751 protein-coding genes, 14 tRNA genes, 1 other RNA gene, 2 pseudogenes and 3 riboswitches (2 of these 771 cut by a window edge) are annotated in these 922,746 nt (G+C 44.9%); of the genes and pseudogenes, 344 read left to right on the forward strand and 424 right to left on the reverse strand.

Features of this window, described 5'->3' with window-relative positions; genetic code table 11:
• The 5 genes from ABZR88_RS08350 to ABZR88_RS08370 all read right to left on the reverse strand — a co-directional run.
• On the reverse strand, positions 1 to 1,108 hold the 5' portion of the coding sequence (locus tag ABZR88_RS08350) for a DUF4957 domain-containing protein (protein WP_107828532.1). Its footprint begins 572 nt before the window's first position; 1,108 of the gene's 1,680 nt are visible here — the first part of the coding sequence; its start codon is at positions 1,106 to 1,108; its stop codon lies off the left edge, out of view.
• A gap of 23 nt (positions 1,109 to 1,131) precedes the next feature.
• Positions 1,132 to 2,997 (reverse strand): RagB/SusD family nutrient uptake outer membrane protein, encoded by a 1,866-nt coding sequence (locus ABZR88_RS08355; RefSeq protein ID WP_107828533.1) that lies wholly within the window; start codon positions 2,995 to 2,997, stop codon positions 1,132 to 1,134.
• 11 nt (positions 2,998 to 3,008) lie between these two features.
• The gene (locus tag ABZR88_RS08360) at positions 3,009 to 6,389 is read right to left on the reverse strand and encodes a TonB-dependent receptor (RefSeq protein WP_107828534.1); all 3,381 of its coding nucleotides are present in this window, start codon (positions 6,387 to 6,389) and stop codon (positions 3,009 to 3,011) included.
• A 369-nt stretch (positions 6,390 to 6,758) separates the two neighbouring features.
• The gene (locus tag ABZR88_RS08365; protein ID WP_107828535.1) at positions 6,759 to 11,141 is read right to left on the reverse strand and encodes a hybrid sensor histidine kinase/response regulator transcription factor; all 4,383 of its coding nucleotides are present in this window, start codon (positions 11,139 to 11,141) and stop codon (positions 6,759 to 6,761) included.
• Between the two features lie 197 nt (positions 11,142 to 11,338).
• Positions 11,339 to 15,100, reverse strand: coding sequence for a LamG-like jellyroll fold domain-containing protein (locus ABZR88_RS08370; RefSeq protein WP_211309805.1), 3,762 nt, complete (start codon positions 15,098 to 15,100; stop codon positions 11,339 to 11,341).
• 763 nt (positions 15,101 to 15,863) lie between these two features.
• Between ABZR88_RS08370 and ABZR88_RS08375 the strand changes: the two genes are divergently transcribed.
• The 12 genes from ABZR88_RS08375 to ABZR88_RS08430 all read left to right on the forward strand — a co-directional run bounded on the left by ABZR88_RS08375 (position 15,864) and on the right by ABZR88_RS08430 (position 30,854).
• Positions 15,864 to 18,962 carry a TonB-dependent receptor gene (locus ABZR88_RS08375; protein ID WP_107828536.1) on the forward strand — a complete coding sequence of 1,033 codons (3,099 nt, stop codon included), beginning with the start codon at positions 15,864 to 15,866 and terminating at the stop codon, positions 18,960 to 18,962.
• A gap of 18 nt (positions 18,963 to 18,980) precedes the next feature.
• Positions 18,981 to 20,339 (forward strand): RagB/SusD family nutrient uptake outer membrane protein, encoded by a 1,359-nt coding sequence (locus ABZR88_RS08380; protein WP_107828537.1) that lies wholly within the window; start codon positions 18,981 to 18,983, stop codon positions 20,337 to 20,339.
• Positions 20,340 to 20,357: 18 nt separating this feature from the next.
• Positions 20,358 to 21,299: a cyanophycinase gene (locus ABZR88_RS08385; RefSeq protein ID WP_107828538.1), complete on the forward strand. Its 942-nt coding sequence runs from the start codon at positions 20,358 to 20,360 to the stop codon at positions 21,297 to 21,299.
• 7 nt (positions 21,300 to 21,306) lie between these two features.
• Positions 21,307 to 21,378 (forward strand) — tRNA-Cys (locus ABZR88_RS08390).
• A gap of 26 nt (positions 21,379 to 21,404) precedes the next feature.
• A complete protein-coding gene (locus ABZR88_RS08395; RefSeq protein ID WP_107828539.1) occupies positions 21,405 to 22,757 on the forward strand; it encodes a hypothetical protein in 1,353 nt (450 codons plus the stop codon).
• 13 nt (positions 22,758 to 22,770) lie between these two features.
• A complete protein-coding gene (locus ABZR88_RS08400; RefSeq protein WP_107828540.1) occupies positions 22,771 to 24,369 on the forward strand; it encodes a hypothetical protein in 1,599 nt (532 codons plus the stop codon).
• Positions 24,359 to 25,798, forward strand: coding sequence for an NAD(P)/FAD-dependent oxidoreductase (locus tag ABZR88_RS08405; protein ID WP_245917037.1), 1,440 nt, complete (start codon positions 24,359 to 24,361; stop codon positions 25,796 to 25,798). The genes ABZR88_RS08400 and ABZR88_RS08405 overlap by 11 nt, the downstream gene beginning before the upstream one ends.
• A 28-nt stretch (positions 25,799 to 25,826) precedes the next feature.
• Positions 25,827 to 27,242 (forward strand): YeiH family protein, encoded by a 1,416-nt coding sequence (locus tag ABZR88_RS08410; RefSeq protein WP_107828541.1) that lies wholly within the window; start codon positions 25,827 to 25,829, stop codon positions 27,240 to 27,242.
• 301 nt (positions 27,243 to 27,543) lie between these two features.
• Positions 27,544 to 28,059, forward strand: coding sequence for a c-type cytochrome (locus ABZR88_RS08415; protein ID WP_245917038.1), 516 nt, complete (start codon positions 27,544 to 27,546; stop codon positions 28,057 to 28,059).
• A gap of 1 nt (position 28,060) precedes the next feature.
• Positions 28,061 to 29,284: a sulfite dehydrogenase gene (gene soxC / locus ABZR88_RS08420; protein WP_107828543.1), complete on the forward strand. Its 1,224-nt coding sequence runs from the start codon at positions 28,061 to 28,063 to the stop codon at positions 29,282 to 29,284.
• 235 nt (positions 29,285 to 29,519) lie between these two features.
• Positions 29,520 to 30,479 (forward strand): 23S rRNA (adenine(1618)-N(6))-methyltransferase RlmF, encoded by a 960-nt coding sequence (rlmF, locus tag ABZR88_RS08425; RefSeq protein WP_107828544.1) that lies wholly within the window; start codon positions 29,520 to 29,522, stop codon positions 30,477 to 30,479.
• Between the two features lie 135 nt (positions 30,480 to 30,614).
• Entirely contained in the window at positions 30,615 to 30,854 is a 240-nt protein-coding gene (locus tag ABZR88_RS08430; protein ID WP_107828545.1) for a helix-turn-helix transcriptional regulator, read from the forward strand.
• 149 nt (positions 30,855 to 31,003) lie between these two features.
• On the opposite strand, the gene ABZR88_RS08435 is transcribed toward ABZR88_RS08430, so the two are convergent.
• A complete protein-coding gene (locus ABZR88_RS08435) occupies positions 31,004 to 31,552 on the reverse strand; it encodes a fasciclin domain-containing protein (protein ID WP_107828546.1) in 549 nt (182 codons plus the stop codon).
• A gap of 432 nt (positions 31,553 to 31,984) precedes the next feature.
• Here ABZR88_RS08435 and ABZR88_RS08440 point away from each other — a divergent pair, with 432 nt between their 5' ends.
• Complete coding sequence (locus ABZR88_RS08440) at positions 31,985 to 32,386, forward strand: DUF5655 domain-containing protein (protein ID WP_146166529.1); 402 nt, start codon at positions 31,985 to 31,987, stop codon at positions 32,384 to 32,386.
• A 61-nt stretch (positions 32,387 to 32,447) separates the two neighbouring features.
• Here the strand turns inward: ABZR88_RS08440 and ABZR88_RS08445 are convergent, their stop codons facing one another.
• The 3 genes from ABZR88_RS08445 to ABZR88_RS08455 are packed head-to-tail and all read right to left on the reverse strand — an operon-like array spanning position 32,448 to position 35,883.
• On the reverse strand, positions 32,448 to 33,317 hold the full coding sequence (locus ABZR88_RS08445) for a sialate O-acetylesterase (protein WP_107828548.1): 870 nt from the start codon (positions 33,315 to 33,317) through the stop codon (positions 32,448 to 32,450).
• Positions 33,318 to 33,327: 10 nt separating this feature from the next.
• Positions 33,328 to 34,962 (reverse strand): alpha-L-fucosidase, encoded by a 1,635-nt coding sequence (locus tag ABZR88_RS08450; RefSeq protein WP_107828549.1) that lies wholly within the window; start codon positions 34,960 to 34,962, stop codon positions 33,328 to 33,330.
• 27 nt (positions 34,963 to 34,989) lie between these two features.
• Positions 34,990 to 35,883, reverse strand: coding sequence for an AraC family transcriptional regulator (locus ABZR88_RS08455; protein WP_107828550.1), 894 nt, complete (start codon positions 35,881 to 35,883; stop codon positions 34,990 to 34,992).
• A gap of 270 nt (positions 35,884 to 36,153) precedes the next feature.
• Here ABZR88_RS08455 and ABZR88_RS08460 point away from each other — a divergent pair, with 270 nt between their 5' ends.
• Positions 36,154 to 37,797 carry an alpha-L-fucosidase gene (locus ABZR88_RS08460; protein WP_107828984.1) on the forward strand — a complete coding sequence of 548 codons (1,644 nt, stop codon included), beginning with the start codon at positions 36,154 to 36,156 and terminating at the stop codon, positions 37,795 to 37,797.
• A 99-nt stretch (positions 37,798 to 37,896) separates the two neighbouring features.
• Positions 37,897 to 38,232: an L-rhamnose mutarotase gene (locus ABZR88_RS08465; RefSeq protein ID WP_107828551.1), complete on the forward strand. Its 336-nt coding sequence runs from the start codon at positions 37,897 to 37,899 to the stop codon at positions 38,230 to 38,232.
• A gap of 65 nt (positions 38,233 to 38,297) precedes the next feature.
• Here ABZR88_RS08465 and ABZR88_RS08470 read toward each other — a convergent pair whose 3' ends face one another.
• Positions 38,298 to 39,188, reverse strand: a complete 891-nt coding sequence (locus ABZR88_RS08470) for an AraC family transcriptional regulator (RefSeq protein ID WP_107828552.1) — start codon at positions 39,186 to 39,188, stop codon at positions 38,298 to 38,300.
• A 111-nt stretch (positions 39,189 to 39,299) separates the two neighbouring features.
• Between ABZR88_RS08470 and ABZR88_RS08475 the strand changes: the two genes are divergently transcribed.
• Positions 39,300 to 40,775: an arabinose isomerase gene (locus tag ABZR88_RS08475; RefSeq protein WP_107828553.1), complete on the forward strand. Its 1,476-nt coding sequence runs from the start codon at positions 39,300 to 39,302 to the stop codon at positions 40,773 to 40,775.
• A gap of 224 nt (positions 40,776 to 40,999) precedes the next feature.
• Here ABZR88_RS08475 and pelA read toward each other — a convergent pair whose 3' ends face one another.
• From pelA to ABZR88_RS08505, 6 genes are all read right to left on the reverse strand, one after another.
• On the reverse strand, positions 41,000 to 42,022 hold the full coding sequence (pelA, locus tag ABZR88_RS08480; RefSeq protein ID WP_107828554.1) for a pectate lyase: 1,023 nt from the start codon (positions 42,020 to 42,022) through the stop codon (positions 41,000 to 41,002).
• 74 nt (positions 42,023 to 42,096) lie between these two features.
• Positions 42,097 to 43,728, reverse strand: coding sequence for a DUF4957 domain-containing protein (locus tag ABZR88_RS08485; protein WP_170113600.1), 1,632 nt, complete (start codon positions 43,726 to 43,728; stop codon positions 42,097 to 42,099).
• Between the two features lie 16 nt (positions 43,729 to 43,744).
• Entirely contained in the window at positions 43,745 to 45,556 is a 1,812-nt protein-coding gene (locus tag ABZR88_RS08490) for a RagB/SusD family nutrient uptake outer membrane protein (protein WP_107828985.1), read from the reverse strand.
• A 19-nt stretch (positions 45,557 to 45,575) separates the two neighbouring features.
• The gene (locus ABZR88_RS08495) at positions 45,576 to 48,827 is read right to left on the reverse strand and encodes a TonB-dependent receptor (RefSeq protein ID WP_211309806.1); all 3,252 of its coding nucleotides are present in this window, start codon (positions 48,825 to 48,827) and stop codon (positions 45,576 to 45,578) included.
• Between the two features lie 500 nt (positions 48,828 to 49,327).
• Positions 49,328 to 53,740 carry a hybrid sensor histidine kinase/response regulator transcription factor gene (locus ABZR88_RS08500; protein ID WP_107828557.1) on the reverse strand — a complete coding sequence of 1,471 codons (4,413 nt, stop codon included), beginning with the start codon at positions 53,738 to 53,740 and terminating at the stop codon, positions 49,328 to 49,330.
• Positions 53,741 to 54,120: 380 nt separating this feature from the next.
• Positions 54,121 to 55,014, reverse strand: coding sequence for an AraC family transcriptional regulator (locus tag ABZR88_RS08505; protein ID WP_107828558.1), 894 nt, complete (start codon positions 55,012 to 55,014; stop codon positions 54,121 to 54,123).
• A 153-nt stretch (positions 55,015 to 55,167) separates the two neighbouring features.
• Between ABZR88_RS08505 and ABZR88_RS08510 the strand changes: the two genes are divergently transcribed.
• The 3 genes from ABZR88_RS08510 to ABZR88_RS08520 are packed head-to-tail and all read left to right on the forward strand — an operon-like array spanning position 55,168 to position 57,305.
• On the forward strand, positions 55,168 to 56,148 hold the full coding sequence (locus tag ABZR88_RS08510) for an aldo/keto reductase (RefSeq protein ID WP_107828559.1): 981 nt from the start codon (positions 55,168 to 55,170) through the stop codon (positions 56,146 to 56,148).
• A 16-nt stretch (positions 56,149 to 56,164) separates the two neighbouring features.
• A complete protein-coding gene (locus ABZR88_RS08515) occupies positions 56,165 to 56,908 on the forward strand; it encodes an SDR family oxidoreductase (RefSeq protein WP_107828560.1) in 744 nt (247 codons plus the stop codon).
• Position 56,909: 1 nt separating this feature from the next.
• Positions 56,910 to 57,305, forward strand: coding sequence for a cupin domain-containing protein (locus ABZR88_RS08520; RefSeq protein ID WP_107828561.1), 396 nt, complete (start codon positions 56,910 to 56,912; stop codon positions 57,303 to 57,305).
• 316 nt (positions 57,306 to 57,621) lie between these two features.
• Here ABZR88_RS08520 and ABZR88_RS08525 read toward each other — a convergent pair whose 3' ends face one another.
• Together ABZR88_RS08525 and ABZR88_RS08530 are read right to left on the reverse strand one after the other, a co-directional pair.
• A complete protein-coding gene (locus ABZR88_RS08525; protein ID WP_107828562.1) occupies positions 57,622 to 58,740 on the reverse strand; it encodes a hypothetical protein in 1,119 nt (372 codons plus the stop codon).
• An 88-nt stretch (positions 58,741 to 58,828) separates the two neighbouring features.
• Entirely contained in the window at positions 58,829 to 58,963 is a 135-nt protein-coding gene (locus ABZR88_RS08530) for a hypothetical protein (protein ID WP_281260192.1), read from the reverse strand.
• Positions 58,964 to 59,208: 245 nt separating this feature from the next.
• Between ABZR88_RS08530 and ABZR88_RS08535 the strand changes: the two genes are divergently transcribed.
• Both ABZR88_RS08535 and ABZR88_RS08540 read left to right on the forward strand, forming a co-directional pair.
• Positions 59,209 to 60,021 (forward strand): SDR family oxidoreductase, encoded by an 813-nt coding sequence (locus ABZR88_RS08535; protein WP_107828563.1) that lies wholly within the window; start codon positions 59,209 to 59,211, stop codon positions 60,019 to 60,021.
• A gap of 14 nt (positions 60,022 to 60,035) precedes the next feature.
• On the forward strand, positions 60,036 to 60,947 hold the full coding sequence (locus ABZR88_RS08540; protein ID WP_107828564.1) for an AraC family transcriptional regulator: 912 nt from the start codon (positions 60,036 to 60,038) through the stop codon (positions 60,945 to 60,947).
• A 66-nt stretch (positions 60,948 to 61,013) separates the two neighbouring features.
• Here the strand turns inward: ABZR88_RS08540 and ABZR88_RS08545 are convergent, their stop codons facing one another.
• From ABZR88_RS08545 to ABZR88_RS08560, 4 genes are all read right to left on the reverse strand, one after another.
• The gene (locus ABZR88_RS08545; RefSeq protein WP_107828565.1) at positions 61,014 to 61,925 is read right to left on the reverse strand and encodes a hypothetical protein; all 912 of its coding nucleotides are present in this window, start codon (positions 61,923 to 61,925) and stop codon (positions 61,014 to 61,016) included.
• A gap of 6 nt (positions 61,926 to 61,931) precedes the next feature.
• A complete protein-coding gene (locus ABZR88_RS08550) occupies positions 61,932 to 63,386 on the reverse strand; it encodes an MBOAT family protein (protein WP_107828566.1) in 1,455 nt (484 codons plus the stop codon).
• A gap of 227 nt (positions 63,387 to 63,613) precedes the next feature.
• Positions 63,614 to 64,417, reverse strand: a complete 804-nt coding sequence (locus ABZR88_RS08555; protein WP_107828567.1) for an AraC family transcriptional regulator — start codon at positions 64,415 to 64,417, stop codon at positions 63,614 to 63,616.
• Positions 64,417 to 65,388 carry an aldo/keto reductase gene (locus tag ABZR88_RS08560; RefSeq protein WP_107828568.1) on the reverse strand — a complete coding sequence of 324 codons (972 nt, stop codon included), beginning with the start codon at positions 65,386 to 65,388 and terminating at the stop codon, positions 64,417 to 64,419. Before ABZR88_RS08560 ends, ABZR88_RS08555 begins: the two co-directional genes overlap by 1 nt.
• A 267-nt stretch (positions 65,389 to 65,655) precedes the next feature.
• On the opposite strand from ABZR88_RS08560, the gene ABZR88_RS08565 reads away from it, so the two are divergent.
• Together ABZR88_RS08565 and ABZR88_RS08570 are read left to right on the forward strand one after the other, a co-directional pair.
• Positions 65,656 to 65,865 carry a hypothetical protein gene (locus ABZR88_RS08565; protein WP_107828569.1) on the forward strand — a complete coding sequence of 70 codons (210 nt, stop codon included), beginning with the start codon at positions 65,656 to 65,658 and terminating at the stop codon, positions 65,863 to 65,865.
• A 117-nt stretch (positions 65,866 to 65,982) separates the two neighbouring features.
• A complete protein-coding gene (locus ABZR88_RS08570; protein ID WP_107828570.1) occupies positions 65,983 to 66,291 on the forward strand; it encodes a hypothetical protein in 309 nt (102 codons plus the stop codon).
• Between the two features lie 13 nt (positions 66,292 to 66,304).
• On the opposite strand, the gene ABZR88_RS08575 is transcribed toward ABZR88_RS08570, so the two are convergent.
• Both ABZR88_RS08575 and ABZR88_RS08580 read right to left on the reverse strand, forming a co-directional pair.
• Entirely contained in the window at positions 66,305 to 67,024 is a 720-nt protein-coding gene (locus ABZR88_RS08575) for a LytTR family DNA-binding domain-containing protein (protein ID WP_107828571.1), read from the reverse strand.
• Positions 67,021 to 68,076, reverse strand: a complete 1,056-nt coding sequence (locus ABZR88_RS08580; RefSeq protein ID WP_107828572.1) for a sensor histidine kinase — start codon at positions 68,074 to 68,076, stop codon at positions 67,021 to 67,023. Before ABZR88_RS08580 ends, ABZR88_RS08575 begins: the two co-directional genes overlap by 4 nt.
• A 194-nt stretch (positions 68,077 to 68,270) precedes the next feature.
• Here ABZR88_RS08580 and ABZR88_RS08585 point away from each other — a divergent pair, with 194 nt between their 5' ends.
• The 8 genes from ABZR88_RS08585 (at position 68,271) to ABZR88_RS08620 (ending at position 79,757) form a co-directional block, all read left to right on the forward strand.
• Positions 68,271 to 70,595 carry a TonB-dependent receptor gene (locus ABZR88_RS08585; protein ID WP_107828573.1) on the forward strand — a complete coding sequence of 775 codons (2,325 nt, stop codon included), beginning with the start codon at positions 68,271 to 68,273 and terminating at the stop codon, positions 70,593 to 70,595.
• Positions 70,596 to 70,598: 3 nt separating this feature from the next.
• Entirely contained in the window at positions 70,599 to 71,405 is an 807-nt protein-coding gene (locus tag ABZR88_RS08590; RefSeq protein WP_107828574.1) for a DUF4249 domain-containing protein, read from the forward strand.
• A gap of 1,081 nt (positions 71,406 to 72,486) precedes the next feature.
• Positions 72,487 to 74,067 carry a hypothetical protein gene (locus ABZR88_RS08595; protein WP_107828575.1) on the forward strand — a complete coding sequence of 527 codons (1,581 nt, stop codon included), beginning with the start codon at positions 72,487 to 72,489 and terminating at the stop codon, positions 74,065 to 74,067.
• Between the two features lie 169 nt (positions 74,068 to 74,236).
• Entirely contained in the window at positions 74,237 to 74,728 is a 492-nt protein-coding gene (locus ABZR88_RS08600; RefSeq protein WP_107828576.1) for a hypothetical protein, read from the forward strand.
• A gap of 140 nt (positions 74,729 to 74,868) precedes the next feature.
• Positions 74,869 to 76,326: a hypothetical protein gene (locus ABZR88_RS08605; RefSeq protein ID WP_146166530.1), complete on the forward strand. Its 1,458-nt coding sequence runs from the start codon at positions 74,869 to 74,871 to the stop codon at positions 76,324 to 76,326.
• Positions 76,317 to 77,441 (forward strand): hypothetical protein, encoded by a 1,125-nt coding sequence (locus tag ABZR88_RS08610; protein ID WP_107828578.1) that lies wholly within the window; start codon positions 76,317 to 76,319, stop codon positions 77,439 to 77,441. Before ABZR88_RS08605 ends, ABZR88_RS08610 begins: the two co-directional genes overlap by 10 nt.
• The gene (locus ABZR88_RS08615; protein WP_107828579.1) at positions 77,431 to 78,669 is read left to right on the forward strand and encodes an O-antigen ligase family protein; all 1,239 of its coding nucleotides are present in this window, start codon (positions 77,431 to 77,433) and stop codon (positions 78,667 to 78,669) included. Before ABZR88_RS08610 ends, ABZR88_RS08615 begins: the two co-directional genes overlap by 11 nt.
• A gap of 125 nt (positions 78,670 to 78,794) precedes the next feature.
• On the forward strand, positions 78,795 to 79,757 hold the full coding sequence (locus ABZR88_RS08620; RefSeq protein WP_107828580.1) for a Smr/MutS family protein: 963 nt from the start codon (positions 78,795 to 78,797) through the stop codon (positions 79,755 to 79,757).
• Between the two features lie 11 nt (positions 79,758 to 79,768).
• Here the strand turns inward: ABZR88_RS08620 and ABZR88_RS08625 are convergent, their stop codons facing one another.
• Entirely contained in the window at positions 79,769 to 80,491 is a 723-nt protein-coding gene (locus ABZR88_RS08625; protein WP_107828581.1) for a class I SAM-dependent methyltransferase, read from the reverse strand.
• A 96-nt stretch (positions 80,492 to 80,587) separates the two neighbouring features.
• Between ABZR88_RS08625 and ABZR88_RS08630 the strand changes: the two genes are divergently transcribed.
• The 4 genes from ABZR88_RS08630 (at position 80,588) to ABZR88_RS08645 (ending at position 85,114) form a co-directional block, all read left to right on the forward strand.
• Entirely contained in the window at positions 80,588 to 81,454 is an 867-nt protein-coding gene (locus ABZR88_RS08630) for a LysR family transcriptional regulator (RefSeq protein ID WP_107828582.1), read from the forward strand.
• Positions 81,455 to 81,541: 87 nt separating this feature from the next.
• On the forward strand, positions 81,542 to 82,471 hold the full coding sequence (locus ABZR88_RS08635; RefSeq protein WP_107828583.1) for a heme-binding domain-containing protein: 930 nt from the start codon (positions 81,542 to 81,544) through the stop codon (positions 82,469 to 82,471).
• Position 82,472: 1 nt separating this feature from the next.
• Positions 82,473 to 82,946: a hypothetical protein gene (locus tag ABZR88_RS08640; RefSeq protein WP_107828584.1), complete on the forward strand. Its 474-nt coding sequence runs from the start codon at positions 82,473 to 82,475 to the stop codon at positions 82,944 to 82,946.
• A 107-nt stretch (positions 82,947 to 83,053) separates the two neighbouring features.
• Complete coding sequence (locus tag ABZR88_RS08645) at positions 83,054 to 85,114, forward strand: ATP-binding protein (protein WP_107828585.1); 2,061 nt, start codon at positions 83,054 to 83,056, stop codon at positions 85,112 to 85,114.
• On the opposite strand, the gene ABZR88_RS08650 is transcribed toward ABZR88_RS08645, so the two are convergent.
• A complete protein-coding gene (locus ABZR88_RS08650; RefSeq protein WP_107828586.1) occupies positions 85,102 to 85,716 on the reverse strand; it encodes a response regulator transcription factor in 615 nt (204 codons plus the stop codon). The genes ABZR88_RS08645 and ABZR88_RS08650 overlap by 13 nt on opposite strands.
• Positions 85,717 to 86,282: 566 nt before the next feature.
• Between ABZR88_RS08650 and ABZR88_RS08655 the strand changes: the two genes are divergently transcribed.
• The 18 genes from ABZR88_RS08655 (at position 86,283) to ABZR88_RS08740 (ending at position 114,586) form a co-directional block, all read left to right on the forward strand.
• Complete coding sequence (locus ABZR88_RS08655) at positions 86,283 to 89,480, forward strand: TonB-dependent receptor (protein WP_245917039.1); 3,198 nt, start codon at positions 86,283 to 86,285, stop codon at positions 89,478 to 89,480.
• A gap of 18 nt (positions 89,481 to 89,498) precedes the next feature.
• The gene (locus ABZR88_RS08660) at positions 89,499 to 91,493 is read left to right on the forward strand and encodes a RagB/SusD family nutrient uptake outer membrane protein (RefSeq protein ID WP_107828588.1); all 1,995 of its coding nucleotides are present in this window, start codon (positions 89,499 to 89,501) and stop codon (positions 91,491 to 91,493) included.
• A 30-nt stretch (positions 91,494 to 91,523) separates the two neighbouring features.
• Positions 91,524 to 92,516: a DUF5017 domain-containing protein gene (locus ABZR88_RS08665; RefSeq protein WP_170113601.1), complete on the forward strand. Its 993-nt coding sequence runs from the start codon at positions 91,524 to 91,526 to the stop codon at positions 92,514 to 92,516.
• A gap of 354 nt (positions 92,517 to 92,870) precedes the next feature.
• Entirely contained in the window at positions 92,871 to 93,749 is an 879-nt protein-coding gene (locus tag ABZR88_RS08670; protein WP_146166531.1) for a hypothetical protein, read from the forward strand.
• A gap of 118 nt (positions 93,750 to 93,867) precedes the next feature.
• On the forward strand, positions 93,868 to 94,968 hold the full coding sequence (locus tag ABZR88_RS08675) for a glycoside hydrolase family 105 protein (protein ID WP_245917054.1): 1,101 nt from the start codon (positions 93,868 to 93,870) through the stop codon (positions 94,966 to 94,968).
• Positions 94,969 to 95,002: 34 nt separating this feature from the next.
• Positions 95,003 to 96,085, forward strand: coding sequence for a substrate-binding domain-containing protein (locus ABZR88_RS08680; protein WP_107828592.1), 1,083 nt, complete (start codon positions 95,003 to 95,005; stop codon positions 96,083 to 96,085).
• A gap of 84 nt (positions 96,086 to 96,169) precedes the next feature.
• Entirely contained in the window at positions 96,170 to 98,575 is a 2,406-nt protein-coding gene (locus ABZR88_RS08685; RefSeq protein WP_107828593.1) for a glycoside hydrolase family 3 N-terminal domain-containing protein, read from the forward strand.
• Between the two features lie 79 nt (positions 98,576 to 98,654).
• Positions 98,655 to 100,574 carry a glucosamine-6-phosphate deaminase gene (gene nagB, locus ABZR88_RS08690; protein WP_107828594.1) on the forward strand — a complete coding sequence of 640 codons (1,920 nt, stop codon included), beginning with the start codon at positions 98,655 to 98,657 and terminating at the stop codon, positions 100,572 to 100,574.
• Positions 100,575 to 100,591: 17 nt separating this feature from the next.
• Entirely contained in the window at positions 100,592 to 101,890 is a 1,299-nt protein-coding gene (locus ABZR88_RS08695) for a sugar MFS transporter (protein WP_107828595.1), read from the forward strand.
• Positions 101,891 to 101,919: 29 nt separating this feature from the next.
• The gene (gene glmM, locus ABZR88_RS08700) at positions 101,920 to 103,311 is read left to right on the forward strand and encodes a phosphoglucosamine mutase (protein WP_107828596.1); all 1,392 of its coding nucleotides are present in this window, start codon (positions 101,920 to 101,922) and stop codon (positions 103,309 to 103,311) included.
• A 12-nt stretch (positions 103,312 to 103,323) separates the two neighbouring features.
• Positions 103,324 to 104,346: a UDP-glucose 4-epimerase GalE gene (gene galE, locus ABZR88_RS08705; RefSeq protein WP_107828986.1), complete on the forward strand. Its 1,023-nt coding sequence runs from the start codon at positions 103,324 to 103,326 to the stop codon at positions 104,344 to 104,346.
• A 37-nt stretch (positions 104,347 to 104,383) separates the two neighbouring features.
• Entirely contained in the window at positions 104,384 to 105,541 is a 1,158-nt protein-coding gene (locus ABZR88_RS08710; protein ID WP_107828597.1) for a phosphotransferase enzyme family protein, read from the forward strand.
• Between the two features lie 22 nt (positions 105,542 to 105,563).
• Positions 105,564 to 107,024, forward strand: coding sequence for a sulfatase (locus tag ABZR88_RS08715; protein WP_107828598.1), 1,461 nt, complete (start codon positions 105,564 to 105,566; stop codon positions 107,022 to 107,024).
• A 35-nt stretch (positions 107,025 to 107,059) separates the two neighbouring features.
• The gene (locus ABZR88_RS08720; RefSeq protein WP_107828599.1) at positions 107,060 to 107,734 is read left to right on the forward strand and encodes a carbohydrate-binding family 9-like protein; all 675 of its coding nucleotides are present in this window, start codon (positions 107,060 to 107,062) and stop codon (positions 107,732 to 107,734) included.
• A gap of 21 nt (positions 107,735 to 107,755) precedes the next feature.
• Positions 107,756 to 109,972 carry a polysaccharide lyase family 8 super-sandwich domain-containing protein gene (locus ABZR88_RS08725; protein WP_107828600.1) on the forward strand — a complete coding sequence of 739 codons (2,217 nt, stop codon included), beginning with the start codon at positions 107,756 to 107,758 and terminating at the stop codon, positions 109,970 to 109,972.
• Between the two features lie 41 nt (positions 109,973 to 110,013).
• Entirely contained in the window at positions 110,014 to 111,567 is a 1,554-nt protein-coding gene (locus ABZR88_RS08730) for an alpha-L-fucosidase (protein WP_107828601.1), read from the forward strand.
• Between the two features lie 159 nt (positions 111,568 to 111,726).
• Positions 111,727 to 114,099, forward strand: coding sequence for a glycoside hydrolase family 3 N-terminal domain-containing protein (locus tag ABZR88_RS08735; protein WP_107828602.1), 2,373 nt, complete (start codon positions 111,727 to 111,729; stop codon positions 114,097 to 114,099).
• 250 nt (positions 114,100 to 114,349) lie between these two features.
• Positions 114,350 to 114,586: a helix-turn-helix domain-containing protein gene (locus ABZR88_RS08740; protein WP_107828603.1), complete on the forward strand. Its 237-nt coding sequence runs from the start codon at positions 114,350 to 114,352 to the stop codon at positions 114,584 to 114,586.
• A gap of 31 nt (positions 114,587 to 114,617) precedes the next feature.
• Here the strand turns inward: ABZR88_RS08740 and ABZR88_RS08745 are convergent, their stop codons facing one another.
• Positions 114,618 to 117,926 carry a DUF5107 domain-containing protein gene (locus ABZR88_RS08745; RefSeq protein WP_107828604.1) on the reverse strand — a complete coding sequence of 1,103 codons (3,309 nt, stop codon included), beginning with the start codon at positions 117,924 to 117,926 and terminating at the stop codon, positions 114,618 to 114,620.
• 10 nt (positions 117,927 to 117,936) lie between these two features.
• Positions 117,937 to 119,277, reverse strand: a complete 1,341-nt coding sequence (locus ABZR88_RS08750) for a sugar porter family MFS transporter (RefSeq protein ID WP_107828605.1) — start codon at positions 119,275 to 119,277, stop codon at positions 117,937 to 117,939.
• Positions 119,278 to 119,406: 129 nt separating this feature from the next.
• Between ABZR88_RS08750 and ABZR88_RS08755 the strand changes: the two genes are divergently transcribed.
• The 8 genes from ABZR88_RS08755 (at position 119,407) to ABZR88_RS08790 (ending at position 139,042) form a co-directional block, all read left to right on the forward strand.
• Positions 119,407 to 120,297, forward strand: coding sequence for an AraC family transcriptional regulator (locus ABZR88_RS08755; RefSeq protein WP_107828606.1), 891 nt, complete (start codon positions 119,407 to 119,409; stop codon positions 120,295 to 120,297).
• A gap of 397 nt (positions 120,298 to 120,694) precedes the next feature.
• Positions 120,695 to 122,632, forward strand: a complete 1,938-nt coding sequence (locus tag ABZR88_RS08760) for an alpha-glucuronidase (RefSeq protein WP_369434718.1) — start codon at positions 120,695 to 120,697, stop codon at positions 122,630 to 122,632.
• A gap of 58 nt (positions 122,633 to 122,690) precedes the next feature.
• On the forward strand, positions 122,691 to 123,755 hold the full coding sequence (locus ABZR88_RS08765; protein ID WP_107828608.1) for a glycoside hydrolase family 43 protein: 1,065 nt from the start codon (positions 122,691 to 122,693) through the stop codon (positions 123,753 to 123,755).
• A gap of 68 nt (positions 123,756 to 123,823) precedes the next feature.
• Positions 123,824 to 125,788: a sialate O-acetylesterase gene (locus tag ABZR88_RS08770; RefSeq protein WP_107828609.1), complete on the forward strand. Its 1,965-nt coding sequence runs from the start codon at positions 123,824 to 123,826 to the stop codon at positions 125,786 to 125,788.
• A 502-nt stretch (positions 125,789 to 126,290) separates the two neighbouring features.
• Complete coding sequence (locus ABZR88_RS08775) at positions 126,291 to 128,855, forward strand: glycosyl hydrolase 115 family protein (RefSeq protein WP_107828610.1); 2,565 nt, start codon at positions 126,291 to 126,293, stop codon at positions 128,853 to 128,855.
• Between the two features lie 250 nt (positions 128,856 to 129,105).
• Complete coding sequence (locus tag ABZR88_RS08780; RefSeq protein ID WP_170113602.1) at positions 129,106 to 133,251, forward strand: hybrid sensor histidine kinase/response regulator transcription factor; 4,146 nt, start codon at positions 129,106 to 129,108, stop codon at positions 133,249 to 133,251.
• 737 nt (positions 133,252 to 133,988) lie between these two features.
• A complete protein-coding gene (locus tag ABZR88_RS08785; RefSeq protein ID WP_245917040.1) occupies positions 133,989 to 137,051 on the forward strand; it encodes a TonB-dependent receptor in 3,063 nt (1,020 codons plus the stop codon).
• 11 nt (positions 137,052 to 137,062) lie between these two features.
• The gene (locus tag ABZR88_RS08790; protein ID WP_107828613.1) at positions 137,063 to 139,042 is read left to right on the forward strand and encodes a RagB/SusD family nutrient uptake outer membrane protein; all 1,980 of its coding nucleotides are present in this window, start codon (positions 137,063 to 137,065) and stop codon (positions 139,040 to 139,042) included.
• A gap of 329 nt (positions 139,043 to 139,371) precedes the next feature.
• Here ABZR88_RS08790 and galB read toward each other — a convergent pair whose 3' ends face one another.
• Positions 139,372 to 142,155, reverse strand: coding sequence for a beta-galactosidase GalB (gene galB, locus ABZR88_RS08795; protein ID WP_211309807.1), 2,784 nt, complete (start codon positions 142,153 to 142,155; stop codon positions 139,372 to 139,374).
• A gap of 233 nt (positions 142,156 to 142,388) precedes the next feature.
• On the opposite strand from galB, the gene ABZR88_RS08800 reads away from it, so the two are divergent.
• Both ABZR88_RS08800 and ABZR88_RS08805 read left to right on the forward strand, forming a co-directional pair.
• Positions 142,389 to 143,939: a glycoside hydrolase 43 family protein gene (locus tag ABZR88_RS08800; protein WP_170113603.1), complete on the forward strand. Its 1,551-nt coding sequence runs from the start codon at positions 142,389 to 142,391 to the stop codon at positions 143,937 to 143,939.
• Positions 143,936 to 145,150 (forward strand): endo-1,4-beta-xylanase, encoded by a 1,215-nt coding sequence (locus ABZR88_RS08805; RefSeq protein WP_369434719.1) that lies wholly within the window; start codon positions 143,936 to 143,938, stop codon positions 145,148 to 145,150. The genes ABZR88_RS08800 and ABZR88_RS08805 overlap by 4 nt, the downstream gene beginning before the upstream one ends.
• 12 nt (positions 145,151 to 145,162) lie before the next feature.
• Here the strand turns inward: ABZR88_RS08805 and thiD are convergent, their stop codons facing one another.
• The 41 genes from thiD to topB all read right to left on the reverse strand — a co-directional run bounded on the left by thiD (position 145,163) and on the right by topB (position 192,862).
• Positions 145,163 to 146,002: a bifunctional hydroxymethylpyrimidine kinase/phosphomethylpyrimidine kinase gene (thiD, locus tag ABZR88_RS08810; protein WP_107828615.1), complete on the reverse strand. Its 840-nt coding sequence runs from the start codon at positions 146,000 to 146,002 to the stop codon at positions 145,163 to 145,165.
• A gap of 10 nt (positions 146,003 to 146,012) precedes the next feature.
• Positions 146,013 to 147,089: a HesA/MoeB/ThiF family protein gene (gene moeB, locus ABZR88_RS08815; protein WP_107828616.1), complete on the reverse strand. Its 1,077-nt coding sequence runs from the start codon at positions 147,087 to 147,089 to the stop codon at positions 146,013 to 146,015.
• 10 nt (positions 147,090 to 147,099) lie between these two features.
• Positions 147,100 to 148,215, reverse strand: a complete 1,116-nt coding sequence (thiH, locus tag ABZR88_RS08820; protein WP_107828617.1) for a 2-iminoacetate synthase ThiH — start codon at positions 148,213 to 148,215, stop codon at positions 147,100 to 147,102.
• Entirely contained in the window at positions 148,208 to 148,975 is a 768-nt protein-coding gene (locus tag ABZR88_RS08825) for a thiazole synthase (RefSeq protein ID WP_107828618.1), read from the reverse strand. Before ABZR88_RS08825 ends, thiH begins: the two co-directional genes overlap by 8 nt.
• A 24-nt stretch (positions 148,976 to 148,999) precedes the next feature.
• Positions 149,000 to 149,641 carry a thiamine phosphate synthase gene (locus tag ABZR88_RS08830; RefSeq protein ID WP_107828619.1) on the reverse strand — a complete coding sequence of 214 codons (642 nt, stop codon included), beginning with the start codon at positions 149,639 to 149,641 and terminating at the stop codon, positions 149,000 to 149,002.
• A gap of 6 nt (positions 149,642 to 149,647) precedes the next feature.
• The gene (locus ABZR88_RS08835; RefSeq protein ID WP_107828620.1) at positions 149,648 to 150,250 is read right to left on the reverse strand and encodes a thiamine phosphate synthase; all 603 of its coding nucleotides are present in this window, start codon (positions 150,248 to 150,250) and stop codon (positions 149,648 to 149,650) included.
• A 3-nt stretch (positions 150,251 to 150,253) separates the two neighbouring features.
• Positions 150,254 to 152,137, reverse strand: coding sequence for a phosphomethylpyrimidine synthase ThiC (gene thiC, locus ABZR88_RS08840; protein ID WP_107828621.1), 1,884 nt, complete (start codon positions 152,135 to 152,137; stop codon positions 150,254 to 150,256).
• Between the two features lie 18 nt (positions 152,138 to 152,155).
• Complete coding sequence (gene thiS / locus ABZR88_RS08845) at positions 152,156 to 152,359, reverse strand: sulfur carrier protein ThiS (RefSeq protein ID WP_107828622.1); 204 nt, start codon at positions 152,357 to 152,359, stop codon at positions 152,156 to 152,158.
• Between the two features lie 66 nt (positions 152,360 to 152,425).
• Positions 152,426 to 152,517: riboswitch (TPP riboswitch) on the reverse strand.
• Positions 152,518 to 152,710: 193 nt separating this feature from the next.
• Complete coding sequence (locus tag ABZR88_RS08850; RefSeq protein ID WP_107828623.1) at positions 152,711 to 153,139, reverse strand: helix-turn-helix transcriptional regulator; 429 nt, start codon at positions 153,137 to 153,139, stop codon at positions 152,711 to 152,713.
• A 117-nt stretch (positions 153,140 to 153,256) separates the two neighbouring features.
• On the reverse strand, positions 153,257 to 154,768 hold the full coding sequence (locus tag ABZR88_RS08855) for a PAS domain-containing protein (protein ID WP_107828624.1): 1,512 nt from the start codon (positions 154,766 to 154,768) through the stop codon (positions 153,257 to 153,259).
• Positions 154,769 to 154,894: 126 nt separating this feature from the next.
• Positions 154,895 to 156,853: a polysaccharide biosynthesis protein gene (locus ABZR88_RS08860; protein WP_369434720.1), complete on the reverse strand. Its 1,959-nt coding sequence runs from the start codon at positions 156,851 to 156,853 to the stop codon at positions 154,895 to 154,897.
• 127 nt (positions 156,854 to 156,980) lie between these two features.
• A complete protein-coding gene (locus tag ABZR88_RS08865) occupies positions 156,981 to 158,033 on the reverse strand; it encodes a GNAT family N-acetyltransferase (RefSeq protein WP_107828625.1) in 1,053 nt (350 codons plus the stop codon).
• 133 nt (positions 158,034 to 158,166) lie between these two features.
• Entirely contained in the window at positions 158,167 to 159,219 is a 1,053-nt protein-coding gene (locus ABZR88_RS08870) for a GNAT family N-acetyltransferase (protein WP_107828626.1), read from the reverse strand.
• Between the two features lie 83 nt (positions 159,220 to 159,302).
• Complete coding sequence (locus ABZR88_RS08875) at positions 159,303 to 159,809, reverse strand: GNAT family N-acetyltransferase (protein WP_107828627.1); 507 nt, start codon at positions 159,807 to 159,809, stop codon at positions 159,303 to 159,305.
• Complete coding sequence (locus ABZR88_RS08880) at positions 159,806 to 160,777, reverse strand: hypothetical protein (protein WP_107828628.1); 972 nt, start codon at positions 160,775 to 160,777, stop codon at positions 159,806 to 159,808. Before ABZR88_RS08880 ends, ABZR88_RS08875 begins: the two co-directional genes overlap by 4 nt.
• A 33-nt stretch (positions 160,778 to 160,810) precedes the next feature.
• Positions 160,811 to 161,614, reverse strand: coding sequence for a phytanoyl-CoA dioxygenase family protein (locus ABZR88_RS08885; protein WP_107828629.1), 804 nt, complete (start codon positions 161,612 to 161,614; stop codon positions 160,811 to 160,813).
• Positions 161,615 to 161,640: 26 nt separating this feature from the next.
• The gene (locus ABZR88_RS08890) at positions 161,641 to 162,783 is read right to left on the reverse strand and encodes a glycosyltransferase family 4 protein (protein ID WP_107828630.1); all 1,143 of its coding nucleotides are present in this window, start codon (positions 162,781 to 162,783) and stop codon (positions 161,641 to 161,643) included.
• 180 nt (positions 162,784 to 162,963) lie between these two features.
• On the reverse strand, positions 162,964 to 164,397 hold the full coding sequence (locus ABZR88_RS08895) for a polysaccharide lyase family 1 protein (protein WP_107828631.1): 1,434 nt from the start codon (positions 164,395 to 164,397) through the stop codon (positions 162,964 to 162,966).
• 188 nt (positions 164,398 to 164,585) lie between these two features.
• A complete protein-coding gene (locus tag ABZR88_RS08900; RefSeq protein WP_107828632.1) occupies positions 164,586 to 165,674 on the reverse strand; it encodes an NAD-dependent epimerase in 1,089 nt (362 codons plus the stop codon).
• Between the two features lie 121 nt (positions 165,675 to 165,795).
• Positions 165,796 to 166,218, reverse strand: coding sequence for a hypothetical protein (locus ABZR88_RS08905; protein ID WP_107828633.1), 423 nt, complete (start codon positions 166,216 to 166,218; stop codon positions 165,796 to 165,798).
• A 26-nt stretch (positions 166,219 to 166,244) separates the two neighbouring features.
• Positions 166,245 to 167,306 (reverse strand): glycosyltransferase, encoded by a 1,062-nt coding sequence (locus ABZR88_RS08910; protein WP_170113604.1) that lies wholly within the window; start codon positions 167,304 to 167,306, stop codon positions 166,245 to 166,247.
• Between the two features lie 29 nt (positions 167,307 to 167,335).
• Positions 167,336 to 168,244, reverse strand: coding sequence for a hypothetical protein (locus ABZR88_RS08915; protein ID WP_107828635.1), 909 nt, complete (start codon positions 168,242 to 168,244; stop codon positions 167,336 to 167,338).
• Complete coding sequence (locus ABZR88_RS08920; RefSeq protein WP_107828636.1) at positions 168,241 to 168,975, reverse strand: hypothetical protein; 735 nt, start codon at positions 168,973 to 168,975, stop codon at positions 168,241 to 168,243. The genes ABZR88_RS08915 and ABZR88_RS08920 overlap by 4 nt, the downstream gene beginning before the upstream one ends.
• Positions 168,972 to 170,837, reverse strand: coding sequence for an asparagine synthase (glutamine-hydrolyzing) (gene asnB / locus ABZR88_RS08925; RefSeq protein ID WP_107828637.1), 1,866 nt, complete (start codon positions 170,835 to 170,837; stop codon positions 168,972 to 168,974). The genes ABZR88_RS08920 and asnB overlap by 4 nt, the downstream gene beginning before the upstream one ends.
• Positions 170,838 to 170,850: 13 nt before the next feature.
• On the reverse strand, positions 170,851 to 171,909 hold the full coding sequence (locus ABZR88_RS08930; RefSeq protein ID WP_107828638.1) for a glycosyltransferase: 1,059 nt from the start codon (positions 171,907 to 171,909) through the stop codon (positions 170,851 to 170,853).
• A gap of 2 nt (positions 171,910 to 171,911) precedes the next feature.
• Positions 171,912 to 173,156: an O-antigen ligase gene (locus tag ABZR88_RS08935; RefSeq protein ID WP_107828639.1), complete on the reverse strand. Its 1,245-nt coding sequence runs from the start codon at positions 173,154 to 173,156 to the stop codon at positions 171,912 to 171,914.
• A 17-nt stretch (positions 173,157 to 173,173) separates the two neighbouring features.
• Entirely contained in the window at positions 173,174 to 173,770 is a 597-nt protein-coding gene (locus tag ABZR88_RS08940) for a sugar transferase (RefSeq protein WP_107828640.1), read from the reverse strand.
• A gap of 1 nt (position 173,771) precedes the next feature.
• Positions 173,772 to 175,043, reverse strand: a complete 1,272-nt coding sequence (locus ABZR88_RS08945) for a DegT/DnrJ/EryC1/StrS aminotransferase family protein (RefSeq protein WP_107828990.1) — start codon at positions 175,041 to 175,043, stop codon at positions 173,772 to 173,774.
• 12 nt (positions 175,044 to 175,055) lie between these two features.
• Positions 175,056 to 175,832 (reverse strand): DUF2334 domain-containing protein, encoded by a 777-nt coding sequence (locus tag ABZR88_RS08950; protein WP_107828641.1) that lies wholly within the window; start codon positions 175,830 to 175,832, stop codon positions 175,056 to 175,058.
• Between the two features lie 47 nt (positions 175,833 to 175,879).
• Positions 175,880 to 176,950, reverse strand: a complete 1,071-nt coding sequence (locus ABZR88_RS08955) for a glycosyltransferase family 4 protein (RefSeq protein ID WP_170113605.1) — start codon at positions 176,948 to 176,950, stop codon at positions 175,880 to 175,882.
• A 59-nt stretch (positions 176,951 to 177,009) separates the two neighbouring features.
• Positions 177,010 to 177,867, reverse strand: a complete 858-nt coding sequence (locus ABZR88_RS08960) for a glycosyltransferase (RefSeq protein WP_107828643.1) — start codon at positions 177,865 to 177,867, stop codon at positions 177,010 to 177,012.
• 6 nt (positions 177,868 to 177,873) lie between these two features.
• Entirely contained in the window at positions 177,874 to 179,043 is a 1,170-nt protein-coding gene (locus tag ABZR88_RS08965) for a DegT/DnrJ/EryC1/StrS aminotransferase family protein (protein ID WP_107828644.1), read from the reverse strand.
• The gene (locus ABZR88_RS08970) at positions 179,040 to 180,479 is read right to left on the reverse strand and encodes a lipopolysaccharide biosynthesis protein (RefSeq protein WP_107828645.1); all 1,440 of its coding nucleotides are present in this window, start codon (positions 180,477 to 180,479) and stop codon (positions 179,040 to 179,042) included. Before ABZR88_RS08970 ends, ABZR88_RS08965 begins: the two co-directional genes overlap by 4 nt.
• 6 nt (positions 180,480 to 180,485) lie before the next feature.
• A complete protein-coding gene (locus ABZR88_RS08975) occupies positions 180,486 to 181,778 on the reverse strand; it encodes a nucleotide sugar dehydrogenase (RefSeq protein ID WP_107828646.1) in 1,293 nt (430 codons plus the stop codon).
• Positions 181,775 to 182,329, reverse strand: coding sequence for a UpxY family transcription antiterminator (locus tag ABZR88_RS08980; protein WP_107828647.1), 555 nt, complete (start codon positions 182,327 to 182,329; stop codon positions 181,775 to 181,777). The genes ABZR88_RS08975 and ABZR88_RS08980 overlap by 4 nt, the downstream gene beginning before the upstream one ends.
• A gap of 373 nt (positions 182,330 to 182,702) precedes the next feature.
• On the reverse strand, positions 182,703 to 185,000 hold the full coding sequence (locus ABZR88_RS08985; protein WP_107828648.1) for a polysaccharide biosynthesis tyrosine autokinase: 2,298 nt from the start codon (positions 184,998 to 185,000) through the stop codon (positions 182,703 to 182,705).
• A gap of 31 nt (positions 185,001 to 185,031) precedes the next feature.
• Positions 185,032 to 185,796, reverse strand: coding sequence for a polysaccharide biosynthesis/export family protein (locus ABZR88_RS08990; RefSeq protein ID WP_107828649.1), 765 nt, complete (start codon positions 185,794 to 185,796; stop codon positions 185,032 to 185,034).
• A 503-nt stretch (positions 185,797 to 186,299) separates the two neighbouring features.
• Positions 186,300 to 188,138, reverse strand: coding sequence for a glutamine--fructose-6-phosphate transaminase (isomerizing) (glmS, locus tag ABZR88_RS08995; protein ID WP_107828651.1), 1,839 nt, complete (start codon positions 188,136 to 188,138; stop codon positions 186,300 to 186,302).
• Positions 188,139 to 188,479: 341 nt separating this feature from the next.
• The gene (locus tag ABZR88_RS09000; RefSeq protein ID WP_107828652.1) at positions 188,480 to 189,529 is read right to left on the reverse strand and encodes a response regulator; all 1,050 of its coding nucleotides are present in this window, start codon (positions 189,527 to 189,529) and stop codon (positions 188,480 to 188,482) included.
• 441 nt (positions 189,530 to 189,970) lie between these two features.
• Positions 189,971 to 190,939 carry a methylenetetrahydrofolate reductase gene (locus ABZR88_RS09005; protein ID WP_107828654.1) on the reverse strand — a complete coding sequence of 323 codons (969 nt, stop codon included), beginning with the start codon at positions 190,937 to 190,939 and terminating at the stop codon, positions 189,971 to 189,973.
• A gap of 114 nt (positions 190,940 to 191,053) precedes the next feature.
• A complete protein-coding gene (gene topB / locus ABZR88_RS09010; protein ID WP_107828655.1) occupies positions 191,054 to 192,862 on the reverse strand; it encodes a DNA topoisomerase III in 1,809 nt (602 codons plus the stop codon).
• 119 nt (positions 192,863 to 192,981) lie between these two features.
• Between topB and ABZR88_RS09015 the strand changes: the two genes are divergently transcribed.
• From ABZR88_RS09015 to ABZR88_RS09025, 3 genes are read left to right on the forward strand one after another with little or no spacing between them, the layout of a single operon-like run.
• Positions 192,982 to 193,473: a hypothetical protein gene (locus ABZR88_RS09015; RefSeq protein ID WP_107828656.1), complete on the forward strand. Its 492-nt coding sequence runs from the start codon at positions 192,982 to 192,984 to the stop codon at positions 193,471 to 193,473.
• A 15-nt stretch (positions 193,474 to 193,488) separates the two neighbouring features.
• Positions 193,489 to 195,162, forward strand: a complete 1,674-nt coding sequence (locus ABZR88_RS09020; protein ID WP_211309808.1) for a family 43 glycosylhydrolase — start codon at positions 193,489 to 193,491, stop codon at positions 195,160 to 195,162.
• 12 nt (positions 195,163 to 195,174) lie between these two features.
• Positions 195,175 to 195,672, forward strand: a complete 498-nt coding sequence (locus tag ABZR88_RS09025; protein ID WP_107828657.1) for a GNAT family N-acetyltransferase — start codon at positions 195,175 to 195,177, stop codon at positions 195,670 to 195,672.
• Between the two features lie 4 nt (positions 195,673 to 195,676).
• On the opposite strand, the gene ABZR88_RS09030 is transcribed toward ABZR88_RS09025, so the two are convergent.
• Entirely contained in the window at positions 195,677 to 196,951 is a 1,275-nt protein-coding gene (locus ABZR88_RS09030; protein WP_211309809.1) for a PQQ-dependent sugar dehydrogenase, read from the reverse strand.
• 259 nt (positions 196,952 to 197,210) lie between these two features.
• Here ABZR88_RS09030 and ABZR88_RS09035 point away from each other — a divergent pair.
• Together ABZR88_RS09035 and ABZR88_RS09040 are read left to right on the forward strand one after the other, a co-directional pair.
• Positions 197,211 to 197,284, forward strand: a tRNA-Pro gene (locus ABZR88_RS09035).
• A 439-nt stretch (positions 197,285 to 197,723) separates the two neighbouring features.
• A tRNA-Pro gene (locus ABZR88_RS09040) sits at positions 197,724 to 197,797 on the forward strand.
• Between the two features lie 140 nt (positions 197,798 to 197,937).
• On the opposite strand, the gene ABZR88_RS09045 is transcribed toward ABZR88_RS09040, so the two are convergent.
• Together ABZR88_RS09045 and ABZR88_RS09050 are read right to left on the reverse strand one after the other, a co-directional pair.
• On the reverse strand, positions 197,938 to 199,545 hold the full coding sequence (locus tag ABZR88_RS09045; RefSeq protein ID WP_107828659.1) for a Na+/H+ antiporter: 1,608 nt from the start codon (positions 199,543 to 199,545) through the stop codon (positions 197,938 to 197,940).
• Positions 199,546 to 199,676: 131 nt separating this feature from the next.
• Positions 199,677 to 200,543 carry a flagellar motor protein MotB gene (locus tag ABZR88_RS09050; RefSeq protein ID WP_245917041.1) on the reverse strand — a complete coding sequence of 289 codons (867 nt, stop codon included), beginning with the start codon at positions 200,541 to 200,543 and terminating at the stop codon, positions 199,677 to 199,679.
• A gap of 321 nt (positions 200,544 to 200,864) precedes the next feature.
• On the opposite strand from ABZR88_RS09050, the gene ABZR88_RS09055 reads away from it, so the two are divergent.
• From ABZR88_RS09055 to ABZR88_RS09080, 6 genes are all read left to right on the forward strand, one after another.
• Positions 200,865 to 201,428, forward strand: coding sequence for a hypothetical protein (locus tag ABZR88_RS09055; protein WP_107828661.1), 564 nt, complete (start codon positions 200,865 to 200,867; stop codon positions 201,426 to 201,428).
• Positions 201,429 to 201,434: 6 nt separating this feature from the next.
• A complete protein-coding gene (locus ABZR88_RS09060) occupies positions 201,435 to 202,985 on the forward strand; it encodes an alpha/beta hydrolase domain-containing protein (protein ID WP_146166532.1) in 1,551 nt (516 codons plus the stop codon).
• Positions 202,986 to 203,074: 89 nt separating this feature from the next.
• Positions 203,075 to 203,449: an alpha/beta hydrolase domain-containing protein gene (locus ABZR88_RS09065; RefSeq protein ID WP_107828663.1), complete on the forward strand. Its 375-nt coding sequence runs from the start codon at positions 203,075 to 203,077 to the stop codon at positions 203,447 to 203,449.
• Between the two features lie 118 nt (positions 203,450 to 203,567).
• On the forward strand, positions 203,568 to 210,149 hold the full coding sequence (locus ABZR88_RS09070; RefSeq protein WP_107828664.1) for a type I polyketide synthase: 6,582 nt from the start codon (positions 203,568 to 203,570) through the stop codon (positions 210,147 to 210,149).
• 5 nt (positions 210,150 to 210,154) lie between these two features.
• Positions 210,155 to 214,192, forward strand: coding sequence for a non-ribosomal peptide synthetase (locus ABZR88_RS09075; protein WP_211309810.1), 4,038 nt, complete (start codon positions 210,155 to 210,157; stop codon positions 214,190 to 214,192).
• A gap of 21 nt (positions 214,193 to 214,213) precedes the next feature.
• Entirely contained in the window at positions 214,214 to 215,347 is a 1,134-nt protein-coding gene (locus ABZR88_RS09080) for a bile acid:sodium symporter family protein (protein WP_107828665.1), read from the forward strand.
• Here ABZR88_RS09080 and ABZR88_RS09085 read toward each other — a convergent pair whose 3' ends face one another.
• Genes ABZR88_RS09085 through ABZR88_RS09100 form a run of 4 tightly spaced genes read right to left on the reverse strand, consistent with a single transcriptional unit; the run spans position 215,348 to position 219,876 of the window.
• Entirely contained in the window at positions 215,348 to 216,349 is a 1,002-nt protein-coding gene (locus tag ABZR88_RS09085; RefSeq protein ID WP_107828666.1) for a type IX secretion system membrane protein PorP/SprF, read from the reverse strand.
• Between the two features lie 14 nt (positions 216,350 to 216,363).
• Positions 216,364 to 217,335 (reverse strand): gliding motility-associated C-terminal domain-containing protein, encoded by a 972-nt coding sequence (locus ABZR88_RS09090; RefSeq protein WP_107828667.1) that lies wholly within the window; start codon positions 217,333 to 217,335, stop codon positions 216,364 to 216,366.
• Positions 217,336 to 217,382: 47 nt separating this feature from the next.
• The gene (locus ABZR88_RS09095) at positions 217,383 to 218,087 is read right to left on the reverse strand and encodes a hypothetical protein (protein WP_107828668.1); all 705 of its coding nucleotides are present in this window, start codon (positions 218,085 to 218,087) and stop codon (positions 217,383 to 217,385) included.
• Positions 218,088 to 218,133: 46 nt separating this feature from the next.
• Complete coding sequence (locus ABZR88_RS09100; RefSeq protein WP_146166533.1) at positions 218,134 to 219,876, reverse strand: hypothetical protein; 1,743 nt, start codon at positions 219,874 to 219,876, stop codon at positions 218,134 to 218,136.
• Positions 219,877 to 220,299: 423 nt separating this feature from the next.
• Between ABZR88_RS09100 and ABZR88_RS09105 the strand changes: the two genes are divergently transcribed.
• The 3 genes from ABZR88_RS09105 (at position 220,300) to ABZR88_RS09115 (ending at position 221,878) form a co-directional block, all read left to right on the forward strand.
• Positions 220,300 to 220,422 carry a 30S ribosomal protein THX gene (locus ABZR88_RS09105; protein ID WP_107828670.1) on the forward strand — a complete coding sequence of 41 codons (123 nt, stop codon included), beginning with the start codon at positions 220,300 to 220,302 and terminating at the stop codon, positions 220,420 to 220,422.
• A gap of 226 nt (positions 220,423 to 220,648) precedes the next feature.
• Positions 220,649 to 221,137 (forward strand): DUF4126 family protein, encoded by a 489-nt coding sequence (locus tag ABZR88_RS09110; protein WP_107828671.1) that lies wholly within the window; start codon positions 220,649 to 220,651, stop codon positions 221,135 to 221,137.
• A 117-nt stretch (positions 221,138 to 221,254) separates the two neighbouring features.
• Complete coding sequence (locus ABZR88_RS09115) at positions 221,255 to 221,878, forward strand: TetR/AcrR family transcriptional regulator (protein WP_107828672.1); 624 nt, start codon at positions 221,255 to 221,257, stop codon at positions 221,876 to 221,878.
• 219 nt (positions 221,879 to 222,097) lie between these two features.
• On the opposite strand, the gene ABZR88_RS09120 is transcribed toward ABZR88_RS09115, so the two are convergent.
• The 3 genes from ABZR88_RS09120 to ABZR88_RS09130 all read right to left on the reverse strand — a co-directional run bounded on the left by ABZR88_RS09120 (position 222,098) and on the right by ABZR88_RS09130 (position 224,389).
• Complete coding sequence (locus tag ABZR88_RS09120) at positions 222,098 to 222,514, reverse strand: OsmC family protein (protein WP_211309811.1); 417 nt, start codon at positions 222,512 to 222,514, stop codon at positions 222,098 to 222,100.
• 8 nt (positions 222,515 to 222,522) lie between these two features.
• On the reverse strand, positions 222,523 to 222,930 hold the full coding sequence (locus ABZR88_RS09125) for a hypothetical protein (RefSeq protein ID WP_107828673.1): 408 nt from the start codon (positions 222,928 to 222,930) through the stop codon (positions 222,523 to 222,525).
• A gap of 214 nt (positions 222,931 to 223,144) precedes the next feature.
• Positions 223,145 to 224,389 (reverse strand): nucleoside recognition domain-containing protein, encoded by a 1,245-nt coding sequence (locus ABZR88_RS09130; protein ID WP_107828674.1) that lies wholly within the window; start codon positions 224,387 to 224,389, stop codon positions 223,145 to 223,147.
• Between the two features lie 113 nt (positions 224,390 to 224,502).
• On the opposite strand from ABZR88_RS09130, the gene ABZR88_RS09135 reads away from it, so the two are divergent.
• Together ABZR88_RS09135 and ABZR88_RS09140 are read left to right on the forward strand one after the other, a co-directional pair.
• Entirely contained in the window at positions 224,503 to 224,910 is a 408-nt protein-coding gene (locus tag ABZR88_RS09135; protein WP_170113606.1) for a DinB family protein, read from the forward strand.
• Between the two features lie 2 nt (positions 224,911 to 224,912).
• Positions 224,913 to 225,362: a DinB family protein gene (locus tag ABZR88_RS09140; RefSeq protein ID WP_107828676.1), complete on the forward strand. Its 450-nt coding sequence runs from the start codon at positions 224,913 to 224,915 to the stop codon at positions 225,360 to 225,362.
• A gap of 4 nt (positions 225,363 to 225,366) precedes the next feature.
• Here ABZR88_RS09140 and ABZR88_RS09145 read toward each other — a convergent pair whose 3' ends face one another.
• Positions 225,367 to 225,843, reverse strand: a complete 477-nt coding sequence (locus ABZR88_RS09145; RefSeq protein WP_146166534.1) for a hypothetical protein — start codon at positions 225,841 to 225,843, stop codon at positions 225,367 to 225,369.
• Positions 225,844 to 225,902: 59 nt separating this feature from the next.
• Between ABZR88_RS09145 and ABZR88_RS09150 the strand changes: the two genes are divergently transcribed.
• Both ABZR88_RS09150 and ABZR88_RS09155 read left to right on the forward strand, forming a co-directional pair.
• The gene (locus tag ABZR88_RS09150) at positions 225,903 to 226,373 is read left to right on the forward strand and encodes an OsmC family protein (protein WP_245917042.1); all 471 of its coding nucleotides are present in this window, start codon (positions 225,903 to 225,905) and stop codon (positions 226,371 to 226,373) included.
• 311 nt (positions 226,374 to 226,684) lie between these two features.
• Positions 226,685 to 228,070 (forward strand): OmpA family protein, encoded by a 1,386-nt coding sequence (locus ABZR88_RS09155; protein WP_107828995.1) that lies wholly within the window; start codon positions 226,685 to 226,687, stop codon positions 228,068 to 228,070.
• An 81-nt stretch (positions 228,071 to 228,151) separates the two neighbouring features.
• Here the strand turns inward: ABZR88_RS09155 and ABZR88_RS09160 are convergent, their stop codons facing one another.
• The 4 genes from ABZR88_RS09160 to ABZR88_RS09175 are packed head-to-tail and all read right to left on the reverse strand — an operon-like array spanning position 228,152 to position 230,995.
• Positions 228,152 to 228,532, reverse strand: a complete 381-nt coding sequence (locus ABZR88_RS09160; protein ID WP_107828678.1) for an SRPBCC domain-containing protein — start codon at positions 228,530 to 228,532, stop codon at positions 228,152 to 228,154.
• Positions 228,533 to 228,590: 58 nt separating this feature from the next.
• Positions 228,591 to 229,190, reverse strand: coding sequence for a bifunctional nuclease family protein (locus tag ABZR88_RS09165; protein ID WP_107828996.1), 600 nt, complete (start codon positions 229,188 to 229,190; stop codon positions 228,591 to 228,593).
• A 32-nt stretch (positions 229,191 to 229,222) separates the two neighbouring features.
• Positions 229,223 to 230,200, reverse strand: coding sequence for an electron transfer flavoprotein subunit alpha/FixB family protein (locus ABZR88_RS09170; protein ID WP_107828679.1), 978 nt, complete (start codon positions 230,198 to 230,200; stop codon positions 229,223 to 229,225).
• Between the two features lie 57 nt (positions 230,201 to 230,257).
• Entirely contained in the window at positions 230,258 to 230,995 is a 738-nt protein-coding gene (locus ABZR88_RS09175; RefSeq protein WP_107828997.1) for an electron transfer flavoprotein subunit beta/FixA family protein, read from the reverse strand.
• A 45-nt stretch (positions 230,996 to 231,040) separates the two neighbouring features.
• Between ABZR88_RS09175 and ABZR88_RS09180 the strand changes: the two genes are divergently transcribed.
• Both ABZR88_RS09180 and chrA read left to right on the forward strand, forming a co-directional pair.
• Complete coding sequence (locus tag ABZR88_RS09180; RefSeq protein WP_107828680.1) at positions 231,041 to 231,385, forward strand: tetratricopeptide repeat protein; 345 nt, start codon at positions 231,041 to 231,043, stop codon at positions 231,383 to 231,385.
• A 94-nt stretch (positions 231,386 to 231,479) separates the two neighbouring features.
• Entirely contained in the window at positions 231,480 to 232,691 is a 1,212-nt protein-coding gene (gene chrA / locus ABZR88_RS09185) for a chromate efflux transporter (protein ID WP_107828681.1), read from the forward strand.
• A 4-nt stretch (positions 232,692 to 232,695) separates the two neighbouring features.
• Here the strand turns inward: chrA and ABZR88_RS09190 are convergent, their stop codons facing one another.
• Positions 232,696 to 233,445 carry a copper homeostasis protein CutC gene (locus ABZR88_RS09190; protein WP_107828682.1) on the reverse strand — a complete coding sequence of 250 codons (750 nt, stop codon included), beginning with the start codon at positions 233,443 to 233,445 and terminating at the stop codon, positions 232,696 to 232,698.
• A 175-nt stretch (positions 233,446 to 233,620) separates the two neighbouring features.
• Between ABZR88_RS09190 and ABZR88_RS09195 the strand changes: the two genes are divergently transcribed.
• Positions 233,621 to 234,592, forward strand: coding sequence for a YafY family protein (locus ABZR88_RS09195; protein WP_107828683.1), 972 nt, complete (start codon positions 233,621 to 233,623; stop codon positions 234,590 to 234,592).
• A gap of 18 nt (positions 234,593 to 234,610) precedes the next feature.
• On the opposite strand, the gene ABZR88_RS09200 is transcribed toward ABZR88_RS09195, so the two are convergent.
• Together ABZR88_RS09200 and ABZR88_RS09205 are read right to left on the reverse strand one after the other, a co-directional pair.
• A complete protein-coding gene (locus ABZR88_RS09200; protein ID WP_107828684.1) occupies positions 234,611 to 235,300 on the reverse strand; it encodes an aspartate/glutamate racemase family protein in 690 nt (229 codons plus the stop codon).
• 21 nt (positions 235,301 to 235,321) lie between these two features.
• The gene (locus ABZR88_RS09205; RefSeq protein WP_107828685.1) at positions 235,322 to 236,656 is read right to left on the reverse strand and encodes a dihydroorotase; all 1,335 of its coding nucleotides are present in this window, start codon (positions 236,654 to 236,656) and stop codon (positions 235,322 to 235,324) included.
• A 155-nt stretch (positions 236,657 to 236,811) separates the two neighbouring features.
• Between ABZR88_RS09205 and ABZR88_RS09210 the strand changes: the two genes are divergently transcribed.
• The 3 genes from ABZR88_RS09210 to gldC are packed head-to-tail and all read left to right on the forward strand — an operon-like array spanning position 236,812 to position 238,778.
• On the forward strand, positions 236,812 to 238,158 hold the full coding sequence (locus ABZR88_RS09210) for a DEAD/DEAH box helicase (protein WP_107828686.1): 1,347 nt from the start codon (positions 236,812 to 236,814) through the stop codon (positions 238,156 to 238,158).
• Between the two features lie 12 nt (positions 238,159 to 238,170).
• Entirely contained in the window at positions 238,171 to 238,446 is a 276-nt protein-coding gene (locus ABZR88_RS09215; RefSeq protein WP_107828687.1) for a hypothetical protein, read from the forward strand.
• Between the two features lie 2 nt (positions 238,447 to 238,448).
• Positions 238,449 to 238,778, forward strand: coding sequence for a gliding motility protein GldC (gene gldC, locus ABZR88_RS09220; RefSeq protein ID WP_107828688.1), 330 nt, complete (start codon positions 238,449 to 238,451; stop codon positions 238,776 to 238,778).
• A 150-nt stretch (positions 238,779 to 238,928) separates the two neighbouring features.
• Here the strand turns inward: gldC and ABZR88_RS09225 are convergent, their stop codons facing one another.
• Positions 238,929 to 240,134, reverse strand: coding sequence for an MFS transporter (locus ABZR88_RS09225; protein ID WP_107828689.1), 1,206 nt, complete (start codon positions 240,132 to 240,134; stop codon positions 238,929 to 238,931).
• Positions 240,135 to 240,468: 334 nt separating this feature from the next.
• Here ABZR88_RS09225 and serC point away from each other — a divergent pair, with 334 nt between their 5' ends.
• Entirely contained in the window at positions 240,469 to 241,536 is a 1,068-nt protein-coding gene (gene serC / locus ABZR88_RS09230) for a 3-phosphoserine/phosphohydroxythreonine transaminase (protein WP_107828690.1), read from the forward strand.
• A gap of 100 nt (positions 241,537 to 241,636) precedes the next feature.
• Positions 241,637 to 242,587 carry a D-2-hydroxyacid dehydrogenase gene (locus tag ABZR88_RS09235; RefSeq protein WP_107828998.1) on the forward strand — a complete coding sequence of 317 codons (951 nt, stop codon included), beginning with the start codon at positions 241,637 to 241,639 and terminating at the stop codon, positions 242,585 to 242,587.
• Between the two features lie 239 nt (positions 242,588 to 242,826).
• Here ABZR88_RS09235 and ABZR88_RS09240 read toward each other — a convergent pair whose 3' ends face one another.
• The 3 genes from ABZR88_RS09240 to ABZR88_RS09250 all read right to left on the reverse strand — a co-directional run bounded on the left by ABZR88_RS09240 (position 242,827) and on the right by ABZR88_RS09250 (position 245,758).
• Positions 242,827 to 244,221, reverse strand: a complete 1,395-nt coding sequence (locus tag ABZR88_RS09240; RefSeq protein ID WP_107828691.1) for an MBL fold metallo-hydrolase — start codon at positions 244,219 to 244,221, stop codon at positions 242,827 to 242,829.
• A gap of 134 nt (positions 244,222 to 244,355) precedes the next feature.
• Entirely contained in the window at positions 244,356 to 244,877 is a 522-nt protein-coding gene (locus ABZR88_RS09245; RefSeq protein WP_245917043.1) for a hypothetical protein, read from the reverse strand.
• A gap of 104 nt (positions 244,878 to 244,981) precedes the next feature.
• The gene (locus ABZR88_RS09250) at positions 244,982 to 245,758 is read right to left on the reverse strand and encodes an S-adenosyl-l-methionine hydroxide adenosyltransferase family protein (RefSeq protein WP_107828693.1); all 777 of its coding nucleotides are present in this window, start codon (positions 245,756 to 245,758) and stop codon (positions 244,982 to 244,984) included.
• Positions 245,759 to 245,860: 102 nt separating this feature from the next.
• Between ABZR88_RS09250 and ABZR88_RS09255 the strand changes: the two genes are divergently transcribed.
• From ABZR88_RS09255 to ABZR88_RS09280, 6 genes are all read left to right on the forward strand, one after another.
• The gene (locus ABZR88_RS09255; protein WP_107828694.1) at positions 245,861 to 246,826 is read left to right on the forward strand and encodes a PhoH family protein; all 966 of its coding nucleotides are present in this window, start codon (positions 245,861 to 245,863) and stop codon (positions 246,824 to 246,826) included.
• 38 nt (positions 246,827 to 246,864) lie between these two features.
• Entirely contained in the window at positions 246,865 to 247,215 is a 351-nt protein-coding gene (locus ABZR88_RS09260) for a four helix bundle protein (protein WP_107828695.1), read from the forward strand.
• Positions 247,216 to 247,259: 44 nt separating this feature from the next.
• Complete coding sequence (locus ABZR88_RS09265; RefSeq protein WP_107828696.1) at positions 247,260 to 248,210, forward strand: phosphoribosylaminoimidazolesuccinocarboxamide synthase; 951 nt, start codon at positions 247,260 to 247,262, stop codon at positions 248,208 to 248,210.
• A 76-nt stretch (positions 248,211 to 248,286) separates the two neighbouring features.
• The gene (locus tag ABZR88_RS09270; protein ID WP_107828697.1) at positions 248,287 to 248,664 is read left to right on the forward strand and encodes an STAS domain-containing protein; all 378 of its coding nucleotides are present in this window, start codon (positions 248,287 to 248,289) and stop codon (positions 248,662 to 248,664) included.
• 23 nt (positions 248,665 to 248,687) lie between these two features.
• The gene (locus ABZR88_RS09275; protein ID WP_107828698.1) at positions 248,688 to 249,602 is read left to right on the forward strand and encodes a ribonuclease Z; all 915 of its coding nucleotides are present in this window, start codon (positions 248,688 to 248,690) and stop codon (positions 249,600 to 249,602) included.
• 401 nt (positions 249,603 to 250,003) lie between these two features.
• Positions 250,004 to 251,395 carry a glycoside hydrolase family 105 protein gene (locus ABZR88_RS09280; RefSeq protein WP_107828699.1) on the forward strand — a complete coding sequence of 464 codons (1,392 nt, stop codon included), beginning with the start codon at positions 250,004 to 250,006 and terminating at the stop codon, positions 251,393 to 251,395.
• Positions 251,396 to 251,604: 209 nt separating this feature from the next.
• Here ABZR88_RS09280 and purE read toward each other — a convergent pair whose 3' ends face one another.
• The 3 genes from purE to ABZR88_RS09295 all read right to left on the reverse strand — a co-directional run bounded on the left by purE (position 251,605) and on the right by ABZR88_RS09295 (position 253,724).
• Positions 251,605 to 252,102 carry a 5-(carboxyamino)imidazole ribonucleotide mutase gene (purE, locus tag ABZR88_RS09285; RefSeq protein WP_107828700.1) on the reverse strand — a complete coding sequence of 166 codons (498 nt, stop codon included), beginning with the start codon at positions 252,100 to 252,102 and terminating at the stop codon, positions 251,605 to 251,607.
• A 75-nt stretch (positions 252,103 to 252,177) separates the two neighbouring features.
• Positions 252,178 to 253,317 carry a 5-(carboxyamino)imidazole ribonucleotide synthase gene (locus tag ABZR88_RS09290; protein ID WP_107828701.1) on the reverse strand — a complete coding sequence of 380 codons (1,140 nt, stop codon included), beginning with the start codon at positions 253,315 to 253,317 and terminating at the stop codon, positions 252,178 to 252,180.
• 38 nt (positions 253,318 to 253,355) lie between these two features.
• The gene (locus ABZR88_RS09295; RefSeq protein WP_107828702.1) at positions 253,356 to 253,724 is read right to left on the reverse strand and encodes a hypothetical protein; all 369 of its coding nucleotides are present in this window, start codon (positions 253,722 to 253,724) and stop codon (positions 253,356 to 253,358) included.
• A gap of 197 nt (positions 253,725 to 253,921) precedes the next feature.
• Between ABZR88_RS09295 and ABZR88_RS09300 the strand changes: the two genes are divergently transcribed.
• Positions 253,922 to 255,406, forward strand: coding sequence for a nicotinate-nucleotide adenylyltransferase (locus ABZR88_RS09300; RefSeq protein ID WP_107828703.1), 1,485 nt, complete (start codon positions 253,922 to 253,924; stop codon positions 255,404 to 255,406).
• Here the strand turns inward: ABZR88_RS09300 and ABZR88_RS09305 are convergent.
• Both ABZR88_RS09305 and ABZR88_RS09310 read right to left on the reverse strand, forming a co-directional pair.
• Positions 255,403 to 255,888, reverse strand: coding sequence for an NADH-quinone oxidoreductase subunit B (locus ABZR88_RS09305; RefSeq protein ID WP_107828704.1), 486 nt, complete (start codon positions 255,886 to 255,888; stop codon positions 255,403 to 255,405). The genes ABZR88_RS09300 and ABZR88_RS09305 overlap by 4 nt on opposite strands.
• Positions 255,878 to 256,519 carry an NADH-quinone oxidoreductase subunit A gene (locus ABZR88_RS09310; RefSeq protein WP_107828705.1) on the reverse strand — a complete coding sequence of 214 codons (642 nt, stop codon included), beginning with the start codon at positions 256,517 to 256,519 and terminating at the stop codon, positions 255,878 to 255,880. Before ABZR88_RS09310 ends, ABZR88_RS09305 begins: the two co-directional genes overlap by 11 nt.
• On the opposite strand from ABZR88_RS09310, the gene ABZR88_RS09315 reads away from it, so the two are divergent.
• The 3 genes from ABZR88_RS09315 (at position 256,518) to ABZR88_RS09325 (ending at position 260,303) form a co-directional block, all read left to right on the forward strand.
• Positions 256,518 to 257,729: an NAD(P)/FAD-dependent oxidoreductase gene (locus ABZR88_RS09315; RefSeq protein ID WP_107828706.1), complete on the forward strand. Its 1,212-nt coding sequence runs from the start codon at positions 256,518 to 256,520 to the stop codon at positions 257,727 to 257,729. The genes ABZR88_RS09310 and ABZR88_RS09315 overlap by 2 nt on opposite strands.
• A gap of 40 nt (positions 257,730 to 257,769) precedes the next feature.
• Entirely contained in the window at positions 257,770 to 258,963 is a 1,194-nt protein-coding gene (locus ABZR88_RS09320; protein ID WP_107828707.1) for a glycosyltransferase family 87 protein, read from the forward strand.
• Positions 258,964 to 259,079: 116 nt separating this feature from the next.
• Positions 259,080 to 260,303 carry a glycosyltransferase family 87 protein gene (locus ABZR88_RS09325; protein WP_107828708.1) on the forward strand — a complete coding sequence of 408 codons (1,224 nt, stop codon included), beginning with the start codon at positions 259,080 to 259,082 and terminating at the stop codon, positions 260,301 to 260,303.
• Here ABZR88_RS09325 and ABZR88_RS09330 read toward each other — a convergent pair.
• Positions 260,281 to 260,964: a hypothetical protein gene (locus ABZR88_RS09330; RefSeq protein WP_107828709.1), complete on the reverse strand. Its 684-nt coding sequence runs from the start codon at positions 260,962 to 260,964 to the stop codon at positions 260,281 to 260,283. The two genes, ABZR88_RS09325 and ABZR88_RS09330, sit on opposite strands and share 23 nt — an antisense overlap.
• Positions 260,965 to 261,095: 131 nt before the next feature.
• Here ABZR88_RS09330 and ABZR88_RS09335 point away from each other — a divergent pair, with 131 nt between their 5' ends.
• Complete coding sequence (locus ABZR88_RS09335) at positions 261,096 to 262,118, forward strand: low specificity L-threonine aldolase (RefSeq protein ID WP_107828710.1); 1,023 nt, start codon at positions 261,096 to 261,098, stop codon at positions 262,116 to 262,118.
• A gap of 64 nt (positions 262,119 to 262,182) precedes the next feature.
• Here the strand turns inward: ABZR88_RS09335 and hscA are convergent, their stop codons facing one another.
• The gene (gene hscA, locus ABZR88_RS09340; protein ID WP_107828711.1) at positions 262,183 to 264,033 is read right to left on the reverse strand and encodes a Fe-S protein assembly chaperone HscA; all 1,851 of its coding nucleotides are present in this window, start codon (positions 264,031 to 264,033) and stop codon (positions 262,183 to 262,185) included.
• Between the two features lie 114 nt (positions 264,034 to 264,147).
• On the opposite strand from hscA, the gene ABZR88_RS09345 reads away from it, so the two are divergent.
• Positions 264,148 to 266,976: a hypothetical protein gene (locus tag ABZR88_RS09345; protein WP_146166535.1), complete on the forward strand. Its 2,829-nt coding sequence runs from the start codon at positions 264,148 to 264,150 to the stop codon at positions 266,974 to 266,976.
• A gap of 155 nt (positions 266,977 to 267,131) precedes the next feature.
• On the opposite strand, the gene dnaB is transcribed toward ABZR88_RS09345, so the two are convergent.
• The gene (dnaB, locus tag ABZR88_RS09350; RefSeq protein WP_107828713.1) at positions 267,132 to 268,706 is read right to left on the reverse strand and encodes a replicative DNA helicase; all 1,575 of its coding nucleotides are present in this window, start codon (positions 268,704 to 268,706) and stop codon (positions 267,132 to 267,134) included.
• A 294-nt stretch (positions 268,707 to 269,000) separates the two neighbouring features.
• Here dnaB and rlmB point away from each other — a divergent pair, with 294 nt between their 5' ends.
• Positions 269,001 to 269,762, forward strand: coding sequence for a 23S rRNA (guanosine(2251)-2'-O)-methyltransferase RlmB (rlmB, locus tag ABZR88_RS09355; protein WP_107828714.1), 762 nt, complete (start codon positions 269,001 to 269,003; stop codon positions 269,760 to 269,762).
• A 192-nt stretch (positions 269,763 to 269,954) separates the two neighbouring features.
• On the opposite strand, the gene ABZR88_RS09360 is transcribed toward rlmB, so the two are convergent.
• The gene (locus ABZR88_RS09360; protein ID WP_107828715.1) at positions 269,955 to 271,040 is read right to left on the reverse strand and encodes a mannose-1-phosphate guanylyltransferase; all 1,086 of its coding nucleotides are present in this window, start codon (positions 271,038 to 271,040) and stop codon (positions 269,955 to 269,957) included.
• Positions 271,041 to 271,280: 240 nt separating this feature from the next.
• On the opposite strand from ABZR88_RS09360, the gene recQ reads away from it, so the two are divergent.
• Positions 271,281 to 273,473 carry a DNA helicase RecQ gene (gene recQ / locus ABZR88_RS09365; RefSeq protein WP_107828999.1) on the forward strand — a complete coding sequence of 731 codons (2,193 nt, stop codon included), beginning with the start codon at positions 271,281 to 271,283 and terminating at the stop codon, positions 273,471 to 273,473.
• A gap of 78 nt (positions 273,474 to 273,551) precedes the next feature.
• On the opposite strand, the gene ABZR88_RS09370 is transcribed toward recQ, so the two are convergent.
• The 3 genes from ABZR88_RS09370 to ABZR88_RS09380 all read right to left on the reverse strand — a co-directional run bounded on the left by ABZR88_RS09370 (position 273,552) and on the right by ABZR88_RS09380 (position 276,651).
• Positions 273,552 to 274,016: a hypothetical protein gene (locus tag ABZR88_RS09370; protein ID WP_146166536.1), complete on the reverse strand. Its 465-nt coding sequence runs from the start codon at positions 274,014 to 274,016 to the stop codon at positions 273,552 to 273,554.
• Positions 273,964 to 275,862: an OmpA family protein gene (locus ABZR88_RS09375; protein ID WP_107828717.1), complete on the reverse strand. Its 1,899-nt coding sequence runs from the start codon at positions 275,860 to 275,862 to the stop codon at positions 273,964 to 273,966. The genes ABZR88_RS09370 and ABZR88_RS09375 overlap by 53 nt, the downstream gene beginning before the upstream one ends.
• Before the next feature lie 165 nt (positions 275,863 to 276,027).
• The gene (locus ABZR88_RS09380) at positions 276,028 to 276,651 is read right to left on the reverse strand and encodes a 7-carboxy-7-deazaguanine synthase QueE (RefSeq protein ID WP_107828718.1); all 624 of its coding nucleotides are present in this window, start codon (positions 276,649 to 276,651) and stop codon (positions 276,028 to 276,030) included.
• A 169-nt stretch (positions 276,652 to 276,820) separates the two neighbouring features.
• On the opposite strand from ABZR88_RS09380, the gene ABZR88_RS09385 reads away from it, so the two are divergent.
• From ABZR88_RS09385 to ABZR88_RS09395, 3 genes are read left to right on the forward strand one after another with little or no spacing between them, the layout of a single operon-like run.
• Positions 276,821 to 277,585, forward strand: a complete 765-nt coding sequence (locus ABZR88_RS09385; RefSeq protein WP_146166537.1) for a hypothetical protein — start codon at positions 276,821 to 276,823, stop codon at positions 277,583 to 277,585.
• A 9-nt stretch (positions 277,586 to 277,594) separates the two neighbouring features.
• A complete protein-coding gene (locus ABZR88_RS09390) occupies positions 277,595 to 277,933 on the forward strand; it encodes a Rieske 2Fe-2S domain-containing protein (protein WP_107828720.1) in 339 nt (112 codons plus the stop codon).
• Positions 277,933 to 278,361: a hypothetical protein gene (locus ABZR88_RS09395; RefSeq protein ID WP_107828721.1), complete on the forward strand. Its 429-nt coding sequence runs from the start codon at positions 277,933 to 277,935 to the stop codon at positions 278,359 to 278,361. Before ABZR88_RS09390 ends, ABZR88_RS09395 begins: the two co-directional genes overlap by 1 nt.
• A gap of 169 nt (positions 278,362 to 278,530) precedes the next feature.
• On the opposite strand, the gene ABZR88_RS09400 is transcribed toward ABZR88_RS09395, so the two are convergent.
• Entirely contained in the window at positions 278,531 to 279,409 is an 879-nt protein-coding gene (locus ABZR88_RS09400; RefSeq protein ID WP_107828722.1) for a bifunctional 5,10-methylenetetrahydrofolate dehydrogenase/5,10-methenyltetrahydrofolate cyclohydrolase, read from the reverse strand.
• Between the two features lie 371 nt (positions 279,410 to 279,780).
• Entirely contained in the window at positions 279,781 to 281,568 is a 1,788-nt protein-coding gene (lepA, locus tag ABZR88_RS09405; protein WP_107828724.1) for a translation elongation factor 4, read from the reverse strand.
• Positions 281,569 to 281,650: 82 nt separating this feature from the next.
• Between lepA and ABZR88_RS09410 the strand changes: the two genes are divergently transcribed.
• Both ABZR88_RS09410 and ABZR88_RS09415 read left to right on the forward strand, forming a co-directional pair.
• The gene (locus ABZR88_RS09410; protein WP_211309812.1) at positions 281,651 to 282,172 is read left to right on the forward strand and encodes an SHOCT domain-containing protein; all 522 of its coding nucleotides are present in this window, start codon (positions 281,651 to 281,653) and stop codon (positions 282,170 to 282,172) included.
• An 85-nt stretch (positions 282,173 to 282,257) separates the two neighbouring features.
• The gene (locus tag ABZR88_RS09415) at positions 282,258 to 283,073 is read left to right on the forward strand and encodes a fructosamine kinase family protein (RefSeq protein WP_170113607.1); all 816 of its coding nucleotides are present in this window, start codon (positions 282,258 to 282,260) and stop codon (positions 283,071 to 283,073) included.
• Between the two features lie 61 nt (positions 283,074 to 283,134).
• Here ABZR88_RS09415 and ABZR88_RS09420 read toward each other — a convergent pair whose 3' ends face one another.
• From ABZR88_RS09420 to ABZR88_RS09450, 7 genes are all read right to left on the reverse strand, one after another.
• The gene (locus ABZR88_RS09420; RefSeq protein ID WP_146166538.1) at positions 283,135 to 284,685 is read right to left on the reverse strand and encodes a hypothetical protein; all 1,551 of its coding nucleotides are present in this window, start codon (positions 284,683 to 284,685) and stop codon (positions 283,135 to 283,137) included.
• Between the two features lie 273 nt (positions 284,686 to 284,958).
• Positions 284,959 to 285,714 (reverse strand): CPBP family intramembrane glutamic endopeptidase, encoded by a 756-nt coding sequence (locus tag ABZR88_RS09425; protein WP_170113608.1) that lies wholly within the window; start codon positions 285,712 to 285,714, stop codon positions 284,959 to 284,961.
• A gap of 1 nt (position 285,715) precedes the next feature.
• Positions 285,716 to 286,264, reverse strand: a complete 549-nt coding sequence (locus ABZR88_RS09430; RefSeq protein WP_107828728.1) for a hypothetical protein — start codon at positions 286,262 to 286,264, stop codon at positions 285,716 to 285,718.
• A 763-nt stretch (positions 286,265 to 287,027) separates the two neighbouring features.
• Entirely contained in the window at positions 287,028 to 287,957 is a 930-nt protein-coding gene (locus ABZR88_RS09435; RefSeq protein WP_107828730.1) for a bestrophin family protein, read from the reverse strand.
• 12 nt (positions 287,958 to 287,969) lie between these two features.
• Positions 287,970 to 288,458, reverse strand: coding sequence for a hypothetical protein (locus tag ABZR88_RS09440; RefSeq protein ID WP_107828731.1), 489 nt, complete (start codon positions 288,456 to 288,458; stop codon positions 287,970 to 287,972).
• 102 nt (positions 288,459 to 288,560) lie between these two features.
• Positions 288,561 to 289,913 carry a cell wall metabolism sensor histidine kinase WalK gene (locus ABZR88_RS09445; RefSeq protein WP_107828732.1) on the reverse strand — a complete coding sequence of 451 codons (1,353 nt, stop codon included), beginning with the start codon at positions 289,911 to 289,913 and terminating at the stop codon, positions 288,561 to 288,563.
• Positions 289,913 to 290,596, reverse strand: a complete 684-nt coding sequence (locus tag ABZR88_RS09450; RefSeq protein WP_107828733.1) for a response regulator transcription factor — start codon at positions 290,594 to 290,596, stop codon at positions 289,913 to 289,915. Before ABZR88_RS09450 ends, ABZR88_RS09445 begins: the two co-directional genes overlap by 1 nt.
• Positions 290,597 to 290,793: 197 nt before the next feature.
• Between ABZR88_RS09450 and ABZR88_RS09455 the strand changes: the two genes are divergently transcribed.
• Complete coding sequence (locus ABZR88_RS09455) at positions 290,794 to 292,143, forward strand: PhoH family protein (RefSeq protein WP_107828734.1); 1,350 nt, start codon at positions 290,794 to 290,796, stop codon at positions 292,141 to 292,143.
• A 120-nt stretch (positions 292,144 to 292,263) separates the two neighbouring features.
• On the opposite strand, the gene ABZR88_RS09460 is transcribed toward ABZR88_RS09455, so the two are convergent.
• Positions 292,264 to 294,435 (reverse strand): FUSC family membrane protein, encoded by a 2,172-nt coding sequence (locus ABZR88_RS09460; protein ID WP_107828735.1) that lies wholly within the window; start codon positions 294,433 to 294,435, stop codon positions 292,264 to 292,266.
• A 177-nt stretch (positions 294,436 to 294,612) separates the two neighbouring features.
• On the opposite strand from ABZR88_RS09460, the gene ABZR88_RS09465 reads away from it, so the two are divergent.
• From ABZR88_RS09465 to ABZR88_RS09475, 3 genes are all read left to right on the forward strand, one after another.
• On the forward strand, positions 294,613 to 297,195 hold the full coding sequence (locus tag ABZR88_RS09465) for a phosphoenolpyruvate carboxylase (RefSeq protein ID WP_107828736.1): 2,583 nt from the start codon (positions 294,613 to 294,615) through the stop codon (positions 297,193 to 297,195).
• Positions 297,196 to 297,202: 7 nt separating this feature from the next.
• Positions 297,203 to 297,931: a ThuA domain-containing protein gene (locus tag ABZR88_RS09470; protein ID WP_107828737.1), complete on the forward strand. Its 729-nt coding sequence runs from the start codon at positions 297,203 to 297,205 to the stop codon at positions 297,929 to 297,931.
• Between the two features lie 76 nt (positions 297,932 to 298,007).
• The gene (locus tag ABZR88_RS09475; protein WP_107828738.1) at positions 298,008 to 298,964 is read left to right on the forward strand and encodes a phytanoyl-CoA dioxygenase family protein; all 957 of its coding nucleotides are present in this window, start codon (positions 298,008 to 298,010) and stop codon (positions 298,962 to 298,964) included.
• Between the two features lie 157 nt (positions 298,965 to 299,121).
• Here ABZR88_RS09475 and ABZR88_RS09480 read toward each other — a convergent pair whose 3' ends face one another.
• The 13 genes from ABZR88_RS09480 to ABZR88_RS09540 form a co-directional block, all read right to left on the reverse strand.
• Positions 299,122 to 300,381 carry a lipopolysaccharide assembly protein LapB gene (locus ABZR88_RS09480; protein WP_107828739.1) on the reverse strand — a complete coding sequence of 420 codons (1,260 nt, stop codon included), beginning with the start codon at positions 300,379 to 300,381 and terminating at the stop codon, positions 299,122 to 299,124.
• A gap of 7 nt (positions 300,382 to 300,388) precedes the next feature.
• The gene (locus ABZR88_RS09485) at positions 300,389 to 301,501 is read right to left on the reverse strand and encodes a lipopolysaccharide assembly protein LapB (protein WP_107828740.1); all 1,113 of its coding nucleotides are present in this window, start codon (positions 301,499 to 301,501) and stop codon (positions 300,389 to 300,391) included.
• A gap of 9 nt (positions 301,502 to 301,510) precedes the next feature.
• A complete protein-coding gene (gyrA, locus tag ABZR88_RS09490; RefSeq protein WP_107828741.1) occupies positions 301,511 to 304,081 on the reverse strand; it encodes a DNA gyrase subunit A in 2,571 nt (856 codons plus the stop codon).
• 330 nt (positions 304,082 to 304,411) lie between these two features.
• Positions 304,412 to 304,921 (reverse strand): hypothetical protein, encoded by a 510-nt coding sequence (locus tag ABZR88_RS09495; protein ID WP_146166539.1) that lies wholly within the window; start codon positions 304,919 to 304,921, stop codon positions 304,412 to 304,414.
• Between the two features lie 88 nt (positions 304,922 to 305,009).
• Complete coding sequence (locus ABZR88_RS09500; RefSeq protein WP_107828743.1) at positions 305,010 to 305,429, reverse strand: hypothetical protein; 420 nt, start codon at positions 305,427 to 305,429, stop codon at positions 305,010 to 305,012.
• Between the two features lie 40 nt (positions 305,430 to 305,469).
• Positions 305,470 to 306,387 carry an oxygen-dependent coproporphyrinogen oxidase gene (gene hemF, locus ABZR88_RS09505; RefSeq protein ID WP_107828744.1) on the reverse strand — a complete coding sequence of 306 codons (918 nt, stop codon included), beginning with the start codon at positions 306,385 to 306,387 and terminating at the stop codon, positions 305,470 to 305,472.
• Between the two features lie 123 nt (positions 306,388 to 306,510).
• Entirely contained in the window at positions 306,511 to 307,749 is a 1,239-nt protein-coding gene (locus ABZR88_RS09510; protein WP_107828745.1) for an MFS transporter, read from the reverse strand.
• A gap of 135 nt (positions 307,750 to 307,884) precedes the next feature.
• The gene (locus tag ABZR88_RS09515) at positions 307,885 to 308,082 is read right to left on the reverse strand and encodes a cold-shock protein (RefSeq protein WP_107828746.1); all 198 of its coding nucleotides are present in this window, start codon (positions 308,080 to 308,082) and stop codon (positions 307,885 to 307,887) included.
• Between the two features lie 235 nt (positions 308,083 to 308,317).
• Positions 308,318 to 308,827, reverse strand: coding sequence for a hypothetical protein (locus tag ABZR88_RS09520; RefSeq protein WP_107828747.1), 510 nt, complete (start codon positions 308,825 to 308,827; stop codon positions 308,318 to 308,320).
• 233 nt (positions 308,828 to 309,060) lie between these two features.
• The gene (locus tag ABZR88_RS09525) at positions 309,061 to 309,807 is read right to left on the reverse strand and encodes a menaquinone biosynthetic enzyme MqnA/MqnD family protein (protein ID WP_107828748.1); all 747 of its coding nucleotides are present in this window, start codon (positions 309,805 to 309,807) and stop codon (positions 309,061 to 309,063) included.
• A 14-nt stretch (positions 309,808 to 309,821) separates the two neighbouring features.
• Positions 309,822 to 310,442, reverse strand: a complete 621-nt coding sequence (locus ABZR88_RS09530) for a histidine phosphatase family protein (protein ID WP_211309813.1) — start codon at positions 310,440 to 310,442, stop codon at positions 309,822 to 309,824.
• 123 nt (positions 310,443 to 310,565) lie between these two features.
• On the reverse strand, positions 310,566 to 311,759 hold the full coding sequence (gene mqnE, locus ABZR88_RS09535) for an aminofutalosine synthase MqnE (protein ID WP_107828749.1): 1,194 nt from the start codon (positions 311,757 to 311,759) through the stop codon (positions 310,566 to 310,568).
• 84 nt (positions 311,760 to 311,843) lie between these two features.
• Positions 311,844 to 312,365: a hypothetical protein gene (locus ABZR88_RS09540; RefSeq protein ID WP_107828750.1), complete on the reverse strand. Its 522-nt coding sequence runs from the start codon at positions 312,363 to 312,365 to the stop codon at positions 311,844 to 311,846.
• Between the two features lie 85 nt (positions 312,366 to 312,450).
• Between ABZR88_RS09540 and ABZR88_RS09545 the strand changes: the two genes are divergently transcribed.
• The 8 genes from ABZR88_RS09545 to ABZR88_RS09580 all read left to right on the forward strand — a co-directional run bounded on the left by ABZR88_RS09545 (position 312,451) and on the right by ABZR88_RS09580 (position 321,027).
• Positions 312,451 to 313,575 (forward strand): PLP-dependent aspartate aminotransferase family protein, encoded by a 1,125-nt coding sequence (locus ABZR88_RS09545; protein ID WP_107828751.1) that lies wholly within the window; start codon positions 312,451 to 312,453, stop codon positions 313,573 to 313,575.
• Positions 313,576 to 313,906: 331 nt separating this feature from the next.
• Positions 313,907 to 314,019: riboswitch (SAM riboswitch) on the forward strand.
• Between the two features lie 229 nt (positions 314,020 to 314,248).
• Positions 314,249 to 314,431, forward strand: a complete 183-nt coding sequence (locus tag ABZR88_RS09550) for a hypothetical protein (RefSeq protein ID WP_107828752.1) — start codon at positions 314,249 to 314,251, stop codon at positions 314,429 to 314,431.
• Positions 314,432 to 314,503: 72 nt separating this feature from the next.
• Positions 314,504 to 315,556, forward strand: a complete 1,053-nt coding sequence (gene metX / locus ABZR88_RS09555; RefSeq protein ID WP_107828753.1) for a homoserine O-acetyltransferase — start codon at positions 314,504 to 314,506, stop codon at positions 315,554 to 315,556.
• Positions 315,556 to 316,788: a homoserine dehydrogenase gene (locus ABZR88_RS09560; protein ID WP_107828754.1), complete on the forward strand. Its 1,233-nt coding sequence runs from the start codon at positions 315,556 to 315,558 to the stop codon at positions 316,786 to 316,788. The genes metX and ABZR88_RS09560 overlap by 1 nt, the downstream gene beginning before the upstream one ends.
• A gap of 243 nt (positions 316,789 to 317,031) precedes the next feature.
• The gene (locus ABZR88_RS09565) at positions 317,032 to 318,039 is read left to right on the forward strand and encodes a fatty acid desaturase (RefSeq protein WP_107828755.1); all 1,008 of its coding nucleotides are present in this window, start codon (positions 317,032 to 317,034) and stop codon (positions 318,037 to 318,039) included.
• Between the two features lie 96 nt (positions 318,040 to 318,135).
• The gene (locus tag ABZR88_RS09570) at positions 318,136 to 319,299 is read left to right on the forward strand and encodes a glycosyltransferase family 87 protein (RefSeq protein ID WP_107828756.1); all 1,164 of its coding nucleotides are present in this window, start codon (positions 318,136 to 318,138) and stop codon (positions 319,297 to 319,299) included.
• Positions 319,300 to 319,303: 4 nt separating this feature from the next.
• Positions 319,304 to 320,242 carry a glycosyltransferase family 2 protein gene (locus ABZR88_RS09575; protein ID WP_107828757.1) on the forward strand — a complete coding sequence of 313 codons (939 nt, stop codon included), beginning with the start codon at positions 319,304 to 319,306 and terminating at the stop codon, positions 320,240 to 320,242.
• On the forward strand, positions 320,239 to 321,027 hold the full coding sequence (locus ABZR88_RS09580; protein ID WP_107828758.1) for a polysaccharide deacetylase family protein: 789 nt from the start codon (positions 320,239 to 320,241) through the stop codon (positions 321,025 to 321,027). Before ABZR88_RS09575 ends, ABZR88_RS09580 begins: the two co-directional genes overlap by 4 nt.
• Before the next feature lie 147 nt (positions 321,028 to 321,174).
• Here the strand turns inward: ABZR88_RS09580 and ABZR88_RS09585 are convergent, their stop codons facing one another.
• Genes ABZR88_RS09585 through ABZR88_RS09595 form a run of 3 tightly spaced genes read right to left on the reverse strand, consistent with a single transcriptional unit; the run spans position 321,175 to position 326,634 of the window.
• Positions 321,175 to 322,608: a dihydrolipoamide acetyltransferase family protein gene (locus tag ABZR88_RS09585; RefSeq protein WP_107828759.1), complete on the reverse strand. Its 1,434-nt coding sequence runs from the start codon at positions 322,606 to 322,608 to the stop codon at positions 321,175 to 321,177.
• Between the two features lie 43 nt (positions 322,609 to 322,651).
• The gene (locus ABZR88_RS09590; protein WP_107828760.1) at positions 322,652 to 323,899 is read right to left on the reverse strand and encodes a competence/damage-inducible protein A; all 1,248 of its coding nucleotides are present in this window, start codon (positions 323,897 to 323,899) and stop codon (positions 322,652 to 322,654) included.
• Positions 323,899 to 326,634 (reverse strand): putative LPS assembly protein LptD, encoded by a 2,736-nt coding sequence (locus ABZR88_RS09595; RefSeq protein WP_107828761.1) that lies wholly within the window; start codon positions 326,632 to 326,634, stop codon positions 323,899 to 323,901. Before ABZR88_RS09595 ends, ABZR88_RS09590 begins: the two co-directional genes overlap by 1 nt.
• 57 nt (positions 326,635 to 326,691) lie before the next feature.
• Between ABZR88_RS09595 and ABZR88_RS09600 the strand changes: the two genes are divergently transcribed.
• The 7 genes from ABZR88_RS09600 to ABZR88_RS09630 all read left to right on the forward strand — a co-directional run bounded on the left by ABZR88_RS09600 (position 326,692) and on the right by ABZR88_RS09630 (position 334,321).
• Entirely contained in the window at positions 326,692 to 327,567 is an 876-nt protein-coding gene (locus tag ABZR88_RS09600; protein WP_107828762.1) for an N-acetylmuramoyl-L-alanine amidase, read from the forward strand.
• A 20-nt stretch (positions 327,568 to 327,587) separates the two neighbouring features.
• The gene (locus ABZR88_RS09605; RefSeq protein WP_107828763.1) at positions 327,588 to 328,532 is read left to right on the forward strand and encodes an MlaD family protein; all 945 of its coding nucleotides are present in this window, start codon (positions 327,588 to 327,590) and stop codon (positions 328,530 to 328,532) included.
• 302 nt (positions 328,533 to 328,834) lie between these two features.
• Positions 328,835 to 330,079, forward strand: coding sequence for a ribulose-bisphosphate carboxylase large subunit family protein (locus tag ABZR88_RS09610; protein WP_107828764.1), 1,245 nt, complete (start codon positions 328,835 to 328,837; stop codon positions 330,077 to 330,079).
• A 4-nt stretch (positions 330,080 to 330,083) separates the two neighbouring features.
• Positions 330,084 to 331,535 carry a four-carbon acid sugar kinase family protein gene (locus ABZR88_RS09615; RefSeq protein WP_107829002.1) on the forward strand — a complete coding sequence of 484 codons (1,452 nt, stop codon included), beginning with the start codon at positions 330,084 to 330,086 and terminating at the stop codon, positions 331,533 to 331,535.
• Between the two features lie 2 nt (positions 331,536 to 331,537).
• Positions 331,538 to 332,191, forward strand: a complete 654-nt coding sequence (locus ABZR88_RS09620) for an aspartate/glutamate racemase family protein (protein ID WP_245917044.1) — start codon at positions 331,538 to 331,540, stop codon at positions 332,189 to 332,191.
• Positions 332,192 to 332,196: 5 nt separating this feature from the next.
• The gene (locus ABZR88_RS09625; protein WP_107828766.1) at positions 332,197 to 333,522 is read left to right on the forward strand and encodes a bile acid:sodium symporter family protein; all 1,326 of its coding nucleotides are present in this window, start codon (positions 332,197 to 332,199) and stop codon (positions 333,520 to 333,522) included.
• A gap of 103 nt (positions 333,523 to 333,625) precedes the next feature.
• Positions 333,626 to 334,321 carry a hypothetical protein gene (locus ABZR88_RS09630; RefSeq protein ID WP_107828767.1) on the forward strand — a complete coding sequence of 232 codons (696 nt, stop codon included), beginning with the start codon at positions 333,626 to 333,628 and terminating at the stop codon, positions 334,319 to 334,321.
• Here ABZR88_RS09630 and ABZR88_RS09635 read toward each other — a convergent pair whose 3' ends face one another.
• The 4 genes from ABZR88_RS09635 to ABZR88_RS09650 all read right to left on the reverse strand — a co-directional run bounded on the left by ABZR88_RS09635 (position 334,322) and on the right by ABZR88_RS09650 (position 338,173).
• Positions 334,322 to 334,918, reverse strand: coding sequence for a hypothetical protein (locus tag ABZR88_RS09635; protein ID WP_107828768.1), 597 nt, complete (start codon positions 334,916 to 334,918; stop codon positions 334,322 to 334,324).
• Positions 334,919 to 335,077: 159 nt separating this feature from the next.
• Positions 335,078 to 335,419 (reverse strand): DUF488 domain-containing protein, encoded by a 342-nt coding sequence (locus tag ABZR88_RS09640; protein WP_107828769.1) that lies wholly within the window; start codon positions 335,417 to 335,419, stop codon positions 335,078 to 335,080.
• A 64-nt stretch (positions 335,420 to 335,483) separates the two neighbouring features.
• The gene (rnhA, locus tag ABZR88_RS09645) at positions 335,484 to 335,957 is read right to left on the reverse strand and encodes a ribonuclease HI (protein ID WP_107828770.1); all 474 of its coding nucleotides are present in this window, start codon (positions 335,955 to 335,957) and stop codon (positions 335,484 to 335,486) included.
• A gap of 125 nt (positions 335,958 to 336,082) precedes the next feature.
• Complete coding sequence (locus ABZR88_RS09650; protein WP_107828771.1) at positions 336,083 to 338,173, reverse strand: cation-translocating P-type ATPase; 2,091 nt, start codon at positions 338,171 to 338,173, stop codon at positions 336,083 to 336,085.
• Positions 338,174 to 338,289: 116 nt separating this feature from the next.
• Here ABZR88_RS09650 and ABZR88_RS09655 point away from each other — a divergent pair, with 116 nt between their 5' ends.
• Together ABZR88_RS09655 and ABZR88_RS09660 are read left to right on the forward strand one after the other, a co-directional pair.
• On the forward strand, positions 338,290 to 339,150 hold the full coding sequence (locus tag ABZR88_RS09655) for an alpha/beta hydrolase (RefSeq protein ID WP_107828772.1): 861 nt from the start codon (positions 338,290 to 338,292) through the stop codon (positions 339,148 to 339,150).
• Positions 339,151 to 339,275: 125 nt separating this feature from the next.
• Positions 339,276 to 339,349, forward strand: a tRNA-His gene (locus tag ABZR88_RS09660).
• A 392-nt stretch (positions 339,350 to 339,741) separates the two neighbouring features.
• On the opposite strand, the gene ABZR88_RS09665 is transcribed toward ABZR88_RS09660, so the two are convergent.
• From ABZR88_RS09665 to ABZR88_RS09700, 8 genes are all read right to left on the reverse strand, one after another.
• A complete protein-coding gene (locus tag ABZR88_RS09665; RefSeq protein ID WP_107828773.1) occupies positions 339,742 to 340,761 on the reverse strand; it encodes a helix-turn-helix domain-containing protein in 1,020 nt (339 codons plus the stop codon).
• A gap of 48 nt (positions 340,762 to 340,809) precedes the next feature.
• Entirely contained in the window at positions 340,810 to 341,424 is a 615-nt protein-coding gene (locus ABZR88_RS09670) for a DUF4145 domain-containing protein (RefSeq protein ID WP_211309814.1), read from the reverse strand.
• A gap of 208 nt (positions 341,425 to 341,632) precedes the next feature.
• A complete protein-coding gene (locus ABZR88_RS09675; protein WP_211309815.1) occupies positions 341,633 to 342,415 on the reverse strand; it encodes a hypothetical protein in 783 nt (260 codons plus the stop codon).
• 1,155 nt (positions 342,416 to 343,570) lie between these two features.
• Positions 343,571 to 344,029 carry a hypothetical protein gene (locus tag ABZR88_RS09680; protein ID WP_146166540.1) on the reverse strand — a complete coding sequence of 153 codons (459 nt, stop codon included), beginning with the start codon at positions 344,027 to 344,029 and terminating at the stop codon, positions 343,571 to 343,573.
• A 165-nt stretch (positions 344,030 to 344,194) separates the two neighbouring features.
• Complete coding sequence (locus ABZR88_RS09685; RefSeq protein WP_107828777.1) at positions 344,195 to 344,740, reverse strand: hypothetical protein; 546 nt, start codon at positions 344,738 to 344,740, stop codon at positions 344,195 to 344,197.
• Between the two features lie 302 nt (positions 344,741 to 345,042).
• Positions 345,043 to 345,531 (reverse strand): hypothetical protein, encoded by a 489-nt coding sequence (locus ABZR88_RS09690; protein ID WP_107828778.1) that lies wholly within the window; start codon positions 345,529 to 345,531, stop codon positions 345,043 to 345,045.
• A gap of 83 nt (positions 345,532 to 345,614) precedes the next feature.
• Positions 345,615 to 345,938 carry a hypothetical protein gene (locus ABZR88_RS09695; RefSeq protein WP_146166541.1) on the reverse strand — a complete coding sequence of 108 codons (324 nt, stop codon included), beginning with the start codon at positions 345,936 to 345,938 and terminating at the stop codon, positions 345,615 to 345,617.
• 449 nt (positions 345,939 to 346,387) lie between these two features.
• Positions 346,388 to 346,618, reverse strand: a complete 231-nt coding sequence (locus ABZR88_RS09700; protein WP_107828780.1) for a hypothetical protein — start codon at positions 346,616 to 346,618, stop codon at positions 346,388 to 346,390.
• A 281-nt stretch (positions 346,619 to 346,899) separates the two neighbouring features.
• Between ABZR88_RS09700 and ABZR88_RS09705 the strand changes: the two genes are divergently transcribed.
• Positions 346,900 to 347,535, forward strand: coding sequence for a helix-turn-helix domain-containing protein (locus tag ABZR88_RS09705; RefSeq protein ID WP_107828781.1), 636 nt, complete (start codon positions 346,900 to 346,902; stop codon positions 347,533 to 347,535).
• 330 nt (positions 347,536 to 347,865) lie between these two features.
• Entirely contained in the window at positions 347,866 to 348,396 is a 531-nt protein-coding gene (locus tag ABZR88_RS09710) for a hypothetical protein (RefSeq protein ID WP_107828782.1), read from the forward strand.
• 38 nt (positions 348,397 to 348,434) lie between these two features.
• On the opposite strand, the gene ABZR88_RS09715 is transcribed toward ABZR88_RS09710, so the two are convergent.
• Positions 348,435 to 349,604, reverse strand: a complete 1,170-nt coding sequence (locus ABZR88_RS09715) for a site-specific integrase (protein ID WP_170113609.1) — start codon at positions 349,602 to 349,604, stop codon at positions 348,435 to 348,437.
• Positions 349,605 to 349,655: 51 nt separating this feature from the next.
• Here ABZR88_RS09715 and ABZR88_RS09720 point away from each other — a divergent pair.
• Positions 349,656 to 349,729: transfer RNA gene (locus ABZR88_RS09720), tRNA-His, on the forward strand.
• Between the two features lie 243 nt (positions 349,730 to 349,972).
• On the opposite strand, the gene ABZR88_RS09725 is transcribed toward ABZR88_RS09720, so the two are convergent.
• The 11 genes from ABZR88_RS09725 to purL all read right to left on the reverse strand — a co-directional run bounded on the left by ABZR88_RS09725 (position 349,973) and on the right by purL (position 358,604).
• Positions 349,973 to 350,434, reverse strand: a complete 462-nt coding sequence (locus ABZR88_RS09725) for a DUF6252 family protein (protein ID WP_107828784.1) — start codon at positions 350,432 to 350,434, stop codon at positions 349,973 to 349,975.
• Between the two features lie 193 nt (positions 350,435 to 350,627).
• Positions 350,628 to 350,975 carry a hypothetical protein gene (locus ABZR88_RS09730; protein WP_107828785.1) on the reverse strand — a complete coding sequence of 116 codons (348 nt, stop codon included), beginning with the start codon at positions 350,973 to 350,975 and terminating at the stop codon, positions 350,628 to 350,630.
• Between the two features lie 24 nt (positions 350,976 to 350,999).
• Entirely contained in the window at positions 351,000 to 352,034 is a 1,035-nt protein-coding gene (locus ABZR88_RS09735) for a pectinesterase family protein (RefSeq protein WP_107828786.1), read from the reverse strand.
• 37 nt (positions 352,035 to 352,071) lie between these two features.
• A complete protein-coding gene (locus tag ABZR88_RS09740) occupies positions 352,072 to 352,449 on the reverse strand; it encodes a hypothetical protein (RefSeq protein ID WP_245917045.1) in 378 nt (125 codons plus the stop codon).
• 16 nt (positions 352,450 to 352,465) lie between these two features.
• Positions 352,466 to 352,831, reverse strand: a complete 366-nt coding sequence (locus ABZR88_RS09745; RefSeq protein ID WP_245917046.1) for a DUF5655 domain-containing protein — start codon at positions 352,829 to 352,831, stop codon at positions 352,466 to 352,468.
• Between the two features lie 64 nt (positions 352,832 to 352,895).
• Positions 352,896 to 353,945, reverse strand: coding sequence for a class 1 fructose-bisphosphatase (gene fbp, locus ABZR88_RS09750; protein WP_107828788.1), 1,050 nt, complete (start codon positions 353,943 to 353,945; stop codon positions 352,896 to 352,898).
• 22 nt (positions 353,946 to 353,967) lie between these two features.
• Positions 353,968 to 354,459 (reverse strand): metallophosphoesterase, encoded by a 492-nt coding sequence (locus ABZR88_RS09755; protein ID WP_107828789.1) that lies wholly within the window; start codon positions 354,457 to 354,459, stop codon positions 353,968 to 353,970.
• Positions 354,460 to 354,627: 168 nt separating this feature from the next.
• Positions 354,628 to 354,900 carry a hypothetical protein gene (locus ABZR88_RS09760; RefSeq protein WP_107828790.1) on the reverse strand — a complete coding sequence of 91 codons (273 nt, stop codon included), beginning with the start codon at positions 354,898 to 354,900 and terminating at the stop codon, positions 354,628 to 354,630.
• A gap of 2 nt (positions 354,901 to 354,902) precedes the next feature.
• Complete coding sequence (locus tag ABZR88_RS09765; protein WP_107828791.1) at positions 354,903 to 355,616, reverse strand: tRNA1(Val) (adenine(37)-N6)-methyltransferase; 714 nt, start codon at positions 355,614 to 355,616, stop codon at positions 354,903 to 354,905.
• Positions 355,617 to 355,733: 117 nt separating this feature from the next.
• Positions 355,734 to 356,120: a VOC family protein gene (locus ABZR88_RS09770; RefSeq protein ID WP_107828792.1), complete on the reverse strand. Its 387-nt coding sequence runs from the start codon at positions 356,118 to 356,120 to the stop codon at positions 355,734 to 355,736.
• Between the two features lie 258 nt (positions 356,121 to 356,378).
• On the reverse strand, positions 356,379 to 358,604 hold the full coding sequence (gene purL, locus ABZR88_RS09775; protein ID WP_107828793.1) for a phosphoribosylformylglycinamidine synthase subunit PurL: 2,226 nt from the start codon (positions 358,602 to 358,604) through the stop codon (positions 356,379 to 356,381).
• A gap of 163 nt (positions 358,605 to 358,767) precedes the next feature.
• On the opposite strand from purL, the gene ABZR88_RS09780 reads away from it, so the two are divergent.
• Both ABZR88_RS09780 and ABZR88_RS09785 read left to right on the forward strand, forming a co-directional pair.
• Positions 358,768 to 359,169: a DUF4279 domain-containing protein gene (locus ABZR88_RS09780; protein WP_170113610.1), complete on the forward strand. Its 402-nt coding sequence runs from the start codon at positions 358,768 to 358,770 to the stop codon at positions 359,167 to 359,169.
• A gap of 575 nt (positions 359,170 to 359,744) precedes the next feature.
• Positions 359,745 to 361,094 (forward strand): MATE family efflux transporter, encoded by a 1,350-nt coding sequence (locus ABZR88_RS09785; RefSeq protein ID WP_107828795.1) that lies wholly within the window; start codon positions 359,745 to 359,747, stop codon positions 361,092 to 361,094.
• Between the two features lie 124 nt (positions 361,095 to 361,218).
• Here the strand turns inward: ABZR88_RS09785 and ABZR88_RS09790 are convergent, their stop codons facing one another.
• From ABZR88_RS09790 to ABZR88_RS09800, 3 genes are read right to left on the reverse strand one after another with little or no spacing between them, the layout of a single operon-like run.
• Complete coding sequence (locus ABZR88_RS09790; RefSeq protein ID WP_107828796.1) at positions 361,219 to 362,127, reverse strand: histone deacetylase; 909 nt, start codon at positions 362,125 to 362,127, stop codon at positions 361,219 to 361,221.
• Between the two features lie 3 nt (positions 362,128 to 362,130).
• On the reverse strand, positions 362,131 to 363,426 hold the full coding sequence (gene kynU, locus ABZR88_RS09795; protein WP_107828797.1) for a kynureninase: 1,296 nt from the start codon (positions 363,424 to 363,426) through the stop codon (positions 362,131 to 362,133).
• Positions 363,427 to 363,472: 46 nt separating this feature from the next.
• A complete protein-coding gene (locus ABZR88_RS09800) occupies positions 363,473 to 364,096 on the reverse strand; it encodes a DNA-3-methyladenine glycosylase (RefSeq protein ID WP_107828798.1) in 624 nt (207 codons plus the stop codon).
• Positions 364,097 to 364,167: 71 nt separating this feature from the next.
• Here ABZR88_RS09800 and ABZR88_RS09805 point away from each other — a divergent pair, with 71 nt between their 5' ends.
• Complete coding sequence (locus tag ABZR88_RS09805; protein ID WP_107828799.1) at positions 364,168 to 365,364, forward strand: aspartyl protease family protein; 1,197 nt, start codon at positions 364,168 to 364,170, stop codon at positions 365,362 to 365,364.
• A gap of 76 nt (positions 365,365 to 365,440) precedes the next feature.
• Here ABZR88_RS09805 and ABZR88_RS09810 read toward each other — a convergent pair whose 3' ends face one another.
• Complete coding sequence (locus ABZR88_RS09810) at positions 365,441 to 366,091, reverse strand: alpha/beta hydrolase (RefSeq protein WP_107828800.1); 651 nt, start codon at positions 366,089 to 366,091, stop codon at positions 365,441 to 365,443.
• Positions 366,088 to 366,567: a GAF domain-containing protein gene (locus tag ABZR88_RS09815; RefSeq protein ID WP_107828801.1), complete on the reverse strand. Its 480-nt coding sequence runs from the start codon at positions 366,565 to 366,567 to the stop codon at positions 366,088 to 366,090. The genes ABZR88_RS09810 and ABZR88_RS09815 overlap by 4 nt, the downstream gene beginning before the upstream one ends.
• Before the next feature lie 81 nt (positions 366,568 to 366,648).
• Here ABZR88_RS09815 and ABZR88_RS09820 point away from each other — a divergent pair, with 81 nt between their 5' ends.
• Both ABZR88_RS09820 and ABZR88_RS09825 read left to right on the forward strand, forming a co-directional pair.
• Positions 366,649 to 367,359: a DUF3291 domain-containing protein gene (locus ABZR88_RS09820; RefSeq protein WP_245917047.1), complete on the forward strand. Its 711-nt coding sequence runs from the start codon at positions 366,649 to 366,651 to the stop codon at positions 367,357 to 367,359.
• The gene (locus ABZR88_RS09825) at positions 367,356 to 367,604 is read left to right on the forward strand and encodes a hypothetical protein (RefSeq protein ID WP_107828802.1); all 249 of its coding nucleotides are present in this window, start codon (positions 367,356 to 367,358) and stop codon (positions 367,602 to 367,604) included. The genes ABZR88_RS09820 and ABZR88_RS09825 overlap by 4 nt, the downstream gene beginning before the upstream one ends.
• Before the next feature lie 357 nt (positions 367,605 to 367,961).
• Here the strand turns inward: ABZR88_RS09825 and ABZR88_RS09830 are convergent, their stop codons facing one another.
• The 4 genes from ABZR88_RS09830 to ABZR88_RS09845 all read right to left on the reverse strand — a co-directional run bounded on the left by ABZR88_RS09830 (position 367,962) and on the right by ABZR88_RS09845 (position 372,120).
• A complete protein-coding gene (locus tag ABZR88_RS09830; RefSeq protein WP_107828803.1) occupies positions 367,962 to 368,687 on the reverse strand; it encodes a diphthine--ammonia ligase in 726 nt (241 codons plus the stop codon).
• Between the two features lie 56 nt (positions 368,688 to 368,743).
• Positions 368,744 to 369,427, reverse strand: coding sequence for a Sir2 family NAD-dependent protein deacetylase (locus ABZR88_RS09835; RefSeq protein WP_107828804.1), 684 nt, complete (start codon positions 369,425 to 369,427; stop codon positions 368,744 to 368,746).
• 116 nt (positions 369,428 to 369,543) lie between these two features.
• Positions 369,544 to 370,110 carry a DUF6580 family putative transport protein gene (locus tag ABZR88_RS09840; protein ID WP_107828805.1) on the reverse strand — a complete coding sequence of 189 codons (567 nt, stop codon included), beginning with the start codon at positions 370,108 to 370,110 and terminating at the stop codon, positions 369,544 to 369,546.
• 63 nt (positions 370,111 to 370,173) lie between these two features.
• Positions 370,174 to 372,120 (reverse strand): TonB-dependent siderophore receptor, encoded by a 1,947-nt coding sequence (locus ABZR88_RS09845; RefSeq protein WP_107828806.1) that lies wholly within the window; start codon positions 372,118 to 372,120, stop codon positions 370,174 to 370,176.
• Between the two features lie 99 nt (positions 372,121 to 372,219).
• A riboswitch (cobalamin riboswitch) is annotated at positions 372,220 to 372,413 on the reverse strand.
• 81 nt (positions 372,414 to 372,494) lie between these two features.
• Between ABZR88_RS09845 and ABZR88_RS09850 the strand changes: the two genes are divergently transcribed.
• Complete coding sequence (locus ABZR88_RS09850) at positions 372,495 to 373,226, forward strand: SRPBCC family protein (protein ID WP_107828807.1); 732 nt, start codon at positions 372,495 to 372,497, stop codon at positions 373,224 to 373,226.
• 116 nt (positions 373,227 to 373,342) lie between these two features.
• Here the strand turns inward: ABZR88_RS09850 and ABZR88_RS09855 are convergent, their stop codons facing one another.
• Positions 373,343 to 374,647, reverse strand: coding sequence for an NAD(P)/FAD-dependent oxidoreductase (locus ABZR88_RS09855; protein ID WP_107828808.1), 1,305 nt, complete (start codon positions 374,645 to 374,647; stop codon positions 373,343 to 373,345).
• Between the two features lie 479 nt (positions 374,648 to 375,126).
• On the opposite strand from ABZR88_RS09855, the gene argB reads away from it, so the two are divergent.
• From argB to ABZR88_RS09870, 3 genes are all read left to right on the forward strand, one after another.
• Complete coding sequence (gene argB / locus ABZR88_RS09860; RefSeq protein ID WP_107828809.1) at positions 375,127 to 375,921, forward strand: acetylglutamate kinase; 795 nt, start codon at positions 375,127 to 375,129, stop codon at positions 375,919 to 375,921.
• Positions 375,922 to 375,923: 2 nt separating this feature from the next.
• Positions 375,924 to 376,733 (forward strand): pyrroline-5-carboxylate reductase, encoded by an 810-nt coding sequence (gene proC / locus ABZR88_RS09865; RefSeq protein WP_107828810.1) that lies wholly within the window; start codon positions 375,924 to 375,926, stop codon positions 376,731 to 376,733.
• A 116-nt stretch (positions 376,734 to 376,849) separates the two neighbouring features.
• Complete coding sequence (locus tag ABZR88_RS09870; RefSeq protein ID WP_107828811.1) at positions 376,850 to 378,226, forward strand: aspartate kinase; 1,377 nt, start codon at positions 376,850 to 376,852, stop codon at positions 378,224 to 378,226.
• A 128-nt stretch (positions 378,227 to 378,354) separates the two neighbouring features.
• On the opposite strand, the gene ABZR88_RS09875 is transcribed toward ABZR88_RS09870, so the two are convergent.
• Positions 378,355 to 379,455, reverse strand: coding sequence for a DNA topoisomerase IB (locus ABZR88_RS09875; RefSeq protein WP_245917048.1), 1,101 nt, complete (start codon positions 379,453 to 379,455; stop codon positions 378,355 to 378,357).
• A gap of 84 nt (positions 379,456 to 379,539) precedes the next feature.
• Here ABZR88_RS09875 and ABZR88_RS09880 point away from each other — a divergent pair, with 84 nt between their 5' ends.
• Positions 379,540 to 380,568 (forward strand): aldo/keto reductase, encoded by a 1,029-nt coding sequence (locus tag ABZR88_RS09880; RefSeq protein WP_107829006.1) that lies wholly within the window; start codon positions 379,540 to 379,542, stop codon positions 380,566 to 380,568.
• A 154-nt stretch (positions 380,569 to 380,722) separates the two neighbouring features.
• Here the strand turns inward: ABZR88_RS09880 and ABZR88_RS09885 are convergent, their stop codons facing one another.
• The 4 genes from ABZR88_RS09885 to ABZR88_RS09900 form a co-directional block, all read right to left on the reverse strand.
• Positions 380,723 to 381,010: a hypothetical protein gene (locus tag ABZR88_RS09885; protein WP_107828813.1), complete on the reverse strand. Its 288-nt coding sequence runs from the start codon at positions 381,008 to 381,010 to the stop codon at positions 380,723 to 380,725.
• Between the two features lie 96 nt (positions 381,011 to 381,106).
• Positions 381,107 to 381,754, reverse strand: a complete 648-nt coding sequence (locus ABZR88_RS09890) for an HAD family hydrolase (protein ID WP_107828814.1) — start codon at positions 381,752 to 381,754, stop codon at positions 381,107 to 381,109.
• A 19-nt stretch (positions 381,755 to 381,773) separates the two neighbouring features.
• Positions 381,774 to 382,358 carry a riboflavin synthase gene (locus ABZR88_RS09895; RefSeq protein WP_107828815.1) on the reverse strand — a complete coding sequence of 195 codons (585 nt, stop codon included), beginning with the start codon at positions 382,356 to 382,358 and terminating at the stop codon, positions 381,774 to 381,776.
• Positions 382,359 to 382,479: 121 nt separating this feature from the next.
• Positions 382,480 to 382,980 (reverse strand): SRPBCC domain-containing protein, encoded by a 501-nt coding sequence (locus tag ABZR88_RS09900; RefSeq protein ID WP_107828816.1) that lies wholly within the window; start codon positions 382,978 to 382,980, stop codon positions 382,480 to 382,482.
• An 89-nt stretch (positions 382,981 to 383,069) separates the two neighbouring features.
• Here ABZR88_RS09900 and ABZR88_RS09905 point away from each other — a divergent pair, with 89 nt between their 5' ends.
• Positions 383,070 to 383,531 (forward strand): NUDIX domain-containing protein, encoded by a 462-nt coding sequence (locus ABZR88_RS09905; protein ID WP_107828817.1) that lies wholly within the window; start codon positions 383,070 to 383,072, stop codon positions 383,529 to 383,531.
• 132 nt (positions 383,532 to 383,663) lie between these two features.
• Here the strand turns inward: ABZR88_RS09905 and accC are convergent, their stop codons facing one another.
• Positions 383,664 to 385,151: an acetyl-CoA carboxylase biotin carboxylase subunit gene (gene accC / locus ABZR88_RS09910; protein ID WP_107828818.1), complete on the reverse strand. Its 1,488-nt coding sequence runs from the start codon at positions 385,149 to 385,151 to the stop codon at positions 383,664 to 383,666.
• 100 nt (positions 385,152 to 385,251) lie between these two features.
• Between accC and ABZR88_RS09915 the strand changes: the two genes are divergently transcribed.
• On the forward strand, positions 385,252 to 385,959 hold the full coding sequence (locus tag ABZR88_RS09915; RefSeq protein WP_146166542.1) for a hypothetical protein: 708 nt from the start codon (positions 385,252 to 385,254) through the stop codon (positions 385,957 to 385,959).
• A gap of 1 nt (position 385,960) precedes the next feature.
• Here ABZR88_RS09915 and ABZR88_RS09920 read toward each other — a convergent pair whose 3' ends face one another.
• Positions 385,961 to 386,326, reverse strand: coding sequence for a VOC family protein (locus ABZR88_RS09920; RefSeq protein WP_107828820.1), 366 nt, complete (start codon positions 386,324 to 386,326; stop codon positions 385,961 to 385,963).
• Between the two features lie 94 nt (positions 386,327 to 386,420).
• Between ABZR88_RS09920 and ABZR88_RS09925 the strand changes: the two genes are divergently transcribed.
• The 3 genes from ABZR88_RS09925 to ABZR88_RS09935 all read left to right on the forward strand — a co-directional run bounded on the left by ABZR88_RS09925 (position 386,421) and on the right by ABZR88_RS09935 (position 389,705).
• Positions 386,421 to 387,326, forward strand: coding sequence for an ABC transporter ATP-binding protein (locus ABZR88_RS09925; protein ID WP_107828821.1), 906 nt, complete (start codon positions 386,421 to 386,423; stop codon positions 387,324 to 387,326).
• A 3-nt stretch (positions 387,327 to 387,329) separates the two neighbouring features.
• Positions 387,330 to 388,643: an ABC transporter permease gene (locus ABZR88_RS09930; RefSeq protein WP_107828822.1), complete on the forward strand. Its 1,314-nt coding sequence runs from the start codon at positions 387,330 to 387,332 to the stop codon at positions 388,641 to 388,643.
• Between the two features lie 108 nt (positions 388,644 to 388,751).
• A complete protein-coding gene (locus ABZR88_RS09935) occupies positions 388,752 to 389,705 on the forward strand; it encodes an exopolyphosphatase (protein ID WP_107828823.1) in 954 nt (317 codons plus the stop codon).
• Position 389,706: 1 nt separating this feature from the next.
• Here the strand turns inward: ABZR88_RS09935 and ABZR88_RS09940 are convergent, their stop codons facing one another.
• The 12 genes from ABZR88_RS09940 to ABZR88_RS09995 all read right to left on the reverse strand — a co-directional run bounded on the left by ABZR88_RS09940 (position 389,707) and on the right by ABZR88_RS09995 (position 399,597).
• The gene (locus ABZR88_RS09940) at positions 389,707 to 390,012 is read right to left on the reverse strand and encodes a hypothetical protein (RefSeq protein ID WP_107828824.1); all 306 of its coding nucleotides are present in this window, start codon (positions 390,010 to 390,012) and stop codon (positions 389,707 to 389,709) included.
• Positions 390,013 to 390,014: 2 nt separating this feature from the next.
• Positions 390,015 to 391,412: a radical SAM protein gene (locus ABZR88_RS09945; RefSeq protein WP_107828825.1), complete on the reverse strand. Its 1,398-nt coding sequence runs from the start codon at positions 391,410 to 391,412 to the stop codon at positions 390,015 to 390,017.
• Positions 391,384 to 392,151 (reverse strand): prolipoprotein diacylglyceryl transferase, encoded by a 768-nt coding sequence (locus tag ABZR88_RS09950; protein WP_107829007.1) that lies wholly within the window; start codon positions 392,149 to 392,151, stop codon positions 391,384 to 391,386. The genes ABZR88_RS09945 and ABZR88_RS09950 overlap by 29 nt, the downstream gene beginning before the upstream one ends.
• A 54-nt stretch (positions 392,152 to 392,205) precedes the next feature.
• Positions 392,206 to 392,934, reverse strand: coding sequence for a carboxypeptidase-like regulatory domain-containing protein (locus tag ABZR88_RS09955; protein WP_107828826.1), 729 nt, complete (start codon positions 392,932 to 392,934; stop codon positions 392,206 to 392,208).
• A 129-nt stretch (positions 392,935 to 393,063) separates the two neighbouring features.
• Entirely contained in the window at positions 393,064 to 393,483 is a 420-nt protein-coding gene (locus tag ABZR88_RS09960; RefSeq protein WP_107828827.1) for a cytochrome c, read from the reverse strand.
• Positions 393,480 to 394,133, reverse strand: coding sequence for an SCO family protein (locus ABZR88_RS09965; protein ID WP_107828828.1), 654 nt, complete (start codon positions 394,131 to 394,133; stop codon positions 393,480 to 393,482). The genes ABZR88_RS09960 and ABZR88_RS09965 overlap by 4 nt, the downstream gene beginning before the upstream one ends.
• Entirely contained in the window at positions 394,130 to 394,555 is a 426-nt protein-coding gene (locus tag ABZR88_RS09970) for a hypothetical protein (RefSeq protein WP_146166543.1), read from the reverse strand. The genes ABZR88_RS09965 and ABZR88_RS09970 overlap by 4 nt, the downstream gene beginning before the upstream one ends.
• Positions 394,556 to 394,559: 4 nt before the next feature.
• The gene (locus ABZR88_RS09975) at positions 394,560 to 394,769 is read right to left on the reverse strand and encodes a heavy metal-binding domain-containing protein (protein ID WP_107828830.1); all 210 of its coding nucleotides are present in this window, start codon (positions 394,767 to 394,769) and stop codon (positions 394,560 to 394,562) included.
• A gap of 2 nt (positions 394,770 to 394,771) precedes the next feature.
• Positions 394,772 to 396,202: a PepSY-associated TM helix domain-containing protein gene (locus tag ABZR88_RS09980; RefSeq protein ID WP_107828831.1), complete on the reverse strand. Its 1,431-nt coding sequence runs from the start codon at positions 396,200 to 396,202 to the stop codon at positions 394,772 to 394,774.
• Between the two features lie 3 nt (positions 396,203 to 396,205).
• A complete protein-coding gene (locus ABZR88_RS09985) occupies positions 396,206 to 398,557 on the reverse strand; it encodes a TonB-dependent receptor (protein WP_107828832.1) in 2,352 nt (783 codons plus the stop codon).
• A gap of 123 nt (positions 398,558 to 398,680) precedes the next feature.
• A complete protein-coding gene (locus tag ABZR88_RS09990) occupies positions 398,681 to 399,052 on the reverse strand; it encodes a hypothetical protein (RefSeq protein WP_107828833.1) in 372 nt (123 codons plus the stop codon).
• A gap of 86 nt (positions 399,053 to 399,138) precedes the next feature.
• Positions 399,139 to 399,597 (reverse strand): DinB family protein, encoded by a 459-nt coding sequence (locus ABZR88_RS09995; protein WP_170113611.1) that lies wholly within the window; start codon positions 399,595 to 399,597, stop codon positions 399,139 to 399,141.
• A gap of 203 nt (positions 399,598 to 399,800) precedes the next feature.
• On the opposite strand from ABZR88_RS09995, the gene ABZR88_RS10000 reads away from it, so the two are divergent.
• The 7 genes from ABZR88_RS10000 (at position 399,801) to ABZR88_RS10030 (ending at position 406,666) form a co-directional block, all read left to right on the forward strand.
• Complete coding sequence (locus ABZR88_RS10000; RefSeq protein WP_107828835.1) at positions 399,801 to 400,850, forward strand: type III polyketide synthase; 1,050 nt, start codon at positions 399,801 to 399,803, stop codon at positions 400,848 to 400,850.
• 3 nt (positions 400,851 to 400,853) lie between these two features.
• Positions 400,854 to 401,375: an isoprenylcysteine carboxyl methyltransferase family protein gene (locus tag ABZR88_RS10005; RefSeq protein WP_107828836.1), complete on the forward strand. Its 522-nt coding sequence runs from the start codon at positions 400,854 to 400,856 to the stop codon at positions 401,373 to 401,375.
• A gap of 190 nt (positions 401,376 to 401,565) precedes the next feature.
• Positions 401,566 to 401,950: RNase P RNA component class A (gene rnpB / locus ABZR88_RS10010), an RNA gene on the forward strand.
• 117 nt (positions 401,951 to 402,067) lie between these two features.
• Entirely contained in the window at positions 402,068 to 403,456 is a 1,389-nt protein-coding gene (locus ABZR88_RS10015) for a sigma-54 dependent transcriptional regulator (RefSeq protein ID WP_107828837.1), read from the forward strand.
• Positions 403,457 to 403,533: 77 nt separating this feature from the next.
• Positions 403,534 to 404,358: a hypothetical protein gene (locus ABZR88_RS10020; protein ID WP_107828838.1), complete on the forward strand. Its 825-nt coding sequence runs from the start codon at positions 403,534 to 403,536 to the stop codon at positions 404,356 to 404,358.
• A 740-nt stretch (positions 404,359 to 405,098) separates the two neighbouring features.
• A complete protein-coding gene (locus ABZR88_RS10025) occupies positions 405,099 to 405,701 on the forward strand; it encodes a hypothetical protein (RefSeq protein ID WP_107828839.1) in 603 nt (200 codons plus the stop codon).
• Positions 405,702 to 405,787: 86 nt separating this feature from the next.
• Positions 405,788 to 406,666 (forward strand): diiron oxygenase, encoded by an 879-nt coding sequence (locus ABZR88_RS10030; protein WP_107828840.1) that lies wholly within the window; start codon positions 405,788 to 405,790, stop codon positions 406,664 to 406,666.
• A gap of 181 nt (positions 406,667 to 406,847) precedes the next feature.
• Here ABZR88_RS10030 and ABZR88_RS10035 read toward each other — a convergent pair whose 3' ends face one another.
• The 3 genes from ABZR88_RS10035 to ABZR88_RS10045 all read right to left on the reverse strand — a co-directional run bounded on the left by ABZR88_RS10035 (position 406,848) and on the right by ABZR88_RS10045 (position 411,238).
• Positions 406,848 to 407,651: a hypothetical protein gene (locus tag ABZR88_RS10035; RefSeq protein ID WP_107828841.1), complete on the reverse strand. Its 804-nt coding sequence runs from the start codon at positions 407,649 to 407,651 to the stop codon at positions 406,848 to 406,850.
• Between the two features lie 18 nt (positions 407,652 to 407,669).
• Positions 407,670 to 409,985: a family 20 glycosylhydrolase gene (locus tag ABZR88_RS10040; RefSeq protein WP_107828842.1), complete on the reverse strand. Its 2,316-nt coding sequence runs from the start codon at positions 409,983 to 409,985 to the stop codon at positions 407,670 to 407,672.
• A 365-nt stretch (positions 409,986 to 410,350) separates the two neighbouring features.
• A complete protein-coding gene (locus ABZR88_RS10045; RefSeq protein WP_107828843.1) occupies positions 410,351 to 411,238 on the reverse strand; it encodes a hypothetical protein in 888 nt (295 codons plus the stop codon).
• 321 nt (positions 411,239 to 411,559) lie between these two features.
• Between ABZR88_RS10045 and ABZR88_RS10050 the strand changes: the two genes are divergently transcribed.
• The 5 genes from ABZR88_RS10050 to bla all read left to right on the forward strand — a co-directional run bounded on the left by ABZR88_RS10050 (position 411,560) and on the right by bla (position 416,006).
• Positions 411,560 to 412,840, forward strand: coding sequence for a sorbosone dehydrogenase family protein (locus ABZR88_RS10050; RefSeq protein ID WP_107828844.1), 1,281 nt, complete (start codon positions 411,560 to 411,562; stop codon positions 412,838 to 412,840).
• Positions 412,841 to 412,925: 85 nt separating this feature from the next.
• A complete protein-coding gene (locus tag ABZR88_RS10055; protein ID WP_107828845.1) occupies positions 412,926 to 413,366 on the forward strand; it encodes a cytochrome c in 441 nt (146 codons plus the stop codon).
• An 80-nt stretch (positions 413,367 to 413,446) separates the two neighbouring features.
• Positions 413,447 to 414,613, forward strand: a complete 1,167-nt coding sequence (locus ABZR88_RS10060; RefSeq protein WP_107828846.1) for a cytochrome-c peroxidase — start codon at positions 413,447 to 413,449, stop codon at positions 414,611 to 414,613.
• On the forward strand, positions 414,610 to 415,101 hold the full coding sequence (locus tag ABZR88_RS10065; protein WP_107828847.1) for a molybdopterin-dependent oxidoreductase: 492 nt from the start codon (positions 414,610 to 414,612) through the stop codon (positions 415,099 to 415,101). Before ABZR88_RS10060 ends, ABZR88_RS10065 begins: the two co-directional genes overlap by 4 nt.
• A 92-nt stretch (positions 415,102 to 415,193) precedes the next feature.
• On the forward strand, positions 415,194 to 416,006 hold the full coding sequence (gene bla / locus ABZR88_RS10070; RefSeq protein ID WP_245917050.1) for a subclass B3 metallo-beta-lactamase: 813 nt from the start codon (positions 415,194 to 415,196) through the stop codon (positions 416,004 to 416,006).
• Between the two features lie 9 nt (positions 416,007 to 416,015).
• On the opposite strand, the gene msrB is transcribed toward bla, so the two are convergent.
• Entirely contained in the window at positions 416,016 to 416,528 is a 513-nt protein-coding gene (gene msrB, locus ABZR88_RS10075; RefSeq protein ID WP_107828849.1) for a peptide-methionine (R)-S-oxide reductase MsrB, read from the reverse strand.
• A 321-nt stretch (positions 416,529 to 416,849) separates the two neighbouring features.
• Here msrB and ABZR88_RS10080 point away from each other — a divergent pair, with 321 nt between their 5' ends.
• Together ABZR88_RS10080 and ABZR88_RS10085 are read left to right on the forward strand one after the other, a co-directional pair.
• Positions 416,850 to 417,212, forward strand: a complete 363-nt coding sequence (locus tag ABZR88_RS10080) for a BlaI/MecI/CopY family transcriptional regulator (protein ID WP_107828850.1) — start codon at positions 416,850 to 416,852, stop codon at positions 417,210 to 417,212.
• A 5-nt stretch (positions 417,213 to 417,217) separates the two neighbouring features.
• Complete coding sequence (locus tag ABZR88_RS10085; protein ID WP_107828851.1) at positions 417,218 to 418,963, forward strand: M56 family metallopeptidase; 1,746 nt, start codon at positions 417,218 to 417,220, stop codon at positions 418,961 to 418,963.
• Between the two features lie 113 nt (positions 418,964 to 419,076).
• On the opposite strand, the gene ABZR88_RS10090 is transcribed toward ABZR88_RS10085, so the two are convergent.
• Complete coding sequence (locus ABZR88_RS10090; RefSeq protein WP_107828852.1) at positions 419,077 to 419,514, reverse strand: nuclear transport factor 2 family protein; 438 nt, start codon at positions 419,512 to 419,514, stop codon at positions 419,077 to 419,079.
• Between the two features lie 113 nt (positions 419,515 to 419,627).
• Between ABZR88_RS10090 and ABZR88_RS10095 the strand changes: the two genes are divergently transcribed.
• The gene (locus ABZR88_RS10095; protein ID WP_107828853.1) at positions 419,628 to 420,212 is read left to right on the forward strand and encodes a hypothetical protein; all 585 of its coding nucleotides are present in this window, start codon (positions 419,628 to 419,630) and stop codon (positions 420,210 to 420,212) included.
• Here the strand turns inward: ABZR88_RS10095 and gpmA are convergent.
• Positions 420,190 to 420,879 (reverse strand): 2,3-diphosphoglycerate-dependent phosphoglycerate mutase, encoded by a 690-nt coding sequence (gpmA, locus tag ABZR88_RS10100; RefSeq protein ID WP_107828854.1) that lies wholly within the window; start codon positions 420,877 to 420,879, stop codon positions 420,190 to 420,192. The genes ABZR88_RS10095 and gpmA overlap by 23 nt on opposite strands.
• 102 nt (positions 420,880 to 420,981) lie before the next feature.
• Between gpmA and ABZR88_RS10105 the strand changes: the two genes are divergently transcribed.
• Positions 420,982 to 421,569 carry a GPR1/FUN34/YaaH family transporter gene (locus ABZR88_RS10105; RefSeq protein WP_107828855.1) on the forward strand — a complete coding sequence of 196 codons (588 nt, stop codon included), beginning with the start codon at positions 420,982 to 420,984 and terminating at the stop codon, positions 421,567 to 421,569.
• A 272-nt stretch (positions 421,570 to 421,841) separates the two neighbouring features.
• On the forward strand, positions 421,842 to 423,101 hold the full coding sequence (locus ABZR88_RS10110) for a nucleoside permease (protein ID WP_107828856.1): 1,260 nt from the start codon (positions 421,842 to 421,844) through the stop codon (positions 423,099 to 423,101).
• A gap of 75 nt (positions 423,102 to 423,176) precedes the next feature.
• Here ABZR88_RS10110 and ABZR88_RS10115 read toward each other — a convergent pair whose 3' ends face one another.
• Positions 423,177 to 423,776 (reverse strand): porin family protein, encoded by a 600-nt coding sequence (locus ABZR88_RS10115; RefSeq protein WP_107828857.1) that lies wholly within the window; start codon positions 423,774 to 423,776, stop codon positions 423,177 to 423,179.
• A gap of 153 nt (positions 423,777 to 423,929) precedes the next feature.
• Here ABZR88_RS10115 and ABZR88_RS10120 point away from each other — a divergent pair, with 153 nt between their 5' ends.
• Positions 423,930 to 424,334, forward strand: coding sequence for a DUF1761 domain-containing protein (locus ABZR88_RS10120; protein WP_107828858.1), 405 nt, complete (start codon positions 423,930 to 423,932; stop codon positions 424,332 to 424,334).
• Positions 424,335 to 424,400: 66 nt separating this feature from the next.
• Here ABZR88_RS10120 and ABZR88_RS10125 read toward each other — a convergent pair whose 3' ends face one another.
• Together ABZR88_RS10125 and ABZR88_RS10130 are read right to left on the reverse strand one after the other, a co-directional pair.
• Positions 424,401 to 425,126: a head GIN domain-containing protein gene (locus tag ABZR88_RS10125; RefSeq protein ID WP_170113612.1), complete on the reverse strand. Its 726-nt coding sequence runs from the start codon at positions 425,124 to 425,126 to the stop codon at positions 424,401 to 424,403.
• Between the two features lie 119 nt (positions 425,127 to 425,245).
• Positions 425,246 to 425,809 carry a YqgE/AlgH family protein gene (locus ABZR88_RS10130; RefSeq protein WP_107828860.1) on the reverse strand — a complete coding sequence of 188 codons (564 nt, stop codon included), beginning with the start codon at positions 425,807 to 425,809 and terminating at the stop codon, positions 425,246 to 425,248.
• A gap of 99 nt (positions 425,810 to 425,908) precedes the next feature.
• Here ABZR88_RS10130 and pdxH point away from each other — a divergent pair, with 99 nt between their 5' ends.
• The 4 genes from pdxH (at position 425,909) to ABZR88_RS10150 (ending at position 429,410) form a co-directional block, all read left to right on the forward strand.
• Complete coding sequence (pdxH, locus tag ABZR88_RS10135) at positions 425,909 to 426,556, forward strand: pyridoxamine 5'-phosphate oxidase (protein WP_107829008.1); 648 nt, start codon at positions 425,909 to 425,911, stop codon at positions 426,554 to 426,556.
• Positions 426,553 to 427,050 carry an NADH-quinone oxidoreductase subunit C gene (locus tag ABZR88_RS10140; RefSeq protein WP_107828861.1) on the forward strand — a complete coding sequence of 166 codons (498 nt, stop codon included), beginning with the start codon at positions 426,553 to 426,555 and terminating at the stop codon, positions 427,048 to 427,050. The genes pdxH and ABZR88_RS10140 overlap by 4 nt, the downstream gene beginning before the upstream one ends.
• 223 nt (positions 427,051 to 427,273) lie before the next feature.
• Positions 427,274 to 428,110, forward strand: coding sequence for a cupin-like domain-containing protein (locus tag ABZR88_RS10145; protein WP_107828862.1), 837 nt, complete (start codon positions 427,274 to 427,276; stop codon positions 428,108 to 428,110).
• Positions 428,111 to 428,270: 160 nt separating this feature from the next.
• Positions 428,271 to 429,410 (forward strand): NADH-quinone oxidoreductase subunit D, encoded by a 1,140-nt coding sequence (locus tag ABZR88_RS10150; RefSeq protein ID WP_245917057.1) that lies wholly within the window; start codon positions 428,271 to 428,273, stop codon positions 429,408 to 429,410.
• Between the two features lie 205 nt (positions 429,411 to 429,615).
• Here the strand turns inward: ABZR88_RS10150 and ABZR88_RS10155 are convergent, their stop codons facing one another.
• Positions 429,616 to 430,725 (reverse strand): S1C family serine protease, encoded by a 1,110-nt coding sequence (locus tag ABZR88_RS10155; protein WP_245917051.1) that lies wholly within the window; start codon positions 430,723 to 430,725, stop codon positions 429,616 to 429,618.
• Between the two features lie 10 nt (positions 430,726 to 430,735).
• A complete protein-coding gene (locus ABZR88_RS10160; RefSeq protein ID WP_107828864.1) occupies positions 430,736 to 431,308 on the reverse strand; it encodes an RNA polymerase sigma factor in 573 nt (190 codons plus the stop codon).
• Positions 431,309 to 431,530: 222 nt separating this feature from the next.
• Here ABZR88_RS10160 and ABZR88_RS10165 point away from each other — a divergent pair, with 222 nt between their 5' ends.
• The 3 genes from ABZR88_RS10165 (at position 431,531) to ABZR88_RS10175 (ending at position 432,569) form a co-directional block, all read left to right on the forward strand.
• The gene (locus tag ABZR88_RS10165; protein WP_107828865.1) at positions 431,531 to 431,815 is read left to right on the forward strand and encodes a hypothetical protein; all 285 of its coding nucleotides are present in this window, start codon (positions 431,531 to 431,533) and stop codon (positions 431,813 to 431,815) included.
• A 119-nt stretch (positions 431,816 to 431,934) separates the two neighbouring features.
• The gene (locus ABZR88_RS10170) at positions 431,935 to 432,153 is read left to right on the forward strand and encodes a hypothetical protein (RefSeq protein ID WP_107828866.1); all 219 of its coding nucleotides are present in this window, start codon (positions 431,935 to 431,937) and stop codon (positions 432,151 to 432,153) included.
• A gap of 191 nt (positions 432,154 to 432,344) precedes the next feature.
• The gene (locus ABZR88_RS10175; RefSeq protein WP_107828867.1) at positions 432,345 to 432,569 is read left to right on the forward strand and encodes a hypothetical protein; all 225 of its coding nucleotides are present in this window, start codon (positions 432,345 to 432,347) and stop codon (positions 432,567 to 432,569) included.
• A 79-nt stretch (positions 432,570 to 432,648) separates the two neighbouring features.
• Here ABZR88_RS10175 and lysA read toward each other — a convergent pair whose 3' ends face one another.
• The gene (gene lysA, locus ABZR88_RS10180; protein WP_107828868.1) at positions 432,649 to 433,803 is read right to left on the reverse strand and encodes a diaminopimelate decarboxylase; all 1,155 of its coding nucleotides are present in this window, start codon (positions 433,801 to 433,803) and stop codon (positions 432,649 to 432,651) included.
• 168 nt (positions 433,804 to 433,971) lie between these two features.
• Here lysA and ABZR88_RS10185 point away from each other — a divergent pair, with 168 nt between their 5' ends.
• On the forward strand, positions 433,972 to 435,384 hold the full coding sequence (locus ABZR88_RS10185; RefSeq protein ID WP_107828869.1) for a phosphoglucosamine mutase: 1,413 nt from the start codon (positions 433,972 to 433,974) through the stop codon (positions 435,382 to 435,384).
• Between the two features lie 93 nt (positions 435,385 to 435,477).
• On the opposite strand, the gene bioB is transcribed toward ABZR88_RS10185, so the two are convergent.
• The 5 genes from bioB to ribD form a co-directional block, all read right to left on the reverse strand.
• Complete coding sequence (bioB, locus tag ABZR88_RS10190; RefSeq protein ID WP_107828870.1) at positions 435,478 to 436,482, reverse strand: biotin synthase BioB; 1,005 nt, start codon at positions 436,480 to 436,482, stop codon at positions 435,478 to 435,480.
• 26 nt (positions 436,483 to 436,508) lie between these two features.
• The gene (gene mgtE / locus ABZR88_RS10195) at positions 436,509 to 437,858 is read right to left on the reverse strand and encodes a magnesium transporter (protein ID WP_107828871.1); all 1,350 of its coding nucleotides are present in this window, start codon (positions 437,856 to 437,858) and stop codon (positions 436,509 to 436,511) included.
• 151 nt (positions 437,859 to 438,009) lie between these two features.
• Positions 438,010 to 438,624 (reverse strand): YigZ family protein, encoded by a 615-nt coding sequence (locus ABZR88_RS10200; protein WP_211309816.1) that lies wholly within the window; start codon positions 438,622 to 438,624, stop codon positions 438,010 to 438,012.
• A complete protein-coding gene (locus tag ABZR88_RS10205) occupies positions 438,624 to 439,490 on the reverse strand; it encodes a DMT family transporter (RefSeq protein WP_107828873.1) in 867 nt (288 codons plus the stop codon). The genes ABZR88_RS10200 and ABZR88_RS10205 overlap by 1 nt, the downstream gene beginning before the upstream one ends.
• The gene (ribD, locus tag ABZR88_RS10210) at positions 439,490 to 440,539 is read right to left on the reverse strand and encodes a bifunctional diaminohydroxyphosphoribosylaminopyrimidine deaminase/5-amino-6-(5-phosphoribosylamino)uracil reductase RibD (RefSeq protein ID WP_107828874.1); all 1,050 of its coding nucleotides are present in this window, start codon (positions 440,537 to 440,539) and stop codon (positions 439,490 to 439,492) included. The genes ABZR88_RS10205 and ribD overlap by 1 nt, the downstream gene beginning before the upstream one ends.
• Before the next feature lie 33 nt (positions 440,540 to 440,572).
• On the opposite strand from ribD, the gene prmC reads away from it, so the two are divergent.
• The gene (prmC, locus tag ABZR88_RS10215) at positions 440,573 to 441,427 is read left to right on the forward strand and encodes a peptide chain release factor N(5)-glutamine methyltransferase (RefSeq protein WP_170113613.1); all 855 of its coding nucleotides are present in this window, start codon (positions 440,573 to 440,575) and stop codon (positions 441,425 to 441,427) included.
• Here the strand turns inward: prmC and xerD are convergent.
• On the reverse strand, positions 441,412 to 442,305 hold the full coding sequence (gene xerD, locus ABZR88_RS10220) for a site-specific tyrosine recombinase XerD (protein ID WP_107828876.1): 894 nt from the start codon (positions 442,303 to 442,305) through the stop codon (positions 441,412 to 441,414). The two genes, prmC and xerD, sit on opposite strands and share 16 nt — an antisense overlap.
• A 26-nt stretch (positions 442,306 to 442,331) precedes the next feature.
• On the opposite strand from xerD, the gene aroQ reads away from it, so the two are divergent.
• Both aroQ and ABZR88_RS10230 read left to right on the forward strand, forming a co-directional pair.
• A complete protein-coding gene (gene aroQ / locus ABZR88_RS10225; protein ID WP_211309817.1) occupies positions 442,332 to 442,760 on the forward strand; it encodes a type II 3-dehydroquinate dehydratase in 429 nt (142 codons plus the stop codon).
• A 15-nt stretch (positions 442,761 to 442,775) separates the two neighbouring features.
• The gene (locus tag ABZR88_RS10230; protein ID WP_107828878.1) at positions 442,776 to 445,253 is read left to right on the forward strand and encodes a mechanosensitive ion channel family protein; all 2,478 of its coding nucleotides are present in this window, start codon (positions 442,776 to 442,778) and stop codon (positions 445,251 to 445,253) included.
• On the opposite strand, the gene ABZR88_RS10235 is transcribed toward ABZR88_RS10230, so the two are convergent.
• Both ABZR88_RS10235 and ABZR88_RS10240 read right to left on the reverse strand, forming a co-directional pair.
• On the reverse strand, positions 445,254 to 446,300 hold the full coding sequence (locus ABZR88_RS10235) for a glycosyltransferase family 2 protein (RefSeq protein WP_107828879.1): 1,047 nt from the start codon (positions 446,298 to 446,300) through the stop codon (positions 445,254 to 445,256). It abuts the gene before it with no gap.
• Position 446,301: 1 nt separating this feature from the next.
• A complete protein-coding gene (locus ABZR88_RS10240; RefSeq protein ID WP_107828880.1) occupies positions 446,302 to 447,189 on the reverse strand; it encodes a lysophospholipid acyltransferase family protein in 888 nt (295 codons plus the stop codon).
• Positions 447,190 to 447,228: 39 nt separating this feature from the next.
• On the opposite strand from ABZR88_RS10240, the gene ABZR88_RS10245 reads away from it, so the two are divergent.
• Both ABZR88_RS10245 and corA read left to right on the forward strand, forming a co-directional pair.
• Positions 447,229 to 447,840, forward strand: a complete 612-nt coding sequence (locus tag ABZR88_RS10245) for a WbqC family protein (protein WP_107828881.1) — start codon at positions 447,229 to 447,231, stop codon at positions 447,838 to 447,840.
• Positions 447,840 to 448,967, forward strand: a complete 1,128-nt coding sequence (gene corA, locus ABZR88_RS10250) for a magnesium/cobalt transporter CorA (protein WP_107828882.1) — start codon at positions 447,840 to 447,842, stop codon at positions 448,965 to 448,967. Before ABZR88_RS10245 ends, corA begins: the two co-directional genes overlap by 1 nt.
• Positions 448,968 to 448,970: 3 nt before the next feature.
• Here corA and ABZR88_RS10255 read toward each other — a convergent pair whose 3' ends face one another.
• The 4 genes from ABZR88_RS10255 to ABZR88_RS10270 form a co-directional block, all read right to left on the reverse strand.
• Positions 448,971 to 450,206: an ectonucleotide pyrophosphatase/phosphodiesterase gene (locus ABZR88_RS10255; RefSeq protein WP_211309818.1), complete on the reverse strand. Its 1,236-nt coding sequence runs from the start codon at positions 450,204 to 450,206 to the stop codon at positions 448,971 to 448,973.
• 112 nt (positions 450,207 to 450,318) lie between these two features.
• Positions 450,319 to 450,738, reverse strand: coding sequence for a BLUF domain-containing protein (locus tag ABZR88_RS10260; RefSeq protein WP_107828884.1), 420 nt, complete (start codon positions 450,736 to 450,738; stop codon positions 450,319 to 450,321).
• 85 nt (positions 450,739 to 450,823) lie between these two features.
• A complete protein-coding gene (locus ABZR88_RS10265; protein ID WP_107828885.1) occupies positions 450,824 to 451,243 on the reverse strand; it encodes a BLUF domain-containing protein in 420 nt (139 codons plus the stop codon).
• Positions 451,244 to 451,309: 66 nt separating this feature from the next.
• The gene (locus tag ABZR88_RS10270) at positions 451,310 to 451,822 is read right to left on the reverse strand and encodes a GNAT family N-acetyltransferase (protein WP_107828886.1); all 513 of its coding nucleotides are present in this window, start codon (positions 451,820 to 451,822) and stop codon (positions 451,310 to 451,312) included.
• Between the two features lie 136 nt (positions 451,823 to 451,958).
• On the opposite strand from ABZR88_RS10270, the gene ABZR88_RS10275 reads away from it, so the two are divergent.
• Together ABZR88_RS10275 and ABZR88_RS10280 are read left to right on the forward strand one after the other, a co-directional pair.
• Positions 451,959 to 453,614 carry a glycosyltransferase family 39 protein gene (locus ABZR88_RS10275; protein WP_170113614.1) on the forward strand — a complete coding sequence of 552 codons (1,656 nt, stop codon included), beginning with the start codon at positions 451,959 to 451,961 and terminating at the stop codon, positions 453,612 to 453,614.
• An 8-nt stretch (positions 453,615 to 453,622) separates the two neighbouring features.
• Positions 453,623 to 454,231, forward strand: coding sequence for an FMN-binding negative transcriptional regulator (locus tag ABZR88_RS10280; RefSeq protein ID WP_107828888.1), 609 nt, complete (start codon positions 453,623 to 453,625; stop codon positions 454,229 to 454,231).
• A gap of 3 nt (positions 454,232 to 454,234) precedes the next feature.
• Here the strand turns inward: ABZR88_RS10280 and ABZR88_RS10285 are convergent, their stop codons facing one another.
• Positions 454,235 to 455,500: a sodium:proton antiporter gene (locus ABZR88_RS10285; RefSeq protein ID WP_107828889.1), complete on the reverse strand. Its 1,266-nt coding sequence runs from the start codon at positions 455,498 to 455,500 to the stop codon at positions 454,235 to 454,237.
• Between the two features lie 209 nt (positions 455,501 to 455,709).
• Here ABZR88_RS10285 and ABZR88_RS10290 point away from each other — a divergent pair, with 209 nt between their 5' ends.
• The 3 genes from ABZR88_RS10290 to ABZR88_RS10300 all read left to right on the forward strand — a co-directional run bounded on the left by ABZR88_RS10290 (position 455,710) and on the right by ABZR88_RS10300 (position 457,607).
• Positions 455,710 to 455,946: a hypothetical protein gene (locus ABZR88_RS10290; protein ID WP_107828890.1), complete on the forward strand. Its 237-nt coding sequence runs from the start codon at positions 455,710 to 455,712 to the stop codon at positions 455,944 to 455,946.
• A 159-nt stretch (positions 455,947 to 456,105) separates the two neighbouring features.
• The gene (locus ABZR88_RS10295; protein WP_107828891.1) at positions 456,106 to 457,056 is read left to right on the forward strand and encodes an aldo/keto reductase; all 951 of its coding nucleotides are present in this window, start codon (positions 456,106 to 456,108) and stop codon (positions 457,054 to 457,056) included.
• A 125-nt stretch (positions 457,057 to 457,181) separates the two neighbouring features.
• Positions 457,182 to 457,607, forward strand: a complete 426-nt coding sequence (locus ABZR88_RS10300) for a DUF1801 domain-containing protein (RefSeq protein ID WP_107828892.1) — start codon at positions 457,182 to 457,184, stop codon at positions 457,605 to 457,607.
• Between the two features lie 177 nt (positions 457,608 to 457,784).
• Here ABZR88_RS10300 and trxB read toward each other — a convergent pair whose 3' ends face one another.
• The 4 genes from trxB to ABZR88_RS10320 all read right to left on the reverse strand — a co-directional run bounded on the left by trxB (position 457,785) and on the right by ABZR88_RS10320 (position 462,215).
• Positions 457,785 to 458,741 carry a thioredoxin-disulfide reductase gene (gene trxB, locus ABZR88_RS10305; RefSeq protein WP_107828893.1) on the reverse strand — a complete coding sequence of 319 codons (957 nt, stop codon included), beginning with the start codon at positions 458,739 to 458,741 and terminating at the stop codon, positions 457,785 to 457,787.
• Between the two features lie 251 nt (positions 458,742 to 458,992).
• Complete coding sequence (locus tag ABZR88_RS10310) at positions 458,993 to 459,415, reverse strand: DUF3592 domain-containing protein (protein WP_107828894.1); 423 nt, start codon at positions 459,413 to 459,415, stop codon at positions 458,993 to 458,995.
• 83 nt (positions 459,416 to 459,498) lie between these two features.
• Entirely contained in the window at positions 459,499 to 461,127 is a 1,629-nt protein-coding gene (locus ABZR88_RS10315; protein ID WP_107828895.1) for an acyl-CoA carboxylase subunit beta, read from the reverse strand.
• A 503-nt stretch (positions 461,128 to 461,630) separates the two neighbouring features.
• Entirely contained in the window at positions 461,631 to 462,215 is a 585-nt protein-coding gene (locus ABZR88_RS10320) for a TIGR00730 family Rossman fold protein (protein ID WP_107828896.1), read from the reverse strand.
• Between the two features lie 159 nt (positions 462,216 to 462,374).
• Here ABZR88_RS10320 and ABZR88_RS10325 point away from each other — a divergent pair, with 159 nt between their 5' ends.
• On the forward strand, positions 462,375 to 463,115 hold the full coding sequence (locus tag ABZR88_RS10325) for a hypothetical protein (protein WP_107828897.1): 741 nt from the start codon (positions 462,375 to 462,377) through the stop codon (positions 463,113 to 463,115).
• 103 nt (positions 463,116 to 463,218) lie between these two features.
• On the opposite strand, the gene guaB is transcribed toward ABZR88_RS10325, so the two are convergent.
• From guaB to ABZR88_RS10340, 3 genes are all read right to left on the reverse strand, one after another.
• Positions 463,219 to 464,691, reverse strand: coding sequence for an IMP dehydrogenase (guaB, locus tag ABZR88_RS10330; protein ID WP_107828898.1), 1,473 nt, complete (start codon positions 464,689 to 464,691; stop codon positions 463,219 to 463,221).
• A gap of 220 nt (positions 464,692 to 464,911) precedes the next feature.
• Positions 464,912 to 466,189, reverse strand: coding sequence for a pitrilysin family protein (locus ABZR88_RS10335; protein ID WP_107828899.1), 1,278 nt, complete (start codon positions 466,187 to 466,189; stop codon positions 464,912 to 464,914).
• Positions 466,190 to 466,258: 69 nt separating this feature from the next.
• Positions 466,259 to 467,539, reverse strand: a complete 1,281-nt coding sequence (locus ABZR88_RS10340; protein ID WP_107828900.1) for a pitrilysin family protein — start codon at positions 467,537 to 467,539, stop codon at positions 466,259 to 466,261.
• Positions 467,540 to 467,704: 165 nt separating this feature from the next.
• Here ABZR88_RS10340 and ABZR88_RS10345 point away from each other — a divergent pair, with 165 nt between their 5' ends.
• On the forward strand, positions 467,705 to 468,259 hold the full coding sequence (locus tag ABZR88_RS10345) for a hypothetical protein (RefSeq protein ID WP_146166545.1): 555 nt from the start codon (positions 467,705 to 467,707) through the stop codon (positions 468,257 to 468,259).
• Positions 468,260 to 468,357: 98 nt separating this feature from the next.
• Here ABZR88_RS10345 and ABZR88_RS10350 read toward each other — a convergent pair whose 3' ends face one another.
• Positions 468,358 to 468,702, reverse strand: coding sequence for a phosphoribosylpyrophosphate synthetase (locus tag ABZR88_RS10350; protein WP_107828902.1), 345 nt, complete (start codon positions 468,700 to 468,702; stop codon positions 468,358 to 468,360).
• A gap of 137 nt (positions 468,703 to 468,839) precedes the next feature.
• Here ABZR88_RS10350 and ABZR88_RS10355 point away from each other — a divergent pair, with 137 nt between their 5' ends.
• Both ABZR88_RS10355 and ABZR88_RS10360 read left to right on the forward strand, forming a co-directional pair.
• Complete coding sequence (locus tag ABZR88_RS10355) at positions 468,840 to 469,370, forward strand: NADPH-dependent FMN reductase (protein WP_107828903.1); 531 nt, start codon at positions 468,840 to 468,842, stop codon at positions 469,368 to 469,370.
• Entirely contained in the window at positions 469,363 to 469,581 is a 219-nt protein-coding gene (locus ABZR88_RS10360) for a VF530 family DNA-binding protein (protein ID WP_107828904.1), read from the forward strand. Before ABZR88_RS10355 ends, ABZR88_RS10360 begins: the two co-directional genes overlap by 8 nt.
• A gap of 1 nt (position 469,582) precedes the next feature.
• Here ABZR88_RS10360 and ABZR88_RS10365 read toward each other — a convergent pair whose 3' ends face one another.
• Both ABZR88_RS10365 and ABZR88_RS10370 read right to left on the reverse strand, forming a co-directional pair.
• A complete protein-coding gene (locus ABZR88_RS10365) occupies positions 469,583 to 470,269 on the reverse strand; it encodes a hypothetical protein (RefSeq protein WP_107828905.1) in 687 nt (228 codons plus the stop codon).
• 83 nt (positions 470,270 to 470,352) lie between these two features.
• A complete protein-coding gene (locus ABZR88_RS10370) occupies positions 470,353 to 471,078 on the reverse strand; it encodes a hypothetical protein (protein ID WP_107828906.1) in 726 nt (241 codons plus the stop codon).
• A 235-nt stretch (positions 471,079 to 471,313) separates the two neighbouring features.
• On the opposite strand from ABZR88_RS10370, the gene htpG reads away from it, so the two are divergent.
• Positions 471,314 to 473,197: a molecular chaperone HtpG gene (gene htpG / locus ABZR88_RS10375; protein ID WP_107829010.1), complete on the forward strand. Its 1,884-nt coding sequence runs from the start codon at positions 471,314 to 471,316 to the stop codon at positions 473,195 to 473,197.
• 198 nt (positions 473,198 to 473,395) lie between these two features.
• Positions 473,396 to 473,902: a DUF4251 domain-containing protein gene (locus ABZR88_RS10380; protein ID WP_146166546.1), complete on the forward strand. Its 507-nt coding sequence runs from the start codon at positions 473,396 to 473,398 to the stop codon at positions 473,900 to 473,902.
• Positions 473,903 to 474,063: 161 nt separating this feature from the next.
• Here the strand turns inward: ABZR88_RS10380 and ABZR88_RS10385 are convergent, their stop codons facing one another.
• From ABZR88_RS10385 to ABZR88_RS10420, 8 genes are all read right to left on the reverse strand, one after another.
• A complete protein-coding gene (locus ABZR88_RS10385) occupies positions 474,064 to 474,684 on the reverse strand; it encodes an ATP-binding cassette domain-containing protein (protein WP_107828908.1) in 621 nt (206 codons plus the stop codon).
• Positions 474,681 to 475,352: a molybdate ABC transporter permease subunit gene (modB, locus tag ABZR88_RS10390; RefSeq protein WP_107828909.1), complete on the reverse strand. Its 672-nt coding sequence runs from the start codon at positions 475,350 to 475,352 to the stop codon at positions 474,681 to 474,683. The genes ABZR88_RS10385 and modB overlap by 4 nt, the downstream gene beginning before the upstream one ends.
• A 275-nt stretch (positions 475,353 to 475,627) precedes the next feature.
• Positions 475,628 to 476,392 (reverse strand): molybdate ABC transporter substrate-binding protein, encoded by a 765-nt coding sequence (modA, locus tag ABZR88_RS10395; protein ID WP_107828911.1) that lies wholly within the window; start codon positions 476,390 to 476,392, stop codon positions 475,628 to 475,630.
• 167 nt (positions 476,393 to 476,559) lie between these two features.
• Entirely contained in the window at positions 476,560 to 477,993 is a 1,434-nt protein-coding gene (locus tag ABZR88_RS10400; RefSeq protein WP_107828912.1) for a Glu/Leu/Phe/Val dehydrogenase, read from the reverse strand.
• Between the two features lie 149 nt (positions 477,994 to 478,142).
• Positions 478,143 to 478,352 carry a CcmD family protein gene (locus tag ABZR88_RS10405; RefSeq protein WP_107828913.1) on the reverse strand — a complete coding sequence of 70 codons (210 nt, stop codon included), beginning with the start codon at positions 478,350 to 478,352 and terminating at the stop codon, positions 478,143 to 478,145.
• Positions 478,353 to 479,015 carry a cytochrome c biogenesis protein gene (locus tag ABZR88_RS10410; protein ID WP_107829011.1) on the reverse strand — a complete coding sequence of 221 codons (663 nt, stop codon included), beginning with the start codon at positions 479,013 to 479,015 and terminating at the stop codon, positions 478,353 to 478,355.
• Between the two features lie 91 nt (positions 479,016 to 479,106).
• Positions 479,107 to 480,330 carry a carboxypeptidase-like regulatory domain-containing protein gene (locus ABZR88_RS10415; protein WP_107828914.1) on the reverse strand — a complete coding sequence of 408 codons (1,224 nt, stop codon included), beginning with the start codon at positions 480,328 to 480,330 and terminating at the stop codon, positions 479,107 to 479,109.
• Positions 480,331 to 480,363: 33 nt separating this feature from the next.
• A complete protein-coding gene (locus tag ABZR88_RS10420; protein WP_107828915.1) occupies positions 480,364 to 481,047 on the reverse strand; it encodes a heme exporter protein CcmB in 684 nt (227 codons plus the stop codon).
• 99 nt (positions 481,048 to 481,146) lie between these two features.
• Here ABZR88_RS10420 and ABZR88_RS10425 point away from each other — a divergent pair, with 99 nt between their 5' ends.
• Complete coding sequence (locus ABZR88_RS10425; RefSeq protein ID WP_107828916.1) at positions 481,147 to 481,629, forward strand: methylated-DNA--[protein]-cysteine S-methyltransferase; 483 nt, start codon at positions 481,147 to 481,149, stop codon at positions 481,627 to 481,629.
• A gap of 75 nt (positions 481,630 to 481,704) precedes the next feature.
• Here the strand turns inward: ABZR88_RS10425 and ABZR88_RS10430 are convergent, their stop codons facing one another.
• From ABZR88_RS10430 to ABZR88_RS10470, 9 genes are all read right to left on the reverse strand, one after another.
• The gene (locus ABZR88_RS10430) at positions 481,705 to 483,648 is read right to left on the reverse strand and encodes a response regulator (RefSeq protein ID WP_107828917.1); all 1,944 of its coding nucleotides are present in this window, start codon (positions 483,646 to 483,648) and stop codon (positions 481,705 to 481,707) included.
• A gap of 28 nt (positions 483,649 to 483,676) precedes the next feature.
• Complete coding sequence (locus ABZR88_RS10435; RefSeq protein WP_170113615.1) at positions 483,677 to 484,264, reverse strand: chemotaxis protein CheB; 588 nt, start codon at positions 484,262 to 484,264, stop codon at positions 483,677 to 483,679.
• Positions 484,254 to 485,090 (reverse strand): protein-glutamate O-methyltransferase CheR, encoded by an 837-nt coding sequence (locus ABZR88_RS10440; protein ID WP_107828919.1) that lies wholly within the window; start codon positions 485,088 to 485,090, stop codon positions 484,254 to 484,256. The genes ABZR88_RS10435 and ABZR88_RS10440 overlap by 11 nt, the downstream gene beginning before the upstream one ends.
• A 1-nt stretch (position 485,091) precedes the next feature.
• Positions 485,092 to 488,538: a response regulator gene (locus ABZR88_RS10445; protein WP_107828920.1), complete on the reverse strand. Its 3,447-nt coding sequence runs from the start codon at positions 488,536 to 488,538 to the stop codon at positions 485,092 to 485,094.
• Positions 488,539 to 488,633: 95 nt separating this feature from the next.
• Positions 488,634 to 489,053 carry a hypothetical protein gene (locus ABZR88_RS10450; RefSeq protein WP_107828921.1) on the reverse strand — a complete coding sequence of 140 codons (420 nt, stop codon included), beginning with the start codon at positions 489,051 to 489,053 and terminating at the stop codon, positions 488,634 to 488,636.
• A gap of 370 nt (positions 489,054 to 489,423) precedes the next feature.
• Positions 489,424 to 490,278: an HAD-IIA family hydrolase gene (locus ABZR88_RS10455; RefSeq protein ID WP_107828922.1), complete on the reverse strand. Its 855-nt coding sequence runs from the start codon at positions 490,276 to 490,278 to the stop codon at positions 489,424 to 489,426.
• Positions 490,279 to 490,284: 6 nt separating this feature from the next.
• Positions 490,285 to 491,322, reverse strand: a complete 1,038-nt coding sequence (locus ABZR88_RS10460) for a hypothetical protein (RefSeq protein WP_107828923.1) — start codon at positions 491,320 to 491,322, stop codon at positions 490,285 to 490,287.
• 67 nt (positions 491,323 to 491,389) lie between these two features.
• Entirely contained in the window at positions 491,390 to 491,794 is a 405-nt protein-coding gene (locus ABZR88_RS10465) for a GxxExxY protein (protein ID WP_107828924.1), read from the reverse strand.
• 48 nt (positions 491,795 to 491,842) lie between these two features.
• Positions 491,843 to 493,201, reverse strand: coding sequence for a glutamine synthetase family protein (locus tag ABZR88_RS10470; protein WP_107828925.1), 1,359 nt, complete (start codon positions 493,199 to 493,201; stop codon positions 491,843 to 491,845).
• 86 nt (positions 493,202 to 493,287) lie between these two features.
• On the opposite strand from ABZR88_RS10470, the gene ABZR88_RS10475 reads away from it, so the two are divergent.
• Entirely contained in the window at positions 493,288 to 493,680 is a 393-nt protein-coding gene (locus tag ABZR88_RS10475; RefSeq protein WP_107828926.1) for a gamma-glutamylcyclotransferase, read from the forward strand.
• 218 nt (positions 493,681 to 493,898) lie between these two features.
• Here the strand turns inward: ABZR88_RS10475 and ABZR88_RS10480 are convergent, their stop codons facing one another.
• On the reverse strand, positions 493,899 to 494,906 hold the full coding sequence (locus ABZR88_RS10480; protein WP_107828927.1) for a glutamine synthetase beta-grasp domain-containing protein: 1,008 nt from the start codon (positions 494,904 to 494,906) through the stop codon (positions 493,899 to 493,901).
• A 448-nt stretch (positions 494,907 to 495,354) separates the two neighbouring features.
• On the opposite strand from ABZR88_RS10480, the gene ABZR88_RS10485 reads away from it, so the two are divergent.
• On the forward strand, positions 495,355 to 495,900 hold the full coding sequence (locus ABZR88_RS10485; protein WP_107828928.1) for a DUF4251 domain-containing protein: 546 nt from the start codon (positions 495,355 to 495,357) through the stop codon (positions 495,898 to 495,900).
• A gap of 101 nt (positions 495,901 to 496,001) precedes the next feature.
• Here the strand turns inward: ABZR88_RS10485 and ABZR88_RS10490 are convergent, their stop codons facing one another.
• From ABZR88_RS10490 to ABZR88_RS10525, 8 genes are all read right to left on the reverse strand, one after another.
• Positions 496,002 to 497,654 (reverse strand): UxaA family hydrolase, encoded by a 1,653-nt coding sequence (locus ABZR88_RS10490; RefSeq protein ID WP_107828929.1) that lies wholly within the window; start codon positions 497,652 to 497,654, stop codon positions 496,002 to 496,004.
• Positions 497,655 to 497,657: 3 nt separating this feature from the next.
• Positions 497,658 to 499,175 carry a tagaturonate reductase gene (locus ABZR88_RS10495; RefSeq protein WP_107828930.1) on the reverse strand — a complete coding sequence of 506 codons (1,518 nt, stop codon included), beginning with the start codon at positions 499,173 to 499,175 and terminating at the stop codon, positions 497,658 to 497,660.
• Positions 499,176 to 499,196: 21 nt separating this feature from the next.
• Complete coding sequence (locus ABZR88_RS10500) at positions 499,197 to 500,222, reverse strand: pectinesterase family protein (RefSeq protein WP_107828931.1); 1,026 nt, start codon at positions 500,220 to 500,222, stop codon at positions 499,197 to 499,199.
• Between the two features lies 1 nt (position 500,223).
• Positions 500,224 to 502,131 (reverse strand): glycoside hydrolase family 105 protein, encoded by a 1,908-nt coding sequence (locus ABZR88_RS10505; RefSeq protein ID WP_107828932.1) that lies wholly within the window; start codon positions 502,129 to 502,131, stop codon positions 500,224 to 500,226.
• A 237-nt stretch (positions 502,132 to 502,368) separates the two neighbouring features.
• Complete coding sequence (locus ABZR88_RS10510) at positions 502,369 to 503,961, reverse strand: glycoside hydrolase 43 family protein (RefSeq protein ID WP_245917058.1); 1,593 nt, start codon at positions 503,959 to 503,961, stop codon at positions 502,369 to 502,371.
• 248 nt (positions 503,962 to 504,209) lie between these two features.
• A complete protein-coding gene (locus ABZR88_RS10515; protein ID WP_107828933.1) occupies positions 504,210 to 505,226 on the reverse strand; it encodes a pectinesterase family protein in 1,017 nt (338 codons plus the stop codon).
• 139 nt (positions 505,227 to 505,365) lie between these two features.
• The gene (locus tag ABZR88_RS10520) at positions 505,366 to 507,024 is read right to left on the reverse strand and encodes a glycoside hydrolase family 28 protein (protein ID WP_107828934.1); all 1,659 of its coding nucleotides are present in this window, start codon (positions 507,022 to 507,024) and stop codon (positions 505,366 to 505,368) included.
• Positions 507,025 to 507,072: 48 nt separating this feature from the next.
• Positions 507,073 to 507,867, reverse strand: coding sequence for a rhamnogalacturonan acetylesterase (locus tag ABZR88_RS10525; RefSeq protein WP_107828935.1), 795 nt, complete (start codon positions 507,865 to 507,867; stop codon positions 507,073 to 507,075).
• 430 nt (positions 507,868 to 508,297) lie between these two features.
• Between ABZR88_RS10525 and ABZR88_RS10530 the strand changes: the two genes are divergently transcribed.
• From ABZR88_RS10530 to ABZR88_RS10550, 5 genes are all read left to right on the forward strand, one after another.
• Positions 508,298 to 509,335: a LacI family DNA-binding transcriptional regulator gene (locus tag ABZR88_RS10530; RefSeq protein WP_107828936.1), complete on the forward strand. Its 1,038-nt coding sequence runs from the start codon at positions 508,298 to 508,300 to the stop codon at positions 509,333 to 509,335.
• A gap of 238 nt (positions 509,336 to 509,573) precedes the next feature.
• Positions 509,574 to 511,064 carry a malate:quinone oxidoreductase gene (locus ABZR88_RS10535; protein WP_107828937.1) on the forward strand — a complete coding sequence of 497 codons (1,491 nt, stop codon included), beginning with the start codon at positions 509,574 to 509,576 and terminating at the stop codon, positions 511,062 to 511,064.
• A gap of 307 nt (positions 511,065 to 511,371) precedes the next feature.
• A complete protein-coding gene (locus ABZR88_RS10540; protein ID WP_107828938.1) occupies positions 511,372 to 511,638 on the forward strand; it encodes a hypothetical protein in 267 nt (88 codons plus the stop codon).
• A 24-nt stretch (positions 511,639 to 511,662) separates the two neighbouring features.
• Positions 511,663 to 512,412, forward strand: a complete 750-nt coding sequence (locus ABZR88_RS10545) for an ABC transporter ATP-binding protein (protein WP_107828939.1) — start codon at positions 511,663 to 511,665, stop codon at positions 512,410 to 512,412.
• A 52-nt stretch (positions 512,413 to 512,464) separates the two neighbouring features.
• Positions 512,465 to 513,685: an ABC transporter permease gene (locus ABZR88_RS10550; protein WP_107828940.1), complete on the forward strand. Its 1,221-nt coding sequence runs from the start codon at positions 512,465 to 512,467 to the stop codon at positions 513,683 to 513,685.
• A gap of 228 nt (positions 513,686 to 513,913) precedes the next feature.
• On the opposite strand, the gene ABZR88_RS10555 is transcribed toward ABZR88_RS10550, so the two are convergent.
• Entirely contained in the window at positions 513,914 to 514,129 is a 216-nt protein-coding gene (locus ABZR88_RS10555; RefSeq protein WP_107828941.1) for a hypothetical protein, read from the reverse strand.
• Positions 514,130 to 514,746: 617 nt separating this feature from the next.
• Between ABZR88_RS10555 and ABZR88_RS10560 the strand changes: the two genes are divergently transcribed.
• Complete coding sequence (locus ABZR88_RS10560) at positions 514,747 to 515,970, forward strand: multidrug effflux MFS transporter (RefSeq protein ID WP_107828942.1); 1,224 nt, start codon at positions 514,747 to 514,749, stop codon at positions 515,968 to 515,970.
• Between the two features lie 129 nt (positions 515,971 to 516,099).
• Here the strand turns inward: ABZR88_RS10560 and ABZR88_RS10565 are convergent, their stop codons facing one another.
• From ABZR88_RS10565 to ABZR88_RS10610, 10 genes are all read right to left on the reverse strand, one after another.
• Complete coding sequence (locus ABZR88_RS10565; protein WP_107828943.1) at positions 516,100 to 516,714, reverse strand: thioredoxin family protein; 615 nt, start codon at positions 516,712 to 516,714, stop codon at positions 516,100 to 516,102.
• A gap of 15 nt (positions 516,715 to 516,729) precedes the next feature.
• Positions 516,730 to 517,200 carry a TlpA disulfide reductase family protein gene (locus ABZR88_RS10570; protein WP_107828944.1) on the reverse strand — a complete coding sequence of 157 codons (471 nt, stop codon included), beginning with the start codon at positions 517,198 to 517,200 and terminating at the stop codon, positions 516,730 to 516,732.
• 43 nt (positions 517,201 to 517,243) lie between these two features.
• A complete protein-coding gene (locus ABZR88_RS10575) occupies positions 517,244 to 517,810 on the reverse strand; it encodes a C40 family peptidase (protein ID WP_107828945.1) in 567 nt (188 codons plus the stop codon).
• A 126-nt stretch (positions 517,811 to 517,936) separates the two neighbouring features.
• Positions 517,937 to 520,546: a DNA mismatch repair protein MutS gene (gene mutS / locus ABZR88_RS10580; RefSeq protein ID WP_107828946.1), complete on the reverse strand. Its 2,610-nt coding sequence runs from the start codon at positions 520,544 to 520,546 to the stop codon at positions 517,937 to 517,939.
• 150 nt (positions 520,547 to 520,696) lie between these two features.
• On the reverse strand, positions 520,697 to 522,040 hold the full coding sequence (gene rseP / locus ABZR88_RS10585; RefSeq protein WP_107828947.1) for an RIP metalloprotease RseP: 1,344 nt from the start codon (positions 522,038 to 522,040) through the stop codon (positions 520,697 to 520,699).
• A gap of 13 nt (positions 522,041 to 522,053) precedes the next feature.
• Complete coding sequence (locus ABZR88_RS10590; RefSeq protein WP_107829013.1) at positions 522,054 to 523,229, reverse strand: 1-deoxy-D-xylulose-5-phosphate reductoisomerase; 1,176 nt, start codon at positions 523,227 to 523,229, stop codon at positions 522,054 to 522,056.
• A gap of 16 nt (positions 523,230 to 523,245) precedes the next feature.
• On the reverse strand, positions 523,246 to 524,754 hold the full coding sequence (locus ABZR88_RS10595; protein WP_107828948.1) for a GH3 auxin-responsive promoter family protein: 1,509 nt from the start codon (positions 524,752 to 524,754) through the stop codon (positions 523,246 to 523,248).
• 6 nt (positions 524,755 to 524,760) lie between these two features.
• Positions 524,761 to 525,477 carry a glycerophosphoryl diester phosphodiesterase membrane domain-containing protein gene (locus tag ABZR88_RS10600; RefSeq protein ID WP_107828949.1) on the reverse strand — a complete coding sequence of 239 codons (717 nt, stop codon included), beginning with the start codon at positions 525,475 to 525,477 and terminating at the stop codon, positions 524,761 to 524,763.
• Positions 525,478 to 525,486: 9 nt separating this feature from the next.
• Positions 525,487 to 526,455: a glycosyltransferase family 2 protein gene (locus ABZR88_RS10605; protein ID WP_107828950.1), complete on the reverse strand. Its 969-nt coding sequence runs from the start codon at positions 526,453 to 526,455 to the stop codon at positions 525,487 to 525,489.
• A 147-nt stretch (positions 526,456 to 526,602) separates the two neighbouring features.
• Positions 526,603 to 527,553: a glycosyltransferase family 2 protein gene (locus tag ABZR88_RS10610; RefSeq protein WP_107828951.1), complete on the reverse strand. Its 951-nt coding sequence runs from the start codon at positions 527,551 to 527,553 to the stop codon at positions 526,603 to 526,605.
• Positions 527,554 to 527,668: 115 nt separating this feature from the next.
• Between ABZR88_RS10610 and ABZR88_RS10615 the strand changes: the two genes are divergently transcribed.
• Both ABZR88_RS10615 and ABZR88_RS10620 read left to right on the forward strand, forming a co-directional pair.
• A complete protein-coding gene (locus ABZR88_RS10615; RefSeq protein ID WP_369434721.1) occupies positions 527,669 to 528,091 on the forward strand; it encodes a DUF5990 family protein in 423 nt (140 codons plus the stop codon).
• A gap of 7 nt (positions 528,092 to 528,098) precedes the next feature.
• A complete protein-coding gene (locus ABZR88_RS10620; protein ID WP_107828953.1) occupies positions 528,099 to 528,428 on the forward strand; it encodes a YnfA family protein in 330 nt (109 codons plus the stop codon).
• Between the two features lie 111 nt (positions 528,429 to 528,539).
• Here ABZR88_RS10620 and ABZR88_RS10625 read toward each other — a convergent pair whose 3' ends face one another.
• Positions 528,540 to 528,869: an Ig-like domain-containing protein gene (locus ABZR88_RS10625; protein WP_170113616.1), complete on the reverse strand. Its 330-nt coding sequence runs from the start codon at positions 528,867 to 528,869 to the stop codon at positions 528,540 to 528,542.
• A 222-nt stretch (positions 528,870 to 529,091) separates the two neighbouring features.
• Positions 529,092 to 531,698 carry an ATP-dependent chaperone ClpB gene (gene clpB, locus ABZR88_RS10630; protein ID WP_107828955.1) on the reverse strand — a complete coding sequence of 869 codons (2,607 nt, stop codon included), beginning with the start codon at positions 531,696 to 531,698 and terminating at the stop codon, positions 529,092 to 529,094.
• 363 nt (positions 531,699 to 532,061) lie between these two features.
• Here clpB and ABZR88_RS10635 point away from each other — a divergent pair, with 363 nt between their 5' ends.
• The gene (locus ABZR88_RS10635) at positions 532,062 to 533,393 is read left to right on the forward strand and encodes a sensor histidine kinase KdpD (RefSeq protein WP_107828956.1); all 1,332 of its coding nucleotides are present in this window, start codon (positions 532,062 to 532,064) and stop codon (positions 533,391 to 533,393) included.
• Between the two features lie 2 nt (positions 533,394 to 533,395).
• On the opposite strand, the gene ABZR88_RS10640 is transcribed toward ABZR88_RS10635, so the two are convergent.
• Together ABZR88_RS10640 and ABZR88_RS10645 are read right to left on the reverse strand one after the other, a co-directional pair.
• Positions 533,396 to 534,142 (reverse strand): YdcF family protein, encoded by a 747-nt coding sequence (locus ABZR88_RS10640; protein ID WP_107828957.1) that lies wholly within the window; start codon positions 534,140 to 534,142, stop codon positions 533,396 to 533,398.
• Between the two features lie 26 nt (positions 534,143 to 534,168).
• Positions 534,169 to 534,369: a YqaE/Pmp3 family membrane protein gene (locus ABZR88_RS10645; protein ID WP_107828958.1), complete on the reverse strand. Its 201-nt coding sequence runs from the start codon at positions 534,367 to 534,369 to the stop codon at positions 534,169 to 534,171.
• Between the two features lie 118 nt (positions 534,370 to 534,487).
• On the opposite strand from ABZR88_RS10645, the gene ABZR88_RS10650 reads away from it, so the two are divergent.
• Positions 534,488 to 535,384: a pirin family protein gene (locus tag ABZR88_RS10650; RefSeq protein ID WP_107828959.1), complete on the forward strand. Its 897-nt coding sequence runs from the start codon at positions 534,488 to 534,490 to the stop codon at positions 535,382 to 535,384.
• Positions 535,385 to 535,557: 173 nt separating this feature from the next.
• Here the strand turns inward: ABZR88_RS10650 and ABZR88_RS10655 are convergent, their stop codons facing one another.
• The 5 genes from ABZR88_RS10655 to trpD form a co-directional block, all read right to left on the reverse strand.
• Positions 535,558 to 535,992: a carboxymuconolactone decarboxylase family protein gene (locus ABZR88_RS10655; protein WP_107828960.1), complete on the reverse strand. Its 435-nt coding sequence runs from the start codon at positions 535,990 to 535,992 to the stop codon at positions 535,558 to 535,560.
• Positions 535,993 to 536,102: 110 nt separating this feature from the next.
• Positions 536,103 to 536,876, reverse strand: a complete 774-nt coding sequence (gene trpA / locus ABZR88_RS10660) for a tryptophan synthase subunit alpha (protein ID WP_107828961.1) — start codon at positions 536,874 to 536,876, stop codon at positions 536,103 to 536,105.
• 90 nt (positions 536,877 to 536,966) lie between these two features.
• Positions 536,967 to 538,148, reverse strand: coding sequence for a tryptophan synthase subunit beta (gene trpB, locus ABZR88_RS10665; protein ID WP_107828962.1), 1,182 nt, complete (start codon positions 538,146 to 538,148; stop codon positions 536,967 to 536,969).
• A gap of 2 nt (positions 538,149 to 538,150) precedes the next feature.
• Positions 538,151 to 538,771, reverse strand: coding sequence for a phosphoribosylanthranilate isomerase (locus ABZR88_RS10670; protein ID WP_107828963.1), 621 nt, complete (start codon positions 538,769 to 538,771; stop codon positions 538,151 to 538,153).
• Positions 538,771 to 539,760: an anthranilate phosphoribosyltransferase gene (gene trpD, locus ABZR88_RS10675; protein ID WP_107828964.1), complete on the reverse strand. Its 990-nt coding sequence runs from the start codon at positions 539,758 to 539,760 to the stop codon at positions 538,771 to 538,773. Before trpD ends, ABZR88_RS10670 begins: the two co-directional genes overlap by 1 nt.
• Before the next feature lie 316 nt (positions 539,761 to 540,076).
• Between trpD and ABZR88_RS10680 the strand changes: the two genes are divergently transcribed.
• The gene (locus tag ABZR88_RS10680) at positions 540,077 to 541,036 is read left to right on the forward strand and encodes an ion channel (RefSeq protein ID WP_107828965.1); all 960 of its coding nucleotides are present in this window, start codon (positions 540,077 to 540,079) and stop codon (positions 541,034 to 541,036) included.
• Positions 541,037 to 541,145: 109 nt separating this feature from the next.
• Here the strand turns inward: ABZR88_RS10680 and ABZR88_RS10685 are convergent, their stop codons facing one another.
• The 3 genes from ABZR88_RS10685 to recR form a co-directional block, all read right to left on the reverse strand.
• Positions 541,146 to 541,964: an SDR family oxidoreductase gene (locus tag ABZR88_RS10685; protein ID WP_107828966.1), complete on the reverse strand. Its 819-nt coding sequence runs from the start codon at positions 541,962 to 541,964 to the stop codon at positions 541,146 to 541,148.
• A complete protein-coding gene (locus ABZR88_RS10690; RefSeq protein WP_107828967.1) occupies positions 541,951 to 542,790 on the reverse strand; it encodes a glycosyltransferase family 2 protein in 840 nt (279 codons plus the stop codon). Before ABZR88_RS10690 ends, ABZR88_RS10685 begins: the two co-directional genes overlap by 14 nt.
• 142 nt (positions 542,791 to 542,932) lie before the next feature.
• Entirely contained in the window at positions 542,933 to 543,550 is a 618-nt protein-coding gene (gene recR, locus ABZR88_RS10695) for a recombination mediator RecR (RefSeq protein WP_107828968.1), read from the reverse strand.
• Positions 543,551 to 543,712: 162 nt separating this feature from the next.
• Between recR and ABZR88_RS10700 the strand changes: the two genes are divergently transcribed.
• Positions 543,713 to 545,194 (forward strand): sodium:solute symporter, encoded by a 1,482-nt coding sequence (locus tag ABZR88_RS10700; RefSeq protein WP_107828969.1) that lies wholly within the window; start codon positions 543,713 to 543,715, stop codon positions 545,192 to 545,194.
• Between the two features lie 156 nt (positions 545,195 to 545,350).
• Positions 545,351 to 546,058 (forward strand): TIGR00730 family Rossman fold protein, encoded by a 708-nt coding sequence (locus tag ABZR88_RS10705; RefSeq protein WP_107828970.1) that lies wholly within the window; start codon positions 545,351 to 545,353, stop codon positions 546,056 to 546,058.
• A gap of 72 nt (positions 546,059 to 546,130) precedes the next feature.
• On the opposite strand, the gene ABZR88_RS10710 is transcribed toward ABZR88_RS10705, so the two are convergent.
• Positions 546,131 to 548,068 carry a TlpA disulfide reductase family protein gene (locus ABZR88_RS10710; protein WP_107828971.1) on the reverse strand — a complete coding sequence of 646 codons (1,938 nt, stop codon included), beginning with the start codon at positions 548,066 to 548,068 and terminating at the stop codon, positions 546,131 to 546,133.
• Positions 548,069 to 548,243: 175 nt separating this feature from the next.
• Here ABZR88_RS10710 and ABZR88_RS10715 point away from each other — a divergent pair, with 175 nt between their 5' ends.
• Together ABZR88_RS10715 and ABZR88_RS10720 are read left to right on the forward strand one after the other, a co-directional pair.
• Positions 548,244 to 549,521, forward strand: a complete 1,278-nt coding sequence (locus ABZR88_RS10715) for a TCR/Tet family MFS transporter (protein ID WP_107828972.1) — start codon at positions 548,244 to 548,246, stop codon at positions 549,519 to 549,521.
• Positions 549,522 to 549,528: 7 nt separating this feature from the next.
• Complete coding sequence (locus ABZR88_RS10720) at positions 549,529 to 550,773, forward strand: TCR/Tet family MFS transporter (RefSeq protein WP_107828973.1); 1,245 nt, start codon at positions 549,529 to 549,531, stop codon at positions 550,771 to 550,773.
• 13 nt (positions 550,774 to 550,786) lie between these two features.
• On the opposite strand, the gene ABZR88_RS10725 is transcribed toward ABZR88_RS10720, so the two are convergent.
• Positions 550,787 to 551,383, reverse strand: coding sequence for a DUF502 domain-containing protein (locus tag ABZR88_RS10725; RefSeq protein WP_107828974.1), 597 nt, complete (start codon positions 551,381 to 551,383; stop codon positions 550,787 to 550,789).
• A 110-nt stretch (positions 551,384 to 551,493) separates the two neighbouring features.
• The gene (locus ABZR88_RS10730) at positions 551,494 to 553,950 is read right to left on the reverse strand and encodes a bifunctional UDP-N-acetylmuramoyl-tripeptide:D-alanyl-D-alanine ligase/alanine racemase (protein WP_107828975.1); all 2,457 of its coding nucleotides are present in this window, start codon (positions 553,948 to 553,950) and stop codon (positions 551,494 to 551,496) included.
• Positions 553,951 to 554,007: 57 nt separating this feature from the next.
• Here ABZR88_RS10730 and ABZR88_RS10735 point away from each other — a divergent pair, with 57 nt between their 5' ends.
• From ABZR88_RS10735 to ABZR88_RS10745, 3 genes are all read left to right on the forward strand, one after another.
• The gene (locus ABZR88_RS10735) at positions 554,008 to 554,490 is read left to right on the forward strand and encodes a regulatory protein RecX (RefSeq protein ID WP_107828976.1); all 483 of its coding nucleotides are present in this window, start codon (positions 554,008 to 554,010) and stop codon (positions 554,488 to 554,490) included.
• 69 nt (positions 554,491 to 554,559) lie between these two features.
• A tRNA-Gly gene (locus tag ABZR88_RS10740) sits at positions 554,560 to 554,632 on the forward strand.
• A 49-nt stretch (positions 554,633 to 554,681) separates the two neighbouring features.
• Positions 554,682 to 554,767: transfer RNA gene (locus tag ABZR88_RS10745), tRNA-Leu, on the forward strand.
• On the opposite strand, the gene ABZR88_RS10750 is transcribed toward ABZR88_RS10745, so the two are convergent.
• Positions 554,761 to 555,621 carry a hypothetical protein gene (locus ABZR88_RS10750; protein WP_369434722.1) on the reverse strand — a complete coding sequence of 287 codons (861 nt, stop codon included), beginning with the start codon at positions 555,619 to 555,621 and terminating at the stop codon, positions 554,761 to 554,763. The genes ABZR88_RS10745 and ABZR88_RS10750 overlap by 7 nt on opposite strands.
• 29 nt (positions 555,622 to 555,650) lie before the next feature.
• Here ABZR88_RS10750 and istA (ABZR88_RS10755) point away from each other — a divergent pair, with 29 nt between their 5' ends.
• Both istA (ABZR88_RS10755) and istB (ABZR88_RS10760) read left to right on the forward strand, forming a co-directional pair.
• Positions 555,651 to 557,180 carry an IS21 family transposase gene (gene istA, locus ABZR88_RS10755; protein WP_369434689.1) on the forward strand — a complete coding sequence of 510 codons (1,530 nt, stop codon included), beginning with the start codon at positions 555,651 to 555,653 and terminating at the stop codon, positions 557,178 to 557,180.
• 20 nt (positions 557,181 to 557,200) lie between these two features.
• On the forward strand, positions 557,201 to 557,962 hold the full coding sequence (gene istB / locus ABZR88_RS10760) for an IS21-like element helper ATPase IstB (RefSeq protein WP_107831783.1): 762 nt from the start codon (positions 557,201 to 557,203) through the stop codon (positions 557,960 to 557,962).
• A 139-nt stretch (positions 557,963 to 558,101) separates the two neighbouring features.
• Here istB (ABZR88_RS10760) and ABZR88_RS10765 read toward each other — a convergent pair whose 3' ends face one another.
• The 8 genes from ABZR88_RS10765 to ABZR88_RS10800 all read right to left on the reverse strand — a co-directional run bounded on the left by ABZR88_RS10765 (position 558,102) and on the right by ABZR88_RS10800 (position 565,489).
• A complete protein-coding gene (locus tag ABZR88_RS10765) occupies positions 558,102 to 558,440 on the reverse strand; it encodes a hypothetical protein (RefSeq protein ID WP_107831745.1) in 339 nt (112 codons plus the stop codon).
• The gene (locus ABZR88_RS10770; RefSeq protein WP_107831743.1) at positions 558,427 to 559,056 is read right to left on the reverse strand and encodes a ParA family protein; all 630 of its coding nucleotides are present in this window, start codon (positions 559,054 to 559,056) and stop codon (positions 558,427 to 558,429) included. The genes ABZR88_RS10765 and ABZR88_RS10770 overlap by 14 nt, the downstream gene beginning before the upstream one ends.
• Positions 559,057 to 559,080: 24 nt before the next feature.
• A complete protein-coding gene (locus tag ABZR88_RS10775) occupies positions 559,081 to 560,058 on the reverse strand; it encodes a relaxase/mobilization nuclease domain-containing protein (RefSeq protein WP_107831741.1) in 978 nt (325 codons plus the stop codon).
• 424 nt (positions 560,059 to 560,482) lie between these two features.
• Positions 560,483 to 560,896 (reverse strand): plasmid mobilization relaxosome protein MobC, encoded by a 414-nt coding sequence (gene mobC, locus ABZR88_RS10780; protein WP_107831747.1) that lies wholly within the window; start codon positions 560,894 to 560,896, stop codon positions 560,483 to 560,485.
• 188 nt (positions 560,897 to 561,084) lie between these two features.
• Positions 561,085 to 562,029 (reverse strand): toprim domain-containing protein, encoded by a 945-nt coding sequence (locus ABZR88_RS10785; RefSeq protein ID WP_107831739.1) that lies wholly within the window; start codon positions 562,027 to 562,029, stop codon positions 561,085 to 561,087.
• Positions 562,030 to 562,563: 534 nt separating this feature from the next.
• Positions 562,564 to 563,400 carry an RteC domain-containing protein gene (locus ABZR88_RS10790; RefSeq protein ID WP_107831737.1) on the reverse strand — a complete coding sequence of 279 codons (837 nt, stop codon included), beginning with the start codon at positions 563,398 to 563,400 and terminating at the stop codon, positions 562,564 to 562,566.
• Between the two features lie 72 nt (positions 563,401 to 563,472).
• Complete coding sequence (locus ABZR88_RS10795; RefSeq protein WP_170113697.1) at positions 563,473 to 564,846, reverse strand: cysteine peptidase family C39 domain-containing protein; 1,374 nt, start codon at positions 564,844 to 564,846, stop codon at positions 563,473 to 563,475.
• A 1-nt stretch (position 564,847) separates the two neighbouring features.
• Positions 564,848 to 565,489, reverse strand: a complete 642-nt coding sequence (locus tag ABZR88_RS10800; RefSeq protein ID WP_146166622.1) for a hypothetical protein — start codon at positions 565,487 to 565,489, stop codon at positions 564,848 to 564,850.
• 145 nt (positions 565,490 to 565,634) lie between these two features.
• Between ABZR88_RS10800 and ABZR88_RS10805 the strand changes: the two genes are divergently transcribed.
• On the forward strand, positions 565,635 to 566,213 hold the full coding sequence (locus tag ABZR88_RS10805) for a rhomboid family intramembrane serine protease (protein WP_170113696.1): 579 nt from the start codon (positions 565,635 to 565,637) through the stop codon (positions 566,211 to 566,213).
• A gap of 32 nt (positions 566,214 to 566,245) precedes the next feature.
• Here ABZR88_RS10805 and ABZR88_RS10810 read toward each other — a convergent pair whose 3' ends face one another.
• Positions 566,246 to 566,425, reverse strand: coding sequence for a hypothetical protein (locus ABZR88_RS10810; RefSeq protein WP_107831729.1), 180 nt, complete (start codon positions 566,423 to 566,425; stop codon positions 566,246 to 566,248).
• Positions 566,426 to 566,546: 121 nt separating this feature from the next.
• Here ABZR88_RS10810 and ABZR88_RS10815 point away from each other — a divergent pair, with 121 nt between their 5' ends.
• The 12 genes from ABZR88_RS10815 (at position 566,547) to ABZR88_RS10870 (ending at position 574,990) form a co-directional block, all read left to right on the forward strand.
• Positions 566,547 to 566,900 carry a helix-turn-helix domain-containing protein gene (locus ABZR88_RS10815; protein ID WP_107831727.1) on the forward strand — a complete coding sequence of 118 codons (354 nt, stop codon included), beginning with the start codon at positions 566,547 to 566,549 and terminating at the stop codon, positions 566,898 to 566,900.
• A 70-nt stretch (positions 566,901 to 566,970) separates the two neighbouring features.
• Positions 566,971 to 567,177, forward strand: a complete 207-nt coding sequence (locus ABZR88_RS10820; protein WP_170113695.1) for a DeoR family transcriptional regulator — start codon at positions 566,971 to 566,973, stop codon at positions 567,175 to 567,177.
• 53 nt (positions 567,178 to 567,230) lie between these two features.
• Positions 567,231 to 568,622, forward strand: coding sequence for a protein kinase (locus tag ABZR88_RS10825; protein WP_107831723.1), 1,392 nt, complete (start codon positions 567,231 to 567,233; stop codon positions 568,620 to 568,622).
• Positions 568,576 to 569,022, forward strand: a complete 447-nt coding sequence (locus ABZR88_RS10830) for a MauE/DoxX family redox-associated membrane protein (RefSeq protein WP_107831721.1) — start codon at positions 568,576 to 568,578, stop codon at positions 569,020 to 569,022. Before ABZR88_RS10825 ends, ABZR88_RS10830 begins: the two co-directional genes overlap by 47 nt.
• Before the next feature lie 77 nt (positions 569,023 to 569,099).
• The gene (locus ABZR88_RS10835; RefSeq protein WP_107831719.1) at positions 569,100 to 569,408 is read left to right on the forward strand and encodes a hypothetical protein; all 309 of its coding nucleotides are present in this window, start codon (positions 569,100 to 569,102) and stop codon (positions 569,406 to 569,408) included.
• A gap of 287 nt (positions 569,409 to 569,695) precedes the next feature.
• On the forward strand, positions 569,696 to 570,673 hold the full coding sequence (locus ABZR88_RS10840; RefSeq protein ID WP_107831717.1) for an NAD-dependent epimerase/dehydratase family protein: 978 nt from the start codon (positions 569,696 to 569,698) through the stop codon (positions 570,671 to 570,673).
• 37 nt (positions 570,674 to 570,710) lie between these two features.
• Complete coding sequence (locus tag ABZR88_RS10845; RefSeq protein ID WP_146166621.1) at positions 570,711 to 571,460, forward strand: hypothetical protein; 750 nt, start codon at positions 570,711 to 570,713, stop codon at positions 571,458 to 571,460.
• Positions 571,461 to 571,994 (forward strand): hypothetical protein, encoded by a 534-nt coding sequence (locus tag ABZR88_RS10850; RefSeq protein WP_107831713.1) that lies wholly within the window; start codon positions 571,461 to 571,463, stop codon positions 571,992 to 571,994.
• Positions 571,995 to 572,237: 243 nt separating this feature from the next.
• A complete protein-coding gene (locus tag ABZR88_RS10855) occupies positions 572,238 to 572,462 on the forward strand; it encodes a helix-turn-helix domain-containing protein (protein WP_107831711.1) in 225 nt (74 codons plus the stop codon).
• Positions 572,463 to 573,040: 578 nt separating this feature from the next.
• Positions 573,041 to 573,343 (forward strand): hypothetical protein, encoded by a 303-nt coding sequence (locus tag ABZR88_RS10860; RefSeq protein ID WP_107831709.1) that lies wholly within the window; start codon positions 573,041 to 573,043, stop codon positions 573,341 to 573,343.
• Positions 573,344 to 573,472: 129 nt separating this feature from the next.
• Positions 573,473 to 574,120: an SOS response-associated peptidase family protein gene (locus ABZR88_RS10865; RefSeq protein WP_107831707.1), complete on the forward strand. Its 648-nt coding sequence runs from the start codon at positions 573,473 to 573,475 to the stop codon at positions 574,118 to 574,120.
• Between the two features lie 33 nt (positions 574,121 to 574,153).
• Positions 574,154 to 574,990 (forward strand): hypothetical protein, encoded by an 837-nt coding sequence (locus ABZR88_RS10870; protein ID WP_107831705.1) that lies wholly within the window; start codon positions 574,154 to 574,156, stop codon positions 574,988 to 574,990.
• 29 nt (positions 574,991 to 575,019) lie between these two features.
• Here the strand turns inward: ABZR88_RS10870 and ABZR88_RS10875 are convergent, their stop codons facing one another.
• The 5 genes from ABZR88_RS10875 to ABZR88_RS10895 form a co-directional block, all read right to left on the reverse strand.
• Positions 575,020 to 575,967, reverse strand: a complete 948-nt coding sequence (locus tag ABZR88_RS10875) for a hypothetical protein (protein ID WP_107831703.1) — start codon at positions 575,965 to 575,967, stop codon at positions 575,020 to 575,022.
• Positions 575,968 to 576,247: 280 nt separating this feature from the next.
• Positions 576,248 to 577,009 carry an IS21-like element helper ATPase IstB gene (gene istB / locus ABZR88_RS10880; protein ID WP_107831783.1) on the reverse strand — a complete coding sequence of 254 codons (762 nt, stop codon included), beginning with the start codon at positions 577,007 to 577,009 and terminating at the stop codon, positions 576,248 to 576,250.
• A gap of 20 nt (positions 577,010 to 577,029) precedes the next feature.
• Positions 577,030 to 578,559 carry an IS21 family transposase gene (gene istA, locus ABZR88_RS10885; RefSeq protein WP_369434689.1) on the reverse strand — a complete coding sequence of 510 codons (1,530 nt, stop codon included), beginning with the start codon at positions 578,557 to 578,559 and terminating at the stop codon, positions 577,030 to 577,032.
• A 149-nt stretch (positions 578,560 to 578,708) separates the two neighbouring features.
• On the reverse strand, positions 578,709 to 579,023 hold the full coding sequence (locus ABZR88_RS10890; protein ID WP_369434724.1) for an OB-fold nucleic acid binding domain-containing protein: 315 nt from the start codon (positions 579,021 to 579,023) through the stop codon (positions 578,709 to 578,711).
• A complete protein-coding gene (locus tag ABZR88_RS10895) occupies positions 578,921 to 579,895 on the reverse strand; it encodes a hypothetical protein (protein ID WP_245917127.1) in 975 nt (324 codons plus the stop codon). Before ABZR88_RS10895 ends, ABZR88_RS10890 begins: the two co-directional genes overlap by 103 nt.
• A 151-nt stretch (positions 579,896 to 580,046) precedes the next feature.
• Between ABZR88_RS10895 and ABZR88_RS10900 the strand changes: the two genes are divergently transcribed.
• Positions 580,047 to 580,319, forward strand: a complete 273-nt coding sequence (locus ABZR88_RS10900) for a hypothetical protein (protein WP_107831767.1) — start codon at positions 580,047 to 580,049, stop codon at positions 580,317 to 580,319.
• A 201-nt stretch (positions 580,320 to 580,520) separates the two neighbouring features.
• Here ABZR88_RS10900 and ABZR88_RS10905 read toward each other — a convergent pair whose 3' ends face one another.
• Positions 580,521 to 580,748, reverse strand: a complete 228-nt coding sequence (locus ABZR88_RS10905; protein WP_107831765.1) for a hypothetical protein — start codon at positions 580,746 to 580,748, stop codon at positions 580,521 to 580,523.
• A gap of 381 nt (positions 580,749 to 581,129) precedes the next feature.
• Between ABZR88_RS10905 and ABZR88_RS10910 the strand changes: the two genes are divergently transcribed.
• Positions 581,130 to 581,270 (forward strand): hypothetical protein, encoded by a 141-nt coding sequence (locus ABZR88_RS10910; protein ID WP_211309881.1) that lies wholly within the window; start codon positions 581,130 to 581,132, stop codon positions 581,268 to 581,270.
• A 164-nt stretch (positions 581,271 to 581,434) separates the two neighbouring features.
• On the opposite strand, the gene ABZR88_RS10915 is transcribed toward ABZR88_RS10910, so the two are convergent.
• From ABZR88_RS10915 to ABZR88_RS10930, 4 genes are read right to left on the reverse strand one after another with little or no spacing between them, the layout of a single operon-like run.
• The gene (locus tag ABZR88_RS10915) at positions 581,435 to 581,644 is read right to left on the reverse strand and encodes a hypothetical protein (protein WP_107831763.1); all 210 of its coding nucleotides are present in this window, start codon (positions 581,642 to 581,644) and stop codon (positions 581,435 to 581,437) included.
• A gap of 5 nt (positions 581,645 to 581,649) precedes the next feature.
• Positions 581,650 to 583,458 (reverse strand): metallophosphoesterase, encoded by a 1,809-nt coding sequence (locus ABZR88_RS10920; RefSeq protein WP_107831761.1) that lies wholly within the window; start codon positions 583,456 to 583,458, stop codon positions 581,650 to 581,652.
• A complete protein-coding gene (locus ABZR88_RS10925; protein ID WP_107831759.1) occupies positions 583,455 to 584,474 on the reverse strand; it encodes a hypothetical protein in 1,020 nt (339 codons plus the stop codon). Before ABZR88_RS10925 ends, ABZR88_RS10920 begins: the two co-directional genes overlap by 4 nt.
• A 1-nt stretch (position 584,475) precedes the next feature.
• Positions 584,476 to 585,708 carry a hypothetical protein gene (locus ABZR88_RS10930; protein ID WP_107831757.1) on the reverse strand — a complete coding sequence of 411 codons (1,233 nt, stop codon included), beginning with the start codon at positions 585,706 to 585,708 and terminating at the stop codon, positions 584,476 to 584,478.
• A gap of 123 nt (positions 585,709 to 585,831) precedes the next feature.
• On the opposite strand from ABZR88_RS10930, the gene ABZR88_RS10935 reads away from it, so the two are divergent.
• Together ABZR88_RS10935 and ABZR88_RS10940 are read left to right on the forward strand one after the other, a co-directional pair.
• Positions 585,832 to 587,187: a hypothetical protein gene (locus ABZR88_RS10935; protein WP_146166623.1), complete on the forward strand. Its 1,356-nt coding sequence runs from the start codon at positions 585,832 to 585,834 to the stop codon at positions 587,185 to 587,187.
• A gap of 246 nt (positions 587,188 to 587,433) precedes the next feature.
• Positions 587,434 to 591,450, forward strand: coding sequence for a hypothetical protein (locus tag ABZR88_RS10940; RefSeq protein WP_107831751.1), 4,017 nt, complete (start codon positions 587,434 to 587,436; stop codon positions 591,448 to 591,450).
• 456 nt (positions 591,451 to 591,906) lie between these two features.
• Here the strand turns inward: ABZR88_RS10940 and ABZR88_RS10945 are convergent, their stop codons facing one another.
• The 15 genes and pseudogenes from ABZR88_RS10945 to ABZR88_RS11015 all read right to left on the reverse strand — a co-directional run bounded on the left by ABZR88_RS10945 (position 591,907) and on the right by ABZR88_RS11015 (position 606,372).
• Entirely contained in the window at positions 591,907 to 594,486 is a 2,580-nt protein-coding gene (locus ABZR88_RS10945) for a P-loop NTPase fold protein (protein WP_107831749.1), read from the reverse strand.
• Positions 594,487 to 595,097: 611 nt separating this feature from the next.
• Positions 595,098 to 595,859: an IS21-like element helper ATPase IstB gene (gene istB / locus ABZR88_RS10950; RefSeq protein ID WP_107831783.1), complete on the reverse strand. Its 762-nt coding sequence runs from the start codon at positions 595,857 to 595,859 to the stop codon at positions 595,098 to 595,100.
• Between the two features lie 20 nt (positions 595,860 to 595,879).
• On the reverse strand, positions 595,880 to 597,409 hold the full coding sequence (istA, locus tag ABZR88_RS10955; protein ID WP_369434689.1) for an IS21 family transposase: 1,530 nt from the start codon (positions 597,407 to 597,409) through the stop codon (positions 595,880 to 595,882).
• Positions 597,410 to 597,755: 346 nt separating this feature from the next.
• Positions 597,756 to 597,932 (reverse strand): hypothetical protein, encoded by a 177-nt coding sequence (locus tag ABZR88_RS10960; RefSeq protein WP_170113698.1) that lies wholly within the window; start codon positions 597,930 to 597,932, stop codon positions 597,756 to 597,758.
• Between the two features lie 10 nt (positions 597,933 to 597,942).
• Positions 597,943 to 598,746, reverse strand: coding sequence for a PRTRC system ThiF family protein (locus tag ABZR88_RS10965; RefSeq protein WP_107831771.1), 804 nt, complete (start codon positions 598,744 to 598,746; stop codon positions 597,943 to 597,945).
• Positions 598,743 to 599,456 carry a PRTRC system protein B gene (locus tag ABZR88_RS10970; protein ID WP_107831773.1) on the reverse strand — a complete coding sequence of 238 codons (714 nt, stop codon included), beginning with the start codon at positions 599,454 to 599,456 and terminating at the stop codon, positions 598,743 to 598,745. Before ABZR88_RS10970 ends, ABZR88_RS10965 begins: the two co-directional genes overlap by 4 nt.
• Positions 599,453 to 600,532, reverse strand: coding sequence for a hypothetical protein (locus ABZR88_RS10975; RefSeq protein WP_146166624.1), 1,080 nt, complete (start codon positions 600,530 to 600,532; stop codon positions 599,453 to 599,455). The genes ABZR88_RS10970 and ABZR88_RS10975 overlap by 4 nt, the downstream gene beginning before the upstream one ends.
• 55 nt (positions 600,533 to 600,587) lie before the next feature.
• Positions 600,588 to 600,803 (reverse strand): PRTRC system protein C, encoded by a 216-nt coding sequence (locus tag ABZR88_RS10980; protein ID WP_107831777.1) that lies wholly within the window; start codon positions 600,801 to 600,803, stop codon positions 600,588 to 600,590.
• Between the two features lie 18 nt (positions 600,804 to 600,821).
• Positions 600,822 to 601,373: a hypothetical protein gene (locus ABZR88_RS10985; protein ID WP_107831780.1), complete on the reverse strand. Its 552-nt coding sequence runs from the start codon at positions 601,371 to 601,373 to the stop codon at positions 600,822 to 600,824.
• Between the two features lie 25 nt (positions 601,374 to 601,398).
• Positions 601,399 to 601,653 carry a hypothetical protein gene (locus ABZR88_RS10990; protein WP_107831781.1) on the reverse strand — a complete coding sequence of 85 codons (255 nt, stop codon included), beginning with the start codon at positions 601,651 to 601,653 and terminating at the stop codon, positions 601,399 to 601,401.
• 48 nt (positions 601,654 to 601,701) lie between these two features.
• On the reverse strand, positions 601,702 to 602,445 hold the full coding sequence (locus tag ABZR88_RS10995) for a DUF932 domain-containing protein (RefSeq protein WP_369434723.1): 744 nt from the start codon (positions 602,443 to 602,445) through the stop codon (positions 601,702 to 601,704).
• Positions 602,409 to 604,223 (reverse strand): reverse transcriptase/maturase family protein, encoded by a 1,815-nt coding sequence (locus ABZR88_RS11000; protein WP_107831787.1) that lies wholly within the window; start codon positions 604,221 to 604,223, stop codon positions 602,409 to 602,411. Before ABZR88_RS11000 ends, ABZR88_RS10995 begins: the two co-directional genes overlap by 37 nt.
• Positions 604,224 to 604,783: 560 nt before the next feature.
• Positions 604,784 to 605,230 (reverse strand): annotated as a pseudogene (locus ABZR88_RS11005) (DUF932 domain-containing protein); the annotation flags it as partial.
• 35 nt (positions 605,231 to 605,265) lie between these two features.
• Positions 605,266 to 605,694: a single-stranded DNA-binding protein gene (locus ABZR88_RS11010; RefSeq protein ID WP_107830218.1), complete on the reverse strand. Its 429-nt coding sequence runs from the start codon at positions 605,692 to 605,694 to the stop codon at positions 605,266 to 605,268.
• A 435-nt stretch (positions 605,695 to 606,129) separates the two neighbouring features.
• Complete coding sequence (locus ABZR88_RS11015; RefSeq protein ID WP_107830222.1) at positions 606,130 to 606,372, reverse strand: hypothetical protein; 243 nt, start codon at positions 606,370 to 606,372, stop codon at positions 606,130 to 606,132.
• Positions 606,373 to 606,807: 435 nt separating this feature from the next.
• Here ABZR88_RS11015 and ABZR88_RS11020 point away from each other — a divergent pair, with 435 nt between their 5' ends.
• From ABZR88_RS11020 to ABZR88_RS11035, 4 genes are read left to right on the forward strand one after another with little or no spacing between them, the layout of a single operon-like run.
• Positions 606,808 to 608,751 (forward strand): hypothetical protein, encoded by a 1,944-nt coding sequence (locus ABZR88_RS11020; RefSeq protein WP_107830224.1) that lies wholly within the window; start codon positions 606,808 to 606,810, stop codon positions 608,749 to 608,751.
• On the forward strand, positions 608,732 to 610,453 hold the full coding sequence (locus ABZR88_RS11025; protein ID WP_107830226.1) for a hypothetical protein: 1,722 nt from the start codon (positions 608,732 to 608,734) through the stop codon (positions 610,451 to 610,453). Before ABZR88_RS11020 ends, ABZR88_RS11025 begins: the two co-directional genes overlap by 20 nt.
• A complete protein-coding gene (locus tag ABZR88_RS11030; protein WP_107830228.1) occupies positions 610,446 to 612,818 on the forward strand; it encodes a hypothetical protein in 2,373 nt (790 codons plus the stop codon). The genes ABZR88_RS11025 and ABZR88_RS11030 overlap by 8 nt, the downstream gene beginning before the upstream one ends.
• A 5-nt stretch (positions 612,819 to 612,823) precedes the next feature.
• Positions 612,824 to 613,144, forward strand: a complete 321-nt coding sequence (locus ABZR88_RS11035) for a hypothetical protein (RefSeq protein WP_107830230.1) — start codon at positions 612,824 to 612,826, stop codon at positions 613,142 to 613,144.
• A 553-nt stretch (positions 613,145 to 613,697) separates the two neighbouring features.
• On the opposite strand, the gene ABZR88_RS11040 is transcribed toward ABZR88_RS11035, so the two are convergent.
• The 6 genes from ABZR88_RS11040 to ABZR88_RS11065 all read right to left on the reverse strand — a co-directional run bounded on the left by ABZR88_RS11040 (position 613,698) and on the right by ABZR88_RS11065 (position 619,948).
• Positions 613,698 to 614,666 (reverse strand): hypothetical protein, encoded by a 969-nt coding sequence (locus tag ABZR88_RS11040; RefSeq protein ID WP_146166584.1) that lies wholly within the window; start codon positions 614,664 to 614,666, stop codon positions 613,698 to 613,700.
• Between the two features lies 1 nt (position 614,667).
• Positions 614,668 to 615,789, reverse strand: a complete 1,122-nt coding sequence (locus ABZR88_RS11045; protein WP_107830234.1) for a DUF3696 domain-containing protein — start codon at positions 615,787 to 615,789, stop codon at positions 614,668 to 614,670.
• Positions 615,786 to 616,940, reverse strand: coding sequence for a DUF262 domain-containing protein (locus tag ABZR88_RS11050; protein WP_170113656.1), 1,155 nt, complete (start codon positions 616,938 to 616,940; stop codon positions 615,786 to 615,788). The genes ABZR88_RS11045 and ABZR88_RS11050 overlap by 4 nt, the downstream gene beginning before the upstream one ends.
• 1,513 nt (positions 616,941 to 618,453) lie before the next feature.
• On the reverse strand, positions 618,454 to 618,840 hold the full coding sequence (locus ABZR88_RS11055) for a hypothetical protein (RefSeq protein WP_107830238.1): 387 nt from the start codon (positions 618,838 to 618,840) through the stop codon (positions 618,454 to 618,456).
• Positions 618,841 to 618,858: 18 nt separating this feature from the next.
• On the reverse strand, positions 618,859 to 619,404 hold the full coding sequence (locus ABZR88_RS11060) for a hypothetical protein (RefSeq protein ID WP_146166585.1): 546 nt from the start codon (positions 619,402 to 619,404) through the stop codon (positions 618,859 to 618,861).
• 283 nt (positions 619,405 to 619,687) lie between these two features.
• Entirely contained in the window at positions 619,688 to 619,948 is a 261-nt protein-coding gene (locus ABZR88_RS11065) for a hypothetical protein (protein ID WP_146166586.1), read from the reverse strand.
• Between the two features lie 171 nt (positions 619,949 to 620,119).
• On the opposite strand from ABZR88_RS11065, the gene ABZR88_RS11070 reads away from it, so the two are divergent.
• From ABZR88_RS11070 to ABZR88_RS11100, 7 genes are all read left to right on the forward strand, one after another.
• On the forward strand, positions 620,120 to 620,314 hold the full coding sequence (locus ABZR88_RS11070; protein WP_107830243.1) for a cold-shock protein: 195 nt from the start codon (positions 620,120 to 620,122) through the stop codon (positions 620,312 to 620,314).
• A 696-nt stretch (positions 620,315 to 621,010) separates the two neighbouring features.
• Positions 621,011 to 627,412: an Ig-like domain-containing protein gene (locus tag ABZR88_RS11075; protein ID WP_107830245.1), complete on the forward strand. Its 6,402-nt coding sequence runs from the start codon at positions 621,011 to 621,013 to the stop codon at positions 627,410 to 627,412.
• A 57-nt stretch (positions 627,413 to 627,469) separates the two neighbouring features.
• Positions 627,470 to 629,977 (forward strand): beta-galactosidase, encoded by a 2,508-nt coding sequence (locus tag ABZR88_RS11080; protein WP_107830247.1) that lies wholly within the window; start codon positions 627,470 to 627,472, stop codon positions 629,975 to 629,977.
• 188 nt (positions 629,978 to 630,165) lie between these two features.
• Positions 630,166 to 631,722 (forward strand): DUF4955 domain-containing protein, encoded by a 1,557-nt coding sequence (locus tag ABZR88_RS11085; RefSeq protein WP_107830249.1) that lies wholly within the window; start codon positions 630,166 to 630,168, stop codon positions 631,720 to 631,722.
• A gap of 63 nt (positions 631,723 to 631,785) precedes the next feature.
• Positions 631,786 to 633,153: an alpha-L-fucosidase gene (locus ABZR88_RS11090; protein WP_107830251.1), complete on the forward strand. Its 1,368-nt coding sequence runs from the start codon at positions 631,786 to 631,788 to the stop codon at positions 633,151 to 633,153.
• A gap of 239 nt (positions 633,154 to 633,392) precedes the next feature.
• Complete coding sequence (locus ABZR88_RS11095) at positions 633,393 to 635,714, forward strand: glycoside hydrolase family 3 N-terminal domain-containing protein (protein WP_170113658.1); 2,322 nt, start codon at positions 633,393 to 633,395, stop codon at positions 635,712 to 635,714.
• 198 nt (positions 635,715 to 635,912) lie between these two features.
• Positions 635,913 to 636,833: an alpha/beta hydrolase gene (locus tag ABZR88_RS11100; RefSeq protein WP_107830255.1), complete on the forward strand. Its 921-nt coding sequence runs from the start codon at positions 635,913 to 635,915 to the stop codon at positions 636,831 to 636,833.
• 47 nt (positions 636,834 to 636,880) lie between these two features.
• Here ABZR88_RS11100 and ABZR88_RS11105 read toward each other — a convergent pair whose 3' ends face one another.
• The 5 genes from ABZR88_RS11105 to ABZR88_RS11125 all read right to left on the reverse strand — a co-directional run bounded on the left by ABZR88_RS11105 (position 636,881) and on the right by ABZR88_RS11125 (position 645,375).
• Positions 636,881 to 637,555 carry a carbohydrate-binding family 9-like protein gene (locus ABZR88_RS11105; RefSeq protein ID WP_146166587.1) on the reverse strand — a complete coding sequence of 225 codons (675 nt, stop codon included), beginning with the start codon at positions 637,553 to 637,555 and terminating at the stop codon, positions 636,881 to 636,883.
• Between the two features lie 250 nt (positions 637,556 to 637,805).
• Positions 637,806 to 638,801: a DUF5017 domain-containing protein gene (locus ABZR88_RS11110; RefSeq protein ID WP_170113659.1), complete on the reverse strand. Its 996-nt coding sequence runs from the start codon at positions 638,799 to 638,801 to the stop codon at positions 637,806 to 637,808.
• A 32-nt stretch (positions 638,802 to 638,833) separates the two neighbouring features.
• Positions 638,834 to 640,831 (reverse strand): RagB/SusD family nutrient uptake outer membrane protein, encoded by a 1,998-nt coding sequence (locus tag ABZR88_RS11115; protein WP_107830261.1) that lies wholly within the window; start codon positions 640,829 to 640,831, stop codon positions 638,834 to 638,836.
• A gap of 18 nt (positions 640,832 to 640,849) precedes the next feature.
• Entirely contained in the window at positions 640,850 to 644,044 is a 3,195-nt protein-coding gene (locus ABZR88_RS11120; protein WP_107830263.1) for a TonB-dependent receptor, read from the reverse strand.
• Between the two features lie 212 nt (positions 644,045 to 644,256).
• Positions 644,257 to 645,375, reverse strand: coding sequence for a glycoside hydrolase family 88 protein (locus tag ABZR88_RS11125; protein WP_211309851.1), 1,119 nt, complete (start codon positions 645,373 to 645,375; stop codon positions 644,257 to 644,259).
• A gap of 416 nt (positions 645,376 to 645,791) precedes the next feature.
• Here ABZR88_RS11125 and ABZR88_RS11130 point away from each other — a divergent pair, with 416 nt between their 5' ends.
• Complete coding sequence (locus ABZR88_RS11130) at positions 645,792 to 649,838, forward strand: two-component regulator propeller domain-containing protein (RefSeq protein ID WP_170113660.1); 4,047 nt, start codon at positions 645,792 to 645,794, stop codon at positions 649,836 to 649,838.
• A gap of 697 nt (positions 649,839 to 650,535) precedes the next feature.
• Positions 650,536 to 652,284 (forward strand): chloride channel protein, encoded by a 1,749-nt coding sequence (locus ABZR88_RS11135; protein ID WP_369434686.1) that lies wholly within the window; start codon positions 650,536 to 650,538, stop codon positions 652,282 to 652,284.
• 34 nt (positions 652,285 to 652,318) lie between these two features.
• Here ABZR88_RS11135 and ABZR88_RS11140 read toward each other — a convergent pair whose 3' ends face one another.
• Both ABZR88_RS11140 and ABZR88_RS11145 read right to left on the reverse strand, forming a co-directional pair.
• Entirely contained in the window at positions 652,319 to 653,476 is a 1,158-nt protein-coding gene (locus ABZR88_RS11140; RefSeq protein WP_107830269.1) for an acyltransferase family protein, read from the reverse strand.
• 8 nt (positions 653,477 to 653,484) lie between these two features.
• Positions 653,485 to 654,648 (reverse strand): glycoside hydrolase family 105 protein, encoded by a 1,164-nt coding sequence (locus ABZR88_RS11145; protein ID WP_245917090.1) that lies wholly within the window; start codon positions 654,646 to 654,648, stop codon positions 653,485 to 653,487.
• A 276-nt stretch (positions 654,649 to 654,924) separates the two neighbouring features.
• Here ABZR88_RS11145 and hepC (ABZR88_RS11150) point away from each other — a divergent pair, with 276 nt between their 5' ends.
• A complete protein-coding gene (gene hepC, locus ABZR88_RS11150; RefSeq protein WP_245917091.1) occupies positions 654,925 to 656,916 on the forward strand; it encodes a heparin-sulfate lyase HepC in 1,992 nt (663 codons plus the stop codon).
• A 9-nt stretch (positions 656,917 to 656,925) separates the two neighbouring features.
• Here hepC (ABZR88_RS11150) and ABZR88_RS11155 read toward each other — a convergent pair whose 3' ends face one another.
• Together ABZR88_RS11155 and ABZR88_RS11160 are read right to left on the reverse strand one after the other, a co-directional pair.
• A complete protein-coding gene (locus tag ABZR88_RS11155) occupies positions 656,926 to 657,810 on the reverse strand; it encodes an ROK family protein (RefSeq protein WP_146166588.1) in 885 nt (294 codons plus the stop codon).
• A 46-nt stretch (positions 657,811 to 657,856) separates the two neighbouring features.
• Positions 657,857 to 659,482 (reverse strand): sulfatase, encoded by a 1,626-nt coding sequence (locus tag ABZR88_RS11160; protein WP_107830273.1) that lies wholly within the window; start codon positions 659,480 to 659,482, stop codon positions 657,857 to 657,859.
• Between the two features lie 290 nt (positions 659,483 to 659,772).
• Between ABZR88_RS11160 and ABZR88_RS11165 the strand changes: the two genes are divergently transcribed.
• The 3 genes from ABZR88_RS11165 (at position 659,773) to ABZR88_RS11175 (ending at position 664,324) form a co-directional block, all read left to right on the forward strand.
• On the forward strand, positions 659,773 to 660,975 hold the full coding sequence (locus tag ABZR88_RS11165) for a glycoside hydrolase family 88 protein (RefSeq protein ID WP_107830275.1): 1,203 nt from the start codon (positions 659,773 to 659,775) through the stop codon (positions 660,973 to 660,975).
• 14 nt (positions 660,976 to 660,989) lie between these two features.
• Positions 660,990 to 662,975, forward strand: coding sequence for a heparin-sulfate lyase HepC (gene hepC, locus ABZR88_RS11170; RefSeq protein WP_107830277.1), 1,986 nt, complete (start codon positions 660,990 to 660,992; stop codon positions 662,973 to 662,975).
• Between the two features lie 194 nt (positions 662,976 to 663,169).
• A complete protein-coding gene (locus ABZR88_RS11175) occupies positions 663,170 to 664,324 on the forward strand; it encodes a heparin lyase I family protein (protein WP_107830279.1) in 1,155 nt (384 codons plus the stop codon).
• Between the two features lie 75 nt (positions 664,325 to 664,399).
• Here ABZR88_RS11175 and ABZR88_RS11180 read toward each other — a convergent pair whose 3' ends face one another.
• The 8 genes from ABZR88_RS11180 to ABZR88_RS11215 form a co-directional block, all read right to left on the reverse strand.
• On the reverse strand, positions 664,400 to 667,609 hold the full coding sequence (locus ABZR88_RS11180; RefSeq protein WP_107830281.1) for a chondroitinase family polysaccharide lyase: 3,210 nt from the start codon (positions 667,607 to 667,609) through the stop codon (positions 664,400 to 664,402).
• A gap of 12 nt (positions 667,610 to 667,621) precedes the next feature.
• Positions 667,622 to 669,139 carry a sulfatase gene (locus tag ABZR88_RS11185; RefSeq protein ID WP_107830283.1) on the reverse strand — a complete coding sequence of 506 codons (1,518 nt, stop codon included), beginning with the start codon at positions 669,137 to 669,139 and terminating at the stop codon, positions 667,622 to 667,624.
• A 25-nt stretch (positions 669,140 to 669,164) separates the two neighbouring features.
• A complete protein-coding gene (locus ABZR88_RS11190) occupies positions 669,165 to 670,421 on the reverse strand; it encodes an MFS transporter (protein ID WP_107830285.1) in 1,257 nt (418 codons plus the stop codon).
• On the reverse strand, positions 670,411 to 671,349 hold the full coding sequence (locus tag ABZR88_RS11195; protein ID WP_107830287.1) for an ROK family protein: 939 nt from the start codon (positions 671,347 to 671,349) through the stop codon (positions 670,411 to 670,413). The genes ABZR88_RS11190 and ABZR88_RS11195 overlap by 11 nt, the downstream gene beginning before the upstream one ends.
• Before the next feature lie 82 nt (positions 671,350 to 671,431).
• Entirely contained in the window at positions 671,432 to 675,529 is a 4,098-nt protein-coding gene (locus ABZR88_RS11200; RefSeq protein WP_107830289.1) for a hybrid sensor histidine kinase/response regulator transcription factor, read from the reverse strand.
• Positions 675,530 to 675,761: 232 nt separating this feature from the next.
• A complete protein-coding gene (locus tag ABZR88_RS11205) occupies positions 675,762 to 677,141 on the reverse strand; it encodes a sulfatase (RefSeq protein ID WP_107830291.1) in 1,380 nt (459 codons plus the stop codon).
• A 32-nt stretch (positions 677,142 to 677,173) separates the two neighbouring features.
• Complete coding sequence (locus tag ABZR88_RS11210) at positions 677,174 to 678,826, reverse strand: RagB/SusD family nutrient uptake outer membrane protein (protein WP_107830293.1); 1,653 nt, start codon at positions 678,824 to 678,826, stop codon at positions 677,174 to 677,176.
• Positions 678,827 to 678,845: 19 nt separating this feature from the next.
• Positions 678,846 to 682,013 carry a TonB-dependent receptor gene (locus ABZR88_RS11215; RefSeq protein ID WP_107830295.1) on the reverse strand — a complete coding sequence of 1,056 codons (3,168 nt, stop codon included), beginning with the start codon at positions 682,011 to 682,013 and terminating at the stop codon, positions 678,846 to 678,848.
• 508 nt (positions 682,014 to 682,521) lie between these two features.
• On the opposite strand from ABZR88_RS11215, the gene ABZR88_RS11220 reads away from it, so the two are divergent.
• Positions 682,522 to 683,370: a heparin lyase I family protein gene (locus tag ABZR88_RS11220; protein ID WP_107830297.1), complete on the forward strand. Its 849-nt coding sequence runs from the start codon at positions 682,522 to 682,524 to the stop codon at positions 683,368 to 683,370.
• 86 nt (positions 683,371 to 683,456) lie between these two features.
• Here the strand turns inward: ABZR88_RS11220 and ABZR88_RS11225 are convergent, their stop codons facing one another.
• Positions 683,457 to 684,743 (reverse strand): sugar MFS transporter, encoded by a 1,287-nt coding sequence (locus tag ABZR88_RS11225; RefSeq protein WP_107830299.1) that lies wholly within the window; start codon positions 684,741 to 684,743, stop codon positions 683,457 to 683,459.
• 221 nt (positions 684,744 to 684,964) lie between these two features.
• Between ABZR88_RS11225 and nagB (ABZR88_RS11230) the strand changes: the two genes are divergently transcribed.
• Entirely contained in the window at positions 684,965 to 686,884 is a 1,920-nt protein-coding gene (gene nagB / locus ABZR88_RS11230; protein ID WP_107830301.1) for a glucosamine-6-phosphate deaminase, read from the forward strand.
• Between the two features lie 414 nt (positions 686,885 to 687,298).
• Here the strand turns inward: nagB (ABZR88_RS11230) and ABZR88_RS11235 are convergent.
• From ABZR88_RS11235 to ABZR88_RS11250, 4 genes are all read right to left on the reverse strand, one after another.
• Positions 687,299 to 687,374: transfer RNA gene (locus ABZR88_RS11235), tRNA-OTHER, on the reverse strand.
• A gap of 2 nt (positions 687,375 to 687,376) precedes the next feature.
• Positions 687,377 to 687,452, reverse strand: a tRNA-Ile gene (locus ABZR88_RS11240).
• A gap of 11 nt (positions 687,453 to 687,463) precedes the next feature.
• Positions 687,464 to 687,538 (reverse strand) — tRNA-Pro (locus ABZR88_RS11245).
• Positions 687,539 to 687,768: 230 nt separating this feature from the next.
• Positions 687,769 to 689,403 (reverse strand): ABC-F family ATP-binding cassette domain-containing protein, encoded by a 1,635-nt coding sequence (locus ABZR88_RS11250; RefSeq protein WP_107830303.1) that lies wholly within the window; start codon positions 689,401 to 689,403, stop codon positions 687,769 to 687,771.
• Positions 689,404 to 689,620: 217 nt separating this feature from the next.
• Between ABZR88_RS11250 and ABZR88_RS11255 the strand changes: the two genes are divergently transcribed.
• Positions 689,621 to 690,031, forward strand: coding sequence for a thioesterase family protein (locus ABZR88_RS11255; RefSeq protein WP_107830305.1), 411 nt, complete (start codon positions 689,621 to 689,623; stop codon positions 690,029 to 690,031).
• Between the two features lie 66 nt (positions 690,032 to 690,097).
• The gene (locus ABZR88_RS11260) at positions 690,098 to 690,742 is read left to right on the forward strand and encodes a DUF1080 domain-containing protein (RefSeq protein WP_107830307.1); all 645 of its coding nucleotides are present in this window, start codon (positions 690,098 to 690,100) and stop codon (positions 690,740 to 690,742) included.
• A 116-nt stretch (positions 690,743 to 690,858) separates the two neighbouring features.
• On the opposite strand, the gene prfH is transcribed toward ABZR88_RS11260, so the two are convergent.
• The 3 genes from prfH to ABZR88_RS11275 form a co-directional block, all read right to left on the reverse strand.
• Positions 690,859 to 691,476, reverse strand: a complete 618-nt coding sequence (gene prfH, locus ABZR88_RS11265) for a peptide chain release factor H (protein WP_107830310.1) — start codon at positions 691,474 to 691,476, stop codon at positions 690,859 to 690,861.
• A 7-nt stretch (positions 691,477 to 691,483) separates the two neighbouring features.
• Positions 691,484 to 692,884, reverse strand: a complete 1,401-nt coding sequence (locus ABZR88_RS11270) for an RtcB family protein (RefSeq protein WP_107830312.1) — start codon at positions 692,882 to 692,884, stop codon at positions 691,484 to 691,486.
• Between the two features lie 457 nt (positions 692,885 to 693,341).
• Complete coding sequence (locus tag ABZR88_RS11275) at positions 693,342 to 695,801, reverse strand: TonB-dependent receptor (RefSeq protein ID WP_107830314.1); 2,460 nt, start codon at positions 695,799 to 695,801, stop codon at positions 693,342 to 693,344.
• Positions 695,802 to 696,058: 257 nt separating this feature from the next.
• Between ABZR88_RS11275 and ABZR88_RS11280 the strand changes: the two genes are divergently transcribed.
• The gene (locus ABZR88_RS11280) at positions 696,059 to 698,461 is read left to right on the forward strand and encodes a TonB-dependent receptor (RefSeq protein WP_107830315.1); all 2,403 of its coding nucleotides are present in this window, start codon (positions 696,059 to 696,061) and stop codon (positions 698,459 to 698,461) included.
• A gap of 66 nt (positions 698,462 to 698,527) precedes the next feature.
• The gene (locus ABZR88_RS11285; RefSeq protein WP_211309852.1) at positions 698,528 to 699,517 is read left to right on the forward strand and encodes an FAD:protein FMN transferase; all 990 of its coding nucleotides are present in this window, start codon (positions 698,528 to 698,530) and stop codon (positions 699,515 to 699,517) included.
• On the opposite strand, the gene ABZR88_RS11290 is transcribed toward ABZR88_RS11285, so the two are convergent.
• The 4 genes from ABZR88_RS11290 to ABZR88_RS11305 all read right to left on the reverse strand — a co-directional run bounded on the left by ABZR88_RS11290 (position 699,511) and on the right by ABZR88_RS11305 (position 706,830).
• A complete protein-coding gene (locus ABZR88_RS11290; protein ID WP_107830316.1) occupies positions 699,511 to 701,703 on the reverse strand; it encodes a PepSY domain-containing protein in 2,193 nt (730 codons plus the stop codon). The two genes, ABZR88_RS11285 and ABZR88_RS11290, sit on opposite strands and share 7 nt — an antisense overlap.
• A 19-nt stretch (positions 701,704 to 701,722) precedes the next feature.
• A complete protein-coding gene (locus tag ABZR88_RS11295; RefSeq protein WP_107830317.1) occupies positions 701,723 to 702,208 on the reverse strand; it encodes a DUF2271 domain-containing protein in 486 nt (161 codons plus the stop codon).
• A 5-nt stretch (positions 702,209 to 702,213) separates the two neighbouring features.
• Positions 702,214 to 703,869 carry an ankyrin repeat domain-containing protein gene (locus ABZR88_RS11300; protein WP_107830318.1) on the reverse strand — a complete coding sequence of 552 codons (1,656 nt, stop codon included), beginning with the start codon at positions 703,867 to 703,869 and terminating at the stop codon, positions 702,214 to 702,216.
• Between the two features lie 87 nt (positions 703,870 to 703,956).
• On the reverse strand, positions 703,957 to 706,830 hold the full coding sequence (locus tag ABZR88_RS11305; RefSeq protein ID WP_107830320.1) for a TonB-dependent receptor: 2,874 nt from the start codon (positions 706,828 to 706,830) through the stop codon (positions 703,957 to 703,959).
• Between the two features lie 248 nt (positions 706,831 to 707,078).
• On the opposite strand from ABZR88_RS11305, the gene ABZR88_RS11310 reads away from it, so the two are divergent.
• On the forward strand, positions 707,079 to 708,389 hold the full coding sequence (locus ABZR88_RS11310) for a PAS domain S-box protein (protein ID WP_107830322.1): 1,311 nt from the start codon (positions 707,079 to 707,081) through the stop codon (positions 708,387 to 708,389).
• A gap of 56 nt (positions 708,390 to 708,445) precedes the next feature.
• Here the strand turns inward: ABZR88_RS11310 and ABZR88_RS11315 are convergent, their stop codons facing one another.
• Entirely contained in the window at positions 708,446 to 709,201 is a 756-nt protein-coding gene (locus ABZR88_RS11315; RefSeq protein ID WP_107830324.1) for an SDR family oxidoreductase, read from the reverse strand.
• A gap of 131 nt (positions 709,202 to 709,332) precedes the next feature.
• Between ABZR88_RS11315 and ABZR88_RS11320 the strand changes: the two genes are divergently transcribed.
• A complete protein-coding gene (locus ABZR88_RS11320; protein ID WP_107830326.1) occupies positions 709,333 to 709,728 on the forward strand; it encodes a helix-turn-helix domain-containing protein in 396 nt (131 codons plus the stop codon).
• A 14-nt stretch (positions 709,729 to 709,742) separates the two neighbouring features.
• On the opposite strand, the gene ABZR88_RS11325 is transcribed toward ABZR88_RS11320, so the two are convergent.
• The 8 genes from ABZR88_RS11325 to ABZR88_RS11360 all read right to left on the reverse strand — a co-directional run bounded on the left by ABZR88_RS11325 (position 709,743) and on the right by ABZR88_RS11360 (position 719,937).
• A complete protein-coding gene (locus tag ABZR88_RS11325) occupies positions 709,743 to 710,225 on the reverse strand; it encodes a VOC family protein (RefSeq protein ID WP_211309853.1) in 483 nt (160 codons plus the stop codon).
• Between the two features lie 169 nt (positions 710,226 to 710,394).
• Positions 710,395 to 712,563, reverse strand: coding sequence for a TonB-dependent receptor (locus tag ABZR88_RS11330; protein ID WP_107830328.1), 2,169 nt, complete (start codon positions 712,561 to 712,563; stop codon positions 710,395 to 710,397).
• A gap of 54 nt (positions 712,564 to 712,617) precedes the next feature.
• Positions 712,618 to 713,013, reverse strand: coding sequence for a hypothetical protein (locus ABZR88_RS11335; protein WP_107830330.1), 396 nt, complete (start codon positions 713,011 to 713,013; stop codon positions 712,618 to 712,620).
• A gap of 101 nt (positions 713,014 to 713,114) precedes the next feature.
• Positions 713,115 to 714,329 (reverse strand): MFS transporter, encoded by a 1,215-nt coding sequence (locus tag ABZR88_RS11340; RefSeq protein ID WP_107830332.1) that lies wholly within the window; start codon positions 714,327 to 714,329, stop codon positions 713,115 to 713,117.
• Between the two features lie 50 nt (positions 714,330 to 714,379).
• Complete coding sequence (locus ABZR88_RS11345; RefSeq protein ID WP_107830334.1) at positions 714,380 to 715,033, reverse strand: FadR/GntR family transcriptional regulator; 654 nt, start codon at positions 715,031 to 715,033, stop codon at positions 714,380 to 714,382.
• A gap of 78 nt (positions 715,034 to 715,111) precedes the next feature.
• The gene (locus ABZR88_RS11350) at positions 715,112 to 715,543 is read right to left on the reverse strand and encodes a DUF1801 domain-containing protein (protein ID WP_107830336.1); all 432 of its coding nucleotides are present in this window, start codon (positions 715,541 to 715,543) and stop codon (positions 715,112 to 715,114) included.
• Between the two features lie 115 nt (positions 715,544 to 715,658).
• Entirely contained in the window at positions 715,659 to 716,687 is a 1,029-nt protein-coding gene (locus ABZR88_RS11355; protein WP_107830338.1) for a hypothetical protein, read from the reverse strand.
• Positions 716,688 to 716,814: 127 nt separating this feature from the next.
• Positions 716,815 to 719,937: an AsmA family protein gene (locus ABZR88_RS11360; RefSeq protein WP_369434687.1), complete on the reverse strand. Its 3,123-nt coding sequence runs from the start codon at positions 719,935 to 719,937 to the stop codon at positions 716,815 to 716,817.
• Positions 719,938 to 720,206: 269 nt separating this feature from the next.
• On the opposite strand from ABZR88_RS11360, the gene ABZR88_RS11365 reads away from it, so the two are divergent.
• The 6 genes from ABZR88_RS11365 (at position 720,207) to ABZR88_RS11390 (ending at position 732,535) form a co-directional block, all read left to right on the forward strand.
• On the forward strand, positions 720,207 to 721,391 hold the full coding sequence (locus ABZR88_RS11365; RefSeq protein ID WP_107830342.1) for a metallophosphoesterase: 1,185 nt from the start codon (positions 720,207 to 720,209) through the stop codon (positions 721,389 to 721,391).
• A 191-nt stretch (positions 721,392 to 721,582) separates the two neighbouring features.
• The gene (locus ABZR88_RS11370) at positions 721,583 to 725,950 is read left to right on the forward strand and encodes a two-component regulator propeller domain-containing protein (RefSeq protein ID WP_107830344.1); all 4,368 of its coding nucleotides are present in this window, start codon (positions 721,583 to 721,585) and stop codon (positions 725,948 to 725,950) included.
• A gap of 662 nt (positions 725,951 to 726,612) precedes the next feature.
• Positions 726,613 to 729,624: a TonB-dependent receptor gene (locus ABZR88_RS11375; RefSeq protein WP_107830636.1), complete on the forward strand. Its 3,012-nt coding sequence runs from the start codon at positions 726,613 to 726,615 to the stop codon at positions 729,622 to 729,624.
• A gap of 12 nt (positions 729,625 to 729,636) precedes the next feature.
• The gene (locus ABZR88_RS11380; RefSeq protein WP_107830346.1) at positions 729,637 to 731,451 is read left to right on the forward strand and encodes a RagB/SusD family nutrient uptake outer membrane protein; all 1,815 of its coding nucleotides are present in this window, start codon (positions 729,637 to 729,639) and stop codon (positions 731,449 to 731,451) included.
• A gap of 126 nt (positions 731,452 to 731,577) precedes the next feature.
• Positions 731,578 to 731,934, forward strand: a complete 357-nt coding sequence (locus ABZR88_RS11385) for a nuclear transport factor 2 family protein (RefSeq protein WP_107830348.1) — start codon at positions 731,578 to 731,580, stop codon at positions 731,932 to 731,934.
• Complete coding sequence (locus ABZR88_RS11390) at positions 731,927 to 732,535, forward strand: GNAT family N-acetyltransferase (RefSeq protein WP_107830350.1); 609 nt, start codon at positions 731,927 to 731,929, stop codon at positions 732,533 to 732,535. Before ABZR88_RS11385 ends, ABZR88_RS11390 begins: the two co-directional genes overlap by 8 nt.
• Before the next feature lie 47 nt (positions 732,536 to 732,582).
• Here ABZR88_RS11390 and ABZR88_RS11395 read toward each other — a convergent pair whose 3' ends face one another.
• Positions 732,583 to 733,176 (reverse strand): lipocalin family protein, encoded by a 594-nt coding sequence (locus ABZR88_RS11395; RefSeq protein WP_211309854.1) that lies wholly within the window; start codon positions 733,174 to 733,176, stop codon positions 732,583 to 732,585.
• A 231-nt stretch (positions 733,177 to 733,407) separates the two neighbouring features.
• Here ABZR88_RS11395 and ABZR88_RS11400 point away from each other — a divergent pair, with 231 nt between their 5' ends.
• Positions 733,408 to 734,850: a glycoside hydrolase family 28 protein gene (locus tag ABZR88_RS11400; RefSeq protein ID WP_107830352.1), complete on the forward strand. Its 1,443-nt coding sequence runs from the start codon at positions 733,408 to 733,410 to the stop codon at positions 734,848 to 734,850.
• Between the two features lie 152 nt (positions 734,851 to 735,002).
• Here ABZR88_RS11400 and ABZR88_RS11405 read toward each other — a convergent pair whose 3' ends face one another.
• On the reverse strand, positions 735,003 to 735,701 hold the full coding sequence (locus ABZR88_RS11405) for a zinc metallopeptidase (protein ID WP_107830354.1): 699 nt from the start codon (positions 735,699 to 735,701) through the stop codon (positions 735,003 to 735,005).
• An 11-nt stretch (positions 735,702 to 735,712) separates the two neighbouring features.
• The gene (locus ABZR88_RS11410) at positions 735,713 to 736,003 is read right to left on the reverse strand and encodes a hypothetical protein (protein ID WP_107830356.1); all 291 of its coding nucleotides are present in this window, start codon (positions 736,001 to 736,003) and stop codon (positions 735,713 to 735,715) included.
• 243 nt (positions 736,004 to 736,246) lie between these two features.
• Here ABZR88_RS11410 and ABZR88_RS11415 point away from each other — a divergent pair, with 243 nt between their 5' ends.
• The 7 genes from ABZR88_RS11415 (at position 736,247) to ABZR88_RS11445 (ending at position 740,428) form a co-directional block, all read left to right on the forward strand.
• Positions 736,247 to 737,131, forward strand: coding sequence for an AraC family transcriptional regulator (locus ABZR88_RS11415; RefSeq protein WP_107830358.1), 885 nt, complete (start codon positions 736,247 to 736,249; stop codon positions 737,129 to 737,131).
• A 92-nt stretch (positions 737,132 to 737,223) separates the two neighbouring features.
• Positions 737,224 to 738,264: an NAD(P)-dependent alcohol dehydrogenase gene (locus ABZR88_RS11420; RefSeq protein WP_107830360.1), complete on the forward strand. Its 1,041-nt coding sequence runs from the start codon at positions 737,224 to 737,226 to the stop codon at positions 738,262 to 738,264.
• Between the two features lie 178 nt (positions 738,265 to 738,442).
• Positions 738,443 to 738,518: transfer RNA gene (locus ABZR88_RS11425), tRNA-Gly, on the forward strand.
• Positions 738,519 to 738,682: 164 nt separating this feature from the next.
• A tRNA-Gly gene (locus ABZR88_RS11430) sits at positions 738,683 to 738,758 on the forward strand.
• Positions 738,759 to 738,852: 94 nt separating this feature from the next.
• Positions 738,853 to 739,320: a DUF4442 domain-containing protein gene (locus ABZR88_RS11435; RefSeq protein ID WP_107830361.1), complete on the forward strand. Its 468-nt coding sequence runs from the start codon at positions 738,853 to 738,855 to the stop codon at positions 739,318 to 739,320.
• 5 nt (positions 739,321 to 739,325) lie between these two features.
• A complete protein-coding gene (locus ABZR88_RS11440; RefSeq protein WP_107830363.1) occupies positions 739,326 to 739,787 on the forward strand; it encodes a GNAT family N-acetyltransferase in 462 nt (153 codons plus the stop codon).
• Positions 739,788 to 739,798: 11 nt separating this feature from the next.
• Entirely contained in the window at positions 739,799 to 740,428 is a 630-nt protein-coding gene (locus ABZR88_RS11445) for a helix-turn-helix domain-containing protein (RefSeq protein ID WP_107830365.1), read from the forward strand.
• Between the two features lie 232 nt (positions 740,429 to 740,660).
• Here ABZR88_RS11445 and ABZR88_RS11450 read toward each other — a convergent pair whose 3' ends face one another.
• The 4 genes from ABZR88_RS11450 to ABZR88_RS11465 form a co-directional block, all read right to left on the reverse strand.
• Positions 740,661 to 741,503 (reverse strand): energy transducer TonB, encoded by an 843-nt coding sequence (locus tag ABZR88_RS11450; protein WP_107830367.1) that lies wholly within the window; start codon positions 741,501 to 741,503, stop codon positions 740,661 to 740,663.
• Positions 741,504 to 741,672: 169 nt separating this feature from the next.
• Positions 741,673 to 742,239 (reverse strand): DUF4468 domain-containing protein, encoded by a 567-nt coding sequence (locus tag ABZR88_RS11455; RefSeq protein ID WP_107830369.1) that lies wholly within the window; start codon positions 742,237 to 742,239, stop codon positions 741,673 to 741,675.
• Between the two features lie 66 nt (positions 742,240 to 742,305).
• Positions 742,306 to 743,346, reverse strand: coding sequence for a porin (locus ABZR88_RS11460; RefSeq protein WP_107830371.1), 1,041 nt, complete (start codon positions 743,344 to 743,346; stop codon positions 742,306 to 742,308).
• 265 nt (positions 743,347 to 743,611) lie between these two features.
• Positions 743,612 to 745,186, reverse strand: a complete 1,575-nt coding sequence (locus tag ABZR88_RS11465) for an ammonium transporter (protein ID WP_107830373.1) — start codon at positions 745,184 to 745,186, stop codon at positions 743,612 to 743,614.
• Between the two features lie 557 nt (positions 745,187 to 745,743).
• Here ABZR88_RS11465 and ABZR88_RS11470 point away from each other — a divergent pair.
• Positions 745,744 to 747,915, forward strand: a complete 2,172-nt coding sequence (locus ABZR88_RS11470; protein WP_107830375.1) for a glutamine synthetase III — start codon at positions 745,744 to 745,746, stop codon at positions 747,913 to 747,915.
• Positions 747,916 to 748,024: 109 nt separating this feature from the next.
• On the opposite strand, the gene ABZR88_RS11475 is transcribed toward ABZR88_RS11470, so the two are convergent.
• The gene (locus ABZR88_RS11475) at positions 748,025 to 748,531 is read right to left on the reverse strand and encodes a DinB family protein (protein WP_107830377.1); all 507 of its coding nucleotides are present in this window, start codon (positions 748,529 to 748,531) and stop codon (positions 748,025 to 748,027) included.
• Positions 748,532 to 748,642: 111 nt separating this feature from the next.
• Between ABZR88_RS11475 and ABZR88_RS11480 the strand changes: the two genes are divergently transcribed.
• Complete coding sequence (locus tag ABZR88_RS11480) at positions 748,643 to 750,238, forward strand: L,D-transpeptidase family protein (RefSeq protein ID WP_245917092.1); 1,596 nt, start codon at positions 748,643 to 748,645, stop codon at positions 750,236 to 750,238.
• A gap of 155 nt (positions 750,239 to 750,393) precedes the next feature.
• On the opposite strand, the gene ABZR88_RS11485 is transcribed toward ABZR88_RS11480, so the two are convergent.
• From ABZR88_RS11485 to ABZR88_RS11515, 7 genes are all read right to left on the reverse strand, one after another.
• Entirely contained in the window at positions 750,394 to 751,245 is an 852-nt protein-coding gene (locus ABZR88_RS11485; RefSeq protein WP_107830378.1) for a metallophosphoesterase, read from the reverse strand.
• A 78-nt stretch (positions 751,246 to 751,323) separates the two neighbouring features.
• The gene (locus ABZR88_RS11490) at positions 751,324 to 751,935 is read right to left on the reverse strand and encodes a TetR/AcrR family transcriptional regulator (RefSeq protein WP_107830380.1); all 612 of its coding nucleotides are present in this window, start codon (positions 751,933 to 751,935) and stop codon (positions 751,324 to 751,326) included.
• A gap of 155 nt (positions 751,936 to 752,090) precedes the next feature.
• On the reverse strand, positions 752,091 to 752,831 hold the full coding sequence (locus ABZR88_RS11495) for an SDR family oxidoreductase (RefSeq protein ID WP_107830382.1): 741 nt from the start codon (positions 752,829 to 752,831) through the stop codon (positions 752,091 to 752,093).
• Positions 752,832 to 752,874: 43 nt separating this feature from the next.
• A complete protein-coding gene (locus tag ABZR88_RS11500; protein ID WP_107830384.1) occupies positions 752,875 to 754,422 on the reverse strand; it encodes a DHA2 family efflux MFS transporter permease subunit in 1,548 nt (515 codons plus the stop codon).
• A gap of 216 nt (positions 754,423 to 754,638) precedes the next feature.
• Positions 754,639 to 757,377: a hypothetical protein gene (locus tag ABZR88_RS11505; protein WP_107830386.1), complete on the reverse strand. Its 2,739-nt coding sequence runs from the start codon at positions 757,375 to 757,377 to the stop codon at positions 754,639 to 754,641.
• A gap of 116 nt (positions 757,378 to 757,493) precedes the next feature.
• On the reverse strand, positions 757,494 to 758,123 hold the full coding sequence (locus ABZR88_RS11510; protein ID WP_107830388.1) for a hypothetical protein: 630 nt from the start codon (positions 758,121 to 758,123) through the stop codon (positions 757,494 to 757,496).
• Between the two features lie 736 nt (positions 758,124 to 758,859).
• Complete coding sequence (locus tag ABZR88_RS11515) at positions 758,860 to 762,012, reverse strand: PAS domain S-box protein (RefSeq protein WP_107830390.1); 3,153 nt, start codon at positions 762,010 to 762,012, stop codon at positions 758,860 to 758,862.
• Positions 762,013 to 762,188: 176 nt separating this feature from the next.
• Between ABZR88_RS11515 and ABZR88_RS11520 the strand changes: the two genes are divergently transcribed.
• The 4 genes from ABZR88_RS11520 to ABZR88_RS11535 all read left to right on the forward strand — a co-directional run bounded on the left by ABZR88_RS11520 (position 762,189) and on the right by ABZR88_RS11535 (position 763,905).
• Complete coding sequence (locus ABZR88_RS11520; protein WP_107830392.1) at positions 762,189 to 762,797, forward strand: START domain-containing protein; 609 nt, start codon at positions 762,189 to 762,191, stop codon at positions 762,795 to 762,797.
• A gap of 140 nt (positions 762,798 to 762,937) precedes the next feature.
• Entirely contained in the window at positions 762,938 to 763,459 is a 522-nt protein-coding gene (locus tag ABZR88_RS11525) for a hypothetical protein (protein ID WP_107830394.1), read from the forward strand.
• Between the two features lie 38 nt (positions 763,460 to 763,497).
• Positions 763,498 to 763,674, forward strand: a complete 177-nt coding sequence (locus ABZR88_RS11530) for a DUF6496 domain-containing protein (protein ID WP_170113662.1) — start codon at positions 763,498 to 763,500, stop codon at positions 763,672 to 763,674.
• A gap of 24 nt (positions 763,675 to 763,698) precedes the next feature.
• Positions 763,699 to 763,905, forward strand: coding sequence for a hypothetical protein (locus ABZR88_RS11535; RefSeq protein ID WP_107830396.1), 207 nt, complete (start codon positions 763,699 to 763,701; stop codon positions 763,903 to 763,905).
• 217 nt (positions 763,906 to 764,122) lie between these two features.
• Here the strand turns inward: ABZR88_RS11535 and ABZR88_RS11540 are convergent, their stop codons facing one another.
• Positions 764,123 to 764,509: a VOC family protein gene (locus ABZR88_RS11540; RefSeq protein ID WP_107830398.1), complete on the reverse strand. Its 387-nt coding sequence runs from the start codon at positions 764,507 to 764,509 to the stop codon at positions 764,123 to 764,125.
• 230 nt (positions 764,510 to 764,739) lie between these two features.
• Between ABZR88_RS11540 and ABZR88_RS11545 the strand changes: the two genes are divergently transcribed.
• Complete coding sequence (locus ABZR88_RS11545) at positions 764,740 to 764,901, forward strand: hypothetical protein (protein WP_170113663.1); 162 nt, start codon at positions 764,740 to 764,742, stop codon at positions 764,899 to 764,901.
• A gap of 70 nt (positions 764,902 to 764,971) precedes the next feature.
• Here ABZR88_RS11545 and ABZR88_RS11550 read toward each other — a convergent pair whose 3' ends face one another.
• Entirely contained in the window at positions 764,972 to 766,030 is a 1,059-nt protein-coding gene (locus ABZR88_RS11550) for a glycoside hydrolase family 130 protein (protein ID WP_107830400.1), read from the reverse strand.
• Positions 766,031 to 766,231: 201 nt separating this feature from the next.
• On the opposite strand from ABZR88_RS11550, the gene ABZR88_RS11555 reads away from it, so the two are divergent.
• The 14 genes from ABZR88_RS11555 (at position 766,232) to ABZR88_RS11620 (ending at position 784,729) form a co-directional block, all read left to right on the forward strand.
• Complete coding sequence (locus ABZR88_RS11555; protein WP_211309855.1) at positions 766,232 to 768,418, forward strand: polysaccharide lyase family protein; 2,187 nt, start codon at positions 766,232 to 766,234, stop codon at positions 768,416 to 768,418.
• A gap of 130 nt (positions 768,419 to 768,548) precedes the next feature.
• Positions 768,549 to 769,235 (forward strand): NUDIX domain-containing protein, encoded by a 687-nt coding sequence (locus tag ABZR88_RS11560; RefSeq protein ID WP_107830402.1) that lies wholly within the window; start codon positions 768,549 to 768,551, stop codon positions 769,233 to 769,235.
• A 107-nt stretch (positions 769,236 to 769,342) separates the two neighbouring features.
• Positions 769,343 to 770,242: an NUDIX domain-containing protein gene (locus ABZR88_RS11565; protein ID WP_107830404.1), complete on the forward strand. Its 900-nt coding sequence runs from the start codon at positions 769,343 to 769,345 to the stop codon at positions 770,240 to 770,242.
• A 2-nt stretch (positions 770,243 to 770,244) separates the two neighbouring features.
• Positions 770,245 to 771,666, forward strand: coding sequence for a nicotinate phosphoribosyltransferase (locus tag ABZR88_RS11570; RefSeq protein WP_107830406.1), 1,422 nt, complete (start codon positions 770,245 to 770,247; stop codon positions 771,664 to 771,666).
• A 524-nt stretch (positions 771,667 to 772,190) separates the two neighbouring features.
• Positions 772,191 to 773,897, forward strand: a complete 1,707-nt coding sequence (gene ilvD, locus ABZR88_RS11575; RefSeq protein WP_107830408.1) for a dihydroxy-acid dehydratase — start codon at positions 772,191 to 772,193, stop codon at positions 773,895 to 773,897.
• Positions 773,898 to 773,961: 64 nt separating this feature from the next.
• The gene (gene ilvB / locus ABZR88_RS11580) at positions 773,962 to 775,704 is read left to right on the forward strand and encodes a biosynthetic-type acetolactate synthase large subunit (protein WP_107830410.1); all 1,743 of its coding nucleotides are present in this window, start codon (positions 773,962 to 773,964) and stop codon (positions 775,702 to 775,704) included.
• A 50-nt stretch (positions 775,705 to 775,754) separates the two neighbouring features.
• Positions 775,755 to 776,357, forward strand: coding sequence for an acetolactate synthase small subunit (ilvN, locus tag ABZR88_RS11585; RefSeq protein ID WP_107830412.1), 603 nt, complete (start codon positions 775,755 to 775,757; stop codon positions 776,355 to 776,357).
• A 103-nt stretch (positions 776,358 to 776,460) separates the two neighbouring features.
• Positions 776,461 to 777,519 (forward strand): ketol-acid reductoisomerase, encoded by a 1,059-nt coding sequence (ilvC, locus tag ABZR88_RS11590; protein WP_107830414.1) that lies wholly within the window; start codon positions 776,461 to 776,463, stop codon positions 777,517 to 777,519.
• A 132-nt stretch (positions 777,520 to 777,651) separates the two neighbouring features.
• Positions 777,652 to 779,067 (forward strand): 3-isopropylmalate dehydratase large subunit, encoded by a 1,416-nt coding sequence (gene leuC, locus ABZR88_RS11595; RefSeq protein ID WP_107830417.1) that lies wholly within the window; start codon positions 777,652 to 777,654, stop codon positions 779,065 to 779,067.
• 126 nt (positions 779,068 to 779,193) lie between these two features.
• Positions 779,194 to 779,784 (forward strand): 3-isopropylmalate dehydratase small subunit, encoded by a 591-nt coding sequence (leuD, locus tag ABZR88_RS11600; RefSeq protein ID WP_107830419.1) that lies wholly within the window; start codon positions 779,194 to 779,196, stop codon positions 779,782 to 779,784.
• A gap of 134 nt (positions 779,785 to 779,918) precedes the next feature.
• On the forward strand, positions 779,919 to 780,992 hold the full coding sequence (gene leuB, locus ABZR88_RS11605; protein WP_107830644.1) for a 3-isopropylmalate dehydrogenase: 1,074 nt from the start codon (positions 779,919 to 779,921) through the stop codon (positions 780,990 to 780,992).
• Between the two features lie 174 nt (positions 780,993 to 781,166).
• Positions 781,167 to 782,327 (forward strand): 2-isopropylmalate synthase, encoded by a 1,161-nt coding sequence (locus tag ABZR88_RS11610; RefSeq protein WP_107830421.1) that lies wholly within the window; start codon positions 781,167 to 781,169, stop codon positions 782,325 to 782,327.
• 2 nt (positions 782,328 to 782,329) lie between these two features.
• On the forward strand, positions 782,330 to 783,583 hold the full coding sequence (gene ilvA, locus ABZR88_RS11615) for a threonine ammonia-lyase IlvA (RefSeq protein ID WP_107830423.1): 1,254 nt from the start codon (positions 782,330 to 782,332) through the stop codon (positions 783,581 to 783,583).
• Between the two features lie 3 nt (positions 783,584 to 783,586).
• Positions 783,587 to 784,729, forward strand: coding sequence for an acyltransferase (locus ABZR88_RS11620; RefSeq protein WP_107830425.1), 1,143 nt, complete (start codon positions 783,587 to 783,589; stop codon positions 784,727 to 784,729).
• 14 nt (positions 784,730 to 784,743) lie between these two features.
• Here ABZR88_RS11620 and ABZR88_RS11625 read toward each other — a convergent pair whose 3' ends face one another.
• Both ABZR88_RS11625 and ABZR88_RS11630 read right to left on the reverse strand, forming a co-directional pair.
• Entirely contained in the window at positions 784,744 to 785,313 is a 570-nt protein-coding gene (locus ABZR88_RS11625; protein WP_107830427.1) for a MarC family protein, read from the reverse strand.
• Between the two features lie 139 nt (positions 785,314 to 785,452).
• A complete protein-coding gene (locus tag ABZR88_RS11630; RefSeq protein ID WP_107830429.1) occupies positions 785,453 to 787,012 on the reverse strand; it encodes an amino acid permease in 1,560 nt (519 codons plus the stop codon).
• 217 nt (positions 787,013 to 787,229) lie between these two features.
• Here ABZR88_RS11630 and ABZR88_RS11635 point away from each other — a divergent pair, with 217 nt between their 5' ends.
• Positions 787,230 to 787,487, forward strand: a complete 258-nt coding sequence (locus tag ABZR88_RS11635) for a hypothetical protein (RefSeq protein ID WP_107830431.1) — start codon at positions 787,230 to 787,232, stop codon at positions 787,485 to 787,487.
• Positions 787,488 to 787,554: 67 nt separating this feature from the next.
• Here ABZR88_RS11635 and ABZR88_RS11640 read toward each other — a convergent pair whose 3' ends face one another.
• The gene (locus ABZR88_RS11640; RefSeq protein ID WP_107830433.1) at positions 787,555 to 789,813 is read right to left on the reverse strand and encodes a sodium-translocating pyrophosphatase; all 2,259 of its coding nucleotides are present in this window, start codon (positions 789,811 to 789,813) and stop codon (positions 787,555 to 787,557) included.
• Between the two features lie 148 nt (positions 789,814 to 789,961).
• On the opposite strand from ABZR88_RS11640, the gene ABZR88_RS11645 reads away from it, so the two are divergent.
• Entirely contained in the window at positions 789,962 to 791,428 is a 1,467-nt protein-coding gene (locus tag ABZR88_RS11645; RefSeq protein WP_107830435.1) for an APC family permease, read from the forward strand.
• Complete coding sequence (dacB, locus tag ABZR88_RS11650; RefSeq protein ID WP_107830437.1) at positions 791,391 to 792,812, forward strand: D-alanyl-D-alanine carboxypeptidase/D-alanyl-D-alanine-endopeptidase; 1,422 nt, start codon at positions 791,391 to 791,393, stop codon at positions 792,810 to 792,812. Before ABZR88_RS11645 ends, dacB begins: the two co-directional genes overlap by 38 nt.
• A 111-nt stretch (positions 792,813 to 792,923) precedes the next feature.
• On the opposite strand, the gene ABZR88_RS11655 is transcribed toward dacB, so the two are convergent.
• Positions 792,924 to 793,319, reverse strand: coding sequence for a VOC family protein (locus ABZR88_RS11655; protein WP_107830439.1), 396 nt, complete (start codon positions 793,317 to 793,319; stop codon positions 792,924 to 792,926).
• Between the two features lie 185 nt (positions 793,320 to 793,504).
• Between ABZR88_RS11655 and ABZR88_RS11660 the strand changes: the two genes are divergently transcribed.
• Positions 793,505 to 794,341, forward strand: a complete 837-nt coding sequence (locus ABZR88_RS11660) for a sulfite exporter TauE/SafE family protein (protein WP_107830441.1) — start codon at positions 793,505 to 793,507, stop codon at positions 794,339 to 794,341.
• Between the two features lie 6 nt (positions 794,342 to 794,347).
• Positions 794,348 to 794,734: a DUF1634 domain-containing protein gene (locus ABZR88_RS11665; RefSeq protein ID WP_107830443.1), complete on the forward strand. Its 387-nt coding sequence runs from the start codon at positions 794,348 to 794,350 to the stop codon at positions 794,732 to 794,734.
• On the opposite strand, the gene ABZR88_RS11670 is transcribed toward ABZR88_RS11665, so the two are convergent.
• Positions 794,731 to 797,067 (reverse strand): TonB-dependent receptor, encoded by a 2,337-nt coding sequence (locus ABZR88_RS11670; protein WP_170113664.1) that lies wholly within the window; start codon positions 797,065 to 797,067, stop codon positions 794,731 to 794,733. The genes ABZR88_RS11665 and ABZR88_RS11670 overlap by 4 nt on opposite strands.
• A 303-nt stretch (positions 797,068 to 797,370) precedes the next feature.
• Between ABZR88_RS11670 and ABZR88_RS11675 the strand changes: the two genes are divergently transcribed.
• Positions 797,371 to 798,651 carry an alpha/beta fold hydrolase gene (locus tag ABZR88_RS11675; RefSeq protein ID WP_107830447.1) on the forward strand — a complete coding sequence of 427 codons (1,281 nt, stop codon included), beginning with the start codon at positions 797,371 to 797,373 and terminating at the stop codon, positions 798,649 to 798,651.
• A 111-nt stretch (positions 798,652 to 798,762) separates the two neighbouring features.
• Here ABZR88_RS11675 and ABZR88_RS11680 read toward each other — a convergent pair whose 3' ends face one another.
• Entirely contained in the window at positions 798,763 to 799,233 is a 471-nt protein-coding gene (locus ABZR88_RS11680) for a DinB family protein (RefSeq protein ID WP_107830449.1), read from the reverse strand.
• A 110-nt stretch (positions 799,234 to 799,343) separates the two neighbouring features.
• Here ABZR88_RS11680 and ABZR88_RS11685 point away from each other — a divergent pair, with 110 nt between their 5' ends.
• Positions 799,344 to 801,116 carry a DUF885 domain-containing protein gene (locus ABZR88_RS11685; RefSeq protein WP_211309856.1) on the forward strand — a complete coding sequence of 591 codons (1,773 nt, stop codon included), beginning with the start codon at positions 799,344 to 799,346 and terminating at the stop codon, positions 801,114 to 801,116.
• A 59-nt stretch (positions 801,117 to 801,175) separates the two neighbouring features.
• Here the strand turns inward: ABZR88_RS11685 and ABZR88_RS11690 are convergent, their stop codons facing one another.
• Positions 801,176 to 801,478: a YXWGXW repeat-containing protein gene (locus tag ABZR88_RS11690; protein ID WP_170113665.1), complete on the reverse strand. Its 303-nt coding sequence runs from the start codon at positions 801,476 to 801,478 to the stop codon at positions 801,176 to 801,178.
• A gap of 147 nt (positions 801,479 to 801,625) precedes the next feature.
• Here ABZR88_RS11690 and ABZR88_RS11695 point away from each other — a divergent pair, with 147 nt between their 5' ends.
• Positions 801,626 to 802,699 carry an SGNH/GDSL hydrolase family protein gene (locus ABZR88_RS11695; RefSeq protein WP_107830650.1) on the forward strand — a complete coding sequence of 358 codons (1,074 nt, stop codon included), beginning with the start codon at positions 801,626 to 801,628 and terminating at the stop codon, positions 802,697 to 802,699.
• Position 802,700: 1 nt separating this feature from the next.
• On the forward strand, positions 802,701 to 803,783 hold the full coding sequence (locus ABZR88_RS11700) for an SGNH/GDSL hydrolase family protein (RefSeq protein ID WP_107830451.1): 1,083 nt from the start codon (positions 802,701 to 802,703) through the stop codon (positions 803,781 to 803,783).
• 243 nt (positions 803,784 to 804,026) lie between these two features.
• Here the strand turns inward: ABZR88_RS11700 and ppsA are convergent, their stop codons facing one another.
• Positions 804,027 to 806,471, reverse strand: a complete 2,445-nt coding sequence (gene ppsA / locus ABZR88_RS11705; protein WP_107830453.1) for a phosphoenolpyruvate synthase — start codon at positions 806,469 to 806,471, stop codon at positions 804,027 to 804,029.
• A 128-nt stretch (positions 806,472 to 806,599) separates the two neighbouring features.
• Between ppsA and ABZR88_RS11710 the strand changes: the two genes are divergently transcribed.
• Positions 806,600 to 807,493, forward strand: a complete 894-nt coding sequence (locus ABZR88_RS11710; protein ID WP_107830455.1) for an AraC family transcriptional regulator — start codon at positions 806,600 to 806,602, stop codon at positions 807,491 to 807,493.
• A 29-nt stretch (positions 807,494 to 807,522) separates the two neighbouring features.
• Here the strand turns inward: ABZR88_RS11710 and ABZR88_RS11715 are convergent, their stop codons facing one another.
• The 5 genes from ABZR88_RS11715 to ABZR88_RS11735 all read right to left on the reverse strand — a co-directional run bounded on the left by ABZR88_RS11715 (position 807,523) and on the right by ABZR88_RS11735 (position 813,927).
• Entirely contained in the window at positions 807,523 to 808,044 is a 522-nt protein-coding gene (locus ABZR88_RS11715) for a hypothetical protein (protein ID WP_107830457.1), read from the reverse strand.
• A gap of 141 nt (positions 808,045 to 808,185) precedes the next feature.
• Positions 808,186 to 810,192 (reverse strand): NAD-dependent DNA ligase LigA, encoded by a 2,007-nt coding sequence (gene ligA / locus ABZR88_RS11720; RefSeq protein ID WP_107830459.1) that lies wholly within the window; start codon positions 810,190 to 810,192, stop codon positions 808,186 to 808,188.
• Positions 810,193 to 810,314: 122 nt separating this feature from the next.
• On the reverse strand, positions 810,315 to 810,761 hold the full coding sequence (locus tag ABZR88_RS11725; RefSeq protein ID WP_107830461.1) for a hypothetical protein: 447 nt from the start codon (positions 810,759 to 810,761) through the stop codon (positions 810,315 to 810,317).
• A 328-nt stretch (positions 810,762 to 811,089) separates the two neighbouring features.
• Complete coding sequence (locus ABZR88_RS11730) at positions 811,090 to 813,453, reverse strand: endonuclease MutS2 (protein WP_107830463.1); 2,364 nt, start codon at positions 813,451 to 813,453, stop codon at positions 811,090 to 811,092.
• A 12-nt stretch (positions 813,454 to 813,465) separates the two neighbouring features.
• Positions 813,466 to 813,927 carry a DUF4296 domain-containing protein gene (locus tag ABZR88_RS11735; protein WP_107830465.1) on the reverse strand — a complete coding sequence of 154 codons (462 nt, stop codon included), beginning with the start codon at positions 813,925 to 813,927 and terminating at the stop codon, positions 813,466 to 813,468.
• A gap of 41 nt (positions 813,928 to 813,968) precedes the next feature.
• Between ABZR88_RS11735 and ABZR88_RS11740 the strand changes: the two genes are divergently transcribed.
• From ABZR88_RS11740 to ABZR88_RS11780, 9 genes are all read left to right on the forward strand, one after another.
• Positions 813,969 to 814,658, forward strand: coding sequence for a YggS family pyridoxal phosphate-dependent enzyme (locus tag ABZR88_RS11740; RefSeq protein WP_107830467.1), 690 nt, complete (start codon positions 813,969 to 813,971; stop codon positions 814,656 to 814,658).
• A 112-nt stretch (positions 814,659 to 814,770) separates the two neighbouring features.
• Positions 814,771 to 815,247, forward strand: coding sequence for a GNAT family N-acetyltransferase (locus ABZR88_RS11745; protein ID WP_107830469.1), 477 nt, complete (start codon positions 814,771 to 814,773; stop codon positions 815,245 to 815,247).
• Positions 815,248 to 815,269: 22 nt separating this feature from the next.
• Positions 815,270 to 816,082, forward strand: a complete 813-nt coding sequence (locus ABZR88_RS11750; RefSeq protein WP_107830471.1) for an RsiV family protein — start codon at positions 815,270 to 815,272, stop codon at positions 816,080 to 816,082.
• Entirely contained in the window at positions 816,083 to 817,339 is a 1,257-nt protein-coding gene (locus ABZR88_RS11755) for an aspartate kinase (protein ID WP_107830473.1), read from the forward strand.
• A gap of 426 nt (positions 817,340 to 817,765) precedes the next feature.
• On the forward strand, positions 817,766 to 818,599 hold the full coding sequence (locus tag ABZR88_RS11760; RefSeq protein ID WP_107830475.1) for a phosphatidylinositol-specific phospholipase C/glycerophosphodiester phosphodiesterase family protein: 834 nt from the start codon (positions 817,766 to 817,768) through the stop codon (positions 818,597 to 818,599).
• 178 nt (positions 818,600 to 818,777) lie between these two features.
• Entirely contained in the window at positions 818,778 to 818,906 is a 129-nt protein-coding gene (locus ABZR88_RS11765; RefSeq protein WP_281260209.1) for a hypothetical protein, read from the forward strand.
• 165 nt (positions 818,907 to 819,071) lie between these two features.
• Positions 819,072 to 819,143, forward strand: a tRNA-Arg gene (locus ABZR88_RS11770).
• Between the two features lie 117 nt (positions 819,144 to 819,260).
• Positions 819,261 to 819,989: an acyl-CoA desaturase gene (locus tag ABZR88_RS11775; RefSeq protein WP_107830652.1), complete on the forward strand. Its 729-nt coding sequence runs from the start codon at positions 819,261 to 819,263 to the stop codon at positions 819,987 to 819,989.
• A 189-nt stretch (positions 819,990 to 820,178) separates the two neighbouring features.
• Positions 820,179 to 821,954 (forward strand): hypothetical protein, encoded by a 1,776-nt coding sequence (locus ABZR88_RS11780; protein WP_107830477.1) that lies wholly within the window; start codon positions 820,179 to 820,181, stop codon positions 821,952 to 821,954.
• A 122-nt stretch (positions 821,955 to 822,076) separates the two neighbouring features.
• Here the strand turns inward: ABZR88_RS11780 and ABZR88_RS11785 are convergent, their stop codons facing one another.
• Both ABZR88_RS11785 and ABZR88_RS11790 read right to left on the reverse strand, forming a co-directional pair.
• Positions 822,077 to 822,838 (reverse strand): SDR family NAD(P)-dependent oxidoreductase, encoded by a 762-nt coding sequence (locus ABZR88_RS11785; RefSeq protein WP_107830479.1) that lies wholly within the window; start codon positions 822,836 to 822,838, stop codon positions 822,077 to 822,079.
• 245 nt (positions 822,839 to 823,083) lie between these two features.
• Positions 823,084 to 823,998 carry an AraC family transcriptional regulator gene (locus ABZR88_RS11790; RefSeq protein ID WP_107830481.1) on the reverse strand — a complete coding sequence of 305 codons (915 nt, stop codon included), beginning with the start codon at positions 823,996 to 823,998 and terminating at the stop codon, positions 823,084 to 823,086.
• Positions 823,999 to 824,302: 304 nt separating this feature from the next.
• Here ABZR88_RS11790 and ABZR88_RS11795 point away from each other — a divergent pair, with 304 nt between their 5' ends.
• The gene (locus ABZR88_RS11795) at positions 824,303 to 826,690 is read left to right on the forward strand and encodes a DUF5703 domain-containing protein (protein WP_107830483.1); all 2,388 of its coding nucleotides are present in this window, start codon (positions 824,303 to 824,305) and stop codon (positions 826,688 to 826,690) included.
• A gap of 222 nt (positions 826,691 to 826,912) precedes the next feature.
• On the opposite strand, the gene ABZR88_RS11800 is transcribed toward ABZR88_RS11795, so the two are convergent.
• Complete coding sequence (locus ABZR88_RS11800) at positions 826,913 to 828,706, reverse strand: glycoside hydrolase family 15 protein (RefSeq protein ID WP_107830485.1); 1,794 nt, start codon at positions 828,704 to 828,706, stop codon at positions 826,913 to 826,915.
• 243 nt (positions 828,707 to 828,949) lie between these two features.
• On the opposite strand from ABZR88_RS11800, the gene glgX reads away from it, so the two are divergent.
• Genes glgX through treY form a run of 3 tightly spaced genes read left to right on the forward strand, consistent with a single transcriptional unit; the run spans position 828,950 to position 837,074 of the window.
• Complete coding sequence (glgX, locus tag ABZR88_RS11805; protein ID WP_107830487.1) at positions 828,950 to 831,079, forward strand: glycogen debranching protein GlgX; 2,130 nt, start codon at positions 828,950 to 828,952, stop codon at positions 831,077 to 831,079.
• A 4-nt stretch (positions 831,080 to 831,083) separates the two neighbouring features.
• Positions 831,084 to 832,898 (forward strand): malto-oligosyltrehalose trehalohydrolase, encoded by a 1,815-nt coding sequence (gene treZ / locus ABZR88_RS11810; protein ID WP_107830489.1) that lies wholly within the window; start codon positions 831,084 to 831,086, stop codon positions 832,896 to 832,898.
• 3 nt (positions 832,899 to 832,901) lie between these two features.
• Positions 832,902 to 837,074, forward strand: a complete 4,173-nt coding sequence (gene treY, locus ABZR88_RS11815; RefSeq protein ID WP_107830491.1) for a malto-oligosyltrehalose synthase — start codon at positions 832,902 to 832,904, stop codon at positions 837,072 to 837,074.
• A gap of 119 nt (positions 837,075 to 837,193) precedes the next feature.
• On the opposite strand, the gene ABZR88_RS11820 is transcribed toward treY, so the two are convergent.
• From ABZR88_RS11820 to ABZR88_RS11845, 6 genes are all read right to left on the reverse strand, one after another.
• Entirely contained in the window at positions 837,194 to 837,580 is a 387-nt protein-coding gene (locus tag ABZR88_RS11820; RefSeq protein WP_342748751.1) for a DUF3037 domain-containing protein, read from the reverse strand.
• Positions 837,555 to 838,346, reverse strand: coding sequence for a HipA family kinase (locus ABZR88_RS11825; RefSeq protein WP_107830493.1), 792 nt, complete (start codon positions 838,344 to 838,346; stop codon positions 837,555 to 837,557). The genes ABZR88_RS11820 and ABZR88_RS11825 overlap by 26 nt, the downstream gene beginning before the upstream one ends.
• A gap of 25 nt (positions 838,347 to 838,371) precedes the next feature.
• Positions 838,372 to 839,196: a DUF817 domain-containing protein gene (locus tag ABZR88_RS11830; protein ID WP_107830495.1), complete on the reverse strand. Its 825-nt coding sequence runs from the start codon at positions 839,194 to 839,196 to the stop codon at positions 838,372 to 838,374.
• A 12-nt stretch (positions 839,197 to 839,208) separates the two neighbouring features.
• Entirely contained in the window at positions 839,209 to 839,967 is a 759-nt protein-coding gene (locus ABZR88_RS11835; RefSeq protein ID WP_107830497.1) for an oxygenase MpaB family protein, read from the reverse strand.
• A complete protein-coding gene (locus ABZR88_RS11840) occupies positions 839,967 to 840,305 on the reverse strand; it encodes a DUF2809 domain-containing protein (protein ID WP_211309857.1) in 339 nt (112 codons plus the stop codon). Before ABZR88_RS11840 ends, ABZR88_RS11835 begins: the two co-directional genes overlap by 1 nt.
• A gap of 152 nt (positions 840,306 to 840,457) precedes the next feature.
• Entirely contained in the window at positions 840,458 to 841,900 is a 1,443-nt protein-coding gene (locus ABZR88_RS11845) for an NAD(P)/FAD-dependent oxidoreductase (RefSeq protein ID WP_107830501.1), read from the reverse strand.
• 128 nt (positions 841,901 to 842,028) lie between these two features.
• Here ABZR88_RS11845 and ABZR88_RS11850 point away from each other — a divergent pair, with 128 nt between their 5' ends.
• Complete coding sequence (locus ABZR88_RS11850; RefSeq protein ID WP_107830503.1) at positions 842,029 to 843,171, forward strand: putative sensor domain DACNV-containing protein; 1,143 nt, start codon at positions 842,029 to 842,031, stop codon at positions 843,169 to 843,171.
• Here the strand turns inward: ABZR88_RS11850 and ABZR88_RS11855 are convergent.
• The 4 genes from ABZR88_RS11855 to ABZR88_RS11870 form a co-directional block, all read right to left on the reverse strand.
• Positions 843,160 to 844,440: an erythromycin esterase family protein gene (locus tag ABZR88_RS11855; RefSeq protein WP_107830505.1), complete on the reverse strand. Its 1,281-nt coding sequence runs from the start codon at positions 844,438 to 844,440 to the stop codon at positions 843,160 to 843,162. The genes ABZR88_RS11850 and ABZR88_RS11855 overlap by 12 nt on opposite strands.
• 66 nt (positions 844,441 to 844,506) lie before the next feature.
• Positions 844,507 to 847,230, reverse strand: coding sequence for a hypothetical protein (locus tag ABZR88_RS11860; protein ID WP_211309858.1), 2,724 nt, complete (start codon positions 847,228 to 847,230; stop codon positions 844,507 to 844,509).
• A gap of 95 nt (positions 847,231 to 847,325) precedes the next feature.
• Positions 847,326 to 847,796: a hypothetical protein gene (locus ABZR88_RS11865; RefSeq protein WP_107830507.1), complete on the reverse strand. Its 471-nt coding sequence runs from the start codon at positions 847,794 to 847,796 to the stop codon at positions 847,326 to 847,328.
• 25 nt (positions 847,797 to 847,821) lie between these two features.
• Positions 847,822 to 849,075, reverse strand: coding sequence for a DUF2130 domain-containing protein (locus ABZR88_RS11870; protein WP_107830509.1), 1,254 nt, complete (start codon positions 849,073 to 849,075; stop codon positions 847,822 to 847,824).
• Between the two features lie 415 nt (positions 849,076 to 849,490).
• On the opposite strand from ABZR88_RS11870, the gene ABZR88_RS11875 reads away from it, so the two are divergent.
• Positions 849,491 to 850,684: a GDSL-type esterase/lipase family protein gene (locus tag ABZR88_RS11875; RefSeq protein WP_170113666.1), complete on the forward strand. Its 1,194-nt coding sequence runs from the start codon at positions 849,491 to 849,493 to the stop codon at positions 850,682 to 850,684.
• Between the two features lie 192 nt (positions 850,685 to 850,876).
• Here the strand turns inward: ABZR88_RS11875 and ABZR88_RS11880 are convergent, their stop codons facing one another.
• A complete protein-coding gene (locus ABZR88_RS11880; RefSeq protein ID WP_107830513.1) occupies positions 850,877 to 852,712 on the reverse strand; it encodes an SPFH domain-containing protein in 1,836 nt (611 codons plus the stop codon).
• A gap of 227 nt (positions 852,713 to 852,939) precedes the next feature.
• Here ABZR88_RS11880 and ABZR88_RS11885 point away from each other — a divergent pair, with 227 nt between their 5' ends.
• The 3 genes from ABZR88_RS11885 (at position 852,940) to ABZR88_RS11895 (ending at position 854,839) form a co-directional block, all read left to right on the forward strand.
• Positions 852,940 to 853,686 carry an ankyrin repeat domain-containing protein gene (locus ABZR88_RS11885; protein WP_107830515.1) on the forward strand — a complete coding sequence of 249 codons (747 nt, stop codon included), beginning with the start codon at positions 852,940 to 852,942 and terminating at the stop codon, positions 853,684 to 853,686.
• Between the two features lie 223 nt (positions 853,687 to 853,909).
• Positions 853,910 to 854,353, forward strand: a complete 444-nt coding sequence (locus ABZR88_RS11890) for an RNA polymerase sigma factor (protein WP_146166590.1) — start codon at positions 853,910 to 853,912, stop codon at positions 854,351 to 854,353.
• Complete coding sequence (locus ABZR88_RS11895; RefSeq protein ID WP_107830519.1) at positions 854,354 to 854,839, forward strand: hypothetical protein; 486 nt, start codon at positions 854,354 to 854,356, stop codon at positions 854,837 to 854,839.
• A 2-nt stretch (positions 854,840 to 854,841) separates the two neighbouring features.
• On the opposite strand, the gene ABZR88_RS11900 is transcribed toward ABZR88_RS11895, so the two are convergent.
• Positions 854,842 to 854,988, reverse strand: coding sequence for a hypothetical protein (locus ABZR88_RS11900; protein WP_369434688.1), 147 nt, complete (start codon positions 854,986 to 854,988; stop codon positions 854,842 to 854,844).
• Positions 854,989 to 855,130: 142 nt separating this feature from the next.
• Here ABZR88_RS11900 and ABZR88_RS11905 point away from each other — a divergent pair, with 142 nt between their 5' ends.
• Positions 855,131 to 855,538, forward strand: a complete 408-nt coding sequence (locus tag ABZR88_RS11905; protein ID WP_146166591.1) for a hypothetical protein — start codon at positions 855,131 to 855,133, stop codon at positions 855,536 to 855,538.
• Between the two features lie 83 nt (positions 855,539 to 855,621).
• Positions 855,622 to 855,960 (forward strand): YMGG-like glycine zipper-containing protein, encoded by a 339-nt coding sequence (locus ABZR88_RS11910; RefSeq protein ID WP_107830523.1) that lies wholly within the window; start codon positions 855,622 to 855,624, stop codon positions 855,958 to 855,960.
• A 480-nt stretch (positions 855,961 to 856,440) separates the two neighbouring features.
• Here the strand turns inward: ABZR88_RS11910 and ABZR88_RS11915 are convergent, their stop codons facing one another.
• Positions 856,441 to 856,644, reverse strand: a complete 204-nt coding sequence (locus ABZR88_RS11915; RefSeq protein ID WP_107830525.1) for a hypothetical protein — start codon at positions 856,642 to 856,644, stop codon at positions 856,441 to 856,443.
• Positions 856,645 to 856,907: 263 nt separating this feature from the next.
• On the opposite strand from ABZR88_RS11915, the gene ABZR88_RS11920 reads away from it, so the two are divergent.
• The 9 genes from ABZR88_RS11920 (at position 856,908) to ABZR88_RS11960 (ending at position 869,682) form a co-directional block, all read left to right on the forward strand.
• The gene (locus ABZR88_RS11920; RefSeq protein ID WP_107830527.1) at positions 856,908 to 859,115 is read left to right on the forward strand and encodes a tetratricopeptide repeat protein; all 2,208 of its coding nucleotides are present in this window, start codon (positions 856,908 to 856,910) and stop codon (positions 859,113 to 859,115) included.
• A gap of 285 nt (positions 859,116 to 859,400) precedes the next feature.
• Positions 859,401 to 862,517, forward strand: coding sequence for a tetratricopeptide repeat protein (locus tag ABZR88_RS11925; RefSeq protein WP_107830529.1), 3,117 nt, complete (start codon positions 859,401 to 859,403; stop codon positions 862,515 to 862,517).
• A 15-nt stretch (positions 862,518 to 862,532) separates the two neighbouring features.
• Positions 862,533 to 864,413 (forward strand): hypothetical protein, encoded by a 1,881-nt coding sequence (locus tag ABZR88_RS11930; protein WP_146166592.1) that lies wholly within the window; start codon positions 862,533 to 862,535, stop codon positions 864,411 to 864,413.
• 41 nt (positions 864,414 to 864,454) lie between these two features.
• Entirely contained in the window at positions 864,455 to 865,792 is a 1,338-nt protein-coding gene (locus ABZR88_RS11935; RefSeq protein ID WP_107830533.1) for an SPOR domain-containing protein, read from the forward strand.
• A gap of 16 nt (positions 865,793 to 865,808) precedes the next feature.
• The gene (locus ABZR88_RS11940) at positions 865,809 to 866,510 is read left to right on the forward strand and encodes a MotA/TolQ/ExbB proton channel family protein (protein WP_107830534.1); all 702 of its coding nucleotides are present in this window, start codon (positions 865,809 to 865,811) and stop codon (positions 866,508 to 866,510) included.
• Positions 866,507 to 866,905 carry a biopolymer transporter ExbD gene (locus ABZR88_RS11945; protein WP_107830538.1) on the forward strand — a complete coding sequence of 133 codons (399 nt, stop codon included), beginning with the start codon at positions 866,507 to 866,509 and terminating at the stop codon, positions 866,903 to 866,905. Before ABZR88_RS11940 ends, ABZR88_RS11945 begins: the two co-directional genes overlap by 4 nt.
• A 163-nt stretch (positions 866,906 to 867,068) precedes the next feature.
• Positions 867,069 to 867,881: an energy transducer TonB gene (locus tag ABZR88_RS11950; protein ID WP_107830540.1), complete on the forward strand. Its 813-nt coding sequence runs from the start codon at positions 867,069 to 867,071 to the stop codon at positions 867,879 to 867,881.
• A 53-nt stretch (positions 867,882 to 867,934) separates the two neighbouring features.
• Positions 867,935 to 868,315: a hypothetical protein gene (locus tag ABZR88_RS11955; protein ID WP_107830542.1), complete on the forward strand. Its 381-nt coding sequence runs from the start codon at positions 867,935 to 867,937 to the stop codon at positions 868,313 to 868,315.
• Positions 868,316 to 868,374: 59 nt separating this feature from the next.
• Positions 868,375 to 869,682 (forward strand): folylpolyglutamate synthase/dihydrofolate synthase family protein, encoded by a 1,308-nt coding sequence (locus ABZR88_RS11960; RefSeq protein WP_107830544.1) that lies wholly within the window; start codon positions 868,375 to 868,377, stop codon positions 869,680 to 869,682.
• On the opposite strand, the gene ABZR88_RS11965 is transcribed toward ABZR88_RS11960, so the two are convergent.
• The 3 genes from ABZR88_RS11965 to ABZR88_RS11975 all read right to left on the reverse strand — a co-directional run bounded on the left by ABZR88_RS11965 (position 869,679) and on the right by ABZR88_RS11975 (position 872,537).
• Complete coding sequence (locus ABZR88_RS11965) at positions 869,679 to 870,131, reverse strand: hypothetical protein (protein ID WP_107830546.1); 453 nt, start codon at positions 870,129 to 870,131, stop codon at positions 869,679 to 869,681. The genes ABZR88_RS11960 and ABZR88_RS11965 overlap by 4 nt on opposite strands.
• Before the next feature lie 86 nt (positions 870,132 to 870,217).
• Entirely contained in the window at positions 870,218 to 870,712 is a 495-nt protein-coding gene (locus ABZR88_RS11970; protein ID WP_107830548.1) for a hypothetical protein, read from the reverse strand.
• Positions 870,699 to 872,537 (reverse strand): UbiD family decarboxylase, encoded by a 1,839-nt coding sequence (locus tag ABZR88_RS11975; RefSeq protein ID WP_107830550.1) that lies wholly within the window; start codon positions 872,535 to 872,537, stop codon positions 870,699 to 870,701. The genes ABZR88_RS11970 and ABZR88_RS11975 overlap by 14 nt, the downstream gene beginning before the upstream one ends.
• A gap of 160 nt (positions 872,538 to 872,697) precedes the next feature.
• On the opposite strand from ABZR88_RS11975, the gene ABZR88_RS11980 reads away from it, so the two are divergent.
• Both ABZR88_RS11980 and ABZR88_RS11985 read left to right on the forward strand, forming a co-directional pair.
• On the forward strand, positions 872,698 to 873,582 hold the full coding sequence (locus tag ABZR88_RS11980; RefSeq protein ID WP_107830552.1) for a nucleoside phosphorylase: 885 nt from the start codon (positions 872,698 to 872,700) through the stop codon (positions 873,580 to 873,582).
• A gap of 55 nt (positions 873,583 to 873,637) precedes the next feature.
• Positions 873,638 to 874,723 carry an AI-2E family transporter gene (locus ABZR88_RS11985; RefSeq protein WP_107830554.1) on the forward strand — a complete coding sequence of 362 codons (1,086 nt, stop codon included), beginning with the start codon at positions 873,638 to 873,640 and terminating at the stop codon, positions 874,721 to 874,723.
• Between the two features lie 100 nt (positions 874,724 to 874,823).
• On the opposite strand, the gene ABZR88_RS11990 is transcribed toward ABZR88_RS11985, so the two are convergent.
• Entirely contained in the window at positions 874,824 to 875,618 is a 795-nt protein-coding gene (locus ABZR88_RS11990) for an outer membrane beta-barrel protein (protein WP_107830556.1), read from the reverse strand.
• Positions 875,619 to 875,776: 158 nt separating this feature from the next.
• Between ABZR88_RS11990 and ABZR88_RS11995 the strand changes: the two genes are divergently transcribed.
• Entirely contained in the window at positions 875,777 to 876,772 is a 996-nt protein-coding gene (locus ABZR88_RS11995) for an ABC transporter ATP-binding protein (RefSeq protein WP_107830558.1), read from the forward strand.
• Positions 876,773 to 876,898: 126 nt separating this feature from the next.
• Here ABZR88_RS11995 and ABZR88_RS12000 read toward each other — a convergent pair whose 3' ends face one another.
• Positions 876,899 to 877,435, reverse strand: a complete 537-nt coding sequence (locus tag ABZR88_RS12000) for a hypothetical protein (RefSeq protein WP_245917094.1) — start codon at positions 877,433 to 877,435, stop codon at positions 876,899 to 876,901.
• 274 nt (positions 877,436 to 877,709) lie between these two features.
• Here ABZR88_RS12000 and ABZR88_RS12005 point away from each other — a divergent pair, with 274 nt between their 5' ends.
• Positions 877,710 to 878,180 (forward strand): Rrf2 family transcriptional regulator, encoded by a 471-nt coding sequence (locus tag ABZR88_RS12005; protein WP_107830560.1) that lies wholly within the window; start codon positions 877,710 to 877,712, stop codon positions 878,178 to 878,180.
• Positions 878,181 to 878,317: 137 nt separating this feature from the next.
• On the opposite strand, the gene ABZR88_RS12010 is transcribed toward ABZR88_RS12005, so the two are convergent.
• Positions 878,318 to 879,184 carry an MBL fold metallo-hydrolase gene (locus ABZR88_RS12010; RefSeq protein ID WP_245917095.1) on the reverse strand — a complete coding sequence of 289 codons (867 nt, stop codon included), beginning with the start codon at positions 879,182 to 879,184 and terminating at the stop codon, positions 878,318 to 878,320.
• Positions 879,185 to 879,617: 433 nt separating this feature from the next.
• Here ABZR88_RS12010 and ABZR88_RS12015 point away from each other — a divergent pair, with 433 nt between their 5' ends.
• The gene (locus tag ABZR88_RS12015; RefSeq protein WP_107830564.1) at positions 879,618 to 880,481 is read left to right on the forward strand and encodes a hypothetical protein; all 864 of its coding nucleotides are present in this window, start codon (positions 879,618 to 879,620) and stop codon (positions 880,479 to 880,481) included.
• A gap of 70 nt (positions 880,482 to 880,551) precedes the next feature.
• Here ABZR88_RS12015 and ABZR88_RS12020 read toward each other — a convergent pair whose 3' ends face one another.
• Entirely contained in the window at positions 880,552 to 882,915 is a 2,364-nt protein-coding gene (locus tag ABZR88_RS12020) for a BamA/TamA family outer membrane protein (protein WP_146166593.1), read from the reverse strand.
• Between ABZR88_RS12020 and ABZR88_RS12025 the strand changes: the two genes are divergently transcribed.
• The 3 genes from ABZR88_RS12025 (at position 882,906) to ABZR88_RS12035 (ending at position 884,031) form a co-directional block, all read left to right on the forward strand.
• Positions 882,906 to 883,652 (forward strand): RNA methyltransferase, encoded by a 747-nt coding sequence (locus ABZR88_RS12025; protein ID WP_107830568.1) that lies wholly within the window; start codon positions 882,906 to 882,908, stop codon positions 883,650 to 883,652. The two genes, ABZR88_RS12020 and ABZR88_RS12025, sit on opposite strands and share 10 nt — an antisense overlap.
• A gap of 95 nt (positions 883,653 to 883,747) precedes the next feature.
• A tRNA-Cys gene (locus ABZR88_RS12030) sits at positions 883,748 to 883,818 on the forward strand.
• 36 nt (positions 883,819 to 883,854) lie between these two features.
• Positions 883,855 to 884,031, forward strand: coding sequence for a spore protein (locus tag ABZR88_RS12035; RefSeq protein ID WP_107830570.1), 177 nt, complete (start codon positions 883,855 to 883,857; stop codon positions 884,029 to 884,031).
• Positions 884,032 to 884,252: 221 nt separating this feature from the next.
• Here the strand turns inward: ABZR88_RS12035 and ABZR88_RS12040 are convergent, their stop codons facing one another.
• A complete protein-coding gene (locus tag ABZR88_RS12040; protein WP_107830572.1) occupies positions 884,253 to 885,299 on the reverse strand; it encodes a quinone-dependent dihydroorotate dehydrogenase in 1,047 nt (348 codons plus the stop codon).
• Positions 885,300 to 885,417: 118 nt separating this feature from the next.
• Here ABZR88_RS12040 and ABZR88_RS12045 point away from each other — a divergent pair, with 118 nt between their 5' ends.
• Both ABZR88_RS12045 and ABZR88_RS12050 read left to right on the forward strand, forming a co-directional pair.
• Positions 885,418 to 886,173: an SGNH/GDSL hydrolase family protein gene (locus ABZR88_RS12045; RefSeq protein ID WP_107830660.1), complete on the forward strand. Its 756-nt coding sequence runs from the start codon at positions 885,418 to 885,420 to the stop codon at positions 886,171 to 886,173.
• Positions 886,174 to 886,294: 121 nt separating this feature from the next.
• Positions 886,295 to 888,211: an ABC-F family ATP-binding cassette domain-containing protein gene (locus ABZR88_RS12050; RefSeq protein WP_107830573.1), complete on the forward strand. Its 1,917-nt coding sequence runs from the start codon at positions 886,295 to 886,297 to the stop codon at positions 888,209 to 888,211.
• 219 nt (positions 888,212 to 888,430) lie between these two features.
• Here ABZR88_RS12050 and ABZR88_RS12055 read toward each other — a convergent pair whose 3' ends face one another.
• The 8 genes from ABZR88_RS12055 to ABZR88_RS12090 form a co-directional block, all read right to left on the reverse strand.
• Positions 888,431 to 889,108: a DUF1345 domain-containing protein gene (locus ABZR88_RS12055; protein WP_107830575.1), complete on the reverse strand. Its 678-nt coding sequence runs from the start codon at positions 889,106 to 889,108 to the stop codon at positions 888,431 to 888,433.
• A gap of 75 nt (positions 889,109 to 889,183) precedes the next feature.
• The gene (locus ABZR88_RS12060; RefSeq protein WP_107830577.1) at positions 889,184 to 889,384 is read right to left on the reverse strand and encodes a YwbE family protein; all 201 of its coding nucleotides are present in this window, start codon (positions 889,382 to 889,384) and stop codon (positions 889,184 to 889,186) included.
• Between the two features lie 6 nt (positions 889,385 to 889,390).
• The gene (locus ABZR88_RS12065; RefSeq protein ID WP_170113668.1) at positions 889,391 to 889,849 is read right to left on the reverse strand and encodes an HAD domain-containing protein; all 459 of its coding nucleotides are present in this window, start codon (positions 889,847 to 889,849) and stop codon (positions 889,391 to 889,393) included.
• Positions 889,850 to 889,855: 6 nt separating this feature from the next.
• A complete protein-coding gene (gene argH / locus ABZR88_RS12070; RefSeq protein WP_107830581.1) occupies positions 889,856 to 891,190 on the reverse strand; it encodes an argininosuccinate lyase in 1,335 nt (444 codons plus the stop codon).
• A gap of 72 nt (positions 891,191 to 891,262) precedes the next feature.
• Positions 891,263 to 892,177, reverse strand: coding sequence for a DUF72 domain-containing protein (locus ABZR88_RS12075; protein ID WP_107830583.1), 915 nt, complete (start codon positions 892,175 to 892,177; stop codon positions 891,263 to 891,265).
• A gap of 318 nt (positions 892,178 to 892,495) precedes the next feature.
• A complete protein-coding gene (locus ABZR88_RS12080; RefSeq protein WP_107830585.1) occupies positions 892,496 to 893,323 on the reverse strand; it encodes a murein L,D-transpeptidase catalytic domain family protein in 828 nt (275 codons plus the stop codon).
• Positions 893,324 to 893,475: 152 nt separating this feature from the next.
• The gene (locus ABZR88_RS12085; RefSeq protein WP_107830587.1) at positions 893,476 to 894,060 is read right to left on the reverse strand and encodes a nitroreductase; all 585 of its coding nucleotides are present in this window, start codon (positions 894,058 to 894,060) and stop codon (positions 893,476 to 893,478) included.
• 181 nt (positions 894,061 to 894,241) lie between these two features.
• A complete protein-coding gene (locus ABZR88_RS12090; RefSeq protein ID WP_107830589.1) occupies positions 894,242 to 896,674 on the reverse strand; it encodes a thiamine pyrophosphate-dependent enzyme in 2,433 nt (810 codons plus the stop codon).
• Positions 896,675 to 896,820: 146 nt separating this feature from the next.
• On the opposite strand from ABZR88_RS12090, the gene ABZR88_RS12095 reads away from it, so the two are divergent.
• From ABZR88_RS12095 to ABZR88_RS12105, 3 genes are all read left to right on the forward strand, one after another.
• Positions 896,821 to 897,225: a DUF1573 domain-containing protein gene (locus ABZR88_RS12095; protein WP_107830591.1), complete on the forward strand. Its 405-nt coding sequence runs from the start codon at positions 896,821 to 896,823 to the stop codon at positions 897,223 to 897,225.
• 97 nt (positions 897,226 to 897,322) lie between these two features.
• Entirely contained in the window at positions 897,323 to 898,555 is a 1,233-nt protein-coding gene (locus tag ABZR88_RS12100; protein ID WP_107830593.1) for a pyridoxal phosphate-dependent aminotransferase, read from the forward strand.
• A 123-nt stretch (positions 898,556 to 898,678) separates the two neighbouring features.
• A complete protein-coding gene (locus ABZR88_RS12105) occupies positions 898,679 to 899,419 on the forward strand; it encodes a hypothetical protein (RefSeq protein ID WP_107830595.1) in 741 nt (246 codons plus the stop codon).
• Positions 899,420 to 899,497: 78 nt separating this feature from the next.
• Here ABZR88_RS12105 and ABZR88_RS12110 read toward each other — a convergent pair whose 3' ends face one another.
• Positions 899,498 to 900,799, reverse strand: coding sequence for a DEAD/DEAH box helicase (locus ABZR88_RS12110; protein WP_107830597.1), 1,302 nt, complete (start codon positions 900,797 to 900,799; stop codon positions 899,498 to 899,500).
• 320 nt (positions 900,800 to 901,119) lie between these two features.
• On the opposite strand from ABZR88_RS12110, the gene ABZR88_RS12115 reads away from it, so the two are divergent.
• The 3 genes from ABZR88_RS12115 (at position 901,120) to ABZR88_RS12125 (ending at position 903,816) form a co-directional block, all read left to right on the forward strand.
• Complete coding sequence (locus tag ABZR88_RS12115; RefSeq protein ID WP_146166594.1) at positions 901,120 to 901,599, forward strand: hypothetical protein; 480 nt, start codon at positions 901,120 to 901,122, stop codon at positions 901,597 to 901,599.
• 141 nt (positions 901,600 to 901,740) lie between these two features.
• On the forward strand, positions 901,741 to 903,162 hold the full coding sequence (locus tag ABZR88_RS12120) for a TlpA disulfide reductase family protein (RefSeq protein WP_107830601.1): 1,422 nt from the start codon (positions 901,741 to 901,743) through the stop codon (positions 903,160 to 903,162).
• A gap of 429 nt (positions 903,163 to 903,591) precedes the next feature.
• Complete coding sequence (locus tag ABZR88_RS12125; protein WP_107830603.1) at positions 903,592 to 903,816, forward strand: helix-turn-helix domain-containing protein; 225 nt, start codon at positions 903,592 to 903,594, stop codon at positions 903,814 to 903,816.
• A 226-nt stretch (positions 903,817 to 904,042) separates the two neighbouring features.
• Here the strand turns inward: ABZR88_RS12125 and ABZR88_RS12130 are convergent, their stop codons facing one another.
• From ABZR88_RS12130 to ABZR88_RS12185, 12 genes and pseudogenes are all read right to left on the reverse strand, one after another.
• Entirely contained in the window at positions 904,043 to 905,752 is a 1,710-nt protein-coding gene (locus tag ABZR88_RS12130) for a RagB/SusD family nutrient uptake outer membrane protein (RefSeq protein ID WP_107830605.1), read from the reverse strand.
• Positions 905,753 to 905,769: 17 nt separating this feature from the next.
• Positions 905,770 to 908,961 carry a TonB-dependent receptor gene (locus ABZR88_RS12135; RefSeq protein ID WP_245917096.1) on the reverse strand — a complete coding sequence of 1,064 codons (3,192 nt, stop codon included), beginning with the start codon at positions 908,959 to 908,961 and terminating at the stop codon, positions 905,770 to 905,772.
• Between the two features lie 222 nt (positions 908,962 to 909,183).
• A complete protein-coding gene (locus ABZR88_RS12140) occupies positions 909,184 to 910,221 on the reverse strand; it encodes a FecR domain-containing protein (RefSeq protein WP_107830609.1) in 1,038 nt (345 codons plus the stop codon).
• Positions 910,222 to 910,273: 52 nt separating this feature from the next.
• Positions 910,274 to 910,900 (reverse strand): RNA polymerase sigma-70 factor, encoded by a 627-nt coding sequence (locus ABZR88_RS12145; RefSeq protein WP_107830611.1) that lies wholly within the window; start codon positions 910,898 to 910,900, stop codon positions 910,274 to 910,276.
• Positions 910,901 to 911,211: 311 nt separating this feature from the next.
• The gene (locus ABZR88_RS12150; protein ID WP_211309859.1) at positions 911,212 to 911,844 is read right to left on the reverse strand and encodes an alpha-L-arabinofuranosidase C-terminal domain-containing protein; all 633 of its coding nucleotides are present in this window, start codon (positions 911,842 to 911,844) and stop codon (positions 911,212 to 911,214) included.
• A complete protein-coding gene (locus ABZR88_RS12155; protein WP_211309860.1) occupies positions 911,841 to 912,551 on the reverse strand; it encodes a hypothetical protein in 711 nt (236 codons plus the stop codon). Before ABZR88_RS12155 ends, ABZR88_RS12150 begins: the two co-directional genes overlap by 4 nt.
• On the reverse strand, positions 912,520 to 913,170 hold the full coding sequence (locus tag ABZR88_RS12160; RefSeq protein ID WP_211309861.1) for a carbohydrate binding domain-containing protein: 651 nt from the start codon (positions 913,168 to 913,170) through the stop codon (positions 912,520 to 912,522). The genes ABZR88_RS12155 and ABZR88_RS12160 overlap by 32 nt, the downstream gene beginning before the upstream one ends.
• 34 nt (positions 913,171 to 913,204) lie before the next feature.
• Positions 913,205 to 915,538, reverse strand: coding sequence for a TIM-barrel domain-containing protein (locus ABZR88_RS12165; protein WP_107830613.1), 2,334 nt, complete (start codon positions 915,536 to 915,538; stop codon positions 913,205 to 913,207).
• Positions 915,539 to 915,881: 343 nt separating this feature from the next.
• Positions 915,882 to 919,877, reverse strand: coding sequence for a response regulator (locus ABZR88_RS12170; RefSeq protein ID WP_146166595.1), 3,996 nt, complete (start codon positions 919,875 to 919,877; stop codon positions 915,882 to 915,884).
• A gap of 1,282 nt (positions 919,878 to 921,159) precedes the next feature.
• Complete coding sequence (locus tag ABZR88_RS12175; protein ID WP_245917097.1) at positions 921,160 to 921,468, reverse strand: RagB/SusD family nutrient uptake outer membrane protein; 309 nt, start codon at positions 921,466 to 921,468, stop codon at positions 921,160 to 921,162.
• Positions 921,469 to 921,504: 36 nt separating this feature from the next.
• The gene (locus ABZR88_RS12180) at positions 921,505 to 922,599 is read right to left on the reverse strand and encodes an SGNH/GDSL hydrolase family protein (RefSeq protein ID WP_211309862.1); all 1,095 of its coding nucleotides are present in this window, start codon (positions 922,597 to 922,599) and stop codon (positions 921,505 to 921,507) included.
• Between the two features lie 30 nt (positions 922,600 to 922,629).
• Positions 922,630 to 922,746, reverse strand: a pseudogene (locus ABZR88_RS12185) (mannonate dehydratase); it runs 293 nt beyond the window's last position.

Genomic DNA, 922,746 nt, shown 5'->3' on the forward strand with positions numbered 1-922,746 from the left:
TAGTAAATGATTTGATGGTTTGTGTGTTGACGGTTGTGGCGTTGTTGGCAATCAACAGGCATCGGGTAAAATCATGAATGTAGCAGTTATCAATCCGCACATCGGCAAAGTTGGCCGGGTCGCCGCCTGCTGCTGCGCCTTTAATAACCAGGAACTGCGTGCCGTAAGATGTACCGCTGTAATTGCCATCCAGATCAAGGCCAATCAGGTTTATACCGCCGTTGGTACCTAACACATCCAGCTCCCTAACCTTAACCTTGGTATCGGCAGGTTTGTTTGAAACCGAGGCAATGGTTACGCTTTTGCCAGTCATGGTGTAAATACTGCTTAAAGTATAGGTGCCGGGGTTTAGGCCAATCACGTCGCCATCGGCAGCGGCGGTGATAGCGCCGGCCAGGTCACCGCCAGAGTTAAGTATCGTGGTAAACACCAGCGTTTTTGGGGTAGCGAATGACAATGTTCCCTTGCTTTTAGTACCGGCAAAAACCTGTAAACTGTATTTGGTATTAGGCGTCAGCTTATCCAGCAGTTTAGCGCCGCTGGCGTTCTCTGCAGGCGAGATATCATAAGAAGCGGCTTGCACCCCATCAACAGAAAGCACCACCTTATTGATATCGGTAGTATTAGCATTGGTATACCAGTGGATTAATGCGGTGGTTGGGGTAACCTCAAAATCGCGGATTACCCGCAGATAATTTAACCCCGGGATGGAGAACGGTTTGGTGAGGTAATAATAATTGGATGGTTGTGAGCCCTTAAAGCCGTTTACCCGCAGGCGCGCAAAATACTTTTTGGCAACGGTTAGTGTGGGGTCAACCACTACAAAGCCCAGGGTGTCTAAAGTTTTGGTAAAATCTATTTTGCCAAATGTAGAGTCCTGTGCTACGTCTACGGTATAAGTATATCTTTTTCCGGCTGATAGAACGGGAGCCGTCCACAGAAACTTGGCCGAGTCTTTCGATGTTTTAACCGAGAAACTGTAAGGCACAAACGGACGATTGGTGGAGGCATCATCTACCACGCCATCTATAGATTTTACGCAGGCGCAAAATGCCAGCGATATCAGCATCAGCAAAAAGAGCTGAAATGTTTTTTGTTTTGATTTCATATCGTGTTCTTAAAAACTAAATCTTACTGTGTGTAACCGTAGTTCTGAATGATCGCGCCCCGGTTTTCAATCATTACTTTCTGCGGATAGGGCAGCAATTCACTCTTGTTTTCCTGGAATTTGCAGATAAAACCCCTGTTCGGGTCGGTAATAAACTCAGATTTGGTGAGCACGCCGCCGCTCCAAATACCCAGCTGCGCGCGCCAGTATGACCGGGTGTAGCCGCTTGGTACCGCCGTATTAGCCGTGTAATAAGCCACGTTGTTATTGCCGCCGTACAGGTTAATTGTTGACTCTTCGGTTGAGCATTCTTTGTTGCCAAAAGTGGTTGGCAAGAAGTAAACGTAATCTGGCACGTAGTTATAAGGGTTGTTTACGGTTGATGCGCCCGCAGTGAGGAAAGGTAATTTGGCCTTTACCTCATTAATCTTAGCGGCCAGCAGATTCCAGCGGATCAGGTCATATTTGCGCAAGCCTTCGCCGCCAAATTCCAGTAACCTTTCGCGTGCAATTGCATTGAAGAAGCCTGTTTTATCAGTTGGCGTAACCGGTATGGGGTTGGTGCCATAAGCACGCTTTTGCACCAGCTGCAATGCTTGTAGTGGCGTAATAACGCCGTTGGTTTGCAGCTCATTGGCTGCTTCTGCATACATCAGCAGCACATCGGCATACCTCACCACCGGCCAGTTAACCCCGAAAGTGAGCAGGGTAGAAGCTGAGGTGAACGATGTCCATGATTTTCTGAACTTGCCACACTGCAAGCCGGTAAGTCCGTTTACAGATTTTGCTTCCTTATCGCCTACAAGGTAGGTTGATAGCGTAACGTCTCTGCGTGCGTCTGTACCGTTTTGAAACTCATAGAAGTAAGTAGGTACGCCGTTAGGGCCGCCACCGGCCTTGCCCCAGGTTGGGCTGTTGTTAAAGCCCGTTCCGTATGATCTGGCCAGATCGCTGTCATTCATACCGCCCCACATGGCAATCTCAAAAATCAGCTCGTGCGCATCATCATAGCGGGTAGGCGAGTGCAGGGTTTTAAAAATATTTTCATAAACCGGGTTCAATTGGTGCTGGCCCGATTGGATGATGTCATTACACTCATCAAAAGCAATCTGATAGTATTTCTGGTAATCATTACGGCGCTCCATGGTGTGGGTTTGGGTACGTAGCGAATAACCGCCACGGGCCAGCGCAATGCGGGCACGCAGCGCTTTAATGGCCGCTTTGGTTAGGCGGAAAGAGCCGTAATCGGGCAAGTCTGTACGCCAGCCCACATAGGTTGATGCCAGTTTGAGATCATCCAGAATTTTATCGTATGTGCTGTCTCTGTCTGTGTTTTTGATAAACTGGGTTGGGGCATCTGCAGATGGTGTCCAGGTGGCAGGTACATCCCCCCAGTTAATAATCAGTTCATAATAAAATAACGCACGCAGGGCCAGCGCTTCGCCATAATAACGTTGCATAATCAGCTTGTCGGAAGCTGAGGTACCGGTATAGGCTGGCGACAGGGGGATGTATTTACAGGCAATATTGGCACGTTCAATACCAGCATAAAGCTGGTTAAAGGTATCGAACAGGCTCCCTGTATTTGAGTTTTCGCCGTAGTTGGAGATGGCGTAGTTCTGCGTTGGGTCAAAACTGGCCGCACCCTGGGCAGAAAAATCATCGGCACCGGCAGGCAATACATATGCTAGGTTGGAGCCAAAGGCAGAACGGCCCGCTGCTTTGTTGTAGATACTGATGATTTCGTTATTGGTATTGTCTGTGGTTGCAAAGGTCTGATCGATATTGAGTGCCGATGGCGACTGAAAATCGAGGAACTTTTTACATGAGGTTATTACCGACAGGCAGGCCACTGCCGCCAGTAAACAATATTTTGATCGGATATTCATGGTTTCTGTTATTAAAATGAAAGATTGATACCTGCAAGAATGTAACGGCTGCGCGGATAGGCCGAATAATCTACACCGGGAGTTAGCGCGGTGCCGCGAGTGCTGGCTTCAGGGTCATAGCCGGTATACTTGGTGAAGGTATACAGGTTGTTAACTGTAGCATAGATCCTGAATTTAGACAGCCATCCTAAACGCTCTATCAGTTTGGCGGGCAGTGTATAGCCCAGCGTTACGTTGGTGATGCGTAAAAATGAGGCATCTTCTACACCATAACTTGTTGGTAGCAAGGTTCCTGTGCGTGGCGCATAGATAGATGCATTGGCGTTCATGGCAGTCAGCTGATCCCAGTTGGTGATGTAGTTGCCGGCCTGGTCAAAATATTTAAAGCTATTGGCAAATGCCGCCGGGTAGTTGTTACCGTTTACCTGGTATTGAATGCTCAGCGCCATTTTGGTTGCGTTATAAGTTTGGTTGCCGTATGAGTAGTTCATAAAAACACTCATATCAAAAGCCTTGTAACGGAACTGCTGGTTAAAGCCGCCATAAAACAGCGGCTGGTAATGCCCGATAACGGTTTTGTCATTACTGGTAATGACGCCATCGCCATCCAGATCTTTCAGTTTGATTTTACCTGGATATACGCTGGTGCCAAACTTTGAAGAGGCGTCGGCTACGCCAGGGTTCAGTTTCCAGGTTGGGTTGGTAGGGTGGCTTGGCAAGCTGGCCTCATAAGTTGCGCGGTCAAAATCGCTCATCTTGTAAAATCCGTCATATACATAGCCGTAGAACAAACCTACCGGCTTGCCAACCTGTACGTAGTAATCCTCTTCCGTATTGCCCCAGCCTGATGATACGGCATAGCCATAGGTAGAAGAACCTGCCTGGTTAAGCGACAGAACCACGTTGCGGTTAAACGAGATATTGAATGAGGCGTTGTAAGTGAAGTTTTTATTGCGCACAATATCGCTGGAGATCTGCACTTCTAAACCCTGATTGCGGGTAGAGCCGATGTTCTGGAACTGGGTGAGATAACCCGTTTGCTGCGGGATGTTGGTATTGAGCAACAGGTTATTGGTAGTGTTTGAGTAAACATCTACCGATGCAGTAACGCGCGAGTTGAACAGGTCGATGTCCAGACCAATGTTCTTAGAAACGGTTGATTCCCATTTCAGATCGGGGTTGGCCAGGTGATCTGAATAATAGCCGCTGGTTTGCGAGTTATCTGTTACCGAGTAACCACCCGCGGTTGGACTGGTTAAGAAAGTGGTGGCATATAGTCTGTCGCCATTAACGCGATTGTTGCCGGCGGTGCCATAGCTTAATCTTAGTTTTAGGCCATTCATCCAGTTTAAATTCAGGTTCTTATAAAATGATTCGTCTGATACCCTCCAGGCAAACTGCGCCGACGGGAAGTTTGACCAGCGGTTATTTTCCGCAAATTTTGATGAACCATCTCTTCTGAAAGACAGGTTAAGGTTATACCTGTTCTGATACGAATACATAACCCTGCCGAAGTAAGAGAACAGGCGTTCGCCACCCACATTGGTATATGATGGCGCCTGTATACTACCCGGCGGCGGGTTAGCCTGCTGCACGTTGGCAAACGCACTTTGCCAGGTTACCGAAGGCGGGAAATATTGGATGTTTTGGGTAAAGCTATCGTTATCTATCTTGTTCAGTTCCTGACCAACTACTACATCTACCCGGTGGTTTTTACCAAGCGTTTTAGAATAGCTTAATACGTTACTATTGTTAATAGTGGCTGAATTACCTTTGGCAAGATCTACATACGGATAGCCGGTATACAAAGCCAGGTTGGAGTATGAACTTACTTTAAACTGAGTTACCCCTCTAAAGCTTTTATTGTCCGTTTGATTTGCGGTATAACCTATATTAGAGCGGAACGTCAGGCTGGGCAGAATATTAATGCTTAGAAAGCCGCTGCCCACAAATTGCTTGGACAATCCGCGCGACATATCGCGAGTAGCAAAGGTAGTTGGGTTGCTCAGGTCAATGGCCGTATCAAAGTTAGCATCGGGATCATTGATCTGCAGGTTTGATGTGGCATCATAAGGCTGATAACGGGTGATATTTAAGATAGAACCGTTGCTGCCCTTAGATGATGTTCCCGAGCCAACCACCAGCTGATTGCTGTAGCGGGCATTAACGCCTACCCGGAAACCCTTGCTCACCTGGTTCTCAAACCTAAATGAACCGAACATGCGATCCAGGCCTGAAGCCAGCATAATGCCATCTTCAGAGTAACGGTTAAAAATGATGCTGTAAATACTGGCATCGCTACCGCCATTGATGGAGAGGTTCTGCGTGTTGGATAATGCGCTGCGGCCAAAAACCCGTTGCTGCCAGTTTACAGCAGGCAGGCTCTTGTAAATATCAAAATCGGCAGGGTTGCCATAGGTTTTATAAAAGCCGTTGATGTTGGCGGTATCTGTTAGCAGGTAGCCATTGTAATGCTGGAAACTTTGTGATAATTGCGCCTGTACATAATCATATGGCTTCATCATTTCCAGATAGTTTGTGATCTTGCGCACACCGGCATACATATCAAATGAAACCACGGTACGCCCTTTTTTGCCGGATTTGGTGGTGATGATAAACACGCCATTGGCGCCCCTTGAACCGTAGATGGAGGTAGATGCTACGTCTTTCAGCACATCGATGCTCTGAATTTCGTTTGGCGAAAGCACCGACAATGCATTATCCATCGGGAAACCGTCTACAATAAATAACGGCGAGTTATCCTGGGTGATAGAGGTACCGCCCCTTACCGTAACGTTGATGAGTGCGCCAGGGGCGCCCTCTGTAGTGTTAACAGATACACCGGCCAGTTTACCAGCCAATGCTTCGGCAACGCTGGATACCGGGAAATCGGCAACATCTTTTGAGGTGATGGATGATACAGCGCCGGCCAGTCGTTCTTTGCTTACGGTGCCGTAGCCCACGTTCACTACCACCACTTCGTTCAATGCCGTTGCGTCTTCCTGCAAGGTTACGTTGATGGTGGTTTGTGCGCCTACAGACACCTCGCTGGTTTTATAGCCGATGAACGAAAATACGATCGCAGACTCTGGGGCCGGTACGCGAATCATGTATTGGCCCTTGGTGTTAGTGGTGGTCACGGTGCCGGTGCCCTTCACCTTTACGGTTACGCCTGGAATGGCCTCGCCGGATTTGTCTTTAACCACACCGGATATTAAAATATCTTTCTGGCTAATAATGGCTGGCAGGATGGATGCGTTGTTGCCACTGGCAGATACAATTGCAGGCAGCAGTAAAAACAATAGGGCGGCCAGGCCGGCAATGCGTCTGCGCTTGCGTGCCTGGCCATTGTTAAATTGGGGATTAAGAAGAAGTAAAAGTTTCTTATTCATGTGTTGCGGTTTAATATTGGTTTTGGAAAAAATAGCGGGACGCTGTCCCTGGAAATACTTGGTTAGTTTACATTGCACTGCTCCTTTCTGATCTGCTGCATTTAGGTTTTCAGGAATTATCCCTTCCGCAGGGGTGCCCGGTTTTTAATTGGTTTGATAAGCGGGTAGATCCGCGAGGTTTGGTTTATTAGTCAGCTCAAAATTATGCCGGAGAGGCAGGTGCAGAGGTTCAAAAACTGGTATAAAGGGTTCATGAATCAGGATAAACCCATAATAAAAAGCCCCGGCCTTGTGATAGACCGGGGCTTTTGGCGATACTAGCTGAGTGGTGGTTATTCGAGTATAGCTAAACAGTAAGGTGACAATGGGCTATGGTTCGGCAGGTGCTGTTTCTACCGGCGTTTTAACAGATCTGATATAGTCAGACGGTGCAATGCGGTATTTGCTTTTGTAGCAGGTGCTAAAGTATTTAGGGCTGCTGAAACCGACGGTGTAACCAACTTCTGCCACATTATGATGGCCGGCATCAAAATATTGTTTGGCGCGCTGCAGCCGCATATCGCGAACAAACTCTACCGGCGCAATTTGGGTAAGGCTTTTAAACTTTTTATAAAAAGTAGCACGGGCCATGTTAACGGTTTCGGCCACGGTGTCAATATCAAAATCCGGATCGGCCATTTTATCGCCGATGATCTGGATGACGTTTTTCAGGAACGCCTCATCTTTTGATGTAACGATGATTTCGCATGGCGATAGATTGACCACCCGTTTATCTACCGTCAATTTCTCGAACATCTTTTTGCGGCGTTCAAGGATGCCGTCGATAGCGGCAATTAACAACTCGTTTTGGAATGGCTTGGCCAGGTAATAGTCGGCACCATAATTTAGCCCGATGATCTGATGCTCCACGGCGCTGCGGGCCGACATGAGTACAACAGGGATATGACTCGTTACCGGATCATTCTTCAAAGTATCAATTAAGGTAATGCCATCCATTACCGGCATCATTACATCGCTTACAATAATGTCTGGCATTAGTTGCCGCACTTTTTCCAACCCTTCCATTCCGTCAGCAGCAGTTTCAACGCGATAGATCTCACTCAATTGCATGCGAAGAAACTCGCGCATATCTGCATTATCTTCCACCAGCATAAGCAGTGGTGCGCCAACAGGCGGCTCTGGTACCACTTGTGAAATATTATCTAATGTGCCCAACTCATTAATAACCAAGCTGCTGTTTATTGCAGCGCTTTCCGGCTTATTGGCCCTGATGAGTGGTAAGGTGATTTTAACACATAATCCTCCGGATGGTACGTTAACTGCCGTGATAGTACCGCCGTGCAACTCTACCAGTTCTTTTGATAAGGCTAAGCCAATGCCCGTGCCTTTACTGTTCTTTACGGCCGATCGCTGATCGCTGTGGTACAGTTCAAATATCAGTTTAAGCTCATTATCGGGTACGCCACAGCCTTGATCGGTTACGGTTAATTCCAGTTGTTGGTCAATAGTTTTAACGGCCATATTTACCGTTATCGTTCGCCCATCTGCTGTAAATTTGAATGCGTTACTCAGCAGATTATAAATCACCGTTTCAATTTTATCCTGATCATACTGCACGTGTAGTGGTGCCTGGTAGCCTGTAATCTCCAGGTTGATACTTTTTTGCATCCGCACATCCTCAAAATTGGCGGCAATGTTTCTGATAAAACCGGCCATCTCAAAGCTGGAATGATCGAGCGTTGGTTTCCCACTTTGCAGCTTTCTGAATTCCAGTAGTTGGTTAACAAACCGTACCATGCGGTTGGCATTACGCTCAACAATATCAATATATTGTCGCTCCAACTGATCGGGCGCATGCAATTTAGCCAGTTGGGTTATAGGATTCAGGATCAGCATCAGCGGTGTACGCAATTCATGAGATATATTTGTAAAAAAGCCGAGTTTAAGTTCAGTCAGCTCACGGTCAATGGCTAGTTTCTGCTTCAGTTTAAAGGCAGTCATGGTGTTTCTCCAAATCACTAATGCAATGGCTGCAATAACCGCTGCATAAAGTAAATAGGCCCACCATGACAGCCACGGCGCCGGTAATACCGTAATGGCCAGACTTTTATAAGGCACATTACCGTACCGGTCAGCATCTGGACATTTAATTTCAAGCAGGTAGTGGCCGGCAGGAATATTAGTATAGGTTGCGCGTAGCTGATTACTGTTATTATGCCATTCGTTATCAAAGCCTTTTAAACGGTAAACAAAGGGCAGGCTACTGCCAAAACGGTAATCCAGCATGGAATAATCAACACTGACAACGTTTTGGCTATAATGGAGGGTAATGGCTTCTGTATGGTTAATGCTTTGTTTTAAAATGCCGGAGCTATCGGCAATACCAACCCACTGGTTGTTTACCTGCAGATTGGTAAAAACCAGATTTGCATTGATAGGGTGGGGCACAATATCCTGTGGATCAAATTCCAGGTATCCGCGAGTGGTTCCAAATATCAACTTTCCATCCCGGGTATTTCCGCAGGTACTTTCAGAAAAGCCGTCGGTGCTCAATCCGTCATATGAAGAAAAGTTTTTAATATGCCAGGTAATCGGGTCCATCCGTGAGATGCTGCTTTTTGTGGCGATCCACAACTTTCCTGCGTTATCTTCCGTGCAACTCAATACATAGTCATTTGCCAACCCATTTGCCGTCGTAAATGAACGGAAAGACAGGGTATTATTATGCTGATTGGATTGGGCCAACGCCAGCCCTCCTCCGGAGGTGGATAGCCACATGCGCCCTAAATGATCCCGGTGAATGTGCTGTATGTCATTGTTTCCAATACTTGTTTTGTCGCCAGGTCTTTTATTGTAGCTGCTGAAGCTGTAATTATCGCCGCGTTGCTGCAGGATCAGCAAACCTTCGGTTGTGCCCAGCCACAAATTGCCTTTATTGTCAATTTCTATGACGCGTATTTTTTCAAAGTCTTTTGGATAGCCATATTGACCGTCCGATATCCGGCGGAAAGAAATTTTATTTCCAGCTTTTTGCAGCAGGTTAAGGCCGTGGTCAAAAGCTCCAACCCAGATCTGGCCGTTTGCATCTTCTTTAATGGCATAGATCTGATCACTGCTGATACTGTTGATATCGTTTTGGTGGTGGATGAAATTGATCAGCCGGTACGAAGAACACTGTGTATCGTTGGGTATGGCTTCAAACAAACCATTGGTTTTGGTTCCCATCCAAATGTTTCCATGACGGTCTTCTATGATGGAATAAACAGCCCCAATTTTATACTGATCAGCGTTGCTAAATTTTCCCGGCAGCAAACGGCCATCTTGCAGCCAGTATATTGGTCCGGCTTTAGCGCAGATCCAGGTCCGGTTGGTCCGGTCCACGCAAACGGCTCTGATCTCGTTATCTGATTTGAAGATCGCATTATTCTTTACCAATCGGTTTTCAAAAGCTTTTGGTTGAAAGATGATCTTTTCTACCCCGTGTTCATCTGTATGCAACCACATAACGCCCGATGGATCGTAATACGCCACCGTTACCAGGTTTGAAAAAGCACGGTCTTTTGATCCAGGCTGGTTGTGAAAATAATTGATATTATCACTAGCCGTATCATAGTAGCCGAAGCCTCCATCGCGCAGCACACACCAAATCAAACCATTAATATCCTCAAACACTTTAAAGTGATTACCGGCATTAATGTTCTTAGAGTCGTTATTCTGGGTATAGGCTTTGAACCGTTTATTTGCATCGAATTTCAAAATACCTGTTTGCTCGGGCTCTATCCAAAGGTTTTGATGCGAGTCTTGAAACATGCTGTGCAGGGCCTGTTTATACGGCGAGGTATATTTATGCCAGGTATCATCTTTTAGCGATAAGGTTACAAGCTCTCCGGCTGCAGATGTTACATAAAGGCTGGTTTTATCACTTGAAACAAGTAGGTTGTTTAGCGTTTGATTGCTCAGCATAAACTCCTTAAACCGACAGTTTCTTTTAGTATAGCTATATAACGAGCCAGTTGCAGATGCAAAAAATAAACGATCAGAACACTCGGAGAGGGCAGTGATATTTAGTCCAGACTTTTTGCTGAGCAGCGTAATAGGAGCGTCATAACTATTCGCACGAGTATGCTTCAAATAAACAAGTCCCGCTGGCGTACCCAACCATACGTTGCGGTTTTGATCTTTAAGAAAGCAATTAGTTTTATTTGAAGGGATATTTCGGCGGCCATCGGCATTTTTTTTATACCATATAAAGTTTGTAGGCCGATGATATATATCAGGGATATGAATAACGCCGCCATCTGCAATGCTTACCCAGATATCATCTTTATCTACCGCTAAAACATGTTCAAACTCAACCTTGCCTGGTAATTTCAATATTGCCGCCAGGCTCCGGAAGTTCTCGTGGGTTTTATCAAAACGATAGATCTGCCCGTCATAGGCCTTTACCCAAAGCACGTTGCGATAGCCTTCGGTGATCTGATCGATCCGGTTATTTTTTATCTGCGACGAATCTCCTGCAATCGATTTAAAAGATGTGAAGTGATTACCGTCAAAACGGTTCAAACCGTACCAGGTGCCAAACCACATATAGCCTTCGTGGTCCTTCATTATGGTGGTCACTACGTCATGAGATAATCCATCTTCTGTAGAGTAATGCTCAATTTTGGCCGGTGGATCAGATTGAGCAAAACAAGGCCTAAACTGCGCAGTTAAGTAGCCAATAGCTAACAAAAGCAATAAAAATCTTTTCATGTAAGCCCCCCTCAACGGTTCAAAGCTTGAACCTTAATTGTTTATAATTGGATTACAATGCCACAACTTGCCAGGCATTGTAAGACCAATGTAGCTAACATTGAGATTTTTTGCAATCGATTGCAAAAAATAAATTTTCTTGTTTCTCCTTTTAAAAAACCGATAGCTCAATTTTATGTAACCATAACATGCAAATCTTACCAGCTCACCATATCATTTAAACGGGTTATTTGTAATAATTTCTTTTCGGGATCAAGTTGCACACTGCCAGAATTTAGATTTGTGCCTACAGGCACTTTTATGGTCAGATCGGCCCACTTAGGCAACAGATCTACCGGGGCCTTTATTGGCGGAACTGACACGGTGCTAACAAGCAGGCCTTTTGCGTCTTTAACTGAAAGCGTGGTTGCGGGCGCGTCAACAGAACCAACGTTATAAATACGTACAGTTAATTCATTGCCGTTTATTTTAACGTCAGTAGGTGCAATACCCAGGTCAACACGCTTATTTACTGGTACTTTGTCTTCCTGTAATAATTCCAGTTTAATGATGGCGTTTTTACGGGATGGGAAATTCAATTTTAATGACTCGCCTGGTATTAAGCTTACCGTTTTAACCATCGGTTTTCCGTCAATCTGCTGATCATTATTGTTATCAATTCCCTGCGTTATTTTCCATTTTCCGGGTTTAATATTCCACACAGACATATCGGCACTAACCACCTGCTGGTCTAAATTATAAGCAACAACGCTGATGTTAGTATTGCTTGCTTGGTTGACAAATACGGCGAGGCTTTGGTAACCGGCCGGTTGATCAATTCTCCAACTTACAAAATGCTGTGGATAAATGTTGGTCATACGGGTTAGCGCTACGCCACCAAGTCTGTCGGTTTGTATATCGTTATCGGGCGCCACTATCCGGTCTATCCAAACGGGGCCTACTGTATTGATAAACTCCCGTGCGGCCAGGTCTTTAATGCGTTCGGTATAGCGTGTTGCCAGGCTATCCATATTTAGGTTGCGCGTGTCTGATTCCTTGCGTTTGCTGTTGAGCAGATACTTTTTATCGCCGGTTATATCATAAGCAGCTTTAAAAACCTGCATAACGCCAGAAGCGCCAGTTTGGCCCCTTGTTTTATCGGTACTGAAATTAATTTCGGTATAAATATTGCCATTGGCGTCAGTGTGTGCCAGCAGCCCATCGGCAATTTCTACCAGCATTTTTTGCAGTTTGGGGCTCCCATTATAAAGCGATAATAAGTAAGATGAATGCAGCTGATTATAAGAACGCGGAAGCGACCACTGCCATGGTTCATCTGTTGATATGGTGGTGCCACTATAATACCGCGAAACAAAATGCCGGTGACCGGCCGGATTGATTTGCGTTACGCGTTCCAGCATTTGCTTGCTAATTGCCATGCCTTTATTAATATAGGTCGGATTACCATAGTCTAGTAATTGAAGTTGTCCAACTGCTTCATTACCATCCTCGTATGAGTGTAAGTAATCAGCCTGTATGGTTGATATGCCGTTGGTGAACAATGGCAAACTGGGTTGACGTAACGGTGCATCGTATGGACTGCGTTCGTTATTAAAAAAGCCCGACATCATTGACCGTAATGACTTAAGTGTTTTATCCGGTTCGATGCCCATTAACGCTGTCCCGGGGAAAGTATTGGTCCAGTCGTCATCATCAGATAAGCCGCCGCCAAACTCGCCATTGGCTATTTGCCGCTTATCAATGTAATAGTTAATAAGTGTGGCTAAATGTTTTAAATATTCTGTTTGCAAAAACGCCCATTTAGGCACACCGGCCGGCGCCTCTGGTATTTTATATTCAGGGCGATCATTAACATTGCCGGTGTAGGCGTATTTATAAGCTTTGCCCAGCCAATAGTCTGGACTTACTTTAAAAAGGTCATACAGATCTGCATTGAAGCGATTTGTCAGATTAAGTTTTGGCGAAGTTGGCCGTTCTTCTACGGTAGAGCCATACAGATCCCGTGCCTGGGTAAAACGATCCAGTTCATGCTCCGGCGTGGCTTCTTTTTTTGATTTATAGATAAGGCGAATATGAGCGCCTTTTAATAACGCCGGTGTCAGGTCTGCACCTGCACCCGCCAGTGAAATATAAAGGGCATGTCCTTCCGGCAAAACACGGTCGCGTGTATCAATCCACAAGGTATGCGCTTCGTTAGGTTTAACCGAAAAACTAAAATCGGCCAGATCGCGCATTTGCCATAGCGGGTCTTTCACACGGATGTTCATTGGGAAAAGGCCATCGTGTGTGGCTTTGACAGGCAATGCAGGCAGTTCAATCTCTACGCCATCCAATCCATTGTCAGGATGGTTGCCGTAAGGTATCATGAGATGAATAAAAGGTAAGCTATGCTGTACAACAGGCTCAGGGTTATCCGGAGCTGCTGTTCCGGGTAAAATGCCCACCATCTTTGTAGCTTCATCAATAGGGTAGCGTCCGTTAACAAAAGCCGCTATTTCATCCAGGCCTTTGTTGCCGGTATTTTTTGGAGCAGGAGCCAAGGTAAATGTTTCGGTTAAACGGCCCTCTGGCGCTTTACCCTCGCTTACATTATAAACACTCAATTCTCCAATTGGCTCTTCTTTTAAGGCATTATCAAAGCGTAATTTGCCACCCTGCATGGCATAATCCAGATCATGATATGATTTGATTTGCTGTTGGGTGCGTTTTGCAAAGGTGGTGTCAGGTAGCGTAGCACGCTCCATGGTGAGTTGTCCCCAGGCCTTACCCCATATTTCAACATGGTTCCAGGGCTCATCAGGTAATATAAATTTAACCGATTGGCCTGATACTGAATAAGTATCCCAATCTGGCAAGGTAAAATAATCATAACGACCCGGTAAACGCGACATGTTATAAACCCCCGGCCAGGTGGTTTCGCGTATGCCATCAGTAGCCTTCCAGTTCCATCGGCGCACGTCTTCAACCTCGTGTATCTCTACTTTTCTAACAGCAACATTTTGCGATGACAGCGGCTTTGGCGCTTTGTTGGGCAGGTTCCAGCCGTTGCGGGTCCACCATTCATCGCGCCACTTGCGGTCATCTAAATCCCGCGCCAGTGGGGGGATGTTTTTAGGAATCTCGTTTTTAGATAGTTGTTTAATGTTATCGTCAGATAACATGCGATCATAAATGCGCAGCTCGTCTATATCGCCTCCACGTACAAAATTATAGTCGCTTTGTACCTGGTAAGGACTAATAACACGCGAGTGCGGGCCAAATTGATCAAGGCCGCTATCATACACATTGGCAACGTTACCCGGTGCAGATTGCTGCTTAACCAATTCTCCGTTTACATAAAAGCGTACACCTTCTGTCTCGTCCCATGACAGGGCCAGGTGGATCCATTGATCTGCTTTGGGGAAAACATTCATGAAATAGGATACCCTTGTACGCGATAACCCAATGTCGGTAACGAAAGCATCAAACCCCGAACCATTGTAGTCTATGCGGAGCCACACCATATCCCAGCTGGAGTGATCGGCATAGCCAACCCTGAAAACCGGAAATTGTGTAGGTCCCACTGGGTAACCTGAACGCCAGAAAAAAGATAAAGTACCACGCTGGGTATAAATATTTCCGGGTGCCCAGTAGGTCATCTGTTCATTATCGCCTGCTTCAAAACCAGAGCCTTTTGCCCCCGTTGGAATTACCTTAACATCACGCAGAAAATTAGGCTGGGTTTGACCGCCCGCCGCAAAATCTGCATCGAACTGTTTATCGCCCGACAGATAAAAAAGCAGCCCGGGTTCATTGCTCTTTTGGGGATTAACAGCCTGGCCCGCCATTGTTTGCCGGGGATTCTCAGATGCAGACTGCGCATGAGCAAAAAGGTACGTTATAAATTGCAGTAAAAAAATCAACACAACAGGTCTAAAAAGCTGACCTTTAACCCAATAAAGCGTTGTAACTTTTTTCATGAAGCGATAAATAAGGGGTATATAATTGGTAACCGAACCAGACGCGGTAATAATAAATCTAAAATAGAATAATTTAATAAAGGTGATTGCTGATATTAATAAAGTTACATAAGCCCCAACACCTTTTAGTACGATGTCGGTGCTCAGGCCGGTGGGAGATAGGCCCGCCGCGATAATAGCAGATTCGCTGCCATTTGTATATCTCGGAGTCTGGTCTGGTTTTGAGTGATTTAAGCTCCTGGCTGTGATTGGGTTTTCGAATTCTCAGTATGTCGCGAATTCTGGCATATTCGTCTACATCAAAACGGTATAGCAAGTAGTATAATAATTTTGTTACCTGAGCTTTAATATAACAATAGTTAGTCTATGGATTTGGTAGATTAAATTTAATTATTTACGTTTGCCTCATCAATTAAGATAAACAACGGCAATGGAAGCTACTTTTCACAAAAAACAGGTTGCTAAAAAACAAGCAAACCGAATGTGCATCATGCCCATGATGTGCAAAGCCTGCTGTTGTTGCTAATTGCACTTTCCCCTCAATAATAGAATTTTTTTACCTGGGTAGGTTTTTTGCCTGCTTCAACTATCATCACGCGTTCTCCAAAAATGAAATCAGCATAAACTAAACAAATAAAAAAACCGGTAAGGAAGCCTTACCGGTTGTGCAATGAAGTACCGGTTACGTAACGCCAATCACTCACCGGAGGCTTCATCTCAGGACAAGCAAACGAATTTTCATTTACTTAAACCCTTGCTAAAGATGGACATATTTATCCGTAGCAGACAACTATTATTTTATCATTTTTTACTCTCAGCCCTTGTTTTAGTACCGCTTTTTGCCGAGGCCCAAAAAGAACCGCCACCCACTATTAACTCTAAACTGGAGGGTCAGGTACTGGATGCCAGTAACAACCAACCACTGCCCGGCGCAGTGGTAGCTATACAGGGAACCACTCACTCCGTATCAACCAACATAGAAGGCCGCTTTAATTTTGTAACCGGTCAGAAATATCCTTATACACTGGTTATTACTTTTATAGGATATGAGAAACAGGAGAAAATTGCCAACGGCAGCCCGGTAACCATCTACTTAAAACCCGAAACCAAACAGCTGAATGATGTGGTTGTGGTAGGTTACGGTACCCAAACCCGTAAATCGCTCATTAGCTCGGTAAGCAGTATTAAGACTGATGAGGTACGCGATAAACCGCAAGCCACCTTCGCCCAGCAATTACAGGGTAAAGCATCTGGTCTTCAGGTAAGTGCCTCTACCGGCATCCCGGGTGATGGTATGTTTATCCGCATCCGTGGTACCACTTCTATCAACGCCAGTAATGACCCGCTTTATGTAATTGACGGGGTATATGTAAACAGTACATCGCTGCAGCACATCACTACCCAGGGGCAGGCCAGCAGTCCGCTGTCTGACATTAATCCCGATGATATTGAGAGCATTTCTGTATTGAAGGATGCCGATGCAACTGCCATATACGGCGCCCGTGCTGCCAACGGTGTCATTGTAATTACCACCAAACGCGGTAAAAAGAACAGCTCGCCAAAGGTTAACCTGAGTACTTATTTCGGTGGAGCCTGGGCCCCTAAACTGTGGGATCTGGTAACCGGTCCGCAGCATGCGGAGCTGGTTAACGAGTTTTACCGTAACTCAGAGGCTGATGCTATTGCTGCCGGCAATGCCACCGCCGCCGCGACCTATAAATATCAACCCTTCCGCGCGCTGACTGATAACCCGACAGCCACACCTGCACCGCGCGGACTGCCGCAGGACCAGCCTACGTATGATCGACTGCATGAGGCTTTCCGCACCGGTTTCCTGCAAAACTATAACGCTTCTATTTCTGGCGGCAATGGTGGTACTACCTATTACATCGGTGGTGGCTTGAACAAACAACAGGCAGATTTAAAGACTGATGACTACCGCAGAGCCAGCTTCAAGGTAAATATCGATCAGCAGATTGGTAGTTTCCTGACAGTGGGAACCAGCAATACGCTTACCCAAACCTACCGTACCCTTGCCCGTGTGGGCGACGGGCCTCAAGGCGGTATCCTGCAATCGGCACTGCATACACCAACTTATCTGCCGGAGTATAATGCCGATGGTTCGCCCGCTAAATGGGCCGGTTTTGATAACCTGCAGGTATTGTTGAACAATACCAACATGCACTCAACCAGTAACCGCATCATCAGTAATGTTTATGGTGAAGCTAAGCTGGGTAAAGACTTTAAATTCCGCACCAGCTGGAGCATTGACTTTAATAACTATAACGAGTTTCAGTACTGGAACAGTTTAACCAATCTGGGTGCAGCTAATAAAAACCTCGGTACATCAGGCGTAACTAATAATACCATCTGGACCGATGAGCAGACGCTAAACTATAACCACGTATTTGGTAAAAGCACCGTTGGCGCTTTAGTGGGTAACTCTCTACAGGGGACAGTTAACACCTACACCCAGGCTCAGGGTACCAGCTTCCCGAATGATTCTTTTCAACAGATCCAGTCGGCGGCGGTTACAACAGCAACCGGGAGCGAAACGCGTTCAAACCTGTCGTCATTTTTTGGCCGGGTAAACTATAACTATGCTAGCAAATATTATATAGAGGCCAGCGCCCGTTATGACGGCTCTTCGCGTTTTGGTGCTAACCATCAGTTTGGTTTCTTTCCTTCTGCCGGCATTGCCTGGCGCGCAAAAGAGGAAGATTTCCTGAAGAATGTTGAGGCCATCAACGATCTGAAATTCCGTGCCAGCATTGGTGTTACGGGTAATCAGAATGGTATTAATGATTTTGCATCGCGCGGCTTGTGGGGTGCAGGTGCCAACTACCTGAGCAGTCCTGGTATTACCGCCCAGCAACTGGCCAATCCGGATTTGAAATGGGAGAGTACCCGTCAGTCTAACATCGGTATTGATCTGAGCTTATTTAATGATCGTTTAACCTTGAGCGGCGATGTGTATGATAAATACACCAGCAACCTGCTGTTAAATCTGCCATTGTCATCAAGCAGTGGCTTTACCTCAATCCTGGCTAATGCCGGCGAGATCAGCAACCGTGGTTTTGAGTTCAGCATCAGCAGTACTAACATCAAGAAAGACCATTTCTCATGGAGTACCGATTTCAACTTCTCACGCAACGTCAACAAAATTGAAAAACTGCCAACGCCGGTAGTTGCTGCCTATGCTGCCGAACGCATGGTACAAGGGCAGTCAATGTACACCTTCTATGCCTACAAACAATTGTACGTAGATCCGCAAACAGGTAACGCTGTTTATGACGACTACGATCATGATGGCAAGATCACGTCAAATGATCTGGAACCGGTGGGCAACGCACTGCCTAAATTTACAGCCGGTCTAACCAACAGTTTCCGTTACCGTGCCTTTGACCTGTCGGTGTTTTTTAACATTGTTTATGGTAACAAGGTCTACAATAACAACGACTATTTTCTGGAAGGCGGCGGTACGCGTGATGCCAATCGCGCCATGGATACCCGTCAGCTAGAACGCTGGCAAAAACCAGGCGACATTACCGATATGCCACGCCTCACAGCGCTGAACAATAACTACACGCTGAGCCCTACTACCCGCAATATTGAGGATGGCTCTTTCCTGCGCCTGGATAACGCCACGCTAGGTTATACAATACCTAAAAGCCTTACTCAGCGCATTGGCATTGCATCAGTGCGGGTATATGTAACCGGCACAAATCTGTGGCTGTGGACCAAATACAGAGGTCCGGACCCGGAGATCAACGTGTCATCATCGCAAACCGTGCTGGGCTATGATTTGGGCACACCGCCGTTGCCGCGCACCATTCAGGCCGGCGCTAATATTTCTTTCTAAACGACAACGATGCTAATTATGAAAAAAGCAATTTCGATATTATCAGTCCTGCTCATCTTCAGCTCCTGCAAAAAATACCTGGAGGTGCAGCCGCAACTACAGGTAGACCAGTCGCAGGCCATTGTTGATGCCGGTACGGCTGCCACCGCTGCCAACGGTTTGCTTAATACGCTGGCCAGCAATAGTTACTATGGTTCAAACTTCCAGGCGCTATCTTATTTATCTGGTGGTGATATTCAGTGGACCGGCTCGCAGGCCGATCCGAGTGAGATTACCAAGCATATCACCTCGGCAACCAATGGCTACGTACAGTCGGCGTGGACGGCTATTTATAAAACCATTTCGCAAGCCAACTATGTTTTAGACAAGGTACCGGGTATTAAAGATCCATTATTTACCACGGCTCAACGTAACCAATATCTGGGTGAGGCCTACTTCATCCGTGCGCTGGCCTATTTTGATTTGGCTCGCGGTTGGGGAGGCGTACAGTTGGTACTGAAGCCAACCTATTCGTCAACAGATAATACCAACATCCCGCGCAGCAGCCTGGCCGATACTTATGCTCAGGTGCTGAAAGACCTGAACGCAGCAGAAGCACTGGTGCCTACAACGCTGAACCGTAACCGGGTTAGTGTTAAAACCGTACAGGCGCTCAAGGCCCGTTACTACCTGTACCAGAAACAATGGGCCGATGCTGAGCAATACGCAACGCTGGTTATCAATGATACCAATTATGGTTTGGTATCGCCATATAGCAGCTTTTTTGCCAACAACGCGGTGGCTACCAAAGAGTCGGTTTTTGAGCTGGCTTACTCGTCATCAAACACTAACGGGCACAGCAACTGGTGGTTGCCGCCGGCGCTGGGTGGCCGACGTGAGTGGGCACCTAATGATGCGCTTGTTGCCTTGTTGAATGATCCGACAGTAGGTGGCAACCGCAGTGCGCTGATTGCCCGGACTGCAGCCCCGGGTAACCTGTGGTATGGCCAAATGTATTACCGTACGCCGGTGGGTACAGATCCGGCTTATGTTATCCGTATTGCGGAGCTGTACTTTATCCGTTCTGAGGCCCGCGCTTACCAGGGCAAGCTGATAGGTACCGGCAGTGCACAGGAAGATCTGAACGCAGTGCGTGCCCGTGCAGGCATTTTGCCAAGCACTGCGGCAACGCTGAGCGATATCCTATTGGCGCTGGAAAAAGAACGCCAGGTAGAATTTCCTTTTGAGAGCGACCGCTGGTTTAACCTGGTGCGTACAGACAGGGCACAAACAGTATTGAGTTTACCTGATAAGCATCTGTACCTGTTCCCAATCCCTTACAACGAAACGCTGGTAGACCCTAATCTGGCCGGTACTAACAGAAACCCTGGTTATTAATCATCAACAATACCCGATATGAAAAAATTAACAAGTTTATTGGTTTTAATGGCTGCAGGGCTGATGGCCTTTGCGCAACAATCGCCTATCACGGTTAAAAAATCGCCAACCCGCCACGGGCCAGAGAAGGGCAGTCTGCTCATCATTGGCGGTAACGTTGGTTCTCAGCGCGATATCTGGGACAAGTTTACCGAGCTGGCCGGTGGTAAAGACAAAGCCTTTGTGGTAGTGGTAACCACTGCTGCGGGTGATTCGGCCGCTTTTGATCAGAAAGCGGTGGATGAGGTGAAGAAACAAACCGGCATCAAAAATGCCGTGCTGCTACACACCAGCGATTTTAAAGAAGCTAACAGCGAGAAATTCATCGCTCCTATAAAAAAAGCTACCGCTGTTTACTTTGAAGGCGGCCGCCAATGGCACATTGCCGATTCATACCTCAATACGCTTACCCATCAGGCATTTATTGACCTGTTGGACAGGGGTGGGGTAATTGCCGGTAGCTCTGCGGGCGCCAGCATCATCGGCTCGTTTTTGTGGCGTGGTGATACCAAAGGTGCGCAGGTAGAAATTGGCGATCATACCCAGGGACTGGGCTTCCTTAAAAACTCGGCTATAGACCAGCACATCCTTGTGCGCAACCGCGAGTTTGCTTTGGTTGATTTTATCCGCAAGGCACCGCAGTTAATCGGTTTGGGTTTGAACGAAGCTACCGCCGTCTTGGTACAGCGCGATACGTTGCAGGTGCTGGGCAAATCATACGTAGCTATTTATGATTACAACACTATTATTAATAATGGCGAAAAGCACGTGGTGAATAACCGCGAAGATTTTACGGCATCAAACGGGCCATTTTTCTTCCTGGGCGCCGGGCAAAAGTATGATCTGGCTAAACGCCAGGTAATACAGGAGCCGCGACGTAATAAAAACAATAACGTAGCAAAAACAGAATCAAGTAATTAAGGGACAAAGCCGGGTGACTGAGCGGTTCAGGTAGAGGTCTGCAAAACCTTTAACGGCAGTTCGAATCTGCCCCCGGCGTCTTTTCAATACCACTATTTAACCATTATGAGCACATTAGCCAACACTGCAAAACCATGGCACAACTACCAGAAGCTGGGCTTCAGGTTGCTGTTCATCTACTTTATTTTGCAGGCTGTCCCACTCGATTGGAAGTTTTACGCCCATTTCTTCCATATCGACTGGACGCACCTGCATTTTTATGACATTTTTTATATCAGTCGTTACACGCCGCAGCCAACACAGGCCTACAACCCTGGCAACTGGGGACTGGCCACGCTGGCAGATCTAGGCGTGGTTGCTGCCATTGCCCTCATCGGGGCCATTATCTGGACAGCCCGTGATAAGAATAGCCAGGAGTATAACAACCTGTATTACTGGCTGCGCGTTATCCTGCGTTACCGCCTGGCTATCGCCCTTATTGCTTACGGGTTTATCAAGTATTTCCCGGTGCAATCTCCGGAGCCATCGCTCAGTAACCTGAATACAGCCTACGGCGATTTTAACCGCTGGAAATTGTTTTCGCTTACACTGGGCATTACTCCTGGCTATCAGGCCTTTTTAGGCGGCGTAGAAATTGTGGCCGGTTTGCTGCTGCTATTCCGCCGCACTACATTGTTTGGCGTCATCATCGTGTTATTGTTTACCGGTAACGTATTCTTTGCTAACCTGGCTTATGATGGGGGCGAGGCTGTTTATGCGCTGACATTGCTGCTTATCGCATCGTTCTTAACCTTGTTTGATGCACAGCGTATCTACAACCTTGTGGGCTTGCGCAAGCCTACCGAACCTAACCGACTTAAGCCTGTATTTGAAGGACAATGGCGAACAGGCCGTGTTGCGCTTAAAAGCGTATTTGTTTTCTTTTTTGTGATTTTTTACGGATGGAAAACTTATGCCGCTTATCAAGGCTACCAATATCCGCAGGCTAAGGGTTTGGCCGGTGCGGTAGGATTGTATGATGTAAAACAATTCAGCGTCAATCATCAGGAGCTGCCTTATTCGGCTACCGATACCGCCCGCTGGCAGGACGTGGTGTTTGAAAAATGGAACACCATCAGCATCCGTACCCCAAAAGCATTACAGGTTGACAGCCTGAACACACAAGAGTTTAGTGCCGATGATAAAAATCGCGATTATGAATTGCAGGGCTCTGCCGGTCGCACCTATTACAGCTATACGGTTGATGAGGTGCACCAGCAATTACTGCTGCAAAACCGTAATCCGGCTTACGCAAATGATAAACTGGTGCTGGATTACCAACGTCCGGACGATGCCACCATTGTACTGAACGGTATCAGTCACGGTAAAGACTCTATCCAGGTTACGCTTGCCCGTTTGCCGAAGAAATATCTGCTGGAGGCCACATCAGAGGGCCGTGGCAAAGTCACTAAACTATAATCGATTTAAATTTATGTCGACTATCACATCATCACCTGCCAATCTTCAGGAAGTTTTGCAGGATAATAAAATAACCTCACCGGGACAAACCGCCAAACAGCCATCAGCCTGGAAGCCGTACGAGCGTGTGGCCTTCCGCATTGCCTTTATCTTTTTTATCGGCATGTCAATCCCGATGGGGGCTGAGTGGTACAAAAACCTCTTTACCATTAATTGGTTCCACGTACATTACCGCGATCTGTATGATATAGCGCGTTTTCAGCCATCGCTGGTGCGTTTTTCAAACCCTGCTTTAAACCTGCTGGGTTGGGCAGACTGGGTTGCCGTGCTAGCCATTGCGACTGTTGGCGGCCTGATCTGGACGCTGTTTGACAGCAAGAACAAAGAATACCGCACGCTGTATTATTGGCTGCGGGTTGTAGTGAGGTATCGCGCAGGCATCGGGATCATTGGTTTCGGATTTACCAAGTTATTCCCGGTGCAGATGCCTTATCCATCGCTGGGCGTATTGAACGCCAACTTTGGAGATCTGACTGCGCAGAAGATCTACTGGTTATCGGTAGGTATTGTGCCCTGGTATCAGGTGTTTGCCGGTATTGTAGAAGTAGCGGCAGGCGCGATGCTCTTCTTCCGGAAAACCACAGCGTTTGGTGCCATTATGTTGTTTGCCGCCCTTGGCGATATCACCTATGTAAACCTGGCTTATGATGGCGGTGTACATGTGTACGCTTCTTACTTTGTATTGTTTGCCGGTTTTTTGCTTTGGCTGGACGCTGTGCCGGTTTATAATTTGGTGGTGCGCGAGCGTTTCACTGTACCGGCGGTGCTTACCCCTCAATTTACCCAAAAGTGGTTGCGCGTAACCCGCATCATTTTAAAAACATTGACCATTCTAATCTTCGGTGTACTGTTGTTTTACGTGCAGTATGTAAACTGGCGCTATGACCCATACAAGCAACCTGCTATGAAAGGCGTTAAACAATTACGCGGCAATTATACCGTAAGCGAGTTTAAACTGAACGGGGAGGATGTACCTTACTCGCCGCTTGACTCGGTGCGCTGGCAGAATGTGACTTTTGAAAAATGGTCATCGTTAACCTTTAACGTACACAAGCCTCTGAAGCTCGATCTGTCTAACGGCGGCGGCTCGCCCATGCGCGATATTAACCGCAGCTTTGAGATGACAGGCGTTGCAGGCGGCCACCGCGTATTTTACTACGATGCCGACACCCTGAATAAGGTGCTTTACCTGCAGGATAAGTTGGCTGCAAGCGGCAATCGCCGTGGCCGTGGTGCGGGCCGTAAAAAGGCAGAGGCACCGAAACAGCAGAAAAGCTTTATTCCGGAAGATGCTAAAGCCAACATCCGCGATGAGGTGCATGGTATCGATCCAAAAGCATGGTCAACCCGTCGTGAGCGTGGCGTGCCCGAGGAAAGTAAAGACACACGCAAGCGCGCCCGCATGGTGTTGCATTATGCCGATAGCGCCGACGGCGCTCATGTGATACTGACTGGTAAAGACGACCATAAAAATGATATCTATATAGTTCTTGACCGCATTAACAGACCGTATGCGTTGAAAGACAGCAAGCTGGTAGCCGGTGAGTATTAATAAACAACATACTGATTACGATGCAGTAGTGGTAGGCAGCGGTCCGAATGGGCTGGCTGCTGCCATTACCTTACAGCAACGCGGTCTGTCGGTCTTACTCATTGAAGGTAAAGACCAGATAGGCGGTGGCCTGCGCACCGAAGAACTCACATTGCCGGGGTACCGGCATGATGTATGCTCGGCCATTCACCCGATGGCGGCGGCCTCACCTTTTTTTGAAACGCTGCCGTTAGGTGAGCATGGTCTGGAATGGATCTATCCCGAACTGCCTGCCGCCCATCCGTTTGATGATGGCACCGCGGCATCACTCCAAACATCGCTGGTTAATACCGCGGTATCGCTGGGAGTAGACCGAGATGCTTATTTGAAGCTGTTGCAGCCGTTGGTAAAAAGCTGGCCGGGTATGGCTAAAGATGTACTTGGTCCACTAAGTATTCCAGGAAGGCCATTGGATATGGCGGCTTTCGGTATAAAAGCTCTACAACCAGCCACACAACTGTCCAAAGTATTTAAAACCGAGGCAGCCAAAGGGCTTTTTGCCGGTATGGCGGCGCACAGCATACAACCGCTGGGCAACATGGCTACGTCGGCCATTGCACTGGTGTTGATGGCTAACGGGCATTTAAAAGGCTGGCCCATACCCAAAGGTGGCTCGCAAAACATCGCATCGGCGCTGGCGTCCTATTTTACATCAATGGGAGGGAAAATTGAAACAGGCAGATACATCAGCAAGCTGGAACAACTGCCATCGGCCCGGGCGGTGTTGTTTGATGTTACCCCCAAACAGCTGCTTGGCATAGCTGGTCATCAGTTCTCTAATATCTATAAATGGCAACTGGAACGCTATCGTTACGGTATGGGGGTATTTAAGATTGATTGGGCGCTGGCCGAACCTATTCCGTTCTGCGCGTTGGACGTGCGGCGGGCGGGCACGGTGCACATTGGCGGCACGCTAAAAGAAATTGTGCGTACCGAAGCCGAGACGGCCCATGGTCATCACCCTGAAAAGCCTTTTGTGCTGCTGGCTCAGCAAAGTTTGTTTGATGCTACCCGCGCACCCGAAGGCCGCCACACCGGGTGGGCCTATTGCCATGTACCCCACGGCTCGCGCAAGGATATGACAGAGATTATTGAAAAACAGGTGGAACGTTTTGCCCCAGGCTTCCGCGAGCGCATACTGGCACGGCACACGTTTGACACCGGCAAACTGCAGGCTTATAACACCAACTACATAGGCGGCGATATCAATGGCGGTATTATAGATATCCGTCAGTTGTTTACCCGCCCGGCATTGCGCCGATCGCCTTACCGAACATCGGCTAAGGGGATTTATCTGTGCTCGTCATCAACACCTCCGGGAGGCGGCGTGCATGGTATGTGTGGTTATAACGCAGCGCAGCGGGTACTTAAAGACATTTTTAAAAACTAAAATCGAACCAAAACACTGATCAAAATTTATGGCAGAAAATATAAACCTGAAGGTAGTCGAATCTACGGCCAATCCAGAAATCGCTCCGGCAAAAAAGAATACTTTCACATCCCTCACTGAAGACTGGTGGGCGGTGATTTTGGGTCTTGGTATTGTTGCCGTGGCTTATATATTTTACCTCTCTGGTTCCAGCATATCGTGGATTGCAGTAGCACCCGGCAAATGGTCAAGCTTTTCGCAACTGGCAAATCAGGTTGGTAAAGACGGCGTCAGATATTTGGCCCTATTCGGGGTACTGCTGCTGCTTTTCACTATTGTAACAACACGCATCGGGCAAAAGCCAAGGCATTTTATTCCGGCTTTCACATTTGTGTTTGCTATATCCACTATCATTTATGTATTGGGCAGCTGGGATCAGGCCAGCAAGTACACGCTTGAACCGCCTTTGGTGGCGCTCGCCCTAGGCTTGTTGATTGCTAACATAGCCAAATTACCCCGGTGGTTTGATGCCGGTTTCAGGGTGGAGTTTTATATTAAGTTGGGCATTATTTTATTGGGTGCAACGCTGCCTTTTACCTTAATTATCTGGGCAGGGCCGGTAGCTATTTTGCAAGCCTCCCTTGTATCACTGGCCACATTCCTTACTATATTTTTTGTGGGTCGTAAACTTGGACTTGATCGTCGTTTAGCCGCGGTATTAGGTGCTGGTGGGGCTGTGTGCGGTGTGTCTGCATCAATTGCCATCGCCGGGTCTGTTCGTGCTAAAAAAGAGCATCCGCCAGTGGCCATTAGCCTGGTGGTGGTTTATGCCATCATTATGATTTTTGTGCTGCCGATAGTTTGCCGTGTGCTCAGGCTGCCTGCGGGTATTGGCGGCGCCTGGATTGGTACTTCGGAGTTTGCTGACGCCGCAGGACTGGCCGCCGCACAATCATACGGTGGCTTGACTGGTGGTCATCTGGGTATAGCCGGTACGGCAGATCAAGCGGTTGCCGCTTATACACTTATTAAAGTTATTGGTCGCGATATTTGGATAGGTATCTGGGCATTTGTTTTGGCCTTGATCTCGGTTACTTACTGGGAACCGGCCGAAACTACTTCAAAAGTGCAGGTTAGCCAGATCTGGTTACGCTTCCCCAAGTTTGTGATCGGCTTTTTGGTGGCATCTATACTCACCTCGTTAATTATACATGGCAATACACTGGCTGAGTACAACAAAATAGTAAAGCCGGCTTTGATACTGCCTATCACTGCTTTGCGTACCTGGGCTTTTACCTTTAGTTTCTTCAGTATCGGGTTAACTACCCGCTTCCGCGAATTAGCCGCGGCGGGCAGCAAACCTGTAATTGCATTTACAGCCGGAGTGGTGGTCAATGTAATTCTGGGTTATATACTATCGGTAATTGTTTTCGGGCATTATTGGTCTGCCATTGTAACACATTAATCAGCATGAAAATCCTGAATAGTATTCAACTACGCAACAATGGAGCAAGTTGCCGGCAGTGTCATCATTTTAAAAATGACCCCGCCTTTATTGAGGCTACATACCCGGGATTAACGGCAATGAGCTCGGGTTATGCTTCTGTGCGCAACAGGGATGGTTTATGCGATTATCATGAAATCTATCTTTCAGCCAATGATCATTGTCTACAGTTTCAATCATGCCTAAAAGTTTAAGTATTAGTATGTGTTGCCTGTTGGCCGTGCTATCGCTGGCATTACTTAGCAATACGCATTCTTCTCTCATGGCAAGCAGTTTAGCTGATACCACCAAATGGCCACCGCATTTTGGCTTTGGTCATGCAGCTACCGAGCAGGAAATTAAGCTTTGGGATATCGATATCCGTCCTGATGGTTTGGGCCTGCCGTCTGGTAGCGGTACAGTTGCTCAGGGAAAGGCTGTTTATGTGGTGAAATGTGCGGCCTGCCATGGTATGGAGGGGCGCGAGCTGCCCGGTGTTAAGTTGCCTGCTCCGGCCCTGGTTAGCGATACACTGGCAGGCAGCAGACCAAAAACCATAGGTAATTACTGGCCTTACGCCACTACCGTGTTTGATTATATACGCCGTACGATGCCTTATAATCTGCCGGGTTCTTTGAATGATAATGAGGTGTATAGTTTAACGGCTTATCTGTTAAGTGCCAATCAGATTATCAGCCCCAATACGATAATCAATGCGCAAACTTTGCCGGCGGTGGTAATGCCGGCAAAGAAGTTATATGTCCGCGATGACCGCAAAGGCGGCAAAGAAGTGAAATAAAATGGAAGAGAAAGATAAAAAGTCATCCGGTAATATTAGTAGGCGGGCATTGCTTGGCGGTGCATTGGCTACTGCTATTTTACCGGTGAGCAGTGCTTTTGCCAAATACGTACAGGTGGGCGCACCCATTGATGATCCGACCAAAAAGTTGGGGCCAGGACCCGGTAAGTTGGGTAAACGTTCACCTTTTGAACAACCATTAAAGAAACCTTCAGACATATCATCGCGCACGCCGCTGCAGGATCTATATAGTACCATTACGCCGGCCGATCTGCATTTTGAGCGGCACCATGCCGGCGTACCTACTATTGATCCGGCAAAATATGAGTTGTTGATACACGGTATGGTTGATAAGCCAATGAAATTTACACTGCATGATCTGAAAAGATTTCCATCTGTAACACGTACCTGTTTTTTGGAATGTGCCGGAAATTTTCGGAGCGGAAGTGAACAGCTGACACCGCAGGATATTTTAGGCCTCACCAGCCAGAGCGAATGGACCGGCATTATGCTATCAACCTTGCTGCGCGAAGTTGGTGTTCAGCCCAAGGCCTCCTGGTTTTTAGCCGAAGGTGGCGATGCGGCAGTGATGACGCGCAGCATCCCTGTAAGTAAAGCCTGGGACGATGCCATGATTGTTTATGCGCAGAACGGGGAAGCCATCCGTCCTGAGCAAGGTTATCCTGCTCGTTTACTGTTGCCCGGTTGGGAAGGCAACATGAATATCAAATGGCTGCGCAGATTAGAATTTGCAGACGAACCCTGGTTTACCCGCGAGGAAACTTCAAAATACACCTATCCGGTAAAAGATCGTATCCGTTACTTTAGTTTTGAGATGGATGCCCGTTCTATCATTACCTATCCGGTGTTTCCGCAGAAAGTGGAACGTGGCTGGATAGAAATACGCGGCATTGCCTGGAGCGGGAGAGGGAAGGTGTTAAAAGTAGAAGTGAGTACCGATGCGGGCAAAAGCTGGAACACCGCCAACTTACAAGAGCCTGTATTAAGTAAAGCGCACACTTATTTTCGTTACTTATGGTACTGGAATGGTGATGCCACAGAAATAGCCAGCCGGGTAATTGATGAAACCGGCTATACACAGCCTACATTAAAACAACTTGCCGAAGCCCGCGGTACCGCTATAGGCGGATATCATATGAACCCGATTACCGCCTGGCAAATACGGCCCGATGGCAGCGTTTTATTTTATCCGGAAAAGGTTTAACCGGTGTAATCAATTCTGATAACTAAAGAAGTGGTGACATACTAGCTTATCTAAGGCTGTCCACCGCTGTTTTAGCAATAACCTTTTGTAGCCCAATAGAGGGGATACCTTCGAGTTCCTTTTTGGAGGATTTAAAACGAATTGCCGGGTAAATAAAGCCTAACGGCTTTATTTGTTTCCACCCAACTCATTTTTGTACCTTTGCCTGCGCTGTTCTTTCAACAGTCATCCCTCCATGCCATCAGATCAAAAACCAACATCTACCGAAAAAGAAAATCTGCATCCCCGCAATATGCACCGGCAGGGATATGATTTTAAGCAACTTATTAAAGCAATGCCAGCGCTGCACAGATTTGTTAAGCGAAACGAATATGATGCAGAATCCATCAACTTTAGCGATGCTGAGGCAGTGAAAATGCTGAATAAAAGCTTATTGAAACAGTTTTATAATGTTGATGGCTGGGATATTCCTGACGGATATCTTTGTCCGCCCATTCCCGGCCGGGCAGATTATATCCACTATATTGCCGATTTGCTGGGCGAAAACAACGGCGGTAATGTACCCACTGGTAAAAATATCAGGATATTGGATATAGGCACAGGAGCCAACTGTATTTACCCGGTTATTGGCACCAGCGTTTACGGCTGGCAATTTGTGGGCACCGATATTGACCCTATTGCTATTACATCCGCAAAAAAGATAGTCTCGGCAAACCAGCACCTGCGCGGACAGATAAAACTGCGGCAGCAAACCAATAAGCATAATATATTTAAAGGTATTTTTTTGCAGGATGAGCGTTTCGATGCAACCCTCTGTAATCCGCCGTTCCACGGTTCGGCACAGGAGGCCCGTTTGGCATCAGTGAACAAGTGGAACAAGCTGAATGAATACGGAAAGCCCCAAACTCCGTTAAATTTCGGCGGGCAAAAAAAAGAGCTATGGTATCATGGTGGCGAGGCTGCATTTATAAAGTTAACCATAGAGCAAAGCGTGCTATTTGCTAAGCAATGCATGTGGTTTACCACCCTCGTCTCAAAAAAAGATACGCTTCCCGGTGTTTATCATGCTCTAAAAAAAGCAGCGGCTTTAGATGTGCGCACTATCAACATGTCACAAGGGCAAAAGATTAGTCGTATGGTTGCATGGACGTTTTTAGATGAAGCAGAACGTAGTGAGTGGACGCAAACCTGGTAGCATAGAATCATTCAGAGCATTTGTTTGCCTCGATACCGAAGAAGATTACCATCGGTTATTTGTTGGTTAAAAAACCAGGTGTTCGTAAACTCCGTAGTTTCTAAAGACCCGTAGGGAACGTATAAACGCCAGCTTATGAACAACACCGATCGTCTACATCTGATCATTCGGGCAATCCGGGAACGCCGGGAAGCGTTGAACTATTCTCAAGAGTATATGGCCTATAAAATGCAGATGGGTCAGAACTGTTACAGCAAGATCGAGTTGGGTAACAGCAAGCTCACCGTAGACCGTCTGCTAAGCATCTGTCTGCTGTTGAATCTCGATACCCGGGATATTCTGGAGCCGCAAGTAAAGCTAGAAGATATCACTTAATCTATGTGTTAAGCTGCGTCCTTGTTATAACGAAAGTGGGAAAGCTCTCGCGATCTTTAAAAAAACGACTGTGATAATGCACTAGAGCCCACTCAACAGGAAACAAAAAAGCCGTCACGCAGGACGGCTTTAACTGCATTTGCTCTCTTTTATTTTGGCATCAGCACCATGTTCACCACATGGATCACGCCATTGCTTTGAAAGACATCACTGATGGTGATCCAGGATTTGCCTCCTTTTTCATCCACCAAGTATAGTTTATTTCCTTCCTTCATCGCCCATAGTGAACCACCCTGTACCGTTTTCAGTTCAGCTTTTCCGCCGCCGGCTTTGATTTTTCCCATCAGGTCCATTGCGCTCCATTTGCCGGCTATAACATGGTAGGTTAGTATTTTAGTCAGCATGGCTTTGTTCTCTGGTTTTAGCAGGGTCTCCACAGTGCCTTTAGGCAATTTGCCGAAAGCTTCATTTGTCGGCGCAAATACTGTGAACGGGCCCGCTCCCTCCAGTGTTTCCACCAAGCCGGCAGCCTTAACAGCAGCCACCAGGGTAGTGTGGTCTTTGGAGTTTATGGCATTCTCTACAATGTTTTTGGTGGGATACATGGCTGCGCCGCCTACCATTTTGGTCTGCGCGAAAGTTTTAGGTGCGGTCAGCAGGGCTACTGCGGCCAGCGCCGCGATCATTAATTTTTTCATGTGTCTGTTTAAATTTAAGTTCATTTTAGGATAGATACGGAGCCCCCTGATGTTGCGGTTTTGAGCTAGACAACACTTTTCAAGCATGAAACAGAGTAGCTTTTTTTAAACTGGCCGTGCCGGAATTGCGTAAGTAACGCGCGCCTGTTAAACATATTTTGTCATCATCGGTTGTGCATAACGGACTGCCATCCGATGTGGTCAATTTTCATCATATCTTCGGAAAGCGAAAGAATAGATGGCGATGATAGCGACGCCTTGATGACTGTAGTTAGCTGAAACTATCGAAATTTATCCACCCCAAGGCAATTGTTGACTGTTAAGTAGGAGAGGTGCTGAAAAATTATGTTATACCCGAGGAGCCGAGCGTCTACTAGTAGACTTGGCGGAAACTGCTTTAAAAAGTAGTTTGAAATTATAAAATGATTAGCAATGAGCTGGACCTGTCCGAATTGTGATCGTGAACTACCCTGGAAGGATTACCGTCATTATTGTGCGCGGGTGGACCTTGACAGTTTGTTTGAAGGGCGTTCCCAGGAGCTGGTACTGGCTTTTGATAAGATCCTGGCAGAGGTTGCGGATTGGCCCAAAGTATTAGTGGGGGTGACGCCGAATTGTATTGTTTTTACCCGGCGGGTGGGTTTCCTGATCATTAAGCCGATGAAAAAAGAACTCGATCTGAAGTTCTACTCGGCGGCCGTGAACCCGGAAAAGCCAGTCATCAAAAGCGTGGCGGTGGGTAAAAAGTTTGAGAATCATATCCGTATCAACAGTGTGGAAGATATCAAGCCGGGCTTATTTGTTTATTTGCGGGAGTCTTATGAGCTTTCATGAAGCTGTCCTGTTCAATAGATCGCAGAAGTAAGTTTCCATAGAAACTGGCTTATATAGGTCTTTATAGATTCTCATTCATTTTCTCCGCCATTCTTAAACCGAGTTCCCATGTGCCTTTTGTACCAAAGTGCAATCTGTCCTTAGGGTAAGGCGTATGCGGATCATCTGCCCGCTGGCTAAGATCATCTGTTGGTACAACAAACGCTCTTTTTACAGATAGCGGTGTACGTGCATTCTGGTCGATATCATGCTCTGCCTGCCGAACTTCGGTTATCCCTTTTCCACTATTGGGTGGGGGATAAACATAGCCATACACAAACAATATTTTACGTGCGTGAAATTGTTGCCTTACCCGTTTAATAAAATGATTTAAATGTACTCCATAAAGCGCACTAATAGTATCGCCTTTATCAGCATCATTTTCACCTTGCTGCCATAGCATCCCTTTAATTACTGGTTTGTAGCCTAGTTTGCGTAAACTGTCCAACCCTGCGTTAACAGTTTGCACAAAGGTGCTGAATTGATCGCCCCAATGGAGTATATCCAGATTGTTTTGGCCTGGATTCCACTGCCGGTAGAGGTCTGTTCCGCTGTGCGCGTGTTTAATAATGACCATACTGGTGTTGGGTCGCAATTGATGTAATTTGGTACCGAATCCCAGTTCCGGCCCAAACCGGTCTGGCGATTCTGATGCCGGATGCAACGGGTACCAGTGATACGGCGGCAAGCCGCTATTTAAATGAGGTTTCCCGGAATGAAAGATCAGTACGCTCGTATCGATCTTCATAGAGTCGCTCATATTATTTACATAACCCTGGCCCGTTGCGTTGGATTGCCCTCCGATCAGATAAACTTCTATGTGTTTGGCATGCTGAGCCTCAACTATTAAGAAGCTACAGATGCCAAACAGAATAAGAATTAATTTTTTCACTGCTTAAGTTTTAATTCATCGGACTACCTGATGCGGTTGTAGTAGCAGGATTCATTTTCAACCCGGTTATTTTTAGCGTATAAGCAATATCACAAGGTGCGGCAACAGGCAGGTTTATTTTTAGTCCGGCAACCTCTTGAGTAAATTTTAATTTCTCTTTAGAACCGAGCATGGTTACCGATGTAACCTTTCCTTCCGGCGCTTTGTCCTGTGCCAGTGAAGTGATAGTAACGCTTTCGCCCGGCCATTTACCTAAGATGATGGCATAAAGAGCATCGCCTTTTACCGTAAAGTAGATTTTTGGCGCATCCTGGCCACCCTCCGCAAAGGTGATCCAGTTGTGGGTATCATAAACGGCATCTCCGTTTACTGCCAGCCATTTGCCTACACCCAGTAAGGTTTGTTGTTGTTCCTGCGGGATGGTGCCATCGGCTTTTGGCGAGAGGTTAAGCATCATGGTGCCGTTCTTACTCACAATATCAATCAGTCTGCCTACAATGGCACTGGCGTTAGATACGCGCATATCGCTGGTATAGCCCCAGGTGCTGCCAATTTCTGTATCTACATCCCAGGTGCCGGTGCGTATGCCCGGCGGCGTTTTTCCTTCAAAATCCAAAACAGAGCCAATGGTAGCTGTGTTGACGCCCGAAGGTGCAAAAGCTGCCTTTTTGGTGTTAAGCGACACTTCCTTCCCCCATTTGCGTGCGCTATTATAATAATAGGCCGCTACCATCAATTTTAGTGGATCCAGATAACGCTGGTCTACACCATTGTCAAACCAAAGCATGTCAGGCTGATACTTGTCTATTAGTTCCACATTTCGCTCAAACCAGCCCACCAGGAACTTGCGACAGGCCTCGTCGCTGCGATCAGCCACATTATAAAAGGATGCCCATTTCGGATCGAATAGATCGGCCTGTTCGGCCTTCATCTTGTCCAGCATCGCTTGTGGGGGATTGATGAACTGAAAATTCTCGATCTGGTGATTGGTGAAACCAAATTTCAATCCGCGTTTACGCACGGCCTTGCAAAGTTCGCCAATCAGATCACGTTTGGGACCCATTTGTTTGGCATTGAAAGGCGTTACCTGGCTGTCCCACAATGCAAAACCATCATGGTGCTGGCAGGCGGGCATAAAAAAGCGTGCGCCTGATTTTTGGATCAGGTCGGCCCACGCTTCAGGGTCAAATTTTTCGGCGGAGAACATGGGGATAAAATCTTTATACCCGAATTTATCCTGCTCGCCAAAGTGTTGTGCATGCCAGGCGCCAATGCCACCGTCGGTATACATATGCTTTTCATACCATTCATTATGGTAGGCAGGTACCGAATACAGCCCCCAATGCATGCACAAACCAAATTTGGCTCCTTTGTACCATTCTGGCACTTTGTAATTGGCTTTTAAAGATTCCCAGTTGGGCTGGAAAGGGCCGACCGGCATCTTGGTTTTAATAGAACTAACGGCTGCCGCTACTACTTTTGGCGTAGTTTCCGGCGCCATATCAAAGCCGGTATCGTTACCTGCTTCGCCTATAACTTTGTTGAGTGGGCCGGTATAAGCTTTATCGTGCTGGGGAGTATCCTGCCCCAAAGCATAGAGCAGGTTGAAAGATAGCGCAGTTAAAAGTAAAAGAGTTTTTCTCATGTGGTATAATTTGGTAATGGTGGTGTTTTAATTGATATGGTTAAACCCAACTGTGTAGATCTGTTTCTTATATTCCCTTGGCGACATGCCAGTGAATTTCTTGAACGTTTTGGAGAAATAGGACAGATTATCAAATCCGGTTTGCACGCTGATCTCTGAGTAAGTCATGCGGCTGGTGGCCATCAGGTGTTGCGCACGTTCTATGCGTTTTTCATTAATATAGTTTACCGGACGTGCACCGGTATAAAGTTTAAACTGACGGGAGAAATAGTCGATGTTTTGATTGATCCTGGAGGCCAGATGAATTACAGATAAGTCTTGGTGCAGATTAACCAGGATATAACTGAGCGTTTCCATGATCTTAACAGGAATAACGTTTTTTTCATGATGCTGGTAGAAGTTCGGATTCAGGAACCGGCTAACCAGTTGCAACAGTATGCCCTGAGTTTCCATGTAGGCCCCTGTACTTTGCTGATTATTGAGATCCTGGTATTCCTTGTAGAAAATGTCTTTCTCGTAGATCCTGGGATTGTCAGAACGGTTGATCCCTCTGCCCGGGTTAATCTCCAGCAGCCGGTTAAACAACATAACATCTAACGGTGTGGCTTCAACTTTTAGAATTGTCCTGTTATTGGCAAACAGGGATAGCCCGTCAGACGATTCCTCAAAAAATTGGACAAAATACTGGCTAAGCGAATGGCTGCAACTCAGGTTGCATAGGGTAAAGCTTGGGATGATATAAAGAAAGCCCGGTTCAAGTTTTAGTGCCGCATGGGTATCCGTAATCTCTCCGGCACCACCGTCTATATAGTAAATACGATAATAAGGACTGATGATGTTCCGGTAATTCCACCTGGATGTAAGGCGCACATGGTCTACATTCAGCAACGAGAATGTATGCTGTAAAGCTCTCTTGATCATAATATCAGGTAACGGTTAATGCAAATAACGCTATTATACCGCAATGTGTATTAAATCATTAGCTAAATAAAAAGTCGGATTTTTACAAAAAATAGTCTAATTAAATCAACTTTTCTAAATGATGCCAAAAGTAATTTTGTTGTGACAGCGGGTAAACTGCTGCATAACCAATTATAGCATTTAGGTCAATTATTGTGATACGCAATTCTAGTTTGTTTGGCGGGGATCAACTGGCTTATGATTGCAAATAATAAAACATTAAACCCAAATATGAAAAGAAGAACACTAATAAAAGGAGCGCTTACCGGCATCTCCTCTCTATACCTCTCTAAGCTTTATAGCAAAGGGCTGTTTTTAGCAGATGGCATGCAGGGCATAGCTCCTGGACCATTTCAATCCAGTTGGGATTCATTGACACAATACCAGGTACCCGATTGGTTTCGCGATGCGAAGTTTGGTCTTTGGGCGCATTGGAGCCCACAATGTCAGCCGGAACGCGGCGATTGGTATGCTCGCGGCATGTACCAGGAGGGCAGCGATCAATATAAATACCATTGCGAAAAATACGGTCACCCTTCAAAGTTTGGATTTAAAGATGTGATCAATGAGTGGAAAGCCGATAAATGGGATCCGGAAGAGCTGGTGTCGCTTTATAAAAAAGCTGGTGCTAAATACTTTGTTGCTTTGGCCAACCATCATGATAATTTTGATCTCTTCCCCAGCAAATACCAAAGTTGGAACTCAACCAGGATCGGTCCGAAGAAAGACCTGATAGGTGGCTGGGCCAAAGCAGCCAAAAATAACGGCCTTCCTTTCGGTGTCAGTGTACATGCGGCTCACGCCTGGAGCTGGTATGAAACTGCCCAGCGTTCGGACAAGAGCGGACCATTGACAGGCGTGCCTTACGATGGTAAGATGACCGCCGCCGACGGCGCCGGCAAGTGGTGGAATGGCTATGATCCGCAGGAACTTTATGCCCAGAACCATCCGTTAAGTCTTGACAGCGAAAATAACGGGATGATCCATAAACAATGGAACTGGGGAAATGGCGTAACGCCGCCTTCTAAAGCCTATTGTGAGAAGTTTTATAACCGGATGATTACGTTAATTGACAAGTATGAGCCTGACCTGATGTATTTTGACGACACGGCTTTACCACTCTGGCCAGCCAGCGATGTCGGGCTTCGCGTTGCAGCGCACCTTTATAATAGCAGCATCAAAAAACACGGGAAACTTCGTGCGGTGATCAACGGAAAAATACTTGATGAGCAGCAACGTAAATGCATGGTTTGGGATATTGAACGTGGTCAAAGCAACCAGATCGAACCATTGCCATGGCAAACCGATACCTGCATTGGCGGCTGGCACTATGACAGAAGATTGTATGATAATAACAAGTATAAATCTGCTAAAACCGTAGTGCATACTCTGGCCGACGTAGTGAGCAAAAACGGTAATCTATTACTCAACATACCGGTAAGGGGCGATGGCAGCATTGATGATAAAGAGCGCGCGGTGGTAGAAGATGTAGCCGCATGGATGGCCGTTAACAGCGAAGCTATTTACGGCACCCGTCCGTGGACAACCTTCGGAGAAGGCCCGGCTATGGAAACGGCTGCACCGCTCAGTGCACAAGGTTTTAATGAAGGAAAGGGTAAGCCGTTTGTTGCGGATGATATACGTTTCACCACTAAAGGCAAGACCCTGTACGCTATTTTACTTGGTTGGCCGGAAAACGGCAAAACATTGGTAAAAAGCCTGGGCGATAAGAGCAAAGTGACCACGGTTAGTCTTTTGGGCGGCCCTGGCCGATTATCATTTGAGCAAAGCGCAAGCGGTTTGAGTGTTCATTTGCCCGAGCAACAACCATGTAAAGACGCATTTGTATTAAAAATAGAGGGAGCCATTGTTTAACCAAGGGCGTTCTCAGCCTCTAAACATTGTCAACTCTTAAGGGTGTCGTACAGAGGATTTGATTTGTAGACGTTATGCTAACCAATACCTATTGCACAAATGAAAAGACAATGTTACGCTCTTGATTTAAAGGATGATCCCGAATTAATTGCCGAGTATGAGCATTGGCACAAGGCTGAAAACGGATGGCCGGGTGTCCGTAAGAGTATAATCGACGCTGGCATCACTGATATGCAAATTTTTCGTACAGGTAATCGGTTATTTATGATCATGGATACTTGTGACGATTATGAGGCGGCAAAAAAAGCAGCAATGGATGCTAGCAATCCGGCTGTTGAAGAGTGGGAAAAATTGATGTGGAAATTCCAACAGCCATTACCCTGGGCAGGCGAAAACGAAAAGTGGATACCGATGAAAAAGATATTTCAATTATAATGCAGATTAGTGCGTTCTCGTTGGATGGTCTATTTAGTTGCCAAAGCACATTCTCATCGTAGACTTTAGAGCTGTTTCATGTATAAAGATTGCCGGTATTTGAGTGGAGATTTGCCTGTCTTATTCTTAAATAGCTTTGAAAAATGAAACTCTGATTGAAAGCCAAGTTTGGAAGAAATCTCCTTAATGGCCGTGTTGGTTGAGGATAGGAGTGTTTTAGCATGGTCTAGCTTTAGTTGCATCAAATATTGATGCGGTGCCATGCCGGTATGCATCTTGAAATCTTTTCTAAACTTGGAATATCCAAGATTTACTTCGGACGCTATGACTTCCATTGATATGTCACTGTCGACACTTTTTCGAAGGAGGGTTAGTGCTTTTTCTATCTGATAAGATGAGATATTAGCATGTTTGACGCGCTGTTTTTGGAGTAACTCCGTTACCAGACCAAGCAAATGAAAGGTCATGCCAGATGCCAGTTGCTGATATCCCGGTAATTCCAGATCAACTGTCGAAGCAATAGCCCGAAACAGATCCAGCAATTCAGCATGAAACCCTAAGTTCAATACCGGATGCTTTATAGAAAAAAAGTTTTTAGACACCAGATCTTGAGCGATAGTGCCATCAAATCCCACCCAGAACTCGTGCCATCCGGTATTAGGATATGGTTTGAAGCGATGCCATTCTGAAGGGAATAATAAGATTATTGTACCAGCTTCAATAGTAACAGACTTCACATGTTTTGATTCAAAGATCCCTTTACCCTGACTGATATAGATCAGCTGATACTCGTTTAATATCCGTCCTCTCTCCCAGCTAAAATGGTGTTTTGCGGGATGCCCGGCGGGTGGGTATTGCATATCTGGTGGTATCTGACTCGCGCCAGCGTTTACCACATACAAACCCCAGCTTTTATCGCGGTCACTTATCGGTAAATACTTGAATTGACTGATCATGATGTAAATATCAAAAAGTACATGAAATGTGTCAATTTATTCATTCTTATTGCTAATGGGATTAATCAAGTTTGTATTAGTTAAACCAATTAAGCAATTTTTATCAATTCTATGTCTAATACTTCTTCTTCGGGCGCACTTTATTCTTTAGAAAAAGCTATTTCCAGTAACGACTTAAACATTGGGCTTTTTGGCATAGGCCTTGATACCTACTGGCCACAATTTCCCGGTTTGAAACAACGCCTGGAGGGATATTTGAAAATTGTGGAAGAAAAGCTTTCCGCCATACACCCTCATGTCCTGAATGTGGGTTTAGTTGATTCTGCGGACAAAGCATTTGATGCCGGCCGCCAGTTTAAAAAGAATGATGTCGACCTGATCTTCCTGTACGTTACAACGTATGCGCTGTCGTCTACAGTCCTTCCCGTTGTTCAAAAGGCTAACGTGCCGGTAATTGTGCTCAATTTAAGTCCAGAGGCGGCTATTGATTACGATTCATTTAATGCCATGACCGATCGTGCCAGGATGACGGGGGAGTGGCTTGCCTACTGCTCTGCATGCCCTGTGCCAGAGATAGCAAATGTATTTAAGCGAACAGGCGTCAGGTTCCACCAGATCACCGGAATGCTCCATGATGACCCCGATTGCTGGCAGGAGATTTCTGATTGGATGGATGCCGCAAAAGTAGCATCTGTAATGCGCAATAACAGGTTGGGATGTATGGGGCATTACTACAGCGGCATGCTTGATATCTATACCGATCTCACGCTTCAGTACGCCCATTTTGGCGGCCACATAGAGTTATTGGAGGTTGAAGAACTGGCAACCTTTTGCAAGGAAGTAGATGCAGCCGCTATAGACGAGCGTCTGCAATTATTTGACGAGATCTTTGATATTCAGCAGGACTGCACAGCCGAAGAATTGAGAAAGGCTGCCCGCACTTCTGTTGCATTAGACAAGCTTGTAGCTAAATACAAGCTGGGTTCTATGGCCTATTATTATAAAGGAACGGGCAATCAGGATAATGAAGATGCCATAGCCTCAATTATACTCGGCAATTCTTACCTCACCGCTAAAGGCATACCTGTTGCCGGCGAATATGAGATCAAGAATGTTCAGGCGATGAAGATTTTAGACAGTTTCGGAGTGGGTGGCTCTTTCACAGAATACTATGCAATGGATTTTAAAGACGATGTGGTACTGATGGGACATGATGGCCCCGGCCACATTGCCATTGCAGAAGGTAAAACAAAAGTCCGTCCGCTTGGCGTATATCATGGCAAAGTTGGCAAAGGGGTATCCGTTGAGATGTCTGTTAAAAATGGACCAGTGACGTTACTCTCTGTTGTAGAAGATGCGGGCCGACTGATGTTACTGGTAGCCGAAGGCGAATCTGTCCCCGGACCTATTCTTCAAATAGGTAATACCAACAGCAGGTACAAGTTCCCTATTGGCGCCCGAAGGTTTGTTAACGACTGGAATAGCCACGTGCCTGCGCATCATTGCGCTATAGGCGTTGGCCATATCAGTTCCAAAATAGAAAAACTGGGGCATTTGCTTCAAATGCCTGTCGTAAAAGTTTGCTAAAGATCTGTCAGCGTTTGAAACAGTTTTTTAGCCAGAAAAAATAAACCGCTGCCAAGATCGGCGAACAAGAATTCAAAAAGCATCTGGCCAATACGGTATCCCTTGATATAGGGAAGCCCGGGGAGGGCTTCCCTTATTTAGTGATTATTTGGTAGCCTGAAAAGGCCACCTGTACCTCCCGCAAATTCGGGCCGGTCATCGGTTCACAATCGACAGATTTGCAATCAATTCCATTTTGCAGACCAGGCCGGAAATTCCTGATTTAATAATTTTACCGGCCATTGGCCATACCAACTGTAGCCGGTCCGGCGCTCGTAATCTACTTCGCTTAAATTATAAACTTTTTTACTGTCGCGGTTAGAGAAGAAAGGCCGGTTGGTATCAATTTCATAATAGCGCGCCCAAATGTCTGACGATGGATCTGCTTCCACTCGTTTATCGAACCCCTTGGGTGTACCCGGCGCATCAAACTGTGCTACTTTAGCCCCCTTTATTTTTACGTCTGTTAACCATTTTACACCGGCAGTAATGGCCGTCTTGACCGCCGGTGAAGGATTGGGCTGTCTCATCAGGAACTCGATAATGCCCACCGTTTCAGACCCGCTGATGGAGGGCAGCTCATAAGCACGCGCTTTTGCCGGCTCCAGCGTCCGTTCGTTATATTGCTGGCACCAACCGGTTAATACGCCTTTAACTTTTATTTGCGTATTAAGGATACAAATTACGCCTTTCTTTACCGCCTGGGCTGCCGGCTCCGCAAGCTTTGGATCAACTACCTCGAGGCCATTCTTTTGCTCTGCAACATCCTGCAGTACATTCAGGGCATTGATCATGGCGTTATCATTGTAGGTGATTTCGTTACGGTATAAGCCATGATCGGGGTAATATTGCGGAAACCCGCCGTTGGCGTACTGTGCTTTTAGCAGGTAACGGATGCCGTCTTCGGCAGCGGCAAGGTATTTAGGATTTGGAACAGTTTTATAGATCTTTACCAGGTACCTGATCTCTTTTTTGGTGGCCTCATTATCAATGGTGGCCAGTCCTTCCTCCACTTCTTTGGCAATTTGAATCTTATCTGCGTCAGAGAATACCTGGTTATAATTAAAGGCCTTTCCGCGTAACTGTTTGAACCAGCCGCCAGATGACCGCTGGAAAAGCAACATGTTGTCGGCTTGTAAGTCTTGCGCCCGGCTACTGGCTGCTGCTATCAGCAGGGCTCCCATGACAAGGGATTTCTTAATGATCATGATGATGCGGTTATATGTCGATTATAGTTATCAACCATAAAGACCGCTTTTGTGCGGTCTTTATGGTTGGTTATTTAGTAAGCCCAGCGAGGGTCGCCGATGGGGCCGGCTGTTGGGCTGGCTATTCTCAATGGAGAATCCTGCGCCAGCGTAAAGTCGGTTGTGGTTGCGGTCCATCCCGGATCAACGGTCTGGTTAAACGCCGCATTGGTCGGCAGCGTAATTGCTGTGGTACCGCCTGGTGTGGTTACAAACTTAAACTCGTTGTTGTTACTGAAGGTAATGGTGCTGGCACTGCCTCTTATGGCTGCGGCAGCTACCCCGCCACTACGCGGCACGTTACCCATAATACAATTGGTAAAGGCGATGGTAGCCGGGTTGGCGTTCACATCTACTAATACATATTTGGAGGCGTCGGTACCCAGGTTATTGATGGTGCAACGATCAAACGAGATAGACGGCGCTGGTGTACCGGCAGGCTGTGTGGTGGTGCTGTTGACCAGCGAACGGCTCAGGTTATAGAAAGTAGATTTTGTGACCGATAAACTGTTAAATGTCAGTTTATCCAGCGTAAAGAAATCATAGCTGGAAACCGCATTATCATAAGCTACGGTATTGGTTACTTTAATATAATCAATCTTGTGAGCTGCCAGTGCGGCACGGTTTGCTCTCAGGAAACAGGTAGTGATGTTGTGTACATAACAGTTTTCAACGGTCACATTGCTAAAGGTAGCCGCGTCTGCATCAGCAACCGCACCGGTCAGGTTAATAAAATAAGCCGCAGTACCTGCGCCATCACATTCAATACCCGATAATTTGAGGCCCGCACCATTCCCCTTCAGTGTAAATTCCTTAAACAGCACTTTAGTGTCTGATGGATTACCTGAGGTAGATTTGATCGTTACATTTTTTAACAGGAAGATGGTATTGGTAGCGCTGGCAGTATAAGTACCCGGGTTAAGACCGATTACATCACCGTTGGCCGCTGCAGATACCGCTGCATTAAGATCGGCACCCGCGTTAAGGATGGTGGTGTACACGGTTAGCGGCAACGTGGTGAAAGTGGTGTACCCCTTGCTCTTGGTGCCGGCATACAACTCCGCATTATAAGCGGTGTTGGCGTTGAGGCCGGTAATCACTTTCAAACCTGCGGTAAGGTCGGCGGCACTTAGGGCCACATCTGTTGCCGCACCTTGCGCCGGTGTCAGCGTAATTTTAGAAAGACCAGGTGTATTGGTAAAACGCAGAGTAACCGAGGTTTCTTTTATTTCCAGCTCCCGCACGGCCAGGAAATACTGCTCGCCGCTGATCTGGAAAGCCGAACTTTCGGCCCATTTAGATTCAGGCTGATTTTGATAGGCGTTGGTTTTTACACGTACCCAGTATTTGGTACGCACCTTCAGGCTGTCATTGGTTGCCGTTACACCGGTGGTATCAGATTTCATCGTGAAATCAACCGTTGCAAAGGTGGTATCGCGCGAGAACTGTGCGGTATAAGTGTACTTACCGCCACTGGTTAAAATGGAGTTGGTCCAGGTTACCTGGGCCGCGGTTTGACCGGCCGAAACTTTGACCGCTCCGGGTTTAAACAAACGCTCGGGGCCGCTAATGTCACTTGTATTCATTTTCTTGCAGCCAGCCAGGCCTGCCAGCAAAGCCAGCGCCGCAACAACAAGTGTATATTTTGTTTTTACTGAGTTTTTCATGTTGATCAATGATTGATTAGTAACCATATTTTTGAACAAGCTTGGTATTACGGGTCAGCACACTGGTTGGCCATGGAAATACTTCGCGTGAACCTTCCTGAAAGTATTGCATAAAAGCCTGCACATCGCTGGTGGTGCTGATTGACGCCCGCCAGCTAACAGAGGTATAGCCAGATGGCGCACTGCTGGTACCTAAGCCTGGTTGAAACAGAACAGTATTCGGCGCTCCACCGTAAAGATTAATGGCCGCTACTTCTGCCTGTGAGGTGCCCTGCAGGTAAGCCGAAGGTTTGTAGTAGATGTAGGAAGGTACGTTAGCATAGGCACCGGTACCAGCCTGCAGTTGGGCCAGTTTAGCCTGTACCTGCTGCTGTGTGGTGGCCGACAGTTTCCAGCGGATCAGGTCGTATTTACGTAAGCCTTCGCCGCCAAATTCCAGCAGGCGTTCTTTCACGATAGCGTTAAAAAAGTCGTCATGCGATGTTGGCATGGCCGGTTCGCGCGATAGAAAACCTACAAAAGCACGGTCGCGTACTTCCTGCAGGGCAGACTTTGCAGCTCCCGACGGTGCACCGTTTACTTCGTTGTCCGCTTCGGCATACATCAGCAGAATATCGGCAAAACGTAATACCGGCCAGTTGATACCAAAGTTTTGTGCCGTACCGCCAATGACGATAGACCATGAACGTCTGAATTTGGCGTCAGACATCGCATTGAAAGCATTAGGCGTTTTTTGTGTATTAGCGTCTATTTGCCATGAACCGATGGTTACATCACGACGGCAATCGCCCAGTTGGTCAAATTCATAAAAATAAGTAGGGATGGCCAGCATACCGCCGCCGCCGCCGCCAATGGATGACGATGCATTGAATTTAATACCGTTGTAATAACCAATCTTACTGTCGGTTGTCGCGTTGCCGCCAAAGGCGCCAATCTCAAACATCAGTTCGTTCTTATCGTCAAAGCGGGTAGCAGAATGCAGGCTTTTAAAGATGTTTTCATAAACCGGGTTCAGGTCATGCTCATCGCGGCGCGCCATTACATCGGCACATTCCTGCATGGCTATCTTATAATAGTCAAGGTAATTGGAGCTGCGCTCATCGGCATGCGTCGCTTCGTTCAGTAAATATCCGCCTCTAAAAAGCGCAATACGCGCACGCAGGCCTTTAATAGCTCCCCGGGTAAAACGGGTATCGCTAAAACCAGATTCGCGAATCCAGGGTACCAGGTTTTCTGCTATCCCCAGATCAGCGATCAATTGATCCAGAATCACCTTTTTATCGGTCACCGGCACATCAAATACCTGTTCATCGGCAGACGGGATAAACTGTGCTACCACATCGCCCCAGTTTTTTACCAGATCAAAATAAAACATGGCACGCAAGGCCAGTGCTTCACCATAATACTGTTTCATCAGGGCACTGGTGGCAAACAACGGCGAGTTTTGTATGCCTTTAATACAGATATTGGCACGCTCTGCGCCAACGTAGCTCTGTGCAAAAGGGCTGGGAAATTCGGAGTTGTCGGCATTTGAACCATATAGGCTAACGCCACGGCGGTCTGCCGGGTTATAGGCGCCTGATGTTTTAAAATCGTCTGCACTCTGCGTAAGGATCAGCGACATTCGCTGGCCATAACCGTTATCGCCAATTAACTGGTTGTAGCAACCAATAAGTGCCGAATTGGTGTATGAAGCACTGGCGAAAGCCGTAGTCTGGTCTATGGTAGACGGAGAGGTAAGATCGAGATATTTTTTGCAGGATGACATGAAAGCCACTGTGCCTGCCAGGGTGGTTATAATGAGGGATTGGGTAATGCTCTTTTTCATGATCTTCATTTTTGATGAATTAGAAACTAACGTCTAAACCGGCCGAGAAATAACGGCTGCGCGGGTAAGCAGAATAATCAACACCCGGCGTGAGCGGATTACTGCGGCGGGTACTGGCCTCTGGGTCATAGCCCTTGTAGCCGGTAATGGTATACAGGTTGTTGACGGTTGCATACACCCGGAAACGTGAGAAGATATGTGTGCGGGTTAAAAACTTCTGAGGCAGCGAATAGCTTAGTGAAACGTTATTGATACGGATATAAGAAGCATCCTCAATATCATAAGAAGTGAGGATGTAGTTGCCTACCGTCGGTGTCCAGAAGCTGGTGTTGGCGTTCATTGCTGCCAGCTGTGTTGGGTCTGTAACCCGTACGCCCTGATTATCATACATCTTCCAGCGATTGGCTACCACCGCCAGCATGTTATTGTCTAAATAGCCATTGTAGTTAGTGGTAAACTCGGCAGTATTAGCATTGTATTCTTTAGCGCCGTAAGAGTAGTTGATGCCTACGGTTAGCGCCAGGTCTTTATACTGGAAGGTTTGGCTCAAACCACCGGTTACTTTAGGCTGATTGGTGCCCAATACCGTCATATCTGCCGCACTGATGTTCATATCGGTACCGCCTGAAAGCTTTTTCAGTTTCAGATCACCCGGTTGCGGGGCTTTATTACCCAGCGCTACAGAGCCATCATTGGCAATTCCTGGTTTAAGCGTATAGGTCCAGGTATTGGTAGTAGAGTTAAGAACGGCGTTAAAGTCAGATACCTCGTAACGGCCATCGGTTACATAACCATAAAACTGACCTACCGGCTGGCCCACCGCTACCATAAAGTCATTCAGACTGTTCACCCAGCCAGACTGTGTAGGGTAGGAGCTAATAGGATTGCCGTAGGGATCATTACCCAGACTAACTATTTTATTGACGTTATGGGCAATGTTGAAGTTGGCTGAGTAAGTAAAGTTTTTATTATTAACAATTACGCCGCTTAGTTGAATCTCAATACCCTGGTTAGAGGTTTTGCCAATGTTCTGGGTTTGTGAGCTGTAGCCCGATGTTACCGGGATATTGGCCTGCAGCAACAGGTTATGCGTGCTGTTGTTATAAATATCTACGCTGGCGGTAACCCTGCCTCTGAACAGGCCCAGATCTACACCCAAGTTTCGGGAGATGGTAGTTTCCCAGGTAATATAAGGGTTAGCCAGGTTAGGCGATGCAAAGCCCGGTGTAATGGCTTCGCCCTGGGCATAGCCGTAGCTTCCGCTCGACGCAAATAAGGTTTTATACAGATCGACACCGATACGGTTATTACCGCCCGCGCCATAGCTCACGCGCAGCTTGGCGTTATCCAGCCATTTCAAATCTGCACGTTTTACAAAATCCTCCTCGGTCAGGCGCCAGGCCAGCTGGCCAGACGGGAAATAACCGATGCGCTGACCGGTTGCGAACAATGACGACGCATCTGCACGGTAGTTGAACGTACCTAAATATTTGCCTTTATAATCATAGCTGGCACGGCCAAACAGCGAGAACAGGCGGTAGCCAGACTCGCTGGTGCTTGGCGCATCCTGGATCAGGCCGTTGGGTACCTGTGCTTTCTGGATGCCTGCAAACGCCTGCTGCGCGGTAATATCTACCGGCAAGTATTTGGTGGTTACCGATAGTGTTTTATTAGCCGTCTGATTGGTTTCTTCGCCCACCAGGATGTTTACATTGTGATATTTGGCAAACGTTTTATTAAAGTTCAGCGTGTTGGTGTTGATGATGCTGAGCGATGTACCGGTACCAATAACGGCCACCGGTTGGTTGGCATTCTGGCGGGCCACTGCAGTAGCCGTACCGCTGAAGGTGTTAGTTCTGTTGTCTGTCGCGGTTACACCCACTATACTTTGCAGCACCAGGTTAGGTGTAAAGTTATAGCTGGCGGTACCGCTCAGAATAGCGTCGTTTTTATAGGCGTTCTGTGTTAAACTATTAGCCAGCAATACCGGGTTAACCAGGTTGGTCAGGTTGGCGTAATCAGGGTCGAAGGTATCAACCGAAGCCACCGAACCACCATCAAAAGGACGATAGCGTACCGAGTTGCGCAGATAGTTATTACCCTGTGAGCCGGTAGAAGAGGTGCCCACACCATCTGTTTGCTGACGGCTGTAACGCGCATTAAAGCCAAAACGGAATTGATCTGACGCTTTGGTATCGTACCGGAAAGAGGCGAACGTACGCTTAATACCGGATTGAAGCATAATACCATCTTCTTTCGTGTTATTCAGCGTAAAGCTAAACGAAGATGTTTTAGAGCCCCCGTTGATGTTCAGGTTTTGCGTGTATGACTGCGCCGCGTGACCGAAAACATCTTTTTGCCAATCGCGGAAGGGCACATTCTTGTAAATGTCCAGATCTTCGTAAGTTCCATAGCTTTTGGTAAACGCGTCTTTTTGCAATTGTGTGGTATTGTAGTTGGTGATCTGGTACTGGTAAAGCACAAAATCATAAGGATTCATAACCGGTAACTCGTTCGAGATCTTTCTGACACCGCCGTAAGCGCTGAATGAGGTGGTGGTGCGACCTTCGTGACCGCTCTTGGTGGTGATCAGTACAACACCGTTTGATCCGCGTGCACCGTAAATGGCTGTAGATGCAATATCTTTCAGCACGTCGATTGACTGTATCTCGGCCGGCGAAATTAGCGACAAGGCGTTATCAACCTGCACACCATCCACAATATACAATGGCGAGTTGTCTTGCGTAAGCGAGTTGCCGCCACGCACCCTGATCTGGATATCTGCACCAGGTTTACCTTCGGTAGTGGTAACGGTTACACCTGCCAGTTTACCCGCCAAAGCTTCTGCCGCGGTACTTACCGGGTAATCCCTGATATCTTTACTGCTGATAGAAGATACGGAACCGGTAATGGCATCTTTGGATACCTTACCGTAGCCAATGTTGACTACGTTTACTTCGTTCAGCAATTTGGCATCGTCTTCCAGCAGGGTAACCGAGAGCGTGCGCTGGTCACCCACATTAATCTCCTGTGGTTTGTAGCCAATATATTTGACCACCAGCACGGCGCCTTTTGCCGGAACATTCATTTTAAAATTACCGTTGACGTCTGTTGCAACGCCCCTGGTGGTACCTTTCAGGAGGATGGATACCCCAATCAGTGTTTCACCATTTTTGCTGATTACCGTTCCGGTAATACTTCGGTCCTGCGCATCGGCCTTGTGGAGCAGCAGCATAAATAAGGCCGAAAACATTAGTAAAAGTTTTCTCATTTAATAAATAATTGATTTGGTTTGAATAAGCCCGGTAACATTCGTTCTGCTTCTGCTTCCTGCACTGTCTTGATCAGGCAGCGGGATGAAATGGAATTCCCGAAGTAGAAGTCAGCGCCGTTTGGTAAAGGGTCATTGCATCGCCAATTTTTGCCTTGCCCAAGGTTTGGCATCATCAAAGCGATTTTTTAATTGGTTAGTACTAGTTGTTTCAGATTCCTGGTTTTTTAGGTGTGTTATTGATGGATTGGTTTTTTAATTGGTTTGTTTAAATAGAGTTTGAGCGTGCCATTCCTGGTGGAGCGAATCACTTTACTCATCCGTAGATCAGGTTAGTGCATAAAACACCGGTGCGGTTTTTTATGCGGTACAATAAACAATAATTGGTTAAGCGTTCAATTGACCAGAACGCCCAGCAAACATAGCAGGGATGAGGGGAGGCGATGTCTAAAAACGCCCCAAGTTTGTTCAAAAACTGACCAAAATGAAGCTAAGCGGGCTTATTTACCCTTGGTAGCAGGCCTTTTGATATATTCGGTAGGAGTGAGCTTGTAATACTCTTTAAAGCAGGTTGCAAAATATCTTGAGGAATTAAATCCTACAGCAAACGCAACTTCGGTAACCGTGTGTGCGCCTGAATCCAGTAGTTCTCCGGCTCTTTTTAACCGCATCTCACGTACAAATTCTACCGGCGCCTGTGTGGACAGGCTGGAGAACTTTCTATAGAAGGATGACCGGCTCATGTGAAGCGACTGGGCAACATCTTCAATGTTAAAATCGGTTTCAATCATTCTTTCATTCACAAACTGGATAATCTTCTGCATAAATTGTTCATCCTGCAGGGTCAACGTTGGCTCGGTTGCCGATGTATTTTTAAACGGGTTTTCGCCCGACAACAATTGACCGAAAAGTTGCCTGCGTCTGGCAATAACATTTGCGGCAGCTTCCTGTAAAAACTCGTTATTAAAGGGCTTGGCGATATAATAATCGGCACCGTATTTAAGACCTTCAATCTGGCTTTCAATGGAAGCCCTGGCCGAAAGCAGGATAACCGGGATGTGGCTGGTTTTAATGTCCTTCTTTAATCGGTCAAGCATCGTGATGCCATCCATTTCTGGCATCATGATATCGCTAATGATCAGGTCCGGCATCATTTCGGCGGCCAGCTGCAAACCTTCAGCGCCATGTTGAGCGGTGATCACCCGGTATTGGCGGCTTAACTGTAGTTGTAAAAATGAACGCAGGTCGGCGCTGTCTTCAACCACCAATACCAGCGGTTGCTGCTGATGGTTTGCAGCTGATGCCGGCTCCGCTTCCTGAACTGGCGGCCGTTCCTCAAGAGGCTGATCAATACTTTGATTGGCCGGGATAACATTCAGTTCATCAGGTGGATTTGCATTGGCTGGCAAAACCACAGTTACAGTTAACCCACCTGTGGGATTGTTGGTGGCGAAAATTTTGCCCTGGTGTAATTCAATAAATTCTTTAGCAACGGAAAGGCCGATGCCTGTGCCTTTAACACTGGATGCGCTTTGGTCAGCCACTTCGTAATAAAGCTGAAAAATATCCGTCAGCTGCGCTTCAGGAACACCAGTGCCTTCATCGATAACTGCTATCTGAATCTGATCCTGATCTGTCAGGTTTAGTTGCACGGTGATTTTTTTATGCTTTGGCGAATATTTGAACGCGTTAGACAGAAGATTGTATAACACGATATCTATTTTCTCATGGTCAATCCAAACCGTGCGCGAAGCTGCGTTGGCAACTACCTTGAAATCAATCTGCTTTTCTGTTGCGGCCTCTTTAAAATAATCGCCTATCTGGTGCACAAATGATACTATTTCTACCTGGGTTGGCTGCAGTGTACCCATGCCGCTTTGAACCTTGCGCAGTTCTAGTAACTGATTGATAAAAAACATCATTCTCTTGGCGTTTTTGCGGATCACCCGGATATAGCCTGTTGCCTGGCCCGAGAGTTTTTCATTTTTGTAGATGGCCTCTATCGGGTTGATGATCAGGGTTAAAGGTGTGCGCAGCTCATGCGAGATATTGGTAAAAAAGGTCATCTTCAGATCTGCTACCCTTTTTTCCACCGCCGCGCGCTGGCGTAGCCTGAGCATGGTTACCGCAATGCGGCGGCCGGTTTCTGCAATTGACAGTAATATAACGAGGTAGATGAGGTAGGCCCACCATGTTTTCCACCAGGGCGGGCTGATGATGATGGTTAGCGCTTTATAGGGCGTTTCTTCAAAAAGATATCCGTTATGACATTTAACTTCCAGCTGATACTCGCCGGGAGGCAGATTGGTGTAAATGACTTTTCTTGAATTTTTGTTCATGTGCCACTCATCATCAAAATTGCGGAGGCGGTAGCTATATTCCAGCTGGTTGTCTGATCTGAAATCCAACGCAGTATATTCAATGGCAATAATATTTTGGTAATGTTTTAAACGGAGGGTATCGGTATGATTGATGTCATTGATCAGTATCCGCGAGCCATCATTGGGTCTGATTTCGCTATTGTTAACCTCCAGACTGGTGAAGACCATCCTGGTTTTCTCTTTTTTAGGCTGCACCTTATCAGGGTCAAAGCTGATTAAGCCATTCAGACTTCCAAAGGCTATCCGGCCGTCTGTCAACGTCAGCGCTGTTGCTTCAGAAAAGCCATTTCCCGTAAGGCCGTCAATAGAGTCAAAGTTTTTTGCGGTGCCGTTGGCAGACGTGAGGCAGCTCAATCCACTTTCTGTTGCGATCCAAAGCCTGCCTTTGCGGTCTTCGCTGCAACTTAAAATAAAATCACTTGGCAAACCATTGGCCGTAGTGTAAGCCTTGAAGTCAAGGTGTTGCATAGGGTCTGCACCAACTGCCAGGTTTAATCCGCCGCCGGCTGTTCCTATCCACATCCGGCCATCACTTGCCTGGTAGATGTACTGAATATCATTATAACTCAGGCTTTTCGGGTCGCCGATAACTTTTCTGTAGGTCTTAAAGTGGGTATCGGTTACATTTTGGCTTAAAATGTCACTAACCAGCAGCCCGTCTGTTGTGCCGATCCATAAACGACCGGCATTATCCAGTTCCATACTTCGTATTTTCCTGAAAGCCGCTTTAGGGTAGTGCTTAAACCCATTAATATTGATAAACGTAACGCTGGCACCAGTTCCGCCGGGCATCAAACTCAGGCCACTGCCGTAGCTGCCAAGCCAGATGCGGTTAAAGCGGTCTTCCACTATATCATAAACAACATTACTGCTAATGGCGGTGGGCGTGTTTTTGTCGGCGATATAGCGTGTTAATTGGTATTTATTACCGTAATGATCAAGGGGGGCTGCCGCATACAGGCCATTGGCTTTGGTGCCTATCCAAATCACGCCATTGTTTGCTTCAATAATTTTGTAGATAGAGCTCAGACCATTTTCAGGATAATTAAGGATCTGAACATTTGCTCTTTTTCCTGATTTTAAGACGTATAAGCCGCCGGAACGTGTAGCTACCCAAAGCCGAGCATAGCGATCTGTGGCAACGGCGCGCACTTCGTTATCTGTGCGTTTAACGCTGTTGGGCACAAACAGTTGTTGATTAAAGCTGCTTTTTTCAACAACTATTTTATTGATGCCGCGGTCATCGGTACCCAGCCACAATACGCCTGACGGATCTTTATAAAAGAAACCAACGATATTTGAAAAGCGCTTGGTGGGGCTACCCGGTTTGTTATAAAAATAATCAATAACATCTTTGGCTTTATCATAATAACCAAAGCCCCCTTTTGACATGCTTACCCATGTTAAGCCCGAGCGATCTTCCATTACCCGGAAATAATGAGAGGTGTTATCGTAATCTCCGTCAGTTTCTTGTGTAAAAAACTTGAAGCGATGATTGGAGGGATCAAATTTCAGCACCCCGCTATTCTCTGGCTCAATCCATAACAACCCACTTTTGTCTTCATACATTCTGTTCAGTCCGCCAGACTGGGGGCTATGGTAAATAGTTGTTTGTAAAGAAAACCGGTCAATTAGTAGCAGATCTCCGGCTTTAGTAGTGGCATAAATGATGTTTCCTTTACTTGATGGTACTAATTTATTGATACCCGACGAGGCAATTTTTAATCGCTGGATCTGGAGCGTTCTTTTATCATAATAAAACAGTTCACCGGTTTTGGAGGCTAGCCAGATACGTTCCGGAGTTTCCCTGAGGGAGGTAATACCGGCAATTTTATAGTTTGTAAAATTTTGATCTGTTTGATAACCGCCGGGCGTAACACGCAGAATGCATAAACCACCCGCTGTAGTGATCCATAAGTTGGAAGACCTATCCTCAAAAAAGTTGTTTATTTCATTTGATGGCAGTTGATAACCTGTTTTGGCATGTGTGTTAAACCACTTGTATTCCAAATGGGGGGCATCTGGTTTAGCAATCTGGAAAATACCACTATGTGGAGTTGCCAGCCAGATTTGTCCTGATTTGGTCAAATAGATATGCTTAAAGGTAGTGGAAGAATCACTTGCATTGATTTTTACTTCAAAGCGGAAAAATTCTTCTTTCTTCTTGTTGAACCGGTAAATACGATCGTCATAGGCGCGGAGCCAAAGGTCGCCTGCTTTGTCTTCTACAATTTCCTGAATCCGGTTGCTTTGCAGATTACTGGTATCACCGGGTTGTGATTTGTATACCAAAAAATTATGACCGTCAAACCTGTTCAGTCCGTTCCAGGTGCCAAACCACATAAAACCTTCATGGTCTTTAAAAATACAGCTGATCCTGTTATGAGAAAGTCCATCTGCCGTAGAGTAGTGGGTGATTTTGAAATTCAGCTGCCCAAAAACGTTTAATGAGAAAAGCAATATTGCCAGAAAGGCAACTCCCGATTTAATCTGTATGCTGTTAGTATTTGCTTTGATTTTCTCTATAAACATTTGGCACGCGGTTTAAAATATGGCATCCAACTGGTATGGCGTCCAAAGTAGCAAGAATACCGTTTAGAAAGCAAACGTATTACTATAAATTTCCATGCGAATATCTGTAAACGAGCGGCAAAAGATCATGCTGGAATTAGCCGCTGGTTTGGCTAGTCGGTTGAGCTACATGTTGAGCGTAAAAAACTATTGAACGGTGAAGTTAAAACCATTGTGGTGAAGGTATCTAAATGCAAAGATGGCTTTAGATCGCTCGATACCTTATTTATGGTTGGTAGCCGCCACATTATCACAAAGTATCGTAACCGTGATAAGTGATACCTGCAAATTTTATAGTGCCAGCGAAGGTATAGCTTCTTACGCGCCGTTTCTCCCAACTGTCAATTCAACGCCCGGTATTCCTGTGGGGTATAGCCCACTTTTTGTTTAAACAGGCGGGTGAAATGCTGCGGATATTTGAATCCCAGTTCATAGGCGATTTCGCTCAGCGAACGCTTCGGATCAAAAATGCGCTCTTTGGCCATATCCATAACCTTGGCCTGGATATAGTCTAGTGCCGGACGACCGGTTTCCTTTTTGACGAGGTCGCCAAAATAGTTGGCAGAGAGGTGAAGCTGTTCGGCGCAATAAGCCACGGTCGGCAAACCGTTCAGCTGCGGTTTATCCGAATCGAAATAAGTGTTCAATAAGCCCTCAAAACGCTCCAGGATGCCCTTGTTGGCCACTTCCCGGGTAACAAACTGGCGGTCGTAAAAGCGGGTGCAGTAGTTCAGCAATAGTTCAATATTGTTGACGATCAGGGTTTTGCTATGCTTGTCCACCGGGTGCTGCAATTCCGTTTCAATATGATCCAGACAATCAAAGATGACCCTCCTTTCGCTTTCCGATAAGTGCAGGGCTTCGTGCGCCTCATAAGAAAAGAAACTGTACTCCTGGATATGCCTACCCAGTGCCGTACCTCGGATAAAGTCTGGATGAAAGACCAGCGCTTTACCCTTTGGCTGAAAATACTCCTCGTTTTCGATACCGATCACCTGGCCTGGTCCGAGAAACACCAGCGTGCCTTCCTCATAATCATAATAGTTGCAGCCGTAACGCAGGTTGCCGCATTTGACTTCCTTGAAATAGATTGTATAAAATGCAAAACGCTGCCGGCTATGGCTGCGTGGTGCAGCTTTAGACATATCGATCACGCTTACCAAAGGGTGAGCTGTTTCGTTATTGTTGAACTGATTATACTGCCCTACGGTATCAAAGCTGGTTACGTTTTCCATCACATTTTTGTTTAACTAATCAAATTTAAGCATTGCCCGGTCGAAATTTACCCTATCAGTAAAACTGGTAAGTAATACCGTGTTCTGTATAAGCGTCGGTTCAGATTTTGACCTGACCTTTGTATCATCATTGATCACGTAACAAAAAATTAAATGGAAAAGAGAATATTAGGAAGAGACCTGGAGGTTTCTGCACTGGGTTTAGGTTGTATGGGTTTAACCTTTGGCTATGGTCCGGCTACCGAAAAAGAGGAAGCCATCCGGCTGATCCGCAAGGCGTACGAACTGGGTGTTACTTTTTTTGACACCGCCGAGGCCTATGGCCCTTACCAGAATGAGGAATTACTGGGGGAAGCGCTGGCACCCTTCCGTAACGAGGTTGTTATCGCCACTAAATTTGGTTTCAAAAACGGCAAAGTGCCCGATGGGTTGGACAGCACGCCGCAGAATATCCGCACGGTGACCGAGGCCGCCTTAAAGCGTCTGCGCACCGACCGCATCGACTTGCTGTATCAGCACCGCGTGGACCCGGAGGTGCCGATGGAAGAGGTGGCCGGCACCGTCAAAGAACTGATCGCCGAAGGCAAGGTGAAACACTTTGGTTTGTCAGAAGCCGGTGCGGGTAGTATCCGTAAGGCGCACGCAGTGCAACCGGTAACCGCGCTGCAAAGTGAATACTCGTTATGGTGGCGTGAACCGGAAAAAGAGATCCTGCCGCTGCTGGAAGAACTGCAGATCGGCTTTGTGCCTTTCAGTCCGCTGGGCAAGGGGTTTCTGACCGGAGCCATCAACGTCGGTACTAGTTTTAGCGAAAATGATTTCCGTAACATCGTTCCCCGGTTTTCAGAGGAGAACCGCAAAGCCAACCAGGGCCTGGTAGACGCGTTAAGTCTCATTGCGCAGGACAAAGGTGCGACCAATGCCCAGGTAGCCATTGCCTGGCTACTGGCTCAAAAACCATGGATCGTACCGATCCCCGGCACCACGAAGATCAATCGCCTGGAAGAAAATATGACCGCTGCCCATATCTCTTTAAACCAGCAAGAGCTGGCTGCTATTGAAGCCGCACTGGGCCATATTCAGGTACAGGGCGAGCGTTATCCGCAACACCTTGCTGGCAGACAGGGGCGTTAATTAAAAAATTAAACTCATGGAAAATATACAAGGAAAAATCATTGTCATCACCGGCGCCAGCAGTGGCCTGGGGGAAGCTACGGCCCGGCACCTGGCAGCAGCAGGCGCTACCGTGGTCCTTGGCGCGCGTCGCACCGACCGCATCGAACAACTAGCCCGGGAAATCAATAACCAGGGCGGCAAAGCACTGGCGCTGCAAACCGATGTTACTGATGCGGTACAGGTCAAAGTGCTGGTTGATACCGCGGTAAAGGAATTCGGCCGCATCGATGTACTGATTAATAATGCCGGCCTGATGCCGCAATCCCCGCTTGACCGTTATAAAATTGACGAATGGGACCGCATGATTGATGTGAACATTAAAGGCGTGTTATATGGCATCGCCGCTGCTTTACCGCATATGCAACAACAAAAGGCCGGGCATATCATCAACGTATCGTCTGTAGCCGGCCATAAGGTACGTGCAGGCGGTGCGGTTTATGCGGCAACCAAGCATGCCGTACGGGTGATCTCTGAAGGTTTGCGCGAGGAAGTGAAACCCTATGGCCTGCGCACCACCATTATTTCGCTAGGTGCCGTGGATACCGAACTGCCCAACTCGATCAGTGAACCGGATATTGCACAGGGTTTCCAGGAATTTTACCAGAACTATGCGATCCCGGCAGATTCATTTGCCCGCGTGGTAGCTTTTGCGATTAGCCAGCCGGCAGAAGTCGATGTGAATGAGATCTTATACCGTCCAACCCAACAAGTATACTAAGATGGAAATTACCAGAATAGCCAGCAAGCCGTCGGTCAAGGGGCCGGCGGACTGGTTTACCGGCCAGGTCCGGATAGACCCTTTGTTTGATGCCAATGAGGCCCGTCGAGGTGCTTCGGCCACTGTTACCTTTGAGCCCGGCGCGCGTACCGCCTGGCATACCCACCCGCTGGGCCAGACGCTGATCATTGTATCGGGTTTAGGCTGGGTACAGCGCCAAGGTGGGCCGGTGGAAGAGGTCCGGCCGGGTGATGTAGTCTGGTTTGCACCTCATGAAAAGCATTGGCACGGGGCTTCATCCACCAATGGGATGAGCCATATCGCCATACAGGAAAATCTGGATGGAAAAGTAGTTGACTGGCTGGAACACGTCAGCGACGCACAATATCAGCGGTAATAAAATCGCAACCTTTTCAGCTGCACGCTCTTCGCAGTCGGTTTAGCATCTCCCGCTGTGCGCCCTGATCGTTGGCTCTCAGCAGGAGATCGTATTCCGGTCCACGAAAATGAAGCCTCTCTCTTAACCGATGGAGAGTTAAGAACTATTTATAAAAAAGACGTCTGGATACAATTGATCAGTTGCAGCATTGCCAGATAGGATCCTGACCGAGCGTTTGTCGCAGCCATCAGGGTGCCGCGTTTATGGTTACTTCGGTTGCACGAATATTAGGCGAACTAACGGGTAGTATAGCGGTTTTTTTAAAGAACTACGGCTAATTATTTTTTAACCCTAACTGATGGCCTGTATAGTTGAGCAGGTATTCATTATTCAGAAAATATTCGAGGCTGACAATGGAAACATCGGTCCCGGAATAAGATGTCTTCTCTACATAGCTTAAGTAATCTGAGGCTGTAGTTGTAAACCCATAATTGAAGTTGCTGCCAGTTAAAACAGACAAACTGGTGCCTGTGGGCAACAAAGTGATATTTTTGGTGGCCGTTGGGTCTTCCAGGTAGTTATAGGGCTCTGTGCCTGTATCAAATACGGTATAAGCGGCTGTCACTGATTTGCTGCCATAGGTAAAACTGGAAGGAATGATTACCGGATACCCGTAATTTTGATAAGCGCTGAGTGTGTGCATGGTAAAACCAGCCGAGGTTAAATCATTATCGGTCAATCCTACAGAAAGCACCCCGGCTACGTAGTTACCCGCATTAGAAAAGTTACCAGTTCCCAATGCGGCCATTTTAAAACCTCTGGTTAGACCGGTTCCCGGATCAAAATAACTGAAGGGACTGCTAACATAGGCGCCATTACTAAACACAACATCATACTCAGAATCTACACCAAAAATATCGAAGGCGCCCGTAGCCTCTATCTTCCCTGAATTATCTACACCTTTATAATAGAGTAAAAAAGGCACGCGTTTGATGGTAATGGTGCCATCATGATCGCCAACGGTAATAGCTGCATAAGCCAGGTTGCCGTACACAGTTTCTGTGGTGCTGTTATCCGCACCATAGCTGATACTTGATTTTTGACTGGTGATTGTGATGCCATTCACAACAGTTGAGTCACCCGTAAAGTTAAAGCCGCTGGTGCTGATCATGGTTGCCGGCAAAACTTCGTGCGCATCAATCACCATGCCCCCAGAGCCGGTATCAAACAGCAGGTATTGGTTAACGGTCTGGGTGCCTATTTTGGGTACCGCAATGTACAGTTGTTTGTAGATTGATGAATCTGCTTCATACAAACCCAGCTTAGTTGGGCTGATGGTAGGCACAGAAGTAATCATAGCCGAAGTATCAGCGCTGTTCTTTTTACAGGAAACCAGCAGAGCAGATAGTAATGAGCACATCGCTGCTGCTAAAAGGTAATATTTTACTTTCATGCGGATTCATCATTAAGTTAAATCAATTAGGGAAGCTGTCGCTATAAGATAGGGGGAATTGCCGACGGCGGTTACGCAATGGTTGCAACTACTTTTTATGATGATGATGCACCACACGATGACGGTTAAAATGGATTGCTTTATTGCGAACCATCTGGGCCATAGCAATATTCAGGTTACCCAGAACCAGTAAAATGATGCCGGTTATCTTTAAAGTTTTCATATGCTATCAGGTTAAATAATTGGTTAGAGAACGACAAAAGCTGTATATCATTGTGTTAGCAGAGCCGGTTGTCGGCGAATAAGGAAAATGTGTCGACGAAAACTGCTTGCGCCTGTGTGTCGGCTTGCCCTGGTCGGATGAACTGGAGGCGCGTTTAAAGCCGGTTGGCAGGCCATCTGTGAAATGTATCCATCCTGCCGTGAAATGTATCCGTGCATGCGGGGATAAGCACGCAACTTTGGGGTATGAAAAACACGATATTAATTACCGGCGCTTCTTCAGGGTTTGGAAGAGCAGCCGTCAAACTATTTCAAGAACAAGGCTGGAACGTGGTGGCAACAATGCGTAGCCCTGAAAAGGAAGAGACGCTTCGCGGGTTGGAAAATGTGGCCCTGGTGCGTTTGGATGTGACCAATCCGGAGAGTATTCGGGAGGCCGTAGCGGAAGCTACCAGCAGGTTTGGCCGGATAGATGTATTGGTGAATAACGCAGGTTATGGTACGCTGGGTGCACTGGAAGCGGCTACAGCAGAGGTGATTCGCCGGCAGTTGGATACCAATCTTATCGGGGTGATCCAGGTGACCCAGGCAGTGCTGCCGGTGATGCGAGCGCAACGTGCGGGTGTTATTATTAACGTATCTTCTGTTGGCGGGCGGGCCACTTTTCCGTTTTCATCTTTGTATCACGCCACTAAATTTGCGGTGGAGGGGCTAACCGAATCACTGCAATATGAGCTGAACCCCTTAGGCATCCGTTTAAAGATTGTGGAACCAGGTGGTTATAAAACTGATTTTGTGAGCCGTTCGATGGACTATTTTGGTGCCGGTGGCATTGCAGACTATCAGCAAGCTTTTGACCGCTTTGCGGGCAAGCTGGAAACCTGGCCTTTGTCTGAAAACATTGGTGAAGTGGCCGATGCGATTTTTAGAGCGGCTACAGACGGTACAGAGCAACTGCGTTATCCGACAGATATACATGGCCAGCAGTTACTTGAGGCCCGACAACAAATGGACGATGTAGCTTTTAAACAACTGATGATTACCCAAACACTCGATTAACCGTATCTTTAGTTATGCAAAAGCCGGACAGGTTTCACCATTTTGAATCGATCAGCGAACTGAACCGTTTCCTCCAGGTCCCGGAACCACGGCACCCGCTGGTGAGCGTGATTCCCGATCATACCAATTTTTATGCGCTGCGGCCGCGTGAAGCGGTAGTATACCGGTTCGGCTTTTACACTATTTCCTGCAAACAGCTGAAGGGGCAGCTAAAATATGGCCGCGGACATTATGATTTCAGCGGGGGCTCGCTGTTGTTTACTGCGCCCAACCAGTTGATCTCTACAGGCCCGGATGCCGTTGTAGACGAGGGTTGGGCACTGTTTATCCATCCTGATCTGCTTTACGGTACGCCCCTGGCCAAACGGATGCAAGATTATCATTTCTTTCATTACGAAGTGAATGAAGCGCTACACGTATCTGATGAGGAAAAAGCTTTGCTTAAAGACTGCATTGATAAGATTGACCGTGAATGCCGGCTGGGGACCGACAAACATACCCAGCGACTGCTGGTGACGAATATTGAATTGCTGCTAAACTACTGCGATCGCTTTTACGACCGGCAATTTTATACCCGCGCCAAGGTTAATGCAGATGTGATACAACGTTTTGAGCAATTGCTGAAAGCTTATTTCGCAGAGGAAACGCTGATTGATAAAGGATTGCCCAATGTTAGCTACTTTGCAGATCAGCTCCATCTGTCTCCAAATTATCTGGCAGACCTGCTGCAGCGCTTTACAGGCAAAACTACCATAGAGCATATTCACCTGGAAATGATTGACCGGGCAAAGGATCTGTTATGGGGCAGCCCGGAAACAGTCAGCGAGATTGCCTATCGGCTGGGCTTTGAGCATCCCTCACATTTTGCCCGGGTGTTTCGCGCCAAAACAGGACACTCGCCCACAAGCTACCGGCAACTGAACTGAGGTATGCGGTTTGATGGGTTCTGTCTCACCATTTTATTCCAGTTGACGGCTGCCGCAGCCTTTGGCCTATTGGTTCTTTATGTATCTTTTTAATTCGGATGCAATGACCGCGGAGTATTTTTTTGCCCCGGTTTCATTAAGGTGGCCAAAGTCATAGTAAACTTCAGGATGCCCGGTAAATCCAGCTAAGTTATAGTGGTTGATAAAAGGAATATGATTTTTTCTTGCAATGCTATCGGGGATATCCACAATATGGTTTTTCTCTACTGCATAGAAAGGAGAAAACAAGAAGATCAGCTGGATGTGTTTTTCCTTACACTTATCAATAAAAGCTTGCAGGTAATGTATCTTAGCACTATCTGCAGCAAACGGAAATCTCTCTGGCGTGATCTTGAAGGTGGTATCCAGCTTACCATATAGAGGCTTAAACCCTTTATCTGATGCCAATGTTCTTGTACTTAAATTGCCCGCTACAATGTTGGCAAACTGGCTGTTATAGCGGTATAGTTCAAAAATTTCGCTTTTATAGTATAACCCGGCTACTTTCAACACTTCATCGCAACCTGGGCTGATATTAATATAAGGCGTAAGGCTGCCTGTTATAGCTGTTTGCGAAAAAGGTGTTGCCAGATAATCTATAGGATGTACTTCCAGGCAAATGGTTTTTGGGGTATATCTTTCCAGAATATTGCAAAGCAACCCGTATTGAAAATAAATATTGCGCAATCCCCATAACCCGGCGTTATATACCGGTGTTTTTAACGTGTCCTGAATAATTGACGGTACATAATGATGATGGCACCTGGAGCTACCCATAAAAATTACCGGAGCATTCATTTGATAGGTAACGGCGTTAAGCTTATACTCGTCTGTTGTTGTGGTGGTTTTAAATAACGCTTTAACTACCAGAGAAAAAGCGCGGTCGGCCGCCAGTATAATCAATAGTATGGTAAGTACTTTTATTAAGAAGGTTTTCATCCCCGGTTAAAATTTAAAATAGATAAACTGATTGCCGTCCAACACACCGAAAAATAAAATTAACAGGGCATATCCTGCCAAAGTCAACTCATAGCGGTAACGGTTGATGATGCCTTTAGAGAACAGCTGTTTTTCGGACCTGTATTCGTCCCAGAAATCTTTGAAGAAAAGAATCAGCATACAAAGCAAACCGTTAATCAAAGTCTGGTAGTCAAAAAATAAAGGCCCCGGCTCTGTAGCAATTTTTTTGACTACCATGCCTGCTTCTGCAAGACTGGCTGACCGGAACAGGATTAAGCCGAACGAAACCAGGAGGAAAGTGCCAATCATCTTTAACACAGCATTAAAGGGCGGCAATCCGCTCTCCGTCTTTTTTACCTTCTTCTTCTTGAAAAAAGTACCCGATAGCATTAAGGGGATGTATAATAAGCCGTGGTATAACCCAAACAGAGCAAAGGTCCAGGCGGCACCGTGCCACATACCAATCAATATAAAGGTAATGATGATGGCAAATATAGATCCCCATTTTTCCATATCTCTAAACTTTACGTTAAGCGGCATAAACACGTAATCTGTTAGCCAGCCGGTAAGTGATATGTGCCATTTGCGCCAGTACTCGGCAATGTTTTGTGAAAAAAACGGACGCTTAAAGTTTTCGGTGATCTTAATGCCAAGTAAACAACCAACGCCTATGGCCATTTCAGAGTATCCCGCAAAATCAGCGTACATCTGTATGGGGTACAATAAGGTAGCAAAGCCTAAAGAAACGCCATTGTGGTGTAGTGCATGACCAAACACCGCATCACCGTAAATAGACAGCCGGTCTGCTACACACGTCTTCATAAACATGCCCCAGAGTATGCGTTTTAACCCAATGGTTGCCAGGTCCTCATCAAACCCGCGTGCCTTAGATAACTGCGCCAGAAAAGGTTTCGGACGATCAATGGGGCCGGAAAGAATGGTTGGAAAGAAAGCAATATAGGTGGCAAAGTCAACAAAATTGCGGCAGGGCTCCATGTTTTTGCGGTGCACTTCAATTACATAACTAATCAGTTTAAAGGTAAAGAAACTGATCCCTATAGGCAGCAAAATATGAAATACGCTCCAATGAGTTTTTAAGCCAACGGCATTAAAAAAACTACTGAATGATTGTATGAAAAAGTTTAAATACTTAAAGTACAGCAGCAAGCCTAAGCCCAGCACAACGCCTAAAGTGGTTAGATAGGAAGACCTTTTTGGCTTTGTGCCGGCGTTACTACCAATTGCCAGTCCCAATCCATAAAAAATAACGGTAGCAGCAAACAGCAGGGGAATCATTTTCCACTCGGCAAAACCGTAAAAGAAATAACTTGCCAAAAGAAGCCAGATATTTTGCGCTTTGGCATGGCCTTTTAAAGGGAAATAGTAGACGAAGAAAACTACCAGGAAGAATATTAGAAAATTGACAGAATTTACAATCATTAGTGCCTTTGCTTACCAGTACTTTAAGGACAGGTTTATTTTGTTGTGAAGATAATAGTTTTGTCTATTATTTAATCCTGAAAGATGACCACCTGGAGCTCTGAATTGTTCAATCCTGACGAATTTGTAGTTAATTGGTTTTGTTTTGGAGGTTTGCCGTTTACCGGCTAGCCTGAATTGCTGGTTGCGTGGGCAGCCGCGAGTGCAAAAACGTTAACGGCGCAAGCTTAAACCAGCGAAGGGGATACGCCGAACTTTTGTTTAAATGCGCGCGAAAAATGGGCCAGGCTTTCAAAGCCCAGGTCGAGGTAAATGGCTGAAGGCCGTTGCTGTTGCCCGATCAGGCGGTGCGCCTCGGTCAATCTTTTTTCCTGCAGCCAGCGGCGGGGTGGCATGCCGAAAATTTGCTGAAAATCGCGCTTAAAGGCGGCCAGGCTGCGTCCGGTCATTTGGGCAAACTTCTCCAGTGGAATGTTGAAATGAAAATTACTCAGCATAAAATGCTCAAGGTCAATCTTATGCGGCTGCGCAAAATTGAATAGGAAGTCCCGCAAGTGCGGTAAAGCGTGCAGCAGCAGTTTTACCCCTTCCTTTACTTTCAGCCGGCCCATTTCTTCGGTAAGGGCACCAGCCGCACTGTGAGCGTAGGGCTTGATGGACTGGAAATAACCATCGAGGAAATCATTGGAAGGGATAGGTATATTGGGTGGACCGGCGTAGCTGCGGCCAATTTCTATATGCTCTTCCAGCGCAATCTGTCGTAGCAGTCCTTCCTGCAAAGAGATCACCATGCTTTCATAAGGCTCACCGTCCAGCGGCTTTTTGGTCAGCGTCCCTAGTTGGTTGCGGCCTACCAGTAGCATTTCTCCGGCATTTACATGCAGGGTCTGCCCGGCGGTAACCAGGTTTAATTGCCCCGAAACCATCAGCACCAGGGTGTGATGGTTCCAGAAGCAAACTTTGTCCTTCCTTTCGGCAGAAAGGTAGGCGTAAAAGATCATGCCGGGCAATATCTCTTGTGGGTTGGTCATTAACGCTGTAAATAAGTGCCGCCCAGAATGGCGCCGGGAGCAAAAGTAGTATTTAAGCGGCTGATTTCATCCGGTGTAAACTGTATGGACATCGCCCCGATATTTTCCGGCAAACGTGTTCTCTTGCTCATGCTCACCAACGGCATGATATGTTCGCCCTGCACGTTCACCCAGGCAATGGCCAACTGGACAGGGGTAACGCCTTTAGCTGCAGCCAGTTCTTTCAGTACTTCCACTTTTGCCAAGTTTTGCACCAGGTTATCTCCCTGAAAGCGCGAAAAGTGTGCCTGGTAACTACCCGCTGGCAACGGTGCTTTCATTTGGCCGGTGAGCAAACCTTCTGCTGTATTGGCAAAAGCCACTACCGCTACGCCCAACTCTTTTGCGGCCGGTAGCAGTTCGCTTTCTATCTGGCGGTCGGCCAGGGAATAGCCAATTTCTAAAGCGCTGATAGGATGCACGGCATTTGCCTGGTGCAGTTGCTCCGGCGTGATCTCTGAAACGCCGATGTGCCGCACTTTTCCCTCTTTAACAAGATCGCTGATGGTACCGATGATATCCTCCACCGGTACGCTGCCGTCCATGCGGCAGGGCTGATACAGATCAATATAATCGGTACCCAAACGCACCAGCGAATAGTTGATGAAATTTTTGATAGCCACGGGGCGCAGGTCCAGACCCAGCCAGGAGCCGTTATAGAAGATGGCTCCGAATTTTACACTGATAAAAGCGTCATCCCGACGCCCCTTGACTGCTTTACCTACCAGCAGTTCGTTATGCCCGGCGCCGTAAAAATCGCCGGTATTTAGAAAGTTGATGCCGCTGTCTAAAGCTGCTTGTATAGTGGCAATACTTTCCTGCTCGTCTGATGCCTGACCGCCCCATACTGATGACATGCGCATGCAGCCCAAACCCAGTTTGGACACCAGCGGGCCGTGTTGGCCCAAATGTATTTTTTCAATGATTTCCATAGTGCTACAAAGGTCAGCCATAATTCATCAACCTGCTTATCTACGCGGCTCAATGTTGTTGACCGGAAGGCTCACCGGTCTGCCGTGCGTTTGGTGTCATCCGTCTAAATGAGACACAGTCTTTAAAAAGCAATTTAGTTTAATACCAGGCAAAGTGAAGGGATAAACGTTCAACACGGTAATGGTTATCATTAATAGAGATTGATTGTGGAAGAAAAACGGATAGCATTGATGGATTCATATAGCAGGCATTTCTATATTTGCCGGATGACCGAGAAGCTAGCCGCGCACTACGAAAACCGTACTTATTATTTCTACATAGTGGATAAGAAGCCGGGTGAACTGAGCATACGCATGTATGATACGCCCTATATTTTTATCCGGAAAAATGATACCTGGGAAAATCACAGTACCAATAAAATGGCCATGACCGGTCCGCTTATCCAAATAGTTGCCGAAACAGCCGGAGCTGAATGAGAGCACAATGGGTTAACCGGAACTTTTACCCAGGTGTTGTGTCACCAGATCGTCTAAAGCTGAAAATAATGGCATGAAACAGGCATTTTTTAATAGCTTGCAAAAAACTATCTATCTATGGATCTGCCTATCGTTACGCTTGAAATCACCAACCTGGTGATTGCTTTTGATCATTTTGACAGCCTCATTGCACAAAGTGCAGCTGGCAACGAAGACTACCTGAAAATGCACGCTAAAGGCCGCGATCACCTGAGTATTTTTGCTGTTTATGACGGGCATGGACACCTGAAGACCCTTCCTGTCATAAAGCAGACTATTGCTGCCGGGCTGTCTGGGTTGAAGACCAAAGACGTTCACGAACTTGTGGAACGGCTGGAGAAGGACGTGAAAAAGCTAAAAAAGCTTTATAAGGCGGTGACGGTTTAATGCCGCCTTATTCTTATCGGCTGATTATCCGCCTGGCCACAAACTCATCAAAAAAATACTTCCGGTAAGCACTACCTATTGGAATTTCAGTATCACCTATCATTACTGTATTATTATCAAAAGAATCGATATGCCGCACATTGATAATATAGGATTTGCTGATACGCACAAACAACTGCCGTGGCAGTTGCTCATGGATGGTTTTGATATTCATGGCTGTAATCACTTTCTGATCTGCTGTTTGCAGCACCACATAGTCTTTTAATCCTTCGATATAGCGGATATCGTCAAAATGGATTTTCAGATAACGGCGGTCTGCTTTGACAAAGAAGTATGACTCCGGCATTAGCTCAATAGCAGCAGGCTGTGCCTGGCGCAGCAGATCTGCATAAGCCTGTGCCTTTTGAACGGCCATCTGGAAACGGCCTGATTTTACCGGCTTGAGCAGATAATCAATGGCATCTGCTTCAAAACCATCCACCGCATATTCTGCATAAGCCGTTGTAAAAATAATCAGCGTTTCTGGCGGTACTATCCGGGAGAACTCAATACCATTTAATCCTGGCATCTGGATGTCCAGAAAAACCAAGTCAACAGGATGCTCCACCAGAAATTTACCCGCGGCATTGGTGCTTCCAAAACTACCCGCCAGTTCAAGTCCCGGCGTTTGCGCTACCAATAGCTGTATGGCCTCACGTGCCAGGGGTTCATCATCTACAATAATGCAGGTCATAGCGTTAAAGTTAAATCTACACGGAAGCCGTTGGCCTCATCTGAAGTTATCAGTGAATATTGACCGGGGTAAAGCAGCTCCAGTCTTCGGCGCACATTAGTCAACCCCAAGCCTCCTTTCATCACCGTCCGGTTTTCATAAAATGGTTTGGTGTTTTCGCACGAAAAAGCAACTACGTTATCCTTTACCCCGAAAGTCACCCTGACCGAAGAAGGATGATCGGCATCCAGGCTGTGCTTCACCGCGTTTTCTACAAAAACGATAAATAAAAGAGGTGATACCTGCACGCCATTCAGTTCACCTAGGGTTTCGATATCAAACGTAAAATGATCTCGCCTCGTCTTTTCCAGGTTTAAAAAATCTTCCAGAAAATGAATATCTGCCGTTAATAACACCCTTTGCCTTGCGCTGTCGTAGAGCTGATAGCGTAGCAGATCACTCAGCTTGATTAAAAGCTGAGAGGCTTTATCCGGCGCTTTAACCGTCAGTACATTGGCATTATTGAGCATGTTGAGTAAAAAATGAGGGTTGATCTGATTTTTAAGCTGCTCCAGTTCAGACTGTATTGTTGCATGCTCCAATTCGCTAACCCGCTTGCTGACCGCGATAGACCGCTGAAACAGTTTGATGGCCGAAGAAGCTCCCAGCAATATGCAAAACATAAAGGCCACCGGTAACAGGGTAGATACGTCCATTTCTTCTCCTGAGTTGCCATGGGTGGGCTTAACATAAGACCTCATCATAATGAACACTGCCAGTGTTATACCCAGCAATAGCAGCACCCATGACAGATATGCAAAATACCGATGGCGGAAGATCAGCTTCGGCAGCATCCAGTACATGTTAAAATAGAACAGGCAAATGAGCACAAAGAACGCCACGAACCGGAGCAACTCATGCGGTACCTCGTCATGCGGTTTTTTTTCCGTAAATAACACTGCCGCCATAAAGGCAATCAAAGACAGGTGACGATAAATCCTATATTTTCGTTCAGTCAGTAAACTTAACAGACGGTCGTTCCTGAAGTCAGCAGATCTGTTCCTGGTATCCATGGAAAGTAAAATTAATAAACCATTTTGCTCGTCACTTTAACTTTATACCAACGGGCGTTGTATTTATACCAACTGAGCTAAAGTCTGGCCAAAGTATCTTAAAAAAACAGGTTTGCTATAATTTATGTCAGGGTTAATATAAAATGCATCCTGCTGATTAACTAAAAGTTTACCTTCGCGGCAAATCAGATCATATGACAAAACCTTTGCTGACCGCGCTGCTCTTGCTGCTGACCCTGACCGGGATGGCGCAAAAAAAAGTAACTTTAAGCGGCACGATCAAAGACGCCACTACCGGCGAAACCCTTATTGGCGCAACCGTGCGCATAGCCGGGCAGAACACTACCGGCACCGCTACCAATAATTATGGTTTTTACTCGCTTACCGTACCTGAGGGCGATTATTCCATTGTTTACAGCTATATCGGCTACCAGCCGCTGACGCAACAAACCGCCCTGCATCAGGCTAAAACGCAAAACATCAGTTTACAGCCGGGGAACAGTCTGCAGGAGGTGGTTATTTCTGCAGGCAAAAGGAACAACGACAACGTAGCCGCCCCACAAATGGGTTTGGAAAAGTTGAACATGACCCAAATTAACCAGGTGCCAGTGGTGTTGGGCGAAAAAGATATTTTGAAAACCATCACCCTGATGCCGGGCATTAAATCGGCAGGGGAGGGCAATACCGGTTTTTATGTTCGCGGTGGTGCTTCAGACCAAAACCTGATCCTGTTGGACGAAGCTACTGTTTACAATGCGTCGCACTTGCTCGGCTTCTTTTCCACCTTCAATTCAGACGCAATCAAGGACGTTAGCATTTATAAAGGCGGTATGCCTGCTGAGTACGGCGGACGCCTTTCTTCGGTACTGGATGTGAAAATGAATGACGGTAACGCCAAAAACTTTTCCTTACAAGGCGGCATCGGCTTGATTGCCTCGCGCCTGAAGGCAGAAGGCCCCATTGGCGATAAAGGCTCGTTTATGATCAGTGCACGCCGAACTTACATCGATGTGTTTACCCACGCGGCCAGAGACACTGACCTGAAAAACAGCACGCTGTATTTTTATGATCTGAATGCCAAGGCCAATTATCACCTGGATGACAAGAATACCGTTTATCTTTCTGGCTATTTCGGTAAGGATGTACTCGGCCTTAAAAATACTTTTGGCACCAACTGGGGTAATTCAACCGGAACCGTGCGCTGGAACCATTTGTTTAACAATAAGTTGTTCAGCAACACCTCGCTCATCTACAGCAATTACAATTATGTGGTAGAGGATTTTCAGGAAGGCAATAATTTTAAGGCAACTTCTAAGATCACAGACCTTAATTTTAAGGAAGATCTGCAGTATTCACTCAGCAGTAGTCATTACCTCAAGTTTGGTTTCTATGTGAATCACCATGATATTGCACCTGGTGATATCAGTACAGACGGCGCCTCTAGTTTTAATCAAACCAACGTAGAGCACCGTTACGGCTTTGAGAATGCTGCCTATATCAGTGATGAATGGCACCTGAACAGCAAGCTGACCGTACTCTACGGCCTACGATTAAGCGATATGCTGCTGATGGGCCCCGGGAGCTTTAAAACCTATAACACCGCCGGTACGGTGACCAATACACAATCTTACAGTTCTGGATCTGTGGTGAAAAGCTACCTGAACCTGGAACCCCGTTTATCTGCCAGCTATATGCTCGGCGACGAGAACTCGCTTAAATTCTCTTATAACCGCAATACCCAGAACATCCACTTGCTCAGTAACTCTACCAGCAGTAATCCCACTGATGTTTATGTGATGAGCAGCAATAACATTAAACCAGAGATTGCCGACCAGGTTTCTGCCGGCTGGTTCCGGAATTTTAGCGATAATGCTTTTGAGTTCTCGGCCGAGGTCTATTACAAATGGATGCAAAACCAGATTGATTATAAAGATGGCGCCCAACTTATTGCAAACGCTGATGTAGAGTCGTTACTTACTTACGGCAGCGGAAGAGCCTACGGCCTGGAGCTTTTCCTGAAAAAGAAATACGGCCGGTTTAACGGATGGGTGGGGTACACACTATCAAAAGCACAGAACAAATTTGCAGCTATTAACGGCGGTGCCTATTATAACTCCAGCCAGGACCGACCTCAGGATGTCTCCGTAGTTGGTATTTACCAACTCAGCAAACGCTGGTCGTTGTCATCATCCTTTGTGTACAGCTCCGGGCGGGCCATTACTTATCCAACCGGCAAGTATAATGTAAACGGTATAACGGTATTCTCTTATTCGCAGCGCAACGGTTACCGCGAGCCTGCTACCAATCGCCTTGACATCGGCGCTACATTGGAGGGGAAAGAACACAAACGCTATCACTCCAGCTGGACGTTCAGCATTTATAACCTCTACGGCTATCGTAACCCATATACCATTACCTTCCGCGACAGCAAGACCGTACCTAACACTACCGAGGCCGTGCAAACCAGCATTTTTGCCACAGCTATTCCTTCGGTTACCTGGAACTTTAACTTTAAATAAGCAATGAAAAAAATTGTAATCTATCTATATATACTCGCTATCACCGCCAGCATTAGCGCGTGTGAGAAGGTGATCGACATTAAAGTGGCCAATGACTCTGGTAAACTCGTTATTGAAGGCGCTGTGACCGATCAGGCCGGACAAACCATCAAGCTATCGCGCAACGTAGCTTTTACCAGCACCAATACTTACCCGGCTGTGACCGGTGCCACCGTTAGCGTAACCGATCAGAACGGTAAGGTGTACGCCTTTACCGAAGGGGCTGCCGGTACCTACACCAACGCCGCGCTGACCGGCGCAAGCGGCCAGACCTACCAGATGAACGTTAATACCGGTAATCAAACTTACACCGCAACCTCTACCATGCCATTGAAAGTTGCTCTGGACAGTATTACCTCCGCCGACAGCGACTTTGGCGGGAAGGGCAAAAAGAAAATCACCGTCCATTTTCATGACCCCGTTGCCACCGCCGATCAGTATAACTTTTTGCTTTTTGTCAATGGCAAACAGGTTACCCGCGTATTTACCGTAGACGACCGCTTTACCAACGGCAATGATATCAATTTCGACCTCCGCACCGGTAATGACGACAACGATCAGGCCATTTACGCCGGTGATAACGTGACCGTACAAATGCAATGCATTGACCACGCAGTATTCACCTATTGGTTCAGCCTTCAACAGCAAGGCACCGGCTCTGGTCCCGGCGGCAGTGTATCGCCGTCTAATCCGCCCACCAATATCACACCGGCGGTATTCGGCTATTTTAGCGCGCAAACGGTGCAGAGTAAAACGATAGTGGTTAAATAATTATTTACAGCCGCCTAAAAAGGTGCACCATCCACGGAGAGCCAACAAATGGGAACCCCGCGGATTTGTAAGAAATAATAGACGTCAAGTTTGAAATAGAAGGAACATCTGAAGAAAAATGTGAAAAGCGGAAGCGGAATCCATTTGCTTTCGATGTTCCTGATTGATGGTTTTATTGCATTATCTATTTATTATAGCTTTCGCAAGGCTATCGTTATCGCGCTAAGCCTGAAAACTTTTATCCGGTAACAGGGATCCGGGGAAACCCATCCCCGGATCATCGGCTGGAAGCGTAACGCTTCAGCATGCACGGATCATCCGGATCGCTAAAATCCGAAGGCCATCAAATCTTAGGAAATAAATGCCAATACCCATTACGGCATTCCAATTCAGCATTAACAGCCCATTGACCAATGCTACCTCACCTGGCTGCGGTGGCCCAAAAACACTCCGATTTATTGCCCTATCAGTTTTAATATTGGTCAAACACGTGATAGTTATTCCGTAATTCTGATAAGTCTACCATTGATTCTTAAAACAGGGTGACGGGCCATATATGGTAATGTATCCTATGGTTAAATTTGATAGTTACTAAAAATTTGGCTTTGGTCAAATCATCCTGCCTCTTAAACCAGTTACTAAGCCTACATGAAAAATTATCTAGCCGCACTTGTGCTCTTTTATGCGCAGTTATTTATGCCTGCCATAAAGAGGCGCCGAATGAAAACTTATCTGCCATTAAATCTGACCACCGGATCACTTTTAATTTAAGGGATGCGAAAAATAGGTAATCAGAGCATTTACAAGTCAAAGTGGACCTCGTTTGTTTGGGGTTGTTAATTGGTTTTTTGTATTTAATATGCTGATTGTCAATTTAATAGATCTTTTTTGTGCCTGTTGCTTTTCCATCCCGAAATAGCCGTTGCAGCGATTGGAAAACGATCAGGGATGATCAATGCAGGTGTAATATTAATTGATCCTGAACCTAAATCCTATGAAAAGCAATACTACCGGTTAAGCCGCTTCTGACACTGCGTCAAATCTATTATCAACCCCTATAAAATCACCACTTAAACCACAAATGAAAAAGTACCTAACCGCACTTGTTCTCCTGCTATGCGTAGTGATCTATGCATGTCACAAAGAAAAAGCCAATGAAAGCTCACCGGATTCGAAATCCGGAGATGGCATTACCTTCAACCTGAGAGATGCTAAAAACTTTTTAAAACAGACGACCGATCTAAAAGCCAACGCCATCACGCAACCAGGTGACTCCGGCAACGTAGGCAGTAAAGGTACCATCCTCTGGAAAAAAGCCAGAATTTACAAAAGGTCCAATAATTTAGAGGTAGTTGAAGTGCCCATTGCTTTCAATAAAAAGCAAGTCCCGCTGTTCAATGAGCGTCGAGACTCGGTGAAAACGCCACCGGATATCACCAGCGTTGAGGCCGCGTTTACCAGATTGCTGATTTATCAGGATGTTAACTCGAAAGTGATTAATAAAGAGCTGGTTACTTATATCCCTGATAAAGAAACAGTGACTAAACTGAATGGCGATATCAGCAACAACTGGATAGATAAACTTCAGTCTCAATTTTCAGGGTATCTTTATTATCAGGCCTGGAACCATCAGCCGTTACACCTGGTACGCGTTAAGAACGGCATAAAAACCGCTAACTACCGTCTTTCGTCCAACGGAGGGTCTGGCGGGCCACAGCTAAGCGTTCAAAGCACCCTTAAGACAAATGAGATTGAATGTGATCTGTATAGCACGCCGACCTATACGTTTGATTGTGTGGTGAATACCGAAACAGGCGAGTTTAGGTGCACGCAAACCTCATCCGGATCAATTGATTATCTCTATTGCTACGATAATTCAAACCCGCTAGACCCTAACCCGAATCCTCCTCCAACCGATCCAGGTAATGGCGGGGGGTATGTCCCTTCCATCACTGACAATGATGTAAACCTTTCCTTCTGGCAAACAAACAGCCTGCCGGAAATCAATCCGAGCAAATTTGCCTCTTGTTTTAATGATAATAAGCAGGCAAGCTCTTATACCATGACCTTGTACGTTAAACAACCTATTCCGGGAGATAAATCTTCATGGGTTTCCATTGCACCTTATTCGTCATACATGCAGGCGGCTTTGGGACAGGGCATCATCTGGATGACGCCAAATAGTGGTTGGTTTAATAGCGGGCATACCTTTGTTGGCTTTACAAAAAATAACACCGATGGCACGAATGTTACCCAGGTGATAGGATTCTGGCCTTCTCCGCAATCTCCAACGGTAGTTAGCAGGGGCAGCAGTCAGGATGACAGTAATTTCCCGTATACGGTGAGCTACACCATCACGGTTACTCAGTCGCAATTCAATGCAGGCTTAAATGCCGTGATTTATGACGGCTATAACCCATCGTTGCCTAACTTAAGTAATGTCAATTTTGTGCTTTTGAATGTGCCATCATCGGGCTACACCGAGTACAATGATACCGATGCGGCGTTGCATTGGTTTGCGGCGGCAGGCACCACCATTTCATCGCCTAGTCATGACAACTTTACACATACAGCTGGCGAGTTGGGCGAGACCATACGTGCCATGTCTGGCGCTGTTACAACAGCGGGTTACGCCCCTCAGGGTAAAGGCGCTTGTAATTAATCAATATTGCGCTGAAGCTGATCTGTTTAGTACAGTGTAGCTAAAGTTAATATTGCGCTTATTAACCGGGTTGCTTAATAGATTTGAACAGCTAGGGTGAGAAATCTCACTCTAGCTGTTATTTACCCTTAGTCTGCGTTATTTAATTCACCTATTTGATCTTATTGTCATGAAAATCACTAAAGCACTAAACGCTATATTTATTATACTGCTCTGCTGTTTTTATGTAGGAAATGCCCATGCCCAGGTATCGCCGGATGAATCCTCCAATTTTCATTTCAAAACCTTCACCTGGAATGATTTGCTGGAGGCTAAAAGCTGCCTGCACAGTGGCGATCAAAATCAGTTAAAAGAATGGCTTTCCAGCAAGGGATTTCACCCGCAGAATGCTGACGAGAGCGCTTTTGCCAATGAATCAGTTGGTTATCAAATCAAGATCGGTCCATCCAGTGCCACGCTGCTGGTAGAGTCTACTTCTGCTGCTGGGTTTAATAATGAACTAAATGATTTTATCCGCCAGGAAAAATGGAATGATGAACTGTATTTTGATGAACAGGCAGATGATACGCAACAAGAGATCACCTTCTTCAATTTAGACAAAGCACCGGTATTTACCGCTCACTTTGATGCCCTTAATGCTGTTTTAACCATTTATAAATAACCGTTTCCATGTCTATCAATCTCTGCTATCAAGTTCGCCGTGATATGCGCTTCATAAAACCCAAAAGGCCGTATACATGGCTTATATTACTTTTGATGATAGCCCTGTCCGGCTGTCATACGGCGCCCCCAAACGTCCGTTTGCTAACCGACAGCTCGGGGGCTTATGGGCAACGCTTTCTCAAAGTTATTCAACATTATCAGCGCAGTGGAGAACAAACCAAACTGCAGGCTGCCTATGTGATTCTGGCTAACCTGAAGGGGCAAACGCATACCACCGGGCCAGGTGTGGTGGGTTATCAATCGCTCTTCCATCAGCTTTTAACTGTACCGGAAGCCCACAAAAAAGATTATGAAACAATTTGGGACAGCCTTACCAATGCCGCGCCCGATATCCATCTGAGTGATGTTGCTGAGCGTGAAGATTTCAAAACCATTACACCTGATTATTTGATTGCCCATATTGATGCGGCCTTTCGCGCCTGGCAAATGCCCTGGGCAAAATCTTTATCGTTCAATGATTTTTGTGCGTATATCCTGCCCTATAAATTGGTGGATGAGCTGCCTTCTTCATGGATGCAGACCGTTCAGAAAAGGTATCACTGGCTGGCCGACTCGATGAAAGGCAGCACTGATGCCTATAAAGCCTGTCTGCTACTGAACAATGACTTAAAAAATAACTTTACGATCCGCTCCTTCCCATCTATGTGGGATTCCGGGTTCCCAGAGCTGGACGCCATCAGGTCTGGAAAATGTTATCAGGCAACTGAATATACCACTTTTGTTATGCGGGCCATGGGAATCCCCGTTGTAATGGACGGTACGCCAACCTGGGGCAACGCCAGTGGCGGGCATGACTGGAACGCCCTAATTGATCATGGTAAACCCGTCCCGTTTGTTGGCTCAGAGTCAGATCCGGGATTGACAAAAATTGAACTTGCGTTTCAGCGCAAGCGTCCTAAAGTTTTCCGGCATACGTTTGACCTGCAGCCGCAGGCTTTAGCCTCGCTTCAGGAGCGCGAAGATTTGGAAGAACCGATTCCTTTAGAGTTTCACAACCAAAGGCTAAAAGACGTAACCAAAGAATATTTGCCGGTTACGGACATTGCAGTTAACCTAAAAAAGAACGGCCTGGACCGGAAGATTGCTTATTTGTGTGTTTATAGCAGACAAGATTGGGTGCCAGTGTACTGGGCTAGGATTGCAGACCAAAACCGGGCCACTTTTTCAGATATGGGGCGTGATATTCTATACCTGCCCGCGTATAATGGCGATCAGGGCCGGATGGTGGGAGCGGGGAATCCTGTATATGCGGACACTTCGGGAAAGGTGCAAACGCTGAATCCTAATCCGGCTAAGCAAATTGACATTACCGTTTCCAAAAAGGGGCCCGATGGGCCCAATATTGAGAAAGGGAAAACCTATGAGCTTTGCTATTGGCAGGAGCATTGGGTATTTGCCGGCAAAGAAACTGCTAGCGGCAAGACCGTTTGTTTTAAGCATGTTCCGTCAAATGCGGTTTATTGGGTGAGCAACCCGGATAAAGCCACCAAGGAAAGAATTTTCACTTACACTAATCACACGCTCTCATGGCATTAAAATATATCACCCGACTGCTGCCGCTGTTTTCTGCCGCGGCTCTGCTAATGGGTTGTCAATCTAAAGGTATTCAGGGTATTCTGAGTTCAAATGGCGCCGGGAATAAACTGATCGATCCAAGATTTTATCAGGATGAGCCTATCGCTCAAATCATCAATCCGCAAAACTATGCAACCATCGATACGACCTTCACGTTAACGCAGGCCTCCAAATGTCATATTTACGGCGTTGGAGAAATGGTAGTTAACCTGGCTGCTGTACCCAAGTGCTATTTTTTTAAGAGTGATGATATCGAAATCTTCTTTAAAAAGGGTAAACAGCTGCAGGGGTTTGTCTTCCCGTGGGATAATCCGACCAAAAAGAAAGATACGCTTTCCTACGTTAGCAATGGGGCCAGTTATACGGGCATTTATAATGTGGCGAAAAAGCAGTACCTGATCCAGGTTAAATTTCCGTGGAGTGCTTTGCGGTCGCTGGGTATCGATAGTGTTAACACGGTCAGCTTTGATTGCGCGCTGGCTGACAATGATGATGGGATGAAACAAAAAGCGAAAATGGTTTGGGCCAGTGCTTCAGATCCGCTGTACACCAGGCATAGTACCGGAAGGCTGAGCTTTTCAGCAAGCCGACCAGCCGTTGCCGGGGAAGCCGTTGCATTGCGCAGCAAATCTGGGGTTGTCAAAGATTCCGCTTATCTGAAAGGTTTGGTCACTTACCAGATCAATAATCTGGCTTTAGGCCATGCTATTGCGCCTGGTGATTTATCAGGTAGTTTCAAAGTTGACAGGGACGAGCAGTCACTCAACTTTTACTTTGTTGTTAATGATAATTCCAAGGGAATTGCGCTCAAAAAGAATATTGTTCAGTCGCCAACCTTCTCTGATTATGGCTGGATTACAGACAGTAAAGGAAAAAACGTCTGGTCGATGAACGCCTACTATGCCAGGCCGGCAGGAGGGGCGGAGAAAAATCAGCAGATAGACACCGTTATTTCGCTAAAACCCGGGAAGTATAAGCTGAATTATGTAACGGATGAATCGCACGCCTGGGGAAACTGGGATGCCAGTCCGCCAACCACAGTGTTTTACGGCATTGTTGTTTATCATGATAAGTAACAAAGAAAAAACCTGGGCCATCCCTGTGGTAATGGGGCTCACCCTCACGGGGTTTGGTGTTGCTGTTTATTTCGGCAGCCGTGCCTTTGCTTTAGGTTACTTATGCGCGCTTTGTTTATTACTGGTACCTAAGTTTAAACAACAGAAAGCCGGTGTTTGGCTAATGGGATTGCTGGTTATAGCCGCGCTTTTAATTTGTAGCTGCCTGATCAAGGTAGATTCTTCCCTGGGCCGTGTTTTGATTTATAAAATAGCCTGGCCAATGTTTACGGAGCATTGGTTACAGGGCATCGGCTTGCATCATTTCAACCTGTTTTACATGAGGTACCAGGCCCATTATTTTGCTACAGGTAACTACGCTGTAAAAGAAATGCTGCTGGCAGACAATGTTGCCTATGCCTACAATGATTATTTTCAGTTGATGGTAGAGTGCGGTGTAATAGGAGGGCTGCTGCTGCTGTTTGCCGTTTGGGGCGTGTATAAATTGTTATCCCCGGTTTTCGGCAACAGGGAGCAAGCAACCTTTCTGGAGTTGCTTAGTGCCGTTCAGCTCATGGCCATGCTGGTTGCTGCTTGTTTTACCTTTGTATTTTATCAATGGTATTACCTGGCGGTGTTGGTTTTGTGTTTAACAATTTGCACCATCGGCTACCTCAGTCGCTCCGCGCTAAAGTTTAAAAACATTTGGCTAACAGGTGTGGCGGGTTTGGCTGCACTCTGCTTAATATGGATCGGCACGGTGGCGCTGCGTTGTTACCACGAAGAACAAGATTTTTCAGCCACCAAAGACCTGGCCTTTGCCGGATTTAAAAATGAAGCACTTGCTGACGCCTCCGGACAATTGGCGCATTTGGCCGGGAATGATCACTTTTTAACCCTTTATGGAGATCTGCTTTATGAAATGAAGCGTTACCGGCAGGCAGAAGCCATCTATCGGCAGCTTTCCAAACGGATCACCTACAACGATCTTTATTTGAAACTGGCTAATTGCTACGCTATGACAGGTCAGGATAGTCTTGCGATAGCATTTTATCAGGATGCGGTAGCCATGGTTCCCAACAGGTTTGGTTCGAAATTCGATTTATTCAAATTTTACCTCAAAAAGCATGATCAGGTGAACGCAGTCCGGCTGAGCAGGCAAATCTTATATCAACCAGTTAAAATACCTTCGGCCCAAATTGATTTGATAAAAAACCAGACCCTACAATTGCAAAAAGAGCAGCGCTAAGTTACTTCTGCCACTAAAAAAGGAAGCATAAATTAGTTACGGTGCCAGATACGTTCGCAAAATGCGCGCGAGATGGTCATTTCTATGGATCAATCCTATACCTTTGTGCCCTTACCACTTGAGCGATGAAATATAAATTAGGCGATTTTGTACGGTTTGTTGACGAGAAAATGGAAGGCTTTGTAACCCGTATCATTGATGAGCAGATGATTGGTGTTAGTGACGAAGACGGTTTTGAGATTCCCGTACTGGCTAGTAAAGTGACCTTTGTGCATGGTCATGAACCAGCGCGCGAAAAGCAAAACGGTGGGGGCGAAACAACAGCAACCATCCATTCTGAAACAGCATCTGAAAGTGATTTTGGAAAAGGTGTTTATCTGGGTGTAGTGAACGACCCCAAAGCAGGCTCGGTGGTGCATTTTTATTTGCTGAATGATACCGCTTTTCAACTATTAACGGCCATGACCACAGAAAAGCAGCAATCCTACAAGGGAGAATATGCCGGTTTAACGGGCCCGAAATCGGGTGTTAAAATTTATTCGGCCCAGCTGGCCGATCTGCAGTTATGGCCTGCATTCATCTTCCATATCACTTATTTCACTACGCAGAATAGTCAACCGCCGGCCCCTGTTGTTTTCAACTATCGCTTTAAAGCCAAAGACTTCTCTGGCGCGAAAAAGAAATTACCCTTACTGAACGAAATGGGCTGGATGATTAGACTGGATGAGCCCGAACCCATTATTGATGCTCAAAAGTTAAAGGAAAGTTTTTTTAAATCGGCGGCAGAAAAAACCGAGATTGAAAAGCCCGCCGGTGAAGTAGACCTCCATATTGAAAAGTTACGTGATGACCATTGGTCTTTAAAAGCCAGCGAGATCTTAGCGATCCAGCTGGCCCGGTTCCACAAAGCTTTAGATGCCGCCATTGTGCATCAGTTGCCTGAAATTGTCTTTATCCATGGTGCAGGTAACGGCACCTTAAAACAAGAATTGCACAAAGCGTTGGGCAAGCATCAGAAAGTACGCACCTTTATGGATGCCCGTAAAGAAAAATTTGGCTACGGTGCTACAAAGGTGATTTTTAAGTAGATAACCGACAGTTATTTGATTGCACCAAAAGCGGCAAAGCAGGAGTTTTTATGCAGGATATCAACGTGGCGGAAGCCCACTTTGGTCATCAATGCCATTTGGTAGTTAACCGAGCGGGGCGAATCTTCAAAATGCACGTACTCAAATACTTTTTTCCGGTATTCAGGGCCGCCAAGGCTTTCAATGTAATCATAGTAACGGTCTTCAAACAAGTCATTCATCACGGCAGAGTCCTGAACAACCAGGTCAGAAATCCAAAAGCTGCCGCCCGGTTTTAAAGCCTTGTAGATTTTATCGAACATCAACTCCCAATCATCGTCTCCGCGGAGGTGATGGAGCGTAGCTGCTGCTAATACAATATCAAAATGGTCTGCGGGTAAATCCAGGTTACGCATATCGTCCTGAATGATGGTTACCTGGCCGCTGGTTTCGGCGCTAACGCGCTCCCTTGCTTTTTCTAACATCGGTAAGCTCAGGTCATTCATCACGCAATTCAAACCAGGTAATTTGCTCAGCATTTTTAAGGTATAGTTGCCGGCGCCACAGCCAATATCAAGTAAATGAGTGGCTTGCGGATTGGCGCGTTTGGCCGCTTCGGTACATAAATCCATGGTAAGCGGCGCATCAATTGTTGTTTGCTGTCCGGTGTCTAAGTTTGAAAACCGTTCCGTGTCTTTGTCAAATCGTTCTCTGATTTGCTCATTAGTGGCGATGCCCTGGTAGTTGGTACTCATAATGCTTTATACTTTATGTTTTTGATTTGTGCAAGTTATCTGCTTTATCCATATTTGAAAAATATCATTTTTGGCAATTATTGATACTTTTTAGGTATGGAACTTAGGCATCTGCATTATTTTAGAACCGTTGCAACAGAGCTGCATTTTGGCCGGGCCGCAGCCCGACTGTTTATTGCACAGCCACCTTTGAGCCGCCAGATCAAGGAACTGGAAACAGAACTGGGCGTTTTACTGTTTACGCGTAGCAATAAACGGGTAGCGCTAACCGATGCTGGCCGGTATTTTTTGAAAGAAGTAGAGGCGGTTTTTGCCCGGCTGGAAGAAAGTAAAAACGTAGTAAGGCAGATTCATCAGGCCGAGAGCGGTGAGTTAAAGATTGGTTATATCAGTTCTGTATATCAGTCACGGTTGGCCGATGTGTTGCTGGATCTGCGTGGAATTTATCCGTTTATCCGTACCAGTTTGTTTGAGATGCCCACCGTTACGCAGATCCAGGCGCTGGAGCAGGGCCGCCTGGATGTAGGCATTTTGCGTGCCCCGGTGCATTCTGCCCAGCTTCATATTCAAACGCTCTTTTTTGATCCCTTTATGGTGGTTGTACCGGTTACAACTAAACTTGTAGATCCAGACGAAATTGCGGAGTATATTAAAAACCGGCCTTTTATCTTCTTTAATAAAAGCTATGCGCCTCATTTTAACGATAAGCTGCTGGAGATTTGCGAGCGTATGGGATTTGCTCCTGAGATAGTACATGAGGTAAACAATACTCACTCAATTCTACAGCTGGTAGAGGCAGGACTGGGCGTTACCATTTTGCCCGCATCGCTGCAGCGGCAATACCACTACCTGAAAGTGAACTTTATTCCGCTAAACGATATACCTGTGCACACAGAAGTTTTGCTGGCCTACAAGGAAACTAATAAAAACGCGGCCCTTCGGTGGTTTATTGAAAATTTCTAAAAATACCTTACTTTTAATCTGTTGATAGTTAGTGTCTTAATTTATCAACCCCAATTAGTTTGTTCAACCGTTTATGCCGTCTGCTGTATGAAGAAATTTTTGCTCGTTTCCGGGATCTGCGTATTGATTGTTGTGGCTTGTCTCCAACTAATCAGGCCCAAAATAGACCATCCACCTGTTACGCAGGATTTTGAAGCACCCACAGCGGTTAAAGTTATTTTGGTAAGGGCTTGTTATGATTGTCATTCTAATGAAACCAATCTGCGCTGGTATGACAAAGTTCAACCTGTTTACTGGCAGGTAGCAGAACATATTAAGGATGGCCGGAAAGGACTCAATTTCTCTGAATGGGATAAATTAGCGCCAGCTGAACGTAAAGCTAAGTTATGGGAGGCTGTCAACCAGATAGAACAGGGCGCAATGCCCATCAAAAGCTATACGTTTGTTCATGGCGATGCGCGTGTTTCCAGCGCAGATCTGGCTGTCCTCAAAAATTATTTGCAGGGAATGGTGAAGTCAGCGCCTGGCGACACCGCAAAAATTCATGATCGCGATCTGCAACTTCAGACTGTAGGAAGAACAGGAGGAAACAAAGACGCCAAAACCTTAAACGGTATAACCTATATTCCAGATTATGGTAACTGGCAAATAATGAGCACGTCCGATCGTTTTGATAACGGCACGATGCGGGTTATCTACGGTAATGACATTGCGGTTAAAGCGGTAAAAGAGCATCACATTAATCCATGGCCCAATGGCACGGTGTTTGCCAAAGCGGCGTGGGATCAAGTTGAGGACCGTAATGGCAACGTTACCACCGGCGCTTTCAAGCAGGTAGAGTTTATGATTAAGGATGCCGAAAAATATCAATCAACTCGTGGCTGGGGCTTTGCCCGGTTCAAAACGCCTCAACATATCCCTTACGGCAAAACGGCTATGTTCACTCATGAATGTATCAGTTGTCACGAGCCTATGAAAGACAATGATCTGGTATTTACTTTTCCTATTAAGAATTAACATGAAAGCAGTTACCTATAGCATATTTACCGTATTGCTGGCCCTGATTGCCTGCACGCCAAAAACGCCATCGGGAGAGTTGATCAATCAAAAAGCCTCACTGCCGGCAACTTTCAGCGTGTCTGATCTTCACCAGAAAGTGTTAACGGCCGTCATTAACAAAAAGGAGCATACCATGAGTTTACTTTATGGCGATGCCGCTGCTGAATTGGCTTTGAAATCAGCTATTCCCGCCCAAGCCACTAATTTTTCATTTACGCTGGTGACATGGCAACAGCAAGATGACGCGCATTGGTTTGGCGCACGCATTCCCGGCGATCTGATCTCTGTCGAGAAACTGGCAAAAAAAGGGGCTGATGCTAGTCTTGTTTACCAAAAATTATCTGGGAAGAAACTAACGACGGTTACCGATACCACTGGAACTGCCGGGCGGATACAGTTTATGCTTTCTCAAAAAGTATCCATTTTGCCATGAGCATTAAAGTGTGGGTGTGGTGTTGGATTTATTTGTTTGATTAAAACGAGCCAGCTTCCACCTTTCTGTTTTTTTTCGTTATTTGAGCTCATCTCTCTCTGATCTCAATGGTACAAAACAGGGTCTATCAGCATTTTTATTATTTATGGCTGCTGTTTAGCATCGTTATTATCTATTCCGGTTGCAATCAAGCTTCAAAGTTAACCAAGGCAGAGCACCCGCAGCTAACCGATTCTATCCTGATAATAGCTAACGGGTTACCTGTATCTGAGAAGATCAGGTTTATTAATAGTGCCTATGTCAAATTCACTCCCGGTGCTGACGACCGCTGGAAACGCTATAATTTTATCAGGGGCGTTTACTCATCCCAACGCGAATACCTGAAGGCATCTGATTATGCCGATAGCATGATTATTCTTACCGCGCCGCTGGCTAAGCAGGGCAAGCCTTATAGCGATGACCTGATAAAATCGCTGTTTGCTAAAGGTGACACACAGCTAGGCTTAAACAATTTTGAAAGTGCTATTAAGTATTATGATGAGGCCGATGATCTGGAAAGGATAGGAGCTAATAAAGGCCCTGTACATTTCTTTAACTACAACATACGCCTGGCCACTGGTTTTTACCAGCAGGGTAATTATCAACAAGCACTTAGCTATTTTAAGCAAGTGCTGGAAAATAAGCCTTATAACAACGATGCCTGGCTTAAATTTACCTTCACGCAGGCTCAATTAGATAATATAGCACTTTGTTTCAGCGCACTTAATAAACCCGATAGCGCTCTGTATTATTATGACAAGGCGCTGAAATATATTGGGCAGGAGCAGCAAAAGTTTACTACTACAGACCAGCAGCGTTTTATAGATCTGGCCAAAAGTGTTGTTTATGGAAATAAGGCCAAAGTATTTTTAACCGTTGGAAGAAAAGCAGAAGCCGAACAACTGCTCAATAAAAGTGTAGAGCTTTCAAAGAACGATCCGGGGGATGAAAGCATTTATAGTAGAGAAAAACTTGCGGCGCTTTATCTGGAACGGCACGAAACGCAAAAAGTAAGCGCAATGCTTGATACGCTTAAAATGTGGGCAGATAAACCGCAATATGCAGATCATCGCATGCAGTATCTTAAACTGCTGGCAGGTGTGTCCGCACAAACCGGCAATTTTCCTAAAGCTTATCAGGCCAATCAACAGCTATTGCTGCTCAATGATTCGCTGGCTAAGCAGAAAAGTGCCAACATTCAGGAAAATATGGGCCGACTAATGGCATACAATGAGAAGGTTAGCCAGATAGGTCGTCTGCAAAGAGATAAAACGCTTTCCAGGTTTCTGTTGGGCGGCGCCATGATTGTCTTGTTACTGTCTGCATTTATATTGGCTTTGCTTTGGCTCAACTTCCGCAGATCAAGAAGCAACGTGAGGCAACTTAAGTTGTTGAACGATGAAATACAGATCAGGAATGAAGACTTGGGCCGGGCTTTTACTGCGCTTGAACGCAGTTACGAGGCTAATGCCCGAATTATACAGCTGGTAGCGCATGATTTGCGTAGCCCTATTGCTGCTATGAGAAACTTCGCACAGTTGTTGGATGGAGATACATTGCCTGTTGTAGAAAGAAGTAACATTACCAGATTAATTAATGCCGATTGTGCTGATGCCTTGTCGCTTATTGAAGATATGCTGAACAACAATGCTTCGGGCGAATTACTACTGCTTGAGCAATTTGAACTGAGCGATTTGCTGAAACAATGTATTGACCGATTACTGGTAAAAGCTCATGCCAAACGGCAACAAGTAGAGTTTGCGCCTGCGCAGGTAATAATAAATGCCGATGCCGAAAAACTGCGCCGTGTATTTAATAACCTGCTTACCAACGCCATTAAGTTTACCGGGGCAAAGGGGATGATTAAAATTGATATGCACGTAACCAAAACGGAGGTAACGGTGTCAATTGCAGATAACGGCATCGGTATCCCTGAGGATATTCAGCAAAAACTATTTGATATATCGGCCGGTATAAAAAGAAAGGGTACATCTAACGAGCCCTCGCATGGCTTGGGTTTGTTTATTTGCCGGCAAATTGTAGAAGCTCACAAAGGAAAGATCTGGTTTAGTCCAGGCGTTGATGGCGGAGCAGTGTTTAATGTAACGTTGCGCCGCTATCTGGCGTAAGATAAGTACCAGGCCACCAGCTCGGGCTTGGAGTTAACGTTCAGCTTTTTGTAAATGTGTTTTAAATGCTGATTAACGGTAAAGTGCGAGATACAAAGTTCATCGGCTACCAGTTTATTAAGCTTCCCTTCGCTCATCAGTCTAACAATTTCCAGTTCGCGTTTAGTCAGGCTGGTTTCTTGTGGTGCGGCAGTTGTTTGCTTAAACAGGTGGGAGATGGTTTCAGGAGAGAATGGCCTGCCCTCATCATCAATACGCATTAATGATTCATTGATATAGTCCAGGCTGCTTGTTTTAAGCAGGTAACCCCATGCACCATTTTGTATGGCCTGTTTGGTAAGGTTGGCATCTTTAAGGCTAGAGAGAATAATGATCTTGGTACCCGGAAAATTTTGTTGCAATAGGGGAATGGCATCAATGCCCGACCCTGAAGGCAGGTCTACATCCAGCAACAGGATTTGAGGAACGGCATCTTTTATTTGAAGTGCGTCTTTAATATCGCCGGCAGAAAAAACAACATCAAAAGTAGAGGAGGCATTAAAATATGCTGTAAAAACGGCCCGAAGGCTTTCGTTGTCTTCTATTAAACCTATATTCTTCATTGATACTTGGCTAAAAATAATAAAAGCAGTGTATTGTTATCCAATCCCAGCACTAAAACAGCGCAGTTGGGTTACATTTGGGCGTGGGGGGTACTCAAATATACCCTGTTTAAGTTATTGTTATGCCATCGTAAAAAAAATATCTTTGGATATAAAGATTTATGAAAGCATAATACTAAATTAGTATTTAATTATAAGTCTTGCCAATTGTGTGTCCGCACACGCGCCTGTTTGTTCTTTTTTTTACCGTGATGGTGTTACCGTATGTGTAATTGCTTTTGATGTCTGTACCAATGCCGGTTAGGGTTTGTTGATTTGGGTGTTTTCCGGTTGTTAGTAAGGGGTACAGGCTTTTTTAAACTCAAAAAGTGTGTGCGGGCACGCAATTGTTAGAAAGCACCATTAAAAAGATGTTTTTAATAGAATTTTAAATAATAACCAAATTAATTAATTAAGCCCATGAACAAATTTTTACAACATTCTTTTAAAAGTATGAAGCGCTGTGTATCAGGTTCTTCTGCTTGTCTAAATACAATTATTACTTGCTCTCTAACCTAATTTTACAGATGATGACCAATGTACAACGCGTTTCGCTTTCTTCCTGTATCCGCACACATGGCGGGTTTAAGGGGATCGCTCTTGTAGTTTTGCTGATCCTTGCGTCGAGTGTTGGGCTGTACGCGCAGTCCGTGAAAGTAACCGGTGTGGTTAAGGATGCACAGCAACAAACATTAATAGGTGTAACTGTGAAAGTTGAAAACGGTGCCGCTACTACGGCAACCGATATCAATGGTAAATTCACCATCACCGTGCCAAATAAAGATGCCGTGCTGCTATTTAGCTATATCGGCTACCAATCTGTTAAGGTACCGCTTGGGGGCAAGCAGCAAATTACCGTAACGATGAAAGACCAGGCGTCTACCCTGAATGATGTAGTGGTTGTGGGTTATGGTACGCAGAAAAAGAAGGACTTGACCGGGGCTGTTGCTCAGGTTTCTATGAATGATGTTACCAAGGCGCCCGTGCTTTCTGTTGCAGATGCACTTGCAGGCCGTGTAGCCGGTGTGCAAATCAATTCAGCAGATGGTCAGCCTGGCTCGGCCGTTAACATTGTTATCCGTGGTGCTAACTCTATTACACAAGACAACACTCCATTATATGTAGTAGACGGCTTTCCGATAGAAGGTTTTAACCTGAGCCTGCTCAATCCGCAAGATATTGAAAGTCTGGATGTGTTGAAAGACGCTTCGGCGACTGCTATTTACGGTTCTCGTGGTGCCAATGGTGTGGTCATCATCACTACAAAAAAGGGTAAGGCGGGTAAGCCAACTGTCAATCTTAACGTAACGCAGAGTTTTGTAGATAATATCAAAACCATGCAGTTAATGAATAGCTATGATTTTCTGCGCATGCAAATTGAGCGCGATCCAACAGCCGGTACAGCAGCCAATCCAACACCTACTTATGTTTATCTGACCACGCCTAACAAAACGCTGGCCGATTATCAGAATGCGCCGACTACAGATTGGCAGTCGCCTTTCTTTAAAACAGGTAGCCTGCGCAGCTATTATGTGGCGCTGCGTGGCGGTACCCAGCAAACCGCCTATTCTGTTAGCGGTTCTGTGGATGACCTGGATGGCACAGTGCTCAATACCGGTTCTAAACGCTATCAAGGTCGTATCAGCTTAGATCAAACTATAAATGATAAGTTTAAGGTAGGTATCAATGCCAATTATTCTTACCTGACACAGTTTGGCAACGGTTTGGCAGCATCTACCAATAGTGGTACTACCAATATTATGTACAGCGTATGGGGCTCAAACCCGCTGTCGCCTTATTCTGCAACGGATGAGGTTGATCCAACTACCGCTTCGGCAAACGACTATAAGTTTAACCCGATACTTAACCAGCAGAACCTGGTGCGCAACACGAATACCGCCGCCTTAAACGTAAACACGTATTTAAACTATAATATTACCAAGAACCTGGTTTTGCGTATTACCGGCATCATCAACAATACAGAGATTGTTAATGAGAACTTTAACAATACCAATACTTATTATGGTAGCCCTAATTCAATTGTAGGGTCGCAAAACGGTGTTAACGGATCTATCTATACTTCTAAAAACAATAACTGGGCTAACGAGAACACGCTTACCTGGAACAAAAATTATGGCAAGCACAGCCTCAATGTATTGGCCGGTTTTACCCAACAAGGCAATACCTCAAGTACTTATGGTTTTGGAGCCAGTCATTTGCCTAATGAATCGCTGGGTATAAGTGGCCTGGATGAGGGCACATTAAATCCAAGTTTGACCAAAGCCCTCAGTTCACTGAATCGTTTACAGTCATGGCTGGGGCGTGCAACTTATAACTACAACTCGCTTTATTACCTTACCGCCTCGTTCCGTGCAGATGGTTCATCCAAATTTGCTCCGCAAAATCACTGGGGTTATTTCCCTTCTGCAGCAGCGGCCTGGAGATTTAGCGAGGAGCAGTTCCTGAAAGGTAATCGGGTATTATCCAACGGTAAATTGCGCTTAAGCTACGGCGAAACCGGTAACAACCGCGTGTCTGACTTTGCGTATTTGTCGTCTACCATTATAGACCCTTCTTATAACTACTCTTTCAATAATACTTACGCAACCAGCGTGGTGCCGAAAACCATTGGCAACTTTGATTTGAAATGGGAGACCACTGCGCAATATGATGTCGGTTTGGACCTGTCTTTCTTTGGCGACCGTATCAATTTTACAGGTGATGTTTACCGCAAAACCACTAAAGATCTGTTGCTGAACGCCACCTTGCCTACCTCAAGCGGTTACAGCACCGCTTATGAGAACGTGGGCAGCGTGCAGAACCAGGGTCTGGAGCTAACACTGAATACCGTAAACATCCGTAATAAAGAATTTAGCTGGACCAGCAGCTTTAACATCGCCTTTAACAGTAATAAAGTGTTGGCGCTGGCTAACGGCCAGGAGAGTTTGCTGAGCAGCATAGCCTGGGATAACGGCTGGGTCAACACCCCGGGCTATATAGCCAGGGTAGGGCAGCCGCTGGGCCAGATGTATGGTTTTGTATGGGACGGTAATTATCAGTATAGCGATTTTAATAAATCAGCTACAGGTGCCTATGTGCTAAAAGATGGTGTGCCTTCAAATGGTAATGCCCGTGTCAATATTCAGCCCGGCGATATCAAATACAAGGATTTGAATGGCGATGGCGTGATTAACTCATCAGATTACACAGTAATCGGCAGATCACTGCCTATCCATCAGGGTGGTTTTACCAACAACTTTAGCTACAAAGGTTTTGACCTGAGCGTATTCTTCCAATGGTCATACGGTAACGATATCCAGAATGCCAGCCGCATGGTTTTTGAGGGTAACGCCTTAAGCAAAACCTATTTGGAGCAGTTTGCCAGCTATAACGACCGCTGGACGCCAACTAACCAAGGCTCGGCCAACTATCGTGTAAACGGATATTTTGGCGGCGGCTACTCATCCAGAACAATAGAAGATGGCTCTTACCTGCGTCTGAAAACCGTACAGCTGGGCTATAACCTGCCAAAAGCCTGGTTACAAAAAATCAAAATATCGTCTATCAGACTGTTTGTTTCAGGCCAGAACCTGTATACCTGGACACATTACTCGGGTGAAGATCCGGAGGTGAGTACCTATAACTCAGTATTAACCGGTGGGTTTGACTATAGCGCCTACCCGCGTGCAAGAACCTTCGCCTTTGGCGCTAACGTTAACTTTTAACCATTAAAGATATTGACTATGAAACGTTCACTCTTATTTCTGGCCGCTCTGTTGAGTCTGGAAATGGTTTCGTGCAAAAAATCTCTGAACACCGTTCCGACCGATACGCTTACACAGCCCGAATACTATAATACAGAAGCCAAGCTGAATAGCGCATTGGCCGGTGTTTACCAGCCGCTGAGTACCGCTGCCCTGTACGGCGATGCTATGTTTGATCAGTTGGGAGCATCTACAGACGAGGGCTTTTACGCCCGGTCGGCCCAGGTAACCGGCGTACAGGTTTATAGCTTTGACTATACCAATGCCGATATCAATAACCTCTGGACCCAATTATACCAGGGTATAGAGCGCGCTAACATCCTGATCCAGAATATTAACCAGGCATCGATGGATGAAACCAAACGCAAAGTGATACTGGGCGAAACCCTGTTTCTGCGTGGCTATTACCACTTTCTGCTGGTGAGTAATTTTGGCGATGTGCCGCTTAAAACCGCACCTACGGCATCGGTTAATACAGTTAACCTGCCCCGTACCCCGGCTAAAGATGTTTATGCCCAGATATTGAAAGATATGACCACTGCCGAAGGTATGGTTAACACAGCTACGGCAATAGGCTACGGTGGCCATGTATCAAAAACGGTGGTTGAAGGTATCCTGGCCCGTGTGTGTTTAACCATGGCCGGTTACCCGCTCAATGATGCCTCAAAATACCAGGATGCATTAAGCTGGGCACAAAAAGTAGTTGCCTCTGGCGAGCATAGCCTCAACCCAAGTTACAAGCAGATGTTTGTAAACCTGCACCAGAATATTTACGATGTAAAAGAAAGCATGTGGGAGGTAGAGTTTGCAGGCAACGGCAGCGACGGATTGAGCGATTTTAGCCGTATAGGAAACACCAACGGTATTGCTTTATCTACCAATACCGATGTAATTGGTTACAGCTACGCTTTTGTTAACGCAACAGCTAAGCTATACAACCTGTATGGCGCCGGCGATTTACGTCGCGATTGGGCCATTGCACCATACTCTTACAATGCGGCTACCACACCGGTGTCTGACGTGTTCTTTACCTCAGCACAGTTGTACAACCGCAATGCCGGTAAATTCCGCCGGGAGTATGAAACTATGATGCCAAAAAACAAAAACAATACGGCTATCAACTTCCCGCTGCTGCGCTACTCAGACGTATTGCTGATGCTGGCCGAAGCCGAGAATCAGGTTAACGGGCCAACTACTACAGCATACAATGCCATTAACCAGGTAAGAAGAAGAGGTTTTGGTATAAACCCCAATACACCAACTGCTTCTGTTTCGGTTGTTAGCGGTCTTACACTGGCTACCACCGGTAACACCGGCTATGCGTATTCAACAACAGCAATGGCAAATGTGTCTTTAACCATCACCGGTGGCGGTGGTACAGGTGCAACAGGTATGGCTTCTATAGCCAGCACAGGTAAGGTGAACGGCGTGATGATTACTAACCCGGGTAGCGGCTATACTTCGGCCCCAACTATTAAGGTTGGAACGGTATGGACTGCAGCTACTGCTTATGCCGTTGGCCAGCAGGTAACTAATGGTAACAACCTGTATAACGTAACCACTGCCGGAACTTCAACAGCCACCGGGCCTACCAATACCAGCGGTGCATCTGCAGCAGCAACCACCGGTGCGGTATTTACTTACGCGGGTGCAGCAGCAACAGTTACCGCAACCATTGCTACATCAACAGTTGATCTGAGCGGATTGACCAAAGATACCTTCCTGCAAGCTATCCAGGATGAGCGTGCCCGTGAGCTTTGCTACGAGTCATTACGTCGTCCTGACCTGATCCGCTGGGGTATCTGGGTGCAAACCATGAACGCATTGGGTGCCGATATGAAGGCCAATGCAGGTGCTACCTTTGCCTACGGCGGCCTGGCCGGCTCTAACGTTAGCGCCAAACATAACTTGTATCCAATTCCATCATCAGAGATCACCGTGAACACGGCGGCAACGCAAAACCCAGGTTGGTAATCAATTATTCATCCTTTAATGAAAAGAAACATGAGACGCTCATATATCATAGCAATAGCTGCCCTTGCCCTGGCAGCCTGCAACAAAAAGCAGGAGGTGCCTTCGCCTAACTTTGGCGTAACCGCGGTAAAAAATAATGGCAGCGCACCTGCCAGCTTTGCGCCTGGAGATACGGTGAACTTTAAGTTCACCGGCAATCCCAATTTAATTACCTTTTACTCTGGCGAGGTAGGTAAACGTTACCAATATATCAATCGTACTCAGGCTGCCGGTACTGCGCAACTGCAGTTTAGTACCGTGCGTGCCAGCGGTACACAAACAGGCTCACTTAGTCTGTTGATATCTACCGATTTTAAAGGTGTCGTTTTAAAAACCCTGGCTGGCGTGCAGGTACGCGATACGGCTGCCACCAACGCAAACATTGCAGCGGCTAGTTGGACAGATCTAACCGCACAGGCAACGCTGTCAACCGGTGGTACCGCGGCTGTGCCTTCAGGCGTTATTGATTTGTCAACTTATGCCAAAACACCTGTTTACATCGCCTTTAAGTACAACGGTGCCGTTGGGTCTATCCAAAATAAATGGACCATTACCAATTTTGCCATCAACAATGTACTGAGCGATGGTACCAGCTATACCGTAGCCAACCTGAACAGTCCGGCCAAGGCAGTGACCAATTATGGCAACACCAGCTTTAGCCCCGGGTGGGCAGTATCGTATGATCCGGCTAAAAATTCAAACAATTATGCCTGGGTTTATACCGACGGTACATCACTGGTGATCACCGGATCTGCCACGACGGCCACGGCATCGGCAGAAGCATGGGCCATTACCGGCCCTGTTGATCTGACCAAGGTAACGCCGGATGCCGGTGTCGCTATTAAAGCAATCATCGCCCAGCTGCCTAATTACCCTTATGTATATACCCAGGCCGGTAATTATAATGCTGTTTTTGTAGCTACAAACGCTACCGCTGATGCTTCAAAAACAACCGTGCAGCAAGTGCCGGTAACTGTAAAATAAATTAATGGTGCTGTAGTTGAAAACGCCATGAAATACGGACGATTTTACTCCAGGAAAGGACGATTTTCTCCTTATAAATGCAGCCCCTTTAGTTCTTTTGATATAATTGATTTAAAGATAACCGCGCAGCAAGTGCCGGTAACATTTCCATAACTAGGTTAATTAGATTGGTTTCCCCCGCGCAGGATGAATGAGCGAACCCAAGTGTAGCCTGATACACTTCTATGTATACTGACCGTTTTTGCCGATTGGACCCGGCAAAAACGGCAGTCCGGGGGATAATTAAGGGTTCATTATTAGCCGGATAAAAGAGAGATTAAATAAAACGTAAACAACACGATAATCAATAGCAGAATGAAGCGAACAATTTGTTTTTGCCTGATGCTGAGCTTATGCCTCCTGATTGTTTTTCCTGGCTTCGCCCAGCAGAAAAGATCAGGAAATAGGCCGTTTAAGGTGTATGCCTTTATTCCGTATGCCGGCTATATGCAAGGTGGCACTGCTGTGCCCGCAAAGTTCGGTCAGCTGCAGGATTATCTGGCTACGCTGGGCATCGCTAAATACAATTTGATTTACGAGAATCGTATTACCGATTACCCCGATGGCAATAAAACTCATGGTGTTATTAATCGCAGCAAGCTTGATCCGCTGGCTAAGCTGGCGTCGGCAGAGCCCGGCGTCATCGTAGCGCTGGATCTGGAAGGCTGGAATCGTTTTGACACCCTGCACACGCCCGCTAAACTATTGAGCGCCATCGGGGCTTTTAAAGAAATTGATCCTGCCGCACAGGTTGGCCTCTACGCCACCGTGCCGCAGGACACTTACGGCTACCCTAAAGACACCGCTCTTTATAACCGCCTGAATAAAGCCTATAGTTCAGTAGCCGCGGCGGTAGACTATTTCAGTCCATCGCTTTATAATTACAAAACAACCGATAACGAGGAATGGAAAAAAGGCGTGGTGTTTAACCTGGAAGCCTGCAAAAAATACGGCTATCCTAACAAGAAAATATTGCCTTACATCACCCCGGAGATCAATGTAAACAACGAGCGCCGGATGCTGGATTACAGCGAGATGATGTATCGCCTGCAAACACTGTATGACCTTGGGGCAGATGGCTGCCTGATCTGGGGTAGCAGCGGGATGCGCGATGCCTCGGGCAACCGTATCATAGTTAATGAAAATGAGGGCTGGTTAAAGGCCGTAAAAGATTTTTTGAAACAACACAGTTGAGAGAAAAATGCACAGGCTAATTTATAAAAGATCGTACTTTAGCTCTATTTGCATCTCATCAACCTAAGTTTAGAACAATAGATTATTAAATAGACCGAATTATAAAATTATACCGATGATGTTTTTGAGAAGATTATCCCTTTTGATGTTGCTGGCTGTAAACCTGCCATGCCTGGCATCAGCTAATCGTACCAAAACCGATAGCCTGACCCGGGTGATGGAGAAGGTGTACAACTGGCAATGGAACAACCTGGAAACCAACGGCTGGAAACGCAGAAAAACCGATTGGACCTACGGCGTTATGTATGCCGGTATGATGGATTGGGCGCGTTTCTCTCCCGATAAAACCTATCTGAACAACCTGGTATCGGTAGGCAACAGTATTGACTGGCGCATTGGTCCGGAGCGTTCTTTTGCTGATGATTACTGCATCGGTCAAACTTATGCCGAGTTATCGGCCATCAATAAAGATCCAAGATACATTCAGGATTTCCGTAAGATGGCAGACAGCCTGGTGCAGGCAGACCATAGCGAATCACTGCTGTGGGTAAAAAACATCCACACCCGCGAGTGGGCCTGGTGCGATGCCCTGTTTATGGGCCCTGCTGCCTTAGGACAATTGTCTAAAGCTACTGGCGACAAGCGCTACCGTGATCTGGCCGTTTCGCTGTGGTGGAAGACCACTAACTATCTGTATGACAAAAACGAAAGACTGTTTTATCGCGATAGCCGCTATTTTGATAAACAAGAGAAAAACGGCACCAAAGTATTCTGGAGCCGCGGCAACGGCTGGGTACTGGCCGGCTTAGTTAGACTACTGGAAACCATACCGTCAAACGATAAAGCACGCAAGCCGTTGATAAAACTTTATCAGCAAATGGCTGGCAGAGTTGCTGCCTTGCAGCAGGCTGATGGAACCTGGCACGCCAGCTTGCTCGATCCGCAGAGTTATCCAAATAAAGAAACCAGCGGTACCGGTCTGTTCTGCTTTGCTTTGGCTTATGGTATTAACCATCACCTGCTGCCGTCAAAACAATACCTGCCGGTGGTTAACAAGGCTTGGGCTGCGTTGGTATCTTCGGTACATCCTGATGGCAAACTGGGTTATGTACAGCCGGTAGGCGCATCGCCTGATAAGGTGACTTATGACGATACGGATGTTTACGGTCCGGGCGCCTTTTTAATGGCGGGCGTACAAATGGCCGCATTGCAGAAATAATAAACTGATTTGAACTTATAAACGGGAAGAACTCATGTCTGAGCGCAAAATAACCATCAAAGATATTGCTGAGAAAGCAAAGGTCTCAACCGGTACGGTAGATCGTGTCATCCATAAGCGTGGCCGCGTATCGCCTGATGTAGAGGAGCGTGTGCTTAAGATCCTTCAAAAGATGGATTATGAGCCCAACTTTATTGCCCGCGCGCTGGGATCTAAAAAGCAGGTGGCCGTTGCGGCCCTTGTCCCCGATGGTCAGTATGACGTGTATTGGACAGATCCGTTTGAAGGCATAAAACGTGCCGAGCGCGATCTGAAGCAGTATGGTGTTAACGTTAAGTTCTTTTTGTTTAATCAATTTGATGCGGCTTCATTTGTGCAGCAGGCAAAATTATTGACAGATAGCGAGCCGGATGGCATCATTGTATCACCGGTTTTCTACCGCGAGGTGATGCCTTTCTTTAAGATCTGGAAAGACCGGAAAATCCCGTTTGTACTGTTTAATACCCAGATCTCTGATATCTATCCGCTGTGCTACGTAGGGCAGGACTCGTACCAAAGCGGTATGCTGGCCGCCCGACTGGTACACACCAGTATGCCTGAAGCAGGTGCGGTGCTGATAGTGCACTTTGACGAGGATATTTCTAACGCCTTCCACTTGAAACAAAAAGAAAGCGGCTTTAGAAACTACTTTGTGCAGAATCAGCTGGACGATTACCGCCTGATGAAGGAAGACATGAATGGCGAGGATTACTCATTGTTCAAAGCACAGATGGATAAGATCATCGATCATAATCCTTTCCTCAAATTCATTTACGTAACCACGTCTAAGGCCTATAAGATTGCCACCTATTTGAAAGAGCGCCGTATAAACGACATCAAAATAATAGGGTATGACCTGGTGCCGCAGAACATCAAGTTTCTGCAAAGCGGGGGGATTACTTTCCTCATCAATCAGAACGCAAAAGGGCAGGGGTTCTGGAGCCTGCAGCTGATTTCAGAACACCTGGTGCTGAAAAAAGATATCCCAATGATGAAGTACCTGCCGCTGGATATTATTGTGAAAGAAAACGTCAATTATTTCACCGGAGAGGATACCGATTTTACAGATATGAGTTAAGCCAAAAAAGATTAGTAATCGATTTAAAAGATGAATTTGCGTGTCCGCACACGCATTTGTGATGTACTTATAATCAATAACATAATGCAACTGCACATCAATAAGATAAAAACGTTTTTAACCAGCCTGCTTGCCCTGCTGATGCTGGCCGGCGTGGCTCATGCTCAATCTGCCAAAAGCATCTATAAAAAAGGCTGGATTGACCTGAATAAAAATGGGAAGAAAGACGTTTACGAAGATCCGTCACGCAGCATCAATGAGCGCGTGGCCGACCTGATCTCGCAGATGACGCTGGAAGAGAAAACCTGCCAGATGGCTACGCTCTATGGCTGGAAACGCATCTTAAAAGACTCATTACCCACACCCGCCTGGAAAAACGAAATATGGAAAGACGGCATTGCCAATATTGATGAGCACCTGAACGGCTTTATTGGCTGGGGTAAAACATCAAACTCCATATTGGTTACCAACCTGGAAAAACACGTTTGGGCCATGAATGAGACCCAGCGCTTCTTTATTGAACAAACCCGTTTGGGTATCCCTGCCGATTTTACCAACGAGGGCATCCGCGGGGTAGAGGCCTATGAGGCTACCGCTTTCCCAACCCAACTTAACATGGGCATGACCTGGGACAAAGATTTGGTTTATCAGGAAGGATTAATTACCGGCAAAGAGGCACGGGCGTTGGGGTATACTAACGTATATGCGCCCATCCTCGATGTTGCGCGCGACCAGCGTTGGGGACGTCTGGAAGAATCGTACGGTGAAGATCCTTACCTGGTGGCCCGGCTGGGCGTAGCCATGGCTACCGGCATGCAAGATCATAACCAAATTGCATCAACCGTAAAACACTTTGCCGTTTACAGTGCCAACAAAGGCGCCCGCGAAGGCCTGGCCCGCACTGACCCACAGGTAGCGCCGCGAGAGGTAGAGAATGTTTTGCTTTATCCCTTCAAACATGTGTTTAAAGAAGCCGCTCCGCTGGGGGTAATGAGTTCTTATAACGATTATGACGGCGTGCCCATCTCTGGCAGCGATTACTGGCTGATTAAACGCCTGCGCCAGGAAATGGGCTTTGCCGGCTACGTGGTAAGCGACAGCGACGCGCTGGAATACCTGTACAACAAACACCACGTTGCCGCCAGCCTGAAAGAAGCCGTTTACCAGGCATTTATGGCCGGTATGAACGTACGGACAACCTTCCGTGCGCCTGATAGCATTATTGTTTACCTGCGCCAATTGGTGCGCGAGAACCGCATCCCGATGGATACCATTAACAGTAGGGTTAAAGATGTGCTGCGAGTAAAATTTAAAGTGGGCATGTTTGATCATCCCTATGTAGAGAGTGCCGCTGCAAGCCGCAAATTGGTAAACAGCGCAGCCAATCAGGCGGTAGCTTTACGGGCATCGCTGGAAAGTATTGTATTGCTGAAAAACAAGGGCGATATCCTGCCTTTGGCTAAAACACTTAATCGCGTGGCGGTTATCGGTCCCAATGCTACTAATGATAGCTATGCGCACACCCATTACGGTCCGTTGATGTCGCCAAGTGTAAATGTGCTGCAAGGCATTCAAAATAAATTGGGCGCAGCCAAAGTAAGCTACGCCAAAGGTGCCGATTTGGTAGATAAAACCTGGCCCGAAAGCGAGATATTGCCGCAACCGATGGATGCACAAGAGCAGGCCATGGTTGATTCTGCCGTGCAGGCCGCCCGTGCTGCCGATGTGGCTGTGGTGGTATTGGGTGGCAATACCCGTACCGCAGGCGAGAACAAAAGCCGTATCAGTTTGGATCTGCCGGGGCATCAGCTTGATCTCATCAAGGCTGTAAAAGCTACCGGCAAACCCGTCGTTGTGGTGCTCATCGGCTCGCAACCGATGACCATCAACTGGATTGATAAATATGTAGATGGCATTATCTATGCCGGTTACCCGGGCGTAAAAGGCGGCACTGCCATTGCCGATGTGCTGTTTGGCGATTATAACCCGGGCGGTAAGCTCACACTCACTTTCCCTAAATCAGTTGGGCAGCTGCCGTTAAATTTCCCAACAAAACCTAACGCCCAGACCGACGAAGGTGAGGAAGCCAAAGCCAAAGGCCTGCTGTATCCGTTCGGCTTTGGTTTGAGTTATACCAGCTTTGTTTATAGCGATCTGAGTGTAGCACCTGTAGCGCAGGGCAGTAAAGACGATATCCGGGTATCGGTTGATATAACCAACACCGGCAAAGTGGCCGGCGATGAAGTGGTACAGATCTATATCCGCGATGTTTTAAGCTCAGTAACTACCTATGAAAAACTTTTAAAAGGATTTGAGCGCGTGCACTTGGCAGCAGGCGAGAAACGCACGCTGCACTTCAGCATCCCACAAGAGGAATTGAAGCTATACAACCGCAGCATGGCCTTTGTACTGGAGCCGGGCGAGTTTAAAGTGATGGCTGGTTCGTCATCGGCAGATATCAGGCAAACGGCTAGCTTTTTTATCAAATAGGTCAATTATAAATTGTTCAACCCTGTCCATAACCTGTCACCCCGGAAGAACTATAGTTTTTTGAATACTTAAGAAAAATATGTCACGATTAAATCTCTTAGAAGAAACCAGGTACGAAAAATTGCCTGTAACCGTATTTGCCAATCAGGTTGAAGCCAGCAAAGCCGTAGCCCGTCGTATAGCCGACGTGATACTGGCCAAACAGCAAAAAGGCGAGCAAGCCGTATTGGGTCTGGCCACCGGCGTTACCCCCATACAGGTTTACCAGGAGCTGGTGCGCCTGCACCGAGAGGAAGGGCTGAGCTTTAAAAACGTAGTCACCTTTAACCTGGATGAGTATTACCCCATGCAGCCCGACGCCGAGCAAAGCTATGTAAGCTTTATGAATGGCCATCTGTTTGATCATGTGGATATCGATAAGGCTAACGTCAATATTCCCGACGGTGCCATTTCAAGGGATAAGGTAGAGGCCTATTGTTTGGCTTATGAGCAAAAGATCAACGCTTACAAGGGACTAGATATACAGCTGCTGGGCATCGGTCGTACCGGTCACATTGGTTTCAATGAGCCGGGTTCGGCGCCAAACTCAGGTACACGACTGGTTACGCTGAACGACCTGACCCGCAGTGATGCCGCCCGCGATTTTGGCGGTAAAGAGAATGTACCTACCAAAGCCATCACCATGGGTGTAGGTACTATCTTCAAAGCCCGAGAGATTATCCTGATGGCCTGGAACACTAAAAAGGCCAGCATCATCAAGAAAGCGGTAGAAGGCGAGATTTCTTCGGATGTACCTGCAACCTTCCTGCAACTATCAGACCACGTAGAGTTTATTGTAGACCAGGGCGCCGCCAGCGACTTGACCCGCTTTAATACCCCATGGCTGGTGAAAGACTGCGTTTGGAATACCGAGCTGATCAAGAAAGCGGTGATCTGGTTGGCCAAAACATTGAAAAAGCCAATCCTGAAACTAACCGAAGACGATTATAACAACCACGGCATGGCCCAATTGGCTACGGAACAAGGCCCGGTTTACAACATCAACATTGATATTTTTAACAAGGTACAACATACCATCACCGGCTGGCCGGGTGGCAAACCTGAAGCAGACGATAGTCAGCGTCCGGAGCGTGCGCAGCCGGCAAAAAAACGCTCGATTGTTTTCTCACCACACCCTGACGATGACGTGATCTCGATGGGCGGCACCTTCATTCGCCTGGCAGATCAGGGACACGAGGTGCATGTAGCCTACCAAACATCTGGCAACACCGCTGTGTGGGATGACGATGTGCTGCGCTACGTTGAGTTTAACATTGATTTTGAAAAGAGCCAGGGTCGTGACACCTCGGTGTTGGAAGCCTCCTACAACGAGATGCGTGCCTTCTTCAAAACCAAACAACCTAATCAGACCGATCCTAAAGCAGTGCAAACCATCAAAGGGCTGATCCGCAAAGGCGAAGCTATTGCAGGCGCCCGTTTCGCCGGATTACCGGACGATCGCATCCACTTCCAGGCACTGCCTTTCTACGACAGGCTGAAAACCAGCAAAAAGGTAAGCTTTGAAGACGATATCACCAAAACCATGGAACTATTGCGCGCCATTAAACCGCACCAGGTATTTGCCGCCGGCGATTTTGCCGACCCGCATGGTACCCATAAAGTTTGTTTCGATATCATTCTGCAAGCGCTAACCCGCCTCAAAGCAACCGACGAGTGGGTGAAAGACTGTTGGTTATGGCTGTACCGCGGCGCATGGCACGAGTTTGAGATCCACGAGATTGAGATGGCTGTGCCGCTGTCGCCTGAGGAAGTGTATCGCAAGCGCCTGGCTATTTTCAAGCATCAGTCGCAAAAAGATTTGCCAGTGTTCCCGGGTGATGACGCCCGCGAGTTCTGGGTAAGAGCAGAAGATCGCACCAGCGAAACCGCCCGTGCCTATGACGAACTGGGCCTGGCCAATTACGAGGCCATTGAGGCCTTTAAAAGATGGATATTTTAATTAAATACTAAAGCATCATGACAACTGAAACAACCACAGCACCAGTACCGGTAATTACTACCGCGAAAGAGAAAAGCGGCGTTCCGCCCATTCTCATCATCGGTGTATTGTTCTTCATCTTCGGTTTTGTTACCTGGCTCAATTCGGTACTCATCCCGTACCTCAAAATGGCCTGCGAGTTGAACAACCTGGAATCGTACCTGGTGGCAGGGGCTTTTTACATCTCTTATTTTGTAATGGCCATCCCATCGGGTGCCTTGCTCAAATATACCGGCTTTAAAAAAGGGATGGCGCTGGGCCTGCTGGTAATGGCTGTGGGGGCGCTGGTGTTTATCCCGGCGGCAACCACCAGGATCTACCTGTTGTTTTTGCTGGGGTTGTTTATCCAGGGTACAGGTTTGGCCATTTTGCAAACAGCGGCCAATCCGTACATCACGGTACTTGGTCCGCCAGAGAGTGCGGCCCGCCGTATCAGTATTATGGGCATCTGTAATAAAGTTGCAGGCGCCATAGCCCCGGTAGTACTGGGCGCGGTAACCCTGAAAGGAGCCGATGAGCTGAAAGTACGCCTGCTCACTATGGACGACGTGCAGCGCGCCGCCGCCCTGAATGAGCTTTCGGCCAGGGTAATTATGCCATACATCATCATGATTGTGGTGCTGCTGGCACTGGCGCTGTGGGTGTTCCGCTCACCACTGCCCGAGATTGATACCGAGCACGAGAGCGAAGAACTACTATTAGCCAACAGCAACAAACACAGTGTGTTTCAGTTTCCGCATTTGCTGCTGGGTGTGCTGGCTATGTTCCTGTACGTGGGCGTAGAAGTGATGGCTGGCGATACCATTATCAGCTATGGCGTTTCGCAAGGTATCAGTCTGGCTACGGCCCGCTTCTTTTCTACCATCACGCTTTCCTGCATGATTGTGGGCTACCTGGCGGGCATCATCTGTATCCCGCGCTTTTTTAGTCAGGAGAAGGCGCTGCGCGTTTCGGCATTGTTGGGCGTGGTGTTTGGTCTGCTGGCCGTGTTTACCCATGGCATGGCATCGGTATTGTTTATTGCCTTGATGGGCCTGGCCAACTCGCTGATGTGGCCTGCGCTATGGCCGTTGGCATTGGCAGGTTTGGGCAGGTTCACCAAGATTGGTTCCTCGCTGCTTATTATGGGTATTGCCGGTGGTGCAGTTCTGCCGCTGCTATATGGTGCCCTGGCCGATGCTTATAACACGCAGCATGCTTACCTCATTATGGTACCGGCTTACCTGTTTATCTGGTACTATGCCGTTATCGGCCACAAGATTAAAAGTAAATCCTAAAAGCAATCCCATTTATAAAAAGACTAATAATGACACTTATAAAATCCATATCAGGCATCAGAGGCACCATCGGAGGCAGCGCCGGCAATGGCTTAACCCCTTTTGATATCCTGAAATATACAGCAGCTTTCGGCCAGTGGGCGGTGAGCAAAACCGGTATTAAAACCATCGTGATCGGCAGAGATGCACGCATCTCTGGCCCCATGGTAAGCAGCCTGGTGGTAGGCACGCTGCAAAGCCTGGGCATTGACGTGGTCGATCTTGGCCTGTCAACCACGCCGACGGTAGAAATGGCTGTTCCGGCTGAAAAAGCCGCAGGTGGTATCATCCTTACCGCCAGCCACAACCCTAAAGAATGGAACGCACTGAAGCTGCTTAACCACAAAGGCGAGTTCATCAGCGCGGCAGATGGGGCGGAAGTGCTGGCTTTGGCCGATAGCGGCGAGATCAATTTTGCTGAGGTAGACGATCTGGGTAAAGTAACCGTGGATGATACCTATCTGCAAAAGCACATTGACGCCATACTGGCCCTGCCGCTGGTAGATAAAGCAGCCATCGCGGCAGCAAACTTTAGCGTAGCGGTTGATGCGGTGAACTCCAGCGGTGGTTTTGCAGTGCCTGCCTTGCTTAACGCGTTGGGCGTGCAAACCATATACAAAGTAGCCTGCGAGCCGCATGGCAACTTTGAGCATAACCCAGAGCCGCTGCCCGCGCACTTGGCCGGTCTTTCCGCAGCAGTGACATTGAACTCGGCCCAACTGGGTATTGCGGTAGATCCTGATGTGGACCGCCTGTGTTTTGTATCCGAAGACGGCAGCATGTTTGGCGAAGAGTACACCCTGGTAGCCATTGCCGATTACATCCTGAAACATACGCCGGGCAATACGGTATCCAACCTGTCGTCCACCCGCGCCCTGCGCGATGTTACCCAAAACAGTGGTAATACCTACACCGCGGCAGCGGTAGGCGAGGTGAATGTGATAGAAGCCATGAAAGCCACCAACGCCATCATCGGCGGCGAGGGCAACGGCGGGGTGATCTATCCCGAGCTGCATTACGGTCGTGATGCGCTGGTGGGTATCGCCCTGTTCCTGTCGCATCTGGCGCATGAGCAAAAATCACTGTCGGTGCTAAAAGCTCAGTATCCGGTTTACTTCATGTCGAAAAACAAGATCACGCTGGAGGAGGGTATGGACGTGGGCAGCCTGCTGGATAGCATGAGCGAGAAATACAAAGACACCCCGCAGAACACCATCGATGGCGTAAAGATCGACTTTCAGGATGGCTGGGCACACCTGCGCCGGTCAAACACCGAACCCATTGTAAGGATCTATACCGAGGCCGGCAGCCAGCAAGCGGCAGACCAGCTGGCCGAACAGATGATGAACGAACTGGAAGAACTGGCGGGCATTAAAGCATAAGCACCCATGAACATGAAAAAGAAAATATTGGTTACAGGAGGCATGGGCTATATCGGCTCGCACACGGTGGTGGAGTTGATCAATGCCGGGTATCATCCGGTTATTGTTGATAATCTGTCTAATTCAGATAAAAAAGTACTCACGCAGATTAAGCAGATTACCGGCATATCGCCTGAGTTTTACGAGATCGATCTGTGCGACAAGGTCGCGCTCAACATCTTTATGGAACACCAGCAGGATATAGCAGGTGTAATCCACTTTGCAGCCTTCAAAGCCGTGGGCGAATCGGTAGCGCAGCCTTTGAAGTATTACGATAACAATTTCGGCTCGCTCATTAACGTGCTGCGTTGCTTTGAGGAGCGTAAGGTGGCTTTTGTGTTTTCGTCAAGCTGCACGGTTTACGGTCAGCCGGATGTGCTGCCGGTTACTGAGGAAGCGCCGATTAAAAAAGCAGAATCGCCGTACGGTAATACCAAACAGGTGGCCGAAGAAATATTACAAGACGTAGCCAAAGCGGCAGATAACTACCAAATTGTTTCTCTGCGCTACTTTAATCCGGTTGGGGCCCATGCTTCGGCGTTGATAGGGGAGTTGCCAAGGGGCATCCCTCAAAACCTGGTGCCATTTATCACCCAGAGTGCCATTGGTAAACGTGGTCCACTCACCGTGTTCGGTTCAGACTATGATACGGCCGATGGTACCTGTATCCGCGATTTTATCCACGTGGTTGATCTGGCCAAGGCACACGTGGCGGCCCTGCAATACCTGGAAAACAATAAAGCAGTAAAATACGATGTGTTCAACGTCGGTACCGGCAAGGGCTATACCGTGCTGGAAGCCATTAACGCATTCGATAAGGCTAACGGGCAAAGCTTGGCCTACCAATTGGGCGAGCGCAGAGCGGGCGATATAGAAAAAGTTTGGGGCGAGGTGAGTAAATCTGCCAGTGTATTGAACTGGAAAGCCTCGCTGGAAATTGACGAGATGATGCGATCTGCATGGGCATGGGAACAGCACCTGCAATCGGCAGAATAAAAGACGAGAAAGACACAGACGAAGAAAGATATAGATTATGAAAGCAGCGAATTTAGAGGAGGTTGCGGCCATTGTGGCCAATTTTGAGATAAACGGAGGTTTTAGCGATGCCGTGCCGTTTGGGTCTGGACATATTAATGATACTTACCGGATAACCAACAGCTATGCCGCCTGTCCAGATTATGTGTTGCAGCGTGTTAACCACGAGATATTTAAAAATGTACCGGCGCTGATTGATAACATCAGCTACGTAACAGATCATCTCAGAAACAAGTTCAGCACGCTGATGGGCAGCGCTAATGTAGGCGACCGCGCCCTGACGCTCATCCCCGCCAAAAGCGGTCAATATTACTATCAGGATGCCAAGGGCCAATACTGGCGACTGTACCTGTTCTTACCAGATACCCGTAGCTATGACGTGGTAACAACCACACAACAGGCCCTTGAAGGCGGCAAAGCCCTGGGCCAGTTCCAGAATTACCTGGCCGATCTGGATGTAAGCAAGCTGAGCGTGGTACTGCCTGACTTTCATAACATCAACTTCAGACTGAAACAATTTGCAGAAGCGATCCAAAACAACGCCGCTGGCCGTTTGGACGAGGTAGCCGCCGAGGTGGCCTTCGTCCGCGCACGGGAGCATGGCATGGGCGAAATTGAGCGTCTGGGTGATGCAGGCAAATTGCCGCTGCGCGTAACCCATAACGATACCAAGTTCAACAACATTCTGTTTGATGCCAATGATCGCGCCCAATGCATCATCGATCTGGATACTATTATGCCCGGCTATATGGCTTTTGATTTTGGCGATGCCGTGCGCACGCTGATCAACACCGCACCCGAGGATGAGCCCGATCTGGACAAGATTCAGCTGAACATCCCGGTGTTTAAAGCCTTTGCGCAGGGGTTCCTTGGTCAAACGGCATCGTACATGAGCACTACCGAGTTGCGCTCATTAACCCTTGGCATCACACTGCTGCCATTCATCATGGGTTTGCGCTTTTTAACCGACTACATTAACGGGGATACTTATTATAAAACGGCGTTCCCTGCACATAACCTGCAACGTGCACGTGCGCAGTTTAATTTGGTGGAGAAACTGGAGAAGGCTCATCATCAGTTATACGCCATTGTGATGCACGCGGCCGAAGTGGGCATGAGCCATACACACGCCAAAAGCAATGAGTTTGAAGGTTGATAAACTTTAATTATAACCAATTATGAAGAAGATAACTTTATGGGGTTTAGTGTTATTGGCCGCTGGTGTTGCTGCCTTTACCGTTCCGCGTCACAAAAAAGTGATTCCGCCTAAACGCCCTAATCTGCTAATTATCCTGGTAGATCAATACCGGGGACAAGCCTTAGGCATTGAGCATAAAGAGCAGGTGATGACACCTAATCTGGACTCGCTGGCCCGCAACGGTTACCTGGGCGAGCAAATGATTACCAATTACCCGGTGTGCTCGCCATCCAGAGCCATGATGATGTCGGGTCTGTATCCGCTGAAAAACAAAGTATGCGGCAACGTAAATTCAAACACCGCGCCTTATGGCGTGGAGCTACCGGCAGATACCCGCTGCTGGTCTGACGTGCTGAAGGATAATGGCTATTATAACGGCTACATTGGCAAATGGCACCTGGACTCGCCGCATGAGCCCTATATCCCTACAAGTAATAACACCCAAGCACTGGCCTGGAATGAGTGGACATCGCCAGACCGCCGTCACGGTTTTGATTACTGGTATGCTTATGGCACTTATGATATGCACATGCACCCCATGTATTGGGATACTAAGGCCGGTCGTGATGGTTTCCATTATGTAGATGAATGGGGCCCGCAGCATGAGGCCGATAAAGCCATTGAATTTTTGGGCGATGTGAAAAAGAAGAACACGCCTTTCTCGCTGGTGGTATCGATGAATCCGCCGCACTCGCCTTATACCGAAGTGCCGCAGCGCTATGTTGACCTTTATAAAAATGTTCCGCTGGCAGATTTGCTGAAAGATCCAAACATCCCTGCGGAGAACACCCCGATGGGACAGGAATACAGAAAAAGCGTTAAGTATTATTATGCCTGTATTGCCGGCGTTGATGACCAGGTGGGGCGCATTGTACATTATCTAAAGGAGCAAAAACTGGACGATAATACCCTGGTGATGTTCATTGCCGACCATGGCAACTGCCTGGGCAAGCATGACGAGATCAGCAAAAACAATATCTACGAAGAGTCGCTGCGCATTCCGCTCATCTTTTACTGGAAAGGGCATATCCGTACCCAGCGCGATACTTCATTGTTAATGAGCATGGCCGACGTTTATCCAACGCTGCTTGACCTGCTGGGCCTCAAATCAAAAACACCGGCCGGATTGGAAGGCCACAGTTTTGCCGCTAACGTGCTGAAAGGCCAGGGCATGCAAAGCCAGTATCAATATTTCCTGGGCGCTGTTAACCCGCCAAACATGAAATCGGGTTTCCGTGGCATTCGCACTAAGCAGTACAAATTGGCTTACGTTAATCAAAAAGGCAAGGTGGAAGGTTTCCTTTTTGATCTGCAGAAAGATCCTTTCGAACTCAATAATCTTTATAACGACGAGGATGCTACCGTGCAAAAGCTGAAACCGGTTTTGGTGAGCTGGTTAAACAAAACCAATGACCCGTTTAGCATCAAAATACAGCACTAATAGTATCGGGTAAGATACCCAAAAACAACAGGACGATGAACAATCCCAATAATCTCATTATTCCATTTATATCCTATCCCCAGGGGGGTGATATGCTTACCGTAGTTGGTGCCCGGTTAGATAGATTTGGCAAGCACGCTATCTCGCACGCGCTGTGGCTGGATGTGCCGCACAAACCAACGGCCCGCTTTGCTATGGCGCATGGGCGCGATATGATTTTTCTAAAATACTACGTCAGCGAGCAGCACATTGCGGCCGTTTATCGGAATACCAATGACCCTGTTTATAAAGACACTTGTGTAGAACTTTTTATTGGTTTTGAGAACGATCTGAACTATTATAACCTGGAGTTTAACTGCGCCGGTACCGTGCTGGGCGAGTACGGCTGCGGCAAGGCCGACCGGAAGCTGCTTGATCGTAATTTGTTGGGGCTGATCCGCACGGAGGCAGCGGTGAGGTTTAATCAGACTAATCAATTATTTGAGTGGGAATTGACCATTGCTATTCCAACCGCGGTGTTTGAGTTTCATCAGTTTGATGATTTTGCGGGGAAGGCCTGTCGCCTCAACTTCTTTAAATGCGGCGATGACCTGCCCGAGCCGCATTACCTGGCCTGGAACCCTATTCATACGGTAGCGCCAGACTTCCATCGACCTGAGTTTTTCGGGGCTGGCTTGTTTGAACGTTTTGAAATGCTGGTTGAATTATAAGAAACCTAAAGAGAAGAATCGATGCCAAACCAAACTATAACATACCAAAAAAATCAGCTGCAATCAGGCTGCTTGTATCGCGCCAGCAAAAGCTTTTTGTTGTTGATCTGCCTGTTTGCTTGTGCAACGGGTGCCCATGCACAGGAGCAATTTATAGACAGCATTAAAGCCCGCATTTACCGCGACCTGCAGAGCGAAGATCGTTCTGAAAAGCTGGATGAAGCGGTAACCAGCACACGCAAACTGCTAACCAATAGTGATAGCTGTTGGTCTGATATGCATTATGAAGCTGCAGATCCGGCGCATCTGGAGCGTGTGTTGTCATACACCAAGGCCTATACCAATAAACAGAGCCGTTATTATCATAACGATTGGGTTTACAATTGCATTGTTAAAACTCTCTCATACTGGTATAAAACCAAGCGCGTGCACTGGAACTGGTATAGCAATGTGATAGGCGCACCCATCAATACCGGCCAAACCTTGATACTGATGGATGGTGAGCAGAAGGACCTGCCGCCGGCCCTGAAAAAACGCCTGCTGGCTGCGATGGATTTTGATGGAGCGGCCGACCCGCGTTGCAAGGGCGGTGCTAACCAAACCGACGTTGCCCTGCATTATCTGTATCGCGGCGTGCTTACCAGAAATACTTCGGTAATAGATACCGCTGCGAAGAACAGTGTAGGGCGGATTGCTTATTACAATAACGAAGACGGCATACAAAACGATAACAGCTTTTTTGCCCACGGCCCGCAGGAGGCTATTGCCAGCTACGGCGCTGTTTATGTTTATGACCAATATAATATTGCCTGGTATTTGCATAATACACCTTATGCTTTGAAGGGGAAGGGGCTGGCTATTTTGTCCAGCTATTATTTGAATACTTATTTAAGGTCGATCAGGAACGGATACTTGGATTTTGATGTATTGGGCCGCGGTGTTAGTCGCACGGGGTCTTTACATGCCGGGCACCAGACGCTTTTGGATGAGAAAATACCGCAAACAGATCCGGCGAATAATGATCAATGGAAAAAGGCTAAAACACTGCTGGATAACCGTGCTGCAAAAAATGAGCTGCTCATGCTAAGGCACGCGCACTACTGGAAAGCAGACTATGTGCAGCATACCGGTCCGCTTTATAGTTTTAATGTGCGGATGTCATCCGTGCGCACATTGCGGACCGAGGCTGGTAATAAAGAAAATCTGTTAGGCGGTTTTCTGCCCGATGGCTCAACCAACGTACAGCGCCGGGGTGATGAATATTTTAACATTATGCCCGTTTGGGAGTGGGACAAGATTCCCGGTACCACCGCACCCGACTGCCCGGGCGATTCTGTGGCCCGCATTCCTAAAGAGTGGGGCATCCCGGGTACCAGTAGCTTTGTTGGCGGTGTGAGCGATGGCAAATACGGCGCTACCGCTTATGATATGCAATACCATCATGTGAGTGCTAAAAAAGCCTGGTTCTTTTTTGACAGGGAAGTGGTTTGCCTGGGAGCAGGTATTAAAACCGCCGGAAAAGACGGGCTGATTACCACTATTAATCAATGCTGGTTGAATGGCGCGGTGACTGTTGGTACACCAAAACAAATTATAACCATTAAAAACGGCGAAGAGCGATCTGTAGACCAGGCAAAATGGATCTTGCACGATAGTATTGGTTATTTCCTGCCCGTAGCCCAGCACCTGCAGGTAAGTACCGCTACACAAACATGCTCATGGTCGCGCATAAGGACGGGCAGTGCGGATAAACCAGTGAGCGGATCTGTTTTTAAAGCATGGCTGGAACATAAACAGGCTAATGATAGCTATGCGTACATCGTAGTGCCGGGACTGGCTGATGTAAAGGCCATGCAAGCCTATGACCGGCATCAAATTGAAATTTTAGCCAATACCGAAGCTGCGCAAGCCGTAATGCACCGCGGGTTGGATGTGCTGCAAGTGGTTTTACATAAAGTCGGAAGCGTTCAACTGGGCGATGTGACTGTAAAGGCAGATCAGCCTTGTATTATCATGTTGAGTGGTGTGCATAGCGGCAATGCAAAAGTATACGTAGCCGATCCGCAGCAAACGGCACAGAAAATAACAGTTGACCTGTCTTTGCCCGGACGCAAAACCATCAAACCATTTACAGCAACCATGCCTGCCGGAGTTTTTGCCGGTTCAACGGCAGGGTATGAGCTTGATCATAACGGCATGCATCAGTTGACGGATAACAGAAACGGAATCATTGAATAAAAATTGACATTAACACATAGCCAAATTATAAACCATAACCCATGAAAAAAATAACCTCGGTTTTACTAAGCTCCGCGCTGGTTGCTGCTTGCTGGCCTACCGGCGTATTTGCCCAACAAAAAACTACCAAAAGCGAAGATGATGCCGTAAAAATGGAACATGCGCAGATAGGCATTGTTGATGATGCCACGTCGGGCTATAAGCACACTACCAATCCTGATGCGCAATGGTTTTCGCAGGTGGGTTTCGGCATGTTTATCCATTGGAGCATTGCTTCGGTAAAAGCGTTGGATCTGTCGTGGCCCATGATGGCGGGCACACAGATCGGCTGGTCCTCCAAGAAACCTACGCAAGATTCTGTTGACAGATATGTTGCCGCAGGTAACTTTTTTGCTGGCCACCATTGTGAAACCGATGGCTCTTGCATCACGCCCAACCAATATTGGGCCATGGCCAAAGATTTTAACCCGCAATCATTCGATCCGGATACCTGGGTAAGGCTTGCCAAAGAGGCAGGCATGAAATATGTGGTGTTTACCACCCGCCACCACGATGGCTTTGCCATGTGGCCCAGCAACTACGGCGATTTTAGCACCAAAAACTACCTGAGCGGTAAAGATTTTGTAAAAGACTACGTAAAAGCCTGCCGTAAATACGGACTGAAGGTGGGGCTGTATTATTCCGGACCAGATTGGCACTTTAACCGCGATTTTCAGAGCTTTATGTACTATGGCGTGGGGCGCGATTACAAAAATGTCCCCAGCCTGGATGCCGATCTGCACGCCCGTACCGGCGTAAAAACCGAGGCCAAGAAACAACAGCATTATGAGGAAGTTGCCGCCTACATCAAGGGGCAGGTAGAAGAGCTGCTGACCAACTACGGCAAGATAGATATGATCTGGTTTGATGGCGCGCCCGATATCCCGAAAGGAAACATCGCCTGGCAGCATTGCATCACTATGGATCAGATCCACAAGCTGCAGCCGGGCATAGTGGTTAGTCCGCGTTTCTTTGGCTATGGCGATTACAAAACGCTGGAGGGAGACAAATCTCTACCCAAAACACAACAAGGTGACTGGGCCGAACTGTGCGCCACCATTGCCGAACCAGGCTGGGGATATACCAAAGCGCCTTTAAAATCAACCGCATACGCGTTGAACATGCTGGCCACTTGCCGCGCCAATAACGCCAATCTGCTGCTCAACTTCGGCCCGACGAAAGAAGGCGTGTTTACTGATGAGATGATCAGTCGCCTGCATGATATGGCCGCCTGGATGAAAGTTAACGGCGTAGCCATCAGCAATACCCAACCACTGGGTCAGGCAGAGCAGGCATCAACACTGGCAACGGTATCGGGCAAGCATCGCTATCTGTTTGTTATGCCCGATGTAAGCAATAAGCTGAAAGCGCCGGTATTGCCTCAGCCCGCAACAACCATCACCCTGAAAACTCCCGGTGCGGTTAAACACGTGAGCATGTTAGGCAATAACAAAAAGATTGATTACACCGCCAACAATGGCCAGATTGTGATCCAGGTGCCGGCCGCCATGCGGTCTGCCAATGGTAATGTGGTTGATGTTGAGTTGAAAGATTAGCTTACTGAAACCGTTTTACCTTAAATTTAGCAACATTAGGGCAGACGAAGCCTATGGCGATCATGAGCGTTATTAAACATTTTAACTGATGCAGGTATTGCTTAAGTTTAATATGGCTATCAAGATTAAAAGCCATTTCTTAAACCAACAAAATGTTCTATGAAAAGAAGGTATACCATACTCAGTCTATGCATAAGTACGTTGTCTGTGAATATCAGTTACGCGCAGATTGCTCGGCAACAAGCGGCCTACCAAAACCCCAAATTATCTATTGACGCGCGGGTAAAAGACCTGTTGCAACGCATGACGCTGGAAGAGAAGATTGCCCAGATGCGGCATATCCACAGCGAGCATTTTGATAAAAGTCAACGGGTTGATTTTGCAAAGCTCAACAGCAATAACACTCATCTGAGCTATGGTTGTGTAGAAAACCTATCGTTATCATCGGTTGGATATGCAAAGGCTATTTACCACCTGCAGCGTTTTATGCGCGATAGTACCCGGCTGGGCATCCCGGTTATACCGGAGATAGAGGGCTTGCATGGCGTGGTGCAGGATGGCGCGACTATCTACCCGCAATCCATAGCGCTGGCATCAACCTTTAACCCCCAATTGGTTACCGGCATGACCGATCAAATTGGCAGTCTGGTGAACCGGATGGGCGTAAAGCAAGTGCTCTCACCCGTGCTCGACCTGGCGCGCGAACTGCGCTGGGGCAGGGTAGAGGAAACCTACGGCGAAGACCCTTTCCTGGTTGGCGAAATGGCCACAGCTTATGTAAAAGGCCTGCGGAAACATAATATCATTTGTACGCCTAAACATTTTGTGGGGCATGGCTCGCCTTTGGGAGGCATCAACCTGGGCTCGGTAGAGGGAGGCACCAGGCAGTTGTTCAATCTTTATTTGCCACCATTTGCAAAAGTGATCAAAGAGGCAAACCCGCTTTCAATCATGAACTGCTACAGTTCTTATGACGGCGAGCCTGTTGCCGGGTCATTTTATCTGTTAACCGATGTGCTGCGTAAAAAGCTGGGCTTTAAGGGGTATGTATATTCTGATTGGGGCTCTATCTCTATGCTATACTATTTCCATAAAACAGCCAGCGGACCCGAAGATGCGGCCAGACAAGCCGTAATGGCTGGCATAGATCTGGAAGCAGGCGGCAATGATTATAAACTGTTGGAAGACATGGTTAAGAACGGAACGATACAGCAGCGCTATATAGATTCGGCAGTGAGTCATATACTTTATGCCAAGTTTGCTGCCGGTCTTTTTGAGGCTCCGCTGCCTGATACGGCTCAAGTAGAACCATATACGCACACCCGGCAGTCGGTCCAACTGGCTAAACAATTGGCGGACGAAAGCGCTGTATTGCTAAAAAATAACGGCGTACTGCCGCTACAGTTGGTCAAGATAAAAAGCCTGGCGGTGATTGGTCCCAATGCGGACCGGGTGCAGTTTGGCGATTATACCTGGAGCCGAAATAATAAAGATGGTGTAACGCCGCTGAAAGGCATCAAAGATCTGGCGGGCGATCAGATCAAAGTGAATTATGCTCAGGGATGCGATCTGGTGTCGCAAGACAAATCAGGATTCAAGGCCGCGGCAGATGCCGCCCAGGCCAGCGACGCGACGGTGGTTTTTGTGGGATCGCAAAGTGCGTCATTATCCAGAGATTATAAAGATGCCAGCAGTGGCGAGGGCTTCGATCTGTCAGATCTTAAACTCCCAGGTGTTCAGGAAGAATTGGTGGAGGCACTGAAGGCAACAGGCAAGCCATTGATCGTGGTTTTAGTGACCGGCAAACCATTTGCTATCTCCTGGATCAAAACTAATGCCGATGCTATTATTACCCAATTTTACGCGGGCGAGCAGGAGGGAAATGCCATTGCCGATATCCTGTTCGGAAAGGTAAATCCATCGGGCAAACTGCCGGTATCCTTTCCGCAGGATGTAGGGCATCTGCCGGTTTATTATAATCATTTACCATCGGACCGAGGTTTCTATAAGCAGCCAGGATCAATCGATAAACCGGGTAGAGATTATGTTTTCTCTACGCCAGATGCCTTATGGTCATTTGGTTATGGTTTGTCTTATACCTCGTTTACTTATTCAGATTTCCAGGTGTCGAAAGAAAACTACGCTACTAAAGATACCATCCAAGTAAAGCTAAAAGTAGCTAATACTGGCAGCATGGCGGGCAAAGAAGTGGTGCAGCTGTATGTAAATGATAAAGTAAGTTCTATTGAAACACCCGTCGAGCAGTTGAAGGCGTTTTCAAAAGTATCACTACAGCCGAACGAAGCCAAGCAAGTTGTTTTAAAAATACCTGTTACTGATCTGGCTATTTATAGCCGCGACGGCCATCCAATGGTAGAGGACGGCGAATTTGAACTGCGCATTGGCATCGGTGCCGATAGCATACGCTGGAAAAAGACCGTGGTGGTAGAAAAGCTATCGGTTAAAAAGAGCACGCCTGTGTTGAATAAAGCAACAGATAACAAATCAAGGAGAAAAAAGACGTCGCTGTAATCATGGCAATCAGCGATTTCAGGGGATTTTTGTTCTTTTGTCTTTATTGGGTTTGTGTTTAAGATTTTTAAAATCCCCTACAGTGTCTTTAATGCAGATGTGCATGATGTTATCTGTCGACGATCAAAAAACAATCTTACCGGAAGTGAGTGGTTGATACAGACATGTTTACTTCTCTGAGCTCTGAATTGATTTTGAATTTGTAATACGAAAACGATTTTCTTTAGTTTTGTTATATATCAACGTCAAGATGCCCATCAGGAAAGTATATCGTAAATGCGCCGCCAATCTTCGGCGGATCCGTGACGAAAGACAATTTTCTATAGAGGCGCTGGCTGTATTGTCAGGCGTTGAAGAGAGCGAGATACGGTCGATTGAATCAGGTGTATCTGACTCCTATATTGAATCACTCATCAAGCTGGCCGAAACCTTGAATGTGGACGTTTGTTGTTTGTTGATCGATCCGGATTGCTGTTCGCGTTGGTAATCATGTAAGCTATGTTTGCGCCTTGTAAAAGTTAAATACGAAGATGTGTTTGCGAGCCATAATGCTGTGCATCAAGTTTCAATACCTGCATTAACAAATGTTCGGCCTCCTGCCGGCGGTTAAGCCCCATCAGGCCCAAGCCTGTTATATAAAGGCAATGGATGCGGTTACGGGTATCCAGATCATCCTCAAATATCAATAGATTAGGGAGAGATACAGCAAAATAGTCGATCTCGGTTTTATCGTTGATATGACGCTCGCCATATTGTGCGAGGTTACTAAAGATCTTTTGAGCCATATCGGTATTTCCTAACTTATTCCAGGCTAGTCCCTGGTAAAAAATCTTATCAGGCTGCTGATCGTTATAAAACATTGCTGCGCCGGGTTCTGCTAAACCAATAGTAGCTTTTTGGAAAAATGCTTTAGCCTTATCTGTTTTACCAATCTTTTCGCAAGCAATCCCGAGCCAGTAAAAAATATCGTTTTCATGCGCGCCGAAAAGCTTTCCCTCACCAAGGTTATGCGGATAAACTTGCGCCTGTTCTAATTGAATGATGGCCTGCTGATAATTACCGCCGGCAATATTTTGTTTGGCTAGCTCGACAAGGGAGTAGATGTATTGCCCCGATACCCGGCCTTCGCCGCCCTCCCAGGGATGAAACTGTCGGTCCATGATCTGGTCATAAGCTTTTTGGAATTGGCCAGTAAAGTTGTAAAGAGCCGCACGTTCCAGGTAAAGATCGTCTCGCTGTAGCGTAGTGTCGAGATTTTCTTCTAAAAACTTCAGGCGTTCTGCCGGTAATTTGTTAATGCGTTTGTACAACTGATCAAGTTCCATTAAAACACGGGCGTCGGTCTTATCCAGTTTAAAGGCCCGTTCAAAGCTCATCACCGCTTTTTCTACCAAGCCAAGTTTGTTAAAATAAGCAATGCCCAGGTTACGATGCACGGTCGGGAAGTTTGGATTGCGTTGCAATGATAGTTCCCAACTATCAATAGCCTCCTGATATTGGCGCTTATCATACCAAAGGTTGCCAAGGTAATAAGGAGCCAGGTAATCGGATGGATTTTGATCTACGGCGAAGTTCAGTACTTCAATGTCATCAATCCTGTTGGGGAAACATAGGTAGCTATCAGCTTCCGCAGCTTTTTCCAGATAATTGAACCATTGCGCATCGCCAAGTTTATGATGGTAAAAAGCGAGGTAATATTGTATAAGTGGGCTTTGCGATACTTCGTCGTTTAGCAGGAGTAAACCTATCGCCTCGTTGTATAAGCCGGCAGCAGCGTAGTCTAACGCATATTCAGTCAGGTTATGCGAGGTGCCGCGTGAGAGGTGGGCTAGCTCTTTGATGCAGCTATCAGCATCGGTGGTATGGCCCATTGCTTTAAATATCTGAGCTTTCTCGTACAATGCGCCAAGATTAAACCGGTCTTGCTGCAAGGCGGCTGTGCTGGCATTGAGTGCTTCATCGTACGGGCGTAAATATCTTAAAACGGCAGCCTTCAATACATGGGCCTTGCCATTATCAGTATTGCGGCTGATTGATTTGGAAATATGGTCTAAAGCCTGTTCATAGTCACCATTAATCAGATCAAGCTGGGCCACCGAAAAATATCCGGCGTCCTTCCAGGCGTTGCTCCATGTTGCCTTATAAAACGCATCATAAGCATCCTTGTGCAGGCCTAAATATTTGAGCGTCAGGCCCAGGTTATAGTATGGCTCGCTATCATACGGATTGGGATTTCGACTGGTGATGGTCTCCACCGCTTTTTTTAGATAATTTACCGCTTGTGCGAATTTCCCCCTGCGCAGATACCAAACACCGAGGGCATTGTTGCAGCGGATATCTTTAGGGTCGCGTTTCAACGCCTCCAGGTAGTAATCTACCGGGTGATAAGTAGCATGCCTGTATTGCTCCAGGTGCTGTGCCGTCAAAAAAAGCTGCTCATTGTTCTCTACCTCCGCTGGCTTGAGAGCTGCCTTTGCGGGCGATGGCAGCGGATTCTGCTTATCAGTCGCCGGATTATAGCTTAAAACTTCGCGCCCGGCTACATTTTGGATGTTAACCGAAAATTGTTTTTCATCGCTTGAGGTTGGTATTTCTATAGCTCGTTCAACAATAGCTTGCGGACTAATGGAGAATACCTCTTGATGCAGTACGCTGCCGCCGATGGCAAATTTTAGCGTCAGATCTGCCTGTGCTGAGGTTGCATATAGTTTGATGATAGCCTTATTACCCGCTTTCTCTATGTTGACGAGTAAATCTTTCGTAGCATTTTTAACCAACCCCAATTCCTGATAGGGCAGGAAATACTGCGTGAAGCTTTTTTCTTCATAAGGCATCAGCCAGCTAAAATCGGGCTGATTATCGGTAAACATCCCCGTCATCAATTCAATGTATGGGCCGTCCTCGTCAGTCAGGTTTCTGTCCCAGGCCTGGCCGAAATCACTGTGGCCCCAGGTCCACTGCTTTTTACCCGGAGAAACATGGTGATTGGCCACGTGCAACACGCCCGCGCGGGTATCATGCTCGTACCCCCCCATAAAGTTATATTCAGAGTTGATGGCCATGTAGGATGTGGGTACCGGGATGTTTTTATAGCGGGAAATATCCGTCCCGGGCGAGTAATCTACCTTGTAGTAGGTGCCTGTTGCAATGGGGAAGGAAGAAACATCGCGTTTGCCATGATCAAAAACGGCATTTACATCTGGTGGAAATACAGATTGATAATCATCATTAACTTTTACAGCCGGGTTGGCCCACCATAAAAATGTTTGCGGCAGGTTGGTTCTGTTATACAACTTGGCTTTGATCTCCAGGTAAGCCTTATCAGGATAAAGGGTAAAGCCTGCCGATCCTTTAGTGCGAAACATCTTTTCTACCTCGTTAACCCAAACTGTTTTACTGCCGTCGGGGTTTTCTGCTATGGTATAGTCAACCGGTTCGAACGTACTGGGGCGATGATGCTGTGGCCAGTTAAACTCAATACCGCCGGAAATCCAGGGACCGGTTAAGCCTACCAATGCCGGTTTGATAACCTGGTTATAATAAATAAAATGACGCTGTTTAATCTTATCGTAAGCCATTTGTACCCGGCCGCCAAGCTCAGGCAGGATAAGGATTTTCAGGTATTTATTCTCCAGAAAAAGTCCTGTATATGCCTTGTCTTCTTTTTCATCAAAGATCTTTTCAATAACCGGATTGGGATAAACTGCGCCGCTGCTACCTTGATATACACGCTTTTCAAAAAACATGGGGTTTTTATCGGGCTTTCCAATACCGTAAGTAGGGATGATGACTTGTTCTTCCCAAACCGTTACCGGGGTATTACTCATATCTTGATGCTTAATGTTTGATTAAATTATGTTCTAACTCTTCCAGCGTTTGGCCTTTGGTTTCTTTTACCCGGCGTAACACAAACACAAACCCCAGTAAACAAATGCCTGCGTATAGATAGAACGGACCGTAGGCGCCTAGTTTCTTAGCCAGTATAGGGAAGGTGAACACCAGGATAAAATAGGCCCCCCAAAGCGAAACAATAGCCATAGATGACGCCACGCCCCGTATGGAATTAGGAAAAATCTCGGAGATGAGCACCCATGTTACCGGTGCTAACGACGTGGCGTAAATACTGATAGCCAATAACACAAAAATGGAAATGACAGCCGGGCTGTAATGATTTTGCAACAGAAAGGCCAGCACCAAATAAATAACGGAAAGACCGATAGACCCGATGAGCATCAGTGGCCTGCGTCCAAGTTTATCAACCTGCCACATGGCCAGCAAAGTGAAAAGCAGATTAACAACGCCAATAGCAACCGTTTCGAACAATTGCCGGTTAAGGTTGGCGCCCACAGACTCAAAAATGGTTGATGTATAATTGAAAACCACATTGATGCCGCAAAGTTGCTGAAACACGGCAAGTGTTATGCCAACCACAACAGCTGGTCTGACAGCCTTGCCAAATACAGCTGCGTAGGATTGTGGCTTGCTACCTTCAAATGACTGGTTAATATCGCTGATGGTATCTTCCACAAACGCGGCAGAGCCGATTTTTTGCAGCACAGATGCCGCCTGTTGTTTTTTGCCCGCTTTGAGCAGCCAGCGCGGACTTTCTGGCAGCCATAAAACGCCAGTAAGAAACAAAAGAGAGGGCACGGCTCCCAAGCCAAACATCCACCGCCATACATCGGTTCCCTTATCTGCCAGTAGATAATTGACCAGATTGGTGATCAGGATGCCGATAACAATTGTCAACTGATTAATGGCCACATTTCTGCCACGGATTTGTGCCGGCGAAATCTCGGCAATATACATGGGGCTAAGCATAGAGGCCATACCCACACCAATACCAGCGGCAAACCGCATCATCACAAAAACAGACAGCCCTGATGAGAACGCCATCCCCAAAGACGAAATGGCAAATACTATTGCTGATAGCATCAATCCCGGGCGGCGGCCATATCTGTCGGCCAATTTGCCGGCTATCAAGCAACCCACAATGCAACCCAGTGCCAGCGAGCCGGTTAAAAAACCTTCCCACCAGGCATCCAGGTGAAACTGGATCTTTAAAAAAGGGAGCGCACCAGAAATAACGGCAAAATCAAAACCGAAAAGGTACCCACCCAGGGCCGAGATAAAGGAAATGCCAATAATGTATTTATTGTTGAAATTATGGCTGTTCATATTGCTGATTCAGGATAATTGGATACGTAAAATTAGCCGATAAGCATTAATAAAAAATGGATAAAAGTTGCAATTTTATGGATTATATTACGATGATTTTTTATTGAAAGCGTAGTTTTAAGTTTGTTTATGGATAATAGAACGAAATATATTGAAAAGGTAAAAGAGGGCTTTGTTGGTCAGAAAATGATCGTGCTGTCTCCAGACCGGCTCCTTAGAATTGAGGAGAATTTATTTTCAAAAAATCTATATCCCACCGCCATTGGTTACTATCCGCATGCAGCATTTCATGAAAGGCAACGAAGCCAGGGGAGTGAGCAATATATTCTTTTATATTGTGTAGGAGGGAAGGGCTGGATCAAGGTTTCAGGGAAAGAATTAGAAATAACAGCTAATACCTATTATATATTACCTAAAGAAGAGGCCCATAGTTATGGCAGCTCACAACATGACCCCTGGAGTATCTATTGGGTGCATTTTACCGGTCCGCATGCTGATTTGTTGTATGCCCGTTTTTTAACTACCATAAAACCGGTTCCATCAATTCCGTATAATAAACTTAATGTTGAGCTGTTTAACAGCATGTTTCAATTGTTAGAGAACGATCTGAATACGCGCGAGTTAGAGTTGCTTTATATTAAGCTGATCCAGTTTCTCGGGATTTTTGTCTATTCAGAAGAAGCTATACTGCATAAAGAATCAGACCCGGTAACGGAGTCTATCGATTTTATGAAACAAAATATTAGCAAGAGCTTATCTGTGGCGCAATTGGCCGGTCAGGTTAATTATTCTGTGTCCAGATATTCTGAGTTGTTTAAAGCTAAAACCGGTTACTCACCTGTGCAATATTTTCTTCAGCTTAAAATTCAGGCTTCGTGCCAATATCTGTATTTTACCAAAATGAGCATCAATGACATTTGCAAGAAAATTGGCTTTGAAGATCAGTTCTATTTCTCCAGAACATTTAAAAAGCAGATGAACATTGCTCCGCTTCGTTACAGAAAAAAATATTGGTTGTAAGATGCCTGATCTCTCAGGCTCAGCATAATTATGAGGTAAGCGTTTACAGCTGGCGTAGATTGTTTTTTACTGGCACATCAAAACAAAACCAATTTTGGGTGCTAATTTAACCTGTACAACATTTGTTAGCTAATTATAGACAAATGTTATAGTCTGAGTTTTTTATCATGAGTAGTATTGCTACCACGATACCAGTTAAACCAAACACGTTAACAGCCACCGTTTGCAGCCAATGGTCATAAAGATATTTACAGGAACTAGCGCTTTTCTTTTCTTTCTGCTTGCGCTATTGCTACCGGCAGCACGGCTAAAAGCTGATGACGGACACGGGCTGTGGTTAAGAAATAATAAAACGAATCCTGTCATCATCAGCTGCTCAGATAAATCGGCTACTGCTATGTTGGCAATAGAGGAACTGAAGGACGGATGGATGGGTAAGGCAGGAGCGAAAATGCTTCTTATTGTAAAGTTTGATCAATCTATAAAAGGCGATGGCTATATACTCAAGCCGCAATCAATCCAGGCGGCTACCCCGGTAGGTTTGTTGTATGGTGCATTTGACTATCTGAGGCGGCAAAAAGTAGGCGAAGACCTGCATGTAACTTCTAATCCATCTTATCAGCGACGAATTCTGAATCATTGGGATAACCTCAACGGAACCATAGAGCGGGGGTATGCCGGCAGTTCTATCTTCTGGCGCAACGAAAAACAAGCGCCAACGGTAACCGAAGCCGATAGAAAGCTATGGCGCGAATATGCTCGTGCCAACGCATCTGTGGGCATTAATGGCGCGGTATTGAATAATGTAAACGCCTCGCCAATAATTCTATCTGACGATTACCTCAATAAAGTAAAAGAGGTAGCCGATGTGCTGCGTCCGTATGGTATGCGGGTTTACCTATCTGTCAATTTTGCTTCGCCGATGGTACTGGGGAAACTTGCGACTGCCGATCCACTGGCACCCGGGGTTATTAATTGGTGGAAGGATAAAGCAAACGAAATTTATAAGGCCATCCCAGATTTTGGGGGCTTTTTAGTGAAGGCAAACAGCGAGGGGCAGCCTGGTCCGCAGGACTATAAGCGTACACACGTTGACGGTGCAAACATGCTGGCCGATGTGCTTCAGCCGCACGGCGGTATTGTGATGTGGAGGGCTTTTGTATACAGCGCAAGCGATAAGGACCGTGCTAAGCAAGCTTATGAAGAATTTATGCCTTTTGATGGCCGATTTAGAGATAATGTAATTATACAGGTTAAAAACGGGCCGATTGATTTTCAGCCAAGAGAGCCATTTAGTCCGCTGTTTGGTGCTATGAAAAAAACTTCGGTGATGCCCGAGTTTCAGATCACAAAAGAGTATCTGGGCGAGAATATCCACCTGGTGTATCTGGGCACACTGTGGGAGGAAGCCTTAAAAAGCGATACCTACCAGCAAGGAAAGGGCAGCACGGTTGCCCGTTGTACAGATGGTAGCCTGTATCCACAACAATATACCGCAATAGCCGGGGTGGCAAACATAGGGCTGGATGCTAATTGGTGCGGCAGTAATTTTGACCAGGCCAACTGGTACGCCTATGGTCGTTTGGCTTGGGATAACCAGTTAACGGCTACACAAATTGCAGATGAATGGGTAAAGCTTACCTTTTCACCAGATCAAACAACCGCAGGCGATAGTAAATGGCAAAACGGGTTCCTTAAACCGGTTACGGCAATGATGATGAAAAGCCGTGAAGCAATGGTTAACTATGAAATGCCGTTGGGCCTGCATCATATATTTGCTGCCGACCGCCATTATGGCCCCGGGCCATGGTATGCACCTAAGAAAGTCAGGGTAGATTGGACCCCGCCTTATTATCACAAAGCGGGTGCAGATGGCATCGGCTTCGATAGAACCAGCAAAGGCACGGCTGCCGTTAACCAGTATCAGCAAACAGTTGCCGACGAGTTTGATAACCTGAAGACCTGCCCTGAAAAATATCTATTGTGGTTTCATCATTTGCCGTGGACTTACCAGGTTGCCAGCGGAAGAACTTTATGGGACGAGATTTGCTACCGGTACCAGGATGGCCTGCAATCGGTTAAGGAATTTCAAAAAACATGGGATAGCCTGCGTCCTTTTGTAGACGAGCAGCGGTTTGAAGAAGTGCAAAGCAAATTGCAACGGCAATATCATGACGCGCAGGTATACAAGGATGGCTGCCTGCTCTATTTCCAAACATTCAGCAAGATGCCGTTCCCGCCGGGCTGTGAAAAACCAATCTATACGCTGGATTATCTGGAAAGCATCGATCCATTTACTATGGAAAAGTTTCCGGCTTCAAACGGGGGCCAATAAAAATCAACAGAAACAATTTGTTCAAAATCATCAACGGATTATAAACCTCTTTTAATATATGAACTCAACATGCTTTAAATCATTGGGATTGGCGGCCACCACGGCACTATTGTGTGCTTCGGTAACCGGTCTGGCTCAACACCCCAAAAAATATTTGTCACAGCCGCTTATCAAAACCATTTATACGGCAGATCCCTCTGCTCATGTTTTTAATGGTAAGCTATACATCTATCCGTCGCATGACATTGATGCCGGCATCCCCGAAAATGACAATGGCGATCATTTTGCCATGCGAGATTATCATATCCTTTCTATGGATAACATTAACGGTCCGGTTACAGATCATGGCGTGGCGCTGGATATCAAGAATATCCCATGGGCGGGCCGACAACTTTGGGCGCCGGATTGCGCCTATAAAAACGGCACCTATTATCTCTACTTCCCGGTGAAGGACAAAAAAGATGTGTTCCATATCGGTGTAGCTACCTCAAAAAATCCGGCCGGTCCTTTTAAGGCAGAACCGGAGCCAATTAAAGGCAGTTTTAGTATAGACCCTGCCGTATTTACAGATACCGACGGACAAAGCTATATGTATTTCGGGGGCATCTGGGGTGGTCAGCTGCAGCGCTGGGCTACAGGTAAATATGAGGCCAACGGCTCTAAAACAGACCTGATGAAAGACGATGCACCTGCACTAAGCTGCAAAGTGGCCAGGCTGAGCAGCAACATGAAGGGATTTGATGGTCCGGTGCGTGATGTGGTTATCCTTGATAATAATGGTAAACCACTGCTAGGCAAAGATCATGACCGTCGCTTTTTTGAGGGCTCATGGATGCACAAGTATAAGGGGAAATACTACTTCACCTATTCAACCGGCGATACCCACTACCTGGCCTACGCCATCGGCGATCATCCTTATGGGCCCTTCCGCTATAAAGGTATCTTCTTAAAACCGGTGGAAGGCTGGACCACCCATCACTCCATTGTTGAGTTTAAAGGCAAGTGGTATCTGTTTTATCATGATACGCAGCTATCGGGCAAAACTCATCTCAGAAACGTAAAGGTCACCCCGCTATATCATAAGCCAGATGGCAGCATATCCATGATTGATCCTTTTAAATAGGGTCTTTAAGTTGAGTTTGTCAATGGTTTGAGTATCAGTTGAATGTTTAAAAAGATCTATCCTGTTTTATGAAAAAGCATTGGAACGCAGCAGGCGTCCTCGCGTACCTTGTATTGTGCTGTCTATCATCAAAAGCTGACGTGCGCTTACCGCAATTGATAGGTGACGGCATGGTTTTGCAAAGAGACGTTAAGCTGAAAGTTTGGGGCTGGGCCTCGCCGGCTGAACATGTTAGCGTTAAGATTAATGGTAAAACGGCTAATTGTATTGCCGCTCAGGATGGCAAATGGCTGGCTACGCTACCTGCCATGAAAGCCGGGGGACCGTACACGATGACGGTTGATGGCAAGAATCACATTATACTCAAAGATATCCTGATTGGCGATGTTTGGTTTTGCTCGGGCCAGTCTAACATGGTATTGCCGGTTGAGCGGGTGAAAGAAAGATATCCGGAAGAGGTTGCCTCAGCCAATTATCCGCAGATCAGAAACTTCTTTATTCCCACGGCATCTGATGTACGCGGCCAGCATGCAGATCTGCCTCCGGGCAAATGGCGGCCAACAAACCCTAAAACCGTTCTTGAATTTGGCGCGGCCAGTTATTTTTTTGCAAAGCAGCTGTATCTCAAATATCATGTGCCTATCGGTATCATCAACTCCAGCGTCGGCGGCACACCCATCCAGGCATGGATAGGGGCGGACGGATTTAAGAGTCTATCCGGTTACCAGAAACGTTTAGATCAGTTTAAAGACAGCTCGTTTATGAACCGGGTAACGCGGGCCAGACGACAAGCCGATGCAAGTCACACCCAAGCTACAGATCCAGATCCTGATAAAGGTCTCTCCGGCGGCGTTAAGTGGTACGCTCCTGGATTCATACCCCAAAACTGGCACAAGTTCTGGCTGCCGGGATATTGGGCAGACCAGGGTGTGCGCGGACTAAACGGCGTGGTATGGTTCAGAAAAGAGGTGAACATCCCGGAGAGTATGGTAGGGCAAGCGGCAAAGCTGTTTATGGGCCGTATTGTAGATGCCGATGAAACTTATGTAAACGGTCAGAAGGTTGGTAACACCACTTATCAGTACCCTCCGCGCCGTTACGATATTCCAGCTGGATTATTGAAAGCCGGCAAAAATGTGATCGTTATTCGCTTAACCAATACCATAGGTAAGGGTGGGTTTGTGCCCGATAAGCGCTACGAGCTGACTGACGGAAAAACCAGCATTGACTTACGCGGCGACTGGCTTTACCAGGTCGGGCAGGTTTTATCGCCGTTTCGTGCGATGGAAAATATTGACCGGGATGCTGTGTTTTCAGCACAAAATGAACCGACCGGTCTTTACAATACCATGGTTGCTCCGGCTATTAATTACGCTGTTAAAGGTATGGTTTGGTATCAGGGTGAGTCTAATCCGGGTACGCCCGATTATCACGAGTTGCTGACTACCTTGATCACCAGCTGGCGTGCCGACTGGCGGCAAGGCAATGTGCCTTTTTTGATTGTACAGCTGCCAAATTTCGGCGATGCTCAATACTCGCCGTCAGAAAGCCAATGGGCACAAATCAGGGAAGCAGAGCTGCAGTCGCTTGCTTTGCCCAATACAGGCCTGGCCGTAACTATTGATGCCGGCGAGTGGAATGATGTTCATCCTGTTAATAAAGAGGACGTAGGCGATCGGCTGGCCCTGGCTGCAGAAAAGATAGCTTATGGCGATACCAAGGTGGTGGCCTCGGGCCCGATTTTTCAGTCGGCACAAGTGCAGGATCATCAGATCGTGCTTTCGTTTAACAGCGTAGGGGGCGGCCTGATAGCCAAAGGCGGTGAACCTCTCACGCAATTTGCCATTGCCGGCGAGGACAAGAAATTTGTGTGGGCCGATGCTAGAATTGATGGCGATAAAGTGATTGTGAGCAGCGCCAGGATAGATCATCCATTGTACGCGCGGTATGCCTGGGCCGATAATCCGGATGGGGCTAATCTTTATAATCAAGAAGGCTTGCCCGCCTCGCCGTTCCGCACCGATAAACCCTGAATTTGATGTTTTAACGATAGTTAATATGAACCCCAGATATGAAAAAGGCCGCCTAACCGCTGCCTTTTTTGTTGTACAGTTGGAAACAATAAGGGCGACATCGCGCCGCCCTTATAAACCTAAAATTTGTGAATTTTAAAGTCCCAGTTGTTGAACCTTTAAACCAATTATTGAGAGAGAGACTCCCAGTTATAAAAGTGCAAATTCAACGTTGCCCCGTGTGTTACAATTCGATATGATGATAGTACAAATGTTAAATTGCATTTAGTCCATACAGGCCTTTTGGGTGCTGAAATCAAGGGTTCTTCAATCGTTTGGCGCAGATATATCAATGAAACAAGCGCTAAAAACCATAGTTTGAACATTCGTACTATATGTTTTGTACAAAAGACAAGCTGCAGTGGATGGCTTGCATTTACTTTTGTTACCGGCCCTTTGAGGCATTATAGACCAAATTCTTTTTAAAAAACTGTCGCTCTTTTGCTGAGCAACCGAAAATACGATGACCAGATATACCTGTTTGCGTTCAGTTATTGTTTTGCTTTGCCTGCTGGCCGGCAGATGTTTGGCACAAAGCCCTGGAGATGCAGTTTGTGTTGCCGAGCAGCCCGGTGCCAATTATTTTCCGCTGGTGGCTGGGGGGCAGGCATCGCCCGTGCTTGTTAGCGACAGCGAATGGCCCGGTGTAAAGCGTGCCGCTGCTTCTTTTATTACAGATGTGCAGGCGGTTACGGGTCAGTTGCCGGTTATGGTTAATAAAGCGCAAAAACGAGTAGTTATTATCGGCACAATAGGCAAAAATCAATGGATAGACAGACTGATAAAGCAGGGTAAACTCAAGGTAAATGATATTGCCGGGAAATGGGAGACATATCTCATACAGTCGGTACATCATCCGTTCCCCGGTGTTGAAGATGCGTTAATTATTGCCGGTAGCGATAAGCGGGGCACCATTTACGGCGTTTATGATCTTTCTGCGCAAATAGGCGTATCGCCATGGTATTGGTGGGCCGATGTTCCGGTGAAGCGCAAGAAAGCATTGTACGTGCTGCCCTCAAGACATACCGACGGCACTCCGGCAGTAAAATATCGCGGCATATTTATTAATGACGAAGCGCCCGCGTTCTCAGGCTGGGCCAGAGAGAAATTTAATGGCCTGAATCATCATGTATATGAGAAGGTTTTTGAACTGATTTTACGTTTAAAAGGTAATTACCTATGGCCTGCCATGTGGGGTAACGCCTTTAATGATGATGATAAAGAGAACCCTGCACTTGCAGATGAGTATGGCGTGGTAATGGGTACCTCGCACCATGAACCCATGGACAGGGCGCAGCAGGAATGGAAACGTTATGGCAAAGGCGCATGGAATTACGAAACCAATAAACAGGAACTGCAAAGTTTTTGGCGCGAAGGAATTGAGCACATGGGCAACAAAGAAACCGTGGTTACGGTTGGCATGCGCGGCGACGGAGATATGCCTATGACCGAGGGAAGTAACATTGCGCTGTTAGAAAACATAGTTAAAGATCAGCGGCAGATTATAGGTAGTGTATTGAAAAAAGACCCTGCCGATGTGCCCCAGATGTGGGCGCTTTACAAAGAGGTGCAGGATTATTATGACAAAGGCATGCGCGTACCCGATGATATCACCCTGTTGTTGTGCGACGATAACTGGGGCAATATCCGCAAGCTGCCTGCCCTGACCGGCAAACCCCGCAAGGGCGGTTACGGTATTTATTATCATTTTGACTATGTAGGTGGTCCGCGCAATTATAAATGGCTTAATACCAATACTATTGCTAAAACCTGGGAGCAAATGCATCTGGCTTATGCTTACAACGCCAGGCAGATCTGGGTAGTCAACGTAGGTGATTTAAAGCCGATGGAATACCCCATCAGTTTCTTTCTGGATTATGCCTGGAACCCCGAGAAATGGCCGGCCGCCAAACTGCATCAATATGCAATTGACTGGGCAAAACAACAGTTTGGTGCAGAGCACGCCGGGAAAATTGCAGAACTACTGACGCAATACACCCGTTATAATTCCAGGCGAAAACCGGAATTGCTAGATCAAAACACTTATAGCTTGATCAACTACAATGAATTTGAGCATGTGGTAAAAGACTACAAGCAGCTAGAGCAGCAGGCTGAAGCCTTAGCAGGTGCGCTCCCTAAAGCTTATCAGGATGCATTTTATGAATTGGTTTGGCATCCCATACAAGCCTGTGCCAATCTGAATGAGTTATATTTTGAGGTGGCTAAAAACAAATATTACGCACAACTGGGTAACGCCAGTGCAACAAATGAGGCAGCTGCAGCAGCGAAGCAGCTTTTTGATAAAGATCAGCAGATCTCCAATTACTACAATCATCAACTGGCTGGGGGCAAATGGAACCACATGATGGATCAAACACATATCGGTTACGTAATGTGGTCTGACCCGAAAACCAATCGCATGCCGGATGTGGTTACGCTGAGTCCTGAGAGTGTATCAGGTCATCAAGAAACACCAATAGCCCAAGGATTGGAACACACCCCCAAAATTGACGGTTTGCCGGCAGACACACATGGCTACATTGCCATTGAAGCGGAGCACTATAGCAAAGCTGTTAACCAAAAAGGTATCAGTTGGTTAACTGTTCCAGATTATGGTAATACTTTATCTGGTGTTACCCCATGGCCGGTAACTGCATCAAGAATTAAGCCTGCGGCTGCCACGCCTCATCTTGAATATAACATCAGGCTGAAGGATACCGGTACCGTGGCCATCACCACTTATATATCGCCTACGCTCGATTTCAGGAACGGTGGCGATGGGCTTTATTACGCTATTTCTGTTGATGACGAGCAGCCTCAACTGGTAAATATGGCTGCCAAGACAGATAGCAAGGAATGGGCCGGGGCTGTTTCTGACAATATCAGAAAGCTGACTACCCGGCATCGCGTTAGCAAACCGGGAAAACATACCATAAAATATTGGATGGTTGACCCGGCGGTGGTGCTGCAAAAAATTGTACTGGATTCAGGAGGATTGAAACCGAGTTATCTCGGTCCACCTGAATAGAGGAGGGAGCCTGACTTTGATGATGTGTTTTGGCTCTTTTGTTAATAGAGATAAACCATTAGCAGTTTTATATCCGGTATATTATTTAGATTTTACAAGCAAATTCCGGTAATTACAGAGAACCGGTAATTTTATAGTTAGACCAATTATTTTTTTCCGTTCAACGGATACGTTCTGTCTGCGTGGTTAAAGCTGCGCTGACAGATAAACCTTTAGTAAGATGATGTGTAAATTGAAGCGAAGCTGTTTAATGTTTTGGTTGATTGTCTTGTGGATGCCATTGTACAGCAATGCCCAGAATGCCATCAATTTTACATCAATCACCGCCAAAGAGGGGCTGGCCTCAAATACGGTAAGCACTATTATTAAAGACAGGTACGGCCTGATGTGGTTTGGCACCACTAATGGCCTAACCAAGTATGACGGTACAAATTTTATTACCTACCGGCATGACCCGGAAAACAGCGGTAGTTTGCCTGCAAACGAGGTGCTGGTATCTATGGAAGATAAAACAGGCACGCTCTGGATAGCAACAGGCGGCGGTGGTTTATGTGCTTATGACCGGGAGTCTGATCGTTTTGTGCCCTTTAAGGGCGATGGCTCATGGGCAGAACTACCGGGAATTTCTATCAGGGCGCTGTGCCAGGATCATGAGGGATGGATCTGGGTAGCAACTTATAGCGACCTCCGTAAGATTGATCCCCGTACCGGGCGGATTGTAAAGCTGCCCATCTTGAGCGCTGACCCGGAAGAGCGCAAAAATTTTGTAGCGCTTTCTCTCCTCGAAGATTCACATCAACAGATGTGGGTGGGTACTAACCAGGGCCTTTATCTGTATAACCGGCAAGCCAACCGGTTTACCCGGTTTGTACATGAGGCCAATAACCCAAACAGCCTGAGCAGTAGCATTGTTAAGTGCGTGGCCCAGGATACTCGTGGAAATCTATGGCTGGGTACTTTTGATGGATTGAACAAGTGGCTGGGCGGTAACAATTTCAAAGCCTACCGGCACAACGGCGACTCGCGCAGCGGCATCAGCAATAACACCATCTTCTCCTTAAGCGCAAATAAGAACGGCACGCTTTGGGTGGGTACCGAAGACGGCGTGGATATTTACAGCCCGACAACGGATAGCTTTGAATGGCTGGCTTCTAATCCCCGCAATATTTTCAGCTTAAAGAACAACTCTATCCGCAGCATTTTTATAGATAAGGCAGGCATTTACTGGGTAGGCACATTTGCAGGAGGTATCAGCAAATATGATCAGCACCTGCCGCTGTTTAATTTGAAGTTGAGTGATCCATTTGATCCGGCGGGATTAAAGTCGCCATTTGTGCCATCAATAACTGCATATCCCAATGGCAAAATAGTGATTGGTACAGACGGTGCCGGGATAGAGTTCTTCGACCGGAAAACCGGCTTGTTTACGCTGTTCACCTTGCGCAGTAAACTGAGTCCTGATCGTAAAGATTTAGTAGTGATGGCTTTATATGTAGATCGCAAAGGCAATCTATGGGCCGGTACCTATCATAACGGATTGTTCCGCATTGATGCTAATGGCCAGAGTGAGCAGTTTTTGGCAGGCAATACCGATAAGAATTTGAGCTGTAATGATATCACCGCCATTACTGAGGATAGTAAAGGCAATATTTGGATAGGCACGCTGGGACATGGTGTTGACATTTACGACCCGGCAGGAAAACGCTTCTCATACCTCAACAACAATAAAGATCTGCCCGGCACACAAGCCAGCTTGCCTATAAATGATTTTATCTCGGCTATAGCGGTATCGCCCGGCGGCGATGTTTGGATCGGGTCGCCGGGGACTGGTATTGCGGTTTATCATCCTAATAGTAAAACTTTTACGCTTTATACCCGAGAGAACAGCCATTTGGCAAACGGGGTGATATCTCATCTGTTGGTAGCTAAAGACGGCACTGTTTGGGTAGCCACCAATCAAGGCATTAGCTATTTTGACAAAGCGACACGCAAATTTCAGTCATTTACCGAAAAAGATGGATTGGCCAGCGGATTTGCCAAAATGATTCTGGAAGGCGACGAGGGATTGCTTTGGGTAAGTACAGATCGGGGCATTAGTTCTTTTGATAGAAAAAGAAAGCTGTTTAGAAATTTTGGTGCCGAAAACGGCGTACAGCAAGGGGCGTTCCTGGTTGGCTCTGGTGTTAAAGCCAGTAACGGCGACGTGTTTTTTGGCGGGCAGGATGGGTTTAACTATTTTAATCCGGCTAAACTGCCAAATCCTTCTGTGCCGGGCCCCGTGTTGTTGAATGATCTGAAAGTTAGTAATGTTTCGGTTATCCCGGGCGAGCAGTCGCCCATTAAACAGCAAATCAATATTGCTAAAGAGATGGTGCTGAAATACGGGCAAAATTTTGCTATCAGCTACGGCGTGCTGGATTTTACATCGGCCAAACAAGCGCAATACGCTTACCGTTTGAAAGGGTATGATAAAGACTGGAACTATGTTCACAGGGCACATACGGCCAATTATACCAATATTGATCCGGGGACTTATGTGTTTCAGGTAAAAGCAAATAATAACGATAAGGCCTGGGACACGCCGGTTACCGAAATCAAGATCACCATCCTGCCACCATTCTGGCGATCAATCTATGCTTATATCATTTATTTTCTGCTGATAGGCGGCTCGTTGTTATGGATCAGACGGCGTGGAATCAACAAAATAAGAAGAGAGTTTGAGATTGAGCAGGAGAAGCTGCAGGTTAAGCAACTGATAGAACACGAACGCCTGGAGGCTGAACGCCTGCATGAGCTGGACCTGCTGAAGATAAAATTCCTGACAGACCTTAGTCACGAGTTTAGAACCCCGATCTCGCTTATTCTGGCACCGGTAGAAAAACTGCTCGAACGCAATTTTGAGGTAGACGATGCCGAACACCTGCACATGATTAACCGCAACGTGCGACGACTGCTTAATCTGGTAAATCAGCTGCTGGATATCAGAAAGATGGAGGAGCAGGAATTGAAGCTGGAGCTGATACAGGCAGATGCCATTAGCTTTATCAGGGAAACGGCTGATTCATTTAAAGACATCGCCGTAAAAAAACAGATCACTTTTCAGATCAAGGTGGCGTGCGATAACTGGACCGTTTTGTTTGACAAAGACAAGATTGAACGCATCATCTTCAACCTGCTATCAAATGCTTTTAAGTTTACGCCCAAAGGCGGTGTGGTATCGCTCTCCATGGAATTAACCGACCTGAACGAAGAACGACCGGCCTTATTGGTAAAGGTAAGTGACACAGGTATAGGTATTTCTGCAGATCATATCGATAAGATCTTTGATCGTTTTTACCAGGTTGATAATCAGGATGCCGTTATTAAGCAAGGCACTGGCATCGGCCTGTCCATCACCAGAGAGTTTGTGGAGTTGCATGGCGGCAACGTGGCGGTAAAAAGTACCCCGGGCCGCGGTACCGAGTTTTCTATTAAGTTACCGCTTGTGCGTCCTGAACCATCGGCGCCGGATGCAGATGACGTAAATGTATCAGACCTGAATTTCCCGGAAGCAAGACAGCCGGCCGAAGGGGAGAGCGCCGAAGATAAGGCGACAGATCAAAGAGTCACGGTGCTTTTGGTAGAAGATAATGACGAATTGCGCTACTACCTGGCAGACCATTTAAGCAAACATTACCGCATTATTGAGGCTGCTAACGGCAAAGAAGGCTGGCAGAAAGCACTGAGCGCGCACCCGCAGTTGGTTATCAGCGATATCAGCATGCCTTACATGTCGGGCATTGAATTAAGTAAGAAGCTGAAAGCCGATAAACGTACCTGCCATATCCCGGTGATTTTGTTAACCGCCATGACCGGCGAGGAGGAGCAACTGAGAGGCCTGCAATCTGGCGCTAATGATTATCTGACCAAACCTTTCAATTTCCAGATATTGCTTACTAAAGTTGCCAACCTGCTTGATCTGAATAAACATCTGAAAGATACCTATACCAAACAAATCCAGGTAACCAGCGAGCCCCTGGAAATAGAATCGACCGATGTAAAACTGCTTAACAAGGTTATTAAATATATAGACGATCGGCTGAGTGATCCTGATCTTTCTGTTGAAGATTTGAGTAAACATGTTGGCATGAGCAGGGGATCGCTTTATTACAAGCTTCGCGAGTTAACCGGTTTAACCCCAATAGAGTATATGCGCACAGTAAAGCTAGATAAGGCAGCCGTACTGCTTGAAAACAGCGATTATAATGTGGCGCAGGTTGCCTACATGACCGGGTTTGGAACGCCAAGCTATTTTTCAAGAATGTTTAAAGCCAAATACGGCGTTCTGCCATCAGAATATCTGAACACCAAGCGGGGCAACAAAGGCAAAATCAATACTTCATCAGTTTCAGAGTGATTCTCCTTATCAGAGTAATTGTCAATGATTGGACAGGAGGCTATTTTACATGCCGCTCCGAAGGAGCTTAGAATGTTTTTTGCAGCAATAAGCTATTAACATGTCGTCCCTTCGGGACTGAATAGTCGCTTTGTAGCTCCGTTAGGAGCGAAATGTTAATAGCTAAGTTTTAAGAGTAGATTTTTGAGTTCCATCGGAGCGGCATGTTCAATCAAAGTTATTATTGTGCCACGGCCAAAAGCGACGGATCTTCATAATAAAAGGATAGGTATCACCATTGCTGCTTGAAATTTTTTATAAAAGATACCCGCAAATGGGGATTTGATGCTGATGGATGCTTCTGAACTCAAAATTGAACAATTGGAGCATCATTTTAGTCAAATGTACAATAGCTATTATCGCTTTTGAGTGAAATTAGCATCCGTTAAGTGAGGGCATTCTTAGACTCTCACACCAATTATATAAACCAAATAATAAATTTTAATAGAAATCAATAACTCATACGGTCTGGTTTTGCAATCGATTGCAGAATAAACGTAGAAGGGATTAAGCTAAACGCTCATGATTAATAATTGACAGATATTTTGAAATATTAGATCCAGGACCTAATATTCGAGCAAAGAAACTAACCCAATCTTTAAACCCTATAGATACTAATTATGCGATTAAAAATTTACGAGAAGAAATTCGAAAATGCGCACAATAAACCGGCTTCAAAAAGGGGAGTATCCCTTTTGTTGGCAGTCATACTAAGTATTTTCTCGCTGAGCTTATATGCTCAAAACGTAACTGTTAAAGGCCATGTGCTTGACGAAAGAGGCCAGGGCATGCCCGGAGCAACCATCCGTATTAAAGGAGCCACCCGCGGAACAGCAACCGATATTAACGGTTCGTATCAAATTTCGGCCCCTAAAAACGCAACACTCGAGGTAACCTCAGTAGGTTATGTTACACAAGCTGTAGCTATTGATGGCCGTACCAATATCAATGTTACTTTAGTGCCAGATGCAAAGACCTTGCAGGATGTAGTTGTGGTTGGTTATGGTAGCCAGCGTAAAGAATCGGTAACCGGTTCGGTTGCTTCTATCAGCGGAGCCAAGCTGAATGAAGTAGCATCAGCAAACATTGCCCAGGCTTTACAGGGCCGTTTGCCAGGTGTTGAAATACAGCAAAACTCTACCAAGCCAGGTGCTACGGCACAGATCCGCATCCGCGGTACCCGTTCTATCAATGCATCAAATGATCCACTGATTGTATTAGACGGTATCCCGTTCGGCGGAACCATTGCAGATATCAGCCCGGATGATATCAAAAGCATCGATATTCTAAAAGACGCATCTGCAACGGCCATCTATGGTTCTCGCGGTGCAAACGGCGTTATCCTGGTTACCACCCGCAGGGGCAGCATGGGGCAGGCGCCGCAAATTTCTTACAGTGCTTATGGCATGGTTAAGGATGTAATGAAATATCCGATGATGAACGCCACCGAGTTTATTGCGCTGCGCAAAAGAGCCGGCCTGTACACTGTTCCGGGTAGCGACGAGGATATGACCGGAGCCACCAATACCGATTGGCAGAGCTTGTTTTACAGAAAAACGCCTTTCAGTCAAAATCATGATTTGAATGTGATGGGTTCTACCGCCAGCAATGGCAGCTATAAGTTTGGTTTAGGTTATTATAATGATCAGTCGCCAATTCCGCTACAACAATACACCCGTATTGCCTTACGCGGATCTGTAGATCAGGAGATTGGTAAGTACTTCCGTATTGGTTTTACTACTAATACCAACTACAGCATTACAGATGGTAATAACTTAACTGCAAGTAGCATGTTGGCTTTATCACCTATTGCTAATCCGTTTAATGCTGATGGATCTACCAAAAGAATAGTGAACGAGGCGCTAGACCAGGCATGGGTATACACCCGCAACACCATGGCTGGCTTAGGCGACTCTTATGCTAACCGCACTAAAGATTTTGCCTCTTATAACTCAGCTTATCTGGAAATGAAAATTCCGGGAGTAACCGGATTGAAATATCGCCTTAACCTGGGCGGCAATATACGTAACAGTAACAACGGCAGCTATACCGGCCAAGGTGTTTTCAATTCTAACGCCCAAAGTCAGAATAGTGCGTCAATCACCAACTCGCAAACCACGCAGTGGACAATTGAAAACCTGCTTTTCTACGATCGTACTTTTGCTAAGAAACATAACCTGAACTTAACTGCGTTATATTCTGCCGAGCAAACAAACTATAACAGCTCATACATTAGCAGGGTAAATATTGCAGGCGATAGTTTTCAATATTTTAACCTGGGCCAAACCTCAACCGGCAGCAACGATGATATTTCTATCAATCCGGCTTCACAAGGTTACAATCAAAGCGGTTTAGTGTCATTAATGGGACGTGCCATTTACACTTATGACGATAAATACCTGCTTACTGTAACCTATCGTCGTGATGCTTCTTCAAGGCTAGCCGAGGGCCACAAATGGCATAATTATCCGGCAGTGTCCGCAGGCTGGAATATTGACAAAGAAAGCTTCATGAAAAACGTAAGCTGGATCAACGCTTTAAAAGTGCGTGCCGGTTATGGCGAAACCTCTAATCAGTCTATCGCGCCTTATGCTACACTGGGTCAGTTAACCGTTAGGCCGTACAACTTTGGTACCACTAACGCCAACGGGTATTATGTTAGCCAATTGCCTAACCCTTTGTTAACCTGGGAGTTTTCTAAAACCAAGAATCTGGCACTTGATTTTTCTTTGTTCCATAACAGATTATCAGGAACCGTTGAAGCTTATGATACCAGAACCAGCAATTTATTGTTGACCGTTGGCTTGCCTGCCACCTCTGGCGTAGCTAACTATGTTGGTAACGTAGGTTCAACATCAAATAAAGGTTTTGAAATTTCATTAAACGGTACCATTATAGATCATAAAAATGGTTGGACCTGGGATGCAGGCGTAAACGTTTATCGTAACGTTAACCGTGTAACAGCCCTGGCTTCAGGACAAACCCGCGACGAGAACAACTGGTTGTTTGTGGGCCATCCGCTCAACGTAATATTTGATTACCAGAAGATAGGTATCTGGCAAACCAGCGAGGCTGCTACTGTGAAGCAGTATGAAGGCCCATCAGGCGTACCGGGCATGATTAAAGTGCTTTACACCGGTACTTACAATGCAGACGGATCGCCAACCCGTACTACCAGCGCGGCCGACCGCCAGATTCTGGATGCTGATCCAAAATTCCAGGGTGGTTTCAATACCCGCGTTGCCTACAAAAATTTTGATTTCAGCGTAGTGGGCGCCTTTGTAAATGGCGGTATTCTGAACAGCACGCTGTACGGTGCCAATAGCTACATGAACCTGGAGTCTGGACGTAATGCCAACATCAAAATTGACTACTGGACTCCGGACAATCCGAACGCTAAGTTCCCTGATCCACTGGGTCCAAAGGGTTCTAACAACCCAATGTATGGCTCAACTTTAGGTTATTTTGACGCATCATATCTAAAAATCCGCGCCTTAACCTTCGGTTATAATGTAGAGGGCAAATGGATGAAAGCTATTGGTGCAAAAAGGCTGCGTGTTTATGCTACCGCACAAAACCCGTTCATCTTCTTCTCGCCATATTACAAACAGTCTAAGCAAGATCCTGAACCTAATAGCTACGCTAACGATAGCTCAACCATGGCCGTGGCTTACGGCAGCGGGCAAGCCCGATTGTTGACTGTGGGTACTAACGTGCCTAACACCCGTAACTATTTACTTGGATTAAATGTGACATTTTAAAATATACCACGATGAAAAGAGTATATAAAAGATATTTTCAAACGGCTGCATTAGCCGCGGTTACACTGGCCGGTTGTAACAAAATTTTAGACGAAAAGCCAAGAGCAACATTTACGCCTGATTTTTTTAGCACACAGGCGGGTGTGCAGGGCGGTATTACCTCGCTGTATGGTCACTTGAGGTATATGTATGGCAATGGCTATTTCATCAACTCTAACGAGGCCGGTACTGATGAGGAAACCTGGGCACAGCTTGCAGATGCCAACACCAAAAACATAGATTTCTCTGGAGTTGGAACGATAAACAAACAGACTGATAACTCGGGCATTGTATGGAACAATAACTTTCCTGATATCAATACGGCCAGCGGCGTAATTGAAAACGGTGGCAAAGTAGGTGTGTCGGATGCGTTGATTGCCGAAGCCAGGTTTTTCCGTGCCTTTGATTATTTTCTGCTGGTGCAAACCTTCGGCGGCGTGCCGCTGGATTTGGGGGCAGGCGAACTGAAGTTTAATACCTCTACCGTTAGAACTTCTAAACGGAATACGGTGCCTGAGGTGTACACCAAAGCCATCTTCCCTGATTTGCTGACCGCCATCAATAACCTGCCTACCACAGCACGTGTTACCGGCGGACTGACCAAAAACGTGGCTCGCTTAATTTTAGCCAAAGCTTATTTAACCTACGGCTGGTGGTTGCAAAATCCAAACAATATCCCAACTTATCCTGATGCGCCACGTACTGACCCGGGAGGACATGATGCTACTTATTACTTCAATCAGGCTTATACCGTAGCGGCTGCCGGTATTGAGGCGCCAAGTCCGTACGGCTTACAACCAACATTTTATGATGTAAATGTGGCCACGAACGACCGTAATAACGAAGTAATGTTGTATGCCGATCATACCCAATCAAGCAGCCAGTACAATGGTGGCGATTTGAGCTATAGTAGCGGTGGTTTTAGTACCGATAACTTTGCCTCATGGTTCCAACAGTGGAATTACACCATTATCACCAGCAGTAAAACCAACACCAGCTGGAGCGCCTATAACTCGGTGCAACGTGCGGCTGTACAGTCATTAGGTCGCCCGTGGACGTTGCTGGCGCCGCCTCAGGCTGTGTTTAAAGTTGCTTTTGCCGATAAGGTAAATGACTCACGTTACGATGGCACCTTTGTTACCAAGTATCACTGTAACATGAAAGAGGCCGGCTACGCGGGCAGCACGCTTTACAACGCTAATTTCCTGCCAATAGGCGAGGGGGATGTGGTGCTCAGCTTCCTGGATAATGATGTAACCGGTGTAGATTATTCTAACTCGACCTATAAAAGTTCGGTAGGTGCCGGTGTTTTGCCCGGAAGAGCAGACTTTGTGATTGAGCCAAGCAAGATCAGCAGGATTGCCTATCCGGCCAATTTTAAACTGGGCCCTTACCGTACAGATAACAACGGTGGCTTAGGTTCTCCAAATGGCAGCAGTACCCGTCCGTTCCCTGCTGTTAAGTTCTCTGAGTTCTTCTTTATTGCGGCAGAGGCTGCGGTTAAAGGCGCAACCACCAGAGCCATCAGCGGTACCTATAGTAATGACGGTACTGCACGCGGTTTAATTAACGTGCTGCGTGCCCGTGCAGGCAAATGGCGCTTTGATAATGGTAACCAGGTAACCAAAGTGCAGGATAACAGCGCGGCCATGACGGCCGCCACACCAGCGGTTATTGATATCAACTACATCCTGGCAGAAAGAACCCGCGAATATTTTGGCGAAGGCTACCGCTGGTTTGACCTGGTACGCACCCAAAAATGGACCGAGTTGAGCAGCACCTTACAAATTGCGGGTGCAACCAATCCTAATGATTTTAACGATCATTCAGTTGGTACGTTTACCCGTACCATTGTGCCAACAAACTATTTAAGACCAATCCCGCAATCGCAGATTGACGCGTTGGATATGAGCGCAGCAGATAAGGCCGCTTATCAAAATCCTGGATATTAATATCGGGGCATATATTTGGGGCATATATGTTAAAGGGAGATGCATGCATCTCCCTTTTTTGTGGGCTTTTGTTCGGTAAGTAGTATCTGAGTTGATTTAAAGCGATCTTCCTGAACGATGGACAGGTCGCCCCGCTGGGGCTTGTTCTCGGTAGGGGCTTTATACTACAAACAGGCCGTCCCTATGGGACTTTTCTTTGAAATGTGATAATAATAGCTCCGGAGGAGCGACCTGTTTGTAGGTGTGTTGGTCTCTTTTTCCTCAGCCCCATCGGGGCGACCTGTTATTTTTTTCCCGAACGCTTTTTGAATAACTGTTAACGGCTGTGCTTACTCAACAAATTCGCCGTCCTTAACTTTCAGGCTGATAGCATCGCTTTTAAGTCCATCAGAAACCACGGATACTTTTGTTTTAGCAGTTTGTCCAGGCTTAGCTTTCAGCACAATCAAGCCCCAACCGTTAAACGTGTTACGCTTAGTTGCCGCAAACGAGGTCATGTCTGTTGCATCACCGTTGTCCGTAGCAATTATTTCCGCGTCGCCGGTTAATGAAACAGAGAACGGGATATTAGCCGTTGGCACTACCATGCCTGATTGATCGGTAACGCATACTTTTATAAATGCCAATTTTTTGTTCGGTTCGTCTGAACCTGTGCTGTCAATCATCAATTTTAGTTTAAACATTGGTCCGGCAGTGGCCAGGCTGTCAGTTGCCCACGGTTTGCCGTTTTTGTAAGTCACTACCTTTATTTTTCCGGGCTGATAGCTCACGCTGTCCCAGCGCAGGCGGTATTCATTTTTGCCTAATCTTTTGCGGCCCTGAGAAATGTTGTTGACAAACAGCTCGCCCTCATCGCCCGAAGTAAATACGTGGACGGGTACAATTTTGCCTATACGGTCAGGCCAGTTCCAGTGTGGTAATAGGTGTGCCATTGGCAGTTCCGGTCGCCAGGCGGCCTGATAGAGATAAAATCGATCTTTCTTAAATCCAGCCAGATCTATAATGCCAAAATATGAGCTGCGCGAACTGTAATAGGGAGTAGGCTCGCCTATATAATCCCAGCCGCTCCATACAAAGCCGCCGGCAACATAGGGGTGTGCATACATGGTAGCCAAAACTTTTTCTGCCGATGAGCCAAAGTCTACGCTGTAAAGTTCGTATGCGCTTACCTGGTGCTTTTTACTGTCGCCACCCAATCCATCTTTCACCGGTGCACTGGTGCCGCTAAATACAGGGAAATAATACTCGCCTCTGCTGCTCAGTGCCGCTGCGTTTTCTGTGCTGATAATCACTTTATCCGGAAACTTGCTATGGAACGCCGGATACAGCGGTGGCGTGCTGATGCCTTTAAGCCCTTTATAAGCATCGGCATCCCTGATACCTTCGCCCTGGTAGTTCAGGCCAATAACATCAACAACGGCCGGGAGGGGCATATCCGGCTTGGCATAGTTCATGGCTGCGGTTGATGGGCGTGTGCTGTCTTCCTCTTTCAAAATGCGATAAAGGCGTTTGGCTACCGATGCTCCCTTTTCGCCGGTATATTGTTCGCCAACTTCGTTACCAAAGCTCCACATCAATACCGAGGGATGGTTACGGTCTCTTCTGGCCAGGGCGCGCAAATCCTGCTCGCTCCATTCGTGGAAGATGAGGTGAAAATCAAGCGGTGTCTTTTTGGTTTCCCAGTCGTCAAAAATTTCATCTATCACCATAAAGCCCATTTCATCGGCAAGGTCCAGCAGCTCTGGCGCTGGTGGATTATGCGCCAGGCGAATAGCATTGCAGCCCATTTCACGCAGTTCAACCAACTGGCGTCTGGCTGCCTGACGGTTAAACGCAGTGCCGAGAGCCCCCAGATCATGGTGTTGGTTAACGCCTTTGATGTAAATATGCTCTCCGTTTATAAATACGCCTTCGTTGGGGTCAAAGCGAATTTCCCGGACGCCAAACGGTGTCTCGTAGCTGTCAACCGGCTGGCCATTCTGATATACGGTAGTTACCGCCACATAACGATTGGGCTTTTGTGTAGGCCGAGGCCCCCAGAGTTTGGGCTGAGGGATGGTTGCTGTGGCATTAATGGTATCAGCCTGATTGCCGGAGATGGTTACTTCCATATTTTTAATCCGGGCAACGGGTTGGCCAACTTTCTGGCCTGATGCACCTAGAAGATAAATGGCTGTGCCGATGCTTACCTGCTGATTTTTACTTGATGTGTTATCTACAGACACCCTCAACCCAACCGTCGCTGCAGCTGGCGACAACTGTTTGGTGATAACCGTTGTTCCCCACTGGCTCACATGAATTTTGTTTTGTTTGTTGAGCCATACATTACGGTAAATCCCCGCCCCGGGATACCACCGTGATGATGCCGGAGGGTTATCCAGGCGGATAGCCAGCTGGTTATCGCCACCGGGAATAACGTAAGGACTAAGATCCAGCTGCCATGAACTGTAACCATAAGGCCAGCCGCCAACCAGTTTGCCGTTAAGCCAAACCATAGCGTATGACATGGCGCCTTCAACCTCCAGATAAATAGCCTTACCGGCATCAGCTTTACTGATGTTTAACTTTTTGCGGTACCAGGCCACACCCTGCACCGGGAGCCGCCCCATGCCACCGCCTATAATGGCATTATCGGCGGTGTAAAAAGGTCCTTTTATGGCCCAATCGTGGGGCAGATCAACAAATTGCCAATTGCTGTCGTTAAAGTCGCCTTTCACAAATGGGAACTGGCCGCCTGGATTGCCCTTGGGCCTGATATATCTTTTGGCCGGGTCTCTGATAAAAGCATTGCCGCTGGGCATAATCCAGGGTTTTAAAACTTTGGCGTCGGCTTTTATGGACACGGCATCGGTGGGCCTGGCATCAGCGGGGCCGCCATCGCGGTTTTCAAAGCTGGGTCTTGCATCGTAGATCAAACTATCGGGCGTAGCTCCTTCGGGATACCTGAAAAACTTCCAGCCATTGTTGATGGAAATATGTTGGCGTGTAGCCTCTGGTTTGACTGAGACAGATTGACAAATACCGTTGTTTTTCAGGGCCAGCAAAGCAATCGTTAGCATGGCCACGTACCGCAATTGTTTAAGCACGATAGGTTGATGTTTTGGGAATTTCATTTAAATAGGTTGTTGCCCGTTGGGCTTGTATCTGGTTAGTTTTTCAATCTAAAGATAATTAACCCATTAGGCTCCATACTGGTCAAATGTCTCGAAGGATGTGACAGATGTTCGTACTGACGGATTATTTGACCATCATCGGGTTGAACAAACGTATTATCATTATAGCCAAACCTCTTAGGGCTGCCTTTTGTAGGAGGCTATATTCGTTTCGGTTTATTAAACAGCATTTTATGAGTTTAAAACGGTCCGCAAGAGTCTTCGTCTTATTTCTAGTGGTGTTGATGCCCTCGCTGCGTTTATCAGCACAAAAGCTGCACAGCGATAATGGCGACGGCACGTATACAAATCCCATTATTCCCGGCGATTTTCCGGATATGGACGTTATTCGCGTTGGCGATACTTATTACATGGTGAGTACCACCATGTTTGTTTTTCCGGGCGTTACCATCCTTAAATCACATGATCTGGTTAACTGGCAGTATTGCAGTAACGCCGTGCCGCGGTTTGATTTTAGTAAATGTTATAACCTGGATGGCTGCAACAGGTACGGCCATGGGCAATGGGCCACCAGCATTAAATATCACAACGGTAAATTCCACCTGCTATTTGTAACGCTGGACGAAGGCGGTTTTAGCTGCACGGCAACCAAAGCCGAAGGCCCCTGGGAGATTAAAAAGCTGCCTAAGGGCTTTTATGATGCCGGTTTGTTTTATGATGATGACGGGAAGATTTATGTGGCTCATGGATATAATCATATCAACCTGACAGAAGTAAATGAAGATTTAGCTCCCATAAGTAAAGACTCATTGATATTTGAAGGCAACATCCGCAAGGGACTTGAAGGCACGCACGTTTATAAAATTAACGGCTACTATTATTTATACAGCACTTATGGCGGCCTTAACGGTATGCAGGTGGCCCTGCGTTCTAAAAATATCTATGGCCCGTATGAGCAAAAGGTGGTGCTGAATGATACCACACGCGGCATTACTTTTGGCATGCATCAGGGGCCGCTGATAGAAACCCAGACAGGGCAGTGGTGGACCATGCTGTTTGTTGATCGCGGTCCGCTCGGTCGTATCCCCAACCTGAAGCCTGTAACCTGGGTTGGTGGCTGGCCCATGGTGGGGGTAAACGGAAAAGCGGTGATCACCTATAAAAAGCCCGACGTTGGTAAAACTTACCCGGTAACAGAACTGCCAACCTCTGATGAATTTAATGGCAAAACCTTGGGCATGCAATGGGGCTGGAACCATAACCCTGACCCTGAGAGATGGTCGTTAACCAGGAGGCCGGGTTTTCTGCGTCTGGAAACGGCAGGCACGGCTACTGATCTGACCATGGCGCGCAACACGCTCACGCAACGCCCGCTGATAAAATATGACCTGAACCAACCGACTACCGGCTTAACTAAACTGGATGTTAGCCACATGAAAGATGGCGACGAGGCCGGACTAGCAGTTTTCCAAATGCCATACGCCTATATTGGCGTAAGGCAAAAGCAAGGCGCAAAGTACCTGGTAATGGTTAATAATGGGCAAACTATAGATTCGACCGTCTTGAATACCAATATGGTTTACTTGCGTACAACGGCGTCAAATCAAACAAAAAAAGCGTCATTTGCTTACTGTACAGATGGTAAAACATTCCAAGCGTTAGGTAATGAGTTGGAGATGCAGTTTAGTTTGAAAATTTTTACCGGCAATAAGTTTTGCTTGTTTAACTATGCCACCAAACAGCCTGGTGGTTATGTTGATTTTGATTACCTGCGGCTGGAATGATAACTAACGATACTTACCAAACCATGATACCTAAATTTATTTCTTCTATTAAAGCAGGCACGCCGCTTCTGGTCTTGGCTACCGCTGTCGCTTTATGTAGTTTTTCCTTAAAATCAAACAAATATCTTGCTAGTCATCAGGTTTTTAAGGCAGATACCGCTGGTAAAGGACTGAAAGACTATTATAAAAACTATTTCCCCATTGGTGTTGCCGTGAATATGGCTGCCATAAGCGGACCGCAGGCTGCCCTTATTGGCCGTGAGTTTAACAGCGTTACGCCAGAAAATGATATGAAGATGGGATTGATACACCCATCAGAGCATCAATATAACTGGACAAAAGCCGATGCCATTGTTGAGTTTGCCCAGCTACATCACATGAAAATAAGAGGGCACAACCTGCTTTGGCATAATCAGGCACCAGCATGGATGTTTCGTGATAGCAGTGGCAACCTGGTTACTAAGCAAGTTTTGCTGCAACGTTTAAAAGACCATATTACTACTGTTGTAAAGCGCTATAAAGGCAAAATTTATGCCTGGGACGTGGTTAATGAGGCGGTTGACGATAGCGCTGATAAATATCTGCGCAACTCTTTATGGTACCAGATCTGTGGCGAAGATTTTATCGCCAAGGCTTTTGAATATGCACATGAAGCCGATCCGGACGCCCAACTTTTTTACAATGATTATAACAGCGAGATCCCATCTAAACGCGATAGGATCTGCCGTTTGTTAAAAAGCTTAATTGATGCCAAAGTGCCCATTGATGGTGTGGGCATGCAGGGGCACTGGAGCCTGATCAGCCCCACTCCGGCACGTATCCGTGAGGCTATTGATAAGTATGCCGCCTTAGGCATCAGGATTCAGATTACCGAGCTGGATATAACTGTGCGTTCAAAACAACCAGCAAATGGGGCAGGCGTAGCGCCGTTGCCTGTTGACTCTGGCTATACGCCTCAACTTGCCCAGCAACAGGCAGACCGGTATCAATCGGTGTTTAAGATCTTCAGAGACTATAAAAAGGTAATCACCGGCGTTACGTTCTGGAATGTATCTGACCGGTACAGCTGGCTCGACTCACGGGGAGGCGGTTTGGCTGGAGGTGCTGCCGCGGGTGGGCCTGCGGGTAAAACTATTGTTAAGGCGTACCCTTTATTGTTTGATGTGAATTTGCAACGCAAACAAGCCTATTGGGCGGTGACGCGTTTTTAAACCGGGAGACTGTTAATTTAATTTGGCTCGCTTTTTCTGTAAGCTTTTAGGTTTAAAGCCATGGTTTAACGGGCCGCAGCCCTGCCCGGTTTTAACATTGCGCCCCTGTTGAATGGCTTTGTTAACATAGTCGCCGGCCGCTGCTATGGCCTCTACAAGTGACTGACCAGATGCTATATAAGATGCAATAGCTGAAGCAAGTGTACAACCTGTGCCGTGGGTGTTTAAAGATGGGATATAAGGGTATGAAAAGGTTTCTTTAGTATGGGATTGATCTGCATAAACATTGTATAATACTTCACCATCCAAATGCCCGCCTTTTACCAGTACGGCGTTACTGCCATATTTCAAGAGCGCCAGCGCTGCGGAGCGCATATCATCAATATTGCTGATGTGATTGCCGGTGAGCAGCGCGGCTTCGTTAATATTAGGTGCAATTAGAGTTGCTATAGGGAACAATTCGGCTATCAAGACCTTTAATGACTCGTTACCGGACAAGTCTGTTCCGCTGGTTGATTTCATCACCGGATCTACAATGATAGTCAGATCGTTATACATTTTCAGCGTCTCGGCTACAACGCCTATTATTTCAGCATTAGGTAACATGCCAATTTTAATGACTGAAGGCCTTATGTCGTCCATCACAGCCATAATCTGGCTCTTTACAATTGCGGGCGGGATAGGATGAATATCGTTAATGCCTAAAGTGTTTTGTGCCGTAACAGCTGTAATGGCTGAGGTTCCGTAACAGCCTAGTGCCGCAAATGTCTTCAAGTCTGCTTGTATGCCCGCACCGCCGCCGCTGTCTGAACCGGCGATGGTAAGTACTGAATTATATTTATAGACCATCATATATAATCTATTAAATAACAGTGTTATAAATACCTCCTTTTAAACTAAATGTTTCTATGGTGGTTATGGCTTTGGTCAGGTAAACTGCCTGTTTACTTCGCTGCCCGGTTTGGCAATAAAAAATGATCTTGCTTTTCCCTTGAACGACTGCCGGGAGCTGATCAGTAAGTTCATCCAGCGGAATGTTAATGCCACCGATATTGAAGTCTTCAAACTCGTAGGGTTCTCTTACGTCCACCAAGCAGATATCATCAGATCCTGTCTCCAATAAGGCATCAAATTCTTTTCTTTCAATCTCATTCACTGCATCTGCCTGAACTTGAGGTTTGATGGCGAAAGCAGTTTTTGTATCATCGGCGCTTGTTATACTCTTGGCAAACTTGAAAACACTGGTTGAATTATCCAGCGCATCTACACACAATAATCGGCCAGATAGCGTTTCACCAATCCCGCAAATCACCTTAATTACTTCGTTGGCCATATAGGTGCCAATGATGCCGGGCAGTACGCCAATTACACCAATTTCAGCACAATTTGGTACTTCGCCGTCAGCTGGGGCTTCAGGGAAGAGGTCTCTGTAGCTGGGCCCGTCAAGGTAATTAAATACAGAAACTTGTCCATCAAACTTAAAAATGGAACCGAACACCAGCGGCTTGTTCAGCTTCACGCAAGCATCGTTGATCAGGTAGCGCGTAGGGAAATTATCAGAACCGTCAACCACAATATCGTACTGCGCAAAAAGATCATCAGCTTTGTCTGCTGTTAACCGAATTGGATAGGCATTAATCTGAATATAAGGGTTAAGTATCTGTAGTTTCTCTTTAGCTGTCAGTACTTTATTTTTTCCGATATCTTGGGCTGAATACAAAATTTGCCGATGCAGATTACTCAAGCCAACAACGTCATCGTCTACAATGCCTATGGTGCCCACGCCACCTGCCACCAGGTATTGCAACACCGGGCAACCTAATCCGCCGGCGCCTATCATCAATACTTTAGCCTGTTTTAGCTTTTGCTGTCCATCTATGCCCAGTTCAGGCAGGATCATTTGGCGACTGTATCTTTTTAATTCTTCGGTTTCCAGCATCGGTACTTAGTTAAGCGGTTAAACAGCTATCCCAGTCTTTCCATACAGGCTCATAGCCTTGTGCTTTAATAACCCGGGCAATTTCTGCCGGACTTCTTTCGTCTGAGATCTCAAACTGTTCGAGCGACTGCGGCTCTACCATATAGCCGCCCGGATTGGTTTTTGAACCGGCACTAATGGCCGTAATACCCAGCTTCACAATATTGTTTCTAAAGTTTGGAGACTCGCGAGTGGAGATGGAAAGCTCTACATCTTCATTAAATATACGATAGGCGCAGATCAATTGCACCAGCTCCCGGTCGTTCATTTCTACCTTGGGTTCCAGACCACCGCTGAACGGGCGCAAGCGAGGGAAGGAGAGGCTGTATTTGCTTTGCCAGTACTTTTTTTCCAGATAATTGAGGTGTAACGCTGTAAAGAAACAGTCGGTACGCCAGTCTTCCAGACCAATTAGCACCCCCAGCCCCATTTTGTGAATACCGGCCTGGCCCAATCGGTCAGGGGTTTCCAGGCGGTATTGAAAGTTGGATTTTTTTCCCTTTGGGTGATGCTTTTTATAATCCTCCTGATGATAGGTTTCCTGGTAAACCAGCACCGTGTTTAGTCCGTAAGGCGTCAGTTGCTGATACTCTTCCAGATCCAAAGGCTGCACTTCCATAGAGATATGAGAAAAGTGCGGACGGATCAGCGACAGTACCTGCTTAAAATAGTCAACGTTAACAGTTTGATTGGCTTCGCCGGTAACCAGCAGCACGTGTTCATAGCCCATCTCTTTAATAACTGCCACTTCCTGCATAATCTCAATGGGCGAAAGTGTTTTGCGCCGCAGTTTATTATCATAACTAAAGCCGCAATAGGTACAGATGTTATTGCACTCGTTAGACAGATAAAGCGGGATATACAACTGGATTACCTTACCAAAGCGTTTTAGCGTAAGCTGCTGACTGATAGCCGCCATCTGCTCCAGATAAGGGGCCGCCGCCGGTGACACCAGCGCTTTAAAATCCTCCAATGTCCGTTTGGGCGCAGCCAGCGCTCTCAAAACATCATCGCTGGTTTTGGCGTAGATGCTTTGGCGGGTTTCGTCCCAGTTGTAGGTTTGAAAAAGGTCTGAAAAACTATTCATCCAAAAAAGAAGTTAACGGACTGCTGGCAACTGCGTGTGCAACCGGTTTAGCTAATTTTGCTTCAAAGGCCATGCGCCCGGCCTCAACGGCCATTTTAAATGCTGCGGCCATTATTACAGGATTTTCAGACACGGCAATGGCAGTGTTTACCAGCACCGCATCGGCACCAATTTCCATGGCCTTAGCCGCGTCAGCAGGCGATCCTATACCGGCGTCAATTACTACCGGTACATTGCTTTGTGCAATAATGATCTCTAGAAAATCAATTGTTTTTAAGCCTTTATTGCTGCCGATAGGTGAGCCCAGGGGCATTACAGCCGAGGTGCCGGCATCTTCCAGGCGCTTACAAAGCACCGGGTCTGCATGGATATAGGGTAGCACGATGAAACCTAGTTTCGCCAATTCTTCGGTAGCTTTCAGGGTTTCAATCGGATCAGGCATCAGGTATTTAGGATCCGGGTGAATTTCCAGTTTGATCCAGTTTGTTTCTAATGCTTCGCGGGCCAACTGGGCGGCAAATACAGCTTCGCGGGCATTGCGCACGCCAGAAGTATTAGGCAATAGATTGATATGCGGGTGCTTCAGGTGACTTAATATGTCGTCCGTATCGTTGTTTTTTACATCCACACGTTTTAAAGCAACCGTAACCAGCTCAGAGCCCGAAGCCAGTAACGCATCTTCCATCAGGATAGACGAGCTAAACTTACCGGTGCCGGTGAACAGCCTGGAGTTAAAAGTGGTATCTGCAATCTGTAACATCAGTTAAATGATTTAAAGGTTCACTTATGAATTGATTGTCTCCGCGTTAAGATGCTGATAAATCTCTCTAACAGTAGCTACGCGATCTGCAGAATGCGTTATGGCACCAGATACCGCTAAACCGTAAACTCCGGTTTGCATCACATGCGGCACATCTACTTCTTCAATACCGCCAATGGCTATAATTGGCAGCCCGATGTTGTTTTCTTTGCACTGCTGTACAATTAATTCATAGCCGCTGGCTCCCAAAATAGGACTAAGCTGTTTTTTGGTAGTTGTAAAGCGATAGGGGCCCAGGCCAATGTAATCAACGCCCTCGGCCGCACGGCGGGTAACATCGGCAAAAGTGTTGGCCGTGCCGCCGATAATAAACTCGGGGCCCACAATTGCCCGTGCATCGGCTATAGACATATCATCCAGCCCTAAGTGCACACCATCGGCGCCAGATTTAAGGGCAATTTCAGGATGATCGTTAATAATCAGTTTGGCCTGATAAGCGCTGCATATAGCGGCAGCCTCTGTGGCATAAGAAAGTATGTTGTCTGCCGACTGGTCTTTTATTCTCAACTGGATCCATTTACAACCAGCATCTAACGCGTTTTTTATAGCGGTAAGATGCGAGCCGTCTGCGGCTGGTTGCGATATGTAGTGAAGTTTATCTATCATCAGTATTTATAATGTATTGATGGTTGTTTTTAATTTTTCAAAAGTTTGCAGGGCTTTACCTGGCTCGTTCCAAATAGCTCCTAATACAGCTACTCCCTCAAAACCCATTGCTTTTACTGCGGGGAGTTGACCGTGTGTTATGCCCCCCAGGCCGATAAGTTCTGGTTTGCTACTATGCCTGTCTAACCGGAATGCAGGCGAAAGATTGCTGGTGTACCCAGGCTTTGACAAGCTGTTAAATACTGGCCCGAAAAATGCATAATCGAAAGCAGTTAGCGAGTCTGCAAGGGCGAGGTCATGTATGGACGTACTTAACGTATAGCCATGTGATTTCAATGATTGAAGCAGCGCAGGTGTTGTTTGTTGGCGTGCAGACTCGGTATAATGCAATCGCTTGATACCGTACACCTGCGCCAGCTCATGATGTTGATGCAATGCAATACGGCTGTAAAACGCGGCATCAACCTGATTAAGCAACGCGCAGATCTGCTGCGCGTTGCCGCCCGGTTTGCGCAAGTGCAACCGGGACAGGCCTGCGTTAAACAATTCGTTAATGATGGCGGTTTCGCCATCAATTACCTCTGCATCGGTAATCACGATCAATTGCATGGCCTACAAATAAATTTCGCTGCCTTTCTCGGCAAACTCTTTTGATTTTTCTGCCATGCCTTTTTGCAATGCCTCGTCGCTGTCAAGGCCGTTGTCTTTGGCATAGTCGCGCACGTCCTGCGTTATTTTCATAGAGCAGAAGTTCGGGCCACACATAGAGCAGAAGTGAGCCACTTTGGCGCCGTCGGCCGGTAAGGTTTCGTCGTGGAATTCGCGGGCGGTGTCCGGATCAAGTGACAGGTTAAACTGATCTTCCCAACGGAACTCAAAGCGGGCTTTGCTCAGCGCATTGTCACGGTATTGTGCTCCGGGGTGACCTTTGGCCAAATCTGCAGCATGCGCCGCAATTTTGTAGGTGATTACGCCGTCTTTAACGTCTTTTTTATTAGGCAGACCCAAATGTTCTTTAGGGGTAACGTAGCAAAGCATAGCGGTACCAAACCAACCAATCATAGCAGCGCCAATGGCAGATGTGATGTGGTCATAACCAGGGGCAATATCTGTAGTAAGCGGGCCCAGGGTATAGAATGGCGCCTCGGCACAATGCTTCAGCTGCTTATTCATATTTTCTTTGATCATGTGCATAGGTACGTGGCCAGGGCCTTCAATGATGGTCTGTACATCGTGTTTCCATGCAATTTGGGTCAGTTCGCCAAGGGTTTCCAATTCGGCAAACTGCGCAGCGTCATTGGCATCGGCAATACTGCCCGGGCGCAGGCCGTCGCCTAATGAGAAGGCTACGTCATACGCTTTCATGATCTCGCAAATCTCTTCAAAATGCGTATAAAGGAAGTTTTCTTTGTGATGAGCCAAACACCATTTGGCCATGATAGAGCCACCGCGGGATACAATACCGGTTACCCTTTTTGCCGTTAGCGGAATGTATCTAAGCAATACACCTGCGTGGATGGTAAAATAATCAACCCCTTGCTCGGCCTGCTCAATCAATGTATCGCGGAATAGCTCCCAGGTCAGGTCTTCGGCTTTGCCGTTTACTTTTTCCAGGGCCTGGTAAATTGGTACAGTGCCAATTGGAACCGGTGTGTTACGAATGATCCACTCGCGGGTTTCATGAATGTTTTTGCCGGTAGATAGATCCATAATGGTATCAGCACCCCAGCGGCATGCCCAAACCGCTTTCTCCACCTCTTCTTCAATACTTGAGGTAACGGCAGAGTTGCCAATGTTAGCATTGATTTTTACGAGGAAGTTACGACCGATAATCATCGGTTCGCTTTCAGGGTGGTTAATGTTTGAAGGGATTACGGCACGGCCTGCGGCAACTTCCTGACGTACAAACTCAGGGGTAATGTAGCCTTTAGGGGTGTTAGCACCAAAGCTGTGGCCCTCATGCTGCTGACCAAGAACGTCATATTGCCCGTTTAACTGCTCCTTCAGTAAATCAATACGCTGATTTTCGCGGATGGCAATGTATTCCATCTCCGGCGTAATAATTCCCTTTTTGGCGTAGTGCAGTTGCGAAACGTTTTGGCCAGGCTTGGCGCGATAGGGTGTAGACTGATGACCAAAACGCAAATAATCCAGCTCTGTATTGTTTAAACGCTGGCGGCCATAGTCTGATGATATGGTGTCCAATTGCTCTACATCGCCGCGTTCTACAATCCAGCTTTCGCGCAGACGTTGTAAACCTTTTCTTACATCAATCTCCATATCGGGGTCTGTGTAAGGGCCGCTGGTATCATATACAGTTACCGGTGCATTGGGCTCGGTTTCGCCAAAGCGACCGTAAATCTTGGTGTCTGTAAGCGATATTTCGCGCATGGCTACTTTTATAGGGTGTAGCTGACCGGTAACGTAAACTTTACGTGATGCCGGAAACGGTGACGTGGTAATAACGTGGTCGGTCGGTACTTTTTCAATTTTCATAGCGGCTATTAGTGTGATTTATCCTCCTTGTGTGGCTTTAATGATGATGATATTGTCTGCAGTGCAAAGAGTGTGCGTGCCCCATTGGGTTTTGGGTACAATTGTTTCATTGATGGCAATTGCCAGGCCGCGTTCGGGCCGTTGCAAAACATCGCTGAGCAGCGTTTGCACACTGCAATTTTGCGGAACAATATAAAGCTGATGGTTAACGGTTACTTCCATTGCGTTGCTTAAAAAATGTCAACTATAGGAATGTACCCGTACAAGGAAAGAAAAAACAACACCAATAGCGTTGCCGTCACTTTTCCCTTCGCCAGCATTACCCGGATCAGGTTCAAAGGGTATTATCTCAGTCCGCTAGGACACCCCTAAAGTTGACACAAACATAGACAAAAGAATTCTATTTCAAAATTTATGTGCCTTTTGCCGCGTTTTGGTACCGATATGAAAAAGTATATAAAGGAAAAAGCCCTTTCGCTATCGCAGCAAAAGGGCTTAAACTGATCTTATAAAGAACAAAATGAAATAGTATAAATTTCTCAGGGCAATACGTTTTGTTTTACTGTAGATGTTTTAAATCGCTTCTCTTTTAGAAGATACGGCAAGGGCCTCATTAAATTTCTCTAAAAGCTTTATATACTTATCCATCCAATAATATACTGCTTCTGTTGAAGGAGCCTCAATCTTTTGCTCATCCATAAAAACGGTACCGGTTTCGCAGTCTGATATTTTTGCGAAGTCATCCGGAAATTCGAGCGAAAAGTCATGCCCCAAAACAGAACCGAGCTTTAGTATAGTGTCAATGTTTAGGTTGTTGGTTTCAAACCAATTATACAGCGTGCGACGGCTTATATGGAGTTTTCTTGCAACCTCACTAATTCCCATTCTATTGCGTCTCACAATGCGTTCTACCACATGCCCATAGTGAACATCTGGTGATGAACCAATCAGCGGGGAGTGCCCGTGAAGTCGGAAAGCGGCGGTGTCTAAATTGTGTTGCATAAAATAAAGTTTAGTATACGGTAATTAAATTTTAGAGTCTTAGATTAAGAACAAGGCAATTATTGGTTTTATACATTTGTTGGATGGTTTAATAAATTTACAATTACATTACAGCACTTATCTACCTTTAAAAGCCCAATTTATACCTGCTGAAGGCCAATTAATTGTATTGTTATAGCTGATGTCCTGAAATATTCCTGAAATGTTTTCGCATTTTCCGTTATAGAACTCCGGATAGCCTACAATCCTTACCAATTTAAGGTTGCCTTTTGCACTAATCAGTTCTACTTCAATGTCGAAACTTGCGCCTTTTTCAAACGCGTCTTGTAGCGATTGTTCCATTAATTCTCTGCTTGCACCCTCCCGGTAAAAATCCATAATACCGTTTGTGCTGGGTGTAAAATCAGCGGGTACTTCCAGTATATCTTTGAGCACGTCGCTCCATTCTATATGGTTGGTTCTGCAATTTCTTGTCCAGGTACCAATTCGGGACAATTCGCTGGTTTTTCTTAAAATCTCGGCTATATGGCGGTTCTGCTCTTCTTTTAGTTTAAACTTGGTAATATCTTCGGTATAGATCATAATACCGCCTATCTCGTCGGTGTTTAGATACCAGGGTCTGATATCCCAACGGATCCAGCCGGGAGAGCCATCTTTCTTTTCAGTTAAGGCTTCCTCGTTCTTGTCGCTGTGACCCAGCAAGCATCTGTTATAGATTTCGCAGAACAATGTTTTTGTTTCTGGCAATACTTCAAAGATGTGTTTGTTTATTACGGCTGTCTCTTCCAGCTCATAATCAGTTATCCATTTCTGCGATACAGCCATGATTGACAAATGCTTGTCTAACATGGCAATAGCCAGAGGAGCTTGTTCAATAAATGTTTTGTATTGTTCCTCATTCTTTTTGTTCATGTCTGCTATTAATTGCTCGTTCTCTTTTTCTTTGAGATACTTTTGGTAGCAGACAGAAAAATTAGAGGGGTTAGCAAAATTGAACATTAAGGCTAACTGATTCTTGTTGTATTTTTTCTCTTTGAGATATTGATCTGCAAGTTCCATTTGCAGATTGCGGTAAAACGAGAATAATGAATGGTTATACTGTTTTTTGAAATCTCTCTTTAGTTTTGATTCTGAAATAAAGTGCTTTTTTGCTATTGAGCTTATTCCAGGAAACTCGCTCAGCAGGCATGATTTTAATGTGTCTACAATTTCGCTCAGCTGATGCTCATTTAATGGTGGAATGTTGAGCGATTTTGAGAGATAATTATCTTCATCTAAAAAGTCGTCTATTTTGGTTCTTTCTGTAACTCTTGCATAAAAGCCTATCACTGCACCATTGACTTCATCTGGAGAGAAATCAATTTCGGCTTGAGCATACCTGCCGCAAGGCGAGGTGGTTGAACACAAGGTGATATAGACATCGTGTTTTTGAGCGGTACGAAAATAATTTGCTGCCCGTTCATAAGAACTCCCGAGGATCTGGCTAACATGCATTTTGTTAACCACCACTGCCAAATCTAAGCCGAGCCAGTCGGCATATGCTTTACTTGCAAATCGGCATATTAGGTCTTTGTCCCAATAAGCCAACATTGCTTTTGCATTTAAAGCGATATTAAAATCAATTTTCATTGGCGCTTTGTAACTTGTGGTTAATAGTCTCTTTAAGAGATAGTTAATACCACGGGGTTAAACCAATAATTTTAAATTTGGGTGATTGAATTTGAGCATTTTTGAAAGTGAAAAAAATGACTTTAATCATTTTTGAGCAGAAATGCCTATGAAATTTGCATCAAGTTTTTCAAATTCAGAGTTATTGCTCACAAAGTCTGGCAGCACGCATTTCATTTTAGCAACAATGGGGTCAACGTTGTTTGAACAGCACAACCGGAGCAGTTCCTGAACAATCTGTTTCATATCTGCATAGCTGCATGGGATGGAAGACGATACCATGATATCTTTATTATAAGTTGGCAGCGCGTTTTCACCATGATTAAGCAGTTCTTCATAAAGTTTTTCGCCTGGTCTTAAACCTGTATAAACAATCTGGATGTCCTGATTAGGGACAAGGCCAGCCAATTTGATCATATTAGCTGCCAGGTCGGCAATTTTTACCGGCTTTCCCATTTCAAATAAAAATATCTCGCCGCCATTGCCCATTGATACCGCCTCAAGCACTAACTGTACCGCCTCTGGAATGGTCATAAAAAAGCGTGTAATATCAGGATGGGTTACGGTTACCGGGCCGCCTTTTTCAATTTGTGCTTTAAAGCGTGGGATAACCGAGCCATTAGAACCCAACACGTTTCCAAACCGGGTGGTTATGAATTTGGTTTTTTGAGTTGATTCAGGAAAATAGCCATCAGCATCTACAAAAGACTCTCTATAGTTTAGAGACTGGATATACATCTCTGCAATTCTTTTAGAGGCGCCCATAACGTTAGTTGGTCTTACAGCTTTATCTGTAGAGATCATAATGAATTTTTCAACCTCATGACGGATCGCAATATCAGCCAGGGTTTGGGTACCGCCAACGTTGGTGAGTACAGCCTCGGCCGGGTTGTTTTCCATCATGGGCACATGTTTATATGCTGCGGCATGGAAAACCACTTGAGGGTGATACCTGTTAAACAGCGCCTCGATACGATTGCCGTTACGGATATCGGCTATGTAGATCACTGTTTTATCGGCATGCATGGTTTCGGCCAGTTCAAGCTGCATATCGTGCAGGGGAGTTTCTGCCTGGTCGCACAGTACAATCATTTGCGGGTTGTATTGCAAAACCTGACGAACTATTTCAGAGCCGATAGAGCCGGCAGCGCCGGTTACCAATACGCGTTTACCAGTTATTTCATTAGTGATGTGATCTTTAAAGAAAGTGATTTGTTTGCGGCCGAGCAGATCTTCAATTTTAAGATCTTTAAACTGACTCATAACAGCCTGGCCATTTAGCCACTGATTTGTTGGTGGCACAGTTGAAACCTTGATACCCAACTCTATACATTGCTGAAATATGCATTTTTGCTCGGTAGGTATAACGTCGTCTGACGAGATCAGCAGTCTTTCAATACCAAAGCGTTCTTTTAGCGCGGCTAAAGCTTTTGCAGAATAAACATGCGTTTGTTCTATGCATTTATTGATCTTGTCTGCATCGTTGTCTATAAATGCACAAACACGTATCATCAGTTGCTTTTGGGCCTCTATAGCGTTTTTAACCAGTAAGGATGATTGGCCTGAGCCATAAATCAGTACGTTTTCTTTAACACATTTATGTTCGGCTTCTTCAAGATAAGAGTAAATATCTCTTATTACGCCCCGGCTTACCATCAATAATGAAATGGATATAAAGATATTGATGATGAAAACTTCCCAGATGGGCTGCACAAAATGCTTTGCCATCGGGATATAAACCATGGCATAACAGGCCACGCAGAAAGCCAGATTAGCCACCATTATGGCTATCACAATGCGCATCATATCCCTGGTGTTTGCGTATCTGATAATGCGGGTATGTATGCCCATGGCTAAAAACGTTGATATCATGGTTACTACGTAAATGGATACGTAATAAAGATCAAACGTTGTGTAGTTGAACTTTCCGACCAGGTATGACGAAATCAATACAGATGACATAATTGTCAGCGTATCTACAAGTAGAATCAGCCATTTTGAGTGAATTCTATCACGAAACAGCAGGTTTTTGAATGACATGATCATGATGTGGTTTATTTAGAGGATTCTACATTAGTTGTTTGAAAAAGTATCTTAAATACTTTGTTGCCCGGCGTAATCGGATAAGACCAATTTCTTCCGGTCAGGTTATGAATATGATATATTGGAGTAATTATTTAACGTGCGCTTGTTCGTTCATACAGGCAGAGCGATACAGTGGAAAGAAATCCAGATCAGAGTTTTTATCAATTCCTCTTTCATCAAGCAGTGCATTATAAGCGGTTGGGTTGGCTATGTAGCGCCATGTACTGTAAGGTAGAAAAAGATCAGAGAAACTGGCCTTCCAGCTAAACAGGCTATCTTGTTTAAAACCCAGGCCGCCGCCCAGATTATAATATTTCATACCGAGTTTATTGCCTAAAACACAAATTTCATCTACTAAAAGCTTGGCAGGGCTGTGTTTTCTGTAGTCATTCCGTGTTCCTACCAAATAAGCTTCTATAATACCGTTGGTAAAGGTTATTACCGTGCTGGCTATTGCGGTATCACCGTCATATACCGTTAATATACGGGCATCATATTCGTCTGTGTCTATTAGTTTACTGATATACTCTTCATTAAACATGTATGAGGCCGAGGCGCCAACAAGTTCCATGTTTTCCAGATAGATACTTGAGAAAGTAGCAACGGCCATGGGGCCTTTCTCTTCTTTAACGGTAAAGCCTTTTTTCCAGGCTTGTTTAATTCTGTGGTATGAGGTATCTCTATAGTTTTTACGACGTACATCATTATCAATAGATAGATCTATCACCACGCTCAGCCCGTTATCATATAATCCCCCAAATTGTTGGAGGATGTTGGTCTGCTGAAAAACCGGATGTAATCTTGAAAAAACAGTTATGAATTTGCCATCGTCTAAAAACCGGATAAATGCTGATTTGAACTCGCTCATTAAACTTTCCGGTACGCAATGCATAGCAAAACTGCTGATAGGGCCTGTGAACCCATAAACCGAGGTTAGATCAAAATAGGCCGAATCTGGTATGGGGCGTTTAATTAGCGGCAGGCCAATAAATCCGTCGTTATTTTCATAAATAAACAACAGGGGGGTGCCGCTGGTATCCAGCATGTGATAGTGCCAGGTATGGCCAAAATCATATTCGGCAGCTTTTGATACATAAGCGTTCCATTCCAGCTTATCCTGGATAAATAAAGTTTTAGTCATGATAACTAGGTTTTTGAAAGCTCTAACTACTATAGGGGTGTTAAGCCGGAAGAACCTTTAGCGTGGTAAAATGCAATATCAATCAAACCTTCATTTCTTGAGGCAAAATATTTAAATGACTTAGTCGAAGTGATTATTTTACGTACAAATGCTCGCACATCTGCGCAGATCTGTACAATGGAAAAAAGTCTATATCTGCGTTTTCGTCAATTCCCTGCTCATAAAGCAGCGTATTGTAAACTGCAGGATTGGCTATATAACGCCATGTATAATAGGGCAGAAAAAGATCAGAAAATTCAGCCTTCCAGTTAAACAGGCTATCTTGTTTAAAGCCCCGGCCGCCGCCCAGGTTATAGTACTTCATTCCCAGTTGCTTGCCCAACACGCAAACGCTGTCTGTTATAAGTTTAGATGGGCTATACCGCCGGTATTCATTTAATGTGGCTATCAGGTAACCTTGTATAATGCCGTTTGTAAAAGTTATAAAGGTTGCGGCTATGGGCTTATCGCCATCATATACTAGCAATATGCGGGCGTCATATTCATCGGTATGAAGTAATTTATGAATATGCGATTCATCAAACATGTACGATTTTGACGCACCAACAAGATTCATGTTTTCATGATAAATTATTGTGAAAATTTCGGCAGCCTGAGGGTTCTTTTCGTCTTTAACAAGATAGCCTCTGTTCCTGGCTTGTCTAATTTTTTGTAACGTGTTTTTGGGGTAGTTCTTGCGGCGTGTTTCATCATCAATGCTTAAATCTATCGCTACACTTAGGCCGTTATCATGTAAACCGCCGAATTGCCGAAAGATATTTGTCTGCTCGTAAAAGGGGTTTAGTCTTGAAAAAACAGAGATAAAATTACCGTCGTCTAAAAATTTAATAAATGCCGATTTGAACTCAGTTATTAAACTATGGGGGACAAGGGGCATAGCAAAATTGCTGATGGGCCCGGTGTATCCGTAAACCGATGTTAAATCGTAGTATACCGTGTCTGGTATAGGGCGCTTAATTAGTGGCAGGCCAATAAATCCCTCGTTATTCTCATAAATAAACAAAAGGGCAGTGCCTGTGGTATCCAACGCATGATAGTGCCAGGTTTGACAGAAATCATATTCGGCGGCCTTTGATACATAGGCATTCCATTCCAGTTTATCCTGGATATACAAAACTTTGGTCATAGTTCCTAGGGGTAAAGAAGCTATTGAGTATAAGTATTAATTTCAAGAATCTGCCCATGGGCATCCTTCTTGAAAACGGACAGCTAATGCGTGTAGGTATTAATTTTTAAGAACCGGTCTTTGGTTAAGTGCATAGTTATCAATCCTTCATTTTTGCCCGAAATTTCAAAGCCGGCTTTTTCATATATAGCCAGCGCCGGCACGTTGGCCGGATGCACCCTTAAATAAATATCGTCAAGGTTCATTTTTTCAAAACCAAATTTTGCGGTTAACAAGGTGGCCTGGTAGCCAATACCTTTGCCCCAGTATAGTTTGTTGCCTATAAATAGATGAAGCTCAGCATGATGGTCTTTTATATCCAGCAATTGTACATTGCCTATATAAGTATCCAGTTCTTTTACGCAAATGGCAAAGCGCTTTTCATCATTATGGGTGAGCTTTTCGCGAAGCCATTCTTTCTCTTGCTCTTTGGTTATATAGCCTACTGCTTTAAAGTTGGTATATAGCCAAACCTGGCTGTCGTTTCTCCATAGATATGACGTCTGTGCATCATCTAATTTCAAGGGGCGGATGTAAACAGATATCCTCATAACAGTTGTTTTAAGATGTTTAACATTAAAAACATATCCTGCAAATTGTAACGTTGATCAATAGGCAACGGCACCAGATTATGAGCCAGGTAGTTCTCGAACATTTTTTTATTTGTCCATTTAAATACATTAGGCCAGTAGGTGGCAACAAAGATTTTTTTCTGTATCAGGTGGACTTTTAAGTGTTTGTCGTCAAACAAAAAGGGGTAAACAAGTGGGGCCGTGTGTTTGTCGATATCGGCATTTAACAGATTGTATTCTTTTAAATGCTTGTGCAGGAAGTTGTAATTTCTTTCTCGTATTTGTGCGCATTCTTCATAATTGATACCAGACATGATGCTCTTGGTTAGTGGAGACATTGTTTTGATATCGTTATTTTCTAAATTTTTATTGTTTTCTACGTAATCGCGATAGCCGTACTCAATGCCATGATCAAGGCTTTTTAGTAAATGTGATGCTCTGAATGAAGATTCGTCAACAGGAAACTTTTTGTTGATTTTTCTTTTGATCTGCAGGTAAGAACCATCTGGTACGCCAAAAAATTTACGGCATGAATAAAAGGTGTCTACTCCGGCCAGGGGCTCTGAAAAAAAAGCCTGAGAATTATCTACAATAAGATTCTTTATCTTAAGCGAAAGCTCTTTTATTGGCTCTTGCTTTATGCCGAAGTAATTGGTGTAAAGGAAAGCTGCTCCATGTTCTATCTCAAAATCTATTATCGGGTTAAGCTCTTTATCAATATGATAAAACTGGTAGGGGATGGCCAATTTAACAAGTGGTTCCAGCAAAACCTCGCACGTAAAATACGGCAGGTAAAGCTTGGTGTATTTTCTTTGTCTTAGTATATACTCCAGTGCGTTCCGGCCAGTATTTAGCCGAAGAAGATCTGGATAAAACTCTTGTCCATGAGACAATTCAAGCCCCAGGTACCCACCTATGGGCAGCTGAGTAGTACGATTAAATTGCATGAAATTAGGGGTAAGTTTTATAATTAGACAAAATCAGCACTGATCTCGCTGGTACATTCTCAGGTGCGGCGGCTGGTAATATTCATTAAGGTTTTCCGGAGTGCGCGAGTTGTAGCCTATAACTTGTTTTTGGCCCGCAGTTAAATGGTCGGCATAATCATATCCCAGATACCTTGGATAATCAAATTGTTGTTTAATAAACGGACGGGTAAACCCTATGGTTAGCGCCCTGCGCGGAGTAGATAGGTAATTCTCACCCGCAGCGTGCCAAAGGTTAGAGTCAAAAAGAACAATGCTGCCTGCGGGTGCTATTGCGCGGTCTGCGTCTTTAAAAAACTCTTCGTCGCTGGGTTTCATCTCTCTTTTATGAGAGCCTGAAAGGAAATGTGTAGCACCGTTCAGTTCGTTAAAGTCATCCAGCGTTACAATCATCTGGAGTAAGGTTCTGTTGTGCGGTTCAAAAGTGCGGATATCCCGGTGAACATTACGTATATAAGGGTGCTCGCTTGTGCGATTGATAACCCCGTTTAGCCCGTTCAGGATATAATTTCCGCCTAAAAACAGGCGAATTTCTTCATCACAATACATTTGCTCAATAAACTTTAGGCCGAAGTTATTGCGCTCTAACAGATGGTGTAAGGTGCCACTCATATCGGCCATAATGCCATTTTGTTCCTGGACTTTACGGCGTACCCAGTAAGCAACTTCCAGATCATCATTTATCCGGCCAACAAAGTCGGAGTCAAGAGCATTTTCATAAATTATCCAGCCGTGGGTGTCAAAGGCCGCTATAAAGTCTGCTACTGACCGGTTCTGGTATGAAAATTTATTTTTCATAACAATAAGTTTTGAGTCTCGTTTAGCTAAGCGCTTAACTGCATAATTTTCATCATCTGCCTGTTAATTAAATGCACGTTGAACCTTTTGCTGGCCAGTGCCAGGCTGTTAAGGCCATAAGTTGAAACAGATGATGGGTTAGTAATAAAATACTCCATGCGCGATGCCAGCTCTGTTACATTTCTTACCGGAACAAGGAAACCATTGGGCTTTTCATCAATGCTAACGGTTTCTCTGCAACCAACAGAATTACAGGTGATGATGGCGCGCCCCATGGCCATTGCTTCTAATAGCGATCTGGGGATACCCTCGCCATAGTAGGATGGTAAAACAACTACAGACGAGTCTTTAATAAAGGGCCTTACGTCTTCAACCTCGCCATCAAAATCTATCACCTCGCCATGTTTTATTTCTTCGTAGAGCTGCTGGCTGATGGAATCAATATTTTTATCATAATTACCAATCAGCCTGAATTTTACACGGGGATAACGTGCTTTAAGAATTTTTGCGGCCTCGTAATATTCAAGGATGCCCTTGGCGTTAATTAGCCTGGAGATCATCAGGAACGTTGGTTCATTGGTATCGGCCGGGGTATATTGATAATGATCAAGATCCACGCCAGATCCGTTGACAATAAAGATCTTATGCTTGCCTTTCAAAACCTTTTCTTTAAGAAGCGTTAAATAATCATCCCGGTTTTGAAATATGATGCGGAGGCGCATATGGCCTTTCAGACTAAATCTCAGCAGGCCGGCGGTAATCCGGTTAATTAAGGTTTTTTTTCTTTGGGGGGTAAAGTTGTATCCAAGGCCCGTAAGCATTGGCGTGATACGTTTTACACCGCAAAGTTTGGCTAGCATCGTACCGTAAATAATGGGTTTAAATGTATAAGGAAAAAAGACATCAGGCCTTACTTTCCTCATCAATTTAAAAAGCTGAATAATGTACCGGATGTCAGACAACATGGAAACATTACTGCCATCAAGGTGATTTTCATAAACCGTAACATTTAGATGAGCTAGCCTGGCTTTCACATCCTGACGGTTAATAACAGGGGTAAACACACTTACATTGTGTGTTTTGGCCATTTCTTCAATCAACTTGCCTCTAAAATCCATCAGCGATTTAGACGAATCGCAGGCAATCAGAACTTTTTTCTTGGTTTGCATGGCGAAAAAGTATAAAAGTCCTCCAACAAGTATCACTTATTGCAGGGCACTAGATTTATTAAGAAAACTAAGACGAAAAGAGGGTAGAAGTATGCTGACGGCAGAGTGGCCTGAAGGAAACAGCATATAAACATAGTCCGGAACTAAGGCCGGACTATGTTTAGCATTTTAGAGCGATAATTAATTGGTTAAGATAGCACCAGCGCCTTGTTGCACAATGTTAGGCACGTTAGCGGCTGGATCAAGAACTGAACTGTAGCTGTATTCTGGAAGCCAGTCAGACAGTGAAGTTGTGATATCATTTGAACCACAGTTTTGATAAATATTGGTACTGCTACCGCTAAAGTATCCCGGAGGATCTCCAGCCAGGTTAGTTGAAAGTGGTTTAGCACAGCCAGAGAAGTATTCGTTATCTGTACGTACAATACCTGCGGCTCTTGTACCTAAAGAGTATCCGCTGTTATTTAAGTGATAGTTGTTGAACACGTGCACACGGCCATAGTTCATATCAGGCTCACGTTCGCCTACGTTATACCACATGTTGTGGTGCAGGGTTACGTGTAAGTGACCTATATCTTCTTCGTTACCGGCAATACCACCGCTAATTAAGAAAGACAGGTTGGTATCATGAAACTTGCTCCAAGATACGGTGATGAAATCTGAAGCGCGGGTAATGGTAATATCTTTACCCCAGTATGCCCAACCATGGCTACGGTCTGTAGCAAAGTCACAGTGGTCAACCCACACGTGTGTGGTGGCAAACTTCATCATAATAGCAGCATCTGTTACATAGTTTCTAAAAGTAATATTTTGAATAATTACGTTGTTGATAGTAAACATGTAAAGAGAAACACCGGTAATGCTTGCGCCTGGTTTACCAATGATTGATTTATTAGAGCCAACGTATACCGGGTCATCACCAGCACCTACAATTGCGCCGCTCACATAAACAATTTTTGCAGTGTTACCGGCAACGGCGGTTTTTAGATCGGCCAGGGTTGACACGGTAACAGTAGCGCCACCGGTACCGCCGGTTGTAGTACCGCTATACATTGCGTAACCCATCAAGGCTGAGCTAACACCTGTTGTGGTAGCAGTAGCAGCACCGGTAGCAGGTGTTGTTGGCGTTGTTGGCGCCGTAACAATTGGTGCAGTTGCAGTACTGGTACCCATGGTATAGGTATACTTTCTGCCATTTGTTGCAGGGTTTGTATTGTCTGAAGCAGAGAAATACAATGTGGTACCCCAGTGGCTAAACCTGCCTTTACCATAATCACGAATGTCCTGGTGTACAGCATGGGCCGGGCCTAATTCAACACCGTTTTCAAACAGGTGCATTGTAGAGCTTGATGGCGCAGTGTTAGAATCGCCGGTAACCGATAGCGGATAGCTGATGTGGTAAGCAAAACCGCCGTCAGAACGTAAGCCGGTTAAATCAATTGTACCGCTTGTTGTGCCGGTTGAAGTAACGGCCAGTGTGGATGCTGACGCTGCCGCTGCTGCTGACGAGTCAGTAGTTGCGGTAGAATCCTTTTTACAGCCTTCGCCATAAAACAGTGCCGTCAGAATCAGAAAGAAGATCACGGAGTTGAGTTTTCTTGTTTTTTTTTCCATTAGTGTGTTTTTAGGGCATCAAACGAGAGAAAGTTTCGTCAGATTGTCGTTACAAACACAAGGAAAAATAGACCAAAATCAAAAACGGTTCAAAAAACGGCTCATATAGCTAAATGGAGTAAAAACTGTAAAGCCTACATGTAAAGCAGGTGTGAAATCTCTTTACACTTAATGACAATTGGATGACATTACGCGTATACTAAACTACTTTTTCGCTTGCCATTTTTAGCAAGATAGAAAGTTTTATACCATTTAACAAAGCGTGCCACGCCAATTTCTACAGATACTTTGGGTCTGTATTTCATCTTTTCTTCCAGATATGTCAGGTTTGCGTAGGTGCCTTTCACATCACCTTCCTGCATCGGAAGGAATCTTTTAACAGCGGTCATTCCCGTTGTCCGCTCAATTTCTTTAATGAAGCTCATCAAATTAACCGGTGCGCCTCTGCCAATATTAAACACTCTGAATGGCGCCTGAGAGCTTGCAGGATCTGGCTTAATGGCATCCCATTCAGGGTTGGTTTCGGCCGGATTGTCTATTACGTGTACAATACCGCTAACAATATCGTCAACATAAGTAAAATCACGCATCATCTCGCCATTGTTAAATACATCAATGGGTTTTCCCTCCAGTATGGCCTTTGTAAATATAAAAAGCGCCATGTCTGGCCTTCCCCACGGACCATAGACGGTAAAGAACCGCAGGCCCGTGGTTTTAAGGTCAAACAGATGGCTGTATACATGGGCCATCATCTCATTTGATTTCTTTGACGCCGCGTAAAGCGATACGGGGTGATCTGCAATATCATGCTCGCTAAACGGCATTTTTTTGTTTAGCCCGTAAACGCTTGAGGAGCTTGCATATACCAGGTGGCCTGTTTTGTTATGGCGGCAACATTCCAGGATATTTAGAAATCCTATGATGTTGGAATCGATGTAGGCTTCCGGATTTGTCAAGCTGTACCTAACCCCGGCCTGTGCGGCCAGGTTACACACGGCGTCAAATTGATGCTCTTTAAAATACTTCTCTAACCCTGCTTTATCCATTAAATCCAGCTTAATGAAAGTATAGTTTTTGTACTTTTTGCTGGTAACTGGTGTGTCATATACAATCTTGTCCCTTTCTATTCCTGTTTGTTCTAATCGGGCTAACTTTAAGTTCGTATCATAGTAATCGTTCAAATTATCTATGCCTACAACGGTGTCGCCTCTTTTAAGCAGTCGTTTGGCCAAATGAAAGCCTATGAAACCAGCGGTTCCTGTAACTAAAATTTTCATGTTGCTAGAAATTAGGTTGTTAAGTGTGTTAAAGGAGCGTAAAACAGAAAGCGGAGAGATGCCTTCTGTTTGGCTTTAGGAGCAGTATTTGTTGTTTCTCTGTATAGGGAGCAGACAAATACTACTTAACTGTATAAGTGTATTTACGACCGTTGGTTAAAGGGTTAGTATTATCAGAAGTAGAGAAATACAGTGCATTACCCCAGTGGCTGTACTGGCCCAAACCGTAAGAGCGGATATCTGCATGGACAGAGTGGGCAGGGCCTAGTTCTACACCGTTTTCAAATAAGTGCAATGTAGATTGGGTAGGTGCGGTAGGGGTATCGCCTGCTACTGGAAAATCATAGCTCAATTTGTAGCAGAAGCCGCTATCAACCTTGATGCCGATAAGATCAAGTGGCTGCGGGCCGCTTGGAATGGTTGTGGTGGTGGTTGATGAGTCTGGTTGCAGATTTGCTTTTTTACAATTGGTGCAAAAACTGATCACAAAAAGCGCTAATACCGCAACGGGTATAGACAGCTTGGTTTGAATTAAAGTTTTCATAGGTGTAAAAGTTTATAATGTAAAATCTAGTTACTGGTTGAGATGGATACATCATCAAGATTGCTGAGTATAGAATTGATAAAGCTTGATGGCGACCGGTTTTTCAGGTACCTAACTCTAGGGTGCCTTTTGTTGTGGTAGCCACGACTCAAAGCAATTCTTAATTGCGAGGCCAGGCTACTTACACTGTTTGTTTTTGCTTTTAATATGCCGGGGATGTTTTCTATCCCGCCGGCGCAGGTGGTAGATACCACACAGTTGTTTAGGGTCATCATTTGCAGCAGTACGTTCGGGAAGCCTTCTTTAATGGAGGATACCACACATACGCTGGCGTGCTTGAAATAAGCCAGCACATTTGATGACCAGCCTTTTAAAATAACTTTTTGTTCAAGACCGTAAGACGAGATAAGTTTCTTCAACGACTTGTTTTCAGGGCCCTGTCCAAAAATCAGCAGTTTTACGTTGGGGTGATCCTTAGCTACAAAGTTGAAGGCGCTGATGAGCACCCCGAAACCCTTCTCTGGGATGAGCCGACCCGCGGCGCATATATATTGGGTGTCTTTAAGATCGGTATCGTCAATTTGTGTTTCGCCATGCTGTTTAACCTGTTCTATATCAATAGGGTTATCCAGCACTACCACACGTTTTGGTTTAATAAAGTATGCGTTTCTAAGAAAAACCGAACGCATCTCCTGAGTTTGGCATACCACCATATCTACAGCGGGGTAGCCAACTCTATAGAATACTTTAAAAAGCATTTTTTTCAGGCCATGATATCGGCTAAATACATTGGTGCACTCTCTTGCTACAACGTGGGCTTTTACCAGGCCAATTCTTTTTAAAAAACCTATATAGGCGTTTAATACGGGGTGAGTAGTTATTATCACCTCCTTTGAAGTGCGTTTTAACAGGAAAGGCAGCTTCAGGAAACCACGTAAAAGGCTTGTTTTTGATATCACTTTAGTGGGGTGCCCCTTAGGAATATCAAGCCCCCCTTTGGCCGCGCTCTTTAAAAAGAAGATGGGAGAGGCACTGGCCAATGCTGCCATTAACAAAACGCTTTCGGCACCGTTGGCTTGGTCTGTCATTGAAATAAATAGCATATTGGGAGACGCCTTCATGATCTTTGGGTTTGAAGTTTCTTTGCCAGTTTTTTAAAAGGATTCAATAAGCTGAAAACAGAGCGTTTGCCATCAATAATCATCAGGTCGCCTGTAAAATTGATGGTGTGTAAACCGCGTGGGTAATGCAGTTCTGGAGTAACTTCAATTACTGTTTCAAAGCGGAAACATTTTTCGTCCAGATCAACAACTTCGCTTATTACAACAGAGCCACCGTAATTTTTTTCTGGGTTTTGACTGGGCCGATACAGTTGTTCGCCTACCACAAAAAGACAACCGGCTGCCCTGCCAATATATTTATGAACTGAGATAGGATTCTTTGCGTGGGCGGTAAATGGCGCATCTAAGCTATCGGCATAATAAATATATAATTGATTGTTATGGCCAGCTTTGCTGGTAAATAACCAGTATTTGTTCTTATAAAAAAGTAATGAGCTATCAACAAATGCAGCGCCTTCAATAAGTACGCGCTCTTTTATAAAGTTCTCGCTGTTTGTATTGTCAATGCGATAAAGTGCAACTTCATTGGCATCGGCGGTTTCAGGGACGCAGTAGGTAACACCTGCATGGTTAAAAAGGCATGGAAACGATAAATGGATCTTTCCGTTTGGCAACCCCTTAACCAGTCTTTTTTTTGCCAGGCTAAATCCGTCTGTCACCATGATCTTGCCTTTGCCGGTCCAGAAACTTAGCTCCTCATAATAGAGGCACAGTTTGTTGTTTATTACCGTTGCAAAGGGATCTGCGGCGTAGTCTGCTTTGGTTTCTTTTAGCCAGTGTACGGTGCCAATAATTCTTCCGGCTTCAATAAAGCTTTTAGCCGATTGATGCACGTACCCGATATTCCATTTGTCAATAACAAACAGTTTGCGAATGAAACGACTAAGAGAACTAAAGAAACTCATCTCTTAAATAAGTTTTTTAAAAAGAGGCCTGCTGCTGCCAGTAACGGGCAATAATCTGTTTCTGCCAGCAACATGCCGCCAAAACTGTCTTTAAATTGATTGATCCGTATCAGGGCTTCATCTTTGGTGTCTGGCGCGTAACCGCCCAGATCATATATTCGGAAGCCCTGGTTTTGAAAATGAAGTATGTCTTTCAAATGGAGCAACCTGTTTGCGCGGCCAATAGTAGCTTTGGTTTGCGAGTCATGCTCTTTGCGAAAGAGCGATGCCGAATGCAGTAACCTAACCCGTTGTATGGCCCGGTCAACCAGGTATGCATGCATAACCAGGTTATTGGAGTTGTGCCGGGCATAAGTAATAACCAGATTGTCTTTATACCTGGTTAAGCTGGCCCGGCTAATGGTTTCTAAGTTTTTTGTTTTAGCAAACTCATTATATACTTCAATAAAGTCATCTACATGGCCATCAGTAAAGGCTTCAACACCATCTTTGGTGGCCCGCCTTATCTCATATAAAGTATTACGGTCAAAGCCGGCCTCTATCGTTTCTGGTGATTGCTGCAGATTGATGGTTTTGGTAAAGAAAGGTTTTCTGAGATAGCCTAACACAAACTGTGTGCTGGGGCTTTGTTTATAAAAACTGTTCAGAAAGTTCCATTTACCAGGTGCGGCTGCAAACCAGATAACTTTTATCGGCGCTATCTTTAACGCCTTTGTTTCTATCGCAATCATACTGTTAATGATGGCCTGATTATAGGAGGCGCTGGGTTAACTGATAATTTGAGGCGTTGATTTTGTTGCCATTGCTTAAAAACCAACAGTTTCCATATATGAAGCGAGCGATTGTGCTTGCCCGACAGATGTTCCTGAATCATAGTCAATGCTGCCTGAACGTTAACACCGGGAATGTTTTTTAGAGATGAAGCAGACAGTTCATCCAAAACATATTCTTTTAATTCGTTTCTAAACCAGTGTCTTATCGGTATCGAAAATCCGCGTTTGGGTCTGTCGAAGTAATGCGCTGGTACCAGATCATACAGTACATCTTTTAAGATCCGCTTTTGATTGTTGGCTTTAAATTTGAAATCAACCGGTAGCTGCTGGGCAAAGTTGACGATGCGGTAGTCCATCAGTGGGGCGCGGGCTTCTATGGCAAATGCCATGGTTGCTCGGTCAACCTTTGTATTGATATCGCCGTTTAGATATGTTTTAATATCAAACACCGACATCTTTTGCAAAAAGCTCATGTCTTTTTTAGACCACACATCCATAAACGGAACAGCCAGGCCTGCTTCCGGGTTATCCAGCCATTCGTAATTTAATCCGCCTAGCATCAGCGCATAAAGAGCGCCGGTATCGGTGGTGCGCAGACCTTGTGCAATGCGTTGAATTTTATCGTTAGGAGCTAAACTCAATAGCGATGAAAACCACTTTCTAACCGGAAGCGGACATTTAAACAGGTTATCTGCATGATTTAACCATCTGTACCGGGTGTAGCCCATAAAACTTTCATCGCCGCCATCGCCGCTCAGGGCAACGGTTACCATGCTTTTAGTGTATTTGCTTAGTAGTAAAGAGGGGATGGCACTGGGATCGGCAAAAGGCTCATCGTAGTATTTTCCGAAATCCTGTATCAGCGATAATCCTTCAGATACATCGCAAACAACGGTGTGGTGATCTGTCTTTAAGTACTTAGCTACATCGGCAGCATAGCTGCTTTCATCAAAATTTTTATCAGTAAACTGTACGCTAAAAGTTTTGGGTTTAGAAATATGTCGGGCGGCCAAAGCCGCTATGAGCGACGAATCGATACCGCCCGACAAAAACACACCTAGACTGACATCTGCCCCCAAACGGATTTTTACGGCATCGTCGAGTAACGAACTCAGGTTATTTTTAGCGTCCTGATAATTTCCCTGGAAATGGCTGCCGTTCTCGGTCGTCATTTCCCAATATTTTTTTATAGTTAGATGGTCTTTATCAATATGGTACCGGAAGGAGCAACCTGCCGGTATTTTTTTTATTTCATTCCATGCAGAAGCAGGCTCTGGCACGTATCCCCAAATAAAGTAGCGGTTAAGTGCCTCAGTATCTGTGGTTAGGTTTTTATTTCTTGCTAGTGCAGCTGGCTGGCTTGAAAACTCAAACCCGCCGGCAGCGTGCATGTAATAGAAAGGTTTTTTTCCCAGGCGATCTCTCGCACCGAAAAATGAATTTGTTTTGCTATCATAAATAACAAAGGCAAACATGCCATTAAAGTATTCTACACATCTGTCGCCATAGGCCAGGTATGCTGCAGTAATTACTTCTGTATCAGAGTCTGTAGAAAAACTATAGCCAATTTTAATCAGGTTTTCTTTTAAAGCCAGATAGTTATAAACCTCGCCGTTAAATACTATGGTAAGATGCTGGTAGGTAAACGGTTGGTTAGACCGTTTATCCAGATCTACTATAGCCAGGCGGTTGTGGCCTACGGTAACGGGACCCACCCGGCGGAAATCTGAATAATCAGGACCGCGAAAGCGCATTAAGTTTAGTTTGGCAGTTATATCCTGATCAGAATAAACGCCGGTTGTCCCGTAGATGCCGCACATATTAAATAGATGTTTAGTTTAACAACTGCTCAAACATTTGTCCGACGTGCTGGAGAGAGAATCGGTCCAGCACGTCGGCCTTGATGGCTTCATGATCCCATGAACGATTGCAGGCCTGAATAATGCAATCTCTTAAACCTTCTATATCATCTTGCTTAACAATGTAGCCGTTAAAGCCAGGCTTAATGGCTACGTCGGCTCCGTTTACTTCAAATGCTACCACCGGTGTGCCAACCGCAAGTGCTTCCAGAATTACGTTAGGAAATCCCTCGGTAAATGATGTCATTACCAGTAGTTTATGTTGTACCAGCAGATCTGGCACGTTTAAAACCTTTCGTAAAAAAGTTACTCTTGTTGTTAACTCGTGTTCTGATACGTATTGAATTAACGGAACCATTAAGGGACCCTCACCAGCAATGTTGAGCCTGTAATTGGAGGGTAATAGCCTCATCACATCTAAAAGCCTGAACAAACCTTTTTCAGCGCTGAGGCGCCCCACCGCCACAATATGCTGGGTGGCCATTATTTTGTTTTGATCTCTTGGATGATGATCGGGGATGCTTACCGGGTTGGGTATTACAGTTAGCTTCTCGTCAGGCAAATTATAAAGTGCTGCTGTAACAGCCCGCATTTGCTGAGTTTGGCAAATAATCTTATCAAATCGTCGTAATAACAGGTGGTTAAACCGGTTATAAAACCGGGCCTTAGCACTATTAAAGTTCGCCATTTGCGAGGGGTTGTTTGAAACCCTGGCTATTAACCTTGGAACCCTGACAAAAAATGTTGCTATTGCTGTAAGAACATTAATATGGTCTGTTGTTGAAAAAACAGCAAAGGGTTTGGCCTTACGCAAAACACCAATAAGCTTGAATAATGATTTAGAGGCTTTTACAGTTTTTAGATCTATAAAGTTTATGCCAGGTACATCTAAAGAAAAGCACCGGTCATTGCCATCCAGAAAAACAACGCTTACCTCGTAGTTTTCTTGAGCAAAATATTGAGACATTAGCCAATAAACCCGCTCTGAGCCACCTGCACCCAGAGAGCCGACAATGAAAAAAACCTTCTTCATTATTAAACTGCAAATTCAGTTAATGTATAGGTTGGTTTGGTTTGTTGCTGTGGTTGCTTGTGCTCAACTAATTTGTGTTCCCGTAGCAAATGCAGCAAACAGAAGAAGAAGAAAACAGATGGCCCGTCTGCATTTAGCAGCCATCCGTTGTGTGAAAGCGCGTTGAGCGATAATGCCAGAAATGCTCCTAATGTAGCAATCAGTAACGGCTCATGCTCTGCAGGTCTTCTTATTAGCCTTACACCGGCTGATGCTAATGGTAAGTACAACATCAGTAACATGCCTGTTCCAACTATTGGTCCCAGGTAAGTAATAAACATCAGGTAGGCATTATGCGATGAAAGACCGGCCGGAAATCTTGGGTTTTTATAAACCACATCTTCCCATTTTTTATTATAAAATATTAGTCCGAAAGGATAATCGCCAATGATCTTTAGATTTTCGGCAGAGAGATCTTCACGGTTAAAGTCATTTGCCTCTTTGGCCCGGTTTTTTGAAAGTATGTTGTCTTTGCCGCCTAAATTATTATCGGCAGCATAATTAGATACTGCAATAGTAAATGCAACGGTAGCTATAATAAGCAGCAAGCCTTTAAAACGAAACGCTGCCAAAATATATATACCTGAGATAGCCGAGAAACAAACAAAGGCCGATCTGTTCATGCCTAAATAAAGGCAAACCAAACACACCAAGAAACCAATTATCTGCACAAATAGATGCCGGCGATAAGCAAGCACTGTTAAAAACAGAAAGGTTGTAAAGGATACCACCTGGTAACCAAAGGTAAATTGCGTGGTTGCTATACCGGCCGGGCTTTGTTTTACCTGCTCGCCCAGTAACTTACTTCTAAGCTGATCTGCCGCGGTTGGGCTATAATGATCAAATACCATAACAACCATTGAGGCAAACAGCAACGTGGCAAAAATGGCCAGTGTTGCATGAAGACGGGTTTTGCTGCTGCCTATAAAGTAATTGAAGTACAGAAAACATGCACCAATTACCATGGATGTAGCAAAAAATCCAGGAAAGTCATTCATGCCAACAACATTGTAAAGAAATACGGCTGCAATGCAAAGTATCAGCTCTTTGCTGTACTCAAATCCTTTTGCTGATGGATGCTTGAACAGCAGCAGTGGAAATACGGTAATAACAGCAGGTATCCTGAAAGCGTCTGGCATAAATATGCTGAATGCCAGGGTGTACAGATACGCGGTCATTAATACCAGCAACAATGCTTTCTTATACATCTTAGTAAATATTATTGCTAACTGATTACGCAGCGTTTCAAGGTCTGTACAATTACTGCAAGGTCTTTTGTAAAACTGCGCTGATTGATATAGGCCAGGCTCTGTTTAATTTTGAGTGGCATGATCTCCTTGATGTAGGTAGTCTCCGGATCTGGTGTGGCATTCAATAATTCATTTTCGTTAAAGTGATTTATTGATGCACAATCTGTAATGCCTGGTTTTACGCTAAGGACTTTTGATTCTTCTGCCGAGTATAGGTTTACGTATTTTTCAACTTCAGGGCGTGGGCCAACAAGGCTCATATCGCCTTTTAGTACATTAAGTAGTTGAGGTAGCTCATCAATTTTATACTTGCGCAGCCAATAACCAACTGCAGTGATTCTGCTATCGTGTTCGCCAACGGTAAGCTGGCCTGATTTTTCTGAATCAGTGCGCATCGTTCTAAACTTGTAAAGCAGGAACAAACGCTTGTTTTGACCCACACGCACTTGTTTAAAGAATACGCCACCAGGCGAGTCAATTGCAATTAAAATTGCAATAACTGGCAACACCGGCAGTAACACGATTAAGCAGCATAATGCAGCTGCAAAATCAAAAGTCCTTTTTAACAACATATTATCGGGCGTTAACTAAAACAGGGACAGGTCTTCTTCTGGTAGCTTTTGGCCTGTTAGGATAGAACTGATGATCAATTGCATCAACAACCGCTTTAATAATAAAGTCGGTATACTTGTCTGTCAGCTGCGGATAGATTGGCAGTGAGATCTCGGTTGAATATTCCAGATAAGACATCGGGAAGTTGTTGATGTTGTATCCGAGGCACTTAAAATAAGTTAACAGCGGTAGCGGTATAAAGTGAACATTAACCGATACGCCGTGCTTGGTTATATCGTCAATAATTAAATCGCGTTGCTGCTCTGTAACGTTCTTTATCCGCAGCGGAAAATAATGGTATGAAGATTCGCGATCGAAATCAAAAAGCGGAGGCGCAATAAACCAATCTTTAGTGCTAAACGCGCGCATATATTTAAGCGCGATTGCTTTGCGCAACGGCAACAGCTTTTCTGAGTATTGTTTAATTTGCGCCAGGCCAATAGCGGCGCAGATATCGGGCATGTTTATCTTCAGTCCTTGAAATAAAATGTCATATCTCCAGCCTTGTCCCTGGTATTTGGCAAAAGCATCTTTGCTTTGGCCGTTAAGTGTATACATTTTCAGGTACCGGCGTTCTTCTTCTATAATAAAGCGGTCCGGCAGGTTGAGACAGATACAGCCGCCTTCTGCGGTAGTAATATTTTTTACGGCGTGGAACGAGTAGATAGCTACATCGCTCTTTAAAGCCGCTGGTTGTCCGTCTATGGTTGCGCCAAGTGAGTGAGCGGCATCTGCTATCAGCAGGATACGACCGAGTATACGCTGTTTATCAGATTCTGGCGTAAATTGTTTAATGATGGCCGGATCGCGTATAATGTTATTTAACATATCATAGTTGCATGGCCAGCCGGCTATATCAACCGCCAAAATAGCTTTGGTTTTTGGGGTGATGGCTTTGATAATGGCATTGGGCGAAATACAGAAGTCTTCTTCAATATCAACCATTACCGGGGTGGCGCCGCAATGCAGTACGCTCAATGCGGTGGCGCAATAGGTGTATGCAGGCACAATTACCTCATCGCCGGGTTTAATACCAAACCATTTTAGCATTAAAATTGCGCCAGATGTCCATGAGTTTACACATATTGCCGCTTTTGAAGCCGTAAAGTTTTGCATCTCGTTTTCTAATGCGGCAACTTTTGGCCCGGTGGTAATCCATTTGGATTGCAAGGTATCTACAACCTCGTCAATTACCGCCTTATCTATATGGGGGGGAGCAAATGAGATTTTCATTTTTTTAAACAATTAGGGTTTATGATAAACTGGAACATAGATTTTAGCGCCTTGCCAAATTGATTTTATGAACTCGTAAAAGCACCTTTTATAGATCAGGTATTTTTCGGTAAGCATTTGCTCAAACCTATAAGGGTGGTAGCGCAATTTGTTTAGTGGAGTAAACGCTGTATGATGATTTTCAATAAAGTGCTTTAGCTGCGTGAACGCCTCGTCTGAACATGTTTCCGGGTGGTAATTAAAGGTCCAGACGCCTTTCTCTCTTGTTTCTGCCTCATTCAGCTGATTGGGCAGCCAGCCAAATCCCATGCGTTTGTAAGGAAAGGGTAGCAGCCCATCGCTAATGATTCTTATCCTGGTAACTCTTTTAAGTGCCTGCAGTGTGCTATGATCAAGCGAGTGCGCCGGCGCTACAAAGATTTTTACGTTTATACCTTCCTTATCAAACATGCTGGCCGAAGCAGCCAGTTTCTGGCTTTGAATGCTTAGTGGCAGCCCGGCAAACTCAGACCGTTTATTGAACTTAAACATTCCAGAGTCTTTGCTCACATAAACATGGTCAAGTCCGTGCATGCCCATGATGTATCCTAGTGACTGTAGTCTTCTTAATAATCCCCAGTAATCTGAATTGTAAGGCCCGCAGCAGATTAACTTGGGATCTCTATTGGCCGGTATGGCGGCAATAATTGGTTTAATACCGTACTGATCAAACAAATCAAAGAAACGGTTCCATTTTTCAAGGTTGCTGTAATGACATAAGTCGTCAAGCCTGATGATGTATTGAGCCATGCTTAATGTAATAAGGTATTAGGTTGATTTAATTGATAAGCCGCTGCTTAATTCTGGAAGATAGTTTGCTCCCAGAGGCTGGTTATGTGGCCGGGGCTATTTGTATAGTTTATTTGAGTTGCATTAAACTGCAGCTCTTCTTTTAATGACTTGTTTGTTAAAATGTCATTCATACCGTTGGCCAATGCATCAAGTTTGTTTTGGGGAACAAGCAGGCCGTTTTGCCCATTCTTTATAATTTCGCGCGGACCGTAATCGCAATCAACAGCTACACATGCACAACCGAAACTCATAGCCTCAATCAGTGCGTTTGGATAACCTTCGTTTCTTGATGGCAGGACAAATACTTCTGCCTGAGCGTAGTAGTCTTGGATGTTGCTTTTGGCGCCGGTGAAAAATACGCGTCCATATAAACCTAAACTGTTGCATTGCGCTTCAAGATCTTCTCTTTCTTCTCCATCGCCAACAATCAGCAGGTCAACGTCAGGGTTATGCAAAAGGGCAAAAGCGTCTATTAAAATGTCGAAGCCTTTTACTCTAACCAGGCGACCGACGCCCAGTACAAACTTTCGAGGGTGGACCGGTGTGGTGGTTGCTGTGGGAAACTGCGTTACCGCATTGGGTATTTGCTGCAAATTATCAAGCTTTCTGAACTGAGTGATGTTTGATAGACATTGGCCAACGTTGGCTGCACTAACTACCACTGCGTTTGCTTTTCTGTAGAGATAGGCCAGCAGGCTTTTTTTCCAACCTGCACAGCTGCCTACAGACCGTTGCGGCGACGTGCGTTCTGAAACGATGTACGGCGTATTGGTAATAAAACAGATTACCCCGGTCCATAAATTGGCTGACGTAATGAATGATATTACTTTGTATGGTTTTTCCATGATTATCAGCCGCATAAGTTTGTAAAAGGTTAGCCAGGCATAATAAAGCCTTGTGGACCGGCCTTCATAACGTTGTTTGATGAGGTAATGAACATCAACCCGTTCATCAATGGGGTAGGCTGGTAGGGTATCATTTAGAGAAATGAGTACTATTTTGTAATGCCGCACCAGGTGATTGGCCAGGTTAATCATTACGCGTTCTGCACCGCCATTGCCTAAAGTTGGGATCATAAAAAATAAACAGCGCCTGGTGGCAGGTTCGTGGTATCTGATCATTGTTCATCCTCCTCTTAGGCTAGATATTTGATGGTTTGAAAGGCTTTTTTAAAGTCTTTGTTCATGATTTCAAAAAGCAGATACCGCCGCAGGTATAATAGCATTAGCTTTTTCTTATAGGCTTCAGGGTAAGTAAACAGCCTGATAATAAGGTTGAAGTCGCTAATCATCATTTTCAGGCGCACTTTATCATCTATCATGCTCCATATCCCACCGGGGTGGTTGCGGTAACAACTCATTACCTCAGGCATTACATAGATTGACAGACCAGTATTGCGAGTAGCCCAGAGCTTAAAGAATTTATCGCCGGCGAAACAGCTGAGATACCAGGGCTCTGAGAAAATTTTATTTACGGCCGGGGTATTTCGGTACAAGATAGTGGCTGTTTTGGTTTCAACTTGTTTGCCAATCAGCAAATCAAGAAAACTGTATTTCAACGGCTTGGGGTCGGGCTCTACGTGTATGGTGTTGCCCTTAACATCAATAACCCGGGTATAATGGCAGCAAATAACATAGTTTGGGTTTCTTTTCAGAAAATCAACCTGCTTTTGCAGCTTGTCTGGATCGCTCCAGTAATCATCACCTTCGCACTTCGCTATATAGCTGCCTTTTGCTGCGCCTATACAGCGAATCATGTTTTTATGACTGCCGGTGTTGGTTGCTGATGTTAAAAGCCTAATCTTCCCAGGGTGTTGCTCTATATAAGTATTGATAATCTCGCGGTTGTTATCAGTAGAGCAATCATCGCTAATTATAATTTCAAATAGGAAGTTGGTTTTCTGCATCAAAAAACCTTCAATAGCCTGTCTAATAAAATTTTCATGGTTGTAAGTAATGCAGCAAACGCTTACTACTATAGGTTTAGGATCCATGATAAATCAATTTCTAACAGCTTTTTGATTTAGTTTTGATTTGATATGTGGAACTATTTCGCGGTTAAACGAATTTGTTGACGCTGCTTTAAGCTTACCAAACCGTTGTGTGCGTAGCAGTACTCTGCAAATCAAATCAAGCTCGGCAGTGGTAAGTGTATGGTAGAGTGGCAGGCAAAGTATCCGCGAAGCGATGGAATCACAAATTGGCATCGGTACCTGTTCTACATAAGGCAGCGATGACAAAGACGGGTAGAAGTATCTCCTGCTGTAAATTTGCTCTAACTCAAGTGCCGCTTTACATTCAAGCATTAATTCTTCGGACGGAAAAATTACCGGGAAGTAAGCATAATTGTAATCGTCAGGATTTTCTATGTGTTGAAACTCAACATTGAAGCCTTTAAGGCGCAGTTTATATTGTTGATAGAGGTATTTGCGTCTTTGCAAAATCTTGTCTACGTACTTTAAATTACAAAGCCCCATAGCGGCATGGAACTCGCTGTTTTTTGCGTTAATGCCTTGTTCTGAAAAGGTATCTATACCCGAATAACCAAAACTGCGCATTAGCGCCATTTTTCTCAGCACATCGGGGTTCCTGGTAAATACCGCGCCGCCTTCAATGCTATGGTATAGTTTGGTAGAGTGGAAGCTTACGGTGCTAACATCGCCATATTCAAAAATGGAATGTCCTTTGTATCTAACGCCAAAGGCATGTGCCGCGTCAAAAATTACTTTAAGCTTGTGTTTGTTTGCAATGGCTTGTATTGCGTAGATATTGCAGGGATTGCCAAACACATGTGTAGCCAAAATAGCAGTGGTGCGCGGTGTTATGGCCGCTTCAATCTTTTCTGGATCGATGTTGAGCGTATTGGGGTCAATATCAACAAAAACCGGTTTGCAGCTTTGCCAGGTAATAGCGCTGGTGGTAGCCACAAATGAGAATGGCGTGGTAATGATTTCTCCCTCCAAATCCAAAGCTTTAATGGCTATCTGTAACGCGATGGTGCCATTAGACACGTACAGAAGATACTTTAAATCAAGGTATTCTTTCAACTTAAGTTCCAGCGAGTTTACAAGCGGCCCGTTGTTAGTGAGCCATTGTCGCTGCCAAATACCCTTTACATAATCTCTAAAGTCTTTCTCGGCAGGGAGAAAGGGTTTGGTTACAGGTATCATTTCTTTAAAATTAAGTGAGTAAAATCAGTTAGAGCGGCAGATTTACTGAAGAAATTGATGCCGCCATATAAAGCCACAAACAATATGGTGGTTAGGCTTATCTGGATAAAAGAGTTGTCAATATGGTAGAAAAGCTGTGTAGTAATGAAGTGACATAACAGTCCGCAAAAGGCGGTGGTCATCATAATTGGTAATACATCGCCTATCTGTTCTTTAACCGGGTAAGCTATCAGTCGGCCGGTGTAAAAGGAGTTAATGTAATAACCAATAAAGTTAAAAAGCAGTTGAAAATATAGCAGGCCGTATATGCCCCAGTTGATACTGATGATGATGCCGGTAATGCTGATAACCTTTTTTATCGTCTCTATTTTTAAATACAGAGCGGTTTCGCCAGTTACCTTTAATACGTTGAGGTTGTAGGAGTGGAGCGGATACATTACCCCGCTAATACAAAGCAGCCTGAAATAAGGTACCGCCGCTATCCATTTATCTGTAAGCAATAAGTGAAACAGTGGGGTGGCAATCAGCGCCAGCAAAATCAGCGCAGGCGCGTTCCAGAACATTACCTGTTGCATCAGCTTTTTGTAAATCTGTTTTAGCTGAACTACATCCTCAGACACCTTGGCCAACAACGGATAGGTTGCTTTATTAATAGCTGCCGATATATTGCTGATGGGTAGCTGACTGATAGAGTCTGCCCGGCTATAGAGGCCGAGCTGGCCTGCCGAGAAAAATTTACCGATAATGATGAGATACAGATTTTGATAAGCAGTATCTATCAATCCGGAAGCAGTGATCTTATAGCCAAAATTAAAATGCTTTTTGAACGACTCTTTATCAAAAACCAGCAACGGGCGCCATGTTGAACAGATCCAGTGTAAGGCAGTTGAAGAGAAAGAGTTGGCAAGATACATAGCAGCAATACTCCAAACGCCAAAACCTTCGCGGGCCATCCAGATACCAACTATTCCGCCAATGATGGATGCCGGTATCTGGATGTTTGTTTGCTTTTTAAACTTCATCTCTTTAACAAGCAACGCGCTTTGGATGCCAAAAAAAGCGTTAGAGATGAAGATCAAACCGTAAACCCGGGCCAGCGGCACCAGGATGGGTTGATGATAAAAGCGGGCAATTAGCGGTGCAGCCAAAAAGAAACCGAGATACAAAACAACACTGCCGATAAGGTTAAAATAAAATACAGTAGATAGTTCTCTGTCGGTTGCGTGGTTGGTGCGGATGAGTGATGATGTTAGTCCGCTATCCATCAGGCTGTTACCTATTGCCACAAAAATGGAAAGCATGGCGATCAGGCCGAATTGAGCAGGATCGAGCAGCCTTGAGATGTAGATAGTGATGCAAAAGCTCACAATCTTAAGGCTAACTTGCTGCCAGAGCGACCATAAGATGCTGCTCACAGCGGTTTTCCGTAAGTCCATTGGTTTTTAGAGTCTGGCGTCAACTACGTCGCTTGGTAGAAATGCTTTCAGGTCATAAAGCACAGTGTTTGGCTGGCACAAATTTTTGAGGTCGTATTTTTTAAACTCCTCATGCGCAACGGCTAATACAATGCCGTCATAAGTCCTTTTTTTAGATTCGCCGTTTTCGCAAACAATGCCGTAAGCGTTAAGTACCTGGTCTGAACTGGCCCAGGGGTCATGAACGTGAACCTTAACTTTAAATTCTTCCAGCTTTTTGATAATATCTATCACCCTGGTGTTGCGCACATCGGGGCAATTCTCTTTAAAAGTAAAGCCGAGTATCAATACCCTGGCGTTGGTGATGGTGGTGCCGCGGCAAACCATTTCTTTAATTAACTGGTTGGCCACATAAGCGCCCATAGAATCATTAATGCGACGGCCGGCCAGGATGATTTCGGGGTGATAGCCAACTTCTTGTGCCTTTTGAGCCAGGTAGTATGGGTCAACACCGATGCAGTGGCCGCCAACCAGACCCGGCTGGAAGTTTAAGAAGTTCCATTTGGTGCCTGCGGCTTTCAAAACCTCATGGGTATCAATGCCCAGTCTATTAAAGATCATTGCCAGCTCGTTTACAAAAGCGATGTTGATATCGCGCTGTGTGTTTTCAATAACCTTGGCTGCTTCGGCTACCCTGATGCTGGACGCTTTGTAGGTGCCGGCTGTTATAATTGATGAGTAAAGATCGTCTATAATGTCGGCGGCTTCAGGGGTGGAGCCGGATGTTATTTTTCTGATGTGGGTAACCGTATGCGCTTTATCGCCCGGGTTGATGCGTTCTGGCGAGTAGCCGGCAAAGAAGTCTTTGTTCATGCTCAGGCCAGATGCTTTTTCCAGGATAGGTACACATTCATCTTCAGTTACGCCAGGGTAAACGGTTGATTCATAGACAACAATATCTTTTGGTTTTAGATATTGGCCTACAATATTGCTGGCATTAACCAGCGGGCTAAGATCTGGGCGGTTATTCTTATCGACAGGTGTAGGGACGGTTACGATATAGATGTCGCAGGGTGCCAGGTTATCTGGGTCGCTGGTTAGCTGAAGGCCTGTAGCAGAGTCTGCAGGGTTGATAACCGACAGAAGCTCTTCTTTTGCAGTCTCTAAAGTTTCATCTTCTCCTGATTGGAGGTGTACTATCCGGTTGCGGTTAATGTCAAACCCCACAACCTTATATTTTTTGGCAAATTCTACTGCCAACGGCAAACCAACATAACCAAGACCAATGATGCCAATCTTGTGTTTTCTTAAGTTTTTCATAGTGCTGTGTGATTTTTTAAGTCGATGTTGTAAATAGGAACTTTGGTTACCAAGACGCAGTCTATGCTGTCTACCAGCATCAGGACGTATTTTCCGTCTATTCTGATTACGGTGCCGGATGTATCTTCCATCACGCCACTTTTAATTCTTATTTGGTCGCCAATGCTGAAATTGGCAAGGTTTACCATTTCGGCATCTTTGTAATTTTCGAGGTATAATTTTAGGTCTTCAATAACACGGTCGCGTACAACAGCGGGCCGACCCATATAGTTGATGTAGTTAAGCACACCTGCAATATTTAGCACTTTGCCTTGCTGGGCCTGGTTAACTCTCACAAACAAATAGCTGCTAAATACCGGAAGCTCCACTTTCTTTTTGCGGTCGGCCCACTGGCTGTAAACGGTTCTGAGCGGGCAGTAACACTCGATGCCTTGCTGGCACATTACCTCATAAATACTTTTCTCCCATCTGGCTCTGGTATAAATTACCAGCCATCTTTTTTCGATTGGAGAAACAAAACGGGTTTTGGCGGTTGCAGTTCGAGTTTCCATATTGTTATTAATTAGGGTTAGGGACAATTGGATGCGGCTTCGCCAACTCACTTACATCGTTCTTTTTTTAGAAGCCTTTTTAAAGGATGCTTTGCAGCTAAGTATTGCCGGTCTTTTATGGCTTCGCCAACTCACTTACAGGGTGAGGAGATCGGGTAGTATTTTTTGCCGGCTTTTACGGCTTCGCCAACTCACTTACAGGGCGAGGATGGCAAATAGTACATTTATTATGGTGCCGCCTTTGCGGCTTCGCTAACTCACTTATAGGGTGGGGTTGCGGATATAATTGGTCATTATATGGTGCCGCTTCTGCGGCTTCGCCAAACTCGCTTAAAGGACGAGGGGCGAATAGTGCGTTTCTTACATTAATACCTTAATGGCGTTCTGTGGCATAGCCATAGCTGCCATAGGCATAGGCATGGCGGGTGCTCTTCTTCGCGTCGTTAAACACCACCATTAGGTTTTTAAGCTTGTTGTTCTCGTTTATATCTTTAAGAATTTCAAGCTGTTGAGCGTTGGTGTAATTGTATCTGATTAAATAAATGCTCAGATCTGCGTATTTAGTCAGGCTAAAGGCGTCAGCAACTGCACCAATTGGAGAGGTGTCAATAATCAGGTAATCATATTGGTCTCTCAAATCATTGAATAGCATGGGTACGCGGCTGTTTGTTACCAGTTCGCCGGCATCTAATGATGCCTGGCCACAGCCCAATACGTGCACGTTTGGTGCACGATCAAGCGGTTGTATACATTCTGCCAGCGGCATGCGGTCGTCGCTCAGAAAATCGGTAATGCCTTTTTGCTGGCACATGCCCAGTCTTTGCAGCAAATCTGGTTTGCGCAGATCAAACTCCATCAGCAATACTTTTTTGCCTTGCAGGGCTAAGGTCATAGCCAGGTTAATGCTGAAAAAGGTTTTGCCTTCGCCTTTGGTGCATGATGTAACCAGCATTACCTTGTTGGTATCGCGCGGGTCAATCATTTTCAGGTTTGACCGGATGTATCTAAATAGTTCTGAGATAGTTGTGGTGCTGCCAGATTGAACGGCAACCGGATATTTATCGCCATAGTGGCACAGCTCACCCAGTACTTTCACGCCGGTAAATTGTTGTACGCTCAGGCGGTCATTTACTTTTATGCTCAGCTTGTCTTGCGCGTAGATCAGCATTCCTGGTACAACCAGACCCATCATGCCTCCTAATAAGAACAGGAGGGTAGTTTTAGGAAACTCGGCAGTACCGGCAGCGTCTGGGCTATCAATAATCTGCGCAGCAGGAACAACTGATGATAATGATAATGCTGTTTCTTCACGTTTTTGCAACAGGTATTGGTATAAGGTGCTTTTTACACCTTGCTCGCGGGTACGTTGTAAAATTCCTCTCTCAACAACCGGAGCAGTTCTAACTTTGTCATTATACCTTGATACGCTAGAGCTTAAGTTATCGCGAGAGATAACGATTCCCTGGCGGATGTTATTTAAATTCTCTTTAATGTTGGCGTGCAATGCCATCAACTGTTTACTCAGGTCTTCAACAAGGCGATTCCCTACTTCGGCATTATTCAGCATATTGCTACGCTCCAGTTGTAAATTATTGAAGCGAGATATCAGCGAATTCAGCGTTTCATCTCTTAAACCCATGGTGCTTGGTATTGATTTATATAGGTTTTGAGAATCATTCATGTAGGCTATAATAGCATCTACCTGCGCCAACTGAAGTTTTGACTCCTGCAACGCCTGGTTGTATTCGGCAGATTTTGCCAGGTTAACGTTATTGATGTCGTTGGTTTCTATATCGCTATTTGCTTTTTTGAAGGCCTCTACATTGTCTTCTACGTCGGTTAGATTGTTGCCTATTAATTTCAGGCGGTCATCTATCAAAGCAATGGTGTTAATGGCTGCTATATTCTTTTTATGGTTGTTCTCTTCATTATAGAGAGCAATTAAGCGGTTCAGAAAATCAACACCACGTTCAATTACCGGATCGGTAACGTTCAGCAGTACGGTGTTGGCATCTTTAATTGTAGGTGTAATCTGCAGTTTGCCAGCGCTGTATGCAGCAGCCATGTGCTGTAGATTATTGAATTTAAACCAGTAGGTTTTACCATTTACCAGTGATGATGTTTTGGTTAAAGTAAAGGCATATCCCTCGTGGTTAACCAGCTGACCATATTTGTAGATCTGCCTTACATCATCAGTTTCTAAGGTGAAAGTATTGTTGTTGTTAGGGGTAATAGTAAATTTTAACAGATAAGCGGCAGGCGAAAGTCTTTGAGTTGTAATTACAAAAGGCACGGCTTCACCATAAAGCTCTCTGTCTCGCCATATTTGTTTTTTGTAGTAGCTAACATCTTGTTTTAAGTTAATCAATACCTTGTATATCAAATCTTTTGATCTCAGTACCTCAATCTCATTATCGGTTGTTTTAGTTTCCTGAAACATGTTCAGATCGCTAAAGGCAGTTGCTTTTAAGATACCATCACCTTTTTTATCGTCGCGAATTAAAACAGTGCTGTTGATGCGATAGATTGGAGTGGTGGTGCGAACATAAACCCACACGCTAACCAGGCTTAGTACTAAGCAGATCAGAAACCAATGCCAGCGATTAAGATAAACCATAACCGATTCACGGTACTCAAGTAATTTCGATTTGTTTTCTTGTAGGGTTAACATGGCTATTGAGATTGATAGATGTTTTAAAATATTATTTACTTTTTAACACAGCTGCTAATACTGCCAAGGCTGATATTGAGGCAATTACAAGCGGCATCAGGCGTGTATTTTGGCTGTATTCAACAGCTTTTGAGCGGTCTGGCTCTACATACACTATATCGTTCTGTTTTAGGTTGAAGTAGGGCGATTGCATTACATCTACATTGTTAAGGTTCAGTCTTTTGACGGTCTTTACTCCGTTTTCCTGGCGAATAACCAGTACATTTTCACGTTTACCATAAACGGTCATATCGCCGGCAAGGCCCAGGGCTTCCAGCAGGTTAACTTTGCCATCTGGAACGGTAAAGGTTGATGGCTTATTAACCTCGCCAACTACGGTTACCTTAAAGTTGATTATTTTGACCTCCACACCTGGGTTTTTGATTTGTTTGCTCAGTTGGGTGGTGATGGCGGTTTCGGCTTGTGCAGTGGTCAATCCGGCAATGTGGGTTTCGCCAATTAATGGGAGGGCGATGTCGCCGGCGGCGTTTACTTTGTAGCCGGTACTTAGCGGCCCGTTGTTTAAGTTAGTTTGGAACAATTTGTCAGACTCCAAACTGCCACTAACTACCGATACATTTACAATATCGCCAGTGGCAATAACCACTTCCTGACCTGGTGCTTCGGCCACTGAATTTTGTTGACCAAGATTGCTGAAATATACCAGGTCTCTTTTGGCTGCGCATGCAGACAGTAGTACACTAAGTACCAGTGTTGCAGCTATTTTCTTTGCGGTTTTTATATGATTCTGGTTCATTGGTTTATTGTTTCAGATAATTGATATACAAATATATATAGATCTGAAAGCCAGTTGTATATGCCGTTTGATGGTTGGCTCAAAACTGTATAATTTGGTTTTTTTTACACACTATGTGTAAACGCTTTACACCTGTGTTATACAGGTAGGTGTAAACACTTACCGGGAAATTATACACCCTGGTTATTTTGTTGTAAACACAGGTTAATAGAAAATTTATTATGGAGCAGATAATGCCGATAATTTAGCGCCATTGTAGATCTGTAAATACTCACTGAATGTGTAAAGCTGCTATACAGCCGGCTAATTCAAAACCACTAACTGATATCAGATATCAAAAAAGAATTGATTCTGAATTAAATGCAGAAATTAATTGTGGATATAAAGCGGAGGGAAGTAAATGGAAAGATGACAGGGGACTAAAAACAAAAAACTGGTTTGCGGACCAGTTCTTTGTTCATAAGGATGTAGGGGGTAGTGTATAAACGAGAGGAAGTGTTTTTCTATTCAACAGTAACAGACTTGGCCAGGTTGCGTGGCTGGTCTACATTGCAGCCACGCATTACGGCCGCGTAGTATGATAGCAACTGCAACGGTATTACCGCCAGTAACGGCAAAAAGCATTCGTTTACAGCGGGTATCTCTATAACTTCGTCGGCAATTTCTTTTAGAATCTTGTCGCCCTCTGTGGCAATGGCAATAACGTTGCCTTTTCGGGCTTTAACTTCTTGTATGTTGCTGATTACCTTGTCATAAGATGGCCCCTTAGTTGCAATAAATATCACAGGCATATTAGCGTCAATAAGCGCGATAGGCCCGTGTTTCATTTCGGCAGCGGGATAGCCCTCTGCGTGGATGTAAGAGATCTCTTTAAGCTTTAATGCGCCTTCCAATGCAACCGGGAATCCAATCCCCCGCCCGAGGAACAGACAGTTACCAAAAGCACTGATGCGTTTTGCAATCTCCTTTACGGCTTTATTAACGTCTAGAACCGTTTGCATTTTTGATGTTATAGTACTCAGTTCAGTTTGCAGTTCAATTAACTGTGATGATGTAATTGTGCCTCTGTTTTGAGCCATAAACAACGCCATTAGGGTTAACACCGTAACCTGAGCCGTAAAAGCTTTGGTTGATGCCACGCCAATTTCAGGCCCTGCATGGGTGTATACCACGCCATCACTTAACCTGGGAATAGATGAGCCGACAACATTGCACACGCTTAAAATGGTAGCACCATTTAGCTTAGCCAGATTAATGGCTGCAATGGTGTCGGCTGTTTCTCCGGATTGCGATATGGCAATCACTATATCGTCCTCACCAATAACCGGGTTACGGTACCTGAATTCAGATGCGTACTCCACCTCAACCGGGACGCGGGCGTATTCTTCAATCAGGTATTCGCCTATCAGGCCGGCATGCCATGAGGTTCCGCAGCCAACAATCAAAATGCGTTTAGCTGCTTTAAGTTGCTTAGTATGATTTTTCAGGCCTTCAAGAGAAATCTGGCCCACCTTTAAGTCAATCCGTCCGCGCATGCAGTCTTTAACAATCCGGGGCTGCTCAAAAATTTCCTTGAGCATGTAATGTTCAAAGTTCCCTTTTTCAAGCTCTTCCAGTTTTAGTTCAAGATCATGCATTTGCAGTGGCTGGATTACATTGTCCAGCCGTTTTATAATCAGCTCCTCTTGTTTTAACAATGCGAGTTCATTGTCTCGTAAATAAATTACTTTATTACAATGCTCGGCAATAGGCGAACAGTCTGACGCCACAAAGTATTCCCGGTCTCCAACCCCAATAAGGAGTGGACTACCTCTGCGGGCTGCTATCAGTTGAGACGGATCTAACCGGTCAAGCAAAACAATGGCAAATGACCCTGTTACCGAGTTTAGCGCAAGGCGTGTAGCCTCCAGCAAATCGGTTTGTTCTATTTGCTGTATTTCTTCAATCAAATGAACCAGCACTTCGCTGTCAGTATCACTTTTAAATATATGACCTCTTCGCACCAGTTCGCTTTTTAGCGCAAGGTAGTTTTCAATAATACCATTGTGAATGATATAGAACCTGCCATCTCCTGAACTATGCGGGTGAGCATTGTGGTCTGATGGTTCGCCATGGGTGGCCCATCGTGTGTGGCCAATAGCTGCTGTGCCATCCTTATTTTTGTCTTTGGCAAAATTTTCCAGGCAAGCTACATTGCCCATCTTCTTGTAGACATTAAAGGTGCCGGTATCTGCTATTGCAATACCAGAGCTATCATATCCACGATACTCTAGCCTTTTTAAGCCGTTAATAACGATAGGCCAAGCGTTACGCTCGCCAATATATCCAACGATGCCACACATGATGTTAATGTTTTTTTATCAAAAATACCTACACATCAATCGTTTAGCTATACCCAGAAGCGTGTTGAGCATATTATGTATACAAGGCAGATGAAGTGCACAGCAAAGCTGTAAACATTGAGCTTTTACTTTACACATTATACAACCATTTACTAAACCGTTGCGCACATCGGGTTACAGGACGGTTGCAAAACGGTAGAAAAAATGAAAATTATTTACGGAAGAAAGGGTAGGAAGTAGCAAAAAATGGAATTTATTCCATTAATGAGATGGGTAGTGTATGGTGTGGATAGGTGATGGTTTTGCGCTAATATAAATAGCACAAAACCATCACCTATATCTTAGTTTTTTATCTTAGCCAGGCGCGTCAGATCCAGAATAAAGATGTGGCTACCTTTCTTCTCAATCAATCTTTCGTCTTTAAAATCGCTTAATGTACGGCTCACAGTTTCTATAGCCATACCCGCTAAAGCTGCCAACTCATCGCGCGAAATACGGAACTCATCAGCAGAAAGCGATTGACTGCTTAGTTTAACCAATGTTTGCGCCAGGCGTTTACGCACCGAGTGATAGGCCAACTCAAAAAGGTGATCTTCTTTTTCTTTAATGTTATTGGCCAATATGCGTATAAACTGTGCACTCACATCCGGGTAGCGGTTCATCAAATCAATTATAGCATCTTTAGGTAGCATGCAAATAGCGCTATCCTCAAGTGCTTCAGCGGTTTCGGTATAGGGTTCATTTAACAGCAATGCATGTATGCCCAGGTAATCATCGGCCCGGTACAAGTTCATTACCAGTTCTCGCCCGTCTTCGTCCATTTTATAGGTGCGCACAGAACCGGCAAGGAGTAGATATAAGCCCTGAGGCTGGCCTCCACGGTCAAAAAGCGTTTGTTTCTTTTCAATTTGCCTTATCTTACGGCCCGCAATGAGTTGTTTTAATTCTGCTACACCTTTACCGGTGCCGGTAGCCAGTGTTTGCAAGCTCTGTAACGGACGCGAGTAAAAAGCTGTTTGCTTTTGCTTTTTTACCAAATGGCTCTCTATGGCATTGAGCAATTCCATTTTTTCGAAGGGCTTGGTCAGGTAGTCATCTGCTCCCATATCCATACCTTTTCTAAAATCAATTCGTTCTGCTTTGGCGGTAAGAAATATAAACGGAATATGCGCGGTGCCAGCGTTTTTGCCAAGCTGTTCCAGTACGCCATAGCCGTCTAGCTCGGGCATCATAATATCACATAAAATCAGGTCGGGATTACATTGAATGGCTAGCTCAACTCCTGAACGGCCGTTGTCGGCCTCCCGTATTTCATAGCCGGCGGAGGTTAGTATTTTTGAAGTGATCTCTCGGGTAATGGTATTGTCCTCAATAATCAGTATAGTCTTCATTAGCTACGGAAAGTAAGTGTGAACAACGCACCTGGATCAGTGTGCTTAAAAAATCGACATGCTTGTTAATTTATTAAAGCGTCACATGGCACTAAGTTTGCTTTTGACCGGTACAGGAAAAGACAAAATAAGGCACTGCAATAAAGACCGTTTGCTTAACGATAAGGCTCATAATGTTTATTTGAATTGGTTAGTACAATATTAAGATAAGGTAATTTTAACGATAAAATAGCCTGTTTGTTATAGAAAAGAACTAGTAGCAAGTCTATGTGCACAGATGTGGCATTCTTGCAAGGTGTAATATTTTGATTTACAGTGTTTTTTAAATTTCTGCTTTTTGCTGCAGTAGCGGTTTTTTTACAAACAAATTGCATTAAACGAAAAAAGGCTGCACTATGCAGCCTTTTTTACGTTTAAATAGAATGCTATTAAATGCGAAAGTCAATTGGAATTTCCGGCGTTGACAGATTCTGTTTTCTTTTTGCGGATACCTTGCTGATCAAGCATGGCGGCAATTTCATTTACTATGTATATAGACGCTTCAATCTCGTCTTTTCTAATGGCAACGCTTTCTATATTGAAACCAAAAGGAATTGATTTTTCAGCGCAGAACGCGGTTAGTTCCTGTGCAATATCAAGGCAAACGTTTACAGATTTCTCCAGCATGTTCTCGGCCTGAAGTAATTCCTGTTTTAGATTCTCTGGAATATGGATGCCCAGCCACTCCATAAACATAAGTGTTTTAGGAGAACCACAGGCTGTAAGCGTAAAAACGATAGTAGGGAATTTAATGTTTTCTTTAGTACAACTTTGGCACAGATCTTCAATTACCTGCTTTGCGTATGCTACGTTAAAAACGCATTGAGAAATGAAATAAGATACGCCACAGCTTACTTTATCCAGTATACGCTTGTCTTCATCTTTTAATACCTCATGGCGTTCTGGAATAGTCACCGCGCCTAGTACCGATGTAGCTTCATGCCGGCGCCAAAGTTGATAAGCCTCTGGCAAACTTGTTTTAACCGGATAATCTGGCGCTGGTATACCCACAAAAACAGGGTAGAAGTTGCGCTGCTGTAACTCATCCAGCCAGTTAGTTAGTTCGCTTTGACTAAACTTACCCGCAGGGCGATAAATGATTTTGGGGATTTCCAGTTCCTGCAGATATTCACTTGCGAAGGTAAAAGGGTCTAACGCTTTTAAAAACGGAAAAGGCCTTTCTTCTGCGGTACGTGCAGATTCATCTTGTACGTCATACACAATCAGCGCATCAATATCCAGGGGGATAAGTCTGGCCATTGTTCTTTGCGCAATCTCGGCAACACGTTCCGGACTGGTTTCTGATTTTGGCGGCGTAATGCCGTAAATTAATACGCCCGATGCACCGGACTTGATACGATCTAAAAACATAAACTACCCGCAAATATCATTTATATAAAGCATTTTTTGCCACTGTTTGCGCTACTTTATTTAATAATATCTGGTTTATAATATATAAAGCCGCATGCTTTTGCAGAAAAGGCATCAAGCAGGCTGCAATACTACAGCCTTACCAGAGCGCAACAACTCTTGCGTTATCTCTCTTGTATATGCCTTAATTTCTTCCTGAAACTCATTTACAGAGGCACCGCTTCTAATCTCTTCCAATCGTTTCTCCCAACTACCAGTAAGTTCAGCCTGCGCAATCCGCCGGTCTTTCACCACCTGGTACACGGCAAGACCGGTAGGGGTGGGTACCAGATTTTTCTTTTCGCGCAGAATATAGTTACGGGTCAACAGTGTTTCAATAATAGCAGCACGTGTGGCCGGGGTACCTAATCCACCGGCTTTCATGGCTTCGCGCAGTTCTTCGTCTTCTATCTCTTTGCCTGCCGTTTCCAGTGCTTTAAGTAAGGTAGCTTCGTTATAAAGCGCTTTTGGCTTTGTTTGCTTTTCAAGGATGGTTTTTTCTTTTATCGGCAAATCTTCGCCCTGAGTTACTTTTGGCAGAGCAGCGTTGTCTTCATCCTTTTTATCATCTTCAGGATCATTAAACACCGCACGCCAGCCCGCTGTACGAATAACGGTGCCGCTGGCAATAAATTTATGGCCCGAGGTGATGGTGATCTTGGTGATCTCTTTAATACAATCGCCGTGAAAGGCCTCCAGCATCCTGCCTGCCACTAAATCATAAATAGCCTGCTGGTCTGGCGACAGTTGCCATGGCTTCTCGCCCGTAGGCAAAATAGCATGGTGATCGGTCACTTTCTTCGCATTTACGCTGCGTTTACTCAGCTTGGCATCGGCCAATACCGTGGCTTGCTTACCAAAATCTGAATGCTCAGTTAAACCGGCAATGAGGCCAGGAACCTGTGCAAAAACATCATCGCCAATATAACGACTGCCTGTACGCGGATAGGTAACCAGCTTGCCCTCATAGAGGTTTTGCAAAATACCCAGGGTTTGATCGGCCGTAAAACCTTTCTTTTTATTGGCCTCCTGCTGGATACTGCTCAAATCATGCAATAGCGGTGGTGGCTCTTTTCGTGGTTTGGCTTCCACGCTGGCAATGTTTCCTGTAGGGCCAACGCCATCAAAAACAGCCTGAGCCTCCTCGCGGGTTTTGAAGTTTTTATCGGCAATGGCCTTGAATGATTGCCCGTCTTTGTCAGGGAAAATAGCTACCTGAAAATAGGTTTCGGGTTTAAAATCGCGGTTTTCCAGGTAGCGCGCACAGATCATAGCCAAGGTGGGCGTTTGCACCCGGCCCAGCGATAATACACCTTTATTGCCCGAAGCCAGACTAAGCGCCTGGGTGGCATTCATGCCAACCAACCAGTCTGACTGGGAGCGACAATGTGCAGAGTTAAACAACGTATCATAGTCGCTGCCCGGCTTCAGGTTACGAAAGCCATCTTTAATAGCAGCATCTGTTTGTGAGGAGATCCAAAGCCGTTTGAAAGGCTTTTTGCATTTTAAATAATAATAGATATAACGGAAGATGAGTTCACCCTCGCGCCCGGCATCCGTAGCAACTATGATTTCTGTTGCCTCGTCAAACAGCGCCTTAATAATGTCCAGTTGTTTTTTAACGCCGGGGTCGTCTACCAAGCCCTCCTTTGTACGCACCTTGCGGATGGAGAGCTTGAACTTGGGTGGCAACATGGGCAGATTCTGCACGCTCCAGCCGTAGTAGCCATATTCTTGTGGTGCCGCAAGTTGCAACAAGTGACCAAAAGCCCAGGTAAACGTGTAACCTTTGCCTTCAATATAGCCTTCGCGCTTGGTGTTGGCGCCAAATACGCGGGCAATTTCCCGACCTACGGATGGTTTCTCAGCAATAATTACTTTCATGAGCAAGGGGACTAAGCTAACAAAGTTGCCGTTATCCGTCAATTAGTGTGGAAAATTGGTTGCCATGAAAAACAAGTTGAAATATTAGGAAAATCGGGACTAATTGGTTAGTTTTAATCATGAAAACCTTACATCAACTTCCTTTTTTTGCTGTTTTAGCAATCTTAACGAGTTGCAGTGGCAGGCAACCCCTAAAAGTAAATATTGATAGTGTTAGTAATCATCTGGGCCCGGGCAAGCACAGTTTTGTGGCGGCTTTTGAAAAAGATACCGCTAAGCTAAATCTGGACATTACGCCCAAAGGTCAGATTACTGGTCAGCTGGCAGTTAACTATCAGCGTGCAGACACGATAATTGCAACCAGGGAATCAACAAATGGCAATTTGACAGGTGAGTTTAAGGGTGACACGTTAATGGTCGATTACTACTTTACCTGCGGCAACAATAAAGATGTAAAGTATATAAATCCTGTAGCTTTACTGCATAGAGGCGATACGCTGATTATGGGTAACGGTAGGATCTATTCATATTTGGGGCGTACTTACTTTGATCCGCATACGCCCATAGATTTTAAGAAAAGCAAGTTCCGTTTCCTTCCGGTGAAGAAATAGAAAGAACCCTTTATCGTGCCAAATAAAGAAGCTCTGAAGTTATGTTTCAGGGCTTTTTCTTTTTCTGCGCACAACGTAACTTATCTATATACATTCAGCCTGCTGCTTGCTATCCTTACTTTTAAAAACTATGTTAGTGTAACCAATCAATACAGCCTAAAAATAGTTATGAACCTGTTTTACAAATCAATTATTGCATCTTTTTTAGTTGCCGGAAGTTTGTCGGCATCGGCCCAAACTGTAAGTGACCGAGCCGGAGATCTGGGAAATAACACTTATCTAAATCCCATTCTTGGTGGTGATTATCCCGATCCGAGCATTATGCGCGATGGTAAAGATTATTACATGACGCATTCGGCCTTTGATTATTTGCCCGGACTTACCGTATGGCATTCTACAGATCTGGTAAACTGGGAGCCTATAAGTTATGGCTTGAAAACGTATCTCGGCTCCATCTGGGCGCCTGATATCTGCAAACATGGTAATCTGTATTATATCTACTTCACCGTTGCCCGTAAAGGCAACTATGTGGTTTATGCAAAAGATCCGCATGGCCCGTGGAGTGAGCCGGTTGACTTGAAAGTTGGAGGCATAGATCCTTGTCATATCGTTGATGAAACTGGTCAGCGCTGGCTTTTCCTGAGCGGTGGTGAGCGAGCCAAACTTTCGGCCGATGGTTTATCTGTGGTGCCGGGTACGCTTCAAAAAGTTTACAACGGTTGGGATTTTCCTGATGATTGGGTAACCGAAGGCAAAGCCATGGAAGGACCAAAGCTGAAAAAGGTTGGTCAATATTATTACTGGCTGAGCGCCGAAGGTGGTACAGCTGGCCCACCAACATCGCACATGGAAGTTGTGGCGCGCTCAAAATCTATCAATGGCCCGTGGGAGAATGCGCCTAATAATCCGTTGATCCATACTTATAGTGGGGCAGAAAAATGGTGGTCAAAAGGCCATGCATCCTTGATTGATGCGCCCGATGGTAAATGGTGGATTGTATACCATTCATACCAAAATGGATTTTTAAATCTTGGCCGTCAAACCCTGCTGGAGCCTGTGCAGTTTACAGCTGATGGCTGGATTAAGGCACCGACCGGAAGAGGAGTGGAGAAACCAATAGTAAAACCTATCAAATCAACCAAACCGATTGATCGATTGGCACATTTAGATGAGTATCGCATCGGCTTAGAATGGAAATATTATGAAAAATATGACCCCGCACGGGCATCTGCAAAAAACGGGGTGCTTACGCTGAAAGCTCAGGGCACTACACCGCAAGAATCGGCGCCGTTGCTATTTGTTGCTGGTACGCCCAACTATGAGTTTAGCTTTAAAATGGAGAAAGACGCCGACGCGGTTGCCGGCCTAGTGATGTTCTATAATGCCGATTTCTATGTAGGTACAGGCTTTGATAGCAAGAGCCGCATGCGCTGGCGCAAAGGCGCTGCCAAGGGCCGATACGAACATACGGGCAACAACCTGTTATGGATGAAACTGCGTATTGTAGATAATATTGTAACCGGCTACTACAGCTATGACGGGAAAGACTGGAAGAAAGAGCAATGGAGCATGGAGGTATCGGGCTATAACCACAATACACTATATGACTTTGAAAGCATATTGCCAGGTATTTTTGCCTATGGCAAGGGCGAAGTTAAGTTTAGTGATTTGAAGTTTACGCGATTATAATGGACTAAGCAGATGACTGCCGCACACACTATCCGCATATTAAATGCGGCTGACATCGAATTGTATAAAACGATGAGACTGGAGGCTCTGCAACTGGAACCCGGCGTTTTTGGCAGCAGCTATGCTCGAGAGTCGGCTTTTACTGACGAAGAATGGTTAGCCCGGCTAAGTAGCGATAAAAGCGTAAGCATGGGCTTATTTTGTGGCGAGGGCATGATTGGCATTACCGGAGTTGTAATTGATTGGGACGATGACACGCGCGGAATCATGGTGCAATCTTATATTCAGAAAGAATATCGAGGGAGAGGGCTGTCCAATCTGCTATATAATATTCGGCTGGAATGGGCGCGCAATAAAGGTTTAAGGTCATTGCGTATCGGGCATAAAGAAAGCAATTTGGCATCAAAGGCTGCTAACCAGCGGCACGGCTTTAAATATGTACACAGCGAGTCCTCCACTTGGCCTGATGGGAGTGTGGAGGACGTGTTGTATTATGATCTAATACTTTAATCTGCTATTTCTTTGTAATGCGGTATAGCCTTCCTCCGTCAGTTACAGCATATAATGCACCATCTTTACCTTGTGCAAGCGCACGGAACCGCTGACCCTCGCTGGCCAGCAAGCGTTCTTCGCCAATTACTTTATGACCGTTTAGTGCTATACGGCAAATGTGCTGGCTGCTTAAACAAGCCAAAAATAAATTGCCTTTCCATTCGCTGATTACGTCACTATTATAAAATGCAATGCCCGATGGCGAAATAACCGGATCCCAATAATAAAGTGGTTGCTCCATGCCGGCTTTTTGCTGTATGCCATCGCCAACTTTAGCGCCGCTGTACTCAATGCCGTAGGTAATTACCGGCCAGCCGTAATTTTTTCCAGGTTCAATTACATTGATTTCATCGCCGCCACGCGGGCCAAATTCTGCTTCCCATAACTCATTGCTAACAGGGTTCCAGGCTAATCCTTCGGGACTGCGCAAGCCCAGGGCGTAAACTTCTGGCAGGGCATTAGCGGTATTAGCAAATGGGCCATTGGGCACCGCTGCACCGTCTTTAGTAATATGAATTACCTTGCCTATACCGGCACTCAGATCCTGCGCTTTCATGCGGATATCATCGCCGCTGCGCTCGCCCGTGGTAATAAACAGGTTGCCCTGCTGATCAAACACCATGCGCGAGCCATATTGCAGGTTGCCGCCACTGTAGGCTGGTTGAGCACGATAGATGACCTGGATATTTTCAATTTTAGTTTCATCGGCAGAAAGCTTGCCTTTAGCTACAGCCAACAAAGAGCCGCCGGTGCTTTGCTGCTCGGCATAATCCCAATAAACCATCCGGTTTGAACTAAATTGCGGGTCGATATTTACATCAAGTAAACCACCCTGACCGGCATTTACAACGGCAGGTAAGCCCGTAATTTCTTTGTCTTTTACTCCGGCGGAGGTTAGGATAACCATCGAGCCTGCCTTTTGCGTGATCAGGAAACGGCCATCCGGCAAATTGCAAATGGCCCAGGGGGCATTTAATGAACTATTGATAATGGTTACAATAAGTGGTGTTTTGGTGCGCATACCCGGCGCCCGGGTTTGGCCTGCAAAGGCAGGTTTATAATCGCTATTAGGCGCCTTGGTTTCTACCGGTGGGAGGGTAGCGGTATCCGCATTGCCGCCGGTGCCTATAACAGTTGAGGTATCGCTATTACTATCATTGCCGGGCGTGTTTTTACATGCAGCAGCAAGCGTTGAGGCCATCAGCATAGCGAGCGTTAGTCTATTTAAAATCTTCATTACCCCTTATGTTTATACTAATTCTACCTTAAAATTCTGAATATGTTTTAATTAGGTTGCCATTACTCCTTTAAGACGTATATAAAGCAAAATTTTGGCTGCTAGCAAACAGAAATGATCGGTGGTCTTTTTTAAAAATATAACTTACTATTAATCAGAGCAGAATAGACTAGTGATTCAAAAAAAATCAAAAAACACAAATTATTTTGAAAACGCGCTTGACGGCTATCAATATAAAAGCTACTTTTGCATTCCTTTTCGGGATGTAGCGTAGCCCGGTATCGCGCCACATTTGGGATGTGGAGGCCGCAGGTTCGAATCCTGCCATCCCGACTAGTAAAAAGCCGTTTTGCATTGCAGAACGGCTTTTTTGTTTTAGCTCTTTTTTACTTTCTTTAAAGCTTGCTGACCTAATTAGAAAGCAGTGCCAGTGCCAATAATCTATTTTAAAATCATCACAGTCGACAGCATCCCGGTTTGGTAAAGATTTAACGGCGGCGATTTGCTTCTCAAATAAAAATATTCGCGCCTATAGTCGTTTAATTCATGCCCGATTTGCAGTAATTGATGCTCGTTATTCGATATGACGCACCTATTCTGCGAGTACATTCAGTAAGATAATCAGGCAATTAAGTGGTTGTGTATTTTTAGGGTATGTCGTAAGGTTACAAGAAGGCCTCTCCGTTCAATCAGGGGTGTTTTTTTCTTTTTCAACGAATGTGAATTTTCTTCTTGACATTACATTTTATAAAACTATATTTGCAGCCCTTTACGGGATGTAGCGTAGCCCGGTATCGCGCCACATTTGGGATGTGGAGGCCGCAGGTTCGAATCCTGCCATCCCGACGATACCAAATCAAAATGAAGGTAAAACCCACAGATTTAATAATCTGTGGGTTTTTGCTTTATATCTTTACCCCAAACCCAACATTAAATGTTCGGCCGTCCGGTGGTAAAATACCCGGCCCTGGAAGTAAAATGAGGCACTATTCCTCTTCTTCCTCCAATCGTTCCTCTTCCAAATCAAGCCGACGCTCTATCAAGGCAATCACATCATCGTCAAAATGATCTTTATGCCTGAAGGTGTGCAGTTCTTTACGCTGATGTTCGGTTATCTCAACCATTACCCGTTTAAAGCGGGTAAGCATTCGGTTTAGTTCTGCGCGTTTTTCTTCGTCTAGATCGGTGTCCCGATATAGTGTTAATTTACAGCGCAGTAAATCAAGTTTATTTCTAACCAAGGCATTGGCCGCCACATCATCGCCGTATTTGTTCTCAAGATGCACCTTGGCGGCTTTCATTAACTGGATATCAATCTGTAGTAATTGCTGATCATCGGGGCTTTCATCTATTAAATAGTCTGGTTTTACCTTGTGTACCAGCCATGGCAGCATGAAACCCTGGCCAACCAGCGTAACAATAATCACAACAAAGGTGATAAACAGTAAAAGATTACGGTGAGGAAAAGCCTGTCCGCCGGGTATCATCAGCGGTATAGCAATTGCTGAAGCCAGCGACACAACCCCGCGCATACCTGCCCAGCCTATAATGGTAGGATTTCGCCAGCCCGGATGGCTTTGCGCCACCGTTATATAACGACTGATAAAGCGGGTAAAAACAGAAGAACTATAAGCAGATAGCATGCGCACTAAAATCACGGTAAGCGCAATAATCAACGCGATGGTAATACTATGTCCTAATGATACCACTTTAATCATTCTGCTGATATCAGGTAATTGAAGACCAATCAAAAAGAAGATCACCGCATTCAATATAAATACGATGGCCGGCCAAATGGCATTGGCCTTAAGCCTGCTGCTGTGCGAAAAGATAGAATGATTTTGATAGGCAATAAATAACCCGCCGGCAACCACCGCTAAAACGCCCGACGAATGCAACCCCTCTGCAGTTAAATAGATGAGATAAGGCAGCACCAGCGACAAAGCAAAATCAAGATTAGACGAGGTGGGCAGCCATTTGTAGATGGCATAAAATACCAGCCCAAACACCAAACCAATGGCAATACCAGATAAAGATACCAGCACAAAACCGCCAATGGCATTCCCCCAGGAGAAATTGCTGGTCAATATAGCCGCCAAAGCAAAACGATAAACCGTTAAACTGGTGGCATCATTTAGCAAACTTTCACCCTCAAGTATAGCCACCAATCCTTTAGGCAAACGTATGTATTGCAGTACGGCGGTAGCGGCAGCAGCATCAGGAGGGGAAATAATGGCGCCCAGCAAAAAGCCTTCGGCCATTGTAAAGCCAGGGATGAGCCAACAGGCTACAAAAGCCACGGCCGTAGCGGTGAACAACACAAAGCCAATGGCCATCACCAGAATGATCCGTCGCCAGCGCCACATGGCCCTCCATGAGGAGTTTTGCGCGGCATCAAACAATATAGGCGGCAGTATCACCAAAAAAACCAGATCGGGGTTGATACGCATATTGGGTATACCCGGTAAAAAACCTAACGCCAAACCGGCTAATACCAGAAAAATAGGGTAGGCTATGCGCAACTTGCGGGCCAGCAGCACCAGGAACGATATGCTCAGTATGAGCCCAATACAAAGTAATAAGAGTTCATGCATCGTTTACAAGTTAAGCATTTTTGCAGACAGCCCCATGTATCAATAAAAAAGCCGGCTCAATTTGAGCCAGCTTTTTAAAGCCCTATCCTTTGTCTTAAGGAATTCTTCGGAGGAAAGGTTGGGGAGAGGCATTACTTCTGCGGCTTATTATCCGGAGCTTTACCAATCAAATCCATAAACTGATCAAGTTTTGGCGTGATGATAATTTCTGTACGCCTGTTTTTAGAGCGACCGATATCGCTTACGTTATCAGCAATCGGGTTGTACTCGCCACGGCCGCCAGCAGTTAATCGTTTTGGATCAACATTAAACTTATTCTGCAACTCTTGTACTACAGACGACGCCCTGAGCGCACTCAAATCCCAGTTATTGCGGATGTTTTTCTGAGAGATAGGCACATTATCGGTATTACCCTCAATCAACACATCATAGTTACTGTAGTCCATAATAATCTTGGCAATTTTGGCCAGGGTAGCGCCAGCCTTATCAGATATCTCATAACTGCCTGATTTGTAAAGCATATTATCAGACAATGAGATGTAGACGACGCCTTTCAGCACTTTAACATCTACATCCTGACGCTCTGTTGTACTAAGTGACCGGGTAAGGTTGTTGGTTAGCACCACATTAAGCGAGTCGCTTTTGTTTTTGGCGTTCACCAGCTCCTGGATATAACGGTTAGAGCGGTTAATCTCATCAACCAGTTTGCTAATGTTTACATTACCTTGCTGGCCAGAATTTAAACATTTGTTCAGCGCATCTTGTAACTGACGGGCATTGGCACGTTCAGATTCAATCTGTTCTTCTAAACTCTTGTTGCGGTTGGTGGCCACGGCCAGATTACGCTCGCTTAGCTGGTAGCGTCCGTTCAATTCGCGGCTGCTGCTATCCAATTTGTTGTAGTTGTTTTGTAGTTGCGCATATTTCTTGTTGCTTACGCAACTTCCCAGCACCGTTAAAGCCAACAGGGCCGGTATAATCATAAACTTTGTTTTCATAGTCATAGTGTTTAAGTGTAAGCAGTCAATAAAAACTGCTAACGTTCCTAAACAAGCAAAGTCTGCGCCAAAGCGTAATAAATAGGCTTAAAGACCTAATTTACAGGGTGTTTGATGTCGATTTGTTTTTCTTAATTGATTGATTTTTAGATTAATGTATATTAATCTGATCGATTTTTATCATCCAGATTCAATACTAATGGTATGGCTTTACAGTAATCCATCATTACAAAAAGTAATCACAATGTTACCCGTAGCCATTGCCAAACAATTATTTTATCAGAAATTAGTTGCGATATTAGTTCTACATCTGTCTGCAATATGCCCCGGCCTAAACCTAAATTGAATATCGCGCTGTATGGTACCGCTTATCTGGTATTGTTTGCCTGCTTCTATTTGGCATGGCATAAGCTTTGGCATACGGCAGTCAAGAAAAATGAGCCGAAGAATATCCGGTTATTTGTAACCAACAATAGTCGTAACCAGGAGCCGCTGGCCATCTTGATCAGCAGCGGTAAAGAAATTATTTATAACGATACTATTAGCGAGCGTTTTGTAGAAGTGCCGCTACGCGTTGAGCCGGGCAAACAAAATCTTAAAATAAGCATACTCAACAGGGGACTTGAAAAAATGCTTCGAGCCGATATTGGTTTGGGAGATAATAATTACGGCCTTAATATCACTTATGAATATGAACCGCCTTATGCCGAAGCTAAGAAATATCTGATGGAAGAAGCCTACCAATATGAGGTGGCCCGTAATAAAAGTAGAGACACCACCTACTGGTCGCACTATTTTGATAAGCATCAATACCGTTTCCCCGAACAGCCGCGTAGCATGATGGTAGAAATAACTAATTATAAAAACATGAGGTTGGATAAATAAACCGCTATGAAGAAACTACTACTCATTGCCTGCTCTGTCTTTTTGTTTTTTAAGGCCGATGCCAAAATTGTGCGCATAGAAATTACCAGTATTGAGTCACCGGCTTTTGGAGGCCGGCAATTTGGCAATGTAGGGGCGTATGAAAAACTCCGCGGCAAGGCCTATGGCGAACTCAATCCACTTGATCCCCAAAATGCTAAGATTACTGACATTCAGCTGGCGCCCCGCAATAAGCGGGGAATGGTAGAATACTCGACGGATTTTTATATCCTCAAGCCCATCAATCTGTTACGCGGTAATCGTAAGTTATTCGAAGAGATCCCTAATCGCGGTGGCAAAACGTTTGGTAATTTTAATAAAAGCAGCGGAGGCAATGACCCCAGCACCGCAGAACAGGCGGGCGATGCTTTCCTGATGAACCAAGGCTATACGCTGGCATGGTGCGGTTGGGATATATCAGCAACGTCTGAAAATAACAAGTTAACCATCACCGTACCGGTCGCAAAAAAAGCGGATGGATCAACCATTACAGGGCCATCTTATGAATACATTGAGAGTGATAATGATCGCCTGCAAAGCTATAAACTAGCTTATGCAGCAGCTTCAACTGATAAAGCACATGCTACGCTTACATACAAAGCTTTTCTGAATGATGCCCCGCAAACTCTCCCTGCCGGTAGCTGGGAGTATGTGAACGACCGCACCATCCGGTTGTTACCAGCAGATACACCTTTTAAACCGAGTGGCATTTATGAGTTTTATTACGATGCCAAAGATCCGCTGGTAGCAGGTATCGGACTTGCATCAACCCGCGATTTTGTTTCTTTTCTGCGCAACAACGGTTTTGATGATAATGGCAACCGTAACCCACTATTTGGTAACATAGACTACACGTTCAGCTATACTGAATCTCAGCCAGCCCGCTATATCAATGATTTTCAAACCCTGGGTTTTAATGTGGACGAGATGGGCCGCAGGGTAATAGATGGCATCCTGAACTGGCTTGGCGGCGGGAGCGGAGTTGGTATCAACTACCGGTTTGCCCAGCCTGGGCGTACAGAGCGCAACCGCCAGAATCATTTATATCCGGAAGCGGTATTTCCGTTTGCTTATCCGGTGCTCACAGATCCTAATTCAGGCCTAACCGCAGGACGATCCGGCGGATATCCAATGCCGTTATTAATGCCCAAGGTAATGGAAGTTAATTCGGCCAATGAGTATTGGGTAAAAGCGGCATCTTTACTGCATAGCGATTTAAATGGCAATGATTTGCCTGATCCCGCTAATGTGCGTTTTTACCTCCTTTCAGGCATGCAACATGGCAGAGGTCATGGTAAGGGAGTTACCCAGCAATTGCAAAACCCAACGCGCCCGGATGCGGTTTTGCGCGCCCTGTTTGTTGATTTGGATGAGTGGGTGACTAAAAATATTGCACCGCCAGAAAGCCAGGTGCCACGTCGCAATAACGGAACAGCGGCTTTAGCTGTAGCCCAACACGGCTCGTTAACAGGTACAGTAGCCCAAAAAGAATTAGGCTGGCCGATATTCCGGGGGTAACTTATACCGGCTTAATTACTACACGTTATTGCTTTAATTATGGCGCGCAGATCAGGCAGGGTATTATATCGCAATATCCGGATCTTTCAATGCCATACCCAAGCTATACCAATTTCGTATCTAAGGTTGATGCCGATGGTAACGAGGTGGCGGGTATTCATTTGCCGCCAGTAGCTGCTCCAACCGGCACTTATACCGGCTGGGCATTACGTGCAGCACCGTTTGCAGAGAATGATGGCGGTGAAAGCGCGGGGCAATACATTCCATTTAAAACAACTAAAGCAGAACGTATAACAGCCGGCGACGCCAGGCTTTCATTGGAGGAGCGCTATGGTAATCATAATGGCTATGTAGAGGCGGTGACCAAAGCAGTTCAAAATCTGGTTAAAAACAGGTTGTTGTTGCCGGAAGATGCCACCAGTTACATTAGTGAAGCAGAGCAAAGTAACGTGCTTCAACACTGATAGTTGTAAGCTTTTTTGCGTAATAATTGATTAATAATTTAATTCTAACGATAAGTAGGGGTATATTTAACTACTTGAACTGAAATCGAAACGTTGATATTTTCCTGAATTTTTCACCATGAACTATTTTTCCGATACAAGCGATCGGCAAAGCTCTATTGTACTAAACCTATATCAGCAATTTGAACATCAGGCCCAAGCGGTGCCAGATGCTATAGCTGTTGCTCATGGTGATGTAATGATTACCTACAGGGAGCTTAATGACCTGTCTGATGCGCTTGCCATAGAAATAAATAACGCCGCCGTCACCAGTAATATATTGGGGGTAAGCGCCTCGCGCGGTGTGTATACCATTGTTTCGCTGCTGGCTATTCTTAAATCAGGGAAAGCTTATTTGCCACTTGATCCATCGTATCCGGCTGAACGCCTGAGACAGATTATTGCCGAATCTGGTATTACTCACTGTATTGCCCGCTCGGTAGAAAACGCACTATTTACTGATTTGGGACTGAGGGCCATTAACTCAGACGAGAAATATCCGCAGGCGACGCCGCTAAAAATTGCTTTAGAAAATCCTTTAACTTATGTATTGTTTACCTCTGGTTCTACCGGTAAACCGAAGGGCGTTTGCATGGCCGGCAATGCGCTGGTGAATTTGCTGCAGTGGCAGCAGCGCTACTCAGCATCGGCACCGGGTTTTAAAACCTTGCAATACGCGCCGCTGACGTTTGATGTTTCTTTTCAGGAGATATTTGCCACATTAACCACCGGCGGCACGCTGGTGTTGGTGGATGACGAAACACGGTTAGATCCGCAGCGTTTGCTGCATTATACAGATGAGCAGCAGATCAATCGCATTTTTCTGCCCTTTGTTGCCCTGCAATATTTAACCGCTGCTGCCGATGATCTGTTGCCTAGAAGCTTGCAGGAGGTAATGACGGCAGGCGAACAGCTCAAGATCACAGAGCAGATAGTGGCCTTCTTTAAAGCCCTTCGTGGTTGTAAATTGTTTAACCAATATGGCCCGACAGAAAGCCATGTGGTTACTCAATTGGAGTTAACCGGCGACCCAGAACTATGGCCAGCATTGCCGGATATTGGCGTTGCCATAGATCATACAGAGATTTTAATTCTCGATGAGGAATTAAAGCCAGTCGCCAATGGCACACAGGGCGAGCTTTGCATCAGCGGCGTTTGCCTGGCCCAAGGCTACTTGAACCGGCCCGATCTTACTGCCGAAAAATTCATAGGCTACACATCACCTCAGGGCCAAACTAAACGCATTTACCGTACCGGTGATTTGGCCCGTGTAATGGAGAACGGCAATATTGAATATCTGGGCCGCATAGATAATCAGGTAAAGATTCGTGGCAATAGGGTAGAGCCGGGTGAGATTGAGGTTGTCATCAACAAACTCGATTTTGTTAAGCAAGCCGTCGTTGTTGCCCGCGAGTATGGCGGCGGACAAAAACGCCTGATTGCTTATCTGGTAGCAATGGGTGCTGAACAGAATACGCAAGCCGTAAAAAAACAAGCTGCTGATAACCTGCCCGATTATATGGTTCCGTCGGCCTTTATCTGGCTTGATGAATTTCCACAAACCAGCAGTGGCAAGGTAGATCGTAAAGCTTTACCCGCGCCAATTATCAATAGACCCGAGTTAAACACATTATATCAGGCCCCATCAAATCAAACTCAAAAACGCCTAGCCGGGCTATGGGCCGATCTGTTACAGTATGATAAGATTGGCATTCATGACAATTTCTTCGACCTGGGAGGTAACTCACTTTTGGCTATCAATACCGTATCTGCGCTGCGCTCTCAATTTGGTTATACTGTGCCGGTTACCAGGGTGTATCAATCGCCTACGGTTGCAGGTATTGCCGCTTATATTGATGGTGAGCAGCAGCAATTGGTTTTACCAACTCAACGTAAGAAAAATGACGCAGGCGATATAGCCATCATTGCTATGGCCGGCCGCTTCCCCGGTGCCCGAAACGTTGCTGAGTTTTGGGAGCTGCTGAAACAAGGTAAAGAAGGCGTGAGTTTTTTTACTGATGCAGAACTTGATGAAAATATTCCTGACAGTCTAAAAAACAACTCATTATATGTAAAGGCCCGCGGCGTTTTAGATACCCCGGGCGCCCTTGATACCGCGTTTTTTAACCTGGCTCCGCGTATGGCCGAGCTAATGGATCCACAGCAGCGTCTGTTTATGGAAATTGCCTGGGAGGTACTAGAGACTGCAGGTTACCCTCCCGCACAATATGGTGACGGCATTGGGGTATGGGCAGGCAGCGCTAATAACTCTTATTACTATAACAATATTCTCACCAATCCAGAAGCGGTAGAACAAGCGGGCGCTTTCCAGGTGATGACGATGAACGAGAAGGATTATATCGCTACCCGCACCGCTTACGAACTCAATTTGAAAGGGCCGGCGGTGAGCGTGTATTCAGCATGTTCAACATCGTTATTGGCTGTTAGTCAGGCGGTGGATGCCTTGCGTAATGGGTATTGCAAAATGGCTTTGGCCGGCGGTGTTACTATTACATCGCCCGTAAAAAGCGGCCATTTGTACAATGAAGGCGCAATGCTGAGTCGTGATGGGCACACCCGTACATTTGACTCCTCAGCAACCGGCACTGTATTTAGTGATAGTGCAGGTATTGTATTGTTAAAGCCTTTAGAAGATGCTTTAAACGACGGCGATACCATCTATGCGCTTATTAAAGGAACCGGCGTTAATAACGATGGCTCCGGCAAAGGCAGCTTCACCGCACCAAATGCAGCCGGACAGGCCGGTGCTATTGCATCTGCCATACAAGATGCTGATATCTCCGCATCAGACATTAGCTACATTGAAGCCCACGGAACGGCCACACCACTGGGCGACCCGATAGAGCTGGAAGGATTGAAGCTGGCCTTTGGTAAGCAGAGTAAGAATCAATACTGCGCCATTGGGTCAGTAAAAAGCAACATGGGGCACATGATTGCCGCATCTGGCGTAGCCGGTTTAATTAAGACCGCGCTTTGTTTGCATCATAAAGTGTTGGTGCCATCATTGTTTTATAATGAAGCAAACCCGGCTATCAACTTTATAGATAGCCCATTTAAGGTAAACACTCAATTGAGGGACTGGGAGAGTACCGGCAAACGCAACGCCGGTGTAAGCTCTTTTGGGGTTGGCGGCACAAACGTGCATGTGGTGTTGCAGGATTTTGAGCAGGATACTATTTCTGCCGTAAGCGAACGCCCTTATCAACTACTCACCTGGTCTGCCAAAAGTGAATACAGTCGTGATGCTTATGCGGAAGCATTAAAGACACTGGATGATCAGGATAATCTGGCTGATGTGGCCTACACCCTTCAAATCGGCCGTACGGAGTTTAACCGCCGCCGTTTTGTGGTAGCAGCAAATCATATCGATTTAAAAGCAAGATTAGCAACGCCGGTATCGCCTTTGCTGGTAAATACACTTAAAGAGAAAGCCACCGAAGTTGCCTTTATGTTCCCTGGTCAGGGGGCGCAATATGTGGGTATGGGGGCAGATCTTTACCTGCATGAGCCGGTGTTTAAAAATGCCATTGACGAGTGTGCTGAATTGATTAAGCAATATGCTGGTTATGATATCAGGGAAGTAATATATCCTACTGATAGTAAGGGAGATAAATTAAGCAATCTAACACAGACGTACTATATCCAACCGGCCATATTTACTATTGAATATGCGTTGGCACAGCTATGGCAAAGCTGGGGCGTGCAGCCTGCCGCATTGTTGGGGCACAGTATTGGCGAGTTTGTGGCTGCGCACCTGGCAGGCGTTTTCAGCCTGGAAGATGCCTTGAAGATGATTACCGCCCGCGCCAAACTCATTCAGGATTTGCCTGAGGGTAAAATGCTGGCGTTGCGGGTGCCCTATCAGGATATTGAAAAGCTTTTGCCTGAGGGATTGTCTATCGGCGTCATCAACGCTCACAACCTCACCGTAGTTTCCGGCGGACCTGCTTTGATAACCACTTTTGCCGATGCGCTTGCTGAACAAAATATACCATCGCGCGTGTTGAATGTGAGTCATGCGCTGCATTCGCCGATGATGGAGGCCGCCATTGAACCATTTAAAAAGGTGGTGTTGACGGTTAAATTGCAAACGCCAAGACTGCCGATACTATCGGGTGTAAGCGGCAACTGGATGACTGATGCCCAGGCTACCAGCGCCGACTATTGGGCGCGCCACATGCGCGAAACGGTGAACTTCGCGGCAACACTAAAAACACTAACAGAAGATAACGATAAACGTATCCTGTTAGAGGTAGGCCCCGGTAACGTAACCGCCACACTTGCTAAAAATCAGGCAGATGTTAAACCAAACTTGGTAACTGTTGCCGGGTTAGACCAGCAAGCAGCATCAGCTTATATTCCGGTTCTAAATGCTTTGGGCCGGTTGTGGTTACATGGCATTAATATAGATTGGAATAAGTTTTATTATAAGCAGGGCCGTCGTAAGATAGCTGCACCAACATATGTGTTTGACCGGAAAAATTACTGGATCAAACCGGGCAAAGTGGCACAAACTACACCAACTTTGCCTACCCCAATACCTGCACTAGCACAAACTCAAGAGTCCCCCGTACAACATATTATAATGAGAGAAATTGTTTTAGCCAACAAGATCCGTGAGATATTTGAAGGCGCGTCTGGCATCCCCATGAGCCAAATACCAGTTGATATGAGCTTTGCCGAGGCCGGATTTGACTCCCTGCTGCTCACGCAGATAGCCATGAACCTAAAGAAGGAGTTTGGCGTGCAAATTACCTTCCGCAAGTTGTATGAGGAGTATAGTACGGTGAGTTTGCTGGCGCAATTTTTAGATGAAAGTCTGCCTGCGGATAAGTTTCAACCGATACACAGCAACGGCAAACCAGCGGTGGCCCCGGCCTTAACGCAATTACCGGTATCAGGTAACGGCTCTTCGCATCTGGATCTGATTACGCAACAATTGAATCTGCTGGCTCAGCAGGTGGCTTTATTGCAAAATAGTAATGGTACTCTCCAAACACAAGTTAACGGCGTAGCGCATCACGTACCGATGCAGGTAACGCCACAACCATCTCCCAATGGCATTACTGCCGAAGAAATGGTAGAAATCAAAAAGCCATTCGGTGCTACAGCCCGGATTGATAGACAAACTACTGATCTAACGGACGATAAGCAGGATTATCTAAATAATCTCACCAAACGTTATAACGCCAAAACAGGTAAGAGCAAAGCTTATACCCAACAGCATCGCAATGGCATGGCTGATCCTCGTGTGGTTTCGGGCTTCCGTCCGGCTACTAAGGAGATGGTGTATCCATTGGTAGTTAATCGCTCTAAAGGCAGCCATGTTTGGGATCTGGATGGTAATGATTACATCGACGCGTTAAACGGTTTTGGCTCAAACTTTTTGGGCTATAACATGGATTTCCTGAAAGAGGCCTTCCAGAAACAGCTGGAAGCAGGCTACGAAATCGGTCCACAGCATGAGTTGGCTGGCGAAGTCTGCCAACTGATTAATGAGTTTACCGGGTTTGAGCGCTCGGCTTTGTGTAATACAGGGTCTGAAGCGGTGTTGGGCGCTATGCGCATGTCACGTACAGTTACTGGTCGCTCGTTAATTGTGGCCTTTGCAGGTTCATATCATGGCATTAATGATGAAGTGTTGGTGCGAGGTACCAAGGTCTTAAAAACCGTTCCTGCTGCTCCGGGCATTATGCCCGAGGTGGTGCAGAATATGCTGATACTGGATTACGGTACCGATGAATCATTGGAGATTATCCGTCAGCGTGCGCATGAATTGGCCGCCGTACTGGTAGAACCAGTTCAAAGCCGTCGACCGGAATTTCAGCCTGTAGCGTTTTTGAAAGAACTGCGCACTATTACCAAAGCTTCTGGCACAGCTCTGATCTTTGACGAGGTGATCACCGGCTTCCGTATGCATCCGGGTGGTGCACAAGCTATTTTTGATATCAGGGCCGATATTGGCACCTACGGTAAGGTTATTGGCGGCGGTATGCCAATTGGTGTTATTGCCGGCGTTCCCGAATTTATGGATGCCCTGGACGGCGGCACCTGGCAATATGGCGATGGCTCGGTACCCGAGGCTGGCGTAACCTACTTTGCCGGTACTTTTGTACGCCATCCGTTAGCGCTGGCGGGGGCTAAGGCCTGTCTGGATTACCTTAAACTGAAAGGTCTGGCGTTGCAGCAAGGCGTTAACGCCAAGGTAAAACGCTTAGCCGATGCGCTGAATGCAACCTGTATTAAATATCATTTACCGCTATATATCGCCAACTTTGGTTCGCTATGGAAGATAAAGTTTAAATATGAGCTGGCTTATGGCGAGTTGTTATTTACACTGATGCGTTATCGTAACATCCACATCTGGGATATTTTTCCATGCTTTCTTACCGAAGCACATACCGACGCAGAGATTGACGCTATAATCAACGCTTTTAACGAAAGTGTAGAAGAATTGATGGTTGCCGGCTTTTTACCATCAGAGACGCCTGAGCCAGAGGCATCGGATAAACTTGATCCGTTTAACTCGCCGCCAGAACCTGGTGCAAGATTAGGAAGAGATGAAGACGGCCATCCAGCGTGGTTTGTACCGAATCCTGATGTGCCGGGAAAATATTTGCAGATAGAAACTAAACCTTAATAAACGTGTCGCTGCTAACTGAAGAACCTGTATATAAATTAAAACCGGTAGAATTTGACCCTTTTGCCGGCCCTGAATTACTGCTGATAGCCCCGGCCACAGAGCCGCAGATAGAAATATGGCTATCGTGCAAAATTGGTGGGGTAGAAGCCAGCTGTGCCTTTAATGAGAGTTTTAGTCTTACGCTAACCGGCTCATTCAATGTGGCAGCATTTGAAAATGCGGTGCATAGTTTGATAGATCGTCATGAATCACTACGGGCGCTGTTTAGTCCGGATGGCACCAGGATGTGTATCTATCGTTATCTGCAGCCTGCTTATCATTTTGAAGATATTTCTGGTAAAGATGAAAAAGGACAGGAACAGGCTATTAAAGATTATCTATACAGAAACTCTCAAACGGCGTTCGACCTGGTTTTTGGGCCTTTGTTTCGCGTTAAATTATTCAAACGAACTGCAGAGCGGCACCATCTGACATTAACGCTACATCACATTATTTGCGATGGTTGGTCGTTCGGGGTGATTCTGCAGGAGTTGGGCAACTTGTATTCAGCTCACGCGATGGGCCTGACGCCTAATCTGCCACCCGCACCCAAATTTAGCAGCTATGCTGCCGAGCAGGTGGACTTTCAGGAAAGCGCGACGTATGCCGATGCTGAAAAATTCTGGCTGGAGCAATATCAAACCCGGCCACCGGTGCTCAACCTGCCGTCAGATCAGGAACGACCCTCGTTACGCACCTATACCAGCGGACATTATCATTCGTCTATAGATGAAACCTTGGCGGCTGCCGTTAAAAAACTTGGTTTTGCGGCAGGGGCCAGTGTGCTTACCACGTTATTAGCCGCTTTTGAGGTTTTTATGCAGCAGCAAACCGGCTGCAATGATGTGGTTGTTGGTGTGCCATCGGCTGGTCAGCCCGCTATTGGATTGCAAGGGCTGGTAGGCCATTGCGTTAATCTGTTACCCATTCGAAGCTTTGAGCCCGATGATATCTGCTTTATTGATTACCTGAAGCGCCGCCGCGGCGAAATTCTGGATGTATATGATCATCAGCTGATTACCTTTGGCGGCTTACTCAAGAAGCTGAATCTGCCACGCGATCCATCCCGGGTTCCGCTTGTGCCTGTAGTGTTTAATAGCGATATGGGTATGGACTCAGGCATCAGCTTTCACGGCATTAAACATGAGCTGAAAAGCAATGCCCGACGCTCGGAGAATTTTGAGATTTTTATCAACCTAAACGATATTGGTAAAGGCTTGAACATAGAGTGGTCATACAACGCTCAACTGTTCAATCAGGCTGGAATTGAAAAGCTGGCGACTAATTTTGAGGTGTTGTTGAGGACGTTTACAACCGACCCCCGTGCGCATATCAAGACCTCTGGATTGCCTGCCGAGCCAGTGAAGATAGATACTATTACGCAATGGAATAAAACCGAAACCTGGTATCCGAAAGAGAAACCACTACATACGCTGATTAGCGAAATAGCGGCTAAGTATGATGATAAACCTGCGGTTGTGGCAGGTAGCGTTAGAATTTCTTATCGCCAGTTGGATGAACGATCTAATCAATTGACCCGATTGCTGGTTGATAGGGGGATTAGCAAAGGCGACATTGTGGGCCTGGCAGTAGAGCGTTCAGTCGAAATGATTATTACGCTGTTGGCAATCATGAAAGCAGGCGGCACCTATGTACCTATCGATCCCGAATACCCGGCTGATCGGATTGCCTACATGCTGGAGGATTCATCAGCCAAAATGCTGATTGTTTCAGAGCGTATTCAGGAGCAGATCAATAGCCCGGCACAGGTATTGACTTTGGAATCTGCATTAAAACAGAGCGCATCCAAAATGTCAACACCGGTAGAAGTAGATGTTAAAGGCACTGATATTGCTTATGTGCTTTATACCTCAGGCTCTACTGGTAAACCCAAAGGGGTACAAATAGCGCACTATAATCTGGTTAATTTTCTGGTAGGTATGCAGGCGCAACCAGGCATTGCCGCTGATGATAAGTTACTGGCGGTAACCACTATCTCATTTGATATTGCCGGTTTGGAAATGTACCTGCCTTTGGTGACAGGCGCCACGGTGTATATTGCCAGTGCCGATGAAGCCCGTGACGGTCGCCGACTATTGGAAATAGTGAAAGCCGAAGGAATCACGCTGATGCAGGCAACGCCTTATAGTTGGAAAATGATGCTAGAGGCTGGGTGGGATAATCGACTACAATTAAAGGCGTTATGTGGTGGCGAACCTTTGCCTAAAGAACTGGCCGCGCGTCTGTTGCCCAAATGCAAAGCCTTATGGAATATGTACGGGCCGACGGAAACTACCATTTGGTCGACCGTTAAGGAAATCACTTTAGAGGACGGCGATATTACAATTGGCAAGCCTATTGCCAACACGCAGGTTTATATTCTGGATGAAAAGCTGAATATCTTACCTGCCGGCGTTACAGGCGAGATCTTTATAGCCGGTGACGGCGTATCGCCGGGGTATCTGCATCGGCCGGAACTAACTGCCGATCGTTTTGTAATCGATCCATTTACCGCAACAACCGGTAGCAAAATGTATCGTACCGGCGATTTGGGCAAGTATCTGCCAAATGGAGAACTGCTTTGTTTGGGCCGGGTAGATTTCCAGGTGAAGATTCGTGGCTATAGAATAGAAGTTCAGGAAATTGAACATAACCTGCATCAAATCAATGAAATAAAAGATGCAGTTGTAGACGCTCGTAAAGATGCATCGGGTAACCTGGCGTTGGTGGCTTATGTGGTTTCACAACAATTTTTACCCGATACCCGTACTGCAATACAGAACTGGCGCAATGCGCTGCGTGAAAATCTGCCGGAGTATATGGTTCCGCAGTATTTTATGGTGGTCGAAGAGTTTCCGCTTACTCCCAATGGCAAGATTAACCGCAAGGCGCTACCAGAGCCAGATCACAATCAGGCACGCATGGCTTATGCCGCGCCCCGCACTTCTATAGAGCAATTGGTGGCTGACATCTGGAGGAGGTATCTGGGTATAGAGAAAATTGGCATTTACGATGATTTCTTCGAGCTGGGCGGTCACTCGCTTATTGCCGTGGAAATTATGACTGCCTTGCAAAAAGAAACAGGTAAAAATTTACCATTAGCCAGTTTATTTCAGCATTCTACTATAGAGCAATTGGCGTTGCTGTTGAAGATTGACGGTAAATCGGTATCCTGGGATTCATTGGTGCCTATCAAACCTGTCGGTAGCAAAATGCCGCTTTATATAGTGCACGGCGCTGGCTTAAATGTGTTATTATTCAATACACTGGCCATGAACATGGATTCGGATCAACCGGTTTATGGCCTGCAGGCCAGGGGATTAAATGGCATCGATGAACCGTATGACAAGATGGAAGACATTGCAGGGCATTACGTTAATGAAATCATCGCTCAAAACCCCAACGGGCCTTATGCGCTGGCTGGATACTCATTTGGTGGTATTATTGCTTATGAAATGGCCAAGCAACTGGAAGCCCGCGGTAAACAGGTGAAACTACTTGCAATGTTTGATACTTATGCCTATAGGTCAGATTATTATGATCTTTGGTTAAAGAAGTATTTTAACAGAATTCGATTCTTTATTATGCAGATCCTTCACTCATTTGTGCTGCTGGCAAAATCGCCTAAACGAACTATTGAGTATAAAAGCGAGATGATTCGTCGAAGGATCGTAACCTTCAAACGGAAATTTCAGGGAGCGGATGGGCCGAAGGAGGGCTTTTCAGGGTATTCGCATAAAATCGACGAGGCTAATGAACTTGCCGAGCGCAATTACAAGCTTGCACCATACCCAATCCGGGTAGAATTATTCAGGGCGCAGAAGATTACCTTTTACATGGATGATTTTGAAAACCTGGGCTGGAAACCTTATGCGCTGAAAGGCGTAAGCATACACGAAATTCCCGGCGAGCATAATTATATCTTTGCGCCGCCAAATGATAAAGCTTTTGCGCGTATCTTGCAAGATTGTTTAAATAAAGCATCATCGGCAACGGCATAGCCGAATTTTGGTTTTTAGAAAATGTCTCAGTCAACAAAAACACTCCTTCATAAAATATTTGTCGTTTTAACGCTATTGGCGTTACTGGCCTTTATCACAACAGCATTTATACGTGGTGTAGCGTCTGGCGGCCCGCTTTTAATTGGTGCGTTTATAAGCCTGGCCATTGCGTTTGCTTTTAAGGACGAACTGAAGAATCTTACCTTTACCATTGCCATTTTTGCGGCGGTTTCAACAGCGATGTATTATCCGCAATACTTTCAGCAGTGGGGTAGTTTAAAGCTGGCTGCGCTGATTACGCCGTTGCTGCAGATCATCATGTTTGGTATGGGCACCTCTATGAGCCTGCATGATTTTGCCGGCGTATTGAAGAACCCGCGGGGCGTGTTTATTGGCGTTACGGCGCATTTCATCATTATGCCGCTCATCGGCTTCACACTCTCGCAGGTTAGTGGTTTTCCGCCTGAAATTGCGGCTGGGATGGTGTTGATTGGCTGCTGTCCAAATGGTACGGCATCAAACGTTATTTCTTATCTGGCCAAAGCAAATCTGGCTTTATCGGTAACCATTACGGCTGTTTCTACCTTGTTATCACCTTTGCTTACACCGTTGCTGATGCATTTGCTGGCTGGCAAACTGGTAGCTATTGACGTACAGAATATGATGTGGGATATCATGAAAATGGTGATCTTCCCAATCATCGCCGGATTGATCTTTAATCATTTTCTACACGGTCGTGCCAAATGGCTGGACAAAGCCATGCCTGTGGTATCTATGACTGGTATTGCTTTGATTGTTACCGTAATTACAGCGGCTGGCAGAGATAGCTTGTTGAATATCGGTCCGCTGTTAATCTTACTGGTGCTCATTCATAATCTGGCCGGCTACACATTGGGTTATTGGTCTGGCAGACTATTTAGAATGCCTGAGCGCGATTGCCGTACCATGGCTATAGAAGTAGGCATGCAAAACGGAGGAATGGCATCTGGCTTAGCCAAAGCCATGGGAAAAATTGCTACTGTTGGTTTGGCACCTGCCGTATTTGGCCCGTTGATGAATATCACCGGTTCAACCTTAGCCAGCTGGTGGCACCGTAAACCGATAGATGCAGGGGCGGACGATGCTACTGAAGAGCCTATAGCCGAAATGGTGTAGTTAAAATTTATAGCAACGTCTGCTGTAATCTTCGCTGCTGTTGCCATTGCCCGATCGACCGAAATAGAATCCTAAAGAGATCTCGTGCGAACCACTGGTATAACTTCCTAAGGCGTTTAACTGATGATCGTACGAGTAACCAATGCGAATATTGGGCGTAGCAAAAAACTCTGCCAGTGCACCAAATGCTCCCTGGGGCGGTAAATCGTTTTGCAATGCGGGTTTGGGATAGAGTTTAAATGATGAACGATAGAACGCGCCGATAGACAGTCGTTCGTTCATAATCATAATAGCGTCCAGATCAATAGTTGTAGGCCCTTTGGTATCATCCTTTATCAAAACTACCGGTTTCAGCATCATGCCATCATAGTCATTTAACGGAATCAGTGCACCGCCGGTTAGATAAAAATGCGGCTGCGGAATAGGGGCAATGGTTGTGCTTTCGCGATTTTTGCCTGCATATTTGGCGAGCAGATTAGTAGCCGACAACCCAAAGAAATAATTATTATTACCGTAAAAAACGCCAAAATTAACGTCGGGCACAATGGTGCTTTGATAGGTCACCGGGACAGATTGATCGTTATCCTGGATAGCGTTCAGTTTAGTGCCGTCTAATCCTAACTGAACAAAGCCGCCAGCTAAACCAAATGACAGTCTCGAGTTTTCATCATCACCTATCTGTATCCGATAGGCGTAGTTAAAATAGGCGGTAAATGAGCTTTGTGCACCAATTTTATCGCTGGCCAATGTAAGGCCTAAACCAACATGGTCATCTTTAAAAGAACCATCAGCCGCAACAGCATAGCTTACAGGTGCTCCCTTTATACCCACCCATTGCGAACGAAAGTACGACTGCGCATACAGATCGGCTTTGTAACCCGAATACGCAGGATTGATGTAGATACCGTTAAACAGGTACTGACTTAATTGCGCGTCTTGTTGGGCCTTAGCTTGTATGGCGACAATTATCAGTATCATCCCTAATAAAATTCTCTTTTTCATTATCGCCTCCTGATTTATTGCCGCGCACGCAGCAGTGTTACATATCCTTTATAAATGCTCCAGCTACCGGTAGGCTGCTTTACTTTCAGTATGTAGAAATAGGTGCCTTCGTTCAACCCGTCACCTGTCCAGTCGTTTTTGTAGTTTACTTTGCGGTAAACTGTTGCATCCCATCGGTTTACTATGGTTAGCTCGTTGCCGGGGTAAGTATCCAGCCCGGGGATAACAAAGGTGTCGTTAACGTTATCTCCATTGGGCGTAAACACGTTGGGAATAACCAGTTCGGTTACAATCGTAGTTACGTTATCTGTGTTATTTGCCAGTACCGGATCAGGCTCTGTCGCGCTTACGTTGGCCGCGTTGGTGATGGTACCGGTTTTGAGCGCTTTAACAATCATACTCAGGTCGGCAGTTTCGCCCACTTTTACCTGACCTATATTCCAGGTAATGTTTTTGCCCGATACCGATGCATCGCCCTTTAATGGCGCAATCAATTGTTGCAATTGTATCTCGTTGGGCAGCTGATCTTGTACCTTAACCGATGTGGCGTCGTCCTTACCATTGTTTTTGATGCTGATGACGTATTTAAAGGGATCGTCCAGGTTATCAGACGAGCGCACATCCTTCACATCAATGGCCATGTCTGCATAAATATTAGGAGGGGCCTCCAAAATGTTTACGCCGTCTGATTGCTTTGACTCGCAGCCATCGGCATTATATAACACTACCTGATAACGGCCTGCGCTGCTCACCACTAAATCTTTGCGGATAGCCCCGCTGATTGGCAGGCCGTCTTTTACCCATTGATAAGCGGCCGGAGGAGGATCACCAGGCGGAGCGTTGGCGGTAAGCGTTACGCTGCTTCCCTGCTGGATAGTGCGTGTCTGATCGTCTGCAAATGCCTTATGCGGGCTGGCAAATGCCAGTCCGCAAAGGCTTTGTTGCAACAATGCAATCATCCAAACTATCCCAATCCTTTTCAGCATCGTTATCTTAGTTTTACATCAATTGTTTAGATGCAATACACATATTATCAAGGAGTAATAGTAATGGTAGGCTGACCAGGGATATCATTCACCGTAATATCAACCGATGGTGATGTTGCCGCACAGGTTGGTTTTACTTTAAATGTTACGTTTACGGTATAATGGTGTGCGCCAACGGCTGCATCATTTGCCTGGGTTAAAGTATAAGTAGCATTGGTTGCGTTTGTTATAGCAGTGCCATCTTTATACCATTGATAGTTATAGGCAAACGTTTCTGTTGTTGTTGCAGTTTGATTAACTGCCGCTGTTAACTGCATTGTGCTTGTAGGGAAGCTGTTGGTACAATAAGAGGTTGGGCCGCCTGCATTTTCGGTAGCGGTAGCGTTTATGCCCGGCAATACATAGATGGTAAAGGGCTGCGAATCTATAGATGTACAATTGTCACTGTTTACCGCGGTTGATACATAGGTGTAATACCCCGGTGTAGTTGGCGCGTCATCAAGAGAGGCCGATGTTTCGCTTAAGTTTGTTACCGTGCCGCCGGTGCCCACACCTGCGTAGCGTTTCCAAACATACGTTGAAGCGCCGGTGGCTGCAGATGTCAGCTTAACATGGTCGCCTGAACAATAGGCTGCCTGTGTGCCCGTAGTGAAATCTGAAAGGGCCGCAATCTGGGCCTTTAGGGTAGCCGTAACCGAGAGCAATATGCCCAGGGTTAGCACAAGTTTTCTGAGAGTAGATTTTTGTTTCATCTGTTTTGCTGTTATTTGTTTCGTGTTAATTATTTGATTCTGACTGTTATGGTGTGGTTGCAATGGTTGGTTGTGCAGGTGTTGCAATTACAGTTATGCTTACCGGTTGCGTTTGGCTCACACATCCGTTGGCGTTTTTTACTGTGAGTGTGCCGTTGTAAGTACCTGCCGCCGCCGTAGTTGGTACAGGAATACTTAGCGGACTGGGTGGCAAGCCCTGGTCTGTCTGATCTGCAAAACCAGCTGTGTGCGCCGTAGCATCCCAGGTTATGGTATAGCTGGTAGGTGAGTTAACCGGGGTAGAATAGCTAAGCGTAGTAACCGCTGTCCCCCCGCAAATGCCCGGTATAGTTGAGGTAACAATTGACGGCCGCGGATTAACATTGATGGTAGCCTTGGTGCGGGTTGATACTTCAGAACAGCCTGACCTGCTGGCCTCCACGTAATAATTATTAGGGTTAACTTCGCTCAGATCGGCCGCATTAGGCGTGAATGAGGTTCCAGTACCTTTAACATTGCCGCCAGTCGCCGCATCATACCAGGTATAGTTGGTACAATCCTGCGCGTTATTGACGGTAAGCGTAGAGGTGCTGCCTGCACATACAGTTCCGGTGTTGGTAACAACTGAGCCTATGGTTATAGCCGGCGTGCGCATGGTGCGGCTCACTTCATATATCTTCAGCTCGTTTCTGCCCAGCGTTGTTGTGCTTACACCGCCGATAGATACTTCTACGCGGTCAAAAGCCCCATAAGAGTCAGGCGGTGTAATATCAAGCTCATATTTATCATTGTTTGTAGCGCTGGAAAAAAGCGACAGCGAAAGGAACGTAGAGGAGCTCGTTATCGGCGAGCCAACAGCCTGGGAGCCATTATACAACTGAATAGAAAAACCATCCAGCAAATTAAGGTTAAGTAAACTACCGGTGGAGTTTTGTAGAATTAGTTTTAACATATCACCCTTCTGTGATGGTGCGCCGAATACAGTGGTATGATAAGCCTCGCTTTGGGCAGCGGTAAGGTCGACGGTTAAGTCTGCAAAAGTAGTTGCATCGCCATCTATAGCATTGCGTGGGTTGGTAACCGATGTTGTAACATTGAGCAAACTGATGCCGAGCGGCAGGCCTCCATCTCGAATACCAGATAGCACATCAACAGGAGTGGAGCAGGTGGTAGTAGTACCGTTAGTTACATTTTTGGTATAATAAGCGCCGTAAACGTTCACGTTTTGATCGAGAGTGATACCGCCTCCCAAACTGATAGACACACCATCATAAGGCACAGTAACCCCAGCTGCCGATTGCGGTGTGATAGTTAGTTCTATTTCACCGCCAGAATTTACAGCCCCAAGTAATGAAGTGCCGCTAAATGATTGACCGGCATTGGTAGCCTGCCAGGTACCGCCAACTTTTTGCAGACTAGTGTATGGCTGTATGGTAATGGTATTTAACAATCCAACCAAACCACTGGCCGATTTTAGTTTGATGGTAACGGCTGTACCTGCTGGTACGGTAGAACTGAAATTTAAAAACTGGGTAAGGGTAGACGGAAAAAGAATGCCTAATACGTCTAAAGTACGGGTAAGGGTAGAAGCAGTAGATGGATCTGTGTCAACAGCAAGGCTTGCATTTGAAACGCTGCTTAGCGTACCTGTATTGTTTTGTTGAGTGTTTGCGTAAACCCTAACCTGAGGTGTAGCACATGTCTGCCCGTTAGCGCTGCTGCTGTACAAAAAGCAAGCTGCGGCAAAAACGAGAGTAGCGGCTATTTTTAATAGGTGGATGCTGCGCACAGGTATAGGTTGTTTACTTAACATGCACCACACCCTCACCTATAAACCAAAGCTATTAAATGGGGGAGTTGATGTATCTCAAAGCTATCGTGTGCATTGCGGAGATTCTTTGTTCATTACGTGCAGTGCCTGAACATAAAAGGTTATTTGCTCTTACCGTTATTTTTAAGCAGAATTGAAATTCGTCAATTAAATTACTGGTAATCAAAATATTAATTTTACATAAAACCATTGTTCACTTTGTTCAGGAAACCAATTTCACCAATAGTGTGGGTTAGTTGTTCATTCTAGCTTATTAGGTATAAAATTGAAAGAATTTTTCGTCCTCGTTAAATTGAAAATTTAGCAAACAATTGCCTGAACAATATCTCCATGCCGGTTGTTAAAATTTATTTAAACCATAAAACTTAACTCAAAACAGCTATGGGAAAAGGCGATAAAAAAACCAAGAAAGGTAAGATTGCCATGGGGTCTTATGGCAAAAAAAGATCACATTCGGCTCAGAAAAAGGTTAAAGCACCAGTTAAAGCCACAGCCGAAAAGTAATTAAAAGAGATGCCTGTTGTACGATAAATACTTGTCTTGCAGCAAGCATCTTTTTCTATATTCTCTTCCCCCCTGCATCAAGGAGCATTTGGCAGCCTATTAAACAAGATTGATGCATTTTGTCAATTGATAGTACCAGGTTTACTATGCACTTGGATAATCTGTTTTCCGCTCACCCGGAAAACAAGGCGGCAAAATCATCGTTCTAATTGATAAACAATTTGCCGTGGAAAATTGCCAAACAGATAGATTCTATACCCAGGCAGCCATTTTGGGTATAGTGGCAGGCATGAGGGCTATGTCTGCCCCCGCCATTGCTGCAAAGATGCTAACCCGGGCAGCCGTGGCGGGCAATACAGATCAGGTGCCCGCTTTCCTGCAATCTGGGGCCGTTAATACAGCGTTATCTTTACTGGCCATTGCCGAGTATGTTGGCGATAAGTTGCCAAATGCACCCAACAGAACCGCCACGCCGGGGATAATTGCACGCTGCGTTACCGGAGCACTGTCTGGTGCTGCAATTTGCAAAGTAAATAAGCGTAATGCTCTTGTTGGGGCATTAATTGGCTCTGGTACCGCACTAGCTTCTACATTCGGGTGCTTTTATCTGCGTAAAAGTCTGGTACAAAATAGTTGTCTGCCAGATCCAACCATTGGTGCAATGGAAGATGCGCTGGTAATGAGCACGGGTTTAGCATTGGTTTCGTTGGTTTAAAGCATCAGTTTTATACTTGAAATGTAATTTTTAGGATAGCAAAACTATGCCCGCAATCGATTTATAGAAAATTTGATAAATTTGTTTAAAAAGTCAAAAGGAGAGATACCCCGTAAAATGAGCATTAGTTCCGTCAGCGATCAACAGGATATTAAACGCGAAAAAATTCTAGAAGCATCATACCAGCGCTTTCTGCATTATGGTTATTCAAAAACAACCATGAATGAAATAGCAGGCGATTTATCAATGTCAAAAGCATTGCTTTATTATTATTTCCCGGATAAGAGCCAGTTGTACGTTGCAGTAATGCGCAAGCTTTGCCAGGAGTTTATTAAAACGTTGACTGCCCGCGTTGCTAAATCAGTTGATTTGCTGGAGGCTTTTAAGGCGCAAATTGATACTCACCATGAGTTTATGGTGACGAATTATAATTTCTTCGACTTTTTCAGACTGAACGAACAGAACATTCCGGCAACTATCTGGGAGATTATTGGCGAAATTCATCAATCAGAGATTGAACAGCTGAGTAGCATGATGTTGCTGGAGGCCGGTAAAGGCAAAATTAAACCGGTTGAAGATGCACCTGGTTTGGTAGACCTGATTCTTGATGCTTTGCATGGTGTAAGGGTAAGATCGATGTCGCACAAAAAGACAGGTTTTCCGTTGAAAGAGCATTTGGAAGAGATCTATCAAAAACGTTTAGTATTGGTAGATATTTTTGTAAAAGGGCTCACCGTTTAAGCCAACTGCTGTTGCAACATGCAACTGTCATCCAGCGGTAAAAAGCAGTTAATTTATTTAAACGCTCGTTAATATTTGAGTAACTTTGACCAATATTAATAAAAGGTCAAGCAATAGATCGTTCCTCTAAAAAAGGAATGTTGATATAAAGAAACTTCTAAAGTAGAGGTGATTGTTTTAGAGTGATTGAGGCGCTCCGATGCAAATCGGGGCGCTTTTTTACATTATGCGGGTTTCTATTTTAACCTCGCCGGTCAGTATCTTGTGTACGGGGCATTTCTCTGCGATAACTTCCAGGCGCTTTTTCTGCTCATCTGTTAGGTCACCTTTAAAAGTCAGGTTGCTGGTAATGAGCGTAAATCCCTCGTTGATGTACAGTTGTTGGTCAATAATAATTTCCTCCACAACCCACATTTTACGGTTAATGTACATTTGCAGGGTAATAGCCGTGCAACTGCTCAGACTGGCCAATAAAAGCTCATAGGGCGACATACCCGTATCGGTACCACCAACCTCCTCGGGTTCATCGGCAATAATGGTGTGTTTACCACCGGTTATAGTAGTTTGATATTGCGTGCGGTTGATTACCGAGCGCGTTGTGGCTATAATTTTTGGTTCGATGTTGGTGATGCCCATTGTATAGATTAATCTTCACTGATGTTAAGCAACGACCAATTGCTCATGTTATCATGGCGCCCACCTTTAAATTGCATTATAGCCTTGAAATTCAAGGTGCGTTTCTCGCCACTTGGGCTGGTGGTTTCCATTACAGATCGCACTACGTAAATAGAGTCCGTTTTTTGTGCAAATTGAAAGCCCGATTCGGGGAAATCAACCCGCTCAGAGCGCGTTGTAGCTTTAACAAATTGCTTGGCCATATCATATACCTCGCCACTTGATGGCGGCCCCATCGCAAGCATACCGATACCGCCAGAACTAGCGAATTTAAACAAGGTGAACAAGAATAGTGCTGCGAGTACAAGAATAAACCATACACCGTTTTTTGCTGTTTTTTTCTTGAATTTTTTGGACTGGAGGTAATCGTGTTCCATTGCCTAAGGTTAATCGGTTGGCCGTTTCAATTAAATTAGAAGCACAAATGTGTGAAAATTTTTTAACAAAATCCTAATATAAAATAGCCGGATTTTAACTTTTAACTAATTGATAGTTAGAAAAATGCAATACTGTGTTTATATAGGCCACAAATGATATACAGGTCTTCAACATACGTTTTGAGCAGCTCTAATGCCAATAAGTAATAGGGAATTAATGCATCCTGCCAAAAAACAAATAAGCCACTAAGATAGCGGCAATGATGCCAGCCAGATCGGCTATTAAACCGGCGGGAATGGCATAACGCGAGTTTTTAATACCGACAGAGCCAAAGTAAAGCGCTACGATATAAAAAGTGGTATCGGCAGAGCCATTAAAGATGCAGCCCAGGCGTCCCGCAAAGCTATCTGGCCCGTAGGTTTTCATGGTATCAATCATCATTGCTTTTGAGCCCGATCCACTTAATGGTTTTAAATAAGCCACCGGCATGGCGTCTACAAAACGGGTATCTAAACTGGCACGGCTAACTAACCATCTGAAGCCATCGTTCATATAATCCATGGCACCACAGGTTCTGAAAACGCTGATGCCTACCAACATGGCCACCAGGTAGGGGATAATTTTTATGGATGTTTCAAACGCGGTTTGTGCACCATCAATAAAAGCCGAAAATATGTTGATCTTTTTGATTAATCCGCCAATAATAAAAACCACGGGTATGGTAAACAAAAGCAGCGGACTAACTATGCCGGATACTTTCTGTATAGTAGCAGGAGGAAGCTGAGAAAAATAGTAAACCACTAGGGTGATAAAAGCCGTCATCCCACCCAGCCAGGTTAGTACCACTTTGTCCAGCAGGTTAATCTTTTGTTTAAAGGCTACCACCAAAATACCAGCTAACGTAGCCACATAGGTGCCAATAATACAGGGAATAAATACATCAGTAGGATTATGGGCATTTAAAATAGCTCTTTGGGCTATGATAGTTACCGGCAGCAGTTGCAAACCTGAAGTATGTAACACCAGGAACATGATCTCTGCATTGCTGGCGGTTTCTTTGTCTGGGTTTAATTCTTGAAGGCTGGCTATGGCTTTCAATCCGAGCGGGGTAGCGGCGTTATCAAGGCCCAACAGATTGGCCGAAAAGTTCATCAGCATTTGTCCGACGGCCGGGTGATCTTTAGGTACTTCCGGAAACAGGCGACTGAAAAACGGGCCCACAATACGCGAAAGCAAGCGGATACCACCAGCACGCTCGGCAATATTCATAATGCCCAGCCAAAGCGCCATGGCACCGGTAAGCGGCAGGGCTATATCCATTACTGCGGTTTTTGACGAGCTGAACATCCCATCAACCAACTGACTAAAGACGGTAGTATCGCCCAGAAAGATCAATTTGATCAGGGCAATAAAAAACGCGATAATAAAGAATGCAACCCAGATATAATTTAACGCCATAGCCTGCTTTAAAGGTTTGAAGATAATGGTTTTTATAAACTTAGCGCAGCTTCACTTTAAATAAGATGCACTTGCTGATAATTTCTATCTTTAAACAACACATATATCCAATTATGATTGCTGTAGTTGCCTCTGTAGATGATTTTCTTAACCGCATTGAACATCACCAGTTAGATTGGGATTTGAAGCCGGCGCCGGGCAAATGGTCGGCCAAGGAGGTTATTGGGCATTTGATAGACAGCGCGCAAATTAATCTGCATCGTTTCGTGCGCTGTACTTATGAGGATAGCTTCTCCCTTATTTATTTGCAGGATGAATGGGTTGCAACACAGCATTATCAAACCGCAGATATAGAAGATTTACTGCAATTGTGGCGATTGCTTAATCTGCAGATTCAGCGGGTTCTGGATAACTATCCCACTGATAGATGGTTAGCAACCTGCAATAACCATACAGTCGAGTTTATCTCGCACGACTACCTGGCACACATGGTGCATCACTTGAAATCAATTACCCCCTAAATATGAACCCGCTTAGTGAAACCTGGCAGATCCACAATCGCATTAACCTGTACCTCTTGGAGGCGATTGGCGAAACTCATCTCAAAGACGTATCGGCGTCAAAGGGCCGTACCGTGGGTGAGCAGTTTGCGCATATCCATAACGTCAGACTGATGTGGCTCAAAGCATCAGCCCCTCAATTACTGGAGGGTTTGGAGAAATTGGAAAGAGAGCAGATCTCAAAACAGCTATTGCATGACAACCTAGCGGCGAGCGCCAATGCCATTGCGGCCTTGCTGGAACAATCAGACGGTAAAATAAAAGGCTTTAAACCAAATGCCACGGCGTTTCTGGGGTATCTTATCTCGCATGAGTCCCACCATCGGGGGCAGATCATGCTATCGTTAAAACAAAACGGACACATGGTAGATAAGAAAACTCAATTCGGCCTGTGGGAGTGGGGCGTCCGGTAGGACGCTAATCCCAGGCTGTAATACCTTTGCGGGCCACCAAATGTATTTCGATGTCTTCTTTGATGGGGCTGTAAGGCACTTTGTCTGTAACGGTAATGTAGATATCGCCCAGGTGTTTAATATTGTAGGCTTCTACATCGCCCATGCTTTGATCTTTGATAAGAAATTGTGCAATGGAGTTATGGATCATGTTGTATTGCGAGATCTCATCGGTGAAGATATCCATATAAATGCGTTTGCCGTCGGCACGCAAATCAATCTCAGATTTTGTGCCGCCGGGTAACTGCGCGACGTATTTGCGATTATTGGTTTTCTTGTTAATTTCCAAAGCTGTGTAGCCTTTAGCCAATAGAAAAGTATCGGCTTTGCTTAAATTGTTTTCTATCAGATACTTCATGTCTTCATAAGAGATAAGTTGCTTTTGAGCCAGACAGGTCATCGATGCACAAAAAAATGACATAAAGAAAATTATACTTTTCATAGGTTTGAATAAAACATTGGCAATTTATGTTTTTGGGTTGTTTCTGATAGGAAATGGCAATGAAAATTATAAATTCGCCACAACTTAATATTATGGCTGCTACTATAAAACTATCCCGCGTAAGCGATGATTTTGGCTTTGAAGCTACAGATGGAAATGGACATGTTGTGAAAATGGATACCAGCCCCGAAAGCGGCGGTAAAGACTTTGGCGTGCGCCCTATGCAAATGCTGCTAATGGGTTTGGCAGGCTGTTCTGCCATTGACGTGATCAGTATCCTGAAGAAACAACGTCAGGACGTGAAAGATTACAAGATGGTAGTAAACGGTGATCGCCAGGCTGGGGTAGAACCTTCGCTGTGGGAAGATGTGAACATTGAGTTTCACCTTTATGGCGATATTGACGAAGATAAAGCTAAACGTGCTGCCGAGCTATCGGTAGATAAATATTGCTCTGTTGCCGCCACTCTGAAAAAGGCTGGTGCAGGAGTTAACTGGCAGGTGTTTGTTCATCCTGCTGAAGAAAAGTAAAGAAAAAGGAGCCCCAAAGGCTCCTTTTTTATTTTAAACATCACAAGTAATTGAATTGCCACCTATACAGATTTTGTATAGTATTCAGCGCAATAGAGTTGGTGCGGATTAATGCACGTATCTCGCCAATTAACGCTGCCGAAATTTATTTTATGGTTCTGTAGAGGCTTTTAATCAGTTAATTAGGATTGATTTTGAGCATGGTTGACTAAATGACCAGAACAGTAAGAAAACAAATTGCGGCATCAATATTGGCTATGTCCTGGTGGTGTTTGCAGAGACCTAACATTAATCATAATAATCTGAATGAAATGAAAACTACATCTAAATCTAAAAAAACAACACTACTCGTTGCCGCACTGATGGCTGGTACGCAACTTTTCGCACAGTCGACAGACACATTAAACACAACTAATTATGTACGCCCGTTCTCGCCGGAAAGCTCATTCCGCACCTGGTCCATCGGTGTGCATGCGGGTAGCGTATCTGGTTACACCCCGTTTCGTGGTAAAGACGATTGGCATACCGATAACATTAAATTGGGCTATGGTGCTTACATAAAAAAACAAATTCTGCCCTCATGGGGTATCCAGGCCAATTTTTTCAGAGGACAATTAGCAGGAACTGATCCTGCTGGTACCAGTGGCTACACTCGCTTTGAAACAGACATTAACTACGCAGCCGATCTGAGCGCAGTGTTTACGCTGGCTAACATCAACTGGCGCCATCAGCAGGGGGTGATTCAGCCTTATTTGATGGCTGGCGGTGGTTTTACCGGTTATAAACCTCATTTATACACAGCTAACGGCACGGAGCGTACAGTTACAAGCATTAAAAATGGCGGCAGCATCAGCGAGTTTTATATCCCGGTAGGGTTTGGGCTTAAGTTCAATGTTGGTCAAGGCATAAACATTGACATGGGCTACCAGGTGAACTTTATGAATAGCGATAACATTGACGGCTATACTTACGCCAATAACTTTGATAAGTTCTCTTACGGTCATATCGGCTTAGAGTTTGCCTTGGGTAAAAGCTCAAAACCTCAGTTAGCTACGCATAACCCGGTAGCATCTATGCGCACCGAGTACCTGATGAAAACTAATGCGCTACAAGGCGAGTTGGCTGCAGAGCGGGCCCGCAATGAGAAAATGCGCAACGATGTAGCCGCAGCAGAAGCAGCTAATAGCACCCGTATTGCTGAGCTAAACGCCAAACTAGATAAGTTTACCGCCGATAGCGATGGCGACGGTGTGCCTGATTTTTACGACAAATGTCCGAACACGCCTCCAGGCACTAAAGTTGACGGCTCTGGTTGTCCGCTTGTAATCACCCGTGTGGTAGTTACCGAAGCTGACCGTAAAGTGGTAAAAGAAGCCATTAATAACCTTGAATTTGACTTTGGTAAAGCAACTATTCGCCCGCATTCTTTCCCAAGTCTTGATAGAGTTGCAGAGCTGTTGATCAATAAAAACTTTAGCTTGAAATTGGCAGGTCACACCGATGATGTGGGTTCTGATGATGCTAACATGAAGTTGTCAAAAGATCGCGCCGAGTCTATCAAATCATACCTGGTAAGTAAAGGCGCAAACCCATCGCGCATTGAAGCTACCGGCTATGGCGAAACGCAGCCAATTGCCAGCAACAAAACCGCTGCCGGTCGCCAGAAAAATCGCAGGGTAGAGTTTACTCTGTTTTAATTCTCAAAAGCGACAATAAGCAAAAAGCCTCAATGAATATTCATCGAGGCTTTTTTTATGCTATTCAGCAAGACTGATATTTTAGAAGGAAAAGAAATCCTGCAAGGCGCCAAAATAGTAATCATTCCAGCCGGTTACAAAATCATCATAATCAGCATCGGGGATGTTAGTGTGTCTTAACTCGGCAGAAGTACCTTGTTTATCGGCATGCAGTTTAATGGTCACAATAGATTCGGCAGGTTCACCATCAAAGTACCATTGTTGCACCACTTTTTTATCTGGTTCAAACTCCAGGTTTTTACCAATAATGCTACCATCCCACATAGAAAATTCGGTGCCGGGCTCGGTGCTCATCTGCGCTGGCTCACCTGTCCATAACTCCATAGTTACCGGGTTGGTAATAGCAGCATAAACCTCGGCTGGCTCTGCAGGGATGATGTAATATTTTTTGTAATCTTTCAAGTTGAAGATTGAGTGTTAGAGATTAAAGATTGATTTTGAGTTTATTGCAGAGTTTATCTTAACTTTCTTTTCGCTTATTCAGCTCGTCGCGAATCTTCGCCGCTTTTTCATACTGTTCGTCTGTAAGTGCTTCCTGCAACATGGCCTTCAGCTCGTCGGTACTCACGTTACTGTAGTTGCCGGTGGTTGTAGAAACTGCTTTTTCTTCCTGTGGATCGTTAAAGTTCTCCAGGTAAGCAAACTCATTGCCTTCTATTACAATACCTGCGGTAGATAGAATAAACTCGTAAGTATTGATAGGGCAGTCAAAACGCACAGCCATAGCAATAGCGTCTGACGTGCGAGCGTCAATTTCGGCAATCTTTTTACCGTCTGAGCAGATTAGTTTTGAATAGAAGATACCATCAACCAGGTTATAAATAATTACTTCCTGGATCTGGATATGATATGCTTGCGCGAAGCTTTTAAAAAGATCATGCGTAAGCGGACGGCTTGGCGTCATCTTTTCTATCTCTATAGCGATAGCCTGCGCCTCAAAGCTGCCAATAATTATCGGCAGGCGGCGGCGACCGCCAACTTCGCCCAAAACCAAAGCATAAGCGCCCGACTGTGTCTGACTGTAGGAGAGACCTACAATGTCGAGCTTAATTTTTTTCATGTTGTTACCCATCTCAGCCATTCCTTCAGTATTTATGCAGATGCTTTATAAGTTTTAACGGCCTCTATTAATTTTGGTACTACTTCAAATGCGTCGCCAACAATGCCATAGTCGGCTACTTTAAATATTGGTGCTTCCGGGTCTTTGTTTATAGCAACAATTACTTTTGAGCGGCTAATGCCGGCCAGATGCTGTATGGCGCCAGAAATGCCAATAGCAATATACAAATTAGGACTAACAGCTATACCTGTTTGCCCAACGTGCTCGCTGTGCGGGCGCCATCCGGCATCAGATACCGGTTTAGAGCATGCTGTAGCACCACCCAACAGGTTAGCCAGTTCTTCAACCATGCCCCAGTTTTCCGGGCCTTTCAGGCCGCGACCGCCAGATACCACAATGTCGGCATCAGGCAACGATACTTTGTCTGTGGCGCGAACAATCTCTTTAACGATCGCTCTAAAGTCTGATTCTTTTACAGCTGGAGCAAAGTCTTCAACCGGTGCACCGCCGCCTTTTTCTTCTACTTTATAAGTATTTGGCGTAAGCGAAATTACTTTTTTAGCTGATGTCAGCTCAACCGTAGCAAATGCTTTGCCTGAGAAAGCCGTTTTCTTTACAGTGAATTTATTGCCTGCAGTTTCAGGTAACGCTACGGCTCCATCGGCCACACCCGCTTCCAGTTTCACCCCTATACGCGGAGCCAGGCCACGACCAGAGAACGAGTTAGACAGGATAACCACATCGGCGCCTTCTTTATCCGCCGCCGCTGCAATAACCGAGGCGTAAGCCTGATTAACAAAGTTTTTGAGTTGGCTGTTACTTACGTTCAGCACTTTCTCAGCACCGTATTTGCCCAGAGCGGCCAGTTCATCAGCGCTTACATTGCCAATAGAAATGGCGGTAAGGCTGGTACCCAGCTGATCTGCCACGGCACGGCCGTAGGAAACCACCTCAAATGTTGATTTTTTGAATTTGCCTTCGGCATTTTCGGTATATACTAATACAGGCATGTATTTAGATGTATGTTTATGCTGATGCAAAGTTTTGCAACGGCAATTTGTTTTGTTTTATATCACTTTTGCTTCGCTGTGCAATAAGTCTACCAGTTTGGCAGGATCGCCTGCATCAACCAGCTTCACCTGTCCGCGTGGGGCAGGGGTTTCATAACTTAATACTTCAGAGAAAGTTTTAACCTCTGCCGGTTCAACAACCGTTAAAGGTTTTGTACGTGCCGACATAATGCCGCGCATATTCGGAATTTTCGGCTCAGCAACGCCTTCGGCCGTTCCTGCTACAAATGGCAGGGGGATAGTCAATACTTCTTTACCGCCTTCAATCTCGCGTTCAACAGTAGCTTCGCTGCCGTTAATGTCCAATTTCTTAATAACAGATACTGACGGAAGATCCAATAACTCGCCCAGCATACCGGCAACTTTAGCGCCGTTATAGTCAATAGACTCGCGGCCTGTCAGTATCAAGTCAAAAGCGTTCTGTTTTGCATATTGGGCAACCTGGTAAGCCACAAACCAAGCATCGTGTGCAGGGGCATTGATGCGTATCGCATCTGTAGCGCCAATAGCCAGGGCCTTACGGATAGTAGGCTCAGTATCAGTACTGCCAACATTAATAACCGTTACACTGCCACCATTGCCTTCGGTTAACTCAATGGCACGGGCCAGCGCAATTTCATCATAAGGATTAAGGATAAACTGTACACCGCTTGTATTAAATTGGGTGTTGTTATCGGTAAAAGTTATTTTTGTGGTGGTATCCGGTACGTTACTGATGCAAACTAGGATCTTCATCATCATAGGTTTTTGCAAATTTAATTAAAAAACACGGAGTTTAAAATGTCAACAGACCGATTAGCAAAGTTGCTTGAATTTTTAAAAAACGAGCCAAATGATGAGTTTTTACAGTATGCATTGGCAACAGAGTATCTGCGTTTGAATGAGGCAGATAAGGCCCTGCAGTATTACGAAGGACTGGTAAATAATCACCCTAAATATGTGGGTACTTATTACCACTTAGGCAAGCTTTATGAAGCCCTGAACCGTAAAGACGATGCCGTAAAGACCTATGAAAACGGCATGAAAATAGCCCGTGAAGCCCGCGATAATCATGCCTTTGCCGAGCTGCAAGGCGTGTACAATCAGTTAACGGGCTTTGGTGACGATGACGATGATGATTATTAGTTGATGGATCATGGTTCATAGATAACTGTTATGATCTTAACTGCTATGAACTATCATCCATGAACCATGAAACAAGATCTATGAACCCAATCCGATGACCCGACGCCATTTAGTTTTTCTTCGTGATGCACTGGTGTACACCTTCTCTGCCTTTGGCGGACCGCAGGCTCATCTAGCTATTTTGTTGCGCGATTTTGTAGAGAAGCGCGGCTACGTCACAGAAGCTGAATTGATGGAACTGAACGCGCTGGCACAGATACTACCCGGGCCATCATCTACCCAAACATTGGTGGGTATTGCCTGGAAAGTGGGCGGTTTACGTTTGGCTCTCATTACCTTTTTCCTGTGGATACTGCCATCAGCCACGTTGATGTGTATTGCTGCTGTTTGCTATAAAAGCTTTGCCGGGCATAACCAGTACGCGCCAATTTTGTTGTATGTGCAGCCTATGGCGGTGGGCATTGTGGCTTATGCTGCATTTACCTTTGCCAAAAGATGCCTGAAAACACAAACCAGCGTCATGCTGGCGGTGGGATCGCTCATTGCAACACTGATTTTGCAGAATGCTTACGCATTTCCCATTTTGATTTTATTGGGCGGCATCGTGTCGTCGGCCATGGAAACCCAGCCACAGGAAGATGAGCTGCGTATCAAACTGTTTGCCAATGTAAACCCCCGCAAGGTGAGTTATTTTATAGGCATTTTGTTATTGTTTGCTGCGTTGGGTGCCATCATTAATAAAACATCTCCTTTTAGCTTGCCTGTACGCTTGTTTGAGAACTTTTATCGTAACGGCATTCTGATTCATGGTGGGGGGCAGGTATTGGTACCGCTAATGTACACCGAGTTTGTTGAGGTAAAACATTATCTCAGCAATTCAGAATTTTTATCGGGCTATGCCATACAACAAGCCTTGCCGGGGCCAACTTTTGCCTTTACTTCTTTTGTGGGTGGGTTATCGCTTGGTAACCACGGTTATGGCATTGGCGGACAGATTATTGGCAGTATGGTTGCCGTACTGGGCATCAATATGCCGGGACTGATCCTTATTCTATTTATTGTGCCATTTTGGGAGGATTTGAAGAAGATCACTCGTATTAAAAACTCGCTAAGTGGCATTAATTCTGTAGCGGTGGGTTTTATGGCCACGGCATTCCTGCTGCTTACTAAACCATTTCTGGGCGATTGGCGGGCCGATTTGCTGATGGTTGGAACTTTTCTTTTGCTCTACTTCACCAAAATAAAAACGCCGATAGTGATCCTTATCGGTATAATTCTGGGGCTACTGTTTCCTATGGCTGCTTAGTTTTTTATACTGGATTAGCAAGCCTGAGCAATTCGCGTACACGTTTTTCATCAGTTATATCGTTCACATATTCATCATTAAAATGGTTAGCGCCCATTAAAATATGGTCATTTTGAAATTCCATTTGGCTATAAGTAAGGCTGCGTAAGGAGGCATGTATCTCTGAGGTGCCGGTAAAACGAATCAGATCGCTCACGTTACTTTCATTAATGCCGCCGCCCGGCATAACACTAATGCGGCCATTGGCCTGGGTAATGAGATGTTTAATTACTGCCGCGCCTTCAATGGCTGTAGTTTTGCCGCCGGATGTAAGCACGCGTTCAAAACCTGCACCGATAATATCCTCTAAAGACTTTTCGTGATCCGCACACATGTCAAAGGCCCGGTGAAAGGTGGTACCCACTCCATGCTGACGGGCCATATTGACTATTTGCGAGCATCGGTCTGCATCTACCGAACCATCTTTATTTAAAATACCAATCACTATGCCGTCACAACCGCGCTCTATGGCGTGGCGCACGTCTGACAGCATTACGTCATACTCTTGCCTGGTATACAAAAAATCACCGGGACGCGGACGGATCAAAACATAAAGTTTAATATGAAGCGCACTGCGGGCAATGGTAATTTGTCCGTGCGATGGAGTGGTGCCGCCCTGGTTTAAATTATCGCAAAGCTCAACCCTTATTGCGCCGCCTGCCTGTGCGGCTATAGCCGATGTTGCAGAATTAGCACATACCTCAAGCGAAACCATAAATAGTAGTCAGTATTTAGTTAATAGTTTAAGTTATAACTTAAATATAACTAATAAGTTCTTATTTAACTATAAGAGCTTTTATATCAGATCAATAGACTCCTAATTTCGGCTTGGAATTAAATCATATCATCAAAACTTTCGGTTTCTAATAATTGCTTATTATTTTAGCATTATGAACCGCATCGACCGTATTTCTGCCATTTTGATCCAACTGCAATCGCGCCGGATTGTAAAGGCTGCTGATATTGCCGGGCGCTTTGATATTAGTTTGCGCACGGTCTATCGTGATGTAAATACATTGATTGAAGCCGGTGTACCCATTATTGGTGAGGCAGGTGTTGGATATTCCATTATGGAAGGTTACCGTTTGCCGCCCGTAATGTTTACCCAAGAGGAAGCTGTTGCTTTTTTAACCGCTGAAAAGATTGTAGAAAAGCTTACGGATACAGGCACGATAGATAATTATCAATCGGCTATGTACAAGATCAAAGCTGTGCTGCGGTCGACCGAGAAGAATATGCTGGAGGATATGGAGCAGCACATTGAGGTGCTCAACTCCCGTCGCCGCCGGCCACCAGAAGCAGGGAGGGACGCCTTGCAGCCTATCCTGAACGGCATAGCCAATAAGCATATTTTGGCGGTTGATTACTTTGCCCAGCACAGTCAGGAACAAACCAGCAGAAAAGTGGAGCCGGTAGGCATCTTCTTTTCTGAAGGATATTGGCACATGATTGCTTTTTGTCGCCTGCGTAATGATTATCGAGATTTCAGGGTAGACCGTATCAAAAAACTGCGCGTAACCGATGAGTGCTTTGAGCAACAACATCCTACGTTAAAAGAATACCTGGCGCAGATTACCAACCGCGAAAAAAAACTTTACAAGGTAGTATTGCGCGTGCACAAAAAAGAAGCCCGATGGCTTACCGAGGCAAAGTACTACAATGGTTTTATAGCCGAACTGGAGAACGAAGAAACGATTGAAATGACTTTTCTGACTGAATGCACCGAAATGTTCGCCCGCTGGTACCTGAGCTTTGGCGATAGGGCGCAGATTGTCAGTCCGGACGATTTGCGGGAACGCGTGCAGACCTTGATTAACGAGATTCTAAAGAATGTAGCACAGCCCGAGCCGGTTTCTACTTAATTAATACCCAGGCAAGGATTAGGATAAAGCAAATTCTACCGCGGCCTGTGCATGAATCAGCATGGTATCAAACATCGGTATATCCACATCGCCGGGTTTAATAAGCAGAGGGATCTCTGTGCAACCTAAAATAACGCCCTGGGCACCCTGAGCTATCAATTTATTGATGATGTTGATATATGCTGCACGGGTTTTAGGCCTGATATCGCCCTTGGCTAATTCATCGTTGATGGTTTGATGTACATAAGCACGGTCGGCATCATTAGGTATCAAGGTTTCGATGCCGTGTTCGGTTAGCTTATCCTTAAAGAAATCAAACTCCATGGTAAATCGCGTACCAAGTAAGGCCACCTTCTTCAATTTCTTCTGTTGTATGGCTTTCGCTGTTACTGTGGCAATATGAATGATGGGTACCGAAATTCGCTTCTGCAGATCGTCAGCAACTTTGTGTGTGGTATTGGCGCACAGTACAATAGCTTCAGCCCCGGCTTGCTGCAAACCCTGGCAGGCTGCGGTTACCAGATCCAGGGTTGCATCCCAGTTGCCAGCCTCATTATGCCGGCTGATATCGGCATAATTAAAGGAGTGGAGACGCAAATCTGCAAACTGCAATCCGCCTAAATGCCGGTTAATCTCGGCATTAATATGTTTGTAATAATCTATAGTAGAAATGTAGCTGGTACCACCAACAAGACCTAAAATTTTCATGGGATATATTGTTGTTAGTAACTACCTTTCAAACGTCATGCGCATGCCGCTGGCATCGTCGGCCACACGGCCATTCTCGTAAACCACTTTGCCAGAAACGATGGTATGAGTAACGGCAGAGTGGAAGGTATCACCCTCAAACGGACTCCAGCCGCATTTGTATAAAATATTGTCTTTCTGAACTTTGTTCGGTTTATCTAAATCGACCAATACCAGATCAGCCCAGTAACCCTCGCGGATGAAACCACGTTTTTCAATCTGGAAACAGATAGCCACATTATGCGCCATTTTCTCAGCAATTTGCTCCAGGCTGATTTTGCCTTGGTGGTTCAGCTCCAACATAGCCGGTAAGGCATGCTGCACCAGCGGCCCGCCAGAGGGTGCATGCAGGTATGATTGAGATTTTTCCTCGATAGTATGCGGCGCATGGTCGGTAGCAATTACGTCAATGCGGCCATCTAATACAGCGGCTAAGATACCATCACGGTCTGCGGCGGTTTTTACCGCCGGGTTCCATTTAATATTGTTGCCTTTGGTAGCATAATCCGCATCGCTAAACCATAGGTGATGTACACAGGCTTCTGCCGTGATACGTTTATCTTTTAGTGGCGTGGTATTATTAAATAAATGGGTTTCTTTCTCGGTAGAAATATGCAGGATGTGCAAACGGGTATTGTTCTTTTTAGCCAACTCAACTGCCATTGATGACGACAGATAGCAAGCCTCCTCACTACGAATAATCGGGTGATATTCTATAGTGATGTTATCGCCCAGCAACTCCTTATAATGTGCCATATTACGCTTGATGGTTGCCTCATCCTCGCAGTGTGTGGCAATCAGCATCGGCGATTCTGCGAACAGCTTTTCAAGTGTGGTTGGGTTATCTACCAGCATGTTACCGGTTGATGAGCCCATGAATACTTTAATGCCGCAAACGTTGCGGATATCGGTGCGTAATACCTCGTCCAGGTTGTCATTGCTGGCGCCCATGAAGAACGAGTAGTTGGCCGCTGAAGTATTAGCAGCAATGGCGTACTTATCTTCCAGCAGGGCTTTAGTCAACGTATTGGGAACCGTGTTCGGCATCTCCATAAAAGAAGTGATACCACCGGCAACAGCAGCGCGCGATTCTGTATGAATATTGGCTTTATGCGTTAAGCCCGGCTCACGGAAGTGCACCTGATCGTCAATGCAGCCTGGCAATAGATAAAGGCCTTCGGCATAGATCTCGCGGTCGGCTTTTACGTCTATGTGCTGATCAATGCGCTCAATGCGACCGTCTTTTACTAGGACATCGGCGGCAAAGCGGCGGTTTTCATTAATTACTGTAGCTGATTTAATGAGGATGGTGGACATGGGTGCAAATATAAAATTAGTCCGGAAGACCGGAAGTCAGAAAGTCCGAAAGATTAATTATTTAAAGTAATCTTTTAATGTCTATACCTTCCACTTTCGGACTTTCTGACTTCCGGTCTTCCGGACTTTTCCAACTAAAAGCCTATCTTTGCCCAATGGCTTCATTTGAAGATTTTAAATTTAACCGGCAAATACTGAATGCCATTGCCGATTCTGGCTATACCGAACCCACGCCCATACAGCAAAAAGCTATCCCACCCATATTGAATGGGCAGGATGTAATGGGCATTGCCCAAACCGGTACCGGAAAAACTGCGGCTTATGTGCTGCCGTTGGTGATGAAACTGAAGTATGCCCAAGGCGAACATGCCCGGGCGCTGATCCTCTCGCCAACACGTGAACTGGCCATGCAGATTGAAGAGAACATCCGCAAATATTCGGCTTATACAGATCTGCGCACGGTGGTGGTTTACGGTGGCATCGGCCCTAAAACTCAGATTGAGCAGATTAATAAAGGGGTTGATATTATTGTAGCTACGCCCGGTCGCTTTATGGATATCTACCTGGCCGGTCATATTCAAACCAAGCCATTGCAGGTTCTGGTGCTGGATGAGGCCGACAAGATGATGGATATGGGCTTCATGCCGCAAATCAATCGCATACTGGAAGTGGTGCCGCGCAAACGGCAAAATCTGTTATTCTCGGCCACCATGTCTGACAAGGTGCATAACCTCTCGGCCAATTTCCTGGAATTTCCAACCGTGGTGGAGGTTACGCCACAGGCTACCCCGGCACAAACAGTTAAACAGCAACTGTACCATGTGCCCAACATCAAAACCAAGATCAACCTGCTCAAGCACCTGCTGGATGAGGAGGGAAATATCTCTAAGCTGATAGTTTTCTGTAAAACCCGCACCGCGGCAGAGGACGTATACAAATACCTGTCGCGCCGCTTTGGCGAGAAAGATGTACGCGTGCTCCATGCCAATAAAGGTCAAAATACGCGTATCAACTCCATCAACTCCTTCAAGGAAGATGAGGTTAAGATATTGGTAGCTACCGATGTTGCTTCCCGTGGTATTGACGTGAGCAATGTGAGTCACGTAATTAATTTTGATGTGCCGGTGGTGATTGAAGATTACGTGCACAGGATAGGCAGAACTGGCAGGGCATTGCAGGCAGGGGAGGCCATTACGTTTTGTAACCCGGCAGAAGAATATTATGTAGCTAAGATTGAGAAATTGATCAGGCAAACTATTCAAGTTTCTCCGCTGCCTGAAAATGTATTTGTAGAGCAAACGCCGTTTGAAGAGCGTCAGGATCAGGCTCGTGAAATTGACTTGCAGAAACGGAAAGAGAACCCTGATTTTAAAGGTGCCTTCCACGAGAAAAAAACGGCCACGCAACGCAAAAAGTTTGATGCAGAGAAAGCCAAAAGAAATCCACGCGTTGCTGCTACAAAAACCAAAGGGTTATTTAAAAAGAATAAAAAGAAACATTAAGAGATCTGAGTAATGAAGCTAAGGGTTACACCTTTAAACCTGGCTACGGCCGTTTTTCTGTTCCTGGCCGTTTATATATGGATATTTGGCGCAGCTGTGGTAGGCGGGCCTTACCAGCAATTACATTTGGGCAACGCTATTGCCTGGGTAATGCTGTTGTTTGCCTTTGTGGTTTTTGTGCTGGACCTAATGCTGCGAAATTACTTTCAGGAGACTAAAAAGCTATGGCTGATTGAGCTGAGCTTTGTAGTTTTGGCCGCAATTATATTTTTACTGGTTAAACGATAATAATGAAGAAAGCTGAAATAAAGCTAACAGTAGAGCTGGACGACAATAACGTTCCGGAAACCATCATGTGGGAGAGTACAGACTCTCAGAACAAAGAAGCAATGCAGGTTAAAGCAATGCTGCTATCGCTGTGGGATCATAACTACCAGCAAGCCCTGCGCATTGACCTTTGGACTAAAGAAATGCCGGTAGACGAAATGAAAGTTTTCTTTCACCAAACCCTGATGACCTTGGGCGATACCTTTCTGCGTGCAACTGGCGAGAAGAACATCGTAGAGGATTTGAGAGACTACTGCGCTCACTTTGCAGAGAAAATGGAGATAAAAGCCTAACAATTTTAAAGTCCTTGTCAATCTGAACGAACATGGCAAGGGCTGAAGTGAAGGCGTGAGGAGGAATCTTGTACTTACGATAGGCAACGTTGCAAAGATGTAAGTCTACAAGATTTCTCCCTTCAATCGAAATGACGTCAGCGTGTTGTTTTATCTCGCAAATTTCCATTTATACAACACCACAAATCCCACTGCCGAAACGGTACAAGAAACCGTCATTACCCACCAGAGCATAGAATAATGTCCCCAGATAATAATCTGGCTGCCTATGGTTGGCGCCAAGATCTGCGCAGCCGACCAGCACATGGAATACATAGCGGCATATTGTCCGCGGTTATGCTCTGATGTGCGGACAATCCAAAATGCATTCATAAATGGCATGGCCAATATTTCGCCCAGCGTGATCAGTAGGATGATGAGGGTAGCCGAAAGTTTTGCGGCCGGCATAAAGTTGAGCAGGCCAAAAGCAATGGCCGCCAGCGTAACACCGGTAGCAATATATTTTAACCCATGGCGACGGCCCTCCAGATTGTGGACTATCACCATTTCAAACAAGGCGATAAAAACGCCGTTTGCAGCCATCAGCACCCCAATAAAACGTTCATTCAATCCCCACTCAGATTTATAGAACAGCGGTTGTATGGTAAACATCTGGAAAAAGCAGGCCGCAAATAAAAGTGCCAAAACGATAAACGCTATATAAACTTTATCGTGATAAGCAGAGGCTCCACCAGTAGGACGTTCCTTAATAACATGATTGCTCTTGATAACGGATCTTGGCATAAGCTTCAATAATACCAGGCCTGCCAGTATGTTGGTGCAACCATCGGCCCAAAACAATAAATGATAGTTGAACGAGGCCAGCATACCACCAATTGCGCCACCAAAGGCCCAGCCCAGGTTAACGGCCAAACGATTAAGCGAATAAGAGCGTGTTTTATTCTCGGGTGAGCTGTGGTACGCAATAGCGGTAGAGTTGGCTGGCCTGAACGCATCATTACAAAGACTCAAAATAAAGGAGACGATGGCCAGCATGGTAAAGCTTCGCTGAAAACCTAATAGCATAAATAGCAGTCCACCAACTATCAGTGCTGCTACCTGGATATCATAGAACCCGTATCTATCAGTTAGTTTACCGCCAATAAATGCGCCTGTGATAGAGCCCAAGCCGAAAATGCCAAGGATCAGTCCGGCTTGTCCTACTGAAAAATGCAGTATTTGCGTGCAGTAGAGCGTCATAAATGGGATAACCATGGTACCGCTGCGGTTGATGAACATAACGAGCGAAAGGATCCAGCTGTTGCGTGATAGTCCGGAATAGGCTTGTTTGTAAAGTTCAACAGGGGAGGTGACCATGATGGAGCAAAAATACGATTTTGGTAATGAAGAGTGGACGGCCCCAATGTTAACAAACGCTAAGTGATGCAAAACTTAAAAGTATCTTAACAGGATACTAATAGTATGCTATTGCGGGTAAGTTAAAGTACACAATCGCTCATCTTGTTATTGATTGCATCGAAATATTGACATTTTTAACGAAATATTATGAAATGCTTACTATTTTTTCAACATTTCTATTTTATTGGCAATAAATTGTTGAATTTTTAATCAATATTATATTGCAATTATTTACCTTCGGGGCGAAAATTACTTATCACGGTTTTAGTGCCGCGATTTAATCAATTATAGCATGAAACATAATTTTGGTGCCGGGCCAGGCATCTTACCCCACGAAGTATTAAAGCAAGCTGCTCAGGCAGTGGTAGATTTTAACGGAATTGGTTTGTCTATTCTGGAAATATCGCACCGCTCACCAGAGTTTGAAGCTGTGCTTGATGAAGCCGTTAAACTGGTGAAAGAAGAACTGGGCGTACCGGCCGGCTATTCTGTATTGTTTTTACAAGGCGGTGCCAGCACTCAATTTGCTATGGTGCCTTATAACCTGTTGCCTACAGGCGGTAAAGCAGCTTATGTTGAAAGCGGTGTTTGGGCCAACAAAGCGCTTAAAGAAGCCAAGTTTTTTGGCGATGTAGAGGTAATTGCTACTGCTAAAGAAAGCAACTTTACTCATATCCCTAAAGATTTTACCGTACCTGCAGATGCAGCTTATCTGCACCTTACTTCAAACAACACCATTTACGGTACGCAATTGCATGAGTTCCCTGCATCGCCGGTTCCGGTTGTTTGTGATATGTCTTCAGACATCTTCAGCCGCAAAATCAACGTTGCTGATTTTGGCCTGATCTACGCTGGTGCTCAGAAAAACATGGGCCCTGCAGGTACCACGCTGGTTATTGTTAAAGACGAGATTTTAGGTAAAGTTGACCGCAAAATCCCTGCTATGTTTAACTACCAGGTACAAGTTGAAGGTGGTTCAATGTACAACACGCCTCCGGTATTTGCTATCTACGTTTCTATGTTAACCCTTCGTTGGTTAAAAGCTAAAGGCGGCGTAGAGGCTATCCAAAAAGAGAACGAGCAAAAAGCTAAGGTGCTTTACGAAGAAATTGATCGCAACCCGCTGTTCAAAGGCGTTTGCGTTCCTGAAGATCGTTCGCATATGAACGTTTGCTTCCTGGTAGAAAACCCAGAGCACGAAAAACCATTCCTGAAATTCTGCGAAGAGCGCGATATTGTAGGTATTAAAGGTCACCGCAGTGCAGGCGGTTTCAGAGCTTCAATCTACAACGCACTGCCAATTAGTAGCGTATATGTACTGATTGACGCAATGCGCGAGTTTGCAGAGAAAAATAAATAGTCATTGGACGTTGGTCAATAGTCATTAGTAGAAATATGCAATGACTATTGACTGGATAATTACCAATGGCAAACAACAAATGACAACCCAAAAACTAAAGATGAAAATACTTGCTAACGATGGTATTGATCCGGTAGGCCAGCAAATGCTGGAAGCCGCTGGTTTTACTGTAGATACTAAAAATATACCGCAGGACGAGTTGCCTGCCCGTTTAAACGAATATGATGTGATCACTGTGCGTAGCGCTACTAAAGTGCGCCAGGCATTGATTGACGCTTGCCCTAACCTGAAAGTTATCGGTCGTGGCGGTGTTGGTATGGATAACATTGACGTTGAATATGCACGTGAAAAAGGTTTGGCGGTTTACAATACCCCGGCTTCATCTTCACTGTCTGTTGCCGAGCTGGTGTTTGCGCACCTGTTTACCGGTATCCGTTTCTTGTATGACAGCAACCGCAGAATGCCGGTTGAAGGTACCACCAAATTCAACGACCTGAAAAAAGCATATGCTAAAGGTATTGAACTGCGTGGCCGCACCATCGGTATCCTGGGTTTTGGCCGTATCGGTCGTGAGGTAGCTAAAATTGCTATCGGCCTGGGTATGGATGTACTGGCTTATGACCTTTTCCCTTTCAACCCTGAAGTGGAGATTGTACTGGGCGGCGGTGGCACCAAAGTAAACGTTAACGTACAAACTGCAACCCTGGAAGAAATCATTGCTAAAGCTGATTTCATCACACTGCATACACCTTTCATTGAGAAACCGATTTTAGGTGCTGAAGAATTTGAAAAAGTTAAAAAAGGCGTAGCTATTGTAAACTGCTCTCGTGGTGGTTTGATTGACGAGCAGGCCCTGATCAACGCGCTGGATAGCGGTAAAGTAGCCTTTGCCGGTCTTGACGTGTTTGATAACGAGCCTACTCCACTGGAGGCCCTGTTGAAACACCCTAAAGTATCATTAACTCCGCACATCGGCGCCGCTACCGGCGAAGCCCAGGAGCGTATTGGTACAGAGTTGGCTGGATTGATTATTAGTCATTTTAAACAATAAATCACCCTCACAATTACTCTAAAGTAAAACTTTGGTTTTCAAGACCGTCCCCAAAAAGGACGGTCTTTTTTGTTGGATTGGCTATCTGTAAAAGGCAAAAAGAACTGGATATAATTTCTTATTTGTCATTGCGAGGAACGAAGCAATCCCGTCGCACACATAGACATGCGACGAGATAGCTTCGCGCTCAGTCCAAGCTACAAACCCGCTCGCAATGACAAGATGTTTTAAACAAATGCTTACAACTCGTAGGTCACACCTTTCTCCGCAATAACAACAGGATAATGCTCTGCCACCAACGCATCAGATAAAGCTTTCATTGACGATACTTCGCCGTGCACCAGGAAGATGTTTTTAATATGTGCTGCGTCCTGCTGTCTAGCCACATTAAGCAGATCGTCATGATCACCGTGAGCACTCAGTACATCAGTTTGTTTAATGGTGGCATAAACGGACAGATCGCGGTCTTTAATGTGAACGATGGAATCCCCGCGTAGCAAGCGGTGGCCCAAGGTACCTTTGGCGCTATAACCTATAAAGAGGATAGTACAATAGTAGTTCTGGATATTATAGAACAGGTGATCTTGTATACGCCCGCCCTCCAGCATACCTGCAGATGAAATAATGATGCAAGGCTCAAAATAATTACTGATCTGCTTGCTCTCTTTCAGCGTTTCGATGTAGGTGAGATTTTCAAACTCAAATTCATCGCCCTGTCGGTTGTAGAACTCTTTAGCATCATCGTTAACCAGGTTGTGGTGTTTGCGGTAGATCTGCGTAGCACGCGTTGCCATTGGGCTATCTACAAAAACAGGTACAGCAGGCAACAAACCTTTGCTAAAGATCTTATTCAGCGTGAATACTAATGACTGCGTACGGCCAACGCTAAATGCCGGAATGATCATTCGTCCAGGCTGGTCGATGCAGGCTTCTTTGATGGCTTCTACCAATACTTCCTCCACCGAGCGGCCTTTGCTGTGCTGACGACCACCATAAGTAGACTCAGTAACTAAATAGTCTACCGGAGGCAGTGGCTGCGGGTCATTCAATACCGGGTAGTTCATCCGCCCAATATCGCCCGTGAAAGCGATAGTTTTCTCTACGCCATTTTCATTGATTTTCAGAACAGCGGCAGCGGCTCCCAGTAGGTGACCTACCGGCACAAATGTTAGCTCAATATCACCGTTCAGCCTGAACGGTTTATTATAGCCAATAGTCACCATGGCTTCCATGGTATCCATCACATGCTTTTGCAGATACAAAGGTTGGGGCCCGCTGCCGGAACGACCTCTTTTACGGTTACGACGCCCTTTCTCCAGCTTGTTCATAAAAAGTGTTACCGAGTCAAGCAATAATAATTCCGTCAAATCCGCGGTAGGGGGAGTACATAAAATCTGACCCGAATAACCATAACGGAGCAAGGTAGGCAGGTTGCCCGAGTGATCGATATGCGCGTGAGTGAGTATCACCACATCAATATCGGCCGGGTTGAATGGAAAGCTTTCGTTTTGTTGCTGATGCGTATCGCGCTCGTAATCTAAGCCACAGTCAATCAGTATTTTATATTGGCCAACCTGGAGCAGGTGCATACTTCCGGTAACCTGCTGTGCAGCGCCATGTATAGTTAGTTTCATTCGGTAGTTCTTAGACTATTACAGGTCATAGTTAGTCATCTATGCTCACTGATTATAAATTATAGTATAGTCTTTTTCGTTTATCTGTTTTTACTATGATCCATGAACTAAGAACCATGAACCAGAAATCAAATCTAAATTTTTATATCACGTTTTCTTCGCGCCACAATCAAAATTGACACCAGCATGAGTGCAATAATAATGTACAGCACATTCATGTGTTTATTTTGCGCCTGGCGATTATTTTCTGCTTCGGTTTTTACCTTTTCCAACTCGTTACGTAGCTTATTGATGGTATTCATATAAGCCAGGTTAGTAGTTTGTGTTTGAGAGGATTGTGTTTGCGCCTGAGTTTGCTGAAAAGCACGATAGTCCAGCAGGATCTTAGTCTGGCGGAAGATCTCTTCATCAGTCTGCGCAATATCCATTAGGATATCGGCAGAGTGGCGAATATCCTTCTTGGTTTGAAACCCGAAAATGCCGGTATGCATGCTCAAGCTTTCTGAGTATTGGCCAAATTTGGAACGACGGGCGTCCAGCATATCGTTTATTTTTTTGCGCTGAGCCTCGTAGGCGACAGAATCAGCATTGCGTTGCTGTGCGAAGTCAGCACCAGCACACAGGCAGAGCATTAACAATAGAACAAGTTTTCTCATATTCAGTTTAAGGTAAAGGGCCCTTTGGGTTGAAAGTTAAGGAGCTATGAAGATGTGGGGTCTGAAATAGACCACTCACAATTCACTACTCACCACTCACTTTCCTATTGAAAATCAATAATCACGCTGTCGCCCAGATTTAACCCTAATAACCCGCTGGCGTTCCCTTTGTTTATGGCAATCTCTAAATGATCGCTAATGCCAAACAGACAGAGCTTTTCGCCTTCGGGTACCTCGTTATAATGCCAGCTAAGGTGGGTAATCGTTTCGTTCCGTTTAAAATACAAAATAAAACGACGCCCGCGCTGTATACGGTTAAAAAACTCCTTGGTTATATTGGTAATGACGTTCTGGAATGAGTCAATATAAATAACTACACCTTTGATCAGGTTCTTCTCGATCACCGGCTGCAGGTTCATTTTTTTCTCGATGTTCTCTACCGGGATGCCAATCTCGCTCAGCGCACCTCCTTTAGCCAGATGACAGGCAGCTTTAACAAAAATATCAGCCAGCGGGAAGTGTAAAAACTTCAGATCCTGCATAATGGTTAGTTCTACCATTTCCTGCGGCTCTTCGGTAAACATCAATGAAAAAATACCATTATCGGCACCTACAAAATAATGATTACGGTACTTAACGGCCAGAAAACGGGTTTGCTCGTTATACACCGTGTCAATACCGATAAGGTGCACGGTATCCTCCGGAAAATAGTAAAAACTATTTTTTAAAATGAATGCAGCCTGTTGTATATTGAATGCAGAAACGGCATGGGTAATATCAACTATGTTAACCGTGGGTAATAGTCTCAGGATACTGCCTTTCAGCGCGGCCTGATATATGTCTTTGTCGCCCAGGTCTGTAGTTAATGTTATTATTGCCATTAATTTTATAAATATTTATTGCTAATCTTGTACGAGTGTTTAGCGCTACAAATATTCAATTTTTTGGGCATAAAACACCAGTAACTAAAAATTCTATAACTGTTGAACGAACTTAAATTATCAATCGAGCATATTGACCCAGCAGTGCTGTGGGGGCCAAATAATGACCATTTCGAGATCATTAAGAAGCAATATCCAAAGCTTAAAATAGTGGCTCGCGGAAGCGATGTGAAGGTACTGGGCGAAGACCATGAACTAACGGTCTTTAACGAAAAATTTCAGCAGTTAGTAAATCATGTAGACAAGTTTGAATCACTTAACACCATTGATGTTGAGCGCATTCTGGGTGCCAAGATCCAACCAGCAACTACAATGGCAGAACCGGCGTCTGGCGATAAATCATCCAACGGTGAGGTAATCGTTTTTGGCCCGAACGGCATTATGGTTAAAGCGCGTACGGCTAACCAGCGCCGCATGGTTGACAGCATTAACAAAAACGATATCATTTTTGCTATTGGCCCTGCAGGTACCGGTAAAACTTATACAGCGGTTGCGTTGGCCGTAAGAGCGCTGAAAAACAAAGAGATTAAGCGTATCATCTTAACGCGTCCGGCAGTGGAGGCAGGGGAGAACCTGGGCTTCTTACCGGGCGACTTGAAAGAAAAGATCGATCCGTACCTGCGCCCGCTATACGATGCGCTGGACGATATGATTCCGGCTGATAAACTGAAAGTTTACCTGGAAAACCGCACCATAGAGATTGCCCCATTGGCCTTTATGCGCGGCCGTACGCTGGACAACTGTTTTGTGATATTGGACGAGGCGCAAAACGCTACCGATATGCAGCTGAAAATGTTCCTGACCCGTATGGGCCCAACGGCAAAATTCATTGTAACCGGCGACGTAACCCAGATTGACTTGCCTAAGAAACAACAATCAGGCTTGCATACCGCTCTGCGTATTTTACCGGACATTAAAGGCATCGATATTATTTATCTGACCGGTGAAGACGTGGTACGCCATAAGCTGGTTAAACGTATTTTGGAAGCCTACGGCGATATTCAGTAATTAGTTAATTGTTGATGGTTCATAGTTCATAGTACCGGATGCCTTTTAGATTTGAAGACCTACAAGTTTGGCAGAAGGCATTAGAGCTTAACGACCAGATCAATATTGCAGCCGAGGGCTTTCCTAAAGACGAACTATATGCTTTGGTAAATCAAATGAAGAGAGCTGCTGATTCTGTGGTTTTGAATATTGCAGAAGGCTCTACAGGACAAACCAAAGCAGTATTTAAAGTATTCTTAAACTATTCTTTGCGATCAGCCGTAGAGGTGGTTAGTTGTCTTTTTATAGCAAAGCGCAGAAACTATCTAACACAAGAACAGTTTACTATATTATATAATGAATATGAGATCTTGGTGAAAATGATCACCGCTCTAAGAAATTCAATTTAAGGATCATAAGCATTCTTTGTACTATGATCCATGAACTATGAACCATGATCCAAAAAGCAATAAAAGAAACTCATTTTAACTTCCCTGGTCAAACCAGTTTTTATAAAGGTAAAGTACGCGACGTTTATACCGTTAATAACCAATATCTGGTGATGGTGGTGAGCGATCGCATTTCTGCATTCGATGTAGTTTTACCTGAGCCAATTCCTTATAAAGGACAGGTATTAAACCAAATAGCTGCTCGTTTTTTAAAAGCAACAGAAGATATTGTTCCTAACTGGGTAGTAAGTGTACCCGACCCGAGTGTAACTATCGGTCGCATTTGTGAGCCCTTTAAGGTAGAGATGGTGATTCGTGGTTACCTGGCCGGTCATGCGTGGCGCGAATATAGTGCTGGCAAACGTCAGGTATGCGGTGTAAGTTTGCCAGAGGGTTTGAAAGAGAACGATAAACTGCCAGAGCCTATCATCACCCCAACCACTAAAGCTGCGGTAGGGCATGATGAAGATATTTCTAAAGAAGAAATTTTATCTCGCGGCATTGTGTCGCCAGAAGATTACGAACAACTGGAAACCTACACCCGAGCCATATTTGCAAGAGGTACAGAAATTGCGGCTAAACGTGGCCTGATTTTGGTTGATACCAAATATGAATTTGGCAAAGTGGGCGATACCATCTACTTGATTGACGAGATCCACACGCCAGACTCATCACGGTATTTTTATAGCGAAGGTTATGAAGAACGTCAGCAAAAAGGCGAACCGCAGAAACAGCTATCAAAAGAATTTGTACGTAAATGGCTGATCGAAAATAATTTTCAGGGTAAAGACGGACAAGTAGTTCCTGAAATGACACCTGAAAAGATCAACGAAATATCTGAACGATACATAGAATTATACGAGCAAATTATTGGCGAACCATTTGTAAAAGCTGAGCCAGGTGATGTATTAAATCGCGTTGAACAGGCCGTAAATAACGAATTGCAACGTTTATAACTTGTATTAGTATTAAATTTAGTTATATCTTTAGAACTCCAATTATTTGGTTTTATACACACACAAGAGGTAAACAATGAAATTTTCTGTAGATAAACACGAGAAATATGTGCTGGTAAAGCTCAATGAGTCAAAGATTAATTCATTGGTAACACCCCAGCTAAAATCTGAACTGATATTGATTAATGCAGAGGGTCAGCGCAATATTGTGCTGGATCTGTCGCAGGTTAAATTTGCTGATTCATCTGGTCTGAGCAGCCTGTTGGTTGGTCATCGCCTGTGTAAAAACGCCGAAGGCTCTTTTATTTTAGTTGGCCTTAATGAGGCAGTATCGCGTCTGGTAACCATCTCTCAGCTGGATACAGTTTTATCTATTGTACCAACCGTTGATGAGGCTATCGACCTCATTTTTATGGAAGAAATAGAAAAAGAGCTGAAAAAAGAAGCAAAATAGCCCCAGGTTTGTTTACCTGATATATGAAGTTCGAGGTAACTATACTGGGAAGCAGTTCAGCTACCCCTATTTTCAACAGAAACCCTACAGCACAGGCGCTAAATGTAAACGAGCGCCTGTACCTTATTGATTGTGGCGAAGGCACCCAGCAGCAGATGTTGCGTTACGAGGTAAAAGCCAGTCGTATAGATCATATTTTTATCAGCCACCTGCACGGCGATCATTACCTGGGCCTCATTGGTTTGCTATCGTCTCTGCACCTTAACGGCCGTAAAGATCCACTCAAGCTCTTTTGTCCAGAGCCGCTCAAAGAGATCATTGAATTACAGTTTAAGTATTCTGAAACCAACCTGCAGTATCCTATAGAATATTACTTTACTGATCCTTTAAAGCCTGCCGTTATCCTGGAAAACCATGATGTAACGGTAGAAACCATCCCGCTAAATCATCGCATTGCCTGTACGGGCTTTATCTTCAAAGAGAAAAAACGTCTGCGTAAGCTGATGAAAGAAAAGGTAGAGCAGTTACACATCCCAATTGAGTTTTATTCGCGTCTTAAAAAAGGAGAGGACTATACCGATGCAAAAGGCAGAGTACATAAAAACGATGAATTGACTACTGATTCTGCTGCGCCAAGATCATACGCCTATTGTTCAGATACGCTGTATGATGAGCGTTATTTCAATCAGATCCAGGGCGTAAATATGCTTTATCACGAAGCCACTTTCCTGCACAATATGCTTGATCGTGCCCGCGAAACGCATCACACCACCGCCTGGCAAGCCGGTGATGTAGCCGTGAAAGTTGGTGCCCATGAACTACTGATCGGACATTTTTCTGCCCGTTACAAAACGTTGAATGATCTGTTGGACGAGGCGCAACATGTTTTTCCCAATACAGATCTGGCAATCGAGGGTCGGACGTACCCAATCAGCTAACATTTTACGCAAAAAGCTTTAATCTGATATTCACCGGCTTACATCAACTGCGTGTAAATATCCTCCAGAAATTGCATTTTTATTTCCAAGTAAGGCTTGAGCTTTGTATAATTGCACTCTGATTTAAGCGAAAACAACGCTGTTAGAGCAAAAAACGGAAGTATTTTCCACTGGTGTAACGGTAGCACTACAGATTCTGGTTCTGTCTGTCGAGGTTCGAATCCTTGGTGGAAAACTTAAAAAGGCGGGAAAAATATCCCGCTTTTTTTATGGGCGCTATCGCCAAAAAAATCAGGATACTTCAGGATACACTCTACCCCATAAAATCATATTTTAGCCACTACAAACCACAAGAACCATCGGTTGCAAAGCCGGTACCGAATTATTAAACCTGATTTTTGATGTTTAAAGCTTTACAATTAGATAAAAGCCCCAAATCGTTGCGGTTTTTATTGTCATGCTCCATTGCGGCTTGCCTGCAGGCGGTTACGCCTGTTGCAAAGGCTCAGTACACCACGGCCAAGGGTAACGACTCGAACACGCCATTACACCTGTTGAAACCTGCGTACGATACCCCGTACGGGGTACCAAAGCCAGCGGAAATTAAAGCAGTACTTGATCGTGTATATGGCTACCTGGACGCAAACACCTTTATGCAACTGCAAGATAAAACCACCGGTGCTCCGGTGGCAATTGCCAAGGCAGATGCCAATACAATTTTTAAACCCGGCGATTTCCGCCTGATTAGTTATGAGTGGGGAGTTACGTACACCGGTATGCTGGAGGCTGGTGCCGCAACTGGCGACAAGAAATTTACAGATTACAGTGTAAAACGCATTGGCTTTATTAACGATGTGGTAAATCAATATAAAGCCAAACTAAAGACTGATCCGTCTATGAATACGCCGGTAGAGTCGGTATTACGCCCGAAAGCATTGGACGATGCCGGTGCAATGACCGCCGCAATTATCAAGACGGTGCGTACCGGTGAGGTTAAAGGGGACGTGCGCCCGATGATTGATAATTATATCAACTACATTATGAACAAAGAGTACCGCCTAAAAGATGGTACACTGGCCCGTAACCGCCCGCTGCCAAACACTTTGTGGCTGGATGATTTGTACATGAGCTTACCTGCGCTGGCGCAAATGGGTGTGCTTACCGGCGATCACAAGTATTTTGATGAAGCGTTGAAACAATACAAATTGTTCTCTGGCCGCATGTTTAACCATGAGCGCGGTTTATACATGCACGGTTGGGTTGAAGGCATGGAACCGCATCCACAGTTCCACTGGGCGCGTGCTAACGGCTGGGGCCTGTTGACTAAGATTGAATTACTTGACGCATTACCACAAGATTATCCGGGCCGCGACTATGTGTTAGGCATCTTACGTGAACATGCTGCCGGACTGGCTCAGCGCCAGGATAAAACCGGTTTTTGGCACCAATTGCTGGATAAGAATGATTCATACCTAGAAACATCAGCCACCGCTATTTATGCTTACTGTATAGCTCGTGCTATAAACAAAGGTTATCTGGACGCCAAAGCTTATGGCCCGATGGCGCTGTTAGCCTGGAACGCTGTGGCCACTAAAGTGAACAAACAAGGACAGGTAGAAGGTACTTGTGTTGGTACAGGCATGGGCTTTGATCCGGCATTTTACTACTATCGCCCGGTAAATGTGTACGCTGCCCACGGCTATGGCCCTGTATTATTGGCCGGCGCAGAGATTTACCGCCTGGTACAAAAGTTTAACTACGACATTAACGATAGCGCGGTGCAGGCCAAATAAAATGATTTCGGAATTCGGATGTTCAATTTCGAATTTATTTATAGTTTCCATTAAGATTAACAGAGAGGCAAATAAGCAAGTAAATCCGAAATTGAACATCCGAATTCCGAAATCCACTGCCATCACTAAATGTAGCCATCAAATATTTATAAATAGAAAACCCCTCGGTTAATAGCCGAGGGGTTTATTTTTTTGAAAGAATAATCGGCTTATGCGCCGCCTTCCATTTCTTTGGCAGAGGCTTCAACTTTCTCTTTTAAATCTTCTTTAAATTTAATGAGGTTTTGCACTACGTATTCATCGGCCGTAGAGATGATCTGCGCAGCCAAAATGCCGGCGTTTTTAGCCGCATTTAGCGCCACAGTAGCTACCGGAATACCATTAGGCATCTGTAGAATAGAAAGTACAGAATCCCAACCATCAATAGAATTGCTTGATTTTACAGGCACGCCAATAACCGGCAAATGCGTAAGTGAAGCTACCATGCCCGGCAAATGCGCCGCACCACCGGCACCGGCAATAATTACTTTCAAACCGCGATCTGCAGCCGCACGTGCATAGCTGAACATACGATCTGGTGTACGGTGGGCCGATACCACGGTAATTTCATAGGCTACGCCTAACTCTTTTAATACATCGGCAGCGTCTTGCATTACATGCAAATCGCTTTTGCTGCCCATTATGATGCCTACTTTAGGATTACTCATTTTGTTTTCTTCTAAATCTCCTAACTATAAAAGTATTCTTTTTATCTACGCCATATTATTGGCCCATTGATTTCTTTAACTAATCACTTTCAAATTAGCCTGCACAAAACGTGCTTTTTCAATGGCCTTGTCGCGGTCGGCATCAACAATGGTTACGTGTCCCATTTTGCGGAATGGCTTGGTAAACGTTTTACCGTACAGGTGCACGTAGACTCCCGGCTTACCTAATATTTTTTCAATACCTTGATAAACAGCAGGCCCTTCGTGACCAGCCTCGCCTAATACATTCACCATGATGGCATTGTTGAGGCATGAGGTATCGCCCAGGGGCTGATCAAATATGGCGCGTAAATGCTGCTCAAACTGAGATACGGTATTGCCCTCGATAGTCTGATGACCGCTATTATGCGGGCGCGGCGCCAACTCGTTCACCAAAATACGGCCATGTTTATCTAAAAACATCTCCACAGCCAGCAAACCAACTATTTTTAGGCTCTCGGCAATCTTTTTGGCAATCAGTTCGGCTTGTTCATGTACCTCAAAAGGCAGGGTAGAAGGCGCTATCAGAAACTCCACCAGGTTGGCCTGTGGGTTAAACTCCATCTCTACCATAGGGAAGCATTTTACTTCTCCGCTTTCATTACGTGCTACAATAACGGCTATCTCTTTCTCAAAATCAACCAAGCGCTCAATCAGACTTGGTGCGGTAAAGGCTTTATCAAGATAACTTTCGTTAACTACCTTATAAACGCCTTTGCCATCGTAACCGTCACGACGCAGTTTTTGAATATATGGAAACGGAATATGACTCTCTCTTAATTGTTGAGCCGATGAGATGATTTGAAAATCGGCCGTAGGGATTTCGTTTTCTTTGAAAAACTGTTTTTGCAACCCTTTATCCTGGATCAGGCGAATAACACGAGGCTGCGGGTAAACCAACACACCTTCTTTCTCCAGTTGCTCCAGCGCATCAACATTAACCTTTTCAATTTCAATGGTTAACATATCTACCGTTTTACCAAATTTGTAAACGGTTTCATAATCGCTCAATGAGCCCACGGTAAACTGATCGCACAGTTTGCGGCATGGCGCCTCCGGATCCGGATCCATAACACGTACCGTAACATTGTAATTAATTGCCTGCTGAATAAGCATGCGGCCCAGTTGGCCACCACCTAAAACACCTAACCGTAGGTCTCCGTAAAAAGCTTTCATATTTATCATGCAAGTTTAGGGCAAATCTTTCAAAAAGCCTAACGCCGCTTACCTGCCTTCGTGCCAAATGTTTGATGATAGAACCAGATGTGGAAAATCAGGAAGATCAGTCCCGGATAAAGATGCGTTAATCTATCATGCCCGTCACGACTAACCAAAGCCGCCAGCACATATAATACCGGGCCCATGAAATAAATCAGCATCCGGGTGTTAACGTTTTTACTGTATCCCGGCAGTGTAAGAAAAAATACGGGTAAAGACATAATACCCACAATCAAACTGAGCATAAACATAATGCGAATGATGCTGAACGAAAACGTGAACCAATACAACATGGCAAACACAGTGCAGCAAACAAAGCAGAGCAGACAGGTTTTAATTAGGTTGATGAGTAACTTCTTTACCATAAGCTGAAGCAAAGTTGCATAATTTAACGGATATGCCACGACGACGCATTTTTGCTGGCGCAAACCAAGCGGCGTAACAGATGCTTCTTTTTACAAGCCGCTTAGATAATCCTTTGCCTGTTCGGCTTAAAAAACGTACCTTTAAGTGCCCCTTAAGCCCCACGGGCCATGGGCATCTAACTTACTGATACCTATCTATGAACGCTGTTCACAACAAAGATATAGGGACCAAACAGAAGGCGCTTGCCATCAATCTTGATCCTAAAATATACGGTTCATTTGCCGAAATAGGCGCCGGACAAGACGTAGCCGCTAATTTTTTTAAAGCTGGTGCATCATCCGGAACCATTGCCAAAACCATGTCTGCTTATGACATGACATTCTCCGACGCTATTTATGGAGCATTGCAGGTTCGTCGTTATGTGAGCGAGGCCCGCCTCATCTCTATGCTCGATCATGAGTATAGTTTACTGCTGGAAAGGCTTTCGTCTCAGCGCGGAGAGAACACCACTTTCTTTGCATTCTCTAACACCATGTCGGCCCTTAACTACCATAAAACCAATGAAGGTCATGGTTGGATGGGCGTGCGTTTCCAATTAGTTCCTGGTGGCGAATACAACGACGTGGTACTGCACGTAAAGCTGTTGGACAATGATAACGTTGATCAGCAGCAAGCTGTAGGTATATTGGGTGTAAACCTGTTGTATGCTTGTTTTTATTATAATGAGGTACCACCGGTTTTCCTGCTTTCGCTGATGGATAACCTGTCTAAAGACCGGATCCAGATTGATATGATCCGTTTTGAGGGACCTGATTTTAAAAAGGTTGACAACCGCCTGATGAGTCTTCACCTGGTGAAATACGGATTTTCAGACGCTGCATTGTTTGGCCCTGACGGCAAAAATCAACAGCCATCAGAAGTACTGTACAAGAAGCACATTGTGGTGATTCGCGGCCGGTTCCGTCCGCTTATTAACGTTCATCTGGATATGCTGACCACCGGTGTAAAGCAATTTCTGCAGGAACCGGACGTGGACAATAACAATGTGGTGGTTATTGCTGAGTTAACGCTACAGGCGCTAAAAGAACGCAATGCAGACCAGAACGCGGATATTGATGAAAAAGATTTCCTTGACCGCGTGGATATCCTTTGTTCGCTTGGCCAAACGGTGCTGATCTCCAATTTCCACGAGTACTATAAACTGGTGTCTTACCTATCAAAGATCACTAAGCTAAAAATGGGTGTGGTACTGGGTTATCCTAACTTGGAATACATTTTTGCGGAAGAGCATTATAACGATTTGCCAGGAGGTATTCTGGAATCCTTCGCTACGTTGTTCAGTCGAAAGGTTAAACTGTTTATTTATCCAACGCTACGTGATGGCATGATAATGAATTGTTTAAGATTTTATCCACCGCCGCATTTGATTGATCTATATCGATACCTGATATCGAACAATAAGATTGAGGATATCCGCCATTACCACGAAAACAATCTGCACGTAGATACTGATAATGTGTTGGATCTGATCAAAGCGGGAACATCGGGCTGGGAAAAGTTTGTACCGGAAGAAGTAGCCAGCATTATTAAAAGCCGCTGCTTGTTTGGTTATCCTTGCGAGAGAAAGCCCGAAGAACAGGCTGAAGGCAAAGAGGGCAATAGAATAATAGCGACTGATTAACCCAGTTTCAGCAACTGTTCGCCTTCAATTTTCTTTTGCAGTTCTAAGATAGCGCCAATCAGTGCTTCCGGGCGTGGGGGACAGCCCTGCACGTAAATATCAACCGGTATTACTCTGTCAACTCCTTTTACCACATGGTAGCCGTGCTGCCAGTATGGGCCACCACAGTTAGAGCATGATCCCATAGAAATGACATATTTCGGGTCGGGCATTTGCTCGTAAAGGCGTTTAATGCGCTCCGCCATTTTAAAGGTAACGGTGCCGGCAATAATAATCACATCTGCCTGGCGGGCCGACGGGCGAGGGAACACGCCAAAACGGTCAAGATCATAAGTTGACGCCATTGAGCCCATCATTTCAATAGCGCAGCAGGCAATACCAAAACTTAAAGGCCATAGCGATGACAAGCGCGACCAGTTCATCAAATCGTTCAGCTTGGTTACTATCACACCACCACTCTCATTCATGTTCTCAGGATTCATTGCCGGGCTTTTTAAAAGTTGGTTTAAACATCGGTCGTTTGGCCGGAGCAGGAGTTTCGATCGCAGTAGCGGGAGTTGGAGCTTCAGCGGCAACAGGTGGGTTTATAGCCTGAACTTCTTTCTCTGTAAGTGCTGAAAACTCTTTTAGCTTATAATCAGCCTGACTAATGTTCAACTGATCATAAAGCGCGTTAGGAACAGCTACGCGGGTGCGCGGTAATTCTACTTCTGGCCGTATCCAGTTTAAATCGCCTTTTACCCAAACGTAAACCAGGCCCAGAATCAGGATGCCTACAAAAACAAACATCTCCAACAAACTGAATTTGCCCCAGCGGGAATCAACAGCCATCAATTCATGATTGCCAAATACCGTGGCCCAGGGGAAAATAAATACCATCTCCACATCAAACAGCAGAAACACCAATGCAATTACATAAAAGCGGGAGTTAAATGGAAGCCATGCACTGCCTGTAGGTTCCTCGCCACACTCGTATGAAGTTAGCTTTTCAGCATTCGGATTTTTGGGCGCAATTACCCGTCCGGCAAACAATGTTGCAACCACCAGTACAAAACCGGTAATAATAAAGATCAATATCTTTCCAAATTCTGATATTTGCGCAACATCGGCCATGACTACAAAAATAATAAAACCTGCACAATTTGACGCCATAATTATTGGCGGTGGTGCCTGCGGATTAATGTGTGCTGTGCAAGCTGGCTTTTTAGGCAAGCGCACACTCATCCTGGAAAAGAACGATAAACCTGGCGCCAAGATCCTCATTAGCGGGGGCGGGCGTTGTAATTACACCAACTTATATGCGTCGCCACAGCAGTTTATCTCTCAAAATCAGCACTTTTTAAAATCTGCCTTTGCGCAATGGACGGTGGATGATACTATCAGTTTCTTTGAGACTTATGGAATCATCGGTCAGGAGAAAACGCTTGGCCAGCTCTTCCCCGAAAGTAACAAGGCCCGCGATGTGGTAGATATTTTTACAAATCTATGTGCAGACATGGAGCAGGAGATCTGGTGCGACGCCGATGTAAAGGATGTAGAGCAAACAGTCGACGGCTTTAAAGTAACCTTTGAACGCCACGGAAAACTGAACGAGGTACAAACGCCCAACGTTGTTATTGCCAGCGGTGGTTTACCAATTGCTAAAATGGGCGCTACGGATTTTGGCTTGCGCGTGGCTCGTAAATTCGGGCTGGATATTGTGCACACCGCACCGGCCCTGGTGCCTTTAACCATTACCGGGAAAGATCAGCCATGGTATGAGCAATTATCTGGTAACAGCATTTTTTGCCGCGTTTGGAACGACAGGGCCAGCTTTGACGAAAACATCCTTTTCACCCATTGGGGGCTGAGCGGACCGGCCATTCTACAAATATCATCCTACTGGCGCCCGGGTGAAAGTATTACCATAGATCTGTTGCCTGATCAAAGCATTACTGAATTAATTGAGACTGAACGTAAACTCAACGGAAAGAAAACACTACTCTCGCTCATCGCCGGTTTATATACCCGCAAATTTGCCGAGGCAATGTCATACCGGTTGCCCGATAAAAATTTGGCTTCATTGAATAAAGCAGAAATGGAAGAAATAGATGAGATCTTCCACAACTTTAAAGTAAAGCCTGCCGGCGACAAAGGTTATGACAAAGCCGAAGTGATGCGTGGCGGTGTTAATACAGACGAACTGTCGTCGCGTACGCTAGAGTCAAAGAAAGTATCCGGACTGTTTTTTGGCGGCGAATGTGTGGATGTTACCGGTTGGCTGGGCGGCTATAACTTTCAGTGGGCCTGGGCCAGCGGCTTTGTAATAGCGCAAAATTTGTAATATAGTCAGTCGCTTAGCGCTATTTATTGTAATATTGTGCATGCCTAAGAAATTCCTTCTCACCGGTTATCAGTGGGTTTGGGTGCTGTATCTAGCAGTAGCCGTTTTTACTTTCCAACTGAAATATACCCGGCATATTGATAATAACTATCAAATTTTCCGCCAGTCGTATTATCACGCCATCCAGGAGAAGGATTTTTATGCGCCATACCCAAAAGAGTACCAGGACTTTTATTATTACGGACCTGTTTTTCCTTTGATAGTGTTGCCATCTGCTATTTTACCGCATGCAGCCGGTTTTTTAGTATGGGAATTATTGAATGCATTTGTTCTGCTCATCGGCATTCATTTGTTACCATTTACGGTCAGGCAAAAAACGCAATTGTTATTACTCTGTGCTATAGAATTTTCCAATTCGGCGTTTTATATGCAGTTTAATCCGGCCATAGCGGGGATGATTATCCTCAGCTTTGTTTTGGTAGAAAGGGGGAAGGAGCAATGGGCAACGCTGTTTATTGTGTTGGGCTTCTTTATCAAACTATACCCCATCATTGGCTTGGTATTCTTTCTGTTCTCAAAAAATAAGGGCAAATTTATTTTATGGACAGCTATATGGACAGTGGTTTGCCTGGTAGCGCCGCTACTGCTATCAAGCCCTGCATTTGTTATTAAATCATACAAAGAGTGGCTTCCTGCTGTAGCCGGCAAAAGCGCCACCAACTCTCAGCTTGATGCCGCGCAGGATATCTGCGTGATGGGCGTAGTGCGCCGGACTTTGCGCGATACCACTATTCCTAATATGCCTTTTCTTATTGCAGGTACCCTTGTTTATCTGTTGCCTCTATTGCGGTTTAGCCAGTATAAATTCTTCAAATACCGTATACAGCTGTTGGCATCATCATTAATCTACATTGTTATTTTTAGTACCGGGGCAGAGCATCCTACCTATATCATAGCCGTTGCCGGTGTATTTATTTGGATGCTGATGCAGGATAAGCCATACTCACCGTTTAATATTTTCTTATTAGTATTGGTATTGGTAATTACCGGTCTTGGCCTTACGGATGCCATGCCCGAGCCTATCAGACAACCCATTATTGCCAAATACTCGCTTAAGGCGGTGCCTTGCATACTCATTTGGTGCATAATTTTCTACGAATTGATGACCCGGAATTCTGGCGCCAATAAACTTGAGCAATCAGAGCAGGCGAATCAGAACCTCGCCGCAATTTAATTAATAGCTAAAACGCTAGTAATGAACATGTGATTGTGATGCAATTGTTAATCTGTTATTAATTTTGACTGTGTATTTACACATGTAGCATTATCTTTGCAACGTTCTCGTTGCACATGCAAAGAAAATTCCCCTTTTTAACCAACTATAGATTGGTGTGCCTGCTTTGGATCGCAGTGGCTGCTTTCTGCTGGCAAGTTAAATTTAAACCCAACAGGTATAACAACTACGTTATATTTAAGCAGGCCTATTACCACGCCAAGGCCCAAACCAACATGTATAAGCTGTACCCGACAGAGTACGAAGACTGCTTTTATTACGGTCCGGTATTCAGTACGTTGGTAGCGCCGTTTTCATTACTTCCTGATGGCTGGGGTTTCTTTTTCTGGCAATTGGTTAATGCTGTTTTTCTGCTTTGGGCAATTCATTTGCTACCCGTCTCGGATAAGATAAAGATGTTTGTGCTGCTGTTTACCAGTATTGAGTATGCCAACACCATGCACAACATACAGATAAACACGGCCATTACAGCCTGTATCATTCTTAGTTTTGTATTTGTAGAGCGAGGGAAAGATGTGTGGGCCACCCTGTTCATTGTACTGGGCACCATGGTTAAACTATATCCCATTATTGGCCTGGCTTTCTTTATGTTCTCTAAAAACAAGGGCAAATTTGCATGGTCTGCCTTTATGTGGGCTGGTGTTTTCTTTGTATTGCCTATGCTTGTTACCAATCCGCATTACGCTATTCAATCTTATGGCGATTGGTTTGCCGCACTTTCTAACAAAAATGCCATGAACGTAGGCTTCGATGCCAGTCAGGATATCTCCTTTATGGGCGTGTGTCGCAAATTGGTAAATAATCCTTACCTACCTAACACACCGTTTTTATTATTTGGTGCTTTGGTTTTTGGCTTGCCATTGTTCCGTTTCAATCAGTACGATTCATTGCAGTTTCGTCTGCGTATGTTAGCCTCCGCGTTACTGACCGTAGTGCTATTTAGTACAGGTTCAGAACATCCCACTTATGTTATTGCCGTTACCGGCGCCATGCTGTGGATCTTTTTGCAGGAGAACTATTTTAGTCGCCGCAATATCGTTCTATTGGTATTACTGCTGGTAATTACAGGTTTAGGATTGACTGATGCTTTCCCGAAGGTGATTCGTGAAGATATTATTTCTGATTACGTGCTGAAAGCATGGCCATGTATCATTGTATGGTTCCTGATAGCTTACGAAATGTTCTTCGGTAAATTCACCAGCAACAGCCGTACCGAGTTCAGTTTACCCGAACCTGAAAACTGGCCATTTGGCGGTGCTAAGGCCGATGCGCGGCTTTAAGTGATTTGAAATAGGCGATGAGCTTGTCAATATTGCCATAGGTGAATTTTCTTTCGCGAATGGCTTGCACAGCGTCGGGCTCATCGCCCATAATTTCAACCATAATATCTGTAAAATTTTGCGGCGTCAACTGCTCCATCTCGGCGGTGTTGGCGCCGTAATAGTAAGTAACCTTGGTGTTGCCGCTACCGCCGCCATAATAGGGATCGCCGCCGTAGCCAATGCCACCACCAACTCCTCCATAGCCTCCCGTGCCGATTGAGATACCGGGGTGGAAGCTGAATTTACTGCCGCCGCCGCCAGAACCGCCATCTAACACGTATAGCTTTAAGTCCTCGTTCAGAGCCACTCTTACAAAATCAGTTTCCTTTTTGCTCCAATTGGTATTGCGTGGGGCGTGTGCAACTACAAAACTATCAGCTCCTGCCACAAAGCTTTTCATATCACTGGCGCTAATACGTGTTTCAGTGCCTTTCTCACTGTCTTTATAAATAATAAAACCTTCGTCTTTAATAGGCGCCTTGCCCGATGGATTGGTGCGGATCACGCCTTCAACTTTTTGTCCGCGCCTGTCTATAAAGAAACCCTTTTGCCATTTCTGTGCTGATGCAGTGAGGCTGATGCCGGTCAGCACCAAAAAAATACCGATGTTTTTTTTCATTATAATAGATGTAACTGCTGAAGTAACAGTTTATGATGCGATTAATAAAATTAAAGCTAAAATACGTACAAGTACCAAAACAGCGGTATAAGATTTGGATATTTGAAATCACTAAACAAACTTAACCAGCTATGCAACTAACCGTAGATCTACGCAGCGATACCGTAACCAAACCCACAACCGGCATGCTTGACGCCATGATGAGCGCCAAAGTAGGCGATGATGTTTTTGGCGAGGATGAAACCGTAACAGCGTTGGAACAGAAAGCCGCGGCTATGTTTGGCATGGAGGCAGGATTATTCTGCCCGTCGGGCACGATGACCAATCAAATTGCTATTAAATGTTTCACCCAGCCATTAGACGAGTTGATTGCCGATCAAACTGCGCACGTTTACCGTTATGAGGGCGGTGGCATTGCATTTAATTCAGCAGTATCTACACGGTTGCTAAATGGCGATCGCGGTCGTGTCACCGCCGAAATGATTGAGCCGGAAATAAATGCCGAGAACGTTCATTTTCCACGCACCAGCCTGGTAGTATTAGAGAATACCGTAAACAAGGGCGGCGGTAGTTGCTACACTTTAGCAGATATTAAACCTATTGCAGATCTGTGCCAGAAACATAGCCTGAAATTACATCTGGATGGCGCACGGATTTTTAACGCATTAGCAGCAACCGGCGACAATGCGATTGACTACGGAAAGTATTTCAACGGCATATCCATCTGTTTATCAAAAGGTTTAGGCGCACCTGTTGGATCAGTGCTTTTAGCCAGTAAAGAAACTATTCAATATGCCAGGCGTGTAAGGAAGGTATTAGGCGGAGGCATGCGACAAGCCGGTTTTTTAGCAGCGGCAGGCATTTATGCGCTAGATCATCACGTGGAACGATTAAAGATAGATCACGCCCACGCTCAGATTTTGGGCAGGGCCTTGGCGCAATGTAGCTGGGTAAGCCATGTTGTGCCGCCAGATACCAATATTGTATTGTTTGATACAGCAGTCCCCGCGGATGATATAATTAAGAAACTTGATCAGAAAGGCGTGCGGTGTATGAGTACCGGGCCAAATCGCATTCGCTTTGTGCTGCACCTGGATGTGCATCCGGAGCAGGTAGAATATGCGGTAGTTGTGTTGAGAAATCTTGAGATTTAAGCCGTGTATTAATAAAAAGAGCCACAATTACGTGGCTCTTCTATTTATGATCTTATGAATCTATTTACAGACTCTTACCTTTCATTGCTTTGCCAATCGCTTCGTCCATCAAACGCTCGGCAAAAGGCTGAGTAAAGGTGTTCAGCTCGTCAATCTTTTTGTGGATGGTGTCTTTTTCGCCGGTAGCCAGTGCAGCCTGCAGTTCTTCAATATAACGATGCGTGTCCGCAATTTCCTGAATGGAAAGATATGAAGCATTCTTTTCCAGGAAGCGTTTTGCGGTGTAAACCATTTGCTCGCCTTCGGTGCGGGCTTCAATCAGCATACGTTGGGCAACATCTTCTTGTGCGTGGGTAATACTATCCATTAGCATCTGCTCAACTTGGTCATCTGTAATGCCATAAGTAGGCTTTACTTCAACTTCTTGTTTAACTCCAGAGCGCAGTTCAATCGCCTGTACTTTCAGGATTCCATCAGCATTAAGCAGGAAGTTGATGTCAACCTTCGGCAATCCGGCTGGCATTGCAGGGATACCTTTCAGGTCAAACTCGGCTAGTTTGCGGTTCTCTTTAATCAAGTCGCGTTCGCCCTGATAAACAGAGATCTTCATATTCACCTGTCCGTCTACCGAAGTAGTGTACTGGCGACCTGCCTTGGTAGGTACCTTAGAATTACGCGGAATGATAACATCCATCAAGCCACCCATCGTCTCAATACCTAAAGAAAGCGGAGTAACATCCAGCAGCAGGATATCTTTACGATTACCCGCCAAAATATCGGCCTGAATAGCGGCACCCAGGGCCACCACCTCGTCAGGGTTAAGCTCATTGTGCACATCTTTGCCAAAAAACTCAGCAACCATTTTCTTCACCAGCGCAGTGCGGGTAGAACCGCCAACCATAACTATTTCGTCAATAGCATCAATGCCCAAACCGGCATCTTTCAGCGCATTTTTACAACAAGTAATAGTTTGTTCAACCTTTGGTCTAATTAGCTCTTCAAAAGCGGTACGCTCCAACGTACACCAGATCTCACCAACCTTTTCATTAAACAGACTCTGGTGGGCAAAAGCTTTCTTGGCTTCTTCGGCCTTTAAACGCAGTTGTTGGGCTAAAGCGGTATCACTTAAAATAGATTTATCTAACTGATTCTTTTCCAGCCAATAGTTAACTATTGCTCTGTCAAAATCATCACCACCTAAAAAAGTATCGCCGTTGGTGCTCAGTACCTCAAAAATACCGTTCTGTATTTGCAGGATAGACACATCAAAAGTACCGCCACCTAAATCATATACCGCGATGGTTTTAGTTTCTTCAGGATCAAGACCAATGCCGTAAGCTAGGCTGGCGGCAGTTGGCTCGTTAACAATGCGCAATACATCCAACCCGGCCAGTTTACCAGCATCGCGGGTAGCCTGACGTTGCGAATCGTTAAAATATGCCGGAACGGTAATTACGGCACGGTTAACCGGGGTTTTCAGCGCATGTTCGGCACGAGCTTTCAGCTCTTTCAAAATCAGTCCGGAAAGTTCAATCGGCGTATAAAAACGATCGCCAACTTTAATCTTCACCAGGCTTTCGGTGTTATCATCGATCACTTTATAAGAAAAGAAATCTTTATAATTCTCAATATCATGATAAGAACGCCCCAGTAAGCGTTTTACCGAAAAAATGGTATTCTGAGGGTCAGTAACAAGATACTCTTTGGCTTCATTACCCACAGTGATCTCGCCCTGGGCATCAAAATGAACTACCGACGGTACGAGCACGCCCTTGCCGGCATCATTAATTACCTGCGGATCTTTATCAGGATTAATAAATGCTACCAGCGAATTAGTAGTGCCCAGGTCAATGCCCACTACAATATCTTCTTTTTGTAAAGAGCCGGTTGCCAGGTTGATGGAGATTTTAGCCATTAGTACAGTTTTATTGAGCGGCAAATGTAGCGAGTTTTACCCTTTGACGTGTCATTATATTGTGAATTGCGCAGGTAATTGCATTTTATCGGTATTCTGTTTACTTTCAGCCTGATGAATAAAAAATCGCCCCTCAATTATATTCTGCTATCCGCATTGTGCATGTGCGGCATATTCTCAAAAGCTCAGGCGCAGGAGTTTGGCGGCAATCCTCCCTCAATAAAATGGAACCAGGTTAACACCCCGCAAACCCGTGTAATATTTCCTCAGGGCATGGATTCTGCAGGTAGACGCGTGGCATCCATCATCGCCCGGATGAACGGTGTTATACAACCAACCTTGGGTAGCCGACAGAAGCAAGTCAATGTTGTACTGCAAAACCAGACAACGTTTAGCAATGCCTATGTGGGTTTGGCGCCCTTCCGCAGCGAATTTTATTTAACGCCAGATCAGAACAGTTTTGAGGTGGGCAGCTTGAGATGGACAGATCAGTTGGCCATACACGAGTATCGACACGTGCAGCAATTCAATAATTTTGACGTAGGGGTTAGTCGTGTACTACATATCATCTTTGGCGAAAGCGGGCAGGCGCTGGCGAACGAGCTTTCGGTACCTAATTGGTTTTTTGAGGGCGATGCTGTTTTTAACGAGACCTTGGTTAGCCAGCAGGGCAGGGGGCGCCTGCCTTATTTTTTTAACGGTTATCGTGCCTTATGGGCGGCGGATAAAAACTACAGCTATCAAAAACTGCGCAACGGCTCTTTTTTAGATTATACGCCAGACCATTATCCTTTAGGTTATATGCTGGTAAGTTATGGCCGGCAGCAATATGGCAGTACGTTTTGGAAAGGGGTAACCCACAACGCTGCCGCCTATACTTACGGACTTAATCCTTTCCAAAATGCCTTTAAACATGCCGCAAAAACTGATTTTATGAGTTTTGAGCAGCAGGCTCAGCATTATTACAAACAGCAGTTTAATGACAAGCCATTAACCGGCTATAAAAAGAATCAGCATTTTATTGCCAATATAGAGTATCCGGCGTTTACAGAAGATGGTGCGATGATCTACATGAAGAGCACCTACAATCATCTGCCGGTTTTTGTATGGAAGAAGGGCAATGTGGAGCGAGTGATCAAAGTGCGTGATATGTCGCTGGATAGTTATTTTGCCTATAACAACGGAAAAATTGTTTATGCGGCATACCAACCAGATGCGCGTTGGGGCTATCGCGATTACAGCGAGATTTGCGTAGTAGATGTAAAAACCGGTAAAGAAACACGCCTGACGCATCGTACCAAATATTTTTCGCCAGATTTTAGTGCCGATGGCAAAAGCATTGTGACGGTACAACAAACAGCCGATGGCAAATATGCTATCCACCTGCTCAATGCAGAAAATGGACAATTAGTTGCGGTTGTACCAAATCCACAGAACCTGTATTTCACTTATCCCAAGTTTTATAATAATGATCAATTGGTTTCGGCCGTGCGACAGCCTGGCGGCCAAATGAGCATTGCATTGGTGGATATTAAATCGGGTAAATTAGAAGAATTGACCACTCGCACGGAAGCACCAATCGGCTTTACATCGGTTAAAGGTGATACCATTCTTTTTTCGGCAACATCTGGCAATAGAGATAAGTTATATGCCATCACCAGTAAGAGCAGGCTGTATGAACTGAGTAACGACTCGCTGCAAGCCGGCATTGGCAACTATCAACCAGCACTAAGTAAAGATAAATTGGCCTGGGTAAGTTTCACCGCCTATGGTTATCAAATGCACAAGGTTGATAAGGCTTCGGTAAAATGGATGCCAGCCGGCGATACTACAAGCTTATCTAATTTCGGCATAAAAGTATTACAAGCAGATTCGGCCACTAACCTGCTCGCTAAAGTAAACACCCAACCGCTGCCTGTTACTAAATATAACAAAGCACACGGCTTGTTTAACTTCCACAGTTTAATTCCCTCATTTAATGACCCGGAATATACCATTTCATTAGAGGGGGAAAACATTCTTAATACCTTTCAATCCAGTCTAGATTTTACTTACAACCGCGATGAGGGTTACAAGCAATTTGGTTTCAGCGGTATTTATGGTGCGTTGTTTCCTTACTTACAAGGCGGTGTTGATTATACCATAGACAGAAAAGGATATAATAGCAGGACCGGGGGAAATGTTTACTGGAACGAAACTGAATTATTTGCCGGTGCGACTGTACCACTAACGTTTACCAACGGCACACAAATTACGAGTCTAAGTTTTGGCAGCAATATAGTTTATAACAGCACCAGCTTTCAACAAGCATACCGCAGCCAGTTTGCAGATCGGTCTTATACTTATTTGAGCAACAGTTTCAGCGTCAGTCACCGCATACAGAAGGCAAAGCAAAATATCTATCCGCGGTTTGCGCAAAGCTTATTAGTGCAATACAAAGTGGCTGTAAGCAATATTTCGGCTAATCAGTTTTTGGCCAGCGGCTCGTTGTATTTACCAGGCTTATCCGTAAATCATAACCTGGTTATTAGTGGGGCGTTTCAGCAGAATGGTAAAGAAAACGTGATCTCTTTCTCCAACGGATTCCCTTATTCACGAGGCTATACAGCAGAGAACTTATACCAATTGAAAAAGATTGGCGCCAATTACCACTTTCCAATTGCGTATCCAGACGGCGGTATTGGCAACACTGTTTATTTCCAGCGCATTCGTGGTAATCTGTTTTTTGATTACACCCGCGCTAATGATTTTTATACCAATGGCAGACCGTTCCAGGCCAATTTCCGTAGTACCGGCGCCGAGATTTATTTTGACACCAAATGGTTTAACCAAACCGCTATCACCTTTGGTTTACGATACAGCCATTTGCTGGACAATGATCTGTTTGGTACCAGCAACAATCGTGACAGGATTGAACTGATTGTGCCGCTGACTTTGTTTTAATAAGTAAGTGTGATTGTTACAATAAAAATGTTATCTCGACCGCATGATTATCGTCGCTTCGAAAAGATCTCTCCCTTCGGTCGAGATGACATAAAGCAAAACAAGAAAGGCATCCTTGCGGGATGCCTTTCTCTGTTATATTTACATCGATTTGTTTAAAACGGTGCTTCATCATCCATATCGTCCATACGAGATGGACGAATGATAAAGTTATTTGGCTTATCAAAGCTCGTAGAAGGAGTGAGGCCACCCATTGGATCCATACCTCCACCACCAGCACCAAAACTGCCTCCGCCAAAGTCAACACCCTGGTCAAGGTCGGTGAACTTAACGTATTTACCAACGAATTTTAGCCTGACAGTACCTGTTTCACCATTACGGTGCTTGGCAATGATTACCTCACCCACGCCTTGTGTTGGATTGTTATCCTCATCAACCTCCAAACCGTAGTATTCCGGACGGTACAGGAAGAGTACCATATCCGCATCCTGCTCGATAGAACCAGATTCACGCAAATCCGAAAGCATTGGCTTTTTAGAACCACCCGGACGACTCTCTACGGCACGACTTAACTGCGACAGGGCAATTACCGGCACGTTCAACTCTTTAGCCACGGTTTTCAAGGCACGCGAGATCGAACCAATCTCCTGCTCACGGTTACCGCCTTTGCCATCGCTTTTACCATGCATCAACTGCAAGTAGTCAATGATGATGAGCGATATATCATACTGCGATTTAAGGCGGCGACATTTAGCTCTGAATTCAAAGATATTAAGCGATGGGGTGTCATCAATAATCAACGGCGCCTGCTCCAGGCGGCGCACCTTAGAGTGGATCTGCTGCCATTCCCATTCTTCCAGCAAGCCTTTACGGATCTTTTCCTGCTCAATCTGCGCCTCGCCAGAGATCAAACGATTTACTAACTGAACAGATGACATTTCTAGCGAGAACACTACAACGGGCTTGTCAAAATCAACGGCAGCGTTACGCGCGCAACTCAATACGAATGCCGTTTTACCCATCGCCGGACGAGCCGCGATGATCACCAAATCTGATTTTTGCCAGCCCGAAGTCATTCTGTCCAAATCGGTAAAGCCGGATGGCACACCCGTTAGGCCGTCTTTTTTATCGCGAAGGGCTTCAATATCACGCAGGGCCTCGATCATCAGATCGTCCATCTTGCGCGAGTCGCGACGTAAGTTGTTTTGGGCAACGTCAAACAGGTTCTTCTCTGCTTTATCCAGAATATCCAGTACGTCAGATGTGTCGTCATAAGCACTGGTGATGGTGTCAGAGGAGATTCTGATCAGCTCGCGCTGAATATATTTTTGGATGATGATACGCGAGTGGTATTCAATATTGGCTGCAGAAGCTACACGGTTGGTTAACTCGGTAACATAGAATGCGCCGCCCACAATTTCTAACTCACCCTGCTGGCGCAGTTGTGCGGTTACGGTAAGAATATCTACCGGCGACGTGCGCTCAAACAGTAAACGAATTACCTGAAAGATTTTCTGGTGGCGTTCTTCATAAAACACCTCTGGCTTTAGGATATCAACTACCGATGACAAGGCATCTTTCTCCAGCATCAGTGCGCCTAAAACGGCCTGTTCCAGATCAATAGCCTGTGGAGGAAGTTTGCCCAACCCACTGTTTACCGGGTTGTTTTGAAAGCGGCCTCTTCTCTCGGAATTTTTAAATTTATTATTAGGTTCGTTATCGGGAGTCATAGCCTACAAAAATATACGAAAAAACAAGCAAATTTCAACTAATTAATATCTTTTCTGGTGCCCTTTCTGAAACCTCTAAATTTCAGAGCATCATTAACTTTAAGTCTTGTCAATATCCACAGTGTAGTGTTGAAAACTATTATATATAACTGTAAATCAGCGCCGTTAATCACTTGTTAATAACTTGACATTGCTAATTTGCCGGAAAATAAATAGCAAAATTGACTTTATTTTTTAAAACCTTTATTCTGATTAATATAGCTATTTTTGCAGATATATCCTAAAAAAATTAGCATGCAGTACGGTAACCGCGAAAAGCGTGAAAGCAACCAGATGGTGTTTGGCATCAGAGCCATTATGGAAGCCATAGTTTCTGGAAAAGAGATAGAATCGTTATACATCCAACGCGGTTTGTCGGGCGGGCTGATGCAGGAATTGAAAGTACTGCTGCATCAATATCAAATCCCATCACAACAGGTACCTGTAGAAAAGTTAGACCGTCTGACGCCGAAAAATCACCAGGGGGCCGTAGCTTTTATATCACCTATTATTTATCAAAAAGTAGAGGACATCATCCCGCAGATCTTTGAAAGGGGAGAGGTGCCACTATTATTGGTTTTGGACGGTGTTACCGATGTGCGTAACATGGGCGCAATTGCCCGCACCGCAGAATGCGCCGGCGTGCATGCCATTGTAGTGCCATCAAAAGGTTCGGCACAAATCAATCCGGATGCTATTAAAACATCTGCCGGAGCACTTTATAAAATACCGGTTTGCCGCCAGGATAACCTGTTGCTGGCTTGTCGGTTTTTGCAGGAGAGTGGCTTACAATTGGTAAGCTGTACAGAGAAAACTAATGATTTTATTTATCAGCCCGATTATACAGCACCAACCGCTATTATTATGGGTGCCGAGGATGAAGGCATACGTAATGAGATAATCCGCATTTCAGATCATCTGGCTAAGATTCCGATGTACGGCGAGATTGAATCACTTAACGTTTCGGTATCCGCAGGGGTAATCATTTATGAGGCAGTGAGACAGAGATCCTTATAACCCCTTGCCCCCTGAAGGAGAAACGATTGCGGATGTTCGATTTCGGATTTCTTATCCAAAAGAAAGATGTCTACCATAAAAAAAGCGATGGCAAACACCATCGCTTTTTTTATGATTAAAATCTAATAAATCCGAAATCGAACATTCGAATTTCGAAATGCATAAGAGTTTCCCCTTCAGGGGGCTAGTGGGCTAAATATACTTCGTTCCAAACTTCTGCTTCACGTCGGCCACTACTTGCTTTACGTTCTGCTCTTGATCGCGCGGACAAATGAGCAGGGTGTTGTTAGACTCTACCACAATGTAGTCATGCAAGCCTTGTAGTACTACCAATTTGCCTTCCGGTACGTTTACCATACAGTTTGACGAGTCGTACATAATAACGCGCTCTGAAGGAATTACGGCGTTGCCTACGTAATCTTTTTCGGCCAGTTGATAGATAGAGGCCCAGGTACCTAAATCAGACCAACCAAACTCAGACGGCAACACATAAACATTAGATGCCTTTTCCATTACACCGTAATCAATAGAGATATTAGTACATTGCTGGTAAGCGGTGTGGATATAAGAGCGCTCGGTCTCTGTGTTATATACAGAGCGGGCATCAACAAAAATGTCATTAATATCTGGCAGATATTTGCCAAAGGCTTCTGTAATAGCATTGACAGACCAAATAAAGATACCCGCATTCCACAGGAAATCACCGCTTTGAATAAAGGTTTTGGCAATATCAAGCGACGGCTTTTCGGTAAAGGTTTTTACTTTATGGAAATCGCCGTTAATGGTTTGGTCGGTATACTGAATATAACCATAACCGGTGTCAGGACGCGATGGCTTGATGCCCAACGTAATCAAACAATTGTGACTAACGGCCGTCTCCATAGAGCGTTCAATAGTACTGATAAAAGCTGGTTCATCCAGAATCAGGTGATCTGAAGGCGCAACGCAAATTACGGCATCCGGATTAATGCTTTGAATTTTAAAACAACCATAGGCAATACATGGTGCAGTATTGCGCATAACTGGTTCTGTTAATATTTGCTGATCCTGAATACCTGCAAGTTGAGCTTTCACCAAATCGCTATAAATCTCGTTGGTTGCTATAAAAATATTTTCGGGCGGACATACTTTCAAAAAACGATCATACGTTTGCTGAATGAGCGTTTTGCCTGTTCCTAAAATATCAATAAATTGTTTAGGATGTGAAGTTCTGCTGATAGGCCAGAAGCGACTGCCAATGCCGCCTGCCATGATAATGGCGAAGTTGTTTTTGTTCATCGGAGGATGATATACGTTTGTTTTTTAAAAAGTAACTATATAAACCGAGCATATTTTAGCGGTAAAAACCGTTAAATGCGAGCTTCAATAGTCACCGTAAAAATGGTCAAAAAAACGATTTGTTTGTAAAAATTATCATTTTTATTTAAAAAAAGTATCACATTCCTGTATAATAATTGGAAAATTTTGTTATTTTGAACTTTCAAATCACGCCTGTAAAAAGCTAGTACTATTTCAATGATCGAAACAAAAAAATCGCTTTTCGATAATCTCCAGAACTTCTTCGGATTTGACAATTTCAAGGGAGAGCAGGAAGCGATCATTACCAACATACTGTCAGGTAACGACACATTTGTGATTATGCCCACCGGCGGTGGCAAATCTATGTGCTATCAGTTACCTGCACTCATGAGCGAGGGCACAGCGATTGTGATCTCGCCTTTGATCGCACTGATGAAGAATCAGGTAGATCAACTGCGCGCATTCGGTGGTTCAGACAGCATTGCGCATTTTTTAAATTCATCTCTTACCAAATCAGAAATTGCCCGTGTTAAAGATGATGTGCTGAGTGGCAAAACCAAATTGCTGTACGTAGCACCAGAATCATTAACCAAACAGGATAATATTGATTTTCTTCGCCTCAATCATGTATCGTTTGTGGCAGTTGATGAGGCGCACTGTATTTCTGAATGGGGACACGATTTCCGTCCGGAGTATCGTAAGATCCGTCAGGTAATCAGCAACATTGGCGAGAATATTCCTATTATAGCCCTTACAGCAACTGCTACACCAAAGGTACAGCAGGATATTCAGAAGAACTTACAGATGAACAATGCGACGGTGTATAAATCATCGTTCAACCGTTCAAACCTGTTTTATGAGGTAAGGCCGAAACGCAACGTACTGAAAGAGATTATCCGTTTTGTAAAACAACATCCGGGTAAATCTGGCATTATATACTGCCTGAGCCGTAAAAAAGTGGAAGAGGTTGCCGAGGCTTTAACGCTGAACGGTATTAATGCCATGCCATATCACGCTGGTCTTGACGCCAAGGTGCGTGCCGACACGCAGGACAAATTCCTGATGGAAGAGATTGATGTGATTGTGGCCACCATCGCCTTCGGTATGGGTATTGATAAACCTGATGTGCGCTATGTAATACACCATGATATGCCAAAGAGCATGGAAGGTTATTACCAGGAGACAGGTCGTTCTGGCCGTGATGGGGGTGAGGGTATCTGTGTGGCTTTCTATTCTGAAAAGGATATAGATAAGCTACAGAAATTCATGAAAGACAAGCCGGTATCTGAGCGCGAAATTGGTACCCAGATACTGAAAGAGGTGATAGACTACGCTGAATCGTCAGTTTGTCGCCGTAAGCAGATCCTGCATTATTTCGGTGAAAACTTTAATGAGGCCGGTTGTAACAACATGTGCGATAACTGCTGCGCCACCAAGCAACATTTTGATGGCGAGGAGCATTTGCATAAAGCACTGAGTTTGATTAAAAAACTTGGCGAGAAGTTTGACGATCATCACGTAGTGAGCCTGTTAATGGGAACTGATAATCCGCAGATCCATCATTATGAACATCATCTGATTGATGAATTTGGTTCTGGTAAGGATCAGGGCGAGATTGTTTGGCAGTCGCTATTACGCCAGGCTATGCTGGATAACTACTTGCTGAAAGATATTGATCATTATGGCTTGTTGAAGTTAACCGCCAAAGGGCACGACTTTTTAGAAAATCCGCACGGTATTCGTTTTATCATGAACCGCCCTGTTGGCGCTACTGACGACGACGAGAGCGACGACAATCCAAAACAAGCTGCTAGCGCACTGGATACACAGTTACTGCAAATGTTGAAAGACCTGCGCAAAAAGGTAGCCAAGCAAAAAGGCCTGCCGCCATTTGTTATCTTCCAGGACCCGTCGTTGGAGGAAATGTGTACGCATTATCCTATTACTACAGATGAATTGAAACAGATTTCGGGCGTAGGTGTGGGCAAGGCGATGAAATTCGGCGCGCCATTTACCGAGCTGATCAAGAAATATGTAGAAGAGAACGATATCGATCGTCCGGTTGATATGGTGATCAAGAGCGCAGCCAATAAATCGGCACTGAAGGTTTATATCATCCAAAATATCGACCGTCATTTGGATCTGGAAGATATAGCGGCCTCAAAAGGTATTACTTACGAGGATGTGCTGCGTGAAGTAGAAACCATCGTTAACTCGGGTACCAAACTGAACCTGAACTATTATATTGACGAAGTAATAGATGAAGATAAACAGGAAGAGGTTTACGATTACTTTAAATCTGCCGATAGCGACTCTATCGATAACGCACTTTCTGAACTGGGATCAGATGACTATACCCGCGAAGAAGTGCAGTTGATGAGAATTAAATTTATGAGCGAGTTGGGGAATTAAGCCCGGGCTAATTAAAAAAACATAACAAATGTCATAATCAAGGGCGCTGGGAGATGTCTCTGCGCCCTTAGTATTTAGTTACGTTTTTATATTACAATCCGCAAAATCTTTAAAGTACTCTTCAATATCCTCACTAAGTTCATTTACATTGTAAGGAGATAATACCTGTAGAAGCCTACCGTTATAGCCAAGCGGCATTATTTCTATCTTCCAGATATCGCCACCGGTAAAATAAATTAGATGTGAAAAATCATCATCTATTTTAATAGACTCTATAGGATAATTACCTCTATCCCAGGGAAAATCTGCTTTTAAATAGTCAGAGGGAATATTCACTTCCTGCACGTAAGTAAAGTAACTCCCGTCAAAAAATAATCCATGATTATTTTCATCGCAGAACAGAAGATTAAGATAGTACCCATCCTCACTACGGCCTATGAATAAGCTAGCGTATTTACAATCAATGTCTTGAATAAGCATTACCTGAAATTTATTTCCCCACAATAACAAACTCCGTCCTACGGTTCTGTGCGCGGTTTTCATCGCTGGTATTTTGCACAATTGGCATAGTTTTGCCATAGCCTTTAAAAGCCAGTCGTGCGGGAGGTACCTGATGATTAATGAGATATTGATAAACTGATTTGGCCCGATTCTCGGATAATACCTGATTCATCTGATCATTACCAATATCGTCCGTATGGCCCGAGATCTGTATTTTAACGGTTGGGTTTAGCGCCATAAAATCAATCAGTTTCTGCAATTCAGACATCGACTCTGGTTTCAGATCATAACGATTGGTATCGAAGAAGATATTAGCCAGAATCATCCTGCCGCCTACCTCAATAGGGTGCATAGATACTTCAATGACGTAAGGCTTGCTGGCTGATGATTTATCCAGCACCGGCAAGTTAGCCGAATAGAACAAATAGCCATTCTTAGAAATAGTCAATCCATAGTTTTTGCCAGAGGTAAGTGTAGCCAAAAAATCGCCACTGGCCGAGCTATAATCCTGGTAAACAGGGACGTTCTTTTGCAGGTCTACAATCTCTACTTGAGCTTCCAGCGGTTCTTTGGTTCTGCTGTCTGTTATTGTGCCTTTTACGTAGGTAACAGCCCGTGGCCTGTCGCTGGCGGGTAGCTCAAATGTGTAAATATCATAACCACCGTAGCCATTCAGATTGTTGGAAGCAAAGAAAGCGTAAGTGCCGTTGGCGTTAATGGTCAAACCGTTTTCATCGCCGTTAGAGTTAATGGGATAGCCCAGGTTCTGTGGCTTTTGCCATTTGCCATCTTTCCCTAGGCGACTAACAAACAAATCCTTACTGCCCAATCCCGGCCAGCCGTTTGAGCAGAAATAGAATGTACTATCGTCAGCATGAATAAATGGCGATTGCTCATCAAAGGAGGTATTGATGTTTGGCCCCATATTCTCGGGCTCACCCCAACCTTTTTCGGTTAATCTGGATTTCCAAATGTCATAGCCACCATAGCCGCCTTTACGGTTGCTCACAAAATATAACGTCCGGCCATCCGCGCTTATCGATGGTTGTGATTCCCAACCCGGCGTATTAATCGGCGGACTCAAGTCAAACGGTTTCGACCAGTCGTCGCCACGTTTTTGGGATATATAAATATCACACCGACCTAAGCCATCCGGACGGTTACAACCAGTAAAAAACAGGTATTTACCATCCTGCGAGATAGATTGTGCACCCTCGTTATAATTAGGCGTATTAATCTGGTTGCTCAGGTAAACGGCCGTTTGCCATTTCCCGTCTTTCTTCAGACTACGATAAAAATCTTCGTTATTGTTGATCTTACGAGTAAAGATCAGCATACTTTCATCCGCAGTAGCAACGGGCAGATATTCGTCATTAGCGGTATTAATTTCCGGGCCCATGTTAACCGGCTTAAACGGTACCGGGTTTTGGATGGCCTTAATGCTAAACTCGCAATCGGCAATCAGCTTGCGCGCAAAAAAACGGTTTTGCTCAGTAGCATTGGGGTAGGTGAGGTATTTCTCCAGATCGGGAATGGCGGCGGCATATTGCGCGTCATTTACTTCGGCTTCTCCCATTTTCAGGTAGATACCCCGGTTAAAATCGGCATTCAACAGCGCTACTTTCTTATAATGCTTTATGGCTTCGCCCCAAAAATGCTTCAGGCTATACAAATCGGCTATCTGGGCATGGGCCTCTATAAACTTACCGTCGTTATCCAGCGCCTTGGTTAACTTGACTATAGCATCATCATACAAATGACTATCAATATCCTGATTAGCCTCTGCATAAAGTTTAATTGCCTCCTTATCGGTAGTGCTGTACTGCCTCGATTGGGCAAACACAATTACCGGTACCAGCAATAATAGCAGTAGTAAAGGGGCTTTCATCACAAAGGATCTTATAACCCTAAGTTAATGTTTGATTTTGGATTTCGGGTGTTTAAACGCGGATTTGTAATGTAAGTTGTAAAAATAAAGCACTCTGATTTACAGTAAACAGTACTTAGCAAAGGCGTTTTTATTAAAAACTAAGGGTTGGATTATCAATACCGCTTACGGGATATTAAGATATTTATGCGTTTGCAACGATATTTCCCACTGCGGGTTATTCATCACATAATCTACAATCAGTGGTATCATTTCTTTAGCCTTAGACCACTCTGGTTGTAAATAAAGTTTACAGTTGGGGCCAACCATTTTGGCATGTTCTTCGGCCCACATAAAGTCTGATTTGTTAAAAACGATCACTTTTAGCTCGTCGGCCTTCTCGGCTACGTGGGGAGTAGGGGCCTTAAATTTCTTTGGAGACAGGCAGATCCAATCCCAGTTACCAGAAAGAGGATAGGCTCCCGAAGTTTCAATAAAGGTACGGATACCGTGTTCTTGCAGCTGGGCAGTCAGGTAATCCAAGTTATAGATCAACGGCTCGCCACCGGTAACAACCACAGCTTTGGCCGGATGCTGGCCTGCGTTTTTCACAATCACATCGGCGTGAGTGAGCGGGTGCAGTTCGGCATCCCAGCTTTCTTTTACATCGCACCAATGGCAGCCCACATCACAACCACCCAAACGAATAAAATACGCGGCTTTTCCAGTATTAAACCCTTCGCCTTGAATGGTGTAAAACTCTTCCATTAATGGAAGCATGGTGCCGTCTTCTGGTATTACGTGTGCCATAAATAAGGGCGCAAATATACGGATAATAAGGTTGGGGCATAGCTTCAGTTACCGATATTACTTAAATGTGATGAATCGAACACCTGAGAATTATTTTTCGTACAAAGGGATGGGTTACTTGCTAAACTGAATTTTTAATTCATAGTTTTATATATAAATGGGCGGGCTTATGAAAAAACGCTACTTCCTTGTATTTCTTGGCCTTATGTTGTGTCTCACATCATGTGTTGACATCGAGGAGGTCTATGACTTTAAGGCCGATGGTTCCTGTAAAATAGCCTACAACTTTGATATGAGCAAAGCGGTGTCGGTACTCATGAACCTGATGTCAGACTCGGTACGTGCCACGCCACAATTTGCTATGGCTAAAGACACTTCGCTCAACTTTTACAGCGCCCTGCCAGATAGCACCCAAAACCGCATGAATGCCGAAGAAGCCAATATGGCCAAATCAAGCAATCTTTTGGTTAACATGAATCTGAAAAAAAACTTAATGAAAGTAAGTGTGGTGCACCAGGCCAAGAATATTGCCGACTTGGAATACTACGTAGAGCATCTCTCTAAAATAGCCGGCGACAGCCAGTTTAGCGGACTAACCAAGGGCGCCAAAAACCTGAGCAGTTTTGATGCGCAGCAACTCATCGCCGGTCAGGATTATTATGATTACGAGATTACCCCGCATAAGTTTTACCGCATTATAGATCTCTCTAAATTCAACGCTTTTCTAAAACGTACCCAAAGCACCTTTGCTATGGCCAAAGCCATGTTGATTGAGACGCCGTATAAAATCGTGCTCAATTTTGCTACACCGGTAAAAAAGATCAATAACCCGCACGCCATTCTATCAGCCGACCGCAAGCGTGTAACCCTGGTAACCAACATGGACGAAATGATTAAAGACCCAACTGTTACCAATCTGAAAATTGATTTCTAAATTGCGGGCATGAACTGGTTTAAAGTGCCCGGCGTTGTTTATACCCAGGAGCCTTTTATTAAGAAAGTAGTGGCAGGCGGTAAGAGCCTTTGCCTTGTTGGTTATAACGGCGAGGTATTTGCCCTGGCCTCCAGATGCCCGCACGCACAGGAGGATATCTCCCGCGGATGGTGTAAAGACGGTAAACTGGTTTGCCCGATCCACCGTTTCTCGTATGATCTGCAGACCGGTCGCGGGAGCCCCGGACAGAATGATTTTATCCATACCTATCCCGTAAAAATAAAAACAAATGAGATCTATGTGGGCTTTAATACTTGGAAGGAAAACTTAATAAACCTTTTCAAGTAATGGATACCACTGCTTTAGATATTATAACTTCTGACTTTTATCGCGCGCTGAGTTTCAGAAATCACCCCGATTATGAGCTGAACGCTACCGACATAGAAGCCTTCTTTTATGGTGATGGTTTTATGATTGATAACGGCTTCAAAGAGCCGGTGATCTATACCGCCGAAAGCTATCTTAAAAATATCATCTCGTTAGTAGCCGATCGCGAGATAGAAAACTACATGCGCCGGGAATTGAGCGCCCGAACTGAGTTTTTCGGTAAAATAGCTCACCGTACCAGCGTTTATGAATATAGTTTTGACGATCATCAATTACCCAACCCAACCCGCGGTATAGCCTACATACAGTTTGTTTGGGTTGATGGAAACTGGAAGATTGTATCGATGATTTGGGCCGATGAGAATGAGGAGCGGAGGATAGAGGCGTGATGCTTTAAACACGCTGTCATTTCGAACGAACCAGCAAGGGAATGTGTGGTGGCGTGAGGAGAAATCTTTTCGGATTAGGATCCCGTTAGATCGCTTCGAAAAGATTTCTCTCTATGCTCCGCTTCGTTCGAAATGACATGCGGTTGATTGAATATATAGAGGAAACTCTTTAATAAACCTCCCCATTGGCCGAGGCCAGGGTATTACGCAACAAACCGATGATGGTCATCAAACCAACACCACCGGGTACCGGGGTAATCCATGATGCTTTTGGCGCAACGTTTTCAAAATCAACATCGCCATAAAGTTTGTAGCCAGATTTGGTAGTAGTTGATGTTTCGCGGTTCATACCTACGTCAACTATCACTGCACCTTCTTTCACCATATCGGCAGTGATAAAGTTTTTCTTGCCGATGGCTACGATCAGGATATCGGCATCCAGCGTAAACTTCTTAATATCTGGTGTACGACTATGGCAAATGGTTACCGTACAGTTGCCCGGTTGAGTGTTACGAGCCATCAAAATGCTCATTGGCGAGCCCACAATATTGCTGCGGCCAACTACCACGCAATGCTTACCGGCAGTTTCAATACCATACTCTTTCAGCATCAGCGTAATGCCAAAAGGAGTAGCCGGAATAAACGACGGCAGGTTACGTTGCATGCGGCCCAGGTTAATAGGATGGAAGCCGTCCACGTCTTTCTTATAATCTATGCGCTCGGTAACTTTCTCCGGATCGATGTGTTTTGGTAACGGTAGCTGAACGATGATACCGTCGATATCTTCATCGGCGTTCAGTTCGGCAACTTTAGCTAACAGTTCCTCTTGAGTAACATCAGACTCGTAACGTACCAGAGTAGATTTAAAGCCTACTTTCTCGCAGTTCTTCATTTTGCTGGCCACGTAAGTTTCGCTGCCACCGTCATGGCCAACCAGCACAGCCACCAAATGTGGTTTACGACCGCTCTTTTCCAGATAAGCCGCTGCCTGCTCAGCAATTTCACCTTTTAATTTTTCTGATACGTATTTACCGTCGAGTAACTGCATTATTTTAATTCTTTAAGTAAGTGGTTTGGTAAGGGTTTAAGATCTAGTTCGATCAATTCAGTGCGTTTTACTATCAAAATAATTGGTCTTTTTTTCAAAGACAACCTGGTTCCGTTTTGCTTATTAATACAGTCAAGGATATTTTCGAACGTTTTGCCGTTAGTCAACAGTGCTTTGATTACGCTTGATGACTCTTTCTCATCAAAACATTGCACATGATATTTAGGAACGTTGTTTTCATAAACGATCCATTCCCCGTAGGCAAAGTCGCTCAGTTCAATTAAGCTCCTGCTACCTGTAAGCGATCTATATGTAGTTTGTCTGTATAACATAACCAAACAGCCCCAGTTAAGGGGCTGCAAGGGAAAATATTAGTCTAATTTCAAAACGGCCATAAACGCGCTCTGTGGTATTTCCACGTTGCCAACCTGGCGCATACGTTTTTTACCGGCCTTCTGTTTTTCCAACAGTTTACGCTTACGCGAGATGTCACCACCATAACACTTGGCGGTTACGTCTTTACGCATGGCTTTTACAGTCTCGCGGGCGATAATTTTGGCACCGATCGAGGCCTGTATCACAATTTCAAATTGCTGACGTGGCAGCAGTTCTTTCAGCTTTTCGCAGATCTTTTTACCAAAGTCGTACGAGTTACTGCGGTGGATCAATGACGACAAAGCATCCACCGGCTCACTATTCAAACGAATATCCAGTTTTACCAGGTCGCTCTGGCGGTAGCCGGTCTGGTGATAATCAAACGAGGCGTAGCCTTTGGAGATGGTTTTCAACTTATCATAAAAATCAAATACGATCTCACCCATCGGCATCTCAAAGATCAGCTCAACACGGTCTGACGTCAGATACGATTGGTTAACGATCATCCCCCGTTTCTGGATACAAAGCGACATCACCGGGCCCACAAACTCACTTTTGGTAATGATAGTGGCCTTTATAAACGGCTCTTCCACAAAATCAATTTTACTTGGATCGGGCAGGTCGCTCGGGTTATTTACCAACAGTTCCTCGCCTTTTGTAGTGAAAGCTTTGTATGACACGTTGGGAACGGTGGTAATCACCGTCATATCGAACTCGCGCTCCAAACGCTCCTGGATGATCTCCATGTGCAGCATCCCCAGGAAACCACAACGAAAACCAAAGCCCAGCGCTGCCGATGATTCTGGTTCAAAAACCAGCGAGGCATCGTTCAGTTGCAGTTTGGCCATGCTTTCGCGCAGTTCTTCGTAATCCTCGGTGTCAACTGGGTAAATGCCGGCAAAAACCATTGGTTTCACCTCTTCAAAACCTTGTATCCCTTCGGCGCAGGGACGGTCTACCGTAGTAATGGTATCACCTACTTTTACTTCTTTCGCTTCTTTTATACCGGAGATGATGTAACCTACATCACCTGTCTTAATTACGTCTTTGGGTAGCTGGTTCAGCTTTAAAGTACCTACTTCGTCGGCAAAATACTGGCGTTCGGTAGCAACAAATTTCACCCTGTCACCTTTCCTTATTTCACCATTCACTACTTTAAAGTAAGCGATGATGCCACGGAAAGAGTTAAATACCGAGTCGAAAATAAGGGCCTGCAGCGGCGCTGTCGGGTCGCCAACAGGGGCAGGTACACGCTCTACAATAGCACGCAGAATATCATGCACGCCCATGCCGGTTTTACCAGATGCAGCCAGGATATCTTCACGTTTACAACCAATCAGGTCAACAATCTGGTCTTTTACTTCCTCTGGCATAGCGCCCGGAAGGTCCATCTTGTTTAATACGGGGATAATTTCAAGGTCGTTCTCTAACGCCAGATAAAGATTAGAGATGGTTTGTGCCTGTATACCTTGCGATGCATCTACAATAAGCAGTGCGCCCTCGCAGGCAGCAATTGAACGCGAAACCTCGTAGCTAAAATCTACGTGTCCCGGAGTGTCAATCAGGTTTAAAACATATTTCTGACCATCAAGCACATAGTCCATTTGTATGGCGTGGCTTTTAATGGTGATACCGCGTTCGCGTTCCAGATCCATATCATCCAGCAACTGAGCTTGTGCCTCGCGCTTGGTGATGGTTTCAGTGTACTCCAATAACCTGTCGGCCAGAGTACTCTTGCCGTGGTCAATGTGTGCAATGATACAAAAATTACGTATGTGCTCCATTTGAACTGCAAAAATAGTTTTTTGCCGCAATAAATTAGTATCAATTAACGGATTTGCCTAACTTAGTTAGCCATTTACACCTATGAAAAAAATTTTATTGCTTGCAGCTGTGCTGATGCCAATGGTTACATTGGCGCAGACTATCAAAGAATACAAAGCCATTAACGGCGTTACTTATCATCTTAATGATACCGTTCGCCTTGGAAAAGGATCAAAAGACACCGGCGGATTTCTTTATATTGAAGATAGGGGGTTGGGGTTACCAACACTGCCCGGGGCACGTACCAGTGGCGGCCGTGGTTTGCCAAAAGATTTTGCCAATAGCGGGGTGGTGATTAAAAGCATGCGTAAAATGCAACTCAACGGCGTTGACAAATATCTGTTTATGGTGAATGCCGGCGGTCCGTTCCGTTTTTCTATGTTTATTGATGACGCCATCCTGGCCTGCGAAGTAGTGCCATGTAAAGGCAATACGCAGGAAGCCAACGGCGCACCTGTAGCTGACGTGGCCGACGAAATCAAGAAACTGAAAGGATTAATGGACTCTGGCGCCATCACCAAAGATGAATATGAAGCCCGCAAAAAGAAACTGCTTAATCAATAAAGGCTAATGTATATCTTTGGCGCCGGCTGCTAAACAGATGTCTTTTTCCACTCCTTTAAAAAATGATATAGAAAATCGCCTCGCGGTGAAAATCAAAGACACCAGTGCGGTGAGCGGAGGCGATATCAATCAAGTTTACAGACTAGACACATCATCAGGCCAGTTTCTGCTTAAAGTGAATAGCAAAGATGCCTTCCCGGGGATGTTTGCGCACGAAGCGCAAGGGTTATCAGCCATTCGTCAAACAGAAACCATTGCCGTACCTGACGTTATCTACCAGGGCTATGCCGGCAAAGAAAGCTATCTTTTATTAGAGTGGATTGAAACCTGGTACCCAAGCGAGCAAGCTTCCAAAAACCTTGGCCGGCAGTTGGCCGCCATGCATGAACATACCGCAGACCTATTTGGCTTTCATCAGGACAATTACATGGGCTCGTTACCGCAAAAGAACAATCGGCATAAAAGTTGGAGCGATTTTTTTGTTAAGGAACGCTTAAAGCCGATGGTAAAAATGGCTATAGAATCGGGTCAGCTTAATGATAATGACCAGGATGACTTTGATCAGCTATATGAAAAATTACCTGGTTTGCACCCCGACGAACCGCCCGCCCTTGTTCACGGCGATCTGTGGAGCGGTAACTATCTCATCAACACCAAAGAGCAACCTTATTTAATAGATCCAGCCGTAAGCTACAGTAACCGCGAGTTTGATATAGCCATGACGGCCCTATTCGGCGGGTTTAACGCCACGTTTTATAAGGCTTACAACGATGCTTACCCGCTGCAACCTGGCTGGCAGGGGAGATTAAAAATCTGGAACCTGTATCCGTTATTGGTTCATGTTAATTTGTTTGGCGGAGGTTATGCCAATCAGGTGCGCCAAATTCTGGCAGCCCTTTAAAAGAAAAGGCGCCCTTTTGAGGCGCCTCCATCCAGGTGTGTTTAATTAATCTAAAAAACTATTATTGAGCCGATTCTATAAACATCGGTGTTTCTGTTACGGTTACATTTACTTTACCGGCAAGAGTAACTTTGGTGGTTTTGGTCATTGCATCGGCACCTACCTTGGGGTTGTAAATGTTGGCAGTCAGCGTGGTTTTACCCAGATCAAGCGTATAGGCAGCAGTGCGACCAACCTGATCTGGAACTGTCAACACATACATGGTTTTCTTACCGTTCTGATACTGGTCAACCAATGGATTGGTGCTGATGGTTTTTACATAAGTGTAGGTACCCATTAGTTTAGTGGTCTGCAAAATATAATCTGCTGCCGGACGGCGCTGACCATTCTCGGCCAAGCCAGATGTTGAATACTGACCAGCATAGCCCGGATTAGCATCAAACAACTGATAAAAATATACGCTTGCAATGTGGTGACGCATATACAACAATGAAGTACGCAAAATCCAATCAGCTTGAGTAATTAAGGCTGATTTAGTACCGATTGGAATAGCTTTCTGATAACTGCCCTGGTTAATATCATAACCAGCTTCGGTAACCCAAACCGGCAAATGATATTGATAGGCTACCTTAGTAAATGAATCTGCAATAGTACCGGCATCTGATAACTCCGGAGCAACACCGGTGCTGGCCGTACGGTGGGTAATTACGCTTCCATTATTAGAGTAATAATGATAGTTTACTACGTCAAAGCATAAATCTACCGAACCATCTGCACGGGTGCCGCGATTGGTTTTACACCAGGCAATAATACGGGCCACATAATTTGGATCGCAGGTGGCAATACCGCCCATTACTACCATCATGTTAGGATCTGCGGTTTTTACGCCTGCATTTTTACCTAGCTTGCCTTTATCGCCATCATAAAAAGCAGAAAGGTTAGCGGCATATTGCTCTGGTGTTTGTGTTGTTTGCGGGCCTTTCCACCAACGGTCAGGTTCGTTATTACATTCAATGTATTTCACCAGGTTAAGACCTATTTTGACTACGTTGATACGATCATTAGTCCAACGCGGACGACTATCTACCGTTACCAGTGATTTATCTACTGCAGCGTTTGATCCATATCGCGCAGCAAACTGAAAGCCCACTTTGGCCATAGCCAGGTAACTGGCCGGCTTGCTCATATCGGCACCGTAGGGCAGGGGAGCGTTCTCGTCGTCTTGCTGATCTGCGGGATAAGATGCCAGCATCCAACGTGGACAGTTTTTCAAATCGGCCAATACAGTAATGCCTTCCTGTTTACAACGAGTATAAATTAAATCATAATCCCAACTGCCATCATTAGTAGGGTCGTAAGTGTAGTTACCTTCTGTATTTTCCAGCTTATTCCAATTCATGTAATGGCGCACCGCGCTAAATGATTTGATGAGCGCCATGTTGGTCTCATAAATTGTGGTGCGGTTATTAGGATCAGCCGGGTTTTGCAAAAAATCCCACTCGTAAGAGTTAATGCCAAACATGTTTTTTAATGGCACTGTGGACGCTGTGGTAGTTTTAGCACCAGAGGTGGTAAGCGACGATTCGGCAGTTATGGCAGAATCAGTCGACACAGGCTTTGACGGCAGCGGTGTTACTCGACAATGCGATGCAAACACAGACATCCCGGTGATGAGATAGACCCAAGTTTTTGATGGTAAAATAAAGCTCATAAATGTCATCATAGTGGCTGTATGTTTTTTGTAGAGTTCGCCCAAAATTAGCTAAACAGAACCGCATCAAACAGCCGGGTTAACAACCAATAGTTTTACTCTTTTTACGAGGTGGGCAAAAAGTTTGTTCTGGCTTTTGGAAAATAATTTTCCCCTAACGATAAGATGCAACGGTTAATTGATAAGCTCTAGCAGGCAAACTGTTAGATTAAAACAGAAGTGAATGGCAGATCCATACCATAATGTCTGTTCCTTGGCACGTACATGAGCCAGGAACAAGGAAAACGGGATCAACCAAAACAAGGAAAGAAACGACAAATGAATAACAGCGAAGAGTAAGGATGTAATGAAAATAGCCTGTCTTACATCGGTTATAGTACCTAGTTTTTCCAACACATAACCACGATATGCAAGCTCTTCAAACAATGCTGGATAAACTGCTATAGAGAAAATCATCCAAACAGCACCATGACCATTCTCTCTGAAAAACAAATAATAATAAAGATGCCTGGAAAACAGCTTAACGTTAAGCCAGGTAATTGCATAATGTACTAATAATGCAAAACTAAAAGCCACTGCGCAGTAAAGGCACAACTTAGAAAAAGAGAAGTTATTCCATCGCAATAAATAGCGGTTGTTATGCCAGCCTGCAACAAAAAAAGCTACGGCAATAGCAGCTAAACCACCATCGGCAATAAGCATGCATGTAAAAGTTTGTAAACTTTTTGTAAATGTGAAAAGGCAACAGATACCCAACTGCAAAGCGTAGAAAACACCAACCTGCATCAACGATGACATTTTATGCGTTGTTTCCTCGGGGTTTGATTCTACTTGCAAGCTGCCACAGCTTTTGCAAAACCGGCTATCGGTAGCAATAGCTGCATTGCAACTGATGCAGGTTGTAACTGTATCTGTTGCCTCGAAATCCATTTTAGGTAAGGTGAGTTTCTTTCTTAATCTTTTCTGCAGCAATAGCAGCCTTAATACCATCAATTAAGCAGGCGATAATGAAGATTTTAATTAATATACCTTTAATGATATTTACCGGGTCATCAATAACCTGTAGGATAATTACTATACCATATAAACTGATACCAGATACCAATGCAGCAAAGGGCTTGCGTTTGCTCCACGCACCCAGAAATATAAATGCGGCGCAAACAATTAAGTCTAAAATAATTCCTGCCATTAAATACGGCGTCCCCCTTAGTTTTATGCCGTCCAGAATAGTTCCTAGTCCTAATAACCCGGCGGTGAGGTAAAGCCTTTTGCCAGCTTTGTCAATCTTTTCTTTATAATCAAGCAAATCAATTTCTTTTACTGCAAGATCGGCTTTAAAATTTGCCTGTTCTTCCTCGGTGCCTTTCAATGGGTAGCCGCAATTATTGCAAAAAGCATCTTCAGACAATACGCTAACGTAGCAGGCGCTGCAATGAGTTACTGTAGGTGCAGAAGATAAAGCCGGAATGTTTTCTTCCATGATGATAAGTGGTTTTAAGTTTCAGTTTTTAATGCAAAGAAGGTAATTCAACAGAACTAGTTAAACAGGCCAGAATATAGCTATCGAGTATAAAGATCGGTAGCATTTGTGACCGGGTTTAAGCGTTACTAAAATAACAACTTAATTAATATTTGAAAAATATATTGAAGGGAGAAGTGGCGGCAGACGGGAACCATCCTAGTTGGCTAATCCTTTAAACCAGTACATTGTCTGAGATTTTTAAAAGGCCTATCTACGCTAATTAAAATGTGAATTATTGTTAATAACTCACCAATAAAGGTTAATAACCTGTTTATAAAAACAAGACGGTAGCTATTGACTGGTATTGATGCCTTACCTAACTTAGATACTATCAAGAACGACGTACTTTGACAGCCTTACGATAAACATTGAGCTAAACGCGTGTAAATCTTAGTGATAGCCACGCAAAAGCCGGGTTATATTGAGTTGCCCCGAAAGGTGACTGTTTCGAAAGAGACATGTTATAAAAAGGGGAGTACAACTAATGGGGCATTATACCGCTGTCGGCGCACTACGGTGTTGCAAGGCAGGTAAAGGGATAACAGGTTTTGCCACTATTCAAAGTTTGCAACAATTAAGAAAACAGGGCAAACCGGTCAAAGAATCAAAGGAATTGATGCCCGCAGGTTGCTATGGCAGCCAGCGGATGCAGAAAACGGAAGTCAAATCGCAAAGATGAGGCTTCCGTTTTCGTTTTTATAGGAGTTTTAGCAGGGTGCATTTATAGCACATAGAACACAGCATTGGTACCGGCAACGGTGCTGGTTTTATCAGCCTCGGTGCTGGTTTCATTTTTCAGCATCTGGTTCAAATCGCGCTCAATATTACGACTGATAGTGGTGGTTGGCGTGTCCGTAGGCTTATTTTCAAATGGATCCTGTAAATGGATGGCCATTTTCTCAATCAAAAACAACGATGATGAGATAGCAACTACTAGCGGAATCTGGAATATGCCAAAAAACTCTGTCAATCCAAAAGGCATCAGAATTACAAATAACAACACCAGCACGTGGATATAGAAACTATAAGTAACGGGAAACACCGTGTTTTTAATCCGCTCGCAGCCGCCCATTGCATTTGAGAAACGGGTGAGGGTTTCATCCAGTGCTACTTGCTGATACTCGTTAATCCAGTTCATACGCATAGCTATCCGCAGATCATCAGCGTGACTTTCCATCAGTGCTACTGGCACATGTTTTATACCATTTAAGGCCCGATATTCATCGTCAGACAGGTATTTACCCAAGCCCTGCTGTGCATTTTGTCCGCGAAGGTGATGGCTCAACGCATGGCACCAGGCCATTTGGCGTTTAATCATTCGCTCTTTTAACTGCTGTTTATCGGCGTCGCCATAAGCGTTGTCAATGAATGACAGCACCTGACGCGCGAACGAACGCGAATCGTTTACAATAGCGCCCCACAATGTGCGGGCTTCCCACCAACGGTCATAGGCCTGATTAGACCTGAACGCTAACAACAGCGATATGATGGTGCCTAATATACCCGGGATAGCCAGCGGAATAGAAATACCCTGCAGTTTAAAATAGCTGTGCGCTGCATACACCGCTGTTGAATAGATGGTTAGAAAAATCATCTCCATCTTTATTTTACCGAACACATAACTGAACGGTACATTCTTTTTTAATAGCATAATTCTAAAAGTTTAAACGGTTTCTGGTTCTAATACAGTTAATGGCGCTTGCTTTGGCAGCTCAAACAATGGTTTGTTCAAATCTATCGTCAATACATTTCTGCCACTGCGGTTAATAAAAGCGTCCGGATCGAGGCTCCTTTCGGTCAGCAATTCATAGTCCAGATCTTTCAGCGTAACAATGGTATCTACATTATTGGCATCCAGGTAATTTTTGAAAGCGGCCATGGTATTGCCGTAGAAAAATTCGATACGAATATCCTGAATGCTATCGGCGTAAGATTTGCGCAGGTTATGACAGGTGCGATAAAAATCGTCGGATATAAAACGGTTCTCGGCAGAGCGGCGCGAGAGCATCAGCAGTTCGCCCACAGAGTCGGTAATACCTACCAGGTGTACCATCAAGATATTCAGCTTCTGCGGATGGAAGCGATGAACAAGCTGAGGCACGCAATGCGTGGTCTCTAACTGGAAATCGGTTGGAATGAGCAATGTTTTCATAAAGGCTTTTTTTAGTTTGTTCTACATTTGTTATAATACAAGTGTAGCCCGCACTTCTAAAGGCCTTCTAAGAAACTTATTAGAATTTGATGAGAAAACGCATCATGCTTTGACTGATGGCAAAAAGACCTGTATTTCGGTACCGATATTTACCTCAGACCGTATACCAATGCTGCCCCGATGCAGTCTGATGATGTTTAGTGCCAAAGGCAAGCCCACACCATGCCCTTTAAAATCATGCGTGTTTGATGCGCGGAAAAATGGCACAAACACATGCTTCATATCATCGGCAGGGATACCGATGCCCTGGTCTTTAATCGCAATAACCACCATTGATTTCTCCACGCGCAACTGAATAGTCACTAGCTTATTTTCAGAGTACTTGCAAGAGTTACTGATGATATTAGTGATGGCCAAATGCAGTAGATTGCTGTTACCCGATACTTCCAGCAGATTTTCGTCATCAGGTAATTTAGAAAAATCAACCTCGATCTGGCTTTTCGGCTGTATTTTTTTGACCGATTCTATAGCCTGCCAAATAGCTTCATCTATCCGGGTGTTTTGCCAGTCCTGCTTCTTGCCGTCAAAACCTGATTGTGCCAATAGCAACAAACTGTTTAAGATCTGCGTGAGTTTGTTGGTTTCGGTTTGTATGGTGGTCAGCATTTCGTGCTGAGCGGCATCGTCCCCGGCTTTATCTAAAGCCAGTTCAACCTCGCTGTTGATGATGGTAAGTGGTGTGCGCAATTCGTGCGAGGCATTGCTTACAAAGTTATTTTGCGTTTCAAAAGCTGTTTCCAATCGCGTCAGCATATCGTTGAAAGTATTAGAAAGCTCAGCAAGCTCATCCTTACCCGGCGTATCTAAGCGCAAGTGCAGATTGTTGGAGGTAATCTCATTCATCCGATTGGTGAGTTTACGCACCGGCGCGAAAGTATAGAATGAAAATACCTTACCTACAAAGAATACGATGATCAATGTACCCAGAAACCCAAAGAACAGAACACTTTTTAATTCGTCCAACTCCTGTAGACCGTAAGGGTTCCGGGCAGAAACCACCACCATAAATCTATCATTGCCCCGTGCAACAATCTTTCCAGCAAAAAACTGGTTTTCCTTTTTGTATTCGGCGTTACCATTGGCCGCCAAATCGGCAAAAAAATCATCAGGCAAGCCCTGGTTAACAAACATACCAGTTGGACTGGCCTTGATAATATGCTCCGTTTCTCCCTGTAATTTTTCAAGAAAACGGTTCCGCATTTCCTGGTAGGCACGGGCTTTCTCGCCGGGAAACAGCCGGATATCAGTTGTCAGCTTTACGCGAGCCTGCAGGCGCTTAAAAAAATCGCGATAGTTAAACTGGTATTCAAAGTAGAAGATAAACGTGTTTAACAGCAGCAGCACACCCGTAGAAAGGGTAAGGAAGTGCAGCGTTATCTTGGTTTGTATCTTCATTATTCTGCTTCCTTCATCATATAGCCCATACCAAAAACGGTTTGAATAAAGCGCGACGGATTATCTTTATCCAACTTTTTACGCAGATAATTAATGTAAACGTCAACCACGTTAGTACCCAAATTAAAATTGATATCCCAGACGTTTTCAAGGATCTGAATGCGCGACAACACTTTCCTTTGGTTTTTGATCAGGTACTCCAGCAAGCGGTATTCGGTAGAGGTGAGGTTGAGCGGTGCATCTGCCAGTTTAGCAACTTTCGCATCGGCATCCAGTTCCAGATCATTCAGTGTAAAAACATTGGCCGCTGGTTTGTGTTCGCCTTTGGCGCGGCGCAATAGCGCTTTAATGCGTGTGGCCAGCTCAATCATTTTGAAAGGTTTGGTCATATAGTCGTCGGCACCGCTGTTTAGGCCGGTTACCAGGTTCTCAGTGGCATCCAGCGCGGTGAGCATTAAAATGGGGGTGTGGTGCCCCTGTGCCCGCAACTGTTTACAGATCTGTATGCCGTCCATAAGAGGGAGCATCAAATCGAGGATGATCAGGTCATACGGATACTCAGTAGCCATTTGCAGGCCGGTTTGTCCGTTAGTGGCCACGCTAAGTTCAAAGCCATACTCGGCTAATCCACGCTTAATTACCGATACCACTTTGGGCTCGTCTTCAACTAAAAGTATGGCCATTAAATATGTTATAAAGTTTTGCAACCCGAAGGTCTATTATTCAGGCTGATTATATTAAAGTTTTATAACACCTGCAAGCAAAATTGTTTGATATAGCTATTAGATGACGTAACTATTGGGTGCAATACTTGTTAAAAGATTGTTATTTGTGCGTTATCGCCTTTTTTATTGATTTTTAAAATCTATATTTTTAGCGTATGAACAAGGAAAGCAGGGCCAAACTTGCAGGAAAGAAAAAGATTTTTGTCTTAGATACTTCGGTTATCCTGTACGATCATAATGCGTTTGAGAACTTCCAGGAGCACGATGTGGCCATCCCCATACAAGTACTGGAAGAGCTGGATAACATGAAGACAGGCAATGATACGCGCAATTTCGAAGCGCGCAGCTTTATCAGACTGATGGATGGCCTCTCGCGCAAGCACCTGCTTAACCACTGGCAACCGCTTAACGGAACCAAGGGTTGCTTTAAAGTGATTATGGACAAAAAGACCGGTAGCTATGATGCTGAAGGTATTTTTGGAGATGCCAAGACTGATCACCGCATCTTGAACGCCGCCCTGGCCCTGCAAGCCGAAAACCCCGACAAAAGGGTAGTGCTGGTATCAAAAGATATCTGCTTGCGACTGAAAGCCAAAGCGCTAGATCTGAACGCAGAGGATTACGAAACCGGCAAGATCAAAAACCTTGACGAGCTTTATACCGGCATCACCGTCATCAACAAGCAGACTGATAAATTCATTACCCAACTGAAAAAGCAGCCCATTATTACGTCTGAGGATATACCAGTGCGCAATGGTTTTGCCAATCATTTCTATCAGCTGCAAGGCAAGCAAAAAACACTGTCTGTTTTTTACAGCATGCAAACTGGCACATTTGAGAAAGTAGAGGAGCACCCGGTATTCAGCATTCTGCCTAAAAACCCGGAGCAAGCTTTTGCCCTGCATGCGCTAATGAACCCGGACATTAAACTGGTGACGATACAAGGCAACGCGGGTACAGGTAAAACCTTATTGGCACTGGCCAGCGCGTTGGAACAACGAAGAGAATACCGGCAGATCTACGTTACGCGCCCCATCATCCCACTAAGTAACAAAGACATTGGCTTTTTGCCTGGAGATGTAAAATCCAAGGTCGATCCGTACATGGCCCCCATTTGGGATAACCTTAAATTCATCAAAGAACAGTATGCCGATGATGAAAAAATGCAGGCGAAGATTGATGAATTAGTAACTAACGATAAGATTTCTATCGCACCGCTGGCCTTCATTCGCGGCCGTACGCTCACCAAAAAGTTCTTTATTGTTGATGAGGCCCAGAATCTAACTCCGCACGAGGTAAAAACTATCATCTCCCGCGCTGGCGAACACAGTAAGTTTGTGTTTACCGGTGATATTTACCAGATTGACACGCCTTATCTGGACGCAGAAAGTAATGGTTTATCTTACCTGATTGATAAAGCTAAAGGGCACCCACTTTATGCGCACATCACCCTGCAAAAAGGGGAACGGAGTGAGTTGGCAAATTTGGCTAATGAGTTGTTGTAACACCCCTCCAAACCTCCCCGAAGGGGAGGCTTTAATAAAAAAACAATTGAAAATATTTTTCAAGTCCTTTCCTTTGGAGAGGATTTAGGAGAGGTTTCTTCGGGGAGGTTTGGAGGGGTGTTAGTTGAGGTACCCCTCCGTCACCTTCGCAATATCATAACTCACTTTATTAATAAAACCCAGTTGCTCACGCAATAGCTTTTCATCGGTGTTAAGGTCTGCGGTTTCTTCGGCTGGTTTATCTGCGGTAAACTCTACCGGTGGGCCTCCTAATAGTTTCTCGCTTTCGTTCAGTGTTGCCAGGCTACGTCTTACCAGTTTTAAATGTTCGGAGTGTAGTTTATTATCGTTGCCTTTAATATTTGAAGCGATTGTAGCCAGATAGGATGACAGGATATGGTTTAACACCACAAACTTGTGCACATCTTTGCTTTTACGTTGTTTGCGTTTAGGCTCCGAAGTCATCCGCTCAAAAGCTGCCGAAAGGTTGGCCGATTTAACGTAGACGTCTTTACGGGCTAACTTAAATTCTGTGGTGTTAACGTTGGCGCCATTTAAGCAGGTAGCAATTTTGGCCAGATAATTAGCGTTGGCGTAAATTACATCGCGTAAGCTTTCTATCAGTTGTTCTGATTCCCAGCTCGGAAATACCAGGTAACTGGCAATAAACGCTATAACAGAGCCCAGAATAGTATCAATAATACGTTCCTGCAAAATAGTAACGTGACCAACGCCCAGAAACTTAAATAAGATCAGCACATAGGGTGTGGTAAACAACACGCTGATTACATAATTCAACCGTACAAAGCTGTAGGAGCCAATCATGAAGATGGTTAGCAAAATAAACTCGGCAACGGTATTGTGCAGGAAATAAAGGATAATCGCGCCGATAATGCCACCAATCACCGTGCCCACCAGACGCTGATAGTTACGCTGCTTGGAAAGGCTGAACCCTGGTTTCAAGATCACAATGATTGTGAGTAATACCCAATAGCTATGATGCCCGAATACAAGTTTGCGGCCGGTTACGAAATCAGCTAAAATTAACACTTCGGCACTTTTGGTAATAATAAAACCCGTGATGCAGACCAGTGCTACACGCAATGCATGCTTAAATGTGGCCGAGCTGAACGACAAGTTATCGGTAAAGATGCGCGCGTTATAGTCCTGATGACTTACAAACTTGACGTATTCAATATCATTCCGGTTCCCCATCAGTATGACAGATGATTTGGTATGATAATAATTGAATATATCCGTTATACGTCTATTTAGATCGCGCAGATTAATCAATATCTTCTTCAGTACCAGATTGCTAACCGATTCTTCTTTACCAATTTCATCAATCTTTAACTTTATCTGTTCCAGTTGTTTATCAAAGTTAAAAGCATGTTTATAGCGGGAGTTAGCCAGTATAGCCACACCAATATTATCCAGCTCATCAGCCATTTGCTGCAGCAGACCGGCTATCTCCGTCAGGATACCAGTACTACCAAATTTCTCATGAATATCCTGATAATCATAATGTGTGGCCATAATCTGTTCGTAGAGATCTACCAGATCGCCAAAGGTCATCACCAAAAGCCTGCTGGCATAGGTTGATTCTTTTACCGTCACTCGGCTCTTAAACAGAATCTCACGTACCGTGTCCTGGTGCTGGCTCACCTGTATCTGGGTTGATACCAGTTTACGGTAATTATCGTCTATATCAGTGCCTTCTTTATAAAAATCAGCTTTAATGCGGAGGAACTTTACTACGTCCAGAATATTCTCGCCCAACGCTTGCTGCGCCGCTCGATAAGGTCTGATCCTGAAAAACAGCAGACTTTGCAGCATATACCAAACACCGCCAGCCAAAAGAATAAGACAGTAATCTGGCACCTCTTCCGGCTTCAGGGCTTTATCCATCATAAAAATCATGACTAATAGCGCCGCAGTGCCTACTGCAGCTGCACGGTTGCCATATACCGCCAGCATGGAGAACACGAACGAGAAAACAAGAATCTCCACACCCAGCGTGTAGAGGTTCAACCGAGCAAAACCTGTGACCATAGCAACCACAAAAATACAAAGGTTACAAATGGCCATAGCGTTCCGCTTATAGACGGTTGGGCCGGGGGTATCAACCACGCAAACACATAGCGCGCCAAGCGACAACGTGAGGCCTACATCAAACAAATTTAACTGCGCAAACAGCAGCGTTGGGACTAAAATGCCCATACTCATGCGCAAACCGTCTGAAAAATACTGGCTGTAGAAGAAGTTTTTTATTTCCCGGGTTTGCAGGTTCATTAACACAAGGTTGATATTGGGATAAAAATTTAAAACTATTTACACTTTGTGACCTTAATTATAAAAAACTGTTAATAATTTAGCGTTTTGCTAAAAATATATTAATAGTACGTAATTTAAGCGGCGCAAATATCTGCTGTAAAAGTACACACTAACTATCAGCCTTTACAAAATTATATGCCTTCAGTATCAAAGCTAAATCAAAGGGAAATTATCTTCAACCAGGAGGTAGTAAGCCGCTTTCAGTTATATGACAGCTTGTTTCTTACATTACCGTTTTACCAGGTAAAAGATACGGGTATTTTACTCCCTTTTTTCAGCTCGCATTGCGACAAAGAAACTGCCAGCCAAAAAGCTCCGGCAGCCATCATTGAGTCGTTCTTTAAAAAGTACGCACCAGACATCGATCATCGTGAGCAAATTAATCGCTTATTCCGATTTATACAATATATAGAACGGCAAGTAGTGTTGTTTGACGCAATTGAAGATTCTTCTTTTGATAAGTTAGGCAATTTTGATAAAAGCGGCACTTTACAAGGTTTGCTGCAACAAGCAGATGCGGACGATGAGGTGCGTAAAAACATCAAAGAGAAGCTGGATACGTTCTCGCTTCGTTTGGTGTTAACGGCTCACCCTACGCAGTTTTACCCAAGCCCTGTGCTGGGTATTATGACGGATCTGATTGAGGCGCTCAAAACCAACGATATTAACAGCATCAACGTTTTGCTGCAACAATTAGGTAAAACGCCTTTCTTTAATAAAAAATCGCCAACCCCGGTTGACGAAGCGGTAAGCCTGATCTGGTTCCTGGAGAACGTGTTCTACCATGCATTATCGGCCATTGAGGCTAAGCTTGATGACTCGTTTGATATTACCGATCAATCGCACCAGATTCTTGAACTGGGCTTTTGGCCTGGTGGTGACCGCGATGGCAACCCGAACGTAAACTGCGAAACTACTAAAACGGTGGCCGCAACACTGCGCCAGATCATCTTCCGATGCTACTATCGCGATTATCGCGTGCTGAAACGCCGCATTACTTTCCGCGGTGTGGAAGAACCGATGGCTGCGCTGGAGAAATTACTATACGATAACGCGTTCTCGCCGTCAGATCGTCCGGAAAACTTACAGGAAGAACTTTTATCGTTACTGCAATCTATCCGTCAAACATTACTCAATGACCACGATGGTCTTTCTGTTGATGTTGTGGAAGATCTGATTCAGAAAGTACGTTCATTTGGTTGTTTCTTTGCTACGCTGGATATCCGTCAGGATAGCCGTGTGCTGCGCAACGTGTTTAAGTTCTGTACCGATAAGCTGCATTCTGATGACAGCATCGAAGCTGGTTTCCTGGAACTGAGCGAAGCCGATAAATTAAAAAAACTGGTCTTTAACGAGGCTAGCGTACATTGCCCTGAAGATGCGGATCCTTTAATAAAAGATACGCTGAATACCATCAGGGAGATGAAAACCATACAGCACACCAATGGTGAGCGTGCTTGTCAGCGTTTTATCATCAGCAACTGCCAGGAAGCATCAGACATTTTGCAACTGATGGACCTGTTTTTGTGGAGCGGCTGGAAAAAAGATGAGTTGACGGTAGACTTTATGCCGTTGTTTGAGACCGTGAACGATTTGGCCAATGCTGCCGAAGTAATGGAGCGTTTATATACGCACCCGTTCTATAAAGAGCACCTGGTAAATCGCCGTAACCGCCAGATGATTATGCTGGGTTTCTCAGACAGTACTAAAGATGGCGGCTATCTGATGGCCAACTGGTCTATCTACAAAGCTAAAGTAGAACTGACAGCTATGGCCCGCAAACACGGCATCCAACTGGCATTTTTTGATGGTAGAGGCGGCCCACCTGCGCGTGGCGGCGGTAAAACCCATCGTTTCTATGCTTCAATGGGTAATGATATTGCTAATGATCATATTCAGCTGACTATTCAGGGCCAAACTGTAAGTTCGCAATATGGTTCTGTTGACACAGCAAGATTTAATACCGAGCAATTGATCAACGCTGGTTTGGCATCAGCATTGAACCCTAACCGTCATGACCTGCTGGATGATAACCATAAGCAACTGATCTCTGAAATGGCAGATGAAAGCTACAAAGCGTTCCTGGCTCTGCGTGAGGATCCGCTGTTTGTAAGCTACCTGGAGGACATGAGCCCGATCAAACTGCTTTCAAGGGTAAATATCAGCAGCCGTCCAACCAAACGTAATTCTGATTCTAAATTGAAGCTGGAAGATCTGCGCGCTATTAGTTTTGTAACTGCGTGGGGACAGATGAAACAGAATATCCCAGGCTTCTACGGCGTTGGTACTGCGCTGAAAAAGAAAAAAGACGACGGCAGCTGGGATGCAGTTAAAGAGCTATATCATTCATCGGGCTACTTTAAAACAGTGCTTGATAACTGTATGATGTCGATGTCAAAATCAGACTTCCGCGTTACCGCTTACCTGGCTGAAGACAAAAAATACGGCGAGTTCTGGAACAAGCTTCATGACGAGTTTGAACTCACCAAAAACATGTTGCTGGAACTGACCGAGACTGAAACGCTAATGGAGGAATACCCGATTGAAGGAAAATCAATTGCCCTGCGCGAGCGTATTGTTTTACCGTTGGTAATTATTCAGCACTATGCTTTAGAAAAATTAAAGCACACTAAAGATCAAGAATTAGCAGATATTTATAATAAATTAGTGATCCGAACTGTATACGGCATTGTAAACGCCGGCAGAAACTCGGCCTAATTTAGATATGAAGAAGAAAATAATAGGAGCACTGACGGCTTTAGCCGTCGTGCTCTCCTTTGCTGCTACTAAGCCTAAAAACAAAGTACTCATCTTTTCGCTCACCAAGGGCTATCATCATGCCAGCATTGCCGATGGCATTACAGCCATCAAACAAATTGGCGAAAGGGAAGCATTTGAGGTAGATACCACTACCAACCCCGCTTTATTTACTGACGCCAATCTAAAGCAATATAAGGCGCTTATATTTCTAAGTCCTACGGGCAATGATCTTTTCAATGCCGATCAGCAACAAGCATTCGTAAATTTTATTCATAAAGGCGGTGGCTTTGTGGGTATTCATGCGGCTACAGATTGTCTTTATACCTGGCCGTGGTATGGCCAACTGGTAGGAGCCTATTTTGTAAAGCATCCTAAAATACAACAGGCTCAACTTCAAATAGTTGATCACAAGCACTTGTCTACCAAAACATTGCCTGACACCTGGCTACATACCGACGAATGGTACAATTTTAAGGACGTGAGCAGCAAGCTACATGTACTGATAAAAGTTGACGAGAAAAGCTACGAAGGCGGAACAATGGGAGAGGAGCACCCTATTGCATGGTACCAACAATTTGAAGGCGGCCGGGCTTTTTATACCGAACTTGGACATACGGCCGAAGATTTTAAAACCGACACTTTATTTCTGACACATTTAACCGGTGGCATTAAATACGCTTTAGGACAGAAATAATCGATCCTAAAGCATTAACCTTTTAAATGCGCTAATAGACTTTTTTGTTTATCCAGCAACAATACTTAAACCTAAGATGACCAGTGCTGAATTTATCCGGTGCCTTGTTCAAAAACATTTGAGCATAAAAGCGGGCAAATCTTATAAGTTAACAGCGGATTTAGATAGCCTGGAAAACATGTGGCTGGCTGTTTATGGTTTGGGGAAACTGGAGATATTTAGTTACCTGTATGGAAATTGCCAATCTGAAATAGATTTTTATGCCTGGTTACAGCAGACAAAAGGAGCAACAGCAATAGCTGAAGCTGATCTGCTGTTTGAGCAGATGCAGTGCCAGGAGACTAATTTAAATGTCGAGGAACATACTGCTCCCCGTTTGCTTACAGCCGCCCAGCACCAACATTGGCAGGAGTGGGGCTACCTTAAAATTAGTGGCCTGGTACCGGCTGAATATTGTGAACGTGTAAAAGCTTTTACCTGCAATTACTTAGGCATAAACCTGGCCGACCCGACAACATGGTATCCAGTTCATAAAGATTGGCACGGCCTTATGTTGCAGGTATATCAGCATCCGGATATGGAGGCTATACGCAGGCATCCGGCAGTAAAGCAATTATTTGCGGAATTATATCAAACAGAAAAAATTGTTGCCAATACAGATAAAGTAAGTTATAACCCACCCGAAACAGAACAGTGGCGATTCCGGCATCACCGGTTGCATTGGGATATTGATCATCACCAGTCGCCAGGCTATTACATTCAAGGGCTCATTTACCTTGACGATGTCCCCGAAGACCGTGGCCCATTAAAACTCATTCCGGGTTTCCATCGTCGGTATGACGAATATCAACGTCAATTTCCAGACCACATGGCTGCGCAAAACGCCATAAAAGAAAAGTCTGGTGCCATACCAATACCGGGCAAACTGGGCGACATTGTATTATGGCAACAAATGCTGCCACACGCAGCGAGCATTAATCAGTCTGATAAACCTCGGTTTGTTCAATACCTAAGCTTTACCCGTTTAGATTGATGAATTATTTACTTACCATAACGTTTTTTAAATAAAATATCTTAGTATTTAAATCGACCCTAAATTAAATAAATCCAAATAAAAATAATACCTATAATTAATATTATGTTAAATAGTGGATTTAAAAAGAAAGGCTGCAACCGCAGCCCTCTTTAAATTATTTACCTGATTGCAGTGCATCCAGTTGTTGTTTAATCTTAGTAGCGTTAGCCATATCGTTTTTACCCAGGTAATAAGTGCGCAGGTTAGTTAATGCGCTTACAGATTTTGGATTAAGCTCTACAGCTTTCTGCAAAAATGGTTTAGCGGCGTCAAACATGGTGTTTGCTTTAGCCATAGATGCATCGTATTCTTTTTGTTTTTTAACATCCAGCTTTCTGGCGTAGTTGTACAGATCAATTGCCGGAGTAATCAGCACATAGCCCATGTTCAGATTTGCCTCAAAATAGTTTGGATCAATCTCCAGGGCTTTTTTGTACATATCCTGAGCTTTAGCCAGGTTTTCGTCGCGGGTTTTGGTTAACGCAGCTTGTTGTGCAGCTGGCGCCTTAGCCAATTTCTGAGATGCATCATCAGCAATTTCAGAATAAGTTAAACCGCTGTAGTAGTATAAAGTCTTGTTTTTAGGATCGTTAGCGATAGCTTTTTCAACTTTAGAAATAACCTCCTGTTGTCTGCCCATTTGCAGGTTTAGCTCAACAATAGTTTTGCTGATATCAGCATTGCTTGGATATTTAGTTGAGGCGTCTTCCAGTGTTTTAATGGCCGCTAAGGTATCAGCCTTTGTTTGTTTGGCCAATTGAAAGCCAGAAAGTTCCTGGTAGGCCCTCTCCTTTCCTTTAAATGGCGTGGTTAACAACTTGTTATAGTTGGTAATTGCGGCATCCCAGTTTTTTGCGTTGGCAGCAGCCAAACCAGTGTAGTAAATAGCAATGGTATCTTCTGGCATAACAGTACGGTAGTAATCAAATGATTTATAAGCCAGATCATATTGCTTATTGCCGTATTCTTTAATGCCTTTGTTTAGTTGATATTGAGCCAAAAGCGAGTATCCGGCATCAATCATCTTTTTGTAGTCACCTTTGGTATCTACCTCTTTAGCTTTTTTCAGGCTTTCCTCTGCGGTTGTAAACAACGGAACTGAGGTTGTCGGCACCGTATCAGCCACAGCCGCTGAAGCATAAATAATACCTTTTAGCGCGATAGTTTGTGGTAATGCTGATGTTTTATCGTTAGCGGCAGCCTTATCAATTGAAGCTTTTGCCTGAACCAGCAATGGTGCAGCAAGGCTCTTGCTACCTCTTAAGGTTTCGTATTTATTATAAGTTTCCTGCGCGTTGTTTAGTTCTGATTTTTGCGCGAAAGCAGAAACGGCGACTAACCCCAACAGGCCGGTCATTACAAATTTAATTTTCATGTTTATTTCAATTGGTTAACTGTTTTAGTTTGTTGTTTACCTTGTTTAGTTGCTCTGTATTGTTTGATTTGGTGTATACCAGCTGCAGTAAATTTAAACACTTGGTTTCATACGGAGATATTTCATTTGCTTTTTCAAGCCACTGCGCAGCGCGTTGCAAATTATCAGCCTCTTTATCCTTTTTCAGGGTACTTTCTTTTAAATAAAGCAGCCCCAAATTAAATACCGGATCGTATGAAGTTTTGTTTAACTCAATAGTATGCAGGTACATAGACTCAGCCTTATCATAATCATTCAGATTATCATAGCAGCTAGCCGCTATAAACGCAACATCAGCATTATTGGGGTAATTGTCAAGTAACGCAGGTAACAAAGGCATTAAAGATCTGTAATCTTTACGGTTGTTGTAAATATTAGCTTCTTCAAGTAACAAAACACGGTCATTAGGCAGCGCCTTCCTCCCCTTTTTTAATATCTGCAACGCTTTGCTGGTATCACCTACAGACTTAAATGTACTTACAGCCGCCTGTACGTATTGGGTTTTCATGGTATCTGTACCCAGCAAAATATCATAATATTTCGCGGCCTCTTCCTTGTTGCCTAACTTACTGTTAACATAGGCTATATAGCCATTTAATTGCCTGAAATGCGGTGCATAAACCTGGGCTTTTTTAAATGATGTAAGCGAGTTAGCGTAGTCAGACTTGTGCATCTGATTAAAACCATTGCGCAAATAAGTATTTGCTAAACAACGCTTTGCAAAATCTAACTCAGGTACATATTTAAATGTCTTCTTGCTGGCGGCAAGCCTGTCAACCAGATCTGATGTTTTGGCCAGGAAGGTAGGTGGATTGTTAAGCTTATTAGTAGAATCAGTATAAGCAATGGCCGAGTAGACCACTGCTTTATATACGCTTTTCTCTGTGTTAGCCGAATCTTTTTTGGTAACGATCAGGCTGTCGACCGTTTTTTTAGCATTGGCTAAAAATTTAAGGTCTTTCTGCTTATTGTAATAAGCCAAACTGTTTACTACACCCTTCAGCACTTCTGTTTGGCAGAAGGCGGTGGATGAAGTAAACAGTAATATGGCTACCGGAAAAATTAATTTACGGTTAATCATGTTTTGTTTTTATGCTTGTGGCGCGTCGTCTGCAGGTGCGTCGGTATTACCCTCTCCTTCTGCGGTGTTCTCACCGTTTTCGGCTCCCTCCTGTTTCTCTTCCTCCTCATCCTGCGGAACGTTTGCTACCGATGCGATTTCGTCATTGTCTTTCAGCGATATCAGGCGCACACCTTGCGTTGCACGGCCCATTACCCTTAATTCACTGATAGCGATACGGATAATGATACCTGATTTGTTGATGATCATCAGATCTTCACTATCTGTAACACCTTTAATGGCTACAAGGTTTCCGGTTTTTTCAGTTATGCTGAGGGTTTTTACACCTTTACCGCCACGGTTAGTAACGCGATAGTCATCAATATCAGTACGTTTACCGTAACCTTTTTCTGAAACCACCAGCACAGTAGTGCTCGGATCATTAATGCTGATCATACCTACTACCTCATCATTCGGGTTCTCGTCATCAATCCAGATACCACGAACGCCGGTTGCAGTACGGCCCATCGGACGCACAGTTGACTCGTTAAAGCGAATAGCGCGACCTGATTTCAGCGCCATTACAATCTCGCTGCTGCCGGTAGTTAATACCGCTTCTAACAAGGTATCACCCTCATTGATATTGATGGCATTGATACCATTGGCACGCGGACGAGAATAAGCTTCAAGCGAAGTTTTCTTGATGGTACCTTTAGCGGTACACATCATGATAAAGTTGTTCTCCAGGTATTCCTGATCTTTAAGCGACAACAGTTTGATGAACGCTTTGATCTTTTCTTCTTTCGGAATATTGATGATGTTCTGGATGGCACGGCCTTTTGAAGTACGGGTACCTTCTGGGATCTCAAACACACGAAGCCAGAAACAACGGCCCGCCTCTGTAAAGAACAACATGTAGTTGTGGTTTGAGGCGATGAGCAAGTGCTCAATAAAGTCTTCATCGCGGCTGTTGCTGCCCAATGAACCTTTACCACCACGACCCTGACGACGATATTCTGTCAACGGAGTACGCTTGATGTAACCCTCGTGCGATATGGTGATCACCACATCCTCGTCTTCAATAAAGTCTTCGGTTTGCATTTCGGCAGATGAGTAAACCATTTCGGTTTTACGCTCATCGCCAAATTTATCTTTAACCTCGTTCAGTTCATCTCTGATGATCTGCATACGCAGGCCTTCATCTGCCAGAATACCTTTTAATTCATCAATCAGTTTAACCAGCTCGGCATACTCATCTTTAATCTTGTCACGTTCCAGACCGGTTAAACGGCGCAACGTCATATCCAGAATCGCACGGGCTTGTATCTCGCTCAAACCAAACTTGGTCATCAAACCATCGCGGGCCTCTTCCGGCGTGTTTGAGCTGCGAATCAATTGAATAACCTCATCCAGGTGATCCAACGCAATCAGCAAACCTTCCAAGATGTGGGCGCGTTTTTCGGCTTCAGCCAGCTCGTACTTAGTACGACGGATCACTACCTCATGACGGTGCTCCACAAAATAATGGATCAGGTCTTTCAGGTTCAGCAACATTGGACGGCCATGTACCAGTGCAATGTTGTTAACGCTGAATGAAGTTTGCAGCGATGTATATTTATAAAGGTTATTCAGAACGATCAGGGCATTGGCATCGCGCTTTATCTCATAAACCACGCGGATACCCTCGCGGTTAGACTCATCACGAATAGCCGAAATACCTTCCAGTTTCTTCTCTTCAATCAGCTCTGCAGTACGCTCAATCATTACCGATTTGTTCACCTGGTAAGGAATCTCGGTAACAATAATGCGCTCACGGTCGCTGCCATAAGTTTCAATCTCTGCACGGGCACGTACTACAATACGGCCACGACCGGTTTCAAAAGCTGCTTTAGCGCCTTCGTAACCATAAATAATACCGCCTGTAGGGAAATCTGGCCCCTTGATGTGTTTCATCAGGTCAGAGATCTCAATAGCGCGGTCATCTATATAAGCCAGTGTGGCTTCAACTACCTCAGTCAGGTTATGTGGTGCCATATTGGTAGCCATACCTACCGCAATACCCGATGCCCCGTTTACCAGCAGGTTAGGTATTTTACTGGGCAATACGGTTGGCTCCTCTAACGAGTCGTCAAAGTTCAGCTGGTAATCAATGGTATCTTTATTGATATCGGCCAGCATTTCTTCGGCCACTTTTTGCAGCCTGGCCTCTGTATAACGCATTGCCGCTGGCTGGTCACCATCAATAGAACCGTAGTTACCCTGTCCTTCAACAAATGGGTAACGTAAGCTCCAATCCTGCGCCATACGCACCATGGCGTCATATACAGAAGTATCGCCGTGCGGGTGGTACTTACCCAGTACCTCACCCACAATACGGGCAGATTTTTTATAGGGCTTGTTACTGGCCAAACCCAGATCAAGCATACCGTAAAGTACACGGCGGTGAACTGGTTTCAAGCCGTCGCGCACATCGGGTAATGCACGAGATACGATAACCGACATCGAATAATCGATATAAGCCGATCGCATTTCTTCATCAATATTTATGGGAATTATTCTGTCTTCTTTCCGCGAATTATCGTTTCCGTTGTCTTCAGCCATCTTGTTGTATTAATAGATTTTTTTCGCTGTAAAGGTTTATGCAATAGTTGTTTCTCAAAGCGACCTGCGAAGATAGGAATTTATAGGTTTTTGACAGATTTATTTACTAACATTTGGCATGTTTTTAACATAGAAAAACCTGCCAAATAAGTAGAGGAAGCGTATTTAGACTCAATCAACTAATCATTATAATCATCAACTTTTATAGGGCGTTCCCTTCGGGCCGGGCTATCCGCTCATACTGCACGGGCCTTAGCCACATGGCCGGTATCCGCTGCTATCCCTAACGCGAGTTGTCAAAACTGAATTTTGGGACTCTGTCGGATGTTATTAATAATCAATAGCGTTCCAATTGATAATATCGTGATCCTCATAATAAGCCGCCACCAAATTGATATCATGCAGTTTTGGCTCCTGTTTTATTCCCAGCTGTTTTATGTAATTACTATAATCGGCATGCGTAGCAAAACCTTTTTCAAGGTGCTTTGCAGGTACTATAATATGCCAGGTTTCTTTTATGCTATCAACTCCATGAAGAATAGAGTTAACACTGTGTAGTAGAATTACACCATTTAAAACATTTACCTTATCGGTATTTTGAAAACCGGTATCACCGTCTAGTCCATCAAGATTAACGGACCAGCCCGACTCTTTCGAAACTATAATAGCCTCATAAGGTTTTATAAGTGGAAGTCTCGCAGAGTCCCACTCGCCTTTATCTGTATAGAACTTGTCTACTTTAGTGCTATTTTTTGAATGACAAGAACAAGCCAGTAACAAGGCATTTAATAATGCCGTGGTAAAAACAATTATTAATCGATTGCTTTTAAAAATTGACACCCTCATATTGGCTTTAACCTTAAACAGAAGCTATACGGCAAGTTTAATGCCTTGTTAATCCTAAAAATCCCATAAATCCCGGTTCAGACTACTTCTGCTTCTTCCAATACTCCTGCACCACCATCCCTGTCGGCAATATACCAGACAGTACCAGCGTATCATTTCGAAAAGCATACTGATAGTGCACGGTAATATTGGTCAACTTAGAAGGATTAAGACTGTAGGTTTCAGTCTCCAGGCAAGTATCGGGTTGTAAATTGTATTTTCCGGATTGATATTTTAGCGGCTGCTCGCCCTTCTCCAGCATATAGGCATCAAAAGTGGTGTCTTTATAACGACGTTGCAGACTATACGCAGTGGGCGCCGGATCTGGTTTGCCGTTGTAAACGCCACCTTGAAATATCCAACTACCTTTCAAAGTTGGAGGCTGTTGAAATGAGGATAGCATCAGCGTTAGCGTAGCGCCAAACACTAAAACCATCGAGCTAAATATCTTATTAAATTTCATAAACAAACGCCTGTCTCAAATCTCACATCTCAGATCTTCATTAAACCCAGTCGATGCCCTTTTTTAGTAGCGACAAAGTGCGGGCCTCTTCGCTCCCGTCCTCAGCCTGGTAATTGTAGAACCATTTGGCAGTTGGCGGCAAGCTCATCAGTATTGATTCAATACGACCATTTGTTTCCAAGCCGAATTTGGTACCGGCATCATAGACGAGGTTAAACTCGGCGTAGCGGCTGCGGCGTACGTATTGCCACTCCTGTTGCTCGGCCGTGAAGCTCTTATTGCGGTTGCGGTTCACCAGTTCCGTATAGGTTGGGATGAACGAGCGACCTAATGCTTTAGAAAACTCAAAAATATCCGACCAACTCAGATCTTCATTTGCAGTCAGACGATCATAAAAGATGCCACCAATCCCGCGGGTTTCCTGGCGATGTTTAATAAAGAAATAATTGTCAGCCCATTGCTTAAAGCGCGGATAAAACTCCGGACTATATTTGCTGCACACATCTTTCAATTGCTGATGGAAGAAACGTGCGTCTTCGTCAAAAACATAATGCGGTGTTAGATCTATACCCCCACCAAACCAGCGCACCGGCTCACCGCCATTATGGAATGATGAGGGCATCTCAAAGTACCGGATATTCATGTGAATAATAGGCACCAACGGATGATTGGGATGAATAACGATAGATACACCGGTAGCAAAAAAGTCATCCTGCTCTACATTGAGTGAACGTTTTACCACATCGGGCAAATGACCGTGTACTGCCGAAAAGTTTACACCGCCTTTCTCCAGTATCTTTCCATTCTGTATCACACGGGTACGGCCACCGCCGCCGCCCTCACGTTCCCACAGCTCTTCTTCAAAAGCAACGTGCCCGTCAAGGTTTTCAAGTGCAGCACAAATCTCGTCCTGTATGGTTTTATAGTCTTCGGCAATCTTATTTCTGTCAATATTCATTGGTAGCAAATTTAATGCATTGGGCTGATGTTTGGGTGAGTTGTTGAATGGTTGATTAAGTAAATGGCTGTAAATAGTCAAACTATTCAGCTAATCAACCAATTAACTCAATCAACTAAAATATTAACTCATCCCCTCTATGTAATCCAGATCCTTGCCAAAGCTTTCTTTAAGCTGGCTTAGCGAGAATAAAGCAAGGACGGTAAGCAATATCATCATAATATAACCGCTTTGTATCCAGCCATATTTAACGGTAAAATAAGTAAAAGCACCGTTGATAGGGATAAGCGCGCCGCGCACAAAGTTAGGTACCGTAGTAGTTACCGTAGCGCGCAAATTAGTACCAAATTGCTCTGAGGCAATGGTAACAAATGTGGCCCAATAGCCTACACTAATGCCCATAATAAAACACAGCCAGTTGAAATGACTGGTTGTAATTCCTTTAGCGTTTAGATAATAAGCCACGCAAATAACTGACCCCAGTAGGAAGATCACCATGGTAATTTTACGAGACTTAGTGATCTGTGCAATGAAACCTGCAATTAAATCGCCTACTGAGATACCGATATAGGTATATAAAACGCCGTCGCCGGCATTAAGTGGCTGCGGAGCACCCAGCGCTTTACCAAACTCGGGCGATAGTGTAACCAATACGCCCACCACATACCAAAGCGGCGCACCTATTAATATGCAGTAAAGATATTTAAGGAAGCGTTTGCCGTTTGTAAACAACATAAAGAAGTTACCACGAGATACGTCAGACCGTTCTGCGTTTTTAAACATGCCAGACTCAAAAGTCCCCATGCGCAGCAGCAGCAATAATATACCCAGACCACCGCCAACAAAGTAGGCTTTTTGCCAACCAAACTGTTTAGCAACTAAATTAGCCAGCACCGCACCGAATAAGCCTACAACAGCAACAATCATGGTACCATAACCACGTTTCTCCTTACTCATGGTTTCGCTAACCAGGGTAATGCCGGCGCCAAGCTCGCCAGCCAGTCCAACGCCTGCCACAAAACGCACAAGGGCATACATGTTAACGCTATGCACAAACCCATTAAGAAAATTAGCTATAGAGTATAATAAGATAGAACCGAACAATACCTTGATACGGCCCAATTTATCGCCAAGCACGCCCCATAGAATACCGCCCAGTAACAGTCCAAACATTTGCACATTAATAATAAATGTGCCCTGTGCTTTAATTTCAGACGCAGATACCCCTATATCCGTTAAACTTTTTACGCGAACAATAGAGAAGATCAGCAGGTCATAAATATCAACAAAGTAACCCAGCGAGGCCACCAGTACCAGGAAGATCACATTACGCGATGCTTTTTGAGTAGAAATATCTGTCATATACCTAAAATGGAGTATTGAAAATGGTCATCTAAATAAATGAAAATTGCCGGGGCACAAAAATAAAATGCATAAAAAAGCCTCCCGATGATAAACCGGGAGGCTAAAATATCTTTAAGCCCTTAGTGAGTATAATTATACTTTTTTTACTCTAACAGCTTGCGGACCTTTACGGCCTTCTTCAACTTCATATTCAACGTTGTCATTGTCTTTAATGGCATTTACACCACCGGCAACGTCTTTAAAGTGTACAAAAAGATCTTTACCTTCTTCGGTTATAATAAAACCGAAGCCCTTTTGCGTGTTAAACCATTTTACTTTTCCAGTTTTCATAAATATAAAAGCGTAATTAATAATTGTTGATTGGTGATTACAGTACCAAACTGAAAAATGGTTTATTATCAGCGAGGGCTATAAGGGCACACCTTATTTCAAATATATAAATTAATTGTAAAAATAAAAGCAAAATTTTTGTGTGCTAAGCATTTACGCTGCCGCCGGAAAAGGGCTAAAAGCAAAAAAGCCATCCGTCATGACGACGGATGGCTCCATATGATTGATGGGTTGATTACTTAACTTGTTTGAAGAAGAAAACCGAACCGCGTTGGTTAACTCTTACTAATAACTCCTGACCATCATCTTTTTTCAGGTCTACAAAGTAAGCTACTTGCTCTGGAGCATCAACTGCCATTGCGCGGTAGAAAGATGAAGTATTGTCTTCGCTTGCTTCAAATTTAATTACCTGAGCTACGGTATAACCTTGGTAATCTGCAGCGATATCTTTCTGAGCTGCATCTGGAATAACTTTGTAGTCAACTTGCTCAGTTACACCCAGGAAAGTACCGGTTAAGCTGTAGAAAGCAGTTTTTTGCTCACCATTCAGAACGAAATCCGCTTTCTGTGAAGTTGGGGTTAAAGTCCAGGTTACATTTTTTGCACCGCTGAAATCAGCGTCAAACTGATTCATTACAACATAAGAAATGCTTTTTGAATCATCATCGTTTTTTACTACTGCTTTGGCAGATGTACTTAAACCTACTGTTGCTGCTATTGTTGCTGCTAAAATTAATTTTTTCATAGTCTTAAATTTTAAATCCGCAACAAAGTTAAGGTCGCATTGACGATTTGACAAATAATTTTGAACTTTTATGATAATTTGATAATCAACCCTTCTTAAATTGTATTCTTTGAATTTTAACCCTTATGCTTAGTGTGTTTTTTACATTTTCATAATGCCAGTCAGATAATTGTCATTCTGACGTTATTTATCATTTCATTAAGCAATTTAAAGTACCGTTATGAATGTTACAATCAATGTAACTTTTTTATGTAATTAAGAAATAAATTCAAGGCCTCACGCTTTTTATCGGTAAGTAAGAAGTCTAATTTATGCAGCAAATAGTCGCGATAATCAAAGTCGTCACGGGCAGGCAAACGGTCAATTACCACCTCGCGATGATCCAGCCCGTACTTTAAAGAAGTGTTAAACTCTTCGGTAAATTCTTTAGAGATTGGCTTGTTGGCAATCCACGCCGCAAATACAAATGGCAAACCTGTAAACTTAATCCATTCTTCGGCCAGATCATACACATAAGGGTATTGTTCTTTCTTGCCGAAGGTGCGATCGCCTATCTGTACAAAGGCGGTTTGTTCATCGGCGGGATTGGCATAGTCAGACGCATTAACCAGCTGCTGGGGCGCTACCTTCCAATAGTTTTGCATCAGTACGCGCGCCAGGTTGTTAGAAGAACGTGATTCAGGATCAAGCTGGATAGACGTCACCTCTGTTATCGGCAGCTTGCTGAAGATAAATACGGAGTTAACAGGCCCCTCTGCTCCTATGCAATAATCAGATACAATTTCCCAATAAGGCATATTGATGGTGGCAGCAACCGGGATCAGACCGATATCAACCTTATCATCAATCAGTTTTTGGGCACAATCTGCCGGAATATCCAGGCTCAGGTCTATTTTATTAATGATATCGGTATGGTTAATACCATAGATAAATGGCTGCGTATTGGTATAACTCACAGCCGAAATGCGTATGTTTTTCAAGAAGACGGGGGGTATTAGTGGTTATGCAGATGTATAGAATTATTAAAGTCGATGATCTCGAAACGCTCGCCATCCCAGGCTAACTTGTACAGGATGAGGTTTTGATGCGGAAAGTCTTCCATTTGGCTCAGCGGCACACCGGTTAACCAGCATAGCAGCAAACGCATAGCGCGACCGTGCATACAAACCAAAACGGTCTTTTCTTCCGGGCGACTCATGATCACTTCAATAGCCTTTTCCTGACGGGCTTGTACTTCGTTAGGGCTTTCGCCGCCTTCAAACTTTTCGTCCAGTTCACCGGCCGTCCAATGGCGCATAATTTTCAGGAAAGCGGCTTTTGTTTCCGGTGTGCTCTCCTGGCCTTCATAAATACCCCAGGCTAACTCGTCTAAACCTGCCAACTTCTGGTAAGGGATACCCAGATCAATAAACTGTTGGATGCTCTGTTGCGTACGCTGCAATTCTGAAATGTAGATCTTATCAAAAGCTACATCCTTGTAAGCATCAAAGAAAAGGCTGGCCTGCAGGCGGCCTTCGGCGTTAAGTTCGGTATTGATACCACGCCCCTGTACAATACCTTGTTTGTTAAAGTCTGTCTGGCCGTGGCGTACTATGTAAAGTATTTTTTTTATCATTTTAGTTCATGGTTCATAGTTGATGGTTCATAGTTGATCGGTTGCCGGTTATGGATCGTCGCTTATGATGTTTATCTATAAACTGCTATCTATAACCATGAACTATGATCAATGAACTATCAACTAATTAATTACCGGCAACTTATAAAACTGCGGCTTCACTTCTTCAGGAAACTCAAAGTTATTGTAATCGGTAATTACATTATATAAGGTATCGCGTTCTATCGGGTGGCGACCAACTTGTTTAATCAGTTCAACCAGTTCGCGGGTACTCATGCCCGGGTGCTGCTCTTCGGCACCAGCCATGCTGTAGATCTTGGTGGTATCGTCCAGTGTGCCGTCAATATCATCAACCCCAAAGTTTAAAGAAAGCTGAGCAGTATTGCGGCTGATCATTGCCCAGTAAGCTTTGATATGGTCAAAGTTATCCAGGTAAATACGTGCAATGGCGTAGTTACGCAGGTCTTCAATTACCGAAACCTCCGGCACATTAGACATCTGGTTATCCTTATTTCTGAATTTCAGCGGAATGAACGTTTGGAAACCACCGGTACGATCCTGCAACTCGCGCAGGCGCTCCATGTGGTCTACCCGGTGCCAATACTGCTCAATATGGCCATAAAGCATGGTAGCATTAGAGCGTGCGCCCAGTTTATGCCACTCTTCATGGATCTGCAGCCATTGCTCGGCGTTACATTTATCTTTAGCAATCTGATCGCGGATTTCCTCATGGAAAATCTCCGCACCACCGCCCGGCATTGATTCCAGTCCGGCTTCTTTCATCATGCGCATACCGGTAGCATAATCTACTTTGGCTTTCTTGAAAATGTAATGGTATTCAACCGGGGTCAGGGCTTTTACATGCAATTCCGGGCGATGCGCCTTAATACGACTGAATAGTTCCATATAGAACTGCATATCATACTGCGGCAATACGCCACCTACTATATGTACCTCGGTAACGGGCTCGTTATCGTAGTTGGTTACCATGCGCAACATATCATCCATAGTATACTCCCACCCTTCTGATCGTTCTTTGATCAGACGCGAGTAAGAGCAAAACTTGCAATCGTAAACGCAAAGATTGGTCGGCTCAATATGGAAGTTACGGTTGAAATAGGTTTTATCGCCATGCTTCCGCTCGCGGATGTGGTTGGCTAAAACGCCCAGGTAACCCAGTTCGCCTTTTTCATATAACAGAACGCCCTCGTCAAAGGTAATACGTTCACTGCGGAGTACTTTTTGAGCAACCGCCTTCAGCTCGGGCGCTAAATGCGGGTCATTTAACAGCACCTCAAATTTATCTGGCACACTCATCTAAAATAAATTTGAGCAAATGTAGTAAAAAGCACCAAAGTGGTGTTTTTTTTATTCTACTAAGTGTTTAAACATACAAATATGTCATTGCGCTAACACTCCACCCAAATTTTTGATGGTGATGCCTCGAAAGCAATCGTCCACACAGTCTTTAGGCGTATAACCGCAAACAGCTATGATTCCCTTATCATCTGTTTCGAAGGTAATCTCGTTCTGCTTTTTGTCGGCGGTCAACCATTCTTTCTGAGCTTTTTCATAAATCTGATCAATGGTTAAAGTTGCCGCCCCGTCTTGATGAGAGTTGAGCGTTTGCGGGTTCTCAGACCAGCTCTCCATAACGGTTACAGTATCTGTTGCTGATGTCTTGGCTCTTGTAAGGGTGTAAAAACGTTGGACAACTGTACCATTTATAACTGTTATAGCCGTTTGAGATGCGTAGCCAAATACAGAACCACTATAGGCTATATAACTGTAACTGTTTTTTACAGATGCTTTGTACGTGTTCCACTTTTGCAAACTGGCATTAAACTCACTCTGATTACTAAAGCTATCTTTTTTGCAGGAAGCAAAACATAGTGCAAGCCCAATCAATGCAAAGTATTTCATAAAGTTTAGATTAACGTATTAATAAAGGTTTTAGTAGTTTTTAATGCAATACGTAAATTAGCGCCCTTACGCTACAACTATCATTATGAAAATAGAAACCATTGCCATACACGCCGGAAATAAGACCGATGCCGATACCCAAGCCGTAATTCAGCCTATTATTATGTCGACTACGTTTAAGCGCGAAGTTGATGGCAGTTATGCTAACGGATATATCTACAGTCGTTCTGCAAACCCTAATCGCCAGCTATTAGAAAACGTGGTGGCCAAACTAGAAGGCGGTGTTGATGCAGCGGCTTTTTCATCGGGCAACGCGGCTGGTATGGCGGTGTTTCAGGCACTGGAACCGGGCACCCATATTATTGGTCCTGATGACATGTATCATGGGCTGCGCAATCAAATCAAAACCCTGTTTGCGGGTGTACTGGAGTTTGACTTTATCGACGTAAACGATGAAGCGACACTGCTGGCTCACATCAAGCCAAATACAAAACTAATCTGGGTAGAAACTCCATCTAACCCACTATTAAAATTAACCGATATTAGAAAGGTAGTGGCTATTGCACACGAGCGCGGTATTAAAGTAGCTTGCGATAACACGTTCGCCTCGCCGGTGTTTCAGCAACCATTAGCTTTGGGTGCCGACCTGGTGATGCACTCTACCACCAAATACTTCGGCGGCCATAGCGATTTAATGGGCGGTATATTAATTACACCAAAGCAAGATGATTTGTGGCAAAAGATTCGCCAGGTGCAGGAAATGGGCGGTGCCGTGCCCTCGCCCATGGATTGTTATTATTTGGTGCGCAGTCTTAAAACATTGCCCTACCGTATGCGCGGTCATGCTGCTAATGCACAGCAATTAGCCGAGTACCTGGAGCAACACCCTAAAGTGGAACGCGTAATGTATCCGGGCTTGCCTTCTCACCCGCAACATGATATAGCCAAAGCACAAATGACTGGTGGCTACAGCGGTATGCTCTCTTTTTGTGTTAAGGGTGATGCACAAACCGCGAAACAAGTGCTAAGTAAACTGAAGTTCTTTACCATAGCCACCAGCCTGGGTGGTGTAGAAAGCCTGATAGAACACCGTGCATCTGTTGAGGGGCCGGATACTAAAACCCCGTTTAATTTATTACGTGTTTCTGTGGGTTTAGAGCATATCGATGATTTGATTGCCGATATGGAGCAGGCGCTGGGGGCGATATAGACTATCAATAGCCCCCTGTCATTTATAGAGCGAAGGGCGACTGAGCACAGGGGTGAAAGAGAAATCTTAGCCCCATGCACTGGCTGAACGGCTTTGCAATCGTTTAAGATTTTTTCACTTCGTTCAAAAGAATAGTTCTCCCGTTGGTCGAAATGACATTATTGTTGTTAAGTCTAACCGATGAATTAAAGGGATTGAAAAGCCCTATTTGAAGCGGAATTGCAGTAAATTAAAAAATTCCATTTGCATAGTGCGTTTATTTTACGTTATATTTGACCCTAACAATTGATAGCGATGTCAATTTCCGGATCATAACCTCACAAAAGGTTTTGGTTTATAAAGAAGCGGCGAGAGATCAGGCTCAACAGACCCGCTGGCAACCCTCCAAAATGGAGAAGGTGCCAATTCCTGGCCCGGTGAATGGATCATCGGGGGATATAAATTAATAACCATGAAAAAGTTAATTTACTCCACGTCTCAGAATTTTATTGCAACGCAAACGCGTTTTACTGCACGCAATGCTGCTGTTAACTGCATTTGTATGTGTTGTTGCCGCTGCTGAGCCATACACGTTCCCTTTTTCTTTTATTGAAAAACACGTGATGCGCAAGAGGGTTAACATTCCCCTCCTTTGCCAGGCTAACCCAACACATTACAACAACCAATAATTATTATGCAAGTAAACAGTACCACATCAAACAACACTTTATCGCTATACGCAGCAACAAATGCTGGTGGCATTGCGCTGCTTGTTGGCTATGGTGTGCCTGTGCTGCAGTATTTGACAGAGGGTGCCCGGAAAGCAAGCAACAACATCAGTTTAAAACAATTTAGATTTTTTTTAAGTGATATATAAGTGTTAGTAGCAGGCCGTAGCCGGGGGATTTGCCGCCTCCGGCTGCATCTGCCAACTAACAGCCAAACAAAAATGAGTTTAGAAACATATCAGTATCAGCAAACATTTGAATTAGAGACGGGCAAGCATTTGCAGAATCTGCAGATTGGCTACCATACCTATGGCACGCTTAATAAAGAGCGCGACAACGTGATTTGGGTATGCCATGCGCTGACCGCTAATTCTGATGTGTTAGACTGGTGGAAAGGTCTTTTCGGCGAGAACGATTATTACTGCCCTAGCAAATACTTCATCGTTTGTGCCAATATTATAGGTTCAGCATACGGCACTACCAGTCCGCTGAGCGATAACCCGGCAACCGGACAACCATTTTATCTTACTTTCCCTGACTATACCATCCGCGACTTGATTAAAGCGCACCAGCTACTGGCCGACCATTTAGGCATTGGCCAGATCCATACCGTTATTGGCGGCTCTCTGGGTGGCCAGCAGGCTATGGAATGGGGCATTATGGAACCGGAGCGTATAAAAAACCTGATACTGATTGCCACCAACGCTCGCCACTCACCCTGGGGCATTGCCTTTAATGAGTCACAGCGTTTAACGCTGAGTGCCGATCAAACTTTTTACGAGAACCGTCCGGATGCCGGCGCCAAAGGTTTGAAGGCTGCGCGTAGCATTGCCCTGCTCTCCTACCGAGGTTATAAAACTTACTCGGTTACCCAGCAAGAACAGAGCGATGAATTGGGTAACTATCGCGCGGCTAGCTACCAGAATTACCAGGGGCAAAAACTGGTGAATCGTTTCAACGCTTTCAGCTACTGGTATTTAACTAAACTGATGGACTCGCACAATGTGGGTCGCGGTCGTCATGGCGTAGAAAAGGCGCTGAGCCAGATCAAAGCCCGCACGCTGGTTATCGGTATAAAATCTGACGTGTTATTCCCGATTGAGGAGCAGCAATACCTGTTCAGACACATTCCCAAAGCTGCTTTGGCCGAGATTGATTCGTTCTACGGGCACGATGGCTTCTTGATTGAGACTGAGATTTTGACCAACATCATCTCATCATTCTTTAAAACAGACGTAAAAGGCAAGATCATTGACTTGCAGCAAACAGCATAATGAGCAAGAAACTTAAAATAGGTTTATTCGGCTTCGGTGTAGTTGGTCAGGGCTTACATGATATCATCAGAACTAAAAATCTGAATATCGAGATCGTGAAAATCGCCATTAAAGATCCTACCAAAAAACGCTCTTTACCTGCCGAACTATTTACTACCGATAAAAACGAACTACTGCAGAACCCGGAGATCAACACCATTGTAGAGTTGATTAACGATACCGAAGCTGCATTTGATATTGTATCTACCGCGCTTAAAACCGGCAGAAACGTAGTATCGGCCAGTAAGAAAATGATAGCCCTGCACCTGCAGGAACTGATTGACCTGCAGAAAGAACACGGCACTTCTTTATTGTATGAGGCGTCTGTTTGTGGCAGTATCCCTATCATCCGCAACCTGGAGGAGTATTATGATAATGAGTTATTACACTCTATCAGTGGTATCTTTAACGGCTCGTCAAACTTTGTACTTTCAAAAGGTTATAACGACAACTTAGATTACGAGACCGCCTTAAAAGAAGCACAGGATCTTGGTTTTGCAGAAACCGATCCAACCTCAGACGTTGGTGGTTATGATGCTAAATATAAGCTGGTAATTGCCGCTGCCCACGCCTATGGCTTGGTGATTGATCCCGATGAAGTACTAAACATCGGCATTCAAACCCTTTCGGCATATGATTTACAATACGCACGCGAGAAAAAGCTAAAAATTAAGCTGGTACCCGTAGCTAAGGAGTTAGACGATACCCACGCTACACTATTTGTGCTGCCTAAGTTTGTAAACAAGCATGAATTTCTGTACAACGTAGATTACGAATACAACTGCGTAACCGTACAGGCAGCTTTTGCAGATCAGCAGTTCTTCTACGGAAAAGGCGCTGGCGGTCACCCGACGGGTTCGGCTGTGTTGTCAGACATTGCTGCGCTGCGTTATGATTATCAATACGAATACAAAAAAGCCCACCAGAAAGAAGGCTTAGCGTTTACTAACAACGTGGAGTTAAACATTTATCTGCGTTATGAAGACGACGCATTGGTAGAGGCTTTGGAATTTGAACATATACACGAGCGTTTTTATTCGGGCAGCTATAAGTTTGTCACCGGAAAGATAAACTTGCAAAATCTGATTGCTAATCAACAGCGTATATTGGACAGTAAGGCTTTCATCGCCTTCGCCGATCAGCTAACAGGGGTCAGATTAGCCTCGGCAGCAAAACAATGCGTTGAGGTTTAGTAGATTCTCAACGCTATTGATAAAAGGGCTTCGTTAATTTTAACGAGGCCTTTTTTGCTGAATCGTCAACACTCCTTTCACCTAACCATTAACACCTTGTTAATAAATTGTTACGGATGACATAGTTATGATAATTTTCTTATTAAATTATACGTTTTAACTATTTATATATACCTTACGTAACTAAAGCTGAACTATCTAAAAACTAATCAAACCTATTTTATTAACTCATTCTAATTCTTCATGGCTGCAAAAACAGATTTCGTAAACTCCTCAACCTCCGAACCACATCGCATCCGTACAAGAAAGATCCTGAAAGAAACGCCGGGCATTCGTAAGCTCATCGGTAAAAACCCTAATACCATTTTTGCCATTATTGGCTTGGTGGGCATGCAGGTGGTGCTGGCTTGGGTGTTACGTGCGCAACCGTGGTGGGCGGTTATTGCTACGGCATATCTGTTAGGGGCTTTCGCCAACCACTCGTTATTTGTAATGATACACGAGTGTACGCATCAACTTTTATTCAAAAGCCGCAGCGCTAACCGTTGGGCGGCCATTCTGTCTAACTTACCGCAAATCATCCCGAGCGCTATATCATTTGAGCGTTATCATATCAAGCATCACTCGTTCCAGGGTGTGCATGAACTGGATGCCGATTTACCAAATCGTTGGGAAGCAAAGCTGATTAACAATTATTTTATTGGCAAAGTGCTTTGGCTGGCGTTTTTCCCGCTGTTTCAGGCTGGCCGTTTGTCTCGCTTAAAAGAAATTAAACCTTTTGATGGCTGGATGCTGACCAACTTCCTGATCCAGGTAGCATTTTCTGTTGGTATTTACTACTTCTTCGGCGCAGAGGCATTGGCTTATTTGTTCCTGAGTTTTTGGTTCTCTGTGGGTTTGCACCCGCTTGGCGCCCGTTGGATACAAGAGCATTACCTTACTCATGGTCATGATGAGCAGGAAACTTACAGTTACTACGGCCGTTGTAATGCCATCTCATTTAACGTAGGCTATCATAACGAGCACCATGATTTTCCGTCAATTCCGTGGAATAAACTGCCAGAGATTAAACGTCTGGCGCCAGGATATTATGACTCGCTGGACTCGCACCAATCATGGAGCAAACTGTTCCTGAAATTCCTGTTCAGTAAAGAGATTTCGCTATTTAACCGTATCATCCGCAAAGAACGCGGCAAAGTGCAGTTAACCGATATTTCTAAGCCCGATGTAGAGCTGGAAGCAGTAGCGTAACTAGTATAAACCACAACAAAAAAGGGATATGATTATCAAATCATGTCCCTTTTTTGTTGCATACGGGCATTTCAATTATCTTTGAGATTTCCTTTAATGACTAAGATTTACAAATTATTTACCAACCATTTATTTATCACCATTTTATGGTTCGGTCTTAGCCTGTTTGCCATTATTAAAATGGCTACCGCGCACAATATTAATAACTACCATATTTATACATCTACGTTTATTAATCTGCGCAACCACGTTAATCTGTTTGTTCTTCATCCCCTTCAGCATAATGATGTTAATCTATACGGTCCAATTTTTGCCGTAATGATGGCTCCTTTTACGCTACTGCCCGAGGGCGTTGGTGTGGTGCTTTGGGTAATGCTTAACGCTTTTTTGCTTTATCGGGCCATAACGATGCTCCCACTAAAAAAAGAGCAATGCTATGCCGTTTTATTAATCTGTGCGCATGAACTGATGACCGCATCCTATGGCGAGCAAATTAATCCTATGCTCACCTCCTTTATTGTTTTCAGCTTTATCTTTATCAGAAGCGGGAAAGAGTTCTGGGCAGCATTCTTTATTGTGGCCGGCACCATGATAAAGCTTTATGGAATTGTTGGACTGGCGTTTTTCTTTTTTACAGATAACAAGCTGAAATTTATCCTGTCCTTTTTGTTCTGGATGGCAGTTCTATTTGTACTGCCTATGCCGTTTTCGTCACCGCATTTTGTAGTACAATGTTATACAGATTGGTTTAACGCACTAACCAACAAGAACGCGCATAACGAGATATCTACCATGCAGGATATTTGCGTGATGGGAATGATCAGGCGCGTGTTTAACTATCCGCAACTAAATAACCTTGTAGTGCTGGTGCCGGGTTTGCTGTTGTTTGGGTTGGCTTACTTGCGTTTTAAAGCTTTTGGCAATACGCACTTCCAATTACTGATACTGGCATCAACATTGATATTTACGGTGATATTTAGCACCGGATCTGAATCGCCTACTTATATTATTGCATTTGTTGGTGTAGGTGTATGGTTTATGAACCTTGACCGACCGGTAAAACCTTTTGAGATTTTTTTGCTGATATTTGCGCTGCTGATTACGAGCCTGTCACCGTCTGATCTGTTTCCGCAAGTAATAAACCGGCAATACATTAAACCATATTCATTTAAGGCACTGCCTTGCTTTGTTATATGGCTAAAAATTGTTTATGAAACGCTGTGGCGTAAATTTGAACCAAAAGCACTAGCTACAAAATAGGTATATGAATAGAAAGCTTTCGATAGTTATCCCTTGCCATAATGAGGAACAAAATATTGAACATCTGATTGCAGAAATAGACCGTACGCTGGCTGACATAGACTATCCTTATGACTTGATTTTAGTTGACGATGGCAGTCGCGACAAAACCATTGACGTTCTAAAGTCAGCATCTTCCAGAAACACCCATGTTTTTTATGTAGAGCTGTCCCGCAACTTTGGTAAAGACCAGGCCATGAAAGCCGGTATTGAAATTGCCAATGGCGCCGCAGTTATTACCATGGATGCCGATTTGCAACACCCCCCGGAAAAGATTAAAGAAATGATTAAAAGCTGGGAAGAGGGTTATGATATTGTCTATACCTATCGTGCAGAAGCAAATCCGCACGCGTCCAGAAATCAACAGCGTGGGTCCAGAGTATTTTACAAAGCTATCAACGCCATTTCAGATATACAACTAGAGAGTGGCATTGCCGATTTTAGGCTGATGGACGCCCGCGTTATAGCAGAGCTGCGCAAGATTGATGAATATGAAATCTTTTTGCGGGGCATCATCAAATGGGTTGGTTTCAAGCAGAAAGGCATCCCCTACACCCCTGCCGAACGGCACATGGGCGAGGCCAGTTATTCTTATAAAAAACTAATCAAACTGGCGGTGACCAGTGTAATGGCATTCAGCGTTCGTCCGCTTTATATTGCCACCGGTTTAGGTTTATTCTTCTCATTATCAGCCACATTATATATTCCATATATATTAATTAGTTACCTTGCCGGTTATGCTGTTTCCGGTTGGACGTCTTTATTGGCAACGGTGGTTTTCTTTGGCGGTATACAGCTTATGGTATTAGGTATTATTGGCATGTACCTGGGCAAATTGTTTATGCAAGCCAAGCATCGCCCCAATTATATTATCCGTTCAACCAACCTAGAACAAACAAAATGATATTGCTTAGCTTTGATATTGAAGAATTTGATATGCCGTTTGAATACGGCAAAAAGCTAGCTTTTGACGAGCAGTTAAGCATATCAACCACCGGCACCAACACGGTACTTGATCTAATGCAAGAGACCGGCATAAAAGCCACCTTCTACTGCACGGCCAACTACGCCCAGCACAAGCCCGAAGTAATTGCGCGCATTGTAAAAGAGGGTCATGAACTGGCATCGCACGGATACTACCACTCTAAATTTGAAAATTCGGATCTGCTGTCCTCACGCAAATTATTGGAAGAACTGGCCGACGTACCGGTAAAAGGTTACCGCATGGCGCGTATGCAACCGGTAGACCAGCTAGAAATCCACCTGGCTGGCTATAAATACAATTCATCGCTCAACCCTACCTGGCTACCCGGCAGGTACAATAATTTTAAATCTCCGCGCAAATGGTTCTGGGAGGAAGACGTACTACAGATCCCGGCATCGGTTTCGCCCAATTTACGTTTTCCATTATTCTGGCTAAGTTTTCATAACCTGCCCATGGGAATATTGAAATGGCTGACAGATATTACCTACCGCAAAGATAGCTATTTGAATGTTTATTTCCATCCCTGGGAGTTCACAGACCTGAATCAGCCTGAAAAATATGGTTTTCCATCCTACGTAAGCAGAAACAGCGGAGATGCATTTACCGAGCGCATACGCGAGTTTATTAACTGGGCCAAACGCAAAGGCTATCAGTTTGGCCGCACTGGCGATTTCGCGTCAGAGATTATTCAAGGCAGGCGATAGAATAAAACTGAGAACTTGATTTTACCATAAAGGAAAAGGCTGGGAAACTTCCCGGCCTCTTTTGTTTGCTATATTTTAAAACAAAAAGAGCCACAAATGTTGTGACTCTCCTAATCTTTATTTTTTTAATAACGCTAATCTTTAGAACTAAATCTCCGTATTGATATCCCAGTTCTCCAGGTAATCAGCTACACGGCGCACAAATGAGCCACCTAAAGCGCCATCAACCACGCGGTGGTCATAAGACAGCGAGAGGAACATCATGTGACGGATGGCGATCATATCTCCTTCCAGCGTTTCAATAACGGCCGGTTTCTTTTTGATCGCTCCAACAGCCAAAATAGCTACCTGTGGTTGGTTAATGATAGGCGTACCCATTACGTTACCAAACGAGCCGACGTTAGTGATGGTGAAAGTACCATTCTTAATTTCGTCCGGTTGTAGTTTATTAGCACGGGCGCGGGCGGCCAGATCATTTACCGTTTTAGCCATACCGGTCAAATTCAAACCGTCGGCTTTATGAATTACCGGTACAATTAAATTACCGCTTGGCAAGGCCGTGGCCATACCAATATTGATATCACGTTTTTTGATAATCTGGGTACCGTTTACCGATACGTTAACCATCGGGTAGTCTTTTATAGCTTTTACCACCGCCTCAATAAAGATTGGGGTAAAAGTAATCTTCTCGCCTTCGCGCTTTTCAAAGCTCGACTTTACTTTGTCGCGCCATTTTACAAGGTTGGTTACATCGGCCTCAACAAATGAGGTTACGTGTGGCGATGTTTGCACGCTCATCACCATGTGATCGGCAATGAGACGACGCATGCGGTCCATTTCTATAATCTCATCGTTACCCGATACCGAATACGCCGGTTTGGCTGGTTGAGGAGTCGGCTGTTGAGCCGCAACAGGTTCAGGCCTTTCGGCAACCGGCGTTGCAGACTGCTGTGGAGCTGCTTCTGTATGCAGCGCAGGCCTTGAACCGCGAACACTCAAATATTTTAAAAGATCTTCTTTGGTTAGGCGACCTTCTGCACCGCTACCTTGTATTTGATCCAGCTCTGCAGCAGTTACACCCTCATGCTGAGCAATATTTTTTACTAACGGCGAGTAAAAACGACCGTTGCCATTGCCGCTCACAGCGTGAACTACTGGCTGACTATTTAGTTGGTTGATGCCGGGAATAGCCTGCTCATTAACAGGCACTTCAGCTAGTTGTTGATCAAATGCTTCAGACTGATTAACCGGCTCAGGTGCCGGTACAGCAACAGGCTTGGCAGCGGGTTGCTCCTCAAACGAAACATAGTCATTTTTATAAGCATTGGTGTCAGCTCGCTCTTCGGTATCTATGGTAGCCACAACGGCACCTACCTGCACCACATCGTTCTCATTGAATAAACGTTCGGCTAGCCTGCCGCTTACTGGCGAGGGTACTTCAGAGTCAACCTTATCGGTGGCAATTTCCATTACTGCTTCATCTGCCTCCACATGGTCGCCGGGGTTTTTCAACCACCTGATAATAGTTGCTTCAGCAACACTTTCCCCCATTTTTGGCAACAACAATTGGTATTTGGCCATATTAAAATTCAGTATAGATGCTCAAATGTAACAAAAATGGAACTCAGTTTTCTACTTCAGAGAGTAAAGTATTCAACATTCCAAACGCTGCAATGGCGGTTCTTTCAATGTTTTGCAGCCTTTTACTGCCAAATGTGAATTTCTTTGACACTGTCTTTCCGGCCTTAGCTACTGCTATCCAGACAGTTCCAACAGGCTTGTCTTCTGAACCGCCGCCCGGCCCGGCAACCCCGGTAACAGCCATGGCATAATCAGATTTAAAATTAAAAAGTGCGCCTTCCACCATCTCAATAACGGTTTCCTGGCTCACCGCACCGTATTGCCACAAAGTTTCGTTGTTCACACCCAGCAAACTTTCCTTCAACTCATAAGAGTATGACACCGCTCCGCCAAAGAAAACTTCAGACGAGCCTGGGTGCTGGGTGATCAAATGCGATATATACCCCCCCGTACAGCTTTCGGCCGCAGACAGCGTAAGGCCACGGGCAGCCATTTTATTCAGTATGGCTTTCTCCAGCGGTATATCTTCAAGCGCCACAACCACGTTGCCTATGCGTTCAACAAAGTTGTTTGTCCAAAGCTGCACATCTTGATGTAAAGCTGCCTCGTTATCGCCATAACCACTCAGGCGCAAACGTACCTGGCCCAGTTTGGGCAAATAAGCCAGCTTAATATGTGGCGGCAATGCGTCTTCTATATCAGCAATGCGCTCGGCCAGAAATGACTCACCCTCCCCTACAGTAAGTATTGTTTGATGAACGATAAATGGCAATTTGAAAGATGCTTTCAGCTTTGGCAGCACCTGGCTTTCCATCATATACATCATCTCAAACGGCACCCCCGGCATCGATACAAAAATCTTGCCTTCGTGCGCAAACCACATGCCCGGCGCAGTACCGTTCAAGTTTGGTATTACTTCGCAATTGGCTGGTACCTGAGCCTGCAGCCGATTTACCTCCAGCAGCGGGCGATTATATTTCTTGAAAATACGGTCAACGTTTTCTAACGCTTCCTGATTCTCTACCATACCTACGTTAAAGTATTCGGCCAGTGTTTTTTTGGTAATATCGTCTTTGGTGGGGCCCAGTCCGCCGGTTATCAGAATAATGTCTGCACGCTCCCGGGCTTCGCCCAATGCTTTGAGTATATGCGCACGGTCGTCAGATACAGACGAGATCTGTTTCACTCTGATACCAATCAGGTTCAACTCCCGGGCAATCCAGGCCGAATTGGTATCCACGATCTGTCCTATCAGGATCTCGTCGCCAATGGTAATAATTTCAGCAAGCATTAGAAATTGTTATAGTAGTCCTTACGTTTACTCAGTTTCAGATCCTGCAAAATAGTTGCTTTTACTTTGAGGGTTACGTTGTATGAACGATAGTATCCAAACGGCACCCATTGGAATGATAAATCCCAGCAATGCAGATCCCGATAGATGTTGAACGACGTCATTGTAAACTGATTTGCCTTAATATCATAGTTGGTAGAGTATTGTATCTTCCACTTAGGTGTAAGGCTAAAATCGCCATTTAATTGCAGCGTATTGGTTGTTGTTGTGAGTATATGACTGTTTGAATAATTGAAACTATAACTCATGGATACGTTCCACGGTATGTTAAAGTCAATATAAGCGCTTGGGTCACTGTTTAAAAGTGCCAGCCGGTCAGCTTGTTGAACTGTCATGGTTTGGGCCGAGGTGCCAGGCACCGCCGCTGCTGTATTGGTACTTGCAGGATGGAACGACGCAGAGTTCAAACTACCACCCATGGTCAGGTTAAAGTTTGTTAAGAAAGGTAGCCTGCCATCCTGAAAGGTATAATGGTCAAAACGTCTGGCTACACGATACACCTGATTATTGGCCACCGTATCATAAACCTTGGTAACGTATGGATCAAGTATACCCGAGAAACTAACGTTGATCTTTTGATTGAACAAGGCTGTGTGTCCAGAGAGACTGATATTCTCTAACCTGAACGAGTCGGCCGCGAAATTATAGAATGTTGATGCCGAAAGCCCCTGCAATATCGGGATCTTCTTATCCTGGGTAGATGTGTCTTTGGCTGATGGTCTTACCTTGGCCTCGATGGTGTTATCTACCGAGAAAGATAAACCAGCCTGCCTGCCACCGCTCGGTCCGCCGTATGGTGTGCCATCAAATATAGAGTATCTGTTGTATGATGCCTGGAACGGCACGGTAGCATTACTTACTGCTACCTGGTTATATGCATAGCTCAGGCTGGAGTAATCCGGACGGTAGCTGAATGAAATATTAGGCGTAATTACGTCCCTGATAGCTTTCAGCTTGCCTTTAAATTGCATAATACCGTATATCTTGGTAGAGAAACCGGCACTCATAGAGTAATCACCAACACGTCTGAAACCCGGTACGGTATCAACAATCATAGAGTCTATACCAGATAAACTACCGCGTGCATATCTTTTACGATAAGTTTGCAGGTACCAGCGTTCGTTATAGTTAGCGCTCACGTTAAATTGGAAAAACTTGAGCAAGGTTTGGTTAAAACCAACAGGTATTTGATGCTGAAAACCGTTTTGCAGGCGTTTGGTAAGCGTCTCCTTGCTAAATAATTCGCTTTCTGGCACGGCTGTAACCGCATTTTTTCCCTGCAAACTATAGCCCACGGTAATACGCTGATACCATTTTTGTGGCCCCACACGGTCTTTTGAATCAAACGGGTTGATTGTAGCCATGTTGAAGCTGAACGTCGGCAACTCTAACGTAATAGTTTTACGCGCCAGATCCTGGCTATGCGTCATGCTGGCGTTGAAGTTAAACGGAGTTCCCTCCCAGCTTTTGGCATAAGCTATACTTGAGTGCAAGTTGTTCTGGACAATAGCCTGCGGGTTATAATTGGTTGCCCCCGGGTTATTGGAGTAATAGCTGGATGTACCCGCGTTTACCGAAGCACTAAATGTTGTTCCAGGATGTGCGTTAGCATCCTGACTATGTTGCCACTGAATGTTAAAATCGCGTTGCGGCGGGTCGCCCTCTAAGCCATAATAATGCTGCCCGTAGCTGAAAGTTAAACCACCCTGGTATTTATACTTCTTAATATAGCGGGCGGTGTTAGTACTCTCAAAAGATCCTTTAGAATACAGGGTCTCCTGAGTGGTAAAATCCATATAATCGTTTATACCAAAGTAATAACCAAAGTTGCGTAGGTAGAAACCCAGCGTTGCATCTTCGCCAAAAGTTGGCAGAATAAAGCCCGAAGTACGGGTATCCGGCTTCGGGAAAAAACCAAATGGAATGGCAAATGGCAATGGCACGCCCTCAATTTCCATATATGCCGGGCCTGATATAATACGTTTCTTTTCGGCAATACCTTTAGTAATTACAATCCCGAAATCGGTGTAAGGATATGGCTTATCGCACGTACTGTACAATACATTATGGTAGGCAAACTCGCTGTCATTCAGTTTTTTAATCTGACCTCCGGATACGAAGTTGCCGTCCTGCTCGGTCGAGCCATTATATACGTGCGCCTTCTTGGTTTTGTAATCAAAGTAAAGTGAATCGGCCGTCATCGGCTTATCGTCTTTACCCATTTTTGATATCGGTCTGCCTTTATAACGGTGTGTTTTAGGATCAATGCGACCGCTGGCAAAAACCAGGTGCGTTTTCTGATCTACGCGAATATAATCGGCATCCAGCTCAAAATCGCCATAGGTTACGCGTGCGTTACCATATAAATAGCCTACCTGGTGCTCTTTATCATAAACAGTAGAGTCATCAGCCTTGGCCGTAGTAATCTCGGTCAGTTCGCCCGGGTTTTTGGCAACAGTGTCCTTTTTGGTGGTATCGCGTTTAGTGGTATCTTTCCTTATCGTATCGATACTACTCTTGTTACCACGCAACAACTTGCGGTCCTTCACCGGATCGAGCTTTATAATGGTATCTTTAAGCCATACCGGTTGGCTCTTCCCACTCTTATTGGCTGAAGCAAGCTCGTTCAGTGCCAGGATCACTACAAGGAGAAAAAAAAGCCTTAGAAATTTCAAAATCGATTATGAATAGTATTTTTGTGGATACTGATTATTTAACAGCGTCCAAAAATAATGAAAAATAAAGCATTGAGAAGATTGATTTCTGGTTTATCCTTATCATTAGTTTCGGTAACGCTTTTTTGTTTTTTTCCTAACGCGGCCTTTGCCCAGCAAGACTCTTCAGGATTTAAGTTGAAGACGGTTGTGGTTGATGCCGGTCACGGCCGTATGAGTAACGGTACCTGGCGCGGCGCATCTGGCGATTATTCGCAGGAAAGTAAAGTAACGCTGGCTGTAGCGCTTAAATTGCGGGACTCAATACAAAAAGAAATACCGAGCTTAAACGTGGTAATGACACGTACCACAGATGATGATGTGTTATGGCAAAAACGTGCCGATATTGCTAATGAGAATAAAGGTCAACTGTTTATATCACTGCACTGTAACTCACTGTCAGACAGAATTGTAAGAGGAAAGAATGGCAAACGTATCCGCGTGCCAGATCACTCTGGCAAAGGTGTATTGTTATTAGTGTATGTTTACCGCCGTGTAAATGAGCAGGAAGCCGCCATTAGAGAGAATGAGTTTGAGGACAAGGATTATAAAGAAAATACCGAGCTGAATCCAAGCGATCCGGCTTCTATTATCCTGCTCAACGCATTTAAAGATAAATACCGCAAACAAAGCTTACAGTTTGCCAATTTAGTGAATGATGAGTTTGTAAACACCGACGGCCGCCGCAGTGAAGGCGTACGCGAGCAAAGTGTACTGGTATTGGCGCGTAGCGGCATGCCTGCCGTATTGGTAGAAATGGGCTATATAAACAATCCCGAAGAAGAGCGTTATCTGAACTCTGAGGAAGGACAGGCGCAGATTGTAGCCACCATAGTACGGGCATTAAAAGAATATAAAAAGGAAGTTGAGCAAACAACGGCCGTTGGAAATTGATTATTAAGTAAACACCTGCCTTGAAAATATCTAACGAAACTAAAATTGGCGCACTAACCGCCATCAGTATTACCATCTTAATATTAGGTTACAGCTATTTGCGTGGTAACGATGTGTTCTCTCGCTCTAATAAATACTATGCGGTTTACAAAAGCGTAGAGGGACTGTCTGTTTCAAAGCCTGTGCTGGTAAATGGCTTTCAGATTGGTCGGGTTTCTAATATGCAATTGCAGCCTGACGGCCGTACCATTGTGGAGTTTAAGATAGAGCCTCAATACGACATTCCGGATAACACACTGGCCAAACTGGAAAGCACCGACCTGCTGGGCGGCAAAGCTATTGTGTTTGAACTAGGTAACAGCCGCAATTTTGCCAACAATAAAGACACGCTGCGCGCTGATATTCAGGGAAGTTTGGCCGAGAGCTTGCAACCTATCCAACGTAAGGCAGAAACATTGATTAATAAGCTGGACTCGTCATTAGCTGCTATCAACAACATCCTGAATCCAGATTTTCAGCGTAATGTTGACCGTAGCTTTGCCAGCATTGCCAACTCCCTGCAAACACTGGAAGGTACTACCAAAAAGATTGACAACCTGATTGGCACACAAACCGGCCACATCAACGGTATTTTAACTAATGCAGAAGTTGCATCGGCTGGCTTGAAAACCACCGTAAACAACATGAACGATGTTACCGGCAACTTTAAAACTGTAAGCAGCGATCTGGCTAATGCCAATCTGAAACAAACGCTGGACAACGCCAACCAGGCCGTGGCCAACCTGCAAGCGGTAATTACCAAGATCAATTCTGGCAAAGGTTCATTAGGTATGTTGGCTAACGATCCGCAGATGTACAAAAATCTGACCGACGCTTCTGATAACCTGAACAAACTGTTCATCGACCTGAAAGCACACCCAAAACGTTACGTAAGTTTCTCAGTATTTGGAGGAAAGAAAGATTAAGCATCGATGCCTAAAATCTAACTCATCATTTTAATAGATATTTAACAAGTCGCGGTTCCCTCTGGGCCGCGATTTTTGCATACCCGCATTTGTAAAAAAACTGTTATTTAACCTGCCTATAAATGGCCAAATTGTACAATGTTGTACATTAAATGATAATATCCTACAAATGCTTGCATAAATGATACAATACATTTATCAATTGTGGAGATAGATTTGTTGTAATAAGTACACCATCAATTATAACTTTATTTTGCTATCCCATCTGTCTTTTCGGGCACTGTTGATCAGCAACTTTTTTTATGGAAAGAATTACCGCGAAGTATTACGTAGAGACACCTTTTGCACTTGATAAAGCCGCCGCCATTTTAGCCGGCGAGCAATCGTCAGGTACATTTGTGGCTGTGCCGGGCGAGACCGAAGAATTAAAGCAGCGCTTTGCTGCCCGTGTAGAAAGCATTACCCCTGCCGATGTTGCAGATGTACCGGCTATGCCTGGCGCAACAGCCAAACAAGGCGGGTATCAGCGGGCGCACATAGAAGTATCATGGTCAGTTGAGAATTTTGGCTACAACCTGCCTGTGCTGGTATCTACCCTTCAGGGTAATTTATATGAGCTGAGCCAGTTTACCGGCCTCAAATTAATGGATATTACCCTGCCTGCATCATATCAGGAACATTTTAAAGGTACACAGTTTGGCATTGCCGGTACGCGCAAAAGCTGTGGTGTTGTAGGTCGCCCGTTAATTGGCACCATCATCAAACCAAGCATCGGCATGACACCTGAAGATACTGCCGCTCTGGTAAAAACACTGGCCGAGGCAGGTATTGACTTTGTGAAAGATGACGAGCTGCAGTCTGCCGCTGCCAATTCATCATTTGAGCATCGTGTAGACACCATTATGGATGTTATCAATCGCCATGCTGATAAAACTGGTAAAAAGGTAATGTATGCTTTTAACCTGAGCGATGAGATTGACAGCATGCTGCGCCGCTATGAATACATCCTGAAAGCTGGCGGCACCTGTGCCATGATCAGCGTTAATAGCGTGGGCCTGTCTGGCGTAAAGAAAGTTTGCGATCAGGGTCAGTTGGTTATCCACGGTCACCGCAATGGCTGGGGCATGCTGAACCGTCACCCGTTGTTGGGTATAGAGTTTCCAGCCTATCAAAAAATTTGGCGTTTGGCTGGTGTAGATCAATTGCACGTAAACGGCATTCAAAATAAATTCTGGGAGTCGGATGATTCGGTAGTTCGTTCTATCGAGGCTTGCCTCACTCCTCTTTTTAGTTGGCCAGACTTGCTGCCGGTGGTATCATCGGGCCAATGGGGCGGCCAGGCGTTTGAAACATGGCGCCGCACACAAACTACAGATCTGCTTTATATGGCTGGAGGCGGTATCATGGCGCATCCATCAGGCCCTGCAGGTGGCGTTACAGCCCTGCATCAGGCTTGGGAAGGCGCAGTTAATGGCTTATCGCTTGAAGAGGCTGAAGCTACCTACAAAGAATTTGGACAATCGGTTAAAAAGTTTGGCGGTAAATAATTCAATGGCAAGAAAAAATAAACTTTTACTGGCCTACTATGGCGATGATTTTACCGGCAGCACAGATGCGCTGGAGTTTTTGAGCCGCGCAGGTATAAAAACTGTACTCTTCATCACGCCGCCTACGCCCGATCAACTTAACCGTTATAAAGGCCTGCAAGCCATTGGCATTGCCGGCATGACCCGTGCCATGACGCCGCCCGATATGGAGAGCGAACTATTGAACGCTTTTAGCAAATTAAAAGAGCTGAATGCACCGCACGTACATTACAAAGTGTGTTCTACGTTTGACTCATCCCCATACATTGGCAGCATTGGTAAGGCTATAGAAACCGGACTGGGTATTTTCCGCTCGCGTTTTGTGCCGTTACTGGTAGCTGCGCCTGCCTTGGGCCGCTATTGCACTTTTGGCAACCTGTTTGCCCGTATGGGTATCGGCAGCCAGGGCGATATTTATCGTTTGGATCGTCACCCGTCTATGAGTAAGCACCCGGTTACTCCATCAACAGAGAGCGACCTGCGCAAACATCTGGCTCGACAAACACAGCTTCCTATCGGCCTGGTTGATATTTTAACTATTTCTGGTGATCAAGAAATTGCTGCTGATAAGCTAGAGCAAACCATAGAAGACGGTAGCCGTATCGTTCTTTTTGATGCCCTGCACGAAGAACACATGCTTACCGTTGGCGGACTAATAAACAGCCACGCCAAAGAAGGCGAAATATTATTCTCTGTAGGTTCCAGCGGTATTGAAATGGCCCTGGGTAAACTTTGGCAGGAACAGGAATTAGTAAAACCGGTTAGACGCTGGCAGCACGCCGGCGAAGCCGGACCTATCCTGGTGCTCTCTGGCAGTTGCTCGCCAGTTACCGAAAAACAGATTGACTATGCCGTTAATTATGGCTTTACCGAGATAGCGTTGGATACAGAAGCCATTGCGGCATCTGCCGATGTTACAGGTGTGCTGGATGCCGCCGTGGCGAAAATCAGTGCGGCTATTAAAGCAGGCTCATCGGTAGTGGTGCACACCAGTCGCGGTGCGCATGACGAGCGTATTGATGCCACTTACCAGCAACTGGCAGGTCAGGGCTTGAGCGAGGGCGAAATACTGGCAAAAACATCGCAGCTATACGGTACCGCGTTGGGTATGATTGCCCTTAAAACAGCGGCACAAACGCCGGTAAAGCGTGTAATTATTGCTGGTGGCGATACCGCAGGTTATGTAGCAAGAACTATGGAGATTGAATCTATAGAGATGCTGGCCCCGCTATCACCCGGTGCACCGTTGTGCCTGGCTCACTCTACCAATTCTGTTGTTGACGGGTTGCAGGTAAACTTTAAAGGCGGCCAGGTAGGTGCCGAAAATTATTTTGTAAGCGCATTGAAAGGCGAGCTGCTCCCGGCCCCTTCGCCGAGACTGCGTGTTGTTAGCAATTCTATTATTAACCAATTATGAAGATGAAAACTTTAGGCCTCATACACACCTCTGCAACTCTTATTCCCGTTTTTCAACAACTGGTTCAGGAACATTTGCCAGGGGTAGCAACCTTTAACATTGTGGACGATAGCCTGGTACGCAACATTGCCGCGCGTGGCAGTGTAACACCAGAAATATATAAACGTGTTGCAGATTACGTAGCGTCAGCCGAAGATTCTGGCGCAGACCAGATTCTGGTGACCTGCTCATCTATCGGTGCGGCTGTTGAAGCCGCTGCTGCTCAAGCAGGCGTACCAGTATTGCGCGTAGATCAGCCGATGGCAGATCTGGCCGTAAGCACCGGTAAGCGCATTGGCGTTATTGCCACCCTGCCAACCACGCTTGAACCAACTGCAGACCTGGTACAACGCCGTGCCGCCGCTTTGGGTAAAGAAATTGAACTAACTTCAAAACTATGCGAAGGTGCTTTTGAAGCCCTGATGAGTGGCAACGCCGCCAAGCACGATGAAATGGTTGCCAACGCCCTGCGCGATCTTTCTAAACAGGTAGACGTCATCCTGCTGGCACAGGCTTCTATGGCCCGCGTGGTAGATACATTAGATGCAGCAGACCGTATTGTGCCCATCCTGGCCAGTCCGGTAAACGCCATTAAGTACTTAGCCGCACAACAGTAAGCGTTATGATGTCTCTACGTAAGCTATGTTTGGGCGTTGCCTGCATGGCGGTATTGCTTTTAGTTACCGGCATTTTAATAGGTAATGCAAGTATCTGGCAGCCATCTGCCGTGGTACTGGCTGTTACCGGCGCTTTTGGAATTGGTGCTGTACCTGCGCTCAAAAATTATCAATATACCGCATGGATCATTGCAGCTGTAGTAGTAGCGATGGTTTACCCACAGGCGTTTGTAAAATGGGGGCCTGTTGAACTGCGTAACAAGTGGCTCATTCTTATCATCGTTCAGATGGTGATGTTTGGCATGGGTATCCAGATGAGTATCCGCGATTTTTCAGGACTGGCAACGTCTGGAAAAGGCGTATTGGTTGGCCTGATGTGCCATTTCTCAATCATGCCGTTGATGGGTTTATTGCTCACCAAAATATTCCATTTTGAACCTGAAGTAGCCGCAGGCGTCATTCTGATTGGTTGTTGCTCCAGTGGTTTAGCATCTAACGTAATGGTTTACCTGGCCCGCGCCAATCTGGTACTTTCCGTAACGGTAACTACCATGACAACCCTTGCTGCGCCTTTCCTTACCCCGTTACTGATGCGTTTGCTGGCTGGTACGCTGGTTGAAGTAAAATTTGTATCGATGATGATGGAGATTATCAAAATCGTTATCGTACCTATCGGCGCTGCATTTGTGCACGATTATCTGAAACGTGCATCGGCTCAGGGTAAAAGAAACACCTACGTGCTGGCCTTCGTTTTTCTGGCCTGGCTCATCAGCTTGCCACTAGGCGTCTGGGGATGGTTGAGTGCTCATTTAAGCGAAACTGCGCAAGAATCAGCCGCTATCTTTAACTTTCTCACTGGTGCGTTCATCGTAGGTACGCTTTATCATCAGCTTTACCTTAAGTTTAAAAAGCTTGATGACTTTGTGCCTTACCTGTCTATGTTCGGTATTGTATATTTCACCACAGTAACTACTGCAGCTGGCAGGGATAACTTATTGAATATCGGCTTGTTATTATTCCTGTCTTCAGTAATACATAATGGTGCAGGTTATTTCTTTGGTTACTGGCTGAGCCGCGTGTTTGGTTTGGATAAAAGCTCGGCAAGAACCATTGCTTTTGAAGTTGGCTTGCAGAACGGCGGCATGGCATCTGGCTTAGCTGGTTCCATGGGCAAGCTGGCAACCATCGGGTTGGCACCAGCGGTATTTAGCCCCTGGATGAATATTTCAGGATCGATACTGGCCAACTTCTGGCGTAAACGACCAGTGCCTGACGCACCTGATAACACCTTGCCCGATCATATAAAAATACCGGCTGAAACAGAGCTCTGATTTTATATTAACGAGCAAAATAACTATTGATAAACGCGCGTATAATAATTAATTTTATACACGCGTTTATTGTTAGTACCCAATGTGTTAGATTTTCGCCCTAATGAATACTCTGATTAAAACTTGTGCAGTTGCATTTGCCCTATCATTTGTTTTGGTGGGCTGCAGCAAAAAAGCCGCCAGTATAAAAATATACTCGGTTACCGAGAATGATGCGGCTTCTATGATAGCAAATAACCTGCTGCCTCAATATGGTGGTTTAGCCAATCAGTTTAATAATTGCTCCATACTATCAAACACATCGACCAAAAATTGTGGTATCGCCAAAGATACTACGTTTAACGGTGTAAGCGCCACCAATGCCGCGGTTACTTACAAATACGGCATCGTTTGGCACTATACTAATAATTGCCAGGGCACCATCACTTCTACACTTGATGGTAAGCTCACCTATGAAGGTTCTAATTATACCGGCGATGGTTTATTAACAGCCAGCGTACAAGTTGCTCCAAATACAAAAGCACCATTACTTAATCTTACCGGAACAATGGCGTTGAGCGGTATGCAGCGCGTAAAAGGCCAAGCTGACGCAGCATTCAATACCGTTATTAATTTTAACAACCTTAATTTGACTGTTGATGGCGTGAGCAAGAAAATAAACTCAGGAACTACCGATGTAACCGTGACCTGCACCAACGGCACTGCCAGCTTTAATTTTAAAGGTAACATTCAGTTCAGTGCCTATAATAAAGCAAAGATCACGCTTGACAGCGGTACTGCCTACCCTATTTCCTGGTAATTACATCTCCTCTACCTGCAATGTGGCCTCGCCATTAGTCAGGCTAATGGAACTGCTGCCATCAGACGGATAAAGCGTGCAATTAAACATAATCTTTATTTTAAGTTGGCGACCGTGCAGTGAGTTGGCAGCAATTTTGGTAACAGAAAGTACGGTAGCCGTACCACCTTGCGATGCATCTACGCTATAGTAGTTTTTACCGTTCTCATCAATGTAATTGACCTGCAGCCATTGTTTGCTGTTATCAGGCAAAAAATCTGTAGCTAACCGTATAACGCCAGGTACTACTGCCTGATTAAAATCAGACGAAGCCGGGTTAGCTGTAAACTGCAGGTTAAGTTGCGGTTGAAGGTTAGGCATTTTGCCGATGATTGCAAAAACAGTACCGCCCGTGTAGCCTGAGCCTATTACATAACCCGATAAGCTGTTGATACTGGCTTTCCAGTCTGCCTGTTTGCCATTTATTGTGCCCTTAAAATAATATTCACCGGGTGTTCCGCCCAGACCATCAAAGTCAAATACCGGCGAAAAACCTTTACAGCCAGCAAACAGCGTTACAATAAGAAAAGAGAAAATTGCAAGTCTAAGTATCTTCATATGCTATTATTGATAAGGATCGGGCAACCTCTATCGACTTAACAGTCAACAAAATTGCTTGGCAAAGATACATTATCTGTTATAAACTAAACGTTAAGTAGTGCTGTTTAGCACGAAAAATATAGGGGGAAAACAGAGGAGTAAATGGTCGATTGGCTTTTATTTGTCAATCAACTCCTGCAAAACCAGTGCGTGGTTATGGTGTTCGTCTTTAGCTGCGTAGAGTAGCGTTACGGCCTTATGCTCTTCCATCAGGTTTTTCAGTTGTTGTAAGGCCGGCGAGTTTTTTAACTCTTCATGATATTTAAGACGAAATTGTTGCCAATCTCCACCACCGTGCACCCATTTACGTAACACGGTTGATGGTGCTACTTCTTTTAGCCATAGATTGATATCAGCCTGATCCTTTTTAACACCACGCGGCCATAACCGGTCAACCAGCACGCGGTAACCATCGGCATTGGATGGTGGTTCATAAATTCTTTTTATTTTAACAGGCATAAAACAGGACAGACAATAAAACTAATACAATATAGGTATTGATCCTGTTTTTAAAATTATCTACTTACAAACTGGCTCTTGACGATTCCGTTTCAAACACCGCGTCAATCAACAGATCCTTTTGCCCATACGCAGCAACAGCCAGGCGATCGCAGCGCTCATTTTCAGGGTGACCGGCGTGGCCTTTTACCCATATCAATCTGATATGATGCAGGCGGCTCAATTCAACATAGCGCATCCATAAATCCTGGTTCTTTTTGCCGGCAAAACCTTTAGCTATCCAGCCCTGAAGCCAGCGCTTCTCTATGGCGTCTATTACATATTTGGAGTCTGAATAGATGGTAATGTGTTGTCCGGCCTTCTTTAGGGCCTCCAGCGCTTTAATAACGGCCATCAGCTCCATGCGGTTGTTAGTGGTTTTGCGGTAACCGCCAGAAAGTTCTTTATAGTATTGACCAGAACGCAGAATAGCGCCATAGCCACCAGGGCCAGGATTGCCGCTCGAACCGCCATCAGTGAAGATCTCTATTTGACTCATATTTGTGATCCGTGGCTCGTTGATTATTGTTCATTGAACCTACGAATTGCCGAAAATAGGAACAAAAACGCCATCAGCAAAGAAACGATTTCAACATCGTTAGCCGAGAGCAATCAAGCATCGTCTTAATTTAGCTTCTTTATCTTCAGTCGCAGCGAGTTACCAATTACTACCACGTCAGAGCAAGCCATGGCCAGCGCACCCACCATCGGACTTAAAAACCCTGCCGCAGCCACGGGGATAGCCACCACATTATAAGCAAAAGCCCAGAACAGGTTTTGTTTAATGGTTTTAAGCGTATGCCTGCTCACTTTCAGGAAAAATACAAGCGAATGCAAATCAGTATTCAACAAAACCACTTTGGCCGATTGAATGGCGATATGACTGGCATCATTCATAGAAACGCCCACATCTGCTTGTGTTAATGCCGGCGCATCGTTAATGCCATCTCCCACCATCAAAGTCTGCCCTTTCTTGCGAAACACATCTATCACGGCCAGCTTTTCGTCGGGCAGCTTCTCGGCGTAAACATCTGCGATGCCTAAAATTTTGGCTACTTCGGCGCAACGGCTTTGTTTGTCCCCGCTCAATAACACAGGTGTAATGTTCATTTGCCTTAATGCATTGATAAGTTCCGCAGCACCTGGCTTGATATCGTCCTGAATGGCAATCTGTGCCAGCAAGGCATTATTTTTATAGAGCGACAGATTGTACTCGCTATCGCCTTTATCTTTCGAAGCACCCAGGAAATAATGATTGCCGTCTACATCTTCGGCACGCATACCCAAACCACGTTCTTCTGTAGCTTTTTTAAGGATCACCTTTTGTTGAGGTTGAGTTTTCAATTGTTCAACCAGCGACCGGGCAATCGGGTGGTTTGAACGCTCTTCTATGGCACTGATCAATCCATTGACAACAGATTGATCGGCGTCACCCTCTATTTTGACATCTTTCAACTTGAATTTACCGGTTGTAAGCGTACCTGTTTTATCAAACACCACGTACTTAGCCTGGCTTACGGCTTCAATGGTATCGCCGCCTTTAATCAGTACGCCATTCTTTGCCGCGCGCCCCAGTCCAACCATAACGGCTGTTGGGGTAGCTAAACCCATAGCGCACGGGCACGAGATCACCAGCACGGCAATAGCATGCATCAGCGAAGCTTGCAATCCTCCTCCGAAAACAAAAAAAGTAAGAATGAATGTTAGTAACGAAATGCCCAAAACGGCGGGTACAAATATGGCAGCTACTTTATCGCCCAATTTTTGGATAGGTGGCTTTGCTGCCTGCGCCTTCTTCATCAGATCGATGATTTGCGCCAGTACCGATTTTGAGCCCACTTTAGTGGCAATAATGCGGATGTTACCATGTTGTACAATGGTACCACCAATAACGCTATCATATTTCTTCTTTTCAACGGGCACGCTCTCCCCCGTTAGCATTGACTCATCGACCGAGGCGTTGCCTTCCAGTATATCACCATCGGCAGGGATCTGATCGCCGGTGTTAACCAATAAGGTATCACCTGATTTAATCTCGCGGGCATCAATCACCTCTACACTCCCATTTATTACACGGTTAGCCTTTACCTGCTGAAATTTCATCAGGTCTTTAACTGCCGAGGTTGTTTGCGTTACCGAGCGTTTCTCAAACAGGTTACCCAACAACACCAGCGTAATAATAGTGGCACTGGTTTCGTAAAAGCGATATTGCTCGCCCAAACCTTCAATAGTACCCACCAGGCTGTAAATAAAGGCCGCTGTTGAACCTATGAAGATCAGCACATCCATATTAGGCACGCCACCTTTAACAGAGCTCCAGGCGCTTTTACCGAAGTGCAGCAACCCTACTATAAATACAGGTAAACAAAGTGCTAATTGAATACTATCATGGTGTAGCCAGTGCCAGGGCAAAATCATATGTGCCAGCAACGGGATGGTGAATATGGCGCAAAAGATCAGCTTATTTTCCAGGCGCTGGTAGTACTTCTCTACATGTGTATCGGGATTATCAATCACCTGGAAACCCAAGCCACGGATATCATTGATTACCTGCGGCAGAATGGCGTCATTGGTAGTAGTAAATTTCACCTCGTCGCTTGCAAAGCTTACATGGATGTTATGCAAGCCTTTTTTTTCTAACATACGATGCACCGACATGGCACAGTTATTACAATGCATGCCGGTTACGTTAAGTTCTACAAGCTGATCTGTCATGATAACAAAGCTAGCCTTTTGTTTAGATGGATTCTAAATTAAAACGTAAGGTTTTTGTAATAAATAGATGGCAAATAAAAAACTAACTTACTTTACCAATTGCAAACCAACTATTTATGAAAAAGACCATTTTAACCGCCATCTGCGCCGCATTTGTGGCCATTGCCAATGCACAGGAAAAACCTATTTTATTATGGCCAAACGGAGCGCCGGGTTCTGAAGGCAAGACTACCCCAGAGCATGTCAGCAAATCGGCCCGTGGCGAGATTTCTATATCGAACGTAAACTTCCCGTCTATCACGCCCTATTTACCTACCAATGGCAAAGCAAACGGAATGGCCATTATTATAGCCCCAGGTGGCGGCCACAAAGAATTAAAGATGGACTACGAAGGCTCAAATTTTGCAGAATGGCTCAATACACACGGCATTACCGCTTTTGTATTGAAATATCGCCTGGCTAAAGAGGCTAACAGCGTTTATACCGTTGATGGGCATGCGTTGAAAGATCTGCAACGCGCTATACAGTTAGTGCGCAGTCGCGCGAAAGAATGGCATATTGATACAGCCCGTATTGGCGCCATGGGTTTCTCGGCAGGTGGCGAGCTGGCCGGACTATCGGGTACGCGATTTAGCTACGGCGATAAAAATGCAAAAGATGAGCTAGACCGCCAAAGCTCACGGCCCAGTTTCCAGCTATTGGTGTACCCCGGCAACCCCGACCGGTTTGAACCGCAAAAGAACTCACCTCCCCTGTTTATGGTGGCCGGTGGCGAAGACACGCCAGAACGCCTGAAAGGCATGGTTGCTGCCTATACCAAATACCTGGATGCTAAAATACCCGTAGAACTACACTTATATGCTAAAGGTCCGCACGGCTTTGGTGTGAGAAAGACCACCCCGGGCGCTGTAGCCGGCTGGCCTGAGCGTTTTTATGATTGGCTGATAGATATGGGGCTAATTACGAAGGAAAAATAGCCATTTGGCAGAGTAAATGGCTTTTTCTAAAACTGTAACTAATTTAAATTCAGCAAGAATAAGATCTATTTGAAAAAAGTATTTGACAGGAAAATGCTTTTTTATACATTTGCACTCCCAACACGGTAGGTATAGCTCAGTTGGTTAGAGCACCAGATTGTGGTTCTGGGGGTCGTGGGTTCGAGCCCCATTACTTACCCGAAAGCCTCTCATGAAAATGAGAGGCTTTTTTGTTTTTATGTGATCTCAAGACGCTATTAGCGCGGTTTATTGAATTCTTGTTAATTACTTTATGTCTATGCCAGTTCTAGCTTGATTTCTATTCAAACGGACTATGCTTAGGTATTTGGCGCATGTTTGGCGCATATCAAGCAATCTAGTTTTAGGGAGGGGCTTTCTTTTTCATACAGACTAATTTAGTGAATAATGAATTATGGAGCCATCATACGCTTATAGCAATCAAGTGCAAGATGGCAAACGAATAAATGAGAGGTTGCGCGTTGTCTGTGTTTATGCGGGAAGCTCTTGCACGCTTCAGCAGCTATAAGCGTAACTTTGCTTAGTAATTCATTATCGCTTACTTGAATTTCTTTATCTTCCCAAGAATGAAGACAAGGTGTCTTCAGGAGTCTTCTTTAAACTATCAGCAAACAAGAGGTTTTCTTCGACGTGCGCTAGCAACTCATTAGTATTGCGTGGTATGTTTGACGGCCATCTCAAGACATATATAGAAGCCTTAGCAGGTGAGTATTTGCCACCGAAGGACAGTAGAAAGGATAACATTCCATCGTTCTTGTTGATCTGTGTTGTTTTTATCCGTATTTGGTCAGTATATGTTCTTGGGTTACCATAATGTAAAACACTTACAAAGTTGTCGTAAGTCAACTCCGTGCCCTCGTTATTATAGTGCCACCTACGGAAATTGCTTGTCAAGTCTCCTGATCGTGGAAAGTATCCTCCATCACATAGTATCTTAAAAGATATCTGCTCTTCGTTCTGAAGCACTGAGAAGTTAAAGATTCCTACCTCTATGTTTAGATAAAAACCATCTGCATCATGTTGTATCTCGTGAAATTTTATAACCCCATTTAAGTTAGGGTATGTGACACGCTTCATTAACGCGTCTACTAGGTAATGTGGTGCAGGCTTGGACTGCCCATCTAGTCTTACATAATACCTAGTATCGTACTGATGTGGCCTATAGGTACTCTGTTGTATCTCGAAGATATATAAGTGGTCTGTTCCCCTGGATAAGATTTGAACAGCTATGCCGATAGGTAACGGTATAATTGAGCTGCTTATCCTATTGATTAGACTATCTTTTTCCCGTAGGTCCTTCACTGGCTGTAATTCCCCCACAAATATGTCTTCCCTCCCTGCTTCCTTAACGCCTTTAGGTGCTCCCCAGATCAATAACCCCCCAGTGGAGTTCAGGAACGCACTTATGCCCTTTAAAACATTTTGCAAGCCAGCATCAAATGCTGCTTGTTTCGGGAACGATTTGAACTCTATGGTTTCGGACTCTTGTCGGGGTACGGTAAAGTACTCCACAATGTCTTCATAAGTTAGTTCAGATAGAGGTTTACCAAAGTAAGCAGATGAGAAATCCATACGGTTCTATGTGTTATAAGGTTTGAGTAGCTAACTATGTATCTCCAGCTACTTCATTGGTGGCTTGCCAGAGTCTGCAAGCTTGGCATTAAGAGCAGCTCTTCTAATTGCCGCCTTCGCTGGCTGCACATAATAAAAGTCAAACAAAGCCTCTAGTACCTCTAGATTCCATTCTGCTTCATTTGGTTCAACCTCTAATATTTCACCTGTGCTCTTACTCTTATTAGGGTGTGCTGCAAAGTTGCCAATATTCCTTATTGCATCTATATCATCAGAGAGATGGCTAGGTAGTTTTCCAGAGTCTATAACCGATTGAATCTGTCCTGACAAGTCGCCCTTTGATACTCCAGCCGCATCTAATAATAGATTTTGTAAACATCTGCGACTTAATGCAGCGCTTGCTTTTGTGCTGTCCGCCAATACAATGCAAGCTTCGGAATAGTCAACTGATATATGTGTAGGGACTTCTATGGGAACAGGTGGACGCATTGAGCCTTTAGGGTGAATTAATCTAAGGGAAACTGGCTGACTAAGGTCAAACTTTTGCGCACTATGGTTATATACATACTGCCCATTGACAAGATACAGTATGTTTTTTAAGCAATGATTATTGGGGCATTTATAACTTTGTATGTACCACATACCGTGGACATCCTTTTCCAAAGGAGTTATTGATACAGAGGCATGAAACTCTACTAAGCAGTGAGGACACTTCATGAGCAGTTAATAATTATTTTAATAGTATGTGACCATGCGAGCACATTACGTGCCAATTCGATATAAGTGACACCTCCATGACTATCTGACATGTTGCAACTAAGGCAAACTGACAATTACTAATCTACATGACGGTCAGATAGTTGCCATAAAACTATGAAGGCCTTACCATTACTTTTACATCAAGGTCTTTACGAGGCCTATTAAAGCTATTCTCAAAGCCTGTAGGGTTTGCTATATAACCATCGGGATCATAGACAAAGCAGAAGAGTAATTTACAGAAAGGATGGGTTGAATAGCGCTCAATATCTATAGCTAATTGATCACCTGTCTCCCTATTCTTTAGATTACTTCTTGTCTTTTTTACTTCAATCATTACGTCATGCTCTTGGAGAAAAAAGTCTATTCTGCTTGATGTTCCAGCGTATGAGGGAGTCCACTCTTCTGGTCGTATGTCGTCGAAATGAACCATAAGTAGTGCATGTAACAAGTCCTGCACATCATACTCATTTTCCACATCTAAGGTTGGCTTATTACCGTGCCTTTTTCTAAGCTGCTTTACTACTTTGTCAAACCTCTCACATAGCATTACTAGTGTTCCTATCACATCATGTTGTGGTTGAACTTGTTCAAAATGACCAGCCTCAAGATCTTGACGAACTGCCTGTAAGATACTTAAAGCCTGTATTACATTTAAAAGAGTGCTGTAGATAGGTAAGGAACTTTTTAATCCCATATAATAATGGTTATCTGTTCCGAGTGAAGTACTAAAGCAATGAAGTACCTTTGTTCTCCAAGCTACAAAATCTGGTAAATTTCCGACTCCCACATCATCTGGACTATTGTCCGATGTGTTATTTAAGATTCTTATTTCTTTGCCTTCGTGAATCAGCGCATCAATAGTCTTTTCATTAAGCAGTTGTTTCTTAGTTTTCATATCAGCTAGTGAATATATGAAATGGTATCGAGTCGTGAAAGCCAACGCAGAGTAACGAAGTTGGCTGCGAGCTGAGTGAGGATTTGAGCAGAGAGAGCCTGAAAGGCGACTGCTCAATATGCTGCTCACAAACAACTGGCGGACACTTTGACAAAGGGATTGAGCGCCTGCCCTCAAAGTGTGTGACAGTTGAGCTGTCCGAACGATGAAGCAGACGAGCCTAGCAAGACGAGCGCTTGACTTATAATAGCTAGAGCGTTGCAAGCTCCACCTGGTCGAACAGACCAAGTGAGAGCGCAGCATAAGCGATAGTTATTATGAGGCAGAGAAAGCGAGTATGGAGCAACGCATCTGCGTAAATCAATCAGCGTGACAGACTGCTCTCAGAGGCCATAGGTGGACTTTTTTATCACACTATAACATATTAAGCCTATAAACAAAAAAGTCCACCTGTGAGCGATCAGGCATAGCAGTGAGGTTTAGCGTGCTGACAAGCTTGCTAAACAGAACGAAGTCTGGCGCGACTGATTGATACGCTTTGAGTTGCGTAATGCCTTTCTATCTGGTGTGGTGGCCTAACCGAGCGATAGGTCATCAGCATAGCTGGGCTTCGTCCTCGTAAGCAACAATTGGGGGCGAAGGCCAGTCTATTAGCTGATGTTACCTTTTTTATTAGGTGTTTTTACTAAAGTCCTTGTATGAACTATTTAGCAACCACATTGTAAACCAAATTACTATACTCGCTACAGCAGGCCACAAACCAATACTATAGATTAGCCAAGCAACGAACAGGAGAGCAATCGGCCACTTATACCGTTTTAAGTAGCTTAAGTAATGTACGGTCATCACCAATTGCTTCTTAACTGCGTAGCTTAGAAACAACCTCTTGACATCGGGTGCTCTAGGTTCAGGTGTTTTACTATGTAAGCTACCATCTTGCTCTGCTATCAACTCTTTAATGAAGATGACAGGAGGCTTCAGTATGTTATAGTAAATGAAGAGAAAGGGAATGGTTAGCATTACCATTAGCTTATACAGCCATGACTTGCGATGATTAAGTCTAGTGGTCTTCATGTTTAAGTGGTACGATTTAAAAGACAGAGTAGCAGTACAGTTCCATGAATATAGGATTGAAATTAAACCCATTGATATTGCTTATCTGTTGACAGGCCCTGACGGAAGCTCACAAACGTTATGTATTGTTTGGTTAGGACTGTTTTCAGGAATGATCTTGATTTGAACGCAGCCATCTTCTGATATTAGTTTTACTATAACAAAGTTCAAGGTCTGGTCATTTCTGGTTGCAGTCCAGTAGATCAAGCCTTTACCGTTTACGACCTCATATGACATTGGTGATGTCCTTCGGTATTTAATTTCCTGGCGTTCATCACCAATAGTTGTCCAATTAGCCCCACGATCAATAGCTATCAGCACGCTATTGCTGAATGGCGTTGTAGAACTTACAAGCGTATTATTTGCTGTTGTCATTTGAGATATTGAATAAAAGTGAACTTCACTATTATTGTGTTTCGTTATGTCGTCTTGAGTTACAGATCGCTGCCTTTGATTATAAAGCACAGCTATCATGTTTTTAAATTCTGTAGTAGGTGTCATTTGTTAATTGGATTTACCGACTAGTCCGGCATCGGAGGGTTAATGATAAGCGCTGGACTATGCGCTTATGACTTCTTTAGAAATCATGCACCGTAGATAACAAAAAACCAGCTATTGACCTATAGAGCCATAACTTGCTGCAGTTCCGCCTTGTGCTCATTAAGATTACTCATATGATATTATGACCTTGACTTGCTCTGTTCTACTAGTATAAACAATTTGTTTATCACCGACTTCTAAATCTGTCCTACGATACATCGTTTTCTCTGCCTCTAAAGAACCGTTCAGATAAAACCTTAAAGTATTCAAGCCACCTCCATTATAAACGATCTCGATCACTTCATTAGGGTTATTGACGTATTTAAGGGTGAGTGTTTTTGTTTCTTCGTTCATGTGGGCTTTGTAGCCGCCTGTCTTGTCTGTGTTGTTTAGAGTATTTATCAATCTAACCGAACATAACTGATACTGAGATTCACTATTGTTCTGCATTGACGAGTCCACTGGTTGAGAGACAGGTGGTTCTGGGGTACTCACTGGTGCAGCTTGCGAAGTTTGTGTTTGGTAACTAGGTGATGTTTGTGCTGTGTTTACTGATGTGGATTGTACAGTATTCTTGTTATTAGTACTTGGCAGTTGCGACCAAATAAGAAAGGCAATAATAGCAGCGGCAATTAGAAAGCCCAGCAAGTCTGAGGAGTCAATTTTTTTCATGAGAAGGTTAATCTGAGTACCGAGGCAGTCCTCATCGGTGGGTTAAACGTGCAAAAGCGTGGAACTGTAACCAACTCTGCACTTGAGGCCCTAGGAAGCCCGACACAACAGAGAGGCACAGCCCACGCTTTTTGCATGGGCGTTGGCCTAACTGTTCTTGATGTGTCTGAAATTTCCTAGGTTTCAAGTGACAAGAACATTAGCTAACGCTTATATCTTCAATAAATAATCTATATGTAAGTTGATATCTTATCTGAGTTGTTACCTCCGCTTTTTTGCGAAGTTAACAAACAGCAAGCAGACTAAGCAACAGCTTTGAGCTTTCTTTTAACAGAAGCAGGCTTGTAAGCGATCTGTTTAAAAGTGTGGTGCTTATTCCGCTCTTCAAGGTACTCGTACATCTCTGAACAGGTTTTAATGAGCCAGTTAGTTTTAACAGATGCCTCAATATCAATGGCTGTGTTGCTCTTGTCTGTGTTATGATATAGTACTCTTAAGAACTCTGCAGTTAAGTTGCTATACCTTTCGTCATTCATTACCTCTTCGAAACCCCAATGAATGCAAAGCAAACCTTGCTGATCACATTCTAATCTGAGATAAATTAAAGGCGAAACGAACTCATGGATAACAGTATCGGGCTTGACAGTACGGCATTCACGCTCTAAGCTATACCGTAGCTCTTCCTGTTCGATATTTGATAGCAATTGCCTGGCTTTCTTGTAAGTGGCTTGGTAAGCCTCTTTGACTACCTTATTATAAGGTATTAGGTCGGTGGTTGTGGATGTTTTCATGTTTAGTCGGGATTGGGTTAAATGAAAACAGCCAGGCTGAATAAGCCTAGCTGTTGTAATGTGTGGTTGTATGTTTAAAGGCGTTACGCCTGTAAAGAATAGATGTGCTTTGCCTGCTGCACTCTGAGCACGTTTGTATAGAAGGTGCTGAAGTCGGGTTGAAGCGCTGATTCAATGGTTCTGCCTTTAAATGAATAGTTGGCAAGTTGCTTTCTCAGTTCATCCTCCTGTTTGCAGCTATTGAAAGCATACTCCACCCTGTAGTGGCAATCGGGCGAGCATTCGAGGTACAGGTAAAGTGTTGGACTGATAAAGGCATGCATAGCAAACGCACTCTCACTGTTATCGTAGCGATAGTCACGTTCAAACACTAAAGGTTGTTCTGCCTTTAGAAGTAGCTTAGCCAAGTTCAACAGGTTATGGAACGCCGTTGATATGGCTTCGTTGTCCCGCTGTAATAAAGATTTTGGGTAGTAAAGCTTAGCAGTTTGCCAACGTTTTCGGGTGCGTTCACGGGTTGGTATAGGCTCTATGTGCCCGTCTTTTCGTGGTGGTGGTATATCTTCTGTCATGTTTTACAGGTGGGTTAATGGTTAGCAATAGTTTGAAGCGGTTGGTTAGTTGGTTTACAGGTATAATCTTCTGCCTGTAAAAAACAAGAAAGCCTTGTCCGGTTACAGACAAGGCAGTATTTATAGAAGAGTATTCGCTCTGCTTGTTTGAAGGCAGAAGTAGTTTAATCTTAATTGCGAACGGTGTACAGCCGTGAGAAAGCCATATACTTTTACCCTCAACTTCTTTAACAAGGGCGGGGCTTAAATCTTGCTGCATCCTCGCGCTTATCACTTGTAAAACCTTATTGCATGTTTGTTGCCTCTTCTAAGGTATAGGTCTTGTCACCTATACGGCAGGGAGTGTTTGGTGGCAAATTCAGCTTCAACATCCGCACTGCACTCTTTATCTTGAAAACACATCGCTTGAATTGCTCTGTTTCATTTGCAGAGGTAAATATGTCTTGTGTGTAAGCTGGTATATCTGTCTCATTGTTCACTGCCTGCTCTACAGGTTCATTAGTCATGGTTGTCATAGGTCTTTAATATTAGTACTTACCGAAATGTTACCTCAGAATTACCTACAGGAGCATGCAACTATAGTACTTACTATATAAGAGCATATACTAGGTCTAGAAAATACTATAGTTAGGTATTCCGTGAAGTAAATCTGTGGTGCTGTTGGGAGAAATTGATGTTTTTTCGTATCTTTGTTAAGGTCAAAATAAGATACATAACTCTCTCATTGTCTGCTACAAAGATAGTCAAATTACCCCAGAGATACAACCTAGAATACCGACTATTTCAATAATCATTCATGACCCCAATCAACAAACAGTTTGTTCTGTTACCGTCTGATATTGCCTTAACTAAAGAAGGCTTGCACTATAAAGATCTACTGACCTATATCACTATTCGTTCCTTTCTGAACAGCAAGAACGACCTGTGTATGCCATCCTATGAAAGCATTGCTGACCGCTCTGGTATGTCCAAGAAATTCATAGGCCAGTCTATAATCAGGTTAGAGCGTGCTGGTTATTTAAAGGTAGAACGTTCACAAAAGAGACGAGCATCTAATCGCTATAGCTTCCGTGACCATGAATGCTTCTGTCAGATTCCCTATGAATTCTTTGAGATAGACGACTTAACTGCCAATGAGAAGGCTATGCTTCTCGGAGTAAGAGAGTGCTTTGACAGTACAAACTTGGAGTTCTTTGTTGGAGACTTGGCGAATGCAGCACTGATGCTTGATGTGACTTATCGTACTGTTTATGTACAGTTTAAATCTCTTATAGACAAAGGGTACATAGAGAAGGTTACAATTCCTTACAAGTCGGGAGGAGAGCGCAAAGTAACGCGCCTAACATCCAAGATAAATTGGCATTACCACAGGGATATTAAGCCTGAGAAGTTAGGCGGAGACCAAGATAGCAGCAACCTGATATTTAAGTAACGGACATGTAGGGATTTGAGCCCATTGCCACTGCAAAGATGTATTAGTGCATTGGTGTATTTTTTTTAGCCAGGTATTGACAATACGATTTTTGTACTTAGCTTTGCAGAGCAATTGGCCGAAATACTATCGATATTTCGGTTCTCACTCACTCACTCACAATTGCGCACATGTACTAATGCATAATCATTGAGCGTCGCCCAAGTACAAAGCGCGTTCTAAATGATCGGTCTACACAGGCCTAATGCTTATTTATTAAGGTTCTTTTCGATACGAATAGAACAATGTTATTAATTGCGATAGCTAATGCTGTCTACTAAATCGACAATCATGAGTGAGATTGATTACAATGATGTGCAAGACCGCACATCTCAAACAGAAACAGAGCAGTATTCTCTCGAGGAGCGTATAGCTGCACTAACAGATCAAAAGCAAAACTGGTATTACATGGCGTCACAACTTTACAATGTAGAGGATACGTTCACCATGATAAAATACTATCAAGACAAGCGTGGCGGTGTCAAATTTAGTGATGAGATATTGAGACTTCAAAAGCTCAACGCGGCATCCGGTGATGAGGCGAAAATTAATAGAGCTATCACACAGAAGGTTGTAATAGGCCAATCTCTTTACAAGCATGACATCGTTGTCCTTGTACGTGATCTTTATAAAGGGACACAGGTGTCTTTGCCTTTAGATAGAATCGCGACACATTGCTTTGAACGGTTTCAGGAGTTGTTTCTTCTTACGAAAGAAAGCAAAACTGTGACTAGGGTTAACCCAGAAACAAACAAGGAGGAGAAGGTTACATTGATCAGGTATACTCCTGTGCTTGCTTTGTATGTTCAAGATGACAACTAACTAAACACAGCCCACTCCTTGCGGAGTGGGCTTTTTACTTACAATGTAGGAGCTGCAGTTTCTCTATCTTGGTGGCTAAGCTCACCTAAACTTCTTAGGTATTTGAGGGTAACAACCAACGTAGAGTGAGCCAGTAGGTTCTGTAAAAGGTGTACATCTTTGGTTTTACGGTAGACCTCTATAGCAGCAGTATGTCTAAAGGAATAGATGGTTTGGTCTTGCTCGATAAGAGCAAGCTTGATCAGATCGTCTTTTAAACGTCCCCACTGGGTCTTGAAGTAATCTTCATTGAATGGATGAACATGTCCTGTGAAGATGTTTTCTGATGGCTTTAGCTTCTTTAATGTTAGGTTTAGTTCTTCTCTTACATACAATGGGACAAATACAGTTCGTACCTTTCCACCTTTATTAGCATCACCAGATAAACGGATCTCGGAGCAACTGCGACTAAAGTCACCTAGAGTCAGTAGTCTTATCTCCTCATGGGGCCTCAACCAAGTTGAGTAAGTTAGTAGGCAACAAAGGTAAAGATTAGGAGACGCTTTCTTAAGGTGCGTCAGTAATGGCTTTAGTTGTTCCTTTCGATAAGCCTTGTTAAGCTTGGCCTTGGTTCTCCGTCTTTCACTATTTTTTACCACTAATACATCATAGTCAATCATTCTGCCCGCTGCATTAAGAAGCACTCCCAAATCTCGACGTTTGTTCATGTAGTAGGTTCCAGAACTATTGAAACGCGAAAGGAAGTCGTCTATTCTAGATGTTGTTAGCTTATTTAAAGGCTGATTAAGTTCTGCTTCTGATAGAAAGGCAACAAAGTCTCTGTGTATAAATCTAAGGTTACGTTTATATTTCCGGCTCAAGTCATTGTTAAGCTTTCTGTTTAAAGCTAGTAACAGAACTTCAGCCGTTGACTTATGGTGAATCTGACTAGGAGTTTCGTGCTCCTGCGTTATGGATAAAAACCTTTCCGAAGATGGTATGGAGATCTCTGTCTTATAGGTACCTGCATCAAGGGCCTTATGTAATTCAAATTGTAGCTTCTTCAGCAAAAGGTTTCGTTCATCGGCACTAACTGCTCTATTAGGGTTAAGCCTTAACCCAAGTGTCTTTCCATTATACTCTCTAACTCGTTTATTGTTTAAATAGAAGGTTACGTATGCTCTAATTGAGAGGTCTTCTGTAGATACGATTTTAGGCTCTGTATACATCTTTTGGCGCATGTTTGGCGCATGAGACGTCTTAAGTACCAAAAACACACGGTAGGTATAGCTCAGTTGGTTAGAGCACCAGATTGTGGTTCTGGGGGTCGTGGGTTCGAGCCCCATTACTTACCCGAAAGCCTCTCATGAAAATGAGGGGCTTTTTTGTTATCTGATAGCCCTTAAACATGACTCTACGCTTGTTTAGCTAAATTGGCACAGTACGTGATTTTAAGACTTGCCGGTGCAAGTCCGAAAACATAAAAAGCCTCTCATTTCAAGAGAGGCTTTTTATGTTATATAGGCTAAATATTGCGGAGTTTTAAAACCAAGTACGGCCGCTAGCAAGTGTTAGCTGACGCCTTAGTTTAGCTCCGTTACATTGTAATCAATTTGGCTAAAAACGTACCTTCAGTAAATGTACCAGCCAGGCCTACTCCAGCCACACTTGAGAATTGAAATGTGCCCCCTACAGCCTCCGTAGTAAATTTTGTAATGACTATTTTGCCGGTAGTGCCCAAATAAGAATGGTCCAAATCTGCCCCGATTGAATAAGAAGCAATAGCATCCCCTGTTGCTACATCAAATGTCCCGACTTTTACATTGTTAACCATCAGGTTGAGTACCTGAGTCGAATTGGCCATAGATCCCATTATTTGTACTGTACCCTGGCTTTTGTAATAGGTAGCGATTACAGTGTTGGCCGCTTGAGCGCTGCCATTAAATTTAAATTTTAAGCTAACCGCAGAGGCCGCTAGGTCATTATTGCTTTTTTTGCACGCCGTTGGTACCAACATAAAAAGTACAGCCAATAAAAATAAAGGTTTTAGGTGTTTCATTTTGTTTTTGGATTTTTTCCGAATCTACGAAAATTGGGGGCCATTACTTATCCCAATTAGTCTTTTTCAAACCGATAGATATCACCCTCGTCTCCATTGCACCTACGAAAAAAATCACGAGGTATCCCATTGACAAAATCCACATAAGTAATTGATTTAACATCGCAGTCAGTATTCCCTTTGTTCTTGAAAACTAATTTGTTGTTACTGATGTAGCTTGGCAAATCATCAACTGTTGTAAGCGGATAATTCCCCAATATTGATTGTGTTCATTATAAACTAAAATACGACTGGTTGCACGGTGAGCATTCCCCCATATCCAAACTGAATTCATAATCTTATAGCGGACACCTTTCTTTGTGATAAGCTCCCCCAAATAAGTAAGATATGTTTTAGATTGATCTTTGCTATTGAAGATATGTTCCCGGTTGACGCGACTGTGCTGAAGTACCTGCAACCTCATCCTGCTCTCCTGCGCTTGCGCAAAGGTTGTAAAGATGACCAAAAGAAGTATCGGGCTAATTACTGTTTTCAAGTCCATCACTATACTATACCGGGTCAACTGCTATTTCTCCGTTTTATAGTTTACAAACTGCCCTTTTTTATACGCCAGCACGCTCCATAGCGCCTGTATTTTGGCTTCCGGGTCCCAGGCCCCGCCAAAAGTCCACTTAGCATTAATTTCGCTAGCCTTTGGTGATCCTTTGGCTTTTTCGAGGTTGTTTTCCATCCAGGCAAAATTTCCGCCATCGCGTTTGACGTTGTACATGTAAACACGGTTGCCCCATGGGATAGAATCCAGCACCTGATCGCTATAAGCATACCCTATCGGGTGATCAATAATCTTGCTGGTCATGGTGCAGTTGAGCAGGAAGAATTGCGAATCATGGTGGTAGCGACCTAGTGTTACCGGGCGCTTAGAATCGAAATGAGAATCGGTGATGACCAGCTTTTTGTCTGGATTACCACGTCCATCATGCCAGATCAGTGCGCGGCCATCGCCATAAAACGTGCATCGGGTTGCGTAACACCATCCGCGCGGACAAAGAAAGTCTACTCCCGGGCAACGCAAATATAGATCTGCATGATAATACATGCCACCATCAGGCGCCCATAACGACAGGGCATCATTACCGTCGGCCCAAACATTACAATTAATTACAATGGTGCGCGTGGCCTGTCCGTAGATAGCCATCTGGTGCACGGTAGTTTGCTCAACCGTAGTGCCATAGTTGTTATAAACGGTCAGACCGCTAATAATACAATCGTCTGCCCCTTTTTGCAATACAATTACCCCCATATTGACCGGCTGACCTTTGTACTCCTTAATCTTTCGCGAAGCTGCTGTTTCTGCATTGATAATGCGGGTGCTGTCGCGGTTTTCGCCCAACAGAACAATGTTGGGTTTATCAATAATTACTTTTTGATTGTAGGTGCCGTTCTTAATGAAGATAATGTAAGGCTTAGTGGCATGTTCTGGCGCAGCCTCAATAGCGGCCTGGATGCTTTGGCCGGGCGATACGGTGGCCTGGTAGCGTTGGGCTTGGGAGGTGGTGCTGATCAATATGAGCCAGCAAAGAATGTGAAAGATTTTTTTCATATCAGGTTTATAGATTTCGTTTAACAAAACTCTTCTTTTAACTTAATTCTTTCGGGGGGCCTAATTGGCCGCCGATCTCTCCGTAAAATTCAACCAATTTAAACAATCGATTAACAGCCCAACTAAGCTCATCCTGGTTACAATGGTATTCTTCTATCTTTCCGTATATCTGATAGTTAGAGATATTAAAACCCTCTTCAATATCATTATACCAAATCACCTTTGTACCACAAATCCCTACAACCCAAAAACCAGAACCACAATCACCCATTGTACTTTCCTCCCATTTAATAGGAGTTATTTTAATTAATTGCCAAAAGTTCAAGCGCTCGCCATTCAGATCAAGTTCAGATTTTTGAATTTGATCCAGTAACTCATTTAGCGAAATAGGAGTCCACTCTGCCATTGTTTCCAATATATTGATATTTTATTTAGCCTTCTATAGTCAACCTTAAATACCCTCTTACCTCCTCATTAACATCCTCCTTCTGCAATATGCGCAGATGATGATTATACTGATTACTCCCCGGCACCAGAGCAACCTTGCTGAAACACAGATTATCTTCATAAGGCCGATTAAACGGCAACACCACATGAATAAAGTTTTTGCCAAACTGCGTAACCCAGGCAATACGCTTATGCCCGTTTGAAATGCCAATCATGGTTTTGGTAGCGTGCAGTGAGATATCGCCCAACTCGGCAAACTCATTAATGAAATGATTGTACAGGTGTGCCGTATGAGTGCTTTTACCGGCGAGGAACTTTTCTGTTTCGGGATCGATGTAAGTGACGGGCATGGGTTTAAACATAACAAAGAAGGCGCTTAACGCGCCCTCTTCAAAATATTAATCAAATTTTCACTTACTGGATTGATACCAGGCCCTCAAAATTCTTTTTGGTTACCTGGGGAGAGAAACAAGCCATCATTTCTTCGGCTTTTAATACCATATTCTCTGAACCGATAATAATAGCCGAACGCTGATGCAATTCAGTTACTTCTAATTCAAGGATGCGGTTGTAACCATCGCTGGCTTTACCGCCGGCTTGTTCAATAATAAAGGCCATCGGGTTACACTCGTAAATTAAGCGCAGTTTACCTTTTGGCGATTTTGCGGTGATTGGGTATAAGAAGATGCCACCTTTAATCATATTACGGTGCAAATCTGCCACCATTGAACCGGTGTAACGCGAAGTATACGGACGGCTGGTTTTTTCGTCTTCTACCTGGCAAAATTTAATGTATTTCTTAATGCCGTCAGGGAAGTGGGCGTAGTAACCCTCGTTAATAGAATAGATCACACCGTCTTTAGGGATCTTCATATCAGGGTGCGACAAACAGAACTCGCCGATTGATGGATCAAGCGTGAAACCGTTTACACCTTTACCCGTGGTATAAACCAACATGGTTGATGAGCCGTAGATTACATAACCGGCAGCTACCTGCTCTACACCACGTTGCAGCACGTCTTCCATTGTGGCTGCGCCGCTTTTGCTCTTTCTGCGGAAGATAGAGAAAACAGTACCCACACCAACGTTCACGTCAATGTTTGATGAACCGTCCAGCGGGTCAATAGCCACTACATATTTGGCGTTTTTAGAAATCTCAGAGTCAATATAGATGTATTCGTCGTTTTCTTCAGATACAACCACGCAGCACTCGCCACCACTTTTCAGGGCTGTAATAAATTGCTCGTTGGCATATACGTCCAGCTTTTTCTGGCCCTCGCCCTGTATGTTAATACTACCTGCATCGCCCAAAATATCGGCCAGACCGGCCTTGTTCACCTCACGGTTAACTATTTTGGAAGCTATGCCTATATCGCGCAGCAACCGCGAAAGCTCACCTTTAGCGTAAGGAAAGTCTGCCTGTTTTTCAATGATGAATTGTCCTAAAGTTTTTATTGATTGCATGGGCTTAGTGTATATTGTACATCTATTTTAATAACTCTACTGCTTCTAAGTTATGAATTTTATCGTCAGTAACGCAAAATTTTATTAATGTTCTTACTTTATGCCAACCGTGTTTTCCGGCTGCTCCGGGGTTTATGTGCAGGCATTTTATCTGCTCGTCATACATTACCTTTAATATATGCGAGTGCCCGCAAATAAAAAGCTTTGGAGGCTTAGTGTAAATTTCATTTCTAATAGCAGGGTGATACCGGCCCGGATAGCCTCCAATGTGCGTCATCCATACATCCACATCCTCTATTTTGAAACGTAAATGCTCGGGGAATGTTTGGCGCACGTCTGCCGCATCTATATTGCCGTATACACCGCGCAATGGCTTATGAGCCGCTAAACGATCAGCTACAGATATGTCGCCAAAATCGCCGGCATGCCAAATTTCATCAACGTTGTCAAAGTGTTTTAAGATGTTATCGTCCAGATAACTATGAGTGTCAGACAGCAGGCCTATCCTTGTCATTAAGTTTTGATGTTTCTAAGTTGATTACAATGCCTGGTTAGGTGCACTATCGTTATCAACTATGGAAGTAAAATTACAGTTTTATAATCAATCAGAGGAAACATTAAGATATTTTCAAAAAACGCAGAACAAAGTTAACAACACCACACCGCCAACTCTTACTATCGTCTACAAATAAGCTAATAAAGCAAGTACAATATAAAGCGGTATGCCAATTGTTATTGCTTTGCTATAATTTTGCCTGCGATATAGCACTACTATAATACCCAAAACTATACCATAAAGCAATACACTGATTATATACGGCCTTGCCAGCAGCCATGGCACATTTTCAGGGATCAGCGGCGAGTGATAGGTATAAAACTGCATAACGGCCTCTGCCCCATTCATCAATATGGCAAAAGCATAAAAGGCCATAATTACTAACGACCAGAGTTTCATCCTCAAAAGATCGTCAAAAAATCTGACAGCAGCGCACTGTACTGTGCTGTATACTTGCGCGGTTCGGTATAAATAACCAGCGCGGCCCGTTGCACTTCCTGCACCTCGCTCTTGCTCCAGCTCAATATTTTACGGTGAGGATTGTAATCAGGGTAAGAACTTACATCTATATAACTGTGCAAATGCAAATCATGCTGCGTAGCCAGGGAGTTGACCACCTGCGCGGTATCCACAGGCAGTATCATCATCAACCTGCCATCATCATTCAGATGCTGCGGTACACTTTTAATCATCTCCTCAAAGAAATCCTCCCCGGCATGTTTAGCCACGGTTTTAGCATGATGCGGCGACGCCAATGAGTTGATATAAAAAGGAGGATTAGACACAATCAGGTCATACCGATTATCTGTGTGCGCAGCAAAGAAATCCTGAAAAGATGTAGAGTAAACAGTCAATCTATCAGCAAAGGGCGAGCCCTCAAAATTACGTTTTGCGGTGGCTGCGGCTACAGCATCTATCTCCACCGCATCAATCAAAGCTTCTGGAAAACGTTGTGCCAACATTAATGCCACTACGCCGGTACCGGTGCCTATATCAAGTATACGTCTGGGCTTTGGGCTGCCAGCCAGGGCGCCCAGTAACACACCATCGGTATTCACCTTCATGGCGCAACCGGTTTGATCTACCTGAAATTGTTTGAAGCGGAAAATGCTCATGGAGTAAGGTGAAGGGACAAAGGTAAAAGGATAAAGGTGATAATCTAAAACCAAGAGAAACACTTACTGGAAGGACAAAGTACCTTTATCCTTTATCCTTTCAGCTTTAACCTCAAATCAAACTTCATACATCTCTATCGGCAAGCCATCCGGATCGCTGAAGAAGGTGAACTTTTTGCCGGTAAACTCATCTACCCTGATAGGCTCTGTAACCACGCCATGCAGGCTTAAATGTTCGACTGATTGCTCTACACTATCCACTTCAAAAGCCAAATGACGCAGACCAGCCGCTTCAGGACGTGAAACCCTGGCCGGTGGATCAGGGAATGAAAACAGCTCTATCTGGTAAAGTCCGTCTACTGCCAGATCCAGTTTATAGGATTGGCGTTCCTCGCGGTAAACCTCCTGCTGAATGGTTAGTCCGAGTACTTCTGTATAGAAACATTTAGATACTTCGTAGTTTGAGCAGATGATGGCGATGTGGTGGATTCGTTTGAGTTTCATTTGAGGTAGATAAAAATATTTTCAAAAACGTCATTGCGAGGAACGAAGCAATCTCTGCGAAGGACACTCCGATTGGCTAAGTGGATTTGCAAGTACAGAGATTATTAATGTTGTTATTTGCTTTTAACGGCATTAATGAGCTTCGGTCGGTTGTCTTCGTTCCTCGCAATGACGGTGGTGGTGTGTATTGCCAAAACAACAAAAGGGAAAAGGCCTTAAAACCCTTCCCCTTTTATATTTATGCATTAAGTATTAAACTTATTCTCCAAGTATTACGTGCAATACGTTGTCATAAACCAGTTTAAGGTCTACTATGTTACCGTAACGCTCTTCGTCAACGTGCAAGTCGCCCAGTTCGGTAGTGTTACCTAGCAGGGTAAACTCGGTTTCGCTGGTGGCCATCAGTTCAACAAAACGCTCTTGATCTTCAGGGGCCACACTCACTACTATCCTGCCTTGAGCCTCGCCAAACAGGAAGGCATCTTTGCGGAAGTTATCATCAGTGTTCACCTCGAAGCCCAGACCGTTTGGCATTGCTGCTTCTACCAGCGCTACGTAAAGGCCACCGTCGGCAACGTCATGCGCGCTTTGGATCACTTTGTGCTGAATCAGTTGTTTAATTACCTGGTGCGTAGCATACTCTTTATCGATATCAAAATACGGAGCCGGAGCAGCAAGTATTTTGTGGTACGATGCCAGGTATTGAGATGAAGCAATATCATTCTGAGACTCGCCAACCAGATAGATCAGATCGCCGGGCGATTTGAAATCCAGCGTCATCAAATTATCCAGGTTATCCATTACCCCCAGCATACCAATGGTTGGCGTTGGAAATACCGAACCACCGTCACTGCTCTGGTTATAGAAACTTACGTTACCGCCGGTTACCGGAGTTTCAAATTTGGTACAAGCTTCGCTCATACCTTTAATGGCGCTTACAAACTGCCAGTAAACCTCAGGGATGTAAGGATTACCAAAGTTCAAGCAGTTGGTAATAGCTACCGGCTCGCCACCGCTACAGGTGATGTTACGTGCGGCTTCGGCCACAGCAATAGCACAACCTTTCTGCGGATCGGCATATACATAGCGTGAGTTACAGTCGACGGTAATTACAATCGCCTTGTCGGTATCTTTAACCGCTACTACGGCCGCATCGCTCGGGCGATTGGTGGTCATGGTTGAGGTACCGATCATTGAATCGTACTGATCAGTTACCCAGCGTTTAGAAGCAATATTAGGGTGAGATATCAGGTGCTCGGCCACTTCTTTCAGATCGGCAGGCTCAGGCACGTTGTTGATATCAAACTTTTGATTTTCGGCATAGTAAGCAGGCTCGCGGTACTCACGCTGATATACTGGCGCACCACCACCCAATACCAGGTCATCGGCAGGCACATCGGCCACCAGTTCGCCATTCATATAGTATTCCAGGCGTTTGGTATCGGTTACTTCGCCAATCTGCACACAGTTCAGGTCCCATTTATCAAATACGGCCTGTATCAGGGCTTCTTTACCTTTCTCGGCCACAATCAGCATACGCTCTTGCGATTCTGACAGCAGGATCTCGAACGGTTTCATATTCTCCTGACGGGTTGGCACCTTGTCCAGATCAATACGCATACCGTGCTCGCCCTTGGCGCTCATTTCAGAGTTTGAGCAGATGATGCCCGCAGCACCCATATCCTGCATACCAACTACGGCACCGGTTTTAATAACCTCAAGCGTAGCCTCCAGCAACAGTTTCTCCTGGAACGGATCGCCCACCTGTACGGCAGGTAAATCATTCACAGAATCTTCGGTAATATCTTTAGACGCAAAGGCAGCACCATGGATACCGTCTTTACCTGTAGCAGAACCTACGATATAAACCGGGTTACCCACGCCGTATGACGTAGCCGACACCGTTTCGCCAGCCTTAACAATACCCGCACTAAATGCGTTTACCAGCGGATTAACGTTGTAGCAATCATCAAAGAACAGCTCGCCACCCACAGTTGGGATGCCGAACGCGTTACCGTAATGACTAATACCTTTTACCACGCCTTTTACCAGCCACTTGGTTTTATCAAGCTTCAGGTCGCCAAAACGCAGCGAGTTAAGCTGAGCAATTGGGCGGGCACCCATAGTAAAAATATCACGGTTGATACCGCCCACACCGGTAGCAGCGCCCTGGTAAGGCTCCAATGCCGATGGGTGGTTATGGCTCTCTATTTTAAAGGCACAGCCAACGCCGTCGCCCAGATCAACCAGGCCGGCATTCTCCTCGCCTGCTTTGGCCAGCATACGCGGGCCATCTTTAGGCAAAGTTTTTAGCCAGGTAATAGAGTTTTTGTATGAACAGTGCTCGCTCCACATTACCGAGAAGATAGACAGCTCGGTAAAATTAGGCACGCGGCCAAGTATCTGATTAATACGTTCAAATTCGTCAGGAAGCAGGCCAAGATCTTTGGCGGTCTGCACGGTGGTCAATTGTTGGTTGTCCAATGTTATTGAGTTGTTTTGGTGAGACGGCTGCGAAGTTATGAAAAATGTGCGAATGTGCAGATATGCGTATGTGAATTTGGTTTAACCCCGCATGCAGGCGCCATGGTGCATCACCGGCAAACAAACCATTTGCGGTATAAATATTTTATATTTGATGCTATCTATGAGTTGCGTTTTAACAGTTGTAGGCGAAAATTTTGATGTAGATACGTTTGTTGCTATCAGCGGACTATCTCCTCACACCGTATGGTATAAAGGCGAACCGCGCAACAAACGAGGGGAACTAAATCAAAAAAACGGATTTAATCTTTCCGTAAGCGATGCTGAATTTAATGACTTTAACAACCAGGTGTCAGACACCCTTCTTTTCTTATCTCAAAATGCCGACAAATTGCAATTACTAAAAACGGTCGAAATTGAGTTTGCAACGCTTGACTTTGGTGTTGACACCGCCAACAATAATGGCATGTATAAAGGCTTTTATCTCCCACCATCCTTAGTAGAAGCCGCAGCGGCATTCGGCATCGGCGTTAAGGTAACGGTTTATCTTTCAGACGAGGATTAACCTTTTTCAGTAAACCAACGTTCAGCATTTCATCGGCACCAGCAGCCCCGCTTTACGCTGCAAACCGACTGAAGGGAGCTCATGAATACCTTAAAAAAACAAATAACTAAATGAATACCCCTCGCCTGCTACCAACTCAAAACCAATGCACGCTGCGGGGTTTCCACTACAATCGGGTTCAGAGTGAACAGTCGGTAGCAAATCTTACCTAATTAACATGTCATGCTGAGGAATAGAATCCGGCGGGGACTATAAAAGTGAAATGACAGACAAGAGGGCTGTCAGTCTGAGCTTGTCGAAGACTCGCGCGGAAAGGCCCACCCACCATGCTTCGACGGGGCTCAGCATGACATCCTTTTTTAACTTGTAATGGGTAGCAACGAAGCATCTCTGCGACCGTCCCATATGGCTTGTACTCAGAGATACTTCGCTATCGCTCAGTATGACATGCCTCTAATATGATTTCAGAAAACCCAAGGTTCAATATCCCAAAACCAATATCTAATCACCAAAAACCATCTCTTAATCCCGCTACAACCAATCTCTCCCGGCAAACCTCTACCTTTGCGCTATCTATGAAAGCCCTTTACCAGAAATACAAACCACACTACCGCGAAAACCTGCGGCTGGCCATCCCGGTGGTGATATCGCAAGCCGGGCACGTGCTCACCCAGGTGAGCGACAGCGTGGTAATTGGCCATTTTGCGGGCACTATTGCGCTGGCCGGGGTATCATTAGCCAACAATGTTTTTATTATTGCGCTGGTAATTGGGCTGGGCATTAGCTATGGCATTACGCCGCTTATTGCACAATACAACGGCGCGGGTAATAAAGATGGTTGCGGGCGCTTACTGGTCAATAGCTTGCTGCTCAATATTATTGGTGGCATTGTACTTTGCACGGTAATTTGCCTGGGACTGGGGCTGATATTACCGCACCTGAAGCAATCGCCCGAGGTGGTGGCGCAGGCGCGTCCGTTTTTGCTATTGCTGGGGCTTTCACTCATCCCCATGCTGGTGTTTAACACGTTTAAGCAGTTTGCCGAGGGACTGGGCTTTACCAAACAGGCCATGCAGATCTCTATCTGGGGCAATGTGCTCAACATTATACTGGGCGTTATCTTTGTAAAAGGCTTGTTTGGGGTTACACCGATGGGCATCCGCGGTGTGGGTTACAGCACGCTCATAGATCGCACGGTGATGGCGGTGGTGATGGGCAGCTACGTGTTTCGCTCAGACCGGTTTAAAAGCTATCTGACGGGATTTACATTTAAGCATATAGAGTGGGCCAGTTGCCGGGAACTGCTGCGTATTGGTATGCCGGTAGCCATGCAATACGTGTTTGAGGTAAGCGCCTTTAGCGGAGCAGGTATTATTATCGGAACGATCAGTCCGTCGGCACAGGCCGCGCATCAGGTGGCCCTTAACATGGCATCGCTCACCTACATTATGGCCAGCGGCTTTGCAGCGGCGGCGGCCATTAAATCAGGCAATCATTTCGGGGCGCGAAACTTTGAGCGCCTGCGGATGTCGGCCGTGTCAAGCTATCACATCGTCATCATCTTTATGAGTCTGACGGCCATCATCTTTGCCACTTTTAATCATTTACTCCCGTGGATTTACACTTCAGACAAAGCCGTTATAGCTATTGCAGCACAGCTATTTATCATTGCAGCAGCCTTTCAGTTATTTGATGGCACACAGGTAGTTGGCCTGGGCGTACTGCGCGGCATGGGCGATGTAAACATCCCAACCATTATCACCTTTCTGGCTTATTGGATTGTGGGTTTGCCTGTGGGCTACGTGCTGGGCATCAGCCTCAATTGGGGTGTAAAAGGTGTTTGGTATGGACTGACGCTGGGCCTGGCTGTAGCGTCGGTTTTGTTGTATTGGAGGTTTAGCAGGAGGTCTGCGACCGAACGCTAATACCCTTCTTGTCATATCGACCGTGGGGAGATATCTTAGCCCCCATGCTTGTTAGCCAATATTCATTTGTAACCTGTAATACGTCTAAGATTTCTCCCTACGGTCGAAATGACATAGAATAATATTAAAAAAACAACTCCACCGCCAGCCTGAACGTGTTGCAATGCGCATCCACAATATCTTTGATATGCGGCGAGTAGCCGCCACCCATGCTCACCTCAACGGGGATATGGTGATCTTTGCAGGCTTGTAAAACCAGTCGGTCGCGCTCGCGGCATTCGTCTTTGGTGAGGGCCAGTTTACCCAGTTTATCGGTAGCCAGCACATCTACGCCCGAGAGGTAAAAGACAAAATCGGGTTTTTGCTGCGCGATGAGTTTGGGGAGGGTTTCTTTCAGGATGGATAGAAATTCGTCACCAGTGGTGCCGTCGGCCAGCGGGATATCCAAGTCTGATGTTTCCTTCCGATAGGGAAAATTATTGGCGCCGTGCATAGAGAAAGTGAACACCCGGGGCTCATTTTCAAATATCTGCGCAGTGCCATTGCCCTGATGTACATCTAAATCAACAATTAAGATAGATTGCGATATTTTATTATGCAACAAGTAATTAGCAGCCACAGCCTGATCATTCAGCATACAGAAGCCTTCGCCCCAGTTACTGCCTGCGTGATGGGTACCACCAGCTACGTTAAACGCAATACCATGCTGCCGGGCATATCCACAGGCATCAATAGTTCCCTGCGCAATACGCTGTTCGCGCTCCACCAGCCGGGCATCCAACGGGAAACCAATGCGACGCTGATCTTTCGGCGACAGGCGCAGATCACGCAAATCAGCCCAGTAATCTTTATTGTGCGTCCATAGAATCACCTCCTCACTAACCACTCCGGGCGAAAAGAGGTTCTCGGGCGATATAGTTCCTTCGTGGAGTAATTGCTCTGGTATCAACTCATACTTCAGCATCGGGAAACGATGACCCTCAGGCAATGGATGAGCATAGATGGGGTGATAGGCTATTCGTAGATCAGTCATTTGTCATTTCACTTCGTTTACCAGTAACAAGGCTTCCTGCAGCACTCTGCCTGTGTGATACACATCGGTAAAAGTATTATAAAGCGGCACCGGGCTCAGGCGGATCACGTCGGGTTCGCGCCAATCGCCAATGATACCATTTGCAGCGAGGTGATCAAAGATCTTTTTACCATATTGCTTACAGATGATAGAGAGCTGGCACCCGCGCTGCTCAGGATCAGTCGGCGTGATGATCTTCAACCACACTTCACCCCACTGTTGATTGATCTGATTTATCAAGAACTCCATATAGCCCGTCAGACGAACGCTTTTCTCTCGAAGGTATCTTATACCACCCGTATCCTCAAACACACCCAGAGCGGCTTTATTAAGCGCCATAAGCAAAATTGGACTAGTGCTTACCTGCCAGCCATCGGCGCCAACCTCGGGCACAAAGCCTTTTTTCATTTCAAACTGGGTAGCGCGTTCATATCCCCACCAACCGCTCAGGCGTTTCAGCGATGTATCGTTATGATATTTCTGATGCACAAAAATCCCACTAATACCACCGGGACCAGAGTTCAGGTACTTGTAAGAGCACCAGCAGGCAAAATCTACACCCCAATCATGCAGTTGTAACGGCACATTGCCGGCAGCATGAGCCAGATCAACCCCAACCATAGCACCAACAGTATGGCTAGCCTGGGTAATTGCCGCTATATCAAATAACTGCCCGGTGTAATAATTTACACCACCAAATAAAACCAGCGCCAGCTCATCACCTAAATCATTGATTTTTTGCAGGATATCTTCTGTTCGTAAAGTATATTCACCATCTCTGGGGAATACTTCTACAATGACATCGTCAGGCGCCAGACCGTGCAGGCGCACCTGGCTTTCTATAGCATATTGATCAGACGGAAAAGCTTTGCCTTCCATCAATATTTTATATCGTTTATCTTTTGGTTGATAGAAACTTATCATCAGTAAATGAAGATTTACTGTAAGTGAATTCATTACGCTGACCTCAGCTTCACGGGCACCCAAAATCACAGACAAAGGCTTTTTCAACTGCTTTTGATAGCCCAACCATGGATCATCGCCTTCAAACCAGCCTTCTACAGCGCGGCATTGCCATGCATCCAGCTGCTTTTGCAGCTCACCCCTGGCTGCTTTAGGCTGCAAACCAAGCGAGTTACCGCACAAATAGATAGCGTCACTCCCATTATGTTGTGGAATTAAGAATTTGTCTCTTAAATATTTAAGACCATCAAGCTCATCTAATTGTTGAGCAAAAGCCAATGTATTCTGATATTCCATCTTTTAGATTTGCAATATGAGGTTTAAGACAATCTCTCTGAATCAATCACTTGCCCTTTACCGGCCTACTTACATAAGGGTTACCCTTTACGTAAAAGCGATAAGGCAATAAGGCATCCTCTTTGGCATAATCTACACCTATGCGCGGCACTACCGCTATTTGATCATCGGTAAAAGTCAATCCCCGGTCTTCCAGCCACAGCGTATCGCTTTGCAAACTAATAGCGTTAATCTTTCTGGAAATACCCAATGCTTTAGCTACACTACCGGGCCCCATTGTAATGTTCGGTTTAATAACCGCCATGTTTCTGCGCGATTGCATTACATCCAAACCAATTGCCGGGTCGATTGCACGAATCAATACCGCCAGCGGCTCATCTTCAACAGAAACAACAATATTCAGCATTTCATGAATACCATAACACAGGTAAATGTAAGCAACACCACCGGGCATAAACATAGTTTCGGTACGCGGAGTACGCTTGTTGCCGTAAGCATGCGAGGCCCGATCAATAGGGCCATTATAAGCTTCTGTTTCAACAATATAGCCTCCTGTAACTAAACCATCCAGGCGCGTAAACAAATACTTACCTATCAAATTACGGGCTACCTCTACCACGTTTGGGTTTTGATAAAATGCTGCTGGTATTTTAGAAAAACTGTTGGCCATTGCGTGCAATATAAAAATTATTACGCCTTAGTATTTGCCATACAAGCCCACTTGTTGATAAATTGCAGGATATGAAAAACCTCATCATTGCCCTGCTCATTCTTTGTACCCAGGTTGGTTGCACACAGTCTCGTTACAACCAGGGAGCAGCCACCACCAAGAATTATTACGAAGAATTGCCTTATGACGATCTGAACGGTAAGTTTTTCGTCACTGTAGAAGTAAACGGAAAACCGCGACGCTTTCTATTTGATACCGGTGCCATATGTATGGTGAGCGATCAGCTGGCAGATGAAATGAACCTAACCAACATCCACACCGATGATGTGGTAGATGTTAACGGCACCCACTTTAAAATGCACGATGTAAAACTGGATATTAAATGCGGCAGCACCCTGTTTGCCGGCACACCCGCGCTTAGGGGATTGCAAGGCGAGGTATTTAAATGCTGGTCGGTTGACGGCATTATCGGCAGCAATATGCTACGTAATTCACTCGTTAGGTTTAACAGCGCCAAACATACCATCATTATTACCGATCAGAAAGATAAGCTGCAACTCAACAGCAAAAACAGCGGCAAACTGAACATTCACACCGATGGACAAAGTACGCCTATCCTGACCATCCCCTTTGGCAAAAACGCTACGATGGCCATGGAGTTTGACAGCGGCGATAATAAGATGCTGCGCCTTACCGACGGGCTGGTAAACCAAATTACCAAAGGCAGCGTGTACCGCGTTGTGGGGTTAGGCTATGGCGCCAACAACATGGGCGCTATGGGCTTGCAGAAAGACGCACCAAAGCGGCGCTTGTACATCCCCTCCTTTAACTTAGGTAGCACGCAATTCAATAATTCAGTTACTGACACTAACGACTCCGGCATCCCCGGCATCGGCACCGAGCTATTAAAATATGGCACATTGACGCTGGATTACATCAACCAGAAGTATTATTTCGATCCTATTACCCCTACTGTTAATCTGGATGCCAGAGGCTGGCCGGTGGCTTTAACCGTCAAAAATAACCAGCTTATTATTGGAGCAACATGGGACGCCCTGAAGGACATGGCCAAACCTGGAGAGCAGGTAATTGCCGTAGATGAAAAGGATTACAGCCACATAGACCTTTGTGACCTGGTAAACAAAAAACCTGTATTAGATGGCAAACAAACCGCCGTTTTAACCATTAAAAACGCAGATGGCTCTACACGGCAACTTACTATAGAGAATAAAGACTATTCAACAGCAAGCACCGTTGCCAGCCATTGATTAATCTCGCGGGCCCGGTTTTAACCATTAAAAACGCAGATGGCTCTACACGGCAACTTACTATAGAGAATAAAGACTATTCAACAGCAAGCACCGTTGCCAGCCATTGATTAATCTCGCGGGCCCGGTCAAAAATCATAATATGTGTGCCGCCATGTACAACGGCGGCATTTTTTATGCGATGATGATCAAATACCCGGTCATTATCGCCCACAATATGAAAAGTATTTTCAGGAATAATCTGATTATCCCAACGCAAAACAGCCCCCATAGACCATTTCAAAAACCGCACAGACGACTGATGCAGCATATCTGCAAACAGGTTCATCTGATGTTTGCCGATATTACCCACCACGTGGCGTGCAATTTTAGTTGAATGAGTAATTAGCCAACCAGGCAAGATTTTATAGACCGGCAGCGCCCGGAACAACTTAAAATACCCAGGCGCCTCATTAATGGTTTTGATACTGGAGATGAGGATGGTCTTTTTCAATCGCAATGTTTTGCTGATCTCCATGGCCATCATTCCACCTAAAGAGTTGCCAATAACAATATCGCCATCGGCTATTCCGTATTGTGCTTTGATTTTCTGCGCGTACGATACAAGACTGTCATTTTCATCTGGCTCAAACCAATTGACCAGCACTTGCTCGTAGCCATCGGTCTTGATGTGTTGATAGATCCTGCTATCAGCCCCCATACCGGGAATCATAAAAACGCGGCTCATGCAATGTTTATCAGGTCAATAATTTGCGCCAGGTATTGAGCATCTGTTTCGTCAAACTGCGCCAATTCTTCGCTATCCACATCCAGTACGCCAATTACCTCACCATTGTTAAACAGCGGCACAACGATTTCTGATCTGGATAACGAACTGCAGGCAATATGGCCGGGAAAAGCATCTACATCGGGCACAATCAGCGTTTGTTTTTGCTCCCACGCGCTACCGCAAACACCTTTACCTTTAGCTATGCGGGTGCAGGCCACCGGTCCCTGAAAGGGGCCCAAAACCAACTCGCCATTTTTCACCAGGTAAAAGCCTACCCAAAACCATTTGAATTGCTCTTTGAGCGCCGCGCAGACGTTAGCTAGATTGGCCACAGTGTCAGTTTCGCCATAAAGCAGGGCTTCAATCTGCGGAATAAGCGACTGATATTGCTCGGCTTTACTGGTCGAGGTGATGATTTTTAAGTCTTCTGCCATAAAATCAAAGTTAAGACAGGCGCTGTTAAACTAAATAAGCAAAATATCATATTTAATCTTTTATTTCGCTGCATGGCCGTTATGAGTTTGACCATCGTTCGTTACCGAAAGGCGCTTGTACCCTTCGCACTGCTGGCCATGGCGGTGCATAGATTACCGCTCAGGCTCCAAAAAGGCTGCACGTTCTGGAAACTGATGGGCAGCGGACGCAAGGGTACATTTGATCTCAATCCCGACTGGCAGCAATGGGCACTACTGGCCGTTTGGAATCAACAAGATGATTTCGAGCGATTCTATCAATCTTCGTTCGTCAGCAAATGGTGGCAAAAACTAACCACCGAACAGTGGACCATCTTATGCGAACCACTACAAAGCCACGGTAAATGGGATAACAAAGAACCATTCAAAAAACCAACTGAAACGGAAGGATATGGAGACCCTATAGCAGTACTCACCCGCGCCACTATCCGTTTTAACCGACTGAAAAACTTTTGGGCCAATGTTGATGGCGTGGCCCAAATAATGAGTGATGCCCCGGGCTATATCATGTCTGTAGGCATTGGCGAAGCCCCTGTTTATAGGCAAGCCACTTTCTCTATCTGGCAAAGCGTAGACGATGTAAAAAACTTTGCCTACCGCTCCCGCGAACATGGTGAAGTAATCAAAAAAACAAGAGACGAAAACTGGTATAGCGAAGAACTTTTCGCCCGGTTTAAAATACTAGAAACACGAGGCACACTGCATGGAGCCGATCCACTGCATGGCCTTATCCAAAACACAAACCAGCAATGAGAGTAATAGCAGAACTACCGCATCCCGATTTTAAGATCACCATTATGAGCATGAACCAAAAGTTTATTATCAAAACCGAGAAAGGGGTATATGAGCAGATTTACAAGGTTGCCGACATGGATCTGCTCAAAGGAATAGACAGTGTTTTTGAATTACTTGACGAAGAATTCCTCAACAAAATAAACGAACGCTTTAAAGAAATGAACCGCGACTTTAAAGCGAACTACGAGAAGTACAACTTGTAGCGATAAACCACATAACATATTGCAAAATAACAACTTAAGTCAATAATTAAAGCATAGCCAAATTTAATTTGGCTATTTTGGCTTACTTTAGCCCCTTATTAATTATTTAATTAAAGCTATCTTGTGTCATTTAATTACAAAAAACCTGATAAACAATAACTTATATATCGTAACAAAATTATATATTGGTAACTATATACCTTCCTAACCAAGTCCAAAGAAAATTCTGTATCAATAATTACATACTGATAATCAAGTAGTTGAAATTAAAAGTCAGATTCTTTAGTCAGGAGAAAGATTGAGTCATCTGAAAACAAAAAGAGCCACAAATATGTGGCTCTACTATTTAAAAAGCCCCTAGGCGGGCAATAGATCAGCGTACCAGAAACCGCTTAATTTGCTTGCGTCTACGGCAGATCCGTTGCAGGTATCATCTGCACTTTTGGGTGCTTTGTAAGTCTTAAACACCTTCTCGCCTACGCTATATTTTATTTCATTTTTAAAGATGGGACCTTTAAAAGCATAGGTATGAAACTCGCCGTTCTCGCCGCAAACATCAACGTCAGCAGGCAGCGAGGCAATCAGTTCCCGACTCAACTCTCGGCCCGCAAATTCACCTAGGCGCTCCTGGGTACAGGCAATAACGGTACCAAAGCCTAGATCTAGAAACTCATTTATCAACTCATGGGTATCCCGTTGCCAGAGCGGATAAATACCTGAGAGGCCTGCTTCGGCCAGGCGCTGATCGCGGTAGTTTTTGAGGTCTTGCAGAAAGATATCGCCAAAGATAGAATGCGTAATACCCTCGCCTTTCAAATGATCCAGGTGGCGGCGCATCGTATCGTCATACGTTTTCATATCAGGCATTTCCGGCAGGCGCACCTGGTATAAGGGAATACCTATTTCTTCGGCCTGCCTCAACAATAATTCCTCGCGTACACCGTGCATAGAAATACGATTCACCGCATCGTTCACCGTTGTGAGCAGATATTTTATTTCTATGTCAGGATTGCGCAGGCAGTGGTATAACGCCAATGCGCTATCCTTACCGCCGCTCCAGTTAAATATAGCTTTGTGTTTCAAGTTAAAGATTGAAGGTTAAAAATTAGGAATACCGGATTCATATGCACATCCGCACATTAAACCATTAATTCATCTACCAGCTTTACTACTCCTGCACTTGCCTTCTCCTCTATTTTGGTAAATGAGTTATCCAAACCAACGTCTGGTATTTTGGGATCGATGATGTATTTCGGCGTTTCCGGGGCCACATAATGCACTAATCCTGCCGCAGGGTATACCGCGAGCGATGAACCTACCAGGATAAAAACATCGGCCATACTGCAAATATTGGCAGCCTTACCAATCATCGGTACATCCTCGCCAAACCATACCACATGGGCACGCAGTTGTGAACCGAGTTCGCACAACTCGCCCATTTTGATCTCCCAACCGTTTATGGGGTAAGTAAGTCTAGGATTAACGCTCGATTGCGATTTGGTGATGATGCCATGCAAATGCAACACATCTTTACTCCCGGCACGCTCATGCAGATCATCTATATTTTGCGTGACGATGGTCACGTCATATTTATCCTGCAGTTTGGCCAGTGCGTAATGCGCAGCGTTCGGTTCGGCCTCCAGTACGTTTTTGCGACGCATATTGTAAAACTCCTGCACCAGCGCCGGATTACGCGCCCAGGCTTGCGGGGTGGCAACTTCTTCAATATTGTATCCTTCCCACAAACCATCGCTATCGCGGAAGGTTTTCAGGCCACTCTCGGCGCTAATGCCGGCGCCTGTTAATACCACTATTTTTTGCATGTTTTAAGCAGATGGATGAAGATATAAAACTAGGCTTTCTACCAATTTCTATCAAACCGACAGCAACAAAAAAGGCGCCTTGCGGGCGCCTTTTCGTTTATATTTATTCTTTGAATTTAAGCTATAGACGGACGCGCAGTTCTCAACACAGTATACTTGTTCTTAGCCAGCTCAAAGCCGCCGAACAATACCAGTCCATACAAAACATCGCCCAGCACCATATTGCGCTCAAACGGAATAGCCGCCACCAGCGATTGGCCGTAACCACCCAAAGTGTGCGGATACAGTGTACCATACAACCAAGGCAGATCCATCACCAACCAGTGAATAAGTACACCTGCCAATGAAGCTACACCCACGTTTACCACGTTTACTTTTTTGATCTGCGTGCCTATCAGTACCATGGCAATAAAGCACAGGTACATTGGCAGGCTCACCGCAAACGGATTGAGATGATATAGCGAGTTAATCAGCATATCGCTCACAAAAAGCGCAAGCACTGGCACCAGGTAAGCTTTCCACTTATCGCTAAAATAAGCGCCGCCAAACAGTGCCATGGCACCTACCGGCGTAAAATTGCTCATAAACTGAAATTTAAAGGTTAGCAGTCGCGCGGCGGCGGCAAACACAATCATCAGTATTAAAACGGCATTGCGGGTGGCAACTTTTTGTTGTGCGGTCATGTTCTGTTTTCTATTTTAACCCTCAAAGTTAATCAATATAGTTTTAATTAACAGCTAAACTTATCAATTGAACTGATATTTCAGGCCGCTCATAAAGTTTATTTTACGGGTGCTATAGCCATACCATTCTATATAGGTTTTATTCAGAATGTTATTCAGATCTGTAAACAACATCAATTTTTTAGTAGCCTGCCATTGCAAATGAGCATTCAGCAGATTATAGTGCTTTAAATCTACAATAGCTGGGTATGGCGGCGAATTAAAGTCCTGATCCTGGCGATCTCCCATATATTTATAATCTAAGCCAACAACAAAAGTTGGCAATACCTGATAACTGGCGTTTGCTCCATAAGTATTTTTAGGGCGACGATAAAGATTATTAACCTCTACCCCTGCGGCATTTGTTTGTTTACCTACCACATAAGTCATATATGCCGAAGCAGTAAGCTTATCCTTTTTAAAGCCCAGTTCGCTTTCAAAGCCTTTATCGTTCTGCCTGTTGATGTTTTGGTATACAAACTTGCTATCTGTAGTAATAGCATCTTTTATTTTACGCTGATAGAAAGCGGTATTAAAGGTTAGTACCTTCTTGATTACCTCCCACTCAAAACCGGCTTCGTATGATGCAGTTGTTTTTTCTGGCTTTAAAGCCGAGTTGCCATAAGGCGCGGCATATAGCTGGTACAGCGTAGGCGCTTTATAAGCCGAGGCTATGGTACCAAAAACTTTCAGGCGGTCAAATACATAAACTGAGGGATTGATAGTATAAGTAAAGTTATCGCCATATGTATTGTGATGATTGTATCGTGCACCGGTTTCTATATGGAAAATACCGGCTTTAAAAAATAATGAGGTGTAAACACTGGTAATGTTTGAACTGCCATAAACACTGCTAGGCGGCGGATTGTAGCCATCGGTACGGTAAGCGCTGTGCTGGATGGTATTGTAATATTTATAGTCAGCTCCGCTGGTGATGCTCCAGTTTTTATCAAACGTATAATTAAATACGGCTTCAATGTTGCTTACCCGGCCTAAATTTTGACTGGCAGAGGCAGTATTAAAGTTGTCGCTAGGCAAGTTGTTGTAATCACTCCAAACGTTGTTCTGGCTGGCGTTTACCAATAAAGACCCTGCGGGTAATGTCCAGGCGGCGCCTAAACCAGCAAACATAAAGGTCCGTTTATAGGTATCGTCTTTATCGTCGGTAAAAGCATCAAAATCCAGATCACCGGTATTGCGGCTCAATTGCAAATTACCTTTTAAAGTAAAGGCAGATGATACGTACTGCGAAATATTTGCGCTGATAGACCGCTGATAAAAACCGTCATTATCAAAAGGCAAGGTATTGCCTGACGGCGGCGCAGCAGCTGAAAATCCACGTGAATCTGTATTAGAGACATTGACAGCGATACCTGTTTGATTAACCATGCCATTAATATCGGCCGACTCACGGAAAGTATTATAACTACCGCCATTAAGTTGCACCGCAGCCTTTACACCCTTGCCTTGCGCGTGGCGGGTAATAATATTAATTACACCAGCAACTGCATCAGAACCATATAGCGTAGAACCGCTGCCTTTCAATATTTCAATATGATCAATCTGGTCCATAGCAATAGAGTTCAGATCATAGTTGCCGGCAATTGATTGCGCATCGTTCACAGGGAAACCATCAATCAAGATCAGGGTGTTACCGGCAGAAGCGCCGCGTAAATAAACCTCGGTAGCCTGACCTGGCGCATTTGTAACTCCGGAGAACATCAATCCAGGAACGAGATTAAGCAACTGAGGCAATGTTTTACCTTGTGATTGCTTGATCTGCTCTGCCGAAATTACGGTAACTGCCCTGCCAATTTCTTTTAATGTTTTAGGAGAACGGGTAGCAGTTACTACCACGGTGTTCAAATCGCGGGTGGTTGTGTCACGCGTTTGTGCCAGCGCCTTTGTGGCCGGCAGTGCCAGTTGTGCAAGCCCCAGGCCTGCAGCAACTACGATAAAGTTTTTTTTCATGTTGATGTGAGCATCAAACCCACAGCAATGCCGAAAATGAATTTTGGAACGGAAATACTGAAAAGCATCCACATTCAAGCTTCAATCCCCGAAAGCCGTGAATAGTATTTAGCTTGAGGCAGGTCTTCTGGCTTGCTCCCCTCTATCCTGTCTTCCCGTTTCTAAAACAGTGACCAATGGCCGGATATCGGTTACAGAGCTTACAGCTGCGGGACAGCTCCGGATTCACACCGGATTCCCTTTTAATCTTACAGACTAGTTAGTCGGCAAGAACCTTAAGCGGCGCAAAGGTAAAACAACTCGGCTTAATACCAAATAGCTATCTGTCAACTACATTTTTAAAACCCTTACCTGTACCTGGTGTTATTTATAGCATGACAACTTTAGCACAAAGAAACGCGGCCGTAGAACCGGCCCATCATCAACATACTATCAACCTTAACTGGCCGGAGCGCTATGTATCAATCATCAGCGGAGCTAAACTAAGCCTCTCGGGTTTAAAACATATTTTCTCAAAGCCATTCTTTAGCCTGGTAAAAATTGGCACAGGCGGCTATTTGCTCAGTCGAGGTGTAACGGGCCATTGCCCTGTTTATGAAATGGTTGGCCGCAATAGCACGAGACCGGTACAGGTGAACATCAATACATCCGTAACAGTCAACAAATCACGTATGGAGGTCTATGATTTCTGGCGCCGATTGGATAATCTGCCGCTGTTTATGACGCATCTGAAAAGTGTTGATGTGCTGACCGAACAACAATCGCGCTGGTCATTAAAACTGCCCGCCAATGTAGCCGATGTAAGCTGGGAAGCCGAAATTGTTTATGACGAGCCTGGCAATGTAATTGTATGGCAGTCAATGCCCGATTCGGTGATCACTAATGCCGGCCGCGTGCGATTTATAGACACGCCAGATCCTGATATTACGATGGTACACGTAACCATCACCTACCTGCCGCCAGCCGGCATTGTGGGCGCCAGTATTGCTCATTTGATCAATCCGCTATTTGAGAAAATGGTGGAGGATGATATCACCAATTTTAAGAGATACATGGATATAGCACATGTTACCGATGTAATTATCCTGCAAGAAGACGAGGAATAGAAATTAATGCTTGAGTCTTTCTTCACATCAACGGTCGACTATTTAGTCGACCGTTGCTACAACGTCATTTCAATGAACGAAGCAATGATGTAATGGTAAATTATCTTAGAAGCTCATCACTTCGCCACCGGCTCAGCCATCATTTTCTCCGTATCGAACTGGCGCACAATTAAACGATTATCGCCATCCTTATTAAAGTAATTGATAGCCCAGCTACAGAAAACAATCAGTTTATTGCTGAATCCGGCCAGCGAGAGTAAGTGCACAAACATCCATACCAACCAGGCAAAGAAGCCCTGAAAGTGCAGTTTACCCAGATCGGCCACTGCCTTGTTTCGACCGACGGTGGCCATAGTGCCTTTATCAAAATATTTAAATGGCACCGTAGGTTTTCCCGTCACTATGTTGGCAATGTTTTTAGCCAGGTGCTTACCTTGTTGTATGGCAACCGGGGCCACACCAGGCAAACCTTCGGGTGTTGAGGCACTAATCATAGCGGCCACATCGCCTATGGCAAAAATATTCTGATAGCCCTCTACCCTGCTAATATCATCGGTTTTTATACGGTTGCCCCGCATTAGCGGTGCAGCGTCAACACCCTGCGGTACCTCACCACGCACACCGGCCGCCCAAAATACGTTCCGGGTTTTAATATTGGTACCGTTGTCAATAGTCAGCAGATCGCCGTTGTAACTGGTAACGTGCACATCGTTATAAATAGTGACGCCCAGATCGCCCAAAAACGTCTTGGCTTTTTTTGAGGCACCTTCAGACATTGCGGCCAGCAGTTCGGGCTTACCCTCAGCCAGGTAAACTTTCATATCATCCAGACAAAGGCCGGGATAATCTTTGCAAAGGATGTGCATACGCATTTCGGCCAGCGCACCGGATAGCTCTACGCCGGTCGGTCCACCGCCAACAACCACAAAGGTAAGTAGCGCCTGGCGTTCCTCTTCATCGGTCGTCACCATCGCTTTCTCTAAGTTCTGCATAATGAGGCTGCGCAAGTTCAGGGCTTCGGGCAAATTCTTCATCGGCATGGTATAAAACTCAATATCCTTGCTGCCGAAGTAGTTGGTATTGGCGCCGGTGGCAATGACTAAATAGTCGAACTTAATCTCGCCGATATTGGCCGTTACCGTGTTGTTATCTGGGTTGATGCGTTGTACTTCGGCCCAATGGAATGTAAAATTCTTTTGCCGGCCAAAGATGCGACGAATGGGAAACGCAATAGAATCGCCCTCCAAGGCGCCCATAGCCACCTGATAAAGTAAAGGCTGGAAAGTATGGTAGTTATGCTTATCAAGCATCATCACTTCCACTGGGGCATTTTTTAAACTCTTAGCTACTTGTATGCCGCCAAAGCCACCACCTATAATTACTACGCGGGGTTTGCCGGGTGTTGTTTGGGAAAGATCCATATAATTTAGTAACGGTTTTAATCCGCTTCTGTTTAAAGGGTATTGATTCTGTTGCTCAAATATGCTGATCCTGAAAGAGATTTATGGCGATTTAACGGTTATTTAATAATGATAATCAAAACCTGTACAAATATCCCATAATGTCATGCTGAGGAACGAAGCATCTCTGAGGACGGTCCTGTTGATTGTCCTCGAAGATACTTCGCTATCGCTCAGCATGACAAGTTAAAAAAGGATGTCATGCTGAGCCCCGTCGAAGCATGGTGACTGAGCCTTTCCGCGCGAGTCTTCGACAAGCTCAGACTGACAGCCCTCTAGTTTGTCATTGCTTTCATAGTCCCGCCGCCGGGATTCTATTACTCAGCATGACAGCGCACAGGGAACACGAGCGTAAAATAGTCTACCAAACCAATAGATTTTTACACTTCACAGGCCTGTTTTATAGATATATTTCCCTATTTTCGCATCCAATTTTTTGTATGGAGCAGCTACATGTAATTAAGATTGGCGGGAATGTAATAGACAATTCTGAAGCCCTGCATCGTTTTCTGAAAGACTTTTCAGCCCTTCAGGGGCATAAAATACTGGTGCATGGCGGCGGCAAAGTAGCTACCCAACTTTCTGAAACTTTAGGTATTGAAGCCAAACTGGTAGACGGACGCCGCATAACCGACGTAGAGACCTTGCGCGTGGTAACCATGGTTTATGGCGGCCTCATCAATAAAAACATTGTAGCCCAACTGCAGCGCTATGGCAGCAATGCTATAGGCCTGACAGGTGCAGATGGTAACCTGATCCGTGCGCAGAAACGCCCGGTCAAAACCATTGACTATGGCTACGTAGGCGATTTAAAAGACGACTCTATAGACGCAAAAGGTATTGCCGCTTTATTAGAAGCTGGTTTCACCCCGGTTTTTTGCGCATTAACGCACGATGGCGAAGGTCAGTTATTAAATACAAATGCCGATACCATTGCCTCTGCCCTGGCGGTATCAATGGCTGCGCACTATGAATCGACCCTGATCTATTGCTTTGAGAAACGCGGTGTGCTGGAAGATATTGATGATGAAGATTCTGTGATCCGCGAGATTAACCCCGAGCGCTACGAGGAATTAAAAACAGCCAAGATCATCCATAGCGGCATGATCCCGAAGCTGGATAATGCTTTCAGCGCTATTCACAGCGGTGTAAGAGCTGTTATTATTGGCCATGCAGACGAGTTAGGTAATCTGCAGAGCAGCGGTCATTCATTTGGTACACGTTTAAGTAAATAATCATGAACAATCAGCATATAGCCATTTTAGGCAGCGGTAATATTGGGCTGTCACTGGCAAAAGGACTGGCCAAGGCTAAAATCTATTCGCCAGCACAAATTACCCTTACCCGCCGTAATGTGGCGGCTTTAGCGCCTTTAAAAGAAGAAGGTTTTTTAACTACCGGCAATAATGCAGAAGCAGTAAAGCAAGCCGATATTATCGTGTTAGCTATCCTGCCGCAGCAATTAAATAAACTGCTGGATGAGGTTAAATCTGCTATTGATCCGGCTAAGCACCTGTTGATATCCGTTATTTCTGGCGTTAGCTGTGAGGATATTCGCAAATACCTGGGTATGGAAGTGCAAGTGGTACGTGTGATGCCTAACACGGCTATCTCCATCGGTCAGTCAATGACTTGTATTGCTACCGATAATGCCACAGAAGAGAACGTAAACATTGTAAAAGCCATGTTTGATTCTGTTGGCGTAAGCATCCAGATCAATGAGGAGCTGATGACATCGGCCACGGCGCTGTGTGCGTGTGGTATTGCATTCTTCCTCCGCGCAATCCGTGCGGCATCACAAGGTGGTACAGAGATTGGTTTCCACGCGCACGACGCACTGAAAATGGCCGCTCAAACAGCTAAAGGTGCTGCCGATTTGCTGCTGCAACTGGCATCGCATCCAGAGCATGAAATTGACAAAGTAACATCGCCAAAAGGCTGTACCATTGCCGGTTTGAACGAGATGGAGCACAATGGTTTCAGCTCGGCCATGATTAAAGGCATCAAAACATCGGCAGAAAAAGCTGGTGTACTTTATAAAGATTGAGTTTATATAATGAGTGAATGAGTGAGTTTTGAATGAGTGATTAGATCTCTTCAAATCCATCAATTCACTCATTCGCTCCTTCAAAATTCACTCATTAATTATATTACTCATTATAAATGTTTACTGTAGAAAAAATTGGCGGCACCTCTATGAGTGCCCTGAAACAAGTAATTGATAACGTCATCCTTTTTGAACGCGAGGGTGATGCGCTTTACAACCGTATTTTTGTAGTATCGGCCTTCTCTGGCGTTACCAACCTGTTGCTGGAGAACAAAAAAACCGGTGAACCTGGTGTATACCATCGCCTGGCTCAGCATCAGGATTTTCATAAACCACTGAAAGAACTGGTTATTAAACTGAAAGAGATTAACACTCAATATGTTGATTTGGGTTTAAACCTGGCCGAAGCCGATACCTTCATTGAAAACCATATTAATGACGCACAGAAATACCTGGAAAACCTGTCGAACATCTTAGCTTCAGGTTATGTAAGTCAGGAAAGTATCTTGCAAGCCGCACGTGAGATTCTGGCCTCTATCGGCGAAAGTCACTCTGCTTATAACTTTACGCAGATCCTTAACAATATGGGCATCAACGCTACTTTGGTGGATTTGAGCGGTTTACATGACCATCATCAATACACTATAGATCAGCGAATTAAGCATTCTTTCGCAAACATCGACTTTAAGAAAACCATCTGTATTGTAACCGGCTACGCCAAAGGTACTGAAGGTATTATGCGCGAGTTTGACCGTGGCTATAGCGAGGTAACCTTCAGCAAGATTGCACAGGAGTTGAAACCTGATGAAGCTATCATCCACAAAGAATACCACCTTTCTACTGCCGATCCTGGCATTGTGGGTGTAGAAAACTGCATCCCGGTTGGTAACACCAACTATGACATTGCAGATCAGCTGGCAGACGTAGGTATGGAGGCCATCCACCCGAAAGCTTCAAAACCGCTGGAAATTAACGGTATTAATCTGCGTATTAAAAACACTTTCGAGCCTGCTCACCCAGGTACGCTGATCACAAAGGATTTTGTAAGCGAAACCAAACGTGTAGAGGTAATTACCGGTACTGATAAACTAGTACTGATTGATGTTTACGATCCGCTGATGGTAAGCAACGTAGGCTCTGACTTGAAAATCATGCAGATTTTTGCCGACAATAAAATCAGCTACATTTTCAAAGCCACCAGCGCCAACAGCATTTCTATCGTGATCTGGGAACGCGATTTCGATCAAAAACTGGTAAGCGATCTGGAGAGCGAATTTGAAAAAGTAACCGTAGAGAAAACTGCTATGGTGTGCATGCTGGGTACTAATATGGACTACCCTGGCCTGCTGGCCCACGCTGCACAAGCTTTAACCGATGCAGGCATCAATATCATGAGCGCCGGTTTTGCGCTGAGAAAAGTAAACATCCAGTTCCTGGTGGCGCGCGATCGTTTTAAAGACGCGGTGATTGCCTTGAATAGGGCGATGGCATAACATAGATTCAAACACGTCATTGCGAGGAACGAAGCAATCTCTGTACAGGACAATCGGACACGCTAATCCGACATGCATCTGCAGAGATTGCTTCGTTCCTCGCAATGACGTGTTTGTTTAATTTGCCATTAACTGGCTTCCGCAAGCTTCTCATTTTCCAATATCTGTAACAGCGCCTTCTCTGCTGTATTTAGCTCTGCCGCTTTAATATCTTTCTGTCCATCCAAATCGCTTATATAGCGAAAGATCCTCCCCTCTTCATAGCTTTTAATCACCGTTGGATGTACGTAGTACTTTTTGCAAACAGTGCGGGTGTTGCCCAGGTTAACGGCCACTTCATCCAACACACTGATAATTTTCTTTTTACATTCTGATACCGTTTCAAATTCGCCGGCTTCTTTAAAAGCATATAGAGCGCTTACACTACCTGCCCAGGTGCGGAAATCTTTAGCAGTAAAATCTTCGCCGGTTATATTTTTCAGATAAGTATTTACATCCCCTGAACCAATGGAACAATGCTGACCATCGGCATTATAATATTGAAAAAGCTCTTTACCTGGAATATCGCGGCATTGCTTAACCAGTCGCGCCAGTTTTTTGCTTTGGAGGGCAATGTTGTGTATTACGCCCTTCTTGCCCTTGAACTGAAAGTTGATTTTTGAACCTTCAATTTTTACGTGCTTATCCATCAGCGTGGTGAGACCGAAAGAGCCGTACAGCTTCTTGTACGATTCATTCCCTACCCTTATGCTGGTTAACTCCATTAAACGAACTACCAGAGCTATCACCTTATCATGATCCAGGTTGTGTCGCGCCAAATCCTTATCTACCTGTTGGCGAATAGCGGGCAAATGTGCGGCGAAGGTTTGTAAACGATGGTATTTAGATTGATTGCGAATACGGTTCCAATCCGGATGATAGCGGTATTGTTTTCGACCCGCCGCATCTACGCCTGTGAACTGTAAGTGACTGTTTTCTTTAGGCGAAATCCATACATTAGTATAAGCCGGAGGAATGACTAGTCTTTTAAAGCGATGAATTAGCTCTTTATCCTTAACCAAATTATTATCAGCATCATAAAAAGAAAAACCTGCACCAGATTTTTTGCGGGTATAACCGGGCATCGTGTCCGACACGTAGCATAAACCCACAGCACGGGCGGTTACTTTGGGGTCGCGGCCAATTTTTTCTAACTTCTTTTCCAGGCGTGTCATTACCAGTATTAACATTATATTAAAACATAAAGTTTTGATATTGAAATGACCGATGGATTAGGCGGAAAACCTAAACTTGTGTTTAATCCACATCAAACTATGAAATACAACTTTTTAGGAAACACCGGCCTGCTGGTGTCTGAACTCTGTTTTGGCACCATGACCTTTGGCGGTTCTGAGGGCATTTGGGAACACGTTGGCAAGGTACAGCAGGATGAAGTGAACGACCTGATTAAAACAGCCGTTGACGCCGGCATTAATTTCTTTGATACGGCTAACGTTTATTCTTACGGTCTATCAGAGCAATTGCTTGGTCAATCCATTAAAACATTAGGACTAAATCGCAACGAGTTAGTAATTGCCACCAAAGTACGCGGTAGGATGAGCAAGGATGTTAACGCTATTGGCCTGTCCCGCTTCCACATTTTTAATTCAGTTGATGAAAGTCTGAAGCGCTTGCAACTAGACCATATTGATGTACTGTACGTACACGGTGTCGATCTGAAAACACCGATCGAAGAGACTATGCGTGCATTGAACGACATAGTGCTGACTGGCAAAGTGCGTTACATAGCCGTTTGCAACTGGCCGGCCTGGATGGTAATGAAGGCGCTGGGTATTGCCGAGAAACATGGCTGGAACAAATTTGTAGGCCTGCAGTATTACTATTCGCTTTCTGGTCGTGATATTGAGCGCGAAATCATTCCTCTGGCACAGGGAGAAAATCTGGGCGTAATGCCATGGAGCCCCCTAGCAGGCGGGTTCCTGAGCGGTAAGTATACTCGTAACAATGAGAAAGCCGGCGATTCTCGTCGTGATGCTTTTGACTTCCCGCCGGTAAATAAGGAGCAAGCGTATGACATTATAGATGCTGCGGCCAAAATTGCCGAAAGCCACAATGTATCTGTAGCACAGGTTGCACTGGCCTGGGTAAGGCATCAACCGGGAATAACCAGCACTATTATTGGCGCTAAACGTGTAGAACAGTTGAACGACAACATCAAGTCGACTGAAATCCAGCTAAATGCTGAAGAACTAGCTATTTTAGATGGATTGAGCTCGCTGCCAAAAGAATACCCAGGCTGGATGGTTGAAAGGCAGAGTGCTGATAGAGAGCCTGCTCAGTAGATTTTAGATTCAAAAATAGAGAATCAAGATGCCGGATAAACTTTCTCGCAAATAATAATCAAAACCAAGAAAGCCGCTTCAATTGAAGCGGCTTTCTTGGTTGCCTAAATTTCTTTACTCTTGATTCTATCCTCTTGAATCAAGCCCAACAAACTTATTTCCCCATCGCTTCCTGTTCTTTAAGGGCAGCAACGTTGTTTTGGGTGTTAAATTTGTCGGTCTGAGTAGCAAAGTCTTCCAGAATGCCGGCAATGGTATCCAGATTTTCTGATACACGCTGGTGCATATCAGGCAGATCTTTTTCCAGGCGTTTGTTGCCCAGATCAATGTTATCTACCTCAATTTTAGCGAGTTTTTGTATAATGGCCAGCTGACTGTTCTTCAGGTCTTCCAACTCGTGAACAATTTTTTCCATCAGCGCAGATTTCTTTAACGTATCCATAACTGTGTTCTTTTTATTGGTTGATACTGATAAAGCAACAGCCTTTTACAAGAATTTGTTTAGATAATTAACAAGACAATTTACGCAACCAGATCTTTAATCAGCTAATTGTCCTGATAACCAGCGCTGAAAGTCATCCACCGATGTAAACAAAAAATCAGGATTAAGCGGTTGTAGTTCACTTAAATTGGTGGTGGTAGCCCAGGCCGCGGCTGCTATTGGCTCACCAATTTCTTTGCAATACTTAATATCGCTTGGGGCGTCGCCTACATATAATGCGTCCTGTACGTCAACATTCAGACGTTTTAACACAGAACGAATGCCATTAACTTTATTTGGCCCCTCCGGCGATCCTGTTTCCAGTATATCAAAGTACTTAGACAAACCGAATTGTTTCAGCGACAATCGGGTGCTGTCCATACCCTTACCCGTCACCATAGCTAACGGCACATTTTCAGTTGCAAGCCAGTCGAGTAATTGCGTTATTCCTGGAAAAGGTACGGGACAGGTATGATGCAATTCTTCATAATGCTGTAAGTAAGCCGCAACTCCGGCCTTTTCATACTGCGGAATCAGTTTACGGATCGTCCCCTCTTCTGATGGACCAAACGTGGCTATAATATCATCGTCGCTAATAGCTTTGCCCAATAACGGCTCCACACTCTTTCTAAATGCAGCTATACAAAGCGGCAAAGTATCGGCAATAGTGCCGTCAAGGTCAAATATAATGGCTTTGAATTTCATAGGGCAACAAGAGCGGGCATTAACGGTTCATTAAACGGGCAACATACTTGCCAATAATATCAAACTCCAGGTTAATGGTGCTACCCTGACGCACATGCTGCAGGTTGGTATGCTCATAAGTATAAGGAATAATGGCTACAGAAAAGCCGTTATCGGTAGAGTTCACTACAGTTAGACTGATACCATTAACACAGATTGATCCTTTTTCTACCGTTACATTCCCTGTAGCGGCGTCATATTCAAAAGTGTATTCCCAGCTACCATCCAGTTCTTTGTAGGATGTACATACCGCAGTTTGGTCAACGTGGCCCTGCACAATGTGACCATCCAGTCGGGCGTTCATTTGCATGCAGCGCTCCAGATTTACCAGATCGCCTACTTTAAGCAGGCCAATATTGGTTTTGTTCAGGGTTTCCTCAATTGCCGTTACCGTATGTGTACCATCGGTAACAGCAACTACGGTTAAACAAACGCCATTGTGCGCCACAGACTGATCTATCTTCAACAAATGTGAAATAGCCGAAGCCACGGTGATGTGCACATTGCCATGGTCATGACGCAGTTCTGTAACAGCGCCCAGTGTTTCTATAATGCCGGTAAACATGGCTGCTAAATTAAAGATTATCCCCCTAACCCCCTAAAGGGGGGAACGATTTTTACTCAGGGTGTATATTTCTCAAGATCTTATGCAAAAAGAATCTCCCCATTTAAGGGGGCGGTAGGCCTCACTTAAAACTACTCATCACATCCACCTCCTTATTGCGCAGATCAATACCACCCTGGTAGATAGATTTTAGGTTAGCCAAATAGAATACCCAAGCATTCTGGCACCCTACAAATAAACTTTTTGATGGATCTTTTTCAAACGGTATGCTTTCTTGTACCAGATCAATCATGGTTAAATCGTTTCGTTTATTGATGTAAACACTAACAACGCTACCACCTGAAAAACTAAATTTAATAAAATCTTTACCGTTAGCTTCCAGGATCTGACCGTGCTCTTTCACATCGTCTGGCCAGCCGTGCCAGCGCCACTCGTAGCGGTCGGTTTTGGCCACAAACTCTCCGGGAGCACGCTTTCTGCCCGCACTGGTAAAGAAATCAGCCTCGCGCAGAAACCAGCTTTCCAATCCGCCTGATGTGGTCCAGGCCTCATAAGCGGCACGAACGGGGATATTGAGGTCGGCCGTTATTTTAAATTGTGTCCAGCGTTTATCCGCTATCATTAGTTTTCGTGTTGGTAGCTTTAAATATCGAAATAATTAGCGAAAGGCCAACAACCAGCTTACAACCAGCATTCTATATATTTGTGTTTATGGCGAAGAAAAGCGCAGGCATATTACTCTATCGGCTAAAAGCAAACGAGCCTGAGATATTTCTGGTGCATCCCGGAGGCCCTTTTTGGCGCAATAAAGACGAGGGTGCCTGGAGCATTCCCAAAGGAGAATTTGAAGATAACGAAGACGCACTTACAGCTGCTAAACGTGAGTTTTGGGAAGAAACAGGTCAAAATATCGACGGCGATTTTATCGAACTGCACCCCATCAAGCAGAAAAGCGGCAAACTGGTTTACGCTTGGGCGCTGAATCGAGATATTGACGCAGCCAGCATTAAGAGCAACATTTTCTCTATTGAATGGCCTCCCCGCTCCGGCCGAATGGCCGATTTTCCCGAGGTAGACAAGGCAGAGTGGTTTGAGATTGAAATAGCTTTAAAAAAGATCAATCCCGCACAGATTGGCTTGGTGGAGCAGTTGGTCGGTTTATTGTCGACATGATCGATACCAAAAACATTTGTCATTGCGAGGAGGAACGACGAAGCAATCTCGTCCGAGGACTAATTAGCAAGCGACGAGATTGCTTCGCGCACTGCCCCTTCTCCACCTTGCTCGCAATGACAAAGCGGCTAATCAGTTAAACCCGCGCCTATTCTTCACCCAATTTGATTGTTCTTCTGTGACCGATGTACTCATCCCCGTCTTTTGCACTTGACCTAACAGCTGCGTTAATAAAGCCGCTGCAATCAAAGCCTCTTCATCATCAGTTTTATTTAACACATCCGGCGTAAAGTATTTCTTAACAAAGTGCGTATCAAACTTACCCGAGGTAAACGCCTCATGCTCCATCACAAAACGACCGAAACCGAGTGTGGTAGTAATACCGGTAATGGTATATTCATCAATGGCGCGAATCATTCGTTCGATGGCTTCATTACGATCAGCGCCATAGGTGATCAATTTGGCAATCATCGGGTCATAATAAATCGGGATCTCCATGCCTTGCTCAAAACCATCATCCACACGCACACCGGGACCTTTTGGAGTGACGTATGTTTTTAGTGTGCCAATATCCGGCAGGAAATTATTAGCCGGGTCTTCAGCATAAACACGCAATTCTACGGCATGGCCTTGTATCTCCAGGTCTTCTTGTTTAAAACTGATAGGCTCTCCCCTCGCAATTCTGATTTGTTCTTTTACCAGGTCAATCCCGGTAATCAATTCGGTGACCGGATGCTCTACCTGCAAACGAGTGTTCATTTCCAGGAAATAAAAATTCAATTGCTCATCCAGAATAAACTCCACGGTACCCGCACCGGTATAATTAACAGACCGGGCCACATCAACCGCACAACGCCCCATTTGCTCGCGTATTTCAGGAGTTAGTACCGATGATGGCGCCTCCTCAATTACTTTCTGGTGACGACGTTGCACCGAGCATTCACGCTCAAACAAATGCACTATATTGCCGTGTGTATCGCCCAATACCTGAATTTCTATATGCCGGGGAGAAGAAACATATCGCTCTATAAACACAGAGCCATCACCAAAGGCCGAAGTGGCTTCTGATACCGCCAACTGCATCTGCTCTTCAAAGTCTGAGGCTTGCTCTACAATACGCATCCCCTTACCCCCTCCGCCTGCTGCTGCTTTAATCAAAATAGGGAAACCTACCTCAATGGCTCGCGCTTTGGCATCTGCTACATCAGTAATAGCTTCTTCAGTACCAGGCACCATCGGAATGTTATACTTTAAAGCCGCAGCTTTGGCTGAGAGCTTGTTACCCATCACCTCCATGGCTTCAGGCGATGGGCCAATGAGAATCAAACCCTCTTTACGCACCAATTGGGCAAAAGCAGGGTTTTCTGAAAGGAAGCCGTAACCCGGATGAATAGCCTCAGCGCCCGTTGCTTTACAAGCGGCAATGATCTTCTCGCCCACCAGGTATGATTGGCTGCTTGGCGCATCACCAATATATACGGCCTCATCGGCATAGCGTACATGCAGGGCGTCACGGTCTGCCGCTGAATATACGGCTACCGTTTGAATACCCATCTCGCGCGCTGAACGCATTACCCGCAGGGCAATCTCGCCACGGTTAGCAACCAGTATTTTCTTCATAGATTATCAAAGTTATAATAATTGCGCACTTATCAGTAGCTACTTTACAGTTTCAAAATAGTGTAATGCCTTTAATTTATAAATGTCTTATATTTATTTTATGAAACTCAAACCTTTCCTTATTCTGGCGATTTGTACCATGGCATTGAGCAGTTGCATGAAGCCTATTATAAACCCCGACGGCAGTCTAAATATCGACAAGAACACAGGCGGCGATGGCGGATCTACACCGCTAAGTAACGCCGATACCTATCAGCCTGTTACCAAAGGCTCTACCTGGACTTACGCCGTAGCGTTGAGCGGTCAAAACTACAGCACCACAGGTACCATGACAGGCGACCGCACCATTTTTAATGGTAAAACCTATTATAACATTGCGGCAACAGCAACTCTGCAAGGTGCCGCCTCTGGCACCAGCTACTTTTACTCAAGCCAGCATGTTTACGCCAACCGTGGCACTTCAATCGTGGCAAATGTAACGGTAGAAATGCCCTACCTGATAGATACTGTGGCTGTTGGCCATACGTGGAAAGCGCAAGTGAATGATTCTGGTGTTATTAACGGCACCCAAGGTAGGTTTGTAGGTACCATGGTAGAACGGAACATCGCCAAAACAGTTGCAGGTAAATCCTACAGCAACGTAATGCATACCCAAATTGATTTGCAATACAACGTACAGGGCACGTTTCAAAGCTTTGGCACTTATGATTATTATATTGCCAAAGGTGTAGGCGTAATTGAACTGGACGCAAGCGCATTTGGCATGACCATTAGTAATGAAGTATTGACCAGTTACAGCATCAAATAATTCACATTGCAATTACAATCCGGAAGCCATCAGGGTCAGTAAAAGTGCGACCATTATTGTTCCAATAAGGATTTTTTGCAACAACCTCGGCTATATCGGCACGCCTGAATCGGTCTAAGATTTGGTTTCTTTCTTTTTCAGTGTCAGGATAAAACACCAGCAGATCGTCGTCATCAGGCTGATGTATTGGCGCCTCTGCCGATGTAGTAAACTCCAGATGCCATGCTGCATGGGGTATTCCTATAAATACACCATCATAACCGGCATGGTCTTTAAATTCGCCCAACAACTGAAGGCCCAGTAATTGGGTATAAAAATCTATTATTGGCTGGAGATGATCTGTATGCCGTGCGGTGCGGAGTTTCATAAGGTATAGTTTACTTAAAAATTAATCAAAAGTAAAGTTGTAACATTAAATCTGTACCTTCATCTAATCCCTAAAAATATAACTGATCTCATAAATGCTAAGTATCCGCAATATTGTCAAACAATACGCCGGGCACCGTGCGCTTAGCGATGTAAGCCTGGAAGTAGAAAGCGGACAGGTTTACGGTCTGTTAGGACCCAATGGCGCCGGGAAAACCTCCCTCATCCGTATCATTAACCAAATTACCGCACCAGACTCTGGCCAGGTACTGATTAATGGCGAGAAACTCAACCAAAGTCATATTGAAAAGATAGGTTACATGCCCGAAGAACGTGGTCTCTATAAAAAAATGGAGATTGGCGAGCAAATGATCTACCTGGCCCGACTAAAAGGTATGAGCCGCGAAGATGCCCGCAAGCGACTGAAATACTGGTTTGAGAAACTAAGCATGGAAGCCTGGTGGAACAAAAAGGTTGAAGAGCTATCTAAAGGCATGCAGCAAAAAGCCCAGTTTGTGGCCACCATACTGCACGATCCTGAACTGATTATTCTTGATGAACCATTTAGCGGTTTTGACCCGGTTAACGCCGAGTTAATTAAAGACGAGATTTTGGAACTAAACCGAAAAGGCGCCACCATTATCTTCTCTACCCACCGTATGGAATCGGTAGAAGAACTATGTGATGCCATTGCGCTGATTGATCGTTCGCATAAAATCTTAGACGGCCGGGTTAAGGATATCCGTAATTCATACCGGGACGATACCTACCTGATTGAATACGTAGGCAACAAGCTTGACTTTGATGGTACACAACCATTTCAATTATTAGACGAGGTGGCCGGCGAAGATAGTTTTACCATCCGCATAAAACTCAACGGTACTACATCAAACGATGTGCTGCAATACCTTATTCCTAAGGCACGCATTCAGTTGTTACAGGAAGTGATACCGGGGATGAACGAGATATTTATTAAGAAAGTAACCGAAATGAACCGATAAGCCATGAATAAAATTTTACTCATTATACAACGCGAATATCTATCGCGCGTTCGCAAAAAAGCATTCCTGGTAATGACCTTTGCCGTGCCCGGCCTGGTATTGGTTGCTTATGCACTAGCCTTCTTTTTGATTAAGAACAAAGAAGGACAAGATATATCGATAGTTAATGTAGCTGATCAAAGTGGTGTGTTCGCCCATCAGTTTAAAGATACCAAACTTGTAAAATTTACTGTGGCCGACAAGCCTGTGGCCGAGCTAAAAAAAGACCTGAAGGATAATCCGAGTCTATTTGTACTGGAAATTCCGCAAACTTATAGCGGAAAGAGCGGTGTTCACCTTTATTCATCAACCAAGCCAAGCTTGGTTTTAAGCGAAGAGATTGACAACCAGATGGAAAAGATCTCTAATAATGACCAAATGGTTAAAGCGCACATTGATACGGCCAAACTTTACAAAATAGACAGCAAGATTTCTATAGACACGAAACAAATTACCGCCGAGGGTGAAAAAGATGCCGGTGTAGGTACAGCCATGGGCTTTTCTATTGCCGGCGCTATTTTGGTATATATGTCTTTATTTATTTATGGCGCACAGGTAATGCGGGGAGTAATAGAAGAGAAAACGAACCGGATTATAGAAGTGATTGTTTCTTCTGTAAAACCATTCCAGCTGATGCTCGGTAAGATTATTGGCGTTGGCATGGTTGGCCTGACCCAGTTTTTACTTTGGATCGTGCTTTCTACCGCGGTAACTTATGTAGCCGCCAACATGTTTTCAAATAACAAGGCATCAGTAAAAACCGAAAAAACCACCGGCGTAAGCGCAGCTTTACAACAAAGCGCTAAACCGCAAAACCCGGTTGGGCAAATGCTCTCTAAGTTAGACAATAGTAACTGGGGTAAAGAATTGGGCGCTTTTGCGTTCTACTTCCTTACCGGTTACCTGCTTTATAGTGCATTGTTTGCGGCGGTCGGTTCGGCAGTAGATAGTGAAACCGAGACGCAGCAATTTATGATGCCCATAACGATGCCGCTGCTGTTTACCTATATTATATCAGTTACATACCTGTTTCAGGCGCCAAACAGTAATCTGGCGGTATGGTTGTCTATGATCCCTTTTACGGCACCGGTAGTAATGATGATCCGTATGCCGTTTGACCCGCCTATGTGGCAAATTGCTCTGTCTGCATTTATGATGATAGTTGGCTTTTTGTTCACCACCTGGGTGGCTGCCCGCATTTACCGTGTTGGTATTTTGATGTATGGCAAAAAGACCAGCTATAAAGAAATGAAAAAGTGGTTTTTCTATAAAGAGTAAACCTCCCTCCCGCTAAAAAACTTTATCGAATAGCGATGCGTAAAACCCATCGCTATTTTTTTTGAAAACATATATTTGAAAAACTAAGTTACTTACCATACAACTGATATGACTAACGCCGAACAAACCAACACCACCAAAGGTCCCGTAGCTGTGATGGATCTGGGCACCAATACTTTTCACCTGTTGATTGCAGACGGACAAGGCAGCAATTACCAGGAGCTGGTGCATATAACCGAACCAGTGAAACTGGGCCAGGGTGGCATTAACAAGGGCGTTATACAACCCGATGCGTTTGAACGAGGCATTACAACTATGAATCGTTTTGGCGATCATATCAAACAGCATCATGTAAAAGCGGTGAAAGCCATGGCCACATCGGCCATGCGCAGCACATCCAACGGGCCAGATTTTATTGCGCAGGTTAAGCAAAACACCGGCATTGAAATAGAGATAATTGACGGCAACGCCGAAGCCGCTTACATTTACCAGGGTGTAAATGCGTCGGGGTGTTTAGGTAATGAGCGATCTCTTATCTTGGATATCGGCGGTGGTAGCGTAGAGTTTATTATCTGTAATAACGAACGGATTTACTGGAAACAAAGCTTTGAAATTGGCGCAGCCAGGCTGATGGACAAATTTCACCAAACAGACCCCATTCCTGCTGATTGTATTGGTGAGTTAAACGAGTACCTGGAAGCAACCTTGCAACCATTATTTGAAGCGGCCAAGCAAATGCCGGTAAGTAGAGTGGTTGGCTCATCAGGTGCATTTGAAACTTTTGCTGAGGTGATTGAACTGGAAAAAGGCAACCCATTTGATCTGAAAACGCTGAAATGTATGGAGTTTGAAGAAGATGATTTTATCGCCCTCACCTCACGCCTTATTGCTTCATCTCACCAGGAACGCGCGGTCATCAAGGGCATCATTCCGCTACGGGTGGATATGATTGTTTCGGCATCGCTGGTAACTCGCTACGTAATGCATAAATTAGGTATACATCAGGTAGCTATGACCACCTGGGCTTTAAAAGAAGGTGTGTTGGTTGGTTTGCTAAGTTAGCTTAATGGACTGCAAATGCCCCCACGCAAGTGGCAAAACCAATTCCCGCTATTAATAAGCCTGCTATGGCCCATTCCCACTTTCTGGCAAACGGTGCTATTAGTATGCATAAAATTGCGTGGCCAATCAGTATAACTGCATCATAAATAAGGCCCTCTTCTCCACCAACAACCGCGCGGAAAATTATGGTATAACCAGCCATAACAAGCAAGTTTATCCCCACAATTTTCATATTTGTTTTTGATTTGTTCTCAGGCGATGGTGGAAACGGGGTATTTTCTGATTGCTGATCGTTTTGACTTTCCATAGCTATATGGCCATTTCGTTTTTAATTTGGTTCAGATAGTTCACTTTATCATCGCGATAAAACAAGTTCATGGTTTCAAACGGAATGATATTCAAGTCTTTATTTACAATATGCACGCATGATTTTTTTATGGCACGCACATCAAAATTATGCGCATCAATAAACTGCATAATAATTACACGGAACAGATTATCATAAGCCAGTCCGGGCGCATCAATCTCAGGCAGGCAGCACATAATGGAATTGAGATGTTCCTGCGCTTTATCAACTGAGTTACCTGTGCTAAACATATTGATCAGGTGCATTTTCAAACGTTCGTCCTGCTCATACACGATGGTATTTTTGGAGTTATCCAGCAAATCATTCGGGTTGATCATCCGCGTAAGCGGGAACACCTGTCCGCCTAGTTTTAGTGCATATCCCATTACCAGCGCATCCGGATTGCAAGGCACCGGCAGCAGGTCATCGCTATTGAAAATATCACTTTGTTCCAAAATGGCAGAGCGCACTTCGGTCAGGGTGTATCGATCTGACTGTGTTTCAAAATTATCCAATCGACCCGCCTCCTGTGTTGGTTGGAAAGTTACCCCACGCACACAACGCTGTTGAAGCCCATATTCAATAATCTCACCTATCTCATCGGTATTCAAACCTTTCTGTAGAGTAACTACCAGTGTGGTGGAGAGATTATATTTATTGAGATTTTCAATCGCTTTACGTCTCACTTCGCGCAGATCTTCGCCACGCAGTTGCTCCAGGGCTTCCTTTTTAAATGAGTCAAACTGCAGGTAGATCTCAAAATCGGGCATGTAGGTTGCCAGCCGCTTTACAAACTCCTCGTCTTTAGCTATGCGGATGCCGTTTGTATTGACCATCAGGTGCCTGATGGGTTTTGTTTTGGCAATATCCAGAATCTCAAAAAACTGCGGATGCACGGTGGGCTCTCCCCCACTAATCTGTACCACATCTGGCTGCCCCTCGTTGCGCACTATCACATCGAGCATTTGCTCTATTTCTTCTAAGGTACGATGACGGCCATAATGCGGCGATGACATGGCGTAGCAGGTCGGACAAGTCAGGTTACAACGATCGGTCACCTCAACAATGGTTAAGCACGAGTGCTGCTCATGATCCTGACACAAGCCGCAATCATACGGACAGCCGTAATGCGTTTTGGTATTAAAACGCAAAGGCATTTCGCTGCGCTTGGCGTAGTTGCGGCAGTTCTTATAATATTCTATATCGGTAGCTATCAGCACTTTCTCCCGGCCGTGTTGCGGGCAGTTTTTCAGCATGTAGACCTTGCTGTCTTCAAACACAATTTTGGCGTCAACCCGCTTTAAACAGGTTGAACAAATACTTACGGTAAAATCATAGTAGATGTACGGACGTTCGGGCATAGGTTTTTATAAGGCGTTTAGGGAACAGAAATACTTTATAATAATAAACAATTCCGGCCACACAAACCAACTGAATTACCGACAGACCGAAGGAAAAGAAATAATCAGGCTTAATAAATTCTACCAATAACCTGAATACCAGATAAGCCGACAGCAAGAGTTTAAACCGTGCCCCATCAGCCAGTTTGTACCTGTGTTCTATCAATAAAAGGGCGAGCCAAAGCCCCATCCAAAAAAGTATTTCATAAAGATTAGTAGGATGGCGATGTACTCCGTCGCCAAAATCAATCCCCCAGGGCAAGCTGGTAGCGTTACCATAGGTGCCATCCCCTAAACCGGCCAGAAAACATCCTGTTCTGCCGATAATCATAGCCAGAATAAGTGGATACACCATCAAATCGCCCGAAGATGGTTTTACACCGATGGCTTTTTTGGTCAATTCAACTGCAACCAATCCGCCTAAAAAACCGCCGGTGATGGTTTTATTAGCTATCAGGTAAACCAGATCAAACTTAAACTCGTTGGGCTTTTCCAGTACTCCTACCAAATGCGCCCCAATGATGGCGCCAAAAGCAGCACCGCAAAAAATAATGAGCCGGTTGGCCTCACTTATAACATCAACAGTTTTGCGGCGCAGATAAGCATAATAACGATATCCCAGAAAATAAGCCAGGGTTTCGCAAATCAGGTGCGCGGGGATGGACGATTTGCCCAAGGGAATATCTACAGGAAAGTGCAAGGCGGCTAAATTATATACAGCTAATATAACCAGTGCTATAACTTGCCACAACCATCAACCGAAAATCTTTTTAACCGGGCGTTTGACAAAACGGTAATACCAGCGTTTGTAAAATGGGGCACGCACTACAACAACCCCTCCCAACATTGCCCTTCTTTCATCCATTTTAACGTCGTAATAATTGTTGGTGGTAATTGGGGTAACTAACTGATTGTATCCGATATAATCAAACTCGAGTGTCTTTGCATCTTGAGGTACTGTAATTTGAAACCTGCCATTTACGTCAGTAGCTACAGCGGTATTAGTACCTGGTAGTTTTACGGTAACTCCTATTAATGGCTGTCTGTTATCACTAACACATCCGGTAAGCATGCGATTTTTTGAAGAATGCACAGGCCCTGCAACCTTTCCCAACATAATTGTTTTTGGTGTGGCTATTGTGTCACTTTGTTCTTGAGCAGGTTTGTCCTGCGCCTGTGCTTTGAACAAAGGAAGCATGCTGGTTAACGCACCTGCAATGGCCAGCTTTTTCCACCAGCTTGCCTGTTGTAGATTTTGAGCATACAGTTTATTGTTGACCGTATTAAACTGCATGGCATCAAATTTACCGCATACATTATGCGTGCCGGAGAGGTAATTAATCACCTGCTGATCGGTCATTACAGAGAAGTCTATTACCGTTTTAGCGCAGCTTTGGCAAAAACGGCCTTGTTCCTCCTTCTTCATGTTGTCCCATTGTTCATGACAGGGTTGCGGGATGCTGATGTGTTTAATGGCTTGCATAATTTATGGTCTTAATGAGTTGATTTATCATTAAGATGCCGTAGCTGCCACCATTCCATAAACTTGATAATATTTTTTCGGCCCGTTTGGTAACAAAAAACCCCGGATGATTGTCCGGGGTTTTACTGTTTATTTGCAGCCTGCCAGGTCTTTTTGTACGGCGGCATTATCATGCACCCCCGCCTTATTGCCAAAGGAGTTAAGTACATAAGTAATTACTTCAGCAGCTTCTATTGGCGACAGGTTTTGCTGCGGCATTGCCTGCCCTTCGTAGGTTTTTCCTTTAACCACAATGGTTTGTTTTAAGCCATTATGAAGAAAACAAGCCAGTTCATGGCGGTGCGTTTTCAAAAACACGCTATCTGTAAGCGGTGGGATCAATTCGCCCAAACCCTCCCCGTTCTGTCCGTGGCAATTTTGGCAATTAGACTGATAAATAGCTTGACCGTTAGCATAGTAACGACTATAGTTCAACTCGCCTTCATTCTGGCAGGCGGTTATAATAGCTACCAGTACTAAAATTATCCCAATTGCTTTTAATGCCTTCATTGTGCAATGCTTTGATCTGGTTCTGCACGCAGGGTTTTAATGTCTGCTATCAATTGCTGCACTTTATCTGGCAACGTACCGTCATAAGCGCCACGGATGCGTCCTTGCTTGTCAATCAGCACAAAATAGCCCTGATGCACATAGCCACCGGGAGCCTTATTATCTTCGGCTACAGATACCAAATATTTGGCTGCCAATGCGTAGGTCTCATCTTTTTTACCTTGTAAAAACCACCAGGTATTACCTTTCGCGCCCAGTTTGTCGGCATATTTTTTCAATACAGCCACACTATCATATTTCGGGTCGATGCTGTGCGAGAGGATTTTAAAATCGTTCTGATTTTTAAACTCGTTATATACCGCCAGCATGTTGCGATGCATTACCGGGCAGATTGACGGGCAACTGGTAAAAAAGAAATCGGCCACGTAAATTTTACCGTTCAGGTTTTTATTGGTGATACTATCGCCATACTGATTGATAAATTTATACTGTGGGATGGTCTGATAAACGGTATCAACTACCTCTTTGCCGTCAACCGTTTTGGTAACAGCCTGCCTATCGCCATAAATTGGCAGTGCTTTGTTAGCGCCCGATTTACAGCCCACATAAACAAGCCCCAGTGCAGCAGCTAAAATGATGAGTTTCTTCATTTTACTTCGGTCAAAAATTTAGTAGATGCATCAGCGGCAACATCCAGCAATGAATCAATAGTGGCGATCTGACGTTGCTGGCTATGCAGATACTCCATTACCTCCTGGTGCGATTTACCGGTATAATCCGGATTAAACTTGTGCATCCAGTTTTGCATGGCATCGTCTGCCGCGTCAATTTGTTTAATTAAACCGTTTACTTTCCCGGTTTTAACAGCATCATTTGGATATTTCTTCAACAGCGTATCCAGTTTGCTTTTATTGGTAAGCACCAGTTCGTCCTTATCCATCATTTTATCGTGCAGTTGCAGGATAACGTCTTGCTGTTTCTTTTCTTGTTCTTTGTTGCCGCCAGCGCTATTGCAGGCAATAATAGAGGCCGCTGCAAAGCAAGTCGCTATAAATAGATAAAATTTCATCATTTTTTTAATTGTCTTTTTCAACCAGATCCATACCACATTTCGGGCAAACACCTGGTTTGTCTTTTAACACATCAGGATGCATGGTGCAGGTATAACGGCCCGCAATTTCAGTCTTTTTTTGCTCTGATACCACATTTTTTTTCTGTTTGACAGTGTTGTTACAAGCGCTTAACAATGCGGCTAAAACAACAGCGCCAAATATGATCTTTCTCATTTCTATCTGTTTTTAGTAAAGGCCGCAAAGCCAAACAAACTAACCACCAATACCCCCAAAGCAGCCAACATACTCACTATATCTCGTACATCTTTGCCCGCCCAAGCCATGCCAAAATACTTATGCAAAAATATAAACGAAAAACCGTCAAACCTATCAGGTCCGGCCACGTGGGTCGCCAGCTTTTGTGTGGTGGTCTCTATGTACCAATCGTCCTTACCTGGGTAGCGCACCTGCTCTACCGGCAAACGCTTGTTGATGAAGCCGTATTCTTCAGTAAATTGCCTGATATGAACGATAGAATCAGCCGGATGCTTTGCTCCGCTGTAATAACCGGCCAAATATGCGGCAAATTGCCTGTTGCCATTTTTTAGTTCAGCTCCATTGGCTGCATCCAGATAGATAACTTGTTTTTTTGCAGTGTTCACCTGGTAATAAGTCCGTCCATTAAATTTAACCAGCGATGTTTTGCGGATCAAACTATCCGGCATTTGCAGGTGAAGATTATCAACACTCAAATCTGAAGTACGAATGATCTGCTTAAAATCTGCCGGAACAGGCTTATTGTTATACAGTTTCACGCCGATGTGGATACCGGCGCTCAGCAAAAACGTAAACATCACAAAAGAAACGATCAACCCTAGCTGACGGTGAAAGCGATGCACAAAGCGCCGATCTTCCCTACTATCTCTTTTTCGCTTTTGACTGAGATCTTTAAATCGACTCCAAAACAAACCGTAAACAATCAATCCGCTAAGCATGGCGGCGAACATGGCAACCACAATTACCATCAAAACGATCAGCCGCACGCGGTCACCAAATAGTTTGGCCAGCCAATCCCAGGTATGCAATTGCTCAAATACCCACAAGAAAGTTTTGCGGGTGTTATTGTTAAACGTCCCCATGCGCGACTGACCGGTCTCTACATAAACATCCATCCCATCGGGCCGGTTAAGGCTGATCTTCCACACTGGCAACAAATGATTGATAGGCTGATACCAATCATCAAACTTAGTTTGTAAAACAGCTGATTTTATGGCGGATACACTATCCTGCGTAAAGTATCGCGCTAACTGGATGGCGTATTGTTTATCGGCGTCAGCCAAAATAAAACCTGTTGAGGCCGAGTAATAAGTATAAGCGCTATCTGCACCTAATATCTGATAACAGGTTTGCCCATTCAGTTTTACCAGCCCGAAATTGCGAAGGCTGTCTACTTTATTTTGTTGCAGTACTTGTTGCAGCGTCAATTTCGGCGCCAGCTTATCCAACGTCAGGGGCTTAAAAGTTTCGTGCGCTATGAACGGACGAAACCAGTTGGACATAAACGGATGCGAAAGTCCACTCAGTGTCCAGCACATTACAGGTACCAGCGCAATTAAACCGCAGATGCGGTGCCATTTGTAGAATCGCTTTTTAAATGAGCCGCTCATGTTTTAATATTTTGATAGTGCATAGCTGACGCCTAATGTAGCCGTGCGTGGCGGCGCAGCATTGTAGGTATCGCCATATTGGTTACTGGTTACCGTGGTGGCATACAGTTTATTGGTTACATTGAGCATATTAAACCAAATGCTGGTGCCTTTCAATCTATCCCTCCTAAAATGATAGCCCATGCGCATATTATAAATATTAAAACCAGGGTAAGTTTTAGTATTAGCCGGATCTGTAAAGTATTTACCCAAATGCTGCCACTCGCCAGAGATATAAAAACCGTTGATGAACACAGGTTTGTAGGTCAGTTCGGTATTGACCGTCCAGTTGGGTGCGTTGGCCATGCGTTTGCCGTTATAAACCAGCGTGTAGCTACTGTTGGTGGCGTAGTTGGTACGCACCTCGCTGTAGTCTAAATAAGTATGCCAGGCGTTGGTGCCACTTACACGGGCGCTCAATGCGTTAACTGGTGCATAAACCACGCTGTACTCTACCCCACGGTGACGGGTAGCACCAGCATTCTGGTTTTGCGTAGTATTATCTGGCAGTAGCTGAGTAATGATCTCATTGCGACCTTCCAGGTCATATAGGCTCACTTCGGCATACATCTTTTTGTCTAGAGCGGTAAACCATCCCCCTACCTCATAATTGTTGAAAGTGGCTTGTTTTAAAGGGGTTTGCTGGCGCGATGAATACAGATCGCCTGTTTCAGGCGGCTGGAAGCCTACGCTGTAATTGGCATACAAGCCTTTATTATTACCCAGATCATACGTCAAACCCAACTTTGGTGCTACAATGTTAAAATTGCTGGTCTCTTGCTGCTTGTATTTGGTATTTGTTGGCGGTAATCCATTGATAAAATTGTAGTGCACATGATCATAACGCAAACCAGCGACAATGCGTAGCGCTTCAGTCGGCTTCATTTCATATTGGGCATAACCGGCATAATTGAATAATTTGATGCGATAGTTATCGATATAATTACCCGTATTGGTGAAGCCGGTATAGTAATTATTGGCAACATCTTTTTGAATATTGAGATATTGCGCGTAGTAGCTGCTCGGACTATCATCCAGGTAAGCCCCCACAATCAAGCGCGAGTTCAGGAAATCAAAATCAGTACGATGTTGAGTCAGAAAACCCAGACTATGGAAACGCTGATCATTTACCTGCCCGTTTGAGCTTACGTAGGCACCACTGCTGTTACGCACATCAGCAATGTAGTAGCTAGGTAATTGCGCGGTAGAATTATCGCGATAAAACAGCGTAAAAAACGTATTGCTGTGTTCATTCCAACTATGATCTAACCGTGCACTCGCTCTGAAAGCATTTACCTTGCGATAGGTAAATCGCTGGTTACTGCCATAACTGCGATTGTAAAAATGTGCGCTGTCCAGACTGCCGGGCGTCTGGGTGTACAGATAGTTGTAAGTGGCTGAAGTAGTTAATTTAGTACTGTTATCAAAATCATAAGTGGTTTTCAGGTTGCCCGAATACTTATCAAAGTTGGAGTAATCCTGCCAACTATTTTGCTGACTGGCCACATAGCCACCAGCATAAATACCAAACTTGCCGTTAGTGGTGCCACCATCCGCGTCAATACGGCGGTAACGGTAGCTATCACCCTGAATAGCTACATCACCTACATAACCCGATGGCGGATTTTGTGTAATAAAGTTAACAGCCCCACCGATAGAGTTGCTACCATAAAGCGATGACGCCGGACCTTTGATCACCTCAACATCTTTTACGCCATTCATATTGATCTCATAAAGCGAGTTGTGGTTAAAAATTCCCGTCGGGCGAATGGGCAGGCCATCTTCCATGTACAAATACAAGGCATTATAGGTAATTGGTTGGCGAATGGCCATGGTATGCTGCTCATTACCCAGGTTAACCATGTAAACCCCTGATACTTTATTGAGTAACTGATAAAGCGCAGTAGCCTTGGTATCCTGAATCTGGGTTTGGCTGATCTTGCTAATGGCAATCGGCGCACTCTTGCGCGATTGCTGCTCCCTGCTGGCAGAAATAATAACCGGTTGCAGATCAACAGCCGAGGGTTCTATGCTGATGTTGAAATTAGCACGATCGTTTAGCGCGATGTTCTGCGCCGTGTAACCTATCATTTCAAACCTCAGGGTATCTGTTTTTGTATTCGGGGCGATGCGAAATTTACCTTTAGCATCGGTTGTAGTAAATAATTGTGGTTTGCCGCTGTTTATGGCCGATATTTTCACGCCAGGTAACGCTTCGTGCGTTCGGGCATCAGTCACCATACCTTTGATTGTGCTTTGCGCCTTTACCAAAGCCCCAGCAATAAGCAGGCAAAGCAATAGGATAAATTGCTTCATGTAAATGAATAAGATTAATTTACTGAGTTAATAAATTGAAAATTACTGAACACCAATACCCGACAATACCGTTATTGCATGAATAATGATAACACGGACTAATTCAGTAAGAAACGGAGGAAATTAAGCGATACAGGGCGGACGCAACAAAGCTATTGTTACAGCCTGTGGTGATAAAGTCTTGTACGGACTGGCAATTACACGCAGCAATTGAGAGTTAAAAGTGAGGTTTTCTGTAGTTGTGAAGAACGCCTCCTGAAACAGATTTTTTTGGGCTTGCTGCTCGGCACTTTTCTCTTTCTGCTCGGCCTGTTGAATTTTCTTCATCAGGTAGCAACGGCCATTACAATGTAACCAGGGGCGACTTTTGTTTACACACAGTGTACTGGCAATATACTGCTGGTTTAACTGATAACCGGCAAATACAAACAGCCTGGAAAAATTGGCTGCCAGCGTGCAGGTGATCAATAATAAAGCTAAACCGCGTTTAAACATTGGCCGCAAAGGTAGTGATTAATGTATAAAGTTGGCAACATGATTGCATTTGACTAGCAGCTTTACAATTGACATGCACTCAAAACCTAACTTTGCTGTTCTCTGATATAAAAAATGTAATCAGTTGGCGGCAAATTTACATCGGCATTAAACTTTAATTGTTGCCCCACCTGTGCCCGGTGATGTGTACCATGGTTGATAAGATGCGCCAGCACATCCGTTAATTGATTGGTAAAACTTTCACCGCGCGAGTTTTTATAGTCTACTTGTTGTTCAAAATCATCGGTTTGGTTCAAAAAATCAGTCCAGGCTTTATAATTACTATCGGCTATTGTCTTCAGATCTTCTAATGGCCAGTCAGGCCAAAGCGCGCCACCCGGTGCCGGCTCTCTTTTGCAGCGACATAGCCATACTTGCTGAGCAGCCAGTAAATGAGCCAGTAACTGCACCGATTTACCTGTCTGATCAGCAGCCGCGATAGCATCCAGCATCTTTAAATTGGTAGTGTGATCGTACCCAAATAGGCGGAGAAAATAGTTTTTCATGAGCATTTAACTGTATAGCGATGAGTGTTTCCTATCGTTAATGTTTAAATTAATTGCATGCAGACACAACCTCACGAGCTTTTGCCGCGTGTTACAAATAACGGAGATCGGTTTTAAAAATCGATACTACAGAAACATCTATTTAAAGCACATCCTAAACTTATTCATACTTTAATCCTTTTTAAGAAACATATCAGAAAAACATGCCCTATATCGCGTCAGCAGCAAAAATTGATTTTGAACACAAAGCAGATCAGCAACAGGTAAAAGAAAGGGTGCGAGAAATGTTCGCCCCCACCTTCCCACAAATAGAAAGATTGATAGCCGCATTTGATAATACTGAAATTATTACTCGTAATTTTTGTCAGCCGCTCAATTGGTATAATCAGCCTCTTAGTTTTGAACAACGGAATAATGCCTACATAGAAATTTCTTTAGAAAATTCTATCATTGCTCTTGAGCAGGCCTGCGAGCGCGCCGGCGTTACCCCAGATCAACTTACCGATATCTATTTTGTATCTACCACCGGCCTGGCTACGCCCAGTATAGACGCACGCATCATCAATAAAATGGGGCTCAATCCCAACATCAACCGTACCCCAATATGGGGATTAGGTTGCGCAGGTGGTGTGTCAGGATTGGCAAAAGCCGCCACAGCCGCTCAGGCAAATCCCGAGGCGGTAATAGCTTTTATCGCAGTGGAGTTATGCTCATTGACCCTCATCCGCACCGACTTTAGCAAGAGCAATTTCATCGGTTCCAGCCTGTTCTCAGACGGGGTTTGTGCCTGTATCATCAAAGGCGATCATCATGCTACCAATCAACCTTTAAAATACATCGCCGCAGGCAGTAAGCTTTATCCAAACTCGTTAGATGTGATGGGCTGGGACTTCAACTATGAAGGATTTAAAGTGCTGTTTTCTAAAGACATACCAACATTGATTCATCAATACGTTAAAGATGATATCGAAACGTTCTTGGCCAAAAACGGGCTCGGGTTAAGCGATATTAGAAGCTTCATTTTCCATCCCGGAGGCAAGAAAGTTTTGGATGCCTACAACGATGCCTTACAAATTGAGGGCGACTTTTTAAAATACACTCGCGAGGTGATGAGCAACTACGGCAATATGTCTAGTGCAACGGTGCTTTATGTTTTGGAACGGTTTATGCAACAAGGTATAGAGAGCGGCTACGCGCTGATGCTGGCAATGGGGCCAGGCTTTAGCAGCGAAATGGTTTTACTCAAAAAATAACTTATGACCGGCAAATACTTTATCACCTTCGTTATCTTCTTGATTGTGTTGCGTTTGATGGAATTATTTATGTCATCGCGTAATGCCAAATGGCTCACCAGCAATGGCGCTGTTGAATATGGCCAGAAACACTACCCTTTTATGGTATCTATGCATACCTTGTTCATTGTATCGCTATTAATTGAACATCAATTTAAGTACGGTAACACTCCAAACGGCGGCCCGGTAAGCCTGGCACTATTGTTCACCTTTATAGCAGTGCTGGCCTTTAAATTCTGGACACTGAGTACGCTAGGCGTTTATTGGACGACCAGGCTCTACCGCATACCCAATAGTGAGCCCATTACCGCCGGGCCCTACCGCTTTGTACGCCATCCTAATTATATAGAGGTGATTGCAGAGATACTGGTCGCCCCGCTGATCTTCCACTTATATTTTACCCTGATTCTATTCACGCTACTGAATGCCTGGATGCTCTCAGTAAGAATAAAGGAAGAAAATCGCATTTGGCAATTGCAAGCTTAATACTAAACAAAACCATATAATTGAAAGAGCGGCGCCATTGGTGTCGCTCTTTTGTTTTGGGCAAAAAATCATTCTATTTAACAATAGAATTTTTATAGGAAAAAATAATAATATCCACTCTATAAACCTATCTCCTGCAAATCCTGAAAATTCAGTAAATCCGGGTTCCAAATCTTTCTTACCTTTGCAGCCAGCAAAACGTTCTATCGCTCGGCGCTCAAAACGCAGGGAGGAAAGTCCGGGCAACACAGAGCATCCTGCTTCCTAACGGGAAGGCGCCGTCAGCCGGCGACAGCAAGTGCCACAGAAAATAAACCGCCCCCACAGTAAAGTGAGGGTAAGGGTGAAAACGCGGGGTAAGAGCCCACGGCCTTTACGGGCAACCGTAATTGCGGTAAACCTCAGGAGTTGAAAGGCCAAATAGGTCCTGAATATGGAAGCTGCTCGCTTCTGTGCTTTGCAAAAAGCACGTCAGGATGGGTAGGCTGCTAAAGCCTTGCAGCAATGTAAGGCGCAGATTAATGATAGAAGCCGCGCAAGCGGTACAGAACCCGGCTTACAGCTTTGCTGCTGATATTTTGCCCCCTGTAAAAAGGGGGCATTTTTTTTAACACAAAATGAAAAGTGTTTTGTTTTCTATACAAAACCTTTAAATTTAACGTTATTACACCATACCCGAGAAACAACTACTAATGGCTAAAATCTTAATTATTGACGATGAGCGGGCAATCCGCAATACCCTGCGCGAAATTTTAGAATACGAAGATTATACAGTTGACGACGTGGACAATGGCATTGATGGCCTGGCCATGATTCGCGACAATGATTACGACCTGATCCTTTGCGATATCAAGATGAACCGGATGGACGGCATGGAAGTGCTAACCGAAGGTCTCCTCATTAAACCCGACCTGCCTTTTATCATGATCTCTGGTCATGGCACGGTAGAAACCGCCATAGAGGCCAGCAAAAAAGGTGCGTTTGACTTTATCTCTAAACCACCCGACCTTAACCGATTGCTGATTACTGTACGCAACGCCTTAGATCGCGGTAGCCTGGTAACTGAAGCCAAAACGCTGAAACGCAAAGTATCAAAAGTTAGACCGATACTGGGCGAATCGCAAGCCATTCATAAAATTAAAGAAACTATTGACCGCGTGGCCCCTACCGATGCCCGCGTGTTAATTACTGGCGCCAATGGCAGCGGTAAAGAACTGGTTGCCCGTTGGCTGCACGAAAAATCAAACCGGGCTAATGCGCATATTATTGAGGTTAACTGTGCGGCTATCCCGTCAGAACTAATTGAGAGTGAGCTGTTCGGACACGAGAAAGGATCGTTCACATCGGCCGTTAAGCAGCGCATCGGCAAGTTTGAATCGGCCAGTGGTGGCACCTTGTTTTTGGACGAGATTGGCGACATGAGCCTTTCTGCCCAGGCTAAAGTATTGCGTGCACTGCAGGAAAATAAGATTACACGCGTGGGCGGCGAAAAAGAGATTGACGTAGATGTACGTGTGGTTGCGGCAACCAATAAAGATTTGCTGAAAGAAATAGAAGCCGGCAACTTCCGTATGGACTTGTACCATCGTTTGAGCGTGATCCTGATTCACGTGCCGCCGCTTACTGAACGTCGGGATGACATCGCCCTTTTAACTGAGCATTTCCTGGATGAAATTTGTGCAGAATATGGGATGCCGGTAAAACGCGTATCTGATGATGCATTGGAAGCATTGAAAGCCCTCCCGTGGACTGGCAACATCCGCGAGCTGCGTAACATGGTAGAGCGATTGATCATTCTGAGCGATAAGATCATCACCGATGCCGATGTGCGCGTGTTTGCTAATCCTTCGGCAACCATAGCTGTTACCAGCGGCGCAGCAATGCCCGCTGCATCCAATCAGCCAGATTTTGAACAGTTTAAAAACTTCCAGGAGTATAAAGATTTTGCCGAGCGTGAGTACATTAAGTTCAAACTGGAAAAAAACAATTGGAACGTATCTAAAACTGCTGACGATATTGATATTCAACGCAGTCACCTGTATAGTAAGATTGAGAAGTTTGGCTTGAAGCGAGGTGAGTAAGATCAAAATAAAAAGCGCCGACATTACAACGTTGGCGCTTTTTTTATTGACCTTTATGGTAAAGCTGCCTTATCTCTATGAAAAACGTCACTTTACTTTTACTGTTGATCTTCGGGGGATCAATAACAATCGCTAAAGCCAAACCTACCGATAGCATAATAGTAAATGGGCAAAATATACAAGTAGTATCTGCCAGTCCTCTTGATTCGCTACAAAAAATCAAAGCCCTATTAGAATACTATAGAGATACTAATTGTGCTGACTGCCTTTGTAATTTTGAAGCACAGTGGAAAATAATTGATGGGCATGTAATACTGCAATCTATAAAAAGTTGCGCATATGCCGCCAAACCACTTCAGGCAGACCTCCAGAAACTCTTTCCTGCTCAATTTCACAATGGGATAGTAAAGGCCGATTGGCTTACCGGTGAACTTTGGGTAACTAACGAATCACCCGCTAATTGGATTCTTCCTATATTTCCAATATGGCAGAGAGAGACCTGTATTAGTATTACCAAAGGCATTGTAACCAGCATAAAAACGGTTGAGTACCCCGGCAACGCAATTGGAGCCCCCAACCCATCCGTCGTACGCGATTCAATGCGTAACCTAATCATACAAAACATTAAACGATGGCGACTAAAAAAACTACCTGACCACCCCCGATTACTTACTATTTATTTTAAGACAAATACTACCGGAAGGCCAATAGAGGTACATATACTTGATGCCAATACCATGAAAGCAGCTTTGGTTGATGCTACCTGGCAGTCTGCCATTACAAAAGCGCTCAATCAGATTAAATGGCCGGTTTATTATGAGGCGAACAAACAGTGCGATATCAACTTTTTTGTAAACCTTAGCTTTGTAAAACCACCAGTGGGGCCTGTATTGAGTAGGTAATCAACCACCAAAACCTTATAAAAAACGAAAACGGAAGCCATATCGTTCGATATTTCTTCCGTTTTCAACCTAAAGGCAACCGTAGTTACGCATCAGGCATCAAGTTTTGTGTATCTCCAACCGATAGTTTCTTTCCTTCCACCCTTTCGAGTTCTGGTTTCCACATATCTCTTATCTGTTTCTGCCTTTGCGCCGTAGTGCTCCAACAGTCATCATAATGCCTTTTCTAATTATCTTTTCTGTATAAAAAACTCTTGCGAATTATCCATTCGTCCAAGTAATCCAGCAACTCCTATGATCTTTAGTTCGTCCTAAAACTCCCCCGATTCATGATCTGTTTACTGTAAGGCTGTCAAAGTACGTCGTTCTTGATATATCTAAGTTAGCTCGGATAAGCATACTTGTCAAGTAAAATCGCATGCTTTTTATTGACAGGTTATCAACCTAAAAACAGCGGTTATCAACATTTTCAAAACAACACAATTCATTGATATACAAATAACTAATAATAAACCATCAACTTTATTAACATTTTATATATTCCACACAAATACTAAAACAAAGCATTTCCAAACCGTTAACTAAATCATAAATTCTAGATTACGGCGAGATTTATTTTATTACAATGCCTCCCTGCCACTTGGTTTACAATGAACGCAAACACAGAGAGATTCTATTTTCTATCGATAATTTTTTAAAAGATTATTTAAGTTAGCCTCACCGAAAAGAAAAACATCCCCATGCAAATCAAAAAGAGCCTGCTCTCATTCATTATCATCAATATCGTATATCTCGTTTACTTTTTTCTGCTCATGATTTGGTTAAAACAACCGATTATTGCCTTCAGGGCAGTCCCTCCGGTGCAACTGGCGGCCAATGTGGTGATGGTGATACAAGTGGTCATGTCGCTCCTCAACCTGCTCATCTTCGCCGGTTTGGTGTTTCTACTATCTTCTTTTAAAGAGAGCTTTCTGATTAGCGCAGCTGTGGCAGCTTATGCCTTGTTGCAGATCCCTGCAAATTTAATAGCGTTGCTACATCTATATGCCGCTGTTGCTAATTGGATCACTGTCCTTAATATCGTAAACATGATTGCTCTACTTTGGATGATTGTTGGCCTCTTCTTTGTTCGAAATATTGCGATCCGCAATTATTTTCGTTGGTTTAGCATTTGTGTATTGCTATCAGTTTTATTGAGCGCAGCATTACCATACGTTTACGTTAAAATAGGTATGGATCATTTTTATATTAATCCGGGTATTATTAAGCTTCCGTCTTTTGTCGTGAGCCTAATCCTATTTTTAAGGATTTACGGTGATCAGCCTAAAACTAAAAGACTTTAATAAACCGATCTTATTATCAGCCCTGTCTCCTGGTGCAATAACAATATCAGGCAACTATTTCGTCCCTACCACGTTATATTTAAATAATGCAGGACAAAACCATCGAGCGTCTGATCAGGATCAGCAAAGAGCATCCGCTGATGCCGGAAACCTATGTGCCCTGGCAAACAGAACGGCAGGCTGATGAGGTATATCTGCCCGAAAAACTGCTATCGCTGGAGGGGACGCCCATTTTTGATACCCTCACCCCTGCTCAAAAGCTAGAACTGGGTCGACATGAAATTGTGCAGGTGATGTTCTCGTATAGCTGGGGTGAGGCTTTATTCTGCGTGTTTATGAGCAAATACCTGCTTACGCTAAAGCCCACAGATGCAGAGCACCGCTTTCTGCTGCGCGAGCTGATTGAAGAATACCGTCACCAGGAAATGTTTGCCCAGGCTATTACGCATCTGGGCGGCGAACCGCTGAAACAATCGCGCGCGCATAGGTTTGTCGGCACGTTTACCACCAAATATCTCCCGGCAGATTATCTGTTTATGGGCAGCCTCTCGGTAGAATTAATTACCGACATGTATGGCAACCACGCCCGCCGATATCCCGCAACTTACCTGGTGCTCCGCAAGATCTTTGATCTGCATAATATTGAGGAGGGCCGGCACATTGTGTTTACCAAATGGCTATTGAAACGCTATACCGAAAAAGCCGGTTACATTAAGCGCAGCTTGTATAGTTTTGTTATTCTGCTTAATATTTACTTTGTGCGCACCATGTACGTAAAGCGCGAGATTTATGAACGCATAGGGCTATCAAATACAGACGATGTCTACAAAGTCGCCTTCAAAAACTACAGGCAGAAGTTTGCCGAGAACTGCATGAAGGATATTATTGAGTTTGTATCAGAATGGAACGGCTTTAACCGCGTTACACGCTGGGCCTGGCGCTGGTTGCTGGGAGCCGAGATTTAAGGTTGACGGTAAGTAAAAACATTTATGTCGAACCGAGCGTAGCAAAGAGAAAACTATTCTCTTAAGCGGATGCGAGAAAACATCATTCCATGCTTGCTTAACGATCAGCTTATCAATCGTATAAGATTTCTCTTCCGCTCCTCCGCTCATCCCCCCTCGTGCTCATCGAAATGACAATAAACTATTCGCGATGATGGTGGTGCTTCTTCTTTTTACTATGACTGCTGCTTGATGAGTGCTTCTTAGAAGATTTACTTGACGATTTCTTTTCGCTGCTTTTCTTGCTATCGCTCTGTGTGCTGGCTTTTGGTTTCTCGTCCTGTTGTTTGGTAGCAGCAGTAGTGGTTGCAGCAGGCTGACCGATCACTTTCAGCGTATCCTTACTCAGATCTTTTACTGTCAGATTGTTGCTGCGCAGACTGTACTCCAGCACTCGTTTCTGGCCGGTTGGTTTGGCGGTAGAATCATTGCTGGTATAGATAGGATACTCGCGAATCAGCTTGCCATCCTTCATGAAAAAATTATCATTACCACGGTAACCGCGTTTCTGATATGATTGCAGCTTAGGAAAATCTAGTTTCTGGGCCTTGTCGTTAAACTCATACGCCTGGATGGTACTGTAGTTAACGGTGTCTTTACCCTTTGACTCGATTAATAACTCTGGATTGCCATCGGCATCCATATCAGAATTAAATACGTCAAAAATGGCACCGTCCAGATCGCCGGTGGTGGTTGTAAAATCCTTATTAACCGAGTCTGAATGCAAAATGAGTAAAGCACCCTTGCCCTTGCCGCCACGTCCCCAGCTCATCACATCATAATACTGCCCCGGCGATACCTCAATCATTTTGTGATAGGTAAACGGCTGCATTAATTGTGGCTTGGTTGATGCACTGGCCACCGGTTGACTTTTGGTGCCGCTTTGCGAACAGCCGGCCGCCATGATGGCAATACCTGCAATTACTAAATAATAGCTGCGTAACATTTTCTATATCGCAATAAGTTAATTAAATATCGTTTCGGCAGAAAGCTCGCCTTTAGGTTTGCCGGGCATTTCCATGTAAACATGCAATATATCACCTGCATTGCCCGTATCAAAATATTTTAACGTAAAGCGGTGATAACCTTTCTTCAGTACCAGTCCGCCCCCTGGCAAATAGGTACTTTGCTTTTTATCTGTTGCTACTACCGGCTGATCGTCAATCATAATGTTTGTTCCATCGCCGCCTTTTGTAGAGAACGAGTAAATGCCATCAGTATCAATACGGATAAACCCGCTGAATATTACCCCAAAGGCGTTTTTAGTCTTACGGATAAGGGAGGTATTAAAACTTTTCAGCATACCAGAATCTGGAATCAAAGCCACGGTATCTTCTTGCGCTTTTGCAGCTGTATCTGCATTCAGCATCAACTTATATTTTACACCGGTATCATTGGCCTGGAAATTTATGGCGGGCAGCGGCGGTAAGTTAGCCATCACCGTATGTGTCACCTGACTTTGACGACCACCTGGCGTAATCACCATCGTCTGCAACTCACGATACTGTCCGTCTGGAATATCAATATTCAGTGGACCATTATAAATTTTGGAATTTTTATCGGGCGCAAAACCATCTGTGGTATAATAGATTTTCGCTCCTTCCACGGTAGGTTTCAAGGCCACATTCAGTTGGCTACCGATGCTCATGGTATCGGTAACCCCAAGCGCACGGTCAACCCTAAAATTGCAATTACTTTTATCCAACCACGCCAGGTGATGCGGCATGCGGGTTTCGGCAAAATCATTCAGGTTTTTCTTGTCCTGTGGCGTCCATGCAATTTCAGAAAGGGCCATTAATCGCGGCAGCAGCATATATTCCAGCTTCTCTTCGCTGTCAATATATTCCGTCCACATGTTGGCCTGTACACCTATTACATATTGCTGTTGCTCAGTATTTAAAGCAGCAGGCATGGGGTTGTAATTATAAACTTTCTGGTAGGTGGAGTTACGACCAATACTCAATGGTTCGGCACTTACGCGACCTTGTGCAAAATCAAAATACAAACCCTCGTTACTGGGCGACATAATGACATTATGTTTCTGCTGCGCGGCTGCAATTCCACCCCACTCGCTGCGCCAGCTCATTACGGTGGCGTTTGGCGCTAAACCACCTTGCAAAATCTCGTCCCAACCAATAATACTGCGGCCCTGGGAGTTTACAAACTTTTCTATGCGATGGATAAAGTAGCTCTGTAAGCCATGCTCGTTTTTTAAACGCAGGCGCTTGATCATCTGGCGGCAGTATAATGAGTTGTGCCAAACAGATTTTGCAACTTCGTCGCCGCCTATGTGAATGTATTTTGAGGGGAACAGATCCATCACTTCGGCTAGTACATCCTGTAAAAAAGCAAAGGTTTTTTCGCTGGGACAGTAAACACCATCCTCTACACTCCAGGTTTCAGCCACTTTGTAGCTGCGGTTTGGATTACAACTAAACTCCGGATAAGCGGCTAGTGCAGCCCTGGAATGCCCCGGCATTTCAATTTCCGGGATGATGTTGATGTAACGATCTGCCGCATATTTCACCACGTCTCTGATCTCGTCCTGAGTATAAAAGCCGCCGTAAGGCGTATTGTCATATTGTTGATTATAGCTACGATAACGGCCAACCAATGTTTGCGCACGCTGACTGCCAACCGTGGTTAATCGCGGATATTTTTTGATTTCGATGCGCCAGCCCTGATCATCCGTTAAATGCCAGTGAAAGTTATTGAGTTTGTAGGTGGCCAGCAGATCGATATACTTCTTCACAAAATCAACTGAAAAAAAATGGCGTGCCACATCCAGGTGCATACCACGATAGCCAAAGCGCGGATAATCTTCAATAGTTGCGCACGGAATAACAGCAGCATCTGCTTTATCTAAAGGCAATAATTGTATCAGCGATTGCACGCCATAGAACAAGCCGGCACCCTTTCCTGAAATTTTAATTTGTTGTGGAGTAATGGTTAAACGGTAACCTTCGGCAGGAAGACCATCGCTGCCTTCGGAAGTTAGCACGATGCTATTAGACGAAACCGGGCCACTGGCTGCCTTGAGTTGATTTTGCAGACCAAATTTATCGTGAAGATAAGCGCTGAAAAACTGCACTGATTTATTATTGATACTATCGGCAATAATAACGGTTTGATTGCTCAGGTTAAATTGCCCCATCTGTTTTTGCACTGATATGGGGGCCGGAATTATATTTAAGTTAGGATTATCTTGCCCCTTGGCAACACTACTAAACCACACACATAATACAATCAGGAAAATAAATCTATTACAAGAGCCAATCATTCAATAGTTCAATACTTTAAAGGACGTGAATTTACCTATTTAAGTATGTTTTAACATGTATTTTTTGTAAAAAATTTATGGTTTTTGTTAAAGAAGTTGCTTGTTAGCTTCCCAAAGTCATTGCAAGAAACGAAACAAGCTCGTCAGATGAGTAACCACCATGTCATGCTGAGGAACGAAGCATCTTTGAGGATCGTCCTCATTGCTTGTCCACGGAGATTTTTCGCTATCGCTCAAAATGACAAGGAGACAAGATTATTTTGTTCCTCGCGATGATGTCTTTAAACAAAATCCCATCCAAAAACAAAACCGCCCCGCAGTTTCATCTGCGAGACGGTTTCAATATATGCTGGAGTTAGTAATTTTTAGAAACCTGCTGTTGGCCTGTTGTTCATGGCCATGTTTGCGGAACGATCACCATTAACTACGCCCATGCCACGTTGTGTGTATTGGCCACCACCGAAACCGCCTCTGCCACGGTTCTGACCACCATCTTGCTGTCCCTGACCGTATTGACCATGGTTTTGGCCCTGACCAAAGCCACCCTGTGGGCCGCGGTTTTGATCTGGCTGGTTATAGCCGCCCTGGTTTTGGTTCTGTCTGCCACCCCAGCCCTGGCCGTAACCATTTTGTGAGCTACGGTTTTGATCGGGTTGGTTATAACCACCTTGGTTTCTGCCAGGGTTATTATTGTAGGCATTGTTATCACGGTCGCCGTGGTTGTAGTTGTTATGGTCGCCACGATTCCAATCACGGCCGTTGTCTCTCGAACCATTCCAGTCGCGACGATCGCTTCTGTCGAAGCCGGGAGAAGGCATGTCACGATCACGGCCAGGGAACGCCCTTGAATAATAGTCATCGCGGTTTGACCAGCCACCGTAACGTGAGCGGTACACATCATGATGAGCGTATGGACGTGCACTACGAATCTCAACCCTACGGGCAGTACGCCAGTTAAAATCGTGGTATCGGCCAGGCAGGTAAGCTGCAGATACCCAGCTACCGTAATTATCCTGGTAGTAGTAACAATGTTCTGGTACACTATAATAAGCTTCTACCTCAGGGTAGTAATAGTAGTCATCATCAGCACACGCCGGTTCTTCAACAGGCTGAGCTGCTGGCACCACCGGAATAATGGCTGAAGCATGTAGACCGCCAAGGTGTAAGTTAACATGTAAGCCTATCTGCGCATTAGCAGTTTTTACGGCAAAAGCGCCAAAGAAAAGGGCCGGTATCAATACTAACTTTTTCATCGTCTTATGTTTTATTGTTTAGTATGATAGACGACTAAAGCACATCAGGGTTTAATCCACAACAAGTATTTGTTCCATGAAATTTAGATGAAATAAAATTATATTTTACTTATTTATAAATTATAAGAATATAATTTCAATTTTTATAAAAATAGTAATCTTAAAGGAAACGCAAAAGCGCCTTAGGCTTTAAAGACCAAATTTTATTTTTTTGAATATTTAGCCCTACCAATTGCTTGTATAACTTATTTGTTATGAAGCGCCATGTGTTTAAACATTGATACATATTAATGTATCTTCGCTCAAACCAAACAGCCACGTATGAAAAAGAAAATTTTATTGGCCGCAGCTGTACCGGTTATTGCCGGTGCTGTGTTCATGCTTACGGCCGCATTTAAAAACCACCGTCCCCAGGCAGATGCCAATAGCGCAGGACTAAAACTTCCTGCCGGCTTCAGTGCTGTAATTACCGCCGAAACTGGTGCCAGAGCCCGCCACATTGCCGTAACACCCAACGGCCTGATCTACGTAAAACTGGCCAGACCTGATAAAGACGGCGTAGCATTGCTGGAATATAAAGAAGGCGCCAATGGCAAAGCCACCTTTGTAAAAGGTTTTGCTAATTATGGCGGCACTGGTATTTACATAAAGAATGGCTATCTGTACGCCTCATCAAACCAGGAAGTTTTTCGGTACAAACTGAATGAACAAAACGAGGTAATCAACCCTAATCAGCCTGAAAAAATAGTTACCGGCCTAAAAATGGGTCGCGAGCATGAAACCAAGTCGATTGTGTTGGATAACGATGGCAACATCTATGTAAATATTGGTGCTTACTCTAACTCATGCCAGGAGAAGGATCGCCAACTGCATTCTATGGGTATGCCGGGATGCCCTATCCTTGATTCGGCAGGCGGTATCTGGCAGTTCAAGGCCGATAAGCTAAATCAGACTTATAAAGATGGCGTGCGCTATACTACCGGTTTACGCAACGTAGTTGGTCTGGATTGGAACCAACAGCTTAACCAACTATTTGTTATGCAGCACGGTCGTGATCAGTTGCATGATATTTTCCCGGAGATGTATTCGGTTAAAGAATCATCACTATTACCTGCCGAATGTATGTACGCGCTGAAAAAAGGCGACAATGCCGGCTGGCCTTACATTTATTACGATCAGTTTCAGCATAAAAAAATACAAGCGCCAGAGTATGGCGGTGATGGCAAGAAAGAAGGCGCTAAAGATATTATTGACCCGGTAGTTGCATTCCCTGGTCACCTGGCTCCTAATGGGTTGTTGTTTTACACCGGCAAAATGTTTCCTGAAAAATATCGTAACGGCGCTTTCATCGCATTCCATGGTTCTTGGAACCGGGCACCAGAACCACAAGCCGGTTACTATGTGGTTTTCCAACCGTTTAAAAACGGCAAACCCGATGGCGAGTGGGAAGTATTTGCCGATGGCTTTTCAGGCGGTCCTGAAAAAACAGCATCAGGCCGTGCAGATCATCGCCCGGTCGGCCTTGCACAAGGTGCCGATGGTTCAATTTACGTAACAGACGACGCCAAAGGAACAGTATATAAAATTAGCTACGGAAAATAGATTTTGAAGATTGAAGGTTAAAGATTAGGGACACAGACTTCAACCTCACAACATCCAAACATTACAACTTACAATAATATTATAAATGAAAAAGACGCTCCTCATATTAGCCCTCACGTTTGCATCTGTTGCTGTTTTTGCACAGACTAAAAAAAAGCCGGTAAGTAAAACTAAACCTGTAGCTGGTTTAGCGGCAACTATCACCGCTGGTCAAAAAGTATACACCACTTATTGTGTAAGCTGTCATCAGGCTGACGGCGGTGGCGTGCAGAACATGAACCCGCCTTTAATCAAAACGCCTTATGTTTTAGGCGATAAGGTGCGAATGGCCAAAATTGTGATTAACGGTTTTAGCGAGAACGTGGAGATTAACGGCGATACTTATACCAACACCATGCCCGCCCTGGCCATGCTGAAAGATGAAGAAATTGCCGCTGTGCTTACCTATGTGCGTAACAGCTTTGGCAACAAAGCTCCTGCCGTAACCGTAGCCGACGTAAAAAAGGCACGAGCCGCAAAAAAATAACTGTAAGCTAAATATTACAGTAGATTGGCCCGGGTAATAGCTATCCGGGCTTTTCTTTTCCCTATTTTAGAAACTATTATATGAAGTCTGCCAAGCATACCAAGATTTTAAGACGACGACGTTTGCCTACCGGCGCAATAGTGCTTTTGCTGGCGGTAACAACATCGGCTCTTTCTGCGTGGACTTATTATGATGCCACTACCATCCCTACCGGTGCATATCAGCTAAATTATCCTGCCAACTTTGGCAACCGCGTTAACACGCCGGATGATAACCCGACCACCAAACAAGGCGTATTTCTGGGTCGGCTGCTGTTTTATGAACCATTGCTTTCGGCGGATAACTCGGTGTCTTGTAGTAGCTGTCACAAACAGGAGCTGGCTTTTACGGATGGTGTAGCTTTTAGTCGCGGTGTACATGGTGCGCGGGCTGCGCGTAACTCCATGTCGCTGGCCAACCTGCTGTGGGCACGAAAGTTTTTTTGGGATGGACGTGCGTCAAGCCTGGAAGAACAAGCTTCGTTTCCGCTGGTCAATCCGGTAGAGATGGGGCAACCGCTTGACGTTTCTATTAAGAAGCTTAAAAACACTACCTTCTACCCTGCCATTTTTAAGCAAGTTTATGGCGATACCGCTATAACCACCAACCGCATGGTAAAAGCGCTGGCACAATTTGAACGCACGCTGATATCGGCCAATTCAAAATACGATCGCTATCTGGCTAACAACTACCAACCTACCGATGACGAGTTGAAAGGCATGACCTTGTTCAATACTTTCCCTGACCCGGAGAAAGGCATCCGCGGAGCCAATTGCTCGCATTGCCATGGTGGCCCCAAAAATTACCTGGAGTTGTTCCACAATAACGGACTCGACAGTATTTCTAAAGATGAAGGTATTGGTGCCTTTACTAAGTTGGCAACCGACAGAGGCAGGTTTAAAGTACCCACACTGCGCAACATCGCGTTGACGGCACCCTACATGCACGATGGGCGTTTTAAAACATTAAATGAAGTACTTGACCATTACAGCGAACATGTGGCACAATCGCCTGCGTTGAGCGCTTTTTTGCAGGATGCTTCTAACATACCAGGCGGACGGGCTTTAAAATTGACTGCAATTGAAAAAAAACAGCTTATCGCTTTTTTAAATATGTTAACCGATACTACCTTTACGGCCGATGCCCGGTTTGCAGACCCTTTTATATCTGTAACCAAACATCAGCTTAAGAAAAATCTATCCGAATGAAAAAATATGCCATTGTGCTGTTATTACTAGCAGCGCCATTTCTGGTTAATGCCCAAGCTGAAAAGCAGGCCTCGGTTAAAATTACCGGCGAGGTAACCACCCCGCTCACTATTACACCAGATAACATCAAAACATACGAACAAACCAAAGTAACCCGTAAAGACCGCGACGGGAAAGATCATACTTACACTGGCGTGCTGCTTTCTACCCTGTTGCAAAAAGCCGGCGTTACCATGGGTAAAGATTTGAAAGGCGAAAATCTGGTAAAATACGTATTGGCCTCTGCCAGCGATGGCTACCAGGTAACTTTTGCCCTTGCCGAGCTGGATAAAGAATTTACAGATCGTGCCATTATTCTGGCCACTCAGATAGATGGCCAGCCACTTGCGGCAGCTGATGGTCCTTTCCGCATCATTGTGCAGGACGAAAAGAAACCCGCCCGCTGCATGAAACAGGTTACAGAATTACACATTGCATTTGCCAAATAATTTATCAAAAAGTGAAGAAGATGAGCGTGTTTAGGAGATTGATAAAGACAGCACTACCCTTAACGTTTTTATGTTTACTGGGCTCAATAACGTTGGCTCAAAAACTGGTAAAACCGCCGGTGGTACAGCCCGAATGGTCGCAAGACTATAAGCCGTTTCGTATTGCCGGGAATTTATATTATGTAGGTACGGCAGACTTAGCCTGCTATCTTATTACTACTTCGAGAGGATTGATGTTGATCAACACGGGCTTGCCAGACTCTGCCCCTATGATTAAAAAACACATTGAAGATCTGGGCTTTAAATACAACGATATCAAGGTAATACTGGCCACGCATGCCCATTATGACCACGTGGGCGCGGTTGCTGCCATAAAAGAACAGACCGGCGCCAAGGTAATGATCGGTAAAAAAGATGCCCCTTCATTGGCCGACGGAGGCAACTCCGATTATGTGATGGGCGGCAAAGGCCCCATGTTCGCTCCGGTGAAGGCTGATAAATTATTATGCGATAACGACACCGTAAAGTTTTACGGTATGCGTATCAGGGTTATTCATTGTCCGGGACATACGCCTGGCGCTTGCAGCTTTTTATTTGATGTAAAAGATGACAAGCGTACATATAAAGTACTGATTGCCAACATGCCTACCGTACTCAGCGAAACCAAACTTGCAGGCATGCCCGGCTATCAGGATGTAGGCGAAGATTACGAGTACACCCTACGCAAGATGAAAGGTATTAAGTTTGATATATGGCTGGCCTCCCATGCCAGCCAGTTTAATATGCAGAAAAAACATAAGCCTGATGACCCTTACAATCCGGAAGCATTTGCGGATGAGAAAGGATACAAAACGGCTATTGATAATCTGCAAAAAGCCTATCTAAAGAAACTGAACGGGCGGTAAGCACAGAGATTACAAAGCCCTGTCCGGTTCAAAATCAAGCGATACAGAATTCATGCAGAACCGCTTGTAAGTTGGCGCCGGGCCATCGTCAAAAATGTGCCCCAGGTGTGAGCCGCAGCGAGCACAGATTACCTCGGTGCGCTGCATATCGTATGAGTCGTCTTCTCTATAAATAACTGCATCTTTTCTAACGGCTTCAAAAAAGCTGGGCCAGCCACAATCACTGGCAAACTTGGCATCAGAGCGGAACAGTTTGTTACCACATACTGCACAATAATAAGTGCCTTTTGCAGACGAGTTCCAATACTTGCCGGTAAAAGCACGCTCAGTTGCCTGCTCTCGCGCTACGGCGTATAGATCCGGTGATAATATCTTCTTCCATTCCGCATTACTCACGTTGAGCTTTTTGGTATCAGTATTTGAATAATAAGGATTATTGGCATGACCGTTGGTTTTAAGATGCTGCGCAAAGGCAGAAACGGACAGACACAACAACAGGGCTAAAACTTTTAGGGTACGCATATTATAAGGTATTTTAAGGGGTTGTATTGATCCTTACGGTGTAAACAAAGATATAGTTTTCTAAGGGCTATAAGGTTGGGGAAAATGACGATTGGGTGATTGATGCAGAAGGTTTCAACATTAGAAAAATCCCGGCTAATCCTAGTTACCTACCCTCTAATATTTTTCGCTTTCGTTCAAAAGAGTAGTTCTTCTCTATCGCTCATAATGACATCGTAGCTCACTTCCCCATCTCCCCTTCTGTTAAATTCTGTTAAAACCTGAAAATAAATTTGTTTAATTACGAAACATTCGTAGATTTACGATATAATCGTATTAGCAATGGATAAATTAACCATACAAGAAGAAGAAGCCATGCAAGCGGTATGGCAGTGTAAGACGGGTGTTATTAAAGATTTCCTGGATGCCATGCCAGAGCCTAAGCCCCCCTATACTACGCTGGCCTCAACCATAAAGAACCTGGAACGCAAAGGTTTTGTAACCGCCGAAAAGATGGGAAACTCTTACCTGTATCGCCCGCAGATAGTTGAGGAAGATTACAAAAAGAAATTTATGAACGGCTTTGTAAGCGATTACTTCCAGAACTCTTACAAAGAACTGGTTACCTTTTTTGCCAAAGAGAAAAAGATAAGCGCGGGGGATCTGCAAGAGATCATCAACATGATTGAAAACCCTAAAAAATAAACGCCATGCCTGAGTTATTTATATACCTCATCAAAGTAAACGTAGCCCTGCTGGTATTTTGCGCAGGTTATTACCTGGTGCTACGCCGGCTTACGTTTTACACCCTTAACCGTATTTATCTGGTTACGGCTATCCTGTTTGCCACGCTTTATTCGCGTGTTGATCTAAATAATTTTCTGCAGCGGCACGAGCAGATCAACAAGCCAATCCAGGTGGTGATCATCAACTGGCAAGCGCCTGTAAAAGCGCTTACCACCCGGCACGATCAATGGTACTGGCTGCAAATGGCTTTCTGGGCAGGTGTTATTATCCTTGGTATGCGACTAGGTACGCAACTATTATCTCTTTACCGTTTGCACAAGCGCTCTGAACCGTTACGCATCCAACAATATTTTGTGCGGGCTATCAAGGGCAACGTAAACCCATTCTCTTTCTGGAGAAGTATTTATGTAAACCCGGAGAACCACGAACCAAACGACCTGCAAGCTATTCTGGAACATGAGCAAATCCATGTGAACGAGTGGCATACGCTGGATATTCTGCTAGGCGAGCTCAGCGCGGTGTTTTACTGGTTTAACCCGGGCATTTGGCTCATGAAACGCGCCATCCGCGAAAATATAGAGTTTATAACAGATCGTAAGATTCTGCAAAAAGGTATGGATACCAAAACATATCAATACAGCCTGCTCAATGTAAACCTGCAGGCGCAGAATCATGCCATTGCCAACAACTTCAACATATCAACCATAAAAAAAAGAATTATGATGATGAACGCCAGACGTTCTTCAAACATCAACATCACCCGTTACTTGATACTAGTGCCTGCGGTGATGCTGATGCTGCTGGTATTTTCGGTATCAAAAGCAGAAATAAGCAGAAGCCTTGACAAAGCCGGCAAAGTAGTGGCAAAAGCGCTTAATAAAGCCGTAGTAAACTTAAAAGAAGTTTTGCCTGAACATGCAAAAATCAAGGCAGATGAACCAGTTGCCAAGCCTGCTAAAACAATTAAGGCTCCCCCTATTAGCATAAACGAAGCAGAGCAACCTGAACAATTGCTTACAGCAACTTATACTACCGCTGTTGGCGATACCATCCTCAAGAAACAAAACATCGAATACTATATCAACGGCAAAAAAGTGGAGAACCTGGAGTTAAACAAAATTCCAGCAGCCGATATTGACCATATTGAAGTGTACAAAGACCCTAAAGTAAGCCAAGCCAAAGGCATGGTTTATATCACATTAAAAAATGCAAACGGGACCGTAGATACGTCAAAGAAAGCAAACACTTTCTCAATCGGCACCGGTAAAAAAAGTCTGGACCCTGTTACGGTATTAGGATACCGCGCTGCGAAAAAGGTTAAAACAGATAGCGCCAAAGTAGAAGAGTTGTATCAATTGCGCCAAAGCTACAACCTTACAGCTGATACCATCCATGTTACTTCAGTAAAAATAAACGGTAAGAAGACCGGTATAAATACCAAGGCGAATGTTATATACCTCGACAGCGTCAGCCCCAAACATACCGTCACCAAATTAAACAATGTTCAGTATGCAGATCTGCCGATTTTCAATCAACTTAACTTTGATAACAAACTGATCATTATTAACGGTAAAGAAGCTACTCAGAAACAATTCAGAAAATTATCAGCTGCTGATATCAAGACCGTCAGTAAACTGAGCACTGCAGGCGCTAAAGCCATATATGGCGATAAAGGTGCAAACGGCGCTATCATCATTACCACCAAATAAACCTACCTGTCACCATATACAATAAAAAAGCGATGCGGTATATCCCCATCGCTTTTTTATTGTATGACCAGGCACACCCCGATCTTTATTCTTCAATCTCTATTCTTGAACAACTACTGCACCGGCAAATGGTAAGCCTGACGAGCCAGCAACTTCCATGCCCCTTTTTGTTTTTGGAAAATGAGCATAATGCCTAATTGCGTAGTGCCCGGTTTACCGCCATCATTAGTTTGCGCGGTAAGGATATGGCGAACAATAGCAGTATTGCCTACTACCTTGATGGTTTGCTGGGTAAGATCAATCGTCACAAAGTCTGACGCGCCTGAGGCAATGGCTTCTACAAACGCCGCCTTATCTTGTATTTTTCCGCTGGAGTGACCGTAGCTCAGATCGTCAGCCGCTAGTTGGGTCAAACGGGCGCGATCGCCGTCAACCATAGCTTTGCGCATAAATTCAACAGCGTTGGCTACATCTTTTTCGTCTTTAGTTTGTGCAAACAGCGGCGCAACGGCCAGCAGGCAAAATGCCAGCATCAGGGTTAATCTTTTCATCAGGTTTTATTAGTTTTTATTTATACGAATATAGACAAAATGGCTAAACATAGGTTTATTAGCACCACTGCATTAATTTATCTTCTGTATATTTAAAACAAATAAACCTTACTATGTCACCTAAAACCTTTTGGCTGATTGTTATAAAAATCGCCGGTATTTTTCTGCTGATCCAGGCACTGGGGGTAATACCTCAATTAATAATAGTTGCTTCAATTAATTTAAACAGCCCCGGCCGTGATAGTATCCTGGAAGCTGCCTTACTGCAGTTTGTTGGCTGTATGGTATTTGTATGGTTGATTTGGGCCTGCTTATGCCGGGCAGAAAAAATTGTAGCCCTATTAAAATTAGAAAGAGGATTTGATGATGAAATGTTTAAACTCAGTATCGAACGTGTAAAAATTATCCGGATCATCTTGTTACTGATAGGCACTTGGCTTGTGGTTGAGGCTTTACCTGCTTTTGTTAGTGGCCTGTCTACTTATTTTTCTCTCAGCGATAAGTCCATCGGCATAATAGCAAACCCTGAAACCAAATACCTCTTCCTCCAGATAGGTAAATTTATTATGGCCTACATACTGATCACTTGCAATAAAATAATAGCTAACTGGATAGATGCTCAGGCCGATAAAATTCAATACTATGATCCCAAAGAGCGCGATACTGCTGCAGACGCTAGTCCAGATAATAATGCCTGATCTTATCTAACCGGTCATCTAACTCATAAACCCAGGGCTGAGCGGTGGGAATATCTAGTTGACTCACCTCTTCATCGCGCAAGTTATCAATATACTGAACCAAGGCGCGCAAACTGTTGCCATGCGCTGCTATAATCACTTTTTGGTTCTGGCGCATGGCCGGTACAATTACTTCATGCCAAAACGGTAAGGCCCGGGTCATGGTCTCGCTCAGATTTTCGGTGAGCGGTAGTTCCCGATAAGTTAAATCATTGTAACGCAGGTAATGCCCGGGAAAACGGGGATCATCTGTAGTAATGGCCGGCGGATGCTCATGCGGGTCACGGCGCCATTTGTGTACCTGTTCTTCGCCGTATTTAGCGGTAATTTCGTCTTTGTTTAAGCCCTGTAAGGCGCCGTAAAAGCGCTCGTTCAGGCGCCAGGATTTTTGTACGGGGATCCATAGCTGATCCAACTCCTCCAACACAAAGTGCATGGTTTTGATTGATCGTTTCAGCACCGATGTAAAGCCGATATCAAACGTAAACCCATGTTTCCTTAACAGCTGACCGGCCCGATGAGCCTGCTGGCAGCCTTCTTCAGACAGGTCTACATCTTCCCAACCGGTGAAGCGGTTTTCTTTGTTCCAGAAGCTTTCGCCATGCCTTATCAATACTAACTTTTGCATGTGATAAATAACGATAAATTAAATTACCTGTTTGAAAAACACTTGTTAATTAACTGCAAATAAATTAGATTGCCCCTATAAAACAATTACTAACCTTACTTTATGAGCACTGAAACACCTATTGCTAAGGATGGCATTGCCAATCCTGCCCCTCTCGGTCTATGCGCCTTCGGCATGACCACCGTTTTACTTAATCTTGCCAACGCCGGCTTTATTCCGCTTACCTCAATGATACTGGCTATGGGCATTTTTTACGGCGGCCTGGCCCAGGTAATTGCAGGTATTATTGAAGCTAAAAAGAACAACACCTTCGGCCTTACCGCCTTCACATCTTATGGTTTTTTCTGGCTTACACTGGTGGCATTACTGGTAATGCCAAAACTAGGCTGGGCCGAAGCACCAAGCGGCTCTACCATGCCGGCCTTCCTGGCAGTTTGGGGCGTATTTACATTGCTCATGTTTTTCGGCACACTTAAACTGAACCGTGCTTTACAGTTTGTATTTGCATCGTTAACCATACTCTTCTTTTTACTGGTAATTGGCGATGCTACCGAAAACCCAAGCGTAAAACACCTTGCAGGTTACGAGGGCATCATCTGTGGTCTTTCTGCCATTTACACCGGTATTGCCAATGTGCTGAACGAGGTTTACGGTCGTACCGTAATGCCTGTTGGCCCAGTGAATAAATAGTGATTGAAGAATAAAGATTAGATAAAACAGAAAAGGTGCGGGTTACTGCACCTTTTCTGTTTATAGATTTTTGTCATTGCTGTGAATAGCGGGCCGGATGACGAAGCAATCTCGTCGCACGCAATAGTCCTACAACGAGATTGCTTCGTCGTTCCTCCTCGCAATACAAATAAGCACCCTACACTCCAACTATTCTTTTTTGATTTCGCATTAAAATCCCTAATTTCCACTTTTAATTTTTTAACAGAAACTATAACAAACCGAGTGCCTATATGAATATTAAGTTCCGCTTAATAGTGATGAATTTTATGCAGTTCTTTATTTGGGGGGCATGGCTGCTAACCATCGGGCATTATTGGTTTGATAACAAACTGGGTAACGCTACACAGTTTTCGGCCATTTTCTCAACCATGGGTATCTCGGCCATTTTTATGCCTGCGCTGACCGGTATAATTGCAGACCGCTTTATTAATGCTGAGCGTTTATACGGTTTGATGCACATTCTGGGCGGTGTAGTATTGTTTTGCGTACCAATGGTTAAAGACCCCACCCTGTTCTTCTGGGTAATGTTGCTGAACATGGTATTTTACATGCCTACGCTTTCACTCTCCATTACTGTAGCCTATACAGCTTTGAAGAACCGCGATCTGGACGTAGTAAAAGTTTACCCTCCCATCCGCACGTTTGGTACCATTGGCTTTATTGCAGCTTTGTGGACCGTTAGTTTAACGCACAACGAGTCATCTGCCAATCAATTTTATATAGCCGGTGCCGTGGCATTTGCGCTGGGAATTTATGCCTTTAGCATGCCGAAATGCCCGCCACCAATGAATAAGATAGAAAACAGCTCTATTATCGACGTATTGGGTTTAAGGGCATTCACTTTGTTTAAAACTCCTCGCTTTGCTATCTTCTTTGCCTTCTCTATGCTGTTGGGTGCGGCGTTGCAGTTAACCAACGCCTACGGCGATGTTTTCCTGGGCGACTTTAAGAACTTCCCGCAGTTTCATGATACGATGGCCGTGAAATATCCAGCCATCATTATGTCTATCTCGCAGGCATCAGAAACACTGTTTATTTTAACCATACCATTCTTCTTGCGCCGGTTTGGCATTAAGAATGTAATGCTGTTCAGCATGCTGGCCTGGGTGCTGCGCTTCGGTCTGTTTGCCCTTGGCAACCCTGCTGATGGTCTGTGGATGATCGTCCTCTCGTGTATCGTTTACGGCATGGCGTTCGATTTCTTCAATATCTCGGGCTCATTGTTTGTAGAAACACAAACCACGCCGCAGATCAGGGCTAGCGCGCAGGGTGTATTTATGATGATGGTAAACGGTTTTGGAGCGTTGTTTGGCAGCATTGCCAGCGGTGTTATTATCGACAAATATTTTACCCATGCAGATATGACTAAGAACTGGCACGGGATCTGGCTAACCTTTGCAGCTTACGCTTTGGTTATTGCAGTCATCTTCCCATTTGTATTCCGCTACAAGCACAATAAAGCTTTAGAAATGGCCATTAATCATGCTTAAGCTATAAAAAAGAAAACAGAAAAGGCGTCATGACTTTAATCATGACGCCTTTTCTGTTTTATGCTAACGATTTGCTTATAGTGAGAACAAGCGGTACCCTAAAGATACATTGAACAAACTTACACGGGTTTTATCGCCGCTGGCGTCGTATGGTTGTTTGGTTAAACCGTACTCATAACGCGCATCAATGCTTAGTTTCTTTATATCAACACCAGCACCAAATACCCAGGCAAAGTTTTGGTCTTTATAATTTAACGATACGGCTTTACTAAACGCATTACCCAGACTCTGATCTTTGTTAACCGTAAACGAAGCCAGTGGACCGGTGTAAATACGACCGCCTATACCCATGGCACCAAATTTACCACCTACCAACACTGGTAAATCAATACTGGTAAACTGGGCGGTAGCGGTTACACCATTGTTGTCTTTCACCTCGATGTTTTTGCCTGTAACATACAGCTCCGGCTGCAGGTTAAAACCTAAACCACCAATGCGTGCCCAAACACCACCCAGGTAGCCTGCGCGGTTGTTTGAATTAAAAGTTGAGTTGGTTGAAAAGCGCGAAAGGTTTACGCCGCCTTTCAAACCAAATTCAAAAGATGGTATAAGCTGTGCCGATGCAAATTTTGCAGTAAGCAGGCATAGTGATAAAATAGTAAGCGTTTTTTTCATGTTGTTGATTTGGGTATTTGTGGTTGAAAATGTGCCGCAAAGGTATACACTACGACAATAAAACCAACCTATTACGTACAGATAACGCGAAGTGCAAACGCATTATTTCATTTAAAACAGGTATATTAGAGATACTTAACACAATTTAAACTTATGGATCCCAAACTGATTAACTGGGCCGCAGTGGCAACTGCTGCTCTGTCTGCCTTTCTGATAGGCGGTATCTGGTATTCTAGCGCACTCTTCGGCGACGCCTGGTTGACCGATAGTAAACTCACCGAAAGCGACATTCAAAACGGTAACAAAGGAAAAATTTTCGGCTTTACGGCGGTATTTTCGTTGTTAATGTCGTTTAACTTGTCGCTATTCATCGCAATGACACATGCTGATATAGGCAGAGGCTCGGCCATTGGTTTTCACGCCGGCATCTGGACGTTCTGCGCAATTGCCATTCACAGTTTATTTGAACTTAAGGGTTGGCGCTATATTTTTATAAACGGAGGGTACAGTCTGCTAACACTCACGCTAATGGGCACCATTTTAGGCTGGTGGCATTGATGAAAACGAGCGATAAAAAAAAAGCGCCCTGTATAAGGGCGCTCTTTTACGAGATAAAACAGTAACTTAATTAACCTTTTTAATATCTGCGGCACCGGTTTTACTGGTGCTTACATTTGACGGATTGCCTTTATACTGCAGTTCTGACGCGCCGGTTGAGTGTACGGTCAGGTCTTTCAACACGTTGATCTTGCTGTGTACTGCACCGGTGGTTTCTATATCATAGCCACTCACCACAAAGTCAAACGCGTCTAATGAGCCTGCGCCGGTCATTTTAACATCGTGGGTAGTAGCCTGCCCTCTCAACTTAACGTTGGTACTGCCAGCGCCACGCGTTGTGAGGCGATCAGCATTAATGCTCATATCCACTTTACTGGCACCATTCAACTTCATCTCCAGATCCTGTACACGCAGGGTATCCTGGTTGCTCAATTCTACGGCGCCGGAGCACTCTATAGCTTCCAGATTTTTAACGCCGATGGTAAGCGTAATATCATGATTGCTACAGATATTCTTTTCAGTCTTTATCTTTAACTCGTTGCCGCTATTACTTGTACGGATATATTGCAGCAGATTATCATCGGCACTAACGTGTACAGAGAATGAGCTATCTTGTTTTAACAACACTTTATAGCCGCCCAATAACCTCAACTTGGTAAAGCTTTCTACTTTACGATCTTCAGACGACTCTTTGCCCGATCCTTTTACACAGGTAGTATTACACGAGCTTAATGTGGCAGCACCCGCCGTTAATAAAGTAAATGCAATTGTTTTAAGTAGGTGATTTTTCATGGTTTTTATGTTTATGACGCTGGCGTGCCGCATCGGGTTACATCAAAAGTAAAATAAAAAAAGTCGGCCAAGTGTTTGCTGGCCGACTTACATCTTTATTCAAAACAAGCATTCTCTGCTTAATTCAACATCGGGTTTTCCGGAAAATTGGCAATATGCGCATACCGCTGACCAAGACTAATTACTACCTCGCGCCATAAATTATGCTCAGAATCGGCAAAAATCATCTCCGGTTTATAATCAGACGCTACAATCCATGTATCGTCCTGCAACTCTGTGTCCAATTGTCCGGCAGTCCAGCCAGAATAGCCGGTGAAGAATTTAATCTCATCAGGATTTAATTGGTAGTTGTTAATCAGGTTTTTTACCGTATCAAAATCGCCGCCCCAGTATACACCTTTGGCAATTTCCAGGCCACCTTGAATTTTCTCGGGACAGCGATGTATAAAATGCAGTGTATCAGCAGCTACAGGCCCACCCAGATAAACCGGAAGCTCTGAGTATGATACATCGGGCAGCAAATCGCCCAGTAAATTATCGCTTTGATGATTCAGCACAAAGCCCACAGCACCTTCCTCGTGGTACTCTGTAATAAGAATAACAGACCTCTTAAAATTAGGGTCCATCATAAAAGGTTCAGAAATGAGTAGTCGGCCTACAGCGGCCGGAATAGAACTTAACATATGTTGGTCAAAGTAGAAATTTTTTTGGTTATTAATATGATTGTAAAGTAAAAAGTTTATACCTAATTAACGCTATGGATAATTTGTATGTTTGCACAAATGAACGAGCAAGATATACAAAAACTGAGGCAAGATTACCAGTCATCGTCTTTATTAGAAGCCGATGTAGCTGCCAACCCTATAGATCAGTTTAATAAATGGTTTAACCAGGCCATTGCCGCCGGCGTACACGAGCCCAACGCCATGACGCTGGCTACCGCAACAACCGACGGCCGCCCGTCTGCACGTGTGGTATTGCTGAAGGGGTTTAATAACGAAGGTTTTGTGTTCTATACCAATTACCTGAGCCGCAAGGGCAAAGAATTAGCCAAGAACCCATTGGGTGCATTGGTATTCTTTTGGGGCGATGTAGAGCGCCAGGTACGCATAGAGGGCACTATTGAAAAAGTGAGCAAAGAGAAATCTGAAGCTTACTTTCACACCCGTCCGTTTGGCAGCCAGATTGGTGCCGTGGTATCGCCACAAAGCCGGGAGATTGAAGGTCGGGAGGAATTAGAGCAACACTGGCAAGAGGTTGAAAAAGAACTGGAAGGACAAACTGTACCCAAACCATCGCACTGGGGTGGTTATGTTTTAAAACCGCGTCATATTGAGTTTTGGCAAGGCCGTACCAGTCGCCTGCACGACAGGATTGTTTATAAAAAGGTAGATAACAAAAATTGGAAAATAGTACGCCTGGCACCATGAGTCTGGAAGAAATTAAAGCACTGCTTACTGCCAAGTTTGGCGAAGATGTGGTTGTTGGCGAAGAAATCGGCGGCCTGCAGCCTGCCCTGCTGATAGCTCCTGAGCGCATCGGTGAAGTTTGCCTGGAGTTGCGCGATAACCCGGCAACGTATTTCGATTTTCTGAGCAGTTTAACCGGGGTAGATTACGGCGTAACCGCCGGTCGTTTTGGGGTGGTTTATCACCTGGCTTCTATCCCCTTTCAAACGCAGTTAACTTTAAAAATTTCTAAAGAACATGGCCGGGATCTGACTACTCTACCGCATTTCCCCAGCATTACCTCTGTTTATGGTGCGGCCGATTGGCACGAGCGTGAAGCTTTTGAGCTGATAGGTATTTATTTTGAAGGTCACCCAGACCTGCGCAAACTATTGCTACCTGATGATTGGGAAGGCTATCCTTTGCGTAAAGACTACCACAACGCCGAATATTACAAGGGAATTAAGATAGATTGAAGAACCAGGATTAAACGAATTTTTAGGATTTACAGGATACTTTATGAGAACGACAAAAGACTCATACCAACGTATAACGAGCTTTCTATAAATCTTAAAAATTCGTTCAATCCAGGTTCAATATACTCCCTGTCTCTCTATCATTTATTTAAAAATCGGCTTCCTGCTATAACTTTTCTTTATATTTATAAAGTGATTTTAACCTAAACTCACAATTATAAATATGGATATTATAAGAAGAGACGAGATCTCTTACGAAGAATTTATGGAGCAACACTACAAACCAGGTGTGCCCATTGTTTTCAAAAACGCTGTTAAAGACTGGAAAGCCAAAGGCTTATTTACCCCCGATTGGTTTCGCGAAAATTATGCCGATCGCACTACCGAGGTAAAAGGCAAAACCTATACCATGAAAGAGATTATGGATATGGTAGAAGCCAGTACTGAGGAGAAACCGGCACCTTATCCCTGCATCTTCAATATTAATGAAACGCTGCCCGAAATACTGCCGCTGATTAAACCAGACATTGAGTACTCTAAACCTAACTGGCTGGATAACAAAATGTTTAAAATTGGAAAATGGGGTGCCGTGCTAGAAATGTTTGTAGGCGGGCCGGGCGGTAAATTTCCTTACCTGCATTTAGATTATTACCATCTGAATGCCTGGATTACACAATTGTATGGCGAGAAACGCTTTACGGTTTTCCCACGCGGACAGGAACATTTGCTATATCCTCGTCCGGATGATCCATGGCGTTCTGAATTGAATATTTTTGAACCAGATTACGAAAAGTATCCGAAATATAAAGACGCCACTCCTATCAGTTTTGTAGTTGGTCCGGGCGAAACCTTGTTTATCCCGTTTGGTACCTGGCATACGGCTTACTCATTAACACCAACCATTTCTGTGGCTTTTGACTCGCTGAACAACAAGAACCACAAAGATTTCATGAAAGATGTGTGGACGTTTAAGAAGCGCGATAGTACGCCTAAGGCTTTAGCCATGTATAGCTATGCCTGGGTAGCTACTAATATCAGTAAAATGACAAATAAATATTAAGCAACCACGCATATAAAGAATAAATTTTAAATTCGGGCGGTGATTGCGTTGGCAATTGCCGCTTTTTTATTTACTGCAGAATTTGAACGCCACAACCTCCATATACGAAGAAGCGCTGCGCCGCTATACCGAAAAGATTGCAGCCGCCAGTACCGAAGACATGGTACTGAATATGGGTCCGCAACACCCTTCTACCCATGGTGTGTTGCGCCTGGAACTAATTACCGACGGTGAGATTGTAAAAGAAGTGATCCCGCATATTGGGTACCTGCACCGCTGTTTTGAAAAACACGCAGAATCACTCACCTATCAGCAAACCATTCCGTTTACAGATCGCCTGGATTACCTGGCCTCCATGAATAACAGCCACATTTGGGTAATGGGTGTAGAAAAGATGTTGGGTATTGATAAGGAGATTCCGAAACGTATTGAATACATCCGCGTGCTGGTTTGCGAGCTGAACCGTATAGCATCGCACCTGATAGCTATTGGTACTTATGGTATTGATATCGGTGCGTTTACGCCGTTCCTATGGTGTTTCCGTGATCGTGAACATATTATGGGGATGCTGGAATGGGCATCGGGCTCACGTATGCTGTATAATTACATCTGGGTGGGCGGCCTATTTTATGATTTACCGGTAGGCTTTGAAGAACGCTGTCGCGAGTTTATAGATTACTTCAAACCCAAAATGGTGGAGCTGAACGGCCTACTCACCAATAACGAGATATTTATCAAGCGTACCGCCAATGTAGGCGTGTTGCCAATGGACGTTGCCATTAACTACGGTTGCTCCGGTCCAATGCTACGTGGCTCTGGCCTAAAGTGGGATTTGCGCCGCATTGATGGTTATTCAGTTTACCCTGAACTGGAGTTTGATGTACCGATAGGCAAAGGGGAAATGGGTGCCCTGGGCGATTGCTGGGACCGATACAAAGTACGCGTAGAAGAAATAGAACAATCGGTCCACATTGTAGAGCAATGTCTTGACCGTTTGCAGAAGGAACTAAAACGCACACCTGATTTTGACCCTCGCGCCAAGATGCCTAAAAAGCTCGTGCCAAAACCGCAGGACTATTATGTACGCGGCGAAGGTGCCAAGGGCGAACTGGGCTTCTATTTTATGCACCAGAAAAATGAAGAAGGCCGCGATACGGAAATACCGTTCCGCGTAAAATCACGCGGGCCAAGCTTCTGTAACTTGTCTGTTCTACCCGCCATATCAAAGAATGTAATGATAGCGGATTTGATTGCTATTATTGGTTCGATTGATTTTGTATTAGGGGAAGTGGATAGGTAGGTTTAGTCTTACCTCACCCCGATGTCATTTCGATGAGCACGAGCGGGGGCTGGAGCGTAAGCGCGCAAGAGAAATCTTGTACATGCGATATCCCATCAATCGGCTTATCGCCTTGATAAGATTTCTCCCGTTGGTCAAAATGACATGGATTATAAATGAGAAAAGGCGCCAATTGGCGCCTTTTCTCATTTATAAAAGAAATCTCTTAATAAACCCTCACCATAAACACATAGTTCTGCAGCTTTTTGATTTGCTGAACGCGGTTCAGGTTTGATAGGGTATTTTTGTTACTCATAGTCACCTTATCGCTCAATGAATCTTGCGGTACATTTTGCAAGGCTTTGTACAGATAGCCGGTTTTAACGGCGTATGATGCGCCTTCTGTCTGGGTTTGTTTACCTGATACGATACCGATGATGCTACCCTTGCTATTAACCAGCGGACCACCACTATTACCTGGGTTAACCGGGATAGACACGCGATAAGCGGCAGAATCGCCCTGGTAGCCGTTGGCCGAGCTCAGGTAACCCTGATCAACAACCGGCGAATCACCTTCTGAGTAACCGATGGTATAAACACGCTCGCCCAGATCTGATTTTGATTTTTTGAAGCTGTAAGGCAGCGCAGGCAAACCTTTAAATGAGCTATCATCAATTTTCAGGATGGCCACATCATATTGCGGTTCGGTATAAACCACTTTTACGCGATATGAATCACCTGAAGCAGTTTGCACATAAACTGAGTCATAACGGCTGCCAATTACGTGGTAGTTAGTTACAATATAACCGTCGCTTGATAGCGCAAAGCCAGAACCTTTATAGTTGCCCGGCAGCATGTGTTTTTTAGGGCTGCCATTAATTTGTCGTTGCAGCGCGTTGGTTTTTAAGTTCAGTTGTGCAGTTGATTGCTTAACGCGTCCAATCTCTTCGCGCAGCTCGCGATATTTAGGCTGACCACCAAAGTAACCTGTAAAGAACATAGTTGCCAGCATGGCAAAAATAGCGATAGACGCAGCTACCGAGATCTTTGAATGGTGCTGACGCCACATGCGCACCACCCATGATGGATGCGAAGTCATCTCCTCTACCAGCTCATGTACATCAATCTCGGCATGAATGGCATTCAGGCGGTCTACCAGTTCAACACGCTCGCGGTATTGTTTCAGTATGCCCAAAAACTGCTGATGCTCGGCAATTTTCATGTCTATATCAGCATCCTCGCGGCGCAATTCATCAAAGCGGGCAAGTTCTTCCTTATCCATCTGGCCGCTCAGGTAGCGTTCAATAGCCTCGGTCAACTGATTGTTTGTCATCATCTCTTTTATTCTATTTCTGCTGAAAGAACAATTTCTTCAGCCTTTGCAGGCATTTGTATTTTTGAGTTTTGGCGTTATCCGCATTGGTATATCCAAATTTCTCACAGATCTCCTGCATAGATCTGTCGTTTATATAAAAGTCTTCTATAATAGTTTTGCAAGGCTCGCCCAGCAAAGCCAATGAATTTTTCATTCTGCCAAACTGTATATCGCGCTCGCTGTGTTGATCGATATCTTCTTCCTCCGCAGGTAAAAAATCCTGAAAGTCATGAACATCACCGCCGTAGCGGCTCATCTGTGCCAGCCTTTTGAGCCACAACCGGCGACAAACCGAATAAATAAAAGTTTTCAGTTTGCTGCTCAGCTCAAAATTGCCGGCTTTCACCTTATTATAAAGAACAATAATTGCCTCCTGATAAATGTCCTTTGCGTCGTCGGCAGTGCCGTTATTATTAACGATCAATTGGAGCACCATCGGAAAGTAAGCGACATACAGCCGTCTGAGCACTGTATCAGAATTATTCAATATCCCGAGTATCACCTCGCTATCTGTTGGCACAGAACTGTTTACCTCTTTACTCACCCTTAATACTTTTTACTAAAAATTGTAACCCATAAATAACAAAAAAAATTAAATCGGCCGCCGGCTTTTACGTCAGAACAACAAATATTAGTTAACAATGCAGCTACAATAATGATCAACCTGTACACTAAAACAACCGTAACTAGCTGTATATTTTATAGTTAAAACCACATCGGCACAATTATTGGTTGCAGCTAACATGAACTTTAAATTAACATCACTATGAAAAACGCATTTAAAACCATGAGCATTGCGCTGGCATTATCGGCGGCGCTATGTGCCTGCAATGGCAACGGCAACAAAAGTACAACAGATTCTAGTAATGTAGAATCCACAACCCGAAGCACCACCGATACAACTGTTAAAACAGACACCATGGTAGCCCGTGATACCAACACTTTAAATCCGGACACCAGCAAAGTGCCCACCTCCGGTAAGCCAGACACCTTAAAAAAAACCGTTACTAAGACCACTGTGGTTAAGAAAACGGTGACTCAAAAACCTTGATTTGTTAATTTTTTAACGTTTTTGATACAAATCGAAAAACTTTTTAAAAAAGTTGGGTTACCTTTCTATATTTGCCGGTATTAAGGCTAAATATTAATCACACTTAAAAAAATTAAAAAATGAAAAACGCATTCAAATTCGGCTTTTTAGCTCTGTTCGCTTCTTTAACTATCGCTGCTTGTTCAGGTTCAGGTAAAGGTTCTGCTGCTGATTCAGCTAAAGCTGACTCTGCTAAAGTTGACACTGCTAAAGCTGATTCAGCTGCTGCTAAAGCTGACACTGCTGCTGCTAAAGCTGATACTGCAAAAGCTAAAGCTGACACTGCGAAAAAAATGTAATTCTTCTTCTCTAGAAGTAAATTATTTGAAAGCCCCGGTTTATCCGGGGTTTTCTGTTTTACAGCCCTTTGCGGTTTCCTTCTTTAAATGCGTGTTAAATAACTTTTATTTTTTTTAAAGGATGCCGGGTTACCTTTTAAAAAAGCAAGTATTAAGACTAAACTTTCACACTTAACTAAAAAAGAAACAAAATGAAAAATGCATTCAAATTCGGCTTTGTAGCTCTGGCTCTTTCTATGACAATTGCTGCTTGTGGTGGTTCAGGTAAAGGTTCAGCTGCAGATACTGCCGCTAAAGCTGCTGACTCTGCTGCTGTTAAAGCTGACACTGCTGCTGCTAAAGCTGATACCGCTGCTGCTAAAGCTGACACTGCTGCTGCTAAAGCCGCTAAAGCTGATACTGCGAAAAAAATGTAATATCTCGCTATATAAAAGCAAGAAAGGCCGTTTGAGAATCTCAGACGGCCTTTTCTTTTTTGGATCTATATTCGATTGACTATTCTGAATAGACACTTTGAATTTTATCACGCAGGTTATAGCCCGATGCCATTACCTCACCATAAGCGCCAGCCGTGCGGATACTAATCAAATCGCCACGGAATGACTCTGGTAATTCTACATCTTTCCTGAAACAATCGGTACTCTCGCAGATTGGGCCCACTACATCATATTTAATATGCGATCCTTCGGATGCTTTGCTCAGGTTCTCAATCTCATGATAAGCCTGATAAAGCATAGGGCGCATCAGCTCAGTCATACCCGCATCAAGGATCAGGAAATTCTTTTTCTGACCATTTTTTACATACAACACGCGCGATACCAGCGCAGCACTTTGTGCTACCAGCGCTCTGCCTAGTTCAAAATGTACTTCCTGACCTTCGACTACCTTCAGGTTATCGGCAAATACTTTAAAATAAGCTTCAAAATCAGCCACGTTATTGGTATCGGGCTGATAGTAATCTACACCTAAACCACCGCCTACGTTAAGCACTTTTATTTCCAGGCCTTTATCTTCAAACCATTGTGCCAGCTCGTTAACACGGGCACACAGGTTTTTAAATACTTCCAGGTTAGTAATTTGCGAACCTACGTGGAAGTGAACACCCAGGAACTGGATATTGGGGAGTTTACCTAATGCAGCAACTACATCATCCAGTTGCCAGGTATTAATACCAAACTTGTTTTCTTCCAGGCCGGTAGTAATGTTATGGTGCGTATAAGCATCAACATTAGGATTAATGCGGATAGCCACACGCGCCGTTTTGCCTTTAGCCGCCGCTAACTCGTTAATTACCTCCAGCTCTTGTACAGATTCTACGTTAAAGCAGAAGATATCGGCATCCAACGCGGTGTTGATCTCTTTATCAGATTTACCGACACCGGCAAACACAATCTTATTTTTATCAAAACCAGTATGAATGGCTGCTTTCACTTCGCCACCGCTTACGCAATCGGCACCAAAATCAAAAGACTGAATGGTGCTAACCACCTTCTCGTTAAAATTGGCCTTCATGGCATAGTGCACATGGTATCCATAACGATTGGCCGCTGTTTGGCAAGCCTGAAGGGTTTGACGCAGCAAACCAAGATCATAATAATAAAAAGGCGTTTCTAGTTGACTGAAACGGCTAACAATACCGCTGTTGAACATATTGACTATCAAAAGGATTGGGGCAAAAACATCTAAACTTTTAACATACCTTATATTAAGGCTGAAACTTTAAGACATTATCCCTGTTAAAACAAATATTTATCTTCTTGTGTAAGCTTTTTCGAGGCGCAAAAATAGGGTTAAAAAAACAATATAGCTCACTCTCTGATGATTAAAATTAAATTTGGTACCGATGGCTGGAGAGCCGTTATTGCAGACGACTTTACCGTTGAAAATGTAAAGCGTGTTGCCTATTCCACCGCTATATGGCTGAAAGAGAATTTTGAAAACCCTGCAGCAGTCGTCGGTTGTGATCCTCGCTTTGGCGGGCCACTGTTTGCCGATACTACTGCAACCGTACTGGCATCGCAAGGTGTTAAAGTTTACCGGGCCGAAAATACCTTTGTTTCAACCCCGATGATCTCTTTGGCAACCGTGCATTATAAAGCATCAGCCGGTATCATTATCACAGCCAGCCATAACCCACCTGAATATAGTGGTTATAAGATCAAGGCCTCCTACGGCGGCCCTGCTACACCTGAGGATATTGAAAAAGTAGAAAAACAGATTCCGGATAAGCTCGACCTGCAGCTAAAGTCTATTGCTGATTATCAGAAAAACGGATTGATGGAATTAGTTGATCTCGAAGATCTGTATGTGGCCCACGTAGAGAATAACTTTGACCTCGAGACCATCCGCACCTGCGGACAAGATTGGGCCTATGATGCCATGTATGGCGCCGGACAGAACGTAATGCGCCGGTTATTGCCCGACATCACCTTCCTTCACTGCGATCATAACCCTGGCTTTGACGGACAAGCGCCCGAGCCTATTCAACGCAACCTGCAGGAGTTTGAAGACCTGATCAAAATATCGGAAGGTGAAATTGCCTCGGGACTGGTTACTGACGGCGATGCCGACCGAATTGGCCTGTATGATGAGACTGGCAAGTTTGTAGACTCACACCATATTCTGCTGCTGCTCATCCATTACCTGTACAAGGTGAAAGGTCAGAAGGGCGAGGTTTACTCCACCTTCTCCTGCACCAGTAAAATACAGAAACTGTGCGATGTTTATGGCTTGCACAACACCGTTACTAAAATTGGCTTTAAATACATTTGCGATTTGATTGTCAATTCAGACAAACCTTTCCTGGTGGGTGGCGAAGAATCTGGCGGATTGGCCATTGCTGGCTATCTACCTGAACGCGATGGCATCTGGATCGGCCTCACCCTTTGGGAGTTTATGGCCAAAACTGGTCGCCCGCTGAGCGACCTGGTGCTGGAAATCTACGACCTGGTAGGCGCATTTGCCGTTGAACGTTACGACTTGCATGTAACCGACGAACAAAAACAACAAATTATTGCCAACTGCAAAGCCGGCCACTACAAACAATTTGGCGACTACAAAATTACCAGCACCGATGATATGGACGGCTACAAATTCCACTTCGATGAAAACTCATGGGTAATGGTACGGCCTTCTGGTACCGAGCCGGTGTTACGCGTATATGCAGAAGCACCAGATACCGGCGGCGCATTTAAGATATTAGATGCTACCAAAGCAACCTTGCTGGGTTAATTGCTCTATTTGGATTTATGAATAATAAAAATGCCCGCTCTAAGCGGGCACTTCTATTATTCAATAGTTGTCATTTCTGACAAATGAGTAATCTTACTCCGCAGCAACTTCCTTCTTAACAGCACCTTTTGGGCGGCCGTTTTTGAAAGCCTCGCGTGGTTTCAGTCCCAACAACTGGAACATGGCCATATCCTCATCAAAAGATGGGTTTGGCGTAGTCAGCAATTTCTCACCGGCAAAAATAGAGTTAGCCCCAGCCATAAAGCACAGCGATTGTTCAATCACGCTCATCTCTGTACGGCCAGCTGATAGTCTTACTACTGTTTTAGGCATAATGATACGGGCAGTAGCAATCATGCGCACCATATCCCATATATCAACCTTAGCCTGATCTGCCAATGGCGTACCTTTTACCGGCACCAACGCATTGATTGGCACTGACTCCGGGTGCTGCGGCAGATTAGAAAGGGTTTTCAGCATAGAAATGCGGTCTTCCACCTTCTCTCCCAGCCCGATGATACCACCACTGCACACGGTAATCTTTGCTTTACGCACGTTCTCTAAAGTCTGCAAGCGCTCGTCATAAGTACGGGTGCTGATGATACGTTTATAATCTTCTTCAGATGTATCCAGGTTGTGGTTGTAGGCGTATAAACCGGCATCAGCTAAACGCTCAGCCTGGCTCTCGGTAAGCATACCCAGGGTACAGCAAACTTCCATATCCAGCTCGTTTACGGCCTGCACCATTTCAATTACCTTATCAAAATCGCGATTATCGCGCACTTCGCGCCAGGCGGCACCCATACAAAGACGAGATGCACCACCTGCTTTAGCTTTCTGAGCAGCAGCTACCACTTCTTCTTTAGGCAACATGCCATGCACGTTTACGCCTGTGCTGTAACGCGCCGCTTGCGGACAATAAGCACAATCTTCGGGACAGCCGCCGGTTTTAATAGAGATCAGCGAGCTGATCTGTACTTCGGCGTAGTCTTTATTTTCGCGATGTATAGTGGCCGCTTCGTAGATCAGGTCCAGCAGCGGTCTGTTGTATATTTCGGCAATTTCCTCTTTAGTCCAGTCGTTTCTTACTTCCGTCATATCAAAATGTTTCAAGGCGTCAAATATTATAATAAAAGCTTGCTTGCCAAATAAAGTGGCAAGAAAAATCCTATACAATCAGTAAAAGTAGTGATTATGATGGATGAAGCTACAGCCGGATCTATTCCTACACGTTTTAAAATAAGCGGAATACCGGCGCCAGTAAGCCCAGCTACAACCAGATTGCCGGTCATGGCAAGGAACAGTACCAAGCCCAATTTGGGGTTCTGGTCATAAAACATGGCCACAAAAAACACAATCAAACCATTGGCCGCGCCATTAATCAAACCTACCAATATCTCTTTTAAAACCGTGTTATAAGCCTGTTTATCGCTCAGATTACTCAGTGAGATACGGCGTACCGTTACGGCCAGCGCCTGTGTAGCCGTGTTGCCACCCATACCGGCAATAATAGTCATATAAGCAGATATGACTGCCAGCTTAACCACAATAGCATCAAAACCGCGAATGATAGAGGCCGCCAGAAATGCAGTGGCAAGGTTGATGATCAACCACGGTAAACGGCTTTTTACGGCATCTTTCCAGTTACCACTCAGTTCTTCGTCTTCAGATACACCCGAGATTTTCAGAATGTCCTCGGTATTTTCCTGCTCCATTACGTCGATGATATCATCAACCGTAACGCGGCCAAGCAGTCGCATATCGTTATTTACAACCGGGATGCTGGTTAGGTTATATTGCGAGATAAGACGGGCTACTTCCTCCTGGTCAAGATCGGCCTTTACATAAACAAAATCCGTATTGATCAGCTCAGCTACCATGGCATTGGCACGGGCCTTAATAATATCCTTTACAGATACTATACCCAGCAGCATATCGGTATCATCAACAGCGTAGATGGTATAAAACTCCTCCATCTCTTCAGATTGACGGATAATCTCGTCCAGCGCATCTTTTTTATTCAGCCTGATGTTCACCTTGATCAGATCGGTGTCCATCAAACCACCCGCAGTATCTTCCTCGTAGGTTAGTAGCGCACGGATGTTGCTGGCATCCTCCTCATCCATTTCCTCCAGAATCTCCTGCTGGTCTTCTTCATCCATTTGAGAGATAATGTCGGTAGCATCGTCATAATCCAGCTCATCGATAATCTCTGAGCGTTTTTCCGGATCAAGACCAGCCAAAAGTTCGCCGGGATTATGTTCCTCGTCCATCTCGGCAATAACTTCCGAGGCAACATCGGCAGGGAGGATATTAATGATACGCTCGCGATCTGCTACATCGAGCTTTTCAAATAAAATAGCAATCTCAGAGGCGTGATACTCCTGCAGAAACTCGTGCAATTCATCATCACCATGCTCCAACGCTGCATGCAGCTTGAGCAAGTCTTCCTTGTTGATTTCAAAAGATTGCATATGGCGGCAAAGTACGCAAAAATGCGCCAAAAAATGAGCAAAAAAGAGGTACAAAAAAGTAGCAGAATAAACAACCAGCGAGCCGGCTCACTCCTATAAAAGCATTACTAAAACTAAGGCGTTTTACACAGAAAATCAGGATGTAAAGTTGTTACGCAGTGTAAAGGTAATGGGTCTTAACTGCAGAGATTCCTTCCAGCTTGCCAATAACCCTATTCAGATCAGCCTTACGGATGGCAATGGTAACCACACAATTATTATCAAACTGCTGCTCCATCACGTTGATCTGATCGTCTTTAATCACCTTCATTACATCGTTCATCTGCAGGTAATCAAAACTGATCTTGTATACATCTTTTACCGTCTGCTCAACTGCTTTGGTTTGGTTAAGCGCTTCTTCCGTTGCTGTTTTATAGGCATTGATCAATCCCGGTACGCCTAGCAAGGTCCCGCCGAAATAACGCACAACCACAACCAAAATGTTAGTCAAGTTTTTAGAAAGCAGCACATTAAGGATTGGCCGACCGGCTGTGCCTGATGGTTCGCCATCGTCATTAACCCGAAACACAGATCTGTCCGGACTCAGCCGCATGGCCCAGCAATGATGAACCGCTTTGGGATGTTCTGCTTTTAGCTGCGCGATGATGGGCTTAATCTCCTGCTCGCTGCGGATGGGATAGGCATAGGCCAGAAACTTGCTTCCGCGATCACGAAACAAGCCTTCGGCGGCGCAGGATATGGTAAGATAGGTATCGTCAAAAAGCATTATTTGGCCAGCATGAAATTAATGATGATAGCCAAAACAGCCAGTCCTAGCCCTACTTTATTGAGCGTGCTCAACTTCTCTTTAAATATCACCAAACCAACAATTGCGCCCAGTGCAATCACCGTAATATTCATGGTGGAGAAAACCGTGGAAGGATTAGTGGCGATAGCCTGATGGGCCTTGAGATAAAAATAGATATTAGCAAAATTGGCTATCCCTAATATCCAGCCGAAAAAAATATGCCGTAATGTAAATTGCAGCTTCCCGGCGAAGATCATAACCATCATCACAATCAGCGACAATGCAAAGGCCATGGTATAAATGACAATGAGCGACGAGGTAAATGACACGCCCTGGTAAGCTGCTACTTTTTTCAGCAGGATATCAATTACGCCCATCCCCACAAATACAATAAGCAAATAAATCCAGGCTGAGCCTGCACCGGCAGCACGGAAGCCACGCTGTTTTTGCCACGGAATAGCGCAAAGGATTGCGGCAAAACCTGTAGCTAAACCAATTGCCTTATAAGCACTGAGCGATTCATGAAAGATAACGAATGAAGCCAAGACCGGAATAAACAGCTCTAAACGCTGGGCAACATCTGTACGTACAATGCCAGCCGTGCGTACTGAAAGTGCGATGATAAAAAACAAAGCCGGCAGCAAAACTGCTAACGGTGTATAAATATCCAGCGGGAGTTGTTCCAGGTGCCTTACCTGCGGCCTGAAGAACAGCCAGGTTAGCACAATGGCAATAGAGTAATTCCAGGTGATGGCCTGAAATACATCTATGCTATACCGTTTGGCCAGCTTAAGCAGTACCGAAACCGCTACGCTGAAACAGGCGCTAAGAAGTATATAGATCATTAATTTTCTTTATGGTAGATGTTTAACGTATCTGAACCAATGGTTGATTGAGATACCATAACTCCTTTTATAAAAGGCGATTGTATGCCCATATTTAAAACTTTATCACCGGTAAAAACACGCGCTTCGTCCCACAAACCGGCATCGATAAAAGTTTTCAAGGTTGCAGCGCCGCCTTCTATAATTACCGACTGCACATCCTGCAAATACAGTTGGTACAGGATATACTGCGGCACAAAATAGTTAAAATCCTCCAGCGCTATGTATTTGTTTTTGCCGACAAAGTCAAACTTCACTTCGTTAAAAATGAACGTTTCTACCGAATTATCAAACACATTCATGGTTTCAGGAAGCTCGAGCCGACGGTCAATAACCACGCGTTTAGGTGAACGGCCGGGCCAATTACGGGTAGATAGCTGGGGGTTGTCTGCAAACACAGTGTTTTTGCCTACCAATATGGCATCTTCCTCACTACGCCATTTGTGCACCAAATGTTTGGCTTCAGGCCCGGTTATCCAGAATTGCGAGCCATCTTCCGGAGCAAAAAAACCATCCTTGGTTTGGGCCCATTTTAAGATGATATAAGGCCGATGTTGCTGCACCCGGGTAAAGAAACGACGATTAAGGTGCAAACATTCCTGCTCTAATACACCCAAAGTCACCTCTACTCCTGCCGCTTGCAATTTTTCTATCCCCTTGCCATCCACCGCCGGGAAAGGATCGCGGCAGCCTACTACTACCCTCGGGATACGATGCTTAATGATCAGATCTGCACAGGGCGGCGTTTTACCGTAATGTGCGCAAGGCTCTAACGATACATAAATGGTTGCGTCTGCCAAAAGCTCGGCAGCGTTGGAGTGTTTATGCAACGCATCGTTTACCGCGTTCACCTCCGCGTGTGCCTGACCGTACTGGCGATGATAGCCCTCACCAATAATGCTATCATTATGAACAATAACGGCGCCTACCATAGGGTTCGGACTCACGTGCCCGATTCCCAGACTGGCCAGTTCAAGGCAACGCTGCATATATTTTTGGTGCAATGGCATGCTGCAAAAGTAGCTTTTCTGTTTCTTTGTTGCATGAAAACAGTTAAGGATGTATTTGCTGAGTTTAAAGCGCGTTTATCAGAACTTTACGCCACAGATGAGACAGACGCTATAACCTCATTAGTTTTGAGCGAGTTAATTCAAACTAATAAAGCCAAACTAAAAGCATTCCCAGAGCTGGAGATACCAGAAAGCATCGGCCTGCAACTAACCGATATCTTATCTCGCTTAGAAACGGGCGAACCTGCTCAATACATCCTCGGCGAAACTGAATTTTATGGTTTGCCATTTAAGGTTAGTCCGGCGGTGTTGATTCCCCGACCTGAAACTGAAGAGCTGGTTCAATGGATCTTAGATACAACTAAACAAACACCGGTTAAAACCATCCTTGATATTGGCGCCGGCAGTGGCTGCATTGCTATCGCCCTCAAAAAGCATTTACCAAACGTTCAGGTTTATGCGATGGATGTATCAGCGGCAGCGCTGAATATCGCTAAGCAAAATGCGGTGCTGAATGAAGCGGAAGTTCATTTCATATTTGATGACATCCTTAATCCAGCAGAGCAGCTGCCTCAGTTTGATATCATCGTCAGCAACCCGCCATATGTTACTTTGGAAGACAAGGAACAAATGCACCGCAACGTAACCGACTTTGAGCCGCATACCGCTTTATTTGTTCCGCAGGATGATCCATTGATCTTTTATCGTGCTATCACCCAGTTTGCCGCGAAAAAACTAAATTCTAACGGATATCTTTTCTTTGAAATCAATGAAAACTATGGCGAACAAACCATTGATCTCATTAATAATAATCAATTTATAAATAGCGAGTTAAGAAAAGATTTAACCGACCGTGATCGCATGACCAAAGCTCAACTACGGGGGTGAAACTCTATGATGGTGCTGCGCAGGTATTCGCGGTCTAAGTGGGTATAGATTTCCGTAGTGGTAATACTTTCGTGCCCCAGCATCTCCTGTACGGCTCGCAGATCGGCACCGCCTTCAATCAAATGAGAAGCAAAGGAATGCCTGAAAGTGTGCGGACTAATATTCTTCTTCAGCCCAATCAACGCTGCCAGCTGCTTGATGATAATAAACATCATCTCACGGGTTAAATGTGCGCCGCGGCGGTTTAGGAAAACATAGTCCTCCTCGCCTTTTTTAACCTCTACGTGCACGCGCACCTGATTCAGCCAGATATCTAATGCTTTTTTGGCTTCATTACCAATGGGCACCAAGCGTTCTTTATTGCCTTTTCCGGTTACCTTTATAAAGTCGATATCCAGATAAAGGTTAGATATTTTAAGTCCGATAAGTTCAGACACCCGCAGTCCGCAGCTATAAATCACCTCCAGCATGGCTTTATTACGCGGGCCCTCTGGTTTGGAAAGATCAATGGCGGCAATGAGGTTGTTGATATCCTCAATGGTGAGCACGTCCGGCAGTTTCCGGCGTGTTTTGGGCGCTTCCAGCAACTCAGCCGGATCGGTTTGGATGATATCTTCCAGTAAAAGGTATTTGAAGAATGCCTTGATCCCCGAGATGATGCGCGCTTGCGAGGTGGGCACTACATCGCCTATCTCCACAATAAAATCGCGCAGATCCGTTAAAGTAATTGTGTCTGGCTTAAGCGGGGCAAACTTTGCTTCTGCAAATTGTGTTAGTTTATCGACATCCCTGCCGTAGGCTTGAATAGAATTATCGGAGAGCGACTTTTCCAGTCGCAAATAAGATTGAAATCCTTTTTTAGCCGAACGCCAGTCCAATTGATATTTTTACTAAGTTTGACGTGATGAAGATACAAATTATTAACGGCCCCAACCTTAACCTGCTTGGAGTTCGGGAAAAATCGATATACGGCGACAGCGACTTCAATACCTACCTGGATAGCCTGAAACATCGTTATCCGAGTTATGAGATCAGCTATTTTCAGAGCAATAAAGAAGGCGAACTAATTGACAAACTGCACGAAGTGGGTTTTGATTATGATGCCATCATTTTGAACGCAGGTGCTTACACCCACACTTCGGTTGCCATTGCCGATGCTATTTCGGCCATCAATACACCGGTGGTTGAGGTGCATATTTCTAACGTGCATAAACGCGAAGCTTTTAGGCACCACTCCTACCTTTCGGCAGTTTGTAAAGGTATCATTGTAGGTTTCGGATTAGATGGGTATCGCCTGGCTATAGAAAGTTTCACTGCACCGGTTCAGCAATAAAATCATTTTCAGCAGATGATGCGTGAGGCAAAAAGTTGTTTAAAGTATTTAGCGGCGTTTGCCCTGCTATTGGTGTGTGCACTGCCCAACGCAAACGCCCAGCACTCGCACCGTAAATCAAACAAACGCGATTCGTTGCGGCGCTCTATCTTACGTCGCGACTCGATGATGCGCACTTTTAAGCGCTCTGATACCTCTATTAACGATTATCTGCAAAAGGTTGAATATTACAACGCGTCATTCAACCAGATAAAAAACAACCTGGGGCGTGATATCGATACAGTAGAGATCAGCACGCAATTGCCTAAGATTGAAAAGCGCGTACAGCTGGTAAAAAAATTGATCAACGACGATCAATCCAGTACCCTACGCTACCTCTACACCATCCGCGACCTACTTGACCGCAGCGAAGAACAGCTTGACGGCTGGCAAGACCAGCTGAGTGACCTGAATGAAAAGCTGGTTCAATCACAAAGCGATCTATCGCAGATGCACAAAGACTCTATGCTGCGCGTATTACCATCTGATACCTCGATGGTAAAAACCTTTATGCAGCAAAAAATTACTATCTACCGCAAATGGCACAAGCTTGACTCGTTAGATAAGTTATTACTCACCAAAGTTGGCCTACTGCAAAACAGGGTTACCTCAGCTTACATCTCCGTATTAGATCAAACCGACCAGATAGATCAAAAGATCCGTGTTTTTGGCGACCGCGCGCTCTCCTGCGAGGCGGGTTACATCTGGCAAGCCCCAACCAATAAAACGGCCACATTTAAAGACGCCTTCAACCGGTCACTCACCATGAACGGCAAGCTGTTCAGCATTATGATTACGCGTGACGTGGTATTGCATGTTTGCGCCGGCCTGCTTTTTGTCTTATTTCTGGCTTGGGTGGGGTACAATCGCCGAAAGATATTGTTATACAAAGAGCGCCCGCATGAGATTTTAAGCCAGACCACTTACCTGGCCAAGTACCCGTTTGTTTCGGCCTTTTTATTGGTAACCGCTGTTGCACCAAACTTTTACAATTACCCACCAGTGGTGTTTATTGAGGTGTTTGCCCTGTTGATGTTTATTACCGTGCTTTACCTGGTTAAAAAGACGCAAGAGCGACCGGTATTCATCTTCCTGCTGCAACTATTTGTTCTCACTTTGTTTTATAGCGCCAGTAACCTGTTTGTAAAAGCATCAGAGGCAGATCGGGTGGTAATATTAATATTGGCCGGCCTGACTGCTGCAATGGCCATTCAATTACAAAAAAAATTGCAGGGCAGCGATGATTTCCTGCCGCACAGCCGGTTCATTATCCGTGTGTTTATCATCCTGCAAGCCATCTCTTTCGTGCTTAACGTATTCGGCCGGTTCAGCCTGGCTAAGATCATCGGCTTTACGGCGGTATATAACCTATGGCTGGGCTTAGGACTGTACATGGTAGTACAAATCCTGATGGAAAGCCTTTTCCTGCAATTAGAGGCCAATAAGTCAGACCAGGGCATTAACTCTTATATTGACTTTAGTGTATTACAGAAAAAACTGCGCCGCATCCTTAGTTTCGGTGCCACTATAGTATGGCTTATCATGCTTGCACAAAACCTGAGTATTGAGGATGGCGTGTTTGATTGGATAAGTGAGGTGTTAACCACTTCGCACACCGTTGGCGGTACAGGCACCTTTACCTTTGGCAGCGTGATCATTTTTGTAGCGGTGATCTGGCTATCGTCAATTGTGGCACGCCTCATTAGCTATATCTATGATTTTGCCGATCAGCATCGCTCGGCGCCTTTATTTAAGAAGAAAACACGCACCTCAATCCTGGTGGTAAAAATTGCCGTTTTTGCTATTGGCTTTTTGCTGGCTGTAGCAGCCTCTGGTGTTCCTTTAGATAAAGTGACCATCATCATTAGTGCGTTTGGCGTGGGCATAGGTTTCGGTTTGCAGAACATCGTAAACAACCTGGTTTCAGGCTTGATCCTGGCATTTGAACGACCGGTACAAATTGGTGATGTAATTGAGGTTGACAATAAATCGGGCACCATCAAAGAGATTGGTATCCGTTCCAGCCGCATAGTAATAGGCAATGGCGCAGAATTGATTGTTCCTAACGGCGATCTGATCTCTAACCACGTGATCAACTGGACGTTGAGTGATAGCAACCGCCAGGTGACGCTTAAAATCAGTGTAGCCTATGGTTCTGATATTAAACAGGTAGAACAATTGCTAAGAGATGTACTAAAAGACCGGGAAGATATTATGAGCACCCCGCCGCCATCTGTACTGCTGCAAAACCTGAGCGAAAGCTCTATTGAGTTTAAAGTATCGTTCTGGGCCGATGAAATTGGTAATTGGGAAAGACTGAAAAGCCAGGTACTGGCTGATATTTATGCTACGCTACGTAAAGAAGGCATAGGATTGCCTTATACGCCGAAAGAAGTAGCTATCCATCTGCCCAACGAAAAGAAGGACGACGAAAAGACTAACGATAAGAAATAACTATCGGTAAAAATCGTCCTGTTGCAGATCGGTAAAAGCTTTTTTCTTCTTCACAAAAAACTCCCACACAATATTGTGCTTGTACATACCAAACAACGTAGAGTGATGCGGAATAACGCCGTGCTTGTTTTTTAATGATTGCTCGCGCTTAAACATATTGCGCACAAAATTCTGGTGTGCACGGCTCACAGCCCAGGCATCTTTACGCTTGCCCTCGCCCATGAAACGCATAATGGCCAGCAGATCCAGCCAGAAACGCACGCTGATAGTTACCACAGAGCGTCCCCATGGCAAGTTCTTTTTGAGCAGCAACAGGTTGTTCCTGAAGTTGAGATAGGTTTTAAACGGATTCTCTTTATCCAGCGTTCCGCCGCCAACGTGGTAAACCTCAGACTCAGCGCAGTACATGATACGGTAGTTCATGTTTTTTAAGCGCCAGCACAGGTCAATCTCCTCCATGTGGGCAAAAAAGCGCTCGTCAAAACCGCCCGCAGCATCCCAGCATTCTTTTTTAATGAACAGCGCAGCACCGGTAGCCCAAAATACCTCGCCCGATTGATTGTATTGCCCCTTGTCCTCCTCCACCTCATAGAAAATCCGTCCGCGGCAAAAAGGATAGCCATAACTGTCAATAAAGCCACCAGCAGCACCGGCGTGTTCAAAATGTGTTTTTTGATGATACGCTTTGATCTTAGGTGCAGCTGCTGCAATGGTATCATCGGCCTCCATCATTTCTATAACGGGCTCAATCCAATTGGGCGTTACCTCAATATCTGAGTTTAAGAGGATCAGATAATCAGCTTCGACATGTTGCAGCACACGATTATAACCACCGGTAAAACCATAGTTGGCATCGTTCTGAACGATCTTAATTTGCGGATACTGGCTTTTAAGAAAAACTACCGAATCATCGGTAGAAGCGTTATCTCCTACTACTATCTCCAGGTTGGACCAGGTGGTAGTCATAACAGATGGCAGGAACTGCTGCAGATATTTCAGGCCGTTCCAATTCAAAATAACAATGGCAACTTTAGGAGTGTTGTTCATCTTAAATTGCCTTCGGCTTAAATTTCCATCTGCGGTGAGACCATAACCAATATTGTGGCGCAAGTTTAATCATATTTTCCAGATACGCCACATGTTTGTTAGTAATAGCATGCGGTTCTGCGTTTTTCGGCTCATCTTCCAGCAAGGCAAAACTGAAGGTATAATATCCCCGCTTAACGCAGCGTACATCGCAAAATACCACAACGGCGTTGGTGCTTTTAGCCAGCTTTTCCACCCCCATAAAAACGGCAGTAGGCTGGTTCAAAAATTCTGTAAAATATTGTACAGACTCCTGTATCGGCGTCTGGTCTGATACCAGCATGGTAAAGGTCTGTTTGCCGCGCAATTCAATCAGTTTGCGCAAAATATCTTTCATAGCTACCAGGGTGGCTCCAAAACGCTGGCGCATGTGTTTAAAGAGTTTTTCGTACGTTTCATTTCTGAGCGGCTTATACACGATAACCCGCTCAACATCAGTATAAAAACTAAAACGCAAGGCCGCCAGTTCCCAATTGCCATAGTGGCCAACGGCACCAATTATTGGCCGGCCTGTGGCAATAATTTTATTTATCTCAATATCAGTTTGGGCAGATTGAAGTGCCATTCTTTTAAGTACCTGCTTTTTGCTAATGGTAAGCATTTTAATAGTTTCCAGCATCAGATCACACAGATAGCTATAAAACTTACGCTCAATGGCGCGGCGCTCGGCATCAGTTTTTTCGGGGAATGAGTTACGCAGATTTTCGCGCACTACTTTTTTGCGATAACCGGTGAGGTAGTAGATCACAAAGTACAAAACATCTGACAACAGATATAAAAACCAGAAGGGCAGCAACGATAGCAAGTACAAAAAGAACACGCCTATTCTTGAAAGCCCTTTTATTATCATTAATTTCGCAGAATTTTTAGCTGCAAAAGTAATAATATAATGACAGAAAACGGCGCCGTATTCCCCATGTTTTATCTTCCTCCCGTTCAATATTTTAGCCTGCTATATCAGCATCGCAACAATATATTGATAGAGAAAGACGAACACCTCATTAAGCAAACCTATCGCAACCGCGCACATATCTACTCGCCCGACGGCCTGCTTTCGCTGGTTGTACCGGTTATCAAGGGCTCCAAAGTACATACACAAATGAAAGACGTGCGCATCAGTTATGATTTTAACTGGCAGCGCTTGCATTGGATGAGCCTGCAGGGATGTTACCGCCGCTCGGCTTATTTTGAATATTATGAGGCTGATTTCGTGCGCTTTTATGAAGAAAAATTTGAATTCCTGTTTGATTATAATGAGCAATTACTCAACATGATCATCGGCATGACGAAGATGAAAACCAACATCAGCCTGACAGAAACTTACGAGCGCGACTACCCTGACATGGCCGATTACCGCATGACTTTTAGTGCTAAAAAGGAAATAGCTTATGAACAAAAACCCTATTTTCAGGTTTTTGAAGAAAGAAAAGGGTTTATGAAAAACCTGAGCATTGTGGACCTGCTGTTTAACCAGGGGCCGCAAACGTTAAACTACCTGTAATGACTATTCCCTCAATACCCCGTTTAAGATTTAAAGTAAACAAACGCCTGGGCGAAGTGGGCGATGCACCCGGCATGATTCGTATTGCCGATGATGCGTTGAAACCCAAGATTTCCGTTTTTTCTTACAACGAGCACGAAGTACAATGTGCCGAAGGGCATGACCTGGCCGTTATATTAAAGCAGTTTGAGGAATGCAAATGCCACTGCCATTGGATCAAAATAAACGGACTGGGCGATCTGCAGCTAATTGAAGAGATTGGCACCCACCTTAACGTTGACACGCTGGTACTGGAGGATATTAGCAGCAACCACCAACGGCCAAAATTTGAGGAATATGATGAATACGTGTTTGCGGTGAGCCGCATCATCTTCATCAACAAAGAAAATGAGATTGTAAACAGTCAGTTTTCTGCCATCGTTAAAAAAGATCTCATCATTACTTTTGAAGATGATTATTCAGACCGCTTTGACGTAATCAAAACCAGGCTCAATGCCGGCAAGGGCGCCATTAGAACGGCCGGCCCTGCTTATATGCTTTATGCCTTAACTGATACCATTATTGACCAATATTTTGTTAAACTGGCCCACATTGGCGACAGTTTGGACGAGCTGGAAGATAAACTGTATGACAAGGCCGATAAAACCATTATGTATAACGCGCAGCACCTTAAGCGCTCATTAATTATGATGCGTCGCGTGGCCTGGCCAGAGCGCGATAAGGTGAACGACATGATCCGTTCAGACAGTCCACTCATTACTCCCGAGGTTAAAAATTACCTACGCGATGCTTACGATCATTGTATCCAGATTATGGATTTGATTGAGAGCTATAAAGAGATAACTTCCAGCGTGATAGACCTTTATTTGAGCATGGTAAGCAACCGCATGAACGAGATTATGAAGGTGCTCACCATCATTTCGGTAATTTTCATCCCCCTTACGTTTATCGCGGGTATTTACGGCATGAACTTCTCTCACCAAGATGAACATGGTCGCACCATCCCAGATAACATGCCCGAGCTTTACTGGCCGCATGGCTATGTTTACGCATTAGTACTAATGTTTGCTATTGCGTTGGTGCAAGTATATGTATTCTGGAAAAAGGGCTGGTTTAATCGCTTATAAGCGCTATTGCTTTAGTATTTTATGAGCTACAGCCAATGTGCCGTCAATCTTCTCTGTAACTTTTAAACCGAGCAATTTTGCTACAACCGGGTAAACATTCACATTTTCAAATGGCGGTATTACCAATCGTTTTTTAAACTGTGGGCCCCAGGCGTAGAAAATAGCGTTCATATCTTTAACCAGACCCGGGTCATAGCCGTGTGCACCGGGGTCAATATATTTATACTGCGGCATTTTAAACGCGTAGGGATAATTGGGTGTTATAACAATATCGCCAATGCGGTGATAACGATCGTCTTTAGCCGTATAATGTTTACTGGCAGGTAAATTACTTTTTAAATATACCTTATAATTATGCGCTTCCTTGTGTAAAGTGCGGTAGGTGCTGTTTATATACCGATCTTGTCCTTTCTTGGCATAAACTTCCAATATTGTTCCCTCGCCAGAAACAATAAATTTACTGGTGTCTATCGATGCCGGAATACTCAGCGGCGAATCATTTTTAATCTTGGCCATCCCGTGGTCTGACACCAGAATAAAATTGACATTCTTTACTCTGGATGCCTTAACCAGCTGGGTCATGGCATATACGGCCGAGTCTATCAGGCGAACAGCGGCTATGGTTTCAGAAGCGTCCGGACCATATTTGTGCCCCTTCTGATCAACCTGCGGAAAATAGAACGTTATTAAATGCGGACGCCTTTCTGGTGGTAAGTCCAACCAATTTTTCACCACTTGTAAACGGCTGGGCATGTTAATGGCCTCGTTGTAATGATAGAAATATGTGGGGCCGAAACCTTTTTCTCTGGCCTCGCCACCAACCCAATAAAAACAGGCAGATAGCATGTGCTGCTGCTCAGCCAGTGTCCACAACGGGGTGCCACCATACCATTGGGTTTCGCCGGCGGATTTGCCTTTATGCCAGTAATAGGATTCGGTACCGGGATCATAAAAATCATTGGCTATTATACCGTGATGCGCGGGATAAAGCCCTGTGACCAAAGTATAATGATTAGGAAAAGTTACCGACGGAAACGCAGGGATTAAATATTTTGCAGAAATACCGCCCTTACTTAATTCAAGCAGATGCTTGGCCTGGTATCGTTCAGCATAATCATACCTAAAGCCATCTGCCGAGATCAAGATGACATAGGGCTTTTGCTGCTGCCTACGCGAATTAACCCGGCCAGGAACAATTTGCTGAGCAGTATCCAACTGTGCAATAGCTGAATTTGCCAAAACGCAAACTAAAAGTGCAAACAAATAATTTTTCATAGCGTTAGCGTATAAACAAATTTATCTTAACCCTATGAGCATTTATAATTTTACAGATTATTTAATACTGCCGATACTATAATATATTGTTGACCAAAAAACTCTTCATCAGTGTTATACTGGGATGGGGCCCGTTTATTTTTTGTGCAACTTGTGTTTGGTTTTTAGGATCAAGATAACCCCGCACTTGTATTAAGTCGGTGGATTTAACCGCGCTAAAACCCATGGACCAATCTGCAAACGAGCGGTAACTGATAGGCCCTGTTATCATCAATTGTACATCGCGGTGTCTGCTATCTCGTTTGATCGAGGCAAACGTACGGTCTATATCAGCAATATCACCCTCCAAAACTTGTATAAAGGTGCGATGACAGTACAACAGCATACCTGTAATATTGCGCTGGCTGTTCAAATCACGGCTTTCAATAAGCAGGCTCGACAGATCATCGTCTGTCATCAGTTTAACAGCGGTGCTGATGTAAATAAGGTAGTCCATAAAGCTAAACAAGTACCGGTAAATTAAAATAACCTGTTTAAATTATAAAGTTTTAAAATGAGTTGATTATAAGAATAGGTTTTGGCTACGAAAAATGCTCCTTCAGAAAATCGTCAATAATTTTGATTTCAGGATAAATACCCCTGGTGAGGTTTGTAGTCTTTCGCGCATCAATCGGATTGAGGTAAGCTTTAACATCGGTCATGTCTTGTTTACCAACAGGCACAAAACCCATGCGCCAACCCTTGAACATACGTCCATCCGTTTCGCCGGTTGTTAAAATTTGGATGTTTTTAAAACGCTCGTCCTTCGTTATCTCCGCGTAAGCTTGGGTTAAATCGGGCAATTCTCCTTCTATAACTTGAAGAAAAACATTCTGGCTGTAAAGTAGCAAACCAGTTATGTTTAGCTTCAAATTGCTAACGCGATACTCTTCGAGCATCGCCATGAGGCCATCGTCAGTTACAGCTGTCGCAGCCTCGCTGACATAAATAAGAAAATCCATCAATTAGGGGCGTAAATAAATTAACTACGAAGAATTAAACATAACGGATTTGAAAAAGTTTCAATTTCAAATCTCCTTGTCTAATACTAACAGTTGGATTACCTCTTTAGGTATGCCAAATTTCTCGTCGTTATGAAAGGGTATCACCTCTCCCGTGGGTTTATATCCACGACGTATATACCAGTCTAACAGCTCTTTACGAGATGATATCACCGTCATAGTAATAGCTGTACACTCTAGCTGGAAAGCCAGTAGTTCAGCCTCATGTAACAATTGCCTGCCTATGCCATTAGCCTGCTCATTGGGGTTTACGGAGAGCATGCCCAGATATAATTTTTGATTGCGCACTTGTAAGTAAACACAGCCGGTAATATGATGATCTGTATTAACGTATTTGAGTATCATGATGGCCGGATTGAGCAGATAACCGGTCATGGTTTCTACATCAACACGTTGCCCGCCAAGCAGATGGGCTTCTGTTGTCCAGCCCTTTTTGGAGCTTTCGCCGCGGTACGCATTGTTTACAAGTTCAGTTAATTCTACAGCATCATCAATTGCTGCACGGGATACAGGTTTCATAAGCTTCAGAATACAAACGTAATAGTTTTTAGCTGGTAATCAACGTTTAAAAGCGCTGCACAACGTCTTGTTCTAAATTTTAGTAATATTGCCCACTCAAACATTCAATCAGAAAGGCAGTAAAAAAGCATATCGTATGAACCAGAAAAACCGACAATTTTACCTGCTGCTGTTCATCCTGGCTCTTGTTGTTAATTTTTGTACGATCAACTTTCTGTTTTTTACAGATGACCCGGGCTTATATGCCTCCATTGCCAAGCAACTCATCTACAAGCACGACTTTTTCCAGCTTTACAGCTATGGGGCCGATTGGCTGGATAAGCCTCACCTGCCCTTCTGGTTGGTGATGATTAGTTTCCGTACGTTTGGCATCTACACCTGGACGTATAAACTGCCCGCCATCATTTGCTTTTTATTAAGCCTGTTATATACCTGGTTGTTTGCCCGTAAATACTACGGGGCAGAAGTAGCTGCTATGGCCGTGCTGATAGTGAGCACATCACTACACGTTATGATGTCAAATACCGACATCAGGGCCGAGCCTTACCTTATGGCTTTTATTACTGGCGCCATTTATCACATTTCTAACCTGGAAAGGCGTTCATCGGGCACACAACTCGTTCTTGCCGCATTGCTTACCGCTTTGGCGGTAATGACCAAGGGCGTATTTGTAATGATAGCCATTTACGGCGCACTGGGGGGCCATCTGCTACTGGCCGGGAAATTAAAAGAAGTATTCAGATTTAAATGGGTGCTACTGGTAATACTTACCGTCATTTTTTCCGCTCCCGAGCTTTACAGTCTTTATATTCAGTTTGATCTGCATCCCGAGAAGGTGGTTTTCGGGCATCAGCATGTATCGGGTATTAAATGGTTTCTGTGGGACAGCCAGTTCGGACGGTTTACCAATAGCGGACCGATCAGTCGTAAAACAGGCAGCATTTTTTATTTTCTGCATACGCTACTTTGGGCGTTTGGGCCGTGGTGCCTGCTGTTCTATTTTTCTGTTTACAAGATTGTTAGCGACATTATTAAAAGAAAACATCAGCGTGAGTATTATGCCATCAGCGGCGGCTTGATTTTATTGGCGCTTTTCTCTTTGTCAGGTTTTCAACTGCCGTTTTATACCAATATTATTTTTCCGTTGTTTGCTATTTGCACGGCAAGGATTTGTCATGAACAGCTTACGTCATCAACCGAGCGAACTATACGTTCTGTTGCCCAGTGGATCTATGTTATAGCGTTACCGATAGTGGTTATCCTGCTTAACTACTTTTTAAAGCCAGCTCATTATTGGCCGTTTATTATAGATATCATAGTGTTTGTGCCGATTGCTATTTACTTGCTTAAATCTGGCAAACAAATGTCCTCACAGCTGTTTCTGCTCAACTGCGTAGCCATGTTGTTTGCCTGTTTTTATGTCAATACCGAATTCTATCCTACCATTATCAGGTATAAAGGCGAACCTAAGGCAGCCAGATACGTCAATCAGCAAGTTCCTCAAACAACAGCTGTTTATTCGGTAAAAAGCCTGAACAATGTGTTTCAGTTTTATTGCGACAGACCGGTGGGCTTGTTCAATATGGAGCAATTTAATGCCACACCATCGCCGGCAGGGGCTTTGTTTTATGCAGATCAAGAATCAGTAGATCAGTTGCGCAGCCTGCATCAACAGTTTGTGGTGGTAAAAGAGTTTTGCAACTATCCCGAAGAAAACATTTTGCCGGCTTTTATCAACGAAAGTACCCGCGCTTCTACCCTGTCTAAAGTCTACCTGATTAAAAAGCCGTAATTTGCGGTATGTATATTCCTAAACATTTCGCACTTGATGATGTGCCGCAAGCCGTCGCCTTCATGCAGAAATACAGTTTTGCCACGTTGGTGACTGCCATTGGTAATCATCCTGAGGCTACACATATTCCCTTTATTACGGAACAGCGTGGTAACGATATAATATTGACCTCGCATTTTGCCAAAGCTAATCCACAAGCAGCAGATATTGATCAGACCGAAGCTTTGGTAATATTTACAGAGCCACATGCCTATATTTCGCCTTCGCATTATGAGAAACTCCAAAATGTGCCAACATGGAATTACATAGCCATACATGCCTACGGCAAGGCAATTATTATTGAAGACGAAGCAGCTCAATTGCAGATGATGGAAACGATGATCAGCACTTATGACGCACCTTACTTACAACAATGGGATAGCATGCCCATAGATTACAAGCAAAAATTATTAAAGGGCATTGTAGCTTTTGAGATTAGGGTAACGGACCTGCAAGGCAAACAAAAACTAAGTCAAAACAGAACCGAAGTGGAGCGTAATAACATAGTCGACACACTCAGTAAAAGCAAAGACAGTGTAGTGCGCGATTTGTCTGACTACATGAAGTTTAATCACTAGACATCAGGCATTCTCTTCAACCGGTTCTTCCTCCAAATGATAAATGCGGTTAATCATCCGGTTCAGTGTCAACCCCTGAACAATGATGGAAAAAATCACTATAAAATAGCTTCCGGCCAGTATTAATTCGCGGTACTTGGTATGGGGTAATGACAGTGCTAACGCGATGGATATCCCTCCCCGCACGCCGGCCCAGGTAAGTATGCGCACGCTTTTATAACTGGTTTTAAGATTTCGCCGCAAAAAAGTAATAGGCAACATAATACTGGCCCACCGCGCTACCAGAATAAGTATAATGGCCAGCGAACCAGTCATCCAGTAATTATTAAGAAACGGAAAATTGACCATTTGCAAACCTATCATCACAAACAGGATGGTATTCAGCAGTTCATCCACCAGCCGCCAAAAACGTTCTAAAGCTTGATGAGATCGCTCTTTCTCATCGCTGTTTATAGAGCGATTGCCTGTAAATAAGCCTGCTGTAACCACCGCCAGCGGGATAGATAAATGCAGGTATGAGGCCACAAGCGAGATGCCCATTACCAAAGCCAGCGATACCAGCACAATGGTTTGAAAATCGGCAATAGAGCGCATCAATCGGTAGGCAAAAAAACCGCAGATAATACCCAGACCAATACCGCCGAACACTTCACGCACAAATAACATCAGCGCATTACCAAAATCAATATTATTATCACCAGACTGCGTGATTTCCAACAGCGTGATAAAGAGCACCAATCCTACACCATCGTTAAACAACGATTCGCCCTCTATAATGGTCTCCAGGTGAGTTGGCAATCTTGTCCCTCTAATAATTGCCGCTACGGCAACCGGATCTGTAGGCGATACCAGCGCCCCAAAGAGCAGGCAATAAACCAGTGGAACGTAGATATGGAATACAGGAGCTATAAAATAAAACAGCGTACCGAACACGCCAGTGGATAGAATAACACCTATCGTGCTCAAAATAAACACAGGTCGCATCTCTCGCTTCAATTTCTTGCCGTCAACATTAAAAGAGCCGGCAAACAGCAGGAAACCCAACATGATATTGAGCACTGTTCTAGAGAAGTCAATGTTTTTGGCCAGCGCCGTTAACCAGGCAGAAGCACTCGGATAAAGTTGATTGATAACCAATATGAGTATAGAAACCGAAATGGCCAGCGTAATGATACCAATAGTACCCGGCAGCCTGATAAACCTTGCATTAATATAAGAGTATGCCGCACTAATGATTATCAATAAAGCAATAATGACAAACAAACTCATTCTATATTAATATTATGATGATCGAAAAAAATTAATAGCAGGTGCCCATAACTTTTAACCGCAGACCCAACCACTGCTTTAATTACAACAGCAATAGACTAAAATTGTGTGCTTAGCCCCCAATCGGACATAACGACTGACGCAACCCGGCTTCAAAATTTGATAAACCATTTGGTGCAAAAGGCTGTTCTTTTATCAAAATGACGACCATGGAAAATGCATTTGATGTAAAACTAACCGGATCTGACACCGTGGTGGAAGGTATTGCCCGCGCCATTGGCTACCCCGGATACAGCCAGGCCTATGAGTTTAACGCTATTGACGAGAGTATACACCTGATTGTTGGTCGCAACGCGCACGGCCACTGGGAAAGGATAGCTGGCAGTACCCCCTATTTTTCAAGCTGGGTTGAAGAGTTGGTGGAGCAGGTATCTGTTTTAAAATAAGCCGTCCTTAAAGCAAAAGGCCGACTAAATTTCATTAGTAACCAAGCACTACAGGTCTGGTATTTCATAATGTATGCTATATTTAACCACAGAGACACAAAAGCTTTTATAGAGCTATCCTCCGTGCAATAACTCTCTTTGTGATTAAACAAAACGAACATGGAAAAACGAGAAATAGGAAAAACCAGTATTGCTGTTGCCCCGCTGATGTTTGGTGGCAACGTTTTTGGCTGGACGGCAGACGAGCAAACGTCATTCAAACTGTTGGATGCCTTTGTAGACCTTGGCTTTAACTTTGTTGATACCGCCGACGTTTATACACGCTGGGTACCCGGCCACGTCGGTGGCGAATCTGAAAACATTATTGGCAAATGGTTCAAGCAATCGGGTAAACGCGATAAGATAGTACTGGCTACCAAAGTTGGCAAAGAGATGCTGGCAGGGAAAGGTCTCTCTCCGGAATATATTAAAAAAGCGGTTGAGGCTTCGCTGACACGATTGCAAACAGATTATATCGATCTCTATCAGTCGCATGATGACGATAAGGATACACCGCTGGAAGTTACCATGCAGGCTTTCTCTGATTTAATTAAAGAAGGTAAAGTACGCATCATCGGCGCCTCCAACTACCAGGGCGACCGCCTTGCCGAAGCGTTGCAAGTTAGCGCAAGTAAAGATCTGGCTGCTTATCAAACCCTTCAACCCGAATATAATCTATACGCCCGCGAGCATTACGAAAAAACACTCGAACCTTTATGCCTGGAGCGCGGCGTGGGCGTAGTGCCATTCTTCTCGCTCGCCAGTGGTTTCCTCAGCGGAAAGTACCGTTCTGAGGCCGATGCCAACAAGAGTAAACGCGGGAAAAATATTGTATCTAAATATTTAGACACCCGTGGTTACCGTATTCTTGACGGATTAGATAAGGTGGCCGATGAGCATAACGTTAGTCAAGCCACTGTGGCCTTGGCTTGGTTAATGGCTAGACCATCTATCCTGGCGCCTTTGGCCAGCGCTACCAATGTTGAGCAATTAAAAGAACTGGCAGCGTCGGTAGAGTTGAAATTAACTGAAGCTGATATTGAGTTATTGAATAAAGCAAGCGCCTATTAGTCATTTCTCCTTATGTTATTTCGAACGTTAGTTTGTTGACTAGTTCAATCGCAGTTATTGAACTAGTGAGAAGGCCAAGTTCTTCGACGTGAATTACTTATATTTAACCTAACAACCTCACTCCCATGGCTAAACTCAAAACCACCGAAACAGTAGCCAGCGTAGCTGATTTTATCAATACCGTTGACGACGAAGCCAAACGCGCCGATAGCCACCTATTAGTAGCACTGATGCAACAGGTAACCAGGCTGGAGCCTAAAATGTGGGGACCGTCTATCATAGGTTTTGACAGCTATCATTACAAATACGATAGCGGCCACGAGGGCGACATGATGATGGTAGGCTTCTCACCACGCAAGGCGACTTTAACGCTGTATATCCATGGCGGGGCTGATTACGAGGGGAAAGATGAGCTACTGGCAAAGCTGGGCAAGCACACTACATCTAAAGGATGTTTGTATATTAAGAAGCTAAAAGATGTGGATATGGAGGTATTAAAGCAACTGGTTGAAAAGGCTTATGCCTATATGAGGGGGAAATATCCGGGATAATTAGCAAAACATAAAAGACAAGTTCAGACTGACAGCCCTCTCGTTTGTCACTTCACTTTCATAGTCCCATCGCCGGATTTTATTACTCAGAATGACAAAATGCAAAAAGGCACGGAAGCAGTCCGTGCCTTTACTATATCCTGTAAATCCTCAGAATCTTTAAAATCCTGGTTCAACTTAAGCTACTACCTCGTGCTCTTTGGCAGCCAGGTAACGCTCGGCATCAATAGCTGCCATACACCCGGTACCGGCTGCAGTAACAGCCTGACGGTAAACATGATCTTGCGCATCGCCGCAGCAGAAAACGCCTTCAACGTTGGTGCGGGTTGAACCTGGAACAGTTTGAATATAACCGGTCTCGTCCATATCCAACCAGCCTTTAAAAATATCGGTGTTGGGTTTATGACCGATAGCCACAAAGAAGCCGGTAACATCCAATTTGGTTTCAGCACCGGTTTGGTTATTAACTACCTGTACAGCAGTTACATTCAGACCGTCGCCTAAAATCTCTTTGGTTTCGGTATTATATAAAATTTCGATGTTATGGGTGTGCTGTACACGGTGCATCATTGCTTTTGAAGCACGGAACTCCCCACGACGAACCAGCATGTAAACCTTGTTACACATTTTAGCCAGGTAAGTAGCTTCTTCGGCCGCGGTATCACCGGCACCTACAATAGCCACATCCTGCTGGCGGAAGAAGAAACCGTCGCAAACGGCACAGGCAGAAACGCCAAAGCCGTTGTATTTTTGCTCACTTTCCAATCCGAGCCATTTAGCAGAGGCGCCGGTAGAAATAATTACGGTATCGGCAGAGATAGTTTTCTCGCCATCTACCACTACTTTATGGGGTGTACTGCTAAAATCAACCTCGGTAATGTAACCAAAGCGGATATCAGTACCTAAACGCTCCGCCTGTTTGCGGAAGTTCTCCATCATTTCAGGGCCCTGGATCCCATCAGGATAACCCGGGTAGTTCTCTACTTCGGTAGTTTGGGTAAGTTGGCCACCAGCCAGAATACCGGTATATAAAACAGGTTTCAGATCGGCACGCGAGGCGTAAATGGCCGCAGTATAACCCGCAGGCCCCGAACCGATGATCAGACATTTTACGTGTTCAGTTGGTTGTTGCATTCTTGCTTAAAAAAATGAAAGACAAAAATATAAAAATCAGGATAGTTTCAGGTCAGGTGTTGGTAAACATTAATAGTGTGCAAATTTTGAGTGACCAAAAGGCTGGAAGATGAGTTTAAAAAGTTTGTCATTGCGAGGAACGAAGCAATCTCGTCGTAAGACAAATACGTGCGACGAGATTGCTTCGCGCTCAACCTTGCGCTATGCCCTGCTCGCAATGACAAATTTTTAATAAGCAATGAGATTGCCCTTCACCCATACGCATTTACATCTTTCATACAAATCATCCACATACCCACTAAAATAAAAACGATGCCCGGCGCAAGGCAAAAAATATAGGTATAGGCTGATACCTTGCTTTCGTCCAGAATAAATTTTTCGGGGTTTTGGGTATTATAGAGTACGCTTACTGTATCGCCCTTTTGATACTCATAGGGATTAAAAGAAACGTTGATCTCTTCAATAATCAACGCCTGTTTTTGGGTAATAAAACCAATAACCATGTAATAATCATCGGCCCCCTGCTCATCTTTCTTAGTAATGATATCATATACCGATCCCTCAGCACGCAGGCATTTGCTGCACATGCTGGTGTACCGTTTAAGCCGGTATAAGCCATATACCAGGAAGAGGATCCCGGCTGCCAGTGGAATATGATACCATTCTAAATGCATCACATTAATTTAGTGCTTATCTGTAAAAACAGCAAATGTAAATGGCAATAATATGCCTGCTTATATAACTGTCAATCGCCTGCTCAGGTTTGGATCACGCCTACATTAAATTGCTTTTCTATGGGCGCATGGTCTGCTGCTTCTATACCCATAGAGATTACTTTACGGGTCTCCAGCGGATCAATCACTCCGTCTACCCACAAGCGTGCAGCCGCATAATATGGCGTGGTCTGACTGTCGTACTTATCGGTAATCGTTTTCAGCAGATGCTGTTCTTCTGCCGCAGAAAGCACTTCTCCCCTTGCTTTTGAACCCGAGGTTTGGATCTGCAACAATGTTTTAGCCGCCTGCGCGCCGCCCATTACCGCAATTTTGGCCGAAGGCCAGGCAAAGATCAACCTTGGATCATAAGCTTTACCGCACATGGCATAATTGCCGGCACCGTAAGAGTTACCTATCACAATGGTAAACTTAGGCACCACAGAGTTGGCTACAGCGTTCACCATCTTGGCACCGTCTTTTATAATCCCACCCTGCTCTGAGCGGCTACCTACCATAAAACCGGTAACATCCTGCAGAAACACCAGCGGGATCTTCTTTTGGTTACAGTTCATAATAAAACGGGTAGCCTTATCGGCCGAGTCGGAATAGATGACACCGCCAAACTGCATCTCTCCTTTTTTTGACTTAAGCACTTTCCGCTGATTTGCCACTATCCCCACAGCCCAGCCGTCAATGCGGCCTAGTCCGCAGATGATGGATTGGCCGAAGCCCTCTTTATATTGTTCAAAAGCTGATTCATCCACCAATCGTTCTATGATCTGTAACATGTCGTAGGGCTTTTCGCGACTATCAGGCAAAATCCCATAGATATCCTCTTGTTTCTGCTTAGGCAGCAATGGCTTAACGCGATCAAACCCGGCTTTAGGGTTAGCCCCCATCATGCTAAAAATATTGCGGATGCTATCCAGACAGGCGCGGTCATTGGGCTGCTTGTAATCGGTAACGCCCGATATCTCGCAATGCGTAGTGGCTCCACCCAGGGTTTCATTATCTACATCCTCGCCAATGGCCGATTTTACCAGATATGATCCTGCCAGGAAAACCGAGCCTGTGCCATCAACAATCATAGCTTCATCGCTCATAATTGGCAGGTATGCACCACCAGCCACACACGGGCCCATTATGGCGGCAATCTGCACAATGCCCATGCTGCTCATCTGCGCGTTATTGCGAAAAATGCGACCGAAGTGTTCTTTATCCGGAAATATCTCGTCCTGCAAAGGCAGGTACACCCCGGCAGAATCTACCAGATAGATAACGGGCAGGCGGTTCTCCATGGCAATCTCCTGCGCTCGCAGGTTCTTCTTCGCAGTAATTGGGAACCATGCGCCGGCTTTCACCGTGGCATCATTAGCTACCACTACACACTGACGGCCCGATACGTAACCAATAACGCAGACCACACCGCCCGACGGACAGCCACCATGCTCGGCATACATACCATCACCAACAAGGGCACCAATTTCTACACGTTGGGTATTTTTATCCAACAGGTAGTCAATGCGCTCGCGTGCAAGCAGCTTGCCTTTTTCTTTTTGTTTGGCTGCGGCTTTCTCGCCGCCACCCTGATATATTTTCTTTAAGCGGTTCTTCAGATCATAGATCTGTTGCTTATTCAGATCTTCGTTGCGGTTAAATTCAATGTCCATAATTGGTGGTAGTACGCTGTAATGTTAAGCAACATTTCTTATAAATACAATGCGCGCATAGTAATTTATATTTTAAGCAAGGAGGCTATTTTCAAATAAATTTGGTTTACATATCAGGGATGTTACATTTGCAACATCCCCCAACCTATTACTTCACCCGCGTAGTTAACAAAAACTCAATTGTCTCAAACCAACGTTTGGTACAGTTTTTACACTACTTGTGGCAAGGAACTAATTGATAAACCATAAAACGAACGAGGATGATTGTGCTGACCGTAATTTATTTGTGTAAGAAGTATAATGTGCTGGCTTGGTTTAAACGTACACGTATGGTAGGCGCCACTGGTTAATTAGGCCTATTAAATTCATAAAGTATCCATTTATGTCATTGCGAGGAGGAACGACGAAGCAATCTCGTCGAATGCAAATCTGCACTGTTAGTCGGATTGTATTATGACGAGATTGCTTCGTTCCTCGCAATGACAATACGACTAGCCTATATTTTAAGTTAAGTTCCTGTCGCGAAACCAAACTTCGTCTGGCGTGGCTGTAAAGTTGCTGAGCAGGTCAACCAGCTCGATGGCATCCGCGCTGGTAATCACCAGGTCGCGGTTTACCGGCTTAAGGAAACGCTGTTCTACCATTACGTCCATCTGCTTGAGCAGAAAATCGTAAAATCCGTTTACGTTGAGCACGCCGATGGGTTTACGATGCAGGCCTAACTGCAGCCAGGTAAGCACTTCAAAAAACTCTTCCAGCGTACCAAAACCACCGGGCAGCATGATAATGCCATCACATAAGTCATTCATCATTTGCTTGCGTTGATGCATGTTTTCAACCACATGCATTTCGGTCAAACCTTTGTGGCCAACCTCTTTATCCTGCAAAAACTGAGGAATCACCCCTATTGTGCGGCCGTTACGTTCAATCATCGCATCGGCCAGTAATCCCATTACACCCACGCTGCCGCCGCCAAAAACCAGGCCCATGTTGCGGGCCACCATTACTTCGGCCAGTTGTTCAACAGCTTGTTTCAGGATGGGGTCGCCATTATAGTTAGCGCCGCAGAATACGCAGATATTTTGCATAACGAAGGATGAATGATTAGTATGATGCAAAGTCGGCAAAGTATAGGACGTCAAAAAATAATCAGCGAGATATTTATCAACAAATAATGGTTTTGTGGTAACAATAAATCAGATTATCTATCTAACTTCACGAAAACCTTAAATCAAAAAAAAACACAAATGAGAAAATTAACCTTGTCAGCAGTAGCGCTATTTGCCTGCGCGACAGCCTTTGCACAAAACATTACCAACCCCAAGTTTGATGGACGCGATGACACTAACACTAGCATCAGCAAAATAGAAACAAACAAACAATTTACAGTCATCACCTTTGAAACTGTTGCACCGGGCGATAGCAGTTGGGTGGAGATAAATAACGACATGTTTATCCGCACAGGAAATGATGTGCACTACAAATTTGTAAAAGCGGAGGATATCGCCATAGCTCCTAAAAAAACTACCATCGCACGTGGCGGCGATAAACTAACCTTTAAGGTTTATTTTGAGAAAATACCCGCAACAACTAAATATGTTGATGTGATTGAAAGAGCAGGAACATCAGGGGACGCCATCAGATTCTTTAATTTTTACCATGTAAGTTTAACAGCGTCTCGACCGGTAGAAAACCAACGCGTTGTGAGTGTAACGCTTGCCCCTCCTCCGCCGCCGATGAACATGCGTAACGCAATGGACATGGGCGGAATAATGAATGCCATGGCGCCAATGATGGGTGCAATGACCAAATCGACCTTGGACGCCCAGGTAGAGTATTTCAAACAACCAGGTAAATTACAGGAGATAGCCAAATTAACCAGGGCCTATCTTGACGCTTTAATGAATGAAGGCATAACCCGTGACGAAGCCATAAAAATCATCACTGCCGATGGACTGATGCCTAAAATAGGTACCACCGGTAAATAACCGGCACCACAAATGCTCGCATAAAAGAAAGAGCGATGGGTCCCATCGCTCTTTTCTTTTTATCAACTAATCACTGACTAACCGATCACTGATCACTCCGCAATTAGCGGGTATAGTTCGGTGCTTCTTTAGTGATGGTAATATCGTGCGGGTGGCTCTCGCGGATACCGGCAGCGGTGATGCGTACAAATTGCGCCTGCTGCAGGGTTTCAACATCCTTAGCACCACAATAACCCATACTGGCGCGCAAACCGCCTACGTACTGGTACATTACCTCGGCCAGGGTGCCTTTGTATGGTACACGGCCTACAATGCCTTCTGGAACCAGTTTTTTGATATCGTCCTCTACGTCCTGGAAGTAACGGTCTTTTGAACCTTGTTCCATTGCTTCGATTGAACCCATACCGCGGTATGATTTAAAGCGACGGCCTTCGTAAATAATAGTTTCGCCTGGTGACTCTTCTACACCGGCAAATAACGAGCCTGCCATAATGGTGCTGGCACCTGCCGCAATGGCTTTAGCAATATCGCCAGTGTGTTTAATACCACCATCGGCAATAACCGGGATGCCTGATCCACGCAGGGCCTTAGCACACTCATAAACGGCGTATAACTGAGGCACCCCCACACCGGCAATGATACGTGTGGTACAAATAGAGCCTGGACCGATACCTACTTTAACCGCATCAGCACCTGCTTGTGCCAGGGCACGGGCAGCATCGCCAGTGGCAATGTTACCTGCAATAACCTGCAGATCTGGGTAAGCTGCTTTAACGGCTTTCAGCATGTTGATTACGCCTTTTGAGTGACCGTGAGCGGTATCAATAGCAATAACGTCTACGCCGGCTTTTACCAGTGCATCTACCCTATCCATTGTATCTGGTGTAACACCAACTGCGGCACCCACACGCAAACGACCATGCTCGTCTTTGCAGGCTATCGGGTAGTTTTTTACTTTCTGTATATCGCGGTAGGTAATCAGGCCTTTCAGTTTGCCGTCATTATCTACTACCGGAAGTTTCTCAATTTTGTGGCTTTGCAAAATGTCCTGTGCTGCTGCCAGGGTTGTACCAACAGGAGCGGTAATCAGGTTATTTTTGGTCATCACCTCACTTACCGGTTTATTCATTTCCTTTTGGAAACGCATATCGCGGTTGGTGATGATACCTTTCAGCAGGCCGTTATCATCCACTACCGGGATGCCGCCAATACTGTTTTCTTTCATGATGCGCAGTGCATCCGCAACCAATGAGCTTTCATGTAGGGTAACCGGGTCCTGGATCATGCCGCTCTCGGAGCGTTTTACCTTACGTACTTCCTCAGCCTGGGCCTTGATAGACATATTTTTGTGCAACATACCCAAACCGCCCACCTGTGCAATGGCAATAGCCAGGCGAGATTCGGTTACGGTATCCATCGCAGCAGCGATGATAGGCACGTTGATCTTGATCTTTTTGGTCAGAAACGACTGGGTATTAACCTCTCGGGGTAACACTTCAGAGTAGGCCGGTACGAGCAATACGTCGTCATACGTTAAACCTTCGGCTATAAATTTTGAGGAATCTGGTGCGTGCATGGCAAATAATTTGTGAGTTATTATTTGCCGGGCAAAGGTAATGGAATATTTCGGATTTGAGAAGTTTGATTTAGAAATAGTGTTTTATTGACGAAATTTTGATGATTTGGGTTTTTGGGATTTCGGATGTTCAATTTCGGATTTACTATATCTTGAGGCACTGAAACAGATTCAGCCGGCAACTAAGATCCGAAATTGAACACCCGAAATCCGAAATCTCTTAATACTTTCCTACAATCACTTTATACAGGTTATCCCAGTCCCAGTACTTGTTGGCCAGTTCCATTAACTGCTGGCTGTCTATATTTTTTACGGCTTCGGTATAACGATCATAATAATCCAAACCAAGGCCTGAAAAATAAACGTTTTTAAACTTATCGGCATGCGATAAAACATTCTCTAAGCTACCCAATAACGAGCCCAGCATGTAGTTGCGCACTAATGACAATTCACCGTCTGGTACCAGTTCTGTTTTCAGCAGATTTACCTCTTTTTCAATTTCGGCAATGGCATTACGACAAACATCGGCGCCTACCTCTGTGGCAATAAACCAGGCGCCAGTATGTTTAAGTGATGACATGCCCGAACCAATGCCGTAAGTATAACCTTTATCCTCACGAATGTTGGCCATCAATCTCGAGCCGAAATAGCCGCCCAACACCGTGTTCAATACCGACATTTTGGGAAAATCAGGATGCGTGCGGCTAATGGTAGGCTGACCAATACGAATGGCCGACTGCAAAGCGTCCGGACGTTCGATGAAATAAAACTTCTCTGCTGATGCTTGCAGTGCCGGTTGCGAAATATCTGTAATAGCGCCACTACCCTGCCAGCTATCGCCGAAGGCTTCGGTAATCAGATTTAATGCGTCATCATCTACCTTGCCGGCAACCACCAGGGTGCAATTTTGAGATTGATAAACATCCTTAAAGTGAACCAGCAGGTCATCTCGCTTAATTTTATCGTAATCAGTTAGTTCTGATGCAAAACCATAAGCAGTACTTCCATACAAAGCCCGGTTAAACTGGCGGCGGGCCAGCACATCATTCTTCTGTAAACCTACCTGCAGTTTTTGCTTTTGCGTTATCCTGAAAGTATCTACCTCTTTCTCGGGAACCATCGATCCCTTTAAAATATCGCTGATAACGGGCAACAATTTGGCCAGGTGTTTATTGAGCGTATACAGCGTTACCGTGCTGTGGTCATACCCATACTCTACCTGGATAAATGCGCCGTAAAAGTCTATCTCGTCGGCAATCTGTGCGGCGGTGCGGGTGGCCGTACCCTCGGTAAGCATGGTGTTCGTTGCCATGTTCAGCAACGGATTCTCTGCATCAAAACGCTTGTTGGCAAATATCCACTCCAGGCGCAATAATTCCTGATCACCTGAATTGAAATAGAAAAACTCGCAGCCGTTGGCTAGTTTTATATGTTCCGGCTTTATCAGGCTGATGTGCTCAACCGTTTTAAAGTCGGGTGCTATGGTTCTGTCTAACATGGTATTTTTTTGTCCGGAAGTCCACAAGGCGGAAAGTCCGGAAGATTTTTAAACTTGAATCTTCAGTTGCTATAATTCTACTTCCAGACTTTCCGTCTTACCGACTTCCGGACTACGCTCTGCCAAATAAACTAAGGTTGATGAATTTTCTTTTCTGAACAGGTTATTGGCCTGAGTTTTCACCTCATCAGATGTCACCTTCAGGTATTGGTCGGTCTCCTTGTTTAGCAGATCGGCATCGCCCAACAACTCAAAATAAGCCAGATTCATGGCTTTATCCAGCAAAGCCATCTCGCTGAAAATCATGGTCGATTCTGTTTTGTTCTTCACCTTGGCCAGTTCATTATCAGGCACACCGGCTTCTTTCAGTTTATTCAACTCTTGCCAGATGGCGCTTTCGGCCTGCTCAATGGTCACCCCTTCCAGCGGCTTGCCTTCTACTACAAACATGGCCTTATCCATGCTGCCGGTAGTGTAAGCGCTGATGTCGCTAAACAGTTGCTGCTCCTTAATCAGATTACGATAAAGTCTTGATGATTGCCCGCGACCTAAAATATCAGACAGCAGATCCGTAGTATGATAAGTGTCAGCCAGGCGTTCATCAGCCTGAAAAGCAATATAAAGCGAGTTTAATGGTACTTTACCACTTACCGTTTCGCGGCGCTCGTCGGTCTGCGCGGGCTCCAGCGGCAGGTTGCGGTGATATTTCTCGCCGGTAGGTATCGGGCCAAACCATTTCTCGGTCAGTTGCTTAACATCTTCGGTCTTCACGTTGCCACCAACTACCATTATGGCGTTTTGAGGATTGTAATGTTTTTTGAAGAAGGCTTTTACGGCATCAATCTGCGCATCGGCTATGTGCTCCAGTTTCTCGCCAATGGTGGCCCAACGGTATGGGTGTTGCTTATAAACCAGCGGACGCAATTTTAACCACACATCGCCATAAGGCTGGTTGAGGTAGCGTTGTTTAAACTCCTCCATCACCACGTTACGCTGCACTTCCAGGCTTTTCTCACTAAAGGCAAGGCTCAGCATGCGGTCGCTCTCCAGCCAAAACGCTGTTTCCAGGTTTTCGGCAGGCAGCGCAATGTAGTAATTGGTGATATCGTTGCTGGTAAAGGCATTATTCTCGCCCCCTACGCGTTGTAGCGGTTCATCATAAGTTGGGATGTTGACAGAGCCGCCAAACATCAGATGCTCAAACAAATGTGCAAAGCCCGTTTGGGATGGATCTTCATCGCGCGCGCCAACATCATATAAAATATTGAGTACGGCCATGGGGGTGGTAGCATCTTCATGCACAATAACACGCAGCCCGTTGGCCAGGGTAAATCGGTTAAATCTAACCATAAGTATCTGTTAAAAAATGGTGAACAAATGTATAGTAATTGAAATGAAAGCCGCAAGCTAATTGCAAAAAGCTTACGCTAGCATTAAAATGCTAACTTTAATGCATTGAAACTTTTAACCATTGCATTGCGTATAACCTAAGCTACTAGTACCTACAACATTATCATGTACCCCGATCTAATTAAACAACTTTCGGCAACGATGGGCAAAAAGAAAGTAGACAAGCTGGGGTTACTGCTTGCCGAAAAAGACTTTGCGCTTAATGACCTGATTGATTTAACCTTCCATGCCGATAAGGGCATTGCCTTTCGTGCCGCCTGGCTGTTGGAAAACATGTTCTTAAGATATCCTGAAATTATCCTGCCAAATATTTCCTATATCGTTAGCAGAATACAAGAGGTACAAAACCCAAGTTGCAAGCGCCACTATGCCAAGATTATGATGCACCTGACCTCGCCACGCGCACCGCTGGCTATCCGTCAGGCTATTAATGACATTGATCTGGAACCTGCTATTGAGCAATGTTTTGATTGGTTGATTGACCCACACGTGCTGGTGGCCGTAAAATCATTTGCCAGCGAGGCCTTGTTTAATATGCGTGTACGTTATCCATGGATTGTGGAAGAACTCCCCGAACAACTTGAGTACCTGATGCGCGATGGCACTGCAGCCATACAATCAAAAGGCCGGAGGTTGCTGAGTTATTTTGAGCCGCATTAAGCACCCCTCCCCAACCCTCCCCTTCGGGGAGAACTTTAATTTAGAATATTTTCAAAGTCCCTCTCCTTTAGAGAGGGATTTAAGGTGAGGTTTAGTGCTTACGCCGTAGGCCTGTCTTCCCTATGCAAATTTCTGCTTACCATATAATGGTGCAATTTGGCATGTATAGCAGATGTACTGTCGTCCGCATAGGCGCCGTAAGCGTTAATCAGCGCGCCTTTCAGGTTATATTTTGATGATGTGATGGCGTATAAAATGGAGGTATCCGAAGGATTGCTTGCACCCTCGAAACGGTAAAATTCGTCTATCTCGAAATCCTCAGCCGCCATCTGTATACCGGCCGATTTATCGTCGATGGTTTCGCCATCTAAACTCAGGTTGGCGGTATAACCTCTTTTATTCAGGTCGTTCAACGCGTCGACCAGGGTTTCGTAGTTTTTCATGGTTTTAGTTTTTAAGTGATATTGGTTTTTGCCTGATTATCTATTTCAATAACTATCTATACCAGCCAAATGTTTTACTTTTTGATGAACGGGATGATCAATAGGTGCTATTTTTGTCATCAGCAGTAACCACGCCCATGAAAAACATTCTGGCCATTTCTGGCAGTCTTCGCTCTGATTCATCCAATACCCGCATCCTGAAATTATTGGGCACATGGATGCCTGCGGACGTCAACTATTTGATCTATGACGGTATGGGGGTACTCCCGCATTTTATACCATTTGCCGAAGGCGAACCACTGCCACCGCAAGTAAGCGTACTCCACCAACAACTCAATGAAGCTGATGCCCTAATTATCTGCACGCCTGAGTATGCTTTTGGCGTCCCTGGCTCGCTAAAGAACTTACTAGATTGGACGGTTGGCACCGGCAACCTGGTAGATAAACCTGTCGCTTTAATCACCGCGTCCTCCAAGGGTGATGACGCTCATGCAGCTTTGCTGAAAATACTAAGCGCATTATCGGCACAAGTAACTGACGCATTGCTCATTCCGTTTATTCGCTCACGCTTTAATGCTGAGGGGAATATAACAGATGCCAGTACTGAGGCTGAATTACGCCGCGTTTTTGATAACTTGCTCAACGCAATAAATCAAATTAATGAGTAATCCGCAACCCAATAATCCGCTACATGGCAAAACACTTGAGGCTATTTTAACAGAATTAGTTGCGCACTATGGCTGGCCCGAATTAGGCTATCGCATCCGGATTAATTGTTTTTTACAGGATCCAAGCATTAAATCGAGCCTCAAATTTTTACGCAAAACAGATTGGGCACGTAAGAAGGTGGAAGATCTATATTTGGAGATGATTGGGTAGATCATAACGTGTATTGTTTTGAACTGATCTGTTTTTTTGTAAAATGACCGTTGGCAGCTATTTCAACTTGATAGACAGCGGAATCGATCAGTGCCCGCTTATTGTGATCTTTGTAAGTGGTTTTAATTAAACGATAACATTTTATAGTTGCCCCCAGATCGGCATAAGCCTTCCAAACAGAAACCAGATCCGCTTCAGGATCGCCATCGTTCACATTTGGCCCTTCGGCTAATGCTGTACCATCTACATAACCATTGTTTGCATTTAATAACACCATGGCATCAAACCAGTAGTCATGCTCGCACTCCGCATGTATAACGACCGGGGTAAACGCACCGATCTTGTTTTGTTTAGCAACATACCATGCCGTGATCAGCTTAACCGCATAAGACGGCGGCTCTTTAAACATTGGCCCCATCATCGGGCCCAACAATTTTAGCCTTTCACTGTCGGTCAGTAATACCAAGGCCTTCGTTTTTGTTGGATCAGCAAACAACTCATCTTGTTTTTCATCATAAACAAAATGCTCAACGAACTTTGTACTCGAAATATTCTTAAAGGCGAACTTAGCATCTGAAACATCTATAGAACTTTCCCTCTTCTGTGAATTTCTCACATGACAGGATGAACAGCCGGTGCCGGCCACTACGACCACAATAAGTAACCGCGATAAGTTCTTAAGTTTCATGGCCCTATTTATTGATCAATAAAATTATTGTTTTAAACTCGATGTTTGATCCTGCCAGGAGATGTTATCGTGAATTATCCTCCCTATTTAATATCATTTACAGTGTATTTCTTCGAGCTAAGCTTGCTTTTATTGAACCGTCCTTTATTATCTATTTCGATTTTGTAAACAACCGAATCTATCAGCGAAACATGTTTTAGCGTATCGGTATAGTCTGTTTTTTCAAGTTGATAATTGGTTATAATATTTTTGTTTATCACCGCATAATTCTTCCACTGATAAACTTCCAGCGAATCGCCAACCTCAGTTGGACCAGGTTGTTCGCCTCCACTAATATTATATCCACTAACGTATTTATTATTACTATCCAATAAGACCATGACCACGGCACCATAATCATCCCCTTCCAGATCTATTATAATAGGTTGTAAGTCTCCTATTTTGTCTTGTTTTGCAACAAACCACGCATTCATCTCATCGCGTACATATGCAGGATCAAGTTTAAGTTCTTGTTTTATAAACGGGCCCAACAACGCAAACTTCTCTGCCTTGGTTAATGGTGTTAGTTGATGCCTTTTTGAATGGTCTGTAAACGCACGCGAATGATCCTGATCATCCATGAACAGATCAAAAGCTTTTGTTGATGTAAGATCTTTAAAGGCAAATTTATTATCGGCAATATCGATCGCGGCATTTAAAACTCGGACAGCAGTGTCTTTCTTAATTTTAGTTTGAGGTCTTGGATCACTCGAACATCCGACAATAATTATTAGACAGAGAAGTAAAAAGGTGGCAGTGACTAATTTCATAAATGTGTAAAGGCTGAACTAATATAAAAAGAAACACCAGCATTACTTCTTCTTTTTAAGACATAACCGCTGAAATAGCAGATACTGCGCTTTTATATTCTCTCTTCCGGACTTTCGGTCTTTCGGACTAATTCCCCTCTGCCAATTTGACAACCTCTACCCTTTTGGAACGGGCATTGATGAACATTATCTGTTAATTCAAACACGATAAGACAAATCTATTTATAACACTATGATGCAAGAAAAAGGAACAATCTCCATCCACACCGAGAACATCTTCCCTATCATCAAAAAATTCCTTTACTCTGATAATGAGATCTTTCTGCGCGAGTTGGTATCAAACGCTGTTGATGCCACCCAAAAGATTAAACGCCTGGCCTCATTAGGTCAATTTGGCGGTGAAGTGGGCCAGCCGCAGGTAGAAGTGTCATTTGATAAAGATGCCAAAACCATCACCATTTCTGATAACGGTATTGGTATGACGGCTGATGAGATCAAAAAATACATCAACCAGATCGCCTTCTCTGGCGCAACCGAGTTCATGGAGAAATTTAAAGAGGCTAATGATGCTAACGAGATCATCGGTCGCTTTGGTTTAGGTTTCTACTCGGCCTTTATGGTGGCAGATCAGGTTGAAATTCAAACACTGAGCTACCAGGATGGCGCCGAGCCTGCCCGCTGGATTTGCGATGGCAGCACCGAGTTTGAGATTACCGAAGGCACACGCGCTGCCCGCGGTACCGACGTGATCCTGCATGTTAATGCGGAGTCTGAAGAGTTTTTGGATAAATTCAAGCTGCAAGGCATTCTTGATAAATACGCTAAATTCCTGCCGGTACCAATCAAATTCGGTACTAAAACCGAGTATGAGGCTGATGGCGAGGACGCTGATGGCAAAGAAAAAACCAAAGAAGTTGAGGTTGATAATATTATCAATGACACCAACCCTATCTGGACCAAAGCGCCTTCTGAACTGAAGGACGAGGATTACCTGAACTTCTACAAAGAGCTATATCCTTTCAGCGAAGACCCACTGTTCTGGATCCACCTGAATGTTGACTATCCGTTCAACCTGACAGGTGTATTGTACTTCCCGAAATTGAAAAACGATTTCGAGTTCCAGAAAAACAAGATCAAACTGTTCTCTCGCCAGGTATTTATTACCGATGAGGTGAAAGACATCGTACCAGAATTCCTGATGCTGCTGCACGGTGTGATTGACTCACCAGATATCCCGCTGAACGTATCGCGCAGCTTCCTCCAGGCTGATAGCAACGTCAAAAAGATCAACACTTATATCACTAAAAAAGTAGCTGATAAACTGGGCGAACTATTTAAAAACGACCGTGCCGGCTACGAAGAGAAGTGGGGCGATATTGGCATGTTTGTAAAGTACGGCATCATCAGCGAAGAAAAGTTCTACGACAAAGCCAAAGACTTTGTGTTGCTGACCAATGCCGACAAGAAAAACTTTACACTGAACGAGTATAAAGACCAGGTGGCAGCTACACAAACCGATAAAGACGGTCAGCAAGTTTGGTTGTATACCAACAATCGCGATAAGCAGGATGCCTACATCCAGTCGGCCAACCGTAAAGCTTATGATGTACTGGTAATGGATTCGCCGATTGATAATCACTTTATCAGTCACCTGGAGCAGAAACTGGAAAAAACATCGTTAAAACGTGTTGATGCTGATGTAATTGACAAGCTGATTAAGAAAGACGACGCCCCAGCTCACATACTGACCGAAGAGCAAGGCGGACAGGTAAAAATCATCTTTGATAGCGCCATTAACAAACCAGCGTTCAAAGTAGAACTGGAAAGCCTGAGCCCTGACGAGCTGCCGGTAACCGTAACTATGGATGAGTGGATGCGCCGTATGAAAGACATGGCTGCCATGGGTGGCGGTATGGGCTTTTACGGCAGCATGCCTGACAACTACAAAGTAGTGGTAAACGGCAATCACAAGCTGATTAGCCGCATATTGCAAACTGAAGACGAAGGCGAAAAATCTCGCCTGGCTAAACAGGCGTTCGACCTGGCCTTACTGTCACAAGGCTTGCTTACCGGCTCTGAGTTAACAGAGTTTGTAAACCGCAGCGTTGAAATGATTTAAGTGTGCATTAAGCCTTCTGCAAAGGAGGCGATATATAAAAAGCCATCCCGCAAGGATGGCTTTTTGTTTTAAACTATTCGCCGTAAATTTAATCTAAACAGCACACGTAACCGTCACAGCAACATATTGTTAAATTTTGTGTTCTCTGTTTATGGAAACCTGAGCGTTGTTGCATCATTTAATAAAAACACAATCGTCATGAAAATATTAAAAGCATTATTTGTAGTTCTGGCAATAACTGCCGGGATGAATGTTGCTCACGCACAAAACAAGAAGAAAGCCTATAGCGAACAAGAAAACATTATAATGCGAGCGCTGGACATGAAGAACTATACGTTCAATGCGCAATCGGCTAACCCCATGCGTGGCACAACCATCAACCTTACCGGCATTAATGATCTGCGGATTAAGAAAGATAGCATTATTGCGTATCTTCCTTACTATGGCCGCGCTTATATGGGCGTTGCCTATAACCCAACGGAAAGCCCGCTACAGTTTACCTCAACCAAGTTTACCTACAGCAGCGTAACCAAAAAGAATGATAACCGGGAAATCACTATTAAATTGCAGGACAGCAAAGAGATTCGTCAGATCATCATCAGTACATCGCTTAACGGCTATGCCACAGTAACCGTGACCAGCAATAACCGTGATCCCATTACTTTCTACGGCACGCTGGAAGAAACTAAGGCTGACAAGAAATAGAAGAAAAATTTAATGCAGTCGCTCGGCTCTAGCCGAGTGACGACTATCTCACGGCCTCTGGCCGCCGTAAATTGATCAGATCTCATTTGTTTGCTAACGGCGGCCAGGGGCCGCAGGACAGTCGTCACTCGAGAAGACGCAAGCTACTACCAGGGTGAAGTTCACGCGCCAATCCACAACTCATTAGAAGCTAAATCTTTTAACTCCTCTTTATAATGAGTTACTATAAAGACAGTGGAACCCTGCCGTTTCCACAATTGCTTTAATGCAGTAATCACTTCTTGCTTCATCTTTGCGTCCAGCGCCGAGAAAGGCTCATCCATGAGCAACAGTTTCGGCTTGATAGAGATGGCGCGCAAAATGGCCAGTCGCTGTTGTTGCCCGCCGGATAGGTATTCGGGCTTGGAGTTTTGCAGATGCAAAAGACCGCCAATTTGCAGTAATTCGTCAATCCAGGCTATATCGTTACAAGCATAACTAAGATGCTGTCTAACCGTCATGTTCGGGAACAGTGCATAGTTCTGAAACACAAAACCTGCGCGCCTTTGCTGTGGTGTAAGGTTAATACCTATCGAAGCATCAAACCACACTTCTTGATTGATTTTGATATGACCAGATGCCGGTGCGACCAACCCGGCAACCATTTTCAAAAACGTGGTTTTACCTGCGCCTGACGGTCCGTGAATGGCAGTTACACTGCCGACCTCAGCCTGAAGCTTTACATCAAGCGGCAATTGATGATGGCCGGCTTTCAAGGTTTTATTTATGCTGATATCTATCATTCCAGCGGGCTTTTGGCATTGCGCCGGTTAATGATAAACATGGTGGCCACCATTATAAAGGTGATACCGAACAGCAGCAATGAATAATGATTAGCTGTGCGATAATCCATCCCCTCAACCGAGTCATAAACTGCGATAGACGCCACCTTGGTAACGCCTGGGATATTACCGCCAATCATCAGCACCACGCCAAACTCGCCCAGGGTATGGGCAAAGGTCATAATCATGGCGGTAAAAACCGATGCTCTGATATTGGGTAGTAATACGTGTATAAATGTTTGACGCTCGGTTTTACCTAAAGTGTAAGAAGCCTGCGCCAGCGATGAAGGCAATTGTTGTAGGGCTGATTTGATGGGCCCAATCATAAACGGCAAACTATAAATGATAGACGCCAGCACCAATCCCTGAAAAGAAAATACAAAACTAAGATGAAATACCCGCTGCAACCATCCCCCCAAACCATGCTGCGGACTAAACGCCAGCAGTAAGTAAAACCCCAGCACTGATGGCGGCAACACCAGCGGCACCGTAATCAGCGCCTCAAGAATCACTTTAAAAATGCCGCCTCCCTTACTTAGCCAATAAGCCAGTGGCAAGCCAATGACCAGCAGCAACGCTGTTGTTACAGCAGCTAGTTTTAGGGATAGGAGAATTGGTAGCCAGTCCAAAGTGATGTTATGTTATAATTTATGTCATGCTGAGGAACGAAGCATCTCTGCGGACAGTCAAACAGGATATGCATCAGAGATGCTTCATTCCTACCCATGACAAGTTAAAAAAGGATGTCATACTGAGCTCCGTCGAAGCATGGTGGGTGGGCCTCTCCGCGCGAGTCTTCGACAAGCTCAGACTGACAGCGCTCGTTTGTTATTTCACTTTCATAGTCCCACCGCCGGTATTCTATTACTCAGCATGACATTGTTTTTATCTTTACTTGTAAATATTACGGTACAATATACCCGTATTTCTTTAAAATTGATTTAGCCGCACCGCTTAACATGTATTGATAAAAGCGGTTAGCTGCGGCAACGTTACCAGCATCAGTGGCGTGTTTCAAAACTACCATCCCTTGCTCTATCGGTGCGTAGGTTTTAGGGCTGATGGCTTGCCAATAAAGCTTAGTTGCATTAGCCGGATCTTTCACCAGCGATTGTGTGGTGAAACCAACGGTTACCACGCCCGTAGTGATATAAGTATTTACCTGCGATATGCTCTCTCCGTAAACCGCTTTAGCACGCACCTGCTCTAATAATCCGGCCTTTTGCAGGCTTTCTTCTGCTGCCCTGCCGTACGGCGCAATTTTGGGGTTAGCGATAGCGATTTTCCCTACAGCGTCAGTTACTATTAGTTTTTGCCAATTTTTCAGGTTGATGTTTTCTTTACTACAGATCACCAGGCTGCCCATGGCATATACGACCGGGTCTTTGACGCTTTGCCCGCTTTGTTTTAGTTTCTGCGGAAACTCCATATCGGCCGAAAGAAAAACATCATAAGGTGCCCCATTATTGATCTGCGCTACCAGGTTACCAGACGATCCGGTCACCGCATCAACGCTGATACCGGTACGCTTTTTAAAATCGGCTTGTAAAACTTTAATAACCGCCTGCAGATTGGCCGCCGCCGCAACACGGATGGTTTGTGCCTGTACCACCAGATTGGCTGCGCTTAAAACGATGGTAATTATTAATGCTTTGATAAATAATTTCATGTGTGGATGTATACGCCGAAGTTAAGCATGTGCCCGCAGAGATTTACGAAGTTTTTAAAACTTCGTAAATCTAACATCGCCTCAGAAACAGGAAACAAAAAATGCCGCCAAGGAAAATCCAAAGCGGCATTTGCTTTATGCTTTAACCTCCCGGCTTTTAACTTCAATTATGGCCATACGCCTAAATTCTGATACGAGACTGCAATCTTATTAATTGCTCCCACAAACGCGGCGGTTCTCAGGGTATCAATTTCGCCGGAGTTTTTGAAGGTATTCCGAATTTCGTGGTAAGAGCGGATCATGGTATCTTCTAAACCTGAATTTACAAGTTCCAGTTCAGACGCGCCTTTGATGATGCTGGCACGTTGGTCTGGCGACAGGCTTATACCAGTAATGCTCTCTACCGTATTTACCAGGTTAAGGTTTGAGTTTTCCTCAAAACGACGGCTCATACGACCGAACGCTACGTGCGACAGGTTTTTCAGCCACTCAAAATAAGATACGGTTACACCGCCGGCATTACAATACATATCTGGGATGATAATACCGCCACCTTGCGAAAATATGGCCTCGGCCTCAGGCGTAGTCGGGCCATTGGCACCTTCGGCAATAATTTTTGCTTTGATGTTGCGGATGTTGTGGATAGTCAGCTGGTTCTCTAAGGCCGCCGGTACCAGGATATCGCACTCCTGCTCCAAACCTTCGCCAGAGTGAGCGAATGATTTTGCGCCCGGGAAATTTAAGATTGATCCGGTGGCTTTGCGGTGCTGAAAAACGGCATCTACATCCAGGCCATTATCGTTATAAATAGCGCCTTCAAACTCGCACAGGCCAACAACGGTAGCACCAAACTCTGTTAAGAATTTGGCCGAGTGGTAGCCTACATTACCCAACCCCTGCACAATTACGCGTTTGCCAGACAGACCAGGTTTTAAGCCCAGCTTCTGCATGTCTTCTGCCACGCTTACACACTCGCGTATAGCAATAGCCACACCACGACCAGTAGCCTCTTTACGACCATGAATGCCATGCAGCGCTAACGGCTTACCGGTAACAGCGCCCATGGCATCAAGCTGACCGGGATTCATAGCTGCATAGGTATCGGCAATCCAGCTCATCTCGCGTTCGCCTGAACCATAGTCTGGCGCAGGTACGTCAACACTTGGGCCTATAAAGTTTTTCTTGATCAGTTCTACCGTGTAGCGGCGGGTAATATTTTCCAGCTCCAGGGTAGTATAATTTTTAGGATTGATTTTGATACCGCCTTTGGCACCGCCGAAAGGTACATTCACAATAGCGCACTTGTAGGTCATCAGTGCGGCAAGGGCCATTACCTCGTCCTCATTCACCATTTCGCTGTAGCGAATACCGCCCTTGGTTGGGCTCTGGTGCTGCGAGTGTTCGACACGCCAGGCGTCAATCACCTCAAAGCCGTCGCCCTTGCGCATTGGGAAACGAAAACGATAAACACTGTTACATGATTTGATTTGATCAAGCAGGCCGGCATCGTGGTGCGTAAAGCGCGCTGCATGGTCAAAAAATTTACAAACATCAGCAAAGAAATGCGAGTCCTGATTGGCCGCAATGTTATTATTAGCCATAATAGATATAATTGGTTTGTTTAAGTGGTGAGCAAATGTGCAGTTATTTTATCCATATCTGCAAATTGATTTTAGTTTAGTTTGAAACTACACCAAATTAACAACAAATTATAATCTATGTTTAAACATCATAGCGCTATTTTTTGCTGCTAATTGTCGTTCTCAATTTTTCTCAGCCTTCTGTCAATCATTACCAGGTAAATGGCGAGGCCAACAAATATGATAGCAATGGTGGCTATTACCACATAGATTTTTCCCTGACTACGAAAAGCATCGGCCATTTCTGTAGGCTGCGCATTTTGTGCAAACAGCAGGCTGGTCACGAATAATAACAGAAGGGTAATAAAGTATCTTTTCATTTAAAGAGTGTTCTTTTTGTATTCCTGCAAGGCCATGCGATAACGCAGACTGGCAATCCAAACCGATAATAAGCTCCAGCCCAAAAATGCAGGATAAAGTACCACGCGCATGTGGCTATCCAGATCATACCGGCCAAAAGCGGGATTGCCACCATTGCCCGGATGCAATGAATCTGTTAATCGCGGCAGCACAAATATCAGCACCAGCATTACCGGGAAGGCAAAAACATTATAAATGGCAGAGATTTTGGCACGCTTTTGCTCTTCATCAACCGAATTACGCAACACCAGGTAAGCGCAGTATAATAAAAATGCGATGGCCGCACTATTCTGCTTCGGGTCATTACTCCAATAGGCCCCCCAGGTATATTTGGCCCACATCATACCGGTAATCAGTCCCAGCACAAAGAACATTATGCCGGTCTTCACACTCTCTACCGAGGCGAGATCATATTCTGGTTTACCTGTTGTGAGGTACATTAAACTAAATACCACCGATATGACCAGCGAGGTTAGCATAGCCATCCACATAGGTACGTGGAAATAAAGGTTACGTATAGTTTCGTGCAGTATGGGCAGCGCCGGTACGCGGAATAACATCCCGGCAAATAGGGTATAAAATATCAGTACCAACGTGAGTACCTTCCACCACCATTGATAGATTATCTTCATGTTAATTTAGCGTGACAAAGGTATAACAAATTACAAAGTTTAGACATCACCAAACAAAGATTGCGCAAAGATGATTAAGTGCTTAATGTGCGCCCGGCGGCAAATAATCAACTGGCAGCAATTCAGCCACTTTATCCTTTGACCAGGTACCTTCAAACAGCGGACTAGGACTTGATATAACAGAACCATTCATATCAAACAAAGCATATTTACCATTTAAAGTTACCACGCTGGTTTCATAATTAGGCAGATCCAGCGGACGGTAAACATCTTTAAAATCTACATCTTCCCTCTTCTTGGTGTACATCACATACAAACATTCAGGAAACTCCAAGCCATAAATACCGGGTTGCGATGTATCCGTCATAATTTGAGTCTCTTTTACAGGAGTTCTGATCAGCTGATTGATGTACTTAGTGCGATTATACATACGTGCCCAATAGTTAATAGAGTCCTTCAGAAAACTGTTTTTGAAATGCTCATATTCTCTCACAATCACATCCTGCGGCGGACGCTCAGGATCAGGCCTGCGCACCAGAATCATCACTTGAAAGCCTTGATCGGTTAAGTTACCCAACCGTAACGAACGGAAGAAATGCATCGGTGAGCCGTAATAAATCTCCTGTCTGCGCTTATCCCACACAGCTTGTTGCGATGCCGAGCCTTTCAATTCCTCAAACAATAACTTGCCTTGCCATGATATTACATTGTTCACCTCGTCGTACTTAAAATCTTTGAGCAGCATTTTCACATTATAGCCCAAGGCTTTGTTCTGAATCACAATAAACTCTGAAGAGAATGCCTGCAAGGTCCTTTTTGATTTTTTATAGACCAGGCTGATATCATGCGGATTAAGAATGGTACACTTTTTTGCATTATCAGACGTGCCCAAAAACTCCGGTTTAAACATGGCGTAGTTTGCCTTCCAGTTGGCATTATCGGTAACCACCACCTCGTGCAGCTCGGTAATTTTGGGGAACATTTCAATATTCAGCTTTACGGGATCTTTGCTTACCAGTACGGTCTGGATGTTATCTTCAAAGCCCACCATTGTAGCAATCAACTCATATTGCCCTGGCTTTACATTGTTGAGCGTAAAAGTACCATCGTCATTAGTAATAGTGCCGTACGATGAATTGCCCAGAAAAATGCTCACTTTACTCAAGGGGCCTTTGCTGTCAATCCGCACCACTTTACCGCTGATGGAGTTCTGCGCAAAAAGCAATGAAGGGAAAAATAAAAGAAATAAAAGGCATTTAACCCATTGAAGGGATGGCCAGTTCGGGGTATTTTTATTGGTCATCATTCTATAAATTCCCTTTTTACGGGGTTAGGGGGCTTAATCTCTCCATAGATACGGAAACAGCAACAGTGATGTGGCAACAACAATTACATTGATGCCGCACAACATCGTAATATGCCCGTAACTGAAACTATGGTCTATGCCGTCCATGGCGTTTTTACTGAGTTTGATAAGGATAATAATCAGCGGAATAATTACCGGAAAACTAAGCACGGCCATCAAGCCGCTGTTATTGCCGGCCTTTGAGGCAATGGCCGATATCATGGTAAATACTGTTGAAAAGCTGATGCTACCCAGCAACACGGCAATGAAATAATAAACTACATCGCCAATGGTATTGTTAAAAAAGATGAGATAAACCACCATAGTCAGCAGCGTAAGCAACAACATCAGCAAACTGTTATAAATGGTTTTAGAGAGGATAACTGCGCGCGCACTGGTGATGGTATAGTAATACAACATCCGCCCCCGGTTTTCTATCAAGAAACTTTTGGCAATGGCGTTAACCGCAGCAAACAACATAATGATCCAGAACAATACGTTCCACACAATGGTATAACCCTGGCTCTGCTCAAAACCCTGACTCAGGCTGAAAGCAATGTAGCACACAAACACGGTAGACACCACATACAGCAACACGCCGTTAAAAGCATATTTGGCACGGTACTCTATCAGGATCTCTTTTTTTAGCAGTTGCAGCGTTTGGTGGTACAGACTCATTGCCAACAAATATAATTAGTTTTTACGGCTGATTATTATTTAAAACAGACACTACGCCAACGGAATTTTTCTAAATTTACCAAATAAATTAGCAAGCGTATGCCGGTAGTATACTATAAAAATCCGTTAGGCTTTGCCCGTATTGAGGCCGAGGGCGATCTGGTGATCTCTGTTTTAATTTATGACGAACCTAAAGACGATGCTACCGAAAGCTGCCCAGCTATTGATGCGGCCATCGCCCAACTGGATGAATATTTTGCGGGCCAGCGCTTAAACTTCGATTTTCCCTTTAGACAAAAAGGTACTGATTTTCAGCAAGAAGTATGGCAGGAGTTAGAAAGGATTGACTACGGCAAAACCATTACCTATGCGCAACAAGCTAACCGGATGAATAACCCGCTGGGCATCCGCGCCATTGCATCGGCCAACGGGCGCAACCACATGTGGGTGGTGGTGCCCTGTCACCGTGTGGTAGGCTCAGATGGCAGCTTAACCGGCTATGCCGGTGGCCTGTGGCGCAAACAATGGCTTTTGCAGCATGAAGCTAAAGTGCTGGGTGTTGGTCAAACCAGCTTGTTTTAAGTTATAAAAGTTCACGATGCCCTCTTGCCATTTCGAGACCAAAGGGAGAAATGTTACTTATAAATCGCGTGCGATTTAACTCAACACACCTTTATGCTTTAGTTGCTGTTCAATCTTGTCATGCAGTTCATGCGGTAAGAATGGCTTGGCCAACACATCATTCATACCAGCGGCTATGGCCTGCTGCTGCTCATGATCAAATGATGCCGCAGATAACGATATGATTGGGATACTGCGTGCCGGTTCTTCCAGATCAAGCCTGATGGTTTTGGCGGTTTCATAACCGTTCATCTCTGGCATGTGCGTATCCATCAGCACAATATCAAAAGGCTTGGTTTTTAGTTTTTCGAGGGCTTTGCGGCCATTGTCAACCATCTCAACCTGGACTTGCCAATCCTTCAGCATTTTAGAGAGCATAAATTGGTTAACCAGGTTATCTTCTGCTACCAATACACGTAAATCTTTAAAAGGCGGCAGTTCTTTAGTATTACGACGTTGCTCAACCTCTGGTTTTGGAGCTTGTGCCAATGTGTACCAGTTAGCAAAGTTAAAGGTACTCCCCTTACCTGATATGCTGCTTACAGTGAGTTTGCCACCTTTAAGCTCTATTAGTTTCTTGACGATGGTCAGTCCTAATCCCGTACCGCCATATTTTACCGAAGTATCATCCTCGGCCTGCTCAAACGAATCGAATATTTTAGATAATCTATCAGCCGGGATACCAATACCGGTATCCTCTACCGTAAACTGTATTTTTGATTTATCACCGTGGCGCTGCTGTTCTGTCAATCTCAGTTTTACGTAGCCGCGCTCGGTAAATTTGATAGCGTTGCTGAGCAGGTTCATCAAGATCTGGTTGATGCGCAATGAATCTACCATCACATAATCTGGCACGTTATCATCAATCTCCAGCAATAGCTCGATGTTCTTTTCATCAGCCTTGTACTTCAATAGATCATGAACCGCTTTACATAGCGTACGCAAACTATTTGGCGATCGCACAATACTGAATTTACCGGCCTCTATCTTAGAGATATCCAGTACATCATTAATCACTCCCAATAAAGATTGAGATGAAGTTTCCAGCAGATCCAGCATCCCGGTTTGCTGCTCGTCAACCTGTGTTTTACGCAGCAGATTGGTTAAGCCAATAATGCCATTTACCGGTGTACGCAACTCGTGGCTCATGTTAGCCAGGAAGGTTTCTTTTACCTTCCGTGAGTATTCTGCGGCTTCTTTTGATTTAACCAGTTGTTCCTGGTAACTCTTCTGCGGCGAAATATCGCTGATGTTCATAAAGATCATCTTGTTGCGATACGAGATGCGGCACTCGGCCCAGATCAAACGTTTATCGAATGTTTCAAATCTAAACTCAAAAACGGCGAAGCTTAGATTATCTTTAATTACTTCCCCCAGCTTTTTGCGGAAAGCTGTGCGTTCATTTTCGGCCGCCAGATCAATAATGCTTTTGCCAATTACCTCGGCCGGCTTGTAGCCCATTATTTTTTCAATGGCCGGGTTAATGGTTTCAATACGCATGGTCAGCGTATCTATGGTACAAATAATATCGGCAGAGTTGCGCACCACCAGCGCGTAGTTCTGTAGTTCATTGTTCTTCTCCCGTACCTCTGCCTGGGTGCGTGCCAGTTGAATAAAAGAATCTACCTTGGCTGCAGTAACGTAAGGATCAAGCGGTTTGTACAGGTAATCTACGGCACCTGTGCCCAAACCTTTTACAATATATTTGGCCTCTTTAGATATAGCGGTAACAAATATGATGAGGATATCGCGTGTTTTGGCATTGCTTTTCAGCATCTCCACCAGTTCAAAGCCATCCATTTCGGGCATTTGCACGTCTACCAGGGCAATAGAGATAGGGTTTTCCCAGGCTATTTTAAGGGCATCGTTTGGTGAGGTGGTAGAAAAAATGCGGATGTCGTTGCGGTTCAACAGCGCTTCCAGCGCCATAATGTTTTCTTCGCGATCGTCAACTATCAGGATATTAACTGGAGGGGCCATTCAATTAAGGTGATGTTGTAAGCTTGTTTTATATAGATAACAATTCAAAAATCTCATTATTGTGCAGTACGTAATTCCCTGCATCTAAATTAATAGCGGCCTGGGGCATCTCCAGCATCTCGGCATCATCAGGATGTTGTACAATTGTAAGTGAACCTGCCTGCTTTAATTTAAGTAGCCCAGCCGCTCCATCCTGATTAGCGCCAGAGAACAATACCGCGGTACAACGATTACCGTATACCTCGGCAGCGCTTTCAAAAGTAACATCAATAGATGGTTTGGAATACCACACCGCCTCTGATACATCAAGGCCAAAAGTTCCATCCTTTTCTATCAGCGCATGATAGTTGGCCGGAACAATATAAACGGTGTTATCAGCAATCTTGTCTTTGTCAGTTATTTCCCGCGTATACATACGCGTATTTTCCGCAAAAAGTTTCTCTATTTCGCTGAAAAAATTTTTTTTACGATGGATAACCACAATTACCGTCTTATCCAAATTGGGCGGCATACTTTTTACCACCCTGAAAATAAGTTTAAAAGACCCCGCAGAGCCGCCAAGCAGCAGCAATTTAGAGCTGCGCCATCGCTGAATAATATGTTGGTCAAGCGCCAATTTTCTGGTAGATATTTTCCTTACTGTTGATCACTTTAAAACGCTTGCGGAAAAAATCAGACCGGATGGTTTCTTTATTCCCAAGACATAAAAAGCCTAGCGGACAAAGACTACGGTAAAACAGATCCAGCACTTTTTCCTGCAGCTCTGATTCAAAATAAATAAATACATTTCGGCAACTGATCATCTGAAACTCGTTGAAAATAGTGTCAGAGATCAGGTTATGTACAGAGAACAGCGTGTTTTGCTTCAACTCGCTGTGTATCGTCGCCGCATCATACATCATGGTAAAATGGTCGGTTATAGAACCGGGCAAGCCTGCAAAGTGATAGTTCTCGGCATAGCTTTTTATTTTCCGCAGGCTGTAGATGCCCATACGGGCTTCTTTCAGTACCTCGGTATTTATATCTGTACCATAGATGAATGATTTATGGTGTAAACCGGCCTCATGCAATAGTATAGCTAACGAATACACTTCCTCACCAGACGAACAACCCGCACTCCAGATCTTGATGTGCTGGTATGACGACAGATATGGTAGTACCTGGGCATTGAGCGCCCGGTAAAAAGCCGGGTCGCGAAACATCTCGGTTACGTTCACCGTAATCTCTTCCAGAAACTCCTGGAAAAACTGCGGATCATTGACCAGTTTGTGTTTCAGATCATAAAAATGCAGTTTTTTAAACTGCATGATCCGTACTAAACGGCGTCTTAACGATGCCTTGCTATATTCAGAAAAATCAAACCCGTGAACTCTCTTTACCAGGTCTACCAGTTCGTTCAGTTCTGTTTCTGTTAAAGTTGCCGCTGTCCAAACATTATCCATATCAGGCTCCTAACCATAACTGCATTAACGAGATCAGTCTGTCTATATCAACCGGTTTGGTAATATAATCATTGGCACCGGCAGCTATACATTTCTCCCGGTCGTCTTTCATCGCTTTAGCAGTTAAAGCTATTACAGGCAGCTTGGCCCATTTGTTTTGCTTGCGTATATGCCGCGTGGCCTCGTAACCATCCATCTTAGGCATCATAATATCCATCAGCACAATATCAATATCGGTTATATCTTCCAGCTTTTTAATCGCCTCTTCGCCGTCGTTGGCAATCTCTACCTGCAAGTCGTATGACTGTAGCGCACTGGTCAGCGCAAAGATGTTACGCATATCATCATCAACCACTAACACCTTCTTGCCCTTCAGGTTATCTTTACCCTTGGTAATGCTTTTGGCTTTGGCCGATGTTACGTTATTATTGCTTGCCTGCCCCGTTACCGAGCTTATTTTATGCAAAAACAGGTTCACCTCGTCAATCAGCCGGTCTGATGATTTGCTGGTTTTTACCACCATGGCATTAGCATATTGCATCAGGCGATTTACTGATGATTTATCCAGCTCCATAGCCGTGTTTACAATCACCGGCAGGCTTTCAAAACGCTCCAGACCTTTAATTTTATCTAACAGATCGAGACCAGAGATATCAGGCAGGTTAAGATCCAGAATTACGCACTGATACTCATTATCATGCAGCATCCGGAAAGCTGATTCGCCATCAAAGGCCTGATCAACCGTTATACCTTGCTTCTCCATCATCTCTTTCAACGCTTCGCTCTGTGCTTTGTGGTCTTCTACCAGCAAGATCTGCTTAAAGGCCACACCACTTTGTTTCACCATTTCAGAGAATAGCTTGTCAAGCGATGCCGTATCTATAGGCTTCTTCATAAAGCTAATAGCTCCCTCCTTGCGCACACGGTGAGCAGCAGCTTCGCCGGCCGACATGAGGTGTACCGGGATATTTACGGTTTCTTCGGCGTTTTTCAACTCTTTCAAAATCTGCCAGCCATCTTTACCCGGCAACATGATATCCAAAATTACCGCGTCAGGTTGATTTTCGCGGATGGTATCAAAGGCGTGTGTGCCCTCATGCACCACTACAGCCTTGTAACCATGATCGCGGGCGTAGTCTTTCAGAATCTCAGCAAAATTCTTGTCGTCCTCTACAATCACCACCAACGGCTCTCGGTCCGGATCTTTACGAACCAGGCTTTCTACCGGTTTCAGCATGCTTTGCTGCGGCTGGAAGCTTTCTACCGTAGGCAATTCTTCCACTACGTGTGGTTCGGCATCTACAGCCGCAAGTGGTATAATCAACGAGAACTCGCTGCCTACATTTTGCTCGCTCTGTACGGTAATATGGCCGCCCAGCAACGCCGCCAGTTCTCGACTGATAGACAGGCCCAAACCGGTGCCTCCGTACTTGCGACTGGTAGAACCGTCTGCCTGTTGGAAGGCTTCAAAAATAAGTTTCTGTTTTTCGGGAGGAATACCAATACCAGAATCTTTAATGGTAAACCTAACGGTATCACCCTCGTCCGGACGAACGATGATATTGATACTACCATTCTCTGGAGTAAACTTAAACGCGTTTGATAATAGGTTTTTAATCACCTGCTCCACCCGTACCTTATCGGTGTAAATGGTACCCGGTACATTTTCAATGCTGTGGGTATAATTGATCTTTTTGTTTTGCGCAACCTCGGCAAACAACATCTCCATATCGCCTACAATCTCGCTGATGGCGATGTGCTCGTTCATCATATCCAGCTTGCCAGATTCAATCTTAGACAAGTCGAGGATATCGTTAATCAGCGTTAGCAAATCATTACCGGCGTTAAATATTACGCTGGCATATTTGATCTGATCTTCAGACAGGTTAGCACCTTTATTATCTTTCAGGATACGCGCCAGCACCAGGATACTATTCAGCGGGGTACGCAACTCGTGACTCATGTTGGCCAAAAACTCCGATTTGTATTTACCGGTAGTTTCCAGTTCCTCCACTTTTACGTTGATAGCGGCGCGGGCCTCTTCAATAGCCTGATTTTTTTCTTCTAACAGGCTGGCTTTCTCTTCCAGTTCGGCGTTAATGGTACGCAGTTCTTCTTGTTGCACGCGTAGCTCTTCCTCGCTGGCTTGCAGCATCTCGGTTTTGTTGAGCAGTTCCTCGTTGGTAACACGCATTTCTTCTTGCTGCGCTTCCAGTTCTTCGGCCTGTTGCTGAGTTTCCTCATACAAGTCATGCATAATGGTGCGCGCCTGTGCCGTGTTAATGGCTATACCAATATCTTTGGCAATAACATTAATATAATCGCGTACGTTATTGGTAATCTCGTTTTGGAAAGCAACCTCTAATACGCCTTTCAGCTTTTTATCAAAGAAGAACGGAACGATCATAATCTCGGCCAATTCCTGACTAATGATCGATGTTTCCAGCTCCAGCTTATCATTAAGCGTACCGCGGATAATGGCTGCTTTGCCATCTTTAGCTACCTGGCCCAGCCATCCTTCAGAAAGCTTGATCTTATGCTTAATGGCATTCAGATCATGGAAGGCGTAGTAGGCATACAAATCAAGCGTTTCCTGCTGTTCATCAAACAGGTAAACCGTGCCGGTAATGGCTTTTGAATACTGACAAACCTCGGTTAGCAGGCTGTTGCTCAGCTCTCGTTCGCTTTGCTGGCCCTGCATTCTCTCGTTTAGTAAGCCAGTACCTGTAAGCAGCCAGTTTTTGGCTTCGTTCTCATCTAGCACTTTTTCCAGTGCAATGTTGGTATCCTTTATCTTCTCTTCGGCTAACTTCTGCGCATTGAAGGTTTTTTGGATGTAGTTGAACAGTACTACGATGATGATGAAAAAGATTACCGAACCTGCAATAATAATTTTGATAGCGCTTTTTGCAGAACCTGCCGTGCCCGATTTTCTTTCCTGCAGCAACCTGTCTTCTTCAGCTTTAAGGTTAGTTAACAGAAAACGGATAGTATCCATGCTATGCTTACCTTTTAAGAACATCTGGTTTTGCACCATATATTCCAAACCTTTTTCATCGCGGGTATCAATGTTTTCTTTCAGGATAGCCAACTCTGCACTAACAGATTTTGAGAGCGAATCAAGACGACGCACCTGCAGTGGGTTATCAGCGGTTAATGTACGCAGTTTGCTTACGTCGTCATTAATCTCAGGGAGCGCGGCATTGTAAGGATCAAGAAAGATCTGTCTGTCTGTAGCGCAAAAGCCACGCATACCTGTTTCGGCATCAATTAATTTCTGTAAAAGGTCATCTGAAGTATTGATCACTTGTTGGGTATGATCAACCATCTGGGTATCATCTTCTAATTGATTGATGCTGTTGTAAGACAACGTACCAACCACTATTACCAGTAAAAGAGAAACAGCAAAGCCCAAAAGAACCTGCTGCCTAAAAGCTAATTTAAACATTTATATAGCTCGTTTTTGTTTATAGTTTGATGTAAGTGAGATATCAATACGCAAAATACAAAATAATGTTTCAGGCCAATGGCTTTTGCCGTGCATTATTTCTCTTTCGGTATTACAATACTACTCTTGGTTGTAACCACTCCAATAACAGCTATAATTGGACCAGCAAACAGCAAATACCAGCCCCATTTATATTTAATTTTTGAGGTTAAATAACCAGCGATACCCTTAAACGGAATAAAAGTAAAAGTATGATGGATCTTAAAATAAGCGGCTGCAAAAAGCAATACTACCAATACCAGACTAATCCATGCACTTACTTTGGCTACTGATAACTGACGCAGCACTACTCCTATTATACCAACAATGCCAATAAGCAAAATAACAATGCCGTAAGGCTTGTTCATATCATAAACATCAAAACTGGCTATCCCAAATGCGCGCAACAGCGGACAATAGGTAGCAGCAATAAGCATTACAAAACCGATAAAAGCTAAAAAAGATTTAATGGGCATAGGGGTAATTTTTTTACGGTAAAGATAGTTGAAAAGCAGAAAGCTAAAAGCAGAAAGGAAAACCTAAAGCATTTTTCTGATTAGTGTCTGAGGAAAAGCTTTAGTAACGTATCCCTGTTGTTCCTAAGGCCCTCTCCTCTGGAGAGAGTTGGGTGAGGTAACCAAAAAAGGGCCTCGCCGCCAGGCGAGGCCCTGATGATGAGTTCCTCAACTCATCATCAACCTAAACCTTATCACAACAGTAATAACGGGTTAGAAAAAGTTTTGGTTTCCTGACATCTTAAAAAAACTTCAGAATAACCGTTGCGCAGGCGTACCTTCTATATTCCTAAAAAGAATAACCGCAACATAACCAAGTGTTTACAAACTACTAATCAAGGTTGATTACTGCTGTTTCGCAAACGTAAGTAGGTACAATGCCGGTAGAATTAATGCGCGTTTCTGCGTCACTTTTTTGGGTATTGCCAGAGAGTACCAGCACGGTATCCAAGCCAAATTTGTTACCACCCAAAATATCGGTATGCAGGGTATCGCCTACCATCACAATATCCTTCTTCTCGATAGTGCGGCGTTCACGGATGGTATCATAAGCAAACATAAACATCTGCGAATCGGGCTTACCAAAACGGATAAAACGCTTACCTACAATATTTTCAATCATATCAGCTAAACCACCAACGGCTACAGATACGTCGTGCATGTTTACCGGGTAAGCCATATCTGTATTAGCTACAATAGCCGGGATATTGCGTTTGCGCAACAGGTTAACGGCTTTGTTCAAATCACGAAACCAATCGAAACCTTCATCATCCAGAAACACTAAAGCGTTCACACTATCAATATTATGCTCGTCAACCTCGCCTACCGGCAATGTGTGCAGGTCTGAGCTCTCTATGTAGTGGGCGGAGTTGGGCGTACCCAGATAAGCCACAATGCCATCGTGCACTTTTAAATCCAAATACTCTTTGGCCAGCATACCCGATGAAATCACCCGATCCTGTGTAATAGCCATCAATCCGCGCTTGTGGTATGATTCGGCCAATTGCTGCGGACTGCGCGATGCATCGTTCGTTACAATGTAATATTCTTTACCTGTTTTATCGAGATATTCAAAAGTCTGTTCAATGCCAGGTACCAGTCCGTGATAATTTTTGATTACACCAAAGGCGTCAAAAAAAATGATCTCGTAACGGTCTACAACGGATTTAAAATCGTTTATATGCATAGGGGCTTATTTAAGTTTCAGGGCGTCGAGCAAAATATTAGCGTCAAAATCACGATCTACCGAAGGCAGATAAATATCAAAAGCTTCGGCCTGCAGCTTCTCGGCGTATTGTTTATTGAAGAAGTATTGACCGTCTTTCACCACATAATTGAGGATAAAGAAACGGTACATCTCTTTCAAGAAACGAATTTCGTCTGCCGTTATCGGATTGATCTTGTGGTATTCTTTCAGGAAGAGGATAAAGCGCGGCTCGGTCATTGGGTTGATCAGGTAACTGAATACCGTACGATCGCCTGCGTCAGACACTACCCTGCTGAAGAAATAGAAATCCAGGATCCGGTAACTCATCCTGAACCAATCATAATCCCAACGTGAATACAGTTCCAGATTTTTAGTGACAGAGAAATTCCCGATGTTCCAATCAATGAATACCGGAATAATCTCGAAAGTATTCATGTTGTATTTCGATCGATTTTTCAGAAACTGCTCGCAATGGTATTTTAGAAAATCGGCCTGCATACGCGACCAGCGTCCATCCTCCTTATCCAGCTCCTGCATCAGTACGGCAATATCAGTACGCAGCGTTTTTGACGATTTTGGCAACACATTCTTCAACCTGGAACAGGCCTTATGGAAACGCCCAATCTGTTGGCCAAACTTGCGGATATGCTCATCTTCCAACCGGCGAGGCAAACGCTCCATAATACGTGTCGGATTATAAAATACCACCCACGCATCCGGCTCACCGGCTTGCTTGTGTCTATAAATATAAACCCTGTTGTTTTTTAGCAGCGATTTAGACAACAGGTTATCAAACGGATACAGCAAATTGTTGGAAAGCGAATGGATGATGCGATGATCCTCCTTAAAATATTCGTATTTGCCAAAGTTTGAGAGCTTGGCAATAATGATATCATCATCATCAAACGTTATCTTATACACATAATTGGTAGATACATTTGCGCTGATGTTCTCTATTTTTTTGATGGTTTTAGAGGCATCGTAGCCTTCCCATGCTTTAGTTATAATTGCGGAGTAGTCCATGAACCAGGATTTAACGGATTTTTAGGATTATCAGGATTTTCTGATCTCCTGGAATTAGTATCGATTTTTAATTGCTTGACCTTTTTAAAGGTTTAAAATTCTTATTAAATAGCCTCTTAAACTGTAAAGACGCGCTTCCAAAATTAATTAACAAACCGGTATCAATATTATAAGCTTCAAGATAATTTATTGCTTGGGCCAAATGTATATCTTCTAATCGAGCAACTGCTTTAAGTTCAACCATAACTGAACCGTTTACAAAAAGATCAACACGTCTAGTGCCAATATTAATATTGCGATAATAAATGGGCATTTCTTTCTCTGAGATGAAAGAAATATTATTATAAGATAGTTCTATTTCTAAAGCCCGGTGATAAATGATTTCCTGAAACCCTGTTCCCAACTCGGTATGCACGTGCATTGCGCAACCTATAATTTTACCGGTTATATCGTTATTATCTGTTAATCCCATCTAAAACTAAATCCTGAAAATCTCACAAATCAGTTAAATCCTGGTTCATTATATTATTTCGAAATACCTTTTCAATTCCCAATCAGTTACCGCTTTGCTATACTGCCTCCACTCCCACATGCGGGTTTGGGTAAAGTGTTGTACAAAGTCATCGCCAAACAGTTCTTTGGCAATATCAGAGCTTTGCATGGCAACAGCTGCTTCTTTAAGATTGGTATGCAAAATGCCGTGAGCCGCATCTTTATAACCGTTGCCCACGGTATTAGGGATAGTTAGTTCCAGTTTATTTTTAATGCCATAAAGGCCCGATGCCAGCGCTGCAGCAATGGCCAGATATGGATTGGTGTCTGAACCCGGGATGCGAGTTTCTAAGCGGGTATGCCCCACGGTGTCATTGATAACGCGCAGTGCTGTGGTGCGATTATCAAAGCCCCAGGTAACGGTGGTTGGCGCCCAGGCACCTTCTACCAGTCGCTTGTAGCTATTGATGGTTGGTGCATACATAGGCAACAAATGCGGCAGGCAATACAACTGGCCTGCCAGGTAATGTTTCATTACATCACTCATCTTGTTGGCGTCTGTTGCGCTGCTGAAAAGGTTTTGCGATTTGTCTTTGCTCCACAAGCTTTGGTGTATATGGCCGCTACAGCCAGGTAAATCGGCATTCCACTTGGCCATGAAGGTGGCGGTAATGCCATGTAGCGAGGCTATTTCTTTAACCGCAGTTTTGAACAGTGTAGCATTATCGGCAGCGGCAAGGGCGTGATCGTGTTGTATGGCTGCTTCATAAACGCCAGGACCGGTTTCAGTATGCAAGCCCTCAATTGGCACATTGAATTTATTGAGCTGGTTAAACAGATCGTAATAAAATGCACTTTGTTGCGACGGCCTCAGAATAGAATAACCGAACATACCCGGCGTTAAGGTATCCAGGTTGGCAAAACCTTTTTCCTGCAAACTTTTGGGCGACTCGCTAAAGTTAAACCATTCAAACTCCTGCGAAAACTCGGGGTGATACCCCATATCCTCACATTGTTTTATCACCTTCTTCAGCAAACTGCGTGGACAAGCTGGGACGGCGCTACCGTCAGACTGGGTAAAATCAGCTAAAAAGAAAGTAGTATCATTTTGCCATGGGATATGGCGCATGGTATTCAGGTCAATGCGGCAGTATTTATCAGGATAACCCGTATGCCAACCGGTGAGTTCCACATTATCATAACACACATCAGCACTATCCCAACCAAACACCACGTCACAAAAACCGAAGCCGTCTTTCAGGCCATCCAGGAACTTATCACGATGGATCAGTTTACCGCGCAGCACACCATCAATATCGGCAAAGGCAAACTTAACGTGATCTATATTTTTTTCTTGCAGGTAAGCTGCAATCTGTTGCTTATCCATAATAAGGTTAAATGAGAGCCCGCAAGTTAAAAATAACGCACGAACCTTGTTTTATAATTGATTTTAAAATTTCAAATTTATAGCAAATGACAAGCCACAGCCCATATTTGTTTATTTACGGTACATTGCTCGATTCAGGCAATCGTTTTGGTGCATTTTTGCAAGCTAACAGTAAACTGATTGGAGCCGGCAGCTTTTCTGGCAGACTATATGATATTGGCCATTACCCCGGTGCCTTTTTTGACGAAACCTGCGGTTTAAAAGTACACGGACAAATAGTAGAACTACCAGATCCTGACAAAGTCCTCTCCTATCTCGATCCATACGAAGGCATCGGCCCTGAAAATGAAGAACCATATGAGTATACCCGCGAAGTGATCAGTATTGAAACCGAAAATGGCTTACTGAACTGCTGGGTGTATCTCTATAACCATCCGGTGAACGGGTATCGGCAGATTTTATCGGGAAAATACGTCTGAACCTGAATTTTTGAGATTTTTAGGATTGACAGGATTAGAATTTCTGTATCCTATGTGTTAAAGTAGCATCAATAACCCAGCTTGTGGGGGCCCTAAACAAGTTCGGGATGACCGGGAATAAAATCCTGTGAATTCTAAAAATTCGTTAAATCCTGGTTCAACAAAAAAACGCCCTGTCGTTTCCGGCAGGGCGTTTTGTATAACTGGGTAGCTAATGATTAAAGTTTAGCTGATTTTACAGTTTTGATGATAACCGCAGCTACTTTGTATGGATCTGCAGCTGAGTTTGGACGACGATCTTCCAGGTAACCGCTCCAGTTGTGATCAACTGTGTACAGAGGGATACGGATAGAAGCACCACGGTCAGATACACCGTAGCTAAAGTCGTGGATAGAAGCAGTTTCGTGTTTACCGGTTAAGCGCTGATCGTTATCGGCACCGTAAACAGCGATACACTCAGCAACTGCTGGACGGAAAGATTCACAAATTTTAGTGAAAGTTTCTTTGCTGTTTGCAGTACGCAGGGTAGTGTTAGAGAAGTTAGCGTGCATACCAGAACCGTTCCAATCTAATTGGCCCAGTGGTTTACAATGCCAGTTGATAACTACACCGTAGCTCTCGCCAATACGCTCTAACAGGTAACGAGCAACCCAGATCTGGTCACCAGCGTCTTTTGCACCTTTAGCAAAGATCTGGAATTCCCACTGACCGGCAGCAACTTCAGCATTGATACCTTCAACGTTCAGACCAGCTTCCAGACATACGTCTAAGTGTTCTTCGATGATCTCGCGACCGAAAGCGTTAGCAGCACCTACTGAACAATAGTATGGGCCTTGTGGCGCTGGGTAACCACCTTCTGGGAAGCCTAGTGGTTTGTTGGTTTTTGGATCCCACAGGAAGTACTCCTGCTCAAAACCAAACCAGAAATCGTTATCATCATCCTGGATATGAGCACGACCGTTGGTTTCGTGTGGCTCGCCATGAGAGTCAAGAACTTCACACATTACCAGGTAACCCTCTTTACGCTGTGGGTCTGGGCAAATAAATACTGGTCTCAGAATACAATCAGACGAACCACCTGGTGCTTGTTGAGTTGATGAACCATCAAAGCTCCAATCCGGACATTCTTCCAGTGTACCGCCGAAATTTTTAACAATTTTTGTTTTGCTGCGCAGTCCTTGAGTAGGTTGAGAACCGTCCAGCCAGATGTACTCTAATTTTGCCATTTTTTTGAAACGTATTTAGTAATTTTTTGAGTTTAGTTAGTTTTTCTAATCGGAAAACCAATATTTTCGACTAAATTATAAAATTTTTATAAATCGAGAGATTTTTTTTAAAAAAAACCACAAAATCATCTCTTTTACTTCCAAAACATGAATAATTTACCATTCAAAGCCAAATTTTACCATTTTCTTAAAAAACACCTATAAAAACAGCGGTATAATGAGATTTTACTGGTTCAAACCACCATATAAAGAAAAATCCCCTACCGGGCGGCAGGGGATTTAGACGTATGTTCCCTTTACATAAAACATACTAACCAAAACCTAATCATCACAAAGATGTACCTTCTTCATGAAGAAAGTATGAAGGGTAAAATCCATTTTCACCTTTTTTATGTTATGTTAAAGTGAACTTAACCAGACCTATAGTATGGATCATTATATTTAACGTATGAAACCAATAAAACCAATTCTATTCCTGGCCGCAATGGTTGTTGCTGGAGTAAACATCACATTTGCCCAAAGCGCTGATGCTATTAAAAAGATGGTCGACAGCAAAACATTTGTTTTTAAAGCCTTAAACGCCGTAGTATTCCAGACCGCCGAGATGAATTTGGGCGCAATGGGCGGTAGCACATCCAATGTTTCCAATCAAAAAATCCAGTTAACAGCTAATGCCGGAGTTAGTGTTAAACCCGACTCCGTATCATCAAACCTACCCTACTTTGACAACAATGAGATTCAGGATAATGCTAATGTATCTACAACTACTTTGAACGTTGCTGTTAATGAAACCCCAACAAAATTTTCTACCCAGCAGTTTGATTACAAGGTAACCCAAAAGAAAAAGGGTGATGTAGAAGTGGTTATCAAACCCAAGGGCGGCGAAGGTATAGAAAGGTATACATTTGACATCAATCCAGATGGTACAGGAAAATTAGAGATAAATATAGGCGACAAGCGTATAACTTACGAGGGAGTGGCAGCAACCAATTAGGCATATCAGCCCACACAATAAACAAAACAGCCGTTTCAGTTATTTTGAAACGGCTGTTTTTATTTACCAAAGGATCAAATCCTTCTTGATATTAAGATTGATTACAGCGATACGCCACGTTTCCATGGAATAAAATCATCCTGACCGTGAGTAACAGCGCTTACTTTTACTTCGCCGCTGGCTACTTTAATTACGTAATCAAGGATACGCTCACCTGCTTGCTGAATGGTTTCATCACCTTCAATGATGGTACCGGTGTTCAAGTCGATGATATCGCTCATGCGATTATACAACGCAGTGTTGCTTGAAAGTTTGATAACCGGGGTGATAGGATTGCCAGTTGGTGTACCCAGACCTGTAGTAAATAATACTACGTTGGCACCAGATGCAACCTCGGCAGTGGTAGACTCTACGTCGTTACCCGGAGTGCACAACAGGGTTAAGCCCGGTTTGGTTACTTTTTCAGGATAATCCAATACATCGGCCACTGGTGAAGTACCTGCTTTTTTAGCGGCACCTGCAGATTTGATAGCGTCGGTAATCAAACCGTCTTTAATGTTACCCGGTGATGGGTTCATGTCAAAACCAGAACCCGCTTCTTCAGCACGTTGTGCGTAAGTACGCATCAGGCTGCTGAAACGCTCAGCTTTGCCACTGTCTACACAACGGTCAATCAGGTTTTGCTCAACACCGCACAGTTCTGGGAACTCGGCCAGGATAACTGAACCACCCAAAGCAACCAGTAAGTCTGAAGTGTAACCGATAGCTGGGTTAGCAGAAATACCAGAGAAACCATCAGAACCACCACACTCTAAACCGATAGTAATTTTGCTCAATGGTGCAGGTTGACGGGTATTCTCGTTAGCCTGAATTAAGCCAGCCAGGGTTTGACGTAAAGCATTATCCAACACATCAGACTCTTTACCTGTTTTTTGCTGATCTATGATGTACAGTGGTTTAGCAAAGTTAGGATCGCGTTTAGCAATCTCTTCCTGCAACATGCTAACCTGTGCATTCTGGCAGCCTAAGCTTAAGATAGTAGCACCAGCAACGTTAGAGTGAGTAACGTAACCTGCCAGTAAACCGCAAAGTGCTTGCGCATCCTGACGGGTACCACCGCAACCACCTTCGTGGGTAAGGAATTTGATACCATCAACGTTAGGGAACACTTTTGGTGCTGCCTCTTCGTCGTGGCCGTCGCCTACCTCGGTGTATAAGATCTCGTCAACACTGATACCACCGCGAACTTTATTGATGAGGTGCTGAGCCTTGCTTTCATAAGCCTTTTTGCGGCCATAGCCCAAAGGTTTTACTAATGACTCTTGCAATACTTCAACGTTACGGTTCTCGCAAAATACCATCGGAATTACCAGCCAGTAGTTACCGGTACCCACGCTACCATCAGGACGGTGAAAACCCATAAAGGTACGGTCCTGCCATTTGCTTACGTCTGGTTTGTGCCACTCGTGCTGGTGTGCTTCGCTATTGAAGCCGTGAGCCGCATGTTTTACGTTTTTAGTGCTGATCCATCCACCGGTTGGGATATCGCTTTGTGCTTTACCAACCAATACGCCGTACATGATGATTTCATCACCGGCTTTCATATCTGTAGTAACAAACTTATGTTTTGCCGGAATAAAATCTACCAATGTGTAGTTTTTACCTTCAAAACTTACTACCTCGCCTGCCTGCAGGTCTGTCAACGCAACCAGTACGTTATCGGCAGGGTGTACTTTTAATAATCTCTGTTTCATTTGTTATTTAACCAAGCTTTTTGATTCCAAATTTTCTAAAACATTCAGGGCGCCACCTTTCTCAATGGCATCCAGTTGAGCGGTAACAGCATCAGCAAAACCGTTCAGGGCGGTCAGATCGGCATCCCACAATGCTTTATCCTGTAAAACGGTTTCAACCACCTGGCGAGTATCGCCTTTTGTCCACGCGTTGTAAAAATACTCGGCCTGGCTATCGGTCACTACATATTCAACACCGTCAACATTACCTACAAATTTACCATCCTCAGTTTTAGTAACCTTCATAAAACGAATAAAGGCTGCAAAACCAAAGGCAATCAGTTGAGGAACGCTGTCAGCTTGTTTGTAGTGGTTTAACAGCAAAGGTAACACACGCATCTTTATTTTAGAAGAGTACTGTGCCGATATGCTGATCCACATGTGTTCGATGTTCGGGTTACGGAAACGATCAAGTACTTTGTAAGTAAACTCATCAGTTTCGGCAGTGGTTACACCGTATGGAATTGCCGGAGCAATCTCACCGCGCATAATCTGGGTGATGAAGCTGGTGAAAGCGTCGCTATCCATTGCCAGTTTTACCGTTTTAAAGCCAGAAAGGAAAGCTACACCACAGCTAAGTGTGTGGGTTGCGTTCAGCAAACGCAGTTTCAGCTCACGGAATTTTTCGATATCCGGAGTAACAACCACACCTTTATCAGCCTGACCAAATGATAACACAGAAGCTACCTTCTCATCACCTTCAATAGCCCACAAGCTGTAAGGCTCAGAAATAATGCGCAGGCCATCTTTGTAACCACACTCAGTTTCCATTGCCTGGTACTGATCTGCACTCGGTTTACCCGGTACAATACGATCTACCAATGAGCTGCAGAAGCTGTTAGCGTTAGTTAACCATTCAATAAACTCAGGCTCCAGTTGATTGAAATTTGCCAGATCAACACAGATCTGTTTTAATTTCTTGCCGTTATCTACAATCAGTTCGGTTGGTACAATTACCAGGCCGCTATCTGCATTGCCGTTGAAAGCTTTGTAACGGGTATATAATACAGCCAGCAATTTGCCTGGGAATGATGCAGGCGGCTGCTGGTTGATATCTTCTTCTACCAGTTGGATACCAACTTCGGTAGTGTTAGAGATCACTACTTTCAGATCTTCACTTTTAGCCAGATCAAGGATAGACTGCCAGTTTTTTGCAGCAGAAACCACACGACTGATAGATGAACATACAATCTGCTCATCAACCGCCTGGCCGTCTTCAATCCCTTTAATATATAAGGTATAAAGACCATCCTGTGTATCAAAATCATCAGCACTACCCGTATCTGTCGACTTAACTACCACTACCCTGCCGTTAAAAACGCCCTGGCGGTTAGCTTTGTCAATATAATAATCAGGCAGGCCGCGCAACAACACACCGGTACCAAACTGCAATACCTTTTCAGGTAAAGTCAACAACTGCTCATCTGGCACCACAGTACCCGGCGAATTGATTTTGTTTAAGTTATTTTTAGATAGGATCATAAACTATATAAGATACTGATTTTATTTTGCTGAAGGATTCCACTTTCCGTCCATGGCCCATTCGGCTGTAATCTGCTTAGCCTGTGGAGCGCCTGATGCTTCATTCAAATTGTTTTTCAACCAGGCAAAATCGCCGCCATCATGGTGGCAATTGTAATAATAGGTACGCTGACCATATTTTGCCCCGGGTCCGCTTGGCGCTTTGTAAATAGCCGCGTCGGCCATGTTTTTTGCAAAGTTACAATTGATTAGGTAAAATTGAGAATCTACATGGTATCGGCCCAATTTAAAACCATCATCGCCCACAAAAGTACAATTAACCAGCACGCTTTTTTGCGACTGGTTACCGGCGCCGTTATGCCAGATACCGGCATTCATGCTATGGCATACAAACTTGCAGCCTTCAGCGTAAGCCCATCCTTTAGGGCAATACATATCTACCGCGCCTTCCATCACACAGTTCTTAAAGTAGAACATGCCATTGTCGCCATTCCACGGACTAACCGTATCATTACCGCGGCCCAAAATCTGGCAATCAATCACTTTCAATCGCGTAGCGCCGTCAAACGAGCGCAACGTCATCTGGTGGCCAATTGGGTGTACCACGTGCTGGCTTGTTTGTCCGTTTGTGGTGCAGTTAAAAGTGGTATCGGTTTTATGGTCAAACCCGTAACTGTTGATGATGGTCAGGTTTCTTAAAGTAATATCGCTGCCACGCAGGTTAATGGTCGCTACACCCCAATCGTCATTATTACCAGTTTCCCAATGAAAGATATCGCGGGCAATGGCCTGGGTGATTACTGTATTCTTTGCATCCTCTCCCTTTAAAATAACGTGGCTCTGCGTAACGAAAACCTTCTCATGATAGACACCTTTTTTAATCAGGATGGTTCTGTCCGTCTTTGATGAATCGGGCAGACTTTTAAGCGCCTCGGTAATGGTTTTAAAATTACCCTTACCAGATTGATCAACCACAATTGTTTGTGCAGTAGCGCATTGCAGTGCAACTACAAACAATGTCAATACGATTGCGACTAGCTTTTTCATATTATTTGGCTGCTGGTAATTGTTTAGTAACCCATTTCACCAAATCTTCTGCGGCTTTGTAGTTATCATAATCAGCAGGCAGTTTACGGCCGTCTGTATACTCATTGTAGAACCAAGGATCGCCCACGGCAAACACAGTGCCTTTACCATATTTTGCTACCGCGATGATCACATCGCCTTTGTCGGTCAATTCAGACTGTGCAGGTGCAACCACTTTGAAAGTGCTGATTTCTTTGATGTAAACCTTTTTAGCGGTTTTGAAGATAGCGTTACCAGCCGGGATGTTAATTGCGCCGGTTTCAAAATGCGGCGTTACCACGTGGTTACGGCTATCCAGGTTAAAGGTCATACCAAATTTGCCCATCAGCTTATTGAGGTGTGCAAACTCAGCATTACCAGTATCGTTATTGAATACCAATAAAGTACCGCCCGCCTTAACCCACTCGCTGATTGCTTTAACGTGGTTTTCCTCAATGTATTTAACTTTTGGATTTTCTTTAGGGATATCCGGATCTGCAATTACATAAACAGATGCATTTTTCAGATTAGCAGCAGTCGGCTCTGTGTATAAAGTGCTGGTTTTGAAACCGTAGTTATGGAAGATGTGCGCAAAGGTTGAGAAGCCGTTGTTATCCTCTTCCTCCCATTTGTAGTGGAAAGAAACGTTTTTACCGGTCAGCTTATCGGTCATGTGCTCATCGTTAAAATAACTGTCAAGCACTACATTTTTACCTTTGGCTGCGCCGATGTTTGCCAGACGCTCCATCTCTACCGCTGCCAAAATAAATGAACCAACACCTTTCTGATCATTGGTTACAACTTTCTCACTCAGGTAGTATTTGTAGCTACCATCACGATATGGGTTACCACCCAAGCCACCAACACTTACCGTACCGGTCAGGTTAACCTGTCCATCGGCATCAGTTTTAATAAACTCTTTGGTAATACCGTTAAAACCTTTTTCGGCAACAGCTTTATAGCTTGCAGGCAGGTAGCCTTCGCGCACACCTTTGGCCAGTGCATAAACAAACATACAAGAGGCTGACGACTCGTGGTAGTTGCCTTCCTGACCGGCTTTATCCATTACTTGCCACCAGGTGCCTGATTTTGGATCCTGATATTTGGTTACGGCAGCAGCAAAACGATTTAAAATTGCTATTAGCTCTGCACGTTTTGGATGATCTTTAGGGAAATCGTCCAACGCATCAACTAATGCTATGCCGTACCAGCCCATAGCTCTACCCCAGAAATTTGGCGACAAACCAGTTTTAGGGTCGGCCCATTTTTGCTTGCGGCTCTCATCCCAACCGTGATAAATCAGGCCGGTTTTAGGGTCGCGTGCTTTGGCTTCCATCAGGATAAACTGCTTTGCAATATCATCAAAGTCAGCCGTTTCATCCATGGCAGATGCATAGCGCGAGTAGAAGGTATCGCCCATATAAAGGCCATCCAGCCACATTTGGTCTGGATAAGTTTTTTTATGCCAGAAACCACCCGACGCTGTGCGTGGTTGCTCTTTCACCTGCTGACGCAGCAGATTTGCTGCTTTATAATACTTCTCGCCACCCAGCACTTTATACATCAGCAATACGCTTCGGCCAGGTAACAGGTTATCCAGGGTATAAACATCGGCTTTGTAGCCTGAACCAATGGTACCATCGGCAGCTACAAATTTATCTACGCTGTGTTGAATGTAACGGAAGTATTCGCCATCGCCGGTGTTGCGCCATACGCTTTCCATACCGTTTAGAACAACAGCACGCTCATAGGTCCAGCGCATGTTAGATGCGGTGTCTGGCCAAATTTTCATGGCAGTGGCAGCCATACGCTGCGACCAGGGTTTCTCCTGTGCCGATGCTGTGCCGATAACGGCCAACGCGAAAAGGCTTGACAGTAATGTCTTTCTCATTTTTGCAGTTAATTTGCCGGGATTTGTTTTGTGCCCGGAACAGATTTTATTGATCGGTTAGTTAATTGCACCGCAATGTTAACAGATTTATGTTTCTATGCAGTGATGATTGCTAATTAAAAATGCGCAAACGTTCCCGGTAAAATGCAGCTACAGGCGGGCCTACTTCAATACTTTCCATCAAAGTTAACCTGCCTGCAGCACAAACCGTCATCAACTATGCTGACAGTGGGGAATTTATTGCGTTACCCTAAACCAGTCCACATCGGCATAACCCGAATCATTAGACTGTGTATCGCGGGTACAGAACAAGCCTACTTTGGCACCTATCCAACGGCCAACTTCAGACTGGAACTCGTCGCCCGCAGTTTTGAAGTCTTTACCGTCTAAGCTATAGCTAAACTGACATTTGGCACCTTTGCTCACCTTTACGCGCAGCCATACGGTTGGACTGCTTAGTTTGGTAATGGTTTGTTCGTTTTCGTCTTTGCCTTTGTCGGCCTCTTTACACAGGTCATACACCAGATAAATGCCGTCTTTCTTATTTTTAACAGCTACCGATGCATAGCTGAAGCCCATGATGGTTAAACCAGCTTTCTCATTCTCTAATTTTGGATTAGGTGTGAACGTCAGCTTGATAGTCACCGTAAATTCATCAGCCGGAAACTTTTGCAGCAACACGTTTGATGCAAACCACAGGTTCTTAGCATTCTCTGGTTTAGCCGAGTACAAACGCAATGAGCCTTTACCCGGATTCATAAAGTACCAGGCAGGCTCGGCATTGGCCATCCATTGCCATTGCAGGCCCAGGGTGTTACCGTTAAACTCGTCGCTCTCTACCGGGGTTTGAATTGGGTAAACTTTGCCAACGTTCGGCTTTTTGTAGGTAAGTACGGGCTCGCCTTTGCCATCGCCGTCTTTATCAACGCCAATAACAGGCCAGCCGTTAACCCATTTCATTGGATTAAGATGTACCACACGACCGTATTGTTCTTTATCCTGAAAATGCAGGAACCAGTCTTCGCCGGTCTGAGTGGTAACCCATGCCCCCTGGTGTGGGCCGTTAACTGATGATTTACCCTGATCCATCACCACCTTACGCTCATACGGGCCATAGATATTTTTAGAACGCAGGGCCAGCTGCCAGCCAGTAGGTACACCACCGGCAGGTGCCAGAATGTAATAGTAACCGTTACGTTTATAAAGTTTCGGTCCTTCAACAGTTGGGTCAAGTTCGTGGCCGTCATAAACCATTACGCCTTCGTCTGTTACTTTGGTGCCCTCTTTATTCAGTTTGTTAATGGCAATAACGCTTTTGATACCTGCTCGACTACCGGCAAAACCATGCACCAGGTACATCTGGCCGTCATCATCAATCAGCGGACAAGGGTCAATAATCCCTTTGCCCGGCATCACCATCTCTGGCTTGCTCCACGGACCAGCCGGATTTTTAGCTTTTACCAGGTAGATGCCATAATCAGGATCAGGATAATAGATATAGAATTCGCCGCGATAAAACCTGATGGCCGGTGCCCAAACGCCATCACCATGACGAGGCACATTAAAATGATCAAACGGCGGCTGACGCAGCAAAGCGTGACCGATAATTTCCCAGTTAACCAAATCCTTTGAATGCAGGATAGGCAAGCCCGGGATATCCTCAAAACTTGATGATACCAGGTAAAAATCATCCCCTACGCGGATAGCGTCGGGGTCAGAATAGTCGGCATTCAGTACCGGGTTTTTGTAAGTACCGTTACCCTGATCGGCCACCCAAACTTTTGATACATAGTTGCTCTGCGCAAAGGCCAAAGTGCTGCATGCAGCCAAGCCAAAAGCGCAGATCAGGCCTTTTATATACTTATTACTATTGGTAATATTGTTTCGTTTCAATTTTATAGTTGTTTATTATTCAAATAGTTATACTATTAAATTCACTCAATAATTCAAGTTGAAAAACATTTGTCATCCCGACGAAGGAGGGATCTTTTCGAAGCGATCTATTGTGATGTATGATCGAAAAGATCCCTCCCGTTGGTCGGGATGACAGCAGGGCGAGATGATGCCCCGCAATGCTTTTAATTACTTTTTACCGCCTCCGGATCCCACTTATCCCAGCCGCTCAGTATATTTTTGATGGTATATTTTTTAGCTTCCTTATCGGTTAACTGGTGCGACCACGCCACACGGGCCTTAGCATCAGCACCCGGACCGGTACATTTGTACTCGGCATAATAAGCAGTTTTTTCTTTGTCAGGGAACATAGCATCACCTTTCCAAGGGTTCCAGCCTTCAGGAATAATAAAGCTGCCCATCTCTGTGCGCAGGTAAACCACGTTGGCATAAGACCGCCAAGGGCGCCCCAGATACTCTTTGGTTACCGATGGATCTGCAATTAGTTTACAATCCATCAGCACGTAACCAAACTCCTGCAAAGGTGTAGTTGCAGCAGCAGTGATGAACGAATTAGTCAATGCTTTAATAGTACAACGCTGGAAAACGCAGGTAGCCTCGCCGAAAATAAAATCGGTAGTTCCCTCAATGTAGCAATCCTGAAATAACTCGCGTGAATGAGCAGTTGCGGTGTACAAAGTATCCTGATTGCCCAGCAAACGACAGTTTCTTACAATACATCTATCGCCCTCAATATGCAAGGCCACAGCCTGGCCTACCCTGCCGGCTTTATTCTCGATAGTCAGGTTCTCCAGGATGATATCATCGCTTTGTACCTGAACGGTAAACGAGGTATAGGTAGACATTTTATCGCGACCGAACTGGTCTTTGCCGTTCGTAGCTGCTTTGCCTGAATAATCATCGTTAGTGATGATGGTATTCTCTTTATCCTCTCCTATTAATGAAATTTTGGTTTTCCAAGACGGAATCACCAGTTTTTCGTGATATACACCTTTCTTAATAAAGATAGGCACACGGAATTGCCCCAGATCGCGCACATTGTTAATGGCTTCCTGGATAGTTTTAAAGTCGCCGCTGCCATCTTGCGCAACGGTAATTTTAGTGTAAACCTTACTGATAGGTTGCGCATGCAATAATGTGGCGGCCATTATTGACAAGGCAAAAAGAATTAGTTTTTTCATAATGGGTTAATTGGTTGTATTGATGTTGAGTCTTTTTGACCTCTCCCAAACCCTCTCCAAAGGAGAGGGCTTTTTAGGGAAGGTTTATATTTTATAGCGTTATCTCACTCACTGTTCACCACTCACAATTCACTGATTATTATTTAATGCTAATCGCTTTGCTATTCGCACCGCCTTTAAAGCTTACTTTTTCTTTGGCTTTAGAAGCATCGGTGTTAGTTACATTGATCTGGCCAGAACGCTCCCCGTTTACCAGGAAAAGCTGATCGGCATTCTCAGTATATTTCATACCGTCAATGTTTACGTTGCTGCTGTTATCAACTATTACTACAGGGCTGGTTTTGCATTCAAAACGTACGTTTTTCAGGAAGATGTTTTTGGCTTCAGAAATCTCAGCGCCTTTAGTGGTTTTCAGCGTTACGTTATCCAGGTGAATGTCTTTAATAGCCATTTCTGGTAAACCACGGATCAGCAGGCCATTAGAAGCGCCATCGCAGGTAATGTTGCTCACCCAGAAATCTCTGAACTGTGGAGTAGCCTCAGTAACGGGAATAGCTGAAACATTTGTTTTGCCGGCTGCGTCGCCATCTGCAAATGATTTACCACCGTAATACATATCAAACAGGATAGCGCTACCCAGAATATCGCGCATGGCGATGTCTTTAATAAAGATCTTCTCTACCACACCACCACGGCCGCGGGTTGTTTTAAAACGCAGACCGATATCGGTACCGATGAAAGTACAGTTAGAAACGAAGATGTTGCGGGCACCGCCAGACATTTCGCTGCCAATAACAAAGCCACCGTGCGCACGGTAAACCACATTGTTACGTACAATCATGTTCTCGGTAGGCTTGCCGCGTTTACGGCCTTCCTCATCACGACCAGATTTTACGCAGATACCGTCATCACCGGCATCAAAAGTGCTGCCTTCAATCAATACGTTTTTGCATGATTCTACGTCAATCGCATCACCATTCTGTGCGTTCCATGGGTTACGCACGCGCACGTTGCGCAGGGTAAGATCCTCGCACAACAGCGGGTGCAAACACCAGGCCGGTGAGTTTTGAACGGTTACGCCTTCCAGCAATACTTTTTTACAGTTGGTTAATACCACCATGTTAGGCCTGAAGAAATCTTTCATCGGCTCATAATCTTTAAGTGATTTACCAGGCTGTATATAGGTTGAGTTTGGTGTAGTAGCACCTTTTTGATAACTTTCTGAAGGCAGCCATGAACGACCGTCGTTGCTTACGATACCGCCTTTGGCAACAAGCGCCTTCCACTCGTTTTCTGTTAATCGGTCTTTACCAATTGCACGCCAAACCTCGCCGTGGCCGTCAATAATACCGGTACCGGTTACGGCAATGTTCACCTGGTTAGTAGCCGAAATTGGCGACTGGTTACGAGGTGAAGGGTGTCCTTCGTAGTTACCTTCTACCAAAGGGTATTGGCTTTTGTCACTGGTAAATGCCAGCATAGCTGCACGGTCAACATGCAGGTTTACGTTGCTTTTCAATACGATGGGGCCAGTTAACCAGTAGCCTTGCGGCACCAACACCACACCACCACCTTTGGCGCTACAAGCGTCAATAGCATTGTTAATAGCTTTGGTATTCAACGTAATACCGTCTGATTTTGCACCGAATTTTACAATGCTGATGGTATCTTTTTTAAATACCGGCTGCGCAATTTTTGGCAGGTTGGTCCAGCTGTATTGTTGCTGGGCGGTGGCGCACAAGCTCATGGCGCCAAATGCAATGGATAAAGCCGCTTTTGCGGTGGTCTTTAAGTTCATGCTTCTCGGGACTGGGTTTTTAAGTATTTTGTTTAGTAGGTTTCGTTGTTATCTAACCTGGGCAGGCACATTATCCGGAAAACTGCCTTTTACAATGCGGTCTTTCAGATCCAGGTTCAGCTTTTTAATATCGTTCAGCACGATCTGTGCCATACGGCGGGCACCCATCTCACTAAAATGGGTATTATCATGACGGCCCTGCGGATAGTTAGGATTATCGCCTGCCTCGATATAATTATACAGGAATTTAGAATTTTCAACACCGAATTGCTGTAGCAAACCCTTGCTCTCGCTATCCAGATCAATCAGCGGGCATTTTGCCTCTACCGCCAGTTTGCGGATGATGGTTGAATAAGCCTCATGGGTGCCTTCAACCTTACCGTCTTTATCAAAATTGCGACGAGCTACAGGCGTAATTAAAACCGGGATAGCTTGTTTAGCACGGGCCTCGGTAATAAAGCGCAGCAGGTTATCATGAAATTCGGTTGGCGTGGTGGCGTTCTTTTTGGTTGGCACTTCATCATTGTGGCCAAATTGGATCAGCACATAATCGCCGGCTTTCATGCCATCGGTAATGATCTTCCATGAGCCTTCTTTTAAGAAAGATTTGGTGCTGCGGCCATTACGGGCAATGTTACGTACGGTAACCGTAGAATCAAAAAAGGCTTTGAAAGGCATGCCCCAGCCTGTTTCTGGAAATTCTTTTACCTGTTTATCGGCCATGGTAGAATCACCGGCCAACCATACGGTTATGTGTTGAGGCTGAAAGGTGAAAGCCGAGATTGCCAAAGCAAGAACCGCCAGCAAACAAACCGGACGGAACAATTTCTGTCTTTTCGTCATTTTTGAGTTTATATTTCAGTATCTGGAACAGGCGAAAAGCCACCATGCCCGTTCATGTTAGTTTATAATTGGGGTAAAGCTCATCACCTGGCCGCTAATCTACAATATGCGCCTAATTATGCCCTCATAAGCCATCCCGATTTAAGATATCGCTATAAAGATGTTACAAAACATCTTTATGTTTTCAGATGGTCTGAGTTAGTAAAAGGTTTATCAATTAATTGGCTGTCGACAACAAATGTAATTTGTTTTTGCAATCGATTGCAAAAACGTCAGATATTCGTTACAAACAATGTAAAACAAGATTAGCCGTTCATGCCTAACAATGCAACAATCTGGCCCGGAAAATCCATGCAATCGTTCCCGAAACCGATGCTTGCGTGTTTGAGGTTCCATATTTTCATTATTAAGTACTAATTTTGCAGTGTCAATGTTCGAAACTTATACCATAAAAGATATAGCCAAAGCGCTGGGGCTCTCCACCTCTACCGTTTCGAGAGCGCTCAATGGCAGTCACGAAATTGGCGCCGAAACCAAGCGATTGGTTTTGGAATATGCCGAGAAGATCAACTATCGCCCCAACCCTATTGCCCTCAGTTTAAAAGAGCAGCGCAGCCATTCTATTGGCGTAGTGGTTTGCGAGGTGGCCAATAATTACTTCTCGCAGGCAATTAATGGTATCGAATCTATTGCTTATGATCGTGGTTACCATGTGATCATCACCCAAACACATGAATCGTTTGACCGGGAGAAGGCTAACGTTGAACACTTGATCTCCAGGCATGTAGATGGACTTCTGGTATCACTCTCTGCCGAGACGACTGATCTGGCTCAATATAAATACCTGCACAACAAAGGTTTCCCTATTGTCTTTTTCGACCGGGTAGCACCTGATATCACCACCCACAAAGTAACGGTAGATAACTACAAAGGCTCTTTTGATGCCACCGAGATGCTGATTAATAAAGGTTTTAAACGCATTGCACATCTCACCAACTCTTATAATTTACTGATCAGTCAGGATAGGTTGAAAGGCTATCAGGCTGCTTTAGAGAAACATGGCCTGCCCTTCCGCGAGGATTATATGAAACACTGTAACCATGGCGGCATGAACCATGACGAAGTGGAAGTAATAATTAAGGAACTGCTGGATCTGCCCGAAAGACCGGACGCACTATTTGTTACAGCAGATCGCTTAACCATTAACTGCCTGCAGATCTTAAAAAAACTAGGCATGCGCGTGCCTGAGGATATTGCCATCGCCGGTTTTACCAATTCAGACTCTGCCGAGCTGTTCGATCCACCGCTTACTACCGTACGCCAACCCGCCTTTCAAATTGGCCAGATAGCTACCGAGCGACTGATTAATTTGATTGAAAGCAAATACCCGGTAACCGAGTTTATTACCGAGCAATTGGACACAGAATTGCTTGTTCGCTCATCCAGCGATAAGTTATCGGCTAAATAAATCCGGCCGGTTGACATCCTTATTGTAAAAAGCATATTTCTTTGCACTTTTTGCTTAAAACAGCTCAATTCTTTACAAAAAAAATCACTAAACTTGCGCCTGCATTACGGGTTCCTGTTTCTTATAATCGAATTCGGCATTTTGGGGACAAAATATCTTCGTTTTTTCCCGAACAACCGGTACCAGAACCCTCAAATTGAAACACAGCCACTGTGTAACGGCCACGTGAATAAGTAAAATGAGCAATACAAATCAAAATTCAGAAGTTGATGTAATTTTAATTGGCGCAGGTATTATGAGCGCCACACTGGGTTTTATGCTGCAGCAATTGCAACCCGGTTTAAAGATTGAGCTTTTTGAGCGCCTGGATGTCATGGCGGCCGAAAGCTCTGACGCCATGAACAACGCCGGTACCGGTCACTCTGCTTTTTGCGAGCTTAACTATACCCCACAACTGCCTGATGGTTCGGTAGATATCAGCAAAGCCATTAAAATTGCAGATCAGTTTGAGATCTCTAAGCAATTCTGGGCTTACCTCATCGAGAATAAATTTATTACCAACCCTACCTCATTCATCACCAAAGTACCGCACATGAGCTTTGTTTGGGGCGATGAAAATGTGGACTATCTGAAAAAACGCTATAACGCGTTAAGCGGTCACCACTTTTTTGCAGGTATGGAATATGCTGAAGATGCTGCTACACTAAACAAGTGGATCCCGCTGGTAATGGAAGGCCGCGCCGAAGGCGAAAAGGTTTCTGCCACCCGTATGGATATTGGCACCGACGTAAACTTTGGCGCGCTGACCATCGAATTGATTGACAGCATGAACAAGAGCGCCGATGTAAACGTATCGCTTAGCCACGATGTTACCAACGTTAAACGCAAAGGCGATAAATGGCAACTGACCGTTAAAGATTTGAAAACCGGCAACAGCCGCAAGCTTACCGCTTCATTTATATTTGTTGGTGCGGGTGGTGGTGCGCTGCACCTGCTTCAAAAATCGGGCATACCAGAAAGCAAAGGGTTTGGTGGTTTCCCGGTAAGCGGCCAGTGGCTGGTTTGTAACAATCCGCAGATAATTGAGCGCCATCAGGCTAAAGTATATGGTAAGGCTTCGGTTGGTTCGCCGCCAATGTCTGTACCTCACCTTGACACACGTATTATTAATGGCAAAAAATCATTGCTGTTTGGTCCGTATGCCGGTTTCTCAACCCGTTTCCTGAAACAGGGATCACTGTGGGATCTGTTTGCTTCCATTAAAGGCAATAACATTTATCCGCTGATGAAAGCGGGTATCGATAATATTCCGCTAACCAAGTACTTGATTGGCCAGGTAATGCAATCGCAAGATGATCGCTTGAAAGCGCTGCACGATTATTACCCTAACGTTAAAAAAGAAGACTGGAAACTGGAATTTGCCGGTCAGCGTGTACAGGTAATTAAAAAAGACCCGAAACGTGGCGGCGTACTGGAATTTGGAACAGAAGTAGTTACCGCAGCCGATGGTAGCATTGCTGCCTTGTTGGGTGCATCGCCAGGCGCATCAACCTCTGTGCCTATTATGGTGCAGCTGATTGAGCGTTGCTTTAAAGACAAAGCCAAAACACCAGAATGGCAAGCCAAACTAAAGCAAATGATTCCATCATACGGTCAATCATTAGCTAAAGATACCACCCTGGCCAACAGCACCCGTGAGCATACGGGCAAGGTTTTGGGGATTGTTTAGTTAGCTAAGAGTTCATGGATCATGGTTCATGGTCGGAACTTGAACAGATAAAATATCTAAAAGCCTTACTAAGTATTTAAAACTTAGTAAGGCTTTTACTCTTTATATACGTTAGCGTGCGCCAGGTGTCATCCTGAGCATTGTCGAAGGGCGCGCGAAGGCCTTTTTTAGATTTGCTACTTCGGGCGGTTTAGCACCCAAAACTAACATTCGTAGAAAACAGGACCATATTTCGTCTAATTTCCCTCTCCTATATCATCCATTTTGTGTTTAGCTTTGTTCATCAACAATTCTAAAACACAAAATTATGACAAGCGTAAATCCCTATTTGAATTTCGGCGGCAATTCAGAAGAAGTGCTGAATTTTTATGCAAAAGTATTTCACACTCAAATCGCCATGATGATGCGTTACGGCGATAGCCCAGACCAGGAAAACCTGCCTGCCGAGCAAAAAAACGCATTAATGCACGGCTCTTTGCCACTTGGCAACACCATGCTGATGGTTACCGATGCGTTTGATAGCTGGCGGCCAATCTGGCAGTCCGTTTATGCCGCAAAGGCGTCGTGGCGGTAGTGGTGGCGGAGGAGGCCGCGGCCGATGAGCAAGCGCATTTTAGAAATACACGACCTGAAGCGCGAGTTTACCATGGGGAGCGAAACCGTACGCGCACTTAAAGGCATCACGTTCAACGTAGAGGCCGGCGAGTTTGTAACCATTATGGGTAGCAGCGGCTCTGGCAAAACCACGTTGCTTAATATACTTGGCTGCCTGGATAAACCCACCATCGGCACCTACCAGCTGGATGGTGTAGATATTAAAGCGCTATCGCGCAATGATTTGGCTATGCTGCGCAATCATAAAATAGGTTTCGTTTTCCAGGCTTATAACCTGTTACCGCGTACATCGGCATTAGAAAATGTAGAACTGCCGTTATTATACAACAAAGATATCAGCAGTGCCGAACGCCGCGAACGGGCCATTAAAGCCCTGGAGGCTGTACGATTGGCCGAAAGGCTGGATCATACCCCCAGTCAGCTCTCGGGCGGGCAACAGCAGCGCGTAGCCATAGCCCGGGCATTGGTGAACGAACCTGTAATGATTTTGGCCGATGAAGCCACTGGTAACCTTGACTCACGCACATCATACGAGATTATGGCCCTGATGCAGGACCTGAATCAAAACCAGGGCAAAACCATTGTATTTGTAACGCATGAGCCGGATATCGCCTCGTTTAGCAGCCGCACCATTATGTTGCGCGATGGCATTGTTCAGAAAGATACCATGAATGAAAACCGCAAATCGGCCAGGGAAGTGCTGGACAATTTGCCACATACTGATGATTATTAATTATTAAACAGATTAAAAGCTTTCTGCTTTAGCCTTTTAGCTTTCAGTTCAAATGAATATAACCAACCTGATACGGATAGCCTTCAGGGCCCTGTTGCGCAACAAGCTGCGGGCTTTTTTGACCATGCTGGGCATTATCATTGGCGTAGGTGCGGTTATTACCATGGTGGCCATTGGTCAGGGCTCAAAAGAGAGCATTCAATCACAATTGAGCAGCATGGGCTCAAACATGATTACTGTGTTGCCGGCCAGTAATGTTAACGGCGGCGTACGTATTGCAGGCTCCAGCTTCCAAACATTGACATCTAAAGACATCACCCTGCTAAAACGCAATGTAGAAGATATCAACTCCCTATCGCCATCGGTAACCTCGCGTGGACAGGCCATTAATGGTGCGCTCAACTGGCCGACACAAATCCAGGGCGTATCTCCAGATTATATGGATATCCGTAAACTGACACTTAAAGACGGCATTTCATTTACCAATGCAGATGTACTTACCTCGGCTAAAGTTTGCCTGATCGGTCAAACGGTTATTGACAACATCTTTCCAAATGGTGAAAATCCGATTGGCAAAGTAATCCGCTTTAACCGTATCCCATTCCAGATCATCGGTATCCTCAATCCAAAAGGACAGAATGCCTTTGGACAGGATCAGGATGATATCATCATCGCTCCTTATACCACGGTGCAGAAACGTATCCTGGCCACCATCTATTACCAGAACATCTACGCATCTGCAACTAACGAAGCGGTGACCGATGCTGCCGTAAACGAAATTACCGAAACGCTAAGAGAATCGCACCGGCTACGCGACAGCGAGGATAACGACTTCCAGGTACGCACCCAGGCCGAATTGATCAACACCCTCAGCTCAACCAGCGGATTGCTGACCACCCTGCTTACCGTTATTGCCGGCATCTCGCTGGTTATTGGCGGCATTGGTATCATGAACATTATGTATGTATCGGTAACAGAACGTACCAAGGAAATAGGCTTGCGCATGTCTATCGGCGCCAGGGGGATTGATATCCTGCTTCAGTTTTTAATTGAGGCCATCATCATCAGCATTATCGGGGGCATTATCGGCGTACTCTTAGGCATCACCGCCGCTCGTATTGTTACACTCACGTTAAACTGGCCCACCATTATCTCTGAAACGTCTATCGTGGTATCGTTTATTGTGTGCGGTATCACCGGTATCTTCTTCGGTTATTACCCCGCACAGAAGGCTTCGAGGTTAGATCCTATTGAGGCATTGAGGTATGAGTAATTTCGGATTTGGGATGTTCAATTTCGGATTACAAGTTAATCATAGCGACACAAAGAGAATTACTAAAGCTCACATCCTTGTGCTCTCTACATTAAGCTCACTGTACTCCATGGTTATATTATCGGCTAAATCCGAAATTGAACATTCCTAATCCGAAATATGTATAAAACAACAAACCCGTTCATGCCATAGCCTGAACGGGTTTGATGCATTAAAGCAAATTATTGCTTACCAACCTTGGCCTTTTTTAGCATTGCCTTTGCTGATATGATCTTCAGCAGAAGCTTTGCTAAGGATAGCCGACATTTTGTTACCATCAGCATCTTTACCGGTAGCAATGTAACGGCCAGACTTTACGTCGATAGTAGCGTCAAGCATGGGCACATTTTTGGTTTTTGTCTTCACAGAATACGCGGTAATACCGCCTCCATTTGCGTTTGCCATTGAATAAAAGTTTAAAGTTTATAAGTGTTAACCGTTCTATTGGTTGTTTGTTTAACAGCGGTAAATGTATTTTTTGGCCGAAAACAGCTACAATTATAGTATACTAATTGATATTTAACATTGGGGGAAGCCCAATAGTTATCCACATTTCAACATAAAACATCAATTTTACTGCTTTTAACCGTTAATTAAAGTGGCACTACACCTGTATACAATGCCGTAAATGGCCAGAACTGCCACAAACAGATACTATACCGTTGCCTACAAATTGCTTTAATAAAAGTAATTATGCATACCAGGCCATTGTTAATAACAGTAGGCTTACAAGGCAAAAACCAATAAATAATTTAATCATGATATTAATTTTTAAGTCCATTAACGTAAAGATTGATAGTCAAAAGTAATTTATTTGCCTCCCCCGCCTATCCGTACTACCACGCATATTACCCCGTGAAAACACTGTACCCTGGTGGGTTATTTATCAATACCAGTTTTCATATTGTTACCGGTCATTGTCGTTCTGTGCATCCATCAATTGTTTACAGCCAGGTTATATTTGCTTAAAAAACAGCAATAGTATTTAGGCTATATTTGCGGCCGCTTTATTTAAAACAGTCATGACTAAAGGACGATATTTCTTTCTGGTGCTTATCCTCGGTTTGCTGACAGCATTAAGTCCGTTTAGTATAGATATGTATCTATCCGGCTTTCCAGATATTGCAAAAAGCCTGCACACCACGCTTGAGAAGGTGGGCCTATCTCTCTCGGGTTACTTTATTGGCCTGGCTTTTGGTCAGCTACTGTATGGCCCTTTGTTGGATAAATTTGGCCGCAAACTACCGTTATATGCAGGACTGGGCGTTTATATACTGGCGTCTGTAGCGTGTTTCTTTGTTAATGACATTGACCACTTCATCGTCTACCGCGTTATCCAGGCATTGGGTGGCTGCGCTGCATCTGTAGCTGCAATGGCCATGGTACGTGATATTTTCCCGCTGGATGAAAACGCTAAAGTTTTTGCCCTACTGATGCTGGTTTTAGGCACATCGCCCATGCTGGCACCTACTATTGGCGGTTATATTACCGTCGCCTTTGGCTGGAACACCATTTTCCTGTTATTAGGCGCTATTGCGGTAGTAATATTTGCCTTGGTAGCCTTCTTTTTGCCCGATGGTTATAAACCCGATAAGCACCTATCGTTAAAACCAGTGCCGATCCTCACCGGATTCTGGAATGTATTGAAAGTACCTCAGTTCTACACGTTCGCGTTTGCGGGTGCGGTGTCATTTGCCGGACTATTTACCTACGTGGCCGGTGCACCTATGGTGTTTATGAAAATCTATCACCTGGATGCCAGGCAGTTCGGCTGGGTATTTGCCGGCCTGTCTGTTGGTTTTGTTGGCTCGGGGCAACTTAACGCCATCATTCTGAAGAAATATACCAGTGCGCAGGTAGTGCCCATTATTTTCCTGGTACAGCTTATTGGTGGCGTGATATTCCTGATCGGTGCAGCAGGTGGATGGTTTAACTTGCCGTTAGTTATCGCCATGATCTTCGTTCAGCTCAGCTGCATTGGGTTGTCAGCTCCAAATACCTCCGCCCTATGCATTGCTCCGTTTGAAAAGAATGCTGGTACAGCCGCAGCACTTCTAGGTGCCATACAATTGGGCATTGGTTCTATGGTAACCACCATCATGAGCTGGTTCCATACCGTAAGTACTGTTCCTCTGGCTGCGGTAATGACCGGGGCCGGATTTTTGGCTTGTGCCATCTATTTTATTGGTAAACGCTATATCAAACATCAGGTAGAAGCCGTGAGCGGCGCAGTTGTAGCGCATTGATGTTGAAGAGTGGTAAAGAATTTCCCATAAAAAAGCCTCCCCTTTGAAGATCCTAAGGTGAGGCTAAAAAGGCGAAAGGTAAAAGAGAATAATCCCTTTTACCTTTCGCCTTTATCCTTTCACTCCAAATCAGGCTCCTTTTTTCCATTTAATGCTACAGCCAATAGCTTTGGTTGATGTAATTGCGGGCTTATTACCGGCTAGCAATGCGTTTACCGCATTTTGTACGTAATTGGTGTGGTTGGGGTTGGCGTTCTCGGTATCGTCATCAATAGCGCCTATATATTGTACTACATTGCCTGATGCTGTTTTTTGCAGCACAAATACATGCGGTGTAGCTTTAACTCCGTAAGTGTGGCTAATATCCTGCGTTTCGTCCAGTAAATAAGGGAAAGTATATTTACGTTCGGCAGCACGCTTTTGCATGTTAGGGTAAGAATCCTCAGGCAACGCAACCGGATCATTCGGACTGATTGCAATTACCGGGTAACCCTTGCCGGCATACATTTTATCCAGCTCCATAATACGTTTTTCATAAGCTTGCGCATACGGGCAATGGTTACAGGTAAACACCACAATATAGCCTTTGGCAGATGTATAATTAGCCAGCGATATAGTTTTGCCATCAACGTTTTTCAGTTTGAAATCAGCAGCGGTATCGCCCACTTTATAGCCTTCAGTGGCAGGCTTAAATGCTGTTAGGGCCAGGCCCGCGATCAGCAATAATGTCATCATCTTTTTCATAGTCAATGGGATTTTTTACTTATTGGCTTGATATAGTTTATTTAACTCGTCATACGTAAATTCCTGTTCATAAAACTTACGAATACCCTTCTTTTGACTGACAATCAAGGTACCCGGCAGCGCACCGCTCCAGTCTTTATCAATAGCATTTATCCACTCCTCATCGCTCTTGCGCTGGGCCAGAAATATTTCGGTTTTATACTGATGTTTTTTGATGAACGGAATAACGTCGGTGTTTAATTTAGATTGAAAATCCATGCTCACCAGCAAGATTTTAACCGGTTGATTTTTATGCGTAGTCTGAAATTTCTCGTAGTTAGGCAGCTCTGCTACGCAGGGGCCACACCAGGTAGCCCAAAAGTTAACGATGTAAACGGTATCGGCATTACTAACGCGCTTTTGCAGATGGCTCATGTCCAGCAGTTTCACCTGTGCTGATGCAGACAGACCGATAAATAAGAAGAGAAGAAAAATCAGACGTTTCATGATAAATGTATAACGTCCAATTTACAAATTGTTGTTAAGCAAATTACAAATTTGCCGCACTCACCGGCACCTCGAATACCGATCCGGCCCGTGAGAAGTATTTATAAATTGAAGGATCACGCAGACGTACAATTATTACCCCCCTGCGCGAGCTGGCGTGCACCACATAACCGTTTTGCAGATAAACACCTACATGGCTATATTTTTTTCCGTCAAAGTCAAAGAAAACCAGATCGCCCTCCTGCAAATCTTCCTCATATTTACGTTTGACCATGGTTACCTGCTGACTGGTCATACGTGGGATATTGATGTTGTACACCTGTTGCTCCAATAGTTGAGCCAGGCCAGAGCAGTCGATCCCATCTTTATCCTGGCCGCCAAATTTGTACGGAGTGCCCCACCATTGATCTATAAAGGCATACAGGCGTCCGTTTTGAATGGCGTCTTTATTAACCCCCATTAATTCCGAATACTTTTCGACCACAGAAGCCTGAGGTTTAACCATTTCGCCGGGCGCACCCTTCATGGCGGCTTTGCGGGTATGACAAGCCGACAGAATCAGCATCAAAACAACCAGCGGCAAATAAAATCTGACGGAAATATGCTTCATGCCGCTAAAATATAAGGCTGATAGCTTGTTAGATAGCAGATGTTTTGAACATATTAACATCCCCTTTTATTCCCCCGAAAAGGATAGACCTAAATCTCCTCCCCTTCGGGGAGGTCGGGAAGGGTATTATGACTTCAGCATCCGCTGTATCTCATCCAGCTTCATCATCGCTTCCACCGGTGTTAAGGTGTTTACGTCCAGGTTATTCAGCGTATCACGAATCTTCACCAGGATTGGGTCATCGATAGAAAACATCTGCAGCTGCAGAGCTTGCTTCTGCACTTTTTTCATGCTTTCTTTAATGCTCTCGCCACCAGTGCGTTCGTTTTCCAGTTTTTTGAGAATCTCATTAGCTCGGCTCAATACTTTTGACGGCATACCAGCCAGTTTAGCCACGTGGATACCAAAGCTATGCTCGCTTCCTCCTGGTACCAGCTTACGCAGGAAAATGATCTGATGGCCAACCTCTTTCACCGTTACATTAAAGTTTTTGATACGGTTAAAGCTGTTGCTCAACTCGTTCAACTCATGGTAGTGCGTAGCGAAAAGCGTTTTGGCTTTGTAATTAGGATGATTATGCAGATACTCGGCAATGGCCCAGGCAATAGAGATGCCATCATAAGTTGAGGTACCGCGACCAATCTCGTCCAGCAAAATCAAACTCCTGTCTGACAGGTTATTGAGGATACTGGCAGTCTCGTTCATCTCTACCATGAAGGTTGATTCGCCTGACGACAAATTGTCCGACGCACCTACCCTGGTAAAGATTTTATCTACCAAACCAATAGATGCCTCTTTGGCCGGTACAAAGCAACCCATCTGTGCCATCAACACAATCAGGCCGGTTTGGCGCAATAAAGCAGATTTACCCGCCATATTGGGACCCGTAATAATGATGATCTGCTGTGAATCAGAATCCAGGAAAACATCGTTAGTGATGTAATCCTCGCCCGGGGGCAGGTTTTTCTCAATCACCGGGTGGCGGCCGCCTTTAATATCTATCACCCGGCCATCATTAATTTGTGGCTTAACGTAATAGTTTTTAATGGAGATAGATGCAAAGTTGAGCAGCACATCCAGGCGTGCAATCAGCTGCGCATTGAGCTGGATGGGCTTGATGTATTCCGTAAGCGAATAAAGCAGATCATTATACAGGCGGGTTTCCAGCGCAAAGATCTTTTCTTCGGCACCGAGGATCTGCTCTTCGTATTCCTTCAGTTCAGGCGTGATATAACGCTCGGCATTTACCAGCGTTTGCTTACGAATCCAATCGGTAGGCACTTTATCCCGATGTGCGTGCGTAACCTCCAGGTAATAGCCAAATACGTTATTAAACGCCACTTTAAGTGATGGAATACCGGTAATCTCTGCCTCACGCTTCTGAATTTCAAGCAGATAGCCTTTACCACCGTAAGCAATCTTCCGCAAGCGATCCAACTCTTCGTTCACCCCATCGGCAATTACTCCGCCTTTAACAATCATAGCAGGCGGCTCTTCGCTTAGCTCTTTTTCTATCTTATCGCTGATGAAAGCGCAAGCATTCAGTTGATTACCTATTGTTTTCAGCGGCGCGTTTTCAGAACCATCGGCTAGTACTTTAATCGTCTCAATAGCCTTGAGAGATCGCTTCAACTGGCAAACCTCGCGCGGATTAGCCTTTTGCAGACCAATCTTTGAGATCAATCGCTCCAGATCACCAATCTGGCGGATGTGTTGTTGCAAATCCTCACGCAATTCATCATGGCCTATCAGGTATTCTACAACATCCAACCGATCATTAATCGGCTTTAACTCTTTCAGCGGCATCACAATCCAGCGGCGCAGCAAACGGGCGCCCATAGGCGAGCAGGTGTGATCGAGCACATCAACCAGTGTCAACGCATTCTCGTTAGCCGAGCCTACCAGTTCCAGGTTGCGGATACTGAAACGATCCAACCACAGGTGGCGGTCTTCCTCTATCCTGCTGATGGCCGATACGTGCTGCAGGTTGCGATGTTCAGTCTCGTTCAAATAATGCAGCGCCACGCCGGCAGCCACAATACCTAAATTCAACTTATCAATACCAAAGCCTTTGAGCGATTTTACGCCGAAATGCTTCAGCAGCGACTCCTGGGCATAATCGCCAGAGTACGGCCACTCATCCAGCATGTAGGTGTAGTAACGATCGCCAAAACGCTCTCTGAAATCGTGATTACGGCTCTTGGGGAAAATAATCTCATTCGGACTAAAGCCCTGCAGCAACTTGTCTATATAGTCGGGATTACCCTGTGCTGTAATAAACTCGCCGGTGGAAATATCAATTAAGGCAATACCAATGCTGTTCTTCTCAAAATAAAGCGAAGCCAGGTAGTTATTGCTCTTTTGCTGAAGGATGTTGTCGCTAACGGCTACGCCGGGCGTCACCAGTTCGGTAACGCCACGTTTTACGATGGTTTTGGTAGTTTTAGGATCTTCCAGCTGATCGCAAATGGCCACACGCTGACCCGCACGTACCAATTTAGGCAGATAAGTCTCCAGCGAGTGATGCGGAAAGCCTGCCAACTCAATGTGCGATGCCGAACCGTTGGCCCGTTTGGTTAAAACAATGCCCAATATCCCCGCTGCCTTTACGGCATCATCCCCAAAAGTTTCATAAAAATCGCCTACTCTAAACAGTAACAACGCACCCGGGTATTTACCCTTGATCTGGTTGTATTGCTGCATTAACGGCGTTTCTTTGATTTCTCCTTTAGCCAAACGTAACTCCTTCTGTTAAACCCGTAAAGTTAACTTATTGCGGTATGATTAAATGATTTGTGGAAAAGTTGAGGAGGTGTGGAAAGCTCTCTGATCTTCAACAAAAAAAGCCGCGCGGGGCGGCTTTCTCCAACAATTTAATATTGTTTATTATTTCTTAATCACCTTCGTGATATCGTTTCCAAATACAAACACCATCAGGGTAACCAGGATCACAAAACCAACCAACTGTGCACGTTCCAGGAACTTATCGCTCAGTGGTTTACCTTTAATCATCTCAATGATCAGGAATACGGCATGACCACCATCCAGCGCCGGGATAGGCAGCAGGTTCATCAACGCCAGCGCCATTGACAGCAGGCCTACCATGCTCCAGAATTTAACCCAGTTAACATGGCTACCAAACATACGTGCCATGGCAATAGGGCCGCTGATAGCCTTATTAGGTTTCACTTCGCCTTTAAGCATTTTGCCAATACCTTGAGCATTTACACTAAATAAATCCCAAGCCTTAGAAGCACCCACCGGCAGTGAACTGGTGAAGCCATATTTTTGGGTAATTTCTTTAATGCTATCGTGCCCCAGCACAATACCTGGCTTACCATCCATAAAACCCATAGTGGCGTTTTTATTTACGGCCGCACGTAGCGTCATGGTATCAGCTTTGCGTTTCACCAGCAAATCAACCTGCTGGTTTTTGTATTTCTGTATCTCCGTATGCAATACATCTAAAAACGGCACCGGCACTTTGTTTACTGCCAAAATGCTATCGCCATGTAACAGACCTGCTTGCGCGGCAAAACTGCCTGTCTTCACACTATCTACAAAAAATTTGCTGCGCGGAGTTACAAACTCTTCTATACCATAGTCAGAAATATCATTCAGAATTGTTGGCGGTACTTTTACAGTAGCCTCCTGGCCGTTGCGGTCAACGGTTAATACGGTATTGCCCAGCAGCACTTTAGAGCTAATCAGATCTTCAAATCTGGCAATTGGTTTGCCATTGGCTTCGGTAACCTTGTCGCCTGGTTGAAGGCCAATTTTCAGACCGATTTTGCCCGGAACAATGCCGTATTTTAGGCTGGTGTTTGGCACATAAGTTTCTCCATACTTAAGGGTAAGCATCCAAAAAATGAAAACCCCCAGAATGATGTTCACGGTCACACCGCCCAACATCACTATCAGACGCTGCCAGGCTGGTTTTGAACGAAACTCCCATGGCTGCGGCGGACCGGCCATTTGCTCGGTATCCATAGATTCATCTATCATGCCGGCAATTTTAACATAACCACCCAACGGCAGCCAGCCAATACCGTACTCTACTCCTTTATAATTAAATTTAACAAGGCTAAAATTCCAGGCATCGAAAAACAAATAGAATTTCTCCACCTTGATTCCGAAGGCGCGCGCTGCAAGAAAATGTCCCAGTTCATGCAGGATCACCAAAATTGAAAGGCCCAGCAAAAGCTGGCCCACCATTATCACTATATCCATTCGTGTGTTTAAATCAGATAGTTACTGCCTTTAACGGCATTTGTTTGATTAAATTTTGCGCTAATATGCGTGTTTCTTTATCAGTATTCAAATAATCTTGCATAGTAGGCGCAGCGATGTACGGCATTTTAGTCATGCAGGTTTCAATGATATCGCTCATTTGCAAAAAGCCAGTTTCATCCTTCAAAAATCCTGCCACTGCCACCTCGTTTGCCGCATTGACAATACATGGCATATTGCCGCCCTGTTTCAATGCATCAAAACACAACGCCAGGTTGCGGAAGGTTTTCAGATCAGGCTGCTCAAAGCTAAGAGAAGGATAATCTAAAAAGCTGAAACGCTTGTAATTATTGGCAATACGCTGCGGATGACCGAGTGCATATTGTATAGGCAGTTTCATATCAGGCAGGCCCATTTGTGCTTTTAACGAGCCATCTCTAAACTGCACCAGCGAGTGAACGATGGATTGCGGATGCACAATCACCTCAATCTGATCAACATTTACATTGAAGAGCCATTTGGCCTCGATCACCTCCAGGCCTTTGTTCATCAACGTGGCCGAGTCTATAGTGATCTTGGCGCCCATTACCCAGTTGGGATGTTTTAATGCCTCTTTACGGGTAACATTTGTCAGGACGTCTGCAGTTTTGCCACGGAACGGACCGCCGGATGCCGTAAGGATCAGCTTCTCAATCTCGTCATACTGCTCTCCTACCAAACATTGAAAAATAGCCGAGTGCTCAGAATCAACCGGCAGGATAGATACATGATGTTTGCGCGCCAGATCGGTAATCAAGTCTCCGGCAACAACCAGTGTCTCTTTATTTGCTAACGCGATTTCTTTGCCTGCCTTGATAGCTTCAATAGTAGGTTCTAAACCCGCGAAGCCTACCATGGCGGTAAGCACAGTATCAATCTCTGGATGGGTAACTATTTCTTTGATGGCTTCTGCTCCACAATGCACTTGGATTGATGTATGCGCAAGCGTCTGTTTAACCTGCTGATATTTTTCTTCGTTGCAGATCACTACGTGCGCAGGGTTAAACTGCAGGGCTTGCTCAATGAGCAGATCAGCACTGTTTTGTGCGGTTATGGCATAAGCACGAAACAAGCCGGGGTTCTCGCTAATCACCTCCAACGTTTGCGTACCAATGCTGCCTGTGGAACCTAAAACGGCAATATTCTTTATCTTATTCAATGTACTGTTATTCTTTTCCAACGTCCAACCTCAACATTTCTTCGGCAATCTTCCTGTCGTTTGAAAGGCGGGGCACTTTATTTTGTCCGCCCAATTTTCCCTGCGAGCGCATGTAATTTATAAATGCGTCTTTTTGCAGGCTTTTGATCACCAGAGGCTGCAATATGTTACCCTCAATCAGGTCAAAATAGTAAATATTTTTCTGCTGAAGTGCTTTATCAACTTTCAGGGCAAAGGCTTGCAGATCTGCCGGTGCCTTACCAAACTCAATCAACCACTCATGATACGGCAACTGACCAGCCTGCGGATTAACCTGCGGTGCAACCGTAAACTCAACTACATCAACCCCTTCGGCCTTGGCCACGCTCATCAGTGCATATTCAACTTCTTCTCCAATCACATGCTCACCAAAGGCTGATATATAGTGCTTTATACGCCCAGTAACCAGCAGTAGATACGGATCTTTCGATACAAACTTAACGGTATCGCCAATGCTGTATCCCCATAAACCGGCGTTGGTATTGAGGATAAGCGCGTAGTTTTTATTCAACTCTACCTCGGCCAGGCTCAAACGCGTTGGGTTGTCATTAAAATATTCATCCGCTGGGACAAACTCAAAGAACATCCCCGCATCGGCCAGTAGCAGCAGACTTTTATCTTTCTGCGAGTTCTGGAAAGCGATGAAGCCTTCAGATGCCGGGTAGGTTTCAATAGAATCTATGGCAAAACCGATGCTCTCTTCAATCCTTGCGCGATAGGGTTCATAATTCACCCCACCATAAACAAACAGCTTGAAGTTAGGGAAAATGTCTTTAATCTTTTTACCGTCGCTACGTGCCGAAAGCCTGTCAAAATACATCTGGCACCAGGGCGGTATCCCGCTGATGAGGCGCATATCCTCCTGCAGCGTCTCTTCTACAATGGCGTCAACCTTCTGCTCCCAGTCCTCTATACAATTAGTCTCGTAACTTGGTAAGCGGTTCTTTTGCAGATACTGCGGCACGTGATGCGCCACAATGCCCGAAAGACGGCCGGTATCAATACCATGTTTCTTATTTAATATCGGGCTTCCCTGTAAAAAGATCAGCTTACCATCTACAAAATCAGACTTGCCGGTCTCGTGGATGTAGTTCAGTAAAGCATTCCTCGCGGCCTTGATATGCTCGGGCATGCTTTCTTTAGATATTGGAATATACTTTACGCCCGATGTTGTGCCTGAAGTTTTAGCCAGATAAGCAGGTTTGCCGGGCCACATTACATCTTCCTCGCCGTCAACCACACGGTCTATGTATGGACGCAGATCCTCGTAATCGCGGATGGGAACGTGTTTTTTAAAATCTTCGTAAGATTTAATCTGACTGAAATGATGATCTCGACCGAATGCGGTGTTCTTAGCCTGATCAATAATGGTTTGAAAAGTTTGTTGTTGCAGACCGACAGCATTACCACGCACCTTATTCAGACTCCGGTTAACCACCGACGCAAACACCTTACTCAAAACCGATTTCAGTCCCATAACAAATCAGTTGGTTTCAGATAAGTCGTCGTCTACATCCTGATGGCTGTAAACCAGTTTGCGGTAGGTAACAATCAAAATAACATTTACCAGCGGATAAGTAATCATTACACCAACAATCAGCGCTGCAAAGCCTAAAACGATTAGACCGATGCTGATCAGCAGGATCAACACAATCTTACCCAGATTATCTTTAGTGAGTTGAAAGCTTTGTTTTAATGATTCAATCGGACCGGAGTCATCATCTACTATAAAGCAAACACAGAACATGTATCTCAGTACCAGGTACATTAGCGTTAACACGCCAATAGTTCTGAACACGGCTTGTAGCGCCGGATACTCCTTCAGCCAAATCTCAACAATAAAGAAGTTATAGGTAGTTACAATGAAGGCGAACAAGATACTGATAGTAATAAAACTCACCACCATACGCAACGACGGGATGATCTGCGAGAATTCAAACTCATAGTACTCGCTATCTATCAGCGTAAATATCAGCTTATACAAACCAAGTGTAGTATATCCTTGAATGAAGATCAGCAGGAAGAACAGTATGGTCTGAACGGTAAAATCAGAAGTAGACTGATAAAAGAAATTGATGACCTGTATAAGCGCAAGAATAATTACCGCTATCACAGAAAAAACCGTGATAGTAACAAAGTTCTTCTTGATAATGTGCCACGAAGTCTTTATTGTTTCTGCAACAGAAAAAGGATGGTACATAGTTACCGTTTATGCTTTTTTTAATATAACGCGCTTCCAAAGATCCTGCATAAATCCTAAACCGTAGGCGGTTAATTGAATAAAGGCAGCAATTAGGCTCAAAAATGCAACTTTTGGCGATTTATTTTTAATTAACGAATGAAAAAATATTAACAAAAAATAGATTGCCAACATTGCATTGGCCAGTAGAGCGATCTTTAAACCTAATATATTTAATATTACAGCAGTTAGCAAACCCAACGTAAACACAGCCGGGAAAAAGTGCACCAGTTTCAGCTCTGACGGGAAAAATTTATAAATATTGATCCGCGCCCTGCCGAAAAAGTGCAGCTGTTTAAAAAACTGCCTGAAGTTAGTGCGACGCTTGTGATACACTTTAGCATCAGGGATCAGCCCTATTTTGAAACCTTTGGTGTGGATGCGGATACTGTACTCTATATCCTCACCCAGGTAAGGAATAATAAATCCACCGACACTCTCCCAAACTTTGCGCGAGAGCCCCATATTAAAGCTGCGCGGGTGGAACTGCCCTATCCCCTTTTTGTTGCCACGGATGCCTCCGGTGGTAAACGGCGACGTCATGGCATAGCTAATGGCCTTTTGTATGGGGGTAAATGATGGATGTGCAGCATCCGGCCCGCCGTAGCAGTCAAGGTAATCATGCGAAAGATGATCTGCTACAATTTCCAGGTAGTTAGCAGGGATCAGGCAATCAGAATCGAATATGATAAAATAATCGCCTTGGGCACGCTCAAACCCATAGTTGCGGGCAAAACCCTGACCGCTATTGGGCTTCTCAAAATATTTTACATCCAGCCGGTTTTCATAGCTGCGCACAATATCTTCGGCACGCAGTTTAGAACCGTCCTCTATCACCAGCACCTCAAACCGGGTATAGGTTTGGCGGGTAAGGGTATCCAGCAGTTCATTAATCTCCTGCGGGCGGTTATAGAGCGGTATAATGATAGAGAAAAACACTTTAGATAGATGTAAGATTTGAGATATGAGACTTGAGGTGAGCGCTTATTTAGATTTGATACACAGATTGGAAATGAGATAAGAATAAAATTAATTTAATTTCAATTCTTGTCTCATTTCTCCAATCTCACGTCTCAAATCTAAAAATCAGACCACTTCCTCGATCTGGTATTTGTTTCTGTCGGTGCCGTTACGTGCAATAAGCTCGGCCACAAAACCTGTTAAAAACAGTTGTGAACCAACGATAATGGCCGTAATAGCAATGTAGAACAACGGCATCTCAGTAACATCGCGGTAAGCGCGGTGATGAGCTATGAGATAAAGTTTCTCGGCCAGGATCCAGATAGAAATGATAAGACCGGTAAAGAAACTTAGCACCCCCATTGAACCAAAGAAGTGCATCGGGCGCTTACCAAACTTGCCGACGAAGAAAATAGACAGCAAATCCAGAAACCCGTTAATAAACCGGCTCATGCCAAACTTGGTTTTGCCGTATTTGCGGGCGCGATGCTCTACCACCTGCTCGCCTATCTTTTTAAAACCAGCCCATTTAGCCAGCACGGGGATATAGCGGTGCATCTCGCCATACACCTCAATATTTTTTACTACGGCGCCACGATAGGCTTTCAGTCCGCAGTTAAAATCATGCAGGTTGTTGATACCCGACATTTTGCGGGTAGCAGCATTGAACAACTTGGTAGGGATAGTTTTGCTGAGCGGATCATAGCGCTTGGCTTTCCAGCCGGAGATCAGATCGTAGCCTTCTTCTTTTATTCGACGGTAAAGTTCCGGAATTTCGTCTGGGCTGTCCTGCAAATCGGCATCCATGGTAATTACCACATTGCCTTTGGTTGCCTCAAAACCGGTGTTGAGCGCGGCAGATTTACCGTAATTACGACGGAATTTAATGCCTTTAATGGCCGGATTCTGGTCTTTCAGCCTAACGATCATATCCCATGAGCCGTCGGTACTGCCATCATCAACCAAAACAATTTCGTATGAAAAACGATGCTCGTCCATCACCCTGGCTATCCATGAGGTAAGCTCGGGCAATGATTCAACCTCATCGTATAAAGGTATTACAACTGATATATCCATTGGTAAGAGGAAACGTAAACCATACCTGCGCTATTGTGCATCAGGGTTAGGCACGTGGCGCAAAAATATAAAAAAGCTGCTATATTGTATGCGTTGCCCAACACCACAAATGTTTATGTTGATAACGCTATCTATCATTCTTGAAAATCCGAATATTGACGTAAGCTTTGCGCTGCAAAAAGGATCAGGAAGCAGGTTTGAAGTAGCGCAAAGGCAGCAATCAAAAACCGGCGAAGATTTGTGTTTTGAACTGACAACTGAAGTAAAGCCCGACAAAAACAATCCTCATCTAGCTGATTTTAGAGGTCCGTTTATTCAGGGGACTCCCGGCGAACGTTTCATCTACCTTAATATCGGGAAATACGCGGGTGCCGCCGATGAGCCGTGGGATCGCCGGTTGAAAATTCCGCTGACCGGCATCAGTATGGCTACGGCAAACGACAATGTACACCTGATTACCCACGTATCCGGCCAAGGCAAAGACGGCACCCCCAATTGCGCTACCGTAAAACCATTTGTGGGTTGGAAATTGAAATAACAATTAAATGAACATCATCAGATCTTTTGTACTTTTTATACTGGCTGGCCTGTGTGAAATTGGCGGCGGCTACCTTATCTGGCAATGGCTAAAAGCCGACAAACCCGCCTGGTATGGCCTAACCGGCGGAATAATATTGATACTTTATGGTGTGGTAGCTACCTGGCAAACAGCATCATTCGGTCGGGTTTATGCCGCTTATGGTGGTATATTTATTATTTTATCAGTTTTATGGGCGTGGAAAATTGATGGTTTTAAGCCCGATAAATATGATATTATTGGCGCATTGATAGCTTTATTAGGCGCTTGTATTATAGTTTATGCACCGAGAAAATAACACTGAAGCTGAAAGGTAAAAGCGTAAAGCCAAAAGCATACTGCCATTTTACCCGTTTGTATTAGAAAAAAGCTTTTTACTTTAACTTTTCTGCTTTTAGCTTAAAAGAGATTAATTAGTCACCACAATAACCAGCTTACCTTTGGTGGCGCTGTTTTTATCTTTAACACTTACCCAGGTTGTACCTGGCGATGTTGCATAGATAATACCCGTCTGAGACACAGTGACAACCGACTCATCACCTGTTGACCAAACAACGGGAAGGGTAGAAAAACTATCGGGCGTAAATACGGGTTTCAGGGTCTGGGTATCTCCAACCTTGAGATTTAAAGTTTGATCATTAAAAGAGATGGATTGCAGGACGCTTTGCAAGTCGGCTTTCTGGCAAGAGAATGCGCCGATCATAAGGATAAGGAATAGGATACCGTAGATGCGTTTCACCTTCAATTAGGGATTTATGAGGGTTCAAAAATAGGAGATATTTTAAATATTAAAAAAATACTTATCAACATAAAGCACTATAAAACAGTCATAAACAGTATATTATTCCTAAAAGCTCTAAATTAATTAAAACATTTCGAAAACAACCTACGTAAAAAAGCAAAGGGAACGTATATAACGACGCTCCCTTTTTCATTATTAAAAGCTTTACGAGCTGATAAATTACTCGTTATTTCCGGTATTCATAAACACAAACTGATTATCAAACATATCCAGCTTGATGGTACTGTTACGGTCCACTTTTCCCGCCAGTATTTGTTTAGACAACTCGTTCAGGATCTTTTTCTGAATAACACGTTTAAGCGGGCGGGCACCAAACTGTGGATCATATCCTAACTGAGCCAGCCAATCCAGCGCCTCGTCAGATGCATCAATGGTAATACCCATCTCGGCCAGTGTTTGCTGCACGCTACGGAACTGCAGTTTAACAATATCGCCAATCTCATTTCTACTTAGCGGAGTAAACATGATAATCTCATCAATACGATTCAAAAACTCTGGCCTGATAGTTTGACGCAACAACTCAAACAGTTGATTTTTAGTCTTAGCTATTACCCCCTCCTTGTTGTTCTCTTCGTCATACCCCTGGAAATTCTCCTGAATAATATTTGAGCCGATGTTTGAGGTCATGATAATGATCGTATTCTTAAAGTTTACCACGCGGCCCTTGTTATCTGTAAGGCGGCCATCATCCAGCACTTGTAGCAAAATATTAAATATATCTGGGTGTGCCTTTTCAATCTCGTCAAGCAAAACAACACTGTAAGGCTTGCGGCGAACAGCTTCGGTTAACTGACCGCCTTCATCATAACCTACATAGCCCGGAGGCGCGCCAATTAACCGAGATACGGCATGACGCTCCTGATATTCTGACATATCTATACGCACCAATGCCTGCTCGTCATTAAACAGAAACTCTGCCAGCGCTTTAGCCAGCTCGGTCTTACCCACACCGGTAGTACCCAAAAAGATGAACGACCCGATAGGCTTCTTTTTATCCTGCAAACCGGCGCGACTACGGCGGATAGCGTCACTAATTGCTTCAATAGCTTCATCCTGCCCTGCTACACGTTTGTGCAGCTCGTCTTCCAGGTTAAGCAGTTTCTCGCGCTCGCTCTGGATCATTTTTGATACCGGGATGCCAGTCCAGCGAGATACCACACCGGCAATATCTTCGGCAGTCACCTCCTCTTTCAGCATCCGGCTATCTTTCTGGTTTTCCAGCAGTGCAGCTTTCAGTTTCTCTACTTCCTGCTCGGCTTCTTTAATGCGGCCATATTCTAATTCGGCCACTTTGCCATAATCACCTGCGCGTTTGGCCTGCTCGGCTTCAAGCTTATAGTTCTCAATCAGTTCAACTTTCTGGTTGATGCCATCTACCAGATCTTTCTCGCTTTGCCATTTGGCACGTACAGAATCGCGCTCTGACGATAGGTTGGCTATCTCTTCACTCAGTTCTTTTACACGGTCAGTATCTTTTTCGCGTTTAATAGCTTCACGCTCAATTTCCAATTGCATGATGCGGCGCTCCAATTCATCCACCGCTTCCGGCACTGAGTCCATCTCCATACGGAGTTTTGATGCAGCCTCGTCCATCAGGTCAATCGCTTTATCAGGCAAGAAACGATCAGAAATATAACGTTGAGACATTTCTACCGCCGCAATAATAGCCTCGTCTTTAATATGCACCTTGTGGTGCGTTTCGTAACGCTCCTTCAATCCACGCAAAATAGAAATGGCATCGGCGGCATCCGGCTCATCCACCAGCACCATCTGGAAACGGCGTTCCAGGGCTTTATCTTTCTCCAGGTATTTCTGATACTCGTTCAGCGTAGTTGCACCTATAGCGCGCAATTCGCCGCGTGCCAGGGCCGGTTTCAAAATATTAGCCGCGTCCATAGCACCCTCACCACCACCAGCACCCACCAGGGTATGAATCTCGTCTATAAAGAGCACGATATCGCCATCGCTTTGGCTTACTTCTTTTATAACAGCTTTTAATCGCTCTTCAAACTCGCCCTTATATTTGGCACCGGCAATCAGCGCACCCATATCCAGCGAGTAAACTATTTTTGATTTCAGGTTCTCGGGCACATCACCTTTAATAATCCTAAAAGCAATACCCTCGGCAATAGCGGTTTTACCTACACCGGGTTCACCGACCAGTATCGGGTTATTTTTGGTACGGCGAGAGAGAATCTGAATCACCCGACGAATTTCATCATCGCGACCGATCACCGGGTCAAGTTTGCCTGATTCTGCATACTCGTTCAGGTTACGGGCGTATTTATTTAGCGCATTGTAAGTAGCCTCGGCATTTTGGTCGGTCACTTTGTTATCACCACGCAAATCAACAATGGCCTTTTTCAGGTCTTTCTCGTTAACGCCGTAATCTTTCAGCGCTGTAGATGTTTTATCGCTAACCGCAAGTATCCCCAGCAGAATATGTTCTACCGAAACAAACTCATCTTTAAACTCCTTCAGATAGCCCTGGGCTTTTTGCAGAGCAGAATTAGCGTTGGTAGATAAATATACATTGCTACCGCTAACTTTTGGGAACGATGCGATCTGCTGATCGAGCGACTCGTTCAGGCGGTTTAAGTTTACGTTTAGTTTTTTCAGCAAGTAGCTGATCACATTTTCATCAACCAGTAACAAACCCTTGAGCAAATGCGCATTCTCAATAGCTTGCTGCTGATTGCCTATAGTAATCTCAGAAGCCTTCTGTACAGCTTCCTGAGCTTTGATGGTAAAATTGTTAAAGTTCATATCTGTTTGTCATCAAAACGTTTGCCAGTACCATTTCGCCTGAAAAAAAGTCAGCCATTGTTAATTTCAAGAGACAAATTGTCCAGGTTATTATGACTAACAATTATTATCTTTGAAATATTAAACCAATCCCCCTAAGTTGTGTTTAAGGTGATATACATCAATACCCCCAAGCTATGAAAAAGGTTTTTTCGGCAATTGCCGCGTTTGCCGTACTTGTGTTTTGCATTGTGGCATATTTCTTTGGTTTTAAAGACTGATATCCTCGCTCTGCTTTGAAATAATCTACCTGATTATCAAGCTTTAATCTTTTTTACAAAAAGTAAAAAGCATATTTTTAGAGCTGCTTAGTCCTCTTCAACATTGAATACTTATTTTTTTAAAAATGTACCAAAGGCCCAAAGGGCTGCCTTTAGAAACAGTTACGCCTTTCAGAACCTGAAAGCGGTACAAATTGTCAGCATTATTTTCTTTGTATTAAATTTACTGCTGCGCCTGTTTACCATTTTTATTCCGGAGAGCTTAACACACGCGGCCAATTACCCCGAATTTAGCTTTACCAACTGGCTGTATCTTATTGTTACGCCGATGTTTTACCTGACAACTATGCTGCAGGTGAATAGCTATCGAAAAAAACATAAAGCAACGGGATTAACCACGGCCATTGTTATCCTATTCTCTCTGTTTCTGCTTTTTAGCGGCATTATGGGCAGCTTTATTGCCATGTACGATCCGCGTAGTAACCTGACGCTTTATCTGGTAGCGCTGATTACTGTTGCCGTAACTTTTATTATGGAGGTTGAAGACACCATTATGATGACCATAGTGGCAGAGTTGATATTTACGCTCATCCTTTTCCTAAGCCGTGCCGATCCTACCGATGTGCTTTATAATCAACTAACATCTATTATTGTATTGACGGGTTTCTACTTTATGTCGCGCTATTTTTACTCGTACAGGGCCAATCACTTTTTACAGCTCAACGAGATTCAACGCAAGAACATTGAGATAGAAAAAGCCAGCGATTTTAAGAACGATGTGCTTGGTATTGTTGCACATGACCTGCGCAACCCTATTGCCGCTATTGAATCTATAGCGATGGTTATGGAGCTGGACAAATTGGACGCCGAGACAGAAGAAAGTTTAAGCATGATCAAAGCATCGTGTCTTAAAGCGCGCAGCATTGTGAATGACTTGCTGGAGACAGCCAGGCACGAGGGCGACAGTCACCTGGAACTACATCCGGTAATCCTTAATGATTCACTAAAAAATATTGTTAACGCCTGGACCAATCTTACTACCACCCAAAGCCGGATTGTGTTAAGTGCGACGCCGCAACCGATAAACGTTTTATTAAATACCGATAAATTTAACCGTGTGCTGGACAATCTGATCAGCAACGCATTGAAGTTCTCTAAAGCAGGCGATCAGCTTGATATTATACTTACCGAAACAAACGGCAAAGCACAAATACGAGTGCAGGATTATGGAGTAGGCATCCCCGCCTATATGCTGCCTCTTATTTTTGAACGTTTTACCAAAGCCGGCCGCAGCGGACTAAACGGCGAAAAATCAACCGGATTAGGGCTGAGCATTGCCAAACAGATCATAGAGAAACATGACGGCAGCTTAAAGGTAGAAAGTGAAGAAGGCCGCGGATCTACTTTTATCATTGAGATACCGGTTTTGAGCTAAATTTACATTTTTGAATTGACCATATACCCTACCATCTCCTTCACGTAAGTTGGCCAGTAAGTAACCGTGGCAAAATCTGGTATTAACTGCTGCAATGAAAAAGCATCGCCACCCAGAAAAAAATTGCAGGGGTACGGATCTACATCTATTCCCTGGTTGCGAAAAATCATCAATGCCCTGCGCATATGGAAAGCTGATGTTACCAGCAGATATTTAGGCTTTATTCCTTTTTCTTGCAGTAGCTCTTTAGAGAATTTGGCGTTCTCATATGTATTGCGAGACTTTCCATCAATCAGCACCGCGCTATCAGGAACATTAAGCTGTTTTAACTGTAACCTGGTCCACTCACCTTCACTATAGCCACCATGTATCAATTGCCCATTACCCCCGGTTATCAGAATGTGTGAAACTTTGCCTATTTCATACAAGCGCATGCCTTGAATAAACCTATCGGCAGTTGCGTTAAAAAAACCATTCTGCTCATCATCTGTCGACGTAAACCCTCCTAGTACAATTGCAGCGCTATACTTTTTGCCTTCGGGCAATTCAACACGATGAAAATCCCAGTTCCATGCTACTACCGTAAACAAGTATGGGCAAGAGAGTACAAGTAATAGCACAACAGCAATTCCTCCGGTCCATTTCCTTAGTTTTCTGCGGCGGGTATAGGCAGCTATCAGCAGTAAAGTGATCACCCAGTTAAGCGGCAGGATCAAAAAGTAAAGGATTTTAGACAGGATGAAATACATACGTATGATTAAGGTTGATCTTTATTTTAATAACGATTGCGCCTGATGGCCCGCATAGTTTGCCGGTGCCGACGGGCGTCATAATAATCGCTGGTTACTAATATGGCGTGGATCACTCCGGGTATCCAGAAGCAAAGCGTTAATATGCAGCTCAATATAAAAGCTAAAATGCGACCGGTGCTCAGCACCGCTACAGGCGGCAGTACAATGCAAAGAAAATATCTCATAATAACTATTAGAGCCCGAAGATATTAATCTGTTACTGTATTTTTTTATTTGAGGTTGCCTTGCATCAATTTTTAACAGATACTTAATAACTTGCCATACATTTCAAACCGAAACATCATGTCAAACATCGATCTGATTATTGAAGAGCGCCCACGCGATATTGGCAATTTCCTGGTAGGCCGCCTGCTGCCTTTTTCCAGCAAACGCATGGTTGGCCCGTTTATATTTATAGATCACATGGGGCCGGCACTATTACCACCGGGTAAAAATCTGGATATTCCGCCGCATCCACATATCGGTCTGTCTACCCTTACCTATTTGTTTGAAGGCGCTGTGATGCATAAAGACAGTCTGGGAACTGAGGTTGAAATAAAACCTGGCCAGGTAAACTGGATGACGGCAGGCAAAGGCATTGCCCACTCAGAACGCACACCCGATTATTTAAGAGAAAGTGAGAAAAGCCTGCACGGTCTGCAGATCTGGGTGGCTTTACCAAAAGAACTAGAACTGATGGAGCCATCATTCCACCACGCTAATGAAGATGAATTACCAGCCTGGCAAACAGACGGTGTTGACTATAAGCTGGTAGCCGGACAAATTATGGGGCATCAATCGCCCATACCGGTTTACAGTCCGCTATATTTCCTGGAGGTTAAAAGTACAGAACAAAAAAGCATCAAGATAGGCAATGAGCTTTATGGCGACTGCGGTTTGTATATTCTGGAAGGAAGCATTGAGAGTGATGGCGTAACCTATGAGTCAAAAGAATTACTGGTAGCCAAAAACAGTCAGCTGTGCGAGTTTATGGTTAACCCGGGCACTACGCTGTACTTCTTTGGCGGCGAACCATTTCCCGAAGAACGTTTCATCTACTGGAACTTTGTAGCCAGCGACCGTGAGCGTATAGAGCAAGCCAAACAAAAATGGCAGGAACAACAGTTCCCGCCCGTACCCGGCGAAACAGATTTTGTGCCCCTGCCACCAGATCATTTGCATTTGAGAGCGAGACAATGATTTAGTGAGTAGTGAGTAGTGAGTAGTGAGTAGTGAGTAGTGAGTAAAAACGTATTGAGATTTACGAAGTTTTTAAAACTTCGTAAATCTTTAAGTCTTTTATCGGCGTAGGCTTGCTTAATTAGTTTATCAGCAGATTTACACAATCACAACTTACTAAAAATTCTCAATAATTATGCCGGCATCAAATTCAATGACACACCAATCCTGTTCCAGGCGTTGATGGTAACAATGGCCATCAACACCTCGCTCAGGTATTTTTCACCTAACAGGTTTAAAGCGTTGTTGTAAGTCTCGTCAGATACACGGCCGGTAATCAGCGTCACTTCTTCGGCCAACTTGAGTATGGCGCGTTCTTCGGGAGAAAAGAAAGGAGTTTCATGCCAGGCGCTGATGTTGTAGATACGGCGCTCGGTTTCGCCATCATGACGGGCCTCCTGGGTGTGCATATCAACACAATACGCACAGCCGTTTATTTGTGAAGCACGTATTTTAAGCAGATGTTTGTGCAGTTTGTTTAAGCCTGATTTTGCTAAAAATCCTTCCAGGCCTAACATTGCCTTATAAGCTTCGGGATTAACTTTTGAGAGATCAATTCTTGTTTCCATTGTAGTATCGATTTATTTTGATACCACAAAGTTGCACCGGGCGGCGCACAAAAATCTTAATTAAGATTAAGAAATGAGGTGACCCGGATTTGAGCCACCTCTAATATTATTTAGCCTTTAATGTTTTGTATAAACTCAGGGATGCCCGCCATATAATCTTCGCGACTGCCCAGGTATTTTACAAATGCACTGCCTACAATAGCGCCATTAGCATACTCGCAAGCTTTACTGTAGGTTTTGTTGCTATTGATACCAAAACCGATAACAATTGGATTCTTCAACTCCATCGCCTTAACGCGCTGGTAATAACCTTCAATAGAATCTGATACATTAAGGCTGCCACCGGTAATAGATGAAGATGATAGCAGGTAAATAAAACTATTGCTCAGGCTATCAATCTTACGGATACGCTCTGCTGATGTTTGCGGCGTTACCAGAAAAATATTGCTCAGACCGTATTTCTCAAACACCGGCTTGTACATTGATTCATACTCATACATCGGCAAATCAGGTACAATCACGCCATCTACACCCACTTCGGCAGCGGTTTGACAAAAGCGTTCTACACCATATTGCACCATCGGGTTAACGTAACCCATCAGCAAAATTGGAATGCTCACACGTTTGCGCAAATCTTTCAGTTGCTCAAACAACAGCTTCAACGTCATGCCGCTATCCAGCGCTTTTTGCGAGCTCTCCTGAATGGTAGGCCCATCAGCTACAGGGTCTGAGTACGGGAAGCCAATCTCCAGGAAATCCACGCCGTTTCTCTCCAGTGTTTCGGCAATATCTACGGTACAGTTAAGATCAGGGTAACCGGCTGTAAAGTAAATAGACAGCAGGTCTTTATTTTTCTTTGCGAAAAGTTGGTTTAGACGATTCATTGTAAGTAGGTCTGAACCAGGGTTAAACAAATTTTCAAGATTCTCAGGATTCCAATCTTGAAAATCCTATAAATCCGTTTAATCCAGGTTCTAATATTTAAAATATTTAATATAAGTATCCAGGTCTTTATCTCCCCTGCCCGACAGGCAGATCACTACGTTATCATCTTTCTTAAACTGCATTTTTTCCAGGTAGGCAAATGCGTGTGCGCTTTCTATCGCCGGGATAATACCCTCTGTTTGCGATAGCAACAAACCAGCCTGCAGCGCCTCATCATCGGTAATGCTTACATACTGCGCACGTTTTGCTTTATACAAATGCGCATGCTGCGGACCAATACCTGGGTAGTCCAGACCGGCTGAGATAGAATATGGCTCAACTACTTGCCCATCCTCTGTCTGCATCAAAATAGTACGACTACCATGCAACACACCTTCTTTACCTAGTGATGTTGTGGCAGCAGAGTGACCGCTATCCACCCCTTTGCCTGCAGCTTCTACAGCAATCAGTTTTACGGCTTCATCATCAAGAAAATGGTAGAACATACCCATGGCATTGCTGCCGCCACCTACACAGGCCAGCACATAATCGGGCAGCTCCTTGCCGGTTTGCTCCAGCAACTGATTTTTTGTTTCTTCTGAGATGATAGATTGGAAACGAGCCACCATTTCAGGATATGGATACGGGCCAACTACCGAGCCGATGATGTAATGCGTATCAACCGGGTTATTGATCCAGTCGCGCATGGCCTCGTTGGTTGCATCTTTCAGGGTTTTGCTGCCTGATGTAGCTGGTACAACCTTGGCGCCCAGCATCTTCATGCGGGCAACGTTTGGCGCCTGGCGCTGAATATCAATCTCGCCCATATACACCACACATTCAATACCTTTCAAGGCACAAACGGTAGCGGTAGCTACGCCGTGCTGACCAGCACCAGTCTCGGCAATAATGCGTTTTTTGCCAAGGCGTTCGGCTAACAAGATCTGGCCGATAGCGTTGTTGATTTTGTGCGAACCGGTATGGTTCAGATCCTCACGTTTCAGGAAAATGTTAGCGCCATATTTTTCTGAATACCTTTTGGCATAATACAGCGGCGAAGGCCGGCCCACGTAATCTTTCAGCAAACGATTAAACTCGGCTTTAAAACCTTCATCGTTCAGGATGTTTAAATATTGCTGGCGCAGCTCTTCCACATTTGGGTAAAGCATTTCTGGAATGTAGGCTCCGCCAAAATCGCCGTAGTAGCCTTGTTCGTTAACTCCGTATCTCATTTTTATTCTTGTTTCAGCAGCTCAAAAGCCTGCTTCAATTTTTCTATACTTTTTAGTCCGGGCGCAATTTCAAACCTGCTATTCAGGTCTATACCATAAAAGGCCGGGTGGTTGATTTTCTTTACTTCCTCCAGGTTTTCTAAACTCAGGCCGCCACTTAAAAAGAAGGGCACATTCAGTTTATAATCATTCAGCACATCCCAATTAAAGATCTGCCCAGAACCACCATGTTTAGGTGTTTTGGTATCAAACAGAAAGTAATCAACCTTACCCTCATAAGGTTTCAGGCGATTGAAATCAAACTGCTCGTCTAACCCAAAGGCTTTCAATACCTGCACCTCCCCTTTCAATCCACCGCAGAACTCCGGGCTTTCATTACCATGTAGCTGTACAGCTTCAAACCCGAACTGCTTGACGATGGCACGAATGATATCGGCATTTTCGTTCACAAACACCGCTGTTTTTATGATGTTTGCCGGAAGATTCTTTAAAGTTTCTTCAGACAAGCGGTATACATACCGCGGCGATTGCGCATACCAGATAAAACCCAGATAGTCAGGTTTCAGCGCAGCTACGGCCTCAATGTTGCCGTCTTCCCGTAAACCGCAAACTTTAATTTTCATTAGTTGGCTATCAATTTTGTAAAGCTCATCAGTGCGCGTTTGCTCATTAGTGCCTCTTCTGCATCGTAAAAGCAATCGGCAAAGGTTTTTTCCGGTTTAATGGTGCGAATGGCCAGAGCCGCGTTACACAACACCACGTTGTTTTGCGCGCTGGTACCATCGCCATTCAACACACTTTTAAATATCTGTGCAGATTCTGCCACGGTGTGCCCACCGGCAATATCAGCAGGATTAAGTGGCTCAAAACCCAGTTTATCAATATTATTGATCTGCTCGCCAGCGGCAGAAAATGTTTTAAAATCGCCGGTGAGTGATACCTCGTCATAGCCATCCAAAGCGTTAACAATGGTATACTTTACGTCTGATTTTTGGTAAAGATACGCATACAATCGCGCCAATTCCAGATTATAAACGCCTGCCATCTGATTATTCGGTCTGGCCGGATTTACCAGCGGCCCCAGCATATTAAAGAAGGTTTTAACCCCCAGCTCGCGGCGGATAGGCGCTACAGTTTTCATAGCCGGATGGAACAGCGGTGCATGCAGGAAGCAGATATTGGCCTCATCCACATTCCGGCGTAGTGTATCTACATCATTATGAAACTGGTAACCCAGATACTCCATCACATTTGATGAACCACAACCGGATGACACGCCGTAATTGCCGTGCTTGGTTACTTTATAACCTGCACCCGCTACCACAAAAGACGCCAGGGTTGAGATGTTAAATGTATCTTTACCATCGCCACCCGTACCGCAAAGATCAATCAGATCATCAGCCTCAATTTTAACCGGCACGCATAGCTCCACCATCGCGTCGCGGAAGCCTTCTAACTCGTCAACCGTAATACTGCGCATGCAATAGGCCGTCATAAAAGCCGCCATTTGCGAGTTGTTGTATTGGCCCTGCGCAATATTGGTCAGTATCTCTTTTGACTGCGCGTGCGAGAACGTTTTATGTTCAAATAAGTGGTTGAGTATTGCTTTCATAAGAATCAGGATTTAACGAATTTTTAGGATTTACCAGATCTTCCTTTACTCCGCTTACCTATTTTATTAATATTCTATGTTTTATAATTCGAACCAGCATCTTATAAATCCTAAAAATTCGTTAAATCCTGGTTTAAAAAAAAAGGTCGCCTTACGGCAACCCTTTTTTATATTTTATATAAACAAACACAGGGATTGCCTTACGATCTCTCGTTCAGCCACCACCATTTGTTGTTTAATACTGTCATTTTTTAAATGTGCAGCAAATATGTAAATTGTTTTTTCCAAAAGCAAGCAGATTAAATAAATTTACGCCATGCCTATCCACAAGCGCAAATTTAACCCCGAAGACGATCTTGGTTTCGGCCAGCAACCGGTAATGAAAAACCAGCCCTTGCTTAACCGGGATGGTTCCACCAACGTAAAACGGATGGGGCACAGCATTTTTAGTACTACTGACACCTATCATGACCTGATTACCATGAGTTGGGGACGTTTTTGGGTAGTGGTACTCAGTGGCTACTTCGTCATCAACATTGCTTTTGCATTTATTTACCTCATAGCCGGCATTCAAAACCTTGACGGTGCTGAGGGCAAGAATTTTTTTGAACATTTCTCTAATGCATTCTTTTTTTCGGCTCAAACTATGTCGACCGTGGGTTATGGACATATCAGTCCGAAGGGATTGACTACTAACAGTATTGCCGCGCTGGAGTCTATGCTCGGCTTACTTTGTTTTGCCTTAGCTACCGGCCTGCTTTACGGGCGTTTTTCGCGACCGTCGGCCAAGTTAGTTTACAGCAAGAATATACTGATTGCCCCTTACCGTGAACATAGCCGGGGCATTATGTTCAGACTGGCCAATAAGCGAAAGAATTTATTGATAGATCTGGTTGTCGAGGTGATTTTCTCCTACAACGAAATGGTTAACGGAAAGCCCATCCGCCGGTTTATTCCTCTGGAGTTGGAACGCCGCCACGTGAGCCTGCTGACCATGAGCTGGACCATCGTTCATCCGCTGGATGATGCCAGTCCGCTGCGCGACCTAACGCATGATGAGTTTATTAAAAGCGAAGCCAGTTTCAGCATCCTGCTCAAAGCGTTTGACGATACTTTCTCGCAAACGGTCCATTCACGCGCCGCCTATATGCCTAATGATATTGTTTGGGATGCCCGGTTTAAGCCAGCTTTTGACCGCGACGATGAGGGCAGAATTATTCTGGACTTAGGGAAGATTCATGATTATGAAGAACATACCCTTCCGAGCTTTAAATAATAGCCATGTCATGCTGAGCTTGTCGAAGCACTAACAAACTATTTGTGGGCCATCGCGCGCCCTTCGACGATGCTCAGGATGACACCCTACGCTTCTTTCAAATGGACGATTACTTCAGCAAGGGATCTTTCTCTTTAGCAAAAACGTTATAAACCAGCTTATCCAGCACCGCAGGAATAAACTTGCTCAGCGCTACGGTAAGTTTGCCCTGGCCGGTCATGATGAGGGTGCGTGAGCGATTCTCTACGCCGTATACAATGCGTTTTGCAACCTCTTCGGCAGTCATCATTTTTTCTTCTTCCATGCTGCTTTCACCTTGCTGATTGCCGCTTTTGTTAAGCGCTGTGTTACGGATATTGGACGCAGTAAAACCAGGACAAGCCGTCATCACATGTACGCCGGTTTTGAGGTTTTCTACGCGTAGAGAGTCAAGGAAACCATTCATGGCAAATTTTGAGGCCGAGTAACCGGTGCGGCCCGGCAGGCCTTTATAACCGGCGATGGACGATACGCCCACAATACTGCCTTTATTTTTCAGAATCTCTGGATAAGCATGTTTAGTGCAATACACCATGCCCCAAAAATTCACATCCATGAGTGTTTTTAGAACGTTTAGATCTAAATCTTTATTAAATAATGCGCGCATGCTTATGCCGGCGTTGTTCACCAGCACATCAATGCGTCCAAAAGTTGCTACAGCTTGTTTAATTAAAGCTACACAGTCGTCCTCTTTACTCACATCGCACTGTACAGCAAGCGCCTTAACACCGTGCTGCTTTTCTAGCTGTTCGGTCAGCTCGCAAAGGGTTACGTACTGACGTGCTCCCAATACTACCGAGGCACCGCGCGATGCAAATTCAAAGGCTAAAGCTTTACCAATGCCCGATGAGGCGCCGGTAATGACAACAATCTTGTTATTCAATTTCATAAAGAGACGGGTAAGGCTGCTCCAGTCCTTTTAATTTGATGCTGAGCTTGGGCGCCTTAAACATATATTTACCGGCGAAGATAAACATCGCCCCGTAATAATGCCTGATGTAGGCCCAGCTATATTTACGGATGCTCTGCTCTTTAAAATGTATAATATATGTTTTGGGGAAGTAGTAATTCTTATACCCTGCCTGGCGGATACGACATGACAGATCAATATCTGCCCCGTAAATAAAGAAACGCTCATCAAGGTAACCGGTAATTTTTAATACCGATCTGCGCAGCAGCATAAAGGTACCGCTCAGAATGTCAACCTCGGTTGTTTCAAACTCATCTGTCCAATAAGTGTGGTTTCTGTCATATAAACGCGATTTTGACAACATACGGTACAAACCGGTCAGCTTGAAGAAGGTTGTCCAGTGCTGCGGCAAACCTCGTTTTGATTCAGGCTGAAAATCACCGCGCGGGCTAATCATCCGTACCCCAACACCGCCTGCATCTTCATGATGCTCCATAAACTCTATGGATTTGCAAAGCGTATCTTTCTTGGTGATGGTATCCGGATCAAGCAGCAACACATACTCTCCCTTTGCTTTAGCCAAACCCTGGTTGCTGGCTTTAGCAAAGCCCACGTTCTTAGTATTGGCAATAACAATCACATCGGGATGATCACGCTCAATCATCTTTACCGAGCGATCTTCCGATGCATTATCTACCACAATAATTTCATGATCTATACCCACACAGGCAGACTTTACTGAGTTCACTGCCTGACGCAGCAATACGCACACGTTGTAATTTACAATGATGACAGACAGTTTCATGCAGGCGGATGTTTAGTTGGTGAATGTTTAAGTTGATAACGTGCAGTAACAACACAATGCTACACTTAGACTGAGATTTATACCAAAGGTTATGCCACGGATAAATTTTTTTTTCACCGGCAAATTTGCCATAATAACTGGCTTACCTGGACAGCGTACCCTCATAAGGTACACGCGTGGCAATAGAGCGCCCCAAGGTAATCTCATCCACATACTCTAACTCGCCGCCAAAGGAAATGCCGCGGGCGATGGTGGTAATAGTAATTGGTTGATCTTTCAAACGTTTATGCAGGTAGAAAATAGTGGTATCTCCCTCCATAGTAGCGCTCAGGGCGAAAAGTACTTCCCGCACTTCGCCTGTTTTTACGCGCTCTACTAATGAGTCTACAGAAAGATCGGCCGGACCAATGCCATCCATCGGCGAGATCAATCCGCCCAACACATGGTAAACGCCGTTGTACTGACTGGTATTTTCAATAGCCATTACATCGCGGGTGTCTTCTACCACGCAGATCAGGCCTTTATCGCGCTTGTGCGATGCGCAGATCTCGCACACCTGGCTATCAGATATATTGTGGCAAACGCTGCAATGCTGTATCTCATTACGCAGCTTGGTAATAGCTGCGCCAAAACGCTCCACATCGGCCTTATCCTGATTAAGCAGGTGTAATACCAAACGTAAAGCAGTTTTTTGTCCTACCCCGGGCAACCTCGAAAACTCGGTTACCGCATTCTCCAGCAGCTTTGATGAAAAGTTCATTGTACGAAGATAGTGAGAAAGTCGGGGTATTTAATCACGGAGGATACGAGTTATTGCACAGAGATCGCAGAGATTTACTTCTAAATCTCGTTGCCTCTGCGAAACTCTTTGCGCCCTCCGTGGTTAAATAAAATATTTTAAATTGCCGAAAAATAAACGCCTATGCCTCCCGGTATTCTATTGTCCTTCATCATTGGTTACTTTTTGGTGCTCATCATTATCTCATGGCTTACCTCGCGCAAGTCGTCTGATAACGATACGTTCTTTGTGGCCAACCGTAATTCTAAATGGTACCTGGTGGCCTTCGGAATGATTGGCACGGCTTTGAGCGGCGTTACCTTCATATCTGTACCGGGCAAGGTAAATACAGATAGTTTTGCCTACTTCCAGTTTATCCTGGGCAATGCCGCTGGCTTTATCATTATTGCAACGGTGCTATTGCCGTTATACTACCGCATGAAGCTGACTTCTATTTACAGCTATATTGAACACGCGCTGGGCACCTGGAGTTACAAAACAGCAGCAGCTATATTTTTAGTGAGCCGCACCATCGGGTCATCCTTTAGATTGTACCTGGTTGTTATTGTTTTACAACGATTTATATTTGATAGCTATCATATTCCTTTTGCTGTAACGGTTATTATTTGTCTGGCATTGATCTGGTCGTATACCTTCAAAGGCGGGCTGAAAACCATTATTATTACCGATAGCTTGCAGACGTTTTTTCTGGTTAGTTCAGTGTTCCTTTCTATCTTTTTCATTTGCCGCAGCCTCCATATGAGCATCTTTGAGGCGGCCGATGCCATTAAGAACAGCAGCTATTCCAAGATCTTCTTCTTCACTGATTTTATGAGCAGCAAGCTGCATTTTACCAAGGAGTTTCTGGGCGGCTTGTTTATTACCGTGGGTATGACTGGGCTTGATCAGGATTTGATGCAGAAGAACCTGAGCTTGAGCAACATTAAAGAGGCACAGAAAAACATGTTCAGCTTTACGGGTGTGTTTGTGGTGATTAATATCTTCTTCCTTAGCGTGGGCGCCTTGCTTTACCTGTATGCCGCCAAGTACGGCATTAAGGTTGATAAGAGCGATTACCTCTACCCTACCATCGCCCTTAATTACCTGGGCACGGTGCCGGCCATTGTATTTATGCTGGGCTTAACAGCTGCTACCTTTGCTACGACGGATTCTGCGCTGACAGCCTTGACCACCTCCTTCTGCGTTGATTTTTTAGGTTTCAACAAAAAGCAAGACATCAACAGCAAAAAAATGGTGAATACGCGCCATTACGTACACATTGCCTTTTCCGGACTGATGCTTTTGACCATTATACTCTTCAATGCCGTTAACAATGATGCTGTAGTTGGCGCTATCTTCACGGTGGCCTCTTACACCTACGGGCCGCTGCTGGGCTTGTATAGCTTTGGGTTGTTTGTAAAATCGCGGCAGGTGAATGATAAACTGACGCCCGTGGTTTGCGTGGCAGCCCCGGCTATCTGTTATTTTCTTAACCTGCACTCGGCCACGCTTTTGGGTGGATATACCTTTAGTAATGAGATCATTATTATCAACGGATTAATCACCTTCATTGGGCTGTTATTGTTCTCAAAACCATCTCGCCGGGAGCAACTGGCCAAAGCATAAAATATTTAACAGACAATAAACTTAATTTTTCTGCAGAATTTATATTTTGCCAACGTCCCGGATTATTTTGCGCTCCGGGCATCATTTTAAACAAACAAAGAAACATCTTCCCGGCGTTCGGCTTTTCGTACCGTCGGACTAAACAAAACAAACTATATGACTGGCGATGAAAAAATAAGACGTGCGTTTGAGAATAAAGACTGGCAAGAAATTAAGGTGTCAGACTCGTGGCAGATATTTAAAATTATGGCCGAATTTGTAGACGGCTTTGAAAAATTGGCCAAAATTGGTCCCTGCGTTTCTGTATTCGGTTCTGCACGTACGCATAACGATAACCCCTACTACAAACTTTCTGAAGAGTGTGGCCGATTGCTTACCGAGCACGGTTACGGTGTAATTTCCGGCGGTGGCCCAGGTATAATGGAGGCGGCCAACAAAGGTGCCTATGAGGCCGGCGGTAAATCTGTTGGTCTGAATATCGAGCTGCCCTTTGAGCAGTTCCACAACAAATACATCGATCGTGACAAATTGCTGGAGTTTGACTATTTCTTTGTGCGCAAGGTAATGTTTATGAAATACTCTCAGGGCTTCATCGTTCTGCCCGGTGGTTTCGGTACCATGGATGAATCTTTCGAGGCAATTACCCTTATTCAAACCGGCAAAATCGCCCGCTTCCCTATTGTATTTGTGGGTATTGATTACTGGAAAGGCCTGTTTGATTGGGTGGAAGAGAAAATGCTGCAACAAGAGCACAACATTAGTCCGGATGATTTGAACCTGTACCGTGTGGTTGATACTGCCGAAGACGCCGTGGCCCACATCTTCAAGTTCTACGACAAGTATGTATTGAAACCAAACTTTTAACGCTGGTTTCGTTATAAAACAGAAAGGCCCGGGAAACTTCCCGGGCCTTTTCGTTTTTAATAAGCAAAAACTCTATTCCTCTCCTGCTTTATTATCGGTTTTAACATCTGTCTGCATAGCAATATCAATCATAGCCGATACCTCATCTAAAATACCTTTATCGCTGCCCGCAAAACCTACATGTTTAAAACGGATATTGCCATTACCGTCTATTATAAACTTGGTTGGAATACCGTTAACTCCGTAAGCACTTACTACTTTAGATTGACGGCCATCTTCGCCTTTCTCATCCAGCAATACATGGAAAGGATATTTGGTTTGTGCTATAAAATCTTTAACACCGTCAATATAGTTTTCGGCATGCTCCCAGGTATCAATAAAAACAAACTTCACATTAGGATTATCTTTGAACTTATTAACAGCCATCTGCATACCGGGGAACGATGATTTGCATGGCCCGCACCAGGTGGCCCAAAAATCTACTATCACCACTTTGCCTTTCATATCTGCCAGCGATACCGTTTTACCATCCAGATCTTTCAGTGTAAATCCAGGAGCTGGCTGCTTCATCATTTCTTTACTTAAGCTGGCCCGCAGCTTGATATCAGTAGCGTTTTTAAAGCCTGCATAATAATCATCAAAGCCTGCATCAGACCCTTTAGTTTTAACGTAAGCTATTTTCAGATCTTTATCCATCTTTGCCGTAGCAGCCCCTCGTTTAAGTATGATTTCTATTGTTGCTAACACTTCCTGATATTTATTCAGCCCCATTAAAATATCTACATAGGTTTCTACTATTTGAATGTTGCCTTTATTTTTCTCATAAACAGGTTGGTCATAATTATAGGCTTCCAGGTATTTACCTTGTTTGATTAGGATATAAGCGTAACTATCAGCATACGTACCGTAAACCCCCTCCACGTAGTGCTTTGTATCTTTGGGTGTTTTAAACGGACGAGGCGCCGGGTTATCTACATCTTTCTGTGCAAGGTCTAAAGCCAGCTTACATATCCTGGCATCAAGTTCAAGATCCTTCCCTTGCTTGGCGTTATCATAGGCAAAGTTGTTAAAAAAGCCGGCCAGGGTTGCTTTGTTATTGATAGCGGCATAAACGCGCTCAAAATCACCCAACTTACCGCCGTTCAGATAAGCTTTGGCCGTTTGACCGCGCCAGTAATCTACCATAGATAGTTTTGCTGATAAATCATCCGGGAAGCTTTTGGCAAAATCATCAATCAAAAGTTCCTTTTTTGCCAGATCTTTTTCCTGATCAATTGCTGCAGCCTTTTTGCCTTTTACAGAAAGGTTAGCCAGCATCTTGGTTTTTAGGATACTGGCCAAAGAATCTACCTGTGCTTTTTTCTGCTGACGCATAAATATGCTCATGGCTACCTGCATCTGCTTTTCATCACCGCTTTTTGCCATCTCATTAACAAGGGCATCTGCTTTGGCCTTATATTGATCGTTGCCGGAGGTAGATAGTGCCATTATATAATTTGATGAAAACTCAGCTTTGCTTTGCGGGTACAGTTCAAACTCCTTTTCATAGAGTTTGATGGCTTCGGGGATATTAGACGATTTGATGCCTGAATATGCGGACAGGCTGCTGGAACACCAAAGTGCCTTTGCACCGTAAGCGCCCTCCACAGGCTTACCATTCTCATAAATAAAATAAAAATAGCCCTGACTGTTATTATCATCAATTTTGCCCGCAGCGAAGCTTAAAAAGAATGCCTTGGCTGTGGACGGAATATTTAGCGAACCTTTGACCCCATTACCGTCAGCCGTTAAAACTACGTCGTCTGCCGGGCTGTCTTTAAAATCCATATAATAAACAGCAGCTTCTACTTTCTTTTTCCCGGCCAGTATAGTTCCATCTGGGTTATAAGTAAAGCCGACCGTTGAGCCTGCTGAAGGCTGATCGGCCGATAATTTTAGATGTTCATTTTGAGCATGAACGGTTTTTGCCATTAGAAATGGCAAGATGAGTAATAAGGTTATCTTCTTCATAACTAAAATTTTAGTCAAGTTAAAATCTTTTCATTACATAAGCAAGTATGCAACGCTCTTTTTAAGGATAAACACTTTTTTAAGAGGCAGTTACCCTACGTTTACACCAACGCATTAAACAGTGATCTAACTAGCCATCAACCAGCAGAACAAAAAATATGCGTATTTTGCGGGCATGGATCAACCTGCGAAAGTTAATGGCCAGAAGGCCATGGGCTTTATTTTTGCCACGCTGTTAATTGATGTAATGGGTCTGGCTATCATTATCCCGGTAGTACCCGGACTGATAGAACAACTTATCCACGGCGATGTAAGCACGGCTACCCGTTACAGCGGTTGGCTTACCGGTTGCTACGCCATTATGCAGTTTATCTTCTCGCCCATCATTGGTAATCTGAGCGATAGATACGGTCGCAGACCTGTGTTGCTATGCTCGCTATTAGGGTTCAGTGTCGATTATTTCTTTTCGGCCTTTGCCCCTACCATTGGCTGGTTGTTTATCGGCCGTATTGTAGCAGGCATTACCGGTGCCAGCTTTACCACCGCCTCAGCCTACATATCAGACGTTAGTACGCCCGAAAAAAAGGCTGCCAACTTTGGTCTGATTGGTGTGGCTTTTGGCTTAGGCTTTATTATCGGTCCGGTTATTGGCGGCTTTTTAGGCAAGTATAATATTCATTATCCTTTTATTGGTGCAGGTGCATTGGCACTAATCAATGCTGTTTACGGCTACTTTGCCTTGCCAGAATCATTAGACCAAGCGCACCGCCGCAAGTTTGACTGGAAACGCGCCAACCCTGTGGGCACGCTTAAGCAGCTCACTAAATACAAAAGCGTTATGGGACTGGCCATATCATTGTTCCTCATCTATTTCGCAGCACAAGCGGTTCAAAGTGTATGGACATTCTATACCATCAAGAAATTTGGCTGGAATACAGATTGGCAAGGCTACTCGCTAGGCGTTGTGGGGCTGCTTACGGCGATGGTGCAAGGCGGTCTCATCAGGGTAACTTTGCCCAAATTAGGACATGAGCGTAGCATCTGGATGGGCTTATTATTATACAGCCTCGGTCTCCTGCTGTTTGCTTTTGCCAGCAAAGGCTGGATGATGTTCATCTTTCTGATCCCTTATTGTCTGGGTGGCATTGCGGGCCCCGCACTCCAGGGCTATATGAGTAACAACGTACCACCAAATGCACAGGGCGAGTTGCAAGGAGGACTGACCAGCATGATGAGTTTAAGCTCCATATTTGGTCCGCTGGCTATGACTAACGCTTTCTATTATTTTACCAATAAAAATGCACCGGTACAATTTCCGGGAGCGCCGTATATTATTGGGGCATTATTAATGCTAACCAGCGCACTGCTGGCCGTGCGCAATTTTAAGAAAAGTATGACCGATAAAGCCGACGCCAAAGATAATGGCAACGATATTGCTGTAGTTTCACATTAAAAGCCTAATGGAAACCATCACACCTATCGATCTAAAACCTCCCAAACAGTCTGCCGCGCTGGGGTTTATCTTTGTTACGCTTTTTATTGATGTGCTGGGCCTGGGCATTATCATCCCGGTAATACCCAAACTGCTGGAGCAACTGGGCCACTTTGGCAACGCCGTAGCCTCTGAATATAATGGTTGGCTTACTTTCATCTATGCCTCCATGCAGTTTGTGTTCTCGCCGCTGCTGGGTAATTTGAGTGATCGTTTTGGGCGGCGACCGGTATTATTGATCTCGCTGTTTGGTTTCAGCATCGATTACCTGTTTATGGCCTTCGCTCCGTCTATCTTTTGGCTGTTTGTGGGCCGTACTATTGCCGGCATCACGGGCGCTACCATGGCTACGGGTACTGCCTATATTGCCGACGTAAGCACAGGCGATAAACGCTCTGCCAACTTCGGGTTAGTGGGTGCAGCGTCAGGCCTGGGCTTTATTATCGGTATTTCTGCCGGGGCTTTTCTAGGCGATATGAATATTAAGTTTCCGTTTATTGCCGCCGCTGCTGCTGCGTTAATCAATGCTTTATGGGGATTTTTTGTGCTGCCTGAATCACTGGACGCCGAGCACCGCCGCCCTTTTGAGTGGAAACGCGCGCTGCCCTGGGGCACCATGAAAAGCCTTGGTAAATACAAACAATTTGCTGGGTTAGCTTTAGCCTTTACCCTGGTTTATATCGCTCAAAAAGCGATTGAATATCAGCTATCTTTCTACGTTTATGAGAAGTTTAACTGGAGCATGACCAGCGTAGGGATTCTCGGCTTTTTTATCGGCATATTGCTGGTAGGTATACAAGGTGGATTGATCCGGATCATCATTCCGCGCTGGGGTATGAAACGAACGGTAATCAGCGGATTGATATTCTATTTCAGCGGATTATTGCTAATGGCTTTTGCCGCCCGCGGATGGCAGGTTTATGCCTTTATGATTCCTTACTGTTTGGGTGGTATCTCGGGCCCTGCACTACAGGGTTTTATCAGCAGCAAATTTGCCAAGAATGAGCAAGGCGAATTGCAGGGCGGCCTTACACTATTATCAAGCATCAGCTTAATACTTGGTCCGTTGTTGATGGGTTATATCTTTAAATTCTTTACCCAGCACAATGCTTCATCGGTTTACTTCCCGGGTTCGCCTTATATTTTCGGTGCTCTGCTGATGTTGATCAGCATTGTCCTGGTGATACGAAGTTTTAGGAAAGAAGGACTTTAAGACGCTGCATTTTTTAATGCTCGATACCGCTCACCCCGCCTGAAATAACAAACTTCATGGCATCGGCAGCACTCATGTGCAACGGCTGAACCTTATCTGAAGACACGATAACAACCTGACCTGCAAAAGAGTATGAATAAGGGAAATAAATAGCTACGTGACCGGGCAACTCAATTTTAGACAGATCTTTTTGAGTTAAAAAACCTATTTTTTTCAAGCCGAACTCATTTACCTCAACCAATACGGGCTCGTTAAACTTCTTCTCCTCGCCTACAAAAGCTTCAGTTAGATCTTTGATAGAAGAATACAGGAATTTAAACAACGGCAAACGCCCCAGCCATCGGTTAAACCAGCGCTTGATCGGGTCTGTCACTACGTTAGTGATGATGATACCAGCGATCATAATTACCACCAATACCGTAAGGATGCCCAGGCCTGGTATATAAATGGCTTTACCATTTTTGCCTACCAGGATGTAATCGCTCAAGTTCAGCGTTTTATCCAACCCGGCAACAGCCCAGTAAATAAGCAGCATAGCTACCCCAACCGGCACGACAAAAAGCAGTCCGCGGATAAAGTAATTGAGTAAAGCCCTGAAGATCCTTCTCATGGTAAGCAATGCGTATTTATACGACAAAAGTAGCGTTCTGGTTTAAAATAAGGCGGATTTGGCAGGAGGTTTTTTACAACCCAGCGTTTGCTGATCACACCCACAGATACCTACTCATAAAAGTACACCCGCTTCACCCTTTGAGAAATATTGGTCAATATCTCGTATGGTATCGTGCCTATCTGCCGGGCTAACTCTTCAATGCGCAGCTCATCGTTAAAGACTATCACTTCGTCGCCCTCCTTTACGTCAATCTCGCTCACATCAATCATACACATATCCATGGCAATGTTGCCCACGGTTTTTACCAGGCGGCCTTTTACCAGCATACAGCCTATGCCGTTACCAAAGGCACGCAGATAGCCATCGGCATAACCAATGCGTACGGTTGCAATACGGCCACCTTTGCTCAGGCTGCCGTTACGGTTGTAGCCGATGGTTTCACCGGCTTTAACATGTTTTACTTGTGAGATACTGGTTTTAAGCGTTGCAATGGGTTGCAGGGCGTTTGGATCTGTCACAGCCGCATCAATACCGTACAAGCCAATGCCTATGCGCACCATATCAAAATGAGCGACCGGCCAGCGGGTAACACCAGAGGTATTGGCAATGTGCCTGATGAACTGATATTTCAGCGTCTCTTCAATTTGCTTGCAGGCTTTTTCAAAGCGCTGGATCTGCTTCATGGTAAACGCATCGTGCTGCTCGGCATCACTGGCCACCAGGTGCGAGAGTACGGATACTACTTTTATCAGCTGATTTTGTTCCAGGATCTCACACAAACTTTCTACCTCACTAGTCTCAAAACCAAGGCGGTGCATGCCGGTGTCAATCTTAATGTGTACCGGGTAATTTACTATATCATTCTGCTGCAAATACTTTAAGAAATGATCCAGCAAACCAAAGCTATAAATCTCAGGCTGAAGATGGTATTCTACCAATTTATCAAACGCCGCAGGCTCTGGGTTCAATACCATCAGCGGCAGCGTAATACCAGCCTGACGCAAGGCTATTCCCTCATCAATATAAGCCACAGCCAGGTAATCAACCTTGTGATATTGCAGAATGTTAGCTACCTCAAAGGTGCCGCTACCGTAAGAAAAAGCCTTTACCATGGCCATCATCTTTACACCCGGTTTCAACAACGACTTATAGAAATTAAGGTTATTGAGTAACGCGTTCAGGTTAATCTCCATCACCGTCTCATGCGCCTTTTGCACCAGTGCGTGACTGATCTTCTCGAACTCAAAATTACGGGCGCCTTTCAGCAGCACAGTCTCCTCGTTAAACTGAAGTTCGTTAAAGTGAGCGAGCAGATCGTGGGTATCATGAAAGAAACGCTTTTCAGGCACGTTAAACAAATCTGCCTGCTTAGCCAGAGCCTCGCCCACACCGATAAACCTTGATACCCGGTTGCCCAACATCACCGATACCTGCCGGTAAAGCTCTTCATCACGCAAACCAGATTGAAAAATATCTGAAAGAATCAGGGTTTTCTTACTATGCTGATTTTGCTGATCGAGGAAGTTCAGCGCAATCTCCAGCGATTGAATATCTGAATTATAAGAATCGTCAATTATGGAGCATTCATTAATACCATTTTTTAACTCCAGGCGCATACTTACGGGCACCAGACGCTCCAGGCGGTTGTCAATTACTTCCGGCTCATAACCCATAGCCAACATGGTAGCCCAGCAAATAATTGCGTTTTCTACCGATGCCTGATCAAGGAACGGAATCAGCGCCTCTATCTCCCGCCCGTTGTAATGTGCACGCAAATAATAATTTTTGGATATGATGGTTTCGCTGAACACATGTAAATCAGCCTCGCGGAAACTCCGGCTCCAGGTAAACAATTGCAGGTGCTCTAACTGGCTTTTATAGCCCACCAACTCATCATAATAGCCAATGAGCTGCTTGCAATGTTTAAACAATTTAAGCTTCTCCTGCACTTTTTCTGTACGATTGGCAAAGCCTTCATCGTGTGCTGAACCAATGTGCGTCAACACACCAATATCCGGCCGGATAATCTGTTCCAACCGCTCCATCTCGTTCACGGTAGAAATACCGGCCTCAAATATCCCGAGGTTATGTTCTGCCCCTATTTTCCAAACAGACAAGGGCACACCAATTTGCGAGTTATAGCTTTTGGGGCTGCGTACGATGCTCTTTTCTGGCACCATCAGCTGGTAAAGCCACTCCTTAACAATGGTTTTACCGTTGCTACCGGTAACGCCTATCACCTGCAGATCAAACTGTTGACGATGGTGGGCTGCAAGTTGTTGTAAAGCTTTCAGCACATCCCCCACCACCAGGTAATTAGCATTAATGAGCGGCGATGACGGTTTATGGCTTACCACAAAATTGCGTACACCTGCCTCATAAGCTTCTAAAATAAACTCGTGACCGTCCCGACGGTTACTCAACGCGAAGAACAATCCCTCTGCGGCGTTGCTAATGCGACGACTATCAGTAAGCAGTGTGGTGATGGCGCCATCAGTCACAATCAGCTCTTCTGCATGAAGGATCTGAGCGATGGACCTGATGGTATACGAGGTAGAAAGCATTTTGCGAATTTGCTAATATTTGTATCATAACACGAATTTTTAACGAATTTTGGTTTGATGGACACCACCCCAACCCGCAAAGTAAGCACCGAAACCGAAGGCCTTGCCAAAGCCGAACATTACTGCGCCTACCAGGAACGCGCCCAACAGGAAGTGCGCGACAAGCTCTATGAATGGGGACTATGGCCGGATGCCGTAGAGAACATTATTTGCAAGCTCATTGAAACCAATTTTTTAAACGAAGAACGCTTTGCTGCAGCCTACGCCCAGGGCAAGTTTAATCAGAAAGCCTGGGGCCGTAATAAAATAAAACAAGGATTAAAATTTAAACGTGTCTCTGAAAAACTTATCAAAAAAGCGTTGCAAAAAATTGATGGCGACGATTACTTACAGACGCTAACCCGGATTTTAGAGAAAAAAGCAGCCCTAATGAAAGAAAAAGACGAGTTTAAACGACATTACAAGTTAAAACAGTATGCTATGAGTCGCGGATACGAGAGTGACCTGATTGCTGACGTTTTGAAAACCAGCGAGATATAAAAAACTTAGAAATTTTTGCAGAAAAAACTTGCATAGTACCCGTTTCTGCCTATATTTGCACTCCGCAATGCGAAAGTAGCTCAGTTGGTAGAGCACAACCTTGCCAAGGTTGGGGTCGCGAGTTCGAATCTCGTCTTTCGCTCTAATCCCTTCTTAACAGAAGGGATTTATTTTTAAAAGGTTAATCACCTGCCTAGGTGGTGGAACTGGTAGACACGCAGGACTTAAAATCCTGTTCGCCTTACAGCGAGTGCGGGTTCGATTCCCGCCCTAGGTACATGATGGGAATGACTCCCAAATATGATTGGCCTCCTCGATATCGAGGAGGCCTTTTTCTTTGGCTTTCAATGAGTTATGAACAAACACCGAACTAATGGAGGGTGTTCTAAATGGTCCACCGGAGTAGGTCAATTTATGTTTGAACACCCCTCGAATTAATAGCTGACGATCATCGTTTGTAGAAATACTATAGATGCCTTTAAGATTTGTTAGCTGATCCATATAGCTTTCCAATTCAGCAAATTTTCGCGCATTGCCCGTCTTCTGATTTTCATTGAGATTGTGTTGGATGATTGATTTTTCATGCGAGAATTTAGATAGCCACTTCTTGTAAGTCTGCCCATCAATCTCATCTTTCATCAATCTATTTTCCAATTTCTCAATTTTCTCATTGATGTCATTTAACTGCTTTTTACGGGTAGTAATGTCGGCCTGTTTTGAACTCTTCTCTCCGTTCAAATAGGCTTCAGTTATCCCGGTTAATTGACTGACTTGCTTTTTCGTAAAACTCAGACAACACAGCAATTCTTCAAACTGCTCATGAAGCTTATCGCCTGAAAAATTCTTTTCCGTGTGGTGAATGCATCTATAGTACAAATAATACTTTTTTTTTCCCTTGGAAAAACCAGCTGTCATGTGTTGGCCGCACCAACATTTTAATACGCCCCGAAGCGGAAATTCTTCTTTAGATTGTGTTTTTGAATGGAGAATTCGCTGATATTGACCACCTGATTTCGGCGCAAACTGACCACCGATTCCGCGGGAAAGTGACCACCTGATTTCGGAGGAAACTGACCACCCCGAACGAGCCACATATGCTGTAGAAGCAGGCCTATTTTTGAGGTTTAACAACTTCACTAATGGCCAACACTACGATAAGCATGAGTAAGATAAGACAGATCCTCAGGATGTACAGCCAGGGCCGCAGCAAGCTATCGATAGCGGCCCAGACCGGCGTGTCACGCAATACCGCAAAGAAGTACCTTATTGCGTTCGATGCCAGCGGCTTTACGTTCGAGGAAATCAATACCCTTAATGATAAGGAGCTGGAGGACTTCTTTGGCAAAAGCAGTGAACGTCCCCCGGACAAGCGAATGGTGGCCCTGCAACGCTGTTTCCCGCAGATAGATAAAGAGTTAAAGCGTGTCGGTATGAACCGCCGCATCCTGTGGGAAGCTTATATCAAAGAGTTCCCTGACGGGTTCAAGTACACCCAATTCTGCTTTTATTACAACCAGTGGAAAGCCCGCGTGAACCCCACGATGCACCTGGATCATAAAGCCGGTGATAAGCTGTATGTGGACTTTGCCGGTGAAAAGCTAAGCATAGCGGACAAGGATACCGGTGAGGTCATCGAGGCCGAGGTGTTCGTTGCTATCCTTGGCGCCAGCCAACTAACTTACGTAGAAGCTGTGCTGAGCCAGCAGAAAGAAGACTTTATAGCAGCCTGTGAGAATGCCCTGCACTTTTATGGCGGCGTACCTGCCGCCATCGTTCCCGACAACCTGAAGGCTGCCGTTACCAAGAGTAACCGCTATGAGCCAACGCTGAACGAGACCTTTGCTGACTTTGCCGACCATTACGGAACGACCATCTTACCAGCGAGGGCGTACCGCCCTCGTGACAAAGCACTGGTAGAAGGAGCCGTTAAGATCGTTTACAGCCGTATCTACGCACCTGTTCGCAAAGAGGCCTATCATACCCTTGCAGAACTGAATATCGCGATCAAGGTCGCTTTAGAAGCACATAACAGCCAGCCGCTGAAAGGCCGCAATTACAGCAGAAAGCTCCAGTTCGAGGAGATAGAACGCCAGGCACTCTCGCCATTACCGGCATTACGTTATGAGTTCAAACGGCAGCACCAGGCCACTGTAATGAAGAACGGACATGTTTGTCTGGGTATCGACAAACACTACTACAGCGTACCGTACCGCTTTATCGGCAGGAAGGTCAAACTGCTGTATTCCCGCACCAACGTAGAAGTCTACTACCACTATGAACGCATCGCCATGCACAGGCGCATCAAAAGCCCTTACAGCTACACAACGGATAAAGATCACCTGGCTTCGACACACCGCTTTATGACCGAATGGACACCCGATAAGTTCCTGGAATGGGCAGCATCCATTCACGAGGATGTGAGGCTTTACATCCTGAAGATACTGGACCGAAAGCAACATCCGGAACAAGCTTACCGCTCCTGTATCGGTATCCTCAGCCTGGCGCGCAAGGCAGGTAACGAAAGGCTGGCCAGCGCTTGCAGGCGTGCGCTCGGCTATGGCGTGTACAACTACAAGACCATACAGCAGATACTGGAGAACAAGATGGACAGCTACGAGGAAAGCTTATTTGCTGACGAGCTGCCTATGCCCAGCCATGACAATATCCGGGGAGAGAACTACTATAAATAACCATTAATGAACAGATCGATATGAACACGAACACCTTAGACAAACTTCGCAAACTGAAGTTCTATGGCATGTACCATGCCTTTAAAAGCTGCCTGGAAACGGGACAGACCGCAGAATACACCACTGATGAACTGCTGGCCCACCTGGTAGAGGCCGAATGGGACGACCGGCAGAACAGGCGCATAGAGCGTACGATCATGTATGCTAAGTTCCGCTATAAGGCCTCGGTAGAGAACATCCACTACCATGCCGACCGTAGTATCGACCGCAATCAGGTAATGCGCCTGGCAGACTGCCACTTTATTGACCGGAATGAGAACCTGTTGATCACAGGCAGCACCGGTATCGGCAAAAGCTATATCGCTTCTGCTATCGGACACCAAGCCTGCATACTGGGTTACCGCGTGTTCTATGCCAGCACACCCAAACTCTTTGCTAAGCTGAAGATGGCCAAGGCAGATGGTTCCTACATGAAGGATGTAGCCAAACTGGAACGCCAGCAACTACTGATCCTGGATGACTTCGGTATACAACCTTTTGATGCGCAGAGCAGGGCCGCACTGATGGAGATCATTGAGGACAGGCACGGTAAGACATCCCTGATCATCACCTCTCAGCTGCCGGTCAGTAAATGGTATGAGGTCATTGGTGAAAAGACGATCGCTGATGCTATCCTCGACCGCATCGTGCATGATGCGCACCGGATGGAACTAAAGGGAGAGTCGATGAGAAAAAGAAGGCCCGCAGAGCCCGAAAAAAGCTATCTGCAAAACACACTTTAAATAACTACTTTTGACAACGCTTCTACAGCGTTCGCTGCGCTCGTTCGCCAGCACTTTGGGTGGTCAATTTGCCACGGAATCACCTGGTCAACTTCTCCGTATTATACAATTAAGATCCAGGTAGCAAAATTTAACCATGTCATAAGTCTGTGTTTTCAATAAAGTGTTTAATGATCTGTTTAATATCCGGGGTATTCCCCACGAGTTCTTTGACGGCAAAGGCGACCAGTTTTGAGATGTCTACGCCGGTAGCCATTTTAAATTGATTCATCAGCCGTACCGTTTTTTCGTCGAAACGCACATGAACCATATGCTTAAAACCAGTGGTATCGTAGTCTTGTAACGTTTTCAGAAACGGGGAATCTGCCTGCCGCTCTTTTTTCTTTGCGCTCCTGCTGTTTTTGGTCGTGGCAGTTTTCGAGGCCGGATCTTTTAACTCTCTCCGGATCTGATCGGCCAGCGATTTAATATTTTCCATGAATGTGTTCCGCATAGATCTGGTTCAATACCGGTGATAAAACCGGGGTTAATAAAGTTGGGGTTTGGAATGTTGTCAACCGTTGAAAGTCGATGCGATCCGGCAACATCGGCGTCAGCGTTCCGAGCCGTAACAACTGGGTATTGACTTCTTCCATGATCTCAAATTTGGCATTGGCCTTAATCCGGTTGGGCACAAATACCAGGGGCATCTTCGGACTCACTTTTTTTAATACCAAAGCAAAATGAACCGTTGAGACGAAAGTGAACTCATCATAAGCAAAAGGGCATATGAGCAAATTGCCGAGAACAAACACATCCAGTAATCCATCATCATCAAGCTTACCTGGCAGATCGATCAATATGATGGCATTTTTTGTATCCGCAATGGAATTCATTAATGAGCCGAAGCCTTCCAACGTTGCCGGCAACACTTCATAAGGTTCCTCATTTTCCAGCAATTTGGCTTTATCATATTTCTGCATCAGGGACTGCTGATAATCGAGATCGATGACGAGCACCGGGCATTTTTTTTCGAGGGTGAGGTAGTTGGCCAGACTTAGTGTGATTGTACTCTTGCCCGCACCACCCTTTTGATTTCCGATAAGAATGATCATGATGTAATTGATTTAATAGATAATCTAACGCGTATTGGTGCGGGCTTTCCGCTGACGCCGTCTCCGCATCCCGTGAATTTGCTGATCGTCCACATCTCCGGCAATCCAGATTGACTGCACGTGAATGGTCCGAAGCGGGTTATTGCTGATCTGCTGCATACCCGGCTCCTTAAGTTCTCTGTTAGGAAAAATCACCTGGTTTCTGTCACGATCACCGAGCAATTCTTTAAGCCCAAGCACCTCGCTTCCCTTATAAACGGTCAGGGATTGATGATCAATGATGGTATAGCCATACGGCTGCTTACCTTCGGCAGCGTGAAAAAGCAGTTCTACGGAATGTTGATCTTTGAGCACCGGTAGCATTTCCTTTTCATCACGTAGACCCAGCAGCACTTCTCTTAACGCTTTTATCCTATCCACATCAGGTTTGTACGCTGCTATGCAATCTTCAATTCTTTTGTGATCAGGATCCAGGCCAGCGAACCCGGCTTGTTCCAGCAACATAAAGTATTGCGCTTTGGTACTGATCCGGTAGGCTGAAGCATACTCATAACCCAATACTTTCGACATATTTTTCTGCGAGCGGATCTTCTCATAAGCACTGTTGATCTTCTCCCCTTTGCGGTCTACCCTTGAGCTGACGATGTGGACATGATTGTTTTCGGTATCCTTATGATAGATGATCAGGTAAGGCTGCCTACCGTAACCCATTTCCTTCAGCCAATTCTCCGCAATGGCCGTCAACCGTGCCTTATCATACAGGTGGCCTTTACCGGAGATCACGGCGTGAAACTGCGGCTTTTTCACCGCCGGGTTTAAAGCAGCCAGTGTTTTCAAGTAATTGACGTAGTCTTGTGGCCGAAGATTTGAGAATCCCTGCAGCACGCCGAAGTTGGCGACTTTCATCAACTCCCCCTTATTACGATCCACTTTATTGGTGTTATAGCGAACACCCGGAAAAAGCGCACCGCTCTTTTGTTGATAAAGCAGTTTTACAATCATGAACAGCTGTTTAATATAACTGAACAGCTAGCTCGCCACATAGCAACGTAGCCAGATAGCTGACCAGCGCACTATCACCATAAACCACTAACGCTATAACTACGGAACTAAAGAACCTCATATCCACCTATCCAGTCATCACTATAACTAACTCACGGTCTATCGCAGTACCTGTATAACTGAATGTCTCTATAACCACCTAACTGGATAGCCAGGTAACCGAAGACCAGCGTAACGAAGTAACTGCGTAACCAGATACAAAGATCGTTATAACAAGCTAGCCCGGTAACACCGTCACCAGCTATTGGTGTAACCGGATAACTGACTAACCTGGTAACCAACAATCTACATAACAGTATAATCAAGTACATCGGTAACGATATAACTAACTGGCTAACCGTATAGCTTAGTAAACCAGTTACAGTTAACGACTGATCATTTCCAGGATGATCTTTCGCAGACTGACCTCCAGTTTCGATTGCAAAGTCAGATACCTTTCGAGTAAATCGTTAAATTGAGATACGACCTCCGGCCGGAGGCTTCCCTGGATGCGGAGTGTATTGGCATGGTGGGCTAACTGATTAATATTATTGCCGGCGCGTCCGAGTTCTGTACCTACCCTGTCCAGTTCGCCGAGCAGCGCCTGTGCGTTGACAACCACCATTCCAGCTTCGTTCAACAGCCGTTTCCGGACGAGTTCAGTCTTACTGATCCCTAATTCCCTTTCCATCGCCAGCACTTTCTTATACTCCTCTTCGGTAAACCTGACATCAATCTTTCGCGTACGTTTACCCTCCGGCATCGGAGGCCTTCCCGTCTGGCTTTTGGATTCACTCATAAGAAAAAACGAGTTGCGAGTTTTACCATTACCCCGTAGGGCAAGATCGCTTTTTGGGAGACGTGTCGGACAAAAAGACATCTTGCCCCATAAAAATCAAGGGGATATTTCCTTATTAAAATTCTCCAACCGGGCTATTTTCAGCTTCAGTCCCCATAACTTTCTACCGAAACTCCTGTCCAAAAAACTTATCGACGAAAAGGCACTTTAACATTTGCGAACAGGTCAGCCGGCTTAGCTTCCATGGGGGAAGCTTTTAGCGATGCCTGCAATTTATCATTAAAGTCTTTGTACCCATCGTAGACATTGGAGCGGTCTGTGGCGTACGGGAGTTCCCCGATGAATTCACGGGTATGCAGCAGTCCCGGTGGATCCCGGTCAAAATACAGGTCGATATCCGGAAAGGATTTTGCTTTACCAACGCCCGCTTTGAGCAATGAGAGAGAATTCAATACGATCACACTTCGGTCATCGTCCGGCTTCTCCACCTTCCAGCTCAGAAAATCCAGAAAGCCCTCGAACACGGCAACTTTCCTGGGGTTGCCATCTACAAAAGAAATAGCCTTAGTACCGATACAACCTTTGAAAAAACGATTCCGGACTTCCCACCCGCCACATTCGTTTAGCCATCCGGCGGCGAAAAAGTACCTCCTGTTTCCTTTTTTGTTTTCAATGTAATAATTCAACTCCCTCAGGTATGGGCCGGCGACGTGAAACACGCCGCGGGATTTAAGGTATTCTGTTATTGGCAGACGCGTTCCAAGAGGATTGACCACCTCAACCTTGTAATGCGGCTCTTTAATGGCGTTCCGTGGGCGAGTCTGCGCCTTTGCAGGAAGAGGCGTCCTTTGATACACCTCATTGAGCTTTTCGACGACCTCTTGAAAACCAGCTGGCTTCCAATAAGCCAGACCGAAGTCGATGACATTGCCACCTTTACCTGTCCCATGATCATACCACACCCCCAACTCATCGTTTACACTTAAGGAGGGACGCGTGTCATCATCTCTGAGCATACTGATATACATAGCCTCCCGGCCACGTCTTGGTACTGGCTCGTAGCCCAGCCGGCTGAGCAGTTCGACAAGCGACACCTGTTGCTTGAGCTCACTGGCATTTAAACTTTTTAGCATTGGGAAAATCTGAAAGTGATTTCTGAAGGATCTCTATGAATTAATAAAGTGGCCCCCTATCGTTCTCATAAAACTTCAGAAAAATTCGGTTAACTATCAGCACCGGCAGCGGGATACGATCCCGTACGATCTGCTCCTGCCGGTGTTTAATTCGGGACTACTCACGTCGTATCCTACAATACGGACTCTCGTCTGCCCGGGCGCTTTCAGTTATTGCGGCTTGACGCTCACCTTCGCCCGATTACCGGTATCTACCGGTTAATGCTTCGTCCCCAGATGTCAAAGAACTTGGTTAATCAACCAGGAGCATACGAACAACCGCTATCTGTCTGCTCGCCATCAAATGCCGTCCTATGCTTTGAATGGCACTTACTACTTCATAGGTGCTGTTGAATGCGCTCATCGCCAGCAAAATTGTCGGTAATCCGGAGGGCGTTATCAGGAGTAGTTCGGTAGTACCGAAAAATTCATGGCACAAAAAAAAGGCGGGATGCCCCGCCTCGATAAACCTGAATGAATTCTTCCGTTTGAATGCTACACAAGATCGCCTTCCATTTTTTTCAGGATCGCATCGCGCATTTTGTCGATGAATCGTGTAATGCTTAAGCGCTTGCGGCGAGCAATCTCCGTGAACTTTCGCTGGGCAATGCCTATGTTAACCTGCAGATGTTTTTCCAGCCATCGCACGATCTGGCTGAGGCTGGCATTACCGTCATTCAGCTGCCCGGTCAGCCATATTCCGTACGCCAGTTCGACAATATTGACCACATCACCGGTCCAACGAAGCTCCGGAACCTTCTGATCGGCATCAGACAATGGCGCACCTCCATTCTTCAGGACCTCAACTTCGTAAGAAATATGTCGCTGTACCGCTTCATAAGCTATAAAACGGGCAAAAAGATCGCTCATAGCTGTTGAACAATCAGGATCAATATCAGTGGTGTCAGGAACCGGCACACTCAATACACCGGAATTGCGCCGAAAATACAGGTGATCCATTTCGGAGAACTGATTCTTGTAATACTGGAAATAGAATGAATTGAGTTGAAAAAAGATCTGAAGACCCTTTAGGGATTCTTCAAAATAATGCACAACAGAGGCGGAGGTACCGATGGGCTTGTTTACGATCAGGTTGTACTTATAGATCTCTTCGATCTTCAATGCAACTATACCGGGCCGAATGAATTTAAAAAACTCGATTTCTGCGCCCGAATCTTCAAAGGGTTGTTGTTTTACCTGTTCTCTGAAGTATTGCAGACATTCATCTATCTGCCGGTTTGCATTTTGCAAATACTCCAACGGCTCCGTGAAAGGAAGCTCGGTGAGCAGCTGTTCTAATTCTGTGGTCTTGTTTTTAAGCTGTGTATTCATAGGTGTGTGGATAAGAAATAAGCACAGGCGTTCCCTTCCGACTTTCGTCCGGCAATATGGAAGGGCATTAAATTATTGAAGAACTCTCAGCAACTGAACAGCAGCGTCCGCGCCACTGTCGATAATTTCGATAGCTGAGCAAATCCTGGCCAAAAGATTTGTGATGAGGAAAGTAAGCAGAGAACATAAAACGACGGTTTCGAAATAAATCGTACCGCTGAGATAAAACAGGATCGCCAGAATGATGACCGTAATCACCATGCCCATTCCGAGCAAATCAGTTAGCAATAAAAACTTCAAGGATCTGATCGCGAAACTGGCCGCGGCATTCCTCATAACGGATGCCCGCTGTTGGTGGCGGCTAACGCATTGGTCCAATATCCCTGCATGATGGAGTTGATCAAACCGGCCCAGATCACGTTTGATAGCCGTTTCGAGGTTTCCCGACATCCGGTTCGTTTCCTGCATTTGATAATGAAAGAACGGTACGCGCCGGTGGTTAAGATAACCAATTACGACTATCCCTGTGAGAATTACCAGGCCCGCTGCAGGGAGATAAGCCATTGTAATGGCCAACATCAAAATGATCATTGCACCGTCCCCGACAAAAGTAGCGATGAAAACAGAGGCGGCGTTTTGAACCTTCTGCAAATCAGTCAGGGAATCTTTCACACGCGGCGCAACAGCATTGCTGCCTGCGCCGCGAAAAATTGCACCGAGATAGCGGGTTAACAACTCCTCATTACATTTAACATTAAAGATCATCAACGTTCGCTGGCGTGCAAAGTTGAGTACGGCTTTAAATATGCCTATAAATGCCAGCAAAATAATAAGAACTGCAACAGTGGACGGGTTGAGCATCGCGCTATTTACATTCGTTTTCTGAAAGAACCACGAAAGCGAGATCCCAAAAACGGCTGACACGCCCGTCAGTAAAGCCATCACGATCAATAAGGGTAATGGTACGCTAACTAAAGAAAAAAAGATGCTCCAATTTGACCGTTTAAAACCGGCCAGGTTCTTGGGTAGTTCCTCAAAATACAATGCTGCCCTACTCTTCCATGAACGCATCAGGACAGCTTCATCAACGGTGTAAACCTGATTTGCCGGATCGGCAAGCACAAACCGACCGCTCTGCATTCCGTAGAAAACCTGATAGTGCCCAGCTCCATCCTCGGGTTCAGTATGAATAATGCATGGGTGTTTCAATGTTCGTAAGTAATCAACCTCCATCTCTACAGCTCGGGATTTTAATCCATAGTCACCGGCAATGTTCCGCAATTCATTCAGTCCCAGTCCTTCCGCCGATGACATCTCAGTCATTATTTGACGGCTTGCATCAACCTCTCCGGCATAATTTAGCACCATAGCCAGGCAGGCCAGTCCGCAGTCGTCTTCACCATGCTGGCGAACAAAAATTCTTTTCAGTTCTGTTATTAATTTCATATCAGTTTGGAGTTGGGAAAAACATGATGCTTGCAAAACAGACACATATGACCCAAAGAACCAGGACAGGAACATATGTCTTAAGTACGATCTTCAGGGAGTCATCAAATGTATTTGTACTTATCCGGGAGAGGCCGAAAGCGAGCAGGAACCAGTATGCCAGTTCAAAAAGGTTAACTGTTTGCAGCGGGTAATACCAAACAGCTGGCAGATCTTCAAAAAAAGACAGCATTGAAAGGACATAGGTTCGATGCCAGTCGAGCAATGTGCCGGTGGGATAGTAAAAGTAAAACCAGGCGATTTTGGCAGCGGCCCCCGGCAAAAAAACAAACTCAGCAACAACGGAAACCCATATGACCTTTCGGAACTCCACTTTTTGTCCAAGCGCATAAAGGCCGGTATAGAGCAGGCTCCCTGTTAAGAAGATTTTAACAAAACAATAAATAGTTTCGTACAGGTAGCTCCACCGCTGAACATTTGCGTATAAGTTTATATTTTCACTCGCAATCATCGATAACGAGTTCCCGCTCCGTGAATAAAACTCCGGAGTCAGGATCAGGTGATTTGCTACGTAAATCAATGAATACGATAAAAGGAGCAATAAACAGAACATTGACAGTACCCGTTTTGTGAAGAAATCCATAGCCCTAAAAATTTTAGGTAAATTTCAGTTAGGTTGGGGACAACACCTATCAGGAGTACTTTTAAACTATAAGGCAAACTAATACACTTTCCGGAACTGATTACTTATGATTGGTCGCAAACCCTAAAATCTCTACCCTATGCCTATGACCTGGACCATTGCGCTGCTGATATTTATCAGTAGCTGCGTTTCATTCTTAAACTCGGTATACTTCGGGAAGCTGCTGTTACATCCAGTCAGCATTTTTCGCTCAAACGAATATTACCGGCTTTTCACTGCTGACTTTGTGCATAATGACATGGTGCACCTCGTGCTCAATGAGGCCATGCTTATTTTAGTATGTGGGAAGTTGGAAAAGCTACTAAGAGCAACCTATGAGTATGGTAGTTTAAAGTTCCTGGTAGTTTACCTGGCAAGCATGCTATTCGGTACGGTAGCAGTGACGATCATCCACCGCAGTGATTTTGATTTTTCCGGTGCCGGTGCCTCTGGGAGCATCCTTGGTTGTATGTTTTGCTACACTATCCTGAAACCAGAAGTAACAGCTTTGTACCTCCCCCTTATCGGGGCGATTCCGAACAAATGCGATGCACTGATCTATATCTTAGGTTTAATCGTTTATAAATTAAGAGGGAAGAATTCAATGATTAATCATGAACTACATTTCTTCGGTGCATTAGGTGGCATTTTGGTGACGTTCGTTCTTTTTCCTGGGGTTATATAAAAGATTGAGCCGGTTTGCCCGGCTCAGTCTTTTTACCACCAGCCTAAGCAAGATGGACCGGTAGCTGCTGCGACTGCACCAATCACTGCCCCGGCACCTCCGAACAAGCCCCCTAGCGATGCTGACATGGCTACATTGTAACCACAGTCTTCCATGCTTACCTTCAGCCCTCCTTTAATTTCTTCGGCTTCTTTTTCTGATAGATCTTTCATTTTATAAAGAGAAATAAGGGTTCTTCCCAACAGCGGGAATTGCGATAAAACTCCGTTCTATTAGCCTCGGAAGCTAAAAGCCTTACTTTTAAATTATTATTTTTGCTTATAACATACACCTATGAATACCATGGATACTATAGGAGAAAAGATCCGGATCCAGCGACTGATCAAAAACTATAGCCAGGAGTATATGGCTTTTATGCTCGAGATCTCACAGCCTGCCTATTCCAATATTGAAAGCGGAAAAACAGAGATTACCCTCAACCGGATCTACGAGATCGCAGAGGTCCTGGAGATCTCCGCCTATCTTTTAATGCCCAAGCCGAAATACGGAACAGGTATCAACCTGCATACCTTTTATCACACCCTTAAAAAGCTCGGCAGCCTTTTATCGAAACCATCACAGGAAAAGAAAATGGCAGCAATCCAGCAGGGAATTGTCTACAGGGACATATCAAAGAACCTGGACTAATAAATTACAATCGCTTTTTATAGGCTGTTGATCTTTGTTTGGCCAACTTTATCTTAAACCCTATGATAAAGTGGATTACAGATCATACGAACAGCGCTTAGCTTATATCTTAGAGCTATTGGAGAAAGGCCGCTTCGGATCGCTGGATGCCGCGGCCATCCGTTTTTGTGTCAGTACACGGACGGTCAAACGTATGCTCAATCACCTTCGGGAAAATGGGCATCAAATCGTCTATGACCGTTCAGCAAACAAATATTTTTTAAAAAAAGATGAGTGACGTTTTATGTCTTTCACCCTGACGAGTTTTGCTCTCACCAAAACCGAACGATCATGGAGAAAGCATTCTATATTCACCTGCAAAACTATGCGCCGCTGCTGAAAGCCGAGCGTATACCCTACAAAGAAGACGATAAATGCCTGACAAGTGGCCTGTTGTCGCCAACAAAAGGCTTTATGATTTTCATCAGCTGTAAAACCCTACAGACGCCTGACCTATTACGTACCGTTCTTCCTTATTTAAAGAAAACCGCCCTACCCTTCCGGCTGATCAAAAACCAATCGCAGCAATACCGACTTAATTCAGGTGTTTTTGGTGAGGAAGAATGCGGGAAGGTTATTTCCATCTACTTGCAAGACGCTGAACTGCTACAAAGCATTACTAGTGAGCTCATCGTTATAACGCAACTCTTCAAAGGCCCGGTAGTCTCACAGGCCCAGCAACTCGCTGACGTTCTTTATCTACAACAGGTGAACCTGCAAGACGATCAGGTGCTTCTTACCAGACCGAAACCCGACGAACTGCCGATACCCATTCCTAAACAATATCTCAGAAAAGCCAAATCAAATTCGATACTCGGCGGTGGTTACCTTCCCGTTCAAACCCTTCGTAAGTCCCCAAAAGGCGACGTGATCAAGGCGATCAATTTAAAAGGATTTGCTTTTAATTGGTGCCTGATCAAACAAGGTAAGCCGGTAGCACTTGACGACCATTTCGACCGGGATATGAAAGATCGGTTACTATGGCAACGGGAGATCATTCAGCGCGTGCAGGCTAACGTCCATACGCCACAATATATCGACTACTTCGAGCGAAATGGCGCATGTTACCTGATCACTGAATTTGCTGAAGGGCTTTCGTTCGGTCAGGCCATCCGTGATATACTTAACGGAACAGAATGGTCTGGGCTCAATATTCAAAACCGAAGCCAGATCCTCATCTGGTATTTGCAGGCAATCGGTCTTGTTGACAAAATACATCAGCATGGTCTTATCCATCGTGACATTACCGACAGCAACTTTATCATCCTGAAGAATGGCGAGTTATGTATCATCGATTTTGAGCTCACCTACTCATTAACCGAGCAACTACCCAACCCGCCTTTTCTACTGGGCACGTTTGGCTATGCAGCGCCGGAGCAACTGGAATATGCAGTTCCTGATCAGAAAGAAGACATCTATTCACTCGGCGCATTGCTATGTTTTGCTCTTACCGGCTGCCCACCGCGAGAATTCCTTGACACAACCCTACAGATCACCAAAGCCAAATTGCTTCGTCTAACCCAGTCGCCATTACTGACGGCTACCGTGATCCATTGTCTGGCTCCACAGCGTAAAGAGCGTCCTGCGTTAGCCACTATCCAGTTAAACATTCACCAAGCACTACAAGCATTAACCTATGAAAACCCAGCAACAAAACCCCAAACCGAATCCCTGGCTTATTGAAACAACCGCCTGGCTGCTGGCCTTATTGTTCATTTTTACGGCGGCCAGCAAGTTGATGGATATGCATCACTTTATTCAGCAGATCGACAATCAGCCATTCGATAACCACTTTACACCATTCTTGGTCATTGGCCTTCCGGTAGCAGAACTAGCGACAGCCCTGCTACTTTTCATACCCAAGGTTAGAACGACCGGGCTTTGGCTCTCAGCTATCATGATGACCACCTTTACCGTATATGTGGCACTCGTCACCTTTCATTTCTTCGACCGGGTACCCTGTGCTTGTGCCGGCGTATTCAACCGGATGAGCTGGACCCAACACTTGATCTTTAATATCGTCTTTACCGCAATTGCCATCTATGGCATCCTGCTTCAAAAACAAACACCTGAAAGTAATTAAAGATATTCTATGCGCAATGAATCAGGACAAGCCGAAAACCTGTAACAGAGTAGGCATTACCTTAACATCTTATTTTTATGTTCAACAACAAAAAAAGCTTTCTTCAAAAAGCAAGGATCGCGATGGTAGCCATCGTGACCATTCTGGGCCTGAGCGGTGCTCACGCCATGGCGCCTGCACATCACCAGGATGCTGTTAGCTGGGGGGTCGTAGGCACTCAAGGAAACGATTACATCGTGACCGCGGTTACTGCAAATTCATTCTGTTCATCTTCGGATGCTATCTGTAAAGTACAGTCTGAAGCCATGCCTGATCAACAAACCGGCAGATTGTCAAAAGATCTAGCCACGCCGGATCCGAATGCAGAAGGCACCTTCCACAAGTAATCTTCCTCCCTCAAATGAAAAAGCCGCCTCGATATGGAGGCGGCTTTTGGACTAGACTTTTATGCCGGCTACACGTGCTCGTTTAAAAGCTCTTATTTATTCAATAGAGTGATTTGGTTTTCTCAAAACGATCAGCCTTCGGAAGGCTTCTTTTGCTAAAAACAATCTACAAATACCTAGATCAACAACATTTGGCAAATGTGTTTAAAATTTGTAATATTACTAAATTACTTTACAGAGAGAAGAAAGATAACTTTCTGTTATTTACAAACCTAAGCCTACCATAAATGAAAAATATATTGATAACAGGAGGCGCGGGCTTTATTGGAAGCCAATTGACCTCTTTCTTGTTGTCTGATACCGAATACAATGTTTTCGTTATAGATAATTTCGACCCTTTCTACCCAAAAGAAATCAAAGAAAAAAACATTTCATCTTTTCTAACAAATGCTTTTTATACATTTATCAATGGTGATATACGTAACTATGAAGTACTGAATAGCTTACCTCAGATTGACATTATTGTACACTTAGCAGCAAAAGCAGGGGTTAGAGCTAGTATCAATAACCCTATAGACTACCAGGATGTAAATGTGGCGGGCACATTAAATCTATTGGAATATGCTCGCAAACAAAATATCACTCAATTCGTCTTTGCGTCCTCAAGCAGTGTTTATGGGTTAAACCCTGACAGCCCTTGGAAAGAAAATGCAGAGCTTTTACCTATAAGCCCTTATGCTTGGTCAAAAATCTCCAATGAGATGCTTGGGCGAGTCTATTCACAACTATATAATATTCGTTTTATTGCACTTCGATTTTTTACAGTTTATGGTCCATCCCAAAGACCTGATTTAGCAATAAATAAATTCTTCAGAAATATAAGAGACGATCAACCTATTCCCGTTTATGGATCCGGTGAATCAATTCGAGATTACACTCATGTTTCAGATGTAGTTGATGGAATCACAAAAGCAATGTTATATGATTCATCCAATTTTGAAATATTTAATATTGGATGCGGTAATCCAATAACCCTTAACCATTTAATTCAAAAAATCGAAACGCTTTGTGATAGAAAAGCGAAGATAGTAAACTATCCCGTTCAACAAGGAGACGTACCGGTTACATATGCTGATGTTGGCAAGGCAAATAAGCTTCTTGGATATTCCTCCAAAATATCCATTGAATTTGGTTTAAAAGAATATAGCGAGTGGTTTTTCCAAAACGAGATCAGTCCTTTAAAACTGACTGATTCAAAGTTGTAGCCGTCAATGTAGTTTGAATTAAATACGGATTGTAGATATGGATATTTTGCAAAACATGAATAATCATGTCCCTAATTGTGTTAACATAGTTTGCGAAGGGAACATATCTCATTGGCATATAGTTTTTAAACAGATACATTTATTTCTAGACCAGGTCGATAACAGTGCTATTTTTCACATCGAATTAAATCATTCGACTGACGAATTTGTTTCCTTAAAGTTTTACCCAAAAAGTGATTTAGAATTAGATGATTTTTATTTGATTTGGAAAAAAAAAGTACCACAACTAGATACCCAATGTTTTACTTACAACATTTCACAAATATCGACAACTCCCTCTCCCTGCAAGACCTCCAAATTTTCTGTATCTTACGTATTGAGCGTTTTTATAGTATCAGAACTGAGACATTCAGAAACAACAATTGACTCAATACTATTAATTGGATTAAAACTTGTATTAGGATTTAAATCAGTTTTGCCCGATAACTTGAAGAAAGACTTAGTTAGCTCGCAAATAGAATTTAGGATTCCCAATGTCTTCCTAGAGCAAGTGTTAACCCAAAACCAATCTATTATTACCGAGATAATTTCCTCACTCCACTTTCCACAATTGCATTTAAAATCATGGATAGAAGCCTGTTGTTACGCATTATCAAAAGAAACTGCTGATTACTTTAATTTAAAAACGACGGCACATAGAATACTTTATCTAATAAATATTCAACTAGGGCTTGATGAAGCACTATCTACAATTATAAACTATGCATTCTTAAACGTCCTTATATAAATGAGTAAACAAGCTGTCTTACTTTTAACGCAACTCCACGATGGCAAAGTATTAAAAGCTTACAACAATCTTTCCGTCGCGTCTAGTCATTTTGCAGAGTCTTACATTCTGTATCATAAAAGGTCTACACTTCCTTATGAATTCAGTGAACTAAGACTCCACACTTTTACAGATTCAATTTTAAACGATTTAGGATGCACCCCACTGGCTCCTAAAATTGTACCGGGCAGTTGCCATTTTCCACTCTATGATTTCTTTTTAGCCTGTCCAGAATATGATTACTATTGGCTTATAGAGGATGATGTCCATTTTGAAGGCGATTGGCGTTTTTTCTTTGAGGAATGTAGCCAGCATTACTTAGAGGTAGACTTCCTTGCCTCACATATTTATCTATATGACCAGCAACCTCTTTGGCGATGGTGGGATTCGCTATGTCACCCTAACAAGTTTATTCCTTTTGATTTAAGACTGCGTTCCTTTAATCCGATCTATCGAATTTCTAAAAGTGCACGCCCAAAGAAGGATGAGCCCTAAAGCAAAATAAAATTGTCGCTTTGATCTTTTAGGTTTTGATGATACATCTGAATCGGACAGATGAGGGACATGAGAATTCCCTTGATCAATTGGGTTTGACATAGTTTAACTAATAATTGGCTATCTAATATTACAAAATATGCCGAAATAATTATTCATTCTCAGTCAAATATACAAAGTGGTGGAATATACCCCACCACTTTTGAATTAAAAAACAACAATTTTCGCTTTACTATAAATCAAATGGTAAGCGAAGCTCATAAGGATATACTTATCAGATTTGGGAAGCATCTCGAATCTCTTCGCAAGAAACAGAATCTATCCCTCCGCAAACTTGCTCTCAATTGTAATATTGATCATGCTGATGTTAAAAAGTATGAGAATGGGGAGTTTAATCTCACATTGATTTCACTTACGGAACTGGCTAAAGGCTTGGGACTGCCATTGAAGGAGTTGATGGAGTTTTAAGAAAAAGTAGAACTATTTACTCATGGATGAGAGTAAATATAAGGCACCTTAAAATATAGCCTGATAAAACTTATAAAATACCATCCGTAAAAACCCGTCGCACTGTTCTACAATAAAACAATCGACCGAACATGTGACGTTTCTTGCGCCAACACTACTGGCGCGCCGAGCAATTTCCAGCCCTACATCTCTCCTATACTACAACTCGTCGCAACTACCGATTCTTCTTTCGTATGTGCTTTGAGTTCTTCCCTGGTATAAAGCATGGTGCTTAGCTGATTTGAAACTCAGAAATAATTAATCCAGATGATAAAAAGATGCAGAGATACAAAGATGCTGTATTAGAAGTTATTGATAATAAAGATTAAATATACTACAATTCCTAGCTCCGGGCACTCCCGCATCTCCCTCCTTTTACCTTACATGAGTGGGTTTATTCTCCGCAGTATAAGACGCCACACTTAAACGCACATGAAAAACTGTAGGCAATTGCGATCCTTTGACTAAATAACCAATTTATTTAATATATGGAACTGTTTGCAATTTGAAATAACTAATTAAATTAGTATTTTTATAAAATGGAAGATTCAAAAGCGTTTGAAATCGACTGGGGAGGTCAACCGGCACAAGTGACAAATCATAAAATAAAAACTGCACGCATCTTTCATATTATCTTCCCAGATGGGCGTCCACCATTGAATATTACAATTGCCGTAAACAGCGACGATGAAAAATTTTGGACATCAGTTCCAGAAGGGCGCCAGGCCGAAGCCGAATTTGCAGGTAAAGCGGTGGCTGCTTATCTTCGTGAATATAGGAGGATACAAGCATGTGCTACTACAACGGACAAAAAATCACCCGCACCGAGTTTATTCGATTGAAAAATCTGGAGAAAGCTGTAAAAAACTACAATTTTCTTAATGTTGGCGTATATAATGGTTTTATGTTCCAGCCTTCGGCGATTGCTGTAGCTAATTCGGACAAAACTGACTTCGATCTAACGTTAGGCCATTTGGGGCTATTTACCAGGCGCAATTAAAACGCATGACGAAGCTCAAGCCTTCATTCGCTCGTACACGACCATGAATTTTAAGTCCGAGAATATGCTTACCAATGACAAAGGTAATAAATCAATGTGGGCTAATGCGGTAGAAGCAGGTCGCACCTGCTTAGTATTATCGACGGGCATGGTAGAGAACCGGCACATTAACAAAATCGAAAAAAAAGGTGAGCCGCTTAAAGCAACAGAAGCTTTTCCATACATGGTGACTATGAAAGACCGAGAATATTGGTGGTTACCGGGCTTATATAACCAGGTATTGGATCAAGAAACCGGCGAGTTGGTTTACACATTTGCTTTTGCAACTACAAAAGCAAACGCCTTGTTCCGCCAGATTCATAATAAAGATAACAAATGGCGCATGCCCGCTATACCAAGCGATGATGTGGCATACGAATGGTTATTAGGTAATCCATCGGTACAGCGTATGCAAGAGATAGCACGGACTCAAGTAATGTCAAAAGATATGGATTTTTGCACCATCACCAAGGAATACTTAACACAACGGGACGCTAATCCAACGAATTATGATACTTTACCACCAATTGACCTGACATATCTAAATATTGCAGAGGAATTGATCTATCCAGCTGCTTAAAGCTATACAATTAACTAAATCTAACAAGGCATTATGGGCTACATGAAAGAATTGTATATAGAGATGCAGGAAGATGACGAAGGCAATGCCATCGCTCAAGCATTAGGGGTTACCTGGCTTGATCTCCATGGTTCAATTTACGAAATTGAAGCTAATAAAAACGCGAGTGGGCGAATTACCAGTTACACAATTGAATTTTTTAAGATTTCCAAAGCATTAGCAGATAAAATTGAAGGTTTAGAGAATAATAAAGTAATTGTTTCTCCAGATATTTTCGATGAAATCATCGGCATCGAAGAATATGATTATCAATGGGATGCCATAAATGACAGCGATGGAGCGTATGGTAATTTCGTTGGAGAAATTTCCGATTTGAGGGCACTAAATGCTTTAAATGCAGGGAGTGATTCGACAAACTTGATTCTTAAGCGTCAGGTTTTTATAGGCCTGATGGGAAGTATGGAAACTTACTTATCGGACACTTTTATTAAGCTAACCAGAAGCAACGCGGCATTTCTTCAAAATTTCGTTAGAACATATCCTGAGTTCAGCAAAAGAACATTTACGCTCAACGAATTATTTGAAAAACATGCGGTAATTGCCGAGACGGCGAAGACCGTTATGCTTGAAATTATTTATCACAACTTAGTGACGGTAAAACAAATGTACATTGCCACATTTGGCATTGAATTTCCCGATTTACAACGACCACTAGCACTTGTTAGAACCAGACACGATTTGGTTCACCGTAATGGCAAAACAAAAGAAGGTGTTGTTGTGCAATTAGATGAAATTATAGTGAATCAAGCTATAAAGGAGATCGAGTCGTTTATTTATGCAATTGAGTTCGAATTATCAAAGTCATTATAGTAATTCAGGCGTACCTTTCTTAAAAAAATCTATTCTTTAATGATTTTCTCATATTTCTGGTAGGCTTCCTGAATAAAAAACAACCATCCGTAATTTGACCGTTTTAGCAAATCACTTCTTACCCCGATAAACGAGGAATATATTGAAAAAGGATTAAGACCTGGAAATATCGGCAAATTACCTAAAACCCCCATCGCAGTGTTCTCTATTAAAGTCGGGCGGTTGTCTTCTAAGAATTTAAACTGGGATGAGCGTATATAACTTGCGAGATTTGATTCGAAAGTTTTGGTATCATTTGTCTTTTCAAAATCAGCCAACCACTCGTAAAACTTAATTCGGAAATCATTTAAAAAATGGCTTCGTTTTAATTCCAATAACTCACTCCACGACAGTTTCGCAAAATCAAAGTAATTTACCGAACAAACCTTTTCAAGGACTCGCTCCGGGGTACTCGTATTATTTTGAAATGTGGCGAAATACGAATCGCGATGTAGTTCAGTAAACAATGCAGAGATCTCCGAATCATGGTTTGAAATGTTCAACAAGAAGTTAAAGTCTGCTGACATTGCAGTGATGTAAAAATCGACGATTTCGAACTCCTTGGCATCTTTATAATTGAATGCATCAAAGCCAAAGCGTTTGGTTATAAAGTTTTTCATAAACAAACCAAATTCTTGACCATGTGGCCCATACCAAAGGTTAGTTTCGGGATTGACTGTAAATCGCAAATTGTCCATCAATTCTTCATTTACAAATTCTGAAACAGGTTTAAAAAACTCCGATATTTCTTTTTTTTCTTCGTCAGTAGTTTCTCCAATCATTTGCTCTACAAATCCAACATCTTGTTTTCTGGGTTCTAAATAAACATTGTTGTCAAAAAGTATGAGTGATCGTTTCAAGAGATTACTTGCTGGTTCATTATATAGATCTGAATGAAACCGCAATGTATATGGTGTAAACAAGCCGTATTTAGCCATGATGTTATTCAGGAAAAGGTGATCCCGAAGATAAGAGGATAATCTTTACCCTAAAAATTGCTTACCTAAAATTCCGCCCCTTATGTATCGCATCTTCCGCCTGCGGGCTTTTTAACGGTTTCTCCATTGGTATAAACGGCGAAGCTTTCTCGTCTGCGCGAGACAGCGTGAGTGTATAATACGGAGAAGTTGACCAGGTGATTCCGTGGCAAATTGACCACCCAAAGTGCTGGCGAACGAGCGCAGCGAACGCTGTAGAAGCGTTGTCAAAAGTAGTTATTTAAAGTGTGTTTTGCAGATAGCTTTTTTCGGGCTCTGCGGGCCTTCTTTTTCTCATCGACTCTCCCTTTAGTTCCATCCGGTGCGCATCATGCACGATGCGGTCGAGGATAGCATCAGCGATCGTCTTTTCACCAATGACCTCATACCATTTACTGACCGGCAGCTGAGAGGTGATGATCAGGGATGTCTTACCGTGCCTGTCCTCAATGATCTCCATCAGTGCGGCCCTGCTCTGCGCATCAAAAGGTTGTATACCGAAGTCATCCAGGATCAGTAGTTGCTGGCGTTCCAGTTTGGCTACATCCTTCATGTAGGAACCATCTGCCTTGGCCATCTTCAGCTTAGCAAAGAGTTTGGGTGTGCTGGCATAGAACACGCGGTAACCCAGTATGCAGGCTTGGTGTCCGATAGCAGAAGCGATATAGCTTTTGCCGATACCGGTGCTGCCTGTGATCAACAGGTTCTCATTCCGGTCAATAAAGTGGCAGTCTGCCAGGCGCATTACCTGATTGCGGTCGATACTACGGTCGGCATGGTAGTGGATGTTCTCTACCGAGGCCTTATAGCGGAACTTAGCATACATGATCGTACGCTCTATGCGCCTGTTCTGCCGGTCGTCCCATTCGGCCTCTACCAGGTGGGCCAGCAGTTCATCAGTGGTGTATTCTGCGGTCTGTCCCGTTTCCAGGCAGCTTTTAAAGGCATGGTACATGCCATAGAACTTCAGTTTGCGAAGTTTGTCTAAGGTGTTCGTGTTCATATCGATCTGTTCATTAATGGTTATTTATAGTAGTTCTCTCCCCGGATATTGTCATGGCTGGGCATAGGCAGCTCGTCAGCAAATAAGCTTTCCTCGTAGCTGTCCATCTTGTTCTCCAGTATCTGCTGTATGGTCTTGTAGTTGTACACGCCATAGCCGAGCGCACGCCTGCAAGCGCTGGCCAGCCTTTCGTTACCTGCCTTGCGCGCCAGGCTGAGGATACCGATACAGGAGCGGTAAGCTTGTTCCGGATGTTGCTTTCGGTCCAGTATCTTCAGGATGTAAAGCCTCACATCCTCGTGAATGGATGCTGCCCATTCCAGGAACTTATCGGGTGTCCATTCGGTCATAAAGCGGTGTGTCGAAGCCAGGTGATCTTTATCCGTTGTGTAGCTGTAAGGGCTTTTGATGCGCCTGTGCATGGCGATGCGTTCATAGTGGTAGTAGACTTCTACGTTGGTGCGGGAATACAGCAGTTTGACCTTCCTGCCGATAAAGCGGTACGGTACGCTGTAGTAGTGTTTGTCGATACCCAGACAAACATGTCCGTTCTTCATTACAGTGGCCTGGTGCTGCCGTTTGAACTCATAACGTAATGCCGGTAATGGCGAGAGTGCCTGGCGTTCTATCTCCTCGAACTGGAGCTTTCTGCTGTAATTGCGGCCTTTCAGCGGCTGGCTGTTATGTGCTTCTAAAGCGACCTTGATCGCGATATTCAGTTCTGCAAGGGTATGATAGGCCTCTTTGCGAACAGGTGCGTAGATACGGCTGTAAACGATCTTAACGGCTCCTTCTACCAGTGCTTTGTCACGAGGGCGGTACGCCCTCGCTGGTAAGATGGTCGTTCCGTAATGGTCGGCAAAGTCAGCAAAGGTCTCGTTCAGCGTTGGCTCATAGCGGTTACTCTTGGTAACGGCAGCCTTCAGGTTGTCGGGAACGATGGCGGCAGGTACGCCGCCATAAAAGTGCAGGGCATTCTCACAGGCTGCTATAAAGTCTTCTTTCTGCTGGCTCAGCACAGCTTCTACGTAAGTTAGTTGGCTGGCGCCAAGGATAGCAACGAACACCTCGGCCTCGATGACCTCACCGGTATCCTTGTCCGCTATGCTTAGCTTTTCACCGGCAAAGTCCACATACAGCTTATCACCGGCTTTATGATCCAGGTGCATCGTGGGGTTCACGCGGGCTTTCCACTGGTTGTAATAAAAGCAGAATTGGGTGTACTTGAACCCGTCAGGGAACTCTTTGATATAAGCTTCCCACAGGATGCGGCGGTTCATACCGACACGCTTTAACTCTTTATCTATCTGCGGGAAACAGCGTTGCAGGGCCACCATTCGCTTGTCCGGGGGACGTTCACTGCTTTTGCCAAAGAAGTCCTCCAGCTCCTTATCATTAAGGGTATTGATTTCCTCGAACGTAAAGCCGCTGGCATCGAACGCAATAAGGTACTTCTTTGCGGTATTGCGTGACACGCCGGTCTGGGCCGCTATCGATAGCTTGCTGCGGCCCTGGCTGTACATCCTGAGGATCTGTCTTATCTTACTCATGCTTATCGTAGTGTTGGCCATTAGTGAAGTTGTTAAACCTCAAAAATAGGCCTGCTTCTACAGCATATGTGGCTCGTTCGGGGTGGTCAGTTTCCTCCGAAATCAGGTGGTCACTTTCCCGCGGAATCGGTGGTCAGTTTGCGCCGAAATCAGGTGGTCAATATCAGCGAATTCTCCAGCGTGAGCACTGGTTGCTGCTCATTAGGTATTGCGGTCAGATTTCCCAGCAACTTAGTGATGTCAAATACCCTCCTGACAATAATATGAGTTACCTCGGTACATTCTACCATGCCTTCGACCATCAGCAACCGCGCGTGCAGAATCTCTTTGCGGAACTTATCAAATAGCTTAGGAAAAACAACTAGATTAGTAGTGCCGGTTTCATCTTCGAGCGTAATGAAGCAAACTCCTTTGGCCGTGCTGGGCGCTGGCGGATTAGAATCAGGCCGGCAGTTTTGATAAATGTTTTATTCTCAGTTTGATTGGCCTGCTTAGCAGGTATAATGCGCAGCATATCCAACTGGTGCCTGATGAAGCTAATCGGATGACCTTTGATTGAAAGCCCTGTAGTAGCATAATCCTGGACAACATGTTCTGATTGCTGGAGCAGGGGCAACTGTACCTGGGGCTCATAATTGCTTTCCGACAGCTGGCCTTCGTAAAGCTGAATGGGTCTGTCATGCAACGCCGCAACTTCCCATAGTGCCTCTCGCCGGCCAAGTTCCATAGAACGAAACACATCTGCATTAGCTAATTGTTCCATGGTTGCGACGCTGATACCAGCATCGCAAAGCTGATGTGGTTGAGTGTAGGGAATAACCCTATTTATCGTAATCTTTTCCATCTCCTCCTGCCGCATTCCTTTGATCTGCCGGAAGCCGAGGCGAAGGCCGCAATACTTGCCGTCTTTACTCTCCAGCGTATTATTCCAGTGAGAATGATTGATATCGATAGGCAAGATCTTCACACCATGTTCTTCAGCATTGCGCGCGATCTGAGCAGGCTGATAAAACCCCATCGGCTGACTGTTCAGTAATGCAGCTGCGAAGGCGTCAGGATAATAGTATTTGAGCCAGCAGGAAACATAAACCAGTAGCGCAAAGCTGGCAGCATGGCTTTCGGGAAAACCGTAGCTGCCAAAACCTTCGAGCTGCTTGAATATACGCTGCGCATATTCTTTAGTGTATCCCCTGGCGGTCATTCCGTTGATCAGCTTATGTTCGAACTTTGTAACCAGACCATTAAATTTAAAGGTCGCCATGCTGCGCCGGAGTAAATCAGCCTCGCCTGGCGTAAAACCGGCGGCAACTATCGCCAATTCCATGGCGCCTGCCATAACACTTCAATTTTGGGACTATTAGATTATGCTAATATTTTTAGCGTAATCTAATAGTGTGGACAAAAAATTTTCAGTTTGGTTTGAGCGTAGCTAAAAGATGATCAGTCAGGCACTGTGAGCTATCAGTTGATTTGACATTTTTGTTATCATGATTGACTTTCAGGTCGGTGAATTTCATGAGGTGTCCTGTGCTCAACTGCGTTGGCGGGAGGATAATCGCATGTATTTCATACCCGTGTTAAATCATCTTCATTCCGATCCTCAGTTCGGGTTTCCACACCTCCATTACCATATCGATGGCCGCTTTGAAATTCATCCGCGTATGCGTCAGCATTTTAATTTACAGGATGGATATACCAGCGCGGTAATTATTGATACACCGAAGGGTTACTATGCATTCGAAGGTATTGTCCCCGGCTAATATTGAGAAATATCATGCCGGGTATAAAAGCTTTACCGGCCAGGTATGCGCAGGAAGACGTTGCCCGCATTTTGGCACTGAGATGCTCGAAAAAGATGGCACATTGGTCTGCCCCATGCATGGATTAAAAGCAAACCCTGCAACATTGGTGATTTACTAAATACCACAATGATACTGGCCTATCAGTAAATAGCCAGGTCGTTAATCATCCTGAGTGATATCTGTACAAAACAATTCGGGATAGCTATGGTGGAACCGCTCAATAAAACGGGTTGCTCTGTCTGCTAAAGCTTCATCGTTATGACCTTGAAGGACAAAAAGGGACAGGAAGATTCGCCACAGAAGAAAAGTATTTTTTTCGCTAAATGCATGGTCGGTCAGATAGTCAAAATCACTGCCTACCGCAACAAAAAGCTTTTGGATGGACATCACAATAGGTTCTATTATCCCTGTTTTCTCACAAACGTACTTACCGCCATCCGGGGATCACGAGCGTAGGATTGAACAACTTTCTGCGATTTTGGCAATAATTAAGGAAATTATGCGACGAAAATCGTAGACGTTTTTGCGGGAATTTGATAATTGAGCGATTTTAACTCGTAAGATATTAAAATAGAAATTTTGATATCCCTAAATTACCTGCGCCCCGTTGGGATTAGCAGTGCTGCCGGAAGCGCAGCCGGCAACGGCTCCGACACCCACCGGATCAGCCACGCCCGCGCCGACGGATGAAGACGTCTACGTTGTCAAAGTAGCCGTCATGCGGGAAGACCTGCTCCGCTGCCTGGAAATGGAAATAAGCAGATCAAAATGAAATTAAAACAGCCGTATAACAAGCAAATCGATCTTCAGGGAACGCCGCAGTACCCGAAACAACGATCGCGGCGCAGCATGATCGAATTAGAGGAAAAGGATTTAACACAATTGATGGAAGTAACTGAATCATACTGAAACCGGCAAACCTCAAAAATCCCGGTATTCCGCCCAAGAACGGGGCACCGTTCTCGCGATGATCCCGCGTTCGGTCAGCGCCAGGCCTTCCTCGCTGAACCGGCCAACCAGCGCGCCTCCCGGCTTCCCCATTCGTTCTTTTTGATCAGCGCCTGGCCAACGACTTAGCTGTCGCTGAAATCCCCGGAACAAAACTCGAAATAGCGTTCGTCCTGCAGGCGCACATTATCCGAGTACCGTTCGGAGCGGCCATGCGTCACCCTCAGGCCGATAAAATGATCCACATCATGTTCGCCCCAGTAAATGATCGGGTGCCAGGCCTCCGCGCGTGTCCGGTAACGCGCAGGCGCAAAAAAGATATCCCCGCATTCCATCAACCTCAGGTCTGTGAAGCATCATAGAACTCATGTACACAGGCCAGCTTCTCCCGGTAGATCATACAGGTTTCCCGGAAATCCTTCCCGTAAGGGCAGCGCTCCACCTTCATATGCGACACAAAATAATGGTCTACCCTTAAGTTCGAAGCATTGCTGACGATATTATCCGGCGTACTGCCGGTATAAAACAGGCTCACCACCGAAATACGGTCGATATGCTCCGGCTTGAAGAACTCCTGCTCGTTCTCCACCAGCCGGTCCACTGTCTTTCCGTTATTCACAACATCCGTAATGATCAGGATATGCCGGAAGCGCCCGCCGTTCTCCACCGCGATCTTTTTCTCATAGGCCTCATGGTCATTATACCGGTAAGAATAAGGCAGGTAAGAAAAAGGCTTGTCCGACCGCAAACCCGTATAGCTCCCAATAATATTCCCTTCGATCCCCAGCGCCAGCACAAAATCGAAATCCAGCTCGTTCCTCGTCACCACATCATAAATGGCTTTTTGTGCCAGCATGACATGGTCGCGCTCCGAAAGCAGCATCGGCACATCGATCCAGTTATGCGCTTTGGAAGAATCGCTCCAGTGGAAATGCCCCGACTTGAACAGGTTGAGCTCTTTTACAATGCCGAACAGCTTTTTGTGGTATTCATTCTTATTAAAATCGAACACCAGACTGCCTGCACCTCCATCGGCTTCAGGCGCGACCATTTCCGTTGCGCCATCCTCAGCTCCCGGCCCGGCCTCAGTCCCTGGTCGCGGCATCGCCAGCAGGTCATGCGTCTCGATCACTATCTCCGCTGCAACCGGCTGCCGCAGCACGATACGGCCGATATTTTCATTATTGTCATTCTTTTGCAGTTTGCTCCAGGAGCCAAAAGGAAAATCCGTATGGGCATGCTCATTGCGCAGGCCATGGATAAAATGATCCAGGAAAAGCCCGGATTCGGTATCGATCCGATAGACCTTAAAACCACCGGGTACATCCGTTTTAGAAAAGGCCGGAGCCGCGATCATGGCTAATTGGTTCACACTGTTCGAGGCCGAAGTGTGCTCGTTGCCGTACATCACCACACCGAAACCATGTCGCTCAAGTACTCTTTTGACCTCGATTTTATTGTGGGCATCCCACTGGCCGTCCAGGTTATTTTCGTACTGCCCGTAAAAGTTGTGATGAAAGACCGCAATCTTGACAAAGTCCGTGTATTCCGTTAATAAGGCCGTTAGTTCTGCATCCAGTTGATCCTGGTCGATAAAGCCCTTGCCACCCACGATACCGATATGGCCGTTCGAATTCAGGCCGATCAAAAGTAATCGCTCCTCCGTAAAAACCAGTGTGTCCGTAATGATCGAATCGTAAGCAAAATCCCGCTCTAAAAAACTTTGGTAAAAGGCCGAAAAGTCCGCGAACTTTGCCTCATGTAATTCATAAGGTTTCTGCCGCTTATCCGATGCGGCATAAGCATTGGTCAGCTTCATGCGATTGACATCGTGATCGCCCGGCACCACCATGATTTTTTCCGATGGAATCCCCAGTTTATCTGTTAAACGCTTCAGAAAGTATACCGCGAAATGGTACTCTGGCTCATAGCTCTTGTCGGCGATGTCGCCGGAAATGATCAGGTACTTTTCATCAGCACCATAATGCGTCTGGACATGCGCGCAAAATTCGTCAATGAAATTCTTGCCGATATTGTTCGCTTCCGAAGTGGTCAGATAGGAGCCTGGTTTGGTGATCAGTTCCTCATCCTCGTTCTTATGGCTCGACACATGCAGGTCAGACAGATGTATAATTACCTTGGCACTCATAACAGATTGTTCAAAGCGGTCAAAATTTGGTAATCGATCGGGTTATTTTCCCGCGAGATATGGAACACACTCAGCGCATCCTTCGCCTGGTCACCCGGCCTGAGCGTATCCACCTTCACGATTGATACATGGCCGATATACTGACCGCCGGAATAATTGATGATGTTCTGGCAGATGCGGACCTCCGTCCCCAGGCAGACCATATCTGCGACTACGATATAACGGGCATCCGATTTGATCTTGCTGCCGATATTGCTGTACACCTTATTCACCGGCCCGATGTGGTCCATCGACAGCAGGTCCCATTTCAGAAAACCGGACAGTACGGTCGCGATCAGCGCGCCATTCATATTCTGGCAGAACAGGATCGGCTTTTCATCCCCGGAGCTCCATTCGGCTTTAGCGAGCATTTGCAGCGCCAGCCGGTAGATCACGTACAAAAAGAACGGCTGGTCGGCCACCGCCATGCCTTTGATGTCCACGAACTTGGGCAGATAGATCGGCGAATGGTGATGAAAAGCCTCTTGGGTGCCGTTATCGATCGTATGCGCCTGCAGCAGCTGCACGAATTTTTTATAGAATAATTCGTCCAGGGGAACCAGTTCCAGCGCCGGCGCCTGGTCGCTGACATGGAAGACCGGGTAAGCATCATCCATCAGCGCGTTATTGACATAGATATCGACCTCCAGGCGCTTGACGATCGGCAAACCGATATTGGTCAGCACCAAATGGCGCACTAGGCTTTTGAGCTTCACGATCAGCGGACGCTGATTGATCTGCACATCCCGGACACCCTCAAAATCGATGACAAGGTCATGGTCCCGGCCATGCACGGTCGCCTCGATATAAGCACAGATATTGGTCAATGTTTCCTTGGTGAGCTCCTGACCGTAGATGCCCGCATCGATATTGACCTCCACGTCACCCTTGTCCGCAAGGTAAGTGCCCGTATAGGATTGCTCCGCGTGCGCCGTGATATAGATCACCTGCTCTTTTATGATCGCCGATATCACCATGTCAGTTCGCTATTTTGGGGATCTCGGTTTCGATGTGCACGCCCGGGAGCTTAATGCTAAAAATTCGGATGGAAGAATACTGCACGTCCTCGGTATAACGCTGAAAGACGGTCAGCGCGAGCTGTAGGATGGCCTGCCGGGCTTTCTGCGAAAGCATCGTCATCCGCTCCAGGAACTCGTCCTCGGCGATCTCCCCAAAGCCCGCCTGGCTGTGCGTATTGGCGATTGCGATCCGGATCTCCTGCAGCTCGGTCAGCTCGCGGCTCATGCGGCTGGAAACGATGATCTGCACGCTGTCATAATGCAGCCGGAAATAGCCCTTGCAGCTGACCACGATATTGATCATCAAGTCGAACAGGCCACGCCGGTTCTTCAGCATCGAAAAATAGAAGGTTTCGAAGATCGAAAAGGCACATTTCTGCACCTCCGCCGACATTTTTAGGCGAACCCGGCCCTCCAGTTCCTTGAATACCCCCAGTGGCTCATAGTACGATGTCGGAGGTTTATCCGCGATGGTCGGGTACAGGCCGATCCCCTTATCCGCGATCGAGCAACTGAGCTTGAACCGCCCGCTGAACATCATCACATAAGCATCGCTTTTGGAATGGAACAGCCCGTTGGTGATCAGCTCCGCCATGGTATTGATCACATTCCGGCGGGTCCGATTATCCGTATCCGCATCCGAGATCAGCTCTTCGAAATGCTTGGTCACCGAGAAAGAAAAATATTCGATCAGGTCGTCCCGCTGGGCTTCCTCGCTGCACTTGCTGTCCACCACCGAAGCCATCGCCGAGTCGTCAAGCGAATAGATTCGCACCTTGTGGTCCGCCCGCTGTTCCTTTTTACTGCGGAAGTCACCGACCTGCCGCTCATCGAACTGGAAGATCCTCCTACCCAGCGGGAAGGTAGGGTTCATATTATTGCCGATGATATACAGAAAATCCGAGCGCTGCAGGAACTTGATCAGGTGATTGGACACCAAATCGTTCTCGAAGATCAGCCGCGCGCGCTTCTGGTGAAAATCTTTGAGGTAGGCCCCCAGTGTGATCAGCAGGGGCAGCGTATTAGGCTCGATCACCAAGTCATTATCGAGCACGATATCCGGCGGATCATATTTATTAGCCGCCGTCCTGTAATATTGCGACAGCTCCTTCAGGAACTCGTTGTAGAACCTGAATGAGGTGAAAGGCGTTCCTTCCTTTAAGGACAATATGATAGCGTGCTCTGTGATCATTTAAGGTTTGTACAATAATATTAATTAACAATGATATCTATCAATATTTGCGTATATTTTTGATCATTGACACTGAAAATCAGCGGAATAATGTCCGATGATACGGAATAAGTATCTTTACGTATGCGCATCTACATCGATCAAAGCACCATCCAGGCCCTCAAACGCGAAGGCGGCGACGAACTCCTGCAGCGCATCCTCGAAGACAACCAAAAAAACATCTACTGCTTCTCCGAAGCGCATATCCATGACCTCGTCCGCGACCGCACCGACGAAAAATTCAAGGACATGGACCTCCTTGAGCAGATCGCCGGCAACCACTGCTTCCACTGGGACGAGCGACCCAAATTCGATCCCTGGACACCCCGGCAACACCATGCCCGCTTTGATTGGGATTTTCAATTGGACATCCTCGAAAAAAGCCCCGAGATGAGCCTGCTCACCGACTACCTGCAGACCATCCCGCTCAACTTTCGCGATCTGGCCGACGAATCCAGGCTGCCCGCCGACATGCCCCCGGACTACCGCGAGCTCTTCGCGCAGACCACCACTTTCTATGATTTCTTCCAGGCCTTCTACGGTTTTTCCCACGGATTGAGCGCCGAGCAAAAGAAATTCCGGGCTTTTCTCCAATACCTGCACAAGCACGACTACCTCAAAGTGATCTACACACATTTCGGCATCGAAGGCTTCGACGGCAAGCAGATCACCGACCCCAAATTATTTCTGGAGACCTACAGCGCCTATATCAAAAAGCAGCTCACCCAGAAAGACGACTACAGCCTGTTTCTCGCCATGTATTACAGCCTGGAATTCCTCGGCCTCGTCAAAGGTAAAGTCCGCAAGCAACAACTGATGAACCTTATCAACGACGCCCGTCATGCCTTCTTCGGCGCCTTCTGCGACATCATCGTCTCGTCCGATGAGGATTTTCTGAAAAAGACTGCTTTTATCTACAAAGCCATGCAGGTCTGGGCCACCCCCATGACCACAGACGAATTCGCCGCCTGGTTAGCCAAACAAGCGCCGCCGGAACATCATTTCCAGGGCCTCCTTAACGAACTAAATGACCTCCATCAAAAAAAACTGCTACGCCACGAACAGGTGGGCACGACGACCTATACCTGCTACGCCCTCGAACGGGTGTATTTCTATTACTTTGATACCGTCACCATCGGCATGGAAGGGGAAACCGCTTTCTTTTATTACTCGCGCGAACAGGTGCGCCTGTCCAACGGCGTTTTCTTCGAGGAACTCAACCGCATCATCGAATTCCTCACCAAGGAGATCGGCCCCGACCTGTACGACCAGGGAAAAGCCGCGCCGGAAGAAGTAACCGAAGGCCACTGGCCCGGCCGCGCCTGGCTGCTGGACGGATATGCAGCTGAACTGGTGCTCAACGACCACGGCATCCACCTCACCTTTAACCCAGTGCCCCAAACCAACGAAGAAAGCACAGTCAGCAACAGGGATGCTTAACCATTTCTTAAAGCAAAAAGCGATTTTTGATAACTTTAGTCATCGTCAAGCCTTTCAATTACTATCATTGATAAAAAAGAAAATCTTTTGATTTAAATAAAACTGATGTTCGATTTTTATGAAAAGACAAAATGATTTTGAAATAGCGTTCTAATCAAAGCTTTAGTGGAAATTTGCATTAGTTAAAAGAAAGTTGTATTTACTGCAACAATATTCAATAAACCTAAACTTTATTCTTCAGAAGAAATGGACTACGAAATACACGGAAAAATTGAAAAATTTGAAGAGTTTTTAAGACTTACTTATAAAGGAATCAACGAGAAGTACGCCGACCGCCAGTCTGCCAACGTTGACGAACTATGGAATTGTTCACTTTTTCTCGCAAAAATACTGCATGCTGCCAAACCGATATCTAACATTACTAACGTAGAAGGTCTGGAACAATTTAAAGTGGACTATGAAGCCGCCACCGGTCGTAATATCGATCTTCCGGGAATTTTTAAAGACTTCTGGTTGCGTAAGATTGGTGATCGTATACACATTGCCGGCCTGATCTCAATTTCTTGTTTAACCTTTGAAAAGATAACTCTTTACTGGAAGGAATTACTTTTTTTATCTGTTCAGCAGGCTCAAGACAAGCAAAATAATATGGATACCCTGGAATTTGAAAAAGCAAATTTCGAAGATGTTATCCGAAAATACGAACAGGACAATAATTGTATACTTGACCCAAACGGTATTTTTTTTAAAAAATGGAGTTCGGTGAAAAATGACAAGGTTACTTTCAGTAACATAGAGGCTCATTTTCAGGGATATTTAGATTACTGGGAGCGTTTCGAATTTATACTGGCTTATAAACAGCGCATAGCGGCTGAAGAAAACCGAAGTTTTCTTCATATCACCGAAAATAATCTTGAGAAAATATACAACGAACATCGAGGGTGTTATTCAGATATTCCTGAATATCTGAATTTTATTAATGATTCACAATTTAGGAAGTCGGCAGGAGGATATGATATCCTCTTTCACGCGTCTTCCAGTCAATTGAACTACTGGCATATACTTGCCAATCAGATATCAGGACGTTATTGGACGTTACTTGACCAGGACGATCAAATTCCCGATAAACAGACTGCACTAAAAATATGGCTCTTTAAAACGCAGCATATCGATGCTCATAAACCGCTTTCGGGAGCTACAATCGCTGCCGTCTCGGCATTTTGCCGTGAAGCTTATCTGTTTTTGAAGACTGAGCCGGATTTCGCTGGCGGACGTGATGAGATTCGGAAAATGATCTATGATAGCTCATTTAAGGGCGGCTTCATCAGCCTGAAAGATCATTATATCAGCTACGATATGGATGCTGTGGCTCCGGTCGATGTTTACCACCGATTGAATGACGGGCCGCTTAGCCAAGGTAATACATTGTATGATCAGCGGTCGCGTCACAGTGTCAACAAACTGATCAACGCGTTCATTTGCGGTGAGAACAAATACACACCCGTTTACGATGAAAACGGAGAGGTGCTCCCGCAGCAACCCTACCGTCGTATCGCGGAATTACTGATGATAGCAGCTGAACGGCCTTTTTTAGCCTGGAAAATTTGTCATATTATCTTACATCGACGGCAAGAGATTTTACCTGCGTTGTTTTCGCATCCGCAATTGGCGGCGCTTGGCTTCGTGCTTGCAGACGAAATGCAGGCAAGTCATCCTGCCGATCCGCTTAACATAGAATTATGGCAACAATCAACCTCGTTATTTATTTCCTGTGCGACCCGACTCTATTTCAGACCGAAACAGATTGCAAAGATTCTAGTCCAGCAATTTGTCGAACTTAACAAAGACAAATACCAGGACCTTAGGGGAAGCAGACCTCCCTCAGACCCGATTAAGGAGACCGCAAGAAAAAAACGGGAAACAGGCACGCTGAACCGTTTGGTCGCCTGGGATTACCCGGCAACTTTTCAACAACACATACCCTCATTATTCAGTTTCCTTTGTTTTTATATAAATAGGTATCAAATGCCAGAGGTTTACCGCAATCGTCTGGTGAAATTCCCGATGGTACAATGGGATGCTATTTTTTGTTTAATGCAGATGATAGACTCTCCCAAGTTCAAGACTTATCGCCCTGCACTTGAGCCACAGTTACAAAAATTTACCCGGCTATTCCTGAAAAGTTATCTTAACTTACTGGAAACCGACGAGGCTTTAGGATTTGATTATCATACTAAAACAGATACTGTTGGTAATATCACCTGGAGTGAAAGTATTGAGCGGTTGGATAAGTTGCAGTGGATATATCCCATTTATCATTTGTATAAATACAATTTGCTCGCCCAGTTTTTATCACCACGGATATATTTTGAAGCCACTACAGATATTTTGCATGAAAAGAATCGAGTTCACATTTTACAGTTGCGGACACATATCGGAGTTTTACTTCTTTTACTAAAAAAACTGGTAAGCCCAGAGATACCCTCGGGATTCGAAAAAACAAAACTTCAGGATATCCAGAGTTCAATTGAGGCTCAGATCGTCAGCTTTGTCCGCCAGTATGCTAAAAATGACCCGGGCTCGGGGCATTTCGACCTGTTTGAATTTAACCACGAGACATCTCTTTATGGCTACAGCGATGAAGCGTTATTGCCGCGGCTGGCACGTGCGGTGAACTGGTTCTCTAACAAGGAAGCAATAATCACGGCCATTAAAACCAGCGGTGACTATCACAAATTACTGACCATGTTGGAATGGATAACGTCTACTGGTATCCGCAAAAAATTATTGGAAGAAGCAAATGGTGCAGACGTGCTTACAATATTGGATAAACAGCACTGGATCCCGGAAATTAAAAACATTTTACTGCAATTGTCACATAACCAGGAACTACTGGAAAAACTGGAGGAAGCACTGGTGTTTTATGAAGTTAAAGTCGCAGATGCGCGTAATGATGTCAGTAATAAAATGGAAGCGTTTCGTATTCGGCTGCTGATCGCCTATTTCAGTGCTGATGAAAAACAACTCGATGGAGTGACGGCACCGGTTGTTCATCCCCAAGTGCATAGTAATAATCTGAGTAGTAGTGATTATCGCTCGTTTTACCGTGGTTTGATCCGACTGACCGATTGCCCTGAAAGCGCTTATACAATTTTCAATGATCTTTTCCGCAGATTTCCGCAATATACTTCGCTTGCAATTAACCGGTTGTGTGCCGCCTATAAAACCGCTGAAAAGAATGATAGTACGACAGGATTTGCGGATGCCTTAGCCGAATGGAACGAAGCATCTGGAAATTTTACCGAGGCGCAGAACCAGGAAACGCAACCCAATATTTCAATTTTACTATTACAGATATATTTGAAACTTGGTTTCGAGGAAAAGTTCGATTGGTTGTTCAATCAGCTGGAGCTACCTTATCAGTTGCTTCCGGACATCCTTCAACTGAAAGTAGCGTTTTTGGTAGAAAGAGGCCGCCGAGCAGAAGCGTTCTATTGGATAGAAAAAGGGGAAGTTTACCATAAGTTTAATGACATTGCTCAAATCCAGTTTCTGGAAGACTTGAAACTAACGGTCAAAGGGTTAGATAATATTGATGAACTCCAATATCAGTATAAACGCATATTTGATGCTGTACCCGAAAAATTGATTCAGGTAATTCCGTCTCGCTTGAACGGTCAAACCAGCATGCCGGAATTTCTTATCCAGGAGTTTGTCCATGCCGCCGATAAGATGCTCGAAAAGATACGGTCGATCAACGAGATCAAAAATGAAGACAAGTATAACGACTTGCTCGAAATCATACTGGAAAGCAGAATTTTTAATTATGGGTGGACCGTTTCAGGGCAAAAGAGAGGCGCATTTTCAGGTGCAGTAGGTCCCCAGCCAGGTGAGCGCGATCTGCCTATCATTGGAGCCGATACCAAAATTATGTTAGTCGGCGAAGCTTTGATTTATCGGGGAGCGAACAATGCCGTTCCGCATCTGGAAAAGATATTTAATTATTACCACCAGCGTGAAAATCTATTAATCATTTATTACGACATGAGCGATGCCGCAGACTTCAATGACCACTGGGCCAATTATGAGACGGATATTTTAGCCAAATGCCAATTACCTACAGATTATATTATTGTTAGTAAATTCACGGATGTCAGCGCTGACTTTAAGGTTAATGCTTCTGCGATCAAGGTTGGCAAAACGATTCATCAATCGGGCACAGTTATCTATCACCTGTTTAGTCAGATCAATTATTACATTTAATTCTCTCAAGAATTGATTGTTAATATTATAACTAATGTTTTAATCGATGGATATAAATAAAATTATTTCTGCCAACGTAACAAACTTCAATGAATGGGACAGACAATTTGTACAATACCTCGAAGCGCAGTATGAGCCTGAAAATATGTTAAGCCCAAGTTAGCCGACATCATCATTATAAACCAAGATTAAACTTAACGATGTCGTCAAAACGTGCTAAAGCACTTTTAAGCAAATATAAGGATGGGAAATGTTCGAACCAGGAGAAGCCGTCTCCGGTTATTTTAAGCAAACAAAGCCCAACAATCATCGGGCTTTATTTGCTTGCGAGGTGATAAGGTACCAAAGTTGAACACTTAATACCCTTTTTGACATTTTTGGACGAGCTAAAAATTTAATTATCTTAAGGAGGAAGTTACATAGAGTTACGCATAGTGATCAATGAGTGCGAATAGTTTAGTCATCAGCTGTATTCTTAAATAAATACTCGAACGGAAATAGGATAGCGGGGTATGCACTTGCCTGCACAGCGGCATGATACTTCATAAACTCGATATAGCATGCTGAATTTTTATCAAAGTTCTCGTTGTTCTCGACATATTCAATGAGTTCTTCAAGCGAACCAAAAATGTATTTGATCCAGGCTACATCGAATATATAGTATTTTTCAAATGGGTCATGAAGACGAATGAAACTGGAAAGCTGGCAAACCTTTAAATGTCTTTTGAAATAATCTAAAAATAAGATTTCAGCTCTTGCTTGGACCTTGTAATCATAATTATAGGAGTTGTTCTTTTCAACTACCACATTATGCAGTTGCCTAAAATCATTGGTGATCTCGGTATGTTCTGCGCAATAAGTTTCAAAATATTTATAAAGCTGATCCTCGATCTCTTTGGTCTCTAAAGGAAAATCAGTTACTCCGGTCAGTCCGGCTACCAAAATGTGTCCTTCAAATACATAAGGTTCCGGTACATCCTCGAAGAAGGCGGTAAAATAATCCTTATAAGCTTGTGCGTTATCAAAGAACTTATAACTACCGTCGCGCTCTTTCGGGTAAGCGATCAGCTCCGCTATTTGCTTATAATTTGTTCCGAACCCGCCATTGACGGCGTATTGCCGCTTGCCGATGTGTATGAGTATTTTCAGATGGTTCTCCCATTCTTCTTTATGCTCAAAGTCTACGATCTTTTTCAACCGATTGGTCACCTCATCTGCCTTATTCGGATCGTCCAACCATTCATCGATTTTCGTTTGGAATGCCTCATAATCGCCTAGCCGGTATTGCTCGAATTCATCTGCCGATAATTGGGTTATCCTTTGTTGTATAGTGAAATATTTTTCAAAATTCTCGCCGTTGACAAATGATTTGTAATCGCGGCTTTCCGAACCTATCCTAAAATCTTTTTCTGTTAATAATACATCGAATACCTCTTTAATGACTGCGATCTCCAATTCATTGATATTGCTTTTATCGATGGAGTCGATGTATTTGTGTAGGATTGGCAGGTCTTTTACCGCTTCTCCGACCTGTTGGGCTGGGCGTTCTTCCTCCATTCCCTGCCACATCAGGTCAAACCCGGTAATTTCAGAATTACGCTCACTCTCTTTGCGTAAACGCATGTGCAATTTATCTTGGATAAAAAAGACGGTTTTATACTTGGCTACAGTCTCGTAAAGGCTGCTATGCTTTAATTTCAGCAATTGCAGGAGATAAAAGTCAATGACATTGACCTCTTTGATCACACCGTCTATCTCGAATAAAAATGAATTGCATAACCGTACCGCGTCACGCTGAGTCTTCACAATCCAATTGGTGAAACTTCGACCGGACCGTCCTGTATAGTCGATTGCGGTGTTCAGCATCGCTTGGATGTCGTTGTTTAATATCGCGCTTTTCAGGTCGGTTTTGATATTGGTACGCAATACCTCGGGGTTGTATTCCGGTAAACTGAACTCAAATTGAAAGATCTTTTCAAGGTAACTTTCATAATGATGCTTATTGATGTTCCGGAGAGCTTCTATGACGTAGTTCCGGTCGTAAGCCACGACATATACGAGATTTTTGAAGTTGGCTGTATTCCGAATTAATCGCAGTACCTCTACGATCTCTTTATTATCCAGCCGGTCCAGGTCGTCGATAAATACAATGATCTGCTGGCCGATCTTGCCGATCGAGGTATTGATCTTATCATAGTTCACGGTATCGCTTTTATCACCGAAAAATAGTTGGGAGCCGGTTTTAAAGGTTTTCGTGAATACGCCATCTTCGATATCGGTCAGCGATTTGGCGTAAGTTTCAATGTCTTCAGATAGCGCTGTATCGTAGACTTTCAATTGGTCCGTTAATACTTTAAAAAAATCCTCGATGATCTTGGTCGGACTAAGGCTCCGCCACGGATTAAAATCAATGATGATCCGATTCTTCCGATCCAGCTGGCTTTTGATCAGGTTCGTAAACGATGTCTTACCCGCACCCCAGTTGCCATTTACCCCAATGGCGATAGCCCCTCTATAGTTATCATTGACCTTGGATTCTATCCTTTCAGCCAGGAGGATTGCGAAATTTTTACGGTCGAATTTATCATCGGCGATCTTCATGATCGGGGCATCGATGATGAAGGGCACCTTTTTGTATACTGGTGGCCGATGTGAGCTAAGCCTGTCAAGTGCACCTAAGATCACGATCCCCCCTAATAAAAAGATAAAATAATCCGTGTATTTAAGATCAGGTGCGTATTTGGCGCTGTAAAACGTGTAGTGAGAACTGATAAATCGGTAATACAGGTAGGTCGCTAATAATAAAATCGAGGCAAAGAATAAAAAGAACGGGACCTTTTGTTTTTCCAGGTGAAGATATATCAGCTGATAGACAGTTAGTTCGACCAACAGGAATAAACCTAAATAGAGCCAGTCACTTTTCAGGTCCTTTAAGAAGCCGTTCACAATCACCTTATCGTAAAAAATAATGAGTTGATTACTTAACAGGAGATATAGAATGGTCAGCAGGACGTAGAAGGTAACTTTCTTACTCATCTTAGACTAAGGTTTAGTCTCAAAACTACTAAATGTTATTTATTTTATATTCAAGTGTGATAAGCCTTTGGCAATACGGTATTCATATTCCGTTAAAGTCGAATTAAATAACTTTTCACCATCAGTATAACTAGCCTTCGTTGTATAATACATTGCAAGGGCATACATACCAAAGTCAATTAGAAAAGTTTTTCTCTAGTGATAGAGAAAAAATATATTGCCTACTTCTCATTTTTTCTTAATATTCGGTATCTGAATGATTCATAAGTACTCTCCATTGGATCAGCCTCAGTTGTAGCTAAAACTGCAGGATCTATTTCAAACCAATCTGTGGTGTGCATCGTCCAGATTTTTCATAACGTAAATGTAATGATTACGGACAGCCAGTAACCGATTGTCAACCGAAACATTTCCATGATGCGTATTGTCACCAAAACACCGCATAACAAAAAAGCCGATTAATATTCGTTAACCGGCTTTAATTCCTGTAATCCATCACATACTGTATAATACGGAGAAGTTGACCAGGTGATTCCGTGGCAAATTGACCACCCAAAGTGCTGGCGAACGAGCGCAGCGAACGCTGTAGAAGCGTTGTCAAAAGTAGTTATTTAAAGTGTGTTTTGCAGATAGCTTTTTTCGGGCTCTGCGGGCCTTCTTTTTCTCATCGACTCTCCCTTTAGTTCCATCCGGTGCGCATCATGCACGATGCGGTCGAGGATAGCATCAGCGATCGTCTTTTCACCAATGACCTCATACCATTTACTGACCGGCAGCTGAGAGGTGATGATCAGGGATGTCTTACCGTGCCTGTCCTCAATGATCTCCATCAGTGCGGCCCTGCTCTGCGCATCAAAAGGTTGTATACCGAAGTCATCCAGGATCAGTAGTTGCTGGCGTTCCAGTTTGGCTACATCCTTCATGTAGGAACCATCTGCCTTGGCCATCTTCAGCTTAGCAAAGAGTTTGGGTGTGCTGGCATAGAACACGCGGTAACCCAGTATGCAGGCTTGGTGTCCGATAGCAGAAGCGATATAGCTTTTGCCGATACCGGTGCTGCCTGTGATCAACAGGTTCTCATTCCGGTCAATAAAGTGGCAGTCTGCCAGGCGCATTACCTGATTGCGGTCGATACTACGGTCGGCATGGTAGTGGATGTTCTCTACCGAGGCCTTATAGCGGAACTTAGCATACATGATCGTACGCTCTATGCGCCTGTTCTGCCGGTCGTCCCATTCGGCCTCTACCAGGTGGGCCAGCAGTTCATCAGTGGTGTATTCTGCGGTCTGTCCCGTTTCCAGGCAGCTTTTAAAGGCATGGTACATGCCATAGAACTTCAGTTTGCGAAGTTTGTCTAAGGTGTTCGTGTTCATATCGATCTGTTCATTAATGGTTATTTATAGTAGTTCTCTCCCCGGATATTGTCATGGCTGGGCATAGGCAGCTCGTCAGCAAATAAGCTTTCCTCGTAGCTGTCCATCTTGTTCTCCAGTATCTGCTGTATGGTCTTGTAGTTGTACACGCCATAGCCGAGCGCACGCCTGCAAGCGCTGGCCAGCCTTTCGTTACCTGCCTTGCGCGCCAGGCTGAGGATACCGATACAGGAGCGGTAAGCTTGTTCCGGATGTTGCTTTCGGTCCAGTATCTTCAGGATGTAAAGCCTCACATCCTCGTGAATGGATGCTGCCCATTCCAGGAACTTATCGGGTGTCCATTCGGTCATAAAGCGGTGTGTCGAAGCCAGGTGATCTTTATCCGTTGTGTAGCTGTAAGGGCTTTTGATGCGCCTGTGCATGGCGATGCGTTCATAGTGGTAGTAGACTTCTACGTTGGTGCGGGAATACAGCAGTTTGACCTTCCTGCCGATAAAGCGGTACGGTACGCTGTAGTAGTGTTTGTCGATACCCAGACAAACATGTCCGTTCTTCATTACAGTGGCCTGGTGCTGCCGTTTGAACTCATAACGTAATGCCGGTAATGGCGAGAGTGCCTGGCGTTCTATCTCCTCGAACTGGAGCTTTCTGCTGTAATTGCGGCCTTTCAGCGGCTGGCTGTTATGTGCTTCTAAAGCGACCTTGATCGCGATATTCAGTTCTGCAAGGGTATGATAGGCCTCTTTGCGAACAGGTGCGTAGATACGGCTGTAAACGATCTTAACGGCTCCTTCTACCAGTGCTTTGTCACGAGGGCGGTACGCCCTCGCTGGTAAGATGGTCGTTCCGTAATGGTCGGCAAAGTCAGCAAAGGTCTCGTTCAGCGTTGGCTCATAGCGGTTACTCTTGGTAACGGCAGCCTTCAGGTTGTCGGGAACGATGGCGGCAGGTACGCCGCCATAAAAGTGCAGGGCATTCTCACAGGCTGCTATAAAGTCTTCTTTCTGCTGGCTCAGCACAGCTTCTACGTAAGTTAGTTGGCTGGCGCCAAGGATAGCAACGAACACCTCGGCCTCGATGACCTCACCGGTATCCTTGTCCGCTATGCTTAGCTTTTCACCGGCAAAGTCCACATACAGCTTATCACCGGCTTTATGATCCAGGTGCATCGTGGGGTTCACGCGGGCTTTCCACTGGTTGTAATAAAAGCAGAATTGGGTGTACTTGAACCCGTCAGGGAACTCTTTGATATAAGCTTCCCACAGGATGCGGCGGTTCATACCGACACGCTTTAACTCTTTATCTATCTGCGGGAAACAGCGTTGCAGGGCCACCATTCGCTTGTCCGGGGGACGTTCACTGCTTTTGCCAAAGAAGTCCTCCAGCTCCTTATCATTAAGGGTATTGATTTCCTCGAACGTAAAGCCGCTGGCATCGAACGCAATAAGGTACTTCTTTGCGGTATTGCGTGACACGCCGGTCTGGGCCGCTATCGATAGCTTGCTGCGGCCCTGGCTGTACATCCTGAGGATCTGTCTTATCTTACTCATGCTTATCGTAGTGTTGGCCATTAGTGAAGTTGTTAAACCTCAAAAATAGGCCTGCTTCTACAGCATATGTGGCTCGTTCGGGGTGGTCAGTTTCCTCCGAAATCAGGTGGTCACTTTCCCGCGGAATCGGTGGTCAGTTTGCGCCGAAATCAGGTGGTCAATATCAGCGAATTCTCCAACATACTTCTCCTTGATCTTTACCATTGCCCTAAATTTTTAAACTGGTCTGTATTTCTGCAAATCGTGGCTGTACGGAGGTTGCGGTGATTTGCGGAAAGTCAGACTTCCGCTTTCGCCGGGCTGCCTGTTGCGGATAAGAGCAGCAAGTGGCAGCCCGGCGCGCGGCTCAGGCATCTTTTATCCTTAATAGTTTCTGATAGAAATCTTCCCAATACTTGTATAAATAACGTTGGTATTCAGAGGGCTTGGTCACCCTGTAGTGGCGAAAATCATCCGCCTGCATGATCGCTAAATCGAGGTCGGTGACCTCGATCTTTTTACCGTCCAGATCAATGATATACATAACGTTCATTTTAGGCCACTTTCAGCGGCGTGGTTTTAAACTTTTTGATATCGAGGAACACGCCCCGGTTTTCGATCATGCCGTCGGTCAGCAACTGCCATAATAACTCCGCACCATACAGGGCGATTGCAGAGTTGATATATAAATCCTGTTTGCGCAGGGCTTCGGACTGTGAGCAGCTTGGTTCGTCATGGTCATCGGTCTTTTCCAGTAAATCCCTGAACTCGTCAATAATTGGGGGTAATACCGCTACCGGCCGGAAACGCTCGGATTGCGGTTGCCTGATCTCGGCTAATGTAGACAGCACCAACTGGCCTGTATAACGGCTGTTGCCCAAATCCATCCAGTAATAAGGTTTGGCGCGGTCATTCCTCGCATTGAGCGAAATCCAGCGCAGCACATGATCGATGTCCAGCCTTGCCGCTGCGGTATCTACGCAGGTGATATAAATATTGGCTTTGCACGATGCGGGCAACAGGTGCAGTGTTTTGCTGCTGAACCGTTCCGGCACAGCTTTCCAGTTCGTGCCCTGACTACGGTTGACACGGTTAATCAGTACGACCGATTTATACTGTCCTACCTCTGACGGGGCAAATAACTGTCGCCCCAAATTCGCCTGGTTAACCAGGTCATCATCAAAAAGCGTCACCTGCAGCCCCGGCCTCCCGAGAGCAATGAGCGAAGTATGCATCCGCACCAGTTCGGTGAGCATCCGGTGTCCTGTTCCTCCGGCTCCAATGAGATTGATGGTAATCGGATTGGTCGGGTTCAGCAGGTTGCTATCGGTAAAATGTATAGGTGTCAGCGTTTTCATCTGTTCAGGTCTTTAATGGTTTTGTTGAGCGGAATGAGTTTTTCCAAAGGGAATGGGGCATCAGTACCGATCAGCTTTTGCCAAAGCTGGACAATGTTGCCTTTAATGGCGGTATTGGTTAACGTGTGGCTGAAAAAGCTGTTAAAAAAGTACACCTGCCATTGCTTCATAAATTCCTCTAAACTGCAATGTTGAGGCAACCGGATGCTGACATTTCCGAGGCAAACCTTACCATCGTTATAAACATTGAAGTAAGGCGCAGCGCAAAGTGGCGTATTTTCAGTTAGGTTACTTTCGGTATTAAGGGCAAAAACAGAAAGGCTGTTGCGATTCGCTTTCCAGATCATGGGCGGCACCCATGCTTCCCCGTTAGGGATGCTCAATCCTTCTTTAAACAGCAGCCGCACTTTTTGCGCCGGGGTTTTCCATACCGCGTATGCGTTCCGGCTACGATTGATGTACAAAACACTATGGGGCATTAAGCCCTCCGGCTCCAAAAAGGTGGATCGCATTTCTTCAGAGGTATCGAGGGCTTTCGCTAAGGATATGCTTTCCTGAATGCTCAACGGGTGGGCGTTGATAGGCTTACCGTTTTTGTCCATATCAAATGCCTCGACGTATATGTTTTTACTTTCAGCCTCACGGTAAATCGCCAAGGCTTTAAGCGGCTCGTATAGTTTCCCGAAATTGTGGGTGATGTTCTCTCTCATGGCAAATCAAATAAGATGGTGCAAAGACTGAGTACTAAATCATAAACACGGTATTCATATTCAAGCGTACGGGGTTGGGTTGCTTTCCCATCGTAATCACAGATGACGGTCGGCTGATGCACCCCGGAGAAATTACCGAGATACTCGTTTACATTCTGTTCTATCCTTTCATACTGCCAGCCTTTGCCATCGGCAATAAAAGAGATATAAGCATCGCAGGCGGCGGTGTCGTCCCATTCCTCCAAATCCGTCAAGTTCTGCCAAATGTGATTCCCGGGAAATTCCCGGTAGAGCGCCAAAGCCTCACGGGCAAGCATCAAACAGTTTTCATCATGCTCGTTTTGCGCTTTAAAAAGCTTGATGGTCTGCTCCAAATTTTCGAGGTGGTAGGGACTGGCCATTTTACGCAGCATAATGTCGCTGCAAATGTCTGTTCGGTTAATGTCGGCCATATCTTCCTCGTAATCGTCAGGATGTTCCGCCATTGCCTCCAAACAGCACTCTTTAATCATTTCATATTCACCTGCCATAAAACTGTCCTGCCCACGGTGGTAAGGTACTCCGGCTTCCCGGTACAGGTAGGACATAACAGCCAGTAATAAATTGCCGGACGGCCTGTTTTGTCGATGCCGCAGGAAAAGGTAAAGCGGGATAACCGGGATATAATACAGCGTATGCCCAAATTCAAACTGCTGTTTAGTGGACAGGCCAACGGTGTCGTTATCTTCTTTTGTGATGACTAAAGCCGTTTCATAAGGCGACCTGTTCAGCTTGGTGGTCAGGTCTCGGTGGCTCAGTAAAATATTATAAGGATATGGCAGGTGGCCGACCTCTAGGGGTTGTAAGCCGTTTACGCTGCACAATTCTTTTACCGATTGGAAATAGCCGGATTCGGTTATTTCGCGGGGCGGTAAAACCCGCTCCGGCACACAAAGCGGTAAAAAGCTATGGTTTAAAAAACCATTGGCACATGAGGCAAGGGGGCCGATTTGGTCTTGTCCCTGAGCACGGCTGCGGCGTCCGGCAGTTGGTCGAGATTTTCTGCGAATGTTCCTAACTGTTGATAGAGTTTGCATTGTCTTTTAGATTTAGGGAGGCAGATCAAGCCTCCCTGCGTTTTCTGTTTCATGGTTATCCTTTGGTGCCTAACGTGGTGACAAACTGGTATTCGGCATGGTCATTCTTATATTCCGGGCCGACTATTTTGGCAGTGGTCAGTATGGCATATAATGCACTGTACTGGTCGCAAACCTCCTCGGGGCTGAGGTTCCGGTCAGGATCGTCCAAACGTATCTCCTGCCCGTTCTCTTTATAAATGAATATCCGTGGTAACTGATCGAAAAACATGATAATAACTTTTTGGGATTAGAGTAATGAGTATTGTTTTAACTGCTCGTTCATGCGGTGGAGGTCGGCTTTCAGCGATTTGAGTTCCTTTTCCTTATCGGGATAATCATCAACGACCGGCAGTACCTCCAAGGCCTCCTGATATTTGCAGGAAGCCGACAGTTCGTTTATGGTTTTGATGGCTTGCTCGTATGCTTTTTTCTTTTCGGCTTTGAGGTCGGCAAAATCCTGATCGGGCTGTTCATCCCCTGCGGATATGGTTTTCGCAGGTACTGGTTTGGTCTGTGTCTTGGCTTTGTCTAACGCCTTTTGATATTGTTTCAAGTTATCCTGAAAACTGGCGGTTTCTTTGACCGGCTCCGTTATCTTGTCAAAAAACAGCTTGTCCATTTCCACTGCCGTAGCTTTAAGCGTAAAGGGTGGAATATTCTTCCCGGCCTGCTGCGTGGCGTTTAGCGAATTGAACGAGCCGATAAAATGGATTTCCCCGTTCTCACTTACACGGATGCCGATCTTCCAGTTGCCGGGAGTGTTCAGGGAGGCGATATTTTGAAAGAAGTTCGTTGTCATAGTCGGTATTTTTGAGGTCTGTTATTTAGATGGACTGAATTTGGTATTCAGGAATAAAGGCCAGGATTTTACCCATGATGTTATCATGGTGCGCAATGGTGGTATAGCCACGCCTTTCAATATCCTCTTTGTGGCTTTGCATGACGGTATCTACATACTCCGCTCCCCTGCCTGTAAATCTTTGGGGTTTACGGTACTTGTGCGCAAAGTCATGCACGTTGTGGCAATCGGTCACCGCTTCGCGCAGCACCCATTTAGGTATGTTATTTTTAATACTCATGGCCGTAATGTTTTAATAAAGGGGGGGGTATCGCCCCCCCTCCTGTCATTAATTGATGAGATAAGCGCCTTTTTGTAAGCCTGCTGCGAACTCTGCGCACAGGTTAAATGCGGCCTGCGCCCTTAGCCTGCCGGTGCCTTCCATAATGGATTGCAGTTTGGCTTCGCCATTTTTGAACTTGCGTACATTTTGGAAATAGCCAGTTACTGCATTATAGGCGCCGAACACCGTCCCGGCTGTAGTGTCCTGTAGCTGCGAGGGCGCACTTTGGGCATACTCGTACACCCTGTCCACCATATTGGTGTACACGCTTGATAATTCCTCGTGCTTACCGCTGAACAGCTTTTCCGCAGTTTCTTTGTTGGGCACCATCGCCACCTGTATCAGCTTCTTAAGTTCCGTATCTGTGATACGTACCTTTGCCCACTGGTTAAATACCCCGCTCAGTTCATCGCTCAGTTTATGAGTGATACCCATCAGTTTGTGCGCAACCTCTAACCGCTCCTTTGCGCCGGAAGTGTGCCGGATTTTGATAGCGTTGGTATGATTCCGCATCGCAGCGTTAAGGGTGTTGTTACATACCACACGCACCGGAGTAAATGCGGCGGTGATGCTTCCGTAACCATCGTGCGAAGTGGTCAGGAAGTAGGCTCGAGACCTGGCGCCTTGCACTACATTGCTGTAGTAGGTTTCCCTGAATCTGCCCCCGAACCGTACGTACCCGTCTCCGAGTATACGGCTCTCCATCAATTCATTCAGTCTAACTTTCCTGCGTGTAATTTGTCGTGACATGTTGAACATACTGCTAAGGTTTTTCTTCTTCTTGCAATCATTTTCTTTTCCCATTCCGTTTTACCCTTAAGGTCTTTCAGTTTCCTTACATGGTGCATTTCTATATCATCCGTGGCTTCGCAATACTCACAAATGCGTGCTTTTAGCCTGTCCGATAAGCTGTTTCTGCCCCCTGTGTAGGTTACTGTTTTGGCAATGGTGTCTACTTCGCTGTCGTACGTAGGTGTCTTTCGTTTGAAACCCCCATTGTAGAGAGGACGATACTTTGTCTGGCCCTTTTTATTAGTGTAGGGTATAGAGAAAGTTTTATTTACTCTGTATTTGTACATCAACTTCGATATCGTGGAGCGGTATTTACTTGCATAAGTACTATACATACTGTATCGCATGATGTAATAAAAAGAGTTGATAATGTGGCTGTTATTGGCAATTGAATAGTAATTATAGAAGCCTAATATCTCGGCATTGTATTGGGTGATTATTTCCAGTGCATCAAACCCTATCATATTTCCACGGGACTTGCCTCTCCAAACTTCTTTCTTATTGGGCGTTGTTATTTTCAAAGCCTTATATTCCAGTAGTTTATTTCTCATTACCTCTGTGGTGACGTAAAGTACCACCTTACTATTGAAGCATCTGATAGGATTACCAGTTTTATCCGTTAACGTATTATTTGATTTACGTACGAATACATCGTAGCCCAAGAACGTTGCATGACAATTCGCATTGGTTATCAGGGTCTTTTCATCTGAAAGTTCCAATTTAAGTGTGTCATTAAGGAAAGCCTTAATGTCTTCTTTTACTTTTCTGCAATCATCTTTGCTACCTATGATACCTATGAGAAAATCGTCTGCATACCTGACATATTTTAGTTTCCTGAAACCTTTATCCATATCATCCATAGGAGGATATTTCTGTCGTTCCTTAACTATTCCCTTAATTTGTTCAATTAACTGCTTTCTAACATTCTCGTCCTTTTCAATTTTGAGTTTCTTAACTAAGCGGTGTTTCTTTAGTACCAGTTGGCGGAGTACGGGGTTAAGCTTTCTTGATGTTCCAATATCAAACTGGCTAATGTAATTTTTAATATACTTGTCCAGTTTGTCAAGGTATATGTTAGCCAGTATTGGGCTAATGATACCACCTTGAGGTGTACCACTATATGATCTGTGATATACCCAATCTTCAACGTAACCTGCATTGAGGAACTTTCTTACTAATCGAATGAACCTTTCATCTGCGATACGTTCACCTAAAACATGGATGAGAACGTCATGGTTAATATTATCGAAGAAACCTTTTATATCTCCCTCGATAAACCATTTTGCTCCTGTAAATGTCTTTTGAACTTTGGTCAGCGCTGTGTGACAACTTCTTTCAGGTCTGAAACCATGAGAAGTATTTTCAAAACTACCGTCATATATTGCATTGAGTATCATCCGGATGACTTCCTGTAGCAGTTTGTCGATGAATGTTGGAATACCTAAAGGACGTTTCTTGCCATTTTTCTTGGCAATGTATATCCTTTTGGATGGTGCTGGTTGATAAGTTTCGTTTTGCAACGTAGCTATCAACCGTTTAACTCGGGATATACTCATGCCATCGATGGTTGTGCCATCGGTGCCTGCCGTCATATTACCTACTTTGCTGTAGATATTCTGATAAGCAGTGTAATACATCTCTTCGTTAAACAGTAGCCTGTACAGCCGTTCAAACTTGTAGTTTAAGTCACTGCTGTGTTCGGTTAGACTGTTTAATACTTTTTCGGGACTTCTCATGTCTCTCACAATTTCCTTTAATCATATTAAACTGAATCAACTGCATCCCCTTCGCCATGTACAAGGCTTTCCCTTGCTCGGACTACTACGGGAGCTCCGTTACCATGTCGAATATTCAGGGGCTATCCCCATAGCCACGCCAGTGGCATTCCGATTTAGGTAATCCCCATTTAGATATATAGTGACCTGGCTTTGTAGATTGTCGGATGCGATTTAACCTGTTTCTACTTATTGTAGCTGCGATTGTGATACGTTATGCTACATCCGCTATCTGTTTACGTTGTAGTATCACAATACCGACGTTTATAACTGTCTTCCGTCCGTGCTTAGACAACTAACCGCTAAGGCTCTCGTTCAATCAGAATAGATTTCATCCTCATATCTACTTTTCAACTTGCCATTCAGTCGCAACACGACAATTAGTTGACTTATGGCTTTTCCGACATGCTACACTCCCTGTCCAGTTTCCCTTTCAGATAAGTCGGCTGTTGATAGGCGATATAAACACTTGCCTAATAGCTTGCCAAAGCTACATTCACTATATACCCTTATGGGCGCACCAAGTATTTCTCCAAACAATCGCCTTTACCTACGCGGATGTAGTCAGGGAGTTTGGCGGTGATAAAAATCCGCTCCCCTTTACCGAGCGCCCCGGCTGTTTCGTATAGAATACCCTCACCGCCAACGACGCTATCAAAAAAAGTAAAAGCATCAACGTTCTGAATGATCTCGTACTCCTTACCTACCGTACCCAGTACAGCATTATTATCCGTACGGACGGTTGCAAACCGATCGGGAACATCCTGTTCGTCTGCAATATGCCCTTGCGGGTCGCGGGCGAAAAGCGGCCATTTTTCAACGGTATAGTCCAGTCCTGCGAACTTTAACGCTTCCGCGCTGCTGGGATAATCCTCTACGATGGTGCCCAGACCGTGCCATGCTTTCTCTTTGCGGCTGAAAAAACTGTATTCGTTATTTTGCGGGTTGATTGCCAGATTGTGTGCCATGATTCAAAAATTAATGGTTGGATGAATAGGGGGAATTAAAATGGCAGGTCATCGTCTGCGGGTTCAGCTACCATTACGCCTACATCCGCAATGGCTTTATCTTTGCGTTTACCGCGTCCTTTCGCCCCTGTGCCGTTTACAGCACCTGATATGTCATGACGCTTACCCTCGTACAGTTCGATATTATCGACAGAGAGTGTAATAGCCGCCTGCGGCTTGCCCTCGTTGTCGATCCACGCATCAGCGCCAAGCCAACCGGAAACGGTGATAATAGCGCCTTTGGTCAGGTATTCGGCAATACCTGCGTTGCGCCAGTAAGAGCAATTGATGAAAAGCGATTTCTGCTGCTTTTCGCCTGCGGCGTTTTTGTAGCGTCTGTTAATAACCAAGGTAAATTCAGTTACCTGTTTGTCGCCTTTTACGTTTTTAACCTTTGCATTGTCGGTTAATCTTCCTGTGTACATAATTTTAATTTTTAAGTGTAAATACTTCGTTTCTCGGGTCCATTCGGCTTAAAATCTCTTTTGGCCTTTGATAGAGGCAAAACACTTGCGGGTGGGGCTGGCGGAACAAGGCTGACGCAAAAAATACAACCTGGAGAGAAACGGAAGTGTGGAGATTTTTTAAGCGGCACAAAGCCTGGCCTTGGCCGCCGAAGAGGGGTAAATTTGCCTCAGCAAAGGTCAAATGAGAACAAAATCAAACACAAGAAGGCCACTAAAGAAAAAAGAAAGGGAAGAATAATGCAGCTAAAAGGTGGGGACAGCAAAAAGCCAACTGCGAACCCGGCTACCGTTGCCGGGCGCCGCACCCGAAGGGCTTGGTTGATTCTTGGCTGTCAGATGGGTAGGTCTAAAGAGGTAGGCTTTGGTTAAAGGCATAGAGATATTTCATCGGCATTAGCTTTCCCATTGTGCCATGAACTGCTCTAAATGGGTTTGCCTGTCAATATTGATGTTGACCGTTCCCATGCACACGCTACCATCCACATACAGGTTAAAAAATGGCGCATTATACAACATCGTATTGCCGTTGGCTTTGGTCTTACCTTTAAGCGCAAAGACTTTCAGGTGGTCTTTACGACCCGCATGGGTGGAGATTTTTTTGACCAGCGTTCGGCAAGTCAATAACTTCGATGGCATCAAAGGCCAAATAGAGAAGGTGAACACTTTATAGCTTCACCACCAACCGTTATCAAAGGCGGGAAAGACGAACTGCCATCGCAGCCTTTAAAGGCACTGAAGGCTGCGCGCGGCACCGACCATGGGGAGGCCCGGTCCGGTGTTCCCGCAGGGGTCTCCCAACAGCCAGTGCGGAGTGCCGCGAATTCATTGATTATGAATTATAGCGGCGCGATGCGCTGATCTTCGCCGGGGCTTTTGCAGCGCAGCGAAAATGCCGGAGGCTGCGGTAGGGATAGAAAGCGTATCCTGCCTGAACAGGCATATATAGCAGATAGCCCGGGCCACAGGCACCGCCATGAATTGCTAGAATATTTTGTATTTTGTGTGACTAACCTGAATCCGCACAAAGCTGTCTTTTACTACCGCCTAGTTCCAGGTTACCACCTATAAATTATGACTAAAGACACCCACTTGATTCATGCCTGTCTGGCCACTGCTGACATCTTGCTGCGCGAAAAGCGGGAAACGGTTCAGCAAATGATGGGGCAAGTTTTACCTGCCTTTCACCCGGATTTCATGGAATGCCCGATACTATTCGACCTTCTTGAAGTCTACCAAGCTTCTGCAACATTGACGAGGTTGGCTGATGAAAAAAAGAAAGTCGCCACGCCCTTGCTCCAATTCCTGGCCATCGGGCTGGAAGTCGACAACCTCAGGCCGGCCATTAGGACTTTTAAAAAGCTCAGGAAATATATAACGGATGTATTCCCTTACAAACCGCTGATGCCGAACTGGCAGGACAAGGCTATTTTTATCGTCTATATAGAACATCAACAACTGAAAAGCTGGGCCGATTGGGCTGATGAAAAATCAGAGGAAGGCGCAGCATCCATGTTGCTGGATTATAGTTTTCTGCATTGCCAGGTAAACGCAGATGCGCTGCTGCAATACCTGCGTGATGAAGTCGCACAAAAACCTTATTCGGGCGCGCTTTACCAAATCAGTGCGGAAATGGTTGAAAAAATCCAAAAAGACATGGCCTTCGCCACTGACATCGAGCACCACCTGTCCGTCATTTTTGAAGAAGATGCCTTGCGACAGGTGCTACCTGCGGTCATGAAAGCTTTGGCTAAACACAACCCGGAGCGTTTTCGACATTACCTGGAAACGCTGCTTACCAAATACGAACATACTTATCTCGCTGATGTTTTATCCGCTATGGCGGCGGCTTGTCCACCTGATGCCGGTGCAAAAGAACTTATTGAAACGGCGTTATTTGACTATCGTTCCAGCGGACAGCTTTTGCCTGAACAATTCGTACAGGCTGTTATCATGGGACGCTTTGACAGCGTCATGATCCGTGCCACGCTTCAGAAAAGCGCTGAGTCATCGGCTAATACGGCGGAATTATTGCAAATCATTAATTACCTGACCTGTTTCCCAGCCGAACACGAAAGCGGCTGGTTCAATACCGTCGCGGGGCTGATCATCGTCAAGCCAATCAAGGAATTGACGGGCATGTGCGACCACCTGCTACAGTTATTGACCGAGTATTCCGTGGAAAAAGTTTACCAGTTGCAGACCCTGCGCTGGGTGGCATTGGGACGGGACTATTTTTTGACCAGGCACTGGTATATGCTGTTGCAAAAAGACAAGGCCTTGTTCAGCGTTCAACTGACCAAGTGGTTCAACATGGGTGAACCTTTGGTTTACCATGCCTTATTGCAACTATGCTCGGTCCAGGATCTTGATGAGGCGGACTTCAAACTTTCGCAAAGCGAACTGGCCGGATTATCCGAACGCGACAAGTTGTTTATCGGTTATAAGATAGCCGGTTATATTTATAGTAAAGATGAGTTGCAAAATCTGATGTTGTCCCTCATCGAAAGTATCAAGTCCAGTGAAGACCACCTGGCACAGGAAGTCTTTAATATGATGTATAATTATGTCATCTATAATTATCGGTCTACGCTGGATATTATCAAGACACGTATCAAAGACCCTGACACCAAAACCTATACCCGGAGTTTTTACCAGGCATTGGACGCTCACTACGAAGCCTATTTCGAGAACCTGCGTAAAGTAAAGGACTTTGCGGAATTACGCTCCGATAGAAAACTAGCTGAACACATCCGCTTCTACACGCAGGAGAAGTTCACTGCCGAGTTTAAAGCAGCCCCGCGACCGGCCTGGGCGGATTTTGGAAAAAGCGTGTCCGTTCATTCACACCGCTGGGCGATCCGGCGAAAGAATGAACCGGTGCACCAACCATCACCGCTGGCCCATATCGAAACCAGCGCTGAGTTTCCATCGGGCGAACGCTTAAATCCCATTTTTCAGGAATCCCTCCGCCGAAATTATCAAAGAATCAAACGCAATGAAATTAATCTTAACTGAATATATCAATAGCCTGAAGGAGGACGGCGAACTGGATAAACTGCTGCAGGATATCCTCAAGGCCTATGGCATTACCATTTTCACCCGTCCCGAGCGTGGCCGGCAGTTCGGCGTAGATGTTTACGCGGTTGGTAAAGACCCTGAAGATGAAGGCCGAAAAAAGATTTTCCTCATTACGGTGAAACAAGGCGACCTCACCCGGCAGGTTTGGGATGCCGACCAGAACAGCGTTCGTCAAAGCCTTGATGAAATCCGCACCGTCTTTATCCGCAACAACCTGGCTTCCCAGCATAAAAAATTACCCATCAAAATTGTGGTCGCCTTTAATGGGGAATTCAAACAGAACGTGCAGCAAAACTGGCGGGGTTATACCGAAAGCTACCCGGAATACGAATACGCATTATGGCAGCAGGGTTGGTTTCTGGAAAAATTTGAAGACAAACTGCTCAATGAACAAAGCTTTTCCCATGAAGTGCGGTCTAATCTGCGTAAAACCATTATCCACCTCGAAAACTCGGATTACGACCTGTCCGACCTGACCCGCTTGTTCGATTCGTTCTCCAAGGACTTTAAGGCAGCCCGGTCCAAAAAGACCAAACTCAAACTCCTACGTGAACTCCAAGTCATCATTTCTATTGTACTCAAGTATTGCGAACAGGCCGAAAACCTGCTTCACGCCATACGCGCGGTGGAAAAGCATGTCTTAATGGTTTGGGCGGAACTGATACCGGTCGAGTCAGACAAAGATTACACGCATATTTTTATCAATGCGCATCGCGCTTTGATGGACACCTACCTGGCTTACTGCCATAAAATCGCCTATATCACCCAGATACAGGAAGGTTTTGGGCGTGGGCATGGTAATTCGCTGACCTATACCTATTCACTGTACACGCAGGTCGGCATCTTCGCCATGGCCGGGTTGAACGTGTTGCAAATGTCCGAACTGCTTGACCGCTCGGTCGCGCCGGTCGTCGATGACATCAACACCCTGTTCTTGCGCAAAGCGAACGAGATCGCCGATGCCCTCATTCATACCCTGAATAACAACAAAATATTTTACAGCCCACGGGCGGACGACCAGCATATCGAAATATGCCTGCTATTCCTGCTACTTTATAAAGTAGGCAGAAAACAGGAGATCGCCAACCTGCTGTTCTTGTTCAATGAACAAATGGGTGAAGGCCTACTGTTCCTGAATGTATTCCCGGTCATGAGCAACGACCGCCGGCTTATCGCGCAACTGGACATCGATTACGAATTGAGAAGAGCGCACGAATACAATTCCAGCAACCTGTTCACGGTGCTGGTCGAATGGGCGGTGGTCATCGGCGACGAGAAACTTTACCGGCTGTTCTGGGAACTAAAGGAGCGTTTCCTAAAAGACACCGAACTACTGCTATGGTTCCCCGAAAAAGAAACGGAAGAACTGTTATACACCAGGTATGCGACACAAGAATCCGGCTACGCCTTGTCCGGAATCAAACTTCCCGAAAAAATGGAAAACTGCCGGCAACTCATCAGCGAAGAATTCGCCAACAATTGCCATGAACAGGAATTCAGCTTTATCAAAAACGGCATCCCGACCATCGGCCTGTTGGCCAGCCGGCACTACCGCACCTACATTTTCCCATATTACTGGCGGCAATTACTCCTGCCGGCACAAACATTAACCTTAACACAAACGGATAGCCATGAATGAACATGAATTCCAAACCTACGTCGCCCAGATCATCGGCCAGCTCTTTCCAACTTTACAAGAAGGCCAAATCGAGCAAGAACACGCTTTTTCACTAAAATTCGGTCATCATGCTGTGGTCATTGACGGCAAAGAACCCGGCAAATACGCCAAAAGCGCCATCTACGATATTCTACTGAAATTCCAGGGCAAACCTTTTGCGTTGCTGGAACTAAAAAAGCCTGGTAACGGCATCGAGCCGGAAGATATACGTCAAGGCGTATCCTATGCCCGTTTGACCCAGCCCATATGCCCACTGACGATTTTAACGGACGGCACAACCACCCAACTCATCAATACCTTCGATGGGGAACCTTTTAAAGAAGAAGCGATGGACATCCAATTCATTGAAAACTTATTTCGGCAAGGTCTCCTATTGAGTGCCAATAGCTTGAAAAACGCCATTTCTACGTTATTGGAAGCAGATCACCGTGTCATTTTTGATGTAATCAATACCATTTCCCATAACGCATTTGAGCAACTCAGAGGTGACCCCGAAGACATTAGCAAACCCATTATGCGCGACTTTAAGGTCGCGCGTTCCGCTGAACGAAAGATATGGGATCAACTCGAAAAAACGCCCGGGGTTTTCCTGACCGGCGAGCCATTTGTCGGCAAAACCAATTTACTCTATCAGTTATTTGAAACCGCTAAAAACGCAGGGCAAGCGTTGCTGTATATCAACGCCGCCGATCAGAACTACAACATATTCCGTCGTCTATCCAACTTCATTACCATGCGGATGCGGTACCCCGTCACCGAGGAGCGCGTAAAAGAATGGTTGCTGCTCAGCAGCAACAGGTCACCGCAAGACCGGCTTGTGGTCGTATACGACCACTTCAGGCACGATACGGATGAACACCTGAAAGCCGATATCGCAGAATTGTTTGATGTGTTCGAGGCTGACAATAACCGGGTCATCCTGGCGACGGATAATGCCAACTACGACCTGCTGACGACAACAGCAGGCCGGACGACCACCAACTTTTACCGTGAGCGGTTTGCCCGTATTCGGCTCAAAACCTTTTCAAGCAAAGAGTTTGAGCTGGCCAACCAGTTGTTGTATGACCGGTATGGTGGCATGGTGCTTCCCGGAGGCATCTTTGCGGGCGAATACCGAAATCCCCGTGTCTGGCGGCTCATCGCCAAAGCCATCCGCGCAGAACGTACCCAGGCGACCGCTTTGGGAATTATCGAGGCCGTGCCCAGTTTCCAGTTCCTGCAACTCATCAGTAATCATTGGCATTTCGATGCGCAGACCCGCCAGGATTTCAAGGCGCTTTCCGTTGCCTTTATGGAGAGTATGCCGCTCCGAAACGAGCAGGGCGACCTGAAGCTGATGGCGCTTAACCTGCCGGTCATCGCAGAGCAAGAGTTAAAAAAACATCTTGAAAACGAAGTCATTGAGCGGCTGAAACTTGCCGGTTTGTTGGAACGCAGACTTTTACCGGACGACCGTTGGGTTTTCCTACCTAAACTCCCCGAGCTTATCGCTAAAAATGCCGGCGAACATTTGAAAGCACGGTTCCAACCATTGCTTCTTGCGGATTTCCACCAACATTACCCGGAATTTCTCGAAGCTTACCAATACCTGCCTTTTGGCGAAATCATTGCGGCGCAAACCATTGTCCACTGGGGCTATCAGCAAGAGCTTGACCTGTTCAGCGCCTTTATCAGAAAACTTCAGTCAGATAAGCCGGAAATAGAAACCGCGACCGGAGGCGGCCTTGTCCGCTTGTACTTACCGGAAAAAGGACATATCACGCTACCTATTGAACCGGGAGAAGAACAAAAATACATCGGCAATTTATTTCCTTACCTGATACTTTCCCATCTGGTCACTTTGCAATTTGTCGATGATTCACAACATCCCGATATGGAGCGCGCGCGTTGTATCGCAGCAGTAGGCCAAACGAATTTCCAGGTCCGGTCATTGAACGTCAATACCTTTTATGAGCCTATGCCGACCAACCACGAAGTAGGCAATATTGGTAATATCACCCATTCAGGTATTGGAATCGTCGAACCTATCGTACAGGCCATGCAAGCCAATATCATTCAATCGCCCCAGGTTATCGATATACTGTTTCGTCATGCACTGGAAAAAAAGTATTACCGGTTGCTGCACCGTATCTATATCGCGGCCAGATATTCGGATGGCTTAGGCAGCCCGGAAAGCGATGCGCTATGCGAAAGCATACAAGCCCGTTACATGGACCATTTTAATAAGATGATGGCATTTGCCATCGCTGATAAAGGGGCCACCCGCTCAGAACGCCGAAAAATTGAAAAAGGCCTCCGCAAACGCGACAGAAAACAAAAAAAGTAAAAGTTATGCCTGTTGATCGACCTAACAATATTTTTCGCAGCCTTGATGCCAAGACCTGTAAAACGGTCTACCCGAAGGTGCGTGAGAACGCTGACCGCCATTTTAAAGCAGCAGAGGTGCTGGCCGCTGTCGGAGACCTGGCTACTTCTTATCCATTCGGAGTCTACCGGCTTATAATTGCCCAGAAATTTTTTTATTTCGTTGATCGGGTCTTTCTTGAATACTTCAAGATCTTCCCTGGTGATAATTTCTGCTGCCATAAGAAAGAACCTACTTTCGCCATATTTTGTCAACCACAGCATGAGTGCCACGGAGAAAAACAATAATAAATAGTCGTTGAACAGACCTTTTCCATAGCCGGAAATCAACGGTTTTACTAAAACCGAATTCAGAAAAATATTAATCGGGCCGGTAAAAAATAATAAGCCGCAGCAGAAAAGAAGTAGCGTAAAATGTAATGTGTGATTTTTAGTGAATTTAATTTTCTCACTCATCTGGCTTAGGAATTTATTAGGTCAAAATGATCTAAGTTATTGTATTTATAGTGTCCGATATAAGAATTAGGACCTACTATAAAAATATTTTAAGTCACCAATCAATATTCAAACCTAACAATCTGAAGAGATATGTTGACTATTTTCATTAAACTAAAAAAGATAAAGTATGAACAGACTGTACTATGCTCATAAGTCCAAAATTACTTAACTTGCCCTCTTGAACTGGTAAACTTACCAGTTTAATTGTGATAAGGTTTAGGTTAACACCCTGGCGCAGCGAGTGCGGCAGGGTGTTACTTTTTCACTTGTCTTCTTTCAATGATTACCGATAACCCACCTGCCTATTCGCATAAGCTTATTTTTCATAGCCTAACTTGGTATGTTACTTAAACAACCAGGTTTTCAAATGCGGCCCTATATACCCGACATAGATTTTGTGATTACTATTATCTGGATAGAAATGAAATCGTAATTCTCCGGTTTTAATATGATGATCAAAAACTTTCTTTCCCTTCCCTTCAACTGTAAATTTTCGCAATGTCCCGTAACTACGCAGGGTAAGATCTGACTCGGTCGAAATCCTTAAATTAGTCGTTTCGTTCACTTCTTTCGTTTCAAATGCCCCTTGTTTCCAATTTGCAGCAAATGAGTCCAATGCCTTCAAACGATCAATTATCTGATAAAAAAACTTGGAAAAACCTATTCGCTTTAAAGAAACCTGCACCTCCGGACTAAAAATAAGGTTCTTAAAAAGTTCGTCGCGTTTATCCCATAGTTCATTTGCCTTATTTAATGAATCAACTTGCTGCTCTTTCCACCAGTCTAAATGTTCATCAAATGATTTTTCATCATAAAAGTGTTTTACCTTAACAGAAGTAGTTTGATCATTGCCACTCGCGGTAATGTAATAATGCGAAAGATCAATAAAACTTTTTTTCCAACAATTATGAGTTATTAGGCTGATGGCGAGCGTATCGAAAAGATATGCCGCACCAAGCCCATAAGCGATGGACTCGTCAGTATCTAATTGATGCTTAAACTCGGAGTTGTTTAACTCAGTTGCGGCTTCAAGCTCTTCATCACCGAACAACGGAAAAGAAGAAAGCAGCAGGCGAAATTTGTCTTTGTAGTCCGAATTGACATTACCGTCCTTCAGCCAATGATCTATGTTGAAGTTTTCGGCTAAAGGAATTTGATAAAGCGTCTGAATCGCACCTTCATGAAGACGCAGTTGTGTAAACCCATGCGAACCGGCATTCGTGGCAGCAGCAATAAATGTCTCTAAACTGTTTTCGGCTTCTCTCCTGTTTCCTTGCGTGGAAAGAGACAGCTCATTGAGCATGTAAATCATTTTAAGCAGGTCTGATCAGGTTGTCCAGTTGTTTAGCATACTCATCGAAAAAACCAGTTGGCTGGTGACTCAATCTACCATCAGACTCGATGAACGGCTGATCTATAGTCGTGGTATGCAAATCGTCGTTAACATCACGCTCAAAATAAAAAATAGAAACACTATTTGAATCAATTGCTTTATTCTTCACGGCTACACGTATACCGTTTAACAAATGATCAGAGTGCGATTCAATAATGATTTGCGCACCACCTGCAGCAGCTTTAGCTAACAATTCTCCCAGCTTTGCCTGTCCCTGCGGGTGCAGGTGACATTCAGGGTTTTCTATAACGATTAGATCTCCTTTTTTGGCAGACAAAACGGTCGCTATTACCGGCAAGGTATAGGTGAATCCAAATCCTGTGTTTACGGGGCTAAAATCAGGCGTCACGTCATTACCCGCATCAAAAGTATAGGAAAGCTTAACGACATCTAAATCGTTATAATAGGTTGATATCACATGAGCCCCCGGAGTAATTTCATTCATCCAGGCGTCAATGTTATCAATGAGATTATTGGTTTTTGCTTTTGGATGATGAACTTCTTCGATAGTAACCGGGTCTAGTTTAAAAAGAGCAATAAAAAGTGCTGTATTTTCACCCTTATAACCCATAAAACGCTGTTCGAGTACGGCAAACAAATTAGCCTTATAGTTATGTTCAGGCGCTATTCGATCAGCTTTTAAGTATTTAAAATTGCTGTTAAAAAGTGCTGATTGATCTTTGCTATTCTCAAAAACAGCATGCTCTGGATCTACAGGCAGCGCATCTAACTCAGAGAGGTATTTATATCGCACATCGATCATAGGTTTATAGTTCTCATCGACTTCAAACTTGATATGATCCGAAGTCGCACTAATACTGAACGCATCTTTTCCTTTACCGATATCAATCAAACTGCCTTTTAACATCAATCTTCCGGTTAAAGATTTTCCTTCCAGTTCTGATTGTCTTAATAATAATAAAGATTGAATAAAAGAGGATTTACCCATTCCGTTGAGGCCGGTAAATAAGTTGAGTGCGGTTAAATTGATCTCAGCCTCGCGGAAGGCTTTAAAATTTTCGATGAGTACCCTGGTGATCATTTTATATTTTCGTTTATAAGTTCCTTGATTTTATCAAAGCGCAATTGCACTGAAGAATAGCCGGAGGTACTTGTGGAAACAACACGGGAAAAACTGGGATCACTGATCAGTTGAATATATTTTTTTACTAATCTTTCTTTGTTAGCGACTAGTTTTTTCTGCTGGACATCTAAGAGTTTGTAAGTTTCAGAAACCCACACCTCAAATAAAGCGCTATTGAGTTTTAGATTACTTTTCTTATCGATAGATCTACTGAAAATATCCCGGCCGAAAAGCTCCTTTTGAAGCTTTATTGCTTTGATGATCCCGCTTTTGATTTTGTCAAGTTCCTTTGCATTTAAACGAGCCAGATTCTCCATTGCTTTGTCCAGGAAACCGGATAAAGGGGTTGTATACTTCGTATGGTCTACATTGATAAATGCAATTGCCCTTAAGTAAAGTTCGCGGTCTTCCATACGCTTATCCTGTACTTTTATCAGGGATCTTAATTCATCATCCTCGGAAAGACCACGTAAGAATGTCGATGCATTGCCAATATTTAAGGCGTTTCTGATTTCCATTGGATTTAGTCCCAGGCCGCCCGTATTAATCCTTCTGAAAACATTATACTTAACTTGCTTTGGGGTACCAGGCTGAATCAGATAGGTGGTAATCTGCGTCTCTAATATTCGACGCTGCATTGATCTGTGCAGATCTTTGAAGGTAATATTCTTATTGTTATAATCAGTTAAAATATCAAGTCCTTGCAGTTCTAATGGCTTGTTGTCTTCGGAGGGTTTTTCGCTGTTTACTACGAAGTTTTTAATGGTCCAAATCCTTTGAAGTCCATCTACAACTAACCATCTATTGTCGTCTTCTGCATCAAAGTAAAACGCCGGTAACGGGAACCGCAACAACAATGATTCAATCAATCTACTTTGCGCGTCAGGTTTCCATAAGTTCCCCTTTCTCTGAAATTCTGTGTTCATGTCAATTTCATCATATTTCAGCCGCTGAACGAGATGGTCAATCGTTTTAGGCTCAACTATGATCTTAATATCTTTGGGATCGAAGGGACTGACAATGTCCTGGCCGTCCTCTATCAAGCCTTCATCAATTGCTTCGATTTCGATTAGGTCTCTATTATCTTCGTTTAGCTCGTCGTAGTTCATTAACATACCTGTAGATATTCCAAAATTCGACAAAAAAAAGGATTTAATAAAGCACGGACCTCAACATGCTTCAATTGTTCCTGGAAATATCAGCAATCTTAAAATTCCTGATAAAGGCCAGGACCAAAGATCCGATAGCTGGAATTTCTGCGTCGATTATATTGATTTAAAACAGGTCACTTTAAAAGAGCTTTTAAAAACTAATTCTTCATGGAACGTCTGGACTGGAAAAGATTTGGTAAATAAAAAATGTTCAATAGCTAAAAAAGCTTTTCTATTTAAGCCATCATTCTGCCACCAGTAAAATATTCCCAATCTCCAAATTTTCGGTTCAAAGCTAACCCGGTAAGTTTGTTACATAGTTACTTATACATGCCTTTTTGCAAGATATTTTCATCGTTTTATATAAACCCCTTACCCTTCAAATCGTCAATTATGGGCTCTATGAGCCGTAAAAAGGCTTCTAAATGTTGCAAGTATTCCCGGTCAACGGTGCACTTTTAGCCGTAACAAATTGATTTTAAATTAGTTACGGCTTTTGTTTTTATACCCGCTCAAGGTTAGGTTTGAACCATTTAAAACATAAATCACTATAAAACAGTCAGTTACAAAACACAAACCGATTCAAAATCGGCAAAAATATATAAAACACAAAATCCTGATAATCAATGTCTTATAAAAAAGCTAACCCAAACTTACAAAACCAATCAATCACCTGATTATCAATAAATTAAGAAGATTGTATATTTTTCTTCTAACCATTTCCAGGAGACTATCTATCTATTTATCTATCTATCTATCTATCTATCTATCTATCTATCTATCCAGCAATCCTTCTATCGTTTTTAAGTTTGAACCACTTTTCTATAAATTCATCCTATTTAATTATAGGCGCGCTCAGCAGATTCTAGAAAAATTAACACATAATCACTTATTAGCAAAGAGATCAAGGTTCAATATCAAACTGCTTACGGAATCGCTCCCACTCTAATTCCTCTTCTCGCTCCATTTCTGACTTGATTGCTTTTGTTACTATCAGTAAAAAGGGAGCCCGAACTATTTATGGTAATCATCCGGAATTAAGTGTTGATGACATCAGGATGACTTCGATCAACAAATCAGATGCCGAATATTAAAATAATTAAGGCTGCTCACCAGGACACCGTTTTGGGGTTTCTGTTCTCGTCTGCCCAGGTGCTGACGGTGGCCATGCTCTCCCCTTTCAGATAGGCAGAAACGACATAGGCGGTGTTGCTGATCAAGCTACATCAGTACAGCAGCCAGATGAACTAAAGGGAAAAGAACCACATTCTGACACCATGTAGTTAATTACCTTGTTCTTCCGGCTTTGTTAATTCAAGTTTATCAGCCAGGAAACGGTTGACATTAGGATAACTGAGCTTTTCAATTTCTATGATAAAGCCGGTGTCAGCTGCATATACTCAATTCCTTATTTGTTCTTTTAAAACATCATGCTCGTTATCTTAACAACGACAATATTCGCTCACCCGATTTATTTCGTGTTCATATCTTTTTTCAACTTTCGGATCTGAGCATCGAGCAAATTGATATTCAGATCTTCGTAATGGTCGTCACGGTATTGTGTTAGTTTTTTGATGCCTAGTTCTACCTCACCAATCATTTGATAAATATAAACAAGTGCGCCGGCCTTCGCTTTTTCCATAGCGTGGGCTTTATCAAGATAGCCATAAAACATACTATCGTCCGGCGGCAGTGCATAGTAAAACTGCTGCATGTCTGCTCCCCCAACCGGAAATGCAGTTGGCAAACCTCTTTTAAATTTCCGGATGATGAAAGGTTTGAAATTGTTAACGGGCACTTCGGTAACCGCAGTGTCGTTTTTAAATACCCGGTAATACCGGTAAAATACTGTGCTCATGATGATTGGTTTTAATGATCAGAACTGATCGTAATAATTTTCGATGCGATGGGTAATCTCTCGTAGAACAGAGGCCGTTAAACTGGTACCCGATAGCTGTCGCCAATTACATTTCGGATCCTGGCACAATACGGCTACATTGGCACCGTTTAACCATATCTCGTAAAGTCCGACGTTCATAATTACTTCGCAAAAAAACAATGCTTCGTCCTGCTGCAAACCGAATCCAAAAGCCAGTGCCAAGTCCGGCTGTCGCGGAATGATCAGTTCGCTGAGAAATGCGCCGATCTGCTGTTTATCTTCTGTATCAAAATTCTGCAGGCCGTTATAGGCATATTGTTCATCCCCAAAGGTTACGTTACCTATAAATTTTTCATTCAGGTATAGCAGATGCTTGCCCGTAGAAATATATTGCTGTTCGTAATAGGTCAAGATGGTTTCTACTTGAATATAGCGATCCATACCATGCCTGCTGAGTAAAAATCCTGTTCGGTAAACCATGGGATGTATGCTGATGAGTAGTAGTGTTTTAATAGAACGAGCCAGCGATGATTTTGTTAGCACATACTATAAATAAAAATAAAACATAAAATGACCAGCTAAAGCTTTAAGCAGGGCCAGGTGCCAAATGAGTTAAGCTAATGTACTGGCCGCTCCCTGATTACGACTGTTACATGTTACGTTATGGCATCAAAAAACCCGCGCGGTATGAATATTCTAACAGGAAGCCTGCCGGGAATTTTCCCCACGAAACGAAAGAAACATGGCATAGATACACTTAAGGTATAGCAGGTTGTTATTAAAATACCAAACCGGTTTGTTCGGGAATGACTTTCATCGTTTTAATTTACTGCCTGTTACGGATAGCCGAAATGACCCATAGGATGATAACCGCCAGGATTACCATCATAAAAATATTTGCAGCAGTGCCGGCCTTAAAGAACCCGCCGGAGGCAGCACAGGCTGTAATTAACGTAGATATGACAAAGAAAATTATCGGCACGATGATTTTTCCTGCGTTGGACGAATAATTTGCGTCGTATGATAGGGTAGTTACATTCAGGTATGAAATCCCGGGATGGGATTTTTGCTTTTTTTCAGGAAACATCGGAAGTGATTTTTTAATAAGTGAGGGGTAGATAGACGCCTACTGACGCCCGCATCTGTACAACCTGAAGTAATGAAGTATGTTTTAATTTAATTTTTATTTTAATAATTTAAAAAAAAGTTAAATTAAAACTATTATACGTACCTTGCGCACTTATTATAAAAAGATATAATGCAAAAACAAGGAACTGTGAAATTTTTCAATAACCAAAAGGGATTTGGATTTATTTCACAACAAGACAGCAAGAGCGAAATTTTCGTTCATGCCACCGGGCTTATCGACCAGATCAATGAGAATGATGAGGTAAGCTACGAAGTTGAAGAAGGCAAGAAAGGCCTGAATGCGATCAATGTAAAAGTTATCTAAGAAATTACCATACAATTTTCGTAAAGCACTTGCCTACTGCAGGTGCTTTTTATTTTTACAACAAATTCATCGGTTTCTCGTTCTCTAACTATACCCGCCGTTTCTGGCCTTATCCCCATAAACACACCCGCCAATTCCTATGGCATAAAAGGCCTTACTGCCTAACGTTTCTTCAACATGTTATTGTTTTGGATATGGTCGGAGATCAGCTTAAAAAAGGAATATCGAAATAAAAGGTAGTGCCCGCGCCAGGTTGCCAGTGGCACCTTAGAGCGCTACAAGACCGCTCTAAGGCATACCAGATCATTTTAGTTTGATTACGGTTTTTTAGACTGATATTCTGTCTACTGTTCACGAATGTCAACAGATACGGGATGCTTGTGTAATCAACCTAACAGCGTTTGCTAGCCTGCATGCAGGCTACCGCATCTATATGAGCCATTAAATCTCGGAAGATTTTACTCTAAAAACGGAGAAATTTCCCCCTGTAAATCTTCACAGCTTCCTTTCTTTGATTTAACCAATTATCGGCTGTTCTATGCTGCCGGGCTTTTATTCAATAAGCATATGCCCCTCGTTGAGGCGGCTTGATTGGCAATAATCAAGCCAGTGCTTGCACCGCAATTGAACGTGCAGTCAGCTCGCGTTAGCAAGTTTTGAGTTAAGTATTTAAACCTGGTTATAAATGTTTTGATTATGAGAAGACAACTACTTATTACATTTATCTTACTTTTAGCAGGCTTCAATCTGCTAAAAGCACAATCTCAATACCGGAGCCCTGGCACCGGTGCTACTGTCGACCTCGGCTCGGCCACAAACTGGCAGGTCTCCACTGATGGCGGCGCCACCTGGAATGCCGCTACAACGGCACCAACGGGTCTGGCAAGCGGCAGCACTATAACGATCCAAACCGGCGACACCTGGGCAAATAATATTGTTGCAACCTCCATCCCTGCTGGTGTAACCTTAACTAACAACAGTACTTTGTTAGGTACCTTTAATACCACTAACAAACTAACAGTGGGAGGTACGCTGGTTTACGCTGGTACTGCTGCGCAACTTTTACCACCGGTTGCAGGCATAGCGGGCGGCATTATAACAAACCTTACTGTTAATAATACTGCAGGAGTTTCACCTAATGGTTCTTTCACCTATATAACCGGAGTACTTAACCTAATTGCAGGAAACTACAATTGTAACAATGCTGGGGTTACCTTCTATTATAAGGGAGCTATGACCGGCACCAACGGCAAAATAAATTGCACCAGCTTTTTTTTCCCGAGTCTTGCGGGACAGGTTATTGACGGTAACTTACTTTTAAACAACACCATCGTTAAATTATCAGGACAAGCCACTAATTTCTCATCCACCAATCCAATAAAGGTAACAAACACATTAAGCCTGGCTGCCGGTACGTTTACGCTTGGAGGCACACTTAATATTTCCGGCACTACCCTATCAGCCGCTGCTGGCGCAGGAGGAATCAATGCGGGCAACAATACAGTAACGTTTAGCGGTACTGCCGTTCAAGCCATACCAACAGGCTTTTTTACTGCCAATAATATCAATAATTTAACCATCAGCAATACCGCCGGTGTTACTTCCGCGGGCTCTTTAAATATTGGCACTGCTTATACCGTTGTGCCGTTAAAAGCTGGGGTTACTCCCCTGGCAGTTACCGGTACAGCCACCATAGGCGGCACACTCACCATTGGCAGTTTTTCGTCAACACCGGTAGCCGGGCAGCAGTTTACTATTTTATCGGGGACTGCTTTAAGTGGCACCTTTAACAATCTGGTATTGCCGGGAGGCTACACCGGTACCCTGGCCTATTCTGGTACTGATGTAAAACTTACAGTTATGCCGGTAGCCTCCAGTAACGCAACCCTAATTGCGCTCACAACAACTGCCGGTGCCCTGTCGCCATCATTTGATGCCAATACTACCGGCTATGCGGCCAATGTACCCAATGCCACATCAAGCATAACGATAACTCCAACGGCGCATGATGCGTCTGCATCTATTAAAGTTAATGGCACCGCAGTTACAAGCGGCAATGCCTCACCCGCTATCAGCCTAAGTCCGGGCAACAATACCATCAATATTATTGTAACCGCTCAAGATGGCGTAACCACTAAAACTTATACCCTTGCGGTAACCAGACAACCTATATTGTATACTTTCGACTCCGGTGTGCCTACCAATTTTGCCGCAACCGGGTCTACATTAAGTTCCAGCACGACACATATTAAAAGCGGTAGTTCTTTGGCCTGGAGTGTAACTAATGGTGCAGTGCTTACTGCTTCCTCTCTTGGTATCACATCTGCGCAAACCGGTAATTTTACTACAAGCGCGGCTCAGTTTTACATCTATAATGCCGTACCTTCTCAAGACACCTTGGTATTTAGTTTTTATACTAATGGCAACCCAACTCCGCAAAGAGTGGGACACATGTTGCTGAATTATGCCGGGTGGCGTGATTATCACCGCAGTTATCGTTTTGATTATAATAGCGGGCTGGACATGGGGCCCGGCGGCTTTACACTGGATAAAATGATCATTACCTATAAAGCCGCGAATTCTTCCTCAACCCCTACAATTTACCTGGATGAGTTTAACATGGTGGGTGACGCAAATGAAAGACAACCCGGACCACACATGCAGCTTGACCTGAATCAGTTCTCAGATTCGTACTCCTTTCTGGAACCACTGCAATATTTCCTAAATCCTCCACCTGCGGGACCGGCACCTACAGCTACCGCCCAGGAGCAAGCAAATGCGGCAACAGTAAAAGCCCAATATCCACGTTCCATATTTATACCGAATGGTGCCAATGTTACCACGGCTGAGAATTATGTAACTGGTTGTGGCATTTACCGAAACGCAGATGGATCTATAAACGGAACCAGGGGGCTAATGTATTTGAACAATGTAGACACATTGGTTAAAATAAGCAATTACGTTGGTTATCTTACAGCGGCCGCCTCCAGAAACAATGATAATGTGGCCAAATCTAACTTATTGTTGTTTACCGAATACCTGTTGGATCAAGGCCTCGCAGAAGGTGGCAGAAATAACATTCATACAAATGACTATACAAATTGCCGAAATTTTCCGGTAGGGTTTTTACAGGCAGTGAAATCTGGGTTATTAACCGATAGTTTAAATAAGGGGATACTCAGGATGTTAAAATGGTCTAATGGTTATAATGTCATTTACAACCCTAACGCCACGTGGGTAGAGACCGATTTTATTTACCTGAAAGCTACCTTTTTATTAGAATTAGCAGGCTATGCCCCTTCTGTTGATGAGCAGGTAAGAGATTATTATAACGCATCCAACTTCCTGAGTTTGTTTACCAACACACAACAAGGGATTGAAGATGGTATTAAACCTGACGGCACCGGCTTTCACCATAATTTTAATAACATCCATTATCTATACGCCTGGGGGGTGTATGCAGACCGGGCCAATAGTTTAAAGGGAACTGTTTTCAGAATTAAACAGCAGGCCTTTAATAATATGGCTGGCGCTTTTAAAACCATTTTGCTACAACAATCGCCAAATGCTGCGCTGATACCTAATTCCTTAGGCGGTCGGTATCCTTTAGCTCCATTCACGCAAATCAGCCAGAATCAGCTTAAGGAGATGGTAGCGGTGGGCGGAGACATTGAGGGCACAACCAACGATACCGGTTTAGCGCAACTGTACAACTATATCTACCAAACCAATAATTATAATGTACCTGCAAGAAATTACGATAGTGTCTATTGCTACAACTATGCGTCTATTGGCATAAAGCGTAAAGGAAATTGGATAGCCGCAATGAAGGGCCTCACCAATACACTAAGAGGCGGCGAAATCTTTCCGTCACAGAAAATGAACATGTATGGCCGGTACCAAAGCTACGGAGCATTGGAAGTATTGTACAGTGGTGGAAATACGGCCAATGGCTGGATTTTAAACGGTGCAGGGTGGGACTGGAATATGTATCCCGGCACTACCTCCGTTCAACTGCCCTGGGCGAGTCTTAAACCATCCAGTACATCCAATGTTTATCAGGTCCAGGCTAATAACTTTGCCGGAGCATTATCGCTTGGCGCTAAACATGGCATTTTTGCCATTGACTTTGTGGAGAATGCCAACGGAAACTTTACACCCGATAACCTCAAGTTTAAAAAGTCTGTATTTACTTTCGACAGTTTGATGGTTTGCCTGGGCTCTTCCATTAGTTCTACCAATAGTTCTAATATTACCTCTACCAATTTATTTCAGGCTATTGATACGGCCGCTAATTTTGCGCCAATTTATGTAAACAGCGCCTCACCAATTAATGGTGCCACCTATAGCAATACCCTGTCAACATCAGCCAACAGCGCCTGGATGGTTAATGGCCAAACAACCGGTTATTATATCCCTAAAAACGGGGGCACTATTACCGTAGCAAGGGGCTCACAATCAACACCCGATCAATCCGATCTCAATCAAACTTTATTTAATACCGCAAATTACAGCAAAGCCCATATCAGCCACGGTAACGCGCCCACTAACGGAACTTATCAATATGTCGTGGTTCCTGCAACTACCCCAGCCGCCATGCAGACATTGGCCTCAACGCTGGATGCCGGGAATATCTATACGGTATTGAGCCAGACAGATTCCCTACATGCCGTTTTTTATAAACCGGACAGTTTAACTTCGTATGCTTTTTTTCAACCTAATGACCATGTAAATATTGGCTACATTAAAAGCATCTCCAATAAAGGTCTTGTAGGCATTCAAAAAAAGGGCGACACATTGACGGTCACGATTAATAACCCCGATTTAAATGCGGTGGCTGATAATACCGATGCACAATGGCATTCCTCTCCGCAAAACATCAACCTGATACTAAACGGCAACTGGACGGTGATCGCCAACACGCCGGGGGTAAGTACTAGCTCGGCCAATAACACCTTAACGGCGGGCTTTACCTTAAAAGATGGTTTCTCAGGCAGTTTAACATTGGTTGTATCCAAGCCTCCGGTTGTCGCCTTAACCGCGCCAGCAAAAGATACCACAGTGGCCGTGGGTACCAATATGGTGGTCAATGCCAATGCCAGCAGTCCAAACCAGGGCGGTAGTATTGCCAAGGTCGATTTTTATAATGGATCGACGTTGCTGGGCACTTCAACCGCTTCGCCTTTTACCTATACCTGGAACAATCTGGCTGCCGGTACCGATACTTTGAAAGCCGTGGCTACTGATAATATAGGGTTAACCACTACCTCGTCAAAAGTTGTTGTTACCGTATCCACTCCCCCGGTGGTGGCCATAACGGCTCCTGCTGGCAATGCAACTGTTGCATCTGGGTCTGATATTGTAATAACTGTTAATGCCAGCAGCCCTAACACAGGCGGCAGCATTGCCAAAGTTGATTTCTATAATGGGTCGACCTTACTGGGCACGTCTACAACTGCACCTTACAGCTATACTTTAACAAATGTTTCTGCCGGCACAGATTCACTAAAAGCGGTGGCTACAGATGACCGGGGTTTAACCACAACATCATCAGCTATTATCGTTACGATATCAAATCCGCCGGTCGTGTCATTAACCGCGCCAGTTAATAACAATACAGTATTAAAAGGCTCTAATGTGATTATTACGGCCGATGCCAGCAATTCAAACACGGGCGGTAACATTACTAAGGTTGATTTCTATAACGGCTCAACCTTGCTGGGCACGTCTACAACTGCGCCTTACAGCTATACACTAAACAATGTAGCTGTCGGTACAGATACTTTAAAAGCGGTGGCGACAGACGATAAAGGTTTAACCACCACCTCCGCAAACGTTATACTGAACGTTGCTGATGCTCCTGTAGTTGTCTTAACCGCACCAGCCGATAACAGCACAGTAACCGCAGGCGATAACGTGACGCTTACGGCTAACGCCAGCAGTCCAAACACCGGCGGCAGCATTGCTAAGGTTGATTTCTATAATGGATCTGCACTGATTGGAACTGCTACAGCGGCACCTTTCAGCTACGCCTGGAACAGCGTAGCCGCGGGCACTGATACCTTGAAAGCAGTGGCGACTGATAACTATGGTTTTGCCACCACCTCGGCCAGTATCAGGCTGATCGTCAATCAGCCGCCTACGGTTGCCGCTACTTCACCGATGGCAAATACCAGTTACTTTGCACCCGCCAGCGTAACCATTAATGCCAATGCTGCTGACGCCGATGGTTCGATACAAAAAGTAGAGTTCTTCCAGGGAGCAACCAAACTTGGTGAAGCTTTAACCGCACCGTACAGCTTTAACTGGACTAATGTGCCTGCCGGCAGCTATGCCATCACCGCCAGGGCTACCGATAACAAGGGCGCTGTGACTACTTCTGCTGTGGTGAACAGCACGGTCACTACCCGCCCGGTGTTGCAGGTGGCTATTCCGGATATGTATGCGCTTAACGCGGCAACAGATCTTAAAAACACCATCTATATTGGTTATGGCCCAAGCTCATTTACCCTTACACCATCGGTACAGGGAGGACAAGGTGGTTATACCTATAGCTGGAGCAACGGCGCAACCACCTCATCTATCGTTGTGTCAGCAGCCGGTACTTATACCGTCAATGTATCCAGTGCAGATGGCGGTCTGGGGACTGCCACCATCACCATTAATACTCTTGACGTGAGATGCGGTAACGACAATACCAAGGTACAGGTTTGCCATAACCAGCATGTCATCTGTGTGGCGCAAGCTGCCGTTCAGGAGCATTTAAGCCATGGCGATAAACTCGGATCATGCAGTGGCAACATGGCAGATGCGCACACCAGTAACTTGGCTAATGATCTTACCGCGCTGGTAAGTACATCCAACGTAGCAGTATATCCAAATCCGGTTGCTGATATCCTGCATATTGCGGTACCGCAGGTACAGCCAAATGCCAGTATCCATTTGTATAGTTACAGCTCGCCAGGTAAAGAGGTACGTACGTTCAACCTTACTCAGGCTAAACAGGATGTAACCTTCCAGGGACTGGCACCGGGTTATTATTTCCTGGTGATTAAGAACGGCAGCCAGATTATTAAGAAAACACTTATTAAGAATTAAACATTTTATCAGTTTTTTACAAAAGCGCTTTTATTATATCCCCAAGATAAACCATTTATGAAAATCCATTTTTTCCTTTTATGCCTGGCTGGTATTTTTTGTATTGAACTGCATGCGCAAAATCGCTTGCAGTATGACATAAAAATAAAAAGCACTAATGCCGCAGTGATAACACCCAAACTCAAAATGGGGACCGATGTGAGGCCCGACGGCGAAAGCTTAAGCTACACCGGAAATTACCTGTTACGTAATGGGAAGCCCTGGTTTCCCATTATGGGAGAATTTAATTATGAAAGATATCAGGCGCAACAATGGGAGCAGGAAATTCTGGCCATGAAGGCAGGTGGTGTTGAGGTGATCAGCAGCTATGTTATCTGGATTTTTCATGAAAAGCAAAAAGGTGTTTTTGACTGGAGTGGCAATAATGATCTGAGAAGATTTTTGGCGCTTTGTAAAAAGCATGGAATGTATGTATGGATAAGGATAGGGCCCTGGGTGCATGCTGAAATTAAGAACGGCGGCTTCCCCGACTGGTTGATGGCTGAGAAGATAAAACTGCGGACAGACGATCCCGCATACTTGAACTATGCCGATCGTTTTTTTAAGCAGGAAGCAAAACAATGTGAGGGATATTATTTTAAGGACGGTGGCCCTATCATTGGCGCTCAGCTGGAGAATGAACTAAACTTTAAAAATGCGCCCGAATATGAGCACATGAAGGCATTGAAAAGGATGGCCATACAGGATGGAATAGACGTGCCGTACTACAGTGGATTTGCTCCGGGACCGGATAATCAGGATGAATTTTTATATACCCTTGGCAGCTACCCCGATAGTCCATGGAATACGACAACCAAAGCATTTATTAAACCCGTTTATTTTATCAGGCCTTTGAAAGCAGATGATGACATCGGCAGTGACCTGTTAGGCAAAGTTGACGCTAACGTGCGGAATAATTATCCGTTAATTTCTGCCGAATTGGGTGCGGGTATGCAGAAGACTTACCATAGGCGTGTAGATGTATCCGCTACGGATGTAGCAGCAAACATTTTTACAAAATTAGCAGCAGGCCTAAATGGGTTTGGATATTTTATGTTCCACGGAGGCATGACTCCTCTTAATTGGGCAAATAACAACGGCTTTCAGGAATCAAGGGTTTCTAATTATCCTAATGATATGCCCTTGCTTAATTACGATTTTCAGGCCCCGCTAGGCGCCATGGGGATACCTGCACCTTCTTTTTCAGAATTAAAATTACTTAACCTGTTCGCGCAGGACTACGGCAGCAAACTGGCCGAAACACGACCCTATTTTACCACTAAATTGAAAAGCTCGATGTTCTCTACCGATACGGTGCAGGCTTCGGCCCGCACTAAAAATGGTGCTGGTTTTATTTTTCTTTCCAATTATCAGCGGCTTGTCGCATTGCCCGCGATTAAAAATTTTCAGCTTGATCTAAATGATGGCTCCAAGTCAGAAATGATTCCGGCAAGGCCAATTACTTTCCCTGCTAATCATTATGTCATCTGGCCCTATAAATTAGATATGCAAGGCGCGTTGCTTAAATATGCCACAGTACAGCCCCTTGCTATTTTAAATAATGGTACCACAAAAACGTTCGTGTTTTTTAGAGATTCCATTGCTCCGGAAATGGTATTCGATAACACCACCATTAAAAAGGTAAGCGCATTAAAAGGTTGTTTGTGGGATGCAAAGAATGGCGTTATAACAAGCGACAAAAAACAAGATGATTTTTATTTTGAGATGGTTAATAAGGCGGGGGAAACAGTCAAAGTACTTGTTATCAAAAGGAACAGAGCGTTGCAGGCGTATAAAATTAATTACAATAACGGAAAAGAAGCGCTCATTTTCACAAAAGCATTGTTAAGGCAACAAGCCAATAATCAATGGAGTGTTGAAGCCGCAAGCAAAGACGGCAAGATTGAGGTAGAAACTTATCCAGGCACTGTTATATTGGTGAAATCAATCTCAAATACAGCCAGCTGCAAAAAGGTTAATGCAGGCAGCATTTTTAATTCATTTATTATCAGTGAGCCAATTACTAATAAACCCTCTGTAAGTTATTCCCGTACGGTTGATGGCAATACCAGGGCGGCCCGGTTATTTAAAGACTCGATATTAAATGTATTTAAAAAATCGAAGCAGTTTAACCCGCTGCAACCAGGCCCTTTGTATTTACCAACATTCCATTCATTACCGAATCAGCAATTATACCAGTCAAAATATAATTGCGAACGATCCGCAGGCGTAATAGATTGGGAAGTAACCGTACATTATGACGGCGACGTGCTGACTATATATCAAAATAACAAACTCCTGTACGACCAGTTTAACTATAATGGCATTTGCAAGTACAGATTAAACTATCTGGTTAAGAATACTGCTGCACCGGTATTGCTGCAAATTGTACCAGCAGAAAAGCAATATGATATTTACTGGGGCAGCCTGGAAAAAACATTGAACGATCAATTAACAGCCAAAATAAAGAGTATCGATATCGTGCCGGTGTACAGGTATGGCTTCTCGATAAAAAGAAATGATTAATAGTTTTTGTTCACCGGGTAAAGAAGCTAATGCTCTTAACTCTGCTTTAACCAAATAAAGTATACTCTCAACTGTCGTCGGGGCATTACTAATCGAGAACGGTAGTCAGACCATTAAGAAAACACTTATTAAGAATTAAAAAGGCAGTTACTGCAAAAGTTTGCTGCCTTTTTCTAAAGACCAGTTATATGTATAAATTTTTAAAAAATGTCGGTTGTTTTTTGAGCGGATGCTTGATCAGCCAATCCATACACGCGCAAAATGCGCAGCCGTCGCAGTTGTTTGAGCTGTATAAGCAGGATAAAAGCAAATCAGTCCTGCCCGATTTTTCTTATGTCGGGTATCATTGCGGAGAAAAACCTGTTCCCGAAATAACTAATTACAAAGTATTTAATGTTGTTGATTTTGGCGCCAGACCTAACGACGACGTATCTGACAAAAAGGCTATCCAGGCGGCTATTAATGCCGCTAACAGCAACGGCTCCGGCATCGTTTTTTTTCCGAAAGGGCGGTTTTTAGTAAACGATGACAGCACCCTTACAAAAGGTATTGTATCTAAAGGCAGCAGAATCATTTTTAGAGGAAGCGGTTCGGGCCCCGGCGGTACCGAACTATTTATGAAAGCAATGATGGTGCCTCAAGACCCTAAAAGGATGTGGACAGGAAGGCCCATGTTTACTTTCACTGCAAAGGGCACGGACACCCAAATTGGACAAATTGCAAAGAATGCGAACGTGGGCGATTTTGATCTGAAACTAAGTACAACAGATCATCTGCAAGCAGGCGATTGGATTGCCATAAAGCTGCTCGATAACGCTCCTGAATTGGTTAGCGCAGCACTAGCCCCTGGTAAGGCAAATCCGGCATGGAAATATATCATAGAACAAGGGGTGGATGTTTGTATGTATTACCAGGTAAAAGCCATCTCCAACGGGTACATTACACTCCATGCCCCGCTGGCCTATCCTATTGATATTAAATACAAATGGTCGGTTTACAAATTTGCAAACGCAGAGGAAGTTGGGATCGAGAACATAGCCTTTGCAGGTAACTGGAAACAAAAGTTTGTACACCACCGGTCATGGAAAGACGACAGCGGTTTTAACCTGTTGAGCTTTTCACACTGCACCAATTCATGGATGAAAAACTGCAGGTTTACAGATTGCAACATTGCGGCCATGGTGAGTCAAAGCGCCAATGTTACGGTGATGGACTGTGTGATTACCGGGAATGGCGGGCACGAAGCCATCGGCTCCAATCATTCTACCAACGTGTTGCTGGCCAATCTAAAAGATGAAGCATCGCAATGGCATGCCTTTGGTGTGCAGCATGGTTCTGTTAACACGGTACTTTGGCATTGTTCCTACCCGTCCACCACTTGTTTTGAAGCACATGCCAGCCAGCCAATAAACTCGTTATTTGACAACACCACCGGCGGTTTTATGAGCGGCCGTCAGGGTGGTGCAGTAGAAAATTTGCCCAACCACATGGGGGGCCTGGTATTGTGGAACTATACGCAAACTAATAACCCAGTAAAAGACTTCGATTTTGCACCTTCAAATGATGTATGGTTTAAAATGGTAAACCCCATTGTAGTTGGTTTTACAAGTAAAGGAAGCAGCTTTAAGAAAGGACAGCCAGGTTATTTTGAAAGCATCGGGCAAAAGGTATCGCCGGCTTCATTGTATGAGGCGCAATTGGAATTAAGATTAAAAAAGGTGCCGGATTGGCTGAAGCAACATTAAATAGTTCAGCAAAATATTGCCAGCTCACCAAGATTTATGATACACGCCTTTAATAAATAAGAAATGAAAAATAGTACGCGAAAATTTGTTCTGTTATTTACATCATTGTTAATGTTGACAGCTTTTTCTTTTGGCCAAAAGAAATTAGGCAATGAAACAAAAGAGCAGAAAGCCAAAAGGATGGAATGGTGGACCGATGCCCGGTTTGGAATGTTTATTCATTGGGGCTTGTATGCCTTGCCTGCACGCCATGAGTGGATAAAATTCAGGGAAGAACAGACCAATGAACAGTATCAAAAATATTTTGACCTGTTTAATCCCGATCAGTTCAATCCGAAACTGTGGGCAAAACAAGCGAAAGCAGCCGGTATGAAATACGCTGTTCTAACCACTAAGCATCACGAAGGCTTTTGTTTGTTCGATAGTAAGTATACCGACTATAAAAGCACCAATACACAAGCCAAGCGAGACCTTGTGAAAGAGTTTGTAGATGCTTTCAGAGCAGAGGGAATCAAAATCGGGTTCTATTATTCTTTACTCGATTGGCACCACCCCAATTTTCCGATCGATTATCAACATCCACAGCGTCCGGTAAATATTACAGATACAGCGGCGGCATATGATCAATTGAATAAAAACAGGGATATAGCCGTGTACAGAAAATACTTGTATAACCAGGTTACAGAGCTGCTTACAAACTATGGCAAAATAGATCTGTTGTGGTTAGACTTTTCATATCCCACTAAAGGTAAATCGCCGGGAAAAGGAAAAGACGATTGGGGCTCTGTGGCATTATTACAACAAATCAGAAAATTACAACCCAACATCATCGTGAATAACCGCCTGGATTTAAGCAAGTATGAAGATGGCGCTGACTTTGAAACCCCTGAACAGGTAAAACCCGAAGCATTGACAAAGCTCAGGGGAAAAGCATTTGAAACCTGCCAAACATTTTCAGGATCCTGGGGCTATAACAGAGATGAAGATACCTGGAAATCGCAAAGGCAACTGCTCGACTTGCTCATATCTTCTGTCAGCAACGGCGGCAATCTGATTTTGAATGTTGGGCCAACTGCCCGTGGCGAATTTGACTACAGGGCAAAGAAAGCTTTAGACAGTCTGGCTGATTGGATGCATGCTAACAGCAAGTCAATCTACAAATGCACTTATGCACCCGATGAATATAAAGTGCCGGAAGGATGCAAGCTTACCTATAATACAACGAACAAGAGGTTGTATATACATCTATATAATTACCCCTCTAATGCCAAATTGGTTTTACCTGGCTATAAAGGCAAATTTAAATATGCGCAATTTTTATTTGACAACTCTGAATTAAAATTTGAAATACAGGGAGATGATGTAGTGTTAAAGCTACCAGCTAAAAAACCTTTGTATGAAATACCGGTAATAGAATTGCTATTGAATTGATGCCGAATATTTCAACGGTATTGACGCAGGCAAACGTAAACGTACGGTATACTACAAGGGTGAAAGCATAACCATCAAAAGATAATTTCGGATGCTAAACGGTTAACGATTTATTAACCGTCAAAATAAAGAGTATCGATATCGTTCCGGTGTACAGATATGCTGTTTCGATTGCAAGAGATGCAGTGATAAAAGCAATGAATGCTCAAGGATTAAAACCGACTGAATATTGTAAACAAATGAAAAAAGGAATAAAATTTTTATTGTTACCCGCATTGGTGATGGCTATCGGCCAATTGCTTTTACAGGAACAAGCAATTGCACAAAAAAAAGACAACAACAAAATTCTGCTCTATAAAAACCCGGCTCTTTCAATTGAGAAACGCGTGAATGATCTGATTACGCGGATGACCCTTGAAGAAAAAGTGTACCAAATGTGTGCCTTACGTTTGGGCGATGGAGACGAGGTGTTTAAAACGAGCGGTGTGTATTCGATAGATTATATCCGGCAGCAAATGAAAACACACGGCACGGGCCATATCAGTTGTCCCACCACCGATATGAATGCAGCCTTGAGCGTTAAAACGGCCAACGAAATTCAAAAAGTTGCAGTTCAAGAAACAAGATTAGGCATCCCAACGCTTATTAATGATGAAGCATTACATGGTTTCAAGGGCTTTGGCGCCACCTCTTACCCCCAGGCTATTGCACTTTCCTGTACATGGGACTTGGCCTTAATGAGAAAAATAGCAGATGCCATAGGGAAAGAGGCTTATAGTAGAGGTGTAAGGCAGGCATTAGGCCCGGTACTTGATCTGGCGAGAGATCCACGCCATGGGAGAATGGAGGAAACCTATGGTGAAGACCCTTATCTGGCTTCCCGTTTTGGTGTCGAATTTATCAAAAATGTACAGCAGAATGGCGTTATCTGTACGCCGAAACACTTTGCTGCAAATTTTGTATCCGCCAATGGATCAGATGCGGGCAATATTTCATTGAGCGAAAGAGAACTGAGGGAAATTCATTTGGTTCCTTATAAAGCCGCGGTAACAGAAGCCCATGCAAAATCTATAATGGCGGCCTATAATGCGATAAATGGGGTGCCGTGTCATGCAAATAAATGGCTGCTTACTGATTTGCTGAGAAAAGAATGGGGGTTTTCAGGGTTCACCGTATCTGATTGGAGCGGGGTAATACATACCATGGATATGCACAAAATAGCCGACTCGAAGGGAGAAGCTGCTGTGTTATGTGCCAATGCTGGTTTAGATGTAGATCTTCCCAGATACAAGGCCTATGTGGAATTAATAGACCAGGTTAAAAATGGGAACATTAAACAATCTGTGATTGATGAAAGTGTGAAACGCATTCTTCGGATAAAGTTGGAGTTGGGGTTGTTTGAACATCCATATATTGAGGATACAACACAAGCTGTTAAATTATGTAATGCTCCTGAATTTAGAGCTTTGGCCAAAAGAGCAGCTGAGGAAAGTATTGTGTTACTGAAAAACAAAAACAACGTATTACCTGTAATCGCATCGACAAAAAGTATCGCTGTTATCGGCCCTAATGCCAATACGGTTCAGTTAGGTGGGTATTCAGCCAGTGGAGTGGCTGGCGTTAGTCCGCTTGATGGCATAAAAAACATTTTTGGTTCAGCTGCTACCATTCGTTATGCTAAAGGTTGTACGCTTACGGGTGTTGATTCAACTGGATTTAAAGAAGCAGTGGGTATAGCGCAGCAGTCGGATATAGCAGTGTTGGTAATGGGTGGCCAATATGGCCTGACTGGTGGCGAATCGCAAGACCGGATAGATCTGAATTTGATGGGTGTTCAGGAGGCTTTGATCAAAAGAATAAGCAGCCTGCATAAGCCGGTGATAGTTGTATTGAATGACAGCCGCCCTGTAACCATGTTAAATTGGGTAGATAAAGTGGATGCCGTTTTGCAGATGTTTCCTGCAGGAGAAGAAGGAGGAAACGCCCTGGCAGAAATATTGGCAGGCAAAGTTAATCCATCCGGTAAAACTACAGTTACTATACCCCGAAATACAGGCCAGCTGCCATTAACCCAGATCACCCGTCCTTATGGAAGAGAAGGAAGTATTGCTGAATACCCGGAAACCAAAGGCAAACCAATGGATTTTAAAGATCGGTATTATGCGCTATTCCCTTTCGGTTTCGGATTGTCTTATACCTCATTTCAATATGGCAACATCAAATTTGTAAAGAACAAATTTTCAATAAATGAAAAAATTCAGTTGTCCGTAAATGTTACCAATACAGGTAATAGAGCTGGCGATGAAATAGTACAATTATATTTTACCAACCTGCATTGCAAGCATATTACCCAGGCCCGGCAGCAATTGAGGGCTTTTCAACGTGTAAGCATTCCTGCTGGAGGCACGCAAACCGTTACCTTCATCTTAAATCCATCAGATTTAAGCTATCTGGATGAGAATCTGAAACCTAAAGTAGATCCCGGTGAGTTTGAAATATTTGTCGGTGGCAATAGCGTGGATGGCGTCACCAGTAAATTCACGTTGGTATCCGAAAAGTAATCAGAGTAACAGATCCCTGTTAATATGAAATATTTTGCAAAGAAAGCAGACACTATAATTCAGGAGGCTTTGTCGTCTTTTATCTTGCTAAATCCACAATCTAGATGTGATTATATCCAGGCATTTCCCGCAGTTTTTTGTTTGCTCTTCAATTTCACTTAATAGAAATAGCTTTCCCAATTCCCGATCATTACCATTATGAAAAGAAACATCCGGCTCATTCTTCTTGCACAACTGATTACATTTACAACCGTGAAAGCGCAAACAACTTTTAACTTATATAAAGACGTTATACCGGGAAGCAAACCCGTTAAAAATGAAGAGGTATCCGAAACAGAAGGCGGTATATTGCGCATCAGCAAAATCACCGTTCCTACGCTTACCGCATATATTCCTGAGAAGCAGGATGCTAAAAGAACTGCAGTGATTATTTGCCCCGGCGGCGGTTACCAGATCGTAGCGGCAGATCATGAAGGTGCGGCTATTGCAAAAGAGTTTAACAAAAAAGGTATTACTGCTTTTGTTCTGAAATACCGCCTTCCGAATGAGCATACTATGCAGCACAAAGAGATAGGCCCTTTGCAGGATGCACAACAAGCCATTAAAACGGTAAGAGACAGCGCTGCAAAATGGAACATCGATCCTGCGCGTGTGGGCATAATGGGCTTCTCTGCAGGGGGGCATCTTGCATCTACTGCGGGCACCCATTTCACTAAGCCGGTAATTGACAATAAAGAGAATACCAACCTGCGTCCCGATTTCATGATCCTTATTTATCCCGTAATCAGCTTCCAGGATGTCTACGGCCATGTTGGCTCAAGGGAGCAGTTGATTGGAAAAAATCCTTCGCAGGAAAAAATCAAGGAGTACTCAAACGAATTACAGGTCACTTCAGAAACGCCAACCACCTTCCTCGTACATGCCAGCGACGACAATGTTGTTCATCCGCTAAACAGTATTCTTTTCTACCAGGCATTGCTTGCAAACCATATCCCTGCCGAGTTGCACCTCTATCAAACCGGAGGCCACGGCTTTGGCCGCTACAGACAAAACACTGCTGATGAATGGTTGGACAGGTGTTTTGATTGGATGACGCTGAATGGATGGAGAAGTAATTAAAAGAAGGTGTTTTTGATTGGTGCATAAACAGGCTGTTTTCCTGACACCTATACCCCTACCAAAATTTCAGAACGTACAAAGATTCCCTTTCCAAAATATTCGGGACGATGAAAATCAGGCGCCAGAGCATGGATCTTATTCCAGGCCAGGTAGTGTCGCTCTGGCAGGGCATCTCCACATTTAGAAAAATTAAGACTGCAGGTCATTCCTGCGAAACTGTCGATGTAGTGAAATTGAAACACCTCGGCCGGGATAGCTATAGTGATCTCCCATTCAAATAACCCATTTTCCCCATTAAACGCTATCGAAGTTTGCGTATCGATAAGCTCGAGCCGGCGCCGGTCGATGAACTGCCGGCCGGCCTTGCCACAGCCATACTGCCCCAATACGGTACCGGCGCAGTTAAATTCAAGATTGTAATAGTTCAGATCGTGTCCGAAACGGATAAAAAATCCCACGCAGCTATCTTTAAACACCGGCTCATTGGTACGTTTATGCAGAGCTGCAATATATTTTTCAGCAACGTAATATTTTAGAAAGACCACATCGTGCCCATACCCCATAACAAAGCTCACCCTCGGCTTTTGCCGCACATCCAGCCAAAGCGTATGGAGCATCGGCTGTTTATTTATTTCATCAAGCCTGGCTCCGGCCTGTGCAAGCATATCTGCACCAGGTGCGCAGGCTACAAATGGGATAATTAAGTTATTGGTTTGATTCAAGGGTATTACATTTATCGGCACAGATCTTTTTCACTGCCAGTGTTTGAGTTACCAGCTCCGGCAACGGTTCGACAGCAATTACGTCAACAGCAACCATCGAGCAATCAGGCCGGAACTTTGACGCTGATAAGGTCATCCCCCCTTTGACCGCCGTTTTTGCCGACCGGGGCCAGCAAAAACGGACAGTGTGCAGAGAAACACATCAGGCTATTTGGGTTAGCTCATTTTCCTGCGTGGGGGAAACCAATTATTATTTAACAGTTACAGCCACCTGCTGTACCGTTGTTTTTGAATCATCGGCGGTAGCGTTGGTGGCCACAAAAACCGCATTGTAGCTACCGGCTTGGGTATAGCTATAGGTATAGCTACCCAGAGTGGCAATCTCACTTTTTATGGCTACGCCTGCATCTGGTGTTACCTTGGTCAAGTCAACCGGACCACTAATGGCCCAGGCCTCTGCCGATGCTGTGGCTGCCGTAGTTGCCCCGGTGATCACCAGTGAGGTACCATCGGTATAAACCCAGGCATAATTGTTAGCGTTTTTGGCAGGATCATAGGATACCGCCCAACCCGGACTGTAGCTGGCTACCCCATAGTTGCTTAACGGCTTAGCCGGGCTGTTCAAATTGGCTATAGTATAGGTGGTGGCATCACTCAGCACATTATTGATGGCAAAGTTGGTGATGGTCCATTTGTTCTGGATAGTACCGCTTGCCCCATTGTATTTGAAAGCAAAGTAAACCGGTTTACCTTGTTTGGCCAGATCTGATAAGTCGATCAACCCTGAAGATGTTGCCGTTGTATTTGTTGGTATAGTTGCACGACTGGTGATATCGGTCCAGGTGGCTGATGCAATGTTAGCATTGGTGGTAGCAGTATCGCGTACCAGTACCCCTGCTAAAGTTTTCAGCGCTACACCTTTAAAATCTGTGGATACCAACAAACTAAGCGAGCCTGCCTGTGTGCCGTTGGCCAACTGCGAGGTAAATTGCAATTGCGCTGTACCCGCAGCCTGGGTGCGATTGATATACTGGTAACGTTTACCAACCTCGCCAGAGTAAAAGGTAATCACATTGGGGTTACCGCTGAACTTAAAGTTCACCGTATCGCCAGGCGCAAAGCTGGCAGGCGCGCTGCCATTATTTTTTACCGCGGTTACGCCAAAGCTGGGCGAAGGCACGTCCTGCTTTTTGTTACAGGCAGCCAAAGCAAGGGCGGTGATTGCTATGATATAGGAGAGTTTCATGTGTCTTTTCATTTAAAAGGATGAATAATTGATTACCAACCCGGATTTTGAGTTACAGCCCTGTTGACCGTAATCTCTGATGACGGGATTGGGTACAGGTTATGTCTGGCGGTAATGTTAGATCCGGCCAGCCCGCCATAAGCAAAACTGCCTCCGTTAGTTCTCATATCGGCGCCTAACGCATTCATAGTTTGCACCCAGATACCCCAGCGGATCAGATCCGCACGGCGTAAACTCTCGTAACAAAGCTCGCGGGCGCGCTCATCCTGAATGGCCTGCAGGAACGATGATTGCGACAAACCGGCTGGCAGATCCACCGTTGAAGTGGCAACAGTAGCAGTAACCGTAGCTGCAGCGCCGGCATAGGTAAATACCGCACCGGTGGTTGCAGCTGCAGATGCGCCGCTGGTATTGGTTGGTGCAGTGGCAGTTGAAGTACCTGCTGTGGTTACGTTATACAGGTTATTGCCGTTGGTTACTTGCTGGCCAACGGTATAATTTGTACCAGCCGCCCATACCAAGCCAACTTTGACGGTTGGTGCAGATGTATAACCACTACCCGGATTGGTAATAGCAACGCCATTCACCTTACCGGTGCTGGCAATAGAAGCCATGCCGGTTGCACCGGTACCGCCACCACCAGTGATGGTTAATGGCACGTTGGCTTGTGTGGTGGTTGAGTATGCATAACCGGTGTTGCCGGCAGTAGCAAGGGTAAGGCCGCTTACTACAGATACAGAAGCACCGGCGGTGCTAACATTGAGTCCAAAGGCGCGTCTTCTTACCTGGTTAATAGCGTTGTAAGCGGTAGCACTTGGTCCGTTAACCTGGTTCTCAGCCTCGGCCAGCATCAGCAATACATCCGAGTAACGCAAAAGCGGGAAATTAATAGTTGTATTATTTTTGTTTTTAGGCGCCGGCATGGTCTCATACTCCCGACGGAACTTGCCTTCATTACGATTATATAATTGCGCAGAGGTAAAGAAAACATCAGACACCGGCGTAGTTGCACTATTGTATGAATAGGGTGCAATGGCCCAATCGCGGCGTAAATCGCCGGCACTATATAGGTTGTATAACTTTGCCGTTGCGTCAATAAAGGCATAACTATAACCAATAACATCTGTATTAGCCGATAAGGCGATACCATTGACGTTCCCCAGGCGGCTATAATCGCCCAGGCCATTAGCGTTGTTGTTATTTGCCTCAACCTCCCACATACTCTCTTTTACATCATATATACCTTGATGCAGATTAACAAACATCTGCTTGTAACTTGGATTAAGGCTGTGTTCGCCAGACGACACCACTTTCTGCGCCCAGCTTAGTGCATCCTGGTATTTGGAAACATCATTTAGCGGATACCCGGCCATGGTTAAACAAACCCTTGCCAAGATACCCTCAACTGTGGTTTTTGAAACCCGGCCGCCATAACCCAGAGAGGTTGCTGTATAAACCATACCTTCGGCAGCCTGCATATCTTTCAGCACCTGGGCATAAACGTCCCTGGCAGGCGTACGCGGGATATTAACATCGCTAACCGAGGCTGTGGGTGTGGTTTTGAGCGGCACATCGCCGAAATTGCTTACCAGCAGGAAGTAATAGTAGCCACGCAGAAACATGGTTTCGCCCAGAATGGCTTTCCGCTTGGTTTCGTCCATTGGTGCCAGGTTAATATTCTGGATCAGGATGTTAGCGCGCTCTATCCCCTGATACAACTGGGTCCAGAGGTTATTGACATCGGCATTGGTATAATCAAAATTGTATACCATTACGCCGGTTGTTTGAGCAGACCGGGCATAAAAGCCTTCATCAGTAGCAGCTCCAATGGAAGAAAACATGGCGCTGCCATACATACTTTCTGTAACCAACGGCTGATAAACCCCGGCCAGGGCATTATTGAGTTTTGCTTCAGTATTATAATATTCTGTTTGTGTAAGTGTATCAGATGGAACAGTGTCCAGATTTTTTTTACACGAAACCATTTCCAGGCTCAACAGAGCGGCCAGAAATAAAAGTGAACGTTTCATAGTCAAAATCTTTAGTGGTTAAAAATTAACGTTAGCGCCAAAGGCAATTGTTCTTGCGCGTGGATAAGCGCTGTAATCAAACCCGCCTGTAAGTACAGAGTTGTACGTACTTACTTCCGGATCTTCGCCGGTGTAGTGGGTCCAGGTCCAAAGGTTCTGGGCCGACGCAAACACCCTGATGGATGACACTTTGATTTTTTGTAACCATCCCTTAGGCAGGTTATAACCCAGTTGCACTGTTTTTAAACGCAGATATGAACCATCTTCTACCGTTCTGGATGAGTAGCCACCGCCGAAATAACCACCTACACGGTAGTTGGCAGAGTTTTGATTGGTTGGCGTCCAGCGATCATTATAGCTGGCAAACTGCTCCAGATAAGTGTTACCCAATATATTACCCTCAAATACCATGCGGCTTACGTTCTGTATGTCGTTACCGTAAGACCACTGGAAGAATACGCTCAGGTCAAAATTCCTATAAGTAAAGTTGTTGGTAAAACCACCGGTGTGGATAGGTAGCGAACGGCCGATCACGGTATAATCAGATGAGTTAACTACACCATCGCCGTTCAAGTCCTTGTATTTAATATCACCTGGCTGGATGCTGGCACGATTATTACCATTAGACGCTACATTATCTTTCAGCACGTAGCCACCTGTGGCGGTTCTGTTAAAATCACTATACTGATAGTTGCCATCCCAGATATAACCAAACATTTGCCCCAGCGGCTGCCCTACTCTGGCAATATAGCCCGGGGTTGAAAACCACGAATTTTGCCACTGCGGACTACTTAGCATACTTTCTTGATTATTAGCTAATGCCAACACTTTATTGCTGTTAAAGGCAATATTAAAGCTACTGGTCCAGGTAAAGTCCCGGCTACGAATATTTACTGTACTCAGCGTTAACTCCAGGCCCTGGTTTTGTACACTGCCTATATTTTCATAAGCTGTGCTGTAACCGCTTGACGTAGGTAAGGTAGCGTTGAGCAAAAGGTCTTTAGTGGTTTTGCGATAAACATCAGCTGCCAGGCTGATACGATCGCCAAAAAAAGAAAGATCTATACCGCCATCATACTGAGTAGTGGTTTCCCATTTCAGATCGGGGTTACCGATGGCCAAGGGGATAACGCTGGCCGTTGCGGTATTGTTAAATGAGTAACCATAACTTGCAGGTAAACCGGTAGAAGACAGATAAGCAAAATCTGACACCCGGTTATTACCAGTCTGGCCGTAGCTGAAGCGCAGCTTACCGTTTGATAATACCTTATTACCTTTCAGAAATCCTTCTTCTGTAAACCTCCAGGCAGCAGCTGCCGACGGGAAGTATCCCCAATGATTCTTCGGCGCGAATTTGGAAGAACCGTCTGCACGGAACGAAGCCGTAAGGTAATAAACCGAATTGTAATTATAATTAATACGACCCAGCCATGATTGTGCGTTCCATAAAGAACTGGTGGCTTTAGTGTTAGACGGTATTAGGGTACCCTCATCCAGGCCACTGATACCCAATGACTCGTTAGGTAGCTGACCGGCGCCAAAGCCATACATGTTTGAAGTATTGCCCTGTTGGGTAAAACCGGCCAATACATTCAAGTTGTGCCTGCCGTAGCTCTTGTCCCAGGTCAGCGTATTCTCGTTAGCCCAGTTATTATTCTTGGAGGTAGATACCGATCCGTTAACACCATTAGTTGCCCCGAAAAGCGAGTTGGGGCTACCTAAAGCAGTATGTGTGTTATTAAAGCTTTCGTTACCTATCTCGGTATTGTTAATAATGCCGGTAACGCGCAGTGTCAAGTTTTTGGTGATAGCATAAGACAGATAAGTATTTACGTTTAACGCTGCTGTATTAACGTTACGTACCATATTCTCCTGATTGATCACCGGGTTAAATTTATAATCGTTTGCCGGGTTGGTTGTTGCATCAACCTCTTGTGTTTCACTATAAGGCGACAGCGGGTTTGAACCCCATACACTATACATTACATTAGAGGTACCACTGTTGTTAGAAGCGGCCAGGCTGTTACCAAACTGTTTTAGATAAGAGTAATTGGCATTGATGCCTACTTTCAGTTTGTCATTTATAGCCTGATCTAAAGTGATGCGCCCCTGGTAACGTTTAGAGCCAGTGTTGATAACGGTACCCATCTGATCATCTATTGATCCGGTTACCGCATATGTGGTTTGTTTGTTGCCGCCGCGCAGCGCCACATAATAGTCTCGCAGGCTGCCGGTTCTGAAGAAAGGCGACTGCCAGTCTGTAGTCGGATAGTTTTGATAATCAGCCAGGGTTTTTCCGGGCAAAGTGAAATAGGTATAGGTTGGCGTCGGGGCAACTGCCGAACCAGCTGTAGGGTCGCGCTCCAACTGCATCTGCAGGAAGTCATAACTGTTCATCAGCTTCATGGTTTTGATGTTACTGACAAAGCTCTGTGTTACGTTAGCATTAACAACCGGTACACCGGCTTTACCTTTTTTGGTGGTAATAATCACCACTCCATTGGCGCCACGGGCACCATAGATAGCGGTTGCAGAGGCATCTTTGAGCACATCAAGACTCTCAATATCCTGCGGATTAAGCAAGCTCAGGTTAAACCCTTCTATCGGGAAGCCATCTACTACGTACAGTGGGGTATTGTCTTGCGTAATTGAGTTGGCCCCGCGAACAACGATATTAATTGCCGATCCGGGTTGGCCATCGGCCGAATTAACCTGCACACCGGCCACACGGCCCGCCAATGATTCACCGACAGAAAGCACAGGCGCCTTGGTAACATCAGACATGGATATCCGACCGACAGCCCCCGTCAGGTCTTTTACCTTCTGTGTACCATAACCAACCACCACTACTTCATTCAGGGCAGACGCCTGGTCTTTCATCGTAACGCTAACCTGCAACTTCCCCGAAAGCGGCAGTTTCACTGATTCAAAACCTGTATAGCTAAAAAGCAGTGTAGCATTCTTATTGGAAACCGTAATTGAGAACTTTCCGTTAATATCGGTAACAGCAGCACTGGTGCTATTCTCTATTCTTACGGTTACGCCCGGTAAGGGCAATTGTTGTGTATCCTTAACCACACCGGTCACTTTCTGGGTTTGCGCATACAACCCGGCACACGACGCAAGGATCAACAAAACAAATAGCGCAATCCTTTTTAAACCACTACGAACACTCGTACCGGCAGACTGCATAGCGCATTGTAAATTCATCATAGTCTATATTAAATTAGATTAAAGGGCAATTGGCTTTAATGGATGTGATGCGATGCGCAAAACTTCCAGGTTTACAGGGGGCACCCTGCGTGTAGCATGTTGTAAAATTCTTCTCATCTATATAAAAATTGGTTTGTAATTGGATTTACTAAGTTAAACCAGGCGCCTGCTCCCAAGGGGCAAAATCTTCCTTACCTGGATGAAAATCTTCCCTATTTTTCAGCATGCTGATACCTGAGCAATGCTTCCAGGTAATAATAGTCTGCATAGCACAGCGGCACGTCAATCTCCGCATGGTGCGGCAGACTGCCTACCGAATGCTTGATCAAAAAATTATCGTTAGTATGCGGTATAGCCAGATACACGCTGCTGCTTAACGAGGTTAACATTTGCACGGCCTCATTTTTATAATTAGCACGTTGTTCTCCTTTTGAGAAATCGCTCAGCTCAAACAACGCCGACGATACAACCGCCGCCGCCGAGGCATCTCTGGGGATAGGATCTGAGTACTTATCTCGGTCATAAGCCCAAAGCGGGCGATATCCTGGTTGGTTAACATTAAAATCCCACAGGGGTATTTTATCTTCCGGCAAGCGTTTGTTGTTCAGAAAAAAGTCTGCCAGATGCTGCGCTAATTCCAGGAAGCGTTTATCATGCGTTTCCCGGTAAACCATGGTGAAGCCGTAAATTGCCCATGCCTGTCCACGCGCCCATGTAGAATTATCGGCATAACCCTGACAAGTTTCACGGTTTAATACTTTGCCGGTTTTTTCGTCATAATTTACCACATGGTAAGTGCTGTAATCGGGCCTTACATGGTTTTTCATGGTTGTTTCGGCGTGGTTAACGGCTATTTTATAATAGGTAGAGTCGCCGGTAGCTTTGGTGGCCCAGAACAGCAGTTCCAGGTTCATCATATTGTCAATAATTACCGGATAATGCCACATCGTTTTCCCGTCCCATGACAGCCGCTGATCCCATGATTTGATGGTTTTGGTAACCGGGCTGTAGCGGCTGGCTAATGATTTGGCAGACTGGATCATGATGCTCTTATATTGCGGGTTGTGTGTAAGGCGGTAAGCGTTACCATAACTGCAATACATCATAAAGCCCAGATCGTGAGTTGACTTGTTGTACTGGTTATCGGCCAGTGTGTTTGTCCAGGCCAGGGCGGCGTCTTTCCACTCCTGTTTATGTGTATACTCATAAAGATACCATAAATTACCCGCCCAAAAGCCTGAGGTCCACTCTTTCAGGCTAGTATTTTTAAGCGTACCATCTTCGTTAGCTGTGCGCGGGTAAAGGCGATAATCATGTTGTTCTTTCAACATATCGCTATAAAGTTGCTCGGCTCTTTTAAAACCTTCGCTAATAAGCAGGTCGCCCGAGTTATCAATTGGGGTGAATGCCGTAAATACGACAAAAAAGAGAAGGACTATGGGTATTCGCCTCAACATCATCATCTATTTATTTAATTGGTTTATAACAAGAGTGGCAGTACAGAACAGCCGTTAATTGTAAAGTCAAAGGACGGGACACCAGCGCTGTTTTTGGGAGAAAATCCTCCGTTTATAGGGGAAAATATTCCGTTTTTTTAAGCGTTTAGAGGCACTTCAAAATCAATTTTATACTAACTTTATGCCTCGCTTAAACATGTAAACAGAATTATCCAAATTCTGACAACCAATTATAAATGCATTACACTTTCCGGTTTATTGAAAAGAATTCATATTGCGTTATATGGTGTATGGCAGTAGCAATACTGTTTTGTACACAATATGCAGGCGGACAGGAGCACCGGCTCTATTTTGATAGCTTTAAGGTGAAAGATGGACTGCCTGACAACTCGGTAGTTTCATTAACGCAGGACTCAGGCGGATATGTCTGGGCCGTTACCAGGCATGGACTAAGCAGGTATGATGGGGTAAGTTTTAAAAACTTTAAACATGACGACAGCGACGAGGGCAGTATATCGTCAGACGAATCATTGGGTAGTGTTATCACAGATCGCCTGGGCAGAATTTGGGTTACCTCCAACGGGTTAGAGTTGTACCATCCTGAAAACGAATCGTTTCAGAAAATCCCAGTCGTGGTTCCGGGACTAAAAACTATCTATTTTGATAGCAGAAACAGATTATATCTGGGCGGCATTGGTTGTCTAAAATATTTAGAAGGAAAAAACCTGCAAACTTCAGGAATAATCGACCTGGGCCTCGATAAAAACACGCTAGTTCGTGTGATCTGCGAAGACGATCAGCATAATTTATTGGTCGGAACCACTAAAGGGCTGTTTAAAATAAATTTCCTCAGGCAAAGGCCCAACTCCCCCGCTAAGGCTGTTCTTGTAAATAGGCTTGACATCAGCGACATTACTACTGTTGCACAAGACAAACATCACAACCTATGGATCGGAACAAGGACAAATGGCCTCTATCATTACGATTACAAAACCGGCATTTTCAGCCCCTTTACGAAGGATAGTTCTCCCGATAAAACACTTATTGGCAGCCATATCAGAAAAATAATAGTGGCCAAAAACGGCACCCTATGGATTGGAACACAGGAAGGCTTATCTATCCTCAATATCGATAAGCAACGCTTTTATAATTTTCAATATGATCCCGCTGATCAGCATAGCCTGAGCCAGAATTCCATTTATGATATTTTTCAGGATAAAGCCGGCTCAATTTGGATCGGCACCTATTTTGGTGGGTTGAATGTGGTGCACCCGGAAGGTGCCCCTTTTACAGTTTTTCAAAACAATGCCTATAAAAACAGTATTAGCAGCAACATTATCAGTACCATTACGCAGGATGCGCATCACAACCTTTGGATAGGCACTGAAGCCGGAGGAGTTAATTTCTGGGACAAGCAAACCGGGCGGTTTACAGTTTTCAGAAACAACGTTGCCGATAAAACAAGCCTCAGTTCTAACCTTGTAAAGGCCATTGCTATCGATCAGCAAGGCGATGTATATATAGGTACGTCTACCGGAGGTCTCAATATATACCACCCCTCAGATGGCAGGTTCGAAAACTTCTGGTACTCCAGGCAAAAAACAATTCCGGGAGTCAGCGGAGATGATGTCAGGTGCCTCCTCATAACCCATCAAAATGAGGTTTTGGTGGGTACCAGTACCGGTGTTAAGATTTTTCTAAAAAATGAGCGGCGTTTTATCGCGGTAAACGCAAATAATACAGAACAACTTTGGGTTAACACCTTATTTGAAGATAAGGATCATACCATATGGGCGGGAACGTCCAACGGCTTATATCAGATGACGAAAGGAGGACAAATGAAGCGCATGGATTTCTTTGACTCAGCAACGCAGCACAGGCCCCTCGCTTTTAATATTAATTGCATGCAGCAGGATAACTTAGGTCGCTTGTGGGTGGGGACTTATTATAAGGGACTGCTTTTATTGGATCAGCCGAAGCACTCCTTTCATGCCATTACAACCCGTGAAGGACTGGCGGGAAATAACGTATTGGGCATACTTGCCGATACACATAATAACCTGTGGATAAGCACCAATGACGGCCTTTCAAAATTTGATGTTCTGCATGGACGCTTTCAGAATCTGAAAACGGAGGACGGCTTGCCCGATAATCAGTTTAACAAAGGATCTTATTATAAACAGAACGACAGCACTTTTTATTTTGGCACCTACAACGGTCTGATCAATTTTAATCCGGCCATGATCACCCAAAACCAGGCACCGCCAAAGGTTGTTTTTTCTTCTATAAAATTGTTTAATCAGCCATTAAAGATTAAGCAGCAGCATGAGCTGCTAAAGGGCGATCTGAGCTATGAACGCGAGCTAACCTTTAAGTATAACCAGAACGTATTTACCGTTGGGTTTGCCGCACTCAACTTTATCAAATCATCTAAAAACAGGTATGCCTACCGCCTAACCGGCTTTGACCACGACTGGAATTATGTTGATCAGCCCGCGGCTACCTATACTAACCTGGCAGCAGGCGATTATCAATTACAGGTTAAGGCGGCTAATAACGATGGCGTATGGAACCAGCAGCCAGCCGTTCTCTATATTCATGTTTTGCCGGCACCCTGGAAAACCTGGTGGGCCTATGTTATCTACCTTATCATCGCAGTCATTATTATGGCTTATATCAGGCGGTTTTTACGCGCCAGGATGCAACTGAGGCAGGAGCTTTTCAGAGAACGTATTGAGGCAGAGCAGGAGAAAAAAAGCCATCAGCGGCAGCTTGATTTTTTTACCGATATCTCTCACGAGATCAGAACGCCGCTCACACTTATTTTAGGACCGGCCGAGCGCCTTGCAGCTATTAAAATAGACAATAAAAACGCAAGGCAGTATATTGACAGCATTGAGAATAATGCAAACCGTTTGTACAAACTGGTCACCGAATTGCTGGATTTCAGAAAAGCGGGAGCCAACCAGCTGCATCTGTATCCGACAGAGGAAGACCTGATCAAATTCTTAAAAGAGATTTTCTGCGCTTTTCAGTCCTCGGCTGAAATTAAGGATATTAACTTTCAATTTAACGCCCAGGCGATACCGCTAACGGTTTGTTTTGATCGCGATCAACTTGAAAAAGTATTCAACAATCTGTTTATCAATGCCCTGAAGTTTACGCCCGCGGGCGGATCAATCAAAGTTTCGGTTCATGAAAACACCACCGATAACCAGGTAGAGGTTGTAGTGGAAGACAACGGCAAAGGAATACGACCGGAAGATATTGATCGTATTTTTGACACTTTTTATCAGGCTGAATCTTCGGCCGGCACCGGTATAGGGCTGGCACTTTCTAAACGTTTGGTTGAACTTCACGAGGGTACAATCAGTGTACTCAGCAAAGCAGCAATTGATGGACAGGGAGGGTTTACGGCATTCACAGTGAAGTTGCCATTAGGCAAAGAACATATCACGAACGACCAAGTTGTTCTGAACGATTCTCTACCGCAACATGATTTCACATTTTTAGGTAGCGAGCCGAATGAAGAACCTGCCGAAGAAGAGGCGCTCCCATCATCCCAGAGAGCCGGTAACCGCAGTATTTTGCTGGTAGAAGACAATGATGAAGTACGTGAGTTTATCAGGCAATCGCTGGAAAACGACTACCAGGTGATCGAGGCAAAGAACGGGCAGGAAGGATTGAGTTATGCTACCCGCCTAATACCGGACTTGATTATCAGTGATGTGATGATGCCGGTAATGGATGGCTTAGAACTTTGCTCCCGTATTAAAGCTGACATCAGAACCAGTCATATCCCAGTAATCCTGCTTACGGCAAAGGCGGCCCCCGTTCATCATATCCACGGACTGCAGCACGGGGCCGACGCTTATATAACCAAGCCATTCAGTACCCAGGCGCTGCACCTCAATATCCACAACATGCTAACGCTCATCAGCGCACAGCAGCGAAAGTATAGCGAGCGCCTGAGTCTCCCCCCTCTTCCCCTGCATCATCAGGAATCAGAAGATGAGAAATTACTTTACAAATTGCAGGAGATCATACAAAACAACATAGACAACCCGGAGCTTGACCTTACTACACTCACCCGCGAGCTGGGCATGAGTAAATCTGTTTTGTACAAAAAATTCAGCGCACTCACCAATCAATCGCTCAATAACTTTATCAAAACAGAGCGTCTTAAGAAAGCCGTTAAACTATTCAAAGAAGGCGAAACATCGGTAATTGCGGCGGCCGTTAAGGTGGGATTCAATGATGTTAAATACTTCAGCAAGGAATTTAAAAAGCTTTATAATGTTACTCCGAACGAGTATTTGAATGGTGGCTCAGAATGAATTATTGGCATTTAACTACTGGTATACAACGCCGCTCGGAAGTTATTTATCAATTTGATAAACGAATATAAGATTCCTAAAGGCAAAATATTTATCAGATAATTCGCTCACTTTGATATAAAGATTAACTCATCTTTTCTTTTTAAGCACCCTTTTAAACAGCTCCAAAAACTCCAGAAGCTGTTCAAACGATTGCTCCCCATCGGTACAAAAGGAAACAACACAGGGTCGTTGTTTCCTTTTTTTTATGCCGATAAAAATCTGATCGAGAATTAATTATCTCTTACTTCGCTAAAGCGAAGATCGATCGCGCACCAGAAACAACGCAAGGCTTTATCTCAGATCAATAACACAACCAGCTGATTATAAATAAATTAGCCTATTTCATTTTTTTCATCCATTGACGATCAAATAATTGTAACTTTTGTTTTTAAAGTTTCCACCAGGTGAAATTATTTACTCTTAGTATTTAGGATGCTATCTATCAGTAAATTAGGGCAATAATTCTCTAAAACTTTCACTTGACAATATCGTAATTGCACTCTTTTTATTACGAATCAACTAATTGTTAAAGGTCATGGATGGCAATCTTAATCAAACTGGCATACCCGTTTCTCCGTCACTGTCTGCTATAACGCCAAATCCGGCCGATCCTGGAAAGAAAATATCAAAAAAGAGACTACTAAGAATATCCGTTTTGTGTATCGTAGTGGCCATGGCTATTAGTGTAATTGCCAAGCTGTTGGTTATGCTAATCAATATGGTAACCAATCTTTCTTTTTTTGGATCAATTAACCCTTCTTTTCTCAATCCCTCCGGTAATCACCTGGGCGTATGGGTTATATTTATACCAGTAATTGGCGGTATTGCAGTAGGATTAATGGCACTTTACGGCTCCAAAGCCATTCGCGGCCATGGTATACCAGAGGCGATGGAGCAAATACTAACCAATCAAAGCCGGATAAAACCATCCATAACGCTTTTAAAGCCTATATCATCTGCCATAGCTATTGGTACAGGGGGACCGTTTGGGGCCGAAGGGCCTATTATAGCCACGGGCGGCGCATTAGGCTCAACGCTCGGCCAGTTATTCAAAATCACTTCAAATGAGCGGAAAGTGGTGCTGGCGGCCGGGGCCACGGCTGGCATGTCGGCCATATTTGGAACGCCGATCGCCTCTGTATTTTTAGCGATAGAATTGTTATTGTTTGAGTTTTCTCCAAGATCCATTTTGCCGGTTGCGTTGGCATGTATCACCGGTGCGGCCGGCCATCATTTGTTATTCGGGGTTGGGCCGGTATTTCCGATGGCCGATTTGGAAATACCATCAAACGGCGCTTTGGCCATTTATAGCACCCTGGGGTTGGTTGTTGGGTTCTTATCGTTGGGTATAACCAGGTTTGTTTATGTAATGGAAGATCTTTTTGAAAAAATCCCCGTGCATTGGATGTGGTGGCCCGCCATAGGTGGTTTGGCAGTAGGCGTTATTGGCTATTTTGTGCCGCAAACATTAGGCGTTGGTTATAATAACATCACCAGCGTGCTATCCGGGTCAGTTGCTTTGCTGGTGGTGTTGCGTTTGTTCTTCTTTAAATTCTTGTCCTGGGCCATTGCGTTGGGAAGCGGCACCTCCGGCGGAACGCTGGCGCCGTTGCTTACCATTGGCGGTGCCGCCGGATCTGTTATTGGCATAGTGATTATTAACGTTTTCCCAAATTCGGGCATTAACATTCCGATGTGTGCGCTGATCGGGATGTCGGCTTTGTTTGCAGGTGCATCAAGGGCTTACTTAACCAGCATTACGTTTGCTTTAGAAGCAACCGGTCAGTTCCATGCGTTACTTCCATTGCTAGGTGGATGTACAGCTGCTTACCTCGTCTCTTTTTTCCTGATGGAGAATACCATTATGACAGAGAAGATAGCACGCAAGGGAGTTACCGCACCCGATTCTTTTGAACCTGACATTTTAAGTAAGTTAATTGTAAAAGACGTCATCACTGCCGATATGAATATTCTTGACGCCGATATGGAGATTAAAATGGTAAGAGAAGAGCTAAAATCTCAAAACAAAAAAGATCTTTATTACCTGGCTGTTGACAAGGACTGTAATTATATAGGCATCATTAGCCTTGCAGACATCAACAAGCACGATGTTAACCCCGAAGATAAGCTAAATACCATTCTAAGAACCACCAAGCTGTATATCACTTATAACGACAGCTTACAGAAAGCAATTGCGCTAATGGCAACAGAAGGTGTAGAGGCTGTACCTGTTGTTGCATCAAATAAAGTTATTGGTTTACTGAATTATAAAGATATGATGGATGCTTATAAATTTTACCGACAGGAAAATGAGCGGGCCGATCGTCAAATCTCATTTCATAAACAGCGTTTGAAAATACTGGCCCGCAGCAGAAAACTTTTTAAACCGGCACATAAATACTGATTGCACCTATGCACTGTGAAAAACCATGCCGCCCTCATACCTTAATATAGATCTTCCTTCTATAAAGCACATACATCGGCAACCAGCAGAGCAGCACAATTACAATAGAACCGGCAAGCGAAGCATTGTAGGGCGATGAGAAGCAAGGCGCAACCAGGCGGTTCTGAATAAACACCATTCCGTCCATACCGCTAATTGTCATCATATTAAAAACAGCGCGAATGATATCGCTGACAATATAGGCCATCAGCGCATTCATCCCGAAAACAACTAAGGGCCAGGTAAAACGCTGCCGGCCTTTTATATCAACCAGCCAGTAGGTAAAGGCCAGCACGTTAAGTGCTATTCCGCCGGTTAGCAGTACGTAAGAGCTGGTCCACAGTTTTTTATTGATGGGGAAAAAGATATGCCAGAACAACGCCAGCACAATGGCCCCGATGCCGTAAACAAACAGCCAGCTCACCTTATCGCCAGGCTCAACGTTGTTGCGTTTTAGCCACTCGCCTGCCCTAACGCCAATTAAACAACTTGCTATGGAAGGTAACGTACTCAGCAAACCTTCGGGGTCCCACTGTATTTTATACAGGTGCGTAGTTCCAAAAACTGCACGATCTATCCAGGCTCCCCAGTTATCTGCGGGCGCAAGGCTCGGATAATCTGCGTAAGGCACCGGCACAAAACACAGCAGCACAAAATATCCCACCAGAATGGCAGCTAAAACTATGTTCTGACTCTTAGAACTGGTTTTTAAGTACAGTATTGTTGTTAAAAAGAACACTACGCCTATACGCTGCAATACGCCCGGGATGCGAAGATGTGTTAACAGATACCCTGCTTTGGCGGTGATGGTGGTTACATCGTCAGGCACCTGATGTTTTACGAACAGCAGGATAGCCCACGAGATCAGAATCAACCATACCATCCGTTTAAAGGCACTGAGAATGATCTTTCCATGATTTCCTTCCTTTTTCTTCCGCTCCATGGCAAAAACAATGGATACGCCAACCATGAACAGAAAACAGGGAAAAACCAGGTCGGTCAGCGTAAAACCATTCCACTCAGAATGATTCAACTGACTGTATTTATGTTTGCTGTCCCCGGCATTATTCACCAGGATCATCAGCGCAACGGTTCCTCCCCTGAAAATATCCAGCGACAGCAGCCGGGGGCTTTTTAATGCAGATTTTTCCATCCCCCCGGTTATTTCTGATGTTTGGTACGATAAACCTGCGGATGCGCGGTTACATACTCATGCAGCTGCACACCAGCCAGCAGGAACGCACCCGGTCCGTAAACTTCGGTGCTGCCATCGGTCACCTTATCCGGACTGGCGCCGATAGGTTGTACATTGCCCAGCATACCATCGGCATGTACAGACGAGGTTAATGCACTCCAGGCCTTTTTTACCACCGGCCAATACTTTTTATCGTCCAATAGTTTGTGGTTCATGCCCCAAAGCAGCGCGTAGCAGTAAAAGCCGGTGCCGCTGGTTTCTTTAATATCGTAGCTTCCGGGATCAAGCAGTGAGGCATGCCAGCTGCCATCTGGCTGTTGCAATGAGGCCACCTTTGCTGCCATGTTCTTGTATAGTTCTTCAAACCGCGTCCGATCCGGATAATTTGCAGGCATGTTTTCCATAACGCGCACCAGTCCGGCTAATACCCAACCGTTACCGCGCGACCAAAACACGGGTTTGCCGTTTTGTTCTTTCTTCCCAAAAAAGCTTTGATCGCGGAAGTACAGTTGCTCTGCCGGGTTGTACAGATAGTCGGTTGTTTTCCACCACAATTTGGTGGCGCAATCCAGGTATTTAGTATCGCCTGTGGCTTTGCTCAGGTAGGCCAGCGCTGTTGGCCCCATAAACAAGGCATCGCACCAGGCCCATTCGCGGTTGGCAATTCCGTTTTTCCATTCCAGGCTCTCGTTGTGGGGTTTGGCAATAATGCTGTCGGCCTGTGTTTTCCAGGCGGCAATCATTTTGGCATCCTTATAATTCATATAAAGCTGTGCGTACAGCTGGCCAATACAGTAATCATCAGCCATAAACCTGCGCTTGCCGGTGTTCCACTTTAAATCCTCGCCTATTTTTACCATCGGCTTCAGGTATTTCTCGTTACCCGGCATGTTGCCTAGTGCATAAATGCCGGTATAACAGGCGGCGTTGGTCCAATCTACCTCGGGGTGATTAAAGCCGTTAGTGCTCCATGCGTTCAACTGCCAATCGGCCACGCGGTGCATCACCTCCATAATGTAGGCTGGTTTCAGGTTATCGTCTGGCGGCGTAGCGGCCATAGCTGGTTTATTAAGCGTAATTAAGGCTGCGGCAGCAAACAGCAAACGCCTGGTCTTCGGTATAAACATCATGTTTGAATTTGGTTTGAGAATTAACTGGTAAAAGCAAACATATATACCTGCACGGATTCTTTATTTGAAACCATACCGTTTTAGACAAAATTGAAAGCAATAAAACCAATTTCTAAAGAGCCGCCCGAGATAGCGCGATGGTTTAGCCACAGACAAACCAGCATTTAGGAAAAAACACATCCTGTTTATTCAACACCAACTAAACTATTACGGACGATTTTAAAAGCGCGAAACCTGGCCCTGCCGTAATTTCGTTTAACCATTTTTAAATCAGTTATGAAGATATTTTTCAGCACCATGTTTACCTGTCTCCTGTTTACAGGGTCTTTGCTGACAGCCCATGCTCAGGAACAGCCGGTAACCAAAGAAAGCTTTGCCTGCATCAACCTCAAACATCGGGGACTTGAAAAAGTAAGGCAACAGTTTGATGCCGGCCGCTATGATGCCGCGGCCACCGCACTGCTCAGCTATTACCGCAACCGCACCGGCATGCTGCGACCAAACTTTGACCTAGATGAACTGAAAAGATCAACCGGCAAAAAGTTAAGTCCCGATATACGGGAAGCGGCAGACAATGCCTTGCTGCATAAATTTAAACCGCACAAGGCTTACCCTTACTATGATTTTGGCAAGGATATTAACTGGCAACTGCGCCCCGTGCCCGATCAATTGTTCAATACTTTCCTTCACCGAACCGCCTTTTGGGAGCCATTGGGCAAGGCCTACTGGGCCACCGGCGATGAAAGATACGCCCGGGAATGGATCACCGAGGTGCGCGACTGGATTAAAAAGAATCAACCAGGCGCTTACCCTGACGACAAAGATTACGCATGGAAAGCTTTCGTTGTATCGTTCCGCCTCAATTACTGGAGCAGCTATTTCAATATGTTCCTGAAGTCGCCCAACTTCACACCTGCCTTTTTGATGGAGTTTCTGGATGTTTATGCCCAGCAGGCCGATTACGTGCTGGCCAACTATACGCCCGACGGCAACCACCGCTTGTTTGAGGCCGAGCACATGATGTATGCCGGTTACAGCTTCCCCGAGATGCAGCATTGCAGCACCTGGAGCGCCAGCGGCATCAAGGTACTGAACGAGGAGATTGGCAAACAGATCTTGCCAGACGGCGTGGATTTTGAGCTATCAACCTCCTATCACATCACCGTGCTCACTACTTTTCTGGAAGGTTTGAAGATTGCGCAACAAGCAGGCGCAGAAAACGATTTCCCGGAGAGCTATCGCAACCTGGTTAAACAGATGATCGATGCCGTTGGTAAATATTCTTTCCCTGATTATACTTTCCCGCTATATGGCAATTCCTTCCTGACCGACAAAGCGCAGATGATAAAAAGCTACCGGGACTGGTCTACGGTGTTTCCTCTAGATCAAACTATCCGCTGGTTTGCTACAGATGGGGCATCGGGCAGTGCTCCGGATTATCATTCATCTGCCTTGCACAATGCCGGTTTTTACACCTTCCGCAGCAGTAATCCGCTGGATATGAAGAGTACGGTGATGCAGATCAAAGCTGGTCCACCGGCCGGGTTCCACTCCCATCCTGATAACGGCAACTTTGTGCTATGGGTAAAAGGCCGCAACTTTACGCCCGATGCCGGCAGCTTTGTTTATGCCAACGTGGGCAACATTGTTAACCCCAAAAGAGATTGGTACCGCAGCACCAAAGCCCACCAAACGCTAACACTTGACGACCAGAACATCGAAAACAAAGCCGAGGAAAAGAAATGGACGCCCAGCGGAGACATAGAAGTATTGACTTACACCAACCCCAGCTATGAGCACCTGAGCCATCAGCGCAGCTTTCTGTTTGTTGATCATGCTTATTTGATCATCGTTGATAAAGCTTATGGCAGCGCCACAGGTAAACTGGGCATTCATTTTAACCTGCAAGAAGATAGTAAACCTGTGGTTGATCAAGCGCATAACCGCATAAACACCACCTACGCTGACGGCAACAATCTGCTGATCCAAAATTTAAATGCAGATCAAATAGGGTTAAAGGCAACAGATAGTTTTGTGTCTTATCAATATCAAAAAGAAAAGCCTCGTCCAGCATTTGTATTTGAGAAGCCCAAAGCTAATGCCAACGCGCAAACATTTATCACCATCTTATACCCTTATACCGGCAAGACAGCGCCAAACATCAGCCTGAAAGAAAATGCGGGGAATGATTATGAAAAGGGAGTGATCAATATTACGATTACGGTAAACGGCCGAAAAAGAGATATCCAAACAACGCTTCTTCAATAAGAAGCGTTGTTAAAATTCTATCAGACTCACGTGTTGTTCACTTTCCTGAAACAACTGAAATAAGCCCCGGTGAAAGGTATCATCCCGGTTGCTCCAGCAAGTAATCCTGGTGGATAGCTCTTCCTTGAGATTCTGAAAAAAATCGAGGTTATAACGAACAAGATCTCCGCCTAAAACAACTGTGTGGATGTGGCTATTGGCCGCCTCTCTGACCAGGAAGCTCAGAGCACGGCGCAGGAAATCTTTGAGCACGTCGCGGGCTGCAACACTTTCCTTACTCAATGCCGTCAACTGACCGACATTCATAACCGATATACCGGTTTCCTGATGATAGCCGCGCATTAAGGCCTGGGCCGACAGGTAATCATTAGCACGCTTATTTAAATAGCGTTTTGACTCCCAACCCAAATGCTGGATGCCCCCGCCTGTAATTACCGAGGCCGACAGGTCTGTACCAAAATGCACACCGGCCACACCCGGGACATCAAGGCCGGGCCGGGCAAAAAGCTCGCCTTTTAAATAAGCTGTTCCGTTATAATGTAACTGCACATCCTCGGGCTGCAGATTTAAGATTTCGGCAAAAAACTCAACCAGGCAAATGGGGTATAACTTAGCATACCGCTCTGCACAAGCCGGAATGTATTGAGCTTTTGGATCAATAAAAGGTAAAGGCACCGAAACGGCGCATCCGGTTAAATTGGCAAGATGTTTGGCAGGTAAATCGGCAATGGCGTTCGCCCAGATCTGCAGCAACATGTTCTGCCCCACTTTATAACTAACCGGGATGCGCTGATAACTCTGTGGCACTATGCCCCCTGTTTCGCGGTTAAACAGACAGGTAGAAAAATGTGCCCCGCCAATGTGTAGTGTTAAAAATGTCTCTGTCGCTGTCATTCTCTCTCGTTTACTTCGTTTTCATTTGATTCACCTAACCCTTGGACTACCGTGCATAGTCCTTATACTTGGTTTGCAATTGCTGTAATTGCACTTTCAGTTGTTTCAAGGTGGTAGCATACTTTGGATTATGGTATTGGTTATGCATCTCATGCGGATCGTTCTTCAGATCATACAGTTCCCACTCGTTTATATCATTATAAAAATGAATCAGCTTAAACCGGTTAGTGCGGATGCCGTAATGCCGTTTTACCATGTGCCAGCCCGGGAATTCGAAGTAGTGGTAATAAACAGCCTTACGCCAGTTGGCAGGTGTTTTACCCGCCTTATCCAAAACCGGACGCAGAGAAACACCCTGCATATCTGCCGGTGTTTTTACGCCTGCATAATCCAGCAAAGTGGGGGCAAAATCAAGGTTCATGGCCAGTGCGTTGCTCACGCTGCCTGCTTTGATGGCCGGTGGATATCTTACCAGCAGCGGCGTGCGTAAAGACTCCTCATACATAAAGCGTTTGTCAAACCAGCCATGCTCGCCCAGGTAAAATCCCTGATCTGAGGTGTAAACGATGATGGTATTATCCAACTCCCCTATTTGTTTCAAATAATCCAGCAGGCGGCCCACGTTTTCGTCCACACTCACCACACAGGCCATATAATCGCGCATATACTGCTGGTATTTCCATTTTACCAGGGCATCGCCTTTTAAATGAAGTTTTTTAAACTCGGCCACCCGGCGATCATAAACCTTGTTCCACGCGGCCTTCTGCTCCGGGGTAAAACGGTTATATACCTGGAAGAAACGTTGCTTATCCAACGAGGCATCATTGGCTTGCAGGTATTCATCGGCCTTATCATCTTTAAATGGCGTCGTAGCAACAACCCTGGCCATAGAGTCCAGTTGTTTTGACGACATCAGCTTCAGATCCCAGGCATCCCACATATTGGTGGCAATGTTCATCATCTGCTCTTTGGCTGCGCGACCTCGATCTTTGTATTTATCCAGCAGATTAAAAGGCTCCGGGAACACCGTATGATCAAACATCCCCAAATGCCGCATGGCCGGGAGCCAGTTGCGATGCGGGGCTTTATGCTGATAGATGAGTAAAAACGGTTTGTCTTTATCGCGTTTCTGCAAAAAACTGATGGCCTTATCGGTTATAATATCGGTTACGTAGCCTTGCTCGGTTATTCGTTTCCCGTTTTCAATAAACTGCGGCTGGTAATAATCACCCTGATTGGGCAACACGCTATAATAGTCAAACCCAACAGGCAGCGTGCCTAAATGCCATTTGCCAATCATGGCGGTTTGGTAGCCTGCCCGCTTTAACAACTGCGGATAGATTACCTGAGTACTGTCAAAGATCTTGGTATTATCGGTCAAACCATTGAGGTGATTATACTTCCCGGTAAGTATCGTAGCACGCGACGGCCCGCACACGGCATTGGTAACAAAACAGTTTTTAAACCTGATACCTTCATTGGCTATGCGGTCAAGGTTTGGCGTTTTGATCAGTTTACTACCATAGCAACTCATGGCCTGGGTGGTATGATCGTCCGTCATTATAAAAACAATATTGGGCTTTCTGCCTGCCGGTTGTTGTGCCATCGCCTGTTGAGAAACTGATAGCAATAACACCAGCCAGCCAAACGACTTGAGAGATCTGTAGTTCATATCGGTTTTATGATTTATAGCGTCAAATCAGCATTAACAATGCTTTATTTTCCACATACAATTTTAAGCCGATAACAAATCTCTCCCTTTAAACACTGGTTTAAATGCTTTAAGAATTGATGAAACCGGGCGATAATATTTAGAAGTGCCGATGGATTGATCTCAGGATAACGGGCATGAATAATCAACAACAGATTAACCAAAACCTAAAGTAATAAGCACCATTTTAAAAGCCCGTCCCTGCGTGCTTATCTAACTTGCATCCCATAATTTTTAAAAATCAACACCTTATGAAGTTTGATAGCAACACCAAAACGGCATGTACTATTGCCATTGTTTTAGCCCTGCTGTGGAACCTGCGTTCTGAAGGGCAAACGCGCCCGCCGCAATGGTTTACCAAATCAAAAAATGCCGCCGTGTATCAACTCACCCGCGCGGCTGCGGTTTATCAGCCGGGCTTAACTCCACGCTCTATTAAACCCGATGGCACCGTGCGCCTGGCACCCCAAAGCGATTGGACCTGCGGATTTTTTCCCGGCAGTTTATGGTATGCCTACGAGCTATCGGGCAAAAAGCAACTGGCCACAGATGCTGACCGGTTTACCCTCGGACTGGACTCGGTGCAGCACTTCACCTTCACCCACGATCTGGGTTTTATGCTTTATGACTCATACGGCAATGGCTACCGCCTAACTGGCAATAAGAAATATTTAAAGCCTCTGGAAAATGGCGCCATGAATCTGTATAAACGCTACAGCCCCGTAACGCACACCATCCGCTCATGGGATTTTGGCAAGTGGCAGTACCCGGTAATTATTGATAACATGATGAATGTTGATTACCTGTTCTGGTCGGCCAAAAAGTTTAACAAACCGGTTTACGCCATGGCCGCTAAAAACCATGCTGATGTTACCATGTTGAATCACTTTAGAAAAGATTACAGCTCGTACCACGTAGTAAGTTATGATACCATTACCGGCAAGGCGGTTGAAAAAGTAACCTTTCAGGGATTGGCTGATAGCTCTGCCTGGGCACGCGGGCAAGCATGGGGCCTGTATGGCTTCACCCAAGCTTATATCTATACACACAATCAGAAATACCTGGATCAGGCCAAACACATTGCCGCGTTCATCATGAACCATCCGCGCACACCGGCCGATAAAGTTCCGTACTGGGATTATGATGCACCGGATATCCCGAACACTTATCGCGACGTATCTGCTGCAGCCGTTATGGCTTCGGGCCTGTTGCAGCTGAGTACGCAGGTAGCTAACGGCCAAAACTACTTTAAATATGCAGAGCAGATCCTGCAGTCGTTATCTACAGATCAATACCTGTACAAACCAGGCACCGGGCATTATTTTATTTTGAAACACAGTGTTGGCGCCCTTCCCCTAAAATCAGAAATAGACACCCCAATTAACTATGCCGATTATTATTTCCTGGAAGCATTAAACCGCTATGCCATTATTAAACACATTAAACTAAATTAACCCCACGAAAACCAATGATGAGAAAACTGATTTATAGCCTGATAGTCATCTGTGCCCTGCCATTTATGGCTGGCGCCCAGGCTAAACTGATCACAACAACTGATAAGGCGGCGTTATTTGCGCGCCTTGATCTTAAGCGACCCGGTCTTGAAGCCGCGGGCAAGCTGGCAGCCCAAGGCGATTATGACAACGCCGCCGTGGCCCTGCTGAAATATTACCGCCAGCGCACCAACGCAACCATTCCGGATTATAGCACTGACGATAGGGCCACCTACGCCGGAAAAAAGCTGCCTAAGGGCGTGCAGGAAAAAGCCGACAAGGGCATGCAGCACCTATTTTTTGTGCATACCGGGTATGATTATTTTGACTACGGTAAAGACATTAACTGGCAGAACTGGCCGGTAAAAGACAACGAAGTGCGCTGGCAGCTACACCGCATGTACTGGTGGGAGCCGATGGGGCTGGCTTACTGGTCATCTGGTGATGAAAAGTATGCCAAAGAATGGATGCTGCAGTATGAGGACTGGATTAAGAAGAACCCACTTGGCTTATCGGCTGATAATGACCGCTACGCCTGGCGACCGCTGGAGGTTTCTGAGCGTTTGGAAAGCCAGCTGAACCTGTTTATTATGTTTATCAACTCGCCTAATTTCACACCACAGTTTTTGGTTGAGTTTTTAAATAATTACGCCAACCACGCCGACTATCTATCGGGCCATTACAGTGAACAAGGTAACCATTTGCTGTTTGAATCGCAGCGCATAATTGATGCTGGTTGTTTCTTCCCTGAGTTTAGCAATGCTGATAAATGGCGTAAAGGCGGCATTGAAAACCTTAATCGCGAGATCAAGAAACAGATCTATCCTGATGGGCTGCAGTTTGAGCTGTCGCCTAATTACCACGTTTCTATGATCAACGTGTTTTTAAAAGCCCTGAGAGCTACCCAGCTTACAGGCCTGGAAAATGAATTTCCGCAGAGCTATAAAAACACAACTGAGCAGATGATTATGGCGCTGGCCAATTTCTCATTCCCAGACTATGTTTACCCCATGTTTGCCGATTCTAAGTTGGTGTATAAAAACGAAATGGTAAAGAATTACCAGAAATGGGTTCAGGTGTTTCCAAAAAATGAGATGATCCATTACCTGGCCACAGAGGGCAAGGAAGGTCATTTACCTGCGTATCTGTCGTACCCTTTAAAAACCGGTGGTTTCTACACTTTCAGAAACGGTTGGGATATGAACTCCACGGTGATGGTGCTTCGTGCTGGCCCCCGGGGAGAATTTCATGCCCAACCCGATAACGGCACGTTTGACCTGTGGGTGAAGGGCCGCGATTTCACCCCCGATGCCGGCAGTTACGTTTACAGCGGCGACGCCAGCATTATGAAACTGCGCAACTGGTACCGCCAGAGCATGGTGCATAAAACACTCACGCTCAACAACCAAAACATGGAGACCTGCGACGCTAAATTAAAATACTGGAAAACATCACCATCACTGGATGTGCTGCAATATGAAAACCAGAGCTATCCTGAGTTGAAACACCGTCGTACGGTACTGTTCGTCAATAAAACCTACTTTGTTATTCTTGACGATGCCATCGGCGCAGCCAAAGGTAACGTAGGCATCCACTTCCAGCTGGCAGAGGGCAATGCGGTTACCGACGCCACCCACACCAGCATCCGCACAGATTTTAACGACAACAACAACTTGCTGATCCAAACTTTTGGTCCGGCTATTAAAACGGTTGCTGAAGACGGCAAGGTATCCTACTCCTACCGCGAAGAAAAGCCAAGACCGGCAGTAGTCTTTGAACAACAAAAAACCAATAACAATACCACCAGCTTTGCCACGGTATTATACCCTTATGCCAGCGGTAAGCCACCGGTAATCAGTCTGACTAAAGGCGCTGATTTTGACCTGGACAAAGGCAAAATTGATCTGACCATCAAAATCAACAATAAAGAAGAACATTTGGTTACTCAGCTGAGTAACTAAACCTTATTGCATTCAGTTGAACGCAAAAGAGCGGCAATCCATTGGGGTTGTCGCTCTTTTTTTTATGCCTAACTCACGTTTTTTTACCGAAGACATGTCCCAAACTTAAAGTGTTTAGCACAAAAGTGAAAGCCTTTGGGCGCGGCTTCTCTTAATTTCAATTATCAGTTAAAAACCAGAAATTAAACATCGAAATGAAGAAGAACCTCCTGCCGATTGCCACGTGCCTGCTATCGGCCAACTTTGCAATGGCACAAACCCAGCAGTTAAAACCGCTGCCTACCCGCACCAACATTGAACAAGACAGCGCAAAAAAATATGATATTATTGACGGCGTATGGGCCGGCGTTGGCATTAAAAAGAAAAGCGCCATTCAGCATGATTATGCGTTGCCGTTTAACGGACAGCCCTCCTACCGTTTCTCGCTGGAAGCAGATGATAATACCCTTACCGATTATGATGGCAAAGGCACCAAAGGCCGGGCAGAACTGGCCTTCGCCTACGCCACGCACGATGATTTTAAGGATCGCCCCGAAAAAGCGTACCAGGATGCACAGATGACCAAAACGGTGTACCTGAATGGTAAAGGCCGTGTTCCGCAGGCATCATCATGCACCTATCAGTTTTCATTCTATTTGCCATCCAGCTATCCGGCAAATACCAATACCATTTTTGCCCAGTGGCATGGCATGCCCGACCGTACGCTGATATCCACTCCCAACGGCCAAATAAAAAAGTTAACCATTGATGAATTTGCGCAGCTGTACAACCGCATGATCTTTAATAAAGATACCGGCTACGATAAAGTAAAAACGACTGACAACAGCGGCAATATCGTTTACAAAACCGATAAAAAACCTAATGGCTGGCTGATAGAACAAGGTGGCTACCCACCATTGGCCTTCGGTTTTTCTGACGGATATTTTTACATCAAAGCCAACTCCGACAGGAAATGGTTAACGGATAAATCTGACCGCTGCAATGCCAATGTTGCTAAGACTGATATTATGCGGCCTGTAAAATCGGTCTATAAAGCCTCTACCATCGCTTACAAAATGCCATTTGAAAATTTCCCAAAAGATTGCTGGATCACTTTCTCTGCAAATGTTAACTGGTCAAAATACAGCGGCCAGACGCAAACTATAGTTAAAGATGGCCAGCTGGATGTACAAATGGTTTACAACCAGAATGGCAAAACCGTGAACAAACATATTGTTGATCATCAGCAGATACAAATTGGCCGTAATGATGAGGATGGTTACTATTTCAAATTCGGTATTTACCGGCTGGGCAGCAGCACGGTGCCGGTGTCATACAACCTGGCAGGTTTCTCTCAGAAGATCAATTGATCTGCCCCGATTAATAACTACAAAAAAGCCGGACATATTTGATATGTCCGGCTTTTTGTGCACGTGCTGTAAAGCTTATGGCCTTACTTGTAAGGGAATATCAATGCTCTTGCCATCCTTACAATAAACTTTTATGAGCGAGTTACCATTTACGTGGGTGATAGACTGCACGTCTGCAACATACTGCGCCGGGTACCACTCCCCTTTTACCGTAACCGTTACAAACGAGCCTTTGCTTACCGCATTGGTAATATTCTCGGGCATACGCGACATGTTATGTCCCCATTTTTCCAGATTCAGATCTGGGTTTGCTATCGTTAAAACCGCGTTGTTATCCTCCTTTTTAAACATCGCCAGCAGTGGAACGTCTGTTTTAACAACCGGTCCTTTTAAAACTTTATTGGCGGTAAAAACTGCGTAGGCGGTGATACCTGATGCCGGGTGATAAATAATATGTGCGTCAGCATCCTTTTCATAAACTTCATAGCTCTTTTTGGCGAGGTATGGTGCAACTTGATCAGCCGGCGTGTTCAGCAGCAGCTCATATTCATAGCCCTGTTTTTGTGGTGCTGCACCATGGTCTATATAGGCCTTTACGTGGGGAGATGATATAGGCTGATAATTACTTTTCTCCAGTTTAAAGGATGATTGCTCGCCCTGCATCAACCTAACTTTTTGGTCTTTACCGAAGATATAATGCACACCGTTTTGGTCTGTTAAGTACCCACCATTGGCATACTGATCAATACTTAATGACGTGCCGATAGCATTACCGTTCAATTGTGTCGGCGATTGATTATTTACCCGGTATTGGAAGAGCGTAGTTACTGTGTGGTAACGCTTATCAGTATTGGCAATGTCAGAGCCCAGGCAAATCACCTCATTGCCAATAAAGAAGTAGGATTTTTTAGCGCGAAAGGTGCTGTCAAAAAGTGCTACATCTTTATCTGGCCCCACATTATCCCGCAAATCTACAGCATACATTCCGTTTTTACCTTGCTGGCTCAAGCCGCTGGCAAACAGGCTGCGGGAGAAGTTACGATGCTGACCTTCCTCATATTTAGCATTTGGCGTAGCATAGTATAAAATCTTTTCGGCAGGCATAGCTTTGGTGGTCGCTCCCGGCAGGTATCCCCAATGGAAACCGGCATTCATATCCATGCCCTGTCCTTCAAAACCCTGTTTCTCGTTACCCTGTGCGGTAATCAGCGTGCCGAAGCTCAGGTATCGGCCCATGTTATTCTCTCCGGTTCCGGCTTCATAATCCCATACGTATTGGTTATAGCCTTTTACCGTTGCAAAAGCATTGCCCTGGCGGTAGCTCATCAGGCCAGAGTAAGGCATCACATAACTTCCATCGCCCGGGCGCTTCATTTTTCCCTTGCATGATTCATGCAAGCGCACCATCAAATCCAACGTGCCCAAGGTACCGCAATAAGTGAGTGCAGGTGTGAGGATGGCGTTTACCTCTGCAGGCTTGGCTACATCATACAGATAATTAAACAATTGCGCCAGGTCTTCATCGTTCTTATCCACACCTGTGGCCATAAAGGCAAAGGCGGGTAGTAAAAAACCATCAATGGCACTGTTATTCTGCGTCAATCGACCGCAAACGCCGTAATGCAAATCAACCCCGAAAGCTATTTCTGCCTGTTTGGTTAAACCTTCCTTTAAAATGGTGGTAGACCGCTCAGATAAATGATAAGGCGTGCCCTGCAACAACCAATGGATCAGCGTCATGGTGGCCACCGCATTAATACCATAGGTATTCAGGTAAGTACCGCGGTGATGAAATACGGAGTAATCTGGCTTAAATGTATCGCTGTATCCTGGTGCGTAATCAATCACGTGATCCATGTACTTGGCAAAATCCTCCAGCAATGTCTTTTTCTGCGGGCCGTCATCCAGCAATAAGATGTTGATTAGTTTCACCAGCGCTCCACCACGCACCTTGTCGGTGTTTTCGCCTTTGGTATAGTCAATATCCAGTAAGCTACCCAGGCGGGAGTGCCATACCAGCATGTCAATATCAGCCGGTAGTTTACCTTTAGCTTTCAGATCTTTACGCAGCAGAAAGACAGCATCAGCAACCGGGTTTAAACGGATCACATGATCTACCGTACCCGTACCACTACCAGCAGCCCAGCCCTGATCCTGAAAATAATCAAGCGCCTCCATCAGTTTTTCTTTTGACTCTTCTGAATGATTAACGCGATAATCAAAAGCCAGCGGGAAGAAAATATTTTGAGAAACCGCCTGAAACTCTCCTCCCTCGGGTGCGCCCTGTTCATCGCGGATGGCAAACAGCGGCTTTCCGTTTACATATCCGTTTTCGTTTTTAAGGCCAAGGTCTTTATAGTTGTTGTTGGCTTTTTTTATTTTGGCAGCCAGGTCTTTTTCAATCCCGGTACCGCGTTTTTGCCAGTCGGCAGAGCCATCGCCTAGCATCAGAAATTCCAGCCGATCTTCAATCAGCTTGCACTGTTTGGCAAAATCTGCCTTATCATACTGCTGTTGAGAGAACTTTGCGTTGCGATAAGCCAGGTAAGGCTCCCTGATCTCGTAGGAGTCATCCGACCGCAATTCCAATTTATTGTTCTTAAACAGCATATCAGAATGGCGCTTGTTAGATACAAAAGTGAGCAGCGTAAAATGATCAATAAAAAGCGTTCCGCTGGCAGACATGCCGGTACCCGGGTAAGCGTAAATGCTGGTCATCACATTACTGCCGGTATAGTTTTTCACCTTGGCATCTTCTTCAAAATTAACCCAAACAGTGCGCCAGCCGGTAAAATCCATATCGACAGAGAAAGTGTATTTAGGATGATTTCTTGCCGACTGCTCATCAGCACCTACGTTAAAGGTCATTTTACCGGCTTGCGGTTTCTCCTGATACAACCACATTTTGATGCCACCGTACCGTCCTTTGGGGTAATAAGCGGGCTCATATCTTTCTGGTATGCCGCCGGGGTACACGTCTGTGGCTTTCTCCAGTCCTTTGGGCTTATTAATGCTCAACGCATCTCCTTTGGTCCAATTCCAGGCCAAAGCTTGTTTCCCATCTTTGTAATGTGCGTCAGAAAGCGATAGTTTACCTTTTGCAGTTTTCCAAACGGCCAGATCATCCGCCGACTCGAAAGAATACAATCCGGAAACAACATTCTCACGCACGGTATCCTGTCCTTTAAAGCTTTTCGCAGTAGCGGCGTGCCCCATAGCGCTTATCCCCATAGTTAGGCCAGCAACAATGCAAGTAAACTTCATCGGGTTTGTTTTTAGATTCATAGTAATATAGGTTTATTTCAGGTAGTTGTAAACAGAATCCAGATGAAACAGCTTCTGCGCCTTTTTATTTGGACGAGGGGTTTTGTCGATCTCGCTGTAGTAAGCCGTTGTATCCCAAATAATCTTTCCTCCGGTCTCACGCGGATCATTGGTGGCCACCAGGTAAGCTTTTAGTTGTCCGGCCAGTTGTGTTTTAACCGCGGCATATTTGTTATCATAAGTCAGGTTGTGCAGTTCGTCAGGGTCGTTCTTTACATCAAACAACTCTTCGGCAGGGCGTTTGGCAAAGGCCAGATCAAACAGGGGTTTTACTTTCGGATCGTCTTTGTGAGCCATCATATAAAATTTGGCCAGGCCTTCATAGCTCATCATGTAAGGGTCCACATCGCCATACAGCGGCGGATCGCCGGCCGGCCATCTGCCGGGCTCGTAGTTTTTGATATACAGGAAATCATTGTTTCTGATGGCCCTGCCCGGATAACTCAAACCATGCTGACGCACAAAGGCATGGCGCTCTCGACCATAAATCACATAAGAGCGCTCCGGTGCCTTAGGCTGATTCAGTTCCACAAAAGGTAAAAGGCTTTTGCTGGTCATGTTAGCCGGTACATCAACCCCTGCCAGCTGTAAAAATGTCGGGGCGATATCGTTTAAGGTCACCAGGTTATTGGCTACCGCATTGGTCTTGAATCGGCCCGGCCATGACATAATGAACGGCACGTGGGTGCCAAAATCATACAAATTGGCCAGTCCGCGCGGCATTTGCCAGCCGTTGTCGCTACATACCACAATTACGGTATTATCTAATTGACCTACACGTTTCAGTTCGGCCATAATCTCGCCAATCTCGTTATCAAACTTCTCTATCGCGGCGTAGTAATCGGCAATATCCATGCGCACGTCTTTTGAATCCGGCAGATATTTAGGGACTTTGATTTTGTTCAGATCAATACCCGCTTTTAAACCTGCACCAACTGCATCCGGGTTCTTAGGATCAAAAGGCCGACCAGGCTGATAGCTGCTGAACCAATAGGTCCACGGCCCGCTGCCGTTGGTATGGGCCATAAATTCTTTAAACGATTTATAATAATGACCTGCCGGATTATGTGGCCTGCCGTTGGCTTTATAACTACCCGGTGCCCAGCCCTTGCCAGAATAGCCGGTTTGGTAGCCCGACTGCTCCAGCATATCAGTATAAATGGCAAACTTTCTGGGTAGAATACCCCACAGGTTTGCGCCGTCTTCCAGGTTCCAGATATCGCGCCCCGTCAGCAGGCTGGCTCGGGCCGGTGTGCACGATGGCGAGTTGCAAAACATATTGGTAAACCGCACCCCCTGACCGGCAATCTGATCAATATTAGGGGTTTGGACCACGCTATCGCCATAACAGCCGGTGTTGTTCCATGATTGGTTATCGGCCATCAGCAGCAGGATATTGGGCCGGCGGTCTTTCTTTTTCTCAGCGCAACTGGTAAGGCAGGCCACTAATGCCACGGCTGCCAGACACTGATTAATTACTCTTAATTTCATATAGTTTAATTGGTTTGGAGAAAGGTTAAAGCTTAAGGAGCTCTTTAAAGCTCACCGTTTTATTATCTACAAGAGGCTTGGCATAAAATGCCAGAAACAGGATGTATCCCAAGGTTACGTACAGGAAAGTCATGGCTATGCGCAGTCCAAACATGTCGGCCATACTGCCAACAATCAGCGGAATAAGCGCCCCACCAAATATGCCCGAACACAGGATGCCCGAGAAAGAGCCATGATGCATGGCAATGGAGTTCAACGCCAGCGAGAACACAATAGAGAACATCACCGATATAAAGAACCCAGCCAGCGGAAAAGTATATAAAGCAATTTGCACACTGCCAAATAACGACAGCGAAACCGTGATGGCTGCCGTTGCCACTGCCCATTTGAGCACCAGGCGGGCATCCCATAGTTTTAACAGAAAGATCCCCAACAGACACCCTACCGACATTAGTCCCCAGAACCAGGCCACCGCATGGGCCCCACCTTTATTGGGGTCGACACCATGATAGGTCCGCAGAAATTCTGACATCCAGTTGGCCAATGATTGCTCGGTGCCTACGTAAGCTACGATACCCAAAAAGAACAACCAAACCGGGCGTTGCTTTAACAGTTCGATGTATACCGTAAAGGCGCCAGCCTTCTCATCGTCCTTTAACTCAACGTTGAGGATTTTGATGAACGCAATTAAACTAATCACCCGTATAAACACCGTGGTGAAGAGCCAGTACATGGCCGTCCACGATAAGCCCTGGCGCACTAAGGATGATAGTGTGCCGATGAGCCAGTCACCTTGAACATGCGCCAGCAAACCGCTGTACAGGTACGAGAATATATACGGGCTTACAAAGGATGCAAAGCCAAAAACAAGCTGTGCCAGGACAGAGTAAACGGCAAAATTCTCTTCGCCACCGGCGGTGCGCATCAGCGGGTTGATAATGACCTGCAGCATGGCCATACCCATACCTATAATGAACAGTGACCCAAGCGCAACGCTATAATATGGATACAATGAAAACACCAGCGAGCCAATGAGGTTAAGGCTGAACGCAATTAACAAGGATTTCTTCTCGCCTATCCGCTCAATCAGCATACCCGCCGGGACAGACATCACCCCATAGGCCAGGAAAAACGAGAACGGCAGAAAGGCTGCCATGGTTAAGCTGAGCTTATAGGTTTGTATAATTACCGGCATTAATGGCCCCAGAATATTGGTAACCAGCGATATGACAAACCAGATAAACAGGATGAGCCCGACCAGAAATTTATTGCTATGCTTCATAAAAAATGCGGCTGAAGGTTTGAAATACTTTGGCAGCACAGCCCATCAAACCTGCCTGATTGCCCAGCTCGGCTTTTACAATAAGGGTATGCTGAACAGAAATAGGGATAGCTTTGGCAGGCACACGGGCGGCAATCTCGGGCACATAAAAATCAGCTTCGCTGATGCCGCCGCCAATCACCACTTTTTGCGGACTGAACACATTAATTAAACCGGCAATGCCTGAGGACAGGTAATCAAAATGCTCATTAAATGCGGCAATTGCCTGTGGTTGCTGTTTTCGGTATTGCCGGGCTATCAGCTCGCCGGTAATTTCTTCTGTTGCGGCTCCACCCATCAGTTCTTTATATCTAGTAACCAAGGCCGGTACTGCCGCGTAAGCTTCCAGGCAGCCTATGCCACCGCAGGCGCATTTTTTTCCGTTATGTACAATGGGGATGTGGCCAATCTCTCCGCCCCTATTTTTGTAACCGCTGTAGGCCTCGCCCTTAATAATCAGGCTGCCGCCGATGCCGGTGCCAACTGTTAGAAACAAAACATCGCTACAGCCAACGCCTGCCCCGTACAGCTGTTCGCCGGCGCCCATCATGTTTACATCATTATCAATCACCACATCCAGGTGGGTTGCCGAGCTGATGATATCGCCCAGATCAACATTAACAAAACCCGGCAGGTTATCGGCACCACCAATAATGACGTTTTTATCTACTATGCCCGGAAAGCCAATGCCTACCCCAATAATTTTATCTGAAACATGGGCAACACACTTTCGGATGGCCGTTAATATCAGGGCGATATTTTCGCCCTGTGCGTACATATTGCTGATTGGGAAATTAAATGTGTATACCAGGTTACCCAAAGTATCTACGACACCGCACTTCAGAGATGAACCGCCGATATCTATTCCGATTGCGTAAGACTTTTTCAATTTTTTCGAAGATTTTTCTTCAAAATTCCTTGAAATGGCCTGCCGGGGATTTAGATTTTGCTTTTAAATGTTTTGATTTTGTTTAAACATCCGACTTTTTTGCTTCCTCCCTTGCCAGGTATTCCGTTGGCATACAGTCATAATACTGTTTAAAGGCCGTAGAGAAATACGATGGCGAGTTAAAGCCCGACATGTAGGCCACCTGAGCAATGGTATACTGCTTGGTTTGCATAAACTCCACCGCCTTTTTAAACCGGATACGCTTGATAAAATCTGTAGCTGATTCGCCGGTGATGGCGCGGAGCTTCAAGTAAAGGTTAGACCGGCTCATGCCTATCTCGCGACTAAATTTATCGACAGAAAAATCGGGCTCAGACAAGTTGGCTTCGATAATGGAGATCGCCTGTTTCAAAAACTCTTCGTCGAGCGTATTTAGTGCAATATTTTCAGGAACAACTTCTGTAGACGATGAGTAATATTCTTTCAAACGTTTTCTCGACCGCAGGATGTTCTGCACCTTGGCCTCCAATATGGTGATAGAGAACGGTTTGGTGATGTAATCATCGGCCCCCATTTCCAGGCCTTTCACCTGTTGGCTGGTTTCGGTCTTGGCAGTTAGCAATACCACAGGGATGTGGCAGGTTTGGATATTTTTCTTCACCCGCTTGCAGAAATGCAGACCATCCAGCTCAGGCATCATCACGTCGCAGATAATCAGATCTGCCGGATGTTCTTCCAGTACTTTCAAGGCTTGTGCGCCGTCATACGCCGTCAGCACATCATAGTTTGCTGAAAATGCCTGAGTGAGGTAGCTTACAATATCATAGTTATCATCAACAATAAGCAGGCGTTCCCTATCTTTAACCAGTTGATCGGTAACCTGTTCAGCTTCATTTAGTTGCTCTTCCGGTTCGTCCGTATCAAATTCAGGCAAAACTTCCCATTCTTGTTCTGTTTGGGTGATAGAGAGGTCATACACCTTGTTTGCGGCTTCTACATCGTTGCGGTAAAGCTGCTCATCCATTGGTATTTTAACCATAAAGGTACTGCCATGACCATAAGCACTTTCTACCTGAATAGTACCGTGATGAAGCTCAACCAACTGGCGGGTAAAGGCCAGGCCCACGCCTGAGCCCAGATTCATCTCGCCGCCGTTTACCTGGTAAAACCTGTCGAATATTTTATCCAGATGCACCTGCTCAATCCCTTTACCGTTATCGGTTATTTTGATCACCGCCGAGTTATCGATTTTTGAAAGCTCGATCCTGATCTCGCCGCCTTTAGGAGTGTATTTGAAGGCGTTGGATAAGAGGTTAAACATGATGCGCTCGATGGCATCCTTATCAAACAAGAAGGTCAGTTTAGGCTCGGTAGATACATACTGATACCTGATCTCATTTCGGTCTGACAGTATTTTGAACGAGGCATAAACCTCATGAATAAACGATACCATATCCCCTCCGCCTACCTTCAGCTTACGTGTGCCCATCTCTGTTTTCCTGAACTCAAACAGTTGATCAACCAGGTGATACAAACGTTTGGCGTTGTAGAACATCATTTTAAACTGCTTGTTCAACTGCTTATCGGCAACGGGCTTGTTCATCAGTTGTTCCAGCGGGGCCAGGATCAAGGTTAACGGTGTGCGCAGCTCATGCGATACATTGGTAAAGAAATCCATCTTGATCTTGTTGATGGAGTTCACCTTATCGCGCTCCATACGTTCAATTTTAAGCTGCTGCAATGCTTGCAGTCGCTCAACCACCATCCGGAAGGCTACATAGCCAGCTATTGCCAGCACAATCAGCGATATCAAATAGAACCACCACGTATTATACCAGGGCGGCAAGACGGATATAGCCAGCGTACGTACCGGACTGCTCTCGCCATCGGGCCCTATTGCCTTTACTTCCAGCACATAACTGCCGGGTTGCAGGTTACTATAGCTGGCTTTGGGGATATTGTCTGTATGCTGCCACACCACATCAAATCCTTTTAGGCGATACAGGTAGCGTGTACGGTTGGCCGATATATAGTTAAACGTGTTAAAATAGATGGTAAACTGCCGTTGATCATGCTTGAATTGTAGTTCGCCTGCAGCATCAATGTGCTGATCTAACACGCCGCTGCCATCATTTACGGCAACCGGTTTATTCAGCACTTCAAGACCGGTAAAGGCGACATGCAGCTTTAGCGGATACTGCTTAATGGCCGATGGATAGAAATAAGAAATGCCGTTAATGCCGCCAAAAAGCATCATCCCGTCTTGCGCTTTAAACGCCGCGTAAGAGTTAAACTGGTTGTTTTGCAAGCCATCCTTAATATCAAACCATTGCAGGTTGCGGGTATCTGGGTTGAAACGTGCCAGCCCCCGGTTGGTAGAGATCCAGAGGTTACCCTCATCGTCGGGTAAAATGCCATAAATGGCGCCCTTAAGAAAATCAGGGCGTTGCTTTGGCGTGATGAACGTTTTACCTGTTTCGTCAAACAAATTCAAACCATCGCGCGTGCCTATCCAGATCCGTTTCTGCTGATCTTCGGCAATACAGTTCACCACTTCGTTGCTAAGTGTTGTACCCGGGAAACCTGCAAAAAGCATCTGATCAGGATAAAATTGGTTAACCCCATTGGTGGTGCCAATCCAGATGCGGTGCCTGCTATCTTCCATCAGAAAGGTCAACTCGTCTGAGGTCAAGCGTTTACCAGCAGCATCGATATAGATGCGTCTGAAGTTGTTTTTTTCGGGATAGAACTGGTCGAGCCCAGACCGCGTTCCTACCCAAATACGCGATTGATGATCTTTTAATAACGAGTAAACCATATCGCCAGACAGGCTGGCGGCATCGTTTTCTTTATACCTGAAAACCTTTACATTGCCCGTAGCCGGATCTAAAATATCCAGACCGGCGTTATGCGTGCCGAGCAATATATGTCCGCTGTTATCATACTCAATGGCTTTCAGGTTGTTTGAACTAAGCCCCTGGCCCCCATCCTCGCGGTAGCTGTAATATTTTACGGTGCCGGCTTTGCGGTCCCAATAGTTTAGCCCTTTATCATTGGTGCCTATCCAGAAATTGCCTTTAGCGTCCTCCTTGATCACGTCGATCACCTGGTCGTTAAGGGATGTTTTGCCCGTGTTCTGATTCAACAGGTTAAACTTAATATCATGCCGGTGATAGTAGTTAACACCACCATAAAAAGTGCCCAGCCACATGCCCTGCTGCTTATCGCGATAGATGACACGTACTGAATTTTGACTGATGGTGTACGGATTGGTTGCATGGTGATAATAATTGTCTATCGCGCCACTCTGCGGATTTAGTACAGAAAGCCCCCTGAAAGTACCTACCCAGATATTACCTTCTCCATCTTTATTGAGCGCCCTTACCGTATTATCAACAATGCTTTGCGCCGCCCCGGGTTGATGCTGATACTGAACAATTTGTTTAGTTTCTGTATCATACCTCAATAAACCGTTACTTTCAGTTGCTATCCAAAAGAAGGTACCATCAACAAAAATATCGTTTAAGCTGGTAGAACTGTAGCTTCCAATATTAATGCGCTGCAAATCTGCCTGGCCTGCCGGCAATTTGAACAACCCCAGGTTGGTGGCAAAATAAAGATCGCCGTGAAAATTGAGGATCTTATAGATGTACTTGATGCCCATGGCCACTCCCTCCATATTAAAGGAGCTCATTTTGCCGCTGGCCGGATTGAGTACGAACAACTCACCCACACTGCTACCTACCCATATTTTATGATCATTACCCTCGGCAATGGCAGAGATAAACCAATCGCCCGGTTTACGGGAATGTTGGTAGTTGACAAACTTATCCGATGCGTAATCGTACCGACTGACGCCACGGTCGCCGCCTATCCAGAGCTGACCTTTATGATCGATAAAAGTAGATTTGATAAAACCCGATTGCAGGCTTTGCGGATCGCCCTCTACCGGGTGATAAACGGTAAAAGTTTCGCCGTCATAACGGTTCAATCCCTCCTGGGTTCCCATCCAGATAAAACCGAGGGTATCCTGAATAATGGTATAAACGGTACTTTGAGAAAGACCTTTATCAACCGATATGGTTCTGAAATTGCGTGACTGTGCCTGCGAAAAGGCATTGCCGTATTGGAGCAGCAAGGCCAGCAACAGCACATAAGGTAATACCCGGCAGGTTTTCATACGCACTTAAACTTACAAGTTAAAAATAATTGGCCATCAGCGCAAGATGCGGTCTGATTTTAAAATGCAAGTTAGAGATAGTAGCCCGTGCCGGGTTTAGATTTTGTACAATTTGCTTTAGATTTTGTTGAAGGTTGTGCCTGCCGGTCCAACGTTATTCAGGCAAAAACACCCAATGCATAACGGAAACGCAGGTTGGCTAAATTTTGAAGGATTAGGCTGATCGCATTTTTTACAGAGCAGCAAACGTGTCTTTGTTTTTAGCGCACCACTGTTTTAAATAAGCACGCATACTATGGAGTTGCTTGCTGAATGCAGGTTGCACGGCCAGGTTATTCATCTCGCCGGGGTCTTTCTGCAGATTAAAAAGTTGCTCCCTGATGGTGCCTTTGTCATAGACAATATATTTCCAGTCTTTGGTAATCACGGCGCGCCCGCTGATGCCGAGCAGTTTGCTGTTATCGGCAAAATCTGTTTCAATAACCAGTGTATCCCGAAGTGATGTTTGCGGATGAGCGATGCGCTTGCCTATATCAGCACCTTTAAGCACCGGCGGCGTTTTAATGCCCGCAAAACCGCAGATGGTTGGAATGATATCAGTTCCGTTGCATACCAGCATATCATCTGTACGGCCCTTCCATTGCCCCAATCGCGAAACAATAAATGGGATACGCGCGGCCTCTTCATAAAGAATTTGTTTCTGGTTCCAGCGGTGGGCGCCATAGCCATCGCCATGATCGGCCGTGAAAACGATGATGGTATTTTGCTCCACCCCATATTTTTTGAGCGAGCCCAGCACCATACCAATGTAGTTATCTACCTTTTCAACCAATCGGTTATAGGCCCAGCGGTATTGGCGCCATTGGTCGGCCGTCCAGTTTACTGTTGGATAAGTATTGGTGTTTACCTTTTGCTGTTCGCGAACAATAGCCGGCTCATTAGCCGGTATCTGCCAGTTAGCGGGCAAAGGCGGACATTGCGAGGGCGGCGGCGCTGAAGCCAGCAGATCCATCTTCAGCTCATCTCCCCTGGCCCATTCACAAATATCATGCGGGTTAAGGAATGAGGCCACCAGCAGAAATGGCTCGGCTTTGTGTTGTTTGATAAAACTGGCGCAGAACGATGGCGTAGCTGCATCATTATAATCCTGAAAATTGGTGTTTTGGATGGTCTCAAACCCATGCTGGCTCACCTTGGCTACCGGCACCGGCAGATGCCATTTGCCCACATAGCCGGTTTTATAACCGGCTGTCTGGAATATTTTTCCCATCATCAGCAAGCTATCGGGCCATTGTCCGTCGCGCTCTTCGGCATTACCTTTAAAGCCGGTTTGATAAGGCATTTTGCCGCTGAAAATAGCCGTGCGGGACGGCGTACACAGCGGCTGCGCACAATAAGCCCTACTGAACCGCACGCCGTTAGCCGCCAGTCGATCCATTGCTGGGGTATGCAGGCCATGGTTACCCGCTGCACTCATGGCATCGGCGGTTTGCTGGTCTGTTATGATGAGCAGAATATTGGGCCGCTGATTGGTTTGGGCGTGTGCGCCCGAAATGAGCACACACACCAACCAAACAACCACATATATCCCTAGATGAGTTTTTGTTTTCATAGGTAGATTACTAATTGCTATCGGGCAGTCAATTAATACTTAGGATTTTGTGTAAAGCCCGGATTATGGTTCACATCAAACTCCGCAGCCGGAATTGGGTACAGCTCATGTTTGCCATCCACAAAGTTGGTACCGGCCACATAAGGGTAGTTGCTGCGATAAGCTTTTGCGGCAACCTGTGTAGCACGCAGGGTTGGCCCAAGGATATTCCAGCGAATCAGATCAGCCTTGCGGATGCCTTCATAGCAAAGCTCCCAGGCACGCTCCTGTTGAATACTTTTTAAGAAAGTAGTCTTGTCCTGGCCTGCAGGCAGATCCACAGCTACGTTGGCAGTAGTCAACGGTTTGCCAAAGGCCCTTCTTCTTACCATGTTGATAGCGTTGTACGCATCGGCATTCGGGCCGTTGTTTAGTTCGTTCTCGGCCTCGGCACGCATCAGCAGCACGTCGGCATAACGCAGCACACACCAGTTGATATCGGTATTGTTTAAATCCTTCGGACTGGTTCCTTGCCAGTCGCGGCGCCATTTGCCTGGCGACCAGGTATCGTCTTTGCTGGCAGCTATCTGCACCGGGTTACCGTTAATATCCAGGCTGTAAGTACACACTGCTACATCTCTGCGCAAATCGCCTGTGGCATAAGTTTTCTGGAACGGTGCCATCGCCTTATAAAATGAGTTGGCACGACCATAAGGGTTACCGGCAACCGCTATAGGTGCATTCCAGGTACCAATAAAGCCACTGTTTGGAGAGTTACCGGCGCTGTTATAAAACGCCACCTCAAACATACACTCTTTTGGTTCCAGCGTCAGTTTACACTGATTTTGGAAGATCTGCTGATAGCTGGCATTGAGCACATGCTCGCCAGAATTCATGATATCGGTAGTTTGCGTTTTAGCAATGGTGTAGTAGTCCTGGTAGTTGGCCGGGCGTTCCATCTGTCCATTTTGGCGTAGTGAGTAACCGCCTGCAAACAGGGCCACACGGGCCAGCATCCCTTTAACGGCTCCTTTGCTCAAACGCTCGTCTGATGTTTTTTGCGATGCCCATGGGATATCGTCAATCGCCTCGGTCATATCTTTAATGACCTGGGTGTAGATCGTCATGCGGTCTGTACGAGGTAGCTGCAAATCGTCAGTGGCTTGGGTGGGTGTCAGCTTAAAAGGCACATCGCCAAATAGTCTTACCAGTTCTGAGTAATAGAAACCGCGTAAAAATTTCGCTTCGGCCAGCATGCGCTTCAGGCTGGCTTTCTGTGCGTCGGTACCGCTGGTAAACAGCGGCATCTGCGGAATTTGCTGGATCACCAGGTTAGCCCGGTCAATACCTTTATAAAAAGCCGACCATACCTGGATAAGGTAACCGTGCACCGGCGTAATGCCATAGTGGGCTGCTACGCGTGGATCATTTGAAAAATCGGAGCCTTGCATCTGGGCAATATCGGTATCGATATCAAACACCATCGATATATAAAAGCCATAAGTATTCTGGCTCGACATGATTTCGTAAACACCCATGGTAGCCATGTAGGCCTCATCGGTATTAGCAAAAAAGGTATTGGTGGTATATTGCGATTGTGGTTTTTCTTCCAGCGTTTTTTTGCACGACGGCTGGATCAATACGCCGGCAGCCAGCAAGGTTACGACGGCGACTTTTTTTATTGGGATTTGAAAATACTTTTTCATGATTGAAAGCTAAAATTGGTTAGAAAGCAACATTTAAACCTGCCAGGAAAGAGCGTACACGCGGATAGCCGCCAAAATCTACACCCGGCGTCAGTCGGCTGGAATTGTAAACACTCACTTCAGGATCGTAACCGAAATAATGTGAGAATACCTTTAGGTTGTTGCCGGTAACGTAAACTCTTACCCTTGACAGTTTAAGTTTATTGATCCATGCTTTAGGCAACGTATACCCCAGCGATACGTTGCTGATGCGCAGAAATGAACCATCTTCAATAAAGCGATCGTCCAGTCGCAATACCGTACCAGCGCCATTATAGGCCGGGTAGTTTTTACCCTGGTTCATGGCCGCCAATTGCACCGGATCTGTTACGCGATTGCCGCTGGCATCAATGGTCATCCAACGATCGGCCACATAGGCAAAGGTGTTAGGATAAACATTCTGCGTCATGGTACCGTACAGACGGTTGGCATCATAAACCTTACCGCCAACAGACCAGTTGATAAAGATGCTCAGATCAATGCCTTTATAGCTAAAAGTATTGTTCAGACCGCCGGTAAACTTAGGCTGAGCATTACCAATTACGGTACGGTCGGCAGCGGTAATTTTACCATCATTATTCAAATCAGCGTAGCGGATGTAACCAGGTTTAGGTACGTTGTTTGGATCATACGGAATGCCGGCTTTTAACGTATAGGCTTGCGTGGCTGCATTGTAATCAAAATCCGATACACGGTACAGGCCGTTAAAACGGTAACCATACATCTGGCCCACAGGCGCACCTACTTGCACCAGGTAATCGGTTTCACCTAATGAATTGATACCGCCGGCAACACCGCTGCTCCAGCTATATACATAACGGGTGCTTTCGCCGTTGGTTAGCGCTAATACCTTATTGCGGTTAAAGGCAATATTGAAAGCAGTATTCCACTGGAAACCATGGCTGCGGATGTTCACGGTATTTACAGCAAACTCCAAACCGCGGTTGCTGGTTGAACCTACGTTAATCAGCTCGGTATTGAAGCCTGACGATGCCGGGATTGCCGCATTAAGCAACAGATTGGTGGTACGATTGTCATAAACATCAAAAGTAAACTGCACACGTTGGTTAAACAGCCCCAAATCCAAACCGATATCTTTTGATGTGGTGGTCTCCCATTTCAGGTCGGGGTTGGCCAGGGTTGAAGCGCTGGCGGTAATTACATTGTTGTTATTAAGCGGATAGTTGCCGGCTTGCAGCAATGACAGCGACAGGAAGTTATTGATACGGTTATTACCTGACGAGCCGTAGCTTAAACGCAGTTTAAGATCAGAGAAAGCTTTCTGCTCTTTCATGAACGACTCGTTAATGATTCTCCAGGCAAATGCCGCAGAAGGGAAATAACCAAATTTGTTGTTAGCCCCGAATTTTGATGAGCCATCTGCACGCAAACTACCAGAAAGGATATAGGTATCCTTATAGCTGTAGTTGGCCCTTGTAAAAAACGATAACAACCTTTCGTCCTGTAGAGACGAGCTTGGCGTGCCGGGTAGTGTGCCCTCGCTCAGATCATTCAGCCCCAGGTTTACATTGGGGAACATGTTAGAGCTAATACCCAGCGTTTTAACTTTGGTGTAAACCTGCTCCTGGCCAATCAGCATATCAAAATGATGATCTTTGTTAAAGTTATTAGAATAAGTAAGCGTATTGCTATAGTTCCATCCGTTTTCCTGGCTCTGGTTAATTGATCCGTTAGGACCGCCAGACCGGAGGGCCGAAATAGAACGTGAATCATTGAAAAGATCTGCTTCATTAATAATATAGCGGTAACCTACCAAACCACGATAGGTAAGGTTTTTCAATAGCTCGTAATCCAGTGATCCGTTCAGGTTTAACACCTTGATATTGGTATTGCGATACTGAGAGTTGGCTGTAGTAATAGGATTCAGGTAGATACTTCCGTCAGGCGCATTAGGGTCCTGATCCATGTTAATAAAGCTCTGGTCGCTGCCTTTCAGACCCAGCGTAGGGCGGTATTGCAAAATGTTCTGCAACTGGTTGAATTTGGTGTTCCCCTCCTGGGTACCAGAACCGTAAATAGTTTGATTAGAGAAGTTGACAATACCGGTTGCCTTCAGTTTGTCTTTGCTATGGCTCACCTGCAGCTTAGCAACATCTTTGTTAGACCCGCTGTTGATCATGATACCCTGATCAATATTGCGCGAGTAGAACATCGTGAAGTTGGTTTCTTTTGAACCACCACTGATGCTGAATTTGTGGTATTGATTATGAGTGGTTCCGCCAAAAAGTTCATTTTGCCAGTTAACACCCGGCTGATTGCCATACAGGCTTTGGATCTGGTCAAAGGTGCCATAGCTGCTCAGGAAGTTTGCACTCTTGGTAGCGTCGCCTAAAGAACGCTCATACTCCAGTAATACATATTGGTATGGGTTGAGCATGGGCAAAGTTTTGGTTACCTTTTTAATGCCGTAGTACATATCATACCCCACAGTCACCTTACCGGTGGCCGATTTTTTGGTGGTAACCAGGATAACGCCGTTAGCACCGCGTGCACCATAAATAGAGGTAGCCGAAGCATCTTTCAATACGTCGATACTTTCAATATCAGTTGGATCTAAAAATGAAAGGCCATCTGTTTGCGGTATCCCATCAACAACATACAGAGGCTCATTACTTTGGGTGATTGACCCACCGCCCCTGATGGTGATAGAAGGCTGAGAGCCGGGTGTACCGTCGCCAGCGCTTACACTTACACCGGCCAGTCGGCCTTCTAAAGCTGAGGCTACATCCTGCACCGGCATTTTGGCCAGGTCTTCACCTTTAATAGAAGAAATGGCGCCGGTTACATCTTTACGCTTTACCGTACCATAACCTACCACTACAACCTCGTTCAGGTTATTCTTCAGATCGGCCAGTGTTGCATTGATTGTCTTGCGGCCATTCACTAACTCTTCTTTAGCCTTAGTACCTATAAAGCTAAACACCAGGGTAGCAGACGGACTAACAGTTATTTGATAGTTACCATTATTGTCGGTTACTTTTCCATTCTTGGTTCCTTTCTCCTGCACGCTTGCGCCGGGTAAAGGTTCGCCTTGCTCGCTCTTCACCACACCCTTTACCACTATGTTCTGTGCATAAAGAGCCTGGCAAAATACCGAGAGGCCTAATAAGAGTAAGATTCGTTTCATAATAAAAATTGCGGTTTAATTAATTGGTATTTGATGAAAACGAATTTAGGCGGTTGTGCAAATCCGGCATTTAGGATTTGTTTAAAATGCTATCAATTTTGATGAATGGAATAAAAAATGATCTGCGCAAAATAGCCGCGCAAAACCTGTTAAAATGTACGCTCACAGCGCTATAACAAAGTTTGCGTATTCAACAAATCCTAAACATTTCGGGTAAAAATCAAAAGTCTTTCTTTTCGGCCTCCCCTACCTTCATCAGCATTAAAATCACCGTATTATTTCATTAAAACCTATTGTAATCTATAAAGATAATCAATGCGCGGTTCCTGTTATAATGCACGCATTTGATTATTCATCCGGCAAAACGGTGAGCCGGAAAACTAAACCTCATTCCTTTTAAATGTTGCGGGCAGGCTACCCGGTCAGTGTGTTTGGATGTGCCCTGCAGCTGATACTTCAATTTGAATTAATTAACCCAATTTATTAACCTATCAATTTTTCAAATTTTATGAAGAGAACTTTTAAACTAGTTCAAGGCGGCGCTTGCGTGGCCATTGCATCTCTGGTAGTTTTTACATCGTGTAAAAAGCAAAGCCAACTGCCTGTTGCAACAACAGAACAGCAAAGTACAACGGTGCCAAAATTAAAATCGATGGCAATCGGCGATACCTTGCTGAATGTGAACTATGAATCCGGTACGCTTAACTCAGGCATCACCGGGGTTACCGCAACCGGCGCTCCGGCGTCAGACGCTGCTTACATGATATCGCCCGGCGCCACCGGTAGTTATGGCATTGCCCACAAGGTTGTGTTTGGCGATAGCAGCTATTATTCTTTCGATAATTTTAGAAGTGAGAGCGATGCTGATGGCGTATCGGCAGCCAGATTTTTGCCCGGCAACATCCGTCGCTATGAGGTTAGCATCTTGTTAAAAGATTGGCCTGCGTGGGATTCATCGCAACCGCTTTCTTCACCGGTTCTGTTCCAACTTAAACAAACCGACGGATATTACGTGCCTTGCCAGATTATGGCAAAAAGAAATGCATTTGTTGCCAGAACCGTAGATACCACATACAACACCTTGATCTCTAACTTTACGCCCTACGTAAACCAGTGGGTAAAATTCCGTATTGACGTATCGTGGACTACAACCAACACCGGCTACATGAATATCTATTACCAACTGCCCGGAGCCTCTGGCTATACATTGGCATGGAGCAAAACCAATGTTAAAACCTACGTAGGGCCAGCTACCGGCGGCCAGCATGGCTATATTAAATGGGGTGTATATACAGGTCCCCCTACCGGTACACGCATAGCCTATCATGATGACATCCATATTATTGCACTAAACTAAACCACATATCTATTACAAGAAAGGCTGCTCAAATTGAGCAGCCTTTCTTATTTAACAGTTACAGCATCCTATAACCAGGTATTTATTTAGTTAGATCGTGTAACACGCTGCGGCACCAGCTTATGCCCCCATACCGAGAAATAAAAGATCATCAGGTAACAAGGGATCAGAATAACATAGGCGTGCTGCAGGCTAAACATATCAGCAATGCGCCCATATAAAAGCGGAATCAGCGCCCCGCCGGCAATACCCATAATTAACAGCGATGAGCCGGTGCGCGTATAGCTGCCCAGTCCCTTAATAGCCAGCGGCCAGATGGCAGGCCATACCAACGAGTTGGCCAGCCCCAATAAAGCGATACAGAATACCGACGCGTAACCATGGGTAAGCACAGCGGCTACAGAAAATATCACACCCAAAATGGCCGACACGGTTAGCGCCTTTTCTTGTTTGATGTAACGAGGGATGCAGATAATACCGATAATATAACCGGCCACCATACCACTCATGGTGCAGGCGGTAAAAAACTTAGATGTGGCCAAACTAATGCCCAGGCTGGCGCCATAGTTCACAATAGAGTCTCCGGCCAATACTTCGGCACCCACGTAAACAAAAAGCGTAATTATCCCCACCACCAGATGCGGGAATTGCCACAGGGAAGGTTTCGTGCCAGCTGTGTTTTCATCGGCACTTTGCGGAGCCTCTACCTCTGGCAATGATGACAGGCGGATAAACACGGCCAACACCACCAGCACTATCATGATGATAATATATGGCAAAAGCACACGGTGCGCCAGCTGATCCAGTTCTAATTGCTTTTCGGCATCACTCATAGCAGCCAGACGGACTATTAACAGATCAGCATCTTTAAGTGTTACAGCGCCCAGAATAATGGGGGCTATGGCACCGGCCAGCTTATTGAAAATACCCATCATGCTGATGCGTTTGGCGGCGCTTTCTATCGGCCCCAGAATGGTAATATAGGGGTTAGATGCGCTTTGCAGTACTGCCAAGCCAGTGCCCTGCACAAAAAGGCCAGACAGGAACAGCGGATACGCCCGTGTCAGCGCAGCAGGAATAAAAATCAATGCGCCGATGGCCATAATGAGCAATCCGGCAGACATACCATTTTTAAACCCTGTTTTCTTGAGCAACCACGCCGATGGGATAGCCATTACCAGGTAAGCTATATAAAAAGCAAAAGCCACCAGGTACGATTCGAGGTTGTTGAGCTGGCAGGCAATTTTGAGATACGGAATGAGGATGGAGTTGATCCAGGTTACAAAACCAAAAACAAAAAAGAGCAGACTAATAATAATAATGGGAATAAAATTCTGGGCAGTACTGCCTGCCCCGGTATTGGCTTTTTTCATATTTACGGGTGATTGTGTTAAAGCCACCAAAGTAGCTGGATCTGGTACATCAGGTTTTCAAAATACGGTTTATTCCTTTCAAATATGTTGAAGCGGGCATTTAAGTTTTGTCCCGGTCGGCAGGTTAAACCTCATTTAAACACAAAAAGCCGAGATTAAAAGCCTGCCACGGCAGCACGGGGTAGTTTTGAGCCAAAATAAATCAGCTCAATCCCAATCTAATGGCAAGATTAAATTTACTGGAAGAAACCCGGTATGAGAAACTGGCAGTAACAGTTTACCCCGATCAGCACACGGCGGCTAAAAAAGTGGCGGCCCGCATTGCTGCACTTATTAAAAATAAACAAGAACGTAATGAAAATGCGGTGCTCGGCCTGGCAACCGGGGCTACCCCCGTTGGGGTGTATGCGGAGTTGGTACGTCTGCATCGTGAAGAAGGTCTGTCATTCCAGAACGTCATCACCTTTAACCTGGATGAGTATTACCCCATGCAGCCCACAGCAGCACAAAGCTACGTGACGTTTATGAACGAAAACCTGTTCAATCATATAGATATTAAAAAAAGTAACGTACACATCCCTGATGGTACTTTAGATCAAGATTACCTGCAGGCTTACTGTTTTGAATACGAGCAAAAGATCAACGCCCTGGGCGGGCTGGATCTGCAAATCCTTGGTATTGGTCGTACCGGTCACATTGGTTTTAACGAGCCCGGCTCTGCACCCAACTCAGGCACCCGACTGGTAACACTTGACGACCTGACCCGCGCCGATGCCGCCCGCGATTTTGGTGGTAAAGAGAACGTGCCCACCAAAGCCATCACCATGGGTATTGGCACCATATTTAAGGCCCGCGAGATTATATTAATGGCCTGGAGCCAAAAGAAAGCCCCGATTATCAAGAAAGCGGTAGAAGGCGAGATCTCTGGCGATGTTCCGGCTACTTATCTGCAACTTTCAGACCATGTGGAGTTTATTTTGGATCAGGATGCCGCCTCACTCCTCACCCGGTTTGATACCCCATGGCTGGTGAAAGACTGTGAGTGGACTAAACAGATGAAAAAGAAAGCTGTGATCTGGCTGGCAGAAACCTTGCAGAAGCCGGTACTTAAACTCACTGAAGAGGATTACAATAACCACGGTATGGCACAACTGGCAGTTGAGCAAGGTCCGGTTTATAACATCAATATCGATATTTTTAATCAACTGCAGCATACCATCACCGGCTGGCCCGGCGGTAAACCCCATGCTGATGACAACCAGCGCCCGGAACGCGCTCAGCCCGCCAAAAAACGATCCATCATCTTCTCCCCTCACCCTGATGATGATGTGATCTCTATGGGCGGTACCTTCATTCGTTTGGTAGACCAGGGGCACGAGGTGCATGTTGCCTATCAAACATCGGGCAATACCGCGGTTTGGGATGATGACGCCCTGCGCTTTGTGGAGTTTGCTATCGACTTTAATCAGAGTATTGGCGAGGATGACAGTAAACTGAAAACCATTTATGAAGACATGCGTGTTTTTATGGAAAAGAAAGTTCCTAACCAGGTGGATACCAAAGAGATTTTGGACGTAAAAGGATTCATCCGAAAAACCGAAGCTATTAGCGGTGCGCGTTATGCCGGCGTGCCCGATGAGAATATTCACTTTATGGCGCTGCCCTTCTATGAGACCGGCAAAACCAAAAAGAACTCGGTAGGCGAAGAAGATATCCGCTTAACCATGGAGTTGCTCAATAAGGTAAAACCCCAGCAGGTATTTGCCGCCGGCGACTTTGCCGACCCGCATGGTACACATATTGTTTGCTTCAACATCATTCTTGCGGCCCTGCAGCGCTTAAAACAAACCGAAGACTGGGTGAAAGATTGCTGGCTGTGGTTATACCGCGGCGCATGGCACGAGTTTGAACTATACGAGATAGAAATGGCGGTTCCGCTATCGCCGCAGGAGGTGTTGCGCAAACGCAACGCCATCTTCAAGCACCAATCGCAAAAAGACAGGGCGGTGTTTCCGGGCGATGACGCGCGTGAGTTTTGGGTACGTGCCGAAGACCGCAATCGCGAAACAGCAAGCCAATATGACCGGCTTGGTTTGGCAGAGTACGAGGCCATGGAGGCCTTTGTGAGGTATCAGTTTTAAATACAAAGAAACGATAGCATCGCATGCGGTATACAATATTGAATAAACAAATTATTACCATAATAACTACGGGTGCCATGACGCCCGTAGTTTTCATTAACGTGAAAAATTCTGAAATGTCATCAACTGGGTTTTCCATTTTCAAAATTCTTTCAAGCAGCACTAAAATTCTAAGAGTTTATACAGTTACCACTCATCGATATAGTCCCTCTTTACAGATTGGAAGAGTTTAAAAAAAACACAGACATTTCTTTACAAAGCACACCTTACCCATACCGCCTGAAGGCAGATTAAAGCGGGATATAGCAGACTGAATCTGCCGATATAAAAAAACAGTTTTACTGCATGGACTCGAACCACGATCTGCTGAACCAAAATCAGCCGTGCTACCATTGCACCACAGGAAAATAAACACAGCCGGTGCGGGACTCGAACCCGCGACCGTACTACTCAAAAGCGTATCCCTATTACCAAACTCAGGCAACCGACTGCTGGTGGAAACAACAGGACTTGAACCTGTAACCGGCACCGTATAAGGGTATTGCTCTAACCATTGAGCTATATTTCCATTATAAATTGTAGGGTAGCCCGGACTCGAACCGGGAACCTCCTGCTCCCAAAGCAGGTAATCTGAACCAATTGATATACTACCCTGAAAAATGTCTCCAAAACAAAAAATCCCCTTAGATTTATCTAAGAGGATTTCAAAGCATTGTTTATGTCAAGTCAATACATAGCCTATCCTCTCTGATAAATCAGTTGGGGTATAGAGCGTTGTATTGTTGTTGTTTTCATAGTGCAATGATACGATATATTTATAAAATCAAGAAATTTTTCTTTATTTTTTTCTTTAATGAATTTTAGTAAGCTAGACACAATAGTAATTAGCTTTGCTCAATCTCTTTCAGGCTGTCCATTTTCTTGTAAGCCAAAAATCCTTTGATGTCCTCAAAATGCTCGCGGACGCGCTTATTACCAAACTCAAACACTTTTTGTACCAGTCCATCCAGGAAATCACGATCGTGAGATACCAGGATCAGTGTGCCGTCAAAATCTCTCAGGGCATCTTTAATGATATCTTTGGTCTTCATATCCAGGTGGTTTGTCGGCTCATCCAGAATCAGCACGTTTACAGGTTCCAGCAGTAGCTTAATCATGGCCAAACGTGTCTTCTCCCCTCCCGAAAGTACCTTCACCTTTTTGGTGGTATCATCTCCGCTGAACATAAATGCGCCCAAAAGATCTTTGATCTTGATGGTACCATCGCTTAACGGAATCTGATCGATGGTTTCAAATACCGTTAAATTCTCGTCCAGCAAAGCGGCCTGATTTTGAGCAAAGTACCCGATCTTGGCATTGTGACCCACTTTCAAGGATCCTTCAAAATCAATCTCACCCATAATTGCTTTGATCATGGTTGATTTACCTTCCCCGTTTTTACCAACAAAGGCCACCTTTTCACCACGTTCAATTACCATAGCCGCATTCTTGAATACCACGTGATCGCCATAGGTCTTTGTCAGATCTTCTACCATTACCGGGTATTGGCCCGAACGTGGCGATGGCGGAAACTTTAATCGCAGTGCCGAAGTATCCACCTCATCAATCTGGATAATCTCCAGCTTCTCCAGCATTTTTACCCGAGACTGTACCTGCAGGGTTTTAGAATACGTGCCTCTGAATCGGTCTATAAATTCCTGGTTATCGGCAATAAAACGTTGCTGCTCCTCGTAGGCTTTCACCTGGTGTACCCGGCGTTCTGCACGTAATTGCAGGTAATGAGTGTATTTGGCTTTGTAATCGTAAATACGGCCCATGGTCACCTCGATGGTACGGTTGGTAATGTTATCTACAAAAGCACGGTCGTGCGAGATCACCATAACAGCCTTTGCCGAGTTAACCAGAAAATCTTCCAGCCATTGGATACTCTCAATATCCATGTGGTTGGTAGGCTCATCCAGCAAGATCAGATCTGGTTTCTTTAAAAGAATTTTGGCTAACTCGATGCGCATACGCCAGCCACCCGAAAACTCAGAGGTTTGGCGGGTAAAGTCTTTACGTTCAAACCCCAGCCCTTTGAGCACCTTTTCAACCTCAGCATCATAGTTGGTTTCCTCTTGCGAATAAACTTTCTCGCTCAGTTCAGACACCCGCTCAATCAGCTTCATGTAGTCATCACTCTCGTAATCGGTACGAATGGTAAGCTGTTCATTCAACTCGTCCAACTCTTTCTGCATTTGATTAGCCTCGTCAAACGCCTTCATCGTTTCCTCAAAAACGGTAACGTTATCTTGCGTCAGCAAATGCTGGGGCAAATAAGCTATCACCGCCTCTTTGGGGCCGGTTACGTTACCTGATGTAGGTTTGGCCGCTCCGGCAATAATCTTGAGAATGGTAGACTTACCTGCACCATTCTTACCCATCAGGGCTATTTTATCATTCTCATTAATTGAGAACGTTACATCACTAAACAAAGTAGTTCCGCCAAATGAAACGGAGATATTATTAACATTAATCACAGTATGGGTATATTAAATTGCGTGCAAAGATAAGTGAAAGAGACAGAACTAAGTTACCTGTACCGTAAGTATCACTAAACCAGAAATCAACAATGCAGTTTTGAAGGCATGTAGCAAGGTTGTTGCAGCAGTCAGTTTCATAAAAAACGATATTTACCCCGGTTATAAAACTTGCATTTATATATTTACCGCCCAATAAACCTCAAAACCCTGTACAATGAGCTATTCTAAAGAATACATCGTAAAAAGTGAACATATTGATGTGCAAGGCATCATGGACGGCCTTTATTATCCCTTCTATATGGAATGGTGCCGTCATGCTTATATAAAAGATGAATTAGGATTTGATTTTGAAGAAGAGGCGAGAAACGGTGTGAACATGGTACTATCAACATATACCATTGATTTTGTAAGGTCACTAAAGAAAGATGACTTAATGATTGTTACCTGTGAACTTTATGCTGACGGTAAACAACTTCCTAAGATTCACTTTAAGCAAAGCATATTGGTGAATGGCAAGATTATGGCGAAAGCAGTTTTTTCAGGCACATGTGTCAAGTCATCCGGAGGACGGCCTTACCTTCCCGAAACACTAAATGACAAATTAGCGGCGGCACCAGTGCTGTAAATTTGCAGAGAGGTAACTATCAGAACAAAATCGTAATTTTCATAACCGATACCCATAAACCAAAATATGAAAAGTTCAAAGCTAGGCCGAAAATCGTCGGCGGTTCTATTAATTGCAGGGAGTATCTTATTCTGTTGGCCTGCCGGGGCCCAGCCAGAAAAATCGCCCCTCAATAAATCAAAGCAAGATAACTGGAAACCGGATGCCGGGTTTGAAAGTCTTTTTGATGGCAGTACACTTAACGGATGGTGCTACCGTGATAAAACCGGCGAAGTTTTGGAAAGCTTCGACGGAAAAACAGCTTCGTCTGACGGTCGCTACTCAGCCGGCAATGGCATTTTGACAGTCAATTACCCTAAAGGCGCAGAACGTTTGGTTCAAAAAAGCTGGACTTTAAGAAAGTTTCCCAAAAACTTTATTCTGAAGATTGAGTTCCGTGCGTCTAAACAAGCAGATAGCGGTATTTTCTTAAGAGGACCACAACTGCAGTGCCGTGATTATGTAACCGTTGGCCCATACACTAACTTAAAGAACTACCACCCGCAAGACTGGAATCAAATTATAGTAACCGTAAAAGATAACGTTGCGCATTGCGAATGTAACGGCGAGGTACTGGAAGATGCTTTGAAGTTGCCGGAAACAGGCCCAATTGGCCTGGAAGGCGATAGAGGGCAGATGGAATACCGCCATATTGAAATTAAAGAAATATAAGCAAGGGTCGCTTTGTTTCCTTTTAAGATTTAAATCACATAAGGCTTAATAACAATTATTTAAACGCCGTTCTGCAAATCCAGAACGGCGTTTTTTAATTACAAACATCAGTTTGATCAAAGCAGCGCTGCTTTTATAGTTTTCACCGGATTGCCGCGCTCTAACATATTGTGCTGCATCCATTGGCTTTGCTGTTGTTGCATCAGCTCCTCTGTTTGCTGTGCCAGCACTTTGGCCTCTAGCCGGGTTAAACAAAGCTTTTTATTCTCCAACTGCGAGCGACTGTCCATGGCCATTACCTGCAAGCCAGATGGCAGGTGTGTGCCCCTAACGGCCGTTTCTACCTTGTTTACATTTTGCCCGCCTGGGCCGGACGAGCGGCAAGTTTCCAGCTTCACATCTTTCAGATTCCACTGCGGTAGTTCGTTTATATTGAAAACGGCTACGCCCACAAACCAGTTTTTACGTTTATGAAATTTGCGATACGGGCTTTGGGCAATCCACTGGATAGTGCCCGTCCACTCCTTTGTAAAAGAATCAAGGTTATGACCGCTTGCTAGTATGGTGGCAGACAACAACGTACCTTTTACATCGCCTGGTATGTTTTCAAGTACCTCCATTTCGATGTGCTGCTGACGGGCCTGCTTCATCATTAAACTTTGCACACAGGCAACAACCCTGCAACATTCTGCCGGGCCTTTGCCGGAAGTGATTTGTATGATTATTTTTTCCATATCCGCCTTACTCCTTATGCATTCTAACCATACGCGGCTGAAACCGGCCTTCAATACTTACTAACTCCTGTTGAGCTGCAATTACCGTTTCGATGTCTTTATAAGCCAGCGGATTCTCTTCAACCGTACCGCCAATCAACGTTACACCGGCGTTATTCAACAACTTTTTCATGGCCGATACCGTCATGCTGTCTTTGGCGGCTTGCCTACTCATTGCCCTGCCTGCACCATGAGATGCCGAAAACAAAGCATCTTCCCTACCCTTGCCAGACACGAGGTAGGCCGCCGTAGTCATACTACCGGGAATAATTCCCAATTCGCCGGCATGTGCCGGGGTTGCTCCTTTACGATGCACAATCACCTCTCTGCCGTCAGTTAGTCTATCTTTCCATGCAAAATTGTGATGATTCTCTACCACGTGCAGGGCTTTCAACCCTAATGCTTTCAGCAAGTTATCGTGGATTCGCTCATGGCAGGCTTTTGCATAATCGCCGGCCAGGGTCATGGCTAACCAATACTCTTGTCCGGCTTCGGTGTTCAGATCCAGCCAGGCCAATTGCTGTGCCTGACGCGGCAGTTTACAAGTATTCATGGCCAACTGCGTGTAATGCCGCGCAATGGCCGAACCCAACCCACGACTACCCGAGTGACTTAACAACGCGGTGTATTTCTTAGCCGGTAAACCCAATGAATTATCAGGCAAAATCTCAATCTCGCCAAATTCTACAAAATGATTTCCATTGCCAGATGTACCCAGCTGCCGTACAGCTTTGCCGCGCAGTGGTTTTAACAATGTTAGTTCATTAAAAAGATTATTGTCCAACACCTCATGTTCCTGCCGGGTATCTAAACCACCCTCCATACCAAAATGAGTATGATTCTTTAAAGCCTGTTTAATCTGATACTCGTACCGTTTTAAGTAGGTATCGCTCTCGTCAATAATAGAAAGCGCCATGCGGCAACCTATATCCATCCCCACGGCATACGGAATTACGGCATTATCAGTAGCCAACACCCCGCCAATAGGTAAACCAAAGCCCATATGCGCATCGGGCATCAATGCACTTTGTACGCTTACCGGCAACAGGTTGGCCAATTCCATCTGCCGCTTTGCCGATGTCTCAATACCCTTACCACCGTACGTTTTACAGAAAACAGGCTCTTCCCTCAACTCAAACACTTTAAAAGCTGGCCCTTCAGTTTTGCCGATGATCTTCTCGGCTATTTTATTTGTCAGTTCATTATCCAGATATGCTTCCGGATTATTCTTAATATTTATCAGCAAATCAAGTATCTCCTGTTTGCTTTGATGTTTAAAACTCTTAGCAGCTATACCAATAACCAAACTGCGTAGCTGATCATTATGATAACCTATTTTGCTTAAATCTTTTGTTCTTAAATTGCCCATGTGGCTATTTGTTCTAAACGGGCATCCTTTGGATGAGTTTTCCCGCAATTATGACTTTGCAGACCGCTCCCCCACACCAACCTTATTAAAAGTGTCAGTTAAGCAGATGCGGTCATCGCATTAATTAATCTCAATTGATTTTTTGATTTCCGTTCGTCCTTGAGTAAGGATATACCCTTTTCTGGGATGCTCAAAAAAGCCGGCGTAAAACAGACAGGTAACAACGGCGCACAGTTAATCCATGCTTTATCGTTCAGTCAATAAAATAAAAGGGATTGACCTGCCTGTTTTTAGGCAATGAGCGAAAGGGGCGATATGTAAACTTGCTCTGTCATGATTCCTTGATATTTAAAGGTTAACAAATCAGGAATTGCTGCAAAGATAGCACTTAATTTAAAAATGCAAAAATTGCGTGTTATTCCGCAAAAGTCAAAGCCAAAATATACCGCCAAATAGTTTAAAACTCTCTGTCATTCAGCTCGCTATTTGGCAATTTCAACTTACTGGCAAACCTGTTCAGGTTAAAGCTGATATTAACGAGCAGCATATTTGTTTCGTAAATATAATTGGTGGTGGTATAAAAATCAGCACCAGAAGTGGTGATCCGTTGTTTGGCTGAATTAAATATCCCCATATTTTGCCATAGTAACGAGGCAGCCATACGCCCGTTCATAAAAGTTTTTTTAACGGAGGAGTTAGGAATAAAATATTGCGAATCTTCGCCCTGAGCTGTAGGGCGTTTAGACAGGTAATTCACATTAACCTGTGCGCTCCAGGTTTTGGCCAGTTGCAAAGTAGTATTTGCATTAAAGGTATAAGCCCAACGCTGGTTATTAACCGTTACCGGCTGGTTTAAAATGAAAATATTGCCGTTGATATGATAATTAAAAGCATTGGCACCTGCGTATAACGACCACCATCGGGTCAACTGCAAGTTAGTACCAACTTCTACCCCAAGCTGCTTAGCCACACCGGCATTAGTATATACGCGGTTCAAAATAGTATCAACATATACGCTGTTCAGTCGTTGTATAGGGTTTTTGATATGCTGATAATAAGCTGTGGCAAAAAAACTACCCGCTTTAAAAGTGTGATTGATACCCAATTCAACCTGGTCAATAAATTCAGGTAACAGATCAGGGTCGCCTTCCTCCAACGTTTCTGAATGCTCCCGTTCCGGAATGGGGTTTAATTCCAGGTTAGTGGTGCGGTTAATCCGTTTGCTATAATCGGCTTTTAGCTTCCAGCTGTCGGTCAAACTATATTGCAGCAAAGCTGATGGAAATAAATTAGACAGATCAAGCTGATGGCGATTCGGGTCGTAAGAAAGATCAACCGACCGGGTGGCATATTCATAACGCAATCCACCGTTGTACTCCCATTTGCCACTTTTGCCCGAGTATTGGCTGTAGACCGAATTAATCACGTTTTTGGCGTGCAGACTACCCTGAAACTTTCCGGCATCAGGCTGCGATGCCGGCGGCGTCACGGTGTAATCAAACTGCCCATCCTGCGTATCATAACGCAGTTGGTAACCGCTTTCCAGTTTGCCTTTACCCAATGGCAGGCTGTGATCCAACTTAAAGCGATAGCCACTAATTGGCCGTTTATACGGATTATAAACATACTGAATGGTATCAGCCGTATTAGGATAGTGTAAGTTGCGATTTCTGGTGTTACCATACAAATCTGCGTGCTCATACACCATACCAGCCACCAGTGTAGATTTATCGGCAAACGTATGGGTGTAATCAAAGTTGGCCAATGCAAAACTACCCTCCTTTGTTTGCAGGTTGGAGTTATAATAGGTAGTACTTTTAATGAGTGCGTTATTATTCAAGTTTGACGTGGTGTTGTGATAAACCAGGTCTGCTATACGATCCTGATAACGTTGCCCGAGGAATAGACCACCAGAAAAACTGTTAAAAGCATCAGGCGTAAAGTTAATAGTGGTGCGCCCTGCATAGTTGTACTTCTTAAAACTGCGCTCGCCGGTTGACGGGAAACGGGTGATGGTACCTGCGTTAAAGTTTTTGGTAAACACATCGCCTTCGCGGTAACCGGCATTATCATTACGGTTATAGTTGCCTCCTGCGGAAATATCCCATTTGCCTTTTCGATAATTCAAAGTGGCATCGCCACCAAAACGTACCGGTTCGCGCGAATTGTTATGATCGTCTATACTTGGCAAACCGCCTTGCGCATTCAGAGCCAGCGTAATGCCGTCTACGGCTCCTTTTTTGGTAATAATATTAAGAATCCCGCCCCGACCATCCGGATCATACTTTGCCGAAGGCGAGGTAACCACTTCTATATTCTCTACTGCGTTAGCCGGCATTTGAGATAGCACGGTCTGCGCATCGGTAATAACAGGCTTGCCATTAATCAGCACCATAAAGCTCTCTGAACCACGCATGGTGATATTGCCCTGCCCGTCGACCGATACTGATGGGAGGTTCCTGATCACATCAACAGCAGAACCGCCTTTGGCGGCCTCAAACTGACCAGCGCGGTAAATCTGCTTATCAATCTTATTAACTGCATTTAGTTGTTGACCTTTCACATTAACCTCATTGAGCATTCGGTTGGCCGGTTGTAAAAAGATCTCGCCAAGATCAATACGCTGCCCGCTCCCCAACTGAAGATCAGTTTTGATATAATCCTGATAACCAATAAAGGCTATTTTTAAACGATAGCGCCCTGCAGGCAATTTACTAAACTCAAAACTACCGTTAGCCTTGCTGATAACACCGGCAACCAAACTACTGGAATCTCCCGCTTTAAAAACAGCAGCACTTGCGTATTCTATAGCTTGGCGAGTTTTGCTATCTGCGACGCGACCTCTAATAGCAGCTGTTTGTGCGAAAAGTGAAATACTATTTGAAAGTAACAGTATTAACAGAAGGATCTTTTTCATTGATAAGTGATGGCATAAAATTAACGGTTTCTGAAAGAATTATGCCATTTTATCCCGGCAAGCCTATAAATATAATGGTTACTTAATATTCCCCCCTACGATCCGAACTTTAGGAAATAGAGAATTCAAATAAAGCCGCTGGATTAGCTGTCTGCCCTCCTTCTTGAATTTATTTAAATTTGTTCTAAATAAGTAAAAAGCATTTTTATCTTTGCCGACGGTTTAGAATTAATCTAAATAAACATACAACCATCACCATGATCAAGCTTTATACACTTTTACTCTCTCTCCTTGTTCTAATAACCACAGCAAACGCTGAGGGGCCGCTGGAGAAAAGCGGCAGCATTCGCGGTCACGTACAGACAAGCGATGGCAAACCGGCCGACTTTGTTAACGTTGGTTTAAAAAACACCAACAAAGGCACCACTACAGATCAAAACGGTAACTACATCATCAAAGGTGTTAAACCAGGTACCTATACCATTAAAGTTTCATTCATCGGTCTGCAAACTGAAGAAAAGCAGATCACCGTAAGCGAAGGCAAACCATCCGTTTTAAACTTCACCTTAAAAGAAAGCGCTTCTAAACTTGATGAAGTATCTATCACCGGCGCTAACCGACTGAACAAGCCGGTGAACGTTGGTAAAGCAGGCCTGCGCCCGCTGGATATGCCGCAAAGCATTCAGACTATTGACAGTAATGTAATTGCCGATCAGCAGTTTAACCGTCTGTCTGACGTAATGAGAAACGTTAACGGCGTTTCACTTGGCGATAATCGCGGTTCTGTAAATGAATCATTCTTTGCACGCGGCTATAGCCTGGGCACAAACAACGTATTTAAAAATGGTGCACGCACATCAACCGGCGGTATGCCAGAAGCCAGCACACTGGAGGCTGTTGAAGTATTAAAGGGTAGTGCCGCTTTACTTTATGGCGGTGTAACCGGCGGTGCCGTAGTAAACCTGGTAACCAAAAAACCTAAATTTAATTGGGGTGGCGAGGTAAGCATGCGTGCTGGCAGCTATGGTTTATACAAACCAACTGTAGACGTTTATGGCCCGCTATCTAAAAGCGTAGCCTTCCGCATTATTACAACTAAAGAGAACGCTAACAGTTTCCGCGATGTGGTAAAGACCGACCGGTTCTACGTCAACCCTTCATTACTGTTCAAAATCAGCAACAAAACTGAATTGATTGTACAGGGCGATTACCTGAAAAGCAACTTCACCCCAGATTTTGGTATCGGCACCGTGGGCGGCAAGATCTCCCCTGTTCCGCGCAGTGCGTTCCTGAACGTGCCATGGGCTTATAACAACACCAATACCGGTAGCGCTCAGGCTAACTTAACCCATCGTTTCAATAACAACTGGAAACTGAATGCGGTAGCTGCCTTCCAATCATACAGCCGTAACTATTTCGGTGCAGAACGCCCTGCAGCAAATGCAGCTGGTATGGCGGCACGTGCGCTAACCAGATCTCAGTCAATGGAATACACCTACAACCAGCAGATCAACCTGACTGGCAGCGCTATGACCGGATCAATTAAACATACGCTGTTGTTTGGTGCCGACGCAGATCAGTCAAGAACTACCACCTACAGCTTTAAATATGCTGACGGAACAACTGCTAAAAGTGCCGACTCTATCAATATACTCAACCCTGCAACCTATGGAAGTAAACTACCAATGCCGGAGACGCACACTTATCAGCATGTTCTGGCCCCAATTTATCGCATGGGTGCCTTTGCTCAGGACTTGATTAGCCTGACCGAGCAGTTCAAAGTACTGGCCGGTGTAAGATACACTTACCAGGAAACACCAAAAACACGCACCTTTAACGAAGAGACCGGCGCAATTACTGATGCTGCTGCCAGCACTAAAGTAGACAAAGCGTTTTCGCCAAAACTGGCTCTGATCTATCAGCCAATCAGCACTACTTCTTTGTATGCCAGCTATGCTAACAACTTCACCCCTAACACAGGTGTCGACATTTACAACGTGCCGCTGGGCCCATCTATCATAGACCAATGGGAAGCTGGTATTAAAAACGATTTCTTAAACGGTCGCTTATCGGTTAATGTTACTGGTTACCACATTGTTAACAACCGTTATGCGCAAACTGCCCTGCTAACTGCTGATGGCAAACCAAACTCTGATACCAACGTAAAAGAGTTTAGCGGCAAAACCGCCAGCGATGGTGTGGAGGTTGATATTACCGGTAAACTTTCAGCCAACTGGTATTTCCTGGCTGGCTATGCTTATAACTACTTCCGTTATACTAAAACAGCGCCTGTTACCGGTATTACAGAAGGCGAACGTGTTGTTGGCAGCACGCCTAACACCGCCAACGGTACCATTTTCTATACCTTTGATAAAGGCGACCTGCAAGGCTTAAAACTGGGTTTCTCCGGTTATTACACCGGCAAACGTAACGCAGGCTTCAACACCTTGAAAAACGGTTTGCAACGCGGGCAGCCAACTTACCTGACAGATTACGCAACCTTTGATTTTTCTGCAGGCTACACTTTCAAAAAACACCTGTCATTACTGGCTAAACTATCTAACATTACCAACGAGATCAATTACCTGGTACACGAAAATTACAGCGTGAACCCAATTGCTCCGCGCATGGTACAAGCCACTTTATCTTATAAATTTTAAGCGTTAAACAATAAACTGTGAAGCCGGGCACCGCAATGGTCCCGGCTTTTTTATGAAATTTGCCGTATGAAGCGTTGCTTATTACTCTTGCTTTTCTTTGCTACAACCGTGCACGCACAGGTGTTGCGCAAGCGCACCACTTTATTAATGGGCGGCCGGTTTGAAATTACCATTGTGGCTAAAGACTCGCTTACTGCCGAGCAGAATATTGATACCTGTATCAAAGAGATCAGTCGTATTGAATACCTCATCTCCGACTGGAAGCCGCAAACACAGGTGTCAGAAGTGAACCGCAATGCGGGCATTAAACCGGTAAAGGTAAATCGTGAGGTATTTGAATTGACGCAGCGTGCGCTCAAACTATCAAAAGCAACAGACGGCGCATTTGATATCAGCTTTGCCGCAATGGAGAAGATCTGGAAGTTTGATGGCTCAATGACCGAAATGCCATCGCCAGAGGCAGTAAAAAAATCAGTTGCCAAGGTTGGTTATCAGCACATCTTATTAGATAGCGTTAACTCTACCATCTATTTAGAACAGCCAGGCATGAAGATTGGTTTTGGCGCCCTGGGCGAGGGCTATGCCGGCGATCGCTGCCGCAACATGATGCTGGCCAGAGGTATTAAGGCAGGCATTATCAATGCTACCGGCGATATGGCAACCTGGGGCACACAACCCAATGGCCGCCCCTGGAATATTGGCATTACCAACCCATTCCATCCGGATACCATATTTGCGGTAATTCCGCTGCATAACCGGGCCATGGTAACATCAGGCAGCTATGAGAAATTTGTGATGCTCAATGGCAAACGCTATGCCCATATCATTAACCCTAAAACCGGCTACCCTGCAAGCGGATTAATCAGCGTAAGTATTACCGGCCCGAGCGCAGAACAGGCCAACGGTTTCAGCACGTCTATGATGGTGCTGGGTAAAGAAAAAGCGTTGCAATTCATCAAAAAACATCCGGCATACCACTACCTGATCATTACTGATGACGGGCAGATCATCGCATCCAAATCATTGGCTTTAAAAACCAAACTACGGCTTCAATAGCAATCCATCAGGATCTGACTATGCGATTGGAAATAACTGATTGGATGATGTGTAAACGCTGCGCAAATTGAATCGAGCAGACGCAGCACATCCTTTTGCATGGCTAGTGAACCACAAAGCATTAGTATTCCCCCCTCCTGCAACGTCTTCGCAATAAATGAAGCGTCGGCAGCCAGCAGGTCGCTAACATATTGTTTTTCGCCCTCGCGGGATAGCGCCAGCCTTAGCTGTTCCAGTCTCCCCAGGTTTTGCTGCTCTTTTAAAAAATCTGCATAAGGCTCAAATGACGCTTTTTGCCTGAATCCGCAATATAGGCTAACAACAGTTTGACTCTTGTTTTGAGCAATCATACCTAAAAATGGCGCAATGCCAGTACCGTTGGCTATCATCACTACCGATGGGGCTTCAACAGGAAAACGGAAATGCGGATTTTCAACAATGCGTGCCTGCAACAAATCGCCGGCATTTAATCGATGTAGAAACTCCGACCCTAAACCACCTTGATGCAGTTTCACGCTCAGCTGGATCTGGTCATCAACCATGCCGATAGAATACAACCGTTCGCGATGATCACCAGCCGGATAAATAGCCAGGAGATCTCCCGAGGTGACTTTCGTACTCCGTTTGGTTTCCAGTCGTAGTAAAAAGGTCTGGCTATCGTTGCCGGTTTTAGTATTACTAATCACCCTGAGTTTCCTTAGCTTTTTAGGCAATTGGGTAAGTTCTAAAGGTAAGCTTAGATCGATATTGCTTTGCTGCGACCACGCCTCAGCCCAAAGACTAAAATCTGCAGGTGATTTATCGTTCACCGTATGGATATCAATTAACGGCTCGGCCCAATTAGTTTTCAATAAAGATTGATTCACTTCGAACGCAAACTTGCAGAAATCAGGATAAGCGTGCGAGCCAAAACCTAATACCGAATATTTGACCGTTTGTTGTTGTGGATATTTGCTCATCAACGCTGCAAACTTTGACGCATTGGATGGCGCATCTCCCACGCCATAAGTAGCCGTCATGATGATAAATTGACCAGCCTGCGGGAATACCTCGTAACTGTTAAGGTCTGTTAAGTATGCTTTATATCCTTGCTTAATCAATTGCCGGTAAACCGAAGCTGCATAAACCGTAGTGCTGCCATTTTCTGACCCGGTAAGGATAATGATCTGGCTTTCATCAGCCTTAAACTTATTTTTTACCCTCCCCGATCTCCTTTTTAAAGTAATGGCAAAGCCCGACCAAATGAAAAACAAAATATTTGCCGAAGCCACTGCCAGCACCAAAGCCCAAATGATATTTGAACGGCCGGTATGCAGCTCTAAACTAAGGTTTAGCCAGATGGTAGTTTTTTGGTGACTGATGTTGCTTAACACATCGCCGGTAAACTGGTTAACCACCAGCTCACGGTCTTGCAGTTTCAGCGTAAAATAATCTTCAGGAAATTCAGAGAACGGAAACTGAATAGTACGTACATCGGCCAGCAAGGTATTTTTGAAGACCGGAAACTCTGCCAGCTTGCGCTGAGGATCGGTTTTCATGTGGTCGATGTCAATCTTGTGGACAATCTTTTTATCCGGAAAGAAATTAAAACGAGACAGCGACAGGTACGTGCCCGTTAACGCGATAATAATGATAGGAATAAGCGATAAACGCCCTAACACCACATGCCAGTATTGAGAAAAGTTCTCATTGACAATACGCGCAAAAAAACGCTTAAAACTACGCTGCCGCTGGATAACAAGCGCCGTACCCGAAACAGCAATTAATGACAACAGAAAGGCAATTACCCCAACAAACGCCCGCCCCGTTTCATGCAAAAACAACGAACGGTGAAAAGCGGTTACCCACTGGAAAAACTCGCTTTGTTTTGGCGGCGCGCCTAACACTTTGCCTGTGCGGGCATCAACACAGGCCAGTACCTTTTTTCCCGCAGCATCGGTGCCTTTAACGGTTACAAAACCGTAGGTATCCACGTCAATATCTGTTATCCCCGGGTAGGTCTTCTTGAGTGTGGTAACGGCTTGCGCAACGGTAATTCGGTCAAAATCTTTAACGCGATAATTGCTCATCTGCTGGCCAATAGGCTCAAAAGCCAGGATGATGCCGGTTAATGAGGCCAGGGCCAGAAACAAAAAAGAAGATACAGCCAGGGCTAAGTGGCTGTATCTCCAGACAGAAATTGTCATCAGTATCTTTTAGAGTTATTTAGTTGGCACTGAAACGTACAAAGCGAATGTAGCCTGAGCCATCGTTTTTAGCAGTCAGTGCCTCTGTAGTCAACGGAATTTCCAGATCTTTTACGTTGTAATTTTTATCCTCTACGGCGCTTTCAAAACGCAATTTGTAACCAGCGTTGATCTTGCTGGTTTCCAGTTCAATCACATTAACACTACGATCGCCACCGGTTACCGATGCGCCGGTAATAGCGCTGATGTTAGATGGTTTTTTGGCATAAAACGTATGCCATTCTTTTAACGTTTTATACCATTTTTTATCAGAACCCAGCACGTATAAAGTTTTGTCGTAGTTCCCTTTTGGGTCGATAAGTGAGATAACAATGTAAGCGCCGTCGCCCATGTAATTGGTCATCTGGATGAGGCATTTATATTTAGTGGTTTGCGCCGATGCATTCAAGGTAAATGCAGCAAAAAAAGCCATCAGCAGCAACGCTGTTTTATAAATTTTAGGCATGAATGTTATTTAAGGAAGTTAACAGATACTTGATTTTTGGTAAGGGTTTCGTTAGCGCTGGCCAGATCATAGGCCGTCTCGTTAAAGCTCGTACCGAGCTCTTTTTTCGCACCGATGCTGAGCAGATACTTCATCATGGTATCGTCTTTAGCAATCATGGCCGCTTTGTGTAAAGCGGTGATACCTTCTTTATTTTTGGCATTAACATCTATATTCAGCGGTTGCAAGTGCTGCACCAATGCCAGATCATTTTTAGCAACAGCCAGGTGATACAGGGTATTGCCATTTTGCTGCGGCGCGGTGATATCCAGCCCTTTTGCTTTCAGCAAGTTTAGTTTGACATCCAAATCTTCCGGGCGCGGAGCATCAAATCTGCGCTCACCCGCACCGTAACCTTCTACTGCATAGTAAACCAGGTTATTTCCTTTTTTATCTAAAACCTTTACATCAGCTCCGCCGCCAATCAGGTAGCTGATTACTTGTGGCGAGTTGCTTTTAACAGCAAGCGTTAAAGCCGTTTGCCCTTGTGGAGTAGCCTGATTAATGTTTTTTACTTTAGGTAACAGCAAGGCAATCGTGGCCGTATCACGGTTACCTGAAGCCGCATTCATTAATGGTGTTAGACCGTCTTCGTCAGCTTGATTGACATCTACACCTTTGCTAAGAAAATATTGAATAATTTCTGTCTGCCCTTGCTTACGAGCCAGGTAATGCAACACGTTCTGTCCATCGGCACTAACAGCCGTGGCTTTTACGCCAACACTCTCCAGGTATTGATAAACAGGCAGACCGATAGTGTTGCCACCACCAAAAGCACCCTGTGCACCGCCAAAGCCCCCCTGACCACGACCAGCGCCTCCTTCACGATTGCCACCGCCTTGGCCGCGCTCAGCACCTCCCTGGCCACGCTCGCCCGCTCCTTGGCCGCCCATACCTGGGCCACCGAAACCTCCCCTACGGCCACCGCCGCCTTGTGCAGCCATTAGTATAGCTTGCTGGCTAACCGGTACGCCTTTGGCTAAAACAGCTTTCATCTGATCGATATTGCCGCTCTTAGCCGCATACGCAAATGCGTTATTACCTTTGGCGTCTGCACTCTTAACATCCAGCCCCTTACTAACAAAGTAATTGGTAAGTGCAAAATCTTTATCATTAGCAATAGCCAGCAAGAGCGCGTTAGCACCATCGCCGTTTACATTCTTTTTCAGATCGTCGCCATGTGCCAGCAGAATATCGTAAACCTTGGTGTTCGCCTGTCCGCTACCGGCTGCTGATGTAAGCGGTGTGGTACCGTGAGAGTCTTGTACGTTGACCTTTGCTCCTTTGCCCAATAAATATTCCATCAACTCTGTATTGCCGCGGGCGGCAGCCAAATGCAGGTAAGTACGACCATCGTGCGTTGGCTTGTTAATATCAGCCCCAGGTTGATCCAACAGATATTTTATAGTTTCTGTTGGCGCGCCAGCGTTAATGGCCATTGCAATTGGATCCATCGCCATGGCGTTTGATTGCGTTGCGCTATTGCCCTTGGCTACCTCAGCTTTCACGGCCGCCAGATCTGGGTTATTGCGCCAGAAAGATTGATCGAGCAGGGTATTTTGCTGCTGTGCTGCTGCAGCAAGCGACGCCATGGTTAGCATAGCGGTGAGTAGTTTCTTCATGTGGTGTTACCGTTTAAGTGCGACGAAGTTAATAAGAATAAGTCTAAATAAGAATAATAAATCAAATGTTTAAACTTTATAATTCTATCACTCTCCAGGACCGCCAGGACCGCCGCCAAAATCAGGACCACCGCGACCAGGGCCGCGGAAACCACCAGGACCACCATCAGGGGGGCTAGGACGCTGTCCCGCAAACTTTTGCAAGCGTAATGTGAAGCTGAGCAGGAAGTACCTGCCTAAACGATTGCTCTGTGTTTGCGTAATATAGCTACCACTTTGCGTGGTAGAAAAACCGGTGTTTTGGTTAAATAAATCAAAGGCTGATAACCTTAGTGCGCCTACATTTTGTTTCAAAAACTTCTTTTCAACGTAAGCATTCAGGATATTAGGATTGGTAGCACCGGCATATCCATAATAAAGCGCTTTTGAATAATCATAGCTCAGCGTCCAGGTGCCGAAGTAGTTTTTACCATTAGCGCCCAGCGTCAACGTTCTGAAATTGTTGTTCAGGTTGTTCTGTGTTAACGAGTTGTTGGTACGTGTAATACCATAGCTGCCATTTATCTCGGCATCAATCACATTCGTTATATCTGTACGGAAGCGGATGCCCTGAGTAAGGTTAAGGCTCTTGGCCAAGTTTTTCTCGGTAGTCATTTCATAAGTAGTCGGCGCTACGTTGCTGATATAAGAAATGTTATTGCTATAGCTAATGTTACCGTTAAACATCAGCGTATAACGTCGCTCCTGCCAGGGCTTGGCATATACATAGTTGCCAGATGCGGTATAGAAACCGTCCGCGTTCTGATATCTGGTTAATATGGTACCCGCCAGGTTTTTATCTGGCGTATACGTGGTTGGGTAAGTGATGCTATTGGCAACAATTTTATTGCTGGTTTGGGTGAAGCCCAGGTTGGCAAAGAACACGTTACCCGACTGAAAATCAAACTGATTATACCTGATGGATACATTGTTGTTAAACTCTGGCTTCAAACTGGCGTTACCCTGAACCGGGTACAGGCTGTTAGAAAAATCGGTAACAGGTTGCAGCTCGCTATACGTAGGCTGATTGCTGGCCCCGCTATAGTTAAAGTTGAACGACTGGCTGCGCGACATGTTATAAACAAAACGAGCCGTAGGCGCAAAGTTTAGCGTAGTTACACGCGTATCAACACCGGCTTTAGCCGAGTAGCCATCCAGCATAGTTGGCTGCAGGCCAATGCCCAGGGTATAATTGTATTTCTGTTCGATGAAACGATAGTTAAGGCCAACACGGTTGGTAATGAAATTGAAGGCATAATCATTGCTCAGCAAATCATAGCGGTTACGCACGTTGCCTGTAGCAAGCGTATCGGTTTCTTTATCAGATGTGGTACGGCCATAGTGATAGGCATAGTTCAGCTCCATGAATGAGCGTTTGCTCAGTGGCTCCATATAAGAAAACTGGGTACCGATACTATCCAACCTGACGTTGGTGCTGATCAGTTGGTTGGCAGGAGCACTGCGTGTACCCGCTATATAATCATAAACAGGATTTTGCGTTTGCGTTAATGAGGTTGATCCCGCGCTAACATTAACGCTGAAGTTACGACCGGAAGTACCAAATTTATGGAGATACAACACGTTGGTGCCATAATTTGGCGATGTTGAATTGAGCGTAGATGTTAAATTATAGTTGCTGATAGTAGCGTTATTCCGCGTAAGCAAACTACCCTGTGTTAGCGATGTATTAACACCGGCGTAGCTAAACGTTGGGGATATTTTCACATAGTTCAAATCGTTCGGTTTGTATTCAATGTTGAGGTTAAAACGATGATTGAGCTTATCGTCAGTCTGATTATTATTGGTATTGTTAATACTTGGCGACGTTAACGAAGTATTATTCTGAATAGTTGAACTGATGGTATTCACGGTATTATCAGAAAAGCTATAGCTACCATAAACGGTTGTATATTTCCCCCACTGATCACGATAGTTCAAACCCGCAGAGCGGGTATCGGTAATACCATTGCTGTTTGCCGATGTACCCGGACCGCCCGGGCCACCACCACCGCGGCCACCAGGACCGCCGCTACGCGGACCGCCACCACCAAAGCTAAAAAGACTGGTATTTGTATTATTGAAATTAACCAACCCTGCCACCTGCTGATCGCCGTTGAACTTAAACAGGGTACCCGATACCAGGTGCCTGCTATCTGCATCCTTACTAACCACAGCATCTTGTGCATCGGCACCGCCGCCAACATTGGCCTGGCCAAAGTAGCCGTAGTTTTTATCGGCCTTAATAGTAATATTTAGCACCTTTTCTGGCTCGCCGGTCTTCAGGCCTGTCAGATTAGCCTGATCGCCGTAGTCATCAATAATTTGTATGTTTTGTACAATGTTAGCTGGCAGGTTTTGAGTGGCGGTCTTTACGTCGCCATTAAAGAAATCTTTACCGTTTACACGCACTTTGGTTACGCTTTTGCCCTGGGCGGTTACATTGCCGTCTTTATCTACATCTACACCCGGCAGTTTCTTAATCACATCTTCTACCGGCGCCCCCTCCTGCACTTTATAGGCGTTAGCGTTAAACTCAATGGTATCCTCCTTCAATTTAACAGGATTAACGCCGGTTACCGTAACCGTTTTAAGTACTGTTGAACTGGTTTTTAGTACGATAGCCGGAAGGTTGATCAACGTACCGGCATCCGCAGGTGCATAATTTTGTTTGAAGTTGTTATAGCCAATAGCAGAGATATGCAATGCAAACTGGCTTGCCGGGATATTCTTAATAGTAAAAGTACCGTTCATGCCGGTACTGAGCGATACACTGTCTTTTCCGGTTAGCAAAGTAACGGTAGCGCCGGGGACGGTTAGCCCCGTAGTGTCTTTAACCAAACCGGTTACAGTATAGCTTTTTTGGGCTATTGCCAGCTTGGTTAAAACCACCAATAATATGAGTGATAAAATTCTTTTTAACATAACGTTTCGAGCTTATTATGGCGCAATATGCATAATAACGGAGCGGCAAATTTGAAAAGTAGACGAGCAGGCAGAATATGGCGACGATTCCCACCAATGAGACGACGGCTTTTACGCACACGTGCACAAATTCAGATCCATGCAATCAATCTCAATAAAATTGCAGTTAGATTTCAATCGGGGTAGTTAAAGCAATTAACTGGCGTATTTGCTATCTTCGAGACTTCTACCGAACTTATCATCTTTCTATGAAGCAGCCCCTTTCAAAGCCCACACAATTTAAACCGTGGATTGCCTACCGCAACTACGTAGAAGCGGCTTTGCAGCCGCCATCGGCCGGGCAAACCAGAGACGCCGAATATTTGTCAAATCGCCTGTTTACCCAGGCTATAGTTTACGGTTTACCTGCCGGTTTTTTGGCGCTTATTCCGGCTGTGTACGTTTCTTTAAAAAAAGGGAATTTATACCTGAGCATTTTCGGCACGGTTATGATGCTGGTAGTGGCACTGGTTTCACTCGTTCCACGCTTGCCCATGTCGCTACGCAAATTAACCGTTTCCGGTGCCCTTGTGCTTACTGCCGTTATGCTCATTGCTTTTATGGGGTCATTCGGTATAGGCTGTACTTACCTGCTTACCTGCAGCGCATTTTACGCGCTGCATTTCTCCGGTAAATTTGCGTGGCGGGCCATGTGGGTCAATATTGGTGTATGCTTAGCATTTGCGTTAGGTATAGCTTTAAAACTAATCCATACTGAAGCGCTGGCAAAAGTGACACTGATGGACTGGCTTACCTATTCGGTCAACTTTCTATTTTTGAATAGTGTTATTGTGGTAATGATCCGCCAAACCATTGCCCGGCTGGAACGCACCATGCGCAAGGAGGCCGAAATTCACGAAGAACTAAAAAATGAGTTTTTTGAAAAGCAGCTTTTGCACCTTTCACTGCGCGAGTCTGAAAAACGGTACCGAACGTTGTTTACACTAAGCCCATCAGCCAAATTGGTCTTTAGTATTGAGACGCTAAATTTTTTAGAGACCAATAAAGCGGCAACTGAAATTTATGGCTATTCAGAAAAAGAATTTCTGGAACTAAGGCTAACAGACCTTCATTTGGATGAAGACATCCCCTTTCTGTTAAAATATATCGAGGAAGAGCCTCATACTGATGGCTCCCTCCCAACGCTCGTCGCCCGGCACATTCGCAAAGACGGCTCACTAATACATGTGGAAGTGCTGCGCAGCAATATCAGCCTAAAAGGAAAATCGGCGCGGATGATTGTGGTTAATGATATTACCCGGCAGGTAGAGCAGGTAGAAGCTATCCAAAAACAAAATGAAAAGCTGAAGGAGATTGCCTATATTCAATCGCACCTGGTGCGGATGCCGCTCACCAAAATCATGGCACTCACCCAACTTATTGCCGACGAATTTAAAGGCAATGGCGACCCCAAATTATTGGAAGCCCTTTCTCAATCTGCAGACGAACTGGACCAGCACATCCGCAAGATTATTGGAGAAACGTCAACCATTCTGGATTATCCGGATAAAAAAAAGTGAGTGGGCACATATAACATGCACCCGCTCACTTTTATTCATCATCATCAAACTTATTATTATAAGTTATACATACCCCCATCGGCAATCAGCTCAGATCCTAACAGGAAAGTAGAATCATCAGACGCAAAGAAGGTAACCACCTTGGCCAGTTCTTCCATGGTACCAAAACGGCCAATAGGCACTTGTTCAACAATGGCATTTCCCATTTGTTGTAATTGTTCCTGGGTAAGGCCAAGCTTATCGGTTGAGTGGAACGGGGTGCCCACCGGACCGGGGCTTACCGCATTTACACGTATTTTGCGCGGCAATAGCTCGGCAGCCAGGTTTTTAGTAAGCGATAACAAGGCAGCTTTACTTGCAGCATAAACGCTGGCACCAGCCATGCCAATATGGGCATTGATAGAAGTATTAAAGACAATGGAACCGCCCTCCTTTACCAGTGGTAATAATTGTTGCAGGCTAAAATAAGCACCTTTAAAGTTGATGTCCATAATCTCATCAAACATCTCTTCGGTCATTTGTTCAACAGAGTTAAACTTGCCCATACCGGCATTGATAAAAACAATATCTATCTGCGGAGCTATAGCTTTCACTTTATTACCCAACTCTTTTATCTGTTGCATGCTGTTGCTATCGGCAACTACACCAAAGGCGCTTTCGCCCAGTTGGGCAACGGCCTCATCTATTGATTTCTGGTTACGACCGGTGATGATCACTTTGGCGCCCTGAGCTATAAACTCTTGTGCTGTGGCAAAACCGATACCGCTGTTTCCACCGGTAATTACTGCTGTTTTATTGGCTAATTTTTTCATTACTTTTGTTTTAGTAGCACAAATCTACATTGGGATTGAACCCGCGTCAAGAATGTACCATTTTGTACGGTACGCACTAAAAAGTAGGTTATGGCTGCGTTTGAAGATAGCGAAACTTTGCGTTTTTTAAAATGACAAAACAAAGACATCCCGAATACACCTGCGCCATGTCAGCAGCGCTCAGCGTAATAACCGGCAAGTGGAAAATCCAAATTCTAAACCAGTTAATGAGCGGCCCGATGCGTTACAGCGAGATCCACCGCAACATTCTCGGCCTTACCGAAAAGATGCTTTCGCAGCAATTACGGGAGCTGGAAGAAGATAAGATCATCCATCGCACAGTGTACCCAGAGGTTCCACCACGCGTTGAATATACTTTTACCGACCTGGGCAAAGAGCTGGCCACTATTTTCTATGCCCTAGAAAAATGGGGCGCAAACTTTTTGACGGCCAACCGCGATAGCATTAAAGTAGCAGATGAAAGCTGTTACACCTTCAGGGAGATGCCTAAAGAGATGATTGCTTAATAGCTCCTACCTTGTTATTTTTCGGCAGGCTCAAACAGTTCTATCTTGTTGCCTTCCATGTCCAGAATATGCGCAAATTTGCCGTACTCATAGGTTTCAACTTTGTCTAATACGGTTACGCCTTCCTTTTTCAATTCTTCTACCAACGCTTCCAGGTTTTCAACCCTGTAGTTAATCATAAAGTCTTTGGTTGAGGGTTCAAAATACTTGGTCTTTTCTGCAAAGGGCGTCCACAGTGTGTATCCTTTGTTGGTGGTGTCGGTACCATGATGCCAGTCGAACTTGGCTCCGTACGGACTCACATCAAAACCGAGATGGGTTTTGTACCATTCTCTCATCTTTTCAGGATCATTGCATTTAAAGAAAATGCCGCCAATACCGGTTACTCGTTTCATTTTTATATTGTTTTGATTGGATTTGGTTAAAACTGATTTAAATGCGAAACCAGAACCGAATGATGTGGCCAATGCCAAAATTACAGCTACGTTTTTGATCATCTGCTTGTGTGTTTAAGTTGGTGTTTTCGCTGATTGGGGTTAACGTAAATTTATGATTTTTTGGCTGTTATTGTAACAGCTAACCAGAATCAAATCACAACTAAACAGCATAAAAAAAGTCCTCCACGGCATTACCGGGAGGACTTTCATTATCATCACTATCAGTTTACTAAAGCACCTTTATTCTGATGCCTGCATTTACTACTGCCCCATCCAGCGGTGCGTAAATGTCTTTAAAGATTGGGCTTGATGTTGGCCCAGTGTAAATCTGCCCCCATTTGCTCTGGCGCTGGTCGGTCAGGTTTTCGGCATTGATGAATATGTCAAAATGCTTCCACATCTTTTGTACCAACAAGCCAAAGGTCCAATAACCGCGACCGGTAGTACCGTCGCCCAATAGTTGTGAGCTGGTATAAAAGCCCTCCACACCTGCACGGAAACAGTTTTCGATCTCATAGGTTACGTCAGCATTTAACTGATGCTTCGGTGTGAGCGTTTGTGCGCTAGTCAATCCATTAAAGTGGCGCTGCACATCGGTATAGGTATAGCCCAGATAAATGCCCAGTTCATCCATCAGCAATTTAACATTGGTTTCTGCGCCTTTGCTGGTCAGGTAGCCCGGCGCGTTAACAAAGGCATTGTGTTGCAGCACCAGCGGATCATTCACCTTGGTCAAGAAAACCAGCTGGTTAACCTGTAGAAAAGCATGACCTACTGCGCCTTTGTAGTTAACATCGGCATTGACACCTGCAGAATGCTCGGCCTTAATGGCACCAACGTTTAACGGTTGGAGATAGCGGTAGCCTTGCTCTTCAGCATCATCGTTAAAAATATCGGGCATCTTATAGCCCAAACCGCCACCAATGCGGCTGCTCCAATGTTCATCCAGCGTAAACAGTGTATTTACGCGCGGCAACAGGAACACGCCGTTTGATGGCGCCGCCGGCGATGGCGTATTGCCATCCAGCCTTAAACCGCTCTCAACCGCAAACCATTTGGCAGGCTTAAAGGTATTCTGCGCAAATACGCCACAGGTATTGCGGCTATAGCCCAGGTTTACACTGCCATTTTGAGGTGTTAGTTTATCGGTCCATATATCGGCACCGGCCACCCAGCTGGCATATTTACCGTTACGCACGTAGTTGGCCTCGGTATAAGATGATACCTGCGCTCCCTTAAAGCTGAACTGCGGCTGGTTGATGCTTCTGTTAAAGTAACCTACAGTGTTCTTAAAATTAAGCTGGCTGGCACTATCTAACTGGTGGGTATAAGATAACTGAGACGACAAACGATCACTGATATTATGCTCGAAGTATTGGTGCTGGCTATCGGTATTACCGGCAATCACCTGTATATCTCCGCCTAAGCGGTCTTCGTGCATTACGTTAACACCCAACCACAACGAATCTTTGCTGCCCATTTTCCAGAACAGTTTAGGATTAACCATAAAGCGGTTGGTTTTGGGGATGGCGGAGAAACCGGTATTACCCGCGTCAAAAGCGCCGTTGTAGTTATAAGAGCTAAAGATGGTTGTACCTACGTTTTTCCATTGCTTGCTGTAAAAGCCGCTTGCATCAGTGCCTTTTGCGGTGTTCTGGTTAATCAGGAATGACAGTTCGGGCTTTTTTGAAGGGGTTTTGCTGATAAGGTTAACCAAACCTGCAATAGCGCCGCCACCATATAGTGTAGAGGCCGATCCTTTAATAATCTCTACCTGTTTTAAGTTAAGGGGCGATACCTGTACCAGGCTTAACCCGCCTGAAAAACCATCATACATTGGCAAGCCGTCTTGCAGCAACTGCGTGTAACGGCTATCCAAACCCTGAATACGGAAACTGGCCATACCACTCACCGGCGAGGTGTTTTGAACGTGCACGCCGGTAATCTCGCCCAGCAGCATCCGAATGTCGCCGGGACGCATGGTACCTTTTTCGTCCAACTCTTCTGGAGGTAGGGCTTCAATACGGGTTGGTATATCGCTCCGGTTCCGACCTGTACGGTTGGTTTGGATCACCACCTCGGCCAACTCGCCCGACATCGGCTCCAGAAAAACTTCTATGTTTTGATCAGCGGTTTTCAGCGGAAAAGTAAATGTCTTTTCCTGAGCCATATAGCTCACCATGCTAATCTTTACATCGTATTTCCCGGCAGGGATATTTTTAATAGTGATACGACCACTTGTATCTGAAACTGCTCCAATTTTAAGAACTGGAATATAAGCCGTGGCACCGACCAAAGACTGTTTAGACTCGTCGTCTTTCACAACGAGGTGCAGGGTGTTTTGTGCGCGTGCCGAAAAAGACAGCAGCAGCACAACCCATAAAAATAGTTTGCGCATAAAAATTTTAGCGTTTGCGTAATAAAATAAATGAATAAATAGATGGAGGTACGCTTACGCTAAAGGAGGGCGCAATAAAGTAGGGTGATAGTCGCTTGGGGCGGCTGATAGATAAACGGCATTGAGTATAGACATGGCCGGCATTTGCACCGGTGTACTCAAAGGCGCCGCAGGATGAATGATCACGGCAAAAACAGCAGGGTGCTGAAATTGGAAAGCAGTGGATTTGCTCGGCTGATCATGCTGGTTATGACCTAACAGATCTTTACCATTGAGCAAGTAATCGCCAACAAAATCAAATACGCCTTTATCCTCAGGCGATACCACTTTTGCATAGGCCCGATACATACCCGGCAGCTCTTTCATCAATGAAAAATCGCCCAGCGGCAGCACAATAGCGCCGAAGAGCAGATGTCCCATCATCAAGAAAACAGCTATCCTTTTGATCATTGCTGCAAAGAAACGAAAATCATTCTATCCATACCAGAATGAATAATTAATAAACGTAGCCATAACGTTTAAATTATACGGTTATGGCTACGTTATAACAATTAGCGTGCCCGCTTATGTTCTAAATTAGGCAACAAACCGGTAAAGATGCCAATAAGGGGTAGGAAGGCGCAAATTTGAAACACATACTGCACGCTGGTTGCGTCCGCCAGTTTGCCTAATACGGCTGAACCCAAACCGCCCATGCCAAAAGCCAAACCAAAAAATAAACCGGCTATCAGACCAACTTTACCGGGTACCAGATCTGTAGCATAAACCAGAATAGCCGAGAAAGCCGATGAAATAATCAAACCGATGATAACAGATAGCGCCCCTGTCCAGAACAGCGAAGCATAAGGCAACATCAAGGTAAATGGCGCCACACCCAGGATAGAGATCCAGATGATGTATTTACGGCCAAAACGATCGCCCAGTGGGCCACCCAATAAAGTGCCAGCTGCTACAGCGCCCATAAAGGCAAACAGGTAAACCTGTGATTGCTGCAGCGACAAGTGGAACTTGCTGATCAGATAAAAAGTATAGTAACTGGTCATACTGGCCAGGTAGAAATATTTAGAAAAGATGAGGATCAACAAGATAAACAGCGAAAACAAGATCCTGTTACGCGACAATGCTTGTTGAGGCTCTGCAACAACCCTGGTTTTAGTAGCCTTTAAACTTAAATGCGCCTGATACCACCTGGCAATGCCCGATAGCACAATAATGCCCAGCAAGGCTGCAAAACAGAACCATACAATATAGAGCTGCCCGTGGGGCACCACAATCAAAGCGGCCAACAGCGGCCCAACGGCACTACCCGCATTGCCACCCAATTGAAAAATAGACTGCGCCAATCCTTTTTTACCGCCCGATGCCATGTGCGCCACTCTAGAAGATTCAGGGTGAAAGATGGATGAACCAATACCTATCAAGCTTACTGCCAGCAATACATTAACAAAGCTACCAGCAAATGCCACGGCCAGCAAGCCCAGCAAGGTAAAACTCATGCCTATGGCCAAAGAATACGGGCGCGGCTTTCTATCGGTATAAAAACCTACAAAGGGCTGCAAAATAGAAGCCGTTAGCTGGTACGTAAGCGTGATAAGGCCAATTTGTGTAAACGTTAGGTGGAATTTATCTTTTAACATAGGATACACTGATGGCACCACGGCCTGCAGCATATCGTTAAGAAAATGACCAAAACTGATGGTGAAGAGTACCGCAAAAACGGTTTGCTGAGCAACTTGCTTAGCCTGGATCTCGGTTTGATTGTTCATAGTTAAGATTTAAGATCAGATCATCTGATGAATTAAAACAAAAAATAAGATTATCTGTAGTTTATTATTTTTTCGGCTGTACGCCATGCGTTGGCGGTATCTCGCTCTACAATACAGTTTAGCAGTTGCTCATGCAGGTGATGCGTTTCTGTATAGGGATGAGTATTGTTATGTATCTGCAAAAACCATTGCTTTAGATGGATAGCGGCAGATTTATAAAGATCTGCCAGTATCTGGTTGCCTGATGCCTCTGCAATGGCTATATGAAACTGAATATCTGCTTCCACTGCAGCCTCTACCATATTGGCGTCAGCTGCTATTTTACGCTCGGTCAGATGCATGCTGATTTCTTCAATATTACGATCTGTGCGGTTAGCGGCTGCTTTCTCGGCAATCTTCATTTCCAGTAACTGCCTGATCTCGTCCAGATCGGTCACCTTAGCACGCTTTAAACGCTGATCCATTGGCTCTGCGCCGCTGGTTGTGCGCTCCACAAAAGTGCCCACCCCCTGCTGCACGCGCAACAAGCCGGAGTTAGCCAGCAGCTTAATAGCCTCGCGGATGGTAGAACGCCCTACCCCGAAAGCTTTCATCAACTCAGGCTCAATAGGCAGCTTTTCGTTCACCTTGTAATGGCCCAACGAAATCTGCTCCTGTAGCCTGGCTGCTACTTCTTCGGCTAATGATCTTTTCTGAATCAGCATTACATCATATCATCTGATGAATACAAATGTAAACAAAGATTTTACATCTGCAAATCCAGGAGCGCCTTAGTTTTAAATTTAATACTCATTTGTAACCTCAATTCCATATCGTATTGCCGCTACAAGTATGTCAATATTTATATCTCTTAGTTTTTTGAACTTAATGCAGTACCCGGTCACGCTCGCCTTGCCTATTTCTTGCCCAAAGGTTTGGGCTAAGTATGCTTTATCTTTTATACCCATAATGTAGACAGACATCCCGGTTGTGTTTGCGCTCAAACCAATTTGAAAAAACTCCCTGGTTTTTCCATCAGCATACCTTATGGTGTATGATCCATAGCCGATATTAGGATTACTAACCGTTTTATTTTCGCTGTTTTTACCATTATCGAACCATAATTTACGACCCGGTAAAGTTTGAAGTATGCGATGGTGCAGCCCTTGCATATCGCCGCGCTTTGGCTCTGGTTGGCTGGCGATATATGCTTTGATTTGTTCCTGTACTTCCATATGAAATATTAAACTATGGGCTACTTATTTCGCCTTTTCAAATCTCGCTTTATTTTGATTCTTCGCGCCATCTATTCCTCGCAATCTCAAAAATTCAATTAAACTGCGCCTTTGGCTAATTACCGGCATTCACGGTAGCACCAGTCATGCCATCTGGCCGGCCGATGCTAATCTTTTTGATTTCTTTTCTGGTTTTAAGGTCAACAACCGCGACATAGTTATCCGGCGTGCAGGAGATAAACATCCGGTTGTTGGTTTTATCTATGTAGATGCCCGCACCATGCCCAATCTGTATCTTTTGTTCTAATTGATGACTAAATGAGTTATAAAATAGCAGATCTCCGGTTTTAACGCTCACAATGGCTACGGTCTTTCCATCGGGTAATATCTTAAGACGATGCAGCCCTGGTACGTGTGTGTCAAAGTCAACTTTTACTTTTTTGGCGGCGAGATCAACAATTACCACATGGCCATCGGGTCGGGCAGTCCAGAGTTCCTTGCCATCGTCAGAAACATCAAAACCTTCGGCACCATAACCTACCTTGACAAGTGATTGACGCCATTCTGTTCTCGGCTTGGCATTAGCAGGTAAAACACCAGTGGGCGGCATATAGGGAGGCAATTGCTTTTTCTCATAAATACTGATAGTACCCGATTCAACATTGCTGGTATAAAACGTCTTTGCATTGGGCAGTAGATACATGAGATGTGTAAAATCCTGACCCGTACCTAACACTTCAACAGGTTTGTCGGCCTTCAAATCATAAGCCACTACACTCTTGGAACCCTGTGCCGTATACCACAGCGTATCTCTATGAAAAGCCATACCGTGTGGCACATAAAAAGGCCGGGTATCAATATCTTTAACCGGCTTCAAGCCTTTTAAATCGATCACATTGATGATATGCCCGGTTCCGGCTATCACGGCGTTGGATACGTAGGAGACACTTTGATCTGCCGATAAGGCGATTTCATGCGGGTCCTCACCTACCGGTATTTTGGCTACCAGGTTGAGGGACTGTCTGTCCAGTACCCACATTTGTTTTTCGCCCTTTGAGAGAAGCAGTATATAATCCTTGCTTTGTGCAAATGTTTGTTGCAGGCAACATAAACAGGCCAATAGCAGCACGTATCTTAATTTCATAGAGATGCATTTAAACAAGCTCGCAATTAATGAAAATCTGTTGCGCGTTCTGTTGAAAGCAAGTCATTTTGCGGTAACAAAAACATGCTTTAAAAAGCATGAGCGGTATATTCAGTGGCTAAAACGCTTACTGCCCATCATCACCCTCGGCCTGCAATTCATCCTCTTTCTTGCCGTTGCCCAGATGAATTTTCGGATGCTCCTGTGTGCCCGTGATCGTCATCGGAATGCCGAATATGCCAAACGGCGGCAGGCCTAAACGGAATTTCAGGTTCAGGTTGCCTTTAAAATCTACCTGTCCCTCAAACCGCGGACGGAAGCCTGCAAACCTCATCTTGGTACGTTCTATTGTGATGATATTATTGGCGATGCTGCTCTTGATATCGACTTTAGATACATCTGACGTTCTACCCAGACTATCATGACCGGTCTGCTTGCCTACCGTACTAAACAAACGGAAACCTTTCAGCTTAACACTTTTTACAGATAGCACGCCCCCGCCTTTAAGCGATGGGTAAACGGGTTTCATATTGGCATTTAAACGGCCACCCAATTTATAATCAAGCGATACAATACCCTCGGCACTGGCGGCTGATGACGCCATATCATGGAACAGTTTGATTTGGTTATAAGCTTTCTTGATATCGAAGTTCTGGGCGTTGATGTGGTAATCAAAATAGGCCCGCTGCGGCGTGATACTGCCGTAAGTTGCATCCATTACCACTGGCGCACCAATCAAATTAAAACCAGCCTGTTTTAATAATAACTGACCATTATTGATCTGCATTTGTCCTTTAACATCGCTGATGTTCATTCCGCTGTATCGCACCTTTTTCACATCGGCTTCAAACGTCAGGTTCAGCGTTTTGGGAACTAGGATAACACCCGAGGCTGTAGAGGTTGGTGCCGGTTGTGATGGCGCGGTAGGCTGACCGCCGGCAAAGGCCATAAAATCGTCGGCAATCAGCAGATCGCTTTTCAGGTTAAAGTTACCAGCAAGGGTTGCGCCTGGTTTTACGGCGTAATCCAGTACGTTACTTAGCGCACCGTTCAACACAATAACCGAGCGACCGTAACGGGCGGTAAATGCATCAAACTGCATTTTGTCCTGGTTAAAGCTAAAATCGCCCTTCTTGATGATGAACGGTTTAGGGAACAGCTCGCTACGCAACACCAAATCTTTAACGTGCATTGAACCAGAGTTGGCCAGCCTGTCATAACGCCCCGCAACAGCATCACTCTGCCTGCCTTTCAGCGTAAAGTTGGTGGTAATTAAGCCTTGTACGTTATACCCTTTAACTGCAAACACGCGGTAAATTTTGCCAATATCCAGCGTGCCCTGCGAGTGCATGCTATAATTCAGATTAGCAAAGTTTTGCAGATTGGCCCGAACCATAAACGGCTGGCCTTCAAATTTTAATGATACCGGTTTAATAAAGATTTTCATGCCGGCCAGCGTGCCAGTGGTATTGATGATATTGGTGCTGATTTGCAAATCCTCAATTGGATGCGGATAATACTTGGTTTGAATATAGCCGTTGGCAAGATCTACAGTCGCATTGGTTACCGGGAAGATCTTTTTAGCCGGAATATAGCGCCCTTTGGTGCTTACATCGGCACTTAGATCACCGCGCACATCAATACTGTCTGCCGGGTAAAACTTCTTCAGATCAGCCAGGTGGAAACGTGCTTTCAGGCCGCCGTCCATGGCCAGGCCGTCGGTATTACTCAATTTAAAGTAGCCTTTTACAAAATTGCTCAAGGCCTCGGCATTAAGATCAGTCAACGCCAGGGTAAAGTGCTTGATATCATTATCCGGGCATTGGGCATCCAGTTTGAAACCAATGTTTTTTACACCCTCGGGCAGTGTAGCATATTTAATATAACCGTTGGTAAATGCCGACTGCAGGCGAAACTTAGGCACGCTGGCAATCACCGTATCATACCGGCGCAGCCCTATCTTCTTTACGCCTTTGGCATATTTGCCCTGAGCCAGCAGGTGCAATTCATAGCGTCCTTTCAGATCCACCGCCTTTACACCAAAGGCCCGGTTCCATTTCTCCAGGTCGATAGCCGTATTTACGCGAGCAAAAATATCTGGTGTATTTATCCCCTTCACCCTGAAACAAGCATCAAACTTATCCTGATCAATCCTGAAATGCAATGAATCAAGGTTGAATTTGAGGCTATCCGGATTAAGCTGCGGCACACTGGCATTCATCCTCACATACAAATCTTTAACCGGCGATGGCGTTTTGTTATTGGCCACATAGCCGTTATTGATCTTAAGACTAAAATTTAGATCAGGATTGATTTTCTTGGCGCTGATGTATTGCCCGGCCAGCGACAGGTGGATCTCTCCCTTGCCGTCAACATCGGTATGCTCAATGTATTTGGCATATTCGCCTGGTAATGCCGTAAAAATATCGCTCAGATCTGTTGGGGTAGAATCAAATTTAAAATCCATATCATACCCATCCTTCATGAAGCCGAAACGACCTTTAAAGCGAAGCGGCAGCTGGTTGATCCTCAGATCATTCTTCTGAAAAATAAACTCCAGCGATTTGGTATTGATGCTGGTCACCAAATCGGCATTCAACTTTTTGTTTACTACATAGGCCTGACCGGCATAGTAAAAATCAACCGCGCCAATTTCTGTGTGGGTGTGCAAGTCAAACACATCTTTGCTTAAATCGCCGCTGCCAGTGTAATTGAAATTACGGGCGTTGATGCGCATGGGTAAAGAGGCATCATTATAAACCAAACGGCTTTTTTCGATGATGATCTGATCAATCCCCATTGATGCTGCCGCAGTATCGGCCTGTGCATTTTTGTCTGGCGGCGATGCCTTGTACACATTGTAATTGGCGTGGCCCGCGCTATCAACCTGTATGTTAATGGTAGCCTGACTCAGATATATTTTACTGATCTGCACCTTACTGCGCAGCAGCGAACTAAGATCTATAGCAAAAGAAACCTCCTTGGCCGCAGCCAGTGTATCACGCTCAAACGGTGCACTGCCTTTCAGGTCAAAATCGCTCAATGTAAGCGTCAGTTCAGGAAAACGTTTAAAGAAAGATAAACTGGTGCCCGAGAAACTCAGCTGACCGTTAAGGTGCTGGTTAGCCAGTTGTTTAATCTTCTGTGTTATAGTTTGCGGGAAAAGTACTGGCAATAAAAACATTAGCAGCACTATACTGCCCAATGTAATACCACTGATCTTTAGCGTTTTGACCAACAGTTTTTTCAAGGGTATCTTCATAAAAAAATCGCTACGGAACGGCTGTCCAAAGATACATATAAAAAGCACCCGGCCTTGGTTTTTAGCAGAATAATGGGACAACCGCTATCATCACCTCTTCTTTTTCTATTTAAAACCGATAAGCTTTCTATCAATACGCAACAGAACAAAAACGCCCCTTGGTCATAAAACAATCAGATAAAACTACTTTTTTTGGAGTTGTAAAATGTTTTTGTTTCTTGTTCGTCTGTTCTAAAAAAACGTGTTTCTTTATTGATATGGCTAAAAGGCTTCCTCTGATACTATTGCTCTTCCTGGCGGGCGACATTTATTTTTACCAGGCTGTTACTACACTTTCTCAAAATCCGCTTTTACATTGGGTTTACTGGTTGCTGGATATCTTGCTGATTATAGGCATCATAAGCATTACAATGATACGCCGCGCGGGCAACAACGCACAACGACTGATTGCCACGTTAATGGCGGTAATGCTGATGGATTTCATCCCTAAAATATTTGCTTCACCGGTATTGCTGGCAGAAGATGTTATGCGCATCTTCCGCAGTTTCCCGCCACGAAACCTTTACATAAGCGAAGCTACGCTAGCGCTGGCAGGCATATTCTTCCTGATTATTCTGTTCGGACTCACCCGTGGCAAGCATTTTTACAGGGTAAGACGCGAGACGCTTTTCTTTCCAGATCTGCCAGCGGCGTTTGACGGCTTTACCATCACCCAACTTTCTGACATCCATGCCGGCAGCTTTAGCGATGCCGAAGGTGTGCAAAAAGGGCTTGACCTGGTCAATGCACAAAAAAGCGATGTGATTTTATTTACGGGCGACTTAGTGAACAATCAGGCCACCGAAATGGACCGATGGATTCCGGCTTTTTCTAAACTGAAGGCCCCAATGGGAAAATTCTCGGTACTGGGTAATCATGATTATGGCGATTATATTAAGTGGGAAACCGCGGAAGCTAAAAGTGCAAACCTGGCCCGTCTGAAACAGATACACGGCGAAATTGGCTTCCGTTTGTTGTTAGATGAAACCATCACCCTAAAAAAAGGAGAGCAATCAATCTCATTAATAGGTGTAGAAAACTGGGGCACCGGCGGTTTCCACCAATACGGAGATCTGAAAAAGGCTGCAGCCGGCGTGCCCGACGATGCTTTTAAAATCCTGATGTCGCATGACCCATCGCACTGGGAAGGCGTAACGCTTGATCATCATCAGCATGTACACCTCACTTTATCTGGGCATACCCATGGAATGCAGTTCGGTATTGAGTTGTTTGGCTTTAAATGGAGCCCCATTAAATATGTATACAAGCAATGGGCGGGGCTTTATGATAACGACGGACGTTTCTTATACGTTAACCGCGGATTTGGTTTTCTGGGATTAAAAGGCCGCATTGGCATGTGGCCAGAAGTTGCGGTAATTACTTTGAAGCGTAAAAAAGCCTAACCCAAGCCACTTTTGACCGTTTTTGCCCGCGTTGTTTTACAACTTCTCCATTATCGATATGTTAAGAACGTACAATGCTTTGTAAAAATATTATAGCATAGGCTTTAAGCACCGGTTAATTTTGTAGAATACCACTAAAATCACCTGCTCCCGTTGGTGTGTTTTAGAAACCTGATTTCTACTTAGTTATTATGAACGGTGTTGTAAAAATCATAGCGACTTTACTCGTATGGCTTTGCCTTGCGCAACCCGTCAGCGCGCAATTAAAGTGCAAGGTTGAACATTACACCACCGAAGACGGCCTCTCGCATGATAGGCTTACCGGTATCATTAAAGACCATGATGGGTTTATCTGGGCCGGCTCATGGGATGGCATTAACCGGTATGACGGGCGTTCGTTTGTACTCTATAAATCTTTCCCCGGCGACAGCTCAAAACTGGTGAACGACCGAATTGTGGGGATACTTGATGACCGAAAGGATAAGCTCTGGCTAAAAGGATCACAGAACGAGGTTTACCTGTTTAATAAACGCAATGAACAGTTTTATCCTATAAACACCGTTATCCCCGGTTTTGACGCGCGTAAAATAGAGGTCAAAAGCATGATTTTTGTTAAGGAGGGATTGGTTGCGTTAACCACAAAAAAAAACGGGGTGTTCTTTGTTTTTACTACACAAAACCAGCCGAAGGTTATAGCTTGTTCCCGTACGGGCAAAGCAGCTATAAAACTACCGTCTGATACCGTTAACTTTGTTTTTCAGGATAAACTTAAACACATCTGGATTGGTACCAATCACGGATTGGTTGTGGCTAAAGCTACCGGCAATGGTCTAACCCTTATTTACCCCCTAACGCATTACCCGGGTTTAAACTACACAGATTTTTCTGAAGGAAGCAACGAATTATACCTGGGCACGGCACAGGGATACCTGATCAGGATCAATCAAAAAAACGGCGCAGCTCAACCTATCAAAATTACCGAGGGTGCCATTACTGCCCTGCATAAAGCAAGCAACGGCTCTGTTGTTTATTGCGCTACCAATAATGGAAAATTGGTTCAATTTCAGCCGAATAGCCTTAACACCACCACCGACTTGATTTGTAAAAATGAGCCGTTGAGATCTATTCATGAAGACCGATCTGGCGCTTTGTGGCTGGAGCCTGAATCGCGGGGTATTATACGCTATCTGCCAAATTCCAGAACATGGAAATGGCACACCAGCCCTACTGATGGCACCAACAACGGCACCAAGTTTCATAACTGGTTTGAAGACAACGCCGGTAGGATTTGGGTAAACATGAAAGGCGGCGGATTTGGGTTTTACAATACCAGCAAAAATGCAATAGATTGCAACTACCAGGATGACGAACAGGAAGCCACCGCCCGTTTCCCCGAAATAGTTTATGATGTTTGTTATGACGATGCCGGCATTATTTGGTTGTCGACAGCAAAGGGCCTGATCAAAATCATCCCGCAAAATCTTAATATCAGACTAGAACCTGTTGATCCAAACACTAACGAGCTACAATCTAATGAAGTAAGAGGGTTAACCACAGATAGCCGGGGCCGTGTTTGGGTGGGTACACGTAACGGACATATTCTTATCTATCAGAACGGTAAACCAATCAATACACAATTTATCGGATTACCAACCAAGGGGTTTGGCTCCATTTACGCCATTTGCGAAGATCACCAGGGCGTAGTGTGGATAGGCACTTATAATAACGGGCTGTTCAAGGCTACCCCAACATTACCCGGTGCTGGGCAATATCAAATAAACCACTGTGCGGATGTAACAGGTGCCGATGCATTAAAAGGAAGAAAAATTACTACCCTGTTTGAAGATGCCAGCCAACGGCTTTGGGCAGGCACCTATGGTGATGGGCTCTATGAGATTATTGACAATGGCCCGAGTATAAAAACCATTGGCATAAATTATAGAAACCACACGGAGCATAGCAGGTTTGGAAAAATCAGGCACATTGCAAAAGACAACCTTAACAATCTTTGGTTAGCCACTACAGACGGGGTGGTTGTTTTAAATTTAAAGAGCCATCTGGCGGCGCCAGATAACATAGTAATATACAGCAAGGTAGTGGGTTCACCTGTGGGTTTGTCTGATAACGATGTGTTGTACGTTTATAAAGATCACAACAACAATATGTGGCTGGCCACAGCAGGCGGCGGAATATGCCGGGCCACAACCAACAATCCATTCAAGGGCGTATCATTCAAAAATTACACAAAGCATGATGGCTTTTCGAGCGACTATGTGCTAAGTATCTGTGAAGACAAAGCCCGAAATCTGTGGCTGGCTACCCAAAACGGACTATCGAAATTTAACCCTACCAATGAGAGCGTGCGCAATTACACTTCGCGCGATGGCGTTTTTCGCCCGGCGTTTTCTGAATCTTCTATCACCAATCAACCTGACGGGATGATTATAGTCGGATCGACCAAGGGCCTGGCCTGGTTTGATCCCGCAAAATGGGCCGACAGCCAGGTGAACACCCGCATAGCCTTTACCAACTTACAGATTAACAACACCGATGTTGCTACAGGTGCTTCAAACAATATACTGGCTCATAATATAGATTACAGCAAAAGTATTGAACTGAGACATTATGAAAATACAGTCAGCCTTGATTTTGCACTACTTGATTATTTGCATGGCAACGATCAAAACCTGCTTTACCGATTGGCGGGCTATAACGATAAATGGCAAAACAGCGGCGGGCAACGGCGCGTAACTTATACTAACCTCCCTCCTGGCAATTACCGTTTTGAAATAAAGACAGCCAATAACAGGCTCTATGCCAATCATGTATACCGTAGCATTAACATCTCGGTAAAGCCGCCATTCTGGAAAACGTGGTGGGCCTATCTCATGTACACGGCTGCATTGTGCTGGTTAATACTCACCATCGTTAAGACTGTTAAAACCATCTTGAAATTAAAACAAAGCGTAGCGATAGAACGTAAAGTTGCCGCGCTCAAGTTAGATTTCTTCACCAACGTATCTCACGAGTTACGTACGCCACTCACGCTTATCCTCAATCCGCTGCAGGAGTTGATGGACAAAGAAAATTTTTCTGCCAAAGGCAAGTCATACATTCAACTGATCTACCGCAATGCCGAGCGCCTCACCCGCTTTATGAATCAATGGCTGGATTTGCGGAAAATTCAAAGCGGCAAAGGCGAGTTAAATTATCAAAAGGTAGAGATCCTGACTTTTATCCGCGAAATAGCCGGTCACCTCATTCACCCGGGAAATGACAAACGGATTGCGCTTACCATCAACGCCAGTTTCGATGAAATGGAGGTAGTGGTTGATCCCGAAAAGTTTGATGTGCTCATCTACAACATTATTGCCAATGCGGTTAAGTTTTCGCCAGAACAAGGAAACATAACCATCAATGTCAGCATGCCTGATGATGCCGGCAATTTCAGCATCAGTATAAGCGATGAAGGCATTGGCATATCTGAAGATAAGTTGAAAGATATTTTCAAACTGTATTTCACCGATAGCCGTAAAGACGCACAGCATATCACTGGCACGGGTATTGGCCTGGCGCTCTCTAAAGAAATTGTAGAAATGCACGGTGGGCAGATATATGCGCAAGCCAATCATCCGCATGGTCTAAGCATCGTTATCAGTCTACCCCTGGGTTTGGATATTGATAAATGTATGCCTCCATCACCATCAACCTACCCTCAGCAAATTCCACATGTGTTACAGGCAGTTGAATATATCGATACCCAGCACATCGAAAATCCCCCAGGCGCCGGTTTCCCAGTTTTGCTTTTAGTAGAAGACAACCATGACCTGCGCGATTTTCTATCAATGCAGTTAGGTGATTATTACCAAGTTGCAACGGCCCAGAATGGCAAAATCGGCTTACAGATGGCCATTGATTTAATGCCTGATATTATCGTGAGCGATGTAATGATGCCATTAATGACTGGTATAGAGATGCTGGATAAGATTAAAACTACCGATGCCACCAGTCATATCCCGGTTATACTGCTTTCAGCAAAATCATCCGTAGAAAGCCAGATTGAGGGCCTGCGCTATGGTGCTGATTACTATCTGAACAAACCATTTCATAAAGAACTACTGCTAACGGTTATTACCACGCTCATTAAGCAACGCAAACAGTTGTTTGACGGGTTGGTAAAAGACCGCATTGTCGACTTGAAACCCGGTCAGGTGGCTATCACCTCTAAAGACGAATTATTTCTGCGACAGGTAATCAACATTGTTGAGAGCGGTATGTGCGATCCTGAATTTAACGTAGAAATGGTAGCCGATGCCCTTTCTATGGCACGCACCACGTTCTATAAGAAATTTAAATCGCTTACTGATGTTTCCATGAGCGACTTCATCCGCGATATGCGTTTGGAGCGCGCCAAGCAGCTAATAGATGCCGGCGAGAACCGCATCTCTACCGTTGCCTACAGTGTTGGCTTTAATAATCCCAAGTATTTCAGCACCTGCTTCCGCGAAAAATTTGCCATTTCGCCAACTGATTACCTCAAATCTCTGCACGCCGCCTGATAATCTTGAAAAACGCCTCCCTGAACTCAAAATAATCCATTTCGAACCATTTGGGTACAATTTTGAACCTCTTTATCCCCGCTCACAGATAGCTTTGACCCCGTTGACCGACTGGTTTTGATCTTACAAAATCAGTCCAAATCAACAGACCAATTATTTACAAACCGGGCCTGTTATGATGAGATGACCAGGCCGGAAACAGTGATTTACCGTTGGGAGATTTCTTTTAAAATTTCTCTTTACCGATTTGAATTAACCGCGATAGCATGGCGTTGGGCTCTTGTATGCTCTTTGTTATGGCGTATCAAATGTTAATACTGGTAACAGGTGTGATTTATTGGATTTTTTTCCAGATCTCACCTGACCTGCTCCTGTAAATCAACTCAAAATTATTGGTCTTTCTAAACCGGTTCGCTATCAATCTGTGTATCGCCCGGTGTCGTCTCATCAGTGTGATAATTAAGCGTGTTACTAACTAAGAAAGATCAGCCTATGAATTAAATCATTATTAAACGCCTCAATCAAACTGCTTTAACCAAAGCATCAGGAACACATCTCTGCAAGGATGTGATGTCCTTTCTAATTGATTAAATACCAAAATCTAAACTAACCCCACAGGGTCTGAAATAAAGACCCGTCACACAAAGAAAGAACAAATGAAAATGGCAAAACATACATTTCTCGTTCTGCTCTGTACATTTTTATTCCTCGGGCTGGCCAATGCCCAGGAAAGAAAAATTACGGGCAAAGTTACAGATGCAAATAAAGGCGAGCCCATACCCGGCGCCACCGTTTCTGTAAAAGGTAAAAAACAAAAGGTAGCAACAGACGTAAATGGAAACTACACCATCTCTGCAGATCCGGCTAAAGATGTGCTGGTAGTAAGCTTTATTGGCTACAAAGAGCAATCGCTGCCTATTGGCGGTAAAAGCGCTGTTAACGTTACCATATTAGAAGATACCCAGGGCCTTAATGAGGTAGTGGTAGTAGGTTACGGTACGGTTAAAAAACGCGACCTGACCGGTTCTGTAGTATCTGTAAGGGCTGCAGACATTACTGCTAACCCGGTAACCAACGTAATGGAATCATTACAGGGCAAAATTCCGGGAATGGATATTAACCGCACATCGGGCGCGGTTGGTACCAATCCGCAGGTGTTGCTGCGCGGCGATCGTTCTATTTATGGCGATAACTCACCGCTGTACATTGTAGATGGTATTCAATCAAGCTATGACCAGATCAACCCATCGGATATTGCTTCTATCGACGTGTTAAAAGATGCATCTTCTACAGCCATTTACGGCTCGGCTGGTTCTAACGGTGTGGTAATTATCACTACTAAAAAAGGGAAAGTAGATCAATCGTCAGTTAACGTAGATTCTTACTACGGTTTCAGCGGCGATCCGCACTTTCTGCACAGCATGACCGGCGATGAGTACATCCAGTATCAAAAAGAAAGATACCGTACAGCCAACGGTGTTTATCCAACAGATCTGTCGCAGCTATTCACCAACGCCAACATTCTGGCCGCCGTACAGCAAAACAAATGGATTGACTGGATCGATGAAATTGTAAACAAATCTGCTACACAGCAAAAGTATAATATCTCTTTTAGCACTGGTGTTAAAAAGACGCAGATCTACACCTCATTCACTTATTCTAAAGAAAGCGGTTTGTTAACTAATGAGAACCAAACCCGCGGTGGTATCAGACTAAACCTTGATCATCAGCTGACCAGTTGGGCAACCATCGGTACCAACATCAACGTAAACTATACGGTAAAAAACGCGCGTTATAATAACATCTTCACCAAATCTCTTGATGCGCTTCCGCTGGGTGACGCACGCGATGCCAACGGCAACATCAATGTAACTTATATTGATGGCCATACTACCCCGCTGGGCGACGAGATACCCAACCAATCGGTAGACAACACTCGCTCGCCGTACGGCATTCTGAATGGTTATCTGCAATTGACACCGATAGCAGGCCTTACCATCCGCTCAAATATCGGCCTGTCGTTTAATGATAGCAGACAAGGTAAATACATCGGTAAGTTATCTCCTGATGGCATCCCTAACACCTACGCTACTCCCCTTGCCACCATCAATAACTACTTTGGTTATGGCTACACCTGGGAAAACACCGTTACCTATAACAAAACGATTGCCAAGAACCACAATATTACCTTGACAGGTATTACCTCGTGGGCAGACAACCGTAACGACCAGAATAATGAACTGGCACAAGGCCAGGACCTGGACTCATATCTGTTCTATAACCTGGCTAACGGTACACAGAAAGTGGGCTTAGGCTCGTCTTATACCCAAACAAATCGCCTGTCTTTCGCAGGTCGTTTAAACTATAGCTTTATGGGTAAATACCTGCTCTCGTTCACCAATCGCTGGGACGGTGTTTCTCCACTGGCCGAAGGACATAAATGGGCCATGTTCCCTGCCGGTTCTGCAGCCTGGCGCGTATCAGACGAGGCGTTTATGTACAAGGTTAAAGATGTAGTGAACGAGCTGAAACTGAGAGTGGGCTATGGTGTAACCGGTAACTCGGGCGGCATTGGTGCTTATTCATCTCAAACGCAAGCCATCACTTACCAGGCTATTTCATTAAATGGCGCATTGGTGCCTAACCTTCAGTATGTGGGCTATTTTTCAAACCCCAACATCAGCTGGGAGAAAAGCTACAACCTAAACCTGGGTGCTGACATGTCTTTCCTGAAAAACCGCATAGACCTCTCGGTTGATTATTACAACACCGAAACCAAAGGCCTGCTGTTTAAGCGTACCCTGCCGGTAACTGCCGCCATTACTGCCTGGGCATCACCAATGCAAACCTGGCAAAATATTGGCGAGACCAACAACAAGGGTATTGAGATTGCGTTGACCACCAGAAACTTTGCCAACAGGAAATTTACCTGGACAACCAATTTTGCCTTCACCAAAAACAATGAGAAAATTGTTTATCTGCCAGATGGCGACTTAGTATCAGAAAAATTATTCCAGGGCCACCCGGTAAGTTCATTCTATGACTATAAGTATCTGGGCATTTGGTCAACCGCCGATGCAACCGAAGCTGCCAAGTACGGCGCTCAGCCAGGTTATGTTAAAGTGGCTACCAATCCCAAAATTATCAACGGTGTAAGCGACGATGGCGTGCACCCATACACAAGTACAGACATGCAGATCCTCGGCTCGGCTGTTCCAAAATGGCTGTTGGGTATCAACAATACTTTTACCTACCAGAACTTTGATTTCAATGTGTTCACGATGATCAGATGGGGATCAATGATCCAGAGCAAGCTGATAGGCTGGTATGATACCGGCGATAACGGTCAGCCGAAAGGTATTGATTACTGGACACCTGAAAATCAGGGAGCTTACTTCCCTCGTCCGGGTATTGCCAGCACCACCGGTATTGCTTCCTTACAATACCTGGATGGTTCATACCTTAAAATCAAAACCATTACGTTGGGTTACAAACTTCCACAAAGCCTGCTAAACAAGCTGACTATGAAACAAATGCGCATTTACGCAACTGCTTACAACCCATTGGTATTTACCAAAGAAAAAGCGCTGAGAGGTACCGACCCTGAAACTAACGGATCTGATATTTTCCCGCTGTATGCATCATTTGTTGTGGGTTTGAATGTTACTTTTTAAAGGATAAAGTTTATGAAATCAATTCAAAAAATAATATTATCGGGTTTATTGCTGGCAGCCTCGGCAAACTCCTGTAAATTAAAGGAATATAATCCATCTGGCTTTACCATAGATGCGGTTGCGGCATCATCTGTAGACGGTTATCAGAAACTTATTAATAACTGCTACTTTGGCATGGAGCGTGCGCTGTATGGTAACAACTTATGGATGACCTACCTGGAAGGCGGAACGGATATTTGGACCAACCAGAAAAATAGCGCCACCTCAAACATTGCCTATTTTAAATACGGTGGTATCTCTAACATCCCAACCACGCAATTTGCCGGCGTTTGGAATGCTTGTTATGACGGTATAGGTTATTGCAACGCCGCCATAAAATATGCGGCCGTAGCACCTTTCCCTAATGATGCAGCCAGAAATGCGGTTGTTGCACAGGCCTATTTTATGCGGGCCATGTACTACTATAACCTGGTAGAACAGTTTGGCGGCGTTACCGCCCCTACAGAACCGGCCGCCAACTTTGATACGCATCCGCCGCGCGTACCGCCGCTTGATATCTATAAAACCATCATCATCCCCGATCTGGAATTTGCTGCTCAGTGGCTGCCGGTTGGCAATACGGTTACCCAGCCATCCAAAAAATCGGCAATGGGTTTGTTGGCCAGAGCTTATCTGCAAACCGTAGAATATGATGATACTAAAGCCTATGCTGCAAAAGCGTTGGCAACAGCCAAGTTGCTGATTGCAGATTGCGAAGGCGGCGGAACCCAATACGGCGCGTTTATGTACTCAACCTTTGACGATGTTTTTGCTGAAGCAAACAACATGGCTAACAAAGAAGCCCTGTGGTCTCACCGCTTTGTTGTTGGCGGGGTTAGCAACAGCGCCTGGATCATGAACCAGAATAACGAGTTATTTTATTGCGTGGTAACTGATTTTGGCGCAATGCAATTCAGCGGTACAGATTATACCACCTGGGGACGCCGCTCTGGCGGTATGTTTATGCCTACTCAGTACTTGCTGAACCTTTATGTTCAGGCTGATGGTACGATGGATCCGCGCTACCATAAATCTTTCCAAACACAGTGGACCAGCAATAAAACAGGCTACACCTGGTCTGCAGCTAATTTGGCAACCTATGATCGTAGTGCTGCGGTTACCACTACCAGCACACTAGCCAATGGCGATCTGTCGATAGATTTTATATTCCCTAAAGATCCGGGATACGCCACCAAAAAGGCTACCAAACTGGATCAGAAATACCTGGTGGTAGATTATGCCGATGTTTATGACGATGCCAGCAAAACCGTTAAAATGACCTATCAAAAGGTAAACCAATCGCCGGGCACAACGGCTACGCCAAACCCATTCTTTGGTTTTTACCCATCGCTCATCAAACATAACAGCAGCAATTATTATGTAAACAACGCTGCCAGCAATCGTTACGGCAACCTCGACGCCACCTTTATGATGCGCATGGCCGAAGTTTACCTGATTGCTGCCGAGGCCGACATTTATGTAAACAATGGAGCCAATGCAGCAGGCTATCTAAACAAGGTAAGAACCCGAGCAGGCGCACTGCCATTAACCGGCACTCCAACCATTCAAACGGTTCTGGATGAGCGCGCCCGCGAGTTGTGCGGAGAGTACGTACGTTTCTACGATTTGAAACGCACCAAAAAACTGAACAAAACCTACCTCATGGCCACCAACCCTGATGTTGGTCAGTTTTTCCGCGATGGAAACAACGAGGTGAGGCCAATCCCTTCTGCGTTTTTGACTACGCTGCAGGGTGCCGGTACTTACTATCAAAACCCGGGTTATTAATTTAACCTTTGGCTGAAAACAACGAAAGAGACCGTCTCACACCAGAGACGGTCTTTTTGTTTTAGCGATCTGTTTACTGTAAGCGATGATAAATTTTTAACTTACCGCGGTTAAATCTCTACCATTATGATTGCTGCACAACATGCCACCCAATTTGCCCACCATTGGATTGAAGCCTGGAACCGTCATGATCTGGACGCTATTATGGAACATTATGTTGATGATGTTCAGTTCTGCTCGCCCATGATTATACAATTGCAGGTTAATGAGCTGGGTAAGATTGATGGCACCGATGAATTGAGGCGTTATTTTGAGACCGCCCTGAAAGCATATCCTCACCTTAGGTTTACGCTGCTCAATGTGCTTGCAGGTGTAAACACCATTGTAGTACATTATGTAAGCGTGAACGATAAACAAGCCGCCGAAGTTTTTGAACTGAATGCCAACGGCAAAGTAAAAACTGTACTTTGTAATTATGCCTGATCAATCGTTAACCAACAGCTGGATTAACAGTCCTATTATTTTAGAAGATGACCTGGTAAAACTGGAACCACTGGAATCCAAACATTTCGATGCTTTACGTGCCATAGCGGCTGACAAACGCATCTGGGAATTCTATCCAGCCGACTATAGTGATGCTGACCATATTAATGATGCGCTTACCAAAGCACTGGAAGAAAGAGAAAAAGGCAGCCAATACCCTTTTGTGATCATCGACCGCCGCTTGGATAAAGTAATTGGCAGCACCCGGTTCCTGGATATACAACCCGCACACCGCAAACTGGAGATTGGCTGGACCTGGCTCCATCCTGATTACTGGGCAACCAACCTTAATACCGCTTGCAAGCTGTTGCTATTACAATATTGCTTTGAAACGCTCAAAACGGTGCGCGTACAGCTAAAGACTGATGAAAACAACCTTCGATCGCGCAAAGCTATACAGAAAATCGGCGGACAGTTTGAGGGCATCCTGCGGCACGATATGGTTAGGGGCAACGGTACTATGCGCAATTCCGCCTATTTCAGTATCATCGATAAGGAATGGCAAGAAGCGAAAAACAGGCTACAAGAAAAATTGAAATAAAAGAAAAATAGCCGGCCCGATAAATCATCAGTCTGGCTATTTTCTCTTTAACTTACTGTTTCAATGGGCACCTCATCAGCAGCCTGCTGTTTTGTCCAAATTAACCGGCCGACATCGTAGCCTATAGCCTTAGCCTGTTGCAAAAACACATTACGAATTTCCGCGGGCATTACCGGCGCTCTGGATAATAACCACAGATAATCCAGGTCATTACCGGCTATCATGGCATATTGATAATCATCGTCTAAAGCAATTACATTGTAAGCGGCATAAAACGGCCCGAAAAAGGATACTTTTAGTCGACCGGTAGGTTCTTCGTCTACAAACCTGGCCTTGCCTACGCTACTCTCCCACTCACTATTGTCCATCCGCACACCACGGTTGACGACCTTGACGGAGCCATCAGTATTAAGTGAATAATATGCCGTTACGTTTTGTAAACCCCGTTCAAAACGATAGTCAAACCGGGCAATTTCATACCATTGGCCCAGGTAACGGTTAATATCAAAGTTAGTTACCGGTATCGCGCCATCGGGTATACTAACGCGGGTTTTAGACCACATCCATAAACCAGCGGTAGCCAAGGCACCCGCCGCTAACGCATAAGGTGCAGCGTCTTTAAAATAATGATTCGTTCTCATTGATAGTTGTTTATACTATCAACGCAAAAGGCTTGCCAATTGACCGTCTGATAAATTGTTTAATTTAATAATGAGCAAAACTTATGCTTGTGTGCTTATTTTGTAACATCTTTATCAATCAGGCCGGTGCATGACGCTTTGCTCCTGCCGTTCGCTATCTTTAGCCGACCAATTGTTGACCAACCAAACATGGTTCACCAATACACTTATACTGATTAAACTTAAAACAGCATGCTATCAACCCATTTCAAAAAGTTGAACATTAAAACCTATTTATTGGGCCTTTGCCTGTCTGCAGCCATCCCTGCACATTCTTTTGCCCAGGAGCAAGTGGAGAACTGGACCTCTGTAGATCAGCCGCTCCAGGCGATGCAGAACGTGCGCAAAATGATCCATGCGCCGGTTTTCCAAAACAAAGACTTCCTGATTACTAACTACGGTGCCAAAGGCGATGGCGTGACCAAAAATACAGAAGCATTTAAAAAAGCCATAGAGGCCTGCGCGGCAGCAGGCGGCGGTCATGTAATTGTGCCGGCAGGCAAGTTTTTCACTGGCCCCATCTACCTGAAAAGCAACGTAGATGTGCACTTACAGGATAACGCGGTAATCATTTTCAGCCATGATACTAAAGACTACCCCGTGGTATTAACCCGTTGGGAAGGTAATGACTGTATGAATTTCTCGCCACAATTTTATGCTTACAAAGAGCAAAACATTGCGGTAACCGGCACAGGTACCATTGAAGGCGGCGGCAGCAAAGAATACTGGTGGGGCTGGAAAGGCAGAAAAGATTTCGGCGCGCATGAAGGTGTACCTAACCAGGCGAAAGACAGGGACAACCTGCAAAACATGGCCCATCAAGGCGTTGATGCGCGGAAAAGAGTTTTTGGTGAAGGCCATTACCTGCGCCCCAATATGTTTGCCCCTTACGAGTGCCAGAATGTGATGATCCAGGGCGTAAAACTGATCAATTCGCCAATGTGGTTCATCAGCCCTGTAATGTGCGATAACGTGACAATAGAAAAAGTAAACGTTAAAGCAGAAGGCCCCAACACCGATGGTTGCGACCCTGACGCCTGTAAGAACGTACTGATCAAAGACTGCTTTTTTGATACGGGTGATGATTGTATCGCTATTAAATCTGGTCGTGATGAGGATGGCCGCAATGCCGGTCGCCCCGCAGAGAATCACATCATTGAAGGCTGCGAAATGCACAACGGACACGGCGGCATTACCATTGGCAGCGAGATTGCCGGTGGCGCCCGCAATATATTCGCCATCAACTGTCACCTAAGCAGTCCTGATTTGAATTTGATTATCCGTATCAAAACAAGTTCATTACGTGGCGGCACCATTCAGAACGTATTTGCAAAAGACATCAAAGCAGGCACCTATCATGATGCGGCCATTGGCTTTGATATGTTTTATGAAAAACCAGGAAACTTTATGCCAACCATCCGCAATTTCTGGATAGAGAACCTAAGCGTTGAAAAAGGTGGCGAATACGGCATCGTTGTTCACGCTTACAAAGAATCACCGGTACGTAATCTAAAGATGATCAATTGCAGTATCAACGGCGTAAAAACACCATTAAAAGTTGACAATACTGCCGGCTTACAACTAAAAAATGTAACCATTAACGGTCAGGAAGTTAAAGCGCCGGAAGCTAAATAACCCCAGTTCATTTCGAACGTAACGCAGCGAAGAGAGAAATCTTAGTCCCCAAGTCAATAGATAATTACCTGGCAGGTGTCTAAGATTTCTCCTCACGCTACCACCCGGTCCCTACCTTGTTCGTTTGAAATGACATCAATTTAAATATCAGATCAATTCCTCCGGTTCAACAAAAAAGAGGCATAATACAGCAACGTAGCCAATGAGCCCAACGCAGCCACAACGTAAGTCATAGCCGCCCACCAAAGGGCATCCTGCGCCTGGTCATGCTCTTGCTGGGTTTGCATAATACTGTAGTTATTATTTAGCCATTCCAAGGCGCGCCTGCTGGCATCAAACTCAACCGGTAATGTGATAAAGCTAAAAATGGTTACCGCAGCCAAAGCTATTACACCAATAAACAACACCACGGGATTACGCGCAAAAACCATCAGCATAATACCAATAAACAGCGCCCATTGTATGAGGGTTGAAGCAATATTTATCACCGGCACCAATGCCGAGCGCAAGCTAAGCCATGCGTAAGAACGGGCATGTTGCACGGCGTGCCCGCACTCATGCGCAGCAACGGCAGCTGCGGCTACCGTTCGTTCATAATAAACAGACTCGCTTAGGTTAACCGTGCGGTCTGCCGGATTGTAATGATCGGTCAAACTACCTTCTGCGGCCACCACGCGCACATTGGTAATACCATGATCGCGCAGCATACGCTCGGCTACTTCGGCCCCTGAAAGGCCAGAAAGCAAATCAATCTCTGAATAAGTTTTAAACTTACTGCGAAACCGCATTTGCACAATAAAACTGATCACCCCTACTATGATGGTGAGCAGCCACGCACCACTGTAATCCATAGCTTTATTAATTAATTTGTTCCGTTTACCGCAACACCAGCGCCAACGGGAGCCCAGATCTTAAAAACGTGCTCGTATTGCCCGCTCAGGTCTTTTACCATTATGGCCAGATGCTCTAACCTATTAGGTAAATATTCGTCAATCAGGCGATAAATACGTTGCAGATAGTCACCCAGGCGCTGTTCAAAATTGATAGTACTTAAACTGATAATGATATTTTGGCTATCTGTGCTTACTGCCTCAATATCCACTAATTCATTTTTAAATAACTTTACTACTTCAGTATCTAATTGCTCTTTCATTTCTTCTCTCCCAAACCGCGTGGTGGGCGCCCTTTATACGCAGCGCCGCCAGTACGGTTATTCCTTTTGCGGTTAAAACAGCTGATTAGATTTTGGGTTTGCGGCTTTTAACATTTTTAACAGTTTTTAACGCAATTTGGGTAAAGAAATCTGGTCGTAACTAAAACTCAATCCCGCTAAGTAAAATTGAAACCACCAATAAGCATACATTTCTTTTCTCTTTGAAATGTATAACTTTGCCACATGGACGCTTTATCTGCCGGCATAACCGATAATTACCTCGACAACATACATAACGACCCTGCGCAGGTGCGCGTATCGCAGATCTGCACCGCGCATTGTACCCTCGCTGGCTATAACCGCCGCGACTTTTATAAGGTTACGCTTAACCTGGCTTGCAACAGCAAATTGTTTTACGCCAGCCGAGCGATAGATATTGATAAACCGGCTCTTGTATTTACCAATCCGTTGATACCCTATTCATGGGAAGGCGACCACACCAACTCAGACGGGTATTTCTGTGTGTTTACCCATCAGTTCCTGCAGGGCAACGGTCGACTTGACAGTCTTGATCAATCCACTTTATTTAAACCTGGAGGTGATCCTGTCTATTTTGTTAATGATGAGCAGGTTACTTTTATCAGAAGTTTATTTGAGCGTATGGAGAAAGAGATGGAAAGCGAATACCTCTATCGTTTTGATGTGGTACGCAATCACCTTAATCTCATTATGCATGAGGCTATCAAGATGCAACCTGCAGTGGCTTATTACAGGCCGCAAAAAGCATCATCGCGCATTGCCCAATTGTTTCTGGGCTTGCTGGATAAGCAATTTCCGGTAGAATCTCCGCAATACATCGTTCCCTTAAAAAAGGCTGGCGATTATGCCGATAAGCTAGCGGTACATGTAAACCACCTCAACGCTGCCGTGCGCGAAAGTACCGGCAAATCTACCACAGAGCATATCAACAGCCGCATACTGGCCGAAGCACGTCAGTTGCTCACGCATACCGATTGGAGCGTATCAGACATTGCTGCCAGTCTGGGGTTCGACTATGCATCTTACTTCAACAACTTCTTTAAAAAACACACAGGACTAACACCACTGGCACTGCGTAAGAATCTTTGAAAAGTATAATTATTACTTTGAAACGTTTAGCATAGTTTTTAGACCGCGCTGGTACCTTTGCTCTGCAAATAGCATAAAAAATTATCTAATCTATGATTGAAGCAAAAGGATACGCAGCACAAACCCCGGAGACTGATCTTGCTCCGTGGAATTTTGAGCGCCGCGAAGTTGGCCCTCATGATGTGCAAATTGAGATCTTATTCTGTGGCGTTTGCCACTCTGATCTGCATCAGATTAAAAACGACTGGTTTCCGGGTGTATTCCCAATGGTACCTGGTCACGAAATTGTGGGCCGCATTATTAAAGTGGGTGATCACGTTAAAAAATTCAAAGTTGACCAACTGGCCGGCGTTGGCTGTCTGGTAGACTCATGCCAGGTTTGCGAAAACTGCCAGCAAGGCCTGGAGCAATATTGCCTTGACGGCAACACCCAAACTTATAATAACCTTGACCGTAGCGGCGTGCCAACCTATGGCGGCTATTCAAATACCATCGTAGTGCGCGAGGAGTTTGTATTACACGTTTCAGATAAATTAGATCTGGCGGCTACCGCTCCTCTGCTGTGTGCTGGTATTACCACCTACTCGCCATTACGCCACTGGAAAGTTGGCAAAGGCCATAAACTGGCTGTATTGGGCCTGGGCGGCCTGGGCCACATGGGCGTTAAGTTTGGCGTTGCTTTTGGTGCCGAAGTAACGGTATTGAGCACATCTCCATCAAAAGAAGCTGCGGCTAAAGAACTGGGCGCACACCATTTTGTGGTAACGTCTGACCAGGCACAACTGGATGCTGTTAAAGGTTCTTTCGATTTTATCCTGGATACGGTATCTGCCGAGCACGATATGAATATGTATCTATCGTTATTGAAAACCAATGGCACCATGATTTGCGTGGGCGTACCATCAGAACCTTATGCCGTGCATCCGTTTGCACTGTTGGGCGGCCGTAAAAGCCTGGCTGGTTCTGGCATCGGCGGCATCCCCGAAACTCAGGAGATGCTGGATTTCTGTGCCGAGCATGGCATTGTGTCTGACATTGAACTGATAGACATTAAAGATATCACCGCCGCATACGCCCGCATGTTAAAAGGCGACGTACGTTACCGTTTTGTGATAGATCTGGCTACACTGTAAGGCCCAAAGAGTATCAGCGTTAAAGCCTCTTCTTTTACCAGAAGAGGCTTTTTTATGTTTCTGTAAAACCCATTTTAAAATTATCCTCCTGAAAATCAAACACCAACAGCACACCTTCCCACATTTGTTAAAAAAAGTTTTCATAGTTATTTAAAGTATCTATATTTGCAACCCCAACGCGAAAGTAGCTCAGTTGGTAGAGCACGACCTTGCCAAGGTCGGGGTCGCGAGTTCGAATCTCGTCTTTCGCTCCAAGCAGATATAAGCCTTCCCGAAAAGCGGAAGGCTTTTTCTTTTTACCCCTCTCCGATCGACGATACTTTTAAAAATCATCTTCGTTGGCCCTCATGGTTTTATCAGCAAATAGTTTAATATTTTTTTCATAGTTATTTTAAAGTTCTATATTTGCAGCCCCGACGCGAAAGTAGCTCAGTTGGTAGAGCACAACCTTGCCAAGGTTGGGGTCGCGAGTTCGAATCTCGTCTTTCGCTCCAAGTAGACAAAAGCCTTCCATTAACGGAAGGCTTTTTCATTTTATCCCCTCCCCAATCGCCAAAATTTCTTTAAAAATTATCATCTTTAGCCGTCATGGCTTTATCTGCAAATGCCTTAAAATGGCTCATCCGTTTTTATCCTCCACTCTTCTTTCAGCGCATCTGGGTAAAAAACATCCGTAGCGATTGGCGCGGGGTAACCGTAAAGGTTAATAAGAGTCTGCTTAACCTCAATTACAACCGTTCTATTTTTGGCGGTACGCTATTTGTTGCTGCAGATCCATTTTATCCTATCCTCTTTTATCAAATTTTTACCAAGAAGGGTTATAACATTATTGTTTGGATGAAATCGGCGGAGGTACAGTACATGAAACCGGCCATGACAACCCTTACCTTCAACATTTATATTGACGACAAAACCATTGAGGAAGCCGAACATATTTTAAATACCGACGGCAAATACACCAAGTTTTTGCCCATTGAGATGTATGACAAAAAAGGCGACCTCTGCGTAATGGTTTTCTGCGAAGTATATGTGCGCAACCTGAACATCATCAAATAGCCGCCATGAAAGTAATTATGAATGATGCCGCCTTCCACAAAAAGGGCTACCAGATATCAACAGACCGCTCCCTGCTTGATTTTGAGGTAATCTACCAATACCTGGACAAAGAATCATACTGGGCGCAAGGCATCCCGCGCGAACGCCTGCAAGCCGCTATTACTAACTCCATGTGCTTCGGCATCTACTTTGAGCAGCAACAAGTTGGTTTCGCGCGCGTAATTACAGACAAAGCTACGTTTGCCTACCTGGCAGATGTTTTTGTACTGGAAACACACCGAAAAAAAGGACTTTCTAAATGGCTGGTACAAACTATTGTGCAGCACCCCGATCTGCAAGGTTTAAGACGCTGGTCGCTCGCTACGGCCGATGCACATGGCTTGTATGCACAGTTTGGTTTTACGCCGATTACCAAGGCCGATAGATGGATGGAAATATTTAATCCGTATCTTAAGCCACAGAATTGAGGAAGTGACGGATGAATATCAAAAAACTGATTCTTGAGGGCGAAGGTGTATCGCTCGACTTTAAGAAAACCATAACCAAGCACGAGAAAATTGCCAAAACCATGGTGGCTTTTGCCAACAACCAGGGCGGTCGGTTATTGATTGGCGTGGCCGATGATGGCTCCATAAAAGGCGTAAAGTTTGAAGATGAAGAACGTTACATGATTACCCGTACGGCCCAGCTCTACATCCGCCCCGCTCTTGAACCTGTTTTTGAAGAGATTTATGTAGACGACAAGCTGGTACTGGTTGTAAATATTGAAAACAGCGACACCAAGCCCCACTACGCCCTCGCTGAGGACGGCAAATGGTGGGTGTACGTACGCGTAAAGGATAAAAGCGTACTGGCCAGCAAAATAGTGGTAGACGTACTAAAACGTGGCAATGAAGACCAGGGCACACTCATAGAATACTCTGACAAAGAGCACGCACTAATGGCCTACCTGGCCGAACATGAGCGTATAGACATTAAAGAATTCTGCAATCTGCTATCCATCAGCCGTAAAAATGCGCAGCGCATATTGGTTAATCTTGCGCTGTCTGGCGTAATTACTATTCATACTTCTGAGAAGGAGGAGTATTACACGGCGGCGGTGGGGTAACAACTGATACTTACAATCCAAATAAGATATCATCCCGAACCAAAGTGAGGGATCTTTTCGATAACACGTCGCGACTGATCGCCCCGAAAAGGTCTCTCCCGCTGGTCGAGATGACAGCTTCTTCCTTCTCCCCAAAAACAAAAACTGCCGCTTTATGCAAGCGGCAGTAAGCACAAATCAACCACACTTTCTGGAATTTAGTTTTTGTGAGAGGTTTTAGGTATGATAAGGTTTAGTTGTCGTTACTTAATTGAAAGTTGATTGGGATGGTATACTGCACCCGCACCGGATTTCCGTTTTGTTTACCGGGGCTCCAGGCCGGGGCCAGCTTGAGTACACGCAAGGCTTCTTCATCAAAGCCATAACCGGCACCCCGCACCAGTTTAATATCTGTAAGGTGACCATCTTTCTCTATAATAAATGAAAGGAAAACTTTACCGCTGGCACCTGCCTCTTGTGCCATACCCGGATAACGCAGGTTTTTTTGCAGAAACTTAGACCAGGCTTCGGGGCCGCCTTTGGGTTGCGGCATATCTTCAACAGAAAGAAAAACTGTACCCGGATCTTCTGTTGTACTATTGGCATTAGTACCAGTCCCTCCTGGTGTGCCTTCTGGAATATCCAATACATTTCCGGCCGGTCCACTATTAGGCACGTTTACATCCTTGTTTCCAATGGCAACATCTTCTTTTATGGGCTCTATGTGCTCTGCTTCTATATCGGGCTTAACCACGTAAGGCACATAACGTTGAATTGATGCAGGCTGTGCCGGCTTGGCAGCTGGCGGAGGTCCTTCTGGTTTAACCTTAACAACGTTTTCTTTAGGTTTAACTGATGGTGGCGGTTGGATAGTGACAGTAATAGTCTTGGTATTGTCTTCTACAACCGGGTGGTGACTAATGATATTTGCAGTAATTGCAAAGGCTGATACCACAAACACCGTAGCAGCCACCGCACGTAGCATAATACCATTGTAACGGGTTCGCAACTCATACGCTCCGTATGTTTTATTACGACCGGCAAATACAAGCTCGAGCCACTCGCGCTTGCACAAATCTAATTCTGAAATAAGCATAGCAGTTGAAATTTTATTTTAATATTTAACGCCTGCTAAATACTCAAATTGCTATTATTTCAACTTTTCAGAATATCGCAACAATAAACTAATATTTTAGTTTATTGAATAACTAAATATTTAGTTGTATTGAAAGAATGATAATTTTCAGTCGCTTTTCAGACCTGTCCTACCACTTATGCGTGTCTACTTTTTGCGCCTTTTCTTCCTGTTTCTGCGCGTTTGCTGCAAATTGCTTTAAATTCTCGCCAACTTGCTTGCAATGTTTCATCAGTTGATCCATATAATTATCAAGTAATGTTTTGTCTACTTTACCCTGAGCCTGCTCCAGCGGTATCTCCTTCCCTGCTATGGGTACGTAGTTATTATAACGGTCACGCTGATATGGCGTGAACACAAAATCGCTCAGCCAATAGCGGTACCTGCCATCTTTAAATTCTGCATGCAGCTGATAGGTAACCTGCCCGTCTTCGTGCTTGGTCAGCCCGGCATATAAAACAACTTTTGAGTTGACCAGGATCTGACTGTCAGGTTTGCCTTTAATCTCTTTGGGCGTATAAGTCTTACTCAACCCAGCATAGCAACGGGCATACAAATCGCGGGCAGAAGCGCCAGCTTGCTCGGCAGTTTGGTAATAGATGTATTTATTATGTTCATCCAGCGCAAGGGTTTGCTTTTGGGCGAAACCAAGTTTTGACACCAGGACTAAAGCAATGACAACGATCAGATTCTTCATATTATAAAAAAAGCCGCCGGCTACATTTCCGGCGACTCTAATTTACTTATAAACTATTAAATTTTATTAAAAGGCGTAAACTGCAGCTAATGAGAACTGAGATGCGTCTTTTGTAACAGCGCCTTTGCTATCGGTAAAGCTGCTGTATGATTTATTACCGAAGCTATCTAAACGAACCTCTGGAATAAAGGTAAGCGGACCACCTTTAATGTTAGCAGTAGCAGTAAATGCAGTTACGTGCATTTTTGGAGTTGTACCAAAAGCTTTTGTTTCAAAATACTCACCTCTTAAACCAAAGGTTACAGCACTTGATACAGCCAGCTGCGGATAAAGAGCAACACCATCGTAACCACCACCATTATGTGGTTTTGAGAAGGTAGCACCGTTCAAACCCAGTTTAAAGGCATCGGTGATTTGATAGTTGGTAGTTAAGTCAAAGATTGTTCCTGATACAGAACCGGTTGCCAGGTTCAGGTAAGCAGTCCAGCCTTTTACCGGTGCCACCATTAACTGAGCACCAAAGGTAGATACATCATAAGTTGAGGTATAAGTGTTCCAGCCATCGTTAAAGATACCAGCCATCAAGCTCACTTTATCAGAGAAAGCATAAGTAGCTTTAAAGCCAGCATTCTGGAACGGACCGTTGGTGAACAGGTATGAAGTTGAGTAGTTGAAGTTACCAACCGGGCTAATTACCTCATAACCAATAAAGGTTGACATGTAACCAGCTGTCAGGTTAAACTTGTCGGTAACATCATAAGATACATACAAGTTTTGGATGTGGTAGCTTGATACACCAGTTGGCAAAGTACCGGTAGCTGCATCAGGCAATGATTGCTCCTGACCTCTTGGACCGAAAGATAACTCACCAACAAATGATGCTTTACCTACTTTCTTTTTCAAGCCCAGGTCAATCATACCGATAGAGATAGAGTTTTGATCTGAAGCGAAAGAAGTAGGGATATTTTTGTGACCAGAAAAGTCATACTTATAATAAGTATCAACAGACCCAGAGATAGCCAGTGGCGGATCTGCAGGCTTGTCTTGCGCGAAGGCGCCAAATGATACAGCAGAAAGAGCAAGTAAAGGTAAAAGTTTAATTTTCATCGTTTTAACTTGTTTTAAGGGTTGAATTTCTCAGTTTAATCAGGGCATACCTTATCTAATCCTGCCATAAGGCAGGTTTGTAGGATACCATAAAATTTCAATTTGATCTTTATCCGGATCAGGGATGCCGGGCAACACAATTGTCGCTCGGCTTATAGTCCCGGTGACTTGGCTTGCCTATGTATCAGCAAACCTATATTTAGCAGGCGTTTTGATGTTTTTAAAAAACCGTGCGGCGTTTCACCGCACGGCTTTCACACATCATTTATGCTAACGGAGCTTTTACGCCAGGCTCGAAAAGACCGCTCAAGCTAACTTCCTCATCATCCTGCGCAGGATAAGCAGAGGTGCCATGTTCAAATGCGTCAATGCCACCTTTCATCAGCTCACCATGCTCTTCAACACGCAGTCTCCATGGATCAGGCAATTTATTCAGTACAAACATCATCAAACCAGCAACAGCAAAGGTACCCAGACAGATAGCACCGCTACCCATTAACTGTTTAACTAACTGATCAGTACCACCGCCGTAGAACAGACCGGTAATTGGATGAGAATCATCTGGTCCGGTTGGGCCGGTGAAACCATATTTACCGCAGGCAAAGAAACCGATAGAAAGCGTACCCCAGATACCGTTCAGGCCGTGTACCGGAACTGCACCAACTGGATCGTCTATACGCAGATACTCTAACAACAGTGTACCGTAGTAAACAATGATACCAGAGATACCACCCAGCAGGATAGCACCCAGCGGGCTAACCCAATAACAAGACGCAGTGATAGCTACCAGACCAGCAAGGAAACCGTTAATAGTGAAACCTACATCAAATTTACCTTTGGTATCACCAAACCACAGGGCCAGGTACATAGCAACCATACCACCGGCACAAGCAGCCAATGTAGTGTTAGCAGCCACACGGCCAATACCTTGCATATCCATAGCAGACAGGGTTGAACCTGGGTTAAAACCATACCAGCCGAACCATAGCAAGAAACCACCTACCGCGGCGATAGTAAGGTTGTGCGGAGCAGGCATGCCGCCACCGTCGCGTTTAAACACACGACCCAGCCGTGGACCTAACACCATTGCACCAGCCAATGAAGCTACACCACCAATTGAGTGTACTACGGTTGAACCGGCAAAGTCAAGGAAACCTTTAGCTACTAACCAACCGTCAGGACCCCAAGCCCAGTGACCAAAAATTGGGTAGATGAAACCGGTTATACCGATTGAGTAAAGGATATCGCCACGGAAACTGGTACGACCAATCATAGCGCCTGATACGATGGTTGAACAAGTATCGGCAAACGCGTATTGGAAAATCCAGTGTGCCAATACCGGGATACCGGTTGCACTATACGTAAGCGGAATATTATTAAGGAAGAACCAAGGTTTACCGTCCTGACCGTGCCAGCCGATAAAGCCATTGCCCCAGCCAAACATAAAGGCGTAGCCAATAGCCCAGAACAGTATACCGCAAAGACAGGTATCGAAAATACATTCCATCAAAATGTTAACGGTCTCTTTTTTGCGGGCGAAACCAGCTTCAAGCATTACGAAACCAGCTTGCATACCAAATACCAGGAATGCTGCAACCAGCGTCCAGATAGTATTTGCTGTATTAATAAGCGACGTTTCCGTTGCCGACGGTGCCGCGGCCGCTGCTGCCTGTGCATGCGCCGGTGAACCCATCAAACCTGGTAAAGACATCATAGCCACGAACACCAGCCCGAGACCAATCATCTTGCCCGACAAAATTGTGGCACCAAGTGCCCACTTCTCACGCGTTATCTTCCGAAACGGCTCGAAGACTCTGTGTTTTGCGAAGTTTACTTCCATTGTTTTAAAAATTTAGTTAGTTAGAAATGATATGTGTGAACGATTATAAAATCCAATTACTATTTAGTTCTATTATTAAAGGACAGATTTTTAAAAAAACTTTCGATTCTGAATTCTTGGTTAATTTATCACCATCATCACTTAATAATTTACATAGTTTTTAAATTTACTATCAAAAACCATTAAACTTTTCATAAAAATACAAATCAAATTCATAAAAACCAAATTTCAATTAAAAAAATCGAATACTTTTTGGATTTTTTATGAAAACACACAAACAAAAGCCTGTTTTTTATCCAAAATTTAGAATTATCAGCTCATTTAATCTATTTTTTTAGTCTTTTTTTAAAGACAAGCACTTTAGACCCATTTTCAACCACCCAAAATGCGCTTTAGAAGAAACTTTCTAAAAAAAAGCACAAAATCAGCACAAAACCATAAAACATTTAAGTTTTAGAGCCCCGATTAACAATTTTCACTCCTTTGTCGATATTTTACCCGATTTTTTCAGCATTATTGGTCAAGAAGTTTAATTTTGAAGTTCAATTACCTAAAAAATGTCAAATTTTCGCTTTCAGGCACTGCAGACGGTGCTCACCAGAACTATCCCCGAAGTAAAATCACCATCAAATAAGATCTCTGATTTTTACGGCGCCAACGTTTTTGATAATAAAAAGCTGAAAGAGTACCTTTCTGGCGATGCCTATCAAAGCATTATTAAATCTATAGACGAAGGCGAACCAATTGCGCGCGAAACTGCGGAGCAAATTGCATCGGCTATGAAGAGCTGGGCCATTAGTAAAGGTGCCACCCACTACACTCACTGGTTTCAGCCATTAACCGGGTCAACTGCCGAAAAGCACGACGCATTTTTTGAGCCAACTGCCGATGGAGCCATTGAACGTTTTAGCGGCGACGCGCTGGCACAGCAAGAGCCCGATGCTTCCAGCTTCCCTAGCGGCGGTATCCGTAATACTTTTGAGGCCCGCGGTTACACCGCCTGGGATCCATCGTCGCCAGCCTTTATTATGGGTCGCACCCTGTGTATCCCTACCGTATTTGTATCCTACACCGGCGAGGCCTTAGATTATAAGGTACCTTTATTAAAGGCATTAAACGCGCTTGACAAAGCTGCGGTTGATGTTTGCCACTTTTTTGATAAAAGCATTGAACGCGTACATGCATCATTGGGTATTGAGCAGGAATATTTCCTGGTAGATCTTGCCTTATATAATGCACGTCCAGATTTGTACCTGACCGGTCGTACCCTGTTCGGCCACATGTCTGCCAAAAACCAGCAGTTGGAAGACCATTATTTCGGTTCGATCCCAGAGCGTGTGTATGCTTTTATGCAGGATATGGAAAATGAGGCCTTATTATTAGGTATCCCGCTGAAAACCCGTCATAACGAGGTGGCACCATCTCAATTTGAGTGTGCACCTGTTTATGAAGAGATCAACCTGGCCATTGACCATAACCAGCTGCTGATGGACCTGATGGACCGCGTAGCCAAGCGCCATAACTTTAAAGTGTTGCTGCATGAAAAACCTTACGCCGGCGTAAACGGCTCGGGCAAGCACAACAACTGGTCTATGATTACCAATACCGGTAAAAACCTGCTATCGCCGGGCAAAACGCCAAAGAACAACCTGATGTTCCTGACGTTTTTTGTTAATACCATCAAAGCAGTATATGAACATGCCGATCTGCTGCGTGCTTCTATCGCTACCGTAAATAACGATCACCGTTTGGGTGCTAACGAGGCTCCGCCGGCTATCATCTCTATCTTCCTGGGCAGCCAGCTGAATGATGTACTGGATGAGATTGAAACTTCACGCATCAGCAAAAAAATTAAAGACGATAGCTTGCTATGGCAAGGCATCCCTAAAGTTCCACAGATTTTTAGAGATAATACCGACCGTAACCGTACATCGCCGTTTGCCTTTACCGGTAACAAGTTTGAGTTACGCGCGGTAGGTTCATCAGCCAACTCGGCTAACCCAATGACCATCCTGAACGTAATCATGGCCGATCAGCTGCGTAAGTTTAAATTCGACGTTGATAAACTGATCCGTAAGGGTGAGAAAAAAGACGTAGCGCTGCTTACCATTATTAAAAGGTATATCAAGGAGTCGAAATCTATCCGTTTTGAAGGTAACGGTTATAGCGAAGACTGGGAGAAAGAAGCTGAAGCACGCGGTTTGAGCAACATCAAAACTACGCCAAAAGCATTGGATGCCCTGATCTCTGAAAAAACCGAGCGCCTGTTTGAAGAAACCGCCGTTTATAACAAACGTGAGGCACTTGCCCGTCATGAGATTTTGCTGGACAGCTTCTATAAAAAACTACAGATTGAGGCCCGTGTAATGGGCGAAATGGTAAATAACGTAATCATCCCGTCGGCTGTCAACTATCAATCAAAACTGATTGAAAACGTGCGCGGCTTAAAAGATATAGGTTTACCACAAGAAACTTACTCGGCACAAATTGATATCATCACCAAAATATCTGAGCACATCAACTTCATCAAAACCAATGTTGAAGAAATGGTAGAAGAGCGCAAAAAGGCCAACATTATTGAAGACCTGCGCGATAAAGCTATTGCTTATGATGAAAAGGTAAAAAGTTACTTCCAGCCTATCCGCTACCACGTAGACAAACTGGAGCAGCTGATTGATGATGCGTTGTGGCCATTACCAAAATTCAGAGAGTTGTTATTTATTAAATAACTAACCCCTCCCGGCCTCCCCTAAGGGGAGGTAAAAGAAAAGCGAAGCTATTCCAGCTTCGCTTTTCTTTTTTAACGATGCAATGAAAGTCCTCCCCTTCGGGAAGGATTTAGGAGGGGTTCAACACCTTCACCGTCACCAACAACTGCCCCGTATGCCGCATGGTATGCTCGGCCATATGCACCAGCAAACCAATCACAGTCGAGGGTAATTGTGCGCGCCCTACTCCCCTTGGTTCGGTTAACGTGTTCTCATCGGTACTTTTTAAAACAACTATCGCTTTATCAACCTGAAGATTAAAAGCTTGAAGCAAACCAGCAAGATTATCCGTTGGTGAGCCCTCCGAGCGCAGGTATTGTAGTTGATCTTCAGATAGCAACCGGCCATCAGCATAAGTTGTCAATCTATCCATCACACCGCGCATGTGTTGCAAATGAAATCCTACCGAGGCCATGCCGGCCACCTTTTCCCAAAGTTTTTCTTTAGGGAAATCCCTTAACATGGCGTTGATCTCCTCGCGGGCTTGCAGTAAGGCATGGGCTACAGGTTGTAATAGTGCGGGCACCTCTGGCAGCGAGCCACGCAGCCAAACTTCTTGCTTTGTTGTGTTTTCCATATAAAAGCTGACTTTAAAATGCTACGAAGGCAATTTGAGCAAATTTCTTAATAGTTTAAGTTTACTGTTATAACACTTATTCTGGATCACTATAGGTAAATTTGCTACCAAATGCTGCCCGCAACTAAAGATGGTACGCGTATTGCGTTTATTACCCCAAACATACATACTACCATGAGTTATCCTAAACATAAACCCTTTATCCTGCTCCTTATCCCGGTTCTGCTGTTATTTATGATGCAGGGGTGTAAAAGGCCGCCGCACTCAGACATTGGCAAACTGCTGAACGACAAAAGCAAGAACAATATCTACAAACAACTAACTGATGAGGGCTACACCGCCGCCGTTAAACAAATACTGCAAAGCAAAAAGGTTGCGCTGACAAACCCAGCGGTTATTAAATCGTTTTATGCCAGCGAAGATTATGAACCGATATTCATCCGCGATCACTTTGTAAATGGCGATCTGGATACTGCAGTGGCTATTCTCTCCCGTTCATCAGTACATGGTTTAAACCCCAAGCTGTTTCATGGCGATGAGATGGCGGCTCTCCTAACCAAACTACGCGATCCAAAAGCTATTAAAACTACCGATGAGGCTTACCAAAATATAGCTCGATTGGAATTGATGATGGCCAATGCACTCATCAACTACGCTAACGATATGCAGTTCGGGGTGGTTAATCCGCATAGAATTTACCAACGCTATTATACTAACACGCTCAGACCGGATAGTACTTCTATGAAAAAAGTGTTCGCTGCCCAGGATTTGAAAGCTTACCTGGACAGCATCCAGCCACACTCGCCGCAATACATGGCACTACAAAAAGCATTGACAACCGGCTACACCGCACCAGGCATGACACAGGAAGAAACCAAACGCATCTTGCTGGTAAATATGGAACGTCTGCGATGGAAAAACAAGCCTGCAGAACCACGTTATGTACAGGTAAACATCCCCGCTTTTCAACTAGATGTGATGGACCAGGGCCACAGCACGCTGAACATGAAGGTTTGTGTTGGCGAGGGCCGTAATAAAGATTTCACCAAAAGTTTGGTAAGATATGACGACACCGATATGGTAGATCACCCGGTAAGAAGGGAAACACCGCAGCTAACCAGCCTGATCAACGAAGCACAGGTGAACCCAATCTGGAACATTCCGGTAAGCATCGCCTCAAGAGAAATAATTGTGGAGGCCGATAAAGACCCTTACTATCTATCTAATAAAAACATCAATGTATACCGAGATGGTAAATTGGTTGATGACCCCGAAGATATTGATTGGGGCGACCCGAAAGCGGCCGAAGAATATTCATTCAAACAGCAACCGGGCGAACAAAATTCATTAGGCAAAATCAAGTTCCTGTTCCCTAACAAAAGCAGCGTTTACCTGCATGATACCCCGGCCAAAAACGCGTTTAACTACAACAAGCGCGATGTCAGTCACGGTTGTGTTCGTCTGGAAAAACCGCTTGACCTGGCCCGGGCACTTTTCGGCGACGGCGAAAAGTATAATTTGATAGAGAAATATATGGGCGAGGATAATGCTAAAACAGTAGATATTGCCTTACCTAAAAAGGTACCAGTATATATTACTTACGTAACCTGTTGGGCCGATGATGCCGGCGCACTGCAATTCAGACCCGATGTTTATGGGTTGGATATTGTGCTATATGGCAATTTGCAGAAAAGGATGTTGATATAAACCCCTCCTAACCTCCTCCCAAGGAGGGGAATAAATATTAGCAAATATGTCATGCTGAACGATAGCAAAGCATCTCTGACGCAAATCTACGACGAGGTTCGCGGGATGCTTTGCTATCGCTCAGAATGACAACATGGCCAGAGAACTATTCGATATTATATCTTCAAAGAATTCATCTTCGGGTTCTGACTGGCGTTGATCTGATAGGTATTGATCTGATGATCCTCCGTCACCTCTACTATGCGGTAACCTTTATAATCTGTACCCCAGTTGCCGCCAAAATGCGAATCAAACAGGTGCGGCAATTTATCTGTATAACGAATGCCATCCAGCGAATGATCATGTCCATGGAAGCAGGCTTTGATATTTGGATAGCTATGCAGCAGTTTTACAATCTCCGGGCAATCTGTAAAAATGCTTTTCTCCTCTGGTAGCCACTGGTGCGGGGCGATGTGCAGCACGGCAAAAACAATCTGCTTGTTTTTGTACTGTTCAAAGGCTGATTTCAAGAAATTATAATCCGGACAAACGTAACCGCCTTTATTGTCTGCCGTATTGGCGAAAACCAGGCCGATATCGCCTTTATCAACCATATAGTGATCCTCGTAACCAAAAACGTTTTTCCAAATGTCAGTATCGGCAAAGTCATGATTGCCCGGGATGGTATAATAAGGTACCGGCAGCTTATCCAGGTAGGTCTGTTTTACTTTAGGCAGCAGGTCCGGGCGATTGTGCACCAGATCGCCATTGATAATAATAAAATCCAGATGATTAGCCTGGTGCTCTTTATGCATCCAGCTTACCATGTCGCTGTAAAATTTATCACTCTCGGTATCAGGCTGACCATAGTGCCCGTCAGACGCCAGCGCAAAACGCAATTTAAACTTACCCGGCGCAGCCTTACGCTCAGGCAACTCCTCCCCTGCAAAAGCGTTAACGGCCGGCAGCAAATTCAGTCCTGCCACGCCCACAATACCAGTTTTAATAAAATTACGGCGATTACTCATATAGATAGCTTTGTTTGTTTTGCGCCAAAGCTATCTTTTCAATGTTAAGTTAAGTTTAAGATGATAGATCAGGTAGAATCAATCGACCTTCTTCAACGCTAAAATGATCTGCTCAACCGTTTCCAGGGCTCTGTCCAAATTACTTGGAGAATTGGTTACTTTACCAATCATCACCCCGCCTTCAATCAGGGCTATAATAGCAACAGCAGTTTGCAATTTATCTACATCGGGCTTAAACTCCCCGGCCTCAATACCACCCTCAATCATTTTAACTATCTTTTCTTTCCAGCGGATGATAGCCTGGGCAGCCCTATCGCGCAGTGGCGGATTGGTGTCATCGGCCTCTATGGCTGTATTTAAGATAGGGCAACCACCGGGGATAAACCCTGCTCCACGGGAGAAGCTGTGATAAACTTTTACATATACCAGCAATTTATCGGTATAGGTTTGCGCATTATCAATTAGCGTTGTTACCCTTCCACGTACTATGGAGTGGTTATAGTCAAATACAGCCAGGGCTACTTCCTGCTTATTGGCAAAATTGCCGTAAATGCTGCCTTTGGTTAAACCGGTAGCCTCGGTCATATCATTCATAGACGTTCCTTCATATCCCTTGGTATTGAATATGGGCGCCGTGCGCTCAATAATGAACTGCCGGGTACGCTCTGATTTTGACATCGGTTTTTCCATGATTACAATATTAGTGAATTATGAGTTGTACGCACATATTTATAATACCAACATGTCATGCTGAGGAACGAAGCATCTCTGACGCAAATCTATCTGGAATATCCTAAGAGATGCTTCGTTCCTCAGCATGACATAGTTCTAACTATAATGTCAATTTATCGCTCGTTTAACGCCAGGAACGCATCGTTATAAGTTGGCGCGTAAGCCAGGGCATGAATACCTGCGGTATTGCCGGTATGTATTTCGTAAACATCATTTTCAAAACCGTGCAACAGGGTATCGGCTACTTCTGCCGGTGGGATGCCGTTTTCGCCGCCAATCTCGGCAGAGAAGGCAGTGTTTACCAGCGGTGGCATCAGCTCAAATACTTTAATATTGGTGGTTTTGCTCAGGGCATAACGCAGGGTTTGAGTATAAGAGTGCAGGGCTGCTTTACTGGCGCTATAGGTTGATATAATAGTTGACGGCACCAGCGCCACAATTGATGTTACGTTCACAATGGCGGCTTCAGCGCTTTTCTGCAGCAATGGCAACAACTCTTCGGTTAGACGAACAGCCGAAAAGAAGTTGGTCTGAAACTCATCCGCAGCTTTGGTAGCAGCATCTGCATCGGGACCAGGCTGATAGTAGTAAGCGTGACCGGCGTTATTGATCAATACATCCAGGCCGCCAAATTCGGCCAGAAGGAAGTTTTTCAGTGCGTCTGTATCTGCAGGTTTATTAATATCGGCTGTAAAATAGGCGGCGCCAATTTCATCTGCAGCGGCTTTCAGTTTAGCCTCTGTACGACCGGTAATAATTACTTTGTTGCCTTTAGCAACCAGTTGTTTAGCAATTTCAAAGCCTATGCCCGAACCACCGCCGGTAATCAGAGCTGTTTTGTTTGTAGTATTCATTTCGTTTTAATTTTTATGATGATAAATTTTATTGTTTATTGATTTAATGATCTGACAGCACCACCGCCGGGCGTTTCTGTGCCGGTTTCTTGACCAAAAGCAACAGTGGCAGCGTAGCGGCAAACAGCAGACCAATGAGCATATAGGCATCCAGGTAACTCAGCATTGATGATTGTTTGACCACCTGTGTTTCTATCAATGCCATTGCTTTTTGCTTGGCTATAGAAATATCAAAGCCTTTTTGCTGCAGATAAGCCACATAGCCGTTGAAGCGTTGGGTGAAAGATGGATCGCCCGGCGCGATATGACTGATGAGGTCTACCCGGTGCAGCGCAGTGCGCCTTGCGGTATAAGTATTAACAATAGAGATACCGAACGAGCCACCCAACTGGCGCATCATATTATTAAGTGCTGCGCCCTGCGGCATATCTTTAGCCGGCAAGCCCGATACGGCCAGCGCAGTTAACGGCACGGTGAGCAATGCAATGCCCAACGCACGGAAGATGAGCAGGAAGCTTAACTGGCTCGATGATACCTCGAAGTTAATTTGTCCCATGCGCCAACTGAAATACATAAAGAGCGCAAAACCTGTAATGATAATTACGATTGGCGAAAGACCTTTTTGTAACAAGGTACCCGATAGCATCAGTGCAAAAATGGCGGTAATGGCACCGGGTAACAGTAACAGACCTGTCTCGGTTGGAGTAAAATTGAGTAATCGCTGGGCTACAACAGGCGTCATAAATACCGAAGTAAACAGACCGATACCGGTGACAAAGGTGAGTACCGCGGCAATGCTGAGCGTACGGCTTTTTAGAACCCGCAGGTTTACTACCGGATTATTTATCTTTAGCTCCCACAACACAAATGCAACGAGCGATATAATGGCAATAACTGTGAAAGCAGTTATATAACCGGTAGCAAACCAATCTTCAGTTTGCCCGCGCTCTAATACGGTTTGCAGTGTACCGATGCCTGCGCTGAGCAAGAAGATGCCGGTCCAGTCTACCTTGCTGACGGCCGCCTTCACCTTGGGTTCGGTCAACAGGAAATAACAAGAAACAGCTGCTGCTATACCAAGCGGAATGTTGATGTAAAAAATCCATGGCCATGAGTAATTTTCGGTAATTACGCCGCCCAGTGTCGGACCGATAGTTGGCCCTACAAACACGCCAATACCAAACAGCGCACTGGCTACTCCGCGTTTTTCTTCAGGAAATAACTCAAACATTACTGCTTGCGATACCGATAACAGTGCACCACCACCCAGTCCTTGTATAAAACGGAACGTTACGAGCTCCCAAATGTTACCGGCGTTACCGCACATAAACGAACATACCGTAAATACAATAATGGACCCGATATAGTAATTACGACGCCCCAGCTTAGTAGTTAAAAAGCTGGTGATTGGGATAATGATTACGTTAGCAATGGCGTAAGAGGTAATCACCCAGCTGGTATCCTCCAGTGTGGCACCCAGGTTACCGCTCATGTGTGAGAGGGCTACATTGACGATAGAGGTATCTATCAGCTCCATCACCGCAGCGGCTATAACAGTGAGTATCAGCAATTGTCTTTTTAGTTGACTCATTTCAGATTGATATTTTATACCAATTGGTATATTTTATTTTATAACGATCCTTGTTTCTGTTAAAACAAGCGGCTTTAACTGCTACCGTTTTGACAATACAATATTAAATCATAAAATATACCAAATGGTATATTTTATGTCATTTTCTTAAAATCGTTTTAAAACAAAAAATCCCCGGCTGGCAGGCCGGGGATTTTACTAATACAATGATCGTTTTTATTGCACTCTATAGCGATATACGCTCCTGCCCAGGTTACCTTGCTTGTCCATACCTTCAACTACAACACGGTAAGTGGTACCGTTACCATCGGCATTATAATACTGCAGTGTAACGTTGCCGGTAGTTTTATCGGTAGTTACTTTAGGGTTCCAATAGATGGTGCTGCGCAGATCGATACCCACCCCACTTGGTTTACCAACCTCATATTTTGGCGAGTAAAATTCGCGTACCATATTATAGCCACGCGGCACATAGCTTACTATATACGGCGGCGGCAACAATTCGCGTATCTGGTCCATAGTAAGTTTGGTACCTTTTGGCTTTTTCTTTTTGTTAATCACCAGTACACCGTTAGTATTATCGCGACGGTTAATACCGCTCAAACCATCGTTCATAAACACCTCTACCGATTCAATATCGTTTGCATTAACGGTTTGCATTGCAGGCGCGTCAACCTGTAAGCCATCTAAAAATATAGCCATTTCGCGTTTATCGCCCTGGTTGTAGCTGCGGGTTACATAAAACTTCTGATCAACATAAGTTACCCCTAAAGCAGATGTGGCCAAACACTCTGCAAAGAAATTACAGCCTTTAAACCGATCTCCGTTAATAACATGATCAGCTTCCATAGCCAAACCCGTTAATGACGGATATTCTGTATGCCTTGGGCGCTGCGGCTGTACGGTACTTTTAATAACCACCTCGTGCAGCATATGCTTGGTTTCATATTCTTTTTTGCTGTTATCCAGGTAAGGGCGCAACAAGCTGTCGATATTCATACGCTCATCCGGCATATTTACAATGCGCGATGGACCGGCCTCTTTCTGGCCGTCAACCATAATCATCAGGTTGTTCGCGTTAACGTTGTTACGAGCATTCAGGGTAACCTTCATGGTGTCATTAACCACCACATTATTGAATTTAAACACCCCTTCGGCATCGGTAATGGTCTCGGCCGAGAAGTTTTTATCCGGAACAAACAGGCGCACATTGCCTTTAAAAATAGGCAGCCCCGTGCTATTGCGCAAAGTACCAGAAATGGTAATGCCCGACTCTGGCATGTAAGTTACCTTTGGCATGCGGCCGGCCACAATATCTCTATAAGAGAAACGGCGGTACCCTTGGGTCAGCATCAGCACATCCAGATCGGCAACGGTTTTAGCGTCTTTTTTGTTGAAATAATAGTTGGGTTTTTCTACATAACCACGCAGGTCTGAGGTGAGCAACAAACTGGTAAGGATGGTGGTTTCGCCGTCTTCATCTACAGGCACTTTCTTCTCATCAATTACTGCTACAGATAGGCCGGCATCTGCAGGCGCTGTACCATTTTTGGCCGAGATATTCAATTTTACCGGCTGGCGACGGCCATATTGTGGCTTATCTGTGGTAACATTGAGCGTCATCAGGTCATTGCGCTGGATAAATACTAATCGCTCGCTAATAGGTATACCGTTTGAGCCAAATAGTGTAATCTGCAATATACCAGTGCCGAACTTGCTTTTAGGAATGCTGGCCTGGTAAACCGAGCTTTGCAACTTGGTTTGTGCGGCATATTTAATAAAGCCGCCGCATTGGGCAACAATGTAATAGGTCTTATTTTGATTAGCCTTAAAATAGGCATCATTAGCGGCAATTTTGATGTTCAGATTCTCGCCATCGCCGTTCATGGCTGATAGATTGATGCCGCTTTGCGAAATACGCGGGATGTTATAAGTGCCCTGCGTTCCATCGGCAAAACTGATATTGGCTTTATAGGTTTTACCAACCTCGGGTTGTAACAACAACAAACCCATACCCAGGTGCTGCGACTCAAAAGTGGTTACTTCCTTACCCTCATTATCAACCACAGTACCTTTAAAATCCAGTCCTAACCCGTTTGCTCTAACTGCTTTTACAGCCACTTTTGATGGTATACCGGCAATAAGATCGCCCCCTTCAGGGAAAAACTGCACATCCTTACCTGTTGATGCCGCCTTAAGGAAAAACGTATTTACCGGTTTTTTAGCGTCCAGATCAATCTCTGTAAACAATACCGATGAACCCAATGCCAGCGGCGATGCTGGTGGCAGCGTAATAGTGGCATATCCATTGGCATCAGTATTTACCCGACCCTTGCCCGTATCTTCATGACTGGTTTCTACGTGCCAGTTTACTCTTTTATCAGCCAATGGCTTACCCTGCGCATCAGTAAATTGCACTTTGGCCGTAACCGGCGTTTGCGCAGTGGTGCCACCAGTAAAATTAACGTTTACTGATACCTCTTTATTGATCTGGTTGCCAATGGTGATTACTTTATTGAACAGATAAGCCGGATCAAAATTGAGCATCCATTGGGTATAACCTCGCAGGCGATAATTGCCCTGCTTCAACTGCGGCGAAAGCAAAAAGTTACCAGCAGCCATACCATCAACCAACGGTAGTTTTTGTGAGGCAACAAGCGAATCCTGCTCGTTGTACATATCAATATATACCACCTTACTCATGGTGCTGGGCGCATGTTGATCTACCGTTACGTAACTTTTAAGCCAAACGGTGTCGCCAGCGGCATAATAAGGCTTATCAAAATGTACATAAACCTTCTCGACCGGGTAATCATTAGTGTACTTTACAGATTTGGCCAGCAGATCATTCAAACTTACCGAATCTTTACGGGGCACTAGTGGAGTAAACTGGGCAAAAGCCGATGCACCAACCAGTAAGAAAAGGCACAGGGGTAAAAATCTCTTGAAATTCATTACAGAAAAAGCGGGTATAAATAGACGGGCTCAATATAGTTATTTATGCAGAGCAACGAAGAAAAGCCCATTTTATTTAACACTTTTTTGCAATTGATCAGCCTTGTTGCGGCTGCTTACCGATCCACCTTTACACCTTCTAAAACTCCCTCTACCAACTTTTGCCATTGCACGCCCGACAAACCTAACCGGGCCGAAAGTGCAATAGCTGTATTACGCATTTTATCGTGCAGATCTACCCCATCATTATTAGCTGTTTCGTTCCGGCCGTGTTGCTCGCAACTCACTTTGAAACCGAACCGGGATACAATAAATGTATTGGTAGAAGCATCGCTGAAAAAGTGAGCAACGGCAGCATCATCAGTACGTGGGTCGGGCACCGGGCGAACGGTCATCGCAATAAACTCTTCGTTGGTATGCTGATTGCCATCGGCCTCAATCCGTTCTACGCGCACCCATTCCAACCCATGGCCTGCATCCGGACCGCGGGTACCTGCCAAATCAATATAGAAGTACAAACCTTCTTCGGCCCAGCCGCCAATTTCTTCGCCCAGGTTATTAGTTAGTTTAAAAAACGATGAGCCGGCGCCGGCATACAAATGCCAGTTGCTTACATCAACCATCCGCTCGGCTGCTTTAAGAAAACGGGTGTGGGCTTCATCTGTAGTGGCAAATGAAAGGCTGTACGAAAAATCTGTTTGCCCACCCAGCAATTGCTGCGGTATTTGCTCTTCTGCGTGTTTCATAAAACCTCCTCCTAAACTTTCCTAACAGACGGTTTTAGACATGGTTTTAGTTTTTTATGGAAATGAAGAAGGATATTGGGCTGGCTAAGTTGGGGTTTAGCGTAATTTTTCCTCTTAACTTAAATGAAACAAACATTATAAGTCAAATAGATACATAATCTATATAATAAATTACTTCATTTAAATAAAGGGGATTACATGGCGTTATTGACTGATAAACAAGAAACAGACTTAAGTTATCTTATAAAGAAAATTTATCCACAGAGGATGTTCCACAACTCCCCTTTTTGTAGAAAAGCTTACCTATATAACATCCTCAAAACCTCCAACTAATGCGCATAGATGCGCTTTTGGCACTTGGCAACAAATTTGCCTTTTATTAAACAACCTAATTATTGCTTAAACCAAAAACAAGGGAGGGGATATGAATACGCTGCTAACTGCATTTACTGAACGCTTCTTACAAAGACCATTAATAAGCGAAGCTATCTTAGATTTTCTGCTTTTCTTTTCTGTACTTACAGCACTATACTTTTCTTGTAGACTGATTATTGCCCGGCAGCATATCCTACAGCGGATAGTCCACAGAAATCATCGTATGCATGTAGTTTCGTACGAGAAAACACCGGTAAAAGCAGCTACCGAAAAGCATTTTTTGATCTTAAGATCGGTAACTTTAAAAATAGTTAAGTAATTAAAATACAAACTATTTAAATCATCAAAATAAAGCAAAGCATTAATTAACTAAGGGAAGGGTGAATGAGAAAACTGATCCTTCATTGGGTTTGCTTTCTACGCATATCTGACTACCGTGGCGGCGCACAATCTCATCTGAAATAAAGAGGCCCAGACCTAATCCCTGGAAACGGTGAGATTGCTGATCTACGCGATAAAAGCGATTAAAAAGACCCTCCATGTGTTCTGGCGCTATACCGATACCATAATCCTGAATAGCAATTTTCAGGCGGTCTGCTTCTCGGCAATAGGTAATTTTGACCGGACCACCATCGGGCGAGTATTTGACAGCATTACTCAGCAGATTTACCAGCACCTGTTCAATGCGGTAACGATCTCCGTGGCAGGTCATCCCTCCCAGCGTTTCCAGCGTCAATTGGTGGCGCGGCGAGATTTCTTGTACACTTTCAATCGCATCAGCCAAGGCTTCCGCGATATTGAAGTCCTCTTTCTGGTAAGTCATTTTACCGGCGTTAATACGCGATACATCCAGCAGTTCTTCTATCAAGCGCTCCAGGCGTTGCAATTGCCGGTCTGCCTTGTGCGATAGTGCAGCCAGGCGATGTTCGCCCGTCATTTCACGCTGCATCAATTGGAAGAAAACTTTAATGGTGGTGAGCGGGGTTTTCAGTTCATGGCTGGCAATGCTAATAAATTCATCTTTCTTACCCATTAACTGCTGTATGGCCTGCGTAGCCTGCTCCTGCTCCTGAATATCTGTCATGGTACCGATATAGCCGTAAAATGCCGGATTAAACACCGGTTGGGCATTATCCAGCATCCAACGATATTCACCTGTCGGGGCGTGTTTAAAGCGATATTTCAGGTGCACCGGCTGGCGGGCCTCAAAAAGTGTGTTAAACTGCTGTACGGCTTCTTCCCGATCGTCCGGGTGAATATTGCCGGTCCAGTCAGCTTCATTAATATGATCGGTGGTAACACCGGTAAAGGTACGCCAGGTATCATTTACAAAAACAGTTTCACAACTGGCATTTACCTGCCAGATAGGCAACGAGTTAAGCTGCGTAACTGCTTTAAAATGTGCCTCACTCATCATCAACGCTTCTTGTATGGCTTTCTGCTCATGGATATCTGTACAGGTACCTACCCAAACGGTAATATTACCCGCCTCGTCCTTATGCGGCGAGAAACGCGAGAGATGCCAGCGGTACTGACCATCAACACGGCGAAGACGATGTTCAAATACAGACTCCCTCCCTTCTTCTATCGCCTTCGGCCACATCATGGTAGCCATCGGACGGTCATCCGGATGAATAACATCCCATACTCTACTATGCAATTCGGCAAAACTACTGGTACCGGTATAATCATACCAGCCCTTGTTATAATAAGTAGCCTTACCATCGGGCGCAGACGTCCACATTTTATGCTGAATAGCATCAGTCAGGAAACGAAACAGCTCTTCGCTGGCCTTTAGCTCATTGAGGGCTTTTTTGTGCGCGGTAATATCTTCTGTAATAGAAATGGTATACGTAGGCGCTTCACGCTCATCGCGCACAATAGAGGTACTATTACGTACCCAAATGATATGTCCATCGTGGTGATAGTATCGTTTTTCAAATACAAAATCGTCAATTTCCCCGACAAAAAGCTTTTGGTACAGCTCTGAATTTTTCTCAATGTCATCCTGATGGGTAATAGATCTAAAATCTTTGCCCAGCAAATCTGCTTCAGTGTACCCGGTTATGCGGGTAAAGGCCTGGTTAGCACGCATCAGTTTGCCATCCATATCAGAAAGCAGTATGCCTACACTGGCATTTTGGAATGCCACGCTATAGCGCTCTTCTATTTCCTTTAATGCTTGCTGAGCTTCTTTTCTTTGTGTGATATCTACCAGTACACCAGTAAATAACGGTGAACCATCTTGAGTATCTGTTTCAACACTGCCGCGGGCAAAAAACCAGCGCGTCTGACCGTTAATGATGGCGCGATATTCGGTTTCATAAACTTGCCCCAGCGCCGCGGCTTCTTCTCTGCGCCGGTCTATCAGTGTAACATCATCGGGGTGCACCATACGGCCCAACACGTCCCTGTCACAACCATCGGGCGAATAGGGAATATCGAACATGCGCGAAAGGTTCTCATCAGGATATAGCCTGTTGGTCTCCATGTCCAAAATCCAGGTACCTACCAGACCCGATGATAGCGCCGACTTTAACTGGGTCTGCGTAATCTTTAATTTATCTTCAACTTGTTTACGGCGTGCAAGCTCATACTGGGCTTCTTCATTTAGCTGCGCGTTCTCCAGCGCAAGGCCAATATGGTGGGCCAGGTTTTGCGCAAACTGCAAATCTGTTTCGTCATAATATTTGCCCGGTGTGGTAGAAATAAACTTGATAGCTCCGATAATGGTATCTTTACTAAACATGGGCACAGTAATGATTGACTGCAATCCCATCTGCACTATCATTTCTAATCTGTCCTGCTCCCGCACCACATCTTCTAATATCTCCGGCGTTACGCGTTGTATCAGGGACGACTTTCCTGAGCGCAATACCTTGGCTATACCCCGCTCACTGTCTATCTGTACCGGGAAAGCTTCACGATATTTTTCGGCCCATTGTTTTTTTTCAGGATCATCATAAGCTAATATTAATTGCTCCAGTTGCTCATCCTTCAACACATCAATGGTAAACCATCCCGCAAAATGCGGCACAATCAGCTGCGAAATCTTATCTATGGCACTTTTGGTATCGCGTACACGGGCAAGTTCGCGTGCGGCTACATCGAGGTAGCCCAAAAGGTGTTCTTGCTTCTTGCGCGCACTGATATCTTTTAAAAACAACAGCGTATACCGCGAACCTACGGCATCGGTAAAAATCATGGAATCAGCCAGCACAAAAATTTGCTGACCGTTGGCGGTTATGCCTTCAAAATCGGCGCCACGCAATTCTTCGCCGCGCAACAGGTAATTACGGCTATCGGCAGCAACCGAGGGATCATGATAGATGCGAAAAAAATCAGCACCAACTAACTCAACCACCAATTGGTTTGACAACGCACCAGCTGCCTGGTTGGCCCAAACAATGGTAGCGGTATGATTGACCATTAGCACCGGTACCGGGCAATGCGCATAAACCTGTTGCAATTGCTCAGGTGCTGTAATCATGCTTTTGCCAGGGGTGCTCACCATGTTTAAAGTCGGGTTAAATAAGATTTGATAAAATTAATTTTTAAAGCATAACTTAAAAATAGCAAAAGTATTCTCTATTAGAATTTAGTTTTTTGAAGATAACCTTCAATATCAGCCAACTATATCACCCCAACAAACGTTCTACCTTCATTACCTTTAATTAAAAACATACCAATATGAAACTATTAGCGCTTATTTTGTTGCTATTACCGGCTATTTGCACGGCCCAGGACAACTGGGAGTTAAAGAAAAATGAAGATGGTATTTCTGTATATACCCGTAAGCTGGAGAACGAAAAATTTAAAGAGATTAGGGTTGTATGCGAGATAAACGGCAGCGTAAAGCAACTATACGGCATATTGCAAAATGTGAACCATCATAAAGATTGGGTGTATGGCACCATGGACTCGCACCTGATTAATCGCAAGAGTGCAGATACCATTTACTATTACTCGTCTGTCCACCTGCCCTGGCCAGCCAGCGACCGTGATCTGACGGTGCAACTGGTCTTAAAACGCGATAATGATGACAAGAACCTGCACGTACACGCCATGGGGGTAAACAACATTCTGCCAGAAAAACCAAAATTGGTTAGGGTCCCCTACTCTTTAGGCCTATGGAATGTCAGCACGGTTAATAACAACAGAATCAAAATAGAATACATTTTTAGTGTAGATCCCGGTGGCTCGCTTCCTGCCTGGCTGGTCAATATGATGGCAGTGCGAGGCCCTTTTAACACATTTAAAAATTTAAAAGAGTTGATGGATTCGCAAGCTAAAAGGTGAAAGCACAAAGCTAAAGCTCTTTGTAAATCTGTTATTTACATCAATACAGGTGGCTTTTTACTTTTTCCTTTCAGCTTTAGGCTTTTGCAAAAACAAAACGCGTTGATCTGTACTTAATCATATAACCAAACAGCAACATTATGAAACACGCATTCATTTTCGGGACTAACTTATACCTCACTGCAGGTAACACTGTCACCTATGCTGATGACAATCACAAGATCGATTTTTTAAAGATCTATTCGTTTTATCATCCAGAACGAAATCAGGAATTGGTGATAGAAGCAAAAATTTCATTGCCGCACAATGGCGGCTTGCTAACTATTGACCGTAACAAGGTGGACACCACGGGCGATATCCGGGTTATGATAGCGCCCAACCGAATCAAGATATACCACGAGGGCCACACTGAGCCCATATTTGATGTGTATCAAATGGATCAACACGAATGGGCTGGCCTGTCAAGCCACGTGCTGAACGAATTTCACTCTCAACATCCGGATGTATTGATCAGGGTTAAAGGTGAATTTGAGGTAGAAGGCAACAGCATCATCAGTGATAATGAAAAACTTTACGTAAATGGCGATAGTCGCGCCAACGGTGTATCAAACGAACGCGAGCGGGTGATACTTACGCCAGATAACGTACATGTACATGCCTAAGCTTATTGAGGTTTATTTGTTAAACTAAATTAATTGGAATGGCAAAATATTCAGAAAAAGCAGCGCATAAGGTTGAGAAAACCATGCACGAGATGAAAGAAGGAACGTTAAAAAGCGGATCGGGTAAAAAGGTAACTTCTAAAAAACAGGCTATAGCCATTGGTTTGTCTGAAGCCCGTAATGAAGGCGCAAAAGTGCCGAAGAAGAGATCATGATCCTACCGCTAAAATTCTAAGAAGATGAATAAGCCAGAAAACAGGCCCAAAAACGGAAATAACACCAACCTGGTTGATAAACCGCTAAATAAAGGCCAGCAACAAAACAACCAACGTAAAAACGACTCGCCACGCAACACTAGCGACAGCAGCAAACCTAACGCCCAGACTGATGATGAACACATCAGCAGTTCTAACAAAGATGGCGGCCCGGCAGGCGAGAACTTGTAGACCTAAATTTACAAAAAACAAAAGAGGCTGATTGGATATCCAATCAGCCTCTTTTGCTTTTAATGCCCCCCATTTACGTCATTGCGAGGAACGAAGCAATCTCTGCATAGGACATTCTGATTAGCAAGCCGGATTTGCATGTACAGAGATTGCTTCGTTCCTCGCAATGACGAAGAGAAACTAATCTTAATAAATCACTAATCACCTCTGCAGGGCATTAATTCTGTGCGTGCAAACCAATCTTATTGCCTTCGGTATCCATTACAAAGGCCATAAAACCAATCTCTGGTGATATTTCGGTCGGTGGCATCAATACTTCACCGCCAAAATCTTCAACACGGTCTACAATCAGTTTCAGGTTTGGATTAGCGTTAAGATACAATATTGCGCCTTGTTCTGACGGCTCATGAAAATCGCTGCGAACAATTGCGCCACCAACTTTGCCCGACTCCATGGCAATGGGGAAACCCATCATTTCCATGCCCATCATTTCTTCCATGGGCACCATGTCCATATCAAAAATACCTTCGTAAAACTCGCGTGCGCGCTCAATGTCGCTTACCGGTATCTCAAACCAGTTGATTGCGTTAGCTGTAGTCTCCATAATTTAAATTATTTATAAGTGATGTTTATAATGAGAGCTAATATAAACCCGAGGTGTTTGCCAGAAAGTTAGCCTGTTGTTAACAAAACTTGAAAAACACGCGATTTTGAGGGTTTTTAAGCCCGAAGGTTGATACAAGCGTTATCTTTTTGTTAAATCGCTTAAAACCTCGAAAACAGAGCACAAATGACCCTGTTTTTTGTTGTAAATGAGTAATCAAAGCAAAAGCTATGAACTACTCAATAGTTGCCATCATAGGCGCGGTAGCCGTGGTACTTATCCTCTTCCTCATTTGGCGTAACCGCAAAGACGAAAAAGATTTTAAAAGGAATTTCACCCAATCGGAGCTAAAACCTGACGAGGAGGAAAAGCTGCCTCCGCCTGTGGAGTAAAGGAGTAAAATCTAAATCCATAAAAGAATAGTTGTCATCCCTCCCTACGGTCGGGATGACATTTTTATAATTACACCCCTAACGCCGCAAAAATCTCCTTAATAGAAAGCTTCGCGCCGCATACAAACTCATCGGCAGCACCGTAGTACATAGTAATGGTATCGCCATCGTCTTCCAGTACATGACCATTGGTAAATACTACATGACCGAAGAATCCGCTGGTTTCATACTCCTCTGTTGGGATCATGATAGGGTCATGCGCGCGGGCCAGTACTTTTGAGGGATCATTCAGATCAAGCAGTAACGCGCCTAAACAGTAGCGATGTTCTTTGGTAGCGCCGTGATAAATCTCCAGCCAGCCCTTGCCCGTTTTAATAGGCGATGCCCCGGCACCTACCCGGCCGCTATCCCAGTTGCCTGGCCGAGTTTTAGCTATACATTTATGATTACCCCAGTGCAAACCATCCGGCGATTCGGCCAGCCAGATATAGTTGCCCCCCAGATCAACACTACTTGGGCGATGCAGGGCATAGAACTTACCGTTTATCTTTTCCTCAAAAATGGCACAGTCTTTATTGTGCGGCGGCAATATCATTCCGCCAGATTCAAAGGTTTTCCAGTCTTTGGTCATCTTCATACTCACACCTACGCCACTTTCTGATACAGCGGTAAAGGTGAGATAGAAAGTGTCATCAATCTTCGTAACACGGCAATCTTCAATCCCAAAAGTCTGTAGGGCACCCAGCCCGAATAGTTTAGCATAACCTTCAGGCTCGTAAAACTTCACGCCATCATCACTACAAAGTAGGCGCAGGTGCGAGAGCGTGGTGAGGTAGTCTATACCTTTATAGCGCACCACACGGGCGTCGGTAGCAATCAGATCGGCATCATTAAGGGGGATTTCCATAATCTGGGTTTCGCCCAGCTCGGTAAGGATGGGGAACGATACATGGATCTCGTTCTGTTCAGGCCGCTCTGCTACCCGCACCAGCAGCCAGATCTTGCCATCAAACCTAAAAGCGCCCGGATTAAGCAAACAGGCTATGCGCAACCCATCTTGACTAGGCGGCAGGTCTTTGGGCGACAATAATGGGTTCTGTGGAAAACGCTTGGCAATATCAGTACTCATGTAAAAGCAACAGATCGCTTTTAAAATGGTTCAGGCTTATTTAAAATCGAGGGTACGACTTCCCTTTTGTAACAATAACATATAACCCGCACACTACAGGATGCCGGGCCGCATACACTGCGCTATATTAGTTTTCAGAAAACCAATTAATGCTTTATACGGCCCGGCCGCAAAGCTTTAAACCAAACTTAACACCTCTTTATGCAAAAATTCTACAAAGCTATGCTGATGGTAGCTGCCGCGGCTCTGTCGTCGTTCACTGTGATGCGTCCGGGCGATGGGCATAAGTCTGCCGCCGCTGCTGCGCCGCCGGTAACCGTGACCGAGGATGCTATCTCATTTACCATGACCAACGGCTACCTGACTGTTAAAGTAAATAAACGTTCGGGCGATGTCACTTCGGTTAAAACATCAAAAAGTACTACACCTAATGTAGAGCTAATGGGCTATGTATCCGGTCACCACGCCGGGTACTGGGAACAAAGCCCTGCCCTGGCCGCACGTGAAGTGACCGCCATTACCATCGATCCCAGCAAAAACAACGGCGAACGTGCCGAAGTATCCGTTAAAGGTTACGCTGACGGTAAATCTATCCTGGGCGCCAATCCTACCGCAGCCGGACAAGGCGGCGGCCTGATTGCCGACCTGGAGATCCGATACACGCTGGAGCGCGGCGCCAAAGGTTTCTATACTTACGCTATTTACACCCACCAGGACACCTATCCAGCGGGTTCAGTCGGCGAATCGCGCTTTGGCTTTAAATTATCGGGCCTGGTGTTTGACTGGCTTTCTATTGACGAGCAGCGCAACGCCCTGATGCCTACCGGCAAAGATTGGGATGCAGCCGAAGATCTGAACATGAAAGAAGCGCGCCGCTTAACTACCGGCATTTACAAAGGCCGTGCCGAGCATAAATATGATTACTCTGCAGATCAGTTTAAGATTCCGGCTTTCGGCTGGTCGTCAACCAAAGAGAAAGTGGGTTTGTATGTCATCAACCCATCTTTTGAATACCTGTCAAGCGGTCCGCTGCACTTTGAACTAACCGGTCACCTGGATGACGGCGATGGCGGCGACCCCACTCTGCTTGATTACTGGCGCGGAACCCACTACGGCAGCAGTATTCTCAATTTTGCCGATAAAGAAGCCTGGACCAAAGTTGTAGGCCCAATTTTCATCTACGTACCTACTGGTAACGACCCAAAAGCGTTATTTACCGATGCCAGGAAACAAGCAAAAGCCGAGCAAGGCCGCTGGCCATACAATTGGGTAAAGGGTGTTGACTATACCCCTACCACAGAACGCGCCACTGTAACAGGCAAATTAAAACTGGTTGATCCGCAAGCACCGACGACTAAGTTACCTAACCTGTTGGTTGGTCTTTCTTACCCTGATGAACCGGAAGTAGCCCGCCCGCCACGCCAGTTCAGGCAGGCGCCAGCAGTAGCCTCGGTTACAACAGTTACACCTCCAACACAGGTAGCGCAAACGCCGGAACAGAAACCTGTAACTGATTCTGCACAAGATCATTCACGTACGCTGCCTAACGGCAAACGCGCCAATCGCGGCACTTATGTGGCCCCTCGTCAGGGTGGTGGTGCAAGAGCATTTAATTTCCCGCCGCAGGCTATTAACTGGCAAAATGATGCCAAGCATTATGAGTTTTGGGTAAATGGTTCAGAAGATGGTTCATTTACCATCCCTAATGTACGCCCGGGTACTTACCAACTGCACGCTATTGCAGATGGTGTATTGGGCGCTTATGACGCAACGGCTAAAATCACCATCACTCCTGGCCAGAAAATGGATCTGGGTACTATTGAATGGAAACCGGTGCATTACGGTCAGCAGATCTTCCAGATCGGTACGCCAAACCGTTCGGCCAAAGAGTTCTTTAAAGGTGATGATCACTGGCACTGGGGCATGTATATTGAGTATGCCAAACTTTTCCCTAACGATGTAAACTTCACCGTAGGTAAATCAGATCCCGCTAAAGACTGGTATATCTATCACGTACCGCATGATACGGACTTTAAACCAGATGGGCGCGATCAAGGTCGGGCCACACCATGGACTATCAACTTTACCGTACCAAAAGGTACCCCAACCAGCGGACAGGCCACGTTGCGCTTCGGCATTAGCGGTTCTGGCGCCCGCTCATTGGGTATTTCGGTAAACGGCAAAGACGTTGGTCCGTTTGATAACGTTGGCGGCGGCGGAGCCAATCCCAACCGCGATGGCATTGAAGGCACCTGGGTAGAGCGCGATTTCAAATTTGACGCATCTTTACTCAAACCTGGTCAAAACACCATCGTACTTACCGTACCGGCGGGTGGTGTAATGAGCGGCCTGGTTTATGATGTAGTCAGACTGGAAGTAGCACCATAATTGTTTTTCATATAATTGAGTAAGGGCGTGGAGCATAAAGTTTCACGCCTTTTTTGTTGGTGGGTAACACGCTAAACGGTCTATTGTAAATGCTTCTTGCGCGCATAAAGCATATTAATACCTTTGTAACATGCCGGCTTTGCAAAACATAAAAGTTGCCGTTGATGCGGTTGTTTTTGGTTATACATCTAAAGAAGGGCTATCGGTATTGCTTATCAAGCGTAATATTGATCCTTACAAAAATGCATGGGCTCTCCCCGGTGGTTTGGTAGGCGATGCCGAATCGCTTGAAGAAGCCGTTCAGCGCGAACTGACCGAAGAAACCGGCGTCAACATCAATTATCTTGAACAGCTTTACAGCTTTGGCGCTCCAAACCGTGATCCGCGTAACCGTGTAGTATCAATTACTTACTACGGCCTGGTTAAACCAGATGCCTTTGAGCTAAAGGCCGACACCGACGCCAGCGATGTAGCCTGGTTCAATATCAAAAATCTACCCAAACTGGCGTTTGATCATACCCAGATCATCAATGTCGCCCGTAACCGTTTAAAAAGCAAAATGCTTTATCAACCGGTTGGCTTTGAACTGCTGGAAGAAAAATTCCCCTTCTCTGAACTGGAAAAGCTGTATATGGCCGTTCTTGACCGCCCTATTGATCGCCGCAACTTTAAAAAGAAGATCATGAAGTTTGGCTTCCTTGAAGAAACCACAGAGAAACAAATGCTTGATGGTGCCGGTCGCCCAGGCAATTTATTCCGGTTTAATCAGGCCAAGTATTTTCAGTTACAGAAAGACGGTATCGCTTTTGAAATCTAGCGCTTAAACTTCTACCCCATTTTATTTAGCATAGAAAACTTTAAAAAATAATTTGTGTATTAAAAACGCATATTTATATTTGCGTTATAATTACGCAAATATAAATTATGAAAACAGGAGTTATCATCGCCCGCTTCCAGACACCGTACCTGCACGATGGACACCGCGAGTTAATCAGACAGGTAGCCGCCAACCATACCAAACTCATCATCCTGCTGGGTGTTAGTCCGATAATGGGCAGCCGCAAAAACCCCTACGATTACTACACCCGCGAAAAGATGATCAAGAAAGACTACCCTGATATTATTGTGCTACCGATAAGTGATCATCCTAGCGACCGCATTTGGTCTGAAAGTCTGGATAACCTCCTGAAAAGCGTATTCCCGACAGAACAATTCTGCCTGTACGGCAGCAGAGATAGCTTTATCCCCTACTATGCTGGCCGCTTTGAAACAGTGGAACTGCCTGAGCATGGCGATTATAATGCTACAGAACTGCGCCGGCAGTATGCCGATAAGGTATTTGATTCAAATGATTTTCGTGCCGGTATTCTCTACGCCTACTATAACCAATACACCAAAGTTTACCCTACTGTAGACGTGGCCGCTTTTCGTAATAACCGCACAGAATTGCTGTTAGGCAAAAAGGCAACCAACAACAAGTGGCGGTTTATTGGCGGTTTTGCTGATCCGGAAGATCCAGATTATGAAAGCGCCGCCCTGCGTGAGTTGGTGGAAGAATGTGGCGATATTGAAGTTGGCGAAATGACATACGAGACATCGCGCAAGATTAACGACTGGCGATACCGCAACGAGGCCGACAAGATCATCACCCTGCTCTTTAGCTGTGATTTTATACAGGGAGAGCCATCGGCCAAGGATGACATCATCGACCTGAACTGGTTTAAGCTTACAGATTTGCCACAAATGAAAGTTGCCTGCCTGTTAAGCGACGAGCACCACGAATTATTTGACTTTATCTTATCTAAATACCTTAAAAACGAATAGCTATGAAACGCGAGAACCTGATTTTGCTGGCAGATGCCTACAAATATGCTCACCATAAATTTTATATTCCGGGCACTACCAATATTTATAGTTACCTGGAGAGTCGTGGTGGTTGGTTTGATGAAACTGTTTTCTTCGGGTTGCAATACTTTTTAAAAGAATACCTGCAGGGCCAGGCTTTTACACAGGTTGACCTGGATGAGGCTGATGTATTTTTAAAACAAGTATTCGGTCGCGATGACGTATTCGATCGTTCTAAATTCCAGTACATCTTAGATAAATACGATGGCCGCTTGCCCGTAAGGATAAAAGCTGTGCCCGAAGGAACCGTTGTGCCTACCAGCAACGTACTCATGACCATTGAAAACACCGACCCGGAGTGCTACTGGCTCACCAACTTCCTGGAAACCCTGTTAATGCAGGTTTGGTACCCCTGCACTGTAGCTACGCTAAGTCATGAGGTGCGCAAAACAGTAACCCGGTTCTACAATGAAACTGCCACCGAAGGCGCCGAGGCAGGCATTGATTTTGTACTGAATGATTTCGGTTTCCGTGGTGTAAGCAGCGTAGAGAGCGCCAAATTGGGTGGAGCGGCACATCTGCTTAACTTTAGTGGTAGCGATACACTGGCAGGATCTGGCATGGCTATTAAATACTATGCGGCCGAGAAGGTTTACGGACAAAGCATCCCAGCCACAGAGCACAGCATTTGCACCCTGCTGGGCGAAGAAGGCGAATTGGAAGTTTTTAAACACGTACTGCGTAGCTTCCCTACTGGTGTGGTAGCTTGCGTGTCTGACAGCTACAACATCTTCCGTGCTTGCGAAGAGTATTGGGGCACCGAACTGCGCGACGAAATACTAAACCGCCAGGGAACGTTAGTGATCCGCCCTGATAGTGGCGACCCGGTGATGACCCTATTGCGCATCTTTGAAATATTGTTTGATAAGTTTGGCTACACCGTAAACAGCAAAGGCTACAAGGTGCTGCCTCCACAAATAAGGGTTATTCAGGGCGATGGTGTGAACTATAAAGAAATCATCACCATTTATAACGCCTTGAAAGACCATGGCATTAGCGCAGAGAACCTGGTACTGGGCATGGGCGGTGCGCTCCTGCAAAAGGTAGATAGAGACACACAAAAGTTTGCATTAAAATGTAGCAGCGCCATCATTAACGGGCAGGAAGTGAATGTAGAAAAGCGTCCTACAGAAATGGATGCGCAGGGCAACATCAGCGGCAGCTTCAAAAAAAGCAAAGGTGGCAGGCTTAAACTGGTAAAAACAAATGGAACATTCAAAACCATCAATCAAAACGAGCCAGATAATCTGCCAGATCAACTGCACATCGTATTTGAAAATGGCCAGCTGGTTAATCCTGTTACTTTTGAGCAGATAAAAGCCAATATAAAAGCATCAAACTAAAATACGCCCTCCTGATTTGATGATAAATGGCGCCATCAATATAATTCTACTAAAAGGCCGAATTTAACGTTATAAAAAAGTGAGACATTGCGCCAACATAACCTTTTTATAATGCCAAATAATCATGCCACTTAGCTGCATAAAATCAACCTGAAAATATCTACTTAAACGATCAACTTTTTTACCAGAAGCCAACATTTACGACGTTTTTTTGACCCTTTATTATGCACGCATAAAAACTAAACCGTAGACCATTTTGAACTTTGGTATAGATACGTGCAATAATTATTCTTAAATATAATAAAAAACAAGAATATAATTCCATTAATTAAAATAAAACGAAATTTAATTTCAAATTTAAATTTCACATTTCCGCTATTGACTAAAAAAAGGCATCTACCTATCTTACAGTTATTAAATTTATAACAAACCTAACTCAGCCTGTTAAAAGTGTTATACCCTGAAAGACCGCACCGGTCTGCCGGTTTATTTTTAACAAAAGAGTAACGATAAAAAGATAACAAATGGCTCAGACAGAAACCGCTGAAAACACCGTATTAAACAAGTACAGCAGAACGCTTACTCAAGACCCTACGCAACCAGCTGCACAGGCTATGCTTTACGGAATTGGTTTAACCGATGACGATATGAAGAAAGCACAGGTGGGCATTGCCAGCATGGGTTATGATGGCAACACCTGTAACATGCACCTGAATGATCTGGCTAAGATTGTGAAAGACAGTACTTGGGAAAACGATTTGGTGGGCCTGATTTTCCATACCATTGGCGTGAGCGACGGTATGAGCAACGGTACTGAAGGTATGCGTTACTCGCTGGTGAGCCGTGATGTTATTGCTGATTCTATTGAGGCCGTTGCCGGTGCTCAGTATTATGATGGTATCATCACCCTGCCAGGTTGCGATAAAAACATGCCAGGCTCGTTAATTGCTATGGGTCGTTTAAACCGTCCGTCTATCATGGTTTACGGTGGTACCATTAAACCTGGTCACTGGAAAGGTGAGGATCTGAACATTGTATCGGCGTTTGAAGCATTAGGTAAAAAATTAGCCGGCACCATCAGCGATGAGGATTTCATCGGCGTGGTTAAAAACGCTTGTCCAAGCGCGGGCGCCTGTGGTGGTATTTATACCGCTAACACTATGGCTTCGGCTATCGAGGCGATGGGTATGAGCTTACCTTACTCATCATCAAACCCTGCTTTGAGCGAAGAGAAAAAACAAGAATGTATTGCTGCCGGTAAAGCCATTAAAGTATTACTGGAAAAAGATATTAAGCCAAGCGACATTATGACCCGCGCGGCATTTGAGAACGCTATTGTTACCATTATGGTACTGGGCGGCTCAACCAACGCAGTGCTGCATTTAATTGCCATGGCTAAAGCTGTTGGCGTAAAACTGACTCAAGACGACGTTCAGTCTGTAAGTAACCGCATCCCGGTATTGGTGGATATGAAACCAAGCGGTAAATACCTGATGGAAGACCTGCACAAAGTTGGCGGTGTACCAGCGGTAATGAAATACCTGTTAAACGTTGGTTTAATTGATGGCACTTGTTTAACCGTTACCGGTAAAACCCTTGCAGAAAACCTGGCCGACGTACCAGCGCCAGACTTTGACGCACAAAAAATTATTATGCCTGTAGAAAAACCGGTTAAAGCTACCGGTCACCTGCATATTTTATATGGAAACCTTGCCGAAGGCGGTAGCGTGGCCAAAATCACCGGTAAAGAAGGAGAGCGCTTTGTAGGCCCTGCCCGTGTATTTGACGGTGAGTTTGAACTGATTAATGGCATCCAGAGCGGCCGAGTCAAAGCCGGTGATGTGGTAGTGATCCGCAACGTGGGTCCGAAAGGCGCACCGGGTATGCCGGAGATGCTGAAACCAACATCGGCCATTTTTGGGGCAGGTTTGGGTGCATCGGTAGCGCTGATCACCGACGGCCGTTTTAGCGGCGGTACCCACGGTTTTGTGGTAGGCCACATCACCCCAGAGGCATTTGAAGGCGGCACCATCGGTATTGTTAAGGACAATGACATCATTGAGATTGACGCCATTACCCGCACCATGGTACTGAAAGTGAGCGACGAAGAGATTGCCGCCCGTAAAGCAGCCTGGAAACAACCGGCATTGCGCGTAACCAAAGGCCTGCTTTATAAATATGCCAAAACCGTAAGCTCAGCTGCAGACGGCTGTGTAACGGATGAGTTTTAACAAACCAGGATTTAACGAATTTTTAGGATTTACAGGATTTTAATCCAGAGAAAATAAAAAAATTATGGAAGCAACACAAACCGCTCCAAAAACGGCAGACTCGGCACCTAAAGAAACTGTAGAAGTTTCTGGCTCGGTAGCTTTATTAGAGTCTCTTATTGCAGAGGGTACAGATACCATCTTCGGTTATCCGGGTGGTGCTATTATGCCCATCTACGATGCCTTGTATGATTATAATGAGAAACTAAACCACGTACTGGTGCGTCATGAGCAAGGCGGCATTCATGCCGGTCAGGGTTATGCACGTACATCTGGTAAAGTGGGTGTAGTATTTGCTACCAGCGGCCCGGGCGCTACCAACCTGGTAACCGGTTTGGCCGATGCGCAGATTGACAGCACTCCGCTGGTATGTATTACAGGTCAGGTATTTGCTCACCTGCTGGGTACCGATGCATTTCAGGAGACAGACGTAATTAACATTACTACCCCGGTAACCAAATGGAACTACCAGGTAACTGATGCACGCGAAATTCCTGAAGTAATTGCCAAAGCATTTTACATTGCCAGAAGCGGTCGCCCGGGTCCGGTGTTGATTGATATCACCAAGAACGCGCAGATCCAGAAATTTGATTTCGCTGGCTATACACCTTGTAACCACATCCGCAGCTATCGTCCTAAACCAATTGTTCGCCCACAGTATATTGCTCAGGCGGCAGAATTGATCAATAAGGCCGAGAAACCATTCATCCTGTTTGGTCAGGGTGTAATTTTAGGCGAGGCTGAGGCTGAATTTAAAGCATTTGTAGAAAAAAGCGGTATCCCTGCTGCATGGACAGTGTTAGGTGCAGGCGCCATTCCTACAGATCACCCGTTAAACGTAGGTATGCTGGGGATGCACGGTAACTACGGCCCTAACGTACTGACTAACGAGTGTGACGTACTGATTGCCATCGGCATGCGTTTTGACGACCGTGTAACCGGTCGCCTGGATAAATATGCTAAACAGGCACAGGTAATTCACCTGGATATTGATCCGGCAGAGATTGACAAAAACGTAAAAACAACCGTACCTGTTTGGGGCGATTGTAAAGAGACTCTACCCCTGCTTACTGAATTGGTTGAGCAGAAAGAGCATACTGCCTGGGTAGCTAAATTTAACGATTATACCCGCCAGGAAGTTGAAGCCGTTATTCATAACGAACTGAACCCAACAACAGAAGAGTTGACCATGGGCGAGGTAGTAAAATATCTGAACGAACTGAGCGGTGGTGAAGCTATAATTGTAACCGACGTAGGCCAGCACCAAATGGTAGGCTGTCGTTACGCCAAGTTCAACAAAACCCGCAGCAACGTAACCAGCGGTGGTTTGGGTACCATGGGCTTCGCACTGCCTGCCGCAATCGGCGCTAAATTTGGTGCACAGGATCGCGCTGTAGTAGCTATCATCGGCGACGGCGGCTTCCAGATGACTTTACAGGAACTAGGTACCGTAATGCAAAGCGGTGTAGATATCAAGATCCTGATCCTCAACAACCGTTTCCTGGGTATGGTTCGCCAGTGGCAGGAACTGTTTAACGATCGTCGTTACTCTTTCGTGGATATCCAAAGCCCTGATTTTGTTCGTCTGGCATCAGCCTATGGCGTTGAAGGCAAAACTGTTTCAGAACGTTCTATACTGAAAGATTCCCTGAAAGAAATGCTGGATCACAAAGGCTCTTACCTGCTGGAAGTGATGGTTACCAAAGAGAACAACGTATTCCCGATGGTACCTCAAGGTTGCAGCGTAAGCGAGATCAGGTTAAAATAAGTCAAACTCCTTCAACCCTACCCGAAAAGGGAGGCTTAAAATGACAAAAAATGAGCACGCAAGACATTAAACAGGAATATAACATCACGGTTTACACTGAAAACCAAATTGGTTTGCTGAACCGTATTGCCATCATCTTTACCCGTCGTAAGATCAATATCGATAGCCTGAATACTTCGCCGTCTGAAATTGACAGCATTCACCGCTTCAATATTGTGATTACCGAGCACGAGGATGTGGTACGTAAACTTTGCCGCCAGATTGAAAAACAGGTAGAAGTATTAAAAGTATACTATCATACTAATGAAGACGTTATCTGGCAGGAGCTGGCACTTTATAAAGTGCCAACCGATGTAATTGCCGAGAAAGCCAGCGTTGAGCGCCTACTGCGCGAAAACGGCGCCCGTGTAGTGGTAATTCGCAAAGATTATACGATATTTGAAACCACTGGTCACCGCGAAGAAACCGATAACTTAACAAAAGTATTGCAACAATATGGTCTGATCGAGTTTGTTCGGTCGGCACGTGTGGCTATTATTAAAGATAGCGAAGGTTTCAACCGCAAACTACGTGAGTTTGAACGCCTTGAACCAGGCGAAGACGTGATTGAGAACGAGTTTCTTAATCAGGGACAGAAAGTGTTCAGCATGTGAGTTAAAGATCGAACATTAAAGATCATCTAAAAAGTAAACATTAAATCAACATAAAAGCACCGGTGCAATCAAAAACCCATCGGTGTAATTTAAATTTAAAACAATGGCAAAATTAAATTTCGGCGGTACCGAAGAAAACGTAGTAACCCGCGACGAGTTCCCGTTAGCAAAAGCACAGGAAGTTCTGGCAAATGAAACTATCGCCGTAATCGGTTATGGTGTACAAGGCCCGGGCCAGGCTCTTAATCAAAAAGACAATGGCATCAACGTAATCGTTGGTCAGCGTAAAAACTCTAAAACTTGGGATAAAGCTATCGCTGATGGTTTTGTACCGGGTGAGACCCTTTTTGAAATTGAAGAAGCTTTAGAGCGTGGTACTATCATTTGCTACCTGTTGAGCGACGCCGCACAGATTGAACTGTGGCCAACCGTTAAAAAACACTTAACTCCAGGTAAAGCCCTGTATTTCTCTCACGGCTTTGGTATCACTTTCAACGAGCAGACTGGCATCGTTCCTCCTGCTGATGTTGACGTGTTCCTGGTTGCTCCTAAAGGTTCTGGTACTTCACTGCGCCGTATGTTCCTGCAAGGCCGTGGCTTGAACTCAAGCTTCGCTATCTTCCAGGATGCTACCGGTAAAGCTAAAGACCGCGTTATTGCTTTAGGTATCGCTGTAGGTAGCGGTTACCTGTTTGAAACTGACTTCAAAAAAGAAGTATTCAGCGACTTAACTGGCGAGCGTGGTACCCTGATGGGTTGTATCCAGGGCGTATTTGCTGCTCAGTACGAAGTATTACGTAGCAATGGCCACTCACCTTCTGAGGCTTTCAACGAAACTGTAGAAGAATTAACTCAGTCATTAATGCCACTGGTTGCAGAAAACGGTATGGACTGGATGTATGCTAACTGTTCTACCACTGCTCAGCGCGGTGCGTTAGACTGGTGGAAAAAATTCCGTGACGCTACTAAACCAGTTTTCGAAGATCTGTACAAAAGCGTTGCTACCGGTCAAGAGTCTCAGCGTTCTATCGACCTGAACAGCCAGCCAGATTACCGCGAGAAACTGAACGAAGAACTGCGTGAACTGCGCGAAAGCGAAATGTGGCAAGCAGGTAAAACCGTTCGCAGCCTGCGTCCTGAAAACCAGGTTGTAGAAGCGTAATAGCCTCACCTAAATCCTCTCCAAAGGAGAGGACTTCAAAAAGCCGACGGCTTTAATAAATTTATCCTTACTCAAAGCCCCTCTCCCCTGGAGAGGGGTTGGGGTGAGGCAAAAAGACACACAATCAAACAAATGGGACAGACATTATTTGACAAAATCTGGGATGCGCACGTCGTCAGCAGCAAGGAGGGATTCCCGGACATATTGTACATTGACACTCACTTTATCCACGAGGTTACCAGCCCGCAGGCTTTTGACGGATTGCGTAAGCGTGGATTGCCTGTTTTCAGGCCAAAACAAACTGTAGCAACAGCAGATCATAACGTGCCTACCTGGGACCAGCACCTTCCTATCAAAGAAGAGCTTTCGCGTTACCAGGTAGATATGCTGACCAAAAACTGTGCTGAGTTTGGCATTGAACTATACGGTTTGGGCCACCCGTTCCAGGGTATTGTGCACGTAATTGGTCCGGAGTTGGGCGTTACCCGTCCAGGTTGCACTTATGTGTGTGGCGATAGCCATACATCAACCCACGGCGCATTTGGCGCTATTGCTTTCGGTATTGGTACCTCTCAGGTAGAGCAGGTGCTGGCAACGCAGTGTTTGCTGCAGTCGCGCCCTAAGCGTATGAAAATTGAAGTTAACGGTGAACTGCAGAAAGGTGTTGGCGCAAAAGACATCATTCTGTATATCATCTCTAAAATATCTGCAGCCGGCGGTACCGGCTACGCGGTAGAATATGCAGGCGATACCATCCGCTCACTGAGCATGGAAGCCCGTATGACTATCTGCAACATGAGCATTGAAATGGGTGCCCGTTGCGGTCTCATCGCTCCTGATGAAACTACTATCAACTACGTAAAAGGCCGTCAGTTTGCGCCAAAAGGTGAAGAGTGGGACAAAGCCGTAGCTTACTGGGAAACTCTTTATAGCGATGAAGATGCAGAGTTTGATGCTGTGCTGAACTTCAAAGCTGAAGATATTGAACCGATGATTACCTACGGTACTAACCCGGGTATGGGCATCGGCGTTACACAGAACGTTCCTGCAACCAACGATATTGAGAAAGCAGAGCAGCCATCATACACTAAAGCCCTTAATTATATGGGCCTGCACGATAACGAGCCACTTTTGGGCCACCCTATCGACTATGTGTTTATTGGCAGCTGCACCAACTCTCGTATTGAAGATTTACGCGAGGTAGCCGAATTTGTTAAAGGCAAACACAAAGCCGATAACGTAACCGTTTGGGTTGTTCCGGGTTCAAAACAAGTACAGCAGCAAGCTATTGCCGAAGGTCTGGACAAGGTGTTTGAAGCAGCAGGCTTCCCACTGCGCGAACCAGGTTGCAGCGCTTGCTTGGGTATGAACGAAGACAAGATTCCAGCTGGTAAATACTGCGTATCAACCTCTAACAGAAACTTTGAAGGCCGTCAGGGCCCTAACTCCCGTACCTTCCTGGCCAGCCCGCTTACCGCTGCGGCTTCAGCCATCACCGGCAAGGTAACTGATATCAGGGTTTACCTTGAGAAGGGTGAGTTAGCATAAAACATTTAACCAACACGTCATTGCGAGGCACGAAGCAATCTCTACACTGCAAAGCGGATATGCAAATCCGATAGTCCTTCGCAGAGATTGCTTCGTTCCTCGCAATGACGAATAGGAGATATAAAAATGGCAACAAAGACATTCAAACATATAACTTCATCGGTAGTGCCCTTGCCTATCGAGAACATCGATACCGACCAGATCATTCCGGCGCGTTTCCTGAAAGCCACTACCCGCGAAGGTTTTGGCAACAACCTGTTCCGCGACTGGCGTTTTGATGAGAACGATCAGCCTAAGGCCGATTTCGTACTCAACCACCCTGTTTACAGCGGTAAAATTCTGGTAGCTGCCAAAAACTTTGGTTGTGGCAGTAGCCGTGAGCACGCTGCCTGGGCTATTGTTGATTACGGTTTTGACGTGGTAGTAAGCAGCTTCTTTGCTGATATTTTTAAAGGTAACGCCCTGAACAACGGCCTGTTACCGGTACAAGTAAGCGAAGATTTTCTGCAAAAAATATTCAAAGCTGTTGATGCTGACGCGCACGCACAGGTAGAAGTTGACCTGGAGCAGCAGATCATCAAAATTGTAGCAACAGGCGAGCAGGAAGCTTTCGAGATCAATCCATACAAAAAAGCTTGTTTAATTAACGGCTATGATGATATTGATTTTATTCTGAGCAACGTAGCTAAGATCGAGGAATTCGAAACGGCACGATAATACGCTCTCCGGGTCATGCCGAACTTGTTTCGGCACTCAATAGCACAGGGCTATTGATCAACCTATTCAAACAAATACATCGCAAATGAGATGCCGAAACAAGTTCGGCATGACGTGAAGAATAAACAATGGGAATTAAAAAACACATATTAGTTATACCCGGCGACGGGATCGGTCAGGAAGTGACCTCTTGGGGCAAAGCCGTTTTAGTAAAAATCGGTGAGCAATACGGTCATGAGTTTACATTTGACGAGGCTTTAATGGGCCACGCAGGTATTGAGGCTACCGGTAGCCCGCTGCCTGATGAAACTCTGGAAAAAGCCAAAGCCAGCGATGCTATCCTGTTCGGCGCAATCGGTCATATTAAATATGATAATGATCCATCGGCAAAAGTTCGTCCAGAGCAGGGTTTGTTAAAAATCCGCAAAGAGCTGGGCCTGTATGCTAACCTGCGCCCTATTATGCTGTTTGACGAATTGTTGGATGCATCGAGCCTGAAACCAGAGGTACTTCGCGGCACCGATATCCTGTTCTTCCGTGAACTAACCGGCGACGTATACTTCGGTGAAAAAAAACGCAGCGAAGACGGCAATTCTGCTTCTGACCTGATGATCTATCACCGTTATGAAGTTGAGCGTATTGCCCGCAAAGCATTCGAGGCTGCACGTGCACGTAGCAAACGCCTTTGTTCTGTAGACAAAGCCAACGTACTGGAAGCATCACGCCTATGGCGCGAAGTGGTACAGGAGCTGGCACCACAATATCCTGACGTTGAGACTGAACACATGTTCATCGACAACGCTGCTATGCAGTTGGTTAAAAATCCAAAGAAATTTGACGTGGTATTAACCGCTAACCTGTTTGGTGATATCCTGACCGACGAGGCTTCGCAGATTGCCGGTTCTATGGGTATGCTGGCATCAGCCTCTGTAGGCGACGGCACTGGTTTCTTTGAGCCAATCCATGGTTCGGCGCATGATATTGCCGGTCAGGACAAGGCTAACCCGCTTGCTTCTATCCTATCAGTTGCCCTGATGCTGGAAATCAGCTTCGGCCTGAAAGATGAAGCTAAAAAGATTACCGATGCGATAGACGCAACCCTGAAAGCAGGCTACCGCACCGGCGATATTGCCGACGCTAATACCGACAAGGCAAAAATTTTAGGCACCACGGCTATGGGCCAAAAGGTGTTAGAGTATTTGAATTAAGACTCCGGGTGCATGGGTCATAAATTATGGTCCATGCATTTAAGAAGTTGAATCAGATAACTCATTAATTGAGAAACTAACAAGAGAAGATAAAAATTAAGTTAACACTGATGCAGAACTCAACGAGGGAGATTACTCATACCTGGGGCCTTGCATCTAAAATCTAACTAAAACATGTTACACGATCCCAACCGCGTTTACGTATTTGACACCACCCTGCGCGATGGTGAGCAGGTGCCCGGCTGCCAGCTAACCACCCCTGAAAAGATTGAGATAGCCCGCGAGCTGGAAGCGCTGGGCGTTGACATTATTGAGGCAGGTTTTCCTATCTCCAGCCCTGGTGATTTCCAGAGCGTTGTTGAGATATCTAAAGCTGTTACCCATCCAACCGTTTGCGCGCTAACCCGTGCCAACAAAGGCGATATTGATGCTGCTGTACAAGCGCTACAATATGCAAAACACCCGCGTATCCACACTGGTATCGGCTCGTCAGATCAGCATATCAAACATAAATTCAACAGCACTCGCGATGAAATTCTTGCTCGTGCGGTTGAAGCAGTAAAATATGCCAAAGGTTTTGTAGAAGATATTGAATTTTACGCTGAAGATGCCGGTCGTGCAGATATCGAGTTCCTTGCCCGCATGGTTGAGGCTGTGATTGCTGCTGGTGCTACTGTAGTAAACATTCCGGATACCAATGGCTACTGTCTGCCAGATCAGTACGGCGCTAAAATTAAATTCCTGAAAGAGAACGTTAAAAATATTGACAAGGCCATCATTTCTGTACACTGCCATAATGATTTAGGTTTGGCTACTGCTAACTCTGTAGCTGGTTTACAGAACGGTGCCCGCCAGATTGAAGGTACCATTAACGGTATTGGCGAGCGTGCCGGTAACACTTCTATTGAAGAAGTGGTGATGATCTTGAAAACGCACCAACTGGGCTTACACACCAACATTAACGCGCGCCAATTCTATGAAATTAGCCGTATGGTGAGCACGCAGATGCGTATGCCGGTGCAGCCAAACAAAGCTATTGTTGGCGCTAATGCTTTTGCACACAGCTCTGGCATTCACCAGGATGGTTTCTTGAAAAACCGCGAGAACTACGAGATTATTAAACCGGAAGACGTAGGCTTCCCAAGTGCCAGCATTGTGCTGACTGCACGTAGCGGTCGCCATGCGCTTAAATACCATTTGGAGCGTTTAGGCTTTACCCTGGATAAACCAACGCTTGATGATGTTTACAAACGCTTCTTAACGCTGGCCGACAGTAAATTAGACATAAATGACGAAGATCTGCAAAGCTTGATGGCTGTGCCTGAGGTAAAATAAAGATGATGGAGACCGACACGAAGAACGCACTTGATTTTGATGCCGCCTACGCCCGCTTAAAAGGCGTAGTTAAACATACACCGCTTGAATTTAATCAGGGTCTGAGCAACCGTTACGGCTGCGAGGTGTACCTGAAACGTGAGGACCTGCAATTAGTACGCTCGTACAAACTGCGTGGCGCTTACAACATGATTAGCGGCTTACCGCAAGAGAAACTGGTTAATGGCGTGGTTTGCGCCAGTGCCGGTAACCATGCACAGGGTGTAGCTTTTTCGTGCCGTAAAATGGGGATTAAAGGCGTAATTTTTATGCCCGAGATTACGCCGAAACAAAAGGTAAAACAAACCGAAATGTTTGGCGATGGTTTTGTGGAGATTGTATTAACAGGCGATACTTTTGATGATTGCCTGCACGAGGCCCTTGCTTATACCCAGGCTCATGAAATGACCTTCATCCCTCCTTTTGATGACCACAGAATTATTGCAGGACAAGGAACCGTAGGCGTTGAAATACTGGAAGACTTACCCGGTGTAGAAGCCGTAATTATGCCGGTAGGCGGCGGTGGTTTGGCGTCAGGAGTGAGCACCTACCTTCGTCAGCAGAAACCAGATACTTTGTTGCTGGGTGTTGAGCCAGAAGGTGCACCTTCAATGGTAGAGGCCTTCCGCCAGGGTAACCCCGTTACGCTGGATAAGATTAATCGTTTTGTTGACGGCGCTGCGGTAAAACGCGTGGGTGCCCTCACCTATCAGATCTGTCAGCAACTGCTGGATGACATGCAGCTGGTGCCGGAGGGAAAAATCTGTACCACTATCCTTAAACTATACAATGAGGATGCCATTGTGGTAGAGCCTGCCGGTGCATTATCTGTAGCTGCCTTAGATCTTTATAAAGACAAGATCAAAGGCAAAAAGGTGGTATGTGTTATCAGCGGTGGCAATAACGATATTGACCGAATGCAGGAGATCAAAGAAAAATCGCTGCTGTATGAAGGGCTGAAGCATTACTTCATCGTTACCTTCCCACAACGTCCGGGTGCATTAAAACTGTTTGTAAACAATGTGCTTGGCCCGCATGATGATATTACCCGCTTTGAGTTCATCAAGAAATCAGAGAAAGAAAGCGGTCCGGCGCTGGTAGGCATCGAACTGAAAGATGCAGCCGATTACCCAGGCCTGAAACAACGGATGGAAGCCCATCGCTTTAAAGTGATCGATATTAATCAGGATCAGACTTTGTTTGATTATCTGGTTTAATAAATGACAACACAAAGCACAACCGGGTACCGTGACCGAATAATCGGACTCGATATTTTAAGGAGCACCGCCATATTAGCCGTCCTGATGGCTCATAGTTCTGATTTATTATCAAAAGAAACAACGTTTAAAGCCGCTGCATTTTTCAGCGGCTTTTTTGGCGTAGAATTATTCTTTGTGCTAAGCGGTTTTCTAATTGGCACTGTGCTGATGAAGACGTTTAATATCCCACATTTAAACACGAGTTCAATCGGTCTATTTTGGATAAGAAGATGGTTTAGAACATTGCCTAATTATTATCTTATCATCGGGGTTTATAATCTGCTCTATCACCATATAACTCATACCTGGGTTTATAGCTTTAAAAATAACACCAGTTATTTTTTTTTCCTGCAAAACATCAAGCCCGGAATGTCTGCACAATATTTCTCGGTTTCTTGGAGTTTAGCTATTGAAGAATGGTTTTACCTGTTATTTCCGTTACTATTATTTATAGGTCAGTATTTGTCAAAAAACCGTAGGCTGGTACTCCTATCAGTAACCGGTATTTTTATCTTCATCCCGCTGCTGCTTCGGGCATATTTTGCCCTAACCAGCGCAAATACCGAATGGGACAATGGCTTTCGAAAAGTAATGCCATTGAGATTAGACGGCATAGGTGTAGGTGTATTGCTTGCTTATATCCATTACTATCATAAAACCAGTTTAGAAAAAGCCAGATTTAAGCTTTGCGGTATAGGTTCATGTATTCTTATAGCAGAAACCTTATTTTGGGCTTGTCCACAATTTATAAATACCGGCTTATCATCACTGCTATTCAAAACCATCTTCTTTACTTGCTTTAGTATAGGCGTCGCTTTGGTTCTACCAGCATTTTACTATTTAAAAATCAGCCATAAATCTTTGTTTGGCTATGCTGTCACCAACATCAGCCTGGTATCTTATTCTGTTTATTTATTGCACCCATTGGTACTCTTGATTTTGCCCAATATGCTTGCTAAGCGGCATCTGGATAATCCGATACTTCATTTTGCATTGGTCTGGGTAATGAGTTTCTTGCTTTCGTGGGTGCTTTATCAAATTTTTGAGAAGCCAACAACAAATCTTCGCGACAAGTTTAAAGGCAGAAAATATACTGCTGTTTAACTGATGTGGTGCGCTTACAAATGCGTGTTCGTTCTGAACAGCTTAATGGCAATAGCCAGCAAAATAATGCCGAAAGCTTTACGCAGCACCATAATCCCCGTTTTACCAAAAAGCCTTTCCAGCCATTTTACATTCTTCAATACCAAATACACAAAAACGGTATTGACAATAATGCCAACTAATATATTCTGCGTTTGATACTGTGATTTGAGCGATAACAGCGTAGTCATGGTACCGGCACCGGCTATTAATGGAAATGCCAGTGGAACAATAGACACCGCCTCGGGCATTTCTTCTTTAAAGAACCGAATGCCCAGAATCATCTCCATCGCAATAATAAAGATCACCAATGAGCCTGCTATGGCGAACGAGGCCACATCCAGGCCGATAACGTTCAACAATTCATCGCCGACAAATAGAAAGATCACCATCAACACCAATACCACAATAGAAGCCTTTTCAGACTGGATATGTCCTGCCCGTTGCCGCAGTTCTATAATTACGGGGATAGCGCCCAAAATATCGATAATAGCAAACAAGATCATCGTAACAGATACGATCTGTTTCGGGTCGAAGCTTAGCATAAGGTTACTTTGTTTGAGTGTGTTATTTTAAAGCTAAGCAAAAAGCAGCTAAAACAGGAAATGATTTAACTGATAATTTATTTCTTCAGAAGATCAGAGGAAACAAAAAAGGTTCTGAAAATATTCAGAACCTTTTATATTATTTGGTAACCTTAAGCTCAGGAGCGGGTGGATCTGCCGGTACTTCTGCTAATTCTTTACGCACCAGCGAGTGTTTAACACTGTAGCCAAAATAGATGATAAAACCTATAAGTAACCAGCCAATCAATCGGGCCCAGTTAGTCCATCCCAGGCCGTAAATCATGGAAGAACATACCAATACGCCCATAATGGCGGTAAATCTAAAAGCGGGCGTTTTGAACGCACGCGGGATTTCCGGGTTCTTTACACGCATAATCCATACACCGATACACACCAGGATGAAGGCGAACAGCGTACCGATACTAGTCATCTCCCCTACAATATCCCCCGGAATAAAACCGGCAAAAATGCTCACCAGCACAAATATGATCCAGTTTGATTTGTATGGGGTTGAATATTTTGGATGCACATCCGAAAACACTTTCGGCAGCAAACCGTCATGACTCATTGAATAGAACACGCGCGACTGCCCCAGCAACATCACCAGAATAACCGATGAAAAACCAGCCAGAATAGCGATGGTCACAAGGTTAGATAGCCATTGATATTTAGCTACCCAAACGCCGTTTATCAAGCCGCCAGCCATGTGTTCTATAGCATAAGCTACAGAGGCTTCTTTACCGTGGGTTCTAAAATCTTCTGTACTGGCCACACCTGTTAACACAAACGAGAATAGTACATACAGCACTGTACAGATAGCCAGTGAACCCAAAATGCCCCATGGCATAGCTTTTTTAGGGTCTTTAGTTTCCTGTGCAGCTGTAGACACCGCATCAAACCCAATAAAAGCAAAAAACACCACGCCTGCAGCTCCCAGTATACCTGTAATGCCGCCGAAGTGGTGAGAAACGCCTGAGTCATCTTTATAAATGGTTGGCTTAGGAATAAATGGCGTATGATTAGCCGGATTAATGTAACCCCAACCCAATGCTATAACCACCAATACTATGGCCACTTTAGTAATAACAATGAGTGAGTTAACAAAGGCCGAACCCTTGGTGCCTCTGATAAGCACTATAGTTAATAACAGGATGATGAATATACCCGGCAGATTAACTATACCATGCTGTAATACTGCATGGGTATTAGGGTCTATCACCTTTTCAAAGGGCGAGTGGCACCACTCGTAGGGTATATTGAGTCCGAATATATTGAGTAACTTATTCAGATACTCGCTCCAGGCAATGCCTACCGTGGCGGCACCTACGCCATATTCCAATATCAAATCCCAGCCGATAATCCAGGCGATAAACTCGCCCATAGTGGCATAAGAGTAAGTGTAAGCTGAACCGGCAACGGGTATCATACTGGCAAACTCAGCATAACACAGGCCGGCAAAGGCACAACCAATGGCCGCAATAATAAAGCCAATGGTAACAGACGGACCAGCATTCTGAGCTGCCGCAGCCGCCGTTCGCACAAACAAACCGGCGCCAATAATAGCGCCAATACCCAGTGCTACCACAGCACCCACACCCAAGGTACGCTTCAGTGTGTGGCCGCCTTCCTCAGGGGCGGCAAGTAGCTGCGCAATAGATTTTTTAACAAATAACTTCATCGTTTAGTTAAGTAGTTTTATATTCATGTTACTCCAAACCTAATTATTTTTTATCATAAGGTAAAATTGACATGATAACAAATCAGTACCAACACAAAATAATATTAGTTTTAAATAGCCCTTCGCTTCATAAAATCAAATTTTAGGCACGAAAGCCAAAATATTTAACTGTTGCGCCAGGTTGCTATATTTGCAGTCAATAAACACAGAAAACACTATGTCAGCTTGCAACGTATCTATACCATTTACCGGCAGTGCACAGGCCTTTGTGCAAAACCTTAAAACCAAAGTAACCGCTCAAAACGGCAGCTTTAGCGGCGACGAAAACAGCGGTACCATCAGCGTATCAGTTTTCGGCGCAACGTTGGGCGGCAGTTATACCATCAATGGGCAACAAATTGATATCGTAATTGATAAAAAACCAATCTTCGTTGGCTGCAAACAAATTGAAGGTTACCTGGCAGCAAATTTGTAAACACTGATGATTTGATAAACTAAAAAAGAGGCTATAGGCCTCTTTTTTAGTTTTCTTCTGCATCTAATCACACTTTCTTATCTACCTTCATCACATGCACCGTTTGCGAGTGTTGGTTAATCTCGTCCTGTAAGCGTTCGTTATGTCTAACCTCGTGGTTCAGGTGCGGTGCAATAACCAGTGAAACGATAGACATTAGCTTGATGAGGATATTCATCGATGGACCAGAGGTATCTTTAAACGGATCGCCCACGGTATCACCAGTTACAGCAGCCTTGTGTGGCTCTGAACCTTTTTTATAAACTTCACCGTTAATCTCCACCCCTTTCTCAAATGATTTTTTGGCGTTATCCCAGGCACCGCCGGCGTTGCTTTGGAACATACCCATCAGCACACCAGAAACGGTTACGCCGGCCAGCAAACCACCCAATACTTCCGGACCAAAAGTAAAACCGATGATAATTGGCGTGATGATAGCAATTAAACCAGGGGCTACCATCTCGCGGATAGAGGCCTGAGTGGAGATAGCCACGCATTTCTCGTACTCGGGCTTAGCTTTGTGCTCCATAATCCCCGGAATCTCGCGGAATTGGCGGCGAACCTCATGCACCATAGCCATAGCGGCACGACCAACCGCCGAGATTGCCAGCGAAGAAAAGATGAAAGGAATCATCCCCCCCACAAACAGGCCTGCCAGTACATCGGCTTTATAAATATCAATATGATCAATACCCGCAACGCCCACAAACGCCGCAAACAGCGCCAGCGAGGTTAATGCCGCAGAGGCAATGGCAAAACCCTTACCGGTAGCAGCGGTGGTGTTACCCACGGCATCCAGGTTATCGGTACGATGGCGCACTTCCTCTGGCAAACGGCTCATTTCTGCAATACCTCCGGCGTTATCAGCAATAGGCCCGAAAGCATCTATGGCCAACTGCATAGCGGTGGTGGCCATCATACCCGCAGCGGCGATAGCCACACCGTACAAACCGGCAAAATGATAAGAACCATAAATACCACCGGCCAAAACCAGGATAGGCAATACGGTTGACTCCATACCAATAGCCAAACCGCCTATAATGTTGGTAGCATGACCGGTTGCAGACTGCTGCGTAATGCTTATCACCGGGCGTTTACCCATGGCGGTATAATACTCGGTGATAATAGACATCAGCGTACCAACCACCAAACCTACTATAATAGACAGGTATACGCCGGTTTTATCAAACTGTTTTACACCTTCCTTCAGCGTGGTAGTGCCGGGCATCGTATCACGAATTAAATGCAGATCACCTGCTGGCAGCATCCATCTAACCACAAAAAATGTAGCAACGGCGGTTAATATGATAGACGTCCAGTTACCAATATTCAGTGCGTTCTGAACACTGTCCTCTTCATTCTTTATCCGAACAAAAGCAGCGCCAACAATAGAGAATATCAACCCTAAGCCAGCTATCAGCATCGGTAAAAGCACAGGGCTAATACCACCAAAATTATCTACCAGGCTCTTACCATCAGCGCCAACAATCTCGCGGCCCAGTACCATTGTGGCTAACATGGTAGCCACATACGAACCAAACAAATCGGCTCCCATACCTGCCACGTCACCTACGTTATCGCCCACGTTATCGGCAATGGTAGCGGGGTTACGCACGTCATCCTCAGGGATACCGGCTTCAACCTTACCTACCAGGTCGGCGCCTATGTCGGCCGCTTTGGTATAGATACCGCCGCCTACACGGGCAAACAGCGCGATAGACTCTGCTCCTAATGAGAAACCAGCCAGAACTTCCAGCGCTTTCTCCATTTCAAAACCATTTACGTTACCGTGCTGGCTTACTACATACATCTGGTAAAAAACAATGAACAACGACCCCAGGCCTATAATAGCCAAACCAGCCACACCCAGACCCATTACCGTACCACCAGTAAAAGAAACCTTAAGCGCCTGCGCCAGACTAGTTTTGGCGGCCTGCGTAGTGCGCACATTAGCTTTAGTAGCTATGCGCATACCGATATAACCCGCAAAGGCCGACAGAAACGCACCAATAATAAATGAAATAGCAATAACCGGGCTGGAGGTTTTTACGGTAGTGCCAGAATAAGCCAGCAAAATACCCGCCAAAACCACAAAGTAACTCAGCACCTTCCACTCTGCACGCAGAAAGGCCATAGCGCCTTTAGCAATGTAGCCCGAAAGTTCGGTCATGTCGCCCTCGCCAGCGTCTTGTTTAGATACCCAGGCAGATTTGGCGGCCATCACCAGTATCCCCACCACACCTAAAAACGGAATTAGATAAATCAGGTAATTGTTCAAGAAATTCATATTTTGATAAGAGTTATAATTGTAACGTCAGTGTGACGTCGTTTGTAAAAATAGTTCTTCGGAGCTAATTACCAAATAAAATTTGCTGACAGTAAAATGATAATTGGCTTTTTTTAATAGCTTTAGGATCTAAACGCTAAACCCCTCTATGCAAGACAACGCTTCGCCAAAACTTAAGCACGAATTAGGACTGTTAGACGGCACCATGCTGGTAGCCGGATCAATGATTGGCTCTGGTATTTTTATTGTAAGTGCCGATATCATCCGTAACGTAGGCTCATCAGGCTGGCTGATCTTTGTTTGGGTAATTACCGGGTTTATGACGCTTACCGCAGCCGTTAGTTATGGCGAGTTGAGCGGTATGTACCCTAAAGCGGGTGGCCAGTATGTATACCTCAAAGAGGCCTACAACAAAATGATCGCCTTTTTATATGGATGGAGCTTTTTTGCCGTGATACAAACCGGCACTATAGCTGCGGTGGGGGTAGCTTTCTCCAAGTTTGCAGCTTACATATTTAAACCGCTAAGCGAGGATAATATCCTATTCAGCATTGCAACAGGTACCAATAAATCTGGCGCACCGACGTATTTTACCATCAGTGCTGCGCAGATTGTTTCTATCCTGCTTATTATACTGCTTACCTATGTCAATACCAAAGGTGTTAAAGGCGGCAAGATTATCCAGAACATTTTTACGCTTGCTAAGCTGCTCAGCCTTTTCGGATTGATCATTTTCGGGTTAATTATGCTGAAAGGCGATGTATGGCATGCCAACTGGAGTAATGCGTGGTCTTTACATAAATTGAATGCCGACGGCAGTTTTAGCAGCTATACTACCACGGCGGCCATGGGCGCTATAGCGGCGGCCATGGTAGGTTCTATCTTTAGTGCCGATGCCTGGAACAATGTCACCTTTATTGCCGGTGAGATGAACAATCCCAAGCGCAATATTGGTCTTAGCCTTTTCTTCGGTACACTGATAGTCACTATCATTTACGTATCAGCCAACGTAATGTATACCGCTGTTTTGCCGCTGCACGATATTGCAACAGCAGAAAAAGACCGTGTGGCTGTAGCTGCCTCTACCCAGATCTTCGGACAGATTGGCACATTAGTTATAGCGTTAATGATTATGGTATCCACCTTCGGCTGTAATAACGGATTGATACTTGCCGGCGCACGTGTATACCATACCATGGCAAATGACGGTTTATTCTTTAAAAAGGCCGGTACGCTAAACAAAGCAGCTGTTCCAGAGTTTGGTTTATGGATACAGTGTGTGGTGGCATCGATACTGTGTTTGAGCGGAAGCTATGGCAAACTATTGGATATGATTTCATTTGTAGTAGTGTTGTTTTATGTGCTTACTATTTTTGGCATCTATATTCTGCGCAAAAAACGCCCTGATGCAGAGCGGCCGTACAAAGCTTTTGGCTATCCCGTGCTACCTGCTATTTACATTATAATGGGTTTAGTTTTCTGCGGATTGTTACTGAAATATCAGCAAGGCAACTACCCTGTTTGGGGACTGATTATTGTGCTGATAGGCATACCTATTTATTATTTTACAAAACCTGATGCAAAAAAACAGGAAGTACTTACTACTGATTCTTAGTCTGCTCACAGTCCTGCACCTGCAGGCACAAACGCTGCAACAGGGCTTACAAAATGCTTTTACCCGGCTGCAGCACGATGCACAATGCCGCTATGCCACGCTATCGCTCACCGTGCTGGACGCACAAACCGGTGAGGTGGTTTTTACTGGTAACCCTGATGTGGGTCTGGCTCCGGCATCAACCTTAAAAACGGTTACGGCTATTACATCTTTTTACGTTTTAGGGAAAGATTTTCAATACCAAACTCAACTGGGCTACAACGGCCATATTGACGCCGATGGTACGCTAACCGGCGATATCATCATCAAAGGTGCAGGCGACCCAACCCTGGGCAGCTGGCGGTGGGAAAACACCAAAGAACCTAACATTCTGGCTATGATGACGGCAGCCATCCGTCAGGCTGGTATTAAGAAGGTGAACGGACGCATTATCGGTGATGAGTCGGTATTTGGCTCGCAATCTATCCCAGAGGGCTGGATACAGCAGGATATGGGCAACTATTACGGCGCAGGCACATCTGGCCTTTGCTGGCGCGAAAATCAATTCGATATTAAACTGAGCACCGGCGCGGTGGGCAGCAAAGTTGGCATTGCACACACAGTACCTGCCATGCCTTATTACCAATTTAAAAGCGAGCTGACCATGGTCGGCGATAACAGCGGCGGCGACAATGCCTACGTTTATCTGCCTGTTGGCAATAACACCGTTTACCTGCGCGGCACCTATGGCGGTGGCGATGCCCGCAAAAGCATTGCAGCAGCCCTACCCGATCCTGCATTTGATGCTGCTTTCCGTTTAAATGATACGTTAATTAAACTGGGCATTAGCGTAAGTAACGGGCCGGAGTCTGTTAATACCTTAACAAATAAAAATCAACCTGTACCAGCTATAACAGGCAAACTGACTACCATCAGTTCGCCTACGCTGAGTAAGATGGTGTACTGGATGGACCAGAAAAGTATCAATCTTTACGCTGAGCAATTATTAAAAACACTGGCGCTTAAATTGGGCAAAACACCATCAACCAGTGATGGGGCAGATTTTGTGCATGATTTTTGGAAAGCCCGTGGTATTGATCCCAATTCGCTCAATACCATTGATGGCAGCGGCCTGTCGCCTGGTAACCGAGTAACCACGCAAAGCATGGCACGTATTCTACAAAGCGCAAAAAAAGAGCCCTGGTTTGCAGATTTTTACGAGAGCCTGCCACTCTACAACAATATGAAAATGAAAAGCGGCACCATTAACAACGGGCTGGCTTTTGCCGGTTATCAAACACATGGTGGCAAACAGCTGTGCTTTTCAATCATCGTTAATAATTATAATGGGAGCGCCTCTGCCATGCGGCAGAAATTATTTAGGGTGTTGGATGAGTTGAAGTAGGATTTAGCCGGTACATAATACATCAGTCAATAGAGAATTAAAAACCTTGTGATTGCTGTAAGGAACAGCAATCACAAAAAAATTGGCTAAGCATCTATCGGGTTAAACAAATTACATTCCAGCAGGTACCGAGTGTAGCCCAATGCGGTTACCTTCAGTGTCTATAAATACCCCCATGTGGCCATACTCTGGCGATATTTCTGTTTTGGGCACCAAAATCTTACCGCCGGCGGCTTCTACCCTATCTAATACTAATTGTACATCAGGATTTGCGTTCAGATAGATCAAAGGACCTTGATCTGCTGATGGTTTGTGGAAACCACCACTGTCTACCAATGCACCGCCAATACCGGTCATCATATCTTGTACCGGGAACATACGCATCTTCATCATGGGCATATCCATGGCAAAAAGTTCTACCGCAAAAACGGTTTCATAAAATTTCTGAGCGCGGGCCAGATCTGTAGTGGGGATCTCGAACCAGCTGATAGCATTTTTCTGTACCATAGTTTAAGTGATTAGTTACCAACTAAGTTAAGCTATTTTTTGATGACATTAATGTGCACAAAATCTTTAAAATAAAAGTATTTCTATCTGATTAGTAGACGATTAAATTTAAAAAACAACCTAAAACCAACTCCAGCAACGCGAAGTTATTGCTATTTTAGCAACGATCTCTAAAGGCTATTTCCATGTCGGTTCTATTGTTTACAGCTATCATTTTGGTGGGCGCATATTTTGCCGGTCTGCTGGGTTCATTAACCGGACTGGGCGGTGGTTTTATCATCATCCCCATGCTTACTTTGCTGTTGCATGTTAACATCCACTACGCTATTGGGGCTTCGCTGGTGTCGGTAATTGCCACTTCGTCTGGCGCGGCGGCGGCTTATGTAAAAGAGGGTATCACCAATATCCGCATCGGCATGTTTTTGGAAATTGCCACCACCATTGGCGCCTTTGGTGGGGCTATGCTGGCGCTGCACATCAATCCTAGTTATATTGCTATACTGTTTGGGCTAATCTTGTGTTTTTCATCCATCATGTCGCTGGTAAAAAAAGTACAAACCGAAACCGCAGAACCTAGTCCGGCCGCTATCAAACTGAAACTTAACGGCTCCTACCCCTCTGCCCACGGCCCGGTAGATTATGGTGTGCGTAATGTGGGCGGCGGCTTTTTAATGATGTTGTTTGCCGGCATTATTTCAGGCCTGCTGGGCATAGGCTCCGGCGCGCTGAAGGTGATAGCCATGGATACTATTATGCGCATCCCCTTCAAGGTATCTACCACCACCAGCAATTTTATGATAGGCGTTACGGCGGCAGCCAGTGCAGTAGTTTATTTGCAGCGTGGATACATTGATCCGGGCCTGTCCATGCCTGTGGTGCTGGGTGTGGTGCTAGGCGCATTAAGCGGCTCTAAAATATTGGTGAATACGCAATCGTCTAAATGGCTGCGTTGGGTATTCACCATCGTAATTACGGTGCTGGCCTGCCAAATGATCTACAATGGTGTGACCGGTAAAATATAGCGTAAGATGGCAGAGAAACGGCAGTTTAAGGATAAAAACATGCAGCTGATAATAGGCTGGTTGCTACGCCTGGGTGTGGGCATTTCTATGCTAATTGTACTGGCTGGCGGCATTTTGTATTTATGGCGCCATCAGCATAGTCATTCTGACTATAGCACCTTTAAAGGCGTGCCCCAGTTCGTCCATCCCCGAAACATTATTGCAAGCATATTGGCAGGAAAAGGCCAGGCCATGATACAAGCCGGCATTATTTTTCTGATTGCCACGCCTGTTATGCGAGTAATCTTTTCGGCTATTGGCTTTATCTTAGAGCGGGATCGGCTTTATACAGCTATCTCTATTTTAGTTTTGCTGGTTATCTTAACCAGCATGCTGAGCGGACACGCAGGCTAGTTGCCGCCACCGGTGCCTATACGGTTTTGTTCGTCGGTATCGCCGCTTATGTGCCGTCTGCGCGCTTTAACGCTACGCTTACCAAAGTAATAAGTTAAGCTACCGGTATAATAACGGGTTTCTCTTTTATCCAGACCTATCAAATCAAGATTCATGTACTGGCTCACATACCTATCCCGGCGTGTATTAAAGATATCATTAACAGCAAGATTGACAGACAGCCTGTTGCCCAATATTTTCTTGCTTGCAGTTAAATTGGTATAATAAGATGACCGGTAATAGTAAATGGCATAATAGGTAGGCGCCTCATAAAAATTAAGCAGGTTGATACCAAAACCATCCGGCAGCATAAACTGGCTATTAAGCTTAAAGATGCCGTCAAAAGCGCCACGATTTAGCTGTCCTTCGTAGTCTTTATAACGCTGATAGCTGGTGTTTACATCAAAATTGATATTCCACCACTCGGCCACGCTTGCAGCCACATTAAAATGCAAGCCGTAGGTAACGGCGCTTTTAAGATTTTGGCGTGTGGTTACAAATATCTTGGTAGCATTATCCTGCTGAAAATAGGTAAAGCCAGAAAAACCAGATATATCCATAAAATACAGCTCCGTATTTAATATACCGCGGTAGTTGTGCGTCAACTGCAGTAAGTTCTCATATGAAGGTCTCAAAAATGGGTTGCCCTGTCGATAGTTGTATTTATCCTGAAAAAAAATGATCGGATTCAAATCATCGTAAGATGGCTGATAGGTACGCCGCCCGTAGTTAAATGAAATACGGTTATCGTCATCGGCCCGGTAGTCCAGCTGTAGTTGCGGATAAAAGTTTACGTAATCTCTTACTACGTCCTCCTGCTGGTAATACGAGTTACCATCAGAGTGTGTATATTCTCCACGAATACCGGCCATAAACCCAAGCTTATCAGTAAACCGCCCTGTGTAGTTCACATAGGCACTATTCAGGTTCTCGTGATAAAGAAAAAAACTGGATAGTGTGTCGGGCACATAGGTATCGCCCACCTTGTCTTCAAAACTTTGCGTGTTATTGCTTTTTACATAGCTGGTTTTCAAGCCGGCTTCCAGCTTTGCTTTGCCAATGGGCTTTACATAGTCAAGCTTGGCGCTAAGAATATCATATCTTACAGGCACATAATTATGATATTGCTGACTAGCATTTTTTGCTTTCATGCGGCTATTGACAAACATAGTTGTTAAATACTCGTCAAAAGCGCGATTGTAAGCTGTATAATCTACGTCTGCACTGATGGTTTGGTTAGTATGACCAAGTGTACCGTTATAATTGATATTATAATTAGTTTGATTAATATGCCGCCATTGTGATGACGTGGTGAGCAGCGTACTATCCAGATTGCCGTTCCTGATAAAATCGAGCGAGTTGCGTTTCTCCAGATCTATCCGCTGAAACACCCCCATAAATAAAAATCCCAGCGTATGCAGCGAGTCAATGAAGATGTCTCCGCTCAGATTTACTGTCGGGTTTTTGCTGCTGCCCACATTGTAATAGGTAGAATAAATATCGGTATTACCAGGCAGGTAACGGTCTGTATTAATGGTATGATCGCTTTTGTTCCTACCCGAAGAAAAACTACCGGCTATATTTACTTTCTTGGTTCGATAGTTAAGGCTCAGCCCCTCGTTGTATTTATAAAAATTACCATATCCGCCTCCGGCCGTTAAATTGCCGTTTAAGCCAACATCTTTACCTTTTCTTGTTATGATATTGATAACACCGCCTGTCCCCGTAGCATCATACTTGGCAGAAGGATTACCAATCAGTTCTATCAGTTCCACATTATCGCTAGCTATGCTGCGCAGCATTGTTTGTACATCACCCTGCGATAATTGTGTGGCCCTGCCGTTTATCATAATGAGCGGTGGCTGCCCTCCTTTAAAAGTCAATTCGTCATTACTGCTAACTTTAATGCCAGGCGCCGCCGAAAGCACGTCCAATACACTGGTACCGCTGGGCGAAATTCCTTTGGCAACATTTATTACAACTTTATCAATTTTATTTTCAATCAACGTGTGCCTGGTAGCCACCTTTACTTCTTTCAATAAGGTATTTTTCGATATGAGGTTGATGGGCGGTAACGTGACAATCTCGCCTGCGGCTACGCTAAAAGTATCGGTCTGAAATTCTTCGTAATTAAATTTACTGGCCGATATATAGTATGATCCGGGTGGAATATGGTCAAAACGGTAATAGCCTTTTTTATCAGAATGGGTTTTATCTGCCATCACAGCATCGCGCACGTTCATCAGCGTTATGGCAGCATCTTCTGCATAAGCGTGATTTTCAACGTAAACCATACCATGAAGGTTGGGTGTCCTGCCCTGGGCTTGTGTGTTTTTATAAAAAAAACATAAAGCACAAAAAAGCAGACAGACAAATAATCTCATTAACCGGAAGCGTAGAATTTAAACTATAAAATATTTTTTTAAGTTAAATACAGCACAATGAAAGCGCTAAACCATATCAAATACAAACCTGTTGTACGGTGCAAAATATTAAAAGTTATCAAAACATATATTTTTTTGCATAGAAAACGCCATTATTAACCGTAACGGCATTCGGGATTTATTTATAAGTTTGCTGGCAAACTTTGGTGTCTGATGAAAAGATTCATTATTGTATTTATACTCGTATTTTCAATTTCTGCAAGTTACGCGCAAACAGAACCTGTTAATTATAAAGCAACCATCAATCAATTCAAAACATTTTATAACAGCAATAAACCCGATAGCATTTACAAGCACCTCGGGCCAGAAATGCGCAAAGAATTGAGTGAGGCTGATTTCAAATCAACCAGCGGGCAATTAAAAGCTCAACTAGGGCCTTTAATGGAAACTACCTTTCAGGAAATGAGCGGCACTGTTGCTACTTATAACGCCGTATTTGAAAAAGGATCGCTGGTATTAAGATTACAACTAAATAAAGACAACCAGATTGCCGGCTTACTAATGCAGCCGGTAGCAAACAAGCCCGTAGCGTTGGCTGATGATCCGTCGCTGATTGAAACCCCGGTTTCGCAAAAAATACTTTCAGGCAGTATATCGGGCACTTTAACCATGCCTAAAAATGCAAATGGTAAAATACCTGTAGTACTTATTATAGCCGGCTCCGGCCCAACCGATAGAGATGGCAATAACGGAAACACCATCCATGCCAATACCTATAAAATGTTGGCTACTGCTTTGGGCAAAAGTGGCATTGCCTCGTTACGGTATGACAAACGGATGGTAGGCAAAAGCATCAGCTCTATTAAAGAGAAAGAGCTGCACTTTGATGATTATATTGATGATGCCATTGCTCTTATTAACCTGCTGCATGATGATCAGCGTTTTTCAAAAGTAATTGTGCTTGGCCATAGCGAAGGATCGCTGGTGGGTATGATTGCCGCATTTGATCAACCTGTTAATGCATTTATCTCGGTATCAGGTACGGCCCAAACGGCCGACAAGATTATCACCGAGCAATTGAAAAACTCGCCTGACTATAGCCGTAACGGCATGCGCTCAATACTCGATAGTTTAAGAAAAGGAAAATTCACAGATCAGGTAGATCCATCGCTATACGCGTTGGCGCGTCCAAGTGTACAACCCTACCTGCTATCTTGGATGTTTCGCGACCCGGCAAGAGAGCTTCATAAGCTAAAAATACCGGTTTTGGTTTTACAGGGAACCAGCGATTTACAGGTACCCACTACAGATGCTGAAAAGCTAAAAAAAGCCAAATCAGACGCTGTGCTTACTATTATCCCCAACATGAACTACGTATTAAAAGATGCGCCGGTTGATAGGGATAAAAACATGGAAACCTATAGCGACCCGGCCCTACCACTTAAACCAGAATTGGTAACGGCTATAACTGGGTTTATTGAAAAATTGAAGTAAAAGAAATACTGTTTTGTCACCGACGGAAGAGGGATCTTTTCAGTGAGATGAGTGTTGGTATGCCGTCTTCGAAAAGATCTCTCCCATTGGTCGGGATGACATCCAGCTTTCTCACCTCCACGCATCCAGCAGTCTTCTGATCACAATAATTTCTGCAGTGTGATAAGCATTGTGATCGGCTATTTGCAAGGCCTCACGTAATAAGGTTTGGCCGTCACCGTGCTCAAAAGGCTCATGCAGGTCCCCGGCTTTCAGCAGCTTGATAAATTCTTCCAGATCTTTATTGATCTGAGCCACGGAGTTATCCCAATCTTCATCGCTTTCGGGGTCAGCGTCTTTAGGCCAGTAATCATCGGGCCATTTTGGTGAACGGTGATTGGCATCTCTGCTAAACTCCAGCATATCCCATTGGGCAATGCGTATATGCTCCACCAACTGCCAGATAGAATAGGGTAAATCAGCAGGCTTTTTACCACGCAAATCAGCAGGCAAACCTTCCAGTGCGTCGGTTAAACTGGCGTGTGCCATGCCGCCTCGTAACAACTTTATTAATTCGTCAATCAGTTTATCTTGCTTATCCATATCGGTTTAACAAAAACTGCCTTATTTGGTTGCCTGCATTTTGCAACAAGACGCTTACAAATCCGGCTAAAAAACTTTATGTTTATCTCGAAACTTAAATATTTTTTCAGGTGATCAGAAAACTACTCCCACTGGCATTTGTAATCACTGTCATTTATTCGTGCAAGAAAGACAGCGTTAACCCCGACATGGGCGAAAAGGATAATACCACGTTCAAGATCTACGAAAACCGTTTCCTTGACGATCTGTGGAAACTTGACCCGGATTGGGCCACGCGCGAGGGATATCATAAATATGATAGCTTACTCATTGTGCCCGATGCCAAGCATCGCGATGCCATTATCAACTTCACCCGCAAGCATCTGGATTCGCTATCGGCCTATAATGCTACGCAGTTAAACGATCTCAATAAGATTGATCATCACCTGATACAGAACCAACTGGAGAAAATGCAGTGGGAGGTACAGCAGGAAAGAGCTTACGAGTGGGATCCAACCAGATACAACATTATCGGCTCTTTCGCCTATATTTTGAATGAGCATTATGCCCCGTTGCAAGACCGTCTGCACCATTTTTATCAGAAGATGGAGAACCTGCCTGAGTATTATAAGGTGGCCGAAAAACAGATTAAAAATCCTGCGCCAGAACTACTGAACCTGGCCGTTAACCAATTAACCGGCGGCGTAAGTGTCATAGAAAAAGATTTTGCAGACTCGCTCAAGAAAACCAAGATCCCGGCAGAAGAGCAGAAACAAATGCTTACCCGCGCAGAGCTATCAGCTAAAACTATTAAGGACTTTGCCGCCTGGCTAAAAGCATTAAAGAATGATAAACCACGCAGCTTCCGCCTGGGCAAACAGCTGTATGATGATAAATTTAAATACGACATCCAATCTGCAGGCAGTGCACAACAGCTTTTTAACTCGGCTGTAGACCGTTCAAAATATATACACAAAGAAATGGCTAAGCTTACCATTAAGCTGTGGCCAAAATATTTTGGCACAACACCAATGCCTGCCGATACCATGGCCATGGTGCGGGCTATGATAGATACTATTTCCTCTAAACACGTAGAACCGGGTGAGTTCCAATCGGCCATTGAGAAACAGCTTCCGCAGTTGGTTAATTTTATCAAAGCCAAGAACCTATTGACGCTCGATCCTTCTAAACCGCTGATTGTGCGTAAAGAGCCTGATTATATGGCGGGAGTAGCGGGAGCCTCGGTCACTTCGCCAGGCCCGTATGACAAAACCGGAAATACTTATTTTAATGTGGGCAGCCTATCTGGCTGGCCGGCAGAGAAAGCTGAAAGCTATCTGCGCGAGTACAACCAGTACACCCTGCAGATCCTCTGCATTCATGAGGCCATCCCTGGCCATTATACACAATTGGTTTATGCCAATAAAGCGCCAAGCCTTATCAAATCTGTATTGGGTAACGGCGCTATGATTGAAGGCTGGGCCGTTTATAGCGAACAAATGATGCTGGAGGCCGGCTATGGCAACAATGAGCCGGAGATGTGGCTAATGTGGTACAAATGGAACCTGCGCTCCGTTGCAAACACCATACTTGATTACGCCGTACACACCGGCAAGGTAGAAAAAGACGCCGAAGTAAAATTCTTAGTAAACAACGCCTTCCAACAACAGGCTGAAGCCGAAGGCAAATGGACACGCGTAACCGTAAGCAGCGTACAGCTAACCAGTTACTATGCGGGCTATAAAGAAATTATTGACCTACGCAATGACTATAAAAAAATGATGGGCGATAAATACAGTGTAAAAGAGTTTAACGAGAAGTTTTTAAGCTTTGGCAGCGTACCGGTAAAATACATCCGCGAGATTATGTTGGCTAAACCCAAGGTTGACGAGAAAAAGCCATAACGCTTAGTAGAACCGCATAAAAAAGAAGCGCCCTGAATATCGGGGCGCTTCTTTTTTTATTATCTCCAGAAACCGGCTATCCAAACCCAACCATGGCCTCTGCGTTGCCAATGACCATCTACCCAAACAGCTGCCGGACGCGGCGGTGTTGCCCAGTAGCCGCCATGATAAACATAGGTGCGACCACGAGGAACATAATCATCTTCAACCCACACCGCTCTTGGTGATGGCTGTGCCGGACGTACAACTACACGACGCGCCGGGCGACCAATACGTGCCCTAACAACTATCTGCGCTTCGCTAACGTTAACGGCCAGCGCAATTGCCGCTGCGGCCATTAAACTTTTCCAAACAGTTTTCATAAATAATGTTTTTGTTAAGTATATGTGTATGACAATCCAGACTTTGGAAAGTTTAAAACCTTCACAACTTTCCTTCTGGCCCTGGCAGCCTCCGTTATACATCTTTAAATATATTTTGCTTTCTTTATGGCGCAAACCATTATCAGCATGAAGAGATTATCCATCCTGTTTTTCCTGTTCATCTCAGCAACTGCACTAGCGCAGCAAGCCCTGCCTTATAACGATACCCGCATACATTACATGGGGCGTGTACAAATGCAAAATGGCAGCGCCGTTCTGTCATGGTCGGGCAACTCTGCTACTATTAACTTTAACGGAACCGGAGCTGATGCCATTCTAAGCGATGAGAAAGGTGATAACTTTTTGGATGTTATTGTAGATGGTAAAGTAGTTAACGTAATTCATCCCGATACCACCATGATGAAGCGGTACGAGCTGGTAACCGGATTGCCGGCCGGCAGTCATCAGCTCACCTTATTTAAACGTACCGAGTGGGTTATGGGCAGCACACGTTTATATCAGTTTTTATTAAATAAAGACAGCAAACCACTGGCTGCGCCTGCCGCTAAAAAGCGTAAGATTGAGTTTTATGGCAACTCCATTACCTGCGCCATGGCGGTAATAGACTCATCGGGCAAGGACCGTGGTACAGGGCCTTATGAAGATAATTACCAAAGCTATGCCGCTATTACAGCCCGCCATTTTGATGCTGAGTACTCCTGTATTGCCCGCAGTGGCATTGGCGTGATGGTAAGCTGGTTCCCGCTCATTATGCCCGAGATGTATGATCGTCTAAACCCTGCCGATCCAGGCAGCAAATGGGACTTTAAGAATTACACACCTGATGTAGTGGTCATCAATCTGTTTCAGAATGATTCATGGCTGGTACACCGTCCAGAGCACGCGGAGTTTAAACATCGCTTTGGCGACAAAGCGCCAGAACCTGCCAAAATAGTTTCAGCCTATAAAGATTTTGTAAAAAACATTCGCAGCAAGTACCCTAAAGCTCAAATTATTTGTGCACTGGGTAATATGGACGCTACCCAAAAAGACTCGCCATGGCCAGGCTATATCGAGAAAGCAGTGGGCGAGTTAAAAGATACGAAAATCTACACGCATTTCTTTGTTTACAAGAACACACCAGGTCATCCTAACGTGAAAGAACAACAAGCCATGGCCGATGAGTTGATTGCCTTTATAGATCAGCATATTAAATGGTAATATGAGGAAGCTGATCTTAGCTACGCTACTGTTCATCCTCAGTTTCAGCACCCGTGCAGATGTTATTGTTAAGGGCGATGATGCGCACATTCATTATATGGGGCGCATTGGCAAGGCTGACGACGCATCGGTATTGAGCTGGCCGGGCACATCCGCCAGTATCAACTTTACCGGCAGTAGCGTTACCGCCACACTGGAAGATCAGTATGGCGAGAACTACTATAACGTGATTGTAGACGGACAGGTAACCAAAGTACTGCACCTCAGCAACATCAAGAAAAGCTACCTCCTGGCCGAGGGATTGTCCACCGGCAGACATCAACTCACCCTATTTAAACGTACCGAATGGGTATTTGGCAAAACCCTATTTTACCAGTTTGCCATTGCCGATGGCGGCGAGATCCTTCCCGCTCCTGAAACCAAAAGCTGCAAAATTGAATACTTTGGCGACTCCATCACCTGCGGTTATGCCGTGGAGGATTCATCCGGTCGCGACAGGGGCATCGGTCAGTTTGAGAATAACTACCTCAGCTACGCAGCCCTTGTTGCCCGCCATTACAATGCCGAATACAGTTGCATCGCCCGCAGCGGCATTGGTTTAACGTTGAGCTACTATCACCAGATTATGCCCGAGATGTATCATCTTACCGATGGCGGCGATCCGCAAAGCGAATGGAATTTCAACAAGTTCACGCCCGATATAGTAGTAATCAATTTGTTCCAGAACGATGCCGGACTATTTTATCGCTCAGACTTGCCAGAATTTAAGGCCCGCTTCGGTGACGAAGCACCAACGCCCGAAAAGATTATCAAAGCGTACCAGGATTTTATCAAACAATTGCGCTCCCAATATCCACAAGCCAGTATTATCTGTACCCTGGGCAGTATGGATGCCGTGCGCACCGGATCGCCCTGGCCAGACTATGTAAAGAAAGCCGCCGCCGGATTGGGCGATAAAAAGGTATTTGCTTATATCTATAATTACAAAAACACGCCCGGCCACCCTAACGTTGCGCAACAACAAGCCATGGCCAATCAACTCATTGCGTTTATTGATAAACATGCGCCACTAACCAGCAAGTAAACAACAAAGCGCCGCAGCTTTTTGCCACGACGCCGATTTTCACACTTATGGTTGGTTTACTTGGTTAAGGCCCTTTGTTTATTAGCCATTACGATAACCTCCCCTCTTGAGAGGGGGCGCGTTGATTGTGCGGCTGCAGGGGTGTGTCATTTCGCACGCATAAAGTACACACCCCTGCCCCCTCTCAAGAGGGGAATCGCTCCTTTCCTGGCTCTTCTCAATACATGACGCCGGGAGGGGTTTTTACACCGCCTTCGCTAAAACCTTCTGTCGCTCAATCTTATCAATCGCCTCAACGGTTTTCAGGAACGAGTCTGGCGTTACTGAAAGACTGTCTATCCCCTCTTCTACCAGAAACTGGGCAAAGTCAGGATAATCTGACGGACCTTGTCCGCAGATACCTACTTTAACGCCTGCTTTCTTGGCTGTGCGAATCAGTTGAGAGATCATTGATTTTACGGCGTCGTTACGCTCGTTGTACAAGCCTGCCACCAGCGCCGAATCACGATCCAGCCCCAGCACCAATTGGGTTAAATCATTTGAACCGATAGAGAACCCATCAATATGTTTGGCAAACTGCTCAGCCAGGATAACATTAGACGGAACCTCGGCCATCAGGAACACTTCCAAACCTTCCTGACCGCGTACCAGGCCATACTCGCGCATGGTATCATACACCAGCATCAGCTCGCTAATGGTGCGGCAGAATGGAATCATCACCACCACATTTTTCAAGCCCATTACCTCGCGCACTTTCTTAATGGCTTTACACTCCATCCCAAACGATGCTTTATAAGCACCAGAATAGTAGCGTGAAGCACCTCTCCAGCCAATCATCGGGTTTTCTTCGGCCGGCTCAAAGTAACTTCCGCCGGGCATGTTGTAATACTCGTTTGTTTTAAAATCAGAGAAACGAACAATTACCTTCTGCGGATAAAATGCGGCGGCAATTTTTGCTACGCCGTAAGACAGTTTTTCAATAAAGTAAGTTTCGCCGTCGCCGTAACCTTTAATGGCTTCGGTTATCTGTAGGGTCAGAGCCTCATCATTCAGCTCTTTATAACCGAGCAGCGCCTGAGGGTGTATCTTGATATAATTGTTGATCACAAATTCCTCGCGCGCCAAACCCACACCACGGTGCGGATAGCCGGCCAGTTTAAAAGCTACATCAGGTGAGGCTACGTTCATCATTACCGGGGTAGCAGTTTCTGGCAACAGGCTCAGGTCATGCTCATGCATGGTGTAGTTAATCTTGCCTGCATACACCATCCCGTTGTCGCCTTCGGCACAGCTAGCGGTAATCAACATGCCATCATTCAGCAATTCGGTAGCGTTACCACAACCCACAATGGCTGGCACACCCAGCTCGCGGGCCACAATAGCAGCGTGACAGGTGCGCCCACCTTTATTGGTGATAATGGCAGCAGCCTTTTTCATCAGAGGCTCCCAGTCGGGGTCGGTCATATCGGTTACCAGTACGTCGCCGGCGTTGAAATCAACGTGAGCAATATCGGTACTATCAATATGGTGCAGCAAACGCACTTTGCCATCTGCAATTTTATCGCCTACGGCAATACCTTGTAAAATCAGGTGCTCGGCGCGACTGGCATCTTCCATATGGTAAACGGTGATGCTATTATCAGCCTTACGCGAGTGGATAGTTTCCGGACGGGCCTGCACAATAAACAGTTCGCCGCTTTCGCCATCCAATGCCCATTCCACATCCATTGGGCACCATTTACCTTTCAACGTGGCATAATATCGTTCTATAGATGTTACCCAGGTGGCTAGTTTTAATGTCTCATCATCGGTCAAACAAAATCTTTCTCTGTCGGCCTCGCTTGTTTCTATTACTTTAACGCGGGCTTCACCTACTGCTCCATAAACCATTTTTTGGTTTTTATCGCCCAGTTTTTTTTCAATTAACGGACGCAGGTCGCCTTTATCTAACAATGGTTTAAATACAGTGAACTCATCGGGCTTAACTGCGCCTTGAACCACCATTTCGCCTAAGCCAAATGAGCCGTTAATTACAACTACATCTTTAAAGCCGCTCTCGGTATCGAGTGAGAAAGCCACGCCTGAAGCACCCAGATCTGAACGTACCATCTTTTGCACGCAGACAGACAGGCCGATCAGGAAACCGTCATAACCGAAGCTTTTGCGGTAGCTGATGGCACGATCTGTAAACAACGAGGCAAAGCAGTTACGGATAGCATCCATCAGATCTGCAGTGCCGCTAACGTTCAGATAAGTATCCTGCTGACCGGCAAATGATACATCGGGCAGATCCTCGGCAGTAGCTGATGATCTTACGGCTACGTCTACATTGTTTTTGCCATAGTAGTTACACAGATCAGCATAGGCGTTAATGACCTCTGTGCGCATTGATTGTGGGAAATGTCCATCGCGGATCAATCCGCGGATCGTGCGGCCACATTGTTTCAGCTGCACCAGGTCATTAACGTCAGTTTTGCTGATCAGGTTGGTGATATGTGTTGTGAGATGATTATGCGTAATAAAATCATAATAAGCCTGTGCGGTGATAATAAACCCGAACGGAATATTGATGCCCAATAAACCCAGGTTCTGCAGCATCTGCCCAAGCGATGCGTTTTTGCCGCCAACTTTATCAATATCGTTCAGGCCGGCCTCATTTAGTTTTAGGGTGTAACTCATTGTTTTCATAAGTCTTTGATTTGGTATGATACAAATCTAGGTTGGTTTAGAATTTCAAATGAGCTTATTGAAACTAAAAATGATATTATATTAACCATATTTAACAATCTATCACTAAATTTGGTTACTATCATACAATGAAAGCTCGTTTAAAGATATTGGAATCCTTCCCTGACAGGTCATTCAACCTGCAGTTGACGGGGCATTATCACTCTTATAACGAGCTTCACTACCACGCCGAACTGGAACTGATCTATGTGATTGAGGGCACCGGGACCCTACTGGTAGGCAACCGGATTGAACAGGTAAACGAGGGAGACCTGTTTCTAATCGGGCGCAACGTTCCCCATATGTTTCGTTTTGAGACTTACATTTATCAAAATCCACTATTGCAATTAGGCCGCATGGATGCGCCCTTACAATTATTGACGCTGCATTTTAATCCGGATGTTTTTGGCAGTCAGTTTATCAATCTGCCCGAAAATCGGTTTATTCAAAACGTTATCAAAAAGGCCGAACAGGTGCAGCAATTTTATGACGGCATGCGTAATGAACTGGTAACAATGCTCAACCAATTGCTCAAAATCGAATCACACGGCCGGTTATTTTTACTAATGCAATTGCTGGCGCGAATTGCCGAGGGCAAAGAATATCGGTTTCTAGCCGCGGATACCAACCTGGCGGCTTATAACAATGCCGACGAAACCCGGCTTACTAAAATTTACTTATACACGCTCAACAACTTTCATCATACCATCAAGCTAAAGGAGATTGCCGCCACGGTTTACATGGTACCCAACGCTTTTTGCCGCTATTTTAAACAGCGAACCAATAAAAGTTATTTTGACTTTTTGCTGGAGGTACGTATTAACCATGCGCAGAAATTACTGAAGGAAAGCGATTACAGCATGGTGGTCATCAGCTATGAATCGGGTTTTACCAATCTCTCTAACTTTAACCGGTATTTCAAGGCACTTACCGGCAGCACTCCGCTGCAAAGCCGCAAGGCATATCGTAGCTTAGCCCGTTAAAAAGGGCGCTTGCGGCGCCCTGTAAATCTCTAAGTCTCGATGTGTTCTCGCTCCTGAACGAAGGACCGATTACCATAATCGGCTTGATGACTAAAATCCGGGGTATTTGACCTGTTTACTTGCCTGGTATTAGCTGGTTCGCCTACCATTTGCTGTTCGGACTGTTTCTGCGGACTGTCAATATGGGTGTGTGCAGCCTCATAATCTGGTGCCCCCTGTTGATACACCGGCTTAAAATTATTGTTTTCGGGATACTCCTCAGACGGTGCCGTTCTGGCAAAATAGGCGTTGGTATACCCCGCATAACGTGACGGGTTAGCCGGATCATCACCCAACGGCGTTGGATTACCATCTTGCTGAAACTTATGGCCTCCCATTGGCAGCCCTTCATGCACATTATGCATTTTGCCTTGCCCTAATATGGCGCTGCGACGCAGGTCCTTCTCCTCTACCCCGTTATGGTCATTTTCTACCCGATAGCCACCTGCCTGGGCTTTATTAGCGGCGTGCTCATCCTGATTACTCCGCGGTGTGTTTTCATCGTACTGCATAGTAATACGTTTTGGTGTATATATTACCAATAAGCATTTGGGAAATTTGTTTCAGGTTTATTGAAATAGCGATGACGCATTGAAAAAGCGAAACAAAAAGAGCCACAAATATGTGGCTCTACAATGTTAAAAAAGAAAGGTTTATAACATCGCCATTAGTTCCGTATCGCTAATAATCGGGATATTCAGTTTGGTAGCTTTCTCCAATTTTGATGGGCCCATATTATCGCCAGCCACCAGGTAATTGAGTTTGGCCGAAATACTGCTTAAAATCTTGCCGCCGTTCTGTTCAATAATGCGGGTCAACTCATCTCGTGATACTGCAAAAGTGCCGGAGATGATAAATGTTTTGCCCGCCAGTTTATCGCTTGCCAGCTCTACCGTTTTTTCTTCGGCAACCAATTGCAACCCTTGCCCGCGCAATTTTTCTATCTGGGCACGATGCTCGGCTCCACTGAAATACTCGGTAATACTCTGGGCTATACGTTCGCCAATTTCTTCGGCGGCGGTTAACTCTTCAACACTGGCAGCCATCAGGTTATCAATGTTTTTAAAGTATGTGGCCAGTTTGCGGGCCACGGTTTCGCCTACGTAGCGAATCCCCAAGCCGAACAGCACTTTCTCAAATGGCATTTGCTTAGAACGCTCAATACCATCCAGCATATTGGTGATAGATTTCTCGCCGAAGCGTTCCATCTTTTTCAGTTCTTCTTCATGCTGCTTCAGTTCATACAGATCGCTAATGTGGCAGGCAAAACCTTTCTGGTAAAGCGTCTCGATGGTTTCGTCGCCCAGGCCATCAATATTCATCGCCTTACGACCGATAAAATGCTGCATCTTCCCTACTATCTGCGGCTGGCAACCCTCATCATTGGGGCAATACCAGGCAGCCTCGCCCTCTTTCCGTTCCAGCAAAGTATCACAAACCGGACAGTGCGTTACGTAATGGATGGGCTCTGCACCTGCCTTACGTTTATCGGTATTTACGCTGATGATCTTGGGGATGATTTCACCGCCTTTTTCTACATAAACAGAATCCCCCTCGTGCAGATCCAAACGCGCCATTTCATTGGCATTATGCAGCGTGGCACGCTTAACCGTAGTGCCCGCCAACAGTACCGGCTTCAGATTAGCTACCGGGGTAACTGCGCCTGTACGGCCTACCTGATAGCTTACACTTTGCAGTTCTGTTTCTACACGTTCGGCAGCGTATTTATAGGAGATGGCCCAACGCGGCGATTTGGCTGTGAAGCCCAGCTCTTGCTGCTGCGCGTAACTATTTACTTTGATAACGATGCCGTCAATATCATAGCTCAGTTCATGGCGGCGCTCACCCCATTCAGCTATAAAGGCCAGCACATCACGGATGTCTTTACAAAGTCTGTTATGCTCATTTACATGGAACCCCCAGCCTTTTACGGCCTGCAAACTTTCCCAATGGGTTTTAAACTGTTGCTTCTCTGTATAAAGGAAATATAAATAAGTATCCAGCGGGCGTTTGGCTACCTCGGTAGAATCCTGCAACTTGATGGTACCCGACGCAAAGTTGCGCGGATTAGCATACGGCACCTCGCCAGCCTCAACGCGTTCGTTGTTCAATCGCTCAAAGGCTTTGAGGTGCATAAATACTTCGCCGCGAATTTCAAACTCATCGGGGTAGTCACCGGTCTTTAACTTTTTCGGTACGTTGTGGATGGTGCGCACATTGGCAGTAACATCATCACCTTGTACGCCATCGCCGCGGGTTACGGCACGCAGCAACTGACCGCCTTTGTAGCTTAAACTCATAGAAAGGCCGTCAAACTTCAGCTCGCACACGTATTCAAAATTGTCGCCCAGCGCTTTACGAATACGGTTATCAAAATCAACCAGTTCCTGCTCGTTATAGGTATTACCTAACGATAGCATAGGCCAACGGTGGCGCACGGTCTGAAACTCTTTAGTAATCTCTCCCCCAACCCGTTGCGTTGGCGAGTCGGCTGATAAATATTCGGGATATTGCTTTTCCAGATCGGCCAGTTCGCGCAGTTTCTTGTCGAAATCAAAATCGCTGATGGTGGGCATGGCCAGCACATAATAGTTATAATTATGCTGCTTTAGCTCGGCCGAAAGTTCTTCTATACGTTGTTTTGCCTGGGTTGATGACATAAGCGAAGATAGAAATGTGATCTGAAATTTACAGAATTATTAAGAGAGTAATAAGAAAGTCAATCAAGACTAGTGCTAGAGAAACAGGACATTATCCAAAGAATATTCTGCCATGTACACATCTACTCAACCGAGATATCAATTGGATTTTTTAGATTAAATCTCCATATACAATCCAGGGTGGTTTTAGCTATCAAATAATCTTCTTCTATCACTAACTGATTAAATGGGTTGGATTCGGTTAGGTAGACAAGCCAGATCATTTCTTTCGATTCCAAATCAATAACAGCTACAAATCCATCGCTCCCATAGCTTGCTTCTCCCGCTATTACCTCAATATTATTTTTATCATCAATAATTCTGGCTAAAACCGCGCAACTTCCCTCATATAGGTTCCCTTTATTTTCAAGGCTATTAATTGAGGTTTTATCAGCTGAACGAACACTATACTTAATTAAAGGCTGAAATTCTAGTTTTACATCCAACAGTTGGATAGTACCATCTGAATAAATTATTCCGTTTATTATCGGGCACTCTAAATGGTTTATAAAATCCGCTATAGTCTTCATTTTAATAACCCTTATGGCGTTCCCCTCGGGCCAGGCTTTCCGTTCATACGCCTACAAGCCTTAGGCTCTAGGCCGGTATCCACTTCAATCCTTAACGCTAAATGTTTGAACTCAAATTTATAGAAAATAGAAACTTATCGAACTCCTATTTCCAACTTGTCATTCCGAAGGAACTAGGCAAGGTGCTGTGTGCTGGCGTGAGGAGAAATCTTAGACGATTGCCATATCCACATGAAAAGCATGGGGCTAAGATTTTTTCACTTCGTTCAAGAGAGTAGTTCTCCCGTTGGTCGAAATGACATGATGTTTTTAAAAATCCAGAAAAGGCTTACCTCAAATAAACATAAGTAATCCCTGCCCCACCTCTGTCCGGATGCTCATCTTCCATGTGGCTCACCTGCTCGTATTTGCGCAGGTACTCGCGGATCAGTTTGCGCAGGATGCCATCCCCCTTACCATGTAGTACTTTTAGGGTGTTGTAACCCATCATTATCGCCCGGTCCAGCACTTTTTCTATGGCATACAGCGCTTCTTCTCCCCGCATGCCGCGCACATCAATCTCCGGACTAAAATTTGCGGCATCACTGGTTGAGGTGTTATAACTTTTACGGATCTCCTTCGGGATTTCTTTCTTAGACACCCGCTGCACACGTTTCTTTTTTACTACCGTGCGCAAATCGCCAATGGCAATGATGACGTTATCTTTCACCAGCTCCATTACCTGGCCGGTGGTATCGCTGTCGGTCAGCTTTACCCAATCGCCTGGCTTTATTTCATCGTCTTCAGGGGCCACCTGTTTTGGTTTTTCCTGTACTATCGTATTTTTCTGTAGCTCCTTGTTCAGGTTCTCACGCAGGTTACGGGTTTTCTCTTTGTCTGCCTGGCTGCTTTTTATTTCAGAAATCGTATTTTCTACCAGCTTATTAGCGTCAAGGATGATGTTTTTGGCCTGCTGTTTCGCTTCGCGGATGAGGGCTTTCTGGTTTTCTTCCAGGTAGTTTTTCAGCTGCTCATTCTCCTTCAGCAAGATATCAACCCGGCGCTGCTGTTTATCCAGTTGCAGGCGCGAGTCGATGATCTCCTTTTTCTCACGCTCCAAATCCACCAACAGCGTATCCACCTTCTTCTGGCTCGCGCCGATCTTATTTTTAGCCAGGTTAAGCACATTTTGCGGCAGGCCAATCTTTTGCGCAATCTCAAACGCATAAGAACTACCTGGCTTACCCACTTCAAGGATGTACATTGGCCGCATCTCCACGTTATCAAACAGCATCGAAGCGTTCTCTAACCCTTCGGCATTGCTGGCAAAGATCTTTAGGTTAGAATAGTGGGTGGTTACCATGCCGCGCACTTTCTTGTGGTTTAACGCCTCCAACACAGCTTCGGCTATCGGGCCGCCAAATTGCGGATCGGTACCGGTACCAAACTCATCAATCAGAATCATGGTTTTGCCATTGGCCTGCTCCACAAAATATTTCATTTTAGAGAGATGCGCGCTGTAGGTACTCAAATCGCTTTCGATACTTTGGTCGTCGCCAATATCAACAAACAACTGCTTGAAAACCCCCATCACGCTGTTATCCGCAGCGGGAATCAGTAAGCCGGCCTGCACCATCATCTGCAGCAGTCCTACGGTCTTCATACAAACCGATTTACCGCCGGCATTAGGGCCAGATACTACTACCACACGTGTACCGTCATCGATCTGCACATTTAGCGGCACTACCGTTTTCTGCTCTTTTTTAAAGCTGAGGAACAGCAGCGGGTGACGCGCATTGATCAGTTTTACGCGGGCTTCGTTCACCAGTCCAGGCATTTCGGCCTCAATATCTATAGCAAACAGGGCTTTGGCGCGTACAAAGTCAAGCTTGGTTAATAGACCGTGATAGGACAGCAAGAGCGGCACGTACGGACGCAATTCATCCGTCAGCGCGGTCAAGATCTTCACAATTTCACGGCGACGCTCAAACTCCAGGTCGCGCACACGATTGTTCAGCGTAAAAACTTCTTCAGGTTCAATGTAAACCGTTTGGCCCGATGATGATTCATCGTGGATAAAACCTTTCAGCTTACGCTTGTTCTCGGCCAGCACCGGGATACACAGGCGACCATCGCGCACGGTCAGCGATCCATCGGCCGTCCAGCCATTGGCGGTGGCACTTTTAAATATCTGGTCAATTTTGCGGCGGGCTTCCTGCTCGGCTTTGGCAATGCTCGTAGTAATCTCCAGCAGGTCGCGTGAGGCATTCGGCCTGATCTTGCCCTTCTGATCAATCACCGCATCAATCTTTTTAAGGATTGACCGTTCTATCGGCAAGTGCTCAAACAGCGCTTCCAGGTTGGGGTATTGCCCTTCGCGCTCGTTAAAATAACCTATCACGGCAAACACCGTGCTTAGCGATGCCTGGATCTGGAAAAATTCTTCTTCGGTAAGAAAAGCCCCTTCTACCCTGGCTTTGTTAGCCAGCGTTTTAATATCAAAAAAATGCTGAATGGGCAGTGCAGCATCATTCAGCAATATATTTTTAAACTCGTGCGCCTGGCTCAGAAACTTTTGAATCTGGTCAAAATGATTCATCACCTGTATCTTGTCCACCAATTGCTGGCCCATCACGCTCAGGCAATGTGCTTTTATCAGCTCTTTAATTTCGGTGAACCCTAACTTATCGGCACTGTTTTGCGGGTACAACATGTGGTTCACTGTTTATTGTTTTTTAAATGGCGCCTGGCCAGTACCCGGTTTATTTGCTGGCGCGCTGTTTTGTGCGGGTATTTGCACCGGCGTTGTATTATTACCTGGCTTTGGCGGCGGGCCGGCAGGCAATTTGGTTAGTGAATCGACACGTTTTTGCAAAATGGTTACTACGTTAGTATACACGTCATTCAGCTTTTTGGGGTGTTCGGTGTACCACAGATAACTCTTTCTAAAAGCAGCGCTATCGGTGTTGTATTTTTTAAACACCGTTACAAAAGTGCCCATGCCATGCAGGTAAATAGAATCGGGCATCTGATTTCCGGTCATCAGGTTGCCATCAACCTGATGTATTTCAGCACAAAGGCTGGCCATACGATCAATTGGTATGATGTTGGCAGGTACGGTTTCTTCGTTTATACAGCCTGCAAAAGCAAGCGTTACCAAAAAAAACAAATATTTATATATACGCATTCTGTAATTTAGCGGCGGTTAACAGGCAAAATTACGGATAAATGAGCATTGCAGATAACTTAAAGGAATTAAAAAAAGAGACCGACCAATATAATGTTACACTGGTGGCAGTTTCTAAAACCAAACCGGTAGAAGACATACAGGAGGCCTATGATGCCGGTCAGCGCATTTTTGGCGAAAACCAGGTGCAGGAGCTAATGGAGAAATACGATAAGTTGCCAACGGATATTGAATGGCACCTGATCGGTCACCTGCAAACTAATAAGGTGAAATATATTGCGCCTTTCATCAGCATGATCCAGTCTGTAGATAGTCTGAAGTTACTGCAGGAGATCAACAAACAGGCCGAAAAGAACAAACGTGTGATTGACTGCCTGTTGCAGGTATACATTGCCGACGAGGAAACCAAATACGGCCTGAGCTTTGACGAGGTGATAGAACTGCTGCGCAGCCCTGAATACCTTGAACTGAAAAACATCCGCATCCGCGGACTGATGGGCATTGCTACCAATACCGATAACGAAAAGCAGATCAAAGAAGAGTTTTACGAACTGGATACCTTTTTTGACGGTTTGACCCAAAGCTTTTTCAGGAAAGACGACAGCTTTGACGAACTATCTATGGGCATGTCATCAGACTATAAGATAGCGATGGAACAAGGCTGCACCATGATACGCGTAGGCAGCACAGTTTTTGGGAAAAGGGTGATCAAGCATTGGAAAAATAATTAAAGCGCCTCTCCCCGGCCCTCTCCTTTGGAGAGGAAGGTAATAACTTCATAAAGTCCAGCCCTTCGGGGGGAATTTAGGAGGGGTTTCTCAGAGAGGATTTAGGAGAGATAAAATGACCAACAACATCTCAATCCGCGTAGCTAAAAAAGACGATTGCCCGCGCTTGATGGACCTGATCCATGAACTGGCATTGTTTGAGCGTGCGCCAGAAGAAGTTACCGTTACACTGGCCGAGTTTGAGGAAGCCGGCTTTGGCAGCAAGCCCGTTTGGAAAGCCTTTATAGCAGAGGCAGATGGCTTTATTGTGGGTATGTCACTTTACTATGTGCGTTATTCTACATGGAAAGGTCAGCGCCTTTACCTGGAAGATTTGATTGTTACCGAAAGCTGGCGCGGTAAAGGTATTGGCAAACTATTGTTTGACCGTACTGTACAGGAGGCGCACGAGATGGGGTTTGCCGGCATGGTTTGGCAAGTGCTGGATTGGAATGAACCGGCCATCAACTTTTATAAAAAATATGGCGCCGCATTTGATGCCGGCTGGCTTAATGTTGCGCTAAGCAAACAGCAATTACAGTTGTTAAGCTAAAAAGGTAAATAGCCAACCATCCATGAAAAAGTCTATCGCCACCATAAAAGCTTCGCTTGTAACCGGCACCCTGGCACTGCTCATGCTGAGCGCCTGCAAATGGCGTCACCCAAACCTGACGCACGCCGCTATTACCCGCGATACACTTAAATATAAATACCAGGAATATACCCAAAAGGCCGGCGATTGCGGCAAACGTGCCGATAGCAGTTGCAGCAATGTGCGCTTTAGCTACCCGGAATTTGACCAGCCTGAATTAAATGGTGAAGTACAGGCGCGGATGGTAAGCCTGTTCCAGTTTCATGGATTTGGAAAAGCACGAAGCATGGAGCAGTTGGCAGATGATTTTCTAGCCATTTACAAGGCAGACTCATCTCAAAACAAATTATCTTATTTATTGCACATAAACGCGCGGGTTATCACGCAGGATTCAAGTTTGACTACCTTGCAGGTATCAGGCGAACAATTCTCGGGCAAAGGCCACGGTGGCAGTATGATTACCTTTGTTAACTGGAACAACAAAACCAAACAACCATTAGCGTTAGAGGACATACTGAAAGATAACTCGGCAGATCGCCTGAACGCTGTGGCTGAAAAGCTTTTCCGCGCACGTGAGAACCTGGCCGACACGGCGTCGTTAAAAGACTATTTTTTTGATCATGATAAATTTCAATTGAACGAGAATTTTCTGATCACCCCTATCGGGCTGCGTTTCCTCTATAATCAACAAGAAATAAAACCTGCTGCTGCCGGGCAAACAGACTTGCTTATTCCCTACCCGTTTATCAGGGAGTTGCTCAAACCCAACACAGTTATAGCACAGTATCATCCATAAATGAAAGTATTTAAATTCGGTGGGGCATCGGTTAAAGATGCTGCGGGCGTTATCAACCTCGCCAATATTGTTAAAAAATTCAGCGGTGAGCATTTGCTCGTTGTGGTATCTGCCATGGGCAAAACCACCAATGCACTGGAAAAACTGGCGCGCGCTTATTTTGACCAGGGCGATGATATGCACGATATTTTTGAAGAAATCAAGCAATATCATTACCAGATTATGCACGAGCTGTTTGCCGAAGGGCACCCGGTGTTTAACGAGGTAAACAACACCTTTGTGGAGATTGACTGGATGCTGGAAGACGAGCCGCAGGATCATTTTGATTTTATCTATGACCAGATCGTTTCCATCGGCGAATTGGTTTCAACCCGCATTGTTGATGCCTGCCTGAATCAAGAAGACATAAAAAGCCGTTGGATAGATGTGCGCAGCTATATTCATACCGATAATACCTATCGTGCCGGACAAGTGAACATGGAGAAAAGCTGCGCCGATATACAACAGGATATCCCCGCTTTGCTGGAAAAACATGTAGTGGTTACCCAGGGTTTCCTGGGCGGCACATCAGAGAATTTCACCACTACGCTGGGCAGAGAGGGTTCTGACTATACAGCAGCTATCTTCGCCGCCTGCCTCAAGGCAGAATCGGCCACTATTTGGAAAGATGTTCCCGGCGTGCTTAACGCCGACCCAAAGCTGTTTAGCGACACCGTAAAGTTTGATGAACTGAGCTATAACGAAGCCATTGAGATGACTTACTATGGCGCCACCGTTATCCACCCTAAAACCATTAAGCCGTTGCAAAACGCAGGCATCCCGTTGCTGGTAAAGCCTTTTGGCGATGCCAATGCACCAGGCACGGTGATCAGAGAGATGGAATATCAAAAGATCACCAAGCCCATCGTCATTGTTAAGCCGAACCAAATTCTATTCTCTATATCGGCAAAAGACTATTCTTTCATCACAGAAAATCACCTGAGCGATATTTTCGGGCTGTTTGCTCAAAACCACATTGCTATTAATACGATGCAAACATCGGCCCTGAGTTTCTCGGCCTGTATTGATACTTATGACAATCGCTTTGAAGTGCTGCTATCCGGCTTACAAAAAGATTTTAAGGTGCGCTACAATACCGGTTTGCAACTGATTACCATCAGACATTATCAAACCGGCGATATCCAATCGTTCACCAGTGGCAAGACGGTATTGTTGGAGCAGTTTAGCCGTAATACTGCGCAAATGGTGGTAAAGTAGGTTACTCTTATTTGTTTCGTCTTCAGCTATAAGACTTATAAAATTTGCTGTCATCCCGAACGAAAGAGAGGGATCTTTTCGATTTTGCATCCCGCAGATCGCTCCGAAAAGATCTCTCCCTGCGGTCGAGATGACAGCTTTTTTTATTCTATCCCAGAAAACGCTTTCATCGCGCTCCATAATATCGGTAAACAAGCGAAAACATGCTGCTTTGCACTTGGATCATAATGCGATGGTCCTTTTTAAACGCATGCAGTACGTTTTGTAATTCCCAACTTACGGGAGTTACTTTGCCGGGCTCAAATGGTTATCGCCGTGCCCTTTGGCACATCGTTTGCATTAATAAGTAATGAATGATTGGTATTCGGTAATTCCTCATCAAAAATTCATACTGGTTTGTTAACTTACACTTCCTGATAAGTGAACATGAAGATATTAGCGAAAGCGCCTTTCGGGCTGTTGATTGTATTTTTACTACTCCACCCCTTTGCCGGCAAAGCGCAGAATATGCCGTTGGCAAACGCGTTTTCGCATAATGACTATCAGCATAAACTTCCTCTTTTTGATGCCATAGACAACGGCTACACCTACATTGAGGCCGATGTTTACGTGCATAAAAACCGACTAGTGGTAACGCATGTGCTGCCACTCATTCACCACCACCGTACACTGGAAGGGCTTTACCTGCAGCCACTGGCCGAGTATATCAGTGCCAACAACGGCCAAATCTACCCCGGTTATAACCACCCGGTTACGCTGATGATTGATATCAAGTCTGATCCGGCTAAAACTTATGCCCTGCTCAGGCCTCTACTGGAAAAATACCGCAGCATGTTGAACGGTCCCGTACGAGTGGTACTATCAGGCAACAAACCTTACGGACTGGTTAAGGCCGATACTGCCAAACTGGTAACATTAGACGCCGACTTGCGCAAAATTAACCGCAACGCCCCCGGCGACAGCACATTCTTAGCTATGGCCAGCTGCAAATACTCTAAACTGCTAAAATGGAAAGGCACAGGCGCATTATCAATGCGCGACAAGCAGCGACTGACCGCTTATGTTGACCAGGCACACCTTTATGGCGCCAAAGTGCGTCTATGGCATTCGCCAGACAGCCCTGTGGTTTGGAACCAGCTACTGCAATGCGGCGTAGACCTGATCAATACCGATAAATTAAGCCGTCTGCGTAATTTCTTAGAACAAAAAGCCCCCGTAACAGAGCACTCAAAGTCCGTGATCTCCCCGGTCTCTCAATAAAGAACCAGCGCTTCCATAACTAACGCTTTTTAGGTTACCTTCCCTCAAGGTGTTTTTGGCATTCATCGATACAAAATGTTTATCTATCGATGCCCATCCTCCTTCGGCATAAACATTGCAATATAATTGGTCCTGATAATTCAAATTAATGATCTGTAGACCTAAAATTTAAGAGACGATGGAGCCTTTAATTGCCAAACTTTTAATAGGCATGCTGGTAATTGCCTACGTGTGTGGAAGTGCTAACTTGAACTGGGTACGCAACCCGAAACTACTTTTCAGAAGCCGTTCCTACAGAAAAAGCTAACTTACAACTTACTATATCATAATGGTAATCAACTGTAGTAGCTGAATAAAGCGGTGTATTCCCGACGAGATTCGAACTCATATCTTCAGCCCCTGATTGAACGGTGCAATAAGTAATAAGATTGCCCCACTTTGATTGCTGCATTTTTATATCTTTGCAGCGCTTGTCCCCGTAGTTCAATGGATAGAATGTCAGATTCCGGTTCTGATGATATGAGTTCGAATCTCGTCGGGGACACACAAAAGGGACAGACTGGATAAATCTGGTTTAGTCCCTTTTTTATTATCCCTGTAACACCAACGCAGTGAGGAGGTTACAGTTTATTAACGCTGCAATATATTATAATACCACATGCTGATTATCATCACATTCTTTTTGTGTCATTGGTTTCTTTCTTTATTCTTTCAAACGTTTTTCTTGCATAGATATGCATCTCATAAAATGTTCAAAATGAATATCTTTTGGGAGCGCACCTTTTATTTTATGACGTTTTTCTTTCAGGGTTCGTCGTTTTTAAATCCACGTGCTTACGCCATTATGCACCGCATGCACCATGCTTATAGCGATACAGAGAAAGACCCGCACTCGCCGCACTTTATCAAAGACATTTGGGGATTGATGATGAAAACTAAAGACATCTATCTTTCCTACAGGAAGTTTAAAACAGAACCAGAGCCAGAGTTTCGCGATCGTTACCCAACATGGGATTTTGTAGACCGTTTTGGCGATCTATGGATAACCCGCATTTTCTTCATCGCATTTTACATTGCCTTTTATATTGCGTTTGCACCTTATTGGTGGTTATATCTGTTGTTACCTATCCACTTTTTGATGGGCCCTATCCACGGTGCTATTGTAAACTGGTGCGGCCATAAATATGGCTACAGCAACTTTGACAATGGCGACCACAGCAAAAACACTTTACCGTTGGATTTTCTGATGCTGGGTGAGCTGTTCCAGAACAACCACCACAAAAAACCAAATGACGTTAACTTTGCCAAACGTTGGTTTGAGCTGGATCCTACTTATCCGGTTATCAAATTAATGCACGCGTTACGAATTATAAAACTGAGGAAAGTATAGTCATATATCTAATCCGTTTACTCATACCAAAGCCTTTCAGTTAAACTGGGAGGCTTTTTGCTTTTACTCCATCCTGCCGTATCCTGAAGCAAGTAATTTTATAGTTACGTGTAATCTGCATTAGCATACATCGGCCTATCTTTAATTTACCGCTTCATTATACTGCGGTCGCCAATTAAACCTGTAAGTATGCAAAAACCTTTACTGCTTGTTCCCCTGCTTGCGCTGGGCTTGTTTGCCGGTGCACAACCGTCTGCTAAAACCAAAACTACGCACTCTGCTGCCGTTGCGCCTGCCAAAAACTTTGCGCCGCCGGGTACCGTCATTGTGCCTGCTAGCTCATTTGTAGACCGCTTGCCAAAAAACGACATTATTGCCGAGGCACGTGGCGATGGCTGGTATTTTAACAATACGGCCATGGTGCTCAACTCACTCACCAACCTCATTACCTGGGTTAATGTGCCCGAGAGCGGCAAATACTACATTTATGCACGCAGCAGCGGCGCCAAAAACCAAGGCTTTAAAGTAGTGGTGAATGACAAGGTAACCGCCGAACGCTTTGGCGACACCGCGCTAACGTGGAAACGCGCTGCCCCACTGGAAGTAAAAGCCGGTCGGGCGGTGGTGAAAATCACCCGCATTAATCCAGGCTCAACGGTAGACGTGGTGGTGTTGAGCAAGACCCCTAACCTGAAAGAAGAAGATATTAAACCCTATCAGCTTAACCCGGATGTAGAATTGCTGAAAGAATACCATTCGCCGCTGTTCCCCGGCCTGCCTAAGTTTGGCGATGTGGACGGCGATAAAAAGACCGATTTTTTAGTGCTTTCGCCTGATTTTACGGCTACCATGTTTGATAACTCCGGCAAGCAACTGTGGCAATACAAAGCGCCTGAAGAAAACGCCAAACTCCGTTCTGAATTTGAAGCCCCGGGCGTACTCTGGGATTTTGACCACGATGGCAAAGCCGAGGTAGTGCACTGGCGTTTGATAGACGGTAAAGAATGGCTGGTAATAGCCAACGGCATGACGGGCGACATCATCCGCAAGGTAGAATGGCCTACGCAGCCGTTGCCGCACGTTTATAATAACTTTCGCCTGGCTATTGCCAAGCTAACCAAGGGTGCACCCAACGAGATTGCGGTGTTTACCGATATGGGCGGCACCATTAACACCACGCTCTACGACTCTAACCTTAAACTGCTTTGGCAGCACACTGAGAAACGCCAGAAAGATAACCAGGGCCATTACATTTATCCGCTGGATATTGATGGCGACGGCATTGATGAGATCCTGGTCGGCTCTGAACTACTGGACGCTAAAGGCAAAGAGATCTGGAACCGCTTTGACCTGGTGAACGACAATCACGACCATGCCGACAGCTACAAATTAATTGATATGGACCACGATGGCAAGCTGGACATTGTGATATCAAACAGCGAAACGGGGGTTTATGCCATCAAAGGCATGACTAAGGAAATTATCTGGCAAAACGTAGCCGAGCACAGTCAACAACTAGACGTAGGCGACTTTCTGAAAGGCGTACCCGGTCCGCAAACGGTAATTGGCGGCCGTACTTATGGCAACCGAAATGCAGGCGAACCTTATTTGGGCAGTCAGCTATACTGGTTTGATAACCAAGGAAATTTAGTAAACATGTGGCCACATGGCTTCCCTATTAACGGCAACCCTAACTTTGTGAGCGGCAATTGGAAAGGCGACGGCAAACGTCAGGTGTTCTGGTACAAATGGAAACTGAACGACAAAGGCGAAGGCGAACTTTACTTCCCCGATCAGGTATACCATATCTTTGATTTTACCGGCCGCGGTGCTGATGAAGTGATCACCTTCGGTCGTGGTGTGATGCGGGTTTATGGCTCGCGCACAGCTATCCATACTGGCAAAGACCGCAAGGCCGATTTGCGGTATCTGCAGTTAAATGTGGCTAATCATACACATTATTAACCCCTCCAAACCTCCCCGAAGGGGAGGCTTAGGCTGCATCATAAAAGAAAAAAGGCCCATGCACGATAATTGCATGGGCCTTTTGCTTTGTAAGCCTCCCCTTCGGGGAGGTTTGGAGGGGTTTATATATTCATCCCGCCTGAAGCCTCAAGACGTTGCGCGTTGATCCAACGAGCATCTTCAGTACACAGGAAGGCTACGATGCCGCCAATATCATCAGGTACACCTGCACGGCCGAGGGCAGTTACGCTCGATACCATCTTGTTGACTTCCGCATTGTCGCGCACCCTGCCACCGCTAAAGTCGGTTGCTATGGCGCCGGGAGCTACCACGTTAACGGCTATTCCGCGCGGACCAAGTTCTTTGGCCATATAACGGCTCAAGGTTTCAATAGCTCCTTTGGCCGCGCCGTACGCGCTGGTGCCCACCATGCTAAATCTAGCTAAACCACTGGAGATATTGATAATACGGCCGCCATCACTAATCACATTCAGCAATTTCTGAGTGAGGAAGAAAACGCCTTTAAAGTGAATATTGATAATGTTGTCAAACTCTTCTTCGGTTGTTTCTGCAAAGGATTTGTGCAGACCGAAACCAGCGTTATTAACTAAAAAATCAATCTTTTCAGTACCAAATTTAACGGAAAGCGATTCTTTCAACTCAGCCACAAAGCCATCAAAACTTTTAACATCACCAGCGTTGAGTTGCAAAGCGGCAGCCTTTACACCAGCTTGCTCTAACTCCGCAACCATGGCCTCGGCCTCGTCTTTTTTATTATTGTAGGTCAGCACCACGTTAATACCTTTCTGCGCCAGGTGCTGAGCCATATTTTTACCTAATCCGCGGCTGCCGCCGGTTATCAGTGCAATTTTGTTGTTATTCATCGTTTGTTTTTTCTTTTAGTTTGATGACACAAAATTATACCGGCGAGCAAGGTTATTGTTTGCACGCATCAAATCAATAGTTGCAAAAATCAAATGAATCGGCAGTTCACAACCGTATGTCATTGCGAGTAGGGGCGTGAGTTGGACTGAGCGCGGAGCAATCTCGTCGCACGGCAAACCAAGCAACGAGATTGCTTCGTCATCCTTCACTCTTCCTCCGCTGTTCCTCGCAATGACATTATGTTTTAAACCGCCCTAAAGGCCGCCGGACTGGTAGCCGTCTGCTTTTTAAAGAAATTAGAGAAATGCGCTGTCTCCTCAAAACCCAGACTGTAGGCAATTTCAGAGACGTTCCAATTGGTCTGCTTCAGCAGGATTTTAGCTTCCTGCGCTACGCGCGAGGCAATAATATCGGTAGTGGTTTTGCCTGTGGTTTCTTTTAGTACTTTATTAAGGTGATTTACATGCACAGCTAATCGCTCGGCATAATCTTTGGCGGTGCGCAGTTGAATACGCTGATGAATAGATTCTATTGGGAACTGTCTTTCCAGCAGCTCGATAAATAATGAAGATACCCGTGCCGACGCAGAATGTGTAGGATGCAGCGCCAAAGCAGGCTGTAGCTTTTGCCCGGTATGGATCAGCTCCAATACGTAATTGCGCAGCAGATCATATTTGTAAACATAATCTGATGACAGCTCTTTTAGCATCTTGTTAAAGATTGGAGCAATTTCATCCGCCTCGTCATCACTTAACTGAAACACCGGAACGCTGCCCGGTTGAAAGATAGGCAGTTCATCCAGCACCACCCCGCTTTTATTGGGCAACAGAAAATCAGCTGTAAAAATGCAGAACGCTCCATGCTGGTCATCGTCCTGCGGTACGTAATGGTAAGGAATTTTGGGTGTAGCAAACAACAAGGCATTATGCTCAATATCGATCACCTTATCGGCATACTCGGCTTTGTTACGACCGCGGATCAGACTGATCTTGTAATAAGCGCGACGGTTATAAGGCATCTCCGGCACTAGCTTACGCTTAATGCGCTGCCGCAGCTCATCAATCCTGAATACGTTGAAATGACCTATCTCTTTGTTGATACCTTCGGGTATCAGCGTATTGCTTTCGCGGTAAAAATCGTCGATGGAGGCTATAGACATATTCGTTGTAAAAATCAAATATAATCAATCAAGAAGGTTAACCACAAAGGGCACAAAATTTCCACGGAGAACACAAATTTTTATCATACAAAGGCGACCAACATGTCATTGCGAGCAGGGCTGCGCATTAGGCTAGAGCGCGAAGCAATCTCGTCGTACGCGATAGTCTTTCGACGAGATTGCTTCGTTCCTCGCAATGACAATTGTGTTAATTTACCATCACCAAAAAGTTACAGCCCAATCAGGACGGTCATATACGCGGTGCGCACATGTTTGCCTTACATTTAGCCTTTCAATTATAGCCATGAAAAAACTTTTCTTTCTTGCTTCAACATTTATTGCGTTGGCAGGTACTGTTGCCGCGCAGGATATTTCGCAGTACAACGTATCCTGGAACAGCCAGAGCAAAAACTCGTCTGAATCAATGCCACTTGGTGGCGGCGATGTGGGTTGTAACGTTTGGGTTGAGAACAATGATATCCTGTTCTACATCAGCAAAACCGGTACGTTTGACGAGAACGGCTCAATGCTGAAACTTGGTCGCGTACGTTTGCACCTATCGCCAAATCCTTTTAAAAGCAATTTCAAACAGGAACTGAAATTAAAACAGGGTCATATTGAAATCACCGGCGATAACAACACCGTGGTAAAACTTTGGGTTGAAGTTTTTAAACCCGTAGTACACGTTGAGGTAAGCAGCGCGCAAAAGCTGAGCGCCAAGGCTATATTTGAAAACTGGCGGACGGATGATCGTCAGTTATCTGTAGACGAGCGTCATCAGGCCTGGGGTTACAGCAATGTAACGCCTGAAGAGCTGCCGTTATATACCCGTAAAGATACCATCAGGCCACAAGCAGCATCATTGGTTTGGTACCATCAGGACCGTAACAACGAAATGGTGATTGACCGCGAGGCTGTGCAACAACACCTGGGCGCAGTAAAGAACCAGCTTTGGAATCCGATGAAAGATCTGATCTTCGGCGGCGAACTGGTGGCCAAAGGCATGAAATATACCGGCACCATGGACAGCATTTATGTAGCTACCAAATATCGCGGCTGGGTGTATCAGAGCGTAGCGCCATCAACCAAAATCAACCTGGATGTAGTATTACACACGGCACATGCTACCCCTGCCGTTTGGCAAAAAGGCTTACAGGCCGAGGTTGCTTTAGCACCAGCCAACAGCACCAAATTGCTTAAAACGCAGCAATGGTGGGCTCAATACTGGGATCATAGCCATATTTACGTTAATACCGACAAGCAGGATCATACGAATGATAAAGGCTGGGAAGTGGGCCGTAATTACAACGTCTTCCGTTATCAGTTAGCTTGTAACGCCTTTGGCGAGTGGCCTACCAAATTTAACGGCGGCCTGTTTGTATTTGACGCCGATTTTGTAAAAGGCGACTACAAAAACAAGGTAACGCCAGATTTTCGCCGTTGGGGTGGCAGTAGCTTTACCGCACAAAACCAGCGCCTGGTATACTGGCCAATGCTGAAAAGCGGCGATTTTAGCATGATGGCTCCTCAGTTTGAGTTTTACCGTCGCGCTATGAGCAATGCGTTACTGCGCGTTAAAACCTATTGGGGCCATGGCGGCGTAGCCTTTAACGAGCAATTGGAAAACTTTGGCCTGCCTGCCGGTCATACTTATGAGCGCCTGTGGGGCGGTCACCCCCTGCAGCCGAGGTCTGATTCATCGAGCACACGAGTGCTGAAAAACCAAAAAGGCGAAACCAAAAAATTCGTTGATTATGGTTTTGTAACCAACCCGTGGGTAATGGATCATTATGATGGTGAGCTGGAGTTCTCTAAAATGATACTTGATTATCAGCTTTACAGCGGTGCCGATATCAGTAAATACCTGCCGTTTGTAGATGAGAGTGTTCGTTTCTTTGATGAGCATTATCAATACTGGTCTAAAAAGCTGAACGGCTACCCGCTGGATGCCAACGGAAAATTGATTATGTATCCAGGCAGCGCTTTGGAAACTTATAAAGGAGCCACCAACTCTACCAGCACCATTGCCGGTTTAAAGAGCGTTTTAACCGAGTTGACTGAGCTCCCTGTTCAATATGGCACTGCCGCGCAGCGCGCTTACTGGAAAGGTTTGCTAACCCGCCTGCCTGATATGGCTACGCGCGAACTGAAAGGCCATACCGTAATCTCTCCTGCACAAATTTGGGATGGCAAAGTGAACAATACCGAACTGCCTCAATTGTACCCGGTTTTCCCCTATCGCATCTACGGCGTGGGTAAGCCAAACTTACAACTGGCACAAGACACCTGGCATTTCGGTGCCGATAAAGGTAGCCAGTACAGCATTGTAAGCTGGCACCCAGACCCAATTTTTGCTGCCGACCTGGGCCTGACCGATGAAGCGCAAAAACTGACTACTCAGAAACTGAGCAATGCTACCTTCCGTTACCCTACATTCTGGGGACCGGGCCTTGACTGGGCACCAGACCACAACTGGGGCGGCAGCGGTATGATTGCCCTGCAGGAAATGATGCTGCAAGCCGATGGCAAAAAGATCTACCTGATGCCGGCCTGGCCAAAAGATTGGAACGCCGACGTAAAACTACGCGCACCATACAACACCACCATTGAGGCTACTATTAAAGATGGTAAAGTGGTAAAAATGAAGGTAACACCTGAAGCGAGAGCAAAAGACGTTATCGTGAAAGATTGATTAAGGAAGACTAAAGCTTAACCCAGTTACATAGGGCTTCGCACGCCCTTTAACAAGCTCAGGATGTTACCCGGCGCTCTTTAAAAGAGTCCATCGGGAACATGCTGAGCTTTCTTGTATGCAAAGATCTTTATAAATGCCTGTCGAAATCCGCAGATCGAACAAATCGAAAGCCTTGCCACCCGGTTAAAGCCCTCCCCTTCGGGGAGGGTTGGGAGGGGTTTACAAAAACACCGGCCTGTCCAACTTAATAGCAATCCGGTAAGCCGCATTCATTAAACCTACGTGGCTATAGGCTTGCGGGAAGTTACCCCACTGGCTACCGTCGTTCTCATCCACATCTTCGCTAAAAAGCAGCAGGTGATTACAGTATTGCAGTAGTTTTTCAAACTCGCGGATAGCATCATCCATACGGCCAACGCAGGCCAGGGCTTCTACATACCAGAAGGCGCAGATCAAGAAAGTGGTCTCTGGCTTGCCAAAGTCATCTTTATGCAGATAGCGGTAAAATAAACCGTTAGGGGTCTTCAACTCCGCCTCCAACGCAGCCAGGTGATCGCGCGCTTTTTGTGAGGCGGGATCGATGTAGTTCATCATAATCAACTGCAACGTACTGGCATCCAGGTGCGGACTGCCCGCTGCGTGGGTATAAACCTTCCGCTCAGGATCCCAACAACTTTCAATGTGTGCGGCTGCACGGGCCATCAGGCCATTGGCGCGGTCTTCCAGTTCTTTATTGCCAATGGTAAGCGCCATTTTCAATGCTGCATTACAACCTGCCCATTGAAACAGGTTGCTATAACAGTGCACGTTGGCCATGTTACGAAACTCCCAGATGCCGGCATCGCGCTCATCAATGGTGCGTTCAATTTTATCCAACACCGATTTTATCCACCGGTCTGAATCCTTACGCTCGCTAAATACAAAGCGATGATCGGTGTAAAGCGGCAGCAACGAGATGAGCACCTGCCCGTAAATATCGTTCTGAATGTGCTCATAAGCCTGATTACCAATACGTACAGGACCACTGCCCTGGTAGCCGCTCAGATAGTCCAGCGTTTCTTCCACCAAAAAACGTTTACCGGTTATACTGTATAATGGCTGATACCGGAAACTATCCGGATTGGCCGAAAATGAGATATCGGTAATGTAATTGAAATACCGCTCCATCTCCTCAAAATGCCCGATGTGATTAAGCGAGGTGAGCACATAGTAAGTATCGCGCAACCAGCAATAACGGTAATCCCAGTTACGGCCACTACCTATAAACTCGGGCAAACTGGTGGTACTGGCGGCGATGATAGCCCCTGTATCTTCAAACTGGTGAATTTTTAAAACCAACGCCGAGCGAATTACATAGTGCTGATAGAAACCGGCTATGGATGAATGCTTGATCCACAGGCGCCAGTACTCTATAGTTTCTCGCAAAAACTCCTCGCTGGTGGGCGCCAGCGGGGCTTCCAGCACATTGCCATAGGTAAGCACCAGGTATTTGGTTTCGTTAAGGGAGAAATGCTGATCCTCGTACATGTAACTGATGGGGATGTTACTGGTCAGCTGCATGCGTTCATCGGCGCCGATAAACTCTATATGGTTACTGCCACGCAATGCTTGCATGGGGGTTTTACCATAGTCATAAACGGGTTTACAACGCACCCGCACGCGGGGAGCGCCCTCCAATGGCTCAATCTTACGGATCAGCATCAAAGGCTTAAAGTACCTGTTGTATTTATAAAAGCGTGGCGCAAAGTCGGTTACCCGATATTTGCCTTTCCGATAAGTAATCTCGGTACGGATAACATTGGTGTTTTCCAGGTAATATTGGTTTGACTCATAGCTCTCGTCATCAGGGAGAATAGAAAACTCACCGCCTTTCTCTTTATCCAATAATCCGCCGAAAACGAATGAACTGTCAAAATCGGGCCAGCACAGCCAGTCGATATTAGTGTTCTTGTTTACATGGGCCAGGTAAGCACAATTGCCCACCAAACCTGTTTGATAGAGGTGTTTTGCCATAGATGTATAGCTAACAACAGGAAATAGAATTTGTTGTCTGAACCCGGATTTATAGGATTTTTGGGATGGACAGGATATAATGAGCGGATAGGTTATCGTTTAATATTTTCTTATAAAAATTCTACTGTTAAATAAATCATCATCAATAAAGCCTCATCATTTTTAAAGCATCCTGTTCATCCCAAAAATCCTATAAATCCCAGTTCAGACAAACATTTTAGCTATAAAACTCCTTTTAAGGGCATGGAAACTACTACCTATCCAGGCAAACCATACCCTTTAGGAGCCACATGGGACGGCGAGGGTGTTAACTTTGCCATATTTGCAGATAACGCCACCGGCGTTGAACTTTGTCTGTTTGACAATAAAGACGCTAAGCAAGAATCGCAAAAGATTAACGTAACCGAGCGTTCGCACCAGATCTGGCATTGCTATTTACCCGATTGCAAGCCCGGGCAACTGTACGGCTTCCGCGTGCATGGGCCTTATGAACCCGAGAACGGTCACCGGCATAATCCCAACAAGTTGCTGATTGACCCCTATGCAAAGGCCATTGCCGGCAGCATCAACTGGAACGATGCCATGTTTGGCTACATTGTTGGTGATCCGCAAGCCGATCTGAGTTTCAGCGAGACCGATAGTGCGCCATTCATCCCAAAATCAGTAGTAATTGATAACGAGTTTGATTGGGAGGGCGATGAACCGCAGTACCTACCCTACCATCAGTCTATCATTTACGAAGCACATGTGCGGGGTTTTACCAAGCAACATCCGGATATCCCGGAAGAAATCCGTGGCAGTTACGCGGCCATTGGGCATCCCGTTACTATTCAATATTTGAAAGACCTGGGCATTACGGCCATAGAGCTGATGCCTGTACACCAATTTGTAAATGACCGCCACTTGCTGGAAAAAGGGCTTTACAATTACTGGGGCTACAATACCATCGGCTTTTTTGCGCCCGATGTTCGCTATTCATCCAGCGGTGTTGAGGGCGGTCAGGTAACCGAGTTTAAACAAATGGTAAAAGACCTGCACAAAGCTGGTATTGAGGTGATACTTGACGTAGTATACAACCATACCGGCGAAGGCAACGAGATGGGCCCAACACTTAGTTTTAAAGGTGTAGATAATTTTTGCTATTACCGGTTGGTTGAGGGCGATATGCGCCATTATATGGACTATACCGGCACCGGTAACACGCTCAACGCCAACCTGCCAAACGTGCTGCGCTATATTATGGACAGCCTGCGCTACTGGATCTTAGACATGCACGTAGACGGCTTTCGTTTTGATCTGGCCGCAACCCTGGCCCGCGAATTACATGAGGTGAATCGACTGAGTGCCTTTTTTGATATTATTCATCAGGACCCGGTGATCTCGCAAGTAAAACTGATTGCCGAGCCCTGGGACGTGGGCGAAGGCGGCTACCAGGTAGGTAAGTTCCCTTCGGGCTGGGCAGAGTGGAACGGAAAATTCCGCGATTGTATCCGCGATTACTGGCGCGGGGCCGATAGCATGTTGGGCGAGTTTGCACAGCGCTTTACCGGTAGCCCTGATTTATACCAGGATGATTACCGCCGACCAACTGCCAGCATCAACTTCATTACCGCGCACGACGGCTTTACGTTGAACGACCTGGTATCTTACAATGATAAACATAACGAAGCGAACGGCGAAGACAACCGCGACGGCGAAAGCCATAACCGCTCATGGAACTGCGGCGTTGAAGGCCCAACGGATGACGAAGCCATCAACCAACTACGCGAGCAACAAAAACGCAACCTGTTAACCACACTGTTCCTCTCGCAAGGCGTGCCCATGCTGGTAGCTGGCGATGAGTTTGGCCGCACACAAAACGGGAACAACAATGCCTACTGCCAGGATAACGAGATCTCATGGCTCAACTGGAAAGATGCGGATCAAAGCTTGCTCAAGTTTACCCGCAAGCTCATTCATTTTATGAAAGAGCATCCCGCCTTCCGTAGAAGAAAGTGGTTCCAGGGCTTGCCCATTAAAGGCAAAGGATTGGAAGACATTGCCTGGTTTTTGCCTGAAGGCACCGAGATGAGCGACGAGAACTGGAACCATGACTATGCCAAATCGCTCGGCGTGTTCCTGAACGGCAAAGGCATACATCAATTAGACCCAGAAGGTCATCAGATTGAAGACGATAACTTCTATCTCATCTTTAACGCCTATCATGAAGCTTTGGAGTATACTTTCCCCGAAAAAATCCGCGGCAAAGGCTGGATGAAAGTGATTGACACTGCCGAAGATGAGACCGAAGACCACCTGCTGGATCAAAAGGAGTCTATCTGCGTACAGGGCCGTTCGGTAGTGGTTTTACATCAACCTTTACCTAAAAAGTAAAACCATGCAAAGGAGAACGCCGGGAGTTAGATTTAATGCAGATGGAAAGGCCGAGGTTGTGCTATGGTCACCATCTGCACAAAAAGTTGAGATAATACTACTTAACGATCATAAAAAGATTGCATTAAATGGCGTAGACTTTGGCTACTGGGAGCTAACCACAACCGCAATCAAACCTGGCGGTTGCTATAAGTTTATGCTGGATAATGACAAAGAGCTGCCCGATCCCGCATCGCTTAGTCAACCCGATGGCGTGCATGGCCACTCTCAAACCATCGACCTAAAACAATTTAATTGGACTGATGGTAACTGGCAAAATCCACCACTGGATGATTATCTGATTTACGAGCTACACACCGGAACGTTTAGCACCGATGGTACTTTCAAAGGGATTGAGGAGCATCTGGACCATTTATTACAATTGGGCATAACCGCTATTGAGCTTATGCCCGTGGCCCAATTCCCTGGCGGGCGCAACTGGGGATATGATGGCGTCTATCCCTTCGCCGTACAAAATAGTTATGGCGGTGCCGAAGGCTTGATGCAACTGGTAAACACCTGCCACAACCACGGGCTTGCCGTGATACTGGATGTGGTGTACAACCACTTAGGCCCCGAAGGGAATTACTTTGGCGAGTACGGCCCCTATTTTACCTCGAAATATTGCACCCCCTGGGGCCCCGCACTCAATTTTGACGATACCTGGTGCGATGCCGTGCGCAACTATTTTATAGAGAACGCGCTGATGTGGTTCCGTGATTTTCATATCGATGCCCTTAGGCTGGATGCGGTACACGCTATAAAAGATTTTAGTCCGACGCATCTGCTACGTGAAATGAAACAGCGGGCGAATGAGTTGATGCCGGAGACCGATCGCACGCATTACCTTATTACCGAGGTTGACCTGAACGACAATCGCTTTATTGACACACTGGACAACCACGGCTACGGCATGGATGCCCAGTGGATCGATGAATTTCATCATGCATTGCGTGTAACCGCCGGCGGCGACAGGAATGGATATTATGAAGATTTTAATGGTATAGCGCATTTAGCTAAAGCTTATGAGGATGCTTATGTGTATGATGGCCAATTTTCGCCCACACGCAAACGGTATTTCGGCAGCAGCGCGGCAGGTTTTCCGGGGCGACAGTTTGTGGTCTTTTCCCAAAACCATGACCAAGTAGGCAACAGAATGCTGGGCGAGCGGAGCAGCCAGCTATTTAGTTTTGAAATGCAAAAACTAATGGCAGGTGCCGTGCTGGTTGCCCCTTTTGTGCCCCTGCTGTTTATGGGCGAAGAATGGGCCGCGCAAACCCCATTTCAGTACTTTGTAAGTCATACCGAGCCAGCGTTGGTGGAGGCCGTGCGCAAAGGCCGTAAAGCTGAATTTACTGCTTTCCACGCCGAAGGTGAAACCCCGGATCCACAATCTGAAGGCACTTTTAACCGTTCTAAATTGAGCTGGGATGAGTTAAACAGCGCCCATTCAGCGGTAATGTTTAAGTATTATCAAAAACTTATTTACTTACGTAAGAAACTGACTACCTTGCATATACTTAACCGAGAAAAACTAAAAGTCACCTTCAGCGAGGATAATAAAACCCTCCTGCTGCAACGCTGGCATGGCAATGAAAAAGTTTGCTGCGCCATGAATTTTTCAGACCAATTACAACAAATACAATTACCTGCAGATGCACAATGGCAGGTAAAATTAGATTCTGCCGATGCACAATTTGGCGGACCAACAGCATCGGCGCAGCCACAAAACCAAACCTTAAGCATCGGGCCGCAATCTATCGTCATCTACAGCAATTGAAAAATGTTTAATCCAAAGGACACCTACCGCATACAGTTCCATAAAGATTTCAACTTTAATCATTTTGAAAACATCATCCCCTACCTTGAAAAGCTGGGGGTAAGCACTATTTATGCCTCCCCCATATTCAAATCCGCACCGGGAAGCACGCATGGGTATGACGGTACCGATCCGCTGCAGATTAACCCCGAGATTGGCACATTAGCACAACTACGTCGCATCAGCAAAACATTAAAATCCAAAGGCATATCCTGGTTGCAGGATATTGTGCCCAACCACATGGCCTATCACCCTGATAATGCCTGGCTAATGGATTTGCTGGAAAAAGGGCCACGCTCGGCTTATAAGGATTATTTTGATACCGGCTTTAGCAGTGATCTGTATCTGGGAGCCATCATGGCGCCATTTCTGGGTAATGATTTGACAGACGTAATTGAACAGGGACAAAAACAAATCGCCTATCAATCAAACCGGCTGGTACTAAAATACGCTGATCATTTTTGGCCATTGCAGCTATCGAGCTATAAAACCGTTATTGAGACTATTAAACTAAAGGGAGACGTTTGGAAACAGCTGATAAACAGCATCAACGACGCAGAAAAACAAACCGAAACAGATCTTTATAATGAGTCGGCTAAGAATATAAAAAGCCAGTTAGCTGAAGTTCTTAAAAATGAATTGACGCAGAAAAACTTTGCATCTGCGTTAAAAAAAATCAGTCAGGATAAGGATTTCCTTACGGAGCTAGTTAATCAGCAGTATTACCGCCCCTGCAGCTGGAAGGAAAGTGATGCGCATATCAATTACCGCCGCTTTTTTACGGTAAACGGTTTGATCTGTCTCAACATTCAGCATCAGCAGGTATTTGATCATTTCCATCAGTTCATCGCCTCGCTGATTAAAGAAGGCATTTTTCAGGGCCTGCGCGTAGATCATATTGACGGCCTATACAACCCAACCCAATACCTGGAACGCCTGCGCAAACTTTGCGGACCAGCTGTTTACATCATCACCGAAAAGATATTAGAACAAGGCGAGGAGTTACCAACCAACTGGCCTATCCAAGGCAGCACCGGCTATGATTTTCTGGCTGCGGTTAATAATCTGCTCACCAATTACGACGCAGAAAACCAGTTTACCACGTTTTATCATGGACTGACGCATAACTATACGCCAACACAAAATCAGATAGAGGAAAAGAAACGCCTCATCCTCACCCAGCACATGGCTGGCGAGTTGGAAAACTTGCTGAATCTACTACTAAAATCGGGCCTGGTAAATGATCAAAAGCTAACCAATACCGAACTGAAACAATGCCTGGCAGAGCTGCTTATTAAATGCCCGGTATATCGTTATTACGGCAGCTCATTACCACTAAAAGGCGAAGAAAAAGCGGCCATAAAAGACCTGTTCAAACAAATCAGTCAGCAAAAACCCGAACTGAGCAAAGCCGCCGACGTGTTGTCTGACCTGTTTATCAAAAAGACTGATCATCCCGGAAAAGCTGCCGAATTTTACCAGCGCTGTATGCAGTTTAGCGGTCCGCTGATGGCCAAAGGCGTAGAGGATACACTGATGTACACCGATGCCCGTTTTGTGGGACATAATGAAGTAGGCGATTCGCCCGATGCTTTTGGCCTAACGGCCGATGAATTTCATCAGTTGATGCTGGACCGGCAAAAGCACTGGCCACTGGCTCTAAACGGCACCTCTACCCACGATACCAAACGCGGTGAAGGCGTACGTGCACGACTAAATGCCTTGACGGCCATGCCCGATGATTGGCTGAAAACCGTACGCAGCTGGCAAAAGCAAAACCGCAGCCTGAAGCAGAATAACACGCCCGATGCCAGCGATGAATATTTTATTTATCAAACACTCATCGGCATCCACCCTATGCCCGGCCAACCGGCAGATGATCTGCCACAACGCCTAACAAACTACTTGCAAAAAGCCCTGCGCGAAGGCAAGCAACACTCTGACTGGGAGCAGCCAAACGAAGCCTACGAACAAGCCGCCATTAAGCTGGCCCTATCCGTAATTGATCAACAAGGCCCAACATGGCCTGCTTTTGAAAAGCTGCTAAACCAAGTGGCCGATTTCGGCATCATCAACTCGTTGGCCCAAGTGTTGCTAAAATTCACCTGCCCCGGCGTGCCCGATGTTTATGAGGGCTGTGAATTATGGGATTTGAGTTTGGTTGACCCTGATAACCGCCGCCCGGTTGATTATCCGTTAAGAGATCAATTAGCAGAACAGCTTAAGAGCATGCGTCTCCAACAACTTTGGGACGATCGGTACAATGGCCAGATCAAACTATGGCTCACCCAGCGGCTTTTCATTGAAAGAAAAAACCAGACGTTGTTATTTGCCGAGGGAGATTATCTGTCTCTCCAAATTGAGGGTATGTATAAAAATCATGTGCTGGCTTTTGCGCGACAATACCGGCATACATGGTATATCAGCATCATTCCGCTTAATCTGGGCGTACTGGCCAAACAACAAAAGAAAGCACTGCTTAAAATTGATTGGGCCGATACCAAAGTCCTGCTGCCACCGGGCGCACCTGAAGCTTTTGAGAACCTGCTAACCGGCGAGAAAGCCAGCGGCAAGGGCGGCATACCCATTAGTAAGGTATTTAACCAATTGCCATTGTCACTGCTCAAATTAGAGCATAACAATAATGGCCGAGCAGCCGGCATGCTGATGCATATTACCTCGCTGCCATCGGCCTATGGCATTGGCGATCTGGGTACGGGCGCGCGCGCTTTTGCAGATCTGTTACATCGCACAAATCAAAAATACTGGCAGATGCTGCCACTCGGTCCGCTCAATGAGCAGGGGCTATATTCGCCTTACAGCTCATGGTCTGGCATGGGTGGCAATATCCTGCTGATTAGTCCGGAGGGGTTGGTTGATGATGAGTTGATCAATGCTGATCTGTTAAAAATAGAAGCCGATGGCTATCAGGTAGATTATGCCTGGGTAGAAAACTTTAAAAGCTCGCTATTTGATATTGCCTGGCGGAATTTTAAAGCGGGCAGTGCGCAACATCTACAGTCATCGTTTGATGATTTTTGCAAACAAGAAGCCTATTGGTTGGATGACTTTGCCCTATATGCCCAACTCAAACAACATTACCAGCAACATGCGTGGTACGAGTGGCCCGAGCCATTTAAACTACGCGATGCCAAAGCGCTGAAAAAGTTTACAGGCGAGCATGCCGATCAGATCCATCAAATCAAATTCCTTCAGTTCCTCTTTGCCCGCCAATGGCATCGGCTTAAAACCTATTGCAACGGCCTGGGTATTGAACTGTTTGGTGATCTGCCATTCTACGTCAGCTATGATTCTGTTGACGTTTGGGCGCACCGCGATATTTTTAGTTTAGATGACGAAGGAAAAGTGGAGTTTATGGCCGGCGTACCGCCAGATTACTTCAACTCCAACGGGCAATTATGGGGTATGCCGGTTTTCCGCTGGGACAGGCTCAAAGCCCGCGGTTATGATTGGTGGCTGCAACGCATTCGCAAAAACATGGAGCTGTATGATCTGCTTAGGATCGATCATTTCCGGGCATTTTCTGCCTATTGGGCTGTACCTGCTGGCGAGAAAACCGCTATCAACGGCAGCTGGCAACCGGGACCAGGTAGTGATTTGTTTAAAGCCATTCAGAAAGATTTGGGCGAGCTACCTTTTGTAGCCGAAGATCTGGGCGATATTGACGATGCTGTTTATCAACTGCGCGATGAGTTTAACCTGCCGGGTATGAAGGTTTTACAATTTGCCTTCGGTGATAATTTGCCTTACTCGCCTTATATTCCGCATAATTATACGGCAAATCATTTGGTTTATACCGGCACGCACGATAACAATACCACCATTGGCTGGTACCGGCAAGATGCAGATAAGGCCACCCGCAAGCGACTAAAAAAATACACCGGCCTAAAAGTTGACGACGAAAACATCCACAAAGTAATGATTGGCATGGCAATGAACAGTGCGGCACGCATCTGCATCATCCCTATCCAGGATTGGCTGGGGCTTGACGAACGTGCCCGCATCAATACCCCTGCAACGGTAAAAAACAATTGGGTGTGGCGGTTGGAGAAAAATCAGCTAAAAAAACTGCCCTTAAAACGAATGTTAAGGCTGACAAAGCTTTCGGGAAGGTAAATATAGGAATAGCACCCCAACATGTCATGCTGAGGAACGAAGCATCTCTGAGGACTATTCTATTTGCTTGTCCTTAAAGATTTTTCGCATTCGCTCAGAATGACATAGACTAATTACGATCACAGCACCAACTCCCGGTGCAACTTCTCCAATGTCTCTTGCGGGTCAACACACAACCCAGGGTGCACCTTTGAGCTTTGCACTACCGTGCTGCGGGTTGCGGTTAGCCAACGGAAACGGGAAGCATCATCCAAACGGGCAATGGCGCCGCCATCTTTACTGCCGCAGCATATCTGCCCGAAGGCGTGCAGGTGTTGTTTGATCTCGTCAATATCAATCACCGTGGTAAAGCAGCCTAAACGCTGCTCGTTAAGCGTAGACATGCAGCTGAGGAACTTACGCTTTGGACAATACAAAATAACGCCCACGTTAATGAACTCCTCGCGCTCTACACGGGGTACAATACGCACAACGGCATACTCAAACAAGTATCTCTCTGGCATCATTTGCTTGTTGAACAAAAATTTGAGACGCGGCTACCCTCGTCTCCAAAAACTGTGCGTAAACGTTTCTTAATTCTTCAGGAGTGGCATCGTTACCATCCCAGTGCAGCCAATCATCGGGCACAAGGGCTACAATGCTGCGGATGGTTTCTGGTGTTAATATGGCTTTAAACTGTTCGTCAACCATTTCCAGCTCGGTAGCATAACCCAGCATCACGTGGTCTTTAATCATAGCAAACGGACTGCGGGCACGCTCTTCCCAATCCTGCCATGAGTGATGAAAGTAAAGCGATGCGCCATGATCTATCAGCCACAACTCACGATGCCAGGTCAACATATTGGTGTTACGGGCGGTGCGATCAACATTAGTAATCAACGCATCCAGCCAAACTATCTTTGAAGCAGTTTCGGCATCGGGCTTAGTAACGGCCTGATCATAAGTGATAGCTCCTGACAAGTAATGCAGTGCCAGGTTCAAACCCACGCTGGCTTTCAGCAAATCCTGAATTTCCTCATCAGGCTCAGTACGGCCGAAAGCAGTATCCAGATTAGCAAAAACTAACTCCGGCACGCGGAAACCCAGCGCGCGGGCAATCTCGCTGCCAATCAGCTCGGCAATCAAGGCTTTTACCCCCTGACCAGCTCCGCGAAATTTGAGCACGTATAAAAAACCGTCGTCTGCCTCGGCAATTGCCGGCAACGAGCCACCTTCGCGCAGGGGCGTTACATAGCGGGTTACGGTTACGGTGCGTAGTTGTGGAATGGCCATCAGCCGCAAATATATTAAAATACCGCTACGCGTGATGATGTGCAATAGCCTTTGTATTCACAGGCGCAGCCTTCGCCGGACGTCGGGCCGTATCGCACTGTTTAAGCATTTTCAGCTCGGCCACGATGATAAAGCTCACGATGACCAGAAAATCCCAGGAGCTGATCTTCTGATAGTTCACCACCGTCCAGTTATGGTGTTGATAGGCGTATTTCCAGGCACCTAACCGTGTAGCAATATTCTCGGCCAGCCAGATAAAGAAGCCTATGAGCATAAAAGAAAGAATAACCGGCATGTGATAAACAGAATCTTTCAGCCTGAAATAAACGGTGGCTTTGCGAAAGAAATACAGTATCGGCACGGCAATAAAATACCGCAGATCTGTTATAAAATGATTGGTAAAGAAATTAATGTAAATGAGTGCGCCGAGCACACGTGCAGCCGTGGCGGATGGCCAGCCCTCAATCCTGACATCCAGCCTGCGCCAGGCCTGGCACAAATAACTGGCCACGCTGGCATACATAAACCCGCTGTAGAGGGGCACACCACTAATTTTAGCGTAAGCAAACTCTGGGTATGACCATGAGCCGATGTGTACTTTCTCCAACTCCATCAGCAGACCCAGCAGGTGAAAAATGCAGACTACCAACAACTCATCAGCCGTTTCTATGTGCAGGCGAAACATAACCAGTTGAATAGTAATGCAGGCAATCAGCATAAAATCATACCGGGGCAACACGCCGGTAAACAGGTGAGATAGCGCCAGCATGCTAAACACCAGCACCGGAAACAGGCAGGCCAGGCTTTGCTGCCAACCAAAAACAAACAGATGGCGGATAAAGGTTTTCATAACGGCTACGGTTTAGGCCGCATCCAAAGCCAAAATTTGTGCTTTATATTTTTGCGGCAATAAGGCATTTTTAAACGGACGCTCCCAACGTAGCGACCGGAACAAACGGTAAACCAATAACACCGGCTTTAAAATAACCACGCGACCCATTCCCAGCAATTGGCGCACTCGCGGCGCCAGTAGCATCTGTTGCACCTGCTTCATCACAAAGTACCGGAGACCGCCCAGATGCTTGCGATACTGGCGATACAGATCGGCGGTAAAATCACTACAGATCAAATCATTATCCAGATGACCTTGACGCATCCCCACCCATTCCTGATAGTTTTGCGGCAGTCCTTGCAGTTGCATGCGGGCGCCTACCCGATAGAAAACATCAAACACCTCCTGTTTTTCGGCATCAGTTAGTTTACGGTCCAACAGTTCAAAAGAACGGATAGAATAATCAATCAGCATAAACAACACGTCTCGATAGGCCCAATCTGGTATTTTAGCGCCACGGCTCTGCTCAACTCCCTGATGGATGGCGGTGATTTGGTCTATGGCCCGATGAGCTTCATCCAGATCGGCAAAGATGATGCGCCGCGCATAAGCAACCGTTGAAAAAAGCCTGCCCAGCGGATCTGCCGGTAGTTTACCGGTAAAGTATAGCCAATCTACCGCCTTGTTCAGTGCAAACTCTGCGGCCGAACCGGCGAATATGAACAGTACCACATCGGCTCTGCCCCATATTTTGCGTACAACAGAATTGGTGCTTACAAAATTGCTCATTAATACATTGCTGTTTTAGCCGGTACTTTCTTGCCCGTTTGCGACCACTCCAGTACCATCATTACAAAAATACCCCAGGTGTAAGCTTTAATATCTCCCCATGAAAAACCTGTACCCAGAATAAGTTTGGCCGTTGTAGAATTTTGCAGCTCCAGGTTATAAATCAGGTGATAGTATTGCGATGTCTCTACAGCATAAGCAAACAGCAGCACACCCAGGCCCAACCATCCGTAAGGTATTTTGAAGAAACTTTTAATAGCACAATAGATCAGCATCACCACAAAAAAATCGCCTAGCACAGGGCGCACAAAGTCATCATGAGCAAAAGCAGCTATCATGGCTTCTACGGCAAACAAAACGAGGGTCCAACTGAAGAACCGTGGGCTGAATCTAAACATATAAAGTACTTTGAAATTCAAAGTTATTGCAAACACAAATAGAAAACAAGAACTATCTTCAAAATACTTTATTCCTAAAAAGAATATATAGATTATTTCAGGCTGATATTGAACACATCACGCAAGGCCCGTTTAGCTGCATGATAGCCACACATGCCGTGCACACCCCCACCCGGTGGCGTAGATGACGAGCAGATATAAAGCCCCTTTGCCGAGGTTCTGTAAGGCGAACTGCGCAATACAGGACGGGTAAATAGCTGACCAATATCAATTGCGCCGCCGTTAATATCGCCACCAATATAATTGGGATTGTATTCCTCCATCTGATGGGTGTTGAACGTATGCCGGGCCAGAATCAGGTCTTTAAAGCCCGGAGCAAAGCGCTCTATTTGTTGCTCTATAATGCCGGTCATGTCTTGAGTTGATCCTGCCGGCACATGGCAATAAGCCCAGGCCGTGTGTTTGCCTTCAGGTGCGCGTGATGGATCAAACAAACTTTGTTGTGCCACCAATACAAATGGTTTCTCTGGATGCTTTCCCTGCCACACTTGTTGCTCGCCTAAAGCAATCTCATTAAAAGTACCGCCCAGGTGCACGGTACCCGCTTGCCTTGCTCCTGCTGACTTGAAGGGAACCGGACCATCCAGCGCCCAATCCATTTTGAAGACGCCCATGCCATAGCGGTATCGTTCAAGCTGCCATTTATAGATAGATGAAAATTTGTGACCGGTTATTTGCAGTAATTGCCGCGGAGTAATATCAAACAATATGGCTTTGGCCGATGGTAACTGATTTAAATGGGTGATATAGGTACCGGTTTGCAGCGCGCCGCCCAGGAATCTAAAATGAGCCAGCAAGGCATCAGCAATACTTTGTGAACCGCCCTTGGGTAGAGGCCAACCTTTCAGGTGTCCGTTAGCCAGCAAAACCAGCCCAATAGCAGATGTGGCTATTTTATTAAGCGGCAAAATGCTGTGCGCTGCCATTCCGGCAAAAAAGCCTTTTGCTGTTTCGGTATTGAACTTTTTAGCCAGCACGGTTGCCGGTTGTAATCCTTTCAACCCAAAGGAGGCCATTGCTAACGGATGTTGCGGCACGCTCAGCGGACCCAAAGCATCGGCTGCTATAAGTGGCCAGTTTTTCACTAAGGGCGCCATTAATTGTTGATACACTAAAGCATCAGCGCCCAGCGTGGCAGCAGTTTGAGTAATGGATTGCTGCAATGTAGCTTCGCTTCCATCATCAAAGGGATGGGCGGCGGCAATCTGCGGAAAGATATATTCCAGTCCGTAATTGCTCAGCGGCAGCGTTTCAAAAAAAGGTGAGCCCTCCGCCAGCGGATGGATAGCCGAACAAACATCGTGCTTAAAACCAGGCAGCGTTAGCTCCTGCGTACGCAGGCCACCGCCGGGCTGGTCTTGCCCTTCAATCAGCAAAACAGATAGCCCCTGCTGCTGCATTAGTATAGCAGTTGCCAGCCCGTTCGGACCGGAGCCTACCACAATGGCGTCATATTCAGTTTTAGCAACAGGCATATCTTTCAGCTGATAGCTTCAAAATTAAACTTAAAACGCATTTTACACATTTTTTACTTTTACAAACAGCTGCGGGCGGGATATGTTAACTAACTTGCGCTTGTTGTTTACCTAAAATTCTGCCCGTCATGCAATCAGAACCGATGTATCTGGCCGCCCGTGTTGTAGCGCCACAAGTTGAAGCCCATTTTGCCGTTCAGGTGCAAAACGCGCGACAAGCTGGTTTTGAAAACCTGGCCAGCATACCCAATCTATCGATAATTGAAAACATTATAGATGCGGCCTTTTGGGCCAGTTTGCTGCGTGAGGAAGGGCATCCGCCTAAAATTTCTATTGCCATATTGAAACCTTCGCAGGCGGGTAATCCGCTGGTGCTGGCCAATAAGCTACGCCTTACCCCACATAATCTAACCAAGCTGGCACCTGCTGTAGAGCAACCTGGTATACACCTGGGCGCCTGGTGCGATGAAGAAGGTATTTACATTTGGGGCACCACGCACCGCATACCTGGCCTTTGTTTTGTGCTAGAAGTAGTTGAACCTGGACTGCTGGTTATTAAACACAAACACTTAGACGGATTTGGCAAGTTTGTTAACGTAGCTGTTTTACAGGGCGACCAGATCAAGATGGTTGACGAGCAAAACACCGCGCTGAGCGATTGCCCGGATGTACTATCGTCATTAATGGCCATGCCATTGCCTGGTATGAACGGCGAATCTTTAAACATACTGATTGAAATTGCCGCCAGCATGCGCTCGCACAACCGCGGCGGACTGGTACTGATTGTACCGAATGATGATGAAGAGTGGCGCAGTTCAATCATCAACCCCATATCCTATCCTGTTACGCCGCGCTTTACCGGCATTTCTGAACTGATGCAGCAGGATAAACAAAACCGCAGTAAGTTGGAATGGCAGCAGGCCATGCGCAACGCTATAGACATTATTGGCGGTTTTACCGCTGTTGACGGCGCAACCATAATTAACCGCAGCCATGAACTACTGGCCTTCGGCGCCAAAATAGCCCGGGCCGAGCTAAGCATACCCGTAACCCAGATGCTGGTAACCGAACCAACCACAGATGGCACCGCCAGCTACATACACCCCGCCCAAAACGGGGGCACCCGGCACCTGGCGGCAGCCCAGTTTGTGCACGATCAGCATGGAGCCATGGCAATGGTAGCCTCGCAAGATGGACATTTTACCATTTTTGCCTGGTCTGAAAACCTACAAACGGTACACGCGCACCGCATCGATATTTTATTGCTGTGATGGTTTTAACGATCTGGCTGGGGTAGTATTCTTTATAAAGATAACTCCGTCATAACTATCTGCCAGCCGGTGTTCAACATAGCTAGGGGCATTGTATTCGGCTCCGTAGAAAGATGATGGTACTTCTTTATCTAGAAAGTTTTTGATAACCGGGTTGGCTGATGCACTTTTGAAATCAAGTATAAAGTTTGCCGCGCTGCACTTTGAAAACACGTTGCCGGTAGCATCGGCTTTAGCGGGCGCTATTGGCACAGCTACATATTTCATAGTTTGCATGTCAAATGACCTCATAGCGCCATCATAAAAGTCAAAACCCACGGCATAATAAGCCTCGCCAAACGTTTTAGCCAGTCGCATACCCATGCGGTTATGCCCTTCGCTACCTGATGATTTGCATATATGTTGATTATGTGCCCATATCATCATCTTTTTATGTCCCGTTTGGTTGTATATCCATTCGCAGTTTTCGGCCATGTATTTATCCCTTACATTGTCTTGCCGGGCAGGGAACAACTTAGAATAGGCTCCCACATAATCAAAGCACTGCTGCATTTGCCGCACATAATGCTGATATAAAGCCAATTTACCCGGATCTGCTTTATTAAAACTGATCTTACTTAATTCACCTAAGGCTGCCTTTACCGATGCTTTATCTGTTTCAGTTAAGGGGTGCCCATATTTGCGCATTGCGCTAAAACCGCTATCTAAAACAGGTGTAAGCTGATGGTTTGCCGTTAAATACTGTTTAACCGGCTCAACCATAAAATAAGCAAGTTTCAAATCACATCCCCAAAAAGTTACTTTATTTTCCGGCGTTTGTGTATCGTTATAAGTCTTTATCCATTCGGCCATATCGGCAACTTCTTGTGTCATCCAGGCTCTGATGCCCAAACCCACAAGTCCCTGGTTAAGGCTATTTTTACCGTATAGCACATAATCATTCATTTGCTGCGCGCCGGCAAAGTCGCCTTCTATTACAAAAGTTTTAACGCCCAGCTCTTTCACCAGCAACACCAGCATCCGGTGTTTAAACGTAAAAAACTCATGGGTGCCATGTGTAGCTTCGCCCAAGCCAAAGATTTGCTTGTCTTTCAAGATAGCTTTCAACGGCTCCAGATCAGCAAAACCAGTGTCAGGCTCAACAGTTCGGAGCGGAATCAGTTGGTGGTTGAGTGCATCGGTTAAATCTGGGCCATTTTGTGCGTTTGCTAAAAACGGCATACCCATAAAGAGTATAAAGGCAAGCAGTTTAGTAACTTTTAGTGTCATAAGATTTGGTTGAAAGCATTATGACGTTATTTCTACTAAAAAAGTATAAATGATAAAAGAAACCACCTAACCTCTCCTCACCACAAAATAGGGCTGATCAATTAAATGACTACCCAACCCAGGATAATTAATAGTTGTCTCTGGCAGCTGGTTAACCTTAAAATAGTATTGTAACGGGTAAGGCGAATTAGTATACTCAGCCGGGATGGTGGCTTTGCCAGTTACCCCCTCCAAGAGCATATCTACTGATTGGAACCGCTCACCCTGATTGACATGGCGATAGCACAACTGAACCGATTGCGGCACTTTTTCAAACTTAATGGTGACAGGTAAGGTGTCGCCAGGTTTAAAATGAGATGGTGCCTGATGATTGGCCGTTACCAAATGCGGCAAAGCAGGTGTAATACAGGTGACAATTGCCGCTTCTGCATGGGGCGCACGGGCGCCCTCAGGCTTTTTAGCTTCGTTGAGCATTTTGGCCATAAAGGCAATGTCATCATCAATGGCAGGCAAACGGTCTAACCAATGACCGCGCAAAAATGCTTCCGGCCCGGCTGTTACATCTTTCTGGTAAACGTTGCGGGCACGTTCGGCCAAATCAGCCCAGTGCTGGCGGGCTGTGCGATATAGCTTAAGCGCTTGCTGCAAGGCTTCGTAATCTCCACTTTGCTGATAGATGCCGAATAATACGCCAGATCGCATCTTAGCGGCAAAGAACCGACCCAAGCCTATTTGCATCCAAACATCTACCGTCATACGGCGGTACTCGGCACTGTTTTTATTTAATACTTTGGCATCGGCATCTTTTAGTCCTTGCTCGGCATTCAACGCGTGATTTTCCAACCAGGTGGCTACGTCAATAGGCGAGTATTTACCACTGCGCGATGTCTTGAGTAATTCATCAGCACACTCGTTAACAGTAGAGAACATCAGCGGATCAAGTGGTGATGTTAGGCCAAAAACTGCCGGTTTAGGAGTATCGTAATAAGGATTTTTTACCTCTGGTCGTGAAATACCCTGGTTGGTATACATTTCGGGCCAGTAGTTGTTGTTGCCGGCAGAAGGATCATGCGCGGTAGTGATGGTCGGTAAAATACGCGTAGCACTGGCTAGTGCCTTGCCTACCCCATCGGCGCCAGCGCCAAACTGGTGTTTTAAATAGCGATGCCAAACATCGGCGTCCGTATCCGGATTATATAGCGTTCGGCCGAATACCCGCAAGCTGTACTCATACTTTTGCCAATCCCAATGCGGCTTCAGGCTGGCATCGGCATAGCCGCACCTATCTCCTGCAATACCAGATCCTCTGCGACCTTTGAATGATAATGGTTCCATCAACTCTACGCCGGCACTGCCGCAGAAACTAAACGCGCGCGATTGCGCCGCGCCTGTGAGCGGATCGCCCCAGAGCAGCAGGCGCTGGGTGCCCGGCCAAATGCGGTGTACGATATCGTACTTACGATCCTCCTTCAACAGATCGCCATAACCATAGCGGGTAAAACTGCGCGAGCCCGAGCTGAGGTTATACATACCGTTGGCTTTTTTGCTAGGCACCGGAATTTCTTCTTTACGGATATCTGTCTGATGATAAGGCATCCCCATGTGCTCTGCCCAATATTTAGGGGTAACGGTGATGGGTACGCCTACAGAGAGTGCGGTATTCAGCATTTCATCATCAATCCCTTTGGCGTGCATGTCTATAGATACTACGCGACCGCAATCGGCCACGCCCTGAAAAATGGTTTTCCAGAAATCATAGCTACCCTCGGCCACACCGGCTTCACCATGAATGCGCAGGGTGATACCGCTAATTGCCGGACAAGCCTTCAGCAAAGCCTTAACAGCAGCACCACAATAGGCAGCATGATTCTCTTTGTTTAGTCCCTTGATGTTGTAATTGGGGTTAGGACTGTGCAGCCACTCATAGCCATGCATCCACAAACCCAGTTGAAACTGCATCCCACGTTTTACCGTCTCCTCGCTGATATAGCGCAGCATGCGCAAGTTATTGTCGCGCTCGCTATCTGCCAATTCGGGTACGTGTACGTTAAAACCAGGCACATCCATCAGGAACGGATAGGCGAAAAGAAAATAAGCATCAATAACGTTTTGTAAGTTATCATAGCCTATGCCAAGGCTCAGGTTAAACTTATTATAGCGCTGTGTGGCCAGCATGGTGAGATATTCGGGCCACATCTGTTTATCGTTAAACCAAGGTTTATCTTCAACATTACTTACAAACAAGCGGTTAAGGCTGCGCACCCGGTTGGCTGGTTTTTCAATAACAGCTTTGGTTTGATGCAGCGACGCCAGTGGCGATGCGGCATACTTTACGCGGTCGGCCAATTCGAGCAGGGCGTAAACCAAGCCGCGTTCATCATGCCCGGCGGCCAACAGCACAGGTCTGCCCTTGAATTTTACAGGCACCAGGGCTAGCGCTTCGGAGGTTGCCGGCATAGTTGCGTTTGCAGCCTTCAATAAGGTTTGAACCGATGTTGAGCCAGCAGCAAGAATTAGCAGGTTACCGGCCGCAGCCTCGCTTACTGATTTGACATGTTGAACCTTGATATTTTTCGCAGTAAGGCTTTTAGTCAGTTCTAAGATTGCCCATTGCGCAGCAGCCGATGCGGCTACCCCATCAACAGGATCTGAAATAATGCTAACGCCACCAGCAGCAGCAAAAGCTAAACCTGATATTGACAGCCCAGCCACAGAAACACCGGCCAGTTTTATAAAATGCCTGCGACTAACGTCCGCGCCCAGGCTTTGAGGCATGGTCAATTTGCTCATAAAAGTTTTGAGTAGGTTTTATTGGTATGAGCAATTTAGGGAAATATGCGGTTAGTGGAGTTTTATAGCGGAGGTGTTACAATAATCTTACGGGGTTAAGCCGAGGCTTCCTTGTATTTGGATATCGCTTTCTCAACCCTGGAGGTGGTTAGCCTGTACTCCAAATAAAACAAACCTATGTATAAGAATAATACCCAAATAAAATTATAATCACCATCGGCAGGATTTATCATAATATTATGCACGATAGCTGCAATTGGCAGGATAAATATTAACAAATAGAATAAAGATACCGCTCCGAGCCGTACCTGGTAATAATTAGCGCCGGGGTCTTGGGGGATTTTAATGATGAGCTTAGGAACAAGCCTTTCCAGAGAAGAGCGTATGCGGGTAAACTGCACACCATTCTTTCCTTCAAACCCATGAAAGTATTTATCAGTACCTATATCAGTTGATGAAACATACAAATCCAAGGGACGTGTTCTTTTCAATGCCATTTTGCGCAAAGCCTGTTCTAGTTGGCGCTGATCGGCTGCGCTTGTTTGTATCTTTTTAAAATAGATCATATTGTGATAGGTTTAGTATACAGGTTTATTCCAGCATCATCGCATCATCGGTTTCATCAGTCAAACTCAACTGAATGGAGTCACTACCGGCAATACCTTCTATGGAGCCGGCAATATGTGCGGCGTTGAGGAGTACTTTTTCCAATTGTTTCTCGCGGGCCTTCCACATTTTTTCCATGGCGTCACGTTCGCGCTGGATGGAGGTACGCATACTCATGTAGCCCTCGCGGATAGCTTTCCATTGTTCGTTAAACTCGCTACCGGTCAGGTAGTCATACAGCAGGTGCATTTTATCGCCCTTGTTCTCTTGCGAGCGGGCCTGGTTAGACAGGCGGATAATACCGTCACGCAGCACATAGGCCACCGCTTTCACCTCCTCAAAAGAGCAAACCCACACGCCATCAACCTGGCCAAAGCTGTCCATGCCTTTGGGGTAGCATTGGCTTACAATAACGGCCACGTCTACGCCAATACTGCGCATATCTTTCTTCAGTTTCTCAATCCAATCGTTAGAGAACTCTTTGGTACGTTTGCTCTCATAAATAATGCGACCGCACTCCTGCCCAAACTGGTTACGGATAGTTTGCACACAATCGGCACCACGAATGCCTTTACCTACCTCGGCGATAACATCAAACGGAAAATATTCGCGCAGCAATTCTTCCAGTATCAGTTCCTGTACTTCGCCCTGTAGCTGCATGGAGCCTTGCTCGGCTTTGCGCTTCATCTCGTCAACCAGTTTTTTCTGGTCTTCCAACTGCTTTTCCAGCTCGCGCTGTTTCAGCAGATATTCGGTATCCTTAAGGCTATATTTCTCGGCTTCCTGCTTGCGAATCTGTTCGGCCAGTTCATTACGTTGCTCCTGCAAGCGGCGTTGCGTATCAATCTCCATTTCCTCCTCACGGCGTTTCAGGCCCTCTTCTTTTTGCAGAAACTCCAGCTCTTTCTGGCGCGATAATTTGAGTTTTTCATCACTCTCTTCTTTTGATCGCTGTAAAAGCGTGAGTTGATTCTCGTAATCGGTAGCAATGGTACGGCGCAGGCTTTCTTCCATGTTGCGCTGTAGCTCTTGTTTTTCTTTTACCAGGCGTTGCTCAAATATTTCCTGCTGCTGGCGCTCTTTGGTTTCAAATGCCTTTTCGCGTTGTTTAAACTCCTGCTCTTTCTGTGTAATAAAGCCCTGCATTTGCTGACGCAGTTCCTTTTTATAATCCTCATTTAACGCTTCTTCTAACGGGAAATTGGTTCCGCACGACGGACATTTTACTTCTGTTGCCATTTACTAAAGATATACCAAAAACTAACAATCGCCTGCCATGTAAATACACAAGCGCGTAAAAACGCAAAAATACCGTGATTTAACGGTAGACCGGCCATACCAATAACATTTACTTTGAAAAACTTTTTAACAGGCAGCTCTAATAGCGCTGCCTATCAGAAACCGGCATTTATTGCAAACACCCTATATCTACTTTTTGAAAAACGAAACGGCTCTTTTACAGGCCGTTTTATGTTTTAAGCGTAAATAATTTCCTCATTAAATTATCGTAATCGTTTTATTACAACAATGCAAAATGATATCATTTTATTAAATTGCGATGGATTTTATTTCATAATTTGAAACCAAATTCGCCGTTTATTATAAATAAATAAACCAAAACCTTATTGAACATCTTAACCAACATCTACATCTAGTGAAAAAAATCTTCAAGAAATCAGGCACGCTGCTGACGGCACTGGTGATCTTAGCGTCGGCTCAGAGCTGTAAAAAGGCAGGGATCAGCGACGATCCCAAACCTACATCAAGCGATGGATTGCCCACAACCGCGGTAGTGGGCGCAGAAAATCTGGCACAGTGGAAAACCTACAAGGCAAGCCCCACCAATTCAGCTTTTAACTGGGTATTAATAGGTGACTCTTATACTCAGGGTAATTATTACGCCTGGAAATTATTTTACAAAGTGTTAAACGACGGCTATGCTGATGGCGGCTCCGGCTATTGTAGCTTTAGCCGTGTAGACGATGAAGGCCTCCACATTATGGACCAGTCTATAGACCCGAATATATTATACTGTACCTATGACTATGCTAAATGGAATTACACCCGTGAGAAAACCATTGGCCCGGACGGATGGGTAACCAACACAACGGCAACCAACGCTACCATAACCGTTACATCTAAAGAAGCGGTTAACACGATGACCATAGTTTACGAAAAACCAACTACGGCCGAAAGTTTTAGATACCGCGTTAATGGCGGCACATGGACAACGGTTAATCTTGCCGCTAATACAGCTACCTCAATTGGCAACACCGTAGTTGATGTAAGCACTGCAGGTGACAATTTCACGGTAGATATAGACCCATTAAGCGTAGGCATGAACTTTTGCGGTGTAATTAGCAAGTGGGGCGGTAATAAAATGATGATGGACAAATGCGGAATATCTGGCGCCAGGGCAGACTACCCAGCTCAGAACGATGAGTGGAACCAGTCTATGCAATTGCTTGCTCCTCAGGGCGCACTGATCCAATACGGTGTTAATGAGCAGATCCAGGATATTGATCCTGCTTATTATAAAACCAGCGTGCAAAACATCATTACCAAACTGCGCGCTATATCGCCTAATTGTGATATTATTCTGATGAGTCCGCCGCAAACAGTGTACGAAACTTCTGACGCGCCAAGAAAATACAAACAAGCCGATTATGCTAAAGTGCTATACCAGCTTTCGCTTGATAATAAAACGGCTTATGTTAATCTTAACGTTGCTTTCGGTTCGTTTGCACAGGCCTCTGCCAATGGCTTGTTCAACGCTGACCGTACCCACCCAAGTGATACGGGCGGCGATTTGATAGCCAATACCATTTATTCGGCATTGAAGAAATAAGAAGAACCTGGATTAAACGAATTTTTGGAATTAACAGGATCTGTATATCAAGCGTACAAACTCATTTAATCATATATAAAAAAGAAGGCCCCTTAATTGGGGCCTTCTCTGTTTGTCTCAACCATGATCTTTATGATTCACGGCAGCTAATTTTATGTAATTATTTGCATCCTGTTAATATTAATAATTCGTTTAATTCTGGTTCATACTTTTATCGTCTTTCAACTTCCTCATCAACTCAGTACCCAGCAAGGCGCTAACCATATCATTAGTACCACCCTCTTTACCGGTAATCAGAATTTCTGGTACCAGTTTCACACCGTTGCTGGCCAGCGCTTCGGCTACGCGTACGATGGCATATTGCTCTGTACCCATGGCTTCGGTTTTCTGCTTGGTTACTTCGGCTTCGGCCAAACCTATCGCTTTAATTTTACCGGCATCAGCGTTACCGTTAACCTCTGTTGCCAGGGCATTTGCTTTTGAGTTGATAGTTTGCACCTCGGCATCGGCCTTTGCGTTAATGGTTTTAGACTCTGCGTCACCTTTGGCAGCGGCAACCTTTGCAGCAGCCATCTGGGTGTTGATCTCAACCTGGCGGGTTGATTTTACTACCTCCGGTTGCATATCGGCACCGGCTTTAGCACTCTCAAACTCTTTACGCTCTACCTGGGCGTTACGCTGAATTTCATAAGTTACACGCTCTTCTTCGGCTATTTTACGATCGGTCAGCGTTTTCATCAGGGCTTCCGGCGGCACAATATCACCAATCAGGGTATCCACACCTTCAACGTTGTAGGCCATCAGCACCGTGCTGATCTGCGCTTTAGCATCCTCTTGTCTTTGTGAACGGTTGGTTAAAAACTCAATCACACCACTTTTTTGTGCAGAGTTACGGAAGTAGTTGGCAATGGTAGGCTCCAACACTTGCGATACCAGATTGCGCATGTTACCAAACCTTGCTATTACCTTTGGCGCCTCGTTACGCGGTATGTGGATGATCTGAGATACGTCCAGGTTAAAGGTAAAACCATCTTTAGAACGTACACTAATGGTACTCAGGTTCTTATCCAGTTCATGTGATTCTGTGCGACTGTTGGCCCAGTTAAGCACGATGTTGGTTGTAGGCACCACCTCTACCGCGTGGGTATAAATGTTTACCGGGTGCTTACCAGGATCGAGCGGATCATTCCATACACCTTTCTCGTATTTATTGACGATGTTGCCGTGCTTAAATGCCAGTCCGCTGGTATCGGTACCTTCCGGACCGACGAAGGAGTTAACCACCCCTACATAACCGATAGGGATATGCATCATGGCTACCTGCTCTACAATCACAAACCAAGGGTTGAGGTAGTAAGTACCTGCCAGGATCACGTCTTCCTGCAAACCTTTTTTACCACCGGCCTGGATAAATGCCATCGGGTCTTGAAAGTTACGGTGTCCCTCTACAGATCCGCCGGCAATCTCACCTTTCTCCAACGGTTCACCGTCAAGCGTGGTTATAATACCCACTTTATTCTCCTGCACCTGGGTAATAGGCACCATCTCAATTTCAAACAAAAAGGTGTTGATACGATAACTACCAGGCGTAAGAAATGCCGCCTGCGGCCCCTTCTGACCGTTATTTTCAAGAAATGCCTGCGAGTCCTGAAATTTATCGCAATCAACTGGTTTGCCCAGCACGCGGCCGGTATCCATACTGGCACCGTCTTTAGCCTTTACCAGTCCCAGTTTATCTTGCGGAATGATGGTAAACTGCTCCATGATAATACTGTACTGCCATGGCCACATGCGCCAGTAAAGCCCCGGGGCTAAAGGTTTGGCCTGCATACCGGCCTCGCCTTTAATAGCTATAATACGGCCGTCAGGCAATCGCTTATCGCCATAGAGGGCAAACTTTTTGATGACCAGGCCAATACGGTCGTCGGGCACGATAATCATCCCGAAGAAAGCGCGTAAAACAAATTTGTACGCAATAACAGCTGCAACAAGCGGCAGCAACCACCAGAAGTTAATCAAGTTGTTCATTTTTGATAATTGTTTTTAGATTGTTTTAAAGGCTGCCCTGAAGGTGCGGGCGGCGAACGATGATCATGACATTTGTAGTACCTTGGTCATGAAATCGATAATAAGATTTAAGGTTAGGTGAATTGTTACAGTTTTTTTTAAAATATTTTTTGAGGCTGTAAGCCTTGACTAATTTAAGAATTTACACGGGTATGCCACAGAAAAGCAAACTATTGTAAATTAGCACTATGGGAGATCACAGCAACATCATCACTGCATTTGAAAGGCACGATACGGTGGCCATAGAAAATTATTTTAAAATACAGGGCAACCCTAACGAGATGCGCAAAGGAGAGCCATTGTTTAATAGATTAGTGGATATGTACTCGCGCTCGCCTAAGTTCAAAGAATGCGTGCGCATCTTTATAAATTATGGCCTTCAGTTTGATGATGCCCCTCTCCTGGCCGTGCTTGCTAATGACGCTGATAAATTGGAAGCCTTGATCAAAGCTGACCCAGAAATTGTGCACCGTACCTATAACCGATTTAAATGCACTTTTACGCCGCTCAACGGCGGCACGCTACTACATTTTTCAGCTGAGTATCGGCACCTGGATTGTGCAACGGTATTGCTTAACGGCGGTGCCGATATTAACGCACGGGCAAGCCTCAATGAAAATGGTTTTGGAGGCCATACACCTATTTTCCATCTGGTAAATTCACTTGGAGGTCATGAATTAGAATTGCTTCACCTGTTTTTAAAGCATGTGCCTGATTTAAGCATAACCGTTAAGGGATTAATATGGGGCAAAGGCTACGAGTGGGAAACATTTATCCCGGCCGTAAACCCACTCAGTTATACCATGATGGGGTTGTTGCCGCAAATGCACCGCGACCCAATTACTACGGCTAAGGTTGTGTCGGCTTTAATAAAACAAGCTTATGGCATAGACTATCAACCTCCTAACGTGCCCAATGCTTATTTAAATAATTAATAAATCAAATATCATCAGCAACCTGTTCATATTGATTTTTTGTAGCTATAACTAACCTGCATGCAACTGTGCTACATGCAGGTCAGTCATAGCTTACAGGAATATTAAATATCAATTTATTTTAAAAAATTAACTCAAAAGAAACCACAAGTTCAAGATATTTGATATTTATAATTATATTTGATGAGCTAAATTTATCGACGCTATATAACTTTTTCCATCTGTGAGTCAGCCTGTTGTTTCATCCAATCATATGTATGCCACCCGCACCATATATGAGCAGTATAGCGCTATGCTACTGGGCTACATCTATGAAGTGGTAAAAGACCAACAACTGGCCGAACACTATTTAGCAGAAGTTTTTACCCGCTTACCGCTGGAACTAAAAAACCAGCAGCCCGATACAAATATTTATCTACACTTACAGTTAATGGCCCGAAAGCTATTGCTGGAACGCACTGATGCCCACCAAAACGACGAAGTTTATTTACCCGCAACGCAAAATAAATTTTTAGCGGGCATGACGACAGAACAACAAACCATCTTTTGCCGTATATACTACCAGGGCCAAAGTACAGCACAAGTGGCGGCCTCGCTTCAAATGGATGAGGCCCATATTAGAAAAATACTAAAAGAGGCTTTTGCCGCGATAAGGAAAACTACGTAGATGGATATTAAACAATACATAAACAGCGGCGCGCTGGAGGTTTTTGCCACCGGCGCTGCTACACCTGCAGAAGAGCAGGAAGTATTGTTTTTGAAAGAGCGGTATCCTGAAGTGCGGGAAGCACTGGATGAGTTAGAGGCCGATATGGAGCACATTGCCCAAACCATGGCCGTTACCCCACCCGCAGAAAGCTGGTCTAAAATAGAAGCCGAAATTAATTCGCTTATTGTTCAAGAGGCCCGCGCCCGGCGGTATACAGGTCAAGGCAGGCAGAAAAATGCCTATACCGATACCCCTGCTTTTATTGATGTGGAATCAGAATCGAGCCACATGCGGGTGCATAAAAACTGGAGATGGGTACTTGCAGGCATATTTATACTCGGTAAAATATTTTTGATCTGCGCTATTTATTTCTACCTGGAAAACAGGCAGACCCAGCAACAACTTCAGGAAATTAAACAGGAGTTGAAAGAATTGCATAGATAATTTTACTTCGTTCTTTTTGCGCCGCCGGTTCCGCCTGTAGCTCTTTTGTGCGCTTTGACGGTCCGTTCTTCGGCAGCTTTAACCTCGTCTTTCTCACTCAGCGGGCTATCGGTTTTCAGCTCCTCACTATCGCCGGTTTTATGTGCCATTTTTTTGGGTGTTTGCGCGCTCATACTTTTACTACTTTAGGTTACATCATATTGTTTTAACATGAGCCGGTTTGGATAGTTTTGTATAAATTATTTTGAGCTATGTCCAGCTTATTTTGCCCTTTGATTTTTATTTTGCGGCATGATGAACTTTAAAACCACTGCCGGCCTATTGGCTATCGTTATGCTTTTTATTACCGCCTGCACCGGCGGTTTAAGTGCCGACAAGCTTTATGGTAAATGGAACTACGTAAAAGTAGATCACCCTAAGGGCGACGCTACAGATACTGTAAACAACGATGAGTTAGAAGCCAACAAACCTTACATCCTCTTTAAAAAGAATGATCAGTTGGAAATGTGGTGGGGAGGCAAGCTATTGTCGCATGGCAGCTTCAAAACTGAAGGAAAAAATATACAGTACACAGAGCAATTACCTGGCGGCCAAAGCCGCACCTTCCCCTTCTGGGTGTCGCAATTAGACAGTAAAACCATTGTTTTTGAAACACTTGATAAAGAAGGATCGCGTGTTACGGCCAATAAACAGCAGTAAAGCCGTAATAACTATTTATAAAAAACTTAGTGGCAGGGTATTTGTTACTGATTATCAATAATTACAACTAAAACCCTAATTCTATGAAAAAGTTATTTTTTTGCTTCACTATCATAAGCGCCATGATGTTTACAGCTCTTAGCACGCAAAGCATGGCTCAAGAACATAAAAAAATGAGTTCGCAGGCTAAAGGCGCTATAATTGGCGGTGCCGGCGGTGCAGTTGCCGGTGGCCTGATAGGCCACGGCGTTAAAGGTGCCCTTATTGGTGGTGCTATTGGTGCCGGCGGTGGCTACATTATTGGTAATGAACACCGCAGACATGTTGAAAAAGTGCAGAGAGCTCAGCGCCGCGCTTACTGGCGCAGGCACCATACGGTAACCCACCCATCACACAATGTAACGGTTATTAGAAAACATTAAGAACATGGCTAACACTTATTAGAAAGTGTTAAACCAGCGTTTATATGCCATTAACCATTAAAGTGCTTTACATAAGTTGTAAAGCACTTTTTTTATGCGCTATTAAATTAACAAACAACTAGTTAAACAAATTAATAATATATATTTAAAACGCACACACTATTGCATATATGCCTAAAAATAATAACTTTGCTGAAACAAAAAGCCCCTAAGCTACTATGGTTGCCTCCCATCAACAAACAGGATTGAGTGACGCGCGTTCGCGAGTAATTTGCCGCCGTTGCGGTTCTACAGCAGAGCGCGTTCGGCGCGGAGCAGTTGCCAAATATCTTTTTTCGTGGTTGAACCTTAGACGCTTCTACTGCGCCAAGTGCTTAAGGAAATTTTATGTAAAAAATTGAGGTTATTCAATTAAAAGCATAGCTTTGCTAATTGAATAATTAGCACCGGTAACCTTTGTCTAATCTTTTAAACATCAAATCAGGAAATTGCTGTCCAAAGTGCGGTAACCTGTATCATTTTCACCAGCGCAGAAGTTGGGCTACCCGAAACATTTTCTTTTTTCTGAAAGTGCGCAAAATGTTTTGTGCCAAATGCCAGAAAAGCTATTACGTGTTTGCCAAAACATTGACCGACAGATATCAATAGCGTTTTTGCTGCGAAAATAGAAAACTTAAACTCCATAAAAATTCCTTATCGTGTTAATTTTATTTAAACAAATTAGCACAGTGACAACTTTTGCCCCCATCTCTCCGTATTAATTAAAAAAAGCAGCAAATCCATCGCTGTTCCTGTCTCATTTTTAGCCGCGCCTGCTCATACGTTTATTTAAGAAGCCTCCAATAACACTTATAATATTTAGCGTGTACTTATAAGATATGTGTAATACATTTATGTATATTGGTTGCGCCCTATTTTTTTAACTATTTCAGTTATACCTAAACTAAATGAATACAATATTGCCGGGTAATAACAGCAATGTGCTTTCGTTGTTGGATGAAGCTTATAAAAGCCGCATCAGTAACCTTACGTTCAGCATAGAGCAGGCGCAGAAAGCGCTTGATATCAGCCGTTTGCTGAATGACAAGGCATTGATTGGCAAAAGCCTCAATCACCTGTCGCTTTTCTATATGATCCGGGGCGAATACGGGCAATCTATCAGCATGGCCGAGGAGGCGATCATTTATTTTGAAGAACTGGACGATGACCGCGGCATTGCCGATGCCCGTTATAGTATAGCCGGCAATTATTATAAGACAGATAACTTCCATTTAGGTCTTATTTACCTTATTAACTGCCTGGCTACTTATCAAAAATACGACGACCATCATAACCAGGCACGCACACAAAAATCATTAGGCACCATCTACGAGTTCTTTGGCGATCAGAACAACGCCATAAAGGCCTATGAGGGCGCTATTGAAGCGGCAAAGAAGGCGAAGGATATCAGTCTTGAATCAAACGCTTACAACCCGCTCTCTGGGATATACTTAAAACAAGGCAACGTGCCACTGGCGCTTGAGTTGGTAGAACGCTCCATCGCCATGAAAAATGAAAGTGGCGACACCCGCGGACTGGCCTTTGCGCTGTACGGTCGTGGCAAAGTATATCTTAGAACCGGTGAATATGCCAAAGCCGAAGAGGATTTTAAAGATGCCATGAAGATCCACCAGTCTGTAGGCGAAAAGCTGGGATTGGGCATGGTACAGCGTCGCCTGGCAGAGCTCTATCTAAAATCCGGGCACCTAGCAGAGGCCCGAAATTTATTAGAAAAAGCCATTACGTTTGCCGAAGAGTTTAACGTTATCATTATTAAATTTAAGTGCGAGTACCTGATGTATCAACTCTATAAATCAGAGCTTGACACAGAAAATGCGCTTAAATACCTTGAACGTTATATTGCCCAGAAGGAGGCCGTAATTAATGCCCAAACCCTGCAAATTATTGAAAACTATGAGCTGATAAAGCGCATGGAATCAATGGAGAAAGAAGCGAATTTGGCCAAAGAAAGGGCCGACATTATCAAGAAAAAAGAAACAGCCGAGCAAACTGCAAAAGTGAAGCAGGAGTTTCTTTCTACCATGAGCCATGAGCTACGCACGCCCCTCAATGCAGTAGTCACAATTACGTCGCTATTAAAAGAAAAATCAGACGAAGAAGACCAGCGCTTGTTAGACTCGCTCAAGTTTGCGTCAAACAACCTCCTGCTCATTATTAACGACATCCTTGACTTTACCAAGTTGGATGCCGGCAAAATGCAGCTGGATATTCACCCCTGCAACTTTAAAACCCTGCTTGATAATCTGAAACAGATTTACGGCAGCATGGCTATAGAGAAAGGCTTGAAACTGAGTTTAAGCGTAGCCGACGATGTAGCCGAAGGCTATGAAATAGACGAAACCAAGCTATCGCAAATATTGAGTAACCTGATTGGCAACGCCATTAAATACACCGAAGCCGGTCGGGTTGATATCAATATTAATAAAGTTAAAGCCGATAAACATTATGATATACTGCGCTTTATAGTAAGAGACACCGGCGTGGGTATCCCCAAAAATTTCTTTGCAGATCTGTTTGAGAGCTTCACTCAGCCCCGTTCAGTAACTACCCGTAAACAGGGCGGCTCTGGTTTAGGGCTGGCCATTGTTAAAAAACTGGTGGAGTTGCATGGCAGCAAAGTAAATGTGCGCAGCAAGGTAAATTATGGCTCTGAGTTTTATTTCGACCTGAAACTTAAACCGGTAGCCAGCATTACCCGTAAAACCGAAATGCCCATCGGGCAACTCAAAAATAAAACTGTACTATTAGCTGAAGATAATCTTATCAACGCCATGGTAGCCAGAAAGTTATTATCAAACTGGGGCATCATTTCAGAACATGTATCAAACGGGGCCGAAGCGGTAGAAAAATCAAAAGAAAAGATCTTTGATTTTATACTGATGGATATCCACATGCCCGAAATGAACGGCTTTGATGCTACCCGCAACATCCGCGAAAGCGGCGCCAACCCTAATTTTGCCACCCCAATCTTTGCCCTTACCGCCGATATAACCGCTGAACATCAGGAAGAATACGCCTCCTACTTCAATGGTTTCTTACGCAAACCAATAGAGATTGAAAAGCTTTTTCAAGCCCTGGCTGTAGGAACAGTCTAGTGAAGGGGAAGATGCGGTCAGGATAGCGTTTTGTGTAAAAAGAAGCGTGGTATCCGTACGCCTTTATTTTGCGGGGAGTAATCCTTGATAATATACAGGCACTATCCACCAAGCGCCTTCCCCCGATGGCCGGCGCCATCCATCGTCCAGAACTTTTCCACATTGATACCAAGCGGCAAACCGTACCGTTTAATTTGCGTTATCCACACGTTGTTAATTACTCTTGTGGATTACATCATGGCCTAATTGCTATTTTAGCCAAAATTGTGAGCATTACCTACGATAATGAAAGTAAAATACATTACCTTTTTCCTCACCGCTTGTTCTGCATCAACGCTTTACGCACAACAAAACCCCGGCGGACAGCTCTATCGCACCTACCATACTGCTATTGAACTTTTAGACAAAAGCAAATATGCGGCTGCTGCCGAGCAATTCAGAATAATAGAAAATTCGCGGATTAAAACTACCACCCAACCAGATTTTGAGTCAAACCTATCGCTGCTGAAAGAAAATTCGCAGTATTATGAGGCACTCTGCGCACTGGAACTGGGCAATGATGATGCCGAGAGCATGTTCCTGCGCTTTGCAAAAGAACACCCGGAAAATCCGCTTACCAAGCTGGCATTTTTCCAGATTGGTCGCTCTTATTTCAAACAAGGCAAATACAACGATGCACTGCGTTGGTTTGGCAAGGTTGAAGCCGGCGAACTGAACGGCAGCGAGAACACCGAGTATAAGTTTATGAAGGGCTATGCCTACTTCATAAACAATGATTATAAAGACGCGCAAGCGCTATTTAGCGATGTAAAAAACAAAAGATCCAAGTATACCGAGGACGCTACTTATTACTTCGCTTACATTGCTTACCTCAATAAAGATTATCATCTGGCGCTGGTAAACTTTGAGCGATTGAAAAACTCTAAGAAATACCAGGATAGCTATCCATACTACATATCGGCCGTTTACTTTTTAGATAAACGCTATGACGATGTATTAAACTATGCCATCCCTATCCTCAATACCACGCATCAGAAGAACGAGACCGAGATGTTTCGCATTGTAGGCGCCTCCTATTTTGCCAAAGGCGATTACCCTAACTCGGTTAAATATTACAGCAAGTTCCAGGCGCAGGATAACGGCGCTACACAAAACACTCAGGACAGCTACCAGATTGGTTACGCTTACTACAAAACAGGCGCTTACCAAAAAGCTTCTGTTGAGCTGGAGAAACTGGTTGATAAAGATGATGTATACAGCCAAAACGGTAACTATACCCTGGGTGATGCGTTCTTGAAACTGGGTAACAAGCAAGGTGCCCGCAACGCCTTCTTCACCGCGTCAAGACTAAATTTTGACAGACAACTGCAGGAAGATGCCCTGTACGAGTATGCCAAACTATCATACGAGCTGGACTTTAACACCCAGGCGCTGGATGCCACCCGTTTGTACCTGAAAAACTATCCGCGCTCAGGCCGTACTGATGAGATGAAGATCTTATTGGGCGAAGAGTTGCTAACCTCGCATAACTATCGCGAAGCGGTAGAAATTTTGGAGCCAATTCAGAACAAAACAGAAAGCGCCAAAATTGCTTACCAAAAAGTAACCTACTACCGCGGCTTGCAGTTTATTAACGAGCGTGCTTTTGAAAATGCCATCGGTATCTTCCTGCGCTCGTTAAAATACCAGATGGACGGCAAGATCACTGCACTTACTACTTACTGGATGGCCGAAGCCATGTATGAGGTACGTAAATACCACGAGTCGGTAGAGCAGTTTGAGAACTTCCTGGATATGCCGGAGGCAAAAAGCACAGGTCTGGCTAATTATGCCAATTACGCGCTGGCTTACTCTGCCTTTAACGATGAGCAGTATAAAAAAGCTGCCAACTATTTTGAGCGTTTCCTGGCCGGCGAAGAGAAAGATAAAAACACCATCAATGATGCCGTTACCCGTGTGGCCGATAGCTACTTCGTACTGAAAAGCTACGATAAGGCCATGACCTACTACAACCGCATTATTGGCCAACGCAGCCAGGGACAGGATTATGCCTTGTTCCAACGCGGTATGATCCAGGGCTTGCAGGGTTCGCCTGATGCTAAGATCAGCACACTTAACAGTGTTTTGAGCCAGTTCCCTAACTCAGACTTTGCAGATGACGCGGCGTTTGAGATTGCCTACACCTACTTCCTTAAAAACGATGGCGACCGCGCCAAGAGCGATCTGATGGATATGATTCAGAAATATCCAAACAGCAGCTATATCCCGCGCGCCTTAGTTACCGTTGGTTTGATTGATTACAATGCCGACAAGGATGACCTGGCGGTTGAATCATTTAAACGTGTAATTAAAGATTACCCGTCTACAGACGAGGCTAAACAATCACTCAAACAAATTGAGAAGATCTATACCGATAAAGGCGATGCACAAACCTTCATCAGCTATGCAGCCTCCACCCCTATTGGCAACTATTCAAGCGCCGAGCAGGAGAACATTATGCAAACTGCCGCCAACAACATGTATGTAAAAGGCGATTGGCAGGGCACGGTTTCGGCAGTAAATGCTTATTATGATAAGTTCCCGAAACCAATCTATGAGAAACAAATGCGCTTCATTCGCGCACAGGCTTTAGTTAACCTGAAACGCGATGATGAAGCAGTTCAGGACTATAATGTGATCCTGAACGACTGGACCAGCGCTTATACCGAGAAATCGCTCATCAGCATGGCTAACATGTACCTGGCTAAAAAACAGTACAACGAGGCCGTAGTTTTCCTTAAACGACTGGAAACCAACTCAGAATACAAAGCAGATTACACCTTTGCTATCAATAACCTGCTGCTTTGCTACTCGCAGATGAACGCTGCCGATGATGTACTGAAATATGCCGCCCTGGTTCGTGATAACGAGAAAACAGGTCAGGAAGATAAGTTTAAAACCGGCTTATACGCAGGTAAAGCTTACCTGGCAAAAGGCGATACCGCAACCGCTATTAAGGAGTTAGACTATACCGTAGCCAACACCAAAACCGTAGCAGCTGCCGAAGCCAAATACAACCTGGCACTGGTACAATATCAGCGTCGCCAATACAAAACATCGCAAAAAACATGTTTTGATCTGGTGAAAGAGCTGTCGGCTTATGATTACTGGGTGGCAAAAGCGTTCATCCTGCTGGCAGATAACTATGTGGCACTGAAAGACAACTTCCAGGCTAAGGCAACCCTGCAAAGTGTGATTGAAAACTACAAAGGCAATGACGATATATTGCCCGAAGCACATCAGAAACTGGATAGGCTAACCGGAGTATCGCCAAAAACGGTGGTGAAACCGGTAACTGATACCACCGGCGTACAACAACCAGCCGTTGATAGTACAAATGTTAAAAAACAGGGGAATAACTAAAAAAGAAGAACAGCAATGAGATTAAACGCAAGATACGCGCTGCTGACTTTTGGGATGGCTTTATTTTTAGTCCCTGCAACAGCACAGACAAAAAAAACGACCGCGAAAAAAACAACGGCCACCACAAAAAAAGCAGCGGCTAAACCAGCAGCGGCTAAAGCAGTTACCAAGCCGGTTACCAAACCTGCAGCAACCAAAACGGCAGCAGTTCCGTCCAAATCATCGGCTAAAAGCTTAGGCGATGCAGCGGCTAAGGCTGCGGTTCAGGATACCACCAAAAAAGGTGGCACCGGTGCTAACACACAAAACGGCGGTAGTCTTTCTGAAGAAATTGTGGTAACCACCAATTACAAGCCGGTTTTGGCCGATGCAGTAAAAATCCGTCGCAACCCGGATCTGGAAGATAAAACGCCATACAAGGCTCCGCTTGCTTACAAAACGATAGACAAACGCTTGGAGCAAAACTCAGATATCCGCCAGATGGAGGCCATGAAAATGCCCGCCCAACGCGATTCTGACCTGTATAACAACTACGTTAAAGGCGGCCTGGGTAGCATGAAAACTACTTATGGAGAGCTGTATGTAAACAACGGCCGGGATAATGCCTTGCAAACCGGCGTTTATCTGAAGCACTTTGCACAATCGGGCTCTGATTTTTACAAGCAGAACTACAGCAATGACGAGATCAAAGTATTTGGCAAAAGCGTTGGCGAAGTGGTAAGTGTACGCGGCCGTATAGGTTATGACCGTTTAGGCACCGATTTCTATGGCTACAATCAATATGCTGTTCCAACTAAATTAAATGTTGATGCACAGCATTTCAACACCATTAGCGCTGAGGGCGAGCTGACCAAAAACTTCAAAGACGTTGATCAGGATTTTACTTACGCTGCTAAGCTGAATGGCTATATTTTTAACAACGCCTTTCAGGGCCACGAGAGTAGCGTAGTGTTGTCGGGCTTTATCAATGAAACTGTTAAGCAGTTTTATGCCGGCTTAAATGGTTCATTAGATCTGAGTACTCAGAAAGATAGTCTGTACTCATTAAGCAACAACATCATTCGTTTAAATCCTTACCTCAAATTTCAGGGCACCAACTATAAGATAGACGCCGGTGTAAACATTGTTGATGAATTTGGTTTCAACTCACGCTTCTCTATCTTCCCGGCGGCACGTTTGGAGTTCCAGGTGATCCCGAAATATGTGCGACTGTTTGCCGAAGTAAAAGGCGACGTCAACAAAACATCAATGCATGATCTGTCTTACCAAAACCCATTCTTAGGACAAAACATCCCGATCAAAAACTCGGTAGATCAGATTGATGTAGCTGCCGGTTTAAAAGGTACAATGGCGCCGGGCATAGGCTTCAAATTCTCTATCTACCGCAACGAAGTGAAGAACATGCCGCTGCTTATCAGCGATTTCAACTTTGCTAGCGGCTACAACCGCTTTAATGTGATCTATGATGGCGGTCGCGCCAGAGTTACCGGCTTCAACGGCGAGTTAGACTTTAAAGCAACAGAAGATGTAGATATATTTGGTCGTGTAGAGATTAAAGACTACCAGATGGCTACCGAAGCACAACCATGGAATCTGCCTAAATTAAATATTACCGCAGGTACAACCATCCATATCAGCAACAAGGTAAACATTAATGGTACCCTGGTGGTGCGTGGCGATACTAAAGACCGCACGCTTAACCCAACCACTAACACACAAAGCGTGGTAACCATTAGCTCGTTTGCTGATTTGAACGGTGGCATAGAGTACAAAATCAATAACCGTTTCAGTGTATTTGGACAAGTTAACAACTTACTCAACTCACATTCTCAAACTTGGCTGTATTATCCTAACTACGGATTTAATATCTTTGGCGGCGTAAGCTACGGCTTCTAAGGTATTTTGACGGAATAATATAATTAAGCTAATTTAACGGCATGGACATAGCCTACTTTATAAGCGATCTGCTGGGTCAACAAGGCGAACTGACAGTACCTAACCTGGGTTACTTTGTACAGATGCGGATGAGCGCTTATTATGATGAGCAGGAAAAACGGTTTTATCCGCCGCACTATGCAGTGCAGTTTGATCCGCAGGTTATTGATGACGACGAGACGCTGGCCGCACATATTACGGTCAAAAAGAACATCTCGCTGGCATCGTCCAAATACTTTATAGAGAAGTTTGTTTCAAACCTGCGTCAGCAGGCATTAACAGAGGAAGTACCTTTCGGGAGCATTGGTTCATTCCAAACCGATGGCGCGCGGCTGGCCTTTAAACCTGGCAGCAAAACAGAAGATGCTTCTTTGTTTGGCTTAATCCCTGTGGGCCTTTATGGCACCAAAGTGAGTGCGCCAACCTATACCCCACCGCCGCTTACCACTTATGCTGAAGCTCCTGCACCTACACAAGAGTTACCGGTAGAGCGAGCGTTGATACCAACTCCGCCAGAGCCTGTTTATTCTACACCACCGGCCTATACCCCGCCGCCGGCAGAGGTTGAAGAAACGCGCCCTTATGAACAACAGCGCGTTGAACCTGATCAATATGTTTACGAAGATGAAAAACGCGGACTGAGTGTTTGGGCTATCATCGGCATTATTGTTATTGTTTTGGGCATTGCCGCTGCAGCACTATATAAATTTAAACCCGAGGTAATAAACAGCCTGTTTAAAGAGGAGAACCCGTATAGCAGCAGTCAACCTATTGCACCGGTAAATAAACATACCGATAGCCTGGAAAAAGCTGCGATGGCCGATACTGTAGGTATGGGAGCATCTGCCCTTTCAACAGATACTGCCGCAACGAAAGAGACATCTCCGGCCGCCGCTACAACTACAACGGCGCCTGAAAATAAAACACCTGCGGCAGCTACTACTGCACCAGTAACCAGCAAACCTGCACCAACAGCCCCGGCTAAGTCTGCAGAAGCAAAACCTGTTGCAACCCAACCAGCAGTAACTACAACTGCACCAGTAAAACCGGCCACACAACCAGTTACTGCTGCAACAACTGACGAAGCTGTAAAAGGCTCATGGGTGATACGTGCCGGCACCTATCCAACCAAATCAGGCTCTGACGCCCGTATTGACCAATTAAAGGGCAAAGGCTTTGCACAGGCCAGGTTACAAAATGTAAATGTTAAGCGCGGAAGCAATTATAAGGTGATTCTTGGCGTTTACAATAGCAAAGAAGCTGCACACAGCGCTGGTGAAGATTTGCTGGCTACCGGCAAGATTACCCGTACAGAAATTTTTATTGAACAAATTAAGTAAATCTAAAATATAAGAGATGCTCGCACTACAGGATACTGCCAGGCAAGTTGCCGATACACTGAACCACGCTATTAACACCCCTACTACCATCCCCGCTCAGGATTTACGTTTTGGCGATCTGCTGCTGAAAGGCGGCTGGGTAATGATACCACTGGGTATATTGCTGGTACTGGCCCTGGTAATATTTTTTGAACGTTATTTTACTATTCGCAAAGCAGCTAAAGATGAATCGAGCCTGATGGGTCAGGTGCGCTCAAGCATTGTGGCTGGTAAGCTGGAATCGGCCATTGCTATCTGCCGCAACAGCAACACCCCGCTGGGCCGCATGCTACAAAAAGGCCTGCTGCGTATCGGTCGTCCTATTAAAGATATTGAAGGTGCAATTGAGAACGTTGGTAAACTGGAAGTATCAAAACTTGAAAAGAACATTGGTATTGTTGGCATCGTAGCCGGTATTGCACCTATGTTTGGTTTTATTGGTACCATTGCCGGTGTAATCAAGATCTTTTATGATATTTCTAAAACTGATAACATCAGTATGGGTACCATTTCCGGTGGTTTGTACCAAAAAATGATTACTTCTGCTGCGGGTTTGATTGTGGGTATCATCTCTTACGTTTGCTACCAGACGCTGAATATGATGGTAGACAAAGTGATCCTGAAACTGGAGACTGATGCGATTGAGTTTATTGACCTTTTAGAAGAACCGAGCAAATGAACATAAGGCAAAGAAGCAGGCGCGGTTCGGCCGAGATGCATACTTCGGCCATGAACGACATCATGTTCTTCCTGATGTTGTTCTTCCTGATTGCGTCAACCATCACCAATCCAAACGTAATTAAACTGGTACTGCCTAAATCATCATCGGGCCAGTCTATCTCTAAAAAAACTATCCAGGTAGCTATCACCAATGATCTGCGCTACTATGTAGATAAGAAAGAGGTAAAAGTTGATGGCTTATCTGATGCCCTGGGCGCCTATAAATCGTTGGCCAAGGAACTGACCATCGTGCTGAATGTAGACAAAACCGTGGCTATACAAGATGTGGTACAAGTAATGGATATAGCCCAGAAACTGAACATTAAACTGGTGCTGGCAACAGAGCCGAAGTAAAGATTAAAAAACATGTCATTTCGACCAGAGGGAGAAATCTTTCCGGAGCGATACGACGAAATGCATGATCGAAAAGATCCCTCCCGTTGGTCGGGATGACAGCATTTGGTAATATTTGATTGAATAGATTTTACAGCGGTCAAGGCATCGCTCAATAATAACAATGACCGAGCATAAGGAAGAAAATAATTATCCCAAATCGTTTTTAGCAACAGGGCTGCTTGTTGGCTTGCTGATGGCGGCGTGCTACCTTATTGTTATTAAGGCGCCCGCTCCTGAAGAAAGCGGCACCGGCGGTATCCTGGTTAATTACGGCACCACCAACGAAGGTATGGGCAGCGATTACATGAGCACCGAAGAACCATCGGTTGCTGAACATGCCAACCATACCAAGCCTGATAAGGTTACGCCTCCTCAACCTACCGAGCAAAAAGTACAGGCAGATAACAGTGCAAAATCTGTTGTCACCCAAAATACCGAAGATGCTCCGGAGGTAGCCAAAGAAACTAAGAAACCAACCAACAACGTGGCTACCCAGCCAACAAAAAAAGTTGCCGCTCCTACCGTTAACCAGAACGCGCTCTACAAAGGCAAAAGCAACAATGGCACTGGCGAAGGTGACGGCACCGGCAATAAACCCGGCAATCAGGGCAACCCTAATGGCAGCACGCTAACTGATAATTATAACGGTAACGGCTCTGGCAACGGCGGTAATCTGAGCATGGCGCAACGTACCTTTGTAACCCGTCCGCATGTAGATGATAATACCCGCGTAACCGGTGTTATTATTATTGAGATACAGGTTGATAAACAAGGCAACATCATTAATGCAGGCGCCGGTCGCGGCACTACCATATCTGATTACAACCTGATTCAGAAATGTATCAACGCCGTTAAACAAGCCCGCATCAACTCATCTGATACCGCACCAGACACCCAACTTGGTAATGTAAAGTTTGTATTCAAAGCAAAATAATCGCTCGTTGTTATCCCATTTAAAATATTAAATTTGGGAAAGACCTCTTTATCATGAAAAAGTACGAGTACGTCCTCATTAGCTATATGCACAAAACTACGGGGCGTATTATCTATCTTTTTCTGATGTATGTACTCATCGCCGGTTTTTATTTCTCTATGGATGAGCTTTGGTTGTGTGGTATCCTGGTATTTGTAATGATACTGCTTACTTTTCAGGCTTATCTTTTTAAGTTCATCACCGTTGCTCATCGTAACATCTTTATTCAGAGCGTTTTTGAAAGCGATGTGGTGACTGATTTAGTTGACGTCAAAGATGCACGCCGTTTGGGTGTTATGGGCATTTCTAAAATAACGCTGGCTGACGGTAAGTTCTACTATTTTATGGGCTCTAACGAATCTGTAAAAGCGCTGAATAGTTTGGAAGGACTGTAAAAATCTCGCTCCTTTTGTGCTAAATTTGCCGCACCACTGCCACCGGCAGACAGGCTGCTATGAACTACCAGGCTACTATTGACTATCTGTACAATCAACTGCCCATGTTTTCGCGCACGGGCTCATCGGCCATCAAGAAAGGCTTAGATAACACACTCGAACTTTGTGCGCTGCTGGATAATCCGCAGCAAAAATTCAAATCGATACATGTGGGCGGCACCAACGGCAAGGGGTCAACCTCGCACATGCTGGCAGCCATTTTGCAAACCGCTGGCTATAAAACGGGATTATACACCTCACCTCACCTGCGCGATTTCCGCGAACGCATCCGCATAAACGGACAAATGATCAGCGAACAGGCCGTCATTGATTTTGTGGCCAACCACAAAGCCGATTTTGAGCGCATAGAGCCCTCTTTCTTCGAAATGACTGTGGGGTTTGCTTTTGATTATTTTGCCCGTGCAGGCGTAGATATTGCCCTTATTGAGGTAGGTTTAGGTGGACGACTGGATAGTACCAACGTCATCACTCCCCTCTTGTCTATCATCACCAACATCGGTTGGGATCATATGAACGTGCTGGGCAATACGCTGCCGCTGATTGCCGCCGAAAAAGCAGGCATCATCAAACCAAATGTCCCGGTGATAATTGGCGAATATCAACCTGAAGTTGCCGAGGTTTTTAAAGAAAAAGCAAGGGAGGAGAATGCCCCCATCAAATTTGCATCTGAGGAACTGGTTGTTTCTGCAGAATCAGGAATTGAGAATCAGGAAACAGGATTAAGACAGGTAACAGTCAGAAGCAACAACGATCCATTAACGCCAACCGCCCGCCGCTTTGTGCTAGACCTTACGGGCAGCTATCAGCTTAAAAATCTAAAAACGGTATTGGTGGCTGTTGACGAATTGCGTGAACAAGGCTTCGATATCAGCGACGAACATATTGCCACTGCCCTAAAACAAGTGCGCACATTGACCGGATTAAACGGTCGCTGGCAAACATTGAACGAACATCCACTTACTATTTGCGATACCGGTCACAACCCCGATGGTATTGCCGAAGTGTTGCAAAACATTGCATCGGTACCTCATCAGCAATTGCACTTTGTTATAGGCATGGTGAACGATAAAGATATCAGCAAAGTACTGAATATGCTGCCCAAAGATGCCATCTATTACTTCTGCCGCCCAGATATTCCCCGCGGATTGGATGCCGGCGAGTTACAACAGCAAGCTGCCACCTTTTCTTTAAAGGGCGAAACTTATCCGTCGGTAAAAGATGCCCTGAAAGCCGCGCAGGCTAATGCTACGGATGCCGACCTGGTTTTTGCCGGCGGTAGCACTTTTGTGGTGGCCGAGATTGTTTAGTAGTGTAACACCGCAAAATAATAGGCCCACCCAATAAAAAAGATCTGCATGGGGATGCGTATCCAAAGGTATTTGGGGCCTTTACCCTCATGGGTGGCGCGCTCATAGTCTACCCGATGTATAGCCGCGTAAATATTAAAAGGCAAAACCAGCACAAAAAAATTGAGAAGACACATACCGGTTATCCACTGGTAATTGGTAAACAGCCCCACGGCGGCCACAAACTCCAGTACGCCTGTAAAATAAACCAGAAACCTTTTGGCAGGCACAATCTGCGGCATCATCATCTCCATCCCCCTGGTAAACTTGAAATGGCCAATGGCGGTAAACAGCAACATTACAGACAGCGCTATCCGCCCGCTTAAAATTATATTGAGACCGCCTTTAGTAAGCGCAGTAATGATTAGACTGATAACAAATACCTGTAACAGGATGAATAAGGGCTTCATCGGTTTTGACTTAGAGTTTAATCAATTTAAGCCCTAAAAATAACAGATTGTTTCAAAAATGTGACGATTAGGTTTAAAATATAAAATCACTTGTCGTCATCCATGTTCCACATAAAATCAATGACAGAGATATCAGGATGAAGTTTGTTGTAGATTACCTTATAGTGCCCATTAGGAATAATAATTGAAGGTAAAGATTTATGGACATATGGTTCAGGATACGCTGTCGTATATAACATATCCTTTACCCGGTAACGATATACGATAAATGACTGTTTAGACCTGTTCTCCCGTTTCAGCGTGGTGCCTTGGGTAACATCATGATGGCGATAAATGGCATCCATTGTCTGGAAATTCTGGTAGTGGGTCATAATATTTGCAACACCAACGCCAATAATGATGGCAGGACCAATAAGCTTCCTCCACCAGGAGGTCTCTGGATAGTGCTTAATTGCTAAATAAAGCGCCAGTGCGGCAATTAACACAAATACAGCAAAAAACACACAACTGCCCTTGTAGTTACGATAAGCCTCATCAAACAAATAAATGCTGCTCCCCAGGTCTTTGTCAAATAATTCCATGCAGCGGGCCTCCCGGCTTACCTAATTCGTCTACTTGTTTTTCAACGGCGGGCACCTTCTCTAACACCGGCGCGTGGTGAGGCTTAATACGGGCATCGATAATAATCGGTCCGTTACAGGCCCAATGCTTGTGCTCGGTAAAGCTGTTAATACCATGAATATCATGCGATGGATTGCTGCGCGTAAACGTTATCCAAACTAGGTTATTAATGTCGGCCGCGGTAAAACCCGCGTCGTCACAAAGCACCATCAACGGCAGGCCTTTCAGGTCGGCAGTCTTCAGATGATCGTTGAGGATGCTGATCTCCTTATCAGTTTCCAGTTCGCTTTGGTATCTCGGCGCTTCTACCGCCAACACACCGGGCATGGCCATTTTAAAATTGGTAAATGGTCTTGGTAAGCTAAAAGTTGATGGGGTTTCGGCCCACAGTTCGCGCTTTTTATCTCCGGCTGCGGCTATGGCTACTTTGCTGCCACTGTTTAGTCCGCTACCGCTATAATCCAACGTATCGATGGTGGTTCGGGTATAAAAATGCAGATCGCGGGTTGGGTCAATGCGTTCCAGCACGTGTTTCAGGAAAGCCTCTATATTGTGCGTATGCAAACCTGGGGCATCTTCATGCGCGGCAATCAGCAGGTATTTAGCCAGGCTGAGTTGGTTTTTACCGAGGATGTGGTTAGCAATGGTCAGCAGTTCCTGCGGTTTGCGTTCCTTTAGATAAGGCGTATACCGCTCGCTACCGATGGCAAATAATAGCGGATGCACTCCGGCAGCATCAACAGCGTTTACCTCTTTCAATCCAGGAATCTCTACCGGTAAAGCCGAACCTGCAATCTCGTGGATCAGCGCACCAAAGCTGGTATCTTCCTGCGGGGGGCGCCCCACTACCGTAAACGACCAGATAGCATCCTTGCGGTGATACACATTATGCACTTTCATCAGCGGAAACGGGTGCGTAAGGCTATAATAACCCAGGTGATCACCAAACGGCCCTTCCGGCTTATTCTCATGCGGGTATACCGTACCGGTGATCACAAAATCAGCATCGGCACTGATACAGAATCCTTCCGCATCATAAAAATACCGGAAACGGCGACCACCCAGTGCGCCTGCAAAAGTCATTTCAGACAGTCCCTCTGGCAATGGCATCACTGCCGCAACAGGGTGCGATGGCGGGCCACCCACAAATATGCTCACCCTGAGCGGTTGTCCCTTGGCGTTGGCTTTGGTTTGATGCACACCGATACCGCGATGCAATTGGTAATGTAAACCTATCTCGGCATCCTGCACATATTCATTACCGGCCAGTTGGATACGGTACATACCCAAATTGGCATTCATGATGCCGGGCTTGTCCATATCCTCTGTATATACTTGCGGCATGGTAACAAACGGGCCGCCATCCATAGGCCAGTTAACAATCTGCGGCAGCTCACTTATTTTAGTTCGGCCAAAACTGATGGGCGCGTTTTTACTTACTTTTTTTGGCAGTGCCGATAAAGCCGTCATCCCCACACCCAGATTTTTGAAGGGACTTTTAATGGCTTTGATCGGGTCGTTTTTCAGTTCTACCAATGTTTTTACCTGCTCCAGCGTGTCGCGGAAAATAAATCGCGACCGGTCCAGCGTACCGAATAAATTAGATACCGCCGGAAACTTGCTGCCCTTCACATTCTCGAACAAAATGGCCGGTCCCTCGTGCTCAAAAACGCGCAGGTGTATGGATGCCATTTCCAGGTACGGGTCAACTTCTTTTTTTATGCGTACCAGGTGTCCGTTTTTTTCCAGATCGGTTAGGCAGGCTTGCAGGCTGGTGTAGCTCATCGTATTTTATTTGAGTCAGCTCTCGCTTAATTGCCATATTTAGCAAGCAGACGCGGGAGGTGCCGAAACAAGTTCGGCATGACTTATCTTTTTTATTATTCGTCCAAAACTAAACATTTTTCGTCCTCAAGCCTTAGCTTTATATCTCTTCTTTATAACGATGAACAGCATTTCTCCAACCGACCTGATATTGAACGAAGACGGTAGCGTTTACCATCTGAATCTGCTGCCGCAGGATGTGGCCGACACCATAATAACCGTTGGCGACCCGGACCGCGTGCCCGCCGTGAGCCGACATTTCGATACCATCGAACTAAAAAAAGGCAAGCGCGAGTTTATTACCCATACCGGTACCATGCGCGGTAAACGCCTCACGGTTGTTTCTACGGGCATCGGCACAGATAACATAGACATCGTGTTGAACGAACTTGACGCGCTGGTTAACATAGATCTGAATACCCGAAGTGTTAAGCCTAGCCTGCAAAGCCTAAACATCATCCGCATTGGTACATCGGGCGGCGTACAGCCGGAGGTTGAGGTAGATAGCATCCTGGTATCATCGGCAGCTTTTGGCCTTGACCCACTTATGCATTATTATAAATATGATGCCACCGAAGAGGAAAGCAAATTTCGCTATGCTTTAGCTGATATTTTGCATGCCGCCTACGGCGATGACCACGGCATACACCCCTACTACGTGTCTGCCGGGCAATCCCTCCTGCAAAAACTGGGCGGCGGACTAACACAGGGCATCACCATCACCGCCCCTGGCTTTTACGCCCCGCAAGGCCGACAGGTACGTGCCGAAGCCAACACCGCCGGCTTTGTTGATCGGGTGCAGAGCTTTGAGCATCAGGGCCATCGCATTACCAATCTGGAGATGGAGACTGCCGGCATTTATGGTATGGCACGAGCGTTGGGGCATCAGGCATTATCATTCAATGTGATATTGGCCAACCGGGCCACCAACGTGTTCAGTAACCGCCCCGGAGAAATAATGGATAATGCCATAATTTCAATTTTAGAGCGTATATTAACGTTGTAAAAGGCGCAAACTTTAACGCGCCAAAAACGTTCCCCAAGCAATTTAAACCCAATTTATGGCACAAAAAAAACTCATCGCTCCATTTTATGAACGTCTTTCGCTGGTGCTTATTGGCATCATAGCCCTCGGCTTTCTGATTGTGGAGGGTAAAGAGTTTCTGGCTCCCATGATGTTTGGTTTTTTGTTTGCCATTTTGCTGCTGCCAGTATGCAAGTTTTTTGAGCGTAAGTGCAAACTGCCGCGCAGTGCGGCCTCGTTTTTATCTATTGCACTGCTGGTTTCATTTATATTTTGTATAGCCTACCTGGTGGCCTCGCAAATTGGTGGCCTAGCAGGTGACTGGCCCAAACTGAGAGTACAAATAGACGAAAGCGTGAAAGCCCTGCAAAACTGGGTGCAGACCACTTTCCATATCCAAACGCAAGAGCAAATCAACTATCTGCATAATACCACCAACAAAATCATGGCATCGGGCACCGCCGTGGTGGGTAGTGCAGTGGGTTCGTTATTCTTGTTTTACACTTTCATCATAATTTTCACCTTCTTCATTCTGTTTTACCGCAGGTTGCTGCTTAGCTTTTTGCTGGGTGTGTTTACCGGCAATAATGATGATCTGGTGTTTGATATTGTAGAGAACATCCAAAGTATCATCCGTCAATACATCATCGGTTTATTGCTGGAGATGCTGATTGTATCCATCGTTGCTTCTATTGTGTTCCTGTGCATCGGGGTAAAATATGCGCTGTTGCTGGGGATTATTACGGGGTTGTTCAATATCATCCCCTACATCGGTATTTTTAGTGCGGCAGCGCTTAGCACGCTTATTACTTTCGCCACTGGTGCTGTAGTTAAAGCGGGCATTGTGCTTTGCAGTGTTATCTGCATTCACCTGCTGGATTCTAATCTTTTGCTACCACTGGTAGTGGGCTCAAAAGTACGCCTTAACGCATTGATCACCTTTCTGGGTATCGTCATCGGCGAGTTGTTATGGGGCCTTTCAGGTATGTTCCTTTCTATCCCAACCATCGCTATTATGAAAATTATTTTTGACCGCATTGAAAGTCTGAGACCATGGGGTTTTCTGTTGGGCGGAGCGTACGAGTACAAGGAACCGGCAGAAAAGGAAATGAAGACGGAGTAAAAGTCTCAACGGGAAAACAATGACCTGGTAAAAAAACTAAAAACAACAAAGCCGGATTGCTTCATTAGAATCCGGCTTTGTTTTATGCAGTTATAGCTTCTTAAAACCCTAGCGTTAAACCTATCGACATGTTTTTCAAGCCTTTCTGAGCGTCGGTATTAAACATATCGTTAAAGTAATATTTGGCATAAATACCCAAATCGCCGTAGCCTATGCGGGTAAATGCGCCGTAACGCAGTTTGGTGTAATGGTAATCGTCATTAAACTTTTGTTTCCCGTTTTCGCTGCTGATCTGCTTTACGCGGCCGTTCAGCAGAATGCCAATATCCGGACCGGCAACAAAGTGGAAGCGTTTGCCATCGTCGTTATCTTTAGTACGAAAATCGAACGAGAGCGGAATGCGCAGATAGCTTGATGAAAAGCGGTTCTTGCTGTAATCAATATTATCTACAGTGTAATGTAACTGACTCATATCCGGGTCTTTCTGGATGGTGATATTATCGCGCAAACGAAAAAGCGTCCAATCCAACCCTGCCGACATATAGATCTTGAACGCGCTATTAAAACGATAGCCAAACTGAAATACATCAAAGCCAACGTTACTGCTTTTCCATGAACGGTAATTCAAAAACTGATTTTTTGGCGATAGCGTAAAGCTGCCATTATCAATTAACGTAGCCAAGCCCAGATCAAACCTGGAAAAAGTAATAGCAATAGAAAAACCGGGATGCTTATGTATTTTCCTGCTTACCTTAACAGAATCATCGCCATGCAAAAGGTGAAGGTTCATGCGCTTGCTTTTTTGCGTGGTGGCATCTGTTGCAACAGAATCAGTCTGTGCAAAAACAGTACAGGCCAGCATACTCAGCATTGCCATTAATAATAGGCGTTTCATCTTCAATTAAGTTTTAGGTAGAAATTATTATCCCTGTTAGCTATCTAACCCCGCGTCCGGGAGGCCGAAATTACAGAATTAATGAGTTAACAGATTTAAAGGCAATAATGTTATTTGTTATTTAACTAATCCCTAATCTATATCTTTGCCCACCAGATATGAGCGTTCCATTTTTACAGATCAGTGCGGTAAGCAAACTTTACCCCGGCGATGTGCCATCGGGCCTTAAGCCTACTACTTTTAATATTGAACCAGGCAAAGTTACCGCCATCATCGGTTCCAGCGGTAGCGGTAAAAGCACGCTGCTGCACCTCATCTTCGGACTGCTCACCCCCGACGCCGGCGCCGTTTACTTTAAGGGTGATCGGGTTTGGGGACCAGAGGAAAAGCTCATCCCCGGTCATGACGCCATGCGTATGGTAACCCAGGAAACCAACGATGTAAACCTGTTTGCCAAAGTGCACGAGAATATATCGGTACTATTACCCAATACTGATGTTGAAGTTAAAAAGAACCGCACAGATCAGCTGATAGACCAGCTCAACATGCGCCGCATTGCCAACAAACGTGTAGCCGACCTGAGCGGTGGTGAACGCCAGCGTGTGGCTATTGCCCGTGCCCTGGCCCGTCAACCTGAAGTATTGTTATTAGACGAGCCTTTTAACCAGGTAGATACCTCTTTCCGCGATGGTTTACAACAGGATATCCGTAGCATCGTTAAAAATACTGGCCTCACCGTTATCATGGTATCGCATGATCCTGCAGAGGTACTCTCTATGGCCGATGACCTGATCGTACTAAAAGATGGCGAAATACTGGAAAGCGGGGCGCCACGCCAAATGTATCAGCATCCGCAAAACTTGTACACAGCCAAACTGCTCACCAACAGCAATATCCTTACCCGCGAGCAAGCAGCCATTTGCGGCATTCAGACTGATAAAGAACACGTAGTGATCTATCCCGAATGGGCACACGTTACCAGCAGCTTTACCCGCAAGCATTTCACCATCAAACACATTCTGTTTAAAGGGGCTTACGATGAGTTGATTCTGGAGAATGAAGGCGTTGAACTGAGGGCAACAGTGACGGATAGCTCGAAGTTAAAAGAGGGAGAGCACGTACACGTGAAAGTAGACCGTTTCCTGGCTTTTTAAACCCTTTGATGCCATTTCGACGAAGGAGAAATCTTTTCGGACATAACCGGATACATGATCGAAAAGATCCCTCCCGTTGGTCGGGATGACACATGGTGTAAACTAGTATAGCAAACCAATCAGTCGTCAAACCAGATTCTTCAACCCATCAATAATACTCTCAAAGAAAGTCCCTGCGTTTAAACCGTTATAATGGTTGAAATAAACAAAGACGAGGAAGATAACAATGGCGATAATGATAAACCGCTTAAACAGATAAGCCAGCAGCGCCAACGTAAGCGGAATAACCAGCAGCCACATCCAACTGATATGTATGGGGGTTAGTTTGTCATCATGCTTGTAAACATAGTAAAGGCGGCCATGCGAGCCCGCATCGTTAGTGTGACGCAGGTATAAAAAAGACGATTTAGCCAGCTTGGGCGAGTAAAATGCCACACCCTGGTTAAACACCAGATCTTGCTGAAAGCCGTTGAACGTAAAAGTAAACGTACCGCTAACATTACTCTGCGGGTTATCCAGCGAGTCTGTAGCCACCACGGCAATCTGCTCATTACCAAACGGGTTATCTTTCACCACAAAATGATTAACGGCAACACTGTCAGCCCGGCAAAACTGCGCGGCAACAAAAAACAACATGGCGGTAAACAAGGTACGCTTAAGCATAGGTTATAGCTGTTAATTTTAAGCTAAGGCTAAATTAAACATTTTAAGTATTCAGCATGTAGATGCTGTAATTTAATATGGCAGCAAAATGGTTGTGACGCAAATGTTACTTACGGATATGATACCGGGCCACGCTCTTCCCAAAATAGTAACGATATCAATGCACAACCAATAAAATACACTAACTTGAGTTATTCTATGTACATTGTCAGAATAACTGGCACCAATATTGTACTTTCAGTTTTTTATATAAATTTGTTGTTTAAACGCTAAAATGCTTTCAAAGAAAACTAAATATGCTATAAAGGCGTTGGTGGTTCTTGGCAAGAATCGTGATAAACCACCTCTGCAAATCTCGTGGATTGCCGAACAAGAGAAGATACCTAAAAAATTTCTGGAACAGATACTGCTTGACCTTCGCAACGCTGGCTATCTCTATAGCAAAAAAGGTGCAGGCGGCGGCTACAGCTTAAATAAAGATCCCAAAGATATTTACCTGGTTAGCATACTGCGCATTACAGATGGCCCTATTGCCATGGTACCTTGCGCCAGCTTAAACTTTTACCACCGTTGTGATGAATGCCACCAGGAGAAAACCTGTGGCATCCGCGATGTTTTTATAGACGTGCGCGACGCAACACTGAAAATTTTAAGCGAAACCAGTATTGCCGATATTATTGCTCGCGAAAGCAACCTGATAGTAAGCGACGATGTTCCGCCAGCGGTAAATCAGCCAGAAAACTAAGATAAACGTACGGTCGTTCCCCTGCGGGCTGGGCTATTCATTCATACGCCTGCCCCGAAGGGGTCCTTCGGACAAGGCCTTACGCACAGGCCGGTATCCGCTCCTATCCCTAACGCGGACGGATTCAGTTGTATTAACTAAAAAACCAATTGTTTGCCCTGTTGCGGAAAGATCAGCCTTAAACCCAACTTATTTTCGGCCGTTAATTGCTGTTTAATGCGTGTAATGCTTTTGGCCGGCGGCTTCAGGTGTGTGATTACCACGTTAAGGTTTTTCATAGACGTTGCACCGGCTTCGGCTGCAAGCACGTCCAGCTCTTTTATCAGCCAGTGAGGCGTCAGGTGCCCGAACAAAAATTTATCGGGCTGTTCATCAGGAAATGACACTTCAATCATCAACGCCTTTAGCTGGTGCGCTTTTACCAACGGCGCAACGGCATCCCATAGGTGTTTAAAATTCTGGCTTTTCTCCACCTCGTCGGCGCCTGTATCGCCCAAATACAATAAATAGTTACTGCCATTCCTCACCAAAAATGCGGTACTGATTAAATTGGAGTGACTCAACGGAAAAGCTTGCACTTGCATATCAGTATGGTCAATCTTAACAAAAGCACCCGGTGCTAAAACGCTGTAATGATATTTTCCTAAAGTGGGGGCTTCGCCTTCATTGGCAAAATTGGCCCAAGCCTTCCAGGTAAAGTAATTTGCTTTCAGTACATCAATACATGGCTGTAAGGCATAAATATTCTTCGCTGTATCGTCTGGCGCGTTGATGAGCAAACCAGCTAAATGATCCAAATGCGAGTGCGAGATGCAATAGCCTTTAATATCTTGTTTAAGCACCTGTTCTGCAGAAACATTAAATACCTTGTTAGCCACAGCCTTTTGTATACCGGCATGTAGAGTACCTGCATCTAAACAAACATAATTATTGCTCCCTGCCGGGGCAACCATGTAAGCAGATAGGTTGCTCTCATCAATACCGCCCAGTACGCCTAAGGGCACTACTTTGAAAGCAGATAAAGTTTTTTGCTGAGCGCAAACTAAAGCTGGAGCGAGCAAAAGGGACCAAAAGATATTTTTTTTCAAGACAGCTATTATTTACCTAGTATATACCTGCTGCGCAAGCACCTGGTACAAAAATATTTTTTTAGCGGCAGCCATGATAAAAAAACCCTCACAAACGAGTCTCTGTTTACACGTTCAAGCTCTTTATGGCATTTCTTGCAAATAACAACGTGATGGTCATCTGTGCTTTCGTGCCCGTTAGATAAAGTAGTTGCGGCCATAAAAATGGGGCTTTATGGTTAAACAATCGGATATTTGAAAAATATCCGGTTAGTAATTCATAGGGTATCAACTATTTTTACCCAATAGTTAAACATGTAACGTAATTTTTTATCAAATTGTTGTTACTAACCGTAAACTATTTGGGAATATGAAGAAAAATTACGACTCAATCAGTCCATCGGCAAAAGCGCTGCTTTTAAGTAAGGCTTTAACAGATATTCCCTACGCTGCCGACGCCGCCCGGTTGATTTGGGGTAATGCCGCCGCTGTGCTAGATCAATCCAAACAAGAAAACCTCTTGTTTTTGATGCGATTACTTCATTTTGAAGCAAGATACAAATCAGTTGATAACATGATTAACCAATTGGAGGGCAATAATATCTTTGAACTTTCATCGGGTTATTCTTTCCGCGGTTTAAACATGGCGGTTGCCCGTCCGGATGTTGTCTACATCGACACCGACCTGCCCGCTGTAATTGAAGATAAATTAAGCTTATTAAATCAACTCTTAGAGAAAAAATCGCTCCAGTTACAGGGCGAACTGATACTCAAATCATTAAATGCGTTGGATGAAACTGAATTTCAAAACATCGTTAACATCTTTCCCCCCGGCCCTATAACCATTGTTAATGAGGGGCTACTGATGTACCTGAACAACGAAGAGAAAGCACAGTTATGCCATATCGTCCGTAATATACTCAAAGAGCGCGGCGGCCATTGGATAACAGCCGACGTGTACATCAAAAAAGACGTCAACCCAACCGTCGCCCCAGATCAGTTTAGCCAATTTTTGGCGGCACATAATGTTGAAGAAAATAAGTTTGACAGCTACACACAAGCCGAAGAATTCTTTAACGCACAAGGTCTAAAAATCCACCGTAAGGCGGAACCGGTAGACCGCCATACCCTATCGGCACTTAAATACATTTCCCCTAACTTATTACAAGCCTATGCAGAGCGAATGAAAGGATTTGTTCGTATCCGTGAAACCTGGGCGCTGAAAGCTGTTTAGCCTTAGCCTCATCACTTCATTGTTATTAGTAATTAACAGCGTAACCGCTCAACATAATGCAACCAATGACCTAAAACGGCAATCCTATACCAAAGTTAAGCTGCATAAAATTGTAGCTTTCGCCGTTGGTTTGGTAGTAGTTATTTTTAAAATCGTGGTTATGAAATAACTCATTGAAATGCTGAATTAACACCCATTGATCGGCACCATCAAACTGAGGGTCTTTGAATTTGAAGGCAGCATCCAGACGAAAAACAAAGTAGGTTAAATCAAACCGCAAACCAGTACCAATGCCAATAGCGGTTGACTGCCATAGATTGTTCAGCTTAAACTCTCCACGTGGATTATCAGATGTTTCTTTTAATCGCCAGATGTTACCAAAATCTGTAAAGAAGGCACCTTTCAGCTTGGAGCCAAAAAAGTTATCGGCAATTTTATAACGGTACTCGGCATTACCGATAATTTTAATCTCGCCAAACTGATCGAGATATTTCAAGCGCTGCCGCAAATCGTCACCTACAAGCCCCACACCATATGATGCACGGTTAAACTGCCCCGGACCGAGTGTGCGTGGCAACCAGGCACGCATATCATTGGCTCCACCGGCGTAAAACTCTTTCTCAAACACCATTTGCGAACTGTTGCCATACGGTATACCTATACCTGGGTTAATACGAAACACAAACTGTTTTTCATTTCCAAAACCACGGTAAATGCGCAAATCAGCCTCGCCCCTTACATACTGAGAGAAAGCATGCCCCAACAGCGTACGCGCACCTATAGAATCTCTTGAGGTATTGAGTGCATTGGTAACCAAACTCATGGTGTTCCCCCCAACATCAACAGAACCTTTAAAATAAGTAAAGCTGCCGTAACTATTCAACATATCGGCGTTTACCTGGTAGGTGTACTGGCTGCCCACGGTAAAAATAGTTCGACCAATAAGGCGCAGATAAGCATCACGCCCATTTTTCTCCAGGCTATCACGCGCGGCCGGATCTATTACGCCACTTGAAAATTCGATATCAATCGGCGTAAAGGTGTGCAGTTTGTGAGCTGTCTCGGCAAAATCATAAGTAAGCGAGTTAACAAAGCTTTTGCGCGTTACCAGCCCCTTTTGGTAAAACAAAGAATAGTTGGATGAAAAAGTAGTATGCGGCACGCCATACTCACCCAAAGTGGGCACACTAAAAGGCGTTATTAACCGCGGATAAGTTAAACTTACCCCCGTTTTAAACTCCTGGTTTTCTACACCGTTATCGTTGATATTGTTATTACCATTGTCAAAAAGAACGCTCCAGTTTAGCTTAACCTGCAAAATGGCTGCGCTTTTAAACAGGTTTCTGTTTGTGAAGGTATTGCCTACGTTGTAGCCATAGCGACCGTTGTTAAAAATAAACTCACCCTCCACCCGGTCTGACATTTTTTTGAGTGGAGTGATATCAATCTGCATGTTCAGCTTGTTGGTGCTGTCGCCCTTCTTCTCATAGTTTGGGTTGGGCACATTACGAAACACGTTAAGCTCAGACAGGCGGGATGTTGTAAGCGTCTGTTTATCGATATTATAGATATCTCCCTTTTTCTGGAACACATAGTTAGTAACCACCTTTGGCTTAAACGAGTGCGAGTAATCTACAAACCTGAATTGCGAGTCGACCTGCAAGGTATCAGCCTTACCATCCGTACGGCCATTGCTGGCAGAGATGGTAACAAGTGTGTTGTTAATTGTGTAAATAGGATGTTTCTTTTTCCCTTCAGGGTTACCAATAATCATCCTTACATCGGCCACGCTATTATCAAAGGCCGTATCAACGCTGTAATTAATGTATTGGCGATAAAAATCATAATAGCCGTTACGCTTCATCACCTGGAAAAACTCATCCCTGTCATAAGCCAGACTATCCGTATCATACCGTCCGCCGGGCTGTATGTGTGAGAAGTTATTGCGATTGTTTCGATACAACCCGCGTACGCTTGGATCAAGGATGCTATCAGTTATCCGCCGAATCCGGAACATTGGGCCCTCCACGGCAGTAAAATACAAATGTGCTTTCTTTTTCTTTACAGCGATACTATCCGTCACCTTGGCCTTGAGGTAACCTTTATTTTGCAGAAAACGTTCAATTTGCTGGCGCGAGTATTCAACCAGCTGGGTATCCAGAATGGCAGGAGGCTCACCCACGTCCTTTTTACCGTCATGACTAAACATGTAGTACAGGTTCAGGTTGATCCAGTTATTGGGCTGCTCCTGCTTGTCTACAAACGTAGGTGCCGCTTCGGCAAATTCTTTGTCTACCCCCTTCACCGTAATTTTGCGTACCAATGCCTGGTGCTCCTTCAGTTTGCGGGTTAAACTACACCCCGTAGCCAGAAACACTGATATTATCAGTAATATTGCAAAACTTTTAGGTATCAGATTAGGGTATGCTTTCAAAATCTCAGATCAGTTTATTAAAATCCTTACAACACAAAAAATTCAGAAAAGTTCACGGACTATTTGTGGCAGAGGGTTATAAATCTGTTGTTGAATTTATTAACTCCGGCTATTTTGTAGAGGAGGTTTATCATACCATCCCCATTGCTCCAAAATTGCTGAATTTATCGGCAAAAATAAACATTAAGGAAATTTCTTTGAATGATATGGCCAAAGTGAGCAGTCTCACTACGCCGCCAGACGTTATTGCCCTGATCCGTATCCCGCAAGCGCCTGTTTTTGATGCACAATTGCTCAAAAACCAATATGCCGTAGCGCTAGACGGCGTACAAGACCCCGGCAACATGGGCACCATCATTCGCACAGCAGATTGGTTTGGTATGAAGCATATTATTTGCTCTGATGATTGCGTAGACGTGTACAATCCCAAGGTAGTGCAAGCCACCATGGGTTCGCTATCGCGTGTACAAGTTTATTATACCGATCTGGCCAAGACCCTGCCCCTGCTGCAACTTCCGGTTTACGGTGCTTTACTTAATGGGCAAAACATCTACACCACCACCTTTGCCCCTGCTGGTTTGATACTGATGGGCAACGAAGGCAACGGCATCCGGCCCGAAATCCAGCGACTGATCAGCACCGCTGTAACCATCCCCGGAGGGGGCGAAACTGAGTCGCTCAATGTGTCAATTGCAACGGCAATTTTCTGTTCGGAGGTATTTAGACAACGATTCTAAAAATAATAGCTATTGCACATCAGGCGGTTACAGGTTATTTTAAATAAAAGTTGATTTGCAATAATAATTCGTTACTTTTGCATTCCTGAAAAAATGGTCGGGTGGCCGAGTGGCTAGGCAGAGGTCTGCAAAACCTTCTACAGCGGTTCGAATCCGCTCTCGACCTCAACAACGAGGTGATAATTAATAAAAAGGTATTAAAATGGGCGTTACACGTTTAAAAAGAAAAGACAGAAGAAACAAAACCTTCTCACGTTTAGAAGTTCAGTTTCTGAAATTAGCTACTAACATTGAGCTGGGCAGCCGTTCTGCTGAGCCTAAAAAGAGCCAATTGGCTAAAAACAACGAAGCTTTAGCAATTGCTGCTGCAGCCAAATAATTTTAGCTAACACAAGATATTGAAGCCCTGCTATTGTTTAGCGGGGCTTTTTTATTTGTCCGAACCAGGATTTATAGAATTTTAGGATTAACAGGATATCTGTCTGAACCTGATTTATTAGGCAACAAGCGCTTATTAAGTATTCAGGGTACCTAAAGAAGTTCGGCATGACCTTTTAGAGATCATGCCGAGCAAATATTCTGTAAATCCTAAAAATTCGTTTAACTCTGGTTCACCAGCTCCTTACAAATCCTTGTAATCAACGCCGGCCCTTCATAAATAAAACCAGTGTATAACTGCACCAACGACGCACCGGCCTGTAGTTTCTCCTGCGCATCTTCGGCAGAATGAATGCCACCCACCCCGATGATGGGGAATGCACCGTTTGATTTTTTATGCAGATAAGCAATCACTTCGGTAGAGCGTTTGGTGAGCGGTTTACCGCTTAAACCACCGGTTTCGCCTTTCAGGCTCTCGGCAGATTGCAAGCCTTCCCTGCTAATGGTAGTATTAGTGGCTATGACGCCGGCTATTTTACTGCCTTGCACAATCTCCACAATATCATTAAGCTGATCATCAGTCAGATCCGGAGCTATTTTAAGCAGTATAGGGCGACTAACGCCATTTTTGTTGTTACGCTGTTGTAGTGTGTTCAGGATATTCATCAGCGGCTCTTTCTCCTGCAGAGCGCGCAACCCTGGTGTGTTGGGCGAGCTTACGTTCACCACAAAGTAATCAACCACATCAAATAAGCGGTCAAAGCATTTAATGTAATCGCTTACGGCCTCCTCATTAGGGGTCACTTTATTTTTGCCGATATTACCGCCAATGATGACGCGCTGCGATTTAGCCGCGCTGCTCTGGCGATAAGCGGCAATACGCTCGGCCACGGCATCCATACCGTCGTTATTAAAGCCCATTCGGTTAATCAGCGCGCTATCCGGCACCAGCCTGAACATCCTGGGTTGCGGGTTACCGGGTTGCGGTAATGGCGTTACGGTGCCGGTTTCAATAAAACCAAAACCCAGGTTAGCCATCTCCTTAATCATCACGCCATTTTTATCAAAACCGGCGGCCAGGCCTACAGGGTTTTTAAATTTCAGGCCGAAGAGTTCGCGCTCCAATCTTTTATCGTCAACCTGCCACATGCCGCGACTCAACGCTGCGCCGCCGGGAACTTTGTTGAAAAAACGCAGTCCGTCTGTAACAAAATGGTGAACTTTCTCGGGGTCGTACTTAAAAAGAATGGGTTTAATGAGCGAATACATGGCGCAAAGTTAAATTTTCATTTCCCAACGCCAAACCCTCTTTGCACGTGCGATGGATATTTGTTTATATTTACCCGTAATCTACTTAAAACCACTTCTAAAAACCGACAATCTTTTTATGAGCACAAACCGCCGTTCATTCATCAGAAACGCCGCTATTGGCACCTTAGCCTCTATATCAATCCCAGAAATTGTTGCCGCAGCAACCGCCAGCGCAAAAGGCAAAAGAATTAGTCTTTCAGAAAACGATGTCGTTCTTTTCCAGGGCGATTCTATTACCGATGCCGGTCGCGGCAAAAAAGATACCGGTGCCAACAACGCCGCGCTAATGGGCAATGGCTACGCATTTTATGCCGGCGCTACCCTGCTGAACGAGCATACCAATAAAAAACTGCAGATCTATAACAAAGGTATCAGCGGCAACAAAGTATACCAACTGGCAGACCGTTGGGATGCTGAGTGTATCACTCTGAAACCAAATGTATTGAGCATACTGGTGGGTGTGAATGATTTTTGGCACACCATAACCAGCGGTTATACCGGCACAATTGAGACCTACCGAACTGACTATAAGAAACTACTGGATCGTACCAAACAGGCATTACCTGATGTAAAGCTGATCATTGGCGAGCCCTATGCCTTGCGCGGTATCAAATCTGTAACCGATGCCTGGTATCCAAAATTTGATGAGTTCCGCGTAGCGGCCAAAGAGCTGGCAGATCAGTTTGATGCGGCCTTTATTCCCTACCAATCCATCTATGACAAAGCTACCGAGAAAGCCCCCGGCAGCTATTGGACAGCAGATGGTGTACACCCAACCATGGCCGGCGCAGCACTAATGGCCGAGGCATGGTTGCAGACGGTAAAAGGATAAAACCAGCGATTAAAGATTGAAGATTAGCTGATCGCAACAATAGCGTCTCTAATCTTCAATCTTGGCGCGCTCTATTCTTCGTTTCTAAGCCCCGCTTTAAAAGCGTATCTTTGCGCCCGAAATGATTGCTATTAATAACCTTACGTTCGAGATCGGTGCGCGGGCATTGTATGATGAAGCCAACTGGCATATTAAACCAGGTGAAAAGATTGGTCTGATTGGGGCCAACGGCACCGGTAAAACTACCCTGCTAAAACTGATTGTTGGCGACTATAAACCAACATCGGGCACCATATCTATGGCGAAGGATCTGGCCATTGGCTACCTTAACCAGGATCTGCTCTCGTACGCTTCGGATAAAAGCATTCTGCACGTGGCCATGGAGGCTTTTGAGCGCCAGAACCAACTGCATACCGAGATAGAAAATCTCCTCAAAAAGATTGAGACCGATTATAGCGAAGATCTGCTGCACAAACTGAGCGATAAGCAAACTGAGTTTGAAGCCCTTGATGGCTATAATATTGAATACAAAGCGCACGAAATCCTGGCCGGTTTGGGCTTTAGCGAAGCAGACACTCACCGTAAACTAAGCACCTTTAGCGGTGGCTGGCGCATGCGTGTAATGCTGGCTAAAATCCTGCTGCAATCGCCAGACATACTGCTGCTTGATGAGCCTACCAACCACCTGGACTTACCATCAATCCAATGGCTGGAAGATTACCTGAGAGCATTTGAAGGCGCAGTGGTTATTGTATCGCATGACCGCTGGTTCCTGGATAAAGTAATTAACCGTACGGTAGAATCGCGCAAGGGCAAGCTGACGGTTTATGCCGGAAACTATAGTTTCTACCTGGAAGAAAAATCGCTCCGCGAAGAAATTCAGCGTGGCGAGTTTAAGAACCAGCAAGCCAAGATAAAACAAGAAGAACGTTTGATTGAGCGATTTAAAGCCAAAGCATCAAAAGCAAAAATGGCGCAATCGCGCATGAAGATGCTGGATAAGATGGAGCGTGTTGATGATGTAGATGACGATAACCCCAGCGTTAACTTCACCTTCAAATTCAGCAGACAATCTGGTCGTAATGTTACACAGATAGAGCATCTGAGCAAAAGCTATCCAAACCTGGAGATTTTGAACGATGCCGAGGCGACCATTGAAAAAGGCGACAAGATTGCGCTGATTGGTGCTAACGGTCGCGGTAAATCTACCTTGCTGCGCGTTATTGCCGGTGCCGATACCAACTTTACCGGTAAGGCCGAAACTGGCTATAACGTTACCAAAACGTTCTTCGCACAGCACCAACTGGAATCATTACACCTGGATAATGAGATCTTGCAGGAACTGGTAGCCTTTGCCCCAAAACATACCGAGACTGAATTGCGCAGCATCCTGGGTTCATTCCTGTTCACAGGCGATGACGTATTCAAAAAGATCCGTGTACTGTCTGGTGGCGAAAAATCGCGCGTGGCATTGGCTAAGGCCCTGACTGCTGATGCTAACTTCCTCATCCTCGATGAGCCCACCAACCACCTGGATATGGCGTCGGTAAATATCCTGATCCAGGCATTGCAGCAATACGAGGGTACATTCATCGTGGTATCGCACGACCGTTACCTGCTGGATAATATTGCCAACAAGATTTGGTTCATTGAAGATCAAAAGATCAAAGAATATCCCGGCACTTACCAGGAATACGAAGAGTGGGCCGCCAAACGCAAGGTTCAGACTAAAGGCATCGCTACCCCTCCTCCTCCCAAAAAAGAGGAAAAACCAGCACCCGCCCCTAAACCAAACGACGACAAGGCCAAACAACTGAAAAAACTAAATCAGGATCTGGGCAAATTGGAAGAGCAGATTTCGGGTTTAGAAAAAGAAATCAAACAAGTGGAAGCTACTTTGGCTGATGAAAAGATTTATACCGATGCGGCCAAATTAAAAGACACCAACTCTGTTTATCAAGCTAAAAAAGATCAGCTAAAATCGCTCCAACAAAACTGGGAGGCTTTGGCAGAGCAGATTATGGAATTGGAAGGGTAAGAAATGACGTTTCCGACCTTCTCCTAGCCCAGCTTGTCATTTCGACGAACAAGCAAGGGTTTGAGAGGTGGTTGTGAGGAGAAATCTTGTACGTGCGATAAGCCGCGTGATTTGCATGTTGACCTATCACTCGTACAAGATTTCTCTTCCGCTCCTACGCCAAACCGTCCCGCGTGCTCATCGAAATGACAAAATACTTTACTTTAAGGGCAAGTCAACTCAATGTGCTATCAATCCCGATACCACGTTAATACTCAACGCCAAAATAGCTGTATTAAATGCAAAAGCAATCAATCCGTGCAACAAGGCTAATCGCCTGATGGGGCGCGAGGAAATCTCTACGTCTGACACCTGGAAGGTGGTACCCAGCACAAAGCCGAAATAAACAAAGTCTAGATAATCGGGGGCAGGTTCTTCGGGGAATTGCAGTCCGCCGATGGGTTTATGACTGCCTTCATCTGGGGCGTAATATAGGTGCGCATAACGCATCGTAAAAATGGTATGTACCAAACACCACGAGATCACTACCGCACCCATACTCAGCAGTACATGCCGGGTAACCTCTGCATCCGAAGTGGACTTTGGCGATTTAAGCAGGAAAAGTATCGCCACCAAACTGGCAACAGAGGCCAGGATAACAAATAGAAAGATGAGCGTACGGTGGCTATCTTCCAGACTCGCCGTTTTGCGGATCTCACGCGGGTGGCAGGTTAAAATAATAACCCAATCCAGCGCGGTTATTGTGAACGCAAAGGCCGTCCAGGGAATGAGTACCTGTTCCCAATTGGAAACATGCGAGCGCACCAGGAAGTACACGATAGCTGTTACAATAACAGCGATATAGACTTTATAATGCGCATCCAGCGCGAAGATAGACGTAGGTTGTTTTTTGCTCATAACGGCGGGGTTGTCCGGCTCCTAATTTAGGTTTAATTCAGCACAATCACCTATTTGCCGCCTATCTATATGAAGCTATTCTTCCTCCACAATCCAGGCCACGCGACCAATCTGCCCATCCTCCAGGCGCACTTTAATACCGCGAGAATGGAACGCCGCGCTAGTGAGCAAATTTTTCACTATACCACGTGTCAGGTTGCCCGAGCGTTGATCTTTTTTGAGGATAATATCAACCTCTAGTCCGGGATATATGTCTTTACGGTTTTGTCCGTTCATTTATTATTACAGCAAAATGTCCAACACTCTTTGTTTTGCTTGCTCATCAATTCCAATGAATGATTTGGTGATCACACACTTATTCTTGATATAAGCAGGAAGTTTATTTAACGACGCATCATCATCAATAATTACGTAATTCTGTACCGCGCCGAATTTCTCCACCCATTGAAGCACTTCTGTATATCGGTCATCCATATCGGCTACAGATTTCACATCATTTACCTTGGAAATAGACGCAGGGAATAATGATCTTCTACGAAAAATCTCCATCCACTCATCCAATGAAAAATTAATACGATGAGTTGTAGTGAGAACGATTGCGGCGTTAGTTACAGATAATATTTCAGAAAGACATTTAGCCGCCTTAGGATTAAACTGAATAAAACCATCGTCAGCTATCTCAACCTTTTTCCATGGCGGTTCTGTAATTAAAACGCCGTCCATATCCAGAAGGATCGTCATATTGACTTACTTCACCAGTTCCTTTACCGCGGTTGCCACCTCGTCAAACTTAAACTGACTTAGCAAACCGTTCATTGCAGCACTGATCTCTGCGTTATGCAGGTTACCGATGCTGCCCTCATGGGTGTGGTTAACTTTCTTCTCGGGGTTAAAGTTGCCTTGCTCAATAGCAATACCCACTTGTTTATAAGCATCGCGGAACGGCACGCCTTCCAGTGCCAGGCGATTCACTTCTTCCACGCTGAACAGGTAAGCGTATTTAGGATCGTTCAGGATATCGTTTTTCACCTCGATGTGCTCCAGCATAAACTTGGCCATGTGCAGGCAGTTATTCAGCTCAGCAAAAGCCGGGAACAACAGTTCTTTCAACAGCTGCATTTCGCGGTGATAGCCTGATGGCAGGTTAGTGGTCATCATAGCCACGTCGTTCGGTAACGCTTGCAGGCGGTTACATTTCCCGCGCATTATCTCCCAAACATCCGGGTTCTTTTTATGCGGCATAATGCTGCTGCCTGTGGTAAGGTTTTCCGGGTAACTTACAAAAGCAAAATTCTGGCTCAGGTACAAACACTGATCCATAGCCATACGGGCCAGCGTAGCCGCAACAGACGACAGCGCCTGCGCAATAATACGCTCGGTTTTACCCCTGCCCATCTGTGCGTAAACCACGTTATGGTTCAAAGCGGCGAAGCCCAGCAGTTGGGTAGTCATGGTACGGTTCAACGGGAATGATGAACCATATCCCGCTGCAGAACCCAATGGGTTTTTATTGGTGATTTTATAAGCTGCCAATATCAGCTCCATATCATCGGCCAAACTTTCGGCATAAGCGCCAAACCACAAGCCAAATGATGATGGCATGGCTATCTGCAAGTGCGTATAGCCCGGCAACAGTACATCTTTATGTTTATTGCTCAACTCAATCAGCAAACGAAACAGCTCATCTATTTGCTGAACAGTCTCCTGCAGTTGGTGGCGAAAGAATAGTTTCAGATCCACCAAAACCTGGTCGTTACGAGAGCGGCCGCTGTGGATCTTTTTACCGGCATCGCCAATGCGGCGGGTGAGCAGCAGCTCAATTTGCGAGTGCACATCTTCTACCCCATCCTCAATCACGAAGCCATTTTGCTCAATATCTTTATAGATCGATTTCAGTTCCTGCTGTACCAGTTGCAGATCATCGGCACTCATCAGGCCAATACTCTCCAGCATACGTGTATGCGCCAGCGATCCCAGCACATCAAAAGCGGCCATCTGTTCATCAAACTCGCGGTCGCGGCCAACGGTAAAATTCTCTACCAGCGCATCAACGCCGGCTGTCTTCTGCCATATTTTGCTCATGGTGCGAAAATAGTGAATAGTGAGTAGTGAATGGTGAATAGTTTTTATTTATCAGCAATATATAGAGCCGGATTAAAATAATGTTTGCTCCTTAGTGATAAACTTAGGGCGCATCAGATGCGTATCAAGGGCTTTATTCAGCTCATCAGCAACATAATCGGCTAACTCAGGCGAGTAACGTTCATCATGCTGGTGCATAAAAAACCATACCGATTGCAGGCCCATATCGGCCCAGGTTTTAATGCGGCTCACCCACTCGTCAACACGTTTATAATCAGTCTGATCCAGACTGTTACCCACAAAACGAATAAAAGCGTGCGGCGTAGGCAACTCCATATGCACACAATCGCGCCGGCCGGCAGCGTCGGTAATTACAGCGCCCATGTTTAGTTCGCGCAGCATTCCAAACAGTTGTTGTTTTACCTCGGCATTGGCAAACCATTCTTTATGGCGCACCTCTACAAACACAGGGACATCTTTAGGCAGATGTTCCAGATAGGCTTTCAATTCCGGGAAGCTTTTCGGCGTAAAATTATCGCTCAGCTGCAAAAACAGCGGGCCGAGTTTATCGCCGAAGGCCATCACTCCCTCATAAAACTGCGTGGTAATATCTTCGGCATTCTTCAGCCTGCGGATGTGACTAATGCTTTGCGAAAACTTGGGACAAAATTTAAAACCGGGCGTTACATCAGCCTTCTCTTTCCACTTAGCAATAGTAGCCGGGCCGTAAACCTGGTAAAAGGTGGCGTTCAGTTCAATGCAATCGAAGTGCTTAACATACTCGTCCAAAAAGTTGGCATCTTTAGTTTTAGGCGGATAGATTTTGCCTACCCACTCCTTACGCCCCCATTTGGCGCAACCTACATGCACCTGTACCGGTCCGCCGGCTTTAGCGGCATTAAGCATTTTTATGTTTTCTTCCGAATCAGGCGGAAGCGAGAAATCTATTTGAGCCAGCAATTGTGGTTCTACACGTCCAAATTCCATGGTTTGTTGGTTTTGCAGTGTGAAAGTAAGGAAAAAAAGTTTGAACCGGGATTTAACGGATTTATTGGATTGAGGATGATTATCAATAGGTCGTCCTGAACTTGTTTCAGGATCCCACAGGACAGGTAAAGTTAATGCTCAGCGTATGGGGTGCTGAAACAAGTTCAGCATGACGTCCGGGCATCCTGTCAATCCAATAAATCGGTTAAACGGCGAAGCCTTCTTGAGTACCCAATAAAAAACAATTCACAAAAAATCCTGGTTCACAAAAAAGCCGTCACTTTTCAGGACTGCTTTTCAAGTTATTAGTTTTTTGTTTCAGTTACCTAACATGTCTTTTACCAGGTTGTAAGAACTATCGCCGAAGGCAAACTTGGCGGCCTGGTCTTCATCAAGATATTTAGACTTATAGTCTGATTCGTTTGCGTTGATAAACAGCAGATTTTTGTTTTTGATATCTTCTATCACCTGGCCAATAACCTCTGTTGATACCGCCGGGCAGCCAAAACTGCGACCTAAACGGCCCATCTGATCGATGGTATTCTGGTTTACGTATTCAGCACCGTGCACCACAATATCGCGGCTGCGGGCCTGATCGTTAAAACCGGCATCCATCCCATCTAAACGTAATGAACGACCATGCTTACCGTCATAAACCTCATTGGTAATATAAAAACCAATGCTGCTTTGGTGCGACTCAGGGTTGTTAGAGAAAGCGTTTGCCACGTTATCGCCGCTGCCTTGTCCGTGCGCTACCCAGGTATTTAACAATAATTTCTTTTTTGCCAGATCAACAATCCACATACGTTTGGTGGTGCTGGGCTTGCTAAAATCAACAATGGTTACAACGGTGCTTTCGGCCGGCAGCAGATTAGCAATTTTGAGGTTATAATAACCGGTAATAGCTTTTTCAAACACCGTAGTGTCTAAACCACTGCTGGCCAAATTGGCATTTGAATAAATGTCTTCGATGTAATTGTTAAACAATGATCTTGCCGATGACTCTTCTGTTTCTGTAGATTTTGCAATAGCTGTAGTACTTTTAATAGCTGTACTGTCGCTCTTTACACTTGCAAAACTCAGGCTCATTACACAAACCGTTAGCGTAAAAAGGGCGCAGAAAGACCCCAAAAAATGTTTTCTCATACTTTCGTTAAAGTAAACTTGGTTATTAAAAACTTAGCAAGAAGGTTTATAACAGAAATAATTGATACACAAATGTAACAATTAAAAATATTACAAACAAATCATTGCAAAGCAAAATTCACTTTAACGAAAGTATTTAAACCAATAGAAGATTATTGATTAATCCACTTAACCTTATCTTCAATCGGGGTGATTCTTCTACCCTCTGGCAGTTCATCAGCATAGCCTAAATAAAGAATTCCCATAAACTGGTCATCTTCACCTAGTTCCAGATATTCTTTCATTTCAGGGCGCAATGCCATACCACCAGTGCTCCAGAATGATGCAATGTTTAAGGCTGTAGCGCCTAACAACAGGTTCTGAATAGCGGCTGATGCAGCGGCAACTTCTTCTACAGGCGGGATTTTTGGTTTATCGCCACGCTTCATGATAGCCAGCACTACGTGCGATGCATTGTTACCCAGGCCACCCAGGTTATTGAAAGTGGCAGGGTTAAAAGTATCAGGCGTGCTGCTGCGTTGGTAAAGTTCAGCGTGCTCTTTACAGAAAACCGCTGGGTCTTCATAAACAATAAAGCGCCATGGCTCGGTTAAGCCGTGGGTTGGCGCCCAGTCGGCAAGCTCTAGCAGGGCAGCTACATGGCCATTAGGTATTTTCTGGCCATTCATCATGGCCGGTTTTATAGTACGACGGGTTTTAATAACGTTTGCTACTGTTGAGAATGTGTTGCTATCCATAAGTTGTTTTGGTAGTCCGAAAGTCAGAAAAGACCGAAAGTCGGAAAAGTTTTATCGTGTTTTTATTTGGGCGCAAATTAGGCAATTTAGCCTAAGCCCGAAAATCGCTTTTACTAAAAATCAAAAAGGCGCCGCTAAAAAAAGCGCGCCTTCTGATATATTTCCAATATCATCTGTAGTTTTAATATATAGCCGGATATTTACCCGGGTTAGCTTCATGCATCATAGCATAAACGGCTTCAACTACATCATCCTGCGATGGCTTGCTGAAGTAATCGCCATCTGAGCCATATGGCGGGCGATGCTCTTTGGCACACAGTGTATGCGGAGCGCTATCTAACAGGTAATAGCCTTTTTGACCTTCCAGAATTTGCTGCAAGATATAAGCCGAGCCACCACCTGGGATATCCTCATCAATTACCAGCAGCTTGCTGGTTTTTTCTAATGATTTACGACAAGCCTGCTCTTTATCAAAAGGATACAGCGTTTGCGGGTCAATTACCTCTACATTGATGCCCATGCCTTCCAGCTCTTTAGCGGCTTCCAGTACGATGCGCAAGGTTGAGCCATAAGATACGATGGTCATGTCGGTACCCTCTTTCATTATCTCTGCCACGCCTAGCGGAACGGTAAAATCGCCAACGTTGGCCGGTAACTTTTCTTTAAGGCGATAACCGTTCAAACTTTCTACCACTACGGCAGGTTCATCGCCCCGTAGCAGGGTATTGTACATACCGGCGGCCTGGGTCATGTTACGTGGCACGCACAGGTGCAAACCGCGCATGGTATTTAATATCGTCCCCATTGGCGAGCCTGAATGCCAGATGCCCTCCAAACGGTGTCCGCGTGAGCGGATAATTACCGGCGCTTTTTGTCCGCCAAAGGTGCGGTAGCTCAGGCTTGCCAGATCATCACTTAAAACGGTTATAGCATAGATCAGGTAATCAATATATTGAATTTCGGCAATCGGGCGTAGACCACGCATAGCCAAGCCCATCCCCTGTCCTATAATAGTAGATTCGCGGATACCGGTATCGGTAATACGCAGATCGCCGTATTTGGCTTGCAAGCCGGCAAAACCCTGGTTTACGTCGCCAATAGCACCCACATCCTCGCCGAAGGCAACGATGCTTTTATCCCGCTCAAAGTTGGCGTCGAAACAAGCATTCAAGATCTCTCTGCCGTCAATCAAGCGGGCGTCGTCACTGTATTGCGCGGCAACAACCGGCACATGCAGTGGCGAGAACGGCGTGTTGGTAAACAACCTTGTATTATAACGCTCGTTATTCAGCTCTTTTTGCTGCCCCAGCCACGTCTGGATAGCCTGACGGGCGGCGCTGTTATCGCCAACGGTTAAACGCAACACTTTACGTATAGCAGATACTACCTCGGCACGGCCGGGTTCTACGGCTTTCTTTATCTCGTCGCGCAGTTCGCGCAGTTCATAGCTTTTATCAGATTGCGTAGCCAGATCATCAATTAAACCTGCGGCATGCTCTAACTCACTAATAATTGGAGTATGATATTCGGCCCAGGCCTGGCGCTGTGCTTCGCGTACAACTTGCTTAGCCGCAGCTTCCAACTCGTCCAATTCTTCGTCTGACGAGATGGCCGCCTCAATCATCCACTTACGCATTTGCACCAAACAATCGTGCTCGGCTTCCCAGTCCAGGCGTTCTCTTGACTTATAACGTTCATGAGAACCCGAGGTTGAGTGCCCTTGGGGTTGAGTGATCTCGGTAACGTGAATCAGCACCGGCACATGCTCGGCACGGCACAGGCTGATGGCGCGCTCGTAGATTTCGCAAAGGGCCACATAATCCCAACCGCGTACTTTATAGATCTCGTAGCCGTTGGTACCTTCTTCGCGCTGAAAACCTTTCAGCACTTCAGAAATATCTTCTTTAGTAGTTTGCAGACTGGCTGGGACAGATATAGCATAAGCATCATCCCATATAGATATAGCCATAGGCACCTGCAAAACGCCGCCGGCATTAAATGTTTCAAAAAATAAACCTTCGGATGTTGCACCGTTGCCAATTGAACCAAAGGCCACCTCGTTACCACTTACCGAGAACTGTTTTAAATAAGCCAGCTCCGGATTTTGGCGATATAATTTAGAAGCATAAGCCAAACCCAGCAAGCGCGGCATGTGCCCACCGGTTGTAGAAATATCCGAAGAGCAGTTCATCGTCTCTGCCTGGTTCACCCAATTGCCGCTGGCATCTATAAAGCGCGTAGCATAGTGGCAATTCATCTGCCGGCCAGCCGATGCAGGATCTTTAGCTGGATCTGGATGCGCGTACAACTGAGCAAAAAACTCTTTGAGGTTGCTCATGCCGGTTGCAAACATAAAAGTCTGGTCGCGGTAATAACCCGCGCGCCAGTCGCCCTTACGAAAAGCTTTGGCCATAGCCAACTGGGCAACCTCTTTTCCGTCGCCAAAAATACCGAACTTGGCTTTACCCGTCAGTACCTCTCGGCGGCCCAGTATACTGGCCGCACGGCTCTCATAACCAATACGATAATCGTTTATAACGATTTTTCTGAACTCATCAAAGCTTAGTTCGCCTGCATCAAATATGTTAGTAGCATGCATTGTGGTTTCAGGCATATAATATTTTGTTGACGCGGTAAAAATAGGAAATTCTATTCTGTAAACCGCATAAATAACAATTGTGTTATTTAACCGTTGTTTTAATTAGAGTATATTTTTTGATTTGAATTAATCATATATATTTGTCAAACAACATACGAATTATGAAAAAGTTGATCATATTATGTGCAGTAGTGTTTGGTTTTGCATTATCTGCCTCTGCACAAGATAACACCAAGCCTGAATTTAAATTTAACGAGGAGAAGCATGATTTTGGTAAAATACCTCAGGGTAAACCAGTTACCACTATCTTTAGCTACACCAACGTGGGCCAGGAGCCTCTAATTGTTACCCAGGTGCAGCCACAGTGCGGTTGTACGATTGCTGATTTCACCAAAACTCCGGTAAAAAAAGGCGAAACAGGTACTATTAAGATTACTTACAATGCGGCGGTTGTGGCACCATTTAATAAGGCCATTACCATCACCTCCAATGCGGCCACTCCAACAAAAGTGATTAGCATAGTAGGTGAAGTTACCCCCGCCCCGTCATCAACAGGAACTAAATAAAGAAATTTAAAAACTACAACTGAAGGCGCCGGCGGAAAATTTCCTCCGGCGCTTTTGTTATTTTACAGCATATTTGCGATTTTATTTACCTTTGCACATGCCAAATATTTCAGATAAAGGGCAGCGAATGCCTGCATCACCAATTAGGAAGCTTACTCCTTTTGCCGATAAAGCCAAACTGGACGGTAAAAAAGTGTATCACTTAAACATCGGTCAACCCGATATTGAGACTCCCGAAGGCATGATTAACGCCATTAAAGGCATTGATTTTAAAGTTTGGGCTTACACGCCTTCAGAAGGCACCCTTTCATACCGAAAAAAACTAGTTAGCTACTATAACAGAGCTGGTTATAACATCAATACAGAAAACATTATTGTTACTACCGGCGGCTCTGAAGCCATTAATATTGCTTTAATGACCTGCCTTGACCCGGGTGATGAGATCATCATCCCTGAGCCATTTTACGCTAACTATAACGGCTTTGCCTGCCAGGCAGACGCCGTGGTAAAACCTATCCTGTCATACATTGACAATGGCTTTGCCCTGCCCCCTATCAGCGAATTTGAAAAGCTGATTACGCCGAAAACCAGGGGCATTATGATCTGCAGTCCGAATAATCCTACCGGGTACTTGTACTCAAAAGAGGAAATGGAGGCACTGAAAGATCTGATTTTAAAGCACGATCTGTATCTTTTTGCAGATGAGGCATACCGCGAGTTTTGTTATGACGGGCGCGAGTTTACCTCGCCTATGCACCTGGACGGGATTGACGATAACGTGATCATCCTGGATACCGTGAGCAAACGTTACAGCGCTTGCGGCGCGCGTCTGGGTTGTATCATCACCAAAAACAAAGAGGTTTGGGCTACCGCCCTCAAATTTGCGCAGGCCCGCCTGAGCGCTGGTATGGTGGAGCAAATTGCCGGCGAAGCTGCTATTGATACGCCCGATAGCTATTTCGAAGCCGTAACCAAAGAGTACACCCATCGTCGTGATGTGTTGGTGAACGCGCTGAACAAAATAGACGGCGTTTACTGCCCTAACCCGGGTGGTGCATTCTATGTTTGTGCCCGTTTACCAATTGACGACTCTGACAAATTTTGCCAGTGGATGCTGGAAAGCTTTACTTATAACAATGCCACGGTAATGTTTGCTCCGGCAACCGGCTTTTACAGCACGCCCGGCGCGGGTATCAACGAGGTGCGCATGGCCTACGTAATTAACCCTGACGATCTGAACGCCGCCATGAAATGTCTGGAGGAAGGTTTAAAGGTTTACCCGGGACGAGTGGAAGTAGAAAACGGCAAGCAAAAAGAGGCACACGCTTAATAGTTTTGCAATAACAAAGAAAGCGCCGGCAGGATTCTGCCGGCGCTTTTTTGTTGGATTTACCAGTGTTTCTTTTGCTCTAAAACTAATCACTTAAGCTTATTCCTGCTTAATTTTATCATCATGAAAAATCTTATTCTTATCACTCTATTAATAATTTCTATCGGGGCTATCGCGCAAACAAGCAAAAAGAAAAAGGCTTATAGCAACTTCAAAACATTTCATATTGATCTTAATAATGATGATATAGTTGATACTATAATTTTGAGTTCATCATTATCGGATAAAACATCGTTTAACCGAATTTCTATTTCGATGTCTGGTGCTAAAAAAGCAATCTTTAAAGCAAAAGATCAATGGGCCGACATACAGAAAGAGTTATTGACTTCTAACAAGAACCTTGTAAAATCAAAAAACATATTTATACAGAAAACCAATTTACATACAGTGCTAATTATGTCTGCCGGCACGGACGGGGCTGGATATAGCGGGGAGTTTTCAATAATAAACATTGAAAACAACAACATTAAAATGGTTTTCGACCATGGTTCTGACGAGAGCATTGGGGCCATCAGTGTAGATGTTGAAATGCCAACCGGGCTTATTGATCTTGAAAATAACGGCAGGTTATGCTTTATATATTCACAATATGGTGAAGTTTATAAATCAGTAAAGGGCGGCATGATTGGAACTTATCACCCTTTTTACGTGTTTCCTGTTACCGATAATTGTGAGTATAGCGAGTCATTGTCAAAAGCATATAACGAAAAAAACTATATATATGTTGATCCTCATCGCCATAAACAAATTGAGATATTTTATCCAGACAATAAAAAACTAAAGCCTCGTCTTTGGAAGCAATAAGATCGGTTCTCAATCCAACAAAAAACCCTCAGTCTAAAGACTAAAGGTTTTTTTATTTTGTGTGGCTGCGATAGCCCGTTAATGGTTTTTCTTATTATTCATTTTAGCTTTTACCCCGCCCCCATAATTATAGGTCTTGGAATTGCTGGCTTTCTTTTCATGAAATGCAGCTCCGGGAGCATCATCGTTTGCTTTTGCTTTGGCAGCCTTCTTCTCACCCAAACCAGCAGATGTGCGTTCTTTTTCAACAATTAAATCTTCCGGCAATTCTCCCAACGGGATTTTTTGACCGGTGGCCTGCTCAATTTTTTTAACCGCGGTTAGTTCAAGATCCGAGGCGAACGTAATGGCCATAATTTCATTTTCAACATCCGGCGATGTAATAATCATCCGGTCGATATAGGTTTCTTTTTCTACCGGTAATTCAAAGTGAATCAAGAATGGGATACCATTCAGATCCAGTTTCTCTTCTCCATCATTAACCACAATCAGCACACGTGTAGCGGCGTCTTTAAACTCCTGCAGAGATGTAAAGCCATCCATCTCAAAAAACCACGGGTTTAACAAAGCAACTGTACATCGCTGGTGTTGTAAGTCTTTGTACAGTTTCTCGGCCGTTGGGCGGGTGTTAACAAACAGCACCACTTTGGTAAACAGGTCTTCATCCTGCATAAACAGGTTCAACAGGTTCACTTTGGTGCCAAAGTTAGGCAGCAAGTATAATATCTGCGGATGCGTATCAAACAGCGGCTCCCCTATTTCCTCAACCTCTACAGTGGCTGGTTGTTTCATAAAAGGCTGTATCATTCTGTTTAAACGCTCATGCAATACTTCGGTAAAAACAAGATGCTGGCATTTAGGCATGCTATTAACCAGTTCGGTAACGGGTAGTTGCAACCCTTGTTTAACAATCAGTTCAGCATCATCAATAACCAGCAATTCTATTTTATTTAGATCCAGGCCAAGTTTAAGGTAGATGGCACGCGCCCTGTCTGGCGTTGCAACCACAATATCGGCCCCCTCTGCCATGGCATCCATCTGGGCTTCTATGCCCGGGGTAGCAAATAAGGGAACAATAGATAGCGTTTTATTTTTGTTTAACTGATCGATTTTAACAATAATCTCCTCCACCTTTTCTTTATCGGGTGCCAGTATCAAAACTTTCGGCACACCATCGGGCGTATAGTTAAACTTGTTAAGTGTGGCTAATATATAGGTGGTGGTTTTGCCGCAACCTTCGGGGCCAACTACGATGACGTCTTGACCGCCGTTTATACGCGTCAACGTTTTTTGTTGGATTTCTTTAGGAGCTACGAAACCTGCTTCATTTAAAGATTGTACCAACCCTTTTTTTAATTTGAACTTATCTAACCACGCCATATCTTATATTTTAAAAACCCCGGAGAGTCGGCAAATTTATCTCTTTTAAAGCGCATTCCCAGCTCCTTGTCTTAAAAATACACGGTGCCCAACCTGGAATTTCTTTAACAGAAAGACACATAAAACAAAAAGGAGATAGCTAAGTTTAGTTATCTCCTTTTGTGGAAGCGAGGGGATTGAGTTAGGCCAAATCAGCCTCTAGCATTTAGAAATGAAGATTTTTTTCTGTTGATCAAAGATTTGCTTGATGCGGTTGCGGCAATGGAAAAATCTGGCAATAGCGGTGATTAGTTGTATACTTGATGATTAACTTTATTGTCATGAAAAAGCTTATTCTATTGATGTTCTTAATAGCTTCTTTAAAGTCGACTGCACAGACAAAAAAATCAGATGACATCCTGCTTCATGTATTGCGTTTAAATAAAATAGGAAAGGTATATAAATTTAATACTGAAGACAGCACTACAACCTATCTAAAATACCTTGGAAAACTTAACACTTCTAAATGGAAAACCTATAAAGTAATGACTTCCATTTGGATTTGGGGCTTGTCTCATCGTGCAACCAACAGGATATTAATTTATACTGATAAAAATCGTTATGTTGGAAATTATTATTTGACATTATCTACTGACTTACCTAATTATATTAAAAACAATCAATTGATTTTTAATAATGTAGAGCCTGATTGCGATAGCCACCTGATAACTATTATTGATTTTAAGAAAGGTATACCAAAAGATTTTTTTCGCAAATGCAAAGGAGATAGCGGAGATATCTATTCTTTTTCTAAAGACTAATTTCCTTTAACAAAAAAACCGTAAGCCAAACATACGTTCAACTTACGGTAAGTAATTTTGTGGAGCCGGAGGTTCCTTTGGATGAAATGTCTTACTCAGCCGGTTGCAAATATTACAACTGTAAATTAAACCTACTCCGCAATGCTCAACAAAACCGTCAAGCTTTTTTTCTTGATCTTCTTAGTATGCCCAATTATGTCGCAGGCTCAACGCCCTAACCGGAGCTTGCTTCAAAATACCTTCTTTGATGAAAAAGTAACCATCCCGCAGCTAAAACTTACACCAGGAGGATTATCTCTGAAAAATACCAGCACAGTTGACAGTGTATGCCACATATTAGAAGCAACATGGGCAAAAGAGTCAAGTAAGTATTACAAAGATTATAGAAGCGATTACACTCCTGAACAATTTAATCAATTAGATGCTTACGTTTATTTGAGAAACATGATGGAAGTTGCTCAAACAATGTCTCTCCCTGATAATTGCTTAAGTCACCTCACCAAATATTATATGGTTCCCGCATTACAGCGCGACTATGAAACCATTAAGTCAAAACCCACTTTATCAAAATTAGAGCTGATCCACTCAGGATCATTAGGAAATACAATAACGTTGGGCACTAAACCTGAGACAGATAGAGAAACATTTTACAAATGCTATGAACTATACAACAAATATGACGAACTGCTGCGGCAATTTGTTGCACTCCCAGATACAGCGATCTCAAACTATGCAAAAAGTGTTTTAGACACTCAAGATGAGTTTTATTATGATATTAATGCTAGATATCAATTCTACCAAAATGACTTGGATAAGTCTGCAAAATTTTTGCTCGAAGGTTTGAATAATCACCGTTATTCTCGCAGACGAGTTTGGGGTATGACAAAACCTCTTGTCGAATCTTACAATGCCACAGGGCTTAGGGAAAAAAGTATTACTATTTTAAATGCATTACTATTAAACACCACACCAGATATAGTAAATCGAAATAGCCTTCGTAAGTTGTACCAAGAAACTGATCCAGAGAATGGCGAAGCGATCTACAATAATATTTTAGCTCAACAGGGAAACAGCTTTCGAAAAAACGGAAGAAAGATCAAGTTGCCTCTCCATTGGAAGTTCTTAGCGAATCAGGTAACTCCTGAACGTTTAAAGAAAGCTAAATTTTTTCTGGTAGATGTATGGTCAACACATTGCGTCCCTTGCTTAGAAGAAATGCCGGAGTTAAATAAATTATATAAGAAATATGCCGACCAGGAAGATATACTTTTTCTATCTATAAATGTGGATTTCAGTGAGAAAGGCAATATTGGGGATGTCAAGAAAACAGTTAAACGATTGGGCATTCATTTTCCTGTATTTTATGATAACCAGTTAAGCAAATTGCAGTCTCAATTAGCTGTTCAATCATTGCCATCAAAATCTATTATAAACAAACAAGGTGAGCTATTTATAAAAAATGATGACTCCGAAATCACGCGTAATACTTTCGATCTTTTTTTCAAGGAGTATAGCAACATATCTAAATCGCCCGCCGATTCTCGGCCAGGGGCTTCTAAATAAAAGAAAACTGTTTGATTTGATTTAGCTTCTAAATGTGAATAATTCACATAAAACTGGAAAGATCAAAGCCAACAGAATACAACCATAAGCTCTAATTGATCAAATATCAGAGACGATACCACCGCTATTTGTGCGCCTTAAGATGTAACCAATGACTGGAAAGCCAAAGCAAGATCCATAAAAAAATTAGCGCTATTACATAAAACAGTCGCTTCTTGTTCCATACAACTTTACCTCGAGAAGAACTTAAATAATTCCTTTCTTGCTGGTTCATTACCTATTGAGATGGATAATAATGGATGATGATGGACAAATATGCTAAAAACAATAATGATTTTTATCTGTGCATAACAAAAATACAAAAGTGTGGGACTAAAACCCCACACTTTTGTATTTCATTTTTTTGAAATTCCCGGCTTTTAGCGGGGAATGTCTGAAGAAACAAGGAAGCAGCAATTGATCTTATTGGGGAAGCACCTCGAAGCCTTGAGAAAAAGACAGGATCTATCTTTTCGCAAAATGGCACAGAGATGCGAGATCGATGCAAGTGATATCAGACGATACGAAAATGGCGAGATCAACATGAGCTTTTTTACTTTGCTGGAATTAGCTAAAGGGCTAGATATCCCGTTAAAAGAATTAATGACCTTTTGAATGCTCAGTTCTGGCAATCAATAAATTCTCTCACTTATCAGCATTGCATCATAATCAATCCTTTTACAATCCATTATAAACATGAACTTTAACAAGTTCATGCAATGTGGGAATGATTAATCATGTAGGAACATTTAACCTTATAGAGCTTATATTTGGTTAACTTAAAAGCAAAATGGGAAATACCGTCGCATTCCCCATTTTGCTATATTTAGTTATTTTTTAACTAATAACCTGTATTCTGCGGATAGCCTTCCGAATCGCGATCAATTACAATTTGTGGAATAGGTCGCAAATAGTATTTATCTAATATCCCACCAGGATTGGCCTGTTTTGTAAGGATATTATTTTGAAACGCGCGGTCAAGTTTATGGGTACGCTTCAAATCGAACCACCTTTTATACTCACCCTCCAATTCGCGGGCTCTTTCATCCAGAATGAAATCAATATTAACGTCAGCAGCGGTGATCTGCATATTCTGCCCTGCGATAGTAGCACGAGCACGAACCACATTAATCCTATCTGCAGCAGTAGCTGTTTGACCCAACTTAAAGTAAGCTTCAGCAGCGATCAAATAAGTTTCGGCAAGTCTGAAAATAAATATATCCCGGCTGCTGGTATACTGCCCCGACTGTGCACCTGGCAGTAAGGCGTTGGGATCGTAGAATTTACCGACCATAGGCCATTTTTCGGCTCCGCCGATATTATTGAAATCCTGTTTCCATCGTGGGAATGTGATAATTTCGACATTGGGGTTGGCCGTTTTGAGTGCAATCGAATCAGCGGCAGTAAACGGTCGATCCCATTTTGGAAAGTAAAAACGTAGATCTCCTTTTTTAACAGGCTTACCGTTCAATGTAGCATCGGTAACTGCGTAAAACTGACTGATAAATGTGCCGTCGTAACGTGCGTCCTTGGTAGTGTTAAAAAGAGTATACAGATATTGCGTAGGCATATAATCTGCAATACGGCGACCATAGGTCTGATCACCCTCTGTAAATCCCGGTTCTTTATACAATCTCCAGCCAAACAGAATATTCTGGTCGTTGCCTACGCTGTTAGTGGTAACTGTATTTTTTTGCAGGCTAGTTGGATCATATTGAATTGACCAGATGATCTCTTTACTTTTTTGGTTCGATGGATTGAATACATCCGTATAATTAGGTAGCAGACTGTAAGTACCACTATTAATAACCTGATCTGCATATTGCGCAGCTTTAGTAAAGTCATCGGCATTACCGTATGACTTATAGCCTCTCGTTAAATAGATCAACGCAAGTAATTGCTTAACTGCCCCCTGCGTAACCCGGCCAAAATCAGCCGTGGTAACATCAACGCTATTCAGCGCGGTCGTCAAATCCGAGATGATAAAATCGTAAACATACTGTTCTTTTCCTGGCGAGAAGTGCGTAATTACAGTATTGATCTCATCCTTCACTATTGGCACTCCGCCAAAGTTTTCTGCCAATATGTAATAATAATAAGCCCTGATAAAGCTAGCCTCACCAATGCGTTTTTTTGCCAAAGCAGGATCTATGCCGGGAATTGACGCACCACGGTTGATGGCGGTATTACAACGCTGAATTCCACTATAACAAGCCGAAAACACCGAACTTACCCCTGAATTGTCAGCTGCCAATGTTGTATATTCATTCAAGCCAATAGCTCGGGTCTGGCGATCCCCCAAAGTTCCGCTGATGGCTTCCTGATCGCCACGGGTAGTTAGATCCGTACCATATTCAAAAAGATAAGGATCGTTGTCATAGATTCCGCGCAGCGAACCGTAGCATGAATTGATCAAGGATTCATAACCCTTGGTATCTGTATAATAATTGGTACTCGTGATACCGCCGAGATTCTCCTCCTGCAGGAACTTTTTACATGAAAAGTTAGCTACAATTAGGAATAATGAGATTATGGTAATAAATTTTTTCATTGTTTGTGCCCTCCTAATTAAAATCCAAGATTTATGCCTATAAGGTATGCTGCGGTACTAACGCCTATACCATAAGTGTTTTGTGACGCCCATTCAGGGTCAAATCCGTCATACTTTGTAAACAGGAACGGATTACTTGCGGTGGCATAAACCCTCAAACTGCTAATTTTGGCACGTTTCAGCAGCTTAGCTGGAAATGTGTAGCCCAAAGTGATATTATTAATGCGCGTAAAGTCGAGCTTACGATATTGCGGGATGGTTGAGTACGGGCCTGGATTTCCGGGCTGCCACCAAGTGTTTGATGGGTTGGTTGCGGTCCAGTAAGGCTTGTACATTTGATTATAATTCTGATTAAAATTCAGGAAGGTTGCATCATAACTGCTTGTAACCATCTCGCCGCGGCGGGTATAAACTAAAACATAAAGGTCTAGGTTTCCATATTTGAAGGTATTCCCTATTGAACCATCCCATTTTGGTGTTTTTTGCCCCAGTATAGCCTTATCATTGGCGTTAATTACCCCATTACCGTCCAGATCTTTAACCCGGATCTGTCCTGGTTTCTGGTTGTATTTTGCGGCCAAAGCGGCGTCGCTGGTCTGCCAGATCCCGTCGAAAACATAATCGTAATTAACCTGTACTGGCTGTCCGATAAACAATAGGCTGCCTACATCGTTCTTGGTACCGCCATAAATTGATAACAACTTGTTGTTACTAACCTGCAATGCAAAATCTGTCCGCCACTGGAATTTCTTGGTCTGAATGTTTATCGTATTCAAACCGACCTCAATACCCTGGTTACGCATCTGGCCCACGTTGGCCGAAACAGAGGTAAAGCCCGTTTCCGGCGGCAATTGACGGCTGAACAGGATATTTTGTATGGTGCGCGAATAAGCATCGACCGATCCTGAAATACGGCTGTTAAACAAGCTGAAGTCTACACCGAGGTTCCATTCACGAGTTGTTTCCCAAGTTAGGTCTTGATTAGCCAACTGTCCCGGAGCATAACCATTGGCCAGCACGCCGCCAAAATCGTAGTAAGTCTGTCCTAGGTTCGCCTGAGTTGAATAAGCGGCAATACGGTCATTACCGGTAGAGCCGTAACTCAATCTTAACTTCAGGTCGTTAACCGTCGGCATTTTCTTCATGAAATCTTCCTGGGATATGCGCCAGGCGGCTGAAGCCGATGGGAAAAAGCCCCACTGGTGACCAACTGCGAAGTGCGAAGAACCGTCATAACGACCGGTGGCAGTAAACAGGTATTTGTCTTTGTAATTATAATTTACACGGCCGGTAAATGATGCCAGAGTATATTTGGTATAACTGGAGCCATATGCAAGCACGCTGCCCCCCGATCCCAAGTTGTACCACAAAGATTTATAAGGCAGTCCCGATGCTGTGATATTGCTTGTCTCCGTGCGTTCCGACTGCATACTCTGGATAACGGTACCGGTGATATGATGGTCTCCGAACTGTTTATCATAAGTAGCCTGGTTGTCCCACACCCAGGAGAAAAAGTCGTTCGTGTTATTTTGTGCCTGCGTGGGAACGCTACCACCAACACTTTGCTTACTTAGCGGGCCATAATAGATACCGTTTCTGGTGGCCACGTAATTTGGAGAGATCGTAGATTTTACAGTCAGCTCCGTAATGGGCTGAAACTGTACATACAAATTTCCAAAAGTATGCATTACGCGTTGCTGCCGTAATTCGTTTTGCTGATCGAAAAAGGGGTTTGTAACTGCATCGTTATTAAACACCCTAAATACCGGATTGCCACTGGCATCATAAGGGTAGGTGATCGACGGCAAGCGATAGCTGGAACGCAGTGCTTCGGAGCTTCCCTGATCTGTCAACGCCTGCACCAGGTAAAGATTTAAACCTGCTTTCCATTGATCGGTGATCTGCCGGTCCACGTTGCCTCTAAGGCTATATTTTTTATAGTTCTCTGGGGCAACGTTCCCATCTTCCTGATTTAACCCTGCACTGACCGAAAAACGTGTTTTTTCGTCGCCGCCGGCAGCGGTCACATTATGGTTCATCTGAACAGCATTTTTGAGCACTAGATCCGGCCAGTTGGTATTAACACCGTTGTTGTAGTTAGCGATCAGGTCAGAAGATAAGATATCGGACAGCACGATACTCCTTCCGTTAGCACGATTTTGCTCGGTCCGGAAATCCACATATTGCTGACTATTCATCATCTGGGGTAAATGTATAGGTACTTTGGTACCTACATAAGAATCAAAAGTGAGTTGGGTCTTTCCCGCCTTGCCACGTTTAGTGGTTACGATCACTACGCCTTTTGCACCACGTGAGCCATAGATCGAAGCCGCAGATGCGTCTTTCAGTACATCTATTTTTTCAATATCGGCAGGATTTAGATCGTTTAAACCGCTGGTGGTAGGGATTCCGTCGATGACATAAAGTGGCTCATTGGATACATTTCCGATGGAGTGTACACCACGCACCGTAACGCTGTAGCCGGCTCCCGGTTTACCCACGTTTTTGATCACTGTTGCTCCGGGAACTTGCCCCTGTAAAGCGGCTGTCGGATCGGTAACCGCAAGGCGTGTGATCTGATTTGAATTAACCGAGGCTATTGCCGTTGTAACGTCCGCTTTCTTCTGGGTACCATAACCAACTACAACTACCTCGTTCAGATTTTTTGCGGTAGGTTTCATTTTGACTGTAAATATGTTCTTCCCGTCTACAGGTACATCTTGCGTATCATAACCGACAAATGAAACCGTCAGCACGGCATTGCCCGGGACATTGATATGAAAGACACCATTTAGATCGGTCGACACAGCTCCAGCCGTCGTCCCTTTTATCGTAACGGTAACGCCGATCAACGGCTGATCATTTTCGTCCAAAACAGTTCCCGTGACTTTCGTATCCGCAACGGTTTCACCTTTCGGTATAATGACGATCAGATTGTTTTCCAGTTTTTGATAGGTGTAAGGGGTATTAACTAACAATTCGTCTACCAGTGAAAGAGCTTCGAGATTATTTGCGTTTACATTGGCAAATTTGTTAGTAGGGATCTTGTTTTTACTATATAAAAATCGATATACGGTTCTCTTTTCGATTTCACCGACCACTTTTTTAAAATCTACAGCAGTAAGATTTAATGTTACTTTAGATTGCGAATACCCCTTCGCGAACATCTGAAAGTTGAACAGGACAATCAATGCGATCGTTAATTTCATAATTAAAAGGGGCTTTTTTAGGCAAAAAGAATGCCTGGCACACTTGCTGTGCGTATAAAAACTCATAACTTTACTAATTGAAAGGTGATCAATAGCAGACGTCTCCGTCAAAAGCTGTCTGCAACAATAAATGGTATCTCTTTTCTTAACGGGGAGTATTCCCCGTTTTTTTAATTTCTAAGTATTTCTTTCATCATAAAAAAGGTTTAATAAATAATTGGGTTATTTAACTATAATCTGGTTTTGGTTAATCTTATAAGTAAAAGGCGAGATCAGGCTCATCGCATGCAAAGCCTGCTCAATATTCTCCTGCTCGAATATCCCTGTAAACACCAACTGCTTTACCCGCTCGTTTTCAAATTCGATATGAACGTTATAGGTTCGTTCTAGCTTTTTAGCCAATTCTGCAAACTCTTCATCTTGGAAAACTATCTTATTACTCAACCAGGATGTTTCTACGACCATAGAATCTTTCTTCTGTAGATATGTAATTTTGGGTAAGGCGACATTCGTAGAACCATTGCGATCTCCCCTATCCGCAGGAGAACTATAATTTACCACTAACTTTTCCGTCGGCTTTAAGGTGATGATGTCTGACGGCCTATCCCGAAGTGTAACTTGAATTTTCCCCCTTAAAAGTGTCGTTTCACTAAAATTATCGTCAGCATAGGCTTTAATGTTGAATGCAGTCCCTAAAACTTTAACATCCATCTTCCCTGTGTGTATGATAAATGGGTGAGCCGGATCGTGATGAACGTCAAAATAAGCTTCACCCGTCAATCGTACTTCTCTAGTATCTCCTTCAAATTTATCCGGGAACTGAATTTTACTATCTGCGTTTAGTACAATTTGAGTACCGTCACTTAGAATAAGTTTTTTGCGAGTTGCATTCGGGGTGTTGACCAAATGTGTCAACTCGGGCTTTTTTCCGGTTGGATAAGTATAAAATAAAATCGCAGTTGCAATTGCGACCAGCAGCATCGCTGCTACCTTCGCCAACCAAGCGCCACTTTTCCTTTTGGGCTGAGCAATATCGATTTGAGATTCTTTAGCAGCGATCTTCTGCCGTACCTTTTCCAAAAGTTGCATATTGGACTTTTCTGCAACTTGCTCTCCGGCAACATATTCCCGAATAATATTATAGCGGGCTTGATTGATCGAATCCTCTTTGAGAAGGTCTTCTAGCTCCTTAGCTTCCTGAAATGTAAGTTCACCTACTAATTCTTTGGTGATTAGTCTGACGAATTTCTCCTGGTTCATGTTTGGTTGGCAATTGCCTATATTAACAAGAGTCCAGTTTTGGCAGAATTACTTACAAGGAGTTGAAAAAAAAGTAAAAAAAAGCGAGAATAACAGTTATGTTGATGGCAACTACCTTTGCATCTTTCTTATTCATTGAAACTGCTTGGTTAATTTTATTCATGGCCCGGTAGATCTGCGTATGGACGGTTCTTACTGAAATGTCCAGCAGATCTGCAACTTCAGCACATTTCAATCCGTCTTCCTTCACCATTTTAAAAACGATCTTGCACTGTGCGGGCAGTTGACTTATTGCCTTATCTAATTGAAGTATCAACTCTTTATTTTCCAGGTCATGATCCGGCCTGTATTGATCAGGGATGTTATCATGATTTTCATCAAGCGGAACCACATGCATACGAGCCTTCCTTTTCCAAACCTTCGTTGATTTATTACGGATGGCTCTTAACAGGTAAACTTCAGGGTTAGTTACATTTGTAAGACTAATTCTGTTGCACCAGATATCAGCAAACACCTCAGAAACGATATCTTCTGCTGCTATCCGGTCATCGACGAAGCGCGTACAAAATCGCATTGCTTTTGCTTGCATTAATCGAAACAGATCCTCAAAGGCCTTGGAGTCGCTCTCCAACGTCATCTTATTCCAGTACTCACGAATTTCAGTAACTGTATGATTCATTGCCCAACGTTAAATACTATGACAGTCTATTACCTCGAATAACCGGGTATCTTCTGAAAGCAAGAAGGCGACACGTGTGATTTATAATATTATTGTGACAAGGTAACAGAATTTTTATGATCAAAGAAATTACTTGTCACAGAAAATTTTAGCAGTAAGCATTTACAACTAACAATAAAGGCGCTGCTGTAACCACCAGCAAACGCCTTCTGAGCTTGGAGGTGCTCATATCCAATTATGATGAGAGAAATTATATTTTTTGTCGGGGTAGAATAACGCTCTGTAGCTAATACCAAAAAGCTGTTGCCGAATCAATCACTTTTACCGTATGTGATCCGTATAACACTCACGAAATAGGCCGGAGCTTTATACGTAAACGTCTTTCGCACGCTCAACTCATTATTCACCGGCGAGACAGTTGACGGGTTTTGTGCTGTATTTTTATCCTGTGGCTTACCGGATAAAACGGCCACGGTAGCTTTTGACGAAAGTTTTCCGAATCTTGAAAGGTCGATCCCGGCGGCTACGGATGCTGATCCGGCATTAACCACTTTCAGAATTACGGTTTTGGTCTTACTATCTTTCACACATGATGCCGCTAATAAGCTATCAGGGGTACTTCCCTTTTGAAATCTAACAGCGTCGGCGTAATAGGTATCGCCGGCATTTGCAGAGAAGAGCTGTTGCACATAATAGTTCACAGTCGGTGTGATTTCGGTATTGGTGAAATAGATAAGATTAGGATTCCAGGAGGTATGATTCTGGTTAGCCAATAGTGGTGCATATGAGCTCATTTTTACCACATCCCCATTCCGCTCTAAGGAGGTCATATAAACAGCTTCAGCCAGTGCGTTCGCCAACGCGTTACCTTTTGAAGCGTATTCGCCGACATAAACTTTAGACTTGGAACGATCGTAAGCATCATAACGATGACCGTTGTTCAAAAACCATGATGGTTTTTCATAATAGTGTTCATCGACAACGGGCACCTGCAACTGATTCGCATAATGCCAACCTGCATCATAGTCGGCACCTGCCGGAGATGGACCAACGTGCCTACTACCGTGATCTCTGGGTGCTTCGCTTTTACGGCGTCGTAAATCATTTTAAATCTCGTGCGAAAAGCATCCGTTTGTTTGTCCTCATTGCCAATACCTATATATTCCAAATGAAATGGCGCAGGGTGGCCAGCTGCAGCCCTTTTGGCACCCCATATAGAAGTGACTAGCCCGTTGGCATATTCGATCAGGTCCAGTACATCCTGAACATAAGCTTGCATTTCGTCTATTGGGATACCCTGCTGACCAATACTACCTATACGCCAGGTGCCACTTGAATTTTGACAACTCACACCGGCAGCCAGCACCGGCAGCGGCTTGGCGCCAATATCTTCACAAAACTGAAAATATTCGAAGTAGCCTAACCCTACCGATTGGTGATAATTCCAAATATTACGTTGCTCCCCCCGTTGCTCAACGGGGCCGATCGTATTCTTCCAGCGGTAGATATTCTGCAAACCATCACCGTGGGTTAGACACCCGCCCGGAAAGCGCATGAAATGCGGTTTAAGACCAGCAATGACCTGCGCTAGATCGGCGCGTAAACCGTTAGCCCTGTTTTTAAAAGTTTTTTGTGGAAACAGCGATATCATGTCCAATGCCAGGATACCTTTTTGCCAAAACGACTAACCGTGCATCGGCATCTGTTGTATTCGCAGTAATAACGGCGGAATACTTTTTCCAGTCCTTAGCGCCTGCCACAATACTGGCTTCGCCATAGACCTCCCCTTTTTTCCCACGTAAAGACACCGTTAAGGGGATTTGATCAGCTGACATTAACCGGGCGTAAAGGCTGAAATTGTATTGCTCGCCTGCTTTGACAGGTATACCGTCATAACCCTCGTTAGTGACCCCTATACCTTTCTGCCCAGGATCGCTGATGGTCAATTTGATATAATGAGGATTATTGACGTTTATGGGACTACTGCTTTCAACAGAGAGCTCGCCATAACCGAAACCCTCAGTTGTATAATCCCAAGCGGTCAGTGGATTCCAGCCCTTCTTATCGGCAGGTGTATATTCGAAAGACCTGTTCTGCACCAGTTCAGCATATAGGCCGCCGTCGGCAGCATAACTAAGGTCTTCAAAAAAGATTCCAAACAAATCAGGGCTTATCTGCTTGCTACCACCGGCAGCACCCCGCTGGGCGACAGCCTTTGAAGTGATGAAACATAAAACTATCAGTAAACTTAATTGGCTTAATTTTCTCATATTCTCATTCAGCTGGCTAATCCAATGCTAGGTATTATTTTTTGAAACTGACCACCGCCTGTTTGCCGTCATAACCAACAGTTTGATCAAACCTGCTGGCATTTTCATAGCCAGCCCCATGGTTAGCGTCAACAATAACCACATTGAATTTCCGGGAAGATAACATCCCTGTAAAAGCACCCTTGCGCTGGTCAATAGTCAGAGTTCTGGCTTTATCATTCCAATGAAAACCAATTTCGGTGTATTTACCTTTTTCGTAATTATAGTTATCACCCTCGTCTTCATAAAGCGTAAAGTTGCCGTCTGCTCCCGGGTAGATACGCAATTCCAACTGATCCCATTTCTTTTCTGTAGAGTACTCTACTTTTGGCCCCCATGGCATGACAGTACCGGCCTTCAGATATAACGGAATGATATCCATTGGTGTAGCTTTCTCCACTTTGCTACCTCCAACTACAGATTGGCCTGTCCAAAAGTCGAACCATTTGCCTGCCGGCAGATAGACAGAGGTCGTTTTGTTATCGGCAGCAGTAACCGGTGCAACTAACAGGGATCTGCCGAGAAGGAACTGAGAACCTAAATCATATACCTGAGGATCATTTGGATAGTCTAAATACAACGCGCGCATAATGGAACCCGAATGGCGGGTTACATCCCAGGCGGTGCTATACAGATAAGGCAATAAGTGATAGCGAATGTTAATAAATCGCTCCTGTGCATCAAACGGCCATTCCCCGCGCTCACCAAATTGATAGATCTCCCGGGGTACCATTGTTCCGTGTGAGCGCATTAATGGTGTAAAGGCAGCAAATTCCAACCAGCGAGTGTATAGTTCCTGGAATTTAGGATTTTTGGCACCCCCGGTTTTCTCATAGTCACGGGCAAAGAAGCCACCAATATCGGCGTTCCAGTAAGGAATACCAGTTAGCGTAAAGTTTAATGCGGCCGGTACCTGCCGGGTAAACACATCCCAGCGCGAAGATATGTCGCCGCTCCAAGTATTAGCACCGTAACGCTGGCTCCCGGCAAAAGCAGATCTGGCCAGTATCGAAACACGCTTATCGCTGGTAGTCGCGCGCTGGTGATCATAAACGTTACCTACATGCATTAATGGGAACGCATTTTGTATGCTGCGGAATGATCCCATGGCAGTCGGCTGTTCGAAATCAACCGGTTTAACATCTATGTGGTCGGGCTCTGTCGAATCCAGCCACCAAGCATCAATTCCTAAAGAAAAAATACCTTTATTCAGATAACGCCAATAAATATCCCGGGCGGCCTGGTTAAAAGGGTCATAAACTTTAGTACCGGCTTTGGGTGGCCAGGAATGAAAATTGATCAACTGGTTGTTTTTATCGAACTCTGTATACTGCGGCGTTTTTGGTCCGAAACCGGGCCAGGCCACGATGAAAAGTTTGGCATGCAGATTATGGATTTCGTTTACCCATTGTTGTGGCGTCGGGTAAGTTGTATGATCAAACGTCATCGCATTCCATACACTATCTGCACCCCAGTACTGCCAGTCTTGCACAATGCCGTCTAGAGGAACATGCAGGCTACGATATTTTTTCACTACATCCAACAACTCATCCTGCGTTTTGTAACGCTCACGCGACTGGCTGAAACCGAACGTCCAGAACGGCATCATCGGCGCCTGACCTGTTAATGTGCGCATCTGTGCTACTACGCCATCACCATTGCCGCCATACATAAAATAGTAATCACCCAGGTCGGCTATATGAGAATTAAAAACAGTTTCTGTCTTTGTATCGGTAAAATCCGTCGGCGAGTAATTATCCCAAAACAAGCCATAACCTTTAATTGATTGAAAATAAGGTATACATACTTTGGTGTTGGCATTTTCCAGCAGCACCTTTGTATTTCGTTGATTCATTTTGCCATTTTGCTGCTGTCCCAAACCGTAAATAGCCTCAGTAGTGTCTAACACAAAAGATTGTGCTGCCTGATATCGGTTAAGGTTTACGTCTTTAATTGGGTTAAGCTGAAAGCCATCCGGTTTTTCAGCCAGCAACACTGTTCCGTCAGGTTTGCTGAAAGTTATAGCGCCATTTGAAAGATCTAATTTAGTTTGCACGCTGACAGACTGCAAACTGATTCCGTTACTCGTTTTTGTGACCTTCAATTGAACCTTTTCAGGCACCATGATCACAGACAAACTTTTTTTATGAACAGTTGAATCAAGCGGGTATTTGATCACCCTAACGATTTTGTCACTGTAATACCTTATCTCGATATTGTAGTTTTTAAATTTTGTCTTTACACCTCCCGGCATTCCCACAGATGTTTGGCCTGACGCCCAAAAGCAGCTGGCTAAAAAAATACCTAATGGCAGTAACTTTTTAAACATAATATAAAGGTTTGAAATTGATTTCAATTTATTCGCCTCAAAACATCAGTACAACGATATCATACTGGCCAAGGCCATTTATATCTCATCGCCGTTGAAGTTACCGGACTATAATTATACCCGGCACTTTGTTACGCAATACACTATCCGTTTTAAAACGTGTTTATAATTATTAATTCAGATCAGAATAATGTTGGCAATATAGGCTGCAAGGTCATTATCCTTTTTACGCGCTCGTTGAAAAGACTTTGATCATTGTTGAAAAAACAAGCAAAATTGGCAGTAATTAGCTGCTGGTTCCTATTCAGAAGATGACGTAATCGAGAACTAATCTATCTGCGAATTATTTTCTACCACTCTCTATTTTGCCAGTCGAGACCTGAGTAATATATTGCGAAGGTTTAACCCCGTATTCATCATGAAAACATTTACTGAAATAAGCAACATTACTGAACCCAACCATTATTGAGATCTCGGTAATGGAATGCGCTCTTTTAAGAATCAGTTGCGCGGCATTTTTTAATCGGACGGACCTGATAAAGTCTGAAGGGGACTGCCCAACTGTTGCCAGCAGCTTGCGGTACAGTCCAGTGCGATCCATATTCATATCGCTACTAAACTGCTCAACTGAATAAGCGGAATTAGCCAAATTTTTTTCGATACATTTTAAGGCATTCTGGATCAATCGTTCATCAACGTCTGTCGTCGTAACGGAAGCCGGCTGGATCACTGTAGCTTTTTTAAATAATTGCTTGCGCTGTTCATGCTGATCAATGAGGTTTCTTATACGCAGCATTAGGATATCCATGTTGAACGGCTTGGAAATGTAAGCGTCGGCACCTGCATCATAGCCTTGCAATTTGGCGTCATCAGTAGAACGAGCGGTTAGAAGTATAACAGGGATGTGTGAAATACGTACATTTTTCTTTAGCTCTTTACACATCGTTATACCATCCATTTCAGGCATCATGATGTCGCTGATCACAAGATCAGGCATTTGTTCAGATATTTTATCCAAGCCCTCACTACCATTAACAGCTGTCATTACTGTATAGCTAGCGCTTAAATTGTTAGCCAGAAATTCCCTGAACTCCCAGTTGTCTTCTACGATCAATATTTTCAAATTCGACCGGTCGTCGCGTGTAGCACCTGTTTCTTGTGAAGCCGATGTATCAGTGCGAAACTTGGCAGGCATAGCTATGGTAAACCTAGAGCCTTTACCTGCTTGGCTTTCGACACTCACTTCTCCGCCATGCATCCGTGCATATTCACGCACCAAATGCAGGCCGATGCCGTTCCCATTATTGCCTTCTGGTTGATTGTCAGCTTGAAAAAACCGATCAAATATGACTGGTAGATATTTTTCAGCAACTCCGCAGCCGGTATCTGTTACCTCAATCCGAAAGACTTTGTCCGTCAAGTTATTTAAGTTTTCCAAATCAACTTTCAGGTTGACCCTGCCACCAGTAGCGGTGAACTTAAAAGCGTTGGACAGTAGATTATTGATCATGATGCTGGTCTTGTCCCTATCGATATACAACCAAGCCTGCTCAACCTCACATTGCCAATTGAAATGAATATCTTTACTATGCGCCAATTCTTCAAATGGATTACTCAAGGTTTTAATGTAATCTTCGATATTGCAATAACTGAGGTGCAAAGATTCGCCGGAAATTTCCAAGCGCCGGAAGTCAAGCAGCTGATTAACCAGGCTCAGCAAATTCAATGCATTATTATAGATCCCGGTCAATTGCGTCTTTACCTTAACATCTTCAAATTTCTTCAACAGTACATCCAACGGTGTCAAGATCAAGGTCAACGGCGTGCGAAGCTCGTGGCTCATGTTCGTGATAAAACGAAACTTCAACTCATCTAGCTCTTCGCGCTGCTTTTTGATTCGTCTGGCCTTGATGCGTACGAGGTTGCGCGAGATGACCAGATAAGCAAGTGCAGAGATGATCAGAATATAGCATAAAATAGCCAGGGGGGATTTCCACCAGGGTGCCTTTATCGTTATCACCATCCTGGCAACCTGGCCGCTCAAGTCCTTAGCGCTACGACCGGCCCGCACGTTAAACACATAAGTACCCGGTGAAAGATTGGTATACGTGGCAAATCCTAAACCATCAGGCGCACTTTCGCTTCGCCAAACCTGATCCACGCCGTCCAGGTAATATTGGTAGTAGGTCTGAGAGGGGTTGACGTAGTTAAGCGCTGAAAACCCAAGCGTTAAAAAATTCTGATCGTGATTCAGTGTAAGATGATCTGTGGCTGCAATCGACCGAGTTAAAATAACATTACCTTCATAGGCCTCGCCCTGAACAATTTCTTTGCCATCTAACTGAAGTTTAACAAATAATGGTTTTAGCTTTTTATCGTTTTCGGTTTTACGCTGCAGATCAAGTTCATTGAAGCCGTCGATCCCACCGAAATAAAGATTGTTATGCTGTGAGATAAAAGCAGAACGTGGTATAAATTCGTTGTCGATTATTCCGTCATAATTGTTAAAATTATCGAAAGCAAACTGATACTGCCCCTGGTTCTTATTTACGCGCACCCTGGACACGCCATTAGAAGTAGAAACCCAGAGCTCGTGTTCGTTGTCCTCCACAACCGCTTTTACGGAGTTGTTGATCAAGCCCTCATCATTATGTAAACTACAAAGTGTGCCGTTCCTGTTATCCCACACATTCAAACCATCTTCAGTGCCAAGCCATAATAGCCCACGGCTATCTGCAAGCAGACAAGTATATTGCTGATTATTGGTATTGAACAGTCGGCGTAGTTTAACAGGTAAATGTTGCCCGGAAATTGATGTTTTCAAGGCAGGATCATAGATCATCAGGCCGGCATTAGAGATACCTATAACACGGCCTTCCCATATGATACATTCTTTTAATCGGGTAACTGCGGTGTTATTAATAGCTGTAGCTTTTACCGGTTCTTTTACCCCAGATGACGGCTGGAATTTAAGCAGTCCTTCTTCTTCACTACCCAAATAAAATTCATCAATACCTGTTTGTGTAATACAATTGATATCCCCGGTGTCAAAGTAATTTTCACGGTCATCTTCAATTTTATATAGTCCCTTGGTAGTACAGATCCAGGTTCTCTGTTGTTTATCGGTATAAATGGCGTTACATCGGATATTGCCTAACATTCCCGGCGATCGCGTTAACTGCTCTTCGGCAGGTTTATATTTAAATAGTCCGCCGGCTGTCCCCACTAACAAACGCCCAGATGCATCATTTCCAAAGCAAGTGACAGAGAGATCACCCGGCTTTTTAACCGGGAAACGCGACTTGCCGATATTACTGAATTTGAATCGATCTGGATGATAATAAAGCAACCCACGATTGAGCGTGCCCACCCAAAAGCCACCTTGGGTATCATTGTATAGGGTACTAACTTCTGTGTCGATGGATCGGCCATCCAATAAGTGCAGCGTCGGTATAAATTGTCGGCGAGCTAGATCGCTTGAGAATCTCCATAAGCCAAACCGGCAGCTTAAAAATAGTTCGCCTTTATGATTAACGGACAGACAGTTTAGACCATATTCAGGCTGCAATACGGTATTCCATTTATGGCTATTGGCATTGTATACCTGCATTATACCGGTTTCGCCGTTACGGAGGATATAAAGTGTATGATTACCCGGAACAACAAACGCTGTGCGGTTATATGAATGAGGGAAGGCCTCTTCCAGATCGCCGCTAAATAAAAATTTTCTAGTCACAAGATCATAGCATTTGAACAAGCCAGAACGAAAAAAAAGAAACAATTGCTTATTGAGAACGGCAAGATCATACAGGGGGTCGCTGGCATTATCGCCAAGTGATCTCTCATTAAAAAAAACCTTGATGACCTTTTGGTTCGAATTCTTGTATAATAGCTTGCCGGTTTTGGTCAGCATCCAAAAACCCTGATGTTGATCCATGAAAAGATCAGCTAATGGCTCTCGTGCCCCCATAGCAGCCAGTATGCTGTCAGCTTTGGGCTCGAACCGCTCTTTACGAATATCAACCAGAATCAACTTGCCATAATTTTTGATCCAAAGCCGGCCTTCACCATCCACATAGCTGCGATGAAAACCGTGGTAACCTGAAAGGGCGTAAAAGCGTTCTGCGTTTAAATGGATATACTCAAATGTGGAACCATTATAGATATTAACCATCCCTTGTGTTATGACCACCATCCGGCCATCTTCCAATTGAGTAATATTTCGCACGTCATTGTCAGATAAGCCGTCATTACTGGTAATAGGCGTAAATGCATTGAATTCCTGCGCACGGCTAAAGCAACATGTTAGGAGGAAAATATAGATCAGGAAACTTCTCACGTATGGTATATTCAGGGTTATATCGGCATCTATTAGTTATTCTACACTGATCCTATTGGATGAGATAAATATCACCTACAGGCGTTGACATATTTAGTTTTTTGAGTTCATCGAACCACCCGTGTTCAGACAATACAAAATAATAAATAATACTAAGATGATTGCGAGCCCTCCGCAGTGCCGCCCATATCCAACGGTGCCGATCTTCATCTGCGACAAATGGTAAAATGCAATTATAACTTGCGAATCGTTACATCCGATCAAAGATTCAGGCTGATCCATGCATTTTTTTTAACAAACAGAGCTTTTGTTAAAAAAATAAGCGATTCAATGACCTATGTGATCACAATGGAAATTTCAACGATATTATTAAATTTTTCAACGAGACCTACATACCTGCATGAGATTTTACTGGCAATTTATCAAGTAAAAAATATCTAAATCAGCAATAAAGATCAGCATTATTCCATACCCTTTTACCAGCTGCTTGAGTTTTTCAGCGAAAAACAACAGTTAAATATTTCAACTATATCAACACTCTTTTCAACCTCTGTAAAACCGCCTTGTTCACAGCGATAATACTTTTGAAATGCTGACAACGCTGGCCTAGGCGATAGAGTCAAACCAACAATTATAAACAGTTTTTCTAAAATTTTTATTACCTAATAGTTATTGCTAGTTATAGCTAAGGAACATTACGAATAATTAAATATGAAACGGAAGTTATAATAACTCGTTTATCATATTAATATGTAAAAGGCAACCACTGAATGCCTTGGCATTCAACAATGTGTTCCGATTGAGGGCGGAAAAATTAGATGTTATCATTTTAGATTTAGTTTGGTTTAGAGCAAATTAAAGTGTAATTAAAAATATAATTTACTTCAATCGTACCTACTTTTAGCTCAAATGATTTACCAAAACATGGAACTTTACCTTAGGAGATTAAGATATTTAAGTTTAACGACATATCATACATTCCTATAAGTTGAGTAAAGTACATCTATAAATACAAAGTGTGATCGTAAGCAGCGAAGAATAGCCACCCTTATAGAAATAGTTATTCTTTGAAAGCTGTTGTTCCTCTTGGCGCGTAATACTTAAATGCCTAGGTCCTATCGGAAGACTTAAATTCTATAATTATCCTAAACTTTTCGCAAAATAAAAGAGCCCCATGCAATATACATGAGGCTCGATGGCTCGTAGGTCCCAGGCATCTAAGCCCGGAATTTTTTCGAAAGCATAAAATTATACCATTAATTACTATTCCAACGGTCAGTAATTAATAGCCCGGATTTTGCATGGCTGTTTTCTGAGCAGCTGTTAGCGGTTGCCCCCCTTGCTGTACACCATCCAGGAATTTCTGCGGTATTGGTCGCAGGTAGTGTTTATCCTGTGGTTTGGCCTCGTTATTAAATAAGGCAGTTCTTTTGATCAACGTTTTGGTACGTGAGAGGTCTTCCCAACGCATCAACTCGCCCATCAACTCGCGGGTACGTTCATTGAGGATAAAGGCCAGAAACTTATCAGCATCTGAAGCAACACCCAACTGAGTATAAAAATCGTGTGTTGAGTTCAAAATATCTGCCACACTGTTCAGATGTAATGCCGATGATCAAACAATCCTTTACCATTTAACGTGTTGATCAATAAAGCTGATCAGTTGATCTGCCATAGACCGTTGCTCTTTCTTATTTGGATGTCCTCCCGTATTTTTATAAGGAAAGATCAGACTGCTGATCTTAGGGTCATTTATGTTCTTGACCGCCTTCTCTATATAGCCGGGCCATTTAGATCCGGGCGCAGTGGCATCCATGCTGCCTAAAGCACAGATGATAAATGCTTTGGGGTATTTGTTACGGATCGAATTAACAAATTTCTGGTATGCGTCCACAATAAACTCATCTGTAGGCGCTTTTTTACCAAATCTTGCTTTAAACTGTTCGTGTTCTGGCAATTTCACCAACCATGAATCATTTTGAAACAGATTGATCACCACCACGTCCGGTGTGTATTTGTTAAAATCCCACTTGCTTTTACTATCAAAGGGATCTAAGCGATCAAAAATTTCCGGCATGATCTCTGGAAACCAACTCACCATCACTCCTATTCCGCCCCTTGCTATAAATGAATATTGAGCACCAAAATGACGCGCCGTCAGAGCAGCGTAGGTATAATAATTATTGTAAAACTCTGCAGTACCCGATTCTTTCTGACCAGGAGGAACATCTACACCATGGCCTGCGGTGATCGAATTTCCGTAAAATTCGATCTTTCTTATTGGTAATGCTGTTGGGGAAAGTAGCTTGGCTTTGCCACCGATCCGTAGGCCATACAATATGTTCTTTGAAGTATTATTAGATAACTTGTAGATCTCTAGGCTGTGTGATCCAGCTGCAAGACCGTGTGCCACATTAATTTCAGCTCTGTTAGAATCAACCTTAAATTTAAATGCGCTTGCTGCGTCATTATCAATGATGGCATAAAAATAGCCGGCTTCTCGTGTTGATCTCATGGTGACATCTACTGCATCTCCCGTAAAGTTCATTTTCAATGTTGAACCTGGCCAAAAAAAGGCAACAGAATCAAGGCTTTTAGCAATACGCCCGATATAACTAAGATGGGGATCACCGGGTTTAACAATAAGTTGGGCAGAACTATTGGAACACCATACAGAAAAAAAGAATAGCGCTATTAATGATGGTTTAAATATGCGTTTCATACTCATGATTCGGTTTATTGATTTGTTAGTTTAATTTTTAGCTATACGATTAAATTTGATTCCCGCCTCCAAGCCCTTCAGCTCTGATAACCCTTTAAGTCGGCCTATTAATGAATAACCGGGGTAAGTATCATAGTTGTGATCGGT

It is taken from the genome of Mucilaginibacter yixingensis (genome assembly GCF_041080815.1).
Classification (GTDB): Bacteria; Bacteroidota; Bacteroidia; order Sphingobacteriales; family Sphingobacteriaceae; genus Mucilaginibacter; species Mucilaginibacter yixingensis.

Bases quoted from the DNA above. Each gene is read 5' to 3' on its own strand.
- ABZR88_RS08355 (WP_107828533.1), bottom strand. From the start codon at position 2,997: ATGAATATCCGATCAAAATATTGTTTACTGGCGGCAGTGGCCTGCCTG.
- ABZR88_RS08360 (WP_107828534.1), bottom strand. From the start codon at position 6,389: ATGAATAAGAAACTTTTACTTCTTCTTAATCCCCAATTTAACAATGGC.
- ABZR88_RS08365 (WP_107828535.1), bottom strand. From the start codon at position 11,141: ATGAAAAGATTTTTATTGCTTTTGTTAGCTATTGGCTACTTAACTGCG.
- ABZR88_RS08370 (WP_211309805.1), bottom strand. From the start codon at position 15,100: ATGAAAAAAGTTACAACGCTTTATTGGGTTAAAGGTCAGCTTTTTAGA.
- ABZR88_RS08375 (WP_107828536.1), top strand. From the start codon at position 15,864: ATGGACATATTTATCCGTAGCAGACAACTATTATTTTATCATTTTTTA.
- ABZR88_RS08380 (WP_107828537.1), top strand. From the start codon at position 18,981: ATGAAAAAAGCAATTTCGATATTATCAGTCCTGCTCATCTTCAGCTCC.
- ABZR88_RS08385 (WP_107828538.1), top strand. From the start codon at position 20,358: ATGAAAAAATTAACAAGTTTATTGGTTTTAATGGCTGCAGGGCTGATG.
- ABZR88_RS08395 (WP_107828539.1), top strand. From the start codon at position 21,405: ATGAGCACATTAGCCAACACTGCAAAACCATGGCACAACTACCAGAAG.
- ABZR88_RS08400 (WP_107828540.1), top strand. From the start codon at position 22,771: ATGTCGACTATCACATCATCACCTGCCAATCTTCAGGAAGTTTTGCAG.
- ABZR88_RS08410 (WP_107828541.1), top strand. From the start codon at position 25,827: ATGGCAGAAAATATAAACCTGAAGGTAGTCGAATCTACGGCCAATCCA.
- ABZR88_RS08415 (WP_245917038.1), top strand. From the start codon at position 27,544: ATGGCAAGCAGTTTAGCTGATACCACCAAATGGCCACCGCATTTTGGC.
- soxC (WP_107828543.1), top strand. From the start codon at position 28,061: ATGGAAGAGAAAGATAAAAAGTCATCCGGTAATATTAGTAGGCGGGCA.
- rlmF (WP_107828544.1), top strand. From the start codon at position 29,520: ATGCCATCAGATCAAAAACCAACATCTACCGAAAAAGAAAATCTGCAT.
- ABZR88_RS08430 (WP_107828545.1), top strand. From the start codon at position 30,615: ATGAACAACACCGATCGTCTACATCTGATCATTCGGGCAATCCGGGAA.
- ABZR88_RS08435 (WP_107828546.1), bottom strand. From the start codon at position 31,552: ATGAAAAAATTAATGATCGCGGCGCTGGCCGCAGTAGCCCTGCTGACC.
- ABZR88_RS08440 (WP_146166529.1), top strand. From the start codon at position 31,985: ATGAGCTGGACCTGTCCGAATTGTGATCGTGAACTACCCTGGAAGGAT.
- ABZR88_RS08450 (WP_107828549.1), bottom strand. From the start codon at position 34,962: ATGAGAAAAACTCTTTTACTTTTAACTGCGCTATCTTTCAACCTGCTC.
- ABZR88_RS08455 (WP_107828550.1), bottom strand. From the start codon at position 35,883: ATGATCAAGAGAGCTTTACAGCATACATTCTCGTTGCTGAATGTAGAC.
- ABZR88_RS08460 (WP_107828984.1), top strand. From the start codon at position 36,154: ATGAAAAGAAGAACACTAATAAAAGGAGCGCTTACCGGCATCTCCTCT.
- ABZR88_RS08465 (WP_107828551.1), top strand. From the start codon at position 37,897: ATGAAAAGACAATGTTACGCTCTTGATTTAAAGGATGATCCCGAATTA.
- ABZR88_RS08470 (WP_107828552.1), bottom strand. From the start codon at position 39,188: ATGATCAGTCAATTCAAGTATTTACCGATAAGTGACCGCGATAAAAGC.
- ABZR88_RS08475 (WP_107828553.1), top strand. From the start codon at position 39,300: ATGTCTAATACTTCTTCTTCGGGCGCACTTTATTCTTTAGAAAAAGCT.
- pelA (WP_107828554.1), bottom strand. From the start codon at position 42,022: ATGATCATTAAGAAATCCCTTGTCATGGGAGCCCTGCTGATAGCAGCA.
- ABZR88_RS08485 (WP_170113600.1), bottom strand. From the start codon at position 43,728: ATGAAAAACTCAGTAAAAACAAAATATACACTTGTTGTTGCGGCGCTG.
- ABZR88_RS08490 (WP_107828985.1), bottom strand. From the start codon at position 45,556: ATGAAAAAGAGCATTACCCAATCCCTCATTATAACCACCCTGGCAGGC.
- ABZR88_RS08495 (WP_211309806.1), bottom strand. From the start codon at position 48,827: ATGAGAAAACTTTTACTAATGTTTTCGGCCTTATTTATGCTGCTGCTC.
- ABZR88_RS08500 (WP_107828557.1), bottom strand. From the start codon at position 53,740: ATGTTTATAGAGAAAATCAAAGCAAATACTAACAGCATACAGATTAAA.
- ABZR88_RS08505 (WP_107828558.1), bottom strand. From the start codon at position 55,014: ATGGAAAACGTAACCAGCTTTGATACCGTAGGGCAGTATAATCAGTTC.
- ABZR88_RS08510 (WP_107828559.1), top strand. From the start codon at position 55,168: ATGGAAAAGAGAATATTAGGAAGAGACCTGGAGGTTTCTGCACTGGGT.
- ABZR88_RS08515 (WP_107828560.1), top strand. From the start codon at position 56,165: ATGGAAAATATACAAGGAAAAATCATTGTCATCACCGGCGCCAGCAGT.
- ABZR88_RS08520 (WP_107828561.1), top strand. From the start codon at position 56,910: ATGGAAATTACCAGAATAGCCAGCAAGCCGTCGGTCAAGGGGCCGGCG.
- ABZR88_RS08525 (WP_107828562.1), bottom strand. From the start codon at position 58,740: ATGAAAGTAAAATATTACCTTTTAGCAGCAGCGATGTGCTCATTACTA.
- ABZR88_RS08530 (WP_281260192.1), bottom strand. From the start codon at position 58,963: ATGAAAACTTTAAAGATAACCGGCATCATTTTACTGGTTCTGGGTAAC.
- ABZR88_RS08535 (WP_107828563.1), top strand. From the start codon at position 59,209: ATGAAAAACACGATATTAATTACCGGCGCTTCTTCAGGGTTTGGAAGA.
- ABZR88_RS08540 (WP_107828564.1), top strand. From the start codon at position 60,036: ATGCAAAAGCCGGACAGGTTTCACCATTTTGAATCGATCAGCGAACTG.
- ABZR88_RS08545 (WP_107828565.1), bottom strand. From the start codon at position 61,925: ATGAAAACCTTCTTAATAAAAGTACTTACCATACTATTGATTATACTG.
- ABZR88_RS08550 (WP_107828566.1), bottom strand. From the start codon at position 63,386: ATGATTGTAAATTCTGTCAATTTTCTAATATTCTTCCTGGTAGTTTTC.
- ABZR88_RS08555 (WP_107828567.1), bottom strand. From the start codon at position 64,417: ATGACCAACCCACAAGAGATATTGCCCGGCATGATCTTTTACGCCTAC.
- ABZR88_RS08560 (WP_107828568.1), bottom strand. From the start codon at position 65,388: ATGGAAATCATTGAAAAAATACATTTGGGCCAACACGGCCCGCTGGTG.
- ABZR88_RS08565 (WP_107828569.1), top strand. From the start codon at position 65,656: ATGACCGAGAAGCTAGCCGCGCACTACGAAAACCGTACTTATTATTTC.
- ABZR88_RS08570 (WP_107828570.1), top strand. From the start codon at position 65,983: ATGGATCTGCCTATCGTTACGCTTGAAATCACCAACCTGGTGATTGCT.
- ABZR88_RS08575 (WP_107828571.1), bottom strand. From the start codon at position 67,024: ATGACCTGCATTATTGTAGATGATGAACCCCTGGCACGTGAGGCCATA.
- ABZR88_RS08580 (WP_107828572.1), bottom strand. From the start codon at position 68,076: ATGGATACCAGGAACAGATCTGCTGACTTCAGGAACGACCGTCTGTTA.
- ABZR88_RS08585 (WP_107828573.1), top strand. From the start codon at position 68,271: ATGACAAAACCTTTGCTGACCGCGCTGCTCTTGCTGCTGACCCTGACC.
- ABZR88_RS08590 (WP_107828574.1), top strand. From the start codon at position 70,599: ATGAAAAAAATTGTAATCTATCTATATATACTCGCTATCACCGCCAGC.
- ABZR88_RS08595 (WP_107828575.1), top strand. From the start codon at position 72,487: ATGAAAAAGTACCTAACCGCACTTGTTCTCCTGCTATGCGTAGTGATC.
- ABZR88_RS08600 (WP_107828576.1), top strand. From the start codon at position 74,237: ATGAAAATCACTAAAGCACTAAACGCTATATTTATTATACTGCTCTGC.
- ABZR88_RS08610 (WP_107828578.1), top strand. From the start codon at position 76,317: ATGGCATTAAAATATATCACCCGACTGCTGCCGCTGTTTTCTGCCGCG.
- ABZR88_RS08615 (WP_107828579.1), top strand. From the start codon at position 77,431: ATGATAAGTAACAAAGAAAAAACCTGGGCCATCCCTGTGGTAATGGGG.
- ABZR88_RS08620 (WP_107828580.1), top strand. From the start codon at position 78,795: ATGAAATATAAATTAGGCGATTTTGTACGGTTTGTTGACGAGAAAATG.
- ABZR88_RS08625 (WP_107828581.1), bottom strand. From the start codon at position 80,491: ATGAGTACCAACTACCAGGGCATCGCCACTAATGAGCAAATCAGAGAA.
- ABZR88_RS08630 (WP_107828582.1), top strand. From the start codon at position 80,588: ATGGAACTTAGGCATCTGCATTATTTTAGAACCGTTGCAACAGAGCTG.
- ABZR88_RS08635 (WP_107828583.1), top strand. From the start codon at position 81,542: ATGAAGAAATTTTTGCTCGTTTCCGGGATCTGCGTATTGATTGTTGTG.
- ABZR88_RS08640 (WP_107828584.1), top strand. From the start codon at position 82,473: ATGAAAGCAGTTACCTATAGCATATTTACCGTATTGCTGGCCCTGATT.
- ABZR88_RS08645 (WP_107828585.1), top strand. From the start codon at position 83,054: ATGGTACAAAACAGGGTCTATCAGCATTTTTATTATTTATGGCTGCTG.
- ABZR88_RS08650 (WP_107828586.1), bottom strand. From the start codon at position 85,716: ATGAAGAATATAGGTTTAATAGAAGACAACGAAAGCCTTCGGGCCGTT.
- ABZR88_RS08655 (WP_245917039.1), top strand. From the start codon at position 86,283: ATGATGACCAATGTACAACGCGTTTCGCTTTCTTCCTGTATCCGCACA.
- ABZR88_RS08660 (WP_107828588.1), top strand. From the start codon at position 89,499: ATGAAACGTTCACTCTTATTTCTGGCCGCTCTGTTGAGTCTGGAAATG.
- ABZR88_RS08665 (WP_170113601.1), top strand. From the start codon at position 91,524: ATGAGACGCTCATATATCATAGCAATAGCTGCCCTTGCCCTGGCAGCC.
- ABZR88_RS08670 (WP_146166531.1), top strand. From the start codon at position 92,871: ATGAAGCGAACAATTTGTTTTTGCCTGATGCTGAGCTTATGCCTCCTG.
- ABZR88_RS08675 (WP_245917054.1), top strand. From the start codon at position 93,868: ATGTTTTTGAGAAGATTATCCCTTTTGATGTTGCTGGCTGTAAACCTG.
- ABZR88_RS08680 (WP_107828592.1), top strand. From the start codon at position 95,003: ATGTCTGAGCGCAAAATAACCATCAAAGATATTGCTGAGAAAGCAAAG.
- ABZR88_RS08685 (WP_107828593.1), top strand. From the start codon at position 96,170: ATGCAACTGCACATCAATAAGATAAAAACGTTTTTAACCAGCCTGCTT.
- nagB (WP_107828594.1), top strand. From the start codon at position 98,655: ATGTCACGATTAAATCTCTTAGAAGAAACCAGGTACGAAAAATTGCCT.
- ABZR88_RS08695 (WP_107828595.1), top strand. From the start codon at position 100,592: ATGACAACTGAAACAACCACAGCACCAGTACCGGTAATTACTACCGCG.
- glmM (WP_107828596.1), top strand. From the start codon at position 101,920: ATGACACTTATAAAATCCATATCAGGCATCAGAGGCACCATCGGAGGC.
- galE (WP_107828986.1), top strand. From the start codon at position 103,324: ATGAAAAAGAAAATATTGGTTACAGGAGGCATGGGCTATATCGGCTCG.
- ABZR88_RS08710 (WP_107828597.1), top strand. From the start codon at position 104,384: ATGAAAGCAGCGAATTTAGAGGAGGTTGCGGCCATTGTGGCCAATTTT.
- ABZR88_RS08715 (WP_107828598.1), top strand. From the start codon at position 105,564: ATGAAGAAGATAACTTTATGGGGTTTAGTGTTATTGGCCGCTGGTGTT.
- ABZR88_RS08720 (WP_107828599.1), top strand. From the start codon at position 107,060: ATGAACAATCCCAATAATCTCATTATTCCATTTATATCCTATCCCCAG.
- ABZR88_RS08725 (WP_107828600.1), top strand. From the start codon at position 107,756: ATGCCAAACCAAACTATAACATACCAAAAAAATCAGCTGCAATCAGGC.
- ABZR88_RS08730 (WP_107828601.1), top strand. From the start codon at position 110,014: ATGAAAAAAATAACCTCGGTTTTACTAAGCTCCGCGCTGGTTGCTGCT.
- ABZR88_RS08735 (WP_107828602.1), top strand. From the start codon at position 111,727: ATGAAAAGAAGGTATACCATACTCAGTCTATGCATAAGTACGTTGTCT.
- ABZR88_RS08740 (WP_107828603.1), top strand. From the start codon at position 114,350: ATGCCCATCAGGAAAGTATATCGTAAATGCGCCGCCAATCTTCGGCGG.
- ABZR88_RS08745 (WP_107828604.1), bottom strand. From the start codon at position 117,926: ATGAGTAATACCCCGGTAACGGTTTGGGAAGAACAAGTCATCATCCCT.
- ABZR88_RS08750 (WP_107828605.1), bottom strand. From the start codon at position 119,277: ATGAACAGCCATAATTTCAACAATAAATACATTATTGGCATTTCCTTT.
- ABZR88_RS08755 (WP_107828606.1), top strand. From the start codon at position 119,407: ATGGATAATAGAACGAAATATATTGAAAAGGTAAAAGAGGGCTTTGTT.
- ABZR88_RS08760 (WP_369434718.1), top strand. From the start codon at position 120,695: ATGTTGGCAATAGAGGAACTGAAGGACGGATGGATGGGTAAGGCAGGA.
- ABZR88_RS08765 (WP_107828608.1), top strand. From the start codon at position 122,691: ATGAACTCAACATGCTTTAAATCATTGGGATTGGCGGCCACCACGGCA.
- ABZR88_RS08770 (WP_107828609.1), top strand. From the start codon at position 123,824: ATGAAAAAGCATTGGAACGCAGCAGGCGTCCTCGCGTACCTTGTATTG.
- ABZR88_RS08775 (WP_107828610.1), top strand. From the start codon at position 126,291: ATGACCAGATATACCTGTTTGCGTTCAGTTATTGTTTTGCTTTGCCTG.
- ABZR88_RS08780 (WP_170113602.1), top strand. From the start codon at position 129,106: ATGTTTTGGTTGATTGTCTTGTGGATGCCATTGTACAGCAATGCCCAG.
- ABZR88_RS08790 (WP_107828613.1), top strand. From the start codon at position 137,063: ATGAAAAGAGTATATAAAAGATATTTTCAAACGGCTGCATTAGCCGCG.
- galB (WP_211309807.1), bottom strand. From the start codon at position 142,155: ATGAAATTCCCAAAACATCAACCTATCGTGCTTAAACAATTGCGGTAC.
- ABZR88_RS08800 (WP_170113603.1), top strand. From the start codon at position 142,389: ATGAGTTTAAAACGGTCCGCAAGAGTCTTCGTCTTATTTCTAGTGGTG.
- ABZR88_RS08805 (WP_369434719.1), top strand. From the start codon at position 143,936: ATGATAACTAACGATACTTACCAAACCATGATACCTAAATTTATTTCT.
- thiD (WP_107828615.1), bottom strand. From the start codon at position 146,002: ATGATGGTCTATAAATATAATTCAGTACTTACCATCGCCGGTTCAGAC.
- moeB (WP_107828616.1), bottom strand. From the start codon at position 147,089: ATGCTGGAAACCGAAGAATTAAAAAGATACAGTCGCCAAATGATCCTG.
- thiH (WP_107828617.1), bottom strand. From the start codon at position 148,215: ATGAATAGTTTTTCAGACCTTTTTCAAACCTACAACTGGGACGAAACC.
- ABZR88_RS08825 (WP_107828618.1), bottom strand. From the start codon at position 148,975: ATGTTACAGATTGCAGATACCACTTTTAACTCCAGGCTGTTCACCGGC.
- ABZR88_RS08830 (WP_107828619.1), bottom strand. From the start codon at position 149,641: ATGATAGATAAACTTCACTACATATCGCAACCAGCCGCAGACGGCTCG.
- ABZR88_RS08835 (WP_107828620.1), bottom strand. From the start codon at position 150,250: ATGCAATTGATCGTGATTACCGATGCAGAGGTAATTGATGGCGAAACC.
- thiC (WP_107828621.1), bottom strand. From the start codon at position 152,137: ATGAAAATTGAAAAAGTACCGACCGACCACGTTATTACCACGTCACCG.
- thiS (WP_107828622.1), bottom strand. From the start codon at position 152,359: ATGGAAGTAACCGTTAACCATCAGCTTTATATTGTTCCGCAAAATTGC.
- ABZR88_RS08850 (WP_107828623.1), bottom strand. From the start codon at position 153,139: ATGCAACACAATTTAGACACCGCCGCTTTCCGACTTCACGGGCACTCC.
- ABZR88_RS08855 (WP_107828624.1), bottom strand. From the start codon at position 154,768: ATGAAAATTGATTTTAATATCGCTTTAAATGCAAAAGCAATGTTGGCT.
- ABZR88_RS08860 (WP_369434720.1), bottom strand. From the start codon at position 156,853: ATGATCATGTCATTCAAAAACCTGCTGTTTCGTGATAGAATTCACTCA.
- ABZR88_RS08865 (WP_107828625.1), bottom strand. From the start codon at position 158,033: ATGACTAAAACTTTATTTATCCAGGATAAGCTGGAATGGAACGCTTAT.
- ABZR88_RS08870 (WP_107828626.1), bottom strand. From the start codon at position 159,219: ATGACCAAAGTTTTGTATATCCAGGATAAACTGGAATGGAATGCCTAT.
- ABZR88_RS08875 (WP_107828627.1), bottom strand. From the start codon at position 159,809: ATGAGGATATCTGTTTACATCCGCCCCTTGAAATTAGATGATGCACAG.
- ABZR88_RS08880 (WP_107828628.1), bottom strand. From the start codon at position 160,777: ATGCAATTTAATCGTACTACTCAGCTGCCCATAGGTGGGTACCTGGGG.
- ABZR88_RS08885 (WP_107828629.1), bottom strand. From the start codon at position 161,614: ATGAAAAATAAATTTTCATACCAGAACCGGTCAGTAGCAGACTTTATA.
- ABZR88_RS08890 (WP_107828630.1), bottom strand. From the start codon at position 162,783: ATGCAAACCAAGAAAAAAGTTCTGATTGCCTGCGATTCGTCTAAATCG.
- ABZR88_RS08895 (WP_107828631.1), bottom strand. From the start codon at position 164,397: ATGGAAAAAAAAACAAGAAAACTCAACTCCGTGATCTTCTTTCTGATT.
- ABZR88_RS08900 (WP_107828632.1), bottom strand. From the start codon at position 165,674: ATGAAAATTTTAGTTACAGGAACCGCTGGTTTCATAGGCTTTCATTTG.
- ABZR88_RS08905 (WP_107828633.1), bottom strand. From the start codon at position 166,218: ATGAAAACTTTAATTCAAACCAAGCTGTCTATACCCGTTGCGGTATTA.
- ABZR88_RS08910 (WP_170113604.1), bottom strand. From the start codon at position 167,306: ATGACAGACCAAGCCAACGGTGCCGAAAGCGTTTTGTTAATGGCAGCA.
- ABZR88_RS08915 (WP_107828635.1), bottom strand. From the start codon at position 168,244: ATGAGTTTCTTTAGTTCTCTTAGTCGTTTCATTCGCAAACTGTTTGTT.
- ABZR88_RS08920 (WP_107828636.1), bottom strand. From the start codon at position 168,975: ATGATTGCGATAGAAACAAAGGCGTTAAAGATAGCGCCGATAAAAGTT.
- asnB (WP_107828637.1), bottom strand. From the start codon at position 170,837: ATGTGCGGCATCTACGGGACAACCGGCGTTTATTCTGATCAGGATATA.
- ABZR88_RS08930 (WP_107828638.1), bottom strand. From the start codon at position 171,909: ATGAAGAAGGTTTTTTTCATTGTCGGCTCTCTGGGTGCAGGTGGCTCA.
- ABZR88_RS08935 (WP_107828639.1), bottom strand. From the start codon at position 173,156: ATGTATAAGAAAGCATTGTTGCTGGTATTAATGACCGCGTATCTGTAC.
- ABZR88_RS08940 (WP_107828640.1), bottom strand. From the start codon at position 173,770: ATGTTGTTAAAAAGGACTTTTGATTTTGCAGCTGCATTATGCTGCTTA.
- ABZR88_RS08945 (WP_107828990.1), bottom strand. From the start codon at position 175,043: ATGAAAATCTCATTTGCTCCCCCCCATATAGATAAGGCGGTAATTGAC.
- ABZR88_RS08950 (WP_107828641.1), bottom strand. From the start codon at position 175,832: ATGGCTCAATACATCATCAGGCTTGACGACTTATGTCATTACAGCAAC.
- ABZR88_RS08955 (WP_170113605.1), bottom strand. From the start codon at position 176,950: ATGATCCCAACTTTAGGCAATGGCGGTGCAGAACGCGTAATGATTAAC.
- ABZR88_RS08960 (WP_107828643.1), bottom strand. From the start codon at position 177,867: ATGGATCCTAAACCTATAGTAGTAAGCGTTTGCTGCATTACTTACAAC.
- ABZR88_RS08965 (WP_107828644.1), bottom strand. From the start codon at position 179,043: ATGATACCTGTAACCAAACCCTTTCTCCCTGCCGAGAAAGACTTTAGA.
- ABZR88_RS08970 (WP_107828645.1), bottom strand. From the start codon at position 180,479: ATGGACTTACGGAAAACCGCTGTGAGCAGCATCTTATGGTCGCTCTGG.
- ABZR88_RS08975 (WP_107828646.1), bottom strand. From the start codon at position 181,778: ATGAAAAACTTAAGAAAACACAAGATTGGCATCATTGGTCTTGGTTAT.
- ABZR88_RS08980 (WP_107828647.1), bottom strand. From the start codon at position 182,329: ATGGAAACTCGAACTGCAACCGCCAAAACCCGTTTTGTTTCTCCAATC.
- ABZR88_RS08985 (WP_107828648.1), bottom strand. From the start codon at position 185,000: ATGTTAACCCTACAAGAAAACAAATCGAAATTACTTGAGTACCGTGAA.
- ABZR88_RS08990 (WP_107828649.1), bottom strand. From the start codon at position 185,796: ATGAACCAGAATCATATAAAAACCGCAAAGAAAATAGCTGCAACACTG.
- glmS (WP_107828651.1), bottom strand. From the start codon at position 188,138: ATGTGTGGCATCGTTGGATATATTGGCGAGCGTAACGCTTGGCCTATC.
- ABZR88_RS09000 (WP_107828652.1), bottom strand. From the start codon at position 189,529: ATGAAGACTATACTGATTATTGAGGACAATACCATTACCCGAGAGATC.
- ABZR88_RS09005 (WP_107828654.1), bottom strand. From the start codon at position 190,939: ATGTTTTTAGATCGTATCAAGTCCGGTGCATCGGGCGTATTAATTTAC.
- topB (WP_107828655.1), bottom strand. From the start codon at position 192,862: ATGAAAGTAATTATTGCTGAGAAACCATCCGTAGGTCGGGAAATTGCC.
- ABZR88_RS09015 (WP_107828656.1), top strand. From the start codon at position 192,982: ATGAAAACCTTACATCAACTTCCTTTTTTTGCTGTTTTAGCAATCTTA.
- ABZR88_RS09025 (WP_107828657.1), top strand. From the start codon at position 195,175: ATGACTGCCGCACACACTATCCGCATATTAAATGCGGCTGACATCGAA.
- ABZR88_RS09030 (WP_211309809.1), bottom strand. From the start codon at position 196,951: ATGAAGATTTTAAATAGACTAACGCTCGCTATGCTGATGGCCTCAACG.
- ABZR88_RS09045 (WP_107828659.1), bottom strand. From the start codon at position 199,545: ATGCATGAACTCTTATTACTTTGTATTGGGCTCATACTGAGCATATCG.
- ABZR88_RS09050 (WP_245917041.1), bottom strand. From the start codon at position 200,543: ATGAAAACAAAGTTTATGATTATACCGGCCCTGTTGGCTTTAACGGTG.
- ABZR88_RS09055 (WP_107828661.1), top strand. From the start codon at position 200,865: ATGCCCCGGCCTAAACCTAAATTGAATATCGCGCTGTATGGTACCGCT.
- ABZR88_RS09060 (WP_146166532.1), top strand. From the start codon at position 201,435: ATGAAGAAACTACTACTCATTGCCTGCTCTGTCTTTTTGTTTTTTAAG.
- ABZR88_RS09065 (WP_107828663.1), top strand. From the start codon at position 203,075: ATGCCATACCCAAGCTATACCAATTTCGTATCTAAGGTTGATGCCGAT.
- ABZR88_RS09070 (WP_107828664.1), top strand. From the start codon at position 203,568: ATGAACTATTTTTCCGATACAAGCGATCGGCAAAGCTCTATTGTACTA.
- ABZR88_RS09080 (WP_107828665.1), top strand. From the start codon at position 214,214: ATGTCTCAGTCAACAAAAACACTCCTTCATAAAATATTTGTCGTTTTA.
- ABZR88_RS09085 (WP_107828666.1), bottom strand. From the start codon at position 216,349: ATGAAAAAGAGAATTTTATTAGGGATGATACTGATAATTGTCGCCATA.
- ABZR88_RS09090 (WP_107828667.1), bottom strand. From the start codon at position 217,335: ATGCTGAAAAGGATTGGGATAGTTTGGATGATTGCATTGTTGCAACAA.
- ABZR88_RS09095 (WP_107828668.1), bottom strand. From the start codon at position 218,087: ATGAAACAAAAATCTACTCTCAGAAAACTTGTGCTAACCCTGGGCATA.
- ABZR88_RS09105 (WP_107828670.1), top strand. From the start codon at position 220,300: ATGGGAAAAGGCGATAAAAAAACCAAGAAAGGTAAGATTGCCATGGGG.
- ABZR88_RS09115 (WP_107828672.1), top strand. From the start codon at position 221,255: ATGAGCATTAGTTCCGTCAGCGATCAACAGGATATTAAACGCGAAAAA.
- ABZR88_RS09120 (WP_211309811.1), bottom strand. From the start codon at position 222,514: ATGGGCATCACCAACATCGAACCAAAAATTATAGCCACAACGCGCTCG.
- ABZR88_RS09125 (WP_107828673.1), bottom strand. From the start codon at position 222,930: ATGGAACACGATTACCTCCAGTCCAAAAAATTCAAGAAAAAAACAGCA.
- ABZR88_RS09130 (WP_107828674.1), bottom strand. From the start codon at position 224,389: ATGGCGTTAAATTATATCTGGGTTGCATTCTTTATTATCGCGTTTTTT.
- ABZR88_RS09135 (WP_170113606.1), top strand. From the start codon at position 224,503: ATGATTGCTGTAGTTGCCTCTGTAGATGATTTTCTTAACCGCATTGAA.
- ABZR88_RS09140 (WP_107828676.1), top strand. From the start codon at position 224,913: ATGAACCCGCTTAGTGAAACCTGGCAGATCCACAATCGCATTAACCTG.
- ABZR88_RS09145 (WP_146166534.1), bottom strand. From the start codon at position 225,843: ATGAAAAGTATAATTTTCTTTATGTCATTTTTTTGTGCATCGATGACC.
- ABZR88_RS09150 (WP_245917042.1), top strand. From the start codon at position 225,903: ATGAAAATTATAAATTCGCCACAACTTAATATTATGGCTGCTACTATA.
- ABZR88_RS09155 (WP_107828995.1), top strand. From the start codon at position 226,685: ATGAAAACTACATCTAAATCTAAAAAAACAACACTACTCGTTGCCGCA.
- ABZR88_RS09165 (WP_107828996.1), bottom strand. From the start codon at position 229,190: ATGAAAAAAATTAAGCTCGACATTGTAGGTCTCTCCTACAGTCAGACA.
- ABZR88_RS09170 (WP_107828679.1), bottom strand. From the start codon at position 230,200: ATGCCTGTATTAGTATATACCGAAAATGCCGAAGGCAAATTCAAAAAA.
- ABZR88_RS09175 (WP_107828997.1), bottom strand. From the start codon at position 230,995: ATGAAGATCCTAGTTTGCATCAGTAACGTACCGGATACCACCACAAAA.
- ABZR88_RS09180 (WP_107828680.1), top strand. From the start codon at position 231,041: ATGTCAACAGACCGATTAGCAAAGTTGCTTGAATTTTTAAAAAACGAG.
- chrA (WP_107828681.1), top strand. From the start codon at position 231,480: ATGACCCGACGCCATTTAGTTTTTCTTCGTGATGCACTGGTGTACACC.
- ABZR88_RS09190 (WP_107828682.1), bottom strand. From the start codon at position 233,445: ATGGTTTCGCTTGAGGTATGTGCTAATTCTGCAACATCGGCTATAGCC.
- ABZR88_RS09195 (WP_107828683.1), top strand. From the start codon at position 233,621: ATGAACCGCATCGACCGTATTTCTGCCATTTTGATCCAACTGCAATCG.
- ABZR88_RS09200 (WP_107828684.1), bottom strand. From the start codon at position 235,300: ATGAAAATTTTAGGTCTTGTTGGTGGTACCAGCTACATTTCTACTATA.
- ABZR88_RS09205 (WP_107828685.1), bottom strand. From the start codon at position 236,656: ATGTCCACCATCCTCATTAAATCAGCTACAGTAATTAATGAAAACCGC.
- ABZR88_RS09210 (WP_107828686.1), top strand. From the start codon at position 236,812: ATGGCTTCATTTGAAGATTTTAAATTTAACCGGCAAATACTGAATGCC.
- ABZR88_RS09215 (WP_107828687.1), top strand. From the start codon at position 238,171: ATGAAGCTAAGGGTTACACCTTTAAACCTGGCTACGGCCGTTTTTCTG.
- gldC (WP_107828688.1), top strand. From the start codon at position 238,449: ATGAAGAAAGCTGAAATAAAGCTAACAGTAGAGCTGGACGACAATAAC.
- ABZR88_RS09225 (WP_107828689.1), bottom strand. From the start codon at position 240,134: ATGGTCACCTCCCCTGTTGAACTTTACAAACAAGCCTATTCCGGACTA.
- serC (WP_107828690.1), top strand. From the start codon at position 240,469: ATGAAACATAATTTTGGTGCCGGGCCAGGCATCTTACCCCACGAAGTA.
- ABZR88_RS09235 (WP_107828998.1), top strand. From the start codon at position 241,637: ATGAAAATACTTGCTAACGATGGTATTGATCCGGTAGGCCAGCAAATG.
- ABZR88_RS09240 (WP_107828691.1), bottom strand. From the start codon at position 244,221: ATGAAACTAACTATACATGGCGCTGCACAGCAGGTTACCGGAAGTATG.
- ABZR88_RS09245 (WP_245917043.1), bottom strand. From the start codon at position 244,877: ATGAGAAAACTTGTTCTATTGTTAATGCTCTGCCTGTGTGCTGGTGCT.
- ABZR88_RS09250 (WP_107828693.1), bottom strand. From the start codon at position 245,758: ATGGCAATAATAACATTAACTACAGACCTGGGCGACAAAGACATATAT.
- ABZR88_RS09260 (WP_107828695.1), top strand. From the start codon at position 246,865: ATGCCTTTTAGATTTGAAGACCTACAAGTTTGGCAGAAGGCATTAGAG.
- ABZR88_RS09265 (WP_107828696.1), top strand. From the start codon at position 247,260: ATGATCCAAAAAGCAATAAAAGAAACTCATTTTAACTTCCCTGGTCAA.
- ABZR88_RS09270 (WP_107828697.1), top strand. From the start codon at position 248,287: ATGAAATTTTCTGTAGATAAACACGAGAAATATGTGCTGGTAAAGCTC.
- ABZR88_RS09275 (WP_107828698.1), top strand. From the start codon at position 248,688: ATGAAGTTCGAGGTAACTATACTGGGAAGCAGTTCAGCTACCCCTATT.
- ABZR88_RS09280 (WP_107828699.1), top strand. From the start codon at position 250,004: ATGTTTAAAGCTTTACAATTAGATAAAAGCCCCAAATCGTTGCGGTTT.
- purE (WP_107828700.1), bottom strand. From the start codon at position 252,102: ATGAGTAATCCTAAAGTAGGCATCATAATGGGCAGCAAAAGCGATTTG.
- ABZR88_RS09290 (WP_107828701.1), bottom strand. From the start codon at position 253,317: ATGAAAGCTTTTTACGGAGACCTACGGTTAGGTGTTTTAGGTGGTGGC.
- ABZR88_RS09295 (WP_107828702.1), bottom strand. From the start codon at position 253,724: ATGGTAAAGAAGTTACTCATCAACCTAATTAAAACCTGTCTGCTCTGC.
- ABZR88_RS09300 (WP_107828703.1), top strand. From the start codon at position 253,922: ATGAACGCTGTTCACAACAAAGATATAGGGACCAAACAGAAGGCGCTT.
- ABZR88_RS09305 (WP_107828704.1), bottom strand. From the start codon at position 255,888: ATGAATCCTGAGAACATGAATGAGAGTGGTGGTGTGATAGTAACCAAG.
- ABZR88_RS09315 (WP_107828706.1), top strand. From the start codon at position 256,518: ATGACTACAAAAATAATAAAACCTGCACAATTTGACGCCATAATTATT.
- ABZR88_RS09310 (WP_107828705.1), bottom strand. From the start codon at position 256,519: ATGGCCGATGTTGCGCAAATATCAGAATTTGGAAAGATATTGATCTTT.
- ABZR88_RS09320 (WP_107828707.1), top strand. From the start codon at position 257,770: ATGCCTAAGAAATTCCTTCTCACCGGTTATCAGTGGGTTTGGGTGCTG.
- ABZR88_RS09325 (WP_107828708.1), top strand. From the start codon at position 259,080: ATGCAAAGAAAATTCCCCTTTTTAACCAACTATAGATTGGTGTGCCTG.
- ABZR88_RS09330 (WP_107828709.1), bottom strand. From the start codon at position 260,964: ATGAAAAAAAACATCGGTATTTTTTTGGTGCTGACCGGCATCAGCCTC.
- ABZR88_RS09335 (WP_107828710.1), top strand. From the start codon at position 261,096: ATGCAACTAACCGTAGATCTACGCAGCGATACCGTAACCAAACCCACA.
- hscA (WP_107828711.1), bottom strand. From the start codon at position 264,033: ATGGCTAAAATCTCCATCAACCTGGCAACCGGCTCTTTACAAAAAGAA.
- ABZR88_RS09345 (WP_146166535.1), top strand. From the start codon at position 264,148: ATGAATAAAAAATCGCCCCTCAATTATATTCTGCTATCCGCATTGTGC.
- dnaB (WP_107828713.1), bottom strand. From the start codon at position 268,706: ATGACTCCCGATAACGAACCTAATAATAAATTTAAAAATTCCGAGAGA.
- rlmB (WP_107828714.1), top strand. From the start codon at position 269,001: ATGCAGTACGGTAACCGCGAAAAGCGTGAAAGCAACCAGATGGTGTTT.
- ABZR88_RS09360 (WP_107828715.1), bottom strand. From the start codon at position 271,040: ATGAACAAAAACAACTTCGCCATTATCATGGCAGGCGGCATTGGCAGT.
- ABZR88_RS09370 (WP_146166536.1), bottom strand. From the start codon at position 274,016: ATGAAAACCGCGCACAGAACCGTAGGACGGAGTTTGTTATTGTGGGGA.
- ABZR88_RS09375 (WP_107828717.1), bottom strand. From the start codon at position 275,862: ATGAAAGCCCCTTTACTACTGCTATTATTGCTGGTACCGGTAATTGTG.
- ABZR88_RS09380 (WP_107828718.1), bottom strand. From the start codon at position 276,651: ATGGCACACGTAATACCAGAAGACGGCACCATGCTTCCATTAATGGAA.
- ABZR88_RS09385 (WP_146166537.1), top strand. From the start codon at position 276,821: ATGAAAAAACGCTACTTCCTTGTATTTCTTGGCCTTATGTTGTGTCTC.
- ABZR88_RS09390 (WP_107828720.1), top strand. From the start codon at position 277,595: ATGAACTGGTTTAAAGTGCCCGGCGTTGTTTATACCCAGGAGCCTTTT.
- ABZR88_RS09395 (WP_107828721.1), top strand. From the start codon at position 277,933: ATGGATACCACTGCTTTAGATATTATAACTTCTGACTTTTATCGCGCG.
- ABZR88_RS09400 (WP_107828722.1), bottom strand. From the start codon at position 279,409: ATGCAGTTACTCGACGGTAAATACGTATCAGAAAAATTAAAAGGTGAA.
- lepA (WP_107828724.1), bottom strand. From the start codon at position 281,568: ATGGAGCACATACGTAATTTTTGTATCATTGCACACATTGACCACGGC.
- ABZR88_RS09410 (WP_211309812.1), top strand. From the start codon at position 281,651: ATGAAAAAAATTTTATTGCTTGCAGCTGTGCTGATGCCAATGGTTACA.
- ABZR88_RS09425 (WP_170113608.1), bottom strand. From the start codon at position 285,714: ATGGATTTCGAGGCAACAGATACAGTTACAACCTGCATCAGTTGCAAT.
- ABZR88_RS09430 (WP_107828728.1), bottom strand. From the start codon at position 286,264: ATGGAAGAAAACATTCCGGCTTTATCTTCTGCACCTACAGTAACTCAT.
- ABZR88_RS09435 (WP_107828730.1), bottom strand. From the start codon at position 287,957: ATGCTATTAAAAAAGAATGTACCGTTCAGTTATGTGTTCGGTAAAATA.
- ABZR88_RS09440 (WP_107828731.1), bottom strand. From the start codon at position 288,458: ATGAAAACATTGCTCATTCCAACCGATTTCCAGTTAGAGACCACGCAT.
- ABZR88_RS09445 (WP_107828732.1), bottom strand. From the start codon at position 289,913: ATGAAGATACAAACCAAGATAACGCTGCACTTCCTTACCCTTTCTACG.
- ABZR88_RS09450 (WP_107828733.1), bottom strand. From the start codon at position 290,596: ATGGCCATACTTTTAGTTGAAGACGAGCCCAAAGTGGTATCGGTAATT.
- ABZR88_RS09455 (WP_107828734.1), top strand. From the start codon at position 290,794: ATGAACAAGGAAAGCAGGGCCAAACTTGCAGGAAAGAAAAAGATTTTT.
- ABZR88_RS09460 (WP_107828735.1), bottom strand. From the start codon at position 294,435: ATGAACCTGCAAACCCGGGAAATAAAAAACTTCTTCTACAGCCAGTAT.
- ABZR88_RS09465 (WP_107828736.1), top strand. From the start codon at position 294,613: ATGCCTTCAGTATCAAAGCTAAATCAAAGGGAAATTATCTTCAACCAG.
- ABZR88_RS09470 (WP_107828737.1), top strand. From the start codon at position 297,203: ATGAAGAAGAAAATAATAGGAGCACTGACGGCTTTAGCCGTCGTGCTC.
- ABZR88_RS09475 (WP_107828738.1), top strand. From the start codon at position 298,008: ATGACCAGTGCTGAATTTATCCGGTGCCTTGTTCAAAAACATTTGAGC.
- ABZR88_RS09480 (WP_107828739.1), bottom strand. From the start codon at position 300,381: ATGAAAATTAAATTTGTAATGACCGGCCTGTTGGGGTTAGTCGCCGTT.
- ABZR88_RS09485 (WP_107828740.1), bottom strand. From the start codon at position 301,501: ATGATTAACCGTAAATTAATTTTTCCGGTAGCCATATTACTGTTTACT.
- gyrA (WP_107828741.1), bottom strand. From the start codon at position 304,081: ATGGCTGAAGACAACGGAAACGATAATTCGCGGAAAGAAGACAGAATA.
- ABZR88_RS09500 (WP_107828743.1), bottom strand. From the start codon at position 305,429: ATGAAATTTAATAAGATATTTAGCTCGATGGTTTTAGTGTTTGGCGCT.
- hemF (WP_107828744.1), bottom strand. From the start codon at position 306,387: ATGAATATTGACAGAAATAAGATTGCCGAAGACTATAAAACCATACAG.
- ABZR88_RS09510 (WP_107828745.1), bottom strand. From the start codon at position 307,749: ATGACAGATATTTCTACTCAAAAAGCATCGCGTAATGTGATCTTCCTG.
- ABZR88_RS09515 (WP_107828746.1), bottom strand. From the start codon at position 308,082: ATGAAAACTGGAAAAGTAAAATGGTTTAACACGCAAAAGGGCTTCGGT.
- ABZR88_RS09520 (WP_107828747.1), bottom strand. From the start codon at position 308,827: ATGAAAAAATTAATTTTAGCAGCAACAATAGCAGCAACAGTAGGTTTA.
- ABZR88_RS09530 (WP_211309813.1), bottom strand. From the start codon at position 310,442: ATGATAAAAAAAATACTTTACATAGTACGCCACGGCCAGACAGACTTT.
- mqnE (WP_107828749.1), bottom strand. From the start codon at position 311,759: ATGAGTGTGCCAGATAAATTTGAGGTGCTGTTAAATGACCCGCATTTA.
- ABZR88_RS09540 (WP_107828750.1), bottom strand. From the start codon at position 312,365: ATGAAATACTTTGCATTGATTGGGCTTGCACTATGTTTTGCTTCCTGC.
- ABZR88_RS09545 (WP_107828751.1), top strand. From the start codon at position 312,451: ATGAAAATAGAAACCATTGCCATACACGCCGGAAATAAGACCGATGCC.
- ABZR88_RS09550 (WP_107828752.1), top strand. From the start codon at position 314,249: ATGCAAGTAAACAGTACCACATCAAACAACACTTTATCGCTATACGCA.
- metX (WP_107828753.1), top strand. From the start codon at position 314,504: ATGAGTTTAGAAACATATCAGTATCAGCAAACATTTGAATTAGAGACG.
- ABZR88_RS09560 (WP_107828754.1), top strand. From the start codon at position 315,556: ATGAGCAAGAAACTTAAAATAGGTTTATTCGGCTTCGGTGTAGTTGGT.
- ABZR88_RS09565 (WP_107828755.1), top strand. From the start codon at position 317,032: ATGGCTGCAAAAACAGATTTCGTAAACTCCTCAACCTCCGAACCACAT.
- ABZR88_RS09570 (WP_107828756.1), top strand. From the start codon at position 318,136: ATGACTAAGATTTACAAATTATTTACCAACCATTTATTTATCACCATT.
- ABZR88_RS09575 (WP_107828757.1), top strand. From the start codon at position 319,304: ATGAATAGAAAGCTTTCGATAGTTATCCCTTGCCATAATGAGGAACAA.
- ABZR88_RS09580 (WP_107828758.1), top strand. From the start codon at position 320,239: ATGATATTGCTTAGCTTTGATATTGAAGAATTTGATATGCCGTTTGAA.
- ABZR88_RS09585 (WP_107828759.1), bottom strand. From the start codon at position 322,608: ATGGCCAAATACCAATTGTTGTTGCCAAAAATGGGGGAAAGTGTTGCT.
- ABZR88_RS09590 (WP_107828760.1), bottom strand. From the start codon at position 323,899: ATGCTTGCTGAAATTATTACCATTGGCGACGAGATCCTGATAGGACAG.
- ABZR88_RS09600 (WP_107828762.1), top strand. From the start codon at position 326,692: ATGAAAAATAAAGCATTGAGAAGATTGATTTCTGGTTTATCCTTATCA.
- ABZR88_RS09610 (WP_107828764.1), top strand. From the start codon at position 328,835: ATGGAAAGAATTACCGCGAAGTATTACGTAGAGACACCTTTTGCACTT.
- ABZR88_RS09615 (WP_107829002.1), top strand. From the start codon at position 330,084: ATGGCAAGAAAAAATAAACTTTTACTGGCCTACTATGGCGATGATTTT.
- ABZR88_RS09620 (WP_245917044.1), top strand. From the start codon at position 331,538: ATGAAAACTTTAGGCCTCATACACACCTCTGCAACTCTTATTCCCGTT.
- ABZR88_RS09625 (WP_107828766.1), top strand. From the start codon at position 332,197: ATGATGTCTCTACGTAAGCTATGTTTGGGCGTTGCCTGCATGGCGGTA.
- ABZR88_RS09630 (WP_107828767.1), top strand. From the start codon at position 333,626: ATGAATACTCTGATTAAAACTTGTGCAGTTGCATTTGCCCTATCATTT.
- ABZR88_RS09635 (WP_107828768.1), bottom strand. From the start codon at position 334,918: ATGAAGATACTTAGACTTGCAATTTTCTCTTTTCTTATTGTAACGCTG.
- ABZR88_RS09640 (WP_107828769.1), bottom strand. From the start codon at position 335,419: ATGCCTGTTAAAATAAAAAGAATTTATGAACCACCATCCAATGCCGAT.
- rnhA (WP_107828770.1), bottom strand. From the start codon at position 335,957: ATGAGTCAAATAGAGATCTTCACTGATGGCGGTTCGAGCGGCAATCCT.
- ABZR88_RS09650 (WP_107828771.1), bottom strand. From the start codon at position 338,173: ATGACAGATCAGCTTGTAGAACTTAACGTAACCGGCATGCATTGTAAT.
- ABZR88_RS09655 (WP_107828772.1), top strand. From the start codon at position 338,290: ATGAAAAAGACCATTTTAACCGCCATCTGCGCCGCATTTGTGGCCATT.
- ABZR88_RS09665 (WP_107828773.1), bottom strand. From the start codon at position 340,761: ATGGATTTCTCATCTGCTTACTTTGGTAAACCTCTATCTGAACTAACT.
- ABZR88_RS09675 (WP_211309815.1), bottom strand. From the start codon at position 342,415: ATGAAAACTAAGAAACAACTGCTTAATGAAAAGACTATTGATGCGCTG.
- ABZR88_RS09680 (WP_146166540.1), bottom strand. From the start codon at position 344,029: ATGACACCTACTACAGAATTTAAAAACATGATAGCTGTGCTTTATAAT.
- ABZR88_RS09685 (WP_107828777.1), bottom strand. From the start codon at position 344,740: ATGAAAAAAATTGACTCCTCAGACTTGCTGGGCTTTCTAATTGCCGCT.
- ABZR88_RS09690 (WP_107828778.1), bottom strand. From the start codon at position 345,531: ATGAAAACATCCACAACCACCGACCTAATACCTTATAATAAGGTAGTC.
- ABZR88_RS09700 (WP_107828780.1), bottom strand. From the start codon at position 346,618: ATGACAACCATGACTAATGAACCTGTAGAGCAGGCAGTGAACAATGAG.
- ABZR88_RS09705 (WP_107828781.1), top strand. From the start codon at position 346,900: ATGACCCCAATCAACAAACAGTTTGTTCTGTTACCGTCTGATATTGCC.
- ABZR88_RS09710 (WP_107828782.1), top strand. From the start codon at position 347,866: ATGAGTGAGATTGATTACAATGATGTGCAAGACCGCACATCTCAAACA.
- ABZR88_RS09715 (WP_170113609.1), bottom strand. From the start codon at position 349,604: ATGTATACAGAGCCTAAAATCGTATCTACAGAAGACCTCTCAATTAGA.
- ABZR88_RS09725 (WP_107828784.1), bottom strand. From the start codon at position 350,434: ATGAAACACCTAAAACCTTTATTTTTATTGGCTGTACTTTTTATGTTG.
- ABZR88_RS09730 (WP_107828785.1), bottom strand. From the start codon at position 350,975: ATGGACTTGAAAACAGTAATTAGCCCGATACTTCTTTTGGTCATCTTT.
- ABZR88_RS09735 (WP_107828786.1), bottom strand. From the start codon at position 352,034: ATGAAAAAAATCTTTCACATTCTTTGCTGGCTCATATTGATCAGCACC.
- ABZR88_RS09745 (WP_245917046.1), bottom strand. From the start codon at position 352,831: ATGCCCGTCACTTACATCGATCCCGAAACAGAAAAGTTCCTCGCCGGT.
- fbp (WP_107828788.1), bottom strand. From the start codon at position 353,945: ATGCAATCAATAAAAACTTTAGGACAATTCATCATTGAAAAACAGGCA.
- ABZR88_RS09755 (WP_107828789.1), bottom strand. From the start codon at position 354,459: ATGACAAGGATAGGCCTGCTGTCTGACACTCATAGTTATCTGGACGAT.
- ABZR88_RS09760 (WP_107828790.1), bottom strand. From the start codon at position 354,900: ATGAAACTCTGGTCGTTAGTAATTATGGCCTTTTATGCTTTTGCCATA.
- ABZR88_RS09765 (WP_107828791.1), bottom strand. From the start codon at position 355,616: ATGAGCATTTTCCGCTTCAAACAATTTCAGGTAGATCAAACCGGTTGC.
- ABZR88_RS09770 (WP_107828792.1), bottom strand. From the start codon at position 356,120: ATGAAACTCAAACGAATCCACCACATCGCCATCATCTGCTCAAACTAC.
- ABZR88_RS09780 (WP_170113610.1), top strand. From the start codon at position 358,768: ATGAGTTGCGTTTTAACAGTTGTAGGCGAAAATTTTGATGTAGATACG.
- ABZR88_RS09785 (WP_107828795.1), top strand. From the start codon at position 359,745: ATGAAAGCCCTTTACCAGAAATACAAACCACACTACCGCGAAAACCTG.
- ABZR88_RS09790 (WP_107828796.1), bottom strand. From the start codon at position 362,127: ATGACTGATCTACGAATAGCCTATCACCCCATCTATGCTCATCCATTG.
- kynU (WP_107828797.1), bottom strand. From the start codon at position 363,426: ATGGAATATCAGAATACATTGGCTTTTGCTCAACAATTAGATGAGCTT.
- ABZR88_RS09800 (WP_107828798.1), bottom strand. From the start codon at position 364,096: ATGGCCAACAGTTTTTCTAAAATACCAGCAGCATTTTATCAAAACCCA.
- ABZR88_RS09805 (WP_107828799.1), top strand. From the start codon at position 364,168: ATGAAAAACCTCATCATTGCCCTGCTCATTCTTTGTACCCAGGTTGGT.
- ABZR88_RS09810 (WP_107828800.1), bottom strand. From the start codon at position 366,091: ATGAGCCGCGTTTTTATGATTCCCGGTATGGGGGCTGATAGCAGGATC.
- ABZR88_RS09815 (WP_107828801.1), bottom strand. From the start codon at position 366,567: ATGGCAGAAGACTTAAAAATCATCACCTCGACCAGTAAAGCCGAGCAA.
- ABZR88_RS09820 (WP_245917047.1), top strand. From the start codon at position 366,649: ATGAGTTTGACCATCGTTCGTTACCGAAAGGCGCTTGTACCCTTCGCA.
- ABZR88_RS09825 (WP_107828802.1), top strand. From the start codon at position 367,356: ATGAGAGTAATAGCAGAACTACCGCATCCCGATTTTAAGATCACCATT.
- ABZR88_RS09835 (WP_107828804.1), bottom strand. From the start codon at position 369,427: ATGCAAAAAATAGTGGTATTAACAGGCGCCGGCATTAGCGCCGAGAGT.
- ABZR88_RS09840 (WP_107828805.1), bottom strand. From the start codon at position 370,110: ATGACCGCACAACAAAAAGTTGCCACCCGCAATGCCGTTTTAATACTG.
- ABZR88_RS09845 (WP_107828806.1), bottom strand. From the start codon at position 372,120: ATGAAAAAAAACTTTATCGTAGTTGCTGCAGGCCTGGGGCTTGCACAA.
- ABZR88_RS09850 (WP_107828807.1), top strand. From the start codon at position 372,495: ATGACAACTTTAGCACAAAGAAACGCGGCCGTAGAACCGGCCCATCAT.
- ABZR88_RS09855 (WP_107828808.1), bottom strand. From the start codon at position 374,647: ATGGATCTTTCCCAAACAACACCCGGCAAACCCCGCGTAGTAATTATA.
- argB (WP_107828809.1), top strand. From the start codon at position 375,127: ATGGAGCAGCTACATGTAATTAAGATTGGCGGGAATGTAATAGACAAT.
- proC (WP_107828810.1), top strand. From the start codon at position 375,924: ATGAACAATCAGCATATAGCCATTTTAGGCAGCGGTAATATTGGGCTG.
- ABZR88_RS09870 (WP_107828811.1), top strand. From the start codon at position 376,850: ATGTTTACTGTAGAAAAAATTGGCGGCACCTCTATGAGTGCCCTGAAA.
- ABZR88_RS09875 (WP_245917048.1), bottom strand. From the start codon at position 379,455: ATGTTAATACTGGTAATGACACGCCTGGAAAAGAAGTTAGAAAAAATT.
- ABZR88_RS09880 (WP_107829006.1), top strand. From the start codon at position 379,540: ATGAAATACAACTTTTTAGGAAACACCGGCCTGCTGGTGTCTGAACTC.
- ABZR88_RS09885 (WP_107828813.1), bottom strand. From the start codon at position 381,010: ATGGATACGTTAAAGAAATCTGCGCTGATGGAAAAAATTGTTCACGAG.
- ABZR88_RS09890 (WP_107828814.1), bottom strand. From the start codon at position 381,754: ATGAAATTCAAAGCCATTATATTTGACCTTGACGGCACTATTGCCGAT.
- ABZR88_RS09895 (WP_107828815.1), bottom strand. From the start codon at position 382,358: ATGTTTACCGGCATTATAGAAACACTGGGCGCTGTTACAGAACTGCGT.
- ABZR88_RS09900 (WP_107828816.1), bottom strand. From the start codon at position 382,980: ATGATAGCGGATAAACGCTGGACACAATTTAAAATAACGGCCGACCTC.
- ABZR88_RS09905 (WP_107828817.1), top strand. From the start codon at position 383,070: ATGGCGAAGAAAAGCGCAGGCATATTACTCTATCGGCTAAAAGCAAAC.
- accC (WP_107828818.1), bottom strand. From the start codon at position 385,151: ATGAAGAAAATACTGGTTGCTAACCGTGGCGAGATTGCCCTGCGGGTA.
- ABZR88_RS09915 (WP_146166542.1), top strand. From the start codon at position 385,252: ATGAAACTCAAACCTTTCCTTATTCTGGCGATTTGTACCATGGCATTG.
- ABZR88_RS09920 (WP_107828820.1), bottom strand. From the start codon at position 386,326: ATGAAACTCCGCACCGCACGGCATACAGATCATCTCCAGCCAATAATA.
- ABZR88_RS09925 (WP_107828821.1), top strand. From the start codon at position 386,421: ATGCTAAGTATCCGCAATATTGTCAAACAATACGCCGGGCACCGTGCG.
- ABZR88_RS09930 (WP_107828822.1), top strand. From the start codon at position 387,330: ATGAATAAAATTTTACTCATTATACAACGCGAATATCTATCGCGCGTT.
- ABZR88_RS09935 (WP_107828823.1), top strand. From the start codon at position 388,752: ATGACTAACGCCGAACAAACCAACACCACCAAAGGTCCCGTAGCTGTG.
- ABZR88_RS09940 (WP_107828824.1), bottom strand. From the start codon at position 390,012: ATGGAAAGTCAAAACGATCAGCAATCAGAAAATACCCCGTTTCCACCA.
- ABZR88_RS09945 (WP_107828825.1), bottom strand. From the start codon at position 391,412: ATGCCCGAACGTCCGTACATCTACTATGATTTTACCGTAAGTATTTGT.
- ABZR88_RS09955 (WP_107828826.1), bottom strand. From the start codon at position 392,934: ATGCAAGCCATTAAACACATCAGCATCCCGCAACCCTGTCATGAACAA.
- ABZR88_RS09960 (WP_107828827.1), bottom strand. From the start codon at position 393,483: ATGAAGGCATTAAAAGCAATTGGGATAATTTTAGTACTGGTAGCTATT.
- ABZR88_RS09965 (WP_107828828.1), bottom strand. From the start codon at position 394,133: ATGAAGAAACTCATCATTTTAGCTGCTGCACTGGGGCTTGTTTATGTG.
- ABZR88_RS09970 (WP_146166543.1), bottom strand. From the start codon at position 394,555: ATGATGAAATTTTATCTATTTATAGCGACTTGCTTTGCAGCGGCCTCT.
- ABZR88_RS09975 (WP_107828830.1), bottom strand. From the start codon at position 394,769: ATGAGAAAGATCATATTTGGCGCTGTTGTTTTAGCCGCATTGTTAAGC.
- ABZR88_RS09980 (WP_107828831.1), bottom strand. From the start codon at position 396,202: ATGAGCGGCTCATTTAAAAAGCGATTCTACAAATGGCACCGCATCTGC.
- ABZR88_RS09985 (WP_107828832.1), bottom strand. From the start codon at position 398,557: ATGAAGCAATTTATCCTATTGCTTTGCCTGCTTATTGCTGGGGCTTTG.
- ABZR88_RS09990 (WP_107828833.1), bottom strand. From the start codon at position 399,052: ATGTTTAAACGCGGTTTAGCTTTATTATTGATCACCTGCACGCTGGCA.
- ABZR88_RS09995 (WP_170113611.1), bottom strand. From the start codon at position 399,597: ATGAAAAACTATTTTCTCCGCCTATTTGGGTACGATCACACTACCAAT.
- ABZR88_RS10000 (WP_107828835.1), top strand. From the start codon at position 399,801: ATGCCCTATATCGCGTCAGCAGCAAAAATTGATTTTGAACACAAAGCA.
- ABZR88_RS10005 (WP_107828836.1), top strand. From the start codon at position 400,854: ATGACCGGCAAATACTTTATCACCTTCGTTATCTTCTTGATTGTGTTG.
- ABZR88_RS10015 (WP_107828837.1), top strand. From the start codon at position 402,068: ATGGCTAAAATCTTAATTATTGACGATGAGCGGGCAATCCGCAATACC.
- ABZR88_RS10020 (WP_107828838.1), top strand. From the start codon at position 403,534: ATGAAAAACGTCACTTTACTTTTACTGTTGATCTTCGGGGGATCAATA.
- ABZR88_RS10025 (WP_107828839.1), top strand. From the start codon at position 405,099: ATGCAAATCAAAAAGAGCCTGCTCTCATTCATTATCATCAATATCGTA.
- ABZR88_RS10030 (WP_107828840.1), top strand. From the start codon at position 405,788: ATGCAGGACAAAACCATCGAGCGTCTGATCAGGATCAGCAAAGAGCAT.
- ABZR88_RS10035 (WP_107828841.1), bottom strand. From the start codon at position 407,651: ATGTTACGCAGCTATTATTTAGTAATTGCAGGTATTGCCATCATGGCG.
- ABZR88_RS10040 (WP_107828842.1), bottom strand. From the start codon at position 409,985: ATGATTGGCTCTTGTAATAGATTTATTTTCCTGATTGTATTATGTGTG.
- ABZR88_RS10045 (WP_107828843.1), bottom strand. From the start codon at position 411,238: ATGAAAAAGTTAGTATTGATACCGGCCCTTTTCTTTGGCGCTTTTGCC.
- ABZR88_RS10050 (WP_107828844.1), top strand. From the start codon at position 411,560: ATGAAAAAGAAAATTTTATTGGCCGCAGCTGTACCGGTTATTGCCGGT.
- ABZR88_RS10055 (WP_107828845.1), top strand. From the start codon at position 412,926: ATGAAAAAGACGCTCCTCATATTAGCCCTCACGTTTGCATCTGTTGCT.
- ABZR88_RS10060 (WP_107828846.1), top strand. From the start codon at position 413,447: ATGAAGTCTGCCAAGCATACCAAGATTTTAAGACGACGACGTTTGCCT.
- ABZR88_RS10065 (WP_107828847.1), top strand. From the start codon at position 414,610: ATGAAAAAATATGCCATTGTGCTGTTATTACTAGCAGCGCCATTTCTG.
- msrB (WP_107828849.1), bottom strand. From the start codon at position 416,528: ATGCGTACCCTAAAAGTTTTAGCCCTGTTGTTGTGTCTGTCCGTTTCT.
- ABZR88_RS10080 (WP_107828850.1), top strand. From the start codon at position 416,850: ATGGATAAATTAACCATACAAGAAGAAGAAGCCATGCAAGCGGTATGG.
- ABZR88_RS10085 (WP_107828851.1), top strand. From the start codon at position 417,218: ATGCCTGAGTTATTTATATACCTCATCAAAGTAAACGTAGCCCTGCTG.
- ABZR88_RS10090 (WP_107828852.1), bottom strand. From the start codon at position 419,514: ATGAAAAGATTAACCCTGATGCTGGCATTTTGCCTGCTGGCCGTTGCG.
- ABZR88_RS10095 (WP_107828853.1), top strand. From the start codon at position 419,628: ATGTCACCTAAAACCTTTTGGCTGATTGTTATAAAAATCGCCGGTATT.
- gpmA (WP_107828854.1), bottom strand. From the start codon at position 420,879: ATGCAAAAGTTAGTATTGATAAGGCATGGCGAAAGCTTCTGGAACAAA.
- ABZR88_RS10105 (WP_107828855.1), top strand. From the start codon at position 420,982: ATGAGCACTGAAACACCTATTGCTAAGGATGGCATTGCCAATCCTGCC.
- ABZR88_RS10110 (WP_107828856.1), top strand. From the start codon at position 421,842: ATGAATATTAAGTTCCGCTTAATAGTGATGAATTTTATGCAGTTCTTT.
- ABZR88_RS10115 (WP_107828857.1), bottom strand. From the start codon at position 423,776: ATGAAAAAAACGCTTACTATTTTATCACTATGCCTGCTTACTGCAAAA.
- ABZR88_RS10120 (WP_107828858.1), top strand. From the start codon at position 423,930: ATGGATCCCAAACTGATTAACTGGGCCGCAGTGGCAACTGCTGCTCTG.
- ABZR88_RS10125 (WP_170113612.1), bottom strand. From the start codon at position 425,126: ATGAAAAATCACCTACTTAAAACAATTGCATTTACTTTATTAACGGCG.
- ABZR88_RS10130 (WP_107828860.1), bottom strand. From the start codon at position 425,809: ATGTTAAGTTCTATTCCGGCCGCTGTAGGCCGACTACTCATTTCTGAA.
- pdxH (WP_107829008.1), top strand. From the start codon at position 425,909: ATGAACGAGCAAGATATACAAAAACTGAGGCAAGATTACCAGTCATCG.
- ABZR88_RS10140 (WP_107828861.1), top strand. From the start codon at position 426,553: ATGAGTCTGGAAGAAATTAAAGCACTGCTTACTGCCAAGTTTGGCGAA.
- ABZR88_RS10145 (WP_107828862.1), top strand. From the start codon at position 427,274: ATGGATATTATAAGAAGAGACGAGATCTCTTACGAAGAATTTATGGAG.
- ABZR88_RS10150 (WP_245917057.1), top strand. From the start codon at position 428,271: ATGGTACTGAATATGGGTCCGCAACACCCTTCTACCCATGGTGTGTTG.
- ABZR88_RS10155 (WP_245917051.1), bottom strand. From the start codon at position 430,725: ATGATGACAAACAATCAGTTGACCGAGGCTATTGAACGCTACCTGAGC.
- ABZR88_RS10165 (WP_107828865.1), top strand. From the start codon at position 431,531: ATGAAAAACGCATTTAAAACCATGAGCATTGCGCTGGCATTATCGGCG.
- ABZR88_RS10170 (WP_107828866.1), top strand. From the start codon at position 431,935: ATGAAAAACGCATTCAAATTCGGCTTTTTAGCTCTGTTCGCTTCTTTA.
- ABZR88_RS10175 (WP_107828867.1), top strand. From the start codon at position 432,345: ATGAAAAATGCATTCAAATTCGGCTTTGTAGCTCTGGCTCTTTCTATG.
- lysA (WP_107828868.1), bottom strand. From the start codon at position 433,803: ATGTTCAACAGCGGTATTGTTAGCCGTTTCAGTCAACTAGAAACGCCT.
- ABZR88_RS10185 (WP_107828869.1), top strand. From the start codon at position 433,972: ATGATTAAAATTAAATTTGGTACCGATGGCTGGAGAGCCGTTATTGCA.
- bioB (WP_107828870.1), bottom strand. From the start codon at position 436,482: ATGACGGAAGTAAGAAACGACTGGACTAAAGAGGAAATTGCCGAAATA.
- mgtE (WP_107828871.1), bottom strand. From the start codon at position 437,858: ATGCAATCTTTTGAAATCAACAAGGAAGACTTGCTCAAGCTGCATGCA.
- ABZR88_RS10200 (WP_211309816.1), bottom strand. From the start codon at position 438,624: ATGCTTTTTGACGATACCTATCTTACCATATCCTGCGCCGCCGAAGGC.
- ABZR88_RS10205 (WP_107828873.1), bottom strand. From the start codon at position 439,490: ATGATCTATATACTTCTTAGCGCCTGTTTCAGCGTAGCGGTTTCGGTA.
- ribD (WP_107828874.1), bottom strand. From the start codon at position 440,539: ATGCCATTGCACCAAAAATATATGCAGCGTTGCCTTGAACTGGCCAGT.
- prmC (WP_170113613.1), top strand. From the start codon at position 440,573: ATGAAAACAGTTAAGGATGTATTTGCTGAGTTTAAAGCGCGTTTATCA.
- aroQ (WP_211309817.1), top strand. From the start codon at position 442,332: ATGAAGATACAAATTATTAACGGCCCCAACCTTAACCTGCTTGGAGTT.
- ABZR88_RS10230 (WP_107828878.1), top strand. From the start codon at position 442,776: ATGATGCGTGAGGCAAAAAGTTGTTTAAAGTATTTAGCGGCGTTTGCC.
- ABZR88_RS10235 (WP_107828879.1), bottom strand. From the start codon at position 446,300: ATGAACAACACTCCTAAAGTTGCCATTGTTATTTTGAATTGGAACGGC.
- ABZR88_RS10240 (WP_107828880.1), bottom strand. From the start codon at position 447,189: ATGATAATAAAAGGGCTTTCAAGAATAGGCGTGTTCTTTTTGTACTTG.
- ABZR88_RS10245 (WP_107828881.1), top strand. From the start codon at position 447,229: ATGACAGAAAACGGCGCCGTATTCCCCATGTTTTATCTTCCTCCCGTT.
- corA (WP_107828882.1), top strand. From the start codon at position 447,840: ATGACTATTCCCTCAATACCCCGTTTAAGATTTAAAGTAAACAAACGC.
- ABZR88_RS10260 (WP_107828884.1), bottom strand. From the start codon at position 450,738: ATGGACTACCTTATTTACATCAGCACCGCTGTTAAACTGATGACAGAC.
- ABZR88_RS10265 (WP_107828885.1), bottom strand. From the start codon at position 451,243: ATGGATTTTCTTATTTATGTCAGCGAGGCTGCGACAGCTGTAACTGAC.
- ABZR88_RS10270 (WP_107828886.1), bottom strand. From the start codon at position 451,822: ATGAAACCTGTATCCCGTGCAGCAATTGATGATGCTGTAGAATTAACT.
- ABZR88_RS10275 (WP_170113614.1), top strand. From the start codon at position 451,959: ATGAACCAGAAAAACCGACAATTTTACCTGCTGCTGTTCATCCTGGCT.
- ABZR88_RS10280 (WP_107828888.1), top strand. From the start codon at position 453,623: ATGTATATTCCTAAACATTTCGCACTTGATGATGTGCCGCAAGCCGTC.
- ABZR88_RS10285 (WP_107828889.1), bottom strand. From the start codon at position 455,500: ATGAGTTTGTTTGTCATTATTGCTTTATTGATAATCATTAGTGCGGCA.
- ABZR88_RS10290 (WP_107828890.1), top strand. From the start codon at position 455,710: ATGGAAAATGCATTTGATGTAAAACTAACCGGATCTGACACCGTGGTG.
- ABZR88_RS10295 (WP_107828891.1), top strand. From the start codon at position 456,106: ATGGAAAAACGAGAAATAGGAAAAACCAGTATTGCTGTTGCCCCGCTG.
- ABZR88_RS10300 (WP_107828892.1), top strand. From the start codon at position 457,182: ATGGCTAAACTCAAAACCACCGAAACAGTAGCCAGCGTAGCTGATTTT.
- trxB (WP_107828893.1), bottom strand. From the start codon at position 458,741: ATGCAACAACCAACTGAACACGTAAAATGTCTGATCATCGGTTCGGGG.
- ABZR88_RS10310 (WP_107828894.1), bottom strand. From the start codon at position 459,415: ATGCATTTAGAATGGTATCATATTCCACTGGCAGCCGGGATCCTCTTC.
- ABZR88_RS10315 (WP_107828895.1), bottom strand. From the start codon at position 461,127: ATGGACATTGAATTTAACCGCAACGAAGATCTGAATAAGCAACAGATC.
- ABZR88_RS10320 (WP_107828896.1), bottom strand. From the start codon at position 462,215: ATGCAAAATATCTGCGTATTCTGCGGCGCTAACTATAATGGCGACCCC.
- ABZR88_RS10325 (WP_107828897.1), top strand. From the start codon at position 462,375: ATGAGAAAATTAACCTTGTCAGCAGTAGCGCTATTTGCCTGCGCGACA.
- guaB (WP_107828898.1), bottom strand. From the start codon at position 464,691: ATGCACGCACCAGATTCCTCAAAATTTATAGCCGAAGGTTTAACGTAT.
- ABZR88_RS10335 (WP_107828899.1), bottom strand. From the start codon at position 466,189: ATGTTAGACAGAACCATAGCACCCGACTTTAAAACGGTTGAGCACATC.
- ABZR88_RS10340 (WP_107828900.1), bottom strand. From the start codon at position 467,539: ATGGTTAGATTTAACCGATTTACCCTGGCCAACGGGCTGCGTGTTATT.
- ABZR88_RS10345 (WP_146166545.1), top strand. From the start codon at position 467,705: ATGTACCCCGATCTAATTAAACAACTTTCGGCAACGATGGGCAAAAAG.
- ABZR88_RS10350 (WP_107828902.1), bottom strand. From the start codon at position 468,702: ATGAAAAACTACGAAACCCTGGTCGACGCGTTGAACGACCTGAATAAA.
- ABZR88_RS10355 (WP_107828903.1), top strand. From the start codon at position 468,840: ATGAAAAACATTCTGGCCATTTCTGGCAGTCTTCGCTCTGATTCATCC.
- ABZR88_RS10360 (WP_107828904.1), top strand. From the start codon at position 469,363: ATGAGTAATCCGCAACCCAATAATCCGCTACATGGCAAAACACTTGAG.
- ABZR88_RS10365 (WP_107828905.1), bottom strand. From the start codon at position 470,269: ATGAAACTTAAGAACTTATCGCGGTTACTTATTGTGGTCGTAGTGGCC.
- ABZR88_RS10370 (WP_107828906.1), bottom strand. From the start codon at position 471,078: ATGAAATTAGTCACTGCCACCTTTTTACTTCTCTGTCTAATAATTATT.
- htpG (WP_107829010.1), top strand. From the start codon at position 471,314: ATGCAAGAAAAAGGAACAATCTCCATCCACACCGAGAACATCTTCCCT.
- ABZR88_RS10380 (WP_146166546.1), top strand. From the start codon at position 473,396: ATGAAAATATTAAAAGCATTATTTGTAGTTCTGGCAATAACTGCCGGG.
- ABZR88_RS10385 (WP_107828908.1), bottom strand. From the start codon at position 474,684: ATGATAGATATCAGCATAAATAAAACCTTGAAAGCCGGCCATCATCAA.
- modA (WP_107828911.1), bottom strand. From the start codon at position 476,392: ATGAAATTATTTATCAAAGCATTAATAATTACCATCGTTTTAAGCGCA.
- ABZR88_RS10400 (WP_107828912.1), bottom strand. From the start codon at position 477,993: ATGGCTAATAATAACATTGCGGCCAATCAGGACTCGCATTTCTTTGCT.
- ABZR88_RS10405 (WP_107828913.1), bottom strand. From the start codon at position 478,352: ATGAAAAGATACTTTATTACCCTTCTGTTATTATTCGTGACCAGCCTG.
- ABZR88_RS10415 (WP_107828914.1), bottom strand. From the start codon at position 480,330: ATGATGACCAATAAAAATACCCCGAACTGGCCATCCCTTCAATGGGTT.
- ABZR88_RS10420 (WP_107828915.1), bottom strand. From the start codon at position 481,047: ATGAGTCTGTACCACCAAACGCTGCAACTGCTAAAAAAAGAGATCCTG.
- ABZR88_RS10425 (WP_107828916.1), top strand. From the start codon at position 481,147: ATGCCGGTAGTATACTATAAAAATCCGTTAGGCTTTGCCCGTATTGAG.
- ABZR88_RS10430 (WP_107828917.1), bottom strand. From the start codon at position 483,648: ATGGCCCCTCCAGTTAATATCCTGATAGTTGACGATCGCGAAGAAAAC.
- ABZR88_RS10440 (WP_107828919.1), bottom strand. From the start codon at position 485,090: ATGGATAATGTTTGGACAGCGGCAACTTTAACAGAAACAGAACTGAAC.
- ABZR88_RS10445 (WP_107828920.1), bottom strand. From the start codon at position 488,538: ATGTTTAAATTAGCTTTTAGGCAGCAGGTTCTTTTGGGCTTTGCTGTT.
- ABZR88_RS10450 (WP_107828921.1), bottom strand. From the start codon at position 489,053: ATGCCCATTAAATCTTTTTTAGCTTTTATCGGTTTTGTAATGCTTATT.
- ABZR88_RS10455 (WP_107828922.1), bottom strand. From the start codon at position 490,278: ATGCATATAAACGATTTTAAATCCGTTGTAGACCGTTACGAGATCATT.
- ABZR88_RS10460 (WP_107828923.1), bottom strand. From the start codon at position 491,322: ATGGACTACTCCGCAATTATAACTAAAGCATGGGAAGGCTACGATGCC.
- ABZR88_RS10465 (WP_107828924.1), bottom strand. From the start codon at position 491,794: ATGGGATTAACAGATAATAACGATATAACCGGTAAAATTATAGGTTGC.
- ABZR88_RS10470 (WP_107828925.1), bottom strand. From the start codon at position 493,201: ATGGATAAGCAACAGATTGCAGCTTACCTGCAAGAAAAAAATATAGAT.
- ABZR88_RS10475 (WP_107828926.1), top strand. From the start codon at position 493,288: ATGACAAGCCACAGCCCATATTTGTTTATTTACGGTACATTGCTCGAT.
- ABZR88_RS10480 (WP_107828927.1), bottom strand. From the start codon at position 494,906: ATGGCAAAATTAGAGTACATCTGGCTGGACGGTTCTCAACCTACTCAA.
- ABZR88_RS10485 (WP_107828928.1), top strand. From the start codon at position 495,355: ATGAAACCAATAAAACCAATTCTATTCCTGGCCGCAATGGTTGTTGCT.
- ABZR88_RS10490 (WP_107828929.1), bottom strand. From the start codon at position 497,654: ATGAAACAGAGATTATTAAAAGTACACCCTGCCGATAACGTACTGGTT.
- ABZR88_RS10495 (WP_107828930.1), bottom strand. From the start codon at position 499,175: ATGATCCTATCTAAAAATAACTTAAACAAAATCAATTCGCCGGGTACT.
- ABZR88_RS10500 (WP_107828931.1), bottom strand. From the start codon at position 500,222: ATGAAAAAGCTAGTCGCAATCGTATTGACATTGTTTGTAGTTGCACTG.
- ABZR88_RS10505 (WP_107828932.1), bottom strand. From the start codon at position 502,131: ATGAGAAAGACATTACTGTCAAGCCTTTTCGCGTTGGCCGTTATCGGC.
- ABZR88_RS10515 (WP_107828933.1), bottom strand. From the start codon at position 505,226: ATGAAAAAACTAATTCTTTTTGCCTTGTCAATAATGGCCGCCACATTA.
- ABZR88_RS10520 (WP_107828934.1), bottom strand. From the start codon at position 507,024: ATGAACTTAAAGACCACCGCAAAAGCGGCTTTATCCATTGCATTTGGC.
- ABZR88_RS10525 (WP_107828935.1), bottom strand. From the start codon at position 507,867: ATGACGAAAAGACAGAAATTGTTCCGTCCGGTTTGTTTGCTGGCGGTT.
- ABZR88_RS10530 (WP_107828936.1), top strand. From the start codon at position 508,298: ATGTTCGAAACTTATACCATAAAAGATATAGCCAAAGCGCTGGGGCTC.
- ABZR88_RS10535 (WP_107828937.1), top strand. From the start codon at position 509,574: ATGAGCAATACAAATCAAAATTCAGAAGTTGATGTAATTTTAATTGGC.
- ABZR88_RS10540 (WP_107828938.1), top strand. From the start codon at position 511,372: ATGACAAGCGTAAATCCCTATTTGAATTTCGGCGGCAATTCAGAAGAA.
- ABZR88_RS10545 (WP_107828939.1), top strand. From the start codon at position 511,663: ATGAGCAAGCGCATTTTAGAAATACACGACCTGAAGCGCGAGTTTACC.
- ABZR88_RS10550 (WP_107828940.1), top strand. From the start codon at position 512,465: ATGAATATAACCAACCTGATACGGATAGCCTTCAGGGCCCTGTTGCGC.
- ABZR88_RS10555 (WP_107828941.1), bottom strand. From the start codon at position 514,129: ATGGCAAACGCAAATGGAGGCGGTATTACCGCGTATTCTGTGAAGACA.
- ABZR88_RS10560 (WP_107828942.1), top strand. From the start codon at position 514,747: ATGACTAAAGGACGATATTTCTTTCTGGTGCTTATCCTCGGTTTGCTG.
- ABZR88_RS10565 (WP_107828943.1), bottom strand. From the start codon at position 516,714: ATGAAAAAGATGATGACATTATTGCTGATCGCGGGCCTGGCCCTAACA.
- ABZR88_RS10570 (WP_107828944.1), bottom strand. From the start codon at position 517,200: ATGAAACGTCTGATTTTTCTTCTCTTCTTATTTATCGGTCTGTCTGCA.
- ABZR88_RS10575 (WP_107828945.1), bottom strand. From the start codon at position 517,810: ATGAAGCATATTTCCGTCAGATTTTATTTGCCGCTGGTTGTTTTGATG.
- rseP (WP_107828947.1), bottom strand. From the start codon at position 522,040: ATGGATATAGTGATAATGGTGGGCCAGCTTTTGCTGGGCCTTTCAATT.
- ABZR88_RS10595 (WP_107828948.1), bottom strand. From the start codon at position 524,754: ATGGGACTGAAATCGGTTTTGAGTAAGGTGTTTGCGTCGGTGGTTAAC.
- ABZR88_RS10600 (WP_107828949.1), bottom strand. From the start codon at position 525,477: ATGTACCATCCTTTTTCTGTTGCAGAAACAATAAAGACTTCGTGGCAC.
- ABZR88_RS10610 (WP_107828951.1), bottom strand. From the start codon at position 527,553: ATGGATATATCAGTTGTAATACCTTTATACGATGAGGTTGAATCATTG.
- ABZR88_RS10615 (WP_369434721.1), top strand. From the start codon at position 527,669: ATGTTGATAACGCTATCTATCATTCTTGAAAATCCGAATATTGACGTA.
- ABZR88_RS10620 (WP_107828953.1), top strand. From the start codon at position 528,099: ATGAACATCATCAGATCTTTTGTACTTTTTATACTGGCTGGCCTGTGT.
- clpB (WP_107828955.1), bottom strand. From the start codon at position 531,698: ATGAACTTTAACAATTTTACCATCAAAGCTCAGGAAGCTGTACAGAAG.
- ABZR88_RS10640 (WP_107828957.1), bottom strand. From the start codon at position 534,142: ATGTATTTCATCCTGTCTAAAATCCTTTACTTTTTGATCCTGCCGCTT.
- ABZR88_RS10645 (WP_107828958.1), bottom strand. From the start codon at position 534,369: ATGAGATATTTTCTTTGCATTGTACTGCCGCCTGTAGCGGTGCTGAGC.
- ABZR88_RS10650 (WP_107828959.1), top strand. From the start codon at position 534,488: ATGTCAAACATCGATCTGATTATTGAAGAGCGCCCACGCGATATTGGC.
- ABZR88_RS10655 (WP_107828960.1), bottom strand. From the start codon at position 535,992: ATGGAAACAAGAATTGATCTCTCAAAAGTTAATCCCGAAGCTTATAAG.
- trpA (WP_107828961.1), bottom strand. From the start codon at position 536,876: ATGAATCGTCTAAACCAACTTTTCGCAAAGAAAAATAAAGACCTGCTG.
- trpB (WP_107828962.1), bottom strand. From the start codon at position 538,148: ATGAGATACGGAGTTAACGAACAAGGCTACTACGGCGATTTTGGCGGA.
- ABZR88_RS10670 (WP_107828963.1), bottom strand. From the start codon at position 538,771: ATGAAAATTAAAGTTTGCGGTTTACGGGAAGACGGCAACATTGAGGCC.
- trpD (WP_107828964.1), bottom strand. From the start codon at position 539,760: ATGAAAGCAATACTCAACCACTTATTTGAACATAAAACGTTCTCGCAC.
- ABZR88_RS10680 (WP_107828965.1), top strand. From the start codon at position 540,077: ATGCCTATCCACAAGCGCAAATTTAACCCCGAAGACGATCTTGGTTTC.
- ABZR88_RS10685 (WP_107828966.1), bottom strand. From the start codon at position 541,964: ATGAAATTGAATAACAAGATTGTTGTCATTACCGGCGCCTCATCGGGC.
- ABZR88_RS10690 (WP_107828967.1), bottom strand. From the start codon at position 542,790: ATGAAACTGTCTGTCATCATTGTAAATTACAACGTGTGCGTATTGCTG.
- recR (WP_107828968.1), bottom strand. From the start codon at position 543,550: ATGAACTTTTCATCAAAGCTGCTGGAGAATGCGGTAACCGAGTTTTCG.
- ABZR88_RS10700 (WP_107828969.1), top strand. From the start codon at position 543,713: ATGCCTCCCGGTATTCTATTGTCCTTCATCATTGGTTACTTTTTGGTG.
- ABZR88_RS10705 (WP_107828970.1), top strand. From the start codon at position 545,351: ATGACTGGCGATGAAAAAATAAGACGTGCGTTTGAGAATAAAGACTGG.
- ABZR88_RS10710 (WP_107828971.1), bottom strand. From the start codon at position 548,068: ATGAAGAAGATAACCTTATTACTCATCTTGCCATTTCTAATGGCAAAA.
- ABZR88_RS10715 (WP_107828972.1), top strand. From the start codon at position 548,244: ATGGATCAACCTGCGAAAGTTAATGGCCAGAAGGCCATGGGCTTTATT.
- ABZR88_RS10720 (WP_107828973.1), top strand. From the start codon at position 549,529: ATGGAAACCATCACACCTATCGATCTAAAACCTCCCAAACAGTCTGCC.
- ABZR88_RS10725 (WP_107828974.1), bottom strand. From the start codon at position 551,383: ATGAGAAGGATCTTCAGGGCTTTACTCAATTACTTTATCCGCGGACTG.
- ABZR88_RS10730 (WP_107828975.1), bottom strand. From the start codon at position 553,950: ATGCTTTCTACCTCGTATACCATCAGGTCCATCGCTCAGATCCTTCAT.
- ABZR88_RS10735 (WP_107828976.1), top strand. From the start codon at position 554,008: ATGGACACCACCCCAACCCGCAAAGTAAGCACCGAAACCGAAGGCCTT.
- istA (WP_369434689.1), top strand. From the start codon at position 555,651: ATGAGTAAGATAAGACAGATCCTCAGGATGTACAGCCAGGGCCGCAGC.
- istB (WP_107831783.1), top strand. From the start codon at position 557,201: ATGAACACGAACACCTTAGACAAACTTCGCAAACTGAAGTTCTATGGC.
- ABZR88_RS10765 (WP_107831745.1), bottom strand. From the start codon at position 558,440: ATGGAAAATATTAAATCGCTGGCCGATCAGATCCGGAGAGAGTTAAAA.
- ABZR88_RS10770 (WP_107831743.1), bottom strand. From the start codon at position 559,056: ATGATCATTCTTATCGGAAATCAAAAGGGTGGTGCGGGCAAGAGTACA.
- ABZR88_RS10775 (WP_107831741.1), bottom strand. From the start codon at position 560,058: ATGATTGTAAAACTGCTTTATCAACAAAAGAGCGGTGCGCTTTTTCCG.
- mobC (WP_107831747.1), bottom strand. From the start codon at position 560,896: ATGAGTGAATCCAAAAGCCAGACGGGAAGGCCTCCGATGCCGGAGGGT.
- ABZR88_RS10785 (WP_107831739.1), bottom strand. From the start codon at position 562,029: ATGCTAAAAAGTTTAAATGCCAGTGAGCTCAAGCAACAGGTGTCGCTT.
- ABZR88_RS10790 (WP_107831737.1), bottom strand. From the start codon at position 563,400: ATGAATACACAGCTTAAAAACAAGACCACAGAATTAGAACAGCTGCTC.
- ABZR88_RS10795 (WP_170113697.1), bottom strand. From the start codon at position 564,846: ATGAAATTAATAACAGAACTGAAAAGAATTTTTGTTCGCCAGCATGGT.
- ABZR88_RS10800 (WP_146166622.1), bottom strand. From the start codon at position 565,489: ATGGATTTCTTCACAAAACGGGTACTGTCAATGTTCTGTTTATTGCTC.
- ABZR88_RS10805 (WP_170113696.1), top strand. From the start codon at position 565,635: ATGACCTGGACCATTGCGCTGCTGATATTTATCAGTAGCTGCGTTTCA.
- ABZR88_RS10810 (WP_107831729.1), bottom strand. From the start codon at position 566,425: ATGAAAGATCTATCAGAAAAAGAAGCCGAAGAAATTAAAGGAGGGCTG.
- ABZR88_RS10815 (WP_107831727.1), top strand. From the start codon at position 566,547: ATGAATACCATGGATACTATAGGAGAAAAGATCCGGATCCAGCGACTG.
- ABZR88_RS10825 (WP_107831723.1), top strand. From the start codon at position 567,231: ATGGAGAAAGCATTCTATATTCACCTGCAAAACTATGCGCCGCTGCTG.
- ABZR88_RS10830 (WP_107831721.1), top strand. From the start codon at position 568,576: ATGAAAACCCAGCAACAAAACCCCAAACCGAATCCCTGGCTTATTGAA.
- ABZR88_RS10835 (WP_107831719.1), top strand. From the start codon at position 569,100: ATGTTCAACAACAAAAAAAGCTTTCTTCAAAAAGCAAGGATCGCGATG.
- ABZR88_RS10840 (WP_107831717.1), top strand. From the start codon at position 569,696: ATGAAAAATATATTGATAACAGGAGGCGCGGGCTTTATTGGAAGCCAA.
- ABZR88_RS10845 (WP_146166621.1), top strand. From the start codon at position 570,711: ATGGATATTTTGCAAAACATGAATAATCATGTCCCTAATTGTGTTAAC.
- ABZR88_RS10850 (WP_107831713.1), top strand. From the start codon at position 571,461: ATGAGTAAACAAGCTGTCTTACTTTTAACGCAACTCCACGATGGCAAA.
- ABZR88_RS10855 (WP_107831711.1), top strand. From the start codon at position 572,238: ATGGTAAGCGAAGCTCATAAGGATATACTTATCAGATTTGGGAAGCAT.
- ABZR88_RS10860 (WP_107831709.1), top strand. From the start codon at position 573,041: ATGGAAGATTCAAAAGCGTTTGAAATCGACTGGGGAGGTCAACCGGCA.
- ABZR88_RS10870 (WP_107831705.1), top strand. From the start codon at position 574,154: ATGGGCTACATGAAAGAATTGTATATAGAGATGCAGGAAGATGACGAA.
- ABZR88_RS10875 (WP_107831703.1), bottom strand. From the start codon at position 575,967: ATGGCTAAATACGGCTTGTTTACACCATATACATTGCGGTTTCATTCA.
- istB (WP_107831783.1), bottom strand. From the start codon at position 577,009: ATGAACACGAACACCTTAGACAAACTTCGCAAACTGAAGTTCTATGGC.
- istA (WP_369434689.1), bottom strand. From the start codon at position 578,559: ATGAGTAAGATAAGACAGATCCTCAGGATGTACAGCCAGGGCCGCAGC.
- ABZR88_RS10895 (WP_245917127.1), bottom strand. From the start codon at position 579,895: ATGGCAGGCGCCATGGAATTGGCGATAGTTGCCGCCGGTTTTACGCCA.
- ABZR88_RS10900 (WP_107831767.1), top strand. From the start codon at position 580,047: ATGATTGACTTTCAGGTCGGTGAATTTCATGAGGTGTCCTGTGCTCAA.
- ABZR88_RS10905 (WP_107831765.1), bottom strand. From the start codon at position 580,748: ATGTCCATCCAAAAGCTTTTTGTTGCGGTAGGCAGTGATTTTGACTAT.
- ABZR88_RS10910 (WP_211309881.1), top strand. From the start codon at position 581,130: ATGAAATTAAAACAGCCGTATAACAAGCAAATCGATCTTCAGGGAACG.
- ABZR88_RS10915 (WP_107831763.1), bottom strand. From the start codon at position 581,644: ATGGAATGCGGGGATATCTTTTTTGCGCCTGCGCGTTACCGGACACGC.
- ABZR88_RS10920 (WP_107831761.1), bottom strand. From the start codon at position 583,458: ATGAGTGCCAAGGTAATTATACATCTGTCTGACCTGCATGTGTCGAGC.
- ABZR88_RS10925 (WP_107831759.1), bottom strand. From the start codon at position 584,474: ATGGTGATATCGGCGATCATAAAAGAGCAGGTGATCTATATCACGGCG.
- ABZR88_RS10930 (WP_107831757.1), bottom strand. From the start codon at position 585,708: ATGATCACAGAGCACGCTATCATATTGTCCTTAAAGGAAGGAACGCCT.
- ABZR88_RS10935 (WP_146166623.1), top strand. From the start codon at position 585,832: ATGCGCATCTACATCGATCAAAGCACCATCCAGGCCCTCAAACGCGAA.
- ABZR88_RS10940 (WP_107831751.1), top strand. From the start codon at position 587,434: ATGGACTACGAAATACACGGAAAAATTGAAAAATTTGAAGAGTTTTTA.
- ABZR88_RS10945 (WP_107831749.1), bottom strand. From the start codon at position 594,486: ATGAGTAAGAAAGTTACCTTCTACGTCCTGCTGACCATTCTATATCTC.
- istB (WP_107831783.1), bottom strand. From the start codon at position 595,859: ATGAACACGAACACCTTAGACAAACTTCGCAAACTGAAGTTCTATGGC.
- istA (WP_369434689.1), bottom strand. From the start codon at position 597,409: ATGAGTAAGATAAGACAGATCCTCAGGATGTACAGCCAGGGCCGCAGC.
- ABZR88_RS10960 (WP_170113698.1), bottom strand. From the start codon at position 597,932: ATGTATATCATTGATCTGGACGGTAAAAAGATCGAGGTCACCGACCTC.
- ABZR88_RS10965 (WP_107831771.1), bottom strand. From the start codon at position 598,746: ATGAAAACGCTGACACCTATACATTTTACCGATAGCAACCTGCTGAAC.
- ABZR88_RS10970 (WP_107831773.1), bottom strand. From the start codon at position 599,456: ATGAGAGAGAACATCACCCACAATTTCGGGAAACTATACGAGCCGCTT.
- ABZR88_RS10975 (WP_146166624.1), bottom strand. From the start codon at position 600,532: ATGCAAACTCTATCAACAGTTAGGAACATTCGCAGAAAATCTCGACCA.
- ABZR88_RS10980 (WP_107831777.1), bottom strand. From the start codon at position 600,803: ATGTTTTTCGATCAGTTACCACGGATATTCATTTATAAAGAGAACGGG.
- ABZR88_RS10985 (WP_107831780.1), bottom strand. From the start codon at position 601,373: ATGACAACGAACTTCTTTCAAAATATCGCCTCCCTGAACACTCCCGGC.
- ABZR88_RS10990 (WP_107831781.1), bottom strand. From the start codon at position 601,653: ATGAGTATTAAAAATAACATACCTAAATGGGTGCTGCGCGAAGCGGTG.
- ABZR88_RS10995 (WP_369434723.1), bottom strand. From the start codon at position 602,445: ATGTCACGACAAATTACACGCAGGAAAGTTAGACTGAATGAATTGATG.
- ABZR88_RS11000 (WP_107831787.1), bottom strand. From the start codon at position 604,223: ATGAGAAGTCCCGAAAAAGTATTAAACAGTCTAACCGAACACAGCAGT.
- ABZR88_RS11010 (WP_107830218.1), bottom strand. From the start codon at position 605,694: ATGTACACAGGAAGATTAACCGACAATGCAAAGGTTAAAAACGTAAAA.
- ABZR88_RS11015 (WP_107830222.1), bottom strand. From the start codon at position 606,372: ATGCCATCGAAGTTATTGACTTGCCGAACGCTGGTCAAAAAAATCTCC.
- ABZR88_RS11020 (WP_107830224.1), top strand. From the start codon at position 606,808: ATGACTAAAGACACCCACTTGATTCATGCCTGTCTGGCCACTGCTGAC.
- ABZR88_RS11025 (WP_107830226.1), top strand. From the start codon at position 608,732: ATGAAATTAATCTTAACTGAATATATCAATAGCCTGAAGGAGGACGGC.
- ABZR88_RS11030 (WP_107830228.1), top strand. From the start codon at position 610,446: ATGAATGAACATGAATTCCAAACCTACGTCGCCCAGATCATCGGCCAG.
- ABZR88_RS11035 (WP_107830230.1), top strand. From the start codon at position 612,824: ATGCCTGTTGATCGACCTAACAATATTTTTCGCAGCCTTGATGCCAAG.
- ABZR88_RS11040 (WP_146166584.1), bottom strand. From the start codon at position 614,666: ATGATTTACATGCTCAATGAGCTGTCTCTTTCCACGCAAGGAAACAGG.
- ABZR88_RS11045 (WP_107830234.1), bottom strand. From the start codon at position 615,789: ATGATCACCAGGGTACTCATCGAAAATTTTAAAGCCTTCCGCGAGGCT.
- ABZR88_RS11050 (WP_170113656.1), bottom strand. From the start codon at position 616,940: ATGAACTACGACGAGCTAAACGAAGATAATAGAGACCTAATCGAAATC.
- ABZR88_RS11055 (WP_107830238.1), bottom strand. From the start codon at position 618,840: ATGAGCACAGTATTTTACCGGTATTACCGGGTATTTAAAAACGACACT.
- ABZR88_RS11065 (WP_146166586.1), bottom strand. From the start codon at position 619,948: ATGTTTCCTGAAAAAAAGCAAAAATCCCATCCCGGGATTTCATACCTG.
- ABZR88_RS11070 (WP_107830243.1), top strand. From the start codon at position 620,120: ATGCAAAAACAAGGAACTGTGAAATTTTTCAATAACCAAAAGGGATTT.
- ABZR88_RS11075 (WP_107830245.1), top strand. From the start codon at position 621,011: ATGAGAAGACAACTACTTATTACATTTATCTTACTTTTAGCAGGCTTC.
- ABZR88_RS11080 (WP_107830247.1), top strand. From the start codon at position 627,470: ATGAAAATCCATTTTTTCCTTTTATGCCTGGCTGGTATTTTTTGTATT.
- ABZR88_RS11085 (WP_107830249.1), top strand. From the start codon at position 630,166: ATGTATAAATTTTTAAAAAATGTCGGTTGTTTTTTGAGCGGATGCTTG.
- ABZR88_RS11090 (WP_107830251.1), top strand. From the start codon at position 631,786: ATGAAAAATAGTACGCGAAAATTTGTTCTGTTATTTACATCATTGTTA.
- ABZR88_RS11095 (WP_170113658.1), top strand. From the start codon at position 633,393: ATGAAAAAAGGAATAAAATTTTTATTGTTACCCGCATTGGTGATGGCT.
- ABZR88_RS11100 (WP_107830255.1), top strand. From the start codon at position 635,913: ATGAAAAGAAACATCCGGCTCATTCTTCTTGCACAACTGATTACATTT.
- ABZR88_RS11110 (WP_170113659.1), bottom strand. From the start codon at position 638,801: ATGAAACTCTCCTATATCATAGCAATCACCGCCCTTGCTTTGGCTGCC.
- ABZR88_RS11115 (WP_107830261.1), bottom strand. From the start codon at position 640,831: ATGAAACGTTCACTTTTATTTCTGGCCGCTCTGTTGAGCCTGGAAATG.
- ABZR88_RS11120 (WP_107830263.1), bottom strand. From the start codon at position 644,044: ATGATGAATTTACAATGCGCTATGCAGTCTGCCGGTACGAGTGTTCGT.
- ABZR88_RS11125 (WP_211309851.1), bottom strand. From the start codon at position 645,375: ATGTTGAAAGAACAACATGATTATCGCCTTTACCCGCGCACAGCTAAC.
- ABZR88_RS11130 (WP_170113660.1), top strand. From the start codon at position 645,792: ATGGCAGTAGCAATACTGTTTTGTACACAATATGCAGGCGGACAGGAG.
- ABZR88_RS11140 (WP_107830269.1), bottom strand. From the start codon at position 653,476: ATGGAAAAATCTGCATTAAAAAGCCCCCGGCTGCTGTCGCTGGATATT.
- ABZR88_RS11145 (WP_245917090.1), bottom strand. From the start codon at position 654,648: ATGATGTTTATACCGAAGACCAGGCGTTTGCTGTTTGCTGCCGCAGCC.
- hepC (WP_245917091.1), top strand. From the start codon at position 654,925: ATGAAGATATTTTTCAGCACCATGTTTACCTGTCTCCTGTTTACAGGG.
- ABZR88_RS11155 (WP_146166588.1), bottom strand. From the start codon at position 657,810: ATGACAGCGACAGAGACATTTTTAACACTACACATTGGCGGGGCACAT.
- ABZR88_RS11160 (WP_107830273.1), bottom strand. From the start codon at position 659,482: ATGAACTACAGATCTCTCAAGTCGTTTGGCTGGCTGGTGTTATTGCTA.
- ABZR88_RS11165 (WP_107830275.1), top strand. From the start codon at position 659,773: ATGAAGTTTGATAGCAACACCAAAACGGCATGTACTATTGCCATTGTT.
- hepC (WP_107830277.1), top strand. From the start codon at position 660,990: ATGATGAGAAAACTGATTTATAGCCTGATAGTCATCTGTGCCCTGCCA.
- ABZR88_RS11175 (WP_107830279.1), top strand. From the start codon at position 663,170: ATGAAGAAGAACCTCCTGCCGATTGCCACGTGCCTGCTATCGGCCAAC.
- ABZR88_RS11180 (WP_107830281.1), bottom strand. From the start codon at position 667,609: ATGAATCTAAAAACAAACCCGATGAAGTTTACTTGCATTGTTGCTGGC.
- ABZR88_RS11185 (WP_107830283.1), bottom strand. From the start codon at position 669,139: ATGAAATTAAGAGTAATTAATCAGTGTCTGGCAGCCGTGGCATTAGTG.
- ABZR88_RS11190 (WP_107830285.1), bottom strand. From the start codon at position 670,421: ATGAAGCATAGCAATAAATTTCTGGTCGGGCTCATCCTGTTTATCTGG.
- ABZR88_RS11200 (WP_107830289.1), bottom strand. From the start codon at position 675,529: ATGAAAACCTGCCGGGTATTACCTTATGTGCTGTTGCTGGCCTTGCTG.
- ABZR88_RS11205 (WP_107830291.1), bottom strand. From the start codon at position 677,141: ATGAAAACAAAAACTCATCTAGGGATATATGTGGTTGTTTGGTTGGTG.
- ABZR88_RS11210 (WP_107830293.1), bottom strand. From the start codon at position 678,826: ATGAAAAAGTATTTTCAAATCCCAATAAAAAAAGTCGCCGTCGTAACC.
- ABZR88_RS11215 (WP_107830295.1), bottom strand. From the start codon at position 682,013: ATGAAACGAATCTTACTCTTATTAGGCCTCTCGGTATTTTGCCAGGCT.
- ABZR88_RS11220 (WP_107830297.1), top strand. From the start codon at position 682,522: ATGAAGAGAACTTTTAAACTAGTTCAAGGCGGCGCTTGCGTGGCCATT.
- ABZR88_RS11225 (WP_107830299.1), bottom strand. From the start codon at position 684,743: ATGAAAAAAGCCAATACCGGGGCAGGCAGTACTGCCCAGAATTTTATT.
- nagB (WP_107830301.1), top strand. From the start codon at position 684,965: ATGGCAAGATTAAATTTACTGGAAGAAACCCGGTATGAGAAACTGGCA.
- ABZR88_RS11255 (WP_107830305.1), top strand. From the start codon at position 689,621: ATGAGCTATTCTAAAGAATACATCGTAAAAAGTGAACATATTGATGTG.
- ABZR88_RS11260 (WP_107830307.1), top strand. From the start codon at position 690,098: ATGAAAAGTTCAAAGCTAGGCCGAAAATCGTCGGCGGTTCTATTAATT.
- prfH (WP_107830310.1), bottom strand. From the start codon at position 691,476: ATGGAAAAAATAATCATACAAATCACTTCCGGCAAAGGCCCGGCAGAA.
- ABZR88_RS11270 (WP_107830312.1), bottom strand. From the start codon at position 692,884: ATGGGCAATTTAAGAACAAAAGATTTAAGCAAAATAGGTTATCATAAT.
- ABZR88_RS11275 (WP_107830314.1), bottom strand. From the start codon at position 695,801: ATGAAAAAGATCCTTCTGTTAATACTGTTACTTTCAAATAGTATTTCA.
- ABZR88_RS11280 (WP_107830315.1), top strand. From the start codon at position 696,059: ATGATCAAGCTTTATACACTTTTACTCTCTCTCCTTGTTCTAATAACC.
- ABZR88_RS11285 (WP_211309852.1), top strand. From the start codon at position 698,528: ATGAAGCGTTGCTTATTACTCTTGCTTTTCTTTGCTACAACCGTGCAC.
- ABZR88_RS11290 (WP_107830316.1), bottom strand. From the start codon at position 701,703: ATGACAATTTCTGTCTGGAGATACAGCCACTTAGCCCTGGCTGTATCT.
- ABZR88_RS11295 (WP_107830317.1), bottom strand. From the start codon at position 702,208: ATGCCTAAAATTTATAAAACAGCGTTGCTGCTGATGGCTTTTTTTGCT.
- ABZR88_RS11300 (WP_107830318.1), bottom strand. From the start codon at position 703,869: ATGAAGAAACTACTCACCGCTATGCTAACCATGGCGTCGCTTGCTGCA.
- ABZR88_RS11305 (WP_107830320.1), bottom strand. From the start codon at position 706,830: ATGTTAAAAAGAATTTTATCACTCATATTATTGGTGGTTTTAACCAAG.
- ABZR88_RS11310 (WP_107830322.1), top strand. From the start codon at position 707,079: ATGAAGCAGCCCCTTTCAAAGCCCACACAATTTAAACCGTGGATTGCC.
- ABZR88_RS11315 (WP_107830324.1), bottom strand. From the start codon at position 709,201: ATGAAAAAATTAGCCAATAAAACAGCAGTAATTACCGGTGGAAACAGC.
- ABZR88_RS11320 (WP_107830326.1), top strand. From the start codon at position 709,333: ATGACAAAACAAAGACATCCCGAATACACCTGCGCCATGTCAGCAGCG.
- ABZR88_RS11325 (WP_211309853.1), bottom strand. From the start codon at position 710,225: ATGATCAAAAACGTAGCTGTAATTTTGGCATTGGCCACATCATTCGGT.
- ABZR88_RS11330 (WP_107830328.1), bottom strand. From the start codon at position 712,563: ATGCGCAAACTATTTTTATGGGTTGTGCTGCTGCTGTCTTTTTCGGCA.
- ABZR88_RS11335 (WP_107830330.1), bottom strand. From the start codon at position 713,013: ATGATCAAAAGGATAGCTGTTTTCTTGATGATGGGACATCTGCTCTTC.
- ABZR88_RS11340 (WP_107830332.1), bottom strand. From the start codon at position 714,329: ATGAACAATCAAACCGAGATCCAGGCTAAGCAAGTTGCTCAGCAAACC.
- ABZR88_RS11345 (WP_107830334.1), bottom strand. From the start codon at position 715,033: ATGCTGATTCAGAAAAGATCATTAGCCGAAGAAGTAGCAGCCAGGCTA.
- ABZR88_RS11350 (WP_107830336.1), bottom strand. From the start codon at position 715,543: ATGGAAGTACAGGAACAAATCAAAGCATATATCGCCAGCCAACCAGAG.
- ABZR88_RS11355 (WP_107830338.1), bottom strand. From the start codon at position 716,687: ATGAAATTAAGATACGTGCTGCTATTGGCCTGTTTATGTTGCCTGCAA.
- ABZR88_RS11365 (WP_107830342.1), top strand. From the start codon at position 720,207: ATGGCTAAAAGGCTTCCTCTGATACTATTGCTCTTCCTGGCGGGCGAC.
- ABZR88_RS11370 (WP_107830344.1), top strand. From the start codon at position 721,583: ATGAACGGTGTTGTAAAAATCATAGCGACTTTACTCGTATGGCTTTGC.
- ABZR88_RS11375 (WP_107830636.1), top strand. From the start codon at position 726,613: ATGGCAAAACATACATTTCTCGTTCTGCTCTGTACATTTTTATTCCTC.
- ABZR88_RS11380 (WP_107830346.1), top strand. From the start codon at position 729,637: ATGAAATCAATTCAAAAAATAATATTATCGGGTTTATTGCTGGCAGCC.
- ABZR88_RS11385 (WP_107830348.1), top strand. From the start codon at position 731,578: ATGATTGCTGCACAACATGCCACCCAATTTGCCCACCATTGGATTGAA.
- ABZR88_RS11390 (WP_107830350.1), top strand. From the start codon at position 731,927: ATGCCTGATCAATCGTTAACCAACAGCTGGATTAACAGTCCTATTATT.
- ABZR88_RS11395 (WP_211309854.1), bottom strand. From the start codon at position 733,176: ATGAGAACGAATCATTATTTTAAAGACGCTGCACCTTATGCGTTAGCG.
- ABZR88_RS11400 (WP_107830352.1), top strand. From the start codon at position 733,408: ATGCTATCAACCCATTTCAAAAAGTTGAACATTAAAACCTATTTATTG.
- ABZR88_RS11405 (WP_107830354.1), bottom strand. From the start codon at position 735,701: ATGGATTACAGTGGTGCGTGGCTGCTCACCATCATAGTAGGGGTGATC.
- ABZR88_RS11410 (WP_107830356.1), bottom strand. From the start codon at position 736,003: ATGAAAGAGCAATTAGATACTGAAGTAGTAAAGTTATTTAAAAATGAA.
- ABZR88_RS11415 (WP_107830358.1), top strand. From the start codon at position 736,247: ATGGACGCTTTATCTGCCGGCATAACCGATAATTACCTCGACAACATA.
- ABZR88_RS11420 (WP_107830360.1), top strand. From the start codon at position 737,224: ATGATTGAAGCAAAAGGATACGCAGCACAAACCCCGGAGACTGATCTT.
- ABZR88_RS11435 (WP_107830361.1), top strand. From the start codon at position 738,853: ATGGCTTTATCTGCAAATGCCTTAAAATGGCTCATCCGTTTTTATCCT.
- ABZR88_RS11440 (WP_107830363.1), top strand. From the start codon at position 739,326: ATGAAAGTAATTATGAATGATGCCGCCTTCCACAAAAAGGGCTACCAG.
- ABZR88_RS11445 (WP_107830365.1), top strand. From the start codon at position 739,799: ATGAATATCAAAAAACTGATTCTTGAGGGCGAAGGTGTATCGCTCGAC.
- ABZR88_RS11450 (WP_107830367.1), bottom strand. From the start codon at position 741,503: ATGCTTATTTCAGAATTAGATTTGTGCAAGCGCGAGTGGCTCGAGCTT.
- ABZR88_RS11455 (WP_107830369.1), bottom strand. From the start codon at position 742,239: ATGAAGAATCTGATCGTTGTCATTGCTTTAGTCCTGGTGTCAAAACTT.
- ABZR88_RS11460 (WP_107830371.1), bottom strand. From the start codon at position 743,346: ATGAAAATTAAACTTTTACCTTTACTTGCTCTTTCTGCTGTATCATTT.
- ABZR88_RS11465 (WP_107830373.1), bottom strand. From the start codon at position 745,186: ATGGAAGTAAACTTCGCAAAACACAGAGTCTTCGAGCCGTTTCGGAAG.
- ABZR88_RS11470 (WP_107830375.1), top strand. From the start codon at position 745,744: ATGTCAAATTTTCGCTTTCAGGCACTGCAGACGGTGCTCACCAGAACT.
- ABZR88_RS11475 (WP_107830377.1), bottom strand. From the start codon at position 748,531: ATGGAAAACACAACAAAGCAAGAAGTTTGGCTGCGTGGCTCGCTGCCA.
- ABZR88_RS11480 (WP_245917092.1), top strand. From the start codon at position 748,643: ATGCTGCCCGCAACTAAAGATGGTACGCGTATTGCGTTTATTACCCCA.
- ABZR88_RS11485 (WP_107830378.1), bottom strand. From the start codon at position 751,245: ATGAGTAATCGCCGTAATTTTATTAAAACTGGTATTGTGGGCGTGGCA.
- ABZR88_RS11490 (WP_107830380.1), bottom strand. From the start codon at position 751,935: ATGGAAAAACCGATGTCAAAATCAGAGCGTACCCGGCAGTTCATTATT.
- ABZR88_RS11495 (WP_107830382.1), bottom strand. From the start codon at position 752,831: ATGAATACTACAAACAAAACAGCTCTGATTACCGGCGGTGGTTCGGGC.
- ABZR88_RS11500 (WP_107830384.1), bottom strand. From the start codon at position 754,422: ATGAGTCAACTAAAAAGACAATTGCTGATACTCACTGTTATAGCCGCT.
- ABZR88_RS11505 (WP_107830386.1), bottom strand. From the start codon at position 757,377: ATGAATTTCAAGAGATTTTTACCCCTGTGCCTTTTCTTACTGGTTGGT.
- ABZR88_RS11510 (WP_107830388.1), bottom strand. From the start codon at position 758,123: ATGAAACACGCAGAAGAGCAAATACCGCAGCAATTGCTGGGTGGGCAA.
- ABZR88_RS11515 (WP_107830390.1), bottom strand. From the start codon at position 762,012: ATGGTGAGCACCCCTGGCAAAAGCATGATTACAGCACCTGAGCAATTG.
- ABZR88_RS11520 (WP_107830392.1), top strand. From the start codon at position 762,189: ATGAAACTATTAGCGCTTATTTTGTTGCTATTACCGGCTATTTGCACG.
- ABZR88_RS11525 (WP_107830394.1), top strand. From the start codon at position 762,938: ATGAAACACGCATTCATTTTCGGGACTAACTTATACCTCACTGCAGGT.
- ABZR88_RS11530 (WP_170113662.1), top strand. From the start codon at position 763,498: ATGGCAAAATATTCAGAAAAAGCAGCGCATAAGGTTGAGAAAACCATG.
- ABZR88_RS11535 (WP_107830396.1), top strand. From the start codon at position 763,699: ATGAATAAGCCAGAAAACAGGCCCAAAAACGGAAATAACACCAACCTG.
- ABZR88_RS11540 (WP_107830398.1), bottom strand. From the start codon at position 764,509: ATGGAGACTACAGCTAACGCAATCAACTGGTTTGAGATACCGGTAAGC.
- ABZR88_RS11545 (WP_170113663.1), top strand. From the start codon at position 764,740: ATGAACTACTCAATAGTTGCCATCATAGGCGCGGTAGCCGTGGTACTT.
- ABZR88_RS11550 (WP_107830400.1), bottom strand. From the start codon at position 766,030: ATGAGTACTGATATTGCCAAGCGTTTTCCACAGAACCCATTATTGTCG.
- ABZR88_RS11555 (WP_211309855.1), top strand. From the start codon at position 766,232: ATGCAAAAATTCTACAAAGCTATGCTGATGGTAGCTGCCGCGGCTCTG.
- ABZR88_RS11560 (WP_107830402.1), top strand. From the start codon at position 768,549: ATGCCGGCTTTGCAAAACATAAAAGTTGCCGTTGATGCGGTTGTTTTT.
- ABZR88_RS11565 (WP_107830404.1), top strand. From the start codon at position 769,343: ATGAAAACAGGAGTTATCATCGCCCGCTTCCAGACACCGTACCTGCAC.
- ABZR88_RS11570 (WP_107830406.1), top strand. From the start codon at position 770,245: ATGAAACGCGAGAACCTGATTTTGCTGGCAGATGCCTACAAATATGCT.
- ilvD (WP_107830408.1), top strand. From the start codon at position 772,191: ATGGCTCAGACAGAAACCGCTGAAAACACCGTATTAAACAAGTACAGC.
- ilvB (WP_107830410.1), top strand. From the start codon at position 773,962: ATGGAAGCAACACAAACCGCTCCAAAAACGGCAGACTCGGCACCTAAA.
- ilvN (WP_107830412.1), top strand. From the start codon at position 775,755: ATGAGCACGCAAGACATTAAACAGGAATATAACATCACGGTTTACACT.
- ilvC (WP_107830414.1), top strand. From the start codon at position 776,461: ATGGCAAAATTAAATTTCGGCGGTACCGAAGAAAACGTAGTAACCCGC.
- leuC (WP_107830417.1), top strand. From the start codon at position 777,652: ATGGGACAGACATTATTTGACAAAATCTGGGATGCGCACGTCGTCAGC.
- leuD (WP_107830419.1), top strand. From the start codon at position 779,194: ATGGCAACAAAGACATTCAAACATATAACTTCATCGGTAGTGCCCTTG.
- ABZR88_RS11610 (WP_107830421.1), top strand. From the start codon at position 781,167: ATGTTACACGATCCCAACCGCGTTTACGTATTTGACACCACCCTGCGC.
- ilvA (WP_107830423.1), top strand. From the start codon at position 782,330: ATGATGGAGACCGACACGAAGAACGCACTTGATTTTGATGCCGCCTAC.
- ABZR88_RS11620 (WP_107830425.1), top strand. From the start codon at position 783,587: ATGACAACACAAAGCACAACCGGGTACCGTGACCGAATAATCGGACTC.
- ABZR88_RS11625 (WP_107830427.1), bottom strand. From the start codon at position 785,313: ATGCTAAGCTTCGACCCGAAACAGATCGTATCTGTTACGATGATCTTG.
- ABZR88_RS11630 (WP_107830429.1), bottom strand. From the start codon at position 787,012: ATGAAGTTATTTGTTAAAAAATCTATTGCGCAGCTACTTGCCGCCCCT.
- ABZR88_RS11635 (WP_107830431.1), top strand. From the start codon at position 787,230: ATGTCAGCTTGCAACGTATCTATACCATTTACCGGCAGTGCACAGGCC.
- ABZR88_RS11640 (WP_107830433.1), bottom strand. From the start codon at position 789,813: ATGAATTTCTTGAACAATTACCTGATTTATCTAATTCCGTTTTTAGGT.
- ABZR88_RS11645 (WP_107830435.1), top strand. From the start codon at position 789,962: ATGCAAGACAACGCTTCGCCAAAACTTAAGCACGAATTAGGACTGTTA.
- dacB (WP_107830437.1), top strand. From the start codon at position 791,391: ATGCAAAAAAACAGGAAGTACTTACTACTGATTCTTAGTCTGCTCACA.
- ABZR88_RS11655 (WP_107830439.1), bottom strand. From the start codon at position 793,319: ATGGTACAGAAAAATGCTATCAGCTGGTTCGAGATCCCCACTACAGAT.
- ABZR88_RS11660 (WP_107830441.1), top strand. From the start codon at position 793,505: ATGTCGGTTCTATTGTTTACAGCTATCATTTTGGTGGGCGCATATTTT.
- ABZR88_RS11665 (WP_107830443.1), top strand. From the start codon at position 794,348: ATGGCAGAGAAACGGCAGTTTAAGGATAAAAACATGCAGCTGATAATA.
- ABZR88_RS11670 (WP_170113664.1), bottom strand. From the start codon at position 797,067: ATGGTTTACGTTGAAAATCACGCTTATGCAGAAGATGCTGCCATAACG.
- ABZR88_RS11675 (WP_107830447.1), top strand. From the start codon at position 797,371: ATGAAAAGATTCATTATTGTATTTATACTCGTATTTTCAATTTCTGCA.
- ABZR88_RS11680 (WP_107830449.1), bottom strand. From the start codon at position 799,233: ATGGATAAGCAAGATAAACTGATTGACGAATTAATAAAGTTGTTACGA.
- ABZR88_RS11690 (WP_170113665.1), bottom strand. From the start codon at position 801,478: ATGAAAACTGTTTGGAAAAGTTTAATGGCCGCAGCGGCAATTGCGCTG.
- ABZR88_RS11695 (WP_107830650.1), top strand. From the start codon at position 801,626: ATGAAGAGATTATCCATCCTGTTTTTCCTGTTCATCTCAGCAACTGCA.
- ABZR88_RS11700 (WP_107830451.1), top strand. From the start codon at position 802,701: ATGAGGAAGCTGATCTTAGCTACGCTACTGTTCATCCTCAGTTTCAGC.
- ppsA (WP_107830453.1), bottom strand. From the start codon at position 806,471: ATGAAAACAATGAGTTACACCCTAAAACTAAATGAGGCCGGCCTGAAC.
- ABZR88_RS11710 (WP_107830455.1), top strand. From the start codon at position 806,600: ATGAAAGCTCGTTTAAAGATATTGGAATCCTTCCCTGACAGGTCATTC.
- ABZR88_RS11715 (WP_107830457.1), bottom strand. From the start codon at position 808,044: ATGCAGTACGATGAAAACACACCGCGGAGTAATCAGGATGAGCACGCC.
- ligA (WP_107830459.1), bottom strand. From the start codon at position 810,192: ATGTCATCAACCCAGGCAAAACAACGTATAGAAGAACTTTCGGCCGAG.
- ABZR88_RS11725 (WP_107830461.1), bottom strand. From the start codon at position 810,761: ATGAAGACTATAGCGGATTTTATAAACCATTTAGAGTGCCCGATAATA.
- ABZR88_RS11730 (WP_107830463.1), bottom strand. From the start codon at position 813,453: ATGTTGTACCCGCAAAACAGTGCCGATAAGTTAGGGTTCACCGAAATT.
- ABZR88_RS11735 (WP_107830465.1), bottom strand. From the start codon at position 813,927: ATGCGTATATATAAATATTTGTTTTTTTTGGTAACGCTTGCTTTTGCA.
- ABZR88_RS11740 (WP_107830467.1), top strand. From the start codon at position 813,969: ATGAGCATTGCAGATAACTTAAAGGAATTAAAAAAAGAGACCGACCAA.
- ABZR88_RS11745 (WP_107830469.1), top strand. From the start codon at position 814,771: ATGACCAACAACATCTCAATCCGCGTAGCTAAAAAAGACGATTGCCCG.
- ABZR88_RS11750 (WP_107830471.1), top strand. From the start codon at position 815,270: ATGAAAAAGTCTATCGCCACCATAAAAGCTTCGCTTGTAACCGGCACC.
- ABZR88_RS11755 (WP_107830473.1), top strand. From the start codon at position 816,083: ATGAAAGTATTTAAATTCGGTGGGGCATCGGTTAAAGATGCTGCGGGC.
- ABZR88_RS11760 (WP_107830475.1), top strand. From the start codon at position 817,766: ATGAAGATATTAGCGAAAGCGCCTTTCGGGCTGTTGATTGTATTTTTA.
- ABZR88_RS11765 (WP_281260209.1), top strand. From the start codon at position 818,778: ATGGAGCCTTTAATTGCCAAACTTTTAATAGGCATGCTGGTAATTGCC.
- ABZR88_RS11780 (WP_107830477.1), top strand. From the start codon at position 820,179: ATGCAAAAACCTTTACTGCTTGTTCCCCTGCTTGCGCTGGGCTTGTTT.
- ABZR88_RS11785 (WP_107830479.1), bottom strand. From the start codon at position 822,838: ATGAATAACAACAAAATTGCACTGATAACCGGCGGCAGCCGCGGATTA.
- ABZR88_RS11790 (WP_107830481.1), bottom strand. From the start codon at position 823,998: ATGTCTATAGCCTCCATCGACGATTTTTACCGCGAAAGCAATACGCTG.
- ABZR88_RS11795 (WP_107830483.1), top strand. From the start codon at position 824,303: ATGAAAAAACTTTTCTTTCTTGCTTCAACATTTATTGCGTTGGCAGGT.
- ABZR88_RS11800 (WP_107830485.1), bottom strand. From the start codon at position 828,706: ATGGCAAAACACCTCTATCAAACAGGTTTGGTGGGCAATTGTGCTTAC.
- glgX (WP_107830487.1), top strand. From the start codon at position 828,950: ATGGAAACTACTACCTATCCAGGCAAACCATACCCTTTAGGAGCCACA.
- treZ (WP_107830489.1), top strand. From the start codon at position 831,084: ATGCAAAGGAGAACGCCGGGAGTTAGATTTAATGCAGATGGAAAGGCC.
- treY (WP_107830491.1), top strand. From the start codon at position 832,902: ATGTTTAATCCAAAGGACACCTACCGCATACAGTTCCATAAAGATTTC.
- ABZR88_RS11820 (WP_342748751.1), bottom strand. From the start codon at position 837,580: ATGATGCCAGAGAGATACTTGTTTGAGTATGCCGTTGTGCGTATTGTA.
- ABZR88_RS11825 (WP_107830493.1), bottom strand. From the start codon at position 838,346: ATGGCCATTCCACAACTACGCACCGTAACCGTAACCCGCTATGTAACG.
- ABZR88_RS11830 (WP_107830495.1), bottom strand. From the start codon at position 839,196: ATGAAAACCTTTATCCGCCATCTGTTTGTTTTTGGTTGGCAGCAAAGC.
- ABZR88_RS11835 (WP_107830497.1), bottom strand. From the start codon at position 839,967: ATGAGCAATTTTGTAAGCACCAATTCTGTTGTACGCAAAATATGGGGC.
- ABZR88_RS11840 (WP_211309857.1), bottom strand. From the start codon at position 840,305: ATGATAGCTGCTTTTGCTCATGATGACTTTGTGCGCCCTGTGCTAGGC.
- ABZR88_RS11845 (WP_107830501.1), bottom strand. From the start codon at position 841,900: ATGCCTGTTGCTAAAACTGAATATGACGCCATTGTGGTAGGCTCCGGT.
- ABZR88_RS11850 (WP_107830503.1), top strand. From the start codon at position 842,029: ATGCAATCAGAACCGATGTATCTGGCCGCCCGTGTTGTAGCGCCACAA.
- ABZR88_RS11855 (WP_107830505.1), bottom strand. From the start codon at position 844,440: ATGACACTAAAAGTTACTAAACTGCTTGCCTTTATACTCTTTATGGGT.
- ABZR88_RS11860 (WP_211309858.1), bottom strand. From the start codon at position 847,230: ATGAGCAAATTGACCATGCCTCAAAGCCTGGGCGCGGACGTTAGTCGC.
- ABZR88_RS11865 (WP_107830507.1), bottom strand. From the start codon at position 847,796: ATGATCTATTTTAAAAAGATACAAACAAGCGCAGCCGATCAGCGCCAA.
- ABZR88_RS11870 (WP_107830509.1), bottom strand. From the start codon at position 849,075: ATGGCAACAGAAGTAAAATGTCCGTCGTGCGGAACCAATTTCCCGTTA.
- ABZR88_RS11880 (WP_107830513.1), bottom strand. From the start codon at position 852,712: ATGAACAACTTGATTAACTTCTGGTGGTTGCTGCCGCTTGTTGCAGCT.
- ABZR88_RS11885 (WP_107830515.1), top strand. From the start codon at position 852,940: ATGGGAGATCACAGCAACATCATCACTGCATTTGAAAGGCACGATACG.
- ABZR88_RS11895 (WP_107830519.1), top strand. From the start codon at position 854,354: ATGGATATTAAACAATACATAAACAGCGGCGCGCTGGAGGTTTTTGCC.
- ABZR88_RS11900 (WP_369434688.1), bottom strand. From the start codon at position 854,988: ATGGCACATAAAACCGGCGATAGTGAGGAGCTGAAAACCGATAGCCCG.
- ABZR88_RS11905 (WP_146166591.1), top strand. From the start codon at position 855,131: ATGATGAACTTTAAAACCACTGCCGGCCTATTGGCTATCGTTATGCTT.
- ABZR88_RS11910 (WP_107830523.1), top strand. From the start codon at position 855,622: ATGAAAAAGTTATTTTTTTGCTTCACTATCATAAGCGCCATGATGTTT.
- ABZR88_RS11915 (WP_107830525.1), bottom strand. From the start codon at position 856,644: ATGGAGTTTAAGTTTTCTATTTTCGCAGCAAAAACGCTATTGATATCT.
- ABZR88_RS11920 (WP_107830527.1), top strand. From the start codon at position 856,908: ATGAATACAATATTGCCGGGTAATAACAGCAATGTGCTTTCGTTGTTG.
- ABZR88_RS11925 (WP_107830529.1), top strand. From the start codon at position 859,401: ATGAAAGTAAAATACATTACCTTTTTCCTCACCGCTTGTTCTGCATCA.
- ABZR88_RS11930 (WP_146166592.1), top strand. From the start codon at position 862,533: ATGAGATTAAACGCAAGATACGCGCTGCTGACTTTTGGGATGGCTTTA.
- ABZR88_RS11935 (WP_107830533.1), top strand. From the start codon at position 864,455: ATGGACATAGCCTACTTTATAAGCGATCTGCTGGGTCAACAAGGCGAA.
- ABZR88_RS11940 (WP_107830534.1), top strand. From the start codon at position 865,809: ATGCTCGCACTACAGGATACTGCCAGGCAAGTTGCCGATACACTGAAC.
- ABZR88_RS11945 (WP_107830538.1), top strand. From the start codon at position 866,507: ATGAACATAAGGCAAAGAAGCAGGCGCGGTTCGGCCGAGATGCATACT.
- ABZR88_RS11950 (WP_107830540.1), top strand. From the start codon at position 867,069: ATGACCGAGCATAAGGAAGAAAATAATTATCCCAAATCGTTTTTAGCA.
- ABZR88_RS11955 (WP_107830542.1), top strand. From the start codon at position 867,935: ATGAAAAAGTACGAGTACGTCCTCATTAGCTATATGCACAAAACTACG.
- ABZR88_RS11960 (WP_107830544.1), top strand. From the start codon at position 868,375: ATGAACTACCAGGCTACTATTGACTATCTGTACAATCAACTGCCCATG.
- ABZR88_RS11965 (WP_107830546.1), bottom strand. From the start codon at position 870,131: ATGAAGCCCTTATTCATCCTGTTACAGGTATTTGTTATCAGTCTAATC.
- ABZR88_RS11970 (WP_107830548.1), bottom strand. From the start codon at position 870,712: ATGGAATTATTTGACAAAGACCTGGGGAGCAGCATTTATTTGTTTGAT.
- ABZR88_RS11975 (WP_107830550.1), bottom strand. From the start codon at position 872,537: ATGAGCTACACCAGCCTGCAAGCCTGCCTAACCGATCTGGAAAAAAAC.
- ABZR88_RS11980 (WP_107830552.1), top strand. From the start codon at position 872,698: ATGAACAGCATTTCTCCAACCGACCTGATATTGAACGAAGACGGTAGC.
- ABZR88_RS11985 (WP_107830554.1), top strand. From the start codon at position 873,638: ATGGCACAAAAAAAACTCATCGCTCCATTTTATGAACGTCTTTCGCTG.
- ABZR88_RS11990 (WP_107830556.1), bottom strand. From the start codon at position 875,618: ATGAAACGCCTATTATTAATGGCAATGCTGAGTATGCTGGCCTGTACT.
- ABZR88_RS11995 (WP_107830558.1), top strand. From the start codon at position 875,777: ATGAGCGTTCCATTTTTACAGATCAGTGCGGTAAGCAAACTTTACCCC.
- ABZR88_RS12000 (WP_245917094.1), bottom strand. From the start codon at position 877,435: ATGCTTAAGCGTACCTTGTTTACCGCCATGTTGTTTTTTGTTGCCGCG.
- ABZR88_RS12005 (WP_107830560.1), top strand. From the start codon at position 877,710: ATGCTTTCAAAGAAAACTAAATATGCTATAAAGGCGTTGGTGGTTCTT.
- ABZR88_RS12015 (WP_107830564.1), top strand. From the start codon at position 879,618: ATGAAGAAAAATTACGACTCAATCAGTCCATCGGCAAAAGCGCTGCTT.
- ABZR88_RS12025 (WP_107830568.1), top strand. From the start codon at position 882,906: ATGCTTTCAAAATCTCAGATCAGTTTATTAAAATCCTTACAACACAAA.
- ABZR88_RS12035 (WP_107830570.1), top strand. From the start codon at position 883,855: ATGGGCGTTACACGTTTAAAAAGAAAAGACAGAAGAAACAAAACCTTC.
- ABZR88_RS12040 (WP_107830572.1), bottom strand. From the start codon at position 885,299: ATGTATTCGCTCATTAAACCCATTCTTTTTAAGTACGACCCCGAGAAA.
- ABZR88_RS12045 (WP_107830660.1), top strand. From the start codon at position 885,418: ATGAGCACAAACCGCCGTTCATTCATCAGAAACGCCGCTATTGGCACC.
- ABZR88_RS12050 (WP_107830573.1), top strand. From the start codon at position 886,295: ATGATTGCTATTAATAACCTTACGTTCGAGATCGGTGCGCGGGCATTG.
- ABZR88_RS12055 (WP_107830575.1), bottom strand. From the start codon at position 889,108: ATGAGCAAAAAACAACCTACGTCTATCTTCGCGCTGGATGCGCATTAT.
- ABZR88_RS12060 (WP_107830577.1), bottom strand. From the start codon at position 889,384: ATGAACGGACAAAACCGTAAAGACATATATCCCGGACTAGAGGTTGAT.
- ABZR88_RS12065 (WP_170113668.1), bottom strand. From the start codon at position 889,849: ATGACGATCCTTCTGGATATGGACGGCGTTTTAATTACAGAACCGCCA.
- argH (WP_107830581.1), bottom strand. From the start codon at position 891,190: ATGAGCAAAATATGGCAGAAGACAGCCGGCGTTGATGCGCTGGTAGAG.
- ABZR88_RS12075 (WP_107830583.1), bottom strand. From the start codon at position 892,177: ATGGAATTTGGACGTGTAGAACCACAATTGCTGGCTCAAATAGATTTC.
- ABZR88_RS12080 (WP_107830585.1), bottom strand. From the start codon at position 893,323: ATGAGAAAACATTTTTTGGGGTCTTTCTGCGCCCTTTTTACGCTAACG.
- ABZR88_RS12085 (WP_107830587.1), bottom strand. From the start codon at position 894,060: ATGGATAGCAACACATTCTCAACAGTAGCAAACGTTATTAAAACCCGT.
- ABZR88_RS12090 (WP_107830589.1), bottom strand. From the start codon at position 896,674: ATGCCTGAAACCACAATGCATGCTACTAACATATTTGATGCAGGCGAA.
- ABZR88_RS12095 (WP_107830591.1), top strand. From the start codon at position 896,821: ATGAAAAAGTTGATCATATTATGTGCAGTAGTGTTTGGTTTTGCATTA.
- ABZR88_RS12100 (WP_107830593.1), top strand. From the start codon at position 897,323: ATGCCAAATATTTCAGATAAAGGGCAGCGAATGCCTGCATCACCAATT.
- ABZR88_RS12105 (WP_107830595.1), top strand. From the start codon at position 898,679: ATGAAAAATCTTATTCTTATCACTCTATTAATAATTTCTATCGGGGCT.
- ABZR88_RS12110 (WP_107830597.1), bottom strand. From the start codon at position 900,799: ATGGCGTGGTTAGATAAGTTCAAATTAAAAAAAGGGTTGGTACAATCT.
- ABZR88_RS12115 (WP_146166594.1), top strand. From the start codon at position 901,120: ATGAAAAAGCTTATTCTATTGATGTTCTTAATAGCTTCTTTAAAGTCG.
- ABZR88_RS12120 (WP_107830601.1), top strand. From the start codon at position 901,741: ATGCTCAACAAAACCGTCAAGCTTTTTTTCTTGATCTTCTTAGTATGC.
- ABZR88_RS12125 (WP_107830603.1), top strand. From the start codon at position 903,592: ATGTCTGAAGAAACAAGGAAGCAGCAATTGATCTTATTGGGGAAGCAC.
- ABZR88_RS12130 (WP_107830605.1), bottom strand. From the start codon at position 905,752: ATGAAAAAATTTATTACCATAATCTCATTATTCCTAATTGTAGCTAAC.
- ABZR88_RS12135 (WP_245917096.1), bottom strand. From the start codon at position 908,961: ATGAAATTAACGATCGCATTGATTGTCCTGTTCAACTTTCAGATGTTC.
- ABZR88_RS12140 (WP_107830609.1), bottom strand. From the start codon at position 910,221: ATGAACCAGGAGAAATTCGTCAGACTAATCACCAAAGAATTAGTAGGT.
- ABZR88_RS12145 (WP_107830611.1), bottom strand. From the start codon at position 910,900: ATGAATCATACAGTTACTGAAATTCGTGAGTACTGGAATAAGATGACG.
- ABZR88_RS12155 (WP_211309860.1), bottom strand. From the start codon at position 912,551: ATGATATCGCTGTTTCCACAAAAAACTTTTAAAAACAGGGCTAACGGT.
- ABZR88_RS12160 (WP_211309861.1), bottom strand. From the start codon at position 913,170: ATGAGAAAATTAAGCCAATTAAGTTTACTGATAGTTTTATGTTTCATC.
- ABZR88_RS12165 (WP_107830613.1), bottom strand. From the start codon at position 915,538: ATGTTTAAAAAGTTACTGCCATTAGGTATTTTTTTAGCCAGCTGCTTT.
- ABZR88_RS12180 (WP_211309862.1), bottom strand. From the start codon at position 922,599: ATGAAACGCATATTTAAACCATCATTAATAGCGCTATTCTTTTTTTCT.